This window comes from Streptomyces sp. RKAG337, assembly GCF_023701715.1.
Taxonomy (GTDB): Bacteria; Actinomycetota; Actinomycetes; order Streptomycetales; family Streptomycetaceae; genus Actinacidiphila.
On the sequence record NZ_JAJOZA010000001.1, the window covers coordinates 5,845,056 to 6,762,020 of the forward strand.

Sequence of the window (916,965 nt, forward strand, 5' to 3'; positions counted from 1 at the left end):
CAAGATGCCGCGCGGCCAGACCGTCCTGCAGACCGTGCTCACCGCCGCGTACGGCATGACCGCGCACTGGCGGGAGAGTTACGAGAAGGTCGACGAGGACCGCGCCCGCGCCTTCCTCGACCGGCTGGGCATGTCCGACTACCTGGACCGCAAGTTCGGCACCCTGTCCGAGGGCGAGCGCAAGCGCACCCTGATCGCCCGCGCCATGATGACCGACCCGGAGCTGCTGCTCCTCGACGAGCCCGCGGCCGGCCTGGACCTCGGCGGCCGTGAGGACCTGGTACGCCGCCTCGGCCGGCTCGCCCGCGACCCGATCGCACCCTCCATGATCATGGTGACCCACCATGTCGAGGAGATCGCCCCCGGCTTCACCCACGTCCTCATGATCCGCCAGGGCAAGGTCGTCGCCGCAGGACCGGTCGAGCTGGAACTCACCTCGCGCAACCTCTCCCGCTGCTTCGGCCTCCCGCTGGTCGTCGAGCGCAGGGGCGACCGCTGGACCGCCGCGGGACTGCCGCTCTCTTAGGAATCGGCCGCCCGGCCGGGGGGAGCGGCCCGTAACGCCCCCCGGCGGCACGCCCGTTCGTGCTTCCCCGCGCCCGCCCCCGCGCACGGAAGGCCTGTCACAGATCACCCCCGCCCCCCTACGATGGGGAGGTGGACCCATGGGTGTGGTGGCTGATCGCCGCCGTAGGACTCGGCATACCGCTGGTGATCACGACGATGCCCGAATTCGGGATGTTCGCGGTCGGCGCCGTCGCGGGGGCGATCGTCGCCGCGCTCGGCGGCGGCATCGTCGTCCAGGTCATCGTCTTCGTGATCGTCTCGGTCGCACTGCTCGCGGTCGTCCGTCCGATCGCCTACAAGCACCGGACGCAGCGGCCCGAACTGCGCACCGGGATCGACGCGCTGAGGGGGCGGCAGGCCGTCGTCCTCGAACGGGTCGACGGCGGCGGCGGACGCATCAAGCTCGCCGGAGAGATCTGGTCAGCGCGCGCCCTCGACGAGGAACGGAGCTTCGACCCGGGCGAGAAGGTGGACGTCGTGGAGATCGACGGCGCGACGGCCGTCGTCATGTGACCGAGGACGCCTGCCAAACCGAAACGGCCGCCGCGGTCGTGCTCCGGGAATTCGCCGAACCTGAGCGCACCGCCGCAGTGGTCTGCGAGAATTGATCATGTCGTAGTACGTCCGCAAACGGCGCGGGAGTGGACATGCAGCCGATCATCATCGTCCTGATCATCCTGGTGGTGCTCGTCTTCGTCGCGCTCATCAAGACGGTCCAGGTCATCCCACAGGCGAGTGCCGCCATCGTCGAACGATTCGGCCGCTACACGCGGACGTTGAGCGCGGGCCTGAACATCGTCGTTCCGTTCATCGACACGATCCGCAACCGCATCGACCTCCGCGAGCAGGTCGTGCCGTTCCCACCGCAGCCGGTGATCACCCAGGACAACCTGGTCGTCAACATCGACACGGTCATCTACTACCAGGTCACCGACGCCCGCGCGGCGACGTACGAAGTCGCCAGCTACATCCAGGCGATCGAGCAGCTCACCGTCACCACGCTCCGCAACATCATCGGCGGCATGGACCTGGAACGGACGCTGACCTCCCGCGAGGAGATCAACGCGGCGCTGCGCGGCGTCCTGGACGAGGCCACCGGCAAGTGGGGCATCCGCGTCAACCGCGTCGAGCTCAAGGCGATCGAGCCGCCCACCTCCATCCAGGACTCGATGGAGAAGCAGATGCGCGCGGACCGCGACAAGCGCGCCGCGATCCTCACCGCCGAAGGCATCCGGCAGTCCCAGATCCTCACCGCCGAAGGTGAGAAGCAGTCCTCCATCCTGCGCGCCGAAGGTGACGCCAAGGCCGCCGCGCTGCGCGCCGAGGGTGAGGCCCAGGCCATCCGTACGGTCTTCGAGTCCATCCACGCGGGCGACCCGGACCAGAAGCTGCTGGCCTACCAGTACCTCCAGATGCTCCCGAAGATCGCGCAGGGAGACGCCAACAAGCTCTGGATCATCCCCAGCGAGCTCAACGACGCGCTCAAGGGCCTCGGCGGCATCGTCAACCTCCCCGGCGCCCCGTCCAACGGCGCCGGCGGCGGCAACAACGGCGGCAGCAACGGCAACAGCGGAGGCGGCGACGACTTCCCCGCCCCGCGCCGCGAGACCCCACGCTTCGACAAGGACTGACCCTCGGGCATGATCGGTGTATCCGACACCGGTCATCGAGGGGCACAGCGTGACGTTCTGGGAGGCACTCGCCGTCTTCGCGGCGGGTATCGGCGCCGGCACCATCAACACCATCGTCGGCTCCGGCACCCTCATCACGTTCCCGGTACTGCTCGCCGTCGGCCTCCCGCCGATCACCGCGAACGTCTCCAACGCCCTCGGCCTGGTGCCCGGTTCGCTCAGCGGCGCCATCGGCTACCGCCGTGAACTGCGCGGCCAGCGCCGGCGCGTCATCCGGCTCGGCTCCGCCGCACTGGCCGGCGGCCTGGCCGGCGCGATCCTGCTGCTGACCCTGCCGTCCAGCGCGTTCGACGCGATCGTCCCCGTGCTCATCGGGCTGGCCCTGGTCCTGGTCGTACTGCAGCCCCGCCTCGCTCGCGCCATCAAGGCCCGCCGCGAACGCGAGGGCACCGAGGTCCCCACCGACGGCGGCCCGCTGCTGCTCGCCGGACTCTTCTTCGCCAGCATGTACGGCGGCTACTTCGGGGCCGCCCAGGGCGTCCTCTACCTGTCGCTGATGGGCCTGCTGCTCCATGACGACCTGCAGCGGATCAACGGCGTCAAGAACGTCCTGGGCATGCTCGTCAACGGCATCGCCGCCGTGTTCTTCCTCTTCGTCGCCGACTTCAACTGGGCCGCCGTCGGCCTCATCGCCGCCGGAGCCACCCTCGGCGGCATCTTCGGCGCCCGCATCGGCCGCCGGCTGCCGCCGGCGGCGCTGCGCGGCGTCATCGTCGCCGTCGGCATCGTGGCCATCGTCCAGCTCGTCCTCAGATGACCGGCCGCGTGCGGCGGCGGGCCGGGACGGTGCTCACACCGTCCCGGGCCCGCCGCCGTCCGCGCCCCACCGGGATCAGGCCGGCAGCGCCAGCCACCCCGGCAGCGCGTCGTTGTCCCTGATCCCCAGCGCCAGCAGCAGCGTGTCCGCCGGCGTCGGCTCGAACGGCTGCGTCAGCAGCCGCATCCCGGCCTGCTCAGGAGTCCGGTCCGCCTTGCGGCCGTTGTCCTCGGCGCAGGCCGCGACCGTGTTCAGCCAGGTGTCCCCACCACCGCGCGACCGCGGAACGATGTGGTCCACCGTGCTCGCCCGGCGACCGCAGTAAGCGCACCGGTGCCGGTCACGCACCAGCACCCCCCGCCGCGACCACGAGGCCCGTTGTCGGAAGGGCACCCGGACGTATCGCCGCAGCCTGATCACCAGCGGAACCGGAACCTCGACGGCCGCCGCGCGGATGCGCAGCCCGGGATGCGCCTGCTCGACGACGGCCTTCTCCTGCATGACCAGCACCACGGCACGCCGCAGCGACACCGTCGACAGCGGCTCGAAACTCGCGTTCAGCACCAGAGTCTCACGCATTCCGCCCACCCCAAGGATCCGTCCCCGCCCCATGGCGAAGTGGATCCACTGTGCCTCGCGGACCCCCGGCGGACAACGCAATTTCCGTGCGGGGCAAGGGGATCGGCGGGGTGCGGGAGCGGATCCCGGGCGGGTGGCGGTCGGCGGGACAGCGAAAAACGCCGAACGCCCCGGACGCTTCCCCCCGTGCGAAACGGAAGCGTCCGGAGCGTACGGCAGCCGGCGCGGACACCGGGCGGGAAACACCTGGTTCCGGCGGACGGCCGGCAGCGCGCGGGCGAGAACCACCACGACGCGACGCCCCGCCGCCCCCGCTACCGCGGTACCGGCTGCCCGGTGATGGTGGGCCACCACCAGACACGTACCACTGTGCGATTCAGGGCGCCGGGGCGCAACGCAATTAACGGGCGCCCGCCTGCCGCGGCGGCCCGACTGCCGAGTGGCGGGCCGCCGGCCGTCAGGTACCGGCCGGTGCCTCGTACTCGCCGATCAGCTGAGCGCGGCCCAGCGTGTGGAAGCGGAGATTGAAACCGATCACGGCCGGCGAGGCGTCCGCGTCCGGCCCGAGCTTCTCGGTGTCCACCGCGTACACGGTGAAGACATAGCGGTGCGAACCGTCCCCCGGCGGCGGCGCGGCCCCGCCGAAGTCCCGCGTCCCGTAGTCGTTCCTGACGTGCAGCGCGCCCTCGGGCAGCCCCTTGAAGTCACCGCTGCCCGCACCCGCGGGCAGCTCGGTGACGGACACGGGGATGTCGATGAGCGACCAGTGCCAGAAACCGCTGCCGGTCGGCGCGTCCGGGTCGTAGCACGTCACGGCGAAACTCTTCGTCCCGTCGGGGAAGCCCTCCCACCGCAGCTGCGGTGACGTGTTCCCGGCCGCGTACACCTGCTCGTCCTTCAACACCCCGCCCGGCGCCACGTCATCGCTCACCACCGTGAACGACGGCACCGGCGGATGGAACTCGTGGGGGAGCGGCCGCCGCTTCTGCTCGGTCACCTCGACACCTCCTGATCGCAAGAACAGTCATGGACTGCCGCCGGCCTGCGCCGCGGCAGCCTTCCGCGCTCCGAGCCTAGGCCCTGTCTTCAAACTGGCGCCTGCCCGGCGGCGCCTGGCACGCACGCTCGCTGCGTTGTCGGGCCCGCCCTGCGGGCGGACGCCGCCAGTTTGAAGACAGGGCCCAGATCCCTAGAACCAGTTGCGCTTGCCGCCGACCTCCGCCAGCCACTGATTCAGGTACGCGGCCCAGTCGGTGCCCTGGAAGGACTGCAGCCCGACCGTGAACGACCGGTACGAGTCGCTGCCCTCGCCGAACAGCCCCGGCTTCTTGTCCATCTCCAGGATCACGTCCATCTCGTTGCCGTCCGCGATGAAGGTCAGCTCCACCTGGTTCAGCCCCCGGTACTGGTGCGGGGCCCGGAACTCGATCTCCTGGTAGAACGGCAGCCGCTGCCGGGTCCCCCGGATGTGCCCCTTCTCCAGGTCCGCGGCCTTGAACGCGAAGCCCAACTGCCCGAACGCGTCCAGCAGCGCCTGCTGCGCCGGCAGCGGGTGCACGCTGACCGGGTCGAGGTCACCCGAGTCCACCGCGCGGGCGATCGCCAGCTCGGTCGTCACCCCGATGTTCATCCCCGACAGATGCCGGCCGAGGAACGTCGTGACCGGCGTCTCCCACGGGATCTCCAGCCCGAACGGCACGGTGTGCACGGCCCCCGGCGCCACCTCGAACGCCCCGCCCAGCCGCTGCCGGTGGAACTCGATGTCCTGCTTGTACTCGTTGTCGCCGCTCTCGACCTCGACGCGGGCCTGCAGCCCGACGGAGAGCCCCTCGATCTGCTGCGCGACCGAACCGCCCTGGATGCGCACCTCACCCTGGACGATGCCGCCCGGCACCACGTTCGGGTCCGTCAACACCGTCTCGACGGACGCCCCACCGGCACCCATGCTCGCAAGCAGCTTCTTGAAGCCCACGTTGTACCACTCCTCATACCGGCGGTTGACTGTTTCTTTACGTTATCTACGGTCTCTACGAACGCGGAACCGCCGCGAACGGTTCCAGTACCCTCGTACCGCATGATCGCCGACGCGGAAAGGGCCCCGCTCGCCCGGCCCTTCTTCGACCGCCCGGTCCTCGACATCGCACCGGACCTCCTCGGCCGGATCCTCGTCCGCGACACCCCGGACGGCCCGATCGAGCTGCGCCTCACCGAGGTGGAGGCCTACGCGGGACCCGTCGACCCGGGATCGCACGCCTACCGGGGCCGCACCGAACGCAACGCGGTGATGTTCGGCCCGCCCGGCCACACCTACGTGTACTTCACGTACGGAATGTGGCACTGCCTGAACCTGGTCTGCGGCCCCGAGGGGACGCCGAGCGGGGTCCTGCTGCGGGGCGGCGAGATCACCCGTGGGGAGGACCTCGCCCGCGCGAACCGTCCCACCTCCCGCAAGGACACCGACCTCGCCCAGGGCCCGGCCCGGCTGGCCACCGCGCTCTCCGTCGACCGGTCGCTCAACGGATCCGACGTCTGCGACCCCTATACCGGTCCTGCGGGTGAACCGGCCGGCAGCCCGTTCCGCGTCCTCACCGGTACTCCGCCACCCGCCGGCCTGGTGCGCACCGGGCCCCGTACCGGCGTCGGCGGTGCGGGAGCCGTCCACCCCTGGCGCTTCTGGATCGACGGCGACCCCACCGTCAGTCCCTACCGTGCCCACACCCCGAGACGCCGCCCATAACGACTCGCCATGACCGCGTACTCTCGGACACGCTGTACAGACGCTCTGCGACCGCCATGGTGTGCGGACCGCGGAGCACCGACTCATCGCACTGACCCAAGGAGACAAGAGAACCGTGACGGACATCGTCGACGAGCTGCAGTGGCGCGGGCTGATCGCCGTATCCACTGACGAGGACGCACTGCGCAAGGCGTTCGCGGACGGCCCGGTCACGGTCTATTGCGGCTTCGACCCCACGGCGCCCAGCCTGCACCTCGGCAACCTGGTGCAGATCCTCACCATCCGGCGGCTGCAGCAGGCGGGCAACCGGCCGCTGGGCCTGGTCGGCGGGGCCACCGGCCTGATCGGCGACCCCAAGCCGTCGGCCGAGCGGACGCTCAACGCTCCCGAGGTCGTCGCGGACTGGGTCGAGCGGGTCCGCGGGCAGATCGAGCCCTTCCTCTCCTTCGAGGGGCCGAACGCCGCGACGATGGTGAACAACCTGGACTGGACGTCCGGGATGTCGGCGATCGAGTTCCTGCGCGACGTGGGCAAGCACTTCCGCGTCAACAAGATGATCGCCAAGGAAGCCGTCGCCCGGCGCCTCAACTCCGACCAGGGCATCAGCTACACCGAGTTCAGCTACCAGATCCTCCAGGGGATGGACTTCCTGGAGCTCTACCGGCGCTACGGCTGCACCATGCAGACCGGCGGCAGCGACCAGTGGGGCAACCTCACGGCCGGCATCGACCTGATCCACCGCGTCGAGGGCGCCTCCGTCCACGCGCTCGCCACCCCGCTGATCACCAAGGCGGACGGCACCAAGTTCGGCAAGACCGAGGGCGGCGCGATCTGGCTCGACCCCGAGATGACCACGCCGTACGCCTTCTTCCAGTTCTGGCTGAACGCCGATGACCGTGACATCTCCAAGTTCCTGCGCATCTTCAGCTTCAAGTCCCGCGAGGAGATCGAGGAGCTGGAGCGCCTCACCGAGGAGCGCCCCCAGGCCCGCGCCGCCCAGCGTGCCCTGGCGGAAGAACTGACGACCCTGGTCCACGGGGCCGCCCAGTGCACTGCTGTCACCGATGCGTCCAAGGCGCTTTTCGGCCAGGGGGAGCTGACGGACCTGGACGAGGCCACGCTGGCGGCCGCTCTCTCCGAGCTGCCGTACGCCAAGGTCACGGCTCTGGAGCCGGTCGTCGACCTGCTGACCGCGGTGGAGTTGGTGGCCAGTAAGTCGGCCGCCCGCCGGGCCATCAAGGAGGGTGGCGCCTACCTGAACAACGCCAAGGTGACCAGCGAGGACGCGGTGCCGGCCGAGTCCGACCTGCTGCACGGCCGGTGGCTCGTGCTCCGCCGCGGCAAGAAGAGCCTGGCTGCCGTCGAGGTCGGCTGAAATCGTGCGTTTGAGCGGCGGTCGAGCTTGACTCTGCCGCCGCTCCTCCGTAATGTAGTCCGAGCCGCTTGAAACGGTGCGTCCGGTTCGTCCGGATCCCCGCGGGGGTGGCCACCCACTACTACGACTTCCCGACAGGGTTGCTTTTCGGTGCGCCGAAATTCAGTCCGAATAGCTCGATTATGAGCGTGGCAGGAAATCGGCTAACGTAGTGGTCATCGCCGCAAGGCGAGAAACAAAAACCCGCCTCAGCGGGTGGCAGAAACGGGAAATCGGATCTGCTAAGCTGAGAAACACGAAGGGAAGCCCGGAGGGCGCCGGTAAAACGGCACCGAAGGAAGCGTCCGTTCCTTGAGAACTCAACAGCGTGCCAAAAGTCAACGCCAGACTTAAAACACCCCGGGCGGAATCCATTCGGGTTTCGTTTGGTGGTTCCTTTGAAAAAGTCCTTCTGCCCTCCGGTCCTTCGGGACGGGAACTGGTGGGAGGCAATTACACAGCGAGGACGCTGTGCACCACGGGCCTTATTCCGGCCGGTGGTGCCGCTCTTGCGTGGAGACATTCACGGAGAGTTTGATCCTGGCTCAGGACGAACGCTGGCGGCGTGCTTAACACATGCAAGTCGAACGATGAAGCCTTCGGGTGGATTAGTGGCGAACGGGTGAGTAACACGTGGGCAATCTGCCCTTCACTCTGGGACAAGCCCTGGAAACGGGGTCTAATACCGGATAACACTCTCCTCCTCCTGGGGGTGGGTTAAAAGCTCCGGCGGTGAAGGATGAGCCCGCGGCCTATCAGCTTGTTGGTGGGGTAATGGCCTACCAAGGCGACGACGGGTAGCCGGCCTGAGAGGGCGACCGGCCACACTGGGACTGAGACACGGCCCAGACTCCTACGGGAGGCAGCAGTGGGGAATATTGCACAATGGGCGAAAGCCTGATGCAGCGACGCCGCGTGAGGGATGACGGCCTTCGGGTTGTAAACCTCTTTCAGCAGGGAAGAAGCGCAAGTGACGGTACCTGCAGAAGAAGCACCGGCTAACTACGTGCCAGCAGCCGCGGTAATACGTAGGGTGCGAGCGTTGTCCGGAATTATTGGGCGTAAAGAGCTCGTAGGCGGTCTGTCACGTCGGATGTGAAAGCCCGGGGCTTAACCCCGGGTCTGCATTCGATACGGGCAGACTAGAGTGTGGTAGGGGAGATCGGAATTCCTGGTGTAGCGGTGAAATGCGCAGATATCAGGAGGAACACCGGTGGCGAAGGCGGATCTCTGGGCCATTACTGACGCTGAGGAGCGAAAGCGTGGGGAGCGAACAGGATTAGATACCCTGGTAGTCCACGCCGTAAACGTTGGGAACTAGGTGTTGGCGACATTCCACGTCGTCGGTGCCGCAGCTAACGCATTAAGTTCCCCGCCTGGGGAGTACGGCCGCAAGGCTAAAACTCAAAGGAATTGACGGGGGCCCGCACAAGCAGCGGAGCATGTGGCTTAATTCGACGCAACGCGAAGAACCTTACCAAGGCTTGACATACACCGGAAAGCCGTAGAGATACGGCCCCCCTTGTGGTCGGTGTACAGGTGGTGCATGGCTGTCGTCAGCTCGTGTCGTGAGATGTTGGGTTAAGTCCCGCAACGAGCGCAACCCCTGTTCTGTGTTGCCAGCATGCCCTTCGGGGTGATGGGGACTCACAGGAGACCGCCGGGGTCAACTCGGAGGAAGGTGGGGACGACGTCAAGTCATCATGCCCCTTATGTCTTGGGCTGCACACGTGCTACAATGGTCGGTACAATGAGCTGCGATACCGCAAGGTGGAGCGAATCTCAAAAAGCCGGCCTCAGTTCGGATTGGGGTCTGCAACTCGACCCCATGAAGTCGGAGTTGCTAGTAATCGCAGATCAGCATTGCTGCGGTGAATACGTTCCCGGGCCTTGTACACACCGCCCGTCACGTCACGAAAGTCGGTAACACCCGAAGCCGATGGCCCAACCCGCAAGGGAGGGAGTCGTCGAAGGTGGGACTGGCGATTGGGACGAAGTCGTAACAAGGTAGCCGTACCGGAAGGTGCGGCTGGATCACCTCCTTTCTAAGGAGCATCTAGACCGTCATTGACGGTCCAGGGCCATTACGTCGGCATCTGTTCGGCGGTGGTTGCTCATGGGTGGAACGTTGACTATTCGGCACACTGGGAATCCGGAAGCAAGTACTGCTTCGGCGTGGAAAGCGTCTGGATTGCTGGTGGGTCGGGCACGCTGTTGGGTCCTGAGGGAACGACCTTTGTTTCTTCTACACCCCGGCCCCGTTAACGACGCGGAAGCGTTGGAGACGGGTGACTGGTCGTTGCTTGAGAACTAAACAGTGGACGCGAGCATCTAGTTAGCGCAAGTTTTTAAGGGCGCACGGTGGATGCCTTGGCACCAGGAACCGATGAAGGACGCGAGAGGCCGCGATAGGCCCCGGGGAGCTGTCAACTGAGCTGTGATCCGGGGGTGTCCGAATGGGGAAACCCGGCAGTCGTCATGGGCTGTCACCCATACCTGAACACATAGGGTATGTGGAGGGAACGCGGGGAAGTGAAACATCTCAGTACCCGCAGGAAGAGAAAACAACCGTGATTCCGGGAGTAGTGGCGAGCGAAACCGGATGAGGCCAAACCGTATGCGTGTGATACCCGGCAGGGGTTGCGTATGCGGGGTTGTGGGATCGTACTTCAGCAGTCTGCCGACTGTTGGGCGAGTCAGAAACCGTATGGATAGGCGAAGGACATGCGAAAGGTCCGGCGTAGAGGGTAAGACCCCCGTAGCTGAAATCTGTACGGCTTGCTTGTACGACACCCAAGTAGCACGGGGCCCGAGAAATCCCGTGTGAATCTGGCGGGACCACCCGCTAAGCCTAAATATTCCCTGGTGACCGATAGCGGATAGTACCGTGAGGGAATGGTGAAAAGTACCGCGGGAGCGGAGTGAAATAGTACCTGAAACCGTGTGCCTACAAGCCGTGGGAGCGTCGGATACCAGCTTGCTGGTATCTCGTGACTGCGTGCCTTTTGAAGAATGAGCCTGCGAGTTTGCGGTGTGTGGCGAGGTTAACCCGTGTGGGGTAGCCGTAGCGAAAGCGAGTCCGAATAGGGCGAATGAGTCGCGCGCCCAAGACCCGAAGCGGAGTGATCTAGCCATGGGCAGGTTGAAGCGGAGGTAAGACTTCGTGGAGGACCGAACCCACCAGGGTTGAAAACCTGGGGGATGACCTGTGGTTAGGGGTGAAAGGCCAATCAAACTCCGTGATAGCTGGTTCTCCCCGAAATGCATTTAGGTGCAGCGTCGCGTGTTTCTTGCCGGAGGTAGAGCACTGGATAGGCGATGGGCCCTACCGGGTTACTGACCTTAGCCAAACTCCGAATGCCGGTAAGTGAGAGCGCGGCAGTGAGACTGTGGGGGATAAGCTCCATGGTCGAGAGGGAAACAGCCCAGAGCATCGACTAAGGCCCCTAAGCGTACGCTAAGTGGGAAAGGATGTGGAGTCGCAGAGACAACCAGGAGGTTGGCTTAGAAGCAGCCATCCTTGAAAGAGTGCGTAATAGCTCACTGGTCAAGTGATTCCGCGCCGACAATGTAGCGGGGCTCAAGTGTACCGCCGAAGTCGTGTCATTCCCGTGCGAAGCCCTAACGGGTGCGGGGATGGGTAGGGGAGCGTCGTGTGCCGGGTGAAGCGGCGGCGGAAGCCAGTCGTGGACGGTACACGAGTGAGAATGCAGGCATGAGTAGCGATACACACGTGGGAAACGTGTGCGCCGATTGACTAAGGGTTCCTGGGTCAAGCTGATCTGCCCAGGGTAAGTCGGGACCTAAGGCGAGGCCGACAGGCGTAGTCGATGGACAACCGGTTGATATTCCGGTACCCGCTTTGAAACGCCCAGTATCGAACCCTCTGATGCTAAGGCCGTGAAGCCGTCCTGGAGCCTTCGGGCAAAGGGGAGTGGTGGAGCCGCCGGTCCAAGGTGGTAGTAGGTAAGCGATGGGGTGACGCAGGAAGGTAGTCCAGCCCGGGCGGTGGTAGTCCCGGGGTAAGGGTGTAGGACGTTGCGTAGGCAAATCCGCGCAACACATAGTCTGAGACCTGATGCCGAGCCGATTGTGGTGAAGTGGATGATCCTATGCTGTCGAGAAAAGCCTCTAGCGAGTTTCATGGCGGCCCGTACCCTAATCCGACTCAGGTGGTCAGGTAGAGAATACCGAGGCGTTCGGGTGAACTATGGTTAAGGAACTCGGCAAAATGCCCCCGTAACTTCGGGAGAAGGGGGGCCACAACTGGTGAGGGAACTTGCTTCCTGAGCTGGGGGTGGCCGCAGAGACCAGCGAGAAGCGACTGTTTACTAAAAACACAGGTCCGTGCGAAGCCGTAAGGCGATGTATACGGACTGACGCCTGCCCGGTGCTGGAACGTTAAGGGGACCGGTTAGTCACATTTCGGTGTGGCGAAGCTGAGAACTTAAGCGCCAGTAAACGGCGGTGGTAACTATAACCATCCTAAGGTAGCGAAATTCCTTGTCGGGTAAGTTCCGACCTGCACGAATGGCGTAACGACTTCTCGACTGTCTCAACCATAGGCCCGGTGAAATTGCACTACGAGTAAAGATGCTCGTTTCGCGCAGCAGGACGGAAAGACCCCGGGACCTTTACTATAGCTTGATATTGGTGTTCGGTTCGGCTTGTGTAGGATAGGTGGGAGACTGTGAAGTCATGGCGCCAGCCATGGTGGAGTCGTCGTTGAAATACCACTCTGGTCGTGCTGGATGTCTAACCTCGGTCCGTGATCCGGATCAGGGACAGTGTCTGGTGGGTAGTTTAACTGGGGCGGTTGCCTCCTAAAGAGTAACGGAGGCGCCCAAAGGTTCCCTCAGCCTGGTTGGCAATCAGGTGTTGAGTGTAAGTGCACAAGGGAGCTTGACTGTGAGACTGACGGGTCGAGCAGGGACGAAAGTCGGGACTAGTGATCCGGCGGTGGCTTGTGGAAGCGCCGTCGCTCAACGGATAAAAGGTACCCCGGGGATAACAGGCTGATCTTCCCCAAGAGTCCATATCGACGGGATGGTTTGGCACCTCGATGTCGGCTCGTCGCATCCTGGGGCTGGAGTCGGTCCCAAGGGTTGGGCTGTTCGCCCATTAAAGCGGTACGCGAGCTGGGTTTAGAACGTCGTGAGACAGTTCGGTCCCTATCCGCTGCGCGCGCAGGAATATTGAGAAGGGCTGTCCCTAGTACGAGAGGACCGGGACGGACGAACCTCTGGTGTGCCAGTTGTCCTGCCAAGGGCACGGCTGGTTGGCTACGTTCGGAAAGGATAACCGCTGAAAGCATCTAAGCGGGAAGCCTGCTTCGAGATGAGTATTCCCACCCCCTTTGAGGGGTTAAGGCTCCCAGTAGACGACTGGGTTGATAGGCCAGATGTGGAAGCCCGGTAACGGGTGGAGCTGACTGGTACTAATAGGCCGAGGGCTTGTCTAACTATTTTTGCTTCGCGTCCACTGTTTGGTTCCCGGGTTGCGAACAGTCGCTCCGGTTGAACCAGTACTACTTAAATTGAAAAGTGTGCTTGTTCGCTTGGCACTGTCAATAATCCCGTTCAGCGGGATGGCCCGATAGTGTTTCGGTGGTCATAGCGTTAGGGAAACGCCCGGTTACATTCCGAACCCGGAAGCTAAGCCTTTCAGCGCCGATGGTACTGCAGGGGGGACCCTGTGGGAGAGTAGGACGCCGCCGAACAATCTTTATGGACCCTCGGTCCCGGCCTCTGCGCTGGGACCGAGGGTCTTTTTGTTTTGCCCCACCGGTGCGCGGTCACTCGGCAGGTACGAGAGACTGGCACTACAGCAGCACGAACCAAGGAGTTACGACGATGTCCAACTCGCCCGAGGATCGGTCGGATCGGCCTGAGCGCCGGGAGCCGCGACAGAGCGGTGGCGACCGGGGCGGTTTCCGCACCGGCGGCCCGCGCCGCGATGGTGACCGGGCCGGCGGTTTCCGCCGGGATGACCGTCGTGACGACCGACCCCGTACCGACCGCCCGAGTTCTGACCGTCCGAGCTCTGATCGCCCCCGTTCTGACCGTCCGCGTGAAGACCGCCCGCGTACGGACCGTCCCAGCGGTGACCGCGGTGGCTTCCGTCGTGACGACCGTCCGCAGGGTGACCGTCCGCGCTCCGGCCCGCCCAGTGGTGACCGCGGTGGCTTCCGCCGTGACGACCGCCCCCAGGGCGACCGCCCGCGTTCCGGCCCGCCCAGTGGTGACCGTCGTGACGGCCCGCCGCGTGGCGGCTCGCGTCCCGACGACCGTGGCGGCAGCTTCCGCCGCGACGACCGTCCGCGCTCCGGCCCGCCCAGCGGCGACCGCGGTGGCTTCCGCCGTGACGACCGCCCCCAGGGCGACCGTCCCCGCTTCGGCCCGCCGAGTGGCGACCGTCGTGACGGCCCGCCGCGTGGCGGCTCGCGTCCGGACGACCGTGGCGGCAGCTTCCGCCGTGACGACCGACCGCAGGGTGACCGTCCGCGTTCCGGCCCCCCGAGCGGCGACCGTGGCGGCTTCCGTCGCGATGACCGCCCGCAGGGCGACCGTCCCCGCTTCGGCGCCCCGAGTGGTGACCGTCGTGACGGCCCGCCGCGCGGCGGCTCGCGTCCCGACGATCGTGGCGGCAGCTTCCGTCGCGATGACCGTCGTGACGGCCCCCCGCGTTCCTCCGACCGTCCGCGCTCCGGCCCGCCCAGCGGTGACCGCCGTGACGACCGTGGCGGTGGCTTCCGCCGTGACGACCGACCGCAGGGTGACCGTCCGCGTTCCGGCCCCCCGAGCGGCGACCGTGGCGGCTTCCGCCGTGACGACCGCCCGCAGGGCGACCGCCCGCGCTACGACCGCCCCAGCAGCGACCGTCCCCGTGACGACCGCCGTGACGGCCCGCCGCGCGGCCCCCGTCAGGACGACCGTGGTGGCAGCTTCCGCCGCGACGACCGTCCCCAGGGCGACCGCCCCCGGTACGACCGGCCGAGCAGCGACCGGCCGAGCAGTGACCGTCCCCGCGAGGACCGGCCGCGCTTCGAGCGTCCGCGTGAGGACCGTCCCCGTGAGGACCGCCCGCGCTACGAGCGCTCGGGCAGCGACCGCCCCAGCAGTGACCGTCCGAGCAGCAGCCGTCCCAGCGGCGACCGTCCGCGTGAGGACCGTCGTGACGGGCCGCCGCGCGGTCCGCGTCAGGACGACCGCCGTGACGCACCCCCGCGTGGGCCGCGCCGTGACGACGACCGGGGCCAGAGCCGCCGGCCGGCGGAGGAGAGCCACGGACGCTTCGAGAGCGCCGGGCGTGAGGACCGCCGTGAGGAGCGGGAGCCGGTCAAGCGGCTGCCGATCCCGGACGACGTCACGGGCCAGGAGATCGACCCGAGCGTGCGCCAGGAGCTGATGAGCCTGCCGAAGACGCTCGCCGACGATGTGGCGCGCAACCTGGTCATGGTGGCGCAGCTGCTGGACGAGGACCCGGAGGCGGCCTACGAGTACTCCAGGATCGCCCTGCGGCTCGCGTCGCGCGTCGCCGCCGTGCGGGAAGCCGCCGGCTTCGCCTCGTACGCGACCGCTCGCTACGGCGAGGCTCTCGCGGAGTTCCGCGCCACGCGCCGGATGACGGGTTCCGTGGACCTGTGGCCGGTCATGGCGGACTGCGAGCGCGGCATGGGCCGTCCGGAGCGCGCGCTGGCCATGGCGGGTGCGCCGGAGGTGCAGAAGCTGGACAAGGCCGGTCAGGTCGAGATGCGGCTCGTCGCCGCCGGTGCCCGGCAGGACATGGGCCAGCCCGAGGCCGCGGTGGTGACGCTGCAGGGCCCCGAGCTGGCGGCGAACGCCATGAACCCGTGGACCGCGCGACTGCGGTACGCGTACGCCGACGCGCTGCTCGCCGTGGACCGCAAGGCCGAGGCGCGCGAGTGGTTCGCCAAGGCGGCGGAAGCCGACCAGAGCGGCAGCACGGACGCTTCCGACCGGCTCGCCGAGCTGGACGGTGTGGAGTTCGTGGACGCCCTCGTCGAGGACCACGCGGAGTCGCACGACCCGGCGGAGTCCGCCGCGTCGGCCGACGCGGAGTCCGATGACGACGCGGACGACGACGATGACGATGATGACGACGTCGAGATCGCCGAGGCCGAGGTCGACATCACGGACGAGGCCGACCCGGCGTCGTTCCTGGACTCGCCCTTCAAGGAGCCCGGAACGGGCACCAGCAAGGCCTGAGTGCTCGGACAACTGAGAGGCGGCACCCGCGGACATCGCGAGTGCCGCCTCTTTGCGTTGCGGCTCACCGCACCGCCGCCGGCGGCTCAGCCCAGTTCGAGGCTGCGCATGACCAGCCCGCTGGCCGGCTTCGGCCCGAAGGAGGTGGACTTCCGGGGCATCGTGACGCCCTGGCGGGCCAGCTCGCGGACCACGGCCTCGTCCACGGGGTGCATCAGCACCGCGGTGCCGCCGTGCCGCTCCGCCTGCTCGACGGCCGACTCGGTCGTGTGCAGATAGCTGATGTGCTCCGGGACGTCGGGTACCCGCCAGATGTCGTCGAGGAGCAGGCTGTGCAGGACCGTCGCGTCGAGCTGTCGCCATTCGCGCGGCTGGTCGTGCGGTACGGATCGGTCGATCCGCAGCGGATCCGGCCGGTCGAGCAGCCGGAACCGGCCGTCGCCCGCGAGCAGGAAGGCGTTGCCCTCCGCCGCGGCCGCCGCCAGCGCGTCCAGCGCCACCGGCAGCGGTCCGTCGACGTCCGTCACGCGGAAGGCGTGCCGGGCGGCCTCGACGGCGTCGGCGACCGCAAGCCGCGGGAGCACGCGGTGGATGGCGCGGACCCGCAGCGGGTAGTGGGCGGTGTCGACGAGGAGCACCAGACCGTGGTCCCAGGGGCTCGGCCCGGACTGCTCGGCCTGCAGCCGCAGATAGGTCGCCCAGCGGTGGTGGCCGTCGGCGATGAGCGCCTGGCGGGGCGACAGGTCGGCATCGATCGCGGCGAGGGTCTCCGGGTCGGTGATCGACCACAGCCGGTGGTGGATGCCGTCCTCGGTGGTGGTGGCGAGCAGCGGCTCGGTGTCCGCCGTGCGGTCGACGATCTCCGCGACGGATGCGCCGCCCTGGTAGGCGAGCAGCAGCGGTTCGAGGTTGGCGCCGGTCGCGCGCATCAGGGCGGCACGGTCGGCCACCGGCCCCGGCATGACGTCCTCGTGCGGGAGCACGATCCGCTCCTCGGGCGGCGTGAGCCGCAGGACGCCGATCAGGCCGCGTTGCAGATGGTCGCCGTCACGCTGCTCGTACACGTACAGCCCGGGTTCCGGGTCGGCGGCGAGGACGCCCTCGCGCTGCCACCGGTCGAGGGCCGTGGCGGCCTGCCGGTGGCGGCTGGTGGGATCGGCGTTGTGGGGCAGGATGAGACGGACGACGTTGTGCGGGTCGGCGGTCTCCAGATGACGCTGCCCGTCCGGCCTGACCACGACGTCGTACGGTGGCGACGTGACCGCGGCCAGGCTGCCCACCCTCTCCGGCACGTAGCGGAGCCCGCGGAAGGGGGCGAGGCGCAGGCCGTGGGGGGCGGGTCCTGAAGTGGTCATCAGGGCATGCTACGTGGCCCGCGGCGATGGGGGATGATCAAGGTGATGGACGACATACGAGGAGCGGACACGCGATGACCCACCGGACCAGTCCGAGCGGTTCCGACCGGGCGCTGGACGCCGCGTACGACACGGCCCTGCTCGATCTCGACGGCGTCGTCTACGCGGGCGGTGAGGCCATCGCGCACGCCGTCGAGTCGCTCGCCACCGCACGCGGGCACGGGATGCACCTCGCCTACGTCACCAACAACGCGGCCCGCACACCGGGGACGGTGGCCGCGCATCTGACGGAGCTGGGGGTGCCCGCGGACGCGGACGACGTCATCACCTCGGCGCAGGCGGTCGCCCGGCTGATCGCCGAGCAGGTGCCGGCGGGCTCGCGGGTGCTGGCGATCGGCGGCGAGGGGCTGCAGACGGCGCTGCGCGAGCGCGGTCTCGAGCCGGTGGCGTCGGCGGAGGACGATCCGGCGGCCGTGGTGCAGGGCTACGATCCCGAGCTGCGCTGGTCGCTGCTGGCGGAGGCCTCGTTCGCGGTGGCGCGCGGTGTGCCGTGGTTCGCGTCCAACACCGATCTGACGATTCCGAACCCGCGCGGGATCGCGCCGGGCAACGGCGCGGCCGTGGAGGTCGTCCGGATCGCGACCGGCGGCGAGCCGCAGGTGGCGGGCAAGCCGCAGCCGCCGATGCACCGCGAGACGATCCTGCGGACCGGCGCGGAGCGGCCGCTGGTGGTCGGCGACCGGCTGGACACCGACATCGAGGGTGCGACCGGCGCCGAGGTCGATTCGCTGCTGGTGCTGACGGGCGTGACGACGCCGGCGCAGCTGCTCGCCGCCGTGCCGAAGCACCGGCCGACCTATGTGGCGGCCGATCTGCGCGGGCTGCTGGAACCGCAGCCGGAGGTCTCGGCGGACGGCGGCGGGGCGCGGTGCGGCGGCTGGACCGCTTCGGCGGACGGTGACGCGCTCACGGTGGAGGGCGACGGTGACGCTCTCGACGGGCTGCGGGCCCTGTGCGCGGCGGCCTGGGCGGCGGCGGGCGACGGAGCGTGCGAGCTGGACGCAGGGAAGGCGCTGGCGCGGCTCGGGTTCTGAGTCCGGGCCGTCGGTGGGCGGCGGTCAGCAGTCGGCCGCCGGTGGGCGGCCGGCTGCGGCTAGAGCAGCGAGCGCAGCCGCAGCAGGTCGCGCAGGCCTGCCTCCAGCTTGACCCGGCCGCTGCCCCACGCCTTGGCGAAGCTCAGTTCGCCGCCGACCAGCGCGACGAGATCGTCGCCGGCCATCGTCAGCCGGATCTGCGCCTTCTCGGCGGGCGCGCCGGGCACCGTGGTCACGTCATGGATCCGGCCGTCCGTCAGGCGTCCGACGAACGTCGTGTCGAGGTCCGTGATGTGGCAGCTCAGCGACCGGTCCAGGGACGTGGCGCTGCGAATGTCGCCGTTGGCCCGCGTGAGGTTCTCCGACAGCTGGTCGAGTGCGCTGCGGCACTCCTCGATGGTCGCCATCGGTCGGGCGTCTCCCGTTCGGGTGGTGCGTACAGGCGCCGGGGTCGCCCGCGCCACGATCATGTGATCCGTCCGATCGACGGTACCTCAGGGCACCGTACGCCGTGAGCCGGGCAGTACGGGTAGCGTCAGGTGCGGATACGTCAATGGCGAGGCAATGGCGAGGCGAGGAGTGAGGGCGATGCGGGACGCGCTGCGTACCTGTCTGCAGATCGCGGGCGGCCTGACCGAGGCGACCCGGCGGCGGGCGGTGGGGGCGGCCAGGGAGCTGCTCGACCAGACGGGGATCGATGTCGACGCCGTCCAGCGCAGGATCGGCGACAGCATTCCGCCGGAGGTGCAGACGCTGGCCGACGAGCTGATGGCGGCCGGACGGGCCAACCGCGATCTGCTGATCGGGCTGATCCGCGAGGAGATCGACAAGGCGATGGGCCGGGTCGGACGGGTCGCCGACGAGGTGACGAAGGTCGGTGTGGTCCTGGAGGCGCTGGAGCGCCGCGTCCGGAACCTCGAGGACGAGGAGGAGGACGTGGACGCCGGCTTCGGGGCGGCCCCCGCCGGAACCGCGTCACCGCTCTTCGAGCGCATCACGGTCGACCCGATGGAGCCGGCCGGTCCCGCCGATCCGGTGTACCCCGTCGATCCGGAGGCCCCCGCCGGCCCGGCCTCCGCCGAGCGGCCCGTTGCGCCGGTCCGGTCCGTGACGTCCGCGAAGTCGGCGACGTCGGCGAAGTCCGCCCCGGCAAAGGCCCCGGCAAAGGCCCCGGCAAAGGCCCCGGCAAAGGCCCCGGCGAAGGCGAAGAAGACCTCCCCGGCCGCCCCGCCCGCCAAGAAGGCCGCCCCCGCGAAGAAGGCGGCCGCCGCGAAGAAGTCGGCCCCCGCCGGGAAGGCGCCCGCGGCCAAGGAGACGACCCCGGCCAAGAAGACGACCCCGGCCAAGGAGACGACTCCGGCGACGAAGACCTCCGCGGCGAAGAAGACGACGCCGGCCAAGAAGGCCGCTCCGGCGAAGAAGGCCCCCGCCGCCAAGAAGGCCGCACCCGCCAAGAAGACCGCCGCCCGGAAGAAGACGGCCTCCGATGAGTGAACCGCTGCCCGGGGAGGGGCCGCAGAACGGGATCGCTCCGCTGGGCCTGGCACCGGCGCCCACCGGCCAGGCCGCGGTGGACACGCTGATCGTGCGGCTGAGCGACGCCGACGACCTGCCGACCGCGGACCACATCGAGGTGTACGAGGATGTGCACCGTGGGCTGCGCGACGCGCTCACCGCACTCGACGACAACAGGAGCTGAACCGTACGTGGCACGACGCCGACTCGACGCCGAGCTGGTGCGCCGAAATCTGGCGCGCTCGCGCGAGCACGCCAGCCAGCTGATCGCCGCGGGGCGGGTCACCATCGGCGGCGCCACCGCGACCAAGGCCGCCACGCAGGTGGAGACCAGCGCGGCCGTGGTGGTGGCCAAGGACGACAACGAACCCGACTACGTGTCGCGCGGCGGCCACAAGCTCGCCGGCGCGCTGGCCGCGTTCACCCCGCTCGGCCTGAAGGTCGAGGGGCGGCGCGCGCTGGACGCGGGGGCCTCCACCGGGGGCTTCACCGATGTGCTGCTGCGCAACGGCGCCGCGACCGTCGTCGCCGTGGACGTCGGCTACGGCCAGCTGGCCTGGTCGCTGCAGAGCGACGACCGGGTCGTCATCAAGGACCGCACCAACGTGCGCGAGCTGACGCTGGAGCACATCGACGGCGAGCCCGCGGACATCATCGTCGGCGACCTGTCGTTCATCCCGCTCGGCCTGGTGCTGCCCGCGCTCGTGCGGTGCGCCGCGCCCGGCGCGGATCTCGTGCTGATGGTGAAGCCGCAGTTCGAGGTGGGCAAGGAGCGGCTGGGCACCGGCGGTGTCGTGCGCAGTACGCAGCTGCGCGCGGAGACCGTGCGGACGGTCGCCGGGCAGGGCGCGGCGCTCGGGCTCGGTGTCATGGGCGTCACCGCCAGTCCGCTGCCGGGACCTTCCGGCAATGTGGAGTACTTTCTGTGGCTGCGCGCCGGTGCGCCTGATCTGGACCCGGCGGATGTCGACCGTGCTGTGGCGGAGGGGCCCCGTTGACGACGAACACCGAAACGCAGGACTGTGCCGGGCCGAAGGGCCGCATGATCTTCCTGCTCACGCACACCGGCCGGCCGGCCGCGATCCGCAGCGCGGAACGGGTCGTGCTCGGCCTGCTGCGCTGCGGGATCGGGGTGCGGGTCCTGACGGACGAGGCCGCGGACCTGGCCGCGGAACTGCCGCTGCCCGCCGAGGTGGAGCTGGTGACGGAGGGCGGCCCCGGGGCCGTCGAGGGCTGTGAACTGATCATCGTCCTCGGTGGTGACGGGACGCTGCTGCGCGGCGCGGAGTTCGCGCGCGCCTCCGGCGTGCCGATGCTCGGGGTCAACCTGGGCCGGGTCGGGTTCCTCGCCGAGGCGGAGCGGGACGACCTGGACAAGGTCGTGGACCGGGTGGTCACCAAGCAGTACGAGGTCGAGGAGCGGATGACGCTCGACGTCCTCGTCCGCAACGACGGACATGTGGTGCACACCGACTGGGCGCTCAACGAGGCGTCGGTGGAGAAGCAGGCGCGCGAGCGGATGCTGGAGGTCGTGACCGAGGTCGACGGCCGTCCGGTGTCACGATTCGGCGGTGACGGCGTGGTCTGCGCCACCCCGACCGGCTCGACCGCCTACGCCTTCTCGGCCGGCGGCCCGGTGGTCTGGCCCGAGGTCGAGGCGCTGCTGATGGTGCCGATCAGCGCGCACGCGCTGTTCGCCCGGCCGCTGGTGACCTCGCCGCGTTCGGTGCTCGCCGTCGAGGTGCAGCCCAAGACGCCGCACGGCGTGCTGTGGTGCGACGGCCGGCGCACCGTCGAGCTGCCCGCCGGGGCCCGCGTGGAGGTACGGCGGGGCGCCGTGCCGGTACGCCTCGCCCGGCTGCACCACGCCTCCTTCACGGACCGTCTGGTGGCGAAGTTCGCCCTGCCCGTCGCGGGCTGGCGGGGTGCCCCGCAGTAACCCGCGAGTGCTGGTGGCCGATGCCCGTCGCGCGCCGGGCCGCAAACCTCGTATGGTCGTATCCGTGTTGGAGGAGATGCGGATCCGGTCGCTGGGTGTCATCGAGGATGCCGTGGTGGAGTTTTCACCCGGCTTCACCGCGGTGACCGGCGAGACCGGTGCGGGCAAGACCATGGTCGTCACGAGCCTCGGCCTGCTGTTGGGCGGCCGGGCCGATCCCGCTTTGGTGCGGATCGGTGCGAAGGCGGCGGTGGTCGAGGGGCGGATCACGCTCGGCCGGGACTCGCCGGCCGCCGTCCGCGCCGAGGAGGCGGGGGCGGAACTCGACGACGGCGCGCTGCTGATCAGCCGTACCGTCTCGGCCGAGGGGCGGTCGCGGGCCCATGTCGGCGGGCGCTCCGTGCCGGTCGGGCTGCTCGGCGAGCTCGCCGACGACCTGGTGGCCGTGCACGGCCAGACCGACCAGCAGGGCCTGTTGCGCCCCGCCCGGCAGCGCCAGGCGCTGGACCGGTACGCGGGCGACGCCGTGGCCGTGCCGCTGGCGAAGTACGGGGCGGCGTACCGGCGGCTGCGGGAGGTGGCGGGCGAGCTCGACGAGCTGACCACCCGGGCCCGTGAGCGGTCCCAGGAGGCGGATCTGATCCGGTTCGGGATCGGTGAGGTCGCCGACGCCGAGCCGCTGCCCGGCGAGGACACCGAGCTGGCCGCCGAGGCCGAACGGCTCGGCCACGCCGAGGCGCTGGCCTCCGCCGCGGCCGTCGCGCACGCCGCGCTCGCGGGCAACCCCGAGGACCCGGAGGGCAACGACGCCAACACCCTCGTCTCCGGCGCCCAGCGCGCACTGGAGGCCGTCCGCGCCCATGACCCGGCGCTCGCGGCGCTCGCCGAACGCATCGGTGAGATCGGCATCCTCGTCGGCGACGTCGCCCAGGAACTGGCCGGTTACTCGGACGACCTGGACGCCGATCCGCTGCGGCTCGCCGCGGTGGAGGAACGGCGGGCGGTGCTCTCCCATCTGACCCGCAAGTACGGTTCGGACATCGACGGGGTGCTGGCCTGGGCCGAGCAGAGCGCCGGCCGGCTCGGTGAGCTGGAGGGCGACGACGAGCGGATCGCGGAGCTGACCGGGGAACGGGACGCGCTGCGGGCCGAGCTCGGGGAGCTCGCGCAGGCGCTGAGCGACGCCCGTACGGAGGCGGCGGACCGTTTCGCCGCCGCGGTCACCGCGGAACTGGCCGAGCTGGCGATGCCGCACGCCCGGGTCGGGGTGGCCATCCGGCAGACCGCCGATCCCGAGGGGATCCAGGTCGGCGGGCAGCTCGTCGCCTTCGGCGCGACCGGCGCCGACGAGGTCGAGCTCCAGCTCGCCCCGCACCCGGGCGCCCCGGCCCGGCCGATCGCCAAGGGCGCGTCCGGTGGTGAGCTGTCGCGGGTGATGCTCGCCGTCGAGGTCGTCTTCGCCGGATCCGATCCCGTGCCGACGTATCTCTTCGACGAGGTCGACGCGGGTGTCGGCGGCAAGGCCGCGGTCGAGGTGGGCCGCCGGCTGGCGCGCCTCGCGCGGACCGCGCAGGTCGTCGTGGTCACCCACCTCCCGCAGGTGGCGGCGTTCGCCGACCGGCAGCTGCTGGTGGAGAAGACGAACGACGGTTCGGTGACCCGCAGCGGTGTCACCGTTCTCGAAGGTGAGGACCGGGTGCGGGAGCTCTCCCGTATGCTCGCCGGGCTCGAGGACTCCGAACTCGGCCGGGCCCACGCCGAGGAGTTGCTGGCCGCGGCCCGCGCCACCAGCTGAGCCCGGCCGGGGCCTGGCCGGGGCCACGTCCGGCACGGCGCGTAAGCGCACTCGTTCGAGTGATCCACGGCGCCCGTACCCGGGCCGGGAGGCGGTCGGTGCCCACGGCATGCCGTGGGGGCCTGGCATCCTTGGGGTATGGCGCAACAGCCGTCGTCCGACGCCGAGTCAGGAGCTGTACCCGGGTGAGCAGCACTCCGATCCCCCTGCGAGGACAGCTGCACGCCGTCCTCGTGCTGGGCGGGGCGGGCGGTCCCGCAGGTGCGCACGTCAGCTCGCTCGCGGGCGGCCTCGTCGCCCGCGGAGTGCGGGTCACGGTGTGCGGCCCGGCCGCCGCCGAAAACGATTACGCCTTCACCGGCACGGGTGCCCGGTTCGAGCGCGTGGAGATCGCCCACCGGGCGGCCAGGTCCGACGCGACGGTCGTCGCGGAACTGCGGGTGGCCTGCACGGACGCCGATGTGGTGCACGCGCACGGCCTGCGCGCCGGGCTGCTGTCGTCGCTGGCGCTCAGCGGCCGTTCCACCCCGCTCGTGGTGACGTGGCACAGCGCGGTCCTCGCCGAGGGTGCCAGGGCCCGGCTGCTGCGCTGGCTGGAGCGCCGGGTGGTGCGGGCCGCGGCCGTGGTGCTCGGGGCCTCGTCCGACCTGGTGGACCGGGCCAGGTCGCTGGGCGCCCGGGACGCGCGGCTGGCGCCGGTCGCGGTGCCGGTGCCCGGGGTCGCGGCCCCGGAGCCGCACGGCGACGCCGAGCGGATGCGGCAGAAGACGCGGGCCGAGTTCGGGGCGGTGGACCGGCCCCTGGTGCTGGCCGTCGGCCGGCTGGAGCCGCACAAGGGCTACGACCTGCTGCTGGACGCCTGCCGCATGCTGGCGGACCACGACCCCCGGCCGCTGGTCATCGTGGCGGGAGAGGGCTCCCGGCGGGCCGCGCTGGAGCAGCGGATCGACACCGAGCGGCTGCCCGTCCGGCTGATCGGCCGCCGGGCCGATGTCACGGAACTGCTCGCCGCGGCCGACGTGGTGGTCCTGCCGAGCCGGTGGGAGGCGCGCGCCCTGATCGCCCAGGAGGCCCTGCACGCGGGGGTGCCGCTGGTCGCCACCGCGGTCGGCGGGATCCCCGAACTGGTCGGTGACGCGGCGGAGCTGGTGCCGTACGGCGATCCGGGGGCGCTGGCCCGGACGGTGGCCCGGCTGCTCGACGAACCGGAGCGCCGGATCGCGCTCGCCGCGGCAGGGCGGGCCCAGGCCGCCACCTGGCCGACCGAGGACGACACGGTCGCCCAGGTGCTCAGCATCTACGACGAGTTGGCGCAGCGCTGAACCGCTGAACCCTCCGCAGGGTGGTGGCGGGGCCGTACGGCCCCGCCACCCGTGCGACCTCTGCGGGGTCAGCCGCCGCCGTACGCCCCGCAGGCACTCAGCCGCAGCGCCGTGTCGATGAGCGGCACATGGCTGAACGCCTGCGGGAAGTTGCCGACCTGGCGCTTGAGCCGGGGGTCCCACTCCTCGGCGAGCAGCCCGAGGTCGTTGCGGAGCGCCAGCAGCTTCTCGAACAGCTGGCGGGCCTCGTCCACCCGGCCGATCATCGCCAGGTCGTCGGCCATCCAGAACGAGCAGGCCAGGAAGGCCCCTTCGTCACCCGGCAGCCCGTCGAGGTTGTCGTCGCCGCTGTTGGTCGGGTAGCGCAGGATGAAGCCGTCCTCGGTGCTCAGCTCACGCTGGATCGCCTCGATGGTGCCGATGACGCGCTTGTCGTCCGGCGGCAGGAAGCCCATCTGCGGGATGAGCAGCAGCGAGGCGTCCAGCTCCTGGGAGCCGTAGGACTGGGTGAAGGTGTTGCGCTCCTTGTCGTAACCCTTCTCACAGACGTCCCGGTGGATGTCGTCGCGCAGTTCGCGCCAGCGTTCCAGCGGGCCGTCCGCCTCGCCCGACTCGATGAGCTTGACGGTGCGGTCCACCGCGACCCAGGTCATCACCTTGGAGTGCACGAAGTGGCGGCGGGGGCCGCGCACTTCCCAGATGCCCTCGTCCGGTTCGTTCCAGTGCGATTCGAGATAGCGGATCAGCTTGAGCTGCAGCAGGCTCGCGTAGTCGTTGCGGGCCAGCCCGGTCATATGGGCCAGGTGCAGGGCCTCGGTGACCTCGCCGTAGACGTCCAGCTGCAGCTGGTGGGCGGCGCCGTTGCCGATCCGGACCGGGGTGGAGCCCTCGTAACCGGGCAGCCAGTGCAGCTCGTTCTCACCGAGCTCGCGCTCGCCGGCGATGCCGTACATGATCTGCAGGTTCTCCGGGTCGCCGGCCACCGCGCGCAGCAGCCACTCGCGCCAGGCCCGCGCCTCGTCCCGGTAGCCGGTGCGCAGCAGCGAGGACAGCGTGATCGCCGCGTCCCGCAGCCAGGTGAACCGGTAGTCCCAGTTGCGGACCCCGCCGATGTCCTCGGGCAGCGAGGTCGTCGGAGCGGCGACGATGCCGCCGGTGGGGCCGTACGTGAGGCCCTTGAGGGTGATCAGCGAGCGGACCACGGCGTCCCGGTAGGGGCCGTGGTACGTGCACTGGTCGACCCAGTCCTGCCAGAACTGCTCGGTGGACTCCAGCGAGGCCTCCGGCTCCGGCAGCGACGGCGGCGGGCGGTGCGAGGGCTCCCAGCTGATGGTGAAGGCCACCCGCTCGCCCGGCGAGACGGTGAAGTCCGCGTACGTCGTCAGGTCCTTGCCGTACGTGTCGACCTCGGTGTCCAGCCAGACGGAGTCCGGCCCGGCCACCGCGACCGTGCGGTCGCCGACCTTGTGCACCCACGGCACGATCTGGCCGTAGGAGAAGCGCATCCGCAGGGCGGAGCGCATCGGCACCCGCCCGCTGACGCCCTCCACGATCCGGATCACCTGCGGGGCGCCGTCACGGGGCGGCATGAAGTCGATCACCCGGACCGTGCCGCGCGGGGTGTCCCATTCGGATTCCAGCACGAGGGAGTCGCCCCGGTAACGCCGTCGCGTCGCCGCGGGCGGACCCGTTCCGGGGGCGTGGGCCGGGCCCAGCCTCCAGAATCCGTGCTGCTCGGTTCCGAGCAGGCCGGCGAAGACCGCGGGGGAGTCGAACCGGGGCAGGCACAGCCAGTCGACCGTGCCGTCCCGGCAGACCAGTGCAGCGGTCTGCATATCGCCGATGAGTGCGTAATCCTCGATGCGCCCGGCCACCTGCATCTCCAGTCGAATGACGGCGCCGGCCTCGGAGGGCCGGTCTTGCGGTCTGGGGATTTTCGACGAGCTCGTGTTCCGGGAGCGGGCGGGGTTGATGCCGTGCCGGCCGGCTCGCAGCGATGTGTCCGAGCAGGATACGTCGTCGGGGAGGGAGGTGCGCGCGTGGCGGTTGTCTTCACTGGGCCGGTCGGGTGCACTTGTTCCGCTCATGCCCGAGCATGCCATTAGTCCCCTTGCGAGCTGCTAAAAGCAGGCTAGTGACGTCGCCGCCGGACACAGCCGCCCACGGTCGCTGTTACCCTGGTAGCCCGTGGGCCGGTGGGCTGAACCACTGAACCGCCGCGACGGCACTCCCCCCGATTCCGTGCCGTCCCGACCCTCACCTCGCGACCACGGGAGCCCCCTCTTGGCAATTGCGCCCAAATCCACGACGACCAAGCACCTCTTCGTCACCGGGGGTGTCGCCTCCTCCCTCGGGAAGGGGCTGACGGCCTCCAGCCTCGGTGCGCTGCTGAAGGCGCGCGGCCTCCGGGTCACCATGCAGAAGCTCGACCCGTACCTCAACGTGGACCCGGGCACGATGAACCCGTTCCAGCACGGTGAGGTCTTCGTCACCGACGACGGTTCCGAGACCGACCTGGACATCGGCCACTACGAGCGTTTCCTGGACGTCAACCTCGACGGCTCGGCGAACGTGACCACGGGCCAGATCTACTCCACGGTCATCGCCAAGGAGCGCCGCGGCGAGTACCTCGGCGACACCGTTCAGGTCATCCCGCACATCACCAACGAGATCAAGTCCCGGATCCGCCGGATGGCGACCGACGACGTGGACGTGGTGATCACCGAGGTCGGCGGCACCGTCGGCGACATCGAGTCGCTGCCCTTCCTGGAGTCGGTCCGCCAGGTCCGGCACGAGGTCGGCCGCGACAACGTCTTCGTCGTGCACATCTCGCTGCTGCCGTACATCGGCCCGTCCGGTGAGCTCAAGACCAAGCCGACCCAGCACTCCGTCTCGGCGCTGCGCAGCATCGGCATCCAGCCCGACGCGATCGTGCTGCGCGCCGACCGCCCGGTGCCGGACGCCATCAAGCGCAAGATCTCGCTGATGTGCGACGTCGACGAGGACGCGGTCGTCGCCGCCATCGACGCCCCGTCGATCTACGACATCCCCAAGGTGCTGCACACCGAGGGACTGGACGCGTACGTCGTCCGCAAGCTGGACCTGCCGTTCCGTGATGTGGACTGGACCCAGTGGGACGACCTGCTCAAGCGGGTCCACCAGCCCGCGCACCAGGTCACGGTCGCGCTCGTCGGCAAGTACATCGACCTGCCCGACGCGTATCTGTCGGTGACCGAGGCGCTGCGCGCCGGCGGTTTCGCCAACAACGCCAAGGTCACCATCAAGTGGGTCACCTCGGACGAGTGCAAGACCCCGGCCGGCGCCAAGAAGCACCTCTCCGGCGTCGACGCGGTCTGCGTACCCGGTGGCTTCGGCGACCGCGGTGTCGAGGGCAAGGTCTCGGCGATCACCTACGCCCGCGAGAACAAGATCCCGCTGCTGGGGCTCTGCCTGGGCCTGCAGTGCGTCGTCATCGAGGCGGCCCGCTCGCTGGCCGGCATCCCGGACGCGAACTCCACCGAGTTCGACTCCGCGACCGCCCACCCCGTCATCTCGACGATGGCCGAGCAGCTCGACATCGTCGACGGCAAGGGCGACCTCGGCGGCACGATGCGGCTGGGCCTGTACCCGGCCAAGCTCACCGAGGGCTCCATCGTGCGCGAGGTGTACGGCGGCGAGCCGTACGCCGAGGAGCGCCACCGGCACCGCTACGAGGTCAACAACGCCTACCGGGCGGAGCTGGAGAAGAAGGCCGGACTGGTCTTCTCCGGGACCTCGCCCGACAACAAGCTGGTGGAGTACGTCGAGTACCCGCGCGAGGTGCACCCGTACCTCGTCGCCACTCAGGCGCACCCCGAGCTGAAGTCCCGCCCGACGCGCCCGCACCCGCTCTTCGCGGGTCTGGTCGCGGCGGCGGTCAAGCGCCAGCAGGGCTGATCATCGATTGATCGGTACGGTGCTGGGGACGGATCTTCGTGATCCGTCCCCAGCACCGTTTTGTCTGCCGGCCCGGTGCGCGCACCGGGCCGTTACGTTCTCACCGGTTCACGGAGGGCATCATGCTGCAGGACATCGCCGAGGAGTGGCAGGTCACCGCGACCTCGACGCCGTTCGCCGGGGCGAAGACGAGCGTCCGCACGGACGAGGTCGTCATGCCGGACGGCGGCACCGCCAAGCGCGACTACCAGGTCCACCCGGGCTCGGTGGCCGTGGTCGCCCTCGACGGGGACGGCCGGGTCCTGGTCCTGCGCCAGTACCGGCACCCGGTACGGCAGAAGCTGTGGGAGGTGCCCGCCGGGCTCCTCGACGTGCCCGGCGAGAACCCGCTGCACGCGGCGCAGCGCGAGCTCTACGAAGAGGCGCACGTCAAGGCCGGGGAGTGGCGGGTGCTCACCGATCTCTACACCTCTCCCGGCGGCAGCGACGAAGCCGTCCGGATCTTCCTGGCCCGTGACATCTCCGAGGCGGAGGGCGAGCGGTTCGAGGTCTCCGAGGAGGAGGCCGACATGGAGTACGCCCGGGTGCCGCTGGCCGAGCTGGTGCGCGACGTGCTGGCCGGCCAGGTGCACAACACCTGCCTGGTGGCCGGGGTCCTCGCCCTGCACGCCGCGCTCTCGGGCGACGGGGTGGACGCGCTGCGGCCCGCCGAGGCCCCCTGGCCCGCCCGGCCCTTCACGGCGTAAGCGGTACCGGCGCGCCGCTGATCCGATGGAGTGATCATTGCGCGGATCGGCTGCGCGGGGGCCCCGGGCCGGGCATGTCCCCGTGCACCGGGTCCGGCCGGCCGGGACTCCGCGCGGTGGCCGTTCGTGATCGCTCGGACAGGGCCTAGGCTCGATGGTGTTCCCGCTCGCAGCGGCGGCGGGCTCGTGCGCGCAGGCAGAACGGGAGAGTGCCCGTGGCGGATCAGGTGCTGGACGCCGGTGAATCGGTGGCCGACGCGGACTTCGTGCCGTCACCCGGCCATGGGCCGGAGGCGAAGGACCCGGTCCCGCCCCCACCGCCGGTGCCGGGCTGCGCCCTTCCCGAGGACGTTCCGCACTTCGTCGGGCGCCGCAGGGAACTGGACGGGCTGCGGGCCGACATCGACCGGCCGGGCCTGGCCACACTGGGCGGCAAGGTGGCGGACGGCAGCCGCGTCCTGCTCATCGCGGGACGGCCCGGCTCCGGGCGGACCGCGCTCGCCGTCCATCTCGCCCGGGACGTCGCCGCGCGCTACGCCGACGGGCAGCACTTCGTACGGCTCACCGGCAGCGGCGGCGAGCGCACCCCTCCGGAACAGGCCGCGCGGGCGCTGCTGCGGGACCTCGGCGCCGGGTCGCCGCTGCCGGAGGCGGAGCCCGGTGAGGTGTACGCGGCACTGCGCGCGGCACTGGCGGGCCGCCGCACCGTCCTGGTGCTCGATGACGTCTCGCACGCCGACCAGCTGCTGCCGCTGCTCCCGGAAGGGCCCGGCAGTCTGGTGGTGGCCACGTCCGAGGGGCCGCTGCCGGGTGTCCCGGACGTCCGGCCGTGCACCCTCGGCGGGCTGGACACCGCCGCTTCCGTCGATCTGCTGTCGCAGGCGATCGGCCCGACCCGGGTCACCTGTGATCCGCGGGCGGCCGAGACCCTCGTCCAGGAGTGCGCCGGGCACCCCACCGCGCTGCGACTGGTCGCCGCCTGGCTCGCCGCCCAGCCGCGGCTGTCGGTGACCGACGCCACCAGCCGGCTGCGCGCGGTACCGGACGAGCCGGCGCCGCCGGCGAGGACCGCGGCGAAGACCGGGCCCCAGGCCGGGCGCAGCGCCGTGCCGCCGGCGGAGCCTGAAGGGGCTGCCGCGACCGGCTCCGACGGTGCGCCCGGGACCGGGACCGAGGCGGGCTCCGAGCGGGTGGCCGGGTCCGAGCCGAAGGCGCGCGCGGAGGAGACCCCGAAACCTGCGGCCGGGCCCGCTCCGGCGGCGGCATCCGTCGCCCACGCCACCGCGCCGGAGGCGTCACCGCGCGCCACCGCGCCGCCCCAGCTGGTGCGCGCCTTCCGGCTGGTCTACGACTCGCTGCCGCCCACCGCCGCCCGGATGCTGCGGCTGCTGGCGCTGGCGCCGGCCGGACTGGTGGACTCGCACATCGCCTCGGCGCTGGCCGGCTGCTCGGTGACCGCCGCGCAGAGCACGCTGGACGACCTCGGCGCGCACGGGCTGCTGCACGCGGATCCGGTGGATCCGCCGCTGCCCCCGCAGTACCGGGTGCCCGGCTGCCTCGAACCACTGCTGCGGGCTCTGCTGGAGACCCGGGACCGGACGGGCGAGGTCCAGCTGGCCAGGGCCAGGATGCTGGAGCGGACGGTGCGGCTGCTGCAGTCGTGCCGCATCACGCTGGAGCCCGACGGTTCCCCGGGCCGGGCGTCGCTGGAGGGGCTGCCGCGCTCGATGCGCTTCGGATCGCGGTCCGCCGCCGCCGTATGGCTGCGGGCCCGCCTCCCCGCGCTGCTCGCCGCGGCCCACGCCGCGGTCGCCGACGGGGAACTCGACACCCTGGCCCGGCGGTTGGTCGCCAATCTGGTGCGGGCACTGGGCGTGGATCCGGCGGACCGGGAGACGGCGGGGGAGCGCTATCAGCTGCACGCCCTGGTGCTCGATGTGGCGACCCGCCGCGGGCTGCCCCGCGAGAAGGCGGCGGCGCTGATCAACCTCGCCGACCTCGATGTGGAGGCCGGCAGGACCCGGCAGGCGCTGGACCGCTACCGGCTGGCCCTCGGCGAGGCGCGGACCGGTGACGACGGAGAGGCCGAAGGCCGGGCGATGGAGGCCATCGGCGGCACGTACCTGGAGCTCGACGACCCGCAGCGGGCCGCGGACTGGTACGGCAGGGCGCTCGCGCTGCGGCTGGCCCGCGGGGAGACCGGCCACGCGGCCCGGCTGCACGGCCGGCTCGGCGCACTGCACACCTACGGCGGCCGGTACGGCACCGCGCTGCGCGAGTGGCGGGCCGCCGCGGGCGCCCACCGGCGGCTCGGCGACCTGCCGGCCCAGGCCCGCGCGCTGAGCGAGGCGGCGCGGGTCCAGGAGTACGCGGGACATCCCGAGGACGCTCTGCGGACCTGTCGTGACGCCCTGTACTGGGCCCGGCAGGCCGGCGACGAACGGCTGGAAGGCGCCGTACTGCTGCGGATGGCCGACACCCTCGACCGGCTCGGCGATCCGGGCGGCGCACGTCTGCAGCGCGCGGCCGCGAAGCGCCTGCTCAGCCCGGGTGAAGTCCCCGGCTGAGCGGCCCCGAAAAGCGGTGGCCTGAAGGTGTCAGCGCCCCAGGCCTACGAATCTGTCACCGTTCTCGGCCAAACTAATCACTTTGTAAGGCTAGACAGAGAGTCTTCCTTCACTAGACTGGGCTCCGCCGCGCACATCGCGGTCAGGTCCGACGTGTGACGCTTTCTCGCGCCATGTACGGACAGCTGCAGCCATTCCTGTCTTCCAATGAGTGCAAGGACCGTGATCGACGTGAAGGTCGGCATCCCCCGCGAGGTCAAGAACAACGAGTTCCGCGTGGCCATCACCCCCGCCGGCGTGCATGAGCTCGTGCGCCACGGACATGAGGTCTACGTGGAGCAGGGCGCCGGTCTCGGCTCCTCCATCCCCGACGCCGAGTACACCGGCGCCGGCGCGAACATCCTCAGCACCGCCGACGAGGTGTGGGCCACCGCCGATCTGCTGCTGAAGGTCAAGGAGCCGATCGCCGAGGAGTACCACCGCCTCCGCAAGGACCAGACGCTCTTCACGTACCTGCACCTGGCCGCGTCCCGCGCCTGCACGGACGCGCTGCTCGAGTCCGGCACCACCGCCATCGCGTACGAGACGGTGGAGACCGCGAACCGCGCCCTCCCGCTGCTCGCCCCGATGTCCGAGGTGGCCGGCCGGCTCGCCCCGCAGGTCGGCGCGTACCACCTGATGCGCTCGGTCGGCGGCCGCGGTGTGCTGCCCGGCGGCGTCCCCGGCGTCCAGGCCGGCAAGGCCGTCGTCATCGGCGCCGGTGTCTCCGGCTGGCACGCGACCACCATCGCGCTCGGCATGGGCTTCCACGTGACCCTGCTCGACAAGGACATCAACAAGCTGCGCGAGGCCGACAAGATCTTCGGCACCCGCGTCCAGACCATCACCTCCAACGCCTTCGAGCTGGAGAAGGCCGTCCTCGAGGCCGACCTGGTCATCGGCGCGGTGCTGATCCCGGGCGCGAAGGCGCCGAAGCTCGTCACCAACGAGCTGGTGTCCCGCATGAAGCCGGGATCGGTTCTTGTCGACATCGCGATCGACCAGGGCGGCTGCTTCGAGGACTCGCGTCCGACCACGCACGCCGACCCGACCTTCGAGGTCCACAACTCGGTCTTCTACTGCGTCGCCAACATGCCGGGCGCGGTGCCCAACACCTCGACCTACGCGCTGACCAACGCCACGCTGCCCTACATCGTGGAACTGGCCAACCGCGGCTGGCGCGAGGCGCTGCGCCGCGACGCCGCGCTCGCCCTGGGCCTCAACACCCATGAGGGACAGGTCGTTTACGGTCCGGTCGCCGAGGCGCACGACCTGCACAGCACCGACCTGCACACGCTGCTGGGCTGATCAGCGGGCGTGTGACGGGCGCGCGAAACGTCTACACGTCAACACGGCGACAACGGCCGGGCCTTGGAGACTCAAGGCCCGGCCGAGTGCGTCGAACGTACCAGTTTCACCGTTTCGTACCTCGCTGAAACATCGGCGACGACGCGGTTACGCCCTTGACAGCGGGGTGTTCGGTTACCGACACATCGTGCCGTGTCCGGCGGATTGTGTTGCTGTGAACCACTGACACGCCATAGAGTCGCCAACCGTCGGCATGCTGTCGCGCTGACCTATCGAGAAGTTTCCTGGTCACCAAGGAGGTAAGACGACTTGTGAATGAGTCGACATTTGCTCCCGGGGGTGGTCAACCAGGAATGACCGTTCAGGTCGAGAGCCCCAACAGGCTCGAGACCGTCGGTTCCGTCGCGGTCCGCACCTTCGAGGCACGCCGGGCCGACAAGAACACGGAGACGCACCCCACACACGCCATGGCGCCATACGAGGACGATCTGCAGGACGGTCAGTTCTACGACCCAGACGCGGAGTACGAGCCGGATCCCGAATACGCGGCCACACTCGCCCCGGACGCTGCCCGTCAGCGCCGCGAGCGGGTCGGTCCGACGGGACGCCCGCTTCCGTACTTCCCGATCCCCAATCCGCTCACCGACCACGGCCCGGCGAAAATCGTCGCGATGTGCAACCAGAAGGGCGGGGTCGGCAAGACGACCTCGACCATCAACCTGGGTGCCGCGCTCGCCGAGTACGGCCGCCGGGTACTCCTCGTCGACTTCGATCCGCAGGGCGCGCTCTCGGTCGGACTCGGCGTCAACCCGATGGAACTCGACATCACCGTCTACAACCTGCTGATGGAACGCGGGTTGGCGGCGGACGAGGTGCTGCTGAAGACCGCGGTGCCCGGTATGGACCTGCTGCCGAGCAATATCGACTTGTCGGCGGCCGAGGTCCAACTGGTCAGCGAGGTGGCGCGCGAGTCGACACTGCAGCGCGCCCTCAAGCCGCTGATGGCCGACTACGACTACATCGTCATCGACTGCCAGCCCTCGCTCGGCCTGCTGACCGTCAACGCGCTCACCGCGGCGCACTCGGTGATCGTGCCGCTGGAGTGCGAGTTCTTCGCACTGCGCGGTGTCGCTCTGCTCACCGAGACCATCGAGAAGGTCCGGGAACGGCTCAACCCCGAACTCGAACTCGACGGCATCCTCGCCACGATGTACGACTCCCGCACGGTGCACAGCCGTGAGGTGCTCGCCCGCGTGGTCGAGGCCTTCGACGAGCACGTGTTCCACACGGTCATCGGCCGTACGGTGCGCTTCCCGGAGACCACCGTCGCCGGCGAGCCGATCACGACGTACGCGTCCAACTCCGTTGGTGCCGCCGCCTACCGTCAGCTCGCCAGGGAGGTGCTCGCCCGGTGTCACGCCGAGTGAGTCTCCCGGGTGCGGACGAACTGTTCCGCACCACAGGGGGAATGGGGCTGCAGGCCTCCCAGCCCCGTAAGCACGCCAACGGGGACGCCCAGAAGGCCCCTCAGGCCGACGGGCGGCTGCGGCCGGTACCCGACGCCCCGGCGGACGGGAACGAGCCGCAGACGGGCACAGCGCCCGACGGCGGCGGCCAGGACGGGACCCCGGCCGAGCACAGCGGCCGCGAGGGGATCCCGCAGGGCCGCCGGCCACAGGCCGCGGGCCAGCCGCCCACGGCCCCGGTGCCGGTCCAGCAGACGCGCCGCAAACAGCAGCGGCCGCGCCCCAGCGGCCGTGAACGGCACGACGAGAAGATCACCGTCTATGTCTCCGCCGAGGAGCTGATGGATCTCGAACACGCGCGGCTCGTGCTGCGCGGTGAACACGGCCTGGCGATCGACCGCGGCCGGATCGTCCGCGAGGCGGTCGCCGTGGTGCTGGCGGATCTGGAGTCCCGCGGGGACGCGAGCATCCTGGTGCGCCGGCTGCGGGGCCGCTGATCCACCGGGCGGTGGTCGGCGTGGCCACGGCGACGTCGGACGGGGCGGCTCAGTAGGCTCCCTGCCAGGGGGCCGCCCCCGCCGACCCCGCACGATGGACAGCGATGCCGATCACCGACGACGACGCCCCCCAGCCGCCCCGCCGAGCCCTCGGCCGGGGGCCGGGCCGCCCGGCCGCGGCGACGGCGCCCGTGGTGGAGCCGACGCCGGAACCGGCACCTGTCGCGGAGCCGGCGCCTGTCGCAGAACCGGTACCCGTCGCGGAACCGGCACCTGCTGCCGTACCGGCCCCCGTCGCGTCACCGGAGCCCGTCGAACCGGCGGATCCCGCGGTGCCGCCTGCCCCGGAGCCGCCCGCGGCGCCCGCCGCGGCCCCGGCCGGCGCTGTCCCCGATCAGGCACCCGACGGCCGGTTCACCGTGCGGCTGGTGAACTTCGAGGGGCCGTTCGACCTGCTGCTGCAGCTGATCTCGAAGCACCGGATGGACGTGACCGAGGTCGCGCTGTCCACGGTCACCAACGAGTTCATGGCGCACATCCGTGCCATGGGAGCCGACTGGGACCTCGACCAGGCCACCGAGTTCCTCGTCGTCGCGGCGACCCTGCTCGATCTGAAGGCCGCCCGGCTGCTGCCGACCGCCGAGGTCGAGGACGAGGCGGACCTGGCGCTGCTGGAGGCGCGCGACCTGCTCTTCGCCCGGCTGCTGCAGTACCGCGCGTACAAGCGGATCGCGGCGATCTTCGCCGAGCGGCTGGAGGCGGAGGCGCTGCACCACCCCCGCACGGTCGGTCTCGAACCGCAGCACGCGGACCTGCTGCCGGAGGTCGTCTTCAGCGTCGGCCCCGAGCGGTTCGCGAAGCTGGCCGTCAAGGCGATGCAGCCCAAGCCGGTGCCGCAGATCTACACCGACCACATCCACGCGCCGCTGGTCAGCGTCAGGGAACAGGGCGAGCTGGTGGTGGCCCGGCTGATCGAGCTGGGGGAGACCAGTTTCGCCGACCTCGCGGCGGACGCCCCGGACACCCTCACCGTCGTCGCGCGTTTCCTGGCCCTCCTGGAGCTGTACCGGGAGAAAGTGGTCGCGCTGGACCAGGAGGAGGCGCTCGGCGCGCTGCTCGTGCGCTGGACGGGCGGCGATCAGGAGACCGCGCGGCGGCTCGTCACCGATGAATTCGACCCGGAGGGCAAAGAAAAATGACGGACGACGCAGCGGCGCCCGCCGGGCCGCTCTCCGCCGAGGTGGCCGCCCTCGACCTCCGGCCCGCGCTGGAGGCCGTTCTGATGGTCGTGGACGAGCCGGCCACCGTGGAGCAGCTGGCGACGGTGCTCCAGCGGCCGAAGCGCGCGGTCGCCGCCGCCCTGCGCGCGCTGTCCGAGGACTACACCGCCCAGGGCAGGGGCTTCGACCTGCGGCTGGTCGCCGGCGGCTGGCGGTTCTACACCCGGCCGGCCTTCGCGCCGGCCGTGCAGAAGTTCGTTCTGGACGGCCAGCAGGCCCGTCTCACCCAGGCCGCGCTGGAGACGCTGGCGGTCGTCGCGTACCGCCAGCCGGTCAGCCGATCACGGGTTTCGGCGGTCCGCGGAGTCAACTGTGACGGTGTGATGCGCACCCTCCTGCAGCGCGGTCTGGCGGAGGAGGGTGGGACGGAACCCGAAACAGGTGCGATCCTGTACAGGACGACGAACTACTTTCTGGAGCGGATGGGCCTCAGAGGCCTGGACGAGCTACCCGAGCTCGCCCCCTTCCTGCCGGAGGCGGACGCCGTCGAGGCGGACTCCTTGGAAGGGGTTCCGTCGTTCGACCCGGATGCACCGGACGATGCAGATACGACGACTCACTCGACGACGGAACTTTGATGCGAAGCAGCGACAGGAACAGCGGCGGCAACCGGAACCCCCGGGGCGGCAACCCGCGCGGCGCGGGCGGGGGCTCCGGTAGCGGCGGCTCCCGTGGCGGCAGCAGCGCCGGCAGCGGTGGCGGCTCCCGCGGTGGCAGCGGCGCCGGTGGCGCGGGCTCCCGCGGTGGCAGCGGCGCCGGCGGCCCGGGCTCCCGCGGCGGCGGTTACCCCCGTGGCGGTGGCAGCACGCCCCGCGTCTCGGGCAGCGGCCAGCAGCGTGACGAGGAGCGGCGCGCGCAGAACCCCCGTCCCGAGGAGCGCCGCTACGACGTCGGGAACACCGGCCAGTCGGGCGCGAACCGGCCCGGCGGCGTGCCCCCCGAGAAGCCGCGCTACCGCGCGACCGGCAACCTCGGCCGCAAGCCGATCCCCGCGAAGTCGCGCGAGCTCGAGGCGAAGATCGAGGAGCGCAACCGCTCCCGCTACGAGAACCGCCCGGAGATCAAGACTCCGAAGACCTTCGGCAACGACCAGGAGGGCGAGCGGCTGCAGAAGATCCTCGCCCGTGCCGGGATGGGATCGCGCCGTGCGTGCGAGGACCTCATCCACCAGCACCGCGTCGAGGTCAACGGCAAGATCGTCGTCGAGCAGGGCATGCGCGTCGACCCGGAGAAGGACGAGATCAAGGTGGACGGCCTGACGGTCGCCACCCAGTCGTACCTGTTCTTCGCGCTGAACAAGCCGGCCGGCGTCGTCTCCACCATGGAGGACCCCGACGGCCGCCAGTGCCTGGGCGACTACGTCACCAACCGTGAGACCCGGCTTTTCCACGTGGGCCGGCTGGACACCGAGACGGAGGGCCTGATCCTCCTGACCAACCACGGGGAGCTGGCCCACCGCCTGACCCACCCGCGGTACGGCGTCAAGAAGACCTACCTGGCCGCGATCCAGGGCCCGCTGCCGCGTGACCTGGGCAAGCAGCTCAAGGACGGCATCGAGCTGGAGGACGGTCTGGCGCGCGCCGACCACTTCCGCGTCGTGGAGAACCTCGGCAAGAACTACCTGGTCGAGGTGACCCTGCACGAGGGCCGCAAGCACATCGTGCGACGGATGCTCTCCGAGGCCGGCTTCCCGGTCGACCGGCTGGTGCGCACCAGCTTCGGACCGATCCCGCTCGGCGACCAGAAGTCCGGCTGGCTGCGCCGCCTCACCAACACCGAGGTCGGCATGCTGATGGGTGAGGTCGACCTCTAGGTCGTTCCGCCACGTTCCCCGCACACGCGTTCCGGCCGGCCGGAACGGTCCTCAGGGCCGTTCCGGCCGGCCGTTTCCGTGGGCACCCGACACCGAAACCACTGGCCCGGCGGCCCGCGGTCCGTGGAGGATGGTGACCATGACCATCCACGCCGACCCGCTCAGCGCCGCGGGACTGCCCGATCTGCGCCCGGTCCTCGCCGAGCTGACCGGCCGGGGACTGCCCCTGCTCCTCGCCACCGTCTCCGGCGCGCACCTGTACGGATTCCCCTCCCGTGACTCGGACGTCGATCTGCGCGGGGTCCACCTCCTGCCCCTGGCCGACCTCATCGGCCTGCGGGAGGGCGAGGAGACCCAGACCCGGATGTGGGACCGGGAGGGCCTGGAGCTGGATCTGGTCACGCACGACCTGCTGAAGTTCTGTCGGCTGATGCTGCGCCGCAACGGCTATGTGCTGGAGCAACTGCTCTCCCCGCTGGTCGTGCACACCAGTGACGTGCACGGCGAGCTCGCCGCCCTGGCGCCCGGTGTGATCACCCGCGGGCACGCCCACCACTACCGCGGGTTCGCGGCGACGCAGTGGCGGCTGTACGAGAGGAACGGCGAGCTCAAGCCGCTGCTCTACACCTTCCGCGCGCTGCTCACCGGTATCCATCTGATGCGCGGCGGTGGTGTCGAGGCCCATCTGCCGACACTGCTCGGCCAGGTCACCGCCCCCGCCTACCTCCCCGAACTCATCGAGGCCAAGGCGGTGGCGGAGCACGGGCCGGCGACGGGCATGGGCATCGCCCATGTCGCCCGGGACGTCGAGACGCTGCACGCCGTGCTGGACGAGGCGCAGGCCGTCTCCCGGCTGCCGGAGGAGAGCAGCGCGCAGGACGCCCTGCACGACCTCGTGGTCCGGACGCGGGTGGCGGCATGAGCGGCGGCGGCCGGCGCCCGGCGACCGGCGCGCTGATCGGGCTGGCGATCGGTGACGCGCTCGGGTTCCCGACCGAGTTCAACGATGTGCCCTCGATCCTCAAGAAGATGGGCCCGTGGCGGGAGATGGGCCTGCTCTGGCCGGCGATCGTCACCGACGACACCCAGATGACGCTCGCGCTCGGGCGCGGTCTGCGCACCGCGATGGAGCGCGGGCCGCTGGCACCGCTGCGGCTGGCGCGGCCGGTGCGCGAGGAGTACGTCGAGTGGTGGCGGTCGCCGGAGAACAACCGGGCGCCCGGCAGGACCTGCCTGGTGGCCTGCGAGCGGCTCAGCCATGAGGGACGGGCCTGGCAGGACGCGAGCCAGACCGGCTCCAAGGGATGCGGCGCCAATATGCGGGTGGCGCCGATCGGGCTGGTGCCGGGGCTCGACGAGGAGACCCGCGCGGGCGCCGCGCAGCTCCAGTCGGCGCTGACCCACGGGCACCCCACCGCGCTCGCGGCGAGCGACCTCACCGCGCACGCGGTGCTGCTGCTCGCGCAGGGCACCCGGCCGGACGAACTGGTCGGCCTGCTGCGCGGCTACGCGACCGCCAACCGGTCCGTCTACCACCACCGTTGGCTGGACGACCTGTGGACGTACGCGCAGGACCCGCTGCCGACGAGCTTCATCGAACGCGGCTGGGACGACTGCCTGGCGGCGCTGGACCGGCTGGAGGCGGCGCTGCGCGACCCGGACCCGGAGGCGGACCCCTGTCTGGCCACCGGGGAGGGCTGGATCGCCGAGGAGGCGCTCGCCACCGGGCTGCTGTGCTTCCTGCTCTTCCCCGACGAGCCGGTGACCGCGCTGCGGCGGGCGGCCTGCACCTCGGGGGACTCGGACTCGATCGCCTGCCTCGCCGGCGCCTTCGCCGGCGCCCACCTCGGCGCGGCCGCCTGGCCCGCCGAGTGGGCCGGGCGGATCGAGTACCGCGAGGAGCTACTGGAGTTCGGCGCCCTGTGGGACGGCATCTGAGGCGGGAGCCGGGATCGGGTCCGGGGCGCCGGCCGAGGCGCGGCGCACCCGGATCAGGAAGTCCTCGACGCGGGCCCGGTCGGGTTCTGCCGGCAGCGGGGAACGGCTCGCGGCCGCGTCCGACGCGTCGTGCAGCTCCGCCATCCAGGCCCGCGCCTCGTCCCAGGAGACCTCGCCGCGCTTGACGGCCAGCAGCCGCTCCCGGTGCTCGCCGACGTCGATCCGCAGTTCACCGCTGCGCAGCACGTCACGGCAGCTGATCAGCAGCCGCAGCAGATGCATGGCGTGCTTCCAGCGCGGCACCCCGTGGTTGCGGATGTCGCGCTCGATCTTGTGCAGCTGCTGGGCCGCGTAGCCGCGGAAGGTGGCGTCGACCTGCCGGGACAGGAAGGCGCCGCGCAGCGCGAGCAGCTCGCGGCCGGTGTCGTCCAGCCGCTCCACGAGGGGTGAGTGCAGACACTCGAGGAGATTGGGGTTGGCGCGCAGCGCCAGCTCGCAGAAGCGCTCCACCTCCCACGAGAACTGCTCCTCCGCCGGGCCGTCCACGTGCGTCGGGGGCTTGGCGAAGCCCCAGAAGAGCGGGGTGGGTGCCACGTAGACGCCCCGGCGGTCGGTGTCGCTGCCCTCGGTGGCCAGCCCGAACGCGCGCGAGCCCATGACGCAGGAGTAGACGGTGTGACGGCGTACGAGTTCGTGTCCGGGCATGGGGCGATTATGACCAGGGGGTGAGCCGCAACGGATGGCCCACCGGGTCCCGCTCGACCTCCAGCATCCCGGTGACCGCCGTGCGGTTGATCCGGCCGTACACGTGGGGGAAGAGGGTGCCCTCGGCGACGCCGGGCGGCGGGGCCGGGTCCGCGGCCTCCCAGCGCACCGGGTGGTCCAGCGTCTCCTCGTCGATGAGCAGCACCATCAGCGGCCCGGCCGTCTCCCGGTAGAAGGCGTCGGCGACGGCCAGGGTGACGGCCTCGTCGGGCGAGCAGTGCACGAAGCCGTCCTCGGCGAGGGAGGCGGGCGCGTACGGGCGGTCGGGCTCGTGGAGCCAGGCGTCCAGCGGGACGAGGTGAAGGATCATGTGCATCGTTGTACCGGAAGCCGGTGACGCCCAAGTGGCGGATGTGTCCGCCCTGGGAGAGATTGACCCTGTTCGTCGCCGGGAGAGACGCGGGAAGCGACCCCGGCCGGTCTCTCGGAAGGGCGTGACCATGGCGGGACGCACCCCGTGCCGTGCGCCGGCCGCCCGTCTCGCAGGGCGGTCGCCGCGACCGGGTGCCTGATCACTTGGTTACGCTTGCCGGGTTCGGATGTACGGGCTTGAGGGAGCAGTGACGTGGCGGTACGAGCGGTCCGCGGAGCCGTCCAGCTGGAGCGGGACGAGGCGGAGCACATGCACGGACAGGTGTCCGAGCTGCTCACCGCCCTCCTGGAGCGCAACCGGCTCGCGGTGGACGACCTGATCAGCGTGATCTTCACCGCCACCCCTGACCTGCACAGCGACTTCCCGGCGGTGGCCGCACGCCGGCTCGGCATCGTCGACGTGCCGCTGGTCTGCGCCCAGGAACTGGACATCGAGGGCGCCATGCCGCGCGTGGTCCGCATCCTCGCGCACGTCGAGAGCGAGCTGCCCAGGAGCGAGATCGGGCATGTCTACCTCGGCGCCGCCGCCGCGCTCCGCAAGGACATCGCCCAGTGAGGACCGCCCTGGTCATCGGAACCGGCCTGATGGGCACCTCCGCCGCGCTCGCCCTCGTCTCGCGCGGCGTCGAGGTGTACCTGGAGGACCACGACCCGTCCGTCGCGCGCACCGCCGCCGCCCTCGGCGCGGGCAGCGCGCTGCCCCCCGAGGGCCAGGTCGACCTCGTCGTCGTCGCCGTACCGCCGGCGCACGTGGCGGCCACCCTCGCCGACGCGCAGCGCCGCGGCCTGGCCCGCGGCTACCTCGACGTGGCCAGCGTCAAGGCCGGTCCGCGCCGCGATCTGCAGGCGCTGGGCTGCGACCTGTCCCGCTACATCGGTACGCACCCGATGGCGGGCCGTGAGCGCTCCGGCCCGCTGGCCGGCACCGCCGACCTCTTCGAGGGCCGCCCGTGGGTGCTGACCCCCACCCGGGAGACCGAGACCGAGGTGCTCAACCTCGCCCTGGAACTCGTCGCCCTGTGCCGCGCCGTGCCGGTGGTGATGGACGCCGACGAGCACGACCGGGCCGTCGCGCTCGTCTCGCACACCCCGCAGCTGGTCTCCAGCATGGTCGCGGCCCGGCTGCAGCACGCCGAGGACACCGCGGTGCGGCTGTGCGGGCAGGGCATCCGTGACGTCACCCGTATCGCCGGATCGGAACCCGGCATGTGGATGGACATCCTGGCGGCCAACCCCGGCCCGGTGGCCGATGTGCTCGCCGAGGTCGCCACCGATCTGACCGGCGCCGTCGAGGCGCTGCGCGGGCTGCAGTCCGCCGACGGGGAGAAGCGCCGCACCGGCGCCGCCGGCATCGAGGACATCCTGCTGCGCGGCAACGCCGGCCGGGACCGGGTCCCCGGCAAGCACGGCACGGCCCCCAAGGCCTACGAGGTCGTCGCGGTGCTCATCGGCGACCAGCCGGGCGAGCTGGCGCGGATCTTCGCCGACGCGGGCGCGGCCGGCGTGAACATCGAGGACGTCCGCATCGAGCACTCGACGGGCCAGCAGGCCGGCCGGGTGCAGCTCATGGTGGAGCCGGCGGCGGCGCCGGCCCTGACGACCGCGCTGCGTGACCGGGGCTGGTCCATCCGCTCCTGAGGGCCCCGCGGCGGACCCTGCGACGAGGGTCCCGCGACGGTGCCCGAGGGCGCCGCAGCCGCCCCGGCGGCCCGGTGCGACGGGTTCCGGCGGCCGGGGACAACGGCTGTGGTACGTGTGCTGGTGGCCGGCCGGTAACCTTATGGGATGGCCTCCGGCGTCAGCCGGGCCGTCCTCACCCCGTAACCGTGCCCAAGGAAGGCCCTCGCGCTGTGGAATCTCCGGTGATCGTCGCCATCGACGGCCCCTCGGGCACGGGTAAGTCCAGCACGTCCAAGGCCGTCGCGGCCAAGCTCGGCCTCAGCTACCTCGACACCGGCGCCCAGTACCGGGCGATCACCTGGTGGATGCTGAGCAACGGCGTGGACGTGAGCGACACCGAGGCCGTGGCCAACGCCTCCGCCAAGCCCGTCATCGTCTCCGGCACCGAGCCCGTCGGCCCGACCATCACCGTGGACGGCGAGGACGCCTCGGGGCCGATCCGCACCCAGGAGGTCACCGCCGCGGTCAGCGCCGTCAGCGCGGTGCCCGAGGTGCGCACCCGGCTGGTCGGACTGCAGCGCGCGGCCGCCGCCTCCGCGCCGGACGGCATCGTCGTGGAGGGCCGGGACATCGGCACCACGGTGCTGCCTGACGCCACCCTCAAGATCTTCCTGACCGCTTCCGCCGAGGCCCGCGCGTCCCGGCGCAGCGGTGAGCTCAAGGGCGCGCAGAGCGTGCAGGCCACCCAGGACGCCCTGGTCAAGCGGGACGCGGCCGACTCCGGCCGGAAGACCTCGCCGCTGGCCAAGGCGGACGACGCCATAGAGGTCGACACCACGGACCTCTCCCTCGACCAGGTCATCGAGTGCATCGTCACCCTGATCGAGGAGAAGCGAGCGGCTCGGTGACGTCCCAGACCCTGACGGCGCCCGGCCCGCGCGGAGCGGCGGTCGGCCGCCGCATCGGCATTGGCCTGATGAACGGCCTGTGGCGGCCCCGCGTCCTCGGCGCCTGGCGGGTGCCGGCCCACGGGCCGGTCATTCTGGCGGGCAACCACTCGCACAACGTGGACGGGCCGATGATCATCGGCACCTCGCCGCGGCCCGTGCACTTCCTGGTCAAGAAGGAAGCGTTCGTCGGCCCGCTGGACCCGTTCCTGCGCGGTATCGGGCAGCTCGCCGTCGACCGCTACAGCGCCGACCGGACCGCCATCACGGCCGCGCTCGGCGTGCTGCAGCGCGGCGGAGTGCTCGGGATCTTCCCGGAGGGCACCCGCGGGGTCGGCGACTTCTCTGAACTGCGCTCCGGGCTCGCTTACTTCGCGGTGCGCTCCGGTGCGCCCGTCGTCCCCGTCGCCGTCCTGGGCAGCGCCCGCCAGGGGCGGCTGATATCCGGGCTGCCACCGCTGCGCAGCCGTATCGACATCGTTTTCGGCGACCCGTTCGATGCGGGCGACCCCAGTGGCCGCCGCACCCGTTCGGCGATGGACGCCGCCACGTCGCGCATCCAGGAGCACCTCACCGCGCACCTGGCCCACGCCAAGCAAGCCACCGGCCGCTGAACCACATCAGGTACCGCAGCCACCACTGTTGATCGACGGAGAAGCTTTCATGGACAACCAGAACGAACACGGCGACGTCGGCGCGCTCGGCGACGACGAGTACGCGGAGTTCATGGAACTCGCGGCCGAGGAAGGCTTCGACCTCGAAGAGGTCGCGGGCGACCTGGCGGCGGCGGGCCACGGCCCGCTCCCCGTCCTCGCCGTCGTCGGCCGCCCGAACGTCGGCAAGTCGACGTTGGTCAACCGCATCATCGGCCGCCGTGAGGCGGTCGTCGAGGACAAGCCGGGCGTCACCCGCGACCGGGTCAACTACGAGGCGAACTGGAACGGCCGCCGCTTCACCATCGTCGACACCGGCGGCTGGGAGCAGGACGTCCTCGGCATCGACGCCTCCGTCGCCGCCCAGGCCGAATTCGCGATCCAGGCGGCCGACGCGGTCGTCTTCGTCGTGGACTCCACGGTCGGCGCCACCGACACCGACGAGGCCGTCGTCCGGCTGCTGCGCAAGTCGGGCAAGCCCGTCGTGCTCGCCGCCAACAAGGTGGACGGCCAGTCCGGCGAGGCGGACGCCGCCGCGCTGTGGAACCTGGGCCTGGGCGAGCCGCACGCCGTCTCGTCGCTGCACGGCCGCGGCACCGGCGACCTGCTCGACGCGATCATGGAGGCGCTGCCCGAGGCGCCCGCGATGACCTTCGGCGGGGGTATCGGCGGCCCGCGCCGCATCGCCCTGATCGGCCGCCCGAACGTCGGCAAGTCGAGCCTGCTCAACCGCGTCGCCGGCGAGCACCGCGTGGTCGTCGACAAGGTCGCCGGCACCACCCGCGACCCGGTCGACGAGCTGATCGAGCTCGGCGGCATCACCTGGAAGTTCATCGACACCGCCGGTATCCGCCGCCGCGTGCACCTGCAGGAAGGCGCGGACTACTACGCGTCGCTGCGGACCGCGGCCGCGCTGACCAAGGCGGAGGTCGCGGTGGTCCTGATCGACACGACCGAGTCGATCAGTGTCCAGGACACCCGCATCATCACCATGGCCGTCGAGGCCGGGCGCGCCGTCGTCATCGCCTACAACAAGTGGGACCAGATCGACGAGGAGCGCCGCTATTACCTGGAGCGCGAGATCGAGCAGGATCTCGTCCAGGTCCAGTGGGCGCCGCGGGTGAACGTCTCGGCGCTCACCGGCCGTCACATGGAGAAGCTCGTCCCGGCGATCGAGGCCGCCATCGCGGGCTGGGAGACGCGCATCCCGACCGGCCGCCTCAACGCCTTCCTCGGCGAGCTGGTCGCCGGCCACCCGCACCCGATCCGCGGCGGCAAGCAGCCCCGCATCCTGTTCGGCACGCAGGCCGGCACCCGGCCGCCGCGGTTCGTGCTCTTCGCCTCGGGCTTCCTGGAGGCGGGGTACCGGCGCTTCGTCGAGCGCCGGCTGCGTGAGGAGTTCGGCTTCGTCGGCACGCCGATCCAGGTCTCGGTGCGGGTGCGCGAGAAGCGCGGCCGCAACAAGTAGTCCTGACCGGTGAGGGGCGGGCCCGTGCGGCCCGCCCCTCACCACCGGCCGCGTGACCCCGGCTAGAGCCCGTACATCCGGTTGTCGGTGCGGCCCGGCGGCAGCGCCGCGGCCGGGCGGTTGCCGCGGTGCCGGCCCGGCGCGGCGTCGTACGGCTGCTCGTGCCACGCCGAGAACGCGTTGAACTGCATGGCCTCCTCGCCGGAGCGGTCACCCGGCAGGGCCCGGAACAGCCTGCGGTACTCCGAGTAGAGAGCGTCGTAGATCGGCGTGCCACTGCTGACCCCGGAGGGATCCTGCCCGCTGCGCATCGACGGAATCTGGCTCTGGTAGGGGACTCGGGAGAAGGCGTCAAAGGTGTGCACGAATGTGCCAACGAGCGCTTACCGTCCAAGATGCGGGCAGCGCGGGGTAAATGCGGATCTTCGGTCGCACGAGAAGGGGCGCGTACGGGTTTCCGTACGCGCCCCTTCGTTCAGCGGTGCGCTGTTCGTTCAGCGTGCGCTGCGCCGTTCGGCGGTGTGAGGGCGGTGCCCCGGGCCGGACGGGCCGCTCAGGTGCCGCTCAGGTGCCCGAGAGCGGCATCGTCGCGCCGACCAGCAGGCCGCGGGCGGCCGCGCGCTCCAGCGCGTCACGCATCAGGTCCTCGCGCGGCTGGCGGCCGATCGAGTCGGCCGGGGCGGCGTAGACGTACACCTCGTTGGTGCGGTTCACCGCGCTGCGCCAGCCGTCGCTCACCTGCAGCGGCTGGTGGGCCTGCCACCAGGAGACGGCGGGGCCGCCGGCACTCGGCTGCAGGACCGCGTGCAGCTGGCCCATGGCCAGCAGCACCGACCAGCCGCTCAGGGCGGGCGGCGGTACCGCCAGGTCGAGCTGGGGCATGAAGCCCTGCTCGATCATGAGGGGGAGGAAGTCGTCCCCGTCGGCGGTGGACCCCGGACGGCTGATGGCGCCGGTGGGCTCGACCACCAGGGCCGGGCGGAGCGTTCCCTCCACCAGGACGAGCCCGCAGGTGATGCCCAGCACCGCCTGGCGCGGCGCGGCCGCGGTCCCGGCCTCCCGGGCTCCGTCCACCAGGGCGGAGGCCGTGCCGCCGGCCGCGTCGTCCGCGGTGATGCTGCGCACCGCGCCCTGGAGCTGCTCCTCCGAGACCGGCACCACCTGCGAGGGGATGCAGGTCGCGTGGGCGAAGGCGAGCACCGCGGTCTCGTCGCTGACGAACAGGACGGTGCTGGTGCGCTCCTGGCCGGTGTCGCCGGGGGTGCGGCAGGAGGTGCAGTCGTACGTCCCCGGGGCGTTCTCCCCGGCGAGCAGACGTGTGGCCTCCTCCTCGCCGATCTCGGCGCGTACCTCGGCGCTGACGTCGAGCATGGGCGGCACGGAGGCCTCCTTGACTGTGCGGCTGCGGTTTGCTGCGCAGGGCGTTCCCCCGCGCACAGTGACAACGGACGACCTGTGGTGAGGGTCACGCTCTACGGCACATCCGTTCCCGCCGCCGGGTGCGCAGGGTGACCGGCGACCCGGAGGATCTCACTCCATGTCGAGGTTCCGCCCGGAGGGAAGTTCCTGCAGCGGTGAAGTGGGTCACAGCCGGCGCGGCACCCATCCTGATTTAGGGTGACAAGGACGCGTCAATTGGACGGCGAAAATACGTCCTTACTTCGGGTAACCGCCAAGTGGCCTGCAACGAACCGGATTTGGTTGATTCGGTGCACCTGGGGTGTCTAGGTTCTCGGCTCGTGTGCAAAGAGCACCGCCCGGGTTCGGACGGGCACCGGCGTCCGACGCGCCGGTGCACGTTCTCGAGGCACGTAGGGGGAACCCCGGGTCCGTGGAGAGAGGGAATCCATGGTCTTGGCCAAGTACCGAGTCATCGCTGTGTTCACCGGCATGGCGGCACTGAGCCCGCTGGCCGTCCTGGCCGCGGGAGGACAGGCCGCGGCGGCCGACGGCGGAGTGTGGGACCGCATCGCCAAGTGCGAGAGCGGCGGCGACTGGCACATCAACAACGGCAACGGCTACTACGGCGGACTGCAGTTCGCCGCCGGCACCTGGCGGTCGAACGGCGGCACGCAGTACGCCGCGACCGCCGACAAGGCCTCCCGTGAGCAGCAGATCGCGATCGCGACGAAGGTGCAGCGGTCGAGCGGCTGGGGAGCGTGGCCGGTCTGCGCCCGCCGCGCCGGAGCGTACGGCGACGCGCCGTCCGCCGGCACTCCCAAGGCGACACCCCCGAAGGCGAAGACGGTGAGGCCGAAGGCGCAGCCGCCGCGGGCCGCCGAACACCCGGGCCGCGGCCAGGAGCGCGCCGCGATCGCGGTCACGTCCCGGGCGGCCGGAGCCCCGCTGGCGGTCCGCCCGCCGGCCTGGTGGCCCGCCTGGTGACGACCTCTCCGGCGTGGCATTCGGCCTGACGCCAGGTCAGGGCGGCTGCTCCGACCGGGTGGGACGCCCGGCGCGCCGGGCGCGGCGGGAGCCGGGAGCGGACGGGACGTGCTTAGCGTGACCCGCTATGAACGACCTGTCCTCATTTCATCGCATGAACGCACTGGTCGGGCGCCGGGCCATGGTTCTCGCGGCAACCGCCGCCACCGTCCTGGCCGCCCTGCTCCCGCTCTCGGCCGCACCCGCCCGCGCCGACTCCCCGCCCGCGCACGGGGACACGCCCACCACCACCGGGTCCGCCGCCCACGCGGGCACCCCGGCGGACACCCCGGAGCTTCCCCGCCCCGCGGTGTGGGACGGCCTCGCGATGTGCGAGAGCAGCGGCGACTGGCACATCAACTCCGGCAACGGCTACTACGGCGGCCTGCAGTTCTGGCAGCCGACCTGGGAGGAGTTCGGCGGCCTGAAGTACGCGCCGCGGGCCGACCTGGCCACCCCGGCGCAGCAGATCGCCGTCGCGCAGGAGGTACAGCGCGTCCAGGGCTGGGACGCCTGGCCGGTCTGCTCCAAGGAGCAGCACCTCACGGGCCGCGTCCACATCGTCGTGGCGGGCGACACCCTGCAGTCGATCGCCACGAAGTTCGCGGTGCGCGGCGGCTGGCAGGAGCTCTACCGGGTCAACCAGAAGGCGATCGGCGCCGACCCGGACCAGCTCGGCGTCGGCACGACACTGCTCATTCCGGACACTCCGCGGGCTCGCCTGTGAACACCACCTCCCCGCGCCGCAGTTCATGGACCACGGTGGTCGCCGGGCGCAGCGCGGCGGGCAGCGGCTGCTCCGCCACGACGACGGTGCGCCCACCGCCCGCCGTGAGGCCCGCCAGCGCCCCGTAGGCGAGCGCCGCGCCCCGGGATGACAGTCCGAGGCCCGGCTCGTCCAGCAGGACGAGCCGGGCCCGCGTCAGCAGCGCCCGTGACACCGCCAGCATCCGCTGCTCACCGCGTTCTCGGGCGACCCCCGGTTCGGCCAGGTCCGCGCGAAGGCCGGCCAGGTCCGGCTCACCTCGGCCACGGCCGCCGAGGGCGTACGACACCTATCCGCACCTGTACGGGATCTACGGGAGCGACGCCCCCCGCGAGGGCACCCCCGGCTGGGGCGGCACGCTGTACGCGGGTACCGAGGTCTACCGCTGGTTCAAGGGCAGCAGGCCAGGACCGCCGCGGTCGTCTCCTGCAACCAGTCCGCCTCGGCACGGTACCCGCAGCAGCTCCTCCAGGGGCTGCGGGCCGAGGGATACAAGACGATCAGTGAACAAGTCGACTTCGCCCTGGCACCCGTCACCTTCGCCGCGCTGCCGGATCCGCCGGCCACCCGCCGCACCTGCCTGTCCGTCGCCCGCCCCCGACGAGGTAGGGGACCCCTGTGCGCGGCAGGGACCCCTGGACGAGGCGGACCCCTGACCCCTGGACGCGGCAGGGGACAAAGGCCAGATCTTGCTATCGTCCGTCTGTCGTCCGTCTGTCGTCCGCGGACGGCAACGGGCGGGGAATCCGCCGGGCAACCGGGAGACACGGAAACGCATGCGCATCTCATTCCTGATCCACAACGCGTACGGAATCGGTGGCACCATCCGTACGACGTGCACCCTCGCCGGCGAGCTGGCCGAGCGGCACGATGTGGAGATCGTCTCCGTCTTCCGGCACCTGGACGAACCGCAGTTCGTCTACGACCCCCGCGTCCGGCTGCGGCACCTGGTCGATCTGCGCAAGGACAGCCAGGACTCCGACCTCGACGACCCGCGGCGCGCCACCCCCGCCACGGTCTTCCCGGCGTCCGACCGCCGCCACGACCACTACAGCGCCCTCACCGACGAGCGCATCGCCCGCCATCTGGCGCAGCTCGACGCGGACGTCGTCGTCGGCACCCGCCCCGGGCTCAACGTCCACATCGCGCGGCAGGCCCCGCGCACCATGGTGCGCGTCGCCCAGGAGCACCTCACCCTCGACACCCACTCCACCAAGCTCGTGCTCCTGCTGCGCCGGCTGTACCCACGGCTGGACGCGGTCGTCACCACCACCGCGGCCGACGCCGCCGCCTACCGCCGCCGGATTCCGGGGGTCCGGGTCACCCCGGTGCCGAACAGCGTCCCGGCCTCCGACGTCGACCCTTCGCCGTGCACAGCACCGGTCGTGGTCGCCGCCGGCCGGCTGGCGCCCGCGAAGTGCTACGACGATCTGATCCGGGCCTTCGCCAAGGTCGCCGCCGAACGGCCGGACTGGACCCTGCGGCTGTACGGTGCGGGCGCCGAGCGGAAGAAGCTGGCCGGCCTCGTCACCGAGCTCCACGCGCAGGACGCCGTCCGTCTCATGGGCCCCGCCTCGCCGTTGGAGCCGGAGCTGGCGAAGGCGTCGATCCTCGCCGTCTCCTCCAGCATGGAGTCGTTCGGCATGACGATCGTCGAGGGCATGCGCGCCGGCCTTCCCGTCGTCAGCACCGACTGTCCGCTCGGCCCGCGGGAGATCATCTCCGACGGCGTGGACGGCCTGCTCGTACCGCCGCGCGACATCGACGCGATGGCCGCCGCGCTGCTGCGGCTGATCAACGACGACGAACTGCGCGTCACGATGGGCCGCGCGGCGTCCGTCAAGGGCGAGCAGTACGACCCGGACCGGATCGCCCGGCTGCACGAGGCCCTCTTCCAGCGGCTGCTCGAGGCCCGCGCCCGGCGGGGCGGCCGCGGGCGCGCCGCCGTGCTGTCGGCCGGCGGACAGGTGCTGGGCGCCGCGTACGCCCTCGGTGACGTGGCGCTGGCGGCGGGACGCAAGGCCCGGCGGACGCTGGGGAAGTGACGCCTGGGCAGTGCCGCCAGGTGAGTCAGGCCTGTCAGTGACGCCAGGTCGGTCAGGCCTGGCCGATGACAGGCGTCACTGACGTTTGTCCAGCGACACTTCGTCGGCGGCGTCCAGCGCCGACAGCGCCCCGGCCGGCACTTCCGGGTGGTGCAGATCGAAGGCGGGGGATTCGGAGCGAATCCTCGGCAGCGTCAGGAAATTGTGCCTGGGCGGTGGGCAGGAAGTGGCCCACTCCAGGGAGCGGCCGTATCCCCAGGGATCGTCGACGGTCACCTTCTCGCCGTACTTCGCCGTTTTCCAGACGTTGTAGAGGAACGGCAGCGTCGACATTCCGAGCAGGAACGCGCCGATCGACGAGATCGTGTTGAGCGTGGTGAATCCGTCGGCCGCCAGATAGTCCGCGTAGCGGCGGGGCATTCCCTCGACGCCCAGCCAGTGCTGCACCAGGAACGTGATGTGGAAGCCGAAGAACAGCGTCCAGAAATGGATCTTCCCCAGCCGTTCGTCGAGCATCTTCCCGGTGAACTTCGGCCACCAGAAGTAGAAACCGGCGAACATCGCGAACACCACGGTCCCGAACACCACGTAGTGGAAGTGCGCCACGACGAAGTAGGTGTCGCTGACATGGAAGTCCAGTGGCGGGGAGGCGAGAATGACTCCGGTCAGCCCGCCGAAGAGGAAGCTCACCAGAAAGCCGATCGACCACAGCATCGGCGTCTCGAACGACAGTGAGCCGTTGATCATCGTGCCGACCCAGTTGAAGAACTTCACACCGGTCGGCACCGCGATCAGGAACGACATGAAGGAGAAGAACGGCAACAGAACGGCGCCGGTCACGAACATATGGTGGGCCCACACCACTATCGAAAGACCGGTGATGGCCATGGTCGCACCGACCAGCGTCAGATAACCGAAGATCGGCTTGCGGGAGAACACCGGGAGGATCTCGGAGATGATCCCGAAGAACGGCAGCGCGATGATGTAGACCTCCGGATGACCGAAGAACCAGAACAGGTGCTGCCACAGCAGCGCCCCGCCGTTCTGCGGTGCGAACACCATCGAGCCGAACCGCCGGTCCGACTCCAGCACCAGCAGCGCCGCGGCCAGCACCGGGAACGCCAGCAGGACCAGGATCGACGTGAACAGGACGTTCCAGGTGAAGATCGGCATCCGGAACATCGTCATGCCGGGCGCGCGCATTCCGATGATCGTGGTCAGGAAGTTCACCGCGCCGAGGATCGTGCCGAAACCGGACAGTGCCAGTCCCATGATCCACATATCGGCGCCGATTCCGGGGGAGCGGGTCATGCTGTTCAGCGGCGCGTAAGCGAACCAGCCGAAGCTCGCGGGCCCGTCCGGGACGAGAAAACTGCCCAGGACGATCAGCCCGCCGAAGAGATACAGCCAGTACGAGAACATGTTCAGCCGGGGAAACGCGACATCGGGCGCGCCGATCTGCAACGGCATGATCTCGTTCGCGAAACCGGCGAAGGCCGGGGTCGCGAAGAGCAGCAGCATGATCGTGCCGTGCATCGTGAACAGCTGGTTGAACTGCTCGTTCGACAGGAACTGCAGTCCGGGACGGGCCAGTTCGGCGCGCATCATCAGCGCCATCAGCCCGGCCGCCAGGAAGAACCCGAACGACGTGATCAGATAGAGATGGCCGATCTTCTTGTGATCGGTTGTGGTGAGCCAGTCCACCACCACGCCGCCCGGCCGCGGCACACGCGCCGGTTCGGCCGTGGCCTCTTCCTTCGCAGGTGCCGTCATCGGCTTCCCCTCGCTGTCCGATCGCCGTCAACCACTTCACGACGCGCGTCAGTTGAACGGCCGTGAGCCCATCATGCTCGCCGACCTGACCATCACGCGAGAGTGCGTAAGCCATCTGGCCGAGCCGGTTCACTAGCAGTAACGTGCGCGGCATCAGCTCTCGGCATCATCAAAAGGAGCAGGCTCATGACGGTCTATCAGCCCCCCGGAAACTCTGGCAGCCCCGCCTCCTTCCCCTCCCGCTACGAGAACTGGATCGGCGGAGAATGGACGGCGCCGGTCGCGGGCGGCTATTTCGAGAACCCGACGCCCGTCACCGGCCAGGCGTTCGTGGACATAGCCCGCTCCACCGCCGCGGACGTCGAACTCGCCCTGGACGCGGCGCACTCGGCGGCCCCCGCCTGGGGGCGTACCGCCCCCGCCGAGCGGGCGTCCGTCCTCAACCGGATCGCCGACCGGATGGAGCAGCACCTCACCGAACTGGCCGTCGCCGAGGTGTGGGACAACGGCAAGCCGGTCCGTGAGGCGCTGGCCGCCGACCTGCCGCTGGCCATCGACCACTTCCGGTACTTCGCGGGCGTGCTGCGCGGCCAGGAGGGGTCGATCTCGCAGATCGACGAGGACACCGTCGCCTACCACTTCCAGGAGCCGTTAGGAGTGGTCGCGCAGATCATCCCCTGGAACTTCCCGATCCTGATGGCCGTCTGGAAGCTCGCCCCGGCGCTCGCGGCCGGCAACTGCGTGGTCCTCAAGCCGGCCGAGCAGACCCCGGCCTCGATCATGTACCTGATGGACCTGATCCAGGACCTCATCCCGCCGGGCGTCGTCAACATCGTCAACGGCTTCGGCACCGAAGCCGGCAAGCCGCTCGCCTCCAGCCCCCGCGTCGCGAAGGTCGCCTTCACCGGCGAGACCACCACCGGCCGGCTGATCATGCAGTACGCGAGCCAGAACATCGTCCCGGTCACCCTCGAACTCGGCGGCAAGAGCCCCAACATCTTCTTCGCCGACGTCGCGGCGGCCCCCGACGAGTTCTACGACAAGGCCCTCGAAGGCTTCGCGATGTTCGCCCTCAACCAGGGCGAGGTCTGCACCTGTCCGTCCCGCGCCCTCATCCAGGCGTCGATCTACGACAGCTTCCTCGGCGACGCCCTGGAGCGCACCCGCTCGATCCAGCAGGGCAACCCCCTCGACACCGGCACGATGATCGGCGCCCAGGCCAGCAACGACCAGCTCGAGAAGATCCTGTCCTACATCGACATCGGCACCGCCGAGGGCGCCAAGCTCCTCACCGGCGGCGAGCGCGTCGACCTGGGCGGCGCCCTCTCCGGCGGCTACTACGTGGCCCCGACGATCTTCGAGGGCGACAACAGCATGCGGATCTTCCAGGAGGAGATCTTCGGCCCCGTCGTCTCCGTCGCCCGCTTCGACCAGTTCGACGACGCCGTCTCCATCGCCAACGACTCCCTCTACGGGCTCGGCGCCGGCGTCTGGACCCGCGACATGAACACCGCGTTCCGCGCCGGCCGCGCCATTCAGGCCGGCCGCGTCTGGACCAACTGCTACCACGCCTATCCGGCCCACGCGGCCTTCGGCGGCTACAAGAACTCCGGCATCGGCCGCGAGAACCACAAGATGATGCTCGACCACTACCAGCAGACCAAGAACCTGCTGGTCAGCTACAGCCCGAACGCGCTGGGCTTCTTCTAGCCGCCCACGACCCCCGGGCCGCAGAATGCGGCCCGGGGGTTCGCGGGGGCGCGCGGGGGTCGTAGGTCGGGTTCGAGACAGGGACGGTGAAGCATGGATGTGGCGAACCGGGTCGAGGTGACCGGGATGGCGGCGGAACTGTTGCGGCGGCTGGCCGATGAGCACGGTCCGTTGATGTTCCACCAGTCCGGCGGGTGCTGCGACGGCAGTTCGCCGATGTGCTATCCGGCGGGCGAGTTCCTGACCGGTGACTCGGACGTGCACCTGGGGGACCTGGGCGTGGCGGGCATGGAACCGGTGCCGGTGTGGATGGCCCGGGACCAGTTCGCGTACTGGTCCCATACGCATCTGACGATTGACGTGGTGCCCGGGCGGGGGAGTGGTTTTTCCCTGGAGGCGCCGACGGGAAATCGCTTCCTTATCCGCTCCCGGCTGTTGACCGACGAAGAGTTGAAGGCATTGCGGACATGATGTGCGCGAGCCATGCGCATGCTGTGTCGACGGTGAATTAACCGCTTTCCGAACATTTCCGCGAGAGATCAAACTCCTCAGCGGATTCTGTGACAGAAGCGTGACGATCAATGCTGAGTACTGCCCGTACGCGCCTTCCCGGATGTACGCCGCGTGCTTACGGTGGGGGTATGGCACCGATACCGACACCTGGACCCCGGCCCCCGGAAGACCCCGCGAAGGCCTACACGGGGCTGCCCTCGGACGAGGCGGAACGGCGCGCCAGAGAGCGCGGCTGGACCACGGTCCGGTCGCTCCCGGAGGGGGCGATCGTGACGATGGAGTACGTGGCGGGGCGGCTGAACTTCAGCGTCGCGGACGGCAGAGTGACGCGCTGCTGGCAGGGTTGACGGGCCGGAAACGGAGGGAGGCCGTGGGAACCGCCGGAGCGGTTCCCACGGCCTCGCGTGGTCGTTGGGGTGGTGGGGAGCGGCGCTAGCTGCCTGCGGCGCCGCGCCCGCGCACCTGCTGGTGGGCGAGCGGGATGGGGCGGACGGGCCGTTCCGCGGGCGGCCGGCGGCTGCCCGTGGGGGTGACGGGAGTGCGCTCGTGGCGGGCGGCCGGCGGCCGTCCCGGAGCGTGCGGCATGGCGGCCGCGTGGCCGCCCGTGGCGGCGCCGACGGGCTCCAGCGCGGGCTGGCCGCCCCCCTTGGAGGCCCGCTGCGTCACCAGGCCGGGGCGCTGCCCGAGTGTGCGGGCCGGGGCGGGAGCGAGTCCCGAACCGTGCCGGAGCCGGTGCCAGGCGGCCACCAGGAAGTCCTCGGCCCAGGCCATCGCGGGCTCGAACCAGGGGAGCGCGAGCAGCACCAGCAGGCCGGCGGCCCAGCCGAGCAGCACGTCACTGACCCAGTGGGTGCCGAGGTAGATGGTGGTCATACCGACCCCGAGGGCCAGCAGCGCGGCGATGACCGAAGCCCACCGGCGTACCCGTGGCGTGGTCGCCAGATATGCCAGAACGCCCCAGGTCACGACCGCGTTCGCGGTGTGGCCCGAGGGAAATATATCGCCGCCGGCGAAGAGCTCGGGAGATCCCACGGCGGTGGCGTAGTGCGGGCCCAGCCTTCCGAGCCCGTACTTCACGGCGCCAACGGTGATGTTCAGCAACAGGAGGGAGGCGCCGAGGGCCAGCATCGGGTGCAGGCTCCGCTGCCGCCAGGCCCGCCAGCCCAGCCAGGCCGCGACCATCACGGCCGTCGGGCCGCGCTGTCCCAGGACCACGAAGTAGTCCAGGGCCGCGTGGATCTGGGGCCATTGCTTGTAGGGGCGCCACAGCATGACCTGCCAGTCCAGCGTCACGAGCTTGGAGGAGGTGACGACGCCCACGACGATGGCCACGTAGACCGCAAGCGTCGAGCCGAACAGCCAGAGGCGTGTTCGGCTCATACGCGGTAGGTCGCGTGTGGTCGGGTACTCCGCCGGTCGGTGGAGCTTCTCATCGGTACGCACCGAATCGACGTTACAGCGTGTGACAGCAGTGATCGGCCGAACGAGCGTCTTTGTAATGACGATGTGATGTGGAGTGCGTCTCACCCGTTCCTTTGGCACTCACAGATTGAGTGAAAATTCGGGAACTCTGGATTTTATGTTCGGGTGTCGATACTCACATCACAACCGCCTTTTTATCGGCTATTACCCTCAGGGATGCACTGCGTTTCCCGTCCGAATGGCGGGACGCCGCGGTGATCATGGGGCCCGGGGCGTGCGATAGCGTTTGGGGCCGCCGCGGCGGTACCCGCGTGACCTGGGCCTTCGGGCCCGCCGGGCGCGGCAGGTAACGCAGCGTCAAGATCGAAGCGCACGACGAACCAGAGGAGCACGCCGTGGTCCGCCCCGGGAGGCAGCCGGCACTCGGCGTCGCTGTCGTGTTCACCGCGGCGGCGGTCGTCCAGCAGATCCTGCCGGCCGTCGGCGTCGGCGGCCCGCTGCCGGGCTGGCAGCCCCTTCCGTTCCTGCTCGTGGCCGCTCCCGCGTGGCTGCTGGCCCGCCCCTGGGCGACGGCCGGGCGCAAACCGCCGTACGTACTGTCCTGGCTCGTGGTCCGGCTGCGGCATGTCCCGCCGTGGGCGCTGCCCGCCGCCGTGCTCGCGGCGGCCGCCGTGGTCTGGGCCGCGCTGCAGGACCAGGAGCCGTACCTCGGGCACGAGGAGGCGGTCTACGCGAACAAGGCGCGGTCCTGGCTGGACGGCACGCCGGACGCGGGCTGGGGCACCTACCGGCCGATCGGACTGCCCGTGCTGGGCCGGCTCGCGCTGGGCCTGAGCGACACCGTCGGGGCGGTCAGGACCGTGGCGCTCGTCCTGGCGCTCTTCACCCTCACCGTCACGTACGTCGTCGCCGCCCGCTGGACGACCCCGCGGCGGGCGGCCGTCGCGGCGCTGCTGGTGCTGGGCGGGCTGGGCTTCCTGCGCCGGCTCCCCGAGTTCCTCAACGACATCGGCTCCACCGGCCTGTTGCTGATCGTGGTGTACCTGCTGACGAGGGCGCAGGAGAAACCCTCCTCGCGCGCCCTGCTCTGGGTGCCGCCCGTCGCACTGGCCGCGTTCTACCTGCGCTACGGCGTCGCCGGGAACCTCGTCGCGATCGCGATCGCCGCCGTCGCGGTCTACGGGCCGCGCGCCTGGCTGGCGCAGCGCGGCCGGCTGGCCGTGGCGGCGGCGGTCTTCCTCGCCGGCCTGGTGCCGCACTTCGTCTACGCGACGAAGGTGGCCGGCTGGCCGCTGGGACTGATCTTCTCCGCCACCTCGCACGCGAACCGCGCCTACGTGGGCGACGGATTCGTCTACTACCTCGGGATCTTCCCGTACCGGCTGGCCGGCGACCTCGGCGCGGTGGTGATGGCGGCCGGCCTCTACGCGGCGGGCGCCGCCCTCCGGCGGCGCCGGAGCACCGGGACCGAGGGCCGGACGGCCCGCCGGAAGGTGTTCCTGGGGTCGACGGCCGTCCTCGTCATCGTCCTGCTCGGGATGGCCACCGACGGAGAGCCGCGCTTCATCTACCTGTCGGTGGTGCTGCTCACCGTCCTCGGCGTGCAGGCGATCGGCGACCTGACGGGACGCTGGTCCGCGCACGTCCTGACGGCCGTGGCACTGCTCGCCGCCGTCACCGTCCCGGCGACCGCCATGTCGGTGGCCCGCGGGGCGATGCCCGCACCGAACGCGGAGCGTGACTCGACGGTTCCGGTGGCGGAACAACTCGCCTCGGACGGTCCGTGCCTGCTGGTCACCGGCTACGAACCGGAGATGGGCTGGTACTCGGGCTGCGACGCGATCACCTACGCCCAGGCGGCGGAGACGGACTTCCCGGCGGGCACCAGGGTCAGTTTCGTCCTCTTCCGGCACGGCCGGCTGCAGCCCGGCGCCGCCGTGCTGCGCGACCTCATCGACGGCCACTCCGTCACCACCCGAACCATCCGTACCACCGGGTCGCTGGGCACCGCCACCGTCATCACCCTGCGCTGATCCCGGCCCCGGCCAGGCGCCGCACGGGAACCCGCGCCCCGGACCCCTGCCGCCCCCGGAGCGGGTCATTCCGTCAAGGTGAGGTGGGCCACATGACCAGACCTCCACCTGGCGTACTCTGTCGTCTCACTCGCCTTTACCGCCGGTCCACCGGAATGGTGTGCGACGTCCAGTTCCGAGGTAGTGAGAGCACCCCGCTGGGAGGTACGTAGATGACTGGGACGACAACGGTCGGCTCGGTGAGGCCGGCAGCCGTCCCACCGCATCAGCGTCCGGCCGGACGCTGGACCGTCCTGGTGGTCCTGTGCGTGAGCCTGCTGCTCGTCGCGCTCGACGCGACCGTGCTGCACGTCGCCGTTCCCGCGCTCACCGAAGATCTGCACCCGGGCGCGATACAGCTGCTCTGGATCGTCGACGCCTATCCGCTCGTCGCCGCCTCACTGCTGATCCTCTTCGGCACCCTCGGCGACCGCGTCGGACGGCGAAAAATCCTGCTGATCGGCTACGGGCTCTTCGGCCTCGCCTCGGCCCTCGCCGCGTTCGCCACCGGCGCGCACGTCCTCATCGCGGCCCGGGCGCTGCTCGGGGTCGGCGGCGCCATGATCATGCCGGCGACGCTGTCGATACTCCGCCAGGTCTTCCCCGACCGCCGGGAGCGCGCGGTCGCCATCGGTGTGTGGAGCGCGGTCGCCGCCGTGGGCGCCGCGGTCGGACCGGTACTGGGCGGCTTCCTCGTCGAGCACTTCTGGTGGGGATCGGTCTTCCTCATCAACATTCCGCTGATGGTCGTGATCCTGCCGCTCGCGCGCTGGCTGCTCCCCGAGTCCAGGGGCGAGGGCTGCGGCCCGTGGGACGTCCTCGGCGCCCTCATGGCGGCGTTCGGCGTCCTCGGCGTGGTCCTCGGCGTCAAGCGCCTCGGCGGCGGCGCGAGCCTGCTCGACCCCGGGGCGGTCGGCCCCGTCGTGGTCGGCGCGGTGCTGCTGGTGCTCTTCGTGCGCCGGCAGAAGCGCCGCGAACACCCGCTCATAGACATCGGCATGTTCTCCCGCCCCACCTTCAGCACCTCCGTCGGCTGCATCGTCCTGGCCATGCTCGCGCTCGTCGGCCTGGAACTGATCGCCGTCCAGTACCTGCAACTGGTGCTCGGCCTCAGTCCCTTCTCGACCGGGCTCCGCCTGCTGCCGCTCACCTTCGCCGCGATGGCGGCCGGACTGTGCGGCTCGCGCCTGCTGCACCGCTTCGGGCCACGCGCCATGGTCGGCACCGGGTTCGTACTCACCGCCGTCGCCGTCCTGTCCCTGACCCTGATGGGACAGACCGACCGGCCGATGCTGCTCACCGGCGCCTTCGTGCTGCTCGGATTCGGCCTGGAGACCACGATCTTCGGCGCGTACGAATCCATGCTGAGCGAAGCCCCCGCCGCTCAGGCGGGCGGCGCAGCGGCCATCGGCGAGACCTCCTACCAACTCGGCGCGGGCATGGGCATCGCGCTGCTGGGCAGCGTGATGAACGCCGCGTACGGTCCCGGCGTGGCGCACGTCCCCGGCGTCCCGTCCGCCGACGGCGCCGCCGCGGGGAACTCGCTGGGGGAGGCGTACGACGTCTCCGGCCGGCTCGGCGGCCCGGCGGGAGCCGCGCTGCGGCAGGCCGCCCGGCACTCCTTCGTGACCGGGCTGCACGTCACGCTGGTCGTCAGCGCCGGACTGCTCCTGCTGGGCGCGCTCGCCGCGCTCCGGCTGCCGCGGGTGATGGACTGCGGCGCCCTCCTCCTGAAAGCGGAGGGATTCGGCGCCCACGAGACCCCCGCTCACGAGACCCCCGCCCATGAGGCGCCAGCCCACGAGAGCCCCGCCCACGAGGTGCCCGCCGGAGAACGCCGGCCGTCCCTCGCGAAGTACCCGGACCACCCGGACCACCAGAACCACTCGGGCCACCCGCTGCCCGCCCAGCACCACGCGCCCGAGGCCGAACGCCTGGTGTCCGCGGGCGAACAGCAGGCGGGACTTTACGTGGCGGGAGCACGCACGTAGCGTCGTCCCCGACCTTGTAGATCACCTCGTAGCTCACCCAGGAGACCGTCATGTCCGGGAGCGCGCTGCCGCCGTTCGATCCGTACGATCCGCTCGGGATCGACGATCTGCTCAGTGACGAGGACCGCGCGGTGCGCGAGACCGTCAGGAACTGGGCCGCGGACCGCGTACTGCCGTACGTGGCGGGCTGGTACGAGTCGGGCGAACTGCCCGTCATCCGCGAACTCGCCAGGGAACTCGGCGCCATCGGCGCGCTCGGCATGTCCCTCACCGGCTACGGCTGCGCGGGCGCCAGCAACGTCCAGTACGGCCTGGCCTGCCTGGAACTGGAGGCGGCCGACTCCGGCATCCGCTCGCTCGTCTCCGTACAGGGATCGCTGGCGATGTACGCCATCCACCGCTTCGGCTCCGAGGAGCAGCGCCAGGAGTGGCTGCCGCGAATGGCTTCCGGCGAGGTCATCGGCTGCTTCGGGCTCACCGAGCCCGACGTCGGCTCCGACCCGGCCGGGATGCGCACGTACGCCAAGCGCGACGGTGACGACTGGGTGCTCAACGGTCGCAAGATGTGGATCACCAACGGTTCGGTGGCCGGCGTCGCCGTGGTCTGGGCCCGCACCGACGACGGCATCCGCGGCTTCGTCGTCCCCACCGACGCCCCCGGCTTCTCGGCGCCGGAGATCAAGCACAAGTGGAGCCTGCGCGCCTCGGTCACCAGCGAACTCGTCCTGGACGACGTCCGGCTGCCCGCCGGTGCCGTGCTCCCCGAGGGCGCCGGCCTCAAGGGCCCGCTCAGCTGTCTGAGCCACGCGCGCTACGGCATCGTCTGGGGTGCGATGGGCGCGGCCCGCAGCAGCTTCGCGGCGGCGCTGGAGTACTCGAAGACCCGCGAGCAGTTCGGCCGGCCCATCGGCGGCTTCCAGCTCACCCAGGCCAAACTCGCCGACATGGCGGTGGAACTGCACAAGGGCATCCTGCTCGCCCACCACCTCGGGCAGCGGATGGACGCCGGGCGGCTGCGCCCGGAGCAGGTCAGCTTCGGCAAGCTCAACAACGTGCGCGAGGCGATCGAGATCTGCCGGACCTCGCGCACCATCCTCGGTGCCAACGGCATCTCGCTGGAGTACCCGGTGATGCGGCACGCGACCAACCTGGAGTCCGTGCTCACCTACGAGGGCACCGTGGAGATGCACCAACTGGTCCTGGGCAAGGCACTCACCGGACTCGACGCGTTCCGGTGAGCCGCCCGGCCCGGTCCCGGCAGACCGGCCCCGGCACCGACCGGTCGGTGCCGGGGCCGGCCGCCGCGGTCAGCGTCCTGCCGGAGCCTGCGGAGGCACCCCGCTCCGGCCCGGTGGATGGGCGTCAGGAGTGGTGAACGTGTAGCCGGCCTCGATCAGCGCCGGCAGGTAGCTCTTCAGCGCGGCGACCGTCTGGGAGCGGTCGCCGCCGCTGCCGGGCGCGGGATCGCTGTCGCCGCCCTCGGTGCCGTCGTGGTTCAGCACGATGGCGCCGGTGGCCGCACCGGCGAGGACCCGGTCGGCGATGGTGCCGGAGCCGGGGTTGGCCCAGTCCGTCGGGTCCACCGACCAGGAGATCGGGCGCAGCCCGAGGTCGGCGCAGACGGTCAGGGAGGCGTCCGCGAAGTCGCCGTAGGGGGCCCGGAACAGCACCGGCGCCCGCACACCGGTCTTCGTGACGGCGTCCTGAGTGCGCTGCATCTGGTCGCGGACGTCCGCGGCGGACAGGTCGCTGAGATGCGGGTGGGACCAGGTGTGGTTTCCCAGCGAATGCCCCTCGGCGGCGATGCGGCGCACGACGTCCGGGTACAGCCCGATGTTGTCGCCGCACACGAAGAACGTCGCATGGACGCCGTGGCCGCGCAGGACGTCCAGCACCTGCGGCGTGTACTGCGGACTGGGGCCGTCGTCGAAGGTGAGGGCCATCACCATGGAACCGGCGCTGACCTCGGTCTCAGGCGTGGGCACCTGCCGGGCTCGCGCGGCCGCGGGCGCCGCCGCTGCGGCGCCGAGGCCGAGCAGCGCTGTGGCGCCAACGGCAAGGAAGTGGCGGCGGGGCAGCTCACCGCGGGTCTGTGGCATGGGATCATCTTGAGCGGCCGACGGCCCGGCTCGATGATGGACGCGCCGAGTCCGGGCGGATCGGGGACGGGGCCGAAAAAGACACACGCCAAGGCTCCGACCGCCGGATGCAGCTTCACCGCAGGGCCGCCTGGGGGCCGTCCGAGGGTGACCAAGGACGACTACCAGCGACCGTTGACGACGGCTCCCAGGCTGCTCACAGCGTTGTCCATACCGTACTTCCGTGGTGCTGAGCGTGGTTGATCAGTTCTGGTTGAAGAATCCGTCCGCGCCGCGCTTCGACTCGGCGTTGAGGACCATGTAGTCGGCGGGGGTCAGCAGGAAGACACGGGTGGCGATGCGCTCGATCGAGCCGCGCAGCCCGAAGGTGAGACCCGCCGCGAAGTCGACGACGCGCTTGGCGTCGCTCGACTCCATACCCGTAAGGTTCACGATCACGGGCACGCCCTTGCGGAAGAGCTCGCCGATGCCGCGGGCATCCCGGAAGCCGTCCGGGGTCACGGTGGCGATCTGACGGCCCTGTTCCTCGGCCGTCTCACTCGCCACCTGGACCCTGGGGTCGGTCACCCAGGTGTCGCCGCGCTCGGATCCCTCGCCGTAGTCGGCGTACTCCTCGTCGTAGTAGCTCTCGTCGCCGTTGTCGTCGACGAGGCCCAGCCAGGCACTCGCCCGTCGAACCGAACCCATGGACGCCTCCTCTCACACGCGGTCAAAATCGTCCGCACCCCTATGGTCGTCCATGATGCCGATGATGCGCCAAGCGGATAGCCGCCACCCAGGGGACTTGTGACGGTACTGGTGCACAAGATAGGTGTCGGGGAGTCAGGTAGCCATAGGCATACGGAAGGTGACGAAGTGATGGGAGCGCTCCCCTCTTCCGGGTGACGCGGCACGGCCGGACGGCGGTACGCCGGTCATGAGATCGTTCCATCGGTAGCATGTCGGGCCGATCGTACGATGAAGCCGCTGGGGGAGCGTTGTTCGGAATTATCAGGCCGTGTCGCCACCGGATGTCGGAGGGACTCGCCACTTCCTGGATGGCGCACCTGTGCGGGCTGTGCCTCGCGTTGCGCGACGATCACGGTCAGCTGGCCCGCATCGCCACCAACTACGACGGGCTGATCATCTCGGCGCTGGTCGAGGCCCAGGTCCCGGGCGCGGCGGCGTCGGCGAAGTGGCGGCGGACCGCCGGGCCCTGTCCGTTGCGCGGGATGCGCACCGCGCCGGTGGCGACGGGCGAGGGCGCGCGGCTGGCCGCCGCCGTCTCGCTCGTGCTGGCGTCGGCGAAGATGCGTGACCACATCGACGACCGGGACGGCGCCATGGGGCGGCGGCCGGTCGCGGCGGCGGCGCGGACCGTCGCCCGGCGCTGGGACCGGGCCGGGGCGCGGACCGGCGGCGGGCTCGGATTCGACACGGCGGTGCTGGTGGACGCGGTGGACCGGCAGTCCGGGATCGAGGCGCTGACCAGGACGGGCACCCCGCTGCTGACGGTCACCGAGCCGACCGAGACGGCGACCGCGGCCGCCTTCGGCTACACGGCGGTCCTCGCCGGCCGGCCCGGGAACCGTGCGCCGTTGGAGGAGGCCGGCCGGCTCTTCGGCCGGCTGGCGCATCTGCTGGACGCGGTCGAGGACCAGACGGCTGACGCCGCGTCGGGTGCGTGGAACCCACTGACGGCGACCGGCACCGGCCGCGACGAGGCGCGGCGGCTGTGCGACGACGCGGTGCGAGGGGTGCGGCTGGCACTGAAGGACGCCGAGTTCACCGACGGACAGCTCGTCCACGTCCTGCTCGCCCATGAACTGCGGCGCTCGGTCGACCGCGCCTTCGGCGGCTCCTGCGCGCACAGCCACCCCGACGCGCTCGAAGGGCAGGGCCTGGGCGTGGGCCTGGAGACATTGGACCTGCCCCAGCTGAGCGGAAATCCGTACGGCCCTGGTCAGAGCCCGTACGCGCCCGGCGGGCCGGGCTTCCCGCCCAACGGTTTCCCGCCGCCAGAACCACCGCGCCGGCGGGGGCTGATCGCCGGGTGCGCGCTGTGGAGCGGGCTGTGCTGCACCTGCCAGCTGTGCTGCCGGGACCATTACGAGGATCCGTGGAGCGGCAGGCGCCGCGAGGGATGGTGCTCGAACTGCGACTGCGACTGCTGCGATTCCTGCGATTGCTGTGATGGGTGCGACTGCTGCGATTGCGGTTGTGACTGCGGGTGTTGAACGGGGAATGAAGAGTCCTTCTCGAACTCGCGAGGTGCCTACGAGGGAGGGAGAGAAGGTGACGTGGGTGCGTGAAGGAAGACCGGGCTGACGGGGAGAGCCTGAGGTGGTGCGGCCGCGGCGGGAGTGGGACGGTGCGCGCGGGCGGGCGGAGCCAGGGCCGGCCGAGCAGGCCCTAAAGGGTCAGCGACAACACGAGGACGACCACACTCGACCGAAGTCGATGTGGTCGCGGGTGACCAACTGACAGCTGCGCATGGGGTCAGTGGAGCAGCCGCCGTCCCCATCCGTCAACCACGCTGAGACGCGATGCCCACCAGTTGGACATGCTTGACAGTGGGCGACGCTGTGGGATTAGCCTCGGGCCACGGTCATGACGACCCGGTCGCGTTGAGGGACGCGGCGTGCGTGAAGGCAACTCCCGTGCTCCTTCAGTGTGTCCACGGAGTCTCCGCATGCCCGAAGCCCCTCCAGGCCATCGACCCATCCGCCCCCTGCACCTGGCCTTCGCGATCGACGCCCGGGATCAGCACCGGGAACCGCACCAGGAACGGTACGAGGAACGGTACGAGGCCTCCTCCTACATCGAGCTCGCCCGGCTCGCCGAGCGCGGCGCGCTGGACTTCGTCACGCTCGACGACTCCCCGGCGGCGGCCGACGGAAGTGCCGGCGGGCTCGACGCGCTCGCCGTCCTCGCACAGGTCGCCCCCGCCACCGACCGCATCGGCCTGGTGGCGGCCGTCACCGCCACCCACCCCGGAACCGGAACCGTCACCGCCACCCACCCCGGAGCCGCCACCGCCACCCACCCCGGAACCGTCACCGTCCAGGCGGCGCTCGCCGCCCTCGACCAGGTCAGCCGCGGCCGGGCCGGCTGGACGCCGCTGCTCCCGGACGCCTGGGCGGCGGACCCGGAGGCCCTGCTCCGGGACGGCTGGGCGGACGCCGCCGGCTTCCCTGACGTGGCGTCAGCCGGGCCGGGACCGTTGGAGGGGTGGCCGGTACTCGCCGTCGACGCGACCTCGGAGGCGCCGCGTGAGACGGCCGCACGGCACGCGGACGTGGCGTACGTACGGGTCGGCGGTCCGCACTCGGAGCGGCTGGCGTACGAGGCCCGCACCGACCTGCGCCGCCGGGCGGCGGCCTACGGCCGGGACCCGGACCGGCTCACGGTCCTGGCCTCGCTCGCCGTCGAACTGTTCGATCCGGCCGACGCCGTGCTCCTCGCCGACCTGTTCGGCGACTGGCACCGCGACGGGATCACCGACGGCTTCCACGTACGGCCCGCCGATCCGCGGCGGGATCTGACCCGGCTGGTGAACGCGACCGTGCCCGTGCTCCAGCAGCGCGGGCTGTTCCGCCGCTTCCAGCCGGGGACGACGCTGCGCGAACACCTCGGCCTGGACCGTCCGGTGAGCCGATCGGTGACCGTCCGGTGAGCGGCACCGTGACCGCCCGGGGAGCGGGACGGTGGGTCGTCGAGTGAGTGGAACGGCCGGCCGTCCGGTGAGCGGCGCGGTGGGCCGTCCGGTCGGATGGGCGCCCCGGCGATCCGGACGGGCCAATTCCGGCCACCGCCCCACCCGGCGGCCGGCGGGCAGCCGCCGACCGGAGTACGGGGAGCACGACGCCGCGCGAGCATCTCGGCCTGCGGCAGCCGCTATGGAAGGTTGATGACCATGAGTTCCGAGACTGAGCAGGACTGGAAGAACTGGCGCGAGCGGCGCGCCGAGTCGGTCGCGGCGCCGTACGGGCCCCTGGCCCTGACGGGCACGTACTGGCTCGCCGACGCCGAGGACGGGAAGATCCCCGGGCTGCCGGGGGAGTGGCGGGAGCGGGACGGATCGGTGGTCCACCAGAGCGACGGCGTCTTCGGGCGGCTGGAACCCGAGGGCGAGCCGGTGCTGTTCGGCGAGAAGCGGATCGTGGCGATCGACCGCGAGGGGCTGCTCGCCCTCCGGATCTGGGACCCGGCCTCGGACGCCCGGCGTGATTTCGCGGGCATCGGCGCGTTCGACTACGACGAGCGGTGGGTGGTCCCGGCGGTCTTCCACCCGTACCCCGAGGGCCGTGCCGTGCGGGTGCCGCACGCCGACGGCCGGGAGCGCGGACTCGGCGTCAGTGGCGAACTGGCCTTCACCGTGGACGGCGCTGAGCACTCGCTCGCGGTCGCGGTCGAGGAGGACGGCACGCTCTGGGGCGTCATCGCCGACGCGACCAGCGGAAGGAGCAGCTACCGCTTCCGTTTCCTGCGGACCCCGGCGCCCGCCGCGGACGGCCGCGTGGTGCTGGACTTCAACCGGACGCTGCTCCCGCCGTGCGCCTTCGCCGACGCGTTCGTGTGCCCGTTCCCGCCGCCTGGCAACACGCTGCCCTTCGCGCTGGAGGCAGGCGAGAGCAAGGTGCTCACCAGCTGAGACCCGGTCCGAGATCTGGTCCGAGATCTGGTCCGAGACCTGGTCCGAGACCTGGTCCGAAATCCGGTTCGAAATCCGGTCGGGCCGGCTTCAGGAGCTGGTTCCGGTTCCGGTTCGAGATGCTCCGGCCGAGGCCCGTTCGAGAGACGGCCGCGGCCGGTTGAGATGTCGTCAGCCCGGGTGTGCCTCGGTGGTCCGCACGGGCGCCGGGGCGCCGTCGCGTCCGACCGGCGCGGCCGAAAAGGCGCCCTTGTGTGTTCCGCGCGGGCTCTGAATACTCCCGTCCAGTGCTTGTCAGGGTCACGTCGAGTTCGTTTATCGGTGCGGCGCCGACAGGCCGAGCTGACCTCCACCCCCCACAGGAGGAATAGATGAAAATCACCCGACGCGCCGGCCTGCTCGCTGTGACGTCAGGCCTGGTGGCCGTCACCGCGCTCACGCTGCCCGCCGCCAACGCCGCCCCCACGGCGACGGCATCCCCGGAGGCCGCCGCAGCGGTCGCCACCTCGCTCGGCACCGCGGCCACCGCGGGCAGCTACTACGACACGGCGTCGAAGACCACCGTCGTCAACGTCACCTCGGCCAGGGCCGCCGACGCCGTACGGGCGGCCGGAGCGACACCCAGGACCGTCCGGTTCAGCTCGGCAGTACTCGACAAGGCGGGCGAGGCCGCCAGGTCCGCCGACATCGCGGGCTCGGCGTGGGCCGTCGACCCGCTGACCAACCAGCTTGCTGTGAGCGTCGACAGCCGGGTCACCGCCGCCCAGCTGGCCAAGCTCACCAAGGCCACCGCGAGCTACGGCGACGCCGTGAGCATCAACCGGGTGGCCGGCAAGTTCAGCAAGCTGCTCTCCGGCGGCGACGCCATCTACACCAGCCAGTGGCGCTGCTCGATCGGCTTCAACGTCCGCAGCGGCAACACGTACTACTTCCTCACCGCGGGCCACTGCACCGAGGGCTACCCGGCCTGGACCACGTCCTCCGGCACCTCCATCGGCCCGACCACCGGCAACAGCTTCCCGAACAACGACTACGGGATCGTCCGCTACGACAACGCCTCGGTCGCGCACGCCGGCGCCGTCGGCAGCCAGGACATCGCCAGCGCGGGCAACGCCTACGTCGGTGAACCCGTCAAGCGCCGCGGCTCCACCACCGGAATCCACAGCGGCTCGGTGACCGGGCTCAACGCCACCGTGAACTACGGCGGCGGCGACATCGTCTACGGCATGATCAAGACCAACGTCTGCGCCGAGCCCGGCGACAGCGGCGGTTCGCTCTACAACGGCTCGATCGCGGTCGGCCTCACCTCGGGCGGCAGCGGCAACTGCTCCTCCGGCGGGACCACGTTCTTCCAGCCGGTCACCGAAGCGCTCAGCGCCTACGGAGTCAGCGTCTACTGACGCGGCACCACCGACACCGGCGACGGCCTGCAGCGACAGGACGGAGCCCCCGCCGACCCTGCCGGCGGGGGCTCTGCCACGTCCGCCCGCACCCTATCCATGCGGTCAGTGGCTGTCCGCGACGGCTGGCAGACTGACCGCATGTTGGAGACCTCGGCGCGGCTGCTGCGTCTGCTCTCGCTCCTCCAGTCCCGGCGGGACTGGTCCGGCCCCGACCTCGCGGAGCGCCTGGACGTCACCGCGCGAACGGTGCGCCGCGACGTCGACCGGCTGCGGACCCTCGGCTACCCGGTGCACGCCGCCCCCGGCACGGCCGGCGGCTACCGGCTCGGCGCGGGCGCCGCGCTGCCGCCGCTGCTGCTGGACGACGAGGAGGCGGTCGCCGTCGCGCTGTGCCTGCGCACCGGCGTCGGCGGCACCGTCGCCGGGATCGAGGAGGTCTCCCTCCGGGCGCTGTCCAAGCTGGAGCAGGTGCTCCCGTCGCGGCTGCGGCACCGGGTCCAGGCCATGCAGGCGATCACCGTCCACGCGCCGCCGCCCGGCCGCGCGACCGTCGGCCAGGACGTGCTGACCGTCATCGGCGCGGCCTGCCGTGACCGCGAACGGCTGCGCTTCGACTACAGCGACCACAGCGGCGCCTCCAGCCGCCGCACGGTCGAGCCGTACCGCCTGGTCAACCACGGACGCCGCTGGTACCTGCTCGCCTGGGACACCGGCCGGGAGGACTGGCGGACCTTCCGCGTCGACCGGATCGACCCCAAGCCACCCACCGGGCCGCGCTTCGCACCGCGCGAACCCCCGGAGGACGCGGCGGCGTACGTCGCCAAGGGCGTCACCACCAGGGCCTACCGCTACCAGGCGCGGGTCACCCTGCACATGTCGGCTGAGGCGGTCGCCGACTTCGGCTGGACGGGCTTCGGCACGATCGAGGCGATCGACGACAGGACCTGCGAACTGCGGACGGGCGCCGAGTCCCTCGACGGCCTCACCGTTTTCATCGCCCTGCTCGGCGCCGAGTTCGAGGTGCACGAGCCGCCCGAGCTCGCCGTGCAGCTGAGAGTGGTGGCCGCCCGGCTGCTGCGCGCGGCGGACCGTACGCCGCCGGGCTGAGGGGCCCTGTCGGGCAGGCGGGCACTGCCGGGCGGGCGGGCCCTGTCGGGCTGAGGGGCTCTGGCGGGCGGGCCGTGCGGCGTGGGGTGCGGTGCGGCTGCCCCCGGTGACCCGGGCGCCCCTGCCGTGCGCCGCCCCGCCCGTACGACCGGCGCTCGGCGGGGGTTCCCGCAGTACGCTGGAGGCACTGCACGTGTATACGGCAGGGGGCCGAAATGATCGTGGAGCTGGTGTCCGCCGTCCTTGCGGCCGGGGCCGTTTACGGGGTGGCCGGCGCCCGGGTGGTGCGGCAGTACGAGCGGGGTGTCGTGCTGCGGCTGGGCCGGCTCAGGTCGGAGCCCAAGGGCCCCGGATTCACCATGGTCATTCCAGGGGTGGACCGGCTGCGGAAGGTCAATCTGCAGATCGTGACGATGCCCATCCCCGGGCAGGACGGCATCACCCGCGACAACGTCTCGGTCAAGGTGGACGCGGTCGTGTACTTCAAGGTCATCAACGCCGTCGACGCCGTCATCCAGGTCGAGGACTACCGCTTCGCGGTCTCCCAGGTCGCCCAGACCTCGCTGCGTTCGATCATCGGCAAGAGCGATCTGGACGAGCTGCTGTCGAACCGGGAGAAGCTGAACGAAGGCCTGGAAGTGATGATCGACAGCCCGGCACTGGGCTGGGGTGTGCAGATCGACCGGGTCGAGATCAAGGACGTGTCGCTGCCGGAGGCCATGAAGCGGTCGATGTCCCGGCAGGCCGAGGCGGAGCGCGAACGCCGCGCCCGCATCATCAACGCGGACGCCGAACTGCAGGCGTCGAAGGTGCTCGCCCAGGCCGCCAAGCAGATGGAGGACAACCCCTCCGCCCTACAACTGCGGCTGCTCCAGACGGTGGTGGCCGTCGCGGCCGAGAAGAACTCGACGCTGGTGCTGCCGTTCCCGGTCGAGCTGCTGCGCTTCCTGGAACGCGCCGCGCCGACGGCCCCGGCCCCCGCCGCCGTAGCGCCCGCCGCGGAACCCGCGCCCGCCGCAGCGCCCGCGCCTGCCGCTGAGCGCGAGCCCGCACCGGCAGTGCCGGCGACCGAGCCCGCACCTGCCGTCGTAGCGATCCCCCCGGTTCCGCCGATCCCCCCGCTCGCCGCCGTGCCGCCGGTCGCCGAGCCGGACCCGGTCTCCGCGCCGGTGTCCACGCCGGTCCCGATCGAGAGCAACGGCCAGCCCAAGAACGGGGAGTGACGGCCCCGGCCAACGGCCGAGGGCTGGTGGCTGACCGCTGAGTGCTGACCGCTGAGTGCCGAGCGTTGACTGCCGCCCCGTCCCGCTCATTGCCGTCATGACTCCCAATCATTAGATTGGGAGTCATGACGGCCTGGGGGGTCCTGCGCGACCGCGACGCGGGAAGGTATCTGGCCGGGGTGCTGGTCTCCGGCTTCGGCAGCTCGGCGATGATGCTGGCCGCCGGAATCTGGGTGAAGTCGCTGACCGGCTCCAGCAGCCTCGCCGCGCTGGTCGGCGTCTGCCTGTGGACCCCGACGCTGGCCGGCCCGCTGTTGGGCACCGTGGTCGACCGGGTGCGCCGCCGCCCGCTCCTGGTGCTGGTCAACGCCGCGATGGCCGCCCTGCTGCCGGTGCTGCTCGTGGTCCGTACGGCGGATCTGGTCTGGATCCTCTTCGCCGTGCTCGTTCTGTACGGGACGGCGTCGGTGCTCTGCGACGCGGCCGAGGCCGCCGTCGTCACCGCCACTGTCCCCGGCGAACTGCGCGGCGACTTCAACGGACTGCGGATGACCGCCAGCGAGGCGATGAAGCTCCTCGCCCCGCTCGCCGGCGCCGGCCTGTACGTCCGCTACGGCGGCGGTTCCGTCGCCGTGCTCGACGCCGTCACCTTCGCACTCGCCGCGGCCGTCTTCGCGACGGTCCGGGTGCGGGAGGAACCGCCCGCGCCCGCCACGACGGGCTGGCGCGAACAGACCGCCGAGGGCATCCGGTACCTGCGCCGGCACCCGCTGCTGCGCCGTCTGGTGGCCGTCGGTTCGATCGCCATGCTGCTCTCCGCGCTCGGCAGCTCCGCGATCTACGCGGTGGTCGACGCGGGCCTGCACCGTTCGCCCGCCTTCGTGGGCGTGTTGTACGCGGTGCAGGGTGCGGGCTCGGTCGTCGGGGGAGTGGTCGCGGGGGCATTGCTGCGACGGATGCCGGAACGGGTCTTCGCGGCCACCGGCATGCTGTTGTTCGCCCTCGGGGTCGCCGTACGCGCCACCCCGTGGGTCTCCGCCGCCCTGGTCGGCGGCGCGGCGATCGGAGTCGGGCTGCCGTGGGTGCTGATCGCGGCGCTGACCGCCGTCCAGCGGGAGACGCCCGCCGGACTGATCGGCCGGGTCGCGGCCACCGCGAGCACGCTCGTGTTCGCGCCCCCCGCGGTGGGCGGACTGGTGGGCGCCGGCCTCGTCGCGGTCGTCGACCACCGCCTGCTGCTCGCCGCCGTCGGTGCGGCGGGAGTGCTCGCCGCGGCGTACTGCCTGTTCAAGGTCCCGGCGGCGGAAGCGGACGAGGTGACCTCCGCTTCGGCGCGGGGTGGCCAATTCTTTACCGACGCGTAACTAGCCCCCTTTGCTACTGGCGCGTAAGTTGACGTGAACGTAACAACCTTGTGATCCGGATCACAGCGTGGGTGGAGTGAACAGGACTCCCCTGACCTGCGAGGAGATCACATGAGGCTGCCCTGGAAGCGCATGCTCACCGCGCTGGCTCTGGCGTGTGCGGTGACCGCCGCCCCGACCGCCGCCACCGCCGCAACCGCACATTCGGCCCCGTCCAGCGGATGGAACGACTTCTCGTGCCGCCCGTCCGCCGCGCACCCCCGGCCGGTCGTGCTCGTGCACGGAACGTTCGGCAACGGCACCGACAACTGGCTGGGGTTCGCCCCCTATCTGGTGGCCCGGGGCTACTGCGTCTTCTCCTTCGACTACGGCCAGCTGCCCGGCGTTCCGTTCTTCGACGGGCTCGGCCCGATCGCGGACTCCGCTCAGCAACTGGCGGACTTCACCGACCGGGTGCTGGCGGCCACCGGGGTGCCGAAGGCGGACCTGGTCGGGCACTCCCAGGGCGGCATGATGCCGCGCTACTACCTGAAGTTCCTCGGCGGCGCGTCGAAGGTGAACGCCCTCGTCGGCCTGGCGCCCGACAACCACGGAACCACCCTCGACGGGCTGGCCAACCTGCTCCCGTACTTCCCCGGAGCGGCCGACGCGATCCACTCGATCGTCCCCGGACTCGCCGACCAGGTGGCCGGATCGGCCTTCATGCAGACCCTCAACGCGGGCGGCGACACCGTCCCCGGGGTGCGCTACACCGTCATCGCGACCCGGTACGACGAGGTCGTCACGCCGTATGCGTCGCAGTTCCTGTCCGGGCCGAACGTCCACAATGTGCTGCTGCAGGATCTGTGTGCGGTGGACATCTCCGAGCACGTCACGATCGGTCTGACCGACCGGATCGCCTTCCATGAGGCGGCGAACGCCCTCGACCCGGCGCACGCCACCCGGACCACCTGCCTTTCCGTGCTCAGCTGACCCACGGCGGTGAGATGCGGGAGCCATCGGCGAGCACGGCCTCCAGGCCCACGCTGGTGGTGACCCACATCGTGGCCGGTTCCTCCGTGGGATTGCTGACGCCCAGGGAGGAGCCGGCGGGCGCGACGGCGGCGTCGCCCGGCGCCAGGGTGGACGCCTCGCCGTCGATGCTGATCCGCACCGTGCCGCTCAGGACGAGGAAGACCTCCTCGCGGGTGATGGTGTGGGCGGGCCCGACGGTGCCGCCGGGTATCTCACCGCGCCAGGCACACAGCTCCTTGCTGCCGTGCGCGGGCAGGATGTACGAGACGAAACGGAGGCCGTGCATCTCGTGGACGACGGCTTCGGCTGCGGTGACAACAGGCATGGTGTACCTCCATATAGTCAACTTACTTGAGCAAGTTGCTTGTCAATATAGTCAAGCAGCTTGCGCAGTGTGTCAAGCTGCTCCCGTGAACAACGCTGACGCCATGAGCCTGACCGCGACCCTGCTCGCCGCCGCCGGCGGTCTCACCGCCGTGATCCACGACGGTGTCGTCGCACGCGGTTTCGACGACCTCCGGCCCGCCCACGGCTTCGCCTTCGCCCGGCTGGCGCCGGTCGGCGCGACCGCCGCCGACCTGGCGGAACACCTCGGCGTCAGCCGCCAGGCGGCGAGCCAGATGGTCGAGGAACTCGTCGGCAAGGGCTATGTGGAGCGCCGCCCGCACCCGGACGACGCCCGCGCCCGTCTCGTCGTTCTCACCGACCGCGGCCGGGCCTGCACCCGCGCCGCGGAGGAGGCGGCCGCCGACGCCGTACGCCCCTGGGCCGCCCTCCTCGGCGAGCGCCGGCTGCAGGCCCTGCGGGACGACCTGGCCCGGCTGGCGCCGGGCGGCCCGATCCGCCCCAACTGGTAGCCGACCGCTGCGGGGTGCCCCGGACACAGCAGTGCCGCTGCCCGTGGGGAGGCAGCGGCACCGGATCAGGGGAGAGCGGTCGTCAGGAGCGGTGCCGTCCCGCCGCGGCGGCCCTGCGGCGAACGGTCGCGAGCAGCAACGAGGCCCCGGCCGCGAGCACCGCGGCCCCACCGATCGCGAGCGGCCCCGTACTGCTGGAGCCGCCGGTCTCGGCGAGGTTCGTGCCCTCGGCGGCCGTGGTGGGCGCGGCCGAGCCGTCCGCCTGCGGCGCGTTACCGCCCGTGGCGGGGGTGGTCGCCGCCGTGTGATCGTGGTGGACGGTGGACTTCGAGGCGCCCGCGGCTATCTGTGCCTCGGACGGCGCGGACGCGGCCGGCGCCGGCCCGGCGGTGGCCGGTGTGCTGTGCGTGGCGCTGTGCGACGGAGTGGCCGGCGTCGGTACCGAGCCGCCACTGTCCTTGCCGAAGACCACGTCCGAACAGGTGTAGAAGGCCTCGGGGCTGTCCGAGCGCTGCCAGACGCTGTAGATCAGATGCCGGCCGGTGCGCTGCGGCACCTTGCCCGAGAACACATAACTGCCGTCCTTGAGCGCCGGATCGGTGACCGACGCGAACGGCTTCGCCTCCAGGTCGGACCACTTCAGCGGCTTCGACGGGTCGTAGCCGTCCTTGGTGATGTACAGGTCGAAGGAACCCTTGTGCGGCGCGGTCGCCCGGTACGTGAAGGTGAACGAGCCACTGCTCATCGCCGTGGCGGGCCAGTCCGCCCGCGCCAGGTCGAGCCCCTTGTACTCCGCGTTGCCCGCGCTGCACAGCTTCCCGTCCGGCACCTTCGACCGGCTCCGCCCGCCCGCCTCGCCGTCCCGCACACCGTTCCAGTCGTAGAGCGCCTGCGTCCCGCCCGCCGCGACAGCGGCCTTGCACGCGGCCGACCGCGGATTCTCCGGACCCTCCGCGTAGCACGCGGACACCCGGCTGACCGGGTTCGACATCGAGCCGTGCGCGCTTGCGGGACCGGAGGCCAGCCCGGTCAGCACCAGCGGCCCGAAGCCCACGACAGCGACTGCGGCAGCCTTGCGACGTACGGTCATTCCGGGAGTCTCCTTCGACGGTGGCACGGGCCCAACGACCAGCACGCTAGCCCCGCCGAACCGTCAGAATCCCGCCGCCAACTGCGAAAACCCGATCTTTATGGGCGCGTTAAGGGGGCCCTGAGAGCTGATTAAGAACGCGGCCGGGTGATCGGCCGTGGCAGGGTGGCGGTATGACTGAAGCGAGCCGACGGCCTGCCGCGCTGCAACTGATCGAGGCCGCCGTCGACGCGGGGAGCTGGCGTCGGTGGGATGAGCCCGTCACCGTGCTGCCCGGGGCGGCGGAGTACCGGGTGGATGTGGAGAAGGCGCGGCTGCGGACCGGGCTTGATGAATCCGTCGTCACGGGGGAGGGACGGATCCGGGGGCGGCGGGTGGCGCTGATCGTGGGGGAGTTCGGGTTTCTCGGCGGGTCGATCGGGGTGGCGGCCGGGACCCGGCTGGTGACCGCGGTGGAGCGGGCGACGCGGGAGCGGCTGCCGCTGCTCGCGTCCCCGGCCTCCGGCGGCACGCGGATGCAGGAGGGGACCATCGCGTTCCTGCAGATGGTCAAGGTCGCGGCCGCCATCACCGATCACAAGGCGGCCGGGCTGCCGTATCTCGTGTACCTGCGGCATCCGACCACCGGCGGGGTGCTCGCGTCGTGGGGATCGCTCGGGCATGTCACGGCCGCGGAACCGGGGGCGCTGATCGGGTTTCTCGGTCCGCGGGTCCATGAGGCGCTGTACGGCGAGCCGTTCCCGGCCGGCGTCCAGGTCGCCGAGAACCTGCTGGCCAACGGTCTGGTCGACGCCGTGTTCCCGGCGGGAGAGCTGGCCGAGGTCGCGGCACGGGCGCTGGACGTGCTGTGCGGCGAGCCGGGTGAGGACGTGGACGCTGTTTCCGGTGCCGACCGGCGGGCGGGCACGGGTGTCGAGGTCTCCACCGCCGACTCGATCCGGCGCTCGCGCCGCCCGGACCGGCCCGGACTGCGGGCGCTGCTCGACGGGGCCGGGCGGGAGGTGACCCCGCTGAGCGGGACCGGCGCGGGGGAACGCGACCCCGGACTGCTGCTCGCGCTGGCCAGGTTCGGGCCGACACCGTGCGTCGTGCTCGGCCACGACCGGCGCCCGGACGAGGCCGGGCCCGCCCCGCTGGGCCCGGCCGGGCTGCGGGAGGCGCGGCGCGGTATGCGGATCGCGGCCGAACTCGACCTGCCGCTGCTCACCGTCATCGACACCGCGGGTGCGGCGCTCAGCCGGGAGGCGGAGGAGGGCGGCCTCGCGGGGGAGATCGCCCGCTGCCTCGCCGACCTCGTGACCCTCCGGGCCCCGACGCTCTGTCTGCTGCTCGGCCAGGGCGCCGGCGGTGGCGCCTTGGCCCTGCTGCCCGCCGACCGCGTCATCGCCGCCCGGCACGCCTGGCTCTCGCCGCTCCCGCCGGAAGGCGCGTCGGCGATCCTCTACCGGACGACGGACCGGGCGTTCGAGGTCGCGGAGCGGCAGGGCGTGAGTTCCGCCGATCTGCTCGCCAACCGGATCGTCGACACCATCGTCGAGGAGACCCCCGACGCGGCGGACGACCCCGGCGAGTTCCTCTCCCGCCTCGGTACTCTGCTCGGGGCCGAGCTGGCCGCCCTGCGGGCCCGTGACCGCGGTGAACGGCTGGCCGCCCGGCGGGCCAGATACCGCAACCTCGGGCTGCCGTCGTGAGGATCAGCCGCGAGGCTCACGCCCTAATGAGATAGTCCTTCTCTCTCGTTAGGGGCCGTAGGCTGGGGCCGGATCCGCGGCGGAGAGGGGAGATCCATGGAGCGTCAGCCGGCGTTGGAGCTGGTGAGCACCGTCCGGCACGACGGGGACGGCGGCGTCGCCGACGACCTCACCACCGTCGAGGGGACGACCCGCTGGATCCAGGAGCGGGCCGGCCTGCTCTCCGTGCACACCGCCGCCGGTGGGGAGTTCGCCGCGGACGAGGAGCTCAGAGACCGTATCGTCGCCCTCCGGCAGGCGGTACGGGCACTGTTCGCCCTGGCCGTGAGCCCCGCCCCGCCGAGCCGCGCCGACGCCGACCGCCTTCTGCCCGCCGACCAGGCCCTCGGCCGTCTCAACTCCGCCGCCGCGAGCGAACCGGTCGCCCCGCAGCTGGTCTGGTCCCGGGGTGAGGCTCCGGCCGTCCGGCTGCGGTCCACGGAAGGCGACCCCGGGGTGCGGATCGTCGCCGCTCTGGCCCGTGCCGCCATCGACTTCCTGGCGGGTCCGCAACGGGAACTGCTGCGCGCCTGCACGGCACCGCGCTGCGTGCGCTACTTCGTCAAGGGACACGGCCGGCAGGAATGGTGCGGGCCGGCGTGCGGCAACCGGGCCCGGGTCGCCCGGCACTATCAGCGCACGCGCACCGGGGCCGACGCGGAGCCGGACCGGAGCTGACGACCGACCCGCCCGGACGGACGCTCGCCGGACACGGCGTGGGCCGGGCCCGTTGTGCCAGGATCGCCGCCATGAGCCTGAGGATCACCGTCGCCGCCGACGCGGCCACCGCCCCCTTCGAGCAAGTGCGTGAGCAGATCGCCGATCAGGCGCGCACCGGCCGACTCCCCATCGGCCACAAGCTCCCGACCGTCCGGGGCCTCGCCGAGGAGCTGGGCCTCGCGGCCAACACGGTCGCCAAGGCCTACCGCGCCCTCGAAGCCGACGGTGTCGTCGAGACCCGCGGACGGAACGGCACCTTCGTCGCCGCCGCGGGCGACGCCGCCGAGCGCCAGGCCGCTGCCGCCGCCGCGGAGTTCGCACAGCGCGCCCACCGCCTCGGCCTGGACCGCGCGGCCGCCCTCGCCGCCGTCCAGGAAGCGCTGCGCGCCGCCTACGACGGATAGGTCACGTAGGACGGACAGGTCGCCTCCGACAGCTAGGCGCGCTCCGACAGCTAGGCGCGCTTCGACGGCTAGGCCCGCTTCGACAGCCAGGCCCGCTTCGACGGCTAGGCCCGCTTCGACAGCCAGGCCCGCTTCGACAGCCAGGCCCCCGCCGGTGGGCAGGTCCTCGCTCCGGGGCGCGCGCCGCACCTGCGACGTCCGCGACACCCGGCCGAACCCCCACCCGAACCCGGTACCGATCAGAGGTACAGACCGTCCGACGTCGGGGCCGGAGCCGGGATGGTGGAGCCGGCGCCGCGCCGCAGCGCGTACAGCTCGGCGAGGGTGGCGCCCTCGCGCCCGATGCCCTCGGTGGTGCCGAGCCAGGCGGCGGACTCGTCGCGGGTCAGCGGGCCGACCTCGATCCGCGACAGGCAGCGGCCCGGCCGGACGACGGCGGGGTGCAGCCGCTCCAGGTCCTCGTTGGTGGTGATGCCGACGAGCACGTTGCGGCCCTGGCCGAGCAGGCCGTCGGTCAGGTTGAGCAGCCGGGAGAGCGCCTGGCCGGTCTGGTGCTTGGCCTGACCGCGGATCAGTTCGTCGCAGTCCTCCAGGAGCAGCAGCCGCCAGCGGCCGCCGGCCGTGCCGTCGTCCTCGCCGATGGCGATGTCCATCAGATAGCCGACGTCGTTGAAGAGCCGCTCGGGGTCCAGGACACAGTCCACCTGGCACCAGTCGCGCCAGGAGCGGGCCAGGGTGCGGAGCGCCGAGGTCTTGCCGGTGCCGGGCGGGCCGTGCAGGAGCAGCAGCCGGCCGGTGATGTCGTCCTTGGTGAGCTTCATGAGGCCGTCCATGGCCTCGGCCACCGGGGCCGTGTAGTTGCCGCGGAGCTCTTCCCAGGTGGCGGCGGAGATCTGCCGGGTGGTGCGGTGCGGGCCGCGGCGCGGTGAGACGTACCAGAAGCCCATGTTCACGGTCTCGGGCTGGGGTTCGGGTTCGTCCTCGGCGTCCTCGACGGCCCGCGAGAGCACCTGCTCGGCCAGTTCGTCGGTGACGGCGGCGACCGTGACGTCCGCGCCGCGGTTCCAGCGGGAGATCAGGATCGTCCAGCCGTCGCCCTCGGCGAGCGTGGCGCTGCGGTCCTTGTCGCGGGCCTGGCGCAGCACGGCGGCGTCCGGCGGGATCAGCGTCAGGCCGGACTTGACGTTCTCCAGGGACGCGCCGCGGGAGTACGGCTGTTCACCGGAGGTGAAGCGCCCGAGAAAGAGCGCGTCGACGACGTCGGACGGTGAATCGCTGTCGTCCAGGCGCAGATGGACGGGAACCGCGCGGTGCGGCGGGCGCGGGGCGTGCCGGGCGTGTGCGGGGTCGGGCAGGCTCTGCGGCACAGGCCTCCTCGGGTCATGGGGCTTTGCGGACATGCGGCCCATGATCCGGCACCGGGGCCGAATCCGCCCAGTGCTTTTCCGGGCCGGAAATCCACCCCCGAACCGGGCCGGTGACGCCACCCGGAACGGCACCCGGAACGAGGCTCGGAACGACGCCCGGAACGAGGCTGGGAAGAGGTTTGGAAGAGGTTTGGACGGAGCCTGGTCGGCACGGAGTTGAGGCGTTACGGACGTTTCATATGATTGCAATGCACACGACAAAGATTCATGGTCAGGACACTTCCCCCCGTGGGTTACCGACGGGTACAACAGGTCTCGCAGAGATCCTGCCCAGGGAGGTTCCATGAGACTGTCCCGGTTGGCATCAGCCGTATCCGCGCTGATCCTCACCACTGGCCTCGCGCTCATCGGCGCGGCCCCCGCGCACGCCGCGGCGCCCTCGTACGCAGCCCTCGGAGACTCGTACTCCGCGGGCGTCGGCGCCGGCAGCTACGACAGCTCCAGCGGTGACTGCAAGCGCAGTACCAAGGCCTATCCGGCACTTTGGGCGGCGGCCCACGCCCCGTCCGCGTTCGCCTTCACCGCCTGCTCCGGTGCCCGTACCGGTGACGTCCTCAACAACCAGCTCGGGCCGCTCAACGCGTCCACCGGACTGGTGAGCATCAGCATCGGCGGCAATGACGCGGGCTTCTCCGACGTCATGACCACCTGTGTGCTCAACTCCGAGAGCACCTGTCTGGCCCGGATCGCGCAGGCCCGCACCTACGCGGACAACACCCTCCCCGGTCTCCTCGACAACGTATACAACGCGATCCACACCAAGGCCCCCAACGCCCATGTGGTCGTGGTCGGCTACCCGCACTTCTACAAGATCAACGGAAATTGCTGGGGCGGGCTCAGCGACACCTCCCGCGCCGCGATCAACGGCGCGGCCGACGAACTCGACACCGTGATGGCCAAGCGCGCCGCCAACCACGGCTTCGGCTTCGCCGATGTGCGCGGCACCTTCACCGGGCACGAACTCTGCTCGGGATCGCCCTGGCTGAACAGCCTCACGTTCCCGGTCGACGAGTCCTACCACCCGAAGGCGGCCGGCCAGTCCGGCGGCTACCTGCCCGCGTTCAGCTCCGCCGCCTGAATCGCCGCCTGAATCGCCGCCTGATTCACTGCCTGATTCACCGCCTGGTTCGCTGACCGATCCGTACCGTTCGTTCCGGCCGCCGCCGGCGTCGTGGTCGACGCCGGCGGATCCGGTCGGCAGTCCACCGTGAACGACACCGGGTCCGACCGGAACTCCTTCGGCGCCCCGACCTCCAGCACGATCCGGTCGGCGCTCCGCTTGCCCGCCTCGAACGACAACTCGGTGTGCTCGTACGTCCGCGACGTCGGGCCGCCCGCGGCGAACTCGGCGGTCTTCCACCCGGGGTCGGAGTCGCGGCCGCTGTCCGTCGTCCAGCGGAACACCACCGTCGCCGGAGTACGGTCCACTGTGATCGCCGCCGTGAACTCCGGTGCCCGGCCGGCCGGCGCCGGGCACGGCCCCGTGTAACTGTCCCGCCCGGCGGTCACCTTGATCGTGACCTTGACGACCGGAGCGCCGGACGACGAAGGGGACGCCGTGGTCGTCGTGACCGTCGGACTCGCCGTGGTGGTCGGGGGAGTGGTCGCGGTCGTGGACGTCCCCGTGCCGGTGGACGGGGTGCTGCTGCTCGTACTCGATCCGGTCCCGCCGGTGGACGCCTTGTCGTCCTCCGTCCCCTGGTCCAGCAGGGTCCAGGCCACCGCACCCGCCGCCAGGGCGAGCACCAGCGCCCCCGCCGCCAGCACCGTCGCGACCCGCCGGCGCCGCGTCGGATCCGGTTCGGCGCCGTAGGACGAGGGCCCCGGCCCGTACGGGGATCCGTATCCGGGGACGGTCGGCGGCGTCGGGCCGCCGGTCCCGCCGGTCCCGCCCGACGGCATCGGTCGCGGCATCGGTTGCGGCAGCGGCTTCGTCCGGGGCGAGGGGCCGGCGGCGGCCGGGGCATACCCGGTGGCCGGCGGCCCGGTGCGGCCGGCCGCCACGTCGTCCAGCATCCGCTGGGCCTCGCTCCCGCTGATCCGGTCCGCCGGGCGCTTGCGCAACAGCCCCTCCAGCACCGGACCCAGCGGTCCCGCCCGGCGGGGCTCGGGAAGCGGGTCGTTGACGGCCGCGCTCAGCGTGCTCAGCGCCGAATCGCGGCGGAACGGCGACGACCCCTCCACCGACCGGTAGATCAGCACTCCCAGGGACCACAGGTCCGACTCCGGCCCGGGGGCGTTCCCCATGCCCCGCTCGGGAGCCAGGTACTCCGGCGATCCGATCAGCTCGCCCGTGCGCGTCAGCGCCGAGGTGCCCTCGATCATCGCGATGCCGAAGTCCGTGAGGACGACCCGGCCGTCATTGGCGATCAGGACGTTGCCGGGCTTCACGTCCCGGTGCAGCACTCCCGCGGTGTGCGCCGCGCGCAGGCCGGCCAGGACGTGTGCGCCGATGTCCGCCGCCCGCCGCGGCGTCATCGGGCCGTCCGCGTCGAGGACGTCGGCGAGGGTCAGCCCCCGGACGAGCTCCATGACGATCCACGGCGCGCCGCCGGCCACCGCCACGTCGTACACGGTGATCACGTTCGGGTGGATGATCCGGGCCGCGGCCCGGCCCTCCTGCTCGAGGCGGGCGTACAGCTGCCGCACCTCGCCCTCGTCGAGGCCGGCGGGCGCCCGCACCTCCTTGACCGCGACCTCCCGGCCGAGCAGTTCGTCGCGGGCCCGCCACACGACGCCCATGCCGCCGCGGCCGAGCTCGCCGATCAGCCGGTAGCGGTCCGCGAGCACCCGCTCACCGCCCGTGCCTTCGCTCATGTGCGAACCCCCGCCCGTAACCGGAGTGATTCGGAGGAAATCTACCTCAACGACGCATGGTTGAAGCCGGTCCCGGCGATGTCGACGAGAGCGGCCGGGGGTAGGCTCAGGTTGTCGGGTGGCGGCCAACTGCCTTGCGTGCGGCGGTAATTCGCTGTTCAGTCGTCAACACCCAGGACGGGAAGGTGAATCCGGGGCCTGGGATGCGCAGGTGACGCGTCGGGGCGATAGGGTTACCCTGCCCGGGCCGGGTGCCCTCGTACGGGTGGGGAGTGTCATGGAACAAATAGCTATGCGAAGCAGGCCGAGAGTGCCTGCCATCAACTGCGGAAGCAGCACGACCAGCACACGTCTGGACCGTCATCTCGCGATACTGGGCGGCCCTGCCGTACCGCACCGCGAGAGCGCGGAGGCGACGTTGCTGATGCGGGAGCTGACATCGCGGGATTCGGCGCGCACCAAGGCGAGCCGCAGTGCACGGGTGTCGCTGTTCGCGCCTCTGCGGCGCCTGCGGCGCTCGCTGTTCGGCAGCCGCGGCTGATCCCACCTTCCGGCGGTCACACCGTCCCGGCACAGCGCTGCGGCCAGCGGCGTTGCGGTGTGCTCGCCGTGAACGGCAGGAGCTCTACGCGCGTCCAAGTGCGCCCACGTGCGTTCGGACACCTGTGGCGACCACCCGCGCCGTCCGAACGTGCCACCGTGCGAGCCGACCTGTGCGCCTCGGCCCACGGCCCACGGTTCACGGTTCACAGCAACGCGAACTGACCGTCCGGCCCTTCCTCGTGATGGTCCAGCACCGAGGCGGGGCGCCGTGCTCCCGAGGGAGCGGGCAGCACCCCCGCGAGGCGCAGCGCGTCGGCGGAGATCCCCGCCGCGCGCGCCCGCCGCGACCCCGGTTCCGCCGCCAGCCGCTCCGCCAGCTTCCGCCGCTCCGGCCGGAGGGCCGCCAGCAGCGTGAGCACGGTGACGAGTTCGAGCAGCTCCGTGGTCGTCTCCCGGGTCCAGCGCGCGGGGCGGAGCGCCTCCAGCGTCCCCGGGGCCGCGGCGGCCGTCCGGCGCTCGTACCAGGCCTCCAGCACCCGCACCCCGCCCGCGTGGAACTCCCAGGCGGCGGCCGGCACCGGTGAGACCAGCCCGTCCCCGATCCGCAGCGCCTCCTCCTCCGGGTCGTACGCCAGCTCCCCGGCCCGTGGCACGGCGGGCAGCGGCGCGCGTACGTACGGGCGCCGGCCGCCGGGCAGCCGGGGATGGCCGCCGGGCCGGCCCACGGCGGGATCCGCGCAGCGCTCGCCCCGGGTGTGCAGCCAGATCGAGGTCCGGCCCAGCTCGACGGCCGCGAGCCAGAGTTCCGGGTCGCGGGTGAGCGGCACCACGACACCGTCCCGCTGGTCCCGGGCGGGGAGGCCCGCGACGGTGATCCAGGCGAGGAGGTCCTCGGCGCTCACCGGCAGACCGAGGAGCTCACCGAGCAGCTCGGTCAGGCCGGGCGCGAGGTTGGGGTCCTGCCCGCCGGGCCGCCGGTACAGCGGCCGGATCCGGCCCTGCTTCCCGGCGGGGGACCGGCCGTCGGGCAGCACGGCGCCGAACGACAGTGCGGGGCCGGGGACGTTCGGGAGCCGGGCCTGCTCCACGGCGAAGATCTGCCGCTCGTCGGCGACCCGCCACAGCTCGGGGCGGGCGGCGTCGATGAGCCGGTGGTCGGGGATCAGCCACTGCAGGTCGAAGGCGCCGTGCAGGACCCGGACCGGGTCGGGGCACGGCCCGCTCTCGCGGGCGAGCCGGGTGGTGGCGGCGGACCGCCCCTCCCGTCCCGGGACGGCGAGCTGGGGTGCCGGGGTGTGCAGTCCGCGGGCCCGGCTCGGACGCAGCAGCCGCTCACGTTCCGCGTCGTTCGGCGCCGCCAGCAGCGCGTCCCAGCGGGCCCGCAGCGCCTTCGCGTCGGGCGCCACCGCCCAGGACCGCCCGTACAGCAGCGGCGGCACGGACCACGGCATCAGATCGGCGAGCACGGGAGCGCCATGGCCCGCCCCGGAGTTGGAGCCGGCAGCTCGTGGCGGCGTCACGTCACGGGCCTCCCCAGCGCCTGGATTCGCGGATGCGCTTCCCACCGTCGGCATCGTACTGAGCCGCGGTCGCGGCCGCACCGCCACCCGGGAAGCGCGACCTGTACGGATTGTCACCGAAAGCAAAGCGGCGGGCGCCCGCTGTCAGCGCGCCTCCATCGTCACGGTGAACGAGAACCGGTCCCCCCGGTAGTGGATCCGCACCACGTCCACCGCGCGGCCCGACTCGTCGTACGTCACCCCGGTGTAGTGCAGGATCGGGCTGAGCAGCGGGACCTGGAGCAGCCGGGCGGTCTCCGGATCCGCCAGCCGGGCCTCCACCGTGTCGGTGATCCGGCTGATCCGCACGCCGAGCGCGTCCCGCAGGACCTTCGTCATCGGCCACCGTTCGAGGTCGGCCAGATCGATGCGCTCGGCGAGTTCCGGACGGACGAAGTTCTCCGCCCAGTTGGTCGGCTCGCCGCTCGCCTCGCAGCGCAGCCGCCGGAAGAAGGCCGCCTCCGCCAGGTCGGGGAGGTGCTCGGCGGCCCAGGACGGCACCGGCGCGGTCCCGTGCCCGAGCACCGCGGTGTGCTCACCCGACTGCTGGGCCACGATCGCGTCGACCGAACCCAGCAGCCGGACCGGCGCGCCGCGCAGCGCGGTCGGCTCGATGAAGGTGCCGCGCCGCCGGTGCCGGCTGATCAACCCCTCCGTCTCCAGCTCCTTGAGGGCCTGGCGCATCGTCAGCACGCTCACGCCGTAGTGGCCGGCCAGGTCGTCCTCGGTCGGCAGCCGCAGCGGGGCGTCCGGGCGGCGGCCCAGTATCGAGGCGCGCAGCGACTGCGAGACCTGGTACCACAGCGGCAGTTTGCGGTTGAGGACGATCGAGTCCGGGGCGAAGGCGGTCATGAGGTGGGGAAGTGCCGCTCAAGGCCCTTCCACACCTCGTCGTAACCCTCCTGCCGGTGATCGGCGGCGAGTGCGCCGCTGGTCGGTACGACGGGCCAGCGGGTCTCGAACATGAACGCCAGTCCGTCGTCGACCTTCTGCGGCTTCAGCTCGGCGGCGCTGGCCTTGTCGAAGGTGGCGCGGTCCGGGCCGTGCGCCGACATCATGTTGTGCAGCGAGGCGCCGCCCGGGACGAACCCCTCGGCCTTCGCGTCGTACGCGCCCTCGATCAGCCCCATGAACTCGCTCATGACATTGCGGTGGAAGTACGGCGGGCGGAAGGTGTCCTCGCCGACCAGCCAGCGCGGCGCGAAGACCACGAAGTCGGCGTTGGCCAGCCCGGGGGTGTCGGAGGGGGCGGTCAGCACGGTGAAGATCGACGGGTCCGGGTGGTCGTAGCTCAGCGACCCCAGGACGTTGAAGCGCCGCAGGTCGTAGACGTACGGGACGAGGTTGCCGTGCCAGCCGACGACGTCGAGCGGCGAGTGGTCGTAGGTCGCGGCCCAGAGGTTGCCGCCGAACTTGTTGATCACCTCGACCGGTTCCTCGCGGTCCTCGAAGGCGGCGACCGGTGCCAGGAAGTCCCGCGCGTTGGCCAGCCCGTTCGCACCGATCGGGCCGAGGTCGGGGAGCCGGAACGCCTGCCCGTAGTTCTCGCAGACATAGCCGCGGGCCGTGGGATCCAGCAGCTCCACCCGGAAGCGCATCCCACGCGGGATCAGCGCCACCTCGCCGGGGCCGGCCTGGAGCAGGCCCAGCTCGGTGCGGAGCAGCAGGGTGCCGTGCTCGGGCACGATCAGGAACTCGCCGTCGGAGGACGAGAAGACCCGGTCCGTCATCGACGTGTTGGCCGCGTACCAGTGGATGCCGATGCCCTCGCGGCGCAGCACGTCACCGTTGCCGCCGACGGAGACCAGGCCCTGGACGAAGTCCGTGGGGACGTCCGGCAGCGCGGGCGCGCTCCAGCGCAGCCGGTTGGGGTCCGGCTCGACGTCCAGGAACGGCGCGCTGCGCAGCGCCCCGTTGTCGATCCGGTGGAACGGCGGGTGCACGGCCGAGGGGCGGATCCGGTACAGCCAGCTGCGGCGGTTCTGGTGCCGGGGCTCGGTGAACGCGGTGCCGCTGAGCTGCTCCGCGTACAGCCCGAGCGGGGCGCGCTGCGGAGAGTTCCGGCCGATCGGCAGTGCGCCGGGCACCGCCTCGCTGACGTGCTCGTTCCCGAAACCGGGGGAGTACGTGAGGTCCGTGTCGTGCGTGCTGCCCATCGTGCGCTCCCGGTGCCGTCGTCCCATTCCTATGGTCGACCATAGGAATGGGACGGGCAAGCCGTCAATGACCTTGGACCCCGCCGCCGCTAGGCTGGCCTGAAAAGGAGGGTGTGCCGTGACCGGCCAAGGGCTCCGCCGAACCCCGGTGCAGCAGCGCAGCACCGAACGCCTCAGCCGCATCCTCGACGCCTGCGCCCAGCTGCTGGACGAGGCCGGGTACGAGAGCCTCAGCACCCGCGCGGTCGCCGTCCGCGCCGGCGTCCCCATCGGCTCCGTCTACCGCTTCTTCTCCAACAAGCGCGCGATGGCCGACGCCCTGGCGCAGCGCAATCTCGACCGGTACCTGGACCACGTCACGGCCCGCCTCGCGGAACCGGCGGCGACGCCGCTGTCGCTCGAGGTCGCCGTCGAGGTGGTCGTGGACGAGTACATCGCGATGAAGGGCGCCACCCCCGGCTTCGAGCTCGTCGACTTCGGCATCCCCGGCGAATCCGAGCCCAACCGCCACGTCGCCGACCGGCTGCTGGAACTGCTCGCCGGGCGGCTGGGCCTCGACCCGGCGGACGCGTACGCCCGGCTCACCTTCGTGATCAGCGTGGAGGCCGCCGACGCCCTGCTCCAGCTGGCCTTCCGTACCGATGCGGCGGGGGATCCGGCCGTGATCGCCGAGACGAAACGGATGCTGCGCGCCTATCTCGCGCGGTAGGGCGGGTCCGCTCTCGCGCGGTAGGAGCGGTAGGGGCGGTAGGCCGGGCCCCCGGGGTCGGCTGATTGGGGCCGTCCTGGGGGTTCCCACATGCATACCGGTCGGTATGCTCGCCTGTACGTGCGCTGCCGTCGTCCCAGGAGAGCCCGATGACCCGTACCGCCCTGCGTATCTGCCCGCTGTGCGAGGCCACCTGCGGTCTGACGCTCACCCTCGACGACGACACGGTCACGAGCGCCCGCGGCGACCGCGACGACGTGTTCAGCGCCGGCTTCATCTGCCCCAAGGGCGCGACCTTCGGCGCCCTCGACGCCGACCCCGACCGGCTGAGCCGCCCCCTGGTGCGCCGGGACGGCCGGCTCGTCGAGACCGGCTGGGCGGAGGCGTTCGCCGCCGTCGCCGCGGGACTCGGCGCGGTCACCGCCGCGCATGGACCGGACGCCGTCGGCGTCGTCCTCGGCAACCCCAACGTCCACACCGTCGCGGGCGGCCTCTACCCCGCGCAGATCGTCGGCGCGCTGCGCAGCCGCAACATCTTCTCCGCCAGCACCCTGGACCAGATGCCCAAGCACGTCGCGTGCGGCTATCTCTTCGGCGACCCGAACGCGATCCCGGTCCCCGACCTGGACCGTACCGACCATCTGCTCATCATCGGCGCGAACCCGCTGGTCTCCAACGGCAGTCTGGCCACCGCCGCCGACTTCCCCGGCAAGCTCAAGGCGCTGCGGCGGCGCGGCGGACGGATCACCGTCATCGACCCCAAGCGCACCCGCACCGCTGAGGCCGCCGACCGGCACGTCTCGCTGCGGCCGGGCACCGACGCGGCGCTGCTCTTCGCCGTCGTGCAGGTGCTGTTCGCCGAGGACCTCACCGATCTCGGCGCGCTCGCGGACCACGTGACCGGTGTGGAGGAGGTGCGCGCGCTCGCCGCCGCCTTCACCCCCGAGGCCGTCGAGGGCGTGTGCGAGGTGCCGGCCACCGAGATCCGCGCCCTCGCCTGCGAACTGGCCGCCGCGCCCAGCGCCGCCGTCTACGGGCGGCTCGGCAGCACCGCCGTCGAGTTCGGCACCCTGTGCAGCTGGCTCGTGGACGTGCTCAACGTGCTGACCGGCAACCTCGACCGGCCCGGCGGCGCCATGTTCCCGCTCTCCCCGACCGCCCGGGCACCCCGGCCCGCCGCGCCCGGCAAGGGCTTCACCGTCGGTCGCTGGCACAGCCGGGTCTCCGGCCACCCCGAGGTGAAGAGCGAACTCCCCAGCGCCGCCCTCGCCGAGGAGATCGACACCCCCGGCGAAGGCCGCGTCCGGGCCGTCATCGCCCTCGCCGCCAACCCGGTGCTCTCCGCGCCCGACGGCCACCGCCTCGACCGGGCGCTGGCCGGGCTGGACTTCATGGTCAGCGTCGACCCGTACCTCAACGAGACCTCCCGGCACGCCCATGTCGTCCTGCCGCCGCCCCGGCCGACGCAGAGCGCGCACTACGACTTCGCCTTCTCCACGCTCGCCGTCCGCAACACCGTGCGCTACAGCCGCCCGGCCGTGGAACTGGCGGACGGCCGCCCCGGCGAGCCCGAGATCTACGCCCGGCTCGTCCAGATCCTGTCCGGCGCGGCGCCGGACGCGGACCCGGCCGCCGTGGACGAACAGGCCATCGCCCGGCTGCTCGCCCGTGCCACCGCCGACCCGCTCTCGCCGCTGCACGGCGGCGACCCGGCCGAGCTGGCGGCCCGGCTCGGCGGCAGGACCGGATACGAGCGGCGGCTCGACCTCATGCTCCGCCTCGGCCCGTACGGCCTCACCCTCGACAAGGTCCTCGCCCAGCCGCACGGCATCGACCTCGGCCCGCTCGCCCCCCGCATCCCCGAGGTCCTCCGCACGCCGTCGGGCCGGATCGAACTCGCGCCGGCGCCGATCGCCGCCGACGTGCCGCGGCTGCTGCGCAGCCTGACCGAACGGGCCGCGGGGCCCGTCCTCATCGGCCGCCGCCACCTGCGCTCCAACAACAGCTGGATGCACAACCTGCCCGCGCTCTCCGGCGGCACCAACCTGTGCACCCTGCAGGTCCACCCCGAGGACGCGGCCCGGTTCGGACTCACCGACGGGGCGACCGCCCTGGTCAAGGGCGACGGCGGCGAGATCGAGGCACCGGTCGAGATCACCGACGCCGTACGCCCCGGCGTCGTCAGCCTGCCGCACGGCTGGGGCCACGACCGCGGCGGCACCCGGCTCAGCACCGCCGGACTGCACCCCGGCGTCAACGTCAACCAACTCCTGGACGGCAGCCGCCTCGACCCGCTGTCGGGCACGGCCGTCCTCAACGGCTTCCCGGTGCAGGTCTCGGCGCTGCCGGATCTGCCGGGTCTGCGGGGTTTGCCGGCAAGCGGCTGATCGGGTCCGGCAGGGCGGCGCGCGGGCGTGGGTCCGCGCGTGAGCCAGAGCGCGCGTGAGCCAGAGCACGGAGGGGCCTCTGGCGTGCGAAAACTAACGGCGCTAGTTTGGGTGGGTCAGGCAGACCCGCCCCCTACCGGGAGGACGACGACGTGAAGGCTCACGACGGCATGTACATCGACGGGGCCTGGCGCCCCGCCGCCGGGCACGAGTCGATCGAGGTGGTCAATCCGGCGGACGAGCAGGTCATCGGATCCGTGCCGGCCGGCACCCCGCAGGACGTCGACGCCGCCGTGCGGGCCGCGCGCGCAGCGCTCCCCGCGTGGGCCGCGACCGCCCCCGCCGCCCGCGCCGCCCTCATCGGCGCACTGCGCGAACGGCTGGCCGCCCGCCGCGAGGAGATCGCCGGGACGATCAGCGCCGAACTCGGCGCCCCGCTCGGCTTCGCCGCCGCCGTCCACACCGACCTGCCGATCGCCGTCGCCGGTTCGTACGCGCAACTCGCCGCGTCGTACGCCTTCGAGGAGAAGGTCGGCAACTCCACCGTGCTGCAGGAGCCGGTGGGCGTCGTCGGCGCCATCACGCCCTGGAACTACCCGCTGCACCAGATCGTCGCCAAGGTCGCCCCCGCGCTCGCCGCCGGCTGCACGATCGTCCTCAAGCCCGCCGAGGACACCCCGCTCACCGCGCAGCTCTTCGCCGAGGCCGTCGACGAGGCGGGCATCCCGGCCGGGGTGTTCAACCTCGTCACCGGCCTCGGCCCGGTCGCCGGCCAGGCGCTGGCCGCCCACGACGGCGTGGACCTCGTCTCGTTCACCGGTTCCACCGCCGTCGGCAAGCAGATCGGCGCCACCGCGGGCGGCGCCGTGAAGCGCGTCGCCCTCGAACTCGGCGGCAAGTCCGCCAACGTCATCCTGCCGAGCGCCGACCTCGCCAAGGCGGTCAACGTGGGGCTCGGCAACGTCTTCGCCAACTCCGGCCAGACCTGCAGCGCCTGGACGCGCATGCTCGTCGACGCCGACCGCTACGACGAGGCCGTGCAGATCGCCACGGCCGCCGCCGCCAAGTACGTGCCGGGGGACCGGCTCGGGCCGGTCGTCAACGCCAAGCAGCGCGACCGGGTCCGCGGCTACATCCGGCGCGGCATCGAGGAGGGCGCCAGGGTCGTCGCGGGCGGCCCCGACGCCCCCGAGGGGTTCGGGAACGGCTACTACATCCGGCCGACCGTCTTCGCCGACGTCACCCCGGACATGACCATCGCCCAGGAGGAGATCTTCGGCCCGGTCGTCGCGATCCTGAAGTACCAGGACGAGGACGACGCTCTGCGCATCGCCAACGGCACCGTCTACGGTCTCGCGGGCGCGGTCTGGGCGGCCGAGGAGTCCGAAGCCGTGGCCTTCGCCCGCCGGATGGACACCGGGCAGGTCGACATCAACGGCGGCCGGTTCAACCCGCTGGCGCCGTTCGGCGGGTACAAGCAGTCGGGTGTCGGGCGGGAACTGGGCGCCCATGGGCTGGCGGAGTATCTGCAGACGAAGTCGCTGCAGTTCTGACGTGTCCGCGCGGCGGGCGCGTCCCCCCGTCGGGCCCCGTCCCCGCGTCGGGCCCCGTCCCCGCGTCGGGCTCCCCCGTCCGCGCGACGGGCGCCCGTCCCCGCGTCGGGCCCCGGTCGCTTTCCGGTGATCCGCAGTGATTGAGTACCGTGCTTCCGGCTGCCCGAATGTCGTCAGAGCCGGGTGACATGAGCCGTCCCAGAAGAGAGTCCGAGAGGAACCCCGTGGTCCGCGCCGCCGTCCTTCCCGCCGTCAGCCAGCCCCTGATCGTCACCGAGATCGAGATCCCGGCACCGGGCCCGGGCCAGGTCCGGGTGCGCCTCGCCGCCGCGGGCGTCTGCCACTCCGACCTGTCGCTGTCCAACGGGACGCTGCGCCAGCCCGTCCCGGCCGTCCTCGGGCACGAGGGCGCCGGGACCGTCATCGAGGTCGGTGAGGGGGTCACGGCGGTCGCGCCGGGCGACCGCGTCGTCCTCAACTGGGCGCCTTCCTGCGGCGCCTGCCACTTCTGCGCCCTGGACGAGCCGTGGCTCTGCGCCAACGCCGGCGCGGCCGCCACCGTCCCGTACGCGAAGCTCTCCGCCGACGGGAGCGAGCTGTACCCCGGCCTCGGCACCGCCGTCTTCGCCGAGGAGACGGTCGTCCCCGAGAACGCGATCCTGCCGCTGCCGGACGGGATCCCGCTCACCGACGCCGCCCTGCTCGGCTGCGCGGTCCTCACCGGCTACGGCGCTGTGCACCACGCGGCACGGGTCCGCGCCGGTGAGTCGGTCGCCGTCTTCGGGGTCGGGGGCGTCGGGCTGTCCGTGCTGCAGTCGGCACGTATCGCGGGCGCGGGGGCGGTGATCGCGGTCGATGTCTCGGCCGCGAAGGAGGAGCTGGCGCGGGCGGCGGGCGCCACGGAGTTCGTGCTGGCCTCCACCGACTCCTCCGGCGCCTCTGACACCGCGAAGCGGATCCGCAAGCTGACCGGTGGGTACGGCGCGGACGTCGCCATCGAGTGCGTCGGCCGCGCCGACACCATCCGTACGGCCTGGTCCGCGACCCGCCGGGGTGGGCGGACGACGGTCGTCGGCATCGGCGGTCAGGACCAGCAGGTCACGTTCTCCGCGCTGGAGTTGTTCTACTTCGGCCGCACCCTTTCCGGCTGTGTCTACGGCAACAGCGACCCGGCCAGGGACCTGCCGGTGCTGGCGGAACACATCCGGGCGGGGCGGCTGGACCTGGGCGCGATGGTGACGGAACGCATCGCGCTGGACGGAATCCCGGCGGCGTTCGAGGCTATGACGGCTGGGCGGGGTGGCCGGGCTCTGGTCGTTTTTGACTGATCGTGCGTCGTGGCGGCGGGGGCCGGGCCCTCCGGGGTGGGGGTCCGAAATCGTATATTTACGTGCCTGGCGGCCCACAAATACACGGCAGCATTTCGGACCCCCACCCCTGCGGCCCCGTCCCCCTCGCGTTCCCGACTGCCCTACTCGACGTGGGCCAGCCAGCTGCGGTAGACCGTGGTGAACGGCTCGGCGCCGTCACCTACTTGCCGCATGAGCCACTGCGCCGCTGCGGCGGCCTGCTCGATGACGTCGGCCGGATATCCGTAGCGCACCTGGTGTTCGGCGAACTCGTCCTCGTCCACCAGTAGCGGTGTCGGCTTGCCGCGCTTGCGGATCACGTCCAGGTCGAGGTCGACCATGGTGACCAGGGACGCGGACCGCCACTCGGGTGGGGTGGTGATGTCGCAGTAGATCTCGGTGGAGCGGGGCGCCGCGTTGAAGGCCGCCGTCCACCACCCCTGCCGGGGGAAGAGGAGCACCTGCGCCTCCGGGCAGGGGACCTCAGGGCCGTGGCCCTTGCGCATCACGCTGTCGGCGGGTGCCCCGAGCCAGACGCCGTGCTCGTCCTCGCCCAGCCGGTGCACGGCCATGTTCCAGTGCAGCGACCCGTCGTACTTCCGGTACTCCACCCGCACGTCATCAGACATGCGGGGCATCGTAACCGCCGTCGTCGTACTGGATGGAGAGCCCGTCGACCAGGGCCCGCAGCCCCGTCTCGAACGCTCCCTCGTCGACCTGCTGCTGATGCTCCGCCAGCAGATGCGCGCTGCCCAGGTGCGGGTAGTCGGCGGGGTCGTACGCGCCCGCGTCGTCGACGAAGCCGCGGGCGAAGGAGCCGAGGGCCGAGCCGGCCACGAAGTAGCGCATCAGCGCGCCGATCCGGGTCGCGTGTGCGGGGGGCCAGCCGGCGTCGACCATGCCGCCGAAGACGGCGTCGGCCATGCGCAGCCCGGCCGGCCGGCGGCCGGGGCCCTGGGCGAGGAACGGCACGATGTTGGGGTGCGCGGTCAGTGCCGCGCGGTAGGAGCGGCCCCATTCCAGGAGCGCCGTCCGCCAGTCCGGGCTGCCCTGGAACATCGACAGATCGACCTGGGAGACGACCGTGTCGGCCACCGCGTCCAGGATGTCGTCCTTGACCTTGAAGTGGTTGTAGAGGGACGGCCCGCTGACCCCGAGTACGGCGGCGAGCCGCCGGGTCGAGAGCGCCTGCAGACCTTCCGCGTCCACGAGTGTGAGCGCCGCGGCGACGATGAGTTCGCGGTTCAGGAGGGGCTTGCGAGGGCGGGCCATGCCACGCATAGTAGGGCCTGCGGAGTAGAAACTAGCGGTGCTAATTTATGGGAGGTGCCCCCCGTGGACCTTGCGCTCTCGCAGGAGCAGACCGCCGTCCGGCAGCTCGCCAGGGACTTCACCGAACGCGAGATCACGCCGCATGTGGTGGCGTGGGACCGTGCCGAGAGTGTGGACCGGGGCATCGTCAAGAAGCTCGGCGCGCTCGGGTTCCTCGGGCTCACGATCGACGAGGAGTACGGCGGCTCGGGCGGCGACCATCTCGCGTACTGCCTCGTCACCGAGGAGCTGGGGCGTGGCGATTCCGCCGTGCGCGGCATCGTCTCGGTGTCGCTGGGGCTGGTCGCCAAGTCGATCGCGTACTGGGGGAGCGAGGAGCAGAAGCGCGCGTGGCTGCCGCGGCTCACCTCCGGTGAGGCGGTCGGCTGCTTCGGGCTGACCGAGCCCGGTACCGGTTCGGACGCCGCGAACCTGACGACGCGGGCGGTGCGCGACGGCGACTCGTACGTCATCACCGGCTCGAAGATGTTCATCACCAACGGCACCTGGGCCGATGTCGTGCTGCTCTTCGCGCGCACCGGCGACCCGGTGGCGGCGCTGGGCCACAAGGGCGTCAGCGCCTTCCTGGTGCCGACCGACACCCCGGGGCTGACCCGCACGGAGATCCACGGCAAGCTCGGGCTGCGCGGCCAGGCCACCGCCGAGCTGGTGCTCGACGGTGTCCGCGTACCGGCCTCCGCCATGATCGCGCCCGAGGGCAAGGGGTTCTCGGTGGCGATGTCCGCCCTGGCCAAGGGCCGGATGTCGGTCGCGGCGGGCTGTGTCGGCATCGCCCAGGCGTGCCTGGACGCGGCCGTGGCGTACGCGGGGGAGCGCGAGCAGTTCGGCAAGCCGATCGCCCACCACCAGCTGGTGCAGGAGCTGATATCCGACATCGCGGTGGACGTGGACGCCGCCCGGCTGCTCACCTGGCGGGTCGCCGATCACATCGACCGCGGGCTGCCCTTCGCGACCGAGTCCTCGGTGGCGAAGCTCTACGCGAGCGAGGCCGCGGTGCGCGCCGCCAACAACGCGCTGCAGGTGTTCGGCGGGTACGGGTACATCGACGAGTACCCGGCGGGGAAGCTGCTGCGGGACGCGCGCGTCATGACGTTGTACGAGGGCACCAGCCAGATCCACAAGCTGCTCATCGGGCGCGCCCTGACCGGGGTCTCCGCGTTCTGAGCGCGCAATGGTCCGATTGACCGACCGGCCGGTATCTAAGCGCTTGCTCACCTTGGCTGTAAGGTGTCGGCCATGGATGTGGAGGCAGGAACGACCGACGCGTGGAGCGACGTCACCCCCGATGCGGCCCGTCGGCTGGTGATCGCCGCGGTCGAGGCGTTCGCCGAGCGCGGGTATCACGCGACGACGACCCGGGACATCGCCGGGCGCGCCGGAATGAGCCCCGCGGCGCTCTACATCCACTACAAGACCAAGGAAGAGCTGCTCTACCAGATCAGCCGGGTCGGCCATCTGCGCTCCGTCGGGCTGCTCGAAGAGGCCGCCAATGGTCCCGGCGCGCCGGGCGAGCGGCTCGCCGTCGCCGTGCGGGCCTTCGTCAGCTGGCACGCGGAGCGGCACACCACCGCGCGCGTCGTGCAGTACGAGCTGGGGGCCCTCGCCGAGGACCACTACACCGAGATCGTCGCGCTGCGCCGCAAGTCGGAGCGCGCGGTCCGCTCGATCATCGAGGACGGCGTACGGACCGGCGAGTTCGACGTGCCGGACGTCGCCGGCACGGCGCTCGCCATCCTGTCGCTGTGCATCGACGTCGCCCGCTGGTTCAACCCCGACGGACGCCGTACGCCCGACGACGTCGGCGTGCTCTACGCCGACCTCGTCGGGCGCATGGTCGGCCCGCGACAGCCCGTGCCGTAGCGGCTCACGGGGTGCCGTAACCGTTCACGGCGTGCCGTACCGCTCACGGCGTGCCGTGGCCGATCAAAGGTAGAAGCGGGCCACGGTCTCCGCGACGCACACCGGCTTGTCGCCGCCCTCGCGCTCGATCGTCACCTTGGTGACGAGCTGGACGCCGCCGCCGACCTCGGTGACCTCCGCGATCTGCGCGGTCGCCCGCAGCCGGGAACCGACTGGGACGGGCGCCGGGAAGCGGACCTTGTTGACGCCGTAGTTGACGCCCATCTTCACGCCCTCGACCCGGAAGAGGTCGGGGGTGAGCGACGGGATCAGCGACAGCGTCAGATAGCCGTGCGCGATGGTGGTGCCGAACGGTCCCTGCGCGGCCTTCTCCGGGTCGACGTGGATCCACTGGTGGTCGCCGGTGGCCTCCGCGAACAGATCGATCCGCTTCTGGTCGATCTCCAGCCAGCCGGTCGGACCGAACTGCTCGCCGACCGCCGCCCGGAGATCGTCCAGCGAAGCGAAGATCCTGGCCTGCGACATCTGATGCCTCCTGTGCCCAACTGTCCGACGGGTTACTAAGCGCTTGCTCAGCATGGTTCCGCGCGTCGGCCGTGTCAACGCCCGGACGGCGGGCACAGGAGGGTTCAGCGTTCCCTGACGGGTCCGCTCACCACATCGAGGGCCGCCGGTGCGCCCACGGCCGGGCCGCCTCGAGCTGCGCCGACAGCGCGATGAGGGTGGCCTCGTCCCCGTACCGGCCGCCGAACATCACGCCGATCGGCAGACCGGCCGGCGTCCAGTGCAGCGGCACGCTCACCGCCGGCTGGCCGGTGGCGTTGTAGAGCGGGGTGAACGGCGTGAAGGCCGCCAGGCCGGCGAACTCCGCCTCCGGGTCGGCGTCGTTGCGCAGCCCGCCCACCGGGGCGGGCGGCTGGGCCAGCGTCGGGGTCAGGATGACGTCGTACGAGGACAGCAGCGCGTCCGCGATCAGCTGTCCCAGCGCGCGGAACGCGTACAGCGACGCCGCGAACTCGGATCCCGACACCCGGCCGCCCTGCTCGCGCAGATGCCGGGTGAGCGGCATCAGCAGCTCCTCGTGCTCCGGGGCGACCGGGTAGACGGTCGACATCACGGCCCACGCCTTGCCGAAGGCGTCGCGGATGCCCTCGTCCACCGGCAGTTCCATCTCGTCCACCTGGTGGCCGAGGCCGCGCAGCAGCTCCGCCGCCGCGTCGTACGCCGCCCGGCAGTCCGGATGCAGTTCGACGCCGGGCACCGGCGGGGTCGGCAGCGCCACCACCCGCAGCCGGCCGGGCTCGGCCCCGGCGTACGAGGCGAAGCTCGCGCCCGCCGGCAGCGAGGGCGCGGCGTACGGGACGCCCGGCATCGGGCCGGCCAGGATGTCGAGCAGCGTGGCGGCGTCCGCGACGCTCCGGGCGATCGGCCCCGACGTGCTCAGCCCGCTCACATCGTGCTGCACGGGACCGCCGCTGATCCGCCCCCGGCTCGGCTTGATGCCGAACAGCCCGCAGACCGACGAGGGGATGCGGATCGAGCCGCCGCCGTCACTGCCCTGCGCGATCGGCGCCAGCCCGGCCGCGACCGCCGCGGCGGCGCCCCCGCTGGAACCGCCGGCGGAGAGCTCCAGGTCCCAGGGGGTACGGGCGGGCGGCGCGAGCTGGTTCTCGGTGTAACAGGGCAGCCCGAACTCGGGGGTGTTGGTCTTGCCGAGCAGGATCGTCCCCGCCTCGCGCAGCTTCGTCACCACGTGGTCGTCGATGTCGGGGATGTGGTCCGCGTACGCCCGCGAGCCGAGCGTGCAGCGCACCCCCGCCACGAAGTTGAGGTCCTTCACCGGCACCGGAACCCCGTGCAGCGCCGGCAGTTCCCGCCCCTCGCGACGCGCGGCCACCGCCTCGCTCTCCGCGTCGGCCGCCTGCTTGCGGGCGATCTCGGGGGTGACGGTGATGTACGCACCCACGGTCTCGTTCAGCCGCTCGATGCGGTCGAGATAGTGCTCGGTCAGCTCGACCGGCGAAACGGACCCGCTCCGCACCTGTTCCGCCTGCTCCACCGCGGTCAGATCGTGCAGCTGCGCCATGGCTGTCCCGTCCTCTGCTTGTTCGACGTCACGTCACCGTGCGTCGCGATCCTCGCACTACCGGCCGGTAGCGACCAGACCCCCGGTCAGCCCGGCCACAAGGAACCGGCCGTGCACCGGCCGGAATCAGCACACGCGTACGTGGGTCATGATTCGTGGTGCCCGCACGCGGGCTGAGACCACGGAGGACAGGTGACGGAAGCGGTGCGCCACCCGGCGTTGGAACACGGGGCTCAGCTGTGCGGCCTCGCCGAGAACGAAGCGCTTCCGCAGGATCTGCTGGCCCGCTTCATCGACCGCGCCGACGAGGAACTCCTGGGAGAGCTCGCTCAGCGGACCGACTTCGGGCCCGCCCTCCGGCACGCGCTCGTCGAGCGCGGCGGCAGTTCGGTGCGGGAGACGCTCGTCCGGGCCGGGTCCCTGCCACTGGAGGAGGTCCCCCGGGACGACCCGAAGGTGGCACTCGCCGCCCTTGTCGGCGGCCTCGCACCGCTCTCCTGGGCGGCCGATCTCGCCAGTAGCCCCGACCGGGACATCCGTTGGGAGGTGGCGGAACTGGAGCAGGACCTCGGCGAGACGTTCTCCGTCCTGTCGAACGATCCGGACCACAGCGTCCTCCAGTCACTGGCCGGCAACGCGGCATTGCCCGCCGACCTGATGGAGGAGCTCGCGAGGCATCCGAGCACGGCCGTACGGTCCGCGCTCGCCCGCAACGATCAGGTTCCCGCCCGTATCCTCGCCGGGTTGCTCGCCGACGGCGGCAGCCCGCCGCCCACCATGTGCGGGTCGTGCAGCAGCGTCGGAGACCCGGCCGGGCGCCGCGCCCAGTGCGGTGATCACGCGCCCGGCATCCGTGAAGTCCAGCTCTCCGCTCTGCAGAATCCCGCGACGCCTCCGGACGGCATGGCGGCGTTCGTCTCCTTGCCGGAACCCTGGCAGCGGGCCTGCATCGCCGGACGGGCCGGTATCGCGGACGAGGTGTACGCCGCCCTGGCGGAGGATGCCGACCCGCGGGTCCGGGGGGCCCTCGCCGAGAACCCCGCCGTCCCCCAGCAGTTGCTGCGCCGCCTCGCCGAGGACCCGTCCTCCGAGGTCCGGCGCGAGCTCGGCGCCAATCCGGCCATCACGCTGGACCTGCTCACTTCGCTCGCCGCCCACCAGCGCTTCGGACGGGAGCTCCTGCCGAGGATCGCCGCCGCCTCCGAGGACGAACTGCGGCTGCTGGCCGCGTCCCCCGTCGCTCAGGTGCGCGCGCTGGCCGCCGTCAGGGAGGACCTCCCGGCCGATCTGCTCGCCGCATTCGCGGCGGATCCGGATGCGGGTGTGGCCAAGCGGGTCGCGCCCCATCCCAGCCTCACAGCAGGCCATGTGCGGACCATCGCGGAACGGCACGGGCCGCCGGTCTACAGCGCGGTCGCCGCCAGTCCGCACTGTCCCGCCGACCTGCTGCACCGGATGGCGCTCGACTCGGGCTCGGTCCGCAAGGCGCTGCGCCCCATCGCCCGTCATCCGTCGGCCACTGCCGAGACGCTGCTGATTTGTCTGGAACATCGCGACGGACGCCGCCACGCCGTCCGGCATCCCGCGATGCCGCCGGCGCTCCTGGTGGAACTGCTGGCCGACCCCGACTGGGAGGTGGCTTCGGGAGCGGCGGGGAACAGCGCCCTTCCCACCGCGGCCATGGAGCGGCTGCTCGACGGCTGGCTGCCCGGAGCTCCGGAGGCGGGCTGACCCCGGTCTCCGGTCCTCGTCTGCTCTCGGCGGAACGGCGGGGGGCGGGAGGGATCGGTCGTGAGGATGGCCGGATGAACGGTGACACGGCGGTACGGCGGCTCGATCTCGGCTACTTCGTCCGGCCCGCGGAGGAGGCCGGGGAGGCGTATCCGCGGGTCGAGGCGGTGCTCGGGTATCTGGTGCGCAGGGATGAGGGGCTGCTCCTGTTCGACACCGGGATCGGGGACGCCGGTCCGGAGACGGAGGCGCACTACCGGCCCAGGCGGCGCCCGCTGGAGGAGGCGCTCGCGGCGGCCGGGGTCGCGGTGGGGGACATCGCGCTGGTGGTCAACTGCCATCTGCACTTCGACCACATCGGAGGGAATCCGCTGCTCGCGGGCAGGCCCGTTCTGGTGCAGGCACAGGAGCTGGCGGCCGCCCGGCGCGGCGGGTACACGGCCGAACAGCTCGTGGACTTCCCGGGCGCGGTCTACGAGGAGTTGACGGGGGAGGCCGAGATCTGGCCCGGCGTTCTGGTCGTGCCGACGCCGGGGCACACCGACGGGCACCAGTCGTTGGTCGTGCGGCAGGGCGACGGCACGGTCGTGCTCGCGGGGCAGGCGCGCGATGCCGCGTCGCACTTCGCGGCGGACCAACTGGCCCGGCGCGCCGGGCTCGACGGGGTGGAGCAGCCGCTGCCGCCCTACCCGTCGTGGCTGGACCGGATCTGCGCGTTGGATCCGCGGCGGGTGCTCTTCGCGCACGACGGGTCGGTGTGGGAGCCGGCCGGGGGAAGCGGCGTGGTTGGGTGAAGGGTATGACTGGTATCCCTGCCTTCCGGATCGAGTTCGACGGCCACCCCGCCACCGCCGCGGACCTCGCGCGGTTCGTCATGGTCAGCAGCTATGGCCACTTCACCGCCATGCAGGTCAGAGGGCGCGCGGTGCGCGGTCTCGACTTTCATCTCGAGCGGCTGGAGCGCGCCACCCGGGAGCTGTTCGGCACCGGGCTGGACGGCGGGCGGGTGCTGGACGCGGTCCGGCACGCGCTGGGTGACGACGTCGACGCGTCGGTGCGCGTCAACGTCTTCCGGCCCGACGAGGCCGGTGACGTCTCCCTCATGGTGACGGTCCGGGGCCCAGGGCCCGCGCCGAGCGGTCCGCAGAGCCTGATGTCCGTCGACTACCAGCGGCCCGTGGCCCAGGTGAAGCACGTCGGGGGCTTCGCCCAGGGCTACTTCGGCAACGCCGCGCACGAGGCGGGGTTCGACGAGGCGCTGCTCGTCGGGCCCGGTGGCGTGATCTCCGAGGGGGCGATCACCAACGTCGGCTTCGCGGACGGCGACACGGTCGTCTGGCCCGACGCGCCCGCCCTGCACGGCATCACGATGCGGGTGATCCAGCGGGAGATGGACGCGGCGGGCCTGCCGTGGCGGCACCGGCGGGTCACGGTCGCGGACGTGGAATCGTTCGACGGGGCCTTCGCCTGCAACTCCCGGGGGATCGCTCCGGTCGGCCGGCTGGACGATCTGATCCTGCCGACGGACGTGGATCTGGTGAAGCGGGTGATCGGGCTCTTCGACTCCGCTCCGTGGGACGCACTCTGAGAGGCTGTCAGATCCGTGGCGCGGGCCGTGGCGCGAGTCGTGGTGCGAGCCGTCGTCCGAGCCGTGGTCCGAAACCGCGGTCCCCAACCACGGTCCGCGCGGCCGACGGCCTCTCCTACCTCCCGGTACGGCCGTTGCTTGTCGGTAAACCCGTCGGCGGCCGGAAAAGCCGAACAAAAAGGTGACGCATGTTCACCTTCCGGCCGGAGCGTACCGGCGGTAACCTCCGGCGCATCGGCCTCCGAGAGGAGCAGGAATGCCACAACGCAACGGCAGACTACGCACCGGCAAGGTAGGCGCCCGCAAGGGCAAGGCGGTCACCCGCAAGCTCAGAACGGTGACCGCCGCGGCACTGCTCGCGCTCGGCGTCACCCTCGTCGTACCGCTGCCGCAGGCGGCCCAGGCGGCGGACCCCACCACCGACTACTGCCAGGGCCAGTGCGGCGACATCCTGCCGCCCGGTGAGAACGGCAACGCGACGCTCGCCGACATCCTCGCCCACAAGGTCTTCGGCACCCGGCCGGCGCACGCCGCCGACCAGCTGGGACCGTACGCCAACCTGGCCACGGGCTATCCGTCGCTCACCGATGCCACCATCACCAACTTCTTCAACGACGCCTCGTTCGGCGTCCCGTCCGGCCAGGTCGCGTCCGTGACGACGCCGCGCGCCGACGTCACCATCACCCGCGACAAGAAGACCGGCGTCCCGCACATCAAGGGCACCACCCGCGACGGAACGGAGTACGGCGCGGGGTACGCGGCGGGGCAGGACCGGCTGTGGCTGATGGACCTGTTCCGGCACGTCGGACGCGGTCAGCTGTCGTCCTTCGCCGGCGGCGCGCCCGCCAACCAGCAACTGGAGCAGGAGTTCTGGCGGGCCGCCCCGTACACCGAGGCGGACCTCCAGGCACAGGTCGACCAGATCACGGCGGGCAACGGCGCCCGCGGGCAGCAGGCGCTGGCCGACGCGCAGGCGTACGTCAACGGCATCAACGCCTACATCACCCAGTCCAAGAACGGCCGGTACTTCCCCGGCGAGTACGTGCTGACCGGCCAGATCGACGCGATCACCAACGCCGGCGAAATCCAGCCATTCAAACTCACCGACCTGATCGCGCTCGGCTCGGTCATCGGCGCGCTCTTCGGATCCGGCGGCGGCGGTGAGGTGGAGAGCGCGATCTCGCTGCTCGCCGCGCAGCAGAAGTACGGCGTCACCCAGGGCACCACGGTCTGGGAGACGTTCCGCGAGCGCAACGACCCCGAGGCCATGCTGACGGTGCACGACGGCTCCAGCTTCCCGTACGCGGGCAAGCCGGCGAACCCGCAGGGCGCGGCGATGCCCGAGCCCGGAACGGTGGTCGCGGAGCCGCTGGTCTACGACCGGACGGGCGGCGCGGCGACCGCCGCGAAGACCCCGGTCAAGGCCGGACCGCTCAAGGCCGCGCAGGGCATCTTCGACAACGGAGCGCTGCCGGCGAACCTGTTCTCCACCAAGAAGGGCATGTCCAACGCGCTGGTGGTCAGCGGCTCGCACACCGCCGGCGGCCATCCGCTCGCCGTGTTCGGCCCGCAGACCGGCTACTTCGCACCGCAGCTGCTGATGCTCCAGGAGCTCCAGGGGCCGGGGATCAGCGCACGCGGCGCGTCGTTCGCCGGGCTCGGAATGTACGTGGAACTCGGCCGTGGTCAGGACTACGCCTGGAGCGCCACCTCGGCCGGCCAGGACATCACCGACACCTACGCCGTCGAGCTGTGCCAGGACGCCGTGCACTACGTCTACCACGGTGTCTGCACGGCGATGGAGAAGCTGGAGCGCGTCAACTCCTGGAAGCCCACCGTCGCCGACTCGACCGCCGCCGGCTCCTACCGGATGCAGGTCTACCGCACGGCGTACGGGCCGGTGGAGTACCGCGCGACGGTCGGCGGCAAGGCGGTCGCGTACACGACGCTGCGCAGCTCGTACCGGCACGAGGCCGACTCGATCATCGGCTTCCAGATGCTGAACGATCCCGGCTTCGTCCATGACGCGGCCACGTTCCAGCAGGCCACCCAGCACATCAACTACACCTTCAACTGGTTCTACGCGGACTCGCGGCAGACCGCCTACTACAACAGCGGGACGAATCCGGTGCGCGCCGCCGGAGTGGACCCCTCGTTCCCGGTGAAGGCGGAGGCCGCCTACGAGTGGCAGGGCTGGAACCCGGCATCGAACACCGCCACCTACACCCCGCCCGCGCAGCACCCGCAATCCGTCGACCAGGACTACTACGTCTCGTGGAACAACAAGCAGGCCAAGGACTTCACCTCGGCCGGCTTCGGCAACGGCCCCGTGCACCGCGGGGACCTGCTGAACGACCGGGTGAAGCAGCTCGTCGCCGCGGGCGGGGTGACCCGGTCCGCGCTCACCAAGGCGATGGCCGACGCCGCGCTGACCGACCTGCGCGGTGAGGACGTCCTGCCGGAGCTGCTGCGCGTCCTGCGCAGCGCACCGGTCACCGACCCGCAACTGGTCACCGCCGTCCAGCAGTTGTCCGACTGGGGCACGGCGGGCAGCAAGCGCAAGGAGACCTCGGCGGGCTCCCACGTGTACGCGAACGCGGACGCGGTCCGCACCATGGACGCGTGGTGGCCGCTGCTGATCGACGGCGCGTTCCGGCCCGGGCTCGGCGACGGCCTGTACGCGGCGCTGACCGCGAACCTGTCGATCGACGAGTCACCGTCCGCCGGCCACGGGCCGACCGGAGCGCACGCGGGCAGCGCGTTCCAGTACGGCTGGTGGAGCTACGCGGACAAAGACCTGCGGACGGTCCTCGGCGACCCGGTGCAGGGCTGGACGCCGCAGGCCTTCTGCGGCGGCGGCACCCTCGGCGCCTGCCGTGACGTGCTGCTGGCCACGTTGAAGCAGGCGGTCGCGAAGCCCGCGACCACCGTCTACCCGGCCGACGCCAACTGCTCGGCGGGCGACCAGTGGTGCTCCGACACGATCATCCAGCGGCCGCTGGGCGGGATCACCCAGGACAAGATCAGCTGGCAGAACCGGCCGACGTTCCAGCAGGTCGTGGAGTTCCCCGCGCACCGGTAGGAACCCCTGGTGACGCAGAACGGAGCAGGTGCGCGCCGCGGGACGGAGTCTCAGTGCGAGATCCGTCCCGCGGCGAGCACCACGCGCGCCAGTTCCTCGTGGCAGATGTCGCTGTGCGCGCCCGCTGGCGGGGAGCCGCTGCACACCACGGCCGACACGTCGACGCTCACACACCCGGACACCGGGAACCGGCCGGCGCGGGCGTCCTCGATCGTCGCCCGCCGGGTGCCGTCGACGGCCTGGATGCCGTCGTGGCCCATCGCGCCCCAGCGGTCGCCGAGCCCGAGGAGCGAGGAGTCGTCGCGCGACAGCCGTGACGCGAGCGGGTAGATCACCCCGAGCGCGGTGTCGTGGCTGGAGAAGCAGGACACCACGGGCCCGTCCACCCGGTTCTCGGCATCGCGCAGCGCCCCCGAGTGCGACGCGTCGCCGGGCAGTCGCCGTGCGTACGCGTAGTGCGAGAACGCGCCCTGGAGCAGCGTCACGGACTTGACGTTGTGCGCCCCGGTGGGCAGTCCGAGCAGCGCGAACGACACCAGACGGGCGCCGAAACTGTGCCCCACCAGATGTACCCGTACCGTTCCCGCCGACTGCGACAGCCGGCCCAGCGCCGGGCCGAGGCCGTGCTGGCCGACGGTGCCGGCCCGCCGCTTCATCGCGAAGTACGTGGCCTGCCGCAGCAGTTCGTGGGCGCCGTTCCACAGCTTCTTCCCGAGCCCGCCGAGCAGCCGCTGTTCACCCGGTTCGTCGGGGCCCAGATCGACGCCGGTCTCCTGGAGCGCCGCGGTGAGCTCCGCGCAGAGCCCGACCGGGTCGTCGGCGAGGATCGCCGGGTCGGGCTGCGGTCCGCCGTCACCGGAGTCCGCGGCGAACGCGGCGGTGGGGCTGCCCGCCGGCAGCGCCACGAGGTCGCGGACCAGCCGCGCGAACTCCCCCAACGCGTCGGGGGAGTCGGGACGCTCCCGCAGCAGCTCCGCCAGCCGCCGCACCGTCGCGTCCTGGCCGGGGAACGTACTGGCCAGGGCCCGGCACGTCTCCTCGCTGAGCTCCGTCCGGCCGCCGGGGGAGGTGGCTGGGGCGGTCCCGGGGCTGATCAGCGAGGGCGTGAAGTCCGGGATGGGCTCGTCGCTGAACCGCATGGCGGGCCACAGCACGCCGACATAGCCGAGCCGCACCCGGGTTCCGGTGCCGGTGCTGGTTCCGGTGCCCGTTCCCGCGCCGAGCAGCCCGGGGAAGGGTGCGAAGAACCGGTCGTAGAGCCAGGTCGCCATGGACTGGTCGTTGTTCCAGCCGTGCGAGAACAACACCAGATCGGTGACCCCCTCGGCGGCCACCCCCGCCAGCAGTTGATCACGCTGCCGGGTGTCCACGTCCCCGTCCGCGTCGAAGGTCAGTTCCCAGTAGGGCTGCACGCTCATCGTTGTCACAGCGGTCACCTCGGATCGATCCGCGCCATGTGCGCGCATCATCCCGAACAGGGAGGAGACCGGCCATACCCCGCGCATACGATTTTGCTCTTCCGTCGACCTGACCGACCGCTTAGTATGCGAGAGGAGCCGTAGCCAGTCGAGTCGAAGGAGACACGATCGTGGTCGTGGAAACACTGCGCGATGCCCGAGTGGTCGTCACCGGGGCAGGTGGCGGCATCGGTGCCGCGCTGGCCCGCAGATTCGCCGCCGAAGGCGCGCGGGTCGTGGTCAACGACCTGAACGCCGGAGCCGCGCAGGCCGTCGCCGACGAGATCGGCGGCATCGCCGTACCGGGCGACGCCTCGGGCGTCGTCGGCAAGGCACGCGACGCGCTCGGCGGCACGATCGACGTCTTCTGCGCCAACGCCGGTGTCGGCACCGGCGGCCCCGACGCCACCGACGAGGAGTGGGAGCGCTCCTGGGACGTCAACGTCATGAGCCACGTCCGGGCCGCCCGCGAGCTGCTGCCCGAATGGCTCGAACGCGGCAGCGGCCGCTTCATCGCCACCGTCTCCGCCGCCGGGCTGCTCACCATGGTGGGCGCCGCGCCCTACTCGGTCACCAAGCACGGCGCCTACGCCTACGCCGAGTGGCTGTCGCTCACCTACCGGCACCGCGGCATCCGCGTGCACGCGGTCTGTCCGCAGGGCGTGCGGACCGACATGATGCGCGCGGCCGGCACCGCGGGCGAGCTGGTGCTCGCGCCCACCGCGATCGAGCCGGAGGAGCTCGCCGACGCCGTCATGGCCGGCATCGCCGCCGAGCAGTTCCTGATCCTGCCGCACCCCGAGGTCGCCGGGTACTACGCGGCCCGCGCCGCGGAGCCGGAGCGCTGGATCGACGGGATGAACCGCCTGCAGCAGAAACTGGAGCACCTCACGGGCTCAGAGGGCGGGGACCGCACGTGATCTCGTACGCGGCCAAGCCGTGGCTCCGGCACTTCACCGAGGAGCAGCGCTCACTGCCCGACGCCCCGCCGAGCGTGCTGCACGCCTTCCGCACCTCGGTCGCCCGCGTCCCGGACCGCGCCGCCCTCGCCTACTTCGACGGACGGCTGTCCTACCGCGAGGTCGACGAGCTCTCCGACGGCCTGGCGAACCATCTGACGGCACGCGGTTTCGAACCCGGCGACCGGCTCGCGCTCATGCTGCAGAACGTCCCGCAGTTCGTGATCACGCTGCTCGGCGCGTGGAAGGCGGGCGGCACGGTCGTGCCGGTCAACCCGATGTACAAGACGCATGAGCTCGCCCACATCCTCGCCGACGCCGGGGTCCGGGCGATCGTCTGCTCCGACCGCGCCTGGGACGGCTACGTCCGGCAGACCGTGGCCGGATCGGAGGTCTCGATCGCGCTCGTCACCAGCGAACTGGACCTGCAGACCCGCGACGACCCCCGCGTACTGCCCGGCGACCGGTTCCCCGCCACCGACGCCGAGGACCTGCTCACCGCGGCCCGCGCGGCCGCGGGACCGCCGCCCACCGCGGCCCCCGAGCGCCACGGCACCGCGCTGATCAGCTACACCTCCGGCACCACCGGCGCCCCCAAGGGCGCGATGAACACCCACGGGAACATCTCCTACAACGCCGACCGGCAGCGCAGCATGCTCGCCCTGCCCGACGGCTCGGTGATCTTCGCGATGGCGCCGCTGTTCCACATCACCGGCATGGTCGCCCAGCTCTCCTCGGCCATCGCCAACGGCGCCACCCTGGCGCTCACCAACCGCTTCGAGGCGGGCGTCGTCCTGGAGGCGTTCCAGGAGTACCGCCCCGCCTACACCGTCGGCCCCGCCACCGCCTTCATGGCGCTGATGGCCCGCCCGGAGGCCACCCGGGAGCACTTCGCGTCGTTCCACTACATCTACTCCGGCGGCGCCCCGCTGCCGCCCGCCGTCGTCGAGGGCTTCCGCGAGCGGTTCGGGCCCTACATACGCAACGGCTACGGCCTGACCGAGTGCACCGCGCCCTGCGCGAGCGTCCCGGCCGGCCAGGAGGCACCCGTCGACCCGGAGTCCGGCACCCTGTCCGTCGGCGTCCCGGGCCCCGACACGGTGGTGCGGATCCTCGACGAACTCGGCGCGGACGTACCGTTCGGCACGCACGGCGAGATCGGCGTCCGCGGCCCGATGGTGGTCCCCGGCTACTGGAACCGCCCCGAGGAGTCGGCGGCGGCCCTGCCCGGCGGCGAACTGCGCACCGGCGACATCGGCTTCATGGACGAGGCCGGCTGGCTGTACGTCGTCGACCGCAAGAAGGACATGATCAACGCGTCCGGCTTCAAGGTCTGGCCGCGCGAGGTCGAGGACGTGCTCTACACCCACCCCGCCGTCCGCGAGGCCGCCGTCGTCGGCATCCCCGACGCGTACCGGGGCGAGAGCGTCAAGGCGTACGTCAGCCTGCGGCCGGACAGCCCCGCGGAACCCGCGGACCTCATCGCGTACTGCAAGGAGCGGCTCGCCGCGTACAAGTACCCGCGCGAGGTGGAGATCCTCGAAGAGCTGCCCAAGACCACGAGCGGCAAGATCCTCCGGCGCGAACTGAAGGCCCGCGCCGGATAGGGTCCATACCGGTCGGAATGTCGACCGGCGCATCGGTGCGGAGAAAGGGCAGGCCATGGCACGCAGCACGACCACCAAGGCAACCGCGGTACCTGAGCGGCTGCTCGCCGAGGCCACCCGCCTCTTCGCCGAGCGCGGCTACGACCGCACCTCGGTGCAGGAGATCGTCGAGGCGGCCGGGGTGACGAAGGGCGCGCTCTACCACTACTTCGGCTCCAAGGACGATCTCCTGCATGAGATCTACGCCCGCGTCCTGCGGCTGCAGACCGAGCGTCTCGACTCCATCGCCGCCCAGGCCGCCCCGGTGCCCACCCGGCTGGCCGAGGCCGCCGCCGACGTCGTCGTCACCAGCATCGAGAACCTGGACGACACCAAGATCTTCTTCCGGTCGATGCACCAGCTGAGCCCGGAGAAGCAGAAGGCGGTACGCGCCGAGCGCCGCCGCTACCACGAGAAGTTCCGGGCGCTGATCGAGGAGGGCCAGCGCGAGGGGATCTTCCGCGTCGAACTGCGGCCCGACCTCGTCGTCGACTACTTCTTCGGCTCGGTGCACCACCTCGGCACCTGGTACCGCGCGGACGGCCCGCTGTCCGCCACCACGGTCGCCGAGGACTTCGCAGACATGCTGCTGCACTCGGTGCGGCAGCCCCGATAACTGGAGGTACCCGGTGAAGGCATGGCGCGTGCACGAGAACGGGGAGCCGCGCGAGGCGATGCGCCTCGACGAGGTACCGGACCCGCAGCCCGGCCCAGGTGAGGTGCTGGTGCGGGTACGCGCCGCGAACATCAACTTCCCCGACGCCCTGCTGTGCCGCGGCCAGTACCAGATACGCCCGCCGCTGCCGTTCACCCCGGGCGTCGAACTGTGCGGCGAGATCCTCGCCCTCGGCGAGGGCGTGACGGGCCTCGCCATCGGCGCCCGCGTCATCTCCACGGCATCCCTGCCGCACGGCGCCTTCGCGGAGCTCGCCGTCATCAGCGCCGCGACCGTACTGCCCGCCCCCGACGCCCTCGACGACGCCGAGGCCGCGGCCCTGCACATCGGCTACCAGACCGGCCTGTTCGGACTCCACCGCCGCGCCGCCCTCCAGCCCGGCGAGACCCTCCTGGTGCACGCCGCCGCCGGCGGCGTCGGCAGCGCCGCCATCCAGCTCGGCAAGGCCGCCGGCGCCACCGTCATCGGCGTCACCGGCGGCCCCGACAAGGCGAAGGTCGCCCGCGACCTCGGCGCCGACATCGTCGTCGACCGGTACAGCGAGGACTTCGTGGCCGTCGTCAAGGAAGCCACCAACGGCCGCGGCGCGAACGTCGTCTACGACCCGGTCGGCGGCGACGCCTACACCAAGTCGACGAAGTGCATCGCCTTCGAGGGCCGCATCGTCATCGTCGGCTTCACCAGCGGCACGGTCCCGACCCCCGGCCTCAACCACGCCCTCGTCAAGAACTACTCGATCCTCGGCCTGCACTGGGGCCTCTACAACACCAAGGACCCCCAAGCCGTCCTCCAGGCCCACGAAACCCTCACCCGCCTCGCCACCGAGGGAAGCGTAAAGCCCCACATCAGCGAACGCGTCCCCCTCGCGGGCGCGGCGGAAGCGGTCCAACGAGTAGCCGACGGCAAGACCACCGGCCGAGTGGTCGTCGTGAACGACTGACCCCGCCCCCGGCCGCGCAGCGGTCCCGCCCACCCCGGGCGGGACCTTCTGCGTCCCCGGCTACCGGGCGCCGTGGCCCGCCGCCGTCACTTGCCCCAACGGTAGAACACCTTTCCGTCGCGAGGCTCCGCCCCGAACGCCTCGTAGAACGCGAGTGCCGGCGGGTTGTCCCGGTCCGCCGTCCACTCGACCCGGGTGCAGCCGGCTTCATCGGCAGCTTCACGCAGCTTGGCCATGAACGCACCAGCCACACCACGGCGGCGGCCCGTCTCACGGACGTACAGCTCCTTCAGGTAGAGCGATGCCTCGGCGCCGGCCGCAGGCCACAGGAACGAGTAGCTGGCCAGGCCGACGACGTTGCCGCCCTCGCGCGCGAGCAGAACCGTAGCCAGGGGCTGCGCGCTGAACAGCGCCGCGTGAATCTGGTCGATGTCGCCGGGCACGGGGTCGCCGCCGTAATGCGCCTCGATCTCACCGAGGAGTTCGGAGATCGTCCCGGCGTCCGCCACGGTCGCCCGCTCGATGTTCACCATGTCAGCTGTCCCTCTCGCCGGGGGGCAGCGCCAACACCTCGCGCAGCGCCCGCCCTTCCCGTGCCCCGGGAACAGTAGTTGCCAGTTCTCGGGCGTGGTAGATGATCAGCGCGGAGCGATGGTCGGCGGGCAGGGTCACGATGGTCTCGGTCGCCAGGACGGCGGCCCCCGCGGGATCCCCGTCGGCCGCGAGACACACGGCCTGATCAAGGTGGATGAGCGCGCGGTCCGTGTGGTCTCCGAGCGGGTACAGCTCCAGCGCGCGGGCCTGCTGCTCACCGGCACGAGCCGTCTCCCGCAGGTGCGTCCAGGCGTTGCCGCTGTGGAATCTGAACTGCGACTCGCTGTACCCGAAGGCGCTACCGATCCGGTTGGCAGGATCGAGCCGGCCGAGCGCGGTCTCCGCTGCTGCAAGTGCCGCGTCGGCTTCCTCTCGGCGGCCCAGCAGAGCGTGAGCGCGGGCTTCCAGCGGAGCTGCGAGGGCAGTCCCCACGCACGGCAGACCGCCCGCGAGATGCTGCGCCCGGCAGGCCAGCTCGACGGCGCCCTCTATGTCGCCGCCGTAGTACTGCTGGTATGCCTCTTGCGCGTACATCCATGACAGGACCTCCCGGTCCTCCGCTGCCGCCGCGGCGGCCCGGCCGGTGCGCCACCAATCGCGGCTCGAAGCGTCACCGAGCTTGAGCAGGGTGAGGGCCATCAACCCCGACATGTGCGCCACGGCCAGCGTGAGCCGACGCCGGACGTGAACGGAATGACGGTGCCCGAGGAGCCGTTGCAGGTCGGCGAAATCGCCGAGCAGCTCGGGTAACAGTTCGCCCTCGGGCCGGAACCGGGTCGCCCGCCCGTGCCGCGCGACGGTGTAATCCCACTCGTTGAGGCCCGCGTCGGTCATGGGCCCTGCGGCGAGGGTGTCGGACAATCCGAGCTGTAGGGCCGCAGCTTGGGCGAGGAGGGGCAGGCCCGCGCGGACGGCGGCGAGTGCGATCAACTCGCCGTGCGCTTCGAGGGCCGTGTCGAGGGCGGCGGCGATCGCCCGTGTCGGACGGCGCCGGCCGGTCTCCAGGTCGGCCACGTAGGACTTCCCACAGGTGGCGAGCTGTGCGAGATCCCGTAAGGAGCGGCTGCCGCGCAGCCGACGGAGCGCCTGTCCGAACGTCTCCTCGTTCATCATCACCCCGTGTCCGCAGTGTCCGCAGGGGCGCGGACGGCAGCGGACACCCATCTCCTAGGCCCTGCTGCCCGTGCACGTAACGCTACTCCTACAAGCCGATCACTCATGGTGACAGGGAGAAGTCGTGGGCACGGAACACATCGAGGAGCCGCCGGCGATCGACCCGGAACGGCTGGCGATCAACCAGCTACAGGGGTTGAACTGCGCGCTCTGCAAGGCGCGTCTGTACCGTGCCCGGTCGCTCGGTCCCGTGCCCATGGGCACGGGCGCACATGCCGACTACGTCGAGCTGTACGCGTGCGAGCCGTCCTGCGGGGCGACCGTCGTTGCTGAGCCGCACGACTGGTGTCACTACTGCCACGACCCGATCCTCGCCCCGGCCGCAGTTCCCATCGGGTACCGACCCAGGGCTTCCGGACCCGGCCGGCTCCTCTACGCGGACGCCAAGTGCCGTATCGCGTACCGGGTGATTCCGCTCGACCAACACCCTGACAGCACCGACGGCAGGCCCCGATACCGTGACAGGGAACCCTTCGCGCCGCCCTCCCGCTGACCCCCCGCTGCCGTCGAACCGGGTCGAGCCGGGTGGGCTCGAACGTGAGGGGCCGGGATCGCAGGCGTGGGGGTTCGAAATGCTGCCGTGTATTTGTGGGCCGCCAGGCCCGTAAATATACGATTTCGAACCCTCGCGCCGGAGAGCCCGGCCCCGACCCACGACGGCGCCGCGGGCTTACCCCAACCGCTACACGTACTTCTTCAGTTCACGGCGCGCGAGTGAGCGCTTATGCACCTCGTCCGGCCCGTCCGCCAACCGCAACGTCCGCGCCGCCGCCCACAGTTCCGCCAGCGGGAAGTCCTGACCCACGCCACCCGCCCCGTGCACCTGGATCGCCCGGTCGATGATCGACTGCACCGCGGCCGGCGTGGCGATCTTGATCGACTGGATCTCGGTGTGGGCGCCCCGGTTGCCGGCCGTGTCCATCAGCCAGGCCGTCTTCAGCACCAGCAGCCGCAGCAGTTCGATCTCGACCCGTGCCTCCGCGATCCACTCCTGGACCACGCCCTGCTCGGCGATCGGCTTGCCGAACGCCACCCGGTCCGTCGCCCGCCGGCACATGAGCTCGAGCGCGCGCTCCGCCATGCCGATCAGGCGCATGCAGTGGTGGATGCGCCCAGGACCGAGCCGGGCCTGGGCGATGGCGAAGCCGCCGCCCTCCTCGCCGATCAGGTTCTCGGCCGGCACCCGGACGTCGGTGAAGACCACCTCGGCGTGGCCGCCGTGGTCGCCGTCGTCGTAGCCGAACACCCGCATGCCGCGGCGTACTTCGACGCCGGGGGTGTCACGCGGCACGAGAATCTGGCTCTGCTGGCGGTGGCGTTCCGCCGACGGGTCGCTCTTGCCCATCACGATCATGATCGCGCACTTGGGGTTCATCGCCCCGGAGATGTACCATTTGCGGCCGTTGATGACGTACGAGTCACCGTCGCGCTCGATCCGCGTCTCGATGTTCGTGGCGTCGGACGAGGCGACGTCCGGTTCCGTCATCGCGAACGCGGAGCGGATCTCACCGGCGAGCAGCGGCTCCAGCCACTGCTTGCGCTGCTGCTCGGTGCCGAACTCGCTCAGCACCTCCATGTTCCCGGTGTCGGGCGCGGCGCAGTTCAGTGCGGGCGGCGCCAGGTGCGGGCTGCGGCCGGTGATCTCGGCCAGGGGTGCGTACTGCAGGTTCGTCAGCCCGGCCCCGCGCTCGCCGGGCAGGAAGAGGTTCCACAGCCCCTGCCGCTTGGCCTCCGCCTTCAGGTCCTCCACGACGGGCGGCGCGGACCAGCGGGCGTCGCCCTCGGCCTGCTCGCGCTCGAGGGCGAAGACCGGCTCCGCCGGGTAGACGTGCTCCTCCATGAACGCGGTCAGTCGCGTCCGCAGTTCCTCGGTACGGGCGTCGTAGGCGAAATCCATCAGTCCTCAGTCCTCCTGGGGCTGGAGCCGGAGCTTGAGCAGCCCGCGGTCGATGAACGCGGGGACCAGCGAGCCGATCCGGTCAAAACCGGCGCCGACGGTCTGGCCCAGCGTGTAGCGGTAGTGGATGCCCTCGAGGATCACGGCGAGCTTGAAGTACGCGAAGGCCGTGTACCAGTCGATGGTGGAGGTGTCGCGGCCGGAGCGCTCGGCGTACCGCTCGACCAGTTCGCGGGCGCTGGGGTGGCCCGGCGCGTCGCCGGTGGTGGACACGGGCGCGTCGGGGACGGTCTCCTGCTCGCTGTACATGACGAGCAGGCCGAGGTCGGTGAGCGGATCGCCCAGCGTCGACATCTCCCAGTCCAGGACGGCCCTGACCTGGTCGTCGTCGCCGACGAGCACGTTGTCGAGCCGGTAGTCGCCGTGCACGACGGTGGGCGCCGGCGAGGCGGGCAGCGCCTTGCCGAGCGCGGCGTGCAGTTCCGCGATACCGGGCAGGTCCCGGCTGCCGGACGCCTCCAGCTGCTTGCCCCAGCGGCGCAACTGCCGTTCCAGGAAGCCCTCGGGACGTCCGAAGCCGTCGAGACCGGCTGCCGCCGGGTCCACCGCGTGCAGGTCCACCAGGGTGTCGACGAGGGCCAGCACGACCGCGCGGGTGCGCTCCGGGCCGATCGCGGCGAGCTGCGCGGAGGTGCGGTACGGGGTGCCGTCCACGAAGTCCATGACGTAGAACGGCGCGCCGATCACCTCGGGGTCCTCGCACAGCAGCACCGTGCCGGGCACCGGAACCGGGGTGTCGCTCAGCGCGCTGATCACCCGGTGCTCGCGCGTCATGTCGTGCGCGGTGGCCAGGACGTGCCCGAGCGGCGGCCGCCGCACCACCCACCGCGAGACGCCGTCGGTGACGGCGTACGTCAGGTTGGACCGGCCGCCCTCGATCAGCCGGGCGCGCAGGGTGCCGCGCACCAGTCCCGGCCGCTGCCGGTCCAGGTGCTCGCGCAGCCGACCGAGGTCGAGCCCCGGCGGATTGCCCGCCGCATTGCCCGCCTGGCCGCCCGCCGTATCGGCCTGGCCGGCCGCCGGATCGGCCGGTGGATTGCCCGGTGGATTGCCCGTACCGTCGCCCGGTGGATTGTCCGTACCGCTCATCGTCTGCTCCTCACCACCCGGCACACCTTGGTCCTGGCGTTCCTGCCATCATGCCGACCAGTCGGTATGTCGTCCAGTAGGGATCCGGAATCCGGTGTTGTGGGCCGGTTCCGGCTGGGAGACTGGCGGTCCGTCCATGCCCTTCGAGGAGCCTAGATGTACATCCCCGCCGCCGCCCTGGACTCGCTCCACGGACTCGCCCACGGGGACGCCTTCGGCGACCGCTGGTTCTCGGTGCTCCGGCTCGCCGGTCCAGAGGCGCTGGAGAAACGCGTTCTGCCGCCGCAGGACACCTGGTTGTGGAGCGACGACACCGCGCAGGCGCTCGCGCTCTTCCGGGAGCTGGCGGAGAGCGGCGGTGCGGTCGACCAGGACCGGCTGGCGCGCCGCCTCGCCGACGAGTACGCCGCCGACGACCACCGCGGCTACGGTCCCTCGATGCACGACGTGCTCCGCCGGATCGGTGCGGGGGAGCCGTGGCAGGAAGTGGTGAGCGAGCAGTTCGAGGGCCAGGGCTCCTGGGGGAACGGGGCCGCCATGCGGGTGGCCCCGCTCGGCGCCTGGCACAGCGGCGATCTGGACGCGGTCGCCGAACTGGCCGCCCACCAGGCCGCCGTCTCCCACCACCACCCCGAGGCCGTCGCCGGAGCCGTGGCGGTCGCGGTCGCCGCCGCGCTCGCGGCCCGCGGCCGGGGCGGCCCCGCCCCCGCCCGTGCCGACTTCCTCAGCTCCGTCGCGGACCGGCTCGACGTCTCCGACGTCCGCTCCGGCCTGCGCACCGCCTCCCGGATGTCCGAGTACGCCTCGGTCCGCCATGCCGCCGAGGTGCTCGGCTCGGGGTACCGGGTGTCGGCCCCCGACACGGTCCCGTTCGCGCTGTGGTGCGCGGGCAACCACCCCGACGACCTCCAGGAGTGCCTGTGGGCCACCGTCGCCGGCCGCGGCGACATGGACACCACCTGCGCCATCGCGGGCGGTGTGGTCGCCGCCCGCACCGGGGTCGCGGCCCTGCCGGCGGCCTGGCACGCGGCCAGGGAGGCGCTCCCGGCATGGGTTGACGCGGACTCGGCCCCCGCCTAGCCTCTGGACTTATGGGTGAACGGTATTCACATACGCAGACAGCGGCGGCGGACGCCGGGGCACGGACGGACGCCGGGGCACTGACGGTGACGGAGGTCAGGCTCACCCCGATCCTGATCGCCGACCCGCCGCTGCTCAACACCCAGGGCGTGCACCAGCCCTTCACCCCGCGCCTGATCATCGAGGTGGTCACCGCCGACGGCACGGTCGGCGTCGGTGAGACGTACGGCGACAGCCGGTACCTGGAGCTCGCCGCGCCCCTGGGCAAGGCACTGCCCGGCCGTGCGGTCAGCGATCTGAACGGGCTGTTCACGCTCGCCGAGCAGGTCTGCGGCGACCCCGGCGACGTCTCCGACTCCGTCGACGTGGGCGGGCTGCGCGGGGTGCAGACCGCCGACAAGCTGCGGCTCTCCGTCATCTCCGGGTTCGAGGTCGCCTGCCTCGACGCGCTCGGCAAGATCCTCGGCCTGCCCGTGCACACCCTGCTCGGCGGCAAGGTCCGCGACACCGTCGAGTACAGCGCGTACCTCTTCTACCGCTGGGCGCACCACCCCGGCGCGGACACGCCTCGGGACGACTGGGGCGCCGCGCTCGACCCGGCCGGCGTCGTCGCCCAGGCCCGCCGCTTCGCCGACACGTACGGGTTCGCCTCCTTCAAGCTGAAGGGCGGCGTCTTCCCGCCCGACGAGGAGATCGCCGCCGTCAGGGCGCTGGCCGAGGAGTTCCCCGGCCGGCCGCTGCGGCTGGACCCCAACGGCGCCTGGTCCGTGGAGACGTCGCTGCGGGTCGCCGCCGAACTCGGCGACGTCCTCGAGTACCTGGAGGACCCGGCCAGCACCACCGCCCGCATGGCGGAGGTCGCGGCCGGCACCGAGGTGCCGCTGGCCACCAACATGTGCGTGACGACCTTCCCGGAGATCCGGGAGGCCTTCGCGACGGGCGCCGTCCAGGTCGTCCTGTCCGACCACCACTACTGGGGCGGGCTGCGCAACACCCGTGAACTGGCCGCGATCTGCCGCACCTTCGGCGTCGGCCTGTCCATGCACTCCAACACCCACCTGGGGATCAGCCTCGCCGCCATGACCCACGTGGCCGCGACCGTCCCCAACCTCGACTACGCCTGCGACTCGCACTACCCCTGGCAGACCGACGACGTCATCACGTCCCGGCACGTCTTCACCGACGGCCGGCTCACCGTCTCCGACGCGCCCGGCCTCGGCGTCGAACTCGACCGCGACGCCCTCAGGGTCCTCCACCAGCGGTGGCTGGACGACGACGGCACGATGCGGGACCGCGACGACGCGGCAGCCATGCGCCTGGCCGACCCGGGGTGGCAGACGCCGACGGTGCCGCGCTGGTGACATTGCCGCCGGGCGGCGGCTCGCGGCCCGACAAGCCCCGCTGAGGCCCGTCCGGCCGATCACGCGCGGGCCCCACCCGGAACGGCGGCTCCCGGTGTCGCGGAGGACCGGTCACCGCCGTGAACAGGTGCTGGGGGAGCCTCACGTTCTGCCGCGGCGGGGCCGCCGCCCGGCCGCAGGCCGACAGGACCGGGCGCCATGATCCGCCGGAAGGGCATTACGCGTGGCAGGCCACCGGCACGCCGCCGTTCATCTCCGCCATGTCGGCGAACGCCGCCGCCACGTCCAGCGGGGCGCCCGGCGCGATGCCGTCGAGTTCGGCGTAGACCCGGTGCAGGTTGGCGACCAGCCGCTCGGACTCGCGGAGTTGGGCGAAGGCACCGAGGTCGGCGGCGCGGGCGGTCTGCAGCGGGGTGTGGCCGGCGGCGCGGCCGGTCTCCGCGAGACAGCCGAGGTTGCGCAGGTACCGCTCCATGGTGTCGTAGACGCCGGGGTCGGTGACCGGGCCGTGCCCGGGGACGACGATCTCGGCGTCCAGCGACCGCAGCAGGTCCAGCGCGCGCAGCGACCCGGTCAGCGACCCCATCAGGATGAACGGCGTGCCGCCGTTGAAGACCAGGTCACCGGTGAAGACGATGCGCTGGCGCGGCAGCCACACGATGGTGTCGCCCGGCGTGTGCGCCACCCCCGGGTGGAACAGCCGCACCTCCGAGTCGGCCGTGTGCAGCCGCATCGATTCGGAGTACGTGATAGTGGGCGCGGTGATCTCGATGTCGCCGTAGTCGACGTCGGGCCAGACACCGTGCAGCTGGCGGCCGGCGGCGAGCAGTTCCCGGCGGCACGCGGTGTGCCCGACGACGGCCGAGCCGCCCGCCGCGAACAGGCCGTTGCCGTAGGTGTGGTCGCCGTGGTGGTGGGTGTTGACGACGTACTGCGGGTGCGGCGCGCCCGCCGTGGCGATGGCGTCCCGCAGCAGCCGGGCGCGGCGTTCGGTGGCGGCGGTGTCCACGAGCAGGGTGCTCGCGCCGTCACTGACGAAGCCCGCGTTGCTCAGGCACCAGCCGCCGTCGGGCTGGCAGAACGCATGGACGTCCGGAGCCAGTTCCATGAGATACGGCTCCGTGCCGGTCGTGTCGACAATCGCCGTCGTGCCCATGCGTGCCCTCCCCAGAACTGTCCTCTGAACGCCGTCTCGCCCTACAGAACGAGCGAGAGCAGCAGGACGAAGCCTAGGGCCACCACAGAGATCACTGTCTCCATCGTCGACCAGGACTTGAGGGTCTGCGGGACATCCATCCCGAAGTACTCCTTCACGAGCCAGAACCCGGCGTCGTTGACATGCGAGAAGAACAGCGAGCCCGCTCCGACGGCGAGTACCAGCAGCGCCGCATGAGTTGTCGACATGTCGGCCGCGAGTGGTGCCACCAGGCCGGCCGCGGAGATCGTCGCGACGGTCGCGGAGCCGGTGGCGACCCGGATGAGGACGGCGATCAGCCAGGCGAGCAGCAGCGGTGAGATGTTCCAGCTGTCCGACCAGTTGAGGATCATGTTGCCGACCCCGGCGTCGATCAGCGTCTGCTTGAACCCGCCGCCCGCACCGACGATGAGCAGGATCCCGGCGATCGGGGCGAGCGACTTCTCGACGGTCGACGAGATCCGTTCCTTGGTGAACCCGGCCGCGCGGCCCATGGTGAACATGGCCAGGACGACGGCGGCGAGCAGCGCGATCAGCGGGGTGCCGACCACGTCGAAGATCCGGAAGACCAGGCTCTGCTTGTCGTCGACGATGACGTCCACCAGCGCCTTGGCGAGCATCAGCGCCACCGGCAGCAGCATCGTGCACACCGTCGCGGCGAAGCTGGGGCGGTGCTCCAGCTTGTCCGAGGCGCGGGCCGGGGTGAGGTTCTCCGGCGGGTCGACCTTCACCCAGCGGTCGGCCACCCGGCCGAAGAGCGGCCCCGCGATGGCGAGGGTGGGCAGCGCGACGAGGACGCCGAGCGCCAGGGTGGTGCCGAGGTCGGCGTGGATGGCGTCGATGGCGGCGAGCGGACCGGGGTGCGGCGGCACCAGGCCGTGCATGACGGAGAGCCCGGCCAGCGCCGGTATGCCGACCCGCATCAGCGAGTAGTTGCCGCGCCGGGCGACCAGCAGCACCACCGGGATCAGCAGCACGATGCCGACCTCGAAGAAGAGCGGCAGCCCGATCAGGCCCGCGATCCCCGCCATCGCCCACGGCATCCGGCGCTCGCTGGTGCGGGCCAGGATGGTGTCGACGATCTGGTCGGCGCCGCCCGAGTCCGCCAGCAGCTTGCCGAGGACGGCGCCGAGCGCGATGAGCACGCCGACGCCCGCGACCGTCGAGCCGAGGCCCGTCGTGAAGCTCGTGACGGCCTTCGCCAGCGGTGCGCCCGCCACCGCGCCGAGCACGAGCGAGCCGATGGTGAGGGCGAGGAAGGCGTGCACCTTCCAGCGGGTGATCAGGACGATGATGACGGCGATGCCGACGAGTGCGGCGATGCCGACCTGGGTGTCACCGGCGGAGGTGATGGGCGGCGCGGTCGTCGCGGCCAGCAACTCGACGCTGAGTGCAGACACGTTCGTACTCCAGGGGGACGGCGGCGGATGTGGGGGTCAGCGGGGGAGTGTTGGGGTCAGCGGGGGAGCGCGGCGTACGCGCGCTCGGCGATCTGCTGCGGGCCGCCGTCGATCGTGACGACGGCACCGGCGGTGCCGATTTCGTCCTCGCCCAACGGTTCGAGGGCGTCGAGTTGCGAGCGCAGCAGGCCGGGCGGCATGAAGTGCTGCATGCGGGCCGCGAGCCGCGCGGCGATCACCTCGGGCGGCCCGTCCAGGTGCAGGAAGAACAGCCGGGGGGCGGCGGCGCGGAGCCGGTCGCGGTAGCGGCGGCGCAGGGCGGAACAGCTGACCACACCGCCCAGCCCCTCGCGTTCGGCGACCCAGGCGGCGATGGCGTCCAGCCACGGCTCGCGGTCGGTGTCGTCCAGCGGATGCCCGGCCGACATCTTGGCGATGTTCGCCGGCGGGTGGAAGTCGTCCGCCTCGGCGTAGGGGACCCCCAGCCGTTCGGCGAGCAGGCCGCCGACCGTGGACTTGCCCGATCCGGACACGCCCATGACGACGACGACCGGAGGGATCGGCTGGTGCTGCGGCTGGTGCTGTGGCTGGTGCTGCGCGGGTTCGGCAGTCATGCGCTCGTACCTCCTTGTGCAAGCGGCTGGCACCAATAAACGCCATAGGTACTACTTATTCAAGAGTTCGCTCTGAAAACGTCATACCAAGGTGGTGGCACATAGGCTGTCACCCATGCCTCAGCAGGGAGAGAGCGGCGGCCTGCACGCCCGCGTACTGGCCGAACTCGGGCCCGCCATCGCCTCGGGCGGCTACCCGCCCGGCACGGTGCTGCGCATCGACGAACTCGAAGTGCGGTACGGGGTGTCGCGCACCGTCGTCCGCGAGGCCGTCCGCGTCCTGGAGGCCATGCACCTGGTCGAGACCCGCCGCCGGGTCGGCGTCACGGTGCGGCGCACCGAGGAGTGGAACGTCTTCGACCCGGCGGTCATCCGCTGGCGGCTGGCCGGTGCGGACCGCCCCCGCCAGCTGCGCTCGCTGACGATGCTGCGCACCGCCGTCGAGCCGGTGGCCGCCGGGCTCGCCGCCCAGGCCGCCACGCCGGGCCAGTGCCGGGAACTGACGGTGCTCGCGTCCGACATGGCCGCGGCCGGCCGCGCCGCGGACCTGGGCGAGTACCTGGTGCACGACGTCGCGTTCCACCGCGTCATGCTCCAGGCCTCGGGCAACGAGATGTTCGCCCGGCTCGGCGACGTCGTGGCCGAGGTGCTGACCGGCCGCACCGAACACCATGTGATGTTCACCGCCCCCGACCCCGAGGCGGTCACCCTGCACGTACGGGTCGCCGAGGCGGTCCGGGCGCGGGACGCGGCGGGCGCGGAGAGCCTGATGCGGGAGATCTGCGTGGGCGCGCTGCGCGAACTGGACATCCTGGCGCCGTAGAGCCGGCCGCACGGCCCGTCACATCCTGGCGCCGGAGGGCCGGCCGTACGGCCCTCCGCGGGCCGTGGCCGGAAAACCGGGTGACCCGGTCGGCCGGCGGTGATCCACTGGGGCGTATGCCCGCTCGACCGCCCGCGTCCCCCGCCGCCCCGCCGCAGCCGTTCCGCTGGAACCTCGCCACGTCCGCGGGTGCCGGACCGGACCGGCTCGGCGCGCTCACCGAGGGCGCGCCGCCGATCCGGCTCCGCTATCTGCCGTCGCTCACCGAATGCGCCGCGAAGGTGCTGGCCCGCTCCGACGGCGCCGACCTGTGCTTCGTCGGACGGTCGCTGGACAGCATGTACGACCTGCTGACCGGTGCGTTCGAGGGCTCGTCGTGGGAGGGCCGGCTGCTGCGGCTGCCGGTCTCGTGCACCAGCGACCGGGGCTGGACGCCCGCGATGCGGGCGCGCTTCCGCGAGCATCTCGCCGCGGCGGGGCTCGACCCGTACGCGCTGGCCCGCCGCAAGCGGCCGGTCGCCCTCGTGGACGTCGTGTACCGGGGCAACACCTTCGACACCCTGCACCGCGCGCTCGCCGGCTGGATCGAGGAGAGCCGCGAGCCGTGGCCGGTGATCCGCCGCAAGCTGCGCTACGTGGGCGTCACCCAGCGGGGCAGGACCAGCCCGGGGCACTGGCGCTGGCAGCAGGACGCGTCACGCCCGTGGGTGCGGACGCTGCCCGCCGGCCATGTGGTCAATGTGTCGCTCGACCCCGGGACCTGGTCGTGGTTCGGCGACCACCAGCCCAAGGTGCACAGCTCGTTCCCGGCCGTCCGCTGGTTCGACGAGGACGCCGGGGAGCCCTGGTACCACCCGTCGCTCCCGGCCGCGCTCGCCGAATCGCTGGCGCTGGTCGAGGCGGGCCGCACCCGCGCGGTACGTGACGACCTGGTCCGCGCGCTGGGGCGGGAGCCCGGGTTCGCGCGGCGTGAGGTGCGGGCGCTCGCGGCGGCGCTGCGCCGCCGCTGACGCGGGCGGGTCGCTCTGCCGGCCTCGGCACCGTCAGGCGTTGTTCTCCATCGCCGGGCGGAGCCGTCCCAGCAGGGCGTAGAGCGTCGCGCTCTCGTCCTCGTCCAGGGCGTCGAGCGCGCCGTGCGTCGCCTGCATCTCCTCGCGCACGCGCCGGATGGTGTCGCGGCCCTCGTCGGTCGCCACGACGTTCTTGACCCGCCGGTCGGCGGGGTCCGCCTCGCGGCGGACGAGCGACCGCGCCTCCAGCCGGTCCACGATCCCGGTGACGTTCGACGCGTCGCACACCAGCAGCGCCGCGAGACCGCGCATCGGCAGCGGCCCGTCGAGCTGGGCGAGGACCTTGGCCTGGGTGGAGGTGAGGCCGTGGTGGGCGGCGGCGGCCGCGAAATCCCGCCACTGGGCGGTGCCGATGGCGGCCAGCAGCTCCAGGAGCTCGAGCTTGGTCGGGACGTTCGTGGTGGCGCTCATGGGTGGAGTGTACTCAAAATGCTTGACGACATCAATCATTAACTTGACGTCCTTAACTATTGAGGTCTACCGTCTGTCGAGTTGCTTGACGACATCAAGCATCCAAGTTGTGAAGCATTGGTGTGAAGCAATGAGAAGGACCCGCCAGCCATGAGCCAAGCCACCACCGCACCCGCCGAAGCGGGGCACCGGAACGAGACGGTCATCGTCTTCGCCCTGAGCCTCGCCGCCATGGTCGTGTCGATGATGCAGACCCTGCCCGTCCCGATCCTGGGCCTGATCCGCAACGACCTCGGCACCTCGACCGCCAACGTCAGCTGGGTGACCACCGCGACCCTGCTGTCCGCCGCGGTCTTCACCCCGCTGCTGGGCCGCTTCGGCGACCAGCACGGCAAGAAGCCGACCCTGGTGGCCGTACTGGGCGTCATGGTCGTGGGTTCCGTCATCGCCGCCCTGGCGACCTCCCTGCCGCTGCTCATCCTCGGCCGGGTGCTCCAGGGCGCCGCCACCGCGATCTTCCCGCTGGCGCTGTCGGTCCTGCGCGAAGAGGTCCGCCCGCAGAAGCTGCCCGGTGCGATGGCGCTGGTCAGCGGCACCCTCGCCTTCGGCAGTGGCCTCGCACTGGTCGCCACCGGCCTGCTCACCTCGGGCCCCGACGCCGACTACCGCAACGCGTTCTGGATGGCGACCGGCTTCGCCGTCCTCGCCCTGGTCGCGGTCGTCACCATGGTCCCCGCGACCCGGCACAAGACCGGCGGCCGCACCGACATCCTCGGCGCGCTCACCCTCGGCATCGCCCTCCTGCTGCTCCTGCTGCCCATCTCGCAGGGCCACGAATGGGGCTGGGCCTCCGGCCGCACGCTGGGCAGCTTCGCCGGTGCCGTCGTCATGGGCGCCGTCTGGGTGCTGACCGAGCTCAAGGTCCGCGAGCCGCTGGTCGACATGCGGATGTTCGTCCACCGCCCGGTGCTGATGGCCAACCTCGCCGGGATCCTCGTCGGCTTCGGCATGTTCGCGAACTTCCTGGGCGTCTCCTACCTCGTCCAGATGCCCAAGGCGCTCACCGGCTACGGCTTCGACGCGTCCATCCTCCGGGCCTCCGTCGAGTTCCTGCTCCCCGGCGCGATCGTCTCGTTGCTCGCCTCGCCCATCGGCGGCCGTCTCGTCCGGCACCGCGGCCCGCGGGTCGTGCTCGGCCTGGCCGCCGTGCTCGGCGCAGCCGGCTTCGGCTGGCTGGCCCTCGACCACAGCCACACCGCCTCGGTGATCGGCGCCGGCCTCATCGTCGGTGCGGCCGTCAGTTTCGGCTACGCGGCCATGCCCGCCGTCATCATGGCGAGCGTCCCGCACCACCAGAGCGGCATCGCCAACGGCATCAACTCGATCTCCCGCTCCACCGGCAGCGCGATCGGCAGCGCCGTGGTCACCACGATCCTGGCGTCGAAGACCATCGAGCACCTGCCCGCCGGAGCGCCGCCGCTGCCCGCCGAATCCGGCTTCAGCCTCACCTTCGGTATCGCGGCCGTCTCCTTCGCCCTGGTCGGGCTGGTCAGCTGGCTCGGCTTGCGGACCAACCACGGACCCAGGACCGTCGAGGTGACGGCTTCCGCCGCCGGTACCGTCCCGTCCCCCCTCAAGGCGGCCGAGCAGCCCGACGCGACCGACAAGGCCGGCGTCGTCTGATCCCCGCCCGATCCCCCCACGGCGTACAGGAGCCATCACCATGAAGGCCGTCAGTTACCGCAGCTACGGAGGGCCCGAGGCCCTGGAATACGGCGAGCGCCCCGACCCCAAGGTCGGACCGGACACCGTCCTGGTGAAGGTCAGGGCCGCGGCGGTCAACCCCGTCGACTGGAAGGCGCAGGCCGGCTACCTGGACTCGATGCTCGACGCGGTCTACCCCGTCATTCCCGGCTGGGACGTCTCCGGCGTCGTCGTCAGGACCGGTCCCGACGCCCCTGAGTTCGAGGAGGGCGACGAGGTCATCGGCTATGTGCGCGAGGACTTCCTGTCCCGCGGCACGTTCGCCGAGTACGTCGGCGCCCCGGTCCGCACGCTGGCCCGCAAGCCGTCCAACCTCAGCTTCGAGCAGGCCGCGGGCCTTCCGCTGGCGGGCCTGACCGCCTACCAGACGCTCCTCGGCGAGCTGAACGTCGGCAAGGGCGACACGGTCCTCATCCACGCCGCGGCGGGCGGGGTCGGCTCCATGGCCGTCCAGCTCGCCAAGCACGTCGGCGCCCGGGTGATCGGCACCGCCGGTGAGCACAACCACGAGTACCTGCGCGGGCTGGGCGCGGAACCGGTGACCTACGGGGACGGCCTCGCCGACCGCGTACGGGCGCTGGCCCCGGAGGGCGTGCACGCCGTACTGGACCTGGTCGGCGGCGACGCCCTGACCGTCTCCCCGGGCCTGCTCGCCGACGCCGACAGCGGCCGGCTGGTCTCCATCGCCGACCCGGCGGTGCTGGGCATGGGCGGCCGGTTCCAGTGGGTCCGCCCGGACGCCGCGGACCTCTCGGCGCTCAGCGACCTCGCCGAGGCCGGTGTCATCACCGTGGAGGTCGCCGCCACGTTCCCGCTGGAGCGGACGGCGGACGCACAGCGGCTCAACGCCGAGGGCCACACCCGCGGCAAGATCGTCGTCACCATGTGACCCGTCCGGCCCCGGGCCCGGACGTCACCTTGTGGCCCGTCCGGTCCCCGGCGGCCGGGTTGTCACCACGGCACGGCCGCACCGAGGCCCGGGCGTCACCACAGCACGGCCGCGCCGAAGCCCGGTGGTCACCACAGGACGGCCGCGCCGAAGCCCGGTGGTCACCACAGGACGGCCGCGCCGAGGCCCGGTGGTCACCACAGGACGGCCGCGCCGAAGACGGCCAGCGCCACCGTGCACCCCACCACCGCCGCTGCCGCCCGTGACGTCATCACGGGCGGCCGCGGCGCGTCCATGAGGCGGATCCTGCGCTGGGCGACGAGCAGGAAGGCGAGCCAGACCAGGGCGCCGAGCGCCACTCCCACGATCCCCACGCCCGACAGCCCCCGGTGGACCGCCTGCCGGCCCGCGAGCACCGCGGCGACCGCGCACGACAGGGTCGTCCGCCGCCAGGCCAGCCGGGTCCGCTCCGGCTGCAGACCGGGATCGCGGTCCCGCACTCCCACCGGCGGCTCGGACACGGCCTAACCCGCCCGGCCCAGCAGCACGATCGCCACCATGACCACCGCGATGCCCGCCACGAGCACGGCCAGCAGCGTCGGGAAGCGGGAGAGCGGCAGGTCCTCGTTCCGGCGCATGGCCCGCTCGCACCGCACCCAGTAGTTGACGGCCCGCACCGCGCACATCGCGCCGCCCGCCAGCAGCGCCAGCGCCAGAACGACCCGGACGGTGCGCGGCAGGTCCGGCAGGAACTGGTCCACCGCGAAGCCGCCGCCGATCAGCGCCAGCGCGGTCCTGATCCAGGCCAGGAACGTGCGCTCGTTGGCCAGCGAGAACCGGTAGTCCGGCGTCTCGCCCTCCGCCTGCACGCGGGCCGGCGAGAACCACAGCCCGACCGCCGACACCCCGGCCCGCAGCCTGCCGGGCAGCGCCCGTACGAAGACGATCACCCGGTCACTGTACGTCCGGACCCGGTGCCGGACCCGGACGCCGGGTGTCCGGCCGGTGTCCGGCGGGGGTGCGTGCGGTGGTGTGTGCGGGGGTGTGTGCGGTGGCAGGGGCTTTCACCAGCACGTTCTTCAGCCAGGACGCTACGCCGCAGGAGGCCGCCCACGCCACTCGCGCAGCCTGTGGAACGCGTCGAGGCCGTCCGGGACCCACTCCCATTCGGACAGCCGCCGCTCCAGTTCACCGTCGGTCAGGAAGGTGTGCCAGGCGACCTCCTCGGCCTGCGGGGAGACCGGGAGTTCGCACCGTACCTCGTACACCTGGGACCACCAGGAGTGCCCGTCCCGCTCGTAGAGGAACTTGAACAGCGGTACGGGCCGCGCGAGTCCCGACACCCCCAGCTCCTCCTCGGCCTCCCGCAGCGCCGCCTCGTCGTAGGTCTCGCCCGCTCCGACGACCCCGCCCACGAACATGTCGTACAGCGAGGGGAAGACCAGCTTCACCGCGGTCCGGCGGTGCACGAACGTCCGGCCCTCGCCGTCCTTCACCAGCACGAACGCGCAGCGGTGCCGCAGCCCGCGGGCGTACGCCTCGGCCCGCCGCTCCTGGCCGACGACCTCGTCGTTCTCATCGACGATGTCGAGCAGCTCGTCCGCGGAGCGCGGTCGCGCGGGTGCGCCGGTCTCCGGGTCGAGGCGTTCCACGATCCGGAACCGCTGGGCGACGACCAGCGTCCCGTCGCTGACGGTGAACTCCGGGTCGCCGATCGACTCGCGCATCTCCGGGCCGTGCCAGAACCCCTCATGGTTCGCCCGCCACTCGGCGACGGTGCGATCGCCCTCGCCCTCGTCCACCGCGTGCGCCAGATCGACCTCGGCGAGCGGCAGCACGCGGACCTCCGTGGTCTCCAGCACGGCCACCGGCCGGTCCGCCGAATCGATCAGCGCGGACCGTTCGCCGACGACGGGCAGTGCCTCGCCGCAGTACTCGTAGTCCACGACGAGCCCGGTCGTGGAGGTCTTCTCCCCGGACAGGACCGCGCCGACCAGCCGGTCGCGCAGCGGACCCGGGAAGGCGAGTTCGAACGGCGGGAGATCATCGTAGGAGCCCATGGACCCAGCCTAGATCGTGGCGTCGAAGGCTGGGCCATGGCGTCAAAGGCGTTTCCTAGGACGGCTCCTGGCCCGCGACGGCACCCGCCCCGGCACCCGTTCCGGCGCCCGCCCGGCGGTCGCGCACCACGACGGTGGCCATCGCGACGACGACACCGGCGACCGCGTAGGCCGCCAGCACCCACAGCGGGCCGGAGGTCGCGCTGCCGCCGAAGTACACGGTGTTGCGGACCGCCGTGGTGCCCGCGCCCGGCGGCAGGGACTGCCCGATCGCGCTCCAGAACCGTGGCAGCAGCGACGCCGGATAGACGCCGCCCGCGCTCGGGTTGCCCATCACGACGAAGAGCAGGATCGACAGCCCGATGCCGATGATCCCGCAGAGCGTCTGCAGAGCCGTGGTGACGGCGGCGGCCGCGAAGACCACCAGCGCGCCGATCGCCCACAGTGCCACGAAGTGGCCGGTCAGCGCCGAGAACACCGGATCCACGATGATCGCCCCGCCGAGTCCTGAGACCACCGCGAAGAGCGCGAGAGTGCCGAGCCGGATCGCCGTACGGTGCCGGTTGACCGGCCGGGCGCCGCCCGCCACACCCAGGATCGACGCGGTCAGATAGCCGCCCACCACCCAGCCGATGACCAGGTAGAACGAGCTCAGCCCGCGGCCGTCCTCCTTGTTGGGGGCCTTGATGTCGGTGACCGTCACCTGCCGGTGCTGGGTCTTCTCGACGCTCTGCGCGATCTGCGCGGCGGTCTGCGACACCGAGGGGCCGCCCGCGGAGGCCACCAGCAGTGAATCGGTCTTGCCCGCCGGGTTGATGAGGATCGCGGCGTCCACCGTACGGTTCATGATCTGCCGTCGCGCCTCGGCCTCGTCGGCCACCACGACCGCCTTCACCGGCTCGCCCGGCAGCCCGTTGAGCTGTGCGGCCACCTTGCCCGCCACCTGCGCGGGCGCCACGACGGCGGCCGGGATCCGGTGCGGGGTGGGGGAGTGGAACGCGCCCAGGTACGACACGATGAAGGCCAGCTGGATCAGCAGACCTCCGACGACCAGCAGGAAAGCCCGGAAACTGATCGCGTCCCGCAGCTCGGCCGCGAACCCGCCCGATCCGTCCGGCAGCGCCGGAACACCCCGTGAGGCGCCGGAATCCGGGGTGGTGGAAGGTGTTTCGTCCGGCGGCGGAGGGGTCGTCCCAGCAGAGCTCATGCACGAACGTTAGGCGGCCTACGCTTCCGACGCGAGAGGGGGTGCTCCGTACGGGCCCCTTGCCGGGTGGCCACCGCACGCGAAATGCTGCGCGCGGCCACCACTGCCCAGCACCGACCAGGAGTGACCGTCATGCCGGCACCGTTCGACGTCCTGCGTATCGCCAACTGCTCGGGCTTCTACGGCGACCGGCTGTCCGCCGCCCGCGAGATGGTCGAAGGCGGTCCGATCGACGTATTGACCGGTGACTACCTCGCCGAACTGACGATGCTGATCCTGTGGAAGGCCCGGCAGCGCGACCCCGACGCCGGCTACGCCGTCTCGTTCCTCGCCCAGATGCACGAGGTGCTCGGCAGCTGTCTGGAACGCGGTATCAAGGTCGTCGTCAACGCCGGCGGCCTCAACCCGGCCGGACTCGCCGCCAAACTCGGCGAACTGGCCGCGCTCGGCGGCCTCCACCCCACCATCGCCCACCTGGAGGGCGACGACCTCCTCGACCGTCTCCCCGAGCTGCGCGAGAAGGGCCACGGGTTCGCCAACCTGTCCACCGGCCGGCTGCTCGCCGACTCCGGGATCGAGCCCGTCACCGCCAACGCGTACCTCGGCGGCTGGGGCATCGCCCGCGCGCTGCGCGCCGGCGCCGACGTGGTCATCTGCGGCCGGGTCACCGACGCCGCGCTCGTCACCGGGCCGGCCGCCTGGGCCTTCGACTGGGCGCTCGACGACTGGGACCGGCTCGCCGGGGCGGTCGCCGCGGGCCACATCATCGAATGCGGCGCCCAGGCCACCGGCGGCAACTTCTCCTTCTTCACCGAGATCGAGTACCCCGTGCACCCCGGCTTCCCCATCGCCGAGATGCACCCCGACGGCTCCTGCGTCATCACCAAGCACGAGGGAACCGGCGGCGCGGTCACCGTCGACACCGTCACGGCCCAACTGCTGTACGAGATCGAGCGGCCCGAGTACCTGAACGCCGATGTCGTCGCCCGCTTCGACACCCTGCGACTGGAGCAGGAGGGACCCGACCGGGTCCGGGTCACCGGCACCCGCGGAGAGCCCGCGCCCGACACCCTCAAGGTCTGCCTCAACTACCTCGGCGGCTTCCGCAACAGCGCCACCTTCGTGCTCACCGGCCTCGACATCGAGGCCAAGGCGCGGTTCGCGGAGGCGTCCCTGCTCGACGCGACGGGCGGCGGCGACCGCTTCGACGAGTTCGACCTGCGGATGGAACGGCCGGCGGCCGACACCGCCCGGCTGACCCTGACCGTCAAGGACCCCGACCGCGACAAGGTCGGCCGCGCGCTGTTCACCGCGGTCGCGGGCACGGCGCTGGCGAGCTACCCCGGCTTCTACCTGGAACAGGCGTCCCCCCGGCCCACCGAGTACGGGGTGTACTGGCCCGCGCTGGTCGCCGCCGACGAGGTGCCGGCCCAGGTCGTGCTGGCCGACGGCACCAGGCTGGACGTGCCGAGGCCCCCGACGGTGGCGCGCGTGCGACAGGAGCGGCCGGCCGCCGGCGCCGAGCCACGTCCGGCCATGCCGTCCGGCCCCACCGTCCGGGCACCGCTCGGCCGGCTGGTCGGCGCCCGCTCCGGCGACAAGGGCGGCGACGCCAACATCGGCCTGTGGGCCCGCACCGACGAGGCGTACGCGTGGCTCCACGCCCACCTCGGCGTCGACGAGCTGCGGCTGCTGCTCCCGGAGGCCGCCGAGCTGGAGGTCGTCCGCTACGAACTGCCCAATCTGCGCGCCCTCAACTTCGTCCTGCACGGCCTGCTCGGCGAGGGCGTCGCCGCCTCCACCCGCCCCGACCCGCAGGCCAAGAGCCTGGGCGAGTACCTGCGGGCCCGCCCGGTCGACATCCCCATGGATCTTTTGCCTGGCCTGTAGACATCTTTGCCCGGCGCGGAGATCTCTTTGCCCAAGTGCTGACGGTCGTCTGCGTACCGTGGGAAGCGGCCCACCGCAAGAGGCGGGTGGGCGTTCCGAGGGGGGCATTCCGATGGACCAGTCGATTCTGCACAAGGCGATCTTCCTGCTGCGCGACTGCCACGAGTCCGAGCAGCAGGTGGTCACCCGGCTCAAGGACTACTTCCCCGACCTCGACCTGAGCGCCCGCGAGCGCTACACCAGCGAGGCGATGGACCTGGTCCACGGAGTGCACCCGGGCATCTGAGGCACCGGGCATCCTGGGTGCCGAGGCGTCCGCGGACCGGTGCGCGATGATCGGGGCATGAGCAACCTCGATGTGAAGCCCGCACCGACCGTGTGCGGCGGCCGCGACGACGTCTCGGCCGAGCCCGCCCGCGAGCTCCTCACCGCCCGCACCGTCACCCTCGGCGAGAGCACCCAGGTGCGGCGCCTCCTGCCGAACCTGGGCCGCCGGATGGTCGGCGCCTGGTGCTTCGTCGACCACTACGGCCCCGATGACATCGCGCGCGAGTCCGGGATGCAGGTCCCGCCGCACCCGCACATGGGCCTGCAGACGGTGAGCTGGCTGCACGACGGCGAGGTGCTGCACCGCGACAGCCTCGGCAGCCTGCAGACCGTACGCCCCCGCGAGCTGGGGCTGATGACCTCCGGCCGGGCCATCTCGCACTCCGAGGAATCGCCGCGCGACCACCCCCGGCTCCTGCACGGCGCCCAGCTCTGGGTCGCCCTCCCGGAGGCCCACCGGAACACTGCGCCGGCCTTCGAGCACCACGCCGACCTGCCGGTCGTCACCGGAGGCGGCGGTCTGCACGCCACCGTCATCATGGGCGAACTGGACGGCGCCGTCTCACCCGGCACCACCCACACCCCGCTCGTCGGCGCCGACCTCGCCCTGGCAGCGGGCACCGACACCCGCCTGCCGCTCCACCCCGACTTCGAGTACGCGGCCCTGACGATGTCCGGCGAGGCCGAGGTCGACGGCGTACGCCTCGCCCCCGGCTCGATGCTCTACCTCGGCTGCGGCCGCCGCGACCTCGCGATCCGCGCCGACGTGGACAGCGGCCTGATGCTGCTGGGCGGCGAGCCCTTCGACGAGAAGATCGTCATGTGGTGGAACTTCGTCGGACGGTCCAACGACGACATCGCACAGGCCCGTTCGGACTGGATGAACGGCGCCCGCTTCGGGGATGTGAGGGGCTACGACGGAGCCCCGCTGCCCGCTCCGGAGCTTCCGGCGACGCCGCTCAAGCCACGCGGGCGCGCCCGCTAGACGGCCTTTCGGTCGTCCAGCGGGCGGGCCGGCCGTGCGGCGGTGACTGTCAGGCGGTGGGGCGGGGCACGATGTGGCCCGCCACTTCGCCGAAGCCGATGCGGGTTCCGTTCGGGCCCGGTGCGGTGGCGGTGATGACGACCTCGTCGCCGTCGTCGAGGAACGTGCGCTCGCTGCCGTCCGCCAGTTTCAGCGGCTCCTGGCCGTTCCACGTCAGCTCGATGAGCGCGCCGCGCGTCTCGCGCTCGGGACCGCTGATGGTGCCGGAGGCGAAGAGGTCGCCGGTCCGCAGGGACGCGCCGTTGGCGGTCAGGTGCGCGAGCATCTGCGCGAACGTCCAGTACATGGCGGCGAACGGCGGGCGCGAGACGACATGGCCGTTGAGCCGGACCTCGAAGGCGATGTCGAAGCCGGACGGCTCGGCCGCGGCGTCCCGGTCGTCGAGGTACGGGAGCGGCTCGACGTCGCGCTCCGGCGGGGTGGTGCGGGCCTGCGCGAGGGCGTCCAGCGGGACGATCCACGGCGAGACCGACGTGGCGAAGGACTTGCCGAGGAACGGGCCCAGCGGCACGTACTCCCACGCCTGGAGGTCGCGGGCGGACCAGTCGTTGACCAGGCAGACGCCGAAGACGTGCTCGGCGGCGTCGGCCAGCGCGACCGGGCTGCCCAGCTCGGACGGCGTGCCGACGACGAAGCCCAGCTCCGCCTCGATGTCCAGGCGGCGGGACGGGCCGAAGTCCGGAACCGGGTCGGCCGGGGCCTTGCGCTGCCCGGACGGGCGGGTGATCGGCGTGCCGGAGACGACGATCGTGCCGGAACGGCCGTGGTAGCCGATCGGCAGGTGCTTCCAGTTGGGCGTCAGCGGCTCGGAGCCGGGCCGGAAGATCCGGCCGAGGTTCGTCGCGTGGTGCTCGGACGCGTAGAAGTCGACGTAGTCGGCCACCTCGAACGGCAGGTGGAGGGTGACGTCGGCGCACGGCACCAGGCACGGCTCGACGGCCGCACGGAGGGCCCCGTCCGTCAGCCACCGGGTGATCGCGGCGCGCACCGCGGTCCAGACCGGCCGGCCGGCGGCCAGCAGCGGGTTCAGCGAGGGCGCGTCGAGCGTGGCGAATCCGGGTTCGGCGAGGGCACCGACGCTGCGGGCCGCCGCGCCCGCGTCGAGAACGTGGTCACCGATGGCGACACCGATCCGGCGCTGATCCGGCCGGTCGGCGGTGGTGAAGACGCCGTACGGCAGGTTGTGTACGCCGAACGGAGAGTCGTCCGGGACGGTGAGCGGGCTGCTGGCGCTCAACTGGCCTCCAGGGAGAGAACGAACGTGCCGAGACTATCTCCCGTCTCCAGGGCTCCCGTCTCAAGGGCCGGACGCGGGCCGGACGCGGGTCCGACGGGGGCCATGCACCCGCACCATGGCGACGGTACGTGCCGGTCCGGACACCGACGGTAGATCCAGGGGGCGCCGACGGCCTCGAGTTTGGTGGTGCTACACGTGCGTACGTAGAGTTCCGCCTGACTCGGGTGGACTCGGGGCGGAACAGACAATCCAGAAGGCAGTAACGGCATGACAGCGAGTGAGCAGACGGAAACCCGGCGCGACGATTCGACGGGCATCGACCCGGCGCGCCTGGAGCTCTGCCTGAGCGTGCTCGCGGAGCTCGACGAGCTCGACGTCGACCACCCCGACGCCATCGCCGTACGGCGCGCCACCGCCGGCATCTACCGCACGGTGAAGCAGCGCCGCCGCCAGGAACGCCGCGCCTCGAAGACGGCGAACGACAAGGCCGTCACCGAGGCCACGGCCACCGGCGCGGCCGACCGCATCGACGACGAGACGCTGGGCAACATGCTCACGACATCCGTGACGCAGGAGATCGCCGGCATCCTGGAGCGCCCCCGCTCCTGCTACGTCTGCAAGACCCGTTACGTCGAGGTCGACGCGTTCTACCACCAGCTCTGCCCGCCCTGCGCGAAGGAGAACCGCAGCCGCCGCGACGCGCGCACGGACCTCACCGGACGCCGCGCCCTGCTCACCGGCGGCCGCGCGAAGATCGGCATGTACATCGCGCTGCGCCTGCTGCGCGACGGCGCGCACACCACCATCACCACCCGCTTCCCGAACGACGCGGTCCGCCGCTTCAAGGCGATGCCCGACAGCCCGGAGTGGCTGCACCGGCTGAAGATCGTCGGCATCGACCTGCGCGACCCCGCCCAGGTGATCGCGCTCGCCGACGAGGTCGCCGCCGAGGGCCCGCTCGACATCCTGATCAACAACGCCGCGCAGACCGTCCGCCGCAGCCCCCGCGCCTACGCGGAGCTCGTCGCCGCGGAACTCGCCCCGCTGCCGGCCGGCGAACTGCCCTCGCGCACCGTCCTGGGCCACTTCGGCAGCGGCGCGCAGATCGCGCTGCCCGGCCCGTCGTCGTCCGGCCACGACGCCCTGACGCCCGAGTCGATCACCGCCCTGGCCCTGACCACCGGCTCCGCGACCCCGGCCCGTATCGAGGCCGGCACCGCCATCGACGCCGGCGGCCTCGTACCGGACCTGGACGCCACCAACACCTGGATCCAGCGCGTCGAGGAGGTCGACCCGCTCGAACTCCTCGAAGTCCAGCTCTGCAACGTCACCGCGCCGTTCGTCCTCGTCAGCCGACTGCGCCCGGCGATGGCCGCGGCCACCGCGCGCCGCAAGTACGTCGTCAACGTCTCGGCGATGGAAGGCCAGTTCAGCCGCGGCTACAAGGGCCCGGGCCACCCGCACACCAACATGGCCAAGGCCGCGCTGAACATGCTCACCCGCACCAGCGCCCAGGAGATGCTGGAGACGGACGGCATCCTCATGACCGCCGTCGACACCGGCTGGATCACCGACGAGCGCCCCCACCCCGACAAGATGCGCCTCGCCGAAGAGGGCTTCCACGCCCCCCTCGACCTCGTCGACGGCGCCGCCCGCGTCTACGACCCCATCGTCCGCGGCGAACTCGGCGAAGACCTCTACGGCTGCTTCCTCAAGGACTACGCCCCGGCCGCCTGGTAACCCCGGCTCGCCTGGCCGTTCGCCCGCGCCAGGGTGCGCGCGCCGGTTCGAGCAGATCCATGACGGAGCGGGCCGCCCACCTCCGGAACGGCGTCCGGCCCGCGGTCACGCGCGACGTCGATCTCGACGCCCACCTGCTCGAAGTCGGCCCGGGTCCGGGCGCGGCGACCGACTCACGTTCACCGCCCACCGCCCGCCGCCCGCCGCCCGCCGTCCGGCGGAGGCGTAGCTCCGCTGTTCCGCGGGGCGTTGGGCGGGGACTCGTTGTCGGAGGGTGCGCGTAGGGTGACGCCAAGTGGTCGATGAGGCACATCGGCCACGCCAGGGGAGGCTCGTCGTGCATGCCGAGGAAGTCACGTTCAGCAAGCTGGTGGCCGGGGAGAAGCAGTTCCAGGTGCCTCTCTACCAGCGCACATACAGCTGGACGGACAAGGAGTTGAAGCAGCTGTGGGACGACGTCACGGAGCTGGTCGGCCAGGCCATGGCCGAAGTGAGGACGCCGTCCCACTTCCTCGGCTCCGTCGTCCTCGCACCGGGCCAGATGAGCGCCGGAGGCGTATCGCGCTGGCTGGTCGTGGACGGGCAACAGCGGCTCACGACCCTGATGGTGGCGTTCACCGCGCTGCGCGACCACATTCGCGAAACCGGCGGTCGGGACATCGCCATGCTCGCGGAGAAGATCCACGAGCAGTATCTGGTCAACAAGTTCCTTGACGGCAACGACCACTACCGGCTGTTGCCGACCCAGGCGGACCGCGGCGCCTTCATCGCGTGCGTCGCGGGCAGCCCGCGCGCCGGGGGCGGGGACAACATCGGGCATGCCTACCGGTTCTTCCGGGGCGTGCTCGCGCGGGGTCAGGAGGAGGGCGGAGACACCTGGGCGAGAGTGGTCGTCACCGTCTTGGGCGGGCTGCTCTCCATCGTCGAGATCACCGCGGAGCCCGGGGACAACGTCTACCGGATCTTCAAGTCGATCAACAACACGGGTGTCCAGCTGCAGCAGAGCGACCTGCTGCGGAACCACCTCTTCATGCTGCTGCCCCGCCAGGGTGAGCAGGTGTACCAGGAGCTGTGGCTGCCCATGCAGCAGAGCCTCGGCCCGAAGAACCTGGAACTGCTCTTCTGGCTGGACCTTGTGCTGCGTGGGGTGTCCAAACCGAAGGTCAGTGAGATCTACGAAGCCCAGCAGCAGCGTCTGAAGCCGGTGGAAGGTGATGAGGACGCGCTCAGGGCGGAGATCGCGGACCTCGTCCGGCTGTCGGAGCGCCTGCTGCGCGTCCTGCGTCCGGAGCGGGAGCAGCACCCGGCTCTGCGCGAGGTGTTGTCGCGGCTCGCGGACTGGGGCAACCAGACGTACTACCCGGTGGCGTTGCAGGTGCTCGATCTGGTGGATGCCGGCCGGCTCGACGCGGAGGCCGCCGTCGAATCCCTGACGTACGTGGAGAGCTTTCTCGTCAGGCGTCTCATCTGTCAGATCTCTCCGAGCAGTCTCAACCGGATCTTCGTCGAAGCCCCCAAGGAACTGGAGAAGTCGCATCTGCCGGTACCCGAGGCGATCCGGCACTACCTGTCGGGCCGCCGCCGCTACTGGCCCACGGACGCTGAACTCTCCACCGCCGTAAGGACCAAGCCGTTCTACTGGGCGGGAAAGTCCCACCAGCGCCACTACGTGCTTCGCCGGCTGGAGGAGAGCTACGACTCCGCCGAGCCGGTCGACTTCGCCAAGGCCGCGCTCACCGTCGAACACGTCCTTCCGCAGCATCCGGCCGAGGAGTGGTTCGAGCTGCTCGCGAAGGAGACCGAGGTCGGCCAGACCCCGCAGGACCTGCGTGACCTGCTGGTGCACACCCTCGGCAATCTGACCCTCACCGGTGAGAACTCGAAGCTGTCGAACCACCCCTTCCAGCGCAAGCAACAGATCCTGGACGGCAGCGCCCTGCGCATGAACCGTGAGATCGCCGGCGCATCCGGCTGGGGGAAGGCCGAGATCCTGGTCCGCGCGGACGCGCTCTCCGAGCGGGCCGTCCAACTGTGGCCCGGACCCGAGGACGGTGCTCCCGGCGCCGACGACGAATGGCCCGGCTGGGCCGAACTGCGGGCCGCCCTTCTCGCGATGCCGGCCGGCACGTGGACCACCTACGGGGCGATCGCCGAACTCATCGGCAGCCACCCCGTCGCCGTGGGGACCTTCCTCGCGGCCAAGGGCGTGCACGGCGACTACCGGGTGCTCAATGCCGACGGTCGTGTCTCGGCCGCCTATGAGCCCGCTGACCGCTCACCGCGAGAACTGCTCGAAGCGGAAGGAGTCGGCTTCGACGAGGCGGGCCGCGCCCACCGGTCGTCGCGCCTCGTCGCGGAGGAACTGGCCGAGCTGCTCGGAAAGGAACTCCGAGCGCACGACGACGTCACGACCCCTTCCCCGGCAGCGGACACGACCGACCGGGCCACCCGCTTCGGCGAACTACTCTCCACCAACCAAGCGCCGGCCACGCACGAGAGCCTCCGCAGCGTGCTCCGCTTCTGGCAACAGCAGGATCCCGCTTGCCATCTGGACTACGGAAGGGGCGCCGAGACCAGCTGCTTCCCCCTCCTCGACGTCGGAACCTCACCACGCTCCCGAACGCTGCGGCCGCTCGGCCTCTACCCGGTGACCGGCGTGGCCGAGGTCCCCTTCGGACACCTCAAGGAGCGGGCACCCTTCGACGACGCGGCGCTGCGCCGTGAACTCCTGCTGCGGTTCAACCGGATCGACGGCGTCGATCTGGCCGAGGCGAAGCTGGAGCTCTATCCCACCTTCCCGCTGGATGTCTTCGCCTCTCACCCGGACGAGATCTGTGCCGTCCTCGAGTGGTTCGTTCACACCACTGCCCTGCACGCCGGCGAACGTGATGCGGGATAAGTCGTCCGGACAGCCCTGAGCCGGTGAATCATGTGACGGAACCGGAGCGGGTGGATCACGAGGGGCGCCATGGGTGGGGTCGGGTTGGAGCGGAAGGCGGTGCCTGCCGGCAAGGGAGCCAGGGAGGTGCTTCTGAGGGCTGACGCCCTCATGGCAGCCGCCAGGGGCGTGATCGCCGATCACGATCAGGCCCGCGCCGCGGTCCGGAGCGCCCTGGACCCGTTGAAGGACGAGCTGATCCGTCGTGAGCTGGACGGCATTCCGGTCTCCCGGCTCAAGGACGTGACCGAGGGCCGGCTGCGGCTGACCGCCCTGGAGCAGGCCGGGTACTCCACGGTCCGGCAGGTGTTGGACGCCCGGCAGTACGCGCTCCAGCAGCTTCCCGGCATCGGTGTGCAGAGCGCGGTTCAGGCGATAGCCGCCGCGCGGCAGATCGCGGAGGCGGTCGCGGAGCATGTCACCGTCCGTATCGATCCCGACGCGAGTGCCGATCCTCGTACGACGGGGCTGGTCACGGCACTGAACCAGCTGGTGAACGCCGGGCCGGACATTCCCCGGGCCGTCGCGGCAGCCGGTCGGATCGACGGTGAACTCGCCCCGCTGATGGCCGGCGCCCGGCCGGCCCGGGGGCGGTTGCGCATGCTGTTCGCCGGACGGACGGGCCGCAAGGAGGCACAGGACGCGGTCCAGGCGATCGACGCCCTTCTCGTCGCGTGCACGGACGACGCCACGCCGCTGCTGCTCGCCCAGGCCTCCACGGATCTGCTGCGCCCACCGGTTCCGGCCGACGAGGCGTGGATCGACTTCCAGGTCCGCTCACCCGACTACTACAGCCTGCTCGCCGAGATCGCCGGGCTGGCGCCGGACGCGGACGCGGCCGAGGGGTTCCTGCCGACCGACATCTCCGGCCGGGTGCGGGCCCAGCGGCTGGACGACACCCACCGCCGGGTCTCGCTGCGCGGCTACCAGGACTTCGGGGCCCGATTCGCTCTCACCCAGCGCCGGGTGGTTCTCGGCGACGAGATGGGGCTCGGGAAGACCATCCAGGCCATCGCCGCACTCGCCCATCTCAAGGCGGAGGGGCAGACGCACTTTCTCGTGGTCTGCCCGGCCAGCGTCCTGATCAACTGGACGCGGGAGATCGAATCCCGCAGCACGCTGGACGCGTACCGGGTGCACGGCCCCTACCGCGAAGCCGCTCTGGACGAATGGGTCCGGTGCGGTGATGTCGCCGTCACCACGTTCGACGGCCTGAACACCCTGGTGGTCCCTGAGGAGACCGCGGTCGGCATGCTCGTGGTCGACGAAGCGCACTACGTCAAGAACCCGGCGGCCCGCCGTTCCCGATCCGTCGCCCGCTGGACGGCCCGTGCCGGCCACGTCCTGTTCCTCACCGGCACGCCGATGGAGAACCGGGTCGAGGAGTTCCGCAACCTGGTCCACTACCTCCAGCCCGATCTCGTGCCCCACGTCCGCAACAGCGACGCCGTCGCCGGCTCTGAGGTGTTCCGCCGCGCCGTCGCCCCCGCCTACCTCCGGCGCAATCAGCTGGACGTGCTGACCGAACTCCCCGAGCTCATCCAGGTCGACGAGTGGGAGGAGTTCACCGCCGCCGACCTCACCGCGTACCGCTCGGCCGTGACCGCCGGAAACTTCATGGCCATGCGGCGGGCCGCCTACGCCGACCCCGCGAAGTCCGCGAAGCTCCAGCGCCTGCTGGAACTCGTCAGGGAGGCCAGGGAGAACAACGCGAAGGTCGTCGTCTTCTCCTACTTCCGCGATGTCCTGATCGCCGTGCGGGAAGCCCTCGGCGACACGGCCCTAGGCCCCATCACCGGCAGCGTGGCCGTCACCGCACGCCAGCAACTCGTCGACGACTTCACGGCCACCCCCGGCCACGCCGTGCTGCTCAGCCAGATCCAGGCGGGCGGAGTCGGTCTGAACATGCAGGCCGCGTCCGTCGTCATCCTCTGCGAACCCCAGGTCAAACCCACCATGGAGTCCCAGGCCATCGGCCGGGCCCACCGGATGGGCCAGGTCCGCCGGGTACAGGTCCACCGCCTCCTGACGGCCGACAGCATCGACCAGCGCATGCTCGAGATCCTAGACGGCAAGAAGCGCCTCTTCGACGCCTACGCCCGCCGCAGCGACACCGCGGAGTCCACCCCCGAAGCCGTCGACATCTCCGAACAGTCCCTGGCCCGCCAGATCGTGGCGGAGGAACAACTCCGCCTCGCCACCTCCGCCACGGGGGACGACACCTCGTGAACCGACCCCGGTGGCACGACCCGTCGCTGTCAACGCCCGCCTGAGGGCTGTTCGTCGTACAACTGCCAGGCGGGCACCCGTTCGGCGTCGAGCAGTCCGCGGCGCCGCAGCATCAGCCGTAGATGCCGTGCTTCGTCAGCGTCTTCGTCCGGGCCCCGGTCCAGAAGGACGGCGGTGGTGCCACCGTCCGTCCGGACGATCGCATCAGCGGGGTGGCCGTTGACGGCGACGCCGAGTTGCACCGTTGCCCCTGGGCGACCCGACTGCGCCTTGTACAGGCGCTTGAGCAGCTCGTCCGGTTCAGCGGCGCCCAAGCCGCTGTCCGTGGCGTTGGCAGCGTGCACCAGTGCGGCTCCCACGCCGCCCCGGCGCTGCCACAGCTTGGCGTCGCCGACGACGATGAGGTGCGATCGAGCCCTCGTGATGGCGACGTTCCAGAGGTTCAGTTGCCGGTCGACCCAGCTGATCGCCCCTGGGCTCATGCCGTCTCCCGCTACGAGGGAGAAGACCATGACGTCACGCTCGCCGCCCTGGAACGTGTGCACCGTGCCCGTGCGCACCCGCTCGCCGTACGGGCGCAGCCGCCGCTTCAGGGCCTCCTCCTGAGCCTTGAAAGGTGTGATCACCCCGATCGTGGCCCCGGTGTCGTCGGGGAGCTGCTCCAGCAGATGCCGGACGCTGGCCTCCACCTTGTCGATCTCGTCGTGGTTGACCCAGGAACTGCCGGAGGGCGGGCGTACGGCGCGCCCGCTGACCGGCGCCCAGATGACCGCGCGGCGGCCGAGGGCGGGCCGGGCACGGATGTCGGTGAGCACGGTCAACCGGCCGTCGTAGAAGAGGCGGTTGGAGACGTCGGCGATGTCCGGGTGGCAGCGGAAGTGCTCGTCCAGGAGGAGGCTGCCGCCCGCCGCGCGTTCCGCCGCGTGGAAGGCGGAGTGGCGCCGATGGGCGAGGCGGTGCTTCTCCAGCCAGTCGGAGCGCAGCCCGGCCGCGCGCCGGATCACCGCTTCCCGGTCGGGGTCGATCGTGGTGATGTGGGTGAGCTGCATGGGGTCGCCGATGACCAGCGCCCGGCGGGCCCGGAACAGCAGGGGCAGGACGTGCGGGATCGCGCACTGGCTGGCCTCGTCGACGACGACCAGGTCGAACAGAGCCGGATCCGGCGGGAACCGCCGTGCCGAGAGGCTGGTGACGGCCCAGCCCCGCGCCGCGGGCAGGGCATTTCGTACCGCGGCCCAGTCGCTGCCACCGGCGTCACGGGCGGTCAGGAGCCCGGCGATGCGCTGATGTCCCGCTCGTCCGGCGCCCTGCACGGCGCTGTCGAGCAGTGCCGCGGATGAGGTGCGGACGGCGGACTCCGCCAGATCGAGAGCAGCTGTGAGGCCCGCGTCGTCCATCCCGGTCGCAGCCCGCTCGCGTTCGGTCCGCCAGGTCCTCTCAGCACGGGTGAAGTCGGCGAGCGCGGTGCAGGCGTCCATGGTGGTGCCGTCGAACGCCGCGATGCCGAAACGGCCCAGCAGCCTCCTGCGACGCCATTCGCCGAAAAGGCGCGCGGTGGCCCTCCGCGTCGCCCTCTGCTCCAGGGCTCCCGGGTCCCGCACCGCTGCCAGGAGCCCAAGCAGCGCGGAGACGGGCAGGTGGAGCCTTGCGGCGTGCTGCTCGCGGTCCTCGCCCGCCTCGCGCAACACCCGCTCGGTGTGCGCCGAGCGGGCGAGCTGTTGTCGGACGGCGTCGAGCCGGTCGTTCGCCACGTCGACGTCCATCCCCGCGGTGGTGATGTTCACCGCGGGAGCGGGGGAGACCATCAGCTGACGTAGCGTCGTCGCCTCGGCCTCCGCGTAGTCCGGGTCGCCGCCCGCGGGACCGGTGCGCACGACGCTCCCCGGCGACAGCTGCTCGCAGCGACGCCACACCTCGTCAACGGCCTGGTTGTTGGTGGAGGCCACCAGCACGCTCTGGCCGGCCGCCACAGCGGTGGCGACGAGATTGGCCACCAACTGGCTCTTGCCGGTGCCGGGCGGCCCGGTGGCCACCGTGAGGCGGCGCGTCATGGCCGAACGCAGCACTGCGGACTGGGCTTCGTTGGACGGCAGCGGCGTCACGAGCCGTACGGAACCGGGGTCCCGTACGGAACCGGGGTCCCGTTCGGTGGGAGAGCCGGCCGGTCCCGCGCGTTCTGCGGGGTCGGGGGAGAGTGCGGCGAGCGCCGTCGCCCTGATCTGCGCGCTCTTCCGGGAGATGTTCTCGAAATCCGCGAGAAGCTTCTTGGTGATCTTGCTGTCGCGGGGTACCAGGAAGAGGACCGCGGCATTGCGGGCACCATTGCCCGGGGTACGGATGTCGATCCGGTCGGCGAGCTGGTCCGGCCGGGGCTCCTGGACACAGGGCAGTTCGTACTCCTGGCTCAGCAACTGGCGTACCTCGACCGCCATCCGGTCGTGCTGCCCGGCGTGCCAGGTCTGCTGGTAGGTGTCGACAAGGTCGGCCGCCTGCTCCACCCCCAGCCAGTCGCGGGCCAGCCTGGGGTGCGGCAGCACGGGTCCGTACGGCTTGAGGCGGACCTCGCCGGCCTCCTGGACCGCCTCGACGCGGCGTACCAGGAGCGGAGCGAATTTCGGCGTCCGCCAGGTCCGCCCGTCACGCAGGCCGTTGAGGACCACTGCCGGGTAGCCCGCCCAGAGTTCCGCGTCCTGCTCGGCCGCCGCGTCGACCAGCGCGGCCGCCTCAGGGGGCACGGCGGTGCAGTCGTCGTCGTCCAGATCGCCGGAGAGGAACCGCTCGGTTCCGGTCAGGCAGACGTACGAGGTTCCCTCGTCCCGGACCGGCATGAGCGGGGTCTCCGTCGTGTCCGCCAGGACACACTCCCGGTAGTAGCTCAGGAGGCTGTCCCATGTGGGCCGGGTACCGGCGGTGCGGGTGGGCGCCGCCGGCGTGCCGGGCTCGGCGGGCGGCCGCCGCGTCAGCGGCACCAGCAACGGTGCGCTTCCCAGCGGGCAGGAGGCAAGGATCATGCGGTCGTCGACACCGTGCGCGGACTTGACGGGTATCTGCTGCGAGCCCTTGGCCCGCATCCGCCCGTTCACGTAGTGGAACAGGTCGTCCACCGACACCTCGCCGGTCCCGTCCTTGCCGACCTTGCCGGTACGCAGTGCTTCGACGACTTCTGCCGTGAACACGGAGGGCTCGACGCCGGCGTCGGTCTCGGCACCGCTGAACGAGTCCTCGCCCGCCCGTGACGAGGAGAGCACATACACGCCCCGACTGGTCAGGGGTGCGGCCTCGCCGGATTTGGCGGCGGGAGGAGCGGGTCCGTCGACTGTGCGCAGACCCATGGCGAAGCCACCGCTCCGGCAGCAGTCGATCAGGGCGATCTTCTGCGGGGCCCAGCACCCTTCGAGTTGCTCGTTGACGAACCCGGCGCTCACCCCGGTCGCGGCAACCGCGTCGAAGTCGGTGTCGGAGGCGACGAAGTAGAACTCGCCGCGGGCCTGCACGAGCCGGGTGCCATGCCCCGAGACGTAGAGCAGGGCCAATTCGTCGGACTCGCAGCTTTCGAGGAACTCACTGATCGCGGAGCGCATGTCGTCCGCGGTGAGGTCGGTCTCCGTCTTCACCGACGCGAACGCACCGATGGTGCGGTGCTCCAGAACCTGGCGCAGTTGCCAGGTGTCGGCCCGGGTGGACGGGAGCCGTCCGAAGCGGCTGTCGTGGTAGTTCTCGTTGCCGATCAGCAGCGCCTTGCGGCGGACGAGGCGGGTCACTCCGCCTCGTTCTCCCCGTTGTTCCCTTCGTCCTCGCGGACCGTCCCCAGGAAGTCGCGGATCATCCGCTCCTGCATCTCGTCAGGACGCCCGCTGATCGTGACGGAGTTGCCCCGGTAGGTCAGTTCGACCTTCCGGTTGCGCTCCTTGGCACACCATTCCCTGACCAAGGCGATGAGGACCTGGGACGCGGGTCGGGCGGCAGCGGCGATCGAGCCCCACAACGCCACGTCGCCGGCGACCCCGCCCTTGTGGCCGTCACCGGCGGCCGGCCCGGCCTCCAGGAATCCGACGGCGGCACCGTCGGTCTTCGCGAGCTCGTCATGCAGCGCCCGCGTGAGGCGTTCCTGCCGCAAGGTGTCGCCGCCTGCCAGTACTTCGAGCCGCCAGGCCCGCTCCCCGTCAACCATCCAGAACCCCCCGTTACCGGCCCACCTACAGGTGAGCCACCTCGGCAAATGACAGAGCGTACTGCTGGATCACGGGCTGACGACAGAGAGTATTCGGCCAGGGGCCGAGGCTCGGCCGGATACCCGCAGCCTTGTCGCTGTGCTCCGCATGAAGGCGTCCGGCCGCGCGGACGAAAAAATACGGGCCAGGAAGAATCCTGACCCGCAACATGATCAAAAACGTGGTGTCCGAGGGGGGACTTGAACTCTCCACTCGGACACCAGCTTATTAGCTAGCTGACCTGGGGTTATGTGCGCCATAGGGCGCCAGATCCTCTTGCACGTTGATGGCCGTCACCTGCGGTTTCTTCCCGTTCCTGTCCGCTGTTGGTCATGCGTTGGTCACGTGACCATCCCGGTGTCCCGGCACGCAGAGACCCCGCATCGCAGTCTTAACAGCAGGGCTCGATGACGGCGTGGACTTGCACTGAGCCGCGCGGTGAGCCGGGATCGTGAAATGGCGAGACCCCGCCATCCAGGATGCTGGATAGCGGGGCCTCCCAAACGGTCAGACGATAGTTAGTGAGCTGCCTCGTATGCATCGCGCACGGTCGCGGAGACACGGCCCCGGTCGTTCACGTCATAGCCGTTGTCCTTGGCCCATGCGCGAATGTCAGCGGTGTCGTTGTTGACCGGCCCACTCTTGCGCGGGCCGCTCGCGCCCCTGGTGCGGCCGACCTTGTGACCTGCCTTGATGAACGGGGCGAGGGCGTCAAGGAGCTTGTCATAGCTGTCCGGGCCGAGGTCAATTTCATAGGCAACGCCATCGACCGCGAAAGTGTGCGTACCTGCGTCGGACGACTCTTTGCCGGTCAGGTCGTCGGTGTAAATGGTTACAATTTTCTGGGCCATTGGCGCAGATTAGCAGGCCGTGAATGGGCTGTACGTATGTGACGGATCGTGCGCGCGTGCGCACGTCCGGGCAGCACGACTGAGCCCCTGCCGAAGGCAGGGGCTCAAGGTCGAACGGGTCAGATGGTCGGGAAGTCGCCGCCCTGGACGCCCGCGACGAACGAGGCCCAGGAAGACGCAGAGAAGACCAGAGACGGGCCTTCGGGGTCCTTGGAATCGCGCACGGGAACGACACCGCCTGAGGCAACGAGGTTACCCGCGACCTCGACACAAGCGCCGCCGTTGTCGCTGTATGAGGACTTGAACCAGCGGGGGGATTCGGTCGTCACGGGGTGCCCTTTCGTAACTCTTGGATCATGGCCACGGTGGCCGCCTGAGACAGCGCCTCGGCCTGTAGTTGATGGTAGGCCGTCAGCATCGGTAGTACGAACGCGGTTTCGCGTTCAAGTTGGCCCCGCTGGGTCGACTCGGCGTAGGACATGAGCGAACGGTTCGCCAGAGTCAGTACGTAGATCGGCAGGTTGAACGGGCGGCGTTCCCCCATGCCGAACGGCGCCACCTGGAGAGCTGTGTTCGGCATCTCGGCAAACTCCACCAGTCGCGCGAACTGCGCATCCATGATCGCGCTGCCGCCGATCGGCCGTCGTAGACAGCTTTCATCGAGCACCGCGAAGACCAGCGGGAACGGCGTCCGGGCCAAGGAGGCTTGACGCCTCGCCACAAGCGCAATCCGTTCCTCTCCCTGCTCAGGAGTGATCGCACCGCGCTTTACAGCGCTCTCGGCAAGACAGGCCGCGTACTCCGGTGTCTGGAGCAGACCAGGGATCACGCCTACCTCATAGAGCCTGATCTCTGCCGCCTTCGCCTCGTGCCCCACGTACTCCGGGAACCCCTCCAGTAGTGAGGTGTGCCGTACGGCCTGGCTCTGGCGTTCGAGGCGGTCGCCAGTTCCGAGGATCTGATCAGCCTTTGCTGAGAAGCGTCGAGTTGGAGGGCGCCGACCAGTTTCTACGGCAGAAATGTGCGTCGCCGAGTAGCCCATACGTTCGCTTAGTTCGTCCTGTGTCCACCCGTGCTCGTCCCGCAACGTGCGCAGACGCTCACCGAACGCTGCCATAGGCGAGCTCTCAGGGTCTAACTCCTTGCGGTTCACCAGCGCCCACCCAACTCCCGGTTCGGATTGTGCAAGTTGAAGACTTTGGCACCCTACGCCACGCTGAATCTGCCGGTAGTGGTTCCGCTACAGAGAGGAGCGGGCGTTGCTCCGTGGCGCGCCCCTAGCTCCGCAGCAATGTGGACGGGCCGACCAAGCCGGAAGAGGCGGAAGACGTGCGAGGCGAGGTAGCCCAATGGACGCGGCAGGCAAAGCAGCGCGAGACGAAGTCAAGAGCATCGCGGAGCGCACAGCAGACGAGCTACACGACGCGTTCGCGCGGAACGGGTTCGCCTTCTCGGTCGTGGCGGAGCCGTCCATGTACGGCCGTGCCTACGTGTCCATAGAGCTGCGCGCAGATGAGGCGACTCGGTTGATCGACCGCCTTACGGAGTGGGCGCAGTGAGCCCTAGTGGGCCGGCGGGGGGCGCCAGGCACGTTGAGGTCGACAAGGTCGTGCGAGATACCGAGAGACAGCGCCTGGGGCTTGTGGAAGCCATTGAAGGGCGCGTGATCCACCTGCGTCCACTCCGGCCAGGCGATCCGTGGAAAGCCGACTTGGCCCACGTGCGGCGGCTCACGCCATACGAGGAACAGGGGCACCGCTTCGCCGTCGCCAACATGAGAGGAAGAAGCGCATGACCGGCACCCCGCCACAGTCGAACAGTGAGCCCCCGTTGCCTGGAAGGGTCCAGCCCATTGTGGTCACCCGCGAAGGCATCGTGTGGCTGCCCCCGAACGTCCCTGTGGAAATCTGCCCGCCGTGCCCCCGCTGCGTAATCCTGGCCGAGTGGTGAGGCGCTTAGGCAGGTTCACGGGCTCCCTGTTCCTCGCACTCAACATCAGCGGGCTCGCGGCGGTAATCGCGCTGCTTTGCATGAGCCAGCGCCACATATAAGCCCCCGCTCCCACCGCGCAGAACCCACAAGGTTCAGCGACGTGTTCGCGGTGGGAGCGGGCACCACCCAGGCGGCCGACGGGTCAGGGCCGTACCAAGCCCCCGCCCCGGGCGGCAGGAAGATCCACAACCCTGCCCGGGGTGGGCCACCAGCACAACCCAGCACAACCCAGCGAAGGGAGAACGCTTATGTGGGCAATCCAGCCCGGTCGATGATTTCCCCGGTTCGACTTCCGGGGACACGACAGGAGTAGAACACTGTCGGTAACGCATCCGTCACAGGAAGAGAGTCGGTCTCATGCCCAAAGCGCGCCTGCCGTATGACCCCAACTGGGACGAGGACAGCCGATATATCCCCTGGTTGGACGGACCCAACGACACATGGCACGTCTGCGACCGCATGGGGCCATACACCATGGTCAACAAGCCGGGGACGCCAGAGGGAGTATCGGACCCGCTGGTGTTCGCCGACAAAGAGGCCGCTCAACGCTGGCTCAATGCGAAGTACCGGGAGTGGGGCAACCATCCCCGGCTCAAGAAGATCCCTCTAGGGGGCAACCCGTGATCTGCAACAACTGTTCGGCAACGATGCAGAAGGAAGGCGAGTGGATGCGCTGCTACGGGTGCGGGAACTCCGTACACGTCGGCGATCAGTACATCCCCGGGTCTTCGGGACTGCCGTTCGCTCCTGTCATGACCAGTCGTCACCTGCTTTACTGACGGCCCGACTTCGGCCGTACATGGCCGGGGGTGCCAAACGAACAAAGATGCCCCCGCGATTGCGAGGGGCATCTTTGTTCGTTTGTTAGATCGTGTCAGAGCAGGGCGCGGAAGGGGTTGCTGCTGACCGCTTCCGAAACCTGTACCGGGGCCGACCGCTGAGGCCGCTGAACAGTTGCCACCGGTCGGGGGGTCTCGGGTGTGGTGGGCCGGTAGGTGTCCAGCCTCACGACCGTGGAACGGTTCGCATCGACGGTGGGTGATGTGGACTGTCGCTGAGCCCCTGGCCGGCCGAGCGGTGCGTAATCGGAACTGTCGGTCGCAATGGTGAAGACGGTTGCCGGGCGGCCGACCGCCGACCGTTCCTGGGTGACGACGATTCCGGGCAGTGCCTTGACCTCAGCGGCCGTCGCCCCGACGTAGGGGAGCACCTGGGAAGAGGTCGCCCGACCGCCGTGCAGGGCGATGCGTGCCCGGACCTTGTCCGCCAGGGTGGCGGGCTTGCGGGTCGCCTTGGGTGCCTCGCTCGTGTCCGTGATGTTCACCGCGCACTGGACGCTGTAGCGGACGAGGGAGAACGCGGCCGAGAGGCATGCATGGTCGATGGTGTCGGAGCACTCGGAGGCGGCCAAGCAGGCGGCGACGCGCAACGCTTGTTCTGCGGTGCGTTCGATGAACACGGCCTGTGCTTCGGGCAGTGACTCGGCGGTGATCCGGGAATAGCGGCGGATGATTTGCCACAGTGGCCGGGCGTCGTCAGTAAGGCTGATCACGCGAGGGCGGATAGTGGCCCAGGCGTAAGCGTCGGAGAGGTCTCCGCCATCTACCGGCGGGAGCGTGGCGCGGTCGTCATCCAGCATCGGGACGGCCCGCAGGGTGAACGGCATGATCCTGTTGTAGGACCCCCCGGACGCCTCTTGCGCTCCAATGTACCGCGTCCAGTCGGACGGCGTGATGTGCGTGTGCAGCACCAAGGAAGGGTCATCCACAGCCTGTGGATCATCTTTGGTGGTGTTGCGGAGTGGAGCCCCGTCCCATGCGGCTCTGAGCTTGGCGGTGAACGAGGGGTCACGTTTCACCCGCCGGAGCACCTCCGACCATTCTTCCTCGATCACGAGGGCGCGCACATCGCGCCCCGCTTCGGTTTCCTCGGTCGCTTCCTGCTGCTCCCACAGGTAGTTGACCAGGGAAGCGCCCGACGTGATGCCGGATGTGGTGTGCGTGTCCAGGAAACGGCCTACAGCGGGTCGCATGACGTGCTGAGCCGCCCGCAATGCGGTTCCCTTGCCGCGACCGGTTCCGGCTACCAGTGCCGACCACAGCAGGGCCGGGCGGGCGTTGCCACGGGAGGACACCCGCACGCTTTGGCCGATAGCGGCACTCCACATGCTGAGCGCTGCGACGTACACGCCGACCGGGTCGCACTCGATGTGCGGAGCAACAGCGCGGACAGTGCGGCCGATCGGGCCGTAGAGAACGGGGGCGTTCATGGGGTGTCGATCTCCCAGAAGGTGAGCTGTACGGGGTGTGGTGCGGGGTGGTGGACACCCAGCGTGTCCACCACCTGGGGTACGGCACTCAGGCCGCGACTGCTTTTCCCTCGGTCACGTCACGGTGCGTCAGGTCGTAGGCGTAGCGAACGCTCATCGGGATGCGTCCCTTGTCGGGCACGCGGTAGCCGTTGGCACGTGCCCACACCCGCACCAACCGATTCCGCTCCCGCTCACTGATCACAGCAGGCGCATCCTTCTTCACCGGTTCCGGCAACAGGTCGCCACCGCTGAACTGTCCAGCGCAGACAGCAGCCTTGAACGCGCCCGGCTTGGTGGCGTCGAAGCACGGCAGGTCACGTTCCCGCGCGTCCCGCAACTTGGTCGCGTTACGCTCCGCACCATCCCCGCAGATGATCAACACGGTCGTCTCGTCCGCGCGGCCGACCACTCCATAGCCCAAGTTCCGCACCGCTTCGCGGGCGTCGTCCCACCCGTAACCGGGGATCTCTCCACTGATCATCACGGACCGCACAGGCTCAGCGTCGCCCACAGACTCAGACTCCGTCTCGTCCTCCGCCTCAGGCTCCAACACCGCACCACTCACCGGTGCAGCCTCAGAAGTGGGTTCGTGGGCAGGGCCACCCATGGCGCTGGCCGGTACTCCCATGGCGTCACACAGGTAGCGCGAAAAGATCACGGAATGTTCGAGGCACAGGTCCCACGTGTAGCGGCCGAGATCCAACGTGTCCGTAGCGTCCACCTCGGAACCGTCACGCGCTATATGGGCGTCACAGAAGGTCTGCTCAACGGGCACAAGAACGGTCTTACGCATAGCGGCGCATTCCTTCGTTCGGGATGGGCGGGAAGTCTCAGTAAGTGGCCGGAGCATCGCTCTCACAGCCCCCGCACTCGGCGGGTTGAAACTGACTACATCCTGCCAACTCCGTATCACGGAACGGTAACTAACGTATAACTACTTGATTATGCAAATGCATATACGGGTGGGGGTAACACGCATTAGAAAGGAAAAGGGACCCACCGGGGGTGCCGTATCTCGACCGCGTTTGCCAATCAAATCCCCAAGGGCCAGCGGTTCACATCTGGCGACACGCAAAACATTGCTTAGGCTGGTGCTTGAAATCGTCATTCCAGGGCCGCACTTTCCCGGTCAGTTCCCATCCGGTGTGAACAGCGAACTCCTGGACACATTCCGAGCACTGGGGCTCATCCCAGGGGCACTCATAACCGGCCCGGTGCACTCCGTCATGCGTACCTGCCGCCCCGGCCTTGACCGTTCGTCTGCTCACTCGTCCCCCTCGAAGGCCCAGCCCAGCCGCTTCATCCCGTCAGCGGTCAACCCAAGCGATGTAGCCAACTGCCGATATTCGGTCAGGTGCTCTCGGGTGGCAGTTCCGTCCAGGATCTTGCCGTAATAAGTCAGCATGACTGCCACAGTCGGAACGTAAGACTCATCCCAACGCGCTGCCTGCGGACTGCTCCACCATTGCGACCATTGCTCCTGTTCAGCATCGGACCATTCACGAACAGATGGCAGCTCAGGAACCGGAAGCCCGTGATCATTCGGAAGAACGTCCAGCCCCTTGTATCTGGAATGTGGAGAGTTCGGGTTACGCATTTTGGGCATGGGGTTCTCCGGTTTCATTTACGCGCGGTCGATGGCCGGCGCGGGCAACTGATCGACGGACAGTGAAAAGGAACGGGCCCCCACCGTGGTAGGGGCCCGAACTAATCAACGGACTACGCGGCGGGCCAAGTCACCGCAGCCTTGACAATTCCCTTAGTGGGCTTGCTCTCATCAAAGGTATTGTCCGGCTTCTGGGTGTCCAGTTCGGGGAAGCGGACGATCTTCCCGCCGTACAGGTGCAGCGTGTCGATGTAGTCGGCCCGGTACTTCTCCGACTGTCCCTGTCGAAAGCCACTGAACTGACTGGCGTACGTAGCGAACTCAGAGTGTCCAGCCACGATATCCACCCCAAGAGGCGTGGCGGTGGTGGACAGGATCGTGAAGCCAGCAAGACGGGCGACCACACCGTTTGCGGTCACTCCGCCCTCACCGTAGGCCGCAGCGTTGGCAACGGCCGGATGCTCAATCAGGTACCGCTTCACGCGGGGTGAGACGACCGCGTAACGGCCTCCAGGGATGTCGTGGTCGTCCAGAGCCAACATCATGTCCAGGATGGCGCTGTAGAGCGCCTGAGGAGCTGTCGCGGTGGTGACGGCAATGTTGGGAAGCGCTGTTGCCCCGGCTGCGATCACCCCACCCATGAAGGTATCCGCCGCACGGGCAAGCGCCCGGATCATCTGCTGATTGATAGGGGAGTTCAAAGCGCCCGCACTCTGTAGACGCTCGGCATCTTCCACCAGCACCTGGAGATACTTGGCTTCGGTGATCTCCAACTTCTGATCAACAGTTTCCGGCCGCTGGGCCGTCATCCCGTCCGGAAGTCTGTAGTCACCTACCGAAGGGCGAGACAGCGAGTTGATATGAACCACATCGCCCCGGTCCCGAATAGTCCCCTCATACTTTTTGTTGGCAACAATCGGGGAAGCCCAGACCAAAAGCGGGTCGAACTGCGTGAGAAGTTGGGAGTCCCAAACTTCGGGAACGAAGGAATGCGTAGAAGCATTCTGATAAGGCTTGACTGTCATAGGGAAACTCCTGGGTTATCGGTTGCGGGCGTCAAGGGAGACAGTGGGATGGGAGTCTGTGTAGCCACCTTGGCGGCCCAGGCCGATCCCCTGAGGGTACTGAGGGATCTTCGCGGCCTTGAACGGTTCAAGGAGATTCCCAATGGCCTCGGCCGATGGCTGGCCGTCATCACCGACCAGCTTGGATGCGTCCAGAAAGTCAGTGAAACCGGCGGGCAGCTCCACGCCATCTTTGGCAGCCTGGAATCTCAGCTCGGCATGGGCAAGCTTCCCGGCATACTCATGTGCCACCTGGGCGCGGATAGCTTCTATCGGGTCAGGTACGGCCGGAACTCCCTCGGCCGGCATGACTGCCGGAACGTCTGGAATCTGTTCTGGGTCGCTCATGGCGACACCTCCTAACTAATGACTCGGTTCACACAGCCTGGGTGGGCTCTTCGCGCAGCAGATCCACTACGGCCTGGGCCTTGCTCCGTACCTCGGTGTCTTCCTCACTGATCAGCGACAGGAGCGGGGTGCACAGGTGGCGGGAAACGAGAACGAGCATCCGAAGAGTCGGGCAGGTCTCGCCCGACTCCCAGCGGCGGATGGTCGAAGGGGCGACAAGCATTTCGTCTGCCAGGGCCTCAACAGACAGGCCCAGGGCCGTACGACGGGCAGCGAAGAAGTGACGATCGAACATGAGAACTCCAAAGAGCGCGGATACGCGCGACAGTAGGCAAAGAAAAGGCCCCGGCCTATGAGGGGCCGGGGCCGTAAAAGAGTCCGTGAGGAACACTCTTCTAACTAAGTCCTATGTGTCCTATCGCGCACAAAAGCGCGGTCAGGAGTGAAAGTGAGACTCAGATCACCTGTAGAGCCCCCGACCACGAAGACGGGGGCACTTACTAAAAGTTACTGTCACAACCCAGCCCAGGTTATTAGGGCCATTGCGTTTCCGCAGGTCAAAGGCTTGGGTCCGGTCCTGTGGGGACCGCCTCGGGCCGGTACGGGTCCAACCAATAGCTAGGGCCGGTCCCCTTCACTTCAACCTCTCTGATCACCCTGACCGAGGCTGCGCCCATCGCACCGTGTTCACCACAACGCGCAGGGTCGTTCGGAGCATGTCCACCGCCCCGGAACTCCCACGCCAACAGCACGCAACGGGCGTTCGCCTCCGGGGCAAGCAGAGCCGCCCCCTTGAGCCGGGCTATCTGCTTGCGGATGCCGCTGGACTGAATGCCCAACCGCCGTTCCAGCTCGCCCGGTTCGAACTCGGCATGCCCGTATCTGTCGGCTCTTCCCACCGCGTAAAGCAGCAAGCGCAGTTCTGCGCCCAATTCATGGCATTGAGCGGCCTCGAAGGCCGATGACTGGCTTACACCGAACCATGGCCCCCGTCCCTCCGGGACAACCGGAATCACCGGTACGTACGCCGCATCCCATGGTGCAGTCGTCACACGGCCCCCTGCGCATCCAGCCAACGGTCAAGGTCGGTGGGGCGGCACCGGAGCGCCTGACCCACCTTGCGGAACGGGATCTGCTCCCGCCGCCAGTTCCCGTACACCCACGAGCGGGGCTTACCCAGGTAGGCGGCCACGTCGTCCACAGTCATGAGCCTGTTCAATGCTTCCCCCCAGTGGGCCGGAGGGCGGTTGCCGCCCGTTGCTGTCCGGCCTACTACCAATTTACCCCACACCGAACATGTTGCGCTGGGTTCGGAACAGTGACGGCCGCCACATATCCGAACCTATTGCCACTCGTTCGGGTACTGCTATGGTCGGGCACGTGAACACACCTACAGCGCACACCCCGGGCCAGGACGGCTGGCAGCGCGACGGCAGCGAACTGGTCTGGCAACGCGCCTACGGGCCGTGGCTGGTCACCGCCCGATGCCCTGTCGAAGCTCCCTTCACGGGGCCGTCAGAACTGTCCATCCGCCTCGCCGTCGGAGGGACCGACGAAGAGATCAACCACGGCATGCAGGAAGCCCTAGAGACTGACGGCATCCCGTCATCCCTGCTGCGACAGATCCCGTTTGCGGAGATCAAAGCCGGAGCCCGTGCGGCCCTGACCGAACAGGAGGACGGGGAGGCACCCAATGAGCCCTATCCCGTTCCGGGCCGCTGCCGGACCGAGGAGGACTACGCGCTGCTGGTGGCGGAACTGCTCCGGATGCGCGCTACCGGTACTACCGCTCCCCAAGGCGCGCTGGCCGGCCGACTGGGAATCGGCAAAGCCACCATGTCCGAGCGCATCAAACGATCTAAGGAACTCGGCTTGTGGGACGGGCAACGGCTCACCAACAAGGCGACAGCGCTTCTTACCCAGTGGCACCAGGAACGGGAAGGTAAGTAACCCACGTGGCCAAACGCGGTAACGGACTCGGCGGGACTCCGGTGGAGATCCCCCGCAAGGGCCGCCCCAACACCTGGGGCGTACGAACGCCCCTGCACCTCAACAAGGCGACCGGCAAGCAAGAGCGCTACTGGATCGGACGCGAGTACCCCACCAAAACGGCAGCAGAAAAGGCGCTGCGGAAGTGGATCACGGACCACGAGGCGGGCCAAGTCGCGGCCCGCTCTGACATGAAGCTGAGTGACTGGCTGGACAAGTGGCTGTCCAACCACCGAAAGGAGGGAACAACGATTGCCGGATACGAGACGAAGATCCGTCTGCATATCAAGCCGCACATAGGCGGCGTCAAGCTGTCCGAGGTTACGGACGACATCCTTGACGACTTGTACCGGCTGCTGGAAACCGCCCCGTGTCCGACGAACAAGGGCATGCCCCTGGGGGCCAAGTCGGTGCGGCACGTACACAACATCCTGTCCGGCGCCCTGGGTTCGGCTGTGCCCAAGCTGATACTGACCAACCCGGCCGCCACCGCGCACCCGCCCACCCAGCGGCAGATACGGGCACAGGAAAGCAAATACCCGACCCTGGACGACGACCACACGGCCCGTTTCCTGGGCTCGGTGTGGGAGCCGTGCGGGAACCGGGCCTGCGATGGCGGGCTTACCCACCACTGCCTACGGGACGCCCCGCTGTGGACCGTGTACGCCGCGACCGGCGTGCGCCGCAGTGAGGCACTGGGTATGAAGTGGTCCCTGATCCACTGGGACACCGGAGCCATCGAACTGGGCTGGGTCGTGGTCGAGGAGGGCAACACCTACCGGCTCCGCAAGCTCACCAAGGACGGTGACGACAACGCACTGATCTACGTGGACCAGTCCGTGATGAACGTGCTCAAGCGGCAGAAGGAGCGCCAGGACGCGGAGCGCAAGCGGTTGGGCTCCGCCTGGACTGACCATGACCTCGTGTTCGCCCGTGACGGTTTCAAGCTCTACCGGGGCGAGGCAGGCGGACCGCAGGACCCCGAAAAGGTCTCGGCACGGTGGCGCACCCTGCGCACCCGGCTGCACCTGCCGGAGGACTTTCGGATTCACGACTGGAGGCACAGCAAAGTCACGAACGATCTGGAAGCCGGGGAGAATCCCGTAGAGGTCTCAGCGAACGTGCGGCACCACTCGCCCGGTTACACCATGGCCCGATACGGCCACTCACGTAAGGACGGAGCGCGCCGACTGGCCGCCTCTGGAGCGGGCCGACTCGGCCTGTCGTCGCTGGTCTGACCTGGGGAAATCCCTGGGCTGTTGGTCACGTGGTTGGTCACGCCACAGCCTAGAAATGCAGAAAACCCCTGATCAACAGGGGTCTTAGCTGGTGTCCGAGGGGGGACTTGAACCCCCACGCCCGATAAAGGGCACTAGCACCTCAAGCTAGCGCGTCTGCCATTCCGCCACCCGGACCGGGTGTACCGCAGGCCTCTCGGCCGCGGCGACGAGGTAAACCATAGCAAAGATCCCAGGGGCCCGATCACGGGTGCCGGTGTGAAGGGATCATGACGTGGGGCGGGTGGCTCTTGGGTGCGGGGGGCGGGCGGGGGAGTATGGGGAGCGGAATCCGCCGCGGTCGCCGGATGCGGGCGCGGGAGTGCGTGAGGGACGAGGAGACAGCGTGAGCGAGTCGATTTCGGGCGCGAGGAGCGACAGGAAGATCACCGGTGAGGACGAGGTCGTCGACCTGTGCCGGGATCTGATCCGGATCGACACCAGCAACTACGGGGATCACTCGGGGCCCGGCGAGCGCGCCGCGGCCGAGTACGTCGCCGAGAAGCTGGCCGAGGTCGGTCTCGAACCGCAGATCTTCGAATCGCACAAGGGGCGGGCGTCCACCGTCGCCCGGATCGCGGGGGAGGACCCCTCCCGGCCCGCCCTGCTGATCCACGGGCACACCGACGTGGTGCCGGCCAACGCCGACGACTGGACGCACCACCCGTTCTCCGGCGAGATCGCCGACGGGTGCGTGTGGGGGCGCGGGGCCGTCGACATGAAGGACATGGACGCGATGACGCTGGCGGTGGTGCGCGACCGGCTGCGCAGCGGCCGCAAGCCCCCGCGCGACATCGTGCTGGCGTTCCTGGCGGACGAGGAGGCGGGCGGCGTCTACGGCGCGCGGCATCTCGTCAACAAGCACCCGGACCTCTTCGAAGGGGTGACGGAGGCGATCGGCGAGGTCGGCGGCTTCTCCTTCACCGTCAACGAGAACCTGCGGCTGTACCTGGTGGAGACGGCACAGAAGGGCATGCACTGGATGCGGCTCACCGTCGACGGCACGGCCGGGCACGGCTCCATGACCAACAACGACAACGCGATCACCGAGCTGTGCGAGGCCGTCGGGCGGCTGGGGCGGCACAAGTTCCCGGTGCGGATGACCAAGTCGGTGCGCGGTTTCCTCGACGAGCTGTCGGACGCGCTGGGCACCGAGCTCGACCCGGAGGACATGGACGCGACGCTGGCGAAGCTCGGCGGCATCGCCAAGATGATCGGCACCACGCTGCGCAACACCGCCGCCCCGACGATGCTCGGCGCGGGCTACAAGGTGAACGTGATCCCCGGCCAGGCGACGGCACACGTCGACGGCCGCTTCCTGCCCGGTTACGAGGAGGAGTTCCTCACCGACCTGGACCGGATCCTCGGCCCGCGGGTGAAGCGCGAGTCGGTGCACTCCGACAAGGCGCTGGAGACGGACTTCGACGGTGCGCTGGTGGACGCCATGCAGACCGCGCTGAAGGCCGAGGACCCGATCGCGCGGGCGGTGCCGTACTGCCTGTCCGGCGGAACGGACGCGAAGTCCTTCGACGACCTCGGAATCCGCTGCTTCGGATTCGCGCCGCTGAAGCTTCCGCCCGAGCTGGACTTCGCGGGCATGTTCCACGGTGTGGACGAGCGGGTTCCGGTGGACGGGCTGAAGTTCGGCGTTCGAGTGCTGGACCGTTTCATCGAAAATTGCTGATGATTCGACCATCTGTGTCAGTCGAACTGAGACGGGTGAAAGCTCCCGCAGTTTCGTAGCTCGTTTCCTTCGGGGTCGTTACGACTTGTGCGGTCCGCGGCTGGGACCGCATTTCGAACTAGGAGGAAACCATGATCAAGAAGATCGTCGCTGCTGCTGCTGTCTCTGGTGGTCTCGTGCTCGCCGGTGCGGGCCTGGCCGTTGCCGACGCCGGTGCGCAGGGTGCTGCCATCGGGTCCCCGGGCGTGCTCTCGGGCAACCTGATCCAGATCCCCGTCCACGTTCCGGTCAACGCCTGTGGCAACACGGTCTCCGTGATCGGGCTGCTGAACCCCGCCTTCGGCAACGTCTGCGTCAACCAGTGACGTCATGTTCGACCCGTTGAGGGTCTGAACCGGGCCGGCCCCGGAGTGCTTTTTCCGCGCTCCGGGGCCCCTCGGTCTTTATGGGGGAATCGGACAAGGATTTCACAGCCGTCCGTTCCCTTCCCGGGGCCGCGACCCCGGGGACTCACTGACAGCGAAGGTAGGGAAGGCTATGCGACAGGTCGCGAAAAAGGGCCTGATCACCGTGGTCGCGACGGGCGGCGTTCTCGCTGCCGGCAGCGGCTTCGCGTTTGCGGACTCGGGTGCCGTCGGCACCACGTCCGACTCGCCGGGCGTCGGGTCGGGCAACAACGTGCAGGTGCCGGTGCACGTACCGGTGAACCTGTGCGGGAACACGGCGAACGTCATCGGGCTGCTGAACCCGGCGATGGGCAACAGCTGCGCGAACGTCTCGGGTCACGGCGGACGGGGCGGAGCGGGCGGTTCCGGGGCGGTGGCGCACGGCGGTGCCTCGCACTCGCCCGGCGTTCTCTCCGGCAACTCGGCGCAGGTTCCGGTCGACGTTCCGGTCAACGCGTGCGGCAACAGCATCACCGTGATCGGCGCCCTCAACCCCGCGATGGGCAACGGCTGCGGGAACACGGAGTGGCACGCGCCGCACGGCTCCGACGACTGCCCCGACAACCCCGGCCAGCCTGGACATCCGGGGAACCCGGGCACGCCGGGTCACCCGGGTCACCCCGGAAACCCGGGCACGCCCGGGCACCCGGGCCAGCCGAATCACCCGGGCCAGCCGAACCACCCCGGTCAGCCCGGTCAGCCCGGTCATCCGGGTCAGCCTGGACATCCGGGGCACCCCGGTCACCCCGGCCAGCCTGGTAACCCCGGTACTCCTGGCAACCCCGGTACTCCTGGCAACCCGGGGACTCCGGGCAACCCCGGCCAGCCCGGTAACCCGGGAACGCCCGGCAATCCCGGCACTCCGGGTCAGCCCGGCAACCCCGGTAACCCCGGCAACCCCGGCACCCCGGGTAACCCCGGCACGCCCGGCAACCCCGGCACCCCTGGTAACCCCGGCACCCCTGGCAATCCCGGCACCCCGGGTAACCCCGGCACCGGTCACTCCAACCCGGGCGGGCCCTCGTCGCCCTACGCTCCGGCCGCGCACCACCCGACCGCTCAGCTGGCCGCGACCGGCGGCGGCGCGATCGGGATGGCGCTGCCGACCAGCGCCGCGCTGCTGCTCGGCGGCGGGATGCTCTACCGCCGTAACCGCGCCGCCCGTCGCTGACGGCAGGAGAGCCGCAGGGCGGCCGCGAGGCCTGCCGGGCGGCTCGGCGGGACAGCTCGATGGGACCCCGCGATCGCGGGGTCCCATTTATGCGTTATGGGTGGATGTCAGCTCACCAGGTTGCTCTGACCTGGCGGATGATCCGGCGGCGCAGCCGCACCCGGCGGCTCCCGTCGGGGTAGAGGCGCAGCCGGTCCAACTCCCAGTGGCCGTACTCCGCGTGATCGGTCAGCAGTCGCGTCGCGTCCTTCCGGGACACACCCCGGGGGACGTACATCTCTGTGAATTCGTATTCCGGCATCGCATCTATTGTGCGGGCAACGCCCTGGTGCGGATAGCGTCTGCACCATGTCTGATGACGTGCAGCCCACCGTTGCCGAGGTACGTGCCGCCGCTGAGGCGGTCAAAGCCGCGCTGGACCGCCACCTTGAGGCGATCGAGAACCGGACGGGGGAGGACGACCCCGCCGTCTACACCGCTTTCGACGAGCTCGCTTCGGCCGCCGAGGCCTATGACGAGCTGCTGTACGACGCCTATGACGAGGTCACGCCCTTCGAGGTGCCGTCCGGTGACACGCTGCCCGAGTACGCGGGCTCCGATGAACCTGCCGCGATCAGCGTGCTGATCCGCCGTGACTACAGCATCGTGGAGCCGCAGCGGCTGCTGCTGCAGGCCCGCCGGGTCGCCGACGCCGACTCCGGACCGGACACCGGGGTGAACGCGGCCGTCGGCATTCTCTTCGGCGAGTACGAGCCGGACGAGATCGCCCAGCGGCACAAGGAGTTCGGGCTCGAGGAGGGCGACTCGACCCTGTGGGTCTCCGCCGCGGAGCCCGCCGATCCGGGGGACTGGCTGGCCACCCCGTTCGATCAGGCCGACCCCCAGCTGATCATCTGCCGGTTCGACGTCAGCTCGGTCTTCGACGACGAGCTGAGCGCGCTCGACCCGGACAACTAGGTCCGGACGACTGGGCCGGACGACCAAGGCCCCGGACGACTGGGCCGGACGGCTAGAGCCGGACTCCGCAGGAAAACGATTGCCGGGGCGGACGCGTTTCCGTCCGCCCCGGCCCGGCTCACCCCGCCGCCTGCTCGCGCGCCTGCTCGCGCAGCACCGAACGCAACCGGGTCGTACGGTCCTTCGCCGGGATGCCGGCCACCGCCTGGGCCAGGCCCTGATCGGCGCCCTGCACCACCGAGAGGTGGCGCTCGCCGCGGCCGAAGGCCGTGTAGACCCACGCACGGGTCAGCGCCTGGACCGCGTCGCCCGGCAGCACCACGACCACGGCGGGCCAGCGGAGCCCGGCGGACTGCTGTGCCGTCATCGCCCATCCGTGCCGCAGCGCCGCCACCTGGTCGCGCGGTACGAGGACCCGGGTGCCCGCGCAGTCCAGGTTCAGACCCTCGGGATCGGCCGACAGCACCGTGCCGGGCAGCGTCAGGCCCGGCTCCGGCGCGTACACCACTCGGTCGCCCGGGTCGAAGCCGCCGAACCGGCCCGGGCCGGGATTGAGCCGTTCCTTGAGCGCCGCGTTCAGCACCTGGGTGCCGACGGCGCCACCGTGGCCCGGCGTGATGACCTGGGTCTCCGCGGCGGGCACCCCGATGACGCGCGGCACCGAGTCGGCGACCAGCTGCACCGCGCGGTGCACCGCCTCGCGGGGGTCGCGCACCGGGACGATGACGACCTCCTTGCCAGGGGCCTCCACCGCCGTCAGCTCCCCGATGCCGATCCCCGACACCAGCTCGCCGATCGGCCCCGGGTCCGGGGTCCTGGACGCCACCTGCGGGCAGGTCTTCGCCGCCAGCAGATCCGCGAAGGCCCGGCCGGGCCCGGCCGACCACAGCACCCCGGGGTCACCGCTGAGGACCAGCCGCGCGCCGTCCGGAACGGCCTCGACGAGCGTCGCCGAGAGCTCCACGTCGAGCTGCGGGGCGTCCAGCACGGCCAGCACGTCCAGAGCCAGGCTCCCGTCGGCCTCCCGGCCAGGACCCTCCTGTCCGGACAGCAGCCCGGCGACGGTGACGGCGGTGTCCTCGCCGAGGTGCGCGGCCAGCCGTCGCCGGCCCTCCGCGGTGTACGCGGCGGCATACGCGCGCAGCCCCAGCTCCCGGGCCGCGGCGACCAGCGCGGCCGGCTCCGCACGGGCCGCCTCGCCACCGGTGTGCGTGACGAGACCACTGACGGCGGCGGCACGGACCAGCGCGGCGGCGGACGGCGACGACGTGGCGGCCGCGGCCGACTCCCAGTCGAGATCGTCCCCTTCGAAGGTCTTGAGCAGCCGGTCCAGGCCGTCCGCGAGGCTCTCCTCGGCGAGCGCGTACCGGTCGAGGCCGAGCAGCAGCCGGACCGGCGGCCCCTCGTCCCCCTCCTCCGTCGCGGCGGGCTTCGCCCCGGGGACGTCCTCGGCGTCCTGGAACACCAGCACGCGGCCCTCGGCGATGGCGGCGCTCAGTCCTTCCTCGGCGCCGGAGACCGACTGCTTCTCCAGCGCGGTGCGCAGCACGGACGATTCGAGGGCGGTGTGCCCCTGCTCGGCGGCCCGCTCCAACAGCCACACGACCAGGGCCCGTACGCGGCGCTCGTCGTCGGGCCCGCACTCGCCGCCGAGCAGCGCCCGCGCGAACCCGTCCGCGTGCTCGACCCGCACGCCGGCCAGCGACAGCACCTGCCACGGATCCTCGCGCAGCGCCTGCGCCGCCCGTTCGCCGAGCGCCGCCACCGCGGGTTCGGCCAGCTCCGCGGGCGCCCCGCCCTCGGCCAGCACGGCCCGCACCGCTTCGACGGCGGCCGGGTCGTACACCACCGGCACCCGAGCGAGACGGACCGGTTCGCGTTCCGCCCGCTCCCGGACCGGCCGTTCAGCGGGGACTGCGGCTGGAGCCGGGGCCGCAACGGGTTCGGCCGCTACGGGTTCGGCCGCTACGACCTCCTCGGGCTCGTCCTCCCCGGCGTCGTCGGGGCTCTCCGCCTCCGCCTCCGAAGGCGCGGGCGGTTCAGAGGGATCGGCGGACCCGTCGGGCACCGACTCCGCAGCGTCCTGACCTTCCGCAGCGGCGGCCTCCGGACCATCGGCGACAGCCGCCTCGTCCGCCCCCTCGGAACCCTCGGAACCGTCCGAACCCTCGGAACCCTCGGAACCGTCCGAACCCTGAGCCCCCTCCGCGGCTTCGGCCCCCTCCGTAACCTCGGCAACGTCGGCCCCCGGCACCGGAACGCCCGCCGCGGCTGCCGCCTCGGCGGCCTGGAGCTTCGCCGCCTCCGCGGCCATCGCGTCGCGGCGCTTGCGGCGGGCGGCCGCGGCATCGCCCTTGGGGGCGGGGGCCGCGGGGTTGTCGCCGCGTTCGATGGAGCGCATGGCGGCGGCGAGGTCCGCGAGGTCGACCGCGGGCTTGGCACGGGCGCCGGCCCGCGCGGCCGGGGCGGGGACGGGCGGCGCGGCGGCATCGTCTATGACCCGCTCCTGGGCCCGCTCCGTCTCGGCGAGGCGGGCGGGGGCCGTGGGCGGTTGCCCGTCGGCGCCGGGCGTCGCGACGTCCTGGTCGGTGCGGTCCTCGGTCACGTGGGCCTCCGTGGTGCGGCGTGGTGCGGCGGATCCCCGGCCGGGCTCGCTCAGAGCGTGCTCCAGTCGTGATCCGGGTAGCGGTGCAGCGGCGCCGACACATCGTCCAGCGCCTGGCAGATCTCACCCGGAAGACTAAGGGCCTCCACTGACAATGCCTGCGCCAGCTGCTGCGCGTTGCGCGCGCCGACGATGGGCGCGGTCACTCCCGGCCGGTCCCGGACCCAGGCCAGCGCGACGTCCATCGGCCGGACCGCGAGCCCGTCGGCCGCGGTGGTGACGGCGTCGACGATGAGCCGGGCGGTGTCGTCGAGGTAGGGGTCGACGAAGGCCGCCATCTCCTCCGAACCGCCGCGCGACTCGACGGGAGTGCCGCTGCGGTACTTGCCGGTGAGCACGCCCCGGCCCAGCGGGGAGGACGGCAGCAGCCCGATGCCCAGATCGAGCGCGGCCGGCAGCACCTCGCGCTCGATGCCGCGCTGCAGCAGCGAGTACTCCATCTGCGTGCTCGCCAGCGGGGTGCGGCCGGGCACCGCGCGCTGCCAGGTCGCGGCCTTGGCAAGCTGCCAGCCGCAGTAGTTGGACACCCCGACGTACCGCGCCCGGCCGGAGGTGACGGCGATGTCGAGGGCCTGCAGCGTCTCGTCGAGCGGGGTGACCGGATCGAAGGCGTGCACCTGCCACAGGTCGACGTAGTCGGTGCCGAGCCGCTGCAGGGAGGCGTCGAGGGCCGAGAGCAGATGGCCGCGGGAGCAGTCGAAGCGCCGGTCGGGATCGGGCACGCTGCCCGCCTTGGTGGCGATCACCAGATCCGCGCGGGGGACGAAGTCCTCGATGAGCCGCCCGAGCACGTACTCCGCGCCGCCGTCCGCGTAGACGTCGGCGGTGTCCACCAGCGTGCCGCCCGCCTCCCAGAACGTCTTCAGCTGGTCGGCCGCGTCGCGTTCCCCGGTGTAGCGCCCCCACGTGAGCGTGCCCAGGCCAAGCCGCGACACGCGCAACCCGGTGCGCCCGAGGTGCCTCTGTTCCATGACCGCTGAGATTACTGGTGAAGTGGCTGATTGGGCAGCAGTGACGAACCCGACAGGCGCGCGAAGCACGCCATGGCGCTAAAGTCCGGAGTGACAGAGACGTTACTCATCAGTAAGGGGAGCGGCATGCGGCTCGGAATCAACCTCGGCTACTGGGGCGCCGGGATGGACGCGGACAACCTGGCCGTCGCCCAGGAGGCGGACCGGCTCGGCTACGCGGTCTGCTGGGCCGCGGAGGCGTACGGTTCCGACGCCGCGACCGTGCTCTCCTGGGTGGCCGCGCAGACCGAGCACATCGACATCGGCTCGGCGATCTTCCAGATCCCGGCCCGTACCCCCGCGATGACCGCGATGACCGCCGCCACCCTCGACTCGCTGTCCGGCGGCCGGTTCCGGCTCGGCCTCGGCGTCTCGGGACCGCAGGTCTCCGAGGGCTGGTACGGCACGCGCTTCGACAAGCCGCTGGCCCGCACCCGGGAATACGTCGAGATCGTCCGCAAGGCGATGGCCCGCGAACGGCTCTCCCACGAGGGCGAGCACTGGACGCTGCCGCTGCCCGGCGGCCCCGGCAAGGCGCTCAAGCTCACCGTGCACCCGGTGCGCGAGCACATCCCGCTGTACATCGCCGCGATGGGCCCCAAGAACCTCGAGCAGACCGGCGAGATCGCCGACGGCGCGCTGCTGCTCTTCAGCGCCGCCGAGAACCTCGAGGACACCTCGCTGGCCCCCATCCGCGCGGGCCGCGCCAAGGCCGGCAAGACCCTCGAGGGCTTCGACGTCGTCCCGACCCTGCCGCTCGCGCTGGGCGACGACGTGGACGCGCTCGCCGACATCTTCCGCCCCTACACCGCCCTGTACGTCGGCGGCATGGGCAGCAGGAAGCAGAACTTCTACAACCAGCTCGCGCAGCGCATGGGTTACGAGAAGGAAGCCGCCGAGATCCAGGACAAGTACCTGGCGGGCGACAAGGACGGCGCCGCGGCCGCCATTCCACGCGAGCTGATCGACCGCACCAGCCTGCTCGGCCCGGTCGAGCGGATCGCGGACCGCATGCAGGAGTACGCGGCCGCCGGTGTCACCACCCTGACCGTCACCCCGGCCGGCTGGACGCTCGACGAGCGGGTCGCCGCGCTGCGCGCGGGAGTCGAGGCCATGGAGCGCGCGGGCCTCGCGTAGCCGGAAGAGGACCGGCCCCGGTCCCGCGCGGGACCGGGGCCGGTTGAGGTGCCGACGGGGACCGTCAGGTTCTAGCTGGGCACCAGCCGTCCCAGCAGCCGTCCGAACGCGACGAGCCGGGCTATCTGGCCCGGGCCGCCGTCGTCGAGCGACTTGCTGAAGCGGAACGCCTCAGGACGGAAGCGGGCGGCGGCGACCGGTGAGTCCGGATCGCCCTGCACGGCGCTCAACTCGTGCGGCATCGACGTCGCGAGCACCAGGTACACCCCGCGGTCGACGCGCACCCCCTGCTCGTTCCTGCCGACCAGCGTCCGCATCCCGACATGGCCGATCGAGTTCAGCGGGAGCACCTGCACCGACGAGTCCAGCACGGTCCCGCCGGGTGCGCTGTCGTCGGCCAACTCCTCGCTGTGCCACAGGATCAGCCGCCGGCCGTCGCAGACCGCCGCCTCCTGCCAGACCGAGGTCCCGGCCTCCGTCAGATCCACCACCCGCTCCAGGGTGAAACCGAGGACCTTGCGGCGTCCGAGCACCCCCCTGATCGCGTCCAACGCGACGTCCGCGTGCAGGAAGTAGGCGTCCGACGCGTCCTCGAGGCGCTCGTACGGCGACCAGTCCGACCCCGCCGGACCCGACCGGCGCGTGGTCGGGCGGCTCCTCGTCGCCTTGCTGAACATGTCCACCTGCTTCGCGATTCACGGCCTCGTTGGCCCCTCAGCCCCCGTTGCACCTTACCCAGGAGGTAAGACAGTGCGGGATGAGGAGGCTCGACCGGATCGCTGGGATTCTGCGGCCGTGGTGGGGGCTCGGGGGTCTTCCCCGCCACGGCCGTCAGCAAACACAACGCCTCAGCGGGCCAGGAGTTACGCCCCACGGGCACCCGCCCCGCACCGTCACCGCCACCCACCCCGCACCGTCATCGCCACCCGCCCCGCACCGTCACCGCCACCCACACCGTACGGTCACCGTCACCCGCCCCGCCCGGCCGCGACCACCCGCCCCCACCCCGCTACAGCCACCCGCGCCGTTTGAAGAACCGGTACAGGCCGGCGACGATGCCCGCCATCAGCGTCATGACGGCCGGATAGCCCCACGTCTGGTGGAGCTCCGGCATGTGGTCGAAGTTCATGCCGTAGATGCCGGCGATCATCGTCGGCGCCGCGGCCATCGCCGCCCACGCCGAGATCTTGCGCATGTCGTCGTTCTGCCGCACCCCCACCTGCGTGAGATGCGCGGCGAGGATGTCGGACAGCAGCCGGTCCAGGCTCTCGCCCTGCTCGTTCGCCCTGGTCAGGTGATCGGCGACATCGCGGAAGAACGGCCGGCTGGCCTCCGAGACGAACGGCACCCCGCCGCCCGCGAGCCGGGCCATCGGGTCCATCAGCGGACCGGTGGCACGGCGGAACTCCAGCGCCTGGCGTTTGAAGGTGTAGATCGTGCTCGCGGTGTTCGCCGTGTCGCCGGTGTTCGGGGTGAACACGCTCGACTCCAACTCGTCGAGATCCAGTTGCAGTTCGTAGGCGATCTCCACGTAGTGGTCCACCACTGTGTCGCTGATCACATAGAGCACCGAGGGCGGCCCGTGCTTCAGCAGCTCGGGATCCTTCTCCAGCCGGCGGCGCACCTCGGCCAGCGCGCTGCCCTCGCCGTGCCTGACCGTCACCACGAAGGCGTCGCCGATGAACACCATCAGCTCACCGGAGGTGACCGTCGCCGCCGCGTCGTCGTAGTCCAGCGGTTTGAGGACCACGAACAGCGAATCGTCGTAGACCTCCAGCTTGGGGCGCTGGTGTGCGGTCAGGGCGTCCTCGACGGCCAGCGGGTGCAGGCCGAACTCCGAGGTCACCAGCTCGAACTCGTCCTCCGTCGGCTCGTGCAGCCCGATCCAGAGGAAGGCGTCGCCCGACGCCCGCGCCTGGTCCAGGGCATCGGAGAGGTCGTCGGGCCCCTCGGTACGGTGCCCGTCCTGGTAGATGGCGCAGTCCACGATCACGATGGCTATTCTTCCGCGATCCGGCGAAGTCACACCACCGACGTAGGCTGGCCCGCATGCCCACCGTGATCCTTGTCCGCCACGGGCGGTCCACCGCCAACGCCGACGGAGTGCTGGCCGGCTGGAGCCAGGGCGTCGCCCTGGACGACAGCGGCCGTGCCCAGGCCACCGAGCTCGCCGCCCGGCTGTCGGTGGTGCCGCTGGCCGCCGTCGTCACCAGCCCGCTGCAGCGCTGCCGGGAGACCGTCCAGCCGATGCTGGACACCCGCCCCGAGCTGCCCGTTCACACCGAGGACCGGATCGGCGAATGCCGCTACGGCGACTGGACGGGCCGCAAGCTCGCCGAGCTCGCCGACGAACCGCTGTGGGCCACCGTGCAGCGCCACCCGTCCGCCGCGGTCTTCCCCGGACCGGACGGCGAGTCGCTGCGGGCCATGCAGGCGCGCGCGGTCGACGCGGTACGGGACTGGAACGCCCGGATCGAAGAGAGCCACGGACCCGACGCGGTCTACGCCATCTGCTCGCACGGCGACATCATCAAGGCCATCGCCGCCGACGCCCTGGGCATGCACCTCGACCTCTTCCAGCGGATCGCCGTCGACCCCTGCTCGGTGACCGCGATCCGCTACACCGCCTACCGGCCGTTCCTGCTGCGGCTCGGCGACACCGGAGACCTCACCGGGCTGGCGCCCGCGCCGTCCGCGGCGGCCACCGAGGCGTCGGAAACGGCCGGAAACGCGGCCGCGGACACGACGGGGGACGCGGTGGTCGGTGGTGGCACCGGCACACCGTGATCGGCTTCCGCAGTAGGGTGGTGGACCGGCAGTGTTCCGCCGCCCCGGACCCGTGTCCGGCGGTACGGAACAGCCGGTCAACAGCCATAACTGAGCCCAAACAATTGAGCACAGCCGCAACTGAGCACCGCCACAGCTGAGCAGTCCCACAGTCGAGCAGCCGCACAGTCGAGCAAACGGAGCAGGACGTGCCCCGTCAGGTCTTCTTCTACGAACAGCCGGACCGGTTCGTCGCCGGCACGGTCGGTGAGCCGGGCCAGCGCATCTTCTTCCTGCAGGCGACCGGCGCAGGCCGTACCACCAGCGTCGCCCTGGAGAAGACACAGGTCGCGGCGCTGGCCGAACGGATCGACGAGCTGCTGGACGAGGTCGTTCGGCGGACCGGCGGCAGCACCGTCGTGCCCGCGGTCGCGCCGGGCGAACTGGCCGACACCGCGCCGCTCGACAGTCCCGTCGAGGAGGAGTTCCGGGTCGGCACCATGGCGCTGGCCTGGGACAGCACCCAGGAGCGCATGGTCCTGGAGGCCCAGGCGCTCGTCGAGGTCGAGCCCGACGCCGACGACGCCACCCTCGAAGCGGCCGAGGAGCTGCGCGAGGACGACGAGAACGGCCCGCCGCTGCTGCGGGTCCACCTGACCGGCGCGCAGGCCCGGTCCTTCGCCAAGCGGGCCCTGGACGTGGTCTCGGCGGGCCGTCCGCCGTGCCCGCTGTGCAGCCTGCCCCTGGACCCGGAAGGACACGTATGCCCGCGCCAGAACGGGTACCGGCGGGGGGCCTGACCGGCGACGCCGGCCCGTCCGGCGCCACGGGCGACACCGCCGGCCCGCCCGCCGGCCCCGGCGCTGCCGGGGACGCCATGGAGCTGCTCACCCGCGGTGAGCTGACCGTGCGCGGGCGGCTGCGCGACGCCTCCAACGCCGTCCTGTACTGCGAGGTCGCCCTCGACGGCCGGACCGCCGAGTGCGTGTACAAGCCGGTCGCCGGGGAGCGCCCGCTGTGGGACTTCCCGGACGGCACCCTCGCCGAGCGCGAGGTGGCCGCGTACCTGGTCTCGGAGGCCACCGGCTGGGGCCTCGTACCGCCGACGGTGCTGCGCGACGGCCCGTACGGCGAGGGCATGTGCCAGCTGTGGATCGACGAGGCCGACGAGAAGCCCGGCCAGGAGCCGGAACTGCTGGCCCTGGTCGAGGAGGACGAGCCGGGCGAGGGCTGGAAGGCCGTCGTCCGCGCCGAGGTGGGCGGTGGCCGCACCGCGCTGCTGGTGCACGCCGACGATCCGCGGCTGCGCCGGATCGCCCTGCTGGACGCCGTGATCAACAACGCCGACCGCAAGGGCGGCCATCTGCTGCCCGCACCGGACGGCCGGCTCTACGGCATCGACCACGGCATCGCCTTCCACACCGAGGACAAGCTGCGCACCCTCCTGTGGGGCTGGGCGGACGAACCGCTGCCCGAGGACGCCGTCGAGGTGCTCCGGCGCCTCACGAGCGCCCTGGCGGGCGAGCTGGGCGGCCGGCTCGCCGAGCTGCTCACCGAGGCCGAGGTGGCGGCGGTCGGCACCCGAGTGGCGGATCTGCTGCGCACCGGTCGCTACCCGCGGCCGAGCGGCCAGTGGCCGGCCATTCCCTGGCCACCCGTCTAGCCGCCCGTCGAGGACTCCGCAGCCCCAGGTCTGCCCTGCCGGCACAGCCGTCCGGCCGAGGACTCCGGGCCGCACCTCCCGGACGGCGGCGCGCGGAAAAGTCAAGACGGTGAATCCGGCCCATCCGCACTTCGGCCTGCCTCCGGTTCGTTTCCGGAACCCACGTCCGGTTACGCTCATGTCATGTATGCCTGGCCCGCTTCCGACGTCCCTGCCCTTCCCGGCAGTGGCCGCGACCTCCGCCTCCACGACACCGCGACCGGTGGCCCGGTAACCCTGGACCCCGGTTCGGTCGCCCGCATCTATGTCTGCGGGATCACTCCCTATGACGCCACCCACATGGGGCACGCGGCCACCTACAACGCGTTCGACCTCGTGCAGCGCGTGTGGCTCGATACGAAGCGTCAGGTGCAGTACGTCCAAAACGTCACGGACGTCGACGATCCGCTCCTGGAGCGGGCCATCGCCAACGGAGACGACTGGACCGCGCTCGCCGAGCGTGAGACCGCCCTGTTCCGGGAGGACATGACCGCGCTGCGGATGCTCCCCCCGGCCCACTACATCGGCGCCGTCGAGGCCATACCCGGGATCGTCCCGCTGGTCGAACGGCTGCTGGAGCTCGGCGCCGCCTACGAACTGGGCGGCGACACCTACTTCTCCGTCGACTCCGACCCGCACTTCGGCCAGGTCTCCCGGCTGGACGCGACCGCGATGCGGATCCTGTCCGCGGAACGCGGCGGCGACCCGGACCGTCCCGGCAAGAAGAACCCGCTGGACCCGATGCTCTGGCTGGCCGCCCGTGAGGGCGAGCCGAGCTGGGACGGCGCCTCCCTCGGCCGCGGCCGGCCCGGCTGGCACATCGAGTGTGTGGCCATCGCGCTGGACCACCTCGGCATGGGCTTCGACGTCCAGGGCGGCGGCTCCGACCTCGCCTTCCCGCACCACGAGATGGGCGCCTCGCACGCCCAGGTGCTCACCGGCGAGTTCCCGATGGCCAAGGCGTACGTGCACGCCGGCATGGTCGCCCTCAACGGCGAGAAGATGTCGAAGTCCAAGGGCAACCTGGTCTTCGTCTCCCAGCTGCGCCGTGACGGGGTCGACCCGGCCGCGATCCGGCTCTCGCTGCTCGCCCACCACTACCGCGCCGACTGGGAGTGGACGGACGGCGTGCTCGCCGACGCCGTCGAACGCCTCGCCCGCTGGCGCGCGGCGGTGTCCCGTCCCGACGGACCGCCGGCCGAGGTGCTCGTCGAGGAGATCCGCGAGGCGCTCGCGAACGACCTGGACGCACCGGCCGCGCTCGCCGCGGTCGACCGCTGGGCGGCCTCGCAGGCCCTGTCCGGCGGCACGGACGAGGGAGCACCCGGTGTGGTCTCCCGAGCGGTGGACGCACTCCTGGGCGTCGCGCTGTAACCCGACGACCCTTAGCTCGACCGAACGGCCCCGGCGGATCACCGCCGGGGCCGTTTCGTTGTGCGCGGCGGACCGCGGACCGGGCCCGCCGCGCCGCAAACGAGGGTCCGGGACCCGAACGCCCTCTGGTCATGAGCACGGCATCTGCGCTATACACGCTCGCAGTTGCTCATTTCTTGCTTCTAACTGCGCGCAGGTGCAGCCGGAGAGGTGTTCATGCACAGGGATGCTCAAGAACGTCGCAGAATGTCTGCGATACCACTGATCGTGTTGCTGGGCCTGCTCGTGGCCCTCCTCGTCCCGGTCCCGGGCACGGCCCACGCCGCCGCGCCCGCCGACACCACCGTCGGGAACCTGACCGGATTCTCCGCCGCCGGGCCCGTCTACCATCTGACGGCCGGCCAGGCCGAGGCCCGGGTCACCTTCGTGTCCGGGCAGACGTTCCGGGTGGAGCTCGCGCCCGACGGGAAGTTCAGCGACCCCACCGGCAGCGACATCGTGCTGCCGCAGGGCGCCGCGCCCGTCACCCGGTGGCGGGACGCGGGTGACCGGTACGAGCTGAGTACCTCCCAGGTCACCCTGCGCGCGTACAAGTCACCGCTGCGCTTCGCCCTCTACCGCGCCGACGGCACCAAGGTCTGGGCCGAGTCCAAGGGCCTGACGTGGAACGGCACCAGGACCACCCAGACCCTGGAGCGCGGCGGCACCGAGCAGTTCTACGGCGCCGGAATGCAGAACGGCCGCGGCAACACCTCGCACCGCGGCCAGACCGTCGAGGTCGGCGTGGACGACAACTGGAACGACGGCGGGCACCCCAACTCCGTCCCGTTCTACCTGTCCACGGCCGGCTACGGCGCCTTCCGCAACACCTACGCGCCCGGCACGTACGCCTTCACCGATCCGGTGGCGACGACCGAGCAGGAGAACCGCTTCGACGCGTACTACTTCGCGGGACCGTCGGCCAAGGACGTCATCGGCCAGTACACCCAGCTGACCGGCCGCCCCTTCCTGCCGCCCGTGTACGGGCTCGAAGTCGGTGACTCCGACTGCTATCTGCACAACGCCAACCGGGGCGAGCGGCACACCCTGGACTCCCTCAAGGTCGCCGACGACTACGTCAAGAACGACATGCCGAACGGCTGGATGCTCGTCAACGACGGCTACGGCTGCGGCTACGAGAACCTCCCGCAGACCTCCGCCGGCCTCCAGGACCGCAAGATGAAGACCGGCCTGTGGACCGAGGACGGCATCGCCAAGCTCGCCGACCAGGTCAAGGCCGGCCAGCGGATCGCCAAGCTCGACGTGGCCTGGGTCGGCGACGGCTACAAGTTCGCCCTCGACGGCTGCAAGGACGCCTACCAGGGCATCGAGGACAACAGCGACGCCCGCGGCTTCACCTGGGCCCCCGAGAGCTGGTCGGGCGCGCAGCGCTGCGGCGTGCAGTGGTCGGGCGACCAGTCCGGCAGCTGGGAGTACATCCGCTGGCAGATCCCCACGTACGCGGGCGCCACGATGTCCGGCCTCGCCTACACCTCGGGTGACATCGACGGCATCTTCGGCGGCAGCCCCAAGACCTACACCCGCGACCTGGAGTGGAAGTCCTTCCTGCCGGCCGTGATGACGATGGACGGCTGGGCCGCGAACGACAAGCAGCCCTACCAGTACGGGGAGCCGTACACGTCCATCAACCGCCAGTACCTCAAGCTCAAGGAGTCGCTGCTGCCGTACACGTACTCCTATTCGGCCGAGGCGAACCGCACCGGCGTCGGCCAGGTGCGGCCGCTCGCGCTGGAGTACCCGAACGACCCGAAGGCCGCCTCCGACGCGGCGAAGTACGAGTTCCTGTCCGGGGAGGACTTCCTCGTGGCGCCGGTCTACCAGGACACCGCGGTGCGCGACGGCATCTATCTGCCGAAGGGCACCTGGACCGACTACTGGACCGGGCGCGTCTACCAGGGCCCGACCACGGTCAACGGCTACAGCGCGCCGCTGGGCACCCTGCCGCTGTTCGTCAAGGCCGGTGCCGCCGTGCCGATGTGGCCCGGCATCAGGTCCTACCAGGACCGCACCCCGTCCTCGCCGGTCGCCTGGGACGTCTACCCGCAGGGCACGTCCTCCTTCACGCTGTACGAGGACGACGGCGTGACCCGGCAGAGCCGGGCCGGGAAGTCCGCGCAGCAGAAGGTCACGGTCCGGGCCCCGTCGTCCGGCGCGGGCGATGTGACCGTCGACGTCGGCGCGAGCAACGGAACCTTCCAGGGCAAGCAGACCGCACGCCCATACCAGTTCACCGTGCACACCGGTGACGCGCCGGCCGGTCTGCTGCTGGACGGGGCCGCGCTGCCGAGGTACACCTCCAAGGCCGCCTTCGACGCGGCCTCGCGCGGCTGGTGGTTCGACGCGGCCGACCGGGGCGGCGTGGTGCAGGCCAAGACTCAGTCGCTGAGCACCGCGAAGCCCTTCGCCCTGCGGCTGCTGGGCGCGAGCGCGCTCGGCGGCAAGGCGCCGGGCAGCGCCGCCGTCGTGTCGTCGCCGCCGGCGCAGGAGGTCGGCGCGGGCGTGCCGGCCACCGTGCCGGTGGACGTGACGGCGGGCAGCAGGGACGCCACCGGCGTCCAGCTGACGCTGAAGGCACCGGCCGGCTGGTCGGTGACCGCCCCCGCGCCGGTGGGCCGCATTCCCGCCGGGACGACCCGGCGGGTCCAGGTCACCGTCACCCCGCCGCAGAACGCGGCACCGGGGGAGGCCGTGCTGACCGCCTCCGCCGCCTATCGGACGACCGGGCAGGACCGGGTGACGGCGCAGCCGTTCGCGGTCTCCGCGATGCCACGGCCGCCGGTGGCCGACACCTGGGCGAGCGACATGGTGTGGCTGGGCGAGGGGAACGGCTACGGGCCGCCCGAACGCGACCGCAGCAACGGGGAGTCGGGTGCCGAGGACGGTCATCCGATCACCCTGGCGGGCACGGTCTACCCCAAGGGGATCGGTGCCCACGCCGACTCCGACATCGAGCTCTACACCGGCGGCCGCTGCACCCGCTTCACCGCGGACGCCGGGATCGACGACGAGATCAACGGCTACGGGGAGGTGGCCTTCTCGGTCGAGGCCGACGGCAAGGTGCTCTGGACCTCGCCCAAGGTGACGGGCGCCTCCGCGACGGTGCCGGTGGACGTCCCGCTCGGCGGGGCGCGCCACGTCCATCTGAAGATCACCGACACCAACGGTTCCAAGAGCGGTGACCACGGGGACTGGGCCGCGGCGAAGTTCAGCTGCGCGTAGCGCGGTAGCGCCGTTGGCGCGGTGACCGACGGCCGTCGGCCGGGGCCGGGGGCCGGTCCCTCCGGGAGGGGGGTCCGAAATCGACTATTTACGAGCCTGGCGGCTCACAAATAGCTCGGCAGCATTTCGGACCTCCTTCCCTACAGGCCCGTCCCCCGGCCCCTCAGTCGTCGTCGGAGTTGTCCGCCTCCGGCTCGTCCTTGGTGCCACCCCGTGCGGGATGCTGGGGCCCCTGATGGGGCCCGGAGGAGGTGTCCCTGAGGTAGGGATGGGCCTCGCCGGTGTCGGGGTCGCGGCGCCGCAGATAGCGCTCGAACTCCTTGGCGATGGCCTCGCCCGACGCCTCCGGCAGTTCGACGGTGTCGCGGGCCTCCTCCAACGTCTGCACGTACTCGGCGACTTCGCTGTCCTCGGCCGCGAGCTGGTCCACCCCGACCTGCCAGGCGCGCGCGTCCTCCGGCAGTTCGCCGAGCGGGATCCGCACGTCGAGCAGGTCCTCCAGGCGGTTGAGGAGGGCGAGCGTCGCCTTGGGGTTCGGCGGCTGCGACACGTAGTGCGGGACGGCGGCCCACAGGCTGACCGCCGGGATGCCGGCGTGCGTGCACGCTTCCTGGAGGATGCCGACGATGCCGGTCGGGCCCTCGTAGCGGGACTCCTCCAGGTTCAGGGCGACGGCCAGGTCCGCGTCGGAGGTCACGCCGGTGACGGGCACCGGGCGGGTGTGCGGGGTGTCGCCCAGCAGCGCGCCCAGCACGACGACCATCTCCACGCCGAGTTCATGGGCGAAGCCCAGGATCTCGTTGCAGAACGAGCGCCAGCGCATGCTCGGCTCGATGCCGCGGACCAGCACGAGGTCACGGGGCCGGGGGTTCTGGACGCGGACCACCGACAGCCGCGTGGTCGGCCAGGTGATCTTGCGTACCCCGGCGTCCAGCCAGACGGTCGGCCGGTTGACCTGGAAGTCGTAGTAGTCCTCGGCGTCCAGTGCCGCGAAGACTTCCCCCTTGAATTCCCGGTCCATGTGGCCGACCGCGGTGGAGGCTGCGTCGCCGGCGTCGTTCCAGCCCTCGAACGCGGCCACCATGACCGGGTCGATCAGCTCGGGTACTCCCTCGAGCTCGATCACCCAGCGCCTCCTTCCGGCCGGAGGGGGCGAGGCCGTCCCCTGCCGGCTGCTGTTCGTGTCAGTGCGGGACCAGCCTACGGCTTACGGAGGCCCTCTCCGCAGCCCTCGTACCAGGATGATCCCCACGGTCATCGCACGTACTCGCCCGGTCACCATCCGCTCGTACGGCGCTCAGCGCCCGCCCCATCCGGACCGGTACGCGGCCCAGTCACCGGGGGTCGCGGCGAAGTCCACGTAGAGCGCCATGCCGAAGGCCTCGCGGTCCTTTCCGTGCCTGGCCAGACCCAGTCGCGCGCCGCGCACGGCGGCCGTGACGGTCTCGGCGGAGGGATGGTGCCCGCTGGTGCTGGTGTGGTAGCCGGGCAGCCCCATGATCAGGTCGGTACCGGCCGGGGTGACCTCCAGGGCGAGGGCGGTCTGCTGGGCGAGGTAACCCCCGAACAGGCTTTCCAGTGGCATCGCCGAGTCGTACGCCATCACCGCGACCTGGTCGACGCGGCGGGCGACCTCGGCGAAGTACTTCTGCGACCACCACTTGGGATCGCCGAAGAAGAGCCCGGCGTGGTGCAGCCCCGGCAGCGGGTCGATCTGGTGGGTGGCCACCGACAGCGCGGCGCCGTGCGCCGAGGTCGTGGCGCGCAACCGGTCCAGGATGTCCAGGAAGTCCTTGTCGCCGGAGTAGTTGGGCTCCAGATCGAGGTGGACGCCGTCGAATCCGGCGGCCAGCACCTGCCGGCCGCTGGCCTGGATGCGGGCGCGGGTGGCCTCGTCGGCCAGGTGCAGCCCGTCGTCCCCGTCCTGGTGCGCGATGACGTTGCCGAGCCAGGCCTGCACCCGGACGCCCGGCAGGACCCGGTGGACCTCGCCGATCAGCCAGGCCGAGCCCGGGTAGAGCTTCGGGTCGAGGCTGCCGTCCTGCTCCAGCGGTCCGGTGTGCACATAGAGGTCCCGGATCCCGGTGCCCTGCACCTGGACGCGCAGGGCTTCGAGGTCGGCCGCGTTGTGCCGGCCGTCGACCCAGGCGTGCCCGAGCCAGACCGCGTCATGCCCCCGGGTGCGGCCCGCCGCGCCGGGATCCCCGGCGTATTCGAGCCGCAGCGCGATGGCCACCGCCACCACGGGCACCAGGACCACCACAGCGGTCACCAGCGCCCCACGACGCAGCCATTTCAGGAGTCTCTCGCGAGACATCCGATCTGTCTTCCACAAAGTTGGCTCCACCCCCTGGACTTCGCGAGGTTTTCGGCGCTATACATCGGTTGTTCGAAAAAAGATCCGATGTCTCACGACGGGGGTGTACATGAGTCCGACCATTACCGAGGTCGACGTCTACGACATACGCTTCCCGACCTCGGAGCAGCTCGACGGCTCGGACGCCATGAACCCCGACCCCGACTACTCCGCCGCCTACGTAGTTCTGCGCACCGATGACCCCGACGGCCTGGAGGGTCACGGCTTCTGCTTCACGATCGGCCGCGGCAACGATGTCACCGCCGCCGCGATCCGCTCCCTGCGACCCTACGTATTGGGACGCGGTGTGGACAGCGTTACCGGTGATCTTGGCGGGCTCCACCGGGAACTGACCCATGACTCGCAGCTGCGCTGGCTGGGCCCGGAGAAGGGCGTCATGCACATGGCGGCCGGCGCCGTCATCAACGCGGCCTGGGACCTGGCGGCCAAGCGGGCCGGACAGCCGGTCTGGGAGTTCCTCGCCTCGATGAGCCCGGAACAGATCGTCGACATGGTCGACTTCCGGTATCTGACCGACGCGCTCACTCGCGAGGAGGCGCTGGACATCCTGCGCGCCGCGGAACCCGGCCGGGCCGCGCGGGCCGCGCTGCTGCGCGACCGCGGCTACCCCGCCTACACCACCTCACCGGGGTGGCTCGGCTACTCCGACGAGAAGCTCGCCCGGCTGTCCAAGGAAGCGGTCGCCGACGGCTTCCACCAGATCAAGCTCAAGGTCGGCGCCGATCTCGGCGACGACCTGCGCCGGATGCGCATCGCCCGCGAGGCCGTCGGCCCGGACATCCGGATCGCCGTCGACGCCAACCAGCGCTGGGACGTCTCCGCCGCGCTGGAGTGGATGAAGGCCCTGGCCGTCTACGACCCGTACTGGATCGAGGAGCCCACCAGCCCGGACGACATCCTCGCGCACGCCGCGGTGCGGGCCGGGCAGCCCGTCAAGGTCGCCACCGGTGAACACGCCGCCAACCGCGTCATGTTCAAGCAACTGCTGCAGGCCGGCGCCGTGGACTTCGTCCAGATCGACGCGGCCCGCGTCGCCGGGGTCAACGAGAACATCGCGATCCTGCTGCTCGCCGCCAAGTTCGGGGTGCCGGTCTGCCCGCACGCCGGCGGTGTCGGCCTGTGCGAACTGGTCCAGCACCTGGCGATGTTCGACTACGTCGCCGTCTCCGGGAGCTGGGACGACCGGGTCATCGAATACGTGGACCACCTCCACGAGCACTTCGAGGACCCCGTCGTCATCGACCACGGCCGCTACCGCGCCCCGGCCCGTCCCGGCTTCTCCGCCCGGATGAAACCCCGTTCCATCGCCGACCACCGCTACCCGGAAGGCCCGGTCTGGCAGGCCCGGCAGGAGGGCCGCCCGGTCCCGCAGACCCGGGAGGAAGGATCCGCATGAACAGCAGCCAAGACCGTGAGCTCCAGGGGCTCACCGCCCTCGTGACCGGCGGCGCCTCCGGCATCGGCGCCGCCACCGCCGCCCTGCTCACCGCGCGCGGCGCGCGCGTCGCCGTCCTGGACCGCGACCCAGCGGGAGCGCCGCCCGGCACCCTGGCCGTCACCGCGGACGTCGCCGACGGCCCCGCGGTACGCGCCGCGGTCGCCGAGGCCGTCGGACTCCTCGGCGGCCTGCACATCCTCGTCAACAACGCGGGGATCGGCGCGATCGGCACCGTCGAGGAGAACGACGACGACGAATGGCTCCGCGTCCTGGACATCAACGTCCTCGGCATGGTGCGCACCGCGCGGGCCGCACTGCCGCACCTGCGGGCCGCCGCCGCGGACCGCCCCGGCTGTGTGTCCATCACCAACACCTGCTCCATCGCGGCCACCGCGGGACTCCCGCAGCGTGCCCTGTACAGCGCCAGCAAGGGCGCGGTGCTCTCGCTGACGCTCGCGATGGCCGCCGACCACGTCCGCGAGGGCGTACGCGTCAACTGCGTGAATCCCGGTACCGCCGACACCCCCTGGATCGGCAGACTGCTCGACCATGCCGATGATCCGGCCGCCGAGCGCGCCGCACTGAACGCCCGGCAACCGCTGGGCCGCCTCGTCGCCGCCGACGAGGTCGCCGCGGCCATCGCCTACCTGGCGAGCCCCGCCGCCGCGAGCGTCACCGGGACGGCACTCGCCGTCGACGGTGGCATGCAAGGCCTGAGACTCCGCCCCACCTCCTGAGCATTTCCGAGCCGCTACACACCAAGAAGGGCAGGACTCGACGATGAGACTGCGGCAGCGTTCCCTCACGAGCACCATGGTCACGGCGTGCGCGGCACTCCTCGCGGTCACCGCCGTCGCCGGCTGCAATCGCGGCAGCGACGACAAGGCGGGCACCTCGGGCAAGGTCGGCATCGACCTGCCGCGCGCCGACAGCGATTTCTGGAACTCGTACCAGCAGTACATCGAGAAGGGCGTCAAGGACGGAGTCGTCTCCGCACTGCCGCGCAGCAACTCGCAGAACGACATCACCAAGCTCGTCGCGAACACCCAGACCTTCACCGACCAGGGCGCCAAGGCGGTGGTGATGGCCCCGCAGGACACCGGCGCCATCGCCTCCACCCTGGAACGCCTGGCGGACAAGAAGATCCCCGTCATCAGCGTCGACACCCGCCCCGACAAGGGCGACGTCTACATGGTGGTGCGCGCCGACAACAAGGCGTACGGGCAGAAGGCGTGCGAATACCTCGGCCAGCAGCTCGCCGGCAAGGGCAAGGTCGTCGAGTTCCAGGGCGCGCTCGACTCCATCAACGGGCGGGACCGCTCCGAGGCGTTCGCGTCCTGCATGAAGGAGAAGTTCCCGAACATCAAGGTCATCGAGCTGGCCACCGACTGGAAGGGCGACGTCGCCTCCTCCAAGCTGCAGGCCACCCTCGCCTCCGACCCGGACATCAACGGCATCTACATGCAGGCCGGCGGCGTCTTCCTGCAGCCCACCCTCGCGCTGCTGGAGCAGAAGCACCTGCTCAAGCCGCCCGGCACGGCAGGCCACATCACCATCATCTCCAACGACGGGATCCCCGAGGAGCTGAAGGCGATCCGCGAGGGCAAGATCGACGCGACGGTCTCGCAGCCCGCCGACCTCTACGCCAAGTACGCGCTGTTCTACGCGAAGGCCGCGCTGGACGGCAAGACGTTCCAGCCCGGTCCGACCGACCACGGATCCAACATCATCAAGATCCCGAACGGTCTGGAGGACCAGCTGCCCGCCCCGCTCGTCACCAAGAGCAACGTGGACGACGCCGCGCTGTGGGCCAACCAGCTCGGAAAGAGCTGACCATGTCCCAGGCACCAGCCAAGGAACTCCCCGGCCAGGAGCCGGCGGCCGGGGCACCGCCGCCGGCCGTGCACGCCGAGGGTGTCGTCAAGCGCTTCGGCCCGACCGTCGCGCTCGACCGGGTGCGGCTGACCGTGCAGGCCGGCGAGTCCCACGCGCTCGTCGGCCGCAACGGCGCGGGCAAGTCCACCCTCGTCTCCGTACTGACCGGGCTGCACGCCCCGGACGCGGGCTCCGTCGCCTTCCAGGGCGAGGCGGCGCCCGCGTTCGGGGACACCACCGCCTGGCAGTCGAAGGTCGCCTGCGTCTACCAGAAGTCCATGGTCGTCCCGGATCTGACCGTCGCGGAGAACCTCTTCCTGAATCGGTACGGCCTCGCGGCCGGCCGGTTCGGGGAGGGCCGGATCCGCTGGCCGAAGCTGCGCGAGCGGGCCCGCGAGCTGCTCGCCGAGTACGGCGTCGAGGTCGATCCGGCGGCGCGCGCCAAGGATCTGACCGTCGAGCAGCGGCAGTTCGTAGAAATCGCGAGAGCACTCTCCTTCGGCGCCCGCTTTATCATCCTCGACGAACCGACCGCCCAGCTCGACGCGGCCGGTATCGAGCGGCTCTTCGCCCGGCTGCGCGAACTCCAGCGGCAGGGCGTCGCCTTCCTGTTCATCTCCCACCACCTCCAGGAGGTGTACGACCTGTGCACCACCGTCACCGTCTACCGTGACGCCCGCCATGTGCTCACCGCGCCCGTCGCGGAGCTGGGCAAGGCCGACCTGGTGCAGGCGATGACCGGGGACGCGGCGCAGTCCGCCACCGCCTGGCAGGCGGGCGCCGCGGTGCGGCGGGAGGACGAACCCGTGCTCCGCGCCGAGGGGCTGGCGCTCGACGGCGCCTACCAGGCCATCGACTTCACCGTGCGCCCAGGAGAGGTGCTCGGTCTGGCCGGGGCGACCGCCAGCGGCAACACGGCGCTGGGGGAGACCCTGGTGGGGCTGCGCAAGCCCACCGCGGGACGGACCGTCGTCGGGGGCCGGACCGTACGGCCGGGGAGCGTGCCGCACGCGCTCGGCGCCGGCATCGGCTACGTACCGGAGGACCGGCACCGGCAGGGCCTGGTGCTGGGCCGCAGCGTCGCGGAGAACGCGACGCTCACCGTCACCGACCAGCTCGGCCCGTACGGCACCGTGCTGCCCTCCCGCACCCGGGAGTTCGCGCAGTCGATGATCGACTCGCTGGACATCAAGACCTCAGGACCCGGCCAGTCGGTCTCCGACCTGTCCGGCGGGAACCAGCAGAAGGTCGTCATCGCGCGGGCACTGGCCCGCAAACCGCGGGTGCTGGTGGCGATCAGGCCGACCGCGGGCGTCGACGTCAAGTCCAAGGACTCCCTGCTCGGTGTGGTGCGGGAGGTGGCGGACAGCGGGAACGCCGCGGTCATCGTCTCCGACGAGCTGGACGACCTGCGGGTCTGCGACCGCGTCCTGGCCCTGTTCCACGGGCAGGTGATCGCCGAGTTCGACAGCGGATGGACCGACAGGGACGTGGTCTCCGCGATGGAAGGACTGCCCGTGACCCCGGGCGGCCGTAAGGGAGACGACGAAGATGAGTGACACCACCCAGCTGACCGTGGAGCCGGTCGGCACCGCCAAGACGCGCCGGCCCGGAGGTCTGAGCTTCCAGCTGGCCCGCTACCGGGACCTGTCGCTGATCCCGGTGCTGCTCGTGCTGTGCGTGATCGGCTTCATCGTCTCGCCGGCCTTCCTGACCTCCGACAACCTGATCGGCGTCGCCCAGCAGTCCACCGAACTGAGCCTGCTGGTGCTGGCCGAGGCGCTCATCCTCATCAGCGGCCGGATGGACCTGTCGCTGGAATCCACCATCGGCGTGGCCCCGGTCATCGCCATGTGGCTGGTGCTGCCCTCGTCGGGCCCCGCGACCTTCCACGGTCTGGGCGTACTGCCGTCCTGGACCGCGATCCCGGTCTGCCTGGCGGTCGGCGTGGTGATCGGCGGCATCAACGGCTTCCTCATCCTCAAGCTGCGCGTCAACGGCTTCATCGCGACGCTCGGGATGCTCACCATGCTGCGCGGCCTGCAGATCGGGGTGGCCGAGGGCAAGTCGATCGTCAACGTGCCCGAGTCCTTCGCCTACCTCGGCAAGGCCTCCTGGTTCGGCGCGCCCGCCGCCATCTGGATCTGCCTGGTGCTCTTCGCGATCGGCGGCCTGGCCCTCGGCTATCTGCGGCACGGCCGGGCGCTCTACGCGATCGGCGGGAACACCGAGGCGGCGCGCGCCGCCGGCATCCGCGTGGACCGCATCACCTGGATCGTGCTCGGGCTCGGCGGGCTGCTCGCCGCGTTCGCCGGGATCCTGTACACCGGCCACTACGGCTCGGTCTCGGCCAGCCAGGGCAACGGCTGGATCTTCCAGGTGTTCGCCGCCACCGTCATCGGGGGCGTCAGCCTCAACGGCGGGCGGGGCACGCTCTTCGGGGCGCTGACCGGGGTGCTCACCCTGCAGCTGGTCGTCAACGTGATGACGCTGGGCGGTGTGCCGCCGCTGTGGAACCAGTTCCTCAACGGCGCGATCATCATCGTGGCCCTGATCATCTCGCGGTTCGCGAGCGGCGAGAAGCAGGACTGACCCCCGGACCCACCGACCGGACCGGCCGACGCGAGGACAAGGACCGACACATGCCCGTACCGCCACTGCCCCGCCTGGGCCTCGGCTGCGCGCCGCTGGGCAATCTGTACCGGGCCATGCCGGACGGGACCGCGGCCGCCGTCACGGCGGCCGCCCTCGACCTCGGCTGCGGCTACCTGGACACCGCCCCGCACTACGGCCTCGGCCTGTCGGAGGAACGCCTCGGCCGGGCGCTCGCCGGCCGGCCGCGCTCCTCGTACGTGCTATCCACCAAGGTCGGCCGCCGGCTGCGGCCGCTGGCACCGGGGGAGCGGACCGACGGGCAGGGCTTCGTCGACACCCCCGCCCGCGCCCGTGAGTGGGACTTCACCGCCGACGGGATCCGGGCCACGCTGGAGGGCTCCCTGGAGCGGCTCGGCACCGACCGGGCCGACATCGTCTACCTGCACGATGTCGAGGACCACCTGGCGGAGGTCTACGCGACCGGCTTCCCCGCCCTCGCCGCACTGCGCGACGAGGGCCTGGTGGGAGCCATCGGCTTCGGCATGAACGACAGCGGGGTGCTCGCGCGGCTCGTCGCCGACCTCGACGTCGACGTGGTGCTGTGCGCCGGCCGCTGGACGCTGCTGGAGCGCACCGCCTACGACGACCTGCTGCCGGTGTGCGCCGAGCGCTCCACCGCCGTGGTCGTCGGCGGCGTCTACAACTCCGGGCTGCTCGCCGACCCCCGGCCCGGCGCCCCGTACAACTACGCGGCGGCGCCGCCCGAACTGGTGCGACGGGCCCTGGACATCGCGGCCGTCTGCGCGGAGTTCGGCGTCCCGCTGCGGGCGGCCGCGCTCCGCTTCCCGTTCGGGCACCCGTCGGTGGTCTCCGCGGTCGTCGGCGCGGCGAGCCCGGAGGAGGTCCGGGACAACGCCGCGCTCTTCACGTACGAGATCCCCGGCGGGCTGTGGAGCGCCCTCGTCGAGCGCGGACTGCTCGACGAGGACATCCCGCTGCCCGCGCCCGTCTGACGAGTCCTACAGCGTGGAGCGCAGCCACTGCTCGACGCTGGCGATGTGCACGGTCGCCCAGGAGCGGGCGGCCTCCGCGTCACGGTCGCGCAGCGCGGACAGGATCGCCTGGTGCTCGTGCAGGGTGCGGCTCACCGCGTCCTGCTGGGTGAGCCCGCGCCAGACGCGGGCCCGGGTGGTGGGCCCGGACAGCCCGTCGAGCAGCGAGCAGAGCACCGAGTTCCCCGACGCCTGCACGATGCCGCGGTGGAACTCCAGGTCGGAGGCGACCAGTTCCTCGACGGAGGGCTCGGGGCCGAGTGCGTCCAGCTTGCCCTGGAGCACGTCGAGTTCCGGCCCGGGGATGCGCAGCGCCGCCATCGCGGTCGCGGCCGGCTCCAGGATCCGCCGGACGGCCAGGAACTCCAGCACGGTGTCATCGCGGTGGAAGTCCACCACGAAGCTCATCGCCTCCAGCAGCAGCTGCGGATCCAGGCTCGTCACGTAGGTGCCGTCGCCCTGCCGCACATCCAGGATCCGTATCAGCGACAGCGCCCGCACCGCCTCGCGCAGCGAATTGCGCGACAGCCCCAGCTCGGCCGCGAGCTCGCTCTCCTTCGGCAGCCGGTCGCCGGGCCGCAGCGCCCCTGAGACGATCATTTCCTTGATCTTCTCGATCGCCTCGTCGGTGACCGCCATCGCGACCTCCCCCTGTCCTGGTCCCGCTACCCGCCGCCAGACCTCCGATGTATCCGGCCATTATGCCCCCGGACGGGCCGCTGCGCGGACTCCCTGCCGGTTGATTCGCCAACCTGCGGGCGGGCGCCGGGTCATTGCCTGCGCGTCAGGCCCAGGACGGCCAGCACTCCGGTCAGGAGGGTGCCGAGGGATCCCGCCGTGGTTCCGGCATCCTGGTGCCCCACCACGACGAGGATCACGTAGGACCCGAGCGTGATGGCTATCAGTAACACCACAGCCCACCACGGGACCGGCGTTCCGTCGGTATGTGGCCGCTGCTGGGTCGGACGTGGCTCGCGCGTTGACGACATCCCTGAAGCCTCCGGTTCCGCAGGGGCCGCACAAAGCGCGGCGCTGCCAGTCATCCTTCCCGGCATAGTCATAAATAACTAGTCCTAAATGACTACGAGTTGGGGGCGAGGGGCTGGCAGAGGCTTCTGCTCACTCGCCCGCGTAGCGGGCCGGGGAGGCGCCCACCGTGGCGGTGAAGTCCCGGGTGAGATGGGACTGGTCGCTGTAGCCGAGGTCGGCGGCGAGGGCCGACCAGTCGATGCCCACGCCCTGGTCGGCGCGGGCGGCGGCCTCGTGCAGCCGGGCTCGGCGCAGCACCCACTTGGGGCTGGCGCCGACGTGTTCGGCGAAGAGCCGCTGGAGCCTGCGGACGGAGACCCCGAGGTCGTCCGCGACCTCGTCGACGCGGAACAGGGAGGGGGAGGCGGTGATCCGCTCCACCATGGCGGCGACCTCCGCCGTGACCGGGTCGGGGGCCGTCTCCGGGCCGGGCAGCAGGCTCAGGAGGAGCGATTCGGCGGTGGCGGTCATGGTGGATACGTCGGACGCCCCGAGGATCGTCCGCTCCGCGGTGGTGACGGCCGGCCCGAACAGCTCCGCGGCGGGCACCGACCGGTCGGTGAGGTCCGCGACGGGTGAGCCCAGCAGCGGGCGGAAACCGCCGGGCCGGAACTTGATGCCCAGCACCTGGCCGCGGTCGCGCAGCACCCGGGTGAACACCCCGCGCTGCACCCCGTAGACCGCGGTCTCGGGCTCCTCGAAGACCAGATGCACATTGGGGTGCGAGAGGACCTTCTGCTCGTGCGGCGGCCGGCCGCGCAGATCCCAGCGCACGATCCAGTAGAACTCCACGTACGGAGCGACGGCCTCGGCCGGCTCCTCCCGCAGCAGCTCGAACCGGGTCGCCGCCACGGCGGGACGCAGCACTCCCCGCCCCATCTCCGGGGTCGTCATCCGGCCAGCCTAGGACCTCTGAGCTGTCGCGTTTGTTCAATACGGGCCCCGGCCGCGGATCTACCGTGGGATTCATGAACATTCATCCGCAGCTGGTCCGCGGCGCCGCAGAAGCCGCCCGTATCGCCCGCACCATCACTCCGGAACACCTCAGCGCGCCGACCCCGTGTCCGGAGTTCGACGCCCGCACGCTGATCAACCACTGGGTTCTCTACACCTCCCACGGACTGGAGCACCGCGCCCTGCGCACCACTCTCCCCGAGGAGCTCACCGAGCACGACTTCACCGCGGACCCGGAGTGGGCCGAGGCGTACGCGGCGCAGCTCGACCGCGCGCTCGCCGCCTGGGCCCGGCCCGAGGCGTGGGAGGGCGGTATGGACATGGGCGGGGCCGAGATGCCCGCCGCCGACATCGCCGCGATGCTCCTGCTGGAGCTGGTCCTGCACGGCTGGGACGTCGCGAAGACCGTCGGCCAGGAGTTCCGCGCCGACGACGAGACCGGCGCGGTGGTGCTCGCCGCCGTGGAGCAGCAGGCCGAGATGTTCCGTCAGTACAAGGGCTTCGCCGAACCCGTCGTGCTCACCGGCCCGGCCACCGATCTCGAACGCGCCCTCGCGCTCTCCGGCCGCGACCCGCAGTGGAGCGCATGATCCGCGGGACGGGGCGGCGCAACGCGCGAACGGCCGGGCGAACGGGGGAGTCCCCCGTTCGCCCGGCCGTTCCGCTGCCGCGTACCGCCGGACGGCTCAGGCCCTGCGGGCCAGCATGTCCTCGACCCGGGTCCTGACGGCCTCGGTGTCCAGACCGCGCACCGTCAGCGTGGTGCGGCGGCGCAGCACGTCGTCCGCCGTCTGGGCCCACTCGTGGTCGCGGGCGTACACGACCTGCGCCCAGATCTCCGGGCCGTCCTCGTGGATCCGCTCACCGAGCGTCGGGTCCTCGTTGACGAGCCGGGCGATGTCGAACGACAGCGACCCGTAGTGGCTCGCGAGGTGACGCGCCGTCAGCGGGTCCATCCGCATGCCCGGGTCACGGTCCACCAGCAGCCGGTGGGCGACCGCGTTCGGGTTGGCGAGACCCGGCAGCGGCATCCGCCGGGGCAGCAGCTTCTGCGGCTCCATGTCCTCGCCGAGCGGCCCGCCGGGCAGCTTCGCGAGCTTGTTCATCACCGTGCGGCCGATGTGCCGGTACGTGGTCCACTTGCCGCCCGCCACCGACAGCATCCCGCCGCGGCCCTCGGAGACGACCGTCTCCCGCTTGGCGGACTCGACGCCGCCGGGGCCGCCCGGCAGCACCCGCAGCCCGGCGAAGGCGTACGTGATGAGGTCCCGGTCCAGGTGCTCGTCCTTCACGGAGAACGCGGCCTCGTCCAGGATCTGCTGGATGTCGGCCTCGGTCGCCCGGACGTCCGCCGGGTCGCCGGTGTACTCCTCGTCCGTGGTGCCCAGCAGCAGCTGGTCCTCCCACGGCAGGGCGAAGGTGATGCGGTACTTGTCGATCGGGGTGGCCATGGCGGCCTTCCACGGCACCTTCCGCTTCATCACCACGTGCGCGCCCTTGGACAGCCGGATGCTGGGCGACGAGCCCTTGTCCTCCATCGTCCGCAGGTGGTCCACCCACGGCCCGGTGGCGTTGAGCACCAGCCGGGCACTGACCCCGAACTCGGTCCCGTCCAGCTTGTCGCGCAGCTCCGCGCCGGTGACCTTGCCGTGCGTGAAGCGCAGCCCCGTCACCTCGGCGTGGTTCAGCACCACGGCACCGGACTCCACGGCCGCGCGGACCGTCATGACGGCCATCCGCGAGTCGTTCATCTGGTGGTCGTGGTAGACCGCGACGGCCTTGAGGTTCTCCGTGCGCAGGCCCGGGTTGTCGGCCACGGCCTTCGCCGGGGAGATGACCCGGCCGACGCCGTCACCGAAGGCGGACAGCGCCGAGTAAGCGAAGACACCCGCACCGAGCTTGGCGGCACCGTGCGGGCCGCCCTTGTACACCGGCAGGTAGAACGTGAGCGGGTTGACCAGGTGCGGAGCCACGTCCTTGGCGAGCACCCGCCGCTCGTGGTGGTTCTCGGCGACCAGCTTGACCGAGCCGGTCTGCAGGTAGCGCAGCCCGCCGTGGACGAGCTTGGAGGAAGCCGACGAGGTGGCGCCGGCGAAGTCGCCGGCGTCCACCATCGCGACCCGCAGCCCGGACTGCGCGGCGTGCCAGGCGACCGAGGTGCCGAGGATGCCGCCGCCGATCACCAGTAGGTCGTACGTGGCGTGGCTGAGCAGCTCCCTGGTCTCGGATCGGCTGGGGTCGGTGCCGGCGGTCGGGTGCGTCCCGAGGGTGGGGACGCTCTGCAGGGTGGAAGACATTCTGATCAGTTCTCCTCTTCGATCCAGCCCATGGTCCGCTCGACGGCCTTGAGCCAGTTCTTGTACTCGCGGTCGCGCTTGTCCGCGTCCATCCGGGGGGTCCATTCGGCGGCCCGGCGCCAGTTGGCGCGCAGTGCGTCGGTGTCGGGCCAGAAGCCGACGGCGAGACCGGCCGCGTAGGCGGCGCCCAGGCAGGTGGTCTCGGCGACCATCGGACGGACGACGGGGGCGTCCACGAAGTCCGCGATGGTCTGCATCAGCAGGTTGTTGGAGGTCATACCGCCGTCGACCTTGACCGCGGCCAGTTCGACGCCGGAGTCCTTGCTCATCGCGTCGACGATCTCGCGGGTCTGCCAGGCGGTGGCCTCGAGCACCGCGCGGGCCAGGTGCGCCTTGGTGACGTAACGGGTGAGGCCGGCGATCACACCGCGGGCGTCGTCGCGCCAGTACGGGGCGAACAGACCGGAGAAGGCGGGCACGAAGTACGCGCCGCCGTTGTCCTCGACGGAGCTCGCCAGGGTCTCGATCTCGGCGGCGCTCTTGATGATGCCCATCTGGTCGCGCATCCACTGCACCAGCGAGCCGGTGACGGCGATGGAGCCCTCGAGGGCGTAGACGGCCTTCTGGTCGCCGATGCGGTAACCGACGGTGGTCAGCAGGCCGTTGTAGGAGTTGACGGCCTTCTCGCCGGTGTTCATCAGCAGGAAGGTGCCGGTGCCGTACGTCGACTTGGCCTCGCCCTCGGCGAAACAGGTCTGGCCGAACAGCGCGGCCTGCTGGTCACCGAGCGCGGAGGCGACCGGCACACCGGCCAGCACGCCGACGGCGGCGGTGCCGTAGACCTCGGAGGAGGAGCGGATCTCCGGGAGCATCGACATCGGGACGCCGATGGACTCGCAGATCTTCTCGTCCCACTCCAGGGTGTGCAGGTTCATCAGCATGGTGCGGGAGGCGTTGGTGACGTCCGTGACGTGCACACCGCCGTCCGGGCCACCGGTCAGGTTCCAGATGACCCAGCTGTCCATGGTGCCGAAGAGGATCTCGCCGCGGTCGGCGCGCTCGCGCAGGCCCTCGACGTTGTCCAGCAGCCAGCGGGCCTTCGGGCCGGCGAAGTAGCTCGCCAGCGGCAGGCCGGTCTCGCGGCGGAAGCGGTCCTGGCCGACGTTGCGGCCCAGCTCGCGGCAGAGCGCGTCGGTGCGGGTGTCCTGCCAGACCAGCGCGTTGTGGACCGGCTCGCCGGTGTTCCTGTCCCACAGCAGCGTGGTCTCGCGCTGGTTGGTGATGCCGATGGCCTTGACGTCCTCGGCGGTGATCCCGGCCTTCTCGACGGCACTGGCGACGACTTCCTGGACGTTGGTCCAGATCTCCGCGGCGTCGTGTTCGACCCAGCTGGGCTTCGGGAAGATCTGCTCGTGCTCCTTCTGGTCGACGGAGACGATGCGGCCGTCCCGGTCGAAGACGATGCAGCGGCTGGACGTGGTGCCCTGGTCGATCGCGGCGATGAACGGCCCTGCGGTGTGTGCGTCGGTCACGGTGTGCTCCTCAAGGGGTCTGCGTCGGTCGGACAGGAGGGGTTACGCGAAGGCCAGCCGGTAGAGGCCGCCCGCCAGAACGGCGCCGACGAGCGGGCCGACGACGGGAATCCAGGCGTAGCCCCAGTCGGAGCCGCCCTTGTTGCGCAGCGGCAGAAGGCTGTGCACGATACGCGGGCCGAGGTCGCGGGCCGGGTTGATCGCGTAGCCGGTGGGCCCTCCGAGTGACAGACCGATGCTGACGACCACCAGGGCGGTGATCAGGGCGCCGGTTCCGGACAGTGCGAGGCCCGGCGTCAGGCCCTGGGTGAGAACGGCCAGGACGAGAACGGCGGTGCCGATGATCTCGGTGGCGAGGTTCTGCACCGGGTTACGGACCTCGGGCCCGGTGGAGAAGACGCCGAGGACCGGTCCGGCCGGACCGCTGTCAGGACCGAGCGGCGGTGCCAGCTCGTTGTCGTCCATGTGCGCCTGGAACTGTCCGTAGTAGGCCACCCAGACCAGCGCCGCGCCGATCATCGCGCCGAGCATCTGCCCGGCTATGTAGAGCGGCACGTCGTTCCAGTCGCCGGTCTTGACGGCGATGCCGACGGTGACGGCGGGGTTGAGGTGCGCCCCGGAGAGGCTCGATGAGATGTACACCGCGGTGAGCACCGCGAAGCCCCACCCGAAGGTGATGGCGAGCCATCCCGCGTTGCGGGCCTTGGAACTCTTGAGCGTGACGGCGGCGCAGACGCCACCGCCCAGCAGGATGAGGATGGCGGTACCGATGGTCTCGCCGAAGAAGATATGGCTGTTGGACACCGCGACTCCCTTGTCATACGTCCATTCAGGCGGACCGGGTCCCGTCCGGTGTTCGACAATGTCGACCGCCGAACGGCAGTTTTCTCTGCAATATCTTCCTCGTCAAGAGCTTGGGGCTGAGGACTCCGGATCGTGACCCGAGTCCCTAGAACCGTCCGGCGCCGAGGTCGCGCGACACGGCGCGGGCACAGTCGCGCACCGCGGCCACCAGCCGCGCCTGGATGTCGCCGTCCTCCTGGCAGACCCGTTCCACGGCTCCGGTGATCCCCACCGCGCCGACCGGCATCCGCCGCCGGTCCAGGATCGGCGCGGCGACCGAGGCCACGCCCTCCCACGTCTCCTCCAGGTCGGACGCCCAGCCCCGGGTCCTGGCGAGCTCCAGCACGTCCTCGAAGCCGGCCGTGTCGGTGATGGTGCGCGGGGTGAGGGCGAGCCGCTCGTTCTCGGCCGCCTCGCTGTGCGCGACCGGGTCGTACGCGGCCAGCACCTTGCCCAGCGCCGAGCTGTGCAGCGGCTGCATGGCACCCACCTCCAGCACCTGCCGGCTGTCGTCCGGGCGGAAGACGTGGTGCACGATCAGCACCCCCGACTGGTGGAGAACTCCCAGGTAGACGGCCTCGCCGCTGGACCTGGCCAGATCGTCGGTCCACACCAGGGCGCGGGCCCGCAGCTCGTGCACGTCCAGATAGCTGTTCCCCAGCCGCAGCAGTTCCGCGCCCAGCTGGTACTTGCCCGACGCGGCGTCCTGCTCGACGAAGCCCTCCTGCTGGAGGGTGCGCAGGATGCCGTGCGCGGTCCCCTTGGCGAGGCCCAGGGAGGAGGAGATGTCGGAGAGGCCCAGCCGGCGCTCACCGCCGGCCAGCAACCGTAGGATCGCGGCTGCCCTCGCCAGCGACTGAATCGGTCCGGGCATCCGCCAACCTCCGCAAGCCGTTCGACATTGTCGAACCCCATAGTCTCAGAGAAGATTCTGACACCTTCGTCCACCCCTCGGAACTCTTTCGAGGCCGACGCACCGCGCCCGCTACCCTGGCCAGGCACGTCAAGCCGACAGCCGTCGCACTCCTGGGAGTACATCCATGGCCCCGCAGTCGTCCTCCACCCTCGCCAGCCAAGCCCGAGCCGACGCGCTGCGTCAGGCATTCGCCACCCGGGTGGTGGTGGCCGACGGTGCGATGGGCACCATGCTCCAGGCCCAGGACCCCACCCTCGAGGACTTCCAGGACCTGGAAGGCTGCAACGAGATCCTGAGCGTCACCCGGCCCGACATCGTCCGGTCGGTGCACGAGGAGTACTTCGCGGTGGGTGTCGACTGCGTCGAGACCAACACCTTCGGCACCAACCTCGCCGCGCTCGGTGAGTACGACATCCCCGAGCGGATCTTCGAGCTCGCCGAGGCCGGCGCCCGGCTGGCCCGCGAGGTGGCGGACGGTTTCGCCACGCCGGACCGGCCGCGCTGGGTGCTCGGCTCCGTCGGCCCCGGCACGAAGCTCCCGACCCTCGGCCACGCCCCCTACGCCGCCCTGCGCGACGCGTACGAGGAGAACGTGGCGGGCCTGATCGCCGGCGGCGCGGACGCCATCCTGGTGGAGACCACCCAGGACCTGCTGCAGACCAAGGCCTCGATCGTCGGCGCCCGCCGGGCCCTCAAGGCGGCCGGCTTCAGCCTGCCTATCATCTGCTCCGTGACCGTCGAGACGACGGGCACGATGCTGCTGGGTTCCGAGATCGGTGCGGCGCTGACGGCGCTGGAGCCGCTCGGCATCGACATGATCGGCCTGAACTGCGCCACCGGCCCCGCCGAGATGAGCGAGCACCTCCGCTACCTGGCCCGGCACGCCCGGACCCAGGTCTCCTGCATGCCGAACGCCGGCCTTCCGGTGCTGGGCAAGGACGGCGCGCACTACCCGCTGTCGCCGGAGGAGCTCGCGGACGCCCACGAGACGTTCGTGCGCGAGTACGGGCTGTCCCTGGTCGGCGGCTGCTGCGGCACCACCCCGAGCACCTGCGGCAGGTCGTGGACCGCGTCCGGGGCCTGGACCTGTCCCCGCGCAGCCCGCGCCCCGAGCCGGGCGCCGCGTCGCTCTACCAGACCGTCCCGTTCCGGCAGGACACCTCGTATCTCGCGATCGGCGAGCGGACGAACGCCAACGGGTCGAAGAAGTTCCGCGAGGCCATGCTGGAAGGCCGCTGGGACGACTGCGTGGAGATGGCCCGCGACCAGATCCGCGAGGGCGCGCACCTGCTGGACCTGTGCGTGGACTACGTCGGCCGTGACGGTGCCGCGGACATGGCCGAGGTCGCGGGCCGCTTCGCGACGGCGTCGACGTTGCCGATCGTGCTGGACTCCACCGAAGTACCCGTCCTGCGAGCGGGGTTGGAGAAGCTCGGTGGCCGGGCGGTCATCAACTCCGTCAACTACGAGGACGGCGACGGTCCCGAGTCCCGGTTCGCGCAGATCACGGCGCTGGCGGCCGAGCACGGCGCCGCGCTGATCGCGCTGACGATCGACGAGGAGGGCCAGGCCCGCACCCCCGAGCACAAGGTCGCCATCGCCGAGCGGCTCATCACCGATCTCACGACCAACTGGGGCATCCTCGAATCGGACATCCTCATCGACTGTCTGACCTTCACGATCGCGACCGGTCAGGAGGAGTCCCGCAAGGACGGCCTCGCCACCATCGCGGCGATCAAGGAGCTGAAGCGCCGGCACCCGCTGGTGCAGACGACCCTGGGTCTGTCGAACATCTCCTTCGGCCTCAACCCGGCCGCCCGCGTCGTGCTGAACTCGGTCTTCCTCAACGAGTGCGTGGACGCCGGCCTCGACTCCGCGATCGTGCACGCCAGCAAGATCCTCCCGATCGCGCGGCTCACCGAGGAACAGCGCGATGTGGCTCTGGACCTGATCTACGACCGGCGCAGCGAGGGTTACGACCCGCTGCAGAAGTACCTCGAACTGTTCGAGGGCGTCGACATGAAGTCCGTCAAGGCCGGCCGTGCGGAGGAACTGGCCGCGCTGCCGCTGGACGAGCGGCTGCAGCGCCGCATCATCGACGGTGAGAAGAACGGCCTGGACCGGGACCTGGACGAGGCGCTCACGACCCGCCCCGCGCTGGCGATCGTCAACGACACCCTGCTGGAGGGCATGAAGGTCGTCGGTGAGCTGTTCGGCTCCGGTCAGATGCAGCTGCCGTTCGTGCTCCAGTCGGCCGAGGTCATGAAGACCGCGGTCGCCTACCTCGAACCGCACATGGAGAAGTCCGACGCCGACGGCAAGGGCACCATCGTGCTGGCCACGGTTCGCGGGGACGTCCATGACATCGGCAAGAACCTCGTCGACATCATCCTGTCGAACAACGGCTACAACGTCGTGAACCTGGGGATCAAGCAGCCGGTGGCGGCGATCCTGGACGCGGCCACCGAGCACAAGGCCGACGTGATCGGCATGTCGGGTCTCCTGGTGAAATCCACCGTGATCATGAAGGAGAACCTGCAGGAGCTCAACCAGCGCAAGATGGCCGCCGACTATCCGGTGATTCTGGGCGGCGCCGCCCTGACCCGCGCTTATGTCGAGCAGGACCTGCACGAGATCTACGAGGGCGAGGTCCGCTACGCCCGGGACGCGTTCGAGGGCCTGCGGCTGATGGACGCGCTGATCGCCGTCAAGCGCGGCGTCCCCGGCGCCGTCCTGCCCGAGCTCAAGCAGCGCCGGGTGGCCAAGCGCGCCAGCGTCGTGGAGGAGGAGCCCGAGATCAACCTCGGGCAGATCCGCTCGGACGTGGCCGTGGACAACCCGATCCCGACGCCGCCGTTCTGGGGCAGCCGCGTCATCAAGGGCATTCCGCTCAAGGACTACGCGTCCTGGGTCGACGAGGGCGCGCTCTTCAAGGGCCAGTGGGGCCTCAAGGAGGCCCGCGCGGGCGGCGCGACGTACGAGGAGCTGGTGGAGACCGAGGGCCGCCCCCGGCTCCGCGGCCTGCTGGACCGGCTGCAGACCGACGGCCTGCTGGAAGCGGCCGTGGTCTACGGCTACTACCCGTGCGTCTCCAAGGGCGACGACCTGATCCTCCTCAACGACGACGGCAGCGAGCGCACCCGCTTCACCTTCCCGCGCCAGCGCCGCGGCCGCCGGCTGTGCCTGGCGGACTTCTTCCGCCCGGAGGACTCCGGCGAGACCGACGTCGTGGGTCTGCAGGTCGTGACGGTCGGCAACCGGATCGGGGAGGCGACGGCCGAGCTGTTCGCCGCCAACGCCTACCGCGAGTACATGGAGCTGCACGGACTGTCCGTCCAGCTCGCCGAGGCCATGGCCGAGTACTGGCACGCCCGGGTCCGCAGCGAGCTGGGCTTCGCCGGCGAGGACCCGAACGAGGTCGAGGACATGTTCGCCCTGAAGTACCGGGGCGCGCGGTTCTCGCTCGGCTACGGGGCCTGCCCCGACCTGGAGGACCGGGCGAAGATCGCCGAGCTGCTGCAGCCCGAGCGGATCGGCGTGAAGCTGTCCGAGGAGTTCCAGCTGCACCCGGAGCAGTCCACCGACGCGATCGTCATTCACCACCCCGAGGCGAAGTACTTCAACGCCCGTTAAGCGTTGGTCAGCGACCCGACGTACACTGGACGGTCCGGCACAGGCCGGTCGCCGCACTCCGATCAGGAGTGTGTCGCGACCGGCCTTTGTGCCCCCCTGGCCCAGCTGAGGAGTGGTGCGCATGACCAGTAGCATTCCCGCCGTCGACACCCGTCCGGCCCAAGGCCGCGGGCTGCAGGCCGTGCTTCTCGACATGGACGGCACCCTGGTCGACACCGAGGACATCTGGTGGGCCGCCGAGGTCGAGGTCTTCGCGGCCCTGGGGCACGTCCTGGACGGCGAGCACCGCGCGATCGTGGTCGGCGGCCCGATGGCCCGCAGTTTGGGCCATCTGATGGCCGTCACGGGCACCGAGGTCACGCTGCCCGAGCTGTCCGCCGCGATCAACGCGCGCTTCGTCGAGCTGATCGCCCGGGGCGTGCCGCTGATGCCCGGCGCCCGGCGACTGCTGACGGAGCTGGCGGCGCACCAGGTGCCGACCGCGCTGGTGTCCGCCTCGCACCGGCACATCATCGACTCGGTGCTGCGCACGCTCGGTGCGGAGAACTTCGCGTTCACCCTCGCCGGCGACGAGGTCGCCCGCACCAAGCCGTTCCCCGACCCGTATCTGCTCGCCGCGGCCCGGCTCGGTGCGGAGCCCGCCCGGTGCGTGGTCGTGGAGGACACCCCGACCGGGGTCGCCTCCGCCGAGGCGGCGGGCTGCCGGGTGGTCGCGGTGCCCTCGATCGTCCCGATCGAGTCAGCTCCAGGCCGCACGGTGGTGGCCTCGCTGGAGCAGCTGAGCGTGCCTTTTCTGCGCTCTCTGAATGCGACTGTTCACTGAGCGTATGCCGCTGAATAGCTTGGAAACTCTGGGCGCCCGGCTGCTCATTCCGCGTTACGAATGCGCTGGCTGAATTCCGTCCGGCTCCCATTTTTGGTCACGTGATTTTTGTCACCCCCCAGTTGGTCGACAGGTACGGACGCGCATGATCCGTTTGCGCGAATCGGGGCAACAAACGCGACGTTGTGTCCGGGTTGCGACACAGAGGGGCGGATCGTTCCATCGTCCGCATATCGGTACTTGCAGTGCCGTTATCGGGATGTGATTTTGCCTCAACTTCTCCGTGTTCTGGCGCGGTAGAGCGTTCCCACTAGTGTCCTGACTGGTCAATGCCGAATCGAGTGATCGGCATTTGAGCAAGGGGAATCACTAGATGTCACGTACTAAGCGTGTCGTCGCCGCAGCTGCCGTGGCCTTCCTGGCCGTCGGTGTGACCGCGTGCGGTGGCAACAAGGACAATTCGGCGTCCGGCAGCAAGGGCGCCGTGATCGTCGGGACCATCGACTCCGTGTCGTCACTCGACCCCGCAGGAGCGTACGACTACGGCTCCTGGGAGGTCATCGACAGCGTTTACCAGAAGGTGATGCGCTTCCCGACGGGCGGCACCAAGCCTGAGCCGGACGCCGCCAAGTCGTGTGCTTTCACCGACCCGAAGACCTACACCTGCACCCTGCAGTCCGGTCTTCAGTTCTCCAACGGTGACAAGCTGACCTCGGCCAGCGTCAAGTTCTCGTTCGACCGCATGCTGAAGATCGCGGACCCCAACGGGCCGTCCAGCCTCTTCGGCACGCTGGAGTCGACCGAGGCCAAGGGTGCGGACCAGGTGATCTTCCACCTGAAGAGCGCCGACTCCACCTTCCCGTCGGTGCTCGCCACCGACGCCGGTGCGATCGTCGACGAGAAGACCTTCCCGGCCGACAAGCTCCTCGCGGGCACCAAGGTGATCGGCTCCGGCCCGTACACCCTGGACAAGTACACCGCGAAGCAGCAGGCGTCCTTCAAGGTCAACGCCAAGTACAGCGGCCCGGTCAAGGCGCAGAACAGCCAGTTCGTTCTGCAGTACTTCGCCGAGGCGTCCGCGCTGAAGGCGGCCGTCAAGGACGGAACGGTCAACGCGGCCTTCCGTACCCTGTCGCCCACCGACACGGCCGACCTGAAGAAGACCCAGGGCGTCAAGGTCGTCGAGGGCACGGGCACCGAGAAGCGCTACTTCGTCTTCCACGCGAAGGTGAAGCCGTCGGACCAGAAGGCGGTCCGTCAGGCCGTCGCGCAGATCATCGACCGCGAGGGCATCGCGAAGGACGCCTACAACGGCACCGTCGCCCCGCTCTACTCGATGGTCGGCAACGGCATCGACGGTCACACGGACGCGTTCAAGGACAAGTACGGCGCTCCGGACAAGGCCAAGGCCGCCGCGATCCTGCAGGCCGCCGGCATCACCGCCCCGGTCGCGCTGTCCTACACCTGGACGCCGAGCCACTACGGTGCCGCGGCTGCCGACGAGGCCACCGCGATCAAGCGTCAGCTGGACGCCTCCGGCCTGTTCAACGTCAAGTTGAGCTCGACCGAGTGGCAGCAGTACCAGAAGGACGAGAAGGCGGGCAGCTACGCCTCGTACATGATCGGCTGGTTCCCTGACCTGCCGGACGCCGACAACGACGTGTCGCCGTTCCTCAGCAAGTCGCCGTTCCTGGGCACGGGTTACGACAACCCGGCGATCCAGGCGCTGCTGGTCAAGGAGCAGGGCTCCAACGACCCCAAGGTGCGCAACGAGGCCTTCGCCGAGATCCAGAAGATCGTCGCCGAGGACGCCCCGATCATCCCGGTCTGGCAGGGCAAGCAGACCGCTGTCGTGCGTGACGGTGTGACCGGCGTGGACAAGGCGCTGGACCCGACGATGTTCCGCTTCTACGAACTCTCGACGGGCAAGTGACGGCCGGCCGGCCCGCGGGGGAGTCCCTCCCCCGCGGGCCGGCCGCCACTCCGGCTAAGAAAGACACCCCTCCATGAGTAAGCAGTCCGGGTCGCTGCGCCGCTACATCCTCACCAGGATCGCGCTCGCAATCCCCATGGTTCTCATCCTGCTGGTCCTGGTCTTCGTCCTGATGCGGGTGGCCCCCGGTGACCCCATCTCGGCCTCCCAGGGCGGCAAGCTCAACGCGGCGGAACTCGCGGCGAGACGGCATGCCGCGGGCTTCGACGCCCCGATGTACCAGCAGTTCTGGGACTACCTGAAGTCCGTCGTCACCCTGAACTTCGGCACTACGTTCTCCGACCACCGCCAGGTGCGGGACATCATCATCGAGAACGGCGGCGCCACCCTCACCCTGACCTTCGGCGCTCTGGTCTTCGCGAGCGTCATCGGCATCCCGGTTGGCCTGCTCGCGGGCCGGCTGCGGGACAGCACGATCGACGTGGCGGGCCGGCTCTTCGGCATCCTCAGCTACGCCGTGCCGGTCATCGTCGCAGCGCCCATGCTGATGCTCGCCTTCGGCGCCACGTCCGGCCAGGCCTCACCCCTGGTGCAGCTGAACGTGCCGACGCAGACCCACATCCTCATCGTGGACGCCATGATCGTGGGCGACTGGGACGCGGTCGGCGACATCGCCAACCACCTGATCCTGCCTTCGATCGCGCTGGGTCTGCTGATCGTCGGTGTCTTCATCCGCATGATCCGCATCAACCTCATCCAGTCGCTGCAGGGCGACTACATCGAGGCGGCCCGCGCCCGCGGTGTGAAGGAGACCGCCGTCGTCGGACGGCACGCCTTCCGCAACGCGATGGTCCCGGTGATCACGGTCCTCGGCCTCCAGGTCGCGATGCTGCTCAGCGGTGCGGTGCTCACCGAGCGAATCTTCACCTGGCCCGGTATCGGTCGCCAGCTCATCGACTACATCAACCAGCGCGACTACGTCGCCGTCCAGGGCATCGTCACCGTCTTCGCCCTCGTCGTCGTCGTGATCAGCATGCTGATCGACTTCATCAACGCGCTGATCGACCCGAGGGTGCGGTACTGATGGCCCAGACGACACTCCCCGTTCCGCTCGACCCGGAGATAACCCCCAAGGCCCCGGGCCCCGGAAAGTCCGTCCGCTTCGGCGGTCTGCGGCGCATCGTGATCGCCGTCCGGCAGGCCCACGGCGTGCCCAAGTTCATGCTGTGGACCGGCGCGATCCTCTCGCTGCTCTTCGTGCTGACCGCGATCTTCGCCCCGCTGATCGCCCCGTACGACTTCGACACGTACCAGTCCGGTGGCAAGACCTTCCCGAAGCAGGGCGCGCCGGACGGCGACCACTGGTTCGGCACCACCGTGCAGAGCCTGGACGTGGTCTCCAGGACCGTCTACGGCGCCCGCACCGCGCTGGAGGTGATGGTCCTCGCCGTCGTCTTCTCGCTCATCCTGGGGGTCCTCCTGGGCCTCCTGGCGGGTTACTTCGGCGGCTGGCTGGACCGCATCCTGGTGCTGGTGATGGACGCGCTCTTCGCGTTCCCGTACCTGCTGCTCGCCATCGTGGCCGGCTTCGTCTTCGCCAGCATCACCGGCGGAGGCGTGGTGACCGCCGCCCTGTCGATCACCGTGGTCTACATCCCGCAGTACTTCCGGGTGGTCCGCGCCTCGGCGCTCTCCGCCCGTGAGGCCACCTTCGTGGAGGCGGCCCGCGCGATGGGCGCCAAGCCGTCCGTGGTGATCCGCAAGTACCTGTTCGGCAACGTCATCCAGTCGGTGCCCGTCATCGGCACGATGAACGCCGCCGACGCCATCGGCACGCTGGCCGGCCTGGGCTTCCTGGGCCTCGGCATCCAGCCCACCGACGCCGCCGAGTGGGGCTACGACCTCGACCGCGCGATCAGCGACGTCAACGCCGGCATGTGGTGGACCTGCCTCTACCCGAGCATCGCCATGGTGATCGCCATCCTCGGCTTCACGCTGCTCGGTGAGGGCCTCAACGACGTCCTCAACCCGACCATGCGCCGCCGCCGCATCACCAAGGTGGCACTGCCGGCGCTCAGCCGCCGCCGCGTCGTCACCGCGGAGTCCGCAGCCATCGCGGAGTCCGCAGCAAGCGCCGAGCCCGCAGCAGTCGCGGTGCCCGCAGCAACCGCAGAAGAAGGGGAGGCCGCGAAATGACCGAACCTGTCCTTTCCGTACGCGACCTGCGCGTCTGGTACGGCACCGAACGCGGACCGGTCCGCGCCGTCGACGGCGTCAGCTTCGACGTACGCCCCGGCGAGACGCTCGGCCTGGTCGGCGAGTCCGGCTGTGGCAAGTCCACCCTCGGCCGCGGTGTGCTGGGCCTGGCGCCCACCGTCGCCTCCGTCGACGGTGAAGTGATCCTGAACAGCAAGGGGGGCAAGGGCCGCAATCTGGTCGGCCTGCCCGCCAAGGAGCTGCAGAAGCTCCGCGGCCCGGACCTCGGGCTGATCTTCCAGGAGCCGATGACCCGGCTGAACCCGCTGATGCGGATCTCCCAGCACTTCGAGGAGGCCCTGCACACGCACCACAAGGACCTCTCGAAGAAGGAGCTGCGCGAGCGCGCCATTGAGGCGCTGCGCGGTATGGGCATCCCGGCCAGCCGGTACGAGAGCTACCCCCACGAGTTCTCGGGCGGTATGCGCCAGCGCATCATGATCGCGCTCGCCCTCGTGCTGCGCCCGGCGTTCATCGTCGCGGACGAGCCCACGACGGCGCTCGATGTCCTCGTCGAGGCACAGATCATTAAAATCCTGGCCGATCTGCGCAAGAACTTCGACACATCCCTTGTGCTGATCACCCACAATCTCGGTATCGTCGCCGAAGCGTGTGACCGGGTCGCGGTGATGTACGCGGGCCACATCGTCGAACAGGGCGATGCCCGCGAAGTGTTCGCGAACCCGCAGCACCCGTACACCAAGGAGCTGCTCCGCTCCACGATCTCGCTCTCCACCACCGGACTGCACTTCATCCCGGGTAGCCCCCCGGACCTGGTGCACCCCCCGGAGGGCTGCCGGTTCAGCCCGCGCTGCCCGGTGGCGATGCAGGGATGCGCGAAGGTGGAGCCGCCCGAGGTGGTACTGCCGTCCGGCGTGCACAGCGTCTGCTGGCAGCAGGCGATCGAGGTCGACCCCTCGATGGCCGACGAGTTGGGAACGGGTGGGCGCGAGCCGCTCGCCGCCGTGAAGGAGATCAGCGTTGCTGACGAAGCCTGATACAGAAGCGAGCGGTGTCGTAGCTCTCGACGACCGCGAGACGCTCGTCGAGATGGAGGACCTCGAGGTCCACTTCGGCATGCGGGGCAACGTCTTCGGCCGGCTCGCCGGCAAGGCGGCGGGCGCGGTCAAGGCCGTCGACGGGGTGAACCTGAAGCTGCGCAAGGGCGAGGTGCTCGGCCTGGTCGGCGAGTCCGGCTCGGGCAAGACCACCCTCGGCCGGACCCTGCTGGGCATGAACCGGGCCACCGGCGGCACCATCCGCTACCGGGGCGAGGACATCACCGAGTTCGGCGAGCGCAAGATGCGGCCGCTGCGCCGCAAGCTGCAGATGGTCTTCCAGGACCCGCACGCCTCGCTCAACCCGGCGATGGACATCCGCACCGCCGTCGGCCACCCGCTGCGCATCCACAACCTGGTGAGCAGCGACGCCGAGTACGACGCCAAGGTCACCGACGCCCTGGAGCGGGTCGGCCTGACCCCTCCCGAGCGGTACCTGACGAAGTTCCCCGGCGACCTGTCCGGCGGCCAGAAGCAGCGGGCCGTGCTGGCCCGCGCGATCATCGCCGAGCCGGAGCTCCTCGTCGCCGACGAGCCGATCTCCATGCTCGACATGAGCGTCCGCGCCAAGATCCTGCAGCTGATGCTGGACCTCAAGCGGGACCTGGACCTGACGTACGTCTATGTGACGCACGATCTGGCCAGTGCGAAGTTCTTCTGCGACACCATCGCGATCATGTACCTCGGCCGGATCGTCGAGTACGGGCCCACCGCGGAGGTCTTCGCCGACCCCAAACACCCGTACACCAAGGCGCTGCTGGCGGCGATCCCCGAGCCCGACCCGACGCTCGCCGTCGAGCGCGAGCTGCTGCGCGGTGAGATTCCGGATGCGGCCAAGCCGCCGCTCGGTTGTTCCTTCCACCCCCGCTGCCCGGTCGCGCTGGCCGGCTGCGGCTGGGAGGCCCGCGACCTGCGTGGCCTGCTGGAACGCCGTTGGCTGGAACTGCCGCCGGCCGAGGCGGGCAAGGAAAGGGCGCTCTTCGGCGATCTTGACGCGCTCTCCGAATCCGGGGTCACTTCCGCCGCAGTCACCCCCGGCAGGGGGCACAGCGCGGAAGATGTGCTGGAATACCTCCGCCGACTCCGTGAGGAGGCTTCGGCGGCCGAGCCGCGCGAGCCCTTCTGGCGGGGCGTGATCACCATGCACGCCGAAGGCGGCCGGGCCGTGGTGGAGTTCTCGCCATCACAGGACCCGCGGCTCAACCTGCTGCCGGAAACGGACGTCCAAGTGGCCTGCCACCTGTACCCCGGCTCCGGCGGATAACCGCATCATCACCTACACGGTGGCGGGCGGCGCAGGTGTCGCGTCGCCCGCCCGGGAACGGCTAAGGATCGACTGAGCACGGAAAGACCAAAGGGAGAACGACGAGGATGAACCGTAAGCTACTGGTGCCGGCGATGCTTCTCGGCGTCGTCGCACCCGCCCTCGCCGGTTGCGGCGGATCGGGCAGTGGCGGTGACAAAAGCGGTAGACCCATCGTCGTCGGGACCACGGACAGCATCAAGCTGACCAAGGAGAACCCGTCACCCTTGGATCCGGCGACGTCGTACGACAGCGCCACCTGGAACGTCTTCTACAACACCTTCCAGATGCTGCTGCGCTACCCGCGCAGCGGTACCAACCCGGAGCCCGACGCCGCGGAGAAGTGCCGTTTCACCGACCTGGTGGGGCAGGTGTACGAGTGCACGCTCCGCAAGGGGCTCACTTTCTCCAACGGTCACGCGCTGACGGCCGAGGACGTCAAGTTCTCGGTCGACCGCATGCTGAAGATCAACAGCGACAACGGTCCCGCGTCGCTGATCTCCGGCGTCGCGACCGTGCAGGTGCGCGGCGAGGACACGGTGGTCTTCCGCCTCAAGGCACCGGACTCCACCTTCCCGCTCAAACTGGCCACGCCCGCCGCCGCGATCCTGGACAGCCAGGTCTATCCCGCGGACAAGCCGTACGACGGCTTCAAGATCGTCGGCTCCGGTCCTTACACGCTGGACGACTTCAAGCAGGACGACAAGGCCGTCTTCTCCAAAAACGCGAACTACCAGGGCACGCTGAAGCTGAACAACAGCAAGGTGGAGCTGCGGATGTTCACGTCCGCGGACACGATGGAGGCCGAGCTCAAGAAGGGCACGGTCGACGTCGCCACCCGCACCATGCGGCCCGACCAGATCAACCGGCTGCTCAAGGCCGGCGACGGTGAGGACGTCAAGCTCACCGAAGCGGCCGGCACCGAGGCCCGCTACCTGTTCTTCGACACCACCGACCCTGCGGTGCGGCCCAAGGCCGTCCGCCAGGCCGTCGCCCAGATCCTGGACCGCCAGGCACTGACCCGTGATGTCTTCCAGCGGACCGCCGATCCGCTGTACTCGCCCGTCCCGGTGGGCATCACCGGCCACGCCAACTCGTTCTTCAAGACCTACGGCGACCCGGACGCCGGCAAGGCCAAGGCCCTGCTGCACGCGGCCGGGATCGACCACAAGGTCGCGTTCGACTACTGGTACCGCAAGGACCTCGCCGGCTCCAGCAACAAGGAGGAGGCCGAGGCGATCAAGGCTCAGCTCGACGCGAGCGGCCTGTTCGACGTCACGCTCAAGAGCGAGGAATGGAACGTCTTCCTCACCGAGGTGAAGAAGCACAGGTACGCCGCTTACGCTCTGAGCTGGCTGCCCGACTTCCCGGACCCGGACAACTACATCGCGCCGTTCTTCGACAAGGGCAACTTCCTGAAGCTGCCCTACCAGAGCGATGTCATCCAGCGCCAGGTGATCCCGCAGACCCGCCAGCAGTCCCAGCGCAGCGCCACCATCAGTGATTTCGAGACCGCTCAGAAGATCATCGCCCAGGACGTGCCGATGCTGCCGCTGTGGCAGGGCAAGCAGTACATCGCTGCCCGCAGTGACATCACCGGTGTGGAATGGGCGCTCAACTCCTCCACCACCACCCAGTTCTGGGAGCTCGGGCGGGGCGTGACGAGTTGATCAGCACATACAAGGGAGAACGTCGAGGATGAATCGCAAGCTGCTCGCGCTGCCGATGGTCGTGGGTCTGATGACGCCCGTACTCGCCGCTTGTGGATCCGGCAGTGGCAGCGGGGACGACGGCAAGGCGATCGTCTTCGGCACCACCGACGAGTTCCACATCACGCCGCAGGCGCCGGCCCCGCTCGACCCCGTCACGGGCTACGACATCCAGTCCTGGAACGTCTTCTACAACACGTTCCAGACCCTGCTGCGCTACCCCCGCAGCGGTACCGACCCGGAGCCCGAGGCCGCCAAGGAGTGCCACTTCGCCGACGGGCTCGGCGAGCAGTACCGCTGCACGCTGCGGGACGGCCTGGAGTTCTCCAACGGGCACGCGCTCACGTCCAAGGACGTGAAGTTCTCCATCGACCGCATGCTCGCGATCAAGGACGAGAACGGCCCGTACAGCCTTCTGACCAACGTGGACAAGGTCGAGACGCCGGACGACGCCACGGTCGTCTTCCATCTCAAGGACCCCGACGCCACCTTCCCGTACAAGCTGGCCACGCCCGCCGCGGCCATCGTGGACAGCGAGGTGTACGACCCGAAGAAGCAGCACGCCGGCTTCGACATCGTGGGCTCGGGCCCGTACCAGCTGGACTCCTTCAAGGAGGGCGACTCGGCCGTCTTCACGAAGAACCCGCATTACAAGGGCACGATCAAGCTGAACAACAGCAAGATCGAGCTCAAGTTCTTCAAGAACTCCACGGACATGGAGAAGGCGCTCAAGGCCGGTGACATCGACGTCATGAACCGGACGATGACGCCCGACCAGCTCAACAGCCTCAACATCAGCACCGACAGCAACGTCAAGCTGACCGAGACGGCCGGCACCGAGATCCGCTACCTGGTCTTCAACACGGCCGACCCGGTCGTGAAGCAGAAGGCGGTCCGCGAGGCCTTCGCCCAGATAGTGGACCGGCAGGCCATCACGCGCGACGTCTACAAGCGCACCACCGAGCCGCTCTACTCGATGGTCCCGGCCGGCATCACCGCCCACGCCACCTCGTTCTACAACTCCTACGGCGAGCCGAGCGTGCCGAAGGCCCGCAAGACGCTGAAGGAAGCCAACATCACCACGCCGGTCGAGCTGACGCTCTCGTACACGACCGAGCACTACGGCGAGGCGACCAAGGCGGAGTTCGAGCTGCTCAAGAAGCAGCTGGACGCCAGCGGGCTGTTCAAGATCAAGCTGCAGCCGGTGGCCGACTGGCACACGTACACCGACGCCGGGCGCAAGCACCAGTACCAGGTGTACGGGATGGGCTGGTTCCCCGACTTCCCGGACCCGGACAACTACGTCGCGCCGTTCCTCGGCAAGGACAACTTCCTGGAGCTGGCGTACGCGAACCCGCTGATCCAGGGCCAGCTGATCAACTCCACCCGGCAGAAGACGCAGCGCAGCGCCACCTTCCCGGACTTCACCCAGATGCAGAACATCATCGCCAGCGATGTGCCGATGCTGCCGCTGTGGCAGGGCAAGCAGTACCTCGCCGCCCGCAGTGACATCACGGGCACCGAATGGACCCTCAACGCGTCCTCCACGACCCAGTTCTGGGAGCTGGGACGAGGTGTGACGGGCTGATCAGGACACTGGAACGGGCCCGGACGACACTGTCGTCCGGGCCCGTTCCGCTGCGCCGGGGCGGCCGGGGTTGACCTTGTCCCTGGGGCAGACCACAGCATCGGGGCAGCCGGGCACGCCGCCCGGCAGGAGGAGGCGAGCACGGTGCTGCTGACGATCGGGGAGTTCGGGCACGCGTCCGGCCTGTCGCCGAAGGCGCTGCGGCTGTACGACGAACTCGGACTGCTGCCGCCCGCCCGCGTCGACCCGCTGACCGGCTACCGGTTCTACGATCCGGCGCAGCTGGAACGGGCCGGGCTGGTGGCCTGGCTCCGCCGGCTCGGCATGCCGCTGGCACGGATCCGGGTGGTGTGCGATCTGGCACCCGCCGCGGCGGCCGGGGCCGTCGCCGCGTTCTGGGCACAGGTCGAGTCCGACACCGACGCCCGGCGGGACCTCGCGACCTTCCTCGTCGACCACCTGTCACGGAAGGACACCGTCATGGAACGCACCGGAGCAGCGCTGGCGATCCGCTACGCCGCGCTCACCGACACCGGCCTGATCCGCGAGAGCAACCAGGACGCGGCCTACGCCGACGCCCGGCTGCTCGCCGTCGCCGACGGATTCGGCGCCGGCGGGGCGCCCGCGAGCGCCGCCGCCATCGACGCGCTCAAGCGCCTCGACCTCGCCGACGGCACCCGCACCGGCACCACGAGCCCCGGCCTCCCCGCCGGCGGTCTCCTCAACGCCCTCGAGAACGCCGTACAGGAGGCCAACGAGGCGGTGCGGGGCCTCGCGGGCGCCGACGGCGCGCCGCAGGGGCCGGGAACGACCCTGACGGCCATGCTGTGGACCGGCTCCCAGCTCGCCCTCGTCCACATCGGCGACTCGCGCGCCTATCTGCTGCGCGGCGGCGAGCTCTTCCAGATCACCCACGACCACACCCTCGTCCAGTCGATGGTCGACGACGGCCGCATCAGCCCGGGAGAGGCGGCCTCGCACCCGCAGCGGACGCTGCTGCTGCGGGCTCTCGACGGCGGCGACGCGCCCGCCGCCGATCTGCGTCTGCACGACGCGCTCCCCGGCGACCGCTATCTGCTGTGCTCCGACGGCCTGACCGCCGTGGTGCCCGGCCAGGACATCCACCAGGTGCTCGCCTCGGTCACCGACCCCGAGCGGGCCGTCCGCGAGCTGATCGCGCTGGCCAACGCGGGCGGCGGGCCCGACAACGTCAGCTGCGCCGTCGCGGACGTCGTGGAAGCGGCCGCGGGACCAGGCGCCGGACCGGCCCGTTAGGCGGTACGGGGCCGGGTACCGCGGGGCCGGGACGCCCCGCCGGCGATGAGTTCTGCCCGGCCGGCAGGTCTGTCGTAGGAGAACCCACGACAGGAGGCCGACGTTGAGTGCAGCCGATGAGGTGCGGGAGGGGACCGAACGGCAGCCGGAGCAGGGCCCGGACGCGGTCGTCTGGGCCCTGGCCGGCCCGCTCACCCGCGCCGGCATACCGGAGCTGTGCGGGTGCCTGCGGGACCGGCTGCACGGCGCGGAACCGGGCTGGGTGACCTGTGACGTGGCCGCCCTCACCGACCCGGACGCGGTCACCGTCGAAACCTTGGCCCGGCTGCAGCTCACCGCCCGGCGGCTCGGCAGCCGGATACGGCTGCGGAACGCCGACGGGCGGCTGTGCGGCCTGCTGGCCCTGGCGGGGCTGCGGGACGTGCTGCCCCTGGAGCCGGCGGGGGCAGCCGACAGCAGCGGTCGGGGCCTACGGCTCCAGCCGTGGGGGCAGGCCGAACAGCGGAAACAGGTGCGCCGTGTCGAGGAACGAGTTGATCCCGGTGATCCGGTCCCCTGAGATCTCGATGACCTGCAGCGCCCACGGCTCGTGCCCGCCGTCGGAAGCGGGCCGGTACTGGCCGAACGCCGGTGAGCCGTTCGCCGTGACCGGCAGCAGCCGCGAGCCCGCGCAGCCTATGCCGGTCCCGAGCATCCAGCCGCGGATGTCCGCGGGGCCGCGGAACCACAGCTCGTACGGCGGCATCGACAGGGTCGCGTCCTCCCGCAGCAGCGAGGTGAGCGAATCCAGGTCGTAGCGCTCGAAGGCGTCGACGTAGCGGGCCAGCAGGGCCCGCTGCGTCGCGTCCATCGGCCGGGCCGGGTCGCTGGTGGTGACATCACTGGCGGCGAGCGCCGAACGGGCCCGCTGCAGCGCGCTGTTGACCGACGCCACCGTCGTGTCCAGCAGCTCGGCGACCTCGCTCGCCTTCCACGCCAGCACCTCCCGCAGGATCAGCACCGCGCGCTGCCGGGGCGCCAGGTGCTGCAGCGCGGCGACGAACGCCAGCCGGACCGAATCGCGCTGGGCGGCCACCTCGGCCGGATCGCCGCCCGAGGGCAGCATCCGGCCGTCGGGCATCGGCTCGATCCACGTCGCCTCCGGCAGTGCCGGAGTCAGCGGCGACGAGGACGAGACGGGGGACGCGAGATCCATCGGGCGGGCCCGGCGCTCGCGCGCCTTGAGCATGTCCAGACAGACGTTGGTGGCGATGCGGTACAGCCACGACCGCAGCGACGCCCGGCCCTCGAACCGGTCGAAGCTGCGCCACGCCCGCACCAGGGTCTCCTGGACGGCGTCCTCCGACTCGAACGCCGATCCCAGCATCCGGTAGCAGTAACCCGTCAGCTCCACCCGGTGCCGCTCCAACTGCAGCTCCGAAGCCACGCCGTCCATTGCCGCGAGATCACTCATCGAGGGCCCCTTGTCGACCGTCGGCCGTCAGCTCCAGCCGTCCCGGTCATCCTAGGCGGGGGGTGTGACAGAGCGCCCGGGATCGCTCGGACCACGCCAGGTTCTGTCCTCAACAGGAAGATCCCGGGCCAGCAGGTCCATCATGAGGCCGTCGTGCCATGTTCCGTCGAGGCCGCGCTCGTAGTCGCGCATGATGCCGACCGGCCGGAATCCCACCTTGGTGTAGCAGCGGATGGCGGCGGTGTTGTCGGCCGCCGGATCGATGATCAGCCGGTGGTGCCCGTGTGCGGTGATCAGATGCAGGGTGAGGGTCCGCACGGCGTCGGTGCCCAGTCCGCGGCCGTGCCGGGCGGGGTCGAGGTAGATGTCGATGTTCGCGTGCCGGTAGTCGGGCTCCTCCTCGGCGCCCCACTGGATCGCGCCCACCACGCGGCCCTCGTGCTCGATGACGAAGACCTCGGTGTCCGGCTCGGCGAAGTCCTCGGCGATGGACGCGGCCATGTCGTCGCGGTCACCGTGCCACCGTTCGTAGACCTCCGGGGTCGAGCGGATCGCGGTGAGTGCGGGAATGTCGGCGGCGGTGGCCGGACGCAGCGTGACCGAGGCGCCGTGGAGAGTGGTCTGCATGGCGGGGACGTTACCGACCCGGCGGTGCGATCACGACGCCGCCCGCGGCCGCTCAGCCGGCTCCGGGGCGCACCAGCCCGCTCTCGTACGCGTACACCGCCGCCTGGACGCGGTCGCGCAGGCCCAGCTTGGTCAGCACGTGCCCGACATGGGTCTTCACGGTCGTCTCGCTGACGAACAGCTCCGCCGCGATCTCCGCGTTCGACAGACCCCGGGCGACCAGCTTCAGCACCTCGACCTCGCGCTCGGTGAGGGTGTGCAGCGGCTGCGGCACGGACTCCTCGCCGGACGGGAGCCGCCCCGCGTACTTGTCGAGGAGCCGGCGGGTGATGCTGGGCGCGAGCATGGCCTCGCCCGCCGCGACCACCCGGATCGCCTGCACGAGCTCGGCGGCCGGCGCGTCCTTGAGCAGGAAGCCGCTGGCACCGGCGCGCAGCGCCTCGACCACGTACTCGTCCAGGTCGAAGGTGGTCAGCACCAGGACCTTCGCCGGTCCGTCCCGCCCGGGGCCGGTGATCTGGCGGGTCGCCTCGACCCCGTCCATCCGCGGCATCCGGATGTCCATCAGCACCACGTCGGGCTGCAGCGCCCGCACCTGGTCCAGAGCCTGCTGGCCGTCCCCGGCCTCACCGATCACGGCGAGGTCCGGCTCGGCCTCCAGGATCATGCGGAAGCCGGTACGCAGCAGCGGCTGGTCGTCCACCAGTAGGACGCGAATCGCCACAAGATCTCCCTCGTCGTTGCCGGACCCGCCCCATTCTTGCCTAGATCACGTCGTCACCGGACGGCGCGGGGCCCGGGAGCGGCAGCGGATAGGGCGGGGGAGTGCCCCCGAACTCCGGACAGACCGTCTGGTGGTCGCACCAGCCGCACAGCTTGGTCCGCCGCGGCAGCCACTCGCCGGTCGCCGTGGCCGCACGGATGGCGTCCCACAGCGCCAGCAGCTTGCGCTCCACGCTCAGCAGGTCCGCTTCCGACGGGTCGTACATGATCACGTCGCCGCTGCCCAGGTAGACCAGCTGCAGCCGGCGCGGCACCACTCCGCGCAGCCGCCACAGCACCAGCGCGTAGAACTTCATCTGGAACAGCGCCTCGCCGGCGTACTCGGGGCGGGGCGCCTTGCCCGTCTTGTAGTCGACCACCCGCAGATCGCCGGACGGCGCCACATCCAGCCGGTCGACGTACCCGCGCAGCGTCAGCCCCGAGTCCAGCACGGTCTCCACGTACAGCTCCCGCTCGGCGGGTTCCAGCCGCGTCGGGTCCTCCAGCGTGAACCAGCGGTCGACGAGCTGCTCGGCGCTCTCCAGCCACCGGGTGAGGCCGGGCCCGTCCGCCACCTCGAAGAGCTGGGCCAGCTCGGGCCGGGCGGCCAGCAGCTTCTCCCACTCGCCCGGAACCATCGAACGGGCGCGGTCCGCCGTACGCTCGACAGCGGGGGAGTCGAAGAGCCGTTCGAGCACCGCGTGCACCACGGTGCCCCGGGTGGCCGCCTCGCTCGGCTTCTCCGGCAACTTGTCGATCACCCGCAGCCGGTACAGCAGCGGACACCGCATGAAGTCCGACGCCCGTGACGGGGAGAGTGACGACGGTGGCCGGGGAGGGATGTCTGAGGTGCTGGTGCCCATGGCAGACGACCCTACGGCCTCCCACCGACAGCCGGTGTCGGCCGCGGACCACCGGGCCATACCATCGACGGCAGAGCCCCTCGCATTGCATGATCGATTCGGCCATTGCGAGGGTTCACACATGAACGAGGGGAACCAGTGAGCGAGAGCGGGCAGCCGCCGTCCCAGGGCACGCAGGCCCAACCGGGGAACGGGCCGAAGAAGGGCCCGCGCGAAGCCGGCGGCGGCATCCTCATGGGCCGCATCTTCGGTGTGCCCGTCTACGTCGCTCCCAGCTGGTTCCTGGTCGCGGCCCTCATCACCTGGGTCTTCGGCGGCCAGCTCGACAAGGTGCTGCCCGAACTCGGCAACATCCGCTACCTCGTCTCGCTCTTCTTCGCCGTCGCCTTCTACGCCTCGGTGCTCATCCACGAGCTCGCGCACACCGTCGCCGCACTGCGCTTCGACCTGCCCGTGCGCCGCATCCAGCTGCAGTTCTTCGGCGGTGTCTCGGAGATCGAGAAGGAGTCCGAGACCCCCGGCAGGGAGTTCGTCCTCGCCTTCGTCGGTCCGCTGCTCTCCCTGGTGCTGGCCGGTGTCTTCTACGGCGGCATGAAGGTCGTCGAGCCCGGCACGGTCCCCGGGGTGCTGCTCGCCGGCCTCATGATCAGCAACCTGATCGTCGCGGTGTTCAACCTGCTGCCCGGCCTCCCGCTGGACGGCGGCCGGATGCTCCGGGCCGTCGTCTGGAAGATCACCGGCAAGCCGATGAGCGGCACGGTCGCCGCCGCCTGGACCGGCCGCGCGCTGGCCATCGCCGTCCTCGGCCTGCCGCTGCTCACGTACAACGACACCGCCGACAGCAGCGGATTCGACTCGCTCACCGACGCCCTGCTCGCCGCGATCCTGGCCGCCATCATCTGGACCGGCGCCGGGAACAGCCTGCGCATGGCCCGGCTGCGCGAACGCCTCCCCGACCTCCGGGCCCGCACCCTCACCCGGCGCGCCGTGCCCGTCAGCTCCGACACCCCGCTGTCCGAGGCACTGCGCCGCGCCAACGAGGCCGGCGCCCGCGCCCTGGTCGTCGTGGACGGCCAGGGGGACCCGACCGCGGTCGTCCGCGAGGCCGCGATCGTCGGCATCCCCGAGCACCGCCGCCCCTGGGTCGCGGTCAGCGGCCTGGCCCAGGACCTCAAGCCGGGCATGAGGGTCTCGACGGAACTGGCGGGCGAGGACCTGCTGGACACCCTGCGGGCGACCCCGTCGACGGAGTACCTGGTCGTCGAGCCGACGGGCGAGATCTACGGGGTGCTGTCCACGGCGGACGTGGAGAAGGCCTTCCTGGCCGCCATGGCGCGCCCCCAGGTCTGAGCAGCAACCCCAGAGGTCTGAACCGCCGGCCCCCAAACCCCCGCGGCGAACCGAGCCCCATGAAACAGCAGCTAGGCTGTTCACATGTCCGAACCGACCGGTGCCGCCCGCCGTCGCGGCCCATTCCAAGTCGGGGACCAGGTCCAGCTCACCGACCCCAAGGGACGCCACTACACCTTCACGCTCGAAGCCGGAAAGCAGTTCCACACCCACAAGGGCGCTTTCCAGCACGACGAGTTGATCGGTGCTCCCGAAGGAAGTGTTGTCCGTACCACGGGGAACGTCGCCTACCTGGCGCTGCGTCCCCTGCTCCCTGACTATGTCCTGTCCATGCCACGCGGTGCCGCAGTGGTCTACCCCAAGGACGCGGGGCAGATCCTGGCGATGGCCGACATCTTCCCCGGCGCCCGGGTCGTCGAAGCGGGAGTCGGATCAGGCTCGCTCAGCAGCTTCCTGCTGCGCGCCGTCGGCGACCAGGGCATGCTGCACTCCTACGAGCGCCGCGCCGACTTCGCCGAGATCGCCACCCAGAACGTCCAGCGCTACTTCGGCGGGGAACACCCCGCCTGGCAGCTGACCGTCGGCGACCTCCAGGACAATCTGTCCGACACCGATGTCGACCGCGTCATTCTGGACATGCTCGCCCCCTGGGAATGCCTCGACGCCGTCTCGAAGGCGCTCGTCCCCGGCGGCATCCTGTGCTGCTACGTCGCCACCACCACGCAGATGGCCCGCACCGTCGAGTCCATCCGTGAGCACGGCACCTTCAACGAGCCCGCGGCCTGGGAGACCATGGTCCGCAACTGGCACGTCGAGGGTCTCGCGGTACGTCCCGACCACCGCATGATCGGGCACACCGGCTTCCTGCTCACCGCCCGCCGGCTCGCCGACGGCGTGGAGCCGCCCATGCGCCGCCGCCGGCCCTCCAAGGGTTCGTACGGCGAGGACTACACCGGCCCCGGCAGCGAAAGCGGGGGCAAGCACGCGCCCGCCGACGCGGTAGCGGCCGCTGAGGTGACCGCCGCCGAGACGCCCGCCGTCGAGGCGCCGGCCGCCCCCGAGGCGCCCGCCGAGTAGCACCGGGCCACCGCCCCGCCGAGAGCAAGGAGAGGCGCCGGTGCCGGAACCCCCGCAAGGGTTCCGGCACCGGCGCCTCCCGCATTCCGGCGGTCCCGGCACTCCCGGCCGCACCTGCTGTTCCACCGGAGTGTGACGTGTGGCACCATGCTGGCCACCCCCCTCGAACGAACTCCCCAGGAGCCAGGCGAGTGCAGCCCTCCGCAGGACCGGCCCTTCCGCATACCCGAGCCCGCTCGGTGCACTGGATCTCCACCGCCGCGCTGCTCGGCGCGGTCATCGGCGCCGGGGCCCTCGTCCAGCCCGCCGATGCCTCCTCGCACGCCTCCCAGGCCACCCCACGGCCCGCACCGGACCCGAAGGCGGCCGCGTACCCGCTGGACTGCGCGGGAGCCCCGGTGGACGTCGTCAGCCGCGTCTCGGCGGATCTGGACCAGGACGGCAGGCCCGAGACCGTCGTCGTCGTGCACTGCCCGGCCGAGGCGGGCACCCCGCCCACCGGTGTCTTCGTCCTGACGGCCGGCGCGGCGCCCGGCAGCGCGCCGCGCATCGTGGCCACCCTCGTCGATCCGGCGGAGCAGCGCAGCATCACCGGCTTCGGGCTCCAGGGCCGCACCATCAGGGCGACGGTCCTCGGGTACTCCAGCGACACCACACCGCGCTGCTGCCCGGACCAGAAGCGCGCGTACACCTGGCAGTGGCGGGCCGGACGGTACTACGCCACGCCGGGCGCGCTCGCGAACAGCATCTGAGCCGTCACCGGCCGCCTGCCGTCACCCGCCGCCTGCCGTCACCGGCCGCCCGCCGTCCGTCACCCGGCGTCGGGACCGAACACCTCGACCCGGTCGGTGACGCGGCGGACGTGGATGCAGTCGCCGGGGCACTCCTTGGCCGAATCCACCACATCGGTGAGCATCGTCAGCGGAACCGGGGCCGTGGCGCCCGGCGCCTGCCGCAGCTCGTCGTCGTGGCCCTTGACGTACGCCAGCCCGTCGATGTCGAGCTCGAACACCTCCGGCGCGTACTGCACACAGATCCCGTCGCCGGTGCACAAGTCCTGGTCGATCCAGACTTCCAGCTCTTCCGCGCCGGCCTCGGACACGTCACTCACGGGGTACCTCGCCTGCCGTTCATGGATCGGCCCGTAGACGGACCGCAACAGTCCCTGACGGGTGTTGACCGAACCGACGATACAACCGGCCGCTTTCCGATGTTGATCCGTGGGTATCCCCCTGGCGTGAGGACGTACGCAAGGGTGAAGATCGGACACACCCCGACCGTCTTTGTGATCTAGGGGTTTCAACCCCCACCGGCCCAGGTAGGGTCTGGAAACGTCCAGCTCCCCTTGGAGGAGGTGAGGACCGTGGCGGCCCACGACGACGACATCACCCGTGGCGGCCGACCCGCTCGTGGTTCAGAAGACACCGCGAGCCAGGTCGCCTTTCTTGAGCAGGAAATCGCCGTCCTGCGACGTAAGCTCGCCGACTCTCCGCGTCACACGAGGATTCTCGAAGAGCGGATCGTCGAGCTGCAGACCAACCTGGCAGGCGTGTCCGCTCAGAATGAGCGGTTCGCGAACACTCTCCGCGAGGCCCGCGACCAGATCGTGGCCCTCAAGGAAGAAGTGGACAGGCTCGCACAGCCTCCTGCCGGTTTCGGCGTCTTTCTGCAGGCGAACGAGGACGGAACGGCGGACATCTTCACCGGCGGCCGAAAGCTGCGGGTGAACGTCAGCCCCTCCGTCGAACTTGAAGACCTCCGGCGAGGTCAGGAACTCATGCTCAATGAAGCGCTCAACGTGGTCGAGGCCATGAAGTACGAGCGCGTCGGCGACATCGTCACCCTCAAGGAGATCCTTGAGGACGGCGAACGAGCCCTGGTCGTCGGACACACCGACGAGGAGAGGGTGGTGTGGCTCGCCGAGCCACTCCTGGACGGCGCTCTCCGCGTAGGCGACGCACTTCTGCTGGAGCCCCGCTCCGGCTACGTGTACGAGAGGGTCCCCAAGAGCGAGGTCGAGGACCTCGTACTCGAAGAGGTCCCTGACATCGACTACAAGCAGATCGGCGGCCTCGCCGGTCAGATCGAGCAGATCCGGGACGCGGTCGAACTCCCGTATCTGCACGCGGATCTGTTCAAGGAGTACTCACTGCGCCCGCCCAAGGGCGTGCTGCTCTACGGCCCTCCGGGCTGCGGTAAGACCCTCATCGCCAAGGCAGTCGCCAACTCCCTTGCCAAGAAGGTCGCCGAAGTCACCGGGAAGCCGCAGGGCAAGAGCTACTTCCTGAACATCAAGGGTCCCGAACTGCTCAACAAGTACGTCGGTGAGACCGAGCGTCAGATCCGCCTGGTCTTCCAGCGAGCCAGGGAGAAGGCGAGCGAGGGCACCCCCGTCATCGTCTTCTTCGACGAGATGGAATCCCTCTTCCGCACCCGCGGATCCGGTGTCAGCTCGGACGTGGAGAACACCATCGTCCCCCAGCTGCTCGCCGAGATCGACGGGGTGGAGGGCCTGGAGAACGTCATCGTCATCGGCGCCTCCAACCGTGAGGACATGATCGACCCGGCGATCCTGCGGCCCGGCCGTCTGGACGTCAAGATCAAGATCGAGCGGCCGGACGCCGAGGCGGCCAAGGACATCTTCTCGAAGTACCTCGTTCCGACACTCCCGCTCAACAGCGAGGACCTGTCGGAGCACGGCGGATCGAAGGCCGGCACCGTCGAGGCCATGATCCAGGCCGTCGTCGAGCGGATGTACACCGAAACGGAGGAGAACCGCTTCCTGGAGGTCACCTACGCCAACGGTGACAAGGAGGTCCTGTACTTCAAGGACTTCAACTCCGGAGCGATGATCCAGAACATCGTGGACCGGGCCAAGAAGATGGCGATCAAGGCCTTCCTCGACCACAACCAGCGCGGTCTTCGCGTCGCCCACCTGCTCGCCGCCTGTGTCGACGAGTTCAAGGAGAACGAGGACCTGCCCAACACCACCAACCCCGACGACTGGGCCCGCATCTCCGGCAAGAAGGGCGAGCGGATCGTGTTCATCCGCACGCTCGTCACCGGAAAACAGGGCGCGGACACCGGCCGCTCCATCGACACCGTGGCCAACACCGGGCAGTACCTGTAAAGCAGACCTCCGGCTGCGGGCGCCCCGACCGGGTTCCCGCAGCCGGAGTGTTTGTCCACAGGTAGGCCAGGACCGGAGCAATGAGTGAAATGATCTCCCCACCGCCGCCATCGCGTTCTAGGCTCTTCCGTACCGCGCCATGCAGTGCGGCTCAGGGAACAGCAGTCGCACTCGGGCCATATGCGCAGCGGTACTTGAGCGTCAGCCCCAGCACGGGGCGGCGCCGGGCAAGGAGGGCCGCATGACCGTACGGCGAGTAATGGGTATCGAGACGGAGTACGGCATCTCCGTTCCCGGGCACCCGAACGCCAATGCCATGCTCACCTCGTCCCAGATCGTCAACGCCTACGCGGCGGCGATGCACCGGGCGCGCCGCGCCCGCTGGGACTTCGAGGAAGAGAACCCGCTCCGTGACGCCCGGGGCTTCGACCTCGCCCGTGACACGGCGGACTCGAGCCAGCTCACCGACGAGGACATCGGCCTGGCCAATGTCATCCTCACCAACGGCGCGCGGCTCTACGTCGACCACGCCCACCCGGAGTACTCCTCACCCGAGGTCACCAACCCGCTCGACGCCGTCCTGTGGGACAAGGCGGGCGAGCGCATCATGGCCGAGGCCGCCGAACGGGCCGCGCAGCTCCCCGGCGCCCAGCCGATCCACCTGTACAAGAACAACACCGACAACAAGGGCGCGTCCTACGGCACCCACGAGAACTATCTGATGAAGCGGGAGACCCCCTTCTCGGACATCGTGCGCCATCTGACGCCGTTCTTCGTCTCGCGCCAGGTCGTCACCGGGGCCGGCCGCGTCGGCATCGGCCAGGACGGCCACGACGACGGCTTCCAGCTCAGCCAGCGCGCCGACTACTTCGAGGTCGAGGTCGGCCTGGAGACCACCCTCAAACGCCCCATCATCAACACCCGGGACGAGCCGCACGCGGACGCGGAGAAGTACCGCCGCCTGCACGTCATCATCGGGGACGCCAACCTCTCCGAGATCTCGACCTACCTCAAGCTCGGCACCACCGCCCTGGTGCTGTCGATGATCGAGGACGGCTTCATCAAGGTGGACCTGGCCGTGGACCAGCCGGTGCGCACCCTGCACCAGGTCAGCCACGACTCCACACTGCAACATCTCATCACGCTCCGCAGCGGCCGCACGCTGACCGCCGTACAGCTCCAGATGGAGTACTTCGACCTGTCCCGCAAATACGTCGAGGAGCGTTTCGGCGCCGACGCGGACGACCAGACGAAGGATGTCCTCAGCCGCTGGGAGGACGTCCTGAACCGGCTGGAGAACAACCCGATGAGTCTGTCGGGCGAGCTGGACTGGGTCGCCAAGAAGGAAGTCCTGGAGGGCTACCGGCGCCGTGACGGCCTGGAATGGGACGCCGCGCGCCTGCACCTCGTGGACCTCCAGTACGCCGACGTACGGCCCGACAAGGGCCTCTACAACCGTCTGGTGGCCCGCGGCCGCATGAAGCGACTGCTGGACGAGCCGGCGGTCGTACGGGCCGAGACCAAGCCCCCGAGGACACCCGCGCCTACTTCCGCGGCCGCTGCCTGGAGCAGTACGCCGACGACGTGGCCGCCGCCTCCTGGGACTCGGTCATCTTCGATCTGCCGGGCCGGGACTCCCTGCAGCGGGTTCCGACCCTGGAGCCGCTACGCGGCACCCGCAACCACGTCAAGGAGCTCCTGGACCGCTGTCGTACGGCGGAAGACTTGGTCCGCATCCTTTCCGGCGGCTGAAATGGCCCAGAACCGGGAATCAAGCAAGTGAGCGGAAACAGGGCCGATGTCGGACCCGGCTTGTAGGGTCTGATCAAGTGGGAAACGCAACCGAGCGGGGTGAGCGTCATGGCTACGAAGGACACCGACGGCGGACAGCAGAAGGCGACACGCGCCACCGAGGAAGTCGAAGAGGTAGCGCAGGACGCGCAAGCCTCGGACGAACTCAAGGAGCGCCACGAGAAGCTCTCCGAGGATGTCGACGACATCCTCGACGAAATCGACGATGTCCTCGAGGCCAATGCTGAGGACTTCGTTCGAAGTTTCGTTCAGAAGGGTGGAGAGTAGTCCTAAAATGTCCGAAGTGCACCAAGAAAGGAAATGCTCTCGGTGCAAGAGGATGTTGCCGCGGGATGCCTTCGCCAGTAACACGTCGATGCCCGACGGGCTCCAGGCCTACTGTCGAGAGTGCTCCGCGGAGTACTACCGACAGCGTCAGGAAGCCAAGGGTCTCAGCGTCCGCCAGAAAGTAGCGGTTCCGCCCGGTCACAAGCGGTGCCCGCGGTGCACCGAGATCAAACCGCACGCGCAGTGGTCCAGGAACAGCGGCGCGTTCGACGGTCTGGCCACTTACTGCAAGGCGTGCCGAGCGGTAGAGGGGCGCGCGAGGCACCTCATGCGCCAGTACGGCATCACCGTGGCCGAGCGCGATGAGCTGATCGCCTCTCAGGCGGGCATGTGCCCGATCTGTTTGGCTGCTTCTGCGGAACATGTGGATCACTGCCACGAGACGGGTAGGGTCCGAGGCGTACTGTGCTTCAACTGCAATTCGGCACTCGGCAAGCTGAGAGATGAACCCGATGCACTGCGTCGGGCCGTCGCATATCTGGAAGGAAACGTGTGGAAGCCAACACTCGTGGCACAGGGCGTCTACCGGCTGCCTTCCTGACGCCTGGCTCGTCCTCGTTCATCGACTTCCTCGGCGAGCACTCACCGGACCTGCTGCCGCGCAACCGGAGCCTGCCGCCGCTCCAGGGCGCCATCGAGATCCCGCACGGCACGACCATCGTGGCCGCGACGTTCCCCGGCGGGGTGATCCTCGCCGGGGACCGGCGCGCGACGATGGGCAACATCATCGCGCAGCGGGACATCGAGAAGGTCTTCCCGGCCGACGAGTACTCGGCCGTGGGTATCGCCGGCACCGCCGGACTGGCCGTGGAGATGGTGCGGCTGTTCCAGCTGGAGCTGGAGCACTACGAGAAGATCGAGGGCGCGGTGCTCTCCCTGGAGGGCAAGGCGAACCGGCTCTCCACGATGATCCGCGGGAACCTCGGGATGGCGCTCCAGGGACTGGCCGTCGTTCCGCTGTTCGCCGGATACGACGTGGACCGCGAAAAGGGCCGGATCTTCACCTACGACGTGACGGGCGGACGCTCCGAGGAGCACGGCTTCGCGTCGACGGGTTCGGGTTCGGTCTTCGCCCGCGGTTCGATGAAGAAGCTGTACCGCAAGGATCTGACGGAGGACCAGGCGATCACGCTGGTCGTACAGGCCCTGTACGACGCGGCCGATGACGATTCGGCCACCGGCGGACCGGACCTGGCGCGGCGTATCTATCCCATCGTCACCGTCATCACCGACGAGGGCTTCCGCAGGCTCACCGAGGACGAGTCGTCCGACGTCGTCCGTGCCATCCACGAGCGCCGGCTGGAACAGCCCGACGGCCCGCGTGCCGAGCTGCTCTGACGGTCCGGCAGGACCGGATCGAGAAGAAAACCCTCGTCACTGACAGAAAGGGACGGATAGCCGGTGTCGACGCCGTTCTATGTCTCACCCCAGCAGGCCATGGCCGACCGTGCGGAGTACGCCCGCAAGGGCATCGCGCGCGGCCGCAGCGTCGTCGTGCTGCAGTACACCGACGGCATCGTGTTCGTCGCCGAGAACCCGTCCCGCGCGCTCCACAAGGTCAGCGAGATCTACGACCGGATCGCGTTCGCGGCGGTGGGCAAGTACAACGAGTTCGAGAACCTGCGGATCGGCGGCGTGCGCTACGCCGACCTGCGCGGCTACACCTACGACCGTGAGGACGTCACGGCCCGCGGTCTGGCCAACGTCTACGCCCAGACCCTGGGCACCATCTTCTCCAGCGTCGGCGAGAAGCCGTACGAGGTGGAGCTGATCGTCGCGGAGGTCGGCGCGGCCGCCGAGGACGACCAGATCTACCGGCTGCCGCACGACGGCTCGATCGTCGATGAGCACGGCGCGGTGGCGGTCGGCGGCAACTCGGACTCGATCGGCACCTACCTGGACCAGCGGCACCGCGACGGCATGACGCTCGCGGAGGCGCTGAAACTGGCGGCCGAGTCCCTCGGCCGGGACAGCAACGGCGGGGAACGCACGCTCACCGCCGAACAGTTGGAGGTCGCGGTGCTGGACCGGACGCGGCCGCAGCAGCGCAAGTTCAAGCGGATCCTGGGCCGTCAGCTGGCCCGCCTCCTGGAGGCGGACAGCGCAGCGACCACAAAGACGGACGACCCGTCAGATGAGGAAGAGGAGTAGGGGCCCACGTCCCTGTCGCCTTACCCATGTCACGCCCGCACCTCTGCGAGGGGGACGGGGCTGGAGGGGTGGGGTTTCGAAATGCTGCCGAGCTATTTGTGGGCCGCCAGGCCCGTAAATAGTCGATTTCGAAGCCCCACCCCGGAGGGCCCGGCCCCCGTCACCGAGGCGCGGGCGTGAGTCGTTCCCGTACCTGCGGGAGGCACGCCGCGCCCGCCACCTGAATCAGGTCACCGCGGGAGCCGGCGGCGGCCCCGTCGAGCCCCGGACCACGAGTTCCACCGGCAGATCGCTCCCGTCGGCCGGACGGCCGTCCAGGACGGCCAGCAGTGCCGCCATGCCCCGGCCGCCGATCTCGTCGGCGGGCAGCCGGACCGTGGTGAGTTCCGGTTCGACCGCGGTGGCGAGCGCGAGGTCGTCGAATCCGGTCACCGACACATCGGCCGGCACCCGCAGCCCCAGCCGCCGCGCGGCCTTGCAGGCGCCCGCGGCGAGGATGTCGTCGTCGCAGACCAGGGCGGTGGGCCGGGGGCCGGGCCGGGTGAGGGCGTGTTCCGCGGCGAGCCGCGCGTCCTCGACGCTGTGCGCGGAGCGCACGGTGTACAGCACCACGTCCCCGGCGCCCGCCAGGGTGTCGGCCAGTGTCGCGGCGCGGACGTGGAACGTCCAGGTGTCCACCGCGGAGGCCAGGTGGGTGATCCGGCGGTGCCCGAGGCCGAGCAGACAGCGGGCCACCTGCCGCATCCCGTCGGCGATGTCGAAATTGACCGTGACGGCGGCGCCGGAGCCGGCCGCGCCCGCCGCGCCGGAGCCGGCCGCGCCGCCCGCGCCGCCGGAGCCGCCCGCGCCGCCCGCGCCCGCCGCGCCGGCCGCGCCGGGGTCGCTGTCGAGCATCACGAGCGGAAGGTCGCCGCCGCCGATCGCGTCGAGCGCGTCTGCGGCCATCGAGGACGCGATGACGCCGTCGAGCGAGGCGCGGGCCGAGCCGAAGGGGTCGCGGGCCGGCCCGATGCCGTCGGGGGACGGGTAGAGCACCACGCCGAACTCGTGCTCCGCCGCGACGCGGGCGGCGCCGGTGTAGACCCGGGCGAAGTACTCGTTGGTCAGCGCCGGGACGACCAGCAGGGCCGTCCGGGTGCGGCCGAGCCGGAGGTTGCGGGCGGCCAGGTTCGGCCGGTAGCCCAGTGCCAGCGCCGCCGCGCGGACCGCTTCCGCCGTGCGCTCGGAGACCCGCCCGCGGGACTTTCCGCCCAGGACCAGCGAAACGGTCGCCTGCGAGACACCCGCGGCCCGCGCCACGTCCCGTGAGGTGGGGCGTGCGGTATCGGTCACTCCGGGCATCCTTCCGGTCCCCGCGGATGGACCCGCGGCCTGCCGTCATGGTACGTATGACGCATCAAGTTATACGTAACACCTCGGCCGGCGACCAGCGGCGGCCGGGGGAGACCGGGGGAGAGGGGCCGGCATGGCGGCGGGATACGGGGACCTTCTGAGGACGCGGTACGCCGGCCGGCTGCTCGGCGGCACGCTGATCGGCCGGCTGCCCAACGCGACGGCCGCGCTGTGCATCGTGCTGCTGACCCGCTCCGAAGGGGGCAGCTACTCGCTCGCCGGTTCGCTGGGCGCGCTCTACGGGCTGGGCACGGCCATCGGCCAGCCGCTGCTGGGCCGGATCGTCGACCGGTACGGCCAGCCGCGGGTGATGCTCCCCGCGGCCGTGCTGTCGGCCGCCGGCATGGTGCTGTTCGCCCTGGTCGGACCGGACCCGCTGCCGGTGGCCTGTGTGGCGATGGCGGTGGCCGGGCTGTTCACCCCGCCGCTGGAAGGCGGACTGCGGGCGCTGTGGCCCGGCGTCCTGAAGAGCGAGGACCGGCTGCACGCCGCCTACGCCCTGGACGCCGCCGCCCAGGAACTGCTGTTCACCATCGGCCCGGTCCTCGTCACCGGCCTGGTCGCGGTGGCCTCGGAGACCGCCGCCGTGCTGTGGATCGCGGCGGTCGGCGTCGTGGGCGCGCTGGGCGTCGTGACGGCCCCGCCGTCCCGCGAGTGGCGGGCGGAACCGCGGGCCGCCGACTGGCTCGGACCGCTGCGCGCCCCGGGGCTGCGCGCGCTGATCGGCTGTCTGTTCTTCGTCGGTGTCGCACTCGGCTCGATCGCGGTCGCCGCGGTCGCGTACGGGGACGTGCACGGCGGCGGCATGGTGAACGGCTACCTGCTGTCGGCGCTCGGTCTCGGCGCGCTCATCGGCGGTGTCACGTACGGCGCCAGGACCTGGCCGGGCACGCCGGAGCGTCGGCTGCGGGTGCTCACCATCGGACTGGCGGTCTGTTACGCGCCCTTGGCGCTGGTCCCCGGAGTGGTCGCGATGACGGTCCTGTCGGGGCTCGCCGGAGTGTTCCTGGCGCCGGTTCTGGCCTGCGCGTTCGTGGTGGTGGACCGGCACGCGCCGAGCGGCACGGTGACCGAGGCGTTCTCCTGGCTGGTGACCGCGATCGGCGTCGGCGCCTCACTGGGAACGGCGGCCGCGGGACCTGCCGCGCAGTTCGGCGGGGTCGCCGCCGGATTCGCCGTCGCGGCGGGCGGTGGATTCATCGCACTGGCGGTGCTGGTCGCGACCGCCCGATTCCTCGCGTCCCCAAACCTGAAAACCGAGTTGGAAAAAGATCGAATCGGTGGCGTCGAACCCGGTTTCAGCACCCCGCATCAGGCGTAATGTTCAGTCATGGACCGCCGCATTTTCGGGCTGGAGAACGAGTACGGCGTCACATGCACGTTCAGGGGGCAGCGGCGTCTGTCTCCTGACGAGGTGGCGCGGTACCTCTTCCGCCGTGTCGTGTCATGGGGCCGGAGCAGCAATGTCTTTCTGCGCAACGGCGCCCGCCTCTACCTCGATGTCGGCTCGCACCCGGAGTACGCCACTCCGGAGTGTGACAATCTGACCGAGCTGGTCACCCATGACAAGGCCGGCGAACGCATCCTCGAAGGCCTTCTGGTGGACGCCGAACGGCGTCTGCACGAAGAGGGCATCGCCGGCGATGTCTATCTGTTCAAGAACAACACCGACTCCGCGGGAAACTCCTACGGATGTCACGAGAATTACCTCGTCGCGCGACACGGCGAGTTCTCCCGCCTCGCCGACATCCTCATTCCGTTCCTGGTCACCCGGCAGATGATCTGCGGTGCGGGCAAGGTGCTGCAGACGCCGCGCGGTGCGGTCTTCTGCGTCAGTCAGCGAGCGGAGCACATCTGGGAGGGCGTCAGCTCGGCGACCACCCGTTCCCGTCCCATCATCAACACCCGTGACGAGCCGCACGCGGACGCGGAGCGCTACCGGCGGCTGCACGTCATCGTCGGCGACTCGAACATGTCCGAGACGACCATGCTGCTGAAGGTCGGTGCCACCGACCTCGTGCTGCGCATGATCGAGGCGGGCATCGTGATGCGGGACCTGACCCTGGAGAACCCGATCCGGGCGATCCGCGAGGTCAGCCATGACATCACCGGCCGCCGCAAGGTGCGGCTGGCCACCGGCCGCGAGGCGTCCGCCCTGGAGATCCAGGAGGAGTACTACTCCAAGGCTGTTGACTTCTGCGAACGCCGCGGCATCCGCAACGGCGTGATCGAGCAGGTGCTGGAGCTGTGGGGCCGCGCGCTGGAGTCGATCGGCAGCGGTGACCTGGCGGCCATCGGCACCGAGATCGACTGGGTGATGAAGTACCAGCTGATCGAGCGCTACCGGAACCGGGACAACATCACGATGTCCCACCCGCGCGTCGCCCAACTGGACCTCGCCTATCACGACATCCACCGCCGCCGGGGGCTGTACTACCTGCTGGAGAAGAAGGGCCAGGCCAAGCGGATCTGCAGCGATCTGAAGATCTTCGAGGCGAAATCGGTTCCCCCGCAGACCACTCGGGCCAGGCTGCGCGGCGATTTCATCCGCCGGGCGCAGGAACAGCGGCGTGACTTCACGGTCGACTGGGTGCATCTGAAGCTCAATGACCAGGCGCAGCGAACAGTGCTGTGCAAGGACCCCTTCCGATCGGTCGACGACCGGGTCGAGAAGCTCATCGCCGGAATGTGATCGACGCGAGTCGGAACGCGATCGGACGCGGATCGTCGTCAGGAGCCCCGCACGCTGTGGCGTGCGGGGCTCCTGGCATGCCGGGGTCCTCTGATGCGGGGCAGGCCGTAGAGTGACCGCTACTGACGGACCATCCCAGCTACCCCGAGGACCACTGTGCGACGCCGACTCGCTGCCGCGCTCATCGTGCCGGCTCTGATGCTCACCGCGGCCTGCGGAGGAGGGGACGACTCGGACAAGAAGGCCGACTCGCCGACCCCCACGGCTTCCGCGACGCCTACGCAGCCCGCGGCTCCCAAGCCGGTGTCGTCGGCCGCGCCGATGCCCACCGTCGCCGGTGAGCTGGGCAAGAAGCCGACCATCACCATCCCCAAGGGCGAACCGAGCGGGAAGTTCGTCGTGAACACCCTGACCGCGGGCACCGGCCCGGAGGTCAAGAAGAACGACCAGGTCGTCACCAAGTTCACCGGCAAGGTCTGGAAGAGCGGCAAGGAGATCGGCGGCTCCTACGACAAGGGCGGCGCCGCGCAGGTCATCCCGGCGGGCTCGCCCACGATCATCCCGGCCTTCAGCGAGGCCGTACTGGGTCAGAAGGTCGGCAGCCGCGTCCTGGTCGTCGCCCCGCCGGCCGCCGCGTTCGGCGCCCAGGGCAAGCAGGAACTGGGCATCACGGCCACCGACACCCTCGTCTTCGTGCTCGACGTCGGCCAGATCATGCCGATCCAGGTCACGGGCACGCAGTCCGCCATCCCGTCCGACCTGCCGAAGGTGGACGCGGAGAAGGCGGCGGCGGCGAAGATCACGGTGCCGAAGAACGACCCGCCGAAGACGCTCGTCGACAAGGTGCTGATCGAGGGCACGGGCGACGTGATCAAGAGCGGTCAGACGGTCTACATGCAGTACAGCGGCGCGGCCTGGAAGCCCAACGAGGGCAAGGACACGGCCAAGCTGTTCGACGACAGCTGGAAGACCGGGGCGCCGTTCAGCACCGTCATCGGCCAGGGCCAGGTCATCGAGGGCTGGGACAAGGGCCTCGTCGGCAAGAAGGTCGGCAGCCGGGTGCTGCTCGTCATCCCGCCGGAGCAGGCGTACAAGGCCGAGGCCAAGGGAGCCGACCTTCCGGCCAACTCCACCCTCGTTTTCGTGGTGGACATTCTCGGAGCAGTGTAAGACTGTCCGGGTTGTCCGCAACGTATCAAGGAGTTACCGCAGTGAGCATCGAGAAGCCCGAGATCGATTTCCCCGCTGGTGAGCCGCCGGCCGACCTCGAGATCAAGGAGATCTGGGAGGGCACCGGCGAGGAGGCCAAGGCGGGTCAGAACGTCAGCGTCCACTACGTGGGCGTCTCGTTCAGCACGGGTGAGGAGTTCGACGCCAGCTGGAACCGCGGTTCCGCGTTCACCTTCCCGCTCGGTGGCGGCCGCGTCATCAAGGGCTGGGACCAGGGCGTGCAGGGCATGAAGGTCGGCGGCCGCCGCCAGCTGACCATCCCCGCGCACCTCGCCTACGGCAACCAGAGCCCCACCCCGGCGATCAAGCCGGGCGAGACTCTGATCTTCGTCGTGGACCTGATCTCGGTCTGAGCAGGCGCGTATCCGAGGGCCCACGCCGGCAGGCGTGGGCCCTCGCTTTTGCCGCAGCTCCCCGGAGCGGTACGGTCGTCGATCGAGAGCTGAAGACGAAGGGTGCGCGATGGCGATTGCCAAGGCCGAGCGACTGATGAACCTGGCGCTGTGCCTGATGAACACCCGGCGTCCCGTCAGCAAGCGGGAACTGCGCGAGTCGATCGAGGCCTATCACGAGATAGGTTCCGACGACGCGTTCAACCGGATGTTCGAGCGCGACAAGGACGATCTGCGGGAACTCGGGCTCATCATCGAGACGGTGGAGAGCGTCGACGGCGATGTGGGCTATCTGGCCCGCCGCGACCGCAACCGGCTGCCCGAGATCGCGCTGGACGCCGAGGAGGCCGCCGCGCTGAGCCTGGCCGCCAAGGTGTGGCAGCAGGCCCGGCTGGCCGAGGCCGCCAGTGGCGCGCTGCAGAAACTCCGGGCGGCGGGCGTGCCGTTCGAGGACACCCACAGCGCGCTGGAACCCCGGATCCCCACCCCGGAGCCGGCGTTCGAGCCGCTGATGGTCGCGACGCGCGAGCGCCGGGCCGTCTCCTTCGACTACCGCAAGGCGAACGCGGTGCGCCCCGAGCCGCGGCAGGTCGAGCCGTGGGCCCTGGAGTGCTGGCGCGGCCACTGGTACCTGGCCGGCTGGGACCGCGACCGCGGCGCGGTCCGGGTCTTCCGGCTCTCCCGCATCTCCGGCAAGGTCCGCTCCCGCGGCGGTGCCTTCAGCGCCCCCGTCCCCGACCACGTGGACGTACGCGCCGCCGTCGCCAGCTGGGCCGGCGAGGGCGCCACGGCGACCGCCCGGATCCGGCTGCGCCGCGACTCGGGCTATCCGCTGCGGGCCAAGGCCGTGACGTCCGAGCCGGTGGACGCCGACTGGGACGAACTGGAGATCCCGTACGGGCATGGACTCGACGCCTGGCTGGTGGAGTTCGGCCCCGATGTGGTGGTCCTGGAACCCGCCGAACTGCGGGCCGATGTGGTGGACCGGCTGCGTGCCGTGGCCAAGGACTGACGGGACTTCACGACATGGCGAACGCGATCGACCAGACCCGGCGGATGCTCTCCCTGGTCACCTATCTGCGGGAGCGCCCCGGCGCCCGCGTCACCGACGTGGCGCGCGCCTTCGGCGTCACCGAGGCCGAGCTGATCGGCGACCTGAACGTCCTGCCGCTGTGCGGTACGAGCTTCCGCGGCGGTGACCTGCTCGACATCGACACCGACGGCGAGCGGATCTGGTGGCACAACGTCGACGATGTGGCGCAGCCGCTGCGGCTGGCCGCCGACGAGGCCACGGCGCTGCTCGTGGCGGCGCGGGCGGTGGCGAACCTGCCGGGGCTGCGCGACAGCGACCGGCAGGCGCTGCTGCGGGCCACCGCGAAGCTGGAGACCGCGGCCGGCGAGGTGGCGGCCGCCAGCTCCCAGCTCTCGGTGACCTTCGAGTCCGAGGGCAGCGTCTTCGCCGATGTGGACCGGGCCATCGCCGAACGGCGCCGGCTGTGGATCCGCTACTACTCGCCGGCCCGGGACGCGCTGACCGAGCGGGAGGTGGACCCGATCCGGCTCTTCGCGGTCGGCCACACCTACTTCGAGGGCTGGTGCCGGCTGTCGGAGGACCGCAGGACCTTCCGGCTCGACCGGGTCGCGGAGATCAGGCTGCTCGACGAGCCGTCCGACCCGCCGCGGATCGAACCGCGCGACCTCTCCCTCGGGCTGGTGCAGCCGGCGGGCGACGACCCGGAGGTCGTCATCGAGGTGGGTCCCGGCGGCCGCTGGGTCGCCGAGTACTACCCGTACGACAGCGCCGACGAGCTGCCCGACGGGGGACTGCGGATCAGCCTGCGCACCCCCGACCCGGGCTCGCTGCGCCGGCTCGCGCTGCGGCTGGGCCGGGACGGCCGGATCGTCTCGCCGGCCGACCTCGCGGACCGGGCGCGGGAAGCGGCCGTGCTGGCACTGGCGGCGTACGGAGAATAGGGAGTGACGATGACGGGGGCAGCGACCTCGACGATGACGGCCCCGGCGCCGTCCGCGGTGCTCTTCAAAGCCGCGTGCCCGGACTGCCGCGGCCGTTTCGAGCTGGCGTCGCAGGAGCTGCGGCTGGCGATCGGCCGCACCCACCGGACCACGTTCTACTCCTTCACCTGCCCGGAGTGCGGGCTGGCGGTCCGCAAGCCGGCGGGGGAGCGGATCATCGAGCTGCTCACCGGCGGCGGGGTGCGCACCATGCGCCTGCACATCTGCTGACGCCCCGGCGATCGAGGGGATCCGGGCGCCCGAGGACATCCCGGCGACCGAGGACATCCGGGCGCCGGCCGAGCCGATAGGGTCGGTGCCATGTGGTGGCTCTACCTGTACGTCGGCCTCTCGACCGCCGGCATCCTCGTGCTCGGCGCACTCGCCGTCCGGCTCTTCGCCGAGGTCCAGCGGCTGGCCCGGCAGGTGGCCAGGAGCACCGACGACCTCTCCCGCGCCGCCGACCGGCTGAGCCGGGCCGCGGAGCCGCTCGCGGAGCGCGCGGGGGACATCTCCCGGCAGTGACGCGGACCCGCGCCGACCCCCTGGACCTGGGGTGATCCCCGGTTCGCGGACCGGGACCGCTCCGGCGTTACACAACGGCTCTCGTTCCCGGCCGTCCCGGAGGGTACGCTGCGTAACGTGGCCCCATGAATGAGCGGCAGGGGTCGCACCTGGTGGTTGCCGACGGGTTGCCGGTCGTTTACCACCGCAGGCTACGATCACAGCCAGTACGGCGGTACGGACTCCTGTCCGGGTCGCCGAAGACATGGACCCACGCCGCCTCGGTGAGAAGGTAGACACTTATGCTCGGCAATCTCAAGCCCCTCGAGATCGTCCTCATCCTTCTCGTCATCATCTTGCTGTTCGGCGCCAAGAAGCTTCCCGACATGGCCCGGTCGCTCGGCAAGTCGGCCCGCATCCTCAAGAGCGAGGCCAAGGCGATGAAGAAGGACGACGAGGCTCCGGTGGCCGACACCCACACCGCCGAGTCCGCGCCCGCCGCGCCGAAGACGATCCAGGCCGCGCCCGGCGATGTGACCAGCGCGCGCCCGGTGACGGAGCCGAACCACACCACCCAGGGCTGACCTCAGCCCGTACCGGTTCGCAACAAGCCGCTGACGGCTGCCGCACGAGACGAGGACGTGGGTGCTCAAGTCTGCCCGCAAGCAGGAGAAGGATCCCGAAGGGCGCATGCCGCTCGCGGATCACCTGCGTGAGTTGCGCAACCGGCTGCTGAAGTCGGTACTGGCGATCATCGTCGTCACGATCGTCGCGTCGTTCTTCTACCGCGACATCATCCAGTTCTTCATGCACCCGGTGCTCAAGTCCGTGGGCTGCGTGAACGGCCAGATCAAGGGCGCCGACGGCCGGCCGTGCGCGGAGATGACGGTGAACGGGCTGACCGGCCCGTTCGCGATCGCCATGAAGGTCTCGCTGATGGCGGGCCTGGTGGCGACGACGCCGATCTGGCTCTACCAGCTCTGGGCGTTCCTCGCGCCGGGGCTGCACACCAAGGAGAAGCGCTACGCGATCTCCTTCGTGGCCGCGGGCGTGCCGCTCTTCCTCGGCGGCGGCTACCTCGCCTATGTGATCCTGCCGCAGACCGCGCAGATCATGATCGACCTGACGGTCGACGACGCGCGCAACCTGTTCCCGCTGGACGACTACCTCGACCTTGTCGTGCGCATGATCATCGTCTTCGGCTGCGCCTTCGAACTGCCGCTGCTGCTGGTCCTGCTGAACTTCACCGGAGTGCTCACCGCCAAGCGCATGCTCGGCTGGTGGCGGGTGATGGTCCTCGGCATCACCATCTTCGCCGCGGTGGCCACGCCCACCGGCGACCCGTTCTCGATGTCGCTGCTCGCCGCTCCCATCGTGTTCCTGTACTTCGGGGCCGTGGGGATCGCGTTCTTCAACGACCTCCGCAAGCGCCGCCGCCGTGAGGCCGATCCGGACTTCTCGCTCGACGACGACGAGGCGTCCAGCCTCGACCACATCCCCGAGCAGGTCGGCGCCGCACCGGCCCCGGCCGCGTCGGACCGTCCCACCGACGACTTCGACGACGCGACCTGACCTCGCCCTCGGCGCTCGACCCCGGCGCTCGACCCCCGGGGTCGGCCTCGAAGCGCTCGACCTCGACGCGGGTGATCACGCGCGGTAGGGTCCGCGCGTGACCAGCGACATCACCCTCTTCGTCAACCCCGCCGCGGGACGCGGCCGGGGCGCACACGCCGCGCAGCCGGCCGCCCGTGCGATGCGGGAGGCCGGGTTCACCGTTCGCACCGTCGTCGGCCAGGACGCCGCCGACGCCCTCGTGCGGGCCCGCGAGGCGGTCGCCGCCGGGACCGGTGCGCTGGTGGCCGTCGGCGGCGACGGGATGGTCTCGCTGGCCCTGCAGGCGGTGGCGGGCACCGACACCCCGCTGGGAGTGATCGCGGTGGGCACCGGCAACGACTTCGCCCGCGCCACCGGGCTGCCGGTCCGCGACCCCGCGGCCGCCGGACGCGCGGCTGCCGCCGCGCTCAGCGAAGGGCGCACCCGGGCCGTCGACCTCGGGAAGGTCGGGGACCGCTGGTTCGGGACCGTACTGGCCTCCGGCTTCGACTCACGGGTCAACGACCGCGGCAACCGGATGCGGTGGCCCACCGGGCGCTTCCGCTACGACGTCGCGATGCTCGCCGAACTCGCCGCCCTGCGCCCGATCCCGTACCGGATCCGGTTCGACGACGGCCCGGAACGGGAGATCGAGGCGACCCTGATCGCGGTCGGCAACGGGTCGTCGTACGGCGGCGGCATGCGGATCTGCACCGACGCGGTCCTCGACGACGGGCTGTTCGACATCACCGTCGTCGGGCCGTGCAGCCGCACCACGCTCCTGACGGTCTTCCCCCGGGTGTACCGGGGGACGCATCCCAGCCATCCGAAGGTCACCGTGCACCGGGCGGCGCGGGTGCGGCTCGCGGCGGACGACGTGACGGGATACGCGGACGGCGAGCGGATAGGGCCGCTGCCGATGACCGCCGTGACGGTGCCGGGAGCCCTGCGGCTGCTGGTCTGATGTTCGACCGCGCCGGTCCGCCGCCCGTCCGCTGCCCATCCGCTGCCCATCCGCCGTGGGTCCGCCGTGGTTCCGGGCGTCGATACGAATAAAAGATCACGCGGTGTGTCGGTGGGGGCCGGTACGCTCGGTGGCAAGATGACCGATGAGATGTCCCCCGCCGAGCGCTACGCCGCAGACCGGCGTCGCGCGGCCGATCAGGCCACTGCCCTCGCGCCGTTCCGCGCGCTGTACGACTTCGACCTGGATCCGTTCCAGATCGCGGCATGTCAGGCTCTGGAGGCCGGAAGCGGAGTGCTGGTCGCCGCGCCGACCGGCTCCGGAAAGACCATTGTCGGCGAGTTCGCCGTCCACCTCGCCCTCACCGAGGGCCGCAAGTGCTTCTACACCACGCCGATCAAGGCCCTGTCGAACCAGAAGTTCAGCGACCTCGTCAAGCGGTACGGCGCGGACAAGGTCGGCCTGCTGACCGGTGACAACAGCGTCAACGGCGACGCACCGGTGGTCGTGATGACCACCGAGGTGCTGCGCAACATGCTCTACGCCGGATCCTCGGCGCTCGACGGCCTCGGCTATGTCGTGATGGACGAGGTCCACTACCTCTCCGACCGCTTCCGCGGTGCCGTCTGGGAAGAGGTGATCATTCACCTCCCGCAGTCCGTGACGCTGGTGTCGCTGTCGGCGACCGTCTCCAACGCCGAGGAGTTCGGCGACTGGCTCGACACCGTGCGCGGCAGCACCGAGGTGATCGTCTCGGAGCACCGCCCGGTGCCGCTGTGGCAGCACGTGCTGGCCGGCCGCCGGATGTACGACCTCTTCGAGGAGAAGGAGGGCGCCGCCGAGGCCGCCCGCCGCGAGGTCAACCCGGACCTGGTACGCCTCGCCCGGATGGAGAACCAGCGGACCGTCCACCCCCGTGACCGGCACAAGCGCGGCTACGAGGCGGACCGGGAGCGCGAGCGCCGGTCGAGCGGCAAGGTCTGGACGCCCAGCCGCGCCGATGTGATCGAGCGGCTCGACTCCGAGGGGCTGCTGCCGGCCATCACCTTCATCTTCAGCCGGGCCGGCTGCGAGGCGGCCGTTCAGCAGTGCCTGTACGCCGGGCTGCGGCTGAACAGCGACGAGAACCGGGAGCGGGTCCGGGCCATCGTCCAGGAGCGCACCAAGGCGATCCCGGACGAGGACCTGCACGTCCTGAAGTACTTCGAGTGGCTGGAGGGCCTGGAGCGCGGCGTCGCCGCGCACCACGCCGGCATGCTGCCGACCTTCAAGGAGGTCGTCGAGGAGCTGTTCCTCAAGGGCCTGGTCAAGGCGGTCTTCGCCACCGAGACCCTGGCGCTGGGCATCAACATGCCGGCCCGCTCCGTGGTGCTCGAGAAGCTCGTGAAGTGGAACGGCGAGACGCACGCCGACATCACCCCCGGCGAGTACACCCAGCTGACCGGCCGGGCCGGCCGCCGCGGTATCGACGTCGAGGGCCATGCCGTCGTGCTGTGGCAGCGCGGTTTCGACCCGGGCGCGGTCGCGGGGCTGGCCGGCACCCGGACGTATCCGCTGCGCTCGTCCTTCAAGCCGTCGTACAACATGGCGGTCAACCTGGTCGGCCAGTTCGGGCGGCACCGCTCGCGGGAGCTGCTGGAGACGTCCTTCGCGCAGTTCCAGGCCGACCGGTCGGTCGTCGGGATCTCCAAGCAGGTGCAGCGCAACGAGGAGGGGCTCGGCGGCTACAAGGAGTCGATGACCTGCCACCTCGGAAACTTCGACGACTACATGCGGCTGCGCCGCCAGTTGAAGGAGCGCGAGGCCGAACTGTCGCGGCAGGGCGCCACCCAGCGCCGGGCCGCCGCGTCGGACGCGCTGGAGAAGCTCAAGCCGGGCGACATCATCCATGTCCCGGCGGGCAAGTACGCCGGGCTGGCCCTGGTGCTCGAACCCGGCGTCCCGGCCGGCCGCAGCCCCGGCCACCGGCGGCACGAGGACCATCAGGACGGTCCGCGGCCGCTGGTGCTCACCGCCGAGCGGCAGGTCAAGCGGCTGGCGCAGATCGACTTCCCGGTGCCGGTCGAAGCCGTCGACCGGATGCGGATCCCGAAGTCGTTCAACCCGCGCAGCCCGCAGTCCCGCCGGGACCTGGCCTCCGCGATGCGGACCAAGGCCGGGCACTTCGAGCCGGAGCGGCACCGCAAGTCCCGGGCCGCGGCGGCCGACGACACCGAGATCGCCCGGATGCGCACCGAGATCCGCGCGCACCCCTGCCACGGGTGCGACGAGCGCGAGGACCACGCCCGCTGGGCCGAGCGCTATCACCGGCTGGCACGCGACACCAAGCAGCTGGAGCGGCGCATCGAGGGCCGCACCAACACCATCGCGCGCACCTTCGACCGGATCTGCGGGCTCCTCACCGAGCTCGGCTATCTGCAGGGCGAACAGGTCACCGCCGACGGCAAGCGGCTCGCCCGGCTCTACGGCGAGCTGGACCTGCTGGCCAGCGAGTGCCTGCGCGAGGGCGTCTGGGACGGCCTCGGCCCGGCCGAACTGGCGGCGTGCGTCTCGGCGCTGGTCTTCGAGGCGCGGCAGTCCGACGACGCGCTGGCGCCCAAGCTCCCGACCGGCAACGCCAAGGAGGCGCTCGCCGAGATGGTCAGGATCTGGGGCCGGCTCGACGCACTGGAGGAGGACCACCGCATCCACCAGACCGAGGGCGTCGGCCAGCGCGAGCCGGACCTCGGCTTCGCCTGGCCGGTCTACCGCTGGGCGTCGGGCCACGGCCTGGACGCGGTCCTCGGCGACGCCGAGATGCCGGCCGGTGACTTCGTCCGCTGGTGCAAGCAGGTCATCGACGTGCTCGGCCAGATCTCCGACGCGGCCCCCACCGACAGCCCGGTCCGCAAGAACGCCCGCAAGGCCGTCGAAGCCCTGCGCCGTGGCGTAGTGGCGTACTCCTCGGTGGGCTGAGCCCAGGCCGTACCCGACACCCCGCTCGCCGGATCCACCGGCGGGCGGGGTTTTTGCTGTGTCGTGACAGGTCCGGCGGCGATGCGGGCACGGCGTGAAACTCGCGATGTATCGCGCTTGTCGAACTCGCGTACACGCGATATGCTCGGCCACGGATATCCGGAAGCGAGGTGAGGGTGATGGCGAAGCGGCGAAAGCTGTCCAATCCGTTGGCGCTGGCGGTGATGGCCACGCTGGGGGAGCGGCCGATGCATCCGTACGAGATTGCGCAGGTGCTCCGGCAGCGGGGGAAGGAGCAGAGCATCAAGATCAATTACGGCTCGCTCTACACCGTCGTCCAGAACCTCGAGAAGCACGGTTTCGTCGAGATCGCCGGCACGCAGCGGCAGGGCAACCGGCCCGAGCGGACCCTGTACGGGCTGACCACGTCCGGGCGGGTGGAGATGCACGACTGGCTGGCCGATCTGGTGGCCGTGCCGGTGCGGGAGTATCCGGCCTACGAGGCGGCGCTCTCGCTGATCCTGATGCTGCCGCCGGACGAGGCGGTCGGGCTGCTCGGGGAGCGGGTCGCCAAGCTGGAGATCCAGGTGGCGGCGATCCGCGGGGTGCTCGGCAAGCTGGACGGGGACCTGCCCCGGATGTTCCTCATCGAGACCGAGTACCAGGTCCACATGGTCGAGGCGGAGATCGCCTGGACCCGTGGCTTCCTCGCCGAGCTGGCCGCGGGGACGGTCTCCGGCGTCGCCGAATGGCGGTCCTGGCAGCAGAGCGGCGAGATCCCCGGCGAATGGGCGGAGATCGAGAAGCAGGTCGCGGACTCCGGGATCGGCGAACAGTTCAGGGAGCACATGAAGGAGCTCTGACCCCGGGGGAACCACCCCCGGAAACGACAACTCCGGCGCCCGCTGCGGGAACAGCGGACACCGGAGGCGTAACCCATCGGCCGGACAACCGCGCGAAGCAGGTGCCAGGCGATCCAGGTGCGGCACACCCAGGATAGCCCGGCCCCCCTTCCCGCGATCGGTTCGGCAGACACCGAACACCGATATGCGGAGGCACCTCATGACGACCACCCGCGCGCCCGCTGTGGCGGCGCACAACCTGATCAAGACGTATCCCGGTGATATCAAGGCCCTTGACGGCATGGACATCACCGTCGGAGCGGGCACGGTCTTCGGGCTGCTGGGCCCCAACGGCGCCGGCAAGTCCACCACCGTCAAGGTCCTCACCACGCTCGCCCGTCCGGATTCCGGGACCGCGATCGTCGCGGGTCATGACGCGCTGCGGCATCCGGACCGGGTCCGCCGGGCGATCGGCGTGGTCGCGCAGAAGTCCGGCGCGGACCCGGTCGCCACCGGCCGGGAGAACCTGCTCCTGCAGGGGCGGCTGTACGGGCTCAGGGGCGCCGCGCTGACCCGGCGGGCCGATGAGCTGCTGGACCGTTTCGCTCTCACCGATGCCGCCAAGCGGCTGGTCAAGACGTACTCCGGCGGTATGCAGCGCCGGCTGGACGTGGCCATCGGGCTGGTCCACCGGCCCGAGGTGCTCTTCCTCGACGAGCCCACCACCGGTCTCGACCCCGAGGCGCGCACCGCCATGTGGGAGGAGATCTCCCGGCTGGCCGGTGACGAGGGCCTGACGATCCTGCTGACCACCCACTATCTCGAAGAGGCCGACCGGCTCGCCGAGCGCGTCGCGATCGTCGACCGCGGCCGGGTCGTCGCCGAGGGCACGCCCGACGAGCTGAAGGGCGAACTGCACGGCGACGCCGTCCAGGTCGTGCTGCGGGAGGACACCGGCCCGCTCGACGCGCGGCTGCTGGAGACGGCGCTGTCGGAGTTCGCGGGCGTCCGGGAGGCGGTCGTCGACGGCCGCCATGTGCGGGCCCGCGCCGACGACGGTCCCTCCGCGGTGCCGCATGTGCTCGCCGTCCTCGAACGCGAGGGCGCGGGCGTCGCCTCGGTGACCGTGGCCCGGCCGTCCCTCGACGATGTCTATCTGCGCTACGCCGGCCGCCGCTTCGCGGACGCCGACACCGGTGACGGCGCTCCCGTCCCGGCCACCGCTGGAGGTGCCCGATGAGTACGGCGACCCTGAACCACACCTGGTACATGACGCAGCGTCAACTGACCGCGATCCTGCGGCAGCCGGCCTTCCTGGTGATCACCCTGGTGCAGCCGGTGATCTGGCTGTTCCTCTTCGGCTCGCTGTTCCGCAAGGTCGTCGAGCTGGGCGGCTTCGGCACCACGTCCTACCTGGACTACCTGGTGCCGGGCGTGGTGGTGATGAGCGCCCTGTCCTCCAGCATGTGGGCGGGCATGGGCACCCTTGAGGAGATCGAACGCGGCACGCTGAACCGCTTCCTCGTCACCCCGGTCAGCCGGGCGGCGCTGATGAACGCCAACGTGGTGCAGCAGGGCATCAGCACCGCGCTGCAGTCCGTGGTGATCGTGCTGCTCGGCAAGCTGGGCGGCGCCGACTACCCGGGCGGTTTCACCGGACTGCTGATCCTGGTCGTCGCGTCGATCCTGCTCGGTACGGTGTTCGGCGCGTTCTCCAACGCGCTCGGCATGCTGGTGCGGCAGCGCGAGAGCATCATCGGCATCAACACCTTCCTGCTGCTGCCGCTGACGTTCCTGTCCTCGGCCTTCATGGCCGTGACGCTGATGCCGTCGTGGATGCGGCACATCGCCGACTTCAACCCGGTCAACTGGGCTCTGGTGGCGGGCCGTTCGGCGATGGCCGCCGACCCCGACTGGGGTTCGGTGCTCAGCCGCGGCGGTGCGTTGCTGGCACTGGCGGTGGCCGCGGTGTGGCTGTCCACCCGCACCTTCCGCGCCTACCAGAAGTCGGTCTGAGGACCGTACGGAAACGGCGGCCGGGCCCGGAACATCCGGGCCCGGCCGCCGCATGCGCTCACCCGGCCGCCGTGCGCTCACCCGGCCGCCGTCAGCAAACGCCCGCCGTTGGCGCGCCCGCTGTCAGGAAGTGGCCGGAGCGGTTTCCTGCTCCTGCTCGACCTGCTGGTTCCACTCGCGCTTCGAGGCCTGCCAGCCGTCCTCGTCGGCGCCGCGCCGCCAGTAGCCGGAGATGGAGAGCTGCTCGCGCTCCAGACCGCGGTCGATCCGCAGATGGCGCCGCAGTTCCTTCACGAACGTCGCCTCGCCGTGCACGAAGGCCTGCACGGTGCCCTGCGGGAACTCCAGGGCCTGCACCGCCTCCACGAGCGCGGCGCCGATCGGCCGGTCGCCGCGGTGCAGCCAGACGATGTCCGCCTTCCCCGACGGGATGATCTCCTGCTCCTCCTCGGGGCCCGCCACCTCGATGAACGCCTTGGCGAGCGCTCCCTCCGGCAGCCGCTCCAGGGACGCGGCGATGGCCGGCAGGGCGCTCTCGTCGCCGGCGAGCAGATGCCAGTCGGCGTCCTCGCCGGGCGAGTAGGCGCCGCCGGGGCCGCCGAACAGCACTTCCTCGCCGGGCTGCACCTGGGCGGCCCACGGGCCCGCGATGCCCTCGTCGCCGTGGTGCACGAAGTCGACGGTGAGTTCCACCGCCTCCGGGTCCCAGGCGCGCACGGTGTAGGTGCGGGTACGCGGCCACTGGTCGCGGGGGAAGTCCCGGCGGACCGTTTCCAGGTCCATGGGCTCGGGGTACGCGACCCCGTCCACCGGGAACTGCAGCTTGATGTAGTGATCGGTGTGCTCGCCCGCACCGAAGCCCGCGAGCTGCTCGCCACCGAGCACCACACGGATCATGTGCGGGGTGATGCGTTCGGTGCGCAGTACGCGCGCCCGGTTGAGCTTCGGGGTCCTGCGCGCCGGACGGTCCGCCATGGGCACTTCCCACCCTCTCGTTCACCTGGGTAACTCGGACACAACTTAGGTAAGCCTAACTGATCGGTCCATATCGTGGGCACCTCATATCGGAATGATCACAAGGCCGGTGAACTCCCGCCGCCGGAGCGGCGGTTCCCTTTGATGATCCACATGAGTACCGACACGGCCACCGCCATCGCCGACGGCCCGCGCGGAGTGCCGCTGCTCGGCAACCTCCCGCAGTTCGCCAGGGACCCGCTGGCGTTCTTCACCCGGCTGCGCGAGTACCCCGCGGACCAGGTGCGCTGGACCATGGGCCGCACCCCGGCCCGGTTCCTGTGCCACCCCGAGCTGATCGGCGAGCTGCTGTCGTCGCGTGGGACGGTGTTCGAGCAGCCGGATCTCGGATTCTCCTTCAAATACCTGATGGGGGAGGGCGTGGTGACCGCCCGCGGCGCCGACTGGCGGCGCAAGCGCGCGATCGTCCAGCCCGCCGTGCGGCCCCGCCAGGTGCGGATCCACGCCGGGACGATGAGCGCCGTCGCCCAGCAGCTGGCCGACCGCTGGTCCGGCGGCGAGCACATCGACATCCAGCAGGAGATGGAGGGCGTGACCCAGCGGATCGCGGTCCGCACCATCTTCGGCACGGACGCGGCGGTCGACGAGGAACTCATCGCCCGGTCGATGGGGGTCGCGCAGCGCCAGATGGGCGCGGAGTTCCGCGGCCTGGGAGCGATACTGCCCGACTGGGTTCGCACCCCCGGGCGGATCCGCTTCAAGGCCGCCGTCGACACGCTCGACACCGAGGTGGCCCGGCTGGTCACCGCCCGCCGGACCTCGGGCGAGGACCGTGACGACCTGCTCAGCAGGCTGCTCGCCGCCCGGGACGAGAAGGGGGTCCCCCTCACCGACCGTGAGATCCGCGACGAGAGCGTCACCCTCTACAACGCGGGCCACGAGACCACCGCCACCACCCTGACCTGGGCCTGGTACCTCATCTCCCGCAACGAGGCGGTACGCGGGAAGCTCGTCGCGGAGCTGCGCCGCGAACTGGCCGGCCGCACCCCGGACTTCGACGACTACGGGCGGCTGACGTACACCGAGAGCGTCATCAAGGAGACGCTGCGCATTCGGCCGACGGTCTGGCTGAACTACGCCGTCGCCACGGAGGGCGCGACGCTCGGCGGCGAGCCGGTCGAGCCGGGCACCCAGGTCTGGATCAGCCCCTGGGCGACCCATCTGGACCCGCGCTGGTTCCCGGCCGCCCAGGAGTTCCGCCCCGAGCGCTGGGCACCGGACGCGCCCGATCCGATCACCGACAACTCCTGGTTCCCGTTCGGCGGCGGCACCCGCGCCTGTCTCGGCGCGCGCTTCGCGATGGTCGAGGCGGTCCTGGTCCTCGCCACCCTCGCCCAGCGCTTCCACCTGGACGTGGACCCGGGCGACATCCGGCCGACCGTCGGTCTGACCCTGCAGCCGGACCGGGCCGTCCGCGCCACCGTCCGGCCGCTCTGAGCTCCCCCCGGAGACCCTGGGGAGTGGAAGGGCTACTGCGTCAGCCAGACGTAGGCCGCGAACCGCCCGGTGGTCTGCTCCCGCCGGTACGAGAACAGCTCCTTCGACTCGATGGTGCAGCGCGGGTCGTGCCGGACCTCGCCCACGCCGGCGCGGGTCAACTGCCCGGCGATGGCCGCCCGTACGTCCAGCCCGGCGGTGCCCTGGGCGGTGGTCGCCCATGCCTCGGGGAGGGTGGCGCAGACCTCCTCGCGCATGGCGTCGGGCACCTCGTAGCAGGTGCCGCAGGCGGTCGGCCCGATGAGGGCGACCATCCGGGCCGGGTCGGCGCCCTTGGCGACCATGGCGTCGACGGCGGCGGGTACGACGCCGGCCACCGTTCCCACCCGTCCGGAGTGCGCGGCGCCGATGACCCGGGCCACCGGGTCGGCGAGCAGCACCGAGGCGCAGTCGGCCGCCAGCGCGGCCAGCGCGAGGCCGACCTCGGAGGTCACGACGGCGTCGAGCGGCGGCGCGTCCGGGCCGAAGGGCGCGGTCACATCGGCCACCGTGGCGCTGTGCACCTGGCGCATGTGGACGACACGTGAGGTGTCGAGCCCCAGCTCGAACGCGGTCAGCTGCCGGTTGCGGCGGACGGCGGCCGGGTCGTCGCCGGTGGCCCCGCCGAGGTTCCTGCTGTCGTACGGGGCCCTGCTCACCCCGCCGTGCCGGTCGGTGACGGCGTACCGCACTCGCGGTGCCAGTTCCATGCGCTGTCTCCCTCGGTCGGCCTGTGCCAGCAGCGTACGGCCCCGGCCGGTACCGGCCGGAGCGGCGGCCCGCCCCGGGGGTCCCGCGCCTGCTGCCGGATCCCCGCGCGGTACGGCCGGATCACCGCACGGTACGACCGGCGAGCGCCTCCACCGCGGCGGCGACCGCGTCCGGGCTGGAGATCATCGTCAGATGGCGGGCGCCGGGGATCAGCGTCGGGGCGGGGGCTCCGATGCGTGCGGCGGTCTCGGCCGGCGTCTGCCGGCTGAACACGTCGTCCTGCGCGCCGAACACGGCCGCCTTGGGCACGTCCACCTGGCGCAGCCCCGCCAGCCGGTCGGCGGAGATGCCGGGTACGCCCTCGCCCAGCATGCTCCACAGGGCGCCCTCGGCGCCCGCCACCCGCAGCGGACGCCGCCACTGGTCGAGGCCCGCGCCGTCCAGCCGCGGGCAGCCGGGCCCGCACTGGGCGTCGTACACCTTGCGGATCAGCCGGTCGGAGCCGAGCCCGAGCCGCAGCAGGGTGGTGCGGTACGGATCGATCAGCACGTAACGCAGCGCGGGCGGCGGGCCGGCGCCCGTGTCGAGCGCGTCGCCGTCGAGGAGCATCACCCCGCCGATCCGTCCCGGCGCGCGCAGCGCGGCCTCGGCGACCGTCGCCGCGCCGCTGGAGTGGCCGACCAGGATCGGGCGCTCACCGGGACCGCCCAGCCGCAGGGCGTCGAGGAAGCCCAGCAGCTGCCGGGTGAAGTGGTCGACGGCGTACGGGCCGCTCCGCTCGCTGTACCCCGAGCCGGTCAGGTCCAGGGCGTACACCCGGTGGTTCCGGGCGAGCAGCGGGGCCAGCCGCGACCAGGTGCCGGCCGACTCGAAGGCCCCGTGCACGAGGACGACGGGCGAGCCCGTCCCGCCCCACGCCTCGTAGCGGGTGTGGATGCCGGCCGCCTCGACGTACGTCAGCCCCGGCGGTGGCGCTGCCCGGTGGGAGGTGAACCCGTTGTAGACGAACGACGCGGCGGTCACCGTGACCAGCAGCGCGGCACAGACCAGCGCGGTACGCCGGACCCACCACCGCAGCCGGGAGCGCCGCGGGGCCGGGGCGGGACCGGACGGCGCCTCCACAGGCGCGTCCGACGGCGCATCAGCAGCCGGAGCATCGGCGGCGGGCACCCGTGGGGCGGTGTCCGGCTCGGACTCTTCGTTCGTTCGTGCGTGATCCAAGGCGGCTGTCCCGGTCGTCGATGGCCCGTGGGGGCGGACCGCCCCCACGGACACTCTCGCCCCCGGCCGCCCTCCGCCGCGTCCGGCGCGAGGAGGGGCCGGCGCTACTTCGTCCGCGGCAGCCGGTCCGCGGCGCGTACTCCCGCGGGAGCAGCGCCGCGGCCGTGGACGGCCGCTGGGCCCTACCCGTGCAGCCGGACCGGGATCTCCTGCCAGCCGTAGGCGATGAACGACGGGACCTGCCGCAACTCGTCCGCCTTGACCGCGAGCTGGAGGTCCGGGAAGCGCTCGAAGAGCGCGGGGAGCGCGGTGAGGGCCTCCATCCGGGCCAGCGGGGCGCCGATGCAGCGGTGCACGCCGATGCCGAACGCGAGGTGGTCGTCCGACTTCCGGGCGGCGTCGAACCCGGCGGCCTCCGGCCCGTAGTGCTCCGGGTCCTGGCCCGCGGCGGCGAACGTGGTGACGATGGCGTCGCCCGCCGGGATCGTCACGCCCTCGATGGTGATGTCGGAGACGGCGAACCGCAGCGGGAGCGACGCGATGGACGGCGCGACGCGCAGCACCTCGTCGATGACGCCGTCCCAGCCGATCTCGCCGGCGCGGACCGCCGCGAGCTGCTCGGGGTGCTGCAGCAGCGCCACCACGGCGTTGCCGATGAGGTTGACGGTGGTCTCGAAGCCGGCGCCGATGACGAGGAGCAGGGTGTAGAGCAGCTCCTCGTCGCTGAGCCGGTCGCCCTCCTCGTCACGCACCTTGATGAGCTCGGTGGTCATGTCGTCGCCGGGGTGCTCGCTCTTGTGGCCGATGAGAGCGGGCAGCACGGTGCCGATCTGGTGCTGGACGGACGCGGCGTGCTCCGGGCTGGGGTCGGAGGTGTCCATGATGGCGGCGATCAGCCGGCCGGTGTCCTCGCGCAGCTCGTCCGGGACACCGAACAGCTCGCAGATCAGCCGCATCGGCAGCGGGTGCGCGTAGCCGGCCCGTACGTCGACCGGTTCGCCCGACGCGCCCGACGCGTCGAGCCTGTCGAGGAGCTCGGTGGTGATCTGCTCCACCCGGGCGCGCATCGCCTCGGTGCGCCGGGCGGTGAAGCTGGGGGCGACGAGCTTGCGCAGCCGGGTGTGGTCCGGGCCGTACGTCGAGAGCATGTTGACCACCCCGACCCAGCCCATGATCCAGCCCCAGGCGGGGTGTTCGCCGATCTCCGGGAACAGCGACCAGTGCTTGCGCGGGTCCTTGCTGACCCGTGGGTCCAGGATCAGGGCCTTGAGGGTGTCGTAGCCGGTGGGCGCCCAGGCGGGGATGCCGCCCGGCAGTTCGACGGCCACCACCGGGCCGAGGGCGCGCAGCCGGGCGCTCTCGGCGGGGATGTCGGCGCCGAACGGGTCGATGGCCAAACGGGGGGACACGGTCATGCTCGGTCTCCAGGCTGGTCGGGGATACGCGGGGTGAAGCGGACGGGAAGCGCCTTCAGGGAGCGGTGGAACGGTCCCGGGCGCCAGGTGAGGTCCTCGCGCGGGGTGGTCGCCGTCAGGTCGGGCAGCCACTGGGTGAGCCGCTCGATGGCCTCGGTGGCGATCAGCAGGGCCTGCTGCTTGACGGGGCAGGCGTGCTCGCCCGCCGACCACGACAGGTGCGAGGCGTCGCGGGGGTGGTGGGCCCCGGCGAACTCCTGCTCGGAGAAGAGCGCGAGGGCGCCGTAGGAGACGACGACGGGGACGGCCGCCTGCACCCAGACCCCGTGGAAGCTCAGCGACTCGCGGGCGTAGAGGATGCCGTAGTTCGCCAGCGGGGTCTCGTACCGCAGCACCTCGACGACCGCCTCCATGACCGGGCGCGAACCGCTGGTCAGCGTCGAGTAGTAGGCGGGGTTGCCGAGGATGCGGGACAGCGCGTTGGAGACGAGGTTCGCGCTGGGCTCGTGGCCCGCGCCCAGGGTCAGGAAGACCTGCCAGACGACCTCTTCGGGAGTCAGCTCCAGCGGGTGGTCCAGCAGCCAGCTCGTCAGGTCCTCGCCGCGCTGCGCGCTCTTGGCGCCGACGAGCCCCATGACGTAACTGCCGTACTCGGCCTCGCCCTGCGCGGAATCGGCCCCGCCCTCCATCATCTTGCCGAGCGCGGCTTCGAGCCGGCCGCTCTCGCTGTCCGGCAGGCCGAACAGGTTGTTGAAGATCAGCGACATCAGCGGACGGGCGAAGTCGGCCACGAGGTCGGCACTGCCCGCCGGGCCGAACCGGTTCACCAGGACGTCCACCGCGTGGTGCACCCGCTCACGCAGGTCGTGCGGCTCCACGAGGTCGAAGGCGTCGACCAGGGTGCGGCGGTAGCGGATGTGGGCGTCGCCGTCGGAGAACAGGGTGTTGGGGCGCCAGCGCATCATGCCGAGGATCGGCGAGTCCTCGGCGACCGTGGCCTCCCACGGCCGGGGGTCGTGCGACCAGGTCCCGGGGTCGTGCAGCACCTCGAGGGCGGCGCGCCGGTCGGTGACGACGTACGCGGGGATGCCGGGCGCGAGTTCGGCCCAGCCGATCGGGCCCTGGGCCTTCAGCGTCGCGTAGTAGGCGTGCGGGTCGGCGGCGAAGCCGTCCTCCCACAGGCGCACCGGCGCGGACAGCGAGAAGGTCTCGGCGGGGGCGGGGTAGGGAGAGGGGTTCACCAGGTCTCCGGACGGTCGCGGGCTATCAGGTGCTGGACGAGGGCGAGCAGCGAGTCGATGGAGGAGTTGGCGTCCCGGGCGTCGCAGCTCACCATCGGCGTGCCGGGATCCAGGTCCAGGGAACGGCGGAGCTGGTCCTCGGTGTAGGGCCGCGAGTCGGGGAACGTGTTGAGCGCCACGGCGTACGGCAGCCCCGTCTCCTCCACCAGGCCGAGCACGTCGAAGGAGTCGTCGATCCGGCGGGTGTCGACCAGCACCAGCGCGCCGAGCGCCCCGTAGGCGATGTCGGCCCACAGGGACCGAAAGCGCTCCTGGCCGGGAGTGCCGAACAGGTACAGCACGACGCCGCCCGCCAGACTGATCCGTCCGAAGTCGATGGCGACCGTGGTGGTGGTCTTGTCCCGCACCCCGGCCAGGTCGTCGACCTGGACCGACGCCTCGGACATGTGCTCCTCGGTGTGCAGCGGACGGATCTCCGAAACCGAGTCGATCAGCGTGGTCTTGCCCACCCCGAAGGGGCCCGCCACCAGGATCTTCACCAGGTCGCGGGCGCTGTCCGGCAGGTGCAGGCCACCGGTGCTACTGCTTGAGGGCGCGGAGGCCATCGGCCACTCTCTTCAACAGGTCGGGGTCGTGCAGGGCGGCCAGGGGTACCGGCGGGCGGGCGCTGACCAGCCCCAGGTCGATCAGATCGGCGGCGAGGACGCGTACGGCGGAGACCGGCAGCTCCAGCAGGGCCGCGGTCTCCACCACGGTCAGCGAGCCGCCGTCCAGTGCCTTGAGCAGCGCGTGCCGGGCGGCGGGGAGCCCGTCGGGGACGTGCTCACCGCCGGTCAGCACCGAGAGGCGCTCCAGGCTGTTGCGGGTCGGCCGCGCCACCCCGCCGGTGGACAGATACGCGGGGACCAGGGGGCGGCCGCTCCGGCGGCCCGTCATACCGGAGAGCCGCCATCAGCTCCCCGGGGCGCGGCGGCCATCGCCTTCTCACCGAGCCGTGCCACCTGGGAGTGCACCCGGTGGGCGAGCAGGTCCAGCCGGACCTCCGGGTCGCCGTAGGCGGCCACGACCGAGCCGTGCTGGGTGGGCGCGACCAGGATGTAGCCGTGGTCGGACTCGATGACGATCTGGCGGATCTGCGCGTCGTTCTGGTCCGCGAAGGCCGCGGCGGCCGCCCGGCACGCGCCCTGCACCGTGCTGGTGATCGCGGCGGTGCGCTCCGCGGTAGCCTGCGACAGGGCCGCGGAGAATCCGGAGACCAGCCCGTCCCGGGTGAGCAGCACGGCCGCCCGGACGTGCGGGATCTCCAGAATCGGGTCGAGCACCCACGCCGTGTCACCGGCTTCTCGGCTGGTCATCGCGGGTCGTTCCCTTCGGTTTCGAGTGCGGATCGGGCCGCGGCGGTCCCGGACTGCAGGGCGCCGAGCGCGGCGGCCGCCTCCTCGGGGGTCCGCTCCCGCACCCGCGGCGCGGCCGGCTCGGCCGCTGCCTGGGCGGGCACGGCGTCGGCACGGGCCCGGCGGCGGCGCTGCGGCAGTGCGTCGCCGTCCGGCGCGGGTTCATGGGTGATGGCGGCGGCGTCGCGCGCGGCTACGGGGGCCGCCGGCCGCGCCTTGGTGTGCGCGGCCGGGTGCGGCTGCGGCTGTGTGTGCGGCACGGGCCGCGCCTCCGCCGGCGCCTCCGGGCGGGTGGAGCGCGGGGTGCTGGCCGCGGGCGGCCGTTCGACCGGGTCGATCCGGCTGAGCAGGTGGTTCTTGACGAGCAGCACCGCGCGGACGCCGCCGTAGGGCGACGGCGACGACAGGTCGACGGACAGGTCGAACTTCCTGGTCAGCTGGCCGATCGCCGCCAGCCCCATCCGGGGCGGGTCGCCCAGCTCGGACAGCAGGATCGGGTCGCGTCCCGCCACCATCCGCTGCGCGTAGGCCCGTTCGTCCGTGGCCATGCCGACCCCGGCGTCGTCGATGGTCACCGAGACGCCGTGGTGGGCGCGTTCGAGGTTCACCGTGACCTCGGTGTCCGGGGCGGAGTGCCGCAGCGCGTTGTCGAGGAGTTCGGCGACGATGATCGCGACGGGCTCCACGGCGTGCGAGACGAGCGCCATGCCCGGCTCCAGGTGGTTGTGGATCCGCACCCGGTGGTAGCCGACGAGCCGGGACTGGCCACCGGTCACCGCCTCCACCAGATGGGACTCCTCGCGGGCCAGCCCCACCCAGGCACCGCACACCACGGCGGTGACCTGCGCGCGCCGCAGCGACTGCTCGTTCTCGTGGTCGAGCGCGAACAGCGTCTGCGACAACTCCGGGTCGTCGTAGCGCTGTTGCATGCCCCGCAGGACGTCCTGCAGCCGGTACAGACCGGCCTGGATGTCCCGGGTGGCGCCGCGCATGCCCGCGCGGGCGGCCGCGTCGACCCGTTTGCGCTCCTGCGCCATGGCGGTCAGCAGCCCGTCCAGGACGCCGTCCAGGCCCGCGCCGAGACCGGTGCCGGCGAGCTCCGGGTGCAGCGGGCCCGGCACCTGGATGTGCGGGTGGGCGGCGCGGGTGGCCTCGGCCGGCATGCGCTGGTTCGCCAGATGGACGATCTCGGCGGTGAACGCGTCGGCGGAACGGCCGATTTCCTGCCGCGCGCCGTCCAGATGGGTGCGCAGAGCGGCGATCTCCTCGCCCTGCCGGGCCCGGTGACGGCGCGAGCGCAACAGCCCGCCCCCCAGGACGAACGCCAACACGGTCCCGGCGGCCAGGCCGCCGGCGGCCAGGTCCGGTATTTCGATCATCGAATGGACCTCAGGGAGATCAGGGAGCGGGGGGAACGGGGCGCCATCCGCCCCGAAAGCGGATCCGCACAGTACACACCGCGACCGACTGATCCCGCACTGTTTTGAGGGAAGATCCTTTCGAATTCGGCCATCCGCAGTCGTGTTCTGTCCGAAGTGTCGGACTGCGCCTCGCCGTTGTGTCCCTTCGCGCCGGCCGGCCCTGGGCCTAGTGCGCCTCGTCCAGCGCGTCCAGCAGCCGCATCAGGGAGCTGCCCAGGCCCCAGCGGGCGGCGAGGGCTTCGAGGACCTCGGGGTCGGCCGGCTCGGTGGGGAGCGCCGGGTCGAACGCGGGGAGCGGGACATCGGGGGCGACCGTGACGACCTTGGGGGCGACGTCCAGATAGTCCGAGGCCTCCAGAATGCCCCGGCGCTTGGCGGGAGTGAGTTTGGAGGCCGGGTCCGCGGCGGCGCGCCGGACCCCGGCGAGGTCGCCGTGCTCGTTGATGAGCTGCGCGGCGGTCTTCTCGCCGATGCCCTTCACGCCCGGCAGGCCGTCGCTGGCGTCGCCGCGCAGCGCCGCGAAGTCGGCGTACTGGTCGGCACGGACGCCGTAGCGTTCGAGGATGACGTCCTCGGTGATGAAGTCGCAGTCGCCGACGCCCTTGCGCGGGTAGAGCACGCGCACACCGCGGGCGTCGTCGACCAGTTGGAACAGGTCACGGTCACCGGTGACGATGTCGACCGCCCACAGGGCCTGGCCGGCGAGCGTGCCGATGACGTCGTCCGCCTCGTACCCGGCGACGCCGACACGGGCGATGCCGATGGCGTCGAGGACGGCCTCGATGACGGGGACCTGCGGGGAGAGCGTGTCGGGGATCTCCTCGGTGTCCGGCCCCGACGCACCCTCCGGCGCCTCCTCCGCGACGCGGTGCGCCTTGTAGGAGGGGATGAGGTCGACCCGCCACTGCGGCCGCCAGTCGGCGTCCATGCAGGCGACGATCTCGTCGGGGCCGTGGTCGGTGACCAGGCGGGTGATGAAGTCGAGAAGCCCGCGCACCGCGTTGACGGGCGTGCCGTCGGGTGCCTTCACCGACTCCGGGACGCCGAAGTAGGCGCGGAAGTACAGGCTCGCGGTATCGAGCAGGAGCAGCTTGTTCGGGCGCGCGTCAGTCACGCGGCCAGCATGGCACGCCCGCGCGGGGTGGCTCCGGCGCCGCCGCGCCGGGGCGGCACGTCGCCTCCGTGGCGCTGTCGCGACCGCCCCGGGCGGGATGTGACCTGAGTCTCGCTTCGGTTTGGTTCGCATAAAGGGGGGCAGCGGCCGGTCTTGAAGTGAGCGACCCACAAGCGGGGGCTGTGCGTCGTTCTTCCTGCGAGCCGCGAGGTATATGTGTCAAGGCTGCAAGTTGAGCATCTGTACAAAGTCTTCGGGCGACAGCCCGAAGAAGCGGTCCGCCGGCTCGAAGCCGGGGCGGACCGCGACGAGCTGCGCGAGGACGGTGTCACACCTGCCGTCATCGATGCCTCCTTCGAGGTCAGCGAGGGCGAGGTCTTCGTCGTCATGGGCCTGTCCGGATCGGGCAAGTCCACCCTCCTGCGCACGCTCAACGGACTGCTCCCACCCACTGCCGGACGCGTACGGTTCGACGGCCAGGACCTCACCGCGCTGAACGACACCGAACTGCGCCGCGTGCGCTCGCACAGCATCAGCATGGTCTTCCAGCACTTCGCGCTCTTCCCGCACCGCAGCGTGCTGGAGAACGCGGCCTACGGCCTCGAGGTGCAGGGCGTCGCCCGTGCCGAGCGTGAGCGCCGGGCCGGCGAGGCACTGGAGATGACCGGACTCGGCGGCTGGGAGAAGTCCTGGCCCGACGAGCTGTCCGGCGGTATGCAGCAGCGGGTGGGCCTGGCCCGCGCGCTGGCCACCGAAGCCCCCGTCCTGCTGATGGACGAGGCGTTCAGCGCGCTGGACCCGCTGATCCGCCGCGAGATGCAGCAGCAGCTGGTCGACCTGCAGAAGACCCTGCACAAGACCATCGTCTTCATCACGCACGACCCCCACGAGGCGGTGCGCCTCGGGGACCGGATCGCGGTGATGCGCGACGGCCGGATCGTCCAGAACGGCACCGTCGAGGAACTGCTGCTGCAGCCCGCCGACGCCTACGTCGCCTCCTTCATGGAGGACGTGGACCGCGGCCGGGCGCTGGCAGGCGTGAGCACCGGCTCCTCCGGCACCCCGGGCAGCACCTTCGGAAAGGAGTCGGCCGATGCCTAGACTCCAGCTCGGCGACTGGATCGACAGCGCCGTCACCTATCTCCGTGACCACTTCGCCTGGCTCTTCGACATCATCACCAACGTCGTGTCCGGTATGTACGACGGCCTGGACGCCGTGCTCGGCGCGCCGGCACCCCTGCTGCTCGCCGGGATCTTCGCGGTCGTCGCCCTGTGGCTGCGCGGGCCGACCGCGGCCGTGCTCACCTTCGCCGGCTTCGCGCTCATCGACTCGATCGAGCAGTGGGACCAGGCGATGGCAACCCTGTCGCTGGTGCTGGTCGCCACGGCGATCACCATCGTGCTCGCGATACCGCTCGGCATCTGGGCGGCCCGCAACCGCACCGTCAGCACGGTGCTGCGGCCGGTACTGGACTTCATGCAGACGATGCCCGCCTTCGTCTATCTGATCCCGGGCATCTTCTTCTTCGGCGTCGGCCAGGTGCCCGGCGTCATCTCCTGCATCGTCTTCGCGATCCCGCCGGGCGTCCGGATGACCGAACTGGGCATCCGGCAGGTCGACGGCGAGCTCATCGAGGCCGCCGAGGCGTTCGGCACCACCTCGCGCAACATCCTGCTGCGGGTGCAGCTGCCGCTCGCGCTGCCGACCATCATGGCCGGCATCAACCAGGTCATCATGCTGGGCCTGTCCATGGTCGTGATCGCGGGCATGGTCGGCGGCGGAGGCCTGGGCGCATCGGTCTTCACCGCGATCAGCCAGGTCAACATCGGGCTGGGCTTCGAGGGCGGCATCTCCGTCGTCATCCTGGCCATGTACCTGGACCGGATGACCTCCTCGCTCGGCAGCCGGGTCTCACCGCTCGGCCGCCGCGCCACCGCGGCCCTGACGTCGCTGCGCGGCGCCAGTATCTGGAACTACCGGCCGCAGACCAGCATCGCGGTCGTCGGTGTGGTCGTCCTCGCCCTCGTCGCGGGCGGCATGAACATCTTCGGCGGCTCGGCGGACACGAACACCGCCGTCGCGGGCAAGAACGTCGGCAACGGCCGCGCGGTGAACATCGGCTACATCCCCTGGGACGAGGGCATCGCGTCCAGCTTCCTGTGGAAGGAAGCGCTGGAGGAGCGCGGCTACCGGCCCAAGCTCTCGCAGTACGACGTCGGTCCGCTCTACACCGGGCTGTCCGCCGGGAAGGTGGACTTCCAGACCGACGCCTGGCTGCCGACCACCCACCAGTCGTACTGGGACAAGTACAAGGACAGCCTGGACGACCTGGGCTCCTGGTACGGCCCGACCTCCCTCGAACTCTCCGTCCCCTCCTACGTCAAGGGCGTCGACTCGCTGGCCGACCTCAAGGGGCAGGGCGGCAAGTTCAAGGGCCGGATCATCGGCATCGAGCCGGGCGCCGGCATGATGAAGGCGCTCAACGACAAGGTCCTCAAGCAGTACGGCCTGGAGGGCGAGTACCAGGTCACCACCGGCAGCACCGCGAGCATGCTCGCCCAGCTCGACCGGTCGCTGAAGGCCAAGGAGCCCGTCGTCGTCACCCTGTGGTCGCCGCACTGGGCCTACAGCAAGTACGACCTGAAGAAGCTCAAGGACCCGAAGGGCGCCTGGGGCGCCGGTGACGGACTGCACACCCTGACCCACAAGGGCTTCGCGGCCAAGGAACCGCAGATCGCCCAGTGGCTCAAGGACTTCAAGCTCACCGAGCCGCAGCTCAGCAGCCTGGAGGCGGCCATCCAGGACGCCGGACAGAACCACGAGCAGGACGGCGTGCGCGCCTGGCTCAAGAAGAACCCCGGCCTGATCGACAAGATCGCGCCGGTGAAGAAGCCGGCTGCGGCCGCCAAGGGCTGACCGGCTGCCCGGCCGCGCGACCTGACGGCGCGCGCCGGGCCCGACCACGCGCCGTACGGTAGGCCGGTGACTCATCGTCCTGCCGTACGGCGCGTGGTTTCGCTCGTCCCCTCCCTGACCGAGGCGGTGGCGGCGACCGCCCCCGGGCTGCTGGTCGGCTCGACCGACTGGTGCAGCCACCCGACCGGTCTCGGGGTGACCCGGATCGGCGGGACCAAGAACCCGGACCTCGCCCGGATCGCCGCCCTCGCACCCGACCTCGTGATCGCCAACGAGGAGGAGAACCGCGCACCGGACCTCGACGGGCTGCGGGCCGCCGGGCTGCCGGTCCTGGTCACCGAGATCCGCGACCTCGACCAGGCCTTCGCCGAGCTCCACCGGGTGCTGGTCGACGGCTGCGGTCTGGAACGTCCCGGCTGGCTCGACGAGGCGGAAGCGGCCTGGGGCGCGCTGCCCGTCCCCGCGCGGCGGCTGCGGGCGGTCGTCCCGATCTGGCGGCGGCCCTGGATGGTGCTCGGCCGTGACACCTTCGCGGGCGATCTGCTCGCCCGGCTGGGCGTGGACAACGTGTACGCGGCGCACGCCGACCGCTATCCGCCGATCCCCGTCGAGGAGCTGCGCGCCGCCGGCGCCGATCTGGTGGTGCTGCCCGACGAGCCGTACGCCTTCACCGCCGACGACGGCCCGGAGGCCTTCCCCGGCCTGCCCGCCGCCCTCGTCGGCGGCCGTCACCTCACCTGGTACGGCCCCTCGCTCACGGCCGCGCCCGCCGCGATCAGCGCGGCGCTGCGAGCAGCGACCCGCTGAGCAGCCCGCGCACCGTCCGCGTCCCCGCCACCGCCCAGGCCGCCACGAGGAGGGCGTACAGCCCGGCCGCGAGCCATGTGAAGGCGTCGAGGCCGGTGTGCCGGGCCAGCCCCGCGGCGCCCGTGACACAGGTGCCGACGGGGAAGGTGAAGGCCCACCACGTCATCGCGAACGGCATCCCGCGCCGCGCCGCCCGCACCACCAGCGCCGCGGCCAGCGCCAGCCACAGCAGGGCGAAGCCCATCACCGGCACCCCGTACAGCACGGCGAACGCGCTCATGGCCGCCGCGTACGGTGCCTGGACGACGCCCGGTGCGGTGTCGGCGAGCTGGTTGACGGCCGTCGTGGACTGGCCGAGCGGGCCGAGGACCAGGAAGAGCGTCGGGGTCAGCGCGAGCGGCAGCGGCCCGTGCTGCACGAGCCGGCCCCAGATCAGCGGCAGCATCACCAGGGTGCCCAGCAGGCTCAGCCCGAACATCGCGTAGCAGCCCAGCAGCATCGCCTCCTGCCACTGGCCGGCCGGCAGATGGGGGATCAGCGCCGGGCCGAGCGCGGCCGACACCATCGGCGCGACCACCGGCAGCAGCCAGACGGGAGAGGCGCTGCCCGGCTCGACGCGGTGCCGGGTGATCATCAGATACGGGATCGCCGCCGCGATCAGCAGCCCGCTGACGGTGCCCGCCGTCCAGAGCACGGAATCCGCGGCGATCGCGGCGGTCCGCCCGATCACGGGGGAGCCCAGGCTCAGCGTGCCGGCCCCCACCGCGAGCAGTGCCATCGGCAGACACCCGTAGAACGGGGCGACGGCCGGGTCCAGCAGATGCCGGCGGGCCTGGTCGCCGTGCCGGAGCCAGTGCCCGGCGCGGGCGGTGAGCAGCGCGGCCAGCAGCACGGCGGAGAACGCCCAGACGACGGTGCAGGCGGTGTGCAGACCGGGGACGCGCACCGGCAGCGCGGCGCCCGCGTTGGCGACGATGGCGGTGCCCATCACGGTGGCGTACCAGTTGGGTCCGAGGTGACGCAGGGCGCCGGAGCGGATCTCCAGATCGTGGAGAGCGCGGGCCCGTACAGGGGCGAGGGTGGTTGCCATGGTCTTCACACTCGCCGCCCGGCGGCCCGGCCGGAAGGCGGCGCAGGTCTATGGGGGCATAACCTGGGCTTATGAGTTCAGACAGCGCCACCGGTGACCGCGTCCCCCGGGCGGGCCTGGGCCACCGGGTGCCCGACCTCGGCGCGATGGAGCTGCTGCTCGCCGTCGCCCGGCTCGGCAGCCTCGGCCGGGCCGCCCGTGAGCTGGGCATCAGCCAGCCGGCCGCGAGCAGCCGGGTGCGGGCCGTGGAACGGCAGCTGGGCGTCGCGCTGGTGAACCGCTCGCCCACCGGGTCCACCCTCACCGACGCGGGCGCGCTGGTCACCGAATGGGCGCGCCGGGTCGTGGAGTCGGCGGAGGCGTTCGACGCCGGAGCACGGGCGCTGCGCACCCGCCGTGACTCGCGGCTGCGGGTCGCGGCGAGCATGACCATCGCCGAGTACCTGCTGCCGGGGTGGCTCATCGTGCTGCACGGCCGGCATCCCGACACCGCCGTGTCGCTGTTCGCCGGGAACTCGGCGGACGTCGCGGAACGGGTCATCGGCGGCGGCGCCGACCTCGGATTCGTCGAGGGGACGGATGTGCCGAACGGTCTGGACGCGGCGGTCATCGCGCACGACCGGCTGGTCGTCGTGGTGGCGCCGTCGCACCGCTGGGCGCGACGGCGCAAGCCGCTGTCCGCGGCCGAGCTCTCCGCCACCGCCTTCATCCTGCGCGAGCAGGGCTCGGGCACCCGCCAGGTGCTGGACACCGCCCTCGCAGGACACGGCGGCCTCGCCGTACCGCTGCTCGAACTCGCCTCGACCACCGCGCTCAAGGGCGCCACCCTGAGCGGCGCGGGCCCGGCCGTGCTCAGCGAGCTGGCGGTGGCCGACGAACTGGCCGCCCGCCGGCTCGTCGAGGTCCCGGTGGAGGGCATCGCGCTGGAACGCGTCCTGCGCGCCGTCTGGCCCACCGGCCACCGCCCGACGGGACCGGCCCGCGACCTGCTGTCACTCACCCGCCGGCCGGCGTGACGGGACATACAGCGGGACATACAGCGGGACGAACGGCGGACGGGCGACGGAGGTGCGGCGGACGTGCGGCGGACCTGCGGCGCAGCGCCCGGCCCACCGCCATGCCGGTCATGTGACCTGCCTGTAACCGCCGTACTTACGGGATTCTCATGCTGTGGCCTTAGGGTGACGGCCGTGACCATGACGACCCCGCCCGGCTGGTATCCAGAGCCCGGGCACACAGGCAACGGCCCGGCCCTGGAACGGTGGTGGGACGGCGCCGCGTGGAGCGAGTACACGCGGACCGCCCAGGCCCCGGCCGACCAGGCCGCGGCCCCCGGCATCCCGTCCTACGCCGCCTATCCCGGTGGCAGCGTGCCGGACCGGCCGGCCCGCAGGGGAGGCGTGATCGCGATCGGCGTCATCGCCGTCCTCGTCCTCGTCGGCGGTGTGGTCGGCGGCGTCGTCATGCTGAAGGACAGCGGCGGTGACAAGGGCTCGGACCACGCGGCCCCGTCCACCAGCGCGCCGAGCACCCCGGGCGACGGGCCGAGCGGTTCGGACGGACCGTCGCAGGGCCCCGACCAGACGCCCCAGACCAGTGGTGTCGTCGTGGACGCCCTGGACAAGATCAGCCTGCCGATCCTGCCCGGCTGGCAGGGCAAGGCCGGCGCCGGCGGCGCCGGCCTGACCATCGGCGGCTACCCGTGCGTCTCCGACCCGGCCAAGAACTGCGTCCGCGGCGGAGTGTTCTCCGCGCCGGCCGTGGCGTTCAAGCTCAAGAGCACGACGCCCGAGGCCGCCGCCAAGGAGGACATCCCGGTCAACGCGGAGCAGTCCTACGAGGGCGGGCTCACCTCCCACAAGGAGCTGCTGTCGCAGCCGGTCACCGTCGCCGGGCAGCAGGGGTACCTGGTGCGCTGGCAGGTCGTGACGAAGGTCGGCGACGACGGCTACGTCCAGTCGCTGGTCTTCCCGTCACCGGCCAGTCCGCAGCAGCTCGTCGTGGTCCGCTACGGCTTCGACATCAACGCGAAGGCCCCCGGGCCCGAGGCCATGGACCGGATCACCAAGGGCATCAAGGCCGCCAGTGGTTCCGGCGGCACGGGCGGCACCGGCGTCTGACCGCGCGCCCGCCGGCCGCCGCGAGCGGGGCCGGCGGGGCAGGGACGTTCACAGGAACGTCTTGCCCTCGCCCCGGTAGGTCGGCACCGTCGCGGTGATCCGGTCGCCCTCCACGAGCTGCAGCTCGGCGAAGCGCTCGCACAGCTCCCCGGCCTTGGCGTGCCGGAACCACACCTTGTCGCCGATCAGCAGATCGTCCGCGGGCGATCCGAGCAGCGGCGTCTGCACCTCGCCGGGACCCTCCTGGGGGTCGTAGCGCAGGCCCTGCGGAAGGTACGGCACGGGCAGCCGGTCGGGGCCCGCGGCGCCCGACGCCGGATAGCCGCCGCCCAGCACGGTCACGATGCCCACGCCGGGACGGCGCACCACCGGCTGCGCGAACAGCGCCGCCGGACGCCCCCGGAACGACGTGTAGTTGTCGAACAGCCGCGGCACGAACAGCCCGGAGCCGGCCGCGATCTCGGTGACCGCGTCCTCCGCCGCCGTGTGCTGCACACTGCCGGTCCCGCCACCGTTGACGAACTCCAGCTCGGGGGCGACGGCGCGCACCGCCCGCACCACCTCGGCCCGCCGGACCGCCAGTTCCTTGCGCGCGGCGGCCTGCATCAGCCGGATCACCCGCGAGCGCACCGGCCGGCCCGCCAGCGAGTCGCCGACCCCGGCCACATGGCCCTCGTACGCCATGATCCCGGCCAGCCGGAATCCGGGCCGGCGGGCGATCGCCCGCGCCAGGTCGGCCAGTTGGCCGGGCTCCCGCAGCGGGGACCGCAGCGCGCCGATCCGTACCCGGCCGCCCAGCATCCGCAGCGACGTGTCGAGTTCCAGGCAGACCCTGATCCGCTCCGAGCCGCCGCGGCGGGCCGCGTCGATCAGGTCCAGCTGGTTGATGTCGTCGACCATCACCGTCACGGCGGCGGCCAGTTTGGGATCCCCGGCCAGCTCCGCGAAGCCGTCGCGGTCCGCGGACGGGTACGCCAGCAGCACGTCGTCGAAGCCCGCCCGCGCCAGCCACAGCGACTCGTCCAGGGTGAACGACATGATGCCCGCGAACCCGTCACGGGCCAGCACGCGTTCCAGCAGCGCCCGGCACCGCACCGACTTGGACGCCACCCGGATCGGCTTCCCGCCGGCCCGGCGGGTCAGATCGGCGGCGTTGGCGTCGAACGCCTCCAGGTCGACGATGGCGACCGGGGCGTCGAGATGGGCGGTGGCCCGGTCGTACCGGACGCGGTCGGCTGCGGGATCAGACATGCGCGCAGCTTGCCAGACGGTGACTACCGAACGGTAGGGGTCGGGGGCCACGGGCAGGTCCCGGGCGGTGCGTTGCCGGGCGGGGGGCACTTCCGCGGCACTTCCGGGGCGGAACATCCCGGTACCGCCGGATCTGGCGGGGGCCGCCGCCGCACCCGCCCCGCAGGACCCCCCGCGACCTGCGCCGCCCCCGATCCACGGCACAGCCGGAGCCCGTAGAGTGGCGCCAGACCACGTAGGGACATTGCGAGGGGGCACGGGTGAGCACGGGGGTCGAGAACGGAGCGGGGCAGCCGTCCCCCCCGCAGCCGCCCGCGTTCCCCGCGCTGTACCCGACGACCCCGCCGCGGCCCGTGCACCGCCCGGCGGCCCGCGAGCAGATCGCCGCGCGCCGCCCGCAGGAGCGGCCGGCGGACCGGACGCCCGCACCGCCGACCGTGCCGCCGCCGCCCGCCGCACCACCGGCCGCCGCCTCACCGTTCCTGTCACGGCACCCGGAACCACCGCGCCCCGCCACTCCGCCGCAGCAGGCACGGACGCGGCCGGAAACCGAACCACCCGCCGTACCCGAGCCGTTCGCGGTCCCGGCACCGCCCGCCCGCCGTCCCCGTACGGCCGCCGGCCGGACCGCGTCGGCGCTCTGCCTCGTCCTGGGCCTCGGACTGTTCACCGGCGCCGCCACCGGAGCCCTGATCAACCACGACCCGGCCGCGGTGGGGACGACCCAGGGCGCCTACGCCCGCGCCGGCGACCTGTGGCACAGCGTTCCCGTCGACACCCTGCTGCCGCCCGTCGTGAGCCGGCCGGGCGCGGGACCCGGTGGCGCCGACCGGACCTACACGCGGATCGGTGTCGCCCCGGCCGCCGGCTGCGCGGGCGCCTTCGACCCGCTGCTGGCGAAGGTGCTGGCCCCGGTGGGCTGCGTGCAGGTGCTGCGCGCCACCTACGTCGACGCCACCTCCAGCCGCGTCACCACCGTCGGCCTGCTCGTCACCGGCGGCGACGCGGCCGGCATGAGCGCGCTGAACCACCGCTGGACCAGCGAACACCTCGGCTCCCGGCTGGATCTGATGCCGCATCCGGTCGCGTTCCCCGGCACCGCGGCGGCCTCCTTCGGCGACGCGCAGCGGGCCAGCTGGACGGTGAGCGTCTCTGCCACCCTCCCCGTCGTGGTCTACGCGGTGAGCGGTTTCGCGGACGGCCGTCCGGTTCCCGAACCGCAGCCGGCCGCCGTGGCCACCGCGCCCGGCGCCACCACCGCGCCGGCCCAGGCCGGCCTCGGCACCGACGTCCTCGTCCTTGCCGCCGACCTCGAAGCCCGGCTGCACCAGGCCGTCACGACCGACGCCACGTCCTCCCGGGGGGCATCGTGAGGAGATCGGCCGCCCTCGGGCGTACCGCCGCCGCCCTGCTGGGAGCCCTGCTCGCCGTGCTGCCGGCCGCGTCCGCCCGCGCCGACTCGGTCCGCGACGCGGAATGGACGCTGGACGCCCTGCACGCGCACGACGCCTGGCGCACGAGCCAGGGCGCCGGCGTCACCGTCGCCGTACTGGACACCGGCGTCGACGGCACCCACCCCGACCTGGCGGGACAGGTCCTGCCCGGCAACGACCTCATCGGTTTCGGATCCGGCCCCGGCGACAGCACGTGGGCCAAGCACGGCACCGGCATGGCCGCCATCATCGCGGGCCACGGCCATGGCCCCGGGTACTCGCAGGGCGTCCTCGGCATCGCGCCCCGGGCCAAGATCCTGCCGGTCCGGGTGATCCTGGAGGAGAAGGACCCCCGCCGCGACGAAGCCCGCGCGAGCAGGGGAAAGGCGGTTCCTGACGGGATCCGCTGGGCCGCCGACCACGGAGCCGGCGTCATCAACCTGTCGCTCGGCGACGACAGCGCGACCGCCGTGCCCACCGCGGACTACGACAACGCGATCCAGTACGCCCTCGGCAAGGGCGTGGTAGTCGTCGCGTCGGCGGGCAACGGCGGCGAGCAGGCGGACCGCTCCTCGTACCCGGCCGCCTACCCGGGGGTGATCGCGGTCGCGGCCGTGGACCGGGTCGGCGCGCACGCCTCGTTCTCCACCCGGCGCTGGTACGCCTCCGTCTCGGCGCCCGGTGTCGACGTCATCCTGGCCGACCCCAACCGCAAGTACTACGAAGGGTGGGGGACCAGCCCCGCCTCGGCGTACGTCTCCGGCGCGGTGGCCCTGATCCGCTCCGCCTACCCGAAGCTGAGCCCCGCGCAGATCAAGCAGCTCCTGGAGAGCACCACCCGTGAGCGGCCGGCCGGCGGCCGCAGCGACGCGGTCGGCACCGGTCTGATGGACCCGGCCGCGGCGCTCAAGGCGGCGGCGAAGCTCGAACCCCGGGCCGAGGCGCCGACCCCGGCCCCCTCGGCGCGGCGGTACTTCGGCGCCGGCCCGACGATCACGCTCTCGCCGGCCGCGGACGGCGGCGGTCTCGGCGACGGGGTGGCGGTCACCTGCGCACTGCTGGGCGGGGTCCTGGTCGGCGCGGCGGCGCTGCTCTGGTTCCGCCCCCGCCTCGGCCGGTCACGGCGCCGGGCGACGCACGGAATCCCTACCTGAACACCTGAACACCTGAACGCCGGAACGTCCCTACTCGAACGCGCCCACCGCCGCCTGCGCGACGTCCTCTGCCAGCGCGATCCCCGCGGCCTGAGTGGTGTTTCCGCTGGTCAGGACCGCGACGAGATAGGTGCTCCGATCCGTGGCGACCTGGCCGATGCTGTTGATGTCCCACAGCCCGGTCGTGCTGCGCTGCAGCCAGCCGTTCTTGAGCGCGGTGTCGGACGTTGGCACCGCCGCGGCCGTGACGCCCCAGTCCTGACCGTCGGATATCCGCCCCATCAGCCCCTGCAGATACGTGCGCGAGGTGGCGTCCAGCGGTGAGTCGGCACCGAACACCGCCCGCAGCAGCCGCAGCTGGTCGGCGGCCGTGGTTCTGGTGAGCCCCCACAGATCGCCGTCGCCGCCCTCGGTCCCGGTCAGCCCGAGGCGTTCGTTGGCCGCGGCGAGGCCGTCCGCGCGGCCGACGGAGTGCCAGAGCGCGGTCGCGGCGTCGTTGTCGCTCTGCTCGATCATGACGGTGGCGTTCGCCGTCTCCTGGGCGGTGAGACCGCGCCCGGCGTCCTGCGCCGTCAGCAGCAGCGCCGCCAGGATGTCGACCTTGACGATGCTCGCCGTGTCGTACGTCCCGTCCCCGTACACCGCCTGCGCGCCGGACGCGGTGTCCAGCACGGCGACGGAGAAGTCGGCGTCGGTCGAGTCGGCCACGGTGCCGAGCGCTTCGCTCAGCTCCTGGTCCCGGTCCGCCGCGGATGCCTCGGTCGGCACGCTCTCCCCACCCTCCCCGGCCGGCTGCGCCGCACCGGAGGAGGCGGCCGGACGCACCTCTGCCTCGGCCGGCGGCCGCGCCATCGCGTGGACGCCCGCCAGCACCCCGCCGCCCGCCAGTACGACGGCCGCGATGGTCGCGATGATGACGGTGCGGCCGGTATGACGGGTCCGGTGCCGGTTGTGACGTCGCATTCCCGCAAGCATGGGAATCGAACCTGCGTGCACGCTGAGACACGGATGAACAAGCCGTGAGAAAACGGGCGGTACGAGCCCGTCGACGGCTGCCGGCCGGGGCCGGATACGCTGCCCAGCGTGTCACTCAAGAATATCCCCGACCCTGGCTTCGCCGACGACGACGGTTCGGCCGACGCGGCGCTGGCCACCGCACTCGCCGCCTACGCCGACGACAGCCGGACCGAGCCCGGTGTACTCGCCGCGCTGCCCGGCGCCCGTCTGCTGGTCCCCGTGGTGGCCGTACTGGGCGAGGTGGAGACCGGCCCCGACGGTCTGCGCCGCGAGAAGACCAGCGACATGGCGGTACCCACGATCCAGGCCGCCGACGGCCGGCGGGCGCTGCCCGCCTTCACCTCCGTGGAATCCCTCGCCCGCTGGCGGACCGACGCCCGGCCGGTCGCCGTCCCGCTGCACCAGGCGCTCCAGGCCCTCGCGCACGAGAAGGCCGACACCCTGCTGATCGACATGGCGGGCCCGGCCCCGTACGCCCTCACCGGCCCGGCGCTGCGCGCCGTCGCCCTGGGACGCGAGCACGTGGACCCGCTCGGCGATCCTGCGGTGCTCGGCGCGCTGCGCGCGGCCGTCGCCGCCGAACCGGGGGTACTGCGCGCGTATCTGTCCCCGGCCGGCACCTCGGACGGCACCCTCGGCCTGGTCCTCGCCCCGGACGCGGCGGTGGCCGAGGTGGCCCGGCGGATCGCCACCGCCCTGTCGGCAGACGAGGTGCTGCGGTCCCGGCTGGTCCGCGGACTCGACCTCGCACTGCTGGGGCCGGATGCCGAGGTGTCGGGCGAGCCGCTGTTCACGCGCTGAGCGGACCGGTCCGGCCGACGGCCGGGCGACATCCGGTAGGGCCCCACCGTCTGCCGAAGTGTGCGATGCGGTCCTGGGACCGAGAATGCGAGAGCAGACCGACAGTGCACGCATACGGGCAGTAATCGATGCCAGGAGGCCCCATGGACAAGCGGACAGTGACCTGTGAATTCCTGGGCACGCTGCTGCTGGTCTTCTTCGCCGTCGGATCCGCGGTACTGGCGGGTGAGTACATCGGCACCCTCGGCATCGCGCTCGCCTTCGGCTTCACACTGCTGGCGCTGGCCTACGCGCTCGGCCCGATCTCCGGCTGCCATGTGAACCCGGCCGTCACCCTCGGCATGCTGGTCGCCGGGCGCATCAGCGTCCGGACGGCCGTCGAGTACTGGGTCGCCCAGCTGCTGGGCGGCATCGCGGGCGCCGCGCTGCTCTTCCTGGTGGCCAAGCAGGTGCCGGGACTGAAGACCAGCGGGGCGTTCGGCACCAACGGCTACGGCAGCCGGTCCGCGGTCGGCATCAACATCGGCGGCGCGTTCGTCGTCGAGGTGGTGCTGACGTTCCTGCTGGTGTTCGTGGTGCTCTCCGTCACGCACAAGGTGGCGGTGTTCGGCTTCGACGGCCTGCCGATCGGCCTGGCGCTGGCCGCGATCCACCTGGTCGGCATCCCGCTGACCGGGACCTCGGTGAACCCGGCGCGCAGCCTCGGCCCCGCCCTGTTCGCGGGCGGAGCCGCGCTGTCGCAGCTGTGGCTGTTCCTCGTGGCGCCGCTGATCGGCGGCGCGCTGGCGGCGCTGGTGCACCATGTGACCCACCCGCCGACGGCCGCGCGGCACGGCGGCCTCCGGGTGGACGACCACGCCGACCACGCTGACCACGCCGACCAGGCCGCCCGGGATGCCGGGGACGCCGGGACGGAACGGCCGGAGACGGCCTGACGCGACCCGGGGCGGCGCGCCCGGCGGTCCCGTCGGCCCGGCTTCAGCTCAGCTGTAGACGGGACCGGTGAGCTTCTCGCCGGGTCCGTGGCCGGGCTCGTCCGGTACCAGCGAGGCCTCGCGGAAGGCCAGCTGCAGCGACTTCAGACCGTCCTTGAGCGGGGCGGCGTGGTAGGTGCTGATCTCCGGCGCCCCGGCGGTGACCAGGCCGGCGAGCGCGATGATCAGCTTCCGGGCCTCGTCCAGGTCCTTGTGCTCCGGGCCCTCCTCGGCGAGGCCCAGGTTGACGGCCGCCGCGCTCATCAGGTGGACCGCCACCGTCGTGATGACCTCGACCGCGGGAACGTCCGCGATGTCGCGGGTCATCGCGTCGAAGTCAGGGGTCTCGTTCTCGTCGCTCATGGCCCTCACGATAGGCGACCGCGCGACAGGCCCATGCCGACGGGTACGATCCCGCCGATTACGGGCTTCCGCAGGTCACTGGTATGCTTGCAAATCGACCGGTCGGACACACCTGTGCCCGGCCCACAAGTGGAGGCTCCGATCTCCCACCCGACCGACCGAGAGGTTGGCGGGTCCGGTCTGGCAGCGTTCTTCGGTGGATGGTTCTCCCGGATGCCGAACGCGCTGCCTGTTGCGCCCCGCGGTGTTCCGTGGCGGTGCTCCCGGTTTTGAGGAGCCCTGCCTGTGACCTGTTCGGGGCGTTTTTTACGTTCTGAGTACAGGGGTCGGACGACACAGACGTTACGTGGCTGTCCGCCAGGCGGCCGCGTGGTGCAACCGAGGAGGCCCCATCAGCGCCGAGCCCCGCATCGTCGAGCCTCGCATCAACGACCGCATTCGCGTCCCCGAGGTGCGACTCGTCGGTCCCAGTGGTGAGCAGGTCGGCATCGTGCCGCTTGCCAAGGCCCTGGAGCTTGCGCAGGAATACGACCTCGACCTGGTCGAGGTCGCAGCGACCGCACGTCCGCCCGTGTGCAAGCTCATGGACTACGGGAAGTTCAAGTACGAATCGGCCATGAAGGCCCGTGAGGCGCGCAAGAACCAGGCGCACACGGTCATCAAGGAGATGAAACTCCGGCCGAAGATCGACCCGCACGACTACGACACCAAGAAGGGCCACGTCGTCCGCTTCCTGAAGCAGGGCGACAAGGTCAAGATCACGATCATGTTCCGTGGTCGCGAGCAGTCCCGCCCCGAGCTGGGCTTCCGGCTGCTGCAGCGACTGGCGTCCGACGTGGAGGAGCTCGGCTTCATCGAGTCGAATCCGAAGCAGGACGGCCGAAACATGATCATGGTTCTCGGTCCTCACAAGAAGAAGACCGAAGCGATGGCCGAAGCCCGCGAGGCAGCGGCTGTTCGCAAGGCCGAGCGTCAGGGTTACGGCTCCGACGACGAGTCCGACGAGCACGACGAGTCCATCGACGGCACCGTCGAGAACTCCGAGGGTTCCGAGGAGTCCGCCGAGGCGCCGGTCGTCGAAGCGACCGAGGAATCGGCCGAGAAGCCTGCCGACAAGCCGGTCGAGGACAACTGAGACCGCGTAAGGCCCCGGGGCACCGTTCCGGGATGGAAGACAGTACTGACGCTCTCCGTCCGCACCTGTGGCGGACGGGAGGGCCAGCGACGAGGAGACTACGGCGACATGCCGAAGAACAAGACGCACAGCGGTGCCAGCAAGCGCTTCAAGGTCACCGGCAGCGGCAAGATCATGCGTGAGCGCGCCGGCCGTCGTCACCTGCTCGAGCACAAGCCGTCGAGCAAGACGCGCCGCCTCGCCGGCACGGTCCAGCTCGCCAAGGCCGACACCAAGAAGATCAAGAAGCTTCTCGGTCTGTGACGGCCGCGCCCCATCGTCCGTGAGGACACCGAGGGGCGCGACGTCCAACCGGGATCCCATCGCTTTCGGGCCGCGTGAGTCCCCCCGCGGTCCCCTACAAGGAGTTATCAAGTGGCACGCGTCAAGAGGGCTGTAAACGCCCACAAGAAGCGCAGGGCAATCCTCGAAGCGGCGAAGGGTTACCGCGGTCAGCGTTCGCGCCTGTACCGCAAGGCCAAGGAGCAGGTCACCCATTCCCTGGTCTACAACTTCAACGACCGCAAGAAGCGCAAGGGCGACTTCCGTCGGCTGTGGATCCAGCGCATCAACGCCGCTGCCCGTCAGAACGACATGACGTACAACCGCCTCATCCAGGGTCTGAACGCCGCCAACATCGAGGTGGACCGCAAGATCCTCGCCGAGCTGGCCGTCAACGACCCCAACGCCTTCGCCGCGCTGGTCGAGGTTGCCAAGAAGGCGCTGCCGACGGACGTCAACGCGCCCAAGGCCGCCTGAGAACGACGCGACGGGGTGCTGCCGGGGTCGCCCCGAGTGACCCCCACGGCAGTCCCCGGACCCGCAGGCTGAGCCTGCGGGTCCGTGTGCTGTCCCGGCGCCCAGGGCCTACGTCATCTCCCGGATCCACCCCAGAAGCGAGCACTCCCCATGGCGAGCCCCGAGCCCGAGCTGACCTCCTTGCGATCCCCGCGTGTCACCGCGGCCCACCGCCTGGCCAAGCGCAGCTTCCGCGGCAAGGAGCGACGGTTCATCGCGGAGGGCCCGCAGGCGGTCAGGGAGGCCATCAGCCACCCCGGTGGCGCCGCCGGGCGCACGCTCATCGAGCTGTACGCGACCCCCGAGGCCGCCGAGCGGCACGCCGACATCGTCGCGGCCGCCCGCGCGATCGGGGCCCCGGTGCTCACCGCCGCCGACGAGGTCGTCGCCGAGATCTCCGACACCGTCACCCCGCAGGGCATCGTCGGCATCTGCCGCTTCCTGGACTCCCCATTCGATGACATTCTGCGATCCGCTCCCCAACTCGTCGCGGTCCTCGCGCACGTCCGGGACCCCGGCAACGCCGGAACCGTGCTGCGCTGCGCGGACGCTGCCGGGGCCGACGCGGTGATCCTCACCGACGCCTCCGTCGACCTGTACAACCCCAAGTGCGTGCGCGCCTCGGTCGGCAGTCTCTTCCATCTGCCCGTCGCCGTCGGCGTACCCGTCGAGAAGGCCGTCGCCGGTCTGCGCGCGGCCGGAGTGCGGCTGGTCGCCGCCGACGGAGCCGGCGTACGGGACCTGGACGCCGAACTCGACGAGGGCACCATGGGCGGCCCCACCGGCTGGATCTTCGGCAACGAGGCCTGGGGACTGCCGGAGGAGACCCGCGCACTCGCGGACGAGGTGGTGCGCGTCCCGATCCACGGCAAGGCCGAAAGTCTCAACCTCGCCACGGCCGCCGCCGTGTGCCTCTATGCCTCCGCCCGGGCGCAGCGTGCGCCCGGAGGGTGCCGCTCCGTCACATCCAGCTAGTAGGGTTGCGGCCCGGGGGCCCTGAGAAGGGGGGTGCGGAGATGGACGTCGCGGCTACCGAGAGCACCACGCCTGCCACGCTCGCGAGCTGGGCGGCGGGCATGGGCGAGTACGGACTCACACCGGACGACCTTCCCGACGGACTCGTCGTCGCGGACGAGGACGGCCGGGTCATCTGCTTCAACTCCGCCGCCGCCCGGATCACCGCGCTGCACCCGGCCGACGTGCTGGGCGCGCCCATCGAGCGGGCGCTGCCGCTGGAGGACCTCGAAGGCCGCCGCTGGTGGTCGCTGACCGACCCGTACCAGGGGCTCGCGATCCGGGTGGGCCAGCCGGAACGGAATCTGCTGCTGCCCGGCGGCCGCGAGGTGCTGGTCTCCGCGCGCTATGTGCGCACCCACCCGACCGGCCCGGTCCGCCGGCTCGTCGTCGCCCTGCGCGGCACCGAGGCGCGGCGCCGTACCGAGCGCAGTCACGCCGAGCTGATCGCCACCGTCGCGCACGAGCTGCGCTCGCCCCTCACCTCGGTCAAGGGCTTCACCGCGACGCTGCTGGCCAAGTGGGAGCGGTTCACCGACGACCAGAAGAAACTGATGCTGGAGACCGTCGACCAGGACGCCAACCGCGTCACCCGGCTGATCGCCGAGCTGCTCGACATCTCCCGGATCGACTCCGGCCGCCTGGAGGTGCGCCGCCAGCCGGTCGACATCGCCGCGATGGTCAACCGGCATGTGGACTCGCATGTGGCCGCCGGGCAGTCCAGGGACCGCTTCCGGGTCGAGGTCACCCAGCCGCTGCCCGCCCTGTGGGCCGATCCCGACAAGATCGACCAGATCCTCGGCAACCTGCTGGAAAATGCGGTGCGGCACGGCGAGGGACAGGTCACCATCGAGGTGGCGCCCTCGGTTCTGGGCACCCCGGACAAGGAACGCGCGGAAGGTACGGCACTGACGGTGAGCGACGAGGGCCCCGGCATCCCCGAGGAGTCGATGAGCCGCGTCTTCACCCGCTTCTGGCGGGGGAGCAAGCGCGGCGGCACCGGCCTGGGCCTGTACATCGTCAAGGGCATCGTCGAGGCGCACGGCGGGACGATCGCGGTCGGCCGGGCCCCCGGCGGCGGCGCCCAGTTCCGATTTATTCTGCCCGTCGGGGCGCCGGCGTTCATGGCCTGAGCCATGACCCCGCTCGGTCCGACGGGCGTGACCGGCTCATCAGCGCGGCCCCAGTAGACTCGGACCCTTGGCTTGTGTCCGGTCGGGCAGGCCGCTCACAGCACCCAATTCGGAACGGGAAGAGATGTCGGCACCGAACAAGTCGTACGACCCTGTTGAGGTCGAGGCACTGAAACCCGAAGAGATCGAGCGCATGCGGGACGAGGCGCTCGCCGCCATCGCCGCGGCCGCCGGCCTCGACGAGCTGCGCGAGGTCAAGGTGGCACACACCGGTGACCGGTCGCCGCTCGCGCTCGCGAACCGTGAGATCGGGGCCCTGCCGCCGCACGCGAAGGCGGAGGCCGGCAAGCGCGTCGGCCAGGCCCGCGGCGGGGTGAACAAGGCGCTGGCCGCCCGCCAGGCCGAGCTGGAGGCCGAGCGCGACGCCCGGGTGCTCGTCGAGGAGGCAGTGGACGTCACGCTGCCCTACGACCGGGTCCCGGCCGGTGCCCGGCACCCGCTCACCACGCTCTCGGACCGCATCGAGGACGTCTTCGTGGCCATGGGCTACGAGGTCGCCGAAGGCCCCGAGATCGAGGCCGAGTGGTTCAACTTCGACGCCCTGAACTTCCCGCCGGACCACCCGGCCCGCGAGATGCAGGACACCTTCTTCGTCCAGCCGCTGGCCGGCGGCTCCGCCGCGGACGCCGCGGAGTCGGGCGTCGTGCTGCGCACCCACACCTCCCCGGTACAGATCCGTTCGATGATCGACCGCGAGCCGCCGGTCTACGTCATCTGCCCGGGCCGGGTCTACCGGACCGACGAGCTGGACGCCACGCACACCCCGGTCTTCGCCCAGGTCGAGCTGCTCGCCATCGACGAGGGTCTGACCATGGCCGACCTCAAGGGCACGCTGGACCACATGGTCCGCGCGCTGTTCGGCGGCGACCTCACCACCCGGCTGCGGCCCGCGTACTTCCCGTTCACCGAGCCGTCCGCCGAGATGGACATGCAGTGCTTCGCGTGCCGCGGCGAGTCGGCCGTCGACCCGGACCGCCCCTGCCGGACCTGCTCCTCCGAGGGCTGGATCGAGCTGGGCGGCTGCGGCATGGTCAACCCGCGGGTGCTCACCGCGTGCGGCGTCGACCCCCGGAAGTACAGCGGGTTCGCCTTCGGCTTCGGCATCGAGCGGTTGCTGATGTTCCGTCACAACATCGCGGACATGCGAGACATCATCGAGGGTGACGTGCGTTTCACCCTTCCGTTCGGGATGGAGATCTGATGCGGATCCCGCTTTCTTGGCTGCGGGAGTACGTCGACCTGCCCGCCGGCGAAACCGGCCGTGACGTCCAGGCCAAGCTCATTTCCTCCGGCCTCGAGGTCGAGACCGTCGAGCAGCTCGGCGCTGGCCTCACCGGCCCGCTGGTGGTCGGCAAGGTCCTCACCATCGAGGAGCTGGAGGGCTTCAAGAAGCCGATCCGCTTCTGCACGGTCGACGTCGGCAGCGCCAACGGAACCGGTGAGCCGCAGGAGATCGTCTGCGGCGCCCGGAACTTCGCCGTCGGCGACAAGGTCGTCGTCGTGCTGCCCGGCGCGACGCTGCCCGGCGACTTCAAGATCGCCGCGCGCAAGACGTACGGCAGGACCTCGCACGGCATGATCTGCTCGGCCGCCGAGCTGGGCATGGGCGACGACCACGACGGCATCATCGTGCTCCCGCCGGAGCACGAGGCCGGCACCGACGCGATCGCGCTGCTGGAGCTCGTCGACGAGGTGCTCGACATCGCCGTCACCCCGGACCGGGGCTACTGCCTGTCGATGCGCGGTGTCGCCCGCGAGACCGCCATCGCCTACGGGATCTCGCTGAGCGACCCGGCGCTGCTCGACGTGCCGCCGCCGAACGCGTACGGCTACCCGGTCAAGGTGGGCGACCCGATCGGCTGCGACCGCTTCACCGCGCGCACCGTGGTCGGCCTGGACCCCGAGGCCCGCTCCCCGATCTGGCTGCAGCGCAGGCTGCAGAAGGCCGGCATGCGACCGATCAGCCTGGCCGTGGACGTCACGAATTACGTGATGCTGGAGCTCGGCCAGCCGCTGCACGCCTACGACCGGACCCGGGTCGACGGCCCGATCGGCGTCCGCCGCGCACAGCCCGGCGAGAAGCTCACCACGCTCGACGGCGCGAAGCGCGTGCTGGACGCCGAGGACCTGGTGATCACCGACAACAGCGGTGTGATCGGTCTGGCCGGCGTCATGGGCGGGGCCGACACCGAGATCGCGGACGCCGTCCGCGACGAGACGACGGGCGAGGTGCGCGGCACCACCGACGTCGTCATCGAGGCCGCGCACTTCGAGCCGGTCACCATCGCCCGCACCGCCCGCCGGCACAAGCTGTCCTCCGAGGCGTCCAAGCGCTTCGAGCGCGGCACCGACCCGCAGACCACCTCGGCCGCCGCACAGCGCACCGCTGACCTGCTGGTGCTGCTCGCGGGCGGCACCGCGGAGCCGGGCGTCACGGAGATCATCTCCCCGTCGGCACCGCGCACCATCTCCATCCCGGCCGACCACCCGGACCGCGTCGCGGGCACCGAGTACGGCCGCGAGACCGTGGTGCGCCGGCTGCAGCAGGTCGGCTGCGACGTCTACGGCTCCGACGAGCTCGTCGTCACCGTGCCGAGCTGGCGCCCGGACCTCACCGACCCGAACGACCTCGCGGAAGAGGTCATCCGGCTGGAGGGGTACGAGAACCTGCCGTCGACGCTGCCCAAGCTGCCGTCCGGCCGCGGTCTGACCGGATCGCAGCAGCTGCGCCGCCGGACCGGCCGGGCGCTGGCCGGAGCCGGCTACGTCGAGGTGCAGAACACGCCGTTCCTCGGCGAGGCCGCCTTCGACCAGCTCGGCCTGGAGGCGGACGACCCGCGCCGCCGCACCGTCAAGCTCGTCAACCCGCTCTCCGACGAGGAACCGGCGATGCGCACGACGCTGCTGCCGGGGCTGCTGGCCACGCTGCGCCGCAACATCGGACGGGGCTCGCACGACCTGGCCCTGTTCGAGACCGGTCTGGTCTTCCTGCCCACCGGCGCCGAGCCGGCGCCGCCGCGGCTGCCGGTCGACCGCCGGCCCACCGACGAGGAGATCGCGGCGCTGAACGCCGCGCTGCCCGAGCAGCCGCGCCGGGTCGCCGTCGCGCTGTCCGGCGCGCGCGAGCAGGCCGGCTGGTGGGGCAAGGGCACCGCCGCGAGCTGGGCGGACGCCATCGAGGCAGGCCGCACCGTCGCCCGCGAGGCCGGGGTCGAGCTGATCGTCCGCCAGGACCAGCACGCCCCGTTCCACCCGGGCCGCTGCGCGGCGCTGCTCGCCGTCGTGGACGGCGCGGAGCTCCTGGTCGGCCACGCCGGTGAACTGCACCCGCGGGTCGTCAAGGCGCTGCACCTGCCGGACCAGACCTCCGCGATGGAGCTCGACCTGGACCGCGTGGAGCGGGCGTCCGCCGGCCCGGTCCCGGCGCCCCGGGTGTCCACCTTCCCGGTGGCCACGCAGGACGTCGCCCTGATCACCGACGCGTCCGTGCCGGCCGCCGAGGTGGAGGCCGCCCTGCGCACCGGCGCCGGTGAACTGCTGGAATCGCTGCGGCTGTTCGACATCTACACCGGTGAGCAGGTCGGCGAGGGCAAGAAGTCCCTCGCCTACGCCCTGCGCTTCCGGGCCGCCGACCGCACCCTCACGGCCGAGGAGACGACCGCCGCCCGCGACGCCGCCGTCGCCGCGGCCACCGCGGCCACCGGCGCGGTGCTGCGCGGCGCGTGACAGCGGGCCTCCGGGCCTGACCGAACGCCGATGGGGCGCACCCGGATCTCCGGGTGCGCCCCATTCGTCGGTCCCGACCCGGTCAAGGGCCCGGTCGTACGGCTACCGTTCACGGGATTCGGGCCGGTCCAGGATGCGCAGCCAGCTGCCGTCCGGCTGCCGGCGCGCCACCTGGGCGCGGCCGCCGGTCCCGTCGGCGGACCGCGTCGCGGTCAGCGCCAGATCGCCGTTGACCAGGGTGGGCAGCGACTCCTCCAGCGTGAAGTGCGGTACCTGCCGCAGCAGTTGCTCGATGACGCCGCGGATCGCCTCCCGGCCGACGGTCTCGCTGCCGAGCGGGAATCCCAGCACGGCGTCGGGCTCGTAGAGCGCGGCGACTCCCTCGGCGTCGCCCGCGTTCGCCCGTTCCACGAACAGCCGGGCCAGGTCCTCCGGTTGTGCGGCGGCTTCTCGTGTGGTGGTCATGGTCGCTCCCTCTCTTCGTAGCGGTCGCTGGTCGATGCGTTTCCTCTCTCCCATGGTGCGACGCCATGGCCCAGAAGTCGAAGAGATGGATCGTATGAGCAGCAGAAGTATTGGTTATGGGTAAGCGCTTGTCCTCGTGCGGAGGTTTCTTCGCTCGATCGGGTGATTCTCCAGGGCTGGGCGTTGTGGGAGGTGCACGGATCGACAGAATCGGTCGCGACGCGGGGGTCCGATCCCTGTGGGGGGCGGTTCCGTCGCCGACCGCGCCAACGGCTGCGGGGAGTGTCGTCGAAGTAGCGTCGTCCGCCCGGAGGGCGGGGCCGTCGGGGTCTGGTGCGTGCGATCGCAAGGCGGAGGAGGGAGTCCATGCGGAGCATCGGCGACCGACGACAACGCCGCGAGCGTGCGTGCCAGACCCCGCCGCTGGGGGCACCTCCCAGCGGTAGCTGGGGGAGGGACTTCGACGACATGACCTAGGGGGAGCCGGCGGGATGATCCGTATCAGAGCAGTTCTCGGGGTGCCGTACGGCACCCCGGCCGTGCTGGTGTACGTGCTGCCCGGTGTCTGGATCGCGCTGGTGCTGGTGGTCGCGGCGGTTGCGCCCGACGGGGTGAGTCCGCTGCCGGCGCTGGCCGTGGCACCCGCCATCGCGTGCGTGGGCACCGGTCAGCGGCAGTGTGTGCTGGTCAGCGGTGTCATCGCGCTCGTGGCGCTGGTGGCGGGGCTGGTGGGCCAGGGCGCCCTTGAGGTGCGGGATCGGCTCGGCACCGGGGTGGCGGTGCTCGCCGTGGTGGCGCTGTGCTTCTGGATGGCCGGCCGCCGGGCGGGACTGGCCGCGGAGCTGGAGCGCACCCGGGAGATCGCCGTCGTCGCCCAGCGGGTGCTGCTGCGGCCGCTGCCGTCGCGGGTGAACGGCTATGCGGTGGCGGGCGAGTATCTCTCCGCGAGCCTGGGCGCCCGGGTGGGTGGCGACCTGTACGAGGTGCTGGCCACGCCGTACGGGCTGCGGGCGGTGCTCGGTGACGTCCGGGGCCACGGGCTGGCCGCGATCGACTCGGTCGCCGCGCTGCTCGGCAGCTTCCGGGAGGCCGCGTACGACGAGCCCGAGCTGGCCGGGGTGCTGTCCCGGCTGGACCGTTCGCTCCAGCGCCATCTGCGGCAGCGTTCGTGCGCGGAGCATCCGGCGGTGGCGGACACCGAGTCGCAGAACCCGGTCGCCGAGGAGTTCGTCACCCTGCTGTTGGTGCAGCTGAGCGACGACGGGAAGCTGGAGACGGTCAACTGCGGTCATCCGCAGCCCTTTGTGACCGGGCCCTACGCGACCGGCGAGCGACCGCGGCCGCTGGCGGTGGGGGAACCGCTGCCGCCGCTGGGCCTGTTGGACGACGGGGACCGGGCGGCGCCGGCCCACCACGGCGTGCTGCTGCCCGGCCAGGCCCTGCTGCTCTACACCGACGGGCTGCAGGACGCCCGCAACGCGTCCGGGACGTTCTTCCCGCTTCCCGAAGCGGTGGCGGCCGCGGCCGCCACCGCGCGGATCGGCGGCGCACTGGCCGCCGCACCCTTCGCCCGTGCACTGAGCGCCGCGGCCCTGCGGCACACCGGCGGCCGGCCGGCCGACGACATGGCCCTGCTCGTCCTGCTCCGCGAGGTGGCCCGGGTCCCGCTGCGGAACCGTTCCGCCGCACTGTCGGGAACACCGCGCCGCTGAGCCGCTCCGGGGGCGCGGACTGCGGTGGCGGGCGGTCCCTGTACGTCGTACTTTGCGGATATCTGTCGTATTTCGCAAGGACGCCAGGGACGCAAGGGAACGAGGTGGTCGCAGTGGCCGGTAAGTTCGAGGTCTACCAGGACAAGGCCGACAAGTGGAGGTTCCGCCTCAAGGCGGGCAATGGCGAGATCATCGCGGTGGGCGAGGCGTACGAGTCCAAGTCCGGCGCGATGAACGGAGTGGACTCCGTCAAGCGGAACGCCGGTGACGCCGCCGTGCAGGAAGTCGACGGCACGAAGAAGCAGTAGTCGGGGTCCGGCGCGGCGGGCAGGCACTCGGCACAGGCCCAGACGGGATGGTCGCCGCCCTCACGCGGGCGCAGCGTGCCGACCCGTGTCGTCCCGGCGCCGCTCGCCGCGCAGCGGAAGCATGTACCGGTCACGGTCGGCCTCCCAGAGATCGTCGTGGACCGCACCACCCGTCCTGCCGCGGTGTGCCTGGCAACGCAGGGCGGGCGGTGCGGGGTGGGCCGCCGCCAATGCACGAGGGGGAGTCGGCGACCCGGGGCACAGTCAATCCCGCCGCCAACTCCCGGGGGAGCGTGTGCGAACGGCATATGCGGGTGCTCCGCTCACACCCCGTGTGAACGGGGTGGTACTACGCTGCGCGCAGTGGGCGAAACCAGGGGGACCGGATGGAACCCAACACGCTGTTCGACGCCGTCCTCGACGAGGCGGGTGCCTCCCATGCGGGGCTGGCCGCCCGGATCAACGCACTCGGCCGGGCCCGGGGAATGCCGCTCCGCTACGACCGCACCGCGGTGACCCGCTGGATCAAGGGCCAGCGGCCCCGCGGCGAGGTGCCCGACCTGATCCGCGAGGTGCTCGGCGGCCTGGTGCAACGCCCGCTGACCCTCGGCGACATCGGGATGGACCGGGGAGCGGTGGCCCAGACGGCGGGTACCCCGCTGACCGGTTTCGTGGAACGCGCCACCGCGTTATGGCGCGCCGACGAACAGCAGCGTCCCCATGTGCGCACCGCGCCCGTACTGACCGGGCCCAAGGCGGTCATGCCGCTGTGGGAGTGGGAGAACCCGCCGGAGGACATGGACGTGTCGCGGACCGGGGTGCAGCGGGTGACCGGCGCGGACGTGGCCATGCTGCACGCCGCCCGCGCGCACTACGAGGAGCTGTACCGGGGAGCGGGCGGCGTGGCGACCCGGGACCGCGTCGTCGGCTTCCTCAACTCCCAGGCCGCGCCGCTGCTGCGCGGCCGCTACTCCGATCCGCTCGGCCGGCAGCTGCACCGCGCGGTCGGGGCGCTCGTCGGGATCGCCGGGATCTGCGCCTACGACACGGACGCGCACGGGCTCGCGCAGCGCTACTTCCACCAGTCGCTGCGGCTGGCCAAGGCGTCCGGGGACCGGGGGCTGGGCGCCTGTGTGGTGGGCATGCTCGTCTACCAGTCGCTCCATCTGCGCGACTACCGGCAGGCGGTGGCGTTCGCCGAGGCGGCACTGCGCACGGCGGGCCACAACGTCACCCCCGCGCTGGCCGCGGATCTGTACGCGATGCAGGCCAAGGCGTACGGGCGGCTCGGCGACCGGCCCAGCGCCCACCGCTGCGGCCGGCTCGCGGAGACCGCGGAGCAGCGGATCAGGACCGAGGACGAGCCCGCGGAGACCGCCTATGTCCAACCGGGTCTGGTGGACGTGCAGTTGGCGGAGGCGTTCCTGAGCCTCGGTGAGCTGCGGCCCGCCCTCGAACACGCCGTCCAGGCGGTGAGTTCCCCCTCGCACGCCCGTGGACGGGTGCACCGGCTGGCCGTGCTGACCCATGTGGAGCTGCGCCGGGGCGAGGCCGACCACGCCGCGACGCTGGCGGTCCGGATGGTGGAGCAGGGGCGGGGTATGGAATCGCAGCGTCTGCGCGACCGGTTCGCGGCGGTCCGCGGCCAGCTGGCCGCCTGCGACAGCGTGCTGGCGGTCCAGGCCGCCGGGCTCATCGACGAGCTGCTCCGCGTTCCGTTGTGACGCTCACGCGAGCTGCGATGTTGTCACCATCCGAAAGGAAGGTGGCGGAATCGTGCAATGGAAGAACCTTAGTGAGCGAACCGTGTACAGAAACCGCTGGATGCGCGTCAATCTCGCCGATGTCGAACTCCCCGACGGGCGTCATCTCAACCACTACCTGATCAGGCTGCGGCCGGTCGCGCTGGCCACCGCCGTCAACGAGGCGAACGAGGTGCTGCTGCTGTGGCGGCACCGGTTCATCACCGACAGCTGGGGCTGGGAGCTCGCGGCCGGGGTCGTCGAGGACGGCGAGGACATCGAGACGGCGGCGGCCAGGGAGATGCTGGAGGAGACCGGCTGGCGACCGGGGCGGCTGCAGCACCTGCTGACCGTCGAACCCTCCAACGGCCTGACCGACGCACGCCACTTCGTCTACTGGTCGGAGGAGGCGGAGTACGTCGGTCATCCGGAGGACGACTTCGAGTCGGACCGGCGGGAGTGGGTGCCGCTCAAGACCGTGCCGGACATGGTCGCGCGGGGTGAGGTCCCCGCGTCGAACATGGCCGCCGCGCTGCTGATGCTGCATCATCTGCGCCTGGGGTGATGCTCGCGGCCGAGCAGGCTGTTCAGGACGTGGAGTGCGGCCGCCCGCCGTGCGGGCCTGCGGGACCACACGGCGGGTGCGGCGGCGCCGATCAGCAGCAGGAGGGAGAGGGCGGCGACGGCGACCGCGGGCACCAGCGCACGGCGTCCGCCGACGACGATGGTGAGCGTGCTGAGAGGGAGGCTGAGGATCACGGGGGAGAGTGCTCTATGGGGATGGTCCGGTCTCATGTAAAAATAGTGAAGCACTTGAGAGACGTTTCGTCTACGAATTGGGACGGTGGGCATGGTGGTCGGTGAACGCCACGATCAGCTGTCCCGGTTGGTCCAGGAGGCGCAGACGGCCGGGGACTCGTACCAGGACCTCGCCGACCGGGCCATCGACCCGGTGACCGGCGCCACCGTCTCCAAGCCGTATCTGCACAAGCTCGCCCGCGGCCAGGTGGCCACCGCGCCCGGCCCCGTCCAGCTGCGCGCCATCGCCGCCGCGCTGCGCCGGCCGGCCGCCCTCGTCCAGCGGGCCGCCGCCGAGCAGTTCCTCGGCTGGGTCTCGGACGAGGTACAGGGCTACGACGACGACATGCGCGTCATCGTCACCTACGCGGAGGCCATGCCGCCCGCGGAGCGCCGACGGCTGCGCGCCACGGTCGAGGCGTGGGAGCGGGCGCGGGCAGAGGAGCGTTAGCCGCCGGAAGGCGCGGTACGAGGCGGTCGCGGAGGCCCGCTCGCGGGGCCGGATTCCCTCGCGGTTGTTGGCCGGTACAGCTGTTGTCGGGGTGCGGACCGGGCGGTACGTTGCCCCGTGACGCGCATCCGGTGCCTGGATTCGGCCGGCCGCGCGTGCCATCGATGGGGAACACCGTGATCCGGATCGTCTATCTCCTGGCCCCTCTCCAACCCGATGTCGGCGCGGTCGTCCGCGAACGCCGCGGCCGGGTCGAGGTCTATCTCTCCGACCGGCACCACACCCGTGACGGAGTCGCGGCCCTCAACAGCGCCTCTGAGGAGCTCCTCGCGGCAGGGCACTGGTTCCAGCTCTGGAAGGGCGAGATCGTCTCCATCCGGTCGCCCGAGCACTGACCGGGTGGCCGGAGGCGGGCCGGAGCGGCGCGGTCAGCGCGCCGCCCCGGCCGCCTTCAGGGCGGTCACGGTGGCCGCCGCGAGGCTGTCGAGGTACCCCTTGGGCAGCGGGGAGCGGATCACGGCGAGCCGCCAGTAGAGCGGACCCGCGATCAGGTCCAGGGACAGGTCCGCGTCGGTTCCCGCCGCCAGTTCGCCGCGCTCGACCGCCTTGCGCACGACGGCCGCCGAGATACCGCGCTGGGTGTCGCGCAGCGCCGTCTGCAGTGCCGCGGCGATCTCCGGATTGCGCGCCGCCTCGGCGAGCAGGTCCGGGATGATCTGCGACGCGACCGGATGCCGCAGGGCGCGCGCGGTGACCTCCAGCAGTAACCGGACGTCACCGAGGAGCGAGCCGGTGTCCGGCGCGGGCATGCCCTGGACCGCCACGGCGGACACCGTGTCGAGGACCAGCGGCAGCTTCGAACGCCAGCGCCGGTAGACCGCGGCCTTGCCGACGCCGGCCCGGCGGGCGATCCCCTCGATGGACATCCGGCCGTAGCCGACCGCCGCCAGCTCGTCGAAGACGGCGCTGCGGATGGCGTCCGTCACGTCCTCCCGGAGCACGGCGGCTCCCGCGGGGGCGCGACGAGGGGTTCGGGGCTCCGTTGGCATGCCGCCGAGCCTAGCCTGACGTGGCGACGGAACGGTTGCGTTCCATTCAATGGATGCTCTACCGTCGGACCACACGACGAGACGGATCCGTTCCGTCGTGTCGTGTTCACTCCCCGTTTTCGCCTCGAACGAAAGCGCGTCACATGACCTTGCACACGGACGCCCCCGCGGCGGCGCAGGACCTGGCCAGCCCGGACGGCGGGATGTCGGCCGCTGATCTGGCGGCGAAGTACGGGCTGTCGGTCAGTGGTGCCCGGCCGGCCCTGGCCGAGTACACCCGGCAGTTGTGGGGCCGGCGGCACTTCATCAACGAGTTCGCGAAGGCGCGGACGCAGGCGCAGTACACCGATGCCCGGCTGGGTCAGCTGTGGCAGGTGATGACGCCGTTGCTGAACGCGGCGGTGTACTACCTGATCTTCGGGCTGTTGCTGGGTACCGACCGCGGTGTGGACAACTTCATCGCGTTCCTGGTGACGGGCATCTTCATCTTCACCTTCACCCAGTCGTCGATCATGAGCGGCGTGCGGGCGGTGGCGGGGAACCTGGGGCTGATCCGGGCGCTGCACTTCCCCCGGGCGTCGATGCCGATCGCGTTCACGCTGATGCAGCTGCAGCAGCTGCTGATGTCGATGCTGGTGCTGTTCTCGATCGTGCTGATGACCGGCGAGGTGCCGACCTGGTCGTGGCTGCTGGCGATTCCGGCGCTGTTCATCCAGTCGGTGTTCAACGCCGGTCTGGCACTGATCGTCGCCCGGCTGGGCAGCAAGATGACGGACCTGGCGCAGCTGATGCCGTTCATCCTGCGGACGTGGATGTACACCTCCGGCGTGATGTACAGCATCAGCCATTTCACGAAGACGGCACCGTATTTCGTGAAGATCCTGCTCGATGTGAATCCCATCGCGGTGTACATCGACCTGATGCGCTTCGCACTGATCGACAGCGTGACCGCCGAGGACATGCCGCCGCACGTGTGGGCGGTGGCGGTGGGCTGGGCGGTCGTGGTGGGTGTCGGCGGGTACGTGTATTTCTGGAAGGCTGAGGAGAAGTACGGCCGTGGCTGAGACAGCGGAGATCGAGAAGAGCGCCACTCACACCGACCACCGGGCCGCCGGTATCGCGGCCCCCGCCGCGTCCCGTATCCCGACCGTGATCGTGGACGATGTGCACATCGTCTACCGGGTGCACGGCGCCGGGAACAGCAAGGGCAGTGCGACGGCCGCCCTCGGCCGCCTGGTGTCCCGTAAGTCGTCGCCGAACGTCCGGCTGGTGCACGCGGTGCGCGGGGTGAGTTTCACCGCGTACCGGGGCGAGGCCATCGGACTGATCGGGTCGAACGGTTCGGGCAAGTCGACGATGCTGCGGGCGATCGCGGGTCTGCTGCCGCCGGAGAGCGGCCGGGTCTACACCGACGGCCAGCCTTCGCTGCTGGGGGTCAACGCGGCGCTGATGAACGACCTGTCCGGCGAGCGGAACGTCGTGCTCGGCGGTCTGGCGATGGGGATGTCGCAGGAGGAGATCCGCGAGCGGTACCAGGGAATCGTGGAGTTCTCGGGAATCAACGAGAAGGACGATTTCATCTCGTTGCCGATGCGGACGTATTCCTCGGGCATGGCGGCCCGGCTGCGGTTCTCGATCGCGGCGGCCAAGAACCATGACGTGCTGATGATCGACGAGGCGCTGGCCACCGGCGACCGTTCTTTCCAGCGCCGCTCGGAAGCCCGTATTCGCGAGCTGCGCAAAGAGGCGGGCACCGTCTTCCTGGTCAGCCACAACAACAAGTCGATCCGTGACACCTGTGACCGGGTGCTGTGGCTGGAGAAGGGCGAGCTCCTCATGGACGGCCCGACCGAGGAAGTCGTCAGCGCCTACGAGAACGCCCACGGATAACGGATAACGCCCACGGATGACGCTCACGGATGACGAAGCGGCCCGCCATCGGAATGGCGGGCCGGCTCTTTCGCCCGTTCATCGGTGCGGTCAGTACTGGTAGAAACCGGAGCCGGTCTTACGGCCCAGCCGGCCCGCGTCGACCATGCGCTGGAGCAGCGGGGGAGCGGCGTACAGCGGCTCCTTGAATTCGTGATACATCGAATCCGCGATGGCGGCGATGGTGTCCAGACCGATGAGGTCGGAGAGCTTGAGCGGGCCCATCGGGTGCGCGCAGCCCATTTCCATTCCGTTGTCGATGTCCTCGCGATTGGCGATTCCGGACTCGAACATCCGGATCGCCGACAGGAGATACGGGACCAGCAGCGCGTTCACCACGAATCCGGAGCGGTCCTGGGCGCGGATCGCGTGCTTGCCGAGGATGTCGGTGACGAGGCTCTCGGTGCGCTTGAGGGTGTCGTCGGCGGTGGTGAGGGCCGGGATCAGCTCGACGAGCTTCTGCACCGGGGCCGGGTTGAAGAAGTGGATCCCGAGCACGTACTCGGGACGCGAGGTGGCCACCGCGAGCTTCACCAGGGGGATGGACGAGGTGTTGGAGGCCAGGATCGCGTCCGGCCGGGTCACCACCTGGTCGAGGACCTGGAAGATCTCGGTCTTGACCTGCTCGTTCTCGACCACGGCCTCGATCACGAGGTCACGGTCGGCGAATTCGCCGAGGTCGGTGGTGAAGCTCAGACGGGCGAGTGTCGCGTCCCGCTCCTCCTCGGTGATCTTGCCGCGTTCCGCGGCCTTCCCGAGGGAGTTCGTCAGACGGGTACGGCCGAGCTCCAGGGCCTCGCCGGTGGTCTCCGCGACCCGGACGTCCAGTCCGGCGCGGGCGCAGACCTCCGCGATACCGGAGCCCATCTGCCCGGCCCCCACCACTCCGACGCGCTGGATGTCGCTCACTCGTAAGCCTTTCGCTGTGGTACAGGAATAAGCGGGCGCACCACGCGGTAGCGGGCCCGCCCGCTCCGACGTTACTCCGCCCGTGCGGAGGATTGCTCCAGCCCCCCGGCCGCACCATCATCAGCGGGACAGCACCCGACGATCAGGGGGCACGGATGGGGCACATCACTCGCAGGACCTTCGCCGTGGGCGCCATCGGCACCGTCGGCGCGGTGGCCGCGGCAGCCGCCACCGGGACACCCGCGGCGGCGGCCGCCAGGGTCCGGAACGCGGAACGGGAGCATCCCGCCCGCCAGTTCCGCGGCATGTGGATCGCGACCGTCGCCAACACCGACTGGCCCTCCGCGCCCGGTCTGCCGGCGGCGGAGCAGCGGCGGGAACTGCTCGATGTGCTGGACACCGCCGTCGAGCGCCGGCTCAACGCGGTGATCCTCCAGGTCCGGCCCACCGCGGACGCGCTGTGGGCGTCGCCGTACGAGCCGTGGTCGCAGTACCTCAGCGGGACCCAGGGCCAGGACCCCGGCTGGGACCCGCTCGGCACGGCCGTGCGCGAGGCGCACCGGCGCGGTCTGGAGCTGCACGCCTGGTTCAACCCGTACCGCATCGCCAACAACACCGACCCGAACCTGCTCACACCGACCCACCCGGCCCGGCTGCACCCCGAGTGGGTCGTCCCGTACGGCGGGAAGCTGTACTACAACCCGGGGCTGCCGGAGGTGCGGCGGTTCGTCCAGGACGCGATGCTCGACGCCGTGCGGCGCTATCCGGTCGACGCGGTGCACTGGGACGACTACTTCTATCCGTACCCGGTGGCGGGGCAGGTCTTCGACGACGATGCCGCGTACGCCGCCTTCGGTTCCGGGTTCCCGGACCGGGCCGCCTGGCGGCGCGACAACACCGACCGGCTGGTGCGGGAGACCGCCGTCCGCATCCAGCGGATCCGGCCGCGGACCCGCTTCGGGATCAGCCCCTTCGGGGTGTGGCGCAACCGGGCGACCGACCCGCTCGGCTCGGACACCACGGCGGGCGTCCAGACCTACGACGATCTGCACGCCGACACCCGCGGGTGGGTGAAGAAGGGGTGGATCGACTACATCGTTCCGCAGGTGTACTGGAACATCGGGTTCCCGGCCGCCGACTACGCCCGGCTCGTCCCCTGGTGGGCGGACGTGGTCTCCGGCACGGACGTCGACCTGTACGTGGGCGAGGCGCTGTACAAGGTGGGCGTCGCAGGACAGCCCGCGGCCTGGCAGGATCCCGCCGAGCTCTCCCGCCACCTCACCTTCGACCGCGACTTCCCGCAGGTGCGCGGCAACGTCTTCTTCTCGTCGACCCAGGTGGTGGCCGACCCGCTCGGAGCGATGAGCCGCGTCGTGGCCGACCACTACGGAGGCTGCGCGCACCCTCCGCACTGAGGCAGCGGGACCCGTGGTCCGCCAACCCCGTTCCTGTGCACGGCGGTTGCCACGGGTCCTCCGGCGGATATTCGTTCGATCAAGGGGTGCGCGCCTGTTAGCGTCAGGGTGTGGCGAAACTCAATCAGATCATCGCGGTCGAGAAGGGCGTCAAGTCCAAGTCCCATCAGGAACTGACCGCTTCCCATCACGACCTGCAGAAGCCCGTTCTGCTCTCCGGGCTCTCCCGGACCTACCAGCCGAAGGACGAGGAGGGCGAACAGCTGCCCCCCGAGTCGACCCGGGTCCAGATCAAGGCCGAGGACGTGCTGCGGACGACCACGGTCACCCTCACCCGGCTCTTCGACGTCACCGCCACCAAGGACTGGGCGAACTGCGAGGCCCGCGCCGACGTGACGGTCGACGGCCGCCCGCTGGTGCGGGAAGTGCCGGTGTCGTACCTGCTGTTCCTGGAGAAGCAGCTGGTGGACCTGCACACCTTCATCCGCAAGCTGCCGGTGCTCGACGCCTCGGAGTCGTGGAACCTCGACCCGTCGAGCGACGCGTGGAAGACCGAGCCCGTACGCACCATCCGTACGAAGAAGGTGCCGCGCAACCACGTCAAGGCCGAGGCGACGGAGAAGCACCCCGCCCAGGTCGACGTGTACTACGAGGACGTGCCGGTCGGTTACTGGACGACCGTCAAGTTCTCCGGCGCCCTTCCGGCCCGGCGGGTCAACGAGCTGCTCGAGCGGGTGGAGAAGCTGCAGAACGCGGTCAAGTTCGCCCGCGAGGAGGCCAACAGCGCGGAAGTCACCGACCAGCGGGTCGGCGATGCCGTACTGGGGTACCTTTTCGGACCGTAGGCGACCACACCACAACAGACCCCCTCCGCCTGTGTGCGGAGGGTGCGCGAGGAGCGCAAAGCTCAGCCTGAAGCTTGTCGTGACGACGTGGTTCCAGTGGGGGTTCGAGTCCCTCTCCCGGCACTACCGGCCGGGGTAGCCCAACTGGCAGAGGCAGACCGCGATCAATCTCAGACTCTTGCTCCAGACTCAGCATTCGCCGCCGATCGCCGGATCCCCCGGGTGCGGGCTTGGTCGTCAGGTGCCGGTTCGAATCCGGTCCGCCGCTCTCCTTCCTGCGGCGGTAGTTCAATGGCAGAACAAGACGACGTGAAACTGACCCGCACCCCATCGCGCCGGCGTGTGCATATGGGCGGCATCAACAGGGGCCCGGGAGCTGGACACGCTCTCGGGCCCCGCTCCATGTCCGGGGGTGGTCCTCAACCCCTCAGCCGGTGACGGCCCGTCGAGCGGTACACGGGCTACGGCCGGAACCGCTGGGTACGGTGAACGGGCGCGGGTACGCGTCGGGCAGGACCGTGCGGGGAAACGTGGTTCCGTACTCCGGGAGGCGAAGGTGCTGGACATCCGGCGGGTGACGCGGGCGGCGGACGTGATCGACGCGGAGACCCTCTTCGACGGGCCGGCCCGTCCGGAGTGGGCGGCCCGGTTCCTCGCCGAGCCGGGCCATCATCTGCTGGTGGCCTACCGGGGAGTGGAGCCGGCCGGGTTCGTCACCGGAGTGGAGATGACCCACCCGGACAAGGGGACCGAGATGTTCCTCTACGAGCTCGGGGTGGCCGAGGGGCACCGGCGGCACGGCCTCGGCCGCGCCCTGGTCACCGGCCTGGCCGCGCTCGCCCGCGAGCGCGGCTGCTACGGGATGTGGGTGCTCACCGACCGCGACAACCCCGCCGCCCTGGCCACCTACCGCTCCACCGGGGCGGACACCGACGAGGCCACCGCCCTGCTGTCGTGGACCTTCACCACTGACAGCGTCCCGGAGCCGTAGCGGTCCGCCGCCCGGTCCGCCCCGCTCCGCCGCCCGTCCCGCTGCCCGGTGCCCGCCCGGCGGCGTGGCCCGGACGTCCGGGGGACTCGGCTAGCCTGAGGGCACAATGAACCGTTTGACGACGTCATCGGGTGCGTACGACCTCACCCGCTTCCCCGAGGACCCCCGCGACAGGCTCCGTGCCTGGGACGCCGCCGACGAGTACCTGCTGCGGCACCTGGACGGCATCGCCCCGGACGGCGGCGAGCCGCGGCCCGTCGACCTCTCCGGCACCGTCGTCGTGGTGGGCGACCGGTGGGGCGGGCTGGTCACCGCGCTCGCCGCGCACCGCCCTGTGCAGATCACCGACTCCTTCCTCGCCCAGCAGGCGACCCGGGCGAACCTGGCGCGCAGCGGGGCCGAGCCCGGCGCGGTACGGCTGCTTTCGGCCATGGACCCCGTCCCGGACCGCATCGACGTCCTGCTGGTCCGGGTGCCCAAGAGCCTCGCGCTCCTGGAGGACCAGCTGCACCGGCTCGCACCGCGGCTGCACGCGGGCACCGTCGTCGTCGGCACGGGCATGGTCACCGAGATCCACACCTCGACGCTCACCCTGTTCGAAGAGCTCATCGGCCCGACCAGGACGTCGCTGGCCGCCAAGAAGGCCCGGCTGATCTTCAGCACGCCGGACCCCGCGCTGGTCCGCACCGACAGCCCGTGGCCGCGTACGTACGAACTGCCCGCCGACGTCGGCGCGGCCTCCGGTCTGGCCGTCACCAACCACGCGGGCATCTTCTGCGCCGAACGCCTCGACATCGGCACCCGGTTCTTCCTGCGGAACCTCCCGCAGCGCCACGGCCCCGAGCGCGTCGTCGACCTGGGCTGCGGCAACGGCGTGGTCGGAACGGCCGCGGCGCTGGCCAACCCCGCCGCCGACGTGACGTTCATCGACGAGTCCTTCTCCGCGGTGGCCTCGGCCGAGGCGACTTTCCGGGCCAACACCGGACCGGACGCCAAGGCCGCGTTCCTGGTCGACGACGGCCTCTCGTCCGTCCCCGCCGGCTCGGTGGACCTGGTGCTGAACAACCCGCCGTTCCACAGCCACCAGGCGACGACCGACACCACGGCCTGGAACATGTTCACCGGATCGCGCGAAGCGCTGCGCGCCGGGGGCGAGTTGTGGGTGATCGGCAACCGGCATCTCGGGTACCACGTGAAGCTGCGCAAGCTCTTCGGCGCCTGCGAGGTCGTCGCGAGCGACCCGAAGTTCGTCATCCTGCGAGCGGTGAAACGCTGATCACGGCCTGACGCGGCCGCTCAGCGGGCCGCCGCGTCCCGGAGGGCGTCGATCAGGCCCAGCAGGGCGGGCTGCGCAGGCGAGGTCTCGCGTACCGCGGCGTAGATCGCCCGGACCGGCTCCGGTCCGCGGACCTTGCGCACGACGATGCCGGGATGATGGCGGTTGCCCAGTCCGAGCGTCGGCATCAGACCGACTCCGAGGCCGGCCGCGATGAATCCCTGCGCCGTGGCGTAGTCCTCGCTCTCGACCACGAAGTCCGGGCTGAAGCCGGCCGCGGCGCAGGCGTCGACGACGGTTTCGAGGCAGGGGCCCGCGGGCCATTCGTTGCCGACCCAGGGCTCGTCGGCCAGGTCGGTCAGATCCAGCACCTTCTTCGCCGCGAGCCGGTGCCCCTTGGGCAGTACGGCGCGGTACGGGTCGTCGAGCAGGTGCACGAGGCGGATGCCCGCGCTGGGCCGGTCGCGCGGGTGGACCACGATCGCCAGATCGGCCCGGCCCTGCTGCACCTCGGGAAGAGGATCCTCGGGGTCGATGAGCTTGAGGTCGATCCGTACACCCGGATGTTCGTCGCGCAGCCGCGCCAGCGCGGGCGCGACCAGCGTCGCGCCCGCCGTGGCGAAGTAGCGGACGGACAGCTGCCCGGTGCGGCCGGCCCGGAGGTCGGCCAGCGCCGTCTCCGCCTCGGCGACGTTCCTGCTGATCACGGCCGCGTGCTCGGTGAGCAGCAGTCCGGCCGCCGTCGGCCGGACGCCCCGGCCGAAGCGTTCGAGCAGCGCCGTTCCCGCCTGCTTCTCCAGCGCCGCCACCTGCTGACTGACGGCGGAGGGGGTGTACCCCAGATTCGCCGCCGCCGCGGTCACCGAACCACTGGTGACGACCGCCCGCAGTACCTGCATCCGTCTCACATCGAGCATGTAGGAGAGCTTAATGGTGCATGCAACTCTTTTCTCTTGTCCTGTCGTATCGACTCGGGGCACGGTGATCACCGGAGACGGAAAGCCGAACAGGGAGACAGCACGTGAGCAACGACGGCAGTGGTGGATCCGGCCCGATGGCGCTGGTGCGGATGGCTGTCCTCGCCCTGCTGTGGGGATCGACGTTCCTGTGGATCAAGCTGGCCCTGGACGGCCTGTCGCCCGCTCAAGTGACCTTCACCCGCTGCGCGCTGGGCTCCCTGGTGCTGCTGGTCCTGTGCTTCTCGGCGCGCCGCCGGCTGCCCCGCGACCGCGCGACCTGGGGTCATGTCGTCGTGGCCGCCTTCTTCTGCAACGCCCTGCCGTTCGCGTTGTTCAGCGTCGGGGAGCAGACGGTCGACTCCGGCGTGGCCGGGGTCCTGAACGCCACCACCCCGCTGTGGTCCCTGCTGATCGGCCTCACCCTCGGCACGGAACGCCGGCTCCACCCCGCCCGGCTGGGCGGCCTCCTCCTCGGATTCGCGGGCACCCTGCTGATCTTCGCCCCGTGGGGCCAGGCCGGACTCGTCAGCTGGGGTTCCGCCGCCATCCTCGGGGCGGCGGCGAGCTACGCCGTCGCGTTCGCCTACATGGGACGCCATCTCGTCGGGAAGGGCACCGCCACCATCGCGCTCTCCGCGTCCCAGCTCATCGCGGCGACGGGACTCAGCGCGCTGGCCCTGCCGATCGGCGGCCTGGTGCCCGTACACCCGAGTCCCGCGGCCCTGTCGGCCGTCGTCGTCCTGGGGATCTTCGCCACCGGCATCACCTTCCACCTCACCTACCGGCTCATCGCGGACGAGGGCGCCACCAACGCCGCCACCGTCGGATACCTGCTGCCGGTGGTCTCGGTGGCGCTGGGCGCGATCGTGCTCCACGAGCACGTCGGCCTCAGAACCGTCGCGGGCATGGCCGTGGTCCTCGTCGGCGTCGGCATGACCCGCCGCCCGGCGCGCACGCGCGATGGTGCGGGCGCGGACATCCGGCTGTGCGAAGCGGCCGCTCAGTCCGTCCGTCGGTAGCCGGCCGGGCGGGGCGACCCTCCGGGGGCTTCGCCGTTCACCAGCAGGCGCAGGGCCTTGTCGAGCCGGGCCTGCCTGGTCTCCGGTGTGAGTGCCTGGAGGAGCGGCAGGATCGTCAGATAGCGCCCGGTCCTGTCGAGCGCCTCGAACGCCTTCCCCGCCGCCGGGTTCGCGTCGAGCGCCGCCGCGAGGTCGGGCGGTACGGCCGCCGTCCGCTGCGACGCGTAGGCCGCGGCCCACCGGCCGTCCTCCCGCGCCGCGAGCACCTCGACCAGCCCGGGTTCCCGCATTCGCCCCGCCGCGGTCAGCATCTCGACCTTCTCCACGTTCACCCGCGACCACAGACTCCTCGGCCGGCGCGGCACGTACTTCTGCAGATAGTGCCGCTCGTCGAGGGAGCGCCGCTGCCCGGAGATCCAGCCGTAGCAGAGCCCGATGTCGACCAGCTCGTCCGAGGTGACGCTCGGGATGCCGGAGTTCTTCTTGGCCATCTTGATCCACACGCCCTCATGGCGCCCGAAGTGCCGGGCCAGCCAGCCCTCGAACGCCCCGCCGTCCGCGAAGGCGATGATCTCCACTCCGTCGAGCTCGTCCACACGGCCAGGCTATCGCCGGGCGCTGCGTGGGGCCTGGAGTCCGGATCTTTGCATAAAGCTTCGGTGGAACGTATAGTCATGCCATTGACGAGGAGGGTTCGATGGCTTTGCGGGCAGCGGTGGCAGGGGCGAGTGGTTACGCGGGGGGTGAGATCCTGCGGCTGCTCCTGGGGCACCCGGAGATCGAGATCGGTGCGCTCACCGGCAACTCCAACGCGGGACAGCGACTGGGCGCACTGCAGCCGCATCTGCTGCCGCTGGCCGGACGCGTACTCGAGCCGACGTCGGCCGAGGTGCTGGCCGGGCATGACGTGGTCTTTCTCGCGCTGCCGCACGGACAGTCCGCGGCGGTGGCCGAGCAGCTCGGCGACGGTGTGCTGATCGTCGACTGCGGCGCCGACTTCCGGCTGCGCGATGCCGCGGACTGGGAGAAGTTCTACGGCTCCCCGCACGCCGGGACCTGGCCGTACGGGCTGCCCGAGCTGCCCGGGGCGCGGGTCGCGCTGCGGGGCTCGAAGCGCATCGCGGTGCCCGGCTGCTTCCCGACCAGCGTCTCGCTGGCGCTCTTCCCGGCGTACGCGGCCGGGCTCGCCGAGCCCGAGGCCGTGATCGTCTCCGCTTCCGGCACGTCCGGCGCGGGCAAGGCCCTGAAGCCGCATCTGCTCGGCAGCGAGGTCATGGGATCCGTCACCCCGTACGGCGTCGGGGGCGGGCACCGGCACACCCCCGAGATGATCCAGAACCTGTCGGCCGTGGCCGGGGAGCCGGTCGGCGTCTCGTTCACCCCGACCCTCGTACCGATGCCGCGCGGCATCCTCGCCACCTGCAGTGTGCGGGCGAAGGCGGGGGTCACCGCCGACGCGGTCCGCGCCGTGTACGAGAAGGCCTTCGCGGACGAGCCGTTCGTGTACCTGCTGCCCGAGGGGCAGTGGCCGTCGACCGGGGCCGTACTCGGTTCCAACGCCGTGCAGCTGCAGGTCGCGTACGACGCGGCGGCCGGCCGCATCATCGCCATCAGCGCGCTCGACAATCTGACGAAGGGCACCGCGGGCGGCGCGGTGCAGAGCATGAACGTGGCCCTCGGACTTCCCGAGGACATGGGACTTTCCACGACAGGAGTGGCACCGTGAGCGTCACGGCAGCACAGGGATTCACGGCCGCGGGCATCGCCGCCGGGATCAAGGACAGCGGCAACCCCGACCTGGCCCTCGTGGTCAACAACGGGCCGCGCCTGGCCGCCGCGGGTGTCTTCACCTCCAACCGTGTGAAGGCCGCGCCCGTCGTCTGGTCCGAGCAGGTCGTCAAGGGCGGACTGGTGTCCGCCGTCGTCCTCAACTCCGGTGGCGCGAACGCCTGCACGGGGCCGCTCGGCTTCCAGGACACGCACGCGACCGCCGAGAGGGTCGCGGAGGTCCTCGGCCAGAACGCGGGCGAGATCGCGGTCGCGTCGACCGGTCTGATCGGGCTGCGCCTCCCGATGGACAAGCTGCTGCCGGGGATCGGGAAGGCCGCGGCCGAACTCTCCGCGCACGGCGGCGAGAAGGCCGCCATCGCGATCAAGACCACCGACTCGGTGCACAAGACGGCCGTCGTCGAGAAGGACGGCTGGACCGTCGGCGGGATGGCCAAGGGCGCGGGCATGCTCGCACCGGGACTGGCCACCATGCTGGTCGTGCTCACCACCGACGCCGACCTGGACGCCGGCACCCTCGACACCGCGCTGCGCGCCGCCACCCGCACCACCTTCGACCGGGCCGACTCCGACGGCTGCATGTCGACCAACGACACCGTGCTGCTGCTCGCCTCCGGCGCCTCCGGCACCGTCCCCGCCTACGACGACTTCGCCGCCGCCGTCGAGCGGGTGTGCGCCGACCTGGCCCGTCAGCTGATCGGTGACGCCGAGGGCGCGTCCAAGGACATCAAGGTCGAGGTGATCAACGCCGCGACCGAGGACGACGCCGTCGAGGTGGGCCGCTCCATCGCCCGCAACAACCTCCTCAAGTGCGCCATCCACGGCGAGGACCCCAACTGGGGCCGGGTGCTGTCCGCGATCGGCACGACCGCCGCCGCCTTCGAGCCGGACCGGCTCAACGTGGCCATCAACGGCGTCTGGGTCTGTAAGGACGGCTCGGTCGGCGAGGACCGCGACCTGGTCGACATGCGGTACCGCGAGGTCGTCATCACCGCCGACCTGAACGCGGGCGGTGCCGCCGCCACCATCTGGACCAACGACCTGACGGCGGACTACGTGCACGAGAACAGCGCGTACAGCTCATGACCAACCCCACCGCGCGCAACCACACCGCGCTGCCCAAGGCCCGCATCCTCATCGAGGCACTGCCGTGGCTCACCCGCTTCAACGGCAAGACCGTCGTCATCAAGTTCGGCGGCAACGCCATGGTCGACGAGGAGCTGAAGGCGGCCTTCGCCCAGGACGTCGTCTTCCTGCGGCACGCCGGCCTCAGGCCCGTCGTCGTGCACGGCGGCGGCCCGCAGATCAGCGCGCAGCTCGACCGGCTCGGCATCGCGTCGTCCTTCACCGCGGGACTGCGGGTGACCACCCCCGAGACGATGGACGTCGTCCGGATGGTGCTCGCCGGTCAGGTCCAGCGGCAGCTGGTCGGACTGCTCAACGAGCACGGGCCGTTCGCCGTCGGGATGACCGGCGAGGACGCGCACACCATGACCGCCGTCAAACGGCACGCGGTCGTCGACGGGGAGCAGGTGGACATCGGCTTCGTCGGTGAGATCACCCATGTCGACCCGGGCGCCATCCAGGCGCTGCTGGACGACGGCCGGATCCCCGTCGTCTCGTCCATCGCCCGCGGCGAGGACGGCCATGTCTACAACATCAACGCGGACACCGCCGCCGCCGCGCTCGCCTCGGCGCTGGACGCCGAGGTGCTCGTGGTCCTCACCGACGTCGAGGGGCTGTACGCCGACTGGCCGTCCAGCGAGGACGTGATCAGCCAGCTCACCGCGAGCGAGCTGGAGAAACTGCTGCCCTCGCTGGCCAGCGGCATGGTGCCCAAGATGGAGGGCTGTCTGCACGCGGTGCGCAACGGCGTCGGCAGCGCACGGATCATCGACGGCCGGGTGCCGCACTCGATGCTCCTCGAGGTGTTCACGGACGACGGCATCGGCACGATGATCGTGCCGGACGCGCAGGGGGACGGGTCATGAGCAACGCGGAACTGACGCGGCGGTGGCAGGGCTCGCTGATGGACAACTACGGGACGCCGCGCGTCCCGCTGGTCCGCGGCGAGGGAGCGAAGTTCTGGGACGCCGACGGCAAGGTCTATCTCGACTTCGTCGGCGGTATCGCGGTCAACTCCCTCGGCACCGGCCATCCGGCCGTGGTCCGGGCGGTCTCCGAGCAGATCGGCACGCTCGGCCATGTGTCGAACCTCTTCATCGCCGAGCCCCCGGTGGCCGTCGCGGAACGGCTGCTGGAACTCTTCGGCCGGCCGGGCCGGGTCTTCTTCTCCAACTCCGGCGCGGAGGCGGTGGAAGCCGCCTTCAAGATCGGCCGGCTGACCGGCCGTACGCACATGGTCGCCACCTCCGGCGCCTTCCACGGCCGGACGATGGGCGCCCTCGCGCTCACCGGCCAGCCGAAGAAGCAGGAGGCCTTCCACCCGCTGCCCGGTGAGGTGACCCATGTGCCGTTCGGCGACGCGGACGCACTGCGCGCCGCCGTCACCACCGGCACCGCACTGGTGGTCATCGAGCCCATCCAGGGCGAGAACGGCGTCGTCGTGCCGCCCGCCGGCTATCTGCGGGCGGCCCGGGAGATCACCACCGCCACCGGCACCCTGCTGGTCCTGGACGAGGTGCAGACCGGCATCGGCCGGACCGGCCACTGGTTCGAGCACCAGGCGCACGGCGTCGAGCCCGATGTCGTCACCCTCGCCAAGGGTCTCGGCGGCGGTCTGCCGATCGGGGCGACGATCGCCTTCGGCGCGGCGGCCGACCTGCTGACGCCGGGTCAGCACGGCACCACCTTCGGCGGGAACCCGGTCTCCTGCGCCGCCGCGCTCGCCGTACTGGACACCATCGCGGCCGACGGGATCCTCGACAACGTGAAGCGGCAGGGCGACCGGCTGCGGCACGGGATCGAGGCGCTCGGGCACCCGCTGGTCGATCATGTGCGCGGTGCGGGGCTCCTGCTGGGTATCGTTCTCACGGAGCCGCTCGCACCGCAGGTGCAGCAGGCGGCTCAGGACGCCGGACTCCTGGTGAACGCCGCCGTACCCGACACGGTACGGCTCGCTCCTCCGCTGATCCTCGGTGACGACGAGGTGGAGGTGTTCCTCCAGGCTCTGCCCGCCGTCCTCGACGCGGTACACGGGGACCAACGATCCGGAGAAGGGCGACGATGACCGAGGCGCAGCACGGCCAGGCCGTACCGCAGACCCGCACCGCACGCCACCGGCGGATCGTGGACATCCTCAACCGGCAGCCGGTGCGGTCGCAGAGCCAGCTGGCGAAGATGCTCTCCGACGACGGGCTGAGCGTCACGCAGGCGACGCTCTCGCGGGACCTGGACGAGCTGGGCGCGGTCAAGATCCGCAACTCCGGCGGCGAGCTGATCTACGCGGTGCCGTCCGAGGGCGGCTTCCGCACCCCGCAGGCGCCGCTGGGGGAGTCGGTCAAGGAGGAGCGGATGGCCCGGCTGGCCGGCGAGCTGCTCATCTCGGCGGAGGCGTCCGCCAACCTGGTCGTGCTGCGCACCCCGCCGGGCGCGGCCCAGTTCCTGGCCTCCGCGATCGACCAGGCCGAGGTGCACGACATCCTGGGCACCATCGCGGGTGACGACACCCTCATGCTGATCAGCCGCGACGCGGCGGGCGGCCAGGCGCTGGCCGACCACCTGCTCCGGCTCGCGGCGGGCGACCACCGGCAGAACTGAACGGCGCCGTACGACCTGGCCCGTTTCGCCGAAGCCACCCGGAAGGGCCCCCGTTCGCGGGGGCCCTTCGGCGTTTCCGGGGCGGCGGAACCCGCCGGAAGGTCTTTTGACGAACCATGCAGAGCAATGCATACTTATGCCAGTCAGTGCGGTCGTCACCAGGCGACGATCCACGCGACACCTTCGAGGAGCAGCGGTGAGCAGCAACGGCGATGTCAGGCTCTGGGGCGGCCGGTTCGCGGACGGCCCGGCGGAGGCCCTGGCCAAGCTTTCGGCGTCGGTCCACTTCGACTGGCGGCTGGCTCCCTACGACATCGCCGGCTCCCGCGCCCACGCCCGCGCCCTGCACAAGGCCGGGCTGCTCACCGATGACGAACTGGGGCGGATGCTGGCCGGGCTCGACCAGCTCGCGGCCGATGTCGAGGCGGGCACCATCACCGGCACCATCGCCGACGAGGACGTGCACACCGCGCTGGAGCGCGGCCTGCTGGAGCGGATCGGTCCGGACCTGGGCGGCAAGCTGCGCGCCGGCCGGTCCCGCAACGACCAGATCGCCACCCTTTTCCGGATGTACCTGCGCGACCACGCGCGGATCATCGGCGGCCTGATCGCCGAGCTGCAGGAGGCGCTGGTCGGTCTCGCCGAGACGCACGCGGACGTCGCCATGCCGGGGCGTACGCATCTGCAGCACGCCCAGCCGGTGCTCTTCGCCCACCACGTCCTGGCGCATGTGCAGGCGCTGAGCCGGGACGCCGAGCGGCTGCGGCAGTGGGACGACCGGACGGCCGTCTCCCCGTACGGCTCCGGCGCGCTCGCGGGCTCCTCGCTCGGTCTGGACCCGGTGGCGGTCGCCGCCGAACTCGGCTTCGAGCGCGGCTCGGTGGCCAACTCCATCGACGGCACGGCCTCGCGCGACTTCGTCGCGGAGTTCGCGTTCATCACCGCGATGATCGGGATCGACCTGTCGAGGATCGCCGAGGAGATCATCATCTGGAACACGAAGGAGTTCTCCTTCGTCACCCTCCACGACGCCTTCTCCACCGGCTCGTCGATCATGCCGCAGAAGAAGAACCCGGACATCGCCGAGCTGGCGCGCGGCAAGTCCGGCCGGCTCATCGGCAATCTGACGGGTCTGCTGGCGACGCTGAAGGCCCTGCCGCTCGCGTACAACCGTGATCTGCAGGAGGACAAGGAGCCGGTCTTCGACTCCTGCGACACCCTTGAGGTCCTGCTGCCCGCCTTCACCGGCATGATGGCCACCCTCACGGTCAACACCGCGCGGATGGAGGAACTGGCGCCGGCCGGCTTCTCCCTCGCCACCGACATCGCCGAGTGGCTGGTCAAGCAGGGCGTCCCGTTCCGGGTCGCGCACGAGGTCGCGGGGGAGTGCGTCAAGGTCTGCGAGGCGGACGGCATCGAGCTGGACGGGCTGACGGACGAACAGTTCGCCAAGATCTCACCCCATCTGACGCCCGAGGTCCGCACCGTTCTCAACGTCAAGGGCGCGCTCGCCTCCCGTGACGGGCGGGGCGGCACGGCGCCGGTCCGGGTGGCCGAGCAGCTGGCCGAGGTCAAGCAGGACGTGGCCGTACAGCTGGCCTGGGCGCTGGCCGAACGCTGACACCGGGCGGAGCGCCGGGCCGCGACGGTCCGGCCTCCGCCCGTTCTGCGGACTTAATGTGAGACACGAGTGTCTCATGCGCGCTATATTTGTCTCATGAGTTTCGATCGTGAACAGGTGCTGCGCGACGCCGCGGCCCTGCTGAGCCGCCGGGCGACCGCGTCCATGGACGAGATCGCCAAGGCGGCCGGAATCAGCCGCGCCACCCTCCACCGGCACTTCCCCGGCCGCGACGCCCTCGTCCGGGCCCTCGGCCTGCTCGGGATCGCGCAGATGGACGAGCGGCTGGACGCCGCCCGCATAGAGGAGGGCGACCCGGTCGAAGCGGTCCGCCGGCTGATCGACGAAGCCATGCCCGTCTCCGGCTTCCTGGCCTTCCTCTACGGCGAGAACCAGCTGTACGACCTGCCGGAGGTCAACGAGGGCTGGGCGCGGGTGGACGAGCGGGTCAGCGCGCTGTTCCGGCGCGGCCAGGAGCAGGGGCTGTTCCGGTACGACCTGGCACCGACCTGGCTGGGCGAGGCGCTGTACGCCCTGATCGCGGCCTCGGCCTGGTGCGTCCAGGATGGACGTATGGCACGGAACGATTCCGCCCGTATGGTCTCCGAGCTGATGCTCGGCGGGATGCTGCGGAGCGCGTCATGACCCGTGACGCCCTGCACAAGCCCACCGCCCCCGTGCCCCCGACGCCCCCGCACCCCTCCCGCTGGCTCGCGCTCGGCATCCTGACGCTGGCGCTGCTGCTCGTCGCCGTCGACGCGACGGTGCTCGGGCTGGCGATGCCGTTCCTGACCGAGGACCTGGAGCCGTCCTCGACGCAGGTGCTGTGGATCGGCGACATCTACTCCTTCGTCATCGCCGGGCTGCTGGTCTCGATGGGCAGCCTCGGTGACCGCGTCGGCCGCAAGAAGCTGCTGCTCATCGGTTCCGCCGCGTTCGGTGGGCTGTCGGTGCTGGCCGCGTACGCGCACACCCCCGAGATGCTCATCCTCGCCCGCGCCCTGATGGGCGTGGCCGGCGCCACCCTCATGCCGTCCACCCTCGCGCTGATCCGCAACCTCTTCACCGATCCGCGCGAGCGCAGCTTCGCGATCGGTGTGTGGGGCGCGGCCTCGACGGCCGGCGCTGCCGTGGGGCCGGTCGTCGGCGGCATCCTGCTGGAGCACTTCTGGTGGGGTTCGGTCTTCCTGATCAACCTGCCGGTCATGGCGGTGCTGCTGGTCGTCGGCTACAAACTGCTGCCGGAGTCCAAGAACCCCGACCCGGGCCCCTGGGACCTGGTCAGCGTCGCGCTGTCGCTCGTCGGCATGTTCGGTGTCGTGTACGCCATCAAGGAGATCGCGGCGCACGGGGCGAAGCCCGCCGCCTTCGTCGCGGGCGCGGTGGGTATGGCCTGCCTCTACGCCTTCGTCCGGCGGCAGTACACGCTGCCCGCACCGCTGCTGGACATGCGGCTGTTCCGCAACCGGGGCTTCTCCGCCTCGGTGCTGGCCGATCTGCTCACCGTGCTGGGCCTGTCCGGGCTGATCTTCTTCCTGTCGCAGTTCCTGCAGATGGTGCAGGGGCGCTCGCCGCTGGAGGCGGGTCTCGCCGAACTTCCGGCCATGGTCGGCGCGGTGGGGGCCGGGCTGTGCGCGGGCATGGCCGCCCGCCGGTTCTCCGTGCGGCTGGTCGTCGCGGGCGGGCTGGGCGCCAGCGGTCTGGCGCTGGCCGGACTGTTCGGGCTCACCCCGGACACGGGCTACCCGCTGCTCTTCGCCGTGCTGCTGATCGTCGGTGTGGGCGCGGGCTTCTCGTTCACCGTCACCGCCGACGTGATCCTCTCGAGCGTCCCCGAGGAGGAGGCCGGCGCCTCGGCGGCGGTGTCCGAGACGGCCTACGAACTCGGCGCGGCCCTCGGCATCGCGCTGCTCGGCTCCATCGTCACCGGCGTCTACTCCAACCTGACGCTGCCCGCCGGGCTGTCGGCGGACGGCGCGGCGCAGGCCAAGGACTCCCTGGCGGGCGCCGTCGAGGTGGCGGGCACACTGCCCGGCGAGAGCGCGGAGACGCTGCTCACGGCGGCACAGGCCTCGTTCACCGACGGGCTGCGCATCGCGGCCCTGGTCGGCGCGGTCGTGCTGCTCGGCGCGTCCGTGTGGGCCTGGCGGATGCTGCGCCACACCAAGCTGGAGACGGCCCGCTCCGCCCACCACTGAGGGGCGGGGCGGGGCGCCTCGGCGCCGTGGGTCAGGCGGCCTTGGCCTTGGTGGCGTACATGTCGACGTACTCCTGGCCCGACAGCCGCATGACGTCGCTCATCACCTCGTCGGTGATGGCCCGCAGCACATAGCGGTCGCGGTCCATGCCCTCGTAGCGGGAGAAGTCGAGGGGCGCGCCGAAGCGGATGGTCACCCGGTGGATGCGCGGCAGCTTCTTGCCGGCCGGCTGGACGCGCTCGGTGCCGATCAGCGCGCAGGGCACGACGACCGCGCCGGTCATCAGGGCGAGCCGGGCGACACCCGTACGGCCCCGGTACAGCCGGCCGTCGGGGGAGCGGGTGCCCTCCGGGTGGATGCCGAAGATCTGGCCGTCCTCCAGCACCCGGCGGCCGGTCATCAGCGCCGCCGCGCCGCCGCGGGCGCCGTCCCGGTCCACCGGGATCATGCCGACGGTGGTGAAGAACGCGGCCTTCGCGCGGCCCTTGATGCCGCGGCCGGTCACGTACTCGTCCTTGCCGAGGAAGAAGACCGGGCGCGGGGCCACCAGGGTCATGAACGGTGAGTCCGAGAAGGCCAGGTGGTTGCCCGCCAGGATGACGGGTCCGGTCGCGGGGATGTTCTCTATTCCCTCGACACGCGGGCGGTACAGCACGCGGAGGAGCGGTACGAGCAGCGTATTGATCAGGAAACGGAACAACGGGCCCTCCGGGCAGGGGATCGGTGGATCGCAGACCAGGGGCGCACGCCCACTGGCGCACACCCCCTACAGATGAGGACGATACTTCCGTTCGCCTGGTCAGCGCACGTCGGGTTCACACACTTGCTACGCAGTGTTGACGTACGTTCCGCGCATGTTTCGCCTGTCGTGGCTCGTACGAAAGATGTACGCGCCTACGATGCGCGGGTCGACCGGCAGGTGCCGCACGGGCGTTCGGCCGCAGTCACCGGAGACAGGGGAGAGCTCATGACGCACGACCAGCAGGGATCAGGACCGGCCCGCCGGGCCGTCCTCGGCGCGGCGGCGGCCCTGGGCGCAGGTGGTGCGGTGTTCGCCCTGCCGGGGACGGCGGCCGCTTCGGACACGGCGGCCACGGACACGGCGGCCCGCCATGGCGGACACGGCTCGTCCAAGCTGCCGGTGCCGACCGTCATCGGGCACCGCGGCTCCAGCGGCTACCGCCCCGAGCACACCTTCGGCTCCTACCAGTACGCCCTGGACATCGGCGCGGACGTCATCGAGCAGGACCTCGTGCCCACCAAGGACGGTCACCTGGTCTGCCGGCACGAGCCCGAGATCGGCGGCACCACGGACGTCTCGAAGCACCCCGAGTTCGCGAGCCGCAGGACCACCAAGACCATCGACGGCACCGCCACCACCGGCTGGTTCACCGAGGACTTCACCCTCGCCGAGCTGAAGACGCTGCGCGCCGTGGAGCGGCTGCCGGCCAACCGGCAGCGCAACACCCTCTACGACGGCCGCTGGGAGATCCCCACCTTCGAGGAGGTGCTCCAGTGGGCCGAGGAGCAGGGCCGCAAGCGGGGCCGTCCGGTGTGGCTGCACACCGAGACCAAGCACCCCACGTACTTCCGCAAGCTCGGCCTCGGCCTGGAGGAGCGGCTGGCCAGGCTGCTGCGCCGCTACGGCCGTGACCGCAAGGACTCCCCGCAGTTCCTGGAGTCCTTCGAGTCGAGCAGCCTGCAGCGGCTGGGCGCGCTCGGTATCGCCGCCCCCAAGATCTTCCTGCTCTCCGACCTCACCTCCCGCCCGTACGACTTCGTCGAGGCGGGCGACCCGCGCACCGTCGCCGACCTCGTCACCCCCGCGGGACTGCGGTGGATCGCGCACTTCGCCCGGGGCATCGGGCCGACGCTGCTGCTGATCATTCCCGTCGACGCCACCGGAAAGCTCGGCACCCCGACCACGCTGGTGCGCGACGCGCACGCCGCCGGGCTGATCCTGCACCCGTACACGATGCGCAACGAGAACACCTTCCTGCCCGCCGACTTCCGCCGGGGCACCGACCCGAACGCCTACGGTGACGCCTTCGGCGCGTTCAAGAAGTACTTCGAGCAGGGCATCGACGGGATCTTCTCCGACAACGCCGACACCGCGCTCCTCGCCCGCCAGGACTTCCTGAAGTCCTGATCAGGCCCTTCGGGCGGATGATCCACTCTGACGAGTGAAGACGGCCGCGTCCGGCAACCGCCGGGCGCGGCCGCGTCGTCCCGGCGATCATGACGATGTCGCTGCGCGAGGACGAACTGACCCGGTTGCGCCCCCTGATCGCCGCCGAGGCGGCCGCCGAAGAGGTGCCCGGCGGCATCGAGGCCGCTGACCTCGAACAGGCCGTCTGGCTGAGGATGCTCGAACTGGCCGTACCGCCGGCCGATCCCGCCCGCTGGCTCCGCGCCGCGGTACGGCGCGAGGTGCGCGAGGCCGCCCGCCGGGTCCGCCGTGAGCTGCGGTACACCCCGGGCCGCGACCCGGCGGCCGACCGCGGGCCGTCCGTCGAGGAACAGGTGCTCGGTGCCGAGCAGCGGGCGGCCGTGCACGCCGCCGTCCAGCGGCTGCCGGGACGCTGCCCGCAGGTGGTTGGTGCGCTGATGTCCCGTTCCGACCCCACATACCAGGAAATCTCCCGGGAGTTGGGAATCTCACAGGGCAGTATCGGCCCATTGCGCTCACGCTGTCTCGGCTGCCTGCGCTCGATCCTGAAATCTGGGGTTGCATCCCCGGTAAGACGGGGTAAGGCACGGTAAACAGTCGGCGACAAGGCGTTCCTGGCGCGTTCGAGCGCGGCCGGATGCGGGTATTGCGAGGCATCTACCGCGCCGGGGCGTTTGTGCGATCATCAGCGCCACGGAGACGGCGCACACCCGTACCAACTCCGGTCAGGCACACGTCCCGGGCGCGCATCACACCCTCATCAGCCCGGGCGGACTCGAAGGGGAGGCCTGCGCACATGGGCATGAGCGTGACCATCTCTACGGCGGATCCAAACGACGCCGAGAAGATCCTCAAACTCCAGTACCTCTGCTATCAGAGCGAGGCGGAGCTCTACGGCGACTACACCATAGAACCGCTCACCCAGACCTTCGAGGCGCTGCGCGCCGAGCTGGCTGAGGGGTGCGTCCTGGTCGCCCGGCTCGGCGACGAGGTCGTCGGCTCGGTACGCGGAGTCGTCGACGTCGACGGCACCGCGCGGATCGCCAAGTTGATCGTCCATCCCCGTATGCAGCGGCACGGCCTCGGCGGCCGGCTGCTGCACGCCGTCGAGGAGCGGCTGTCCGCCGAGAGCGAGGCGAAGCGGTACCGGCTGTACACCGGGCACCGCAGCGACCTGAACCTGCGGCTCTACCGCAAGCTGGGGTACGAGCAGGTGGGCGACGCCGAGCCGATCACCCGGCGGCTGAGCCTGGTGACCATGGAGAAGGACGCGCCGCCGCAGACGTTCGCAGCCAGCGCCTGACCGGTTCCCGTCACGGCTGTTGTGGCCGCGCCGACCTGCGCAGCCACAACAGCCCGGCGACGGGCAGCAGCAGCGGCAGGAAGAGATAGCCGATCCCGAAGTCCGACCACACGGTCGCGTCGGGGAACGCGGACGGGTCCACGAGGGTGAAGGTGCCGACCGCGAGCACGCCGGCCAGTTCGGCCGAGCAGCACACCAGCGCCACCCTGCGGGCCGCCTCGCCGCCGCGCCACAGCGCGACGGTGATCACCGCGTAGACGAGCCCGGCGACCGCCGACAGCACGTACGCGAGCGGCGCGTCATGGAACTTCGTGATCATCTGCACCAGCGAGCGCGACACCGCCGCGACGGTGAACACCCCGTAGAGCGAGAGCAGCAGCCGCCCGGGACCCCGGCCGATCCGCCCGGCCCCGTCCTCGTGCGCGGCCGGTGCCCCGGATGCCTCGTGTGCGGGCTCAGACACTGCCGCCGCCTCCCCAGATGTCGAAAAGCCGTACTTCGAGCACGGCGAGGATCACTCCGCCCGCGGCGACGATCGCCGATCCCCAGCGGGTGCGTTCGGTCAGCGACATGAAGGCGGCCGCCGGGATCGTGCAGGCGGCGCCGACCAGGTAGGAGACGAAGATCAACGTTCCCTGGTCCGGCTTCTCGCCGCGCGAGAGCTTCACCAGGGCGATCACCAGCTGAACCAGTGCCAGCACCGTGACCACGGCCATGCCGATGAAGTGCCAGTCCTTGGTCGGCTGGTCGCGGAAGGCGGCGAAGCCGCACCACGCCGCGAGCAGCAGCGCCGCGACCGAGACCGTGATGGTGACTGCGTCGAGCATGCCGCGACTCTATTACGGGTCAAATGGGCCGGGTCCGGCGGGATCCAGGAGCCCCCACGCGCCCGGCGTAGGGTGGCCGGATATGAAGATCACCACGCAGGCTCTGCTGTTCGACAACGACGGGACGCTCGTCTCCTCCATGGACTCGGTGGTCCGCTGCTGGAGCCGGTGGGCGCGGGAGGAGCGGGTGACGGCCGAGGCGTTCGCGGCGGTGCAGCTGCACGGCCGGACCGCGGTGGCCATCATCCGGGACCTGCTGCCCGAGGAGCGGGTCGCGGCGGCGGTGCGCCGGATCGAGGAGCTGGAGCTGGCCGACGCCGACGGCGTGGTGGTCCTGCCCGGCACCCTCGCGCTGCTCGGCTCGCTGCCGGCCGGCCGCTGGGCGGTCGTCACCTCCGCCACCGGCCGGCTGGGCGCCGCCCGGCTCGCCGCCGCCGCGATCGACCCGCCCCTGCTGATCAGCGCCGACGACGTGACGCACGGCAAGCCGGACCCGGAGCCCTTCCTGCTGGCGGCCCGGAAGCTGGGGGTGCGCCCGGAGGACTGCACCGTCTTCGAGGACGCTCCCGCCGGGCTCACCGCGGGCCGCGCCGCCGGGATGCGGACCGTGGCCTTGGCCACAACCCACGCCGCCGCGGAGCTGGACGCCGATGTGGTGGTCACGGATCTGTCCGCGGTATCGGTGCAGGTCACGGACGCGGGCCTGGAGATCACCACTGCTGGATGAGCGGTTGTCCGCATAGTGAACGACCTGCCCGGAATGCGGGACGCGACCGGCAGGTCTGCTTTACTGGATCTCATGACCACGACGAACAGCCGCTGCCGCGCGACCGAGGCGACCACGCCCGGTGTTCGTTGTATGTGTCGAATGTGTGACTAGCCGAGGCCCAAGGCCCGCGTCACAACTTCCAGCAGCCTCTTCTTGCCGCTGATCCCCGCTTGGCCCCTGACGGGCCGATCCGTGCCGCGATCCGAGAAGAATGCCCCCTGTGCGGCGCTATGTCTGCCGCGCACTCGACAGTGACGGATACCCCTGTGATCACCACCACGGACCTGAGAAAGGTCTACCACTCGCGTGACCGCGAGATCACCGCCCTGGACGGCGTCGATCTGCACGTCCGCGAGGGCGAGGTCTACGGCGTCGTCGGACAGAGCGGCGCCGGCAAGTCCACCCTCATCCGCTGCGTCAACCTCCTCGAGCGCCCCACCTCCGGCACCGTCGAGGTCGCCGGGCAGGACCTGACCGCGCTCGGCGGCCGGACCGACCGGGCGGGCGCCGCACTGCGCGCCGCCCGCAGCGGCATCGGCATGGTCTTCCAGCACTTCAACCTGCTCGCCTCGCGCACCGTGCAGGGCAACGTCGAGCTGCCGCTGGAGATCCTCGGCGTCTCCGGCAAGGAGCGCTCCCGCAAGGCCCTCGAACTCCTGGACCTGGTCGGCCTCGCCGACAAGGCCCGCGCCTACCCCGCGCAGCTGTCCGGCGGCCAGAAGCAGCGCGTCGGCATCGCCCGCGCACTGGCCGGCGACCCCAAGGTGCTGCTCTCCGACGAGGCCACCTCGGCGCTCGACCCGGAGACCACCCGCTCCATCCTCCAGCTGCTGCGCGACCTCAACCAGCAGCTGGGGCTGACCGTTCTGCTCATCACGCACGAGATGGACGTCGTCAAGGCGATCTGCGACTCGGCCGCGCTGATGAAGAACGGCCGGGTCGTGGAGTCCGGCACCGTCGCCGAGCTGCTCGCCACCCCCGGCTCCGAGCTCGCGCACGAGCTGTTCCCGGTCGGCGGCGAACCGTCGGGACCCGACCGCACCGTCATCGACCTCACCTTCCACGGCGAGAGCGCGACCGAGCCGGTCATCTCCCAGCTGGCGCGCACCTACAACGTGGACGTGTCGATCCTGGGCGCGGCCATGGAGACCATCGCCGGCCGGCAGATCGGCCGGATGCGCATCGAACTGCCCGGTCCCTTCGAGGACAACGTCGTACCGATCGGCTTCCTGCGCGAGCAGGGCATCCAGGTCGAGGTGGCACGGACCGCCGCCGCCGCACGCGTGAAGGAGACCGTGAAATGACCTGGGCCGAAATACAGCCGCTGCTCACGACGGCCTGTTGGGAAACCCTCTACATGGTGGGCTGGTCCACCGTGATCACGGCCGCGGTCGGCCTGCCGCTGGGCGTGCTCCTGGTTCTCACGAGCCGGGGCGGCCTGCTGCAGAACGTGGTGCTGAACAAGGTCATCGGCGTCGTCGTGAACATCACGCGGTCGCTGCCGTTCATCATCCTGATGGTCGCGCTGATCCCCTTCACCCGCTGGCTCGTCGGCGCGGCGTTCGGGCTCAACGCCGCGGTCGTCATGCTGTCCGTCGGCGCGATCCCGTTCTTCGCGCGGCTGGTGGAGACCTCGATCCGCGAGGTCGACCCCGGGCTCGTCGAAGCGGTCCACGCGATGGGCGGCAACACCCGCACCGTGGTCGTCAAGGCGCTGCTGCCCGAGTCGCTGCCCTCGCTGGTCTCCGGCCTCACCACCACCGTCATCGCCCTCGTCGGCTACTCGGCGATGGCCGGCACGATCTCCGCCGGCGGCCTGGGCAACCTGGCGTGGACCTACGGCTACCAGCGCTTCGAGAACAAGGTCATGGTCGCCACGATCGTGCTGCTGATCGCGCTGGTCACCGCCGTCCAGCTGGCCGGCGACCTGACCGCCCGCGCGCTGGCCCGGCGCGGCGCCCGTACCTCCGGCGCCCCCAAGCTCCGCCTGCTGCGCGCCGCCCGCGTCGCGGAGACCACCGAGACCTCCTGACCCGCCGGGCTTCCCTCCGGCTCGTACCATCCACTGAGAAAGAGGCACTTTTCGTGCGTAACACCACCAAGATCACCACTGCTGTGCTGGCCGCCGGAGCCCTCGCTCTGGGCCTGAGCGCCTGCGCCTCCAACCCGACCCAGAAGGACGGCGAGAACGACGCGCTGGTCGTCGCCGCGAGCCCCGTGCCGCACGCCGACATCCTGAAGTTCGTCAAGGACAACCTGGCGGAGAAGGCCGGACTGAAGCTGGAGGTGAAGGAGTTCGACGACTACGTCATACCGAACACCGCCACCGAGAACGGCGAGGTCGGCGCCAACTTCTTCCAGCACAAGCCGTACCTCGACGACTTCAACGCCAAGAACAAGACGCACATCGTCCCGGTCGTGAACGTCGAGCTCGAACCGCTCGGCCTCTACCCGGGCAAGGCGAAGACGCTCGCCGACATCAAGGCCGGCGACACCATCGCCGTGCCCAGCGACACGACCAACCAGGGCCGCGCGCTGCAGCTGATCGCCTCCAAGGGCCTGATCACGCTCAAGCCCGGTGTCGGCGCCAACGCCAGCCTCCAGGACATCGCCGACAGCAAGGGCCTGAAGTTCAAGGACGCGAAGGCGGAGCTGCTGCCCAGCCAGCTGCCCGACGTGGCCGCCGCCGTCATCAACGGCAATGTGGCGCTCGGCGCCAAGCTCGACCCGGCCAAGGGCACGCTCGCCCTGGAGAAGGCCGAGGGCAACCCCTACGCCAACTTCCTGGCGGTCAAGGACGGCAAGCAGAACGACCCGCGGGTCGTGAAGCTCGTCAAGCTGCTCAACTCCGACGAGGTCAGGAAGTTCATCGAGACCAAGTACCACGGCTCGGTCATCCCGGCGTTCGGCAAGCCCGCCGCCTGACACCCGCGCCCCCGCACCCCGGCCGCCCGACCAGGCGGCCGGGGTGCGCCGCGTCGCGGCCCGTTACCTGCGCCGCACCCAGTACACGTCCGTCATGTACGGCATCTCGATGTCGCCGCCGCGCCGGGTCGGCTCGTGCGCCCCGAGCAGCGACTCCAGATCGGCCCGCACCCGCTCCTGCTCGGCCGCGTCCAGCACCGCGATGTGGCTGGACGACATCATCCGCTCGACGACGTCCTCGACGGTCGTCGAATGCGGGTTGGGCCAGTGCCGCTCGTGCACCCGGCCCCAGCCCGGCCGCCCCTCGAAGGACCTGCGCCACCGGTTGTCCGGATCCCCGATGCCGGACGCCAGCGGCGGGCTCGGCAGATCGCGCGGCGCCAGCCGGAAGAAGATGTCCTGGAAGTCGCGCACCCACGGCAACGACGTGTCGTACGTGTTCCACACCAGGGCGAGCGCACCGCCCGGCCGCAGCAGCCGCTCCACCTCGTCGAGCGCGTCCGTCTCCTGGAACCAGTGCCAGGACTGCGCCGCCACCACCGCGTCCGCGCAGCCGTCCGGCAGCCCCGTCGCCTCCGCCGTGCCCGCCGTCACCACCACACCGGGCAGCAGCGCGGCCAGCCGTTCGCGCATCTCCGGCACCGGCTCCACGGCCAGCACCTCGGCCCCGGTCAGCGCCAGCAGCCGGGTGAACTTGCCCGTGCCCGCCCCGAGATCGACCGCCGTCCGCCCCGCCTGCAGCGGCAGGGCGTCCGCCAGCGCGGCGAGCGCGGCCATGGGGTACGAGGGGCGGGAGCGCTCGTACAAACCCGCGGCCCGCTGGGATCCGACTCCTGCTGCGTGGTGCAACGTCACGCGGCCAGACGCTAGCAGGGTCGGATGGCGGCGGCCGATACCCGCCCCGGCCGTCATACGGCCTACCCTGGAAGGGCGTTCGCGGATCACCCCTCCCGCGAACCGTTCTGCGAGCCCGCTCTGCGAATGTCGCGGCCGATGCTGCATGCTGTGCTCTCCACACATGCCCTGGTTACGGAGCAGCGAATGACCTCCACCTTTCCGGACATCTCCATCAGTACGGAGCGGCTGGTGCTGCGCCCCTACGAGGAAGCCGACATCCCCGCCCTCGCGGAGATGATGAACGATGAGCTGGTCACCGCCTGGACCTCCGTCGCCCAGCCGTACACCGAGGACGACGCCCGCGCCTTCGCCACCCGGATCGCCCCCGCGGAACGCACCGAGGGCCGCGGCATCGTCTTCGCCGTCACCGAGTTCCTCACCCAGCGGCTGGTCGGCACCGTCCATCTGCAGAACACCGACTGGCGCATCCGCAGCAGTGAGATCGGCTACATGACCGCTCCCTGGGCGCGCGGTGAGGGCTACGCCTCCGAGTCGGTGCTCGCTGTCACCCAGTGGCTCTTCGACGACCAGAAGTTCGAGCGCCTCGAACTGCGGATCGCCGCCGACAACACCGCCTCCCAGCAGGTCGCCCAGAAGATCGGCTGCATCAGCGAGGGCGTGCTGCGCAACGCCGGCATAGTGCGCAGCCGGCCGGAGGAGGACCCGGGCGGCCGGTGGGCGGAGATCAGGACCGACCTGATCGTGTGGAGCCTGCTCCCGGAGGACCTGGACGTACCGCACGGCCGGGGCTCGGGGGACGAGGGGTACGTCGCCTTCGCCGACTGGGAGTAACGACCCTGCAGGTGCCGTCGGTGCCGTCGGTGCCGTCGTCCGGTCAAGATCGGGCCCCGGGGTACTGTGCTTCCCCGGGGGAGCGCGCCACGCCCGGACACCGACCGCGACCACGCCCAGGAGACTGACGACATGGCCGACCGGGTCACCGTGATCGGGTGGGACGGCTCGCCGCCGTCCGACGCCGCGCTGTCGGCGCTCGCCGCGGCCACGCTGGTGGCCGGGACCCGCCGTCATCTGGACCTGCCGTACGTACCGGCGGCCGCCGAGCGGATCGTGCTCGGCAGCATCGAACTGGCCGCCCGCCGGATCGCCAAGCACCGGGGCACCGCGGTGGTACTGGCCGACGGCGACCCGGGCTTCTTCGGCGTCGTGCGCGCCCTGCGCGATCCGGAGCACGGCCTGGAGATCGAGGTCGTCCCCGGCGTCTCCTCCGTCGCACGGGCCTTCGCGCTGGCCGGCATGCCGTGGGAGGACGCCCGCGTCGTCGTCGCGCACAGCCGCTCGCTGCGCCGCGCGGTCAACGTGTGCCGCGCCTACCCCAAGGTCGCCGTGCTGACCGCGCCCGGCGCGGGCCCCGCCGAACTCGCCCTGCTGCTCGACGGCGTACACCGCACCTTCGTCATCTGCGAGGCGCTGGGCACCGAACAGGAGCAGGTCAGCGTCCTCACCTCGGACAAGGTCGCCGACCACATCTGGCGCGATCCCAACGTCGTCCTGGTCGTCGGCGGGATCACCTCCGCCGACCCGGCGGTCGCGGGCCGCAGCGGCTGGATCGCCGGCCGCGACCCGGGCTTCCCCGGCGCGGTGCGCGGCTGGGCCCTGCCGTCCTCGGAGTACGGCGGCGACGGCTCGCACCAGCTGCGGGCGCTCCAACTCGCCCGGCTGGGACCCCGCACCGGCGACCTGGTCTGGGACATCGGCTCCGCGGACGGGGCGTTCGCCGTGGAGGCCGCCCGGTTCGGCGCGGCCGTGATCGCGGTGGACCGGGACGAGGACGCCTGCGACTGGATCACCGCTGCCGGCCGGCGCTTCGGCGTCCAGCTCCAGGTCGTGCACGGCACCGCGCCGCAGGCGCTGGAGGACCTCCCCGAGCCGGACGTCATCCGGATCGGCGGGGGAGACGCCGAAGTCGTCACGGCGTGCGCCGCCCGGCGCCCGGAGCGCATCGTCGCGAGCGCGGGCAACCGGGACGAGGCGGAGGCGGTCAGCCGGGCCCTGGAGGAGGGCGGCTACGACGTCGAACGCGCCCTGCTGCAGACCGTCGAACTGGATTCCGGCTGGGCGGAACGCGAACGCCTCGTCACCTTCGCCCTCTGCGGCCACCGCAGGTGACAGCGGGCCCGCCGGCCCGCCCGCACTGTGGACCCTTGGACCGTCCTCCGGCGCACGCGCGGTAGGCTGGCGGATCGTTGTGCCGTCGTCGTGCGTTGACGGATCGACCCGTTGTCGATCTGTTGGTCATCCGTCGCCGCCGGGCAGCACACGCGGTGCCGACGCGCCGCATTCCCCGCCTTCCGGCCGTCATGGCCGGCGGGTGGACAGTGTGCGCGGCGCGGCGTTGGAAGGAGCGATACCGATGGGCGAGGGGCACGCATGACTGACACCGGCCAGGTCCCGGGCGAGGGACTGCCGGAGAACGCAGTCGGGGAAGCGGTTCCGCAGCCGCCCGCCGATCTGCCCGGCAGCGCCGCTCACCAACCGACCGCTCCCAGCTGGGGAACGGACGCGCTGAGCGGCGACGGCGCTCCCGCGTACACCTTCCTCGACCAGTCGGAGCCTTCCGGCCCGGCGGTCGACGACGACGAGGACCTGCTCCTGATGCCCAGTCTGCAGGGCTCCTGGAGCGATCCCCAGCCCGTTCCGCCGCAGCCCGAGGTCGTCGTGCCTCCCCTCAACGGTGAGGGGCACGAGCCCCACGAGTCCGCGGGACGCGACTCCGGATCCCTCGACTACGGGACGGTCCGGCTGCCGCAGCCGGCCGCCCAGCAGCTGCCCGGGGCCGCGGCCCCCGCCGCCGTCCAGGAACCGGACCTCGTGGCCCAGCAGGCCGCCGAGCAGGTTCCGGAGCAGGCCGCCGAGCCGTTCGCCGCCGACCAGCCGGCCACCCAGCCCGCGCCGCCCCGGCGGCCGTTGCACATGGGTCCGCCGATGCCGGACCCGGCGTCCAGCGGTGTCTCCGTCCGCTCGCTGGCCGACCGCGGACCGGCCACGGCCCAGGGCCAGACGCCCGCCCCGCTGCGGGCGACCGGTGGCCCGGCCACCGCGGGACCCGAGTACCTCGACGTCCCGCACAGCGACTCCGCCGCCATCCCCGCGCAGCAGAACGGCGAGGCCCCCGAGCCGGCCGCCGTCGCGCAGCCGGGCTCGCCCGTCCAGGGCAGCGCATGGCCGTCGGCGGCGCCCGCCGCCCCGGTGGCGCAGCAGCAGGACCTCCCGCCCGTGGTCCTCGCGGCGGCGCCCGCGCCCGAACCGGTCCAGCCGCAGCCGCAGGCCGCGGTGGAGCAGCCGGTCCCGGCCCAGCCGTCCGTCCAGGCCGAGCACCCCGCTCCGGTCCAGCCGCAGGCCGCGGCGCCGGTCGTACCGGCCCAGGAAGGGGTGGGAACGCCGCACGCGGGCACGCCCGTCCCGGACGCGGTGCCCGCCCCGGCCGCACCGATCGCCGTCGCGCCGGTGGCGCTGGCCGAACCGGTCGAGCCCGTCGCGCCCGTCGAAGCCGTGGCACCCGTTGCCCCGGTGGCCTCCGTCGTACCGGAGCCGGTGCCCGCCGCCGAGCCGGCGCAGCCGTCCGTGAACGTGCACGTGCCACCGGTCGTGGCCGCGGCGCAGCCGCCGGTGCAGGTCACCGAGGTCCCTGCCGAAACGATCACTCCTCCGGCGGCTCCCGCCCAGCACCCGGCGGACGCGGCACCGCCCGCGGCGGAGCCCTACGTCCTCCCCGACGCGCTGCCCGAGCCCATCCTCGTCCCGGCGGCGGCGGCCCCGGCGCAGTCCGTACCGCAGGACGCTCCGGCGCCGGAGGCTCCCGCCCCGGACCTCGCCGCCGCCGTCCTGGCGCCGGTTCCGGCGGAGCAGCCGCCCGTGCCCGGTGCGCCGGTCGCGGCCGAACTCCCCACTGAGCCGGACGAGTCCGCCGCCCCGGCCGCCGAGGCCCCCGTACCGGTCGTGCGGCAGCCCGCCGCCGACGGGTACGAACCCGCCGTCCGTGACGCGGTCCACCGGGTGATCCGCGAACGCCGGGACATCCGCAACGGCTTCCGCGACGACCCCATCCCGCACGAGGTGCTGCTCCGCGTCCTGGAGGCGGCCCACACCGCCCCCAGCGTCGGCCACTCGCAGCCGTGGGACTTCGTCGTCATCCGCTCCGCCAAGACCCGCGAGCGCATGCACGAGCTGGCCAACGAGCAGCGCGACGCGTACGCCAAGTCGCTGCCGAAGGCCCGCGCCAAGCAGTTCCGCGAGCTGAAGATCGAGGCGATCCTCGACACCCCGGTCAACATCGTCGTCACCGCCGACCCGACCCGTGGCGGCCGGCACACCCTCGGCCGGCACACCCAGCCGCAGATGGCCCCGTACTCCTCCGCCCTCGCGGTCGAGAACCTGTGGCTCGCCGCCCGCGCCGAAGGGCTCGGGGTCGGCTGGGTCAGCTTCTTCGACGAGCGCCAGATGGTCCGTGAGCTGGGGCTGCCCGAGCACCTCGAAGTCGTCGCCTACCTGTGTGTCGGCTACGTCGACGAGTTCCCGGAAGAGCCCGAACTGATGCAGGCCGGCTGGTCCCAGCGCCGCCCGCTGTCCTGGGTGGTCCACGACGAGGAGTACGGCAACCGCGCCCTGCCCGGCGAGGAGCCGCACGACCTGCTGGAGGAGACGCTCCGTGGCATCCGCCCGCTGGACGCCAAGGCGCTCGGCGAGGCCTGGGAGCGGCAGAAGCGGATGACCAAGCCGGCCGGCGCGCTCGGCATGCTGGAGATCATCTCCGCGCAGCTCAGCGGCCTGTCCCGGCAGTGCCCGCCGCCGATCCCGGAACCCGCGGCCGTCGCGATCTTCGCCGGAGACCACGGGGTGCACGCCCAGGGCGTCACGTCCTGGCCGCAGGAGGTGACCGCCCAGATGGTCGCCAACTTCCTCGGCGGCGGCGCGGTCTGCAACGCGTTCGCCAACCAGGTCGGCGCCGAGGTCTGCGTCATCGACGTCGGTGTCGCGTCCGAACTCCCCAGCACCCCCGGGCTGCTGCCCCGCAAGGTCCGGTACGGCACCGCGGACTTCACCGCCGGGCCCGCCATGACCCGCGACGAGGTGCTGCGCGCCATCGAGGTCGGCATCGAGACCGCCCGCGACCTGGTGGCGGCCGGCAACAAGGCGCTGCTCACCGGCGAGATGGGCATCGCCAACACCACCACCTCCGCCGCGCTCATCTCGGTCTACACCGGCCAGGACCCGGCCGAGGTGACCGGTCGCGGCACCGGCATCAACGACGAGATGCACGCCCGCAAGATCGACGTCGTCCGCCGTGCGCTGGACCTGCACCGCCCCGACCCGGCCGACCCGATCGGTGTACTGGAGGCCATCGGCGGGCTGGAGCACGCCGCCATGGTCGGCCTGCTGCTCGGCGCCGCGGCGCTGCGCACACCGGTGATCCTGGACGGCGTCAGCGCCGGCGCCGCCGCGCTGGTCGCCCGCGCCATCGCCCCCGAGGTGCTGGCCGCCTGCATCGCGGGCCACCGCAGCGCCGAGCCGGGCCATGTCGCGGCCCTCACCAAGCTGGGCCTGCGGCCGCTGATCGACCTCGACCTGCGGCTCGGCGAGGGCACCGGCGCGCTGCTGGCGCTGCCGCTGGTGCAGAGCGCTGCGCGCGTCATGCACGAGGTCGCGACGTTCGACTCCGCGGGAGTCACCGAGAAGGGCTGACGTCCACGACGTCGGCAGTGAACGCCGGGCGGGCCGGGTGCGGCCGCCCGGCGTCGCCACGCGCAGATGTGATCTTGCGCGCTGCGGCCCGGGCGCATACGACCGTAGGGTTGGCAGCAGGGGCCCGGCCCCGCACGCACCACAGCCGCTCCGAGGGAGCAGCGGCCGCAACTTCGCCACAAGGAGCCGTACAGCCATGGCCGACGACCGCAACGACGCTCCCGCCTACCCCGTCGGGCTGCGGCTGTCCGGACGGCGGGTGGTCGTGCTCGGCGGCGGTACCGTCGCACAGCGCAGGCTGCCGGCGCTGGTGTCGGCGGGCGCCGACATCGTGCTCGTCTCTCCGTCGGCGACCCCGTCCGTCGAGGCGATGGCCGACGCGGGCGAACTGCGCTGGGAACGCCGTCCGTACCAGGACGGCGACCTCGCGGACGCCTGGTACGCGCTGATCGCCACCACCGACACGACGGCCAACGCCGCGGCATCCGCGGAGGCCGAGGCCCGCCGCGTCTGGTGCGTGCGCAGCGACGACGCCGAGGCCGCCACCGCGTGGACCCCCGCCACCGGGCGCAGCGAAGGGGTGACCGTCGCTGTCCTCACCGGGCGCGACCCGCGCCGCTCCGCGGCCGTCCGCGACGCGGTCGTCGAAGGGCTGCGGGACGGCACGCTGGTCGCCCCCCGGCACCGCGAGCGGACCCCCGGCGTGGCGCTCGTCGGCGGCGGCCCCGGCGACCCGGACCTGATCACGGTGCGCGGCCGGCGGCTGCTCGCCGAGGCCGACGTGGTGATCGCCGACCGGCTCGGCCCCCGCGACCTGCTGGACGAACTCCCGCCGCACGTCGAGGTGATCGACGCCGCGAAGATCCCCTACGGCCGGTTCATGGCCCAGGAGGCGATCAACAACGCGCTCATCGAGCACGCCAGGGCAGGCAAGGCCGTGGTCCGGCTCAAGGGCGGCGACCCGTTCGTCTTCGGGCGCGGAATGGAGGAGGCCGAGGCGCTCGCCGAGGCGGGCATCGCCTGCACCGTCGTGCCCGGCATCTCCAGCTCCATCAGCGTGCCCGGCGCCGCCGGCATCCCGGTCACCCACCGGGGCGTCGCCCATGAGTTCACGGTCGTCAGCGGCCATGTCGCCCCCGAGGACCCGCGCTCCCTCGTCGACTGGCCGGCGCTCGCGAAGCTGCGCGGCACACTCGTGCTGCTCATGGCCGTCGAGCGGATCGGCGCCATCGCCGCCTCACTCGTCCAGCACGGCCGTTCCGCCGACACCCCGGTCGCCGTCATCCAGGAGGGCACCATGGCGGCGCAGCGGCGCGTGGACGGCACCCTGGCGACCGTTGCCCAGGTCGTCGCCGAAGCGGAGATCCGGCCGCCGGCCGTCATCGTCATCGGCGACGTCGTCACCGTCGGCCGCGCCGTCCAGGAGTAGGCAGCGCCCGGCGGGTACCGGCCAGGTAGCCACCCCGGCGTTGGCATGTGCCGCGGGACAGGGCAGTATCAGCCTGTGGCTGAGCTCATCACGATCGACGACCCGGACGACCCCCGCCTTCACGACTACGTGGCCCTGACCGACGTCGAGCTGCGGCGCCGCCGCGAGCCCGCAGAAGGGCTGTTCATCGCGGAGGGCGAGAAGGTGATCCGGCGTGCCCGGCACGCCGGTTACCGCATGCGGTCCATGCTGCTGTCGGCCAAGTGGGTCGACGTCATGCGCGACGTCATCGACGAGGTGCCGGCGCCGGTGTACGCGGTGAGCCCGGAGCTCGCCGAGCAGGTCACCGGCTACCACGTGCACCGCGGCGCGCTCGCCTCCATGGGCCGCAAGCCGCTGCCGGAGGCGGACGACCTGCTGGGGACCGCGCGCCGCATCGTCGTCATGGAATCCGTCAACGACCACACCAACATCGGCGCCATCTTCCGCAGCGCCGCGGCGCTCGGCATGGACGCCGTGCTGCTCTCCCCGGACTGTGCGGACCCGCTCTACCGACGCTCCGTCAAGGTCTCGATGGGCGCGGTCTTCTCAGTGCCTTACGCCCGCCTCGACAGCTGGCCCCGCGACCTGGAGACGGTGCGCGCGGCCGGCTTCAAGCTGCTCGCCCTCACCCCGGCCGACAAGGCCACCGACATCGACGAGGCCGCCCCGCACCGGCTGGAACGGGTCGCCCTGCTCCTCGGCGCGGAGGGCGACGGCCTGTCCACCCAGGCCCTCGTCGCCGCCGACGAATGGGTCCGCATCCCGATGGCCCACGGCGTCGACTCCCTGAACGTCGGCGCCGCGGCGGCCGTCGCCTTCTACGCGGTGGCCTCCGGCCGGCCCACCGACTGAGAAACCGCCCGCAACAGTCAGCAGGGGAGCGCCCGTCCGACCGGAGGGGACGTGGCGGGGTGCCTCCACGACGGCCGTCGGCCACCCCCGTGCCTGAGCACGCCCCATCGGACCGGAGGGGACGGGGCGGGGTGCCCCCGCAGGCGCCGAGAATCCACCACCGTCACGGTGCGGACGGCCCGCGGGTTTCGAGCGCCGAGGAGGCGCCCCGCCGCGTCCCCGACCCACCCCTCGACAGTGCGCCGCCCTCGCCGGGCAGCAGGCGCGATGACACCTCCACCCGCGAGCCGGGGGCGCCCGTCAGCCGGAGGCGCCCGGCCGCCCCACCGACTGACGGCCGGTCACCCGCCTGGGGCTCAGGCCGGGAGATCCACCAACTCGGCGAGAGCCGCCCGGTGGCGGCCCGGGGTGCCCAGGGCGATCTCGTCGGCCTTGGCGCGCTTGAGGTAGAGGTGGGCGGGGTGCTCCCACGTCATGCCGATACCGCCGTGCAGCTGGACGCACTCCTCCGCCGCGTGCACGGCGGTCGTGGCGCAGTGCGCCTGGGCGACGGCCACCGCGACGGCCGCGTCAGGACTGCCGGACGCCAGCGCGTCGGCGGCGTTGCGGGCCGCGGCGCGGGCCGAGACGACCTCCAGCCAGAGGTCCGCCAGCCGGTGCTTGAGGGACTGGAAGGAACCGACGGGGCGGCCGAACTGGTGCCGCTCCTTCAGATAACGCACGGTCTCGTCGAGGCACCACTGGGCGATGCCCAGCTGCTCAGAGGCGAGCAGCCCGGCCCCGGTGAGCAACGCGGCGCGCAGCGCATCGGCGGCCGAGTCGGGACCGACGAGCAGCCGGGCGGCGACCGCGTCCAGGGTGAGGTCGGCGATCGGCCGCGTCAGGTCGAGCGAGACCGGCACGTCGATGGAGACCCCGGCCGCGTCGGCGGTGATCTCGTAGAGGCCCGGCCCGCCGGGGCCGACCGCCGGCACGACGAGCACGTCCGCGGCCGACGCGTCGGCGACGCTGGTGATCCGGCCGCTCAGCGTGCCGTCGGCCGCAACACGAACACTCCCCGGGAACGCGGCGCCGGGCGCCGTGGGCAGCGGTACGGCCAGTGCCGCGGTGGCCTCGCCGGAGGCGAGCCGCTTCAGCAGCGGACCCGCCGCCGCGGGCGCGGCCAGCAGCGCCGAGGTGGCGAGCACCGCGCTGCCGAGGAACGGCACCGGGGCGACCGCGCCGCCGAGTTCCTCCAGCACCACCGCGGCCTCGCGGGCGGACGCCCCCTGGCCGCCGAGCTCCTCCGGTACGAGCAGCCCCGCGATGCCGATCTCCGCGGCCAGCGTGCGCCACAGGTCCAGGTCGTACGGGGTGCCGCTCTCGATCCGGGCCAGCACGGCGGTGGGCGGGCAGCGGTCCGCCAGCAGACCGCGAACGGCGGACCGCAGATCGTCCTCGACGTCGGAGTACAGCAGGTCGGGGGTCGCGGGCTGCGACGACGGCTGGTTCATCGGGGAAGGTCCTTCCAGGCGGCGTCCTTGTCGGTGCGGGGCTCGGACGGCAGGCCGAGCACCCGCTCGGAGACGATGTTGCGCAGGATCTCGGAGGTGCCGCCCTCGATCGAGTTGCCCTTGGCGCGCAGATAGCGGTAGCCCGCGTCCCGTCCGAAGAAGTCGACGGTCTCCGGGCGGGTCATCGTCCAGTCGCCGTAGCGCAGTCCGTCCTCGCCGAGGAGTTCCACCTCCAGGCCGCTGATCTGCTGGTTGAGGCGGGCGAAGGCGAGCTTCAGCCCGGAGCCCTCGGGGCCGGGCGCCCCGGCGGCGAGCTGCTGGCGGACCCGTTCCGCGGTGAGCCGGGAGACCTCGGAGTCCACCCACAGGCGCAGCAGCCGGTCGTGCAGGTCCGGGGTGCGCAGCTCGGGTTGTTCGCGCCAGGTGGCGGCGACCGTGCCGATCATGCCGCCCTCGCGCGGGATGGACGCGCCGCCGATCGCGACCCGCTCGTTCATGAGGGTGGTCTGCGCCACCCGCCAGCCGTCGCCGACCGCCCCGAGGCGGTGCGCGTCCGGGATCCGGACGCCGGTCAGGAAGACCTCGTTGAACTCGGCCTCGCCGGTGATCTGCCGCAGCGGGCGGACCTCGACACCGGGGTCGGTCATGTCGCAGACGAAGTAGGTGATCCCGCGGTGCTTGGGCAGGTCGGGGTCGGTGCGGGCGATGAGGATGGCCCAGCGCGCGTTGTGCGCGTTGGACGTCCAGACCTTCTGGCCCGTCACCACCCAGTCGTCGCCGTCACGTACCGCACGGGTGCCGAGCGAGGCCAGGTCGGAGCCGGCGCCCGGCTCGCTGAAGAGCTGGCACCAGACCTCCTCGCCGGTCCACAGCGGCCGCAGGAAACGGGCCTTCTGCTCGTCGGTGCCGAAGGTGAGGACGGTCGGGGCCGCCATGCCCAGGCCGATGCCGATCCGGCGCGGATCGTTCTCGGGCGCTCCGGCCGCCGCCAGCTCGGCGTCCACGACCCCCTGCAGGGAGCGGCGGGCGCCGAGGCCGCCCAGGCCCTGGGGGTAGTGCACCCAGGCCAGGCCCGCGTCGAACCGGGCCCGCAGGAACGCGAGGCGGTCGGTGGCGGCGGGGTCGTGCGCGGAGAGCAGCGCCCGCACGCGGTGACGCAGGCCCTCCTCGTCGGGGGTGCCCGCCGGTTCGGTCGTCATACGCCACGTCCTTCCCGCTCATCCATCTCATCGTGACTAAGCAAGCGCTTGGTAACGTAGTCGATGTGAGGGTGCCGACGCCAGACCCCGCGGGGGAGCGGTGGACGGTGCTCCGGGCCGGCGGACGGTGCTCCGGGAGAGCGGACGGGTGTTCCGGGAGCGGGGTCAGCGCGGCCAGGCGCCCTGCGCGACCGCGATACAGGCCGCGGCCAGCAGCGTCACGATGACGAAGACGATGAGGCGCTGGCGCAGCAGCCGCCGGTCGGGGCCGCCGGGCCGGCGGCCCGCGGGGGTACGGGGCGCGGGGGTCCGCGGCGCGGGAGTGCGCTGCCCCGGCGGCCGCGGGACCGGCGTACGGCCGGTGTGCCGCGCCGAGGACGCCGTGCCGCCCGCCGTCCGCCGCTCGGTGTGCTGCTGGGCGTACTCCTCGGCCCGCCGCCCGGTGGGCCGCTCCGGGCGCGGGCCCGCCGTCTTCGGCACCGCCTCGCGCCGGGGCGCGCCGAGCCCGCGCGCCTCACGCGCCGCGATCTCGGCCAGCCGCTCGGACAGCTGAACGGTGCTGGGCCGGTCCCCGGGATCCTTCGCGAGACACGCGTAGACCAGCGGCGCGAGCGCGTCCGGCACCCCGCTCAGATCCGGCTCCTCGTGCACGACCCGGTACAGCATCACCTCGGAACTGCCCTGACCGAACGGCGAGTCGGCGGTCGCCGCGTACGCGAGGGTCGCGCCGAACGCGAAGACGTCGGTCGCCGGGGTGACGGCCGCGCCGCGCACCTGCTCGGGGGCGAGGAACCCGGGGGAGCCGACGGCCGTCCCCACATGCGTCAGGGTGCTCGCGCCGGTCGACCACGCGATCCCGAAGTCGATGATCCGCGGGCCCTTCGGCGACAGCAGGATGTTCGACGGCTTCAGATCGCGGTGGACCACCCCCGCCTCGTGCACCGCCACCAGGCCGTCGGCGAGCGCCGCACCGATCGCGGCGACCTCGGACGCCTGCAGCGTCCCCTCCTCGGCGACCTTGTCGTGCAGCGAGGGGCCGGGCACGTACTGGGTGGCGAACCACGGCCGGTCCGCGTCCAGATCGGCCGCCACCAGCCGCGCCGTGCAGCCGCCGCGGATCCTGCGCGCGGCCGAGACCTCACGGGCGAACCGCGAACGGAACTCCTGATCCTCCGCCAGTTCCGGCCGGATCACCTTCAGTGCCACCCGCTGGCCGCGCTTGTCGGCACCCAGGTACACCACACCCATGCCGCCGGCGCCCAGCCGCCGGTGCAGCCTGAACGAGCCGACGACACGCGGATCCTCGCGCCGGAGCCGCATCATCGCCATGTTCTTCCCCGCTGCCTGGCCAGTTGGACGTCCACAGCTTACGGACTGAACTCCCGGTGCGCCGATAGGCCGCGCATGCGCCGGACGGGGGATTGTCAGTGCCGGGTGGGATCCTTAAGAGGTGGGAACGGGCCGCTCCGAAGGGGTGGAACGGCCGGGCCCGCACCATCAACGGTCCGTCTGCCAAGGGGGAATGACGCCGTGAAAGGTGATCGCGTGGAGATAGTCGTGGATGCCGGGGACACCACCCGTACCTATGAGGTGGTGGCCACCCGGGCCGGCCGCCGGGTCGAGACCGCGGTGCGCCGCGGGGTGGTGGAAGTGAGTGAAGTCACCCGCAACGGCACCGTCGTCCGCACCGCCCGATTCATGTCCACCCGGGTGCTCGCCCTGGTGGAGCAGCCCATTCCGAGGGACGACACCGAGGCCTAGACCGGGTCCAGCGCGACCGAACGGCCCGCCGGGCGGTCATCCCCTGGGGGTAGCCCCCTCAGGGATCACCCTGGGACCGGGGGCCCGGTGTCCACCCAGGGGAGTACCCCGGGCGGGTCCGCGTCATCCTCCCGGAGGCCCGGAAAGCGGTACGACGGCATGACGACCAGGCCATGGCGCGCACCTAATCTTGAAATCAAGCGGCGGGCGTAGCACTCGTCCCCCGAGGTCAGACGCCCGCCGCTTGCCTGACCGACAACCAGACGTACCACCAGCGTGAACGACCGACACCTCAGGAGAGGGCCATGGCGAACACAGTGAGTCGTACGGTGCGCCCCTTGCGCGGCAGCAGGATCGCCGCCTTCGGTACCCGCCCGTCCGGCACGCGCCATCCGCTGGTCGCAGCGGCCATGGTGCTGCCACTCGCGGTGCTCCTCGCCCTGCTCTTCGGAGGCTTCGACGCGGTGGCCACACAAGCGTCGTCCGTAGCCGGGCTGATGGGGCGCTGACACAGCGCCCCGTTGCATCGGCCCCATGCCCGGAAGAGCGGTCCGGGCTGGGGAACCGGTACGAAACCCCGTGGGGACGGGGGTGCGACGGACGGCCGTGATGCCCGGGTACCAGCGGTGGTACCCGGGCATCACGCACGTCAGGACCCGCGAGGGTGCTTGACTGAACGTATGGCAGTGGTGGGGGAGGAGCTGACGGCGGAGCTCGCCGCGCTCGCCGCGGGCATCTCCGGCATATCCGAGACCTCGGTGCTCGCCCACCGGCCCGACGGCACGGTGGTCCGCAGCGGCGCGCTCGTCGCCAAGGCGCACGCCGGCGACACCGACCGGGAGGCCCTGGCGGTCCGCCTCGGGGTCGCCTCGCATCCGTTGCTGCGCGGCATCCTGCTCGCCCCGCTGCCCCTGCCCGCGCCCCGTACCGGCTCGCTGCTGCACGACCGCCCCGTCACCGCCTGGCCGCTGGGCGAACCCGTGGACCGCGAGGAGCCCGGCAGCGCGCCCTGGGAGGACGCCGCCGTCCTCCTCGCCCGGCTGCACGCCGTCCCCCCGCACGCGCTGCCGCACCCGCTGCCGCCCATGCGCGGCCCCGCCAAGGCGGCCCGCGCCGTCGCCCGTATGACGGCCGGCGACCGGTCGGCCGCCGCGGACACCGTGCTGCGGGCCTGGGAGCGCCTGCCCGGCTGGGCCCGCGACGAGGCACCGCAGCCGCGTGCGGACACCCTCTGCCACGGTGATCTGCACCTCGGCCAGCTCGTCCGGCATCCCACCCCCGGCGGCCCCTGGCAGCTCATCGACGTCGACGACCTGGGGATCGGCGATCCCGCCTGGGACCTGGCCCGTCCCGCCATGTGGTTCGCGACCGGCCTGCTCGACCCGGACGCCTGGACGCGCTTCCTGGGCGCCTACCAGGACGCGGGCGGCCGGGCGGTGCCCCCCGACGGCGACCCCTGGCCGTATCTGGACGTGCCGGCCCGCGCGTTGACCGTCCAGTCGGCCGCGCTGGCCGTGGTGCGGGCCGCCCGCGAGAACCGCCCGCTCGACGAGGTCGAGCTGGACCTCACCGCTGCCTGCGCCCGGATCACCCACGTATCGTGAACCCAGCTCCGCCGGACGGGCGTTCCGGTGGCGAATCACCGCAATTGAGGAGTTGAGCCGGAGATGCACTGTCCCAAGTGCCAGGGCCCGATGCACACGTTCAATCGCAACGGCGTCCAGATCGAGCAATGCGGCAACTGCCGGGGGATCTTCCTGGACTACGGCGAGCTGGAGGCACTCGCCCGGGTCGAGGGCCAGTGGAACCAGCCGGCCGCGCCGCCGCAGCAGGCCTACCCGGCCCAGCAGGCCTACCCGGCGCCGCAGGCGTACCCCGCGGGTCCCGCCTGGGGCGCCCCGCAGCACGGCGGCCACGGCGGTCACCACGGCGGCCACCACCAGAAGCACCGCAGCTTCGGGCACATGCTCTTCTCGTCCTGATCCCAGGACGGATGCCGGGGACGCCCGGCGAGCGGCGGCGGGAACGACCGAGGGCCGGAGCGATGATCGCTCCGGCCCTCGGTCATGACGTGTGCGCGATACTGGGATTGAACCAGTGACCTCTTCCGTGTCAGGGAAGCGCTCTCCCGCTGAGCTAATCGCGCGGGACCCACTACAACTGCTGCCATGCAAGTGGTGCTGTGCTGCGTGCGCGATACTGGGATTGAACCAGTGACCTCTTCCGTGTCAGGGAAGCGCTCTCCCGCTGAGCTAATCGCGCGGGACCCACTACAACTGCTGCGATACAAGTGGTGCTGTGCTGCGTGCGCGATACTGGGATTGAACCAGTGACCTCTTCCGTGTCAGGGAAGCGCTCTCCCGCTGAGCTAATCGCGCGTGAGGTGGAGACGGGATTTGAACCCGTGTAGACGGCTTTGCAGGCCGTTGCCTCGCCTCTCGGCCACTCCACCAACATCGTCGGGGACGGGAAATCCCCCACGCCGAGCGGACGACGAGATTCGAACTCGCGACCCTCACCTTGGCAAGGTGATGCTCTACCACTGAGCCACGTCCGCAGGTGTCGTAGCTCCGGGGCGCTTCCGCGTCCCGGCGACGTGTTGAACTCTAGCGGATTCCACGGCCAGCTCAAAAACCGGTTTCCGCAGCGTGCCGGGCTGCTGACCAGCGAATGACCAGCGGGGCGCCGCGACGGGCGCCGCTCTAGACTCGGCCACACCCCTTCGGACCGACCCTGGAAGCACTGTGCGAGACCTCGTCCCGATGGCCCGCTTCGGCGGCCGCGTCGCCTCCGACCTGCGAGATGTCACCAGCGACCTCGCCGCGCTCGACTCCTCGGGCTTCTGGGCGGTGTCCGCGGACTTCGAGGGACAGGTGGTGTGCGCGCGCTTCGGGGACGTCCGTTCCGCGCCGCCGGCGTCGCCGGACGGCTGGTGCGGACCGGCCACCGGAGTGTGGACCTCCTCACTGGACCGCGACGCCTACATCGCGGGTGTGCGCCGCATACGCGCGTACATCGCGGCCGGCGACGTCTACCAGGCCAACCTCTGCCGGGTGCTGTCCGCGCCGCTGCCCGACCCCGCCCGGTCCGACATGGACGCGCTCGGCTCGGTGCTCGCCCACGGCAACCCGGCCCCGTACGCGGGCACCATCCGGCTCCCCGCGCACGGTGTGGAGATCGCCACCGCGTCCCCTGAGCTCTATCTGCGCCGCGACCGGTCCCTCGTCGAATCCGGCCCGATAAAGGGCACCGGACGTACGGAGGCGGACCTGCTGCCCAAGGACCACGCCGAGAACGTGATGATCGTGGATCTGGTCCGCAACGACCTGGGGCGGGTCTGCGCGACCGGGTCTGTCACCGTCCCGGAGCTGTGCGCGGTCGAGAAGCACCCCGGCCTGGTCCACCTCGTCTCGAGCGTGCGGGGCGAGCTGCGCCAGGACACCGGCTGGGCCGGGCTGTTCGCCGCCACCTTCCCGCCCGGCTCGGTCACCGGGGCCCCCAAGTCCAGTGCGCTGCGGATCATCGCGGAACTGGAGACGGCGCCGCGCGGCCCCTACTGCGGGGGCGTCGGCTGGGTGGACGCCGACCACGGCACCGGTGAACTGGCCGTGGGGATCAGGACGTTCTGGCTCGACCGCACCGGCCCGGAACCGCTGCTGCGCTTCGGCACGGGAGCCGGCATCACCTGGGGCTCCGACCCGGTGCGGGAGTGGGACGAGACCGAGCTGAAGGCGTCCCGGCTGCTGGCGGTAGCGTCGGGGGAACATCCGGGACACGAAGGGACCACACCGTGAAGATCTGGGTCGATGGCACGCTGCGGGACGCCGCTGACGCCACGGTGTCGGTGCTCGACCACGGGATCACCGTGGGCGACGGGGTCTTCGAGACGCTCAAGGCCGTCGACGGCGCGGCGTTCGCGACCACCCGCCACCTGGACCGGCTGACCCGGTCCGCGCGCGGCCTCGGACTCCCGGACCCGGACCTCGACGAGGTGCGCAGGGGCTGCGAGGCGGTCCTGGCGGCCAACCCCGTGCCGCTCGGCCGGCTCAGGATCACGTACACCGGCGGGCTCTCCCCGCTCGGCTCCGACCGCGGCGACGCGGGACCCACCCTGATCATCGCCCTCGGTGAGGCCGCCGTCCGGCCGGACACCACCGCCGTGGTCACGGTGCCGTGGACCCGCAACGAGCGGGGCGCGCTCAGCGGCCTGAAGACCACCTCCTACGGCGAGAACGTCGTGGCGCTCGCCCGCGCCCACGCCCACGGCGCCTCCGAGGCGATCTTCGGCAACACCGTCGGCCGGCTCTGCGAGGGCACCGGCTCCAACATCTTCGTCGTGCTCGGCGGGCAGCTGCTCACCCCGCCGCTCTCCTCCGGCTGCCTCGCGGGCATCACCCGGGAGCTGGTCGCCGAGTGGAGCGGGGCGCAGGAGGCGGATCTGCCGCTGGAGGCGCTCGGCGAGGCCGAGGAGATCTTCCTGACGTCCACCCTCCGCGACGTCCAGGCGGTACGGCTGGCCGACGGGCGGGAGCTGCCGGGAGCACCGGGTCCGGTCACCGCCAAGGCGATGCGGGTCTTCGCGGAACGGGCCGGAGCCGACCCGAATCCGTGACGTGGCGCTGAGGAGCGGGTAGAACTGGCCCCAGTCCAAACGGGGGAGTGACGCCATGACAACCACCCTGCGACCCGATCAGCCGGAGCGGCACGGAGCGGGCGGCGCGCGTTCGCGCCGCTACACGGTATGCGTCAACAGCAGGCCGGTCGGCGGGATCGAGCTCTCCGCCGGGCCGCGGTTCGGCGTCACGGCCGGCCGGATCACCGGACTGGAGATCTACGAGGCGGACCGGCGGCGCGGCCGCGCCACGGTCGCCGCGCTCGCCGCCGAGGAGGTGCTCCGCGGCTGGGGGTGCGACGAGGTGACGGTCGACATTCCGGCGGACGCCGTCCTCGCGCAGCGGCTCGCCGACACCCTCGGCTACACCGAACGCAACCGTGGCATGGTCAAGCGGCTGTCAGGGCCCGCACCCGAACTGCCCGCGGGCAGCACCGTCCGGCCGCTGACCGAGGCGGAGTACCCCGCCTGGAACGAACACAAGATGATCGCGTACGTGGACGGCATGGTGGCCCGCGGCGTCCCGTTCGCGCAGGCCTCCGCCAGGGCCGAGGCCGATCACGGCGCGGCCCTGCCCGACGGCGTGGGCACCGCCGGCACCCTGCTGCTGACCGTGGTCCACCGGGGCCGGGACGTCGGCACCCTGTGGCTACGGCTGCGGGACGCCGCCGACCCGGGGGTCCCGGCGTGGGTCTTCTCCGTCGAGGTGGCCGAGGAACACCGCGGCCAGGGGCACGGCCGCACCCTGATGCTCGTCGCGGAGCGGGAGTGCCTGGGCGCCGGGGTCGGCACCCTGGGCCTGAACGTCTTCGGCGGCAACACGCCCGCGCTGCGGCTGTACGAGTCCCTGGGGTACGCGACCACGCGCCGCCATCTGTTCAAGCGGCTGCTTTAGGGAGCCACGACCTGGCGGCTGCTCCGGGGGAGAGGACTCCGGGCCGGGCCTATCCGGCGAGCAGCCGGTCCGCGATCTCCTCGATCCGGGCGCGCAGCCCCTCCTGGCTCCTGCCGCCGTCCAGCCGCTGCCCGTCGATCACATACGTCGGCGTGCCCGTGACGCCGATCGCCCGGCCCTCGGCCTCGTCGGCGTCGACGATCAGCAGATGCCGGCCGTCGATCAGCGCGGTGTCCACCTCCTCCGCGTCCAGCCCCAGTTCGCGGGCCACCTCGACGAGCAGCTCCTCGCCGCGCTTGCCGAGCTCCTCGGTCCTGGCCAGCACCGCCTCGGTGTACGGCCAGCCCTGCCCCTGCGCCCAGGCCTCCTCGGCCGCCTGGGCGGCGGCGAGGGCGTGCCGGTGCTTCTCCAGCGGGAAGTGCCGCAGCTGGATGTCCAGCGCGTCGCCGTAGCGGGCGCGCAGCGCGCGTACGTCGTCGAGGGCGGTGCGGCAGTCGGGGCACTGCAGCTCGCACCAGACTTCCAGGACGGCGCGGGCGGTGGCCGGGGGAGTGACGTCGTTCATGCGGCCCAGTCTCGCACCGGGGGAGGAGCCCTCCCCCGAGATCACCCTGAGACGGGTCCCGGGACGTGGCCTCCGGCTTCACGACGGGTGCACGATGGATACAGGAACATCCCGATACAGCCGCAGGAGTACAGGATCAGGAGCACTGGATGCTGACCGCTACCGTATGCGTCGCGCTGTCCGCGGCGGGCCTGGCGATCGCGATGCTGACCGCGTACCGCCGGCGTTATCTCGCGGCCGTCCGCACCGCCGCGTTCGCCCTGCTGCCGGTGGGCCTGTACATGACGGGCCTGGTGACGCTGGGCCGGAAGGTCGGCACGGCCACCGGGAGCTGGGCCGCGGACCTGGTCTTCAAGCCGACGGTGTGGCTGGGCTTCGGCGTCCTCGCGGTGTCCGTGGCGCTCTACACGGTGACGCGTTTCGCCGCCGGCCGTGACGGCGGCGGCCGCCGTGAGCGCAAGGCCGCCGCTGCCGCCGCGGGTGCTCCGGCGGTGGCCCCCGGCGCCTCCCAGCCCGCACTGTCCGCGGGCCGCAAGCCGGCGGCGAAGTCCAAGGCCGCGACCGACGGCGGACTGTCCGATTTCTCCGACATCGAGGAGATCCTCAAGCGCCGCGGCATCTGACCTGCCGAAGGGCCCCGGAACGCAGAACCACCCCTGAGAGTTCGCGTGTTGGGCGCGGCGGCATGGGGTGCTGCGTCATCATCGCGGTGTGCTGCGATCTTCCGGGGGGTCACCCCCGTGCCCACGGCCGACACCTGAGGCCGAGAGGCCGGCCCCCGGAGACATCCCGCGGCCGAGGGCGGGCGCCGACGAGCCCAAGGGGTGTCTGTTCGCGCTCTCCCAGCCGCCGCTGATGCTCTTCCTCTGCGTGATCGCGGGGCTCATCGGGTTCGGGGCGCTCTACGACATCGTCATGCTGTGAGCCGCGCGGCTCAGCGGCTGGCCTCGCGCTGCCGGGCCCGGTACGCGGCGACGTGCAGCCGGTTCCCGCAGGTGCGACTGTCGCAGTAGCGCCGCGAACGGTTGCGCGACAGGTCGACGAAGGCGCGGCGGCAGTCGGGGGCGTCGCAGCGCCGCAGCCGTTCGCACTCACCGGCGACGACCAGGAACGTCAGCGCCATGCCGCCGTCGGCGGCCAGGTGGTCGGAGAGCGACGCGCCCGGGGCGAAGTAGTGCACGTGCCAGTCGTGGCCGTCGTGGTTCGTGAGCCGCGGGGTGGTCCCGGCCTCGGCGACCATCGCGTTGAGCAGCGTGGCGGCGGCCTGGGCACTGGGGGCGCAGAACACCTGCGCGAACCGCTCGCGCACCCGGCGCACGGTGGCGAGGTCGTGCTCACCGAGCCGACCCACCTCGCTCACGTGGTGGTCCTCGACGAACGCGCGCAGTGCGGCGACATCGTGCAGACCCTCCCGGCCCTCGCTCTCCGGGGAGGTGTTGATCAGGTCCACCACACAGTCGAGTGCGTACCTGGTGTCATGGTTGATCAACACGGAATCGCTCCCTGGCCGGTGGGGGTCGGGCGGCTGCGTTCCGGCGACTCTAGCGCGCGAGAGCCACCGCCGTGGGGGTCGTGGTCCACGGCGGTGGCTCTGCGAAGCGCATGTCAGGCTTCGTACGGCGGTCGGGTCCGGGCCATGCCCCCGAGTAGGACGGCACCGGACGGCTGGTGGGCTGGGGTCAGCTCTCCGCGAGGATGTGGGAGAGCTCGGTGTCCAGATCGAAGTGACGGTGCTCGGTGCCCGGGGGCACGGCGGCGTCGGTCCGCTTGAGGAACGACTCCAGTGCCCGCGCCGGGGCTTCGAGCAGCGCCTCCCCCTCTGGGGAGCTGAGGGCGATGCACACGACGCCCTGGCCATGACTGCGGGACGGCCAGACCCGGACGTCTCCGGTGCCGGTAGGCCGGTGCAGGCCCTCGGCGAGCAGATCGCGGGCAAACACCCATTCGACCGTCTCTTCGGCACCAGTGTGGAAGGTGGCGTGCACGGCATAGGGATCGGCCGTGTCGTACCGCAGGCCTGCGGGTACAGGCAGTGAGGATTCGCTCGACACAACGAGGCGCAGGTGCAGCTCGCAGCTGACCGTGGTGTTCATAAGCGCCAGGGCCTTTCGCTCAGTGTGCGCTCGGGGATTCGCACGTCGGCGAAATCGACATGCCACCTGCGGGGACGTTGTAAACCCCTCTGACTGGTTTGTGAGGCTTCTGGTACCTCGTCCGGCCCAGTACTTTTACGGTGTCGAAGGCCATTCCGGTGATCTCCGCCCGTCGGGTAGGTTTGGCGCCATGACTGCGGAGAGTGACGAAATTCAGGAGGACGTGGCCATGGACCGGAAGCTCGGTTCGAAGGCTCCTGAATTCATCAGGAAATCCCGGGGACTGCACCTCAGCTGGCAGGTGGGCGTGTTCATCGTCGGGCTGGCCGTGGTGGCGGCCGGTGTGGTGATGCTGCCGCTGCCCGGCCCCGGCTGGTTGGTGATCTTCGGGGGAATGGCGATCTGGGCCACCGAATTCGTCTGGGCGCAGCTCGTGCTGCGCTGGACGAAGCGCAAGGTGACCGAGGCGGCGCAGCGCGCGCTCGACCCCAGGGTGCGGCGCCGCAACATCATCCTGACGGCGGTCGGACTGGTGATCATCGGCACCCTGCTCGGCTACTACCTCTGGCGGTTCGGATTCGAGATGCCATGGCGGATCGGCTGACCCGCGGATGGTCCTGGGCACCGTCTGAGGTGCGGTAATGTTGTCCCCGCACAGGGGCGATTAGCTCAGTGGGAGAGCACTTCGTTCACACCGAAGGGGTCACTGGTTCGAACCCAGTATCGCCCACCCCGACCGAGGGCCCGGAAGCCGAAAAGCTTCCGGGCCCTCGGCGTTTCCGGACCTCCCGCGCCCCGGAAACGCCGCGCGCCGCGCTCAGTGCATCCGGCCGATGACCTCGCGCACCCGGCGGACGTCACGCAGCCGGCGCTCGTACGTCGTGCCCAGCGCCAGCAGCAGCAGACCCGCCACCGCGATCGGCAGCCAGCGCGGCGCCGCGCCCACGACCTGGACGACGTACGGGGCCAGCTCGTGCAGCGCGAGGACCACCAGGACGCCGCCGCCCAGCAGCAGCGGGGCCCGCAGCCGGTGCCGGGCGCCCAGCAGCGTCACGGCGAGCGCGCCCGCGCCCAGCAGCAGTGGGCGCTGCCAGTGCGGATCGCCCCACGCGGCCACCAGGCTGGGCAGCAGGGTCACCGCCAGCCCCGGACCGTAGGCGGACCAGGACGAGGTCACCGGGTCGCGGCGGCGGCGCAGCCAGCCGATGAGCAGTCCCGCGACGGACAGCGACAGCGTGTACGCCTCCGGCGTCGTGACGCCGGAGGCGGCGAGCCGCACCCAGCTCGCCGCGGCCGTCAGGGCGCCGGCGGCGTAGACGGCCCGCCGGCGGTCCTGGCGCAGGGCGAGAGCGCCGGCCAGCACGCCGGCTGCCGCGAGGACCAGGGCGAGCGCCGGAGCGTCCGTGGCGGCCAGCACGACGGCCAGCGCCGCAGCGGCCCATCCCGCGGGCTCCAGGGCCCGCCGGGGCCACCCGGACCGCGCCGCGGACAGCACAGCGGTGGCGCCGACCGCGAGGACCGGGAAGGCCGCCACCGGTGACGGGTGGCCCGCGGCCGCCGGACCGGCCCACGCCAGCCCGGTCGCGCACACCACCGTGCAGGCGGCGCCCACCGTTCGCCGCACCACGTCACCGCGCACCGCCGCCGCCCCGGCGAACGCCGCCAGGAGCACACCCAGCACGGCGAACGTGGCGGTCCGCCCGGCGAGACTCCAGGCCACCGCGGTCACCGCCGTGGCCGTGCCGGTGACGAGCGCGGTACGCGACAGCAACGGGACGCGTACGGCCACGGCCGCCGCGAGCAGCGCGACCGCGAGCGCGAGCCGCAGGGAGAGCGCCACCGGGTACGTCGTGCCGGCGGCCGCGGGCAGCGCCGCGACGGTCACGGCGCCGCACACCACGGCCGCGGGACCCGGCACCCGCCACGCGGGGCGCCGCAGCGCGGTCGCCGTGAGGACCAGGGCGAGCAGTCCGGCGACCACCACCATGGACGGCGGAGCGACCCGCAGTCCATGGGGCGTCAGGGCGTCGCGGGCGGCGTGCGGGGCGCCCGTCCAGATCGAACCCGCCCAGCTCAGCGGCCCGAAGCAGGTCACCGCCAGCGCGGGCACCGCCCACAGTGCCGCCAGCAGGTGCGCCGCCGAGGCTCCCGTCGCGACCCCGTCGGCCGTGGCGCGGCGGGAGCCGCCGCGCAGGGCGGCGGCCAGTGCCAGCACGGCCACCGCGCAGCCCAGGTACCCCGGAACGACCCAGTCGTCCGCGACCCCCGTCCGCACCACGCCACCGGTTCCGGCGATCGTCACGAGGGCGGCCAGGGCGGCGAGCGGGGCGGCGGCGGGGTGCCGGGTGGCGGGGGCGCTGAAAAGTGGGGGACCGGCGACGGGAGCCGGGTGCGCCGGAGTGCCCGCCGGGAGGCGATGGGCGGCCGTGAGGGCCACCGCGGCACCTGCCAGCAGCAGGCCGCAGGCCTGGACCGCGGCGCCGGCCGACGCGGCGTCCAGCGACAGCCGGAGCGCGGCGGCCAGGCCCAGCAGACCCGTCACCGTGCCGGCCACGGCGCCGGTCGTCCGCAGACCGCGCGGCAGCCGGCGGCCCGGTGCCGTGACGGCGAGGGCGGCGTCCGACGCGGCGGCGAGGAGCACGGCGGCGGCGAAACCGCGCACGGAACCGTGCGCCCAGGCCCACAGCGGCAGCGGCAGTTGGGCGAGGACCAGCGCGACGGGCGCGGGCAGCAGGAGCCGGCCGCGCAGCAGCAGCCCGTAGCCCGCCCAGAGCGCGCTCACGACGGCGAGACACCCCGCCGTGTACACCAGCGCGTGGACCTCGCCGAGATCCGCGCTCACCCGGCGCACGGCGTACGCGTCGAGCAGCAGCAGGACCAGCCCGAGACAGGCGATCACCTCGGCGGTGGCCGACAGCGCCCGGCGCAGCAGGAGCGCGGGAACGGCGAGCGCGGTGAGGGTCAGCGCGCCCAGGACCGCGGACCGGCCGCCGATGCCGAGCTGTCCCCAGTTGACGACGGTGAAGGCGGTCACCGCGACGGCGAGCAGAATGCCGCCGAGGGAGAGCAGCAGATTCTGCGCGCTCGGCGGGGACGTCTCCCGGACCGGACCCGCGACGCGACCCGCGGACGGGCCGGCGAACGGGCCGGCGAACGGACCCGCGGCCGGACCGGGGCGCGGGCCCCAGCCGGGCGGCGGCGGTGGGAAGGCCACCGGGCGCGCCGCGGCGAACAACTGGGCCCGGCGGCCCAGGAGACGGCCGCGTTCCGCGTCGACCGCGGCGAGCGCGGTCCCGATCGCCCGCAGCTCCGCGGCGATCTCCCCATGGAGTGGCAGCGCGCAGCGCGGGCACACCGGGACGGGCATCGCCGGGTGCGGAAACGTTCCGCAGGCGGGGCATTGGGCGGATGGCGGTAGGGGCTCCATGCCGATGGAGTGTGGCGTGGACCACGAGATCCGTCATCCGGGCCGGTACTCAGAACGTGCCTGAGTACCCACACTGGCTTCCATGGACTGGAGCCGTTACCGCTTCCGCACCACCTGGCGCCTCGGCGCCCGCCGCGACGCCGTCTACGCCGTGCTGGAACGCCCCGACGAGTACCCGTTGTGGTGGCGGCAGGTGCGCGAGGTGCGGCGCACCGGCGAGACCACCGGCACCCTCCGGTTCCGTTCCATGCTCCCGTACGACCTGGTCGTCGACGCGCGCGAGTCGCGCCACGACGAGGCCGCCGGGGTGCTGGAGGTGACCATGACCGGGGACCTGGAGGGCTGGGTCCGCTGGACGGTGACGGCCGACGGCGGCGGTACGCGGCTGCTCTTCGAGGAGGACGTGGTCGTCCGCAAGCCCCTGATGCGCCGCCTCGCGGTGCCGTGCCGGCCGTTCTTCCGGGCCAACCACGCGCTGATGATGCGCCAGGGGCGGCAGGGGCTGCGGGACCGGCTCGCGGCCGGCCCGGCCGGGAATGGCGTTTGAACCGACGGGCCCGCGCCCTGTATTGTTCGGGACGTCCCGGGCGATTAGCTCAGCGGGAGAGCACTTCGTTCACACCGAAGGGGTCACTGGTTCGATCCCAGTATCGCCCACAGCAGTGAGACCGGCCGGTCCTGATGGACCGGCCGGTTTCGTGCGTGACGGGCGTCTCGGACGTCCTGGCGCTCAGGCGGCCGGCGGCCGTGCGCGCTGCGCGGGGATCATCGGCGCGGGGCGCAGCGGCCAGGACGGGTCGCAGCGTTCCGGCGTACCGTTCCTGGCGAAGTAGGCCTGCAGACCGCGGGCTTGGCCCGCGTGCCACGCCGTCTGGCGTTCGTGCAGTTCGACGGGGCCGAGCTCGGCGAGCCGCTCCGCGAAGCGCCGCCCTATCGCCCGCGCCAGCTCCAGGGACGCGGCCGCGTCCGCCGCGGCGTCATGCGCGTCCGCCAGCTCGACGCCGTAGTGCGCGCACAGATCGGTGAGGGTGCGCCGGCCCTTGCGGTAGCGGTCCAGCGCCTTGTCCAGCACCCGGGGGTCGAGGACGCACAGCGCCGCCCCGTCCAGCCGTCCGTGCAGCGATCCGCCGCGGTGCCGCTTCAACTCCCGGTCCAGCAGCGTCAGGTCGAACGGCGCGTTCATCACCACCAGTGGCACCGACCGGGCCGCCCGGCCGGCCAGCGCCTGTGCCATCTCCTCGACGACCGGACCCGGCTGCCGGCCGTGCCGCCGCAGGAAGGCGTCGCTGAGTCCGTGTATGGCCCGCGCGCCCTCCGGCACGGGCACGCCCGGGTCGACCAGCCAGCGCAGGACGCGGGGTTCGGCCCCGGGGGCGTCCTGCTCCACGAGGGCCCCGGAGACTATGCGGTCGTGCTCCACGTCCACGCCGGTGGTCTCGGTGTCGAAGGAGGCCAGCGGTCCGTCGTACCAGCGAGGCATGGGGTACTCCCAAGGATGTCGGGGAGGTTGACGGGCGGTCAGTTCTGCCGCCGCTGAGCGGTATGTACCCGTAACTCGTGGTCACTGAACCGCAACTGTTTGCGACCCGCCGCTGGTGGAGAAGACACAGGTGACGGATACGCACTGACAACGCACGGCTCGGAAGGCACGGAAGAGCGATGGCGCTCACGCAGCCCGCCCCGGGCGAGCCGACGGCCGAGCGGGCCGCACCGCTCAGGGGAGGGCTCGCCACCACCAGTTGCATGGAGACCCTGCAGGTGGGGTATTTGCACGCGGTCGCCGCGGCGGCCGGCTGCTCGCTCGCCCAGCCCTTTCCGGACAACGGCATCGACTGGCATCTCAGCCACAGTTCGCGCGCCCACGCCGTCGACGACGAGGTGACGATAAAGGTGCAGCTCAAGTGCACCTACCAGGTCGCCCCGCATCCGGCGGGGCCGACCTTCGGCTTCACGCTGGAGAACGAGCACCTGGTGAAACTGGCCAGGACCCCGGCGTCGGTGCACAAGATCCTGGTGGTGATGCTCGTGCCGCGCACGCAGGACGAGTGGCTGGCGGCCGGACACGACCGGCTGGAACTGCGGCACTGCTGCTACTGGACGAACCTGGCCGGCGTCGCCGTGACGGGCAAGCGCAAGACCACAGTGCGGATACCGACCGCGCGGATCTTCGACGACCGTGCGCTGTGCCAGATCATGGCGCGGGTCGGGGCGGGAGGAAGACCGTGACGATGCACCGGCCCACGAACACCGATGAGCCCGTTCTGCCCGACCCCGAGCGCGTCGACCCCGCGGTGCTGACCGCGCTGCTCGTCCGGCACGGCTGGGAGCGGCGCGGCGGCGCCCCCGGCCGCTACAGCCGCTGGACCCCGCCCGGCAGCGCCGTCCGGCTCCAGGACGCGGGGGCGGACGCCGGCCGGCCGACGGGGAACGGCACCGGCACCAGCCTGCTCGTCCCCGAGGGCCGCCCGCGCCGCGGGCGGACCACGGACCCCGGCTACGCGGACCACACCGACCTGCTCGGTGAGGCCCTCACCGCACTCGCCCGCTCCGCCGCCCCGTCCGCCCGCGAGGTGCTGCTCGCCCTCACCGTCCCCGGCGACGAGATCCGCTGGCGGCGCGAGGTGCCGCGGATCGGCGACGCGGTGCCGTGGACCACGGCCGAGCAGCTGCGGGCCGGCGCCCGGGCGATGCTGCTGGCCGCCGCGCGCGCCGCCCGGCAGACCGCCGGGTACTTCGGCGAGCGGCACGGCCCGCATGCCGCGGGATTCCTGGAGCAGGTCCTGGTCGGGCCGGTGACCGGCGGCCATCTGCTCACCGCGTACGCCCCCGTCCCCGAGGGCCGGCCGGTGACCTCGACCCTGCTGCGCGCGCTGCAGGGGGCCCGGGACGCGGTGGACTTCCAGCGCGCCACCGGCGGGATGGAGGCGTTCGACGCCGCCGTCGACCTCGGCGTCTGCCATGAACTGGCCGAGGCGCTGGTCCGGCTGGTGCGCGGCACCGAGGGCATGGAGGTGGCGCTCGCCTGGTCGCCGGCGGCGGGTCCGCCCGGCGGTTTCGCGAGCCGTCCCGAGCCGGTGGAGTTCTCGCCCGGCGACCTGCCGGCCCTGGAGGCGGCGAGCGCCCGCTATCTGCGCCGCGAACCGTCGGTCCCGGTCCGGGTGACGGGCACCGTCGTCCGGCTGCGCCGGCCCACCCCGTCCGGCGGCGGCTCGGTCCGGCTCCGGGTGCTCGCCGGCGCCGACGTCCGCCAGGTCCGGGTCCGGCTGGACGAGGCGGAGTACCGTATCGCCGCCCACGCCCACCTGGTCGGGCTGCCGATCCGGGTCAGCGGACGGCTGGAGAGCCGCGGCGGCTTCCGCCGGCTCACCGAGGCCGTCGGCGTCACCCCGGTCCAGGTGGACGAGGCCGAGCGGGACCGGCTGCTGAAGTCGCTGCACGGCGGCGTCGACACCTTCGAGGACGCCTGCGGCGGGGACTCCTGACCTGAGAAGCGTCCGCCGGTAGCTCACCGTCCCTCCATCACTTCGCGGCGCACCCGCCGGGCTCGGTACGATTCACCCGTGCGGCATCCGCCGCCGTGCGGTATTGAGTCATGGGAGAGAACCGGTGTCAGACGTCCGTGTGATCATCATTCGCGATTCCGTTGAGCGGGAAGAGCGGGTGGTCACGACCGGGACGACCGCCGGAGAGCTCTTCGACGGCGACCGCAGCATCGTCGCCGCGCGCGTCGCCGGCGCGCTGAAGGACCTGGCGTACCCGGTCGCCGACGGTGACGAGGTCGAAGCCGTCCCACTGGCCAGCGAGGACGGGCTGAACATCCTGCGGCACTCCGCCGCGCATGTCATGGCCCAGGCCGTGCAGGAGCTGTTCCCGTCGGCGAAGCTCGGTATCGGCCCGCCCATCAAGGACGGCTTCTACTACGACTTCGACGTCGAGACCCCCTTCACGCCGGAGGATCTCAAGAGCATCGAGAAGAAGATGCAGGAGATCCAGAAGCGCGGTCAGCGCTTCTCGCGCCGCGTGGTGAGCGACGACGACGCCCGCGAGGAACTGGCGGCCGAGCCGTACAAGCTGGAGCTGATCGGCCTCAAGGGCTCCGCCTCCGCCGACGACGGTGCGAACGTCGAGGTCGGTGCGGGCGAGCTGACCATCTACGACAACATCGACAGCCGGACCGGCGAGCTGTGCTGGAAGGACCTCTGCCGGGGTCCGCACCTGCCCAGCACCCGGCTCATCCCCGCCTTCAAGCTGATGCGCAGCGCCGCCGCGTACTGGCGCGGCAGCGAGAAGAACAAGCAGCTGCAGCGCATCTACGGCACCGCGTGGCCGTCGAAGGACGAGCTGAAGGCGTACCTGGAGTTCCTCGCCGAGGCCGAGAAGCGCGACCACCGCAAGCTCGGCTCCGAGCTGGACCTCTTCTCGATCCCCGAGGAGATCGGCTCGGGCCTGGCGGTCTTCCACCCGCGCGGCGGCGTCATCCGCCGGGTCATGGAGGACTACTCGCGCAAGCGGCACGAGCAGGAGGGGTACGAGTTCGTCTACACCCCGCACGCCACCAAGGGCGCGCTCTTCGAGAAGAGCGGGCACCTGGACTGGTACGCGGACGGCATGTACCCCCCCATGCAGCTCGACGAGGGCACCGACTACTACCTCAAGCCCATGAACTGCCCGATGCACAACCTGATCTTCGACGCCCGGGGCCGGTCCTACCGCGAACTGCCCCTGCGGCTCTTCGAGTTCGGCACCGTGTACCGGTACGAGAAGTCCGGCGTCGTGCACGGCCTGACCCGCGCCCGCGGCTTCACCCAGGACGACGCGCACATCTACTGCACCAAGGAGCAGATGGCGGACGAGCTCGACTCGACCCTCACCTTCGTGCTGAACCTGCTGCGTGACTACGGCCTGGAGGACTTCTACCTGGAGCTCTCGACCAAGGACCCGGAGAAGTTCATCGGGTCGGACGAGAACTGGGACGAGGCCACCGAGACGCTGCGCAAGGCCGCCGAGAAGCAGGGCCTCGAACTGGTCATGGACCCGGGCGGCGCCGCCTTCTACGGCCCGAAGATCTCCGTCCAGGCGCGCGACGCCATCGGCCGGACCTGGCAGATGTCGACCATCCAGGTCGACTTCAACCTGCCGGAGCGCTTCAACCTGGAGTACACCTCCGGCGACGGCTCCAAGCAGCGTCCGGTGATGATCCACCGTGCGCTCTTCGGCTCGATCGAGCGGTTCTTCGCGGTGCTCCTGGAGCACTACGCGGGTGCCTTCCCGGCCTGGCTGGCGCCGGTGCAGGCGACCTGCATCCCGATCGGTGACGCGCACGTCCCGTATCTGCAGGAGTTCGCCGCCAAGGCGAAGGCCCTCGGACTGCGGGTCGACGTGGACGCCTCCTCGGACCGGATGCAGAAGAAGATCCGCAACGCCCAGAAGGCCAAGGTGCCCTTCATGATCATCGCGGGTGACGAGGACATGGAGGCCGGTGCGGTGTCCTTCCGCTACCGCGACGGCACGCAGAAGAACGGCGTGCCGGTCGACGAGGCCGTCGCCGAGATCGCCAAGGCTGTCGAGGACCGCGTCCAGGTCTGACGCACGGCGTACGGCGGGCCCCCGGAGCGCGAGCTCCGGGGGCCTTCGTGCGTGGCGGTGTCCCACCGCGGGGATACCACCGCGGGAACCGCCCCTGCGACACGCGGCGCGGGCCGAAGTCCTATGCTGATCGGCATGACGAGTGAGCCGGAGCAGCAGATCGGAGTGGGTACGCAGGACGCGTTCCAGCGCCTGTGGACCCCGCACCGCATGGCGTACATCCAGGGTGAGAACAAGCCGACCGGCCCGGAGGCCGGCGACGGATGTCCGTTCTGCTCGATCCCGTCCAAATCCGACGAGGACGGCCTGATCGTCGCGCGGGGCGAGCACGTCTACGCGGTGCTCAACCTCTATCCGTACAACGGCGGCCACCTGATGGTGGTCCCGTACCGGCACGTCGCGGACTACACCGAGCTGGACCTCGCGGAGACCGCGGAGCTGGCGGAGCTGACCAAGGGCGCTATGCGGGCACTGCGCACCGCGTCAGGGGCGCACGGCTTCAACATCGGCATGAACCAGGGCGGGGCGGCGGGCGCGGGGATCGCCGCCCATCTGCACCAGCACGTGGTGCCGCGCTGGGGCGGCGACACCAACTTCATGCCGGTCATCGGGCACACCCGGGTGCTGCCGCAACTGCTGGCCGACACCCGCAAGATGCTCGCGGACGTCTGGCCGAAGGACTAGAAGCCGCGGTGGGCCGGGGGCCGGGCCCCCGGCCGCTACGCGTCGTAGGCGTCCGCCTTGCGGGGTTCCGCGCCCTGGACCAGGCCGCTCAGCATCAGCGAGCGGTTGGTGAAGTGCGAGGTGTCGACGCCGTTCTCCTTCATGACGTGGATCGCCGCCGCGTGCACCGCCCGCAGTACCGGGGTCGCGGCGCGCAGCGCGTCGTCGGCCATGAAGCGGTGCTTCCACGGCTTGTCCGCCCAGGTGTGCCGGAGGCCGAACGGTTCGGGCAGTGCGAGCGTGCCGCCGAGGTGGTCCAGCACGCTGGGGAACCGGGTGAGCGGTGCGCGGGCCGCCAGCCGGACCACCTCGCCGGGGTGGATCAGCGGCAGCTGCACCGTGTGGGTCTCCCAGAACTTGACCGGGTGCGAGACGGTCTTGGAGTTGGGCGCCGGCGGCGCGGTGAAGATGGGGTGCACGGGGCCCAGCGCGTGGCCCGTCACCTCGACCCGCAGGGTCTGCGCCAGCACGGTCACCGTGACCATCAGCGTTATCACCAACTGGCCGTCCCACAGGACGAACTGGATGCCCAGGTAGTGCCGGTTGCCCTTGCCGAACTGCTGGTTGTTGCAGATCCGCTGGATCTCGAAGTCCTTGACGGTGAACGCCTCGACCTCGGCGCCGGTGGGCCGGGAGATGGCCTTGGCGTTCTCCCCGGTCGGTGCGACGACCCAGTGCCGTATCGACGCCTTGGGGAAGCCTCCGGTGTGCAGCGGGCCGCGCTCCAGCATCCGCAGTTTGTCGTGGATGGCGCGGATGACGTCCCAGCTGCGGAAGGGGTGGATCTCGGCGAGGCCGTCGCGCGGTACCAGCTCCTCGGCCATCTGCCAGCTGCCCCAGCGGGTGCCCATGCCCAGTATTCCCTTGGGGCCCGCGTAGAAGACCACGTTGCTGTTCTGCTCGGCGGAGAGCTTCGCCAGGCTCTGCCGCAGCGTCTCCGCCCGGGTCTGGTTCGGGTTGCGCGGCACGGCCTCGGGGATCTTGGCGCCGACGCCGCTGCCGGAGACCAGGCCCGCCCAGCGCTCGCGCAGGTCCTTCGCGGTCTGCTCGCAGATGCGCTTGGCCCAGAACCAGCCCAGCACCGGTACGAGCATCATGACGCGCAGGTACTGGCGCCAGAAACCGGTCAGCGGCGGCTTGATGATGAGCAGCGCGGCGAACGCGACGACGACCAGCAGGATCACCGCGCCCAGCGGGCCGGCCTTCGAGTCCTGCGCCTTCGCCAGCGACCTGCGCAGCTGGAACGCGCCGAGCCAGATCAGCACCCCCGGCAGGAACAGCAGCCCGAAGACGGCCATCACGATCGTCAGCCGGTTGTCGCGCTCCTGGCGGATCCGGTTCGCGGCGAGGCAGTGCTCGACGACGGACTGGGGTTCGGCACCGAAGGACTGCACGAGTTCGCCGCGCGCCGCGCCGAGCATCCGCACCTGGACGGAACGGGCGAACGCCTCACCGAGGTTGGGCTCGAAGAGCGAGAGCCGGGGCGGCGTGAACACCGCGTCCTCGTTGGCCTTCCTGAGGTCCTCGACCGGGGAGTCCCGATAGGCCGCGGACGACAGGGCCTGGGTCGCGGCGGTGCCGCCCTCCGTACCGATCAGCGGGACCTGCGCCCCGGGGCTGAAGTCGAACCCCTTGCCGTCTGCCACTACCGCCCCCTCATTCCCCCACACGACCCCGCGGGCACAACGGCTCCACCGGCCCATTCCCCGCGAGCGGGGCCGTCACACTTCTGGAGCAATGCCCACAGTATCGGCGCGGCGGTCCGCGCGGGGGGCACACGGACCGCCGACTGGCCTTCCCGCAGCGTTACTTGGCGGTATCCGCCTGTTCCCTGAGCTTGGCCGCGAGCGGCGGGGGCATCGGCTCGTGGCGGGCGTACGCGCGGCTGAAGCGGCCGGTGCCGTGCGACAGGGACCGCAGGTCGACGGCGTACCGGCCGATCTCGATCTCCGGCACCTCGGCCCGGACCAGCGTGCGCCCGGGCCCGGCCGGTTCGTTGCCCAGGACCCGGCCGCGCCGTCCGGACAGATCGCTCATCACCGATCCGACGTAGTCGTCGGAGACCAGCACCCCGACCTCGACGACCGGTTCCAGCAGGTCGATCCTGGCGCCGGCGGCGGCCTCCCGCATGGCGAGCGCCCCGGCCGTCTGGAACGCGGCGTCGGAGGAGTCCACCGAGTGCGCCTTGCCGTCGGTGAGGGTGATCCTGATGTCCACCACCGGGTGGCCGAGCGCCACGCCCCGGGCGGCCTGCGCGCGGACGCCCTTCTCCACCGACGGGATGAACTGCCGCGGTACCGCCCCGCCGATCACCTTGTCGACGAACTCGATGCCGGAGCCGGCCGGCAGCGGATCGACCTGGATCTCACAGATCGCGAACTGGCCGTGCCCGCCGGACTGTTTGACGTGCCGGCCGCGCGCGGTGGCCTGCTCACCGAACGTCTCGCGCAGCGACACCCGGTGCTGCACGGCGTCCACCTGGACCCCGTAGCGGCTGCGCAGCCGCTCCAGCGCGACATCGACATGCGCCTCGCCCAGGCACCACAGGACCACCTGCCGGGTGTCCGGGTTCTGCTCCAGCCGCATGGTGGGATCCTCGGCGACCAGCCGCGCCAGGCCCTGCGAGAGCTTGTCCTCGTCGGCCTTGCTGTGCGCCTGGATGGCCACCGGGAGCAGCGGGTCGGGCATCACCCACGGCTCCATGAGCAGCGGCCGGTCCTTGGCCGAGAGGGTGTCGCCGGTCTCGGCGCGGGTCAGTTTGGCGACGCAGGCCAGATCGCCCGCGACACAGCTCGCCACCCCGCGCTGCTGTTTCCCGAAGGGCGAGGAGAGCGCACCCACCCGCTCGTCCACGTCATGGTCCGCGTGCCCGCGGTCCGCCATGCCGTGCCCCGAGACATGGACCGTCTCGTCCGGCCGCAGCGTTCCGGAGAAGACCCGCACCAGGCTGATCCGCCCGACGTACGGGTCGGAGGAGGTCTTCACCACCTCGGCGGCGAGCGGCCCGTCAGGGTCGCAGGTCAGCGGCGGGCACGGGCCGCCCTGCAGGGCGCTCACCGGGGGCGCCTCGCGCTCCAGCGGGGTCGGGAAGCCGCCGGTGATCAGCTCCAGCAGCTCCAGGGTGCCCAGCCCCTGCCGGGCGCCGTCGGCCGCCGGGGCGGCGGCCAGCACCGGGTGGAACGTGCCGCGGGCGACCGCCCGTTCCAGGTCCTCGGTGAGCGTCTTGAGGTCCAGCTCCTCGCCGCTGAGGTAGCGGTCCATCAGGGTCTCGTCCTCGCTCTCGGCGATGATCCCCTCGATGAGCCGGTTGCGGGCCTCCTCGATCAGCGGCAGCTCCCCGGACTCCGGGGCCCGCTCGGTCCGCTCGCCCGTGGAGTAGTCGAAGACCCGCTGCGAGAGCAGCCCGATCAGCCCGGTGACCGGGGCGTGCCCGTCCGGGCCCTGCTCGCCGTGCAGCGGAAGGTACAGCGGCAGCACCGCGTCGGGGGAGTCGTCGCCGAGGACCCGGGCGCACAGCGCCGTCATCTCGTCGAAGTCGGACCTGGCCGCCTCCAGATGCGTCACCACCACCGCCCGCGGCATCCCGACCGCCGCGCACTCGTCCCACACCAACCGGGTCGCGCCGCCCACCCCCGCCGCGTCCTGCGCCGCCGAGACGACGAAGAGGGCCGCGTCCGCTGCCCGCAGACCGGCCCTCAACTCCCCGACGAAGTCGGCGTATCCGGGAGTGTCCAGCAGATTTATCTTGATATCGCCCCAGAGGACCGGCACCAGTGACAGCTGCACCGACCGCTGCTGCCGCTGCTCGATCTCGTCGTGATCGGAGATCGATCCGCCGTCCTCCACCCGCCCTGCCCGGTTCACCGCGCCGGTCGCCAGCGCCAGGGCCTCGACGAGTGTGGTCTTGCCCGCTCCGCTGTGGCCGACCAGCACCACATTGCGCACCTTCTCGGGCCGGCCGGCCGCCGGTGCCCTTCCGGCGGCTCCTGGATGTACGTCTCTCCTGTCGGCTGCTCCACCCACGGGTCTCGCCTCCATGTCCGTCACTGCATGGGGGACCGCGCCCTCTGCAGGGGCACAAACGCGCAACGTCACGGGAGACCGCACCGGAGGTGCCCCGGGACGGGGTACAAAGGGAGGGTTTCCGGCGACGCCCGCGGTTATCCGACCTTCCCACGGCGGTCACGGTGCGTCCATACGTCGTACGTCCCCAGGGTACCGACGGGTGCCTCACGCATACGGACGACGAGGGCTGGCTACGATGGGCCGTCCAGTGGCCGACCGGGCCAGCCGACATCCACCGATCCATCCGGGAAGGCCATGCTGAACAAGTACGCGCGTGCATTCTTCACGCGTGTTCTCACGCCGTTCGCCTCGTTCCTGCTGCGCATCGGGGTCACCCCCGACGCGGTGACCCTCATCGGCACCGGGGGAGTGATGGCGGGTGCGCTGGTCTTCTACCCCATGGGCGAGTTCTTCTGGGGCACCGTCGTCATCACCCTGTTCGTCTTCTCGGACCTGGTCGACGGGAACATGGCGCGGCAGTCCGGGGTGTCCAGCCGATGGGGCGCCTTCCTCGACTCCACCCTCGACCGGGTCGCCGACTCGGCGGTCTTCGGCGGGCTCGCGCTCTGGTACGCCGGCGGCGGTGACGACCTCGTGCTCTGCGCGGTGACGATCTTCTGCCTCGCCAGCGGCCAGGTGGTGTCCTACACCAAGGCCCGCGGCGAGGCCATCGGCCTGCCGGTGAACGTCAACGGGCTGGTCGAGCGCGCCGAGCGGCTCGTCATCACCCTCGTCCTGTGCGGTCTCGCCGGGCTGCACAAGTTCGGCGTTCCCTATATCGAGTGGCTTCTGCCGATCGCCCTGTGGGTCGTCGCCGCGGGCAGCCTGGTGACCCTGATCCAGCGGGTCGTCACCGTGCGCCGCGAGGCGGCGGAGGCCGACGCGGCCGACGCGGTCACCGGTGCGAACGGGGGCGGCGCCGCGTGAAGGACCGGTTGACCGACGGCCTGTACGGGCTGGGCTGGGGTGCGGTGAAGAAGCTGCCGGAACCGGTGGCGAACGCCCTCGGCCGGAACATCGCCGACCTGGTCTGGCGGCGGCGCGGCAAGGGAGTGCTCCGGCTGGAGTCCAACCTCGCCCGTGTCGTACCGGACGCGGACGAGGCCCGGCTGCGCGAGCTGTCCCGGGCCGGCATGCGCTCGTACCTGCGGTACTGGATGGAGTCCTTCCGGATGCCCGCCTGGGACCGGGAACGCTTCCGCAGTGTCGACATCCAGAACGCGCACATCCTGCAAGCGGGGCTGGCGGCCGGCCGCGGCGTCATCATCGCCCTGCCGCACATGGGCAACTACGACCTGGCCGGAGCCTGGGTCACCACCAAGATCGGGGTGCCCTTCACCACCGTCGCGGAACGCCTCAAGCCCGAGACCCTGTACGACCGCTTCGTGGCCTACCGCGAGGGACTCGGCATGGAGGTGCTGCCGCACACCGGCGGCTCGGCCTTCGGCACCCTCGCCCGCCGGCTGCGCGCGGGCGGTCTGATCTGCCTGGTCGCCGACCGCGACCTGTCCGTCTCGGGCATCGAGGTGAAGTTCTTCGGCGAGGCCACCCGGATGCCCGCCGGGCCCGCGATGCTGGCGCAGCAGACCGGCGCCCTCCTTCTGCCGGTCACCCTCTGGTACGACGGCTCGCCCATCATGCGCGGCCGGATCCACCCACCCGTCGACGTCCCCGAACTCGGCGACCGGACCGAGAAGGCCGCGGCCATGACGCAGGACCTGGCCGACGCCTTCGCCTCCGGGATCGCCGAACACCCCGAGGACTGGCACATGCTCCAACGGCTGTGGCTCGCCGATCTCGAGGTACGCCCGAACAGTTCCGGAACGGAGAAACCTTGAGGATCGGGATCGTCTGCCCGTACTCCTGGGACGTCCCCGGCGGCGTCCAGTTCCACATCCGCGACCTCGCGGAGCACCTGATCAAGCTCGGCCACGAGGTCTCCGTGCTCGCGCCCGCCGACGACGAGACACCGCTCCCGCCGTACGTGGTCTCCGCGGGCCGCGCCGTCCCCGTGCCGTACAACGGCTCGGTGGCCCGGCTCAACTTCGGCTTCCTGTCGGCCGCCCGGGTGCGCCGCTGGCTGCACGACGGCGGCTTCGACGTCATCCACATCCACGAACCGACCTCGCCGTCCCTCGGCCTGCTGGCCTGCTGGGCGGCCCAGGGGCCGATCGTCGCGACCTTCCACACCTCCAACCCGCGCTCGCGGGCCATGATCGCTGCCTATCCGATCCTGCAGCCCGCGCTGGAGAAGATCCGGGCGCGCATCGCGGTGAGCGAGTACGCCCGGCGAACCTTGGTGGAGCACCTCGGCGGCGACGCGGTGGTCATCCCCAACGGCGTGGACGTCGACTTCTTCGCCACCGCCGAGGCCGAGCCGGAGTGGCAGTCGGAAGGGGCCCGCAGCACCGCCCTGGACGGCGTGCCGAGGCCGGGCGGGACGATCGGGTTCATCGGCCGGATCGACGAGCCGCGCAAGGGCCTGCCCGCCCTGATGCGGGCCCTCCCGAAGATCATCGCGGAACGCCCGGACACCCGGCTGCTGGTCGCCGGAAAGGGTGACGAGAAGGAAGCCGTCGAAGCCCTGCCGGAACACCTGCGCGGCCAGGTCGAGTTCCTCGGCATGGTCAGCGACCGGGACAAGGCCCGGCTGCTGCGCAGCGTCGACCTGTACGTCGCCCCCAACACCGGCGGCGAGAGCTTCGGCATCATCCTCGTCGAGGCGATGTCGGCGGGCGCCCCGGTGCTCGCCAGCGATCTGGACGCCTTCCGCCAGGTCCTGGACGGCGGCGCGGCGGGCGAACTGTTCCCCGTCGAGGACGCCGACGCGCTCGCGGCCGCCGCGGTGCGGCTGCTCGGCGACCCCAAGCGCCTCGCGGAGCTGCGGGAACTGGGCAGCAGGCACGTCCGCCGCTTCGACTGGAGCACGGTCGGCGCCGACATCCTCTCCGTCTACGAGACGGTGACGGAGGGCGCCACCGCCGTCGCCACCGATGAACGCGTGGGCCTGCGCGCCCGCCTGGGGCTCGCCCGGGACTGAAGTACCCGGCGCGACGGTAGCCTTGCCGCCCGTGACCACCTTCATCTGGGTCGCGGTGGCTGTCGTTGCCATCGGCCTGTACCTGAGCTGGACCGCGGGCCGCCTTGACCGGCTGCACGCCCGTATCGACGCCGCCCGTGCCGCCCTGGACGCGCAGCTGCTGCGCCGCGCCTCGGTGGCCCAGGAACTCGCGACGTCCGGGGTGCTGGACCCGGCGGCGTCCATCGTCCTCTACCAGTCCGCGCACGCCGCCCGGCAGTCCGAGGACGAGCACCGCGAGGTGGCCGAGAGCGAGCTGAGCCAGGCGCTGCGCGCGGTCTTCGCCGAACCGGACGCCGTCGAGGCGGTGCTGGCCGCGCCCGGCGGCGAGGAGACCGTCGGCGAACTGACCCAGGCGGTACGCCGGGTGCCGATGGCCCGGCGCTTCCACAACGACGCGGTCCGGGCGGCGCGGGCGGTGCGCAGGCACCGGGTGGTGCGCTGGTTCCGGCTGGCCGGCCACGCGCCCTTCCCGCTGGCCTTCGAGATGGACGACGAGCCACCGATGGCGTTCACAGCGGACGGCGCGGCAGGCCACTGACCCCGGATTGGCCCTTTTCCGGCCAGGTGGACCGGTTCACGATGGGTACAACGCACCATTCGTCATCGAGTGAGGTCATACCGTGTCCACCACCCCCGCCACCGCCCAGAACCCCGAGACCGGCACCGCGCGCGTCAAGCGCGGTATGGCCGAGCAGCTCAAGGGCGGCGTGATCATGGACGTCGTCAACGCCGAGCAGGCGAAGATCGCCGAGGACGCCGGCGCCGTCGCGGTCATGGCCCTGGAGCGGGTGCCCGCCGACATCCGCAAGGACGGCGGCGTGGCCCGTATGTCCGACCCGGACATGATCGACGGCATCATCAACGCGGTGTCCATCCCCGTCATGGCGAAGTCCCGCATCGGCCACTTCGTCGAGGCCCAGGTCCTGCAGGCGCTCGGTGTCGACTACATCGACGAGTCCGAGGTGCTGACCCCGGCCGACGAGGTCAACCACAGCGACAAGTGGGCCTTCACCACCCCCTTCGTCTGCGGCGCCACCAACCTGGGCGAGGCCCTGCGCCGGATTGCCGAGGGCGCGGCCATGATCCGCTCCAAGGGCGAGGCCGGCACCGGCAACGTCGTCGAGGCGGTGCGCCACATGCGCCAGATCCGCACCGACATCCGCCGCCTCGGCACCCTGGACGAGACCGAGCTGTTCGTCGCCGCGAAGAACCTCCAGGCCCCGTACGAGCTGGTCAAGGAGGTCGCGGGCCTCGGCAAGCTGCCCGTCGTGCTCTTCAGCGCCGGCGGTGTGGCCACCCCGGCGGACGCCGCCCTGATGATGCAGCTCGGCGCCGAGGGCGTCTTCGTCGGCTCCGGCATCTTCAAGTCCGGCGACCCGGCGCAGCGCGCCGCCGCCATCGTGAAGGCCACCACCTTCTACGACGACCCGAAGGTCATCGCGGACGTCTCGCGCGGTCTGGGCGAGGCCATGGTCGGCATCAACTGCGACACCCTCCCCGAGTCCGAGCGCTACGCCAACCGCGGCTGGTAACCGGACCGTGAGCGCCATACCCACCATCGGCGTACTGGCCCTGCAGGGCGATGTACGCGAACACCTCGCGGCGCTCACCGCCGCCGGCGCACGGGCCGTGCCCGTGCGCCGGCCGGCCGAGCTCGCCGAGATCGACGGCCTGGTCATCCCCGGCGGCGAGTCCACCACGATGTCCAAACTGGCGGTCATCTTCGGCATGCTGGAGCCGCTGCGCGAGCGGGTCGCGGCCGGCCTGCCGGCCTACGGGTCCTGCGCGGGCATGATCATGCTCGCCGACAAGATCCTGGACGGCCGGGACGACCAGGAGACCATCGGCGGCATCGACATGATCGTGCGCCGCAACGCCTTCGGGCGGCAGAACGAGTCCTTCGAAGCGGCCGTGGAGATCACCGGCATCGGCGGTGGCCCGGTCGAGGGCGTCTTCATCCGCGCCCCCTGGGTGGAATCGACCGGCGAGCGCACCGAGGTGCTGGCCCGGCTCGATGACGGCACCGTCGTCGCCGTGCGCTCCGGAAACCTGCTCGCCACTTCGTTCCACCCCGAGCTGACCGGAGACCACCGGGTTCACGAGCTCTTCGTCGACATGGTGCGCACCGCGGGCTAGCGCGACCCCGGTAGGATCTCTTCTGTTCATTTCTACTGGCGACGTTGTAAGGAGCTGGCGATGTCCGGCCACTCTAAATGGGCTACCACCAAGCACAAGAAGGCCGTGGTTGACGCCAAGCGCGGCAAGCTGTTCGCCAAGATGATCAAGAACATCGAGGTGGCGGCGCGCATGGGTGGCGGTGACGTCTCCGGTAACCCGACCCTTTACGACGCCATCCAGAAGGCGAAGAAGAGCTCGGTCCCGAACAAGAACATCGACAGCGCGGTCAAGCGCGGTGCCGGTCTGGAAGCCGGCGGCGCCGACTACCAGACGATCATGTACGAGGGCTACGGGCCGAACGGCGTCGCGGTGCTCATCGAGTGCCTCACCGACAACCGCAACCGCGCGGCCTCCGACGTCCGTGTCGCGATGACCCGCAACGGCGGCGCCATGGCGGACCCGGGCTCGGTCTCGTACCTGTTCAACCGCAAGGGCGTCGTCATCGTCCCCAAGGGTGAACTGTCCGAGGACGACGTGCTGGGCGCCGTGCTGGACGCCGGGGCCGAAGAGGTCAACGACCTCGGCGAGTCCTTCGAGGTCATCAGCGAGGCCACCGACATGGTCGCGGTCCGTACCGCGCTCCAGGACGCCGGCATCGACTACGACTCGGCCGACGCCAACTTCGTCCCCACCATGCAGGTGGAACTCGACGAGGACGGCGCCCGCAAGATCTTCAAGCTGATCGACGCGCTCGAGGACAGCGACGACGTGCAGAACGTCTTCGCCAACTTCGACGTGAGCGACGAGGTCATGGAGCAGGTCGACGCCTGATTCCGCGATATCAGCACCACGGGCCGGCGGGACACACCCCGCCGGCCCGTCGGCGTTGGCGGCGTTGTCAGTGGGAACGGCTAACCTGCAGGAACAGTTGACCGACAGGGCTTGAGGGGTGACGGGGTGCGGGTACTCGGCGTGGACCCGGGACTGACCCGGCTCGGCATCGGAGTCGTGGAGGGCGTCCCGGGGCGCCCGTTGACGATGCTGGGCGTCGGTGTGGTGCGCACCCCGGCCGACGCGGAGATCGGGCACCGTCTCGTCCTCATCGAGCGCGGCATCGAGGCGTGGTTGGACGAGTACCGGCCGGAAGTCGTCGCCGTGGAGCGGGTGTTCAGCCAGCACAACGTCAGCACGGTCATGGGCACCGCCCAGGCCAGCGCCGTCGCGATGCTCTGCGCCAGCCGGCGCGGACTCCCCGTCCATCTGCACACCCCCAGCGAGGTCAAGGCCGCCGTCACCGGCAGCGGACGGGCGGACAAGGCCCAGGTCGGCGCCATGGTGACGCGGCTGCTCCGGCTGGACGCCCCGCCCAAGCCGGCCGACGCCGCGGACGCGCTGGCGCTGGCCATCTGCCACATCTGGCGCGGTACCGCCACCAACCGTCTCCAACAGGCCATCGCCGCCCACCGGCCGGCACGAATCCAGGAGCCCCGAGCATGATCGCCTTCGTCAGCGGCCCGGTCGCCGCACTCGCCCCGGACGCCGCGGTCATCGAGGTGGGCGGCATCGGCATGTCCGTCCTGTGCACCCCGGGCACCCTCGCCACCCTCAGAACCGGCCAGCCGGCCAGGCTCTCGACGTCGCTGATCGTCCGCGAGGACTCGCTCACCCTGTACGGCTTCGCGGACGACGACGAGCGGCTGGTCTTCGAGCTGCTGCAGACCGTCAGCGGTGTCGGCCCGCGCCTCGCGCAGACGATGCTCGCGGTGCACTCCCCGGACGCCCTGCGGATCGCGGTGGCCACCGGGGACGAGAAGGCGCTCACCGCCGTCCCCGGCGTGGGCAAGAAGGGCGCTCAGCGACTCCTGCTGGAACTGAAGGACCGGCTCGGCGAGCCCGTCGGCCCCGGGGCGAACCGCGGGATCGGCAGCCCCGTCAGCGCCTCCTGGCGCGACCAGCTGCACGCGGCGCTCATCGGCCTCGGCTACGCCACCCGCGAGGCCGACGAAGCGGTCTCCGCGGTCGCGCCGCAGGCCGAGGCGGAGCTGGCCGGGGGCGGGGCGCCCAATGTCTCCGCACTGCTGCGCGCGGCCCTCCAGACCCTGAACCGCACCCGCTGACGGCCTGCCGCCGCACGGACACGATCCCCGCACCGACGACCCGAAAGTCCGACATGAACTGGGACGAGCCCGCACCCCCGACCGCCGGCGAGCTGCCGGACCGGCTGGTCGGCTCCGATGCCGACGGTGAGGACCAGGCCGTCGAGGCCGCGCTGCGGCCGAAGGACCTCGGTGAGTTCGTCGGGCAGGAACGGGTGCGGCAGCAGCTGGACCTGGTGCTGAAGGCCGCCAAGAAGCGCGGCGGCACCGCCGACCACGTCCTGCTCTCCGGAGCGCCCGGCCTCGGCAAGACCACGCTGTCGATGATCATCGCCGCCGAGATGGGCGCCCCGATCCGCATCACCTCGGGCCCGGCCATCCAGCACGCGGGCGACCTCGCCGCGATCCTCTCCTCCCTCCAGGAGGGCGAGGTGCTGTTCCTGGACGAGATCCACCGCATGTCCCGGCCCGCCGAGGAGATGCTCTACATGGCGATGGAGGACTTCCGGGTCGATGTGATCGTCGGCAAGGGCCCCGGCGCCACCGCCATCCCGCTGGAGCTGCCGCCCTTCACCCTGGTCGGCGCCACCACCCGGGCCGGCCTGCTGCCGCCCCCGCTGCGGGACCGCTTCGGCTTCACCGGCCACATGGAGTTCTACGCCCCCGCCGAGCTGGAGCGCGTCATCCACCGCTCGGCCCGGCTGCTGGACGTCGAGATCGAGACGGACGGCGGTGCGGAGATCGCCGGCCGCTCCCGCGGCACGCCCCGTATCGCCAACCGGCTGCTGCGCCGGGTCCGGGACTACGCGCAGGTCAGAGCGGACGGCCGGATCACCCGCGAGATCGCCACACAGGCCCTGGAGGTCTACGAGGTGGACGCCCGCGGCCTCGACCGGCTGGACCGGGCCGTGCTGCGCGCCCTGCTCCAGCTGTTCGGCGGCGGCCCGGTCGGGCTGTCGACGCTGGCGGTCGCCGTCGGTGAGGAGCGCGAGACGGTCGAGGAGGTGGCGGAACCGTTCCTGGTCCGGGAGGGTCTGCTGGCGCGTACTCCCCGTGGCCGGGTGGCTACCCGGGCGGCGTGGACGCACCTCGGGCTGGTCCCGCCCCCGCAGCCCGGGGGCCCCGGCCAGGGTGGCCTGTTCGGACCGTGACGGCATGGAGACTCGCCCCCCAGGAACCCCAGTGCCATGCTGGGCGTTGTTTCACCGGCGAGGACTCGCTTAGACTCCGCCGACGCCCTTCCTCCGGAACGGCATACACCCCCGTAGATCAGGCCAGCCACCGCGGCCGTGCGAAGGAACGTTGTAAATCGTGAGTATCGGCTTGCTCCTCCCGTTCATCATCCTTATCGGTGCCATGTTCCTCATGACCCGGTCTGCCAAGAACAAGCAGCGGCAGGCGGCGACGATGCGGAACCAGATGGAACCGGGCTCCGGTGTCCGCACCATCGGCGGCATGTACGCCGTGGTGAAGGAAGTCAACGAGGACACCGTCCTCCTGGAGCTGGCCGACGGGGTGCACGCGCACTTCGCGAAGAACTCCATCGGCGCCGTCCTGGACCAGTCCGAGTACGACCGGATCGTGCACGGCATCGAGCCGGACGAGCTGGAGGACGGCTCCGAGGACGAGGCCGCGGCCACGGATGAGGACGCCGTGACGGCCGAGGCCGCCGATGACGAGCGCATCGACCTGAGCAAGACGGAGGACGAGCCGAAGAAGGACGGCACCGACCCCAAGTAAGGGCGCGTCGGTCCGGACTCTCACATCACTTCGTGGCCACCCCACGGGCGCGCAGGCCCGGGGGCTGGTTGGACAGGGAGAAACAAGAAGGTGGCAGCACCCAAGAAGGGCCGCAGGTCCTCGGGTAGTCAGGGGTACCCAGGGCGCGCCCTGGCCGTGATCCTGATCGCGCTCGTGGCGTTGACGGGGACGATGTTCCTCTCGCACAACACCAAGCCGCGACTGGGCATCGACCTCGCCGGCGGTGTCAGCATCACGCTGACCGCCAAGAGCGATCAGGCCAACGCGATCAACAAGACCAACATGAACACCGCTGTGAGCATCATCAACCAGCGTGTGAACGGTCTTGGCGTCTCCGAGGCGGAGGTGCAGACCCAGGGCGACAAGAACATCATTGTCAACATCCCCAAGGGCACCGACCCCCAGCAGGCGCAGGACCAGGTCGGCCAGACCGCCCAGCTGTTCTTCCGGCAGGTGCTCGCCGAGCAGGCGAACCCCCCGGCGGTCAAGACGCCGCCGGTGAAGCCCACCCCGTCCGTGACCCCCACGCCGTCGGGCAAGCCCGGCACCAAGCCGACCGGTACGGCCACGCCGAAGGGCACGCCCTCGACGAAGGTCACGCCCTCGTCCAGTGCCACCACTCAGGGCCGCGCGGTCACCGACGGCCTGAAGGCCGACCCGGCCAAGGCGCCGACCCCGACGCCCACCCCGTCCGCCCCCCCGGCCGGCACGCTGGACAGCACGATTCCGGCCGATCTGCAGGCGAAGTTCACCGCGATCGACTGCAACGACCCGAAGCAGCGCTCGGCGGCGAACCAGGGTGTCAAGCCCGCTGACAAGGTCGTCGGCTGCGGTCAGCGCGGTGACGGCAAGGACAAGATCTGGTACAAGTACGCGCTCGGCCCGGCCGTCCTCGACGGCAAGGACGTCTCCAAGGCCAGTGCGAAGTTCGACACCACGTCCGGCAACGGCTGGGTCGTCGACCTCAGCTTCACCGGTGGTGGCGCCAAGAAGTTCACCAAGGTCACCACCCAGCTCGCCGCCCAGCAGCCCCCGCTGAACCAGTTCGCGATCGACCTCGACGGCAACGTCGTCTCCGCGCCCTCGGTTTCGCAGGCCCTGCCCGGCGGCAGCGCGACGATCTTCGGCAGCTTCACGCAGACGTCCGCACAGAACCTGTCGAACGTCCTGTCCTACGGTTCGCTCCCGCTGACCTTCAAGATCCAGGACGTGACCACGGTCTCCGCCGCGCTCGGCGGGGAGCAGCTGCGAGGCGGCCTCATCGCGGGCGCCGTCGGCCTCGCGCTGGTCGTGCTCTACATGCTGGCGTACTACCGGGGCCTCGGCCTCGTCGCGATCGTCAGCCTCCTGGTGTCGGCGGCGCTCACCTACACGCTGATGTCCCTGCTCGGCCCGGCCATCGGCTTCGCGCTGAACCTGCCGGCCGTCTGTGGAGCCATCGTCGCGATCGGTATCACCGCGGACTCGTTCATCGTCTTCTTCGAACGGATCCGTGACGAGTTGCGCGAGGGCCGCTCGCTGCAGCCCGCGGTGGCCCGCGGCTGGCCGCGCGCCCGGCGCACCATCCTGGTGTCGGACTTCGTGTCCTTCCTCGCCGCCGCCGTGCTGTTCGCGGTGACGGTCGGCAAGGTCCAGGGCTTCGCGTTCACCCTGGGTCTGACCACGTTGCTCGACGTCGTGGTGGTGTTCCTCTTCACCAAGCCGCTGATGACGATCCTGGCCCGCAACAAGTTCTTCGCCGAGGGCCACAAGTGGTCCGGCCTCGACCCGAAGGGCCTGGGTGTCCAGGCTCCCATCCGCCGCGTCCGCCGCAGGACGAGCACCGAGACGAAGGAGGCCTGATGTCCAAGCTCGGTAATCTCGGACAGCTCGGACACCGGCTGCACCGTGGCGAGATCGCCTACGACTTCGTCGGCAAGCGCAGGCTCTGGTACGGCGTCTCGATCCTGATCACGATCGTGGCCATCGCCGGTCTGGCGATCAACGGTCTCAAGCTCGGCATCGAGTTCTCCGGCGGTGCGGTCCTGACCACCCCGAAGACGTCGTACTCGGTCACCGATGTGCAGAACAAGATCGCCGGCCACACCGGCGATCATGACGCCACCGTGCAGAAGCTCGGCAACGGCGGCGTCCGGATCCAGGTCAGCGACATCTCCACGGAGGAGTCGAAGAACATCCAGAAGCGGGTCGCCACCGACCTCGGACTGGATTCGAACAAGATCGACGCACAGATCGTCGGCCCCAGCTGGGGTGAGGAGATCTCGAAGAAGGCCTTCACCGGCCTGATCATCTTCATGATCCTGGTGGTGATCTACCTCGCCATCGCCTTCGAGTGGCGGATGGCCATCGCCGCCCTCGTCGCCCTGATCCACGACCTCACGATCACCGTCGGCGTCTACGCCATCGTCGGTTTCGAGGTCACCCCGGGCACCGTGATCGGTCTGCTGACGATCCTCGGTTACTCCCTCTACGACACCGTCGTCGTCTTCGACGGTCTCAAGGAGACGACCCGGAGCATCACCAAGCAGACCCGCTTCACCTACAGCGAGCTGGCCAACCGCAGCCTGAACCAGACCCTGGTGCGTTCCATCAACACCACGGTCGTCGCGCTGCTCCCCGTCGGCGCCCTGCTGTTCATCGGTGGCGGCATCCTCGGGGCCGGTGTCCTCAACGACATCGCGCTCGCGCTGTTCGTCGGCCTCACCGCCGGTGCGTACTCCTCGATCTTCATCGCGACCCCGCTGGTCGCGGACTTCAAGGAGCGCGACCCGGAGATCAAGGCCCTCAAGAAGCGCGTGCTGGCCAAGCGCAAGGCCGACGCGGCCAAGGGCGTGGACCCGGCCGAGGAGGAGCAGCGGGCCCGCGAGGACGCCGTCGCCGCTGACGAGGACGACGAGCCGGAGGACGGCGACCGCGCCGCCGCCGGTGGTGTGGTCGGCCAGCGTCCCCAGGCCGCCGCCCGCAACCGCGGCAAGAACCGTCCTTCCGGGAAGCGGCGGTGACGGCGACCGCGGCCGGCGCCGAAGCGCTGCGCGAGCAGCTGCTCGGCCGGATCCGGGACGTGCCGGACTACCCGCAGCCGGGTGTGATGTTCAAGGACATCACCCCGCTGCTGGCCGACCCCGACGCGTTCAACGCCCTGGTGGACGCCCTGGCCGTGCTCTGCGCGCGCCACGGCGCCACCAAGGTCGCCGGACTGGAGGCGCGCGGGTTCATCCTCGCCGCCCCCGCGGCGGCCCGGGCCCACCTCGGCTTCGTGCCCGTGCGCAAGGCGGGCAAGCTGCCCGGCGCCACGCTGTCGCAGCGCTACGAGCTGGAGTACGGCAGCGCCGAGATAGAGGTGCAGCAGGACGCCCTCGCCCCCGGCGACCGGGTCCTGGTCATCGATGACGTGCTGGCCACCGGCGGCACCGCCGAGGCCTCGCTGGAGCTCATCCGGCGGACCGGCGCGGAGGTGGCCGGCGTCGCGGTCCTGCTGGAGCTCGCCTTCCTCAAGGGCCGCGAACGGCTCTCCACCGCCCTCGCGGGCGCCCCGCTGGACGCACTGATCATCGTCTGACACCCAGGCACAGCGCCCTGCGGCAGCACAGCACCGCCCGGAGGCGGGCGCCCGGAAACCACCGGGCGCCCGCCTCCTGCCACAGATCGATACCATGGGTGCTCCCACCCGCGTGAGGAGTGCTCTTGCCAGACGAGGCCCAGCCGCTCGACGCCGAAGGCGGGGACGAAACCCCCGCCGGGAGCAACGGAGCCGCCCCCGAGCCGCCGACGCCTGCCGTCCGGCCCGTACGGACCCCCGCCAGCGCGACGCCGTCGCGCGCCGCAGGCTCCTCCAACCGCGTCCGCGCCCGCCTCGCCCGGCTCGGTGTGCAGCGGTCCAGCCCGTACAACCCGGTGCTGGAGCCGATGCTGCGGATCGTCCGGGGCAACGACCCGAAGGGCGACACCGCGCAGCTGCGCCAGATCGAGCGCGCCTACCAGGTCGCCGAGCGCTGGCACCGCGGTGTGAAGCGCAAGAGCGGCGACCCGTACATCACCCACCCGCTCGCGGTCACCACGATCCTCGCCGAGCTCGGCATGGACCCGGCCACACTGATGGCGGGACTGCTGCACGACACCGTCGAGGACACCGACTACAGCCTGGACGCGCTGCGCCGGGACTTCGGCGACCAGGTCGCGCTCCTCGTGGACGGCGTCACCAAGCTCGACAAGGTGAAGTTCGGCGAGGCCGCGCAGGCCGAGACCGTACGCAAGATGGTCGTGGCCATGGCCAAGGACCCGCGCGTCCTGGTCATCAAGCTCGCCGACCGCCTGCACAACATGCGCACCATGCGGTATCTCAAGCGGGAGAAGCAGGAGAAGAAGGCCCGCGAGACGCTGGAGATCTACGCCCCGCTGGCGCACCGGCTGGGCATGAACACCATCAAGTGGGAGCTGGAGGACCTCGCCTTCGCGATCCTCTACCCCAAGATGTACGACGAAATCGTGCGGCTGGTCGCCGAGCGCGCCCCCAAGCGCGACGAGTACCTCGCCGTCGTCACCGACCAGGTCCAGCAGGACCTGCGCGCGGCCCGGATCAAGGCGACCGTCACCGGCCGCCCGAAGCACTACTACAGCGTCTACCAGAAGATGATCGTGCGAGGCCGCGACTTCGCCGAGATCTACGACCTGGTGGGGATCCGCGTCCTCGTCGACACCGTCCGCGACAGCTACGCGGCGCTCGGGACCATCCACGCGCGGTGGAACCCGGTGCCCGGGCGGTTCAAGGACTACATCGCGATGCCCAAGTTCAACATGTACCAGTCGCTGCACACGACGGTCATCGGGCCCAGCGGAAAGCCCGTCGAGCTGCAGATCCGCACCTTCGACATGCACCGCCGCGCCGAGTACGGCATCGCCGCGCACTGGAAGTACAAGCAGGACCCCGTCTCCGGCGCCTCCAAGGTGCGCACCGACACCCCGCGCAAGAGCGACGGCGACACCGTCAACGACATGGCCTGGCTGCGGCAACTGCTGGACTGGCAGAAGGAGACCGAGGACCCGAGCGAGTTCCTGGAGTCGCTGCGCTTCGACCTCTCGCAGAACGAGGTCTTCGTCTTCACCCCCAAGGGCGATGTCATAGCGCTGCCGGCCGGCGCCACCCCGGTGGACTTCGCCTACGCGGTGCACACCGACGTCGGGCACCGGACCATAGGGGCCCGGGTCAACGGCCGCCTGGTGCCGCTGGAGTCGACGCTCGACAACGGCGACCTGGTGGAGGTCTTCACCTCCAAGGCCGCGAGCGCCGCCCCGTCGCGCGACTGGCTGGGCTTCGTGAAGTCCCCGCGCGCCCGGAACAAGATCCGCGCCTGGTTCTCCAAGGAGCGCCGCGAGGAGGCCGTCGAGCAGGGCAAGGACGCCATCGCGCGGGCGATGCGCAAGCAGAACCTGCCGATCCAGCGGGTCCTGACCGGCGACTCGCTCGTCACCCTCGCCCACGAGATGCGCTACCCGGACATCTCCGCGCTCTACGCGGCGATCGGCGAGGGGCACATCACGGCTCAGTCCGTCGTCCAGAAGCTGGTCGACGCGCTCGGTGGCGAGGAAGGAGCGACCGAGGAGATCGAGGAGGTCACCACCCCCTCGCGCAACCGCTCCAAGCGGCGGGCCAACGCCGACCCCGGCGTGGTCGTCAAGGGCGTCGACGACGTGTGGGTCAAGCTGTCCCGCTGCTGCACCCCGGTGCCCGGCGACCCGATCATCGGCTTCGTCACCCGGGGCAGCGGCGTCTCGGTGCACCGCACGGACTGCGTCAACATCGAGTCGCTGTCCCAGGAGCCCGAGCGGATCCTGGAGGTCGAGTGGGCGCCCACCCAGTCGTCCGTCTTCCTGGTCGCCATCCAGGTCGAGGCGCTGGACCGGTCACGGCTGCTGTCGGACGTGACGCGGGTGCTGTCCGACCAGCACGTCAACATCCTGTCCGCCGCCGTGCAGACCTCCCGTGACCGGGTCGCGACCTCGCGTTTCACCTTCGAGATGGGCGACCCCAAGCACCTGGGGCACGTCCTGAAGGCCGTACGCGGCGTCGAGGGCGTCTACGACGTGTACCGCGTCACCTCGGGCCGCCAGCGCTAGGGCCTGTCTTCAAACTGCCGCCTGCCCGGCGACGCCTGGCACGCACGCTCTCCCCCAGCTACCGCTGGGAGGTGCCCCCAGTTGTCGGGGTCACCCCGGTACGTCCAGTACCGGGGCGACCCTCCGCCTTGCGATCGCACGCACCAGACGCCGCCGGGCCCGCCCTTCGGGCGGACGCCGTCACTTTGAAGACAGGCCCTGCCCGCACGCGAGCGGCCCCGGTACGGAAGATCCGTACCGGGGCCGCTTCGTCGTGCGGTGCGGGGCTCAGGGCCTGCTCAGCCGCCGAACTCCTCCAGGCCCTTCAGCGCCTGGTCGAGCAGGGCCTGCCGGCCCTCCAGCTCACGGGTGAGCTTGTCGGCCTTCGACGCGTTGCCCGCGGCCCGTGCCGCCTCGGCCTGGGTGCGCAGCTTGTCGACGGCCGCCTGGAGCTGGCCCGTCAGACCCGCGGCGCGGGCCCGCGCCTCCGGGTTCGTCCGGCGCCACTCGTTCTCCTCCGAGTCCTGGATCGCGCGCTCGACCGCGTGCATCCGGGCCTCGATACGGGGCCGGGCGTCGCGCGGCACATGGCCGACGGCCTCCCAGCGCTCGTTGATCCCGCGGAACGCCGCACGGGCCGCCTTGAGGTCCGTCACCGGAAGGATCTTCTCGGCCTCGATGGCGAGCTCCTCCTTGAGCGCGAGGTTCTCCCGCTCCTGGGAGTCGCGCTCGTTGAAGACCTCGGTGCGGGCCTGGAAGAACTGGTCCTGGGCGCCGCGGAAACGGTTCCACAGGTCGTCCTCGGACTCGCGCTGCGCGCGGCCCGCGGCCTTCCACTCCGTCATCAGCTCGCGGTAGCGGGCGGCGGTCGGACCCCAGTCGGTGGAGTTCGACAGCGCCAGCGCCTCCGTGACCAGCTTCTCCTTGGCGCGACGGGCCTCCTCGCGCTGCGAGTCCAGCGACGCGAAGTGCGCCTTGCGCCGCTTGGAGAAGACCGAACGGGCGTGGCTGAACCGGTGCCACAGCTCATCGTCGGCCTTGCGGTCCAGCCGCGGCAGCGCCTTCCAGGTGTCGACCAGGGCGCGCAGCCGCTCGCCCGCGGTCCGCCACTGCTCGCTCTCGGCCAGCCCCTCGGCCTCCGCGACCAGCTCCTCCTTGGCCACCTTGGCCTCGTCGGTCGCCTTCGCCTTCGCGACCTTCCGCTCCTCGCGCCGCGATTCCACCAGCCCGACCAGAGCGTCCAGCCGCGTGGCGAGCGCCGCCAGGTCGCCCACCGCGTGCGCCTCGGTGACCGACGCCCGAAGGTGCTCGATCGCGGTCAGCGCGTCCTTGGGCGCGAGGTCGGTGGTCTTCACCCGCCGCTCAAGGAGGCCGATCTCGACGACAAGCCCCTCGTACTTGCGCTCGAAGTAGGCCAGCGCCTCATCCGGAGACCCCGCCTGCCACGAACCGACCTCCCGCTCCCCGTCGGCCGTACGCACGTACACGGTCCCCGTCTCATCGACGCGGCCCCATGGGTCGCTGCTCACAGCGCCTCCTCCACGTGATGCCCGGCCGGTTTCCGGCTCGCCGGCATCGTTTTTTCACAGTTTCCTCCGGCCGGGCTGCGCCCTGACCGGTCCAACGCCAACATAGGCGACCGGCGCCCCGGCTGTCCGCATCCAGCACACGCGAAATTTACCGCCGGGGCCCGGCTCATCAGGGGTTCACGACTGCTTGACGACCGCCTTGTTGATCACCACGGTCGCGTTCGGGGCGGTGTTCTGCTGAGCGTCGGGGGCCGCCGCGCCCGCCGCCGCGATCTTCTGCAGCACCTTCATGCCATCGGCGCCGATGGTGCCGAAGGGGGTGTAGGACGGCGCCAGCGGGCTGTCCTTGTAGACCAGGAAGAACTGGCTGCCGCCGGTGTGCGGCTTCCCGGTGTTCGCCATCGCGATGGTGCCCGCCGGGTAGGTGACGGTGCCGTTGGCGCCCGCCTTGCCCAGCGCGGTCAGGTTCTCGTCCGGAATCGTGTAGCCGGGGCCGCCCTGGCCGGTGCCGGTCGGGTCGCCGCACTGCAGGACGTAGATGCCCTCGGCGGTGAGCCGGTGGCACTTGGAGTGGTCGAAGAAGCCCTTGTCGGCGAGGAACTTGAAGGAGTTCACCGTGGCCGACGCCTTCGCGGCGTCCAGTGCCACCGCGATGTCACCGCAGGTGGTCTGGAGCGTGAAGGTGTACTTGGCGCTCTTGTCGACCGACATCGCCGGCTCGGTCTTCCACTGCTGCTTCCCCGGGGTACCCGCGCCCGGCTTCGCGCACGGGTCCGGCGCCTTGGAGGGCGTCGTGGCCGACGGGCCGGCGGCCGCGTCCGTCTTCGGCTTGTCCTTGCCGTCCAGGCCGCCCGCCGCGTACGCGGTGGCGCCGGCGGCGACCACGACGGCCACCACGGCGGCGATCACGCTGTTGCGCCGGCGGGCCTTGGACTGCTCCACGGTCCTGCGCTGCTGCTGCCGCTCGAACTTCTCTCGGGCGAGCTGTCGCCGCCGCTGTTCCTTGGTGACCACTTCGCCGTCTCCCGGTCTTCTGCTTCAGTCTTCTCGAAAACGTCATCTCGAACGTGAATCCGCGTGCGGCAGATCTTCGCGCCCCACCCGGCCCGCAGTCCAGTACCCGCGCGGTACGCACCGGCGCACCTGCGGGGACGATACGGGTTCGCCGCGGCCGCTCCCGCGCCGGTAGGCTCGTGAGCTGCCGACACCTCCGCGGACGACAGAAGGACGAACGTGCTCATTGCCGGGTTCCCCGCCGGGGCCTGGGGGACCAATTGTTATGTGGTCGCCCCCGCCGCCGGTGAGGAGTGCGTGATCATCGACCCGGGTCATGAAGCGACCCAGGGCGTCGAGGACACGCTCGCCAAGCATCGCCTCAAGCCCGTCGCCGTCATCCTCACCCATGGCCACATCGACCATGTGGCGTCCGTCGTGCCGGTCTGCGGGGCCCATGACGTCCCGGCCTGGATCCACCCCCGGGACCGCTACATGATGAGCGACCCGGAGAAGGCCCTGGGGCGCTCCATCGGGCAGCAGCTGCTGGGCGAGCTGACGATCGGGGAACCCGACGACGTCCGGGAGCTGACCGACGGCGCCGCCCTCGGGCTGGCCGGCCTGGAGTTCACCGTCTCGCACGCGCCGGGCCATACGAAGGGGTCGGTGACCTTCAGGCTTCCCGAGTCCTCCGACGTGCCGTCGGTGTTCTTCTCGGGCGACCTGCTGTTCGCCGGCTCCGTCGGACGCTCCGACCTGCCCGGTGGCTCCGCGGACGAGCTGATGGAGTCGCTGGCCCGGGTGTGCCTGCCGCTCGACGACTCGACCGTGGTGCTGTCCGGCCACGGCCCCCAGACGACCATCGGCCGCGAGCGCGCCGCCAACCCCTACCTGGGGGAAGCGGCCCGCGGCTTCGGAGCCGGTTCACCGGCTCCGCGACGAGGATTGTGACAAGGCTTCCTGTGAGTACCTTCCAGGCCCCCAAGGGCACGTACGACCTGATCCCGCCGGATTCCGCGACGTTCCTCGCGGTGCGCGAGGCGATCTCCGCACCGCTCAAGCGGGCCGGCTACGGCTATGTCGAGACCCCCGGGTTCGAGACCGTCGAACTCTTCTCCCGCGGCGTCGGTGAATCCACCGACATCGTCAGCAAGGAGATGTACACCCTCACCACCAAGGGCGGCACCACGCTCGCGCTGCGCCCCGAGGGCACCGCCTCCGTGCTGCGCGCCGCCCTGCAGAACAACCTGCACAAGCTCGGCAACCTGCCGGTCAAGCTCTGGTACTCGGGCTCGTACTACCGCTACGAGCGCCCGCAGGCCGGCCGCTACCGGCACTTCTCACAGGTCGGCGCCGAGGCGATCGGCACCGAGGACCCGGTGCTGGACGCCGAACTGATCATCCTGGCCGTCGACGCGTACAGAACACTCGGCCTGCAGAACTTCCGGGTGCTGCTCAACTCGCTGGGTGACAAGGAGTGCCGTCCCGTCTACCGGGCCGCGCTCCAGGAGTTCCTGGGCGGGCTGGACCTCGACGAGGACACCGTGCGCCGGGCGGAGATCAACCCGCTGCGCGTTCTCGACGACAAGCGCGACGCGGTGCAGAAGCAGCTGACCGGCGCCCCGATGCTCCGTGACTACCTCTGCGAGGCGTGCAAGGAGTACCACGAGCAGGTGCGCGAGCTGCTGACGGCCGCGGGCGTCGCGTTCGAGGACGACCCGAAGCTGGTGCGCGGCCTGGACTACTACACCCGCACCACCTTCGAGTTCGTGCACGGCGGACTCGGCTCGCAGTCCGCCGTCGGCGGCGGCGGGCGGTACGACGGCCTGTCCGAGATGATCGGCGGCCCCGCGCTGCCGTCCGTCGGCTGGGCGCTGGGCGTGGACCGTACGGTGCTGGCGCTCAAGGCCGAGGGCGTCGAGCTCGAACTGCCCGCGACGACCGACGTGTTCGCCGTACCGCTCGGCGAGGAGGCGCGCCGCACGCTCTTCGGCACGGTCACCGAGCTGCGCCGGGCGGGTATCGCCACCGACTTCGCGTTCGGCGGCAAGGGCCTGAAGAACGCGATGAAGTCGGCGAACCGCGCCGACGCCCGCTTCGCGATCGTGGCCGGTGAGCGTGATCTGGCCGAGGGCGTGGTGCAGCTCAAGGACATGCGCAGCGGCGAGCAGACGGCGGTCGCTCTGGACGCGCTGGTCGCCACCCTCCAGGAGAAGCTGGCCTGAGCTGCTGGTCCGACCTGCTGGCCCGGCCTGACGACCCTTCCGTGTCCACCGTTCGATGGACCGCCGGACACCTGCGGGCCGGGTCACTGGTGCACAATGAAGGTCGCGCGGGATAACGACGGACCTACGGAACGGCGATATGACGACTTCGGCGCTCGACCAGACGCTCACCGACGGTGACCACGAGATCAAGGGCACCATCGGGACGGGACGTCCCTTCGCGTGGCTGTTGGTGATCTGCGGCGCGCTCGGCACGCTCGCGTCCTTCGTGATCACCTGGGACAAGTTCAAGCTCCTCGAGGACCCGAACTTCGTCCCGGGCTGCAGCCTGAACCCGATCATCTCCTGCGGCAACATCATGAAGAGCGAACAGGCCCACGCGTTCGGCTTCCCGAACCCGATGATCGGCCTGATCGCCTACCCGATCGTGATCTGCATCGGCGTCGGTGTGCTCGCGGGCGCCCGCTACCGGGGCTGGTTCTGGCTCGGCCTGCAGGCCGGCACCCTGTTCGGCGTCGGGTTCGTGACCTGGCTGCAGTACCAGTCGCTCTACAACATCAACTCCCTGTGCCTGTGGTGCTCGCTGGCCTGGGTCGTCACCATCGCGCTCTTCTGGTACACGGCCGTGCACAACATCAAGCACGGCATCATCAAGGTTCCGGCCGGGGTGCGGACCGCGGTCCTGGAGTTCCACTGGGTCGTGCCGGTGCTCTGGTACGGCATCATCGCGATGCTGATCCTGACCCGCTGGTGGTCGTACTGGAAGACGCTCATCTGAGCCCCGGGCCGCTGTAGAGGCCCGCCGCACCCGTGCTCCGGGCGCGGCGGGGCCCACGGCTACTGCGGGGTGACGTACGCCCCGCCGATGCCGCCGTCCACGAGGAACTCGCTCGCCGTCATGAAGCTGGAGTCGTCGCTGGCGAGGAACGCCACCGCGGCGGCGATCTCCGTCGGCTCGGCGAAGCGGCCCACCGGAATGTGCACGATGCGGCGGGCGGCGCGCTCCGGGTCCTTGGCGAACAGCTCCTGGAGCAGCGGGGTGTTGACCGGGCCGGGGCACAGCGCGTTGACCCGGATGCCCTCGCGGGCGAACTGCACGCCCAGCTCGCGGGTCATGGCCAGGACGCCGCCCTTGGACGCCGTGTAGGAGATCTGCGAGGTGGCCGCGCCCATCTTGGCCACGAACGACGCGGTGTTGATGATCGAGCCCTTGCCCTGCCGCTGCATGTACGGCAGCACGGCCTTGCAGCACAGGTAGACGGAGGTCAGGTTGACCTCCTGGACCCGGCGCCAGGCGTCCAGGCCGGTGGTGAGGATCGAGTCGTCGTCGGGCGGCGAGATCCCGGCGTTGTTGAAGGCGATGTCGACCGATCCGTAGGTGTCGTACGCCGTCCTGAACAGCGCCTCGACCTGCTCGGGGTCGGTGACGTCGACCTTGACGAAGATCCCGCCGACCTCCTCGGCCGCGGCCTTGCCCGACCCCTCGTCGATATCGGCGACGACCACGTTGGCGCCCTCGGAGGCGAAGCGGCGTGCGGTGGCCAGGCCGATGCCGCTGCCGGCGCCGGTGATGACCGCGGTACGGCCGACGAGGCGGCGGCAGACTTCGGTGGTGGTTGGCTCTGACATGCGCTGCTACTCCTCAGTGCTGATGAAGACGTTCTTGGTCTCGGTGAAGGCGGCGAGGGCGTCGGGGCCCAGTTCCCGGCCGAGGCCGGATTCGCCGAAGCCGCCGAACGGCGTCGCGTAGCGGACCGAACTGTGGCTGTTGACCGACAGGTTGCCCGCCGCGACGCCGCGCGACATCCGGATGGCCCGGCCGAGGTCGCGGGTCCAGATCGAGCCGGACAGCCCGTAGCGGGTGGCGTTGGCGAGCCGCAGCGCGTCCGCCTCGTCCTCGAAGGGCAGGACGACGGCGACCGGCCCGAAGATCTCCTCGGTGGCGGCGGGGGCGGCGGCGCCGACCGGGGCCAGGACCGTCGGCGGGTACCAGAAGCCGGGTCCTTCGGGGGCGCTGCCGCGGGCGGCCACCGGCAGGTCGTCGGTGACGAGCGAGCGGACCCGCTCCCGCTGGACCGCCGAGATCAGCGGGCCCATCTCGGTGGCGGGGTCCGACGGGTCGCCGACCCGGACGGCCTCGACCGCCGGGACCAGCAGCTCCAGGAACCGCTCGTAGACCTCCCGCTGGACCAGGATCCGGGTGCGGGCGCAGCAGTCCTGGCCCGCGTTGTCCAGGAAGGCCATCGGGGCCGCCGCCGCGGCCTTCTCCAGGTCCGCGTCGGCGAAGACGATGTTCGGGCTCTTGCCGCCGAGTTCGAGGGTGACCCGCTTCACCTGCCGTGCGCACTGCTCCATGATCCGCTTGCCGACGGCGGTGGAGCCGGTGAACACGATCTTCCGCACGTCCGGGTGCTCGACGAGCCGGGTCCCGGTGACCGGGCCCGCCCCGGGCAGTACCTGGAAGAGCCCCTCGGGCAGGCCCGCGGACAGCGCGAGTTCGGCCAGCCGCAGTGCGGTCAGCGGGGTGGTCTCGGCGGGTTTGAGCAGGACGGCGTTGCCCGCCGCGAGCGCCGGGGCGGTGCCCCACGCGGCGATCGGCATCGGGAAGTTCCACGGGGCGATGACGCCGACGACGCCGATCGGCTCGTGGAACGTGAGGTCGATGCCGCCGGCGACCGGGATCTGCCGGCCGCTGAGCCGTTCCACGCCGCCGGCGGCGTAGTCGAGCAGATCGCGGACGTTTCCGGCCTCCCAGCGGGCGTTGCCGAGGGTGTGGCCGGCCTCGCGGACCTCCAGCGCGGCGAGTTCCTCGGCGTGCGCGTCGACCTCGGCGGCGAACCGGCGCAGACCGCGCGCCCGGTCGGCCGGGGCCAGCGCGGCCCAGCCCTGTTGGGCCTTGGCCGCCGCGGCGACGGCGGTGTCCACGCCCTCCGGGGTGGTCGCCGCGACCGTGGCGACGACCTCCTCGGTGGCGGGGTTGAGTACCTGGTGGTGCTCGGTCACGGGGCTGCTTCCTTACATCCGCTCGAAGGAGCGGAACCGCTCCCAGTCCGTGATGGCGGTGTCGAACGCTTCCTGCTCGATCCGCGCCATGTTGCTGTAGTGGTCGACGACGTCCTGGCCGAAGGCCTCCCGCGCGATCGGGCTGGCCGCCCACAGTCCGGCGGCCTCCCGCAGGGTGCCGGGCACCTGCGGGTAGTCGGCGGTGTAGGCGTTGCCCGTGCAGGCCTCCGGCAGTTCGAGCTTGTGCTCGATGCCGTACAGACCCGCCGCGACCATGCCCGCCACGGCCAGGTACGGGTTGACGTCGCCGCCCGGGACGCGGTTCTCCAGGCGCAGCGAGGCGCCGTGCCCGACGACGCGCAGCGCGCAGGTGCGGTTGTCGACGCCCCAGGCGACCGCGGTGGGGGCGAAGGAGCCCGGCCGGAAACGCTTGTACGAGTTGATGTTGGGCGCGTACAACAGGGAGAAGTCGCGCAGGGCGGCGAGCTGCCCGGCCAGGAAGTGCCGCATGAGGGGCGACATTTCGCCGTCCTCGCCCGCCATGACAGGGCGTCCCGCCTCGTCCCGCAAGGAGAGGTGGATATGACAGGAGTTGCCCTCGCGCTCGTTGAACTTCGCCATGAAGGTGAGCGAGGCGCCCTCCTGGGCGGCGATCTCCTTGGCCCCGGTCTTGTAGACGGTGTGCTGGTCGCAGGTGACGAGCGCCTCGTCGTAGCGGAAGACGATCTCGTGCTGGCCGAGATTGCACTCGCCCTTGGCGGACTCCGGGGTCAGGCCCGCCCCGGCCATCTCGTTGCGGATCCGGCGCAGCAGCGGCTCGACGCGGGAGGTGGCGAGCACCGAGTAGTCGGCGTTGTACTGGTTGGCGGGGGTCAGACCGCGGTAGCCGCCGTCCCACGCCTGCTCGTAGGTGTCGCGGAAGACCATGAACTCCAGCTCGGTGCCCGCGTGGGCGGTCCAGCCCTGGTCCGCGAGCCGGCCCAGCTGGTGGCGCAGGATCTGCCGGGGCGCGGCGACCACCGGCTTGCCGTCGTTCCAGGCGAGGTCGGCGATGAGCAGGGCCGTGCCGTCCTGCCAGGGGACGTGGCGCAGGGTGCTGATGTCGGGGTGCATGGCGAAGTCGCCGTAGCCGCGTTCCCAGGAGGACATCGCGTAGCCGTCGACGGTGTTGAGGTCGACGTCCACCGCGAGCAGGTAGTTGCAGCCCTCGGTACCGTGGGCCAGCACCTCGTCGAGGAAGAACGGCGCGGCGAATCGTTTGCCCTGCAGCCGCCCCTGCATATCGGCGAAGCCGAGGATGACGGTGTGGATCTTCCCCGCTTCCACCAGGGCGCGCAGGGCGTCGACGGACAGGGGGGGTGTGCGATCTGCCACGAGGGAGGTCCTCTCGGATCGGACGGAAGCACTAAGGTATGGGTTGGAACCATTGATTGGGAAGGGGCCCGCGCATGAGTGAGCAGCAAATCTCCGCGGATCCGCTCGCCTCGGTGCTGCGGCCGGTCCGCGGCGGCAATGGTTTCGAGGAGGCGCTGGAGCAGGTGCTCCAGGTCGTCCGGCTCGGTCTGGTGCCGGACGGCGAGCGGCTGCCCGCCGAACGCGAACTGGCCGAACGGCTGCGGATCAGCCGCGTCACCCTGCGCGAGGTGCTGAAGGTCCTGCACGAGCAGGGGCTGGTCGAGACCCGCCGCGGCCGGCACGGCGGCACCTTCGTCCGCAACCGGCCGCCATCGCACGGCGCGGGCCGGGCGGACGCGGAGAACGAGCTGCGCCGCAGGGCGGCCGGGCTGGGCGCCGGCGGGCTGGACGACGTGCTGCGCTTCCGCGAGGTCCTGGAGGTCGGGGCGGCCGGGCTGTGCGCCCGCACCGAACTGACCGGGGAACAGGCGGACCTGCTGCGCCGCCGGCTGCGCGAGACGGGCGACGCGCCGACCGCCGACTACCGGCGCGCCGACACCCTGCTGCACCTGGCCATCGCCGAGCTCTGCGGCTCCCCTTCGCTGGTCACGCAGTACGCCGCGGTGCGCGCGCAGGTCAATGAACTCCTGGACTGCATCCCCATCCTGGTGCGCAACCTCGAACACTCGCAGGGCCAGCACACCGCGCTGGTCGAGGCCATTCTCGACGGCGAGGAGGAGGCCGCCGCAGCGGTGATGCGCGAGCACGCCGAGGGCACCGCGGCCCTGCTGCGCGGCTTCCTCGCCTGACCCGGCGGTGGCCGACGAACCGGCCGGCCCGTCCCTGCCGAGGGCTTGCGCATCTCCGCGACAGCCGTAAAGGTATGCGTTCAAACCTTTACCCCTCGTCCCGTACGGGAGTGACGCATGCCCCAGCCCGGCGATTCACCGTCCCCAACAGGCAGCACGGCAGGCAGCACGGCAGGCAGCACGGCGACGGCCACCCCGCCCGCGGCCCCACCCGGCGGCGACGACTACCTGGAGCGCCGCACCCTGCGCCGCGGCACCGCGGGCTGGCTGCTGCTCACCGGACTCGGCGTCGCCTACGTCGTCTCGGGCGACTACTCCGGCTGGAACTTCGGCCTGCGCGAGGGCGGTTTCGGCGGACTGGCCATCGCCACCGCCCTGATGGGCCTGATGTACACCTGCCTGGTGTTCTCGCTCGCCGAGATGTCCTCGGTGCTGCCCACGGCCGGCGGCGGCTACGGCTTCGCCCGCCGCGCCCTCGGCCCCTGGGGCGGCTTCCTCACCGGTACCGCCATCCTGATCGAGTACGTGCTGGCGCCCGCCGCCATCGCCACGTTCATCGGCGCCTACGTCGAGTCCCTCAACCTCTTCGGGCTCACCTCCGGCTGGCCGGTCTTCCTCGCCTGCTTCGTGATCTTCATCGGCGTGCATCTGTGGGGGGTCGGCGAGGCGCTGCGCTTCAGCTTCGTCGTCACCGCCGTCGCCGTCCTCGCGCTGGTGGTCTTCGCCGTCGGCGCCCTCGGCTCCTTCGACGCGAGCCGGCTCAACGACATCAAGGTGACCGACGCGGTCGGCGCCGGATCCTGGCTGCCCTTCGGCCTGATGGGGATCTGGGCCGCGTTCCCCTTCGGGATGTGGTTCTTCCTCGGGGTCGAAGGCGTCCCGCTGGCCGCCGAGGAGACCAAGGACCCGGTGAAGAGCCTGCCCAGGGCCATGGCGCTCTCCATCGGCATCCTGGTGGTGCTCGCCGTCATCACCCTGCTGCCGACGGTGGGTGCGGGTGGTGCCAACGCGCTCAAGGAATCCGGGAACCCCCTGGTCGAGGCGTTGCGGACCGCCAACGGCGGGAAGTCCTCCGCACTGAGCCAGATCGTCAACTACGCGGGTCTCGCCGGTCTGGTCGCCTCGTTCTTCTCGCTCATCTACGCCGGATCGCGGCAGCTGTTCGCCCTGTCCCGGGCCGGCTATCTGCCCCGCTTCCTCTCCCTGACCAGCAAGCGCAAAGCCCCGTACCTGGGACTGGTGGTCCCCGGCACCATCGGCTTCGTCCTGGCGGCGGCCAACGCCGACGACGGGTCCAAGGTCCTGAACATGGCGGTCTTCGGCGCGGCGGTCAGCTACGTCCTCATGGCGCTGTCGCACATCGTGCTGCGGCTGCGCGAGCCCGCCCTGCACCGGCCCTACCGCACCCCCGGCGGCATCGTCACCTCCGCCGTCGCCTTCGTGCTCGCCGTCGCGGCCGTGGTGGCCACCTTCCTGGTGGACATCGACGCGGCCCTCACCGCACTCGCCGTCTACGCCGTGGCCATCGGCTACTTCGCCCTCTACAGCCGCAAGCGGCTGGTCGCCTCCGCCCCCGAGGAGGAGTTCGCCGCACTGGCCGCCGCCGAGGCCGAGCTGGCACGGGACTGACGGACGCCGCGCGACGACCCGCGCGGCTCCGGACGCCCGGCAGCCGTCCGCGCCACAATCGACCCCGTCATCCAGGAGGATCAGTTCATGCCCGAGCAGCCGCTGGTCGGCGTCACGACCTATCTCGACACCGCCAGGTGGGGCGTCTGGGAGACCAGCGCCGTCCTCCTGCCGGAGGTCTACCCCCGCATGGTGCGCGCCGCGGGCGGGATCGCCGCGCTGCTGCCGCCGGACGATCCCGACGTCGCGGCCGCGGCGGTCGCCAGGATGGACGCCGTCATCGTCGCCGGCGGTCCCGACGTCGAGCCCTCGCTCTACGGGGAGCCGCGCCATCCGCGCACCGGGCCGCAGGCGCGCGAGCGCGACCGGTGGGAGCTGGCGGTGCTGCGGGCCGCGATCGACTCCGGCACACCCGTCCTCGCCGTGTGCCGCGGGATGCAGCTGCTGAACGTGCTGTGCGGCGGCACGCTCGTCCAGCACCTCCCCGAGCAGGTCGGCCACGACGGGCACGCCGTCACGCTCGGGGTCTTCGGCGACCACGTCGTGACCCCGGTGCCGGGCACCCTGCTGGCCCGGATCACCCCGGCCCCGGAGAAGGTGCCGACCTACCACCACCAGGCCGTCGGCGCGCTCGGCGCCGGCCTGACGGTGAGCGCGTACGCCGAGGACGGCACCGTGGAGGCGCTCGAGCTGCCCGGGCCCGGCTTCGCGCTGGGTGTGCAGTGGCACCCCGAGATGGGCTCCGACCGGCGGCTGGTGCGGGCCCTGCTGGCCGCGGCAGGAGGCGCTGTCACACCGGTGCCATAGGCTCGGACGAATGGAGCCCGACCTGTTCACCGCAGCCGCAGAGGACCGCCAGGAGAGAGAGCCGGGCAACAGCCCGCTCGCCGTGCGGATGCGTCCGCGCGTCCTGGACGAGGTGGTCGGCCAGCAGCATCTGCTCAAGCAGGGCGCGCCGCTGCGCCGGCTCGTCGGCGAGGGCAGCGGGGGCCCGGCGGGGCCGTCCTCGGTGATCCTCTGGGGCCCGCCCGGCACCGGCAAGACGACGCTCGCGTACGTGGTCAGCAAGGCCACCAACAAGCGCTTCGTCGAGCTCTCGGCGATCACCGCGGGCGTCAAGGAGGTCCGTGCGGTCATCGAGAGCGCCAAGCGGCAGTCCGGCGGCTACGACCGGGAGACGGTGCTCTTCCTGGACGAGATCCACCGCTTCAGCAAGGCCCAGCAGGACTCGCTGCTGCCCGCCGTCGAGAACCGCTGGGTCACCCTGATCGCGGCCACCACCGAGAACCCGTACTTCTCGATCATCTCCCCGCTGCTGTCCCGCTCGCTGCTGCTCACCCTGGAGCCGCTCACCGACGAGGACCTGAGCGGAGTCCTGCACCGGGCGCTGACCCACGAGCGCGGTCTCGGCGGCGCCGTCACCCTGCCCGCCGACTCCGAGGCCCATCTGCTGCGCATCGCGGGCGGGGACGCGCGGCGGGCCCTGACCGCCCTGGAGGCGGGCGCCGGCGCGGCCATCGCCAAGGGCGAGCAGGAGATCACCCTCAGCACGCTGGAGGAGTCCGTCGACCGGGCCGCGGTGAAGTACGACCGGGACGGCGACCAGCACTACGACGTGGCGAGCGCCCTGATCAAGTCGATCCGGGGCTCGGACGTGGACGCCACGCTGCACTATCTGGCGCGCATGATCGAAGCGGGGGAGGACCCCCGGTTCATCGCCCGCCGGCTGATGATCTCGGCGAGTGAGGACGTCGGCATGGCCGACCCCACCGCGCTGCAGACCGCGGTCGCCGCCGCGCAGGCCGTCGCGCTGATCGGCTTCCCCGAGGCGCGCATCATCCTGTCGCAGGCCGCGATCGCCCTCGCCCTCGCGCCGAAGTCCAACGCGGCGTACATGGCGATCGACGCGGCGCTCGCCGATGTGCGCAAGGGCCTGGCGGGGCCGGTGCCGCCGCATCTGCGCGACGGGCACTACAAGGGCGCGGCCAAGCTCGGCCACGCCCAGGGCTACCAGTACCCGCACGACCTGCCCGGCGCCATCGCCGCCCAGCAGTACGCCCCCGACGAGATCCACGGCCGCCGCTACTACGAGCCCACCCGCTACGGAGCGGAGGCCCGGTACGCCGACATCCTCGACCGCGTCCGGGAGCGCCTGTCGGGGGAGTGACCCCGGCGGCAGAGCCCTTGATCAAGCCCCTGATCCCGTGATCAGACCGGCGGTTCCTGGCGGTACTCCGCCATCGCCGGCACCGTCTTGGTGGCCAGGAACTCGGTGATCCGGTAGGCGCAGACCCCCGCGGTGACGAACGGGTCGCCGGAGACGATCTCCTCGATCGCCGCCCGGTCCCGCGCCACCGCGAGGATCACCCCGCCCTCGCGCGGCTCCTTGCGGCCCGAGGCCAGGAAGGCCCCGGCCGCGTACTGCAGGTCCAGCCAGCCGACGTGATCGGCGAGGACGGCGTCGACCTGCTCCACGGGGGCGGTGTACGTGATGTCGAGTACGAACATGAAGGTCAGGCTACGCCCCGTGAAGATCGTCCGCGGAGGCGCGGGCCGCGTCGAAGAGGGTGTGCATCGCGTGGTGCAACTCCTCGTGGCCGCGCACCGGTTCGGGGAAGTCGAAGCGGGCGTCGAAGCTGCCGTCGGCGTCGGAGAAGCGCACCCGCAGTCCGAAGCGGTCCAGCGCCACCGGCACCGCCGTCCGGGTGCCGGCGCACTCGGCGCCCCGTCCGCCGTAGCCGCCGACGAGCCCGCACAGCCACCCGACCTGGTCCTCGTGCGCGGCGGCCAGGTGCTGGAGCAGCTCGGACTCGTGGGCCGCCAGCGGGTCGGCGGTGGCGTCGGCGAACTCGTCGGGCTCCACCTGCTCCGCGCCCCACAGGTCGTCGACGGACGCCTCGCCGACCTCCAGCCGCAGCAGCGCGGTGCCGGGCACGACCGGTTCGTCGCGTACCGGGGTCAGCCAGCCCGCGATCCAGGCCCGCCCGCGGATCCGGTGCGGCACCGAGACGGGTGCCACATCGGTGATCTCCAACACAGCGGTCAGCTCGTCGGCCTCGGCGTGGGTGGCGGCCCGCACGGCCGGGGAATCCGCCGGGAACAGCAGGAACACATCGCCTTCGGGCCCGACGCTGCGCATCTCGGGCACCATCTGACCGGGCTGTACGGGGTCCAGCCCGGGAATGACCAGGACAGCCGACGGGTTACCCTCGACTAGAGTTCGCGCGCGTTCGGCTGCCGATGGCATCCGGAGCGCATCGTCCACGTCGGGGCGCGGCTGACCGTGCGCAGGCATGGGGTTCCCGGGTCGAATCATGCGATCTCCTCAGCTAAGGTAAGCCTTACCTAATTTACATGGAGGATCGTTCCACGTGAACCAGTCGCGTCCCAAGGTCAAGAAGTCGCGTGCGCTCGGCATCGCGCTGACCCCGAAGGCAGTCAAGTACTTCGAGGCCCGCCCCTACCCGCCCGGCGAGCACGGTCGCGGTCGCAAGCAGAACAGCGACTACAAGACCCGTCTGCTCGAGAAGCAGCGTCTGCGTGCCCAGTACGACATCAGCGAAACGCAGATGCGCCGTGCCTACGACCGCGCTCGGAAGGTCGACCTCAAGACAGGCGAAGCGCTGATCATCGAGCTGGAGCGCCGTCTGGACGCGCTCGTCCTGCGGTCCGGTCTGGCCCGCACCATCTACCAGTCCCGGCAGATGGTCGTGCACGGTCACATCGAGGTCAACGGCCGCAAGGTCGACAAGCCCTCCTTCCGCGTGCGCCCCGACGACGTCGTGATGGTCCGCGAGCGCAGCCGCGAGAAGACCCCGTTCCAGGTCGCCCGTGAGGGTGGCTGGGCCGGCGAGGGCGAGACGCCGAAGTATCTGCAGGTCAACCTGCAGGCCCTGGCCTTCCGCCTGGACCGCGACCCGAACCGTCGCGAGATCCCGGTGATCTGCGACGAGCAGCTCGTCGTCGAGTACTACGCCCGCTGATCCAGCGAGCGCCGGGTACTCTCAGCCCGCCGTCTCCCCGCCGCCCACGGCAGGGGAGGCGGCGGGTTCGTGCGTACGGGGGCCGGCCACCCGCGGCACCGGACCGAGTCGCTCCGGCGGCTGCTCCGCCGGCAGCTCGCGCAGCGCCCGCGCCACCGCCGCGTCCAGACCGAACCGCGCGCCCTCCGCCAGCCCCGTCTCGTAGGCGGTGTCGCCCAGGGCGGTCCTGGCCCGCTTCTCGCACAGCTCGTGCGGCGCGTTGAAGAACTGCGAACCGAACAGCCGCAGCCCCACCGAGCGCCAGACCCGGCCGGCCGCGCCCTGCAGCACCGCCGCCTCGTACGGCGCGCCCTCGCCCTCGGTGATCAGCGCCAGCAGCTCGATGGCGAGCACCGCGCCGACCAGGTCGTGGAAGGCGTGGTCGATGACCAGGCACTCCTCCACCAGCTCCCGCGCGGCGGCCGGATCCCCGCCGAGCCAGGCCGCGTACCCCAGCACATAGAGCGCGTACGCGAGGGCCCAGCGCTCGCCGTGGTCGCGGCAGATGTCGCGGACCTCCTCGCTCAGCGCCACCGCCCGCTCCAGATCGCCCCGGAAGGCGACCGCCATCGCCAGCTCGACCTGCGCCATCAGCACATTGCTGTTGAGCTCGCCGATCTCGCGGTAGGCGTCCAGCGCCGCCCCGATCAGCTCCTCGGCCCGGACCATGTCGTCCGACAGCAGCGCCAGGCACCCCAGCCGGTGCACCGCGTACGCCGAGGCCGGCGCGTTGCCCGTCAGCGCGGCCTCGTCGCGGCACTCCTGCAGCACGCCGAGCGCGCACACCGGATCGCCCTGCAGCACGGCCACATACCCGTACACCCACATCGCCTTGGCCCGCGCCTCGGCGTGCGACGTTTCCAGCTCCAGCGCCCTGGCCAGCCAGAGCCGGCCCTCGGACAGCCGCCCGCAGCCCACCCAGTAGAACCAGAGAGTCGCCGCCAGGTACTGGCCCACGTGCGGATCCTCGGCGCCGCTGAGGCTGAACTCCAGCGCCAGCCGCAGATTGGGCAGGTCCGTCTCGACCCGGGCGGCGACCTCGGCCTGCCGGGGGCTGAACCAGTCCAGCTCGCACCAGGTGGCCAGCCCGAGATACCAGTCGCGGTGCCGGCGCTGCATGCGCGCCGTGTCGTCCAGCGCCTCCAGCCAGCCCGCGCCGTACTCGCGGACGGTCTCCAGCATCCGGTAGCCGACACCCTCCTCACAGGCCACGACCGACTGTGCCACCAGCTGGGCGATCGTCTCCATGACGTCCTCGGCGGGCAGATCGGGACTGGAGCACACGTATTCCGCGGCCTCCAGATCGAACTGCCCGGCGAAGACCGAGAGCCGGGCCCACAGCAGCCGCTGGGCGGGCGTGCACAGTTCGTGGCTCCAGCCGATCGCGGTCCGCAGCGTGTGGTGCCGGGTCGGTGCGCTGGGGTCGCCGCCGGTCAGCAGCCGGAAACGGTCGTCGAGGCGCTGCAGCACCTGGCCCACCGAGAGGGCGCGCAGCCGCCCCGCCGCCAGTTCCAGGGCCAGCGGAATGCCGTCCAGCCGCCGGCACAGTTCCACGGCGGCCTCCTGGTTGGCCGCGGTGACCCTGAAGCCCGGCAGCACGGCGGCCGCCCGGTCCGCGAACAGCCGGACGGCGTCACCGTCCGCGGCCGCCGCGGGCAGCGGCGCCAGCGGGACGGTGTGCTCGCCCGTGATGCCCAGCGGCCGGCGCGCGGCGGCCAGCACCCGCAGGCCGGGCGCCCGGCGCAGCAGTTCCGCGACGAGTTCCGCGCACTCCCGCACCACATGCTCGAAGCCGTCCAGCACCAGCAGCAGTTCACGCTCGGCCAGTTCCTCGGCGAGCGCGGTCCGCGGCGGCCGTCCGGTGTGGTCGGCCAGCTTCAACGCCTCGGCCAGGCTGTGTTCCAGCAGCTCCGCGTTGTACAGGGCGGACAGCTCCACGAGCCACACCCCGTCGGGGAACCGGCCGGCCACCCGCCGTGCCGTCCGCGCCGCCAGCCGGGACTTCCCGACGCCGCCGACCCCGGTGATGGTGACCAGCCGCGCCTGCTCCAGCAGACCGTCGAGGGCCGAGAGTTCGGCGGCCCGCCCGACGAAGCTGTTGAGCTCGGCGGGGAGGTTTCCCGCAGTGTCCATGGTCTACGGAGAGTACGGGGTGGTGAGCGGAACGTACAATCACGCCACCTCCGGGAGCCCGGGGCACTACCCTGCGACGCTGCCGCCGCGCCGGGAATGCGGTACGAACGCCGAGGCCGGGCGCGATAGGGTCGGTAGCTGATTGTTGTTGTGAAGTGGTGACGGTGAGGGAGCGCAGCAACGTGTCCGGTGGAGAGGTGGCCGGCCTGATCGTGGCCGTCTTCTGGGCGATCCTGGTGTCGTTCCTGGCGGTGGCGCTCGTCCGGCTGTCCCAGACGCTCAGGAAGACCACCGAACTGGTCGCGAGCGTCACCGAACAGGCCGTTCCGCTGCTCGGCGAGGCGACCTCCGCGCTCCGCTCCGCGCACACCCAGCTCGACCGGGTCGACACGATCACCGCGGACGTCGCCGAGGTGACCGCCAACGCCTCCGCGCTCTCCTCGACGGTGGCCTCCACCTTCGGCGGGCCGCTGGTGAAGGTCGCCGCCTTCGGCTACGGGGTGCGGCGCGCGGTCGGCCTGCAGGCCAAGGGCGCGGGGAAAACCCGCACCGTCGTGGTCGGCAAGGCGCTGCCGGCCGCCCGGCGCGGCAGCCGACGCAACCGTTCGAAGGGCTGACACACCATGTTCCGCCGCCTGTTCTGGTTCTTCACCGGCGCCGCCGCGGGCGTCTGGGCCACTACCAAGGTCAACCGCGCGGTGCGCAGGCTCTCCCCGGACAGCCTCGCCGCGACGGCGGCCGACAAGGCGCTCGAAACCGGCGCCCGCCTGCGGCTCTTCGCCCAGGACGTGCGCGCCGGGATGACCGAGCGCGAGATCGAACTCAAGGACGCGCTGGGCCTGGAAGCCGCCGAAGGGGACCTCCCCGGGCAGCGCCGGGCCGCACTCGACGCACCGCAGCCGCTCCCGCAGCAGTCACACCCCCAGAAGTCCTACAAGCAGTCGCACAAGCAGTCGTACAACCGGAAGGACAATCACTGATGGAGTCGGCAGAAATCCGCCGCCGCTGGCTGCGCTTCTTCGAGGAGCGCGGGCACACGGTCGTGCCCTCGGCGTCCCTCATCGCCGACGACCCGACGCTGCTGCTGGTCCCGGCGGGCATGGTCCCGTTCAAGCCGTACTTCCTCGGCGAGGTCAAGCCGCCCTTCGAGCGCGCCACCAGCGTGCAGAAGTGCGTGCGGACGCCCGACATCGAAGAGGTCGGCAAGACCACCCGGCACGGCACGTTCTTCCAGATGTGCGGCAACTTCTCCTTCGGCGACTACTTCAAGGAAGGCGCCATCAAATACGCCTGGGAGCTGCTCACCAGCTCCGTGGCGGACGGCGGCTTCGGCCTGGAGCCCGAGAAGCTCTGGGTCACCGTGTACCTGGACGACGACGAGGCCGAGCGCATCTGGCGCGAGGTCGTGGGCGTCCCCGCCGAGCGGATCCAGCGCCTGGGCAAGGCCGACAACTACTGGTCCATGGGCGTCCCCGGACCGTGCGGCCCCTGCTCCGAGATCAACTACGACCGGGGCCCGGCGTTCGGCGAGGAGGGCGGCCCGGCCGTCAACGACGAGCGCTACGTGGAGATCTGGAACCTGGTCTTCATGCAGTACGAGCGCGGCCCCGGCCAGGGCAAGGACGACTTCGAGATCCTCGGCGAGCTGCCGTCGAAGAACATCGACACCGGCCTCGGCCTCGAACGCCTCGCGATGATCCTGCAGGGCGTGCAGAACATGTACGAGACCGACACCCTGCGCGTGGTGATGGACACGGCCACCGAACTCACCGGTGTCCGGTACGGCGCCGAGCACGGCACCGACGTCTCGCTGCGCGTCGTCGCCGACCACATGCGCACCTCCGTGATGCTCATCGGCGACGGGGTCACCCCCGGCAACGAGGGCCGCGGCTACGTGCTGCGCCGCATCATGCGCCGCGCCATCCGCAACATGCGGCTGATGGGCGCCACCGGGCCGGTCGTCGGCGAGCTCGTGGACACCGTCATCAAGACGATGGGCGAGCAGTACCCGGAGCTGGTCACCGACCGCAAGCGCATCGAGACCGTCGCCCTCTCCGAGGAGGTCGCCTTCCTCAAGGCGATCAGCGGCGGCACCAACATCCTGGACTCCGCCGTCAGCGAGACCAAGGCCGCCGGTGGCACCGTGCTCTCCGGCGACAAGGCGTTCCTGCTGCACGACACGTGGGGCTTCCCGATCGACCTCACCCTCGAAATGGCCTCCGAGCAGGGCCTGTCGGTGGACGAGGAGGGCTTCCGCCGGCTCATGAAGGAGCAGCGGGACCGCGCCAAGGCCGACGCCCGCGGCAAGAAGCAGGGCCACGCCGACCTGTCCGCCTACCGTGAGGTCGCCGACCGCTCCGGCACCACCGAGTTCACCGGCTACAGCGCCAACCAGAACGAGGCCACCGTCGTCGGGCTGCTCGTCGACGGCGTCCCGTCGCCGGCCGCGCACGAGGGCGACGAGGTCGAGATCGTCCTGGACCGCACCCCGTTCTACGCCGAGGGCGGCGGCCAGCTCGCCGACACCGGCCGGATCAGGATCGACACCGGCGCGATCGTCGAGATCCGCGACGTCCAGCAGCCGGTGGCCGGCGTCAGCGTGCACAAGGGCGTCGTTCAGGTCGGCGAGGTCACCCTCGGCGCCGGCGCGCTCGCCCAGATCGACCTGGTGCGCCGCCGGGCCATCGCCCGCGCCCACAGCGCGACGCACCTGACGCACCAGGCGCTGCGGGACGCCCTCGGCCCCACCGCCGCCCAGGCCGGTTCCGAGAACTCCCCGGGCCGCTTCCGCTTCGACTTCGGCTCGCCCGCCGCCGTACCCGGCACGGTGCTCACCGACGTCGAGCAGAAGATCAACGAGGTGCTCGCCCGGGAGCTCGACGTGACCGCCGAGGTCATGAGCATGGAAGAGGCCAAGAAGCAGGGCGCCATCGCCGAGTTCGGCGAGAAGTACGGCGACCGGGTCCGCGTGGTCACCATCGGCGACTTCTCCAAGGAGCTGTGCGGCGGTACGCACGTCGGCAACACCGCCCAGCTCGGGCTGGTCAAGCTGCTCGGCGAGTCGTCCATCGGCTCCGGGGTGCGCCGGGTCGAGGCGCTGGTCGGGGTGGACGCGTACAAGTTCCTGGCCCGTGAGCACACGGTCGTCGCGCAGCTCACCGAGCTGGTGAAGGGCCGTCCCGAGGAGCTGCCCGACAAGATCTCGGGCATGCTCGCCAAGCTCAAGGACGCGGAGAAGGAGATCGAGCGCTTCCGCGCCGACAAGGTCCTGCAGGCCGCGGCCGGACTGGCGCAGGGCGCCCAGGACATCAAGGGCGTGGCCCTGGTCACCGGCACCGTGCCGGAGGGCACCGGCGCCGACGACCTGCGCAAGCTCGTGCTGGACGTGCGGCAGCGCGTCGGGGGCGGCCGGGCCGCCGTCGTCGCGCTGTTCACCGTGGCCAACGGCCGCCCGCTCACCGTGATCGCCACCAACGAGGCCGCCCGCGAGCGCGGTATCAAGGCCGGCGAACTGGTCAGGTCCGCGGCCAAGACGCTCGGTGGCGGCGGCGGTGGCAAGGACGACGTCGCGCAGGGCGGCGGCCAGAACCCGGCCGCCGTGGACGAGGCCGTCGCCGCGGTCCAGCGCCTGGTCGAAGAGAAGGCCTGACGGTGCGCAGAGGCAGGCGTATCGCCGTCGATGTCGGGGATGCCCGGATCGGGGTCGCCTCGTGCGACCCCGACGGGGTCCTCGCGACACCGGTCGAGACGGTTCCGGGGCGGGACGTCCCGGCGGCGCTGCGCCGCCTCGCGGCGATCGTCGAGGAGTACGAGCCGATCGAGGTCGTGCTGGGACTGCCGCGCTCGCTGAGCGGGAACGAGGGTCCCGCGGCGGTCAAGGTCCGGGCGTTCGCGCAGGATGTGGCAAAGATCATCGCCCCTGTCCCGGTGCGGCTGGTGGACGAGCGGATGACCACGGTCACCGCCACCCAGGGCCTGCGGGCGTCGGGCGTCAAGGCCAAGAAAGGCCGTGCGGTGGTCGATCAGGCCGCCGCGATCGTCATCCTGCAGAGCGCCCTCGAGACCGAACGGGTGTCGGGGAAACCAGCGGGGGAGAGCGTCGAAGTGGGCAGCTGATCGCGGTACGGTAACGTTCCGCGCGACACGGCGGCGCCACCTGGCGCCGCCCGTTTCGCAAGGGGCGGCCAGTTCGGACGATGCGATCGCCCCGCGTCCGACGCGTACCAAGGGGATCGATGACTGACTATGGCCGGGGCTCCGGCTCCGAACCGTGGCATCCCGAGGACCCGCTCTTCGGTGACCAGGGGTACCAGCAGCAGCCGCGCCAGCCGCAGCCGCAGGACGACTGGGACCCCTACGCCACCGGGCAGCAGCCGCAGTACCCGTACAACGGTCAGCAGGCTCCCCAGCAGCAGAACCCGCAACAGCAGCAGCAGTACCCCCAGAACCAGCAGCAGTACCCGCAACAGCAGCAGTACCCCCAGAACCAGCAGCAGCAGTACCCGCAGCAGGAGCAGTACCCGCAGCAGGGGTACCCCCAGCAGCAACAGCAGTACCCGCAGCAGCAGCAACAGCACCCCCAGCAGGGCCAGCACCAGGGCCAGCAGCAGTACAACGACTGGGACACCTCCGGGGGTTCGTCCGCCCCGTACGGTGCCAACCCCGGCGATCCCTACGGCGGCCAGCCGCCGGCCGATCCCTACGGCGCCCAGCAGCCCGACTTCTACGGCCAGGGCGGCTACCCGCCCCCGCAGCAGCCGCAGCACCGGCAGCCGCCGGAGCAGCAGCCCCAGCAGCCGATGCGGTCCGCCCCGGACAACACCGGCGACTGGGAGGCCGAGGCGGAGCCGGAGACGCACGCCTTCTTCGCCGACGACACGGACGACGAAGAGCCGGACGAGGACACCCCGGCCGGCCGCGGCGGACGCAAGCGCGGCGGCAAGGGCGGCAAGAAAGAGGGCAAGAAGCGCCGCAGCGGCTGCGCCTGCCTGGTCGTCCTGCTGGTCCTCGGCGGCGGCGTCGGCGGTGCCGGCTACTTCGGCTACCAGTTCTACGAGAGCCACTTCGGCGCGGCGCCCGACTTCTCGGGCGAGGGCACCGGAGACGTACAGGTCGAGATCCCCAAGGGCTCGACGCTGACGGACATGGGCAACATCCTCAAGACCGCGGGCGTGGTCAAGAGCGTCGACTCCTTCACCGCGGCGGCCGGCAAGAACCCCAAGGGCAAGAGCATCCAGGCCGGCATCTTCATCCTCCACAAGGAGATGTCGGCCGCGGCGGCGGTCACGATGATGACCGACCCGTCCAAGCAGAGCGCCATAATCCTCCCCGAGGGGCTGCGGGCCACCGAGATCTATGCCGCCATCGACAAGCGGCTGAGCGTCAAGGCGGGCACCACGCAGGCCGCCGCCAAGGGCGCCGATCTGGGCCTGCCCGCCTGGGCGCAGGGCAATGTCGAGGGCTTCCTCTTCCCGTTCCGGTACAGCGTCGGCAAGGCCACCAAGCCGCTCGACCTGCTCAAGCAGATGGTCCAGCAGGCCGAGGCCGAGTACAAGAAGGACAACATCGAGGAAGAGGCGGCGAAGGTCCACAAGACGCCGCTGCAGATCATCACCATCGCCAGCCTCATCCAGGCCGAGGCGCAGGAGGACGAGGAGTTCGGCAAGGTCTCGCGGGTCATCTACAACCGCCTCGACAAGGACATGGCGCTGGGCTTCGACTCGACGATCAACTACGCCATGGGCCGCTCCACGCTGAACACGTCCACCAAGGACACCAAGTTCCCGTCGCCGTACAACACCTACCTCCACAAGGGCCTGCCGCCCGGTCCGATCGGCAACCCGGGACACCAGGCGATCGACGCGGCGCTGCACCCGACGGCGGGCAACTGGCTGTACTTCGTCACGGTCAAGAAGGGCGACACGCGCTTCACCGACAGCTACACGGAGCACCAGAAGAACGTCCAGGAGTTCAACAGGAACAAGGGCACCGGCTGATGCGGGAACCACGCCGGGCCGGAGTCCTCGGCTCGCCGATCGCCCACTCGCTCTCACCGGTGCTGCACCGGGCGGCGTACGCCGAGCTCGGTCTCACCGGCTGGCGCTACGACGCCTTCGAGGTGGACGAGGCGGCGCTGCCCGGCTTCCTGGCCGGGCTCCGGGACGGCACGGGGGAGCCCGGCAGCTGGGCCGGGCTGTCGCTGACGATGCCGCTCAAGCGCGCGGTCATCCCGCTGCTGGACGAGGTCAGCGCCACCGCGTCCTCCGTCGAGGCCGTCAACACCGTGGTCTTCACCGCGGACGGCCGGCTGACCGGCGACAACACCGACATCCCCGGGATCGCCGCCGCGCTGCGCGAACACGGAGTGACGAGCGTGGAGTCCGCGGTGGTGCTCGGCGCCGGGGCGACCGCCTCGTCCGCACTGGCCGCACTCGCCCGGATCTGCGCCGGCGAGGTCACCGTGTACGTACGCAGCGCCGCGCGCGCCGCCGAGATGCGCGAGTGGGGCGAACGGCTGGGAGTGCGGGTGCGCACCGAGGACTGGGGCGACGCTGCGAAGGCGTTCGAGGCGCCGCTGGTGATCGCCACCACCCCGGCGGGCGCCACCGACGGCCTCGCCGAGTCCGTGCCGGAGCGGCCGGGCGCGCTCTTCGACGTGCTGTACCACCCGTGGCCGACCGCCCTCGCGGCCGCCTGGACGGCCCGCGGCGGCGAGGTCGTCGGCGGTCTCGACCTCCTGGTGCACCAGGCCGTGCTCCAGGTCGAGCGGATGACCGGCCGGACGCCGGGGCCGCTCGCGGCGATGCGCGCCGCCGGCGAAGCGGCACTGGGCGTCTGACACCGGCGGCGTCCGCCCGTTCCGAGCCCGTCGCGCCGCCACGTCCACAACCTGGACCGGAGGCGGGACGTCCGCCCCGGCCGTGGGAGGATCGGTGGTGGCGGGCCAGGGCCGCGCACCCGGCCGTGCCGTTGAAATTCGGACGTTCGAGGCGCGAGCAAAAGGAGCACCGTTGAGCAGGTTGCGCTGGCTGACCGCGGGGGAGTCGCACGGCCCCGCACTCGTCGCGACGCTGGAGGGACTGCCCTCCGGCGTACCCGTCACCACGGCGATGGTGGCGGACGCGCTGGCGCGCCGGCGGCTGGGTTATGGCCGCGGTGCCCGGATGAAGTTCGAGCAGGACGAGGTCACCTTCCTCGGCGGCGTACGGCACGGCCTGACCATGGGCAGCCCGGTCGCGATCATGGTCGGCAACACCGAGTGGCCCAAGTGGGAACAGGTCATGGCGGCCGACCCCGTCGACCCGGAGATCCTGGCCGGTCTGGGGCGCAACGCGCCGCTGACCCGGCCGCGCCCCGGCCACGCGGACCTCGCCGGCATGCAGAAGTACGCGCTCGACGAGGCCCGGCCGATCCTGGAGCGCGCCAGCGCCCGGGAGACCGCCGCCCGCGTCGCGCTGGGCGCCGTCGCCCGCTCCTACCTCAAGGAGACGACGGGCATCGAGATCGTCAGCCATGTCGTCGAACTGGCCGCGGCCAAGGCCCCGTACGGGGTCGTGCCGGTGCCCGCCGACGAGGCCCGGCTCGACGCCGACCCGGTGCGCTGCCTGGACTCCGACGCGAGCGACGCGATGGTGGCCGAGATCGACCAGGCCCACAAGGACGGCGACACGCTCGGCGGCGTCGTCGAGGTGCTGGCGTACGGCGTTCCCGTCGGACTCGGCAGTCACGTCCACTGGGACCGCCGGCTCGACGCGCGGCTGGCCGCCGCGCTGATGGGCATCCAGGCGATCAAGGGCGTCGAGGTCGGCGACGGCTTCGGCCTGGCCCGGGTGCCGGGTTCGCAGGCGCACGACGAGATCGTGCCGAGCCCCGAGGGCATCCGCCGCTCCACCGGCCGCTCCGGCGGAACCGAGGGCGGCATGAGCACGGGTGAACTGCTGCGGGTCCGGGCGGCGATGAAGCCGATCGCGACGGTGCCGCGCGCCCTGGCCACCGTCGACGTCACCACCGGTGAGGTCGCCGCGGCGCACCACCAGCGCTCGGACGTCTGCGCGGTGCCGGCCGCCGGGATCGTCGCGGAGGCCATGGTCGCGCTGGTGCTCGCCGACGCGGTCGCGGAGAAGTTCGGCGGCGACTCGGTGGGCGAGACCCGGCGCAACGTCCAGGGGTACCTCGAGAACCTGGCGATCCGTTGACCGGGCCGCTGGTCGTCCTCGTCGGCCCGCCCGGTGCGGGCAAGAGCACCGTCGGCAAGCTGCTCGCCGCCCGGCTCGGCACCACCTACCGGGACACCGACGCGGATGTCGCGCGGACCGCCGGCAAGTCGATCCCGGAGATCTTCATCAACGACGGTGAGGACCACTTCCGGCAGCTCGAACTGGCCGCGGTCACCGACGCCCTCGCCGAGCACACCGGCGTACTGGCGCTCGGCGGCGGAGCGATCATGTCGCCGGTCGCCCGCAGCCTGCTGCGCGGCCGTCCGGTGGTCTTCCTGGACGTCGGAGTCAACGACGCCGTCAAGCGGGTCGGCCTGGACGCCCCGCGTCCGCTGCTCGCCGTCGCGCCGCGCCAGCAGTGGCGCGAGCTGATGGAGAAGCGCCGTCCGCTGTACACCGAGGTCGCCCGCGCGGTCGTCGCCACCGACGACCGCACCCCCGAGGACGCTGCGGAAGCGGTCCTCGACGCACTGGAATTGAAGGACGCATGAGCGAGAACCACACCCGTATCGCGATCGCCGGCACCGCGGGTACGGAACCCTACGAGGTGCTGGTCGGACGCCAGCTGCTGGCCGAGCTGCCCGCCCTCATCGGGCCGGCCGCCAAGCGCGTCGCGGTGCTGCACCCGGAGGCGCTCGCCGCCACCGGCGAGGCACTGCGCGCGGACCTCGCCGAGCAGGGCTTCGAGGCCATCGCGATCCAGCTGCCGAACGCCGAGGAGGCCAAGACCGTCGAGGTCGCCGCCTACTGCTGGAAGGCGCTGGGCCAGACCGGCTTCACCCGCACCGATGTGATCGTCGGCGTCGGCGGCGGAGCCACCACCGACGTCGCCGGCTTCGTGGCGGCGACCTGGCTGCGCGGGGTGCGCTGGATCGCCGTCCCCACCACCGTGCTGGCCATGGTGGACGCGGCGGTCGGCGGGAAGACCGGCATCAACACCGCCGAGGGCAAGAACCTGGTCGGGGCGTTCCATCCGCCGGCCGGGGTGCTGTGCGACCTCGCGGCGCTGGACTCGCTGCCGCCCAACGACTACATCAGCGGCCTCGCCGAGATCATCAAGGCCGGCTTCATCGCCGACCCGGTGATCCTGGACCTGATCGAGGCCGACCCGGCCGCGGCCCGTACGCCGCAGGGCGCGCACACCGCCGAGCTGATCGTGCGCTCCATCCAGGTCAAGGCCGACGTGGTCTCCGCCGACCTCAAGGAGAGCGGCCCGCGCGAGATCCTGAACTACGGCCACACCCTCGCGCACGCCATCGAGAAGAACGAGCGCTACAACTGGCGGCACGGCGCCGCGGTCTCCATCGGCATGGTCTTCGCCGCCGAGCTGGGCCGGCTGGCCGGCCGGCTGGACGACGCGACCGCCGACCGGCACCGCACCGTCCTGGAGTCGGTGGGACTGCCGCTGACCTACCGCGGGGACCAGTGGCCGAAGCTGCTGGACGCCATGCGCGTCGACAAGAAGTCCCGCGGTGACCTGCTGCGCTTCATCGTGCTCGACGGGCTGGCCAAGCCCACCGTCCTGGAGGGCCCGGACCCGGCGGTCCTGGTGGCCGCCTACGCGGAGGTCTCCAAGTGACCGGCGCGACCGGCCGCGTGCTGGTGCTGAACGGGCCGAACCTCGGCCGGCTCGGCTCCCGGGAGCCCGACGTGTACGGCGCCACCTCGTACGCCGGGCTCGTCGAGGCCTGCACCACCCTCGGCAAGGAGCTCGGCTTCGACGTCGAGGTCCGGGAGACCAACGACGAGGGCGAGCTGATCCGCTGGCTGCACGAGGCCGCCGACGGACGGATCCCGGTCGTCATCAACCCGGGCGCGTTCACCCACTACTCGTACGGGATCAGGGACGCGGCGGCGCAGCGCACCGCACCGCTCATCGAGGTGCACATCTCGAACCCGTACGCCCGTGAGGAATTCCGCCACACCTCGGTCATCGCGGCCGTCTCCACCGGTACCGTCGCCGGCTTCGGCATCGGCTCCTACCGGCTGGCGCTGCGCGCCCTGGCGGAGGAGATCACCGGCTGACATCGTCGTCCGGGCACCTGTGCCGCTCCCCGGCCGTTCACACAAGTACCTCCGGGGACGGTACGGTTCGGTTCGAACGGCCTGTTCCCGGCCGTCACGGAAGCAGAACCTCCGGCACGAGATGGAGTGGGACGGGATGCAGCACGCTGTGGGGGCACCGCAGCCCGGCCGGCCGGGACCTCAGCCGGCCCCCAGCACCACCGGCCACTTCCCCCTGCCTGCCGCCGGCCCGGTCCAGCTGCCCGCACCTTCCGGCGGCTCGCTGCCGGGCGGCGGCTCCGGGCCCGTGGCCGTCCTGCTGATCGGCGCGGCCGGGGCCGGCAAGACCACCATCGCCCGGCACTGGGCCGACAACCGCGGGGTACCGACCGCCCACATCAGCCTCGACGACGTCCGCGAGTGGGTCCGCTCCGGTTTCGCGGACCCGCAGGCCGGCTGGAACGAGCACTCCGAGGCCCAGTACCGGCTGGCCCGCCGCACCTGCGGCTTCTCGGCCCGGAACTTCCTGGCCAACGGCATATCGTGCATCATCGACGACGCGGTCTTCCCGGACCGGCCGGTCGTCGGCCTCGGCGGCTGGAAGCGGCACGTCGGCCCCGGCCTGCTGCCCGTCGTCCTGCTCCCGGGCCTGGACGTGGTCCTGGCCCGCAACGCCGCGCGCAACGGGAACCGGCGGCTCTCCGACGAGGAGGTCGCCCGGATCCACGGCCGGATGGCCGGCTGGTACGGATCAGGGCTGCCGATCATCGACAATTCGCAGCTCGACGTGGTCGCGGCGGCCGCGGCGCTGGACCGGGTCGTGGCCCGCAGCGTCCAGGGCCCGCCCGTCTGGTAGCCGACGGGAACCGGCCGCCGCGCGGAAGACGGCCCGACCCCGGTCGGACGCGCTCGGGCGGCCCCCCGGACGGCCCGCACGTACGCTCGCGACATGTCCGACGTGCACGCAGCCCGCAGAGAACGCCTGCGCGACCGATGCGCGGCGTCAGGAGCGGCGGCGGCGCTGGTCTCCCGCCCCGCGAACGTCCGCTATCTGACCGGCTGCGCGCCGGCCGGCGCGGTCCTGCTGATCGGCCCCGGCGACCAGGACGCGCTGGTCCGCAGCCGTCCCGCGGTCGGGGACCTGTCCGAGGCGCAGCCGCCGGAGGACGTACGGACGGTGGTCCTGACGAGGTCGGACGGCGATCCGGTGGTGGCGGCCGCCGGACTGGTCCTCGAACGGCGGGGCGACACGCTGGCCGTCGAGGAGCACCACCTCACGGTCAGCCGGCACCGGGCGATCGGCTCGGTCGCGCCGGGACTGCGGCTGACCGACCTCCGCGGGGCCGTGGAACAGCTGCGGGTGGTCAAGGACGAGCAGGAGATCGCCTCGATCCGGATCGCCGCCGAACTCGCCGACCAGGCGCTCGGCGAGCTGCTGGAGTCGATCCTGGTCGGCAGGACCGAGCGGCACCTCGCGCTGGAACTGGAGCGCCGGCTGGTCGACCACGGCGCGGACGGCCCGGCCTTCCCCACCTGCGTGGGCACCGGCCCGCACTCGGGGGCCGCGCGGCACGTCCCCACCGACCGGCGCGTCGAGGAGGGCGACTTCCTCACCGTCCGGCTCGGCGCCTGCTACCGCGGCTACCGCTGCGAGGTCGGCCGCACCTTCGTCGTGGGGACTTCTCCCGCCGACTGGCAGATCGAGCTGTACGAGCTGGTCTTCGCCGCCCAGCGGGCCGGACGGGAGGCCCTCGCACCCGGTGTGGCCTGCCGTGATGTGGACCATGCGGCGCGCTCCGTACTGGCCGCCGCGGGCTACGGGGAGGCCCTCGGAGAGGTGACGGGACACGGCGTGGGACTCGAAATCGACGAGGACCCTCGGCTGTCACCTGCGGCCATGGGTAAACTGGACGCTTGCGTGCCGGTCACCGTCGAACCGGGGGTCCACCTTCCGGGCCGCGGCGGTGTCCGCATCGACGACACACTCGTCGTACGTCCCCCGACGGACGGCGGGCCCGAGCTACTCACCATTACGACCAAGGAGCTGCTCGCCCTGTAAAAGGGCGCGCCCCCTCGGTCTCCGAAGCTGCACTTTCAGGAGATTCCGCAACCGTGGCATCCACGAACGACCTCAAGAACGGCCTCGTGCTCAAGCTCGACGGCGGCCAGCTCTGGACCGTTGTCGAGTTCCAGCACGTCAAGCCCGGCAAGGGCCCCGCCTTCGTCCGCACGAAGCTCAAGCACGTGCTGTCCGGCAAGGTCGTCGACAAGACCTTCAACGCCGGCATCAAGGTCGAGACGGCCAACGTCGACAAGCGCGGTATGCAGTTCTCCTACAAGGACGGCACCGACTTCGTCTTCATGGACACCGACACCTTCGACCAGGTGTACATCACCCCCGAGGTCGTCGGCGACGCCGCCAACTACCTCCTCGAAGGCTTCGAGGCCGTCGTGGCGATGTACGAGGGCGCTCCGCTCTACATCGAGCTCCCGGCCTCCGTCGAGCTGGTCATCGAGTACACCGAGCCGGGTGTCCAGGGCGACCGGTCGACCGGTGGCTCCAAGCCGGCGCGGCTCGAGACCGGCTACGAGATCGGCGTTCCGCTCTTCATCACCACCGGTGAGAAGATCAAGGTCGACACCCGTTCGGGTGACTATCTCGGCCGGGTGAACAGCTAACGTGGCTGCTCGGAACAAGGCCCGCAAGCGTGCCTTCCAGATCCTCTTCGAAGCGGATCAGCGGGGTGTCGACCCGAAGACCGCCATGGCGGACTGGATCCGGCTCGCCCGGACCGACGACCGGCAGCCGCCGGTCACCGAGTACACCATGCAGCTGGTCGAGGGATACGCCGCCAACGCGCCCCGCATCGACGAGCTGCTCGCGACCTACTCGGTGGGCTGGACGCTGGACCGGATGCCGGTCGTCGACCGGAACGTCCTGCGGCTCGGCACCTATGAGCTGATCTGGGAGGACGAGACCCCGGACGCGGTCGTGCTGGACGAGGCGGTCCAGCTCGCCAAGGAGTTCTCCACCGATGAGTCGCCCGCCTTCGTCAACGGGCTGCTGGCCCGTCTGAAGGACCTCAAGCCGACTCTCCGGCGATAGCGTCACCCGCACCGACCAGGCCCGGAGCAGAAGCTGAACAATCTTCTGCTTCGGGCCTGGTGTGTTTCCCGGACGGTGGCCTAGTTTCGCTGGCATGTCCGATCAGGAGACCGATCAACAGATCATCGACCGGCTGACGGCGCTGCGGTCCCAGGACCTCCCGGTGCGCGGCGGCCGCACCATGGCCTATGTCTACGACTCCGGGCTGGACGGTCTCGACGACCTCGCGGAGCGGGCCCAGGCGGCCTTCGCCGGGGTCAACGGCCTGGACATGACGGCCTTTCCCAGCGTGGTGGCCCTGGAGAACGACATCGTCGGCCGGGCCGCGGGGCTGCTCGGCGGGGACGGCGGGACGGCCGGCACCTTCACCAGCGGCGGCACCGAGAGCTGTCTGCTCGCCGTGCTGACCGCCCGGAACCACGCCCGTCGCACCCGGGGCGTCACCGCCCCGGAACTGGTGCTGCCCGCCACCGCCCACGCGGCCTTCCGCAAGGCCGCCGCCCTCTTCGGCCTGACCGTCGTCACGGTCCCGGTGGACCCCGGGACGTTCCGCGCCCGCCCGGAGGCGATGGCGGCCGCCATGACCGACCGGACGGCCCTGGTGGTGGCCTCGGCGCCGTCCTACGCCCACGGGGTGATCGACCCGGTCACCGAGATCGCCGCCGCGGCGGCCGGGCGCGGGGTGCTGTGCCACGTCGACGCCTGCATCGGCGGCTGGTACCTGGCGCACCTGCCCCGGACGCTGCCCCGGCCGCCCGCGTTCGACCTGGCGGTGCCGGGCGTCACGTCGATCGCGGTGGACCTGCACAAGTACGCGTACACCCCCAAGGGCGCCTCGGTGCTGCTCTTCCGGGACGCCGAACTGCGCCGGCACGGCTGGTTCGCGGACGCCTCCTGGCCGGGCTACCCGGTGGTCAACGCCACGCTCCAGGGCACCAAGTCCGCCGGGCCGCTGGCCGCCGCCTGGGCGGTCCTGCGGCGGATCGGCCCCGCGGGCTACGCCGAGCTCTCCGGGCGCGTGCACGAGGCGGTACAGGCCCTCGTCGGGGGCATCGGCCGGATCGACGGGCTGCGGGTGCTGGGCATCCCGCAGGCGTCGCTGGTCGCCGTCGCCTCCGACGATCCGGGGCTCGACCCGTTCGTCGTCGCCGATGAGATGCGGCTGCGCGGCTGGTTCCTGCAGCCGCAGCCCGCCTTCGGCGGCTCCCCGCCCAACCTGCATCTGACCGTCACGGCGGCGGTGGCGTCCCCCGAACGGATCGCCCTGCTGCTGGAGGAGCTCGGCGGCGCCGTACGGCGGGCCCGCGAGCTCGGCCCGGCCGCCGTCGACGAGGGGCTCGCCGGGCTCGCCGCCCAGCTCGATCCCGACACGCTCGGCCCCGGGGAGATCGCCCTGGCCCTCCAGCTCGCCGGCATCTCCGACGACGGCGCGCTCCCGGAGCGGATGGCCCCGGTGCTGGCGGTCCTGCAGGCGCTGCCGCCCCGGCTGACCGAACGGCTGCTGCCGGAAGTCATCGGCCGGCTCTACCGGGCGCGGACTGGGCCGTACGGGTGACGGAGACCCCCGCGGGCCCGTTCCGGGCTCCGGGGCAAACGGAACCGCCCGGGGCGGTGTCCCTGCGGACACCGCCCCGGGCGGTACGTTTCTGCACTTTTGTTTGTCGGCTGTTTGTTCAGCCGTCCTCGTGCTGGACCGCGCGGCGCGCGTCCGCGTCGAGGACGCCCCAGCCGATGAGCTGCTCGGTGAGGACCGACGGCGACTGGTCGTAGATCACGGCCAGCGTGCGCAGGTCGTCCTGGCGGATCGACAGCACCTTGCCGTTGTAGTCCCCGCGCTGGCTCTGGATGGTGGCGGCGTAGCGCTGCAGCGGACCGGCCTTGTCCGGCGGGACCTGGGACAGTCGCTCCAGGTCCAGGACAAGCTTCGGCGGCGGCTCCGCGGCCCCGCCCGGCGTGGTGCCGGGCAGCAGCTCCTGGACCGGAACTCCGTAGAAGTCCGCCAGCTCGGCCAGTCGCTGTACGGTCACGGCGCGGTCGCCACGCTCGTACGAGCCGACGACGACGGCCTTCCAGCGGCCTTGGGACTTCTCCTCGACGCCGTGGAGGGAGAGACCCTGCTGCGTGCGGATGGCGCGGAGCTTGGCTCCGAGCTGTTTGGCGTAATCGCTGGACATAAGGCTCCCCGGACGGAAACTCGGTGACTCACTGTGAGGTTACGCAGCGTAATTTGACTTCGTCAAGCCGAATGGTCCGGACCGGTCTCCCTGTACTGCGCGAGCGTCCGATTCGTACCGGTGTGCCTATCGTGCGGGTGACCGCCCGAGAACGCGACCTGCGCGCCTGGTAACGTGAGGCCGTATCCCTGGCGTCCTTTAAGACCCGTCCCGTGAGGCGGGGAAGGAGAGCCCTTCATGGCTGAAGACCGCAGTACATCCGCACGCCCGGTGCTCGAAGCACCGGACATCGCACGGGTCCTGACCCGCATCGCCCACGAGATCGTCGAACGCGCCAAGGGCGCCGACGACGTGGTGCTCCTCGGCATTCCCACCCGCGGTGTCTTCCTCGCCCGCAGGCTGGCCGACAAACTCGCCGACATCACCGGCCGCAAGGTCCCGGTCGGATCGCTCGACATCACCATGTACCGCGACGACCTGCGGCTGCACCCGGCCCGCGCACTGGCCCGCACCGACATCCCCGGTGACGGCGTCGACGGCCGGCTGGTGATCCTCGTCGACGACGTGCTCTTCTCGGGCCGCACGATCCGCGCCGCCCTCGACGCGCTGAACGACATCGGCCGGCCGCGAGCCGTACAGCTCGCCGTCCTCGTCGACCGCGGCCACCGCGAACTCCCGATCCGGGCCGACTACGTCGGCAAGAACCTCCCCACCTCGCTGCGCGAGACCGTCAAGGTCCACCTCACCGAAGAGGACGGCCGTGACACGGTCCTCCTCGGCGTGCGCGAGGGCTCCCCGGCGGACGAATAGCGCAAGCACGACCCGGACCCCCGCGCGGTCCGGGCCCACGAGCATGCCCTCCGCCGCCCCAGTACCCCCTTCGGAGTGACCCGATGAAGCGCCACCTGATCTCGGCCGCCGACCTGACCCGCGACGACGCCATCCTCGTCCTCGACACCGCCGAGGAAATGGCCCGCGTGGCCGACCGGCCGATCAAGAAGCTGCCGACCCTGCGCGGCCGCACCATCGTCAACCTCTTCTTCGAGGACTCGACCCGCACCCGCATCTCCTTCGAGGCCGCCGCCAAGCGGCTCTCCGCCGATGTCATCAACTTCTCCGCCAAGGGCTCCTCGGTCTCCAAGGGCGAGTCCCTGAAGGACACCGCGCTGACCCTGGAGGCGATGGGCGCCGACGCCGTCGTCATCCGGCACGGCTCCTCCGGCGCCCCGCACCGGCTCGCCACCTCCGGCTGGATCGGCGGCTCGGTCGTCAACGCCGGTGACGGCACCCACGAACACCCCACCCAGGCGCTGCTCGACGCCTTCACCATGCGCCGCCACCTGGCGGGCGCGAAGGACGGCGGCCCGACCTTCCACCGCGGTCCTGGCGACGGAACAGGACGTGATCTGGCCGGCCGCCGGATCACGATCGTCGGCGACATCCTGCACAGCCGGGTCGCCCGCTCCAACGTCCACCTGCTCAACACGCTCGGCGCCCAGGTCACCCTGGTCGCCCCGCCGACCCTGCTGCCGATCGGCGTGGACAGCTGGCCCTGCGACGTCTCCTACGACCTGGACGCGGTGCTCGCCAAGTCCGACGCCGTGATGATGCTGCGGGTGCAGAGCGAACGGATGAACGCCGCGTTCTTCCCCACCGAGCGCGAGTACTCCCGCCGCTACGGCCTCGACGGCGGCCGGATGGCCGCCCTGCCGGAACACGCCATCGTGATGCACCCCGGCCCGATGAACCGCGGCATGGAGATCACCGCCGAGGTCGCCGACTCCGAGCGCTGCACCGTCGTCGAGCAGGTCGCCAACGGCGTCAGCATCCGGATGGCCGTCCTGTACCTGCTGCTCGGCGGGAACGAACCCGCCATCGCCACCGCCGCCCCCGCCGCCCGCACCGAGGAGAACGACCAGTCATGAGCAAGACCCTGATCCGAGGCGCCAAGGTGCTCGGCGGCGACCCGCAGGACGTCCTGATCGACGGTGAGACGATCGCCGCCGTCGGAACCGCGCTGGACGCCGACGGCGCCACCGTCGTCGAGGCGGACGGCATGATCCTGCTGCCGGGCCTCGTCGACCTGCACACCCATCTGCGCGAGCCGGGCCGCGAGGACTCCGAGACGGTCCTGACCGGCACCCGCGCCGCCGCCATCGGCGGCTACACCGCCGTGCACGCGATGGCCAACACCTTCCCCGTCGCGGACACCGCCGGCGTCGTCGAGCAGGTCTGGCGGCTCGGCCGCGAGTCCGGCTACTGCGACGTGCAGCCGGTCGGCGCCGTCACCGTCGGCCTGGCGGGCAAGCAGCTCGCCGAGCTCGGCGCGATGGCCGACTCCGCCGCCGGTGTGCGGGTCTTCTCCGACGACGGCAAGTGCGTCGACGACGCGGTGATCATGCGCCGCGCGCTGGAGTACGTGAAGGCCTTCGACGGAGTCGTCGCCCAGCACGCCCAGGAGCCCCGCCTCACCGAGGGCGCCCAGATGAACGAGGGCATCGTCTCCGGCGAACTGGGCCTGGTCGGCTGGCCGGCCGTCGCCGAGGAGTCGATCATCGCCCGCGACGTGCTGCTCGCCGCGCACGTCGACTCCCGCGTGCACATCTGCCATCTGTCCACGGCCGGCTCCGTCGAGATCGTCCGCTGGGCCAAGTCCAAGGGCTGGAACGTGACCGCCGAGGTCACCCCGCACCACCTGCTGCTCACCGACGAGCTGGTCCGCTCGTACAACCCGGTCTACAAGGTCAACCCGCCGCTGCGCACCGAGGCCGACGTCATGGCGCTGCGCGAGGCGCTGGCCGACGGCACCATCGACTGCGTCGCCACCGACCACGCGCCGCACCCGCACGAGGACAAGGACTGCGAGTGGGCCGCGGCCGCCATGGGCATGGTGGGCCTGGAGACCGCGCTGTCCGTCGTCCAGCAGACGATGGTCGACACCGGCCTGCTCGACTGGGCCGGCGTCGCCGACCGCATGTCGGCGCGGCCCGCCGTCATCGGCCGGCTGGCCGGCCACGGACGGCCGGTCGCCGCGGGCGAGCCCGCGAACCTCACTCTCGTCGATCCGGCTTACCGTGGAGTGGTGAATCCCGCGGGCTTCGCCTCCCGCAGCCGCAACACCCCGTACGAGGGCCGTGAGCTGCCGGGCCGGGTGATCGCCACCTTCCTGCGGGGCAGGGCGACGGTCGTGGACGGGAAGCTCGCGTGACAACTCTGACTCTCCTGCTGGCGGCGGACCAGAAGTCCCAGCAGGTCACCGACTGGTCCGCACGGATCGGCTGGATCGTGGGCCTGGGCCTGTTCGTCGCGCTCGTCTACTGGCTGATGCGCGAGGGCTGGAAGTGGCGCGGCACCCTCCAGGGCGGCCTGCCCGAGCTGCCCACCGTCCCCGAGGACGGCGCCGAACCGCTGCTGACCCTCAGGGGCCGCTACCACGGCAGCACCACCGCGGGTCAGTGGCTGGACCGCATCGTCGCCCACGGCCTCGGGGTGCGCAGCATGGCCGTGCTCACTCTGACGGAGCAGGGCCTGCACGCGGAACGGACCGGCGCGCCGGACTTCTTCGTCCCCACCGCCGCACTGCGCGGCGCCCGGCTCGACAAGGGCATCGCCGGCAAGGTCCTCACCGAGGGCGGCCTGCTGGTGATCACCTGGGAGCACGGCGGCCGGCTCATCGACTCGGGTTTCCGCTCCGAGCACGCGGCCGAGCACGCCGGCTGGGTCGACGCGGTCGGCTCCATGGCATCAGCATCCGGGGCCGCCGCATCCGCGGCGGGCGCCCCCGTACCCGACCAGCACCCCGGCGACAGTGCCGTCGCCGCCCCGCTCCACCAGGAAGGCCCACGATGACGACCTCCACCCAGCGGGCAGACAGGACCCCCGCCGTACTCGTCCTGGAGGACGGCCGGATCTTCCGCGGCCGTGCCTACGGGGCGGTGGGGGAGACCTTCGGCGAGGCCGTCTTCTCCACCGGCATGTCCGGCTACCAGGAGACGCTGACCGACCCGTCGTACCACCGCCAGGTGGTCGTCATGACGGCTCCGCACATCGGCAACACCGGCGTCAACGACGAGGACCCGGAGTCGTCCCGCATCTGGGTCGCCGGCTATGTGGTCCGCGACCCCGCCCGGGTCTCGTCCAACTGGCGCGCCCGCCGCACCCTCGACGAGGAACTCGTCAACCAGGGCGTCGTCGGCATCAGCGGCATCGACACCCGCGCCCTCACCCGCCATCTGCGCGAGCGCGGCGCCATGCGGGTCGGCATCTTCTCCGGTGCCGCCATCGGCACCGACGCCGACCTGCTCGCCAAGGTCCTCCAGGCACCCCAGATGAAGGGCGCCGACCTGTCGGCCGAGGTGGCGACCAAGGAGTCGTACATCGTCCCGGCGATCGGCACCAAGCGCTTCACCGTGGCCGCGATCGACCTCGGCATCAAGGCGATGACGCCGCAGCGGATGGCCGAGCGCGGCATCGAGGTCCATGTGCTGCCCGCCACCGCGACCGTCGAGGACGTGTACGCCGTCGCGCCCGACGGGGTGTTCTTCTCCAACGGCCCCGGCGACCCGGCCACCGCCGACCACCCGGTCGCGGTGATGCGGGGGGTGCTGGAGCGGAAGACCCCGCTCTTCGGCATCTGCTTCGGCAACCAGATCCTGGGCCGCGCGCTCGGGTTCGGCACCTACAAGCTCAAGTACGGCCACCGCGGCATCAACCAGCCGGTCCAGGACCGCACCACCGGCAAGGTCGAGATCACCGCGCACAACCACGGCTTCGCCGTCGACGCGCCGCTCGACACGGTCTCGGACACGCCCTACGGCCGGGCCGAGGTCAGCCACGTCTGCCTGAACGACAACGTGGTCGAGGGACTCCACCTCCTCGACCAGCCGGCGTTCAGCGTCCAGTACCACCCCGAAGCAGCCGCCGGCCCGCACGACGCCGCGTACCTGTTCGACCGTTTCGTCGAGCTCATGCGAGACAACAACCAGCACAGCGCAGATCTGATGGAGGGCCAGCGTGCCTAAGCGCACCGATATCCAGTCCGTCCTGGTCATCGGCTCCGGCCCGATCGTCATCGGCCAGGCAGCGGAGTTCGACTACTCCGGTACCCAGGCCTGCCGGGTGCTGAAGTCCGAGGGCCTGCGGGTCATCCTCGTGAACTCCAACCCGGCCACGATCATGACCGACCCCGAGATCGCCGACGCCACCTACGTCGAGCCGATCACGCCGGAGTACGTCGAGAAGATCATCGCCAAGGAGCGCCCCGACGCGCTCCTGCCGACCCTCGGCGGCCAGACCGCGCTCAACACCGCGATCTCGCTGCACGACAACGGCGTCCTGGACAAGTACAACGTCGAGCTGATCGGCGCCAACGTCGAGGCCATCAACAAGGGCGAGGACCGCCAGCTCTTCAAGGGCGTCGTCGAGGCCGTCAACGCCAAGATCGGCTACGGCGAGTCCGCCCGGTCCGTCATCTGCCACTCGATGGACGACGTCATCTCGGGCGTGCACACCCTCGGCGGCTACCCCGTCGTCGTCCGCCCGTCCTTCACCATGGGCGGCGCCGGCTCCGGCTTCGCCCACGACGAGGAGGAGCTGCGCCGCATCGCCGGCCAGGGCCTCACCCTCTCGCCGACCACCGAGGTGCTCCTGGAGGAGTCCATCCTCGGCTGGAAGGAGTACGAGCTGGAGCTGATGCGCGACCGCAACGACAACGTCGTGGTCGTCTGCTCCATCGAGAACTTCGACCCGATGGGCGTCCACACCGGCGACTCCATCACCGTCGCCCCGGCGCTGACGCTGACCGACCGCGAGTACCAGAACCTGCGGGACGTCGGCATCGCGATCATCCGCGAGGTCGGCGTCGACACCGGCGGCTGCAACATCCAGTTCGCGATCAACCCCGAAGACGGCCGCGTCATCGTCATCGAGATGAACCCGCGGGTCTCGCGCTCCTCGGCGCTCGCCTCCAAGGCCACCGGCTTCCCGATCGCCAAGATCGCCGCCCGGCTCGCCGTCGGCTACACGCTCGACGAGATCCCGAACGACATCACCGAGAAGACCCCGGCGTCCTTCGAGCCGACGCTCGACTACGTCGTCGTCAAGGTGCCGCGCTTCGCCTTCGAGAAGTTCCCGGCGGCCGACGCGACCCTCACCACCACCATGAAGTCGGTCGGCGAGGCCATGGCGATGGGCCGCAACTTCACCGAGGCGCTGCAGAAGGCGCTGCGCTCGCTGGAGAAGAAGGGCAGCCAGTTCACCTTCACCGGCGAGCCCGGCGACAAGGACGCGCTGCTGGCCACGGCGGCCGTGCCGACCGACGGCCGGATCAACACCGTCATGCAGGCGATCCGGGCCGGCGCCACCCCGGAGGAGATCTTCGACGCGACGAAGATCGACCCGTGGTTCACCGACCAGCTCTTCCTGATCAAGGAGGTCGCCGACGACCTGGCGGCCGCCGACCGGCTCGGCCCCGAGCTGCTCGCCGACGCCAAGCGGCACGGCTTCTCCGACGTTCAGATCGGTGAGATCCGGGGTCTGCGCGAGGACGTCGTCCGCGAGGTCCGGCATGCGCTGGGGGTGCGCCCGGTCTACAAGACGGTCGACACCTGCGCCGCCGAGTTCGCCGCCAAGACCCCGTACTTCTACTCGACCTACGACGAGGAGTCCGAGGTCGCCCCGCGCGAGAAGCCCGCCGTGATCATCCTCGGCTCGGGCCCCAACCGCATCGGCCAGGGCATCGAGTTCGACTACTCCTGCGTCCACGCCTCGTTCGCGCTGCACGACGCGGGCTACGAGACCGTGATGGTCAACTGCAACCCCGAGACCGTCTCGACGGACTACGACACCTCCGACCGCCTGTACTTCGAGCCGCTGACGCTCGAGGACGTGCTGGAGATCGTGCACGCCGAGTCGCTGGCCGGCCCGATCGCGGGCGTCATCGTCCAGCTCGGCGGCCAGACCCCGCTCGGCCTGGCGCAGGCCCTCAAGGACAACGGGGTGCCGATCGTCGGCACCTCGCCCGAGGCCATCCACCTCGCCGAGGACCGCGGCGCGTTCGGCCGGGTGCTGGCCGAGGCCGGACTGCCCGCCCCAAGCACGGCACCGCGACCACCTTCGACGAGGCCAAGGCCATCGCCGACGAGATCGGCTACCCGGTCCTGGTCCGCCCGTCGTACGTGCTCGGCGGCCGCGGCATGGAGATCGTCTACGAGGAGGCCCGGCTCTCCTCGTACATCGCCGAGTCCACCGAGATCAGCCCGACCCGCCCGGTCCTGGTCGACCGGTTCCTCGACGACGCCATCGAGATCGACGTCGACGCGCTCTACGACGGCACCGAGCTCTACCTCGGCGGCGTCATGGAGCACATCGAGGAGGCCGGTATCCACTCCGGCGACTCCGCCTGCGCACTGCCCCCGATGACGCTCGGCGGCTACGACATCAAGCGGCTGCGCGCCTCCACCGAGGCCATCGCCAAGGGTGTCGGCGTCCAGGGCCTGATCAACATCCAGTTCGCGCTGGCCGGGGACATCCTCTATGTCCTCGAGGCCAACCCGCGCGCCTCGCGCACCGTCCCCTTCACCTCGAAGGCGACCGCGGTGCCGCTGGCCAAGGCCGCCGCGCGGATCTCGCTCGGCGCGACCGTCGCCGAACTGCGCGCCGAGGGCATGCTCCCGAAGACCGGCGACGGCGGCACCCTGCCGCTGGACGCGCCGATCTCCGTCAAGGAGGCCGTCATGCCGTGGAGCCGCTTCCGCGACATCCACGGCCGCGGCGTCGACACCGTGCTGGGCCCGGAGATGCGCTCCACCGGCGAGGTCATGGGCATCGACTCGGTCTTCGGCACCGCCTACGCCAAGTCCCAGGCCGGCGCGTACGGCGCGCTGCCCACCAAGGGCACCGCGTTCATCTCGGTGGCCAACCGCGACAAGCGCAACCTGGTCTTCCCGGCCCGCGCGCTCGCCGACCACGGCTTCGAACTGCTCGCCACCTCCGGCACCGCCGAAGTGCTGCGCCGCAACGGCATCCACGCCACCATCGTGCGCAAGCAGAGCGAGGGCACCGGCCCCGACGGTGAGCCGACCGTCGTCCAGCTGATCCACGACGGCAAGATCGACCTCATCGTCAACACCCCGTTCGGCACCGGTGGCCGCCTCGACGGCTACGACATCAGGACCGCCGCGGTCTCCCGCGGTGTCCCGTGCCTGACGACGGTGCAGGCGCTGGCCGCCGCCGTGCAGGGCATCGACGCGCTCAACCGCGGCGACATCGGGGTCAGATCACTGCAGGAACACGCGGAACGTCTGAACGCCGCCCGCGAGGGATAGGTCGTGTCGTCGCAGTCCCGTCTGGTCGGCGGGGCCTGGCACGACACTCCCTAGCGCCAGGAGGGGGACACCGACCGGTGTCCCCCTCGCCATGTGACCGCCGCCCCGCAGAATCCCGTAGAAGGCTCCGCATGTACTCCCTCCTCTTCCGACTGCTCTTCCGGCGCATGGACCCCGAGCGGGCACACCACCTGGCGTTCGGCTGGATCCGGTTCGCCGCCCGCGTCCCGGTCCTGCGCACCCTCGTGGCGGCCGTGCTCGCGCCCCGCCACACGGCGCTGCGCACCGAGGCGCTGGGCCTGCGCATGCACGGCCCGTTCGGCCTCGCGGCCGGCTTCGACAAGAACGCCGTCGCGATCGACGGCATGGCGATGCTCGGCTTCGACCACGTCGAGATCGGCACCGTCACCGGGCAGCCGCAGTCCGGCAACCCGAAGAAGCGGCTCTTCCGGCTGGTCCAGGACCGCGCGCTGATCAACCGCATGGGCTTCAACAACGAGGGCTCAGCCGCGGTCGCCGCCCGGCTGGCGGCCCGCACGCCGGCCTTCAGGACGACCGTCGGCGTCAACATCGGCAAGACCAAGGTGGTCCCCGAGGACGAGGCCACCGCGGACTACGTGACCTCCACCGAGCGGCTCGCGGCCCACGCGGACTACCTCGTCGTCAACGTCTCGTCGCCCAACACCCCGGGGCTGCGCAATCTGCAGGCCGTCGACCAGCTGCGCCCGCTGCTGACCGCGGTGCGCGAGGCCGCCGACCGCACGGTCACCACCCGCCGGGTGCCGCTGCTGGTCAAGATCGCCCCGGACCTGGCCGACGACGACATCGACGCCGTCGCCGACCTCGCCGTCGAGCTCGGCCTGGACGGCATCATCGCCACCAACACCACGATCGCCCGCGACGGCCTGGGGCTGACCTCGGACCCGGCGCTGGTCCAGGAGACCGGCGGCCTGTCCGGCGCCCCGCTGCGGACCCGCTCGCTGGAGGTGCTGAGCCGGCTGTACGCCCGGGTCGGCGACCGGATCACCCTGGTCGGGGTCGGCGGCGTCACCACCGCCGACGACGTCTGGGAGCGCATCCTGGCCGGTGCCACCCTGGTCCAGGGGTACAGCGCCTTCATCTACGAGGGCCCGTTCTGGTGCCGCGCCCTCCACCAGGGCCTCGCGGCACGGCTGGCCGCGAGCCCGTACGCCACCCTCGCCGACGCGGTCGGCGCCGAACACCGGAAGGTGAGCTCATGAGCGCGGAGAACCTGGAACCCTTCGGCGCGCGGCTGCGGCACGCGATGGACACCCGCGGTCAGCTCTGCGTCGGCATCGACCCGCACGCGGCGCTGCTGACCTCCTGGGGCCTCAACGACGACGTGGCCGGTCTGGAGCGCTTCACGCGCACCGTGGTCGACGCCCTCGCCGACCGGGTCGCCGTCCTCAAGCCGCAGAGCGCGTTCTTCGAGCGCTTCGGCTCCAGGGGCATCGCCGTGCTGGAGCGGGCCGTCGCCGACGCCCGCGCCGCCGGCGCGCTGGTGCTGATGGACGCCAAGCGCGGTGACATCGGCTCCACCATGGCCGCCTACGCCGCCACGTTCCTCGACAAGGACTCCCCGCTCTTCTCCGACGCGGTCACCGTCAGCCCGTACCTCGGCTTCGGCTCGCTGCGGCCCGCGCTGGACGCGGCGCGGATCTCCGGCGCCGGGGTCTTCGTCCTCGCCCTGACCTCCAATCCGGAGGGCGCCGAGGTCCAGCGGGCCACGGCCGCGAACGGCAGGTCGCTCGCCCAGGTGATGCTCGACCACATCGCGGCCGAGAACGCCGGCGAGTGCCCGCTCGGATCCGTCGGCGCCGTGGTCGGTGCCACCCTCAGCGAGGCCGGCGCGGACCTGGACGTCAACGGGCCGCTGCTGGCCCCCGGCATCGGCGCCCAGGGCGCGACGCCGGCCGGTCTCCCCGGGCTCTTCGGGTCCGCGGTCGGCAACGTCCTCCCGAGCGTGAGCCGCGATGTGCTGCGGCACGGCCCCGACGTGGCCGGACTGCGGGACGCCGCGGCCCGGTTCGCCGACGAGGTCCGGGCCGCCCTGGCGGGCTGAGCGCCACCGGCCCCCCTCGGGACCCCCTGTCGGGAGCCGCGACGGCGTCAACCGATGCCGTTATGTCCTAAAAATCCCAGCGGATCGAGTCTGACCAGGACTTTTCGTCTGTTCTCGCTGACTTGAGCCGCCGTGACCGCTAGTCTCCGACGAGAGCGAGCACGCAAGTGCTTCGTTCGTTGCCCTGCAGGTGGGGGCGACTAGGTTCCACAACCGGTCCGTATCCGACAGTTCGATATCCGAGGTGACGTAGGCGTGGCTCTTCCGCCCCTTACCCCTGAACAGCGCGCTGCCGCGCTCGAGAAGGCCGCCGCGGCCCGCCGGGAGCGCGCCGAGGTCAAGAATCGGCTCAAGCACTCCGGCGCTTCGCTGCATGAGGTCATCAAGACGGGCCGAGAGAACGATGTCATCGGCAAGATGAAGGTCTCGGCCCTTCTTGAGTCCCTGCCCGGTGTGGGCAAGGTCCGTGCCAAGCAGATCATGGAGCGGCTCGGCATCTCCGAAAGCCGCCGGGTGCGGGGTCTCGGCTCCAACCAGATCGCATCTTTGGAGCGTGAGTTCGGCGGCGGCGCCGCCTGACGGTCCCCAGCACCTCCGGGAACCGGGATAATCGCTTCATGGCTGCAACATCCCGGGGGACGTCCCCCGTGCCCCCGGACGTACGTCCGCGGCTGACCGTGCTCTCCGGCCCCTCCGGGGTCGGCAAGAGCACGGTCGTCGCTCATATGCGCAAGGTCCACCCCGAGGTATGGCTCTCGGTGTCGGCCACCACTCGCCGGCCACGGCCGGGCGAGCAGCACGGAGTGCACTACTTCTTCGTGGACGGCGACGAGTTCGACAAGCTCGTCGCCAACGGTGAACTGCTGGAGTGGGCCGAGTTCGCGGGCAACCGCTACGGCACCCCGCGCAAGGCGGTGCTGGACCGCCTCGACGCGGGTGAGCCCGTGCTGCTGGAGATCGATCTGCAGGGCGCCCGGCTGGTCCGCCAGTCGATGCCCGAGGCGCAGCTCGTCTTCCTGGCCCCGCCGAGCTGGGACGAGCTGGTCCGCCGGCTCACCGGGCGGGGCACCGAATCGCCCGAGGTGATCGAGCGGCGGCTGGCCGCGGCCAAGGTCGAACTGGCTGCCGAATCCGAGTTCGACATGACCCTTGTCAATACCTCGGTCGAGGATGTAGCACGCGAGCTGCTAGCCTTGATGCGAGTTGTATGATCCACTTCCATTCTTTTCCACAAAGTAGGGGTAGGTAGAGAATGTCCTCTTCCATCACCACGCCCGAGGGCATCATCAACCCGCCGATCGACGAGCTGCTCGAGGCCACGGACTCGAAGTACAGCCTGGTGATCTACGCGGCCAAGCGCGCGCGCCAGATCAACGCGTACTACTCCCAGCTCGGTGAAGGCCTGCTGGAGTACGTCGGCCCCCTGGTGGACACCCACGTCCACGAGAAGCCGCTGTCGATCGCGCTGCGCGAGATCAACGCGGGACTGCTGACCTCCGAGGCCATCGAGTCGGCCGGCTAGCAGTACCCGAATCCTTGTCACCACGGGCCCGGCAGCACCGCTGCCGGGCCCGTGGTGTGTGATGGACGCAAGAGAATCCACAGCTCGGCGGGAGAGACGATGGGCCAGCCACAGGTCGTCCTGGGGGTGAGCGGCGGGATCGCCGCCTACAAGGCGTGCGAGCTGCTGCGGCGGCTCACCGAGTCCGGGCACGGCGTACGCGTGGTCCCCACCGACTCGGCGCTGCACTTCGTGGGAGAGGCCACCTGGTCGGCGCTGTCCGGCAATCCCGTCTCGACCCGGGTGTGGGACGACGTCCGGGAAGTCCCGCACGTCAGGATCGGCCAGCACGCCGACCTCGTGGTGGTCGCGCCGGCCACCGCCGACCTGCTCGCCAAGGCCGCGCACGGCCTCGCCGACGACCTGCTCACCAACACCCTGCTCACCGCACGATGTCCGGTGGTGTTCGCGCCGGCCATGCACACCGAGATGTGGGAACACCCCGCCACCCAGGAGAACGTCGCCACCCTGCGCCGCCGGGGCGCGATCGTGATCGAGCCCGCCGTCGGCCGGCTGACCGGCGTGGACACCGGCAAGGGCCGGCTGCCCGACCCCGCCGAGATCTTCGAGGTCTGCCGCCGGGTGCTCACCCGCGGCCCGCGGGGGCTCGCGACCGATCTCGCCGGGCGCCATGTGGTGATCAGCGCCGGCGGCACCCGTGAGCCGCTGGACCCGGTGCGCTACCTGGGCAACCGCTCCTCGGGAAAACAGGGCTACGCGCTGGCCCGTACGGCGGTCGCCCGCGGCGCCCGCGTCACCCTGGTGGCCGCCAACACCGACCTCGCCGACCCGGCGGGCGCCGATGTGGTGCGGGTCGGCACGGCCGTGCAGCTGCGCGAGGCGGTGCTGAAGGCGGCGGCGGACGCGGATGTGGTCGTCATGGCGGCGGCCGTGGCGGACTTCCGGCCCGCGCACTACGCCGCGGGCAAGATCAAGAAGAAGGACGACCAGGAGCAGCCGCCACTGGAACTCGTCCGCAACCCCGACGTCCTCGCAGAACTCGCCACACAACGTTCACACCCCGGACAGCTCATCGTGGGCTTCGCCGCCGAAACCGACGATGTACTGGCGAACGGTCGGGCCAAACTGCTCCGCAAGGGCTGTGACCTGCTGGTTGTCAACGAGGTCGGGGACCACAAGGCCTTCGGCTCCGAGCAGAACGAGGCCGTGGTGCTGGGTGCGGACGGCAGCGAGACCCCGGTACCGTACGGTCCGAAGGAAGCCCTCGCCGACCAGGTGTGGGATCTCGCCATCGCCCGGTTGACGTGAAATCGTTCCTCCGGGTGTACCAAAACCGGAATTCTGCGGCATTCCGCCCGTGCCACGGGCGGATCGTCGTACCGGCGCCAGTGGTGTCGCAGGTCACGGCATATCCACGTACCGAGATGCCTTGTCGGTCCGGCCGAAGCGAACGATAAACTAGCCACGGAACGCCGGGCGCAGCCCCGCGCGTCCCACCCATGATCAGCCAGCAGCCGCTGCAACCCCAGGGAGCAATGTGTCCCGCCGCCTGTTTACCTCGGAGTCCGTCACCGAGGGACATCCCGACAAGATCGCTGACCAGATCAGCGACACGATCCTCGACGCCCTCCTCAAGGAGGACCCGACCTCCAGGGTCGCGGTCGAGACGCTGATCACCACCGGCCAGGTGCATGTCGCCGGTGAGGTCACCACCAAGGGATACGCGGACATCGCGACCCTGGTGCGCAACAAGATCCTCGAGATCGGCTACGACTCGTCGAAGAAGGGCTTCGACGGCGCCTCGTGCGGCGTCTCGGTGTCCATCGGCGCACAGTCGCCCGACATCGCCCAGGGTGTGGACACCGCTTACGAGCAGCGTGTCGAGGGTGACGAGGACGAGCTCGACAAGCAGGGCGCCGGCGACCAGGGCCTGATGTTCGGCTACGCCTGCGACGAGACCCCCGAGCTGATGCCGCTGCCGATCCACCTGGCACACCGGCTCGCGCGGCGGCTCTCCGAGGTCCGCAAGAACGGGACCATCCCGTACCTGCGCCCGGACGGCAAGACCCAGGTCACCATCGAGTACGACGGCGACAAGGCCGTCCGCCTCGACACCGTGGTCGTCTCCTCGCAGCACGCCTCGGACATCGACCTCGAGTCGCTGCTCGCGCCGGACATCCGCGAGTTCGTCGTCGAGCACGAGCTCAAGGCGCTGCTGGGTGACGGCATCAAGCTGGAGACCGAGGGCTACCGCCTGCTGGTGAACCCGACCGGCCGCTTCGAGATCGGCGGCCCGATGGGCGACGCCGGCCTCACCGGCCGCAAGATCATCATCGACACCTACGGCGGCATGGCCCGGCACGGCGGCGGTGCCTTCTCGGGCAAGGACCCGTCCAAGGTCGACCGGTCCGCCGCGTACGCCATGCGCTGGGTCGCCAAGAACGTCGTGGCCGCCGGCCTCGCCTCGCGCTGCGAGGTCCAGGTCGCCTACGCGATCGGCAAGGCCGAGCCGGTGGGTCTGTTCGTCGAGACCTTCGGCACCGCGTCGGTGGACGTCGAGAAGATCGAGCAGGCCATCGCGTCGGTCTTCGACCTGCGCCCGGCCGCGATCATCCGCGACCTGGACCTGCTGCGTCCGATCTACTCCCAGACCGCCGCGTACGGCCACTTCGGCCGCGCGCTGCCGGACTTCACCTGGGAGCGCACCGACCGTGTCGAGGCGCTGCGCGCCGCCGCCGGTCTGTAGGACCCGGCAGCAGACACACCCGCACCACGCGTACGGCCCCGGACCTCGCGGTCCGGGGCCGTCGCGCTGTCCGAGACGTCTGGTAGGACTGGGGCTGTGAGCAGCGAGGACGAGCGGACGAACCCACCGGCTGGGGAGCAGCTGGCGCTCATCCGCGAGTCCGTGCGCAAGGCGAAGGAACCCAAGGCCAGGCGCGGCACCTGGCGTGGCGCCGACCTCGCCGAGGGGCTGCCCGTCGCCCGCGTCCTGGTCGACAAAGGGGTGCTGCACCTCGACAAGTACTTCGACTACGCGGTACCCGCCGCGATGGACGCCGACGCGCAGCCCGGGGTCCGGGTCCGGGTCCGGTTCGGGGCCGGGGCGCACAACGTCGTCAGCGGACGCCGTGAGGGCGGCGGGCTGATCGACGGGTTCGTCGTCGCCCGGCTCACCGAGTCCGACTACGCCGGCCCGCTCGCCGCGATCGCCCAGGTGGTGTCCCCGGAGCCGGTGCTCAGCCCGGCCCTGCTGCGGCTCTGCCGCGCGGTCGCCGACCGGTACGCGGGATCGCTCGCCGATGTGATCCAGCTCGCCGTGCCCGCCCGGCACGGCCGGGTGGAGAAGAAGCCGTCCCCGGAACCGCCCGCCACCCCCGCCCCGCCGGAGCCCGGCACCTGGTCGCGCTATCCGACCGGACCCGCCCTGCTGCGGGCGCTGGGCCGCGGCGACTCCCCGCGTGCGGTGTGGACCGCGCTGCCCGGTCCGCACTGGCCCGCCGAGCTGGCCGCGGCCATCGCCGCCACCCTCGCCTCCGGCCGCGGCGCGCTCGCCGTGCTGCCCGACGGCCGGGCCGCCGCCCGGGTCGACGCGGCACTCACCGCACTGCTCGGCGAGGGCCACCACGTCCTGCTCACCGCGGATTCCGGCCCCGAGGCGCGCTACCGGCGCTGGCTGGCGGTGAGCCGGGGCGCCGTCCGGGCCGTCGTCGGCACCCGGGCCGCGATGTTCGCCCCGGTGCAGGACCTCGGCCTGGTCGCGCTGTGGGACGACGGCGACTCCAGCCACGCCGAGCCGCACGCCCCCATGCCGCACGCCCGGGACGTGCTGCTGCTGCGGGCCACGGAGGAGCGGGCCGCCTTCCTGCTCGGCGGCCTCATCCGCACCGTCGAAGGCGCCCAGCTCGTCGAGACCCAGTGGGCGCTGCCGGTGGACGCCTCCCGCGAGGCGGTCCGGGCGGCGGCGCCGCTCGTCCGCACCATCGGCGACGGCGACCAGGCGCGGGACGGGGCGGCCCGCGCCGCCCGGCTGCCGAGCCTCGCCTGGCAGGTGGCCAGGGAGGCACTGCTGCACGGGCCCGTCCTCGTCCAGGTCCCGCGCCGCGGCTATGTGCCGCGGCTGGCCTGTGAACGCTGCCGGGAACCCGCCCGGTGCGGAAAGTGCGCGGGACCGCTGGAGCTGGCGGACGGGAACAGCGCGCCGCAGTGCGGGTGGTGCGGCCGCCCCGAGGCGGCGTGGCACTGCCAGGAGTGCGGCGGGTTCCGGCTGCGCGCCCAGGTGGTCGGCGCCCGGCGTACCGCGGACGAACTCGGCCGGGCGTTCCCGAAGGTCCCGGTCCGTACCTCAGGGCGGGACGGCATCCTCGGAGCCGTCACCGGCACACCGGCGCTGGTGATCTCCACCCCGGGCGCCGAGCCGGTCGCGGAGGGCGGCTACGCGGCCGCGCTGCTGCTGGACGGCTGGGCGTTGCTCAACCGGCCGGACCTGCGCGCGGGGGAGGAGGCGCTGCGCCGCTGGACGGGCGCGGCCGCCCTGGTCAGGCCCGCGACCGAGGGCGGCACGGTGCTGGTGCTGGCCGAGCCCACCCTGCGGCCGGTCCAGGCGCTGGTGCGCTGGGATCCCGCCGGGCACGCGGCCCGCGAACTGGCCGAGCGGGCCGAACTGGGCTTCCCGCCGGTCTCGCGGATGGCCTCCGTGACCGGCGGCCCGGCGGCGGTGGCCGCACTGGTCGAGCTGGCCCGGCTGCCCGAGGGCGCGGCCGTCCTGGGGCCGGTGCCGGTCGCGGGCGACCGGCCGGGCGGACCGCGCAGGACCGGCGACGCCCCGGCGGGGGAGCACTGGGAGCGGATGCTGATCAGGGTCCCGCCGGGCAGCGGGGCGGCGCTGGCCGCCGCCCTCAAGGCCGCCCAGGTGGCCCGTACGGCGCTCAAGCAGACCGATCAGGTCCTGGTGCGCATCGACCCGCTGGACATCGGCTGACGGTCCCCAGGGGCCGGCTCCGGCCGCGCAGCCGGCCGTCCGGCTCTCCAGCCGGTTGGTCCGGGACATGGCGCCGCCCCGGCGTCCGACCTGTCGGCGTGGCGGGCGGCGGGGCGGCTGGTCCTGCGGAAACGCACCGCGGGCGGTGCGGTGATGCGGGTGATGCGGGTGATGCGGTGGTGCGGGTGGTGCCGGGGCTCAGCCGCTGCGCGGACCGGGCAGCGCGCCGGGGAAGGCGTCCTCCCGGGCGTTCACCGGCACATGTCCGGGCGCATGTCCCGGCATCTGCTGCGGCAGCTGCGCGGGCAGTGGCCCGGACCCCTGCGAGGGCAGGTGCCCGGACAGCGGCCCGGACAGCGGTGCGGACATCTGGTCCGGCATCGAGCGAGCCGCCGGCACACCGGCCATCGGGGGAGCGGACGCCGCGGCGTGCACCCCCGTGGTGTCCGGGTGCGAGGACTCGTCCTCCGTGCCGTGGACGGCATGGCGGCGCGCCCCGTACCGCCGGTGCACCGCCTGTTTCGTCACCCCGAGGGCGGAGCCCACCGCGTCCCAGGAGAACCCCAGCGAGCGGTCGAACTCCACCGCCGCCGTGACCAGGGTCTCCACACTGTCGCGGAGCTCCTGGGCGAGCCGCACGGTGGGTGCGGGAGCACGTCCGTAGACGACGAATCCGGCGGCGGGACCGCTGCGCCGCGGTCGGTACACATTGCCCAGCTGGGCGGTCAGGGTCCGTAGCGCGTCCACCTGTCGGCGGACCCTTTCGATGTCCCGCACCAGTAGGTGCAGGCTTGCCCGGGCCTGGGCGTCATGGGTTGCGTGGTCGGGCATCAACAAGCCTCTCCAACCGGCGTTGATAAGGATCGGGCCGTGTCCGTGGTGTGATGGCCCTTTTTCGGTCAATCTCTCTTGACCAACGCTCCAGCGGGCCATCGAGTCACGCATCAGGGGGCGTGCTGATGTTTCCGGGGGGCGCGTAAGACCGCGTACACCCCCGAACGGGTCGGCCCCTAGAATTGGACGGCCCCCAGCCACCGCTGGGAGGTGCCCCCACCGTCACCTCCCCCGAACTCCGTCCGGAGGTGCCCGGGGGTGTCTCCAGATCCGTCCGACCACGGGAGCCCGCCAGCCGTGTCCGTCACGCCCATCCGCCTCTTCGGCGACCCGGTGCTGCGCATGACGGCGCAGCCAGTCACCACCTTCGACAAGGAACTCCGCATTCTCGTCCAGGATCTGACCGAGACCATGCAGGCGGCGCCGGGCGCCGGTCTCGCGGCCCCGCAACTGGGCGTCTCGCTGCGGGTCTTCACCTACTTCGTCGACGGCGAACTGGGGCACCTGGTCAACCCGGACCTCACGCTGAGCGAGGAGGAGCAGGACGGTCCTGAGGGCTGTCTGTCACTCCCCGGTCTGACTTACGACTGCGTCCGCTCCTACGGTGTCGTCGCCAAGGGCCTCAACATGTACGGCGACCCGGTCACCATCGAGGGCACCCAGCTGCTGGCCCGCTGCATCCAGCACGAGACCGACCACCTCGACGGCATCATCTTCATCGACCGGCTCGACGCCGAGCAGCGCAAGGCGGCGATGAAGGCGATCCGGGAGGCGGAGTGGGCGGACCTGGGCGTGCCGCAGGTGAAGGTCTCCCCGCACAGCACCTTCGGCAGCACGCTGTGAGTCCGGCCGCCCGAACGGCCGCCCCCGCCACCCGACCCGCCGCCACCCGACCCGCCGCCGCGCGAACCACCGCCCACGGCCGTCCCCCCTGCCAACGAGAGGCACAGAACCCACGATGAGGCTCGTCTTCGCAGGCACTCCCGAGGTCGCCGTCCCCGCCCTGGAGGCGCTCCTGGCGTCGGACCGGCACGAGGTCGTCGCCGTCATCACCCGTCCCGACGCGACCGCGGGCCGCGGCCGCAAGCTGGTCTCCAGCCCGGTCGCCCAGCGGGCCGGGGAGGCGGGCATCGAGGTGCTCAAGCCCGTGAAGCCGCGGGACGAGGACTTCCTCGCCCGGCTCCGGGAGATCGCCCCGGACGCCTGCCCGGTCGTCGCGTACGGAGCGCTGCTGCCCAAGGCCGCGCTCGAGATCCCGGCGCACGGCTGGGTCAACCTGCACTTCTCGCTGCTTCCCGCCTGGCGCGGCGCGGCTCCCGTGCAGCACGCGGTGATGGCCGGTGACGAGGTCACCGGCGCCTCGACGTTCCTCATCGAGCAGGGGCTGGACTCCGGTCCGGTCTTCGGCGTCGTCACCGAGGACGTCCGGCCCACCGACACCAGCGGTGACCTGCTCACCCGGCTCGCGCACAGCGGCGCCGGGCTGCTCACCGCGACGATGGACGGCATCGAGGACGGCCGGCTGGTGCCCCGGACACAGCCCACCGAGGGCATCACCATCGCCCCCAAGATCACCGTCGAGGACGCGGCGGTGGACTGGAACGCGCCCGCGCTGCGCGTCGACCGGCTGATCCGCGGCTGCACCCCGGCGCCCGGCGCCTGGACGCTGCTCGACGGCGAACGCTTCAAGCTCGGCCCGGTGACTCCGCTGCCCGGCCGCGAGGACCTGGCGGGACTGGCGCCCGGCGAGCTCTCCGTCGCCAAGAACGCGGTGTACGCGGGCACCGGCAGCCACGCCGTGGAACTCGGCGAGGTGCAGCAGCAGGGCAAGAAGCTGATGCGCGCCGCCGACTGGGCGCGCGGCGTCCGGCTCGCCTCCGGTACCCGCCTGGGCGCGTAGCCCGGTTCGACGAGGAGCGGACGTTCGACGAGGAGCGGACGTCCCGACGAGGAGCGCCGTCCCGCCGGACGGCGGCGTCCCGAGGCCGGCCCCGATCGCCCGGGTGGGCGGTCGCCGGGCCGGCGGCCGTACGCTTTGTTCACGCCCTGTTTGCGGGAGGGGGCATCCCGCCGCCCGGGCGCAGCAGTTTTTTCCGACCGAGTCCGGAGCACATTGATCGTGAACGACCAGCCGCGCAGCCGACCGCAGGGCACCTCGCAGGGGAAGTCCCAGGGCAAGCCGAAGGGCAAGCCCTACCGCAGGCCCCAGCGGGATCCGGTCCGGATCCTCGCCTTCGAGGCGCTGCGGGCGGTCGACGAGCGCGACGCGTACGCCAACCTCGTGCTGCCCTCGCTGCTGCGCAACGCCGAGGCGGAAGCGGTCAAGAAGGGCGGCGAGTTCGACCGCCGGGACGCCGCCCTCGCCACCGAGCTGGTCTACGGCACGCTGCGCCGCCAGGGCACCTACGACGCCGTGATCGCCGCCTGTGTTGACCGGCCGCTGCGCGAGGTCGACCCGCCGGTGCTGGACGTGCTCGCGCTCGGCGCGCACCAGCTGCTCGGTACCCGCATCCCGCCGCACGCCGCCGTCTCGGCCACCGTCGAGCTGGCCCGCTGCGTGCTCGGCGACGGCCGGGCCCGGTTCGTCAACGCGGTGCTCCGCAAGATCGCCGCGCAGGACATCGACGCCTGGGTCGCCCAGGTCGCCCCGCCGTACGACGACGACCCCGAGGCGCACCTCGCCGTGGTCCACTCGCATCCGCGCTGGATCGTCTCCGCGCTGTGGGACGCGCTCGGCGGCGGCCGGGCCGGTATCGAGGACCTGCTGGAGGCCGACAACGAGCGGCCCGAGGTGACGCTGGTGGCCCGCCCCGGCCGTTCCACGGCCGAGGAGGTGGCCGCCTCGCTCCCGGAAGAGGTGACCGAGCCCGGCCGCTGGTCCCCGTACGCGGTCCGGCTCGCCGAGGGCGGCGACCCGGGCGCCGTGGACGCCGTCCGTGAGGGCCGGGCCGGGGTGCAGGACGAGGGCAGCCAGCTGGTCGCCGCCGCGGTGGCGGCGGCCCCGCTGGACGGCCGGGACGAGCGCTGGCTGGACGGCTGCGCCGGCCCCGGCGGCAAGGCCGCGCTGCTCGCCGCACTCGCGGCGCAGCGCGGGGCGCTGCTCGTCGCGTCCGAGAAGCAGCCGCACCGGGCCCGGCTGGTGGAGCGCACACTGGCCGGGAACCCCGGCCCGTACCAGGTGATCGTCGCCGACGGCACCCGTCCCGCATGGGCCGAGGGCTCCTTCGACCGGGTGCTCGTCGACGTGCCCTGCACCGGACTGGGCGCGCTCCGCCGCCGCCCGGAGGCGCGCTGGCGCCGCAAGGCCGAGGACGTCGCGGGCTTCGCGACGCTCCAGCGCGGACTGCTCACCGAGGCGCTGCGCGCCGTCCGGGTCGGCGGCGTCGTCGGCTACGCCACCTGCTCGCCGCACCCGGCGGAGACCCGCGCCGTCGTCGACGACGTGCTGCGCGGTCGCGGGGCGGACGAGCCGCTGACCGCCGAGTGGATCGACGCCCGCCCGCTGATGCCCGGTGTCCCCGCCATCGGCGACGGCCCGGACGTCCAGCTCTGGCCGCATCTGCACGGCACCGACGCCATGTACCTGGCCCTGCTGCGCCGCACCTCCTGAGCCCGCGGGACAGGCGTCAGGAGCGCTGCGCCAGGTCGTCCCGCTGCTGGGCGGCGGCCTGCGGCGGGGCTCCGGGGGAGTCCAGCCTGCTGGGCCACCAGACGTGGTGGCCCAGGTCGAGGGTGATCGCGGAGACCAGGATCGACCGGACGACGAACGTGTCGAGCAGGACGCCGAAGGCGACCGCGAACCCGATCTCGGCGAAGCCGACGAGCGGCAGGGTGCCCAGGGCGGCGAACGTACCGGCCAGCACCAGGCCCGCGGAAGTGATCACGCCGCCGGTCGCGGCGAGGCCGGTGAGCGTTCCGGTACGGGTGCCGGAGTGGGCCGTCTCCTCGCGGATCCTGGTCATCAGGAAGATGTTGTAGTCGATGCCCAGCGCCACCAGGAACACGAAGACGAACAGCGGGAACGAGGTGTCCTCGCCCTCGAACCCGAACAGGTGGTGGAAGGCGAACGTGCTCACCCCGAGCGCCGCCGCGAAGGACAGCACCACGGTCGCGATGAGGATCAGCGGGGCGACCAGCGCCCGCAGCAGCAGCCCGAGGATCAGCAGCACGACGGCGAGGATCATCGGGATCAGGAGCAGGTTGTCGTGCGAGGTCGCACGGTTGGCGTCCTGGATCACCGCCGTGCCGCCGCCGACCTCGGCGTCCGCGCCCGGCACCGCGTGCAGCGTGTCACGGGCCCGGTCGACGGTCTGTTTGGCCTGCGTACTGTCGGCCGCCGACGCCAGCGTGGCCTCCAGATAGACCCGGCCGTTCTTCTCCGCGGGGACGCCCGGTGGAGTGATGACGGAGCCGGGCGCGACGCCCTGGACCGAGCCGAGGGCGGTCCGCACCTGGTCAGCGGCCCCGGCGTTCGCGATGACGACGAGCGGCTGTCCGGCGCCGGCCGGGAAGTAGCGGCCCGCGACCTGCTGGCCCACCACGGAGTCGGGGGTGCCGGTGAAGCCCTGGGCGGTCGTCAGGCCGTCCGCCTTCAGCCCGATCAGTCCGAGCGAGAGCACGCCGAGAACCACCGCGGTGGTCACCCAGACCGTCCGCGGCCCCTTGGCGATCCGCCCGCCCACCCGCGCCCACAGCCCGCTGCGGGTCGGCTCCTCGGAGCCCCTGTGCGGCACGGCGGGCCAGAACACCCAGCGGCCGACGATGACGAGCAGCGCGGGGAAGAGGGTGGTCATCGCGAGCAGGGCGATGGCGACACCGATGGCCGCGACCGGTCCGAGACCCGAGGTCGAGTTCATCTCGGCGGCCATCAGGCACAGCATGCTGACCGCGACCGTCGAGGCACTGGCCAGCACCGCGGGCCCGGCCCGGTGCAGGGCGAGGGCCATCGCCTCGTGCCGGTCCTCGTGGCGGCGCAGCTCCTCGCGGTACCGGGCGACGAGCAACAGCGCGTAGTCCGTGCCGGCGCCGAAGACGAGGACGGTGAGGATGCCCGCGCTCTGCGCGTTGACCACCAGACCGGCGTGCTTGGCCAGCAGATAGATCACCGCCTGGGCGGTGAAGAGCGCGCCGACGACGGAGATGATCGGCAGGAAGAGCAGGCTGACGCTGCGGTAGGTGAGCAGCAGGATCACCACGACCACCGCGAGCGCGGCGAACAGCAGGGTGCCGTCGAGCCCCTTGAACGCCTCGGCGGAGTCGGAGGCGTAGCCGCCGGGGCCGGTGATGTGCACTTCAAGACCGGCGGTGTTGGCGTCGGCGGTGGTGCGGATGTCCTTCACCGCGTCGGCCAGACCGTTCCAGCCGCCCGCGTCCACGCTGATCGGGACGACGATCTGGGCCGCGCGCGGATCGCCGCTCTTCTCCAGCACCGGGCCCACGGCGCGGGCGCCGAGGATGCCGTGCTGCGTCATGGCCTTGATGGACGCCGCGTCCTGGGTGATCTTGGCGCGGTCGGTCTCGGTGAGGCCGCCCGGCCGGGCGTAGACGACGACGGCGGGAGCGGTGTCGGGGAGGAAGTCCTTCTGGAGATTGAGGACTTGGGTGGACTCGGCGCTGCCGGGAAGCCAGGTCGAGGAGTCGTTCTTCTGCTCGTCCGTCAGCTTCTGCGCCAGCGGCGAGACCACCACCAGCAGCACCAGCCACAGAACGAGCACGACCCACTTGCTGCGCCGGCCGCACACCAGGTGCGCCCACCGTCCGGTTCCGCCCACGACGAGTCCCCCGCTTTGCGTACGCTCCGTCGGCCCTCCCGAAGTCCTGAGGGGAGAGCGGTTCGTGATCCAGCATGGCACCGGTGTTCGAGATCGTTCCGGCATTTTACGGAACGGGCGCGTTCCTTGTGCGGGCGGTGCTCTGGGACTCTCCGGCATCTGGTTTGCTGGACATATGAGCGTGCAGATCAACCCCAGTATTCTTTCCGCCGATTTCGCCCGGCTCGCCGACGAGGCGAAGGCCGTGGAAGGCGCCGACTGGCTCCATGTCGACGTCATGGACAACCACTTCGTGCCCAACCTGACGCTCGGTGTGCCGATCGTGGAGTCGCTGAGCAGGGCGTCGGACATCCCGCTCGACTGCCATCTGATGATCCAGGACCCGGACCGCTGGGCCCCGGCCTATGTCGAGGCGGGCGCCGGTTCCGTCACCTTCCACGTCGAGGCGGCGGCCGCGCCGGTGCGGCTGGCCCGGGAGATCCGGGCGAAGGGCGCGCGGGCGTCGATGGCACTCAAGCCCGCCACCCCGATCGAGCCGTACGAGGACCTGCTGCCCGAGCTCGACATGCTGCTGATCATGACGGTGGAGCCCGGCTTCGGCGGTCAGGCGTTCCTCGACATCATGCTGCCCAAGATCCGCCGGACCCGCGCCCTCATCGACAAGCACGGCCTGGAGCTGTGGCTGCAGATCGACGGCGGGGTGTCGGAGCGGACCATCGAACGGTGTGCCGAGGCGGGCGCGGACGTCTTCGTCGCGGGTTCGGCGGTCTACGGTGCGGACGACCCGGCGGCGGCGGTGCGGGGGCTGCGTGAGCTGGCCTCGGCGGCCTGTACCCACTGACGGTCCGGCTACGCGTCCGTAACACCGCGCCATCTGCGAGGATGAGCGCGGAGCCGATCAGATGGGCAACTGGGGAGAGCAACGTGACCACAGGCCGCACACAGGTGCGCATGGGCCCCGGCGAGATGGTCCAGGCCGCAGCGATGGCGCGCCGTTTCTACCTCGAGGGCAAGTCCAAGATCCAGATCGCCGAGGAGTTCGGCGTGAGCCGCTTCAAGGTGGCCCGGGTGCTGGAGACCGCCCTCGAACGTGACCTGGTACGGATCGAGATCCGGGTCCCGGCCGAGCTGGACGCCGAGCGCTCCGACGCGCTGCGCGCCCGCTACGGCCTGCGGCACGCGGTCGTCGTCGAGACACCGCCGGAGCAGTCGGACGCGCCCGACCCGGAGAACCTGGGCAAGGTCGCCGCAGACCTGCTGGGCGAACTGGTCACCGAGGGCGATGTGCTCGGCCTGGCCTGGGGCCGCTCCATCATCACGATGGCCAACGCCCTGGACCGGCTGCCGCCGTGCACCGTCGTCCAGCTCACCGGTGTGTACGACGTGGGCACCGCCGAGCGCGGCTCCGTCGAGGCGGTGCGGACCGCCGCCGCGGTCTCCGGCGGCGAGGCGCACCCGCTGTACGCGCCGATGGTGCTGCCGGACCCGGCGACGGCCGCCACGCTGCGCGCGCAGAGCGGAATCGCCGCCGCGATGGGGTACTTCGACAAGGTCACGGTCGCGGTGGTCTCGATCGGCTCCTGGGCGGCCGGCATCTCCACCGTCCATGACGCGCTGACCGACGCCGAGCGCGCGCACTACGCGGGGCTCGGCGTCGCCGCCGAGATGTCCTCGCACCTGTTCGACGCCGCGGGGCGCCGGGTCGGCCGGGACCTGGGCGAACGCTGCATCACCATCGAGGCGGACCGGCTCCGCCGGATCCCCGAGGTGCTGGCCATCGCGGGCGGGCTGCGCAAGGCCGCCGCGATCGACGCGGTGCTGCGCTCCGGGCTGGTCACCAGCCTGGTGACGGACACCGCGGCGGCCGACCACCTGCTGTACTCGACCGGCGCCGCCCCGCGCCCCGCCCTGGACCGCGCGGACCCCGACGGACCGTAGTCCGCCGGGGTCGCACGTGCCCGTGTCCGGCTGGGAATACCTCCCAGGTGTAACTGTGCGGCACCTCCCAGCGGTAGCTGTGCGGCACCTCCCAGCGGTAGCTGTGCGGCACCTCCCAGCGGTAGCTGTGGGGGCACCTCCCAGCGGTAGCTGGGGGACTCAGCGGGTGAACCAGGGGTTCCCGCCGAGCGACCACACCGAGACCTTGGTGACGCCGAGGCCGGTGAGGACCTGCAGTTTGCGGTCCATCGACGTCTGGTCGACGTAGTCGTAGAGCTTCCCGCCCGAGGTCCAGCGGATCTCGCCGGACCCGCTGTCCCGGCGCTGCTCGACGGTGGGCGCGTTGCCCGACCAGCCGGGTTTGCCGCGCATCACGCTGAACGGGATGTTGCCCTCGATGGCCGAGGTGTCGCACGACGCGGGGGCGCTGTAGCCGTACGAGGGCAGCCCGATGACCAGCTTGTCCCGGTCGGGCACCTTGCTCCGCGCGTACTGGACGACCTGCTTCAGCCAGGCGTACGGGGTGATGGGCTTGCACTTTCCGCCGGCGTCGGAGTCGTACTCGTCGTCGTACGCCATGATCGCGAGCTCGTCGACGCCCGTCGCGACCACCGCCGCGTAGTCGTAGTAGGGCGCGTCCTCGGTCATGGCCGGGGCGTCCACCTGCAGACGCTTGCCGGAGGCGTGCAGCGATGTGGCGAGCTGGGTGAGGAAGGTGCGGTAGTTGGCGAAGTCGCCGGTGGACCAGGACCAGTAGTCCTCCATGTCGACATCGATACCGGTCAGTCCGGCGTTGACGGTCATCGCCGTGAGCTGCTGGACTGCCTGGCCGCGCCGGGCCGAACTGCCCACCAGGGCGCGGACGGTGGGGGTGTCCATGCCCGAGACGGTCGGGTACTGGTACGTCGAATGCGCCTTGAGATCGGCGACGTTGGCCGCGCTGTAGGCGTTGCACAGGCCCTGGGCGGTGGTCTCCAGGAGCAGGGTGCCGTTGGGCTGGACCGCCCAGTACTCGGGCTTGAGCGCTCCGCTCTTGAGCCGGTTGTCGGCGTACTCGGCCTGGCCGGAGCACTGCGGCTCACCGGCGGAGCCGGGGTAGAGCCAGCCCTGCAGCTGGACACCGGACGGGACGGCGGGCGCGGCGGCGCGGGCGGCGTGGACCGGGGCGGGTGTGCGGCCCGCGGGAGAACCCATGGCCGATCCCGCGGTGAAGGCCGCGACCGTACAGGCGGCGGCCGCGGCGGCGGCGGTGAGAAGTCGGCGATTGCGCATGGTGCTGGCCTCCGGTGACGGTGGTCGGAATCCTGACCAGTGGGGGGATGGCGCTGGGGTGATGGTGGACCAGGAACCGTCAATTGGTCAATAAGTGGTCAGTTTATTTACGCCAACCTGTCTGCTGACCTAAGCTGACGGCACAAGATTGGCCACTGTGTGCTCACTGCGCGGGAGCGGCGTACCCGATGACTGCCGGACTGAGAAAACGCGATCTGATCCGCGAGCACCTGATCTCGCTGATCGGGGCCCGCGCGGTGGGGCAGGCCATCCCGGCCGAACGGCAGCTGTGCGTCGAACTCGAGACGTCCCGGCCGACGTTGCGCGCCGTGGTGGACGAACTGGTCAAGGACGGCTGGCTGGTGCGCGAGCACGGGCGCGGGGTGTTCGTCGGCACGCCGAAGATCTCCCAGCGGATCGTGACCGCGCCGGCCGCCGATCAGTCCGGCTACCCGGCGGCCCCGGGGGCGTGGACCAGCCGCGTTCTCGACCACTCGGTGATCCCGGCCGGCATGAGCATCGGGAGCCGGCTGCGCGTCGAGGCGGGCACCCCCGTGCTGCGGGTGGCCCGGCAGCGGCTGGTCGACGACGAGCCGATGGCGCTGGAGACCATCCACGTCCTCAGCGAACTGGTGCCCGGCGCCAGCGCGGACGACGTCGAGAGCGGCTCCTTCTACTCCCTGCTGCGCGACCGCTACGGCATCGAGCCCTCCGCGGCCGAGCAGATCCACGAGGCGCTGTCCGCCGACACCGTGCAGGCGTCGCTGCTCGGCATCAGCGCCGGAGCGGCGGTGCTGTCCTCGGAGCGCGTCACCCGCGACCAGCACGGCCGGCTCTTCGAGTACACGCACGCCATCTACCGCGGCGACCGCTACCGGCTGGTCTCCCAGCTGGCCCTCGGCGGTCCGCCGGACGCCGCGAGTCCCCAGGTCACGCCCACCGTCTGACCGCGCGCGCCACCGTGCTCCGGCCGGGGCCGTGTGGCAGCATCGGCCGCATGCTGCTGCGGTCCGCCACGCGCGCGGCCGCCGCCGCGCTCCTGATGTGCCTCGTCGTGCTCCTCACCGGCTGTTCCTCGCCCACCGGGAGCCACACCGGGGCGGGCACCGGGATGCCCACCGGGACGACGGGTACGGGGACCGCGACGCGCTCCCCGACGTCCGCCGGCAGCGGCTACGGCCCCACCGCCACCGTTCCCGGCTGGGCCGCCGGCCGGGCGACGGTCGCGGCCGGCCGGCTGCCCGCCGAGGCGCGGAACACCCTGGCGCTGATCGACCGGGGCGGCCCGTACCCGTACCCGAAGGACGGGGCCGTGTTCAGCAACTTCGAGAAGGAGCTGCCCCGCGAGAAGTCCGGCTACTACCACGAGTACACCGTCACGACCCCGGGCTCACGCGACCGCGGCGCCCGCCGGATCATCACCGGCGAGGGCGGCGAGTTCTACTACACCGACGACCACTACCAGACCTTCAAGGCGGTGCTGCGGTGACGGCCACCGTGCTCGACCTCGCCGGTGTCACCACCCGGCACGAGTTCATGGACCGCTGCGTCCGGTCGCTGTCCCTGCCGGAGTACTTCGGCCGCAATTGGGACGCCCTGGCGGACTGCCTGACCGACCTGTCCTGGTGCCCGGCCGCCACCCGGCGCCGGCTGCGGGTCACGGGCTGGCAGGAGTACGCCGCCGCCTCGCCCCGCGAATGGCGCATCGTCACTCAGATCCTCCGGGACGCCTCCGACTTCTGGCAGCACACCGACACCCCCCTCCACGTGATCGTGGAGGAAGCCACAAACGAGGCCTGAGCCCCCTGGTGGAAGGCACAGAACGGGGGGCGCCGGTTCGCCAGAACTTGGTCGCATCGGCGATGATGGCGTAGGAGCCGCAGCCTGGACGGCGCTGGTTCGGTGCTGACTCCCCACCCGCCCCAGACGTATAACCGCAGGTGAGGCAGCCAGTATGAAATTCCTCAATGATGTGAAGCCCCCTTACGACCTGACGTACGACGATGTCTTCATGGTGCCCAGCCGCTCCGCGGTCGGGTCCCGGCAGGCGGTGGACCTCGCGTCCCCCGACGGCACCGGCACCACCATCCCGCTGGTCGTCGCGAACATGACGGCCATCGCGGGCCGCCGGATGGCCGAGACGGTCGCCCGCCGCGGCGGTCTCGTCGTGATCCCCCAGGACATCCCGATCGATGTGGTCGCGGACGTCGTGGCGTACGTCAAGAGCTGCCACCTGGTGCTCGACACCCCGATCACGCTGGCTCCCCACCAGACCGTCGCCGACGCGCTGTCGCTGCTGCCCAAGCGGGCGCACGGCGCGGGCGTCGTCGTCGAGGACGGCCGTCCGGTCGGCGTCGTCACCGACCACGACCTCACCGGCGTGGACCGCTTCACCCAGCTGTCCGAGGTGATGACGCGCGACCTGCTGCTCGTGGACGCCGGCATCGACCCGCGCGAGGCCTTCAACCGCCTCGACGCCGCCAACCGCAAGCTGGCCCCGGCCGTGGACGCGGACGGCCGGCTGGTCGGCATCCTGACCCGCAAGGCCGCGCTGCGCGCCACCCTGTACACGCCCGCCACCGACGCGAACGGCAGGCTGCGCATCGCCGCCGCCGTCGGCATCAACGGCGATGTCGCGGTCAAGGCCAAGCAGCTGCTCGACGCGGGCGTCGACACGCTCGTCGTCGACACCGCGCACGGCCACCAGGAGTCGATGCTCACCGCGGTCAGGGCCGTACGCGCCCTCGACCCGCAGGTGCCGATCGTGGCGGGCAACATCGTCGCCGCCGAGGGGGTGCGCGACCTCATCGAGGCCGGCGCGGACATCATCAAGGTCGGGGTGGGCCCCGGCGCGATGTGCACCACCCGCATGATGACCGGCGTGGGCCGCCCGCAGTTCTCCGCGGTCCTGGAATGCGCCGCCGAGGCGAAGAAGTACGGCAAGCACGTCTGGGCCGACGGTGGCGTCCGGCACCCGCGCGATGTCGCCATGGCGCTGGCCGCGGGCGCGTCCAACGTGATGGTCGGCTCCTGGTTCGCCGGCACCTACGAGTCCCCGGGCGACCTCCAGCAGAGCGCCGACGGGCGGCTGTACAAGGAGAGCTTCGGCATGGCCTCGGCCCGCGCGGTGCGCAACCGCACGAGCGAGGAGTCCGCGTACGACCGGGCCCGCAAGGCGCTCTTCGAGGAGGGCATCTCCACCTCGCGGATGTTCCTCGACCCGACGCGTCCGGGCGTCGAGGACCTGATCGACTCGATCATCGCGGGGGTGCGCAGCTCGTGCACCTACGCGGGCGCGGGCTCGCTCGCCGAGTTCGAGGACAAGGCCATCGTCGGCATCCAGAGCGCCGCCGGCTACGCCGAAGGCAAGGCCCTGCACGCCAGCTGGAGCTGATGACGCAGCACGCCGAGCGCCGGACCGGCTGGGACTCCAGCCGGTCCGGCGCTCTCGCGTTCACACCCACACAAAGCGGACAACGCAACGACCTGTCGCACCGGGGGCAATGATTCGGCGCACTCCGGCGGTTTCGCGCAACGATCATCCGCAGATGCGCAATAGACCCGCATTACCGCCACTCGTCATACCTCGTAAGGTCATGCCCTGTACGTGGAGCGGTGGCGACCCCAAGCTCGGCGGTTCCCACCGGTAGTGCGCCGGGACGCGCACTCCCGTACGGTGCCGCCGCGACCTCGCCGCCGCCGTCCGAGCCGGCACGACCAAGGAGCCTCCGCAGTGGCACGAACTGGCGCAGCGCCGTCCACCCCCGACCGGACCGGGGCGCATCCCGCCCCCGGCGGCCCCACCCCCGGCGGCGGCTTCGGCGGCAGGCTGATGCGGCGCAAGCCCGTCGACCGGCTCGTCGCCGAGGGCGGCCACGGTGACGGCGGGGAGCTGAAGCGCTCCCTCGGCATGTGGCAGCTGACGATGATCAGCATCGGTGCGACCCTCGGCACCGGCATCTTCGTGGTGCTGGGCGAGGCCGTCCCCAAGGCCGGCCCCGCGGTCGTGATCTCCTTCGTCATCGCCGGGTTCACCGCGCTCTTCTCGGCGCTCTCCTACGCCGAACTGGCGGGCAGCATCCCGGTCTCCGGGTCCTCGTACTCCTACACCTACGCCACGATGGGCGAGTTCATCGCCTGGCTCTGCGGCTGGTGCCTGATCCTGGAGTACGGGGTGTCGGTCGCCGCGGTCGCGGTCGGCTGGGGCCAGTACCTCAACGAACTGCTGGACGGCACGATCGGCGTCACCATCCCCGACGCGCTCGCCAACCCGCCGGGCGCGGGCGGCGTCGTGAACATCCCCGCGCTGCTGGTCGTGCTGCTCTCCATGGCGTTCCTGCTGCGCGGCGCCCGGGAGAGCGCCCGCGTCAACACCGTCATGGTCGTCGTGAAGATCGCCTCGCTGGTGCTGTTCTGCGCGGTCGCCTTCACCGGCATCCGGGCCGGCAACTTCCACCCGCTGATGCCGCTGGGCATGGCGGGTGTCAGCGCCGCCGGCGCCACGCTGTTCTTCTCGTACATCGGCTTCGACGCCGCCTCCACCGCCGGTGAGGAGGCCAAGAACCCCAAGCGCGACATGCCGCGCGCGATCATCCTGTCGCTGCTCATCGTCACGGTGCTGTACTGCCTGGTGGCGCTGGTCGCCGTCGGCGCCATGCCGTGGCAGCAGTTCAGCGACGCCGACGCCGCCCTCGCGCAGATCCTCCGCCAGGTCACCGGCCAGAGCTTCTGGGCGGTGCTGCTCGCCGCGGGAGCCGTCATCGCGATCGCCAGCGTGGTGCTGACGGTGCTCTACGGACAGACCCGCATCCTGTTCTCGATGTCCCGCGACGGCCTGGTGCCCAAGATCTTCTCGAAGGTCGACCCGAAGACCGGCACCCCGCGCGCCAACACCGTGATCGTCTCGCTCTTCTGCGGCATCCTGGCGGCCCTGGTGCCGCTCGGCGAGCTCGCCAACGCCACCAGCATCGGCACGCTCTTCGCCTTCGCCCTGGTCAACGTCGCGGTGATCATTCTGCGCCGCACCCGGCCGGACCTGCCGCGCACCTTCCGCGTCGCGTTCTCCCCGGTCACCCCCGCCATCGGCTTCCTGCTCTGCCTGTGGATGATGACCAGCCTCGGCGCCCAGACCTGGAAGTGGTTCGGAATCTGGATGGCCGGCGGACTCGTGCTGTACTTCACGTACGGCATGCGCCGGTCCCAGCTCGCCCGAGAAGAAGTGTGAACCACCCGCTGTGCGCCTGAATGATCTCGACGAACGCATCGTCCATGCCCTTGCCGAGGACGCCCGCCGCTCCTACGCCGACATCGGCACCCAGGTCGGGCTCTCCGCCCCCGCCGTGAAACGCCGGGTGGACCGGCTGCTGGCCTCCGGCGCCATCACCGGCTTCACCGTACGGGTGGACCCGGCGGCGCTCGGCTGGGAGACCGAGGCGTTCGTCGAGATCTACTGCCGGCGCAACACCGGCCCCGGCGACATCCTGCGCGGTCTCGCCCGCTACTCCGAGGTCGCGACCGTCTCGACCGTCACCGGCGAGGCGGACGCCCTCGTCCAGGTCTTCGCCTCCGACGTGCGGCACTTCGAGCGGGTGCTGGAACGGATCGCCGGGGAGCCGTTCGTCGAGCGGACCAAGTCCGTCCTGGTGCTGTCGCCGCTGCTGCGGCGCTACACCTCGGGCTCGCCGACCTAGGCCGTGTCGTCCCGGGCTGTGGCCTGGAACACCTGCGCAACGGATCGCCGCCGGCCGGCTCCGAGACGCAACGGATCGCTGGTAGGTGCGCAAGATTCAGATCTTGTTGCGCGGGTGGCCGGAAACGTACCGTCTAGGAGACCCCGAACGGACCATCGAGCGACGAAGAGGATCCATGCCGCCGCTGCGCATCGCGCTGTACCAGGGCCCCGGCGGCGTTCCGGATTCCACCGGCGCCGCCCTGGCCGCGCTGGACCGCGCCGCCCGGCGGGCGGCGGCCTCCGGCGCCCGGCTGCTCGCCACCTCCGAGATGTACCTGACCGGGTACGCGCTCGGTGACCGGATACCCGGGCTGGCCGAGCCCGCCGACGGTCCCGGCGCGCTGCGCGTCGCGGAGATCGCCGCCGAGCACGGCATCGCGATCGTGTACGGCTATCCCGAGCGGGCGGGCACCGCGGTCTTCAACGCCGCGCAGCTCATCGGCCCGGACGGCACCGCGCTGGCGAACTACCGCAAGACCCATCTGTTCGGCGGCTTCGAGCGCGAGCACTTCACCCCCGGCGACACCGCCGTGGTCCAGGCGGACCTCGACGGCACCCGGATCGGGCTGCTGATCTGCTACGACGTCGAATTCCCGGAGAACGTCCGGGCCCATGCCCTCGCGGGCACCGACCTGCTCGTCGTCCCCACGGCGCTGATGCGCCCGTACGAGTTCGTCGCACAGACCCTCGTCCCGGCCCGCGCGTACGAAAGCCAGCTGCATCTGGCCTACGCCAACCGCTGCGGCGCCGAGGGCGAGTTCCACTTCACCGGGCTCAGCTGTCTGGCCGGGCCCGACGGCACCGTCCGCGCCCGGGCCGGCACCGGCGAGGAGCTGGTGATCGCCGACGCCGACCCGGAGCTGCTGCGGGCCGCGCGGGACGAGACCCCGTATCTGCCCGACCGGCGGCCCGAGTTGTACGGCACGCTCGTCTGACGTTCGTCTGACCCCTTTTTTCGCGAGGAGACACCCCCCGATGACGTCCGTGCCCACCGCGGTCCATGACGAGCAGCACGTCCAGGCGCAGGCCGAGCCCCCGATCACGATGTTCGGGCCGGACTTCCCCTACGCCTACGACGACTACCTGGCGAGCCCGGCCGGGCTCGGCGCCGTACCGGCGACCGAGCACGGCACCGAGGTCGCGGTCATCGGCGGCGGGCTCTCCGGCATCATCACGGCCTACGAGCTGATGAAGATGGGCCTCAAGCCCGTCGTCTACGAGGCGGACCGGATCGGCGGCCGGCTGCGCACCGTCGGCTTCGAGGGCTGCGACGCCGACCTGACCGCGGAGATGGGCGCGATGCGCTTCCCGCCGTCGTCCACCGCCTTCCAGTACTACGTGGACCTGGTGGGCCTGCAGACCCGGCCGTTCCCCAACCCGCTGTCGCCCGGCACCCCCTCCACCGTCGTCGACCTCAAGGGCGAGTCGCACTACGCCACGTCCGTCGACGACCTGCCCGAGGTCTACCACCAGGTGATGCACGCCTGGAACGCGTGCCTGGAGGACGGCGCGGACTTCTCCGCGATGCAGCGCGCCCTGCGCGAGCGCGACGTCCCCGTCATCCGCGAGATCTGGTCCGCGCTGGTCGAGAAGCTCGACAACCAGACGTTCTACGGGTTCCTCTGCGACTCCCCGGCCTTCAAGTCCTTCCGGCACCGGGAGATATTCGGCCAGGTCGGCTTCGGCACCGGCGGCTGGGACACCGACTTCCCCAACTCCATCCTGGAGATCCTGCGGGTCGTCTACACCGGCGCCGACGACGACCACCACGGAATCGTCGGCGGCAGCCAGCAGCTGCCGCTGCGGCTGTGGGACCGCGAGCCGGACAAGCTCATCCACTGGGAGCGCGGCACGTCGCTGTCGTCGCTGCACGGCGGCACACCACGCCCGGCGGTCACCCGGCTGCACCGCACCGCGGGCAACCGGATCACGGTCACCGACGCGGCGGGCGACATCCGGACGTACCCGGCGGCGGTCTTCACCGCGCAGTCCTGGATGCTGCTGTCCAAGATCGCCTGCGATGACTCGCTCTTCCCGATCGACCACTGGACGGCGATCGAGCGCACCCACTACATGGAGTCGTCCAAGCTCTTCGTGCCGGTCGACCGGCCGTTCTGGCTGGACAAGGACGAGCAGACCGGCCGCGACGTGATGAGCATGACGCTCACCGACCGGATGACCCGCGGCACGTACCTGCTCGACGACGGCCCGGACCGGCCGGCGACCATCTGCCTGTCGTACACCTGGTGCGACGACAGCCTCAAGTGGCTCCCGCTGAGCGCCAACGAGCGCATGGAGGTCATGCTGACCTCGCTCGGTGAGATCTACCCCAAGGTCGACATCCGCTCGCACATCATCGGCAACCCGGTGACCGTGTCGTGGGAGAACGAGCCCTACTTCATGGGCGCCTTCAAGGCGAACCTGCCGGGTCACTACCGCTACCAGCGGCGGCTGTTCACCCACTTCATGCAGGACGCGCTGCCGCGGGACAAGCGCGGCATCTTCCTCGCGGGCGACGACATCTCCTGGACGGCGGGCTGGGCCGAGGGCGCGGTCCAGACGGCGCTCAACGCGGTGTGGGGCGTCATGCACCACTTCGGCGGCGGCACCGACGCGACCAACCCCGGTCCTGGCGACGTGTACGAGGACATCGCGCCGGTCTTCCTCGACGAGGACTGAGCGCCGCCGGGCACCCCGTGCGGCCAGCCGGGTTGACGTCGTAACGGGACCGGGGCTTAAGGAGACGTATAGCGGGACGCCAGCCGCTCGCGGTGCAATCCTCCGAGTAAGCGGCCCGCCCCACGCGGGCCGCCGGATCCCGGAGGTAGCGCATGAGCCGTCGCCTGCCCGTAGTCCTGGCCCTTCCGGCCGCCGCCCTGATCGCCGTCGCCGGCGCCGCAGTTCCGGCGTCCGCGGCACCCGCCGACAAACCCCAGGTCCTGTCCAGCTGGACCCAGACCAGCGCCTCCAGTTACAACGCCTTCATCTCGGCACGCAACAACCAGGGTGCCTGGTCCGCCTACGGCTTCGACTGGTCCACGGACTACTGCTCGTCGTCGCCCGACAACCCGCTGGGCTTCCCGTTCAACCTGGGGTGCGCCCACCACGACTTCGGCTACCGCAACTACAAGGCGGCCGGACAGTTCAGCGCCAACAAGCCCCGGCTGGACAGCATGCTGTACGAGGACCTCAAGCGGGTCTGCGGTTCGCACGGCTACAACGTCGTGACGAAGGCCGCCTGCAACAGCCTCGCCTGGACGTACTACCAGGCCGTCAAGCAGTTCGGCTGACCCCCGGTCCGCCCCGGCCCCGGGTCACCGGCCGGCCAGCGGAGTGAGCAGGAACCGGCCGACGAGCCCCACGCCCGCGTCGAGCCGGTCCACGCATTCCCGGTACATCTCACCGGTGTGCCGCAAGGACCAGAGCAGGCGGGACGCGGCCCAGGCCGCGTCCCGTGCCCGTTCCAGGCTCCAGGAGCCGACCAGATGGGTCAGCGGGTCGGCGACGTCGAGCAGGTCGGGCCCCGGCATGAGGTCCTCGCGGACCCGCTCCTCGATGGCCACCAGCACATCACCGATCCGCTCGAAGTCCCGTTCCATCGCGAGGGGTTCACGGTCCAGGGCCCGGCAGGTGTCGACCAGCGCGAGCGCCAGGTCATGGCCGATGTGCGCGTTGATCCCGGCGAGTGCGAACTGCAGCGGCCGCACCCCGCGGTGCCCGCGCAGCTGCAGCAGCGGACGCCAGCAGGCGGGGGCCCGGCGCCGGGAGGACACCGCGCCGACCGCCGCCAGATAGCGGCCGGCGAAGCGGACGTCCAACTCGGCGGCGGCGTGCGGGTCGTCGAAGACCCCCGCGGACATCAGCCGCCGCATCTCCTCGGTGACGGAGAGATAGACCCGGTTGAACACCGCGACGCCGTCGTGCGGCGGGAGCGCGGCATCCAGCGCGCGCATCCGCGCCACCACTTCGTCCACGTCACCGGGGACCGTCCGCCGCACCGTCGTCATGTGCCCAGCGTCCCAGCCGGCGGGCACCGGGCACGGCCGCGCGCCGGTGCGTCCCTGAAACGGGTGATGCCGGACCGCCGGGTCACAGCGCGCCCGCGTCCCACGCGGTCCACACCGAGGGGTAGCGGGGGCCGAACCCCAGCTCGTCGCGGATGCGGGCGGTCGACACCACGCCCTCCCACGGGTCGTCCAGCGGCCGGCCCGCCATGCCGGCGGGCAGCTCCACCCCGTTGAGCTGGTGCAGCTCGACCGCGGACACCGGGGCGTCGTCGGCGATGTTGTAGACCCGCCCCGCCGCTCCCGGCGCGCGCAGCAGCCGCAGCAGCCCCTGGGCGACATCGGCGTGGTGCACCATCGTCAGCCGCCGGTGCCCGGCCCAGCCGCCCTCCCACCGCAGGGACTGCGCCAGATGCGGGTCACCCTCCCCGTAGACGAAGGCGAGCCGGCCGATCCGCACATCGAGACCGTGCTCGCGGTGCAGCGCCAGCAGACCGCGCTCCGCCTCGGACTTCGAGGCGGGGTAGGCACCCCACATCGGGGAGCCGGGCAGCGGCTCGTCGTCCTCCACCGCCGGACGGCCGCGCCCCGCGCCGTACACCAGGTTCGTGCTGACCTGGACGAAGCGGCCGGCGCCCGCCTCGACGGCGCCCCGGCCCAACTCCAGCGCGGCGTCACGGTTGACCGCCCAGGCCTCCTCGTCCGGCACGCCGCGGAAGGCCGCCGCGATGTTCAGCACCGTGTCCACCCCGGCCAGCGCCTTGCGCACCGCCTCCGGGTCCCGCAGCTTGCCGACCGCGACCTGCGCCCCGAGCGCGGCGGCGGGGGCGCCGCGCTCCTCGTCCCGTACCAGCACCCGGACGGCGTCGCCGGGCGCCGTCCGCGCCAGCAGCCGGGGGACGAACCGCCGTCCGACCTCGCCCGTCGCGCCCGTCACCAGAGTCAGCATGTCCCGCTCCTCGCATCTGCCGTGTCGGCCGTGCCAGCGGATCGTGCCCGCCGTGCCCCAGCGTGCGGCGGAACGCCGTGCGGCGGGAGAGACCCGTCGATCCGGGGATCAGCAGTCCCTGGATACCGTCCGGCCGCGGCCGCATGCTGGAGGGGTGGACAGAACCGAACTCGCCGACTTCCTGCGCCGCAGCCGCGCGCGCCTCAGCCCCGCGGACGTGGGCCTCACCGGGGGCGCCCGCCGCCGCACCCCGGGGCTGCGCCGCGAGGAGGTGGCGCAGCTGGCGGGGATGTCCGCCGACTACTACGCGCGCCTGGAGCAGGCCCGCGGCCCGCGGCCGTCCCGGCAGATGCTGGCCGCGCTGGCCCGCGCGCTGCGGCTGACGGAGGACGAGCGCGACCATCTGTTCCATCTGGCGGGGGAGGAGCCCTCGCCCGCCCACCGGCGGGGCGACCCGGCGTACGACCGCGAGGGCGCCGCCCATGTCAGGCCCGCGCTGCTGCTGATCCTGGACCGTCTGCACGACACCCCGGCGCAGGTGATGAGCGACTTCGGCGACGTACTGGCGCAGAACGCGCTGGCCGCCGCGCTGGTCGGCGATGTGTTCTCCGGCCCGCCGGGGCAGCGCAACATCGTCCGCCGGATGTTCACCGACCCTGCGGCGCGCGAGCTGTTCCCGGCCGAGGACCGGGACGGGCTCGCGCGCGGCCAGGTGGCGAATCTGCGGGCGGTGCTCGCGGCCCGGCCCGAGGACCCCCGGCCGGCCGCCCTGGTGGCGGAACTGCGCGCCTCCAGCGCTGAGTTCGCGCGGCTGTGGGAGGCCCACGAGGTGGCCGTCCGGCGCTCTTCGTCCAAGCGGTTCCAGCATCCCGTGGTGGGGTTGCTGGAGCTGGACTGCGAGCTCCTGCTGAGCACCGAGCACGACCAGCGGCTGATCGTCTACTCGGCGCGGCCGGGCACCGACTCCTACGAGCGGCTGCGGCTGCTGCGCGTGGTCGGGCTGCAGGACCTCACGCCGAGCGGCCTCGGCTGACCGCTACGGCGCTCCAGCTCAGCGGGACCTCACCGCGACCTCACCGCGACGTCAGCGGGACAGCCGCTTGCGGACCTTGCGCTTGACCATTCCGGCGAGGCCGCGCCAGTTGGTGACGATCAGTTCCGCCTGGCTCTCCGGGTCGCGGGAGAGCCAGACCAGCATCGGGCGGAGGCCGGAGACGAACCGCCGGCGGCCGCCCGCGCCCGCCGGGAGTCTCGTTCCGGGGAAGCGGACGGGGAAGTCCTCGGACCGCTCGCCGTAACTCAGCCGGAGCAGTATTTTCCAGGCTCCGGGCCGCCGGACCTCGGTGCCGAGATGCGCCACGTCGAAGACGGTCCTGAAGGTCAGCGCCGACTCGTCGCCGCCCGGATCCGTGGTGGGCACGACGACCTCGTGCCCGTCGCCCACCCGCTGGAGCACGAAGTGGTGTTCCAGTTTCCCGGGGCGGCTGGCGGCCCGCAGCCGGGTGCGCAGGGTGGCCGTGAACCGCCGGTTGTCGGGCAGCCAGGCCATCTCGGTGATGTCCGCCCAATCGGACTGCTCGAACCGGGCGAGGGCGATGAGTTCATCCAGCTGACCGCCGCGCAGCAATTGGCCGCGGGTCTGGTGGAGCGGGGAGAGCGGGGCGAGGACCTCCTCAGGGATGAAGTCCTCGAGGAGTTCGGAAGCCAGCCGCACATAGGCCTTCTGCTGATCCTCCGGCCAACGCGGGAAATTACGGCCGAACTTGCCGAGAATCTCCACCTGGCCCCAGCGCAGGAGCAGGCTGTTGCGCCGGGCGCCCGGTTCGGTCTTCTCGACCACCGTCTCCAGGACCTTGCGGATGCCCGCGTAGAAGACCTCGGGATCGGGCCCCTGCTGGGTGAGATGGGGGAATCCGTCCCGCATCATCAGGTAGTAGCAGTCGTAGTCCGCGACCACCGAGATCGCCCGGGCGGCGAAATAGGCGGGCACGATGAAGATCTGCTCCTCGGCCAGCCGGACACCCTCCGCGAAGCGCAGTCCGTGCTCGGCCACCAGCGAGCGGCGGAACAGCTTGTGCGCGGTCAGGCTCCAGACCGCCTTGGTGCTGTAGATGTCGCCCCGCTCGACGTTCTGCTTGAACGGTCCTGCGGCCGCGGTCCTGCCGACCCCGCGGATACGTCCGAGCACGACATCGGATTCGTCGCGGCGGGCCGCGCCGACCAGACGCTCGAGCGCCTCGGTGCCCAGATAGTCGTCCGGGTCGGCGAAGAAGAGGAACTCTCCGGTGGCGGCGTCGATGGCGCGGTTGCGCGGGCCGCCGGGAGCGCCCGAATTCTCCTGGTGCAGAACCCGGATCTCCGGATGCCGGGCGGCCCAGCTGTCGAGCAGCTCACCACTGCCGTCCGTCGATCCGTCATTGACGGCCACGACCTCGATACGGTCGATTCCGATCGTCTGGTTGACCACGGATTCCAGACATTCATCCAGAAAGTCGACGGCGTTGTAGACCGGAATGATGACGCTTACCCATTTCTCGGGCACGGTCGCGGTCGCCTCCTTGGTAATGGCCGCAGCAAAGAGAGGGGGAGTTCTGATCCGGTCGGCGATGTGGGGCACTCCGGCGCCGAGGAAGGGCAATCTAGCGTAAGCCCGGGGTGGAGGAACCTCCGCCCGGCGGTTGGTGCCCGCCCGGCGGACCTCCGCGGTAATTGATGTCATCCATGGCTTTTCTCCCCCTTCTGTTCTCATCCGTGAATCGTGTGCGGGGCGTTGTCAAGCGAGAAGGGCTGTCCTACGCTCACACGGTCGTCAGCGTGAACACCATTCATGTATGTGATTGGAGTCTTTGATGAGCGGAAGACGTTGGGGCCGGGGAGCGCTGCTCGCCACCGTGGCCGGGCTCGCCGCCCTGCTCGTGCCCATGGCATCGCCGGCGTCCGCGGCGCCCGCGCACGCGCCGGCGTACACCCGGGCCGCGCCGAAGGCACCGCGGACCGTCGTGCTGGACGGTGAGCAACTGCGGTGGACGAAGGCGCGCCTGGCGAAGGGCGACCCCGCGCTGCGGCGGGCCGTCGCCGACCTGCGGACGCAGGCCGACGGCTGGCTGGGGCAGGGGCCCTGGACCGTCACCGACAAGGACCGCACGCCGCCCGGTGGAGACAAGCACGACTACCTCAGCCAGGCCCCGTACTGGTGGGCGAGCCAGCCCAGGACGGCGGACAACCCGATGGGATGCCCGTACGTCCAGAAGGACGGGCAGCGGAATCCCGAAGTTGACGAACTCACCGACCACGACGAGCGCGGTGAGGTGTTCGCGTCCGCCTACACCCTCAGCCTCGCCTGGTACTACACCGGCGACCCGGCCTACTCGCGGCACGCGGCCGAGATCCTGCGCACCTGGTTCACCGATCCGGCCACCCGCATGAACCCGAACCTGGACCACGCGCAGATCATCCCGTGCAAGTACGACGGCCGGGCGATCGGCATCATCGACTTCTCCCAGGGCTTCACCAGCGTCCTCGACGCGACCGCGATCCTCGACACCGGAGCCCCCGGCTGGACCCAGGGCGACAGCGGCGGGATGCGCACCTGGTACGAGGGCTTCCGCGGCTGGCTCGGCGGCGCCTTCGGCAAGGAGGAGGCGGCGGCCGCCAACAACCACGGCACCTTCTTCGACATGCAGCTGGCCGCACTCCAGCTCGCCACCGGTCACGACAACCTGGCCCGGCAGACGGTGCTGAAGGCCGGGGCCGGGCGGATCGACCCGCAGATCGCCGCCGACGGCGGCCAGCCCGGCGAGATCTCCCGCACCCGCAGCTGGCACTACTCCACCTTCAACCTGGTGGCGTTCACCCGGCTCGCGGCGATCGGCCGGCACGTCGGCGTGAACCTGTGGTCCTACCGGGGTCCGGCCGGGCAGCGGCTCTCCGCCGCGGTCGACTACCTGCTGCCCGCCGCGACCGGCAAGGCGCCCTGGCCGCACCCGGAACTGGACTTCCGAGCCTACGCGGCGAGCGACATCGTCCATGCCGCCGCCGACGCCGGGGACCCGAAGGCCCGCGCGGCGGTGCCCTCGCTCCAGGCCCCGCCCGGCGGCGATCTGTGGGCGCTGCGCCCCGCGGCCGAGCAACTGGACTCGATCACCGGCTGAGCCCCCGCTCATCCGCCGGACGGGGCGGCGACGGCCCGTCCGGCGGCCGGGCGCAGCACCCCCGCGCCCACCACGAGTCCCACCGCGAGCAGCGTCACGAGGCCGAACGACGCCGTCAGGGAACTGGCGTTGGCGATGACCCCGATGGCGGCCGGGGCCACCAGCCCCGAGGTGTACGTCACGGTCGCGACACCGGCGATGGCCTGGCTGGGCACCGGGCCGGCGTGCCCGGCCGCGGCGAAGCAGAGCGGCACGACCACCGCGATGCCCACACCGAGCAGCGCGAAGCCGGTGATGGCCAGCGGCTGCGCGTCGGCCGCGACCACCAACAGCCCGCCCACGACGGCGAGCAGACCGCCGGCCCGCACCGTCCGCACCGGGCCGAGCCGCCGTACCACCGCGTCCCCGGCGAGCCGGGTCGCGGCCATGGTGCAGGCGAAGGCCGTGTAACTGGCCGCGGCGACACCGGCCGAGGCGCCGGTGACATCGCGGAGGTAGACCGCGCACCAGTCCATGCTCGCGCCCTCCGCGAAGACCGCGCAGAAGCCGATCGCCCCGATGATCAGGGCGGAGCGCGGCGGCAGGGCGAACCGCGGCGGCGCCTCCGCCTCCAGCTCCGGGTGGATGTCGGGTGCGCCGGCGCAGGCGACGTAGCCGAGCGGTACCAGCACCACGGCCATGACCGCCAGATGCAGCCGGGCGTCGACGCCGCCGTGTGCGGCGGCCACGCCGATCGCCGAGCCGGCCAGGGTGCCGGCGCTCCACATGCCGTGCAGCCCCGACATGATCGACTTTCCCTTGCGCTGTTCGACGTCGACGCCCAGCGCGTTCATCGCCACGTCGGCCATGCCGGACGTGGCGCCGTAGACGAAGAGCAGGCCGCAGAGCCAGACCAGCCCGGGGGCCGCGGCGGGCAGCGCCAGCGCCGCGCACCACAGGGCCAGCAGTCCGCGCAGCGCCGCCCGGGAGCCGAACCGGTGCATGATCCGTCCGGCCAGCGGCATCGCCAGCGACGCGCCGACGGCCGGGAAGACCAGCGCCAGGCCGAGCTGGCCGGCGCTGAGGTCCAGTTGGTCCTTGATCCAGGGAATCCGGGTGGCGAAGTTGCCGGTGACGGAGCCGTGCACGGCGAACACCGTCGCGATGGCTATGTGGGCCCGGCGGAGCCCCGGTTCGGCCTTCCGCGTCACTGCACTTGTCATGGCGCGTAAACTATCAGGTAGCCTGCCTGATAGAAATGGCTTTTCGGATGCCTGTTCCACGGCCCGTGTCTGGAAGGATCCCGGCATGACCGCCACCCGCGCGCACACCGGCCCCGTGCTCCCCGGCCCCACCGCCTCGCCGCGCACGGCCCGTGTCATCAACGACCGGCTGGCGCTGGGGCTGCTGCAGAGCGAGGGGCCGCTGACCGCCGCCCAGTTGAAGAACCTCACCGGGCTGTCCCGGCCCAGCGTCGCGGACCTGGTCGAGCGGCTCCAGGACGCCGGGCTGATCGAGGTCGTGGGCACGTCGGGGGACGACCGCCGCGGTCCCAACGCCCGGCTCTACGCGATCGTCGCCGACCGCGCGTACATCGCCGGAGTGGACATCCGCACCTACAGCATCGGCATCACCGTCGCCGATCTGCTCGGCCGCACCGTCGGCACCGCGGCCATGCCCGTCGGCCCGACCGACGACCCGCGGGAGGTGACACGGCGCGGCACCGCACTGCTGGAACGGACCGCCCGCGAGGCGGGCGCGGCAGCGCTGCACACCGTCGCCTTCGGGGCGCCCGGCCTCGTCGACCCCGCCACCGGCCAGCTCCGCGCCACCGGCGCGCTGCCCGCCTGGCACGGCGACCTGGTCACCGAGGTACGCGGCCGGCTCGGCATCCCGGTCCTGCTGGAGAACGAGTGCAACCTGGCCGCGATCGCGGAACAGCGCGTCGGCGCGGCCCTCGGCCAGCACACCTTCGTCCTGCTGTGGCTCGGCGCGGGAGTCGGGGCGGCCGTCGTCCTCGACGGACAGCTGCGGCGCGGCGCCTCGGGCGGTACCGGCGAGATCGGCTTCCTGCCGGTGCCCGGCACCTCGCGGCTGCCGTCCGTCACCGACTGCGAGGGCGGCTTCCACTCACTGGCCGGCTCCGCCGCGGTCTGCGCGCTCGCGCGCCGGCACGGCTTCCCCGACCCGGGCGACGGCGTCGAGACGGCCGAGGCCGCCGTCCGCTGGGCCCGCGGACCCGGGCCGGGGGAGCGGAACGCAGTGTTCCTGGACGAGCTCGCCGACCGGATCTCGATCGGCACCGCGGCGGTCTGCGCGGTGCTCGACCCCGGCTGCGTGGTGCTGGCCGGAGAGATCGGCCGGGCGGGCGGCGAGGCGCTGGCCGGGAGGGTCGCGGAGCGGCTCCCGCTGATGTCACCGCTGAGCACCGACGTACGGGCCGGCACGGTCACCGGCAGCGCGGTGCTGCGCGGCGCCGTGCTCTCCGCCATGGACGCCGCCCAGGAGGACCTGTTCGTCCCCGCACCCTGACCGCGCCCCCGGCCGCCCCCGTGGAACCCCTCCCGGACCGTATTCCCGCCCCTCTCGTGAGCCAGAGCACAGTCGCCTCTCTACCGGTGCTGTGATCGGACGTGGCAGACTGAGAGATGTATCAGTGACGTTTGCGCACTCCGGGGTCGGTGTAATTCCGAACCGGCGGTTACAGTCCGCGACCCGTCCGCAGCCAGCGGCCGGTTGACCAGGTGAAACTCCTGGACCGACGGTGAAAGTCCGGATGGGAGGCAGTGCGCGGCGGGCTATCACCGGTGCGCCGCTGCTGTCGGCTCGTCCTTCGGGCGAACCGTTTCCCGGCCTCGGCGTCTCCTGGTGCATCGTCCGCTTCCTGTCCTTCGTGACAGCCCCGGAGTCCGTGCCCTATGAGGCAGGAGGACCCGGTGGCCCCAGCAGTTCCGGCCCACATCGCGGCAATGCGCCGAGCCATCGAGCTCGCCGCCCGCGGGCTCGGCTCCACCAGCCCCAACCCCGTCGTCGGCTGCGTCGTCCTGGACGCCGCGGGCCGCACCGTCGGTGAGGGCTGGCACCAGCGGGCCGGCGGCCCGCACGCCGAGGTCCACGCGCTGCGCGCGGCGGGCGAGTCGGCCCGCGGCGGCACCGCGCTGGTCACCCTCGAACCCTGCGACCACACCGGCCGGACCGGCCCCTGCTCCCAGGCCCTCATCGAGGCCGGCATCGCCCGCGTCGTCTACGCGGTCGCCGACCCGAACCCCGACGCCACGGGCGGCGCCGCGACCCTGCGCGCCGCCGGGATCGACGTCGAGGGCGGACTGCTCGCCGCCGAGGCCGCCCGCGGCAACGAGGTGTGGCTGACCACCCTCGCCCGCCGCCGCCCGTTCGTGCTGTGGAAGTACGCGAGCACCCTCGACGGCCGGATCGCCGCCGCCGACGGCACCAGCCGCTGGATCACCTCCGCGGAGTCCCGCGCCGACGTCCACCGGCTGCGCGCCGAGGCGGACGCCGTCGTCGCCGGCTCCGGCACCCTGCGCGCCGACGACCCGCACCTCGCGGTGCGCGGCCGGGACGGCGCCACCCAGCCGCTGCGGGTCGTCGTCGACACCGCCGCCACCGTCAAACCCGGCGCCAGAGTGCTCGACGACGCCGCGCCCACCCTGATCGCGGTCGCCCAGGACACCGGAACCGCGCACCTGGACGGCCTCGCCGAGACCCTCCGGCTGCCCCGCGCGGCCGCCGGCCCCGGACTGGACATCCCCGCCCTGCTCACCGCCCTGTACGAGCGCGGGGTCCGCTCCGTGCTCCTGGAGGGCGGCCCCACCCTGGCCGGCGCCTTCGTGGCCGCGGGCGCCGTCGACAAGGTCGTCGGCTATCTCGCACCCGTCCTGCTCGGCGCCGGACCCGCCGCGCTGGCCGACGCCGGAATCACCACCATCACGCAGGCGTTGCGGCTCGATGTGACCGAGACGGTACGCATCGGTCCCGACCTCCGCATCACCGCTTATCCCCACGCCGAGGAGAACTGAGTGTTCACCGGAATCGTCGAAGAACTGGGCGAGATCACCGCAGTCGAGGAGCTGGCTGATGCCTCCCGCTTCCGGGTGCGCGGCCCTGTCGTCACCGAAGGCGCCAAGCACGGCGACTCGATCGCCGTCAACGGCGTCTGTCTCACCGTCGTGGACTTCGGGGACGGCGAGTTCACCGCCGACGTGATGGCCGAGACCCTCAGCCGCTCCAGCCTCGGCGCGCTCGCCGCCGGCTCCCGCGTCAACCTGGAGCGCCCGATGGCGCTCGGCGGCCGGCTCGGCGGCCACCTCGTCCAGGGCCATGTGGACGGCACCGGCACCATCGTCGAGCGCAAGCCGGCCGAGCACTGGGAGATCGTCAAGGTCTCGCTGCCCGCCGAGCTGACCCGCTACGTCGTCGAGAAGGGCTCGATCACGGTCGACGGCATCAGCCTCACCGTGGTCGACGCGGGCCCCGACTACTTCACCATCAGCCTCATCCCGACCACCCTCGCGCTCACCACGCTCGGCTTCAAGCAGCCCGGCGACCCGGTCAACCTCGAGGTGGACGTACTCGCCAAGTACGTCGAGCGGCTGCTCGGCGCGAACCGGACGGAGGCCACGCCATGAGTGCGCTGGACTGGCTCAACGGCGAGGCGTTCACCGCGTTCGACCAGCACATCCTCTGGTCGGACATGGCGGGGAACCTGCTCGGCCTGGGCGCCCTGGCGCTCGGCTGGCGGCGTTCCCTGCTGACCTGGCCGGTACAGCTGCTCTCCGGCCTCGTGCTGGTCGCCGCGTACGCCTCCGCGCACCTCAGCGGCGGTATCGGCAAGCAGATCGTGGTCGTCACCGTCGCGGTGTGGGGCTGGACGCAGTGGCGGCGCGGCCGGGGCGAGAGCGGCCGGCCGGCCGTCCGGTTCGCCACCTGGACCGAGCGGGCCTGGCTGGTGGCCGGCACCGCCGCCGGCACCGTCGCCCTGGCGCTGCTCTTCACCGCCTACCCGAAGCTGTCCTGGGACCCGTGGCCCGACGCGTACATCTTCGTCGGCACGCTGACCGCCATGGTCGCCCAGGCCCGCGGCTGGGTGGAGTTCTGGTTCGCGTGGCTCGCCGTCGACGTGGTCGGCGTCCCCCTCGCCTTCAACAACGGGCTGGCCTTCTCGGGCCTGGTCTATGTCATCTACTTCGTCCTGGTCGTCCTCGGTCTGCGCGCCTGGTGGCTGCAGACCCGGACGGACAGGGCGCCGAGCGGGACCGTCCCGGATGGAGCCACAGCATGACCGCGCTGCAGAGTTGGTACGCCGACCACGACGGTGATCTCGCGCTCGACCCGGTCGAACGGGCCATCGCCGACATCGCCGCCGGCCGTCCCGTCGTCGTCGTCGACGACGAGGACCGTGAGAACGAGGGCGATCTCATCATCGCCGCCGAGAAGGCCACCCCTGAGCTGGTCGCCTTCATGATGAGCGAGTGCCGCGGGCTGATCTGCGTGCCGATGGAGGTCCCGGAGCTCGACCGGCTGGAACTGCCGCAGATGGTCGAGGCCAACACCGAGTCGATGAAGACCGCGTTCACCGTCTCGGTCGACGCGAGCGCCGCGCACGGCGTGACCACCGGCATCTCCGCCGCCGACCGGGCCACCACCATCCGGATGCTCGCCGACCCCACCTCCGTCGCGGGCGACTTCGTACGCCCCGGCCATGTCTTCCCGCTGCGCGCCCGTGCGGGCGGCGTCCTGGTCCGCAACGGCCACACCGAGGCCGGTGTCGACCTGGCGCGGCTGGCGGGACTGCGGCCGGCCGCGGCCATCGTGGAGATCGCCCGTGAGGACGGCACCATGGCCCGGCTCCCCGAGCTGGTGCCGTTCGCCCGCAAGCACGGCCTGTCGATCATCTCCATAGAGGATCTGATCGCCTACCGCCGGGCGTCCGAGCCCACCGTGCGCCGCGAGGCCGCGACCCGGCTGCCCACCGCCTTCGGCGACTTCCGGGCGTACGGCTACCGCAGCACCACCGACGGCATCGAGCACATCGCGCTCATCGCCGGCGACCTCGACGCGGACGGCGCCCTCGCCGACGGCGACGACGTCGTGGTGCGGGTGCACTCCGAATGCCTCACCGGCGACGTCTTCGGCTCGCAGCGCTGCGACTGCGGACCGCAGCTCCAGGCATCGCTCGAAAGGGTGGCTTCCGAAGGCCGCGGTGTCGTCGTCTATCTGCGGGGCCACGAGGGCCGCGGCATCGGCCTGCTGTCGAAGCTGCGCGCGTACGAGCTCCAGGAGCGCGGCCGCGACACTCTGGACGCCAACCTGGAACTGGGCCTGCCCGCCGACGCCCGCGACTACGGCGCCGCCGCGCAGATGCTCGCCGACCTCGGGGTGCGGTCGGTGCGGCTGCTGACGAACAACCCGGAGAAGGTCGACGCGCTCACCCGCCACGGCCTGAAGGTCCTCGCCCGCGAGCCGATGGCCGTCGTGGCGGGGGAGCACAATCTGCGGTACCTGCGCACCAAGCGGGACCGGATGGGCCACGACCTGCCGTGGCTCGACCCGGTCGTGACCAGCCCCTGCGGCAACCAGTAGCCGTCGGAACACCAGCAGCACGACCCCGTACGACCCGCACCACCCCGTACGACCCGTACGACGAGCACCGGAACTGAGGAGAGACGTGAGCGGTAAGGGCGCCCCCGAGCTGACCGTGAAGAACTGCGGTGACCTGCGCGTGGCAGTGATCGCGGCCCAGTGGCACGTCCAGGTCATGGACGGCCTGGTCGAGGGCGCGCTGCGCGCCCTGGCCGAGCTGGGCATCGACGAGCCGACCGTCCTGCGGGTGCCCGGCAGCTTCGAGCTGCCGGTCGTCGCCAAGGTGCTGGCGGGCCGCGGCTACGACGCGATCGTCGCCCTCGGCGTGATCATCCGCGGTGGCACCCCGCACTTCGAGTACGTCAGCCACGGTGTCACCGCCGGCCTCACCCAGGTCAGCGTGGACACCGGGGTGCCCGTCGGCTTCGGCGTGCTGACCTGCGACACCGAGGAGCAGGCGCTGGACCGGGCCGGCCTCCCCGGGTCGAACGAGGACAAGGGCCACGAAGCGGTCACCGCCGCGGTGGCCACCGCGACCATCCTGCGTTCAGTATCCGAACCCTGGCGCTGAGCGTCCGGCACTTCCGCGTAGGGTGTGAGCCACCATGGCCAAGAAGACATTCGAGGAGCTCTTCACCGAGCTCCAGCACAAGGCCGCCACCGGCGACCCCAGTACCTCCCGCACCGCCGACCTGGTGGGCAGCGGTGTGCATGCGATCGGCAAGAAGGTGGTCGAAGAGGCCGCCGAGGTGTGGATGGCCGCCGAGTACGAGGGCGCCGACCGCACCGCCGAGGAGATCTCCCAGCTGCTCTACCACCTGCAGGTGATGATGGTCGCCCGGGGCATCTCCCTGGACGACGTCTACGCTCATCTCTGAGCCGGCACCAGCACCGCACCGCCGCTCGCGTCCCGAACACCCCGAACCGCAAAGGAAGCTGTCCTCATGCTGCGCATCGCCGTTCCCAACAAGGGTTCACTCTCCGGGCCTGCGTCGGCGATGCTCCATGAGGCCGGCTACCGGCAGCGCAAGGAGTCCAAGGAGCTCGTCCTCGTCGACAGCGACAACGAGGTGGAGTTCTTCTACCTGCGGCCGCGCGACATCGCGATCTACGTCAGCTCCGGCCGGCTCGACATCGGCATCACCGGCCGTGACCTGCTGCTGGACTCGGGCGCGGACGCCGAGGAGATCCTCCAGCTCGGCTTCGCCCGCTCCACGTTCCGCTACGCCGCGGAGCCGGGTACGGCGGAGTCGGTCAAGGACCTCGGGGGCATGACGGTCGCCACCTCCTACGAGGGCGTCGTCGAGAAGCACCTCGCCGACAACGGCATCGCCGCCTCCGTCGTGCACCTGGACGGCGCCGTCGAGACCGCCATCCAGCTGGGCGTCGCCCAGGTCATCGCGGACGTCGTCGAGACCGGTACCTCGCTGCGCAACGCGGGGCTGGCGGTCTTCGGCGAGCCGATCATGGAGTCCGAGGCGGTCGTCATCCGGCGTACCGGCGTGGACGGCGAGGAGCCCAAGGTCGCGCAGTTCCTGCGCCGGCTGCAGGGCGTCCTGGTCGCCCGCCGCTACGTGATGATGGACTACGACATCCGCGTGGAGCAGGTCGAGCGGGCGGTGGCCCTCACCCCGGGCCTGGAGTCGCCGACCGTCTCGCCGCTGCACCACGAGGGCTGGGTCGCCGTCCGCGCCATGGTCCCCAGCCGCGACGCCCAGCGGATCATGGACGAGCTGTACGAGCTCGGCGCCCGGGCGATCCTCACCACCGGCATCCACGCCGCCCGCCTGTGATGTCCGGCAAACCCGGCCCGTCCGCCGCGGCGGTCCCGCCCGAGCTGCCCGTCACCTTCCGTCCGGTCCGCACCCGCGTGGTGCTGCTGACGGTCGGGGCGGGCCTGCTCGTCGTGCTCACCGTCGTCGCCCTGATGATGCCCAGCGGCGGGGCGCAGCCCTGGGGCCCGGGGGACCGGGCCACCATGATCATCACCGGCCTGCTGATCTTCGCCCTGCTGGCGGTGCTCAGCCGGCCCAAGGTGGTCGCCGACGACGACGGGATCACCGTGGTGAACCTGGTCGCCAGCCGCCGGCTGGAATGGGCCGAGGTCGTCAAGGTCAATCTGCGGACCGGCGACCCGTGGGTCTATCTCGACCTCACCGACGGCACCAGCCTGGCCGCGATGGGCATCCAGCCCGGTGGCGGCCGGGACCAGGCGGTCCGCGCCGCCCGCCAGTTGCGGGCGCTGGCCGAAGCGCGCGGCACAGGGCAGCCCGGCACCAGGTAGGGCTGCCGACCGAGCCCCGCTCTTGATTACTCTGGAGTCGGGCAGTGCTTCCGCAGACTGCCCGCGGGGCCCCACCGACCCAAGGAGTGACACCCAAACGACGATGTCCAAATCGTCTGGTAGTACCTGCGCCGCCCCTCCCTCCAGCGGAGTTCCCGTAACTTCCGGAGCGGCGGCATGAGCACCTCGTTGTTGCTGCTGTGTGCGGCATTCGTCCTGATCCTCGCCAACGGCTTCTTCGTCGCCGCCGAATTCGGTCTCGTGACCGTCGACCGGCCGGCCGCGGAACGCGCCGCCGCCGAGGGCGACCGCCGGGCCCGGAGCGTGGTGGCCGCGCTGCGGAAGCTGTCGTTCCAGCTCTCCGGCACCCAGCTCGGCATCACCATCACCTCGCTGGTGGTCGGCATGCTCGCCGAACCGGCGCTGGCCCAGCTGCTCACCGGCCCGCTCACCTCGGCCGGACTGCCCGAGCGCGCCGCCCCCGGGGTCGGCGTCGTCATCGGCATGATGCTCGCCTCGGCCGTCCAGATGGTCGTCGGCGAGCTCGTCCCCAAGAACTGGGCGGTCTCCCGCCCGCTGCAGGTGGCTCGGTTCGTGGCCGGCCCGCAGCGGGTGTTCTCCACCGCCTTCCGGCCGGTCATCGAAGTGCTCAACCGGATCGCCAACCGGCTGGTGCGGATGCTCGGCGTCGAGCCCGCCGACGAGCTGGCCTCGGCCCGCACCCCCAGCGAACTGGTCTCCCTCGCCCGGCACTCGGCGCAGGCCGGCACCCTGGAGCAGGACACCGCCGACCTGTTCGTCCGTACCCTGTCGCTCGGCGACCTGACGGCCGCCAACGTGATGACGCCACGGGTACGGGTCAGCGCGCTGGAGGACACCGCCACCGCCGCGGACGTCCTCAACCTCACCCGGGCCACCGGCCTGTCCCGCTTCCCGGTCTACCGGGAGCGGCTGGACGACATCATCGGGATGGTCCACCTCAAGAACGCCCTCGCCGTCGCCGCCCCGCTGCGCGACCGCACCCCGGTGGGCCGGATCTCGGTCTCGCCGCTGCTGGTCCCGGAGACGCTGGCGGGACGGCAGCTGCTGCAACTGCTGCGCAGCCAGCAGCCGATCGCCGTCGTCGTCGACGAGTACGGCGGCACGGCCGGTGTCGTGACCCTGGAGGACATCATCGAGGAACTCGTCGGCGAGGTGCGCGACGAGCACGACGCCGTGGACCTGCCGGAACTGGCGCAGGCCGCGGCCGAGGACGGCCTGCCGGCCTGGGACGCCGACGGCGGCTGCCGGGTGGACACGCTCGCCCGGATCGGGCTGCAGGCCCCGGAGGGCCCGTACGAGACGGTCGCCGGGCTCGTCGCCGACCTGCTGGCGCGGATCCCCGAACCCGGTGACACCGCGGTGCTGCCCGACTGGGAGCTGCGGGTCCGGGAGGTCTCCCACCACCGGGCGGAACGGGTGCGCATCGTGCGCACCGGCACTGGTGCCGGCACCCAGGACGACCAGGGGGCCGCCCGATGAGCGTCCTCCAGCTGCTCTTCGCCGTCCTGCTGGTGCTCGCCAACGGCTTCTTCGTCGGCGCGGAGTTCGCCCTGGTCTCGGTACGCCGCAGCCAGATCGAACCGCTCGCCGCGGAACACCGGCGGGCCCGTACCGTCCTGCACGGGCTGGAGAACCTGCCGCGCATGATGGCGGCGGCCCAGTTCGGCATCACCGTCTGCTCGCTCACCCTGGGCGCGGTGGCCGAGCCGACCATCTCCCATCTGCTGGAACCGCTCTTCGAGGCCGCGCAGATGCCCGAGGGGCTGGCGCACGCGGTCGGGTATGTCATGGCGCTCGCGGTGGTGGTCTCGCTGCACCTGGTGATCGGCGAGATGGTGCCGAAGAACCTGGCGATGGCCGCCCCGGAGAAGACCGCGCTGTGGCTCAGCCCCGGACTCGTGGCCTTCGCCCGGGTGTTTCGGCCGGTGATCACCGTACTGGGCAGCTGCGCGCGGCTGATCCTGAAGCTGTTCCGGGTCGAGCCCAAGGACGAGGTCGACTCCGTCTTCACCAGCGAGGAGCTGACGGTGCTCGTCGAGGACGCCCGGCGGGCCGGGCTGCTCGACCACGACGAGCAGGAACGCCTGGAGGACGCCCTGGAGCTGGGCACCCGCCCGGTCATCGAGGTGCTGCTGCGCCCCGCCGAGCTGATCACGGTGGATCCGTCGGTGACCCCGCGCCAGGTCGAGGAACTCACGGTGCACACCGGGTACTCACGGTTCCCGGTGGCCGGCCCCGACGGCGCCTATCTCGGCTATCTGCACGTCAAGGACGTCCTGGACGTCGAGGACGGCAGCCACCCGGTGCCGCAGCGGCTCTGGCGCCCGATGGCGACGCTCCGCGCCGACCTGCCGCTGGACGACGCGCTCACCCAGATGCGGCGCGCGGCGTCGCACCTCGCGGCGGTCGCGGACGCCGAGGGCCGCCCGATCGGACTGGTCGCGCTGGAGGACGTCCTGGAGATGCTGGTCGGCGAGGTCCGCGACCCGGCGCACCGCGAGCTGCCGACGATCGCCGGACGGATCTGACGCCTGTCGCCTGCCGCCGTGGCGGACCGGTCTACTCGGCCGGTTCGCCCGGCGGCACCCCCGGGCCGCGTCCCGACAGCACCTCGCCGTAGGCCTGCATGAGGTCGGGGAGCCGCAGCGTCGACAGATCGTCGCGGTTGGGCGAGCCGGGGTAGTCCGACAGCCGCAGATCGCGGTAGGCACAGCTCTTCTCGTACAGGGTGCGCAGCAGCCGGCCGTTGCCCAGTTCGTCTATCCAGCCCTGGTCGACGACATGGGCGCTGATGGCCCGCAGTTCCTCCAGCGCCTCCTCGTCCCAGTGGTCGCCGTTGTCCGCGGCGAGGACCTCGCCGATCCTGGTCAGCTCCAGCGGCCGGTAGCTGGGGAAGTCGACCCGGGTGGTGAAGCGGGAGCTGAGCCCGGGGTTCACCGCCAGCAGCCGGTCCATGCCCTCCGGGTAGCCGGCGAGGATCACCACCAGGCGGTCGCGGTTGTCCTCGGCGCGCTTGAGGAGCACCTGGAGCGCCTCGTCGCCGTAGGCGTCGCCCTTGGAATAGCCGGAGTTGGACAGGGCGTACGCCTCGTCCACGAAGAGCACCCCGCCGAGCGCGGAATCGATCAGCTCGTTGGCCTTGACCGCGGTCTGCCCCAGGAACTCGCCCACCAGGTCGGACCGCTGGGCCTCGACGAGATGATCGCCGCCGAGCAGCCCGAGCGCGTAGAAGACCCGGCCGAGTATCCGGGCCACGGTGGTCTTCCCGGTGCCGGACGGGCCGGAGAAGACGAAGTGACGCTTGGGGGCTGCACGGGCAGCCCCTGGCCGGCCCGCAGCCGGGCCATCCGCAGCTGCGCCGACAGCGCCCGCACCTGCCGCTTCACCGGCTCCAGGCCGACCATGCGGTCCAGTTCGGCGAGCGCCTGGCCGAGCAGCATCGGGTCCGGCGCCGTCATCGACAGCGGCGGCGCCATGGACGCCACCCCGGCCTTCTCCCGTACATCGTCGTCCGGCGGGCCGAGCGTCAGCGCGGGCTCCTCCAGTTCGGTGCCGGGGCCGCGGCCGTCCATCGGCTCACCGGTCAACAGGGCGGAGTCCGGGCCGTCCAGCACATCGGGGGAGGCCTGGCCGAGGCCGGACAGCGAGACGGCCGCCAGACCGGCACCCGCGCCCTCGTCGAGCCCGTCGGACTCGTTGATCGCCGCCAGCCGGGCGGCGGTGTCCATGAACGCCGGGTCCACCCGGTGCACGGCCCGGTACAGCGGCTGCGCCGCGGCGGTGCGGCCGGTGCCCTCGTAGGCGCGGGCCAGCCAGTAGCGCAGCTCCTTGCGCTGCGGCTGCTCGCTGCGGCAGCGCATCAGCGCGGCGGCCAGCAGCGGTTCGGCCTGCCCGCACAGCTCCAGCCGGACGCGGGCCATCCCGCCGAACAGACCCGCCTCGATGCCGAGCACCGGATCGCCCAGCAGCGGCTCGGTGTTGCGGACCAGCTGCTCCCAGTCCTTGACCAGATAGGCCCGGCAGGCGTGCAGGAAGCGGACCTGCCGGTCGGTGTCGACGGGCGGGCACTCGGCCAGCGCCCGGTCCAGCTCGGCGACATGCCGGCCGTCCAGCCAGTGCGAGGCGTGCGCGAGCAGCAGATCGCGGTCCGACTCCAGCACCGGCTGCACCCACCAGCCGAGCCAGTACCAGGAGTTGATCGACCGGCGGTGCGCCCGGCGCTCCTCGCCGAAGCGGTCCCGGTGGCGGTACATCTGGAGCAGCGCCGTCGAGGTGTCCGCGCGCAGCGCGTGCAGGCCAAGCCAGGCGTCCGCCATGCCCGGATCGAGCCGCACGGCGGCCCGGAACTCCTCCTCGGCCTGCGCGTACGCCCCGACGGTGTAGGCGTCCACGGCGCGCAGCCAGGCGAGGCCGGCGGGGGCGCCCGAGCGCTCTGTCCCGAAGTCCATCAGGTCCCCACCAACCGTTCCCCCGCGGCTTGCTGCGTACCCCGTCCCAACCCTGAGGACCGGGAAGGGAGTTGGCGCAGGGGAGTGTTGCCCCCGCCTGCCACCGCACCCCGTTCGCATCGTACCTGCGATGACGGCGGTGCCGTAGAGCGGCGCAGCGGTCCCCTCGGGCCCGCGCCGTTCGACGCACGGACTCCGGGTGGTGACAGTGGGTGAGGGAAAAAGGGCCGACGGGCCCGCTGGACCGGGCCGGGACGCAGCGAAGCCCCCGGTCACGGGGGAACAACCGGGGGCTTCGGATCATGGGAGCGGCCCGCACTGACCGCTTATTGAGAACGTAATTCCTGTACACCCCCCGGTCAAGCCGCTCCGGAGGGCTCCGTCGAGGCCATCGGGAAGTGGCAGCGCACCGGCGGTAATCGGTCACCGTCCGTGAGGGATCATGGTGTTCGGGAGCGCCTCCCGGGCCCCGGAAGCATCGTGTATCCCTCTGGTCTCAGCAGTACCAGATGGTCCGCGAAGGGCTGTGAGGGATCGGACACGAAGTGCGCGTCCTGCGCCCGCATCCAGGAGGACCAGAACGCGCCCATCTCCGGGCCGTCCCGCAGCTGTCCGCGGTCCCTCGCCGTCTCACGGGAGACCTCGAGCCACAGCAGGTGCGACAGCAGCGGTCGGAGGGCGGCCCGTCCGCTCCCGACGCCCTCCAGGAGGACGACGGGTGCCGGGGGTACCTCACGGACGCCGTCGAAGCGCCGCCGCGTCCAGTCGTAGACCCCGTGCCGGGCGGTCCGGCCGGCCGCCAGCGGCTCCAGGACCTGCTCCCGCAACCGCCCGGTCCACGCGAACAGTTCGTCATGGGTGGCCAGATCGTCCAGATGGACGACGGGCGCTCCGCCGAGCGCGCCGGCGAGCCGGGCGGCGTACGTGGTCTTGCCGGAGCCGGCGTGCCCGTCCACGGCGACGATCCGGACCGGGCCGCACGACGGCGGCAGCTCCCGCAGATGCGCGGCGAACTCCGCCAGCGGGTCGCTCGGGGCGGGGGCGGCTTGATCGTTCATCGGGCCCAGCGTAGCGAGCCCCGGGCACGGCGCGGCCGGGGCCGCGACGCGTCCTGCCGGCCGCCCTCCGCCGGACGCCAGGGGCGTCTACCGTGTGACGCGTGACCGACTCCTCAGCTTCCGCCGCCGACTCCGCCGGGCTGTATCCGGCCGAGCGCCTCGAACTCGCCCGCAAGGCCGCCGCCGGCGCGGGTCTGGACGCCCTGCTCATCTCGCCGGGCGCCGATCTGCGCTATCTCACCGGCTATCAGGCGCTGCCGCTGGAGCGGCTCACCTGCCTGGTGGTGCCCACCGAGGGCGACGCGTTCCTCGTCGTCCCCGCCCTGGAGCGGCCGGCCGCGCTGGCCTCGCCCGTCGGCGGCCTCGGCATCGACATCACCGGCTTCGCCGAGACCGACAACGCCTACGAGCTGATTGCCGGCCGGCTGCCGGCCGGCGTCCGCCGGGTCGCCGTCGACAACCACATGTGGGCCGAGAAGCTGCTCGCCTTCACCGCCGCGCTGCCGCGGGCCGAGGCGGTGCTGGCCGGCGAGGTGCTGCAGGAGCTGCGGATGCGCAAGAGCCCGGCCGAGGTGGCGGCGCTGCGGCGGGCCGGGGCCGCGATCGACCGGGTGCACCGCAGGATGGGCGAGTGGCTGCGGCCCGGCCGCACCGAACGCGAGATCGCCCGCGACATCGCGGACGCGATCCTCGCGACGGACCATGTCACCGTCGACTTCGTCATCGTCGCCTCGGGACCCAACGGCGCGAGCCCGCACCACGAGGTCTCCGACCGGGTCGTCAGGACCGGCGATCCCGTCGTGGTCGACATCGGCGGCACCACCGAGGACGGCTACTGCTCCGACTCGACACGCACCTACGCCGTCGGCAAGCCGCACCCCGACTTCCGGGAGCTGTACGACGTGCTGCAGCGCGCCCAGCACGCGCAGGTCGAGGCGGTGCGCCCGGGGATCACCGCCGAGGCACTGGACGCGGTCGGCCGCGACATCATCGCCGGCGCCGGGTACGGCGAGCACTTCATCCACCGCACGGGGCACGGCATCGGCCTGGAGACGCACGAGGAGCCGTACATCGTGGCGGGCAGCGAGCGCCCGCTGGAGCCGGGCATGGCCTTCTCCATCGAACCCGGCATCTACCTCCCCGGCCGGTTCGGCGCCCGTATCGAGGACATCGCGGTCTGCACCGAGAACTCCGGCGAGCGGCTGAACCTGACGGGCCGTGACCTCGTGGTCCTGCCGGGATAGCGCCAGTGGTCTGATCCAATGTTGGTCGGTGGCACGCGCCGGAAACCCTGGCAGAAAGGCCGGAGGAGCCGCGATAGTAAGGCGCATCCGCCGCGTGCCCGCCGACACGGCAGGACCGACTCCGTCGTTCACAGCGAGGGGAACACCGCCATGACCAGACCCGCTCCGCGGCGCACCGTCCTGGCCGCCGCGCTCGCCGCGGTGGCCGCCACCGCGGCCGCTCCCGCGACCCGGGCGGCCGCCGCCCCGCGAGCCGCCGGGAGACCGGGAGACGCGGTGGCCGCGGACCGGGGCGCCCCCGCCCACGGCACCCCGGCCGACAGCGCGCCGGTGGACTACACCGGCTGGACCTCGTACACCGACTGGCGGTGCGGCGAACGCGGCGGCACCCGCCCGGTGCCCGGGGTACGGCCCGGCCTGGTCATCGACCGGCCCAGCGGTTCGCTGGACTACACCGACCCGCACACCGGCACCACCTCCACCTGGGACTCCGCCACCTGGACCTCCCCGGTGCACACCCTGCGGCACCCCGCGAGCGAACTGATCTCCTCGTGGAACGCCCGTACCCCGGCCGGCACCTGGCTGCAGGTCGAGCTGCTCGGCACCTACACCGACGGCACCGCCACCCCCGCCTACGTCATGGGCCGCTGGGCCTCCGGCGACGGTGACATCAAGCGCACCTCGGTCGACGACCAGACCGACGGCAGGAGCAGCATCTGGACCGACACCTTCTCCATCGACGACGCGGCGGCCGGACCGCTGCTCGCCTCGTACCGGCTGCGGGTGACCCTCTACCGCAAGCCCGGCAGCCGGCTCACCCCGACGCTCTGGCGGCTGGGCGCGATGGCCTCCACCATCCCCGACCGCTTCACCGTCCCGGCCTCGGTCCCCGGCGCGGGCGCCGGGATCGAACTCCCGGTGCCGCGCTACTCGCAGAACATCCACAAGGGCCAGTACCCGGAGTACGACAACGGCGGCGAGGCCTGGTGCAGCCCGACCTCGTCGGAGATGGTCATCGAGTACTGGGGCCGCAAGCCCTCGGCGGCCGACCTCGCGTGGGTGAACCCGGCCTTCGCCGATCCGCAGGTCGACCACGCGGCCCGCTTCACGTACGACAACCAGTACCAGGGCTGCGGCAACTGGCCGTTCAACGCCGCCTATGCCGCCACCTACCCTGACCTGCAGGGCGTCATCACCCGTCTGCACTCGCTGAACGACGTCGAACGGCTGATCCGCGCCGGCATCCCGGTGATAACGTCCCAGTCCTTCCTCGCCACCGAGCTGGACGGCGCCGGCTACGGCACCTCCGGCCACCTGATGTGCATCGCCGGCTTCACCGCGGAGGGCGACGTGGTGGCCAACGACCCGGCCAGCGCCGGCGACGACGTGGTGCGCAACGTCTACCGGCGGGCGCAGTTCGAGACGATCTGGCTGCGGACCAAGCGCTACAACGCCTCGGGCAACGTCAGCAGCGGGACCGGCGGCGTCTGCTACCTCTACTGGCCGGCCCACCCGAGCCCCGGACAGCGCCGCGCGCTGGCCGCCGTCGGCATCCGCTGATCACGGACGGGTCTCCTCCGGCAGCGCCGGCGGGGGACCCGTCCCGCCGGGTCCCCTCCGATGCGGCCGGCCGCGGTGACTACCTCTCGTGCTCCGATCCGAACGGCACGGGCCCGTTCCCGGTCACTTCGGCACGTCCCGTCTCCGGAAATACCTTGGTGATGACGCACTCTCCCTGCCGCCCGTTGGGCAGCCGCAGGTCCAGCGTCTTGCCGCGCACCGCCCACGGGCTCGGGCCCGCGCCGGTGTGGAGGCTGCCGTGCCAGGCCGAAAGGCGGCCCTTTTCCTGAATCGCGTACAGATCGGCCTCGACCGCGGTTCCGGTCCCGTCGGCGATCACTGTTGCCCAGCCCCGATAGGTGTTTCCCATGGGGCCAGGATCCGCCGCCGGACCCACAATTGCGACCCGACCTAGACGGGGGGAAGGCCGAAGGCGTCGGCCAGGGCGTCCAGGGAGGCCAGGAGCAGCGTCGACGGGCTGTGGCCCATGCCGCTGAACTGGGACGATACTTCGAGACTGACCGATCCGTGCAGCTGGGACCAGGTGAGCACGGCGCCGGCGAGAGCCGTGCCCCTGCCGGCCGCCGAAGCCGCCGAAGCCGCCGACTCCGGCGGGTCCCAGGGCCCGGTGTGCTCCGCGAACCATCCGGCCACCGCGGGATCCCGCTCGGCCCAGGCCTCCATCTGGCCCACCAGCATCTCCATGGCCGGTTTCGGCCGTCCCTGGACGAAGACCTTCATGAAGGGGCCGAGCGCTGCGCGGGCGCGCAGCAGGGTGTCGGGCGGGGCGGTGTAGCCGGGCACCGGGGTAGCCGCGATCAGCAGGTAGCGGTGCGGGTCGGCGACGGCCCAGGCCCGGAACGACCCGGCCAGCGCATGCAGCCGGGCGCGCGGTGACGTGGCCTCGGAGCCGGCCGCGACGGCCTGCTCGATGGCTGTCGCCAGATCGTCGTAGGCGTCACGGATCAGGGCGCTGAGCAGATCGTCGCGGCTCGCGAAGTAGCGGTAGAGGGCCGGCCCCGACATGCCCAGTTCCTTGGCGATGCGGGTGAGCGCGACCCCGTCGGTACCCCCGTCGGCCAGCTGCCGCAGGGCGATCACCTTGATCTCGTTGCGCGTCTGCTCCCGGAACCGGGCCCGTGGGCCCTCGGCTGCCGCCATCACGAAGTGTTTCCTCTCCTGGGGTTGCGTGACCCATCTTAGCAACTGTTATAGTGTGTAACTAAAGCGATTGACCATAACAACCGGAAGAAGTGAAGGACATCATGGACATCGATCACGCGGCCCCGGCCATCGCCGACCTCACCGTCACCATCGACGCCCCGCTGGAGACGATCTGGCGGCTGCACACCGACATCGGCTCCTGGCCGCGCTGGAACCCCGGCATCACCAGCGCCCGCCTGACCACCGAACTGGAGGTGGGAGGGGTCTTCGAGTGGCAGACCGCCGGCCTCACGATCACCTCCACCATCGGCGAGCTCACCCCGATGGGCCGCATCGCCTGGGGCGGCCCGGCCCACGGCATCATCGGCATCCACGTCTGGACGTTCGAGCCGGGCGCCGGCGGCGTCGTGGTGCGGACCCGGGAGTCCTGGGACGGCGAACCCGTCCGGGCCGATCCCGACGGGATGCGGGCCGGGCTCACGGCCTCGCTCGTCGACTGGCTCGACGCCCTGAAGTCGGCGGCCGAAGGCGGAACGCCCGCCTGAACCCGGCGGTCGAAGCCGGAACGCCCGCCTGAACCCAAGCGGCGTGGCGGGCCGGTGGCCTCCCCCGGGCGGCCCGCCACCGGCCCGGGCCGCTCTGCGATCATGTCCCCGACGGACCCTGGGACCGGACGGGCCAGGACCGTACGGAACGGGCGGAGGGCCCCCGCATGGTGGAGACAGGCGCGGACGACGCACGGGTGACCGCGTTCTGGCGCGGGCTGGGGCTGCCGGGGCTGATCGATGTGCACACGCACTTCATGCCGGAACGCGTACTGGACAAGGTGTGGGCGTACTTCGACGCCGCCGGGCCGCTCGTCGGCCGCCGCTGGCCCATCACCTACCGCCACCAGGAGGACGAACGGCTCGCGGTGCTGCGCGGGTTCGGCGTCCGGGCGTTCACATCGATGGTCTACCCGCACAAGCCGGGAATGGCCGGCTGGCTGAACAGCTGGGCGGCGGACTTCGCCGCCCGGACGCCGGACTGTCTGAGCACCGCCACCTTCTTCCCGGAGGAGGGCGCCGCGGACTATGTGCGCGCGGCCGTCGAGGGCGGCGCCCGGGTCTTCAAGTCGCATGTCCAGGTGGGGGCCTACGACCCCAACGACGCCTGGCTGGAGCCGGTCTGGGGGCTGCTGGCCGAGGCGGGCATCCCGGTGGTGACCCACTGCGGGTCCGGGCCGGTGCCCGGCAAGTTCACCGGCCCCGGCCCGATGGCCCGGGTGCTGGCCCGGCATCCCCGGCTGCGGCTGGTCGTCGCGCACATGGGGATGCCCGACTACACCGCCTTCCTGGACCTGGCGGAACGCCACCCCGGGGTCCTGCTGGACACGACGATGGCGTTCACCGACTTCTCCGAGGAGTCCGCCCCGCTGCCACGAGCGGAGCTCCCGCGGCTCGCGGACCTCGGCGACCGGATCCTGTGGGGGAGCGACTTCCCCAACATCCCGTACTCCTACGCCCATGGCCTGGAGTCGCTCGAACGACTCGGCCTCGGAGACGCCTGGCTGCGCGCCGTGTGCCACGACAACGCGTCGATCGTCTTCGGAATCTGACGGCACGCCAGGTCGCAGGCCTCTAGTGGTTTAGTCCTAGGTCTAGTCCAAAGCCTTGACGAGTTCGCGTCACAGCTGGATTCTGGCTGCGTTTCCCCCCACAGGAGGTACGACGTGAAGCGCCTCAAAGCACTCTGTTCCGGGGTGGCGGCAGCCACCCTCGCGGCGGCCGGCCTCGCCGCAGCCGCCACGCTCGGCACGGGCCAGGCGTCCGGTGCCGAGACGTCGGCGGCCGCCCTGGGCAACAACTGGTACGCGGCGGCGCCGTATCTGATGCCCCGCGACAACAATCCCCCCGACGCCGGGGCGATCATGGACGCCACCGGGCTCAAGGCGTTCCAGCTCGCGTTCATCCTCGCCCCCAACGGCGGCGGCTGCGACCCGACCTGGGACGGCACCGCCGCTGTCTCCTCCGACACCGCGGTCGCCTCGGTGATCAGCGGGATCCGCGCCAAGGGCGGTGACGTCTCCGTCTCCATCGGCGGCTACGGCGGCACCAAGCTCGGCCAGGCCTGCTCCACCTCGGCGGCGACCGCCGCCGCGTACCAGCAGGTCATCACCAAGTACCAGCTGAAGGCGATCGACTTCGACCTCGAGGAACCGGAGTACGAGAACGCCACCGCGATCTCCCACGAGATCGGCGCCGCGAAGATCCTCCAGCAGAACAACCCCGGCCTCTACGTCTCGGTGACCACGGCCGGCACCGCCGACGGCACCGGCTGGTTCGGCAAGCAGATGCTGAACGAGGCCAAGGCCCAGGGCTTCACGCCCAACAATTTCTCGATCATGCCGTTCGACGGCGGCTTCAACGGGGCGGCGGCGCAGACCAGCGCACTCACCAACTTCAACTCGATCCTGCAGACGACGTTCGGCTGGAACGCCGCCACGGCCTACGCCCACGAGGGCTTCTCCGGAATGAACGGCCGCAGCGACACCGGCGAGTACTTCCGCCAGGCGGATTTCCAGACGGTGCTGGACTACGCGACCGGTCACGGAATGGGCCGGTTCACCTTCTGGTCACTCAACCGTGACCGTCAGTGCACCCCGCCGGACAACGGAACCACTTCCGGAGTCTGCAGCAGCGTTGCGCAGACCCCCTGGGAATTCGCCAAGTTCTCGGTGAAGTTCGCCGGCGCGACGCCGCCCACGAACCCTCCGACGACGCCCCCGACCACGCCTCCGACGAACCCGCCCGGCCAGTGCACGGTAGCGGCGTGGAGCAGTACTGCGATATACGTGAACACCAATGAGGTCTCCCACAACGGTCACAAGTGGAAGGCCAAGTGGTGGACTCAGAACGAGGAGCCCGGCACCACCGGCGAATGGGGTGTCTGGGTGGACGAAGGCGCCTGCTGACCTTTCACTGAAGCCCGGTCACGGCATACGCTGCCGGGACAGCTGACATGTGCGGGCCCACCGGCCGTCGGCCGGTGGGCCCGCACATGTGCGCGAATCCGCAGCTGCGCGTTTTGGCAGGTGCATATGCCGGGAGTTCTCGCCGAAAACGGACGGACCATTTCCGGATGATATTCCGCTTCGCCCGGGTGATCGATAGCCTCGGCTCGAGAGCAGGCCGGTATCTTGGTCAGTCCAAGATCATCTGATGAGCTGGAGACCGTGATGGAGCGTCCCGCCTGGGCACCCCAGGGTATTGACCTGTCGGTGCCGAGTGTGTCGCGTATCTACGACTACTACCTCGGTGGCTCGCACAACTTCGAGGTGGACCGCGAGGCCGCCCGCCAGGCCATGGAGATCTTTCCCGGGCTCCCCAAGATCATGCAGGCCAACCGCGCGTTCATGCGCCGGGCGGTCCGCTACGCCGTCGACCAGGGCATCACCCAGTTCCTGGACATCGGCTCCGGCATACCCACCTTCGGCAACGTGCACGAGGTCGCCCAGGCCGCCAGCCCCGGCGCCCGGGTGCTCTACGTCGACAGCGACCCGGTGGCCGTGGCGCACAGCCGGGCGGTGCTCGACGGCAACCCGACGGCCCGGATCGCCGCCGCCGACCTGCGCACCCCCAAGAACATCCTGACCAGCCCCGAGGCCACCGAACTGCTCGACTTCGACCGGCCGGTGGCGCTGCTGCTCGTCGCCGTCCTCCACTTCCTGGCGGACGAGGACGACCCGGCCGCCGCGGTGGCCGAGCTGCGGGACGCGCTCGCCCCCGGCAGCCTGCTGGTACTCACCCACGCCTCGACCGAGGGCGGCCCCATCTCGCCCGAGCAGGGCGGCGGCGTCCAGGGCGTCTACCGCAAGGCCAGCTCCCCGCTGATCATGCGGACGCGCTCCGAGGTGGCCGCGTTCTTCGAGGGCTTCGAGCTCATCGAACCCGGTCTGGTCTCGATGCCCGACTGGCATCCGGACACCCCGGCAGGTCACGAAGAGGACCCCGCGGCCTTCGTCGGCTTCGCCGGCGTGGGGCTCAAGGCGTGACCTCACAGCCGGCAGGGACCGGTGCCTCCGGCCTGCACCTGGCCGGAGGCACCGGGCAGGACGCCACCACCGGGGACACCGGGCTGGACGCACGGGCCGACGGCCTGCGGCGGTTCGCCACCATCTGGAGCCGTGCGATCTACCCGGCGACCGCGACGTCGATGACGCGCGCCGAGTTCGAGGAGTACCTGCTCCCGCTGGCCCGCGGCCTCGACGAGGCGCTGCGGGCCACCCCGTTCGACCCGCGCCCGGCCTTCGAGGTCGGATCCGCGCTGGTCGCCGCGCACTGCACCGACCCCGAGGTGCTGCCCAGCATCCTGCGGGTGGTCGACGCGTACCTGGTGCTCTACTGCCCGCCGGAGGAACTGCCGGCCGACGAGAGCCGGTCCCGCTGCGCCCGGCTGCAGCACGCCATCGCGGCCGGGTTCGCCCGCGCGCTGGTCGAACGCACCCGCTACGAGCAGGAGGCCATCTCCCGGGCGGCGATCGCCGCCCGCGCGGAGGCCGAGACCGCGCTCCAGGCCAGCGAGGCCCGCTTCCGCGCGGTCTTCGAGGGCGCCGCGGTCGGCATCGGGATCGCCGGCCTCGACGGCCGGATCCTGGAGCTCAACGGCGCGCTGACCCAGATGTTCGGCGGCGAGCACCACGTCCGCAACCGGAACGTCAGCGACTTCGTGCACCCGGACGACGGCGCCGACGTCTGGGGGCTGTACGGGGAACTGGTCCGCGGCGAGCGCGACGAGTACCGCATCACCAAGCCGTACTACCGCCCCGACGGCACCGCGCTGTGGACCAACCTGTCCGTGTCGCTGCTCAGGGACTCCTCCGGCGTTCCGCAGTACCAGCTGGCGCTCATGGAGGACATCACCGAGGCCCGGCTGCTGACCGAGCGGCTGCGCCACGAGGCGACCCACGACACCCTCACCGGACTCCCGAACCGGGCGCTGTTCTTCGAACGGCTGGAACAGGCCCTGTCGCCCGGGACCGGCACCGAACGCCTCGGCCTGTGCTACCTCGACCTCGACGGCTTCAAGGCGGTCAACGACAGCCTCGGCCACGCGGTCGGGGACCGGCTGCTGGTCGCGGTCGCCGAGCGGCTGCAGGCCTGTGTGACCGCCCCGGACCAGCTGGTCGCGCGCATCGGCGGCGACGAGTTCGCCGCCCTGATCGTCGATCCCGCCACCCAGGGCGAGGTCACCGACTTGGCCGACCGGATCCTGGCCGCCCTGTCCACCACGGTCCGCCTCGACGGCCGTGAACTGCCGGTCCACGGCAGCATCGGCATCGTCGAGGGCCCCACCGGCACCCGCGGTGCGGCCGACGTGCTGCGCAGCGCCGACATCACGATGTACCGGGCCAAGGCCGCCGGCGGCAACCGCTACGAGGTCGCCGACCCGGACTCCGACGCCCGCGCGATCACCCGGCACGGCCTGACGAACCGGCTGCCGACCGCCCTGGAACGCGGCGAGTTCTTCATCGAGTACCAGCCCCTCATCCGGCTGGCCGACGGCAGCGTCCAGGGCGCGGAGGCCCTGGTCAGATGGTGCCACCCGCTGCACGGCGTGCTCGGGCCCGACCAGTTCATACCGCTGGCGGAGAGCACCGGGCAGATCGTCCCGCTCGGCCGCTGGGTGCTGCAGGAGTCCGCCCGGCAGGCGCGCGAATGGCAGCGCCGGAGCGCCGACGGCCTTCCGGTCCGCGTCAACGTCAACCTGTCCCCGTGCCAGCTCTACCACCCGGGGCTCGTCGACGAGGTCGCCGCCGTGCTGGAGGAGACCGGGCTGGATCCCACCGCCCTGTGCCTGGAAGTCACCGAGAGCGCCCTGATCGGCGCCGACGAGGACGCCCTCAAGCCGCTGCGCCGGCTGGTCGACCTGGGGGTGGACATAGCGCTCGACGACTTCGGCACCGGCTACTCCAACCTGTCGTCGCTGCGCTGGCTGCCGATCAGCAACCTCAAGCTCGACCGGGCCTTCACCCGGGGCATCCGGCAGCACCCGGCCGACCCCGTCGACCTCAAGATCGTCGAGGGGATCGTCTCCCTCGCGCACACGCTCGGCCTCACCGTGACCGTCGAAGGGGTGGAGACCCGCACCCAGGCGGAGCATCTGGGACTGCTCGGCTGCGACACCGCCCAGGGCTGGTACTACGCCCGGCCGGGGCCGCCGGACCATCTCCACACCCTGACGCTGGCCGACGCGATGAGCGCCTGACGGCGGCCGCGAGAACGTCACGGAGGACTCACCGGTCCCGGGCCGTGTCGGCGGCGTGGTGCATGCTGGCTCCTGACCACGCCATGTGCGCGCCCGCTGCCTGCGGCTTCGCCATGTGACCGCCGTAAGTTCCCTGGAGACCGACCCTGAGCAGCACCGTCGCCGAGATCCTGTCCGTCGTCCTGCTGTTGCTGGTCCTCGGGTTCGCGGTGGCCCGCCCGCGCGGCTGGCCTGAGGCGGCCGCGGCGGTGCCGGCCGCGGTGCTGGTGACCGCGACCGGCGCGGTGCCGTGGCAGGACGCCTGGTCACAGACCAGGGAACTGCTGCCGGTCGTCGGCTTCCTCGCCGCCGTGCTGGTGCTCGCGGAACTCTGCGCCGACGCGGGGCTGTTCACCGCGGCCGGGGACGCGATGGCCCGCGCCTGCCGGGGCGAGCCCGGCCGGCTGCTGGCCGGGGTGTTCGCGGTGGCCTCGCTGATCACCGCGGTGCTCAGCCTGGACGCGACGGTGGTGCTGCTGACCCCGGTGGTCATCGTGACCGCCGCCCGCGCCGGCACCCGGTCCCGGCCGCATGTCTACGCGTGCGCCCATCTGGCGAACTCGGCGTCGCTGCTGCTGCCGGTCTCCAACCTGACCAATCTGCTGGCCTTCGCCGCGGCCGGGCTCTCCTTCACCCGCTTCGCGGCGGTGATGGCGCTGCCGTGGCTGGTGGCGATCGGCCTGGAGTACCTGGTCTTCCGCCGCTTCTTCGCCGCCGATCTGGCCGCCCCGGCGCGCGCCGCGGAACCGGTGCCACGGCCCGCGCTCCCGGTGTTCACCCTCGTCGTCGTGGCCCTGACCCTCGCGGGCTTCGCCGTCACGTCGCTGGCCGGGGTGAACCCCGCCTGGGCGGCGCTGGCCGGCGCGCTGGTGCTCGGGGTGCGGGCGCTGCGCCGCGGACGGACGACCGTGCGCGGCCTGGCGAGCGCCGCGAACCCGCTGTTCTGCCTGTTCGTGCTGGCACTGGGCATCGTCGTCAAGGCGGTGGTCGACAACGGCCTGGCCGACGCCGCGGACCGGGTGCTGCCGGACGGCGCGGGACTGCCCCAGCTGCTGGCGGTGGCGGCGTTCGCCGCCGTGCTGGCCAACCTGATCAACAACCTGCCGGCGGTGCTGGCCCTGCTGCCGCTCGTCGCGACGGCCGGCCCCGGCCCCGTGCTCGCCGTCCTGATCGGCGTGAACCTCGGCCCGAACCTCACCTACGCCGGCTCGCTGGCCACTCTGCTGTGGCGCCGGATCCTCAGCGACCACGGCAAGGATCCGGAGCTGGGCGTCTTCACCCGCCTCGGCCTGCTGACGGTCCCTCTGACGCTGGTGGGCGCCACGATGGCCCTGTGGGCCATGCTGCGGCTGACGGGCACCTGACGGGGCCTCACAGCCGTCCGGCGGGACTCCTGGGGCGGCCCCTGGGACGGACGGCCCCTGAGACGGATCCTGGGACGGCTCCTGGGACGCGCCTCAGTCCAGGCCGCCGATGCCGCGCATCCGCCCGGCGGCGTACACACAGCCCGCCGGCGCCAGGTCGGACGGCAGCATGAAGCCGATCGAGTACGAACCCTTGCCGCTGCAGATGGCACCCATGACCAGCGGCGGCACGAAGCCGCCGAGCCCGCCGACGATGCCCGTCACGCTGCCCACCTGCGGCTGCGGCGTGACCGTCATGGCCGCTCCTCGCGTACGTCCGGACCTGCGGTCCGACCATCGTGCGCGGGCCCGGGCGCCCGCCGCCGCCGGGGAGAGGCCGTACGGATGACGGGCGCATACGCCGCCGCGCCCGCCGTCCACCGCGGCACGGCGTACGACCGGGTGCGCCGGCTGCCGGGCCGCCGCCCCTGGAAGACCCCTGATCTGTACCGGTACCGGGCCTCGCCCCGTGACGCGGGGCGCCCGATCGGGCATACTCCATCGCGCCACAGCCGCTGATCAAGCCGCGCCGAGACCCGGCGGGAGACGATCGGCACCTGGGCATCGCAAGACGTACGGCACCGCCACACCCTGGGCGGTCGCCGCCGCGCCTGACAGGGAGGAGCGCGCCGCCATGCCTCACAACGGCCCGCAGCCGGTAGACCGCCACTTGCCCACCGAGGAGGCCCGAGACCTGCTCGCCCTCACCCGCGAGCTGGCCCAGCGGGAGATCCTGCCCCGGGCTGCCGAGGAGGAGGACACCGGGCACTTCCCGCGGGACACGTTCGCCCTCATCGGCGAGGCGGGGCTGCTCGGCCTCCCGTATCCGGAGGAGTACGGCGGCGGGGGACAGCCCTACGAGGTCTACCTGCAGGTCCTGGAGGAGCTGGCGGCCGCCCGGCTCACCGTCGGCCTCGGAGTGAGTGTCCACACCCTCGCCTGCCACGCGGTGGCGCACTTCGGCACCAAGGAGCAGCGTGCCGAGCACCTGCCCGCCATGCTCGGCGGCGCGCTCCTCGGCGCGTACTGCCTCTCCGAGCCCGCAGCGGGCTCCGACGCCGCGTCCCTGAACACCCGCGCGGTCCTCGACGACGGCGACTGGACCATCGACGGCACCAAGGCGTGGATCACCCACGGCGGTGTCGCCGACTTCTACACGGTGCTGGCCCGCAGCGGTGCCGAGGGCCCGCGCGGCATCACCGCGTTCCTGGTCCCCGCGGACTCACCGGGTCTGACCGCCGCGCAGCCCGAGCGGAAGATGGGCATGAAGGGCTCGCCCACCGCGCAGGTCCACTTCGACGGTGTGACCGTCCCGGACAGCCGGCGGGTCGGCGAGGAGGGCCAGGGCTTCTCCATCGCGCTGTCCGCGCTCGACTCGGGCCGGCTCGGCATCGCGGCCTGTGCCGTCGGGGTCGCCCAGGGCGCCCTCGACGAGGCGCTGGCCTACACGCTGGCCCGCAAGCAGTTCGGCCGTCCGCTGGTGGACTTCCAGGGGCTGCGCTTCATGCTCGCCGACATGGCCACCAAGATCGAGGCCGGCCGGGCGCTCTACCTCGCCGCGGCCCGGCTGCGCGACGCCGGCCGGGACTTCTCGCGGCAGGCGGCCATGGCCAAGCTCTTCTGCACGGACGCCGCGATGCAGGTGACCACCGACGCCGTGCAACTCCTGGGCGGCTACGGCTACACGGTGGACTTCCCCGTCGAGCGCTACATGCGCGAGGCCAAGGTGCTGCAGATCGTCGAGGGCACCAACCAGATCCAGCGCATGGTCATCGCCCGGCACCTCGCCGGACCGGAGAGCAAGCCGTAGTCAGGCGAACGAGCCCTGGTCCCCTGGGCGAGCCGTGACGCCGCGCCGGTGCCGCGCCCCCGGGGACGCGGCACCGGCATCGCGGGCGGTCGCCGCCGGGTTCAGGCCGCGCGCTGGCGCGGCACCCGTACCGGACGGGACTCGGGGCCGTACGCGTGCGAGAACGGCTGGGTGCGCCAGTCGAGTCCGGCCGGCAGCGTCAGCAGGGTGGCGAGATCCTCGCCGGTGTACTCCATGCAGTCCACCTGCTGCGCGTCCCGCAACGCGCGCCCGGAACCGGCACAGACGGTGAGGCCGAACGGATTCCACGGCGTGGGGCACAGCGCGTGCTCCGGCAGCACCTCCTCACCCTCGAACAGCGCGATCGGCCGCGCGCAGTCCGGGCAGTGCACCCGCAGGATGTCGTAGACCTCGTCGTCGAACGCCTCCTCGGCGTCCAGCGCGGCGGCTTCGAGCGCCTGGGCGCGTTCGTCGTCCTCCTCGAGTACGGGCTGCGTACGTTCGCTGCGGCTGGGCCGCACATGGGTGCGCATAGTGGGATCCCCCTTGGATGAACGCCCGTTCGACGGGCCCGCCGGGCACGACGGCCACGGCCATAGCGAGCACTTCCCGCCCGGCGCGCCCGATAACCGTGGCGGCCGCCACCATGGGGTGCATCCGGTGTGGCCTTCATCACATCCGGTGCCGTTCGGGGCGTGCGCGCGCCGGGAGAACGCCCTCCCGCCCCGGCGTGCCCCCTGCCCGCTGTGCCGGAGGCCCTCCGGGGCAGTAAGTTGACCGCCGTGGAGGAGCTGGATCAACAGATCGTGGAACTTCTCGTCGCCGATGGGCGGATGAGCTACACCGACCTGGGCAAGGCCACGGGCCTGTCCACCTCGGCGGTGCACCAGCGGGTGCGCCGGCTGGAGCAGCGCGGGGTGATCCGCGGCTACGCCGCGATCGTCGACGCCGAAGCGGTCGGACTCTCCCTGACGGCGTTCATCTCGATCAAGCCGTTCGACCCGAGTGCGCCGGACGACATCGCGGAGCGCCTCGCCGAGGTACCGGAGATCGAGGCCTGCCACAGCGTCGCGGGGGAGGAGAACTACATCCTCAAGGTCCGCGTCGCGACCCCCGGCGAGCTGGAGCACCTGCTCGCCCGGATCCGCACCCTGGCCGGGGTCTCCACCCGCACCACCGTCGTGCTGTCCACTCCGTACGAGGCCAGGCCCCCGCGCATCTGAGCGCTCCGGGCAGGGGAGAGACTGTCCCTCATGAACGAGCGCACCCCTTCCACCACCGTGCTGCTGCGCGGCGGAACCGTCTACAGCCCCGCCGACCCCTTCGCCACGGCCATGGTCGTGGAGGGCGGCACCGTCGCCTGGGTGGGATCCGAGGGCGCCGCCGACTCCTTCGTGGACGGCGTCGACGAAGTGGTCCACCTCGACGGCGCGCTCGTCACCCCCGCGTTCACCGACGCGCACGTCCACACCACCGCGACCGGACTGGCGCTCACCGGCCTCGACCTCACCTCCGCCGGCTCCCTCGCCGACGCGCTCGCCCGCACCGCCGCGTTCTCCCGCGACCGTCCCGGCGACCGGGTGCTGCTCGGCCACGGCTGGGACGAGTCGCGCTGGCCCGAGCGGCGGACCCCGTCCCGCCAGGAGCTGGACGAGGCGGTCGGCGGCCGGCCGCTCTATCTGACCCGGGTCGACGTGCACTCCGCCGTCGTCACCACCGCGCTGCTCGACCTCGTCCCCGGGGTGCGCGACCTGCCGGGCTACCACCCGGAAGGCCCGCTCACCAGCGACGCGCACCACGCCGTACGCCGCGCCGCGCACGCCGCCGTCACCCCCGCCCAGCGGCTCGCGGTGCAGCGCGCCGCACTGCGGCACGCCGCCTCGCTGGGCATCAGCGCGGTGCACGAGTGCGCCGGCCCCGACATCTCCTCCGAGGACGACCTCACCGGCCTGCTGGCGCTCGCCGCGGCGGAATCCGGTCCCCGGGTCTTCGGGTACTGGGCGGAGGCCGTGAAGGACGCCTCGGGGCTCGACCGGATCCGCGACCTGGGCGCCGTCGGCGCGGGCGGCGACCTGTTCGTCGACGGATCCCTCGGCTCCCGTACCGCCTGCCTGCACGCGCCCTACGCCGACGCCCCGCACGGCGGCGTCTCCTTCATCGACACCGACACCATCGCCGCCCACGTCGCCACCTGCACCGAGGCCGGCGTCCAGGCGGGCTTCCACGCCATCGGGGACGCCGCTGTCTCCTCCGTCGTGGCCGGCGTACGGGCCGCCGCCGAACGCGTCGGCGCCGACCGGATCCGGGCGCTGCGGCACCGGGTCGAGCACGCCGAGATGATGACGCCCGACGCGATCACCGGCTTCGCCGAACTGGGGCTGATCGCCTCGGTGCAGCCGGCCTTCGACGCGGCCTGGGGCGGCGAGGAGGGCATGTACGCGGAGCGGCTCGGCGCCGAACGGGCCCGGACGCTCAACTCCTACGCGGCGATGGTGCGGGCCGGCGTGCCGCTCGTCCTCGGATCCGACAGCCCCGTCACCCCGCTCGACCCGTGGGGCGCCGTGCGCGCCGCCGCGTTCCACCGCACCCCCGGGCACCGCATCTCGGCCCGCGCCGCCTTCAACGCCCACACCCGGGGCGGCTGGCGCGCGGTCGGCCGCGACGACACCGGCGTCCTGATGCCGGGCGCGCCCGCCGACTACGTGCTCTGGCGCGGTGGCGAACTGGTGGTGCAGGCCCCGGACGAGCGGGTCGCCAACTGGTCCACCGACCCGCGTTCGGGCACCCCGGGCCTGCCGGACGTGGCGCCGGACCGTGCCCTTCCGGTCGCGCTGCGTACCGTCGTGTCCGGTCGCACGGTCTACGCACGGCCGAACGAGTGACCCATGGCGGCCACATGCGGCCGAACGGTGTGCCCTCGGCCTGTCGCGCCGACTCGCCGGGCCCCGCACTGACCTGCTGATTTGAAGGATCATCGCAGGTCAAGTGGCTGTTGACAGCCAACGGTCGAGGGCGAGTAGGTTCGGCCGAGTCCACCACAGGACGTCGGACCGGGGACCCTCCGCGAATCCGTCGACCGCCGCTGGGCCATGGGGTGTCGCGCCGCACGTGCACGCCGCCACTGGCAGCCAGGTCCAGCGTCAGCGGCACGGAAAGCGGCTCGCTTCACGGCGAGTGCCGCCGGACGGCAGGTGTGACCCGGGAAGGGCCCGGACGCCCAGTAGACAACGGCCTTGGCGCCGACTCGCAGCCAGCGGGTCCCAGGTCGGCCCGAAGGGCGTTCCGGGCCCGTTCCGTAGCGGGCGCTCCCGCACTGCCACGCCCCCTGCCGTGCCCCCGCGCCGTGCCCGCACGCCCGCGTTCCCGCGCCCGAGCCTTTGCACACCCGCGACCCGCACCGGCGCGAACACGTTGTACCGTCACTGCACCAGCTCACCACCTGCAGGAAGGCCGCGACGTGCGCCCGCGACCCGACACCGCCCCGGCCGTGGATCCAGCCGCAGAACCGGCCGCGGATCCAGCCAAGGACGCGGTCGTGGACCCGGCCGCCGATCCGGACGTGGCCCAGCCCGTGCCCGCGCGGCCCGGCCGGCGCCGCCGTGCCGCGCTGGCCGCCCGCCGCGCCGCCCCGCGCAGCGCCGCCGCCGCGCTCTGCGGACTGGCGCTCGCCGCCGCGTTTCCGCCCTACGACGTGTGGCCGCTGTCGATCGCCGCGGTCGCCGGGCTGTCCGCCCTCACCCGGGGCAGGACCGCCCGGCAGGGCGCCTGGCTCGGCTTCGCCTTCGCGCTGCCGTTCTTCCTGTGGCTGCTGCTGTGGCTGCGGGTCGTCGGCTACGACGCGGTCTTCGGGCTGTCCGTGCTGGAGGCGCTCTTCATCGCCGTGCTCGGGGCCGGCCTGGCGATCACCTCCCGGCTGCCGGGCTGGCCGCTGTGGGGCGGCTGCCTGTGGGTGGCCGAGGAACTGGCCCGGGACCGGCTGCCCTTCGGCGGCTTCCCCTGGGGCCGCCTGGCGTTCGCCAACACCGGCTCGCCCTTCACGCCGCTGGCGGCTCTCGGCGGTGCCCCGCTGGTGACCTTCGCCGTCGCGCTGACCGGCACGCTGCTGGCCGCGGCCGTGCTCGCCGCCCTGCGGCTGCGCGGCGCCGGGACCGCGCGCACCGCCCGGACGCTGCTGCCCGTCGCCGGGACAGCCGCGCTCGCGGCCGCCCTGCTCGCCGCCGGCTACGCGGTACCGGTGCCCACGAACGCCACCGACTTCGTCAAGGTGGCCATCGTGCAGGGCAACGTCCAGCAGCCCGGGATGCACTTCCTCGGCCGGCCGATGCAGATCCTGGACAACCATGTCGCGGCCACCCTCAAGCTGGCGAAGGACATCAAGGAGAAGCGCACGCCCAAGCCGGATCTGGTGATCTGGCCGGAGAACTCCTCCGACCTGGACCCGTTCAGCAACCCGCAGGCGTACGACAAGATCACCGGCGCGGTGCGGGCGGTGGGTGTCCCGGTCCTGGTCGGCGCGCTGGTCGACGGCCCGGACGCCCGGCATGTGCAGAACGAGGGCATCGTCTGGGACCCGGTCTCCGGGCCCGGCGCCTCGTACACCAAGCAGCACCCGGTGCCGTTCGGCGAGTACGTGCCGTTCCGCACCGAGCTCACCAAGGTCATCCACCGGCTCGACCAGATCCCGCGGGACTTCTACCCGGGCAGGAACACCGGGGTGCTCAAGATCGGCCCCGCCACGCTCGGCGACGTCATCTGCTTCGAGGTCGCCTACGACGAGATCGTGCACGACACCGTGAAGGCCGGGGCGCGCGCGATCATCGTCCAGACCAACAACGCGACGTACGGCCGCACCGGACAGCCCGAGCAGCAGCTCGCCATGTCGCGGCTGCGGGCCGTCGAACACGGCCGCGCCATCGTCACCGCCGCGACCAGCGGCATCAGCGCGGTGGTGGCCCCCGACGGCACCATTGAGCAGCGCACGAAGGAATTCACCCAGGATGTCCTGAGTGCCCGGATCCCGCTGCGCGACGAGCTCACCGTGGCCGACCGCGTCGGTACGGTTCCCGAGTGGACTCTCGCTATGGTGGGGATTCTGTCCTGCGCTGTCGCCATCGCGCTCGGCAGGCGCGAAGCCACAAAATCGAAGGGGCAGCAGTGAACGAGGGCGGTGGGGTTTCCCATGACGGAGTCCAGGGGAGGGACTTCGGTCCGCTCGGCACGGTTCTGGTCATCATCCCGACCTACAACGAAGCCGAGAACATCAAGCCGATCGTGGCCCGGGTCCGGTCCTCGGTGCCCGGGGCGCACATCCTGGTCGCCGACGACAACAGCCCCGACGGCACCGGCAAGCTCGCCGACGAACTGGCCTCGGGTGACGATCACGTCCACGTGCTGCACCGGCAGGGCAAGGAAGGCCTCGGCGCCGCCTACCTGGCGGGCTTCCGCTGGGGCATCGACCAGGGCTACGGCGTCCTCGTCGAGATGGACGCCGACGGCTCGCACCAGCCCGAGGAGCTGCCCCGGCTGCTGACCGCCCTCAAGGGCGCGGACCTGGTCCTCGGCTCCCGGTGGATCCCCGGCGGCCGGGTCGTCAACTGGCCCAAGTCCCGCGAGTTCCTCTCGCGCGGCGGCAGCACGTATTCGCGGATCCTGCTGGACGTGCCGATCCGTGATGTCACCGGCGGCTACCGGGCCTTCCGCAAGGAGACCCTGACGGGTCTGGGCATGGACGAGGTGGCCTCGGCCGGCTACTGCTTCCAGGTCGACCTGGCCTGGCGCACGGTCAAGGCCGGCTTCCACGTCGTCGAGGTCCCCATCACCTTCGTGGAGCGCGAGCGCGGCGACAGCAAGATGAGCCGCAACATCGTGGTCGAGGCGCTGTGGCGGGTCACCGCCTGGGGTGTGGGCTCCCGGGCGAGCCGGGTCTTCGGCCGCTCGTCCCGCTGACGGTGGTCGGGTCGGGGTGATCCGGCGAGGTGCGATCCGGTCGGCGTGATCGGCGATGTCCGCCGGTGATCGTGGCTTTATCCGGGCCCAGGCACAATTGACCGTATGACTACCAGCACCCCGCCCCCCGTCCGTCCCCGGCGCTCGCGCGTCCGTACCTTCGCGCCGCTCGTGGTGGCGGCCTGGGCGGTCCTGGAGATCTGGCTGCTGACCGTGGTGGCCTCGGCCACCAGCGGGCTCAGCGTCCTGCTGCTGCTCGTGGCCGGGTTCGTGCTCGGCGCGCTCGCGGTGAAGCGGGCCGGGCGCAGTGCCTGGCGCAGCCTGACGGTCTCCATGCAGCCCGGGGCTACGGGTACCCCCGGCGCACCGGGGATCGCTCCGTCAGGGAGCGAGCCGACCGGGGCGGCGCTGGGCATGCTCGGCGGTCTGCTGCTGATGATCCCGGGCTTCGTCTCCGACGCGGCCGGGCTGCTGTGCCTGTTCCCGCCGACCCGCGCGCTGCTGCGCAAGGCGGCGGACCGCGCCCTCGGGCGCCGCAAGAGCTACGACTCCGGCTCGATCGGTGATCTGTTCCAGCAGGCGCGAGTGGCCAACGAGCAGATCCGGATCCACCGTCCCGACGGCAAGGTCATCCCCGGCGAGGTCATCCAGGGCGAGGTCGTGGACCCGGACCGCAAAAACCCCGGGACAGAGCGCTGATCGGCGCTCCGCCACGGGGCAGAAGTGTTGGGCGGGCCCGTGTGTCACCACGGGCCCGATGCCTGTTGGTCAGGCGCTCTTGCGGTTGTCGCGCGGATGCACCGCGATGTTCATCGCTCCGGACCTCAGGACGGCCAGCCTCTCGGCCAGCACCTCCTCGAGCTCCTCGAGCGTGCGCCGCTCCATGAGCATGTCCCAGTGCGTGCGCGCGGGCTTGGTTTCCTTCTTCTCCGGGCCCTCTCCGTCCACCAGAAGTGCGATGGTGCCGCATGCACGGCACTCCCACTCCGACGGAATCTCGGCCTCAACCGAGAACGGCATCTCAAAGCGATGTCCGTTCCGGCATGCGTACTCAACGGTCTGGCGAGGTGCCAGATCGATACCACGGTCGGTCTCGTAGCTAGTGGCCCCGAGTCGCGTACCGCGGAGAGCTCGCTCACTCATGAATCGTGCCTCCCGGGCTTTGTCGCCCACAGGACAGGTGTCGCTGTCGTCGTCATCCGGTCAACGTCCGGTCGGCGGTGAAGATTCCCGTTGAGGGACATGCGCCCGCCCGTCGCCCACCGCCACCCTTTCTCGGAGGGCGCTGCGCGCCGCGCTTTTTCCTACCGTCGTGCCGCCCCTGTTTGTACCCACCATTGACCGTTTTGTCACATCTGTTACCAGATGTCACCCGGCGCTTGGGTATCTTTGGCGCGCAGTAACGGTCAACCTGGCGGGACAACCGCGTACACTACCGGCCCGCGACCCCCAATACCTAAATTGTGTCCGGGACGCGATTTCCCGCGGCCTCCACCGCCGCGCGCACCGGCACCCGGGCCAGCAGCACGAACCCCACCGCGAAGAAGATCACCAGCGAGATGATCGCGTCACGATAGCTGCCGGTCAGCTGGTACGTGAGCCCGAAAAGCAGAGGTCCGAGCCAGCTCGTTCCCCGGTCGCTGACCTCGTACACGGAGAAGTACTCGGCCTCCTTGCCCCGCGGCACCAGGTGGGAAAAGAGCGATCGGGACAGCGCCTGACTGCCGCCGAGGACCATCCCGATGGCCGCAGCGAGCGCGAAGAACCAGACAGGTTCACCCGCGGGAAGGAAATATCCGGCGCCGATGGTGACGGTCCAGGCGGCCAGCGAGGCCAGTACGGTGCGCTGGGCCCCGTAGCGGGCGGCCAGCCGGCCCAGTACCAGCGCGCCGACGACGGCCAGCACCTGAACCAGCAGGATGGCGGTGATCAGCGTGCCCTGTTCCAGGCCCAGCTCCTCCGAGCCGTACACCGACGCCTGCGAGATCACCGTCTGGATGCCGTCGTTGTAGACGAGGTACGCCAGCAGGAAGGCGAGCGTCAGCGGATAGCGGCGCATGTCCCGGGCGGTGGCCGCCAGCTGCCGCCAGCCCTGGCCGAGCGCGCCGGACCCGGCGTCGCCGGCGGACGGGCCGGCGGCGGCGCGTGGCGACGGGCGGTCCCGCAGCCGGCGCAGCGGCACCACCGTGAACACCGCCCACCACAGTCCCGCCGAGGCGAGGCAGATGCGCACCGCCGTCCCCTTGGAGACGCCGAAGGCGTCGTGGCCCAGGAACAGCCCGAGGTTCGCCACCAGCATCAGCGCGCCCCCCGCGTACCCGAAGGCCCAGCCCCTCGACGACACGGCGTCCCGCTCGTGCGGCTCCGCGATCTGCGAGAGGAAGGCGTTGTAGAGCACCACGGACGCCGCGTACGAGACGTTCGCCACGATCAGCAGCGCGCCGCCGAGCAGATAGCGGTCGCCGGACAGGAAGAACATCCCGGCGGTCGCCGCCGCGCCCAGATAGGCGAACGCTCCCATCAGCGGCTTCTTGCGGCCGGTACGGTCCGCGACCGCGCCCGCCAGCGGCATCACCAGCACCGACAGCAGCACCGAGGCGGAGATCGTGTACGCGAAGTACGCGCCCGCCCGCACCGGGATGCCCAGCGGGTGCACATAGCCGTCGGCGTCGGAGGCGGCCTTCGCGACCTCCGTGAGATAGGGGCCGAGGAAGACCGTGATCACACTCGTGGAGAAGACCGAGTTGGCCCAGTCGTAGAAATACCAGCCGTGCTGCTCGCGGCGCCGCTCCAGGGCGCGCTCCGCGACCGCCGTCTCCGTTACCGCCGTGTCCACCAGGTCCCCCGCTCGGACAACACCGTGCGCAGTGCCTCGATGTGATCGGTCATGATGCCATCCACTCCGAGGTCGAGGAGCGCGGTCATCCGCCGGGGGTCGTTGATCGTCCAGACATGGACCTGCAGACCCCGCCGGTGCGCGGCGTCGATGAACCTGCGGTCCGCCACCGGGACGCCCGCGACGCGCTCCGGCACCTGGACGCAGACCGCGCCGCGCCGTACCGCCGCGTCCAGCAGCCGCGCGGGCAGCCGCTCCAGCGGCCGGCCGCCGTACGAGCGCAGCCGCAGGCCCGCGACCCCCCGGGTGCCCAGCGAGGTGGCCAGCCGGGGTCCGGCGAGCGCCCGCAGCCGGGCCACCCGGGCCTCGGAGAACGATCCGGCGCACACCCGGTCCCAGGCGTCCGCCGTGCGGATCGCGTCGAGCAGCGGGCCGGCGGCGGCCTCCGCCTTCACGTCCACGTTCCACCGGGCACCGGGAAAGGCCGCCAGCAGCTCCGCGAACGTGGAGACCGGCTCACGGCCCGCGACCCGGGCCCGGGAGACCTCGCTCCAGGGCAGGTCGGCGATGGCGCCGCGCGCGTCGGTGACCCGGTCCAGGGTCGCGTCGTGGAAGGCGACCAGTACGCCGTCCGACGTCAGATGGACGTCGGTCTCCAGATAGCGGTAGCCGAGGTCGACGGCGCGGCGGAAGGCCGTCAGGGTGTTCTCCAGGCCGTCCGCCGCACCTCCGCGATGGGCGAAGGCGAGGGGTGCCGGATGGTCCAGATACGGGTGGACCGGGGGAGGGGGAGGTGCGCTCACCTACGGCAGTATGGCCGGGTCCGCAGCGGCCCCGGCCACCGGGCGGTCCCCGCCGGCCGCGACGGCCGGCGAGCGTTCCGGCTCCGGCCGCGTGACCGGCTCCGGCTCCGGCGGTGCGATCGGCTGCGGGATCTCGAAGAAGCGCAGGAAGTACTGAGCCAGCGGCCCGATCGCCACCGCGTACAGCACGGTGCCCACCCCGACGCTGCCGCCCAGCAGGAAGCCGACGGCCAGCACCGTCAGCTCGATGCCGGTGCGGACCAGCCGGATCGACCGGCCCGTCCTGCGGTGCAGTCCCGTCATCAGCCCGTCGCGCGGGCCGGGTCCGAAGCGTGCCGTTATGTAGAGGCCGGTCGCCACTCCGTTGAGCACGATCGCCGCCACCAGCAGCGGGATCCGGACGCCGAGCGCGTGGACCTCCGGCAGCAGCCGCAGCGTGCCGTCCATGGCCAGTCCTACGATGAAGACGTTGGACACGGTGCCCAGGCCCGGCCGCTGCCGCAGCGGCCACCACAACAGCAGCACCGCCGCCCCCACCACGATCGACACCATGCCGATGCTCAGCCCGGAATGATCGGATATCCCCTGGTGGAAGACGTCCCACGGGTCCAGACCGAGACCGGCGCCGACCAGGAGGCCGTCGCTGGCGCCGTACAGCACCAGACCGGCGTAGAGATGGACGATGCGGCGACCGGTGTGCACGGTGACCCCCCTGGTGAAGGTGGCAAGATACGTGGCACTCTGTGGCATGGATGTGGGTGACCGCCACAGCCAATCCGCGAAAGGTGGACTGAATTCCATGTCGCAGTGGACTGCATCGGTAGGAGCGGCGCCGCTCGCCCGGCTGCTCGAACCCCGGCCGGCCCCCGGTGCCGGCGGCCGCCGCGTACCCGCGTACCGCGGACTCGCCGACGGCGTACGGCTGCTGGTGCTCGAAGGCCGGGTACCGGTCGCCGCCCGGCTGCCCGCCGAGCGGGAGCTCGCCCTCGCGCTGGGCGTCAGCCGCACCACCGTCGCCGCCGCGTACGAGACGCTGCGCGCCGAGGGGTTCGCCCGCTCCCGGCGGGGCGCCGGCAGCTGGACCGCCATACCGGAGGGCCACGCGCTGCCGAGCCGGATCCTCGACCCGCTCCCGCCGGACTCCGCGGGCACCGTCATCGACCTCGGCTGCGCGGCCCTGCCCGCCCCCGAGCCGTGGCTGACCCGCGCGATGGAGGGCGCCCTGGCCGAACTCCCGGCCTACGCGGCCACCCACGGCGACTTCCCCGCCGGACTCCCCGTGCTGCGCGAGGCCATCGCCGACCGCTACACCGCCCGCGGGGTCCCCACCATGCCCGAGCAGATCATGGTCACCACCGGTGCCATGGGCGCCATCGCCGCGGCGGCCCGGCGGCTCGTCGGGCTCGGTGAACGGGTCGCGGTGGAGTCCCCGAGCTACGCCAACGTGCTGGAGCTGTTCCGCGAGACCGGCGCCCGGCTGGTGCCGGTGGCCATGCGCGACAACCTCGGCGGCTGGGACATCGACGCCTGGCAGCGGGTGCTGCGCGACGCGGCGCCGCGGATGGCCTACGTCATGCCCGACTTCCACAACCCGACCGGCACCCTGGTCGGCGACGAGCAGCGCCGCGCCCTGGTCGAGACGGCCCGCGCCTCGGGGACCGTGGTCGTCGCGGACGAGACGATGGCGGAGCTCGTGCTGGACGCGGACACGACCGTGCCGCGGCCGATGGCCGCGTTCGACCGGGGCGGCACGGTGATCACGGTCGGCTCCGCGAGCAAGGCGATCTGGGCGGGACTGCGGATCGGCTGGGTCCGGGCGGCGCCCGACGTCGTCCGCCGGCTGGTCTCCGCCCGCGCCTATCTGGACCTCGGATCCCCCGTCGTCGACCAGCTCGCCGTGGCCTGGCTGCTGCGCGGCGGCGGCTGGGACCAGGCCGTCGGTACCCGCCGCGCCCGCGCCGCAGGGCACCGTGACGACCTGGTGGCGGCGCTGCGCGAGCAGACCCCGGACTGGGAGTTCACCGTGCCGGCCGGCGGTATGACGATGTGGGTGCGGACCGGCGACGTGTCGGGCTCCCGGCTCGCGGTGGCGGGCGAACGCCTCGGCGTCCGTGTTCCGTCCGGGCCCCGGTTCGGTGTCGACGGGGCCTTCGAGTCCTATGTGCGGCTGCCGTTCACGGTCGGCGGCGCCACCGCCAAGGAGGCCGTCTCCCGGCTGGCCGCCGCCGCCCACATCGTCCGCTCCGGCGGCGGCTCCGACGCCGAGGGCGCCGGCCTCTTCGTGGCCTGACCGCAGGATCCGGGTCCGGGTCCGGCGGGCACCGGACCCGGACCGCTCCGGCGCGGAGCGTCAGCGCTCCAGGTCCGCCGTCCGGCGGATCAGCGGCTGCGGCAGCGGTTCCCGGCCGGGCTCCCGCTCCGGCGCGTGCTGCTCCGGTTCCTGCTCCGGTTCGTGCTCCAGGGCGTCGGCGGGGGCGTCGACCAGGGGCAGCAGGGCCAGGACGGCCTCGCGGTCGGCCTCGCCGGTCTCCTCGTCGTACGGGTCGGGGTGGCCGGGACCTGCAGCCGCAGCACCGGGCCGGTGCCGAGCCGGGCGTAGCCGCGGCCGGCCGGGACCTCGGCCGCCGAGGTGGTGCACTGCGGGGCGCCGAGGACGGCCCGCGCGTGCTCGGGGTCGAGTGCGCCGAGCAGGACGCGGGCGCGGGTGTGGGTGATGACGGCCGGGGTCAGTACCTCGGCGGCGTCGACCTGGTCGGCGACGGCCACCGCGACGTTGGCGGTGCGCCCGTGCCGCAGCGGGACGTCCAGCAGCAGCTGCGGGTCCGGGCGGCCCTCGGCGTGGGCGAGCTGGGTGAGCGCGGTGGGCCGGTCGACGAGGATCCACAGCGGGCGGCGGGTGTCCTCCGGTGCCGGATGCCCGGCCTGGCGGGCCCGGTTGACGGCGATCAGCCGCCGTTCCGTCTCGTGCGCCGCCCATTCGAGGGTGGCGCAGGTCCCGGCCAGACCGCTCTCGACGGCCAGCACCCCCGGACGTCCGACGAGGCAGGCGTACTCACCGCTGCCGCTGCCGTCGATGACCACGACATCGCCGTGGCACAGCGCCTGCAGGGCGATCGACCGCAGCAGGCTGGTCGTGCCGGTGCCCGGCCGGCCCAGTGCCAGCAGATGCGGCTCGGTGGCGCGCGGCCCGGTCCGCCAGACGACGGCCGGGGCGTCGCGGACCTCGTCCCCGTCGGCGACCGGAACCGTGCGCTGGACGGCCTCGGAGTCGGTGAAGCCGAGGACGGTCTCGCCGGGCGCGGTGACGAAGCGCTGGGCGGTGATGCCGGTGGACAGCGGCCCCAGCGCGGTGAGGGTGAGGTGGTTCTCCTCCTCGTTCCAGTCGAAGCGGTACTCGCGGCCGCGCCCCGCCTTGGCGTGCAGCAACTGTTCGACGCGGGACCGCGCCGTGGCCTCGCCGTCGGTGAAGTACGCCGGGTAGCGCAGATGCAGCCGGGCCAGCCGGCCCTCCTCGAAGGTGTACTCGGTGAAGGCGCTGTCCCAGCCGCCGTCGCGCGCGTACAGCGGGGCCGGGTCGTCGGGGTCGGACAGATAGGGCACCAGCGCCTCGTACAGCGCCTGGAGCTTCCCGGACTCGGCCTCGCTGGGTCCGGTCGGCGCCGGGGCGGTGCGGTCGCGGCCCATCCAGCCCGCGCAGGCCAGCAGTGCGCCCAGCGCCAGCAGCGGGCCGTACGGCATCAGCGCGACGACGACGATCGCGGCGGCGCAGAGCAGCAGTGCGGGGCCGCGCCGGTCCTTGGGGGTGCGGGCCCACCAGCTGCGGGCCCAGCCGGCCTGCATGCGCATGCCCCGGGTGATGGTGATCAGCGGATGGAGCACGTCGGTGGCACTGTCGGCGGCGGTCCGCGCGAGTTCGCGGCTGCGCGCGAGCGACGGCCGGCTGTTCACGATGGTCGCGAACGACGGCCTGCTGCTCAGGATGCTGGGGAGGGGGCGCCTGGCCACGGATGCTCCAGTGGGTGGGTTCGCGGGAGGGTGGCGGGTCGTGGGTGACGAGGTGGGGCCCGGAGCGCCGGCATGCGGCCCCGGGCCCTGGGGCTGCCGTCGTAGACGGCCCCGCTAGATCTTGATCCCGCCCAGCAGGCTCGCAAGGCTGGCTCCGCCGGCCTTGATGCTCGGGGCGATGCCGGTGCCCGCGAGGTAGAAGCCGAAGAGGGCGCAGACGAGAAGGTGGGAGACCTTCAGTCCGTCCTTGCGGAAGAACAGGAACGCGATGACGCCGAGCAGAACGACGCCTGAGATAGACAGGATCATTGGGCTTTCTCCTGGGTGATGGGGACGGTCACCATGAGTTCTTCCAGGCTCACAAAAAGTAATGGGTACTGGAAAGTGGTAAACGGGTGATTTGTAGGAAATTTCCCCCGGATGGTCGTTCCGGAAGCCCGCCGGAGCGATCTCGGCGCGATCATTGCCGGGCCCGCCGCGGGTCATGTCCGCCGTCACGCCGATGGCGCAGCCAAGTCGCCCGGACGGCCGAGTGACCCCGCCGATCCAGGGCCAGGGCGTGGCGCCGCGTATGCGACGATGCCGCCCATGCGGCTGACTCCGATCACCTGGCCACGGCTGGCCGGGACCCTCGCCGACCGGGTGGCCGGCCTCACTCCGACGGCCGCCAGGCCGTGGCTGCGGGTGGCCGTCGACGGCGCCCCGGCCGCCGCGCCGGCCGCCCTGGCGGACGCGCTCGCCGGTGAGCTGCCCGCCCGCGGCCACCGCGTCCTGCGGGTGCGCGCCGCGGACTTCTGGCGGCCGGCCTCGCTGCGCTTCGAGTACGGCCGCGAGGACTCCGACGCGTACTACGACCTGTGGCTGGACACCGGAGCGCTGCGCCGCGAGGTCCTCGACCCGCTGGCGCCCGGCGGCAGCGGCCGGGTGCTGCCCTCGCTGTGGGACGCGGCCACCGACCGCGCGACCCGGGCCGGCTACGTCGAACTGCCGCCCGGCGGCGTCCTGCTGCTGGACGGTCAACTCCTGCTCGGCCAGGGGCTCGACCTGGACCTGACGGTCCATCTGCGGCTCTCCCCGGCGGCCCTGGCCCGGCGCACCCCGGACGAAGAGCACTGGACACTCCCCGCCTTCGGGCGGTACGCCGACGAGGTCCGTCCGGCGGAGGCCGCGGACGTCCTGGTGCACGCCGACGACCCCCGGCACCCGGCGTGGGGCGGACATCCCTTGCCGCCGGACCACGCGGACGGCTAGCGTCGCCCACCACCATGACCTTCGCGATCGCGCCGATGAGCGCCGAGCACATACCCGAGGCCGCCGCCCTGTACGACCGCTGGTCCGGACACTCCCGCAAGGGCCGGCCGCCGGGCGCCCCCACCGGTGAGGAACTGCTCGGAAGACTGCTCGCGGAACCGGACACAGAGGCCTACTTCGCCCGGGACAGCGGCGGCAGGCCCGCCGGCTATCTCGCGGCCTCCCCGCTCGACCTCGCCGAGGACACCCCCGCCGCGCTCCGCAGCCACCCGCGCTCCGCGGTGGTCCGGCACGGCGGGCACGCACCCGCGCCGGGGCAGCGCGACAACGCCGCGCTGCTCGCCCTGTACACCGAGGCCGCCGCCCGGCTCGTCGCCCAGCGGCGGCTGGTCCACTACGTCGAACTGCCGGCGTCCGGGACCGCCGCGATGGACTGGTGCCAACTGGGCTTCGGCTTCGAGGAGATGTACGGGCTGATGGCGGTCAAGCCCCGCGGCCGGCAGCCGCGCGGGGTGGACGGGCTGAGCATCCGCCGGGCCGGCCCCGGCGATCTGCCGCAGATCGGCCGGATGGCCGCGGAGTCGGCCCGCTACCAGCGGGAGTCGGCCATGTTCCTGCCGCAGTCCGACGCCGCCCTCGCCGCGATGCGCACCCGCTACACCGACACGCTCTCCGACCCCCGCTGCGCGGCCTGGATCGCCGGCCGCGGCGGTGAGGAGATCGGCATGGTGCTGCTCGCCCCGTCCCCGGCCGGCCCGGTCACCCCGGACGGCTGCGTGGAGCTGGCCGAGGCGTACGTCGAGCCGTCCACGCGGGGCGAGGGCGTCAGCCGGATCCTGCTCGCCACCGCGGCGGCCTGGGCGTACGACCACGAGTACCGGCACATCGGCGCCCGCTGGCACTCCGCTTCGCCGCTGGCGGCGGGTCACTGGCCCGCGGTGGGCTTCCGGGTCGCGGCCTACCGCCTCAGCCGCGTCCTCGACCCCCGGATCCGCCCGGGGCACGCCTCGGGGCAGTTCGCCGGGCAGGTCCAGGGGCGGGATCGGGCACCGCTCGGCACGTGACCGCGCTCACACCCGGCCCGCCGAGTGAGCGGGCTCACGCGTGTGATACGCAGAGCTGCCGCCTTCTCCACGGTGCGTTCCCGACATACGTCTTTTATTACGCCTTCAGTGTGTCGCTTCACTGAAAGTGAAGAAATCGCACACGTACAGAACGGGCGGAACGACTCAGGGTCACCGAAATGCGCGGGCGGCTCCGCACGTGATATGCGGCTCATGCCCGAATGTTGCCCTGTCGTCGGGAGTTCGCCTAGCTTCGCTCTCCTGCGGGTCAAATGCTCGCAGGATCCCACCGGGTGGAACGCCTAGTCCTGCCGCTGCCCGGTGCTTTGAACACCAAACTTCTACGGCAGGAGCGGGGGACCCAGGTAAGTGCCGTTCCCGAAGGTCGGGAACGGCTTGGGGTGAAGTCGCAACAGGCCGCGCCGTCAATGGCGCATGCCGCGACCGGGCAGCTCCAGCCCGAACCCGACAGCTCACCTCGCCGGCGTAGGAGAGGAACTCCCCCATGCCCGCAAAGGGAAAGCACCGTATTGGCCGTATGAGCCGGCTCACCAGGATCTGCGTCGCGGCCGGCACCGGTGGCGCCGCGCTCGCGCTGCCGCTGGCGATGTCGTCGAACGCCTTCGCCGCTGACACGCACGTGACCGCCGCGAACGCCGCCGCCTCCGCCCCGGCGCACGCCGCCCCGGCCGCCAAGGCCGCTCCGGCGAAGACCGCCGACAAGTACAAGGTGGTCGGCGGGGACAGCCTGTCGAAGATCGCCGACGTGCACCACGTCAACGGCGGCTGGCAGAAGCTGTACGCCGACAACAAGCAGACCGTCGGCGGCAACCCGGACCTGATCTTCCCGGGCCAGACCCTGGCCCTGGGCTCCAAGGCCGTGCCGTCGAACTCCGCCCCGTCCGCCGACCCGGCGCCGAAGGCGTCCCCGAAGGCGTCCACGGAGACGAAGACGGAGACGAAGAAGGCCCCGGCGAAGAAGGCCCCGGCCAAGAGCGAGTCGACCGTGAAGTCCTCGTCCTCCGCCGACAAGGCCCCCGCCGCCGCGAGCTCCTCCTCCGGCTACACCCTCCCGGTCTCGGGCGCCAGCATCGGCACCCCGTACCACCAGTCCGGTTCCAGCTGGTCCAGCGGCTACCACACCGGTGTGGACTTCGTCGTGTCGACCGGCACCACGGTGAAGGCGATCGCCGCCGGCACCGTCATCTCCGCGGGCGACGGCGGCGCGTACGGCAACCAGGTCGTCATCCAGCACAGCGACGGCAAGTACTCGCAGTACGCGCACCTGTCCTCGCTGTCCGTCTCGGCCGGCGAGACCGTCACCGAGGGCCAGCAGATCGGCCTGTCCGGCGCGACCGGCAACGTGACCGGCCCGCACCTGCACTTCGAGATCCGTACCGGTCCCGACTACGGCTCGGACATCGACCCGGTCGCGTACCTGAACGAGCACGGCGTGACCGTCTGACCCGTCCCGCGACGCCGCGCGTGAACGCGCGCGCCTCGTGAGACGCGCAGTGCCCGCCTGTCCTGGAACTGACCCGGGACGGGCGGGCACTTCCGCGTTCCGCCCCGGATCGGTACCCGTACCCGAACCGGTGCGCGGTCAGCCGGCGGGGTGGTTGTAGCCGAACACCCGCGCCCCGGTCTCGGACCGCGGTCGGTGGCTGGAGCCCTGTTCGAGCAGGACGTAGGTGCCGGGGCCGTGCCGCAGGTCGCCCTCGATGACCTCGCCCTCGGCCACGAAGTAGCCCTCGCCGACCGTCTCGTGCACATCGACGCCGGGCCACCGGGAGCCGGGTTCGAAGTCCACCACCCAGAAGGTGAACGGGGCCGGGCCGGGCAGTTCGCGCAGCAGGATGCCGGGGCCGATCTCGGTGGTGGGCACATCGTCGACGTGGAGGGCCAGCACACTTCCCGGTGTTCTCCGAGCCTGATCAGGTGCGTTCATCCGGTCAGCATCTCCCGACCTGCCCCGCTCCGGGGGCGATCACTCGAAAAGGGCGGCGAGTTCGCCGCGGGAGGCGATCCCGAGCTTCGGGTACGCCTTGTACAGGTGGTAGCCGACGGTGCGCGGGCTGAGGAACAGCCGGGCCGCGATGTCCCGGTTGGACATGCCCTGCCCGGCGAGCCGGGCGATCTGCAGCTCCTGCGGCGTCAGCCCCGCGAGCACGCCCGGCTCCCGGCTCCGCGGGGCGACCGAGCCGGTCGCCCCGAGTTCGCTGCGCGCCCGGTCCGCCCACGGCCGGGTACCCAGCCGCTCGAACACGTCGAGCGCCGCCTGCAACTGGCCGCGCGCCTCGCTCTTGCGGCGGGCACGGCGCAGCCATTCGCCGTACAGCAGCGCGGTGCGGGCGTGCTCCAGCGGACGGCGGTGCTCGTCATGGAGTTTCAGCGCGGCCGTGAAGTGCGTCTCGGCCTCGGAATCGGCGGCGAGCAGCGCCCGGCAGCGCAGCACCAGCGCGTCGGACCAGGGCTGCCGGGAGCGGGCCGCCCAGCGTTCGAAGCGGGCGAACGGCCCGGCGGCGCGCGGGCCGAGACCCAGCCGGACGGCTGCCTCGACCAGGTCGGGGGTGCTGCGGGTGGCGCAGAAGTGGTGCCGCAGCGGCTCATGGGTGAGCCGCTCCAGCCCGTCCATCGCCGACTGCGCGCGGCCCAGGCCCAGATCGAGCATGCCCTGCGCCCAGTACGACCAGGGCGCGCCGGGCGGCATCGCCGCGCCGGCGACGACGGCGAGCGCGTCGTCGGAGTACTTCCGGCAGCGCTCCTCGTCCCCCTCGACGGCCGCCAGATACGCCAGCACGCTGCTGAACTGGCTGGTCCACTGCTGCTGTCCGGTGTCCCCGGCGATCCGCAGCGCCTCCTCGGCGGTGGCCAGCGCGTCACGGTGCCGGCCCGCGAACACCTCCGCCTCGGCCATGAAGAAGAGCACCGTCGGCAGCCGGCCGATGCCACCCCGGTCGCGGCTCTCGGCGGTGAGCGCGGCGGCCAGTTCATGGGCCTCGTCGTCCTGCCCGACGGCCAGCCCGGCGCCGCACAGCAGTATCAGGTCGCGCGGATCACGGGACCCGGCGGCGCGGGCCGCGGTGACGGCGGCGGTCAGGTCCGGCGGGCCGCCGGCGGCGGGCGGGCCGAGAGCGGCGGTGATGAAGCGGGCCACCGGCGTCACGGGATCCGTGGCCGGCAGTACCAGCGCGTCCAGCCGCGCCACGGTGTCCGCGACGTCCTGTTCACCGAGGTACCAGGCCGTGTGGGCGGCCTGCATGAGCATCCGCGCGGCGCGCTGCGGATCGGCGGTGGCCGCGTGCCGGGCGCCGTCGGTCAGCAGCCGGTGCGCGGTGGGGAAGGAGCCGCTCAGGAAGTCCGCCAGGGCCCGGACATGGAGCAGCCGGGCCGTCAGCGCGGGATCGCCGGTCCGGCGCGCGGCCTGCTCGGCGAAGTCGCGGGCCCGGTCGAGCTCACCGGCCTCGGAGGCCGCCTCGGCCGCCAGGGCGAGCCGCCGGGTCGCGGCCCCGGGGTCGGTACTGAGGCGGGCGGCCCGTTCGAAGGCGAGGGCGGCCGCTCCGTAACCGCTGCGGTCCCTGGCCCGTCCCGCGGTGTCCTCCAGCGCGGTGGCCGCCGTCTCGTCGGGGCCGGTCGCGGCGGACGCCAGATGCCAGGCCCTGCGGTCCGCGTCCTGCGGGGCGTCCAGAATCGCGGCCAGTGCCTGATGCACGGTCAGCCGGTCGGCCAGCGGGGCGCGCTGGTAGACCGCGGCCCGGACCAGTGGATGGCGGAAGCGCAGCCGGTCGTCGTCCAGCCGGATCAGACCGCCCTCCTGGGCGGGCGGCAGATCCGCCGCGCCGGCGCCCAGCGCCCCGGCCGCCCGCAGGATCGCCCGCAGATCGCCGGTGTGCTCGGCCGCCGCGACGAGCAGCAGCAGCTGGGTGGCGGCCGGCAGATGGCTGACCCGGCCGTGGAACGCCATGTGCAGACGGCTGGTGAGCGGCAGCGCGCCCGGCCGGAAACGGCCGTCGGGGCGCTCCGCCTGGAACGCGACCGGAAGTTCCAGCAGCGCCAGCGGATTGCCCTGGGCCTCGGTGAGGACGCGGTGGCGGACGGTGGGGGACAGCTCGGCGCCGTGCAGCGCGAGCAGGGCGCCCGCCGACACCGGCGGCAGCCCGCCCAGCCGCAGTTCGGGAAGGCCGGGGGCGGGGAACGTGCCCTCGCCGTCCCGCGCCGCGAAGACCAGGGCGATCCCCTCGGAGTGGAGCCGCCGGGCGGCGAACATCAGCGCGTCGGCGGACACCCGGTCCAGCCACTGCGCGTCGTCCACGACGCACAGCAGCGGTCCGTCGCCCGAGTGCGCGGAGAGGAGGGACAGCACGGCGAGCCCGACGAACATCGGGTCGGGGGCCGCCGCGACGGTCATCCCGAACGCCGCCTCCAGCGCGAGCCGTTGGGGTTCGGGCAGCGCGCCCAGCGAACCCATCGCGGGGACCAGCAGCAACTGGATCCCGGCGAAGGGCAGTTCGGCCTCGAACTCGACGCCGGAGCCGCGGACGACCGTCATCCCGCCGGCCGCGTCGACCGTGTCGTCGAGCAGCGCCGTCTTCCCGATGCCGGCGTCGCCGCGCAGCACCAGCACCCCGCTGCGGCCCGCCCTGGCACCGGCCAGCAGCTCCCCGACCGCCGCCCGCTCCTCGGTACGCCCGTGCAACATGCCCTGAACGCTATCCAACGGTCCGGCCGCCGCCGATGCCGCGGGACCCCTCCAGGCTCCGCCGGATCGCGGTCTCCACCGGGCAGTAGGCGCCGTTGGACCGTTCCAGCTCGTAGTGGACCGCCGGAAACAGCGGGGGCTGCGCCATGAACCGGGGGCGGCTGCCGTGGTGCGGCTGGGCCGCGTGCACCAGGAAGGGATGACACAGATAGACGTCCCCGGGGCTGCCGGTGGCCAGCGCGACCGGCCGGTGCGCGCTCACCTCGTCGATCCGCGGGGCCATCTCCAGGATCGACGCTCCCTCCTCGCCGAACGGCAGCAGGACCGGCGGGACGTCCAGGTGTGAGCCGACCCGGATCCGGGTCGGAGCGTCCTCGGCGCCGGTCTCGCTGAAGAGGAACAGCATCAGCAGCGCCCGGCCCTCGGAACGGAGGTTGGCGAACGGCCACTTCTCGCCCTCGCGGTAGTAGCTGCCCTCGATGTGCCAGCCGGCGTCGTCGGGCTCCCGCGGGTGCGGGAAGCGGAGCGGGAAGGAGCCCAGCGAGGGCCGCGGCACCCAGCGGCCGGGGCCGACCAGATGATCGAACGCGTCGTGCAGCACCGGGGTGTTGGCGGCCTCCACGAAGGGCGCGTCCGACATGTCGGAGACCCAGTGCACCGGCTCCGTCCACGAGGCCGGGTCGTCCGGATCGGTGCCGGTCTTCGCCCAGAGCAGTTCCGCGCAGGCCCGCGCGGTCTCCTCGGAGAAGGCCCGTTCGATCCTGATGAAGCCGTTGTCGAGGAACTGCTCGATCGTCGTAGGGTCCACCCGACCATCCTCACCGTTACCGGGCGGCGGGAGCCAACGGGTTTCCGGCCGGAGTGATGAGCTCCTGCAGCGCGGGGGCGCAGCGCTCGACGAGGGCCGGCACGGTCATCGCGCGGACCGCCTCGCCGCGCGCGATCCCGTAGACGGCGCCGAGGCCCAGCAGCATGCCGACGGTGAGTTCGGCCCGCAGCTGGGCCTCCGGACCGGTCAGCCGCCGGGCGAGGCCGGCGATGACCTGCTCGCGGAAGTTGGCGCGCAGGATGTCGCCCTGTCCCTCGGCGGAGTGCAGCGGTGCGAAGACGATCCGCAGGATGGGGTCGATGCCGCGTTCGTTCTGGCTGGTGAGCACCTGGGTGACCATGTGCCGGCCGAGCTCGTCCAGCGGGGCGTCCAGCAGTACTTCCGCGTCGGACTCGAAGGAGATGATGCGGGCGAAGAGCTTCTCCTTGTTGCCGAAGTACTTCACGATCAGCGGCGCGCTCACCCCGGCCCGCTCCGCGATGGCCTTGAGGGTGATGTCGCCGTAGGCGCGCCGGCCCAGCATGGTGCGGGCGGCGCGCAGGATCGCGGCCTTGGTGGCGTCGGCGTCACGGCGCCGGCTGTCGGGGGCTGCTGTCGTCATGGGACTCATGCTCCCTCCAGCGCGGGGTCCGCGGCGGCTTCGGAGCGCTGCGCGGGCGGTGTCGGCCTGCCGCGCCGGCCGCCGGGGATCGACACGGCCGCGAGGAAGGCGAGGATCGCGACCCCGCCGGCCATGGTGAAGGCGATCAGATAGCCGTGCAGCGTGGGGATCTGCAGGCCGCCGATCGGCGCCGTGTGGTGGATCAGGATCGCCGCGACCGCGGCGCTGCAGGTGGCCTGGCCGACGGTGCGCATGAGAACGTTGACGCCGTTGGCGGACGCCGTCTGGCCGGCCGGGACGGCGCGCAGGATCAGCGTCGGAAGGGCGGAGTAGGCCAGCGTGGTCCCCGACGCGACGACGGAGGCGCCGACGATGATCGCCCACAGCTGCCGGCTGTCGGCGATGCGCAGCACATAGCCGAGGGTCAGCAGCACGGCTCCGGCGGCGAGGGTGAACTTCGGGCCGCGGGCCGCCGATATCCGGGCCGAGACGGGGGACAGCAGCAGCATGATGATGCCGCTGGGCAGCAGGCACAGCCCGCTCGCCACGATGGACAGCCCCAGCCCGTAGCCGGTCTCCTTGGGCGCCTGCACCAGCTGGGCGGTCACCAGCGAGTTGGCGTAGAAGGCGAAGCCCGCGAGGAGCGCGGCGATGTGCGGCAGCGCGACGCGCGGGCTGGCGGCCAGCCGCAGGTCCACCAGCGGGCTCGTGGCGCGCAGTTGCTGCCACCGCCATCCGGCGAGGATGACGACGGAGACCACGGCAAGACCCAGCACGGCCGGGCTGGTCCAGCCCCACTGGCCGCCCTGGGAGACGGCCAGCAGCAGACAGACGAGTCCGGCCGCGAGTCCGGCGGCGCCGGTGAAGTCGAAGCGGCCGGGGGAGCGGATCGGCGACTCGCGCACGACCCACCAGGCCAGCCCGAGGCCGAGCGCGCCCAGGGCGGTGGTGGCCCAGAACATGACGTGCCAGTCGGCGTACTGCACGATCAGGGCGGCCAGCGGCAGCCCGAAGGCGGCGCCGATGCCGACGGTCGAACTCATCATCGCCACGGCGGAGCCGGTCCGGTGCGGGGGCAGTTCGTCGCGCAGGATGCTGATGGACAGCGGTACGACGGCGGCGGCGGCGCCCTGCAGGGCGCGGGCGGCGATCAGCAGCCGGATGTCGGAGGTCACGGAGCACAGCAGGGAACCGAAGGTCATCAGCCCGAGCGCGATCAGCAGCACGCGGCGCTTGCCGTACATGTCGCCGGCCCGGCCCAGAACGGGGGTGAGGACGGCTCCGGCGAGCAGGGTCGCGGTCACCATCCAGGAGACGCCGGCGGGCGAGGCGCCGGTGAGGCGCGGCAGATCGGGCAGGAGCGGCACCACGACGGTCTGCATGATCGCCATGAGGATTCCGCCGAATGCCAGGACGGGGACCATGAGCCGTTTCCGGAAGTCCACGGGGCGCGCTCCAACGGACGAGAGGGGAGGTGAATAGACGTTCACCAGATTAGGTGAATTATTATTCACTGCCAAACGTCTTCCGGTCGGGTGCGGCCGGAGGGAGCCGGCCGGAGTACCGCCCGGACGGTCGGCTCAGGTGTTCAGGTGCTCAGACGTTCAGGCGCCGGGGACCGTGCGGTGGATCTGCTGGAGGAACGTGGCGTTGTCCGGGGACTGCCGCATCCGGTCGAGCAGTATTTCGAGGGTCTGCTGGGTGTCCCTGGACTGCAGGGCCCGGCGCAGGCCGCGCACGGCCGCCAGCTCGGCGGCGGGCAGCAGCAGCTCCTCGCGCCGGGTGCCGGACGGGGTCACGTCGATGGCCGGGAAGATCCGCTTCTCGGCGAGCGAGCGGTCCAGCCGCAGCTCCATGTTGCCGGTGCCCTTGAGCTCCTCGAAGAAGTAGTCGTCGGCCCGGGAGCCGGTGTCGACGAGGGCGGTCGCCAGGATGGTCAGGGAGCCGCCCTCCTCGGCGCAGCGCGCGGCGCCGAAGAGCCGCTTGGGCGCCTGCACCGCGGCGGAGTCGACACCGCCGCTGAGGGTGCGGCCGTTGCCGGGCGCCGCGTTGTTGTGGGCGCGGCACAGCCGGGTGATCGAGTCGAGGAGTATCACCACGTCCTGGCCGAGCTCGACGAGGCGCTTGGCGCGTTCGACGGCCAGTTCGGCGAGGGCGATGTGCTCCTTGGCCGGGCGGTCGAACGTCGAGGCGAGCACCTCGCCGCGCACCGACCGGCGCATGTCGGTGACCTCCTCGGGGCGTTCGTCCAGGAGGACGACCATGAGGTGGGCATCGGGGTGGTTGACGGCGACGGAGTTGGCCAGGCTCTGCAGGAGCAGGGTCTTGCCGGTCTTGGGCGGGGCCACGATGAGTCCGCGCTGGCCCTTGCCGACCGGTGCGACGAGGTCGACGAGCCGGGTGGTGAGGACGCCGGGCGAGGTCTCCAGCCGCAGCCGCTCGCGCGGGTGGACGGGGGTGAGATCACCGAAGTGCGGGCGGACGCCGGGAGCGCCGGCCTCGCGGCCGTTGATCCGTTCGACGGTGCCGAGGGCACGCGGCCGCTCGGTGGTGCCCTCGACGAGGTCGCCCGTGCGCAGTCCGTACTTGCGGATCTGAGCCGTGGTCACCTGCGGGTCGTCGGGCGCCGGGTGGTAGCCGCGAGTGCGCAGGAAGCCCTGGTTGCCGACGATGTCGAGGACGCCGGTGACCGGCGTCGGGACGGTGGTGCGGGTGGTTCTGGCAGGGGGGTGTTCGAGTGTGGTGGTCATGCTGGGTCCTTTCACGGACATGCCAAAGAAGGGTCCCGGCGGGGGCGGAGTGAGGGTGCGGACGTGTCACGCACCACTGGCTTGCCGACCCGCGAGGGAGAAGGAAGGAGATGTACTGCCGGGCGGCCGGTCCTGAAGGACGGAATTCGCCACGGCGGGGAGTGGAACAAGCACCGGCGCCGAGAAGCGGCGTACTCGAGTGCTGTTCGCACTGTAGCACGCCGCTTCGGGTGGTCGGGGAAATCCGCCGGAAATTCCGTCGGGAACAGCCCTGTGCCGCTCTTTCCGGCCGATCGCGGTCAGCGCGAGCGGAGGTACCGGCGGCGGGCGAAAACGGTACCGGCGGCGGCCGCCACCAGGGCGCCCCCGGCGCCGGACCAGGCCCAGCCGTTCCAGGCCGCGGCGGATTGCGAGGCGGGAGCGGTGGTCATCACCGGCGCCAGCGCGGCGGCCGCCGGCCGGCGTGGCGCCGAGGCGGGCACGGCGCGGGTGACGGTGTTCAGCGTGCCGACCGAGCCGTTCACCCCGGCGGCGTCGAAGCCCCAGTCCAGCAGGGCGCGGGCCTCCTTGTACACGGCCTGCGCGACGCCGGACTGCGGGTTCATCACCGTGGCGATCAGCGTGCGGTCACCGCGCTGGGCGGCGGCGATCAGCGTGTTGCCCGCGTTCGTGGTGTAGCCGTTCTTGACCCCGATGATCCCCGGGTACGTCCCCACACCGTCGGCCCCGGTCAGCAGGCGGTTGGTGTTCTGGATCTGGAACGGCGGCACCTCCCTGCCCCGGGAGTCGGTGCCGCCCGGGAACATCGCGGTGGCGGTGGAGGTGTAGCCGGCGAAGTACGGGGTGGCGAGACCGGCGCGGGCGAAGAGCGTCAGGTCGTAGGCCGACGAGACCTGGCCGGGGGCGTCGTACCCGTCGGGCGAGACCACCTCGGTGTCGTCGGCGCCGAGCATCCGCGCCTTGGCCTGCATCTGGGAGACCGTCAGGGGCACCGAACCGTTCATCCGGGCGAGTACATGGACCGCGTCGTTGCCCGAGCTGAGGAACACCCCGCGCCACAGGTCGGCCACCGTGTACGTCTGGCCCGCCTGCACCCCGACCCGGCTGCTGCCCGCTCCGATGCCGGACAGCTCGTCCTCGGTCACGGTATGCGTGGTCTCCTGCGCGAAGCGCGGCAGGACGGTGACGGCGAAGAGGGTCTTGAGGGTGCTGGCCGGCGGCAGCGCGCGGTGCGCGTCCTTGGCGGCGAGCACCTGGCCGGTGCGCGCGTCGGCCACCAGCCAGGAGAGGGCCGACAGGCCGGCGGGCAGCGCGGGCGAGCCGGACTTCGGCAGGACGTGCACCCCCGGCCGCGCCAGCGTCGCGCCGCCGATGACGGTACGGCCGGGCGCGTGGCCGTCGTCACCGTGGGCGGACGCCGGGGCGGCCGGGCAGCTGACGGTCAGACAGACGGCGGTGAGAGCCGCCGCGCGGGACCAGAGGGACGGGGTGCGGGCAGGACCGGAAACAGTCATGGGTTCACGGTAGGAACGCTTTCGCCCGTTCTGCGCGGTGACCTGCTCCATCCGGTGGAGCGAGCGGCCGGACGGCGGAACCCGTGCGGGTCACGCGCCCTCAGAAACCTGTTCGGACAGCGGATCTGACCGGTCGTCGGAGACCGTCCGGGCGCTGCGCCCCTTGGCCAGTTCGGCGTTGAAATGCGCGCCGACGAGCAGCGCGATGTGGGACACCCACAGCCAGACCAGGAACACGACGGTCCCGGCCAGCGACCCGTACAGCCGGCTGTACGTCCCGAAGACGGAGACGTAGAGGGCGAACCCCACCGAGGAGAGCAGCCACAGCACGACGGCCAGCGCACCACCCGGCGCCATCGCGCGCAGCGGCCGGAACCTGGCGGGCCCCGAGCGGAACAGGATCAGGACCAGCACCGTCGCCAGACACAGCAGCAGGGGCCACTTCAGCACGTTCCAGCTGGTCACCGCCGCCTCGTCCATCCCCAGCACCTGGCCGGCACGACGGGCCAGCTGACCCGTCGCCATCAGGGTGACCGCACTGCAGACCAGCAGGGTGAGCAGCACCAGCGCGGTGATGACGATGCGGGGCGCGGTCCGCCAGGCGGGCCGGTGGTCGGTCACGCCGTACATCGAGTGCAGCGCCCGCCGGAAGACGGCGAGGTAGCTGGAGGCGGACCACATCGCCGCCACCGTGCCGCTGGCCGCCAGGAACCAGGCCGCCGAGTGCTCCTGGGCCATGTCCTTCATGGTGCTCGCGACGAGCTGCCGCGACTCGGCCGGCACCACCGCCGTGACCTGGGCGATCAGATCACTGGTCGAGGAGGTCCCGGCCAGGCCGATCACCGAGACCGTCACCAGGAGGGTGGGGAACAGGGCGAGCATGGCGTAGTACGTGAGAGCCGCGGCCCGCTCGGAGGCGTCCTCGTCCCAGGCGGCGACGGCCGCGCCGCGCAGCGCCCGCAGGACCAGCCGCCGGTGTCCGGTCGGCCGGGCGACCGCCGCGGGCTTGCCGCCGGTGGGCCCCAGGGCCAGTACGGCCTGCTCGTCGATCATTTCCGGCTCCTCGGTGAAACGGTGCGCAGCGGACGCTGCCCGGTGGAACGGTGCCCCTCGAGACGGTGCTCGCTGAACGGTACGGAGTCGGCGGTGTGCCGATCTGCCAGTCGGATACCCGGGAACCGCCGGTCCAGCCGGGCCGGCCGGACCCCCGGATCCGGACACGGTCGCCGGGCATCCGGCGGTTGAAGGGCCGAATGCGGGCAAGACGCAGGGATGACCGATCAGTTGTGGACATCGTGTGAACCTCCGGTGTGCTCGGGAGGCTCAAAAAAAGCTTGGGAAAGGAAGTCCGGATGCTCGCCATCGCCGCGGCCGTCGTCTTCGCGGTCGCCTTCATCATCAACGCGACCAAAACCTCGACGGACATCGTATTCGCACCCGGCAGCCTCCAGCTCGTGGGGCTCGTGCTGGTCGCCCTCCACCTGGCGGGACTCGGCTCCGGATGGTCCGTCCCCAGCCGCCGCCGGCGCCGCCGCTGACCGCGGCCGCCGCGGACGGACGGTCATGGAACACTGAGGTGGCCACCGGCGAGTGGCCCGGCCGGAGCGGGTACAGGACTCCGGACGGGCGCCCGCCGGGCCGGCCCGCCGACTGGAGGACCGGATGAGCGACACCACCCTGGTATGGACCCTGGCGGCACTGGCCGTCGTGATCATGCTGGTCATCGCCGTACGGCTGGCCGTGCGCCTGGTCCGGGTGCGCCGACTGCTGGTGGCCGCCCATGTCCCGTTGACCGGGAAGGCGATGTTCTGGGGAGCCATCGCCTATCTCCTCTGCCCGGTCGATCTGCTGCCCGACCCGATCCTGATCGACGACATCGGCGTGCTGTGGCTGGCCGTGCGGGCCCTGGAGAGCGCGGCCCGCCGGGCCGGCATCGGCCCCGGTGAAGCGGACGGCGACCGTCCGGTGGCTCCCGCCACGCATGGAACACCGTCGCTGGGGCAGAGGGCGAAGAGAACGAGCACGTGACCGGCGAGGCAGAAGGGGCTCACCCCACATGCTGGATGTACTCACCACCGTGACGGAGCCTCTGCGGCGATCGATCCGCTACGCGGGCAGAGACGGCACCATCGCGGCCGCCCGCGACACGGCCGCCGCGTTCCTCGACGGCCTCGCCCCGGACCGCGCCGCCCCGGTGCCCGGCGAACGTGCCGAAGAGATCTTGCTGGTCGTGAGCGAGCTGGTGACCAACGCCGGACGCTACGCCCCGGGGCCGTATGTGATGGAGCTGGGCTACTGCGGCGGCGCCGTCGAGATCACGGTCTGGGACACCAGCTCCCAGCTGCCCCGGCGGTTCGAGCCCGACCCGCTGCGGATCGGCGGTCACGGGATGGAGATCGTCGGCCGGCTGTGCCGGCAGGTCACCGCCGAGCGCGTCCACGGCGGCAAGCGCGTCACCGCCCGCCTGGACGTGGACCGGCCGGCGTGAAGTGACCTGTACGCGCGTCGGCCCGGCCGGCGTGGTGCTGGTTGCCGGCCGGGCCCGTCGGAGCGGGGGTCAGGAGGCGTACACCTCGAACTCGGAGAGCTGGCCCGCGGGCCATCCGGTGTTCGCCGTGAACGTCAGCCGCAGATAGCGGGTGGTGGTTCCGGCGGGCAGCGTGATGCCGGCGCTGTTGCCGCTCGCCGGGTTGAAGGTGTAGCCCGCGGAGCCCTTGAGCGTGCTCCACGAGGAGTTGTCGGCGCTGCCGAGCACGCTCAGGGTCTGCGTGCGGGTGGCCCAGGCCGATGGCGGCGGGAGCTTGAGGACGATCCGGCCGGCCGTGGTGGCCGCGCCCAGGTCGACGGTCAGCGACTGCGGGAAGGCGTTGCTCGCGCTCTCCCAGTAGCTGGTGGAGTTCCCGTCGTTGGCGTTGCGGGCCGCGTAGACGTCATTGCTGCTGGTGGCGCTGATGTTCTTGCCCGCGGCCAGGTTGCTGTCGGCCGGCGGGGTGGTCGGGGGAGTGGTGGGCGGAGTCGTCGGCGGCGTCGTACCGGTGTGGCGGACCTCCAGCTCGGAGAGCTGGGCGGCCGGCCAGCCGGTGTTGGCCGAGACGGTCACCCGGACATAGCGCACATTCGCGGCGGTGAAGCCGGCGGTGACGGTGTTGGCGCCGCCCGGGTCGAAGGCGTACGCCTTCGGCGCGGCCAGCTGGCTGAAGTTCGTTCCGTCGGCGGAGCCGAGGACCGTGATGTTCTGCGAGCGCGACTCCCAGCCCGGCGGCAGCTTGAACGTCACGCTGTCGACGCTCGTGGCCGCGCAGAGGTCGACGGTCAGCGACTGCGGGAACGCGTTGTTGTTGCTTTCCCAGTAGCTGCCGGCGTTGCCGTCGACGGCGTTCGCCGCGCTGTAGCCGCCGTTGGCGCTGGTGGCGGTGACGGGCTTGCCCTGCGCGAGGTTGCCGGTGCCCGGGACGCAGGCCGGCGGGGTGGTCGGGGGAGTGGTGGGCGGTGTCGTGGGCGGGGTGGTCGGCGGGTTCGAGGGGTCCGACGGGATGCCGCCGTTGGTCCAGATCGGGGCGGGCCAGTTGCCGGTGCAGGTGGAACCGGTGTTCCAGCCGGAGTTCCCGCCGCCGTCGACGATCACGAAGCTCGGGCCGACGCAGTTGTGGATCGGGGTGGCGGCCTGGGCGATGTGCTTGGCCGTGACATTGGTGAACTTCATGTTGGCCTGCACCTGGGCCTGGATGGCGTAGGTACCGGCGCCGTCGATATTGATGTTGGTGAAGTTGACGCCGCTGACGCCGCCCTCGATGGTCTGGATCGCCTCGTAGGAGCTGTCCAGGATGTCGGTGTCGGTGATGTTGATGACCGCGCCGCTGATCGCCTCGTTCAGGCCGTCGAACCAGATCGCGCCGACCCCGAAGTTCCAGTTGAAGTCGCTGTTGCCGGTTCTGATCAGGGTGTTGCGGGCCGCGGTGATGGTGCCCGCGACGGCGGTGCCGTTGCCCGAGCTGACCCCGGGGTAGCGATTGGCGATGTGCAGGCCGCCGCCGTTGGAGATGGTGTCCGCCATCACGTTGTCGGAGATCGTGAAGTTCTTGCCGCCGTAGGTGACGATGTTGTTCGCCAGGATCGGCAGGATCACCGTGTTGTGGGTGAAGGAGTCACCGACGTTCGCGACCCGCTCCGGCCAGGACGCCAGCCCGTCGTCACCGAGGTTGCGCAGGAAGGTGTTGGTGACCGTGGAGTTGGTCACCCCGGTGTGGAAGTTCACGCCGTCCGCGGTCTGGTCCAGGATGCGGCTGTTCTTGATGGTGAAGTTGTCCATCGGGCCGTCCATCCAGGCGCCGACCTTGGTGTGCTGGATCCACAGGTTGTCGACCACCGAGTTGGACATCGCGCCGCCGAGGCCGTTGACCTGGTCGTCGTCCGAGCGCTCGCGGATGTCGCCGATGATGGCGAAGTCCTTCAGGGTGACGTTCCGGCTCGGCCCGTTGGCCTCCTGCGGCCGCACCCCGCCGGTGTAGCCGCCACCGGGGACGTACTTGCCGTAGATGCCCGCGGCGCGGTTGCGGTTCACCGGGTCGCGCCCGCCGAGCACGCTGTACCACGGCCCCGCGCCGGCCAGGGTGACGCCGTCGACGACCACATGGTCGTAGAGCGTGAAGTTGCCCTGCGGGATGTAGACGGTCTTCCCCTGCGCCTGGCCGGCGTTGACCGCCGCCTGGAACTTGGCGGTGGAGTCGACGGCGCCGGTCGGGTCCGCGCCGAAGTCGGCGACCACGTCGAGCGCGCCGGCCGGCTTGGCTATCGGGGCCGCGACCTGCTCGAAGTCGGCCAGGTCGATGGTGAAGGTGGGGGAGGCGGCGGTCGAGGCCACCTGCAGCCGGATCTTCGTCCCGGCCGGCAGCGTCGAGCCGAGCAGGGTCCGGGTCTCGTCGTAGAAGTGGTGCGGGTTGGTGTCGCCCGGGTTGTTGTTGAACGGATAGCCGCCGTAGTACCAGCTGTACTTGGAGGTCACCGGCACGCTCTTCAGCGTGGAGCCGTTGACCTTCAGGTCGATGGCCGCGTCGCGCCCGGCACCGTTCGACGTGTCGGGCAGGCTGTAGCGGAACGACATGGCGTTCGCGGGGGCGCTCAGCGTGAACTCGACGTACTGCCCGACCGCGTTCAGCGTGACGGCCTGCCGGCCCTGCGCCTCGGACGGCAGATTGCCGTACAGCCGGTCCGGCCCGATCACCGTGCCGTTGGTGGCGGCGTACTCCGCCTCCTGCTCCTTGAACGGCACGACCGCGCCACGGTTCGGAACATCCAGGGGGACAGCGCGGCGACGCCCGCCGCGTGCGCGGCGGGCGCGGTGGCGAGGCCCACTCCGGTGAGCGCGGCGGCCGCGCTGACGACGAGCGAGACGATCGCGGTGGTACTGCGCCTGAGGCGGGGACTTGGGGGTGCATGCATCACAGAGGCACGTCCTTGCAGGTCGAAGGTGGGGGCGGGAGGCGCGCGTTGCGGCTGCGCTTCGGGCACGTGTCGTGGGGGTTTCGGCCGGGCGTGGGAGAGACTACGAGCACCCCTGCAGCAAGTCCATAAGTCAGCGCAATATTGCGACGATCGATTGCAAGGAAGAGCTAGACTCATGGCACAAAAGGGTGTTGAAGGGCGGCGTGGGAGAGCCACGGGTCGGAAGCACGTGCTGTGACGGCCGCATATGCGGCGGCGGGGGGACCCGTTACCGGGTGACGAAGACCTCGATGCCGTCGAGCAGGCGGCGCAGCCCGAACTCGAAGATCGTGTCGAGGTTGATCTCCAGGTCGTGGCGCCCGGCGAGGGAGGAGTACATGGGGAACCGGCCCGACGTCACGATGGCCTGCATCGCCGCGTCGTTGGCGTCCAGATACTGCTGGCTGGTGATCCCGGTGGCGTGCTCGGCCTCCGCCTCGGCCTCGGCCTCCAGGTTCACCGCCGTACCCCGGGCGTAGTTCACCATCGTGACCGCCACATAGATCATGTCGGCCGGATCGAGGTGGTCCAGTGCGCGCATGGACCACTCGACGACCGCCATCGCGTTGGGCACCAGCGGCGGCCTGGTCGTCGACATCACCTGCGCCAGCCACGGGTGGCGGCGGTGCATCTCCCACTGCAGCCGGGTGCCCTGCTCCAGCCGGTCCCGCCAGCCGGACGGTCCCGGCTCGGGCAGTTCTGCCCGGCCGGCCGCCTCGTCGGCCATCAGCACGACGAGTTCGTCCTTGCCCGGCACATGGCGGTAGAGCGCCATCGCGGCCACGCCGAGCTCGGCGGCGACCCGGCGCATGGACGCTGCCTGCAGTCCCTCCGCGTCGGCGATCGCGATCGCGGCGAGCACGATCCGTTCGCGCGCGACGCGTTCGTCGGCGGACTGCACGCCGCCGCCATCGGCGCCGCGGTGGTGTGCGCCGCGGCGGCCGCCCTCGCGCTGTACGCGCTGCGGGACGTGCCGGCCGCGCCGCTCACCACCGTGGCGGATCCGGAAGCGGGTCAGCCGCGCGGGTACACCGAGGAGAGCACGGACGGCAGCGCGTACCAGTCGGCGGTCACCAGGCTGCCGTGACGGGCGGCGACCTGCGCGGCCTTGGCCCGCGCCTCGGCCTCCGTCGGATGGGTGCCGTCGATGGCGGGCGCCACCTTGTTCACGTCCGTCATCACCACGATGTAGTGCCTGTTGTCGTACCAGGCGGTGTCGATACCGCCGTCCACATAGGCGGCGGCGTCACCGTCGAAGAACACGAACCACGGCCGGAGCGTCGCGTCCGGGTAGCGGGAGGTCCGCGGGTCGGCCGCCGCGGCGCCGTGCACGGCGGGGAACGCGGTCGCCTGGGACAGCGTTCCGGCGGCAGCGAGGTTCCGCAGCCGGGTCGCGTACTCCTTGTCGGTCCACAGGCTGTCGAACGGGTTGCTCTCCTCGACCGTGCCGGGTATCAGGTCGACGAGGAACTTGCCCGCCAGCGCCGCCCGCGTCGGCCAGGCGCCCGCGAGCGCCGCCGCGTCGAGGGTGCCGTGCCCGCCCACCAGGTCCGCCGGGCGGTACAGGGCGTTGCCGAGCTTGCCGCCCACCAGGGCGTCGAACTCGTCGGGGCCCAGGCCGCCCTTGTCGTTGAAGCCGTCCTTCATCTCCACCTTGAGCAGCACCGGGGCGTGTCCGGGGTGCGCGTCGCTCCATGCCTTGATGTCGGCGAAGCAGCCGTCGAGGCCCTGGTTGACCGGCTTGACGCGCAACTGGGAGGCGTTGGCGGCGTTCTCGCAGTTGTTGTCGTTGCCGAAGGGGTTGCTGTGCGAGACACGGAACTTCGCGCCGCCCAGCGCGTTGGTCCAGACGTCCAGTTCCAGCAGCGCGGCACCGGAGTCCAGCGCGTCGGCGAAGTACGGGTACTTGGCCTTGTCGTACGCGTTGTGCACACCCACCCCGGTGCTGCCGGAGTAGGGGAGGGAGTCGGTGCCCGCCGCCTGCGATCCGGTCGGGACGAGAAGGGTCAGTGCCGCCGCCGCGGCGAGTGCCGCCGCTGCCGATGTGCGTCCGAACATGCGCATGAGCCGCCTCCCATAGAGAGCAAGTGGGAAGCAGGTTAGGGGAGTTGTGCTGCCGCAGGGTGATCGCGAGACGACCGGACGTGAACTACTCGGTGCCGGAAGCCAACGAGGACGGCGCTAACCCGTGATGTCCACGATGAAGTTGTCAAAAATGTGCGCACCGGGGCGGCCGCCGGTCTCGGTGAGCGCCGTCCGCAGGGCGATCAACTGCCCGACGGTCAGCTGCAGTGGCGGCTCGTCCGGCTGGTACGTGGTGCCGCGCGGATACGCGTCACCGGGAGCGGTGGTCATCTCGATGTGGCAGCCCAGGATGTGGGTCACCGGCCGGGTGGCGCAGAAGTCGAGCAGCCGGTCGACGGTGGCGGTGAACGCAGCGGTGTCCTGGACGTAGAGCATGCCCGGGTAGAAGGAGTCACCGGTCAGCAGCAGACCGGTGGCCCGGTCGTAGAGCACGACGGCCGCCTCCTGGTGGCCGGGGCCCGGGATCACGTCCAGGATCCGGCCGCCGCCGAGGTCCAGTTCGGCCCTGCCGTCCGGCCAGCCCGCCAGGCCGAAGAAGTCGACGACGTCCGCCAGACCGGTCCCCACCACGGTGGTGTCCGGGCGGCCGGTGAACTGGCCGTCGGCCGCGATGTGGTCACCGTGCCCGTGGGTGTGGGCGACCAGCAGCCCGTAGCCCGGCCGGGGATGGCGTACGAGCCAGTCCTCGATCGCCGCGTCGACCGTGCGGCGCAGCGGGAAGTACCGCTCGTCCGCGGTGGCCCCGGTGTCCAGCAGCAGCGCCCGGTCCGCGCCGAGGAACAGGAACACGAACGGCGCCTCGAAGTGCACCGACATGTTCTGCCGCAGGATCAGCGTGCTCTCGTCGTACGCGTGCACCTGGATCTCCGGCGCGGGGTCGTGCTTCGCCGACGGCCAGCCGGCGTGCCACCGGACGTCGAGGTCTCCCGGCCCGGCCGGCGGCCCGCTGAACTCGTTCATGGGGCGACGCTACAGGGCGCCCGCCGGGGCGCCGATGCCCGCCGCCACGGCCAGCCGGCCGAAGGAGTCGAGCAGTTCCGCGCGGTCGAAGGTACTGGTGGTCAGCATGAGCTCGTCGGCGCCGGTGCGGCCCACGAGCGCGCCCAGCGCCGCGGCCACCTCGTCCCCGGTCCCGTGGATCTGGCCCTCCAGCGCCGCGTCGAAGTACGAGCGCTCCCGCGCCGACATCTCCAGCGACTCCACCTCCGCCGTCGGCAGCAGCGGCGGGAAGGCCCCATGGGTGCGGGAGTACGCGCTCGACCAGGCCTCGGACAGCAGCAGCCGGCGCGCGCCCGCCGGCGACGCGGCGGCCGCGGCGTTCGCCGACACCACGACGTACGGCTCCGCCGACCAGACGGAGGTACGGAAACCGTCCCGGTACCGCTCGATGGCGCGCAGCATCGGGTCCTCGCCACGGACGGCGCCGATCACCAGCGGCAGCCCCAGCGCCGCCGCGTGATCGGCCCCTGAGCCGGTGGCCAGCACGAACGCGGGGGGCCGCAGGCCCTCGGCGGGCCAGGCGTGCACCTCGGGGTGCACCCGCTGCTCACCGGTGAACCAGCCGAGCAGCTCCGTCAGCTGCGCGCCGAAGTCCTCGGCGGCCTCCTTGTCACGGCCCAGCGCCCGCCGGATGCCGTCGGTGAACCCGACCGACCGGCCCAGGCCCATGTCGACGCGGCCGGGGAAGAGCGCCTCCAGGACGCCGAACTGCTCCGCCACCACCAGCGGCCGGTGATTGGGCAGCATCACGCCGCCCGTACCGACCCGGATCCGTGAGGTGGCGGCCGCGACGGCCGCCACCAGCACGGTCGGTGCCGAACCGGCCACTCCGGGCACACTGTGGTGCTCCGAGACCCAGAACCGGTGGTAGCCGAGCGTCTCGGCCTGCCGGGCGAAGCGGACGGTGTCCCGCAGCGCCTGGGAATGGCTCTGTCCCTGGCGGGTGCGCGACCGGTCCAGGATGGACAGCGGGATGTCTCGGAGTGCTGATGTCACCTTCGGTTCAACGCCGTGGATCACTGAGGATTCCCGGCCCGGATCCGCCGTCCGGCCCCCGGTGGCGCGGCGCCGGTGCCGAATGCGGGTTCATACGCGAAAATGGGGCAAACGATCAGGACAGCCGAGCCCCAGGAGGCATTGCCGTGCCGATCGCGACCGTGAACCCGGCGACGGGCGAGACGCTCAGGACGTTCGAGGCCCTCGGGACCGCCGGGGTCGAGGAGAAGCTCGCCCTGGCCGAAGCCGCCTTCCGCCAGTACCGCACCACCTCCTTCGACGAGCGCGCCGAGCTGATGCGCCGCGCGGCCGCGCTGCTGGAGGAGGAGGGCGAGGACATCGCCCGCACCATGACCACCGAGATGGGCAAGACGCTGGTCGCCGCCCGCGCGGAGGCCGCCAAGTGCGCCAAGGCCATGCGCTGGTACGCGGAGCGTGCCGAGGGGCTGCTGGCCGACGAGCACCCGGAGCCGGCCGACGTCAAGGACTCCGGCGGCAGCCGCGCCTTTGTGCGCTACCGCCCGCTGGGCGTGGTGCTGGCCGTCATGCCGTGGAACTTCCCGCTCTGGCAGGTGGTCCGGTTCGCCGCGCCGGCCCTGATGGCGGGCAACACCGGCCTGCTCAAACACGCCTCGAACGTTCCGCAGACCGCGCTGTACCTGGGCGACCTGTTCCACCGTGCGGGATTCCCCGAGGGGTGCTTCCAGACGCTGCTGATCGGATCCGGCGCCGTCGAGGAGATCCTGCGCGACCCGCGGATCGTGGCGGCGACCCTGACCGGCAGCGAGCCGGCCGGCCGCGCGGTGGCCGCGACCGCCGGTGACGTCGTCAAGCACACCGTCCTGGAACTCGGCGGCAGCGACCCGTACGTGGTCATGCCGTCCGCCGACGTCGCGCGGGCCGCGAAGACCGCGGTCACCGCCCGGGTGCAGAACAACGGGCAGTCCTGCATCGCGGCCAAGCGCTTCATCGTGCACGCCGACGTGTACGACGAGTTCGCCGCGCTCTTCACCGAGGCGATGGCCGCCCTGCGGATCGGCGACCCGATGGACGAGTCCACCGACGTCGGGCCGCTCGCCACCGAACAGGGCCGGGCCGATCTGGAGGAACTCGTCACCGACGCCGAGAAGCTCGGCGCGACGGCGCTCTGCGGCGGGCAGCGCCCCGCGTCGCAGGCGGCGGGCTGGTTCTACGAGCCGACGGTGCTCGCGGGCATCACCGAGCGGATGCGCATCCATCACGAGGAGGCGTTCGGCCCGGTGGCCACCCTCTACAAGGCCGCGGATCTCGACGAGGCGGTACGGCTGGCCAACGACACGCCCTTCGGCCTCAGCTCCAACGTCTGGACCCGGGACGAAGCCGAACAGGACCGCTTCGTAAGGGACCTGGAGGCGGGCGGCGTCTTCTTCAACGGCATGACCGCCTCCCACCCGGCCATGCCGTTCGGCGGGGTGAAGCGGTCCGGCTACGGGCGCGAGCTGTCCGGCCACGGCATCCGCGAGTTCTGCAACATCACCACGGTGTGGCACAGCGCGGCCTCCTGACCGCCTGCCGACCGACGGCCGCCGCCGGCCCCGATCCGTCCGTGACCCCCGGTGCCCCTGTGGCGCCGGGGGTCACTGCTGAGCGGGTGCGGACATGACACCTGGGGCGGTGTCGGGACGCGTGAGGGGCGGGTGTATGGTCCGCGTCTCGCACATGCGCGGCTGAACGGGGCTGCCGCCCAGGGATGTTCATGGAGGATTCATGCAGATAAAGCACAATGGCCGGGTTCGTACCGGTGCGATAGCCGCTGTCAGTTTCGCGGCACTTGTCGGAACGGGCGTTCTCGCCACTCCGGCATCGGCGCACACGCCGGTCTGGTCGGTTACCTGCGACAAGGTCACCGTCGACCTCACGCAGTACAACAGCAGGGTCGAGAACACCGTCACGATCACCGTGGACGGCAAGGACCTGCTGGCGACGACCAGCTTCAAGAGCAAGTTCCACAAGACGCTGGAGCTGGCGAAGCACGGTCAGGACGTGTCCGTGCACCTCGTCGTCAAGGCGGGCGACACGACCGCCAAGCACAACTTCGACAAGGACGAGACCAAGACGGTCGCGCCCTGCAAGGGTGACGAGTCCACCCCGCCGACCGTTCCGCCCACCACGCCCCCCACCACGACGCCGACCACGGTGCCGGCCACGCCGACCACCCCGGCGACCACGGTGCCGGCCACGCCGACGTCGAGCGCGCCCGTCGTCAAGCCGAGCCAGTCCACCCCGCCGACCAACCTGGCGGAGACCGGTGGTTCCAGCTCCACGCCGATCATCGGCGGCATCGCCGCTGCCGTCGTGGCCGCCGGTGCGGGCCTGCTCTTCATGAACCGGAAGCGCCGCTCCTCGCACAGCTGATCCACCAGTTCCCACCCGCAGGCGGAATCCCCGTAGCGCGTCGGAGGGCCCGCACTCCTGGACTGCCCAGGGGTGCGGGCCCTTCTCGTGGGCCGCGGTGTCAGCCCTTCGGCCGGCCGGGCGCGCTCGGCGCGAAGTGCAGGTAGGACTTCTCCTGGAAGCGTTCAGCGATGCGCCAGGCGCCGTCGACACGGACGAAAGCATCGATGTACCACATACCGCAGTGCAGCACCCCGCCGTCCGCCGCGCCCTGCTCGCCGGGCAGGACCAGCGGGTTGTGACACATGGTGCGGCCGGTCGCGGTGTCGCCGTCGAGCCGGATCGAGGCGTTGCCCAGGAGGTGCTGGTAGGCGGGGAACCGCCCCATCACGGAGCCGAGGAAGTCCTTGATCTCCGGGAGGGTGCCGCGGGGCCCGCCGGTCGCGGTGTAGTCGATGACGGCGCCCGCCGCGAACACCTCGTCGAGCAGGTCCCATTGCCGGGTGTCGACGGCGTGGCAGTAGTCGACCATCAGGTCCTGTATCTCCAGCCGGTCGGAGATTTCGGTGAGCGTCAGCATGCGGCTCCCGGTACTTCGCGGCCCCCGAGGGGCCGTTGGGCGGTCGGAACCGCCATGGATCGCACGGGCCGATCGAGAAGTCAAGGGAGGCGGCCGTCCGAGACCGCTGCCCGGTGTCTGTGAATACGCGGGGAATCCGGCGGCCGGTTCGAGGCCGGCCGGAGGGGCGACCGTAGGATCGGGCCATGGATCTTCGACTGCCGCGGCGCAAGCGGTTGCTCACCGGCGCGGTGGTGCTCGCCCTGCTCGGTGGCGCCGGAACGTGGGCGGTGGCGTCGTCGGCCGCCTCGCCCGGCACCGCCGTGCACCAGGAGAACGCGATGCTCCCCGGGCAGGGGGAACGGCTCGACACGTCGTTCTTCACCTCCGGCGGGACGCAGCGCCGCCCCGCCGTGATGCTCGGACACGGCTTCGGCGGCAGCAAGGACGACATGCGCGACCAGGCCGAGGACCTGGCGCGCCAGGGCTACGCCGTGCTCACCTGGTCCGCCCGCGGCTTCGGGAAGTCCACGGGCACCATCGGCCTCAACGCGCGGGACGGTGAGGTCGCCGATGTGAGCCGGCTCGTCGACTGGCTCGCCAAGCGGCCCGAGGTGCGGCTCGACGCGGCGGGCGACCCCCGGGTCGGGGTCGCCGGGGCGTCGTACGGCGGGGCGATCTCCCTGCTCGCCGCGGGGTACGACCGGCGGATCGACGCCATCGCCCCGCAGATCACCTACTGGAACCTCGCCGACTCGCTCTTCCCCGGCGGCGTCTACAAGAAGCTCTGGGCAGGGATCTTCTTCTCCAGCGGCGCACGGGCCGGCGATCCGGCGTGCGGACGTTTCGCCCCGGCCGTGTGCGCGATGTACCAGCGGGTCGCCGTCGCCGGGAAGCCCGACGCGGACGCCCGCACCATGCTGGACAAGCTCAGCCCGTCCGCCGTCGCGGACCGCATCAAGGTGCCGACCCTGATCGTGCAGGGCCAGAGCGACTCGCTCTTCCCGCTCGGCCAGGCCGACGCCATGGCGAAGGCGATCACCGCGAACGGCGCGCCCGTCGACGTCGACTGGATCTCCGGCGGCCACGACGGCGGCGACCTGGAGACCGCCCGGGTGGAGGGCCGTATCGCCGCCTGGTTCGACCGCTACCTCAAGGGCGACACCGCTGCCGGCACCGGACCGGCCTTCCGGGTGACCCGCACCGGCGGGGTGAACTCCACGGACGGCCGGGCCGTGTTGCGCGGCGCGACCGCGGACCGCTACCCGGGCCTGGCCGGCACCTCGTCGCGCACGGTCACCCTCGCCGGCGGCGAGCAGACCATCGCCAACCCGGCGGGCGGCAGCCCGCCCGCGATCTCCTCGCTCCCGGGCATCGGCGGCCTCTCCCAGCTGTCCAGCCTCGGCGCCGGCATCTCGCTGGACTTCCCCGGCCAGTCGGCGCACTTCGACTCGGCCCCGCTCGCCTCCGGGATCCGCGTCACCGGCTCGCCCACCGTCACCGTGCGCGTCAGGACCGCGGCGGACGACGCGGTGCTCTTCGCGAAGCTCTACGACGTCGCCGCGGACGGCCGCCCGTCGCTGCCCGCGCAACTCGTCACCCCGGTACGCGTCGCCGGCGCGGCCGACGGCAGGAGCGTGGAGCTGCGGCTGCCCGCCGTCGACCACCAGTTCGCGGCCGGCCACCGGCTGCGGCTCGTCCTGGCCAGTACCGACCTCGCCTACGCCTCACCGGCCCCGGCCGCCACGTACACGGTCTCGCTCAGCGCTCCCGCGCTGACGCTGCCGACCGACCCCGCAGTCGCCACCGCGGCCGCCGGGCTGCCGTGGTGGACCTGGGGCATGCCGCTCGGCGCGGCCGTCGTCGCCGCGCTGCTGCTCCTCACCGGCCGCCGCCGGGTGCGGACCCCGGCCCCCGACCCGGCGCTGTCCGGGGTACCGCTGCAGATCACCGACCTGAGCAAGAAGTACGCCAAGTCCGCCGACCGCTACGCCGTCCGCGATCTCACGTTCCGCGTCGAACGCGGCCAGGTGCTCGGACTCCTCGGCCCCAACGGCGCCGGAAAGACCACCACCCTGCGGATGCTGATGGGGCTGATCCGTCCCGACGGCGGCGAGATCCGGGTCTTCGGCGAGGCCATCAGGCCCGGTGCGCCGGTGCTGTCCCGGGTCGGCTCGTTCGTCGAGGGCGCGGGCTTCCTGCCGCACCTGTCGGGGCGCGCCAACCTCGACCTGTACTGGCAGGCCACCGGCCGGCCCGCGCAGGACGCGCACTTCGAGGAGGCGCTGGAGATCGCCGGCCTCGGCGACGCGCTGCGCCGGGCGGTCCGCACCTACTCGCAGGGCATGCGGCAGCGGCTGGCCATCGCGCAGGCGATGCTGGGCATGCCGGACCTGCTGATCCTGGACGAGCCGACCAACGGCCTCGACCCGCCGCAGATCCGGGAGATGCGCGAGGTCCTCATCCGGTACGCGGCCGAGGGCCGCACCGTGATCGTCTCCAGCCATCTGCTCGCCGAGGTCGAGCAGAGCTGCACCCACCTCGTCGTGATGGACCGCGGGCGGCTGATCACCGCGGGCCCGGTCGGACAGATCACCGGCTCGGCCGACACCCTGCTCGTCGGCGTGGAGGGCGAACTGCCCGAAGGGGTCCTGGAGAAGGTCGCCGAGCTGCCGGGGCTGTCGGGCGCGGTGCGCGGCGACGACGGCCTGCTCATCGCCCTCGACGGGATGACCGTCCCGCAACTCCTCGTCGAACTCGTCCGGCTGGACGTCCCGGTCACCCGGGTCGGACCGCACCGCCGCCTGGAGGACGCCTTCCTCACCCTCATCGGAGGCAACGCATGAGCGCCACCGCCCCGGCACCTTCCCCGGCCTCCGCCCCCGCCACCTCCACGGCCCCCGGCTACCACCCGCGCCGCACCCTGCCGCTGCGGGTGGAGGCCATGCGGCAGTTGCGGCGGCGGCGCACCCTCGTCGTCGGCGCGGTGCTCGCCGCACTGCCCTTCATCCTCATCGCGGCCTTCGCCATCGGCGGCCAGCCCGACGGCAGCGACAGCCGCAACGGGCCCTCCCTCATCGACACCGCGACCGCCTCCGGCGCCAACTTCGCCGCCACCTGCCTGTTCGTCTCGGCGGGCTTCCTGCTGGTGGTCCCGGTGGCGCTGTTCTGCGGCGACACCATCGCCTCGGAGGCCAGCTGGTCCTCGCTGCGCTATCTGCTGGCCGCGCCGGTACCCCGGATGCGGCTGCTCACCAGCAAGTTCCTGGTGGCGCTCGGCTTCAGCGCGGCGGCGATGCTGCTGCTGCCCGTCGTCGCCCTCGCGGCCGGCACCGTCGCCTACGGCTGGGGCGATCTGCAGATTCCCACCGGCGGGTCGCTGCCCTCCGGTACGGCGCTGCCGCGGCTGGGAATCGTCGTCGCGTTCATCTTCGTCAGCCAGCTGGTCACCGCGGCGCTCGCCTTCTGGCTCTCGACGATCACCGACGCCCCGCTCGGCGCCGTCGGTGGAGCCGTCGGGCTCACCATCGTCGGCAACGTCCTGGACGCCGTCACCGCGCTCGGCTCCTGGCGCGATCTGCTCCCCGCCCACTGGCAGTACGCCTGGGCCGACGCCCTCCAGCCGCACCTCGAATGGTCCGGCATGATCCAGGGCGCGGCGGTCTCCGTCTCCTACGCCCTGGTGCTCACCGCGCTCGCCTTCCGCGGATTCCGGACGAAGGACGTCGTGTCCTGAGCGCCCCGGCCTGGCGCGGGGTGGCCGTTCGTCCAGTGCTGGGCGGGAGTTCACCGGGACGTGGGCCCGTGTTGGGCCGGACCGCAGAGCCTTGGGGCGCCCGAAGTACCGGTGTTCTGGGGGAGGTCCGATGATGGAGCGTTTCGTGGGTGTCCGACGGGTCATGCGTCGTCCGGTCGCTGTGGTGATTCCGGTGGCCGCGCTCGCCGCCCTCGGACTGCCCGGCCAGGCCGAGGGCGCGCCCGCCGCGCACCGTCCGGCCGCCCGGGTCACCGGCACCGCCACGCTGCCCGCCATCGCGCTGGGGACCTTCAGCAACCACCTGCTGCCCGGCACGGTCGGGGACGACCGCGGGGTGAAGCTCGGCGGCATCGGCAGCGACATCTTCCCGGCGGGACGTCCCGGCGAGTACTGGACCGTCACCGACCGGGGCCCCAACGGCCAGATCAAGGTCGGCAAGGACAAGCGGCGCACGTTCCCCGTGCCCGGGTTCGACCCGGCGATCGTCAAGGTGAAGGTCGTCGGCGACACCCTCAAGGTGCTGACGTCGATCCCCATCTCCACCTCGCACGGCGCGCCCGTCACCGGGCTGTCCGACCAGGCCTCGCGGGACGAGGCGCCCTTCACCTACGACGCGTCGACCCCGCTGGCGTTCAACCCGAACGGGCTCGACACCGAGGGCATCGTCCGGGCGGCCGACGGCACCTTCTGGCTCGTCGACGAGTACGGCCCCTCGCTGGTCCATGTCTCGGCGAAGGGCCGGGTGCTGACCCGCTACGTGCCCAAGGGGCTCGGGCTGACCGGCGCCGACTACCCGGTCGTCGAGGCGCTTCCGGCGATCCTGCTCCAGCGCAAGATCAACCGTGGCTTCGAGGGGCTCACCCTGCTGCCCGGCGGCGACCTGGTGATGGCCGTGCAGAGCCCGCTGTCCAACCCGGACAAGACCGCGGGTGAGACCTCGCTGACCACCCGCCTGCTGCGCTTCTCGCCGCGCCACCGGGCGGTCACCGCCGAGTACGTCTACCGCTTCGACCCGGTGAACGTCGTCGACCCGAGCGAGACCGACCCCTCCGAGCTGAAGATCTCCTCGGTCGTCGCCGTCGGCCGGGACCGGCTGCTCGTCGAGGAGCGCACCGACAAGGCGGCCCGGCTGCAGCTGGTCACGCTGCGCGGCCGGGACGACGTCCTCGGCCGGTCCTGGGACGACCCCGCGACCGCGCCCTCGCTGGAGCAGCTCGCCGACCCGGCCGCGGCCGGGGTGCCGGTCCTGGCCAAGAAGCTCGTCGTGGACCTGAACACGGTCCCGGGCGTGCCGCTGAAGGTCGAGGGCGTCGCCGTCGTCGACCGCTCCACGCTCGTCCTGATCAACGACAACGACTTCGGCATGACGGACGGCCCGGGAGCGTTCGACGCCGCCGGACGCCTGGTCGACAGCGGTGTGCGGACTACCCTGGTACGTGTACGGCTGGACCGGCCGCTGCCCCGGTGAGCCGTGTGCGGGAACCAGGACGGACCACTGGGCGTTCTTCCTGACAAGCGCGGCATGTGCCGCGGACGGAGGCGGGGAAGATGTCCAATCGTGCGAAGCTCGCCATCGGCGGAGTGGGCATAGGGATCGTCCTGCTGATTCTGGGCGTCCCCTTCTGGCTCGCACTGCTGGTGGTCATCGGTGTACCGGTGGCCGCGTATCTGACGCTCGATCCCTCGCAGCGGCGTCGGCTCAAGAGGATCTCCCGCCGCGAAATAGGCCGCTGACCTGCCCCTCGCCGATAGTAGGGTGATCGTGGAATCATCCACCGGTCGAGGGGGAGACGGCTCATGGGCGGGACGGTCACGGCGGTCAGCCGCGGTGCGGAGCACCACTTCACCAAGCCGAACGAGGAGAGCATCCGGCTGCTCGCCGGTCTCGGTGTGGAGGGCGACGCCCACCTGGGCGTGACGGTCCAGCACCGGTCCCGCGTCGCCCAGGACCCGACGCAGCCCAATCTGCGCCAGGTCCATCTCCTCCACGCCGAGCTCTTCGACGAGCTGCGGACCGCCGGTTATGACATCGCCCCCGGCGACCTGGGCGAGAACGTCACCACCCGGCAGCTGGACCTGCTCGGCCTGCCGGTCGGCGCCCGGCTGCGGCTCGGCGCGGCGGCGGTCGTCGAGATCACCGGACTGCGCAACCCGTGCCTGCAGATCGAGCACTTCCGCACCGGCCTGCTCAAGGAAGTCGTCTTCCGCGACGAGGCGGGCGAGCTGATCCGCCGGGCCGGGATCATGGGCATCGTGCTCTCCGAGGGCGAGGTGCGCCCCGGCGACCCGATCGAGGTCGAACTGCCTGAGGGCCCGCACCGGCCGCTGGAGCGTGTGTGACATGGCGGACGAGGACAGCACGGCAGCGGGTGTCCGCACCGTCGAGGACCTGATCGAGTACACCCGGCGCGGCCGGCGGGTGAAGTACGTCCACTTCTGGGGTCATCAGCCGCAGCGCGACGGCAGCGTCGGCGCCGGCTGCTTCAGCCAGTGGTGGCCGTCGTCCTTCACCGTGAACGGCGTTGCGTACGCCACCGCCGAGCACTGGATGATGGCCGGCAAGGCCCGCCTCTTCGGCGACGCGGAGGCGGAGCGCGCCGCCGTGGCGGCCGTGCACCCCAAGGCCGCCAAGGCCGTGGGGCGTTCGGTACGGGGCTTCGACGACGCGACGTGGCAGCGGGAGCGCTTCGAGCTCGTCGTCGAGGGCAGCGTGGCCAAGTTCGGGCAGCACCCCGAGCTGCGCGACTATCTGCTCGGCACGAACGAGCGCGTGCTCGTCGAGGCCAGCCCGCTCGACCGGATCTGGGGCATCGGACTGGCCGGCGACGACGAACGCGCCCAGGACCCGGCCCGCTGGCGCGGTCTCAACCTGCTCGGCTTCGCGCTCATGGAAGCCCGCGCCCGGCTCGCCGACGAGCAGTAGCCACTGAGCGGACACCTGGGCGGTGCGGCTGCCGGACGGTGCGGCTGCCGGGAGCCGGTGGAAATACCGTTGCGGGCGGTTCCCCCGGGTGCGAGCATCACGGTCATGATGATCCGAAAGGCCGGCCTCGCGACCCTCCGGTGATCGCGATGACCCCACACGCATTCGACCACCTGCCCTTCCCGGCCCGTATGCGGGCCCTCGCCGAATACGCCCGGGCCCTGGACGCCGACGGGTACCGCGATCTGCGGGCCGCGCTCGACGCCGGTGATCCGGACGAACGGCAGACCGCCCTCTTCCTGGCCGTCGCCCGCCGCGACCTCGACACGGTCACCGCGGCACTCGACGACCCGCTGCTGCGGTCCCGGGCGCTGGCGGCCGCGATCAGGCTCCCGATTCCCGAACAGGCCCTGGCAGCCCTCGCACTGAGCGAGATCCGCGCCATCCGCCATGACACCTACCGCGTGCTGCGCCTCTCCCGCCGCCGCGCCCTCGCCGACCGGCTCCTGCCGCAGGTGCACGAACGGTACGGCCGCGCGGAGGCCGCCCGGATGCTCCCCGCCTGCACGCCCGGGACCACCGGTGAGTGGCTGCCCCGGCTGGACGCACCGCCGGGGGTACTCCGTTCACTGGCCCGTACGGCTCCTGGCGCGCTGGCCGCCCAACTGGCCGACGATCACCGGGCATCCACGGATCCGCGGCGGAGCGGCGTCCCGCGATCGAACGACCGCCGGCTGGTCACCACACTCGTCGAACGGGACCCCGACGCCGGGATGCTGCTCCTGGAACGGGCGCCGGAGCTGCTGACCGAACGCGCCCTGTCCGTTCTGCTGCGCAGACCGCGGGCTGTGCTGGAATCGGTGCGCCGCACGGGAACGAAGGAACTACCGCTGGAAGCCCGGCCCTTCCCACGTGCGACCCTGCGCGCGCTGCGCGCCCTCGACCCACCGGAACTGGTCGAACTCGCCGGAATCTGCGCGTCGTCCACCCGCCTCGGGGGACCGTTCGGCACGGTGGTGGCGCCGGACCCGTTGCTGCTCCTGCTCCCGGCCGACGCCCGCCGCCGGCTCGTGGAGGCGCGCATGGCGGAGGGGAAGCGCGGTTACGGTCTTCCGCTCACCGCGGTGGCCGCTCTCGCGCCCGCCGAACGTACCCGCGTCCTGGAGCAGTTCATGTCCAGGGCTGCCCGCGGCCCCCGATGGCGGCGCCGGGCCGCCGCCGTCCTGCCGCCGGCCGCCGCCGAACCCCTGATCCGTGAACTCAGGGACTCGCACCGGGTGCACGAACGGGCCCAGGCCTGGCCTGTGCTGCTCAGCAGCGCACAACTGCACGGCGATCCGGCCGAATTCGCCCGCATCGTGGCCTCCTGCGAACGGGCCTGGCACGACCAGGAGGTGGTCCGCCACGCCGCCCTCACCCAGGCGGCCGCGACTCCGGCCCGGCTCCTCGGTGCCGTGCCGCCGCACTGCCTGCGCGACATGGCGCTGACCACCGTCCAGTCCCGCGACTCCACCGCCCACACCCTCGCCGCGGCCGAACGCTGGCTGCGCCGTACGGTGACCGTCGCCGCCGCCGGGGGCGACGGAGAACGGGCGGCGGCCGTCGCCCTCCTGCTGACCGAGATCGTCGCCGACCCGCGCCGGACGGGCGGAGCCGTCCCGCTGAAACTCGGTGACCACGCGTCGCGGCTGGTCTGGGAGGCGGCGCGCCGGACCGGTCCGCGTCCGCGGCACCTCGTCGCACTGGCCGAACTCCTCGCCGGCAACGGCGACCCGGTGCCGGAACTCGACGCGCTCGTCGGGAGCACCGCCCTGTCGGACGGCGATCCGCAGCTCGCGGCCCGTGCCGCGGACGTCTGGCTGGCCGCGCCCGGCACCCGCGCGGAACGCTGCGGCCGGCTCATCGCGGCCGACCCGGCGTTCGCCTCGGTTCCCCGCGTCCAGCACACGCTGGTGAACCGCCGTACCGACCTGCTCGACGCGGTACTCGACCCCGGCGTGCCGACCCGCACGGCGTGGGTGCCCGCGCTGCCCCGTTCGGTCACCGGCCGCTGGCTGCCGCACCAGCGGGCGCTGCTCGACCGGCGGCTGGTGGCGGTCGCCGCCGACGAGGACGCGACGCTGCGCCGCCGTGCCGACGCCGCCGTGCTGCTGCGCGACGATCTGCTGCTGCGCTGTCTCGTCGACGACGCGCCGCAGCCGGTCGCGGCGGCGGCGCTCACCGCGCTCGGCGGCCTGGGAACGGGTGCGCTCGGCCTGCTCCTCGAACACGCCTCCGGCGCGGGAGTACGGGGCAAGGCCGCCATGGCGGCCGTCCGGCGGCTGCTCGGCACCATGCCCGGCAGCGCGGCCGTCGCACTGCTCGCGCCCGTCGTCAGCGACCGGGCCGCACCCGTCGGCACCCGGAAGGAGGCGGCACGCGCGCTGGCCGAACTGATGGAGCTGCCCGGCGAGTCGGCGTTCAGCGCGCTCCTGGCCGGCTGGGACGCGCCCGGTCAGCACCGTGACGTCCGCGCTGTGCTGGCGCGGCCGCTCGTCGGGCGGATCGACCGGCCACCGGTGGCCGCGCGGCTCGCCGCGCAGTTGCATCAGCCCGCCGTCCGCGAAGCCGTCATCACCGCGGATGCCGACGTGGTATCCGGGGAGGTGCGCGGAGCCTACGCCCGGTTCGTCGCCGGGCTGGTGCCGGTCGCGGAGCCGGAGATCGCGGGGGCCGTCTGCCGCGCGATGTGGCAGCACCGCGCCTGGCCGGCCGAGGAGGTGGCCGGGCCGCTGGCCGCGGCCGTCGCCGATCCAGGACGGCCCTCCGGCCTGCGCGAGAGCGCGGCGGCGGTCCTCACCGGCTTCGCCGGTTCGCCCGCCGGTCTCGCCGCGTCGCGCACCGCCCTCGAGGCGCTCGCGGTCCAGGGCGGTGAGGGGCCGGCTGACGTACGGCGCGCCGCGCTCCGCATCCTGCACCATCTCGTCGAGCGCTACGGGCAGCCGTCGGCCGTGGTGCTGGACGTCCTCACCGACGCCCTGCTGCGCGCGGGACTGCGGCGCACCGCCACCTCCACCGCGCTGGACGCCGCGCTGACGGCGATGCGCGCGGGGGATCCGGCGCCCGGCCGGTGGGACCGCTGGCTCGGCCTGGTCGCGGACCATCCGCACGGACTCGAACTGGGACAGCGGCAGTATCTCGATCACGGGCGCGAGCCGGTGCCCGCTGCCGTGCACGCGACGGTCGTGAGCCTGCGGGGCCGCGGTGCTCCCGCCGCCGGTCTCGTCGCCGTCGAGGTGGTCCGCGCGGCGGGCCGGAGCTCCGGATGGGAGGCCCCCTGGCCGGCCGAACTCGCGGCGCTGTGCGCGGACCCGGACCCGGGCGTCGCCGAATCGGCGCTCCTGGTGGACGTGGAGCGGGGTTCCGCCTGACGGCCTGACGGCTACGGGCCGGTGGTCTCCGCATCGGTGGCGGGCGCGAGATGGCCCGCCGCCGAGCGGTCGGCGGCCGCGGCGCGTACGTAGTCCTCGATGGCGGCGTCGAGACCCACGTCGTGCTGGGCCTGCTCGGACAGGAACCAGCGGTGCTCCAGGAGCTCGTGGAACACCTGGGCGGTGTCCAGGGAGGCGCGCAGCTCCTGGGGGACCGCACGGACCGTCGGCCGGAAGACCTCGCGGACCCAGCGGTGCGCGAGGACCTCGGGCCGCGCGCCCAGCGGGTCGCCCGGCGTGTAGTCGTCCTGCGAGGCCATCCACGTCTCCAGGTCGTTCAGGAGACTGCGCGCCTGGTTCTCCTCGGCGTCCATGCCGGTCAGCCGCAGCAGCTGCCGCTGGTGGTGGCCCGCGTCGACGACCTTGGGGAGGAACGTGACGGCGTCGCCGTCCGGCGACCGCTGGATCTGCATCTCGGCCACGTCGAAGCCGAGCTCGTTCAGCCGGCGGATGCGCCGGTCGATGTAGTGCCGCTTGCCGACCGGATAGACCGACTCCCGGGTCAGCTCGTGCCACAGCTCCTCGTACCGGTCGGCGATCGCCTGGCCGAACAGGACCGGGTCGACCGACGGGTGCAGCGAGCCGCCCGCCTCCAGGTCCATCAGCTCGCCCGAGATGTTCACCCGGGCGACCTCGATGTCGTACTCGCGCTGCCCGCGCGTCAGCTTGGGCTGGATCTGGCCGGTCTCGGCGTCCACCAGATAGGCGGCGTACGCTCCCGCGTCCCGCCGGAAGAGCGTGTTGGAGAGGCTGCAGTCACCCCACGCGAAGCCGGTCAGATGCAGCCGGACCAGCAGTACGGCGAGGGCGTCGAGGAGCCTGCTGACGGTGCCGGGCCGCATCGTCGTCTCGAACATCGACCGGTAGGGCAGCGAACCGTTGAGGTGCCGGGTGATCAGCACCGGCTCCAGCGGCTCCCCGTCCGCGCCGGTGCGGCCGGTCACCACCGCGACCGGGTCGACCGCGGGTATCGCCATCCGGTCGAGATCGCGCAGCAGCCCGTACTCGCGCACGGCGGCCCACTCGCCGACCTCCTTCACCGCGACGACCTCGTCGCCGGCGCGGGCGAACCGCACCACATGGCGCGAGATGCCGCGCGGCAGGGCGACCAGGTAGTCGTCCGGCCATTCCTCCAGCGGGATGCCCCAGGGCAGGTCGAGGAGGGCCGCCGGGTGTTCGGGCGCGGTCGCGGTGATCTGCAGCTCCATGACGCACCAGTGTGCGGCAGCCGCGGCGCGCCCGGACCGGCGGGTCGGGGAAACTCTCGGGGGCCGGGCACCGTTGAGCGATCATGCGGTGGCGCGGGTCGCGGTGGCCGCGGAGGCTGACAAGGAGCGTGTGGGACATGGCGGAACGACTGGTCGTCATCGGCGGGGACGCGACAGGGATGTCGGCCGCCTCACAGGCACGCCGGCGCCGGGGCCCCGACGACCTGGAGATCATCGCCTTCGAGCGCGGTCATCACACGTCCTACTCGGCCTGCGGCATCCCGTACTGGATCGGCGGCGAGGTCGACGGGGCGGACGCGCTGGTCGCGCGGACCGCCGCCGAGCACCGCGAGCGCGGGATCGACCTGCGGCTCGGCACCGAGGCCGTCGGGATCGACCTCGACCGGCGGCGGGTGCGCACCCGGGAGGTGGCGGGCGGCGCCGAGTCCTGGACCGGCTTCGACCAGCTCGTCATCGCCACCGGCGCCGTCCCCACTCGGCCGCGGATTCCCGGCATCGACGCGGACGGGGTGCACGGTGTGCAGACCCTGGACGACGGCGAGGCCGTGCTGCGCACCCTGGAACGCGGCGGCGCACGGCGGGCCGTGGTCGTCGGCGGCGGCTACATCGGCGTCGAGATGGCCGAGGCCATGATCCGCCGCGGCCTGGACGTCACCCTCGTCGACCGCGGTGAACAGCCGATGTCCACGCTCGACCCCGACATGGGCCGGCTCGTGCGCGAGGCGATGGAGGGCATGGGCATCGAGGTGGTCTCCGGCGCGGAGGTGCGCAAGGTGCTCACCGGGGACGACGGACGGGTGCGGGCCGTCGCGACCGAGGACGCCGAGTACCCGGCCGACGTGGTGGTGCTCGGGCTGGGCGTCCAGCCCAACACCGGGCTCGCCCGGGACGCGGGCCTCGCCCTCGGCGAGCACGGCGGGCTGCTCACCGACCTGGCGATGCGGGTGCGCGGCGCGGAGGGCGTCTGGTCCGGCGGCGACTGCGTCGAGGTCCTGAACCTGGTGTCCGGCACCCACCAGCACATCGCGCTCGGCACGCACGCCAACAAGCACGGACGGGTCATCGGCATCAACATCGGCGGCGGGTACGCCACCTTCCCCGGCGTCGTCGGTACCGCCGTCAGCAAGGTCTGCGACGTCGAGATCGCCCGCACCGGTCTGAAGGAGTCGCAGGCGCGCGCCGCGGGGCTGCGCTTCGTCACCGCCGTCATCGAGTCCAGCAGCCGGGCCGGTTACTACCCGGGAGCCGCGACCATGACGGTCAAGATGCTCGCCGAACTCCGCACGGGGCGGCTGCTCGGCCTGCAGATCGTCGGACGGGAGGGCGCGGCCAAGCGCGTCGACATCGGTGCCGTCGCCCTCACCGCCGGCATGACCGTCGACCAGATGACGGCGCTCGACCTCGGCTACGCGCCGCCGTTCTCTCCCGTCTGGGACCCGGTGCTGGTCGCGGCGCGCAAGGCCGCCGACAAGGTGGAGGCCGAACGGCGGGGGCACTGAGGTGGCGGTGTATCGACTTATCGATGCCGATGGGGCGGCTCCGGGCGCTCAGACGGGCCGGGCGGCCAGCCGGTCCAGTGCTTCCAGCAGGGCCGGCAGCGCCGGGCCGCGGCGAACCGGGTGGACCTCGCCCGGTTCGTCGTCGAGGAGCACGAAGGCCATGTCGTCGGTCCGCGCCACCAGGCTCCAGCCGGGACCGTCCGCACGTACCGCTCCATGCGCCGCCCGGACCCGTCCGGGCGGCGGCGGTGAGCTGAGGTACGCCTCCGCGCTCTCCAGCGCCCGGCGCACGCCCGCATGGTGCACGGCCACGGTCCCGGAGGCGTCGTTCCCGGCCGCGTCGTCCGGGGCGTCCGTCTCGTCCGCGGCGTCCTCGCCGGCGGTGGCGTCGCCCGGAGTTGCCTCGTCGGAATCGGCCTCGTCCGTACGGGCTCCGTCCGTGGGAGCGTCGGGATCGGGCGCTCCGTCCTCGGTCGCTGCTTCGTCCCCGGCCGCCGCTTCGTAGACGGCGTCATCGGTGAGCTGTTCGCGCCAGGCCCACCACCGCAGAGCGATCTCGTCCGCGCCCAGCCGTCGTTGCGCCCCGCCCCAGGTCTCCAGGTCGGGCGGTGCCAGCGGCGGCCGGCCGCCCTCCTCCTCCGACGGATCGTGCGGATCGGGTACACCCGGCGCGGCGACCGCGACCGGCAGCGGCCAGCCCGGCAGGGCCGCGGCGACGTAGCGCTCGTCGGGGGAGAGGTCGTACTCCAGCCCGCAGTCCCAGGCCGCCAGCGCGCATGCGACCAGGGCCGTGTCGGTGATCGCGACGGTCCAGCGGGCGCCGCCGCCGTCCTGTCCGAAGAGCAGACCGTAACCGTCCCTGGCGGGCTCCAGACCGAGCACCTCGCAGGCCTGCGGGTAGTCGTCGGCGAGCACGCTCGGGAACTGCGCCGGCGTCAGCATCGCCGCCGTGAGCACGAACAACGCGTCGTCGTCCTGCTGCGTGTAGTCGTCCGTATCGGTCACGGGGCCCCTCCCTCTCTTCGGTCCGCGCACCTTAACCAGCGGGTAACGTCCGCGTCGATAGCGGGGCCCGACCGGAGGAAAAACCGCTCGGAACGCAGGCGCCGCGCCCCTTACCCTGCGGGGTATGGGTGTCCACCGCACGCACTACGTCTGCCTCCCGTGCCGCGCCTCCTACAAGCAGGAGTACGGGCCGGAGCGGGCCCGGCGCTGCCAGCGCTGTGCCGCCGAGCTGATCCACGCGGGATCCGCGTTCGCGGCGCCCCGCCGGAGCGACGCCCCGGCATGGCGGGTGCTCACCGTGCTGCTCACCGCGGGCGTCGGGTTCCACAAGTCCTGCTGCGGCGGTCCCGGCTTCCGCCCGCGGACCCTGCGCGAGGTGCGCGAAAACCTGGCGTACGCGGCCGCCACCGGGGAACCCGTCGCGCGCGCCCTGACCGGCTACCGCCTCTCCATCACCGACCGCCGTCCGGGCAAGCCGGGTTCCCGCCCCCTGAAGCGGAGATAACCCAGGGGAGAGCGCGAACTCGGCGACAGGGAGAGGTGATGGGCATGCCCGGCCTGCTGCACAGGATCGGAGACGTGTTCAGACTGCCGGTGCGAGCACCCGACCCGGCGGGTCCCGGGGACCGGGCCCCGCTGGAGCACAACCTGTTCGACGCGGCCGCGACCTACGTGGTGGCCTGCATCGCCGACGACCAGGACCGGATCGACAAGGCCGCGGGCCGAGTCGCCCCCGACGCCCTGATGTTCGGCGTCAACGAGCTCGCGCAGCGCGCGGTGCTGACGCTGGCCCGGGAACACGGAACCGAGCCGGAGACCATGGCGCGCACCCTGCTCGGCCTGCCCGCGGCGTAGCGCCTGTCCGGCCGAGCTCCAGGGCCGTTCCCGCTACGTCGCGTCCGGATCGTCGCCGAGCTCCTTCACGGCGGGGGAGCGGCGGCCGTTCATCCGCTGGACGGAGGCGGCCGGCACCGGCCCCGCGCGGGTGTACCTGCATGGACTCGGCTCGGCCTCCGGGCGCCGTACTTCGCGCATGTCGCGGCGCATCCGGCGCTCGCCGGCCGGCACTCGCTCTTCGTTGATCTGCCCGGATTCGGGATCAGCGACCGGCCCGCGGACGGCGGTGGATTCGCCGCCGTGGTGGAGCGGGTGGGCCCGATCTGGGGGGCCACGATGCGGCTCGCCGACCCGGTGGCGCTGTACCGCACCGCCACCCGGCCGGCGCGGGGCACCGAACCCACCATGCGGACGATGCTGCTGGCGATGGACATTCCCCGCACCTTCCTGGTGGGGGAGTTGAGCCCGGACGTCGACGGCCGGACGGAACTGGTGGCGGCGGGTGTCGACGTCGAGACGGTGCCGGACGCCGGTCACAACATGATGTCCGACAACCCCGGGGCGTTCGCCGCCGTGATCGCCGGGGCCGGTTCGGCAGCGGTCAGTTCAGCCGCGTTGCCACGGACAGGTACCGGTCCTCGGAGTCGTCGTACACCGTCAGCTCCCAGCCCGCGTCGGTCAGCAGCCGGGGGAGGTTGGGCTTCGCGCGGACGTCGTCCTCGTGCAGCTCATGGCCGCGCCGGGCGGCGAGCGCGGCGCGGCCGATCGGGTGGAAGAGCGCGAGCCGGCCGCCGGGCCGGGTGACGCGGGCGAACTCGCGCAGCCCGGCCGCCGCGTCCGGCAGATGGTGCAGCAGCCCGGCGGCGAAGACCGCGTCCAAACAGGCGTCGCGCAGCGGCAGCCGGGCGCTGTCCGCCTCGATGAGCGAGCCGGCGCGGTGGCGGCCGAGCGCGGTCGCCTCGTGCAGCATCTCCGGGGTCAGATCGGCGCCGACGACGGTGCCCGCCGGGCCGACGGCGGCTCGCAGCGGGGGCAGCGCGCGGCCGGTGCCGCAGCCCACGTCGAGGGCCGACTGGCCGGGCCGCAGGCCCAGTTCCGCGACGGCCGCCGCGTAGGCGGGACTGTCGTCGGGGAAGCGCTTCTCCCAGCCCACGGCCTTGGCGGCGAAGAATTCGCGGACTCGTTCACGTTCGGTCTCCATGCATCATGTTCGCATGATCACGCTGCGTTCCGCCGCTCTGTTCGTCCTTGCCGCGCTGCTGGAGATCGGCGGTGCCTGGCTGATCTGGCAGGGCATCCGCGAGCACCGCGGCTGGGCCTGGATGGGGGCGGGAGTGGTGGCCCTCGGGTGCTACGGGTTCGTCGCGACCCTGCAGCCGGACGCCGAGTTCGGACGGATTCTGGCCGCGTACGGCGGTGTGTTCGTCGCCGGTTCGCTCGTGTGGGGGATGGTGGCGGACGGCTACCGGCCCGACCGGTTCGATGTGGTGGGGCGGTGGTCTGCCTGGTGGGGGTGGGCGTGATCATGTATGCGCCACGCAGTGGCTGAAACGTCCCGCCTGCGCGCATGTTCGAGCGTTGCGCGATCGTTCGGGGCCGGATCAGCGTACGAGACTGTCAATATCCGCCGGGTTCCGAACTGCCCGAAGGACTGCGAACACCACGGGTCTAGCGTCCCGGACCCATGGGACACATGGACCAAGCCGGCTTCGGCTGGCTGACCCCGACGCTGTCGTACGTGATGGCCTGCGTGGGCTCGACGCTCGGCCTGCGCTGCACCGTACGCGCGCTCGGCGCGACCGGCCGCTCCCGGCGCAACTGGCTGCTGACCGCGGCCAGCGCGCTCGGCACCGGCATCTGGACGATGCACTTCGTCGCGATGCTCGGCTTCCGGGTCTCCGGCACCGAGATCCGCTACAACGTGCCGCTGACCGTCCTGAGCCTGCTGATCGCCGTCGCCGTCGTGGGCGTCGGCGTGTTCATCGTCGGCTACGGGCGGGGCCGCATCCGCTCCCTGCTGGCGGGGGGCCTGGCGACCGGACTCGGCGTCGCCGCCATGCACTACGTCGGGATGGCGGCCCTGCGGCTGCACGGCACCATCTCCTACGACCCGGTGCGCGTCATGCTGTCCGTACTCATCGCGCTGGCCGCCGCCACCGCCGCGCTGTACGCGGCGCTGACGGTTCACCGGCCGGTCGTGGTGGCCGGGGCGTCACTGGTGATGGGTGCGGCGGTGAGCAGCATGCACTACACAGGGATGTTCGCCGTGCGGGTGACGGTCCGTCCGTCGTCCGAGGTGCTGCCGGGCGCGAGTGCCACCGCGTTCCTCTTCCCCCTGGTGGTCGGCCTGGGCTCGTACCTCTTCCTGACGTCGGCCTTCGTCGCGCTCTCCCCGAGCGCCCGTGAACGCGCCGCCTCCGCGTCCGCCCAGTCGCTGCACGAGGGTGCGGCGTGAGCGCTCCGCGCGGCCGCCGCGCGCACGCCGGACCGCCCGCCGACGAGCGGATGTCACCGCTGGCACTGGCCGCGGGCGCACCCGGGGCGGCGGGTCCCGGGGGTGCGGACGTTCCGCCGCGGACGGATGCGGATCCGGAGGGGCCCGGCGGGGCGAAGACGCCTGCCGGGTCGAACGCTTCCGCTCAAGCGAACGCTTCCGCTGGAGCGAACGTTTCTGCCGGGACCGGTGGTCCGCGATGGCCGGGCGCACGGCCGCCGGTTCGGTCGCGGTTCGTCCCGGGGCTGGTGCTGCGGCCCAGGACGGTGCGGGCGAAGATCGTCTCCATCCTCATGGTGCCCGTCGTGTCGCTGATGGCCCTGTGGGCCTTCGCCGCCGTCAACGCGGCCCAGGACGTCTCCGGCCGGCTGCGCACCCAGCAGGTCGAGAAGGAGGTCAGCGGCCCCGTCGCCGCCTCCGTCACCGCCCTGCAGGCCGAACGCCGCGCCGCCGCCCTGTACCTGGCCGCCCCGACCGCCGCCCGCGCGGCGCAGCTCGACAGCGCGGCCGCCACCACCGACCGGGCGGCCGGCGCGCTGCGGCAGGGGAGCAGCCACACGATCGCCGACGGCATCGGGCTGCCGTCCGACGTCGCGCCCCGGCTGCGGACGTTCATCGACGGTGTGACCGGGCTGCGCGCGCTGCGGGCGCGGGTCACGGCCCGCACCGCCGGCTGGGACGAGACGTACCGCGGCTACTGCGACGCGATCGAGAACGCCTTCTCCGCCATCGGCGTACTGACCGCCGGCCCCGACCCCGTCCTGACCTCCGGCAGCCGCGTCGCCCTGGAGTTCGGGCGGGCGGGCGAGATGCTGGCCCGTGAGGACGCCCTGATCTCCGTCGCGGAACTCACCGGCACCCTGGACGGCCCGCGCTACCGCGACTTCACCGGCGCCGTGCAGACCCGGCGGCTGTTGCTCGACGCCTCGGCCGGTGACCTGGGGGGCGGCAGCCGCGCGTCCTGGGAGAAGCTGAGCGGCTCCGCACCGTACAGCGCCCTGCTCGGCCTGGAGGACGGGGTGCTGCGCGCCGACCCAGGGCCGCACGCCGCGGCCGCCGCGCCCGCGGGCACCTGGACGGCCGCCTCCGGCCCGGTCATCGGCGGCCTGCGCGCCATCGACGACCCGGCGGGCGGCGCGGCCGCCGCCTCGTCCGGCACCGACCCGATCATCGGGGGGCTGGCCAGCACCTCCGGCGCGGCGGTGCTGCTCGGCCTGCTCGCCGTCATCGTCTCGCTCATCGTCTCCGTGCGGATCGGGCGCGCCCTGGTCACCGAACTCGTCGAACTGCGCAACACCGCACTGGAACTCGCCCGCCGCAAACTGCCGTCCGCCATGCGCCGGCTGCGCGCGGGCGAGGAGATCGACCTGGACGCCGAGGCGCCGCAGGGCACCCATGGCGCGGACGAGATCGGCCAGGTCGGCGAGGCGCTGCGCACCGTCCACCGTGCCGCGCTCACCGCCGCCGTCGAACGCGCCGAGCTGCTCAGCGGCGTCACGGGGGTCTTCGTCAACCTCGCGCGCCGCAGTCAGGTCCTCGTCCACCGCCAACTCGCGCTGCTGGACGGCATGGAGCGGCGCACGGAGGACCCCGGCGAGCTGGAGGACCTGTTCCGGCTCGACCACCTCACCACCCGCATGCGCCGGCACGCGGAAGGACTGATCATCCTGTCCGGCGCCGCCCCTGGCCGGGCCTGGCGCCGGCCGGTGCCCCTGCAGAACGTGGTGCGGGCCGCGGTCGCCGAGGTGGAGGACTACGCCCGCGTCGAGGTGCGGCGGCTGCCGCAGGCCGCCGTCGTGGGCGGCGCGGTCGCCGACCTCACCCACCTGATCGCCGAACTCGTCGAGAACGCCACCCAGTTCTCGCCGCCGCACACCAAGGTGCGGATCAGCGGCGAACAGGTCGGCAACGGCTATGTGCTGGAGGTCGAGGACCGCGGCCTGGGCATGGGCGGCGGGGCGCTCGACGAGGCCAACCGGCGGATCGCCCGCGCCCAGGCGCTGGACCTGTTCGACAGCGACCGGCTCGGGCTGTTCGTGGTCAGCAGGCTCGCCGCCCGGCACGACGTCAGGGTCTCGCTGCGGCCGTCCCCGTACGGCGGGACGACGGCCGTCGTGCTGCTGCCCACCGCGCTCATCGAGCGCTACGTTCCCGACCCGGCCCCCGCCCGCCGCGCCGCCGAGCGCAACCGCGCCCAGCGCGCCCACCGCGAGGACCCGGTCGTGGTCCGGCCGCTTCCGTCGCGGGGCGGAGGGGAGTTGGGGCGTGGTGCGGAGCCGGGGCCGGAGCCTGGGCATGGAGCGGAGTTGCGGAACGGATCGGAGCCGCGGAACGGCAGGGCGTTGGGGAACGGTCGAGCTTCTGGGAACGGCGACGGGTTGGGGAACGGTCGAGCTTCTGGGAACGGCAACGGGCTGGGGAACGGTCGAGCTTCTGGGGACGGCGACGGGTTGGGGTCAGGGAGCGGCAACGAGCGGGAGCGGCAGCACGGCTCACCGGATCCGGTCGTGGTCCGCGGGTCAGCCACCTCGTCCGCGCATCCGCCGCCGGGTGCGTCGGCTTCACCGGCTTCACCGGCTTCACCGGGTTCGCCGGGTCAGGACGGCCCGGCCGGTCCTGCCGCACCGGCCGCCCCCGTGGGCCCGGCGGCGAACGGCACCGCGCGCGGCGACGACGATCTGCCCCGTCGGGTACGGAAGGCGAATCTCGCTCCGCAACTCCTGGAGCGGCCCGCTCCGGAACGCGACGGGCCTGCGCCGGGCAACGGGCCGGACGGTGAGTCGGAGGACGCGGGCGGGCGTACTCCTGAGCAGATCCGCGCCACCATGACCGCGTACCGCAGCGGTTGGGCGCGCGGCGGTGGCCGTCCGGCCGGCCGCCCGGCGTCGAACGAGGGAGACCCGGCATGATCGAGGCGAACCGGTCCGGCCGGCTGGACTGGCTGCTGGACGAGCTGACGGACCGGGCGGCCGGGGTGCGGCACGCCGTGGTCCTTTCCAACGACGGCCTGGCGGTGGGTGCTTCACGGGCGCTGAGCCGTGAGGACGCCGAGCATCTGGCGGCGGTCGCGTCCGGCTTCCACAGTCTCGCCAAGGGCGCCGGCCGGCACTTCGCCGCCGGGGACGTACGGCAGACCATGGTCGAGCTGGACGGCGGGTTCCTCTTCGTGGCCGCCGCGGGCGAGGGGTCGTGCCTCGCGGTCTTCGCGACCGCCGGGGCCGATGTCGGGCTGGTCGCCTATGAGATGGCCCGGCTCGTCAAACAGGTCGGCGAGCACCTGCGGACGCCCGCCCGGCCGGACTCCGACACCACGGCAGGCGGCTGAACGCGGATGGACGGCCGCTGGTACGACGACGAGGCGGGCCCGATGGTCCGCCCCTACGCCCTGACCGGCGGCCGGACCCGGGGAGACGGCGGCAGCGCGCATCTCGATCTGATCGCGCAGGTCGTCGCGGAACCGGGCGCGGAGCCCGGCGCCGCCGGCGACCCGGCCCTGGCCCCGGAACACGGCACGATCCTCGCCCTGTGCCGGACCGATCCGCTGTCGGTCGCGGAGATCGCGGCCGACTCCGACCTGCCCGTGGGCGTCGTACGCGTCCTGCTGGGCGACCTGCTGACGCTGGGGTGGGTCCGGGTGCGCCGGCCGGTGGCGCCCGCCGAACTTCCCGGCGAACACATTCTGCGAGAGGTGATCGATGGACTTCGGGCGCTCTGAACAACCGGGCAGGCGTGACGAGCCCGCGCTGGCGTTGAAGATACTGGTCGCGGGCGGCTTCGGGGTCGGCAAGACCACCCTGGTGGGAGCCGTCAGCGAGATCCGGCCGCTGCGTACCGAGGAATCGCTCAGCGAGGCGGGCCGGGGCGTCGACGACACCGGCGGGGTGGAACGCAAGACCACCACCACGGTCGCCATGGACTTCGGGCGGATCACGATCCGCGCCGGGCTCTCGCTCTATCTCTTCGGCACCCCCGGGCAGGATCGTTTCTGGTTTCTGTGGGACGAGCTCTCCCACGGCGCGCTGGGCGCCGTCGTCCTGGCCGACACCCGCCGGCTGGAGGACTGCTTCCCCGCGGTCGACTTCTTCGAGCACCGCGGCATCCCTTTCGCGGTCGGCGTCAACTGCTTCTCCGGCGCGCGCTCCTACCGGCCGGAGGACGTCTCACGGGCCCTGGACCTGACGGAGGGAACGCCGGTCGTGCTGTGCGACGCGCGGGACCGTGAATCCGGCAAGGACGTGCTCATCGCCCTGGTCGAGCACGCCGAACGGATGCACGCCGAGCGTCAGCTGCGACGGGTCGGCTGACGGGGGCTGCCGGCAAGGGCTGCGAGGAGGCTATGGGGGCTAGGGGGCTATGGAGCTATGGGGCTACAGGGGTGGGCCGGCCACTCCCGGTGGGCCCCGCTGCCCGATACCGATTGCCGCTCGTGACCCGATGGGGACTTGCCGTAGCGCGCTGTTCAGGACAGTCTCGTACCGCAGTCGATACGGGGAGGCCGGGAATGACGGTGGGCAATGGACTCGCTTGGCTGTTGGACGACCTGACGGAGCGGGTACCGCATGTGCAGCACGCGCTCGTACTGTCCAACGACGGCCTGGTGACCGGGGCCAGCGGCAGTCTTGACCGGCCGACGGCCGAGCATCTGGCGGCCGTTTCGTCCGGGTTCCACAGCCTTGCGAAGGGCGCCGGCCGGCAGTTCCGGGTCGGCGGAGTGCGCCAGACGATGGTGGAGTTCGACGAGGGCTACCTCTTCGTGACCGCGGCCGGTGACGGCAGTTGTCTGTCGGTGCTGAGCGGTATGGAGGCCGACGTCGGGCAGGTCGCCTATGAGATGACGCTGCTCGTGCACCGGGTGGGCGAGCACCTCGGGGTCGCGCCCCGGCAGCCGGGGATAACTCCTTCCGGAGGGTGAGCCGGCGGGCCGGCGATGTGGTGCGCCGGTAGCGGTGGAGTTATCCACAGGCCACATGGGTGGGTCATCGGACTGCGCTAGATTCGTCACTGTCAGTAGTCGAGGCGGTGGGGGAAGTCATGGTGGTACGGGAGTCACTCGCGGTCGGAGTCGGAGTCGGGGTCGGGGTCGGGGTCGCAGCCGCGGTCGCGGTCGGCAAGGAATCACCCACGGGTGAGGTGCCGGCGGGCGAAGCGCTCGGGATGAACCGGGCCAGGGAAGAACTGGAACTGGAAACGGGAGAGTTCGAGCTCGCCGTCCAGCTCGGCGAGGTCCGGGCCGTACCGGCCGGGCCGGGCCGCAGGCGCGTCCTGCGCGACGAGGTCGACCGGCTGCGAGCGGCCGAGGGCTTCCCGCAGGCGCTGCGCGACCGGCTGCGCGTGGTCGGCAGCGGCGATGGAGCGGAGCTCATCGGGGTCAGCCGCGACCGCTTCGTCAAGCTGGCGAAGGGCGGCTTCATCCGGCCGGTCCGCTGGTACGTCAACCGCTACCGGGCCGTCGTCTGGATGTATCTGGCCGACGAGATCGGGCAGTACGCCCGGGATCATCCCGAAGCGCTGCACGGCAGGCTGCCGGTAACGCTGCGTGGCGCCCTGGACGACGGCGTGGACCACCGGGCACGTGGCTGGCGGGCCCGCCGGGCCGGGCAGTTGGTGCGGGACGCGGCCGACGCCTGGGAGGAGGCGGCGGTCTGGGCGGCGCTGCTCGGCACCGACGGTGCGGCCGAGGTGGTGCCGGATCTGTACGAACGGGCTTATCTGCGCAGGCTGCGGTCCGGTCTGCCACCGGGCCGGCCCGGTGAGTTCGCCTCCCGTGAACTGATCGACGCGGCGGTCACCGCGGACCACCCGGACGAGATCGCCCTGGCCCGGCTCTCCCTGGCCGAGGCCCTCGACCGCGCCCGACAGGCCCGCCCGGCCCCCCGCCCGGCCACACACCCAGCCGCCGCGGCGGAGCGGAAGCCACGACCGGCGGCCCCTGCGGTGGAACCGGAGCCGGGGTCGGGGCATGAGCCGGAGCCGGAACCCGATCCGGAGCCGGGGCATGAGCCGGGGCCGGGGCATGAGCCGGGGCACGAACCGCAATCACGCCCGCGGCTGCGGGCGGAACATGCGCCGGAGCCGTGCTCCGAGCGCGAGCCGGAGCCGCGCCCGCGCCGGGGCTGGCGGTTGCAGCGGCCCGGGGACAGCGCGGGGACCCGCCGCCGCAAGAAGCTGTTCCGGCGTACCTGAACGGCGGCGCCGGCCGCCGCCGCAGCGTGGGTGCCGGTCAGCCGCCGATCTTGCGGAAGAGCCCTTCCTGCATCACGGAGACCAGCAGCCGGCCCGAGCGGTCGTAGATCTGGCCACGGGCCAGGCCGCGGGCGCCGGTCGCGATCGGGGACTCCTGCTCGTAGAGGAACCACTCGTCGGTGCGGAAGGGGCGGTGGAACCACATCGCGTGGTCGAGGGAGGCCATGTCGAAGCCGCGAGGGCCCCACAGCGGTTCGACCGGTACCCGCACCGCGTCGAGCAGCATCATGTCGCTCGCGTACGTGAGCGCGCAGGTGTGCACCAGCGGATCGTCGCCCAGCGGTCCCACCGCGCGCATCCACACCGCGCTGCGCGGCTCGGCGCCCTCGATCTCCTCGGGCGTCCAGCGCAACCGCTCGACGTAACGGATGTCGAACGGCTGGCGGCGGGCCATCCGCTCCAGAGACTCGGGCAGTACCCCCAGGTGCTCGCGCAGCTCGTCGCCCAGCTTCGGCAGGCTCTCGGGCTCGGGCACATCCGGCATCGGGATCTGGTGCTCGAACCCCGGTTCCGGCTGATGGAAGGAGGCGGTCAGATTGAAGATCGTGCGACCCTGCTGGATCGCCACCACCCGCCGGGTGGTGAACGACCGGCCGTCACGCACCCGTTCGACCTGGTACACGATCGGCACGCCCGGGCGGCCGGGCCGCAGGAAGTACGCGTGCAGCGAGTGCACCGGCCGCTCGCCGTCCGTGGTGCGGCCGGCCGCGACCAGTGCCTGGCCCGCGACCTGCCCGCCGAACACCCGCTGCAGCCGCTCCTCGGGGCTGCGGCCGCGGAAGATGTTCTCCTCGATCCGCTCCAGGTCGAGCAGATCCACCAGCCGCTCGGCGGGGTTGGTCATCGGAACTCCCTCGTGTCGTGCCCGGTCACAGCTCGCCGACGGTCGTCACACGGATGATCGCCCGGCCCTCTTCGTCGGAGGCTGCCAGATCGACCTCGGCGGAGATACCCCAGCCATGATCGCCGTTGGGGTCCGCGAACGTCTGGCGGACCCGCCAGAGCGAGTGCTCCGGCTGCTCCTCGATCTGCAGCAGCTTCGGGCCGCGGGCGTCGGGACCGGTGCCCAGGTCGTCGTACTCGTCCCAGTACGCGTCCATCGCCTCGGCCCACGCGTCGGCGTCCCAGCCCGACTCGGCGTCCAGCTCGGCCAGCACGTTGTACTTCTCCAGCGCCGCCAGCTCCACCCGGCGGAACATGGCGTTGCGCACCAGCACCCGGAAAGCACGGGCGTTGGCGGTGACCGGCTTGACCTGGTCGGCCCGTTCCGCGGCCTGTTCTGCCGTCTCGACCTCGGGGTTGGCGAGCTGCTCCCACTCGTCCAGCAGGCTGGAGTCGACCTGGCGCACCAGTTCGCCGAGCCACGCGGTCAGGTCCTGGAGGTCCTCGGACTTCAGGTCGTCCGGGACGGTGTGTTCCAGCGCCTTGTACGCGCCCGCCAGGTAGCGCAGCACGATCCCCTCGGTGCGGGCCAGTTCGTAGTGCGAGGTGAACTCGGAGAACGTCATGGCGCGCTCGTACATGTCGCGCACGATCGACTTGGGGGACAGCGGGTGGTCACCGACCCAGGGGTGGCTCTGCCGGTAGATGCCGTAGGCGTGGGAGAGCAGTTCCTCCAGCGGCTTGGGGTAGGTGACCTCCTGCAGCCGCTCCATCCGCTCCTCGTACTCGACCCCGTCGGCCTTCATCAGCCCGATCGCCTCACCGCGCGCCTTGTTCTGCTGCGCGGCCAGGATCTGGCGGGGGTCGTCGAGCGTGGACTCGACGACGGAGACCATGTCCAGGGCGTACGACGGCGACTCCTTGTCGAGCAGCTCGAAGGAGGCCAGCGCGAACGTGGACAGCGGCTGGTTCAGCGCGAAGTCCGACTGGAGGTCGACGGTGAGCCGGACGATGCGGCCCTCCGCGTCCGGCTCGGCCAGCCGCTCCACGACGCCGCCCGCCTCGAGGGAACGGTAGATGGCGATGGCCCGCCGGATGTGCCGCAGCTGGTTGCGCCGCGACTCGTGGTTGTCCTCCAGCAGGTGCCGCATCGCCTCGAAGGCGTTGCCCGGCCGGGCGATCACCGACAGCAGCATGGTGTGGGTGACCCGGAAGCGGGAGGTGAGCGGCTCGGGGTCGGAGGCGATCAGCTTCTCGAAGGTCGCGTCGGACCAGTTGACGAAGCCCTCCGGTGCCTTCTTGCGGACCACCTTGCGGAGCTTCTTCGGGTCGTCCCCGGCCTTGGCGACGGCCTTCTTGTTCTCGATGACGTGCTCGGGCGCCTGCGCGACGACGAAGCCCGCGGTGTCGAACCCGGCGCGGCCGGCCCGCCCGGCGATCTGGTGGAACTCCCGGGCCCGCAGGGTGCGGACCCGTGTGCCGTCGTACTTCGTCAGGGCGGTGAACAGCACGGTCCTGATCGGCACGTTGACGCCGACACCGAGGGTGTCCGTACCGCAGATGACCTTCAGCAGGCCCGCCTGCGCGAGCTTCTCCACCAGCCGCCGGTACTTCGGCAGCATGCCGGCGTGGTGCACGCCGATGCCGTGCCGGACGAACCGGGAGAGGTTACGGCCGAAGGTGGTGGTGAAGCGGAAACTGCCGATCAGCTCGGCGATGGCGTCCTTCTCGGCGCGGGTGCACATGTTGATGCTCATCAGCGCCTGCGCCCGCTCGACGGCCGCCGCCTGGGTGAAGTGCACGATGTAGACGGGCGACTGCCGGGTCTCCAGCAGTTCCGTCAGCGTCTCCGTCAGTGGTGTCGTCACGTACTCGTAGGAGAGCGGCACCGGCCGGGTCACGGAGCGCACGACGGTCGTCGGGCGTCCCGTGCGGCGGGTGAGGTCCTCCTCGAAGCGGGACATGTCGCCGAGGGTCGCGGACATCAGCACGAACTGGGCCTGCGGCAGCTCCAGCAGCGGGATCTGCCAGGCCCAGCCGCGGTCCGGCTCCGCGTAGAAGTGGAACTCGTCCATGACGACCTGGCCGACATCGGCGTTCCGGCCGTCGCGCAGCGCTATCGAGGCGAGCACCTCGGCCGTGCAGCAGATGACCGGCGCGTCCGAGTTCACCGAGGCGTCACCGGTCAGCATGCCGACGTTCTCGGTGCCGAAGAGCTTGCAGAGGTCGAAGAACTTCTCCGACACCAGCGCCTTGATCGGAGCGGTGTAGAAGGTGACCTGGTCCTTCGCCAGCGCGGCGAAGTGTGCCCCCGCCGCGACCAGGCTCTTCCCGGAGCCGGTGGGCGTCGACAGGATCACGTTCGCCCCGGAGACGACCTCGATCAGCGCCTCCTCCTGAGCGGGGTAGAGCGTGATGCCCTGGCTCTCCGCCCAGGTCGAGAAGGCTTCGTACAGGGCATCGGGGTCGGCCTCGGGAGGCAGCTGATCAATGAGGGTCACCCCACCATCTTGCCTGGCTTCGGGCCCCGCGGCGGAACCGGCGGTATTACGGAAGATCGCCAACGGTATGGTGTGCCGTCGACTGGGCGTCAACTCCGCCTGCGGGCGGGCCGAAAGGGGCGGGGCACCACACATGATGGGACCGGCACATTCACTTTCCGGAGCGGCGGCATGGCTGGGGGTGGGAGCGGGCGCGGCCGCGCTCGACCACCCCATGCCGTGGCCGACGCTTGTCGTCGGCGCCCTGATCTGCGCCGGCGCCGCTCTCGCTCCGGACCTGGACCACAAGGCGGCGACCATATCGCGCGCCTTCGGGCCCATCTCCAAAGCCTTGTGCGAGATCATCGACAAGCTGTCCTACGCCACCTACAAGGCCACCCGTATGAAGGGCGACCCGCGCCGTACCGGCGGCCACCGCACCCTGACGCACACCTGGCTGTGGGCCGCCCTGATCGGCGGCGGCTGCTCGGCGGCGGCGCTCTTCGGCGGGCGCTGGGCGGTGCTCGGCATCCTCTTCGTCCATATGGTGCTGGCCGTCGAGGGCCTGCTGTGGCGCCAGGCCCGTGCCTCCAGCGATGTGCTGGTCTGGCTCCTCGGGGCGACCGGCGCCTGGGTCCTGGCCGATGTCCTGGACGACCCGGGCAACGGCAAGGACTGGCTCTTCACCGAGCCGGGCCAGCACTATCTGTGGATCGGCATCCCGATCGTGCTGGGCTCGCTCGTGCACTGCATCGGCGACGCCCTGACCGTGTCCGGCTGCCCGATCCTGTGGCCCATCCCGATAGGCCGCAAGCGCTGGTACCCGATGGGGCCGCCGAAGTTCATGCGGTTCCGGGCCGGAAGCTGGGTCGAGATCAAGGTGCTCACACCGGCCTTCTTCGTCCTGGGCGGCGTCGGGGCGCTGGGCGCCCTGGGCATCCTCGGCTGACGCCCCCGGTTCCGTGTCCGCCGCCGGACAGGCGGCGGGCACGGAACCCGGGAACGGGAGGCGCCGCGCTGCTCCTAGGGCGTGTCCGGTCGATCATGGGCGGCCCAGGCGTCGTCTGGTGCGGTGCCTCGCAAGGCGCCGGAGCGCCCGCATACCGGTTGTATTCGGGCGTTTCGGCAACGCCGCGAGGGGCCGTGCCAGGCGGCGAAGGGGCCGTTCGTGATCGGCCGGACAGGCCCTAGCCGTGCCAGGAGCGCCACAGGGCCGCGTACGCCCCGTCCGCCGCGACCAGCTGGTCATGGCTGCCCAGCTCGCTGATCCGGCCCTCCTCGACGACCGCGATGACATCCGCGTCGTGCGCGGTGTGCAGCCGGTGCGCGATCGCGATCACGGTTCGGCCCTCCAGCACCCGTGCCAGCGAACGCTCCAGATGCCGGGCGGCCCGCGGGTCGAGCAGCGAGGTCGCCTCGTCCAGCACCAGGGTGTGCGGATCGGCGAGCACCAGCCGGGCCAGGGCCACCTGCTGGGCCTGGGCCGGGGTGAGGGCGGAGCCACCGGAGCCGACCTCGGTCTCCAGACCGTCGTCCAGCGCCCGTGCCCAGCCGTCGGCGTCCACCGAGACCAGCGCGTCCCACAGCTCGGGATCGTCGGCCCCGGACCGGGCCAGCCGCAGATTGTCCCGCAGCGAGCCGACGAAGACGTGGTGCTCCTGGTTGACCAGCGCCACATGCCGCCGTACCCGCTCGGCCGGCATCCGGGCCAGCTCGGCCCCGCCGAGCGTCACCTCGCCGGTCCGCGGCGCGTAGATCCCGGCGAGCAGCCGCCCGAGGGTGGACTTGCCCGCCCCGGAAGGCCCGACCAGCGCCAGCCGGGTGCCCGGCCGCAGCCGCAGCGACACCCCGTGCAGCACGTCGCTGCCCTCCCGGTAGCCGAAGCGCACCTCGTCGGCGTGCATGTCTCGGCCGTCCGGGACGACCCGCTCGTCCGACTGGTGCTCCTCGACCTCGCGGACCCCGACCAGCCGGGCCAGCGACACCTGGGCGACCTGCAGCTCGTCGTACCAGCGCAGGATCAGGTTGACGGGGTCGACGAGCATCTGGGCGTAGAGCGCCCCGGTGGTCAGTTCGCCGACCGACACCCAGCCGTGCAGCGCGAAGGTCCCGCCGATCATCAGCACCGACGCCAGGATCAGGGTGTGCGTCAGGTTGATCACCGGGAAGAGCACGCTGCGCAGCCACATCGTGTAGCGCTCCCAGCCGACCCAGATCCTGATCCGCTCGTCGGATTCCGTGATCCGGCGGGCACCCAGCCCGTGTGCCTCGATGGTCCGGCCAGCGTCGACCGACTCGGCGAGCGAGGCGGCGACGGCCGCGTACCCGGCGGCCTCGGAGCGGTAGCCGGCGGGCGCGCGCCGGAAGTACCAGCGGCAGCCGACCAGCAGCAGCGGCAGGGCGACCAGCACCGACAGCGCCAGCGGAGGAGAGGTGACGGCGAGCGCGCCGAGCAGCAGCGCGGCCCACACCACGGCGATGGCCAGCTGCGGCACGGCCTCGCGCATGGCGTTCGACAGCCGGTCGATGTCGGTGGTGATCCGGGAGAGCAGATCGCCGGTACCGGCCCGCTCCAGGACACCGGGCGGCAGCCCGACCGACCGGACGAGGAAGTCCTCGCGCAGGTCGGCCAGCATCCGCTCGCCGAGGATCGCGCCGCGCAGCCGCACCAGCCGGACGAATCCGGCCTGGACGGCGAGCGCGGCGAGGAAGAGCCCGACCGTGAGCTCCAGATGCAGCTCCCGGCGCCCGGCCGACAGGTCCTCGACGAGCTGCCCCAGCAGGAACGGCCCGACCATGGAGGCGACCACGGCGACCGTGTTCACGGCGACGAGCAGGATGAAGGCACCACGGTGGCGGCGCGCCAGCTCGGTCACGTAGGTGCGTACGGTGGCCGGCGAACCGACCGGCAGCGTCGTCGTCTGCTGCGGCGCGTCCGGATCGTGCTCCGGCGGCTTCACGCCGATCATGCGGATTCCTCGATCCTGGTGTTCTCCGCGGCCCCGGACGGGACCACGGACGGGCCTTCAGCGCTGACGGCGGCCGTGACGCCGCCGGTCACAACGGCGGCCACACCGGCCGGTTCCTCGGTCTCGCGGGTGACCACGGCGCGGTACTGCTGGTCGGCGCGCAGCAGCTCGTGGTGGGTCCCGGTGGCTGCCACCGAACCGTCGGCGATGAAGACCACCAGGTCGCAGCGGTCGAGCAGCAGCGGGCTCGAGGTGAACACCACTGTGGTGCGGTCCGCCCTGATCTCCTTGAGGCCGCGCGCGATCCGGGCCTCGGTGTGCGAGTCGACAGCCGACGTCGGCTCGTCCAGCACCAGCGCCTCCGGGTCCGCGACCAGCGATCTGGCCAGGGCCAGCCGCTGGCGCTGGCCGCCCGACAGGGAGCGTCCGCGCTCGGTGATCCGGGTCCGCATGGGATCACCGGAGTCGTCCACCGAGGCCTGGGCGAGCGCCTGCAGAACGTCCCCGCACTGGGCGGCCGTCAGGGCGTCGGTGGCGGAAACGTTGCCGGAGGACGGTACGTCGAGCAGCTCGTGCAGGGTGCCGGAGAGCAGCACCGGGTCCTTGTCCTGCACCAGGACGGCGGCGCGCGCCGCCGCCAGCGGCAGCTCGTCCAGCGCCGTGCCGCCCAGCAGGACCGAGGACTGGCCGGCCACCCGGTCCGGGCTGTGCCCGCCGAGCCGGTCGGCGAGCCGCCCGGCCGCGTCCGGGTCCCCGTAGACGACCGCCGTCAGCCGCCCGGCCGGAGCGAGCAGACCGGTCTCCGGGTCGTACAGATCACCGGAAGGAGACACACCGGGCGAAGGCGAAGGAGCTGAAGTAAGTGATGGAGCCGTATCCGGCTCCACGCCCCGCACCAGTGCCAGCACCCGCGCCGCGCGCTTCGCCGACGGCCGGGAGAAGGACCACGCCATCGCGATCTCCTCGAAGTGCCGCAGCGGGAACATCAGGAAGGCGACGGTCCCGTACACGGTCACCAGCTCGCCGACCGAGATCCGGCCGTCCAGCGCGAGGACCGCCCCGTACCAGGCCACCCCCACCAGCAGCAGTCCCGGCAGGACCACCTGGACGGCGCTGATCAGCGCCCACATCCGGGCACTGTGCACGGCGGCCGTACGGACCTCCTGCGAGGCCTTGCGGTACCGGTCGAGGAAGAGCTCCTCGCCGCCGATACCGCGCAGCACCCGAAGACCCGCGACGGTGTCGGAGGCCAGCTCCGTGGCCTTGCCGGCCTTCTCCCGCTGGACGTCGGCGCGCTTGGTCGCGGCCGGCAGCAGCGGCAGCACGGCGAGGGCCAGGACGGGGATGGCGGCGGCCACCATGAGGCCGAGTTCCGGCTGGTAGAAGGCGAGGGCCACCGCGATGCCGATGGTGGCGAGGAAGGCGGAGGTGAAGCGGGCGAACGCCTCCACGAACCAGCCGATCTTCTCGACGTCGCCCGCGCCGACGGTGACGATCTCGCCGGCCGCGACCTGCCGGGTGAGCACCGAGCCCAGTTCGACGGTCTTGCGGCTCAGCAGCTGCTGGACGCGGGCGGCGGCGGTGATCCAGTTGGTCACCGCGGTGCGGTGCAGCATGGTGTCGCCGAGCGCGCTGAGTCCGCCGAGCGCCAGCATCAGCCCACCGGACAGCGCCAGCCGCCGGCCGGAATGGTCGACGACCGCCTGCACGGCCAGGCCGACGGCGGCCGGGAACAGCGCGATGGACGCCATCAGCAGAGTGCCCCACGCGGCGGCCGTGAGCTGCCCGCGCAGCTGGCGTTTCTCCAGCCAGAGCAGGAAACGGAACCCCGATCTGACGTCGGGGACACCGGGGTCCTGGAAGGGGAGTTGGCGAAGCGACATGACGTCCCGAGATGCTCTGGAGTGGGGTGCGAAGACGTGCAAGGTTCGCGTCACCACACGTACCGGGTCAACCGATTTACGGCCGCCGCGCCCGGAATGGGCCGGTATCGAGCCAAGGTCGCCGGCGGGACCGGCGCGCCCTCGAGGCGGTCTGTCGCCCGGCGCGCGACCGGGCCAAGCTGTGCGCTGTACTTCGTGGTCATCGCATGACGAGGAGGCACCACCGCGTGGGAAGACGGATACTCGCGGCGCTCGCCGCGGCAGTGGGGTTCGCGCTTTTCGCGGGCCCGGCCGCCGCGGCCACCACCGCGCCCCCGGCAGAGTTCGGCACCGACTGGCACGACCCCCTGACGGCCGCCCCGCCCATCGCGACCCCCGGTGGCCCGTCCTGCACCACCCAGATCGTGGCGGCGCAGTTCAGGGACTTCACGCCGTACACGAGCACCTACACCCCGCCGCGCGGTTGCGGTGACCGCTGGAGCAAGGTCGTGCTGCGGCTGGACGGCAAGGTCGCCGGGCGGCAGTACGACCGGCTGGGCTATCTGCGGATCGGCGGGGTGGAGGTGCTGGACACCTCGACCCCCGAACCGTCGCCCGAGGGCATCGCCTGGAAGGTCGAGAAGGACGTCACGCGGTACGCGGCCGTGCTGCGCGGCCCGCAGCCGGTCGAGATGCTCATCGGCAACGTCGTCGACGACACGTACACCGGCGTGATCGACGTCAAGGTCTCGCTGACGTTCTACCCGGCCCGCGGAGCGGGCGGCGGGGACCCGGCGGGAGGCGCGCCCGACCAGGTGCTGACTCTGGCCGGTTCGCACAGTGAGGGCACGGCGCTCGTCGGCGACCTCACCACGCCGCGCAACAGCGAGCGCATCGTCGCCGAGGTGTACGCCACCGGATCGGGTGGCGGCTGCGAGGAGTTCTGGTACCTGGCGGTGCCCGCCGACGTGCCGTACTCCTGCCAGGCCGGTGGCCCCTACCGGGAGGTGCAGCTGCGGGTGGACGGTCAGCTGGCGGGCATCGCCGCGCCGTTCCCGACCGTGTGGACCGGCGGCTGGTCGAACCCCTTCCTCTGGTACGTGATCCCGGGCCCGCGCGCCTTCGACGTCAAGCCCGTCGAGTACGACCTGACGCCGTACGCAGGCCTGCTCAACGACGGGAAGGCGCACCGCGTCGAGGTCTCGGTGCTGGGTGTGCCCGCGGGCCAGAGCGGCTGGAGCGTGCCGACGAACGTGCTGGTCTGGCAGGACGGGCACCGCGCTCATGTGCCGGGCGCGCTGACCGCGCACCAGGAGAGCACCCCGGCCACCTCGACGTCCTACGTGCCCGGGGACGAACGCGCCCTGGACGCGACCGGCAGCCACAGCCTGACGGTCTCCGGCTATGTCGACACGTCGCACGGCCGCGTCGCCACCACCGTCCGCCGCGCGCTGTCCGCCACCTCCACCCACCGGTGGAACGCCGACGAGAGCACCGACGCGCTCACCGCCCGGTGGACCGACGACGCGACGGTGACCACGGCCGGCCGCGGCCCGGCCACCAGCACCGCGGTGCGCCGTGCGTACACGATGAACGGCCGTACGTCGGTCGGCGCGGCCGACCGGCTGCGTACGGTGATGCTGCTCGGCGACCGCGCCGACACCGTCGTGACACGCGGGGGCCGGACCGTCGGCCGGTCGCTGCTGGACGACGTCTACCAGGGCGACGCGTCGTTCACCCTCAATGTGCCGCGCGAGCAGCGGCACGCCACCGGCACCTCGTCCGAGCACTACCGGATGCTCGGCTCCGACGGTCCCGGTGCTCCCGAAGGTCCTGGCGGTTGCTACGACCGCCGGATCGCGACCGCGCAGGGCGCGCTGACGGAGGACCGCACGCTGCGCTGAACCGGCGTCCGCGGGCATCTGGAAGAGGTTTCAGCAAGTAGTTGAAAATGTTTCCACCGGTCTCTTGACGTGCTCACAGCCACGGCGGGAAGCTCTCGGCGGAACCCCGTGGGACGCGGGGTTCCGCACCCCCACCCGGCGGCTTGGCGCGGGCTGCCTTCGAGGGCACAGCTGTGTCCGCACTCCGGAGGAGCCGCTCATGCGATCCCGCACATCCCGGGTACCCCGAACACCCCTGCCATCCCCGTCATCTCCGCGATCCCGGACCTCCCGCCGATCCCGGGCCCTGCGCGGCGCGCTCGCCGCACTGCTCGCCGCGACCGGCCTCACCGTCGCCGCCCAGCAGCCGGCGCAGGCGACCCCGCCGGGCGGCAAGGACGTCACCGCCACCCTCTTCGAGTGGCGCTTCGACTCCGTCGCCAAGGCGTGCACCGACACCCTCGGTCCGGCCGGCTACGGCTTCGTGGAGGTCTCCCCGGCCCAGGAGCAGATCCAGGGCGCCCAGTGGTGGACCTCGTACCAGCCGGTCAGCTACAAGATCGCCGGACGGCTCGGTGACAGCACCGCGTTCCAGCACATGGTGGCGACCTGCCACGCCGCGGGCGTCAAGGTCATCGCCGACGCGGTGATCAACCACATGGCGGCCGGCTCCGGCACCGGGACCGGCGGCACGAACTACTCGAAGTACAACTACCCCGGCTACTACCAGGACCAGGACTTCCACTCCTGCCGCAGCAACATCACCGACTACGCCGACCGGAACAACGTCCAGAACTGCGAGCTCGTCGGGCTCGCGGATCTCAACACCGGCAGCGACTACGTCCGTTCCACGATCGCCGGCTATCTCAACAACCTGATCTCGCTGGGCGCCGACGGCTTCCGGATCGACGCGGCCAAGCACATCGCCGCGGGCGACCTCGCCGCCATCAAGTCCAAGCTCAGCAACCCGGGCGTCTACTGGGCGCAGGAGGTCATCTACGGGGCCGGCGAGGCGGTGCAGCCGGGCGAGTACACCGGCACCGGGGACGTGGACGAGTTCCGCGCCGCCACCGACCTCAAGCGGATCTTCACCAGCGAGAAGCTGTCGTCCCTGAGCAACTGGGGTGCCTCCTGGGGCTATCTGCCCAGCGCCAACGCACGGACCTTCACCGACAACTGGGACACCGAGCGCAACGGCTCGACCCTCAACTACAAGGCGGGCGCCACCTACACCCTCGCCAACGTCTACCTGCTGGCCTGGCCCTACGGCTCGCCGAACGTCTACTCCGGCTACGAGTTCTCGGACAACGACGCCGGCCCGCCCAACGGCGGCACCGTCAACGCCTGCTACGCCGACGGGTGGAAGTGCCAGCACGCCTGGCCGCAGATCGCCGGCATGGTCGGCTTCCGCAACGCCGTCTCCGGCACCGCGGTGACCAACTGGTGGTCCAACGGGAACAACGCCATCGCGTTCGGCCGCGGCAGCAAGGGCTTCGTCGCGATCAACCACGAGAGCGGCGCGCTCACCCAGAGCTACACCACGTCACTGCCGGCGGGCAGCTACTGCGACGTCCAGCACTCCGGGACCAGCTACACCGTCGGCTCCGACGGCCGGTTCACGGCCACCATCGGCTCCAACGACGCCGTGGCGCTCTACACGGGGGCGACCTGCGCCGGCGGCGGCACGGGCGGCGGGGGGACCACCGACCCGGCCTCCGGCGCGTCCTTCGCGGTGAACGCCACGACCACGCCCGGCCAGAACATCTACGTCACCGGCAACAACGCCACCCTCGGGAACTGGGACACCGGCAAGGCCCTGCCGCTCTCGTCGGCCGCGTACCCGGTGTGGAAGCTCGACGTCGCGATGGCCGCGGGCACGTCCTTCGAGTACAAGTACCTACGCAAGGACGCCGCCGGGAACGCGACCTGGGAGACCGGCGCCAACCGGACCGCCACGGTGCCCGCGAGCGGAAAGGTGTCACTCGGCGACAACTGGCGCGGGTGATGGTGGGCGGGCGGCCAGGATCAGGGGAGACTGGCACATTCCAGTTTCGTGATCACAGAGGGGATTCCTGAGTTATGAAGGGCTTTCGTACGTTCCTGCTCCGCGGCAACGTCGTCGAACTCGCGGTCGGCATCGTGGTCGGTGCGGCCTTCACCGCGCTGGTCAGCGGCTTCGTGAAGGCGTTCCTGACCCCGATCGTCGGGCTCATGTCGGGAGCTTCCGGCGACTACTCCCGCAAGGCGTTCACCGTCTCGGGAGTGACCTTCCCGTACGGCGCCTTCATCGACGCGACGATCAGCTTCGTGATCGTCGCCTCGGTGATCTACTTCCTGGTCATCCTGCCGATGAACCGGATGCAGGAGCGGTTCTTCCCGAAGGCCGCCGCGGCTCCGATGCGTGAGTGCCCGGAGTGCCTGACCCCGATACCCCAGGCCGCCCGCCGGTGCAGCGCCTGCACCGCGGAGGTCCAGCAGGCGCCCTCCGAGAACGGCGCCGGCCACCGCATGCCCTCCCAGCGCTAGGCCGTGTCTGACAAATCCCGCCTGGCCCGGGACGTCTGGCACGCACGCTCGCTGCGTTGTCGGGCTCATCCACGTACCCCGGTACGAGGACGACCCTCCGCCTTGCGATCGCACGCACCAGACGCCCCGGGCCCCGCCCTCCGGGCGGCCGCCGCCATTTGTCAGACACGGCCTAGCGGTCGCCGGCGGTTCGCGGTTCCTCCCGGCGGAGGGAACGCCGCCGCGTGAGTTCCACCACGACGCCCCCTCGGGCGCGCTTCAGCAGCGCTGCCGAGGGGGCGCCGCCGCGTCCAGGGTGGCGAGCAGTGCGGTCAGCGCCTCGCGCTGGGTGTCGTCCAGCGGGGCGAGGAGGTCCTCGGCGGCGGCCCGGCGGGCCAGCCGCAGGCGGTGCAGCGTGGCGCCGCCGGCCTCGGTCAGCTCGATGCGGATCACCCGGCGGCTGGCGGGGTCGGGAATCCTGCGCACCAGCTCGTGCGCCTCCAGCGCGTCCACCAGCGTCGTCACCGCACGCGGCACGACGTCCAGCCGCCGGGCCAGGTCGGCCATCCGCGGCGGTGCCTCACTGTGCGCGACGGTCCGCAGCAGCCGGGACTGGGCCGGGGTGATGCCGAGCGGCTCCAGGTGCCGGCGCTGGGCCCGGTGGAGCCGCTTGGTCAGTTGGAGCAGCTGGTCGGCGAGCCGGCCGGTGGTCTCGGCGGCGGCCGACTCCGCCGCCGTCTCGACGGCGGGTTCTGGCGCGGTGGTGGTGCGGGGATCCATGGCCCAAGGATATCAGGATGTAAGTCATTGTGAACATAGGTAACAATGACTTACACTCCTAAAGTCGGCCCGGCGGTCCTGTGCGGGCACGGTTCCGACACCGCCGGCCGTACCGGCAGCCGACCTCCAGCAACCTCCCGAGGAGCCCTTTGCACCCCGACAAAACACGGTGGACGCCACCGCCCAAGGACCCCGACACACCCACCGACGTACGCCGCATCGTGCGGCTCTTCCGTCCCTACCGCGGCAAGCTCGCCTTCGTCGGCGTGCTGGTCGCCCTCTCCTCCCTCGTCTCGGTCGCCTCGCCCTTCCTGCTGAAGGCGATCCTGGACACCGCGATCCCGCAGGGCCGCACCGGGCTGCTCAGCCTGCTCGCCCTCGGCATGATCGCCACCGCCGTCGTCACCAGCGTCTTCGGCGTGCTGCAGACCCTGATCTCGACCACCGTCGGCCAGCGCGTCATGCACGATCTGCGCACCTCGGTCTACGAGCAGCTGCAGCGCATGTCGCTCGCCTTCTTCACCAGGACCCGCACCGGCGAGGTGCAGTCCCGTATCGCCAACGACATCGGCGGCATGCAGGCGACCGTGACGTCCACCGCGACCTCGCTGGTCTCCAACCTCACCGCCGTCATCGCCTCCGTGGTCGCGATGCTCGCCCTGGATTGGCGGCTGACGATCGTCTCGCTGCTGCTGCTCCCGGTCTTCGTGTGGATCAGCCGCCGGGTCGGCCGTGAGCGCAAGAAGATCACCACCCAGCGGCAGAAGCAGATGGCCTCCATGTCGGCCATCGTCACCGAGTCGCTGTCCGTCAGCGGCATCCTGCTCGGCCGCACCATGGGCCGCTCCGACTCACTGACCCGCTCCTTCTCCGACGAGTCCGAGCAGCTGGTCGACCTCGAGGTGCGCTCCAACATGGCCGGACGGTGGCGGATGTCCACCATCGGCATCGTCATGGCCGCCATGCCCGCGCTGCTGTACTGGGCCGCCGGCCTGACCATGAGCAACGGCGGGCCCGCCATCTCCATCGGTACCCTCGTCGCCTTCGTCTCGCTCCAGCAGGGCCTGTTCCGCCCGACCGTGAGCCTGCTGTCGACCGGTGTCCAGGTGCAGACCTCGCTGGCGCTCTTCCAGCGCATCTTCGAATACCTCGACCTGCCCGTCGACATCACCGAGCGCGCCGACCCGGTCCGGATGGACCGCGCCCGCGGCGACGTCCGCTTCGAGAACGTCGACTTCTCGTACGACCCCTCCGGCGCCCCCCGCACGCTGCACGGCATCGACCTCGCCGTACCGGCCGGCGGCAGCCTGGCCATCGTCGGTTCGACGGGTTCCGGCAAGAGCACGCTCAGCTATCTGGTGCCCCGGCTCTACGACGTGACGGGCGGCCGGGTGACGATCGACGGTGTCGACGTCCGCGACCTCGCCTTCGACACGCTCGCCGAATCGGTCGGCGTCGTCGCCCAGGAGACCTACCTCTTCCACGCCTCGGTCGCCGAGAACCTGCGCTTCGCCAAGCCCGACGCGACCGACGAGGACATCGTCGCCGCCGCGAAGGCCGCCCAGATCCACGACCACATCGCCGGTCTCCCCGACGGCTACGACACCCTCGTCGGCGAACGCGGCTACCGCTTCTCCGGCGGCGAGAAGCAGCGTCTGGCCATCGCGCGCACGATCCTGCGCGACCCGCCGGTCCTCATCCTGGACGAGGCCACCAGCGCGCTCGACACCCGCACGGAACAGGCCGTCCAGGAAGCCATCGACGCGCTGTCCGCCGGCCGCACCACCATCACCATTGCCCACCGGCTCTCCACCGTCCGTGACGCCGACGAGATCGTGGTCCTCGACGCGGGCCGGATCGCCGAACGCGGCACCCACGACGAGCTGCTGGCACGCGACGGCCGCTACGCGGCACTGGTCCGCCGCGACGAGCGGCTCTCCACCGCGGAATTCGCCAAGACCGCGTGACCGTACGGGGCTTCCGCCGGAACTTACTCACGGGTAAGGTGGCGGCGACCCGCCCGGCGGGGATGTGTCGCCCCTTCACCGGAGGTGCCCGTTGGCCGCCCATGAGCGCTCCGCACGACTCCTCGTCGGGCTTCTCGCCGGCGGGGCCGCGGCCCATTTCCTGATCCCCAAGTTGTTCGACGCGACCATCCCGCGCGCACTGCCGGGCACACCGCGCAGCTGGACCTACGGCAGCGCGGTCGTGGAACTCGCGGTGGCCGGCGCCGTCGCCGTTCCCGCCACCCGCCGGATCGGCGGTCTGCTTGCCGCGGGGCTGCTCACCGCCGTCTTCCCGGCCAATGTGAAGATGGCCTACGACTGGCGCGACCGCCCGGCGCCGCTGAGGAACGCGGCCCTGGCGCGGCTGCCGGTCCAGGTGCCGCTGGTGCTGTGGGCGCTGCGGGTCAGCCGTCAGGCGGCACCGCACCGCCAGGGCTGACCGCGCCGGTCTCCCGGATCAGCCGCTCACCGCGCTGACGCGTCCACCAGGATCACTTCCAGCGTGCGCGGGCCGTGCACGCCCTCCACCCGGTCGAGCTCGATGTCGCTGGTGGCGGAGGGCCCGGAGATCCAGGTCAGCGGGCGGGCGGGATCGAGGCGTTCCATCGCTTCGGGGATCGAGTCGACGATCTGGCCGGGAGCCAGGACCACGCAGATGTGATGGTCCGGCACGAGCGTGATGCGGCGCCGGCCCTGGCCTTCGGAGCCGTCCAGCACGATGGTGCCGGTCTCCGCGACGGCCACGGCGCAGCCGGTCACCACGCTGTCCACCGCGTCGAGCTCACGCGCCGTCAGGGCGAGGGTGTCCGCGACGAGTTCCACTCCGGAGACGGCGGAGAGCCAGCCGTCGGGCAGACCGTCGGGGACGACGGCGGAGCGGGCGCCGCGCTTGGCGAGCAGCGTGGCGATCAGCGCCGGGAGCCCGCCGGCCGGGCACCGGTGGACCAGCGCGCGGTAGTCCGTGAGGTGGACGGCCAGCAGGTCGGCGGTCTGCTCCGGGGTCCGGTCCCCGTGCACCCGCAGATAGTCGCGGTCCAGCGGGACGCTGCCCGGGAGCTCGTCGCGCGGCACATCGGCCAGCGCGCGGCGGATCCGTCCGAGGACCCGCTCCCGGCTGCTCGCACCGCTTGGCCGGCTCTCAGGCTTGGGGTGGCTCATGTGTTCTTTCCTTCTCCCCGGGTGCGCTGCCACCAGTCACGGAACGATTCGGCGGGCACGGCCGGCAGCTCGCGGGTGGCGGACCAGGCCCGCCCCGGGCCCGGCAGCCGCGCCGGGTGCAGCCGCCGCGTGCGGGCGGCCAGCCGCTGGCCGGCGCGGAGCGCGGCCGGATGGTCGAGCGTCCAGCGGGCGGCGCGCATCGCGGCCCGCTCGGCGGCGTGCCCCCTGGCCGGCTTGATGACGGCCCGGGTGCCGCGCAGCGTCACCGCTCCGCCCTCGACCACCCGTTCCCGCAGGTGGACCAGGACTTCGGGGATGTCGATCGCGACCGGGCAGACCTCGTAGCAGGCGCCGCACAGCGTCGACGCGTACGGCAGCGAGGCGTCCAGCGCCGAGGCCGTCCCGCGCAGTTGCGGGGTGAGGATGGCGCCGATCGGTCCGGGGTAGGCCGAGCCGTACGCATGGCCGCCGGCCCGCTCGTAGACCGGGCAGACGTTCAGACAGGCGGAGCAGCGGATGCAGCGCAGCGCCTGGCGGCCGACGGTGTCGGCGAGGGTGTCGGTGCGGCCGTTGTCGAGCAGCACCAGGTGGAACGTCTGCGGTCCGTCGCCCTCGGTGGTGCCGGTCCAGGTCGAGGTGTACGGGTTCATCCGCTCGGCGGTCGAGGAGCGGGGCAGCGTCTGGAGGTAGATCTCCAGGTCTTGCCAGGTGGGGATGGTCTTCTCGATGCCGACGACCGAGATGAGGGTCTCGGGCAGGGTCAGGCACATCCGGCCGTTCCCCTCGGACTCCAGGACGACGAGGGTGCCGGTCTCGGCCACCATGAAGTTCGCGCCGGAGATGGCGACCTTGGCCCGCAGGAACTTCTCCCGCAGGTGCAGCCGGGCCGCGTCGGCGAGGTCGGCGGGCTCGTCGGACAGCCCGGCGGGCGCCGCCCGGCCCCAGTCGCCCATCCGCTCGGTGAAGATGTCGCGGATCTCGGACCGGTTCTTGTGGATCGCGGGGACCAGGATGTGCGACGGGAGATCGTCGCCGAGCTGCACGATCAGTTCGGCGAGGTCCGTCTCGTAGGCGTGGATGCCGGCCTCGGCGAGGGCCTCGTTGAGCCCGATCTCCTGGGTGGCCATCGACTTGACCTTGACGACCTCGGTCTCGCCGGTGGCGCGGACGAGGTCGGTCACGATCCGGTTGGCCTCCGCGGCGTCGGCCGCCCAGTGGACCACGCCGCCCGCGGCCGTGACCGCCGTCTCCAACTGCTCCAGATAGTGGTCGAGATGGCGCAGCGTGCGGTCCTTGACGGCGGCGCCGGCGGCCCGCAGCTGCGGCCAGTCCGCCAGTTCGGCCACCGCCACGGCGCGTTTGGCGCGGATGGTGTGCGTCGCATGCCGCAGATTGCCGCGCAGCTGGGTGTCCTGGGTGGACTGCGCGGCGGCCTCCGGGAAGGCCGGCATCCCCAGATACGTGCCGCTCATCGGACCTCTTCCATCGGGTAGGGGTGCTCCTCCGTCGCGGCGAGGATCTCGGCGATGTGCACCGGCCGGACCGGCGAGCCCTCCCGGGCCAGCGTGCCGCCGATGTGCATCAGACAGGAGTTGTCGACGGTGCAGACCGCGGCCGCCCCGGTCCCGGCGATGTGCCGGGTCTTGTCCGCGCCCATCGCGCCGGACACCGCCGCGTTCTTGACGGCGAAGGTGCCGCCGAAGCCGCAGCACTCCTCCGCGCCCTCCAGCTCGCGCAGCCGCAGACCTCCGACCTTCTCCAGCAGGGCGAGCGGGCGCCGCCCGAGCCCCAGCACCCGCAGCCCGTGGCAGGTGGGGTGGTAGGTGACCGTGTGCGGGAAGTACGCCCCGACGTCGGTCACCTTCAACACGTCCACCAGGAACTCCGTGAGTTCGTACGTCCTGGGCACCACGGACGCGGCCGCTTCCGCGAGGCTGTCGCCGCGCCCCTCGGCGGCGGCCTTCGCCCCGATCCGCGGATAGTTCTCGCGCACCATCGCCACACAGGACCCCGACGGGGTCACGATGTAGTCGTATCCCTCGAAGGCGGCCGCGTACCGGTGTACCAGCGGCTCGGTCTCATGCCGGTAGCCGGTGTTGAACTGGGGCTGTCCGCAGCAGGTCTGCGCCGGCGGAAAGTCGACGTCCACGCCCAGCCGTTCGAGCAGCGCCACGGTGGCCCGCCCGGTGTCCGGGTAGAGCATGTCGTTCACGCAGGTGACGAAGAGGGCTACGCGCATGGGCTCATACTGCCGTAGCGCAGGAGCCGTGGGAAGCAGACATCGGATGTTTTCTGGTGTGCCGTGCTCCGGCGACCTCGTAGCGCCCAGGGGGCAGCCGTAGTGAGGGCGCCGGGGAAGGCGGGGAGCTCCCGCCGCGAGCGCGAGTTGACCATGGGCGGAAGGTTAGCGCTCCCCGCGGCCGGCCGTTCAGCGCGCGAGGGCGGGGGACCGTACGGCGGCGGGCTCCTCCGGTCCGCGGGCGAGGAGTTCGCGGATCTCGCGGACCGCGGTGCGCCCCGCCCGGTTGGCGCCGATGGTGCTGGCGGAGGGCCCGTAGCCGATGAGGTGGATGCGGGGGTCCTTGGCGACGCGGGTGCTGCCGTCCAGCCGGATGCCGCCGCCGGGCTCGCGCAGCCGCAGCGGCGCGAGGTGGTCGAGGGCGGCGCGGAAGCCGGTGGCCCACAGGATGACGTCGGCGGCCAGCTCGCGGCCGTCGTTCCAGGCCACGCCGTGTTCGGTGACGCGGTCGAACGCCGGCAGCGGGTCGAGGATCCCGCGCGCCTGCGCGGCGCGGACCGCCTCGGTCGCCGCCAGGCCGGTGACGCTGACCACGCTCTGCGGCGGCAGCCCGGCCCTGACCCGCTCCTCGACGAGGGCGATCGCGGCGCGTCCCCAGTCCTCGTCGAACGGCTGCTCGCGGAAGAGCGGCGGACGGCGGGTGACCCAGGTGGTCTCGGCGACCTCGGCGAGTTCCATCAGCAGCTGCACGGCGGAGGTCCCGCCGCCGACCACGATCACCCGGCGGCCGGCGAACTCCGCCGCACCCCGGTAGCCGGCGGTGTGCAGCTGACGGCCGAGGAAGGTCTCCTGGCCGGGGTAGTGCGGGATGAACGGGCGGTCCCAGGTGCCGGAGGCGTTGATCAGCGCGCGGGCGGACCACGCGCCGGCGTCCGTCTCGACGAGCAGTCGTCCGCCGCCCCCCTCGCGGACCGCCGACACGTTCACCGGGCGGTGGACGCGCAGGTCGAAGGTGCGCTCGTAACGGTCGAAGTACTCGGAGACCACCTCGGCGGAGGGCCGGGCCGGGTCGGCGCCCTCCAGCGGAAGCCCTGGCAGGTCGTGGACGCCGTGGGCCTTGGCGTAGGTGAGCGAGGGCCAGCGGAACTGCCACGCGCCGCCGGGGCCGGGGGAGTGGTCCAGGACGGCGAAGCCCTCGTCCGGACGGAGTCCGGCGCGGCCGAGGAAGTACGCGCCCGACAGGCCCGCCTGCCCGGCCCCGATGACGGCGACGTCGACCTCGTGCACTCCGCTCAAGTCGTTCACGGTTCTACCAACCCCGGGCGGCACGGAAAGCTTCCCGTGAGGCGTCAGCGGTGAGTGGCGGCAGCGCGCGCCGAGACGGGGGCCGAGGCGGGACCCGGAACAGGGGCCGAGGCGGGACCCGGAACAGGGGTCGAGGCGGGACCCGAAACGGGGGCCGAAGAGTGGGCGGCGGCCTGCTCCGTGGCCGCCGGTGCCGGCATCCGCGGTTCCGACGCCCAGCGCCGCAGCCGGGCCACCCGCTCGGCGGCCTCCTCCAGGCGGTCGGGTGCGAGGTCCCCGTCGGCCACCGCGCGGGCGGCAGCGGTGTGGATCGCCTCGCGCACCCCCGCGCCGCACGCCGGGCCGAGCTGGACCAGGTCGACCCCGGCGATCCAGGCCAGCACGGCCGCGCCCGGCACGCCCCAGCCGTTGACGATCGACGGGGCGTCGAGGGTGTCGCTGACCACCACCCCGCCGTACCCGAGGTCGCCGCGCAGCACGCCCGTCACGGCCTGGGCGCTGAGGGTCGCCGGGAGGCCGTCGCCGCCCGGAACGGGGGTCCGTCCGGCGGTGATCGCCCGGACTCCGGCGGCGGCGCCTTCGGCGAACGGCCGCAGCGGGCCCTCTCCGGTGAAGGGGCCGAGGGCCGCGGCGACCCCGTGCGCCTGCAGATCGGTCACGAAGACGCGGGTCTCGTCGGCGCGCAGCGCCGGCCGGACGCCGAGATGGAAGTTGGCCCCCAGGCCCACCAGTTCGGCGGCCGCCGAACTGCCGCTGCCACCGGTTCCGGAATCGTTTCCGCGAGGGCTCGGGGTCCCGCCCGGGCGGCCGGTGAGGCCGTCGGGGAGCCGCTCGTGCAGCGCGTCCGTGATCCGGCGGGAGGCGTCCGGAGTGTCCGCGTAGGCGACCACTCCCGGCATTCCCCGGTCGAGCCCGAGCCGTATCCAGTCCGGCAGCCGCTCGGTGCGGCAGGCGGGGAGCAGGCAGGCGTCGACCAGTGCGGCGATACGGTGCAAGGTGTTCACGTCGGCTGTCCCCCTTTGGCGCGCGGCGGCAGTGGGAGGGTATCCCGATAGCGGCCAAATGGTCCAGACCAATCGGGAGGCGGCTGCCCGCCCGCCGGGAACGATCTCCCGGCGGACGGGCGGCCGCGAACTCCGCCGCCGCTCAACGCCCCCGGCGAGCAGCAGCGGCGCACCACCCGGCGCGGACGCCGGACGGCCGTTGGTGGCCGGGACTCCGGCCAGCGGGGAGCCGGGGACGGTGTCGAGCAGACCGCGTGCCGCCAGCTCGGGCGTCACGCCCTCGCCGAACCAGTACGCCTCCTCCAGGTGCGGGTAGCCGGAGAGCACGAAGTGCTCGACGCCCAGGGCGTGGTACTCCTCGATCCGGTCCGCGACCTCGGCGTGGTTGCCCACCAGCGCCGTCCCCGCGCCGCCGCGCACCAGCCCCACCCCGGCCCACAGGTTGGGGGAGATCTCCAGCTTGTCGCGGGAGCCGCCGTGCAGGGCCAGCATCCGCTGCTGGCCGACCGACTCGCTCTTGCCGAGTGCCTGCTGGGCGGCGGCGACGGTGTCGTCGTCGAGGTCGTCCAGCAGCCGGTTCGCGGTCGCCCAGGCGTCCTTCGAGGAGTCACGCGAGATGACGTGCAGCCGGATGCCGAACCGGACCGTACGGCCCTCCGCCTCGGCGAGCCCGCGGATCCAGTCGATCTTCTGCTTGACCTGCTCGGGCGGCTCGCCCCAGGTCAGATAGACATCCGCGTTCCGGGCCGCGACCGGTCCCGCGGCCGGCGACGAGCCGCCGAAGAAGACCGGCGGGCGCGGCTCGGGCGGCAGCGCCACCAGGCCGCCCTCCACCTGGTAGTGCTCGCCGTGGAAGTCGAACGGCTTGCCCTCCCACACCCCGCGCACCACCGTCAGGAACTCGTCCGTCCTGGCATAGCGGTTGTCGTGGTCCAGATGGTCGCCGAAGCGCTTCTGCTCGGTGGAGTCACCGCCGGTCACGACGTTGAGCATCAGCCGGCCGCGGGTGATCCGCTGGTACGTGGCCGCCATCTGCGCCGCCAGGACCGGCGAGATGACGCCGGGCCGGAACGCCACCAGGAACTTCAGCCGGTCGGTGTGCTGGGAGAGCGCCACCGTCGTCAGCCAGGCGTCCTCGCACCAGGTGCCGGTCGGCGTCAGAACGGCCTCGAAGCCCAACTGGTCGGCGGCGCGGGCGATCTGCGCCAGGTAGTCGATGTCGGGCGCGCGGACCCCGCTGATCGGAGTGATCTTCGAGCGCTTGACGCCGCCGTCGGTGTAGGCGTGGCGGTCGACCAGGGTCCGGCCGTCGCCGCCCGTGGGCAGGAACCAGTGCAGGTGCACGGACATCAGGAGGAGGCCTTTCCGAAGGAGCGAGCCGGTGTGTCGGACGCCGGCAGACCGGTGTTGAAGCGCTGGTCGACGAATTCCTTGAACGTGAAGTGGTTCGGGATCAGCTTCAGATCGGCGAAGGTGTCGGCGATCTTCTGCTCGGAGGCGATCGCGGCGTCGTCCACGGCCACCGCCACCCGGGTGCCGCTGCTGCGCTTCACCGCGTCCAGCGCGACCTCGTACGGCAGCCCGGTCTCCTTCGACCAGACCTTCGCCCACTCCTCGGGGTGCTTGAACGCCCAGTCCTGGGCCCGGCGCAGCCGGGTGAGGTAGTCGCCGATCGCCTGGGACTTGTTCTTGTCCGCCAGTGCCGCGGGCGCGGCGACCTGGAAGGCGAGTCCGTTGACGACGCCGTCCCCGGTGGTCAGCACCCGGGCGCCCGAGTTGCGCAGGATCTGTGAGGTGTACGGGTCCCAGATGGCCCAGGCGTCCACCCGGCCCCGGCTGAACGCCGCCAGCGCGTCGGCCGGCTGCAGATAGCTGACCTTGACGTCGGTGAGCTTCAGGCCCGCCTTCGCGAGCGAGGCCACCAGCTGGAAGTGGGCGGAACTGCCCTGCGCGACAGCGACCGACTTGCCCCTGAGGTCCGCGACGGACTTCAGATCCGAGTCCTTGGGCACCGCGATGACCTCACCGGCGGACGAACCGTGCGAGGCGCCCACCACCGTGACCTTCGAGTGGGCGCCCGCCGCGAAGACCGGCGGGGTGTTGCCGACCCCGCCGATGTCCACCGCTCTCGCGTTGACCGCTTCGAGCAGGGGTGGCCCGGAGGTGAAGGTCGACCATTTGATTTTGTACGGGACCTTGTCCAGTTCCCCGGAGGCCTTCAGGATCGCCTCGGAACCGCCTTTCTGGTCACCGACGTTGAGCGTGACGCTCCCCAGGCCACCCGAGGTGTTCGACGAGCCCGAGGCGTCATCGGCGGCGGACGACCCGCCGCAGGCGGTCAGCAGAAGGGCGAGCGGGAGCAGCAGGGCGGGGGCGAAGCGTTTCATGGGAGGTCGTTTCTTCCGTTGGGATGGAGAGATCGGGAGATCGGGAAATCGGGAGGCCGAGAGGCCGTCAGGCCGCTTGTGCGGCCGGGTGGTTGTCCACGCCGAGCTGATCGAGCAGACGGGACCGCAGTTCGGCGAACCGGGGGTCGCCCGGATCGCGGGGACGCGGCAGCGCGACGGGGTTGTCGTGGGCGATCACGCCGTTCTCCATCACCAGCGCGCGGTCGGCGAGCAGCAGGGCCTCGTCCACGTCATGGGTGACGAGCAGCACCGCGCACCCGCGCCGCTGCCACAGTTCGGCGACCAGCCGCTGGGCGGTGATCCGGGTCAGCGCGTCCAGTGCGCCGAACGGCTCGTCGAGCAGCAGCAGATCCGGCTCCCGCACCAGGGCGCGGGCCAGCGAGGCGCGCTGGGCCTCGCCGCCGGAGAGTGTCTTGGGCCAGGCACCGGACCGGTGGCCGAGCCCGACCTCCTCCAGCGCCTGCTCGGCGACCGCGCGGTCGGGGTGCCCGGGCAGCCCGAGCAGCACGTTGCGCCACACCCGCTTCCACGGCATCAGGCGCGGCGACTGGAAGGCGACCGCGCGCCGGCGCGGCACCAGCACCGAACCCTCGACCTCGCGGTCGAGACCGGCCAGCACCCGCAGCAGCGTGCTCTTGCCGCAGCCGCTGCGCCCGAGCAGCGCGGTGAACTCGCCCGGCCGGATGTCGAGATCGAGCCGGTCGATCACGGCGCGCCCGTCGAAGGCGCGGGTGAGCCCCTCGACGTGGACCGCGGTTCCGGTCGTCGGACGCTCCGTCCGCCGGTCGGTGGGGCGCTCCGTGGGGCGGGTCACTTGCCGGTGAAGGTCGGTCGCCATTGCAGCAGCAGCCTTTCGAGAGTGCGGACGACGATGTCGGCGGTCAGGCCGAGGAAGGCGTAGACGACGAGACAGACCACGATCACGTCGGTCCGGAAGAACTCGCGGGCCTGGTTCATGACGAAACCGATGCCGTCGTCGGCGTTGATCTGCTCGCTGAACACCAGCGCCAGCCAGGCGGTCGCCAGCGAGTAGCGCAGCCCGGTCATCGCGCCGGGCAGCGCGCCCGGCAGGACGACATGGCGCACCAGGCCCCAGCGGGACAGGCCGAGCGAGGTGCCGGCCTCGATGAGCTGCTCGTCCACGCCTCGGATGCCCGCGTAGACGTTCAGATAGAGGTGGAAGGCGACACCCAGCGAGATCAGCGCGATCTTGGGCGCCTCGCCGATGCCGAGCCAGATGATGAACAGCGGGATCAGACCGACCCAGGGCACGGTCCGCAGCATCTGCACGCTCGCGTCGACCAGGTCCTCGCCGAGCCGGGAGAGCCCGGAGACGAGGGCCAGCGCGGTGCCCGCCAGAACGCCGAACACGAGGCCGAGGGCGACGCGTTGGAGCGAGACCAGCATCGCGGACGGCAGCGTCCCGTCCGCGATCAGCTCCTTCCCGGCCCGTGCGATGGTGCCGGGGGAGGCGAGGATGTCGGGCTGCAGCACCCCGGTGCTGCTCAGCACCTGCCACAGCGCCAGCAGGACCAGGGGTCCCGCGGTGCGGCGCAGCCAGCGGGGTACATGGCGGCGCCGGGAGGCCGCCGAGATGATCGGTTCCAGCTCAAGGACGGCGCCCTGATCTGAAATGACGGATATGTCCGGCGGTGGTTTGCTGATGGTCATGGCGACTCCACGGCGGGGCGGCAGACGGAGACACGCCTCGGCGCGCAGGCTCCCGACGGGTCGGATCCGCACGGATGCGTGCGGGATCAGCCCGGGAGCGCGCTAAAGAGCGAGGCGAGGAGAAGGACGAACGAGTGAGAAGGCGTCAGCAGCCGCGACGACACGCGGCGGAGGCCACCCGCAGCAGGTCGATGTGACCGCGCGTGGTGAGCAGAACAGGACGCAACATGCGGGAGAACCTAGCGAGCCGTCCCGTGCCCGGTCAACGTCGTCTCGCCACCCGGACGGGAATCTCAAACGCGGATCCGGCGATGTTGGGCGACCATGGAGACATGGCCGACGTGTTCACCACCCGCACTCTCGACATCCCGACCGGCTCCGCCGAGACGGTCCACGACCTCACCGCAGCCTGCGCCGAGTTCCTCGACCAGACGGCGCACGGCCGTGACGGGCTGCTCAACGTCTTCGTCCCGCACGCCACCGCGGGCATCGCCGTCATGGAGACCGGAGCCGGCAGCGACGACGACCTGCTGTCCGCCCTCCACGACCTGCTCCCCGCCGACGACCGCTGGCGCCACCGCCACGGCACCCCCGGCCACGGCCGCGACCACGTCCTCCCCGCCCTGGTCCCGCCGCACGCCACCCTGCCGGTGATCGGCGGCCGCCTGGAACTGGGCACCTGGCAGTCCGTCGTCCTGGTCGACACGAACATGGACAACCCCCGGCGCCAGGTGCGGCTGTCCTTCCTTGGGTGAGGCAACGGGGCCGTCGGCGTGAGTTGATATCCCGACCGTTACGAAGAGGTGCATGACCCCAGGCGGTGGGCGGCGCCAACACTTCACGCGCTCGTCTTCGGGATTCGAACCCGAGGCCTACGCATGACGAGACAATGAGCGATCAGATTCCGTGGTGCCGCGTCGTGCCAGCTCGTGAGGTTTCTGCTGGTCAGACTAGGTACAGCAAATTGCTGCACACCGCCTCGTGTTGCACTGTCCAAAGACGCCTGTCCACCGGCGGGGTTGTCCCCAGCTCGCCACCGACACTGGCGCTGGGCTGCCAGCGATGCCGGCGAACGGACGGAGAGGGACGAGCGGGGGGCCTGTAGAACCCTCACAAGCCTTCGGTCACCGCCGCCGGTGCTGCCCTCGCCCCGCACACCGCCCCAGCAGTCACCACCTCGGCCTGACTGGGGGCCTGGAATCGGAAGAGGCTGGGGCAGACGGATGTGTTTTCCGGCTACCCCAGCCTCGTCGGCCGTGCAGTGATCAGGCGGTGTCGGCGTACCAGATCCGGCTCGGCGGACCGAGCAGGTCGTGGTCCCCGAAGCGCTTGGGCATCCCCGACCGCAGCACGGGACGCAGCAGCCGCCAGGTGCGTTCGATGGCTTCGCCGGTGAAGTCGTCGAACTCCGGGGTGACCTGGAGCAGCACCGCGCCGTCGCGCAGGGTCTCGACCCGGTGGAAGTCACCGGCTGCGGTGATCCCGTCGGCTCCGCCGAGCTTCTGGGCGATCTCGCGTGGGATCACCATCAGCCACTCGTATCCGCGCAGCAGCTGCCGCGACTGTGGCAGCGTCATCCCGGGCAGCGGCGGGCCGACCCGCTCCTCGTACTCGGTGCGCCCCAGCCCGAGGCTGTAGCCGATCTGCGCGTAGCTGGGGTCGGTCTCCTGCGAGTAGTCCCGCAGGAATTCCGTCCAACGGGGCTGGGCCGGCCCGAAGCGCTCCTTGGGGGTCTCGGCGCTGAGCCTGACCCAGTCCACGGCGCTCTGGTCGCGCGCAACGCCCATCCGCAGAAACAGTTCTCCGGGCATGCCCTCCTCGTCCAGGCGGTAGACCGCGGTTTCGGCCAGCTGCACGTCCGAGACCAGCCACTTACGCAGCATCGGCAGGTTCTTGTGGGTCAGCACTTTGCTGCGTCGGGTGAGCCGCCCGCTGGCGCGGTTGACGCTGGTCGTGTTGAGGAAGCCCCAGAGCGTCCCGGGCGGACCGCACGGCACCGCCTTCTTCAGCGACTCCTCCACCTGCCCGGTGGAGTCGAGAGTCCCCTGGAAGAACTCGTCCTCCAGACGGTCCGCGCCCTCGGTGAGCCAGCGCCAGGCAAGGTCGGCGAGTGCCTCACTACCGCGGTACTCGGTGTCGATCTCACATCGGATCATGTGCATGCTGGCTCGCCACTCCTTTCGGAAGAGGTATCGGTGGAAAGCAGACGTCATCCTAGGTGACCGGGTTACACAGGATGAGGACGGCTCCGAGGAAGCCCACGACCGCCGCCACCCCGGTGTCCTCCTGCTGCTGGGGGGTCATCTTCGGTACGTTGAAGGTGAGCCCGTCTCCTCCGTTGTCGGCCGGCGCCGCGTGGGGCATCAGCCCCCGGCCGGCGCGCCCTTGAGCGGGCGGGTCTTGGTCCAGTCCGGCCGCCTGCCCCGCTCCTTCAGTTGCATCGGGTTGGGTTGCGGTCCGGGTACGGGGTGCGGGACGGGGTCCGGCTCGCCGCCGCGGGTATCCTCCCGCGACACCGTGTAGGAAATGACGCCGGCGTACTTACTGTCCTTCGCGGTGATGAACTCGGCGGGGTTACCGAAGTTGGGCACGGGACCGAGTTCCACTCCTAGCGGGTAACCGGGCTTCACCGTCCGATGGTCACCCGTGGCGATCAGTCGCGCCTGCAGGCTCTCGACGTAGCGGGCGAGCTGCGCTGGGCCGGCATCCTCGGCGGCTCCGCCGCCATGCTTGACTTCCCAGATCGTGACGTCGTTCTTACCCCACTCGACGATGTCGGCGTAGCCGGTGTTGCCCTTCGCCGAGCCGCCGCGGATGGAGACGTCGTTGTCGAAATCGTTGTAGGGGTGCTTGGCCGCGAGATAGGCGGTGATCATGAGGACGGCTGTGTCATGGCGCGGCTGCCAGACCTTGTACCACTTCTTCTCGTCCTCTACGGGCTCGTCCTCGCCGAGGCCCACAGGCTCGTCGCTTCCCGCGGCCGATCCGGAGGCGGGATTGTTCGCCCGTCGTTGCTCCTGCTCCCAGGCCCGCTGGTCCGGGTCGTAGAGGCCGGACGGGTCGCTGCGGTTGACCGGGTCACTGTGTGAGTAGCCGTAGCTGTTCCACTGCTGCGGGTCATCCGGTACGAGCAGCGGGTCCGCGCTGAGGAATCGTCCGGTGCTCGGTTGGTACTCCCGGGCACCGAGGTTGGTCAGGCTGGTGACGTCGTCCTTGCTGCCGCCGACGAAGCCCTTGTCGCCGGCCCAGACACCCGGTGCGGGCTGGGTGCCCCGCGGGCAGCCGAACGGGTCCATGGAGCGGCGCGTGACGGCGAGGCTGGTGGCGTCGATGGTCAGGGTGCCGCTGTTGTGGTGGTCAGCGAGCTGGATCGTCAGACCGCCGGCGCCGACCCGGACCATGCTGAGACCGCCGGGGACCGGGTAGTACCGGGTGCCGGTGAGGGTCTTGGTCACCGTGTCGTAGGTGACCTGGTCGGTGCCGAGGTTGATGGTGGTCTTGCCCGGGTTGCGCCGGATCAGCTGGTTGCCGTCGGCGTCGTAGACGTAGCTGGTGGCCTGGTTCGGGACGGCCCATTTCTGACCGGCCGGGATCGGCGTCGTGCAGTCGCCCAGTACCAGGTCGGTGCCGTTGGTACTGACGTTGCCGGGCACCGCCAGGCAACGGGTGGCGGCCGGGTTGAGGACGGTGCCGTCCGCGCGGACCGTCCAATTCTGCGAGGTACGCCCGTCACAGGGTTGGAGCTGTACCGGGGAGCCGGCTGCGGTGCCCATCGCGGTGACGCACTTGCTGAACACCTTGAGCAGGCCGCCGTTGGTGGCGAAGCGCTGGCCGCCGCCGGAGGTGCAGGTGTCGATCTGCAGCGGATTGCCGTTGGCCGAGCTGCCGCCCTGCATGTCCAGGCACTTGCCGCCGATGCCGGTGATCGGACCGGCCTGGGCAAGAGCGCCCAGTTTGCCCTCGCTGTTCCAGGTGAGGTCGGCGGTGCCGGTCTTCGAGGTGTAGATGCCGGTGGTGTTGCCGGCCGCGTCATAGGCGTCGTTGCCCGACACCGTGGTGCCGGTTCCGACCTTGGTGCTGGTGCCGGTGAACGCGTGCGGACCGCCGCCACCGCTGTTGACGGTGCCGGCGTTCGGGAAGGTCTGTGTGGTGACGGAGTCCTTGGTGGCGTCGCCGCCGGTGTCATGCTGGACGAACCTGGTCCGGTTGCCCGTCACGTCGTAGCCGTACTCCTCCCAGTACGGGGTGCCGCCGCCGACGGTGGTCTGCGCGGGCGCGGCCGCGCCGTTGGTGGGGCTGGTATTGGTGCACCGGCCCTGGTCCTGGGTCTGATGCTGCAGCGCGTCGGGGACCGTGACGCTGCCGGTGTCGGTCCACGCCGTGGACAGCCGGCCGAGGCTGTCGTAGTCGAAGCACTGCAGATCGCGGCCGGTCGGGGTGTTGTCGGGGATGCTAGTGATGGAAGTGACGCGGCCGGAGTCGTCGTAGGTGTAGCCGGTCTGCTGAACCGCTCCGCTGGTGGAGGTCTGCTTGTCCAGGAACTGGTTGCGCAGCCGTCCGGTGGACTGGTCGTAGTCGTTGGTGACCACCACCTGGCTGGCCCAGGGATTGACGGTGGAACGGATCACCCGGCCGAAGGCGTCGTACTCGGTCTGGGTGTCGTAGGTGGTGGCACCCGCGTACTTGAACAGCTGGCCGTAGTCGTTGTACGAGTACGCCATGTCGTCCATCGGCAGGCCGCCCAAGGCGGGAAGCAACGTGGACTTCAGATTGCCCGTGATCTTGTCGAAGCTGCTGGAAACGGCATAGGTGAAGTTGCCGCTTGCCAGACCGACCTCGCTGCCCGGGATGGTGATGTTCATCCCGGTGGGCCGATAGGCGTCGTCATAGCCCTTGACTGCCGTGGTGTAGGCCTGACCGCTGGACCCTCCGGCGTAGCGCGTGGCGGAAGCCGGCTTGCCCTTGATCACCGTGTCGTAGGACCAGCCGGCGAGCTGGTTGGCCGGTGCGAAGCTGCCTTCGTACACCCCCGTCTTGCGGCCGTTCAGTTCGTAGGTGAAGGCGAGCTTGCGGCCGCGGTTGTCGGTGGTGGTGGCTACTCGGGAGGCCTCGTCGAAGGTCTGGGTGACCGTGCCGGTGTCCGGGTCGGTCGCCGAGATCTGCCGGTCCTGCTGGTCGTAGCTGTAGGACCAGCGGTTGCCGGCGGCGTCGGTGCGCGTGTCGGGCTTGCCGTCTGCGGTGTAGCTGTAGCGGGAGATCACCGCGTCGGCCGGGTTGCCGGTCGCGGTGGGCGTGTTGTACTGCCAGCGCTCGACGGTTTTTTCGCGGGCGTTGGAGAACGAGCTGGTGGGCCAGGTGCCGGCGGGCGGCAACAGGTCGATCCGGTCGACGCCGGCGTAGACAGTGGTGGTGCGGTTCTGCTCGACACCGAGCGACCACGAGGCGACGGCGGTCGCCCGGCCCCGGCCGTCGTACGTGGTGCGGGTCTGTGCCGGGATGGTCGAGTCGGCGGCCTGCACCAAGGTCGTGGTGGGGCCGGAGACGCTGTTGTACCAGGCGGCGTCGGCCGTCTTCACCCTGCCTTGCGAGTCGTACAGGGAATCGGTGACCAATCGGCCGGTGTAGGCCGGGTTGGAGGGCGAGGCCTGGGCCTGCCGGGTGCGGCCGAAGCCGTCCAGGATGTCGATGCGACGGGTGTAGACCGGCATTGCCAGATCCCGCTTGAGCACCGAGGTGGTCACCGAGGACGGCGTTCCGGCCTTGTTCGACAGGTTGTAGGCGTAGGCGAGGTTGGCGTTGGCGTTGGCCGCCGGGGTTCGTCCGGCCAGCCAGACACCGGTGAGCCGGCCGAGGGCGTCATAGACCTGCGTGCTGGTTTTGTTGTTGAGATCCTTGACGGTCAGCGTGTTTCCGCGTCGCGGGTCGATCGTGGTGACGGTGTCCCAGCTGCCCGTGGCGACACCGGGGATCGGCGCCGAGGAGGTCAGCGTGGACGGGAGTTCGCCCGGCGCGGCAGCAGCGTAGCTGGTCCGGGTGGTCGCGCCGTTCGGGTGTTGCGCGTCCTTGACGGTCAGCGCGGTCACGGACTCGGTCCGGCCGTACTTGTCGAAGGTGGTGCTGGTCTTGGTGGTGAAAGTGGCGCTGCCGTCGCTCTCGTAGCGCTCCAGCTCCTGGGTGCCGCTCGGGTTGGCGCTCGCCGCGGCCTGGCCGAAGGGCAGGTTGTCGTAGAGGACCCGACTGCGGGCGGTGGTGTTGCTGGGGCCGGCGGCCGCAGTGCAGGCATTGGGGCCGGAGACGGTCAGGGTCTCGGCCGTGAGGTCGGTGCGCTGCGGGTCGGGCCCGGTGGCGTAGGCAGTGCGTGTGCACAGGTCGGGCAGACCGTCGGCTTGGTCGAGCGAGGTGAGCAGTCGGTTGGCGCGGGACGGGTCGGTGACAGTGGTCTTGGTCGTGGTGCGCCAGGTCTGGTCGGCCTTGAGCCCTTGGCTGGTCACCGTCTGGGTGGTCGCGTTGTAGCGGGCGACCAGGTCGGGCAGTCCGTTGCCGCGCGGGTGAGTGGCGGTGACGACCTCGCCGGAGGCGCCATTGACGGTCCGGGCGGTTACCTTTCCGTCGGCCTGGTCGAAGGTCTCGCTCTGCAGAGCCTGACCAGCCAGCCAGTCGACGTCAACGACGTCCTGGCCGAGCGCATCGGTCAGGTGAACGCTGCGGTTCCCGGCGTCCTTGCGGACGTCACCATCCATGCCCTGTCGGTAGGTGGTTCGGGTCTGCGCCCGGGGGCCGTCGGTGCCGCTGCCCACCGTCGTGGTGACGGTCTTGAAGCCGCGGAAGTCACCCCAGGTGCGGGCCTTGGCCTCGGTCAGCTCGGCGTCATCGCGGTGCCAGCCGGCTGACTCGTAGGTGTACTTGGTGATCTTCTGCGGTGCGTCGGTGGCAGTGTCGTTCTCGGTCAACGAGGCGACCGAGTAGTGGTTGAACCAGTCCAGCACCGGGTCGGCGGTGGTCACCGACCCGGAGGGCAGCCAGCGGACCGGGTAGCAGCCCATGGTGTTGTCGTCCTCGGCGGCCGGCATCACCTTGTTGATCCGGGAGCAGCCCGGCAGGTTGTAGTCGACGTTGAGGACGCCGCCCGTCTCGTTGTGGATCTGCTGGATGCGCGGACGGTTCATCAGCGGCGGCGCGGGCACCAGGTCGGTCCCGTCCACCCGGTTGGGAAGCATCACCGGGGTGAAGGTGACGGGGAGGGTGGAGAGCTCGGGAGTGGCCGTCTTGCCGGTGCGCTCGACCGAGTCCAGCCACAGCGCCTTCTGGCTGGTGTTGTCCTTCGGGTCCGGGAAGGAGTGGGTCAGCTTGTAGGAGTCGACGTCCTTCCATGCATTGTTGATGCGGACCTGAGTGGTTATGGTGCTCAGGCGCTTGGTGGTGAAGAAGCTCGGGCTGGAGTGGGTGCAGGTACCGTCCTGCTTGCACTCCTCGTCGACCGGCACGTCAGGCCAGTTGTTCTTGTTTGCAATGGTGCGCTGGGCGGGGTCGCAGGTCGCGGTGTCCAGGCAGCGCTCGGCGGTGGCGAAGGCTATTCTTTCGGCCGGTTGCAGGGCGCCCTTGGCTGCCAGCTGCTCGTCCAAACGCTGGCCGTACGCGATCGAGGCCGGCAGGTTGGCCCGGGTGTAGGAAGTGCGGGTGCCATTGCCGTTGTTCTGGCCGGCGCCGCGGGAGTACCAGTTGGTCTCCGGGGCCCAGGTGTAGGTGGTCAGGTTGCCCTTCGGGTCCACCACGTAGTCCAGTGAGAGCCGCTGCCACATCTGGCACCAGGAGGCCTTGCCCTGCGCCGAGTCGTAGCAGGGGTCGCCGCTGTTCGGGGAGTACACAGGGAGAGTGGAGACCGAGTTGGCGGCCGGGTCGCTCTTGTCGCCGCCGGGCAGGTGGTTGAGCCCGAAGTAGTAGACGGTCCCCGAGCTGTCGGTGACCTTGGCGTACGCGCCGTCCCGGGCGTCGTTGCTCGCGCCCGAGCCGAATTCGATCTTGGTTCCGTCGTCGTCCTTCGGGTGCCATACGCCGGTGGCCGCGTCGGTGGTGGCGCTGGACGAGCCCGCGTTGCGGTCGCGGACCAGTTGGCCGGAGTGCGAGCCGAGCGAAAGCGTCGCGTTGAAGCCGCCCCAGCACTGGTCGCCGGAGTCGGCGATCCCGCTCTTGTCGCAGGGCTTGAAGTCGCGCTCGATGAAACCGGGATTCAGCTCCCAGCCGTCGCCGGCCCAGGACGCCTGGGCGTTGGTGGCCGAGGTCTTGCCGTCCACCGATGAGGAGTTGTAGGAGAGTCCGACCGTCGGGGCCGCGCCGCCGAGCGAGGGCGGCACCTGGACCGGGTAGCTGTACGTCAGCGCGCCCGATGCACTGCCGGCGGCCCAGGCGGAGGAGGGCGACAGCGTCGACGCGGCGTAAGTGCCACCACCACCGGCCGGGCCGGTCTCCGCGGCCAGCAGCAACGGCGCACCGGTGGGTGCGGCGGCCGGGTGCACACCGGTGCTGAACGAGGACTGGGCGGCGCCAGTACGTGCCGGTGTGGCGGCGGGCAGCGGTAGCTCGGCCACTGTCCGCCCGGTGGCCCTGTCGTAGTGGGCCGTCACGGGCGTGCGGACCTGGCAGGCGGGCGACTCGGGGGTGGTCGCGGCACATGCGGGCAGCGTCACCAGGCGCCCACGGGAGGCGAATTCACCACCGGTAGCGGCATTCAGCGCGGCCACGTCCAGAGCGACCAGCACCGGAGTGGCGGGCGGCTGCTGCGGCCCGACGGAAGTCTTGGCGGCGGGGGTGCTCTGCGGCTGCGCGGTCAGGGTGAAGAGCAGCCCGTTCACCCCTGCTGCATGAGCGGCCCGTTCGTCGCTCTGGACCACGGTCACGGTCTGCGGAACTGCGGGCGCGCCGGGCTTGGGTGCCATCCAGACAGGCAATTTCCCTGCCCTGGATGGCGTTTTCCGCTGCGCTCCGGAAAGTTCGACGGTGGCAGACTCGCGCTGGGTGGGCGCCGGGGCGGGTGTCTTGCCGACCCGCCGAGGCACCGGGTAATGCGGCGCGATCGCGGCCGCCTTGGCGACGTCGGTGACGTTTACCGAGGTGGTGCCGGGCAGCGGCGTATCCGGTGGCTGCCAGATCTTGGAGAAGTCCGGGCCGGCCGCGGCCTGCGCTACGGGAGCGAGCAGGGTGCCCGTGACGGCGAAGGCCACCGGCCCGACGACCCATCTCCATGAGAATCTCGTACGTCTTGGTCTCTCCGGACTTGCCACTGGACCCCCGTTGTCTGTGAAAGATCTGTGATGATCACCAACACAATCGGACGGGAAACTAGCAGGCGGATGACGTGCCGTCAGCAATACCGGCGATCAGCAATCGCATGACATATCTCACAGGGCGCCGGTTAGGTTCTTTTGGCTCTGATATCACGACAACAGAATCAATACCCCTTTGTAGACAGGCAGTCAGGACTGCCAAGGTGCTGCGGATCTCTGCACATCCGCAAAGCGGAGCGCGCCAAACCATGGGGGAACTCGATGTCCACCAGACCCAGACCCGCCCGGCCCGCCGGACGGTCCGCATCGGCCGCCGTCTCATTCGTCCTCGCGGCAGGGCTGCTGACGGCTACTCCGCTCGCGGCCCACGCGGCCGACGGCACGCCGGACCCGGTCAAGCCCGCGGGGCAGCCCGCCCCGCCCGCCCAGGACACCGTGCAGCAGGCCATCACCCAGGCGAAGAGCGCGGGCAAGGACATACCCGTCCCCGAACTCACCGACGAATACACGACCGTGGTCGCGACTGCCGAAGGCAAACTGCGCTCCGAGCAGCATGAGATGGCCCAACGCACCAAGCGCACCGACGGCGCCTGGGCCGTCCTGGACGACACTCTGGTCAAGAACGCGGACGGCACCGTCACCCCGACGGCCTCCAGCGGGGAGTTGGTCATCTCTGGCGGCGGCAACGGCCCGCTGGCCACCATGACCACCAAGGACGGCAAGCAGCTCGCCGTCTCCTCACCTTTCCCCGGCCCTCTTCCCGCCCCGAAACTGACGGGCAACGGGGCCCTGTTCACCGATGTGGCCCCGGACACCGACCTGCAAGTGACCGCCACCAAATGGGGCGGCTATTCCACCGTCATCGTGCTGCGTACTCCCGCAGCCGCAGCCAATCCGGCGGTTCGCAATCTCGTCTTCCCCACCGCCACCAAGGGCCTGGATCTCGCCAAGAACGGCGACGGCGCGCTGACCGCGACGGCCGGTGGCGAGGTGGTGTTCACTGCCCCGACACCACAGATGTGGTCCGCCAAGGAAGCCCGGACCCCGGCCGGCCGGGCCGCCGCGAAATACGCCGTCGAAACCGCGCAGGCCTCGCCTGCGACCCGCAACGCCAAGGCGGCTGATGCCGGCTCGGACGGCTCCGGTGACGCGACCCACGCTCCGCCGGACGCGCCGAGCACCTCGGCCGGCCCCGGCGCACTGGCCAGCGTCGCTACCATCCCGGTGACCGAGGCCAAGGTCCAAGGAAACAGTGACCACGCGCAGGGTTCGATCTCTTTGGCCCCGAGCCTCGACCTGCTCGATGGTGCCAACACCTCGTACCCCGTCTACGTCGACCCGTCGTGGTCGCAGGACGCCCGCGGCAAGCAGCACCACGCCTGGGTGATGCAGGCGCACAACACCACCAACAACTTCGACCGCACCGGCTCCACCGACCGTGATCGGCCCGGATCCGGATTCCAGGGCTGGGAGACCGCAACCGGGATCGAGCGGGCTCTGTTCGAGTTCAACCTCAACGGTTATGCCGGCGCCACCATCAACTACGCCAACCTGCGCATCAGCCAGTACATCTCCTCGGACCACTCCTGCACGACGACCTACCCGGTCAACCTCTACCGGGCAGGCGCGTTCGACACGTCGGTGACTTGGAGTAACCACGAGATCCGGGAGTTGGTCGACAGCAAGTCGGTACCCGGCAACGGCACCTTGTCGGAGTGCTACAGCGACCTGCCGATCGACTTCAACATCACCGGCGCACTGCGCGACGGCATTCGCACCACCAACGTGCCGCTCGCCTTCGCCGTACGCGGGCCGGAGGGCAGCGGCCAGCGGATGGGCTTCAAGCGGTACAACTACGACGCCACGCTCAGCAGCACCTTCGATTTCCCGCCCGGTGTGCCCGGCAACCCGCACACCCTTCCGGCCCCGCACCGGGTCACCACCGCAGACACCGACGCCTGCGCCAGCGTGCCTCTCGCCTCGTACGGCTACATCACCAGCACGAACACCAGTCTCAGGTCAACCGTCAACAGCCCCAACCAGGGCCAGCTGACCGAGTGGATCAACATCTGGGACAACACCACCGGCGGCAACTCCGTGCACACCGGCTGGTCTGGCTTCGTGAGCCGGGGCAGCGAAGCCTCCTACACCCTGCCGATAGGCACCCTCCAGGACGGCCACCACTACGGCTGGCAGGCCTACGGTGACGACGGCCTGCTGCGCGGATCTCCGAGCCCTGTCTGCCACTTCGCGGTCGACGCCACGCCACCGGTGCTCGCCGTCGGCCCGTTCACCGATCCGGCCACTCAGTTCCCGCCGGCCGGCAACGGCCAGACCACCAAGCTCCACCTGGGCGACACCGGTCACATCCCGTTGATCGCCTCCGACCCGAGCCCGGGCACCGGCCTGATCTCATCCGGCCTGGCGTGCGTCCGCTGGAGCTACGACCCGCAGATGTCGGGCGCCGAGCAGAAGTGCACCCCCACCTCGGGCACCCCACTGGTGGTCAACGACATCGCGACCAAGCCGACCCATTGGGGCACCAACACCCTGTACGCCGAGGTCTTCGACGAGGCCGGTAACTCCTCCCAGACCATCTCGTACTCGTTCTACGTCCCGTGGACGGAGGGCCCGGTCGCATTCGGCGACACCACGGGTGATGCCCGGCCCGACATCCTGATCACGGACCAGGCAGGCAACCTGATCACCCACGGCCGCGCCACCGACCCGGGCAACTCCAGCGTGCCGCCCACCGGTACGGCCGCGGCCGCCGCCCAGGCCCCCGGTGCCGACGCCCCAACGAACCCCCGGACCTGGAAGGACTACCGGGTCGCGCACCGTGGCGCCCTCGACCCCACCACCAACCTCGACGACCTGTTCGTCCACAAGGACCCGAGCGGCCCCGGCGCCTCCGACGGTGACGACGCGCTCTACTACTATTCAGACACGCTCTCCGACCCGGGCCGTTTCACCCGCGGCACGATGACCCCTCTCGACCGGCCCGACTGCGATCCCGACCTGGCCACCTCCTGCGCCGGCCACCACGACGGCAACTCCTGGGCGCAGGCTCGCCAGATCACCCCGATCGGCTCGGCAAAGGACACCCGCACACCGAGCCGCACGGTCACCGACGCGACCGGCGTCTTCGCCATCGACTCGGGCAACCTCTGGTACTACCCGGTCAAGACCAACCACACCCTGGCGCCGCCGTCCCTGGTCTCCACCGGTGGCTGGGACGACAAGGACCTGATGGTCCCGGGCAACACACTGGCTGTCGGCGCCACCACCGCCACCGCTCCCGCGCTCTGGGTGCGCAACCGGACCAATGGCGACATCTTCCAGTACGCCCTGACCACGGCCACCCGGCCCGACACCTCCACCGAGGTGACGGGCATCTCTGCCAGCCCCGCCTCCAAAATCGGCTACGGCGTCACCGCGACGTCCTTCCCGACGGTCGGTGCCGACGGCAACCTCACCGACGACGACGTGCCCGACCTCTGGGCCACCGACACCTCCGGAAACCTCCACGTCTGGCCGGCCGCCGTCACCGGCGCCCAGGTCACCGGCTTCACCGGCGACCACTTCCGCGGTAGCAGCCAGGCCCCATTCGTCCAGTGGCCGCTGACCGGCAACGCCAAGGCCAACCCGGCCTCGTACAACGGCACCGCCGCGAATGTCACCTGGGGCGAGGAAACCGTCGACGGCCGCAAGACCAATGTCGCGGTGTTCGACGGCACTGCCCAGTCCACCATCACCAGCAGCAAGGGCGTGGTCGACACCCACAAGAGCTTCACCATCAGTACGTGGGCCTACCTGGCCAAGGACGACGCCGGCATGGTGGTCAGCCAGGAGACCGTGAACGGCAGCTCGTTCATGATCTACGCAGACCACGGTACCTGGAAGTTCGGCATCGCCCGGGGCGACGCCAACAACGACTGGCCGTACGACTACTCCGGTGCGACCGGCCCCGCCGCGGCCTACCAGCTCAACACCTGGACTCAGCTGACCGCCAGCTACAACGCGGACACCGGCCAGATGAACATGTACGTGAACGGCTCCCTGGCCGGAACCGGTCAGCACACCGCCTCGACCAGCCCCACCGCGAGCGGCACTCTTGTCCTCGGCCGCTACCGGAACTACAACACCTTCACCAACTACCTGACCGGCCGGGTCAGCAACCTGGCCATCTACAACACCGCTGTCGCGGCGACCACCAGCAACGGCCCGATCCGCTTCTCGCCCCACTCCGGGCGTTGCATGGACGCACCCAACGCAAGCACTGCCAACGGCGTGCACCCCCAGCTCTACGACTGCAACAGCACCGCCGCCCAGCGCTGGAGCATCAACGCCAACGGAACCCTCACCATCGGCACCCAATGCCTGTCGGCCAGCGCCAACGGCACCGCCTCGGGCACCGGGATCATCCTGTGGAACTGCCTGGGCGAAGGCGGCCAGCAGTGGCGTGCCCGGGCCGACGGCACGATCTACAACCCGCAGTCCAACATGTGCCTGGATGTTCCGTGGGCGAACAGCGATCGCGGCACCACGTTCCAGCTCTATCCCTGCAACTCCACCGCCGCACAGCGCTGGAGCATCCCGACCCTGAACACCCCAATCCTGCCCGTCAACCCGTAGCCTCCTGCACGCAGCGACAGAAAGGGCCTGAGGCGCACCCCGCGCCTCAGGCCCTTTCGCATGCTCAGCGGGCCTGCGGCGTTGTCGGACCCGGCCACTAAGGTGGCGCCGTTCACGATTCTCAGAGGGGGTGGCTCGATGGGTGCCAGCGGATGGGATTACGTCACCGCGTACGACGGGGACGTCGCGGCGGCACTGGACGCCTTGCAGGCCAGGGTGTTCCAGGAGGAGTACGGCGACGGCGACAGCTACGGGAGTCTGGAGGAACTGCGCGAGGACCACGAGTTCATGGGGCAGGAGGGCACGCACACGATCCTTGACATCGACAGAGTCGTCTCCGCGTCCGACTCCCCGCAACGGCCCGAGTACGGCACCTTGCGCCCGTTGGCAACAGACCGCGTCGTCCACCATTTCGGCACGGACCGCCCGACGCCCCAGCAGTACGAGGAGCTGATCGCCGCCGCCAACGACGCGATGAGCCATCAGGAATACGAGCAGAGCCTGCTCGGCGAGTGCAGGATGCGGTGGACCGGCCGTTACGTCGTTCTCCATACTGAAGGTGTGCCTACCCACCTGGGGATCTTCGGCTTCTCCGGCGACTGACAGGTACCTTGCCGATCATGTGGCCACTCCGCCCCCGGTTTGTTGTTCTGGGCCGCGTACCCAGAACAACAAACCGGACGAACTGCGGAACGCCCGGCCTGCCGCAGCAGCCCAAGCCCATGCCACGGAGGACTCGCGGCATCCGTCGGTCACCGCAATCAGGTCCTTCGCGCCGCCGGCCCGCACATCCATCAAGCGTGGCCATCGCTTCTTTCAGACGAATGCGCAGGTCGACGGCGCCAACCCAGAGGTACACCTAGTCGGCGGAGTACAGGTCGGAGTCTCTGACGGCGTGTCTTCAGCCAAGTCATGGCAGCGGGTGAGAGACGGGCCGAGGAGCCGAGGAACTGCTCGAATGCGGGCACGAAGTCGCCGGAGGACAGTTTGTGCGGTAGAGCAGCGGCAGCAACTCGCTGATCTCGGGGGAGGCGGTGACCGTCCGCGGCTTGTGATGGCTGTTGCGCACGACCAGGCGGTGGCCGCGATGTATTTCCCAAGGCGCACCACGTTGAGCTCACGTGCTCGGGTACCTTTGGTAGTTGCCCTATCGGAGTTTCGCGGACACCAATAAGGACAATGTCAACCGGCAAGTTCGATTGTCGTTTCTCGGCTGAGGGCTGAGGTCCGACGACGGTGGCTCTGATGTCCGGCCGCCCCAAAGCGGGCGCCCGTAACCGGTGACCGGGAGGCGGCCGCGATGCGGCGATGCCCGCGGTGGCGTGCAGGACGAAGACGTTGAGCAGCCGGTCCCGGCCGCGTGGGGTCTACTTCACGACGATCGCTACAGCCATGTCTGGGTCCCCGCTGAACTCGCCTGTGGGGTCGCAAGGCAAACGTGGGCCCGAGGTGGTCTATGACCCGGTCGGCCGCGGACTTTGCGATAAGGGCTGGGAAGGGCCGGCCGATCCGGGTTCTGGACCTGACGCCCTGGTGCCGACCGGCTCACCGCCCTTCGGCACCACGCGTGTGAATGCCAGGCGGCGTTAGGGACCTGCAAGAGCTGCCACTGTCCCTCCCAGGTTCTCTCTGCCGGCGCCTCCGCAGGGGCCGGGCCGGGCCAGGACGGAGGTAGCAGCTGTGTCATGAACGGTCAGTTCACGACGGCGACGGGGGCGTCCCAGGCGTTGTGGTCGACGGTGAGGGTGGCGCCGCCGAAGGTTCCCTTCTTGTTCACCGCGTACTGGTGGCCGCGGCGGTGGCCGGTCCACAGGCCGGTGGCGAAGGGGAAGCCGGTGGTGGTGTCGGCGTTGTTGTCGTAGCGGGCGTACCACAGGGCGTCGGGGAGGTCCGCCTTGTGGTTGCCGGCGGCGGTGGCGATCGCGGCGGCGCTGGACCGGCTGAAGCCGTAGAACCCGGCCCGGTAGCCCTTGGCGTGCGCGGCGGGTCCCAGGCCTGCACATAGGTCAGGACGGCCTGGACGCAGGGCGCGTTGGTGATGTCGTACGCCTCCATGTCCAGGTAGATCGCGCTGCCCGAGTGCATCCCGAGCGCGGCGGCTTTCGCGGTGGCGTCCGTGCCGTCCGCGTCGCCCAGTGAGGCGGCGTTGGCGGCGGTGATCCGCTCGGGGTGTTGCTGCTCTGGCAGGGCGGCTGAACCCGCCGCCGTTCCGACTCCCGATGGGTCTGCCCGGGGCGCGCCTCACAGTAGCGGCACGCTGGTCGACCGGTTGGTTTGGCCCGGTAGCTGCTGGACGGCGATGCGCCGGCTTGGCGGGTAACAGGCATCTCCCTGCCGTGGGCGGCGTGTGGGTGACGCGTAGGCTCCGGACTCGATATTCGGGTCACCTGTCCTGAGGTGCCCGCGGCGAGGGAAGAGTGTGTCATGAAGTGGAAGTTTCGGATGCCGCAGCGCTGGGTGCTGGTGAGCTCGGGTGCGGTTGCCGTGGCAGTGGCGGTCACGGCCGTACTGATCGCCTCGCTGTCGGGTGGGGCGGGAGACCGGCAGTTCCCGCCAAGTCGGGCGCGGGAGTACTCCGCCCAGCAGGCATGTCTGCTCACCCCGGCCCAGGGCTTGGCCGATGCGGCGGTGAAGCCGGTGTGGGCCGGTATGCAGAGCGCGTCGGCCACGACCAAGGCGCAAGTGTCCTATCTGGCCGTGGCAGGGGAGCAGACCGCAGCCAACGCGGCTCCATACCTTGCGGCGCTCGCTGCCCGGCACTGCAACGTCGTACTGACGGTGGGCGCCGCGCCCGCCGGTGCGGTGACGGTCGATGCGGCAAGGTTTCCCGCGACCAGGTTCTTGGTGGTAGGAGATCACGCGGTGGGTGCAAACGTCTCCGCGGTGGTGCCGGGGTCAGGCGAGGCTACGCGATCGGCTGTCGAGTCAGCCGTGTTGAGGGCGCTACGCGGATGAATCAGTGCCTGACGGCACGCAGTTGACCATCTAGCGGCAAAGTTCTCGTCAAGCGCCAATCGGGCACAGCGGACAAAAAGTTACGTCCCATATGGGCGGTGTAAAGCTACAGTCAAGATCACCTATGGACCCTGGCTGTACAGCGACAAGTGCGGACAAGATCAGCGAGCTTTCTGTCGATCTTGTCTGGAGTCTGTTGCTGTGCGCGCTCGTCCTTTCCGCCGTCCTGCCCGGCGGAGTGCCCTTTACCGTCGGTGGTGCCGACGCGTGGCGACGCTCGCGCTCACCGCACTGGTGCTCCTGCTCACCACGCAAGATGCGTATGCCCAAGGGGCGACACTTCAAGCTGTCTCGCTGCCGAAACTCTCGACGATCGTCGGATGGTTCCAAGATCCGCACTGGGGCCACCTGCCCCGGCAGGCCGGTGGCACTGCGGAGGGCCTGAGCCACCGGGCCACCGCCGCGGCCACGCACTCCGGCAAGGGCGTCGGTAGCGCCCCGGGCAAGGGCCGGGGAGAACTGGACCCATACCACCCGTACGCGAAGGCCGCGAAGTCCGGCCCAAGCCGGACCGTGGACGGATTCGCGGCGCGCACGAGCCGTCGCAATGCGGCGAAGTCCACCCAGACGGCCACCGTGTTCGACAACGCGGACGGCACCACGACGCGCCGGGTGACGCAGACGCCGGTCAACTACCAGGACGCCTCGGGTGCGTGGCAGCCGATCGACACCCGAGTGCACACCGGCAGCGATGGCCGCTGGCACGAGGCGGCCAACTCCGTCGGTGTCGATCTCGCCGCGACGAGTGCGACGGGACCGCTTGCCTCGTTCGCCGCCGACTCGGGCCACTCCGTGTCGTACACGCTGCAGGGGGTCGCGCCGGTCACCGGAACCGTCGCAGGATCCGTCGTCACCTACGCGAACGCCCTGCCGGGTACGGATGTGGAACTCGCGCCGACGGCCAGCGGTCTGAAGGAGGCGATCGTCCTGCACTCCGCGGCGGCGGCGAACTCCTGGACCTTCCCGCTGACGCTCAAGGGCCTGACGCCGGTGCAGGTCAAGGACGGTTCGATCGACCTGCGGGACGGTGCGGGCAAGACGATCGAGCGGATACCCGCCGCTTACGCGTACGACTCCAAGGTCGACCCGCGCTCGGGCGATCCGGCCACCACGCACGCCGTCACGTACCAGCTGATACAGCAGGGCGCGAGCCCGGCACTGCGGGTCACCTTGAATGCCGGCTGGTTGCACGATGCGGCCCGGCGGTTCCCGGTTACCGTTGACCCGACAGTGGCTGACGGGTGGACTACCACGTATGCCGAGTCGGGTGCCGACGGTGACCACTCCTCGGAGCAGACCATCAAGGTCGGTTCCTACGACTCCGGCCCTCACTCCGCCATCGGTTTCAGCAACCACTGGTACAGCGCCTACGACGCCACCAACGTCACCGTCACCGCCGCGTCAGTGCACTTGTTCGACACTTGGGCGTCCACCTGTACCGCTGAGCGGTTCGACGTCGCGCTGGTCACCAGCGCCTGGACTCCCAGTGGTGTGACGACGTACCCCGGCCCGTCCCACGGTGCGTCGATCGGTAACCTGACGCCGGCGGTGCCTAACGCGTGTGCCAACTCCGCGGCCGACCGCACGGTGGGCGACTGGCTGAATGTGCCGCTGACGGCGTCCGCCATTCAGGGCTGGATGAGTGGCAGCACGCCGGACCGTGGTCTGGCGATTTATGCGGCGACCACCGACACCCTGCACTGGAAGCAGTTCGGCTCCTTCAACGACCAGGACTTCGGGCCGTGGATCGAGATCACCTACACCGGGAATGTTGGCCCGCAGATCTACCAGCAAAGCCCGAACAACAATGCGACCGCGCACACGGTCACCCCTGAACTGACGGCCTTGGCCGGCGGTGCGAACGCGCGGGCCAACACCACCACACAGTATGACTTCCAGGTCTACGACACCACCAACGCCAAGGTCGCCGACTCCGGCCTGGTCGCGGCGGGCGACTGGACGGTGCCGGCGGGCAAGCTCGCCTGGGGCAGGACGTACTACTGGGCCGTACAGGCCTACGACGGCGGCCTGTACTCGCCCGCCCCGGCCTGGTATGCCCTCAATATCCAGGTACCCCAGCCGGTGATCACCTCGGGTCTTTCGCAGAACAGCAGTGAGCACGGTTTCGACGCCACGACCGGCAACTACACGACGTCCGACACCGATGCCAGCATCTCCACCGCAGGCCCCGGCCTGGAAGTGGTGCGCGACTACAACTCCCGCGACCCGCGTTGGACCGGATCCTTCGGTGCCGGTTGGTCCGCCATCGTCGACGCCCGCGTCACAGAGCAGTACACCCCCGCGGGCGTGGTGACCAGTGCGGTGGTCACCTACCCGGACGGCTCCCAGGTCGGCTTCGGAAGGAACGGCGATGGCACCTTCTCGCCGCCTGCCGGCCGCTTCGCGACATTCAAGGCCGTCACGGGTGGCTACACACTGACCGACAAGAACGACACCACCTACACCTTCACCCAGTCGCTGGGCTCCGGTGGCTATGGCATCACCTCCGTCGCCGACGCCAACGCCCGCGCTCTCACGTTCACCTGGGCCGGTGGTCAGATCACCCAGATGGCGTCGGCGCTGTCGGGCCGAGCCCTGCATTTGACGTGGACCACCCCCTCCGGTGCGGCCGCCCCACACGTGGCCGCGGTCGTCACCGACCCGGCCACCGCCACGGACCAGAACACCGCGCAGACCTGGACGTACGGCTACACCGGCGATCAACTGTCCACGGTGTGCGCCCCGAACTCGGCCACCGAGTGCACGCAGTACGGCTACACCTCCGGTTCGCAGTACCAGAACGCCGCCTTGGACCTGGACCCGCACGCGATGTGGCCACTGTCCGAGCCCTCCGGCAGCACGGCCAAGGACGCGATCCTGGCCAACGAAGGCACCACCAACGCCACCTACAGCAACGTCACCCTGGGCCAGCCCGGCCCGGTGACCGGCGGTACCGCGTCGGCCGCAGGGTTCAACGGCACCAGCTCGAACGTCGTGCTGCCGAACAACACCGGCAACAACACCGACACCGGCACGATCTCGCTGTGGTTCAAGACCTCCACGGGCCCCGGCGTTCTCTACTCCTACTCCTCCCAGTCCATCACTGCGGGCAACTCGGCGGGCTACTACACCCCGTCGCTGTACGTGGGCACCGATGGAAAGCTGAACGGCGAGTTCTGGTACAGCGGCGGCATGGCGCCGATCACCACCTCCGCCGCCGTGACCGACGGCAGGTGGCACCACGTCGTCCTCGCCGCCGCAGGCAACTCCCAAACCCTTTACCTGGACAGCGCGAAGGTCGGGTCGGTCTCCGGAACCGTCTCCTACAAGGACGGCGAAGGAATCGGCACGAACCAGCCCTTCAACTACCTCGGTGCCGGATATCTGGGCGGCAAATGGCCCGATGAACCGCACCAGAGCGCCAGCAGAACCGGCTACGCCACCTACTTCAACGGCTCGATCGCCGACGCCGCCTGGTACGACAAGCCCTTGGTCGCTGCCGATGTCAGCACCCTGTACAAATACGGCACCCACGCGGCCAGCCTGCTGACCTCCATCACCCGGCCGTCCGGCAAGGCATTCGTCACGATGGCCTATGATCCGGCCACCACCACCTTGACCCAGGTCACCGACGAGAACGGCGGCGTGTGGAAGCTGGGCACACCGACCGTGTCCGGCTCCAGCCAGACGTACCGCGGCGCCGTCCTCGGCGGCGCACCCGCCGAGTACTTCCGCCTGGGGGAGGTTCCCGGAGCGAGCGCCGCCGTCGATGAGACGCGCGGTGGCAACGGCACCTACAGCGGTGTCACCCTCGGGAACCCTGGACCGTTCAGCGACCAGCAGACCGCCGCATTCAACGGCACCACCTCGCGCATCCAGATACCGGATGCACAGACCGGGAGTACTGCGGCCTCCGCCGAGGTGTGGTTCGCCACCACTCACGGAGGGGGGATCCTGCTCAACCAGCAGTCGGCTCCCATCGGTGGCACCGTCACCTCGACCACTCCGCAACTATGGGTCGGCAGCGACAACAAGCTCTACGGCGGCTTCTACACCACCAGTGGCTCCGTCCAGATGGTGACCACCGGAACGGTCACCGACGGCAAATGGCACCATGCAGTGCTCAGCGCGTCCCCTGCCAGCCAGACCCTCTACCTGGACGGCACCCAGGCCGCCACCAAGACCACCAGCCCGCTGTCGGTGTCGGGCCGTAGCACTGACTACCTCGGCGCCGGGACCACTGGCTCGGGCTGGAGCGGCCTGACCAACGGCACCGTCGCGTACTTCAACGGCTCGCTCGCCGAAGCCGCCGTCTACCGCTCGGCGCTGACAGCCCAGGACGCCGCCGCGCACTTCCAGGCAGCCAAGAACTCCACCGGCCTGCTGCCGGTCGAGACCGTCAAGGTGGTCTCACCGGCTGACGCCACCACGACCTACCAGTACGACGTGGAAAACAACAACCGGCAGCTGTCGGAGACCGACGGGCTGGGTAACAAGACCAGCTTCGGCTACGACACCGGCGGCTTCGAGCACACCGTCATCAACCCCAACGGTGCGATGACCACCACCGGTCACGATGTCCGCGGCAACGTGGTCTCCTCCACCACCTGCCAGAACCAGGCCGCCAACGCCTGCTCCACCCAGTACTACAGCTACTACCCGGACGACACCACCGCGCAGCTCACCACCGCCGACCCGCGCAACGACGTCCTGGTGACCGAACGCGACGGCCGCTCCGCCTCCGCGACAGACAACACCTACCTGACGTCGTTCAGCTACGACACGGCCGGTGACGAGACCGCCACCACCACCGCGCCGGTCGCCGGATTCCCCTCCGGCCGCACCGCCACCACGGTCTTCAGCGACGGCAGCGCCTCCTACCCGGCCGCCGACAGCGGCACGGTGCCCAAGGGCCTGCCGGTGCGGACCGTGTCACCAGGTGGTGCGGTCAACGCCGTGTCCTACCTGCACACCGGTGACATCGCCTCCACCACGGACGCGGCCGGACTGGTCACCTCGTACACCTACGACGGTCTGGGTCAAGTACTGACCAAGAAGGTCGTCTCCGACACCTACCCCGCCGGACTGAAGACGACGTACGTCTACGACAAGGCCGGCCAGGTCGTCGAGGAGGACGACCCACAACTGACCGACCGGGTCACCGGCGCCACGCACGCCGCGAGAACCACCACCGTCTTCGACGGCGACGGCAACGTCACCTCCCAGACCGTCGCGGACGCCAGTGGCGGGGACACCTCCCGCACCCAGAGTCAGACCTACGACGCGTACGACCACCTGGCCTCGCAGTCCGACGCCAACGCGGCCGCGGCCGCGAGCAACGGCAACACGAACACCTTCAGCTACGACCTGTCCGGTAACAAGATCAAGGAAGTGTCGTCGGCGGGTACGACCACCCAGTACACCTATGACGACAACGGACACCTGCTCACTCAGGGCCTGATGTTCACCGGCGACCCTGTGAACCCGTCAGCCCCGACCCTGCTGACGGAGTCCTCCCGTGCCTACGACCCGGCCGGCCGCCTGGCGTCGGTGACCGACTCCATGGGCAACACCACGGCCTACACCTATACCGACAACGGTTTGACCTCCACCGTGACCAAGAAGGACGCGGCCGGCACGAACAGTTTCGTGCTGCAGGCCATGACCTACGACGCGGCCGCGAACCCGCTGTCGCAGACCAGCGACAACGGCGCGACGGTCACCAACTTCACCGTGGACGCCGCCTCCCGGACCACCAGCACGACCGTGGACCCGACCGGCGTCGACCGGGTGACCAGCGTCGCCTACACCCCCGACGACCATGTCGCCACGCAGAACGACCACGACTCCTCCGGCTGGGACCGCACCACCAGCAGCACATACGACGTGATGGGCAACACCCTGTCGCAGACCCTGTACGGCGACGCTTCCGGCCACCCCGCCGGCTGGTGGAAACTGGATCAGAGTGCCGGCAGCACCGTCACCGACGCCTCCGGCACCGGCAACACCGCCGCCGTCCCCAGCTCCGGAGTGACCTGGAACAACAGCGCGGCGACCTTCGCCGGCACCTCGACCGGCACGGGTTCGGTGATCGCCACCAACTCCCCGGTGCTGGACACCTCCGCCTCCTACAGCGTGTCGGCCTGGGTCAACCTCTCTGACGCATCGACCTACCGCACCTTCGTCGCACAAGGAGCGACGACGAACTCGTCGTTCTATCTGCAGTACTCCAAGGCCCTGAACTCCTACACCTTCATCGCCCCCAGTTCGGATTCCGCGTCGCCTGCGGCCTACGCCTCGGCTCACGCGAGCGCCGCCCCGGCCTTGAACACCTGGACACATCTGGTCGGGGTGTTCAACGCGGCCAACGGCGCGATGAGTCTGTACGTCAACGGCGCTCTGGCCGGCACCGGCACCAACACGGTCCCCTGGACGGGCAACGGCCCGATGACCATTGGCGGTGCGAAACTGACCGGCGGCGCCGTCAGCAACGTAACGGCCGGAGCGGTGGGCAACGTGCAGGCCTACCCGCGGGCTCTGACCGCCGCCGACATCACCACCTTGTACGGCAACGGCCGCACCGGCGGAACCGTCGGCTCCTCTTCTCAGCAGACCACCAAATGGACCTACGACAAGCGCGGTCTGCCGACGTCCATGACCGACGCCAACACCAACACCACCAGTTACGCGTATGACGAGGCCGGCAACCTCGCCGTCACCACCGCCCCCACCGTGCAGGTCGAGACCGACGGCGGTGCTCCGGTCAGCACCCACCCGGTCACGGCCAGCGGCTTCAACACCTTCGGTGAGGCCGTCGAGGAAACGGACCCCACCGGCAACACCACCACCACGGTCTACGACGCGAACGGCAACAAGGTCTCGGAGACCCTGCCGCCGTACACGCCGGTGGGCTCCTCCACACCGATCACCGCGACCTCTGCCTGGGCGTACGACAGCGACGGCAACAAGATCTCGTCGACCTCCCCAAGCGGGAGAACAACCAGCTCGCTGTACGACCAGCTCGGCGACGTTGCACAGAGCACCGCCGCCGACGGCACCAGGACACACGCCACCTACGACACCAACGGCGAGAAACTGTCCGTCACCGACGCTACCGGTGCCGTGACCCAAGCCACTTACGACTACCTCGGACGGCCGCTGACCTCCACCACCCTGGAGCGTTTCCCGTCCACCCGCACACTGACATCCACCAAGTCCTACGCGGCCACTGCCGGCAACCCGTACGGTGCGAACCTGTCCTCCACCACCACGCCCGGTGGCGTGACCAGTAGCTACGGCTACAACCGTGCAGGTGATGTCACCTCTGCCACCGACGGGGCCGGCAACACCACCCAGTACACATACGACTTCCAGGGGAACAGGCAGAAGACCATCCTGCCTGACGGCACCTGGACCCAGACCGACTACAACGCCGCCGGCCAGCCCGCGAGCAGCAAGCAGTACGACGTCCTCAACAACCTGCTCAAGCAGACCTCGCAGGTCTACGACGGTGTCGGCAACATCACCAGCGCGACGGACGCCAACGGCAACACCAGCCGCTTCACCTACGACGCGGCGGGAACCGTCACCCAGGAGATCCAGCCGGTCACCCCGACCACCTCGATCACCACCGCCTTCGGTTACGACGCAGCAGGCAACCGCACCCGCTTCACCGACGGCCGTGGTAACTCCTGGCACTACGCCTACACGCCCTGGGGGCAACAGCAGTCGGTCACCGAACCGTCCACCAGTACGTACAGTTCGCCGGCGGACTCCACAACCACCAACGTCTACGACGCCGACGGCCAACTCGTCTCTGCCATGTCACCAGGTGGCGTCTCCACCTCGATGACGTACGACCAGAACGGCGCTCTGACCTCGGCATCCGGCACCGGAGCCGAAGCGGCCACTGCCACTCGGTCCTTCACCTATGACGACAACGGCCAGATCCTGACCGCCGACAGTTCGGAAGCCGGCATCACCGGCCAGAAGGATCACCAGGCGTCCACTCACGAGACGTTCGGGTACGACGACCGCGGCGACCTCCTGTCGGCAACGGGTTCGGCCGGATCCTCCAGCTTCACCTACAACAACGACGCGGCACCGCTGACCCGGGCCGACGCGGCAGGCACGACCTCGTACGGATACGACACAGCCGGGCGAATGAACGCACTGAGCGATGCTGCGACCGGCACGGCGCTTACGTATGGGTACAACAGTGTGAACCAGGTGGCCTCCGTGAAATACGGGGCCACGGGCCAGTCCCGCACCTACACCTACAACTCCGCGCATGACCTGACCGGGGACACCCTGGTCCAGGGCGCCGGAACACTGGCCACGATTTCCTACGGCTACGACAAGAACGGGAACATCACCTCCAAGAACACCACGGGGGTCGCCGGGGCCTCGGCGAACACCTACACCTACGACCAGGCCGACCGTCTTACCGGGTGGAACAACGGCACGGTGAACACGGCGTACTCCTACGACGCCTCGGGCAACCGGACCCAGGTCGGTGCGAACGTCTACACCTACGACGCCCGTGACCAACTGACGTCGGACGGTGTCCACACCTACGCGTACTCGGCGCGCGGCACGATGACCTCGGATACCTCGTCCGCAGGCGGGACCGTCGCCTACAGCACCGATGCGCAGGGCAACCAGATCACCGCCGGTGGTCACTCCTACACGCTCGACGCGACCGGCCGTAACATCACCGACGCCAACAGTGCCGATACCTCCACCCGGACCTTCCAGTACTCGGGCGCCGGCAACACCATCGCCGCCGACGGGAACTACACCTACTCCTACGACCCTTCCGGCGCGCTGATCGGCATCAACGTCAACGGAGCAACCTCCACCAGTACCGGCGTGCTGGCCATGACGGACGGGCACAACGATGTGGTCGGCACCTTCAGCTCCGGAGCCACCACCCTGGCGGGCTCGGCCAGCTACGACCCGACCGGCAACACCACCGCCAAGAACGCCCTGAGCGGGAACCTCGGATTCCAGTCCGGTTGGACCGAGGCCGACACCGGCAAGGTCGGCACCGCCTCCCGCTGGTACAACCCGGCCACCGGCACCTTCATGAACAAGGACAGCGTCTCGCTGAACCCGGTGCCGCACTCGGTCTCCGCCAACCCCTTCGCCTACGTCAACGACAACCCCCTGGCCGGCAGCGACCCGTCCGGCCAGTGCTCCTGGTACGACGCGGCCTGCGAGGCGAGGGCGGCTTACCACGAGGTGAAGAGCGCGGTCACCACCACGTACACGGCCGCCGCCGCCACCTACCACTACGTGGCAGCCAAGGTCGCAACCGTGGTCCAAAAGGCCAAGCGCACCGTCCAAAAGGCCGTCAACAGGCTCCACGACGCCTACCGCTCCACGGTCCGCTACGGCCGGCGCCTCTACGCCTACTCATCGCGGCACGCCCGACGCCTATACCGCAGCGCGGTCAACCACTTGCACTCCGCCTACCACGCTGCCTCGAGCACCGTTCACCGAATCGTCAAAGCAACCAAACGCGGCGCCACCGCTCTCAAAAAGACAGCACGCAAGGCCTACACCGCTGCCGTCAAGGGCGCCAAGACCGCCGCTACCTTTGTGAAGCACCACGCGGCGGCGATTACCTCCTTCGTCGTATCCACCGCGGTCTTCGCCGGCTGTGAAGCTCTGACCGTGGGCGTCGGTTCGATCGGCTGCGCGGCGATCGCAGGCGCGGCCGGCTCTCTGGTCGAACAGGGCTTCAAGTGCGCCGAGGCAGGCGGCGCCGCCTGCAGCGTCGGGGCGTTCGCGGGCTCCGCGGTCACCGGTGCGATCGCCGGAGCACTGGGCGGGGCATTGGGCTCTCTCGGCGGGAAACTGCTGAGCAAGCTGGCGCCCAAGGCGATGAGGGCCGTCGGCGGACTGTTCGGCAAGGGCGCGACCGAGGCTGAGGAAACGGCTGCCTCCGACGCGACCCAAAGCGCCACGAGCAAGGCCGAAACCGACGCCGCAGGCTCACGCTCCGAGACCGGCGGGTGCCCCACCCACAGCTTCACCGGCAACACCCGAGTCCTGATGGCCAACGGCGCCACCCAAGCCATCGACACAGTCAAGGTCGGCGACACCATCGCCAACTCTGTCCCCGGCCAGACCGGCACCCAAGCACACACCGTCACCGCCGTCATCGTCACCACCACCGACCACGACTTCGTCGACGTAGCCATCAAACGCTCCACCGGCTCCGCCACCAAGGCCGTGGCCAAGAGCGCCCTGAAGAAGACCGTCGTCGGCCTCGCCGCCTCCGCAGCCCTCTTCGCCACCTTCGGCGCGACCCACACGGCCGCCGACAGGCACGACCTGTCAGCGACCGCACCCGTGGCCGCCCAGGTGAACACCCAGACCAGCGATCACCTCACGACCACCTTCCACCACCCCTTCTACGACGAGACCCAGGCTTCGTTCACCGACGCCAAGGACCTCCACCCCGGCGACATCCTCCAAACCCCGACCGGCACCGCCGAAGTCACCGACGTCCGCCTCTTCCACGCCAACACCACCACCTACGACCTCACCATCGGCGACCTCCACACCTACTATGTGCTGGCCGGGGCGACTCCGGTCCTGGTTCATAACTGCAATGTGGCCTTGGGATGGCAAAACAAGGGCAAGCTCGACGGATGGGCGAAAATGAACGAGTTCACCACCTACTCCAACGTGTCCCCGAGGGACTATGCCCAGATCGTGGAAAAGGCCGTCGCCGACTCGAACGTGACTCTGCACGTCAACATGACGGGGCTGAACGAGTTGGGAGGCTTCATGGCGGCTGCCCAGCGCGGTCTCATCCACGGAGAGCTTGGACACGCCACGGACTACGAGCTGTCCATGGTCGCCAGGGCTCTCGCAACTGGTCAGCGCGGCTGGAACTCAATCAAGTTTTATTCCCCGACAGGTCACGAAGGATCCATGGTTCGGGATGCCGACGTGCCCATGCCAAATCTCTCACTCCTGCGAGGAGAGATATCTCGGGTAAAGGGCTCGGTCATCGGTTATTGCCACTGCTGAGGAATGGAATATGGGTATCCTTCGGAAGGAATTTTACCCGGACGTGGCTGCTCTGGGTGGCCTCGGAGCGGCCATGCAAGAGGCTGCGAGGCTGCGCGGATGCGACATCGGGCCAGTGTATTCGGTGTCCGACGTCGTGAGGATCGAGACGGCACGGGGTGTCGTGTCGATCGATCTTGCGGCCGAGGAGCGTCTGTTCCTGGCAGGCATCCATATTCCGGGATTCACCTGGGCGATCGGCTCGACGGACGATCTTGGATTGCTCGTGGAGGCGGTCGCCGCGTGGCGGGAAGGTATGGCGATCGACGAGTTCGAGACGAGATTCGAGTTCGTAAGGCTCGATGAATTCACTAGGGCACTTGAAAGCGGAGAGCCAACCTCTCTGCAGTGGTCCGACCTCCTGTCGTCCGACTTCTACAGGGGGCAATGGAACCTTCTGCGCCGCATCCATGCGGATGAGAGGCTCCGGGGTTTCTTTCCCACGGTCACGCACGGTGCCGTCCGCCTCCGGGTGGACCCGTTGGACGGAGCAAGCCGTCAGGTCCTGGTAGAGGAGCTGGATGGGGAGCGTTATGAGGTCATGCGCGTGGGTGCGCCCGAGGCCACCTGGGTCGAGGTGTCTGCCGGTGATCTGATCTCCTATCTGCGAGCCGGCTTGAACGAACGGTGATCTCGACAGACTGATGAAAGTCGAAACCCCGCCAAGTAACCTTGGCGGGGTTTCTGCGCGCTCCTCACGCGTTTGGCCCGCGCCAAGGCGGCCCGAGTTTGCGGAGTTCCTGGGCTGGTACGGTGCAACTGCACCAGAGAAGTGCGGAGGATCAGCACTCGTCCGCACGGTCCGTTCAACCCGGCGGCGGCGATCACTTCCTTCGTCGTGTCCACCGCGGTCTTCGCCGGCTGTGAAGCTCTGACCGTGGGCGTCGGTTCGATCGGCTGCGCGGCGATCGCAGGCGCTGCGGGCTCGCTGGTCGAACAGGGCTTCAAGTGCGCCGAGGCCGGCGGCGCCGCCTGCAGCGTCGGGGCGTTCGCGGGATCCGCGGTCACCGGTGCGATCGCCGGAGCACTGGGCGGGCGCTTGGCTCCGTCGGCGGGAAGCTGAGCAAGGTGGCCCCCAAGGCGATGAGGGCCGTCGGCGGACTCTTCGGGAAGGGTGCGACCGAGGCTGAGGAAACCGCTGCCAGCGACGCGACCGAACAGGCCGCGAGCAAGGCCGAAACCGACGCCGCAGGATCACGTTCCGAGACCGGCGGATGCCCCACCCACAGCTTCACCGGCAACACCCGAGTCCTGATGGCCAACGCCGCCTCCGCAGCCCTCTTCACCACCTTCAGCGCAACCCACACGGCCACCGACAAGCACGACCTGTCAGCGACCGCACCCGTGGCCGCCCAGGTGGGTACCCAGCCGATCGCTCACCTCACGACCACCTTCCACCACCCCTTCTACGACAAAACCCAGGCCGCCTTCACCGACGCCAAGGACCTCCACCCCGGCGACGTCCTCCAAACCCCGACCGGCACCGCTCAAGTCACCGCCGTCCGCCTTCGGCACCGATTCGACTTGATTTCTCAGCTGTAGGAAACAGAAGATTTAATCTTTCTGGATTCTTGGACAACCCGTCGGCAAGAGTGCTGTCAGGCGCGTTTCACTTTTGACGGGTTGTGGCCGCCCTCGTTTAAACGAGGGCGGCTGCGCCGTATCCTGACTTGCGCGCGCATCTTGATGGATCCCTTGGAGGAAATAAGTGACTCGAACTACGCCGGCCAGACCGCTTGACGTTGTTCGCGTATTCCCTGCTATCGCTCCTTTTGGCGGCATGACCACTCGTTTGCATCCTAGACCTGGAGAGCCGAGTTCTCTCGAGAGCTCAGTTGGGGGCCCACTGCTCTGGCCATTGGATGAACCGTGGCTTGTATGCACTGAGCCGCATCGACGTAACAGAGGAGAGGTACCGGATAATATCCGTGCTCGGCGGCGCATCTTGGCGGATTCTTGGGATCGAACTCCGGAGCCTGGTGCACGGCGCGGGCCGACGGGAGATGAACTCCAAGCATTGGAGGTGCTGGAGAAACGGGTCACTATCGGTTCTGAACGTAGGGACAATGAGCCGATTCCGCTTCTTGCCGTGGCGCAGATCTATAAGCGGGATGTTCCGGACATGCCTGTTCCCGATGGCATGGATCTACTACAGATTCTCTGGTGTCCTTTCGATGCGCACGGTGCTGACAACGGCTTGGACGTTCGCTTGAAATGGCGTCGCTCCGAAGACGTGGCCGGTCAACCGTCGCGCCGAGAGGAGCCTGAAGTGGTGGGTTCGGACGGATACTTTCCGCAGTCCTGCGTGCTGCATCCGGAGCGTGTCGCAGAGTTCCCGGATATTGAGGTGCTGCCGGTATCTCTTCAGGAGCGGCTCGAAGCAGTTCCCTACCAGCTCGACTTGTCAATTGCACCGGGTTGGAAGGTTGCTGGATTTCCCTCGTGGCATCTCACTGGTCCAGTCGAACTGAACTGCGATTGTGGGGCGCCAATGGATCTCCTGCTTTCCATGGACAGCAAGGAGTGGGATCGTGGTAATCGGAGCTGGGTCCCAACGGAAGATATAGATCTTATCGGAAGGCATCATGCCTCTAGGTCGACAGAGTTGATTGTCGGGAGGGCGGGGCAGCTGAGGATTTTCGTATGCTCAGTGGATCCTTTGCACCCCCATCGCTTGGACGAGCAATGATCTAAGCTGTCTCGCGCGGCCCGTTCTGTGGTTGCTTTGGAATATGCAGGGAAATAAACGTAATCAACGCCAACATCAAGTATCTTATTTCTCCCGACGAAACCCTGGAAAGAATAGTCCGCAGATTTTCCTCCGACTTTGCTGGCGGCCGTCCTTCGGTTTCGTTGCGCGTCGGCGACCTCCACACGTACTAGGTGGAGGCCGGAGACACGCCGGTCCTCGTCCGCAACTGTGGAACTGGTCTCAATGCGGCAGAAAACCTTGCGGCTGCGGGGCCCTTCGGATTTTCTCCGTGGATTCCTCAGGTGAGGCCTCGGCGCTGCCAGTCCATGAGATCGACTCATTGAGGTTTCCGGATGTTGCTGACAACTTCGAGAATGCGCTGGGTGCCGGAAAGAGTTCGATAGCGAATCGACTAGCTGGGCGGTCTAATATCAGAGCGAACCGTAACGCTACGCAATCGGGCTCGCCGGGTCCCAGTACCCTGGAAACGGCGCCGGAGGCGGCTCGTTGAGTTGGTGGGAATATCCTTCGCGTCGATTACTCAAGGCGACAGCGCTGCAACTGTCAGGTTGTTCAACCTCACTCAGAACACCACGCATGGGCGAACCTCCCTCTGGCCGTTCCTTAGCGATGATGGAGGGGCAACGGCGTTGTGCTTGTCGGAGCCCCGGACCGGGGCCTCCTGGCCGTGCTGGTGAAGAACGGGCGGATCAGCAACGCCGACCTCGCCGCCCAGGTCGGGCCCTCACCCTCGCCGTGCGTGCGACGTGTGAACCGACTCGAGGCAAGCGGAGTCAATTGCGGCTATCGCGCCGACATCGCCCCGCCGCACTCGACCGAGGCCGGCGCGTCCTCGTCGGCGTCCGCCTCCTGCGCCACGCCCGCGCCGACGTCACCGCTTTAGAACGCGCTGTGATCCAGCTACCGCAGGCGGCCTTCACTCACTACATCACTGGCAACTTCGATTACCTGCTCCAGGCCGAGGCCGCCGACCTCACTGCCTATGAGGACGTCCACGCCAACCGGCTCGCCGGTCTGCCCGGCGTCGTCACCGTGACCAGCTACGTCACCATGAAGACCCTCACCTCCTGGGGCACCTGACCCTCAATGTCCGCAGGGCCTCTCTCGCACGTCCGCGCTGGAGGCGCACCTCTGGGCCCCGTCAGGGACGCGCCCTTATGTGGCGGAGTTCTCGACGGCAGGGATCACGTGTGAGGATTGCGTTGGTCAACCGAGTGAGGAGCGACTGCACTGACAGGTTGCCTCAACGGAGTTTCGCGGACACGAACGTGGACAACCCCCGGCGCCAGGTGCGGCTGTCCTTCCTGGGCTGACCAAGATCGATCCGAGCGGCCATGCCGCCGTACTCCGCTCGCGCGAACTAAGAGCGACGTCTATGGCATGGACCTGACGTGATCGACAGCCCTACGACGGATGCAGCAGGGGGATGAGGGGCCCTCTGCCGTGGCTCAAGCACCCTCCACAGGCATCAGTCCGCTCTCCGTCATGACCAGGTACCCCCCGGAGGTCAACTCCTCGATGTCCTCCGTCAGCGCGTCTCTGATGTCGGACCCGAGCCGCGCCCACCCGAAGAAGCGAGCCGTTTCCCGCAGCAGGTCCTCACGGTGCACACCGGGCCCCTCCTCGACCACGTTCCGGAGCACGAACTGCCGCTCCGATGCAGGGACCTCGACGACTTTCCGCTCGCATTGCGGAGTCGGCGTCCGCGCGAACTCCACGTCGCGGCCGGGACGGTCGTAGGCCGTCCCCTGCCGCACAACCTTTCCCTGCCTGACCAGGCGCTGCAGGGCGCGTCCGATGCGGTCTCGTACGACCTGACCCGAGCGGCCGAGGCCCCACGCTTCACGGACACGCTTGAAGATCACTTCCTGCTCGACCGGTCCTTCGACCTCGATGACGAACAGAGCGACTTCCGCCACCACACCGGCAGCATCGGGATCCTGAAGCTCGATTCCCGGCCGGCCCTCCTGTCTGGCCGACCCGTTCCGTACCGCCACCAGCAGTTTCACGTCCACCTCTTGGTACGGGCGGCTCCACGTCACCGGCCCGTCGTCAACCGAGACGAACCGCACCTTTGGGTCCGAGGCACCGGCGGTCTGTCCCGTGGTCGCTGCCTGGGCACTCACGCCCACGATGCCCTTGTCGGTGTCCACCACCGGATCACGGCCACCCTCTCTTGAGGGGATGGGGTCCTGCCGCGCGTGCGGATCCACCTCGCAAGCCGCCTCCACCGCTGCCTGCAGCCGCGCTACCGCGTCCCGTCGGTTGCGGTACCAGTCCGTGCCCCAGATCCGGTGCAGTTTCCAGCCGAGGTCCGTGAGAACCGCCTCACGCAGCCGGTCGCGGTCGCGGGCCGCACGCGAGGAGTGGTACATGGCGCCGTCGCATTCGATGCCGAGGGCGTACGTGCCGGTCGCGGCCGGGTGACGTACGGCCATATCTATGCGGAAGCCGGCGACGCCCACTTGCGGCTGGACCGAGTAACCCCAGCCCCGCAGCACATCCAGAACCTCCTCCTCGAAGGGGCTCTCCGGCGCCGCCTCGGGATCGGCGGCGGCCTCCGTCTGGAGGATCGCCGGGCCGTGCTGCGCGTACTGCAAATAGCGCTTCAGGTGCTGCACGCTCTTGTTGGTGCTGTCGGGCAGTTCGCCTCCGTGGAAGGAGGCGACGACCTCCATGCGGCGTCGAGAGCGGGTCACCGCGACGTTGAGGCGTCGCCAGCCGCCCTCCTTGTTGATGGGCCCGAAGATCGAGAGCAGTTTGCCGTTCTGGTCCCGGCCGTAGCCGATGGAGAGAATGATGACGTCGCGCTCGTCCCCCTGGACGGTTTCGAGGTTCTTGACGAAGAAGCCGTCGAGTCGGCCCTCGGTGAAGAAATGGTCGAGGTCCGGGCGGGCCGCCCTGGCCTTCTGGACGGCTTCCTCGATCGCCTCGGCCTGCGCCTTTGACAAAGCGACCACGCCGAGTGTGAGTCCGGGGCGGGTGTCGAAGTGGTGGATGACGCGCTGCGCCACCTTGGCGGCCTCGCCGGGGTTGTTGCTCTGGCCGCCACGGTCGTAGACCCCGTCCGCTTTGAAGAACTCAACGCCGATGTCCGGTCCATGCTCCAGCGCGCCTGGGAACGTGATCATCCTGGGCTCGTAGAACTCGTGGTTGCTGAAGGCGATCAGGTTCTCGTGACGGCTTCGGTAGTGCCAGCGAAGGGGCAGGCCGGTGAGCACGCCACTGGCCTTGCACATGTCGAGAATGGACTCGAAGGCGGCGTCGTCGTTGCCGTCCCACTCGTCGTCATCATCCCCGGCTCCGCCCGCGTTGAAGAACGAGGTGGGCGGCAGTTGTTTCTGGTCGCCCGCCACGATGAGCGATTTGCCGCGGTAGACGGAGTTCACAGCGTCCTGCGGAAGTACCTGAGAGGCCTCGTCGAAGATCACGACGTCGAACTTGAAGTCCGGCGGCAGGAATTGGCTGACCGTGAGCGGACTCATCATGAAGCAGGGCTTGATCACGCGGACGACGTCGCCGGTCTGGCCCAGCAGGTGTCGCACCGGCATGTGGCGGCGCTGCTTCTCCGCCTCACGGCGGATCACCGCTGCCTGGCCCACGGTTGTGCGGCGGGGGCGGCGGGCGTTGCACGCGGCGATGACGTCTGCGTGGGCCGCCGCCACCAGATCGCGGTCCGCTGACCGGAACCGCTGCACCAGCTCGTCGCGCTCTGCTGCCTGCATGGGCTTCAGGCGGGCGTCGACGGTGAGCTGGTGCTCGACCCAGGCGGTGAGCACTGAGCGTTCCATCGCCGCCGGGAAGTCATCGGCCGATACTTCGCGCTGGGCGAGCTGGCCGGGCAGTCCTTCGAGGTGATAGCCGCGCAGGAGCGTCAGCGCGCCGGCGCATTTTGTCCACGCATCGGGGCCGAACGGGTCGCGGTCCAGGCGGGCCAGGACGGACTCTGCCGCAGGCAGGGACTGGCCGAGTTCACGCCGTAGCTCCTCCGCTCGTACGGGCTCGAAGTGTCCAGCGAGGGCATTGCGTTGGCGGCGCCAGTCCTCGTCACGCGTCGAGACGGAGAGGTTGGGGGGTGTGGTCAGCAGTGTGCGCGCGGCTGCTTCCGACAAGGGCGCGGAGTGGCCGGCGTGTGCGGTTCGGCGCACCTTCTGGGCCCAGTCCACGCCGTCCAGGACCTCGTCGCGGTTGGTTGTGGGGCCTTGGTAGAGCACTCCGAGAAGTTCACGGTAGGCGGAGTCGTTCTCGGCGAACCGTGCCTCGGCTGCTCGCGCGGAGACGACGGCGGTCACCGTCTCCCGGGCACGGGAGAGCGTCAGCCCGGCACTGTCGTTCATGACGCGGGCGACCGAGCGAACGAGGTCGGCCGCATCGTGGAAGGGCTCCACATGCGCACGCAGCCAGTCCGCCGCCTTGTCCAGCGGGTGGGCGACGAGTGCGGAGCCGACCACTGCGAGGTGGGGTTGCCGGGCATACGCGTGCCAGCGGTCCAGTTCGACACGGATCTTCTCCGTCTGCCGGAGGAGTCCGTGTGGTTCGGGCCGGCCGTCGGCCAGTACGTCGGCGAGCTGAGCCCGGCGCGCGGGGTCGGCGATGGTGTCCGGTGCCAGACGTGCGACCAGGTGCGCGGCCTCCAGCGCGCCGCGAACGGCGTCGGTGGCGGGACGGCCGCCCGCGGCGTACCGGCCCAGCAGGTCGCGCTCGAGGTCGCTCGCGTGTGGGCCGGTCTGTCGACGGGTCGCATCGAGGGCGCGGCGTAGGAGATCCCCGGTGGCCTCATAGCCCGTGACACCGTGGGGAGCGGTCTCACTCAGATCTGTCGCTTCGGTGTCCTGCCCTCGGTACCAGGGACCGAGAAGTGCCCGGTCGGTCGTCGCCCGGGCGCCGAAGGCGGCCGATTCCCGCTGAGCCGCGTGGGCAACGGTGATCGCGGTCCGCGCGGAAGCGAGGGTGTGCTCGGAACCCCGGCTGTCGTCGCGGTGGCCCACCGAGGTCACGGTGTCCAGCAGGGCGATTGCTTGGCTGAGTGGAGCGAGATGGGCGCGCAGCCAGCGGGCGACGTCGGCGAGCGGTCTCTTCGTCAGCTCGGCCGCGTAGGGCGAGAGATACGGACGGCCCAGGTGCAGGTGCCACACGGCGAGTCCGTCGCGTAGGGCGGCTCCCTGCTCGAGGAGTTCGCGGTGCGGCTCACCGCCGTCAGCCAGCTGAGCGGCGAGGAGGCCTCTGCGGTAAGGGTCCGCGACCGTGTGCGGTGCGAGACTGTGGACGGATTCGGCGTGTTCGAGTGCCTTCCCCAGGGCGGGGATGTCCGGCAGCTCCGTCCGTCCGTAGCGGCCGAGCAGCTCCGCGTCGGACGCGGTGAGCGTGCGCAGATCTTGGTATGCGGTGCGCCAGGCGAGGGCGAGCGGCAGCTGGTCGTGCACATCGCCGCGCCATGAGCCAGCGTGGGTGAGCTGGGCAACCAGTTTCCGGTCGGCGCGGACGCCGCTGGAGAGCATGCCGCCGATTCCCCGACGGCCTTCCGCGAGACGGCCGATGGCTTCGGGCAGTCCGGGTGCGGATACGACCTCGGGCAGGAACATGTTGCGCGCCGCCGCTTCGGCCGCCGTCAACTGGGCGGCGGCCAAGGTGATGTCAGCGACCGCCGCCCGCGCCAGCGGCCGCACACGCGGGTCGAGCCAGTCTTTGAGGGCACGGTCGGACGCGGTGGCCGACTCGATGAGCGTGGCCACGTCCTCCGCTTCCATCGTCGACTTCGGGGAGCCGTAGCCGAGCCGTGCGGCTGCGGAGTCGGCGTGCCGCCCGGCTGCCTCCAGGGTGTCCGCCAGAGCTTCGAAGCATTCGGCCAGCTCCGCTGCCCGCCTGCGGGAGAGGGCAGCTATGTCGACGCCGACCGGCTCCAACTCGTCGAGAGCCAGGTCGTTGGCCGGTCTCCCAGCATTCAGTTCCGCGCGCAGATCGGCCCAACCCGGACCTGCCTGGGACGCCGCGAGCGACTGTGCCGACCGCACCTGATCCCGGCGGGTGAAGAACGCGCACAGCGCGTCGGCGATGACGCACACCGCGGCCTGTTCCGCCCGTTCAGCGCCTTGGGGAGCCAGCCACTGGTCGGGCGGCCGGTGGGTGGTGCCTGCCAGGCCGATCACGTCACACACGTGGCGGGCCGCCTCGAGGCTTTCCGGCGCGTTGAGCCCTGCCGTGCGGCCGGCGTTGGTGAGGCTCTGGTGGGTGCGCTCCAGCACGTCGGCCGTTGCGTCGAGCTCGTCGGCCAGCTCGCGGGCACGCACCTCGGTGAAACCGATGGTTTCGAGCCCGGGTGGCGAGAGCGCCAGGAGTACCTGCTCGGCCGCGCCCGGCTCGGCCATCAGCCGGGTGGGTACCTCCTGCCAGCGTTCGCCGACCGCCGCGCGGGCGGCGGCGGTTGCGCGTTGGAGTCTGCGCAGCTCCGTCAGGAAGACATCGACCCGGTCCTCCACAGTGTCTGCGAAGCTGCTGGTCGTCAGCCAGGGCTCCGGCACCGGACTGCGGGAGTCGAGGAGTGCCAGGAGCGCGAGCAGGCGGTCGATGCCGGGTTGGTCGGTGATGGGTTCTCCATCGGCCGCGAGGTCCGGGTACCGGTCCACGGCTACGGCGAGTCCATCGCGCGCTGCTTTGGCCTGCTCGAGTACGGGCTTGGGATGCGGTAAGCCCGCCCGCAGGTCCCGCCAGGGGAACGACGGATCTGCGACTGCTTCCCACGCGTCGGAGATGCCCTTCGTCGCCTCTATGATCCGGCGCAGATCCGAACCGCTGAGGTGCTCCGCCCGGAAAGCCGCCGGCTCCTGGGGAGCGGTGTCGTCGCTTGCGGTCAGATACGCGACCGGCGCTTCTGACAGCTGCCCCACCTGACCGATCACGTCGTGCAGAGTCAGCCCAAGTGGCTCACGGACCTCGTTCATCGCCTCGGCGTAGGCGCTGAGCGCCAGCCGCGTCTCGCGAGCCTGCGCCAAGGTCTGCTGTGACAGCTGTGGCGCCCGCGGTTCCTCCGCCAGGGCCCGGCCGAGTTCGTGGGCGACCGCCTTGCGGCTGGTGCTATGGCTGTGCAGGGCGAGCGCGTACGAGTCGAGTCCGACGGATCGCAGGCGGTTGAGCACGACATCGAGTGCCGCTGCCTTCTCACTGACGAACAGCACGCTGCGGCCCGCATGCATCAACCCGGCGATCATGTTGGTGATCGTCTGGCTCTTTCCGGTGCCTGGTGGACCGTCCAGCACGAACGACTGTCCTGCCACTGCGGCGGCGACGGCCTGTCGCTGAGACGCATCGGCGTCCAGCACCAGCGGGCAGTCCTCGGGAGGGCTCAATTCGTCGATCCGGTCGAGATCGATCGCCTCGAAATAGAAATGGTCGTCCGCGAGGCCGGCACCCGCGCCGAGCGCCATCGCCCTGACGAGATCGCTGTCCAGCACCCGGGACTCGTTGTCCAGCAGATCCTGGTACATCGACTCCTTGTGGGAAGCGAAGAGCGCGACCACCACACGGTCGGAGACCTGCCACCCGGTCTTGCCCGCGACTGCACGGGCCGCAGCCGACAGCACTGCACGCAGATCCGTGGGATCCTGCTCGACGACCGACGCCCAGTCGATGTGAAGCTGCTCCAGTTTCACCTTCAGAGCCGGGTTGAGCCGTGGGTCCTCGTCGTCGTTGGCCCTGAGACGGATCCGGCCGTCCTTCGTACGCTCGATGAGGACCGGCAGCAGGATCAGTGGGGCGTCGCTGCTCGTCTCGGCACCGTCCTCGCGCCAGCGGAGCATGCCGACACCGAGGTTGAGAGTCCACAGGCCGTAGTCGTTGAACAGCTGCGTCGACTTGCTGCGCAGACTGTTCAGAGCGCGCAGCAAGGCCGGCGCTGTTGTCTTCTGCGTCACAATGCCGTCGCCGTGCTCGCTTCTCACGGTGGGTACGGCGACGGCGGTGTTCGCTGCCTCATCTGCCTCGGCCTCATCGTCTGGGAGCGGCGCAAAGCCCCAGCCGCGGTCCAGGCCTTCGACGAGCTTCTGTGCGGACGGTAACGAGATCTCCAGAGTCGCCGACTTGGTGTGCCTGAAATTGAGCAGACGGTTGCGTCCGCTCAGATCCACCAGGGAAGTCCGCCATCCGGTGAGGATCGCCCTGAGCCGTTCGCGATCTGCGTTGTCGCCGAAGCCGTCCGGAATAGTCACGCTGGTCCCCGCTGATCGTCGCCTCTGGGCCAACAGAGCGTGGGCGTTCCCGGCAGGCGTTCTGCCGCCAACGTGAAGAGCTGCCAGGGACGTTCGCGTCGTCCCGTTGGCCGCACAAGTCCCGATGATGCCCCCTGAAGGCAGGAGTCTACGGTCAGCGCTCCAGGCCGTGAAGCGGAACAATCACGTGGCTGCCCAGTGGTGTTACGGGGCGTGTCGGTGCCCGCCGTCAGTTACGGCGGGAACAGGAGGTGTTGCGCGGTGCACATCGACATGAACGCGCATCACCACCTGGGCCCCATGGCCTGCATGACTGGACTTGGGGCGGGGACGTATTCAGGCTTCGAGTAGTTGCCGGAGTTCGTTCAGTGGCAGGCGCGCTTCCTGAGCGGTGGCGCTCGCGTCAAAGCGGATGCCCTCGGCCTCCAGGATGCTGGCGGGGGAGCCTGCGTGTGCCGAGTCGGTCCACCGGAAGCCTGCGCTGACGTGCCCCGCTGCGGTGAGGACCCGCCACGCGTTGGGGCATTGGCGACACGTGGCCAGGTGGGTTGCGACCGGGACGGCGTGGCTGCCGATCACGGTCGCCACGTCCCCGTAGGTCGTCCACCGCCCGCGTGGGATGGCTTCCAGCAAGGTGTGCAGACTCGTCCAGTCCTTGCGGGTGCCGCTGAGCTGTTTGGCCAGGACCGCCAGGCTGGTGCCGGCCAAGGCCGCCCATGCATCAGGGTCGACAGTCTCCGGGACGAGGTCGGTGTCGACATCCCACCACGTTGTGCCCTGTATCCCGTCGGCGTCCCAGGTCAACGGCTTGGCGGTGTCATTGCTCCATCTAGCGGTCGCGCGGTTCTACGGCGTTGCGGGCGCGCGAGCGTTCCTCCAGTCCCCGTCCACATGATCGAGGAGGCGCCTCCTGCAGGCGTGGAGCTCGACTGTCTGCCCCCGTCCCCTCAGGAATTCGCGGTGGGCCTGGGCCAGCGTGTCATGGGCGAACCGGGGCACCCCGTCCGTGTCGGCCCAGCGGTCGAACTCGGAGGTGATCACGAGCACCGACTCGCCGAGCACCTGTGGGTGGTCGATCACCCACTCCTGGAGGTGCTGCCGTTCGGCCGGCAACGGTGAAGAGATGATCCACACTGCCCCTCTCGTCCGCCGGCTGCATCGCGCCCGGTGCCCTGAGCCTACGTGTGGGTTGGACTTGGCCCAATCCGCTCGGATCGGCCCTCTGGGCACCTGATCCTCCGCCTCTTCTCGACTGCCCGTTGTCAGTGCCCGATCCTAGGGTGGCCCGCATGGCGACGACCTTTCGATCCGGCTTCACGCTTTGGAAAATGGTCCAGGCGGCCCGGGAGTTCACCCAGGACGCGCGTGTGCGTGAGCGCATCGACGCGGTGCTGCGCATCATGGGTGGCTTCGGCGGGACGTACGGCAGGGGCCGACCGCTCGTGGATGCCTTGGAGGATGTAGCGCAAGAGGCCGTCTTGCACGGGGACTTCGGGCTCGCCCAGCGCTTTCAGCGCTTCGCCGCCTATGCCGGAGGCGAGCTGTTCCTCGAAATTCTGGAGAACTACTACGACGAGGAGGCACGGCAGCGCAGTGAGGAGAGCATGCGGAGAATGGTCGCCATGGGTGCCGACCGGGCGGTCGCCGCCCTGGATGCCCTGTGCCGAGACAACCCCGATGCCACTGCTGCTGACGCTCGTGATCTCTTTCGCGGTGTCGCCCGGTCCGGTGATCACCTGGGCCTCGGGGCTGGAGAGGGCGGAATCCAGTTGTCCGTCAAGGAAGTGAGAAGACTGCAGCAGTTCGGGCACATGGAAATACTTCTGCGAAACCTTCCGGGGCCGGCCTCCGCCGAGGCCGCGCGGATGATGAGCGACGTCCTGGCCGACGCTGACGCAGATCTGTTGGCCCAACTGCTCGAACTGAAGGTCAGGCGAACCGGCCTCGCTGCCCTGCGTGCCGCTGCAGAGGACCCGGACAGCTCCGAGAGTGCTCTCCACGCCTGCCTGAAGAACCAGGAATGGATCTTTGGCGGAGCCTATGTGGCCGAATTGGCACGCCGGCAGTACACCTCGGACACGATCCTCGACATTCCGCTGCTGCGTGGTGACGGTTCCTTGCACGTGGTGGAACTCAAGCGTGCCAATATCAAGGACCTGATCATCCGACGTGACGGCCATTTCATGTTGGGTGCACCGGTTCATCGCGCGGTCTCTCAGGCACAGAACTACCTCCGCGCCATGGACGAGAACCGCCGGTCCATCCTTGAGGATCACGGTGTTGACACCCGCAGGTCCTCGGCGACGGTGGTGATCGGGCACGCGCGGTACGTGAGCGGGAACGTCACCCCCCAGGAGGTCGCGGAAACTCTGCGCACCTACAACTCGCATATGGCGCGCATAGAAGTGATCACGTACGAGACCTTGCTGGATTCGGCGGCCCGGATGCTGGCGCTCTCGTCGGCACAGCAGAACTCTGACTCGACCGAGGAGCCCGCAGCATGAAGGACGCCCCTCCTGCGATCGAGTCGTTCCTGGCCCTCCTGTGCGGTGGTGCCATCACCGACAAGGACTACGTCGGCTATTTCCTGAACGAGCACGGCGAGGAGCTCGTCTTCGCCCAGAGTCGAGGTGAGAAGACCGCCCGGCTCTGGCACAGCGACGCGGATTGGCAGATGTTTCGCGTGGGCGATCACTCGATACGGGTCGGCGAGATCATGGACGGGATGATTACGGCCGACGGCCTGATCATCAATCGCGAGGAAGCGACGTGGTTGTCCTCCTGCCTGGCTGCTTCCCGCCACCTACGCCCAGGGCGTGCCTGACGCCCTCGAAGACGGGGCGAGGCCGGAGGCTCTGGTTCCAGGCTTCACAAGTGCACGGTTGACCTGCGGTGGGGCGCCGACGAAGCCAGCTACCGATGTACACCTTGACTATGGGATCCCATAAGGCGGCCTTATGGGGTCATAGGTCTGACCCGGCTACTAACTTAGGTTTGCCTTAGTTTAGGCTTCCCGGCGAGTCCGTTTGTTACCGCTCGAAGGGAACCTGATCATGCTTCGCCCTGTGCGGGTAGCAATCGTCGGAGCCGGCCCCGCCGGGATCTATGCCGCCGACGCGCTGCTGAAATCCCCGGCGGCCGTCGCGCCCGGTGTGTCCATCGACCTCTTCGAGCGGATGCCGGCCCCGTTCGGGCTGATCCGCTACGGCGTCGCTCCCGACCACCCGCGGATCAAGGGCATCGTCACGGCCCTGCACCAGGTGCTCGACAAGCCGCAGGTCCGCCTCTTCGGGAACGTGGACTACCCGGGTGACATCAGCCTGGACGATCTGCGGACCTTCTACGACGCGGTGATCTTCTCCACCGGGGCGACGGCGGACCGGGCGCTCGACATAGCCGGCAGCGACCTGGACGGTTCGTACGGCGCGGCGGACTTCGTGTCCTGGTACGACGGGCACCCGGACGTGCCGCGGACCTGGCCGCTCACGGCGGAGAAGGTCGCCGTCCTCGGGGTCGGGAACGTCGCGCTCGACGTGGCGCGCATCCTGGCCAAGACCGCGGACGAACTGCTGCCGACCGAGATCCCGCCGAACGTCCACGAGGGACTCAAGGCCAACAAGGCCCTGGAGGTCCATGTCTTCGGCCGCCGTGGCCCGGCGCAGGCGAAGTTCAGCCCGATGGAGCTGCGGGAGCTGGACCACTCCCCGAACATCGAGGTCATCGTCGACCCCGAGGACATCGACTACGACGACGGCTCGATCGCGACCCGGCGCGGCAACAAGCAGGCCGACATGGTCGCGAAGACCCTGGAGAACTGGGCCATCCGCGACGTCGGCGACCGCCCGCACAAGCTGTTCCTGCACTTCTTCGAGTCGCCCGCCGAGATCCTCGGCGAGGACGGCCAGGTCGTCGGGCTGCGCACCGAGCGCACCGCCCTCGACGGCACCGGCAACGTCAAGGGCACCGGCACCTTCAAGGACTGGGACGTCAGCGCGGTCTACCGCGCGGTGGGGTACCTGTCCGACGAGCTGCCCAAGCTGCCCTGGGACGTCGAGTCGGGCACGGTGCCCGACCAGGGCGGCCGGGTGATCGAGGAGACCGGCGAGCACCTGCGGTCGACCTACGTCACCGGCTGGATCCGGCGCGGCCCCGTGGGGCTGATCGGCCACACCAAGGGCGACGCCAACGAGACGGTCGCCAGCCTGCTGGACGACCTCGCGAACGGCCGGCTGCACACGCCCGGCTCGCCCGCCCCGGAGGACGTGGAGGCGTTCCTCGGCGAGCGGAACGTCCGCTTCACCACGTGGGAGGGCTGGCACCGGCTGGACGCCGCGGAGCGGGCGCTGGGCGAGCCGCAGGGCCGCGAGCGCGTGAAGATCGTCGAGCGTGCGGAGATGCTGGACGCGAGCGGCGCGTAGGCCTGCCGGCTTCCGCCGGATCTGCGTCCGGCGGAAGCCGCACGGCTCGGGGTGGCGGGAATCGTCATAACCCTGTCCTTGCCGCCATCCTCCGGGGCGGTGACGATGAACCGGTGACCGGCCACCGCATCGTCTTCGTCGTCGCCCCGGATTTCCAGATCCTCGATCTGACCGGGCCGCACGAGGTGTTCTCGCAGGCCGGACGGCACAGTCCGGGCGGACCCGGGTACCGGATCGACACCGTCGCGGCCGCCCCGGGACCGGTCGCGTCCAGCGGCGGGCTCGCCGTCACCCCGACGCTGACGTTCGACGCGTGCGAGGGGCCGATCGGCACGCTGGTCGCCGTCGGCGGTCCCGGTATGCGGCGGGCGGCCCAGGACGCGGAGTTCGTCGGGTGGTTCACCGCGGCCGCCCGGCGTTCCGACCGGGTCGCCTCCGTCTGCAGCGGTGCCTTCCTGCTCGCCGCGGCCGGGCTGCTGAACGGCCGGCGCGCCGTCACACACTGGAACAGCTGCGCCGAACTGGCCGAGCGGTATCCGGAGGTGACCGTCGACCCCGACCCGATCTTCGTCAGGGACGGCGACGTCTGGACCTCGGCCGGGGTCACCGCGGGCATCGACCTGGCGCTGGCGATGGTCGAGCAGGACCACGGCGCCGACCTCGCCCGGGACATCGCCCGGCAGCTCGTCATGTTCGTGCAACGGCCCGGCGGCCAGGCGCAGTTCAGCACCCAGCTCGCCGCCCAGCGCCCGTCGAGGGCGCCGCTGCGCGACGTGCAGGACTGGATCGCCGACCATCTGGGCGCGGACCTGGCGGTGCCGGTGCTGGCGGCCCGTGCCGGGATGAGCGAGCGCAACTTCACCCGGGCCTTCCGGGCCGGTACCGGCCGGACGCCCGCCGCCTACGTCGAGGCGGCCCGCGTCGAGGCGGCCCGGCGGCTGCTGGAGACCACCGACACGACGGTCGGTGCGGTTGCCCAGCGCTGCGGATTCGGCACCGTGGAGACCATGCACCGCACCTTCCGGCGGACCGTCCGGGTCACCCCGGGCGAGTACCGCCGCCACTTCGGCACCAACTGATCAGGAGTCGCCATGCGCATCGTCATTCCGCTGTTCGACGGGTTCACCGCACTGGACGCCGTGGGCCCGTACGAGGTGCTCAAGATGCTGCCCGGAGCGGAGACGGTGTTCGCCGCCGAGACGGTGGGACCGGTCAGGGACAGCGCCAAGACCCTCGCCCTGACCGCCGACGCGGCGTTCGGCGAGATCACCGCCTGCGACGTACTGGTGGTGCCGGGCGGCCGGGGCGTCCGGGACTTCCTGACCGACCCCGGGCTGCTCGACTGGGTCCGGCGGATGCACGCGACGACCACCTGGACCACCTCGGTCTGCACCGGATCGCTGGCGCTCGCGGCGGCGGGCCTGCTGGACGGTCTCACCGCGGCCTCCCACTGGAGCGCCGCGGAGGATCTGAACGAGCTCGGCGCCGTCTACACCGGGGAGCGGGTGGTGTTCCACGACGAGCAGCGGATCGTGACCTCCGCCGGGGTGTCCTCGGGGATCGACATGGCCCTCGCCCTCGTCGGGCGGATCGCCGGCCGGACCACCGCCGAGGCGATCCAGCTGATGATCGAGTACGACCCGCAGCCGCCCTTCGACGCCGGCTCGCCCGACAAGGCGCCGCAGGCCGCCAAGGACCTCATCGCGGCGGGCCTCAACCGGTAGGTAGGACGCGCGGGGCCGCTGCCCGGCCGCGTGCAGCAGCTCCACGAACTCGCGCATTCGCGGGAAGGCCGCATCCGCGGGAAGACCGCGGTCGCGGTGGCGGCCAGGCGCAGACGGAGCCGGTCCCTGCCGTCCAGCAACTTCTCCAGCGACGCCGACAGGCCGAGCGATCACGGTGCCCGGTCCGCGGCGCTCCGCCCCGGCCCCTCGGCGCTCCGCCCCACCGCCTCGACCAGCGGCAGCACCCGGTGCGGCACGCGCTCGCGCAGCGCCACCTCGGTCCGGGTGCGGACCACGCCCGGGGTGCTGATCAGCCGCTGGACGACGTCCTCCAGATGCGCGTTGTCGCGCGCGACGACGCGGGTCAGCAGATCGCCGCCGCCGGTGACCGAGACCGCCTCGATGATCTCGGGCACCGCGGCCAGCGCCTCACCGACATCGTCGAGGTGCCCCTGGGTCACCTCGATGTGGACGAAGGCCAGCACCGGATGGCCGAGCGCGGCGGGCGACAGCCGCGGGCCGAAGCCGGTGATCACCCCGTCGCGCTCCAGCCGGTCGATCCGGGCCTGGAGCGTGCCGCGGGCCACGCCCAGGACGCGGGCGTACTCCCGCACGCTGGTGCGCGGCTGTTCCAGCATCAGCCGCAGGATGCGGGCGTCCAGCGCGTCGACGGCCATGGGCCACTGGTCTCCTTCTGGTCGATCATCGGGGCTCATCACTGTACCAATGGCTCACCATCAGCTGACTCGTTTGAGCCATTGCCCCTGGTGATGCTTTCCTTGGCATGACGATGGCGTTGCGGTCCTCCGCAGCGCCTTTGCCATGTCCGCAGATCGACTGATGCCGAACAAGCCGAACGAGCCGAACAAGGGGCGGGGACCACCGACGTGAAGAGGATGTTCATCGCTCCGGATCCGGGACTCGCGCGGCTGCGCAGCGCGTCCCGCGCGGTCCTGGGCATCGCGCTGGCGGTCGCCTCCGCCCTGCTGGCCGGGCTGCCGATGCCCGCCGTGGCGGGCGGCGGGCTCGCCGCGCTGTTGGCGCTCTTCGTCGTCGGGGACGCCCGGGTCGGCCAGCAGGCGGTCACCACCGCCCTGATGCCCGTGGTCGGACTCCCGGTCCTCGCGGTCGCCGCGTGCCTCCACACGGTCCCGTACGCCCGTGACGCGGTCTTCCTGGCCGTGGTCTTCGCCGGCGTCTACGCCCGCCGCTGGGGGCCGCGCGGGCACGCGCTCGGCGTGTTCGCGTTCATGATGTTCTTCATCTCCCAGTTCCTGCACGCCGTTCCGTCCGCGCTCCCCGAGCTGTGCGGCGCCGTCGGCCTGGGCCTCGGCTCCGCCGCGCTCGTCCGCTTCGGCGTCTGGTGCTACGAGCGCCGGGCCGCCCCGCCGGCCGTCGTCGCGCTGCCGCAGGCGCGCGGACTGCGCAGGATCACCACCCGCCAGGCGTTCCAGGCCGCCGCCGCTTCCGGCTGCGCCCTGGCGCTCGGTCAAGCGCTCTCCGAGGACCGCTGGTACTGGGCGGTCGGCACCGCGTGGTGGATCTTCGTGAACACCGCCCACCGGGGAGAGACGCTGGTCCGCGGCTTCCGCCGGGTGCTCGGCACCGTGACGGGCATCGCCGCCGGACTCGCGCTGGCCCTGCCGCTGCACGGCGCGGGGGCGCCGACCGCGCTGCTCGTCGGGATCTGCGTCTTCGGGATCTTCTACACCGCGCCCGTGTCGTACAGCTGGATGATGTTCTTCGTGACCGTCATGGCGGGCTCGCTCTACGGGCTGCTGGGCATCCTCCACCCGGGCCTGCTGTGGCTGCGGCTGGAGGAGACCGCCGTCGGGGCGCTCGGCGCGGCACTGGCCGTGGTCGTCGTCCTGCCGATCAGCACGCACGCCGCCACCGACGCCTGGATCCAGCGCGCGCTGCACGGCGTGCGCGACTTCACCACCCAGGCCGCGCACCATCTGGCAGGCGGCCCCGGCGAGGACCTCGCGCAGCGCGCGAAGGAGCTCGACCTCGTGCTCGGCAGGGTCAGGACCACCGTCGCCCCGCTCGTCCACCCGTTCAGCCCGCTGCGGGCCCGCCGGGCGCGGGCGCGGCAGGTGCTCGCGCTGCTCGACGAGTGCGCGGACCGGGTCCACCGCCTCGCCGCCGTGGTGGCCGACCCCGACGCCGGCCACGACGAGCGGCTGCTCGCCGCCTGCCGCCGCGTCGAGGAAGCCGTCCACCGGCTCGTGTCGCCCGGTGCGCCGCACGTCCCGGCAGAGCTCACCGTGGCCGCGGCGGCGGCCGAGCGCCCGCACGCCGAGCGCCCGCACGCCGAGCGCCCGTACAGCGAGCACCCGCACGCGGAACACGCGTTGGCGCACCTGCACGCACTGGAGGGGGCGCTCGCCGAACTGGTCGCACCCCTGCGCGCGACTCCACGCGCCCTTTTGGCCGCCTGAGCTGCGACGTGGACACGCGGACCATGTCTGAGGCATGTGCATCGACCACGAACAGGATGGATCAGCCGCTCCACGGGTAGGACCCTGCGCATCGGAATTCCGCGGGCCGCAGCGGGATGCGGTCCGGGAGCCGAACATCTTGGGGAGTGCGCGGCGTGCTGAACTTTCTGCGACGGACCGACGTGAGGGCGCATCAGGAACGGACGGTGGGGGCGGAGGCGCCGGTCGGGCGCCCGGCGGCCCGCCCGGTGGGACCGGAGCAGCGGGAGGCGCAGGCCGAGGTCTGGCCGCTGGCCAGGGAGTTCCTGCGGCAGCTGCACCGTGAGGAGGCCGACCCCGGCGCCCTCGCAGCGCGTCTGACACGGGTGCGGGCCGAGATCGACGCGACCGGCACCTACCGGCACACCAGACAGGAACTGGTCTTCGGCGCGCGGGTCGCCTGGCGCAACAACAACCGCTGCATAGGGCGGCTGTACTGGAACTCCCTGCACATCCGTGACCGGCGCCGGATCTCCGACGCCGCCGGCATCGCCGAGGAATCGGCGGCACATCTGCGTGCGGCGGCCAACGGCGGACGGATCCGCCCGGTCATCACCGTCTTCGCCCCCGACACACCCGGCGTGCCGGGACCGCGGATCCACAACGAGCAGCTGATCAGGTACGCCGGCTACCGGGACGCGGACGGCGTCGTGACGGGGGATCCGCGCAACGCCGGCATCACCGAGACGGCCGAGCGGCTGGGCTGGCCGCGCGGACCGGGCACCGCGTTCGACGTCCTGCCGCTGATCGTCCAGGGCCGTGGCGAGGAGCCGTGCTGGTTCACCCTTCCGGCCGACGCGCTGTTCGAGGTGCCGATCGTCCACCCGGAGCTGGAGTGGCTCGCCGAGTGGGGACTGCGCTGGCACGCCGTTCCGGCGATCTCCGACATGAGCCTGGAGATCGGCGGGATCCGCTACCCGGCCGCGCCGTTCAACGGCTGGTACATGGGCACCGAGATCGGCGCCCGCAACCTCGCCGACACCGACCGCTACGACCTGCTGCCGCGGTTCGCCCGGCGGCTGGGCCTGGACACCAGCAGCGACCGGACGCTGTGGAAGGACCGCGCCCTGGTCGAACTCAACCGGGCCGTCCTGCACTCGTTCGACCGGGCCGGCGCCACCGTCACCGACCACCACACCGAGTCCCGCCGCTTCCTCACCCACGTCGACCGTGAGGAGCGCAAGGGGCGCAGCGTGCCGGCCGACTGGTCGTGGATCGTGCCGCCGATCTCCGGATCGGCCACCGAGGTGTTCCACCGCTACTACGAAACGGGCGACCGCACCCCGGCCTATGTGCACCGCTCCGCCGTACCCCGCACGGAACCCCGCACCGAGTCCAGCATCGAGCCCCCTACGGGCCAGGGCACGTGTCCCGGATCGGTCCACGTGTAGCCCCGGCCGTGCGGCCGGCCGCGCCGACCACTAATGTCACCGCAGCACACGTTGCAGGAGTGACAGGAGCAAGTGGTGGCCGCGCACGCATACATCGGATCATTCACCTCGGCAGGCGGACGCGGCCTCACCACGGCCACCGTCGACCCCGGGACCGGTGCGCTCACCGTGCTGGGGTCGGCGGCGGAGGTGGCCGACCCGTCCTTCCTGGCACTCTCCGCCGACCGCGAGGTGCTGTACGCGGTGAGCGAGACGTCCGAGGGCGGCGCTGCGGCCTTCTCGCTGGCGGACCCCGCCGCGCCGCGCCAGCTGGGCGGCACGGTGCCCGTACGCGGCAGCGCGCCCACCCACCTGTGCCTGCACGGGGGGCACCTGGTCACCGCCAACTACACGTCGGGCAGCGTCAGCGTGCTGGGCCTCGACGCGGCCGGCGGCGGGCTGGGCGCGGTGCGCAGCGTGCTGGAGCACGAAGGCGACGGCCCGGACAAGAAGCGCCAGAGGGGCCCGCACGCCCATATGGTCCTGCCGGACCCCTCGGGTCGCTGGCTGCTCAGCGTCGACCTCGGCACCGACTCGGTGCGGGTGTGCGAGCTCGACACGGCCACCGGCGAGCTGGAGATCGAGCGGGAGCTCGGGCTGCGCTCCGGGGTCGGACCGCGCCATATGACCTTCCACCCGCGCGGTGACCGGGCGTACGTCATGAACGAGCTGCGGTCCGTCGTCACCGTCTGCCGGTGGGACGCGGCGGCCGGATCGCTGCGGCCGGTGACCGAGGTGTCGGTACTGCCCGAGGGCGCGGCGGACCCGGAGAACCCCAACTACCCGTCGGAACTGGTCGTCTCACCCGACGGCCGGTTCGCCTGGGCGGCCAACCGCGGCCACAACAGCATCGCGGTGCTCTCCCTCGACGAGTCGGGGGACCGGATGGAGCTGCTGGACACCGTGCCCTGCGGTGGGGACTGGCCGCGGCACCTCACCGCCGACCCGTCCGGCCGCCGGCTGTACGCGTCCAACGAGCGGTCCGGCGACGTGACCTGGTTCGACATCGACCAGGAGACCGGCATCCCCAAGCAGGCCGGCTCGGTGGACGTGCCGGCCGCCTCCTGCGTGCTGCTGCGCTGAACCGCGTGCTGGTGCGCTGAACCCGGTAGGGGGACGGCGGACACAGCGGTGCGGGCGGCGCTGAACGCGCCGCCCGCACCGCTGTGGTGGAACGTCAGTGCACCGGGGCGCCCTGCGGGGCGATGCCGAGCGCGGTCGTGTACTGGGCGACCACGAGCTTGCCCACCGCCGGGTAGGGGCCGAGCGCGTCGGCGCCGGAGCAGCCCGCCTCCTCGGCCGCGGAGTGCAGCAGCTGGGCGGCGACCTCGGGACCGATCAGGCACGGTGCGAGGGCGAGGTTGGTGGAGCCGGAGGACCGCAGCTGCTCGGCGGCGCGGGCGATCGACCCGTCCACGTCCAGCGCGGCGGCCAGCACCGGGACCGCGAGCCGGGCCGCGAGCAGCAGACCGGTGACACCGGCCGCCTGTACGGCCTCCTCGCCGCCCACGGTGGCCAGGATGATGCCGTCGGCGGCCGTCGCGACGGTGAACAGCCGGGCGCGGTCGGCGCGGGCCAGCCCGGCCTCGGAGAGCCGCACGTGCAGCGCCTCGGCGAGCAGCGGGTGCGGGCCGAGTACGTCGGTCACCTCGGCGCCGCAGCGGCTGTCGGTCACCGCCTGGCGGATCCGGCGGACCACCGACGCGTCGGGCCCGGCCAGCAGCGGGACCACGACGGCGGCGGGGGAGCCGTCAGGGCGCTCGGAGGCGGCCTGCGTGAGCACGGCCTCCAGCGCCGGGAACTCGGCGTCGTCCCCTTCGAGGTAGCCGATGCGCGGGTCGAGGCCCGACAGTTCGGAACGGGCGATGCTCATGACCTCTTCCGCCAGACTGCGTACGGCGGGGGTCGGGGTGCCGGGAACAGCGAGAACCAGCACCGGCGCGCCCTCGGGCGCGGCCAGGGGCTCCGGTCGGCGGTGGCGTCCCGGCTGGCGGGGACGCGGCATTCGAACGGGGAGGCCGGGTGCGGGGCCAGTGGCAGTGCTCATGGCGTCGCATGCTAATGCCTCGTGGTGCGCGGGTGTTCGGGTGGGTACGTCCTAGGGGGGACCTGTCCCGTTCCGTCCGAATTTCCTTCACGTTCGGTCACATTTGGCTGTGCGGATGCACGTGCATCGGGACGTGCAGCAATGCCGGGTCCTCCGGCAGCGACAGCGTGCCGGAGGCGAGCGCGCCCGCGATGCGCAGCGCGCCGAGCAGCGGGTCTCCGTCGGCGGGCACGAACTCCGCCTCGGGGAACACCTCGGGCGCGAGCTCGCGCAGCGGGCCGAGCAGGGGCTCGCCCATCTTGAACAAACCGCCGGTCAGCGCCGTTCGGCACGAACCGGTGCCGGTGGCCGGACGTACGGCGGCGGCCGTCTCCAGGATGTGCCGTGCGGCCTGCCGCAGGATGTCCGCGGCCACCGGATCGGCGGCCGCGCAGCGGGCCACCGCCGGGGCGAACGAGGCGAGTACGGCGGGACGGTCGGGCCGTGGGTACAGCTGCCCCGGCAGCTCGGCGACCGGCCCGAAGAGCGCTTCGGCGCGCTCCAGGAGCGCGGCGGAGCCGCCCGGCCGCCCGTCGTGGGCGCGCAGGGCGGAATCCAGCCCGGCGCGGCCGATCCAGGCGCCGCCGCCGGCGTCGCCGAGGAGATGGCCCCAGCCGTCGGCGCGGCGCCAGCCGGAGCCGTCGAGCCCGGTGCCGAGGGCGATCATGCCGGTGCCCCCCGCGACCACGACGCCGGGGCGCATGCCGAGGGCGCCCGCGTACGCGGTCACCGCGTCCGCGGCGAGCGCGAGCGCGCGCACGCCGAAGGCCTCGCGCAGCGCCCCGGGCAGCACGGCGCGCAGATCGTCGCCGAGCGTGGCCATGCCCGCGGCGCCGACCGCGGCAGCGGTGAGCTGCTCCGCGCCCGCCGCCCGCATCAGTTCACGCGCGGCGGGGAGCACTTCGTCGAGCAGGCTGTCGGCGTCGATACCCCGCTCGGCGACCACGGCGGGCCGCTTGGAGGAGACCGGCGCGGACCTGGCGGTGCCGTCGGCACGGGCAAGGGACACCCGCACCCCGGAGCCGCCGGAGTCCACACCGAGGACCCAGCCGCCGGAACCGGCCATCGGGTCAGCCGAGCCCGCGGGAGTCCTGCTTGAGCGCGGTGTCCACCGTGAGTGCGGAGGCGACCACCATGCTCAGCAGCGGCTCGGAGAGCTGCCGGTGGATCTGCAGCACGTAGTTGTCCGCCGTGGTGAACATGGTCTTGGCCAGGCCCTCCCACGTCTTGGTGATGCGGGCGACCTCGGTGTCGGTGTGGTCGACGATCGCGAAGTTCCAGGCGCGCCAGTTCTCGGCCTTGATGGCGCCGACCTTCTGGCCGTTGACCTCGAACGAGAAGTTGATCTTGCCGATGGCGTTCTGCTGGACGATCTCGCCGAGCGTCTGGCCGTCCGGGCGCTGCACGATCACCTTGGACTTGATGAACTTCGCCGGGCGGGTGAGCAGCAGCTGCGGCTGCCCGTGGGCATCCCGCACCTCCAGCTTGACCGAGAGGAACTGGTCGACGCTGGAGACGAAGCGCAGCACCTTGCGGGCCGTGCTCTGGCCGACCTGGCTCACCGAACCGAGCGAGCGGCCCTGCTGGTCGAACACGCTGTACTCGTTGTTCAGCTCGATCAGCTTGGCCTTCTGGTTCACCACCAGGATCGGCTCGTTGAACAGCGTGCCGCCACCACCGCCGGCCGGCGCGACGCCGGCCTGGTGCTGCACCTGGCGCTGTACCTTCGACGGGTCGTGGCCGCCGTCGACGTTCAGTTCCCAGGCGTTGTTCGTCTGCTGCTGGGGCACCTGGCCCGGCTGGCCGGTGTTCGTGTGCTCGGTCCACTGGGATCCGTCCCAGTAGCGGAGCAGGTTCGGGGTGCCTTGCGGGTCCGCGTACCAGCCCGCAGGAGTATTCGAATGCGTCGTCACCCGGGCAGCGTACAGTCCGGCTCCGTCACGGCAGGCGCCAGTCCACGGGATCGGCGCCGAGTCCTGTCAGCAGGGCGTTGGCCCGGCTGAACGGCCGGGAGCCGAAGAAGCCGCGGTCCGCGGACATGGGTGACGGGTGGGCCGCTTCGAGCGCGGGCAGTTCGCCGAGCAGCGGACGCAGATTGCGGGCGTCACGCCCCCACAGGACCGACACCAGCGGGGTGCCGCGCGCCACCAGCGCCCGGATGGCCTGCTCGGTGACTTCTTCCCAGCCCTTGCCCCGGTGGGCCGCGGGCTTGCGGGGCGCCGTGGTGAGCGCCCTGTTGAGCAGCAGCACGCCCTGCCGCGTCCACGGCGTCAGGTCCCCGTTGGACGGCCGGGGAACACCGAGGTCGGTGCAGAGCTCCCGGTAGATGTTCTCCAGGCTGCCGGGCAGCGGGCGCACCTCCGGAGCGACGGAGAAGCTCAGCCCCACCGCATGGCCGGGCGTGGGGTACGGGTCCTGACCCACGATCAGCACCCGCACCTCGTCGAACGGCTGCTGGAACGCGCGCAGCACATTCGGCCCGGACGGAAGGTAGGTGCGTCCCTGGGCGATCTCGGCGCGCAGGAAGTCTCCCATCGCGCCGATCTGCCCGGCGACCGGCTCCAGGGCCTTCGCCCAGCCGGCCTCGACGATTTCGTTCAACGGTCGCGCTGTCACGATCCGTCACTCTAGTGGCTCAGCCGATGACGGCCGCACGCACGCACAGCACGTCGGGGAGATGGGAGACGGCCGGCTGCCAGCTGTCGCCCTCGTCCGCGCTCGCGTACACCTCCCCGTTGCGGTTGCCGAAGTACACCCCGGCCGGCTCCGCGTCGTCCAGGCACAGCGCGTCCCGCAGGACGGCGCCGTAGTGCGGCTCCTGCGGCAGCCCCTGGGAGAGCGGGGCCCAGGTCCCGCCGCCGTCCTCGGTCCTGAAGACCCGGCAGCGCAGGTCCGGCGGCAGCCGGTGGGAGTCCGCGGTGATCGGGAAGACATAGGCGACGCCGCCGCGGCGCGGATGGGTGGCGATGGTGAACCCGAAGTCGGCGGGCAGGCCGGCGCCGATCTCCGACCACTTCGCCCCCGCGTCGTCACTGCGGTAGACCCCGCCGTGGTTCTGCAGATACAGCCGGTCCGGGTCCTCGGCGTCCTGCGCGATCTTGTGCACGCACTGGCCGAACTCCGGGAACCGCTCGGGCTGGAAGGTGCACTGCACCCCGGTGTTGGACGGTGTCCAGCTCGCCCCGCCGTCCAGCGAGCGGTAGACCCCGCCGGTGGACACCGCCACGGTCACCACGTCCGCGCTACGGGGGTCGGTCACCACCGTGTGCACGGCCTGGCCGCCGAACCCGGCGTTCCACTCGGCCCGTTGCGGGTGCTCCCACAGGCTGCGGACGAACGCGAAGCTCTCGCCGCCGTCCTCGGAGCGGAACAGCGCGCCCGGCTGGGTGCCCGCGTAGACCACGTCCGGGGCGGCGGGCCCGGCCGGATGCAGCTGCCACACGCGCTCCAGCGAGGTGCCGGTGTCCTCGGGGAACTTCACGGCGGGCCGGGCGGGCTCGTGCCAGTTCGCCCCCAGGTCGTCGGAGCGGAACACCGACGGCCCCCAGTGCGAGCTGTCCGCCCCCACCAGCAGCCGGGGCGTATCGCGGCGCGTGTCGATCCCGATGGAGTACACCGCCTGCATCGGGAAGTGCGGGCCGCCGAAGTCCCACTCCCCGCCGCTGTTCCTGCGGCCGAGGAACAGACCCTTCTGGGTGCCCACCGCGAGCAATACGTCGTTCATGGCACGTCGCCTCCAGGATGGAATGTGTCCGACATCACAGAGTCTCCACCCCGCCACTGACAATGGCCCCCCGTGCGGAGTTCCCGCAGGTCGGTGCCGCGTCCTCCGCCCCCGTTCGGCTGCCTCGGTGAACTACTGGAACGGTCGGGACCCACGGGACCCGGGACCGCGGCGCAGGCCGGGCCAGCCGGACCGGCGGGACCGGCGGGACCGGCCGAAGCGCCGGATCCGGCGCGGGCCGGGTCTCAGATGGCCCATCCGTACTGGTCGGGAACGCGGGAGTCCGTGCCCAGTTCGCGCGCCGCGCGCAGCGCCCAGTGCGGGTCGCGCAGCAGCTCGCGGCCGAGCAGGACGGCGTCGGCCCGGCCGGAGGCGATGATCTCCTCGGCCTGCCGGGCATCGGTGATCATGCCGACCGCCGCCACCGGCAGATCGGTCTCCGTCCTGACCCGCTCGGCGAAGGACACCTGGTAGCCGGGCCCGGTCGGGATCCGGACCTTGGGAACGTTGCCGCCGGTCGAGACGTCGAGCAGGTCGACGCCGTGGGCACGCAGTTCCTTCGCCAGCCGGACGGTCTCGTCCGCGGTCCAGCCCTCGCCCGTGCCGTTCTCCGTCAGCCAGTCGGTCGCGGACACCCGGAAGAACACCGGCAGGTCCGCGGGCCACACCGCGCGCACCGCGTCGACGACCTCCAGCGCGAGGCGGATCCGGTTCTCGAAGCTGCCGCCGTACTCGTCGGTGCGGTGGTTGCTGTGCGGGGAGAGGAACTCGTGGATCAGGTAGCCGTGGGCGCCGTGCACCTCGACGACCTGGAAGCCGGCCGCGAGCGCGCGCCGGGCCGAGTCCGCGAAGCGCTCGGTGATCTCCCGGATCTGTTCGGTGGTCAGCTCCCGCGGTACGGGGTGGCCGTCGGCGAAGGGCGCCGGGCTCGGCGCTGCGGGCTGCCAGCCGTGGTTCTCCGCGCCGACCGGGCCGCCGCCGCGCCAGGGCCGGTCCGTCGACGCCTTGCGTCCGGCGTGGGCGAGCTGGATGCCGGGAACGGTTCCGCGCTCCTTGAGGAAGCGGGTGATCCGGCCGAACGCCTCCTGCTGCCGGTCGTTCCACAGCCCGAGGTCGGCGGGGCTGATGCGGCCCTCCGGGCTGACCGCCGTCGCCTCGGTGAGGATCAGACCGGTGCCGCCGGTCGCCCGTGCGGCGAGGTGTGCGAAGTGCCAGTCGTGCGGTACGCCCTGCTCCGGACCGTCGACCGCCGCGCTGTACTGGCACATCGGTGCCATCCAGACGCGGTTGGGGATCGTCAGGGACCGCAGGGTGTAGGGCTCGAACAGTGCGCTCATGGCGCTCTCCTCGTCATAGGGCTCACCGGATCGCTTCACCGGACGCCTTCTACGATAGCCATCGTAATACGGTGGATGTCAAACTACGAGGAATCTCGTACTATGGATCCATGACACCGCAGACCGCCCCCGCCGCCCGTGCGCTGGAGCACCCGGAGCGCGCGGCCATCCGCCTCGAAGGCGTGCTCCATGCGCTGTCCGACCCCATGCGGCTGCACGTGGTGCGCACCCTGGCCGCCGCCGAGACCGAGCTGGCCTGCTCCGATGTCGAACTGCCGGTCAGCAAGTCCACCACCACGCACCATTTCCGGGTGCTGCGCGAGGCCGGGGTCATCGAGCAGACCTACCGGGGCACGTCGAAGATGAGCGGTCTGCGCCGCGAGGATCTGGACGCACTGTTCCCCGGCCTCCTGGCCACCGTGCTGGTGGCGGCCGACGGGCAGTGCGAACGGATCCACCCGGGAACGACCGCCGCCCGTTGAGGCCGATGCCCGTCGGGGACGCCTCCCGTCGAGGACGCGGCCCGCTGAGGTCGCCGTCCCGTCGGGGGCCGCTCCCGGTTCGGGTCAGGCGGCCAGGCGTGCGGCGGCCAGCAGCCGCGCCCAGTCCTGGATCTTGACGGTGCCCCGGTCGAGCGACCGGCCGAGCGCCATCTCCGCGGCCTCGATGGACAGCCAGCCCGGCCACGCCACCGGATCGCCGCCGGCCGACCGCAGCGCCTCCAGCGGATCGCGGGGGAGCGGCCTGGCCAGCAGCCGCGGTACGTCCTCGAGCAGTGCCGCCACCGTCTGCTTGGCACAGGGCCGGTTGGTGCCGATCACCCCGGTCGGCCCGCGCTTGATCCAGCCGGCGACGTACTCGCCGGGCGAGGGCACCCCGTCCCGCAGCACTCGGCCGCCGTCGTTGGGCACCACCGCGTGCCGCTCGTCGAACGGCAGACCGGGCAGCGGCACGCCCTGGTAGCCCACCGAGCGCAGCACGAGCTGCGCCTCGATCTCCTCCGGCAGCCCCGTCCCGCGCACTCCGCCCAGCCCGTCGGGCACCGTCCGCTCGAAGCGGACGCCCGACACCCGCCCGTCGCCGAGGAGTTCGGCCGGCCGCAGGAAGAACCGCAGATGGATCCGGCGCGGCCGGCCCTCCGGGACCCGCGTGGTCCACTCGCGCAGCACCTCGACGTTGCGACGGGCCACGGCGGGCAGCGCGGAGGGGTCGGCGTACCCGGGATCGAGCGCCAACTCGTCGGCGTGCACGATGACATCGGCGCCCGACAGCCCGCCCAGCTCGCGCAGCTCCTTGGTGGTGAACTTCGCCTGGGAGGGACCGCGCCGCCCCACCATGTGCACATCGGTGACCTGGCTGGCGTCCAGTGCGGTGAGCGCGGACTGCGGGATGTCGGTGTGCCGCAACTCGTCCGCGCCGCGCGCCAGTACCCGGGCCACGTCGACCGCGACGTTGCCGACCCCGATCACCACCGCCGACCGGGCCAGCAGCGCGAACTGCTCCGGCGGTTCGTCCGGGTGGGCGCTGTACCAGGAGACGAAGCGGGTGGCGGAGTAACTGCCGGGCAGATCCTCGCCCGGTACGCCCAGCCGCCGGTCGGCGGCGGCGCCGAAGCAGTAGACCACCGCGTGGTAGAGCTCGCCGAGCCGATCGGGGCCGAGCGCCGGCCCCACCTCGACATTGCCGAGGAAGCGCACCCGCGGATCCTCCAGCACCTGCCGCAGATTGCCCTGCAGGGACTTGATCTTCTCGTGGTCCGGCGCCACTCCGTAGCGCACCAGGCCGTACGGGCACGGCAGCCGGTCGAGGACGTCCACCGCCACGTCCGGCACGGTGGTCTGACGGGTCAGCGCCTCGGCCACGTACACGCCGCTGGGACCTGAACCGACTACTGCGACACGAAGCACGATCTGGCTCCTTCCGCCCGTACGCCCAGCATGCGCCATTCCCGTGCGTTGCGGGAGTGGCGCGCGCGCCTGCGGCTTCAGGGACGGGCCGCCGCCGGCGCTCAGGGCAGCGGCGAGCGCACCGGGGGGCGGGTGTCCGCCGCGGCCGGTCCGTCGTCGGGGGCCGGCGGAACGCCCAGCTGCCAGTCCAGCCCGTACCGCGTGAACAGCTCCGCCCGCAGCCGCGGCAGCGGCATCGGGACGCCGGGCACCAGGAGCGCGACCACCGCGCCCATCAGCAGCGCGCGCATCATCGGGTACTCCGTACCGGGATCCTCCGCGCCCCACCGCACGACCGTGTCCCGCAGCAGCGCGGCGAGCCGCTGCTGCTCGGCGCACTGGATGAAACCCTCGGCCTGCAGGATCGACGCCATATGCGTGCGCATCAATTTCGTGTGCGTCTGGGTCAGGCCCAGAATCGCGTCGATGGCCCGTGCCATCCGCTCCTGGCCGTCCTCGGTGCGCGGCTCCCGTTCCAGCGCCGCCGCCAGCTCCAGATGCATCAGACGGTGCACCGCGGACTGCACCAGCTGGCGTTTTCCCGGAAAGTAGTACGAGACGAGGCCTCGCGCGGTACCCGCCCGGTCGGCGATGTCGGCGAGGGTGGTGGCCTCGTAGCCGTGCTCCTCGATCAGCTCCACCGTCGCCTGGAGGAGCCGTTCCCGGGAACGCCGCCGCATCTCTTCATTGACCGATGCGCTTCGGGGAGACATGCTTTACTCCTGCGTTGACTGGCTCTCAGCCAATATACTCAACGCACCCTCGCGGGCCTACGCGGCCGCGCGGGGAACGGGGGCCTGGATCGGCGCCCGGCGGCGCGGGGGACCGCCGGGCGTCGACCCGGTCACAGCGTGCCGGGGCCGGAGAACCGGTGGCAGGTCAGGGCCGGTGCCGTGGCGGTCGGGGGAAGAAACCGCTGGTCCGGGCGGTGTACTCGGCGAATCCCGGGCGGCGCTCCATATGCCGCTCCAGCATCGGCTTGCCGCTCCCGCGGAGCAGCAGAAAGCTCATGACCAGTGGCGACACCAGGGTGATGACCGCGAGCGGGGTCGAGCAGGCGAGCAGGAACAGCCCCCACCAGACGCAGAAGTCGCCGAAGTAGTTGGGGTGCCGGGTCCAGCTCCACAGCCCGCGGTCCATGATCCTGCCGCGGTGGGACGGATCCCGCTTGAAGCGGGCGAGCTGGAAGTCGCCGACGGACTCGAAGAAGAACCCCACCAGCCACAGCGCCACCCCGGCCGACGCGAACCCGTTCAGCGCACCGGGCATGTACATGGCGAACTGGACGGGGAGCGACACCAGCCACACCAGTGCCGCCTGCAGCAGATAGACCATGCGCAGCGCGTAGAGGTTCCGGCTGCCGGGGGCGCGCGAGAGCATCCGGTCGTAGCGCGGATCCTCGCCGTGGCCCCAGCCGCGCAGGCCGATGTGCACGGACAGCCGCAGTCCCCAGGCCGCCGTCGCGATCAGGACCAGCAGCCGCCGGGCCTCGTCGCCGTGGCCCGCGGACAGTGCGTACGAGACGGCCGCCACCCCGGCGAAGGCCGTTCCCCAGGCCACGTCCACGACCCGGTGCAGGCCCTTGGCCGCGCCGGCGGCGAAGGCCGCGAGGAGCACCGCCAGAGCCGCGCCGGCCGAGGCCGCGAGACAGGTGGCGAAGTCGGCCCACGGAAAATCGTTCACCGGGCGTCCGCCGCTCCGCGCACCAGCAACAGCTGGCGCACATCCAGATAGCCGGACCGGAAGCCGGCCTCGGAGTAGGCGAGGTAGAAGGTCCACATCCGGTGGAAGGTCTCGTCGAACCCCAGCTCCGCCACCTCCGCGGCCCGCTCGGTGAAGCGCTCGCGCCACAGCTCCAGCGTCCGGGCGTAGTGCGCTCCGAACCCGGTGTCCTCCGCGATCCGCAGCCCCGTGTGGCGGGCCAGGACCTGCTCGACGGCGGTGACCGAGGGCAGCAGGCCGCCGGGGAAGATGTACTTCTGGATCCAGGTGAAGGTGCGCCGGGAGGCCAGCAGCCGGTCGTGCGGCATGGTGATGGCCTGCAGGGCGATCCGTCCGCCGGGCGCCAGGAGCCGCTCCAGCGCCCGGAAGTACACCGGCCAGAACTCCTCGCCGACCGCCTCGACCATCTCCACACTGACCACGGCGTCGTACTCGCCGCGGACCTGCCGGTAGTCCCGCAGCAGCACCGTCACCCGGTCCTCGTACCCCGCCTCGCGGATCCGCAGCCGGGCCAGCTCGCGCTGCTCCCGCGACAGGGTCACCGTCACCACCTCCGCGCCGCGTTCCGCGGCCCGCAGTGCCAGCTCGCCCCAGCCGGTGCCGATCTCCAGCAGCCGGGTGCCGGGCCCCACGGCTGCGAGGTCCAGCAGCCGGTCGATCTTCCGGTGCTGGGCCACGGTCAGCGGCTCGGCCCCGGCGGGGGAGTGGACGTCGGCGGGCTCGCCGTCCGGCGGGAACAGCGCCGCCGAATACGTCATCGACTCGTCCAGGAAGAGCGCGAACAGGTCGTTCGACAGGTCGTAGTGGCGGCTGATGTTGCCGCGCGCCCCCACGACCGTGTTGCGCTGGGCCGACGGCTGCCGCAGCGCCCACGCGCCGCGCAGCCGCTGCAGCGGGGCGGGGATGAGTGAGGCGACGTGCGAGGCGAGCACGGTCAGCACCCCCACCAGGTCGTCGGAGTCCCATTCGCCCGCCATGTACGACTCGCCGAAGCCGACGAGTCCCGACGCGGCGATCCGGGCGAAGAAGGCGTCGGGCCGGTGCACCCGCAGCAGCGGGGCGTCCGCGTCCGGCGATCCGGCCGGTGCGCGGCCCGGCAGCGCGAGGCGCAGCGGGAGGCGGGTCACGGCCCGCCGCACCAGGCGCTCGGCGACGGCCGCACGGACCGGCGTGCTGGGCACCCGGACGACGTCGGGCCAGAGTTCCGGGTTCACCTGCATGCCGCGGGCCGCAGGCTGACGGGATTCCGGCGGGTCCGCCACCGACGGGCGGGAGAGGATCGGGCGGGAAACGGGGGCAGTCACTGAACACCCTCCTGGGGTCGGTGCGGGGGACGGGGCCGCACGGGCAGGCCGCGCAGGTACAACAGGACGCCGTGCACCCGGATGAGCACGGACACGGTGGCCGTCGACCACGGGTGCCGCACGGCCGCCCGCAGCAGGCCCGCGGTGGTCGCGGGGCGCCGTTCGCCCCGCAGCGTCGCGGTGAACGGCCGGGTGCCGGCACGTTCCAGATGGACCGTCAGATCCAGCCGCGCGCCGGGCTCCGGCAGCCGCATGCGGTACTCGCCGTCCACCGGGAAGAACGGCGAGACATAGAAGTCCTTCGCGGTACCGGTCCGGCCGGCGGCGTCCGGGCGCAGCAGGTAGCAGTGCCGTTCGCCGTACGTGTTGTGCACCTCGGCGACGACACAGGCCGTCGAACCGTCGGAACGGTGGCACCAGTAGACGGTCAGCGGGTTGAAGACATGGCCGAACACCCGGGCCGCGGTGAGCATCAGCACCCGCCCGCCGGGCGGCTCCACCCCTTCCGCCGCGAGGAAGCGGTCGAGTCCCGCGCGGATGTCCGGTGCCCCGCCGCCGAAGTGGTCACGGGTCTCGAAACGGGCCAGCGGGCGCAGCGGGCGCGGCAGCCGGGGCAGCGCGTCCAGGTCCACCAGCCAGAGATACGTACGGTGCCGGAAGGAGTACCGCAGCGGGGCGGTGCGCACATGCGACACCACGCACTCGTACAGCGCCGCGGTCACCACCGGACCCCCAGCGCTTCGGCCGCCGCGACTCCCGAGCGGCAGCCGTCCTCGTGGAATCCCCAGCCGTGGTAGGCCCCGGCGAACGTGGTGACCGGGCCGTTGAGCTCCGGAAGCCGCCGCTGGGCGGCGACCGAGCGGGTGGTGAAGACCGGGTGCGCGTAGTCCATGCGGTCCAGGACCCGGGCCGGGTCGACCAGCCGCTCGCCGCCGAGGGTCACGACGTACTCCTGCGGGGTGTCCAGCCGCTGCAGCCGCGTCATGTCGTAGCTCACCAGGACCCGGTCGGGGGTGGCGCCGCACGAGGGCAGCAGATAGTTCCAGCAGCCGCGCGCGCCGCTCGCCCGGGGCAGCACGGAGGCGTCGGTGTGCAGCAGCGCGGGATTGCGGGAGTAGGAGAACGCGCCCAGCACCTCGGTCTCCGCGGGCGTCGGGTCGGCGAGCAGCCGCAGCGCCTGATCGGGGTGGACGGCGACGACCACGGCGTCCGCGGTGTGCTCCTCGCCGTCGCCGGTCCACAGCCTTACGCCGCCGGGATGCCGGGTGAGCGCGTGCACCGGGGCCGACGTGTGCACCGTGGTGAGCTGCTTGGCGATCCGCCGGACGTATTCGTGCGAGCCGCCGGTGACGGTCCGCCAGGCCGGCGCGCCGGTCACCGAGAGCATCCCGTGGTTGTCCAGGAAGCGGAACAGATAGCGGGCGGGGTAGCCGGCGGCCTGCTCCGCGCCGCAGGACCACACCGCGGAGACCAGCGGCGTCATGAAGTGCGAGACGAAGTACGGCGGGAAGCGCCGTTCGGCGAGGAACTCGCCGAGGGTCGGCTCCGGGCCGTCCGGCGGCAGCGCCAGCAGTGCGCGGGCCGCCCGGTGGAAGCGCGGCACGTGCGCGAGCAGCCGCAGATAGCGGATGTTCGCCGCGTTGCCGGGGCGCGCGAACAACCCCGCCGCGCCGCGCGCTCCGGCGTACTCCAGACCGCAGCCGTCGCAGCGCACCGACATGCTCATGTCGGTCGGCTGGGTGGCCACGCCCAGTTCGGCGAAGAGCCGCGTCAACAGCGGGTACGTACGCCGGTTGTGCACGATGAAGCCGGTGTCGACGGCGAACGCCCGGCCGCCGTCAGCGGCCACGACTTCGTGGGTGTCGGCGTGGCCGCCGAGCCGGGCGTCCGCCTCGAACAGCAGGACGTCGTACGTCCCGCGCAGGACGTACGCGGCCGTGAGTCCGGCGATCCCGCTCCCGATGATCGCGACCCGACGTCGTTCCGTCATCACAGTCCGCCCTCCTCACGCCCGCATGTCCTGTCGGGTATTCGGAGCGGCGGCCGGTACGGATTGGTGGATCTACAGCAGATCGAGAATCTTTCGCAGACCGTCCGGCCGCTCGGCGGCCGGCAGATGGTCGACGAGGTGCACCGGGCAGCCCAGCGCCGCGGCGCCCGTGTCGGCCCGCCGGTCGTCGCCCACCATCGCGACCTGCGCGGGAGGCAGTCCCAGCGCCTCGCAGGCGATGGTGAACAGCCGGGGGTCCGGCTTCTGGATGCCGTGTTCGTAACTCAGCACATACGCGTCGACGAACGCGTCGAGTCCGTGGGCGCGGAAGACCGGCCGCAGGTCCCAGCCGATGTTGCTCACCACTGCCACGGCGGTACCGCGCTCGCGCAGTTCCTTCAGTACTCCGGCGCTGTCGGGGTAGGGCGTCCAGGCCTCCGGCGTCATATGGCGGTCGTACAGGGCGTCGTAGACGTCCCACGGCAGCTCCGCCTGCCGGGCCATGCCGGTGAACGCGGCCCGGTGCTGTTCCGCGCTGCGGTCCCGCTCCTGCCAGACCTCCCGCAGCGCTTCCGGCACCGCGCCCGGGTGGGCCCCGCCCGGCAACGCTCCGGCCCGCTCCAGCCGCTCCGCGTACCGCGCCGCCTGCCCGGCGGGAACGTCGTGCCCGGCCGCGCCGAGGACCGCGTCCAGCCAGCGCCCGGCCGGTTCGATCCTCATCAGGGTCCCGGAGAAGTCGAACATGCATCCCTTGATCACCATGGCGCCATTCTCCGGAACGCGCCGGGGAGGGAGCCGCCAGGGGCCCGGAAGGAGCGGTTCCGGCGGGCTATCCGAGAGCGCTGAGTCCCGGAACGAAGGCGATCAGCAGGGGAACGGCCGGGACGAGGAGCGCGGTCGCGGTCAGTCCGGCCCGGCGTACCGGGGCCAGCCGCGGCGCCGGGTCCAGCAGCCGGTGCACCCGGCGCGGCAGTTCGGCGAGCGGGGTCGGGCAGGGGCCGAACACCCCGCGGTCCTCGTTGAGCTCGACCAGGGCCAGGGCCGTGGTGAGCCGGCCGAAGCGGCGGGAGGCGGTGTCGTCGGCGGCCAGCTCGATCAGCCGGTGCACCTGGTCGCGGAACCCGGCGAAGACCGGAACCTGGGGGAAGCCGGAGGCCAGCGCGCCCGCGCAGTGCAGCAGCACATCGTGCCGGGCGCGGACGTGGCCCTGTTCATGCGCGAGTACGGCGTCGAGCTGGCGGCCCTTGAGGCGGCGCAGCGCCGCCGTGGTGACGACCAGCTGCGGCTGCGCGCCCGACAGCCACCAGGCGTCGGGCCGGTCACCCTCCAGCACCACCAGCCGGTCGCCGGCCGGCGGCTCCTCGCCGGGCAGCCGGGGGGAGCGGACGAGCAGTTCGGCACGCCGCTGACGGCGCCGGGCCCGCGCCCCGCGCACCTCGCGGGTGAGCATCGCGGCGGTCCACACACCACCGCAGGCCAGCAGGACCGCCAGCGAACCGGCCCAGCGCCCGTAGCCGGGCAGACCGTACGCGTCCACGACACCGTGCGGGGCGAAACCGAACAGGTGCCAGCGCACCGCGGCCGAGGCGGCGGCGGCGCTGAGCGCCATCGCCAGGACGCAGCACAGCAGGACGGCGGCGACGACGCACTGCCAGACCCACAGGGCCAGCACGGGTTCGCGCTCCGGCCAGGCGGCACGGGACAACAGGCGCGGCGTCATCGCCGCCGCCAGTGCGCCGACCACCAGCAGCACGAACGGGACCGTCATGCCGCTCACCCTAGGAGGCCCCGGGAGCCCCGGGTACGGTCCGCCGTCCGAAGTGATGCACGCCTCACCGCCAGGACGCCCCACCGCCATGACGCCTCACCACCATGGCGCCTCACCCGGTGGCCGGCCGGCGCGGGACCCGGCCGGACGTACGAGCCTTCGTCGCTATGGGTGACGTCGGACGGCCGCCGGTCGCGTCGCCCGACGCACCGGAACCGCGCGACTACGGTGCGTCATGCGGGCCGATCATCGGAACGGCGCGCCTGCGATCCCGCCCGCGACTCTGTCTGCGACGACCTCATCGAACTGGAGGCGTGGTGTGCCGTATCGGTGCTCTGCTCGCCGTCCTTGCCCTCTCCCTCGTCACACTCCTCGGGGGTGCGTCCGCCGCTCAGGCCGACGCGGCGCCCGGGGGCCCGTGGCGTTCAGCCTGCCCGCCTCGCTCGACCTGCATGACGGCACCGTCCAGAAGTTCAACGGCACCTACTACGCGTACGGAACCGCGTACGCGTGCGGGTTCCACTGGCAGGAGACGAACACCCCGTGGTGCGGCTTCAAGGTGTCCACCGCGCCGTCGCTCCTGGGACCCTGGTCCACGCCCACCCTGCTGTTCGGCCCGAACGACATCGATCCGTACACCGGAAAGTCCTGGCAGGTGGAGTGCGGCGGCAACGGCGCGGGCTGTTTCAACGCGCGGATGATCCAGCGCAGCGGCTGGGGCAGCGACGACGGGGTGTGGATCCTGTGGTTCAACTCCCCGGCGGACTACGGCCGCGACAAGACCCATGCCTACAACGCGATGGGCTGCAACGGGCCCGCCGGTCCGTGCGGCCCCTCCGCCGGTCCGCCGCACGGCTCCTACACCAAGCCCAGCCTGAAGTACTGCACCGGTAACGGGGACATGGGCTTCATCGACTCCGCCACACCGGGTGCCGCGCCCGCGCTGGTGTGCACGATGCCCGGCGCGCTGTCGCTGTCCATCGAGGAGCTCAACGGCTATGGCGTCGGGGGATCCGGGGTGGGCGGACTGAGCGTCGCCGGGGTGAAGAACATCGAGAGTCCCGGCGGCTGGTACGACCGGTCCAGCGGGCAGTACTTCCTCACCTACTCGGATCCCGGCTGCGGCTACTGCACGGGCACCGGCACCGGCTACGCCACGACCACGAACCTGTACGGGACCTGGGTCGCGCCCCCCAACCTCGGGTTCGGCCAGCCCGCGAACGGCCGCCGGCTCATCTCCGCCAACAGCTGTGGCGGGCAGTCCCGCACGGTGTCGGTCGTCGACGGGCAGGCCTGGCAGGGCATCGACCTGTGGACCGGCGACCGGAACGAAGCCGGCGCGCGGATGATGTTCGTGCCGCTCAACTCCGGCCCGCCTTCGGGCACCCCCGGTGACGGCCAGGTCTGGCGGCCGCCGCTCGCGCTCGCCTGCTGACGCCGTCCGGGGCGGAGCACCCCCGGGTCACAGCGTCAGGAGCATCGCGAACATCCCCAGCGCCATGGAGACCCGGCACGCCGCCAGCTCCGGCGCGATCGGCACCCCGGCCGGTGGACCGCCGGCCGGGGCGACGGCCGCCACCGTCACCAGCCGGGCCCCGGCGGCCAGAACGTATCCGGCGAAGTACACCAGCAGCGCTCCCGTCAGCAGCGGTGCGCCCGCCGGGGCGTGCCCGGCGTGGGTGCCGGCCGGGGCGGCCGTGCCCATCGCGGCCGCCATGTAGACCATCGCGGCGGCGCCCAGGGCGTGGTGCAGATGGTGGCCGGGCCGCCGGGCGAGCAGCAGGGCCCGGACCGCCGCCGCCGCGAAGACCAGCGCGAGCAGCAGCGACCCCCAGGGCCTGGGGTCGAGCACGGACATGGGCACGGCCATCACCGCCATGCCGGCCCCCATCAGGGCCTCGTCCCGGGCGGCGTGCCGCAGCAGGCACGACAGCCCCGTCGCGGCGCTGAGTACGACCAGCAGCCACCCCACCAGCGGTGGTCCGTGCATGACCGGCCTCCCGTTCGCCGCGTTCCCGCCCACCGGCCGCCCCGCGTCCCCGGGCGACGGCGGTCCGCTGGAGAGCTGCCCAGGCACGAGGGCGCACACCCACGCGCACGGACGTACTCGGGGGGCGCGATGAAGGACGTGCGGAGCGAGAGCTCAGGCCCTGGCGCGCTGGGTGACCGCCACACAGACCAGGACGGCGAGCGCCGCGAGCGGGGTGGCGGCGTCCAGGTGCTCGCCGAGCAGGGCCGCCGACCACACCAGCGTCAGCAGCGGCTGCGCCAGCTGGAGCTGGCTGGCGCGGGCGACGCCGATGGCGGCCATGCCCCGGTACCAGACCATGAGGCCGAGGACCTGGGAGACGGCCGCGAGATACGCCAGCCCCAGCAGCGCCCGGCCGCCGAAGTGCACCGGCTCGAAGCTCAGCGCAACGAGCGAACCGGCCAGGGTGAACGGGAGCATCGCGATCAGCGCCCACGAGATGACCCGCAGTCCTGGCATCACCCTGGCCAGCCGGCCGCCCTCGGCGTAGCCCGCCGCACACACCGCCAGCGCGCCGAAGAGATAGGGGTCGCCGGTGGTCGGCGCCCCGCCGCTCTGCGCGAGGGTGAACACCGTGACGGCGCCGGCGCCCGCGACCGCGGCGGCCCAGAAGGTGCGCGACGGCCGGTTCCCCTCCCGGGCGGCGGCCACGATGGCGGTGGCCAGCGGCAGCGCGCCGATGACGACGGCGGCGTGCGAGGTGTCGGTGGTCGTCAGCGCCAGCGTGGTGAGCAACGGGAAGCCGACGACGACCCCGAGGCCGACGACCAGCAGTCCCGGCCAGTGCTCCCGGGCGGGAACGGGCGCCCGTCCGGCGATCAGGCAGACCCCCGCGATGACGGCGGCGAGCACACCGCGCACGGCGACGGTGGTCCACGGCCCGAAGCCGCCGAGCGCCCAGTGGGTCGCGGGGAAGGTGAACGAGAAGACCGCGACGCCGAGCGCGGCGAGGGCGGTGCCGTTCACCGCTATCGGACGCAGTGCAGTAGCGCTATCATGTGCTGTCATGAATGACGGTAGCAGTTCGGATTCCCTGGCGGGTTCGTTGCGGGGAGAGCTCAAGCGCTTCTCTCCCGGGGCGAAACTGCCGTCGAGCCGCTCCCTCGTCGACCGGTTCGGCGTCAGCCCCGTGACGGTGTCCCGGGCGCTGGCCGCGCTCGCCGCCGAGGGGCTGGTGGAGACCCGCCCCGGCTCGGGCACCTACCGGTCACAGACGGTGGCGCACCCCGCCGGCCCCGTCGACACCTCCTGGCAGCAGGTCGCCCTGACCGCCGGGGACCAGCACGGCGAGCCCGCCCCCCGCGTCGTGGACGCCTCCGGGGTGCTCGCCACGCTCGCCGCCCCGCCGCCCGGCGTGATCCCGCTCAACGGCGGCTATCTGCACCCCGATCTCCAGCCGCAGCAGGCCCTCGGCGCCGCACTCGCCCGCGCGGCCCGCCGGCCCGGGGCGTGGGACCGGCCGCCGGTGGAGGGGCTGACGGCGCTGCGCACCTGGTTCGCGCGCGAGGCCGGCGTCGGACCCGCCCAGGTGCTGATCACGGCGGGCGGCCAGGCCGCGCTCACCACCGCGCTGCGCGCGCTCGCCCCACCAGGCTCCGCGCTGCTCGTCGAGTCCCCGACGTACCCCGGAGTGCTCGCGGTGGCCCGCGCGGCCGGACTGCGGCCGGTCCCGGTGCCGACCGACGCCGACGGCGTACGCCCGGACCTGCTCGCCGACGCCTTCGACGCCACGGGTGCCCGGGTGTTCTTCTGCCAGCCGCTCTTCCAGAACCCGACGGGCACCGTCCTCGCCCCGGCGCGGCGGGCGCAGGTCACCGGGATCGCCCGCGCGGCCGGGGCCTTCGTCATCGAGGACGACTTCGCCCGGCGGCTGGGCCACGGCGGCCCGCTGCCCGCGCCCCTGGTCGCCGACGACCCGCACGGCACCGTCGTCCATGTCACGTCACTGACCAAGCCCACCTCGCCCAGCCTGCGGGTCGGCGCGCTCATCGCCCGCGGCCCGGTCGTGGAACGGCTGCGCGCCATCCAGGTCGTCGACAGCTTCTTCGTCCCCCGCCCCCTCCAGGAGGCGACCCTGGAACTCGTCGGCGCACCCGCCTGGCCACGCCATCTGCGGGCCGTCGCGACCGGGCTGCGCGAGCGCCGCGACGCGATGCTGGCCGCGCTGCGGCGCGATCTGCCGGAGCTGCTCCCCGGCCGGGTCCCGGCCGGCGGCTACCAGCTGTGGCTGCGGCTGCCCGACGGCACCGACGAGACGGAGCTGTGCACGGCGGCCCTGCGCGCCTCGGTCGCGGTCGCGGCCGGGCGCGCCTACTTCGCCGCCGAGGCCCCGGCGCCGTACCTCCGTGTCAGCTTCGCCGACACCAGCGGCACCGAGGAGATCGACGAGGGCATCCGGCGGCTCGCGGCCGCCTTCACGGAGGTCAGGGCCGGTATCTGATCGGGTGGTCGGCCGGCACCTCCACCACGACGATCTCCAGCCCGTCGGGATCCGCGATCCACATCTCGACCAGCCCCCAGGGCTCCTTCACCGGCGGCCGCAGAACGGTCACCCCGCGACCGGCCAGTTCGGCGTGCGCCGCCGCGACGTCCGGGACCTGCAGCCAGATGCGCAGCGCCGCACTCATCGGCGCCCCGGAGCGCCCGGAGACCTCCAGATAGCCGCCGCCGAGGAAGAACACCGTGCCGCGCTCGGGACCGCTGCCGAACTCCCGGTAGATCGCCAGCCCCAGCTCGTCACGGTAGAAGGCGCGGGATCGCTCCAGGTCGGTCGGCTGCAACAGGATCCGGCTGCTCACCACATTCACCATGCGGTGAAGCTACCCGGCCCCGGCGCCCCGGATGTGCTGCCGGGTAGCCTCGCCCCCATGGACATCAGCGAGCGCACCGCGCAGCCGACCTTCCGTACGGCCACGCCGGCCGATGTTCCCGCCGTCGTCACTCTCGTCGAGTCGGCGTACCGGGGGGACTCGAGCCGGGTCGGGTGGACGACCGAGGCGGACATCCTGGAGGGACAGCGGACGGACCCCGAGGGTGTCGTCGAGGTGATCGAGAAGGCGGACAGCCGGCTCGTCCTGGTGGAGCGCGCGGGCGAGCTGATCGCGTGCTGTCACATCGAACGCCGCGGGGACAACGCGTACTTCGGGATGTTCGCGGTCCGGCCCACGGCGCAGGCCGGCGGCCTCGGGAAGACCGTCCTCGCCGAGGCCGAGCGCTACGCCGCGACCGAGTGGGACGCGGCGCAGATGCACATGACGGTGATCACGGCGCGCGCCGACCTGATCGCCTGGTACGAGCGCCGCGGCTACACCCGCACCGGCGAGACGCACCCCTTCCCTTACGGGGACGAGCGCTTCGGTGTGCCGCAGCGTGCCGACCTGGAGTTCGAGCTGCTGGTGAAGGACCTCAAGGGCGCGGCCACCGGCTGACCGCTCACAGCCGCCCGGCCTCCGCGAAGCGCCGCAGGAAGCGCTGCGTGCGCTCCTGCTCCGGCGCCCCGAACACCTGCTCCGGCGTGCCGCGCTCCAGCACCACCCCGGCGTCGAGGAAGCAGACCTGGTCGGCGACCTCACGGGCGAAGCCCATCTCGTGCGTGGCGATCACCATCGTCATGCCCTGGTCCTTGAGATCACGGACGACGCCCAGCACCTCACCGACCAGCTCCGGGTCGAGCGCCGCGGTGATCTCGTCGAGGAGCAGCAGCCGCGGCTTCCCCGCCAGCGCCCGGACGATCGCGACGCGCTGCTGCTGGCCGCCGCTCAGCCGGTCCGGGTACTCGCCGGCCTTGTCACCGAGGCCGAGCCGGGCGAGCAGTTCACGGGCCCGCTCGGCCGCCTCGGCACGCGCGACCTTGTGCACCCGGCGCGGCGCGAGGGTGATGTTGTCGAGCACGGTCATGTGCGGGAACAGGTTGTACGCCTGGAAGACGACCCCGATCCGGCGGCGCACCGTGTCCGGGTCGACGCGCGGGTCGGTGATGTCCTCGCCGTCCAGGAAGATCGCCCCGTCGTCGATGTCCTCCAGCAGGTTGGCGCAGCGCAGCAGCGTCGACTTGCCGGAGCCGGAGGCGCCGATCAGCGCGGTGACGGTGTGCGGGGGCACGCTGAGATCGATGTCGCGGAGCACCACCGTGGAGCCGAACGTCTTGCGCACGGACTCCAGCCGCAGCACCGGTGCCGCGCTCATGCCGTCACTCATACGGTTCCTCCCTGCGACTGGCGGCGGTTCATCCGGGCGGTGATCCAGTCGGTGAAGCGCGTCATCGGAATGGTGAGCGCGACGAAGATCAGGCCGGCGACGACGTACGAGGTGTAGTTGAAGGTCTTGCCCGCGTAGATCTGCGCCGCGTACACCGCGTCGACCGCGCCGGCGATCGACACCAGACCGGTGTCCTTCTGCAGTGAGACCAGGTCGTTCAGCAGCGGGGGCACCACCCGCCGGACAGCCTGCGGCAGTACCACGTGGCGCATGGTCTGCGCGCTGCTCAGCCCCAGCGAGCGGGCGGCGGCGCGCTGGCTGGGATGGACGGTGTCGATGCCGGCCCGGAAGACCTCGGCGACGTACGCCGAGTAGGTGAGCACCAGTGCCGTCCCGCCCAGCACCACCGGGTCGGTGGTGACGCCCTGCAGCCGCAGCGCGGGGACGCCGAAGACCACGCCGAGCAGGCAGATGATCAGCGGCAGACCGCGGAAGAAGTCGACATAGGCGGTGGCGAGCGCCCGCAGCGGGAAGAACACCGGTCCGCGCAGGGTGCGGGTGATGGCGAGCAGCAGCCCGAGGACCAGGACGACCGCTCCGCACACCACCATCAGCTGGAGGTTGAGCCAGAGCCCGTCGAGGATCTTCGGCAGCGACGCGCGTGCGTCGTGCGCGTTGAAGAAGGTCTCCTTGGTGCGCTGCCAGCCGGGGGAGCTGACGACGAGCCCGATGAGCAGCCCGGCGGTGGCGAGGGAGCTGACGGCGCCGATCGTCACCGCGCGCCGGGTACGGGCGCGCCGGAAGCGCTCCCGTTCGATCCGCCGCTCGGACGGCCGGTAGGTGTCCGGCCGGACGTCCTCGATGGTCACTTCAGCACCGGCGCGTCGACGGCGTCGGCGAGCCAGCGCTTCTCCAACCCGGCCAGCGTGCCGTCCTTGCGCAGCGCGTCGACGGCCTTGCTGACGCACGCCGTGAGCTTGCTGCCCTTGTCCAGGACGAGGCCGAACTGCTCCTGCCGGGCGCCGCCGGTCTCGAACTGCCCGACGACCTTGGCCTCCGGCACCTCGGCGCCGGTGATGTAGAACGCGGTGGGCAGGTCGACGACGATGCCGTCCACCTGACCGTTCTTCAGCGCGCTCTTGGCGAGGTCGTTCTTCTGGTAGACGGCGGGTGCCTGGGTCGGCTTGATGACGTCGTTGAGCACGTCCAGGCTGGTGGTGCCGACCTGGGCGCCGAGCTTGGCGCCCCTCAGGTCGGCGATCGTCTTCGCGTTCGCGATCTTCGAGGTCTTGAGCGTGATGACGGCCTGGCGCACGTCGTAGTAGCCGGACGAGAAGTCGACGGCCTTCTTGCGGTCGTCGCTGATCGAGACCTGGTTGATGTCGAAGTCGAACGCCTTCGCGCCGGGCGCGAAGGCGTTGTTGAAGGCCACGGTCTGCCAGACCACATCGGCCTGGGCGTAGCCGAGCTGCTTGGCGACGGCGTAGGTGACGGCCGACTCGAAGCCCTTGCCGTTGGCGGGCTTGTCATCGGTGAACCAGGGGTCGTACGCGGGCGTGTCCGTGCCCACCGTCAGCTTGCCCGCGGTGCGGGTGGACAGACCGGTGGGGGCACAGCTCGCGGCGGACGTTCCCGAGGGCGTGGCGGTGCCGCCCGCGGAGTCGTCCTCCTGGGGCGCGCAGCCGGCGGCGGCGAGGGTGAGCAGGGCGGCCGCGGCGATGGCGGCGAGGCGCGGGGACAGCAGGTTCGCGGAACGCATGGCCGGACATTGACATCGGCCGGGCGAATCTGTCCAGGCCGCGGGAGCGTACGTCCGAATGCCGGACGTTTGTGTCCGGAGTGTTGCCCCGCGCCTCGCCAGGAGCCGTACCGGTCAGGCCCGTCCGGCGATCCGACGCATCGCCCGCCCGTCGATGGACGGCAGGTCGGTCACGATGCCGTCCAGCCCGAGCGCGTGCGCCAGGTCCAGTTCCTGCGGAGTGTTGACCGTCCACGCGATCACCGCGAGCCCCGCGTCCCGGCACCGCCGGACCACGTCGAGGCTGAGCTGCGGCAGTTCCAGGCTGACCATCCGGGCGCCCACCGCCCGTGCGCGCGACACCAGGTCCCGGCCGAGTTCGCTGGCGACCAGCACGCGGTGCGACTCCGGCAGCAGTTCGTGGATCTCGCGCAGCGCCTCGTCGTGGAAGGACAGCACGCTCACCCGGCCCACCTCGTCGCGCTCACGCAGCACCTTCGCGAGCACCCGGGCGGCGGCCACGTCCTTGATCTCGGCCTGGATCGGCCCGGAGACCGCGTCCAGCACCTCTTCGAGGACGGGCACCCGTTCGCCCTGTCCCGCGTCCAGCTCCCGCAGCTCGTCGAGGGTGAGGTCGCCGATCCGGCCGGTGCCGTCCGTGGTGCGGTCCACCTCCGCGTCATGCATGACGACGAGCGCGCCGTCCTTGCTCAGGTGCAGATCGAGCTCGATCTGGTCCAGCCCCTCGCGCTCGGCGCGGGCGAAGGAACGCAGGGTGTTCTCGGGCTCCACGCCCATGACACCCCGGTGACCGACGGTGAGGAAGTTCATGGCCGACATCCTAGGGACGGGCGGTGACGGCGGGCGGAACGTGGTGTGACGGCGCGGAGTGCGCGGAACGGACACCCGCCGTGCCGAGGACGAATCCGGTGATCAGTGCGGCGACGAGGACAGCGCGGGTGCTCATGCCCCTCTCCTACCGCCGCCGGACCCCGGCCGGCCGGTTCCGTCACTCGTGTGAGGGCGTGCCGCCCCGCCGGGCTGCCACCGGGCCCGCGGGGATCCGGCGCGGGGATCGCGCGCGCCGGAAAGCTGGGCGAGACTGGAACGAAGTCGCTTTGCGGTGATAGGAGAGCAATGTCACGAAGGTCACCCGTCCCGTCATGACGCAGCTAACAGAAGTCATCGCGAGAATGGCGCATGACAGGAAAATAACCGGTCTTGTGGGGGGTCGCACAGGATAATCTGTTCCGACCCCCCTTGAACGGAGGAAGCTCGTATAGATACGCTTCCTTGGCGGATCAAGCGCGTTTCTTCTGTGAAGGAGGGGTCATGAGTGAAAATCTTTCGGCTGTAGTGGCTGACGGGGCCGGGATATCCGGCGAGGGCATCGCCTCGCATCCGGCGTGGGCCGTACTGAAGCAAGCCGTGGAAGCCATCAGGCCCTGGCAGCAGAAGGACGGCTCGATCGACTTCTCCGCCGAGGTCGTACCGTCGCTGGCCGATGTGGAGCAGACGCTGGAGCGCGTCATCGACGCGATCGAGCAGCTCTCCCCGCTGGTGCCGCACGACGCGGCGTACCACCAGGCGCTCGTCGTCGACCTGCGCCGCTGGGCCGACGGCGGCTTCGGCGTCCCGGACTTCCTGGACTCGCTGCTGGCCTTCCAGCCCGCCGCCGACCGGCGCGACGGCCTGCAGCACCTGGTCGTCTTCCCGATGTACACGCAGAACGGCAACCCGGACCGCAACCTGGAAGCCGTCGCCCTGCGCGTCGTGTGGCCCGACTGGCTCGCCGAGCTGGAGCGCACCCGCTACGACAACCCGCTCTTCGTGCCGATCACGTTCCAGGACTTCACGCCCGGCTACGACACCAACTCCGCGGTGCTCTTCCCGGAGACCGTGGCCGTCCGCCAGGCGCCCGAGCGCTGGACCTGGGGCGGCATCTTCTGCGACCGCGAGGCCGCCCGCTTCCGGGCCGTGACCGCCGCCGCCGTGGACACCCTCGGCCTGGAACTGCCCGGTGAGGCCGTCCGGCTCATCGAGGACCAGGAGCTCTCCCAGCAGACGTTCGTGCTGTGGGACATGATCCACGACCGCACCCACAGCCACGGCGACCTGCCGTTCGACCCCTTCATGATCAAGCAGCGGGCACCGTTCTGGATGTACGGCCTCGAAGAGCTGCGCTGTGACCTCACGACCTTCAAGGAGGCCGTGAAGCTGCAGGCCGAGGGCCACCCGATGGGCCTGGGCGTGCAGTACGCGATCCTCTTCGACCGCCTCTTCCGCTTCCCGGTCACCGGCGAGCGGGTCCGCAACTACGACGGCCTGGGCGGCCAGCTGCTCTTCTCCTACCTGCACAAGCACGACGCCGTACGCTGGACGGACAACACCCTGCACATCGACTGGGAGCTGGCTCCCCAGGTCACCAACCAGCTCTGCGCCGACATCGAGAAGCTGTACCGCGACGGCATCGACCGCCCCAAGCTCGTGCACTGGTTCGCCGCGTACGACCTGGTCGCGACGTACCTCTCGCCCCACCCCGGATCGGTGTGGGCCAAGGGCCCGGACGCCCTCGACCTCTCGCTGCCGCCGCGCAAGCTCGTGGACGAGGTGCTCGTCGACGAGTTCCCGCTGAGCATGTTCTATGAGGCACTCGCGAAGAAGCTGCGCGATGTGATCGCCTCGACCAAGGGGATCACAGCGAGCGGCGTCGTACGGACGGCGGCGTGAGCGACGCGGCCGAGGAGGCGAAGATGACGAACGGGACCGAAAGCCAGGGACCGCTCCAGGGAGCGGTCATCGCGGTGGCGGGGGCCGGCGGACCGGCCGGCCGCGCGATGCTCCAGCGGCTCGCCAGGGCGGGCGCTCATGTCGTCGCCGCCGACGCGAATCCCGAACGGCTCGCGCAAGCCGTCGACCAGGCCCGTTTCGACGCCGGCGGTGCGGACATCACCGGCGAGATCGTGGACCTGCTCGACCCCGACGCGACCCGTGAGTGGGCTGAGCGGATCGAGAAGGACCACGGTCCGGTCGACGGTCTGGTCCATCTGGTCGGCGGCTGGCGCGGCTCCGCGTCGTTCACCGAGACCGACCTCTCCGACTGGGACTTCCTGCACAAGCTGCTGATCCGCACCGTCCAGCACACCTCGCTGGCGTTCCACGACCCGCTGCTGCGCAGCACCCGGGGCCGCTATGTGCTGATCAGCGCCGCCGGTGCCAGCAGCCCGACGGCCGGCAACGCCGCCTACGCGGCGTCGAAGGCCGCCGCCGAGGCCTGGACCCTCGCCATGGGGGACTCGTTCCGCAAGCTGGCGGGCACCGACCCGCTCACCGCGGCGGCCAGCGTCGTCGTCATCAAGGCGCTGGTGCACGATGAGATGCGGGCGCAGCGCCCGAACGCCAAATTCGCCGGCTTCACCGATGTGACGGACCTCGCCGAGGCCGTCACGGACATCTGGAACCGGCCCGCCGAGGAAGTGAACGGAACCCGACTGTGGCTGACGCCCCAACCGTGAGCGAGCAGCTCGCCACCGACGCCGTCCGGCGCCACGACCCCGAGGTCCGCGGCTTCGCCAGCGACAACTACGCCGGCGTGCACCCCGAGGTGCTCACCGCCCTGGCCCTCGCCAACGGCGGCCACCAGGTCGCCTACGGCGAGGACGACTACACCGCCCATCTGCAGGACATCTTCCGCGGTCACTTCGGCCCGCGCGCGGAGGTCTTCCCGGTTTTCAACGGCACCGGCGCCAACGTCACGGCGCTGCAGTCCGTCACCGAGCGCTGGGGCGCGGTCATCTGCGCGGAGTCCGCGCACATCAACGTGGACGAGTGCGGCGCTCCGGAGCGGGTCGGCGGCCTCAAGCTGCTGACCGTTCCGACGCCGGACGGCAAGCTCACCCCCGAGCTGATCGACCTCCAGGCGTTCGGCTTCGAGGACGAGCACCGGGCGCAGCCGCAGGTCGTCTCGATCACCCAGACCACCGAACTGGGCACCTGCTACACCCCCGACGAGATCCGGGCGATCTGCGACCACGCCCACCAGCACGGCATGGCCGTCCACCTGGACGGGGCGCGGATCTCCAACGCCGCCGCCACCCTCGGTGTGCCGCTCGCGGCGTTCACCACCGACGCCGGGGTCGACATCCTCTCCTTCGGCGGTACCAAGAACGGCCTGCTGATGGGGGAGTGCATCGTCGTGCTCGCCCCCGAGCGGGTGCGCGCCATGAAGCATCTGCGCAAGCTGTCGATGCAACTCGCCTCCAAGATGCGCTTCGTGTCGGTGCAGTTCGAGGCGCTGCTCGCCGGCGACCTCTGGCTGCGGGGCGCGCGGCACGCCAACGCGATGGCGCAGCGGCTGGAAGCGGCCGTCCGGGGGGTCGACGGTGTGACGATCGTCCGCCCGGTGCAGTCCAACGCCGTCTTCGCGCTCCTGCCGCGCGAGGTCAGCGAGCGGCTGCAGAAGCGCTACCGCTTCTATTTCTGGAACGAGAACACCGGTGAGGTCCGCTGGATGTGCTCCTTCGACACCACGGAGGACGACGTCGACTCGTTCGCGGCGGCCATCGCCGCGGAGCTGGCAGGACACTAGACCGGCCACCGCCGTCCCACGGCCCGGCCACGGCCCGGAACAAGCCAACTTCCGCTGCTGTCCCAACCGTTGACTTCATCGCCGACCGGCGGGTATGACACGTACACATGCGCATCGGCGCACGCCCATCACCAGGAGTGGGGGGCCTGCCATGTACGACGATCAGCCCGCCTTCGGCGCCAGTCGGCGATCGGTGGCCGGGACCACCGTGGTCGAGCTGTGGGGTGAACTGGACGTCCTCGCCGCGGCGGGGCTGTCCCCTTTCCTCGACGCCCTCGCCCGGGTGGCCGACTCGGACTTCGTCATCGATCTGCGGCCCGTGACGTTCATCGACTGCAGCGGTCTGTCGCTGCTCTGCCGGTTCCGGATGCGTGCCCTCGAGAACGGGGGCCGCATCCGGATCGTCAGCGCCGATCCGTCCTTCGCGAGGCTGCTCCGGCTCACCCGGCTGGGGCGGGTCTTCGAGATCCATGCCGATCTGGCGTCCGCGCTGGCCCGGCACGCGGACGACGCCGGGCCGGGCGCCACGAACGGTGCGATCGCCTAGCCCGCATCCTGAATAGGTATGCGCTGATCCGTATTTCGATTGATCGAGAGTGCGATCCTGCCTAGGGTTCCGGACATGGAACTCCTCCAGGACGTACCCGGTCCTGCGGCCTATCTCGCCGCCGACGACGTCATCGACCATGAGCATCCGCTGGTGCGCGAGACCGCGGAACGGCTGCGCGCCGGTGCCACCGGGCCCGACGACTACGCCCGGGCGGCCTTCGAGTTCGTCCGCGACACCGTTCCGCACTCCGGCGACGCCGGCGACCCCCGGGTGACCTGGCGCGCCTCGGACGTCCTGCGGCTGCGCACCGGCATCTGCCACGCCAAGTCGCACGCCCTCACCGCGCTGCTGCGGGCCGAGGGCATCCCCACCGGGCTCTGCTACCAGCGCCTCACCGACGAAGCCGGTGGCAATCCGCTGGTGCACGGCCTCGTCGCCGTCCTGCTGCCCGGGCGGACGCGCTGGGCGCGGCAGGACCCGCGGGGCAACAAGCCGGGTGTGGACGCGCGGTTCTCGGTGGAGCGGGAGCGGCTCGCCTGGCGGGTCCGTCCCGAGTTCGGCGAGGCCGACTACCCGGTGGTGTACGCCGCCCCGCCGCCGGCCGTGCTGGAATCTCTGCAGCGCGCCACCGACCGGCCGCACCTGTGGCAGCTGCTGCCCACCGCGCTGTGAACGCCGTCCCCGTCAAGGAACCAAGGTCTGCGATGCCCCCGACGAACACCGCTCAGCCCCTGAACATCACCGTGGCCCCCGAGGTGCACGACCTCGTACCCGGCTTCGTCCCGCTCGTCGTCGAGGCCCGCGGCCTCACCAACGGGCCGAGCGACGAGCGGAGCTCCGCGCTGCTCGACGACGCCGTGCGCCGGCTCACCGCACGGCTGGCCGGCCGCGCCCCGCACGAGGACCCGCACCTCGCGGCCTGGCGGGACGCGTACAGCGCCTTCGGCGCCAAGCCGTCCCGCACCCGCAACTCCGCCGAGGCGCTGGCCAGGCGCGCGCTCGCCGACGGCGGGCTGCCGAGGATCAACCTCCTCGTCGACCTCTACAACGCCGTCAGCGTGGCCCATCTGGTGCCGGTCGGCGGCGAGGACACCGACCACATCCTCGGCGGGATGCGGCTGGTGCGGGCCGGCGGCGACGAGAAGTTCGAGACCGCGGCCGGTGGCGAGCCGGTCGTCGAGCACCCCGAGCCCGGCGAGGTCGTCTGGCAGGACGACACCGGGGTCACCTGCCGCCGCTGGAACTGGCGTCAGGGCGTCCGCACCCGGCTGACGGAGGACTCCGTCAACGCCGTCTTCCTGCTCGAACGCCTCGCACCGATGCCGCTCGACGAGCTGCACACCGCCGCGGGCGAGCTCGCCGAAGGGCTGCGCCTGCTGAGCCCCGCGGCCGAGGTGACGGTCCGCGAGGCGGACTGAACCCGGCCGGGAGCCGCGGCGCGGTGGGTCAGCGCCTGGCCGCCCGCTCGTCGCGGTCCGCACGGTCCAGCTCGGCGGCCTCTTCGGGGGTGGGCGCGGTGCCGCCGAGGTGGCTGGGCAGCCACCACCGGTCGTCGGGGCCGCTCGGCTTGCCCGGGTAGGCGCGCTGCGCGTCCTCCAGCAGCTCCTGGACGCGCATCCGCAGCCGCCGGGTGAGCGCGCCCGGCTTCTCGCCGTCGTTCGCCCGCATCGGCTCGCCGACCCGCATGGTGATGGGGAACCTGTTGCGGCCGAGATGGCGCGGGTGCCCCTTGGTCCACAGCCGCTGGGTGCCCCACAGGGCCATCGGGAGCAGCGGTACGCCGGCTTCCTCGGCGAGCCGCGCCGCGCCGGACTTGAACGACTTCAGGGTGAACGACTGCGAGATGGTCGCCTCGGGGAAGACCCCGATGATCTCGCCGGCCCGCAGCGCGTCCAGCGCGTGCGCGTACGCGTGCATGCCTTCCGAGCGGTCCACCGGAATGTGCTTCATCGCCCGCATCAGCGGACCCGACACCTTGTGCCGGAAGACCGAGTCCTTCGCCATGAAACGGACCAGCCGCTTGTTCGGCAGCGCCGTCAGACCGGCGAAGACGAAGTCCAGGTAGCCGATGTGGTTGGAGACCAGCAGGGCTCCGCCCTTGCGCGGTACGTTCTCCGTGCCGCCGATGTCGAAGCGCAGCCCCTGCACACGGAACATGGTGCGGGCAACGCCGATGACCGGGGGATAGACGAGTTCAGCCATGTCCGGGTACCTGCTCTCTCCGGGGGCGGCTCTCCCGGCGGAAGTTACGCGCCCGTAGGTTCCGGTCGCTGATGGATCGTGCACCGACAACGTGCCCCGTGTCACCTTGCGTGCCCACGATCCCGCGAGATTCTCGTCACGTCACCTCGTCGCACGCCGGAACAAGAGGTACATCTCGCACCCCAAGCAGTACCCGAAGGCGGCGTTGAGAAACGCCGCGGCCAGCGCGCAGCCGGTCGCCGCCATACCCAGCCACTGCGGTCCCGCGAAATAGCCGGCCAGCCCGATGACCGCGAAGACGAGTCCCACCGCCTGCGCGAAGCGCGGCGGCGCGGGGTCCTCGGTCTCCTGCGTCGGCCCGAGCCGGGGCCGCACGACGGTGGCGAACAGCCAGCCGTAGGGGGAGCGCCGCACGCCCGCCACGGCGCCGGTCGCGAAGACCACCGCCTGCACGGCCAGCAGCCAGCCACTCCCGGTGACCAGCACGGCGGCCAGCACGACCGTGGTGAGGACGGCGCCGAAGCGGGGCCCCCGGACATCGAGGCCGGAGGCGGGGGCGGCGTTCGCGGCATTCATCGCGTTCATGGAGCCGATGATCCCGGACCGGGGCGCACCCGGCCCCACGGGAATCATTGCGGTCCCGTGAACGCTGCACCGCTGCGGGAGGAAAAAGATGACGGGATTGGTGGTGTGCCTCGCTGTCCTCGCGGCGGCGAGCGCGTTCGGCCTGGTGCACCAGCGCCGGAACGGGAGGATTCGGGTGCGGACGAAGGACGGCCAGGAGCGGCTGACGGCTGCCGAGATCGGCGGGCCGCTCGGCGCGCGAGCCACGCTGGTGCAGTTCTCCAGCTCCTTCTGCGCCCCGTGCCGGGCCACCCGGCGGACGCTCGACGAGATCGCCACCATGGTCGAAGGGGTGACGCACGTCGAGATCGACGCGGAGGCCCACCTGGAACTCGTCCGCAGGCTGGCGATCCTCAAGACCCCGACCGTCCTAGTGCTCGATGCGAGCGGCGCGGTGGTACGCAGGGCGGCCGGCCAGCCCCGCAAGGTGGATGTGATCGCGGCGCTCGGCGCCGCGGTGTGACGGCCGGCCCGCGGATTGCGCAGCCGGTCCGGCGATCCGGGCCGGCGATCCAGGCCGGTGATCTTGTGATGGGGATCCCAAATCCGGGGCGGCTCTTGACGGGGCCCGTCTGCCATCGTCACTCTGACGTTATGTCGCGAGACCCCCTTCTTCACACGCGCGCGGATGTCGATCTCGGTCGCCATTCGAGTGCGCGCTGTCCGAGTTGTTGAGCGCCCCAGACGACCATTCGCCTCCGGCCCGACCGCTCCAGAAGGACAACTCCATGACTGCCCTGACCGACCTCGGCACACATCCCGGCACCGCCGCCGGCTTCGACCCGGCCGTCTTCCGCTCGGTGTTCCGCCGCCACGCGGCCGGTGTCGCCGTGATCACCGCGGCAGGCGACCGGCCGGTGGGTTTCACGGCCACCTCGCTCACCTCCGTATCGGCGGAACCCCCGCTGCTCTCGTTCGGCATCAGTACCGGTTCCTCCAGCTGGCCCACGCTGTCCGAGGTCCCGTACGTCGGCGTCCATGTGCTCGGCGACCACCAGGAAGCGCTGGCCGCGACCTTCGCGCGCAGCGGCGCCGACCGGTTCGGCCCGGCCACCGACTGGCGCGAGGGGCCGCACGGCGTGCCGGTGCTCGGCGAGGTCTCCGCCTGGCTGGTCTGCCGTGTGCTGGCCCGCATCCCCGCGGGTGACCACCGGATCGTGGTGGCGCAGGCCGTCGCGGGCGACCCGACGGGCCCCGGCAGCCCGCTGCTCTACCACCAGGGCGGCTTCAACGGGCTGCGCCACTGACCCGTTCCGGGCCGTGGCGTCGGCAACGTCACAGTTCATCACCCTTGCTTACGGGTGAGGAGCTGGGTGTACTGGCGAGTAACCTTCTGTTGGAACGCTGGTGCGTGCCGGTGGGGGGCCGCCCCGCTAAGGCGCCTATGCTGCCTGCAAGGGCAGTTGACGAGACTAAGCAGTAGGAGAGCAGGCGTGAGCTTGAGGATCGTTGTCTGTGTGAAGTACGTGCCCGACGCCACGGGCGACCGTCACTTCGCCGAGGACCTGACCACTGACCGCGACGCTGTTGACGGTCTGCTGTCCGAGCTCGACGAGTACGCGGTCGAGCAGGCGCTGCAGATCGCCGACGCCGCCGACGATGCCGAGATCACGGTACTGACCGTCGGTCCCGAGGACGCCAAGGACGCGCTGCGCAAGGCGCTGTCGATGGGCGCCCACAAGGCCATCCACGTCGAGGACGACGCACTGCACGGCACCGACGTGTTCGGTACCTCGCTGGTGCTCGCCAAGGCCGTGGAGCACGCCGGGTTCGACCTGGTCGTGTGCGGCATGGCCTCCACCGACGGCACCATGGGCGTGCTGCCGGCGATCCTCGCGGAGCGCCTCGGCGTCCCGCAGGTGACCCAGCTGTCCGAGGTGTCCGTCGCCGACGGCAAGGTGACCGGCCGCCGTGACGGCGACGCGGCGAGCGAGCAGCTCGAGGCGTCCCTCCCCGCCCTGATCTCCGTGACCGACCAGTCGGGCGAGGCCCGCTACCCGTCGTTCAAGGGCATCATGGCCGCCAAGAAGAAGCCGGTGGAGTCCCTGGACCTGTCCGACCTGGACATCGACGAGGCCACGGTCGGCCTCGCCGGCTCCTGGTCCACGGTGGACGAGGCCACGCAGCGCCCGGCGCGCACCGCCGGCACGATCGTCAAGGACGAGGGCGAGGGCGGCAAGCAGCTTGCCGCCTTCCTTGCGGAGCAGAAGTTCATCTAGAGCAGCCTCGCGAGGCTGACGTTCATCTGAGCCGCGACCCATCCGCCCCCGCCCCTACAGATTTCGCAGGAGACCGTACCCATGGGTGAAGTCCTCGTCCTCGTCGACCACGTGGACGGTGCCGTCCGCAAGCCGACTCTCGAACTGCTGACCCTGGCCCGCCGGATCGGCGAGCCCGTCGCCGTCTTCCTCGGCGCCGGCGTCGACACCGCCGCCCCCGTGCTCGCCGAGTACGGTGCGGTCAAGGTGCTGGCCGCCGACGCGGCCGAGTTCGCCGACTACCTCGTCGTACCGAAGGTGGACGCGCTGCAGGCCGCCGCCAAGGCTGTGGAGCCGGTGGCCGTCCTGGTGCCGTCCTCCGCGGAGGGCAAGGAGATCGCGGCCCGCCTCGCGCTGCGCCTCGGCTCCGGCATCATCACCGACGCCACCGACGTCGAGCCGGGCGACGGTGGCCCGGTCGCCACGCAGGCGGTGTTCGCCGCGTCGTTCACCACCAAGTCGCGGATCACCACCGGCGTGCCGGTCATCACCGTCAAGCCGAACTCCGCCGCCCCGGAGGCCGCCCCGGCCGCCGGCGCGGTCGAGCAGCTCGCCGTCTCCTTCGGCGAGCTGGCCACGGGCACCAAGGTCCTCACGCGCACCCCGCGTGAGTCCACCGGCCGCCCGGAGCTGACCGAGGCCGCGATCGTGGTCTCGGGTGGACGCGGCGTCAACGGCGCCGAGAACTTCCACATCATCGAGGCGCTCGCCGACTCGCTCGGTGCGGCCGTCGGCGCGTCCCGCGCCGCGGTGGACGCCGGCTGGTACCCGCACACCAACCAGGTGGGCCAGACCGGCAAGTCGGTCTCGCCGCAGCTCTACGTCGCCAACGGCATCTCCGGCGCCATCCAGCACCGGGCCGGCATGCAGACCTCGAAGACGATCGTGGCGGTCAACAAGGACGCCGAGGCGCCGATCTTCGACCTGGTCGACTACGGCGTGGTCGGCGACCTCTTCCAGGTCGTCCCGCAGCTGACCGAGGAGATCACCGCCCGTAAGGGCTGATCCCGCGGAACTCCTCCGACGGCCCCCGCACGCCTGGCGCGTGCGGGGGCCGTCGTGCGTTCCGCCCGGTCCGCAGGGCCGGGAAAGAACAGGAAATCGCGTTTTACGCCGACATCGGGCCGGCCCGGGTGTTGACCCGGTCCCGCGGCGCGGATAGCTTCCCTTCAACGGTTTGTTGAAGTTCGGGAGGCTGGCGCATGACGCAGGGTGAGACGGTCGGCACGACGTTGGCGGACGCGGTACGAGAGGGCATCGGTGCCTCGCTCGCCGCGACCGACGCGGAGCTGGCCCGCCGCTACCCCGGGGACCCGGGCACCCGGCAGCCGGTGCACACCGTCTACGTCCCCGCCGACGCCTTCACCGCCGACACCGTCCGCAGCTGGGGCCGGCAGGCGCTCGCCGCACTCGATGAGCACGCCCCGGACGCGGAGGCCCTCGCGCGGGTGCTGGGCCTGACCGACGAGCTCGCCGGGCCGGTGCACGACCGGGTGCGCGCCAAGCTGGAGCGCGAGCCCGTCGAGGATCTGCGGATCGACTTCGAGGACGGCTACGGACAGCGCCCGGACGCCGAGGAGGACGCCGCGGCCGTGGCCGCCGCCCGGATCGTTTCGGCCGCCGTCGCGGACCGGAGCGCGCCCCCGTACATCGGCATCCGGATGAAGTGCATGGAGGCGGCCGTCCGCGACCGCGGGATCCGCACCCTGGACATCTTCCTCAGCACCCTGATGCGGTCCGGCGGCCTTCCGGACGGACTGGTGCTGACGCTGCCGAAGGTGACGTTCCCGCAGCAGGTCACCGCGATGGTCCGGCTCTGCGAGGAGTTCGAGAAGGCGCACGGCCTGACGCCCGGCCGCATCGGCTTCGAGATCCAGATCGAGACGACCCAGTCGATCCTGGGCCCCGACGGCACCGCCACCGTGCCGCGCCTCATCGACGCCGCCGAGGGCCGCGCCACCGGACTGCACTACGGCACCTTCGACTACAGCGCCTCCTGCGGGGTCAGTGCCGCCTACCAGTCGATGGACCACCCGGTCGCCGACTACGCCAAGGCCGTGATGCAGGTCGCCGCGGCGGGCACCGGCGTCCGGCTCTCCGACGGCTCCACGAACGTGCTGCCGGTCGGCCCGACCGCCCAGGTGCACGACGCCTGGCGGCTGCACCACGGCCTCGTCCGCCGCTCGCTCGCCCGCGCCTACTACCAGGGCTGGGACATGCACCCCGGCCACCTGCCCACCCGCTACGCCGCCGTCTACGCCTTCTACCGCGAGGGCCTCGACACCGCCGCGGCCCGGCTCGCGGCGTACGTGGCCAAGGCCGGCGGCGATGTGATGGACGAGCCCGCCACCGCCAAGGCGCTCAGCGGCTACCTGCTGCGCGGCCTGGACTGCGGCGCCGTCGACCTCGAAGAGGTCACCGCCCGCACGGCGCTCGGCCGCGCGGAACTGGACGCCCTGGCCGGCCGCTGAGCCCTGGGAGGGCGTCCCTCCGACCGTGCCCGGCCGGCGCGCCCTGACGGCGCCCGGCCGGGCACCACCGTCTCCGGCCGGGCACCGTGGCCGTCGGCTACGGCGCCGGCGGGATCTCGCCCGAGCCGCGCACGATCAGCCGGGTGGGCAGCTCGATCCGGCGCGGCTTGTCCGATCCGCCGTCCAGCCGGCGGAAGAGCAGCTTCGCGGCCGCCCGTCCCAGCCCGACGGCGTCCTGCGCGATCACGGTGACCGCGGGCCGCAGCAGGTCGGCGAGCTCGAAGTCGTCGAACCCCACCAGGGCGACCGGACGCAGCTCGCCGACGAGCACCCGCACCGCGGTGACGGTGACCCGGTTGTTGCCGGCGAACAGCGCCGTGACCGGTTCCGGGCCCGCCAGCATCGCCGTCAGCGCGGCGCGTACCCGCTCGGGCGCGGTGCGGCCCATCGAGATCCACTCCTCGCTCACCGGCAGCCCCGCGGCGGCCATCGCCTCGCGGTAGCCGCGCAGCCGCTCGTTCGCGGTGTGGATCCGGAGCTCGTCGCCGATGAAGCCGATCCTGCGGTGGCCGTGCGCGATCAGATGGGCGACGCCCTCACGGGTGCCGCCCGCGCTGTCGGAGAGGACGACATCGGCGTCGATGCCGCCGGCCGGCCGGTCCACGAAGACGGTCGAGACCCCGGCGTCGATCTCCGGCTCCAGATAGCGGTGGTCGTCGCTGGCGGGCACCACGACCAGGCCGTCCACCCGGCGGGCGCAGAACGCGAGGACCAGTTCCTGCTCGCGTTCGGCGTTCTCCGCGCTGGAACCGGTGAACAGCAGGGTCGAGTGCGCGCGGGCGACCTCTTCGACGGCCCGGCTCAGCGGCGAGTAGAAGGGGTCGGCGAGGTCCTCCAGCACCAGACCTATGCTGGCCGTCCGTCCGGTGCGGAGCAGCCGTGCGCTGTCGTTGCGCCGGAAACCGAGGGCGTCGATCGCCTCCCGGACCCGCTGGATGGTGTCCGGGGTGACCCCCGGTTCCTCGTTGACCACCCGGGAGACCGTCTTGAGCCCGACTCCGGCCCGCGCCGCGACGTCCTTCATGGTGGGGCGGGGGGCATGCCCCGGGGTATGGGTCACTGTCGCGATATTCCTTGCCGCAATGAATGGACAACGTTGTCAGCGAAAGGAAACACTACTCCTAACCCCGCGTCACGTGCGGGTATCCGGCCAATGAGAGGGAGAACGGAACCCGATGCACTCCGACCGCGCCGCAGGCTCGCTGATCGCCGCACTGGACATCGGCGGAACGAAGATCGCCGGCGCTCTGGTCGACGCGAGCGGCCGGCTGCTCGTGCGCGCGCTGCGGCCGACCCCCGCCAAGCAGGACGGGGAGACGGTGATGCGCGCCGTCGGGGAGGTTCTCGGCGAGCTGCGCCTGGACGGCGGATGGCGGCGGGTGGTGGCCGTCGGCATCGGCAGCGCGGGCCCGGTGGACGCCTCGCGGGGCACCGTCAGCCCGGTCAACGTTCCCGGCTGGCGTGACTTCCCGCTGGTCGAGCGGGTGGCGCGGGCGGCCGACGCCCTTCCGGTCGTCCTGACGGGCGACGGCGTCGCGATGACGGCGGCCGAGCACTGGCTGGGCGCCGCCCGCGGGTACGACAACGCGCTCTGCATGGTCGTCTCCACCGGCGTCGGGGGCGGGCTGGTGCTCGGCGGTGCCCTGCTGCCGGGCCCCACGGGGAACGCGGGCCACATCGGCCACATCAGCGTCGACCTCGACGGCGACTCCTGCCCGTGCGGGTCGCGCGGCTGTGTGGAGCGGCTGGCCAGCGGACCGAACATCGTCCGCCGGGCCCTGGAGAACGGCTGGGTGCCGGCCGGCGGCGCCGAGCCGACGGCCGCCGCCGTGGCGCAGTCCGCGCGCGCCGGCGACCCGGTCGCGCTGGCCTCCTTCGACCGGGCCGCGCAGGCGCTCGCCGCCGGCATCGCCGCCACCGCGACGCTGGTCGAGGTGCGGGTCGTGGTGATCGGCGGCGGGGTCGCCGGCGCCGGGGACGTGCTCTTCGGCCCGCTGCGCGCGCACCTGGCGCGCTACGCGACGCTGTCGTTCGCCGCCGGGATCGAGGTGGTTCCGGCCCTGCTGGGCACCGACGCGGGTCTGGTCGGCGCCGCGGCGGCGGCCGCCCAGGCGCTCGGACTGGCCGAGTTCTCACCGGAGTTCGCCCTCGAAGGCTGACCAGCGCTCCGATGACCGGCGGTGCGCGGAGCCCGCGACGCGAGGACATATCGCGCTGGGCTCCGCGCCGCCAGGAGTGACGCAGCGTCATACCGCTGGAAATGGCGGTCGGGCCGTCATCGCCGTCCAGGTGGCCTTCCAGACCGGCTTCTGCGTATTCGTTCTCGCCAATTTCCTGCGCACCCCGCCGATGGAGATCATCGAGGCGGCGATCGTCGACGGCGCGGGCGTGTGGACCCGGTACCGGCGCATCACGCTGCCGCTGTGCCGGCCGGCGGTCGCCGAGCTCGCCACGCTGCAGTTCACCTGGATGTACAACGACTTCCTGTGCGCGCCGGTCTTCATGTCCTCCGGCGACAAGTTGCCGATCACGGTGATGCCGATCACGGTGATGCTGAGAAGGGATGACGCGGGCAGGGGCCCCGCTGTCAGCGGGTGGTCCGGCGCAGCGCCGGGACGAAAACCGCGGCCACGGCCGCGTGCACCAGGCACAGGGAGACCTTGGTCGCCGTCGTGGCCTCCTCGGCGAAGACCGGCAGCAGCGACAGCAGCAGCACCGCCGTGGCGAGCGCGGTCCACGCGGTGCGGGCGTGCCGGGTGAAGCGCTCCAGCAGGGCCAGGCCGCCCCAGCCGAGGAGCGCGAACAGCAGGCTGAAGACGGCCACCACCGGCAGGTTGATGACCGTTCTCCCCATGGAGTCGGCGAGCGCGAAGTCCGCCCCCGTGGCGCGGCACACGGCCCAGACCGCGCAGGTGGCGACGACGGCACCGGCCGCGGCGGCGGCCCGGACGCGCCGCCGCCGGCCCGCTGCGGCGGCGGACAGCTGCCGTGCCGCGGCGGGGCGGTCCACGGACGGGGACGCGGAGTGGGTCGTGGTCATGATGCTGCTCCTGGGGTGAGGGGGGACGGTGTCCGGGGCGGGTGCTCCGGCGCCGCGCGCCGGCCGGACCGTGCTTCTACTCATGCGTCGAACGGGGCCGCCCCGGATCGACACGGCGGGAGAACTTCTTCCGGCCGTGCGCGGAGAGGCGCCTCGGAAGGCTGCCGGTAGGACGTCGGCGGGCCTTCGGCAGGCCTTTGGGACAGCGCCGGCGGGGGCCGGTACGAGCCGATGGCCGGTACTGCGCGTTTGCCGATAGCGATGATCCGGGCAATTCGTAGGGGGCTACGGAGAAGGGGGCACCGTGATCGTCTGGGTGAACGGGGCGGTCGGCGCGGGGAAGACCAGCGCCGCACGCGAACTGCTGGACCTACTGCCGGGCAGCACTCTCTACGATCCGGAGGTCGTCGGTACGGGACTCGGCCAACTGTTGTCCGAGAAGCGGCTCCAGGAGGTGACCGACCTCCAGGACCTGCAGATCTGGCGGCGGCTGGTGGTCGACACCGCCGCCGCACTGCTTCAGGAGGTCGGGGGAGTGCTGGTCGTCCCGGCGACACTGCTGCGGCAGGAGTACCGGGACGAGCTGTTCGGCGGTCTGGCCTCGCGCGGAATCGTGGTGCGGCATGTGCTGCTCGACCCAGGGGAAACGATCCTGCGGGAGCGTCTCGCCCGTCGGGAGGAGGCGGAGGAGGAGCTGCGGCCGAACCCCGGCGAACGGCTGGAAGGCGGGCCGGCCGGCGGGCTGCCGCTCCCGCTCGGCGCCGGCGCGCCGGCGCGCCGCTGGTCCGGGAACCACCTTCCGGAGTACCTGGACGCACTGTCCTGGCTCAGCACCGACGCGTACGTCATCAGGACGGCGAAGCTGACGCCCCGGCAGACCGCGGAGCGAATAGCCGAGGCGCTGCGCCAGGGCGTGGGGCGCTGCGACATCGTGCAGACCCCGGAACCCACGGCGGAGACCGTCGCCTCCGGGGTGCTGCTCTTCGACGAGCGGGACCGGGTGCTGCTCGTCGATCCGACCTACAAACCGGGCTGGGAGTTCCCGGGCGGAGTCGTCGAGCGGGGCGAGGCACCGGCGCAGGCGGGACTGCGTGAGGTCTCCGAGGAACTGGGCATCGAACTCGCCGTGGTGCCGAGGCTGCTGGTCGTCGACTGGGAGCCGCCGGCGCCACCGGGCTTCGGCGGGATGCGGCTGCTCTTCGACGGCGGCCGCATACCCGCCGCCGACGCCGAGCGGCTGCTGCTCCCCGGGGCCGAACTGCGCGGCTGGCGGTTCGTCACCGAGGACGAGGCCGCCGGGCTGCTGCCGCCGGTACGGCTGGACCGGCTGCACTGGGCGCTGCGGGCCCGCGAGCGCGGTGTCCCGCTGAACCTGGAAGCCGGCCGGCCCGTCGAGTGAACCGTCTGACGGGGTCCCGCCGCTCAGCGGCGGGACCCCGTCAGCTCATACGGATTTGGACGCGGCGTACTGGCCCAGGAACAGCGCTTCGGCCAGCGACAGCCGTTCCAGCTCCTGCGGGGAGACGCTCTCGTTCACCGCGTGGATCTGGGCGTCCGGCTCGCTCAGGCCGATCAGCAGGATCTCCGCCTCGGGGTACAGCGTGGCCAGGGTGTTGCACAGCGGGATCGACCCGCCCTGACCGGCGATCTCCAGCTCCTGGCCGTACGCGGTGCGCATGGCGTCGGCCATCGCGGTGTACGCCGGGCTGGTGGTGTCGGCACGGAACGGCTGGCCGCTGCCGCGCTGGGTGACCTCGACCCGGGCTCCCCACGGGGCGGCCGCCCGCAGATGCGCGATGAGCGCGTCGGCGGCCTCCTGCGCGTCCATGCCCGGCGGCACCCGGAGGCTGACCACCGCTCCCGCGCTCGCCTGGACGGAGGGGGTCGCGCCCACCACCGGCGGGCAGTCGATGCCCAGCACGGTCACGGACGGCCGGGCCCAGACCCGGTCCGAGACCGTGCCGGTGCCGACGAGGCCGACCCCGTCGAGCACCTTGGCGTCCTTGCGGAAGTCGTCCTCCGGGTACTGCAGTCCTTCCCACCGGCCGTCCGCGGCCAGCCCGTCGACGGTGGTGGCGCCGTTCTCGTCGCGCAGGGTGCCGAGCATGCGGATGAGCGCGGCGAGCGCGTCCGGGGCCGCACCGCCGAACTGGCCCGAGTGCAGATTGCCGCCGAGGGTCTCGACCTTCACCTCGACCATGGCCATACCGCGCAGCGTCGCGGTGACCGTCGGCAGCCCGACCCGGAAGTTGCCGGTGTCGCCGATCACGATCGCGTCGGCCGTCAGCAGCTCGGGGTGCGCCTCGACATAGCGCTCCAGGCCGCCGGTGCCCTGCTCCTCCGAACCCTCGACGATCACCTTGATGTTCACCGGGGACCCGCCGTGCTCGCGCAGGGCGCGCAGCGCCGTGAGGTGCATCAGGATGCCGCCCTTGCAGTCCGCCGCGCCGCGCCCGTACCAGCGGCCGTCCCGTTCGGTCAGCTCGAACGGCGGGGAGATCCAGGCGGCTTCGTCCAGCGGCGGCTGCACGTCGTAGTGCGCGTACAGCAGCACGGTCGGCGCGCCCTGCGGTCCGGGAAGGAAGCCGTAGACGGACTGGGTGCCGTCCGGGGTGTCCAGCAGTGCCACGTCCTGGAAGCCGTCGGCCCGCAGCGCGTCGGCGACCCAGCCGGCGGCCTTCTCGCAGCCGCTCCTCGGGAACTGGCGTTCGTCGGCGACCGAAGCGAACGACACGAGCTCGGCGAGTTCCGCGCGGGCGCGCGGCATGAGGGAGGCGACGGTTTCGGAGAGCGGGACGGCCTGCATGGGCGCTCCTTGCGGGTGTGATGGTGTGTTCGTGCGCACAAGTGGACGTTGCCGATGGTGCCACAGCGGTCGGAGCGGGGTTCTCGCCATAGGATGCGGCTGAGCAGGGGCGACGAGAGTCGGCGGGTCGAGCGGGAGCGGAATCACACGTGAGCAGCGAGCAAGCGGCGCAGGGCAGCGGTTCGGCGGACGACGGGACGGACGACACGGTCTGGGATGTCGTGGTGGTCGGTGCCGGCCCCGGTGGTGCCTCGGCCGCCCATGCGGCGGCCGCCGCCGGCCGCAGAGTGCTGCTGCTGGAGAAATCCGAACTCCCGCGCTACAAGACCTGCGGCGGCGGCATCATCGGCCCCTCCCGCGACTCGCTGCCGCCCGGCTTCGAGCTTCCGCTGCGGGACCGCGTGCACGCGGTCACCTTCAGCCTCAACGGCAAGCTGTCCCGCACCAAGCGCTCGCGGCACATGCTGTTCGGCCTGATCAACCGCCCCGAGTTCGACGAGGCCCTGGTCCGGACGGCGCAGGAGGCCGGGGCCGTGCTGCGGACCGGGGTGACCGTCTCCCGCGTGGAGCAGCACGGCCCGGCCGTGCCCGACCGGCGGACGGTCGCCGTCGTGCTCAGCGGCGGGGCGACCGTGCTGGCCCGTGCGGTGGTCGGCGCCGACGGCAGCGCCAGCCGGATAGGAGCTCACGTCGGGGTCAAGCTGGACCAGGTCGACCTCGGCCTGGAGGCCGAGATCCCGGTGCCGGCGGCGGTGGCCGAGGACTGGGCCGGCCGGGTGCTCATCGACTGGGGCCCGCTGCCCGGCAGTTACGGCTGGGTGTTCCCCAAGGGCGACTCCCTCACCGTCGGAGTGATCTCCGCGCGGGGCGACGGCAGCGCGACCAAGCGCTATCTCGAGGACTTCATCGCCCGCCTCGGGCTGGCCGGTTTCGAACCGAGCATCTCCTCCGGGCATCTCACCCGCTGCCGTTCCGACGACTCCCCGCTCTCCCGCGGCCGGGTCCTGGTGTGCGGTGACGCGGCGGGGCTGCTGGAGCCGTGGACCCGCGAGGGCATCTCGTTCGCCCTGCGCTCCGGACGGCTGGCGGGGGAGTGGGCGGTCCGGATCTCCGAGGCGCACGACGCGGTCGACGCCCGCCGGCAGGCGCTGAACTACGCCTTCGCCGTTAAGGCCGGGCTCGGTGTGGAGATGGGGGTGGGGCGGCGGATGCTGGCCCTGTTCGAGAAGCGCCCCGGTCTGCTGCACGCCGTTCTCACCACCTTCCCGCCGGCCTGGAACGCCTTCGCGGGGATCACCCGCGGTAAGGGCACCCTCGCGGACCTGGTCCGTAACCATCCGCTCGCCCGCCGCGCGCTGTGGGCGCTGGACCGTTCGTAACGGCGGGCCATGGAACGGCACTTGAGGGGAAGGCGACTTCCCAGGAGGTGCCGTCGACATGGTGTTGCGCGACAATGCGGGCCGGATGCCGTGGTGGGCCAGGCTGACCGCCACGGTGGTGGTCCTGGCCGGGCTTTTCTTTCTCTTCGCCAAGGCAGACCTGCTTCCCGGAATCCCCAATCCGTTCGGCGAGAAGACCAAGGACCGCAGCGGTCCCGTGGTCCTGAAGTCGATCCAGGACATGAGCCGTTTCCAGGGCGCGAGCGGGAACTTCCAGGTCGTCGTCGATCTGCAGAAGGACGCGACCTTCCTTCCCGACTCGGTGAAGGGCAAGCGGACGCTGTATGTCGGCGCGGGCAGCGTCGACTCCTATGTGGACCTGGGCAAGGTCGGCAAGGACGCGGTCACCGTCTCCGCCGACCGCACCGCCGCGACCATCCGGCTGCCCCACGCGGAGCTGGAGCGCACCGCCCTCGACCCGAAGAACTCCTATGTGGTCTCCCAGCAGCGGGGCTTCTTCGACCGGCTCGGCGACTTCCTGGGCAACAACCCCGGGAACGAGAAGCAGCTGAACGAACTGGCCGCGCAGAAGATCCAGGACGCGGCCAAGGCGACCGAGCTGGGCAAACGCGCGGAGGCCAACACCCAGTCGATGCTGCAGCGGCTGCTCACCTCGCTCGGGTTCACCAAGGTCGAGGTGACCTTCGCCCCGTAGCCACGTACCCCGTAGCCACGTACCCACCCCCGGAGGCCGTCCGCCGCCGGGTCGCCGTCAGCCCGAGGTGGTGACCCGGAAGACGGGGTGCTTGTGCGCTATCGCGCGCAGCTCCTCGTCGGTCGAATCGGGTCCGACGCCGCCGAAGAACACCCCGACCTCGGCCTTCCAGCGCTTGAGGTAGGCGCGCAGCAGCACGGGCTTGTCGTCATCGGCGATCTCGGTAGCGGTGAACTCCTCGGTCTTCCGGCCGAGGATCAGCTGCCCGCCGCCGGCGGCCCGCATGTTGTGCGTCCACTGGACGTGGCCGCGCGGGGCCACCAGGTAGCGCTCCTCGCCGACCGTCAGCAGGTTGACGGGGGTGCGCCGCCATTCGCCGCTCTTACGGCCCTTCACGGCCAGCACCCGCGATCCCCAGATGCTCAGCCCGCGCCGGGTCAGCCACGCGACCAGGGGGTTGAGGACGTTGACGGTGAACCAGCCGGGCTTCTTGACGTGCTCGCGGTCGGCCATGATCGGTGCTCCTGGGGGAAATGGAGAGCGGTGCTCTCGCTTGACTCCAGCCTGGCACCGCCGTCCGGAAAAAACAAGAGCGGTGCTCTCATTGTTGGCCGATGCTCCGGAAGATGGCAGACTGGACGACATGAGTGTGATCCGTGGAGCCAGGGAACGGGCCCGAATCGAAGTAACCGCCGCCATAAAGGAAGAAGCGAGACGGCAGCTGGCCGCCGAGGGCGCGTCCCGCCTCTCCCTGCGTGCGGTGGCGCGCGAGCTGGGCATGGTCTCCTCGGCCCTCTACCGCTACTTCCCGAGCCGGGACGAGCTGCTCACCGCGCTCATCATCGACGCGTACGACGCCATGGGGGCGGAGGCCGAGGCCGCCCTCGCCCGCACGGCCGGCGACGCCCCGCACGCGCGCTGGGTCGCGGTCTGCCGCTCGGTGCGCGACTGGGCCCTGGTGCGCCCGCACGAGTACGCCCTCATCTACGGCTCGCCGGTGCCCGGCTACATCGCCCCGATGGACACCGTGGGCCCCGCCTCCCGCGTTCCGCTCACGCTGGTCGCCGTGGTGCGGCAGGCGCACGCGGCCGGCACCCTCGGCCCGCCCCCCGGATCGCCGCTGGCCGCGCCGGTCAGGGCGGACGCCGCCCGGCTGGCGGCGGAGCTGGGCCCCGAGCTCCCCATCCCGGTCGTCGCCGCGCTGGTCAGCAGCTGGGCCCAGCTCTTCGGACTGCTGAGCTTCGAGCTCTTCGGCCAGTTCAACCGCGTGCTGGAGGCCCGCGGCGCGTTCTTCGACCAGGCCGTGGGCGCGCTGGCCGGCCAGGTCGGGCTGTCCCCCGCCGGTGTACTCCCGGCGGAGTAGAGACGATGACCACCGACAGCGGACGACGGCCACCGGGCCGCCGGTCTAGCGTTGCGGCATGACAGACCAGGAGTCGCCCCGGGCATCCCGGTTCCGTGGCATCGCCACCCGCTACCCCTGGATGTCCTCGATCGCCGTGGCGGTCGCGCAGCTCGTCGGCTCCAACGGAGCGGCGCGGAACCAGACGGGCCGCGTGCACCTGGACGCGCTCGCCTACGTACTGCTGCTGGCAGGACCGGCGATGCTGCCGCTGCGCCACCGCCTGCCGGTGTTCGTCGCCGCCGGCACCGCCGCCGTCGCCGGCGCGTATCTCGCGCTCGGCTACCCGTACGGGCCGGTCTTCCTCAGCGTGGTCGTGGCCTTCTTCGCCGCCATCGGAGCGGGCCGCCGCCGCGCCGTGCTGATCATCGCCGGTGTGGTCTACGCCGGGGAACTGCTGGTCGGCCAGTGGCTGTACCGCTGGCTGCCACCGGAGGGCGACGGACCCTCGTCCTGGATGGCCGCGTCCGGCATCGCCGCCTGGCTGCTGGCCGTCCTGGCCGGCGCCGAGCTGTTCCGGTCCCGCCGGGAGCGGATCGCGCGCGAGCGGCGGGAGCGCGAGGAGGCGGAGAACCGGCGCGCCGACGAGGAGCGGCTGCGGATCGCCCGGGAGCTGCACGACGTCCTCGCGCACAGCATCTCGGTGATCAACGTGCAGGCAGGCGTCGCCCTCGCGCTCATGGACGACCACCCCGAGCAGGCCCGTACGGCGCTGACCACCATCAAAGCCGCCAGCAAGGAGGCGCTCGGCGAGGTCCGGCAGGTGCTCAGCACCCTGCGGGCACCGGGTGACGCGCCGCGGTCGCCCGCCCCCGGCCTGGACCGGCTGCCCGAACTCGCAGAACAGGCCGCAGGCGCCGGCCTGAAGGTGGACATCACCACCGCCGGAGCCCGCTTCCCGCTGCCGCCCGGCGCGGACCTCGCCGCCTTCCGCATCATCCAGGAGGCGCTGACCAACATCGTCCGGCACTCCGGCTCGCGCACCGCGCGCGTCCGCCTCGGATACGGGCCGGAGGGCGTCGAACTGAGCGTGGACGACGACGGACCCTCGTCGCAGCGGCCCGAGGGCGACGGGAGCGGCGGCGGCAACGGCCTGCTCGGCATGCGGGAACGGGCCGCGGCGCTGGGCGGCACGGTCGAGGCCGGACCGCGCCCCGGTGGCGGCTTCCGCGTGCTGGCGCGGCTGCCGTCCGGTGCGGCCGGTACCGTGGCGGGCGCCACCGAGGAAGAGGGCCGATGATCCGCGTACTGCTTGCCGACGACCAGGTCCTGGTGAGGGCCGGCTTCCGGGCGCTGCTCGACGCCCAGAGCGATATCGAGGTGGTCGGCGAGGCCGACGACGGGGAGGCGGCGCTGCGGCTGGTGCGCGAACTCACCCCGGACGCCGTCCTGATGGACATCCGGATGCCGCGGATGGACGGTCTGGCGGCCACCCGGCACATCACCGAGGATCCGGCGCTGGCCGGCGTCAAGGTGGTCATCCTGACCACGTTCGAGCTGGACGAGTACGTCTTCGAGGCGATCCGCGCCGGGGCCTCCGGCTTCCTGGTCAAGGACACCGAGCCTGCGGAACTGCTGCGGGCGGTCCGGGCGGTGGTCGAGGGCGACGCGCTCCTCTCGCCGGGCGTGACGCGCCGGCTGATCGCGGAGTTCGCGGCCCGGTCGAAGGAGCCGACGACCGTCGCGGGCCTGGAACACCTCACCGACCGCGAACGCGAGGTGATGGCGCTGGTGGGCATCGGCCTGTCGAACGAGGAGATCGCCCGCAGACTCGTCGTCAGCCCGCTCACCGCCAAGACCCATGTCAGCCGCGCCATGATCAAGCTCGCTGCCCGCGACCGGGCCCAACTCGTCGTCCTGGCCTATGAGTCCGGGCTGGTACGCCCGGGCTGGCTCGGCTGACCGAAGGGGACCGGCACCCGGCCGGGGTTCGCAACCAGCCGGCTCAGCGGGGTTCTCCGCGGCCCGGTACGTCCCGCGCCGCGCTCGTGCGGTTCTCGTGGCGCTGCAGGACGCCGGCCACCGTGCCGCAGAAGGTCACCACCGCCACGGCGACGGCCGCGGTCACCCAGCTGTGCCGGGCGTCCCCGTGCACCCGCCCGGCGAGCACCGGGCTCACCACCAGGGCGAAGGCGATCGCGGCGAAGACCGTTCCGGCCGCCGCCGCGTACATCATCTCGACGGTGGTCGCGTCCCGTTCGGCCTGTGTCCGAGTCCTGCGCATAGGAACACCCTTCCCCTGGGACCGGCGGCACAATCCGCCGGTCCGGCAAACGCTCCCGCGCCCACGGGAGACGTCCGGCCCCGCGCCCTCCCTGGTGGCGCGGGACCGGACACTGGTCGGATCCCGGGTGGTACGGCGGACCGGTCGGTCAGTCGCGCACCGCCACCGGCTGCGCGTCGGTCTCCGCCGCGAGCACACCGGAGGACGCGACGGACGCGACGGAAGGGTCCGATGCGATGGAGGAGGCCGACGGGACGGACGTCGCGACGACGATCTCGTGGGCCGGACGGCGCTTGCGCAGCCCGGTGACGGTGATCAGCAGCCCCGCCACCCCGATGAGGGTGACGACCACGAGCCCCGGCCGGTAGGTGTCCAGGACCGCCTGCGGCGTACTGGGGGAGCCGGTGCCGCTCGACGTGACCACCGCGGTCACGATGGCCAGGAAGATCGCCCCGCCCACCTGGAAGGAGCTGTTGAGCAGACCGGAGACCATGCCCTGCTCATGGTCGCGGACCCCGTTGGTGGCCTGGATGTTGAGTGACGAGTAGGCGAGGGTGAAGGCGGTGCCGAGCAGCAGCATCGACGGCAGGATGTCGAGGGCGTAGTCCGGTGACAGGTCGACCCGCAGGAAGAGCACATAGCCGAGGACGAGCGAGGCGAAGCCCGCCGTGATCACCCGCGGGGTGCCGAACCGGTCGACCACCGGCCCCATCCGGGGCGAGGCGATGGCCACCAGCGCGCCGGCCGGCAGGAACGCGAGCGCGGTGTGCAGCGCCGACCAGCCGAGCAGGGACTGCATGTACTGGGTGACGAGGAACTGGAAGCCGATGTACGACCCCATGAAGGTGGCGCCGCCCAGGTTGGCGCGTATCTGGTTGGGGGAGCGCAGGATCCCGAGCCGGATCAGCGGGTGCGCGGAGCGCCGTTCGATCGCGACGAAGCCGGCCAGCAGTACGGCGACGACGGCGAACGACACCAGGGTGCGGGCCGAGCCCCAGCCGGTCTGTCCTGCTTCGACGACGGTGTAGACGAGGAGCAGCATCGCGGCGGTGCCGGTCAGCGCGCCGGGCAGGTCGTAGCCGCGTCCCGCACCGCTCTCGCGGGGGCTCTTGGGGATGAGCTTGAGGCCGATGACGAGGGCGATCAGGGCGACCGGCGCGGGCAGCAGCATCGTCCAGCGCCAGCCCACCTCGGTGAGCAGCCCGGAGAGCACCAGGCCCATCGAGAAGCCGGTCGCGCCGCAGGAGGCGTAGATGGTGAGCGCCCGGTTGCGGATCGGGCCCTCGGCGAACGAGGTGGTGATGATCGACAGTCCGGCGGGCGCGGTGAACGCGGCGCTCAGACCCTTGATGAACCGGGTGGCGATGAGCAGCTCACCGGAGTCGACGACGCCGGCCAGCAGCGAGGCGCCGGCGAAGACGCCGAGCGCGATCAGGAAGACCCGGCGGCGTCCGAGCAGGTCGGCGGCGCGGCCGCCGAGCAGCAGCAGGCCGCCGTAGCCGAGGATGTAGCCGCTGACGATCCACTGGAGCGAGGCGGTGGTGAGGTCGAGGTCGTGGGCGATCGAGGGGAGGGCGACGCCCACCATCGATACATCGAGCGCGTCGAGGAACAGCGCCGCGCAGAGCACCAGCAGGGTGCCCCACTGGCGGGCGTTCCAACTCGCTTCGGTAGCGCGGACGGTGGAGGACGGAGAGGTCATGCGGAGCAGACTACATGCGCATGCATCCAATGCAAGTGCATTTAATGCTTGCGCATCTAGCGTCGTTTTTCTGCTACCGTCTAGAGATGACCGGTGACAAAGGTGAGCGAGCGCTCGTGGAGCAATGGCGGGCGATCCTCGCCGTCCACGCGCGTACGGCGTGCGAACTCGACCGTGAGCTGCATCAGCACGGTCTGGGGGCCAGCGATTTCGAGGTCCTCGACGTCCTCGCCGGCGGGGATCCGGCGGACGGCGGCTGCACCTTCCGCGTCCAGGAACTGGCCGACCGGGTCCATCTGAGCCAGAGCGCGCTGTCCCGGCTGGTGGCCCGGCTGGAGAAGGACGGCCTGGTCAACCGCGGGATCTGCGACGAGGACCGGCGCGGCGTACGGGTCGGGATCACCGACCTGGGGCGCACCCGGTACGACGTGGCCCGGCCCGGCCAGCGTGCCGTCCTGGAGCGCATGCTCGGCACCGCGTGACCGTCTCCTTCGAGTAGTGCGTGACCGTGCCCTCCGCGTGTCGGCCGGTTCCGGGCCGCCGGGGTCGGTAGCTCTTGGCGGTATGTCCGTCTCCATCGCGCTGTTCACCAGCGACCTCCGGCTGCACGACAACCCCTCGCTCCGCGGCGCGTTGGGCTCGGCCGACCAGGTCGTCCCGCTCTTCGTCGTGGACCACGCGATCCGCGACACCGGTTTTCCCACCCCCAACCGCGCCGCTTTCCTGGCCGGCTGCCTCGCCGACCTCGACGCCCGGCTGCGCCGCACCGGAGCCCGGTTGGCCCTGCGCACCGGCGACGTCACCGAACAGGTCCGCGCGGTGGCCGCGGAGGCCGGCGCGGCGCAGGTGCACATCGCGGCCGGCGTCAGCGGCTACGCCCAGCGCCGCGAGGAGCGGCTGCGCCAGGCCCTGGAACTCGACGGCCGCCTCCTGGTGGTGCACGAGGCGGTGGTGACCGCCGTCGCCCCGGGCGCCGTGACGCCGCAGGGCAAGGACCACTACGCCGTCTTCACCCCGTACTTCAGACGCTGGGCGGAGCAGGGCGTCCGGGAACCGCTGCCCGCGCCGCGGCGGATTCCCGGCGCGCGGGTCCGGTACGGGTCGCTGCCGTCGCCCTCGTCGCTGGCCGGCGGTACACCGTCGCCCACGCTGCCCGAGGGCGGCGAGACGGCGGCCCGCCGGCGGCTCGGCCGCTGGCTGGACGGCCCGCTGGAGGAGTACGCCGACGGGCACGACGACCTGCCGGGCGACCTCACCTCGCGGCTCTCGCCCTATCTGCACTTCGGCTGCCTGTCGGCCGCCGAACTGGTGCACCGGGCGACGGCCCTCGGCGGCGCGGGCGCGGACGCCTTCGTACGGCAGCTGGCCTGGCGGGACTTCCACCACCAGGTGCTGGCCGCCCGCCCCGCCGCCGCGCACCGCGACTACCGGACCCGGGGCGACCACTGGCGCGCCGACGCGGACGAGATCGACGCCTGGCGCGCGGGCCGCACCGGCTATCCGATCGTCGACGCCGCGATGCGCCAGCTCCAGCAGGAGGGCTGGATGCACAACCGGGCACGGCTGCTGGCCGCGAGCTTCCTCACCAAGACGCTCTACGCCGACTGGCGGACCGGCGCCCGGCACTTCCAGGAGCTGCTGGTCGACGCGGATGTGGCGAACAACCAGCTCAACTGGCAGTGGGCGGCGGGCACCGGCACCGACACCCGCCCCAACCGCGTGCTGAACCCGCTCACCCAGGCCAAGCGCTTCGACCCGGACGGCAGCTACGTACGCCGCTACGTTCCGGAGCTGGCGGGCATCCCCGGCGGGGCGGTCCACCGGCCCTGGCGGCTGCCCGCGGCCGAACGCGCCGCCCTGGAGTACCCGGAACCGATCGTCGACCTGGACGTCGCCGCCGCCCGCTTCCGCCGGGCCCGGGGTCTCGACGACTGAACCACCGGGCCCGCGCACCGAAGCGCCTCATGTGATGGGGGAGACCCGCCGCCACAGCTCCACCAGCTCCGCGTCCCCGGAAACGTCGAGCCCGTCGTACGGTCCGCGGTTCCACAGGGCGAGGTAGAGGTCGGCGGCGGATCCGCTCACCGTGCAGTCGGCCGCGCCCGGCGCCCCGCGCTCCACCCGCGGGGCCTCCTGGGAGAGCCGGACCAGCCAGTCACCCGTGCCGGCGGGCGCGTCCACCGCCCGGACGCGCAGGGTGCGCGGCGGTTCGCTGCGGACCCGGCTGCGGGGACGGGTGTGGAATCCGGCCAGCAGCTCGTCCACGCCGTCGGTGGCGAAGGCCGTGGTCACGGGGGAAGGGCCGACACCGAGCGCGGCCTCGGCGTCCACCCGGTGGACGGCCGTCTCGTGCGCCTGGCGCCGCGCCCAGAACTCCAGCGACGAGGGGGCGGTGAAGAAGTGCCAGCACCGCAGATCCGCCGGGGCGGCGGTGAGCGCGGCCACGAGGTCGGCGTGCGCCTCGCGGTACCAGTCGAGCAGCGCGCCGTCGTCCGGCACCTTGCCCTCGATCGGCGCGGGTTCCTCCCGGCCTTCGACGATGAATCCGGTCGCCCAGCGATGGACGATTCCGGTGTGCTGTACGAGGTCGCGCACCCGCCAGTCGGGGCAGGGCGGCACCGGTGCGTCCAGGCCGGCCTGCTCGGCCGCATCGGCGAGCAGCGTTCCGTTCCGGCGCAGGATCTCGATGAACTCAACCGTCTCCATGGCGGGATTGTGGCATCCCGTCACGGCGCGTGGCACGCCCTTACGGCACCGGCCTGGCAGGTCCGGGCGGCACCGCGCCGACCCGCGCCGGGGACCGTACGCCCGGCACCGGGACCGGACCCGGGCCGGGCCGTCAGGGGCTCGTACGGGTGCCCAGGTTCCGTACGGCGTAGGCGATGGCGGACGCGGTCGCGGCCAGCAGCGCCACCGTGGTCAGCGCGGTCGGCAGTCCGAAGGCGTCGGCCAGGAAGCCGATGGAGGGCGGGCCGAGGAGCATCCCGCCGTAGCCGAGGGTGGAGGCCGCCGCGACGCCGCTGGGTCCGGCGAGTTCGCCCGCGCGGGCGATGGCGACCGGGAACAGATTGGCCAGGCCGAGACCGGTCACGGCGAAGCCGGTGAGGGCGAGCCAGACGGACGGTGCGAGCGCGCCGAGCAGCATGCCCGCGGCGGCGGTCAGCCCGCCGAGCACCAGCGCCCGGGTCTGGCCGAGGCGTTCCAGCAGTGCCGTCCCGGACAGTCGCCCGAGCGCCATCGCGCTCGCGACGGCCGCGTAGCCGGCCGCGGCGATGCCCTGGCCGCCGCCGAGGTCCTCCTGGATGTGCAGCGGCCCCCACTCCGCGAGCGCTCCCTCGCCATAGGCGGTGCACAGCGCGATCAGGCCGAAGACGGCCACCAGCAGGCCGGTCCGCTGCACGGTCGGCGCGGCGCCGGCCGTCCCCTCGGCGGCCGGTCCCGCGGATCCGCCGCGGCCCGGCCGGTCGTCCGCCGGCGGGGTGATCCGCTCCGTCAGGAGCGTCCGGCCGGCGACGGCGGCGACCAGCAGACCGACCGGGGTGAGCAGCAGCAGATGGGTGGTGGGCGACAGATGCGGGGCCAGCAGTCCGCCGAGGGCGGCGCCGAGCAGCCCGCCGAGGCTGTACGCGGCATGGAATCCGGACATCACCGGACGGCGCAGCGCCGCCACCAGGTCGACGGCGGCGCTGTTGATGGCGACGTTCATCCCGCCGTAGGCCGCGCCGAACGCCAGCAGCACGAGGCCGAGGGCGAGCGCCGAATGGGTGAGCGGTGGCAGCGCGATGCTCAGGGACATCAGCACGCCGGTCACGACCGTGATCCGGCGGCTGCCGAAGCGGCGGCAGAGCCCGCCGGTCAGCACCATCGTGGCCACGGCGCCCGCCGAGACGCCGAGCAGGGCCAGGCCCAGCTCGCTGGCGGAGGCGCCCACTTGCGCTTTGATGGCCGGAATACGGACCACCCAGCCCGCGAAGATGAAGCCGTCGAGGGCGAAGAACGTGGTGAGGGCGACGCGCAGCCGGGTGAGAGAGGGGTCGGTCGGGGGGCGGCGGGAGGCTGTAAGGGCCATCCCTATTTTGTTTAGCGTCGGCACAAAGTCAGAATAGGGGGGTGACCCAGATTCGGACAAGGCTCGAGCGGGGCCGGAGCGCACTCGGCCCGGCGCTCGCACTCGTGCACACCGGCCGCGCGCCGACCCGCGCCCTGCTCACCTCGGAACTCGGCGTGACCCGCGCCACGGCGGGCGCGGTCGCCGCGGAACTGGAGGCACTGGGCTTCATCCGGGTGGACACCCGGCCGGGCGGCGCCTCCGGAGCGCAGGGCAGGCCCTCGCACGGACTGGACCTCGACCCCGCGGGACCGGTGGTCCTCGCCGCCCAGGTGCACTCCGACGGCTTCCGCGCGGCGCTGGTCGGGCTCGGCGGGCGGATCGTCGCCACCGCTCCCGGCTGTATGACGGTGCCCGCCGATCCGGCGCACGTCCTGGGCGCGGTCGTCGAAGCCGGCGCGGAGCTGCTGCGGGCCTCCGGGCGTACCTGCCTGGGCGCGGGGCTGGCCGTACCGTCCGCCGTCGCGGAGCCCGAGGGCACCGCCCTGAACCCGCTGCACGTCGCCTGGCCCGCCGGTTCCCCGGTGCGCCAGGTCTTCGCCGAGCAGCTCGCCCGGGCCGGCATCACCGGGCCCGGCGGTGCCCCGCTGGCCTCCTTCCTCGGCAACGACGTCAACGTCGCCGCCCTCGCCGAGCACCGGCACGGCGCCGGGCGCGGGGCCGGCCAGCTGCTGGTCGTCGCCACCGGCCACCGCGGTGTCGGCGGAGCACTCGTGCTCGGCGGGCGGCTGCACACCGGGAGTTCGGGTCTCGCCCTCGAGGTCGGCCATCTGACCGTCAATCCGGCGGGCCGGCCCTGCCACTGCGGCAGCCGCGGCTGCCTCGACGTCGAGGTCGACCCGCTCGCCTTCCTCGAAGCGGCCGGACGCCCGCCGGGACCGGCGGTCTCCCTCCTCGAGCAGGCCCGCGACCTGCTCCGGGACGAGTACGACGACCCCGCCGTCCGCGCCGCCGCGCACACCCTCATCGACCGGCTCGGCCTCGGGCTCGCCGGCCTCGTCAACGTCCTCAACCCCGACCGCATCCTCCTCGGCGGGCTGCACCGCCACCTCCTGGACGCCGACCCGGAGCGGCTGCGCGCGGTCGTCGCCGACCGCAGCCTGTGGGGGCGCAGCGGCAGCGTGCCGCTGCTCGCCTGCGCCCTGGACCACAACAGCCTGGTGGGCGCCGCGGAGCTGGCCTGGCAGCCGGTGCTCGACGACCCCCTGACGGCGCTCGGCGGTTGAGCCGCGGCGGACCCTCGAGGCGGGCCCGGCACCGGGCCCGCCGCCGATGAGCGACAACCCGCGAAACGGTGACCCGGCGCTGAACAGTGTGGGGCGGGCGAGGGAATTCCCGACACCGCCCCACCGTCCGGGCGGGCCCCGCGACCGCCTCGCCAGGCCGCCCCGCGGACGCCCGCGGCACCGCACCGACCCGCCGAAATCCCCCTGTGAGCAGGGAGTATCCCCTGCTGCAGGATGCCGTCGAGGAGCGCTTCCTGGGGTCGCGGGGGTGCCGGACGAGCGGAACCCTGCCGTCAGGTCGCGCGTATATGGTGCGCCTCAATCGACGGCGCGGCTGTCAGCGGGGCGCGGTCGTCAGCGGCGCGCCCCGCGCGGTGCCGGCGGTGTCGGCGGCGGAAGAAGTGGAGCCCTACGGTGGCCGGTTGGCTGCGGAAGCGGGTGTCGGCGTGGGCCGCCGCCCGTACGGTCTGGACGCTGGCCTTCGCCACGTTCGTGACGCTCATGACCGCGTGGTCGCTGGCCACACCCATCACCGCGCCGCCGGACGAGGCCGCCCACATGGTCAAGGCCGCCGCCGTCGTGCGCGGCGAGTTCGGCGGCGAGCAGCGGGTCATCGAGGCGCACCACGTCGGGGTCGACGTCGAGGTCGGGTTCACGGCGGTACGCGTGCCCGCCGGATACCGCGACCTGGACGTCACCGACGGCGTCTACCGGTGTTTCCGCAACGACGACAAGCTCTCCGTCGCCTGCCGCGGCACCGTCGCCCCCTCCGGCGACACCGCGACGGTCATCACCAGCGCCGGCACCTACGGCCCCGGCTACTACCTGCTGGTCGGCTGGCCGAGCCTGCTGCTCACCGGCGAGGCGGGCCTGTACGCGATGCGGCTGCTGAGCGCGCTGCTGTGCGCCGCGCTGCTGGCGAGCGCCGTCGTGACGGTCCTGGAGGGCGCGGCCAAGGGGTACAGCGGACGCGTCGCGCTGATCGGCGTGCTGACCGCCGCCACTCCGACGGCCGTCTACCTGGGTGGCGTCGTCAACCCCAACGGACCGGAGGTCACGGCGGCCGTACTGGCCTGGGCCGTGGTCGTCCGGCTGGTGACCGACGAGGACGGCCTGCCGCAGCTGCGCCGACGGCTGGTGCGGCTCGGCGCCGCCTGCGTCCTGCTCGCGTCCATGCGGGCGCTCGGCCCGCTGTGGATCGCGCTGGTGCTGGCCGGCGGCCTGATCCTGGCGCGCCCGGGACGGCTGCGGCAGCTGGCGCGGCTGCGCCCGGTGTGGGTGTGCCTGGGGGTGGCGGCCGCCGCGGGGCTGGCCGCCGTCGCCTGGACGATGACGGCCGACACGCTCGCGCTGCCCACCCAGACCCTGGAGCAGTACACACCGCTGACCTCCGCCCTCAAGGCGGTCTTCGACCTGCTCCCGAACTACCTGCACCAAATGGTGGCGATCTTCGGCTCGTTGAACGTCGCGGCTCCCGAACTCACCTACGTGCTGTGGTGGGTGATGGCCGGCTGCCTTGTGATGCTCGCCCTGGCGACGGGACGGGCGCGCGAGATCCTCGTCCTGGCCGCGCTGATGGCGGGCACCGCCTTCGGTCCGCTGGTGCTGATGGCCCCCCAGGCAGCCCACCTGGGACTCATCTGGCAGGGCCGCTATCTGCTGGCCGTCGCCGTGGGGGTCCCGGTGCTGGCGGCGGTGGTCGCCGGCCGGCGCTGGAGCGACCTCCCCGAACGGCTGCGGACCCGGCTGCCCCTGCTGCTGATCGGCTGCTGGGCGCTGGCCCAGGGCGGCGCGTTCGTCTGGGCCGCGCTGCGCTACGCGTTCGGCCGGGCGCACCAGTTCTCCGGCGGCTCCCTGCAGTGGCAGCCGCCGGTCGTGGGCTGGTCCGCCGCGCTCGTCCTGCTGGCGCTGTCCGGCTTCCTGCTGGTGCTGCTGGCGATCAGGGCGGGGCGGCCGATGGCCGGGAACCCGGCCGGGACCGCGCTGCGCGCGTCCACCGAGCCGCCGTTGGAGAGCCAGGCCGTCAGGGAGCAGGAGCCCAGCCGCGGCTGACCCGGACGGCCCCGGGATCCGCGAGTTCAGGACGGGAGTCCGGAACGGGAGTTCAGAAGAGCGGCTCCGGAACGTCCTCCGGCCGGGGTACGGGAGCGGTGGGGGCCGCCGACCGTGGTCCGGGGGCGGGCGTGGTGACCGGCCAGCCGGAGACCAGACGGGAGTCGAGCAGCAGCCCGCCGTCCGGCGTGTCGAGATACAGATCGCTCCCGGCCGCCGCCCGCACGGTGCCGGTGACCGACGTCCCCGGCGCCAGCGCCGTGATCCGGGCCGCCGGCCGCGGCGGCTCCGGCTCCAGCCCGAACAGCGCCGCATGGTCGACCAGGGCGTACGGCAGCCGGTCCAGGGTGTCCGGCAGTCCGGTCACCGACCCGTACAGGGCGCGGAGTTCGGCGGCCCGTTCGGCGGCGGGCGGCAGCGCCCACCGAGCCGCCCGTTTGGCGCCGGCCGTCACGCGGTCGGGAATGCCCAGCGCGGCGCCGAGCGAGGCCTCCGTACGCCGGGCGGCCATCAGCGGACCGCGTCCGAGGAAGCTGAAACAGACCGCCGCCTGCTCCACCAGCCGGACCGCGCCGCGCTCGGCCGCGGTGATGCCGACCTTGGTCAGACCGGGGCCGAACCAGGCCAGGTACACCGAGTACGGCCGGGGGTCGTCGGCCATGGTGTCGGCGGCGACGGACGAGAGCCGGTCCAGCGCGGCGCAGTCGTCGCACAGGTCCCGGCGGGCCGTCGGGCCCAGCTCCGCGGCGCGCGGGCACACGAGGTGCCGGCCGGCCCGCCGTACCCCCGTACAGCGCCGCACCGCGTCCCGGCCCACGGCCAGGGCGAGCGGGCCGCCGACGGGGACCGGGCTGCTCCGCTCGCCGTACCGGGGGTGCGACCACTGCCAGCACGGCTCCCAGGAGCCCGGGCCGCCCTTCCACCGCAGTCCGGTGCATCGCCACGTCTCCATCACTCCGATGGTAGGCGGCGCGTGGTGGTCCCCGTCCTCGCGGAGTACTCTCCGGTCCCATGGTGACCGACGAGCTCGCCCGCAGCCCCTACATCAGCCTGACCACGTACCGCCGCAGCGGCGACGCGGTGTCCACCCCGGTGTGGTCGGTCCGGGACGGCGGCGAGCTGCTCGTCTGGACCAAGAACGACACCGGCAAGGTCAAGCGGATCCGCAACAGCGGCCGGGTGACCGTCGCCCCGTGCGACGCCCGGGGCAGGATCGCCGCCGGAGCGCCGACCGCCGAGGGCACCGCGCGGCTGCTGGACGCGTCGCAGCTCGACCGGGTCCGCAAGGCCATGGCGGGCAAGTACGGCCTGCGCTTCCGGGTCCTCGACGTGGGCGGCGCGCTGCTCCGGCGCGGCAAACGACCGCAGGTCGGGATCGCCGTCACCTTCTGACCGGCCGCCGGACGTAGCCGCGGCCGGCGTTCGTACTCCCCACGTGGTACGCGGAGTGCCGCTGGCCGTACGACGACCCGGCGGCCGTTCCGGACCAGGCTCGGTGGTGTCGGGATGCATCGCATCCCACCATCACCGAGGAGACGATTCCGATGAACGTCATGGCATGGAACGACGGCGGGCCCGGCCCCTGGATCCTGTTCTTCCCGCTCGTCTGGGCGCTCGTCGTGGTCGGCATCGTCCTGGTGCTGCGCCGCACCGTGTGGCGCGGCCGGGGCTGCGGCCGCGGCCCGTGGCAGGGTCGGGCCGTGAACGGCGAGCACGCTCCGGTGGCGCTGCTCGGCCGCCGCTACGCCGCGGGCGAGATCGACGAGGACGAGTACCGCAGCCGGCTCGCCGTACTGAACGAGCAGCACGGACCGTACGAACAGCACGGCCCGCGCGGGAAGTCCGACCGGTCCGGCACCGAGGACGGTTCCCGATGACCACCCTCACCCCTGTCGGCACCTCCGCCGCCCGCGTCGTGGACGCTTTCAAGGTCTACGGCGCGGGGGACGCCGAGGTCCGGGCGCTGGACGGCGTCACCGTCGGGTTCCCGGCGGCGCGCTTCACCGCGATCATGGGCCCGTCCGGCTCCGGAAAGTCCACCCTGATGCACTGCGCCGCCGGTCTGGACACCCTCAGTTCCGGCTCCGCGTTCATCGGCAGCACGGACCTGGGCACGCTCGGGGACCGGGATCTGACGCTGCTCCGCCGCGAGCGGATCGGCTTCGTCTTCCAGTCGTTCAACCTGGTGGGGACACTGACCGTCGCCGAGAACATCACGCTGCCCCTCGATCTGGCGGGCGCCCGGCCCGACAGCGGCTGGGTGGACGCGCTCATCGACGTCGTCGGTCTCGGCGACCGGCTGCTGCACCGCCCGAGTGAGCTGTCCGGCGGCCAGCAGCAGCGGGTGGCCGTGGCCCGCGCGCTGGCCGGCCGCCCGGACGTGGTCTTCGCCGACGAGCCGACCGGCAACCTCGACTCGCGCTCCGGCGCCGAGGTGCTGAAACTGCTGGGGCGCGCGGTCCACGAGATGGGCCGCACCGTCGTCATGGTCACCCACGACCCGGTCGCCGCCGCCCACGCCGACGAGGTCGTCTTCCTCGCCGACGGACGGCTGGTGGACCGGATGACGGACCCCACCGCCGAGAAGGTGCTCGACCGGATGAAGGCCTTCGACGGCCTCACCGGTGCGGGCGCGGGCAGGGGGGCGGGGTCATGAGCGGCGCCCGCGCCGCACTGCGGATCAGCCTCGCCTCGCTGCGCGCCCACAAGCGGCGCTTCGCCGGCACCTTCCTGGCGGTCTTCCTCGGTGTGTCGTTCCTGGCCGGCACGATGGTCATGGGCGACACCCTCAAGGCCAGCTTCGACACCCTGTTCACCGACGCCAACCGGGGTACGGACGCGGTCGTTCGCAGCTCCGACGTCATCACCGTGCCCGGCGGCGGCCAGGGCACCCGCGAGCCCGTCGACACCGCGCTCGTCCAGCGGATTGAGGCGGTGCCGGGAGTGGCCGCGGCCGCCCCGAACATCACGGGCGCCGGCCAGCTCGTCGGCTCCGACGGCAAGGCCGTCGGCGGGAAGGGCCCGCCCACCCTCGCCGGCAACTGGATCGAGGACCCGCAACTCAACCCGTACACCCTCACCGAGGGCCGGGCCCCGAAGGCGCCCGGCGAGGCCGTGATCAACCGGGGAGCCGCCCAGTCCGGCAAGCTGCGGATCGGTGACACGACGGTGCTGCGCACGCCCGACCCGGTCAAGGTGACGATCGTCGGCGTGGCCGCCTTCGGCGGCGAGGACGGCATGGGGCAGACCACGTTCACCGGCCTCACCCGGGCCGACGCGGAGCGCTACCTCACCCCGAAGCCGGGCCTGGCGTCGACCATCCAGGTGCGCGCGGGACCGGGCGTCGGCCAGCGGGAGCTCGCCGACCGGCTCGCGCGCGTGCTGCCGGCGAACGTCGAGGCGATCACCGGGCAGCAGGCCACGGACGAGAGCCTCACCATGATCTCCGGCACGTTCCTGAAGATCTTCACCTCGCTGCTGCTGGTCTTCGCGGGCATCGCCCTGCTGGTGGCGACCTTCAGCATCCACAACACCTTCGCGATCGTGGTGGCCCAGCGGACCCGGGAGAACGCCCTGTTGCGGGCGCTGGGCGCGTCCCGCCGCCAGGTGCTCGGCTCGACGCTCGTCGAGTCCGCGGTCGTCGCGGTCGTCGCCTCGGTCGCCGGGCTGCTCGGCGGCATCGGCGTCGCGGCCGGACTCCAGGCGCTGTTCCCGGTGGTCGGCTTCCCGTTCCCCGACGGCGACCTGGTGATCGGCGTGACCGCCCTGGTCCTGCCGTTCCTCATCGGGCTGGTGGTGTGCACCGGATCGGCGCTGCTGCCCGCCGTACGGGCCGGGCGCACCGCGCCGCTGGCCGCGCTGCGGGAGACCGCCGTGGACACCTCGGGCGCCTCGCGGAAGCGGGCCGTGCTGGGCACGCTCGCCGCGGTGACGGGCATCGCCCTGACCGTGGCGGGCGCGGCGGGCACGCCCAGCGTCTGGCTCACCGGCGGCGGCTCGGTGCTCACCCTGGCCGCGTTCGTGATCCTCGGACCGGTCGCGTCCTCGTACGCGGTACGGCTGCTGGGCGCCCCGCTGGCCCGGCTGCGCGGGGTGACCGGCGGACTGGCCCGGCGCAACGCGCTGCGCAGCCCGAAGCGCACGGCCGCCACCGCGACCGCGCTGATGATCGGGGTGGCGGTCGTCTCCCTGTTCACGGTCTTCGGCGCCTCGCTCAAGGCCACCATGGACCAGACGGTCTCGCGGTCGTTCGCGGGTGATGTCGCGATCAGCGCCCCGGTGTTCGGGGCGGGCGGCAGCGGACTCAGCCCGAAGCTGGCCCCCGCCGTCGGCGCGCTGCCGCAGGTGCGGACCGCGGTCGGGCTCGGCCGGGGCGTCGCGAAGGTCGACGGCGGCGGACGCACCCTGACCGTCACGGACCCGGCGGCGCTCGCCACCGTCCTCGACCTCGGCACGGTCGACGGTTCGCTCAGCGGCCTCGGTGCCGACGGCATCGCGGTCGCCAGGGACGAGGCGGACCGGCACGGCTGGAGGACCGGCAGCACGGCCTCGCTGGTCTTCACCGACGGGAAGCGGCTGCCGTTCACCGTGGCGGCGGTCTACGAACGGGCGGATCTGGCGGGCGACTACGTCATCACCCGCGAGGCCTGGGCCCCGCACCGGGTGCAGGACTCCGACACCCTCGTCGCGGTCGCCTTCAAGGACGGGGTGTCCACGGACGACGGCAAGGGAGCGGTCGAGAAGGTGGCGGCGGCGTACGGCAGTCCCACGGTGCAGACCCGCGCCGAGTACGCCAAGTCCTCGGCGTCGGCCATCGACATGATGCTGACGCTGGTCTACGCACTGCTGGCGCTCGCGGTGCTCATCGCGCTGCTGGGCATCGCCAACACCCTCACCCTGGCGGTGCACGAGCGGACCAGGGAACTGGGGCTGCTGCGCGCGGTCGGCCAGACCCGGTCGCAGCTGCGGGCGATGGTGCGCTGGGAGTCGGTGCTGGTCGCCGCGTTCGGCACCGTCGGCGGTCTCGGCCTCGGCGCGTTCCTCGGCTGGGCGCTGGTGAAGGCCACCGACAGCTCGGGGACCAGCGCCTTCGCGGTGCCGCCGGCGCAGCTCACGGTGGTGCTGCTGGTCGGCTTGGTCGCGGGGGTCCTCGCGGGATGGCGTCCGGCACGCCGGGCGGCCCGGCTGGACGTCCTGCGGGCCATCGCCACGGAATGAGCCGCGAGGGCGTCCGGGGGAGAGGGTGTCCGGGGAGAAGGGATCCGACGAGCGACAGGCCGGCACCGAACGGGCCCGGACCGGGCATGCTCCCGGACCGGGCACGGCCCCGGCCGCCGCGTCCCGCACGGGGGGACACGGCGGCCGGGGCCGTCGGGGAGGTCAGGCCGCGGCTGCGACGGCGGGGACCCGCCGGGCCGCCGGGCGCCTGCGCGGCGCCGGTGCCGGAGCCTCGACGTGCAGGCTGAACCAGACCACCTTGCCGCCGTCCGGTACCGGATCGGCTCCCCAACTGTCGCTGAGCGCCGCCACCATGGCGAGCCCGCGGCCGCCGGTGGCGAGCGGCTCGGGGGAGCTGACCTGGGGCAGCTGGGGATCACTGTCCACGACGGATACGGTCAGCCGGCCCGAGACGAGGGTCAGTTGGACCGAACAGTGCTTGTCGGACCCGGCGTGCCGGTAGACGTTCGCCAGCAGTTCGGTGATACCCAGCAGGGCGGTGTCGAGCAGCGGGTCGAGATGCCAGTAACGCAGCTGTGCTGCAACGATTCGGCGTATCTGCTGGATGCGGGACGGCAGTGCTTCGAGTTCCAGCGTGCACTGTCGGTCGGCTTGCATGATCACGGCTGCGACTCCCTCCGCGGCGAGGGCCGGCCGCCGTGTGGAAGCCGTGTCCTGAACCGCTCGGAATGAGAACACCTGAGCGAAAATGCGTAGAGTGACTGCTGCAGTACTCCGTGATGTGACTTCAGGGTCACCCCCCGTGGCGGGATCCGCAACCCGCATGGTGCCGCGCGCCTCCCGCAAGGCCCTCCGACCCGTCGTCCGTCGGCCAGAACTCCGGCTCGGACGGCCCGGGCGGAGGTCGGTCCGGTCGCCCGGAGAAAGGCACGACAGGGGGCGTTCGAGCGGGTCCAGCGGCGAAGGGCGACCGGTCGCCCGGTGCGCGACAGGGGGTGGATCAGGTCGTTATGATCCGAAATGGCCCGGCGTGCCGCCGGGGACCGGCACGAGCGGAGGCTGGCGCGGTGGGCACGATCGAGCAGGCGGACGACAGCGGCTGTACGCGCACGGTGGACGTGGACCGGACGGACCACGGGTACCGGGAGTGGCTCAAGGAGGCGGTCCGCAAGGTCCAGGCGGACTCCAACCGTTCGGCCGACACCCATCTGCTGCGCTTCCCGCTGCCCCTGGAATGGGGCATCGACCTGTATCTGAAGGACGAGTCGACGCATCCGACGGGTTCCCTCAAGCACCGGCTGGCCCGTTCGCTCTTCCTGTACGGGCTCTGCAATGGCTGGATCCGGCCGGGCAAACCGGTGATCGAGGCGTCCAGCGGTTCGACGGCGGTCTCCGAGGCGTACTTCGCGAGGCTCATCGGGGTCCCGTTCATCGCGGTGATCCCGCGCACGACGAGCCAGGAGAAGCAGCGGCTGATCGAATTCCACGGCGGGCAGTGCCACTTGGTGGACGATCCGCACACCGTGTACGCCGTGGCCGCCCGGCTCGCCGCCGACTCGGGCGGCCACTACATGGACCAGTTCACCTACGCCGAGCGGGCCACCGACTGGCGCGGCAACAACAACATCGCCGAGTCGGTGTTCGAGCAGCTGAAGCTGGAGCGGTATCCCGAGCCGGCCTGGATCGTCGCCACCGCGGGGACCGGCGGCACCTCCGCCACCATCGCCCGCTACGTCCACTACACCCAGCGCGACACCCGGATCTGTGTCCCCGACCCGGAGAACTCCTGCTTCTTCGACGGCTGGGTCACCGGCGACCAGGGCGTGACCAGCGACGCCTCCTCCCGTATCGAGGGGATCGGACGGCCGCGCATGGAGCCGAGCTTCGTGCCGGGTGCCATCGACCGGATGATGAAGGTGCCGGACGCGGCGTCGGTCGCGGCGGTGCGGGCGCTGGACGGCGCGATCGGCCGCAAGGCCGGCGGCTCGACGGGGACCGGACTGTGGAGCGCCTTCAAGATCATCGCGGAGATGGTCGGGGCCGGGGAGACCGGCAGCGTCGTCACCCTGATCTGCGACCCCGGCGACCGCTACCTCGACAAGTACTACTCCGACGCCTGGGTCGCCGAGCAGCACCTGGACATCGCCCCGTACACGTCCGCCATCGAGCACTTCCTCGCCACCGGCGCCTGGCCGAGCTGAGCCCCCGGCCCTCCGGACGGTCCCTCCCAGCGATCCCTCCGAGCGGGCGGGTCAGCCGACCATCGCGTCGTCCGGGGAGCCGGCGGCGATCGCCGCGAGAGTGCCGAGCGCCGTGCAGAGCGTGCCGGGCGGCGGCGAGGCGAGTGCGACCCGGACCGCGTTCGGCGCGCTGTGCGGACCCACGGCGAACGCCGCGGCCGGCGTGACCGCGATACCGCGCCGGGCCGCCGCGGCCACGAACGTCTCGGCGCGCCAGGGCTCGGGCAGGTCCCACCAGACGAAGTAGCAGGACGGTGCGGTGCGTACCGAAAAGCCCGCGAGCAGCCGGCCCGCGATCTCCTGGCGCAGCGTCACGTCCTCGCGCTTGGCGCGCCCGACGGACGCCACCGTGCCGTCCGTCATCCAGCCGGTCGCCGCGTCGAGCGCGAAGCCGGCCGAGGTCCAGGCGCCGGCGCGCAGCGCGGTCGCGATCCGGTCGGTGAGGTGCGGGGGCGTTACGGCGAAACCGACGGTGAGGCCCGGTGCGAGCCGTTTGGACAGGCTGTCGACGACCACGGTGTGCTCCGGGGCCCAGGCGGCCAGCGGGGGCGGGCCGTCGGACAGGAAGGCCCAGACGGTGTCCTCCACCGCGTGCACGCCGGTGCGCCGCAGCACGTCGGCGAGTTCGGCGCGGCGGCGCTCCGGCATCGTCGTCGCCAGCGGATTGTGCAGCGTCGGCTGGAGGTAGACGGCGGCCAGCGGGGCGCTGCGATGAGCGGCCAGCAGGGCGTCGGGCAGCAGTCCTTCCTCGTCCTGGGCGAGCGGGACGAGGGTGACGCCGAGCCGGGCGGCGATGGCCTTCACCACCGGATAGGTGAACGCTTCCACTCCGAGCCGGCCGCCGGTGGGCACCAGTGCGGAGACGGCGGCGGCGATGGCCTGCCGGCCGTTGCCGGCGAAGAGCACCCGCGCCGGATCCGGTGCCCAGCCGGCCCCGGTGAGCAGCGCGGCGGCCGCCTCGCGCGCCGGGGGAGTGCCGGCCGGGCCCACCGGCCGCAGGGCGTCCGCCAGGACGTCGGTCCGCAGCAGCCGGCCGAGCCCCTCGCCCAGCAGGGCTGTCTGCCCCGCCACCACCGGGTAGTTCAGCTCCAGGTCGACCGGCGCGGCGGCCGGTTCGGCCAGCGCGGGCCCCGGCGTCCGGGGGGCGGCCCGGACGAACGTGCCGCGCCCGACCTCGCCGACCACCAGACCGCGCCGGGCCAGTTCGCGGTAGACCCGGTTCGCCGTCGAGTTCGCGATGCCGTGCCGGCGGGCGAACGCGCGCTGCGTGGCGAGCCGGTCGCCCGGCCGCAGCCGGCCCGCACCGATGTCCGCCGCGACCGCGTCGGCGACCGCCCGGTAGTCCTCCATCATGTACTCCGTCCCGTCCTCATATTGCACCGAGAACAAGATAAGCATTGCACTCTCTCCGGGCCAGTCCTAGCATCGGGCGGGGGACCGGCCACCAGGGCGGTACGGGGACCGGCCGCGACGGACAACGCGGCCGGACCAAAGCGAAAGTACAGGTGGAGAGCGTGATGACGGCGGCAACGGCACAGGTCAACGGCATCACCGTCGGCTACGAGGACGCGGGTGCGGGCGACCCGCTGGTCCTGGTCCACGGCCATCCCTTCGACCGCTCGATGTGGGCGCCGCAGGTCGGTGCATTCGCCGGGGAACGGCGGGTCATCGCCCCCGACCTGCGCGGCTACGGCGCCACCACCGTCGTCCCCGGCACGACCCCGCTGGAGACCTTCGCCCGCGACATCGCGGCCCTGCTCGACCACCTCGGCCTGGACCGGGTCGTCATCGGCGGTCTGTCGATGGGCGGCCAGATCGTCATGGAGTTCTGCCGGCTCTTCCCCGACCGGGTCCGCGGCCTGCTGCTCGCCGACACCTTCCCGACGGCCGAGACCGAGGACGGCAAGCGGGTACGGCGTGCCATGGCGGAACGGCTGGTGAGCGAGGGGCTGAAGGGGTACACCGACGAGGTGCTGTCGAAGATGGTCGCGCCCTACAACATCGAGGCGCTGCCCGCCGTCGCCGACCAGGTGCGCGGCATGATGTACGGCGCTCCGCCCGAGGGGGCGGCGGCGGCCCTGCGGGGGCGCGCCGAACGACCCGACTACGGGGACCTGCTGGGCCGGATCGCCGTGCCCGCCCTGATCGTGGTCGGCCGGGACGACGAGTACACCCCGGTCGCCGACGCGGAGGCCATGCACCGGCGGATCACCGGATCCGAGCTGGTGATCATCGAAGGCGCCGCCCATCTGCCGAACCTCGAACGCCCGGACGAATTCAACGCGGCGCTGGGCCGCTTCCTGGCCCGAGTTATGACGAAAGCCTGACGTCGGGGCGCCGCCCCTGGCCAGCGGCCCTCCCACGTGCTCGAATCGACCTATGGAAGAACCCCGCGTGGACGATGCCCCCGACGACCCGGGGGACGGGAACGAACGGCGCGGTGCGCCGGTCGGGCGGCGCGTCGTGCTGGGAATGCTGGGGCTGGGCGCCGCGGGGGTCGCGCTGGGCAGCCATGTGCAGGACCGTCTCGACGCGGTGCTCGCCGAGGTGAGCGCCAAGGACCCCACCGGGGTGACGGGACTGCTGCCCGGCGGCGGGGGATTCCGCTACTACTCGGTCACCTCGTCGGTGCCCAAGCGCAACGCCGAGAACTACCGGCTCACCGTCGGCGGGCTCGTCGACCGCCCCATGACCTACCGGCTCGCCGACCTGCAGGCCATGCCGCAGCAGCGGCTGGTGCACGACGTGCAGTGCGTGACCGGCTGGCGGGTGCCGAAGACCGCCTTCTCCGGTGTGCGGCTCTCCGCGCTGCTGGCCGCCTCGGGGGTGCGGCCGGAGGCGACCGCCATCCGGTTCGACTGCTTCGACGGCGCCTACACCGAGAGCCTCACGCTGCAGCAGGCCCGCCGCGGCGATGTCATGGTGGCGCTGACGATGCAGGACAAGCCGGTCACCCACGCCCACGGCGGCCCGGTCCGGCTCTACGCGGCGCCCATGTACTTCTACAAGTCCGCGAAATGGCTCTCGGGGATCACCCTCACCAAGAGCGTCGAACCCGGTTACTGGGAGAAGCTCGGCTACGACGTCGACGCCTGGGTCGGAAAGTCGAACGGACGGTCCGATGACCCCACTTCCTGACGGCCTGACCGCCCCGACCGCGCCGCGGCAGCCGGCCCGGCGGCTGCGCCGCTTCAGCCGCGCCGAACGCTGGGTGCACCGCGGCACCGCCTGGCTGATGGGCATCTGCGTCTTCACCGCCGCCTGCCTCTATCTGCCCCCGCTCTCCGAACTCGTCGGCAGACGGCGGCTGGTGGTGACCGTGCACGAGTGGTCCGGGCTGCTGCTCCCGGCGCCGCTGCTCGCGGGGATCTTCTTCCGCGCGCTGCGGGCCGATCTGAGCCGGCTCAACCGCTTCGGCCGGCACGACTGGCACTGGCTGCGCACCGTACTGCGCAAGCGCAGCAAGGACGGAGTGCCCGCGGGCAAGTTCAACGCGGGCCAGAAGCTCTACTCGGCCTTCATCGCGGGCGCGGTGCTGGTGATGATCGGCACCGGGCTGCTGATGTGGTTCACCCACCTCGCCCCGGTGCTCTGGCGGACCGGCGCCACCTTCGTCCACGACTGGCTGGCCCTGCTGCTCGCCGCCGGCATCACCGGACACGTCTGGATGGCCAGTAAGGATCCCGAGGCGCGGCTGGGCATGCGGACCGGGAGTGTGGCCTCCTGGTGGGCGCGGCGCGAACACTCACTGTGGAAGCCGGACGACAAGGACTGACGGGGCTGACCGGGCCGGTGGGGCGGACGGCCCGGCCCGCCGTGGGCAGACCGTGCGGAGGGGCGGCCTCCGTTCCTATCCGTCGCGGGCCGGTCACCTGGAGTCCGCCGGTGGGACACCCTCCTTTCCGGGTGCGCGCCTAGCGTCGCGATATGACGACCTCTCAGGCGCCGCCGGTCCAGCGGGTGTCCGCGACCGAGGTGCCGCGGGCCGCGCCGGCCGGCGGACCGGCCGCGCCGCCCACCCCGCCGCCGCGGGCCCGGCGCTCCCCGGCGCGGCGTCCGCGGCTGCCGCTCACCGGTCCCGTACGGCTCGTCGTGTCGGCCGTGATCGCCGTGGCCGCGCTCACCGCGCTCTGCGCGGCCGCCGCACTCGGCGCGGTCGACGTCCGGGGCGACGCCTCCGACCTGCGCACGGCCGTCACCCAGCGGGCGGCCGTCGCCGCCGAACTGCGGTTCGCGCTCGCCGACCTCGACGCCCAGCGGGCCAACTCCCTGGTGCCGGGCCACTCGGCGCTCCAGCCGGACGTGGAGGTCGGCAACCGGCTGCTCGCACTGATCACCGCGCAACAGCGCCGCACCGAGGTCAGCGGACTGCTGCGACAGCTCGGCGCCGACCCCGCCCAGGGCGACCGGGTCCGCTCCCTGCTCGACGCGCTCGGCCGCTACGACGACGCCAGCGCCCGCTCGTCCTACGTGGACGAGACCCAGCCCGACCGCCCGGCGGGAACGCCGCCGCCCGCCGCCGTCTCCCTGTCCTCCGAGGCCGCGGACGTGCTGCGCAACGAGTTGCTGCCGGTCGCGGCGGAGCTGTCGGAGACCTACGCCGAGCAGGCCGCGCACCTGGAGTCGGAGACGCGGGACAGCGCGAACCGGTCGGCGGGGCTCGTCGGGGTGCTCGGTGTCCTCACCCTCGGCTTCCTCCTGTGGTGGCAGCGGTACCTCGCCCGCCGCTACCGGCGGGTCCTCAACCCGGCACTGGTCGCCGCCACCGTCGCCGCGCTGGTCGTCACCGTGGCCGGCGCGCTCTCCTTCACCTCGGCGGCGTCCGAGGTCGGCGCCGCGGGCCGGGAGGGACTGCGACCCTGGTCCCGGCTGGCCGAGGCCCGCGCGGTGGCCGCCGACGCCGCCGCCACCCAGAGCCGCTGGCTGGTCCACGACGCCGACTCCGCCGGTTACCAGCGCGAGCGCTTCGACACGCTCACCCGCCGGCTCGACGTTCTCCTCGCCCCCGAGTCGTACGCCACGACCGCGGAGCGCCCCGCCTACCAGGACGTCCTCACCCGCTACGGCCACTTCCGCGCCGACGACCGGAAGCTGCGCGACCTGCGCGCCGCGGGACGGCTCGACGAGGCGGTCACCGTGCTCACCGAAGTCGGCCGCGGCCAGGTCGCCTTCGACTTCTGGGACTTCGCCACCGCGCTGGACGCGCTCGCGGACCAGCAGCGGTCCGACTTCGACCTGCACGCCGGCCACGCCCGCTCGGCCCTCGCCGGCTGGCCGGCGGTCCCCGCGGGCGCGCTGGCCGCCGCGGCGGTCCTGGTCCTGCTGGGCGTCCGCCCCCGGCTCGCCGAGTACCGCTGACGAACGGAAGTCAGCTACCGGGCGGCGCCGTGCTCGCGCGGGCCATGAGGCGCGGCAGGTCGTCCTGGATCTCGCGGGCGGGGTTCCCGTCGAGGAGACTGAGCAACTGCTCGGCGGCATGGCGGCCGAAGCTGCTGGTGTCGCGGACGAGCGCGGTCAGCGCGGGGTGCGCGCTGCGGCAGAGCACGGAGTCGTCCCAGGCCACGAGGGACAGATCGCCGGGGACCGCGAGGCCGAGCTCGTTGGCGACGGCGAGACCGGCCATGGCCAGGACGTCGTTGTCGTAGACGATCGCGGTCGGCGGCCGGGGCTGGGCGAGGGCCCGGCGGGTGGCCTCGGCGCCCTCGGTGTCCGAGTAGTCGGTGCTGATGGAGTGGACGTCGGGCAGCCCGCGTCGGGTGGCCTCGGCGCGCAGCGACCGGACCCGGCGCTGGGTGTGCGCGAGGTGCGGCAGGCCGGCGATGTGCAGGATCCTGCGGTGCCCCAGCCCGTACAGATGGTCGACGATCGAGGCCATGGCGCCCGCGTCGTCCGCCCACACGGTGGAGATGCCGGAGTGCGCGGGGGTGCCCGGGGCGAGCGCGCCGATCACGACGGCGGGCAGGCCGAGTTCGTCGAGCAGCGCCGGCCGGGGGTCGTCGAGCCGGGGGTCGACGACGAGCAGCCCGTCGACCCGGCGTTCGGCCCACCAGCGGCGGTAGATCGCGCACTCCTCGCCGAGATCCTCGACGACCTGGAAGAGCAGCCCGAGGTGACGTCGCGCCAGCACCTCCTGGATGCCCGAGACGAGTTGCAGGAAGAACGACTCGACGCCGAGCGTGTGCGCCGGCCGGGCCAGCACCAGGCCGACGGTGGCGGCGCCCTCGCCGGACAGCGCGCGGGCGGCGGTGCTGGGGCGCCAGCCCAGCTGTTCCGCGACCCGGCGGACCCGGTCGCGGGTGGCGGGGGAGACGCCGGGCCGGTCGTTGAGCGCGAAGGACACGGCGCTCTCCGAGACACCCGCGCGCTGCGCGATGTCCTTCATCGTCGGTCGGCGGGCCGGAGTGCGGCGCACGGGATCCATGGCTGGATTATGTCCTACTCCCGGGGCCGGGGTGCGACCGGCTACTAATGCGCTTGAGCTGAGATGTACTAAAGCGCATTAGTTTTGCGGAGAGAACTGCTCCCACCTGCACATATGTGAGATGGCGCGAATTCATCTCCGGTTAACCGTTGACGTTGCTCACGACGCGGGTGCAGCCTTACGTCGCCCCCCTCCTGGCCCGAGCGAAGGAGCTTGTCAGCCATGTCCGTATCCAGTGGAAGAACCCGTGGAGAGCGCGGCCCCCGCCGCGGCGCCACCCGTAGAACAGCCGTTGTCGTCGTCCCCCTGCTGCTGTCCGCGCTGACGCTGACCGCCTGCGGCTCCGGCGGCGACGACGCCGGCAGCAGTGCCGACGGCAAGATCGAGGGCGACATCAGCTTCCAGACCTGGAACCTGCGGGCGAACTACAAGGACTACTTCGAGGGCCTGGCCAAGGACTTCGAGAAGCAGAACCCCGGCGTCCAGGTGAAGTGGCTCGACCAGCCCGCCGAGAACTACGCGGACAAGCTCAGCGCGGACGCGGCCGGCGGCACCCTCCCCGACGTCGTCAACGTCTCGCCCGACCTGTCGTACCCGCTGGCCAAGGCCGGCGTGATCATGAGCCTGGACAAGGAGCCCGCCGCCGCCAAGTTCAAGGGCGACTACACGCCCGAGGCGTGGAAGGGCAATGAACTGCCGGGCCTGGAGGGCTCGTACGCCTTCCCCTGGTACCTCAACACCGGCCCGCTCTTCTACAACAAGACGCTGTTCCAGCAGGCCGGCCTCGACCCGGCCAAGCCGCCGAAGACCTACGACGAGCTCTTCGCGGACGCCAACACCATCGCGGTGAAGTCCGGCGGGAAGACCGCCACCCTCGCGGGCACCCCGTCCATCGAGGACTTCGGCCGCTACGGCGTCCCGCTGATGAACGCCGACGCGACCAAGTTCACGTACAACGACGCCAAGGGCGCCGAGCTGCTCACCAAGTACCTGGAGCTGTTCAAGAACGGCGGCCTGGACTCCCAGGCGCTGACCAGCGGCCCCGACGCCGTCGGCCAGAAGTTCCTGCAGCAGAAGGTCGCGATGAACCCGGGCAGCGCGCACGACCTGGGCACCTTCAAGCAGAACGCGCCCGACCTGTACAAGAACCTCGGCATCACCGACGCGCCCAACAACACCGGGCACCCCAACATGTACGTGATGGGCATGGCGGTGAACAGCAAGAGCAAGCACAAGGCCGCGGCCATCGCCTTCGCGCACTTCATCACCGACAAGCAGAACCAGGAGTCGTTCGCGCACAAGGTCGCGATCTTCCCGAGTACCGCCGGCTCGCTGGACCAGCCGTACTGGACCCAGGACGACGGCACCGACGAGGGCCGGGTCCGGGTGGCCTCCGCGCGGCTGCTCAAGGGCGCGGTGAACTACACGCCGGTCGTGATGACCGACGAGATGAAGACCATCCTCAAGAACGAGGTGGCGAAGGCGCTGCAGGGCAAGAAGTCGCCGCAGCAGGCTCTGGACGACGCGGTCAGCCAGAGCGACAAGCTGCTCAAGCAGAGCTGAGCGGGCGGACCCGACATGAGTGCACGGACCCACCGGGCCGCCAGCCCCTGGCTGTTCCTGCTGCCCGGCCTGGTGATCATCGCCGCGTTCAGCCTCTACCCGTTCATCAGCACCGTCGGCACGGCCTTCACCGACGCCCGCACCCTGACCCCCGGCCACTGGGTGGGGCTGCGGAACTTCCAGGACATGCTGGACGACGAGCAGTTCTGGACCGGGCTGCGCAACAGCACGCTGTACGTGCTGCTCGTGGTGCCGTGCACCGTGCTGCTGCCGCTCCTGCTGGCCCTGCTCGTCCAGAAGCAGGTCCCCGGCATCGCGTTCTTCCGCTCCTCCTTCTACACCCCGGTCGTCGCGTCGGTCGTCGTGGTCGCGCTCATCTGGGTGTGGATGCTGGACGACCGCGGGCTGGTCAACGGGATCCTCGGGTACTTCGGGACCGGCCCGGTGGAGTTCCTCAGCAACCAGTGGCTGCTGCTGTTCAGCGCGATGGCGCTGACGGTGTGGAAAGGCCTCGGCTACTACATGATCATTTACTTGGCGGCGCTGGCCAACGTGCCGAAGGAACTGCACGAGGCGGCCGCCGTGGACGGTGCCGGAGCGTTCCGCCGCTTCGTCAGCATCACCGTCCCGGCGGTCCGCTCCACCATGGTGCTGGTCGGCGCGCTGTCGTCGGTGGCGGCCTTCAAGGTCTTCACCGAGGTCTATCTGATGGCCGGCCCGACCGGCGGCCCGGCCGGCGAGGACACCACCATCGTCATGCTCGTCCAGCGCGTCGGCACCGGACTGTCGGGACGCACCGGCTACGCCTCCGCGCTCTCCGTGGTGATCTTCGCGGTCACCCTGGTCCTGATGCTGCTGGTGCTGCGCGCCGACCGCAAGGACGGTGAGTGACATGGGCGGCCGTATGCCCCGCTGGCAGCTCGTGCTCCGCTACGTCCTGCTGCTCGCCGTCCTGGTCGTCACCATCGGCCCGTTCCTGTGGCAGCTGAGCACCTCGCTCAAGGGCCCGACCGAGGACATGTACAGCTACCCGCCGAAGCTGCTCCCCGAGCATCCGACGCTGGACAACTACTCCGGCGTCGCGGACATCATCCCCGTCTGGGAGTACGCCCTGAACTCGCTCAAGGTCGCGGCGGCCAGCGTCGTCACCAACTGCGTGGGTTCCGCCCTGGCCGGCTACGCGCTCGCCCGGCTGCGCTTCCGCGGCCGCAAGCTCGCGACCACCGCCTTCGTCATGGCACTGCTGGTGCCGTTCGAGTCCATCTTCATCGCGCAGTTCACCACCATGCGCGATCTGCAGCTGAACAACACCCTCATCGCCGTCGTGCTGCCGGGCTGCATCGGTGCGATGAACGTGCTGCTGATGCGGAACGCGTTCAGCCACCTCCCGTACGAGATCGAGGAGGCCGCCGTCATCGACGGCGCCAACGTCTGGCAGCGCTTCGTACGGATCGCGCTGCCCTCGGTCAAGGGCACGCTGGCGGTCGTGGCGATCTTCTCGTTCATGGGCGCCTGGGACGACTTCCTCTGGCCGCTCATCGTGCTGTCCGACCCGGACAAGTACACGCTGACCGTCGGGCTGAACTTCCTGCACGGCACGTTCGCCAACAACCCCAGGCTCGTCGCGGCCGGGACCATCATCGCTGTAGCCCCGCTCATCGTCATGTTCGCCTGCCTGCAGCGGTACTTCTTCCGCGGCGTGGGCGAAGGCGCCGTCAAGGGCTGAGCCCCCGCTCCCCTTCTCCCCGCACTGAGGACACCGCACCGGATGAACGCAATGCGCTTCGGCGTCAACTACACGCCCACGCACGGCTGGTTCCACCACTGGCTCGACTTCGACCTCGACGAAGTCCGCGCCGACCTGGACTCCATCGCCGCTCTCGGCCTCGACCACATCCGGGTCTTCCCGCTCTGGCCGGTCTTCCAGCCGAACCGCACCCTGATCAGGCCGCGCGCCGTCGAGCAGCTCGTCCAGCTGGTGGACGCGGCGGCCGAGCGCGGCCTCGACACCGCGGTGGACGGGCTGCAGGGCCATCTGTCCAGCTTCGACTTCATCCCCTCCTGGACCACCACCTGGCACCGCCGCAACCTCTTCACCGACCCCGACGTCATCGACGGCGAGGCCGACTACCTGCGCACCCTCGCGGCGGCGCTCGCCGGCCGGCCCGGCTTCCTGGGCATGACCATCGGCAACGAGATCAACCAGTTCTCCTCAGGACCGCACCCCGACCCCGACCGGATCACCCCGGCCCAGGCCGAGTCCTGGCTGCGGCGGGTGCTGGCCGCGTGCGAGGAGGGCGCGCCCGGCAAGTTCCATCTGCACGCGTCCTACGACGCGGCCTGGTACCAGGACGACCACCCCTTCACTCCCGGCCACTCCGCCCTGCTGGGCGCGGCGACGGCCGTCCACTCCTGGGTGTTCAACGGCACCGCGCAGCGGCACGGCCGTACCGGCACCGCCACCGAGCAGCACGCCGCCTACCTGATCGAGCTGTCGAAGGCCTGGGCCACCGACCCGCACCGGCCGGTGTGGCTCCAGGAGGTGGGCGCGCCCGCCCCGCACATCCCGGCCGGGCACGCCGCCGAGTTCACCGAGGCCACCATCGCCGCGGCGCTGGACTGCCCGGACGTGTGGGGCATCACCTGGTGGTGCTCCCACGACGTGGACCGCGCGCTGGCGGACTTCCCCGAGCTGGAGTACAGCCTGGGGCTGCTCACCACCGACCGCACGGTCAAGCCGGCGGGCGCGGCCGTCGCCCGCGCCGTCGAACAGTGGCGCGGTCGCGAGCACCGCCCGGCGCCGCGCACCACCGCGCTGGTGGTGGACGCGGGCGACCGGGTGAGCGCGCCCGCCCGCTCCGTGTGCGCACCCGGCGGGGCCTTCTTCGAGGCGTGGATGCGACTGGCCGCCACCGGCGCCCGGCCCACCGCCGTACTCGCCGAACTCGCGGACGACGCCGGTCATCTGGCGGCCCGCGGCATCACCGAGGTCCTCACCGTCGATCAGGTCGACCACCCCTAGGGAGCGCACCGATGACCGAGCACCGCAGCTCTGCCGACCCCGCCACCGCCCTCCCCGCCGCGGACCGGCCCCGGCCCTCCCGCCGCAGGATCCTGATCGCCGGGGCCGGCACCGCGGGCCTCCTCCTGGCGCCCGGCCTGCCGGCCGCGGCCGCGGCGGCCGGACCCGCCCGGAACCTGCAGCCCCACGCCTCGTACTGGTTTCCCGACAGCCTGCCCTCCGGGACACCCGGCGACGGCATCCAGTGGCGCAGCCTCAAGGCGTGGACGCCGGAGACCGACCCGGACCTGGCGTTCAACACGGCGAGCGTCCCGCTCGCGGCGCGCTTCACGCCCCCGCCCGCCAACACCACCGCGCGCGCCGGCCAGGCCCGGATCTCCGGCCTGGCCGCGTTCGACCACACCGCGGGCAACCCCTCCCAGGGCTCCGCCACCGCCGACTACTACGCGCTGACGCACTGGGCGTACCTGGACGAGCTGGTGTTCTGGGGCGGCTCCTCCGGCGAGGGCCTGATCCTCGCCCCCAACGCGCCCGTGGTGGACGCCGCGCATCGCAACGGGGTGCCCGTGCTCGGCACCGTCTTCCTGCCACCGGTCGCCTACGGCGGCGATCTGCGGTGGACCCGCGACCTCGTGCAGCGCGGCGCCGACGGGCGGTTCCCGATCGCCGACCAGCTGATCCGGGTCGCGCGGGTGTACGGGTTCGACGGCTGGTTCCTCAACGCCGAGACCGGCGGCGGGGACGCGGCCCTCGCCACCGACATGCGGGACTTCGTCCAGTACCTGCGCGCCCACGGCCGCGGCCTGCGCGTCACCTGGTACGACGCGATGACCGACACCGGAGCCGTCGACTGGCAGAACGAACTCAACCCGCGCAACCAGGAGTTCTTCACCGCCGCCGACACCCTGTTCGTCAACTTCGACTGGAGCAGGTCCGGCCTCGCCGCCTCCGGCACCCTCGCCGGGGAACTGGACCGCAGCCGCTACGCGGTGTGGGCCGGCATCGATGTCGAGTCCCGCGGCTGGGACACCCCGGTCGACTGGGACGCGATCGTGCCCGCCGACGCGCGGCACGTCACCTCGTACGGCTTCTACCGCCCCGAGTGGACCTGGACGAGCCTGCCGGCCGACCGGCGCGCGCCCGGCGACTTCCACGCCCGCGACGACCGGTTCTGGACCGGCCCCTCGCTGGATCCCTCGGCGCCGCACAGCGGCACGGGAGGCTGGCGGGCGCCCGCCACATCCGTCGCCGACCGCTCCACGCTCACCGCACTGCCGTTCGCGACCACCTTCAACACCGGGCACGGCCTGCGCTGGTACGAGCACGGCACCGCGTCCTCCGACACCGCCTGGAACCACCTCGGCCTGCAGGACCGGCTGCCCGGCCGCCGCTGGGTGGTGCACGGCGCCGGCACCCGGCCGGGCGTGTCGTTCGACTTCGCCGACGCCTGGCGCGGCGGCAGCAGCCTGCTGGTGGACGGAGTGCTCGACGACCCGGCGACGCTGGAGCTGTACGCCGCCCGACTGCCGCTGACCGGCGGCGCCGTGGTGGAACTGACCCACCGCACCGACCCGGGCTCCGGCCCGGTCCGGGTCGACGTGGCCGTCGCCCTCGACGGTCCCGGCACGCCCGGCACGCCGCCGCGCTTCCGGTACGTCCCCGCCGGTTCCCTCCCCGCGGGCGGCCGCGGCTGGACCACGGCGACCGTACGGCTGGGACCGCCGCACGGAAACGTCCTGCACGTCCTCGGAGTCCGGCTCACCGGATCCGGCGGCACGGCGGTCCGCTGGCGGCTCGGCGGGCTCGCGGTGCGCGATGCCGCCCCGAATCCCCCCGCCCGGCCCGGTCTGCCGGCCGTCACCTCCTCCGCCACCGCCGCGGACGGTGCCTCGGCCGCCCTGCGCATCGGCTGGCGCCGCTCGGCCGGCCCGGTCCGGCACTACGAGGTGCACCAGGTGCTGCCCGGGGGCGGCCGGCGCTTCCTCGGCGGGACGCCCGGCACCGCCTACTACCTGCCCGCCCTGCGGCGTACCGCCGGTGAGGCCGTCACCCGGCTCGAAGTCCGCGCCGTCGGTGAGCTGTTCACCTCCTCCGCCCCGTCGTCCGCCGCGTTCACCTGGATCTAAGGAAACCCACCCTCATGCACAGCAACCGAACCGTCACCGAGGACCGGCTCAAGCGGGTCCTCGACGAACGCATCCGCCCCGCCGTCCATCCGCAGTCGGTGCCGCTGGACATCGGGATCTGGAACGCCCCCGGCGAGCCCGTCCCGGTGGCCGAGGGCCTGGCGGCGCCCCGTACACCCATCGAGACCGGTGCGCCCTGGGGCCCGCCGTGGGGCACCAGCTGGATCACCGTGACCGGCGTCGTACCGGACGAATGGGCCGGCCGGACCGTCGAGGCGCTGCTGGACCTCGGCTTCGACGAGAACATGCCCGGCTTCCAGTGCGAGGGCCTGGTCTACCGGGCGGACGGCTCGCCGGTGAAGGGACTCAACCCGCGCAACCAGTGGATCCGGATCGGCGCGCCCGTCGCCGGCGGCGAGCGGGTGGAACTGCACATCGAGGCCTCGTCCAACCCGGTACTGCTCGACTACCACCCCTTCCTGCCCACCGACCTCGGCGACAAGGAGACCGCCGGCAGCGAGCCGCAGTACAAGCTCGCCCGGATGGATCTGGCGGTCTTCGACGAGACGGTGTGGGAGCTGGTCCAGGACCTGGAGGTGCTCGGCGGCCTGATGGCGGAGCTGTCCACCGAATCACCCCGCCGCTGGGAGATCCTGCGCGCGGTGGAACGGTCGCTGGACGCCGTGGACCTGCAGGACGTCGGCGGCTCGGCGGCCGCGGCCCGCGAGCAGCTCACGGAGGTGCTGGCCGCACCCGCGCACCGCTCCGCGCACCGCATCAGCGCGGTGGGCCACGCCCACATCGACTCGGCCTGGCTGTGGCCGCTGCGCGAGACCGTCCGCAAGGTCGCGCGCACCACCTCCAACATGACGGCCCTGCTGGAGGAGAACCCGGAGTTCGTCTACGCCATGTCGCAGGCGCAGCAGTACGCCTGGATCAAGGAGCACCGGCCCGAGGTCTACGCACGGGTCAAGAAGGCCGTCGCGGAGGGCCGGTTCGTGCCGGTCGGCGGGATGTGGGTGGAGTCCGACACCAACATGCCGGGATCCGAGGCGCTGGCCCGGCAGTTCGTGCACGGCAAGCGGTTCTTCCTGGAGGAGTTCGGCATCGACACCGAAGAGGTGTGGCTGCCGGACACGTTCGGCTACTCGGCCGCGCTCCCGCAGATCGTCAAGCAGGCCGGCGCCAAGTGGTTCCTGACCCAGAAGATCTCCTGGAGCGAGACCAACAAGTTCCCGCACCACACCTTCTGGTGGGAGGGCCTGGACGGCACCCGGGTCTTCACCCACTTCCCCCCGATCGACACCTACAACGCCCAGCTGTCGGGCAAGGAGGTCGCCCACGCCGTCCGCAACTTCCAGGAGAAGGGCTCCGCGACCCGGTCGCTCGCCCCGACCGGCTGGGGCGACGGCGGAGGCGGCACCACCCGCGAGATGCTCGCGCACGGCAAGCGGCTGGCCGACCTGGAAGGCTCGGCGAAGGTCGTCTTCGAGAAGCCGTCCGCCTTCTTCGAGAAGGCCCACGCGGAATACCCGGACGCCCCGGTCTGGGTGGGGGAGCTGTACCTGGAACTGCACCGGGCCACGCTCACCAGCCAGGCCCGCACCAAGCAGGGCAACCGCCGCAGCGAACACCTGCTGCGCGAGGCCGAACTGTGGGCCGCCACCGCGGCCGTACGCGCCGGCTTCCCCTACCCGTACGAAGACCTCGACCGGATCTGGAAGACGGTCCTGCTGCTGCAGTTCCACGACATCCTCCCCGGCTCGTCCATCGCCTGGGTGCACCGCGAGGCGGAGGCGAAGTACGCGGCCGTCGGCGCCGAACTGGACCGGATCATCGCCGACGCGCAGGTTGCCCTCGCGGGCAGCCCGGCCGACGGAACCTCCGTGCTGTTCAACGCGGCGCCGCACGCCCGCTCCGGCGTCGCCGCGGGCGGCGCCGTCGTCGCGGCACCGTATCGCGGCGCGGCGGTCACCGCCGTACCTCGTGAGGGCGGCGGATTCGTCCTGGCCAACGGGCTGCTGAGGGTGGCGGTCGACGCGCGCGGGCTCGTCGTCTCGGTCTACGACATCGAAGCCGGCCGCGAGACGATCGCCCCGGGCGCCGCCGCCAACCTCCTGCAACTGCACCCCGACTTCCCCAACCGCTGGGACGCCTGGGACGTCGAAACGTTCTACCGCAACACGGTCACCGACCTCACCGACGTCGACACCCTGGAACTGGACGCCGTCGGCGGCGGCGTGGCGGCGGTCCGGGTGACCCGGAACTTCGGTTCCTCCCGGGTGGAGCAGGTACTCACGCTGACCGCGGGGGAACGGCGCCTCGACATCGCCACCGAGGTGGACTGGCACGAGACCGAGAAGTTCCTCAAGGCCGCCTTCCCGCTCGACCTGCACGCCGACCGCACGGCGGCCGAGACCCAGTTCGGCCACCTCTACCGGGCCACGCACACCAACACCAGTTGGGACGCCGCGAAGTTCGAGGCGTGCGCCCACCGGTTCGTGCATCTCGAGGAGCCGGGCTGGGGTGTCGCCGTCGTCAACGACTCGACGTACGGCTACGACGTGACCCGCACCGTACGGCCCGACGCCGAAACCTCACTCACCGGCGGTACCGAGGCCGCACTCAGCAGCGGGACGACCACCACGGTCCGGCTCTCGCTGCTGCGCGCACCGCGGTTCCCCGACCCGCACACCGACCAGGGCACCCACCGGTTCCGCTACGCGCTGGTCCCCGGCGCCGCCATCGGTGACGCGGTGCGCGAGGGATACCGGATCAACCTGCCCGAGCGCCGGGTGCCGGGCAGCGCGGCGGTGGTGCCGCTGGTGTCGGTGGACCATGACGCGGTGGTCGTGACGGCCGTGAAGCTGGCGGACGACGGGAGCGGTGATGTCGTGGTGCGGCTGTACGAGTCCGGCGGCGGGCGGGTGAGGGCTCGGCTCACGACCGGGTTCGAGCTGGCGTCGGCGACGGTGTGCGACTTGCTGGAACGTCCGACGGGTGGGGTCGTGGGTGGTGGTTCGGGTGTCGAGCTGTCGTTGCGGCCGTTCGAGATCCGTACGCTGCGGCTGGCTCGGGGCGACGTCTGACCGTTGGTGGTGCGGTCGGGGGCCGGGTCCTCCGGTGGGGGGTTCGAAATCGACTATTTACGGGCCTGGCGGCCCACAAATAGCTCGGCAGCATTTCGAACCCCCCACCTGCGGCCCCGGCCCCCTCACGTCACAGCCTGGTGGGGCGTTCTGCCGGTTACTTCCTCAGCAGGAGGATGACGCCCGCTACGGCCACGCCCAGCACCACGGCCGATGCCCCGTATGCCAGTCGGTGGGAGCGGAGGATGGGGAGGTAGCGGTCGGCGGCCAGGCGGCCGGGGCCGGTCAGGGCGAGGGCGGCGGCAGATGCGGTCAGCAGCAGTTCGTACTCGACGCCCTCGGGCGCGAAGAAGCCGCCGCCCCACTTCACGGCCAGCGCGTTGACCATGGTGCCGACCACCGCGGCGCCTGCCAGCGGGGTGAGCAGGCCGACGGCCAGGCCGAGTCCGCCGAAGGTCTCGCTGAGGCCCGCCACGACGGCCATCGCCTTGCCGGACGGGTAGCCGCTCATGGTGAAGAACTGGCCGGTCCCGTCGAGGCCGCCCCCGCCGAACCAGCCGAACAGCTTCTGGGCGCCGTGCGCGGCCATGGTGAGGCCGACCGCGAGCCGGAGCAGGAGCAGCCCGGCGTCATAGGCGTGCGGGGAGGCCGCCGCGGTCGCCGGGGCGGGCGTACGGAGGTCCGGCGGGGAGAGCTGGGCGGTGGGGGAGGGCATAGGGCGGTTCTCCTGGGGTGGGGGACGTAGCGTGGTTCAAATTCGAACCACTGGCCCGACCGTATCGGCTAATTCGAATTTGAACAACAGCGCTACGATGGCCCCATGGACAACACAAGGTGGCTCGACGAGCAGGAGATGGCGGCCTGGACGGGCTTCCTGGCGGCGAGCAGCCTGCTGGGCCGCCGGGTGGAACAGCAACTGAAGGACGACGCCGACCTCTCGCATCCGCAGTACGAGATCCTCACCCGGCTCTCCGCGGCCCCCTGCGGCGAACTGCGCATGACCGAGCTCGCCGACGCCCTGCTCACCTCCAAGAGCGGGCTGACCTACCAGGTCACCCAGCTGGAGAAGAGCGGCATGGTCCGCCGGCGGTCCTTTCCCGGCGATGTGCGCGGCGTCGTCGCCTGCCTCACGGACGAGGGCTGGGCCAAGGTCCGCGAGACCGCCCCAGGGCACGTCGCCCTGGTCCGCGAGCTGCTGATCGACGTCCTCACCCGCGAGCAGCTCACCGCCATCGCGGAGGGGTTGGGCGAGGTCAGCCGCCGGTTGCGCGCATCCAACGTGCGATGAGTCAAGGGGGCGGGCTGCGACGTGAGGGGGCCGGGGCCGCAGGTGGGGGGTTCGAAATGCTGCCGAGCTATTTGTGGGCCGCCAGGCCCGTAAATAGTCGATTTCGAACCCCCCACCGGAGGACCCGGCCCCCGACTACCCCACCCCCGCAAGCCGCCGGTCCAGCGCCAGCACCGCGTCGCGGAACGCCCGCCCCAGCCCCGGCCTCAGCACCCGCATCAACATACGCAGCGGCGCCGGGCCGTCCATCGCGAAGGTCCACTGCACCAGGCTGCCGGGGCCGACCGGCTCCACCCGCCACTCCTCCAACAGGGCCCGCAGCCCTGGCGCGTTGCACGTGTCCGCCCGGTAGACGTAGCGCTTCGGCGCCTCGTCGACCAGTACCGTCTCCTCGAAGCGGACGCCCCCGGCCAGGCCGACGTCGCGGCCCACCTCCGTGCGGCGCGCGGATTTCACCGCGGCGAACCACTCCGGGGTGCTCTCGGTGTCCACGGCGAGGGCGCGGTACACCGCCTCGGGCGGCGCGATGATGCCGAGCGTGAAGACCAGACGGACGGGCGCGGTGTCGAGGAAGTCCAGTTCGACGCGGCGCAGGGGGCGCGGGGAGCGCGATCGGCGGGCCATGGGCGCACCTTACGTGACGAGCCGTCAGCTGTCTGCGGCGGTGTCCGTCTCACCCGCGACGACCAGGTCCGACAGGTACTCGGCGATCTCCGCGCGCAGCACCTCGGGGATGCCGGCGTCCGTGACGAGGGTGTCGACGTCCTCGAGTGAGGCGAAGGAACTGAGGCCCACCGTCCCCCACTTGGTGTGGTCGGCGATCACCACGACCCGGCGTGCCGAGCGCACGAACTGCCGGTTGGTCTCGGCCTCCGCCAGGTTCGGCGTGGAGAGGCCGGCCTCGACCGAGATGCCGTGCACACCCAGGAACAGCATGTCGAAGTGGAGCGAGCCGATCGCCCGGTCCGCGACCGGGCCCACCAGGGAGTCCGACGGGGTCCGTACTCCGCCGGTGAGCACCACCGTCGCGGCGCCGTCCCGGCTCTGTGCTCCCGGCCGGCGCTGTGCGGTGTGGAAGACGTCGGCGACCCGCACCGAGTTGGTCACCACGGTCAGGTCGGGTACGTCCAGCAGGCGGTGGGCCAGGGAGTACGTCGTCGTGCCGCCCGACAGGGCGATCGCGCTGCCCGGCGTCACCAGCTTGGCGGCGGCCCGCGCGATGGCCTCCTTCGCGCCGAGCTCCAGGCCCGACTTCGCCTCGAAGCCCGGCTCGTGGCTGCTCGCTTCGACGACCGGTACCGCGCCGCCGTGCACCTTCTCCACGACGCCCTGCCGGGCCAGCGCGTCGAGATCGCGGCGGACCGTCATGTCCGAGACGTTGAGCTTGCGGGTGAGTTCGTTGACCCGTACCCCGCCGCGCCGCCTGACCTCGTCGAGGATCAGGGCACGCCGCTGCTCGGCGAGGAGATTCTGGTTGTCGCTCACCCGTGGCCCTGTCTCTCGTCTCATGCGTCCCGTCGACCGCCATCGAACCACGGTCATCCTTCCATGCGGGAGCCATCAGGGCGTGCGGGGGGTGATCGGGACTCCGCGGCGCGTCCTTGTCACGATTTCGGGTCACATTCCGTACGGAGGGCTGCGTCCGCCCGCCGGGGCGCCGATCCTGGGACGGTACGACAGGACGGGGGACACGTGAACCGGCATCCCGCACCCGGTACCGCGGACGCGTGGGAACCGGCACTCGAACTGCTCGTCCACGGCGTCGGCGGCGCCACACCCCAGGGGATGCTCGGCGATCCGCGCACCGTGCGGGTGGCGGGCGACGACACGGCCGGGCTGTACCGGCGGACCGTGGACGCCGACGCCGAACTCCACCCCGGCGCCGACCGGGACGCGCCGGTGCCCGAGGCCTACACCTGGTGCAATCTGACCTCGGGCAACGGCAGCCGGGCCATGTGGCTGCTCCTGATGCCGTTCATGGTCGCCAACCTCGCCCACTGGATGCGCCCGCCGACCGCCAGGGGCGGCCTGAACCGGGCCTATGACGTGCTGGTGCGGCTCATCGCGCTCACCTTGACGCTGCTGCTGGTCGCCGCCGTCTGCGAGGTCTCCATGGACCTGGTCGGCTGGCAGTGCGCGGGCAGCCCTTCTTGTGTCCGCGGCACGTACTGGCTCGGCTTCGCCGCCGCGCACCGCGGCGGCTGGTGGTCCGAGCCCGGTCGCCGGCTGGCGCTCGCGGCCCTGGTGCCCGGCGCGCTCACCGCGCTGTTGTGGTGGCTCTCGCACCGGACCTGGTACGCGTACGAGTCCCAGCGGCCGGCCACCGACAACCGTCCCGGCGCGGGCGGCCCCGCGTTGGCGCTGCCCGGCTTCTGGTACGGCCGCCGGCTGGTCGCGCGGCTGCGCTCCGCGCACACCGCCGCGGGCGCCCTCACCGTCGCGACGGCGCTGCTGGTGCCGGCGCTCCGCCGCGATCACGGCGTGCTCGGCGCCACCGGCTGGGCCCTCAGTGGGCTGATCGCCCTCCTCGCCGCCACGGTGGTCACCGAGACCTGTCGTGCGGGGCGCAGCGAGACGGAACCGGACGACGCCACGGACCACCGCACCGCCCGGTTGCTGTTGTGGGGCGGCCCGGCCGTTCTGGCCGCCGTCGCCGTCCACGCGTGCTGGCACCGTCCCGGCTGGGCCTCCGCGGGCCGGCTGCCCGCGGAGGCCACCTTCACCGCCCTCACGCTCGTCCAGGGCGCCCTGATCGCCGCGCTGGCCGTGACGGCCGCCCTGATGCACCACGAGGCCGGCGACCCGCCGCCCAGGATCCCGTCGCAGTCCCCGGAGCCCGCCGTGGAGGCGTCGCACTTCGGCGGCCACGCCGGGCAGGCGGTGCTGCACGGCCTCGGCGGGCCCGCGGTGGCGCTGCTCGCGTGCGCCCTGGGCGGTGTGCTGACCGGCGGGGTGTCCCAGCGGATAGCGGACTGGCTGGACCGGGGCGCGACACCGGGTCAGGACGGCGGTCCGCTGTGGGGACCGCCGGCGCTGCTGACGTGGCAGGCGTCGATCATCCCGGTTCTGCTGGTCGCGCTGGTGGGTGTGGTGGCCGGCGCGGCATGGCGGCTGTGGCGGGAGCGGCTGGCCGTCGGCGAGGAGATGGCCGCGCTCTATCCGGGGGAGGCCCGGCAGCCCGCCAGGACCCGGCAGATCGCCGGGGCGATCGCCCGCGCCGGGCTGACCGACTCCGCCGCGTCGCTGGTCGCGCTGGTCTGCGGGATCTCGTTCCTGCTCGGCGCGGGCGCCGTCGTCGGGGCGTGGACCGGCGGGGCCGGTCCCGGAGAGGCGGCGGAGGGCACTCCAGGACCGCTCCCGGACGTGGCGCGGGCCGCCCAGTCGCTGGGCTCATGGCTGGTCGGCGCGGGCGTCGTGGCCCTGCTGGCGCTCGGCCGCCGCGCCTACCGGGACGCCTCGGCGCGCCGCACGATCGGCATCCTCTGGGATGTGGGCACGTTCTGGCCGCGCGCCGCCCACCCGTTCGCGCCGCCCTGCTACGCCGAACGGGCCGTGCCCGACCTGACCTGGCGGATGGCCACCTGGACCGCCCGCACCGGCGGCCGGATCATCCTGTCCGGCCACTCGCAGGGCAGCGTCCTCGCGGCGGCGGCCGTCTGGCAGCTGGACCCGGCGACCCGGCGCCGGGTCGCCCTGCTCACCTACGGCTGCCCGCTGGAGCGGCTCTACGGCCGGTGGTTCCCCGCGTACTTCGGCCCGCCGCAGCTGTGCGCGCTGCACCGGGAGCTGAGTGCGTGGCGCAACCTGTGGCGGCGTACGGACCCGATCGGCGGCCCGGTGCGGGTCGGGGAGGGCACGGTGGTGGACCGCGGCCCGCTCAAGGACCCGGTCGCGTACGGCCGTACGCCGCGGCATCCGCTGCCGGAACCGGTGCTGGGCCACTCCGGCTTCCCGTGCGATCCGGTCTTCGCCGCCGAACGGGCCGCGCTGCTGCGCCGGTTACCCGCCGCGGAAACACCCGGGCCGCCCGGCCTGCCCGTTCAGGGCAGTTCCGGCAGGTCCTCCGGGTAGAGCAGCTGCAGCTCGTCATGGCTCGGCTCGGTGACGTGCGCGAGGCGTCCCGCATGCCGTTCGACCATCGCCTCGAACGTCTGCCGTGCCGTACGGCCGTTGCCGAAACCCGGCCCCCGGGGCAGGGCGTTGAAGTACTTGAGGATCGCGTCGCCCGCGTCGTCGCCGAGCTGGTACTCGTGCTCGATCGCCTGCGCCTCGACGATCCGCAGCAGCTCGTCGGCGGTGTAGTCGCCGAAGGTGATGGTGCGGGAGAACCGGGACGCCACACCGGGGTTGGAGGCGAGGAAGCGCTCCATCTCGGCGGTGTACCCGGCGACGATGACCACCACCGCGTCGCGGTGGTCCTCCATGAGCTTCACCAGGGTGTCGATCGCCTCACGGCCGAAGTCCCGCCCGGAGTCCTCCGGCGACAGCGCGTACGCCTCGTCGATGAACAGCACACCGCCGCGCGCCCGGTCGAACGCCTCCTGGGTGCGGATGGCGGTCGAGCCGATGTGCTCGCCGACCAGGTCCACCCGGGCCACCTCGACCAGATGCCCGCGCTGCAGCACACCCAGCGCGGCCAGGATCTCGCCGTACAGCCGCGCCACCGTGGTCTTGCCGGTACCGGGGGAGCCGGTGAAGACCAGATGCCTGCGCAGCGACGGCGCCTTGAGGCCGGCCTCCTGGCGGCGGCGGCCGACGGCGATCAGATCGATGAGGGTGCGCACCTCGCGCTTGACGCTGTCCAGGCCGACCAGCGCGTCGAGTTCGCCGAGCACATCGTCCGAGGCCCGGATCACGGGCTCCGGTGCCGCCGGCTCGGCGGAGCCCTGCTGGGGCACCCCGCCCAGCAGCCCGAACGACTGGACGGCGGCCACCGCGGTCACCGGCTGTCCGGCGTCCGGGGTCTGCTCGGCCGCCCGGTCGCTGGTGCAGTCCTCGGTGACCGGGCCCGGTTCGGCGAACTCGTAGCCGCCGCGCTCGCAGCGCTCGGTGCGGCAGCGGGTCAGGGTGCTGCGGCAGCCGTCGATGACATGGAAGCCGTAGCCGCGGCTGCCGGTGACCCGGCAGCCGGTGAAGGTGCCGCGGCCCTCGGCCGACACGTAGAACCCGGCCTCCGCGGGGTTGGTGACGGTGCAGCGGTCCAGCACCGGGTCGGCGCCCTTGGTGACGATGACACCGGTCGCCGTGTCGTCGATGGTGACCTGCGCGAGCGTGCCGCCGCTGCCGTGGTCGCGGAACCAGGCGCCGGTGGCGGCCTCGCGGATCCGGCAGTCGTCGAGCTGGACGGTCGCGCCGTCGCTGACCGACACCGCCGTGTTGCGCACCTGGGAGAAGTCGCTGTCCACGACATCGGCCCGGGAGCCCCGGTCGAGGACGAACAGGGCGTCGGGCACGTCGTGCACCCGGCAGGAGTCCAGCACGGCCGCGGCCCCGTCGCTCACCCAGACCGCCGGGTAGTCGCCCGTACTGTCGTGGATCTCGCACCGGTTGGCGTCCACCCGGGTACCCGGGTCCCACACCGAGAGGCCGTTGCGGCCGAAGCGGCGGACGGTGGAACGGGTGAGGGTGAGGACCGAACGGGCCCGCAGGTCGATCGCGTTCTCGGGGATGTCGTGGATGTCGCAGTCGGACAGGGTGAGCACCGCGTCGGTGTCGAGGGTGATCCCGTCCCCCGTGGTGCGGTGCACCTGGCAGTCCGTGAAGTGCCCGGTGGCGCGCGAGGCGACCTGCACACCGGTGCCCTTGATCTCGTAGATCTCGCAGCCGACGGCCTCGGCGGAGGTGCCCTCGCCGGTGACGGACAGGCCCGCGCCGTTGGTGTGGTGGATGCGGCAGCGCTCCAGCCGGGGCGAGGCGCCGCCGCGCACCGAGACTCCGGTCTGACCCGCGCAGACCACCTCGCAGTCCTCGAACAGCCCGCCGGCCGACTCCAGGACGCTGATCCCCAGGCCCGCCGGATTGTCCACGGTGCACTGCCGGACGGTGGGACGCGCGCTGTCGCGCACCTCTATCCCGACCGCCGACCTGGTCGCGACCCGCAGCCCGGTCAGCTCCGGGGCGCAGCCCTCGATGAGCAGCGCGGCCGCCGAGGTGTCCTGCCCCTCGACGGTCAGGTCCTGGACGAGCGCCGCCGCGCGCAACGTCAGCGCCACGCCGCCGGCGGGGGCGATCCGCACCGAGCCCAGGCCCTCCGCGGCGCGCAGGGTGACGGCCCGGGTGACGACGAGGTTCTCCCGGTAGGTGCCCGGCGCGATCGACAGCACGTCGCCGTCACCGGCCGCTTCCAGGGCGGCGGCCAGGGTCTCGTACTCTCCCGAACGGCGGCGCCACCGCGAGCTGCTCGTGCTGGTCACCTGCACCACGCCATGTGCCATCGGGCTGCCCTGCCCCCACCTCTTGCGTATAGCCGACCGGGGGATCCACCGTAGCGTGAGTGGGACGCCCTCCATGACGAGTCGCGGTCAGCCGCCGGCGCCCGCCCGTCCCCAATCCTGGCCCGCGCGGGTCCATTCGCGCTCCCATTCGAGCAGCCGGCGGCGCATGAGCCGCCACAGCAGCAACTGCCGTATGCCCAGCAGCAACGCACCCGCCAGGGCCGCCCCGCCGAGCCCGGCCAGCGCCGCGTGGGCCCTGGCGGTGGCGCGGTCCAGCGGCGGATCGACCGGCCGCCCGCCGCGATCGGTCCAGATGCGCAGCCGGCCGTCCACCTGCTCCTGGTTCTCGACGCGGACGGTGCCGCTGCGCGCCGAGCCGTCCGGCGCCGTCCAGGTCAGTACGGCGGGCCGCCGGGTCCGGCGCGCCTGGCCGGCCTCGGTGTCGGTCCCCGCCGCCGACCGGGGCGCGGCGGTCACCAGGGCGGCGGGCACCAGCGCGCGCTCCGCCAGCTGGTGGCGCACGGTGCGCTGCAGGGCGCGGTTGGCGGCCTGCCCGGTGAACCAGCCGGCCGCGGGCACGGCACAGAGCACGAGGACCACCGTGACCAGGCCGATCCACGCCTCGGCGAGATCCGACGCGCGGCGCAGCGGATTGCGCCGCCACCGCCACCAACGCACCTTGGAGCCCATGGAGCAGCACCCCCTTCGACCGTTCGAATACCTCAAACGGCGCGGCGACCGCGCGGGGTGAGCGGAGTCGTCCGCGCGGTGGTCGCAGGAGCGATGCCTCGACGCGTCACTCCAGGATGGTCAACGGGTCGCCGACCCGCAGGGTTCCGGGGTGTTCGGGGATCAGATTCTGGCCGAAGATCGTCGCGCCGTCGATCCGGTGGTGTTTCGCCAGACTGCGCATCGGTTCGCGACCGCGTTCCGCCGTGTCCTGGTTCGTGGTCGGTACGACGCAGCGCGCGCAGCGCTTGGCGACCCGGAAGGTGACCTCGCCGATCCTGATCCGCCGCCAGCCGTCCTCGGCCCACCCCTCGGTGCCGTCCACGACCACGTTGGGCCGGAACCGGTTCATCGGCAGCGGTCCCTCGGCCGCGTTGGCGCCCTGCGCGATATGGGTGTTGAGGGTGTCGAGCGAGGCGGTGGTGGTGAGGAGCAGCGGGAAGCCGTCGGCGAACGACACCGTGTCGCCGGGGTGCGAGTACTCCGGGTCGACGGGGCGGCAGACCGCCGGGTCGGCCATGTACACCAGGCGCGCCCGCACGCCGAGATAGTCGCTGAACCAGGTGGCGGCCTCGTCACCCGCCGCGACGGCATCGACCTTGTCGTGGAAGATCAGCACCGGTTCCGGCGTGCCCTGTTCCGGCCGGGCCACCCGCAGGGCCTCCTGGCCGGGCGCGGTGAACCGCAGCGAGCCGCCCCCCGACGGCTGCGCGGTCACCAGTGCCGTACTCGTCTGCTGCCGCTGCGTGATGACGCGCCCGTCAGCATCCACCAGCATCCACCTGCGGTCTCCGGCGAGCCCCCACGGCTCCACGTCCGCCGCTTCGCGGGCCAGGCCGCGAAGCGATTTGACCGGGTAGATGTACAGGGCGCTGAGCAGGGCGTGCGTCGACATACCGGCATCCTGCCAGGACCGGCCGTGAGCCGCCCAGCCGAATCCCGCACTCCGCTCAGCCCTGGTAGTAGCCCTGGTTCCCCTGGCCGAGCGGACGCCGCTGCTGATACGGGTCCTCGACATAGCCGTTCGGCACCTGGCGGGGCTGCACCGGGCGCTGCGGCGCCTGGCGCGCGGAGTCGTAGCCCAGACCCTGCGCGGGGGCCTGCGGCTGCGGCTGCTGCACCGGATAGCTGCCGGTGGAGCCGGGGTTGTAGCCGTTCGCCCCGGTGAAGCCGTTCGCACCGTTGAAGCCGTTGTACGAGCCGCTCGCGCGTCCCCCGCCGGCCTGCTGCGGGATGTACGGCGCGGGAGTGTGCTGCACCGGCGCGGGCTGCGGATGGTAGCCGTTCGACGGGTAGCCGTTGTACCCGCCCTGGGCGGCCGGGTACTGGGCGTACTGCGACGACGAACCGGACGGCAGCGCGGGGAGGGCGGCCGGCAGTGCCGGGAGGTTCCTGCCGGTCTCGTACGACGGGTACGAGTACTCCGACGGAACTCTGATCGGGGCGATCTGGGGGGTGCCACGCTCAGCGACGAGGCTGTCGTAGATCGGCGTGTCCGGGAAGGACGGCGCTGCGTAGTAGCCGCCACCATAGGTGCCGCGGGGGGAGCTCATGGCACTTAAGTTAAGCCCACGATGTGCCGGTTGGGGAGACCGATTAGTAGGTTGTTTTGTGTGCTGTGAGTGACGGTCGATCCCCAATACGAGCGAATCAACGAAAATCGGTCATCATTGAGCGTTGAGATCGCGTAAAAGCCGTGCCCGCGGGGCGTTACCGGCGGTCGCTCCCGACCGCGCGGCGGCAGCGTATGTCCGACGGCCTTGGGTCCGGGCTACGGTGGACGGCACCGTGCAAAAGGGGAGAGCATGACGATGCGCAAGGGCACGAACGTGCCGGTGTCCGTGCCGACGGTCCGCGTGGAGCTGGGATGGCGTACCGGTCCCGGTGTCCCGGACGTGGACGCCTCCGCCCTGCTGCTGGTGGGCGGCAAGGTCAGATCCGACGCCGACTTCGTCTTCTACAACCAGCCCGCGCACGCGTCCGGTGCCGTACGGCACGAGGGCAAGCGCACCGCGGGTGACGCGGTGACGGACACCCTTTCCGTCGATCTCAGCGGTGTGGAACCGGCCATCGAGACCATCGTGCTCGTCGCCTCCAGTGACGGCGGGACCTTCGGGCGGGTCCCCGGTCTGCACATCCGCCTCAGCGACCCGTCGAACGGCGCGGAACTGGCCCGCTTCGACAGCACCGACGCGTCCGTGGAGACGGCGTTCGTGCTCGGCGAGCTCTACCGCCGGCAGGGCGCCTGGAAGTTCCGCGCGGTGGGCCAGGGCTACGACAGCGGACTCGGCGGGCTCGCCACGGACTTCGGGATCTCGGTCGACGAGCCCGCACCGGTGACCGCTCCCGCTCCGGTGGCGCCGGCGCCGCAGCCCTACCAGGCCCCGCCGCAGCCGCACCCCGCGTACCAGCCGCCGCCGCAGCAGCAGCAGTACCAGGCACCGCCGCCCCCGCCGCAGCAGTACCAGGCACCGCCCCCGCCGGTGCAGCCGCCGCCCGCTCCGCCGGCCGCGCCGCAACCCGTGCGGCTCACGAAGGTGACGCTGACGAAGGAGGCGCCGTCGGTCTCCCTCACCAAGCAGGGCGGCGTCTCCGGCGCGATGCGGGTGAACCTGAGCTGGCAGATGCACAAACAGTTCAAGGGCTGGGGGCGCAAGAGCGGAAAGCCGTCGGCCTTCCACTCGGACCTCGACCTCGACCTGTGCGCGCTGTTCGAACTCGCCGACGGCAGCAAGGGCGTGATCCAGGCGCTCGGCAACGCGTTCGGATCGCTGCACCAGCCCCCGTACCTGCACCTGGACGGTGACGACAGGACCGGCGGCTCCGAGTCCGGTGAGAACCTCACCATCAACCTGGACCACAAGCAGGCGTTCCGCAGGATCCTCATCTTCGTGACGATCTACGAAGGCGCGCGCAGCTTCGCCGGACTGCACGCGACCGTCACCCTCCAGCCGCTGAACGGCGCCCCGATCGACTTCTCGCTCGACGAGTGCACCGTGCCGTCGAACGTCTGCGCCCTCGCGCTCATCACCAACCAGGGCGGTGACCTGGTGGTGCAGCGCGAGGCGCGCTACCTGGTGCCGCAGCGCGGGGTGAGCCCGCAGCGCACGGTCGACTACGCCTACGGATGGGGCATGAACTGGACGCCCGGCCGTAAGTGACCCGGAGCGCGCGGAACCGGCCCTGACGGGGTCGCCGCTGTGCCACAGTGGCGCCCCGGAGCGGTGGATTCCGGGAGGTTTCCGCCGCGCTCCGTGAGCAGTCACAAGGGGTGAGGCCGTGCGGGTCGCCATGCTGTCAGGACCGGACGGGCCGCGGCGGCCGGCCGCCTGGCACCGGGCCGCGGCCACGGTCGCCGATGTCGTCGAGCTGGTCACCGTCGGCGCGTTGAGCACCCCGCCGCTGCCAGGACTGCCGTTCGCCGGGCGCGATGAGCGGTGCCCGCACCGGTACGAGATCGAGGCCGCGCAGGGGAGCCGGAGCCGTCCGGCCGACGGCGCCGCCGGGCAGCGGGCCACCGCGGGCCGCATGGAGGCCGTCCTCCGGATCGAGACCGCGGAGTGCGGCGCGATCGACGTCCTGCACGGCCATGCCCCGGGCGCCGCCGGTCAGCTGCCGTGGCTGTCCAGGACCACCGGCATCCCGTACGTCCTGTCCGAGCACGACCGCCGCTGGCTCGGCCACCCGACGCGGCCGCTCCCCGGACTGCTCGACCGGCGGCGCGCGGCCCGGCTGTACCGGGAGGCGGCCGCCGTCCTGCCCGTCAGTGACGTACTGCTCGCCCGGCTCGGTGAACTCGGGCTCCCCGGCCGCCATCTCCTGGTGCCGCACCCCGTGGACACCGGGGCGCTGCCGGACGTTCCCGCCCGGGCGCGGATCCGCCAGGACCCGGTGCGCATCGTGGCCGCCGGCCCGCTCGTCGGGAACGAGGGCTGGGACGTACTGGTCGACGCCTTCGCCGAAGCGCTCGGCAAGGATGCGCGGTTACGGCTGCGGATCATCGGTGACGGACCCGGGCTCGGCGCCGTCCGGGACCACCTCCGGCGCGCCGGGACCGACGGCGCAGCCGTCCTCACCGGTGACCTCGGCCGGAAGGAGACCCTGCACGCCCTCGCGCACGCCGACCTCTTCGTGGACCCGCGGCACGTCAGCGGCTTCGGCACGACGGCACTCGACGCGCTGTGCTGCGGCACCCCGGTCGTCGGCGGCCGCACCGGGGCGCTGCCCGAACTCGTCGGCGGCGACGGCGGCATCCTCGTACCGGCCGCCGATCCTCGGGCCCTGGCCCTCGCACTGGTCGAGGCCGCCGCGGAACTGTCGCGGCGGCAGCCCGCGGCGCTCGCGGACCGGACCCGGCGGCACTTCGGACCGGACGCCGTCGGCGCGCGGCTGGCCGCCGTCTACACCGAGGCGTCGGGACGCGCGTAGGTCCTGCCCTTCCACGCCGCGCCCCGGCCGCGGTAGTGCTGCACCGCGGAATCGACGGTCATCAGCAGATACAGCGCCGCGGTGAAGGGGAGCAGCGGCGCCAGCCACAGCGGCTGCCGGTAGTAACGCAGCATCGGCAGATAGGTCGCCGCCATCACCGCCCACGCGGCCGCGCCCAGGGCGCACAGCGGCCAGGCCCCCGCCGCCGCACCGCCCAGCGCCGCCAGCGGCGGCACCAGATAGACGAGGACGAGCCCGGCGACGGTCGCCGCCAGGACCGCCGGATTGTGCCGCAGCTGCGCGTAGGCGCTGCGCGAGACCATCCGCCACAGCTCGCCCAGGTCCGGGTACGGGCGCACGCTGTCCACCCGGTCCGCGAGCCCGAGCCAGATCCGGCCGCCGCCGCCCTTCACCGCGCGGGCCAGCGCGACGTCGTCGATCACCGCGTGCCGGATCGACTCCGGCACCCGGGCCGCCTCGACGGCCGAGCGGCGGATCAGCACACAGCCGCCGGCCGCGGCGGCCGTCCTGCCGCCGGGACGGTTGATCCAGCGGAACGGGTACAGCTGGGCGAAGAAGTAGACGAACGCCGGGACGATCAGCCGTTCCCAGACCGTCTCCACGCGCAGCCGGGCCATCAGCGACACCATGTCGAGGTCCGCCGCCCGAGCCGCCGCCACCAGCGCGCGCAGCGAATCCGGCTCGTGCGCGATGTCCGCGTCCGTGAGCAGCAGATACTCCGCGCCGGTGCGCTCGGTGGCCAGCGCGATGCCGTGCCGTACGCCCCACAGCTTCCCGGTCCAGCCCGCCGGGAGCTCACCGGGCGAGGCCACCGTCAGCGGCAGCCCGCCGTGCAGCGCGCCGAGCGAACGGGCGGTGTCACCGGTCCCGTCCGTGCTTCCGTCGTCGATCAGGAAGACCTCGGCCCGGCCCGGATAGTCCTGCGCCAGCAGCGAGGGCAGGCTCAGCGGCAGCACGGCCGCCTCGTCACGGGCGGGCACGACGACGGCCACCGTCGGCCACGCTCCGGCCCCGCCGCCGGGGTCGGCCGCCGGCCCCGGCAGCCGGACATCCGTCCGCCAGAAGAACCCCTGCGCCAGCAGCAGCCACACCCACGCCAGCAGCGACACCCCAGCGACCCACGTCAGCACCGTCACCTGCCGCAGTCTGCCGCAACCGCGCCACGGCGGGTCCGGACGCGCCCGGACCCCCCACTCCCTGAGGGCCGCGGGCGGTCGTCGCATAAGGTGACCGGGTGAAGATCGCGCTGCTGGACTCCGGAATCGGCCTCCTGGCGGCGGCCGCCGCGCTGCACCGGCTGCGGCCGGACGCCGACCTCGTACTGTCCTCGGATCCCGACGGGATGCCGTGGGGACCGCGCACCGCCGAGGACGTCACGGAACACGCGCTGGCCTGCGCGCGGGCGGCCGCGGAAACCCGCCCCGACGCGCTGATCGTCGCGTGCAACACCGCCTCCGTGCACGCGCTGGCCGCGCTGCGGGCGGAGCTGGAGCCGGCCGTGCCGGTGATCGGGACGGTGCCCGCGATCAAGCCCGCCGCCGCGGGTGGCGGGGCGGTGGCCATCTGGGCCACACCCGCGACGACCGGCAGCGCCTACCAGCGCCGGCTGATCGAGGAGTTCGGCAACGGGGCGGCGGTGACGGAAGTGCCGTGCCCCGGGCTGGCGGACGCCGTCCAGCACGCCGACGACGCGGCGATCGACGCGGCCATCGCCGTCGCGGCGGCCCGTACGCCGCACGATGTGCGCGCCGTGGTCGTGGGCTGTACGCACTACGAGCTGGTGACGGAGCGGATCCGCGCCGCGGTCCAGCGGGCCGGCGGTCCCGCCGTCACCCTGCTCGGGTCGGCGGAGGCGGTCGCCGCCCAGGCCCTGCGCAGGCTCGGCGCGCTTCCCGACCCGGCGGCGGAGCCGTCCGGCAGTCTGACGGTGATCCTCAGCGGCCGCCGGTCCGAGCTTCCCGCGTCCGCGCTGGCCTACCCGGAAGGCGCGGCGCTCGGCGCGGGCCGCATCCGGCTCAGCCCGTCGGCCTGAACCCCTCCCGTCCGGGTCCGTCCGGCCGGGTTCATCCGCCCGCGTCATGAGGCTGCCGACTCGCCGGTAGCTGAGTAGGCTGCGCAGCATGACGGAAGCTCCTCAGGGAGACGCGCCCGCGCCCCAGATCTGGCCCCAGGTCTGGACAGGACGCGCCCACAACCGTATGCAGTGGCTGCCCGCGGCCGCCGGCGCCGCCTGTATGGCGCTCGGGATCGAGCTGGCCGTGGAGGGCCCGTACACCTCCGGTCTGGCGCCGCTGGTCATGTCGGTGGTGGGCTGTGTGGCCGTCGGGCTGCTGGTCCTCTTCGGCACGGTCGCGTTCACCCATGTGCGGGTGACGGTGGACCGCGAAGGCCTCTACGTGCGCTGCGGCCACATCGGCGTACCGCGCCGCCGCATCCCCCTGGACCAGGTCAGCTCCGCCGACCTCGCCCCCTCGTCAGCCCCCGCACCTGGGGCGGCTGGGGCTACCGCTGGCGGCCCGAAATGGGCACCGCGGTCGTCGTACGCCGCGGGCCCGGGGTGGTGCTGGTGCTGGGCAGCGGGCATGTCTTCACCGTGACGGTGGACGACGCCGAGGGTGCCGTGGCAGCGATCCGGCAGTGGGTGGGTCTGGGCCCGCGCAACGGCCTGCCGCCGGCTTCCTGACACGGGTCGGGGGCCGGGCCCTCCGGGGGAGGGGTCCGAAATCGGATATTTACGATCCCCCAACCTTCGGCCGGGGGTGCCCCCAGCGGCTCACAAATACACGGCAGCATTTCGGACCCCTCCCCCTCCGACCCCGTCCCCCTCACGTTCGTCCCTGATCTGGCCGGCCCCGGCTAGTCCGGCAGCGGACGCGCCGCCGCCAGGCCCGCCAGGATGCCGGCCGCGGCGGTCACCACGGCGTAGCTGAGCACGTGGTCGACGGTGGCGAGCATGGCGAGCCCCGTCAGGGCCGCTCCGGCGGTCAGGACGACCGGGGTGGAGCGCGGGGAGCGCCACAGCGTGCACAGGACCCAGGCGAACGCCGCTCCGAGAAGGGCGAGGCCGGGGAGGCCCTGCTCCGCGGCCACCTGGAAGACGGCGGACTGGGGAGTGGGCGGTCCTTCGGTGGCTGTCAGGGCGCCGGCGCTCTCCACCCGGAAGCGGTCGGGGCCGACGCCGCGCACCGGATGGTCCTCGGCCATTCCCACCGCGTCGCGCCACAGCTCGACCCGGGGCGCGGTCAGCTGTCCGGCGAGGGAGGCGGACAGGCCGGACGGCAGGGTGTCGGTGGCCACCGCGTACGTGCCGCCGACCGCGATCGCGGTCGCCAGCGCGAACCCCACCAGGGCCAGCAGCCGCCGCCGCATGTGCGAGGCGGCCAGTGAGCACAGCAGCACGCCGACGGACGCGGCGAATCCGGCCGTGGAGCCGAGGGCCAGTGCCAGCGCCCCGGCGCCGGCTCCGAGTGCGCGCAGCACCAGTCGCAGTGGCGGGGACGGCGCGCTCCAGGCGGCGCAGCAGGCGGCGCCGGTGGCCAGGACCAGCAGCGCGGCGTCGGCGTTCGGGTAGCCCAGCGGCGGCGTATCGGCGGCGCCGGAGAGCCGGCCGGGCATCACCAGGGTCGCGACGACGATCGCGAGCGCCATGCCGGCCGGGGCCGCGACGGGCAGCAGGGCGCCCGCGATCCGGCCCGTCGCGTATCCGGCGGTGACCGCGAGCAGCGCCAGCAGCAGGCCTTCGGGGCGGGCCGGCCGGCCCGCCGCGGCGATCAGCGACCAGGTGGCGCAGCCGACGAGCACGGCGACGCCGAGCGCGTCGGTCCTGCTGCCCTGAACGCGTTCCTCCGGGCTGTCCCGGCCGTCCGCACGCATCGCTCCTGACGCCCCGCCGGTCGCCGTTCTCATCCCCCGGTACCCCCTGACGCCACCTGGACGCGACGGGGTGCCGTCGCCGTCCGGTCCCCGCGTAGGCGCTGTCCCGGTCACCGTAACGGCTCAGGTGGTGAGTTGTGGATATGTAGTGCAGGAACGATCCACCACTTGGTGGCCCTGGTGCTGGTGTGACGATCAGGGGCTCTCGTTAGGCTCGGAGGATGCCGATTCCCGAGTTCATCCGCGCCATCCGTGCCAAGGCGGGCAACACGCTGCTGTTCATGCCCGGCGTCGTCATGGTGGTCTTCGACGACCACGGCAGAGTGCTGCTGAACCGCCGCTCGGACACCGGGCACTGGGCGCTGATCGCCGGCATCCCCGAGCCGGGGGAGCAGCCGGCCGCGGCCGCGGTGCGGGAGATCCAGGAGGAGACCGCGGTGGTCGCCGTCGTCGAGCGGATCCTCGGCGTCTTCACCAACCAGGTGATCGAGTACCCCAACGGGCACCTCGCGCAGTACATGGACGTGGTGCTGCTGTGCCGGGCCGTCGGCGGCACGGCGAAGGTCAACGACGACGAGTCGCTCGACGTCGGCTGGTTCGCCCCCGACACGCTGCCGGAACTCGCGCCGCTGCACCGGGAGCGCATCGCGCTCGCCCTCAAGGACGAACCGGCGGCCTGGTTCGTCCCGGCCCCGGACCCCGGGCTCCCCGGCCGCTGAGCACCCATGGCGCGGGGCCACACCCGGGGGCGCCGAAGTGTGGGTGCGGCCGACATCGGTCAGCGGGCGATCGCTGCCTAGCCTGCCCAGCATGACGCTGATCTCGCCTTCCGCCGCGGACCTCGGCGGCCGCACCGCACTCGTCACCGGGGCCGCCGGGGGCATCGGCCGGGCCTGCGCCCTGCGGCTGGCCGCCGCCGGGGCCAAGGTGCGGGCCGTCGACCGGGACGCGGAAGGGCTCGCCGCGCTGCACGAGGAGGCCGCGGGCCGGCCCGGCTCCGTGGAGACCCTGCTGCTGGACCTGACCGACCTCGACGCCGCCGAGCAGGCCGCCGCCGGCACCGACATCCTGGTCAACAACGCCGGGCTGCAACTCGTCCGCCCCATCGAGGACTTCCCGCCCGACGTCTTCTCCACCGTCCTGCGCGTCATGCTGGAAGCGCCGTTCCGGCTGATCCGCGGGGCGCTGCCGCACATGTACGGGCAGGGCTGGGGCCGCATCGTCAACATCTCCTCCGTGCACGGGCTGCGGGCCTCCCCGTACAAGTCCGCGTACGTCTCCGCCAAGCACGGTCTCGAAGGGCTGTCCAAGACCGCCGCCCTGGAAGGCGCGCCGCACGGAGTCACGTCCAACTGCCTGTGCCCCGGCTATGTCCGCACCCCCCTGGTGGAGCGGCAGATCGCCGACCAGGCCGCCGCGCACGGCATCGCGCCCGAGCGCGTCGTGACCGAGATCCTGCTGGCGGACTCGGCCGTCAAACGGCTGGTGGAGCCGGCGGAGGTCGCGGAACTGGCCGCCTACCTCTGCACGGAACAGGCCTCCTTCATCACCGGCGCCTCCCTCACGATGGACGGCGGATGGACCGCCCACTGAACACCGCTGGCGCCGGAGCCGGGCGGGCCGGTATGCCTGGGCCCATGAATGGCGATCACCCGGCAGTCGACGAACCGTCCGAGGCCCCCTACCTGCGGCTCCTCGCGCGGGGCGCGCCGGCCGAGGAGTACGAGCGCCCGGTGCTGCGCGCCCGCGCCGACGGCGCGCCCGTCACCCGGCTCGCGGAGCTCGAACGCGCCAAGCGGCTGGCGCTGCGGGTCCGGGACGAGCTGGAGGGGCGGCGCCGCCGCGAGGCGGAGCTGTCGGCGCTCTTCGCGACCGCGGGCGACCTGGCGGGGCTGCGCGATCTGGACGCGGTACTGCAGGCCATCGTGCAGCGGGCCCGCTCGCTGCTGGGCACGGACGTCGCCTACCTCACCCTCAACGACCCCCGGGCCGGGGACACCTACATGCGGGTCACCGAAGGGTCGGTGTCCGCCCGCTTCCAGAGCCTGCGGCTCGCGATGGGCGCCGGGCTCGGCGGGCTCGTCGCCCAGACCGCCATGCCGTACGTCACCGAGAGCTACTTCGACGACGAGCGGTTCCGGCACACCCACACCATCGACTCCGGGGTCCGTGACGAGGGCCTGGTCGCCATCCTCGGCGTGCCGCTCGCCCTGGGCAGCGGGGTCATCGGCGTGCTCTTCGCCGCGGACCGGCGGATCAGGGTCTTCGAACGCGAACAGATCGCCCTGCTCGCGTCGCTCGCCTCCCTCGCGGCCGTCGCCATCGACACCGCCAACCTGCTGGAGGAGACCCGCTCCGCGCTCGACGGCCTCGGCGCCGCCAACGACACCATCCGCACGCACAGCGCCGTCCTGGAACGGGCCTCCGAGGTCCACGACCGGCTCACCGAGCTGGTGCTGCGCGGCGGCGGGGTCGACGACGTGGCCGCCGCCGTCGCCGAAGTGCTCTCCGGAACGGTCCAGGTCACCGGCACCGGTACCGGCGGTGAGCCGGTGCCCGCCGCGCTCGGGGCCGCCGTCGCCCGCTCCCGGGCCGACGGCCACGCGGTGCGCGAGGGTGACACCTGGACCGCCGCCGTCACCGCGGGCGGCGAACTCCTCGGCGCCCTCGTGCTGCGCGGCCACCCCGGACTCGACCCCGTCGACCAGCGCACCCTGGAACGCGCCGCCATGGTCACCGCACTGCTGCTGCTCGCCCGGCGCACCGCGGGTGAGGCCGAGCAGCGCTTCCGGGGCGAGCTGCTCGACGACCTGCTGGACGCGCCGCACCGCGATCCCCGGCTGCTGCGCGAACGGGCCGGCCGGCTCCGTGCCGACCTCGACGTACCGCATGTCGTGCTCGCCGCCCGGCCCGCCGACGGAGCCACCGCCGACCGCCAGCGGCTGTGGTCCGCCGCCTCGCACGTCGCCGCCACCCGGCACGGCCTGGCCGCCGCCCGGGACGGCGGCACCGTACTGCTGCTGCCCCTGGAGGACGGCGTCGACGCGTCGACGACCGCCCGCCGGCTGGCGGCCCAACTGGGCGCGGCCGTCCACGCCGAGGTCACCGTCGGCGCGTCCACCCGCGTCCCCGCCCCGGCCGCCGACCCCGAGGCGGTCGCCGCCGGGTACGCCGAGGCGCAGCGCTGCGTCGACGCGCTGCGGGTGCTCGGCCGCGGCGGAGAGGGCGCCGCGGCCGATGACTTCGGCTTCCTGGGCCTGCTGCTGGCCGACTCCCGCGATGTCGAGGGCTTCGTCCGGCGGACCATCGGCGCGGTCACCGACTACGACAGCCGGCGCGGCACCGACCTCGTCCGTACCCTCGATGCGTACTTCGCGAGCGGGATGAGCCCGGCCCGCACCAAGGACGCGCTGCACGTCCACGTCAACACCGTCGCCCAGCGCCTGGAGCGCGTCGCCCAGCTGCTCGGCCCCGACTGGCAGCACCCGGAACGCGCCCTCGAACTCCAACTGGCCCTGCGCCTGCACCGGCTGGGCGGCGCGGGCTGAACCGCTGCCGGTCCGCGACCACCCTCCTGGTCGCGGACCGGCCGGTCCATCGTTCCCGCGGTCAGCGCGGCGCGGTCGCGGCGGTGGCCGCGGACACCGGCTCCGCGGCCCGTTCCCGCTCCGGTTCCACCGCGCTGAGGTCCCGGCCGCGGGTCTCCTTGGCGAGCGCCACGGCGACCAGGGTGACGACGGCGGCGAGGACCACGTACAGGGAGATCGGGGTGGACGTCCCGTAGTCCTTCAGCAGCGCGGTCGCGATGAGCGGTGCAGGGGCGCCGGCCGCGACCGACGCGAACTGGGCGCCGATCGAGGCTCCCGAGTACCGCATGCGGGTCGAGAACATCTCCGAGAAGAAGGCCGCCTGAGGCGCGTACATCGCGCCGTGGAAGATCAGCCCGACGGTGATCGCGAGCACCAGCGAACCGAAGCTCTCGCGGTCGATGAGCCGGAAGAACGGGAACGCCCACAGCCCCACCCCGGCCGCGCCCAGCAGGTACACGGGCTTGCGGCCGATCCGGTCCGACAGCGCGCCCCAGGCCGGGATCACCGCGAAGTGCACGGCGGAGCCGATGAGTACGGCGTTGAGCGCGGTCTGTTTGCCGAGCCCCGCGTGGGTGGTCGCGTAGACCAGGACGAACGCGGTGATGACGTAGTAGCTGATGTTCTCCGCCATCCGGGCGCCCATCGCGACCAGCACATCGCGCCAGTGGTCCCGGAACACGGACACCAGCGGCATGCGTTCGACGGGATCCCCGGACGTCCGCGCCGCGGCCTTGGCCAGCGCCGCTTTGAAGACCGGCGACTCGTCGACCGACAGCCGCACCCACAGACCCACCATCACCAGCAGGCCGGAGAGCAGGAACGGTATCCGCCAGCCCCAGGCGAGGAACGCCGAGTCCGACATCAGCGCGGTCAGCGCGGAGAGCACCCCCGTCGCCAGCAACTGCCCGGCGGGCGCCCCGGTCTGCGGCCACGACGCCCAGAACCCGCGGCGCTTCGCGTCCCCGTGCTCCGACACCAGCAGCACGGCCCCGCCCCACTCACCCCCGAGCGCGAAACCCTGCACCAGCCGCAGCACGGTCAGCAGCACCGGCGCGGCGCTGCCGACCGTGGCGTGGGTCGGCAGCAACCCGATGCAGAACGTCGCGCCGCCCATCATCAACAGGCTGATGACCAGCAGCTTCTTACGCCCGAGCCGGTCACCGAAGTGCCCGAACACCAGCGCACCGACCGGCCGGGCGGCGAACCCGATCGCGTACGTCAGGAACGACAGCAACGTACCGACCAGCGGATCCGAGCCCGGGAAGAACAGCTTGTTGAACACCAGGGCGGCGGCGGAGCCGTAGAGGAAGAAGTCGTACCACTCGATGGTGGTGCCGATCAGGCTCGCGGCGACGATGCGCCGGAGCGAGCCGGGGGTGGGTGGCGCGGGGGCCTGGGCAGTCATGGTTTCCACTTCCGGGCGGGGACGGATTATCCGGGTGCTGCCACACCGTAGGAACAGCTGGTCCGTTGACCCATGTGGTGGGACACCACAGTCCCGCCGCCCCCTGTGCGCGCCGGCCCCATGCCGCGTCGAGTGCGAGAGGCTGGGTCCATGACGGATATCTCTGAACTGGTCGCGCTGCTCGGTCTGGAACCCCATGTCGAGGGCGGGTGGTACCGGGAGACCTGGAAGGCCCCTGGTGAGGCGGTGCCCGCCGGGTATCCGGGACCGCGGGCGTTCGCGACCGGCATCTACTTCCTGCTGCACCCGGGCGAGGTCTCGAAGTGGCACCGGGTGCGCTCCGACGAGCTGTGGCTGTGGCACCGCGGCGGCCCGCTGCGGATGCGGCTGGGCGGCGACGGCGAGCGGCCGGACGAGGCCGGGGCCGTCGAGGCGGTGCTCGGGAGCGGGGTCGAGAACGGGGAGCGGCCGCAGTTCCTCGTGCCCGGCGGGTACTGGCAGTCCGCCGAGCCCGCGGGCGACCAGCCGGTCCTGGTGACGTGTGTCGTCGCCCCCGGGTTCGACTTCGCGGACTTCACGATGGAGTGACCGCGGTGCGGTGCGCGCTCCGGGTCGGGCCGCCCGCCCCGGAGCGCTCCCGGGCGGTTCAGGCGGGCGCGCCCAGTGATTCGACGGCGTTGGCCAGGGGGGTCAGCTCGGGGTTCTTCGCGGCCTCGTCGAGGGCCTCGCGCAGGGCGGCGTCGTTCGTCGGGCGGGCCTCGGCGAGCAGTTTCAGACCGGCTTCGCTGACGTTGGTGTAGATGCCGCGGCGGTCGGTCGGGCACAGATAGCGGGAGAGCAGTCCGCGGTCCTCCAGCCGGGAGACCAGCCGGGTGGTCGCGCTCTGGCTGAGGACGACGGAGTCGGCGACCTGGTGCATCCGCAGGTGGCCGCCTTCGCCGTCGTGCTGGCGGCTGAGGACGTCGAGCAGGGAGTACTCGCGGACGCTCAGGTCGTGCCCCGCCTGCAGCGCCCGCTCGATGTGCGCCTCGATCCGGCCGTGCAGCAGCGACAGGGCCCACCAGCCCTGGGCGAGACCGGTGAGTGCGGGGTCGGTGGCGGTCATGGTGGGTCCCTTCTGCGGCGAGGTGCGGGCGTGAGCGCGCATACAGCACAGGATAGAGCACTTCCGCGATAGCCCGCGTTTGCAATGAAACGCGTCTGCAATTATTGTGAGGTCTCGTAAGGCGCACCCGCAACGTTATTGGGAAGTGAACCCCATGCCTCTCGCACTCCTGGCCCTCGCTATCGGAGCCTTCGGGATCGGCACCACCGAGTTCGTGATCATGGGGCTGCTGCCCGAGGTCGCCGCCGACTACGGCGTCTCGATCCCGACCGCCGGATTCCTGGTCACCGGGTACGCGCTCGGTGTGGTGCTCGGCGCCCCGCTGATGACCGTCCTCGGCACCCGGATCTCCCGCAAGCGCATGCTGATGCTGCTGATGGGCCTGTTCATCGCGGGCAACGTGATCTCCGCGGTCGCCCCGGTCTTCGGTGTGATGCTCGCCGGCCGGATCGTCGCGTCCCTCGCGCACGGCGCGTTCTTCGGCATCGGCGCGGTGGTCGCGGCCGGCCTGGTCGCCCCGGCGAAGAAGGCCGGAGCCATCGCGATGATGTTCACTGGCTTGACCGTCGCCAACGTCGTCGGCGTGCCGCTCGGCACCCTCGTGGGCCAGCACTTCGGCTGGCGCACCACCTTCTTCGTCGTCGCAGGCCTCGGCGTCCTGGGCCTGCTCGGCATCGCCAAGCTGCTGCCCGAACAGCCCCGGCCCGAAGGCGTACGGCTGCGCCACGAGGTTGCCGCCTTCCGCAACGTCCAGGTGCTGCTCGCGATGGCGATGACCGTGCTCGGCTTCGGCGGGGTCTTCGCCGCCATCACCTACATCACGCCGATGATGACCGACGTCGCCGGCTTCGCGGACACCTCCGTCACCTGGCTGCTGGTCCTGTTCGGCCTCGGCATGGTCGGCGGCAACCTGATCGGCGGCCGGTACGCCGACCGCCGCCTGATGCCCATGCTGTACGTGACGCTGGGCTCCCTCGCCGTCGTCCTGACGCTGTTCACCTTCACCGCCCACAACAAGATCGCGGCCGCCGTCACCATCCTGCTGATCGGCGCCCTGGGCTTCGCGACCGTCCCACCGCTGCAGAAGCGCGTCCTGGACCAGGCGGCCGGCGCCCCGACCCTCGCCTCCGCCGTGAACATCGGCGCCTTCAACCTCGGCAACGCCCTCGCGGCCTGGCTCGGCGGCATCGTCATCGCCTCGGGGCTCGGCTACACCGCGCCCAACTGGGTCGGCGGCGCGCTCGCCGCCGCGGCGCTGGTGCTCGCGATCGTGTCGGGCTCCCTGGAGCGCCGGACCACCGCCCGCGGCCGGCTCGCCGCCGGTGGCGAGCCCGCCGCTTCCACCCCGTCCGTGGAGCAGGAGCCGGTGTCCGTCCCGGCCCACCTCTGAACCGTCCGGTTTCCCACGGCCGGAATCCACCGCACCACCCCACTGAGGAGAGACACCCCCATGAGCACCGTCACCCCCACCGCCGTCTTCCCGCTGACCGTCCAGGACGCCGAGGCCCTCGTCGAAGCCGCCCGCGCTGCCGCGGAGACCGCCGGAGTACCGGTCAGCGTCAGCGTTCTCGACGCCGGCGGGCACCTGCTGGCCTTCCGGCGCGACGACCGCGCGGTGCTGATCTCCGGCGAGACCAGCACCCGCAAGGCGTTCACCGCCCTGCAGCTGAACGCCCCGACCGCGGACCTGGTCGAGGCCGTCCAGCCCGGCGCCCCGTTCCACACCCTGCCGACCGCCCTCGACCGGCCGCTGCTGTTCATCGCGGGCGGCGTGCCCGTCCACCGCGGCGGGCGCCTGATCGGTGCGATCGGCCTCGGCGGCGGCGCCCCCGAGCAGGACCACGGCATCGCCGTCACGGCGCTGCGCGCCCTCGGCGACGTGGCCTGACGTCTACGGACGGACAGCACGGTGGGCCGACCCGGATCCGGGTCGGCCCACCGTGCTGTCCGCCGACCGGAGGCCGGCGGGTCGTCAGATCAGCACTCGCGCAGGCCAGGAGCGGGGTCCACCGGCGTCTTGACGCTCACGGCCGGCACGTTGCCCCACTGGCCGTTGTCGAGCTGCGTCCAGTACCAGATGTCGTTGCCGCCCGCGTGCCGGTCGCCGTGGCCCCAGCACTGGAACCAGCTGAACGTCGAGTTCAGCTGTCCCCTGACCGCGGAGTTGTACGAACGGTCTGCGTACCCCTTCGCTCCGGCCGCGTTCCCGCAGTGCAGGCGGCCGTCCGCCCAGATGCTGCAGTCGGCGGCGGCCCGGGCGTGCGGGGCGGGTGCCGCGGGCGCGGCCGAGGCGGGGACGGCGGCCGTCAGCCCCGCGGTGAGGGCGGTGGCGGCCAGCGCGAGGACGAACCTGCTGCGTGCGGACATGACTCCTCCAGATGATGGGTGTGGTGGTGCATGGGGTGAGGTGGGACGTGTGTTGGGTCCGGGGCCTCGTTACGCCCTTGCGGCGTTACGCGCTCAGGGCGCTACGCCCTCACGGACAGGTGGGTACGCCGTCGAGCCAGGCGGGACCCTTGATGTAGATGTTGGTGATCCACGCGCGGTAGTCCGGCAGATAGGACCAGGCGTCGTTGGTGAAGCCCTCGGCGGTGACGGACTGCGCGTGCTTCTGGCAGCTGATCTTCACCGAGGTCGGGTCGGCGAACTTGTACACCCGCGCGCTCGTGGTCGACGCGTCGGCGTGCGTCCAGACGTCGGTGCCCCAGGTGCTGAAGCCACCGCCCGGCGCCGCGGCGCCGTCGATCCGGACCGCCCCGGCGTAGTCGCCGCCCACCCGGGCGTCGCTGACCATGACGTGAGTGCCCGACTGCCGGGCCTCGACCATCTTCCCCGCGCCGAGGTAGACGGCGATGTGGTGGATCGCGCCGCCGTTGCCGTAGGCCAGCAGGTCCCCGGGGCGCAGCGGGGCGGTGCCCTGGGCGGCACTGAAACGCGCCGACGCGTGCGTGGTGTTGAACTGGCTCCGGGAGGTGCCGTTGAGGATGTCCTGCCCGGTGGCCTGGGCGTAGGCGAACCGCACCAGCCCCGAGCAGTCGAAGCCACGCCGCTCGGGGTCGTGGTTGCTGGCGGGGTCGCTGGGGTCCACCTGCCCGTAGGTGGCACCGGGCTGCGCACCGTGGCCGCCGCCCCACGAGTACCAGACGCCGATCTGCCCGCAGGCCGCCCGTACCGCCTTCTCCGCCACCGCCGAGGCGCCCGGCGCGAGTACGTCGCAGGTGCCGGCCGCCGCTGCGGCCCGCACCGGGGCCGAGGTGGCCGCTTGGGCGGTCGAGACGGCCGGCCAGCCGCTGAGCGCCAGTACGCACAGGGCGGTGGCCGCCCTGGTGATCGTCTGCATCCTCTGCCGGGTGATCCTGTGCCGGGTGATCCTGTGTCGGGTGTGTCGCATTCCTGGTCCCCGTTCGTCCCGCCGAAAGTCCGGTCGCTGCGGTTCGGTTGCTGCCCTCCGAGCCTGTGCGGCGGGCCGGTCGCTGTCGAGGACCCGCCCGTCTCCTGATCCGACGGGAAACGGGAAACACCTGGGGAAACAGCCCTGATCAGCGCTGATCGGCTCCGGACGGCGCTGTCATGACGGGCAGACGGGTCGGTACGGCACGCCGGGGAGCAACTGCGCCCAGCGCGTCCGGTCCGCCCCTCCTGCCAGCCGGCAGATCTCGGCGCCGCGCTGCCGCACATCGACGTTCCAGAGCCGCACGGTGCCGTCGTTGCTGCTGCTCGCCAGCATCGGCTGCCGGGGGTCGAAGGCGACCCCCCAGACGGCGCCGCTGTGTCCGGTGAGGGTGGCGGTGAGCCGCCGTGCGCCGGTGTCCCACAGCCGTACGGTGCCGTCGCTGCCACTGCCGGCCAGCGTCCGGCCGTCCGGGCTGAAGGCCACCGCGCGCACCGCGCCGCTGTGGCCGGACAGTTCGGCGGTGCGGTCGGCGGCGCCGTGCCCGCTGGGGTCCCAGAGCCGTACGGTCCCGTCGTTGCCTCCGCTGGCCAGGGTCCGGCCGTCCGGGCTGAAGGCCACGCCCCGCACCGAACCGCTGTGCCCTCGGAGCACGGCGCCGGCCCGGCGGCCGGCCACGTCCCACAGCCGCACCGTCAGATCGTCGCTGCCACTGGCCAGCGTCCGCCCGTCCGGGCTGAACGCGACGGTGTTCACGAAGTCCTGATGCCCGGTGAGGTCCGTGATGAGCCGGCGCCGCGCCACGTCCCATAGTTTGACGGTGCGGTCCGCGCTGGCCGAGGCGAGGAGTCGTCCGTCGGGGGAGAAGGCGACGGCGAAGACGGATCCGTCGTGGCCGGTGAGGTCGGCGAGGAGCCGGCGGTGGGCGACGTCCCACAGTTTGACCGTGCGGTCCGCGCCGGCGGAGGCGAGGAGTCGTCCGTCGGGGGAGAAGGCGACGGCGAAGACGGATCCGTCGTGGCCGGTGAGGCCGGCGAGCAGCCGGCGGTGGGCGACGTCCCAGAGCTTGACGGTGCGGTCCGCGCCGGCGGAGGCCAGCAGCCGGCCGTCCGGGGAGAACGCGGACTGCCAGAGCTCGGCGAACGGACGCGTGGTGAGCGCGGACCTGCCCAGGTCCCACAGCACGACGGACTGGTCGAAACCCGCCGTGGCCAGCAGGTTTCCCGGCCCGACGGCGATGGACAGCACGTAGTCGGTGTGTCCGGCGAGGGTGGCCGTCACCCGGTGGGTCGCCGTGTCCCAGAGCTTGGCGGTGCCGTCGCCGCTCGTGCTGATGACCGCGCTGCCGTCCCGGCTGAACGCCACCGCGTTGATGTCGTCGTTGTGGCCGGTGAGGGTGGCGAGCGGCCGCTGCCCGGCCACGTCCCAGAGTCTGACGGTCCGGTCGGCGCTGCCGGAGGCGAGGGTTCTGCCGTCCGGCGCGAAGGCGACGGAGAGGACTTCGTCGCTGTGTCCGGTGAGGGTCGTCAGCGGTTGCCGGCCCGCGACGTCCCAGAGCCGGATGGTGCGGTCGGCGCTGCCGGAGGCGAGGGTTCTGCCGTCCGGCGCGAAGGCGACGGAGAGCACCTGGTCGGTGTGGCCGGTCAGCGTCGTCAGCAGGCGCCGGTCCGCCACGTCCCAGAGCCGGACGGTGCCGTCCGACCCGCCGGAGGCGAGGGTCGCGCCGTCCGGCGCGAAGGCGACCGCCCGGACGCCGCCGCTGTGACCGGTCAGCGTCCCGGCCGCCCGGTGGTCCGCGACGCCCCACAGCCGTACGGTGCCGTCCGAGCTCGCCGAGGCCAGCAGCCGGCCGTCCGGGCTGAACGCGACGGAGCGCACCGGAGCGCCGTGCCCGGTGAGGGCCGCCACCGTCCGGTGGTCCGCGACGCCCCACAGCCGTACGGTGCCGTCCGAGCTCGCCGAGGCCAGGAGCCGGCCGTCCGGGCTGAACGCGACCGCGTTGACCGGTCCCGTGTGGCCCCGGAGCCGGCCGGCGAAGTACTGGGACTGCGTGCTGAGCAGGGCGCCACGCGCCTCGGTGGTCGGCGCGGTGCGGTACGCGGCGGCGGCCAGCAGTATCGACGCCTCCGGCTGCCCGGTCGCCAGCGCGCCGGACCGCACCGCCATCTCCTGCGACTGCGCGACCCGGCGCTCGTCGAAGGCGCGCGACCGCTGCTGGAACGCCAGGCTGCCGGCGAGGACCGCGACGACCAGCAGCGCCGCGAGGGTGACCAGCAGCCGCCGCTGGATCGTGGCCTGCCGCCGCGCGGCGGTCCGGCGGCCCCGCTCCTCCGCCAGACTCGCGTCCAGGAACTCCGCCTCGTGCGGGCCGAGTTCCGCGCGGCCGTCGGTCTGCTCCGCCCAGTCCCGCGCGACGGCCAGCCGGTTGCCGCGGTGCAGCAGCCCGGGGTCGCGCAGCTCCCGCACCCACTCGCCCGCGGCCTGGGCGAGCTGCTGATGGATCAGCAACCCCGCCCGGTCGTTGTCGATCCAGCCGCGCAGCCGGGGCCAGGCGCGCAGCAGCGCCTCATGGGTGATCTCCACGGCGTCCCGGTCGACGGTCAGCAACCGGGCCCGGACGAAGGCGTCGAGCGTCGCCTCGGCGGCCCGCCGGTCCGGCAACTGCTCCAGCAGCGGATCGCGGTCCGCCCTGCGCCGGGACTCCACGTCGCCGTCGCCGACGTGCACCAGCCGGACCAGGATGCGCCGGGCGAGGTCCTGTTCGGCCGGCCGCAACCGGCCGAAGACCTCTTCGGCCGACCGGGCGATCGCCCCGTGGATGCCGCCCGTCGTCTCGTACCCCGTCACGGTCAGCGTCCGGCCGCTGCGCTGCTGCCAGGTGACGAGCAGCGCGTGGGAGAGCAGCGGGAGCGCGCCGGCCGCCGTCCCGCGCGAGGCGCCGCGCACCTCCAGATCGCGCAGCAGCAGTTCGACCAGGCCCGGCTCCAGCGCGAGACCGGCCCGTTCGGCGGGGCGGACGACGGCCTCCCGGAGCTCGGCCGCCGTCATCGGGCCCAGCGCGAACAGCCCGTGGGTGAAGACCGCCGCCAGCTCCTCGTGTTCGAGGCAGCGCCCGCAGAAGTCCGCCCGCATCCCCAGCACCACCACGGCGGGCGGCTCCCCGCCGCCGGTCGCGGCGCGGGAGACGGAGCAGAGCACGGCGACGAAGGCGTGCCGCTCCGCCTCGTCCGCGCAGAGCGTGAACGTCTCCTCGAACTGGTCGACCAGCAGCACCAGCCGCGCGGCGCCGAGGACGGGACGCAGGATCTCCGTCAGCCGGCCGGGCTGCTCGTAGAGCTCCTCCGGGGTCACGTCGAGGCCGCTCCCCAGGGCCTCCGTGACACAACGCAGCAGCTCCTTCAGCGGGTTCGGGGTGGGGGTGCACACCACCACCGGCCAGCCCCGTGAGCCCGCGACGGGCAACGCCCCGCGCTCCAGCGCCGGTACCAGCCCGGCCCGCAGCAGCGAGGACTTCCCCGCGCCGGAGGGGGCGATCACCGCCAGCGGCCCGCCGCCGATCCGGCCGGCGAGCTGTTCGAGCAGCTGGGCGGTGGCCCGGTCCCGGCCGAAGAACCACCGCGCGTCCTGCGGGCGGAAGGCCGCGAGCCCCGGGTAGGGGCACACCGCGTTCCGCGGATCGTCCGGCTCCGGGGTCCTGGCCGGCGGCACCTCGGGCACCAGCCGCGCCAGCGCGCCCCCGGCCAGCAGCTCTTCGTCGCACCGGCGGGCCAGATCGGGGGTGGGGGGCTTGCCACCGTTCTCGATCTTGCTGAGATACCCCTTGCTGTAGTGGATCCGCTGCGCGAGCGCGGTCAGCGACAGCCCGCGCTCACCCCGCAGCCGGCGCAGCTCCGCCCCGAACCCGGCCGCCCCGAACCCGGCGGCCGCTGAAGGCGGACCGGTCTCCTCCGTCCCGCTCGCCGACGTGTCGTCCGGTCCACCCATGCGTACTCCCGCGGAGATCCAGATCACCACGCTACAGGTGGGATCGTGATACTTGGTCACCAATTGGCATGACTGCGGGGAACGGTGGCGGTCAGCTCGGGCGTGGTGCCGGCCCCGGGGGCGCCGGGGCCGGTCCCGCCGTCACCTGGTGCTGATCTGCACCTTCCTGATGTCCACCGGAAGCGTCGGGTAGCCGTCGCCGGGGCCGTTCTGGTCGTCCTCGCCGGCCGCGGCGATCTTCTGCAGGACGTCGAGACCCGCGGTGACCTTGCCGAACGGGGTGTAGGCGGGGGAGAGCTTGGTGTCCTTCCAGACGAAGAAGAACTGGCTGCCGTTGGTGTTCGGGCCGGCGTTGGCCATCGCCAGCGTCCCGGCCGGGTAGGTGGCGCCCGTCAGGTTCTCGTCGGGGAAGGAGTACCCGGGGCCGCCGCTCCCGGTGCCGGTCGGGTCACCGCACTGCAGCACGTACAGCCGCTGGGTGGTGAGGCGGTGACAGTGCGAGCGGTTGAAGTAGTCGCGCTCGGCCAGGAACCGGAACGAGTACGTGGTGCACGGCGCCTTGTCCGTCAGCATCTTGACGGTGATGGAGCCCTGACCGGTCTTCAGCGTCGCGCTGTACGGTCTCGCGGCCTTCCGCGCGTCGAAGACCGGTATCCCCTTGAAGTTGTCGGCGGGGACGGCCGCGGTGTACGCGCAGGGGGCGGGCGCCGGTGGCGGATCGTCGGCGGCCGCGGCCGTCGTCAGGCTGAGCGGGAGAACGGCGGCGGCGGTGAGCAAAGCCCATTGCTTGCGCTTCATACGAGGACCCTCCGGATCGAACCTGACACGGCCGCACCATGCCTGCCCGATCTGGTGGGGGCTAAGCGCCGCATGGGCCCGGTGGGACGTGATGGCCTAAACCGGTGCGTCCCCGCGCGGGTTCCGCCCCCCCCGGAACCGGTGCGCCCGCCGCCCGACGGACCCGCCGGGCGGCGGCCGGTCACACCTTGCGGTACGTGTACGCCTCCTCGGCCGCGGCGACGACCGCCGCCAGGTCCGCCCCGGCGGACGCGGTGACCACCGCGGCGACCGCGCCCTCGACGAAGGGCGCGTCGACGAGCCGGGTGCCCGGGGGAAGTTCGTCCTCCTCGGCCAGCATCGCCTTGACGGTGAGCACGGCGCTGCCCAGGTCGACCAGGACGGCCACCCCCGCGCCCTGGTCCACGGAGTGCGCCGCCGCCGCGATCAGATCCGAGCTGGTGCCCAGCTCACCGTCGGGAGTGCCGCCCGCCGGGGCGACGGGCGCGACCGCGCCGCCGCCGGCCAGCCCCGTCGCGAGCAGGCCGACCGCTTCGGCGACCGCCGCGCTGTGCGACACCAGGACGATGCCGACCAGGCCGTCGCTCATGCCACCGCCTCCGCCGCGGTGTCCGCGAGCGCGGCGACCAGCAGCGCCGCCGAGGTCGCGCCGGGGTCCTGGTGCCCGATGCTGCGCGGGCCGAGATAGCTCGCGCGCCCCTTGCGGGCCTGCAGCGGCACGGTCGCCGCCGCGCCCTCGTCCGCGGCGATCCGGGCGGCGGCGAGGCCGTCCGCGAGCCCGGCGCCCGAGTCGAGCGCGAAGGACAGCGCCTCCACCGCCGGGACGAGCGCGTCGAGCATCGTCTTGTCGCCCGGTACGGCCCCGCCGAGCTTCCCGACCGCCTCGACCCCGGTCCGCAGGGCGTCGCGGAACTCCTCGGGGGTGGCCGGGGTGCCGTCGCCCAGCGCCTTGCCCGCTCTGCGCAGCAGCGTGCCGTACAGCGGGCCCGCCGCGCCGCCCACGGTGCTGATGAGCTGCGCGCCCACGAGGGTGAGCACCCCGCCCGGGGTCTGCGGCGGCTCCAGCTCCACCGCCGCGTGCGCCGCGGTGAAACCGCGCCGCATGTTGCTGCCGTGGTCGGCGTCGCCGATGGGGGAGTCGAGTTCGGTCAGCCGGTCCGCCTCGCGGTCGACGACCGCGGCCGCCGTCGCCAGCCAGCGGCGCAGGAAGTCGGCGTCGACCACCGGGCCGGGAGCCGTGGATGCGTTCATACGGTCCTCTCTACGGGGCGTGTCCATGGAGTCGGGTGCGACAGGGCCGGCGGCACGGCCGCGATCAGCAGCACCCGCGCAAGGGCTGGTTCGCGGCCGTGGCCTAGCAGCCCCAGCGCAGGCCCGGCGTGGAGACCGGGGCGTCCCACAGCCGCAGCAGCTCCTCGTCCACCTGGCACAGGGTCACCGAGCAGCCGGCCATGTCGAGGGACGTCACATAGTTGCCGACCAGGGTGCGGGCGACCGGTACCTTGCGTTCGGCCAGCGCGCGGTGCACCTCGGCGTTGAAGCCGTACAGCTCCAGCAGCGGGGTGCCGCCCATCCCGTTGACGAGGGCGATCACCGGCGCGTCGGGCCGCAGGTCCTCGACCACCGCGTCGACGACGACATCGGCGATCTCGCCCGACGTCATCATCCCGCGCCGCTCGCGGCCGGGCTCGCCGTGGATGCCGACGCCCAGCTCCAGCTCGCCGGCGGGCAGGTCGAAGGTGGGGCTGCCCTTGGCGGGGGTCGTGCAGGCGCTGAGGGCCACGCCGAAGCTGCGCGAGGACTCGTTGACCCGCCGGGCGAGCGCCTCGACCCGCTCCAGCGGTGCGCCCTCCTCGGCCGCGGCGCCGGCGAGCTTCTCGACGAAGAGCGTCGCGCCGGTACCGCGCCGGCCGGCCGTGTACAGGCTGTCGAGGACGGCGACATCGTCATTGACCAGGACCTTGGCGATCTGTACGCCCTCGTCCTCGGCGAGCTCGGCCGCCATGTCGAAGTTCAGCACGTCGCCCGTGTAGTTCTTGACGATGAACAGCACGCCCGCGCCGCTGTCCACCGCGGCCGCCGCGCGGACCATCTGGTCCGGCACGGGCGAGGTGAACACCTCGCCGGGGCAGGCGGCGTCGAGCATGCCCCGTCCGACGAACCCGCCGTGCAGCGGTTCGTGCCCGGAGCCGCCTCCCGAGACCAGGCCGACCTTGCCCGCGACGGGCGCGTTCCGGCGCACGATCAGCCGGTGCTCGACGTCGACGATCAGTTCCGGGTGGGCGGCCGCCATGCCGCGCAGGGCGTCGGCGACCACACTTTCGGCCACGTTGATGAGCATTTTCATGAGGTGCGGCCCTCCGCTTCAACAGCTGTCGTTGCGTCCACTGTGCACGCTGGCAGCCTACGTACCGGGCCTGGCGAAGGCACCCCGGCAGCGGGCCCGGCGCGGCGCCCGCCCCACATGATCTAGGACGGCGAGGGCTCCGCCCGCAGCCGCAGCGACCGCGCGACGATGCTGTCCGACGTCACGAGGGCCTGCTCCGCCTCCACGTGCGTGAGGAAGACACCGGGCGGGATGACGGGCGGCATCGGCAGCCTGTCGGGGGTGAAGGTCACGCAGAACACGCCCTCGACGCAGCCGCTGAGCCGGGTGAGGTACAGCAGGACGTTGCCGCTGAGATCGAGCCGGTCCGCGCTCAGGGCGAGCCGGCCGGGGCCCTCGTGGGTGGACAGCCGGTAGTCGGTGAGGGACGCCGACGCCATGCTGACGACCATGACCTTCAGCGGGCCTCCGGCGGTGGGCACGGTGGTCACCGAGGAGAGCGCGAAGCCGTTCGGGGTGAAGCGGCTCGTCGTCACCGTCGGCGGCCGGGACCCGGCCCGCGGCGCGCCCGACGCGCTGTCGGCGGCACGTACCGGGGTGGCGCCGCCGCCGAGGACCACCAGCACGACGGCCGGCAGCGCTCACGGTTCCTCCCAGGGTGCAGCGGATCCCACCGGCGGCGGATGCCCGGCCGGTGCGGCGGTGCGGGTGATCAGGAGGTGCGGGGAAGTGCCGCGACAGGACCCGGCGGAGGGCGGTGACACCCGGCGGCCTTCTGGCATACTGCGGAAATCCTGTGGCAGTTGGAGAGTAGGCCCGATTTTGAATAATAGTCAACAGCGTGGAACGGACGTTCCACGAGGACCGCGCGGCACCGACCGGTCCCTGGCGCGGCGAGCCGAACTCATAGCCACCGGCCGCAAGTTGTTCGCCAACACCTCGTACGACGCCCTCTCCATGGACGACATCGCACGGCACGCGGGCGTCGCCAAGGGGCTGATCTACTACTACTTCAAGAACAAGCGCGGCTACTACCTCGCCATCGTGCGGGAGTCGGTCGAGGAGCTCGTGGTGCGTGCCTCCAGCACCGCCGACCTGCCGCGCGCCGAACGCGTGCACCGCACCGTCGACGGCTATCTGCGCTACGCCCAGCACAACCAGGCCGCCTACCGCACGATCGTGAGCGGCGGTGTCGGCTTCGACGCCGAGGTGCACGCGGTCCGCGACGCGGTGCGCGAGGAACTGCTCGCGGCGATCGCCGAAGGCGCGTACGGGCACCGGGAGCTCCCGGTGGTCGCGCGCACCGCGCTGGTCGGATGGCTGTCGTGCGTGGAGGGCGTGACCCTGGACTGGCTCGGCCATCAGGGGCTGGAGCGGGACGTGGTGCGGTCGCTGCTGGTGCGCATGCTGCGGGACACCCTGCTGGCGATCCAGGACTTCGACCCGTCCTGCCCCGCGCCGGTCACCGAGTGACGGCGTGGTTCACCGCGCGGCGTTAACCCTTCCGAATTACTGGAACGCGTTCTAGTCTGTCCGCCGTCGCCGCAGGGACCGGGGACCCGGAGACCTTAGGAGGGGCCGTGCACCTGGACTACACACCCGAGCAGCAGCAACTGCGCGTGGAGCTGCGTTCGTACTTCGCCGGACTGGTGCCGGACAACGTTTACGCCCGCTACGCCGATCCCGCGGCGCAGAAGAAGTTCTACCGGGACACCGTCCGCCGGCTCGGCGCCGACGGCTGGCTGGGCATCGGCTGGCCCGCGGAGTTCGGCGGCCGGGGGCTGTCGCCGATGGAGCAGTTCATCTTCTTCGACGAGGCGGCACAGGCGGGAGTGCCGCTGCCGCTGATGGCGCTGAACACCGTCGGCCCGACGATCATGCAGTTCGGCACCGAGGAGCAGAAGGCGTACTTCCTGCCGAAGATCCTCTCCGGTGAACTGGACTTCGCGATCGGCTACTCCGAGCCCGACGCGGGCACCGACCTCGCCGCGCTCAAGACCCGCGCGGTGCGCGAGGGCGACGAGGAGACCGGCACCTACACCGTCAACGGCCAGAAGATCTGGACCACCAACGGCGACACCGCCGACTGGGTCTGGCTCGCCGTGCGCACCGACCCGGACGCCCCGCCGCACAAGGGCATCACGATGCTGCTGGTGCCCACCTCCGACCCCGGCTACTCCTGCACGATCATCAACACCCTCGCCTCGCACGACACCACCGCCAGCTACTACGAGAACATCCGGGTCCCGGCGAGCCGCCGGGTCGGCGCCGAGAACAAGGGCTGGCGGCTGATCACCAACCAGCTCAACCACGAACGCGTCACCCTCGCCGCCCACGGCACCATGGCGATCCGCGCCCTGCACGACGTGCAGCGCTGGGCCGCCGACACCAAGCTCGCCGACGGCAGCCGGGTCATCGACCTGGGCTGGGTGCGGCGCCGGCTCGCGCTGACGCACACCCGGCTCGACGCGATGAAGCTCCTGAACTGGCAGATGGTGGACGCCCTCCAGCAGGGGACGCTCACTCCGCAGGACGCCTCCGCGGTCAAGGTCTACGGTTCCGAGGCCCGCCGTGACGCCTACGCCTGGCTGATGGAGATCGCCGCCGCGGCCGGCCCGATGAAGGAGGGCTCCGCGGGCGCCGTCCTCCACGGTGAGCTGGAGCGCGGCTACCGCAGCGCGGTCATCTTCACCTTCGGCGGCGGCAACAACGAGATCCAGCGGGAGATCATCTCGTGGATCGGCCTGGGTATGCCGCGCGTCCGCCGTTAGCGTGGGGGTGGGGGTACACCGGCGGTGAGGGAGGCGGCGATGCGCGACGCGGACCCCGGGCTCTTCGGGCCCGGGTCGGTCACCTGGCAGCTGCACGGCGACCCGATCATGTGGGTCGCCGGGGTGCGCGCCCTGTATCTGCAGGCCCTGCACCCCCGCGCCGTGCGGGGCGTCATGGAGAACTCCGACTTCCGGAAGGACGCCTGGGGGCGGCTGCTGCGGACCGCCGACTTCGTCGGCACGATCACCTACGGCACCTCCCTCCAGGCCGAGCGGGCCGGGGCCAGGGTGCGCGGCATACACCGCCGGCTCGGCGCGACCGATCCGCGCACCGGTGAGCGGTACGGCGTGGACGACCCGGACCTGCTGCTGTGGGTGCACTGCGCCGAGATCGACTCGTATCTGGCGGCCGCCCGACGGTCCGGGCTGCCGCTCACCGGCGGCCAGGCCGACGCCTACGTCGACGAGCAGCGCACCGCCGCGCGGCTGGTCGGCCTGGATCCCGGCACGGTCCCCGACAGCACCCTGGCGCTCGCCGACTACTTCGAGAGGGTCCGGCCGGAGCTGGCCGCCACCGCGGACTCGGACGCGGTGTACGAGTTCCTGCACGCACCGCCGGTGCCCTGGCCCCTGGTGCCGGCCAGGGCCCTGCTGTGGGCCCGGGTCGCGGACCTGGCCTACGCGGCGCTGCCGCCCTTCGCTCAGCAGCTGTACGGCCGGCCCGCACCGTCCGCGGCGGCCGCCGGGCTGCGGTTGCGGCTGGCCGGCCGGGCGCTGCGCACCATCCCCTCCCAGTTGCGTTGGCAGCTGCCGCCGGGACATATCCTCAAGGCGGTGGGGCGGCTGGGGCCCGGAAGCCATCCGTCCGTGTACAAGCTGCGCGAAGGGGCTCGTTCCCTGCCGTAATGCGGCGTGCCGCCCGGCGGTGCCTGCGGCCATACTGGACGCCGGGGGACGTACGCGGAACGACGGGGGCGGCGGCGGATGATGGCGGCTGTACACGATGGCAGTGGCACGCTCATTCAGAGCCGGTACCGGCTGAACGAGCTGATCGGCCGGGGCGGGATGGGCGAGGTCTGGCTGGCACTGGACGAGTCGCTCGGGCGGCGGGTCGCGGTCAAGTGCCTCAAGCCGCTGAGCCCGGCGGCGGACGCCGGGTTCACCCGGATCCTGCAGGAGCGGTTCCGGCGCGAGGCCCGGGTGGCGGCCTCGCTGCAGCACCGCGGGGTGACCGTGGTGCACGACTTCGGCGAGCACGAAGGCGTGCTGTTCCTGGTGATGGAGCTGCTCGACGGACGCAATCTGCTCCAGGTGCTGGACGACGCCCGGCGCCAGCCGCTGCCGGTCCCGGACCTCATGGACATCGCGGAACAGGTCGCGTCGGCGCTGGCGTACACCCACGCGCAGGGCATCGTGCACCGGGATCTGAAACCGGCCAACATCATCCGGCTGAGCGACGGCGCCGTGAAGATCTGCGACTTCGGCATCGCCCGGCTCGGCCACGACATCGGCTTCACCTCCCGCCTCACCGGCACCGGCATCGCCATGGGGACCCCGCATTACATGTCGCCGGAACAGATCGGCGCGTCCGAGGTCGACCAGCGCAGCGACCTGTACTCGTTCGGCTGTGTGCTGTACGAGCTCGCCACCGGGGCGCCGCCGTTCGACATGGACGACGCCTGGGCCGTGCTGGTCGCGCACCGCGACACCGTGCCCGAGCCGCTGTGCGCCGGCCGGCCCGACCTGCCGCAGGAGCTGGAGCGGCTCATCCTGGACCTGCTCGCCAAGGCCCCGGACGACCGGCCGCAGAACGCGGCGGACGTCGGCGGCCGGCTGAAGGCGATGCGCGGGGCGGCGGAGCGCCCGGTCGTCCCGGCGGCCCCGCTGCCGTCCTGGGCGCGCGACCTGGCCTCCGACTCCGGCGCCCGTGCCACCCGGGCCTTCCACGCCGCCGCGCCGCCGCGCCACGAACTCACCGGCGCCTGGTCCACCCGCACCGCCTCGGGCGCCGTCGCGCCCGCGCCCGAGCAGCTCGCGACGCTGGCCGCCCGGCACACCGAGGGAATCGACCTGGAGCGGCTGGGCCGCTGGCAGGAGGCGTACGACCTGCACACGGCCGTCGCCGCGGAACGCGACCGGGCGCTGGGCACCGAGCACCCGGACACCCTGACCAGCCGCCACGAGGCGGCGTCCTGCCTGGCCCGGCTGGGCAGGACCGAGGACGCGATGCGGCTGTACGACTACGTCGCCGGGGTACGGCAGCGGGTCCTCGGCGCCGACCACCCCGACACTCTCGCCGCCCGGCACGAGGCGGCGTACGCGCTCGGCCGGCTCGGCCTGCACCTGGAGGCCCACCAGGGCTACTCCGCGGTGCTCGCCGCCCGCGAGCGCACCCTGGGCGCCGAGCACCCCGACACCCTGCGCTGCCGGCACAACCTGGCCTTCAACCTGGGCCGGCTGGGACGGCTCGACGAGGCGCACGCGATGGCCGTCGAACTCGCCGCGGTCCGGGCCGGGGTGCTGGGCCCCGACCACCCCGAGACGCTGGTCACCCGCTACGAGGTGGGCTACGTGCTGGGGCAGCTCGGCCACTGGGCCGAGGCGCTGGAGGTGTACGGGGAGGTGGCCGCCGCCCATGAGCGCACCCAGGGGGCCGGCCACCAGGACACCCTGGCCGCCCGCTACGAGATGGGGATATGCCTCGGCCGGCTGGGGCGCAGCGCCGAGGCGCTGGAGCTCTACCGCGACCTGGTCGCGGCCCGCACCCGCACGGCGGGCCCGTCCGACGCCGAGACGCTGCGCGCCCGGCACGCCCTGGGGGTCAACCTCGGCCGGCTCGGCCGCTGGGACCAGGCGCTGGCCGAGGCGGGGACCGTCGCGGAGATCCGTGAACAGGCACTGGGCGCGGACCACCCCGACACCCTGGTCAGCAAGCGCGAGGTCGCGGTGGGGCTCGGCTGGCTGGGCCGGTGGGAGACCGCGCTGGACGTGTACCGCGAGGTCGCCGACGCCCGGACGCGGGTGCTCGGCCCGGCCCACCCCGACACCCTCACCAGCCGCAACGACGAGGCGCACTGCCTGGAGCAGCTCGGCCGCTCGGCGGAGGCGCTCGCGCTCTACCGCAAGGTCGCGGCGCAGCAGGGCGGTCCGCAGCGGCTGTGAGTGCCCGGGAGCGGCCGTGGGTTGGCGGGAGCGGCCCCGGAAGCGGCCCCGGGCGTGGCCGTGAACGACCGGGAGCGGCGCTGACTTTCCCAAATATCTGACGTTGCGTCAGATAATCTCTTCCGTCTCCACGCCCGCTGCGGCATCCTGCCCACCATGGAGACGGAGCTGAGCAAACGGCTGGGTATCGAGCACGCCATCTTCGGCTTCACGCCGTTCCCCGCGGTGGCCGCGGCCATCAGCCGCGCCGGGGGAATGGGCGTGCTCGGTGCGGTGCGCTATTCGGACGCGGACGAACTCGCCCGCAGCCTGGACTGGATGGAGGAGAACACCGGCGGGCGGCCCTACGGCCTCGACGTCGTGATGCCCGCCAAGAAGGTCGAGGCTCCCGGAGGGCGATCACTGACCGAGGCCGACATCGAGGCCATGATCCCCGAAGGGCACCGCGAGTACGTCCGCCAGGTGCTCGCCAAGCACGGGGTGCCGGAGCTGGGACCGGACGACGTGTCGGGCTGGCGGATCACCGGCTGGATGGAACAGGTCGCCCGCAACCAGCTCGACGTCGCCTTCGACTACCCGATCAAACTCCTCGCCAACGCGCTGGGCTCGCCACCCGCCGACGTCATCGCCCGCGCCCACGAGCACGACATCCTCGTCGCCGCCCTAGCCGGCAGCGCCCGGCACGCCGGGCACCACAAGGACGCCGGCATCGACATCGTCGTCGCCCAGGGCTACGAGGCAGGCGGCCACACCGGCGAGATCGCCAGCATGGTGCTGGTCCCCGAGGTCGTCAGCGCCGTCGAGGGCATCCCCGTGCTGGCCGCGGGCGGCATCGGCACCGGTGAACAGGTCGCCGCCGGACTGGCCCTGGGCGCCCAGGGCGTCTGGCTCGGCTCGGTGTGGCTCACCACCACCGAGGCGGAACTCCCCTCGCAGGTGCTCATCGACAAACTGCTCGCGGCGGGCTCCGGCGACACCGTCCGGTCCCGGGCCCTGACCGGCAAGCCGGCCCGCCAGCTGCGCACCGAATGGACCGACGCCTGGGAGGACCCGGCCGGGCCCGGCACCCTGCCGATGCCGCTGCAGGGCCTGCTGGTCGCCGACGCGGTCTCCCGGATCCAGAAGTACGAGACCGAACCGCTGCTCGGGACCCCGGTGGGCCAGATCGTCGGCCAGATGAACTCCGAACGCAGCGTCCAGGCGGTCTTCGACGATCTCACCCGCGGTTTCGAACGGGCCGTCGACCGCATCAACCGCATCGCCGGCCGAGCCTGAGGAGGCACCATGACGTCCACCGCACCCAACGGCTTCTGGGCACAGGCCGCCCAGGACCCCGACCGGCTGGTGCTGGTCGCCCCGGACGGCGACGAATGGAACGCCGGCCGGCTCAGCGCCGCCTGCAACCAGCTCGTCCACGGACTGCGCGAGGCCGGGCTCGAACCCGGTGACGCCTTCGCGGTCGTGCTGCCCAACAGCGTCGAGTTCTTCACCGCCTATCTGGCCGCGTTCCAGGCCGGCTTCTACGTGGTGCCGGTCAACCACCACTTCGTGGCACCCGAGATCGCCTGGATCCTGTCCGACTCCGGCGCCAAGGTCCTCATCGCCCACGAGCGGTTCGCGGCCGACGCGCTGGCCGCCGCCGACGAGGCGGAGTTCCCGGTGGACCGGCGGTTCTCGGTCGGCGAGGTGCCGGGCTTCCGGCCGTACGCCGAACTGACCGGCGGACAGCCGGTCGGCGCGCCCGCGGACCGCACCAGCGGCTGGGTCATGAACTACACCTCGGGCACCACCGGACGCCCCCGCGGCATCCGCCGCCCGCTGTCCGGCAAGCTCCCCGAGGAGACCTACCTCGGCGGGTTCCTCGGGATCTTCGGCATCAAGCCGTTCGACGACAACGTCCATCTCGTCTGCTCGCCGCTCTACCACACCGCGGTGCTCCAGTTCGCGGGCGCGGCACTGCACATCGGGCACCCCGTCGTCCTGATGGACAAGTGGTCGCCCGAGGAGATGCTCCGCGTCATCGACCGCTACCGCTGCACCCACACGCACATGGTGCCCACCCAGTTCCACCGCCTGCTGGCCCTCCCGGAGCCGGTCAAGGAGCGCTACGACGTCTCCTCCATGCGGCACGCCATCCACGGCGCCGCGCCCTGCCCCGAGCACGTCAAGCGCGCCATGCTCGACTGGTGGGGGCCCTGCGTCGAGGAGTATTACGCCGCCAGCGAGGGCGGCGGCACCTTCGCCCCCGCCGCCGACTGGCTCAAGCGGCCCGGCACCGTCGGCAAGGCGTGGCCGATCAGCGAGATCGCCATCTACGACGACGACGGCAACCCGCTGCCGGCGGGCGAGGTCGGCACCGTCTACATCAACATGAAGACGGGCGGCTTCAGTTACCACAAGGACGAGGGCAAGACGAGGAAGAACCGCATCGGCGACTTCTTCACCGTCGGCGACCTCGGCTATCTCGACGAGGACGGCTATCTGTATCTGCGCGACCGCAAGATCGACATGATCATCTCCGGTGGCGTCAACATCTACCCCGCCGAGATCGAGGCCGCGCTGCTCACCCACCCCGCCGTCGCCGACGCCGCGGCCTTCGGGATCCCGCACGAGAGCTGGGGCGAGGAGGTCAAGGCCGTCATCGAACCCGCCGCAGGCCACAAGGCGGGGCCGGAACTGGCCGACCACATCCTGGCCCACTGCGAGAAGCGGCTCGCCGGCTACAAGCGGCCCAGGACCGTCGACTTCATCACCGAGATGCCCCGCGACCCCAACGGCAAGCTCTACAAGCGGCGGCTGCGCGACCCGTACTGGGAGGGCCGCGACCGCGCGCTGTGACCACGACCGCCGGTCGGCAGGCACCCGCTCGTCCTGACCGCCGGGCGGCAGGCCCCGCTCGCCCTGACCGGCGGGCGGGGCCGCGTCAGATCTCCGGCGGCGGGCCCCAGCGGCCCGGGTCCGGGCGGCCGAACGGCAGGCCGGCGCTCTCGCAGGCCCGGCGCAACTGGTCGGTGTCCGGCAGGTCGAAGCTCTCCTTGCGGATGACCTGGCCGGTCGGCGACCAGACGAAGAGCGCCTCCTGGCCCTCCTCGTGGGTGTCGACGCCGATGCCGCCGATCGCGGTCCGGGGGTGCTCCCACCGGGTACGGCCCGAACCGCCGCGCGAGGCGAGGCGGATGCCGTCCGGGCCGAGGGCCAGCCCCGGGCGGCGCAGGTCGTAGAGTCCGCCGACCAGCGCGCCGGCGGCCGCGGCCGCCGGCAGGCCCCACAGGAGCCAGCTCATGTCACCGCTGAGATAGCGCGTCTTGAAGCCGGCCACGCCCACCACGACGACCATGAGCACGGCGCCCGCGATGTAGTACCACTTGCGGGTGGCCCAGGGCATGTCCAGCACGACGGGCTCCGCGGACGCCCCGGCGGGCAGTGCCGGCCGGTCCTGGACGACGCCCGCCGCCAGACTCGCGTAGGCCGCCGTCTGATAGGCGTCGTGCTCCGGGTCGGTGAGCGGATAGCCGAACGCCCGCGCCCGGTCCCGCAGTTCGGTGCGGGAGATGCGGAGCGCGCTGAGCGGCGCGTTCAGCTGCTCGGTCCCGTCCTTGCCGCGCAGCCGCAGCCAGGGGTGACCGTGACGGGTGTTGATCTCCATCGCGCCGATGTCCGCGCGCTGGACCCGGATCTCCGTGCTGCCGCCCTCCCAGCGCAGATACTCCGAGCTGACGGCCAGCACGGCGTCCGGGGCGAGCTGATGGGGGAGGAAGCCCGGCCGCAGATCGTAGGCGCGGCTGCGCGGCCCGTCCTCGATCACCCGGTAGCCGCGCGACCGCAGCACCGCGAACAGTTCCTCCGCCGGGATCCGGCCGGTGTGCGCGGTGCCCAGCAGCGCCAGGTCATGGCCGTAGATCTGCAGCAGCGCCGCAGGCTCGGCCCCGCCGCCTCCCGCGCCGGGGGCGGACAGCGGCTGCGCGACCAGCCCGGCGATGCGCTCGGCGGCCAGGTCGGTGCTGCCGAAGACCGGGTCGAAGGCGGTGATCCGCTCCGGGGTGACGGTCCAGTGCGCGGGCCGGTTCCCGGCCAGCCGGACGAGGTGTCCCGCGGCCAGCACCACGACCGCGACACCGAGGGCGTTGATCAGCGCGACGCGTCCGGGGACCGCCGTCGGGCCGTCGACGACCGCCGCGACCAGCAGCGCGGTCGCACCGCAGGCCAGCGCCGCCAGCCGGCGTCCGTACTGCCGGCCGCGCAGCCCCGGTTCGGCCCTCGACAGCTCGACCGCGCCCTCCTGGGCCGCCGGCAGCGGTCCCTCCGCCGCGGCGGACAGCAGCGCCGCCTCGCGGCGGGCGAAGACCGTCTCCCAGTGCACCGCCGCGCCCGAGGCCGCGCCCTGCCGGTCCACGATCCGGACCGGGGCACCGAGCCGCCGGGCCGTCAGATGGAACGGGAACATCGCCAGCGCCATGTCCTCCACGCCCATCGAGCAGAGCCTGCCGACCTTCGTCGCCCCGTACTCGGCCGGCGCCAGGACCTCGAGGTCCGGCACCAGCAGCGTCAGCGGCCGCTCGCGGGAGAACGGATGGGTCACCCGCACCCGGCCGCCCCGCAGTTGCTGCAGCCCGCTCGCGCTCAGCCGCCAGAACGTCAGCGGCCGCAGCCGCCGCCATCCGGCGGCGGCACCCCAGGCGAGCGCCGCCACGGCGAACGGCACCACCAGCCGCAGCAGCCGGTCGTCCGCCAGTACACCGGCGATGACGCCCGCGAGCACGGCCGTCGACAGCGGCATCCACCAGGGCGCCGGGTCCGACCGCAGCCGGTTGCTCTCCAGGACGGCGCCGGCCCCGGGCCCGGTGACCGGCCCGGCGGACCGGGGCGACGACGCGTGCGACGGCTGCATAAGTGGCCTTCTCCCGAGACAACGGTGGTCCGAATATCCTTTCAGACGCCCGGAAAGGCGAGCCCCAGGCCGGTGGGCGCCCCGGGATCAGCCGGTCCGCGCGGCGATGGCGCGGGCGCACACCAGCGACTCGGTGCGGGTGGTGTCCACCTCGAGGTCGTACTCCACCCCTTCGTGCACGAGCAGGGCCTGGGAGCGTGCCATGCCCGCGACCCGGTCACCGCGGGCGGCCTCCCGCTCCGCGGCGACCCCGGCCTCGCACCGCACCCCGACCCACAGCACATCGAGACCCGCCAGTGCCGTGCGCCATCTGGCCTGCGAACCGGCGCCGCCGAGGAACACCTCGTCGACGACGATCCGGGCGCCGGCGCGCGCCATGGCCGCGATGCCCTCGGCCCAGGCCACGTCGAGCAGCCGGAACGCGGCCCCGGTGGTCACGTCGCCGTCCGGGCCGAAGGAGATACCGGAGTCCGAGGCCCGCATCGCGGCGGGCAGCGCGTCGACGAGGGTGTCGACGCCGAAGCTCAGCCATGGTTCCGGAAGGACGGTTTGCAGACAGCGGGCGATTCCGCTCTTCCCCGCGCTGGATCCGCCGTTGAGAATGATCACCTGGGTGGGCATTCCGCCACCGTAGGCGTCGGGAGAGGAAGCGGCCAGTGGATACTGCGAGCGCCCGGGACGGTGGGACCATCCGCCTGATGACCTGGAATCTGTGGTGGCGGTTCGGGCCCTGGGAAGCGCGCAGGGACGCGATCGCGCACGTGCTGCGGGAGGAACGGCCCGATGTCCTGGGGCTGCAGGAGGTGTGGGGGAGCACGAGCGAGAACTTCGCCGGGTGGCTCGCCAAGGAACTCGGCATGGAATGGGCCTGGTCCCGCTCACCGGTCCAGGACCGCTGGCACCGGCGCAACGGCGGTGACACCTCGGTCGACGTGGGAGTCGCGGTCCTCAGCCGGTACCCGATCCTGGAGACGGCGGAGCGCCGGCTGCCGGCGGGCGGCTTCCCCGACGACGGCAAGACCGTCCTGCACGCCCTGATCGACGCCCCCGGGGGCCCGCTGCCGTTCTTCACCACCCATCTCAACTCCGGCCCGGCGGAGTCCGCCGTGCGCTGCGCGCAGGTGCGGGAGCTGGCGGCGTTCGTGGACGAGCGGACGGGGTGGGGGACGGAGCGGGCGGGCGGGAGCTTCCCGCCCGTCGTGTCCGGCGACTTCAACGCGGAGCCCGACTTCGACGAGATGCGGCTGATCGGCGGCTACCGGACGGCGCCCGCCGTACCCGGGCTGGTGCTGCTGGACGCCTGGCGCTTCGCCGACCCCTCGCAGCCGCACGGCACCTGGGACATCGCCCACCGGGATTCGGTCAACTTCGGTGACCGCCCGAGCTGTATCGACTACCTCCTCGTCGGACTCCCGGGCCCCGGTGGCCGCGGCCGGATCCGCAGCGCCCGCCGCGCGGGCGACGCGCCCGTCGACGGGGTGTGGCCCTCCGATCACGCCGCCGTCGTCGCGGAGCTCGCGACCGGGCCCGTCCTAGCCGTCGATCCACTCGGCTGACAGCGCCCGCGCCGGATTGGCCACGAAGAGCGCCTCGGCCGCCCGCACGCCCAGTTCCCGCTCGATCCGCGGCCGCAGGGTGTGCAGCAGATACGGCATACCGGGCCCGCCGCCGGTCGCGGCGCGTGCCCCGGCCGTCGTGGTGTCACCGCCGAGCAGCAGCTGTCCGGTGTGGCCGGCCTCCGCGAGGGCGAGCAGACAGTCCAGCAGCCGCCAGTCGGTGGCGTGGTTGGCCCGTGAGGGGCCGTCGAAGGCGAGGAAGGCCCCGGACGCGGCGAGTTCGCGGTGCGCGCGGAGGTCGGGCGAGCGGTTGAGGTGGCCGAGGATCACGCTCGACGGCGGCACCTCCAGCTTCCCGCAGAGCAGTTCGAGGACGTCGGGCGCCGCCGTGCCCAGCTCATGGTGGACACCGATCGGGGCACCGGTCGCGTGATGGGCCTGCGCCGCCGCCGTCATGACGTACCGGGCGTGTGCGTCGAGGGCGTGGAAGCCGCCCGCGACCTTGATCATGCCCGCGCGGGCGGTGCCGGGCGGGGCGTCGGGGTCGTCGCCCGGCCGCAGCCCCCGTGTCAGCTCCGACACGAAGAACTCGGCCGCCCGGCCCCGCAGCCGGTCCAGCGCCTTCGGCGCGTAGTGCGCGGCCTGGTGCAGCCCGGTCGCGGCCACCACGTGCACCGACGAGGCCCGGGAGACCGCCGGGAGGTCGGCGGCGCGCCGCCCCAGACCGAACGGCGTCCACTGCGCCACGCTCCGGCCGCCCAGTTCGTGGAACGTCCGCAGCTCGGCCTCCGCGGCGCCGGGGGAGTCCAGCTCCTGTCCGGCGAGGGCCGGAACGCGGAAGAAGAGATGGTCGTGCGCGTCGGTGACGCCCAACTGGCCGGGCGGGATGTCGCCGAGGACCGTACGGACCGTCCTCATGCGGCCGCGTCCTTCCCGCTCTCGTCCTTCGCGCTCTCCTCCGTCGCGAGCGCGTCCTTCCCGAGGGCGGCCGTCACGACGCGCAGCCCCGCCAGCGCCTTCGGCACGCCGATGTAGGGGGCGAGATGGACCATCACCTCGACGATCTCGCGCGGCTCGATCCCGATGCGCAGGCTGTTGCGCACATGGTCGTCCAGCTGCGGCTCCACACCGCCCAGCGCCGCCAGTGCGGCGAGGTTGGCGATCTGCCGGTCGCGCAGCGTCAGCCCCTCGCGCTGGTAGGTGCCGCCGAACAGGGCCGTCACGATCCAGTCCGGGAAGCCGGGGGCGACCGCGTCGAGCCGGGAGAGGGTGGCCTCGATCGTCTCCGGGCCCGCCAGTTCGCCGAGCAGCCGGTACCCCGCCTCGCGGTCGATGTTCGCCTGCTTCACCACTGTTGTCCCGTCTCGATGGTGTCCAGTTCGGGCGCCGACACGTGCAGCACCTCGTAGCGGTCCCCGGCCGCGGCGGGAGCGGTGTGCTCCCAGAGGGTGAAGTGCAGCAGCTCCCAGTGCCGGGGGTCGACGGCAAGCGCGGCCGAGTGCACGCCGGGCGTGGCGGCGTACTCGCGGACGGCGCCGGCGGCGCGGTCGATGACGGTGGCCGGATCCTCGCCGGGCGGGATCGGCACGGCGCGGCGGGTGGCCGTACGGGGGCCCCGGCCCGCCGCGGGCCCGTGCTCGAAGGCCAGCCCCGTCCAGTGCTCGACCTCGGGGCGCCCGAAGTCATCGATGATTCCCCGGAATCCCGGCCCCCAGAGGAAGCTGTTCATTCCCCGCGGGGTGTTCCACAGATAGAACGGCGCGTACTGGTTGACGGGTGAGCCGCCCTCGACCTCCGGCTGGGAGGTGCCCCCGTACCTCGCTCGCGGATGAGGTACGCCTTGAGTCCGAGACCGGGGAAGTCGTCGAGCAGATGGCCCCTGGACTCGACCCGACGGCGGATGATCTTCATGTCGTAGTCGGCGGGCAGCGTGATCCGGTACTGCATGGCGTGCATCGGGCTGAACTCCCTACGGCTCGGCGGCGGTCATCGCTCGGCGGTGGTCGAACGGGCGGCGAGCAGTGCGACCGCGCCGCGCACCGCCTGGTGGAACGGCTCCTGCGAGCCCTCGGCTCGGGCGAGCACATAGCCGCCCTGGACGACGGCGGTGATCATGGCGGCGGTGTCCCGCGGATCGAGCGCGGCGTCGAACTCGCCCGCCGCCAGGCCCTCGGCGATGATCTCCGCGAGCCGTCCGCGCAGCCAGCTGAAGGTCTCCTGCACCGGGCGGCGCAGCTCCGGGCTGTCGATCACGTCCGGATCCATCGCCATCCGGCCGACCCGGCAGCCGCGCAGCGCGTCGCGCTCGCGCAGCAGATAGGCCGAGACCCGCTCGAGAGCGGTGCCGCTGGACAGCTGGGCGTCGGCCTGCGCCATGAGCTGTTCCGCGCTGCGCCGCATCGCGGTCAGCGCGAGCTCGGGCTTGCCGGAGAAGTGGTGGTACATGCTGCCCTGCCCGGCGCCCGCGTGCTGCTGGATCGCTTTGGGGCTGGTGCCGGTGTAGCCGCGTTCCCAGAGGAGTTCCTGGGTGCTCTCGATCAGCCGTTCCGCGGTGTCCATGATCCGAGTGTACATACTAGTAGGTACAGAAGCCACCGGCAGAGGCGGACGCCGGCCGGGCGGGCCCTAGTCGCGCCGGAAGCCGTAGGCCCGCTCCACGCGGGCCACTTCGACGCTGTACGAGGCGTACCACCGCTCCCGGCCCAGCCGTTGCACCTCCAGGTGCTCCGGATCGGCCTTCCAGGAGGCTATGGACTCCGCGTCCGAGTAGTAGACGACCAGCAGATCGCGCCCGTCGGGTCCGCTCTCCGACTCGCGGCCCAGATATCCGGGCCACTTCGCGGAGAGCGGTCCCATGCGGCGGTTCGCGTCCGCGTACCCCTCCGGGTCCTCGCCGCTCGGCAGCGTCGTGATGATGACGGCGTAGTAGGGCGGCTCGGGACGCTGGAACGAGGTGGAATCGGTGGACATGCGCGCACTCCGGTGATCGACGGGGGATCCTGACCGCCGAGCGTAAGTGCCGCCACTGACAACGGGTGGGAACCTCCTCCGGACTACCGCCTCCGGACTACCGCCCGGCCTCCGCCGCGCCGGTGGCCACCGAACGGGCCCAGCGGTAGTCGGCCTTGCCGCTCGGGGAGCGCTGGATGCGGTCCATGAGGACGAGGCTGCGCGGGATCTTGTAGCCGGCCAGCCGGGTGCGGCAGTGCGCCTGGATGTCGTCGAGGGTCAGCGGGTCCGCGCCGTCGCGCGGCTGGACGACGGCGGCGACGTGGTTGCCCCACTTCTCGTCCGGCACCCCGGCGACCAGCGCGTCGTAGACGTCGGGGTGCGCCTTGAGGGCCTCCTCGACCTCCTCCGGATAGACCTTCTCGCCGCCGGTGTTGATGCACTGCGAACCGCGCCCGAGAACGGTGACGACGCCGTCGTCGTCGACCGTCGCCATGTCCCCGAGCAGCACCCACCGCTCGCCGTCCCGCTGGAAGAACGTCTCCGCCGTCTTCTTCGGGTCGTTGTAGTAGCCGAGCGGAACGTGCCCGCGCAGGGCGATGCGTCCCGGTTCGCCGACCGCGACCGGCTCCAGCGTGGCCAGGTCGACCACCGCGATATGGGAGTTGACCCGCAGCCGGAAACCGTTGGCAGGCCCGGAGTCGTCGGTGGCCGTTCCGTTGAAGCCGGACTCCGACGAGCCGAAGTTGTTCAGGATCATGACGGTCGGGACCAGCGCCTGGAACTGGGCGCGGACCGTCTCGGACATGATCGCGCCCGAGCTGGAGATGGTGAACAGCGAGGAGCAGTCGGTGCCCGCCAGCGGTCCGGCCAGCGCGTCCGCCAGCGGCCGGAGCATGGCGTCGCCGACCAGCGAGACGCTGCTGACCTTCTCCTTCTCGATGGTGCGCAGCACCTCGTCCGGCACGTACTTGCGGTGGATGACGACCTTCTGGCCGAAGTTGAAGCCGATGAACGCGGTGAGTGTGGAGGTGCCGTGCATCAGCGGCGGGGTCGGGAAGAAGACCAGCCCCTCGCCGCCCGCGGCGACCCGCTCCGCCAGTTCCTCGGGGCGCTTGACCGGCTCGCCGGTGGGCGCGCCGCCTCCCATGCCGGAGAAGAAGAGGTCCTCCTGGCGCCACATCACGCCCTTGGGCATACCGGTGGTGCCGCCGGTGTAGATGATGAACTGGTCGTCCGCCGAGCGCGGCGGGAAGCCGCGGTCCGGTGATCCGGCCGCCTCGGCGTCGGCGAAGGCGACCGGGACGATGGCCGGTTCCCGCTCGTCCCCGGCCGGAACGCCCACCCTGACCAGATGCCGCAGTTTCTCGGTGTGCGGCAGCGCGGCGGCCACCCGCCCGGTGAACTCGGCGTCGAAGACCAGCGCCGTCAGATCCGCGTCCCGGTAGAGGTAGACCAGCTCCTCCTCCACGTACCGGTAGTTGACGTTCACCGGCACGGCGCGGGCCTTGACGCAGGCCAGCGCCGTCTGCAGGTACTCGATGCCGTTGTAGAGATGCAGTCCGACGTGGTCGCCGGGAAGGATCCCGCTGCCGATCAGGTGGTGCGCGATCCGGTTCGCGGCCGCGTCGAGCTGGGCGTACGTCAGCCGCCGCTCGGCGCCCGTGCCGGGGTGGTCGATGTAGACGAGCGCCTCCCGGTCCGGGACCACGTCCACGACCGACTCGAAGAGGTCGGCAAGGTTGTACTCCACGGCTCCTCCAGCCTCGATGCTGCGAAGGTCTCGGCGGTCATTAGAACCCTCCTGGAGCGAGGTGGGAAGGGTTCCCGGGCGGGAAATCTGACTGGTAGTCAGAAAACTATTGAACTCGACCTGCGCCTACTGCAACCTGTTCTAGGTCCGCGACGGAAGATTGCGACCTTGGAGGCCGGCCATGGGCGGCACGGAACATCTCACGGTGGAGCGCGTCGGCGCGACGCTCGTACTGACCCTGAACCGGCCCGAGGCGAAGAACGCCCTCTCGCTGCCGATGCTCGTCGGTCTGTACGACGGCTGGCTGGCGGCCGACGCCGACGACTCGATCCGCTCCATCGTCCTCACCGGGGCCGGCGGCACCTTCTGCGCCGGCATGGACCTCAAGGCGCTGGCCTCCGACGACGGCGCGATGGCCGGACAGGAGTACCGCGACCGGATGAAGGAGGACCCCGATCTGCACTGGAAGGCGATGCTCCGGCACCACCGGCCGCGCAAACCGGTGATCGCCGCCGTGGAGGGGTACTGCGTGGCCGGCGGCACCGAGATCCTGCAGGGCACCGACATCCGCGTCGCCGGGGAGAGCGCCACCCTCGGGCTCTTCGAGGTCCGGCGCGCGCTCTTCCCGATCGGCGGATCCACCGTGCGGCTGCCCCGCCAGATCCCCCGCACCCACGCCCTGGAGATGCTGCTCACCGGCCGCCCCTACTCCGCGGCGGAGGCGAAGGACATCGGCCTGATCGGCCATGTCGTGCCCGACGGCACGGCGCTGGAGCGGGCCCTGGAGATCGCGGACCAGATCAACGCCAACGGGCCGCTGGCCGTCGAGGCGGTCAAGGCGTCCGTGTACGACACCGCGGAGATGACCGAGACGGAGGGACTCCGGCACGAACTGGAGCGGGGCTGGCCGATCTTCGGCACCGCCGACGCGAAGGAAGGTCCCCGGGCCTTCGCCGAGAAGCGCCCCGCGGTCTTCAAGCGCGCCTGACCCGAGGGACCCAAGGAGAGAAGCCCCCATGACCGAAGTCCTCAGCGCACCACTGGTCGTCGAGTTCCCGTTCACCCGCTCGCTCGGCCCCGTCCAGAGCGCGTTCCTCACCGGCCTGCGCGAGCGCACCGTGCTGGGTGTGCGCACCGGCGACGACCGGGTGCTCGTACCGCCCGTCGAATACGACCCCGTCACCTCGGCGGAGCTGCGGGAACTCGTGGAGGTCGGCGCCACCGGCACCGTCACCACCTGGGCCTGGAACCCCGACCCCGGGCGCAACCAGCCGCTCTCCACGCCCTTCGCCTGGGTCCTGGTCCGGCTCGACGGCGCCGACACCGCGATGCTGCACGCACTGGACGCGGCCGGCCCCGACGCCGTCAGCACCGGAATGCGGGTACGGATCCGCTGGGCCGCCGAGCGGGTCGGCGCGATCACCGACATCGCCTGCTTCGAACCGGACGACGGGACCGGGCAGCGGGACCGTACGGCCACCGCGCACACCGGCGAGTTCGCCGACCCGGTGACCGGCATCGTCGCCCCCGCCCGCCTCGACTACGTCTACAGCCCCGGCCGGGCCCAGACCCGCTACCTCGCCGCGCTCGCCGACCGCAAGATGATCGGCGAACGCTGCCCGTCCTGCCGCAAGGTCTACATCCCGCCCCGGGGCGCCTGCCCCACCTGCGGCGTCGCCACCGAGGAACAGGTGGAGGTGGGGCCCGGCGGCACCATCACCACCTTCTGCATCGTCAACATCAAGGCCCGCGGCCTCGACATCGAAGTGCCGTACGTCTACGCGCACATCGCCCTGGACGGCGCGGACCTCGCCCTGCACGGGCGCATCGGCGGCCTCCCCTACGACCAGGTGCGGATGGGGATGCGCGTCGAACCCGTGTGGAGCGAGGACGGCGGCTTCCCCGACCACTACCGGCCGACCGGTGAGCCCGACGCCGACTACGACACGTACAAGGAGATGGTCTAGATGCGGGACGTCGCGATCGTGGCGTTCGCCCAGAGCAAGCACGCCCGCAGCACGGCCGAGGTCTCCGAGGTCGAACTGCTCATGCCCGTGCTGCACGAGGCGCTCGACCAGGTCGAGCTGAAGGCCAGCGACATCGGCTTCACCTGCTCCGGGTCGTCGGACTACCTCGCCGGCCGGGCCTTCTCCTTCACGATGGCCCTGGACGGGGTCGGCGCCTGGCCGCCGATCTCCGAATCGCATGTCGAGATGGACGGCGCCTGGGCGCTCTACGAGGCCTGGGTGAAGATCCTCACCGGTGAGGCCGACACCGCGCTGGTGTACTCCTACGGCAAGTCCTCGCCCGGCGACGTCCGCGAGGTCCTGACCCGCCAGCTCGACCCGTACTACGTCGCGCCGCTGTGGCCCGACCCGGTCGCGCTCGCCGCGCTCCAGGCGCGGGCCCTCATCGACGCGGGGCACACCAGCGAACCCGAACTCGCCGGGGTCGCCGCCCGCAGCCGCGCCGCCGCGCGGGACAACCCGTACGCGCAGCTCACGTCCGTCCGCGACGGCGGGGAGTACGTCGTCCAGCCGCTGCGCCGCCAGGACTGCCCGCCGGTCGGCGACGGCGCCGCCGCGATCGTGCTGGCCGCCGGGGACACCGCCCGCCGGCTCTGTGCCAGGCCCGCGTGGATCCGCGGCCTGGACCACCGGATCGAGGCGCACAGCCTCGGGGTCCGCGACCTCACCGACTCGCCGTCCACCCGGCTCGCGGCCGAACGGGCCGGGCTCTTCGACGCGCCGGTCGACACCGCGGAACTGCACGCGCCGTTCACCTCCCAGGAGGTCGTCCTGCGCAGGGCGCTGCGGCTGGGCGACGAGGTGGCCGTCAACCCGTCCGGCGGTCCGCTCGCCGCCAACCCCATGATGGCCGCCGGCCTGATCCGGCTGGGCGAGGCGGCCGCCCGCATCCACCGCGGTGACTCCGACCGCGCCGTGGCCCACGCGACCTCCGGTCCCTGCCTGCAGCAGAACCTGGTCGCCGTCCTGGAAGGGGATGTGAAATGAGCAAGGCACCCGTGGCCGTCGTCGGCATCGGCCAGACCAAGCACGTCGCGGCCCGGCACGACGTGTCGATCGCGGGGCTGCTGCGCGAGGCGGCCCTGCGGGCGCTCGCCGACGCCGAACTCACCTTCGCGGACATCGACGCGGTCGTCATCGGCAAGGCCCCGGACTTCTTCGAGGGCGTGATGATGCCGGAGCTGTACCTGGCGGACGCCCTCGGAGCGGTCGGCAAACCGATGCTGCGGGTGCACACCGCGGGCTCGGTCGGCGGCTCGACCGCGCTGGTCGCCTCGAACCTGGTCGCGGCCCGCGTCCACCGCACCGTACTGACCGTCGCGTTCGAGAAGCAGTCCGAGTCCAACGCCATGTGGGGGCTCTCGCTGCCGATCCCGTTCCAGCAGCCGCTGCTCGCCGGCGCCGGCGGCTTCTTCGCCCCGCACGTACGCGCCTACATGCGCCGCACCGGGGCGCCCGACCACATCGGCTCCCTCGTCGCGTTCAAGGACCGCCGCAACGCCCTGAAGAACCCCTACGCCCACCTGCACGAGAAGGACATCACGCTGGAGAAGGTGCGGGCCGCCCCCATGCTGTGGGACCCGATCCGCTACTCCGAGACCTGCCCGTCCTCCGACGGCGCGGTCGCGATGGTGCTCACCGACACCGAGGGCGCGGCCCGTACACCGCGCCCGCCCGCCTGGCTGCACGGCGGCGCCATGCGCAGCGAGCCGACGATGTTCGCGGGCAAGGACTACGTCAGCCCGCAGGCCGGCAAGGACTGCGCCGCCGACGTGTACCGGCAGGCCGGGATCACCGATCCGCGCCGGGAGATCGACGCGGTCGAGATGTACGTGCCGTTCTCCTGGTACGAGCCGATGTGGCTGGAGAACCTCGGGTTCGCCGCCGAGGGGGAGGGCTGGAAGCTCACCGAGGCGGGCGTCACCGAACTCGACGGCGATCTGCCCGTCAACCCGTCGGGCGGGGTGCTGTCCACCAACCCGATCGGCGCGTCCGGCATGATCCGGTTCGCCGAGGCGGCACTGCAGGTACGCGGCCAGGCCGGTGAGCACCAGGTGGAAGGGGCCCGCCGGGCGCTGGGCCACGCGTACGGCGGCGGCGCGCAGTTCTTCTCGATGTGGCTCGTCGGCGCCGACCGGCCCACCACCTGATCGGGCGGTGTATCCGGGCAGCTTGTCCCATTGCCTGTCGGGCGATGGGCCCGGTGGCTAGGCTGGGTCGCGGATGACGACGTGGGAGGAGAGCGGACGTGGCCGAGAGCACCATCGGACAGCCGTTGACCAACGGTAAGAAGCCGCAGCTGGATCTTGCGAGCGCGGACTGGCAGTCCAGCAGTCAGGGCACGGGCGACGTCCAGATCGCCTTTATCGAGGGCTACATCGCGATGCGGGACGGGCGGAGCCCGGACGGGCCGTCGCTGATCTTCACACCCGCCGAATGGCGCGCCTTCGTACTCGGCGCGCGTGACGGCGAGTTCGACCTCACCTGAGGCGTCCGTCCCGGACGACGCCCGCCACCGGCCGCCGGGCCTCGTCACCGAGGCCCGGCGGCCGCCCGTTCGGCACCGACACCGGCACCGCTACGGCTACGGCTACGGCCACGGCCCGAGTTCGGGCAGCGGTGCCGATCCGCTGTCCAGCGGGCCCTGCGGTTCGCGGCCGGCCAGCCAGGCGGTGAGGTCGGTGAGCCGGCCGCGCACGGTGACCGGTTCGCCGTCCCCGAGGACGGGTGCCTCCGGGCCGTCCGACGCCGCGAGCGTCAGCCGCACACCGTCCGGTACGCGCGGCGCGAGGAAGTCCAGGACGTGCGCGCAGAACGGCCGTGACCACTGTGCGGGCCGGTACCCGATCGCGGCGTCCGCCGTGTGGATCTCCAACTCCCGCCACCAGGCGAGCGCGGCGGCCGACAGCGTGGCGTCGCGATAGCGCACCGGCCGCTCCAGGTCCCGCGGGCCGACGGCCGTCCACGCCCGCTCCGCCTCGTCGAGGGCCGCGGTGACGGCCGCCCGCAGTTCGGCGGCCGAGCGGCCGTGTCCGGCCTCGATCGCGGCGTCACGGGCCGGCCGCCCACCGTCGTAGGGATCGATCAGCTCGTCCTTGAGGGCGTAACGCGCCTGCCGGGCCAGGGCGAACCCGACCCCCTCGACATGGCTGAGCAGATGCCCGCGGGCCCAGCCGGGCAGTGCGCTCGGGGCGCGGACCTCGGCGTCGGTCAGCCCGGCGAGCAGCGCCCGCAGCCGCGACTGACTCTCCAGGACCGCCGGTACGGGGTCGGGACGGTTCACGGCCACAGCAGCTCCTTGTGCCGGCCGCCGTCGGAACGGCGGTGGTTCAACCGGGGGTGATCGCGGTTCTGGTCGCCCTGCCGTCGCCCTGCCGGAACTCCACTCCCGGAACTCCACTTCCCGGAACTTCACCTGCCGGGCGCAACAGCTAATGCATCACCGTGAATATAACATTAGGCCGCCGCTCCAGGGTGGCCGGTTCGGGCGGCCCCGGTGGCGCGTATCAGGACGTCCGGCGGCTTTGCCCGTGCTTGGGGCGCCCGACATCTTGTGTGCGGCAATTCGCCATGGGAGTCTCCGCGCGTATTGGCGCGCCCGTCGCGTTCTCCCCGTTCAATTCGGCGCGACCCCCCCACCTGTGTCCCCTGACCGAGGAGTCGCTTTGACGCCCTTGTCCCGCCGTGGATTCCTGGGAGCCGCCGCCGGCTCCGGCGCCGCCGCCGCGTTCGGCACGCTGCCCGCCTCCATCCAGCAGGCCATGGCCGCCACCTCGGCGGCCGGCACGCTCGACGATGTCGAGCATGTGGTGATCTTCATGCAGGAGAACCGTTCGTTCGATCACTACTTCGGCACCCTCAAGGGCGTCCGCGGCTACGGCGACCGGTCGCGGCTGCGCTTCCCCAACGGCCAGGACGTGCTGCGCCAGACCGCGAACGGACCCTCCGGCGGCAGCCTCGTACTGCCCTGGCACCTGAACACCGCGACGACGGACGCGCAGCGGGTGCGGGACCTCGACCACGGCTGGTCGGGCACCCACGGCGCCTGGAACAGCGGCAAGTACAACAACTGGGTGCCGGCCAAGAGCGCCTGGTCGATGGGGTATTATCAACGCGCCGACATCCCGTTCCAGTTCGCGCTGGCCGAGTCGTTCACCCTCTGCGACCAGTACTTCTGTTCCGTGCAGGGGCCGACCAACCCCAACCGGCTGTACCAGTGGACCGCCACCGTCGACCCGGCGGGCAAGAACGGCGGGCCGGTCACGGACAACTCCGAGAAGGGGTACTCCTGGACCACCTACGCCGAGCGCCTGCAGTCGGCGGGCATCTCCTGGCGGGTCTACCAGCAGCAGGACAACTACGACGACAACCCGCTCGCCTGGTTCAAGAACTTCAAGAGCGCCGCCACCACGTCACCGCTCTACGTCAACGGGATGCAGCGGCGTTCCGCCGACGCGTTCAACCAGGACGTGAAGAACGGCACGCTGCCCGCCGTCAGCTGGGTCGTGGCCCCCGCCAACCAGAGCGAGCACCCGGACTACCCGCCGGCGTACGGCGCGAACTACACCTCCAAGTACGTCCTGGAGTCGCTCGCGGCGAACCCGGCCGTCTGGGCCAAGACCGTGGTCTTCCTCAACTTCGACGAGAACGACGGCTTCTTCGACCATGTGGCGCCGCCCGTCGCGCCCGCCGGAACCGCGGACGAGTTCATCGGCGGGGTGCCGATCGGGCTCGGCCCGCGCGTGCCGATGATCGTGATCTCGCCCTGGAGCCGCGGCGGCTACGTCAACTCCGAGGTCGCCGACCACACCTCGCCGCTGCGGTTCCTGGAGAACTGGACCGGGGTGAAGGAGACCAACATCTCCGCCTGGCGCCGCACCGTCTGTGGCGACCTGATGACCGCCTTCGACTTCACCACGAAGAACACCACGTTCCCTTCGCTCCCCGACACCGCCGCGCTGGTCGCCGCCTGCGACGCCCAGAACTCGCTGCCGGACGCCGCCCCGCCGTCCTCGCAGGTGGCGCCGGTCCAGGAGTCGGGCAGCCGGCCGGCCCGGCGGATCGGCTACGGCTTCGACACCACGTCGTGGACCGAGACGAGCACCGGCCGCATCTGGATCAAGGTGGTCAACACCGGGACGCTGGGCGCCGGCTTCGCGATGTACACCGTCAACTACCGCACCTACGACAACTGGCGCTACACCGTTCCCGTCGGCGGCAGCGTGCAGGACTACTTCAGTGCCCAGACGTACGGCGGCGGCCTGTACGACATCGACGCGCACGGCCCCGACGGCTATCTGCGCGGCTTCAAGGGCGATGTGCGGACCTGGTCGAACGCGGCCAAGGGCCACCCCGAGGCGGCCGTGGCCATCGCGCGTGCGACGCCGCGGAACCTGGCGCTGACGCTGACCAACGCCGGTGGCGCGGCGGTCGTCTTCACCGTGGGCGGCAACGCCGCGGGGGACGGTTCCGGCGGCAGCACGGTGACCGTCGCGGCGGGCGGCACCCAGCAGGTCGCGCTCACGTCGGCGGCCGACGGCGGCTACGACTACACCGTCACCGCGAACACCGGTGACGGCTTCGAGCGCCGCTTCGCGGGCCGCACCTACCCCGCCTAGGAAGTCGGCGTCCGCCCGCATCCGGGCCCCGCGAGGGACCGGATCAGGGCGGGACCGGGGCCGCACTCCCGTGCGGCCCCGGTCGTTCCGCCGCGCCGTTCACGGTCCCGGCTCAGCCGAGGCCGCCGGGGCGGGTGCCGTCAGTGCCGAAGAGATCCGACCACGGCCGCTGTCTGCCGCCGCTCACCGCGGCGACCCCCGAAGCGCGGTACCGGGCGGTCTCCAGGGACCAGTCGAGATTGCCGCGCATCACATGGCGCATGGCGCGCACATAGTCCTCCACCTGCGCCCGCAGCGCGGGCGCGGCGTCGTACTCGTCGAGCACCGCGGGAAGCCGCGCGGCGAGCATCTGGAACCGCTGCACACGCGCGTTGGCGGCCCGCGCGATGAGTTCCACGGCCCCGTCCAGCGTGTGGTCGCTGGTGTCGAGCAGCAGGATCACGCTGTTGTTGACGTCCCCGGCGGCCAACTCCTTGTCCACCGACATGATGTCGTTCACGAAGATCACCACATCACCGGTGATCTCCCGCATCTCGGCGAGCGGGCCCGAGTGCAGCATGTCCGGCAGGGTGTAGCCGCCGCACCGCTCGGCGAAGTCCAGGCACGGCTGGACGCCGATGGAGTCCCGCCGGCCCCGCAGGAACGTCTCGAGGGTCATGGGGGGCCGCCGCGTCCGGTTCAGGGCCTCCCAGTGGTAGGCCCGCAGATAGTCCCGCCAGTGGTCGCGGAAGCGGTGCTGCCACACGGTCGGCGTGCCGGCCGCCGAGCGGAGCCAGATGTCGCGGAATCCGTCCGCGAGCGGGTTGCCCGGCGGGTTGGCGGTGCCACGGACGGGGGAAGGTGGTTCGTAGAGGATCGACACCAACGTGTCGACCTCGCGCTCCACGTCGTCCGGCCGGCGCCCCAAAGGGCCGTCGAACTGGTCGTCGAAGATGAAGAACCAGGCGTTGAAGTCGGCGGCGAGGTCGAGATCGGATCCGGTCGCACGGGGGTAGAAGAACGCCATCAGACGCTCCAGCCGCAGCGCGTCGTATTCCTCGACATCGCGGTCGAAACGGAGTATCGCCAGGTCGCGCAGCCACTGAAGGGTGTGCCGGCGGGCTCGGTCGGTGTGCGGGCTCGACCGCCCGGGGAAGGGAATGCTCAGCAGGGTGGTGCGTTCCGCGAGGATGTCGCGCTGGATGGGGCCGCTGGGGGCTGTGGTGTCCGACAAGGTGCCCACCTCGGGTTGCGTCGCGGTGGTCCGGAGCCGCCCGGACCATGGGGAAAGTGAACTGGCGTTTGCCATCTACCCGTTCGTCCGACCTGGATATCACCAGGGAGCACTACAGAGCGTCCCGGCGGGCGTACGCTCGGCGCTACCTGCCGAACAGGCAACGAGAACGGGAACGGACATGCCAGACGCGGTGGAACAATTGGGACGAGTGAATCGCTTGGTTCTCGAACGTGAGTCCGAACTCGTCGCGCTCGACGGCGCTTTGAACGATCTCTGCGGGAATCGGCCCGGCACGAAGCACGGCGGGCTGCTCGCTTTCGCGGGTCCTGCCGGGCTCGGCAAGACCGCGCTGCTCGCCGAGGTCCGCAGGCGAGCGGCGGCGCGTGGCTGCACCGTGCTGTCCGCACGCGGTGGCGAGCAGGAGCAGGGCATGGCCTTCCATGTCGTCCGCCAGCTCGTCCAGCCGGTGCTCGCGGCGGCCTCCGAGGAGGAGCACCGCCGGATATTGGGCAGCTGGTACGACATCGTCGCCCCGGCGGTCGGGCTGGTGGCCTCGGTCGGCGACGGCGCCCCCGATCCCACCGGTGTGCGTGACGGCCTGGACTGGGTGGTGACGCGCTTCGCCGTCCAGCAGGCGCCCGTCGTGCTGATCCTGGACGACGCGCACTGGGCCGACGCGGAGTCGCTGGCGTGGCTGACCGCCTTCGCCCCGCGGGCCGAGGAACTGCCGATGCTGGTGATCGTCGCGTACCGGCCGGACGAACTGCCCGCCGACGCGATGGCGTTCCGCAAACTCGCCGGCCGGCACGGCTCCCGCCCCTTCGACCTGGTGGCGCTCACCCCGGGCGCCGTCCGGCGCATAGTGCGCGACGCCGTGGGGGAGAGCGCCGAAGAGGCGTTCTGCCGTGAGGCGTGGGCGGTCACCGGCGGCAACCCGTTCGAGGTCACCGAGCTCACCGCGAAGATCTGCGACCGCGAACTCAAGGGCCAGCGCGAGGACATCCCGGAACTGCGCGAACTGGCGTCCGCCGTCAAGGGCAGCGGCCTCATCGAGCGGATCGAGAAGCTGGGCCCGTCCGCGGTCCGCTTCGCCTGGGCGGCGGCCGTCCTCGGCACGTCGATCGCACCGCCGCTGGCCGCGGGTGTCGCCGCGCTCGGCCGCGAGGAGGCGGCCGACGCCTTCGAACGGCTGCGGGCCGCGCGCATCCTGACGGTCGGCAGCACCGACAGCTCCACCCTGGAGTTCGTCCACCCGCTGATCGCCACCGCCGTCTACCGGGCGATCCCCAGCGCGCTGCGCGTCGGGATGCACGGCGAGGCGGCCTCGGCCGTGACGGAAGCGGGACTGGGCGCCGCCACCGCCGCCCGGCACCTGCTGGAACTGCACCCCGAGGGCGACGAGTGGGTGGTGCAGCAACTGCGCGGCGCCGCCCGCGAGTACCTGCGGGCCGGAGCGCCCGAGGCGGCCCAGCGCTGCCTCGCCCGCGCCCTGCGCGAACCACCGCCCTACGGCGAGCGCGCGGCCGTGCTCTTCGAACTCGGCTGCTCGTCGCTCCTCAACGAGCCCGCGAACACGGTCAACCACCTGCGGGCCGCCCTGGAGGAGCCGGAACTCGAACCGGAGCTTCGCGAGGCCATCACCTACCGGCTCGCCCAGGCGCTGGGACACACCGGCCGGATGGCCGAGGCCGCCAGAACCGTCGAGGCCGAGGCCAGCCGGGCCAACAACACCCGCACCCGGCTGCGCATGCAGGCCGAGCAGTTCATGTGGAACGCCTTCCGGGCCGACGAACAGGACTCGCCCGCCCGCTCCCGGCGGCTGAGCCGGCTGGCGGACCATCTCACCGGCCGCGGCCCGGCCGAGCGCTACATCCTGGGGCTGCGTGCCTGGGACGCGATGGTGCGCGGCGAACCGGCCGCCGTCGCGGTCCGCTACGCCGAGGAGGCCCTCGGCGACGGCCTCAGCTGGACCGACGAGAACTGGGGCTTCGAGGTTCCGGTCCTGGTCGCCCTCACCTTCATGTACTGCGACCAGCCGGGCCGCGCGGAGGACCTGTTCACCAAGGGCATCGCGGAGCTGGAACGCAAGGGCTGGCGCGGCGCGCACCTGTCGTTCGGGTTCACGCTCCTCGGGTACATCCGCTACCGTCGCGGGCGGCTCGCCGAGGCGGAGGACCTGGTGCACGCCGGGCTGGGCATCGCCGACCGGGTCGGGCCGGGAGTGCCCGCGCAGTGGTTCGCGATCGGCATCCTCATCGAGATCCTGCTCGCCCGCGGCCGTACCCACGAGGCGCAGGAGCTCGCCGACACGTACAACTACGGCGAGGTGATCCCGAACGCGGTGGTCTACCCCGACTCCCAGACGGTCTTCAGCGAACTGCTGCTGGCCCAGGGCATGCGGGGCGACGCCGAACGCCACCTCACGGCGGTCGGCCAGCGGCTGGAGGCGCGCGGCATGCGCAATCCCGCCTGGTGCCCGTGGCAGCTGCACCTCGCCCAGGCGGTGGCCCTCGTCGAGCCCGAACGGGCCGCGGACACCATCCGGGAGGCCGTGCAGCGGGCCCGCCAGTTCGGTACCGCGTCGGCGATCGGCATGGCGCTGCACGCGTCCGCCGAAGTGACCGGCGGTTCCGACGGACTGCGGCTGCTCGCCGAGGCCGTCAGCCATCTCGAATGCTCACCCTCGGCGTTCGAACTGGCCCGCGCCCAGGTCGCGTACGGGGCCGCGCTGCGCCGGGCCGGACTGCCGCAGGACGCCGCCGACCGGTTGCACGCCGGTCTGGAAGGCGCGCTGCACTGCAACTCGGACGCGCTCGCCGGCCGGGCCCGTGACGAGCTCGCGGCGGCGGGCATGCGCCCGCTGCAGCTGCGCAGTACCGGGACCGACACGCTCACCGGGCCGGAGCGGACCGTGGCCGAACAGATCGCGGGCGGCCGGTCCCCCAGTGAGGTCGCGGAGGAACTGGGCACCGCGGAACGCGAGGTGACGCGCATGCTGTCCGCCGTCTACCGCAAGGTCGGCACCGATCACGCCGGGCTGCCCAAGGCCCTCGAACAGACATCGGACAACGGGTTCCAGCACTCTGCGCTGGGGCGATGAACCAGGGCCTCGGAAGGTAGGGCCGCGGCAGGTCCGGGACAGGGTCCCGGACCGCGCCGCGGGCGTACGCTGAGGTGGCATCGGACGCGCGTGCGCCGAGCGCATCGGGCGCCCGGCGTACGCGGTGGTACCAGGGGGTGCACGATGCCGGAGCACAGGGCCCGTTCAGGGCGCCCGTTGCTCGAACGAGAGCCCGAACTCGCCGCTGTGGACGAGGCGTTGCGCCAGCTCACCGGCTTGCGGGCGGACGGCGCCGAGAGCCGCGACCGGCCGCGCGGCGGCCTGCTGGCCTTCTCCGGCACCGCCGGGCTCGGCAAGACCACGCTCCTGGCCGAGGCCCGCCGGCGCGCGGCCGACCAGGGCTGCACCGTACTGTCCGCCCGCGGCGGCGACCAGGAGCAGCGGGTGGCCTTCCATGTGGTCCGGCAGCTCCTGCAGCCGCAGCTCGCCGGATCCGGCGAGAGCGAACTGCGCTCCTCGCTCGGCAGCTGGTACGGGATCGTCGGCCCGGCGCTGGGCCTGTGCGCCGCGGGGGACGGCGCGGCACCCGACCCGCAGGGCCTGCGCGACGGCCTGGACTGGGTGGTCACCCATCTCGCCCAGCGGCGTGCCCCGGTGGTCCTCGTCCTGGACGACGCCCACTGGGCCGATCCCGAATCCCTGACCTGGCTCGCCGCGTTCGCGCCGCGCGCCGCGGAACTGTCCATGCTGATCGTCGTCGCCTACCGGCCCGAGGAACTGCCGGACCACGCCGGGTCGTTCCGCGGGCTGCCCGGCAGCAGCGGCCACCGGCCCCTGGACCTGGAACCGCTCACCGCGGCCGCGATAGGCGACCTGGTGCGCGCGACGGTCGGTGAGCACGCGGACGACGCGTTCTGCCGCGAGTGCTGGTCCGTCACCGCGGGCAACCCCTTCGAGGCCGTCGAGCTGACCGCCAGGGTCCGCGACCGGGACCTGCGCCCCGACCGGACCAGCGCGCACCTGCTGCGCGAACTGGCGGCCCTGGTGAAGGGCAGCGGACTGACCACCCGGCTGGAACGGCTGGGCGTGCCCGCCGTCCGGCTGGCCTGGGCCGCCGCGGTGCTGGGCACCGAGATCTCCCCGGCGCTCGCCGCGGACATCGCCGGCCTCGGCGCGGCGGAGGCGGCCGAGGCCGCGGACGGGCTGCGCGACGCCCGGGTGCTGACCGGCGGCACGACCCTCGAATTCGTCCACCCGCTGATCGCCACCGCCGTCTACCGGGCGATCCCCGACGCGGCGCGGGTCGCGCTGCACGGCCGGGCGGCCTGGTCGGTGGTCGACGCCGGCCTCGGAGCGTCGGCCGCCGCCCGCCATCTGCTGGAGACCCACCCCGAGGGCGACTCCTGGGTCGTCGGCCAACTGCGGGACGCCGCCCGCGAGACACTGCGCGCGGGCGCCCCGGAAGCTGCCCGCAGCTACCTCGGCCGGGCCCTGCGCGAACCCCCGTCTCCCGGTGAGCGGGCCGCCGTCCTGTACGAACTGGGCTGCGCCTCCCTGCTGCTCGAACCCGCCACGACCGTCAACCACCTGCGGGCCGCGCTGGAGGAGCCGGCGGGCGACCCCGCCCTGCGCGAGGGGATCCTCTTCCACCTCTCCCAGGCACTCGCCCACAGCGACCGGCTCGACGAAGCCGCCGACACCGTCGGTGAGGCGGCCCGGACCGCCACCGATCCCCGGGTCCGGCTGCGGATGCAGGCCGAGCAGTTCATGTGGGACGCGTTCCGCGCGGACGAGCCCGGCTCGCCCGCCCGCTCCCGCCGGCTGGCCCGGCTCGCCGACCGGCTGACCGGCCGCGACCTCACCGAGCGGTACATCATCGGGCTGCGCGCCTGGGACGCCGTCCTGCGCGGCGAGCCGTCCGGCACCGCCCTGCGCCACGCCGGCCGGGCCCTGGACGGCGGGCTGCACTGGGCCGAGGCGGACTGGGGCTTCGAGGTCCCGGTGCTGGTCGCCCTGGTGCACCTGTACGCGGACCGGCCCGGCCGGGCCGAGGAGCTCTTCGCCGACGGGATCGCCGAGTTCGAGCGCCAGGGCTGGCGCGGCGCCCATCTGTCGTTCGGCTATCTGCTGCTCGGCTACATCCGCTTCCGGCGCGGCCGGCTCGCCGAGGCCGAGGACTTCGCCCGTGCCGGACTGCGGCTCGCGGAGCGCGTCGGCCGGGGCACACCCGTCCAGTGGTACTCCGTCGCGGTCCTCATCGAGGTGCTGCTCGCCCGCGGCCGGGTGGCCGAGGCGACGGAACTGGCGGCGGACCACGACTTCCACGCCCCGTTCCCCGCCGCCGTCACCTTCCCCGACGCCCAGGCCGTCCACGGCGAGCTGCTGCTCGCCCGCGGCATGGCGAAGGAGGCCGCCGTGGAACTGGCCGCCGTGGGCCGCCGGCTGAACCAGCGCGGTATGCGCAACCCCGCCTGGTGCCCCTGGCAGCCGCACCTGGCGCTCGCCGAGGCGTCCGCCGCCCCGGACCGGGCCCGCGCCACCGCCATGGAGGCCGTCGCCCGCGCCCGGCAGTTCGGAGCCGCTTCGATGATCGGGCACACTTTGCGGATCGCCGCCGAGGTGTCCGGGGGAGCGGAGCGGATGAAGCTCCTGGAGGAGTCCGTCGACTGGCTGGAACGCTCCCCGGCCGGCCACCAGCTGGCCTGCTCGCTGGTCGCCCACGGGACGGCGCTGCGCCGGGCGGGCCGCCCGGCGGAGGCCGCCGAGCAGCTCTACCGGGGCCTGGAGGGCGCCCTGCAGTGCGGCGCCGACGAACTGGCCTCACGGGCTCGCGGGGAACTCACGTCGGCGGGCCTGCGGCCCCTGCGGCTGCCCGCCACCGGGACCGCCACCCTCACCGAGCAGGAACATGCGGCGGCCGCCCGCGCGGCCACCGGCGCCACACCGGCGGCGATCGCGGCGGAGCTGTCCACCGACGAGGTCACCGTCGGCCGGCTGCTCTCCGCCGTCTACCGCAAGCTCGGCACCGACCCCGGCGGGCTGCCGGGGACGTACCGGGCGGACCCGCCCGGCGGCCCGTCCGGGGCAGTCACGGGGGAGGAATGAGGGCGGGCCGCGGAGAGGTCCGGCGGCCACGGCCCCCGGCGCCGCGCAAGGGGCCGCGGGCCACGTACGATGGCCGTATGTCGTTCCTCCGCCGCCGCACCGCAGCCACGCCCACCGGGCCGGACTTCGATGTCCTGGCCATGGACCCGGGGGACTGGCCGGGCATTCTCGGCGCCGGGCTGCTGCCCGGTCCCGACGGCAGCTGCCAGGGCATCTTCCTGCGCTACGACCTCTTCGGCGGCCGCGGTCCGGCCATGCTGATCGGCAACCTCCCCGAGGGCTCCCCGGCGCGTGAGCTGGAGGACGGCCAGGTGCCCTTCGAGGTGGCCCAGCTGATGGTGGCGCTCGGCAACGAGGAGCCGGTGGAAGTGGTCAGCACCGAGGACACCCCCGCGATGCACGGCGACGGTCTGCTCATCGTCCGGCGGATAAAGGTCTCGGAAGCACGGATCGCCTGCGCCCAGTTCGACCGCAGCGACGGCGTCCAGGTCACCATCGCCACCTGGGACCGCCCCATCACCGACGACCTGTACCAGCTGCTGAAGCCGCTGCCCGCGGAGATGTTCCAGCAGGGCTGACGGGACGCACACCGCACGCGAAGGGGCGCCGCCGGGATCCGGCGGCGCCCCTGTCACGTCCCACGGCCGAACGGCCGACCGTGGGAGAACGGCTCAGCGCGGGGCGCCCACCTGGGACGGCAGGACGGTGACGTCCTCGGCCCTGACGTACTCCACCCGGTGGCCGAACTGGATCTCGTAGTAGACCTGCTTACCGCGCACGACCTGGTGCGAAGCGGTGTCGAACGTCGTCGAGTAGTAGTACTCGCCCTGGACCCGGTTGCCGATCGCGTACTCCTGGCCCGCCAGGAGCTTGTAGGGCATCGGCACGATCGCCTGCACGGGAACACCCGCCGGGTACGCCGCCGCCTCGGGATAGGCGCGCCCGTAGACCGGGATGTCGGCCAGGCCCGCCTTCGGGGTGGCGGTGAAGCCCCAGGCGTTGACGGCGGTCGGCTGCGACCGGGGGTTGTGGAACCAGGCCTTCTGGCCGAGGTACCACACCGCAGTCCAGTCGCCCTGGCGCTCGGCGACCGCGTACTGCTGGCCGGTGGAGGCACGCGCCCCGACGTCGTTGACGCCCGTCGTGGAGTCACCCGTCGGGTGCAGGCCGATGTCCTTCACCAGCGGCGCGTCCTCGCTCGGCGCCGTGTGCAGCCGCACCGCCTCGGAGCCGCGGGCCGGGCAGGTGTCGCCCGCCGTGACACAGCCGGTGTACAGCGGCCGGTTCTTGTCGTAGTCCGGGCGGATGGTGACCAGGCCGCCGGCCGGGCCCGCCGTGGCGTGCAGCGGAGCGCCCATCAGCTGGAAGTAGTGCGCCCAGTCCCAGTACGGCCCGGGGTCGGTGTGCATCCCGCCGATGTACGCACCGGTCGGTCCCGGCACGTTGTCGTGGCCGAGGATGTGCTGGCGGTTCAGCGGGATGCCGTACTTCTTCGCCAGGTACGCGACCAGCCGCGCGGACGTCCGGTACATCGACTCCGTGTACCAGGTGCCCGGGTCGATGAGGAAGCCCTCGTGCTCGATGCCGATCGACTTGGCGTTGGTGTACCAGTTGCCCGCGTGCCAGCCGACGTCCTTGGTCTTCAGATGCTGGTCGATGTGGCCGTCCGCCGAGCGGACCGTGTAGTGCCAGGCCAGGTACGTCGGGTCCTGCACCAGCTTCAGCGCGGTGTCCCAGCTGCCCTCGGTGTCATGGATGACGATGGTGTCGATCTTCTGACCGGCGGGCCGGTCGGCGAGGTCGTGGTTGCCGTAGTCGCCGGGAGTCGTCTCCTGGTAGGGCGCGGGCAGCCATTCGCAGCCCACCCCGCGCGGGCACTCCGTCCCGCTGTCGTTGGCGTGCTTCAGGCCCAGCGCCGCCGCCTGCGCGGTGGCCGGGGCGATCCCCGGAGCCGCGGCCAGGGTGACGTTCTGCCCGGCGTCGGTCGTACGGGACTCGCCCTGCCGCAGCACGTCGTAGACATCGTCCGCGAAGGCACCGGCGGTCGCCGAGTCGTCGGCGCCCGAGAAGCGCGCGACGGCGCCGTACCAGTCCGCGGGGTCGGAGCTCAGCGGCTGCCCCAGGGACTTCTGGGCGGCGGCGATCAGGGCCGCGCCGCCCGCGACATTGGCCGCCGGGTCCTTGCGCAGGTCCTGGGCCGGCAGCCCGGTCAGCCCCGCGGCCCGCTCCAGCGTGGTGAGGGTGGCGGGCAGCTTCGACAGATCGGCGTCGGGAACGGCCTGCCCGCTGCCGGTCAGCGGCCGGGAGTCGTCACCGCGCGAGTCGTCACCGCCGTCGCCCTTCTGGGGGAAGTCGGTGAGCGCCGTACGGGCGTCCGTGAGGTGCATCGGGCCGTAGCCCGCGGTCACGCTGGGCAGCCCCTGATGGGTGTCCCAGCGCGATTCCATGTACGACACGCCGAGCAGGACGCTCGCCGGTACCTGATAGCGCTGGGCCGCGTCGCTGAACGCCTGCTGCAGCGACGAGGTGGCGGGCTGGGCGGCGTTCGCGGATGTGGCCGTGGAGAGCACGGGCAGCAGTGCCGCGGCAGCGGCCGCCGCGGTCACCGTACGCAGTGTGCTCCGTCGGTGTCTCGCTGATCGGGCGGCGGACTCTCGCAATGCGGCCTCCTTGAAGCGGTACTGGGGCGAACAGCTCCACAGAGGTATCGGCTCCCGGACGATCCGTCAACAGGCCCCAAACGGGCACTGTTTGCGCACGTCAAACGCCCGTGCCGGGAGTTTCCCCGGCACGGGCGCGCTGGCCTGCCCCGCGTCAGTGGTCTGAACCGGTGACGCGGGTGTCGGCGGGTGGTGAAAACCCCCGTGATCCGGGGGCGGGGACGGGTCCGCGCGGAGCTCAGCGCGTGCCGACGGCGGCACGCACCGCCCGTCGGGCCAGACCACAGTCGTCGTGCAGCCGGCGCAGCAGCAGCCGCTGCTCCTCGCCCGCTCCGGGCACACTCTGCGCGGGCGGGGCGGCGCTGCGCATGGTGCGCTGCACGGCGGTCTCGTAGGTACGGATCTCGCGGGTGAGGACGAGCATCAGGTTGACCAGGAAGGCGTCCCGGGAAGCGGGACCCTGGTTCTGGGCGAGCTGGCTGATCTGGCGGCGCGCCACCGGGTCGTTGCCGAGCGCCGACCACAGCACAGCGAGGTCGTACCCCGGCAGGTACCAGCCGGCGTGCTCCCAGTCGACCAGCACCGGGCCGGCCGGGGACAGCAGCACGTTGGAGAGCAGGGCGTCGCCGTGACAGAACTGCCCCTGCACATGGGCCAGTCCGTGCAACAGCTTCTGCAGGTCACCCATGTCCCGGTCGGTGAGCAGCCCCAGCTCGTGGTAGCGCGAGATACGTGCTGGGTAGTCGATCGGCGCGTCGAACACACCGGCCGGCGGCCGCCACAGGTTGATCCGGCCGAAGGCGCCGATGGCCGCACGGACATCGGACCGGGGCGGGGTCTCGGTCGGATGGCGCTGTACCGACACGACCCGTCCGGGCATGCGCTCCAGGACCAGCACACAGCTCTCGGGATCCGCGGCGATCAGCCGTGGGACCCGGGCCGGCGGCCGGTGGCGGACGAACGCCCGGTAAGCCGCTATCTCGTGCTGGAACCGCTCGACCCACGCTGGGGACTGGTCCAGCAGACACTTGGCGACCGCGGGACTGCGTCCCGACGTACCGACGAGCAGTGCGGTGCGCCCGCTGCGGCGCAGCATCTGAACAGGGTTGAACTCGGGGCATATCCGCTGAACCGCGGCGATGGCCGTCCGCAGCTGAGCGCCCTGGGGGCCGGTCAAGTCGAGTCTCCCGCTGAGCGGATGGGAGGTGCCCGTCGGGAGGCCCCGCCGAGCGGCGGTGAGCGGCGGACGGGTGCGCAAGGAGGAGTCCGTACCAGCGGGGTGCGACAACCGGGGCGGAGCGGACACGGAGGACGATGCTGAATACATGAGGGGGAAACAGATCCCTTCGTGTGCCTGCGAGCTCATGACGGTGATGCGGTGCTGCGTTTGACGGTGCTGCGGTGCTGCGTCGGTGCGGTGCTGCCTCCGGCGGTGTCCGCGTCGCGGTGCCGCGACGTGGTGGCCGGTCGGTGGCGTCGGTGGCGCGGCCGGCGCGTGGACGGTCCGGAACCGGTGTCGGCGTCCGGACCCGCACCCTGGGGAATGCGGGTTCGGGCCGGTGGCCCGGTTCGTCCACGCGCCGCACGCCCCTCCCGGGCCGGTCGTCCGCTGCACAAGAGAGCAGCTCAAGGCGGCTCACGGGTGACTCGAACGACCTTCCGGGAGCCGGCTAGTGCCGGGCCGGGGTGGCGCGTTCCTACATCACACCCTGGCGCGGGTGGCAGACCATCTGGCGCACCCTGGCGAAGCGTGGCGAATACTCGCGGGGCCTTTGTCAGCGGATTAGTGTCAACCGTGCCGAGGAACCTGGGGGCTTGACGTGAGCAAAGAAGCCAACACCCGACTTGCGGACCTGTTCGGCCTTACCGGCTGGTCCAAGGGCGAACTCGCACGGTTGGTCAACCGGCAGGCGGCGGCCATGGGCCACCCGCAGCTGGCGACCGACACCTCGCGGGTGCGCCGCTGGATCGAGACCGGTGAGTCGCCGCGCGAACCCGTTCCGAAGGTGCTGGCAGCTCTGTTCACCGAGCGGCTCGGCCGTGTCGTGACCATCGAGGATCTCGGGTTCGACCGGCACCGGCACGCGGGGAAGAAGCAGACCGGAGACGGTCTGCCGTGGCCACCGGAACGAACAGCCGCGGTCCTCACCGAATTCACGGGAATGGACCTCATGCTCAACCGACGCGGTCTGGTGGGCGCGGGCGCCGCGCTCACCGCTGGCTCAGCACTGAGCAGCGCAATGTACGACTGGTTGCACACCGACCCGGCCCTGGTGGCCGATGCACCGGTCATCGACAATCCACTCCACGCCGGAGCCGCTTCGTACGACCGGTACGAGGCGGCTCCGGTGGGTTCCCAGGAGATCGAGGCTCTCGAGCGCTCGGTCGAGGTGTTCCGTGCCTGGGACGCGGCCCGCGGCGGCGGGCTGCAACGCAAGGCTGTGGTCGGCCAGCTCAACGAGGTGGGCGGCATGCTCGCCTACCACCACCAGGACCATCTGCAGCGCAGGTTGTGGGGTGTGGCCGCCAATCTGGCCGTGCTCGCCGGGTGGATGTCCCATGACGTGGGCCTGGAGCCCACGGCGCAGAAGTACTTCGTGATCGCCGCGCACGCGGCGCGGGAGGGAGGGGACCGGCCGCGGGCCGGCGAGGCACTGTCCCGCGCGGCCCGGCAGATGGTCCACATCGGCCGGCCGGACGACGCGCTCGATCTGATGAAGCTGGCGAAGTCGGGATCGGGCGAGCAGGCGCTGCCCCGCACCCGCGCCATGCTGCACACCATCGAGGCATGGGCCCAGGCGTCCATGGGGCGCGGCCAGGCGATGCGGCGGACGCTGGGGGAGGCCGAGGACCTGTTCGTCTCGGACAAGGGCGATGTGCCGCCGCCGAGTTGGATGCAGATGTTCGACGAGGCGGATCTGCACGGGATGCAGGCGCTGGCGTACCGCACGCTGGCCGAGCACGACCCGTCGGCCGCGGCCCAGGCGCAGATGCACGCCAAGCACGCACTGGAACTGCGGGTGGAGGGCCGGGACCGGTCGAAGATCTTCGACTACATCTCGCTCGCCTCGGCGTGCTTCATCGCCAACGACCCGGAGCAGGCCGACCGTTACGCCAGGATGGCACTGCTGACGATCGGCAGTACGTCCTCGCACCGGACATGGGACCGGCTGCGGGAGATGTACCGGCTCACCGGGCGGTACGCGGACTACACGACGATCCAGGATCTGCGGTCGGAGATCGAGGCCGCGATGCCGCCGCTTCCGAAGAACAGGAGCACCCGGCAGGTCTGACCGGGTGGGTTCGGTGACCGGGTGAAGTCAACCAGGTCAACGGTGATCCGGTCTAACCGATTCTCGCGACGAGCACGCAGGCGTCGTCCTCGCGCTCGGGGGCACCGAACTCCTCGACGACCAGCCGTACGCAGTCCTGTGCGGTGCGGGCCCGGGTGAACAGCGGCGCCATCGCGAGCAGCCGCCGTGCGCCGTCCGTCGGCTCCGTCGCGGCCGGGAACGAGGTCCGGCGGGGCACGAGTCCATCGGTGTGCAGTACCAGCAGGTCGCCCGGGTTGAGGGGCTCGGCGGCCTGGGTGTACCGCGCGTCGGAGGTGGCTCCGAGGAGCACGCCCTCGGGCGGATCCAGCGCGCGTCCCGTCCCGTCCCGGAAGAGCAGCGGGGCGGGATGGCCGGCCTGGGCCCAGGACAGGGTGCGGTCGGCGGGGTCGTAGCGGCAGCACAGCGCGCTGCCGAGGGTGGGCTGGGCCGAGGTGTCCAGCAGGTGGTTCAGCCTGCCCAGCAGCGGTCCGGGCTCCAGCCCGGCCATCGCCATGCCGCGCAGCGCGCCGAGCATCATCGCCATGCCGGAGGTGGCGCTCACCCCGTGTCCGGTGAGATCGCCGACGGTCAGCAGCGTCGCACCGTCGGGAAGCTGCAGTGCGTCGTACCAGTCACCGCCGATCAGGGCGCTGGTACCGGAAGGGAGGTAGTGGGCGGCCAGGTCCATGGTGGTGGGCCCGCCGCCCTGCGGGAACCGCAGGGAGCCGCGCCACGGCGGGAGCACGGCTTCCTGCAGCTCAACCGCCAGCCGGTGCTCGGACCGCGCGAGCTGCCGCTGGCGCTGGAGAGAGTCACGGGTCTCTCTCAGCGTCAGCTGGCTGCGGCGCAGCTCACTGACGTCCCGCAGTACGGCCCACATCGAAGCGGTGCCGCCGTCAGCGTCGAGCACCGGCTCGCCCACCATGTGCAGCGTCCGGGTGGAACCGTCGGAGCGGACGATGCGGAACTCACCGTCGATGGGCCTGCCGTCGACCAGACAGCCGGTCACCATCGAGGTGAGGGCCTGCTGGTCCTCCTCGAAGAGCCAGGAGGGGAGCTCGTCCAGCGTCAGCGGACCGTCGTCCGGGTCGCGGCCGAAGATCCGGTACAGCTCGTCGGACCATTCGGCCTCGTCCGTCAGCAGGTCCCACTCGGCGCTGCCGGCCCGGCCGGGAGCGTGATCCGGCACACGGTCCGGGAGGGCCGGGGACGGGAGGTGGGCAGCGGCGAAGTCGCTGGGGACGAAGGGGGTCGCGGTACCGCCGTCGTCCGCTAAACCCTCGCGGAGCTGCCCCAGGTGCTCGCCCAGGTCGTCGAGCTGGTGCACCGCGAGATCGCACAGCGCGCGCTCCCAGCGGACCTGGGGGTCCGCACCGTCCGGGGCGGCGGTGTCGCGGCGTACCGCGTCGACCTCGCTGCGCAGCCGGCGGGCCTGGGAGATCAGCGCGTCCACCGCATCGGGGTCGGTCGACGGTGCGGCGGAGTGATCCGCGTGCAGATGGGACGGCATGACGCTCTCCGAAGGTGACTCCGATACCGGATACCGGTGCTGAGCGGCCAAGGCGGACGGAAGGGCCGGTAACGACTGTGGCACACGGCGTGATGGCCCGTAAGGGTTTCGGCAATACCCGATCCGGTGGTGCTTATGGCATATGCCATATGCCTTCCGGGGCCTCTGGCGGCCCGGAGCGACACGGGCGGGGAAACCTCGGTAGGCTGCGGCCCGCCCCGGCCCCACACATTCCCACCCCTCCGCCAGGCTTGAAACGCCCGGTGGCCGGTAAGGATGCCGGGCACCCGCAGCGGAAATCCCGTTGCCTTGGAACTCCCCGCACCGGATGCTGACCTCATGTTCGACCCAGACATAGCGCCCAGTGGAACCCTTCTCGGCCTCCTCCAGCGAGGACGCGGAGACGGGACCCTGCATGCCCTGGCGGCGCAGCGGGCAGATGCCCTCGCCGCTCTGGAGCAGTGCGTCCTGCGTGACCCCCGCCTCGACTGGCGGGTGGAATCGCGCTCCCTCTATTACGCGCGGCTGTACTCCGAACTGGAAGCCGGGCTCGACGGGATCGAACAGCACCTCTTCCATCCGGACGACCTCCTGGACCCCGACGAGCACCGCTGCGGTCTCGCGCTGTCCGTCCTCGGCCACCTCGCCGGCTACGGGCGCGGTGACGCCCTGCGCCTGCTGCGGCGCTACGCGGCCACCGGCGGCACCTGGGAGTGGGCCCTGGACGAGCTGGCCGTCCGTGACGACGAACAGGGACTGCGCGGCCTCGGGCCCGCCCTGCTCGCCCGTTTCCCGGAGACCGCCGAGGGCGATACCGAGCTGGCCGCGGCCGTGCGCGAGGCGTACGAGCCCCGGCCGTGGCAGTTGTGGGCCGAGGACTCCCGGCACCCCGCGACCGCCGCCCGGGTCCGCAAGGCACTCGAAGAGGTGTCGTTCGACCGCTGGCAGCGCCAGCTGCGCCCGACGGGACCGACCCCCGGCTGGAGCGTGCGCGCCGTACTCGAATGGGCCGACGAGGGCCTCACCCAGTACCCGGCCGCCCACCGCGATCAACCCGCGGCCCGCTGCCTGGCCGCCGTCGCCGGACCCGAGGACCGCCCCGAGCTCGTCGCCGCCGCCCAGGACGGCCCCGCCGCCGCCCGCGCCGCCGCGCTGCGCCACCTCGCGGACCGGCAGGACCCGCAGGCCCTGGACCTCATCGAGGCCGCCGCCGCCAGTCCCGTGGACCTCGTCGTCAGAGCCGCCCTCGAATCGTTCGAGCGGATGCGCAACGACGACGCCATGGCCCGGGCCCGCTCCTGGTCCGAGCGCGAGGACGCGCTCGGCATCTCCGCCGCCCGCATCCTCGCCTGCCGCGGCGGCGACGAGGACACCGGCCGGGTGCTGGCCGGCCTGCGCAGACTCGTCCAGAGCGACGGCGCCGACGCCGAGGGCCTCGCCGTCCTCATCGAAGGCGCCGGCCGGCTCGCCATCGGCCGCTCGGCACCCGTGCTGCGCCACGTCTACCGCGAGACCTCCTCGTCCCAGCTGCGCGGCTGCGCCGCCCAGGCGCTGGCCGCCACCGATCCCGGCTTCGCCGCCGGCTTCGCGGTGGAGTGCCTGTGGGACTGCGAGGAGACGACGCGCGAACTCGCCGCCCACCAGGCCGCCACCGGAGACGTACGGGTACTGGCCCAGCTGCGCCGGATGGCCGCAGATCCGGCCGAGGAGGCCGAGGTGCAGACCGCGGTGCGGGGCCGCCTCAGCTCGGGCGAGCCGGCCCGCTAGAGCGCTTCTCCGACGGCCCCCCGCCTCTCGGCGGGGGGCCGTCGGCGGTTCACGGGACCGGATCGGGCGGCTCGGCCGCCCGAAGGGTCATCACGCGTTCCACGGCGGTATAGATCGACGTGGCCCTGTCAACGCTCGGCATGGCGACAACGTGGGTATGCGAGTTGCGATCGTCACCGAGTCCTTCCCACCCGACCTCAACGGAGTGGCGCACTGCGCGCTCCGTACCGCAGAGCACCTCGCCAGGCGCGGGCACGAGCCGCTGGTCATCGCACCGGCCGGGCCGAACGACGTACCGCCCGGCGACGACCCCTGCCCCGTCATCCGCGTCCCCTCCCTGCCGCTGCCCCGCTACCCCCAGGTACGGGTGGCCCTTCCGGGCCGCCGGACGGCCGCGGCCATCGCCGCGCACCGCGCCGACATCGTCCACCTCGCCAGCCCCTTCGTCCTCGGAGTACGGGGCATGGCGGCCGCCGAGCGGCTGCGGGTCCCGGCGGTCGCCGTCTACCAGACCGACCTGGCCGGCTACGCCCGCTCCTACCTCCCCGTCGGCGAGGCCGCCGCCTGGCGGCGCATCCGCGCCGTGCACGCGGCCGCCGCCCGCACCCTCGCCCCGTCCACCGCCTCGGTGCGGGAACTGGAACGGCAGGGCGTCCCCCGGGTGCACCTGTGGCCGCGCGGCGTCGACCCGGTGCGCTTCCGGCCCGGACTGCGCGATCCCGCGCTGCGCCGCACCCTCGCGCCGCGCAGCGAGCTGATCGTCGGCTACGTGGGCCGGCTCGCCCCGGAGAAGCAGGTCGGCCTGCTCGCCGGGGTCTGCGGGCTGCCCGGCGTCCGGGTGGTGGTCGTCGGCGACGGCCCCAGCGCCCCCGGGCTGCGCGCGGCGCTGCCGGGCGCGGTCTTCCTCGGCTCCAGGACCGGCGACGAGCTGGCCAGGATCTTCGCCTCGTTCGACGTCTTCGCGCACACCGGCCCCTTCGAGACGTTCTGCCAGACCGTCCAGGAGGCGATGGCCAGCGGGGTGCCGGTGATCGCCCCCGCCGCCGGCGGCCCGCTCGACCTCGTCGCGCACGGACGCACCGGCCTGCTGGTGCCGCCCGGAGACGCCGACGCGCTCTGCGACGCGGTGCAGCTCCTGCAGCGCGCACCGGCGCTGCGCGCGCGGTACGGGGCGGCCGGCCGCGCCGATGTCGCCACGCGCACCTGGGAGGCGGTCGGCGACCAGCTGCTGGACCACTACGCGCAGGTGCTCAGCGCCCGTACGGCGGTCGCGGCATGAGCCGGCCGCTGCGGATCGTCCGCCTCGCGAACTTCATCACCCCCGTCTCCGGAGGGCTGCGCACCGCTCTCCAGCACCTGGGCGAGGGCTATCTCGCGGCCGGCCACGAGCCGGTCCTCATCATGCCGGGAGCCGCGTCCCCGGAACGCCCGGCGATCCGCGCGGAATCCACCACCCAGGGGAAGGTCATCACCCTTCCCGGCACTCCGATACCCGGCACCGGCGGCTACCACGTCCTCGCCCGCAGGCAACCGGTCGAGGCGCTGCTCGACGCGCTCGCCCCGGACCGGCTGGAGGTCTCGGACCGTACGACGCTGCGCTGGACGGGGGAGTGGGCCCGCAGGAACCGGGTCCCGTCCGTCATGGTCTCCCACGAGAGCGCCGACGCCGTACTCCGTACCTGGGGGATGCCGCCGGGCGCCGCCCGGGTCGCGGCCGACCGGCTCAACCGCCGTACCGCACACGCCTACTCACGGGTCGTGTGCACGACCGGGTGGGCCGCCGCCGAGTTCGAACGCCTCGGGGCGCGCAACGTCGTACGGGCCCCGCTCGGCGTGGACCTCGACCGTTTCCGCCCGGCGCTCCGCGACGGCGCGCTCCGGGCGCGGTACGCGGGCGGCGCCGCGGTGCTGCTCGTGATGTGCTCGCGGCTGTCGGCCGAGAAGCGGCCGGGCCGCGCCCTGGAGGCCCTCGCGGAACTCCGGCGGCGCGGGGTCGACGCGGCGCTCGTCGTGGCCGGGGAGGGCCCGCTGCGCGGCCGCCTGGAGGCGCGGGCCCGCGCCACGGGGCTCCCGGTCACCTTCCTCGGCCATGTGGCCGACCGCGACCGGCTGGCCGCCCTCCAGGCCTGCGCCGACATCGTCCTCGCCCCCGGCCCCGCCGAGACCTTCGGACTGGCCGCCCTGGAGGCGCTCGCCTGCGGCACCCCCGTCGTCGCCAGCGCCCTGTCCGCACTTCCCGCCCTCATCGGCCCGGCCGGCGCCGGCGCCACCGACGGCCGCGCCTTCGCCGACGTCGTCCAACGCCTGCTGGCCCGGCCCGAGTCCGCCCGCCGCGCCGCCGCCCGCCACCAGGCCGAGCGGTACGGCTGGCCCGCTGCCGTCTCCGCGTTCCTCGCCGCCCACGAGGCCGCGCCCCTGATCACGACCTCTCCCTTCGGCGCTCTGCCCGCCCGCACACCGGGAGCCACGCCATGACCCGCCGCCGCCCGCTGTTCACCCGGGGCGCGGGGGAGACCCCGTGAGCGCCCCCGTACTGGCCCCCAACCCCCGGCCGGGCGGCCGGCACGACCACCCGCGGGCCGGACGCCCGGCGGACGGGCACCCGCCGGAGATCCGCTTCGCCGCGCTGGGCGACTCGCTGACCGAGGGACTCGGCGACCCGGGCCCCGACGGGCGGTGGCGCGGCTGGGCGGCGCTGCTCGCGCCGGGGCTGGGGGCCGGGCCCCGCGACGTGGAACTGCTCAACTGCGCCCACAGCGGCGCGCTCACCTCCGACGTGGCGGGGCGGCAGCTCGACGACGCGCTGCGTTTCCGGCCGCATCTGGCGTCCGTCCTGATCGGGGCCAACGACACCCTGCGCGGCTCGTTCGACATCACCGTCGTCGCCCGGCGCCTCGATGTCGTCATGGGCGCGCTGCGGGCCGACGGCTCCGGCGTTCTGACGGCCTGTCTCCCCGACCCGGGCCGCGCCATCGGGCTGCCCTGGCCGCTGGCCCGTCCGCTCGCCCGCCGGATGCGGGCGGTCAACCACGTGGTGCACGTCCTGTCGCAACGGCACGGCGCACTCCATCTGCACGCGGCGGACCGGCCGTGGACGGCGGACCGTGCCGCGTGGAGCGCGGACCGCCTGCACCCCAGCGAACTCGGGCACCGGCTGCTGGCCGGCGAGTTCCACGCCCTGCTCACCGTGCACGGCCTCGCCGCCGGCGAGCCCCCGCACCCCGACCCCGCCGGTCCCGGCCCCTCGCGGGCGGCGGGCGCCTGGTGGATGGCGACCCGCGGCACCCAGTGGATCGCGGACCGCTGTACGGATCTGCTCCCCGGACTCCTCCGGCTCGCCGCCGCGGAATGCCGCCACCGGGCGGCCGGCACCACCCACATCCTGGACACCCGGGTCCACGACCTGACCACCCGGGCCCTCGCCCCGCTCGACCAGGGCCGGTCCGGCATGCCCTAGCCGCGTCCGAACCCGCGCCCGCGCACCGGGAGGAACCGTACGGGCGTGCCGGGGACGGCCTGCGCCGCCGCGGCGAGCCGCGGCTCCGGCACGACGCCGATGACGGGATAGCCGCCGGTGGTGGGGTGGTCGGCCAGGAAGACGACGGGGCGGCCGTCGGGCGGCACCTGGACGGCGCCGAGCACCATCCCCTCGCTGGGCAGCTCGCCGTCGAACGCCCGCCGCAGCGCCGGGCCTTCGGTGCGCAGCCCGATGCGGTTGGAGGCGGCGGAGACGGTGTACGCGCCGGCCGCCAGCAGCCGTGGCGCGTCCTCGGCGAACCAGTCGTCGCGCGGCCCGAGCACGAGGGGCAGGACGAGTTCGGCCGGCGGGGCGGGCCACGGGATCGTGTCGGCGTCACGGGACCGGCCGCCGGGCGCGCCCAGCGGGAGCGTGTCGTGCTGCGACAGCGGCGGCGGGCCGAGCCCCGAGAGCAGGTCGGCGGAGCGGCTGCCGAGCACCGGCTCGACGTCGACGCCGCCCGCGAGCGCCAGATAGCAGCGCAGCCCGTCCTCGGCGGCGCCGAGTTCCAGGACGGCGCCGGCCGGCACCAGGACCGCGGCGCCCCAGGGGGCGGGGCGGCCGTCGATCCGGACCGCGCAGGGCGCGCCGGTGACGGCCGCGACGACGGGGCGCTCCGTCCGCACCGCGCAGCCGTTGACGGTGGTCTCCAGGGTCGCGGCCCCGTCCGGGTTGCCGACCAGCCGGTTGGCCCGGCAGTGCGCGGGCGGGTCGAGCGCCCCGGAACGCGGCACACCGAGGTGGGCGTGGCCCGGCCGCCCGAGGTCCTGCACCGTCGTCAGCGCACCGGCCCGCACCACCAGCACCGACCCCCGCGTCATGCCGCGCCCCTCGTGCTCCGTCATGACGCGTCCTGGGTGAAATGCACCTGAGTGCCGGGGGCCAGCAGTGCCGCCGGCTCGCGCCGCGGGTCCCACAGGACGGCGTCGGTGGTGCCGATCAGCTGCCAGCCGCCGGGGGAGGAGCGCGGGTAGACGCCCGCGTACGGCCCGGCCAGCGCCAGCGAACCGGCGGGAACCGAAGTGCGGGGGTGGCCCGGCGCGGTAGGTGCCGGTGCTCGGGGAGCCCGGTCAAGTACCCGAAACCGGGAGCGAAGCCGCAGAACGCCACCCGGAAGACGAGGCCGCCGATGATCTCCGGGACCTCCTCGGGCCGCACCCCCCACAACCCGGCGACCTCCGCCAGATCGGGCCCGTCGTACCGCACCCGGATCTCCGTCTCCGCCCCGCCTCCGCCGTCAGCGGCGGGACGGTCCACCTGGCCAGTTCCACGGCGAGCGCGCGCGGGTCGTCCAGGCCGTCGAGCAGGACCGTGCGGGCCGCGGGCACGATCTCGCGCACCTTCGGCAGCGTCCCGGCCGCCCGCCGCAGCAGCAGCTCGGCGTGGAACGCCCCGACCTCGCCGTCCGCGTCCAGCTCCACCAGCAGCGCCCGTTCCCCCACCGGGAGCGTCCTCATGCGAAGGGCCGCAACGAGACGCCCGCGTCCTGGAGTTCGCGCCGCACCCGCCGCGCGAGGTCCGCCGCGCCGGGCGTGTCGCCGTGCAGGCACAGCGACCGCGCGCCGGCGGCGATCCGCCGGCCGCCGGCCGCGACGACCTGTCCGTCGCGGGCGACCGCCAGGGCCTGCCCGACGACGGCGTCGGCGTCCTGGAGCACCGCGCCCGCCTCGCCGCGCGGCACGAGGGTGCCCCGCTCGGTGTAGGCCCGGTCGGCGAACGCCTCGGCCACCGCCGTCAGACCGGCCTTCTCCGCCGCGGCCAGCAGCTCGGAGCCGGGCAGCCCCAGCACCGGCAGCCCGCCGTCCGGCCCGCCGGCCAGCAGGACGCCCGCCACCACGGCCGCCGCCTGCGCCGCGTCGCCGACCGTCCGGTTGTAGAGCGCGCCGTGCGGCTTGACGTACGAGACCCGTGAGCCCGCCGCCCGCGCGAACACGTCCAGGGCGCCGATCTGGTAGGCGACTTCGGCGGCCAGCTCGTCCGGCGGCACGTCCATGGCGCGCCGCCCGAAGCCGGCCAGGTCCCGGTAGGAGACCTGCGCGCCGATCCGTACGCCGCGCTCGGCGGCGAGCGCGCAGACCCGCCGCATCGTGACCGGATCGCCCGCGTGGAAGCCGCACGCGACGTTGGCGCTGGTGACGACGGAGAGCAGCGCGTCGTCGTCGGTGAGGGTCCACCGGCCGAAGCCCTCGCCGAGATCCGCGTTGAGATCGATGACCATGTCCGCCATGGTGCTGCATCGGGAACGGCTCTGCTACGGGTGACTTGTGGCCGGGCGGGTGATCCGTGCCGTTTCGTTCGATGTCGGTGGCACCGCCTAATGTGTGCGTCGTGACCGTAACCACCCCGTACCCGACGACGGGCGCGCCCCGCCCCGCCCCGGGCCCGGCCGCCGACGAGGGCCTGGCCCGCCGCCTCAAGGCGCTCGCGTGCACCGCGCCGCTGCACGACCTGGACGTGCGCAAGGCGAACCTGGCCGGCGAGTACTCGGTGTACGCGATGGCGGAGGTGGCGCTGTCCGCCATCGACATGGTCACGCTCAACATGGACTTCGACACCGGCGCGGACCCGGAGCAGATAGTGACCAGGCTGCTGCCCCGGGTCGCCGCCCAGTCACCCCGCCGGCCCGTCGAGGAGCACGAGCGGGTGGCCCGCTGGGTCCTGGAGAACCTGATCAACGTCGGCAGCGTGGACCGCGGCTTCCGCGCGGTCTACGGCACCTTCGGCCCGGACGGCGCGTACGTCCGCCGCGACTACGACTTCAAGCTGATCGAGGAGGTGCCGGGCCCCGGCGGCGGTGTGTACCTGCGCACCACCGACGAGGCGGTCAACGTCCTGGTCGGCGCGCTCGACACGGACGTCACCAGCGCCCAGATCGCCGCCGAGGTCAAGCTGGAGGTGCTGATCAGCCGGGGACGGCTGGCGGACGCCCAGCTCGCCGCCGAGCAGGCCCGCTACCGCACCGTGCAGTACGCGGAGACGCTGCGCCGCGCCCTGGAGGCGACCCGGCGCAACGTCCGGGCGGTGGACTGGCTGCGTGCCGTCCCGGACATGATCGCCGAGGCGCTCGACCACGTCGCCGACCGGTACCGGCACGAGAACGCGATCCTCACCAACATCCGCAAGGCGCGGGACGAGGCGGAGGACCCGGAGCACAAGCGGCGGGCCGCCGAGCTCGTCGACATCGTCAAGGACTGCATCCGCCGCCACACCCAGCTGCAGTCCCGGCTGCTGGAGGCCGGGCCGCTGTTCCGCGCGGAGCAGGACCGGCAGGCGTTCGCCTCGGCGCCCGCCCGGGCCGGGCTCGATCTGTACGGGCAGCTGGTCGCGCCCGTCCTGCCGCTCCCCGTCGAGCAGGCGTCCCGGGTCACCGACGCCTTCTTCGCCCGGGGCGCGGGCCTGCGCACCCCGCCCGCGGTGCGGATCTGCGACCTGGTGGACGTGCTGCTCACCCCGCCCACCGAACGCGAGCACCTGGGCGCGGCGATGCCGGAACCGGACCTGGTGGCCACCCCCGCCGACAGCCGCTTCACCGAGGAGCAGCTGGAGAGCGCGCTGGAACTGCTGGACCTGCCGGACGACGCGCCGCGCCGGCTGTCCGGGCTGCTCGCCGACGCCCGCCGCCGTGACCCCGAACTGCCCTACCTCGTCGCCCTGCTGGCCGTGCACGCCGCCAGCCCGCCGGTCGGCACCGCCTACCGGCAGGGCGAGCCGCGGCTGCTGTTCTCCGTCGACGACGGCGAGGAGCTGACGGATCCGGAGTTCGGCGGCGCCGACCTGATCGTGGGCACCGCCCGGCTCGACACGGCCGGCATGGCCGCGGCCCGTTCGGAGATCGCATGACAGCCACCGCACCCACCAGCACCCCCGAGCAGCCATCCGCCGTCCGCCCCGAGGAGATCCACCCGTGACCGAGTACCGCGACGCCGAGACCGCGCCGCCGGCCGCGTACGGCGATGCCGCGCCGGCCGCGCGATCCGGCGCCCCGTCACCCGTCACCGCGGCCGACGCGGCGGACGCCGCCCGGCTGGTCTCCTACGGGCTGCAGCCCAAGCTGCTGCCCGCCCGTGACGCGGAGTACGCGGAACTGATCCGCAGACACCGTGAGGAGCCGGCCTTCGCCCGCCTCGCGGACGCCGTCGCCGCCGGGCTCGGCCTGATCGTCCTGGAGGTGTCGCCGCGCGCCGGGATGGCCGTGGCCGCCGCCGAGGACTCGGTGTTCGCGGTCCGGATGGGCGAGTACTCGCGGCGGGCCGCCTCCGACGCCGCCGACCGCTTCCTGCACGGCCTGGCGCACCTGGCCACCGCCACCATGGCGTTCCCCCGCCCCGAGGACCTCGCGGACGACGGCTACATCGGCCGGATCACCGTCAACGGCATCGACGGGTTCGTCCGCCAGGCCTGCCGCCGGCTGGAGGAGCGTGCCGAGGAGCAGGGCGAGAACACCGACCCGGCCAGCGACGCGCCCGGTCTGGAGGCGGCCTGGCGGGTCTGGACGCGCCGCAGCGCCACCGGCGCGACCAAGGACGCCCGGCGGCTGGCCGGTTCCACCACCGGCATCGTCGGCAAGGCGGTCGCCTTCCTCGTCGACTCCGGCTTCCTGCAGCGCACCGGGGACGACGCGGGCGGCACGTTCCGCACCACGGCCCGGTACCAGCTGCAGGTCCGGGACATGGCGGGCAGCGCGGCCATGGCGGAACTCCTGGAGCTGGGCGTCGTCCCGGTGAGCGACGGTTCCGCGACCCTGCTGCCGCCCGACGACACCGGGGAGCTGGACCTCGTCGCCGAGGCCGGCCTGCCGTTCCACGAGAGCGACAGCCACCGGAACGACGGTCACCGGAGCCTCGGCCGCGAGAGCCGGCACAGCCAAGAAGACCAGCACAGCCACTCCTGAGCCGCACCCACCCGCGCGCCCACCCGCGCAGATAACGAGAGTCCGCCGCCATGTACGAGCTGTCCCGGCTCCGCCTGTACTCCATCGGCCCCGCCGGTGCGCGGTACGCAGACACCGTCCTGGACCTGCGGGGTGTCGGCGCGCCCGTACCGCAGCCCGCGCCCGCCCAGGCCGAGTTCTTCCAGGACGAGCCGACCGGCCCGCTGCGCCGCCCCGCCCCCGCGGGCGTCCTGTTCCTGGAGAACGGCGGCGGCAAGTCCGTCCTGCTCAAGCTGATCTTCTCGGTGATGCTGCCCGGCCACCGCAACACCCTCGGCGGGGCCAGCTCGGGCGTGCTCCGCAAGTTCCTGCTGGCCGACGACTGCGGGCACGTGGCGCTGGAGTGGCAGCACACCGTCACCGGCGAGCTGGTGGTCGTGGGCAAGGTCAGCGAGTGGCGCGGCCGCCAGGTCTCCTCCGACCCGCGCAAGTTCGCCGAGGCCTGGTACTCGTTCCGCCCCGGCCCCGGGCTCAGCCTGGACTCGCTCCCGGTCGCCGAGTCCACCGCCGTCCGGCCGCCCGCCGAGGGCGCCTCGGGCGCGACGGGCCGCCGCCGCACCATGAAGGGCTTCCGCGACGCCCTCACCGAGGCCGGCAAGTTCTACCCGCACCTGGACGTGGTGTGGGAGGAGATCCACGACCGGTGGAACGAACACCTCGGTGAGATCGGCCTGGACCCGGAGCTCTTCCGCTACCAGCGGGAGATGAACGCCGACGAGGGCGAGGCGGCCGGGCTCTTCGCCGTCCGGCACGACTCCGACTTCGCCGACCTGCTGCTGCGCGCCGTCACCGACACCCGGGACACCGACGGACTCGCGGACCTCGTCCACAGCTTCGCCGGCAAGCTCGGCCGCCGCGCCGAACTCACCGCGGAACGCGACTTCACCGCCGGCTCGCTGGAGCTGCTGGAGCGGATCGTCGAGCACGCCAGCGCCCGTGAACTGGCGCGCGGCATCCACACCCAGTCCGAGCGCCGCACCCGCGCCCTGGCGCGCCGGCTGTCCGCGCGTGCCCGGGAGGAGCGCGGCCGCGGCGCGGAGCTCGCGCAGAACACCGACCGGGCCGCCCAGGCCGTCACCGACGCCGACCGGGCCCGCGGCCGCGGCGCCCTGGTGGCCGCCGAACTCGCCTACCGGCACGCCTCGCTGGCCCTCGCCGCGTCCGACAAGGGAGCGGCGGGACTGCGCCGCGAACTCAACGAGGCGCGCACGCTGCACTCCGCCTGGCAGGCGGCCGAGACGGTGCTGCGGCACCGCGCCGCCGGTGACCGGCTGGCCCGGGTCAGCGCGGCCATCCAGGAGGCCGAACGCGACGCGGCTCCCGCGCTGGCCGCCCGCACGCTGGCCGCCGGCGACCTGGTGCGCGCGCTGCACGCGGCGGCGGACGGCGCCGACCAGCAGGCGGACCGGGAGGAGGAGCGCTCCGCCGCCCTCCAGGAGCAGTCCATGGCCGCCCACCGGGACGCCACCGCCGCGGCCACCGAGGCCCAGCGGTCCCGCAGCGAGGCCGGCCACCTCGGGCAGCGGCTCGCCGAGGTCGCGCAGGAGACGGTCGAGGCCGTCAGCGCCGGCTGGCTCGACGACTCCGCCCCTGACGCCGATCCGGCCCGCGCCGCCCTGGAGGCCTCCGACGCCGAGCGCGTCGCCGCCGCCGGCGCCGAGACCGCCCGGGAGACGTCTCGTCAGGCCGCGGAGCACGCCCGTGAGGCCGCCGCGGCCGAGTCCAGGGTGGAACTGGCCGCCGCCCGCGCCGCGGACGCCCTGGCGGCCGCCGAGGCCGCCCACTCCGCCGACTTCCGTGTCGCCGAGGCCCTCGCGGCGGAACCGCGGCTGTCCGAACTCCTCAGCCTGCCGGGCCCGCCCGCGGCCGAGTCCGTCACCCGGGACGCCATCCCCGGCCCCCGTGGCTCGGCGGCCCCCGCCGGCGACCGGCACCGCACCGACGCCGCGCCCGCCGCACCGCACCGGCCCGACGCCGGCCCGCTGGGCGCCATGGAGCTGGACGCGTTCGCCGAACCGCTGCGCGAGCTGCTGGACGGCACCGTCGCGGCCGCCGAGCGGCAGCTGTTCGACCTGCGCACGACGGCCGCCGACGACGCGCGGATCCTGGCGGCGCTCGGTGACGGCGGTCTGCTGCCGCCCGGCCCTGACGTGCTGGCCACCGTGGAGTACCTGGGCGAGCACGGCATCCCCGCGCTGCCCGGCTGGCGCTACCTCGCGCAGGCCGTGGACCCCGCGGACCACACCGCCGTGCTGTCGGCGCGCCCGGAGCTGGTGGACGGGGTCGTCGTCACCGACCCGGAGACGTACCGCCGGGCCCGCGAGGTCCTCGCGCAGGCGGCCCTGCTGCCGCGCTCGACCGTGGCGGTGGGCACCGCCGCCGCCCTGCTCGCACCGACTCCCTCGGGCGGCGCCGCGTCCGATGTGTTCCTGGTACCGCCGAACCCGGCGATGCACGACGAACTGGCGGCCGACGGCGAACGCCAGGAGCTGCGGACCCGGGCGAGCGCCCGGGAGGCCGAGATCCGCGCGCTGGCCGCCCGGCTCGGCCATGACCGGACGCTGGCCGCGCGGCTCGCGTCCTGGCGGTCCGGCTGCCCGCAGGGTCGGCTCGGCCAACTCGCGGCGGCCGTGGAAGCGGCCGTGGAGGCCGTGGCGGCGGCCCGCGCGGAACTGACCGAGGTGCGCGCCCGGCGCGCCGAGGCGGACGAGGTGTCGGCCGAGGCGGCCAGGGAGCGCGACGCGCGCCAGGACGCGGCGCAGCAGGCCCGGCGCCGCGCGGACCTGCTGGCCGGGCTGGCCCACCGGCTGCGCGAACGGGCCAACTGGCAGCGCCGTACCCGGGAACTGACCGAGGACGCGTCCGAGGCCGAGGCCCGCGCCGAGACCTGTCTCGCGCTGGCCCAGGCGGCCGACGAGGACCGCAGGGCCGCCCAGCGCGGCGCGGACGACGCCCGCCGCACCGCCCGGGTGCTGCGCGCCGAGCGGTCCGAGATCGCGGGCGCGCCCGACGAGCCCGCGCGGGACGCGGCGCCGCCCTCCGGCGAATCGCTCCCCGCGCTGCGCGAGGCCTACCGTGCGGCCTCGCAGCTGTACGAGCAGGTCGGCGTCGGCGCGGACCTGCGCGCCGAACAGGCCCGCGCGGAGAGCACCGAGAGCTCGGCTCTCACCGAACTGGACCGGCTGACCAACAAGGTCCGCAGCCGCGCCGCCCAGCTCCTGGAAGGTTCCGACGGCGCCGACGGCCCGTCCCGGCAGGCCGCCGCGGCCCGCGCAGAGCAGCTCGTCCAGACCATCGAGGCCCGTGCCTCGGCGGCCAGCGAGCAGCTGGGCCGGCTGCGCGGCGAATCCGAGCGGCTCGCCCCCGCCACCGGGGAGTCGCACACCGAGCTGCCCGCCGAACTGCTGCCGCGCGACGCCGGGCACGCCCAGGAGCTGCTGCGCGGCGCCAACGGCGAGCTCGCCGCGCGCACCGAGGCGCTGGACGAGGCCCGGGGCGCGCACGCGGACCTGGTGCGCTCGCACCGGGCCGCGGAGGACGCGGCCGGCGGCTTCGACGAACTGGCCGCGCTGCTGCGCGATCTGCTCAGGGACGGCCCGGCGACCCACGAGGAGGCCGAACCGGAGCCGGAGCCCTACGCGGGCACCCTGGAGGAGGCCCGTACGGTCTCCGCCGAGGTCCGCCGGAGCCTGCGCGGCTGCGCCACCGACCTCTCGGCGGCCGAATCGCAGCTGCGCGAGGCGTCCGACATCCTCGTCCGCCATGCCAACGCCGCCCGGTTCGAGCAGGTCAGGACCCCGGCCCGGCAGCAGATCCGCGAACTTCCGGCGGCCGGGCTGCCCGAGCACGCGGCGGCCTGGGCGGTGGCGTTCGCGCCGCGGCTGCGGGTGCTGACCGACGAGATGGAGCAGTTGGAGCGCAACCGCGACAGCATCGTGGACCGGCTGCGCGGCCTCGTCGAGTCCTCGCTCGCCACCCTGCGCTCCGCCCAGCGGCTCTCCCGCCTCCCCGAGGGGCTGGGCGACTGGTCCGGGCAGGAGTTCCTGCGGATCCGCTTCGAGGACCCGGACCACGCGGCGCTCACCGAGCGCCTCGGCGAGGTCATCGACGAGGCGACGAGCTCCGCCGTCCGCAAGAACTCCGACCTGCGCAGGGACGGGATGTCCCTGCTGCTGCGCGGGGTCGCGGCGGCGCTCCAGCCGAAGGGGATCTCCGTGGAGATCCTCAAGCCGGACGCCGTACTGCGCGCGGAGCGCGTCCCGGTGGGTCAGATGGGCGATGTGTTCTCCGGCGGCCAGCTGCTCACCGCGGCCATCGCGCTGTACTGCACGATGGCGGCGCTGCGCAGCAACGACCGGGGCCGCGACCGGCACCGGCACGCCGGCACGCTCTTCCTGGACAACCCCATCGGCCGGGCCAACGCGACGTATCTGCTGGAGCTGCAGCGGGCGGTCGCCGACGCCCTGGGCGTCCAGCTGATCTACACCACCGGCCTGTTCGACACCACGGCGCTCGCCGAGTTCCCGCTGGTCGTCCGGCTGCGCAACGACGCGGACCTGCGCGCCGGGCTGAAGTACATCACCGTCGAGGAGCATCTGCGGCCGGGCCTGCCCGTCCAGGACACCGGCAGTGAGACGGTGCACGGGGAGATCACGGCCACCCGGATGTTCCGCCGCCCGCCGGAACTGCCGCGACCGCAACCGCAGTCGCGGGAGGCCTCGTCGCAGGAGGCGCAGCCGCAGCCCCGGTAGCCGTACCCGGGCCGGGACGGGAGCGGGGGACCGGTGGTCGGGTCCAGGGTCCGGATCCGGCCTCGGGGCCCTTCACGGCCGGTTCAGCGGCCGCCGCACGGCCCGTTCAGGCCCGCGACAGCGACCGGGGTATGTGCCCGCGCGGCTTCGGCTTCGCCGCGGTCCGTTCCCTGCGCCGTGCCCTGCGGCGCTCCCGGCGCAGCGCCCGCGCGGCGCTGCTCGGGCTGGAGACCACGCCGTTGCGCTGGTTCCACACCTGCCGGGTCACCCACACGTCCAGCACCGCCCAGGTGGCCACGATCGTGCTGACCACGGTGAAGATCATGGCCGGTGCGGAGAACCAGGACCCGCCGAAGGTCAGCAGTGTGGTGATCACTGCTTCTATGAGGGTCACGGACGCGATCATCACGGCACGGACGGCAGCGGCCCGGACAGGATCAGCCATCCGCGGGGTACCGACGGGATCTTCGACCCACAGGGAGAGGGGTTCTGTGTCCATGGAAGGTGACTGCCCGCAAATCGCCCTCGACATTCCGCAGTACCTTTCCAGCCACTCGCCGCAACGGTGCATCGCGCCCGAACCGGGGTGTCCCGCACCACCTTGCCATCCGGGTTGCCCGGATTAAACCCGAAAACGAGCCATCGTCGAATCTGGCCGACGTACTCCAGCCACCGGACTGGCTTTCGAGTTACCTGTGAGGCAGTAGTAGGCTCGCGCAGATTCCATGCGATCGAACACCCCCCGAACGGGGCTGACGTTGGGGAGGCCATGCGCTTTCGCGGTACGACGATCCGCCGGAAGATCGTGGCGCTGCTGCTGATTCCGCTGGTGTCGCTCACAGCCATCTGGGCATTCGCCGCCACGCTCACCGGCCGCGAGGTCTGGGGTCTGCTGGACATCGAGCACATCGTCAACGACGTCGGCTACCCGACCGAGGACGCGGTCCAGGCCCTGCAGCAGGAGCGGCGCGCCGCCATCCTGTATCTGGCCGACCCCCGCCGGTCGGACTTCAAGGCCGGGCTGGCCAAGCAGGAACAGGCCACCGACAAGATGCTCGCCCGGTTGCGCTCCAACGCGTTCGACTCGGGCGTCAGGGATGACCTCAGCGGCGACGCCAAGCTCCGACTGGACGCCGTGACGCAGGGGTTCGAGGACCTGCCCGCGCTGCGCGCCAAGGTCGACGGCCAGACCATCACCCGTAACGACGCCTTCGGCGCCTACAACACGATGGTCGACCCCTGCTACGACTTCCTCGACTCGCTCAACCCGCTGAACAACGTGGAGATCGACAAGCAGGGCCGCGCCCTCATCGCGGTCACCCGGGCCCGCGACGCGATCAGCCGCGAGGACGCGCTGCTGGCCGCGACCATCAGCGCCGGCCGGATGAGCCCGGAGGAGCTGCGCTCCTTCACCTTCGCCGTCGCCGAGCAGCGGGCCTACTACGACGACAACCTCAAGCTCCTTCCCGAGGACGAGCGGACGCTCTACGACGAGTACTGGCGGGGCGCCAACGGCAAGGCGCTGCGCACCGCGGAGGACTCCGTGATCGCCGCGGGCGCCGCCGCCGCGCCGCGGGCCGCCGACCGGGCCTCCTGGCTCGGCACCGCGACCACCGCGCTGGGCGACCTCGACCGGATCGGTGTCCAGGCGGGCGACCTGCACAAGAAGCGCGCCGAGCCCTACGCCCTCAAGCTGCTGATCATGGCGGCCGTCGCGGGCGGCCTCGGCCTGATCGCCGTCTTCGCCTCGCTCTTCGTCTCGGTACGCATCGGCCGCAGCCTGATCCGCGACCTGTCCGGGCTGCGCAAGGAGGCCCAGGAGGTCTCCGGCACCCGGCTGCCGCGCGTCATGCGGCGGCTCGCCGCCGGCGAGAAGGTCGACGTCGAGACCGAGGTGCCGCGGCTGGAGTACACCGACGACGAGGTCGGGCAGGTGGGCAAGGCCCTCAACACCCTGCAGCGCGCCGCCGTCGAGGCGGCCGTCCGCCAGTCCGACATGCGGCGCGGCGTCTCCGACGTCTTCGTCAACCTCGCCCGCCGCAGCCAGGTCCTGCTGCACCGCCAGCTCACCCTGCTGGACGCCATGGAGCGGCGCACCGAGGACACCGAGGAACTCGCCGACCTCTTCCGGCTCGACCACATGACCACCCGTATGCGGCGGCACGCCGAAGGCCTGGTGATCCTCTCCGGCGCCGCGCCCTCCCGGCAGTGGCGCAAGCCCATCCAGCTCATGGACGTGGTGCGCGCGGCGGTCGCCGAGGTCGAGGACTACGAGCGCATCGAGGTCCGCAGGCTGCCCAGGCTGGCGGTGGCCGGCTCGGCCGTCGCCGACGTGACGCACCTGGTCGCCGAACTCATCGAGAACGCCGCCGTGTTCTCCCCGCCGCACACCGCGGTCCGGGTGCACGGCGAGCACGTCGCCAACGGCTTCGTCCTGGAGATCGACGACCGCGGCCTCGGCCTCACCCCGGACGCGCTGCTGGAAGCGAACCTGCGGCTCGCCGAGACCCCCGAGTTCGAACTGTCCGACACCGACCGCCTCGGCCTCTTCGTCGTCAGCCGGCTCGCGCAGCGGCACGGCGTACGTGTCTCCCTGCGCCTGTCGCCGTACGGGGGCACCACAGCGGTCGTCCTCATCCCGGCCACGCTGCTCACCGATGCCGGTGAGGACACCGGAGCGACCCGCCTCGGCGGGATCCTCGGGGCGGAGGAGATCGACATGGATTCGACCGGAACCGAACTCTCCTTCCGGCAGTGGGGACTCGAGACCGCCGGGAGCGAGAACGGCAGGGAGCACGCCCAGGTGCCGGACACGGCCCCGGACCCCGCCGGCCCCGGTTCCGGCGGCGCCGACGGCGAACCGCTGCCGTTGCCGCGCCGCCGCCGTACCGCCCCGGTCCTGGTCTCGGACCGCGGCCGGCCGGTCGCGCCGCCGACCGTCCCCGCGGCCCGCTCCGCGGAGCCGTCCGGCCCGTCGGGACCGACGGCGGCCCTGCTGCCGAAGCGCGTCCGGCAGGCCAACCTCGCCCCGCAGCTACGCGTCGAATCCGCGTCGCAGGACACCGGGACCGCGGCGCGGCCCGGCGCCGGGGCACCGCGCGAACGCACCGCCGACGAGGTGCGGGACCGGATGGCCGCGCTGCAGCGCGGCTGGCAGCGCGGGCGCGAACACGACATCGCAGAAGACAGCGTCGGCCCGCACGGCCCGGGCGACGAACACACAGCACCGAGAACGACTCCTGAGGGGAACGGTCGATGACCGCACCATCGAGCCCGACACGCGAGCTGAGCTGGCTCCTTGACGACCTGGTCACCCGCGTGGCCAGCATCCGCAAGGCCCTGGTGCTCTCCGGCGACGGCCTGGCGATCGGCGCTTCGGACGGACTGACCCGCGAGGACTCGGAACACCTCGCCGCCGTCGCCTCCGGCTTCCACAGCCTGGCCAAGGGCGTCGGCCGGCACTTCGACGCGGGCGGGGTCCGGCAGACCATGGTGGAACTGGACGAAGCCTTCCTGTTCGTGACCGCGGCCGGCGACGGCAGCTGTCTCGCCGTCCTGACCGACGCCGACTCCGACGTCGGGCAGGTGGCGTACGAGATGGCGCTGCTGGTCAAGCGGGTCGGCGCCCACCTGGGCACCGCGCCCCGCACCGACAGCGGCGCGGCCCTCAGCGGCTGACGGCATGACCTGAGGACGGGGTACGGGGTGACATGACTTCAGAAAAGGACCGATGGTACGACGACGCCGCCGGCCCGGTGGTGCGTCCGTACGCGATGACACGCGGCCGCACCAGCCATGCCGCCGAAGGCCGGCTCGACCTCATCGCCCTGGTGATGACCGAGCCGGAGGGCGAGGACGGCGCGGCCGAGGGCGACCACACCCTGTCGCCCGAGCACCTCGACATCGTCGACCGCTGTCAGCTGATGGCGACCTCGGTCGCCGAGCTGGCGGCCGACCTCGATCTGCCGGTGGGCGTGGTGCGCGTGCTCGTCGGCGACCTGCTGGACGCGGAACTCGTCCACGTCAGCATGCCTGTTCCGCCGGCTGAACTGGTGGACGAGAGCATTCTTCGAGAGGTGATCAATGGGCTTCGGGCGCTCTGACCGACGCCGCAGGTCCGCCCCCGATCCGGTAGCGCTCAAGCTGCTGGTCGCGGGCGGTTTCGGGGTCGGCAAAACGACGTTGGTGGGTGCGGTCAGCGAGATCAGGCCGCTGCGCACCGAGGAACCGCTCAGCGAGGCCGGCCGGCCGGTCGACGACATCCACGGTGTCGAGGCCAAGAGCACGACCACCGTCGCCATGGACTTCGGGCGGATCACGCTCCGCGAGGACCTGGTGCTCTACCTGTTCGGCACGCCGGGACAGGACCGCTTCTGGTTCCTGTGGGACGAGCTGGCGCAGGGCGCGCTGGGCGCGGTCGTGCTGGCCGACACCCGCCGCCTGGAGGACTGCTTCGCCGCCGTCGACTACTTCGAACGGCGCGGCATCCCCTTCACGGTGGCCGTGAACGTCTTCGACGGCGCCACCCAGCACGCGACGGAGACGGTCCGCGACGCGCTGGACCTCGACCCGCACGTACCGGTCGTGATGTGCGACGCGCGGGACCGGGCCTCCGCCAAGGAGGTGCTGATCACCGTGGTCGAGCATGCCGCGAAGGTGGCGGCGGACCGCCGGGAGCCCGCCGCCACCTGATGCCTGAGGTCTAGGGCCGGTCGTCCTGGCCGTCCTCGTCCTGCCAGCCGAAGCTGCGCTCGACGGCCTTCTTCCACCGCCGGTACTCGCGCTCCCGGGTCGGCTCGTCCATGCCCGGGGTCCACTCCGTGTCGCGCTTCCAGTGCGCCTTGAGCGTGTCCAGGTCCGGCCAGACCCCGGTGGCGAGGCCGGCCGCGTAGGCGGCGCCCAGACACGTCGTCTCGGCGACCACCGGCCGGATCACCGGCACCCCCAGGACGTCCGCCTGGTGCTGCATCAGCAGGTTGTTGACGGTCATGCCGCCGTCCACCCGCAGTGAGGTGATCCGCACCCCGGAGTCCTGGTACATCGCGTCGACGACCTCGCGGGTCTGCCAGCTGGTCGCCTCCAGCACCGCCCGCGCCAGGTGCGCCTTGGTGACGTAACGGGTCAGACCGGTGATCACCCCGCGCGCGTCGGAGCGCCAGTACGGGGCGAACAGGCCGGAGAAGGCGGGCACGATGTACGCGCCGCCGTTGTCCGCGACGCTCGCGGCCAGCGGTTCGATCTCGTCGGCGGAGCGGATGATGCCGAGCTGGTCGCGGAACCACTGGACCAGCGCGCCGGTGATCGCGATCGAGCCCTCCAGGCAGTACACCGGCGGCTCCCCGCCGAGCTGGTAGCCCACGGTGGTGATCAGGCCGTTCTTGGAGGGCACCGGCCGGGTGCCGGTGTTGAGGAGCAGGAAACTGCCGGTGCCGTAGGTGTTCTTGGCCTCGCCGGGTTCGTAGCAGGTCTGCCCGAACACGGCCGACTGCTGGTCGCCGAGCGCGGCGGCCACCGGCACCCCGGCCAGCTGCCCGACGGCGGTCCCGTAGACCTCGGAGGAGGACCGTATCTCCGGCAGGATCGCCTCGGGGATGTTCATCGCGCTGAGGATCGACGGCTCCCACTGCAGCGTTTCCAGGTTCATCAGCAGGGTGCGCGAGGCGTTGGTGACGTCGGTGACGTGGACGCCGCCGTTGACACCGCCGGTCAGATTCCAGATCAGCCAGGAGTCGATGGTGCCGAAGGCGATCTCGCCGTTCTCGGCGCGCCGCCGCAGGCCCGGCACGCTGTCCAGCAGCCAGGCCGCCTTCGGCCCGGAGAAGTAGCTGGCCAGCGGCAGGCCGGTCAGCTCGCGGAAGCGGTCCTGGCCGTGCTGGCCGCCGAGTTCGTCGCAGAGCGCGGCGGTGCGGGTGTCCTGCCAGACGATCGCGTTGTGCACGGGCCGGCCGGTGGCCCGGTCCCACAGCACGGTGGTCTCCCGCTGGTTGGTGATGCCCAGCGCGCTGAGCTGGTCCGCGCGCAGCCCGGCCTTGGCGAGCGCGCCCGCCACCACCGCCTGCACCTTGGACCAGATCTCGGTGGCGTCGTGCTCCACCCAGCCGGGCCGGGGAAAGATCTGACGGTGCTCGCGCTGGTCGACGGCGACGATGGAGCCGTCGGTGTCGAAGACGATGCAGCGGCTGGAGGTCGTGCCCTGGTCGATGGCGGCTACGTACGTGACGGACTCGTCGCTCATGACGGCTTCCCTTAGAACGCGGCGTTGTAGAGGGCTCCCGAGAGCGCGCCGCCGATCAGCGGACCGGCGACCGGCACCCAGGCGTAACCCCAGTCGGACGTGCCCTTGTTGGGGATGGGCAGCAGTGCGTGGACGATGCGCGGGCCCAGGTCGCGGGCCGGGTTGATGGCGTATCCGGTGGGTCCGCCGAGCGACAGCCCGATCCCGACGACCAGCAGGGCGACGATCAGCGTGGTGGTGCCGGATTCGCCCAGGCCCTTGTTGCCGGGGATGGCGAGCACCGGCAGCACGAGTCCCATGGTGGCGATCACCTCGGTGACGAGGTTCTGCCAGGGGACGCGGATCTCGGGGACGGTCGAGAAGATCCCCAGGGTGCCCAGCGGTTCCTCGTCCTGGCCGGTGTTGGCGGCGAACTGGCCGTAGTAGGCCAGCCAGGCCAGGGCCGCGCCGGCCATCGCGCCGATCAGCTGTCCGGCGAGGTAGTACGGGGTCTGGTCCCACTGGCCGGTGTCGATGGCGATGCCGAGGGTGACGGCCGGGTTGAGATGGCCGCCGGACAGCGGCCCGGCGGTGTACGCCCCGGCGAGGACCCCGAAGCCCCAGCCGAAGGCGATGACGATCCAGCCGGAGGCTCTCGCCTTGGAGTGCTTGAGGGTGACCGCCGCGCAGACCCCGGCGCCGAACAGGATGAGGATCGCGGTACCGATGATCTCGCCCAGGAAGACGTCTCCGCTGGAATGCATGGCGGGCTCCTTCGTGCGGGCTGCACTGACCGGGCTTGTGCCATCCGAAGAGCGCGCGCGACATCACCAGCGGTGGAAAGTGACCTCCCGCGGGCCTGCGCACCACCGGAAGTGTTCACCTGGTGTGATGGAGCGTCAAGGCCGCGAGCGGTTCACCGCACGGCCACCACCGAGGAGCCGTGGCCGAACAATCCCTGGTTGGCGGTGATCCCGACCCGGGCGCCCGGCACCTGCCGGTCCCCGGCCAGGCCGCGCAACTGCCAGGTCAGCTCGCAGACCTGGGCGATGGCCTGAGCCGGCACCGCCTCGCCGAACGAGGCCAGTCCGCCACTGGTGTTGACCGGGATCCGGCCGCCGAGCGCGGTCGCCCCGTCCCGCAGCAGCTTGGCGCCCTCGCCGGGCGCGCACAGCGCCAGGTCCTCGTACCACTGGAGTTCCAGGGCGGTGGACAGGTCGTAGACCTCGGCCAGGTCCAGTTCCGACGGGCCGATCCCCGCCTCCTCGTACGCGGCCGCCGCGATGGACGCCCGCAGCCCCAGGGCGGGCGGCTCCACGGCGGCCGCCGAGTCGGTGGCGAAGTCCGGCAGGTCCAGCACGGTCTTGGGATAGGACGGGGTGACGGTGGAGACCGCGCGGATCCGCACCGGATCCGTGGTGTGCCGCCGGGCGAACTCCATGCTGGAGAGCACGACCGCGGCGGCCCCGTCCGAGGTCGCGCAGATGTCGAGCAGCCGCAGTGGATCCGCGACGACCGCGGAGGCGGCCACCTCGCCGGCCGAGACGGCCTTGCGGTAGCGGGCGTTGGGGTTGGCGGCGCCCGCTGCCGAGTTCTTCACCTTGACCTGCGCGAAGTCCTCCAGGGTGTCGCCGTGCAGGGCCATGCGGCGGCGCGCGTAGAGGCCGAAGTACGTGGGGTTGGTGGCCCCCAGCACACGGAAGCGCAGCCAGTCCGGGTCGTCGGGGCGGTTGCCGCCGGCGGGGGCGAAGAAGCCCTTGGGCGCGGCGTCCGCGCCGATCACCAGGGCGACGTCCGCCATCCCGGCCAGGATCTGGGCGCGCGCGGCGTTGACGGCCTGCGCGCCCGACGCGCAGGCGGCGTACACGCTGGTGACGCGGGCGCCCTGCCAGCCCAGCGCCTGGGCGAAGGTGGCACCGGCGACATAGCCGGGGTAGCCGCCGCGCACGGTGTCCGCGCCGACCACGAGCTGGATGTCGGTCCAGGCCAGCCCGGCGTCGGCGAGGGCCGCGCGGGCGGCGGCGACGCCGTACTCGGTGAAGGACCGGCCCCACTTGCCCCACGGGTGCATGCCCGCGCCGAGCACTGCCACGTCGTCCGTCATCGGTTGCCTCCCAGGGGCTGCCAGTGCCAGGTGGTCCAGGTCGTCTCGGCGTCCTCGTTGAGCACGCCGGGGACGAGTTCGACCTCCATGCCGACGGCGAGGTCCGCCAGGGCGGTGCCCGGGGCGGCCTGGCCGAGCACCACCATGCGCTCCGCGGCGAGTTCGACGGCGACCAGGACGTACGGCTCCCACTCGCGGGCGGGGTCGGAGACGTAGGGCGCGGGCGGCCGGTAGCGCCCGTCGGTGTACGACCAGACGCGGCCGCGTCTGGACAGCGGGGTCTCCTCCAGCGTGGTGCCGGAGCAGGCCGGGTTGCGGCAGAAGGTGTCCTCCCGGGGGAAGAACACCGAGCCGCAGTCCTGGCAGCGGGTGCCGATCAGCCGGAAGCCGTTGCCGTCGCCGGTGTCCTCGGCGGCCGGTCCGTCGTCCGTGTGCGGTCCGGCCTCCGTGAACCAGCCGGCCACCACAGGTTTGCGCGCTCGCGCCACGTGCCGCCTCCCCTTTGAATCTGACGGTTCGTCAGAAGTCTGCCATGGCAGGGCGGGAGAGGGAATGGCGGGACCGGGGCCGGGGCGCTGGGCCCGGTCCCGGAAGGTGTGGGCAGCCGGGTCAGTCCTGCGGCTGCTCCGCGAGCCACTTCGCGGCGATGTCGCCCAGTTCCGCGTCCCGGCCGGCCAGCATCGTCGCGATCATCTTCGCGTCGCCGCGCAGCGACCAGGCGGGGTGGCCGAACGAGGCCGGGTTGTTCCTCTCGATCAGGAAGTGCGCCGGCCACGCCGTCCCGTAGCCGATCAGCGGCAGCGCCGCGAGATACCGCCGGCGCCCCCGGGCCAGTCCGTACGCGCTGATCGCCAGCCCGGTCAGCGTCCCGGTCAGATGCACCCAGCGAGTGGCGGACCGGGAGTGCATCGCCACGTAGTAGGGCCAGAAATCCTCGAACGTTGCGAAGGTCCGCTGTGTCATGCCCGCACGCTAACCCCGCGCCCCGCCCGGCCGACAGGCCCCGAATCCCCTGGACGTCGTCAGAGGGCGGTGCTAAGTTCTTCTCGAACAGAGAATTACTCAAGGTGAGAAGAACTAGACGAAGGGCAGCCATGGCACCGCAGCAGGAGGAGGACCGCTTCCTCGCCGCCTACGACCCGCGCGCCTTCGACCCGATCGCCGTCACCGTCGACGTGGTCGCCCTGACGCTGCGCGAAGGCGCCCTCCATGTGCTGCTGGTCCGGCGGGGCGGGCCGCCGTTCGAGGGCGCCTGGGCGCTGCCCGGCGGCTTCGTCCGGGCCGGACGCGAATCGCTCGGCGAGGCCGCGGCCAGGGAACTCGCCGAGGAGACCGGCCTCGACGCCGCCGACGGACTCGGCCGGGTGCACCTCGAACAGCTCGGTTCGTACGGCCGCCCCGAGCGCGACCCGCGGATGCACGTGGTCTCCGTCGCGCACCTCGCCTTCGCTCCCGATCTCCCGGACGCGAAGGCCGGCAGCGACGCCGCGGCGGCCGCGTGGATCTCCGTCGCGGAACTTGAACCCGGATGGCAACCGGACGCCGCGGACCCGCGTCCCAACGAACAGGGCCGGTGGTCCGGGGCCCACGGGGGTGGTCCCGGCCGCCGGCCCGTAGCCCCCGAGCTGGCCTTCGACCACGCCGGAATCCTCGCCGACGGCCTCGACCGCGCGCGCTCGAAGATCGAGTACACGCCGCTGGCCACCGCCTTCCTCGGCGAGGAATTCACCATCTCCGAACTGCGCGCCGTCTACGAAGCCGTCTGGGGCGCGACCCTGCACGCGGGCAACTTCCACCGCAAGGTGCTCTCGGTCCCCGGCTTCGTCGAGTCCACCGGAGGCACCGCCACCCACGGCAGCGTCCGCGGCGGCCCCCGCGCCCGGCTCTACCGCGCGGGCGACGCCCGCCTCCTGCACCCCGCCCTGCTGCGCCCGGACCGCGAGGAGACCGTGCGATGACCGTCACCAGCGGCGCCGTCCACAGCTTCGACCAGGCACTGGACGCCCTGCGCCACGGCTTCCCCGAGGACCGGGCGGCCGCCACCCGGCTGCACCGCCGGCTCGCCCGGCTGCTGCACCCGGACACCGCGCCGCCCGGCCGCCGGCCGGAGGCCTCTGCCGCCTTCCTGGCCCTGACCGGCCAGTGGCGGGAGTACCTCGACGCCGGGGACCCCGCACCCCTCACCGTCACCACCCGCCGGCACACGTACCTGCTCGGCGACCCGCAGGCCACCGGCGACCTCGCCGTACTGCGCCGCGCCTCGTACCGGCGGGCCGACGGGACGCGGCACGACGCGCTGCTGAAGATCCCGCTGCAGCCGTACGACAACGATCTGATCGAGCACGAGGCCGCCGTGCTGACCCGCCTCGACACCGAGGCGGAACCGCGCCACCGCGCCTACGCCCCGCGGCTGATCGAGACGTTCCGGCACCGCGACACCGGCGGCACCGAGCGCCGGGTCAACGCGCTCGAACCGCTGGACGGCTTCCACAGCCTCGCCGAGGTCGCCGCCGCGTACCCCGGAGGCCTCGACCCGCTGGACGCCGTCTGGATGTGGCGCAGGCTGCTGGTCGCCCTCGGCTGGGCGCACCGGGCCCGGCTGGTGCACTGCGCGGTCTTCCCCGAACACGTCCTCATCCACCCCGGGCTGCACGGGCTGGTGCTCGTCGACTGGTGCTACGCGACCGCGACCGGCACCACGGCGCCGGTCCTCATCGAGCGGCACCGCGACCGCTACCCGCCCGAGATCCCCGGCCGCAGGCCGGTCACCGAAGCCACCGACCTCCACCTCGCGGCGCGCTGCATGGAACACCTGATGGGGGAGCGCACCCCGAAGCCGCTCGCCGCCTTCATCCGCGGCTGCACGCTCCCGGGGGAGGCGGGCCGGCCGCACGACGCGTGGCGGCTGCTCGCCGAGCTGGACGAGCTCCTGGACCGGCTCTACGGGCCGCGCACCTTCCGCCCGTTCACGATGCCGGCCGCATAGCGACAAACCGACAACCACACCCGAGCCAGCACACCCGAACACATCAACGCACATCAACAAGGGGGAACACCATGGGCAGCGGAAGCTGGTCGACCAACGTCTACGACGCCGCCGCACGCTACCGCGCCGCATCCGGCGCCGGTGCCTTCGCGTACAGCGACCACGTCACCTCGTCCGCCCCGCGCGGCTCCTGGACGGCGCACCCGTCCCTCGACCCGAAGGACCTCACCGTCCGCGAGAGCCGCGACTCGGCGGAGCACCCCGCCTCGGTCGCCATCTCGGTGCTCTTCGACGTGACCGGCTCGATGCGGTCCGTCCCGCAGACGCTGCAGACCAAACTGCCCGAGCTGTTCGGGCTGCTGCTCCGCAAGGGCTACGTCGAGCACCCGCAGATCCTCTTCGGCGCGGTCGGCGACGCCACCTGCGACCGGGTGCCGCTGCAGCTCGGCCAGTTCGAGTCCGACAACCGGATGGACGACGACCTCGGCAACATCCTGCTGGAGGGCGGCGGTGGCGGGCAGATGACCGAATCGTACGAGCTCGCCATGTACGCGATGGCCCGGCACACCTCCATCGACTGCCACGAGAAGCGCGGCCGGCGCGGCTACCTGTTCCTCATCGGCGACGAGATGCCGTACGGCAAGGTCAAGGCCCGCGAGGTCCGCGACGTCATCGGCGACGACCTGCGGGAGGACATCCCGATCACCGCGATCATCGCCGAGCTGCGCCGGAAGTTCGACGTGTACTACATCCTCCCGGCCGGGTCCTCGTACGTCGGCAACACCGAAGTCCTCGGTCTGTGGCGCAAGCTGCTGGGCCAGAACGTCATCGAACTCGACGACCTGGACGCGGTCTGCGAGACGATCGCGCTCACCATCGGCCTCGGCGAGGAGGCCATCGACCTCGCGGAGGGGCTCGCCGACCTCGACGACGTCGGCTCGGACGCGGGCGCCTCGGTCGGCAAGGCCCTCGCCGCGATCGGCCGCGACCGCGCCACCGGCCCGGCCGCCGGCGCCCCCCTGATCGACGGCGTGACCACCACCGGAGCCGCGGGTACAACGCGTCTGTGAGCTGAACAGGGACGCGCCGGAGGGGGCACGGCGGGGTGTCCCCGCAGGGCGGCGAACGAACGCGACCCGCACCTTCGAGCGGACACGCGCGTTCGCCGCCCGAGGAGATACCCCGGCGGGCCCCCGACCTTCGCACCCGGGCTGCGCCGGACGACCACTGCGCCGTTGACCGAACGACCCCCGGAGGGAAAATGCACACCATCGTCGTCGACCTCGGCTACGGGGACGCGGGCAAGGGCGCCGTCGTGGACCGGCTCTGCTCGGCGGAGCCGGTCCGGGCGGTGGTCCGCTTCAACGGCGGCGCCCAGGCCGCGCACAACGTCGTCACCCCGGACGGACGCCACCACACCTTCGCCCAGTTCGGCTCCGGCACCCTGCACGGGACACCCACGTACCTGTCCCGCTTCATGCTCGTCGACCCGCTCGCCCTGGCCGCCGAGGCGGACCACCTCACCGCGCTCGGCGTCCGGGACCCGCTGGCGCTGCTCACCGTCGACCGGGACGCCGCGCTCACCACGCCGTACCACGCGGCCGCCAACCGGCTGCGCGAGCAGGCCCGTGGCGGGGAGCGGCACGGCTCGTGCGGGATGGGCATCGGCGAGACCGCGGCCTACGCGCTCGCCCACCCCGAGGACGCGCCCCGGGTGGGCGACTGCGTCTCCCGTCCCCGCCTGCTGCGCAAACTCGCCCTGCTGCGGGACCGGTTGTCCGACGAGCTGGGGCGGCTGCCGGCGCCGCCCGTCGAGCACTGCGCGGACGCCTTCGCGGCCTTCGCCCGTGCGGTCACCCTCGCCGGCGACGGGCATCTCGCGCGGCTGCTGGCCGACGGGCCGGTCGTCTTCGAGGGGGCGCAGGGCGTCCTCCTCGACGAGTGGCACGGCTTCCACCCGTACACGACATGGTCGACCACCACCTTCGCCAACGCCGAGACGCTGCTGGCCGAGGCGGGCGGCGCGGGCACCGCGCTGCGGCTCGGCGTCGTGCGCACCTACACCACCCGGCACGGTCCCGGTCCGCTCGTCACCGAGGACCCGGAACTGGCCAGGGAACTGCCGGAACCGCACAATGGTCACGGCCGCTGGCAGGGCGCTTTCCGCACCGGGCACTTCGACGCGGTGGCGCACGCCTACGCCGTCGAGGTCTGCGGGGGAGTGGACGCGCTGGCCGTCACCCACCTCGACGCCCCTGCCCGCTGTCCCGGACTGCGGATCGCCCGCGCCTACGGCATGGACGGCCGGCTCGTCGAACACCTGCCGGCCGGCGCCCCCGGCGATCTCGGGAGGCAGGCCGCGTTGACGGCCCGTCTGGAGACGGCCCGGCCGGCCGTCTGGGACACCCCCGGCGCCGACCCGGACGCCTGGTCGGCCGCCGTCGGCGGGGCGCTGTCCGCACCCGTCGCGCTGGAGTCCTACGGGCCGACGTACGCGGACGTCAGGGACCGCCGGGAGACCGGGAAGTCGAAGTACGTGTCGGGGAACCGCTCCGGTGTGTACGTGTAGTGCCACCACTCCTCGGCGAGATTGACGAACCCCAGTCCTTCGAGGGTGCCCTTGAGCAGCAGGCGGTTCTCCCGCTGCACACCCTGGATCCGCGGGTCGAGGGTGTGCGAGAGCGTGTCGAAGTAGTCGAACGGGGTCCCCATGTCGACGCTCCCGCCGGAGAGCCGCACGATGGTCACATCCATGGTGCTGCCCCGGCTGTGCCCGGACTTGGCCGCGATGTAACCGTCCTCGAACAGCCGCGACTTGTCGACATGCGGATAGAACTCGCTCTTCATCCGCTGGTCGTCGAGGTCCTTGGCCCACGCCACGAAGTGGTCGACGGCGCGCTGCGGCCGGTAGCAGTCGTACACCTTGAGCGAGTACCCGCGGCGCAAGAGCTTCGACTGAGCCGCGTGCAGCGCCTCGGCGGCCGGCCGGGTCAGCAGGCAGATCGGCTGCCGGTAGCCGTCGATGGGCACCCCGACGAAGTTGTGCGGGGTGGCGTAGCGCATCTCCTGGAGGATCGTCGGGTCGACGTCCCGCAGCGCCACGAACGCCTTGGGGGCCTTCGGCCCGCCGCCCCCGGTCCCGTCACCTGAACGCGCCTGCGCCGGAGCGGCGGCGGTGCCCGCGGTGACGGCGATCAGCGTGGCGACGGACACGGCGAGGGTGCGGAGCACGGTGGTGAGTCGTGGCATGGGTCCTCCAGCGGTCGGACGGATGTGTGGGACGGATGTCAGGCGTGGTCGATGACGCGGAACAGTGTCGCGGATCGGTGACGCGGGCGGGTGTCACCGGAGTTGATGCTCCTGGGACGGGTGATCGGATACAGTCCCGGCGTGCCCGATCGTGAGAAGGACTCCCACTGCTCCTCCTGCGGAACGGCGTTCGGCCCCGCCGCCGGATGGCCGCGGACCTGCGCCGCCTGCGGCGCCACCGCCTACCGCAACCCGCTGCCGGTCGCGATCGCGCTGCTCCCGGTCCGCGACGACACGGGCACCGGACTCGCCGTCATCCGCCGCACCATCGAGCCCGGCCGCGGCCTGCTCGCCCTCCCCGGCGGCTTCATCGACCACGGTGAGACCTGGGAGCAGGCCGTGGTGCGGGAGCTCGTCGAGGAGACCGGCATCGTGGCCGCGGCCGACCCCGTTCTCGCCGACACCCTCACCGACGCGGAGGGCGGGTTCCTGCTCGTCTTCGGGCTGTTGCCGCTCCGGGACGCGGCCGACCTGCCGGCCTCGGTTGCCACCGACGAGACCGAGGGCTGGGAAGTGCTGTACGAGCCGGCCGAGTTGGCGTTCCCGCTGCACACCCTGACGGTCCGCCGCTGGTTCGACGGCGGGTACGGCGAACACGGCGGACACGGTGGCGACGGCGACAGAACAGCCCGGCGCGGAGCCCGCTGAGACCGTCGCCCCGTCGCCCCGTCGCCCCGTCGCCCCGTCGCCCCGTCAACCGGTCAACCGGTCACTCCGGCAGTCCGCGCACCCGCACCCGGTGGCCCACCTCGTCCTCCCCGTCGCGCTCCACCACCACCTGACCGTCGGCCAGCCGGGTCGTGAAGCGCTCCACCAGCGGTGCGGCCCAGCCGTCGCCCTCGTCGGTGAAGACGATCCCGCCGCCGGTGCGCCCCGCCACCGGGGCCCACACCTCCAGCTCCACGGCGCCGTCGTCGCCCGTCACCGGCAGGACCGCGCCGGCCCGCGCCAGCACCGGGATCCGGCCGAGCGGCGCGTCCAGCAGGATCTGGCCCGGCCCCTCGTACGCGGTGCCGGTCGCGGTGTCGTACCAGCGGCCCCGCGGCAGCCGGATCGCGCGGGTGACCGAGCCGCGCTCCAGGACCGGGGCCACCAACAGGGCGTCGCCCAGCAGGAAGGCGTCCCCGCAGCCACGCAGCTTGCGGTCCTCCGGATCGTTCCACCACAGCGGACGGACATACGGTGCGCCGGTACGCCGCGCCACGTGGGCGAGCGTGTCGAAGTACGGCAGCAGCCGCCGCCGTTCCCGCAGCGCGGCCGCCGCGTGCTCCTCGACCCGCGGCCCGAACTCCCACGGTTCCCGCCGCCCCGCCGTGATCGCCGAATGGGTGCGGAAGAACGGCAGGTAGGCACCGAGCTGGAACCAGCGCAGATACAGCTCGGGGGACGGTGATCCGGTGAACCCGCCCACGTCGGGCCCGGAGTACGGCACCCCGCACAGCCCCAGCCCGATCACCAGCGAGAGCGAGGCCCGCAGCCCGGACCAGCCGGTGGTCACATCGCCCGACCACGTCCCTCCGTACCGCTGCATGCCCGCCCAGCCGGAGCGCGAGAGCAGGAACGGCCGGGTGTCGGGCTCCAGTTCCCGCAGCGCCTCGTAGCCGGCCCGGGCCATCGTCAGCGCGTAGACGTTGTGGGCCTCGCGGTGGTCGCCGCCGCGCCCCTCCAGGGCGTGCCGGGCGGACCGCGGCAGGGTCGGCTCGCCGAACGCGGCGAACGACACCGGCTCGTTCATGTCGTGCCACACCCCGGCGAAGCCCTGCGCCAGCCGCTCCGCGTACAGCGTTCCCCACCACTTGCGGGCCCGCGCGTCGGTGAAGTCGGGGAAGACCGCTTCGCCCGGCCACACCACGCCGCGCACCTCCTGGCCCCGGGCGTCCCGTACGAACGCCCCGGCGGCCGTTCCGCTGTCGTACACCGGGTTGCCCGGCTCCGCCTTCACCGCCGGGTCGACGATCGACACCGTCCGCACCCCGTCGCGCCGCAGCTCCGCGGCGAGCCCGGGGAGATCGGGGAACCGCTCCCGGTCCACGGTGAAGACCCGGTGCCCGTCGTAGTGGTCGATGTCCAGGTGCAGCGCCGACAGCGGCAGCCCGCGCTCGCGGAAGCCCGCCGCGACCCTGCGGACCTCCTGCTCGTCGCCGAAGCCCCAGCGCGAGTGCTGGTAGCCCAGCGCCCAGCGCGGCGGCAGCGCGGGCCGGCCGGTCAGCGCCGTCCAGCCCGCCAGGATCCGGGCCGGCGAGCCGGTCAGCACCCAGTAGCGCAGCGGCCCGCCGTCGACCCGCAGCTCGCGGCCGCCCGGCCGGTCGTGCCCGGAGCCGGCGCCCTCCTCCCCGTCGCGCAGCGTCACGTGGCCGTCCCACGTGTTGTCGTGGAAGACCAGATGACAGCTGGCGTCCGCGACCACCATCTGCACCGGCATGGTGATGTACAGCGGGTCGTCGCCGGGGCCGAAGGAACCGCCCGGGTCGGTGTTCCACAGCCGGTACGAGCCCTCCCGCAACCGCGGTCCCGACGACCGGCCGCCCAGGCCGAACACGCACGCGTCCGCGGCGGTCTCGGAACGCTGCACCCAGCGGGTGCGGTCACCCGGCTCCCGGCCCGCCGGATCCCACCAGCGGGGCGGCAGATCGCGGCGCAGCAGGACGCCGCCCGGGGTACGGAACTCCACCGCACCGTGGCGCGAGACCAGCACCGTCACCCGCTCCGACACGACCCGCCAGCCGTCCCCGTTGCGGTCGCTCTCCAGCTCCACCCGGGTGTCCACCGCGGGGCACTCCCCGGCCAGTGCGTACGACGGCTCCGGCTCCGCCCCGTCCCAGCCGCAGAACACCGCGCCGCCCACCGCGACCCGCACCCGCAGCGACGAACGGGTGAACCGCACCACCCCGCCGCCCGGCAGCGGCTCCACCCCCTGCGCGGGACCCGGCACCCGGGCCCGTTCCGTTCCCCGCCGCGGCAGGTCCCGCCCGTCGGTGCGCTGCCTGCGCCACGCGGACCGCAGGGTCCGCAGGCCGTTCGCGGACCCGACCATCCGTACCGACCGCACCAGGTCCCGAGAATCCATGGCGCCCACCCTTCCACTGCTCCCGGCCGCCGTACCGCGCGTTCAGCCAGCGTTCACCTGTAGGTGAACCACATCGCGGCATTCCCCGTTGTGGGGGTCCCGCCCTGGCGCCGCAGACGATCACATGGCATCGTCCTGCCCAGCCCTGCCGTAGGACATTCCGCCCGCGCAGGGTCCAGCCGCACACAGAGCGACGTGTCGCCGTACCCGTCTCGTCGTACCGTCCGGGAGCCGCCCCATGAGCACCACGACCGAGCCCGCCCACGCCCCGGAGCCCTTGTGGACCCCCGGCCCCGAGCGGGTCGCCGGCGCGCGGATCACCCACTTCCAGGTCTGGGCCGCCGAGCACCACGGCGCCCCGGCCGGCGATCCCGCGGACCCGCTCGCGAGCTACCGGGCGCTGCACGCCTGGTCGGTACGGGAGCCGGCGGTCTTCTGGGGGGCCGTCGCGGAGTGGTTCCAGGTGCGGTTCTCCACCCCCTACGAGGCCGTGCTCGCCGACGCGTCCATGCCGGGCGCCCAGTGGTTCACCGGCTCCACCCTCAACTACGCCGAGCACGCGCTGCGTCCGGCCCTCGACCCGGAGCGCGCCGGCACGCCCGCGCTGGTCCATCTGGACGAACGGCCGGAAATCGCCGAGACCAGCTGGGCCGAGCTGAGCCGGCAGGTCGCCTCCGTCGCGGGCCGGCTGCGCGCCCTCGGCGTCGCCCCCGGCGACCGCGTCAGCGGCTATCTGCCCAACATCCCGCAGGCCGTCGTCGCCCTGCTCGCCACCGCCGCCGTGGGCGGCGTGTGGACCTCCTGCGCCCCGGACTTCGGCGCCCGCAGCGTCCTGGACCGCTTCCAGCAGGTCGAACCAGTCGTTCTGTTCGCCGTCGACGGCTACCGCTACGGCGGCAAGGAGCACGACCGGACGGACAGCGTCGCCGAACTGCGGGCCGAACTGCCCTCGCTGCGCGCCGTCATCCACATGCCGCTGCTCGGCACCCCGGCGCCGGACGGCGCACTGGAGTGGGACACCGTCGTCTCGGACGACACCGCTCCCACGTACGAGCAGGTGCCCTTCGACCATCCGCTGTGGGTGCTGTACTCCTCGGGCACCACCGGCCTGCCCAAGGCCATCGTCCAGTCCCAGGGCGGCATCCTGCTGGAGCACCTCAAGCAGACCGGCCTGCACATGGACCTCGGTCCCGGCGACCGCTTCTTCTGGTACACCTCCACCGGCTGGATGATGTGGAACTTCCTGGTGTCGGGCCTGCTGGCCGGCGCCACCGTCGTGCTCTACGACGGCAGCCCCGGCTACCCCGACACCGGCGCGCAGTGGCGGATCGCCGAGCGGACCGGTGCCACCGTCTTCGGCACCTCCGCCGCCTACGTCATGGCCTGCCGCAAGGCCGGGGTCCGGCCGGGACACGACTTCGACCTCTCGGCGGTCAAGTGCGTCGCCTCGACCGGCTCACCGCTGCCGCCCGACGGATTCCGCTGGATCCACGAGGAGGTCAAGGAGGACGTCTGGATCGCGTCCGTCAGCGGCGGCACCGATGTGTGCAGCTGCTTCGCGGGCGGCGTTCCCACCCTCCCCGTCCACATCGGGGAACTGCAGGCCGCGGGTCTCGGCACCGATCTGCAGGCGTGGGACGTGTCCGGCCGGCCGGTCATCGACGAGGTCGGCGAGCTGGTCGTCACCAACCCCATGCCGTCGATGCCGGTGCGGTTCTGGAACGACCCCGGGGACGCCCGCTACCGCGAGAGCTACTTCGAGATGTTCCCCGGCGTGTGGCGGCACGGCGACTGGATCACCATCACCTCGCGCGGCACCGTGATCATCCACGGCCGTTCCGACTCCACCCTCAACCGGCAGGGCGTCCGGATGGGCTCCGCCGACATCTACGAGGCGGTCGAACGCCTCCCGGAGATCCGCGAGTCGCTCGTCATCGGCGTCGAGCTGCCGGACGGCGGCTACTGGATGCCGCTCTTCGTCCACCTCACGCAGGGCGCCGCGCTCGACGACGCGCTGCGCGGCCGCATCAAGGACGTGATCCGCGCCGAGCTCTCCCCGCGCCATGTCCCGGACGAGGTCATCGCCGTCCCCGCGGTGCCCCACACCCTCACCGGCAAGCGCCTGGAGGTCCCCGTCAAGCGCCTGATGCAGGGCGCGGCGCTGGACAGGACGGTCAACCCCGGCTCCGTCGACGACATCGAGGTGCTGCGCTTCTACGAGCGGCTGGCACAGGACCGCCGGGCCTAAGGCCTGACGGCGAGTGCCGTGCTGACGCGGCCGACCGCGTCAGCACGGCGCCGCCCTCACCCGGTGTACTGGGCGAAGATCTTCGAGAACTCGTAGGGCGACTGCGGGACGTTGGTGCACAGGTACAACGCCCCGTTGCAGGCGTTGCGGTCGCGGGTCTCCTCCCAGAAGCCGAGCATCCCCAGGTGCTTGCCCTGGGCGAACGACACGAGCTGCCGGGAGTCGGCCTGGTCGAAGAGGTGCCCGTCGTCGTTCTGGCCGAGCATCGGGGTGACGCCGGTCATCGCCCACAGCTGGGCGTCGGTCCTGTCGGGGTACAGGGTCTTGAGCTGCGCCTGGGTGCTCTGCGCCGCCTGGACGGCCGCATCACCGTAGTCCGTGGCGCGGTAGTAGTCCATGGCCATGACGTTGACGGCGTCGAGGGTGACGCCCGCGTCCCGCGCCGACTTCACGATGGTGATCCCGTCCGCGGTCAGACCCTCGGGCAGCACCGGCAGGGTGAGCGAGATCCGCAGCCCGGGGTGCGCCTGCTGGAGCCGGGCCAGCGCCTGCGAGCGGCGGTTGATGGAGGCGGGGTCGGCGGTCGCCGCCCCTTCGATGTCGAAGTCGGCGTAGGTCAGGCCGTACGCGTTGACGACGGCGTCGTACTCGGCGTACAGCGAGTCGACGGTGGAGCAGGCCTGGGCGAGTTCCGATCCGGAGGCGCCGCCGAAGGAGATCTTCACATCGCCGCCGCCCGCCCGGATGGCGTCGACCTGGTCCTTGGCCCAGCCGGCGCGCGGGTCATAGGCGTTGAACCACATGGCCTTGCAGCTGGAGGCGGTGATGAAGGCCATGGTGAAGCTCTTCAGCCCGCTCGCCGTGGCCATGGCGGGCATGCTGGGCGTCGGCCAGGCGCCCATGTCGACATACGGGGCGGTGTGCACGGTGCCGGGGCCCGGGCCGGGGCCGCCGCCGGTGGTCGTGGTGCCGCTGACGGCCGCGCTGTAGGCGGAGGTGTTGCCCGCGGCGTCCTTGGCCCGGACCCGGAAGCTGTAGCCGGTGGTGGGCTGCAGTCCGGTGGCGGTGTACGAGGTACCGGTCACGGCCACGGGTGCGGCGCCGTCCCGGGAGACCTCGTAGCCGGCGACCGAACCGGAGTTGTCGGTGGAGGCCGTCCACCGCACGGTGAGCGAGGAGCCGGTGGCCGAGCCGACGGTGACGCCGCCGGGCACCGAGGGGGCGGTGGTGTCGGGCGGACCCGCCTCGCAGGAGCCGCCGTTCAGCAGGCAGCCGGCCGGGGTGCCCGGTCCGGCGGCGACCCAGCCGAAGACCGCCGACGCGCCGGGGGCCAGGGTGCCGTTGTAGTCCCGGTTGGTGAACGTGTAGTGCGAGGCGTTCTTGGTGAGCAGCGCGTCCCAGTAGCTGCCGACACTGCTGCCCGACGGCAGGTCGAACTCGACCTTCCAGCCGGTCAGGGTGGAGGTGCCGCCGTTGGTGATCCGGTACTGGGCCTGGTAGCCCGAGCCCCAGTCGGAGGTCTTGCCGAACACCGCCGAGGCACCGCCCGCCGCGGCGGCGGGCGGCGTGAGGAAGAGGACGAGTGTCCCGAACAGTGCCAGGACGAGCGTGAGGGATCTTCGCATACTGGACTCCCATAGGTCTGTACCAATGCCGCCCAGTACGTGAATACTTGACCACCAGGTGCGCGTCAAGGTTCACGACCGGAGTCACTGATGACCCGTCAACCTCCGTAGGTGCTTTCCGACTCACCCAGCACCGCCGCGAAGTCACCCGCCAGCCGGGCCGCGTCCGCCACCGGCAGGGCCGCCGTGGTGATCCGCACCCCGGGCGCCGACGCGGTACGGAACCGGGCGCCGCCCGCGACCCACCACCCGTGCGACCGCAGCCCGTTGACCACCGCCGACTCGTCCCTGACCGGCACCCAGACGTTCAGCCCGCTGCGCCCGTGCGCGATGATCCCGCGCCGCCCCAGTTCGCCGATCAGCGCCTCCCGGCGGGCGGTGTACGCGGCCTCGGCCCGCGCCACCAGCGCCGCCGTCGCCGGATCCGTCAGCAGCCGCAGCACCGTCTCCTGCAGCACATGGCTCACCCAGCCCGAGGTGAGCAGCAGCAGCCCGTCGTGCCGGGCCAGCGACGTCTCGTCGCAGGCGAGCGCGGCCCACCGCAGGTCGCTGCCGAGATGCTTGGACACGGTGCGGACCTGCGCCCAGCGGGGGAGACCGCCGGTGGTGAGGGAGTGCAGTGGAACCCCGGAGGTGTCCGCCGTGTAGTCGTCCTCGATGACCAGGACCTCGGGGGCGGCGGTCAGCACCGCCAGCAGCTCCGCCCGGCGCCGCTCGGAGAAGCACGCGCCCAGTGGGCTCTGCGAGCGCGGCATGCACACCACCGCCCTGGCCCCCGCGCGCAGCGCGGCCCGCAGCGCCTCCGGCCGCATCCCCTCCTCGTCCACCGCCACCGGAACGATGCGCAGCCCCAGCGCCGGGGCGAGGTCCAGCAGCCGGTGGAAGCCCGGGTCCTCCATCGCCACGGCGTCGCCCGGCCGCAGTTCGGCCGAGAGCAGCCGGCCGACGCAGTCCAGCGCGCCATGGGCGAACGTCACGTGTCCGGCCGGTACGCCGTCGCGCTCGAACCAGCGGCGGGCCACCGCCTCCAGTTCCGGCATCCGGGGCGAGGTCCGGTGCGACCCGGGCCCCGGCGTCACCCGCGACGGCGGCACCAGATCGGGCAGGAACGCCGGATCGGGGTGGCCGCCGGCCAGGCTCCGTACGCCTTCCGGGGTCTTCGGCGGGCGGCGCGAGCCACTGGTCCCGACGGCGGGGGCCTCGGCGACCACCGTCCCGCCGCGCCCCCGGGTCAGCACGATGCCGCGCTGCCGCAACTCCTTGTAGGCCGTGGCCACGGTGCCAGGACTGACCCCGAGATCCTCGGCGAGCCTGCGCACCGGCGGCATGGCGCTGCCGGGCGGCAGCGAACCGTCCGCCACCGCCCGCTCGACGGACGCGGCAATGCCCTTGGCGGTCGTACCACTGATCGCATATTGTGTTGCCACATTCGCAAGTATGTATTGATACAAAGACGGCGTCAAGGGGGAACGGGTGCGGAAGCGACCGGGGACGGGGACAGGGATGGCGGCGCGGATTCCGGGAGGGCCCGACGGCCGCCGGATGCTCTGGATCAACTTCGTGGACAAGACCGGGTCCGGTCTCTGGCTGAGCGTCACGGCGCTGTACTTCCTGGTCGTCGCGGACCTCAGCGCGAGCCGGATCGGTCTGCTGCTGGGACTCGCCGGCGCCGTCGGCATCGCCGGGTCACCCGTCGCCGGCCGGCTCGCCGACCGCTTCCCCCTCACCCGGCTGCTGCTCGCCGTCCAACTCCTGCGCGCCGCCTCCGGCCTGCTGATGCTCGCCGCCCACGGCTTCTGGCAACTGCTGCCCCTGGTGGCGCTCGGCAGCTTCGGCGAACGCTCCGCCTCCGTACTCACCAAGCTCTACGCCGCCCGCGTCGCCGGCCCCGACCGGTCCCGCTACCAGGCGGTCCAGCGCACCGTCGTCAACGTCGGCTACACCCTCGGCGGCCTCGGCGCCTCGGTCGGCCTCGCCTTCGGCAGCGCCACCGTCTACCGCGGCCTCCTGCTCGCCGACGGACTGTCCTTCTGCGTCGTCGCCGTACTCGTCGCCCGCTGCGCCGAACCCCCGTCCGCCACCCGGACGGTGGCCTCGTCCGCCACGAAGCGCCCGCCCGCGGCCGCCGTCCCCCCGGGATCGCCCACCGGCCCGTGGCGCGACCGCGGTTACCTCGGCTACGCCGCCACCGACGCCCTGCTCTTCCTCGACGGCTCGGTACTGCGCGTCGGCATGCCGCTGTGGATCATCAGCGCCACCACCGCCCCGCACGGGCTCGCCGCCCTGCTCTTCGTCATCAACACCGTCGTCGTGGTGCTCTTCCAGGTCCGGCTCTCCCGCCACGGCCGTACCCCGCGCCTCGCCGCCAGGACCCTGCGCCATGTCGCCGCCTGCTACTTCCTCGGCGGAGCCGCCGTGGCCGCCTCCGTCGTCGACGACCGCTGGGCGGCCACCACCGCGATGCTCGTCGCCGCGGTCGCCTTCACCTTCGTGGAGATGTACCAGGCCACCGTCTCGTGGGAACTGTCCGTGGCCCTCGCCCCGGACGACGCGCAGGGCGCGTACGTCGGGGTGCACGGACTGGCCCAGTCCGCCGAACGCGCCGCGGGACCGCTGATCATGACGACCGCGGTCATCGCGGCGGGGCCGCTCGGCTGGCTCGGCCTCGGCACGGCCCTCGCCGGAACCGCCTTCCTGCAGAAGCGCATGGTGCTGCGGCGCCTCGACTCCACACGGCCGGTGACCAACCCGTCCGGATTGTCAGTGTCTTCGATTACGTTGAGTGACAACTGATCGTCGCGCCGAGGGGGAACCATGGCACACACCGGGAACGGGAAGAAGAACAGGAACACCGGCCGGACGAGCGGCCGTTCACGGGACCGCTCGGGCGGCCGCCCGCCGGAGCGCTCAAGGGACCGTGCACAGGACCGCTCACGAGGTGTCGTTCCGCGTCGGGTGAGCCAGCGGCGCGCCCTGCGCCGTGAAGCACCCGTCATCGTCGCGCTGCTCGCCGGCGAACGGGACTTCGCCGCGATGCGCCGCTACCGCGGCTTCCCCTGCGAGGACCATCCCCAGTACCTGCGGCAGATGGACGGCCTGCTGCGCGCGCTGCTCTCCCAGGGGCTGTTCGTCACCGTCACCCTCTTCGATCCCGGGGAGTACGCGGAGTACTGCGCCGACACCGGCCAGGACCCGGACACCCCCGCCACCCGCGCCCGCTACACCGCCGACATCACCGCTGGCGGCCCCGGCGTCCCGTACCGCGGGCAGCCGGTGCCTCAACTCCTCGCCCAGCTGGGCCACGAGGCCGACCGGCAGGTGGCCTGGGACCGCGCCACCGAGGTCCTCACCGCCGCGGAAGGCCGCACCGACGGGGGCCGTGAACGCGCGAGCACCGCCTTCGAACGAGCCTCCCGGGCACTGACAGGACTCATCGAAACCGCCGGCACCGGCATCCATTACGTGGTCTGCAGCGTGCCGCTCGACGGCACCCCGCTGCTCGCCGTCCTCACCACGGAGCGCGCCGAGTCCGGCCGGATCCACTTCGCGGAGGCCGACGCCCTGGTGTTCTGCACGGTCCTCGCCGCGGCCGCCGTCAGCGACACCCCCGGCGGCATCGTCGTCCGGTCCACCGGCGCCGACGGACGGGACGAGGTACGCGGCTGGTCCCTGCGCGACGGCTGGCCGCAACCGCTCACCGAGGCGGAAGTCTTCAACGCCTACTGCACCGACGCCGAAACCGGCGAACCGGTACCCCCGGAACCCGGCGTCACGTACCGGCCCGGCCTGCCGCTGCGACAGGCGCCACGCGACTGACGCGTGCCCCGACGAGCGAGGGGCGCTCCGCCGGAAACCGGCGGAACGCCCCTCGGACCTGCATCGGCCACACACGCCGGCGATCACTCGCCGGACAGCACCGCCTGCGCCGCGCGGCGCGCCTCGTCAGCGGTGTCGGTCGCCCGGGCGGCGGCCGCCGCCCGCTCGCACTGCGCCAGCGTGTACTTCGCGAGCGTGGCGCGCACATAAGGAATGGACGCCGCACCCATGGACAGGCTCGTCACACCCAGACCCGTGAGCACACAGGCCAGCAGCGGGTCGGCCGCCGCCTCGCCACAGACACCACAGCTCTTGCCCTCGGCCTTGGCCGCGTCGGCCGACGCCGCCACCAGGTCGAGCAGCGCGGGCTGCCAGGGGTCCTGCAGCCGGGAGACCGCGCCGACCTGCCGGTCGGCCGCGAAGGTGTACTGCGCCAGGTCGTTGGTGCCCAGCGACAGGAACTCGACCTCCTGGAGGATGGACCGCGCCCGCAGCGCCGCCGAGGGAATCTCGACCATCGCACCGAACTTCGCCCGCAGACCGGCCTCGCGGCACGCATCGGCGAACGCCTTGGCGTCGATACGGTCGGCCACCATCGGCGCCATGACCTCGAGATACACCGGCAGGCCCTCAACGGCCTTGGCCAGCGCCCGCAGCTGCGTCTGCAGCACGTCGGGGTGCTCCAGCAGCGACCGCAGACCCCGCACACCCAGCGCCGGGTTCGGCTCGTCGGCGGGGGTGAGGAAGTCCAGCGGCTTGTCGGCGCCCGCGTCGAGCACGCGCACGACCACCCGGCCCTCGGGGAAGGCTTCGAGGACCTTGCGGTACGCCTCGATCTGCTTCTCCTCCGACGGCGCCTTCGCGGAGTCGTCGAGGAAGAGGAACTCGGTGCGGAACAGGCCCACACCCTCGGCGCCCGCCTCCAGCGCCGCGGGGACATCGCCGGGACCGCCCACGTTGGCGAGCAGCGGCACCTTGTGACCGTCGGAGGTGGCGCCGGGACCGGAGGTCGCCGACAGCGAGGCCTTGCGAGCGGCGGCGGCCTCTTCCAGCTCCGCGCGCTTCTCGGCGCTCGGGTTGACGAAGAGCTCGCCGGTGCTGCCGTCCACCGCGATGACGGTGCCTTCGGCGATCTCACCCGCGCCGGGCATCGCCACCACGGCCGGCACACCCAGGGCACGCGCCAGGATCGCGCTGTGACTGGTCGGGCCACCCTCCTCAGTGACGAAGCCGAGGACCAGGGTCGGGTCGAGCAGCGCGGTGTCCGCGGGTGCCAGGTCCCGGGCGATCAGTACATACGGCTCGTCGCTGTCCGGCACACCCGGCATCGGAACACCGAGCAGCCGGGCCACGATGCGGTTGCGGACATCGTCCAGGTCGGCCACCCGGCCGGCCAGGTACTCGCCCGCGTTGGCCAGCAGCGCACGGTAGGAGGCGAAAGCGTCGTAGACGGCGCGCTCGGCGGAACTGCCCACCGCGATCCGGCGCTCCACGTCGGCCATCAGCTCGGGGTCCTGGGCCATCATGGCCTGGGCCTCCAGCACGTGCTGGGCCTCACCGCCGGCCAGGTTCCCACGCGCGATCAGGTCGGCTGCCACGGCCTCGACGGCCTGCCGGGCACGGCCCTGCTCACGCGGAGCCTCCTCCGCCGGGATCTGCTTGGCCGGGGGCTCCAGAACAGCGGTACCCATGTGCCGTACCTCGCCGATCGCCACACCGTGGCTGACACCGACGCCTCGCAGCGTTGTCTCCATCTCACCTGTCTCCGGTCACTGCGACGATCGATGCCGTCGCTCAGATTCTTCCGACGTCCTCGTTGACGCCCCCTGGGGATACAGCGGTAATGCGGGGGAACTACTGCCAGACGAAGAGCGGGGCGCCGGCCTTGACGTCGCCCTCGGCGGCCACATCGCTGAGCGCTTCGGCGGTCGCCTCAAGGGCCACGACGGGGCACACCGGCGACTTGCCCGCGGCCTCGACCGCGGCCGGGTTCCAGCGGATGACCTCTTGTCCCCGCTGTACGGTGTCGCCCTTCGCGACGAGCAGCTCGAATCCGTCCCCATTGAGCTGAACGGTGTCGATGCCCAGGTGCGTCAGTACGCCGTGACCCTCGTCGTCCACGACGACGAACGCGTGCGGGTGCAGGGAGACGATGATGCCGTCGACGGGGGAGACCGCGGCCGAAGGCTCGCGCACGGGGTCAATGGCGGTGCCGGGGCCCACCATCGCACCGGAGAACACCGGGTCGGGCACAGCCGCGAGCCCGATGGCACGTCCGGCCAGGGGGGACGAAACGATCGTCATGGGGAAGCCTCCTAGATGCGGAGCTCAAAGACGCCGTCACTACCTGTCACCGGACGGCGATGCCGCTTGAGCAGCCTAAGTCATGTGAAGTAAGGATTCCGCCCGAGCGGATCCGACCATCGGGTGATCGATCCCGACCACTCAGTGTGGCATCTTCACCGGACCCGATCCGAGGGCCGAAGGACCCGCGTAGCCGATTTGCACGGGGCGAGGGCGTCCAGTACCTTGGCACAACCGCCTCGACGAGTGCCGAGGAAACGTGTGTTTCCAGGGCAGACTCGAATTGGCTGGGAAATCCGACAGAAACCTTCTGGTAAAGTCGGGTGCAGCGGGAAAGCCGAAAGGCAGAAACGCTAAAGCAAGACAGCAACACGGCAATACAATGCAGGATCTGCAGTACCCCCACTGACTGGGAATCGGACGCGAAAGCGTCTGATAGAGTCGGAAACACGAAGGGAAGCCCGGAGGGCGCCGGTGAAACGGCACCAAAGGAAGCGACCGTTCCTTGAGAACTCAACAGCGTGCCAAAAGTCAACGCCAGACTTAAAACACCCCGGGCGGAACCCATTCGGGTTTCGTTTGGTGGTTCCTTTGAAAAAGTCCTTCTACCCTCCGGTCCTTCGGGACGGGAACTGGTGGGAGGCAATTACACAGCGAGGACGCTGTGCACCACGGGCCTTATTCCGGCCGGTGGTGCCGCTCTTGCGTGGAGACATTCACGGAGAGTTTGATCCTGGCTCAGGACGAACGCTGGCGGCGTGCTTAACACATGCAAGTCGAACGATGAAGCCCTTCGGGGTGGATTAGTGGCGAACGGGTGAGTAACACGTGGGCAATCTGCCCTTCACTCTGGGACAAGCCCTGGAAACGGGGTCTAATACCGGATAACACTCTCCTCCTCCTGGGGGTGGGTTAAAAGCTCCGGCGGTGAAGGATGAGCCCGCGGCCTATCAGCTTGTTGGTGGGGTAATGGCCTACCAAGGCGACGACGGGTAGCCGGCCTGAGAGGGCGACCGGCCACACTGGGACTGAGACACGGCCCAGACTCCTACGGGAGGCAGCAGTGGGGAATATTGCACAATGGGCGAAAGCCTGATGCAGCGACGCCGCGTGAGGGATGACGGCCTTCGGGTTGTAAACCTCTTTCAGCAGGGAAGAAGCGCAAGTGACGGTACCTGCAGAAGAAGCACCGGCTAACTACGTGCCAGCAGCCGCGGTAATACGTAGGGTGCGAGCGTTGTCCGGAATTATTGGGCGTAAAGAGCTCGTAGGCGGTCTGTCACGTCGGATGTGAAAGCCCGGGGCTTAACCCCGGGTCTGCATTCGATACGGGCAGACTAGAGTGTGGTAGGGGAGATCGGAATTCCTGGTGTAGCGGTGAAATGCGCAGATATCAGGAGGAACACCGGTGGCGAAGGCGGATCTCTGGGCCATTACTGACGCTGAGGAGCGAAAGCGTGGGGAGCGAACAGGATTAGATACCCTGGTAGTCCACGCCGTAAACGTTGGGAACTAGGTGTTGGCGACATTCCACGTCGTCGGTGCCGCAGCTAACGCATTAAGTTCCCCGCCTGGGGAGTACGGCCGCAAGGCTAAAACTCAAAGGAATTGACGGGGGCCCGCACAAGCAGCGGAGCATGTGGCTTAATTCGACGCAACGCGAAGAACCTTACCAAGGCTTGACATACACCGGAAAGCCGTAGAGATACGGCCCCCCTTGTGGTCGGTGTACAGGTGGTGCATGGCTGTCGTCAGCTCGTGTCGTGAGATGTTGGGTTAAGTCCCGCAACGAGCGCAACCCCTGTTCTGTGTTGCCAGCATGCCCTTCGGGGTGATGGGGACTCACAGGAGACCGCCGGGGTCAACTCGGAGGAAGGTGGGGACGACGTCAAGTCATCATGCCCCTTATGTCTTGGGCTGCACACGTGCTACAATGGTCGGTACAATGAGCTGCGATACCGCAAGGTGGAGCGAATCTCAAAAAGCCGGCCTCAGTTCGGATTGGGGTCTGCAACTCGACCCCATGAAGTCGGAGTTGCTAGTAATCGCAGATCAGCATTGCTGCGGTGAATACGTTCCCGGGCCTTGTACACACCGCCCGTCACGTCACGAAAGTCGGTAACACCCGAAGCCGATGGCCCAACCCGCAAGGGAGGGAGTCGTCGAAGGTGGGACTGGCGATTGGGACGAAGTCGTAACAAGGTAGCCGTACCGGAAGGTGCGGCTGGATCACCTCCTTTCTAAGGAGCATTCTGGCTGCGAAAGTAGTCCAGGGCCATTACGCCGGCATCTGTTCGGCGGTGGTTGCTCATGGGTGGAACGTTGACTATTCGGCACGGTCTGGTTGCTCAGGTAAGTACTGCTTCGGCGTGGAAAACATGAGTGATGGGACTGTACCGGGCACGCTGTTGGGTCCTGAGGGAACGAAAGTTCCTTCTCGACGCCGGCCTCACAACACTTCGCCTTTGGGTGGAGCTGCGTGGGGGAGGGTTCGTTGCTTGAGAACTACATAGTGGACGCGAGCATCTGTAAGGCAAGTTTTTAAGGGCGCACGGTGGATGCCTTGGCACCAGGAACCGATGAAGGACGCGAGAGGCCGCGATAGGCCCCGGGGAGCTGTCAACTGAGCTGTGATCCGGGGGTGTCCGAATGGGGAAACCCGGCAGTCGTCATGGGCTGTCACCCATACCTGAACACATAGGGTATGTGGAGGGAACGCGGGGAAGTGAAACATCTCAGTACCCGCAGGAAGAGAAAACAACCGTGATTCCGGGAGTAGTGGCGAGCGAAACCGGATGAGGCCAAACCGTATGCGTGTGATACCCGGCAGGGGTTGCGTATGCGGGGTTGTGGGATCGTACTTCAGCAGTCTGCCGACTGTTGGGCGAGTCAGAAACCGTATGGATAGGCGAAGGACATGCGAAAGGTCCGGCGTAGAGGGTAAGACCCCCGTAGCTGAAATCTGTACGGCTTGCTTGTACGACACCCAAGTAGCACGGGGCCCGAGAAATCCCGTGTGAATCTGGCGGGACCACCCGCTAAGCCTAAATATTCCCTGGTGACCGATAGCGGATAGTACCGTGAGGGAATGGTGAAAAGTACCGCGGGAGCGGAGTGAAATAGTACCTGAAACCGTGTGCCTACAAGCCGTGGGAGCGTCGGATACCAGCTTGCTGGTATCTCGTGACTGCGTGCCTTTTGAAGAATGAGCCTGCGAGTTTGCGGTGTGTGGCGAGGTTAACCCGTGTGGGGTAGCCGTAGCGAAAGCGAGTCCGAATAGGGCGAATGAGTCGCGCGCCCAAGACCCGAAGCGGAGTGATCTAGCCATGGGCAGGTTGAAGCGGAGGTAAGACTTCGTGGAGGACCGAACCCACCAGGGTTGAAAACCTGGGGGATGACCTGTGGTTAGGGGTGAAAGGCCAATCAAACTCCGTGATAGCTGGTTCTCCCCGAAATGCATTTAGGTGCAGCGTCGCGTGTTTCTTGCCGGAGGTAGAGCACTGGATAGGCGATGGGCCCTACCGGGTTACTGACCTTAGCCAAACTCCGAATGCCGGTAAGTGAGAGCGCGGCAGTGAGACTGTGGGGGATAAGCTCCATGGTCGAGAGGGAAACAGCCCAGAGCATCGACTAAGGCCCCTAAGCGTACGCTAAGTGGGAAAGGATGTGGAGTCGCAGAGACAACCAGGAGGTTGGCTTAGAAGCAGCCATCCTTGAAAGAGTGCGTAATAGCTCACTGGTCAAGTGATTCCGCGCCGACAATGTAGCGGGGCTCAAGCGTACCGCCGAAGTCGTGTCATTCCCGTGTGAAGCCCTAACGGGTGCGGGGATGGGTAGGGGAGCGTCGTGTGCCGGGTGAAGCGGCGGCGGAAGCCAGTCGTGGACGGTACACGAGTGAGAATGCAGGCATGAGTAGCGATACACACGTGGGAAACGTGTGCGCCGATTGACTAAGGGTTCCTGGGTCAAGCTGATCTGCCCAGGGTAAGTCGGGACCTAAGGCGAGGCCGACAGGCGTAGTCGATGGACAACCGGTTGATATTCCGGTACCCGCTTTGAAACGCCCAGTATCGAACCCTCTGATGCTAAGGCCGTGAAGCCGTCCTGGAGCCTTCGGGCAAAGGGGAGTGGTGGAGCCGCCGGTCCAAGGTGGTAGTAGGTAAGCGATGGGGTGACGCAGGAAGGTAGTCCAGCCCGGGCGGTGGTAGTCCCGGGGTAAGGGTGTAGGACGTGTGATAGGCAAATCCGTCACACATTAAGTCTGAGACCTGATGCCGAGCCGATTGTGGTGAAGTGGATGATCCTATGCTGTCGAGAAAAGCCTCTAGCGAGTTTCATGGCGGCCCGTACCCTAAACCGACTCAGGTGGTCAGGTAGAGAATACCGAGGCGTTCGGGTGAACTATGGTTAAGGAACTCGGCAAAATGCCCCCGTAACTTCGGGAGAAGGGGGGCCACAACTGGTGAGGGAACTTGCTTCCTGAGCTGGGGGTGGCCGCAGAGACCAGCGAGAAGCGACTGTTTACTAAAAACACAGGTCCGTGCGAAGCCGTAAGGCGATGTATACGGACTGACGCCTGCCCGGTGCTGGAACGTTAAGGGGACCGGTTAGTCACATTTCGGTGTGGCGAAGCTGAGAACTTAAGCGCCAGTAAACGGCGGTGGTAACTATAACCATCCTAAGGTAGCGAAATTCCTTGTCGGGTAAGTTCCGACCTGCACGAATGGCGTAACGACTTCTCGACTGTCTCAACCATAGGCCCGGTGAAATTGCACTACGAGTAAAGATGCTCGTTTCGCGCAGCAGGACGGAAAGACCCCGGGACCTTTACTATAGCTTGATATTGGTGTTCGGTTCGGCTTGTGTAGGATAGGTGGGAGACTGTGAAGTCATGGCGCCAGCCATGGTGGAGTCGTCGTTGAAATACCACTCTGGTCGTGCTGGATGTCTAACCTCGGTCCGTGATCCGGATCAGGGACAGTGTCTGGTGGGTAGTTTAACTGGGGCGGTTGCCTCCTAAAGAGTAACGGAGGCGCCCAAAGGTTCCCTCAGCCTGGTTGGCAATCAGGTGTTGAGTGTAAGTGCACAAGGGAGCTTGACTGTGAGACTGACGGGTCGAGCAGGGACGAAAGTCGGGACTAGTGATCCGGCGGTGGCTTGTGGAAGCGCCGTCGCTCAACGGATAAAAGGTACCCCGGGGATAACAGGCTGATCTTCCCCAAGAGTCCATATCGACGGGATGGTTTGGCACCTCGATGTCGGCTCGTCGCATCCTGGGGCTGGAGTCGGTCCCAAGGGTTGGGCTGTTCGCCCATTAAAGCGGTACGCGAGCTGGGTTTAGAACGTCGTGAGACAGTTCGGTCCCTATCCGCTGCGCGCGCAGGAATATTGAGAAGGGCTGTCCCTAGTACGAGAGGACCGGGACGGACGAACCTCTGGTGTGCCAGTTGTCCTGCCAAGGGCACGGCTGGTTGGCTACGTTCGGAAAGGATAACCGCTGAAAGCATCTAAGCGGGAAGCCTGCTTCGAGATGAGTATTCCCACCCCCTTTGAGGGGTTAAGGCTCCCAGTAGACGACTGGGTTGATAGGCCAGATGTGGAAGCCCGGTAACGGGTGTAGCTGACTGGTACTAATAGGCCGAGGGCTTGTCTAACTATTTTTGCTTCGCGTCCACTGTGTAGTTCTGAAGTAACGAACCGTGCCAGTATCCGGTTGGTTAACTTCATAGTGTTTCGGTGGTCATAGCGTTAGGGAAACGCCCGGTTACATTCCGAACCCGGAAGCTAAGCCTTTCAGCGCCGATGGTACTGCAGGGGGGACCCTGTGGGAGAGTAGGACGCCGCCGAACAACTATTACGAGGCCTGGCCTCGGATCTTCGATCCGAGGCCAGGCCTTTTTGTCGTCTGGGGTAGGGTCGGGTGGAATCATCGGCACGTACATACAGGAGGGGCCCCCGGTGGAGGTCCAGGAGACACGGGTGCAAACGGATCGGATCTTCACGATCCCCAACATCCTGAGTATGGCTCGCCTGGTGGGCGTTCCGGTGTTCCTGTGGCTGATCCTGTGGCCCGAGTTCGGTGGGCCGAAGGCCGACGGCTGGGCGCTGCTGGTACTCGCGCTCAGCGGTATCAGTGACTATCTGGACGGCAAGCTCGCGCGGCGGTGGAACCAGGTCAGCAATCTCGGCCGGCTCCTCGACCCGGCCGCGGACCGGCTGTTCGTACTGTCCACCCTGATCGGGCTCACCTGGAGAGACATCCTCCCCTTGTGGCTGCCGTTGCTCCTGCTGGCCAGGGAGGTGATGATGGGGGTAATGCTCCTGATCCTCCGGCGGCACGGATACGGACCGCCGCAGGTGAACTTCGTGGGCAAGGCAGCCACCTTCAACCTGATGTACGCCTTCCCGCTGTTGTTGCTGAGTGATGGCAGCGGATGGCTCGCCACGCTGGCCGCAACGTGCGGATGGGCGTTCGCCGGATGGGGTACAACTCTGTACTGGTGGGCAGGGATCCTCTATGTAGTGCAGGTCCGCAGACTTGTGCGGATGGACGCCACGGCTGATTGAGCCGCAAGGAGGACTTTTCCGACATGAAGGCCGTCGTGATGGCCGGCGGTGAAGGCACGCGCCTTCGCCCAATGACCTCGAGTATGCCCAAGCCCCTGCTGCCGGTTGCGAACCGGCCGATCATGCAGCACGTGCTGACGCTGCTCAAGCGGCACGGTCTCACCGAGACCGTGGTGACCGTGCAGTTCCTCGCATCCCTCGTCAAGAATTACTTCGGGGACGGCGAAGAACTTGGCATGGAGCTCACGTACGCGAATGAGGAAAAGCCACTCGGGACAGCCGGGAGTGTGAAGAACGCCGAAGAGGCGCTCAAGGACGACTCCTTCCTTGTGATTTCTGGCGATGCGCTCACGGACTTCGACCTCACCGAGCTCATCGAATTCCACAAGGAAAAGGGCGCACTTGTCACCGTATGCCTGACGCGGGTGCCGAACCCGCTGGAGTTCGGCATCACGATCGTGGACGAAGAGGGCAAGGTCGAGCGCTTCCTGGAGAAGCCGACCTGGGGCCAGGTCTTCTCCGACACCGTCAATACGGGCATCTACGTCATGGAGCCCGAAGTCTTCGACTACGTGGCAGCCGACACGTCCGTCGACTGGTCGAGCGATGTCTTCCCGCAGCTGATGAAGGAAGGCAAGCCGGTCTACGGCTTCATCGCCGAGGGCTACTGGGAAGACGTCGGCACGCACGAGAGCTACATCAAGGCGCAGGCGGACGTCCTCGAGGGCAAGGTCGATGTCGATCTCGACGGATTCGAGATCTCGCCGGGCGTCTGGGTGGCCGAGGGTGCCGAGGTCAGCCCCGACGCGGTACTGCGCGGACCCCTGTACATCGGGGACTACGCGAAGGTCGAGGCCGGCGCGGAGATCCGCGAGCACACGGTCATCGGCTCGAATGTCGTCGTCAAGTCCGGTGCGTTCCTGCACAAGGCCGTGATTCACGACAACGTCTACGTCGGTCAGGGAACGAACCTGCGCGGCTGTGTGGTCGGTAAGAACACCGACATCATGCGGGCGGCGCGGATCGACGACGGTGCGGTGATCGGCGATGAATGCCTCATCGGCGAGGAGTCGATCATCGCGGGCAACGTCCGCGTCTATCCGTTCAAGACCATCGAGGCCGGCGCGTTCGTCAACACCTCGGTCATCTGGGAATCGCGGGGCCAGGCGCATCTGTTCGGTGCGCGCGGTGTCTCGGGAATCCTGAACGTGGAGATCACCCCGGAACTGGTCGTACGGCTGGCCGGTGCCTACGCCACTACGCTCAAGAAGGGGTCCACGGTCACCACGGCCCGCGACCACTCCCGTGGTGCGCGAGCGCTGAAGCGCGCGGTGATCTCGGCCCTGCAGACCAGCGCCATCGACGTCCGGGACCTGGAGAACGTCCCGCTGCCGGTGGCCAGGCAGCAGACGGCGCGCGGCAGCGCCGGCGGCATCATGATCCGCACGACCCCCGGCACCCCGGACTCCGTCGACATCATGTTCTTCGACGAGCGCGGCGCGGACCTGTCGGCGGGCGGCCAGCGCAAGCTGGACCGGGTCTTCGCCCGCCAGGAGTACCGCCGTGCCTTCCCCGGTGAGATCGGTGACCTGCGCTTCCCGTCGAGCGTCTTCGACTCCTACACCGGTTCGCTGCTGCGGGCCGTCGACACCTCGGGTGTCGCGGAGTCGGGGATGAAGGTCGTCGTGGACGCGGCGAACGGCAGCGCGGGACTGGTGCTGCCGAGCCTGCTCGGACGGCTGGGCGTCGACGCGTTCACCATCAACCCCGGGCTGAACGAGGCCCGGCCGACGGAGACCGCGGACGAGCGCCGGTCCGGGCTGGTGCGGCTGGGCGAGATCGTCGCCTCGGCCCGCGCGGCCTTCGGCGTCCGGTTCGACCCGGTCGGTGAGCGGCTGTCGCTGGTGGACGAGCGCGGCAGGATCGTCGAGGACGACCGGGCGCTGCTGGTGATGCTGGACCTGGTCGCGGCCGAGCGGCGCAGCGGACGGGTGGGACTGCCGGTCACCACGACCCGTATCGCCGAGCAGGTGGCGGCGTACCACGGCACACAGGTGGCGTGGACGACGACCTCGCCCGACGACCTCACGCGGGTCGGCCGGGCGGAGAGCACCATCTTCGGCGGCGACGGCCGGGGCGGCTTCATCATCCCCGAGTTCAGCAGCGTCTTCGACGGGTCGGCGGCGTTCGTGCGGCTGATCGGCCTGGTGGCCCGTACCCAGCTCACGCTCAGCCAGATCGACGCCCGGATCCCGCGCGCCCATGTGCTGCGGCGCGATGTGGCGACTCCGTGGGCGGTCAAGGGGCTCGTGATGCGGAGCGTGGTCGAGGCCGCGGGCGACCGGTCGGTGGACACCACCGACGGTGTCCGGGTCGTGGAGTCCGACGGCCGCTGGGTGATGGTCCTGCCCGACCCCGCGGAAGCGGTCACGCATCTGTGGGCGGAAGGTCCGGACGACGCGTCCGCCCAGGAGCTGCTCGACGAGTGGTCGGCGATCGTGGAGGGCGCGGGTCACTGATTCCGGGCCCGAACGGCGCGCCGTAAGGGGGCCGTTCGAGTGGAGCGGCCCCGACGTGCAACGATGTGCGGCATGCCGCAGCAGCACCAGGATGGGAGCAGCCCCAGCCCGAAGGCCCCGCCACGGCGCCCCGACGCCTCGATGTCGCTGCTGACCAACGTGATGGATCACAGCCTCGACGACGGCTACGCGGAGGCGGCGGAGCGTCGTGGCGTGGTGGGCAGCTCACGGCTGCCCACCACGCTGCGGGCCAAGCTGGGGCTCGCCGTGGGGCTGGTGCTGGCCGCCCTCGTCGTCACCCTCGGGGCCGCGCAGGCGAACGTCGCGGCGCCCACGGTGGCGCTGGAGCGCCAGAAGCTCATCGAGCGCATCCAGTCCGGCACGAGCTCCGCGGACGGTCTGCAGAAGAACGTGGACCAGCTGCGTGACGAGGTCGACGCGAAGCAGCGCGCCGCCCTGGGCGACCAGGGCGGCGGCAGCACCGCCCTGGTGGCGCTGGAGGCGGGCGCCACGCCCGTCAAGGGTCCCGGGGTGAAGCTCGTCGTCGACGACGCCAAGGAGGCGTCGACGGGGAACGGCGGCGGGCCGCGGGAGAGCAACGGATTCTCCGACACCGGGCGGGTGCGCGACCGCGACATGCAGCGGATCGTCAACGGGCTGTGGGCGTCGGGGGCCGAGGCGATCTCCGTCAACGGCCAGCGTCTGACGGCGCTGTCGGCGATTCGCGCCGCCGGTGACGCCATACTGGTCGACAACAAGCCGCTGGCGCCTCCGTACACGGTGCTGGCGATCGGGGACGGTCAGCGGCTCAGCACGGCCTTCCAGGAGAGCGCGGACGGGCAGTATCTGCACGTACTGCAGCAGAGCTACGGGATTCGCGCGAGCATCTCCGCGGAGGACGAGGTGCGGTTGCCGGCCGCCCCCAGTCTGATCGTGCGCTACGCCAAGCCGGTGCCCGGCAACACCAAGGCGGACGCCGCCAGAACAGGGAAGGGTACGAAGTGATCGCCGTACTGGGCCTCGTCGTGGGAGTCGTGGTCGGACTCGTGGTCCGCCCCGTCGTGCCGACAGTGGTCGAGCCCTATCTCCCGATCGCCGTGGTCGCCGCGCTCGACGCCGTCTTCGGCGGTCTGCGGGCGATGCTCGACGGGATCTTCGACGACAAGGTGTTCGTCGTCTCCTTCCTCTCCAACGTGGTGGTGGCCGCGCTGATCGTGTTCCTCGGGGACAAGCTCGGTGTCGGCGCGCAGCTGTCCACGGGTGTGGTCGTGGTCCTGGGTATCCGGATCTTCTCCAACGCGGCCGCCATCCGCCGCCACGTCTTCCGGGCGTGACCGCCGTATGAGCGACGAAGAACTCCCCGAGCGCCCCGTGACGCCCGAGAGCGGCGGCGTTCCCGAGAGTGCCGGGGCGCCGGAGCGCGCCGATACCCCGGGGCACTCCGGTGCCCCCGAGCCGGACGACGCGCCCGCGCGGCCCGGCAAGAGCCTGCCGCCCGAGGTGCCCGCCGCCCCGGCGCCGGGCCCCGGGCCCGCGAAGCAGCCGGCCTCGGGTGAGACCGGGCGGCAGCGGCTGCTGGCGGGGCTGTGGCCGCCGCGGCTGTCCCGGGCGCAGCTCATCGTCGCGCTGCTGCTGTTCGTGCTGGGTCTCGGACTGGCCATCCAGGTGCGCTCCACCAGTGACAGCGGGGCCCTGCGGGGCGCCCGTCAGGAGGACCTGGTGCGCATCCTGACCGAGCTCGACAACCGGACGCAGCGGCTCCAGGACGAGAAGCGCCGGCTGGAGACCCAACGCTCCGAGCTGGAGACCAGCTCCAACCAGGCCGAGGAGGCCCGTAAGCAGACCGAGCAGAAGGCGCAGCAGCTCGGTGTGCTCGCCGGTACGGTCGCCGCGCAGGGCCCGGGCATCAATCTGACGATCGCGGACCCCAAGGGCGGCCTGGAGGCCGACAAGCTGCTGGACACCCTCCAGGAGCTGCGGGCGGCGGGTGCCGAGGCGATCCAGATCAACGACGTGCGGGTCGTGGCCGACACATACTTCACTCAGGGTGCCGACGGGATCGAGATCGACGGGCACAAGGTCGTCCAGCCCTACCGGTTCAAGGTCATCGGAAATCCGCAGGACCTGGAGCCGGCGCTCAATATTCCCGGCGGAGTGGTGCAGACTTTGAAGAAGGAGCAGGCCACGGCGGATGTCGTCCGTTCTGAGAAGATCGTCGTGGATGCCTTGCGGCCATCGAAGCAGCCTGACTACGCTCGGTCGTCATCACAGTGACGCGGGGGGTCGGAACTTCGTCGGGGTGGTCCGTGTTGGAAACTGTGTGTAGCGAGGGTTCGTCCTGCCCCACGGGCGGGTCTGTTTCGGTCAAGGGGAATCGCCCGTGAAGTTGTTTGGGAAGTTGTTCGGCAAGAGCGCGCGGCAGGCCAAGCAGGCCGGTGATCCCGCTACCGCGCGTCATCGTGCCCCGCGCCACGGGCAGGAGGACGGCCCGGGCGAGGAGCGGCCGCTGTTCCGCAACGAGCCCGCCGGGGCGTACGGCGACATTTCGGGCGGACAAGGTGTGGCGTCTGTTGACCCTGCCACCTCCGGCCGCATAGGTTTCGGGGAACCATCAACCTCAAGTACGGGTGGAGGGTTTCCCTCCGGTCCGTACGCTTCGAACGTCCCCGCGGGCGATCCGCGGCAGGAGGCTCAGTCCATGACGGCCTTGCCGGTATGCACCAGGTGTGGGCACACCAACGCGGAGGCGAGCCGCTTCTGCTCCAACTGTGGTGCGCCGCTGCGTGCCGGGGTTCCGTCCGAACGGCCGTCGGAGACCACGTCCACGATCTCGATCTCGGGGCTGGAGGCCTACGAGGCCGAGGCGACCGGTCAGACCGTGACGCCGTCGCTGTCCCCGGAGGCCCAGGCCGCCGTGGACGCGCTGCCGATCGGTTCCGCCCTGCTGGTGGTGCGCCGCGGCCCGAACTCGGGCAGCCGCTTCCTCCTGGACGGCGAACTGACCACGGCCGGCCGTCACCCGCAGAGCGACATCTTCCTGGACGACGTCACCGTCTCGCGCCGCCACGTGGAGTTCCGCCGGGCGGCCGACGGCGGCTTCACGGTCTCGGACGTGGGCAGCCTCAACGGCACGTATGTCAACCGGGAGCGGATCGACTCCGTGTCCCTGGCCAATGGCGACGAGGTCCAGATCGGCAAGTACCGACTGGTCTTCTACGCCAGCCAGCGCGGCATCTGAATCCCCCGGACTCCGTCCGGGGGGACCCCCGCAGACTTCGTCCGGGGGACCTCTTCAGGGAAGGTCCATGCTAAGAACACCGTCAGGCGGTGCCGGAAACGGCACCGCCACCGCGGACGGCCGGCTGCTCAGCATCGGGGCCGTGCTGACCCACCTGCAGGACGAGTTCCCCGAGGTCACCATCTCCAAGATCCGTTTCCTGGAGGCGGAGGGCCTGGTGGAGCCCCAGCGCACTCCTTCGGGCTATCGGAAGTTCGCGATGCGCGATGTGGAGCGGCTGGGCCATGTGCTGCGGATGCAGCGGGACCACTATCTGCCGCTGCGCGTGATCCGGGAGCATCTGGACGCGCTCGACCGGGGCGAGCAGATTCCGCTGCCGGGGCCGGGCGAGGCACGGGAGCTCCCGGACGGCACGTCCGGCGCCGAAGGGTCCGGCGAGCTGCGGATCGGGCGGGAGGCCCTGCTGGCCGCCACCGGCGCGGAGCAGGCCGACCTGGACCAGTGGGAGTCCTACGGCCTGGTGGAAGCCGGTCGTGACGGCGGTTACGACGCCGAAGCGGTGAACATCGGGAAGCTGATCGTCGACATGGGCCGCTTCGGGCTCGAACCGCGCCATCTGCGCGCGGTGAAGGCCGCGGCCGACCGGGAGGTCGGCCTGGTGGAGCAGGTGGTCGCCCCGCTGCGGCGGCACCGCAACCCGCAGACCCGGACGCACGCCGAGACCACCGCCCGGGAACTGGCCGCACTGTCGGTCCGGCTGCACGCCGCCATGGTCCAGTCCGCCCTTCGCCTGCGGCTCTTCTGAGAAGCTGTGCGATACCTGTCAAGTCCGCCGTGCGGGATGCTCGACTACCCAAACCGGCCGGGCACGTCCTAGGGTTACTGTGTGAACGAGCTCGACGTCGTGGGTGTCCGGGTCGAAATGCCCTCCAATCAACCGATCGTGCTCCTGCGCGAAGTGGGAGGCGACCGGTATCTACCCATCTGGATCGGGCCTGGGGAAGCCACGGCCATCGCTTTCGCGCAGCAGGGCATGACGCCTGCTCGCCCGCTGACCCATGATTTGTTCAAGGATGTGCTCGAAGCGGTCGGACAGACGCTCACCGAAGTGCGGATCACCGATCTGCGCGAAGGTGTCTTCTACGCCGAGCTGGTCTTCGCCAGCGGCGTCGAGGTCAGTGCCCGCCCGTCCGACGCCATAGCGCTGGCCCTGCGCACCGGAACACCGATCTACGGCAGCGACGGAGTGCTGGACGACGCGGGGATCGCCATCCCGGACGAGCAGGAGGACGAGGTCGAGAAGTTCCGCGAATTCCTGGACCAGATCTCGCCGGAGGACTTCGGCACGAGCAACCAGTAGCGGGGCTTTTTGGCCCATCCGGCTAGCCGTTCCCCGTTCGGGGGCACGCGAAACCACTCTTGGGGTTGATATCACTCGGCGTGCCGAGTGTGGCGATCGTTGACGCACCCCGAGTGACTGCCTACCGTCGAGATGGAAAGTCCCGTTGGCACGTGCACGTGCCGGCCGGGACGCGAAGGGACGGAGGGCGGCGTGAGAAGCACCGGCGACGGTATGGCCACGGGCGGCCCGTATCCCACCCGCGGGGCCTTGGCCCGGCAGCCCGCACCGGCCGGCGGTGCGGTGGCCGGCGCGGCGGAGCCCGAGACCGAGACGGTGGGGTACCGGGGGCCGACGGCGTGCGCGGCGACCGGCATCACCTACCGCCAGCTGGACTACTGGGCGCGTACCGGCCTGGTCGAGCCGAGCGTCCGGGCAGCCTACGGAACAGGCGCACAGCGCCTCTACGGCTTCCGGGACGTGGTCGTCCTCAAGATCGTCAAGCGACTGCTGGACACCGGGGTCTCCCTCCAGAACATCCGCACCGCCGTACGCCACCTGCGCACCACCGCACCCGCCGAGCTCACCCGGATGACCCTGATGAGCGACGGCGCCACCGTCTACGAGTGCACCTCGCCCGATGAGGTCGTCGACCTGCTCCAGGGCGGCCAGGGCGTCTTCGGGATCGCCGTGGGAGTGGTGTGGCGCGACGTCGAGAGCTCCCTGGCGCAGCTGCACGGCGAGCGGGTGGACACCGGCGAGACGCTGGCCGGCCACAACCCCTCCGACGAGCTGGCACGACGCCGCAACCGCGTGGGGTGAACCGTTCGCCGTACGTCCGTACGGTGAATGTCAGTGCCGTGCGGGAGCATCGGTGATGTGAGAACCGCTCCGACGATCCTGCACCTGGACATGGACGCGTTCTACGCCGCGGTGGAACAGGCCTCCAAGCCGAGCCTGCGGGGCAAGCCGGTCGTGGTCGGCGGTCTCGGACCGCGCGGCGTCGTCGCGACCGCGTCCTACGAGGCACGTGTCCACGGCGTCCATTCGGCGATGGCCATGGCGCACGCACGGCGGCTGGCCCCCAACGCCGCCTACCTCATTCCCCGCTTCGACCTGTACCGGCGGGTCAGCGAGACCGTGATGGGGATCCTCGGAGAGCTGTCACCCCTGGTGGAGCCGCTCAGCCTGGACGAGGCCTTCGTGGACCTGGAGGCGGGCGGGACGACCGAGGCCCCCCGGCAGGTGGCGGAACGGGTGCGGGCGCGGATCAGGGCCGCCACGGGGCTGACGGCCTCGGTGGGGCTCGCGGGCTCCAAGCTGCTCGCCAAGATCGCCTCCGAGCAGGGCAAGCCGAACGGCCTGGTGGTGGTCGAGCCCGGCACCGAGCGGGCGCTGCTGGACCCGATGCCGGTCCGGGTCCTGCCGGGCGTCGGGCCCGCCACCGGGGAGCATCTGCGCCGCGCCGGGATCGGCACGGTCGGCGAGGTGGCGCTGGCCGGGGAGTCCGAGCTGGTGCAGCTGCTGGGCAAGGCGCACGGCGCCTCGCTCTACGCCATGGCCCTGGGCCTGGACAGCCGGCCCGTGGTCGCGGACCGCGACGCGAAGTCCGTCTCGGTGGAGGACACCTTCGACGTGGACCTCACCGACCGGGTCCGGGTGCGCTCGGAGCTCGACCGGCTTGCGGACCGCTGTGTGCGGCGGCTGCGGGAGGCCGGGCGGTCGGGCCGGACGGTGGTGATCAAGGTGCGGAGCTATGACTTCAGCACCCTGACCCGCTCCGAGACCCTGCGGGCGCCGACGGACGACCCCGGAGTGGTGCGGGAGACCGCGCGGCGGCTGCTGGAGGCCGTCGACACGGCCAACGGCGTCCGGCTGCTGGGCGTGGGTGTCACCGGGCTCGCCGACTTCACGCAGGAGGACCTGTTCGCCCAGGCGGCCGAGCTGGAGGCCGAGCTCGCCGCGGAGGCCGCCGCGGTGCGGGCGGCGGAGCTGGCGGAGCGGGAGGCGGCGGACCCGGAGGGCCGGCCGGCGCCGGCGGCGGGGCCCGCGCGGGCCGTGCGGTGGATGCCGGGGCAGGACGTGCGGCACACGGAATTCGGCGCCGGATGGGTGCAGGGCAGCGGCGTGGGACGGGTGACCGTGCGCTTCGAGGAGCCGACGGACTGCGTACCGGGCCGGGTGCGGACGTTCGCGGTGGAAGATCCGGAACTGGAAGCGGCCGAACCGCTGCCGCTGGTGCCCTGACCTGGGCACCTTGGGCACCCGATCACATCCGGTCGATCAGTCCTCGCCGGCCAGCCGGCCGAAGTCGTGATCGCCGGCGCCGGGGGCCTCCGTCCCCGTGGACGGGACATCCATGCCGTAGTGGTGGTAGAGCTGGATCTCCTGCTCGGGGGAGAGATGGCGGCCGACGCCGAAGTCGGGGGCGTCCTTGATGAGGGCCTTGGGGAAGGGGACGCGCAGCTGCCCGTCCACCACCTCGCTCGGCTCCAGCGGTACGAACGCGTCACGGCTGAACAGCCCGGTGCGGACCGCGGCCCACTCCGGCTGACCGGTCGCGTCATCGAGATACACCTCGTCGACCGTGCCGATCTTCGCCCCGTCGCTGTCCAGGGCCCGGCGGCCGATCAGGCTGCGGGGGTCGATATCGGTCTGCACGGTCCCTCCAACAGATCGGTGCTGCTCTGCTAGACCAACCAAAGGCCACATTGGGGACGGTGTCGACTCGAGGGATCCACGAGGAAACCGCCCCCATCCCCGCTGGTAGGCTGAATGGCGGCTGCAGACCCCATGCGGGAGAGTCCTCCGAGATCGTGTCGGGGGCGCCGAAGGAGCAAATCCTCCCCGGAATCTCTCAGGCAACCGGTACCGCATGGATGAGGTCACTCTGGAAAGCAGGGCGGGCACCGGGCATGAGTCATGCGCGGGACCCGGCCTCACCGACGGTGAAAGTCGTGCTTTAGGCAGCACGGTGAAGCTCTCAGGTTGTGATGACAGAGGGGGAGGCCGTTCGGGTGCCCGCGCCGCGGCACCCCTCGCAGGTCGTGTCAGACCAGGAGGCCTCCGTAGATGACTGCCCACCGCATCCCACTCTCCGAGCTCGAGAGCGGCATCCCGTTCGAACAGCGCCACATCGGCCCCGACGGCGGTGCCCAGGCCAAGATGCTGGCTCACGTCGGTTACGGCTCCTTGGACGAGCTCACGGCCGCCGCCGTGCCCGACACCATCAAGAGCGTCGAGGCGCTGCGGCTGCCCGCGGGACGCACCGAGGCCGCGGTACTGGCCGAGCTGCGTGACCTCGCGGACCGCAACCAGGTGCTGGCGCCGATGATCGGCCTGGGCTACTACGGGACGTTCACCCCGCCCGTCATCCTGCGCAATGTGATGGAGAACCCCGCCTGGTACACGGCGTACACGCCGTACCAGCCGGAGATCTCGCAGGGCCGGCTCGAGGCGCTGCTGAACTTCCAGACGGTCGTCGCCGATCTCACCGGGCTGCCGACCTCCGGGGCCTCGCTCCTGGACGAGGGCACCGCCGCCGCCGAGGCCATGTCGCTGGCCCGCCGGGTCGGCAAGGTGAAGCAGGGCGTGTTCCTGGTCGACGCGGACTGCTTCCCGCAGACCATCGCGGTGATCGAGACCCGCGCCGAGCCGACCGGCGTCGAGGTCGTGGTCGCCGACCTGACCGACGGCATTCCGGACGAGGTCGCCGAGCGCGGCGTCTTCGGTGTGCTCCTGCAGTACCCCGGCGCCTCCGGCGCGGTACGCGACCTCAAGCCGGTCATCGAGCGGGCGCACGAGCTGGGCGCGATCGTCACGGTCTCCGCCGACCTGCTCGCCCTGACGCTGCTCACCTCGCCCGGTGAGCTCGGCGCGGACATCGCGGTGGGCACCACCCAGCGCTTCGGCGTCCCGATGGCCTTCGGCGGCCCGCACGCCGGCTACATGGCCGTGCGCGAGAAGTTCGCCCGCAGCCTGCCCGGCCGCCTCGTCGGCGTCTCCGTCGATGCGGACGGCAACAAGGCGTACCGGCTGGCCCTGCAGACCCGTGAGCAGCACATCCGCCGCGAGAAGGCCACCAGCAACATCTGCACCGCCCAGGTGCTGCTCGCCGTCATGGCGGGCATGTACGCGGTCTACCACGGCCCGGACGGGCTGGCCCAGATCGCCCGGCGCACCCACCGCTACGCCGCCATCCTGGCCGAGGGCCTGCGGGCCGGCGGCGTCGAGGTCGTGCACGGCGGGTACTTCGACACCGTGACCGTCCGGGTGCCCGGCCGCGCCGCCGAGGTCGCCGCCGCGGCCCGCGCCGCGGGCGTCAACCTGTGGGAGCGGGACGCGGACCTGCTCGGCGTCTCCTGCGACGAGACCACCGGCCGTGAGCAGCTGGCCGCGGTGTGGGGTGCCTTCGGGGTGACCGGTGACATCGAGGCGCTCGACGCCGCCGTCCCGGACGCGCTGCCCGCAGGCCTGCTGCGCGACGACACGTACCTGGCGCACCCGGTCTTCCACCAGCACCGTTCCGAGACCGCGATGCTGCGCTACCTGCGCCGGCTCTCGGACCGTGACTACGCGCTCGACCGTGGCATGATCCCGCTGGGCTCGTGCACGATGAAGCTCAACGCCACCACCGAGATGGAACCGGTCACCTGGCCCGAGTTCGCCGGGCTGCACCCCTTCGCGCCGGCGGAGCAGGCCGAGGGCTACCTCACGCTGATCCACCAGCTGGAGGACCAGCTCGCCGAGGTCACCGGCTACGACAAGGTCAGCATCCAGCCCAACGCCGGATCGCAGGGTGAGCTGGCCGGGCTGCTCGCGGTGCGCGCCTACCACCGCGCCAACGGCGACACGCAGCGCACGGTGTGTCTGATCCCGTCCTCCGCGCACGGCACCAACGCGGCGAGCGCCGTGATGGCCGGCATGAAGGTCGTCGTGGTCAAGACCCTCGACGACGGCGACGTGGACATCGACGACCTGCACGCCAAGATCGAGCTGCACCGCGCCGAGCTGGCCGTCCTGATGGTCACCTACCCGTCCACACACGGCGTGTTCGAGGAGAACATCACCGACATCTGCGCGACGGTGCACGAGGCCGGCGGTCAGGTGTACGTGGACGGTGCCAACCTCAACGCGCTGGTCGGTCTCGCCAAGCCCGGCAAGTTCGGCGCGGACGTCTCGCACCTGAACCTGCACAAGACCTTCTGCATCCCGCACGGCGGCGGCGGTCCCGGCGTCGGGCCGGTCGCGGTCCGCGCGCACCTGGCCCCGTACCTGCCCAACCACCCGCTGCAGCCGACCGCCGGACCCGCCACGGGCATCGGCCCGGTCTCGGCGGCGCCGTGGGGCTCGGCCGGCATCCTGCCGATCTCCTGGGCGTACGTACGCCTGATGGGCGGCGAGGGGCTGCGGCGCGCCACCCAGGTCGCGGTGCTCGGTGCGAACTACGTGGCCAAGCGGCTGGAGCCGCACTACCCGGTGCTCTACACGGGCCCGAACGGTCTGGTCGCGCACGAGTGCATCATCGATCTGCGGCCGCTGACCAAGGAGACGGGCGTCTCGGTGGACGACATCGCCAAGCGCCTGATCGACTACGGCTTCCACGCGCCGACGATGTCGTTCCCGGTGGCCGGCACGCTGATGATCGAGCCGACGGAGAGCGAGGACCTGGCGGAGCTGGACCGGTTCTGCGAGGCGATGATCGCCATTCGCCGGGAGGTCGACAAGGTCGGCTCCGGTGAGTGGCCGGTGGAGGACAACCCGCTGCGCAACGCCCCGCACACCGCGGCGTCGCTGGGCGGGGAGTGGAACCGGCCGTACTCCCGCGACGAGGCGGTGTTCCCGGCCGACGTGTCGGCCGCGGACAAGTACTGGCCGCCGGTCCGGCGCATCGACGGCGCCTTCGGTGACCGGAACCTGGTGTGCTCGTGCCCGCCGCTCGACGAGTACGACGCGTAGTACCCGCGTCGGGGTCGTCTCCCCCAACCGCCGGTCGGGGGTGCTCCCAACGTCCGCCGATACTGTCCGGCCCCCGCTGCTGTCCGCGGGGTCCGGCGGTTCAGGCGGCCGTGGCGATCTGTTCGGTACCCAGCGGCCGGTGCGGGGCGATGATCTGCCCGTCGGGCAGCAGCTCGCCGGTGTCCTCGAAGAGCAGGACGCCGTTGCACAGCAGACTCCAGCCCTGCTCCGGGTGGTGGGCCACGATGAGGGCGGCCTCCCGGTCGGAGCACTCGGCGGTGGGGCACTGCGGCTGGTGCTGGCACATGGAAGGTGTCTTTCGCTGCTGTAGAGGAGTCGTGCGGTCGGATTGGCCTGATACCTGGTTCATAACCGCCCCCGTTCGTTCGGTCGGTCCCAGTGTTGCCCCACGGAGCGGAATCCGCAGGGATTTCGCGCGAGCTGTTCCTGCTAGGTGAGGACGCGTCACCCGACCGGGCGGTTGCCCTCACAGCGCGTGCCTTTCCGGGTGGTGCAGATGACCGATCCGGGCTACGCCGTCACGGTACGCACATGACAACGCCCCCGTGACCCAAGGGTCACGGGGGCGTCCGCCCGCCGTCCGGCAGCGCGTCAGACAGCAGACCCCAGAAGAGGTGCGGGTGCCAGTCGCAGTGTGAGGACCGGCACCAGATCGGACAGCCGGTGCAGCCGGTGGGCGGCGATCCCCGGCGGCGCCGGTGCGAGCGGCACCAGCAGATCGGCCGGCGCGGGCTGGGCGGAGCCGGCTTCGGCCGAGATGTCGCTGTGCAGCCAGAGCGCCAGCATGTACAGCCCGGGCACGGACAGCAGATGCGGCTGGTAGGCGGTCGAGAGGGCTTCCGCCTGCCGCAGGGCGCGTTCGGTGGAGGCCAGGTACGGGCCCTCCGAGAAGTGCGAGAACGCCCATCCGTCCGGGGTGCGGACGGTCTCGCCCGCCGCCGCGACACGGTCGCCCGCGCGGATGTGGAAGCGCCATCCGGTGAGCCGGGCGTGCGGCAGTCCGTGGCCCGAGGCGGCCGGCTCGAAGACATGCACCGGCAGCGGGTGCTCGGGGATGAGCGGGCCCTCGGCCGAGCGCAGCGCCGGCGTACGCGCCTCCAGAACGGCGGTGGGCGAACTCAGGGCGGCGAGGACACTCCGAAGGGCGGGTGCGGGTACAGCGGGGACATGCAGCGGCATGGTGGGTTGCCTCTCAGTCGGAGACACGGTGGTGCTGGGCGGGTGCGGACGGCACTGTCAGCGGTGCGACGAGATGAGGGGGTTCCTGCGCAGGCTACGTCCGACGGATCGCGGAGTCTCTGCCTTGTGCGCGAAGTTTATACGACCTGTGTTCACGCAGTGTTTCGGCTAGCTGTCGCGGGCATTGCAGGCAAGAAGGTAATAGGCCTACCTCGCCAGATATTTCCTCCGCATTTGCGCCGGAGTACGCTCCCGCGAACTGCACATTCCCTGCCGCTGCGGACGGCCGGATCTCGTCGGTGATTGTCATGAGGGGTACCCCTCATGACAAGGTTAGCGCGACCATGCCGGGGGAATGTGCCGGAGTGACATTCCGGCAGCTTAGCTTCTGCTCGGCGCCGCCGGACCGTTATCGATCTTATGGGCTGGGCATCATCGTCACACGGCCCACTCGAGGAGGGACGCTCCGATGGGGGAGAAGGTCGTAGCCGCCGGGTTCGACCTGTCCGACCGGCAGCGGTACCGGATGAAGCTTCGCCAGTGTCTCATGGGACTGGAGCGACTGCTGGACGAGAAGAGGTTCGACCGGCCCAGGAATCTCATGGGACTTGAGCTGGAGTTGAATCTCGCTGATTCGGCGGGTCTGCCGCTGATGATGAATGAAGAGGTGCTGGAGCGGATCGCCAGCACTGATTTCCAGACGGAACTGGCGCAGTTCAATATTGAAGTGAACATCGCCCCTCATCATCTTTCCGGGCGAGTGCTCGACCGGCTCGCGGAAGAGCTGCGCATCGGGCTGGGATACGCGGACCGCAAGGCCCGCGAAGTCGGCGCGCACATCGTCATGGTGGGTATTCTGCCGACCTTGAGCGCACAGGATCTGGTGGGTGCGAACCTGTCCAGGGCGGACCGGTACACGCTGCTCAACGACCGGATACTGGCCGCCCGCGGCGAGGACATCACCCTGGACATCGCGGGGGTGGAGCATCTGCTCTACACCTCGGGATCCATCGCGCCGGAAGCGGCCTGCACCTCCATGCAGATGCATCTGCAGGTGACGCCCGCCCGATTCGCCGCGGTCTGGAACGCGGCGCAGGTGCTGAGCGGACCGCAGGTCGCGGTGGGCGCCAACTCGCCGTTCCTGTTCGGCAGGGAGCTGTGGCGGGAGACCAGGCCGCCGCTGTTCCAGCAGGCCACCGACACCCGCCCGCAGGAACTGCGGGCGCAGGGCGTACGCCCGCTCACCTGGTTCGGGGAGCGCTGGATCGACTCGGCGTACGACCTGTTCGAGGAGAACCTGCGCTACTTCCCGCCGCTGCTGCCGATCTGCGATGACGAGGACCCGCTGGCGACCCTCGACGCGGGGACCGTGCCGCGGCTCAAGGAACTCACCCTGCAGAACGGCACCGTCTACCGCTGGAACCGCCCGGTGTACGCCGTGGTGGACGGCGTCCCGCATCTGCGGGTGGAGAACCGGGTGCTGCCCGCGGGACCCACCGTCGCCGATGTCATCGCCAACACGGCCTTCTACTACGGGCTGGTGCGGGCGCTGGCCGAGGCGCCCCGCCAGGTCTGGCACCGGCTGCCGTTCGGCGCCGCGGCGGCGAACTTCGACGCCGCCTGCCGGCACGGCATCGGCGCCGTCATGCACTGGCCGCGGCCGGGGCGCGGCGGCGGGCTCGTGGAGCTGCCCGCCACGGAGCTGGTGCTGGAGGAGCTGCTGCCGCTGGCGTCGGCCGGGCTCGACGCCTGGGGCATCGAGCCCGCCGACCGCGACCACTACCTGGGCATCATCGAGGCCCGCTGCCGGCTGCGCACCAACGGCGCCGAATGGCAGTCGGCGGTGTTCCACCGGGCGCTGGAGCGCGGCCTCGACCGGCGGGCCGCGCTGGTGTCGATGACGCTGCGCTACTGCGAGCTGATGCACTCCGGCGAGCCGGTGCACACCTGGCCGGTGAGCTGACCGGGCTCCCGGCCGGCCCACCGGCCCCGGAGGATGTCGCCGGCTCCCTGCGGCGGCCCCCGGCGGGCGTCGACAGCCGGCGGTGTCCTCCGGGGGGGCGTCAGCCGGTGGCGGCCGCCGCGCTGGCCGCGGCCGCCACGACGGCCTTGAACAGGACCGCCTGGATCTGCGCGGGATCCGTCACCCGGTACGCCCCACCGCCGGTGGCCCTGGCCATCCGGTCGCACGCGGCCTTGTCGGCGTCGGGGCCGACCGCGATGACGATGAGCGGAACGGGGTGGGCGGGGTCGCCCAGCGCCTTCAGTTTGGCGGTGAGGGCGTCGAGGGAGATGCTCCCCGGGTCCTCGTTCGCGCCGTCGGTGAGGACGACGACCGTGTTGAACTTGCCCGCGGCGAACGACTTCCTGGCGTCCTGGTACACCGCCAGTGTCGTGTCGTAGAGGCCGGTCGCGCCGCCTTCGACGGGCTGCAGGGCGCCGAACGCGCCGGTCAGCCGGTCCCGCTGGGTGGTGCCCTGGGCGGTGCGTACGCCCAGCCGGGCCGTCTCGACGATCTTCTGGTAGTCGCGGGAGCCGTCGAGCCGGGTGGAGAACCGCCACAGGCCCACCTCGTCCTCGGGCGTGAACTGCGTCAGCGCCTGCAGCAGCGACGCCTTGGTGACGTCCAGCCGGGTCTTGCCCTCGGTGCCGGGCACCGGTGCGGCCATCGACCCGGAGACGTCGACGACCGTGGTGATCCGGGCGCTCTGCACGGTGATCTGCCACATGACGCGCAGCTGCTGCAGCGCCTGTCCCGTCGGTGCGGGTACCGGCTCGGCGCCGACCGGCTGCGGCTCCTGGCCGCCGGCGGCGACCACCAGCGCCGGTTCGGGGGCACCGGTCGCCGGCCGGAAACCACGGGCGGACAGCAGCCGCACGCTCTCGTCGCTGCCGAGCAGTGACATGAAGCGCGACACGGCCCGGGACTGGTCGGTGGAGAGCGTGTCGTCGTCCAGCGCCGCGTACGGGTAGTCCAGATCGACGGTGCCGTCCTTGGGATAGAACAGCTTCAGGCCGGGCCGGCCGTCGCCCGCGGTGTTGCGGACGAACGCCGCCTGTTCCGAGATCACCAGCGCCTGGTTGCGCTGCGGGTTCTGCAGTTCGGCCGTGCTGCCGTCGTTGGGCAGGGTGGCCACGATCTGCGCGTCGCCCGGGGCGGTGTACTGCGCCAGCATCTTCGCCGCGGCGGCCGACTCGGTGTCCACGTCACCGCCCCTGCGGCCGATCGACGACGTGATCATCGTGAACCCCAGCAGACCGGTCGCGCTGCGCGCGGGATCCGCGGTGCCGAGGCGGAAGTTGCTCTTCTCCCCGGCGGCCGTGGTCAAATCGGCCCAGGTGTACGCCTTGGCGGGCCAGCCCAGGCCCTTGGCCTGCGCCTGCAGCGTACCGACGACGACGGGGGAGCGGGCGATGCTGGTCATCGAGGACAACGGGGTGCCGCGGCCGCCGATGGTCACCTGGTCGAGCCAGACGCTGGAGTCCGGGATCCAGACCTGGAAGCCGGGGTGCGTCGGGGCCTTGCCGAGGGCGTCCGCCACCTCGGCCGAGGCACGCGATGTCACGGTGACGTCGAGGCAGCGCCCGTCGGTCTTCACACCGGTGGCCCTGGCCTGTTGGGCGATGGTGGTGAGGGCGGGCGCGATGTCGGGCGATGCGGCGACGGCGATCTTGACCACGCCCTCCGCGCAGTGCCCGCTCAGCGGCAGCAGGCCGCCGCGCAGCACGACGAAGGTACCGGCCCCCAGCGCCAGGACGAAGCTGGTGGTGACCGCTATGGTGCGGCGGCGTACCCGTGGGCGCGGCGCTCCGCCGGCCTCCCGGGGCTCAACTGGAATGCGGTGACGTCCCATGGCTGTTGCGTCTCTCCTGAGGGGTGCTCCGGCCTGTCGCGCGCGATCTTCGTATCTTTTTTCGAGACCCTAGCCAAGCGGGAACGGTACCGAGGCGGGATGACGTAAATGGAGGCTCGGGTGCACACAGAGTCATACGGGGCGGAGGCCGGGCTCGCGCGGCGGACCCTGCGGAGCGAGACCCTGCTCGTACTGGCCCTGTCGCTCGGCGCCAGCGGTGTCGGCGCGCTCATCAGTTTCGTCGGGTCGCTGACCAAGCCCGGTTCGCTCAAGGACCAGGCGGCCACCCTGGTGGGCTCCCAGGCGCCGGGCCGGCCCTGGCTCGACCTCGCCTGGCAGCTGTTCGGGATCGCCACCGCCCTGGTCCCGGTCGCCCTGGTCGCGCACCTGCTGGCCCGTGAACGGGTCGGGATAGGTTCGATCGGCTTCGACCTGAAGGAACCCCGCCGCGACCTGGGGCGCGGCACGCTGGTCGCGGCCGCGATCGGCGGCACCGGGCTGCTGTTCTACCTCGGCGTCCGCGCGGCCGGGTTCAACCTCACGGTGGTGCCGGAGTCGCTGCCGGACGTGTGGTGGAAGATCCCGGTCCTGATCGCCTCCGCCGTGCAGAACGCGGTGCTGGAGGAAGTCATCGTCGTCGGTTATCTGCTGCGCAGGCTCGGGCAGTTGGGCTGGACGCCGGCCGCCGCCCTGGCGGCGAGCGCGGTGCTGCGCGGCTCCTACCACCTGTACCAGGGCGTCGGCGGCATGATCGGGAACATGGTCATGGGAGTGGTGTTCGTGCTGCTCTACCGCAGGTGGGGACGGGTCGGCCCGCTCGTCGCCGCGCACGCCCTGATCGACACGGTGGCCTTCGTCGGCTACGCGCTGCTGGCGGGCAAGGTCGGCTGGCTGCCGACGGGTTGAGCGGGCACCCGCCGTGGCACAGCCGTCCCCGGCGCGGCCCGGACGGCTACGGCGCCGCGTGCAGTTCGCCGTCGATGACGGTCACGGCCGAGCCGGTGAGCAGTACCCGGTCGCCGCGCAGTTCGGTGCGGACGAAACCGGTGCGGGCGGAGACCTGCAGGCCGGTCAGTTCGGTACGGCCGAGCCGGGCGGACCAGAACGGCGCCAGGGCGGTGTGGGCGCTGCCGGTGACCGGGTCCTCGTCGATGCCGACGGCGGGGAAGAATCCGCGCGAGACGAAGTCGTAGCCGCGGGAGGGGTCTTCCGCCGCGGCGGTGGCGATGACTCCGCGCGGGCCGAGCGCCGCCAGCGCGGCGAAGTCCGGGGTGAGGGCGCGCACGGCCGCCTCGTCCGCCAGCTCGACCAGCAGGTCGCCGACGTCCGGGCCGGTGTCGTACCCGGCCAGCGGCTCCGCGCCGAGCGCGAGCGCCACGGCGGGCGGCGGTGTGACCGCGGTGAGCGGTGCGGTGGGGAAGTCCATGGTGAGCGCACCGCCGTCGGCGGGCCGGACGCTCAGGACTCCGCTGCGGGTGGCGAAGCGCACCAGTGAGGTGGCGGCGCCCGTGGAGAACAGCACATGAGCGGTGGCGAGCGTGGCGTGCCCGCACATGGCGACCTCGGCCGCGGGGGTGAACCAGCGCAGCGCCCAGTCGGCTTCCGGGGCGTCCGCGGTGCCTTCGAGGCGGTGTGCGAAGGCCGTCTCGGAGAGGTTGACCTCGGAGGCGACCCGCTGCATCCAGCCGTCGTCGGGGAACGCGGTGGCGTCCAGCAGCAGGACCCCGGCCGGATTGCCGGCGAAGGGCCGGTCGGTGAAGGCGTCGACGATTCGAATCCGCATGGGACGACCGTAGACAGCGGTGAAACCGCAGGCCAGAGCCAATCGAGGGGAGGTGGCCCGGAAGAGGGTTGCCGAACGAACGCTTCCGATATATCGTTGAAGCATCGCGACCGATCAACGATGGAAGGAGCGTAACCATGCGTTCCCAAGGACATGAACACGAACACCGCGGACCCGGCCACCATGGCCGGGGAGAACGAGGAGAGCAGCGCCGTGCGGCCTTCGGACCGTTCGGACCGCCCTTCGGGGGTGGCCCCTTCGGCGGCCCCGGCGGGCGCGGTCGGGGCGGGCCCCGGGGCCGGGCGAGGCGCGGCGATGTACGCGCGTCGATCCTGGCGCTGCTCAAGGACCGGCCGATGCACGGCTACGAAATGATTCAGGAGATCGCCGAACGCAGTGGCGGCGCGTGGAAGCCGAGCCCCGGCTCGGTGTACCCGACGCTGCAGCTGCTGGAGGACGAGGGCCTGATCACCAGCGCGAGCGAGGGCGGCAAGAAGCTGTTCACGCTCACCGACGCCGGCCGGACCGAATCCGAAGCGGGGGCCGAGGCCCCGTGGGAAGAGGCCGGCCGGGGCGTCGACTGGGATGCCATGAACGAGATCCGGAAGGCCGGCGGCGGACTCGTCGAGGCCTTCAAGCAGGTCTGGTCGACCGGTACACCCGCCCAGCGCGAGAAGGCGCTGGTCGTGGTCAACGAAGCCCGTAAGAAGCTCTACCTCATCCTCGCGGAAGAGGACTGAGGCCGGAGTCCGACCTACGAGCCGGCCCGGGGCACTATGTCCCGGGTCGGCTCGACGCGCGTATGACGAGCCGGGTCGGGACGATCCAGGGTTCGGCCGGCTCTGCCGGATCGGCGTCCAGCAGTCCACGCAGCGCCTTGACGGCCGCCGAGCCCAGCGCGCGCTGGTCCTGGGCGACGGTCGTCAGGGCCGGGCGGACCAGCGACGCCGCGTCGATGTCGTCGAAGCCGACGATCGCGAGATCGCCGGGTACCGAGAGCCCCGCGTCCGCGGCCGCGTGCAGCGCGCCGATCGCCATCTGGTCGCCGGCCGCGAAGACCGCGGTGGGCGGCTGCTCCGTGGCGAGCAGGGTGCGCACCGCGTCCTGGCCGCTGTTGAGGAAGAAGTCCCCCGTGACCACGTACTCCGGGGGCACGTCCAGCCCGAGCCGGGCGCACGCCCGGCGGAATCCGGCCAGCCGTTCGGCGGCCGGCGGCAGGTACAGCGGGCCGGTGACGGTGGCTATCCGGCGGTGCCCCTGGGCGTACAGGTGCTCCACGGCGGCCGCCGCGCCGGCCGCGTTGTCGGAGGTGACCCGGACGGTGCGGGGGCCGCTGAGCGCGACGTCGATCCCGGAACACGGGACGTCGGAGGCGGCGAGGGCCCGCAGGGCGCGGTTGTCGGCGGGGGTGCCCAGCACGACGACGCCTTCGAGGTTGTGCCGCCGCACCGCCTGCAGATAGGTGGTGTCGGCGTCGTCGGGACCCGACGTGGTGAGCAGCATCAGGTGGTAGTCGGCCTCGGAGAGCGCGTTGCGCACCGCGCTCAACAGGCCCTGCAGGAACGGATGCTGAAAACCGAGGGTCTCGTAGCCGGTGTCCCAGACCAGGCCGATGGTGTCGGACCGGCGCCGCACCAGCGTGCGGGCGGGTTCGTTCGGGGCGTACCCGAGTTCGCTGGCCAGTCGCCGGATACGGTCGCGGGTCGCCTCGCTCACCTCGGCCCGGTCGTTGAGCGCGCGGGAGACCGTAGCGGTCGAAACACCGCTGCGGAGAGCCAGTTCGCGGATGTTCACGGCGATTGCACCTGTTCCTGGAGTGGCGAGGGTGTGTGCTGCACACAGTCTTGACGATGTGTCATGGCGAAGACAGACTTCCGGCGCACCGGAAACGTTTACGTAACGCGGCTCCGCCACTGGGGCCCGACAGAAACGGGATGCTGCGATGCCACGCGCGATGCCAATGAAGTCCCCCAGGACCCGCTTCAGAGCACTTGTCACCCTGGCCACCGCCGCGGCCTGTGTCGCCGCGGTCGGCGCGGTACCGGCCACCGCCGGGAGTTCGGCCCGGTACACCGACGCCAGGGCGCCGATCGATCTGCGCGTCAAGGACCTCCTGAAGCGGATGACGCTGGAGGAGAAGATCGGGCAGATGGACCAGATCGCGGTCGCCCGGGTCCAGGGCGACTGCGAGTGGAGCGGCGGCGCCCTCAACGAGACCTGCATGAAGTCGGTGCTGGGCGACTACGCGGCCGGCTCGATACTCTCCGGCGGCGGCATGGGGCCCGCCGTGAACACGCCCGCCGAGTGGGCGAAGATGGTCAACACCGTACAGAAGTACGCCGTCGACAACTCGCGGCTGCACATCCCGGTGCTCTACGGGGTGGACGCGGTGCACGGCCACAACAACGTGCTCGGCGCCACCGTCTTCCCGCACCAGATCGGCCTGGGCGCCACCTGGGACCCGGCCACCGTCCAGGCGGCGGGGGCCTCCACGGCGCGCTCGGTCGCGGCGACCGGCATCGACTGGAACTTCGCGCCCGTCGCGGACCTCGCCCGCGACCAGCGCTGGGGCCGCTACTACGAGACGTTCGGCGAGGACCCGCTGCTGGCCGGGACGCTGGCCGCCGCGAGCGTCACCGGCATCGACACGGCGAACGGCGCCAAGCACGTCGTCGCCACCGTGAAGCACTTCGGCGGCTATTCCGAGCCGGCCAACGGTCACGACCGGGTGCCCGCCGACGTCTCCATGCGCTATCTGCAGGACACCCTGCTGCCCTCGTACAAGCAGGCCGTGCAGGCCGGTGCGAAGACCGTGATGGTCAACTCCGGTGCCATCAACGGCGTCCCCGCGACCTCCTCGAAGTACCTGCTCACCAAGGTGCTGCGCGACCAGTGGGGCTTCAAGGGCGTCACGGTCAGCGACTGGGAGGACGTCCGGGCGCTGCAGACGAAGTACAAGCTCGCCGCCGACTACCCCGAGGCGATCGCCCTCGCGGTCAACGCGGGCCTGGACATGGCCATGGAGCCGTACTTCGCCAAGGAGTGGAGCACCGGCCTGAAGACCGCGGTGGACCGCGGTCTGGTGTCGGTCAAGCGCATCGACGAGTCGGCCGGCCGGATCCTGCGGATGAAGTTCGAACTCGGCCTGTTCGAGCACCCCTACGTGGACGCGGCCAAGGCCGACGCCGCGGTGCTGGGGGCGGACAAGGACCTGGCGCGCAAGGCGGCCGCCGAGTCGCAGGTGCTGCTGCGCAACGACGGCGGGGTGCTGCCGATCTCCCCGGCGGCCAAGAAGATCGTCGTCGCGGGTTCCTACGCCGATGACATCAACGACCAGGCGGGCGGCTGGACCATCGGCTGGCAGGGTGTCCCCGAAGGGGTGACGCTGCCGGGCACGACCGTGCTGGCGGGGATCAAGGAGGCGGCGCCCGCGGGCACCGAGGTGGTGCGGGCCACGACCGCCGCCGACGCGGTGGCGCAGGCGGCGGACGCCGATCTGACCGTCGTGGTCGTCGGCGAGAAGGCCGCGGCGGAAGGCGCCGCGGACAGCCCGCGGCCCGAACTGTCGGCGGACCAGCAGGCGTTGGTCAAGGCGCTGAAGGCGGCGGGCAAGCCGGTCGTCACCGTCGTCATCGCGGGCCGGCCGCTCGCGCTCGGCGACGCGGACGGCACCCAGGGACTGCTGATGTCCTGGCTGCCGGGCAGTGAGGGCGGCCACGGGATCGCCGACGTGCTGTTCGGCGCGGTCAACCCCAGCGGCCGACTGCCGGTCTCCTGGCCGAAGCACATCGGCAACGAGCCGCTGTACTACCAGCAGCTGCCGGGCACCAACGGCGGGCCGGAGTCCTCGTACGACGCGGCCTACCCGTTCGGCGCCGGTCTCTCCTACACCACCTACGCCTTCGGTGCGATCACGGCCGACAAGGCGGTGGTACGGGCCGGCGACCCGGTCGGGGTCAAGGTGACCGTCTCCAACACCGGTGCCAAGGCGGGCGATCTGGTGGTGCCGGTGTACGTGTCACGGCCGACCAGTGACGTCCTGACGCCGGCGACCCGGCTGGTCGCCTTCACCAAGGTGCACCTGGCCGCGGGGGAGACCCGTACGGTGCGGCTGCAGGTGTCGGCGGGGACCCTCGCGGTGACGCCGGGCGACCTGGACGGCGCGGGCGCGCAGAAGGTCGAGCGCGGCGCGTACACCTTCTCGGCGGGCGACAAGAGCGCGGCGGTGACGGTGCGCTGAGCCGGCGGGTGCGGGGCGGCGGTCGGTCCCTGCCGCCGCCCCGCACCCGTCCGTCCGCACCGGAGTCCGTGCGCACCGGAACCGTCCGCACTGGAACCGTCCGTCCGCACCGGAACCGTCCGCACCGCACCCGTCCGTGCGCCCGGCCCTTTCGTCTTCGTCGCTACTCGACGAGGCCGGCCAGCTTGCGCAGCGATTCGTTGAGGGCGGCGGTCGCCGAGTCCTTGAGCTTGCCCGCCATCATGGCGACCGCGGCGCCGGCGAAGCTGCTGTCGATCCGCAGCTCGGTGGCGTCGCCGTCGGGGGTCAGGGTGTAGCGCATGCTGAGGTTGACGCCCATCGGGCCCTTGCCCGCGATGCCCAGCACCCGCTCGGCCTCGAGGGCCTCCACGGTCCAGGTGACCTCGGCCGGGAAGCCCATCATCTTCATGTTCTCCTGATAGGTGGCACCGGCCGCCAGCGGCGCCGGACCCCCCTTCGGGAAACTGGTGTGGGTGGCGCTCCACTGGCCGTACGACGCGAAGTCGGTCAGCTGCCTCCAGACCTTCTCGGCCGGGGCCGCGATGCGCGCCTGTGCGGAGACTTCGGCCATGCGATCACTCCTTGTGCGAAGGCGCTGCGGCTCGCGCGCAGCGACGGTGTCGCGGAACGTAGTCGCAGCTGCCCGAACATTCAATACTGATGAAGCGTCAGAACTGATGAGCCGTCAGAGATTCTCGGCGGGCCAGCCGTACGCTGCGGGTCGGCAGCGGCCCACGGCTCAGTAACCGGTCCACATGACCCCGGTTCAGGCCGTGCCCTGGATTGATGCGCAGCAGCACCCGGTCGGGGCGGAAACGCGCCTGCCGGGCGAGCCGGCGCGGGATGACGTCGTCGATCCAGGCGAACGGACGGCCGCCGGCGTGGCGCAGGATCGGCGCCCACTTCCGGCCGGTGAACAGGTCCGCGCGCGGCAGCCGCGGATCGCCGGGACGCGGGCGGTAGCGGCCGAACTCCACCACCGGCAGCACCGGCAGGCCCAGCCGCGGGGCTATCTGCCGGTTGGCCTCGTGCTCCCAGGTGCTGGCCCAGGTGAGCTCGTAGACCGCGGACAACTCGCGCAGCCACGCGCCGTGTGCGGCGGAGAGCAGCACGGTGTGGTCCAGGATGTCGTACGCGGTGAATTCCGCCGAGGGCAGTACCGGATTGAGGACGCCGTCGATGTCGAGGAAAAGCAGCGGTTTGGCCATCGCTCTCCTTCCCCAGGGCGGGGCAGGCGGTTATTCGTGCCTGTGAGGGACGAAGATCGGGGCCATGGCGGTTGCGCGCTCAACAGGAGGACATATGGACGAGGAACTGCCGGCCCGGCTGCGCGCCGTTCCGGTGCTGGCCGGACCCCTGCCGCGGTTCGATCCGGACGGCGCTGACCCCTCTCCCGGGCGCCAGTTCGCCCGCTGGCTGGACGACGCGCTGGACGAGGGTGTGCCGGAGCCCCATGTCATGACGCTCAGCACCGCGGACCGCGACGGGCGGCCCTCGGCGCGGGTCCTCATGCTGCGCGGCCTCGGCGCCGACGCGTGCACGTTCGTGTTCGCGTCCGACGCGAGCAGCCACAAGGGCCACGACCTGTCGGCGAACCCGCACGCGGCGCTGAGCTGGTACTGGCCGCCCCAGGGGCGCCAGATCCGGGCGGCCGGCCCCGTCGAGGCGCTGGACGCCGGGATCGCGCGCGGCGACTTCCTGGGCCGTCGCGAGGCCTCCCGGATCGCCGGGTTCACCGGACGGATGAGCGCCCCGCTGGCCGGGCCCGATGCCTACGACGAGGAGCGGCGGCGGGCCGCGGACCTGGTCGCGGCCGACCCGCGGGCCGTTCCGGCGGGCCACACCGTCTACCGGCTGCGGGCCGACGAGATGGAGTTCTTCCAGGGGGACCCGGACGGCTTCCATGTGCGGCTGCACTACGCCCGGCAGGGCGACGACTGGAAGCGGGGACTGCTGTGGCCGTGAGCGTCAGGTGGTGAGCATCAGGTGGTGAGCGGTCCGGCCGTGAGCGTTCGGTCGTGAGCGTCCGGTCGTAAGTGGTCGGTCATGAGTGGTCCGGTCGTGAGTCATCCTCGGGGATGAGGCCGGCCGGACGACCCCGCCTTCGGGGGGATGCGGACATGGCCCCTGACGGGGATGTTCCGGCCAGCCCGCCCTGATGGGGTGGGGTATGTGCACAGCGAAGCCCGGCCCCTGGACCTGACCCACCCCGACGAGGACACGCGGTTGAGCGTGGAGCTGCGCACGGTGGCGGCCAGTGCCCGGCGGCGGGCCGGGCGGGATGGGGACCGGCAGATCGACACCGCCCATCTGCTGCACTCCCTGCTGGAGACCGACCCCCGGGCCCGTGACGCCTGCGACGCGGGCGGCGGGCAGGTGGTGCGCGTGCTCGGGTACCTGGCTCAGCGCAGCATCGGCTATGGCCTGGAGTGGCAGGGCTCGGTCGAGGACTCCGGTGCGCTGCCGGTGGTCACCGCGCAGAGCACCCCGGGCTGGAGCCCGGCGGCCGCCGCCGCGATGCGCACCGCCGTGCGCTCGGCCCAGCACGGAGGCCGCGGCCAGGCCGACGGGATCGATCTGCTCAACGCGCTGGCCGCCGACCCGCACAGCCGCGCCGTCGAGGTGCTGCGGACCGCCGGTCTGGACGTCAGCCGCTACCTGGACGAAGGACCTGTCGCGAGCTGACATCATGGCCCGATGCATGCGTCTCAGGGGAGGAACGCGGGGCTGGGGCTCGCCTTGGCGTCGGCGTTCGCGTTCGGTGGTTCAGGAGTAGCGGCGAAACCGCTCATCGAGGCGGGACTCGACCCGCTGGATGTGGTGTGGCTCCGCGTGGCGGGAGCGGCGCTCATCATGCTGCCGGTCGCGCTGCGCCACCGCGCCCTGCTGCGGCAGCGCCCCGGACTGCTGGTGGGCTTCGGCCTGCTCGCCATCGCGGGTGTGCAGACGTTCTACTTCGCGGCGATATCCCGGATCCCGGTGGGCGTCGCCATCCTCGTCGAGTTCCTCGGCCCGGCCCTGCTGCTGGGCTGGGTGCGCTTCGTGCAGCGCCGGCCGGTGAGCCGGGCGGCGGCGATCGGGGTGGTGCTGGCGGTCGGCGGCATGGCCTCGGTGGTCGAGGTGTGGTCGGGGCTGGCCTTCGACGCCTTCGGTCTGCTGCTCGCCTTCGGCGCGGCCTGCTGCCAGGTCAGCTACTTCGTCCTGGCCGACCACGGCACGGAGGGCGAGGACGCCCCCGACCCGATCGCCGTCATCGCCTTCGGGCTGCTGATCGGCGCCGCGGTGATGACCGTCGTGGCGCGGCCGTGGGGGATGAACTGGGAAGTGCTGGGCCATCAGGCCGCGCTCGGCGACAAGCAGGTGCCCGCGGTGCTGCTCGTCGGGTGGATCGTCCTGGTGGCGACGGTCGTCGCGTATCTGACCGGGGTGCTGGCCGTGCGCAAGCTGACCCCGCAGGTGGCCGGAGTGGTCGCCTGCCTGGAGGCGGTGGTGGGGACCGTGTTCGCCTGGATCCTGCTCGGCGAACACCTGGGCGTACCGCAGATCATCGGCGGAACGCTGGTGCTGGCGGGCGCCTTCGTGGCCCAGACCACCACCCGCAGTGGGGGTAACAAGCCGGTGGTCGAACCGCTGCCGCAGCCCGATCTGGTCTGAGGACGGCGCCGCCCGGCGGGCCCCGGATCTCGCGCCCCTGATCATGCGCCCCGGATCACGTTTCTCGGATCCCGCGCCCCCGGATCTCGTGTTTCGGACCTCGCGCCCCCGATCTCGCGCCTTGGAACCGTCTTGTAGGGGTGCGTCCCCGCCTCGTAAGGTGACGATCATGCACCTCACCGTTCTGCCGCCGCCCGCCTCCTAGGCGGGCCGCCACCCCACGGACGACCCGGCTCGGGCACGTACCCGAGCAGGTCGCGGCTGCCCGCACACGGGACCACGCGACCATCTCAAGTCCTCCGCGGGAGAACACTCGTGCCGTCGATCCATGGCCACACCCTTGCCCCGTCCGTCGGACGCGGCCTGCTCTACATCACCTTCGCCGCCACCGCCTGGGGCACCGCGGGCGCCGCCGCCGCGCTGCTCATGGGGAGCAGCGGCCTCGGCCCCATCGCCCTGACCTTCTGGCGCACCGCCGGCGGCTTCGCGCTGCTGCTGCTCGTCCGGCTGGTCCGCCGCCGTCGCGGCACCGTCCGGACGCCGGCCAGGAAGGAACCCCGGCGGCGCGCGGTGCTGCGCATCCTGGCCACCGGTCTCGGCCTGACGGTCTTCCAGACCGCCTATTTCGGCGCCGTCCAGTCGACGGGACTGGCCGTCGCGACCGTCGTCACCCTGGGCGCGGGCCCGGTCATCATCGCGGTCGTCGCCCGTCTCACCATGGGCGAACGGCTCGGCCGCGGCGGCGCCGTGGCGGTCTCCGGCGCTCTGGCGGGGCTCGCGGTGCTCGTCCTGGGCAACGGCGGCGGGTCCGTGGCCCCGGCCGGGGTCGGGCTCGCGCTGCTGTCCGCGTCCGGCTACGCCTGCATCACCCTGCTGACCCGCTGGATGGGCCGCGGCGGCGACGGCGGCGACCGTTCATGACCTCGCTGTGGGCGTTCGCGGTGTGCGCCGTGACCCTGCTCCCGCTCGCCCTGATGGAAGGGCTGTCGCCGCGCGGCGCGGACCTGGGCCACACCCTGTGGCTGCTGGTCTATCTGGCCTCCGTGCCGACCGCACTCGCCTACGGGCTGTACTTCGCGGGCGCCGCGGTGGTCCGGGCGGCGACGGTCTCCGTCATCGCACTGATCGAACCGGTCTCCGCGGCCGTCATCGCCGTCGTCGTCCTCGGCGAACGGCTGACCGGCGCGACCGTACTGGGCACCGTCGTCCTGCTCGGCGCCGTGACGGCGCTGGGCCTGGAGGAGGCCCGGCTGGCCTCGGCCGGCCGCCGCGCGGCGGCCGGGGCGAGCTGAACCGCCGAAGGCGGTCCTAGGCCCGGTCCGGGTCGGAGGCCGCCAGCCGGCGCAGTTGGTGGGCGCGGGCCGCCTCGTCGTGCGGGGCGGCCCGCGCCGCGAGGCGCTCCGCGTCCCGCTGCTGCATCCGCCGGGGCTTGTTGCCGCCGTACTTGAACTTCGCGCGGACCTCGGTCACCTCCAGCCGGATGCCGCGGATCCCGGGCAGCAGCCGGCCGAACGGGTCCTGCCCGGGGGCGACGGGCGCGTAGTCGCCGGCCGGCTGGAAGTGCGCGAGCTGACGGTGCAGCACGGCGGCCTTCTGCGCCTCGTCGTCGATGACATGCGCCGTGCAGAGCAACTGGACGGCGGCGTAGAAGCTGGTCGGGGTGCCGTGCTCGGCGGGCACGCCCTCGGGGGCGTGCCAGGGGCCGGGGATGAACGTGTAGTCGTCCACGACGCTGAGCGTCACCCGTGGGTTCGCCTCGAGGGCGTGCCACAGCGGGTTGGGGCGGGCGAGGTGGGTGAACGCCTCATTGCTGTCCGGGTCGTAGGCGAAGTGCAGCGGCTGGACGAACGGGGGTTCGCCGGGCAGGCCGTTGACGGCCAGCTGCCCGAAGTCGTGGGCGGCGAGCCAGGTCTGCCACTCGGTGTCGTCCTGTGGTGCGTCCCAGGGGTGGATGAGCATGTCGGGTCCTTCAGAGTCGGGCTCGGGCTCGGGCTAAGGCTCAGGCTCAGGCTCGGGATCGGGATCGGGCTCGGATTCAGGCGAGGTAGGCGGGCAGGGCGATGGCCGGGTCGAGGTCGTCGGCCGGAACGGGGCACCGTAGGTCTTGGTGACGGGCACGATCCCGGTCCAGTACGGCAGTCCGGTGTCCTCCGGCTCGTCGTTCGGGCCGCCGGTGCGGACCTTCGCCGACACCTCCAGGAGGTCGAGCCGGATGACCGTGGTCGCGGCCAGCTCCTTGGCGTTGGCCCGGCGCGAGTCGTCCGCGCGGCCGGCCACCACCTGGTCGACGAGGGCGTCCAGCGCTTCGGCGCGCTCCTCCGGGTCGGTGACCTGGTGGGCGGTCCCGTGCACCACCACCGAGCGGTAGTTCATCGAGTGGTGGAACGCGGAGCGGGCCAGCACGAGGGCGTCGAGGTGGGTGACGGTCAGGCAGACGGCCAGCCCCGGGTCCTTCGCGCCGCGCAGCGGCCGCGACCCGGTCGAGCCGTGGACGTAGAGCCGCTCGCCGATCCGGCCGTAGAGGGTGGGCAGCACGACGGGCGCGCCGTCGCGGATGAACCCGAGGTGGCAGAGGTAGCCCTCGTCGAGGATCGCGTGGACGGTGTCACGGTCGTAGGCGGCGCGCTCCCGTATCCGGGTGGGGACGGTGCGTTCCGTCGCCTCGTAGGAAGGGGCGGTGACGGTGGGGCCGGACATGGTGGGGGCGGCGGCAGTGTCGGCCATGGCGCTATCCTTTGAACTAGTGCATAATGAACTTTGTGCTAGGAGAGTATCGAATCACCGGCCGGGGCGCATCGGGTATCGCCGCCGACATCGAGCGCGCGGTGGGCGAGGGCGCGCTCAAGCCCGGCGCGGCGCTGCCGCCGCTGCGTGAACTGGCCCAGGAACTGGACGTGAACCCGAACACGGTGGCCGCCGCCTACCGGCTGCTGCGCGACCGCGGGGTGATCGAGACGGCCGGCCGGCGCGGCAGCCGGGTGCGCTCCCGGCCCGCCACCACCTCACGCGACCAGATCCGGATCGAGGTGCCGCCGGGGACGCGGGACATCTCCAACGGCAATCCGGACGTCTCGCTGCTGCCGCCGCTCGGCGCGGCGTTCGCGGCGGCGGTGGCCCGTAACGCCGAGAACCCGGCGCTCTACGGCGGACCGGCCGTCGACGCCGGGCTGAGCGCTCTCGCCCGCGCGGCCTTCGACCGGGACGGTGTGCCCGACGGCCCCATCGGACTCACCTCGGGCTCGCTCGACGCCATCGAACGCGTGCTGGCGGCCCATCTGCGCCCGGGTGACGCCGTGGCGGTCGAGGACCCGGGCTGGGGGAGCGTGCTGGACCTGGCGCCCGCCCTCGGGCTGCGCGCGGTGCCGGTCGGGGTCGACGACGACGGGCCGGTCGTCGCGGACGTGGCACGGGCGCTGCAGGCCGGCGTGCGCGCTCTCGTCGTCACCGACCGCGGCCAGAACCCGACCGGCGCGGCGATCTCGGCGGACCGCGCCCGGGAGCTGCGCGAGGTGCTCGCGCGCCATCCGGAGGTGCTGGTGGTCGACGACGACCATGTGCACGGACTGGTCGACCTGCCGCTGCACTGTCTGTCCGGCGTCACCACGCACTGGGTGCTGGTGCGCTCCACGGCCAAGGCGTACGGCCCGGATCTGCGCCTGGCCGTCTTCACCGGCGACCCGGTCACCGTCGACCGCGTCCAGGGGCGCTACCGGCTGGGCGCCGGCTGGGTCAGCCATCTGCTGCAGTGCGCCGTGGTGCACCTGTGGGAGTCAGGCGCGGTCGACCCGCCGGTGGTGGCGCGGTCGTACGGCCGGCGGCGCGACGCCCTGGTCCTCGCCCTCGCCGAACGCGGCATCGCGGCCCACGGACGCAGCGGCATGAACGTCTGGGTGCCGGTCTCCGACGAGACCGGCGCGGTGGCCGGCCTGCTGCAGGCCGGCTGGGCCACCGCCCCCGGCGCCCGCTTCCGCCTCGCGTCCGCGCCCGGCGTGCGGCTCACGGTCTCCGCCCTCGGCGACGCCGACATCGTGCCGCTCGCGGACGCGGTCGCCCGGGTGGTCCGGGCGTCGGGCGCGGGCCGCTACGGCTGAGTCGTAGCGGCGGCCGGTCGGGAACGGCGGGGGCGCAGCTGGGTGAGGGCGGCGCCGGCCAGGACGACGGCCGCGCCGACCGGCTCGTTCCAGCCCAGCCGCTCGTGGAGCAGCAGTACGCCCGCGGCGGTCGCGACGACCGGGATGAGATAGGTGACCATCGCGCCGATCGTCGGACCCTTCTCGGCGACCAGCCCGTACTGGAGCAGGAACGCGATCCCGGTGCCGAGGGCGCCGAGTGCCACGACCGAGAGCACCGAAAGGATCGGGAACGAGGTCGGCACGGAGGTGAAGAACGGTGTGACCAGGGCGAGCTGGACGGTGCCGAGCAGCAGCTGACTGCTGGAGAGCGCCAGGTTGGAGTGGCCGGACCCCGCCAGGGTGCGGCGCACGTACGCCCAGCCGACCGCGTAACTGGCCGCGGCGATCAGGGCCATGGCGGTGCCCGCCGGGTCCTGGCCGGAGAAGCCCTGCCAGGCGCCGAGCACGGTCAGCACACCGACGAAGCCGAGGCCGACCCCCGCGAACCGCTGCCGCGTCGGCTTGTCCTCGGAGAGTGCGACGACCGAGACCACCATGCTCCACAGCGGGGTGGTGGCGTTGCAGATCCCCGCGAGCGTGGAGGGGATGGTCAGCTCGGAGTAGGCGAACAGCGAGAACGGCAGCGCGTTGAGCAGCAGTGCGGCGACCGTCAGATGCAGCCAGGTCCGCTTCCCGCGCGGCAGCCGGTCGCGCTTGACGAGCAGGGCGGCGACCAGCACGACCGTGCCGAAGACCATCCGGCCCAGCGTCACCTGCAGGGGTGCGAACGCCTCCGTGCCGACCTTGATGAACAGAAAGCTGAAGCCCCAGATGAGGCCCAGAACGGCGAACCGGATCCGCCAGTCCACCGCGCGGCGGACGCCCGGGGCCGCCTCCGGTATCGGAGCGGGCGCGGCGGTGGCGGAGGCGGGCCGAAGGCCGGCGGGGACGCTCATGCTCCTAAGATGACGGATTCGACTCCGTAGAACAAGCGAGTTTACGTACGATGGAACGCGTAGAATCACTTACATGTTGAACCTGGAGCGCCTCCGGATCCTGCATGCGATCGCCACCTACGGCTCGGTCAGCGCCGCCGCCGACGTCCTGCATGTGACGACCTCGGCCGTCTCCCAGCAGATGGGCAAGCTGGAGCGCGAGACCGGTCAGCAGATGCTGGCCAAGAACGGCCGCGGGGTCCGCCTCACCGACGCCGGCCGGCTGCTCTCCGGCCATGCGGAACGCATCCTCTCGCTGGTCGAGCTGGCGCACTCCGATCTGGAGGCGCACCGGGGAGCGGCCGTCGGCGAGGTCGTCCTGGGGGCGTTCCCGACCGCCGCCCGCGGGCTGCTGCCGACGGCCCTGGCGGCCCTGCGCCGGGACCACCCCCAACTGCGGCCCCGGATGCAGGAGATGGAGCCGGCCGGTTCGGTGGCCCGGGTGGTGCGCGGCGACATGGACCTCGCCGTCGTCCTGGACTGGTACAACAGACCGCTGTCCCTGCCGCCCGGCCTCGCCAAGGCGCCGCTGCTGGACGACATCGCCGATGTCGCGATGCCGTCCGACCACCCGCTCGCCGGCCGGGCGCAGATCGAGCTGGAGGACTTCGCGGACGACGACTGGGTCTCCTGGCCGGACGGCGAGTTCTGCCACGACTGGCTCATGTTCACCCTGCGCGGCAAGGGGATCGAGCCGCGCCTGTCGCACTCCGCCGAGGAACACCACACCCAGCTCGCCCTGGTCGCGGCCGGACTCGGCGTCGCGGTCGCCCCCCGGCTCGGCCGCGGCCCGGTCCCCGACGGCGTGAGCGTCGTCCCCGTCCGCCACACCATGCACCGCCACGTCTACGCCGTCTGGCGCGAGGACGCCGACCGCAGACCGGCGATCCGTGCCGCGGTCGAGGCCCTGCAGTCATCAGCGGGCGCCGCGCTCGCCGCGTCCGCGGTCTGACGCGCGACGTTCACACCACCGGCGGTGACCCGGGCTTGCGGGCCCGGACGGCCAGGACGGTCGGGGTCGGTGTGCCGCCCTCCGTGAACCGTTCGGGCACCAGGCCCGCCGCGAGGAAGGCGTGCATCAGGTCGGGCAGCGGGTAGTGCGTGGCGCCGACCTTGTCGCGCACCCCGGCACTCGTCCAGGACGCCTTGGTCCAGTGGCCGTCGCGGTAGCCGGGACGGATCACCACCGCGTCGGGGTCCGCGCGGTCGGCGAATCCGCCGCAGAAGCAGGGGTGGACGCCGACGTGCACCAGCACCCCGCCGGGACGCAGCACCCGGGCCGCCTCGCGCAGCACGGCCGGGTATCGGGGCATGTCGGTGTGGACCATCATCGAGATGACGGCCGGCACCGAACCGGCCGCTATCGGCAGCCGCTCGGCGTCGGCCCGTGCGATGGGGAGCCGGCCGCGCGCGTGCCGCAACATGCCGGCGGAGAGGTCCACGCCGACAGGGGTCCAGCCGAGCCCGCGCACCCGTTCGGCGTGGGTCCCGGTGCCGCAGCCGATCTCCAGACAGGTGCCGCTTCCCCCGCCCAGCAGTTCGCGGGTGGCGCGGTGGATGCCCAGCGGATCGCCGTCCGCGACCGGTTCGCCGGTTCCGGTCCCCGCCTGGCGCCCGCCGAGGAACTCCTCCTCGTACCAGTCGGCTATCTCGTCGTATGCCGCAGCCGGGGCCATGGGGAACCTCCGCGTGTCACGTACCTCCGGGACATCGGCCGGTGCTCCGGCCGCTGTTGGGCCCGCACCTTCCCCGGAGGACCCACGGGTACCGCTCGTTCGCCAGGGGCTTAGCCGTGCCCGGCGTGCTCGGCCGGCTGTGCGCGCCGGTGGGGCGCGGCATGGATGACCCCGGCCAGGCCGGTGTGCGGGTGCACGTCTGCCGGACGGCCGGAACCGTGCGGGGAAGCACCGGGGTCAATCGTTGAGCGCACAACCAAGTGTGCGCACTGAGACGTCAGGTGCGCACGTGAATCGCCGTACTGGGCCGTGCCGGACACGACCGCGCCGGCCTCGCCGTCCGGATTGCCCCGCGTTGCTACGGTGTGGCGAGCTGGACGAGCCCCTCGGTGGCGATGCGTTCGAAGAGCTTGGGGTCGGCGGCGAAGTCGGAGTCCGGGATCGGCCAGTGGATGACGATCTCGTCGATGCCCAGCTCCGCGTGGCGGCCCGCGAAGTCGGTGAAGGCGTCGAAGGAGTCCAGCGGGCGGTCCGGGGTGAAGCCGGTGAGCATGGTCTTGTGCAGTTCGGCGGGGTCCCGGCCGATCTCGTCGCAGGCCGCGCCGAGCTTGGCGATCTGGCCGCGGACGGCCTCCAGCGACTGCTCGGGTGTGCCCGTCTCGAAGAGCTTCGGGTCGCCGGTGGTGACCCAGGCCTGCCCATGGCGCGCGGCGAGCTTCAGCCCGCGCGGCCCGGTGGCGGCCACCGCGAAGGGGATCCGGGGCCGCTGCACACAACCGGGGATGTTGCGGACCTCGTGCGCGGAGTAGAACTCGCCCTCGTACGACACCACGTCGTCGGTGAGCAGCCGGTCGAGCAGCGGGACGAACTCCCCGAAGCGGTCCGCCCGCTCGCGCGGCGTCCACGCCTCCTGGCCCAGCGCGGTCGCGTCGAACCCGGAGCCGCCCGCGCCGATGCCCAGCGTGATCCGCCCTCCGCTGACGTCGTCGAGCGTGATCAGGTCCTTCGCCAGCGTCACGGGGTGCCGGAAGTTGGGCGACGTGACGAGCGTGCCGAGCCGCAGTCGCTCGGTGGCCGTCGCGGCCGCGGTGAGGGTGGGCACCGCGCCGAACCACGGGCCGTCCCGGAAGGTCCGCCAGGACAGGTGGTCGTAGGTGTAGGCGGTGTCGAAGCCGAGATCCTCGGCCCGCCGCCACACCTCCCGGCCCTCGGTCCAGCGGTACACGGGAAGGATCACAGTGCTCAGTCGCATACCCCGACCTTACGACGCCGCAGGCCGGGGCCGCACAGCCGCATTCCGCCGTGGGCGATTCCGCTGTGAGCATGGAACGGTTACCGCCGGGGCGGTCCGGGGGCAGGGTGACCGGCATGAGGATTCTGCTGCTGGGTGGGACGGAGTTCGTCGGGCGCGCGGTCGCCGACGAGGCGCTGGAACGGGGCTGGGAGGTGACGGCGTTCCACCGCGGTCGCCATGCGGCGCCGCCGGGGGTCGCCACGCTGCTGGGCGACCGGACCGCGGCGGGCGGGCTGGCGGCGCTGGAGCGGGGCGAGTGGGACATCGTCGTCGACACCTGGTCCGGTGCGCCGTCGGCGGTGCGCGACGCGGGCCGGCTGCTCGCCGGCCGGGCCACGACCTACGCGTATGTGTCCAGCCGGTCGGTGTACGGGTTCCCGCCGCCCGCCGGCCTCACCGAGGACGGCCCGCTCGTCGACGCGTCCCCCGACGACGACGGTGAAGTGGAGTACGCCCAGGCCAAGCGGGGCGGGGAACTGGCGGCGGTGGCGGCCTTCGGGGAGCGGGCGCTGCTGCTCAGGGCCGGGCTGATCCTCGGGCCGGGGGAGAACATCGGACGGCTGCCGTGGTGGCTGGGACGGATCGCCCGCGGAGGCGGCGTGCTGGCGCCCGGCCCGCGGGACCTGGGGCTGCAGTACATCGACGCGCGGGACCTCGCGGCCTGGACGCTGGATGCCGCCGTGAAGGAGCTCGGCGGCCCGTACAACCTGGTGAGCCCGCCGGGGCACACCACGATGGGCGAGCTCCTGGAGACCTGCGTCCGGGTCACCGGCTCGGACGCCGAACTGCGCTGGACCGACCCGGAGACGATCCTCGCGGCCGGCATCGAGCCGTGGACGGAGCTCCCGGTCTGGCTGCCACCGGGCGAGGTACACGACGCGATGCACGGCGCGGACGTCTCGAAGGCGCTCGCCGCGGGACTGCGCTGCCGCCCCGTCGCGGAGACGGTGGCCGACACCTGGACGTGGCTCCAGACGCTGGGTGGCACCGCACCGCAGCGGCCGGACCGCCCCACGCTCGGACTGGATCCGGAGAAGGAGGCGAAGGCATTGCGCGGGGAAAACCAGAACCCGGGCGGGGCGTAGTCAACTTCCGCACCCGACTCGGCCGCTCGCGTGCGACGGCTCCCGTACCTTCCTCCTACGGCGTGGGAACGTACGAAAGGAACCGCGAGGATGTCCGGATCGCGAATTACCTTCCTCCAGGGGCAGGCCGACCAGCCGAACGCGTTGGAGCGGGTGGTCGCGCATGTGCGCGGGCAGTTCGAGGGGGCGGGCCTCGAGCGGCTGCGCGCTGCCGAGCGCCCGCTCTTCGCGGGGATCGGCGCCTCGTACGCGGCGCTGGGTGTGGCGGTCGACCTGCTGCGTGCCCGGGGAGTGGTCACCCAGCGGGTGCTCTCCAGCGAGATCGAGCGGGGCACCGCCGGGTTCGACGTCGATGTACTGATCGGGGTGTCGCAGGGCGGCCGCAGTTCGGAGACCCTCGCGGCCTTCAAGGAGGCCAACGAGGTACCGCGCGTCGCCCTGCTGAACGTCACGCCGTCCCCGCTGGGCGAGCTCGCGGAGATGACGGTCGACCTCGGCAACGAGCCCGACTCGTACGCCTCGACGATCGGATTCACCGGAGCGGTCGTCGCCCTGGACCTGATCGCCGGGGCGATGACGGGCCGGATCGGCGCGGACGATCCCTGGCAGGGCATCGCGGCGCTGGCGGCGGCCGTCCGTCATGACGCGGCGGAGGTGATCGACCCGCTGCGGGCCCGCGCCGCGCGCCGGGTGGCCGCCGACGTCGTCGCGTCGGGTGCTTCACGGGCCGCCGCGGAGGAGGGGGCGCTGCTGCTGCGTGAGGTCGTCCGGATGCCGGCCACCGCCTCCGTCACCAGGAACTATCTGCACGGCGAGATGGAGTCCGCGGGCCGGACCCTGCACATCGTCTTCGGCGACGGCCGCGAGGTCGCCCTGGCCCGCTCCCTCTCGGACGCCGGGCACCTCACGCTGCTCGTCACCACCCGGCCGGTCGGCGGCGGCGCCGACCTCGGCGTGGTGCGGCTGCCCGGCGTGCCGCCGAGTGTCCGTGTGGTGCTGGAGACCGTCGTCATGCAGGAGCTGGTGGCGGCGCTCAGCGATGAACGGAACATCTCCATCGAGTCGTTCGTCTTCGCGAACGACGACACGAAGCAGGGTGGCGTGGACCCGGCGGACTTCGCGATCGCCCCGCCCGCTCCGACGGCGCTCGACTGAACGTCGCGGACCCCGGACCGCCGACCGCCGATCAGAGGTCCGGGCCGAGTTCCCGCTGCCGGCGCGTGAGGAAGTCGTGCTCCGGTTGGTTCCCGGCGAGCGCGATCGCCGTCCCGTACGCCGACCGCGCCTCGGCGGTGCGGCCCAGCCGCCGGAGCAGGTCGGCCCGGATGGCGTGGAGCACGTGGTAACCGTCGAGGCCGAGCTCGTCGACGAGGGCGAGCGCGGCCTCCGGCCCGTCGACCTCGGCCACCGCGACCGCGCGGTTGAGGGCCACGACGGGGGTCGGGGTGAGCGTCAGCAACTGGTCGTAGAGCTGCAGGATCTGCCGCCAGTCCGTGGCGGCCGTGCTCGGGGCGTCGCTGTGGACGGCGTTGATGGCCGCCTGGACCTGGTAGGGGCCGGGCCGGCCGCGCCGCAGGCACTGCCGGACGATGGTCTGTCCCTCGGCGACGAGGGCGCCGTCCCACCGGTCCCGGTCCTGCTCGGCCAGCGGGACCAGCCCGCCGTCCGGGGCGGAGCGGGCCCGGCGACGGGACTCGGTGAGCAGCATGAGCGCGAGCAGCCCCATGACCTCGGGTTCGTCCGGCATGAGTTCGGCCAGCAGCCGTCCGAGGCGCAGGGCCTCCGCGCAGAGGTCCTCACGGACCAGCCGGTCGCCCGAACTCGCCGTGTAGCCCTCGTTGAAGATGAGGTAGACGACGGCCAGTACGGCCCGGAGCCGGCCCGGGAGGTCCGCCTCGTACGGGACCCGGTAGGGGATCCGGGCGTCCCGGATCTTGCCCTTGGCCCGCACCAGCCGCTGGGCCATCGTCGGTTCAGGAACCAGGAACGCGTGGGCGATCTCGGTGGTGCTGAGGCCTCCCAGGAGCCGGAGCGTCAGCGCGACCTGCGCTGCGGTGGCGAGCGAGGGGTGGCAGCACGTGAAGATCAGGCGGAGCCGGTCGTCGCGCACGGGGCCCTCCTCGGGCGGTTCGTCGCGGGCGTGCATCAGAGCGGCCTGGGCATGCCGGTCCTGGCGGGACGCCTCCCGGCGGAGCCGGTCGATCGCCCGGTTGCGTGCGGTGGTGATGATCCAGCCGGCCGGGCTCGGCGGCAGCCCGGCGGACGGCCACCGTTCCAGCGCTGTGGTGAACGCGTCCTGGACCGCCTCTTCGGCGATGTCGATGTCGCCGAAGACACGGACCAGGACGGCCACCGAGCGGCCGTACTCCGCACGGAAGACCTGTTCGATCTCCGCGGCGGGGACGGCCGGCAGATCAGCCATCAGCCGGTGGCCTCCCAGTAGAAGGGGCGCACCTCGATCGGGAGGGTGGTCGCCCGGGCGCTCTTACGGCCCCATTCCAGCGCGGCGTCCAGATCGGGCGCCTCGATGATGGACAGGCCGCCGAGATACTCCTTGCCCTCGAGGTACGGGCCGTCGGTGGTGAGCACGTCGCCGTCCTGGAGACGGACCACGGTCGCGGTGCTCGGGGCGTGCAGACCGCCGGCGAAGACCCACGCTCCGGCGGCCTTGAGCTCCTCGTGCAGAGCCTCCACGTTGCGCATGATCTCCTGCAGGACCTCGGGGGCGGGCGGCTCCCCTTCGGGCTGCATCACGCTGAGCAGGTACTGCGGCATGGTGTCCTCCTAGGTCGTTCCGCCGGCCTCGTGCCGGCTTCTCACTCCCTATACGAACGGCCCGGGCCCGGATCGACACCGCGGCGGGAAACATCCGCGGATTTCTGTGCCTACTGGTGCTGGGGGATGTTCGACAGCCGGTCCAGCCATTCGGTCAGCAGGACCGTCTCGGCGACGCTGAGCGTCTGGTCGGGCGACCGGCGCAGCAGCGCGTTCAACCGGCTCGCGGTCGACTGCAGCCGCGCGTCGTCCCGGTCGCCGGCGGAGCCGTCCTGCGCGGCTCGGGTGCCGAACACGTCCGGGGTGAAGACGGAGGCGTGCACGGCGTCACGGACGCGATGCGATGTGCTCGGGTCGGTGAAGGTCGAGGGCCGGGCGACGAGCATCAGGGCCACACCGACGTTGGCCGACATCACCATCTGGGCGGCCAGCTCGGGGGCGAGCCGCAGTTTGCCCAGTGCCGCCGCCCGCTCCAGGTCCCGGGTGAGGATCTGATGGGACTCCAGCGCCGCGGCCGGGGTGGTGCGCATCGCGGGGGAGTTCATCAACCGGTACAGGTTCGGGTTCTGCAGGGCGAACTCCACGTGGCTGTCCCAGCCGTTGCGCAGATCCTCGATGGGGTCGGCACCGGCGCGGTGCTGCCGCTTCGTCGCCAGGTACTTGTCGAAGCCGTGGTCGACGACGGCCGACAGCAGGCCTTCCTTGTCCCCGAAGTACCGGTAGAGCGCCGGGGCGCCCACCTGCGCGGCCTCGCACACCGCCCGTGTGGACACGTCCCCGTCCGGAGACTCCGCGACCAGGTCGGCCGCCACTTCCAGGATGCGCGCTCGGGTACTCACACGGGGAACGCTATCAAGCACGGCGTAGCGGTGCTACGTACGGTGGCGGGCTTTCCACGCCGCGGCCGGCCGGTCGTCATCCGGTGATCCGCATCAGGGAGATCCGGTCGCCCGCCACCGTGAACGCGAAGTCGGAGGGGCCGTTGAAGCCGTTCCCGCCCACCGTGGCGCTGACGGTCACGGTGTCGCCCGACCGGCGCACCGCTGTGACGTCCAGGCTGACGTCCACCCCGGTGAACTCCTTGTCGCTCCACCCCCGGATGGCCTCACGTCCGGCGAAGACACGGCCCCAGTCGTCGACGGCGCCGTCCGCGGTGAAGCTGTCGAGGAAGTCGTCGGTGACGCCGGAGTTGGCGGCGTCCACCGCGCGCTGGACGGCGGGGTGAAGTTCGGTCGTGGCCATCGTGTTCTCCTGTCCGGTACGGGCCGGTCGGGGTGGGGCGGGGACGGTCTCATGGTCTCCGCGCTCGCGCCGGGGTGCTACTCGGCGGCGTGCGGGTGGGTGTGCGGGTGAAGGAGGTCCCCGAGGCCGATCCGGGCGAGGAATTCGGCGCGGATGCGGTCGGCGACCTCGCTGACCTCCTCGGCGCCGTCGCCCGCGGGATCTATGTGGACACGGAACGGCCGCGTGCCGTGCGGCGCGTTGACGACGTCGACGATGGCGTCCGCGACCTGGGAGACGTCGGCACCGGCCGGGGCCAGGTCGGCGAGGCGCCGGGAGACCTGGTCCATGAGGCCGGCGTAGTGCTCCTCGTAGGTGTCGACGATGTCCTGCTGGGCCGGGTGCCCGCCCGTGGCGAAGTGGTTGGTGCCCGAGGTGAAGGAGCCGGGGACGACGATGGAGGTCTCGATGTCGAAGCGGGCCAGTTCGGCGGCGTAGCTGACGGCGAGCGAGTCCATGGCGGCCTTGGCGGCGAAGTACGGGGCGAGGTACGGCGGGGTACCGCCGCGGGTGCTGGTGGAGCCGATCCACACGACGAGGCCGTGCCGCCGCGCCCGCAGATGGGGGAGGGCGGCGCGGTTGACCCGCTGGGTGCCGAGCACGTTGGTGTCGTAGACGGCGGTGAGCTCTTCGGGAGTGAACGCCTCGGTGGGGCCGGTGACCATGTGGCCGGCGTTGTGGATGACGACGTCCAGGGTGCCCGCCTCGGCCAGGATGGTGGCGACGGCGGCGTCGGCGGACTCCTGGGAGAGGACGTCGAGTTCGACGGTGCGCAGGTCCACCTGGTGCTCGGCGGCGTACTGCCGGGCCTCGGCGACCCGGTCGGCGTTGCGGCCGGTGGTGTTGCGCATGGCGGCGTAGACGGTGTGGCCCGAGCGGGCCAGCGCCCGTGCGGCCAGGGCTCCGAAACCGGAACCGGCTCCTGTGATGACGATGGTGCTGCCCATGGCGGAAACTCCTCGGTCGGTCGGTCGGTCGGTCGGTCGTCGGTCGGTGGGTCGAGCGCGAAAGCGCGAGGGAAAGAACGCGAGGGAAGGAAGGGAAAGGCGGAAGGGACGGCCGGGGCGCCGGTCAGACGATGCCGCCGTTGGCCCGGACGACCTGGCCGTTCACCCAGCGGGCCGGGCCGGCGAGGAAGGAGACGACCTCGGCGATGTCCTGCGGGGTGCCGAGGCGCCCCAGCGGTGCCTGGGCGGCCATCTTCGCGACGGTCTCCTCGTCCTTGCCGTCCAGGAACAGGGCGGTGGCGGTCGGTCCCGGGGCCACGGCGTTGACGGTGATGTCCCGGCCGCGCAGCTCCCGGGCCAGGATCAGCGTCATCGCCTCGACGGCGCCCTTGGTGGCGGCGTATGCGGTGTAGCCGGGGATGGCCAGTCCCACCACGGAGCTGGAGAAGTTGATGATCGCCCCGCCGCCGCGCAGCCGTCGGGCGGCCTGCTGATCGACGACGAAGGTGCCGCGGATGTTCGTGCGGTGCATACGGTCCATGGCGTCCAGATCCGTGTCGACCAGCGGTGCCAGCGTCATGACGCCCGCCGCGTGCACGACGACGTCGATTCCGCCGAACGTCCTCTCGGCGATGTCGAAGAGGGCCGAGACCGAGACCTCGTCGGCGACGTCGGCACGGAAGGCGACCGCCCGCCCGCCGGCGGCGGTGATGGCCGACACCGTCGCGTCGGCCTCGGTCTGGTTGCCGGCGTAGTTGACGACGACGGCGAATCCGTCGGCGGCCAGTCGCTCGGCGCTCTCCCGGCCGATGCCGCGGGAGCCGCCGGTGACGATCGCGACCCGGCTCGAGGACTTGGAGGTGGTGGTCTGCGCGCTCATGACGGTGCTCCCTGGTCCGGCTGGGGTGGCGTCCTTCGCAACCCGACAACAGCAACGCTAACACCATGGGCGTATCGACGCTACCCCCAGATGTAGCGCTGATACGCCGTGTCCCGCGGACCTGGCTCGCGGACCTGTCCCGCGGACCCGGACCGCGGACCTGTCCCGCGGACCCGGACCGCGGACCCGGCCTGCGGACCTGTCCCGCGGACCCGGCTCCGGACCCGGCCTGTGGACCCGGCTTCCGGACCCGGCCTGTGGACCTGTCCCGCGGACCCGGCCTCCGGATCCGGTCCCCGGCAGCCGTCGGAACAGCGATCCACCGCCCACCTGCTGTGATTGCCGACGGCGGCCGGGTAGGCATCCCCGTATGCCCGAAGACGAAAGCACCCGCCGCTGTCTGGTCACCGGAGCCACCGGATACATCGGCGGCCGGCTCGTGCCCGAGCTGCTCGATGCCGGATACGCCGTCCGCTGCCTCGCCCGCACGCCGGAGAAGCTCCGTGACCACCCCTGGGCCGATCGGGTCGAGACGGTGCGGGGCGATGTGACCGACGCGGACTCGCTGCGCTCCGCGTTCGAGGGCGTGCACACCGCGTACTACCTGGTGCACGCGCTGGGCACCGGCCGTGGCTTCGAGGAGACCGACCGCCGTGCCGCCCGGCTCTTCGCCGAGCAGGCCCGCGCCGCCGGAGTGCGGCGCATCGTCTATCTGGGCGGGCTGACGCCGACCGGGGTCCCGGAGCCGGAGCTCTCCGCGCATCTGCGGTCCCGCGCCGAGGTCGGGCACATTCTGCTCAGCTCGGGAGTGCCCACCGCCGTCCTGCGGGCCGCGGTGATCATCGGCTCCGGCTCGGCCTCCTTCGAGATGCTGCGCTATCTCACCGAACGGCTGCCGCTGATGGTCACCCCGAGCTGGGTCAGGACCCGCATCCAGCCGATCGCCGTCCGCGACGTACTGCACTGCCTCGTCGGCGCCGCCACCCTGCCGCCCGACGTCAGCCGGTCCTTCGACATCGGCGGCCCGGACGTCCTCACCTATCGCGGCATGATGCAGCGGTACGCGGCCGTCGCCGGCCTGCCGCGGCGGTTGATCCTGCCCGTACCGGTCCTGACGCCGGGCCTGTCCAGTCACTGGATCGGCATCGTCACCCCGGTGCCGCGCTCCATCGCCCGCCCGCTCACCGAGTCACTGCGGCACGAAGTGATCTGTTCGGAGAACGACCTGGCGCGGTACGTACCCGACCCACCCACCGGGCGGATCGGGTTCGACGACTCGGTGCGGCTGGCGCTCAAACGGCTGCGGGACGCCGACGTCCCGACCCGCTGGTCGTCCGCCGCGGTGCCCGGGGCCCCCAGCGACCCACTGCCCACGGATCCCGACTGGGCCGGCGGCAGTCTGTACACCGACCGGCGCGAACGCACGGTGGACGCCCCGCCGGACGCGCTGTGGCGGGTGATCGAGGGCATCGGTGGTGAGAACGGCTGGTACTCGTTCCCGCTCGCCTGGGCCGTACGGGGGTGGCTGGACCGGCTGGCCGGCGGCGTCGGGCTGCGCCGGGGCCGCCGCGACACCGCGCGGCTGCGGGTCGGGGACTCACTGGACTTCTGGCGGGTCGAGGCGATCGAACCGGGCCGTCTGCTGCGGCTGCGCGCCGAGATGCGGCTGCCCGGCCTGGCCTGGCTGGAACTGTCGGTGGACCGCGACGACGCGGGCGCCACCCTCCTCCGCCAGCGTGCGCTGTTCCATCCGCACGGTCTGGCCGGCCAGCTCTACTGGTGGAGCGTGGCGCCGTTCCACGCCGTGGTCTTCGGCGGCATGGCCCGCAACATCTCCGAGGCGGCGGCGCGGGGGAGCAAGTGACGCCCGCCCCGCCCCGCGGCTCTACTGCGGAATCTTGCTGAAGTCCCAGGAGGCCATCCGTTCCGGGGTGAGCCGGAGCCAGGCGTGGCGGCCGTCGTGCGGCATGGTGTCGAGCCCGAAGTTCTTGGCCGAGAACAGCCGCTCGGGGGCGTCCAGCTCGGGGACGGGCTCGCCGGTTCGGGGCGCCTCACCGATGAATTCGACGGTCCCGGAGAGCTCAATGCCGCGCAGCTCCCCGTACTCCACTCCGTCGTCGATCACGACCGAGACGCGGGGATCGCGCAGCAGGTCGGTCCAGCGCTGGCTGCGGACGATGGAGTAGAGCCACAGCGATGCGCCGTCCCAGGTGAACCACAGGGCGCCGACGTGCGGACGGCCGTCCTTGGAGACGGTCGCCACGCGGCAGGTGCGCTGCTCCGCGAGGAAGGCGTCGACCTCGTGCGGGGTCATCATGATTCTGCGGCCCCGCCGCTGAATGACGGCCATGAGTCGAGCACCTCCATTTATCTGACTGTGTGTCAGAAATAATGGAGGACGGCGGCGCGGCCGTCCAGTGGTGATGGCCGGCGGGTCCGCTCTCGCGCGCCGCGGCCCTTCCTGGCTGACGGTTCGTCAGCTACGGTCGCTCCGTCGTCATCCGTTGCGGGCCCCTTGCGGTCCGTCGCGGTCCGTTGCGGCCGTTGAGGTCCGTCGTACGAGGGGGCAGTCATGGCGCCGAGCGACCGGCTGGCGGAACTGCTGGACCCGGCGGTCACCGCCGTACTGACCGTGGAGTGCCAGCGCGGCGTCGTCGGGCCGGACAGCGCGCTGCCGGAACTCGCCGCCGAGGCGCGGGACTCCGGGGCACTGGGCAATGTGGCACGGCTGGTCGGCGGCGCCCACGAGGTGGGCGCCGCCGTCCTGCACGCCATCGCCGAACGCCGCCCGGACGGGCTCGGCGCCAACCACAACGCGCGGCTCTTCCGTGCCGCCGGGCGGCTGCCCGTGCAGCAGCTGACCGGCACGCCGGCCGTGCGGCTCGCCGAGGGGATACCGCTCGCCGACGGCGACCTGGTCGTACGCCGGCTGCACGGGCTGTCACCGATCGCCGGGACCGATGTGGACGCGCTGCTGCGCAACCTGGGCTGCCGCACCCTGATCGTCACCGGGGTCTCCGCGAACATCGCGATCCCCAATGCCGTCTTCGACGCCGTCAACCTGGGGTACCAGGTGGTGGTTCCCGCCGACGCCATCGCGGGGGTGCCCCGCGAGTACACCGAGGCCGTCGTCCGGCACACCCTCGCGCTCGTCTCCACGGTCAGTACGACCGACGACATCCTGGCCTGCTGGAAGCGGCAGGGGCAGCACGCCGGAAAGCCGTAGCCGCCAACGCCCCGGCGGCGCTGCCACAGCCCGCTCGCGCCCGTCAGCCCAGCTGCAACGAGCCGCCCGCGACGGTGACCTTGGCGGCGGCCAGCGGCTTGGTCGCCGGACCGGCGGCGACACTGCCGTCCGCGATCTTGAACTTGCTTCCGTGGCAGGGGCAGTTGATGGTGCCGTCCGCCACGTCGCTGACCGCACAGCCCTGGTGCGTGCAGACCGCGGAGAACGCCTTGAAGTCACCGGCGGTCGGCTGGGTGACGACGACCTTCTGGTCCGCGAAGATCTTTCCGCCGCCGACCGGGATGTCCGTGGTCTTGGCCAGTGCGTCGGCGCCGCCCCCGCCCGGAGCGGTGGCGGCCGGTGCCGAGGAGTCCGCCGGGGCCGAAGGCTGGGCCGGGGTGGTGGCCGGGGTGTCACTGGCCTTCGTATCCGATCCGCCGCACGCGGTCAGAGCGGCGATGAGACCCACGCCGCCCGCCGCGGCGACCATCGTGCGGCGGGTCGGAGCCGCGGGAATACCGGAGGTGTCGGTCATGTGGCACGTCCTGTCGGTAGAGGAGCCGGGTGGCGCGGGAGCGGTCGCCCGGTGGGCGTGATGCCGTGCCCGCCCGGTCATACGCAGAGATCCTCCGGCGCGTTCAAAGCTTCCCGAAGAATTCCGGCTGATGGCCCAGCGCATTCGTGATCACCGGACGTCGCCACCGTCCCCCACGGTCGCCGTGGTCCGGCGCCGCGCAAGTAGCCTGGGGCGATGCTCACAGAGGTAACAGGGATCCGTTACGTGACGCCCTTGCGCGAGGGCGGCTCGGTGCCGGGGGTGGTCGAGGCCGACGACCTCGGTACGTACGTCGTGAAGTTCACCGGCGCCGCGCAGGGCCGCAAGGCGCTGGTCGCCGAGATCGTGGCGGGCGAGCTGGCCCGCCGGCTGGGACTGCGCGTCCCCGAGCTCGTCCGGTTCCAGTTCGACCCGGTGATCGGGCTCGGCGAGCCCGACGCGGAGATCCAGGATCTGCTCAAGTCCAGCGGCGGCCTCAACCTGGGGATGGACTTCCTGCCGGGCTCGCTCGGGTTCGACCCGCTGGTCTTCGAGATCGAGCCGGCCGAGGCCGGCCGCATCGTCTGGTTCGACGCCCTGATCGGCAATGTGGACCGGTCCTGGCGCAACCCCAATCTGCTGATCTGGCACAAGGACCTCTGGCTCATCGACCACGGCGCCTCACTGATCTGGCACCACAACTGGAAGACGGCCGAACAGGCGTCGGCGAAGCCCTTCGACGCTGCCGACCACGCGCTGTCCCGGTTCTCGCCCGACCCGGCCGCCGCCGCGGCCGAGCTGGCGCCCAAGGTCACCGAGGAGCTGCTGCGCGAGGTCACCGCTCTGGTGCCCGACGAGTGGCTGGACGGGGAGCCCGGTTTCGACGGTCCCGACGAGGTGCGCAGGGCGTACGAGCGGGTGCTGCTCGCCCGCGCGGGCTCCGTGCACGAGCGGATCGTCCTCGTGGCGGGACAGAAGCCGAAGCAGGACGCGCCGGACTGGCTGCGCACCTGGGTGGACGGGAAGGCCGCGAAGTGACCGGGTACCGGGGCAGTGGCCGGGATGTGTTCGAGTACGCGCTGGTGCGCGTCGTACCGCGGATCGAGCGCGGCGAGATGATCAACGCGGGGGTGCTGGTCTACTGCCGCGCGCAGTCGTTCGTCGGCGCGCGGATCCACCTGGACGAGGCGCGGCTGCGCTGTCTCGACGAGAAGGTGGACGTCGAGGGGGTGCGCGCCGCGCTGCGCGGGTACGAGGGTGTGTGCGAGGGCGGGGAACGGGCCGGACAGGCGGCCGGCGACGACCCGGGACGGCGTTTCCGCTGGCTCACGGCGCCGCGCAGCACGGTGGTGCAGCCCGGTCCGATCCACACCGGGCTGACCGCGGACCCGGAGGCCGAGGTGGACCGGCTGCTCGGTCTCCTGGTGCGCTGAAACACACTCGCGAGGGGTTCCGTTGACAGCGGGTCACAGGGCTCCTACGGTTTCGACAACTAACCTACTAAGCGGTTGCTCATGTGCGGAGTCCGTGCGGGATTCCGCCCGGCGCCGTATCTGAGGGCAAGGAGACTGCATGTCCACGACCGAGCAGCGCGTCGCGATCGTGACCGGGGCCGCGCGCGGCATCGGCGCCGCCACCGCCAAGCGGCTGGCGGCCGAGGGCCGCGCCGTCGCCGTACTCGACCTCGACGAGGGTGCCTGCAAGGAGACCGTCGAGCAGATCACGGCGGACGGCGGCAGGGCGCTCGCGGTCGGCTGCGACGTATCGGACGAGGCGCAGGTCGAGGCGGCGGTGGCCCGGGTCGCGGAGGAGCTGGGCGCGCCGACCATCCTCGTGAACAACGCGGGTGTGCTCCGCGACAACCTGCTGTTCAAGATGAGCGCGACCGACTGGGACACCGTCATGAACGTGCACCTCCGGGGTGCCTTCCTGATGTCCCGCGCGGTGCAGAAGCACATGGTGGCGGCGAAGTTCGGCCGGATCGTCAACCTGTCGTCGAGCTCCGCGCTCGGCAACCGCGGCCAGGTCAACTACTCGGCCGCGAAGGCGGGTCTGCAGGGCTTCACCAAGACGCTGGCCTTCGAGCTCGGCAAGTTCGGCGTCACCGCCAACGCCGTGGCGCCCGGCTTCATCGTCACCGACATGACCGCCGCCACGGCCGCCCGGATCGGCATGGGCTTCGAGGAGTTCCAGGCCGCCGCCGCGACCCAGATCCCCGTCCAGCGGGTCGGCAACCCGGACGACATCGCCAACGCGATCGCCTTCTTCACCGGTGAGCAGGCCGGCTTCGTCTCCGGCCAGGTCCTGTACGTGGCCGGCGGCCCGCTCAACTGACGCGCATCGGAGATCTGAGCACCATGACACGTGAGATTCCCACCGACAGCGGCAAGGTCGCCCTCGTCACCGGCGCCAGCCGCGGTATCGGCTACGGCATCGCCGAGGCCCTGGTGGCCCGTGGCGACCGCGTCTGCATCACCGGCCGGAACGAGGACGCGCTCAAGGAGGCCGTCGAGAAGCTCGGCGCCGACCGGGTGATCGGGGTGGCCGGCAAGGCGCACGACGAGGCCCACCAGGCCGTCGCCGTCGAACGCACCATGGAGGCGTTCGGGCGCGTCGACTTCCTGGCGAACAACGCCGGCACCAACCCGGTCTTCGGCCCGATCGCCGAACTCGACCTGAACGTCGCGCGCAAGGTCTTCGAGACCAATGTGATCTCGGCGCTCGGCTTCGCGCAGCAGACCTGGAAGGCCTGGCAGAAGGAGAACGGCGGGGCGATCGTCAACATCGCCTCGGTCGCCGGTCTCGCCCCGTCGCCCTTCATCGGCGCCTACGGCATCAGCAAGGCCGCCATGGTCAACCTGACGATCCAGCTCGCCGCCGAGATGGCGCCGGGCGTGCGGGTGAACGCCATCGCCCCGGCGGTGGTCAAGACGAAGTTCGCCGCGGCGCTGTACGAGGGCCGCGAGGAGGAGGCCGCCGCGGGTTATCCGCTCAAGCGGCTGGGCGTCCCGGAGGACATCGGCGGCGCAGCCGCCTTCCTGCTCTCCGACCAGGCCGGGTGGATCACCGGCCAGACCCTCGTCGTCGACGGCGGGTTGTTCCTGCACGCGGGCGTCGCCTGAGTGGGTCCGGCGAGCCGGGTCCGGGCTTCGGTCCGGGCCCGGCTCAGCTGTTTCCGCGCGTGCCGCCGGGCGTCGCGTACGCACCCGCGGAGCGCGTTGTCAGTGGCTCCCGGTACGTTCTGAGTTCCAGCAACGGATCGTGTACCGGAGGTTCCTGACGTGCCCAGCATGCTGCCCGAATCCTGGCAGGACGTCCTCGGCGAGGAGTTGGAGAAGCCGTACTTCCAGCAGCTCACCGAGTTCGTGGAGACCGAGCGGGCCACGCACAAGATCTTCCCGCCCCGGGACGAGGTCTTCGCGGCCCTGGAGGCCACTCCTTTCGACCGGGTGAAGGTGCTGATCCTCGGCCAGGACCCGTACCACGGCGAGGGACAGGGGCACGGGCTGTGCTTCTCGGTGCGGCCGGGCGTGAAGACCCCGCCGTCGCTGCGCAACATCTTCAAGGAGATGAAGGAGGAGCTCGGCCACCCGGTGCCGGACAACGGCTACTTGATGCCGTGGGCCGAGCAGGGCGTCCTGCTGCTCAACGCGGTGCTGACGGTGCGGGAGGGCGAGGCGAACTCGCACAAGAGCAAGGGCTGGGAGAAGGTCACCGACGCGGTGATCAAGGCCGTCTCCGACCGGTCGGACCCGGCGGTGTTCGTGCTGTGGGGGAACTACGCCAAGAAGAAGCTCCCGCTGATCGACACGGAGCGGCACACGGTGATCCAGGGCGCGCACCCCTCACCGCTGTCCGCGAAGCTCTTCTTCGGCAGCCGCCCCTTCACGCAGATCGACGACGCGGTCAAGGCCCAGGGCCACGACCCGATCGACTGGCGGGTGCCCGACCTCGGTGTCCGCGCCTGACCGGGTTTTCCGGACCCTGCGGCTAGCGTCAGCAGGATCAGCGGGAACGGGACGCCCGCGGGGCGCAGGAGGCGGCAGTGACGGATCAGGAACAGGGTTGGGGTGTCGGCCAGGACGCGGTCATGACGCGGATCGGCCAGGTCATGATGCTGCTGCACGGCGGCGACCGTGAAGAGGCCAGGACCCGGTTCGGTCGACTGTGGGAGGAGATCGGCGAGGACGGCGATCCCCTCCACCGCTGCACGCTCGCGCACTTCATGGCCGACACCCAGGACGATCCCGAGGACGAACTGGAGTGGGACCTCAGAGCCCTGCGGGCGGCCGACGGTCTCTCCGACGAACGCACCGGCCGGCACCACGAGTCGCTCGCCGTGCGGGGCTTCTATCCGTCACTGCACCTGAACCTCGCCGCCGACTACCTGAAGGTCGGCGAGCGGGAGCTGGCGCGCAACCACCTCGTCCGGGCGAGGAGCGCCTCGGGGGCGCTCGGTGACGACGACTACGGCGACGGCCTGCGGGCCGCGATCGGACGGATGGAGCTGAGGCTGGACGGCTCCGGTCACCGGCCGTAGGACTCGTGGCAGATCCGCGCCGCGGCGCTGTCCTCGGCCCAGCCGCCGTACGTCTCGCCCAGCGCGCAGACCCCCGCCCCGCCGGGCAGTGACGCCGCCGGGCGGGGGTGCGGAGCCGCCTTGGCGGCGGGCACCGGATCACGTTCCGCGGGCGCCACCGGAGTCCGTGCCCGGTGATGGCGCCGCACGGGCTGCGGGGGCGCGGGAGCCGCGGCGGAGGCCGGGGGACCGGGGTCCGGTTCTTGCACCGGTACGGTCGCGAGCGACTGCTGGTCCGGCTGCCGGACGACCGTCCGGTCCTGGGGGAGCGGGAGGACGGGCAACACCGGCGCCGACGAGGGGCCGGGGGCGGGCTGCGAGGGCACCGTCGTACACCCGGTGACGGCCGAGGCCGCCGCAATGAGCACTACTGCTGCTAAATGACGCATTCGGACAACTCTGCCGGTCGGCGGCACCGTTGGGTATTCCCCGCAGGAGTGACGCGGAGTGACACCGCCGGAGGACGGCTCCGGCAGGCCCCGTATGCTGCCAGAACACATCGGACCTGTCGCCACGGCGACGCGGGCGGCGACGCGCGCGGCAGCGGCGGCGGGCGCGGTCGAGCGGTAGCGGCAGAACGGGAGAGGCACATGGGATCCGGCAACGCCCCCCTGAAAATCGGGGTGATCGGCCTCGGTGACATCGCCCAGAAGGCGTATCTGCCGGTGCTCGCCGCCCAGCCGGGGATCGAAGTGCACCTGCACACCCGTACCCCCGCCACCCTGGACCGGGTCGGTGACGCCCTCCGGCTGCCGCACCGGCACACCAGCCTGGACGCGCTGATCGGGCAGGGGCTCGACGCCGCCTTCGTGCACGCGCCCACCGACCGGCACGTCGAGATCACCGAGGCGCTGATCGAAGCCGGTGTCCCGGCCTATGTCGACAAGCCGTTCGCGCCCGACCTCGACGGGGCGCGGCACCTGGTGAACCTCGCCGAGCAGCGCCGGGTCAGCCTGATGGCCGGCTTCAACCGCCGCTACGCGCCGGGCTACACCCAGTGCGCGGACCACCCGCGCGATCTGATCCTGATGCAGAAGAACCGGGTCGGGCTCGCCGAGGAGCCCCGCTCCGTGGTGTTCGACGACTTCATCCATGTCGTCGACACCCTGCGCTATCTCGCGCCCGGGCCCATCGAGCACACCGACGTCCGCGCCAAGATCCGCGACGGCCTGCTGCACCACGTCGTCCTGCAGCTGTCCGGCGACGGGTTCACCGCCATCGGCACGATGAACCGGATGAGCGGCTCCACCGAGGAGATCCTCGAGGTGAGCGGCGACGACACCAAGCGCCAGGTCGTCAATCTCGCCGACGTCATCGACCACAAGGGCCAGCCCACCCTGCGCCGCCGCGGCGACTGGGTTCCGGTCGCCCGCCAGCGCGGCATCGAGCAGATCATCCTGGTCTTCCTGGACGCGGTGCGCAGCGGCAAGCTGCTCGACGCCCAGGACGCGCTGCGCACCCATGAACTGTGCGAGCGGATCGTCACCGCGATTCGCGAGCAGTCCGCCTGACCCGCAGCGAGACCTCGTACCCCGCGGCCAGCACGACGATCAGCAGCGCGAGGTGCGGCACCCAGTCGCCGAACCGGACGTACGGGCTGCGGCCCTCCGACAGCGGCACCTGGTACACCGCCGCCGTGCTGGCGCTGGTGCCCAGCCATGAGCCCACCTGCCGCCCCTGGCCGTCGTAGACCGCGCTCACCCCGGTCAGGGTGGCGTGCACCATCGGACGCCAGGTCTCCGCGGCCCGCAGCGCGGCGAGCGAGGCGTGCTGGGGCGGTGCCCAACTGCCCTGGAACGACGAGGTGGACGACTGCGCCACCAGCAGCTGCGCCCCGTCGTCGACCAGCTTCCGGCTCATGTCGGGAAAGGCCGACTCGAAGCACACCAGCGGCCCGAAGCGCAGGTTCCCGGCGGTCATGACCACCTGGCGGTCGCCGCGCCTGCGGTCCTCGCCGGCCGCCTTACCGACCGATGTGGCCCAGCCCAGTACCGAGCGGAACGGGATGTACTCGCCGAACGGCACCAGACGCATCTTGTCGTAGCTCGGGCCGGTGATGCCGTCCGCCCCCACCAGCACCGACGTCTTCGAGATACCGCGCCCGTCGGCCCGCTGGGCGTCCACGTTCACCAGGACGTCCGCGTCGACCTCCCGGGCGAGCGCGGCGAGCCGGTCGGCGAGGTCCGGCCGGGACGACAGGTCGAAGCCGACGCTGCTCTCGCCCCACACCACCAGGTCCACCCGCTGCCCGGCGAGCGTGCGGGTCAGCTGTTCCTCGCGGTCGAACCGGGCCTCAGCCCCCTCGATCACACCCGGCTGCACCACCGCGATCCGTACCGTCCCGGTCCGGTCGGGCACCGGCGCGCCCAGCCACACGGCGGTCGTGCCGACCGCCACCGCGGCCAGCGCGGCGCCGGCCGGGGCGCGGACGGAGGGCGCCGCGATCAGCGCCGCCACCGCCGTGTTCACCGTCACGACCAGCGCGCTGATCAGCCAGACCCCGCCGACCGACGCCAGCCGCAGCGCGGGGGCGACCTGCCACTGACTGGCCCCCAACAGCCCCCACGGACCGCCCAGGTACTGCCAGGAGCGCGCCAGCTCGACCATCAGCCATCCGCACGGCGCAAGCACCATGGCGGCGGCCACCCGCCGCGGGCCGGGCCGCCCGCCCAGCGTCCGCCGCAGCAGCCACCCCCACGGCGCCCACAGGGTCCCCAGCAGCAGGGCCAGCACGACGATGAAGACGTTGAGGCTCGGGAACAGCCAGTGGTGCACGGCCAGCATGAAGCCGGCCCCGCCCAGCCAGCCGTCGAGTGCGGCGCGGCGGCCCGTCGGCGCGGAGCGCGTGAGCAGGATCCACGGCACCAGCGCCACGTAGGCCAGCCACCAGAGCGACAGCGCGGGGAAGGCGAGCGCCGGCAACGCGCCCGCCGCGGCCGCGGCGAGGCCGCGCGTCCAGGGCGAGGTGAGGCGGGATACCTGCCGGTCGGCTGTCACCGTCATACCCGCTCCCTAGTGAGTGCTTCGCCTCAGTGTCGGGGGTGCGGACGCCTCGTGCACAGAGGACGACATCGAGGTGACCCGGCGTGTCCCGGAGCACTCCGGCCCGCAGGGTGCGGCTGCCCGGTGCGGCTCAGGGCATGCGGTTCCAGGACACGAGGACCGGACGGCCGTGCTCGGTGCCGATCCGGCTGACGGTCCCGGTGGCCAGCTGGAACAGGGCGCCGTCCGCCGCCGGGAGTCCCAGCCGGCGGGCGGTCAGCACCCGCAGGAAGTGGGCGTGGGCCACCAGGACGATGTCCCCGGCGTCCCCGAGATCGCGGAACGCGGCGTCCACCCGGGCGAGCACCCGGTCGGCGCGCGCGCCGACCTCCGCCGGCAGCTCGCCGGGGTGCCCGGGGACACCGGGGGGCACGCCGTCGGTCCACAGGTCCCAGTCCGGCCGCGTCCGGTGGATCTCGTTCGTGGTGATGCCCTCGTAGCTGCCGTAGTCCCACTCGTGCATATCGGGATCGACGGTGGTGCTGGCGAGGCCCGCGAGCTCGGCGGTGTGCACCGCGCGTCCGAACGGGCTGGTCAGGACGAGCGCGATGCGGAACTCCGCCAGCAGGGGTGCCAGACCGCGCGCCTGCTCCTCGCCCCGGGCGGTGAGCGGCAGGTCGGTGTAGCTGGTGTGCTGCCCCGACGCGCTCCACTCGGTCTCGCCGTGCCGGACCAGGATCAGTTCACCCATGGCGGGTCCCTCTTCTCTTTCGTGCTCAACCCCCGCGACGCTACGCCCAGCGGCCGCGCAAGATCGCGCACCCCCCTCCGCCGCCGTGTCAGCTTCCGGCGGGGGCGAGCTCGACCGCCGGTTCCGCGGCGTCGGCGCCCGCCGGCTGCCCGTACCAGGCGACGGCCACCGCGCCCGTCACGGCCAGGACGAAGCCGGCGATCGCCACCCAGCCGAAGCCGTCGCGGGAGGTGTCGCCGAGCCAGAGCACCCCGAGGATGCCCGGGACCACGGTCTCGCCGACCACCAGCGCGGCCGTGGCGCCGTTGATCGAACCGATCTGCAGGGCCACCGTGTGCAGGTACATGCCGCCGATGCCGGCGACCAGGATCGCGTACAGGGCGGGGTCCGCCAGCAGCGTCGGGAGGTCGAACGGGTCCACGCCGTCCAGCACCCGCACGCCGACGCCCAGGGCGCCGAAGCCCAGCCCGGACAGCAGACCGGCCAGGATCGCGCCGCGGGCGCCGAGCCGGCGTACCAGCAGGCTGCCGGCCCCGATGATCGTCACGGCGGTGGCGAGCAGCCACCAGTGGGTGGCGCGTGCGGTGTGACCGCTGCCCTCGGGACCCGCCGCCGTGGCCAGCAGCACCAGGGCGGAGCAGACGACACCGATGGAGATCCACTCGGGCCGGCTCAGCCGGATGCCGAGCATCCTGATGCTCAGCACCGCGGTGATCACCAGGTTGGCGCTGATCACCGTCTGGGAGAGGAACAGCGGCAGCAGCCGGGCGGCCAGTGCCCCGAGCCCGAAGCCGATGAAGTCCAGCACCGTGCCGAGCATGAACTCCCAGGTCACGGCGGCCTTGGCGGTGGAGGACAGGCTCGGGCCGCCGTGCTCGGTGGTGCCGGTGGTCGAGGCGGCGGCCGCCTCGAGGCGGGCCGACCTGCGTGATCCCACGGCCTGTAGGACCGACCCCGTGCCGTAGCAGGCCGATGCCGCGACGGCTGTCAGAAGGCCGATGTACACCAAGAGCTCCGTTCCCGTACCACTGTGTCCTGCCGCGGAGATCGTCTCCTCCGGTCTACTGGACGCGCTGCCGGGGACGAAAGTTCCGTAAACCGGGCGCCGGGTGTCCGGATGCCGCGCCGACACTCCGGCTCCGCGATCTTCTTCGGCCACTGGACCGGTCACATCGTATGGTCATCGGAATTGGCTGGCAGCGGCCGGGCACGTGCGTCATGGATCATGTACGGGGGAACGGATGTCGCTGGGTCGCCGGTTGATGCTCACGGCCGTGGCGGGCGGATTTCTGGCGGGGTGCACCTCGGCGCCCGACCCGGCCGAACGGTCGCCGGAACCGTCGTCCCCGCCCGGGCCCGGCATCGTCCCCGCACCGTCCGCTCTGCGACCGTCCCCCGCACCGCCGTCGCCCAAGCCGGCTCCCCGGGTCACCCGGGCCGCGACCGTCGCCCGCTACGGCCGGATGACCCCCACCGGCTGGGGCTTCACCGCTCCCGGGGTGGTCACCGAGCTGCCGTCCGCCGCGGGACGGGCGATAGCGCTGACCTTCGACGCGTGCGGCGGGCCGGGCGGTGGCGGCTACGACCGGGAGCTGATCGACCTGCTGCGGACCCGCAAGGTGCCCGCGACGCTCTTCCTCAACGCGCGCTGGATCGACGCCAACCGCGCGCACTTCGAGCAGCTCGCGAGCGATCCGCTGTTCGAGATCGCCAACCACGGGACGCGCCACCGGCCGCTGTCGGTATCGGGCCGCTCCGCGTACGGCATCGCCGGGACGCGCGACGCGGGGGAGGTCTTCGACGAGGTCGCGGGGAACCAGGACAAGCTCACCGCGCTGCTCGGACATCCGCCGCGGTTCTTCCGCTCCGGCACCGCGTACTGCGACGACATCGCGGCGCGCATCGTCGCCGAACTGGGGGAGCGGTTCGCCGGATTCAGCGTCAACGCCGACGCGGGGGCCACGTTCACCCCCTCCCAGGTGCGTAGCGCCGCGCTCACGGCGACCGCCGGATCGATCGTCATCGGCCATATGAACCACCCCGCCGGCGGTACGGCCGAGGGCATGGCCCGGGCCCTGCCCGGGCTGCTCGCGGCCGGCCACCGGTTCGTCCGGCTCTCCGACGCCGTGCACTGAGCGTCGCGGGCGGCGCCACCCGGTAAGCTCCGTCCCTGAGTACTTGAACTTTCAAGGCAGATTGCTTGAAGTTTCAACTGAGTCGGCGTACCGTCGAACCAGGCCCGCCGACCACGGGGCCGACCGATGTCCGACCAGGAGCGCCACCATGCCTGTACGCCGCCTCAACCACGCAGTGCTCTACATCCGCGATGTCGCGCGCGCCGTCGAGTTCTACACCGATGTCTTCGGCTTCAAGGTCGATGTGGAGATCCCCGGGCGGGCCGCCTTCCTCAGCGCCCAGGACACTCTCAACGACCACGACCTCGGCCTCTTCGCGATCGGTGCGGACGCCCCCGGCCCCGAGCAGGGCCGGGTCGGCCTCTACCACCTGGCCTGGGAGGTCGGCACGCTCGGCGAACTCGCCGACACCGCCGCCAAGCTGACGGAGCGCGATTCGCTGGTCGGCGCGACCAACCACGGAGTGTCGAAGTCCCTGTACGCCAAGGACCCCGACGGCAACGAGTTCGAGATCATGTGGCGGGTGCCGCGCGAGGACTGGCCGGCCGGGGACGAGCCGAAGCTGCGGGCGCTGGACCTCCAGGAGTCGCTCGACCGCTGGGGTCCGGACCTGAAGACCGGTGCCGCCGCCGGCTCGGCCACCTGACCCGTCCCGCTCTGCGACTCCTGGCGTACCGCCGACCCCCCTTTCGACCGCGAAAAGCGGTGGTTTCAGGTCGACAGCGGTGGGCCGGGAACCCTCGGGGTCCGACGTTCTCCCAGTTCACGGACGTGCCCCTGTCCGCGCCACGCGCGGGTGTCCGCATGCTGGACGGTTCGGCGGGGGTGCCCTGGGCGGCCACTGAGCTGCCCGTATCGAACAATGAGCCATCGTCCGATCACACACCGCGACCGGAAGTGATCGTTCGAAGTGCAGCCACGAAACACCTCCGTAATACTCCTGTCCGTTATCCGCAACCAACGGAGAAGGAGTGTTCGGAATGCGATACACCCTAGGTGCGATCGGAGTGGGGGCCGCCCTGGCTCTCAGCTGCGTGGCGGGCACCAGTGGGACCGCCCGAGCCGAATCCGCCCAGCCGCACAGTCTGTACGCGCCCTCGTCGATGGTGCTGACCATCGGCAAGGGCGAGGACGCCGCGACCGCCGCTGTCCAGCGGGCCGTGCTGCTGCGCTGTCGCCCCACCGCCGGAGGCGACCACCCGGACGCACAGGCCGCCTGCACCGAACTGACCCTGGCGGGCGGGAACTTCGAGGCGCTGTTAGCCTCCGACCCCAACCGGATCTGCCCCAAGATCTGGGATCCGGTGGTGGTCACCGCGGACGGAGTGTGGCAGGGGCAACGCGTCTCGTACTCCCACACGTACGCGAACACCTGCATCAAGGCAGGGGGTACCGGGGCGGTTTTCGGCTTCTGAAGCCGGAGGTGAACGACTGCACCGAGGCGGGTCGGGGCTGTTGTGATACCGGCCACTCGGGTCAAACCCGGCAGGCCGTGTTCACCTTGCACCGGTAACGTGCCCTTCGGCCCCCTTGCCGCGGCGCGGATGCCGCGGAGCCCGAGCGCAGCGCGGCCCCGGCGGAAGACCCGGATACGGCGCTCACCCGGCGGGCCGGGACGGTCCGTCCCCGGAGCGCGCCCGCGGCACCCGGCAAGCAGTCCACGTACCTCGGAGGGTAAGACATGCGTCCGTTCCTGGCCGGCACTGATCGGATCGACGCGCGCTGTGCGCCGCCGTCCTTCACCCCGGCCGGGAACGGGAGCGCTGTATGACGCTGGCAGAGGCACCCGAGCTGACGCTCGACACACTGATCGACCCCGCGGAGCTCCTGGCACCGCCCCGCGCGGTCTTCTCCGGGAACGGTCCCGCGCCCGAGCGGACCCTGCTCGACATCCTCGCCGAGACCACCCGAAGACACCCGAACGGCGCAGCCGTCGACGACGGTTCCACGGCGCTGAGCTACCGCGCCCTGGCGGCCGAGACCGAGGCGCTGCGGCTGCGGCTCGCGGCGGCGGGCATCGGCGCCGGCGACCGGGTCGGCATCCGGGTGCCGTCCGGCACCAACGACCTGTACATCTCGATCCTCGCGGTGCTGGCGGCAGGCGCCGCCTATGTGCCGGTGGACGCCGAAGACCCCGAAGAACGCGCCGAGTTGGTCTTCTCCGAAGCGGGAGTGAGCGCCGTCATCGGCGCGCACCGCGAGATCCGGCCCTGCGGTACCCCGCACGGCGCCGTGGGCCGGCGGCCCGGACCCGACGACGACGCCTGGATCATCTTCACCTCGGGATCGACCGGCAAGCCCAAGGGCGTTGCCGTCTCCCACCGCAGCGCCGCGGCGTTCGTGGACGCCGAGGCCGGGCTCTTCCTCACCGAGGAGCCCATCGGCCCCGGGGACCGGGTGCTGGCCGGGCTGTCGGTCGCCTTCGACGCCTCCTGCGAGGAGATGTGGCTGGCCTGGCGGTACGGCGCCTGCCTCGTCGCCGCCCCCCGGTCACTGGTCCGCACCGGGCTCGACCTGGGCCCATGGCTGGTCGAACAGCGCATCACCGTCGTGTCGACGGTGCCCACCCTGGCGGCGCTGTGGCCGTCGGAAGCACTCGACGACGTCCGGCTGCTGATCTTCGGCGGCGAGGCGTGCCCGCCCGAACTCGCCGAGCGGATGGCCGTCGAGGGCCGCGAGGTGTGGAACACCTACGGTCCCACCGAGGCCACCGTCGTCGCCTGCGCCGCTCAGCTCACCGGCGAGGGCCCGGTCAGGATCGGGCTGCCGCTCGACGGCTGGGACCTGGCGGTCGTGGACGCGCGGGGCGAGCTCGTGCCCATGGGCGAGGTCGGCGAACTCGTCATCGGCGGGGTCGGGCTGGCCCGTTACCTCGACGCGGACAAGGACGCCGAGAAGTACGCGCCGCTGCCCTCACTGGGCTGGGAGCGCGCCTACCGCAGCGGTGACCTGGTCCGTGCGGACGCCGAAGGGCTGTTGTTCGTCGGCAGGGCGGACGAGCAGATCAAACTGGGCGGCCGCCGGATCGAACTCGGCGAGGTCGACGCGGCGCTGCAGGCGCTGCCGAACGTCGCGGGTGCCGCGGCCGCCGTCCGCACCACCCGGGGCGGCAACCAGATCCTCGTCGGCTATGTGGTGAGCGCGGCGCAGGACACGGCCGCCGACACCCCGGCCGGCGACGAGCCCCCCGACGGCGAAGCGCGGGCCGACCAGGCCCAGGCGGCTGAAGCCCAAGCGGCTGAAGCCCAGACCGACGAAGCCCGGACCGACGAAGCCCGGACCGACGAGGCCGAAGTGGGCGTCGTCAGCAGTGTGTTCGACCCCGTCGACGCGCTGCGCCGGCTGCGCGAGGCGCTGCCCGCCTCGCTCGTGCCGCTCATCGCGGTGGTCGACACGCTGCCCACCCGGACCTCCGGCAAGGTCGACCGGGCCGCGCTGCCCTGGCCGCTGCCCTCCGTGGACACCTCCGGGCAGGAGAGCCCGCTGGAAGGCACCGAGGGGTGGCTCGCGGAACAGTGGGCCGAGATCCTCGGCACCTCCGTCGGCACCGCCGACGCCGAGTTCTTCGCGATCGGCGGCAGCAGCCTCGGCGCCGCCCGCCTGGTCGCCCTCATCCGTGCGCGCTTCCCCAACGTCTCCGTCAGCGACATCTACCAGAACCCGTCGCTGGGCGCGCTGGCCCGCGTCCTGGAGGCGTCGGACGCCCGCGAGAGCGCCGTGCGGACCGTACGGCCCACCCCGCGGCGCGCCGGCGCCGTACAACTGGCGCTGATGCTCCCCCTGCTGACGATCTCGGGGCTGCGCTGGGCCGTGGGCGTCGCCGCCCTGAACAACGTGCTCGCCCGGTACGGGGACTTCCCGTGGGCGCCCGCCGTGTCCTGGTGGTGGGTGGCGCTGGGCTGGCTGCTGTGCGTCAGCTCGGCCGGCCGGGTCGCCGTCGCGGCCGGCGGCGCGCGGCTGCTGCTGCGCGGGGTCCGGCCCGGCACCTATCCGCGCGGCGGCAGCGTCCACCTGCGGCTGTGGACCGCGGAACGCCTCGCCGAGCGCGTCGGCGCCAACCGGCTGACCGGCACCTGGATCACCCACTACGCCCGGGCGCTCGGCGCGCGGATCGGTGCGGACGCCGATCTGCACTCGCTGCCGCCCGTCACCGGGATGCTGCGGCTCGGCAAGGGCTGCGCCGTCGAACCCGAGGTGGACCTGTCCGGCCACTGGCTCGACGGCGACCTGCTGCACATCGGCAAGATCCGGATCGGCGCGGCGGCCACGGTCGGCGCGCGCAGCACCCTGTTCCCCGGCGCCCGCGTCGGCAAGCGCGCCGAGATCGCGCCGGGCTCCGGAGTGACCGGGGCGGTACCGGCCGGCCAGCGCTGGTCGGGCGTTCCCGCGGCCCGCTCCGGCAAGGCCGCCCACCGCTGGCCCGGCAGCCGCCCGCCGCGCACCCGTGGGTGGTCCCTGGTCTACGGCCTCACCTCCACCGCGCTGGGCCTGCTGCCCGCGCTCGCGGCGCTGCCAGGACTGCTGACGCTGCTGCTCTTCGTCCGCGGCGAGTCCGCGCCCGGCGACGTGCTCGCCGCCGCGCTGATCGCCGTACCGCTCGCCACGGTCGTCTCGCTGGCCACCTACGCGCTGCTCGTCCTGGTCCTGGTCAGGGCGCTGGGCACCGGACTGCGCGAGGGATATCACGCCGTGCACAGCGCCGTCGCCTGGCGGGCCTGGGCCACCGAGCGGCTGATGAACACCGCCCGCGTCGTGCTCTTCCCGCTGTACGCGAGCCTCTTCACGCCGGTGTGGCTGCGCGCCCTGGGCATGAAGGTCGGGCGGCGCGTCGAGGCGTCGACCGTCCTGGCGCTGCCCGCGATGACCACGGTCGGCGACGGCGCGTTCCTCGCCGACGACACGATGGTCGCCACCTACGAGCTGGGCGGCGGGTGGATGCGCATCGCCGCCGCCCGGGTCGGCAAGCGGGCGTTCCTGGGCAACTCCGGGATGACCGCGCCCGGCCGCTCGGTACCGAAGAACGGCCTGGTCGGTGTCCTGTCCTCGACGCCGAAGGGCGCCAAGGCGGGCAGCTCCTGGCTGGGCATGCCGCCGATGAAGCTGCCCCGGGCCGCCGAGGCCGGCGACCAGAGCCGTACCTACGACCCGCCACGCGCCCTGATGGTGGCGCGCGCCGCCGTCGAGGTGTGCCGGGTCGTCCCGGTCATGTGCACCGTCGCCCTCGCGGTCCTGTTCGTGGGCGCGTTCGAGGCCCTGGTGAGCACGGCGGGACTCGTCGTCGCCGCCCTGTGCGGCGGTCTGCTGATGGCGGCCGCGGGTCTGCTGGCGTGCGTGGTCGCCGCCGCGGCCAAGTGGCTGCTGGTCGGCAGGTTCCGGACGGTCGAGCATCCGCTGTGGAGCTCGTTCGTGTGGCGCAACGAGCTCGCGGACACCTTCGTCGAGGTGCTCGCCGTGCCGTGGCTGGTGGGATCGGTCCCCGGCACCCCGCTGATGAACCTGTGGCTGCGCACGCTCGGCGCGCGGATCGGACGCGGCGCCTGGTGCGAGACGTACTGGCTGCCGGAGGCCGACCTCGTGCGGGTCGGCGCCGGGGCCACCGTCAACCGGGGCTGCGTGGTGCAGACCCATCTGTTCCACGACCGGATCATGCGCATGGACACGGTCACGCTGGGGGATGGTTCAACCCTGGGTCCGCATGGCATCGTGCTCCCCGGCGCGACCGTCGGGCCGCGCACCACCATCGGTCCCGCGTCGCTCGTCATGCGCGGCGAATCGGTGCCCGAGGGCACCCGCTGGCTCGGCAACCCGATCGCCGCCTGGCACACCGACCGGCACGCAGAGGGGACCCGCAGTTAGTGAACAAGGCACCGGGGGGCGGCCGTGCGGCCGCCCCGGCCAGGCCCGGGGCGGCCGTCTCCACCGATTCGTACCTGCCCGAGCACGGCAACGGCGGCTACCGCACGGTGCGCTACGACCTGGAGCTGGACTTCCGGCCGAGCGCCGACCGGTTGTCCGGCCGGGCCCGGATCTCCGCGGTCACCGAGCACGCGCTCTCCGAGTTCAGCCTCGACCTCGGAGCGTTCCGGATCGACCGGGTCCTGGTGGACGGCAAGCGGCCCGCCCGCTACACCCACCGCGCCGGGAAGCTGCGGGTGCGCCCCGCCCGTGAACTGCCCGCGGGCACGCCCTTCACCGTCGAGGTGCGTTACGTCGGCACCCCGCGGCCGATCCGCAGCCGCTACTGGGGCGACCTGGGCTGGGAGCCGCTGGAGTACGGCGCGCTGGTGGCCGCCCAGCCGATCGGCGCGCCCTCCTGGTTCCCCTGCAACGACCACCCGTCGGACAAGGCCGTCTACCGCATCACGGTGACGGCGCCGACGGTGTGCACGGTGCTCGCCAACGGCACCCTGGAGTCGTGCACCATCGGCGGTTCCACCACGACCTGGGTCTACGAGCAGCGGGCGCCGATGGCCAGCTATCTCGCCAGCGTCCAGATCGGCCCCTACGAGCTGGTGGAGCACCTCGGCGGCCCGATCGCGCAGCCCGCGGCCGTCCCGGTCGCCCTGCTCGCCCCGTTCGCCCACGACTTCGGCCGCCAGCCGGAGATGATGGAGCTGTTCCAGGACCTCTTCGGGCCGTACCCCTTCGACGACTACGCGGTGGTCGTGGTCGACGAGGAGCTGGAGGTGCCGGTCGAGGCGCAGGCCCTGTCGGTCTTCGGCGCCAACCACGTCGACGGCCGGCGCGGCTTCGAGCGCCTGGTGGCCCATGAGCTGGCCCACCAGTGGTTCGGCAACAGCCTCACCCTCGCCGACTGGCGTCACATCTGGCTGAACGAGGGCTTCGCCTGCTACGCCGAATGGCTGTGGTCGGAGGCCGCGGGCGGCGCCCCCGCCACCGTGCTGGCCACCCGCGCGCACACCCGGCTCGCCGGACTGCCGCAGGATCTGCGGCTCGCCGACCCGGGCGTACGGCGGATGTTCGACGACCGGCTCTACAAGCGCGGTGCGCTCACGCTGCACGCACTGCGGACGACCATGGGCGACACCGCGTTCTTCGCGCTGCTGCGCACCTGGACGTCGCAGCACCGCCACCGCACCGTCACCACCGAGCAGTTCACCGCGCTCGCGCAGGAGTACACCCCGCGCCCGCTGGACGCCCTGTTCACCGCGTGGCTGCGCGAGCCCCGGCTCCCGGCACTGCCGCGGGCCGGCGACTGAGCGCACTCGGCACCACGACACCCGGCACCCCGCTCCACGACGGTGTGCCGGCCTGCCGACACACCCGGAACAGCCCTGGATGCCGGGATATGTCATACAAGCTGTATAGGCTCGGCGTCGCAATATGGGCTAAATCGGTCAATTCCTATCATCATCTGGGCTTTGCAGGCCGAGAAGTGAAGGTCCGTCACCGGTTCGCCCTCTCACAGCTGCGGTGATCAGCGACTAGGAGACGCCCGTGCCAGGCACTCCCCACTTCTCCCTACGGCGCGGCGCCACCCGCCGCGGAACCCGTCCCCGGACCCGTCGCGGACGTCCGCGGCACCTCGCCGTCCTGCTCGTGGCGGCCCTGTCGGCCAGCCTGACGCCCGCGGTGGCGGGATCGGCGGCGCAGGCCGCGCCGGGCTCCGACCCCGTCCCCTGCGGCATCACGACAGCGGCGCTGAACCGGCCCGCCACCGCCTCGTCGACCGAGCGGTCCGACACCCCGGCAGCGGCGGCGTTCGACGGCAACGCGGGCACCCGCTGGTCCAGCGCCGCCGCCGATCCGCAGTGGCTGCAGGTCGACCTCGGCTCCAGCCGACCGGTCTGCGGAGTCCAGCTGGCCTGGGAGAACGCGTACGCGAGGGCGTACCGGATCCAGGTCTCCGACGACGGCACCGACTGGACCACCGTCTACTCCACCACCGCGGGCCAGGGCGGCATCGAGACGGTGGCGCTGAACGGCACCGGCCGCTACGTACGGCTGACCGGCATCCAGCGCGCCACCTCCTGGGGCTATTCGCTCTGGGAGTTCAGCGTCCTCACCCCCGGCGGCACCAGCAGCCCGGCGACCGGCGGCGACGGCAGCTGCCCCTGGTCGGGGTCCAGCGCACCCGTGGCCGAGCGCGTCACGCGGCTCATGGCGCAGATGACACAGGCCCAGAAGATCCAGATGGTGCACGGCACCGGCAACACCACGCCGTACGTCGGGAACCTCGCCGCGATCCCGTCCCTGTGCATCCCCTCGATGGGCTTCCACGACGGCCCCGGCGGGGTGGGCGACGCTTTCTCCGGGGTGACCCAGCTGCCCGCGCCCGTGTCGGCCGCGGCCGGCTGGGACACCGCGCTGCAGCACCAGTACGGCGCCGTCGCCGGGAACGAGTTCGCGGGCAAGGGCGCCGATGTGGCGCTCGGCCCGACCCTCAACATCGTGCGTGACCCGCGCTGGGGCCGGGCCTTCGAGAGCTACAGCGAGGACCCCTACCTGTCCGGCGAGATGGCCGTCGCCAACATCCAGGGCATCCAGAGCCAGGGCGTCATGGCGCAGGCCAAGCATGTGGCGGTCTACAACCAGGAGACCAACCGCAACGGGCCGAAGGACAACGCGGTCATCGACACCCGCACCTTGCAGGAGATCTATCTGCCCGGGTTCCAGACCGCCGTCAGCAAGGGCGCGGCGGCGTCGGTGATGTGCGGCTACGGCACCGTCAACGGCGCCTACGACTGCCAGCACCCGTATCTGCTGAACACCGCCCTCTACCAGCAGGCGGACTTCGGCGGATTCGTCACCAGCGACTGGCGCGCGACGCACTCCACCGTGGAGTCCGCGAACAGCGGGATGACGATGGAGATGCCCGGCGGGTACTACTACTCCAACTACCTCGCCCAGGCGGTCGCCGACGGCCAGGTGAGCCAGGCCACGCTGGACACCATGGTGAGCCGGGTGCTCACCCAGATGTTCGCCTTCGGCCTCTTCGACCGGAAGCACACCGGGTCGACCACGGCTCTGGTCACCACCCCCGCCCACCAGGCGACCGCCCGTCAGGTCGCGGAACAGGGCAGCGTCCTGCTGAAGAACACCGGCGTGCTGCCGCTGTCGACGGCGTCCACGCACTCGATCGCGCTGCTCGGCCCCGACGCCGGCGCGGGGGTGCGCAGCGTGGGCGGCGGCAGTGCCGCCGTCAGCAGTGCCTTCGTCGCCAGTTCCGGCACCGTCTCGCCGCTGGCCGGGCTCCAGAACCGGGTCGCGGGCACCGGCACCACCGTCCAGTACAACGACGGTACGGACATCGCGGCCGCGGTCGCCCTGGCCCGTGCCTCCGATGTGGCGGTCGTCTGCGTCGGGTACGGGGAGAAGGAGGGCGCCGACCTGACGGGCATCGATCTGCCCGCGGAGCAGAACGAGCTGGTGGCGCAGGTCGCGGCCGCCAACCCGAGGACCGTGGTGGTCCTCAACACCGGCTCCGCGGTCACCATGCCGTGGCTGGGCCGGGTGCAGGGCGTGCTGGAGGAGTGGTACGCCGGGCAGGAGGTCGGGAACTCCGTCGCCCGGCTGCTGTTCGGCGACACCAACCCGTCGGGGAAGCTGCCCGTCACCTTCCCGGCGAGCCTGGCCGACGTGCCCGCGCACACCGCGGCCCAGTGGCCGGGCACCGACGGCAAGGTGCAGTACTCGGAGGGGCTGAAGGTCGGCTACCGGTGGTACGACGCCGGCGACGTCACCCCGCTCTTCCCGTTCGGGTTCGGGCTGTCGTACACGACGTTCGCCTTCTCCGGACTCCAGGTCGGCACACCGGACGCGAGCGGCAACGCCACGGTCTCCGCGACCGTCACCAACACCGGCGGCCGCGCCGGCGCGGAGATCGCCCAGCTCTACGTCGGTGCTCCCGCCGCGACGGGTGAACCGGTCCGGCAGCTCAAGGGGTTCCAGCGGGTCGAGCTGCAGCCGGGGGCGAGCCGGCGGGTGCAGTTCACCGTCACCGCGCACGACCTGGCGCACTGGTCGGACACCACGGCCGGCTGGACGACCACCCCGGGCGACTACCGGATCCTGGTCGGCGACTCGTCCCGCAACCTGCCGCTGACCGGGACCCTGACGGTCGGCACACCGCTCTCGGCCAGGACGGTGACCAGCACCGTCACCGGCACGGGCAGCGTCACGGTGACCAACCCGCACGGTATGAGCAGCCGGGCCGGGACCCCGGTGCGGCTGGCCATCGCGGCCCGCGGCACCGGATCCGCCGGATCCGGCCCGGTGTTCACCGCGACCGGGCTGCCCGAGGGCCTGTCGATCAGCCCGGCCGGGGTGATCTCCGGTACCGCGACGGCCCCGGGCACCAGCACCGTCGCCGTCACCGCGACCGGCGCCACCGGGGCGACCGACACGGCCGGCTTCGTGTGGACCGTCAGCCGGCCCTGACCTCGCCGGCGTGGCCGGTCCGCGCCGTGCCGTCGTGAGCGGGCGACGGCACGGCGCGGCCGACCACGTTGACGGCGGTCCACGCGGCGCCGACCGCCGCGTACTGGCTGCTGGCCGCCCCGTACAGGTCGCGCGCCGCGGCGAGGGTCGCGGTCCGCGCCGCGTGGTAGTTGGTGGTGGACGTCATGTACACGGTCAGCGCCCGGTACCAGATCGCCGCCGCGGTGTTCTGCCCGATCCCGGTCAGCACCGAGCCGTTGACGGTCGGGCTGTTGTAGGAGATCCCGTTGATGACCCGGGGGCCGCTGCCCTCGGCGAGCAGGAAGAAGAAGTGGTTGCCGATCCCCGACGCCACGTGCGGGTCGAGGTTCGGGACCGACGTCGACCAGTAGTCGGGTGAGACCCCGTCCCGGGACGGCCGGTCCATGTAGCGCAGCGGGGTGCCGTTCCCGTTGAGGTCGGCCTTCTCGCCGATGAGGTAGTCCGGCACGTCGGCGGGGATGTTCGCGGAGAACTCCACCATGGTGGCGAAGATGTCGGAGGTGCTCTCGTTGAGCGCGCCCGCCTCGCCGCTGTAGGTGAGCCCGGCGGTGGCGGAGGTGATGCCGTGGGTGATCTCGTGCGCGCCGATGTCGATGGTGGTCAGCGGATGGGCGTTGTCCGAGCCGTCGCCGTAGTTGATGCAGCCGCAGGCATCGCTCCAGAAGACGTTGGCGTAGTGGTTGCCGTAGTGGACGACGCTGCGGACACCCTTGCCGTCGTTCCTGACCCCGAGCCGGTTGAACGAGTACTTGAAGTAGTCCCACACGGAGACGGCGGCGAACTGGGCGTCGACGCCCGCGGACTGGAGATTGGTCGGCAGGCCGTTGCCCCAGATGTTGTCCGCGTCGGTGAGGATGGTGTTGGTACGGCCGTCGACGGTGACGGTGTTGCCACGTGTCGGGTCCTGGAGCAGATAGGCCGAGGTCGTCTTCGTGGTGGTCAGCGGGACCTGGCCGTCGTGCACCCCGTAGCCCGTACCGAGGGCGGGGGAGTCGGCGGCGGCCGTTCCGGTGCCCGCGCCCATGACCGACGCCAGCAGCGCCGCGGCCGCGAGAGCGGCCCCGGCGGTGAGTCTCCGTCGCATCTGACTGCCTTCCTGTCGCCGGCGCGGGCGCGGTGGCGCCTCGCTCTTGGGGCGCCGGGTGGGCGCCGGGACGAAGCATGACGGTACGGACACGATCCTTGGCAGGGGCCCGTCAAGAATTGGCGCGCCTTCGCCGGTCAGGAGGCCGGATACGTTCGGCCGGCGGCCGGTATCCGACCCCAGGCGCCCTGGACGCGGCCGGTGCTCCCCTCTACGGTTGCGTCCGTGGACCGGATGAGCGCCTTGGATGCGGGCTTCTACTTCATCGAGGACGAGAACGTGCCGATGCACGTGGGATCGGTCCTGGTGTTCGAGGGGCCGGTGCCGTCGTACGGCGATGTCATCAGACTTCTGGTGTCCAAGCTCCCCGACGTGCCCCGGTACCGGCAGCGGGTCAAGAGCCTGCCGCTGCATCTGGGCCGTCCCGTCTGGGTCGACGACGAGCACTTCCAGATCCTCTACCACGTACGCCACACCGCGGTGCCCGCACCGGGCGGCGACGACCAGCTGCGCAACCTCGCCGGACGGCTCTTCGCCCAGCGCCTGGACCTCACGAAGCCGCTGTGGGAGATGTGGCTCGTGGAAGGGCTGGAGGGCGGCCGCTGGGCGCTCATCTCCAAGGTGCACCACTGCATGATCGACGGCATAGCCGGTACCGACATGATGCAGCTGGTGCTGGACTGGCGTAAGGACAGCGAACTGTCCGAACCCCGGCCCTGGACACCGGAGCCGAACCCGTCCACGTTCGACCTCGTCGCCGACGGCGTGCGCGACGCGGTGCTGACCCCGCTGGGACATCTGGCCGCCGTGCCCGCCCTCGCCCGGCGGCTGCGCAGCGGCTCCGAACTGCTCGGCATCGGCCGCGCCCTGGCCGGCAGTCTGCCGGACACCGCCCGCCGGCTCACCACCCGCGCGGCCGGCTCCCTCAACGGCTCCCTCGGCCCGCACCGCCGCTGGGTGTGGGCGAAGGCGGACCTGACGGAGACCAAGGAGATCCGCAAGGTCACCGGCGGAACGGTCAACGACGTCATCCTCGCCGCGATCACCCGCGGCTTCCGTGATCTGCTGGAGAGCCGCGGTGAGCTGTCCGAGGGCATGGTGGTCCGCACGATGGTGCCGGTCTCCGTACGCTCGCGGGACCAGCGCAACAAGCTGGACAACCGGGTGAGCGCCGTCCTGCTGAACCTGCCGGTGAGCGAGCCGGATCCGCAGGCGCGGCTCGCCGCGGTGCGCGAGCAGATGGACGACCTCAAGGGCAGCCGCCAGGCGGCGGGCGCCGACGCGATCACCGGTATGGCGAACTTCGCGGCGCCCACCCTGCTCGCACTGGGCTCGCGCACCGCCATGCGGTTCCCGCAGCAGTTCCTGCAGACCGTCACCACCAACGTGCCGGGCCCGCGGGTGCCGCTGTACATGCTGGGCCGGCGGCTGGCCGAGATCTACCCGTACGTGCCGATCGCCAGCACCATGCGGATCAGCGTCGGGATCTTCTCCTACCTCGGCCAGATCACCTTCGGCATCAACGCCGACTTCGACGGCGTACCCGACATCCAGGTGCTCGCGGACGGGGTCCGCGCGGGCTTCGACGAACTGCTCGCGCTGACCTGACACGCGCTCCGTCGCGGCCCCGGTGATCGATTGGCGGGGCCGTGCGGGCAGGCTTAGCCTCGAAGGAGTGACCGAATTCGTTCACTTCTGACCTGAGGCGCACGCATTCCCGCAGGCACTCTCATGACGGACTCTCAGACAGCATCCCCGGAGTCTGCCGCATCCCCGGAGCGGGGCCGCGGCAGCGGTATCGCACTCCTCGTCATCTGTTCGTGCCAGCTGATGGTGGTCCTCGACATCACCATCGTGAACATCGCCCTGCCGCACATCCAGACCTCGCTCGGTTTCTCGACCGAGAACCTGTCCTGGGTCATCAACGCCTACACGCTGACCTTCGGCGGACTGCTGCTGCTCGGCGGGCGGCTGGGCGACATCCTCGGCCGTCGCCGGGTCTTCATCTTCGGTGTGCTGCTCTTCGTGCTCGCCTCGCTGCTCGGCGGACTCTCCCAGGAATCCTGGCAGTTGCTCGCGGCCCGCTCGCTGCAGGGCGTCGGCGGCGCCATCGCCTCTCCCACCGCCCTCGCGCTCATCACCACGACCTTCCGCGAAGGGCCCGAGCGGAACAGGGCGTTCGGTGTGTTCGCCGCCGTCTCGGCGGGCGGCAGCGCGATCGGGCTGCTCGCGGGCGGACTGCTCGTGGAATGGCTCGACTGGCGCTGGGTCTTCTTCGTGAACGTGCCCATCGGGCTGCTGATCGTGCTCGCCACCCCCCGCTTCATCCGGGAGTCCGAGCGCCACGCCGGCCACTTCGACATCGTCGGCGCGCTCACGTCCACGCTGGGCATGGTGCTGCTCGTCTACGGATTCATCCGGGCCTCCAAGGACGGCTGGAGCGACAGCGTCACCATCGCGGCCTTCGCGGCGGCCGTGGTGTTCCTGTACCTGTTCATCAGCATCGAGCGCCGGTCGAGGCAGCCCATCACCCCACTGTGGATGTTCCGCGACCGCAATCGCGCCGGTGTCTACGGAATGATGCTGAGTCTGTCCGCCGCGATTTTCGGGATGTTCTTCTTCCTGACCCTCTTCGTGCAGAACATCCTGGGATTCAGTCCGCTGCGGGCCGGCCTCGCCTTCCTGCCGGTGAGCGCGATCATCGCGGTGGCTGCGGGGTTCACCTCGCAACTGCTGCCCAAGTGGGGACCCAAGCCCTTCATGGTGGTGGGGGCGGTGCTGGCCGCGGTGGGACTCGGCTGGCTGACGATGACCGATGTCGACAGCACATATCTGGGCAGCATCCTCGGCCCCATTCTGGTCTTCGGCACCGGCATGGGACTGCAGTTCGTGTCACTGACGCTGATGGCGGTATCGGGCGTCGAGGCGAGAGAGACGGGCGCGGCCTCCGGGATCCTCAACGCCACCCAGCAGGTGGGCGGGTCGCTCGGGCTGTCCGTCCTGGTCACCGTCTTCGGCACGGCCAGTCGCAACGAGGCCACCGACCAGGTCCCCCGGTTCCTGGCGCAGGCGACCCCGGCCCAGCAGCTGGAGTTCCGCAGGACCGGGCAGCTCCCGTCGCCCTGGGGCGACCAGGTGCTGACCTCGGGCATCTCCACGGCATTCGTCGCCGCGGCGGTCTTCGCCGTCGTCGGTGCGCTGATCGCCCTGCTGGTCATTCAGGTACGCCCCTCCGACCTGGAGCGTCTCCAGGGTGGCGGCGCTGTCCCGCTCGTGCCCGCAGAGGCGGGCGAGACGGCTTCCGAGGCGTCGCCGCGAGCGTCGGACACGCGCGATGTTCCCCCTCCGCCCGGCTGAGCGCCGGGCCCGTGCACTCCGACCACTCGCTTACCGGGGTCAACCGGGGTACACATAGGCCATGGCCCGGTTGACGGTCCGATCCTCGGGCGCCCAGCCGGCCGGCCGACGCAGGTGGATCAGGGGGATACGCAGCGTCGCCGGCCAGGTCTTCGCGCTGCAGGTGGTCGTGGTGCTCCTGTTGGTGCTCGCGGCGGTGCTGGCGCTCGTCCTGGAGTCGGAGCACGACAGTACGCAGGAGGCCCGCAACCGTTCGGTCGCGGTCGCCCAGACCTTCGCGAACTCCCCGGGAATCGTGGCGGCACTGCGGTCCCCGAACCCGACCGCGATCCTCCAGCCGAGGGCCGAGGCCGCCCGGATCAGCTCCGGGGTGGACTTCATCGTCGTGCTGAACACCGACGGCATCCGCTACACGCACCCCAAGCCGGACCGCATCGGCAAGAAGTTCGTCGGCAACTTCGAGCCGGCCCTGCAGGGCCAGGTGATCACCGAGCGGATCATCGGCACCATCGGGCCACTCGTCCAGGCCGTGGTCCCCGTCCGGGACACCGACGGCACGGTGGTCGGCCTGGTCTCCGCCGGGATCACGATCACCAAGGTCAGCGGGGTCGTCAACGGCCAGCTGCCGCTCATCCTCGGCGCCGCGGCCGTCGCGCTCGCCCTGGCCACGGTCGGGGCGGCACTCACCAGCAAACGGCTGCTGCGGCAGACCCACGGTCTGGGGCCGAGCGAGATGACCCGGATGTACGAGCACCACGACGCGGTGCTGCACGCGGTCCGGGAGGGCGTGGTCATCGTCGGCGGGGACGGCAGACTGCTGCTCGCCAACGACGAGGCGCGCCGGCTCCTCGGACTGCCGCCGGACGCCGAGGGGCGGTCCGTGGCGGGCCTCGGGCTCAGCAGCCGGGCGGTGCAGCTGCTGGCCTCGGAACAGGCGGTGAGCGACGAGGTCCTGCCGGCCGGCGACCGGTTGCTCGTGGTGAACGTCCGGCCCACGGACCGTAACGGCGGGCCCCCCGGCAGGGTCGCGACCCTGCGTGACTCCACGGAGCTGCAGGCGCTGTCGGACAAGGCCGAGGCGGGCCGCAGACGCCTGAGACTGCTCTACGAGGCCAGTGTGGCCATCGGCACCACCCTGGACGTCGTGCAGACCGCGCAGGAACTCGCCCGGGTGGCCGTCCCGCGGTTCGCCGACTTCGTCTCCGTCGACCTCGCGGTGCCCGTGCTGCGCGGTGAGGAGCCCTCGGGGACCTCCGGCACCCAGATGCAGCGGGTGGCCGTCAGCGCCATCAGGGACGATGCCCCGCTCTATCCGGTGGGCGAGCCGATCACCATCATCCCCTCCACTCCGCAGGCCTGGAGCCTCGACACCGGCCAGGGCGTCTTCGACCCCGACCTCGCGTCGTCCACCGACTGGAAGGTGCAGGATCCCGAGCGCGCCGACGCGATGCTCGAGTACGGCGTCCACTCGGTCGTCAGGGTCCCGCTGCTGGCCCGGGGCGTGCTGCTGGGCATCGCCAAGTTCTGGCGCTCCGAGCGGCCGGAGCGCTTCGACGAGGACGACCTCTCCTTCGCCGAGGAACTGGTCACCCGTGCGGCGGTGTGCATCGACAACGCCCGGCGCTACACGCGCGAGCACGCCATGGCCGTCACCCTGCAGCACAGCCTGCTGCCGCACGGCCTGCCCGAGCAGAACGCCGTCGAGGCCGCCTACCGCTATCTGCCCGCGCAGGCCGGCGTCGGCGGGGACTGGTTCGACGTCATTCCCCTGCCGGGAGCCCGGGTCGCGCTGGTGGTGGGCGATGTCGTCGGCCACGGCCTGCACGCCGCGGCCACCATGGGGCGGCTGCGTACCGCGGTCCACAACTTCTCCACGCTGGATCTGCCGCCGGACGAAGTGCTGGGGCACCTCGACGAGCTGGTCGGCCGGATCGACCAGGACCAGACGGCCGCGGGCTCCGGCGACGACGTCACGGGAGCGACCTGCCTGTACGCGATCTACGACCCGGTCACACGGCTGTGCACCATGGCCAGGGCGGGCCATCCGCCGCCCGCGCTGGTCCACCCGGACGGGACGGTGGAATTCCCCGAGCTGCCCGCCGGCCCGCCCCTCGGCGTCGGCGGTCTGCCGTTCGCGACGGTGGAGCTGCGGCTGCCCGAGGGCAGCCGACTGGTGCTCTACACCGACGGGCTCGTCGAGGACCGTGAGCGGGACATCGACGACGGCCTCGAACGGCTGCGCAGTGCTCTCAAGAACGCCGACCGGACCCCGGAGGAGACCTGCGAGGCGGTTCTCGAGGCCCTGCTCCCCGCCCACCCGACGGATGACATCGCCCTGCTCGTCGCCCGCACCAACGTCCTGCCGGCCGACCGGATGGCGGAGTGGGACGTACCCTCCGACCCCGCGGCCGTGTCCGAGGTCCGTGCCGAGGTCAGCCGGAAGCTGGCGAGCTGGGGACTGGACGAGACGGCCTTCGTGACCGAGCTGATCCTCAGCGAGCTCGTCACCAACGCCATCCGCTACGGCGCGGAGCCGATCAAGGTCCGGCTGCTGCTCGACCGCACGCTGATCTGCGAGGTGTCCGACACCAGCGACACCTCACCGCACCTGCGCTACGCCGCCACGATGGACGAAGGCGGCCGGGGACTCTTCCTCGTCGCCCAGTTCGCCGAGCGCTGGGGCACCCGCTACACCGCCGAGGGCAAGGTCATCTGGAGCGAACAGCCGCTCCAGGCCTAGCCCGTGGTGAGCCCTATGTCGTCCAGCCAGTCCAGCATCCGCGCGGCGACGACGTCCGGTATCTCCAGCTGCGGCACATGGCCGACACCGGGGAACGTCTCGAAGCGCCAGCCGGGATTGCGCGCGGCCGCCGCGCGGGCCGACCGCACCGGCACCAGCCGGTCCCGCTCCCCGCTCATGAGGAGGACCGGCATCCGCAGCGACCGCATCGCGGACCAGTACGCGTTCCGCCGCGCGTTCACCAGCACCAGTGAGCGCGCGGCGGCCAGGAAGGCCGCGTCGAGCCCCGGCACCGCCGCACGCCGCTCCGCCAGCTCGACCGAGGCGCTGACCAGCTCCTCGGGAACCGCCGACGGGTCGGCGCACACGAGCGCGAGCAGCCGCCGTACCTGCTGCCGGGCCGTGCTCCCGGTCCGCGACCGCGCGAGCAGCCGTTCGCCCACGCCCGGCACGGCGTAGAGCAGGAACGCCGACAGGATCAGCGGATCGGGCCGGGCCCCGAACGGCAGCGGCAGGGCGGGGTCCACCAGGACGAGTCCGGTGGCCGTCCCCGGACGGGCCGCCGCCTGCAGGATCGAGATCATCCCGCCCATCGAGTTGCCCACCAGCAGCGCCGGCTCCCCGATGACCTCCCGCAGGAAGCGGTCGAGCAGCGCGACGTTGTCGCGCACCGCCGTGCCCCGGCCCGCCGGCTCCGTCAGCCCGAATCCGGCCAGATCCACGGCCGTCACCCGCAGCCGGGGCGTCAGCAGCGGCGCGAGCAGGCACCAGTTGAGGTGCGACCCGCCGAGCCCGTGCACCAGGACGACCCGCGGCGCCTCCGGCGGCCCCCCGAAGTCGACCCAGTGGACGCGCCCGCCGAGGTCCGCGAAGCGGCTGGTTCCGCCCCAGTGGGCCACCGTCGTCATGGCAGCCAGTATTCGCCGCGGTGCTACCCGGCGGTAGGGGGCGGCGGCGGGCGGCGTCGTCGAGGCGGGTTCCGGGCCGCTCGACGCGCTCTCGAGCGGGCGTCGTCGATGCCCCCTCCACACTTACCAGGAGGTAACCCCTGATTTGTTCTGCGGTACTTGTGGACGTCAAGGGCCCGGTGTGAACATCGACCGCTACGGATCCGGCGGGGCCGCCGTGAACGCCGGGCCCGCCGCGCCCGTAGAACAGCGCACAGTGTTTCCGTCCGGCAGCCGCTCCTGAATGGACTCGACATGAAGCCTTCCTTCCGTGCCCAGCTGATAGAGCGGAACCCGGGCGAGCCCGAGTTCCACCAGGCGACACAGGAGGTGCTGGAGACCCTCGCGCCGCTGCTCGCGGCGCGTCCCGAGTTCGCCGAGGCGAAACTGGTCGAGCGGATCTGTGAACCGGAGCGCCAGCTGATGTTCCGGGTCCCGTGGCAGGACGACTCGGGCGAGATCCACGTCAACCGGGGTTTCCGGGTGGAGTTCAACAGCGCGCTGGGTCCTTTCAAGGGCGGTCTGCGGTTCCATCCCTCGGTGAACCTGGGCATCGTGAAGTTCCTCGGCTTCGAGCAGATCTTCAAGAACGCCCTCACCGGGCTGAACATCGGTGGCGGAAAGGGCGGCAGCGACTTCGACCCGCACGGCCGGTCGGACTCCGAAGTGATGCGCTTCTGTCAGTCGTTCATGACCGAACTCCACCGCCACCTGGGCGAGCACACGGACGTCCCGGCGGGCGACATCGGCGTCGGCGGCCGGGAGATCGGCTATCTCTTCGGCCAGTACAAGCGCATCACCAACCGCTGGGAGGCGGGCGTCCTGACCGGCAAGGGCCTGGAGTGGGGCGGCTCCCAGGCGCGTACACAGGCCACCGGCTACGGCAACGTCCTGTTCACCGCCGAGATGCTGAAGAAGCGCGGCGAGGACTTCGACGGCCAGCAGGTCACGGTCTCCGGATCGGGCAATGTCGCGATCTACACCATCGAGAAGGCCCAGTCCCTCGGCGCCAACGTCCTGACCTGCTCCGACTCCGGCGGCTATGTCGTCGACGAGAAGGGCATCGACCTCGAACTGCTGCAGCGGATCAAGGAGGTCGAGCGCGGCCGGGTCAGCGACTACGCGGAGCGGCGCGGCGCCTCGGCCCGGTATGTGGCCGGCGGCCGGGTGTGGGACGTGCCCGCCGACGTCGCCCTGCCGTCGGCGACCCAGAACGAGCTCGACGCGGACGCCGCCGCCGTTCTCGTCCGCAACGGTGTGAAGGCCGTCTCGGAGGGCGCCAACATGCCCACCACCCCGGACGCGGTCAAGCTGCTGCAGGCCGCCGGAGTCGCCTTCGGGCCCGGCAAGGCGGCCAACGCGGGCGGCGTCGCCACCAGCGCGCTGGAGATGCGGCAGAACTCCAGCCGTGAGTCATGGTCCTTCGAGCGCACGGCGGAGGAGCTCGCGACCATCATGCGCGGCATCCACGACACCTGCTACGACACCGCCGAGCGCTTCGGTGCCCCGGGCGACTACGTCACCGGCGCCAACATCGCCGGTTTCGAGCGCGTGGCCTCCGCGATGCTCTCCCAGGGCGTCGTCTGACCGGTCTCCCACTGGGCGGTGCCCAACGGGGGGTGGGTGGGAGGCGAGGTCCTCGCGCTAATCGCACAGATGTACGAATGCGTATAGGCTGGTCCCATGGCCGTACATCTGCAGAACTCGCTCTTCGACCAGGAGGACGCGATCGCACCGCGCCCGCTCGACGGGCTGCGCCGTACCGACATCGGGCTCGGCGCCTGGATCGACGTGCTGCCGCAGTGGCTCGTCGGGGCGGACGCGCTCTTCGAGGCGCTGGCGCGGGACGTCGAGTGGCGCGCCGAGCAGCGGGTCATGTACGAGCGGACGGTGGAGGTGCCGCGGCTGCTGTCGTTCTTCGGCGACCGCGACGCCCTGCCGCACCCGGCGCTCGACGCGGCCCGCTCGGCGCTGAGCCGGCACTACGCCACCGAGCTCGGCGAGCCGTTCACCACGGCCGGGCTCTGCTTCTACCGCGACGGACGCGATGGTGTCGCCTGGCACGGCGACACCATCGGCCGCGGCGGCACCGAGGACACCATGGTCGCGATCGTCTCCCTGGGGGCGCCGCGGAACCTGGTGCTGCGGCCGCGCTCCGGCGGCCCGGCCGCCGTGCGCATGCCGCTCGGACACGGCGACCTCATCGTCATGGGCGGCAGCTGCCAGCGCTCCTGGGAACACGCGATCCCCAAGACGGCACGGCCGGTCGGACCACGGATCAGTGTGCAGTTCCGGCCGCGCGGGGTGCGCTGAACCGGTAGCGGGCGGGATCGAAGTGAGGTCTGGGCGGGGCCGGTCCGGCGCCGGACCGCTTCGCCCCGGGAGACGGAACGGGAAAGCGGGTACGCATGGGCCACGCGCAGCCTTCACCGCCCCAGCCCTGGAGTTCCCCGCCCATGCTGCTTCACGAACTGGCCGTCACCTCCCAGGCCGTCGGCGCCGAGCCGGCCCGCAACGCGAAGATCGCCCTGCTGGCCGGATACCTCAGGAGCCTGGGGCCCGACGAGCTGCCCGCCGCCGTGGCCCTGCTGTCCGGTGAGTCCCGGCGGATGCGGATCGGGGTCGGCCCCGCCGGCCTGCGCGATCTGCCGCCGCCCGCCGGCGAACCGGAGCTCGGCGTGCGGGAGACCCAGGACGTACTGGCCGCGCTCGCCGCCGTGCACGGATCCGGCTCCCAGGGTGAACGGCGCCGGCTGCTCGAGGAACTGTTCGCCAGGGCCACCGCGCAGGAGCAGACGTTCCTGAGCGCGGTGCTGGTGGGCGAGCTGCGGCAGGGCGCACTGGACGCGGTGGTGGCGGACGCCGTCGCCAAGGCGGCCGGTGTGCCGGCGGCGGACGTCCGCCGGGCGCTGATGTTCCGCGGCTCCGCCCGCGCCGTCGCGGCGGCCGCGATGTCGGGCGGGAAGGAGGCGCTGCGCGCCTTCGGGCTGGAGGTCGGGCGCCCGGTACGGCCGATGCTCGCCGCCGCGGCTCCGGACGTCGCCGCCGCCCTGGAGCGGGTGAGCCCCGCCGCGCTGGAGTGGAAACTCGACGGGATCCGGGTCCAGGTGCACCGGAACGGGGACGACGTCTCCGTGTTCACCCGGAGCCTGGACGACATCACCTCCCGCGTACCGGAAGTGGTGGAAGCCGCACGCTCACTGCCCCTACGGACGGCCGTGCTCGACGGCGAGGCCATCACCCTCGGCCCGGACGGCCGGCCCCGCCCGTTCCAGGTGACCGCCGCCCGCACCGCCTCCCGGCAGGACCCGGAACAGCTGCGGGCGGAGGTGCCGCTGAGCGTCTTCTTCTTCGACCTGCTGCACCGCGACGGCGCCGACCTGCTCGATCTGCCCGCGGAACGCCGCTGGGCGGAGCTCGACGACGTGGTGCCGGCGGAACTGCGCGTGCCGCGCACCGTCACCGCGGACGCCGACGCCGCCGCGCGCTTCTTCCGCGAGGCGCTGGACCGCGGCCACGAAGGCGTGGTGGCCAAGGACCCGGCCGCACCGTACGCGGCGGGCCGCCGCGGCGCCGGCTGGATCAAGGTCAAGCCGCGGCACACCCTGGACCTCGTGGTGACGGCCGCCGAATGGGGTCACGGCAGACGCCAGGGATGGCTGAGCAACCTGCATCTCGCGGCACGCGGCGAGGAATCCGATCCCGCCCCCTGGGTGATGCTCGGCAAGACCTTCAAGGGGCTCACCGACGAACTGCTGACCTGGCAGACCACCGAACTGCTGGAGCGGGAGGAGACCCGCGACCGGTACGTCGTGCACGTCCGGCCGGAACTGGTCGTCGAGGTCGCCTTCGACGGCCTGCAGCGCAGCCCCCGCTACCCGGCGGGCCTCGCCCTGCGCTTCGCGCGCGTGCTGCGCTACCGCGACGACAAGACCGCGGCAGAGGCGGACACGGTGTCCACCGTGCGGGCGCTGGCCGCCGAGGAAGGACTGTGAGCCGTCACGTGCGGTGAGCCGTCCCGCCTCGTCCGGGTGCGGTGACCACCGCACCCGGACGAGACACGCCTACCAGCCCACCGCGACCAGCAGGTACTGCGGGTTCGCGTGGGAGACGAACGAGGACTGGCCGGCGTAGTCGTCGTACGGGAAGCCGTACGCCAGCTTGCTGATGCCGTGGTCGTGCCAGAACTTCGCGTAGTAGTTCGCCGGGCCCGCCTGGTAGTACAGGCTGGGATCCGACCACTGCGACTGCGGCAGCGTGGCGACATGCCGGTTGAGCGCCGAGCACATCCCCGGGCTCTCGGACAGGGTCCCCGCGCAGCCGAAGACGTCGGACGTGGGAGCGTTGACACCGACCGAGTTCGCGTAGGCGGTGTAGTAGTTCGCGTTCACCCCGCCGGCCCGGAACGTCGGGTCGCTGCCCGGCGCGATGATCCGGTACGGGGCCTGGGACTGCGCCAGCACCTTGAACTGCGCCGGCACCTCGTTGATGAACTTCTGGAAGGTGGCCGACCGGTCCTCGGCGAAGGTGGCCTGGTCCTCACCGACGGACACGTCGTACCCGTCGCGGGTGTGCAGCCGCATCGCGAGCTTCAGACCGAACGCGTCGACCCGTGTGGTGTTGCCGTTGAAGACGTTCGCGCCGACGGTGAACTCGATGAAGTCGAAGTACTGGCCGTTCGGCGTGCCGACGTAGAAGTACATCCGCCCGGCGGAGTTGACGGGCATGTCGAGGTACGGCTGGTCGGCGATCGAGTGGACCTGCCCGTTGTAGCTCCAGTAGACCTGGCTGTCCGGGTACTTGCCGTTCGTCCGGTTGAGGATCTTCAGCATGACGACGTTCTGCGCGGGCGGAATGGTGCTGGTGTCGCCCCAGAACGAACCGGGGTCCGTCGGGGGAGTGGTGGGCGGGGTGCCCGGGGAGCCGGAGTGCACCTGGAACTCCCACAGCGAGTAGCCGTAGGCGGTGGCCCGGGCGGTGCCGTTCATCCGGACGTAGCGGCCGGTGCCGTTGACGTCGAGGGTCTGGGTGCCGCCGGTTCCGGTGGTGGTGGAGTAGACGGTGGTCCAGTTGCCGGTTCCGGTGTCGGAGACCTGGATCTGGAAGCCGCTGGCGTACGCCGCCTCCCACTGCAGGACGACCTGGCAGATCTGCTGCGACGCGCCGAGGTCGACCTGGACCCACTGCGGGTCGCTGAACGCGCTGGACCAGCGGGTGCCGGTGTTGCCGTCGAACGCGGCGCTCGCCGCACTCGCGGCGTTCTCCGTGGACGACGCGGTCGCCGGACGGTTCAGCGCGGCGTTGGCGGAGCCGCAGCCGCCGGGGGTGAGGACGCCGTAGACCTGGAACTCCCACAGGGAGTAGCCGTAGGCGGTGGCCCGGGCGGTGCCGTTCATCCGGACGTAGCGGCCGGTGCCGTTGACGTCGAGGGTCTGGGTGCCGCCGGTTCCGGTGGTGGTGGAGTAGACGGTGGTCCAGTTGCCGGTTCCGGTGTCGGAGACCTGGATCTGGAAGCCGCTGGCGTACGCCGCCTCCCAGGTCAGCCCGATCCGGCTGACCGAGGCGGTGGCCCCGAGGTCGACCTGGATCCACTGCGGGTCGCCGAACGCGCTGGACCAGCGGGTGCCGGTGTTGCCGTCGACGGCCGCGCCGGCGGGGGTTGCGGCGTTCTCGGCGGAGGACGCCGTCGCCGGCTTCCCCTGCGAGAGCAGCGCGCCCGCCGCGTGGGCCGGCGGCTGCGTCACGACGAAGAGCAGGCCCGCCAGTAACGCGGTCAGCAGGGCGATGAGCAGAAACGGTCGGCGCTTGTCGCGGCTCAACCGATGGCGCACCAGCAAGGAACGATCGCCTGACATGGCATCTCCTGAACGGGTGGGGGTCCGTGATGGAGCCGGAAACGCCGAGAGAGCGCTCTCCCGGTGAGGTGATGTTTACAACCGCGTTTCCTCGGCGTCAAGAAGTAGCCCCATAATCGCCCCAACCCACCTGCTGACAACGAGGGTTGAACACGCGCCGAGCGCGGGGACCCGTCCTGTCGGATCCCCGCGCTCGGCGGTTCTTCTGCACATCGGGCCGGCCTAGGTGTGCGGCCGCCGGCCCTTCTCCTGCTTCGGGAACGTCTGGTCCGCGCCGGGGAGAACCGGCTTGGGGAGGGTGGCCACTTCCTTCTTGGCCTCCTCCAGCTGCTTCGCCGTGTCGTGCGGCAGCCGCGGTGGCCGCGGGGTCGCGTGGGAGAAACGGAACGCCGAGGTCAGGTCGCCGAAGGTGCGCCGCCGCCACTGCGTGACGTTCGGTGCCTCGACGCCGGTGAAGCGCTCCAGGAACTGCAGCGCCGAGGTGTGGTCGAAGGCCTCGCTCGCCACCCAGCCGCCCACGGTCCAGGGCGACACGATGATCGCCGGGACCCGGAAGCCACCGCCGATCGGCAGCCCCTGGACGAACTCGTCGACCGTGCCCGCCTTCGGGGTGGGCGGGGGCACATGGTCGAACAGGCCGTCGTTCTCGTCGTAGTTGAGGATGAACGCGGTCTTCGCCCAGACCTTCGGGTTGGACGCGATGGCCTCGATCTTCTGCGCCACGAAGTCGGCGCCGGCCGCCGGCAGGTAGTCCGGGTGCTCGGACTGGAAGCTCGTCGGCATGATCCAGGAGACCGTCGGCAGCCGGTCGTTGCGCGCGTCGTCCTCGAAGGTGCCCTCGGGCTGCGGGCGCATGCCGCGCTCGTAGAGGTCCTCGCCCGGCTTGGAGTCCCGGAACGTCTGGAACTGCTCCAGCATGTTGCAGCCGTAGTCGTCGTCCTGCTGGTACACCTTCCAGCTGATGCCGGCGGCCTGCAGGCGCTCCGCGTAGGTCGGCCACCGGTACGGCGTGGGCGCCTTGTTGGTGAGCACCGGGCCGCCCTGCGTGCCGCCGGGGTCGATGGTGCCGGTCATCCAGTACAGGCGGTTCGGCCAGGTCGGGCCGAAGACGGAGCAGAAGTAGTTGTCGCAGATGGTGAAGGTCTCCGCGAGGGCGAACTGGAAGGGGATGTCCTTCCGCGTGTAGTAGCCCATCACGTACGGGCCGTTCACACCGTCGGCCTTGCGGTGCGCGGGCAGCCACTGGTCCATCCTGCCGCCGTTCCAGGCCGCGTGCTGCACGGCCCAGGCGTGGCTGGTGGACGGGATGGCCTGGGCGCTGGACTTGTGGGTGTCCAGATGGAACGGCAGCAGATAGCCGTCCGGATTGACCGTGTCGGGCTGATAGAAGACCGAACGCCCGTTGTCCAGCTTCAGCGCGTGCGGATCGTTGAAGCCGCGGACGCCGGAGAGGGTGCCGAAGTAGTGATCGAAGGAGCGGTCTCCTGCATCAGCATGACGACATGCTCGATGTCGTTCAGCGAACCGTGCCGCGGCGGTCCCGCCGCGACGGCCTTCTGCACGCTGGGCGGCAGCAGGGAGAGCGCCGCTGCGCCTCCCATCGCCCCCGCCGCCGATCCGAGGAGTCTGCGTCGCGTCAACTCGGCCATGAACATCCCTTCCCGACCTGTCGGTGCGAGCCCTGGTCGTGGACCCATCAACACCCTTGCGGGGAGCGGGACGGAGGCGAAGGGGGCAATCGGTGAACACGTGACCAACGAGCAGCGAGCACCGGGCCACGGCACGGCCGGCCGCCGCGGGAATGCGGATCTCCTCCGACCGTCACGAGTTCATGAGACACCTGACGGAGCGTCACGGCGGCGGGACACGCGGAATACGCCCATGGCCGGGCCGGCGGGGGATGATGACCGGGTGGAGATCCGTATCGAGGCCTCAGACCTGCCCGGCCGTGCTTTCGCCCTCGGTCCGGACTTTCCCGCCGCCGACAACGTGCACATCGGCGTGCAGCGCAGGGACCGGCCGGGCGAGTGGACGGGCCTCCACCCGGGTGACGCCGCGTCGGCGAGCTGGACCCTGGAGGCCGTCGCCGTTCCGGCCGCCACCGGTACGGAACTCGAAGGCCCTTACCTCCAGAACCGGCTGGGCGGGCAGTTCGTCTTCCTGTCCTGGGTCACGGTGGACGCGGCGGGTGTGACCGACATGCTGCGCCGGGCGAAGCTGATGTTCGCCGACATCCCGCGGGAGACGTTCGACGAGGCGGTGCGCGGCGGCCGGCTGACCGCCCGGCTGCGGCTGACAACCGCCGGGGGCCGGCCGCTGTGCGGACGGGTGCGGCCACCCCTGGTGACCTGGTCGGCGGAGACCGCGGAGACAATGCGGCCGGAGTGAGTCGTCGGACCCGCACCCTTGCCGAGCAGAACGGCGAAAAGCCCGCCGGCGCGGAATCCGCGCGGCGGGCTGTCGCCCGGATCAGACGGTGGCGAGGGAGATCTCGGTCGACTTGATGAGCGCGACCACGGAGGTGCCGGTGGTCAGACCGAGGTCGGTGACGGCGTCCTTGGTGATGGCCGCGGTCAGTTCGCCGCCCGGGACGGTGACCTTGACGCTGGCCATGGCGCCGCCGGTGGCGACCTCGGAGACGGTGCCGGCGAGCTGGTTGCGGATGCTCAGGCCTTCGACCGGGCCGGTGGCCAGCGAGACCTCCGTCGACTTCACCAGGGTGCGGACGGCCGTGCCCTCGGCGATCCCCAGCTCCTTGACGGCTTCCAGCGTGATGGCCGCGGTGATGTTCTGGCCGCCGTCCAGACGGACCTTGACGGTCGCCATGACCTCACCGGCGGTGACGTCGGTGACGGTGCCGGGAATCTGGTTGCGGATGCTCAGACTCATGAAGGTGCGCCTCGCAAAGTGAGTGGAATGCCGGGCTTGGCCCGTCGTGTCCCTTCACTGTAGCCACACTCCGCGCACCCGTTCCGGCACGCATCGCAAACGCCATGCCAGTGGTGGTAACGGCCTGGCACATCCGCCGCGACGGCCCGATTCCGCCGGTCCGCCACGCCGCGGCCCGGCGACTGTTCAGCCTTCCAGCGCCTTCCGGCCGACCAGGCCGACCGCCCGCCCGTCGAGCAGGACGACGGCGGCGTCGTGGCGGCGGGCGGGAGTGTCGAGGCAGGCGAGCGCAGTGGAGAGCGGCTGGCCGAGACCGACGAGGGGCAGCGCCGGGGCGAGGTGGTCGCGCAGCGGCTCCTCCGGACCCGCCCCCGAGTCGAGTACGGCCTGCAGCCCGGCCGCTTCCGCGGAGCCGATGATCTCGCCGGCGCTGATGCCGAACGGCCGGTCGGCACGGGCGAGCACGATGGGTGCGACGTCGGCCCGCGCGGCGCGCAGCACGGCCAGCGCCTCGCCCAGCGAGTCGGTGGAGGCAACGGTGACCGGGCTCCCGCCGCGGCCCGGGGGGTCGCCCAGGACCGTGCGCACCGTCGGTTCGGTGTCGTCGCCGTGCCGCGGCTCCTCCAGGAAGCCGCGCTGCCGCAGCCAGTCGTCGCTGAGCGCCGAGGACAGATAGGAGCGGCCCGAGTCGGGCAGCAGGACGACGACCAGGTCGTCGGGGCCCAGCCGCCGTGCCACCCGCAGCGCCGCGGCCACCGCCGTCCCCGAGGACGGTCCCACCAGCAGCCCTTCCTCGCGGGCCATCCGCCGCGCCGTCAGCAACGACTCACGGTCCGGCACCCGTTCGAACGTGTCGACCACGCTCCGGTGGTACGACTCGGGCCACACGTCCTCCGAGGTCTCCGGATGGACGAAGTGGCCGATGCTCTCCACGAAGTAGGCGCTGCCGTCGCCGCCGCCGTACACCGACGCCTCCGGATCCGCGCCAACGACGGTGACCCCTCCGCCGGAGGCCTTCTTCAGGAAGGCGCCGGTGCCGCTGATGGTGCCGCCGGTGCCGACGCCCGCCACGAAGTGCGTGACCCGCCCGCCGGTCTGCTCCCAGATCTCCGGCCCGGTGGTCACCACATGGGCGTCCGGGTTGGCCGGGTTGTCGTACTGGTTCGCCAGCCAGGCGCCGGGGATCTCCTCCGCGAGCCGGCGCACCACATGGAAGAGGTGGTCCGGGTGGTCCTTGGAGAGCGCGGTCGGGGCGAGCACGACCTCGGCGCCGTAAGCGCGCAGGATGTCGCTCTTCTCCTGGGCGGCCCGCTCGGACACCCCGATCACGACCCGGTAGCCGCGCTGCCGTCCGACGATGGCCAGCCCGATGCCGGTGTTGCCCGACGTCGCCTCGACGATCGTGCCGCCCGGCCGGAGCTCACCCGTACGCTCGGCCTCCCGCACCATCGACAGCGCGGCGCGGTCCTTGACGCTGCCGCCGATGCTGAGGAACTCCGCCTTCGCGTAGACCGGAGTCACGATGCCCTCGCCCAGCCGCGCCAGCCGGAACAGCGGCGTCCCGCCGATCGCGTCCGTGACCGATTCGTAGACGGTCATCTCTGGAACCTCGTCCCTCTTCCGGTGGTTTCGACACGACGGAACCACCGGGTGTGAAGGACCAGCGGCAACACCGCGGGGCCGGTGTCCGGTTCATGGACCCGCAGGGGGACGATACCGTGACCGCCCCCGGCCCTGCCCCGGGTGTGTGCCGCGAGGGCGGTCAGCCCCGGCGGGAGGATTCCAGGTGGGCGAAGACGACGACGTTGTCCTTGTAGTCCTTCTTCGAGTGGTCGTACGCGCCGCCGCAGGTGATGATCCGCAGCTGGGCGTTGGGGGTGTCGGCGTAGACGCGCTGGTCGGGGAAGTTGTTCTTGGAGAAGGTCTCGACGGAGTCGACCTTGAACGTCGCGATGACGCCGTCGGCGCGGGTGATCTCGGCGGTGCTGCCCGGCTTGACCATGCTGAGCAGGAAGAACACCGCGGGGCCGGTCTTGGTGTCGACATGGCCGGCGACGATGGAGTTGCCGCGTTCGCCGGGTGTGGGGCCTTCCGCGTACCAGCCCGCGAGGTTGTTGTTGTCCGACGGCGGGGGATCCAGCTTGCCCGACGTGCCGATGTGCAGCGGGGTGAAGGGGGCGCTCACGCCGATGGCGGGAATCGTCAGCAGGGTGGGGCGCGAGGCGGGCAGTCCGGGGGCGGCGCTGACGGGCGGCGGGGCCGCCGCGTGCGCCGTGGCCTGCGCCACGGCGGCGGCCGGGGGCGGCGCGGCCTCGGAGGCGTCGACGGAGTTGTAGATGAGGAACGCGCCGAGCAGGGCCGCGCCGGTGGCCCAGCCCAGGACTCGCGACGAGACGTCGCCGCCCGGTGCGTTCTCCGCCGCGCGGGCGCTGTGCTGTGTGGGCTGCTGGGCCATTCGGTGATGCCTTTCGTCAGCTCTGTTCTGCGGTTCGTGGTTCTGCTGCCCGCGTGCGGGGCACCGGGCCGGGCCCGGAACCGGCGCTGCCACCGTCATCGTGGGACGACGGTGGCAACGACGGAACAGCGTGGTGCGGAACGTGCGTCGGATCAGGCCGCGAGGCCGGCGCCGGCGGAGGCGTTGCGGCGGCGCAGGACGAAGGCGCCGGCGCCGAGGCCACCGAGCAGCAGAACGGAACCGGCGGCCAGGCCACCGCCCGACAGGGCCATGCCGCCACCGCCGGTGTGCATGCCACCGTGCGGCTTCTTGGCCTCCTCGCCCTTCCACCCTTCCTCGGACTTGGCGCCCTTCTTGGCCTCCTGGCCCTTCCAGCCGTCCTCGGACTTGGTGCCCTGCTCGGACTTGGTGCCCTCCTCGGAGGGGGACCAGCTGTCGCTGGAGCTGGAGGAGCCGCTCGGGTCGTATGCGTTGTGGGCACCCGTGGCGGCGTGGGCGGAGGGAGCGGCGATGGCGAGGACAGCGGAGAGGGTTGCTCCGGCCAGCAGGGTGCGAGCAGTGCGCATGGGAAGGTTCCTTCCGCCGCGACGTGCGCTGGCTGACAGGGCATCAGCCATAGGAAGCGCAGTAGCGACGTCATCACCGTCAGTCATATGCCGAGGTTGTGCCACCGGAGAGAGCACAACGGGTGACGGAGTGCTCTCTTCGGGTGGTGCCGGCCGTGGGGGAGCGGTGCCCGACCGGGCTGACGGTGTCTCACCCCGACGGGGCATCAGCACCCCGGACCGCACCCCGGAACGCGGGCCGGAACGCGCGGAAGTGCGGCGCCACAGGGCGTGACACGGCGGAGCGGGCCGCGCGGCGTCCGCGCGGCCCGCTCCGGTGGCAGCCGTCATCCGTTGCCGGGAACGCCGCCCAGTACCTTCTCCAGCACGTCCTGCAGCGTCCGCTCCGCGTTCGCGTCCGCGGTCCGCGACCGCCACGCGATGAACCCGTCGGGGCGGACCAGGACCGCTCCGTCGTTCTCCGCCCCGTGCAACTGCGCCCAGTCGGCGCCCTCTTCGGGAACGAGGTCGTGGTTCTCGTCCGGACCCACCTGGTAGCAGGCCAGCGGGATGCCGGTGCGCCCGGCGATGCTCAGGCCGGCCTGGTGCCAGGCGCCGCCGCCGGGACCGCTGAGCAGTACCGGGGTCCGCTCGTACAGGTCGAGGGTGGAGAGCCGGCGGCCCTCCTGGCTCAGCCACATGTGCGGGGCCCGGCCGCCCGGCTGGGCCAGCGGACGGAACTCCTCAGGGACGGCCGGCTGGTCCTGCGGGGCGCCCACCACCGCGCCGTCGAGGTAGCGGTAGCCCAGCACCACCGCGAGCATCCCGGGCTTCCGGCCGGCGCCGGGGCTGACGTCGTAACCCGGGTGGCGGTGTTCGGCGGAACGGGTCGAGGCCCGCGCGCCGGTGGCCAGCGCCACCGGCCGCCGCTCGGCGTCGTACGTCTCCAGCAGCCCGGGGCCCGCCCAGCCGCGCAGCACCGCGGCGAGCTTCCAGGCGAGGTTGTGCGCGTCCTGGATGCCGGTGTTGGAGCCGAACGCCCCGGTCGGGGACATCTCGTGCGCCGAGTCGCCGGCCAGGAAGATCCGGCCGGTGCCGTAGCGCTCGGCCACCCGCTCGGCGGCATGCCACGGCGCCTTTCCGGTGACCTCCACCTCGAGGTCGGGCACGCCGACCGCGGTGCGGATCAGCGCCTCGCACCGCTGGTCGGTGAAGTCCTCCAGCGTCTCGCCGTCGTCCGGGCGCCAGGGGGCGTGGAACACCCAGTTCTCGTCGTTGTCGACGGGCAGCAGCGCACCGGGGCTCTCGGGGTTCGTCAGGTAGCAGACGATGAAGCGCCGGTCGCCGACCGCGTCGGCCAGCCGCTTGGCCTTGAACGTGATGCTCACGTTGTGGAACAGGTCGCCGGCCCCGGTCATCCCGATGCCGAGCCGCTCGCGCACCGGGCTGCGCGGCCCGTCCGCGGCGACGAGGTAGTCCGCCCGGATCGTCCGGTCCTCACCCGTCTCACGGGATCGGACCACCGCCGTCACTCCTTCGGCGTCCTGCTCGGCCGAGATCAGCTCGGTGCCGAAGCGGATGTCGCCGCCCAGGTCGCGGGCGCTGCGCAGCAGCACCGGCTCCAGGTCGTTCTGGCTGCACAGGCACCAGCCCGACGGGCTGAACTTGGCCAGCGCCCCGCCGGGGTCGATCTGCTTGAACAGCCACTCCTGCTCCGAGCCGGTCAGTGTGTCGGCCTGCAGGATGCCGTGGTTCTCCGCCAGCACGGAGGCGGCCTCGCGGATCAGCGGTTCCACCCCCGCCGCCCGGAACAGTTCCATCGTGCGGACGTTGTTGCCCCGGCCGCGGGGATGGTGGGAGGTCTGCGCGTGCCGTTCCACGAGGACGTGCTCGATGCCGAGCCGGCCCAGGAACAGCGAGGCGGACAGCCCCACCAGGGAGCCACCAACGATCAGGACGGGCACGCGATCGTCGATCTTCGACGTCATGAGGTCTCCAGAGAGGTTGTGCGGAGCCGGTCCGCCACGGGTTGGTGACGGCCGTTCGGCTGCGTTCCTCCTTTCCCTGTCGGGAGCCTGTTGACCGGGAAGTCACTCGCCCGCCTCACGTACCGTGCGCGATTCATGCCGTTATGTGAGCATCGGCCGTAGCCGAGCACGCCTGGTGCATATGCAGAGGGCAAGGCCTGCGGCAGTCGGCAGGGGTGTCGGAGTTTTCCCGACCCGTCATCGAAGCCGCATTCCGTGGCGGGCGGTACGCCCGTCCCCCGACAGAGAGGAACGATCACGGTGACGACTCTGGACGACCGGCGCATAGCGGATCCCACCCTGGAGACCACGCGACTGCGCGTCGTACTCCTGCTGGATGTCCTCGACGGCCGACAGGAACGCTTCCTGGAGGCGTACGAGGAGATCAGGCACCAGGTGGCCGGAGTACCGGGCCACGTCAGCGACCAGCTCTGCCAGTCGCTCGGAAATTCGTCCCAATGGCTCATCACCAGCGAATGGGAGGGCAGCGAGCCCTTCCTGGCCTGGGTGGAGAGCGCGGCCCACCGCAAGATGGTCGAACCGCTGCACGGCTGCGTCCGGGACACCACGTCCCTGCGCTTCGTGATCGCCCGGGAGACCCCCGACCCGCTGGACGCCCCCGCCCGCCCGGAGCGGCGTGCGGCCCGGCCCGGCCCCGCCAAGGGGAAGACCGCCGCCTCGCGCGCCGCCGGCACCGACCCGCTGCCGGCACCGCCGTTGTGCTCGGGCGGCGTCGTCCGCCACGCGATCACCTTCACCGTGAAGCCCGGCAGCGAGCCGGCCGTGGCCAAGATCCTGGCCGGCTACCGCTCGCCGCAGGCACGCGTCGACGACACCACGCAGCTGCGCCGCACCTCGCTCTTCATGCACGGCAACCGCGTCGTGCGGGCCGTCGAGGTGACGGGCGACCTGGGCAACGCGCTGCGGCACGTCGCCGCCCAGCCCGAGGTCAGGGCCGTCGAGGAAGCGATCAACCCGTATCTGGAGGAGGCCCGGGACCTCACCGACGGGTCGTCCGCCCGTGCCTTCTTCGCCCGCGCGGCGCTCCCCGCCGTCGAGCACGTCACCGGCGCGGAAGCCGCTCCGGACGACGGTGTCACCCGCCGGGCGTACTTCTACCCGGTCAAGCCCGGCCGTGGCGAGGAGGCGGCCCGCCTGCTCGCCGAGCTGGACGCGGCCGCTGCCGCGGACCCCGGGCAGCGGCTCGTGGGCAGCACGGTCTTCCACCGCGACGACGTCCTCGTCCGCGTCGTCGACCTGGCGGAGCAGCAGCGGCGCTCGCCGGCCGGCGAGCTCGCGGACGTCGTGCCCGAGGAGCTGAACCGGCTGCTCGACCTCGGCAAGCACCACGACCCGTCCGCCGCCGGTGAACTCTCGTACGGAGTCCCGGCGATGGACCTCATCACCGACCGCCGGGCGCAGGCCGCCTGAAACCCCCAGCACGTCCGGCTCCGCAACCGGACGGCACCGACCAAGGAGCGGCCATGACACCTCAGCAGGCACGTATCGTCCACCTCGACGACACCAGCCCCAACACCCGGCGTGGCGGCGACATCCGCGCCGTCCTCACCCCGACGTCCGTGGGCGCCACGAGCGGCTTCATGGGGCTGGCGATCATCCAGCCCGGTGAGCAGATCGCGGAGCACTACCACCCGTACTCCGAGGAGTTCGTCTACGTCGTCTCGGGCTCGCTCGAAGTGGACCTGGACGGCGTCAGCCACTCGCTGCGCCCCGACCAGGGGCTGCTGGTTCCGCTCGACGTCCGGCACCGGTTCCGCAACGTGGGCACCGAAGAGGCGCGGATGGTCTTCCACCTGGGGCCGCTCGCGCCCCGGCCGGAAATGGGCCATGTGGACACCGAGGAGACCGAGCACGTCCAGGCCGGAACGATGGCTCCCCCGACCCCGCGGGGGCGAGGACGTGACCCGGCGGGTGGCGGTCACCGGACTGGGCGTGGTCGCCCCCGGCGGTGTGGGGGTGCCTGCCTTCTGGGACCTGCTCACCGCCGGGCGCACCGCGACCCGGGGCATCACGCTGTTCGACCCCGAGGGCTTCCGCTCCAGGATCGCCGCGGAGGTCGACTTCGATGCCGCCGCCTGCGGTCTCGGCCCGGACCTCGAGAAGCGCGCCGACCGGTACGTCCAGTTCGCGCTGGTCGCCGCCCGCGAAGCGGTCCGGGACTCGGGGCTCGACATGGAGGCCCAGGACCCCTGGCGGGTCGGGGCCTCCCTCGGATCGGCCGTCGGCGGTACCACCCGCCTCGAACACGACTACGTGAAGGTCAGCGACTCGGGCGGTCGCTGGGACGTACGGCCCGACGGTGCGGGACCGCATCTGCACCGGGCCTTCTCGCCGAGCGCGCTCGCCTCGGAAGTGGCCGAGGACCTCGGCGCGAAGGGCCCGGTCCAGACGGTCTCGACGGGCTGCACGTCAGGGCTGGACGCGGTGGGCCATGCCTTCCACGCCATCCAGGACGGCAAGGCCGACGTGATCGTCGCCGGGGCCGCGGACTCACCGATCTCCCCGATCACGGTGGCCTGCTTCGACGCGATCAAGGCGACCTCCACCCGCAACGACGACCCCGCCCACGCCTCCCGTCCCTTCGACGCGGAACGCGACGGATTCGTGCTGGGCGAGGGCGCGGCCGTACTGCTCCTGGAGGAATGGGAGCACGCGCGGAAGCGCGGCGCCCGGATCTACTGCGAGCTGCGGGGCTTCGCCACGTTCGGCAACGCCTACCACATGACCGGTCTCACCACCGAGGGCCTGGAGATGTCCCACGCCATCGACCAGGCGCTGGACCAGGCCCGTATCGACCGGACCGAGATCGACTACGTCAACGCGCACGGCTCGGGCACCGTGCAGAACGACCGGCACGAGACGGCGGCCGTGAAGCGCTCCCTGGGCGCGCACGCGCACACCGTACCGATGAGCTCGATCAAGTCGATGGTCGGGCACTCGCTCGGCGCGATCGGGGCGATCGAACTCGCCGCCTGCGCCCTGGCGCTGACCCACGGGGTGGTGCCGCCGACCGCGAACTACGACACCCCCGACCCCGACTGCGATCTCGACTACGTGCCGCGGACCGCGCGCACCGCACCGCTGCGGTCCGTGCTGTCGGTCGGCAGCGGCTTCGGCGGCTTCCAGTCCGCCGTGGTGCTCGGGCACGCGGAGAGGAGCCCGTCATGAAAAGAACGTCACCGGATCGGAGCACCGCCGGCCGGCAGACCGTGGTGACCGGCCTCGGCGTCATCGCGCCGAACGGCGTCGGGACCGACGCCTTCTGGAAGGCCGTCCAGCAGGGCGTGTCCGTGCTCGGCCCGGTCACCCGCGAGGGCTGCACCGAGCTGCCGCTGCGGGTCGCCGGAGAGGTCGCCGGGTTCGACCCGGCCCTCCTGGTCGAAGGCCGCTATCTGGTCCAGACCGACCGCTTCACGCACTTCGCGATGGCAGCGGCCGATCTCGCCCTCAGCGACGCCCAGCTGGAGCACGACCCGCGGTCGCCGTTCGCCATCGGCGTGGTGACCGCGGCCGGCTCCGGCGGCGGTGAGTTCGGCCAGGGCGAACTGCAGCAGCTGTGGGGCCAGGGCCCGAACTTCGTCGGGCCGTACCAGTCCATCGCCTGGTTCTACGCCGCGAGCACCGGCCAGATCTCCATCCGGGGCGGCTTCCAGGGACCCTGCGGAGTGCTCGCCAACGACGAGGCCGGCGGCCTCGACGCGTTCGGGCACGCCTGCCGCACGATCCGGCGGGGTACCGACGCCGTCGTCGTCGGCGCCACCGAGGCGCCGCTGGCCCCCTACTCGGTCGTCTGCCAGCTCGGCTACCCCGAGCTCAGTCTCGCCGGGGACCCGCACCGGGCCTATCTGCCGTTCACCGACGACGCCTGCGGATTCTCGCCCGCGGAAGGCGGCGCGATGTTCGTGGTCGAGGAGGAGGCCGCGGCGCGCCGCCGCGGCGCCCCGGTCCGGGCCGTGGTCGCGGGACACGCCGCCACGTTCACCGGCACCGCGGGCTGGGAGCACTCCCGGCCGGGGCTGGCGCGGGCGATCCAGGGCGCACTGGACGAGGCGGGCTGCTCCGCCGAGGACATCGACGTGGTCTTCGCCGATGCCCTCGGGGTGACCGCGGCCGACCAGGCCGAGGCGCTGGCCATCGCCGACGCCCTCGGCCCGCACGCCGCGAACGTCCCCGTCACCGCCCCGAAGACCGGCTTCGGCCGGGCCTACTCGGCGGCCTCGGCACTGGACGTCGCCACCGCGGTACTCGCCCTGGAGCACGGCGTGGTGCCCCCCACCCCCAACATCACCGAGGTCCGCCACGACCTCGACCTCGTCACCGGCGAGGCCCGCGCCGCCGACCTGCGCACGGCCCTCGTCCTGAGCCGGGGCCTGATGGGCTGCAACTCGGCCCTGGTGCTGCGCCGCGTTCCCGACGACCGGCGCTGACGGGAACGGCGCGTACCGGCCGCCGTTCCCGTGTCCCCGACCGCTGTTCCCCGGAGCTTTTCCCCCGAGCCAAGGAGAAACCAGTGATGAACGGACCTGTCACGTTCGATGAGCTCGCGTCCCTGATGAGGGGCCGCGCCGGCCTGTCCGTCGACCCGGGCGAGATGGAGAACCGGCCCGAGGCGACCTTCGAGGAGTTCAACCTCGACTCCCTCGGTTTGCTCGGCATCGTCTCCGAGCTGGAGAACCGCTACGGCCGGCAGATCGGCGACGAAGCCGACTCGTGCAAGACCCCGCACTCCTTCCTGCAGAGCGTCAACGCCCAACTCACCCTCGGAGCCTGACATGACCGGACACACCGACAACGAGATCGTCATCAACGCGCCCCTGGACCTCACCTGGGAACTCACCAACGACCTCGAACGCTGGCCGCAGCTGTTCAGCGAGTACGCGTCCGTCGACGTGCTCGAGCGCCAGGGCGACACCGTCACCTTCCGGCTGACGATGCACCCCGACGAGAACGGCACGGTCTGGAGCTGGGTCTCGGAGCGGGAAGCCGACCCGAAGACGTTCACCGTGCGGGCCCGCCGGGTGGAGACCGGTCCCTTCGAGCACATGAACATCCGCTGGGAGTACCGGGAGGTGCCGGACGGCACGTCCATGCGCTGGCTGCAGGACTTCGCGATGAAGCCCACCGCGCCGGTCGACGACGCGGGCATGACCGACCACATCAACCGCAACTCGCTGATCCAGATGGAACGCATCCGCGAGCAGGTCGAGCAGCACGCCCGGGTCGTCTGACCGACCCCGCTCCGACCCGAAGGGACCACCCCGATGCACCGTTCGCTCATCGTCGCCCGTATGAGGACCGACGCCGCCCCCGACATCGCCGAGGCCTTCGCCTCCTCCGACCGCGGGGAGCTGCCGCGCCTCATCGGTGTGACCGGGCGCAGCCTGTTCCAGTTCGGCGACCTGTACCTGCACCTGATCGAGGCGGACCGGCCGCCCGGCCCCGAAGTGGCCCGGTTCAAGGGCCATCCGGAGTTCCGGGACGTCAGCGACCGCCTCGCCGCGCACGTCCAGGCGTACGACCCGGCCACCTGGCGCGAGCCGAAGGACGCGATGGCCCGCGAGTTCTACCGCTGGGAGCGCAGCGACGCCGATTAGGGCGGAGTGGCCTGGGGCCGGATTCCGGCCCCGGGCCCGTTGCGTCGCCCGGACGTTCGAGCCCTGCACGGCAGGCCGGAAGGACACCACCTCCATGGTCGAGGTCGAGATTCCCCACAACGCCGAGCCCCCGGCGTGGGTGCGGTGCGACAGCTGCGTCACGCTGATCTACGCCAAACGCTTCACCCGGGCACTCAAGGTGTGCCCCGACTGCGGTTCCCACACCCGGCTCACCGCACGGCAACGGCTGGAGCACCTGCTCGACGCCGGTACCGCGGTACCGCTGGACCCGGTCGAGTGCGTACCGGACCCGCTGGGCTTCTCCGACACCCGCCCGTACGTCGACCGGCTGGTGGACGCGCGGGCGGCGACCGGACAGCGGACGGCGGTGCTCTGCGCACGCGGCACCATCGAGGGCCGGCCGGTGGTGGTCGCCGCCATGGACTTCGGCTTTCTCGGCGGCAGCCTCGGCTGCGGCGAGGGCGCGCTGATCACGGCCGCGGCGCACACCAGTCTGCGGATGCGCGTCCCCCTGCTGCTCGTCACCGCCTCCGGCGGCGCGCGGATGCAGGAGGGCGTGCTGTCGTTGATGCAGATGGCGAAGACCACCAATGCCCTGGCCGAGCTGGACGAGGCCGGGATCCTGGTCGTCTCGCTCATCACCGACCCGACCTACGGCGGCGTTGCCGCCTCGTTCGCGACCCTCGCCGACGTGATCATCGCCGAGCCCGGGGCGCGGCTGGGCTTCGCCGGGCCGCGGGTGATCGAACACACCACCGGCGAGACGCTCCCGGAGGGCTTCCAGACTGCGGAGTTCCTGCTGAGCCACGGGCTGGTCGACGACGTCGTGCCGCGGGCCGCACTGCGGGCGACGCTCGGCCAGCTCCTCGCGCTGCAACCGGCAGCGGACCCGGAACCTGCCGCGGACCCGGAACCGGACGCGCCGGTGAGCGCCGCTCCCGCCGCCACAGCCACCGGCAGCGGAGCCATCCTGCGCCGGCCGGAGGAACTGACCGGCGGCGACTCATGGGCGACGGTGCAACTCGCCCGTCACCCGGACCGCCCCACGACGCTGGACTACGCCGCCCATCTGCTGGACGGCTTCCACGAGCTGCACGGCGACCGCATCGCGGAGGACTGCGCGGCGGTGGTCGGCGGCCCGGGGCTGCTGAACGGCCGGCCCGTCATGCTGATCGGCCATCAGAAAGGCGGCACCGGACTCGTGGAGCGCAAGCGCCGCAAGTTCGGGATGCCGAACCCGGGCGGGTACCGCAAGGCGGCCCGGCTGATGCGGATGGCCGCGAAGCTCGGACTGCCCGTCATCACGCTGATCGACACCCCCGGCGCCAACCCGGGCCCCGACGCGGAACGCACCGGCCAGGCCGGTGCCATCGCGGCGAACCTGCGGCTGATGGCCCGGCTGCCGGTGCCGATCGTGGCCGTCGTCACCGGCGAGGGCGGCAGCGGCGGCGCGCTGGCGCTGGCCGTCGCGGACCGGGTGCTCATCAGCGCCAACGGCATCTACTCGGTGATCAGCCCGGAGGGCTGCTCCGCCATCCTCTGGAAGGACGCCGCGGCGGCGCCGACCGCCGCCGAGGCCCTGCGCGTCGACGCTCGGCAGCTGCTCGAACTCGGCATCGTCGACGGCGTCGTGCCGGAACCGCCCGGCGGCGCGCACACCGACCACCCGCGGTCCGCCACCCTGCTGGGCGCGGCGCTGACCGCGGCGCTGAACGAACTGGACCCCTGGGAGCCGGAGCGCCTGCTGCGCGACCGCAGCAGCCGATTCCACCGCTTCGGCACCGCACACAACCTGAGCGTGGAAAGAGGTGCGCTGTGAAGCCGGACCACGAGCAGCGGAACAGCAGCGAATCGAACCCCCCGGCCGACGACCACGTACCGGGCGCACCGCCTGTACCGCCCGCACCGGACTCCGCCCTGCCGGCCGGAGCGGTGCTCGACGCGGTGTGCCGCAGTGTCGTGCGGCTGAGCGCGACCACCGCCCATCCGCCGTCCCGCATCCGGATGCAGGACGGCCAGATCACCGTCGAGGTCGAGTGGCCGGACCCGGCGGCCCTGAGCCGTCCGGCGCCGGCCGCCGGCGCTCAGGTCGCCGCCCCGGAATCCGGCGCCGCGCCCGCCGGGGACGGCGAGGCGCTGGACTACGTCCGGGCGCCCATGGTCGGCACGTTCTACCACGCGAGCTCTCCGGACGCGCCGCCGTACGTGGGCGTCGGCGATGTGGTCACACCGGGTCAGCCGGTCGGCGTCCTGGAGGCGATGAAGCTGATGAGCACCATCACGGCGGAGGTCGGCGGCCGGGTGACCGAGGTGCTCGCGCCGAACGGGCAGCCGGTGGAGTTCGATCAGCAACTCATCGCCCTGGAACCGGTAGGTGCGGAAGCCGAAGCGGGTGCGGACATGGGCGCGGGCCGTGCGCCGGCGGCCGTCGCCGGGCCGTCGAGGTGAAGCCCGTGTTCTCCACCGTCCTGATCGCCAACCGCGGGGAGATCGCCCTGCGGGTGGCCCGCACCTGCCGCGAAATGGGCATCCGTACGGTCGCGGTGTACTCCACCGCGGACCGCGACTCCGCGGTCGTGCGGTTCGCGGACGAGGCCGTGCACATCGGCGCGCCGCCCGCCAAGGGCAGCTACCTCAGCGTTCCCGCCGTCATCGAGGCGGCGCTGCAGACCGGTGCGCAGGCCATCCACCCCGGGTACGGCTTCCTCTCCGAGGACCCCGACTTCGCCGAGATCTGCGAAGCGCACGACATCGTCTTCATCGGGCCGCCCCCGCAGGTCATGCAGCAGCTCGGCGACAAGGCGGCGGCCCGCTCCCTGATGGCGCAGGCCGGACTGCCGGTGCTGCCCGGCAGCATGGACGCGCTGACCTCGCCTGCCGAGGCCAAGGAGCTCGCCCGGCAGGTCGGTTACCCGGTGATCCTCAAGGCCGTCGCGGGCGGTGGCGGCCGCGGGATGGCCGTGGTGCGCTCCGCCGACGACCTCCGCCTCGCCTACAACGAGACCCGCGCCCACGCCCGGGCGGTCTTCGGCGACGACCGGATCTATCTCGAACGGTTCGTCGACGACGCCCGACACATCGAGGTCCAGGTGCTGTGCGACCGGCACGGCAACGCCGTCCACCTGGGCGAGCGCGACTGCTCGGTGCAGCGCCGGCACCAGAAGCTCATCGAGGAGGCGCCGGCCACCGGGCTGCCGCGGGAGCTGCGCGAGGCGATGCTGGCGGCCGCCGTCCACGGGGCCACGGCGGTGGGTTTCGTCGGGGCCGGCACGTTCGAGTTCGTCGTGACGCCGGACGACCGGTTCTATCTGATGGAGATCAACTGCCGTCTCCAGGTGGAGCACCCGGTCACCGAACTGGTCACCGGGATCGACATCGTCCGCGAACAGATATCGGTGGCCGCAGGACTGCCGCTGTCGTTCCGGCAGAGCGACATCACCCTGCGCGGCGTGGCCGTCGAGTGCCGCGTCAACGCCGAGAACCCCGACAACGCGTTCTCGCCCACCCCCGGGCTGCTCTCCGAGTTCGTGCCGCCCGGCGGCCCGTTCGTACGGGTCGACACGCACGCCTACCCGGGCTGGCTGGTCGGGCCCGACTACGACTCGCTGCTGGCGAAGGCGGCCGTGTGGGCGCCGGACCGCGAGCAGGCCCTGGCCAGAATGGACCGCGCGCTCAGCGAGTTCCGGGTGAGTGGACCCGGTGTGCACACCACGCTCGGCTTCCTGCGCAGGACGCTGGCCCACCCGCTGTTCCAGGCGGCGCTGCACACCACCGGGCTGGTCGGCGCGATGACCGCCGAGGCGGCCGACCGGGACGGCGACGCGAGCAAGGAGTCCGCCCCGGTCGGCTGACCGGACCGCACCGCACGACGCACTGTGCGCCACGTTCCCTGAGGAGCGTGGCGCACAGTGCGTCGTGACGGTGACGACCCCTTAGACGGGGACGACGGCCTCGAACGCGTGCAGGTAGGGGTTGACCGGGCGGATCTCGCCGACCGAAAGCCCGGCCTCCTCCATCAGGGCGGCCATGCTGACCTTGGAGTGCTTCGCGCCCCCGACGTTGAGGAGCAGCAGCAGGTCCATGGCGGTGGTGAACCGCATCGACGGGCTGTCGTCGACCAGGTTCTCGACGACCAGCACCCGGGCGCCGGGGCGCGCGGCCCTGACGATGTTGGCCAGGGTGGCGCGGGTGCTGGCGTCGTCCCACTCCAGGATGTTCTTGATGATGTACAGGTCCGCCTGGACGGGGATCTCGTTGCGGCAGTCGCCCGGGACGAGCCGGACCCGCCCGGCCAGCGGCCCGCCGTCCCGCAGTCGCGGGTCCGCGTTCGCGATCACCTTGGGGAGGTCGAGCAGGGTCCCGCTCAGCTCCGGGTTCTTCTCCAGCAGACAGGCGAGCGCCAGCCCCTGGCCGCCGCCGATGTCCGCGACGCTCGACACCCCGGTGAGGTCGACGAACTCGGCGAGGTCCTCGGCGGACTGCCGGCTGGACGACGACATCGCCCGGTCGAACACCACGGCCGACTCGCTCGCGTCGGTGTGCAGGTAGTCGAAGAAGTTCTTGCCGTACAGCTCGGGGAAGACGTCCTTGCCGGACCGGACCGCGTCGTCGAGCAGCGGCCATGCGTCCCAGGTCCACGGCTCCGTGCACCACAGCGAGATGTACCGGAGGCTGTCGGGGGAGTCCTCGCGCAGCAGCCGCGACATCTCGGTGTGCGTGAAGCGGCCGTCCTCCGTCTCCGCGAACAGCCCGTAGCACGACAGCGCGCGGAGCAGCCGGCGCAGCGGCTTGGGCTCCGCGTTGACCTCCTGGGCCAGTTCCTCGACGGTCGTGGGGGTGTCGCCCAGGGCGTCCGCGACCCTCAGCCGGGCCGCGGCGCGGACGGCCGCGGCGCAGGCGGCGCCGAACACGAGTTCCCGCAGGCGCATGCCGGCGTGCGGGGTGATGGCGGACGCGGGTGCCGTCGGGGCGGGTGCGGTGGAAGGTGTGGTCGTCATGGGGCTGCCTCTCCTGGGGATCGGAAGGGTGTCGGACGCGGCGCGGCGGACCACTCGGTCAGCAGCGGCCCGCCGGTGCTGAGACCAGACAGTGGTTTCCGTTGAAGGTGTTGCCGAGGCCGGTGTCCCGGTCGGACAGATCGGCCGGACCGTTGCGGAGCGCCGTGTTGTCCTTGACGGTGTTCCCGGAGTTGGGACCGCCCGTGAAGCTCGGGAACAGCACGACGCCGCCGGACAGCGGCGAGGTCCCGACGTTGTCGGTGATCCTGTTCAGCTCCACGGTCGTGTTCTCCACGCCGGTCAGGACGATTCCGGAGCCCTGGATGACCGGCAGCCGGCTGTTCGCCGGGCAGAACTTGTTGTTCGCCACCACCTTGTTGAGACGGACGCTGAGGGCTCCGGCCCTCGGCGTCCCCTCGTCCCCCACGACGAACACACCGCCGCAGTTCCCGGTCATCGTGTTGTTCTCGACCGTCAGATTGCGGACCCGCCGTGCGACGACGCCGATCCGGTTCCCGGAGACGTCGTTGCCGCTGATCATCGCGCTCTCGGTGTCCAGGGCGCCGCCTTCTCCGCTGGTCAGGTTCGCCATGAAGATGCCGGCCTGCCCGTTGTTCCGTGCCCGGTTCATGGACAGCCGGGCGCGGGTCGACTTCTCCACGCTGATGCCGTACTGGCCGTTGTCCTGGGCGAGCACGAAACGCACGCTCAGCCGGTCGGTGTCGGACGCGTTGATCGCGTGCTTCGTGAACCCGGAGACCGCCAGCGACTCGATGCTCACACCCGCGACCGGCTGGTCCGCCGTTCCGGTGACGCAGATCCCGTAACCCCCCGCGGCGCAGGCGTTGCCACCCGGTACGGCCGGAGGAGTGATCACCGTCCGGTCGCCGGACCCGCGGATCGTGAGATGCGGGACCGTGACCCGAACGCTCTGCTGGTAGGTGCCCGGCAGCACCAGGACCGTGTCCCCGGGTTTCGCCCGGTCCACCGCTTCTTGGATCGACTGACCCTTGCTGACGAGAAGTACGCTCTCCGCCTGAACGGGCGGCGCCGCCGCCAGCCCTACGGCGGCGACGCCGACAGCAGTGCCCACCAGTTGATGAAACCGTCGCGCAGCCATGACCGGAACCCGCTCTCCAGGATGGTCCTCCCGTAACAGCGCCGGGCTCGGCGACGGATCCGAGGGACGTTCGACGGCGGGCCGCAGTCCTCGCCCGTGAAGAGCGTGCGCCCGCCGGTTCGAAGCTATGGGTGATCATCGGGCCCCGCCACTCATAGTCGACCGCCCGGGACGGGCGCCCTCAGCCGAGCGGGTCCAGGGCGTCGAGTGCGGCCAGGATGTCGGCGGGTTCGGCGCGCACGGTGTAGTCGGACCTGACGAAGGCCCAGCGGATGACGCCGGAGCGGTCGATGACGTAGGTGGCGGGCAGCGGCAGGGTGCGGGCATGGCCGCCGTTGACCCGCTGGAGCTCGAAACCGAACCGGTCGTACACCTCGCCCAGTTCGTCGGAGAGGTCGAACGCGATGCCGAACCGCTGGGCGACGTCGGAGCCGAGGTCGCTGAGAACGGTGAAGGTGAGTTGCTCCTTCCCGGTGAGGGAAAGGGTCTCGTCCGGGATCTGCGGCGAGACGGCCACCAGGCGGGCGCCGCGGGCGGTGATGGCGTCCTGGTGCAGTTGCAGGGAGCGCAGGGCGAGGTTGCAGTACGGGCACCACGCGCCGCGGTAGAAGGTGAGGACCACGGGTCCTTCGGCGAGCAGGGCGTCCAGCGCGATCTGCTCGCCGTCGGCTGCCGGAAGGGTGAACCGCGGAGCCCGCGCACCCGGGCCCAGGGCGCGCTCGGCCAGGCCGGACGCGGCGAGCTCGGATCCGCCCCGGTCCATGATCTCGAGCAGCTCGGGGTGAAGTTTCCGGGGTCCGTTCTCGTACAGGTCACGCAGGTCGCGCAGCTCGTCCTGAAGGCTCACGATCGCCGTCCTCTCTCTGTGCGGGGGAGTCGGAACATATCTTGGAACAACCGTTCCAGGATGATGGCGGGTCGGTTCGCGCGTCAAGAGCTATCTTGGAATCACCATTCCAAGTACTCGGGAGCGGCGAGCGATGCCCGACATCAAGCACTTCGATCCGGACGCGGCACTGGAGCGCGTCGAGCGGCTGTTCTGGCAGCACGGCTCGGACAAGGCGTCGATCCAGGCCGTCGCCACCGCGACGGGCCTCAGCCGGTCCAGTCTGTACACCACCTTCGGCGACAAGCGGGAGCTCTATCTCGCCGCCCTGCGCCGCTATCTGCTCCATCGCGCGCAGCCGGCGTTCCGGGAACTGGGGGAGGACGGGCGGGGCCTGCCCGCCGTGCGGGACTTCTTCGCCGGCCTGATCGAGGCGCGCTGCTCCGGCGAGTACGCGGGCTGGGGCTGCATGGTCGTCAACGCCCACATCGGCCCCGAGGGCGGCGATCCCGCGGTCCGCGCCCTGCTGGACGAACACCACCGGCTGCTGCGGGACGCGCTGCGCACGGAAGTTGAGATCGCCGGCCGTCAGGGGCAGCTCGCCCCGGGGGTTTCCCCGGACGCCGCCGCCGAGACGCTGGCGCTGCTCGCCTACGGCGTGAACCTGCGGTCGCGCGGCGGAGCCGACGCGGAGACGCTGCTCGGCACCGTCCAGGCGGCCCTCGCACTGCTCGGCCGGCGGGAGCACGGGCGCTGAAGCGGTCGACGGAAGCACAGGCAGTAGGGCGGGTGGTCGAGTAATAACAAGCCCTGTGGCTTGTTTTGCCGCCCCGAGGAAAACCCCAAACCTCCGGCAGGGGAGGGGGGAAGCTCCCTTCGTCACCGGTATATGTCCTGGTCGTTAAGTGGATCTTGTTCAACTTCTTGACGCGGACACGTCGTGCGCTAAGAATCCAACACGATCCTGTTGGTTGAGAGCGCTCTCACATCGTTGGTTCGAAGGCATCCCCGGGGATGATCGCTTGCCTTCGGCTGTGAGGTGTAAGCGCGACCTGCCCGGACCAGTACTTCCCTTTCGCTTCGTGAACAGAAGAAGGGATACCAGTTTCCGATGCGCAGAACCCCACTTCCGCGCCGTGATCGGCCCCGACGGCGCTGGAGCAGCGGCGCCACCGCACTCGTCTCCGCCGTCGTCCTGGTACTCGCGGGACTGTTCGGTCTCACCGCCGTCGCGGGGAGCGCGGCGGCCGGCCCGTCCGACTACACCCAGAGCGTCACCGCCACCGGTTCCGGTCAGGCGCGGATCACCTTCACCCCCACGACGCCCGCCCTGTACGTCGCAGCACTCCTTCTCGATCCCTTCAGCTGACCTCGCCGCCCCGGAATCCATCCGCACCTCTCGTACCCCGCGTACGTCTCGCAGCTCTGCAGAAAGGCCATGACCGCCCATGAGAAGAAACGTCCCGCCCGAATCCGCGTCGAGTGCCGCGCGCCGTATGCGGCGTGTTCCGCTCACTGTCTTCAGTGCTCTGCTCCTGCTGGTCGCCGACGCGCTGGGCCTGTCCGTGTCGGGCGGGTCGGCCGCCGCGGCGCCTGCTCCTCCGGCCGGCTGGACCACGGTCTTCAGTGACGACTTCAGCGGCGCGTCGGGCAGCGGTCTCAACAGGGCCAACTGGCTCTACGACATCGGTACCAACTACAACTATCCGGGTGCGGCGGCGAACTGGGGGACCGGTGAACTGGAGACGGCGACCGATTCGACGGCCAACGTCTACCAGGACGGTGCGGGACACCTGGTGATCAAGCCGATCAAGGACGCCGGCGGGCACTGGACCTCCGGCCGGATCGAGACCCAGCGCACCGACTTCGCCGCCCCGGCCGGCGGTCAGCTGCAGATCAGCGCTTCCATCCAGCAGCCCAACCCGGCGCACGGACTGGGTTACTGGCCGGCGTTCTGGGCGATGGGCGCCGCGGCCCGCCCGGTGGGTGCGACCAACTGGCCGAACATCGGCGAGCTGGACATCATGGAGGACGTCAACGCGCTGAGTCAGCACTCGACCACCTTCCACTGCGGTGTCTGGGCCGGTGAGTGCCATGACCCGGACGGCATCAGCAGCGGTCTGCAGGCGTGCGGCGGCTGCCAGACCGGGTTCCACACGTACTCGGTGATCGTGGACCGTACCAACGCCGCCGCCGAGCAGCTGCGGTTCTACCTCGACGGCAATCTGACGTATCAGGTCAATCAGAACCAGGTGTCGACCGGTACGTGGCAGGCGGCCGTCGACCACGGGTTCTTCGCCATCTTCGATGTGGCGATCGGCGGTTCGTACCCGAACAAGGTCTGTGGCTGTACCTCGCCCTCGGCGGACATCACGTCGGGCGCCGGTATGAGTATCGACTGGTTCGGTGTCTACCAGACCAACGGCGGGGGCACCACGACCGGGGGCACCACCAACGGTGGGACGACGACCGGCGGGACGACCACCGGGGGAACCACCACCGGCGGGACGACGACCGGCGGCACCACCACCGGTGGGACCACGGGCGGCGGCACCTCGTCACCCGACTACTCGGCGAGTGCGACCCGGATCAATGCCACTCAGGCGCGGATCTCCTTCACGCCGACCACGGCCGCGCAGTACGTGGACGTGCACTATCTGGTCAACGGGGCGGGTCAGCAGAACTTCCGGATGGCCAACAACGCGGGTACCTGGACGCAGACCGTCAGTCAGCTTTCCGCGGGCGCGGTCATCAGCTACTGGTTCACCTACGAGAAGAACGGTCCGCAGTACGACACTCCGCACTTCAGCTACACACAGAGCTGAGGAGCTGAGGAGCCGAGTACTGCAGCCGAGCACGGCCGCCGGCCGGTGGGAAGGGCGATTCTCGCGATCGCCGTTCCCGCCGGTCCGCTGCGTTCCGGGCATGGTTGCGCCGAGGCCGCGGGCCGGTCACATGCGGGTACGGAACGGTACCAGTGATTCCGGGTACGGCTCCGATGTTTATCCAATGGTGATGATCCCTCAACAGGAGTGCCACATCCGGCACTAGCGTCCGGTGGCACCCCGGGAAGGCGGTGCCCACCGCATGTCGGTGCGGATCCTCCGCGTCGGCACCCTCCTCCCGGCAGAGCGCAAGGAGGCATTGTGCGGACATTCGTCCGGCGACCCGCCCTCGGCGCGTCCGTCGGTTTCCGGTACACCACGGGAACCGTCCTCGTCATCGGTGCCCTCGCGGTGACGCTCGTGGCGCTGCTGATCCCCATGCAGAAGTTCGGCGGTCAGAATTCCGCGGCGGCCGCTCCTCCGTTCACGGACGACGGCCTCGGGATCGTGAACACGCAGTACGGGCCGCTGACCCCGCTGGACCGGGATTTCGTCCGTAGGGTCCGGCTCGCCGGGCTGTGGGAGGGGCCCGCGGGCCATCAGGCGCAGCAGCGCGGTACGCAGGAATCGGTCAGGACCGCGGGGCTGCATCTCATCGACGGGCACGCCGAGTTGGATGCGCGCGTGCTCCAGGTGGGCCAGGCGCTCCACATCGATCTGCCCAACCAGCCGAACTCGGACCAGCAGGGCTGGCTCGCCCAGATGGATGCCGCCACCGGGGCCCAGTACGACCGGATCTGGGTCAATCTTCTGCGCCGCGCGCACGGGAAGGTGTTCGCGCTCGTGGCGCAGGTTCGGGGGCAGACCCGTAACTCCATGGTCCGCTCCCTGGCCAGCAGGGCCAACACCGTGGTCCTCGACCACATCTCGGTTCTCGAGGAAACCGGGCTCGTCGATTTCGGCGCGCTCGCCGACGGGGCCTCCTCGCCCTCCGGGAAGCCAGCGGTCACCGTCACGGCTTCCGCTTCGACTCCGCTACAACGAAGTGAAGTGAAGTGATCTCATGAGCAAAAAGGACCATAAACGCTCCCGCCTGCCGAACAAGACCGTCGCGGTGATGACCGCGCTGGTGTTGGGCGCGGGCGGGGTCGCGTTCGTCGCCGCCAACGCGTCCGCCGGCAACTCGCGGCAGGATTCGGCGAAGACCGAGCAGGCGGGGGCGGCCACGATCGCCTGTCCCGATGTGGGGGACAAGCTGCGTGACGTTCCCGACGAGGCCAAGCCGGAGGTCGACAAGAATCTGGCGCAGCTCGACGCTCAGGTCGCGGACTCGTACAAGCAGCTCTCCGCCGGGCAGTGGAACAAGGACACGTCGCTCAGTGAGCTGCAGCAGAAGCGCAGCGGCACGATCGCGAAGATCGACGACGCGATCTCCCAGGTGGCCCAGCCGCCTTCGGGTCTGGACGAGTTGAGTGCGTGTGAGATGAAGGCCACCGATGTGAAGCCCGGTGACACCGGGGGCGGCGGTCAGGATGACGCCGTCGCCGTCGAGGGCCAGCAGGACGGGCAGAATCAGGCCGTTCAGAACCAGGCGGTGCAGGACCAGAGCAAGAAGCAGGGCAAGGGCCCGTCGAAGGCCGACTTCGTCGACATCACCAAGGTCCGGCCGAACGTGTGGAAGCCCCGTGCCCGTGCCGGCGGGTCGACCGGTTCCTTCACCTCGAAGTGCGGGGTCAACGCGGACAAGCACCTCAACCCGGACAATGTCATCGTCGCTCCGGGTGTGAGCAACGGCGCCCACCACATGCACGACTACGTGGGCAACAAGACCACGGACGCGTTCTCCACCAACAACTCCCTCGCGGCGGCGGGCACGACCTGCAGCAACGGGGACCAGTCGGCCTACTACTGGCCCGTGCTGCGGGTGCAGAACGCCGGGCAGGGCCCGGACGTCAACGCCCCGGGCGGCGGCCAGGACGCCAACGTCGGCACGATCCTGCAGCCGAAGACCGCCACGATCCGCTTCGACGGCAGCGCCGTCAGCCGGGTGACCGCGATGCCGCGTTTCCTGCGGATCATCACGGGCGATGCCAAGGCCTTCACGAACGGCACGGCCAACGCGAACGCTTCGTGGAGCTGCACCGGGTTCGAGAACCGCCAGCTGAAGGACAAGTACCCGATCTGCCCGCAGGGCAGTGACGTGGTGCGTACGTTCACCTTCCAGAGCTGCTGGGACGGCAAGAACATCGACAGTGCCAACCACCGGACCCATGTCGCCTTCGCGGACCGTAACGGTGCGTGCGGCAAGGGGTTCAAAGCGATTCCGCAGCTGGTGGAGCGGATCACCTACAGCGTCCCGCAGGGCGCCCGGATCGCCGTGGACAGTTTCCCCGAGCAGCTGCACAAGCCGGTGACGGACCACGGTGACTTCGTCGACGCGATGTCGGACCGGCTGATGCGGCAGGCGGTGAACTGCGTGAACAGCGGCCGCAGGTGCTGATGGTGTGGGGAGGGACCGTGTCCGGGCCGGCCCGGAGCGGTTTCCTCCGCTAGAACCCTCGGGGCAGGGCGCTCCCCATGCCCCCGCCCGGCCCCGAGACGGGCGATGGCCCCGGAGCCGACTCCGGGGCCACCGCCATGTCGTGCCACAATCCTGCCGACCGACCTGTGCGACGGCTGTGGAACGACTACGGTTCGGCGCACGTCCCACGGAACACGACTACGGAGCCGGGGCCGCATCCGGAAAGAACTCCGTAGTCGCTCGATTGTGCGAGGTGGCAGTGCTGGGCTCTCGCGAAGCCGCGAACGACCGGGAACGCACGGTGGCGCAGGACACCGTGCCCTCCGACGAGGAGCTCACCCGGCAGCTCAAGGACGGCTACGGCTCAGGCACCGCCAACCCGGCCGCGGGTGACATCCTCTACCGCAGGCACCGTGAGGCCGCGCTCGCGTACGCGCACCGGTGCTGCCGTGACTCGCACGACGCCGAGGACCTGGTGTCGGAGGCGTTCATCCGCACGTTCCAGGCGGTGCGTTCCGGGGCCGGTCCGCAGGGGGCCTGGCGGCCGTATCTGCTGACGGTCGTGCGTCATACGGCCATCGAGTGGGGTGCGGGTGACCGCAAGGCGCTGCTGACGGCGGACTTCGAGTCGTGGTGGCAGCAGTCGGCGGCCGGTACCGATCCGCAGCAGCATCTGCTGGCCAGCGAGGACCGCCAGTTGCTCGTGCGCAGTTTCAACACGCTGCCCGAGCGCTGGCAGGCCGTTCTGTGGCACACGCTCGTGGAGAACGATTCCCTGCCGGAGGTCGCCGCGCTGCTGGGCATCACTCCGAGTGGTGTCACGTCGTTGGCGTTCCGGGCCCGTGAGGGGCTGCGCGAGGCCTATCTGCACGCGCATGTCGACAGTGTGGGCGACGAACGGTGCCGTCACTTCAGTGCCATGATCGGTGCGGCGATACGGCGCAGCGGCGCTGTCCGCAGCCGTGACCTGGCGCGGCATCTGGCGGACTGCGATTCCTGTTCGCGGGCCTACACCGAGCTGCTCGACCTCAACGCGACGATGCGCACGGCGGTCCCCGCCGGGTTGTGACGCGCCTCCGGCGGATCACGGATGGCTCCGTGATCCGCCGGGGCGGGCCGGCCGGCCCGGGTGGGTCAGAGGCCGTTGACGCGTGCTTCCCGTGCGACGACCAGCGGACGGAAGCCCACCGCGACGGTTCGCGCCCTTCGGGTGACCCGGGAGCTGCGCCGTCCTATCTCCGCCATCAGCCGGCGGCTGCGCAGGGCCATCTCGAGTTCGAAGCGGGTGCGGGGGTCACGCAGTCCCTGTCCGAACAGCTTCTCCAGCTGGCGCATGCGGTAGCGCACCGTTTGGGGGTGCACACTCAGGGCTTTCGCCGCCTCCGGTGCGCCGCCGCCTTCGAGCCAGGCCAGCAGGGTCACTTCCAGCCGTTCGCTCTGGCGTGGTGTCAGTCCTGCGAGCGGCCGCAGCCAGCGGGCCGCCAAGGCCTTGGCCAGGGGTTCGTCCTGGAGGAGCAGCAGGGTGGAGAGGTGGTCGTCGACGAAGACGGGCCGGGCGTCGGGTCCTCCGGGGGTGGGGGTCAGGGTCAGCAGGCGTCGTGCCCAGCGCAGTGACGATGCGGCGTCACGTACCGGGACGGAGTGTCCGACGGCGGTGGAGCGGCCGCGCAGGGCGGCCTCCAGTGCGCCGCGGGTGTCCGGGTCGGGGCTGGGTATCAGCAGGCACGGTCCGTCGCCGCCCATGCCGACCAGGCAGTCGTCCAGGGTCGCCGCCAGTTGGTGGGCCTCGCCGGGGGAGCTGACGGCGACGGCCCGGACGGTGTCGGGCAGTGGCCAGCCGGCTCTGCGGGCCAGTTCCGGGAGGACTGCGTCCGGTACCTCGGTGGCACCGGTCAGTGCGTTGAACAGCTCCTGGCGTGACCGGTCGAGGGGTGCCGCGGTGGTGGGCAGCTCCTGGGGGATGTCTTCGTCCTTCGGTGGCTTCCGGTAGCCGAGAGCCGTCAGCAGGGCTTCTTCGAGCCCCTGCCTGACCGATTCGCGGCCCATGTCCTGGAGAAGGTCGGCGAAGCCGGGAATTTCATGCCGAAGCGCCTCGACCATCTCATCTGCCAGTGACGGGAGTTCCTTGCGCAGAACGCGAGTCCATTCGCCACGGGGGAGGGACCAGATGCGGTTAAGAAGTTCGCACATCTCTACCTCGTTCATGCCGGGGTAAGACCTGCCTGGGGGAGGACAGGTCTTGCGGAGGTTGCCTCCATCGCCGTCGTCCTTGTCCGGCGGAGGAGTTGAGGGTCCTCCTGCGCCCTCCTAGAGGTTGCTTCCCGCCGATGGTCCCGGAGTTTTACCGGGTCTTTACCACCAGGGTGCGGCCGGGCCGGTTTAGACCCGGCCCGGCCGGAACCGGAAGCACTTGGTTGAGCATCTTCCGCAGTTGCACACCGTGACGACGACGGGGAAGCAGGAACTTGTCACGATGCGATAAATCTTGTGGAGATGCTGGGAAGTTGAGCGATGCTGCTGCACCCCGGTCACTGCTCGTCGGCTGTGGAGGCGATCCCTCCGAGAATCCGCACCGGAGCCGGTCCGACCGCCGTCGTGTAGCGGCGAGTTCCGGCTCCTCCTGTCCCCCGTGCGGGCCTGTGCTGCCCCGGGTCCCACCAGCTGCCGCCAGGCAGCGCCGATATCAACCCCCTGGGCTCCGGGTGCGACTTGCAGTGCTCGGTACCCCCGCTCGGGAGGCTTTCCCTATGCCCTTGTCCCCCACGCAGTTCCCCCGCCCGAACGGCTCGCGCCAGTCGGGGCGGTCACACCGAAGGAGAATGAGCGCCGGAGCGGCCGCCGGCGGACGGCGAGCCGTCCGCCGGCCTCCTTTGCTGTCCGGCGCCGGCAGCCGGCGTCCGGTCACCGTCGTCACGCTCGCTCTGGTGATCCTCATCGCGTTGGCCGTCGCGGGCAACGTGGGCGCGTTCAGCAGGCCGCTGGACTTCCTGGACTTCGGAGCGGGAGTCCTCTCGCTGGTGTCGCTCACCGCCACCGTGCTGTGGGGCCTGGCCGCCACCGACCGGCTGCTGCTGCACTCCAGTCACCGGCTGCTCGCCCAGGGGGTGCACCGGGGTCTGGCGAGCAGCGGTCTCGGCTTCCTCGCCCTGCACATCTGGGTGAAGGTGCAGCGGCAGGAGACCAGCGCGGGTGCCGCGGCCGTGCCCTTCACGGACGGCCGCCAACCGCTGCTGATCGGGCTCGGCACCCTCGCCGGGTATCTGTTCCTGACCGTGGCGGTGACCGGCGCGGTACGCAGCGCGTTCGCCTCCGGCACCCGCTCGCGCTGGTGGCGGGCCCTGCACATGGGCGCCTATCCGGCCTGGGGCGCGTCGCTGCTGCACGGCCTGAAGGCCGGCCGGCCCGCCAACACCTGGGTGACGGTGTCCTACGTCCTGTGCCTGCTCGGCATCGTCCTGGTCCTCACCGTGCGACTCAGAACCCGGCAGAATCGCACCGCCGTCGGACCGCAGGCCGCACCGACCGCCGGCTACCGGGTCGTCCCACCGCGTGAGCCGGACCGCCCGCCGCGGGCCGCTCTCTACGTGCCGCGCCAGGACACGGGCACCATGGACCGCTCCGGCGGGCGGGTCGACAGCACCGCTGGATGGCGGCCGTGAACGGCCCCCGTCCGGCGATCGGTTGTGTCGGACCGCCGCGGGTGCTCGCCGGACTGGACGAGGTGCCGCGGCTGGACCGTGTCACGCATCTGGCCGTGCACGGCTCGCTGCCGCGGCTGCGGCCGGAGGAACTGCTGGCGCTCGCCGAGGACATCGACCTGCGCGGCCGCGGGGGAGCGGGCTTCCCGTTCGCCCGGAAACTGAAGTCGGTGACCCGGGCGGCCGAGAGCCGGGACGGCCGCACGGCCGTCGTCGTCAACGGCAGCGAGGGCGAGCCCAGCTGTCTCAAGGACACGGCGCTGCTGCTGCACTCCCCGCACCTGGTGCTCGACGGAGCGCTGCTGGCCGCCGCGGCACTGAACGCCGAGGAGGTCGTCGTCGGGGTGACCAGGACCGACGTCGAGCAGTCCGTTCAGGACGCCATCTACGAACGCGGCCCGGTCGGCCTCAAGCTCCGGGTGACCCTGCTGCCCGAGCGTTTCGTCACGGGGGAGAGTTCCGCTCACGTCAGCGGGCTGAGCAACGGTCCCGCGCTGCCCTCCGGGCGTTCCATCCGGACGAGCGACCGGGGCCTGGGCGGTCTGCCCACCCTGCTGTCCAACACCGAGACCTACGCCCAGCTCGCCCTCGCGGCACGGGTCGGCGCACTGGGCTACCGCTCCGTGGGCCTGCCGACGGAGCCGGGCACGCTGCTGCTGACCGTCGCCGGGGCCACGGTGATGGAGACACCGACCGGTGTCCCGCTGTCGTACATCCTGGAACTGTGCGGGCTCGGCCCCGGCCAGGGTGTGCTGATCGGCGGCTATCACGGCAAATGGCTTGACCCGTACTCCGCGAAGGCGGCGGAGATCTCCCGGGAGTCGCTGGTCTCGTACGGCGCGGTGCTCGGAGCGGGAGCGGTGCTGCCGCTGCCCGAGGACACCTGCCCCGTGGGCGAGGTCGTACGGGTGGCTCGCTGGATGGCCGGCGAGTCCGCGGGCCAGTGCGGGCCCTGCGTACTGGGGTTGCCGGCGCTCGCCGACGCCCTCGAACAGGCCGCCCACGGCGGCGGCATGGCGGCGCTCGACGCCGTGCGGACCCGGCTGCGCTCGGTCCTGGGCCGCGGCGCCTGCAGCCACCCCGACGGGACCTCACGTTTCGTGGAGTCTGCGCTCACGATGTTCCCGGACGACTTCGACGACCACGCGCTCGGCAGCGGCTGCGGCCGGCCGGTGCTCGGCACCCTCCCGCTGCCCGCCGATGAGACCGCCGTGGCGCCGGCCGCCGAACAGACCACGGAGCGGCTGCTCGTGGACTGGACGCGGTGCCAGGGGCACGGCCTCTGCATGGACGTCCTCCCCGAGATCATCCAGCTCGGCGCCGACGGCTATCCGGAGAAGGCGTCCATGGACCTGCCCGGACGGCTGCGCCCGAAGGCCCTGCGTGCGATACGCCGCTGCCCCGCCCTCGCGCTGCGCATCCAGGACTGAGCGCGCGGGGCGGCTCGACCGCCCGTGCCGCGACGGCAATCACCGTCCTCACGTGTGCAAATGCCGTGCTCCCACGCAACGTTCAATCGCTCGGTTCTTGCCCTGATGTGACAAGTTTTGAATCGGCTGAACGCCCACCGGGGTTCCCCCCGTATCCATGAGCAACGGCGAGCGAAGCCGCCGGACCGAATGCGAAGGAGCAGTCATGGTAAACAGGCGTCGAGCGGCATTCGCTGGAGCGGCCACCGTGGTCTTTCTGCTGACGGCAGGATGCGGCAGTAGTGAAAAGACCGGCAACAACGCCCAGGGAGCCAATGTCCAGCCCGCTGGAGACAGCAAGGACATAGGGACCGGATACGGCTCGGACTACGGTGCGACCAGTACGGGCGGATACGGCACGGACGCCCAGGCGGGCGCGAAGAAGGGCGAGCCGGCCAAGGAACTGGCGGTGCGCAGCGACGGGAAGCTGGGTCCGATCGTCACCGACAGCAAGGGGTTCACCCTCTACCGGTTCGACAAGGACACCGCCCAGCCGCCCAAGTCCAACTGTGACGGCGCCTGCGCCATCACCTGGCCCGCCGTACCGGCCGACGACGCCACCGCCTCCGCGGGCATCAAGCCCGAGCTGCTGGGCGAGGTCATCAGGACCGACGGCAGCCGCCAGCTGACCCTCGCGGGCTGGCCGGTGTACCGCTACGCCATGGACACCCAGGCCGGTGACACCAAGGGCCACGGGGTCGGCGGAACGTGGAACGCACTGGCGCCCGACGGCAAGAAGGCCGGACAGCAGGCCGCCGCAGCTCCCGCCCCCAGCCCCAGCCAGACGCAGAGCCAGGTCAGTGACGTCCCGCTGTCGGTCACCGACAACGACGAGCTGGGCAAGATCATCGTGGACGGGAAGATGCGGACGCTCTACCGCTTCAACAAGGACAGCGCCTGGCCGATGAAGTTCGCCTGCCTCGACGCCTGCCTGAACACCTGGAAGCCCGCCAAGCCCGTCGACAAGACCAAGGTGCGCGGAGTGGCGACCAAGCTGGTCGGCACCGTCACCCGGCCGGACGGAACGAAGCAGCTCGCCATCGACTGCTGGCCCGTCTACTGGTTCACCGGGGACGAGAAGCCCGGTGACATCAACGGCCAGGGCAAGATGGGTCTGTGGTTCGCGGTCACCCAGGGTGGCAAGAAGGCCGGCGCGGGTTCCTGACACCCGCCCCCCGGCGCCCATCCGCACGGGGAGGACCGGGCCCGGTCACCGGGCCCCGGCCTCCCCGTGCGGGCACCCGCCCCGCGCGGGGAGAAGAAGCAGAGTCCCGGAACGACGGAATTCCGGAATTCCGACCGAATCAATGGGGTTGATGTGCCGAATATGCGACGGGGACGTGTTGTCGCGGCGCTGTGTGTGGTCCTGCTGAGCGGCTGCGCCGGAAATGCGCACACGAAAAGCACGGCGGCAGCAGTTCCCACCACCGCACCGGTGGTCGCCGGCCCCGCCTCGATACAGCAGATCGCCGCTGTTCTCGGCTGCAAGGCCGACATCAGTGTGGTCGCGACGGAACTGCGACAGGGTTCGTGCCGTACCGACCAGGGTGAGTTCCGCATGCTCACCTTCGCCGCGGAAACCGGCCAGCGCGACTGGCTGACCGAGGCTCAGGCGTACGGCGGCATCTACCTCGTCGGGACCCGCTGGGTCGTCACGGCCCAGTCCCAGGAGGCCCTGAAGGGCCTGCGCGCGACACTCGGCGGAACGATCCAGGCGGCATCGGGGCACACGGGCCACGGCGGCTGAGCTCAGCGCTTCCTGTCCCAGCGCTGCTGGCCGCGGCCGAAACTGCTGCCAAAGCGCCGACCGGACACATGGACACCACCCGTGGTGAGCGGGTGTGCTGGAGAGCGGCTTCCCGCGGGTCTCCCAGCCGCCCGCCCGTTCGTCCGCTCCTTCTGGAGGGCATGTGTCGCTCCATCCCCAAGTGGAGACCCTGCGCGCGCGTCTCGCCGCCGCCGGGACCCGGCCCCTGTACACACTGGATCTCGCCGAGGCGCGTGCGGCGGACCTGGCCGCCGCCCGGTCCGCCGGCGGGGTTCCGGAGCCCGTCGGGAGCGTCCTCGACGCCGAGATCCCGGGGCCCGGCGGGCTGTTGCCCGTCCGGGTGTACCGGCCGGAGTCCGACGGCCGCCCGCTCCCCGTGCTCTGCTACTTCTTCGGCGGCGGCTGGACCCTCGGCACGCTCGACACCTGCGACGCGATCTGCCGCAGGCTCGCCAACGCGGCGGGCTGCGTCGTGGTGTCGGTGGGCTACCGGCTCGCCCCGGAGCACAGGTTCCCCGCCGCGCTGTACGACTGCCGGGCCGCCGTCGAATGGATCGCCGGGCACGCCGACGTGCACGGCGGCGACGGCTCGCGGCTCGCACTGGGCGGTGACAGCGCGGGCGCCAACCTCGCCGCCGCCCTGACACTGCACCTGCGCGACCACGGAGGCCCGCAGATCGCCGCCCAGTTGCTGGTGTACCCCAACACCGACCATCGCGCCGACACCGCGTCGCGGCGCGAGAACCAGGACCCGGTGTTCTTCAACCACCGTTCGGTGGACTGGTACTGGCGGCACTACCTGGCCGACCCGGCGCACGGCGCCGACCCGTACGCGTCACCGCTGCGTGCCGGGGACCTCGGCGGGCTGCCGCCAGCGCTGGTGATCACTGCGGAGTACGACCCGCTGCGGGACGAGGGCGAGCAGTACGCCGAGTGCCTCGCCGCCGCCGGGGTGCCGGTGACGCTGAGCCGGTACGACGGCATGATCCACGGATTCTTCGCGATGCCGGGGGAGTTGGACGCCGCCGCCACCGCCCAGGACGAGGCGGCCGCGTTCCTGGCCGAGCGGCTCGGTGAGGTGCGCGTATGACCTCGCCGACCCCCGCAGGAGACGCCGTGCTGCGGATCGAGGACCTGCACGGTTCGCTCCGCGACCCGGTGCTCGACGCCATGAACTTCCTCAACGAGGTGGTCTCCCGCTACCCCGAAGCCATCTCGTTCGCGCCGGGCCGCCCCTACGACCCGCTGCTCGACCCCGCCGTCATCACCGACTGCCTCACCGCTTGGACCGACCATCTGCGACGGGACCGGGGACTCGGCGAGCCGCAGATCAGCACCCTGCTCATGCAGTACGGCCCCACCGCCGGCATCATCCGCGAGCCGATCGCGCGCTCGCTCGCCGAGGACGAGGGCATCGACGTCCCGCCCGAGGCGATCGTGGTGACCGTCGGCGCCCAGGAAGGCATGCTGCTGGTGCTGCGGGCCCTGTGTGCCGGGCCCGACGACGTCCTCCTCGCGCCCTCGCCCTGCTACGTCGGCATCAGCGGCGCGGCCCGGCTGCTCGACATCCCGCTCTTCCCGGTCCCGGAGGGCGAGCACGGGATCGACGCCGCCGACGTCGCGGCCGCCGCCCGCCGGGCCCGCGCGCAGGGGCTGCGGCCGCGCGCCCTGTATCTCGTGCCGGACTTCGCCAACCCGTCCGGCGTCTGCATGACCGTGCCGGCCCGCCGGGAACTCCTGGCGGCGGCGGGGGAGGAGGGGCTGCTGATCCTGGAGGACAACCCGTACGGGATGTTCCGGGCCGACGCGGAGAGCACCCGGCCCACCCTCAAGGCGCTGGACACCGACCGCCGGGTGATCTACCTCGGTTCGCTGGCCAAGACCGGGTTCCCGGGGGCCAGGATCGGCTATGTCGTCGCCGACCAGCGCGTCGAGGGGCCCGGCGGGAGCACACTGCTCGCCGACCAGCTCGCGAAGGTCAAGAGCATGACGACCGTCAACACCCCGGCGCTCAGCCAGGCCGTGATCGGCGGGCTCCTGGTGCGGCACGGGTTCCGGATGCGGACCGCGTCGCTGGCCGCGGCCGCCTTCTACCGGGAGAACATGGCCCGGCTGCTCGACGCGCTCGACCGGTACTTCCCCGAACCGGAGCGCACCGCACGGGGCATCGACTGGAACCGGCCCGAGGGTGGCTTCTTCGTGGTGCTGTCCGTGCCCTTCGACGCGGACGAGCGGGCCCTTGAGCGGTCCGCCGGGCGGCACCAGGTCCTGTGGACGCCCATGAGCCCGTTCTACATCGGCGGTGGCGGCGTGCGCAGGCTGCGGCTGTCGTGCAGCGCGGTGCCGCCCGAACTCGTGGACGAGGGCGTCCGGCGATTCGCTGAATTCGTCGCGGAGTCGGAATCCCCGGCTGTTCACCACGCGGTGGCGACCAGCATTTCCGCCGTCGGCTGACGGAAATTCTGCCGGTACTGCGCCGGCAACCGCAGCTGTAACGCATGGACTGCCGGAACCGCTTGAGCGAAGCTTGAAGCGTCCTGAGGCGACCGCATCAGGTGGCTGTCCAGTCAGGTGAATGGGAAGTCCGCGTGGACGTTGACGAGCTGTTTCTCGCCGGTCCGGCCGATGAGCCGGTACTCCGGCTCGGAGAATCCATCGAACGTGGCCGGCTGCGGAAGCTGGTGTCGGAACGGCAGCAGCAATTGCGGGACGCCGGGCTGCACACCGGGGGTTCCGTCGCCGTTCATCTGCCTCCTTCGCTCGAATTCATCGCCCATGTGCTGGCGGTCTGGAAATCCGGTGCGCAGGCCATTCTGGTGGACCACCGCTTCACCGCATTCGAAGTGAATTCCTGTGTCGAGCGGCTGGCTCCGCAGTTCATCGTGGAGCCGGCCGAACCGGCCACCGGCATGATGCGCGGCTTCCGGGACACCGGAAGCGTGATCAGGCCGCTGGCCGGCGGCCGGGCGCCCGGGACCGGGCACGCCCTCATCCAGTTCAGCTCGGGCTCCACCGGCCCCTCCAAGGTCATCGGCCGCACGGCCGCGGACCTGGTGGCCGAGGTCGAGCGCTACACCCGGATCGACGGCTTCCCGGGCGCCGGCCACCAGGTGGTGATGCTCGCGTCGATGACCAACGTGCTCGGCCTGGTCGGTGGCCTCCTCAACAGCCTGCACACCGGTGCCGAGATGGTCATACCCCGGCACACCGGCAAGGACGGCATCCTGCGCACCCTCGTCGAGGCGACCGCACCCACCGTGCTCATCGGGGTGCCCTCCCAGGTCGACCTGCTGGCCCGGGTGGCCGACCCGCCCGCGCTGCCGCTGTTCCGACGGGTCATCACCGGCGGTGAGCTGGTCCGCGACGCGCTGTGGAACTCCTTCGCGCAGCGGTACGGGGTACGCATCGGCACGATGTACGGGATGACCGAGGCCGGAGTGATGGCCGTCGACGTACTCGGTGAGCACCGGCCGGCCCTGCTGCCCGCACCCGGCCATGAACTCCGGGTGGAGAACGGCGAACTGATGCTGCGGCAGCCGGCGTCGCCCTATCTCGGCGACCCCGACCCGAGCCGGTGGTCGGACGGCTGGCTGCACACCCGGGACGCCGGGACGGTCGACGCCTCCACGGGACGGGTGACCGTCCTCGGCAGACTCGACTCCCAGGTGTCGGTCGGCGGGCTCAAGGTCGATCTGAACGAGGTCGAACAGACACTGGCCGGTGCGCCGGGCGTGACCGAGGCGGTGGTCGTCCACGACGGTGCGATCCAGGCGTTCGTGGCACTGGACGGCGGAGGCACCGGTGCGCCCGAGATCGAGGCCTATCTGAGACAGCGGCTCGCGGGCTACAAACGGCCCCGCGCCGTCTACGTCCTGCCGGCGCTCCCGCGGACCAGCAGTGGCAAGCCGATCCGCAACGCCGAGACGCTCAACGCCTCCCGGCCCGGCGCGGCGGCCCCGTCATGAGCCGCCCGCAAGGGGCCAAGGCCGGCATCCCGCGTGGCCCGATCCGTAGAGCCGCAGCGGCAGTCCGGCGGGGGACCCCTGCGCCGCCACCGCCACGACCAGGCCGTACGGCGCCGGCGGCAGCGCCAGTGAGAGGTCAGGACCGTCCGGCAGCGGCGACAGCTCGTCCGCGTCGACCAGTAGCTCCGGCGGCACCCGGCGCCGCAGTCCGCCGCCCCGCAGTCCCACGCCGAGTGCCTTGCCCAGCGCCTCCTTCGCCGTCCACAGACGAAGGAAGTCCGGGGTGCGGCCGGCCGCGGGGCGGTCCGCCAGCCACTGTGCCTCGGCACGGTCGAAGTAGCGCCCGGCCAGCCGCAGGGCGGGCAGCGTGCGCAGCAACTCCACATCCACACCCACTCGTCCGGACCGGGTGAGGGCCACGGCGACCACGTCGTCGCAGTGGCTGATGCTCACCTGAAGTTCCGCCCCGTCCGCCCGGGTGAGATACGGGCGGCCCAGTCCGTCGCGCTCGATGCGCGCCGCAGCCGGCGCCCCGAGCAGCTCGTCCGCGACCCGCGACAGCAGTCGCCGGGCGGCGTTCCGCCGGTCCCCGCAGGCCGGGGCCAGCACCACAGTGACCGCGTTCGGATCCATCGCCGGGCGCGCAGACATGAGAGGCAGTACACCAGTGAAGGACGACATTAGCCAGTTCCTCATCTCGGCCCTGATCAAGATGAAGTACGACCCGGAGACGGTCAGCGGGTCGAGCTCGCTGGGACCCGCCGGCATCGACCTCGACTCCCTGGGCGTGGCCGACCTCGTGATGCAGCTGGAGGACCGCTTCGGGGTGCAGATCGACGAGGACGAGTCCGAGCGCTTCGCGATGATGACGATCGATCAGATCGCGGCGGAGTCGGCGAGCCGCCTCCAGGCCGCCTGACGCCTGTCCGGCCGATCACGAACGGCCCGCCGGCGCTCCCCGGAGAGCCCCCGTCACCCTGTCCAGCCCCTCCTGTTCGACCCTCACAGGGAGAAAGCCACATGACCGTCCGACAATTGCGAGCCCAACTCGCGGCCGACCAGGAGCTGGGCGTCGGCAACGTGCTCAGCACCCTGGTCGCCCGCGCCGGGGAGTCCGCCGAGTCGGCGCTGACGTTCGACTCCGAGGTCGACGGGCACCCGGCCTGGCAGCGGCTGACGCTGCCCGACCTGGAGCGTGCCGTCACCGCCCGCGCGGCGTGGCTGCACACGTGGGGGGTGCAGCCACGCGACGCGGTCGCGGTGTTCGTCTCCACCGCGGCCGACCATGTGCTCGCCTATCTCGCGCTGACCCGGATCGGGGCCATCCCGGCGCTGCTCAACGCGAACATGGACGGGACCACGGCCCGCGCCTACATCGGGAAGGTGGCGCCCCGCGCGCTGCTCACCGACGCCGCGCACCGCGCACGGCTCGGCGACGGGGAGTTCCCCGGCCTGCTGCTCGGTGACATCGCCGAGACCGGCACCGGCGACCCGGCCCTGGCACCCGGCCAGTACCGCTTCCACCCCACCGACGCCGCCGTCGTCACCCACTCCTCCGGGACCACCGGGCTGCCCAAGCCCGTGATCGCCACCCACGCCAGTCTGTTCGCCGCCTCCCGGCACCGGCTCTCGCTGCCCAAACCGCGCACCATCGACCGGATGCTCAGCGCCCTGCCGGCCAACCACGCGGCGATGGTGATCGCGGTGACGCTGGCGCTGTGCAGCGGCACCGAGCTGATGCTCGTGTCGGGGCAGGACGGCCTGAAGGTCCTGGAGGCGGTGGACCGGTGGAAGCCGTCGTGCGTCTTCGGTTTCGCGGCCACCTGGCCGCAGCTGGTCAACCGGGACCTGAGCGCGTACGACCTGGGCAGCGTGCAGATGTGGTGGAACACCGGGGACGCCGCGCACGAGGCGCACATCAGGAAGCTGGTCGCGGTCGGCCACCGGCTGGTCGCCCAGCGCGGCGGCGGGATCGCCCGCAAGGAGGGCGCCACCTTCATGGACGGCCTGGGCTCCAGCGAGATGGGCCACTCGATGTTCTTCATCACGCACACCGCCGAGACCGACCGCTACAACCGGTGCATCGGCAAGCCGCACGCGTTCGCCGAGGTGGCCGTCCTCGACGAGCTGGGCGAGCCGCTGCCGCCCGGCCGGATCGGTGAACTGGGCGTGAACGCGCCCACCGTGTCCCCCGGGTACTGGAACGACTCGGCCACCACCTACCGCACCCGCAGGGCCGGCTACTTCCTCACCGGGGACCTCGTCTACCGGGACGAGGCCGGCTACTACTACCACGTCGACCGGGTCGTGGACACGGTCGCGCTGTCCGGCGGGCGCTATCTGCACACCGCGCAGTCGGAGGAACAGATCCTGGCCCGCTGCCCGGAGGTGTCCGACTGCACCGTCATCGCGGTGCCGGGCCCGGACGGTGCGGTGACCACCGAGGTGCTGGTGAGCATCCTCCCCGGCGCGAAGGCGCCGGCGGACCTCGACGAGCGGGTGCGCGGCGCCCTCGACGAGCATGTCGCGGCCACCGTACGGAGCGTCGTGGTGGTCGACGACGAGGACATCCCGCACGGGCCGACCGGCAAGGTCCGCAAGGTCATTCTGCGCGAGCGCTACAGCCAGGCGAAGGCAATGCCCGTGATCGAGCAGGGAGTTGAGACGGTATGAGCGTACGATCGGAAACGGGTGTGGTCGTCACCGGTATCGGTGTGGTCAGTTCGCTGGGGCGGGACCTCGTGGACACCTTCGACGCCCTGTGCGAGGGGCGCTCGCAGCTCTCCCGGCCCACCCCGGAACTGGGTGAGCAGTCCCTGGTCGAGGTGGTCTCCCAGGCACCCGACATCGACCCGGCCGAGGTGCTGAAGCCGCCGATCGACCCGGGCGTCGACCGCTTCC

General features: G+C 71.6%; 784 protein-coding genes, 8 tRNA genes, 6 rRNA genes, 22 pseudogenes and 3 riboswitches (2 of these 823 running past the window's edge). Of the genes and pseudogenes, 516 read left to right on the plus strand and 304 right to left on the minus strand.

Annotation, left to right across the window (positions count from 1 at the left end):
- The 4 genes from LNW73_RS25910 to LNW73_RS25925 form a co-directional block, all read left to right on the plus strand.
- A protein-coding gene (locus LNW73_RS25910) for an ABC transporter ATP-binding protein (RefSeq protein WP_164298432.1) crosses the window boundary here: on the plus strand, positions 1-526 show its 3' portion. 284 nt of this gene lie to the left of the window's left edge; the window shows 526 of its 810 coding nt (coding positions 285-810); its start codon lies off the left edge, out of view; the stop codon is at positions 524-526.
- 131 nt (positions 527-657) lie between these two features.
- Complete coding sequence (locus LNW73_RS25915; RefSeq protein WP_138354958.1) at positions 658-1,080, plus strand: NfeD family protein; 423 nt, start codon at positions 658-660, stop codon at positions 1,078-1,080.
- Between the two features lie 134 nt (positions 1,081-1,214).
- Positions 1,215-2,198, plus strand: coding sequence for an SPFH domain-containing protein (locus LNW73_RS25920; RefSeq protein WP_250975230.1), 984 nt, complete (start codon positions 1,215-1,217; stop codon positions 2,196-2,198).
- Positions 2,199-2,247: 49 nt separating this feature from the next.
- A complete protein-coding gene (locus LNW73_RS25925) occupies positions 2,248-3,015 on the plus strand; it encodes a sulfite exporter TauE/SafE family protein (RefSeq protein ID WP_250991553.1) in 768 nt (255 codons plus the stop codon).
- Positions 3,016-3,090: 75 nt separating this feature from the next.
- Here LNW73_RS25925 and LNW73_RS25930 read toward each other — a convergent pair whose 3' ends face one another.
- The 3 genes from LNW73_RS25930 to LNW73_RS25940 all read right to left on the minus strand — a co-directional run bounded on the left by LNW73_RS25930 (position 3,091) and on the right by LNW73_RS25940 (position 5,566).
- On the minus strand, positions 3,091-3,594 hold the full coding sequence (locus LNW73_RS25930; protein ID WP_250975228.1) for an HNH endonuclease: 504 nt from the start codon (positions 3,592-3,594) through the stop codon (positions 3,091-3,093).
- A 457-nt stretch (positions 3,595-4,051) separates the two neighbouring features.
- A complete protein-coding gene (locus LNW73_RS25935; RefSeq protein WP_250991554.1) occupies positions 4,052-4,591 on the minus strand; it encodes a YbhB/YbcL family Raf kinase inhibitor-like protein in 540 nt (179 codons plus the stop codon).
- A 192-nt stretch (positions 4,592-4,783) separates the two neighbouring features.
- Positions 4,784-5,566: a sporulation protein gene (locus LNW73_RS25940; RefSeq protein ID WP_250975226.1), complete on the minus strand. Its 783-nt coding sequence runs from the start codon at positions 5,564-5,566 to the stop codon at positions 4,784-4,786.
- A gap of 102 nt (positions 5,567-5,668) precedes the next feature.
- Between LNW73_RS25940 and LNW73_RS25945 the strand changes: the two genes are divergently transcribed.
- The 6 genes from LNW73_RS25945 (at position 5,669) to LNW73_RS25975 (ending at position 15,973) form a co-directional block, all read left to right on the plus strand.
- Complete coding sequence (locus tag LNW73_RS25945; RefSeq protein WP_250975225.1) at positions 5,669-6,331, plus strand: DNA-3-methyladenine glycosylase; 663 nt, start codon at positions 5,669-5,671, stop codon at positions 6,329-6,331.
- A gap of 115 nt (positions 6,332-6,446) precedes the next feature.
- Entirely contained in the window at positions 6,447-7,706 is a 1,260-nt protein-coding gene (gene tyrS / locus LNW73_RS25950; protein ID WP_250991555.1) for a tyrosine--tRNA ligase, read from the plus strand.
- Between the two features lie 561 nt (positions 7,707-8,267).
- A 16S ribosomal RNA gene (locus LNW73_RS25955) occupies positions 8,268-9,790 on the plus strand.
- Between the two features lie 293 nt (positions 9,791-10,083).
- Positions 10,084-13,206 (plus strand): 23S ribosomal RNA (locus tag LNW73_RS25960).
- Positions 13,207-13,347: 141 nt separating this feature from the next.
- A 5S ribosomal RNA gene (gene rrf, locus LNW73_RS25965) occupies positions 13,348-13,464 on the plus strand.
- Together the 16S, 23S and 5S rRNA genes form the textbook arrangement of a ribosomal RNA operon.
- A gap of 1,672 nt (positions 13,465-15,136) precedes the next feature.
- Positions 15,137-15,973, plus strand: a complete 837-nt coding sequence (locus tag LNW73_RS25975) for a hypothetical protein (RefSeq protein ID WP_250993040.1) — start codon at positions 15,137-15,139, stop codon at positions 15,971-15,973.
- An 86-nt stretch (positions 15,974-16,059) separates the two neighbouring features.
- Here the strand turns inward: LNW73_RS25975 and LNW73_RS25980 are convergent, their stop codons facing one another.
- Positions 16,060-17,328 (minus strand): DUF1015 domain-containing protein, encoded by a 1,269-nt coding sequence (locus LNW73_RS25980; RefSeq protein WP_250975223.1) that lies wholly within the window; start codon positions 17,326-17,328, stop codon positions 16,060-16,062.
- Positions 17,329-17,402: 74 nt separating this feature from the next.
- Between LNW73_RS25980 and LNW73_RS25985 the strand changes: the two genes are divergently transcribed.
- Positions 17,403-18,422, plus strand: a complete 1,020-nt coding sequence (locus LNW73_RS25985) for an HAD-IIA family hydrolase (protein ID WP_250991556.1) — start codon at positions 17,403-17,405, stop codon at positions 18,420-18,422.
- 59 nt (positions 18,423-18,481) lie between these two features.
- Here LNW73_RS25985 and LNW73_RS25990 read toward each other — a convergent pair whose 3' ends face one another.
- Positions 18,482-18,829 (minus strand): SCP2 sterol-binding domain-containing protein, encoded by a 348-nt coding sequence (locus LNW73_RS25990; RefSeq protein WP_250975221.1) that lies wholly within the window; start codon positions 18,827-18,829, stop codon positions 18,482-18,484.
- 181 nt (positions 18,830-19,010) lie between these two features.
- Here LNW73_RS25990 and LNW73_RS25995 point away from each other — a divergent pair, with 181 nt between their 5' ends.
- The 6 genes from LNW73_RS25995 to LNW73_RS26020 all read left to right on the plus strand — a co-directional run bounded on the left by LNW73_RS25995 (position 19,011) and on the right by LNW73_RS26020 (position 24,993).
- The gene (locus LNW73_RS25995; protein ID WP_250991557.1) at positions 19,011-19,916 is read left to right on the plus strand and encodes a histone; all 906 of its coding nucleotides are present in this window, start codon (positions 19,011-19,013) and stop codon (positions 19,914-19,916) included.
- Entirely contained in the window at positions 19,909-20,121 is a 213-nt protein-coding gene (locus LNW73_RS26000; RefSeq protein WP_250975219.1) for a hypothetical protein, read from the plus strand. The genes LNW73_RS25995 and LNW73_RS26000 overlap by 8 nt, the downstream gene beginning before the upstream one ends.
- Positions 20,122-20,128: 7 nt before the next feature.
- Positions 20,129-20,935, plus strand: a complete 807-nt coding sequence (locus tag LNW73_RS26005; RefSeq protein WP_250991558.1) for a TlyA family RNA methyltransferase — start codon at positions 20,129-20,131, stop codon at positions 20,933-20,935.
- Between the two features lie 44 nt (positions 20,936-20,979).
- Positions 20,980-21,876: an NAD kinase gene (locus tag LNW73_RS26010; protein WP_138353383.1), complete on the plus strand. Its 897-nt coding sequence runs from the start codon at positions 20,980-20,982 to the stop codon at positions 21,874-21,876.
- Between the two features lie 52 nt (positions 21,877-21,928).
- Positions 21,929-23,671 carry a DNA repair protein RecN gene (gene recN / locus LNW73_RS26015; RefSeq protein ID WP_250975218.1) on the plus strand — a complete coding sequence of 581 codons (1,743 nt, stop codon included), beginning with the start codon at positions 21,929-21,931 and terminating at the stop codon, positions 23,669-23,671.
- Positions 23,672-23,856: 185 nt separating this feature from the next.
- Entirely contained in the window at positions 23,857-24,993 is a 1,137-nt protein-coding gene (locus tag LNW73_RS26020; protein ID WP_250975217.1) for a glycosyltransferase family 4 protein, read from the plus strand.
- A 68-nt stretch (positions 24,994-25,061) separates the two neighbouring features.
- Here the strand turns inward: LNW73_RS26020 and LNW73_RS26025 are convergent, their stop codons facing one another.
- Positions 25,062-26,867 carry a glycoside hydrolase family 15 protein gene (locus tag LNW73_RS26025; RefSeq protein ID WP_250975216.1) on the minus strand — a complete coding sequence of 602 codons (1,806 nt, stop codon included), beginning with the start codon at positions 26,865-26,867 and terminating at the stop codon, positions 25,062-25,064.
- A 409-nt stretch (positions 26,868-27,276) separates the two neighbouring features.
- Here LNW73_RS26025 and LNW73_RS26030 point away from each other — a divergent pair, with 409 nt between their 5' ends.
- The 11 genes from LNW73_RS26030 to LNW73_RS26080 all read left to right on the plus strand — a co-directional run bounded on the left by LNW73_RS26030 (position 27,277) and on the right by LNW73_RS26080 (position 40,583).
- On the plus strand, positions 27,277-28,929 hold the full coding sequence (locus tag LNW73_RS26030) for a CTP synthase (RefSeq protein WP_250975215.1): 1,653 nt from the start codon (positions 27,277-27,279) through the stop codon (positions 28,927-28,929).
- A 122-nt stretch (positions 28,930-29,051) separates the two neighbouring features.
- Positions 29,052-29,675, plus strand: a complete 624-nt coding sequence (locus tag LNW73_RS26035) for an NUDIX domain-containing protein (RefSeq protein ID WP_285369501.1) — start codon at positions 29,052-29,054, stop codon at positions 29,673-29,675.
- A gap of 215 nt (positions 29,676-29,890) precedes the next feature.
- On the plus strand, positions 29,891-32,242 hold the full coding sequence (locus LNW73_RS26040; protein ID WP_250991559.1) for an NB-ARC domain-containing protein: 2,352 nt from the start codon (positions 29,891-29,893) through the stop codon (positions 32,240-32,242).
- 231 nt (positions 32,243-32,473) lie between these two features.
- Positions 32,474-33,589 carry an alanine dehydrogenase gene (ald, locus tag LNW73_RS26045; RefSeq protein WP_250980098.1) on the plus strand — a complete coding sequence of 372 codons (1,116 nt, stop codon included), beginning with the start codon at positions 32,474-32,476 and terminating at the stop codon, positions 33,587-33,589.
- A 353-nt stretch (positions 33,590-33,942) separates the two neighbouring features.
- Entirely contained in the window at positions 33,943-35,016 is a 1,074-nt protein-coding gene (locus LNW73_RS26050) for a ParA family protein (RefSeq protein ID WP_138353360.1), read from the plus strand.
- 41 nt (positions 35,017-35,057) lie between these two features.
- Positions 35,058-35,552, plus strand: a complete 495-nt coding sequence (locus LNW73_RS26055; protein WP_203675205.1) for a hypothetical protein — start codon at positions 35,058-35,060, stop codon at positions 35,550-35,552.
- Between the two features lie 104 nt (positions 35,553-35,656).
- Entirely contained in the window at positions 35,657-36,751 is a 1,095-nt protein-coding gene (locus LNW73_RS26060; RefSeq protein ID WP_250991560.1) for a segregation and condensation protein A, read from the plus strand.
- Positions 36,748-37,410, plus strand: coding sequence for an SMC-Scp complex subunit ScpB (gene scpB / locus LNW73_RS26065; protein ID WP_250991561.1), 663 nt, complete (start codon positions 36,748-36,750; stop codon positions 37,408-37,410). The genes LNW73_RS26060 and scpB overlap by 4 nt, the downstream gene beginning before the upstream one ends.
- The gene (locus LNW73_RS26070; protein WP_250975211.1) at positions 37,410-38,645 is read left to right on the plus strand and encodes a pseudouridine synthase; all 1,236 of its coding nucleotides are present in this window, start codon (positions 37,410-37,412) and stop codon (positions 38,643-38,645) included. The genes scpB and LNW73_RS26070 overlap by 1 nt, the downstream gene beginning before the upstream one ends.
- Positions 38,646-38,784: 139 nt before the next feature.
- Positions 38,785-39,567, plus strand: a complete 783-nt coding sequence (locus LNW73_RS26075) for a nucleotidyltransferase domain-containing protein (protein ID WP_250975210.1) — start codon at positions 38,785-38,787, stop codon at positions 39,565-39,567.
- Complete coding sequence (locus LNW73_RS26080) at positions 39,564-40,583, plus strand: ADP-ribosylglycohydrolase family protein (RefSeq protein ID WP_250991562.1); 1,020 nt, start codon at positions 39,564-39,566, stop codon at positions 40,581-40,583. Before LNW73_RS26075 ends, LNW73_RS26080 begins: the two co-directional genes overlap by 4 nt.
- Here the strand turns inward: LNW73_RS26080 and LNW73_RS26085 are convergent.
- Together LNW73_RS26085 and LNW73_RS26090 are read right to left on the minus strand one after the other, a co-directional pair.
- Positions 40,548-41,288: a nucleotidyltransferase domain-containing protein gene (locus LNW73_RS26085; RefSeq protein WP_250975208.1), complete on the minus strand. Its 741-nt coding sequence runs from the start codon at positions 41,286-41,288 to the stop codon at positions 40,548-40,550. The genes LNW73_RS26080 and LNW73_RS26085 overlap by 36 nt on opposite strands.
- Positions 41,289-41,295: 7 nt before the next feature.
- On the minus strand, positions 41,296-41,658 hold the full coding sequence (locus LNW73_RS26090; RefSeq protein WP_250991563.1) for a DUF952 domain-containing protein: 363 nt from the start codon (positions 41,656-41,658) through the stop codon (positions 41,296-41,298).
- Positions 41,659-41,913: 255 nt separating this feature from the next.
- Here LNW73_RS26090 and aroH point away from each other — a divergent pair, with 255 nt between their 5' ends.
- The 5 genes from aroH (at position 41,914) to der (ending at position 46,408) form a co-directional block, all read left to right on the plus strand.
- Entirely contained in the window at positions 41,914-42,276 is a 363-nt protein-coding gene (gene aroH / locus LNW73_RS26095; RefSeq protein WP_138353351.1) for a chorismate mutase, read from the plus strand.
- Positions 42,273-43,358 carry a prephenate dehydrogenase gene (locus tag LNW73_RS26100; RefSeq protein ID WP_250991564.1) on the plus strand — a complete coding sequence of 362 codons (1,086 nt, stop codon included), beginning with the start codon at positions 42,273-42,275 and terminating at the stop codon, positions 43,356-43,358. Before aroH ends, LNW73_RS26100 begins: the two co-directional genes overlap by 4 nt.
- Positions 43,359-43,570: 212 nt before the next feature.
- The gene (gene cmk / locus LNW73_RS26105; protein WP_308401918.1) at positions 43,571-44,248 is read left to right on the plus strand and encodes a (d)CMP kinase; all 678 of its coding nucleotides are present in this window, start codon (positions 43,571-43,573) and stop codon (positions 44,246-44,248) included.
- Positions 44,206-44,901 carry a lysophospholipid acyltransferase family protein gene (locus LNW73_RS26110; RefSeq protein WP_374117207.1) on the plus strand — a complete coding sequence of 232 codons (696 nt, stop codon included), beginning with the start codon at positions 44,206-44,208 and terminating at the stop codon, positions 44,899-44,901. Before cmk ends, LNW73_RS26110 begins: the two co-directional genes overlap by 43 nt.
- Positions 44,902-44,950: 49 nt before the next feature.
- Positions 44,951-46,408 carry a ribosome biogenesis GTPase Der gene (der, locus tag LNW73_RS26115; protein WP_250975204.1) on the plus strand — a complete coding sequence of 486 codons (1,458 nt, stop codon included), beginning with the start codon at positions 44,951-44,953 and terminating at the stop codon, positions 46,406-46,408.
- Positions 46,409-46,470: 62 nt separating this feature from the next.
- Here der and LNW73_RS26120 read toward each other — a convergent pair whose 3' ends face one another.
- Complete coding sequence (locus tag LNW73_RS26120) at positions 46,471-46,719, minus strand: hypothetical protein (protein ID WP_250975203.1); 249 nt, start codon at positions 46,717-46,719, stop codon at positions 46,471-46,473.
- A 253-nt stretch (positions 46,720-46,972) separates the two neighbouring features.
- A complete protein-coding gene (locus tag LNW73_RS26125) occupies positions 46,973-47,788 on the minus strand; it encodes a hypothetical protein (RefSeq protein WP_250975202.1) in 816 nt (271 codons plus the stop codon).
- Positions 47,789-48,256: 468 nt separating this feature from the next.
- Here LNW73_RS26125 and LNW73_RS26130 point away from each other — a divergent pair, with 468 nt between their 5' ends.
- Positions 48,257-48,793 (plus strand): transglycosylase family protein, encoded by a 537-nt coding sequence (locus tag LNW73_RS26130; protein WP_250991565.1) that lies wholly within the window; start codon positions 48,257-48,259, stop codon positions 48,791-48,793.
- A 154-nt stretch (positions 48,794-48,947) separates the two neighbouring features.
- Positions 48,948-49,559, plus strand: coding sequence for a LysM peptidoglycan-binding domain-containing protein (locus LNW73_RS26135; RefSeq protein ID WP_250991566.1), 612 nt, complete (start codon positions 48,948-48,950; stop codon positions 49,557-49,559).
- Here the strand turns inward: LNW73_RS26135 and LNW73_RS26140 are convergent.
- On the minus strand, positions 49,528-49,887 hold the full coding sequence (locus LNW73_RS26140) for a hypothetical protein (protein ID WP_374118188.1): 360 nt from the start codon (positions 49,885-49,887) through the stop codon (positions 49,528-49,530). The genes LNW73_RS26135 and LNW73_RS26140 overlap by 32 nt on opposite strands.
- A 487-nt stretch (positions 49,888-50,374) precedes the next feature.
- On the opposite strand from LNW73_RS26140, the gene LNW73_RS26150 reads away from it, so the two are divergent.
- Positions 50,375-51,643, plus strand: coding sequence for a glycosyltransferase (locus LNW73_RS26150; protein ID WP_250991567.1), 1,269 nt, complete (start codon positions 50,375-50,377; stop codon positions 51,641-51,643).
- A gap of 75 nt (positions 51,644-51,718) precedes the next feature.
- Here LNW73_RS26150 and ctaD read toward each other — a convergent pair whose 3' ends face one another.
- Entirely contained in the window at positions 51,719-53,416 is a 1,698-nt protein-coding gene (ctaD, locus tag LNW73_RS26155; RefSeq protein WP_250991568.1) for an aa3-type cytochrome oxidase subunit I, read from the minus strand.
- Between the two features lie 186 nt (positions 53,417-53,602).
- Between ctaD and adh the strand changes: the two genes are divergently transcribed.
- The 3 genes from adh (at position 53,603) to LNW73_RS26170 (ending at position 55,986) form a co-directional block, all read left to right on the plus strand.
- The gene (gene adh / locus LNW73_RS26160; RefSeq protein ID WP_250991569.1) at positions 53,603-55,126 is read left to right on the plus strand and encodes an aldehyde dehydrogenase; all 1,524 of its coding nucleotides are present in this window, start codon (positions 53,603-53,605) and stop codon (positions 55,124-55,126) included.
- Positions 55,127-55,219: 93 nt separating this feature from the next.
- The gene (locus LNW73_RS26165; RefSeq protein WP_138353337.1) at positions 55,220-55,597 is read left to right on the plus strand and encodes a DUF779 domain-containing protein; all 378 of its coding nucleotides are present in this window, start codon (positions 55,220-55,222) and stop codon (positions 55,595-55,597) included.
- 170 nt (positions 55,598-55,767) lie between these two features.
- Complete coding sequence (locus tag LNW73_RS26170) at positions 55,768-55,986, plus strand: I78 family peptidase inhibitor (RefSeq protein WP_250991570.1); 219 nt, start codon at positions 55,768-55,770, stop codon at positions 55,984-55,986.
- An 85-nt stretch (positions 55,987-56,071) separates the two neighbouring features.
- On the opposite strand, the gene LNW73_RS26175 is transcribed toward LNW73_RS26170, so the two are convergent.
- A complete protein-coding gene (locus LNW73_RS26175) occupies positions 56,072-57,082 on the minus strand; it encodes a phosphatase PAP2 family protein (protein ID WP_374118189.1) in 1,011 nt (336 codons plus the stop codon).
- 374 nt (positions 57,083-57,456) lie between these two features.
- Here LNW73_RS26175 and LNW73_RS26180 point away from each other — a divergent pair, with 374 nt between their 5' ends.
- The 3 genes from LNW73_RS26180 (at position 57,457) to LNW73_RS26190 (ending at position 62,362) form a co-directional block, all read left to right on the plus strand.
- Positions 57,457-59,094, plus strand: coding sequence for a glycosyltransferase family 39 protein (locus tag LNW73_RS26180; protein WP_250991572.1), 1,638 nt, complete (start codon positions 57,457-57,459; stop codon positions 59,092-59,094).
- A 212-nt stretch (positions 59,095-59,306) separates the two neighbouring features.
- On the plus strand, positions 59,307-61,124 hold the full coding sequence (locus LNW73_RS26185) for an MFS transporter (RefSeq protein WP_250991573.1): 1,818 nt from the start codon (positions 59,307-59,309) through the stop codon (positions 61,122-61,124).
- Positions 61,125-61,174: 50 nt separating this feature from the next.
- Positions 61,175-62,362 (plus strand): acyl-CoA dehydrogenase family protein, encoded by a 1,188-nt coding sequence (locus tag LNW73_RS26190; RefSeq protein ID WP_250975192.1) that lies wholly within the window; start codon positions 61,175-61,177, stop codon positions 62,360-62,362.
- A gap of 69 nt (positions 62,363-62,431) precedes the next feature.
- Here LNW73_RS26190 and LNW73_RS26195 read toward each other — a convergent pair whose 3' ends face one another.
- Both LNW73_RS26195 and LNW73_RS26200 read right to left on the minus strand, forming a co-directional pair.
- A complete protein-coding gene (locus LNW73_RS26195; RefSeq protein ID WP_250991574.1) occupies positions 62,432-63,223 on the minus strand; it encodes a polysaccharide deacetylase family protein in 792 nt (263 codons plus the stop codon).
- Between the two features lie 243 nt (positions 63,224-63,466).
- Entirely contained in the window at positions 63,467-63,910 is a 444-nt protein-coding gene (locus tag LNW73_RS26200; protein WP_138353331.1) for a cell division protein SepF, read from the minus strand.
- A gap of 290 nt (positions 63,911-64,200) precedes the next feature.
- On the opposite strand from LNW73_RS26200, the gene LNW73_RS26205 reads away from it, so the two are divergent.
- The 8 genes from LNW73_RS26205 to LNW73_RS26240 all read left to right on the plus strand — a co-directional run bounded on the left by LNW73_RS26205 (position 64,201) and on the right by LNW73_RS26240 (position 73,925).
- Entirely contained in the window at positions 64,201-65,439 is a 1,239-nt protein-coding gene (locus tag LNW73_RS26205) for a DUF5685 family protein (RefSeq protein ID WP_250991575.1), read from the plus strand.
- Between the two features lie 455 nt (positions 65,440-65,894).
- On the plus strand, positions 65,895-66,878 hold the full coding sequence (locus tag LNW73_RS26210) for an FMNH2-dependent monooxygenase (protein ID WP_250991576.1): 984 nt from the start codon (positions 65,895-65,897) through the stop codon (positions 66,876-66,878).
- A gap of 240 nt (positions 66,879-67,118) precedes the next feature.
- Positions 67,119-67,856 (plus strand): DUF1684 domain-containing protein, encoded by a 738-nt coding sequence (locus LNW73_RS26215; RefSeq protein WP_250975188.1) that lies wholly within the window; start codon positions 67,119-67,121, stop codon positions 67,854-67,856.
- A 371-nt stretch (positions 67,857-68,227) separates the two neighbouring features.
- Positions 68,228-69,256, plus strand: a complete 1,029-nt coding sequence (locus LNW73_RS26220; RefSeq protein WP_250991577.1) for a S1 family peptidase — start codon at positions 68,228-68,230, stop codon at positions 69,254-69,256.
- Between the two features lie 141 nt (positions 69,257-69,397).
- Positions 69,398-70,366, plus strand: a complete 969-nt coding sequence (locus LNW73_RS26225; RefSeq protein ID WP_250991578.1) for a helix-turn-helix transcriptional regulator — start codon at positions 69,398-69,400, stop codon at positions 70,364-70,366.
- Positions 70,367-70,581: 215 nt separating this feature from the next.
- Entirely contained in the window at positions 70,582-71,589 is a 1,008-nt protein-coding gene (locus LNW73_RS26230) for a slipin family protein (RefSeq protein WP_250975185.1), read from the plus strand.
- A 125-nt stretch (positions 71,590-71,714) separates the two neighbouring features.
- Complete coding sequence (locus LNW73_RS26235; protein WP_250991579.1) at positions 71,715-72,953, plus strand: MFS transporter; 1,239 nt, start codon at positions 71,715-71,717, stop codon at positions 72,951-72,953.
- 111 nt (positions 72,954-73,064) lie between these two features.
- On the plus strand, positions 73,065-73,925 hold the full coding sequence (locus LNW73_RS26240; protein ID WP_250991580.1) for an esterase/lipase family protein: 861 nt from the start codon (positions 73,065-73,067) through the stop codon (positions 73,923-73,925).
- Here LNW73_RS26240 and LNW73_RS26245 read toward each other — a convergent pair.
- On the minus strand, positions 73,918-74,292 hold the full coding sequence (locus LNW73_RS26245) for a cupin domain-containing protein (protein ID WP_250991581.1): 375 nt from the start codon (positions 74,290-74,292) through the stop codon (positions 73,918-73,920). The two genes, LNW73_RS26240 and LNW73_RS26245, sit on opposite strands and share 8 nt — an antisense overlap.
- Positions 74,293-74,377: 85 nt before the next feature.
- Between LNW73_RS26245 and LNW73_RS26250 the strand changes: the two genes are divergently transcribed.
- A complete protein-coding gene (locus LNW73_RS26250; protein WP_250991582.1) occupies positions 74,378-74,824 on the plus strand; it encodes a MarR family winged helix-turn-helix transcriptional regulator in 447 nt (148 codons plus the stop codon).
- An 82-nt stretch (positions 74,825-74,906) separates the two neighbouring features.
- Here LNW73_RS26250 and LNW73_RS26255 read toward each other — a convergent pair whose 3' ends face one another.
- Positions 74,907-75,914 (minus strand): lytic polysaccharide monooxygenase auxiliary activity family 9 protein, encoded by a 1,008-nt coding sequence (locus LNW73_RS26255; protein WP_250991583.1) that lies wholly within the window; start codon positions 75,912-75,914, stop codon positions 74,907-74,909.
- 173 nt (positions 75,915-76,087) lie between these two features.
- Between LNW73_RS26255 and LNW73_RS26260 the strand changes: the two genes are divergently transcribed.
- The 3 genes from LNW73_RS26260 to LNW73_RS26270 all read left to right on the plus strand — a co-directional run bounded on the left by LNW73_RS26260 (position 76,088) and on the right by LNW73_RS26270 (position 78,768).
- Positions 76,088-77,605 carry an acetyl-CoA carboxylase carboxyltransferase subunit alpha/beta gene (locus LNW73_RS26260; protein ID WP_250991584.1) on the plus strand — a complete coding sequence of 506 codons (1,518 nt, stop codon included), beginning with the start codon at positions 76,088-76,090 and terminating at the stop codon, positions 77,603-77,605.
- 96 nt (positions 77,606-77,701) lie between these two features.
- Positions 77,702-78,322 (plus strand): CGNR zinc finger domain-containing protein, encoded by a 621-nt coding sequence (locus LNW73_RS26265; protein ID WP_250991585.1) that lies wholly within the window; start codon positions 77,702-77,704, stop codon positions 78,320-78,322.
- Between the two features lie 71 nt (positions 78,323-78,393).
- Complete coding sequence (locus LNW73_RS26270) at positions 78,394-78,768, plus strand: GntR family transcriptional regulator (RefSeq protein ID WP_250991586.1); 375 nt, start codon at positions 78,394-78,396, stop codon at positions 78,766-78,768.
- Between the two features lie 239 nt (positions 78,769-79,007).
- Here the strand turns inward: LNW73_RS26270 and LNW73_RS26275 are convergent, their stop codons facing one another.
- Positions 79,008-80,168 (minus strand): DUF5925 domain-containing protein, encoded by a 1,161-nt coding sequence (locus LNW73_RS26275; RefSeq protein ID WP_285369492.1) that lies wholly within the window; start codon positions 80,166-80,168, stop codon positions 79,008-79,010.
- Positions 80,169-80,478: 310 nt separating this feature from the next.
- On the opposite strand from LNW73_RS26275, the gene LNW73_RS26280 reads away from it, so the two are divergent.
- On the plus strand, positions 80,479-81,273 hold the full coding sequence (locus LNW73_RS26280) for an SGNH/GDSL hydrolase family protein (RefSeq protein ID WP_250975175.1): 795 nt from the start codon (positions 80,479-80,481) through the stop codon (positions 81,271-81,273).
- Here LNW73_RS26280 and LNW73_RS26285 read toward each other — a convergent pair.
- Entirely contained in the window at positions 81,243-83,012 is a 1,770-nt protein-coding gene (locus tag LNW73_RS26285) for a serine/threonine-protein kinase (RefSeq protein ID WP_250991587.1), read from the minus strand. The two genes, LNW73_RS26280 and LNW73_RS26285, sit on opposite strands and share 31 nt — an antisense overlap.
- 277 nt (positions 83,013-83,289) lie before the next feature.
- Here LNW73_RS26285 and LNW73_RS26290 point away from each other — a divergent pair, with 277 nt between their 5' ends.
- Entirely contained in the window at positions 83,290-83,553 is a 264-nt protein-coding gene (locus LNW73_RS26290) for a hypothetical protein (protein ID WP_138353313.1), read from the plus strand.
- A gap of 205 nt (positions 83,554-83,758) precedes the next feature.
- Here the strand turns inward: LNW73_RS26290 and LNW73_RS26295 are convergent, their stop codons facing one another.
- From LNW73_RS26295 to hmgA, 3 genes are all read right to left on the minus strand, one after another.
- Positions 83,759-85,129 carry a type ISP restriction/modification enzyme gene (locus LNW73_RS26295; protein WP_374118190.1) on the minus strand — a complete coding sequence of 457 codons (1,371 nt, stop codon included), beginning with the start codon at positions 85,127-85,129 and terminating at the stop codon, positions 83,759-83,761.
- A 90-nt stretch (positions 85,130-85,219) separates the two neighbouring features.
- A complete protein-coding gene (locus LNW73_RS26300) occupies positions 85,220-85,966 on the minus strand; it encodes a GntR family transcriptional regulator (protein ID WP_250991588.1) in 747 nt (248 codons plus the stop codon).
- Positions 85,963-87,270, minus strand: a complete 1,308-nt coding sequence (gene hmgA, locus LNW73_RS26305) for a homogentisate 1,2-dioxygenase (protein ID WP_250991589.1) — start codon at positions 87,268-87,270, stop codon at positions 85,963-85,965. The genes LNW73_RS26300 and hmgA overlap by 4 nt, the downstream gene beginning before the upstream one ends.
- Positions 87,271-87,388: 118 nt before the next feature.
- Between hmgA and LNW73_RS26310 the strand changes: the two genes are divergently transcribed.
- The 4 genes from LNW73_RS26310 to LNW73_RS26325 all read left to right on the plus strand — a co-directional run bounded on the left by LNW73_RS26310 (position 87,389) and on the right by LNW73_RS26325 (position 93,247).
- Entirely contained in the window at positions 87,389-87,979 is a 591-nt protein-coding gene (locus tag LNW73_RS26310; RefSeq protein ID WP_250991590.1) for a TetR family transcriptional regulator, read from the plus strand.
- A 149-nt stretch (positions 87,980-88,128) separates the two neighbouring features.
- Complete coding sequence (locus LNW73_RS26315; RefSeq protein ID WP_250991591.1) at positions 88,129-90,366, plus strand: molybdopterin-dependent oxidoreductase; 2,238 nt, start codon at positions 88,129-88,131, stop codon at positions 90,364-90,366.
- 152 nt (positions 90,367-90,518) lie between these two features.
- On the plus strand, positions 90,519-91,919 hold the full coding sequence (locus LNW73_RS26320; RefSeq protein ID WP_250991592.1) for an aldehyde dehydrogenase family protein: 1,401 nt from the start codon (positions 90,519-90,521) through the stop codon (positions 91,917-91,919).
- A 224-nt stretch (positions 91,920-92,143) separates the two neighbouring features.
- Positions 92,144-93,247: a Zn-dependent alcohol dehydrogenase gene (locus tag LNW73_RS26325; RefSeq protein WP_250991593.1), complete on the plus strand. Its 1,104-nt coding sequence runs from the start codon at positions 92,144-92,146 to the stop codon at positions 93,245-93,247.
- Positions 93,248-93,390: 143 nt separating this feature from the next.
- On the opposite strand, the gene LNW73_RS26330 is transcribed toward LNW73_RS26325, so the two are convergent.
- Both LNW73_RS26330 and LNW73_RS26335 read right to left on the minus strand, forming a co-directional pair.
- Complete coding sequence (locus LNW73_RS26330; RefSeq protein ID WP_250991594.1) at positions 93,391-93,897, minus strand: DUF402 domain-containing protein; 507 nt, start codon at positions 93,895-93,897, stop codon at positions 93,391-93,393.
- Positions 93,890-94,540 carry a TetR/AcrR family transcriptional regulator gene (locus LNW73_RS26335; protein ID WP_250991595.1) on the minus strand — a complete coding sequence of 217 codons (651 nt, stop codon included), beginning with the start codon at positions 94,538-94,540 and terminating at the stop codon, positions 93,890-93,892. Before LNW73_RS26335 ends, LNW73_RS26330 begins: the two co-directional genes overlap by 8 nt.
- A gap of 63 nt (positions 94,541-94,603) precedes the next feature.
- On the opposite strand from LNW73_RS26335, the gene LNW73_RS26340 reads away from it, so the two are divergent.
- Both LNW73_RS26340 and LNW73_RS26345 read left to right on the plus strand, forming a co-directional pair.
- A complete protein-coding gene (locus tag LNW73_RS26340; protein WP_250991596.1) occupies positions 94,604-95,764 on the plus strand; it encodes an acyl-CoA dehydrogenase family protein in 1,161 nt (386 codons plus the stop codon).
- A 72-nt stretch (positions 95,765-95,836) separates the two neighbouring features.
- A complete protein-coding gene (locus LNW73_RS26345; RefSeq protein ID WP_250975165.1) occupies positions 95,837-96,460 on the plus strand; it encodes a TetR/AcrR family transcriptional regulator in 624 nt (207 codons plus the stop codon).
- 63 nt (positions 96,461-96,523) lie between these two features.
- Here LNW73_RS26345 and LNW73_RS26350 read toward each other — a convergent pair whose 3' ends face one another.
- Complete coding sequence (locus LNW73_RS26350) at positions 96,524-96,985, minus strand: MaoC family dehydratase (protein ID WP_250991597.1); 462 nt, start codon at positions 96,983-96,985, stop codon at positions 96,524-96,526.
- Positions 96,986-97,112: 127 nt separating this feature from the next.
- Positions 97,113-98,546 (minus strand): amidase, encoded by a 1,434-nt coding sequence (locus LNW73_RS26355; protein WP_250991598.1) that lies wholly within the window; start codon positions 98,544-98,546, stop codon positions 97,113-97,115.
- A 192-nt stretch (positions 98,547-98,738) separates the two neighbouring features.
- Between LNW73_RS26355 and LNW73_RS26360 the strand changes: the two genes are divergently transcribed.
- The 4 genes from LNW73_RS26360 to LNW73_RS26375 all read left to right on the plus strand — a co-directional run bounded on the left by LNW73_RS26360 (position 98,739) and on the right by LNW73_RS26375 (position 104,947).
- Complete coding sequence (locus LNW73_RS26360) at positions 98,739-100,277, plus strand: hypothetical protein (RefSeq protein WP_250991599.1); 1,539 nt, start codon at positions 98,739-98,741, stop codon at positions 100,275-100,277.
- A 74-nt stretch (positions 100,278-100,351) separates the two neighbouring features.
- Positions 100,352-101,071 (plus strand): MBL fold metallo-hydrolase, encoded by a 720-nt coding sequence (locus LNW73_RS26365; RefSeq protein ID WP_250991600.1) that lies wholly within the window; start codon positions 100,352-100,354, stop codon positions 101,069-101,071.
- 5 nt (positions 101,072-101,076) lie between these two features.
- Complete coding sequence (locus LNW73_RS26370) at positions 101,077-101,865, plus strand: aminotransferase class IV (RefSeq protein ID WP_250991601.1); 789 nt, start codon at positions 101,077-101,079, stop codon at positions 101,863-101,865.
- A gap of 256 nt (positions 101,866-102,121) precedes the next feature.
- Positions 102,122-104,947, plus strand: coding sequence for a penicillin acylase family protein (locus tag LNW73_RS26375; RefSeq protein WP_250991602.1), 2,826 nt, complete (start codon positions 102,122-102,124; stop codon positions 104,945-104,947).
- 50 nt (positions 104,948-104,997) lie between these two features.
- Here the strand turns inward: LNW73_RS26375 and LNW73_RS26380 are convergent, their stop codons facing one another.
- Positions 104,998-106,365, minus strand: a complete 1,368-nt coding sequence (locus LNW73_RS26380; protein ID WP_250993042.1) for a serine-threonine protein kinase — start codon at positions 106,363-106,365, stop codon at positions 104,998-105,000.
- A gap of 176 nt (positions 106,366-106,541) precedes the next feature.
- Here LNW73_RS26380 and LNW73_RS26385 point away from each other — a divergent pair, with 176 nt between their 5' ends.
- Genes LNW73_RS26385 through LNW73_RS26400 form a run of 4 tightly spaced genes read left to right on the plus strand, consistent with a single transcriptional unit; the run spans position 106,542 to position 110,625 of the window.
- Positions 106,542-107,324 carry an SDR family oxidoreductase gene (locus LNW73_RS26385; protein ID WP_250980094.1) on the plus strand — a complete coding sequence of 261 codons (783 nt, stop codon included), beginning with the start codon at positions 106,542-106,544 and terminating at the stop codon, positions 107,322-107,324.
- Complete coding sequence (locus tag LNW73_RS26390) at positions 107,321-108,970, plus strand: class I adenylate-forming enzyme family protein (RefSeq protein ID WP_250991603.1); 1,650 nt, start codon at positions 107,321-107,323, stop codon at positions 108,968-108,970. The genes LNW73_RS26385 and LNW73_RS26390 overlap by 4 nt, the downstream gene beginning before the upstream one ends.
- A gap of 55 nt (positions 108,971-109,025) precedes the next feature.
- Positions 109,026-109,625: a TetR/AcrR family transcriptional regulator gene (locus LNW73_RS26395; RefSeq protein WP_138353295.1), complete on the plus strand. Its 600-nt coding sequence runs from the start codon at positions 109,026-109,028 to the stop codon at positions 109,623-109,625.
- 13 nt (positions 109,626-109,638) lie between these two features.
- Positions 109,639-110,625, plus strand: a complete 987-nt coding sequence (locus LNW73_RS26400) for an NADPH:quinone oxidoreductase family protein (protein WP_250991604.1) — start codon at positions 109,639-109,641, stop codon at positions 110,623-110,625.
- 86 nt (positions 110,626-110,711) lie between these two features.
- Here the strand turns inward: LNW73_RS26400 and LNW73_RS26405 are convergent, their stop codons facing one another.
- Positions 110,712-111,158, minus strand: a complete 447-nt coding sequence (locus tag LNW73_RS26405; protein WP_250991605.1) for a GNAT family N-acetyltransferase — start codon at positions 111,156-111,158, stop codon at positions 110,712-110,714.
- Position 111,159: 1 nt separating this feature from the next.
- Positions 111,160-112,329, minus strand: coding sequence for a helix-turn-helix domain-containing protein (locus LNW73_RS26410; RefSeq protein ID WP_250991606.1), 1,170 nt, complete (start codon positions 112,327-112,329; stop codon positions 111,160-111,162).
- A 127-nt stretch (positions 112,330-112,456) separates the two neighbouring features.
- Between LNW73_RS26410 and LNW73_RS26415 the strand changes: the two genes are divergently transcribed.
- On the plus strand, positions 112,457-112,885 hold the full coding sequence (locus LNW73_RS26415) for a hypothetical protein (RefSeq protein ID WP_250991607.1): 429 nt from the start codon (positions 112,457-112,459) through the stop codon (positions 112,883-112,885).
- 189 nt (positions 112,886-113,074) lie between these two features.
- Here the strand turns inward: LNW73_RS26415 and LNW73_RS26420 are convergent, their stop codons facing one another.
- Together LNW73_RS26420 and LNW73_RS26425 are read right to left on the minus strand one after the other, a co-directional pair.
- On the minus strand, positions 113,075-114,289 hold the full coding sequence (locus LNW73_RS26420; RefSeq protein WP_250991608.1) for an acyl-CoA dehydrogenase family protein: 1,215 nt from the start codon (positions 114,287-114,289) through the stop codon (positions 113,075-113,077).
- Between the two features lie 6 nt (positions 114,290-114,295).
- Entirely contained in the window at positions 114,296-115,438 is a 1,143-nt protein-coding gene (locus LNW73_RS26425; RefSeq protein ID WP_250991609.1) for a phosphotransferase family protein, read from the minus strand.
- 156 nt (positions 115,439-115,594) lie between these two features.
- Here LNW73_RS26425 and LNW73_RS26430 point away from each other — a divergent pair, with 156 nt between their 5' ends.
- Both LNW73_RS26430 and LNW73_RS26435 read left to right on the plus strand, forming a co-directional pair.
- Positions 115,595-116,518, plus strand: a complete 924-nt coding sequence (locus LNW73_RS26430; protein WP_250991610.1) for an ADP-ribosylglycohydrolase family protein — start codon at positions 115,595-115,597, stop codon at positions 116,516-116,518.
- Between the two features lie 80 nt (positions 116,519-116,598).
- Positions 116,599-117,879 (plus strand): glucarate dehydratase family protein, encoded by a 1,281-nt coding sequence (locus LNW73_RS26435; protein WP_250993043.1) that lies wholly within the window; start codon positions 116,599-116,601, stop codon positions 117,877-117,879.
- Positions 117,880-118,096: 217 nt separating this feature from the next.
- Here LNW73_RS26435 and LNW73_RS26440 read toward each other — a convergent pair whose 3' ends face one another.
- Genes LNW73_RS26440 through LNW73_RS26450 form a run of 3 tightly spaced genes read right to left on the minus strand, consistent with a single transcriptional unit; the run spans position 118,097 to position 121,088 of the window.
- Positions 118,097-119,035, minus strand: coding sequence for an MBL fold metallo-hydrolase (locus LNW73_RS26440; protein WP_250975151.1), 939 nt, complete (start codon positions 119,033-119,035; stop codon positions 118,097-118,099).
- A gap of 41 nt (positions 119,036-119,076) precedes the next feature.
- The gene (locus tag LNW73_RS26445; protein ID WP_250975150.1) at positions 119,077-120,474 is read right to left on the minus strand and encodes a GntP family permease; all 1,398 of its coding nucleotides are present in this window, start codon (positions 120,472-120,474) and stop codon (positions 119,077-119,079) included.
- A gap of 56 nt (positions 120,475-120,530) precedes the next feature.
- Complete coding sequence (locus LNW73_RS26450) at positions 120,531-121,088, minus strand: gluconokinase (RefSeq protein WP_250975149.1); 558 nt, start codon at positions 121,086-121,088, stop codon at positions 120,531-120,533.
- Positions 121,089-121,203: 115 nt separating this feature from the next.
- Between LNW73_RS26450 and LNW73_RS26455 the strand changes: the two genes are divergently transcribed.
- Positions 121,204-121,911 (plus strand): FadR/GntR family transcriptional regulator, encoded by a 708-nt coding sequence (locus LNW73_RS26455; protein ID WP_250975148.1) that lies wholly within the window; start codon positions 121,204-121,206, stop codon positions 121,909-121,911.
- A 116-nt stretch (positions 121,912-122,027) separates the two neighbouring features.
- Positions 122,028-122,921: a hypothetical protein gene (locus LNW73_RS26460; protein ID WP_250975147.1), complete on the plus strand. Its 894-nt coding sequence runs from the start codon at positions 122,028-122,030 to the stop codon at positions 122,919-122,921.
- A gap of 33 nt (positions 122,922-122,954) precedes the next feature.
- On the opposite strand, the gene LNW73_RS26465 is transcribed toward LNW73_RS26460, so the two are convergent.
- Positions 122,955-123,392: a MarR family winged helix-turn-helix transcriptional regulator gene (locus LNW73_RS26465; protein ID WP_250975146.1), complete on the minus strand. Its 438-nt coding sequence runs from the start codon at positions 123,390-123,392 to the stop codon at positions 122,955-122,957.
- Positions 123,393-123,542: 150 nt separating this feature from the next.
- Here LNW73_RS26465 and LNW73_RS26470 point away from each other — a divergent pair, with 150 nt between their 5' ends.
- Positions 123,543-125,075, plus strand: a complete 1,533-nt coding sequence (locus tag LNW73_RS26470) for an MFS transporter (RefSeq protein WP_250991611.1) — start codon at positions 123,543-123,545, stop codon at positions 125,073-125,075.
- 40 nt (positions 125,076-125,115) lie between these two features.
- Complete coding sequence (locus tag LNW73_RS26475; protein WP_250991612.1) at positions 125,116-126,045, plus strand: NADP-dependent oxidoreductase; 930 nt, start codon at positions 125,116-125,118, stop codon at positions 126,043-126,045.
- A 194-nt stretch (positions 126,046-126,239) separates the two neighbouring features.
- Here the strand turns inward: LNW73_RS26475 and LNW73_RS26480 are convergent, their stop codons facing one another.
- The 5 genes and pseudogenes from LNW73_RS26480 to LNW73_RS26500 form a co-directional block, all read right to left on the minus strand.
- Positions 126,240-126,566, minus strand: a complete 327-nt coding sequence (locus tag LNW73_RS26480) for a DUF202 domain-containing protein (protein WP_250975143.1) — start codon at positions 126,564-126,566, stop codon at positions 126,240-126,242.
- A 3-nt stretch (positions 126,567-126,569) separates the two neighbouring features.
- A complete protein-coding gene (locus LNW73_RS26485; RefSeq protein ID WP_250975142.1) occupies positions 126,570-126,995 on the minus strand; it encodes a YidH family protein in 426 nt (141 codons plus the stop codon).
- Positions 126,996-127,136: 141 nt separating this feature from the next.
- Positions 127,137-127,697, minus strand: coding sequence for an NUDIX hydrolase (locus LNW73_RS26490; RefSeq protein ID WP_250993044.1), 561 nt, complete (start codon positions 127,695-127,697; stop codon positions 127,137-127,139).
- Positions 127,698-127,706: 9 nt separating this feature from the next.
- A pseudogene (locus LNW73_RS26495) lies at positions 127,707-128,105 on the minus strand (ASCH domain-containing protein); the annotation flags it as partial.
- Positions 128,106-128,160: 55 nt separating this feature from the next.
- Entirely contained in the window at positions 128,161-129,312 is a 1,152-nt protein-coding gene (locus tag LNW73_RS26500) for a DUF3533 domain-containing protein (protein ID WP_250991613.1), read from the minus strand.
- Between the two features lie 132 nt (positions 129,313-129,444).
- Between LNW73_RS26500 and LNW73_RS26505 the strand changes: the two genes are divergently transcribed.
- The 3 genes from LNW73_RS26505 to LNW73_RS26515 all read left to right on the plus strand — a co-directional run bounded on the left by LNW73_RS26505 (position 129,445) and on the right by LNW73_RS26515 (position 132,514).
- Complete coding sequence (locus LNW73_RS26505; RefSeq protein WP_250991614.1) at positions 129,445-131,202, plus strand: acyclic terpene utilization AtuA family protein; 1,758 nt, start codon at positions 129,445-129,447, stop codon at positions 131,200-131,202.
- 112 nt (positions 131,203-131,314) lie between these two features.
- The gene (locus LNW73_RS26510; protein WP_187144815.1) at positions 131,315-131,488 is read left to right on the plus strand and encodes a hypothetical protein; all 174 of its coding nucleotides are present in this window, start codon (positions 131,315-131,317) and stop codon (positions 131,486-131,488) included.
- Positions 131,489-131,545: 57 nt separating this feature from the next.
- The gene (locus tag LNW73_RS26515) at positions 131,546-132,514 is read left to right on the plus strand and encodes a pirin family protein (RefSeq protein ID WP_250991615.1); all 969 of its coding nucleotides are present in this window, start codon (positions 131,546-131,548) and stop codon (positions 132,512-132,514) included.
- A gap of 49 nt (positions 132,515-132,563) precedes the next feature.
- Here the strand turns inward: LNW73_RS26515 and fahA are convergent, their stop codons facing one another.
- Positions 132,564-133,811 carry a fumarylacetoacetase gene (gene fahA / locus LNW73_RS26520; protein WP_250991616.1) on the minus strand — a complete coding sequence of 416 codons (1,248 nt, stop codon included), beginning with the start codon at positions 133,809-133,811 and terminating at the stop codon, positions 132,564-132,566.
- Positions 133,812-134,078: 267 nt separating this feature from the next.
- Between fahA and LNW73_RS26525 the strand changes: the two genes are divergently transcribed.
- From LNW73_RS26525 to LNW73_RS26535, 3 genes are all read left to right on the plus strand, one after another.
- Positions 134,079-135,551: an SDR family NAD(P)-dependent oxidoreductase gene (locus LNW73_RS26525; protein WP_250991617.1), complete on the plus strand. Its 1,473-nt coding sequence runs from the start codon at positions 134,079-134,081 to the stop codon at positions 135,549-135,551.
- A gap of 337 nt (positions 135,552-135,888) precedes the next feature.
- Positions 135,889-138,450 carry a GmrSD restriction endonuclease domain-containing protein gene (locus LNW73_RS26530; RefSeq protein WP_250991618.1) on the plus strand — a complete coding sequence of 854 codons (2,562 nt, stop codon included), beginning with the start codon at positions 135,889-135,891 and terminating at the stop codon, positions 138,448-138,450.
- Positions 138,451-138,519: 69 nt separating this feature from the next.
- Positions 138,520-140,718: a DEAD/DEAH box helicase gene (locus tag LNW73_RS26535; protein ID WP_250991619.1), complete on the plus strand. Its 2,199-nt coding sequence runs from the start codon at positions 138,520-138,522 to the stop codon at positions 140,716-140,718.
- Positions 140,719-140,747: 29 nt separating this feature from the next.
- Here the strand turns inward: LNW73_RS26535 and LNW73_RS36075 are convergent, their stop codons facing one another.
- The 5 genes from LNW73_RS36075 to LNW73_RS26570 form a co-directional block, all read right to left on the minus strand.
- Entirely contained in the window at positions 140,748-144,479 is a 3,732-nt protein-coding gene (locus LNW73_RS36075) for a caspase, EACC1-associated type (RefSeq protein ID WP_308407732.1), read from the minus strand.
- Positions 144,476-144,889, minus strand: coding sequence for a hypothetical protein (locus LNW73_RS26555; protein ID WP_250991620.1), 414 nt, complete (start codon positions 144,887-144,889; stop codon positions 144,476-144,478). Before LNW73_RS26555 ends, LNW73_RS36075 begins: the two co-directional genes overlap by 4 nt.
- Positions 144,890-145,447: 558 nt before the next feature.
- Positions 145,448-145,780, minus strand: coding sequence for a histone-like nucleoid-structuring protein Lsr2 (locus LNW73_RS26560; RefSeq protein WP_250991621.1), 333 nt, complete (start codon positions 145,778-145,780; stop codon positions 145,448-145,450).
- Positions 145,781-145,899: 119 nt separating this feature from the next.
- Entirely contained in the window at positions 145,900-146,109 is a 210-nt protein-coding gene (locus tag LNW73_RS26565; protein WP_250991622.1) for a DUF397 domain-containing protein, read from the minus strand.
- Positions 146,106-146,936 (minus strand): helix-turn-helix domain-containing protein, encoded by an 831-nt coding sequence (locus LNW73_RS26570; protein ID WP_250993046.1) that lies wholly within the window; start codon positions 146,934-146,936, stop codon positions 146,106-146,108. The genes LNW73_RS26565 and LNW73_RS26570 overlap by 4 nt, the downstream gene beginning before the upstream one ends.
- A gap of 1,193 nt (positions 146,937-148,129) precedes the next feature.
- Here LNW73_RS26570 and LNW73_RS26575 point away from each other — a divergent pair.
- Positions 148,130-148,396, plus strand: a complete 267-nt coding sequence (locus LNW73_RS26575; protein ID WP_250991623.1) for a hypothetical protein — start codon at positions 148,130-148,132, stop codon at positions 148,394-148,396.
- A gap of 250 nt (positions 148,397-148,646) precedes the next feature.
- Here the strand turns inward: LNW73_RS26575 and LNW73_RS26580 are convergent, their stop codons facing one another.
- The 7 genes from LNW73_RS26580 to LNW73_RS26610 all read right to left on the minus strand — a co-directional run bounded on the left by LNW73_RS26580 (position 148,647) and on the right by LNW73_RS26610 (position 154,308).
- The gene (locus LNW73_RS26580; protein WP_250991624.1) at positions 148,647-150,041 is read right to left on the minus strand and encodes a DUF3987 domain-containing protein; all 1,395 of its coding nucleotides are present in this window, start codon (positions 150,039-150,041) and stop codon (positions 148,647-148,649) included.
- 88 nt (positions 150,042-150,129) lie between these two features.
- The gene (locus LNW73_RS26585) at positions 150,130-150,876 is read right to left on the minus strand and encodes an Lsr2 family DNA-binding protein (RefSeq protein ID WP_250991625.1); all 747 of its coding nucleotides are present in this window, start codon (positions 150,874-150,876) and stop codon (positions 150,130-150,132) included.
- 471 nt (positions 150,877-151,347) lie between these two features.
- A complete protein-coding gene (locus LNW73_RS26590) occupies positions 151,348-151,689 on the minus strand; it encodes a phage terminase small subunit (RefSeq protein ID WP_250991626.1) in 342 nt (113 codons plus the stop codon).
- Positions 151,690-151,802: 113 nt separating this feature from the next.
- Positions 151,803-152,714, minus strand: a complete 912-nt coding sequence (locus tag LNW73_RS26595; protein ID WP_250991627.1) for a phage major capsid protein — start codon at positions 152,712-152,714, stop codon at positions 151,803-151,805.
- 15 nt (positions 152,715-152,729) lie between these two features.
- Complete coding sequence (locus LNW73_RS26600; RefSeq protein WP_250991628.1) at positions 152,730-153,101, minus strand: hypothetical protein; 372 nt, start codon at positions 153,099-153,101, stop codon at positions 152,730-152,732.
- Positions 153,102-153,129: 28 nt separating this feature from the next.
- Positions 153,130-153,396, minus strand: coding sequence for a helix-turn-helix domain-containing protein (locus LNW73_RS26605; RefSeq protein WP_250991629.1), 267 nt, complete (start codon positions 153,394-153,396; stop codon positions 153,130-153,132).
- 753 nt (positions 153,397-154,149) lie between these two features.
- Complete coding sequence (locus tag LNW73_RS26610; RefSeq protein WP_250991630.1) at positions 154,150-154,308, minus strand: helix-turn-helix domain-containing protein; 159 nt, start codon at positions 154,306-154,308, stop codon at positions 154,150-154,152.
- Positions 154,309-154,481: 173 nt separating this feature from the next.
- On the opposite strand from LNW73_RS26610, the gene LNW73_RS26615 reads away from it, so the two are divergent.
- Complete coding sequence (locus LNW73_RS26615; RefSeq protein WP_250991631.1) at positions 154,482-155,051, plus strand: hypothetical protein; 570 nt, start codon at positions 154,482-154,484, stop codon at positions 155,049-155,051.
- Positions 155,052-155,092: 41 nt separating this feature from the next.
- Positions 155,093-156,328, plus strand: coding sequence for a tyrosine-type recombinase/integrase (locus LNW73_RS26620; RefSeq protein ID WP_250991632.1), 1,236 nt, complete (start codon positions 155,093-155,095; stop codon positions 156,326-156,328).
- Between the two features lie 89 nt (positions 156,329-156,417).
- Here LNW73_RS26620 and LNW73_RS26625 read toward each other — a convergent pair.
- Positions 156,418-156,505: transfer RNA gene (locus LNW73_RS26625), tRNA-Leu, on the minus strand.
- A gap of 208 nt (positions 156,506-156,713) precedes the next feature.
- On the opposite strand from LNW73_RS26625, the gene LNW73_RS26630 reads away from it, so the two are divergent.
- The 3 genes from LNW73_RS26630 (at position 156,714) to LNW73_RS26640 (ending at position 159,668) form a co-directional block, all read left to right on the plus strand.
- Positions 156,714-158,051, plus strand: coding sequence for a M20/M25/M40 family metallo-hydrolase (locus LNW73_RS26630; RefSeq protein WP_374117202.1), 1,338 nt, complete (start codon positions 156,714-156,716; stop codon positions 158,049-158,051).
- Positions 158,052-158,182: 131 nt separating this feature from the next.
- Entirely contained in the window at positions 158,183-158,416 is a 234-nt protein-coding gene (locus LNW73_RS26635; protein WP_250991633.1) for a chaplin, read from the plus strand.
- Between the two features lie 172 nt (positions 158,417-158,588).
- Positions 158,589-159,668 (plus strand): chaplin family protein, encoded by a 1,080-nt coding sequence (locus LNW73_RS26640; protein ID WP_250991634.1) that lies wholly within the window; start codon positions 158,589-158,591, stop codon positions 159,666-159,668.
- A gap of 112 nt (positions 159,669-159,780) precedes the next feature.
- Here the strand turns inward: LNW73_RS26640 and LNW73_RS26645 are convergent, their stop codons facing one another.
- Positions 159,781-159,969 (minus strand): DUF5703 family protein, encoded by a 189-nt coding sequence (locus LNW73_RS26645; protein ID WP_138353264.1) that lies wholly within the window; start codon positions 159,967-159,969, stop codon positions 159,781-159,783.
- A gap of 47 nt (positions 159,970-160,016) precedes the next feature.
- Between LNW73_RS26645 and LNW73_RS26650 the strand changes: the two genes are divergently transcribed.
- Positions 160,017-160,625 carry a hypothetical protein gene (locus LNW73_RS26650; protein WP_250991635.1) on the plus strand — a complete coding sequence of 203 codons (609 nt, stop codon included), beginning with the start codon at positions 160,017-160,019 and terminating at the stop codon, positions 160,623-160,625.
- Positions 160,626-160,743: 118 nt separating this feature from the next.
- On the opposite strand, the gene LNW73_RS26655 is transcribed toward LNW73_RS26650, so the two are convergent.
- Positions 160,744-162,939: a helix-hairpin-helix domain-containing protein gene (locus LNW73_RS26655; RefSeq protein ID WP_374118282.1), complete on the minus strand. Its 2,196-nt coding sequence runs from the start codon at positions 162,937-162,939 to the stop codon at positions 160,744-160,746.
- A 341-nt stretch (positions 162,940-163,280) separates the two neighbouring features.
- Complete coding sequence (locus LNW73_RS26660; RefSeq protein WP_250975132.1) at positions 163,281-164,261, minus strand: aldo/keto reductase; 981 nt, start codon at positions 164,259-164,261, stop codon at positions 163,281-163,283.
- Positions 164,262-164,387: 126 nt separating this feature from the next.
- Here LNW73_RS26660 and LNW73_RS26665 point away from each other — a divergent pair, with 126 nt between their 5' ends.
- A complete protein-coding gene (locus LNW73_RS26665; RefSeq protein ID WP_250991636.1) occupies positions 164,388-165,437 on the plus strand; it encodes an LLM class F420-dependent oxidoreductase in 1,050 nt (349 codons plus the stop codon).
- A gap of 71 nt (positions 165,438-165,508) precedes the next feature.
- Here LNW73_RS26665 and LNW73_RS26670 read toward each other — a convergent pair whose 3' ends face one another.
- Together LNW73_RS26670 and corA are read right to left on the minus strand one after the other, a co-directional pair.
- Entirely contained in the window at positions 165,509-166,114 is a 606-nt protein-coding gene (locus LNW73_RS26670; RefSeq protein ID WP_138354776.1) for a hypothetical protein, read from the minus strand.
- 332 nt (positions 166,115-166,446) lie between these two features.
- Positions 166,447-167,439 (minus strand): magnesium/cobalt transporter CorA, encoded by a 993-nt coding sequence (corA, locus tag LNW73_RS26675; protein ID WP_250993048.1) that lies wholly within the window; start codon positions 167,437-167,439, stop codon positions 166,447-166,449.
- A 47-nt stretch (positions 167,440-167,486) separates the two neighbouring features.
- Here corA and LNW73_RS26680 point away from each other — a divergent pair, with 47 nt between their 5' ends.
- From LNW73_RS26680 to LNW73_RS26700, 5 genes are all read left to right on the plus strand, one after another.
- Entirely contained in the window at positions 167,487-168,224 is a 738-nt protein-coding gene (locus LNW73_RS26680; RefSeq protein ID WP_250991637.1) for a histidine phosphatase family protein, read from the plus strand.
- 188 nt (positions 168,225-168,412) lie between these two features.
- A complete protein-coding gene (locus tag LNW73_RS26685) occupies positions 168,413-169,003 on the plus strand; it encodes a DUF3090 domain-containing protein (protein WP_138354778.1) in 591 nt (196 codons plus the stop codon).
- The gene (locus LNW73_RS26690; protein ID WP_374118191.1) at positions 168,967-169,866 is read left to right on the plus strand and encodes an SCO1664 family protein; all 900 of its coding nucleotides are present in this window, start codon (positions 168,967-168,969) and stop codon (positions 169,864-169,866) included. Before LNW73_RS26685 ends, LNW73_RS26690 begins: the two co-directional genes overlap by 37 nt.
- Positions 169,867-170,049: 183 nt before the next feature.
- Positions 170,050-171,279 carry a cysteine--1-D-myo-inosityl 2-amino-2-deoxy-alpha-D-glucopyranoside ligase gene (gene mshC / locus LNW73_RS26695; RefSeq protein ID WP_250975128.1) on the plus strand — a complete coding sequence of 410 codons (1,230 nt, stop codon included), beginning with the start codon at positions 170,050-170,052 and terminating at the stop codon, positions 171,277-171,279.
- Between the two features lie 246 nt (positions 171,280-171,525).
- Positions 171,526-174,558, plus strand: a complete 3,033-nt coding sequence (locus LNW73_RS26700) for an NPCBM/NEW2 domain-containing protein (protein WP_250991638.1) — start codon at positions 171,526-171,528, stop codon at positions 174,556-174,558.
- Positions 174,559-174,721: 163 nt separating this feature from the next.
- On the opposite strand, the gene LNW73_RS26705 is transcribed toward LNW73_RS26700, so the two are convergent.
- Both LNW73_RS26705 and LNW73_RS26710 read right to left on the minus strand, forming a co-directional pair.
- Positions 174,722-175,684, minus strand: coding sequence for a PAC2 family protein (locus LNW73_RS26705; RefSeq protein WP_250975126.1), 963 nt, complete (start codon positions 175,682-175,684; stop codon positions 174,722-174,724).
- 171 nt (positions 175,685-175,855) lie between these two features.
- The gene (locus LNW73_RS26710; protein WP_250991639.1) at positions 175,856-176,875 is read right to left on the minus strand and encodes a hypothetical protein; all 1,020 of its coding nucleotides are present in this window, start codon (positions 176,873-176,875) and stop codon (positions 175,856-175,858) included.
- 109 nt (positions 176,876-176,984) lie between these two features.
- On the opposite strand from LNW73_RS26710, the gene LNW73_RS26715 reads away from it, so the two are divergent.
- From LNW73_RS26715 to LNW73_RS26740, 6 genes are read left to right on the plus strand one after another with little or no spacing between them, the layout of a single operon-like run.
- Entirely contained in the window at positions 176,985-178,331 is a 1,347-nt protein-coding gene (locus tag LNW73_RS26715) for an L-fuconate dehydratase (RefSeq protein WP_250991640.1), read from the plus strand.
- On the plus strand, positions 178,328-179,110 hold the full coding sequence (locus tag LNW73_RS26720; RefSeq protein ID WP_250991641.1) for an SDR family NAD(P)-dependent oxidoreductase: 783 nt from the start codon (positions 178,328-178,330) through the stop codon (positions 179,108-179,110). The genes LNW73_RS26715 and LNW73_RS26720 overlap by 4 nt, the downstream gene beginning before the upstream one ends.
- A gap of 43 nt (positions 179,111-179,153) precedes the next feature.
- Entirely contained in the window at positions 179,154-180,206 is a 1,053-nt protein-coding gene (locus LNW73_RS26725) for a sugar ABC transporter substrate-binding protein (protein ID WP_138354786.1), read from the plus strand.
- A 2-nt stretch (positions 180,207-180,208) separates the two neighbouring features.
- Positions 180,209-181,807, plus strand: a complete 1,599-nt coding sequence (locus LNW73_RS26730) for a sugar ABC transporter ATP-binding protein (protein WP_250991642.1) — start codon at positions 180,209-180,211, stop codon at positions 181,805-181,807.
- Positions 181,800-182,840 carry an ABC transporter permease gene (locus LNW73_RS26735; RefSeq protein WP_250991643.1) on the plus strand — a complete coding sequence of 347 codons (1,041 nt, stop codon included), beginning with the start codon at positions 181,800-181,802 and terminating at the stop codon, positions 182,838-182,840. Before LNW73_RS26730 ends, LNW73_RS26735 begins: the two co-directional genes overlap by 8 nt.
- 50 nt (positions 182,841-182,890) lie before the next feature.
- Positions 182,891-183,856, plus strand: a complete 966-nt coding sequence (locus LNW73_RS26740; RefSeq protein ID WP_250975119.1) for an aldo/keto reductase — start codon at positions 182,891-182,893, stop codon at positions 183,854-183,856.
- A gap of 6 nt (positions 183,857-183,862) precedes the next feature.
- Here LNW73_RS26740 and LNW73_RS26745 read toward each other — a convergent pair whose 3' ends face one another.
- The 3 genes from LNW73_RS26745 to LNW73_RS26755 all read right to left on the minus strand — a co-directional run bounded on the left by LNW73_RS26745 (position 183,863) and on the right by LNW73_RS26755 (position 185,818).
- Positions 183,863-184,534: a FadR/GntR family transcriptional regulator gene (locus LNW73_RS26745; RefSeq protein ID WP_138354790.1), complete on the minus strand. Its 672-nt coding sequence runs from the start codon at positions 184,532-184,534 to the stop codon at positions 183,863-183,865.
- A gap of 131 nt (positions 184,535-184,665) precedes the next feature.
- A complete protein-coding gene (locus tag LNW73_RS26750) occupies positions 184,666-184,806 on the minus strand; it encodes a hypothetical protein (RefSeq protein ID WP_250991644.1) in 141 nt (46 codons plus the stop codon).
- A gap of 208 nt (positions 184,807-185,014) precedes the next feature.
- Complete coding sequence (locus LNW73_RS26755; protein ID WP_250975118.1) at positions 185,015-185,818, minus strand: DUF6597 domain-containing transcriptional factor; 804 nt, start codon at positions 185,816-185,818, stop codon at positions 185,015-185,017.
- A gap of 74 nt (positions 185,819-185,892) precedes the next feature.
- Between LNW73_RS26755 and LNW73_RS26760 the strand changes: the two genes are divergently transcribed.
- A complete protein-coding gene (locus LNW73_RS26760) occupies positions 185,893-186,468 on the plus strand; it encodes a TIGR03086 family metal-binding protein (protein ID WP_250975117.1) in 576 nt (191 codons plus the stop codon).
- Positions 186,469-186,564: 96 nt separating this feature from the next.
- Here the strand turns inward: LNW73_RS26760 and LNW73_RS26765 are convergent, their stop codons facing one another.
- The 4 genes from LNW73_RS26765 to LNW73_RS26780 form a co-directional block, all read right to left on the minus strand.
- Positions 186,565-188,175: a glycerol-3-phosphate dehydrogenase/oxidase gene (locus LNW73_RS26765; protein ID WP_250991645.1), complete on the minus strand. Its 1,611-nt coding sequence runs from the start codon at positions 188,173-188,175 to the stop codon at positions 186,565-186,567.
- A gap of 5 nt (positions 188,176-188,180) precedes the next feature.
- Positions 188,181-189,707: a glycerol kinase GlpK gene (gene glpK / locus LNW73_RS26770; RefSeq protein WP_250991646.1), complete on the minus strand. Its 1,527-nt coding sequence runs from the start codon at positions 189,705-189,707 to the stop codon at positions 188,181-188,183.
- 42 nt (positions 189,708-189,749) lie between these two features.
- Positions 189,750-190,511 carry an MIP/aquaporin family protein gene (locus LNW73_RS26775; protein ID WP_250991647.1) on the minus strand — a complete coding sequence of 254 codons (762 nt, stop codon included), beginning with the start codon at positions 190,509-190,511 and terminating at the stop codon, positions 189,750-189,752.
- Between the two features lie 145 nt (positions 190,512-190,656).
- A complete protein-coding gene (locus LNW73_RS26780; protein ID WP_138354795.1) occupies positions 190,657-191,424 on the minus strand; it encodes an IclR family transcriptional regulator in 768 nt (255 codons plus the stop codon).
- Between the two features lie 166 nt (positions 191,425-191,590).
- Between LNW73_RS26780 and metH the strand changes: the two are divergent.
- From metH to LNW73_RS26835, 11 genes and pseudogenes are all read left to right on the plus strand, one after another.
- Positions 191,591-195,099, plus strand: a pseudogene (gene metH / locus LNW73_RS26785) (methionine synthase).
- A gap of 121 nt (positions 195,100-195,220) precedes the next feature.
- On the plus strand, positions 195,221-195,922 hold the full coding sequence (locus LNW73_RS26790) for an HAD family hydrolase (RefSeq protein ID WP_250991648.1): 702 nt from the start codon (positions 195,221-195,223) through the stop codon (positions 195,920-195,922).
- Between the two features lie 373 nt (positions 195,923-196,295).
- Entirely contained in the window at positions 196,296-197,855 is a 1,560-nt protein-coding gene (locus LNW73_RS26795) for an ABC transporter substrate-binding protein (RefSeq protein WP_250991649.1), read from the plus strand.
- Between the two features lie 73 nt (positions 197,856-197,928).
- Positions 197,929-198,939, plus strand: a complete 1,011-nt coding sequence (locus LNW73_RS26800) for an ABC transporter permease (protein ID WP_250991650.1) — start codon at positions 197,929-197,931, stop codon at positions 198,937-198,939.
- Positions 198,939-200,051 (plus strand): ABC transporter permease, encoded by a 1,113-nt coding sequence (locus LNW73_RS26805; protein WP_250991651.1) that lies wholly within the window; start codon positions 198,939-198,941, stop codon positions 200,049-200,051. The genes LNW73_RS26800 and LNW73_RS26805 overlap by 1 nt, the downstream gene beginning before the upstream one ends.
- On the plus strand, positions 200,048-201,109 hold the full coding sequence (locus LNW73_RS26810; RefSeq protein WP_250975109.1) for an ABC transporter ATP-binding protein: 1,062 nt from the start codon (positions 200,048-200,050) through the stop codon (positions 201,107-201,109). The genes LNW73_RS26805 and LNW73_RS26810 overlap by 4 nt, the downstream gene beginning before the upstream one ends.
- On the plus strand, positions 201,093-202,433 hold the full coding sequence (locus LNW73_RS26815; RefSeq protein WP_250991652.1) for an oligopeptide/dipeptide ABC transporter ATP-binding protein: 1,341 nt from the start codon (positions 201,093-201,095) through the stop codon (positions 202,431-202,433). The genes LNW73_RS26810 and LNW73_RS26815 overlap by 17 nt, the downstream gene beginning before the upstream one ends.
- 107 nt (positions 202,434-202,540) lie before the next feature.
- The gene (locus LNW73_RS26820) at positions 202,541-204,142 is read left to right on the plus strand and encodes an ABC transporter substrate-binding protein (protein WP_250991653.1); all 1,602 of its coding nucleotides are present in this window, start codon (positions 202,541-202,543) and stop codon (positions 204,140-204,142) included.
- Positions 204,143-204,170: 28 nt separating this feature from the next.
- Positions 204,171-205,769, plus strand: a complete 1,599-nt coding sequence (locus tag LNW73_RS26825; protein WP_250991654.1) for an ABC transporter substrate-binding protein — start codon at positions 204,171-204,173, stop codon at positions 205,767-205,769.
- A gap of 144 nt (positions 205,770-205,913) precedes the next feature.
- A complete protein-coding gene (locus tag LNW73_RS26830) occupies positions 205,914-207,044 on the plus strand; it encodes a MerR family transcriptional regulator (RefSeq protein ID WP_250991655.1) in 1,131 nt (376 codons plus the stop codon).
- Between the two features lie 103 nt (positions 207,045-207,147).
- Positions 207,148-207,603 carry an STAS domain-containing protein gene (locus LNW73_RS26835; protein ID WP_250991656.1) on the plus strand — a complete coding sequence of 152 codons (456 nt, stop codon included), beginning with the start codon at positions 207,148-207,150 and terminating at the stop codon, positions 207,601-207,603.
- On the opposite strand, the gene LNW73_RS26840 is transcribed toward LNW73_RS26835, so the two are convergent.
- From LNW73_RS26840 to LNW73_RS26855, 4 genes are read right to left on the minus strand one after another with little or no spacing between them, the layout of a single operon-like run.
- Entirely contained in the window at positions 207,514-208,497 is a 984-nt protein-coding gene (locus tag LNW73_RS26840) for a sigma-70 family RNA polymerase sigma factor (protein WP_250991657.1), read from the minus strand. The two genes, LNW73_RS26835 and LNW73_RS26840, sit on opposite strands and share 90 nt — an antisense overlap.
- A 51-nt stretch (positions 208,498-208,548) precedes the next feature.
- Positions 208,549-209,124, minus strand: coding sequence for a GNAT family N-acetyltransferase (locus LNW73_RS26845; protein WP_250991658.1), 576 nt, complete (start codon positions 209,122-209,124; stop codon positions 208,549-208,551).
- A 52-nt stretch (positions 209,125-209,176) separates the two neighbouring features.
- Positions 209,177-209,848: a response regulator gene (locus LNW73_RS26850; protein ID WP_138354806.1), complete on the minus strand. Its 672-nt coding sequence runs from the start codon at positions 209,846-209,848 to the stop codon at positions 209,177-209,179.
- A 40-nt stretch (positions 209,849-209,888) separates the two neighbouring features.
- Positions 209,889-210,749, minus strand: a complete 861-nt coding sequence (locus LNW73_RS26855) for a RecB family exonuclease (RefSeq protein ID WP_250975101.1) — start codon at positions 210,747-210,749, stop codon at positions 209,889-209,891.
- 138 nt (positions 210,750-210,887) lie between these two features.
- On the opposite strand from LNW73_RS26855, the gene LNW73_RS26860 reads away from it, so the two are divergent.
- From LNW73_RS26860 to LNW73_RS26870, 3 genes are all read left to right on the plus strand, one after another.
- Entirely contained in the window at positions 210,888-212,099 is a 1,212-nt protein-coding gene (locus LNW73_RS26860) for a site-2 protease family protein (protein WP_250975100.1), read from the plus strand.
- Between the two features lie 84 nt (positions 212,100-212,183).
- The gene (locus LNW73_RS26865; protein ID WP_250991659.1) at positions 212,184-213,176 is read left to right on the plus strand and encodes a tRNA (adenine-N1)-methyltransferase; all 993 of its coding nucleotides are present in this window, start codon (positions 212,184-212,186) and stop codon (positions 213,174-213,176) included.
- Positions 213,177-213,367: 191 nt separating this feature from the next.
- Positions 213,368-213,928, plus strand: a complete 561-nt coding sequence (locus LNW73_RS26870) for a hypothetical protein (protein ID WP_250975098.1) — start codon at positions 213,368-213,370, stop codon at positions 213,926-213,928.
- 59 nt (positions 213,929-213,987) lie between these two features.
- Here the strand turns inward: LNW73_RS26870 and LNW73_RS26875 are convergent, their stop codons facing one another.
- Entirely contained in the window at positions 213,988-214,287 is a 300-nt protein-coding gene (locus LNW73_RS26875; RefSeq protein ID WP_138354809.1) for a ferredoxin, read from the minus strand.
- A 252-nt stretch (positions 214,288-214,539) separates the two neighbouring features.
- Between LNW73_RS26875 and arc the strand changes: the two genes are divergently transcribed.
- From arc to prcA, 6 genes and pseudogenes are all read left to right on the plus strand, one after another.
- Positions 214,540-216,306 carry a proteasome ATPase gene (gene arc, locus LNW73_RS26880; protein WP_250991660.1) on the plus strand — a complete coding sequence of 589 codons (1,767 nt, stop codon included), beginning with the start codon at positions 214,540-214,542 and terminating at the stop codon, positions 216,304-216,306.
- Between the two features lie 241 nt (positions 216,307-216,547).
- Positions 216,548-218,058 (plus strand): annotated as a pseudogene (gene dop / locus LNW73_RS26885) (depupylase/deamidase Dop).
- A gap of 108 nt (positions 218,059-218,166) precedes the next feature.
- The gene (locus LNW73_RS26890; protein ID WP_250991661.1) at positions 218,167-218,385 is read left to right on the plus strand and encodes a ubiquitin-like protein Pup; all 219 of its coding nucleotides are present in this window, start codon (positions 218,167-218,169) and stop codon (positions 218,383-218,385) included.
- Between the two features lie 328 nt (positions 218,386-218,713).
- Positions 218,714-218,986, plus strand: coding sequence for an endonuclease VII domain-containing protein (locus tag LNW73_RS36485; RefSeq protein ID WP_308407734.1), 273 nt, complete (start codon positions 218,714-218,716; stop codon positions 218,984-218,986).
- Positions 218,938-219,783 carry a proteasome subunit beta gene (prcB, locus tag LNW73_RS26900; RefSeq protein WP_250991663.1) on the plus strand — a complete coding sequence of 282 codons (846 nt, stop codon included), beginning with the start codon at positions 218,938-218,940 and terminating at the stop codon, positions 219,781-219,783. Before LNW73_RS36485 ends, prcB begins: the two co-directional genes overlap by 49 nt.
- Before the next feature lie 63 nt (positions 219,784-219,846).
- Positions 219,847-220,596, plus strand: coding sequence for a proteasome subunit alpha (gene prcA, locus LNW73_RS26905; RefSeq protein ID WP_250991664.1), 750 nt, complete (start codon positions 219,847-219,849; stop codon positions 220,594-220,596).
- 225 nt (positions 220,597-220,821) lie between these two features.
- Here the strand turns inward: prcA and LNW73_RS26910 are convergent, their stop codons facing one another.
- Positions 220,822-221,937 (minus strand): LacI family DNA-binding transcriptional regulator, encoded by a 1,116-nt coding sequence (locus LNW73_RS26910; protein WP_374118193.1) that lies wholly within the window; start codon positions 221,935-221,937, stop codon positions 220,822-220,824.
- A 124-nt stretch (positions 221,938-222,061) separates the two neighbouring features.
- On the opposite strand from LNW73_RS26910, the gene LNW73_RS26915 reads away from it, so the two are divergent.
- The 15 genes from LNW73_RS26915 (at position 222,062) to LNW73_RS26985 (ending at position 237,189) form a co-directional block, all read left to right on the plus strand.
- Entirely contained in the window at positions 222,062-223,309 is a 1,248-nt protein-coding gene (locus LNW73_RS26915) for an MFS transporter (RefSeq protein WP_250991666.1), read from the plus strand.
- A 9-nt stretch (positions 223,310-223,318) separates the two neighbouring features.
- Positions 223,319-224,680 carry a Pup--protein ligase gene (pafA, locus tag LNW73_RS26920; protein ID WP_138354818.1) on the plus strand — a complete coding sequence of 454 codons (1,362 nt, stop codon included), beginning with the start codon at positions 223,319-223,321 and terminating at the stop codon, positions 224,678-224,680.
- A gap of 156 nt (positions 224,681-224,836) precedes the next feature.
- Positions 224,837-225,850 (plus strand): FKBP-type peptidyl-prolyl cis-trans isomerase, encoded by a 1,014-nt coding sequence (locus LNW73_RS26925; protein ID WP_250991667.1) that lies wholly within the window; start codon positions 224,837-224,839, stop codon positions 225,848-225,850.
- Positions 225,851-225,891: 41 nt separating this feature from the next.
- A complete protein-coding gene (locus tag LNW73_RS26930) occupies positions 225,892-226,263 on the plus strand; it encodes an FKBP-type peptidyl-prolyl cis-trans isomerase (protein WP_250975090.1) in 372 nt (123 codons plus the stop codon).
- A gap of 109 nt (positions 226,264-226,372) precedes the next feature.
- Positions 226,373-227,314: a helix-turn-helix transcriptional regulator gene (locus LNW73_RS26935; RefSeq protein ID WP_250991668.1), complete on the plus strand. Its 942-nt coding sequence runs from the start codon at positions 226,373-226,375 to the stop codon at positions 227,312-227,314.
- Positions 227,315-227,328: 14 nt separating this feature from the next.
- Positions 227,329-228,276, plus strand: a complete 948-nt coding sequence (locus LNW73_RS26940) for a helix-turn-helix transcriptional regulator (protein ID WP_250975088.1) — start codon at positions 227,329-227,331, stop codon at positions 228,274-228,276.
- 9 nt (positions 228,277-228,285) lie between these two features.
- Positions 228,286-228,546, plus strand: coding sequence for a hypothetical protein (locus tag LNW73_RS26945; protein WP_164293719.1), 261 nt, complete (start codon positions 228,286-228,288; stop codon positions 228,544-228,546).
- A 90-nt stretch (positions 228,547-228,636) separates the two neighbouring features.
- A complete protein-coding gene (locus LNW73_RS26950) occupies positions 228,637-228,840 on the plus strand; it encodes a hypothetical protein (protein WP_138354824.1) in 204 nt (67 codons plus the stop codon).
- A gap of 281 nt (positions 228,841-229,121) precedes the next feature.
- Entirely contained in the window at positions 229,122-229,403 is a 282-nt protein-coding gene (tatA, locus tag LNW73_RS26955) for a Sec-independent protein translocase subunit TatA (protein ID WP_250975087.1), read from the plus strand.
- Between the two features lie 61 nt (positions 229,404-229,464).
- Positions 229,465-230,391 (plus strand): twin-arginine translocase subunit TatC, encoded by a 927-nt coding sequence (gene tatC / locus LNW73_RS26960; RefSeq protein ID WP_250975086.1) that lies wholly within the window; start codon positions 229,465-229,467, stop codon positions 230,389-230,391.
- A gap of 97 nt (positions 230,392-230,488) precedes the next feature.
- Positions 230,489-231,376 carry a diacylglycerol kinase gene (locus LNW73_RS26965; protein ID WP_250991669.1) on the plus strand — a complete coding sequence of 296 codons (888 nt, stop codon included), beginning with the start codon at positions 230,489-230,491 and terminating at the stop codon, positions 231,374-231,376.
- Between the two features lie 138 nt (positions 231,377-231,514).
- Positions 231,515-234,331, plus strand: coding sequence for a DEAD/DEAH box helicase (locus LNW73_RS26970; protein ID WP_250991670.1), 2,817 nt, complete (start codon positions 231,515-231,517; stop codon positions 234,329-234,331).
- A 179-nt stretch (positions 234,332-234,510) separates the two neighbouring features.
- Positions 234,511-235,194, plus strand: coding sequence for a PadR family transcriptional regulator (locus LNW73_RS26975; RefSeq protein WP_250991671.1), 684 nt, complete (start codon positions 234,511-234,513; stop codon positions 235,192-235,194).
- 199 nt (positions 235,195-235,393) lie between these two features.
- Positions 235,394-236,413 carry an ATP-binding cassette domain-containing protein gene (locus LNW73_RS26980; RefSeq protein WP_250991672.1) on the plus strand — a complete coding sequence of 340 codons (1,020 nt, stop codon included), beginning with the start codon at positions 235,394-235,396 and terminating at the stop codon, positions 236,411-236,413.
- Complete coding sequence (locus tag LNW73_RS26985) at positions 236,410-237,189, plus strand: ABC transporter permease (protein ID WP_250975081.1); 780 nt, start codon at positions 236,410-236,412, stop codon at positions 237,187-237,189. Before LNW73_RS26980 ends, LNW73_RS26985 begins: the two co-directional genes overlap by 4 nt.
- Positions 237,190-237,312: 123 nt before the next feature.
- Here LNW73_RS26985 and LNW73_RS26990 read toward each other — a convergent pair whose 3' ends face one another.
- Positions 237,313-238,164 carry a siderophore-interacting protein gene (locus tag LNW73_RS26990; RefSeq protein ID WP_250991673.1) on the minus strand — a complete coding sequence of 284 codons (852 nt, stop codon included), beginning with the start codon at positions 238,162-238,164 and terminating at the stop codon, positions 237,313-237,315.
- Between the two features lie 153 nt (positions 238,165-238,317).
- On the opposite strand from LNW73_RS26990, the gene LNW73_RS26995 reads away from it, so the two are divergent.
- On the plus strand, positions 238,318-239,661 hold the full coding sequence (locus LNW73_RS26995) for a cytochrome P450 (RefSeq protein WP_250991674.1): 1,344 nt from the start codon (positions 238,318-238,320) through the stop codon (positions 239,659-239,661).
- Positions 239,662-239,693: 32 nt separating this feature from the next.
- Here LNW73_RS26995 and pgeF read toward each other — a convergent pair whose 3' ends face one another.
- The 9 genes from pgeF to LNW73_RS27040 all read right to left on the minus strand — a co-directional run bounded on the left by pgeF (position 239,694) and on the right by LNW73_RS27040 (position 248,217).
- Positions 239,694-240,410: a peptidoglycan editing factor PgeF gene (gene pgeF / locus LNW73_RS27000; protein ID WP_250991675.1), complete on the minus strand. Its 717-nt coding sequence runs from the start codon at positions 240,408-240,410 to the stop codon at positions 239,694-239,696.
- 121 nt (positions 240,411-240,531) lie between these two features.
- On the minus strand, positions 240,532-241,533 hold the full coding sequence (locus LNW73_RS27005; RefSeq protein ID WP_250991676.1) for an alpha/beta fold hydrolase: 1,002 nt from the start codon (positions 241,531-241,533) through the stop codon (positions 240,532-240,534).
- Positions 241,534-241,814: 281 nt separating this feature from the next.
- Positions 241,815-243,047: a cytochrome P450 family protein gene (locus LNW73_RS27010; RefSeq protein WP_250991677.1), complete on the minus strand. Its 1,233-nt coding sequence runs from the start codon at positions 243,045-243,047 to the stop codon at positions 241,815-241,817.
- The gene (locus LNW73_RS27015; protein ID WP_250975075.1) at positions 243,044-244,288 is read right to left on the minus strand and encodes a cytochrome P450; all 1,245 of its coding nucleotides are present in this window, start codon (positions 244,286-244,288) and stop codon (positions 243,044-243,046) included. Before LNW73_RS27015 ends, LNW73_RS27010 begins: the two co-directional genes overlap by 4 nt.
- Entirely contained in the window at positions 244,285-244,893 is a 609-nt protein-coding gene (locus tag LNW73_RS27020; RefSeq protein WP_250991678.1) for a GTP-binding protein, read from the minus strand. The genes LNW73_RS27015 and LNW73_RS27020 overlap by 4 nt, the downstream gene beginning before the upstream one ends.
- Positions 244,868-245,224 carry a DUF742 domain-containing protein gene (locus LNW73_RS27025; protein ID WP_250975074.1) on the minus strand — a complete coding sequence of 119 codons (357 nt, stop codon included), beginning with the start codon at positions 245,222-245,224 and terminating at the stop codon, positions 244,868-244,870. Before LNW73_RS27025 ends, LNW73_RS27020 begins: the two co-directional genes overlap by 26 nt.
- Positions 245,221-245,643 (minus strand): roadblock/LC7 domain-containing protein, encoded by a 423-nt coding sequence (locus LNW73_RS27030; protein ID WP_250991679.1) that lies wholly within the window; start codon positions 245,641-245,643, stop codon positions 245,221-245,223. Before LNW73_RS27030 ends, LNW73_RS27025 begins: the two co-directional genes overlap by 4 nt.
- Complete coding sequence (locus tag LNW73_RS27035; RefSeq protein WP_250991680.1) at positions 245,640-247,061, minus strand: ATP-binding protein; 1,422 nt, start codon at positions 247,059-247,061, stop codon at positions 245,640-245,642. The genes LNW73_RS27030 and LNW73_RS27035 overlap by 4 nt, the downstream gene beginning before the upstream one ends.
- 208 nt (positions 247,062-247,269) lie before the next feature.
- A complete protein-coding gene (locus LNW73_RS27040) occupies positions 247,270-248,217 on the minus strand; it encodes a 5'-3' exonuclease (RefSeq protein WP_250991681.1) in 948 nt (315 codons plus the stop codon).
- Positions 248,218-248,433: 216 nt separating this feature from the next.
- Here LNW73_RS27040 and LNW73_RS27045 point away from each other — a divergent pair.
- The 3 genes and pseudogenes from LNW73_RS27045 to LNW73_RS27055 all read left to right on the plus strand — a co-directional run.
- Positions 248,434-249,249, plus strand: a pseudogene (locus LNW73_RS27045) (quaternary amine ABC transporter ATP-binding protein); the annotation flags it as partial.
- Between the two features lie 61 nt (positions 249,250-249,310).
- The gene (locus LNW73_RS27050; protein ID WP_250991682.1) at positions 249,311-251,134 is read left to right on the plus strand and encodes an ABC transporter permease/substrate binding protein; all 1,824 of its coding nucleotides are present in this window, start codon (positions 249,311-249,313) and stop codon (positions 251,132-251,134) included.
- Positions 251,135-251,200: 66 nt separating this feature from the next.
- Positions 251,201-251,941, plus strand: a complete 741-nt coding sequence (locus tag LNW73_RS27055) for a helical backbone metal receptor (RefSeq protein ID WP_250991683.1) — start codon at positions 251,201-251,203, stop codon at positions 251,939-251,941.
- Here LNW73_RS27055 and LNW73_RS27060 read toward each other — a convergent pair.
- The gene (locus LNW73_RS27060) at positions 251,910-253,031 is read right to left on the minus strand and encodes a TDT family transporter (protein ID WP_285391664.1); all 1,122 of its coding nucleotides are present in this window, start codon (positions 253,029-253,031) and stop codon (positions 251,910-251,912) included. The two genes, LNW73_RS27055 and LNW73_RS27060, sit on opposite strands and share 32 nt — an antisense overlap.
- A 71-nt stretch (positions 253,032-253,102) precedes the next feature.
- Here LNW73_RS27060 and LNW73_RS27065 point away from each other — a divergent pair, with 71 nt between their 5' ends.
- Positions 253,103-254,047, plus strand: a complete 945-nt coding sequence (locus LNW73_RS27065; protein ID WP_250991684.1) for a LysR family transcriptional regulator — start codon at positions 253,103-253,105, stop codon at positions 254,045-254,047.
- Between the two features lie 180 nt (positions 254,048-254,227).
- Positions 254,228-255,151, plus strand: coding sequence for a DUF2510 domain-containing protein (locus LNW73_RS27070; RefSeq protein WP_250993051.1), 924 nt, complete (start codon positions 254,228-254,230; stop codon positions 255,149-255,151).
- A 48-nt stretch (positions 255,152-255,199) separates the two neighbouring features.
- On the opposite strand, the gene LNW73_RS27075 is transcribed toward LNW73_RS27070, so the two are convergent.
- Positions 255,200-256,402 (minus strand): amino acid deaminase/aldolase, encoded by a 1,203-nt coding sequence (locus LNW73_RS27075; protein ID WP_250991685.1) that lies wholly within the window; start codon positions 256,400-256,402, stop codon positions 255,200-255,202.
- A gap of 260 nt (positions 256,403-256,662) precedes the next feature.
- On the opposite strand from LNW73_RS27075, the gene LNW73_RS27080 reads away from it, so the two are divergent.
- The gene (locus LNW73_RS27080; RefSeq protein ID WP_250991686.1) at positions 256,663-257,775 is read left to right on the plus strand and encodes a hypothetical protein; all 1,113 of its coding nucleotides are present in this window, start codon (positions 256,663-256,665) and stop codon (positions 257,773-257,775) included.
- Positions 257,769-258,989 (plus strand): type VII secretion-associated serine protease mycosin, encoded by a 1,221-nt coding sequence (mycP, locus tag LNW73_RS27085; RefSeq protein ID WP_250980085.1) that lies wholly within the window; start codon positions 257,769-257,771, stop codon positions 258,987-258,989. Before LNW73_RS27080 ends, mycP begins: the two co-directional genes overlap by 7 nt.
- A 30-nt stretch (positions 258,990-259,019) precedes the next feature.
- Here mycP and LNW73_RS27090 read toward each other — a convergent pair whose 3' ends face one another.
- The gene (locus tag LNW73_RS27090) at positions 259,020-259,952 is read right to left on the minus strand and encodes a serine hydrolase (RefSeq protein WP_250991687.1); all 933 of its coding nucleotides are present in this window, start codon (positions 259,950-259,952) and stop codon (positions 259,020-259,022) included.
- Between the two features lie 120 nt (positions 259,953-260,072).
- Here LNW73_RS27090 and LNW73_RS27095 point away from each other — a divergent pair, with 120 nt between their 5' ends.
- The gene (locus LNW73_RS27095) at positions 260,073-260,807 is read left to right on the plus strand and encodes an SseB family protein (RefSeq protein WP_250991688.1); all 735 of its coding nucleotides are present in this window, start codon (positions 260,073-260,075) and stop codon (positions 260,805-260,807) included.
- Positions 260,808-260,950: 143 nt separating this feature from the next.
- The gene (locus LNW73_RS27100) at positions 260,951-261,742 is read left to right on the plus strand and encodes an MIP family channel protein (RefSeq protein WP_250991689.1); all 792 of its coding nucleotides are present in this window, start codon (positions 260,951-260,953) and stop codon (positions 261,740-261,742) included.
- A gap of 48 nt (positions 261,743-261,790) precedes the next feature.
- Here the strand turns inward: LNW73_RS27100 and LNW73_RS27105 are convergent, their stop codons facing one another.
- Positions 261,791-262,144, minus strand: a complete 354-nt coding sequence (locus LNW73_RS27105) for a DUF1844 domain-containing protein (RefSeq protein ID WP_250991690.1) — start codon at positions 262,142-262,144, stop codon at positions 261,791-261,793.
- A 346-nt stretch (positions 262,145-262,490) separates the two neighbouring features.
- On the opposite strand from LNW73_RS27105, the gene infC reads away from it, so the two are divergent.
- From infC to pheT, 7 genes are all read left to right on the plus strand, one after another.
- Positions 262,491-263,279: a translation initiation factor IF-3 gene (infC, locus tag LNW73_RS27110; RefSeq protein WP_374118195.1), complete on the plus strand. Its 789-nt coding sequence runs from the start codon at positions 262,491-262,493 to the stop codon at positions 263,277-263,279.
- Positions 263,280-263,387: 108 nt separating this feature from the next.
- A complete protein-coding gene (gene rpmI, locus LNW73_RS27115) occupies positions 263,388-263,582 on the plus strand; it encodes a 50S ribosomal protein L35 (protein ID WP_138354851.1) in 195 nt (64 codons plus the stop codon).
- 111 nt (positions 263,583-263,693) lie between these two features.
- Positions 263,694-264,077 carry a 50S ribosomal protein L20 gene (rplT, locus tag LNW73_RS27120; RefSeq protein ID WP_138354852.1) on the plus strand — a complete coding sequence of 128 codons (384 nt, stop codon included), beginning with the start codon at positions 263,694-263,696 and terminating at the stop codon, positions 264,075-264,077.
- Between the two features lie 150 nt (positions 264,078-264,227).
- Positions 264,228-265,091, plus strand: coding sequence for a TrmH family RNA methyltransferase (locus tag LNW73_RS27125; RefSeq protein ID WP_250991691.1), 864 nt, complete (start codon positions 264,228-264,230; stop codon positions 265,089-265,091).
- Positions 265,092-265,192: 101 nt separating this feature from the next.
- Positions 265,193-266,263 carry a sensor histidine kinase gene (locus LNW73_RS27130; protein WP_250993053.1) on the plus strand — a complete coding sequence of 357 codons (1,071 nt, stop codon included), beginning with the start codon at positions 265,193-265,195 and terminating at the stop codon, positions 266,261-266,263.
- A gap of 124 nt (positions 266,264-266,387) precedes the next feature.
- Positions 266,388-267,524, plus strand: a complete 1,137-nt coding sequence (gene pheS / locus LNW73_RS27135; RefSeq protein WP_250991692.1) for a phenylalanine--tRNA ligase subunit alpha — start codon at positions 266,388-266,390, stop codon at positions 267,522-267,524.
- On the plus strand, positions 267,524-270,049 hold the full coding sequence (pheT, locus tag LNW73_RS27140) for a phenylalanine--tRNA ligase subunit beta (RefSeq protein ID WP_250991693.1): 2,526 nt from the start codon (positions 267,524-267,526) through the stop codon (positions 270,047-270,049). The genes pheS and pheT overlap by 1 nt, the downstream gene beginning before the upstream one ends.
- A gap of 102 nt (positions 270,050-270,151) precedes the next feature.
- Here the strand turns inward: pheT and LNW73_RS27145 are convergent, their stop codons facing one another.
- Positions 270,152-270,514 (minus strand): YybH family protein, encoded by a 363-nt coding sequence (locus tag LNW73_RS27145; protein ID WP_250991694.1) that lies wholly within the window; start codon positions 270,512-270,514, stop codon positions 270,152-270,154.
- Positions 270,515-271,005: 491 nt separating this feature from the next.
- Here LNW73_RS27145 and LNW73_RS27150 point away from each other — a divergent pair, with 491 nt between their 5' ends.
- The 4 genes from LNW73_RS27150 to LNW73_RS27165 all read left to right on the plus strand — a co-directional run bounded on the left by LNW73_RS27150 (position 271,006) and on the right by LNW73_RS27165 (position 274,841).
- Positions 271,006-272,226: a PP2C family protein-serine/threonine phosphatase gene (locus LNW73_RS27150; protein ID WP_250991695.1), complete on the plus strand. Its 1,221-nt coding sequence runs from the start codon at positions 271,006-271,008 to the stop codon at positions 272,224-272,226.
- A gap of 113 nt (positions 272,227-272,339) precedes the next feature.
- The gene (locus tag LNW73_RS27155) at positions 272,340-272,534 is read left to right on the plus strand and encodes a YegP family protein (RefSeq protein WP_250991696.1); all 195 of its coding nucleotides are present in this window, start codon (positions 272,340-272,342) and stop codon (positions 272,532-272,534) included.
- Positions 272,535-272,920: 386 nt separating this feature from the next.
- A complete protein-coding gene (locus LNW73_RS27160; protein WP_250975055.1) occupies positions 272,921-274,258 on the plus strand; it encodes a transcriptional regulator in 1,338 nt (445 codons plus the stop codon).
- 100 nt (positions 274,259-274,358) lie between these two features.
- Complete coding sequence (locus LNW73_RS27165) at positions 274,359-274,841, plus strand: NUDIX hydrolase (RefSeq protein ID WP_203674525.1); 483 nt, start codon at positions 274,359-274,361, stop codon at positions 274,839-274,841.
- On the opposite strand, the gene LNW73_RS27170 is transcribed toward LNW73_RS27165, so the two are convergent.
- A complete protein-coding gene (locus LNW73_RS27170) occupies positions 274,823-275,035 on the minus strand; it encodes a hypothetical protein (protein ID WP_138354860.1) in 213 nt (70 codons plus the stop codon). The two genes, LNW73_RS27165 and LNW73_RS27170, sit on opposite strands and share 19 nt — an antisense overlap.
- A 91-nt stretch (positions 275,036-275,126) precedes the next feature.
- Here LNW73_RS27170 and LNW73_RS27175 point away from each other — a divergent pair, with 91 nt between their 5' ends.
- Both LNW73_RS27175 and LNW73_RS27180 read left to right on the plus strand, forming a co-directional pair.
- Positions 275,127-275,525, plus strand: coding sequence for a hypothetical protein (locus LNW73_RS27175; protein WP_250975054.1), 399 nt, complete (start codon positions 275,127-275,129; stop codon positions 275,523-275,525).
- Between the two features lie 164 nt (positions 275,526-275,689).
- Complete coding sequence (locus LNW73_RS27180) at positions 275,690-275,920, plus strand: hypothetical protein (RefSeq protein ID WP_250975053.1); 231 nt, start codon at positions 275,690-275,692, stop codon at positions 275,918-275,920.
- Between the two features lie 33 nt (positions 275,921-275,953).
- Here LNW73_RS27180 and LNW73_RS27185 read toward each other — a convergent pair whose 3' ends face one another.
- A complete protein-coding gene (locus LNW73_RS27185) occupies positions 275,954-276,574 on the minus strand; it encodes a TetR/AcrR family transcriptional regulator (protein WP_138354863.1) in 621 nt (206 codons plus the stop codon).
- A gap of 143 nt (positions 276,575-276,717) precedes the next feature.
- Between LNW73_RS27185 and LNW73_RS27190 the strand changes: the two genes are divergently transcribed.
- Positions 276,718-277,638, plus strand: a complete 921-nt coding sequence (locus LNW73_RS27190; protein WP_250991697.1) for an ABC transporter permease — start codon at positions 276,718-276,720, stop codon at positions 277,636-277,638.
- Positions 277,639-277,690: 52 nt separating this feature from the next.
- Positions 277,691-278,464 carry an ABC transporter ATP-binding protein gene (locus LNW73_RS27195; protein WP_250993054.1) on the plus strand — a complete coding sequence of 258 codons (774 nt, stop codon included), beginning with the start codon at positions 277,691-277,693 and terminating at the stop codon, positions 278,462-278,464.
- A gap of 90 nt (positions 278,465-278,554) precedes the next feature.
- Here the strand turns inward: LNW73_RS27195 and LNW73_RS27200 are convergent, their stop codons facing one another.
- Entirely contained in the window at positions 278,555-279,412 is an 858-nt protein-coding gene (locus LNW73_RS27200; protein WP_250991698.1) for a 3-hydroxybutyryl-CoA dehydrogenase, read from the minus strand.
- A 155-nt stretch (positions 279,413-279,567) separates the two neighbouring features.
- Here LNW73_RS27200 and LNW73_RS27205 point away from each other — a divergent pair, with 155 nt between their 5' ends.
- From LNW73_RS27205 to LNW73_RS27220, 4 genes are all read left to right on the plus strand, one after another.
- The gene (locus LNW73_RS27205; protein WP_250991699.1) at positions 279,568-280,827 is read left to right on the plus strand and encodes a glycoside hydrolase family 10 protein; all 1,260 of its coding nucleotides are present in this window, start codon (positions 279,568-279,570) and stop codon (positions 280,825-280,827) included.
- A gap of 110 nt (positions 280,828-280,937) precedes the next feature.
- Positions 280,938-281,672 (plus strand): DUF7873 family protein, encoded by a 735-nt coding sequence (locus tag LNW73_RS27210; protein WP_250991700.1) that lies wholly within the window; start codon positions 280,938-280,940, stop codon positions 281,670-281,672.
- 559 nt (positions 281,673-282,231) lie between these two features.
- The gene (locus tag LNW73_RS27215) at positions 282,232-282,663 is read left to right on the plus strand and encodes a GNAT family N-acetyltransferase (protein ID WP_250993055.1); all 432 of its coding nucleotides are present in this window, start codon (positions 282,232-282,234) and stop codon (positions 282,661-282,663) included.
- Positions 282,664-282,769: 106 nt separating this feature from the next.
- Complete coding sequence (locus tag LNW73_RS27220) at positions 282,770-283,939, plus strand: methyltransferase (RefSeq protein WP_250991701.1); 1,170 nt, start codon at positions 282,770-282,772, stop codon at positions 283,937-283,939.
- A gap of 20 nt (positions 283,940-283,959) precedes the next feature.
- On the opposite strand, the gene LNW73_RS27225 is transcribed toward LNW73_RS27220, so the two are convergent.
- On the minus strand, positions 283,960-284,856 hold the full coding sequence (locus LNW73_RS27225) for a LysR family transcriptional regulator (protein WP_250991702.1): 897 nt from the start codon (positions 284,854-284,856) through the stop codon (positions 283,960-283,962).
- Positions 284,857-285,008: 152 nt separating this feature from the next.
- On the opposite strand from LNW73_RS27225, the gene LNW73_RS27230 reads away from it, so the two are divergent.
- Complete coding sequence (locus tag LNW73_RS27230; protein WP_250993056.1) at positions 285,009-285,917, plus strand: DMT family transporter; 909 nt, start codon at positions 285,009-285,011, stop codon at positions 285,915-285,917.
- Here the strand turns inward: LNW73_RS27230 and LNW73_RS27235 are convergent.
- Positions 285,899-286,513: a YdeI/OmpD-associated family protein gene (locus LNW73_RS27235; protein ID WP_250991703.1), complete on the minus strand. Its 615-nt coding sequence runs from the start codon at positions 286,511-286,513 to the stop codon at positions 285,899-285,901. The two genes, LNW73_RS27230 and LNW73_RS27235, sit on opposite strands and share 19 nt — an antisense overlap.
- 101 nt (positions 286,514-286,614) lie before the next feature.
- Between LNW73_RS27235 and argC the strand changes: the two genes are divergently transcribed.
- From argC to LNW73_RS27275, 8 genes are all read left to right on the plus strand, one after another.
- The gene (argC, locus tag LNW73_RS27240; RefSeq protein WP_250991704.1) at positions 286,615-287,643 is read left to right on the plus strand and encodes an N-acetyl-gamma-glutamyl-phosphate reductase; all 1,029 of its coding nucleotides are present in this window, start codon (positions 286,615-286,617) and stop codon (positions 287,641-287,643) included.
- Positions 287,640-288,791, plus strand: coding sequence for a bifunctional glutamate N-acetyltransferase/amino-acid acetyltransferase ArgJ (gene argJ, locus LNW73_RS27245; RefSeq protein WP_250991705.1), 1,152 nt, complete (start codon positions 287,640-287,642; stop codon positions 288,789-288,791). The genes argC and argJ overlap by 4 nt, the downstream gene beginning before the upstream one ends.
- Positions 288,788-289,696 (plus strand): acetylglutamate kinase, encoded by a 909-nt coding sequence (gene argB, locus LNW73_RS27250; RefSeq protein WP_250991706.1) that lies wholly within the window; start codon positions 288,788-288,790, stop codon positions 289,694-289,696. The genes argJ and argB overlap by 4 nt, the downstream gene beginning before the upstream one ends.
- The gene (locus tag LNW73_RS27255; protein WP_250991707.1) at positions 289,693-290,895 is read left to right on the plus strand and encodes an acetylornithine transaminase; all 1,203 of its coding nucleotides are present in this window, start codon (positions 289,693-289,695) and stop codon (positions 290,893-290,895) included. The genes argB and LNW73_RS27255 overlap by 4 nt, the downstream gene beginning before the upstream one ends.
- Entirely contained in the window at positions 290,892-291,425 is a 534-nt protein-coding gene (locus tag LNW73_RS27260; protein ID WP_138352687.1) for an arginine repressor, read from the plus strand. Before LNW73_RS27255 ends, LNW73_RS27260 begins: the two co-directional genes overlap by 4 nt.
- 196 nt (positions 291,426-291,621) lie before the next feature.
- Positions 291,622-293,046 (plus strand): argininosuccinate lyase, encoded by a 1,425-nt coding sequence (gene argH, locus LNW73_RS27265; RefSeq protein ID WP_250991708.1) that lies wholly within the window; start codon positions 291,622-291,624, stop codon positions 293,044-293,046.
- A gap of 96 nt (positions 293,047-293,142) precedes the next feature.
- Positions 293,143-293,691, plus strand: coding sequence for a TetR/AcrR family transcriptional regulator (locus LNW73_RS27270; protein WP_250975041.1), 549 nt, complete (start codon positions 293,143-293,145; stop codon positions 293,689-293,691).
- Positions 293,688-295,244 carry an MFS transporter gene (locus LNW73_RS27275; RefSeq protein WP_250975040.1) on the plus strand — a complete coding sequence of 519 codons (1,557 nt, stop codon included), beginning with the start codon at positions 293,688-293,690 and terminating at the stop codon, positions 295,242-295,244. The genes LNW73_RS27270 and LNW73_RS27275 overlap by 4 nt, the downstream gene beginning before the upstream one ends.
- A 31-nt stretch (positions 295,245-295,275) precedes the next feature.
- Here the strand turns inward: LNW73_RS27275 and LNW73_RS27280 are convergent, their stop codons facing one another.
- Entirely contained in the window at positions 295,276-295,944 is a 669-nt protein-coding gene (locus LNW73_RS27280) for a lysophospholipid acyltransferase family protein (RefSeq protein WP_250975039.1), read from the minus strand.
- Between the two features lie 267 nt (positions 295,945-296,211).
- Here LNW73_RS27280 and LNW73_RS27285 point away from each other — a divergent pair, with 267 nt between their 5' ends.
- The 3 genes from LNW73_RS27285 (at position 296,212) to LNW73_RS27295 (ending at position 298,717) form a co-directional block, all read left to right on the plus strand.
- The gene (locus LNW73_RS27285; protein WP_250991709.1) at positions 296,212-297,393 is read left to right on the plus strand and encodes a glycerophosphodiester phosphodiesterase; all 1,182 of its coding nucleotides are present in this window, start codon (positions 296,212-296,214) and stop codon (positions 297,391-297,393) included.
- A gap of 89 nt (positions 297,394-297,482) precedes the next feature.
- On the plus strand, positions 297,483-298,007 hold the full coding sequence (locus tag LNW73_RS27290; protein WP_250975037.1) for a sigma-70 family RNA polymerase sigma factor: 525 nt from the start codon (positions 297,483-297,485) through the stop codon (positions 298,005-298,007).
- Between the two features lie 203 nt (positions 298,008-298,210).
- The gene (locus LNW73_RS27295) at positions 298,211-298,717 is read left to right on the plus strand and encodes a GNAT family N-acetyltransferase (RefSeq protein ID WP_250975036.1); all 507 of its coding nucleotides are present in this window, start codon (positions 298,211-298,213) and stop codon (positions 298,715-298,717) included.
- 10 nt (positions 298,718-298,727) lie between these two features.
- Here LNW73_RS27295 and LNW73_RS27300 read toward each other — a convergent pair whose 3' ends face one another.
- Entirely contained in the window at positions 298,728-299,180 is a 453-nt protein-coding gene (locus LNW73_RS27300) for a hypothetical protein (RefSeq protein ID WP_374118196.1), read from the minus strand.
- On the minus strand, positions 299,173-299,544 hold the full coding sequence (locus LNW73_RS27305) for a hypothetical protein (RefSeq protein WP_250975035.1): 372 nt from the start codon (positions 299,542-299,544) through the stop codon (positions 299,173-299,175). The genes LNW73_RS27300 and LNW73_RS27305 overlap by 8 nt, the downstream gene beginning before the upstream one ends.
- Before the next feature lie 82 nt (positions 299,545-299,626).
- On the opposite strand from LNW73_RS27305, the gene LNW73_RS27310 reads away from it, so the two are divergent.
- The 4 genes from LNW73_RS27310 (at position 299,627) to LNW73_RS27325 (ending at position 303,238) form a co-directional block, all read left to right on the plus strand.
- Positions 299,627-300,271 carry an HAD-IA family hydrolase gene (locus tag LNW73_RS27310; RefSeq protein ID WP_250991710.1) on the plus strand — a complete coding sequence of 215 codons (645 nt, stop codon included), beginning with the start codon at positions 299,627-299,629 and terminating at the stop codon, positions 300,269-300,271.
- Between the two features lie 272 nt (positions 300,272-300,543).
- Complete coding sequence (locus tag LNW73_RS27315) at positions 300,544-301,617, plus strand: methionine ABC transporter ATP-binding protein (RefSeq protein ID WP_285391675.1); 1,074 nt, start codon at positions 300,544-300,546, stop codon at positions 301,615-301,617.
- Positions 301,614-302,345 carry a methionine ABC transporter permease gene (locus tag LNW73_RS27320; protein WP_250991712.1) on the plus strand — a complete coding sequence of 244 codons (732 nt, stop codon included), beginning with the start codon at positions 301,614-301,616 and terminating at the stop codon, positions 302,343-302,345. Before LNW73_RS27315 ends, LNW73_RS27320 begins: the two co-directional genes overlap by 4 nt.
- Positions 302,346-302,398: 53 nt before the next feature.
- Complete coding sequence (locus LNW73_RS27325; protein ID WP_250975031.1) at positions 302,399-303,238, plus strand: MetQ/NlpA family ABC transporter substrate-binding protein; 840 nt, start codon at positions 302,399-302,401, stop codon at positions 303,236-303,238.
- Between the two features lie 63 nt (positions 303,239-303,301).
- Here LNW73_RS27325 and LNW73_RS27330 read toward each other — a convergent pair whose 3' ends face one another.
- Positions 303,302-304,093, minus strand: a complete 792-nt coding sequence (locus tag LNW73_RS27330) for a class I SAM-dependent methyltransferase (protein ID WP_250991713.1) — start codon at positions 304,091-304,093, stop codon at positions 303,302-303,304.
- A 186-nt stretch (positions 304,094-304,279) separates the two neighbouring features.
- Here LNW73_RS27330 and LNW73_RS27335 point away from each other — a divergent pair, with 186 nt between their 5' ends.
- The 5 genes from LNW73_RS27335 to LNW73_RS27355 all read left to right on the plus strand — a co-directional run bounded on the left by LNW73_RS27335 (position 304,280) and on the right by LNW73_RS27355 (position 312,158).
- Positions 304,280-304,927 carry a GNAT family N-acetyltransferase gene (locus LNW73_RS27335; RefSeq protein ID WP_250975030.1) on the plus strand — a complete coding sequence of 216 codons (648 nt, stop codon included), beginning with the start codon at positions 304,280-304,282 and terminating at the stop codon, positions 304,925-304,927.
- Between the two features lie 132 nt (positions 304,928-305,059).
- Entirely contained in the window at positions 305,060-306,262 is a 1,203-nt protein-coding gene (cbiE, locus tag LNW73_RS27340; RefSeq protein WP_250991714.1) for a precorrin-6y C5,15-methyltransferase (decarboxylating) subunit CbiE, read from the plus strand.
- Positions 306,263-306,523: 261 nt separating this feature from the next.
- Positions 306,524-309,835 (plus strand): nicotinate-nucleotide--dimethylbenzimidazole phosphoribosyltransferase, encoded by a 3,312-nt coding sequence (gene cobT / locus LNW73_RS27345; RefSeq protein ID WP_250991715.1) that lies wholly within the window; start codon positions 306,524-306,526, stop codon positions 309,833-309,835.
- Between the two features lie 196 nt (positions 309,836-310,031).
- Positions 310,032-311,264 carry a uroporphyrinogen-III C-methyltransferase gene (gene cobA, locus LNW73_RS27350; RefSeq protein WP_250991716.1) on the plus strand — a complete coding sequence of 411 codons (1,233 nt, stop codon included), beginning with the start codon at positions 310,032-310,034 and terminating at the stop codon, positions 311,262-311,264.
- A gap of 75 nt (positions 311,265-311,339) precedes the next feature.
- A complete protein-coding gene (locus tag LNW73_RS27355) occupies positions 311,340-312,158 on the plus strand; it encodes a TrmH family RNA methyltransferase (protein ID WP_250991717.1) in 819 nt (272 codons plus the stop codon).
- A 356-nt stretch (positions 312,159-312,514) separates the two neighbouring features.
- On the opposite strand, the gene LNW73_RS27360 is transcribed toward LNW73_RS27355, so the two are convergent.
- From LNW73_RS27360 to LNW73_RS27370, 3 genes are all read right to left on the minus strand, one after another.
- Positions 312,515-313,651, minus strand: coding sequence for an acyl-CoA dehydrogenase family protein (locus LNW73_RS27360; RefSeq protein ID WP_250991718.1), 1,137 nt, complete (start codon positions 313,649-313,651; stop codon positions 312,515-312,517).
- Entirely contained in the window at positions 313,648-314,850 is a 1,203-nt protein-coding gene (locus tag LNW73_RS27365; RefSeq protein WP_250991719.1) for an acyl-CoA dehydrogenase family protein, read from the minus strand. The genes LNW73_RS27360 and LNW73_RS27365 overlap by 4 nt, the downstream gene beginning before the upstream one ends.
- Positions 314,851-315,015: 165 nt before the next feature.
- On the minus strand, positions 315,016-316,179 hold the full coding sequence (locus LNW73_RS27370) for a serine/threonine-protein kinase (protein ID WP_138352666.1): 1,164 nt from the start codon (positions 316,177-316,179) through the stop codon (positions 315,016-315,018).
- Positions 316,180-316,380: 201 nt separating this feature from the next.
- Here LNW73_RS27370 and LNW73_RS27375 point away from each other — a divergent pair, with 201 nt between their 5' ends.
- The 4 genes from LNW73_RS27375 to LNW73_RS27390 all read left to right on the plus strand — a co-directional run bounded on the left by LNW73_RS27375 (position 316,381) and on the right by LNW73_RS27390 (position 318,593).
- Complete coding sequence (locus tag LNW73_RS27375; RefSeq protein WP_138352665.1) at positions 316,381-316,611, plus strand: hypothetical protein; 231 nt, start codon at positions 316,381-316,383, stop codon at positions 316,609-316,611.
- A 305-nt stretch (positions 316,612-316,916) separates the two neighbouring features.
- Entirely contained in the window at positions 316,917-317,120 is a 204-nt protein-coding gene (locus tag LNW73_RS27380; protein ID WP_250991720.1) for a hypothetical protein, read from the plus strand.
- Between the two features lie 171 nt (positions 317,121-317,291).
- Positions 317,292-318,215, plus strand: a complete 924-nt coding sequence (locus LNW73_RS27385; protein WP_250991721.1) for a phosphotransferase family protein — start codon at positions 317,292-317,294, stop codon at positions 318,213-318,215.
- Between the two features lie 63 nt (positions 318,216-318,278).
- Positions 318,279-318,593 (plus strand): TFIIB-type zinc ribbon-containing protein, encoded by a 315-nt coding sequence (locus LNW73_RS27390; RefSeq protein ID WP_250975021.1) that lies wholly within the window; start codon positions 318,279-318,281, stop codon positions 318,591-318,593.
- A 92-nt stretch (positions 318,594-318,685) separates the two neighbouring features.
- Here LNW73_RS27390 and LNW73_RS27395 read toward each other — a convergent pair.
- The 5 genes from LNW73_RS27395 to LNW73_RS27415 form a co-directional block, all read right to left on the minus strand.
- Positions 318,686-318,757 (minus strand) — tRNA-Val (locus LNW73_RS27395).
- Positions 318,758-318,801: 44 nt separating this feature from the next.
- Positions 318,802-318,873, minus strand: a tRNA-Val gene (locus LNW73_RS27400).
- Positions 318,874-318,917: 44 nt separating this feature from the next.
- Positions 318,918-318,989 (minus strand) — tRNA-Val (locus LNW73_RS27405).
- Positions 318,990-318,992: 3 nt separating this feature from the next.
- Positions 318,993-319,063: transfer RNA gene (locus LNW73_RS27410), tRNA-Cys, on the minus strand.
- 33 nt (positions 319,064-319,096) lie between these two features.
- Positions 319,097-319,168: transfer RNA gene (locus LNW73_RS27415), tRNA-Gly, on the minus strand.
- Positions 319,169-319,355: 187 nt separating this feature from the next.
- On the opposite strand from LNW73_RS27415, the gene LNW73_RS27420 reads away from it, so the two are divergent.
- The 3 genes from LNW73_RS27420 to LNW73_RS27430 are packed head-to-tail and all read left to right on the plus strand — an operon-like array spanning position 319,356 to position 322,118.
- A complete protein-coding gene (locus LNW73_RS27420) occupies positions 319,356-320,405 on the plus strand; it encodes a chorismate-binding protein (protein ID WP_250991722.1) in 1,050 nt (349 codons plus the stop codon).
- On the plus strand, positions 320,402-321,223 hold the full coding sequence (locus tag LNW73_RS27425; protein ID WP_250991723.1) for an aminotransferase class IV: 822 nt from the start codon (positions 320,402-320,404) through the stop codon (positions 321,221-321,223). Before LNW73_RS27420 ends, LNW73_RS27425 begins: the two co-directional genes overlap by 4 nt.
- Before the next feature lie 55 nt (positions 321,224-321,278).
- Positions 321,279-322,118: a GNAT family N-acetyltransferase gene (locus tag LNW73_RS27430; RefSeq protein ID WP_250991724.1), complete on the plus strand. Its 840-nt coding sequence runs from the start codon at positions 321,279-321,281 to the stop codon at positions 322,116-322,118.
- Between the two features lie 49 nt (positions 322,119-322,167).
- Here LNW73_RS27430 and LNW73_RS27435 read toward each other — a convergent pair whose 3' ends face one another.
- Positions 322,168-322,683: a DsbA family protein gene (locus LNW73_RS27435; protein WP_250991725.1), complete on the minus strand. Its 516-nt coding sequence runs from the start codon at positions 322,681-322,683 to the stop codon at positions 322,168-322,170.
- A 149-nt stretch (positions 322,684-322,832) separates the two neighbouring features.
- Here LNW73_RS27435 and LNW73_RS27440 point away from each other — a divergent pair, with 149 nt between their 5' ends.
- Together LNW73_RS27440 and LNW73_RS27445 are read left to right on the plus strand one after the other, a co-directional pair.
- Positions 322,833-323,306, plus strand: a complete 474-nt coding sequence (locus LNW73_RS27440) for a hypothetical protein (protein WP_250991726.1) — start codon at positions 322,833-322,835, stop codon at positions 323,304-323,306.
- An 88-nt stretch (positions 323,307-323,394) separates the two neighbouring features.
- Positions 323,395-323,607 carry a hypothetical protein gene (locus tag LNW73_RS27445; protein ID WP_138352657.1) on the plus strand — a complete coding sequence of 71 codons (213 nt, stop codon included), beginning with the start codon at positions 323,395-323,397 and terminating at the stop codon, positions 323,605-323,607.
- 10 nt (positions 323,608-323,617) lie between these two features.
- Here LNW73_RS27445 and LNW73_RS27450 read toward each other — a convergent pair whose 3' ends face one another.
- Both LNW73_RS27450 and LNW73_RS27455 read right to left on the minus strand, forming a co-directional pair.
- Positions 323,618-324,175 (minus strand): CGNR zinc finger domain-containing protein, encoded by a 558-nt coding sequence (locus LNW73_RS27450; RefSeq protein WP_250975016.1) that lies wholly within the window; start codon positions 324,173-324,175, stop codon positions 323,618-323,620.
- Positions 324,176-324,362: 187 nt separating this feature from the next.
- Positions 324,363-324,776: an SsgA family sporulation/cell division regulator gene (locus LNW73_RS27455; RefSeq protein ID WP_003959770.1), complete on the minus strand. Its 414-nt coding sequence runs from the start codon at positions 324,774-324,776 to the stop codon at positions 324,363-324,365.
- Positions 324,777-324,966: 190 nt separating this feature from the next.
- Between LNW73_RS27455 and LNW73_RS27460 the strand changes: the two genes are divergently transcribed.
- Positions 324,967-325,380: a TIGR02611 family protein gene (locus LNW73_RS27460; protein ID WP_250991727.1), complete on the plus strand. Its 414-nt coding sequence runs from the start codon at positions 324,967-324,969 to the stop codon at positions 325,378-325,380.
- A gap of 54 nt (positions 325,381-325,434) precedes the next feature.
- Positions 325,435-325,506: transfer RNA gene (locus tag LNW73_RS27465), tRNA-Val, on the plus strand.
- An 87-nt stretch (positions 325,507-325,593) separates the two neighbouring features.
- Here the strand turns inward: LNW73_RS27465 and LNW73_RS27470 are convergent.
- Positions 325,594-328,143 carry an SCO7613 C-terminal domain-containing membrane protein gene (locus tag LNW73_RS27470; protein ID WP_250991728.1) on the minus strand — a complete coding sequence of 850 codons (2,550 nt, stop codon included), beginning with the start codon at positions 328,141-328,143 and terminating at the stop codon, positions 325,594-325,596.
- 142 nt (positions 328,144-328,285) lie between these two features.
- On the opposite strand from LNW73_RS27470, the gene LNW73_RS27475 reads away from it, so the two are divergent.
- Entirely contained in the window at positions 328,286-328,750 is a 465-nt protein-coding gene (locus LNW73_RS27475) for an SRPBCC family protein (protein WP_250991729.1), read from the plus strand.
- A 38-nt stretch (positions 328,751-328,788) separates the two neighbouring features.
- Positions 328,789-328,860 (plus strand) — tRNA-Val (locus LNW73_RS27480).
- Positions 328,861-328,933: 73 nt separating this feature from the next.
- Here LNW73_RS27480 and LNW73_RS27485 read toward each other — a convergent pair.
- Positions 328,934-329,683 (minus strand): exonuclease domain-containing protein, encoded by a 750-nt coding sequence (locus LNW73_RS27485; protein ID WP_250975012.1) that lies wholly within the window; start codon positions 329,681-329,683, stop codon positions 328,934-328,936.
- A 179-nt stretch (positions 329,684-329,862) separates the two neighbouring features.
- Here LNW73_RS27485 and LNW73_RS27490 point away from each other — a divergent pair, with 179 nt between their 5' ends.
- The 4 genes from LNW73_RS27490 to LNW73_RS27505 all read left to right on the plus strand — a co-directional run bounded on the left by LNW73_RS27490 (position 329,863) and on the right by LNW73_RS27505 (position 334,473).
- Complete coding sequence (locus LNW73_RS27490; RefSeq protein ID WP_250975011.1) at positions 329,863-330,429, plus strand: DUF4365 domain-containing protein; 567 nt, start codon at positions 329,863-329,865, stop codon at positions 330,427-330,429.
- Positions 330,430-330,431: 2 nt separating this feature from the next.
- The gene (locus tag LNW73_RS27495) at positions 330,432-331,685 is read left to right on the plus strand and encodes a hypothetical protein (RefSeq protein ID WP_250993058.1); all 1,254 of its coding nucleotides are present in this window, start codon (positions 330,432-330,434) and stop codon (positions 331,683-331,685) included.
- A gap of 124 nt (positions 331,686-331,809) precedes the next feature.
- Complete coding sequence (gene thrS / locus LNW73_RS27500; RefSeq protein WP_250991730.1) at positions 331,810-333,789, plus strand: threonine--tRNA ligase; 1,980 nt, start codon at positions 331,810-331,812, stop codon at positions 333,787-333,789.
- Between the two features lie 123 nt (positions 333,790-333,912).
- On the plus strand, positions 333,913-334,473 hold the full coding sequence (locus tag LNW73_RS27505) for an HIT family protein (protein WP_250975009.1): 561 nt from the start codon (positions 333,913-333,915) through the stop codon (positions 334,471-334,473).
- Positions 334,474-334,508: 35 nt separating this feature from the next.
- On the opposite strand, the gene LNW73_RS27510 is transcribed toward LNW73_RS27505, so the two are convergent.
- A complete protein-coding gene (locus tag LNW73_RS27510; RefSeq protein ID WP_250975008.1) occupies positions 334,509-336,158 on the minus strand; it encodes a hypothetical protein in 1,650 nt (549 codons plus the stop codon).
- 160 nt (positions 336,159-336,318) lie between these two features.
- Entirely contained in the window at positions 336,319-338,550 is a 2,232-nt protein-coding gene (locus tag LNW73_RS27515; protein ID WP_250991731.1) for an elongation factor G-like protein EF-G2, read from the minus strand.
- 282 nt (positions 338,551-338,832) lie between these two features.
- Here LNW73_RS27515 and pgsA point away from each other — a divergent pair, with 282 nt between their 5' ends.
- From pgsA to LNW73_RS27590, 15 genes are all read left to right on the plus strand, one after another.
- A complete protein-coding gene (pgsA, locus tag LNW73_RS27520) occupies positions 338,833-339,504 on the plus strand; it encodes a phosphatidylinositol phosphate synthase (protein ID WP_250991732.1) in 672 nt (223 codons plus the stop codon).
- Positions 339,501-340,415, plus strand: coding sequence for a phosphatidylinositol mannoside acyltransferase (locus LNW73_RS27525; RefSeq protein WP_250975006.1), 915 nt, complete (start codon positions 339,501-339,503; stop codon positions 340,413-340,415). Before pgsA ends, LNW73_RS27525 begins: the two co-directional genes overlap by 4 nt.
- Positions 340,412-341,617: a glycosyltransferase family 4 protein gene (locus LNW73_RS27530; RefSeq protein WP_250991733.1), complete on the plus strand. Its 1,206-nt coding sequence runs from the start codon at positions 340,412-340,414 to the stop codon at positions 341,615-341,617. Before LNW73_RS27525 ends, LNW73_RS27530 begins: the two co-directional genes overlap by 4 nt.
- A gap of 22 nt (positions 341,618-341,639) precedes the next feature.
- The gene (locus tag LNW73_RS27535; RefSeq protein WP_250975004.1) at positions 341,640-342,197 is read left to right on the plus strand and encodes a hypothetical protein; all 558 of its coding nucleotides are present in this window, start codon (positions 341,640-341,642) and stop codon (positions 342,195-342,197) included.
- Positions 342,198-342,279: 82 nt separating this feature from the next.
- Positions 342,280-343,191: a pyridoxal 5'-phosphate synthase lyase subunit PdxS gene (gene pdxS, locus LNW73_RS27540; protein WP_138352642.1), complete on the plus strand. Its 912-nt coding sequence runs from the start codon at positions 342,280-342,282 to the stop codon at positions 343,189-343,191.
- Positions 343,192-343,198: 7 nt separating this feature from the next.
- Positions 343,199-343,795 carry a pyridoxal 5'-phosphate synthase glutaminase subunit PdxT gene (gene pdxT, locus LNW73_RS27545; protein ID WP_308401916.1) on the plus strand — a complete coding sequence of 199 codons (597 nt, stop codon included), beginning with the start codon at positions 343,199-343,201 and terminating at the stop codon, positions 343,793-343,795.
- 60 nt (positions 343,796-343,855) lie between these two features.
- Positions 343,856-344,608, plus strand: coding sequence for a YebC/PmpR family DNA-binding transcriptional regulator (locus LNW73_RS27550; RefSeq protein ID WP_138352640.1), 753 nt, complete (start codon positions 343,856-343,858; stop codon positions 344,606-344,608).
- 126 nt (positions 344,609-344,734) lie between these two features.
- Complete coding sequence (ruvC, locus tag LNW73_RS27555; RefSeq protein ID WP_250975002.1) at positions 344,735-345,274, plus strand: crossover junction endodeoxyribonuclease RuvC; 540 nt, start codon at positions 344,735-344,737, stop codon at positions 345,272-345,274.
- Positions 345,271-345,894 carry a Holliday junction branch migration protein RuvA gene (gene ruvA, locus LNW73_RS27560; protein WP_138352638.1) on the plus strand — a complete coding sequence of 208 codons (624 nt, stop codon included), beginning with the start codon at positions 345,271-345,273 and terminating at the stop codon, positions 345,892-345,894. Before ruvC ends, ruvA begins: the two co-directional genes overlap by 4 nt.
- A 53-nt stretch (positions 345,895-345,947) precedes the next feature.
- Positions 345,948-347,024, plus strand: coding sequence for a Holliday junction branch migration DNA helicase RuvB (gene ruvB / locus LNW73_RS27565; protein WP_250975001.1), 1,077 nt, complete (start codon positions 345,948-345,950; stop codon positions 347,022-347,024).
- A 160-nt stretch (positions 347,025-347,184) separates the two neighbouring features.
- Positions 347,185-347,613: a preprotein translocase subunit YajC gene (gene yajC / locus LNW73_RS27570; RefSeq protein WP_250991734.1), complete on the plus strand. Its 429-nt coding sequence runs from the start codon at positions 347,185-347,187 to the stop codon at positions 347,611-347,613.
- A gap of 90 nt (positions 347,614-347,703) precedes the next feature.
- Positions 347,704-349,476, plus strand: coding sequence for a protein translocase subunit SecD (secD, locus tag LNW73_RS27575; protein ID WP_250991735.1), 1,773 nt, complete (start codon positions 347,704-347,706; stop codon positions 349,474-349,476).
- Positions 349,476-350,636 (plus strand): protein translocase subunit SecF, encoded by a 1,161-nt coding sequence (gene secF, locus LNW73_RS27580; RefSeq protein ID WP_250974999.1) that lies wholly within the window; start codon positions 349,476-349,478, stop codon positions 350,634-350,636. The genes secD and secF overlap by 1 nt, the downstream gene beginning before the upstream one ends.
- Positions 350,633-351,193 carry an adenine phosphoribosyltransferase gene (locus tag LNW73_RS27585; RefSeq protein ID WP_250991736.1) on the plus strand — a complete coding sequence of 187 codons (561 nt, stop codon included), beginning with the start codon at positions 350,633-350,635 and terminating at the stop codon, positions 351,191-351,193. The genes secF and LNW73_RS27585 overlap by 4 nt, the downstream gene beginning before the upstream one ends.
- Positions 351,194-351,318: 125 nt before the next feature.
- Positions 351,319-353,748: a RelA/SpoT family protein gene (locus LNW73_RS27590; RefSeq protein WP_138352632.1), complete on the plus strand. Its 2,430-nt coding sequence runs from the start codon at positions 351,319-351,321 to the stop codon at positions 353,746-353,748.
- A gap of 278 nt (positions 353,749-354,026) precedes the next feature.
- Here LNW73_RS27590 and LNW73_RS27595 read toward each other — a convergent pair whose 3' ends face one another.
- Together LNW73_RS27595 and LNW73_RS27600 are read right to left on the minus strand one after the other, a co-directional pair.
- Positions 354,027-355,256, minus strand: a complete 1,230-nt coding sequence (locus LNW73_RS27595; RefSeq protein ID WP_250974997.1) for a DUF349 domain-containing protein — start codon at positions 355,254-355,256, stop codon at positions 354,027-354,029.
- Positions 355,257-355,433: 177 nt separating this feature from the next.
- Positions 355,434-356,270: a peptidylprolyl isomerase gene (locus LNW73_RS27600; protein WP_250991737.1), complete on the minus strand. Its 837-nt coding sequence runs from the start codon at positions 356,268-356,270 to the stop codon at positions 355,434-355,436.
- Positions 356,271-356,489: 219 nt separating this feature from the next.
- On the opposite strand from LNW73_RS27600, the gene LNW73_RS27605 reads away from it, so the two are divergent.
- The 3 genes from LNW73_RS27605 (at position 356,490) to LNW73_RS27615 (ending at position 359,252) form a co-directional block, all read left to right on the plus strand.
- Positions 356,490-357,200: an MBL fold metallo-hydrolase gene (locus LNW73_RS27605; RefSeq protein ID WP_250974995.1), complete on the plus strand. Its 711-nt coding sequence runs from the start codon at positions 356,490-356,492 to the stop codon at positions 357,198-357,200.
- An 11-nt stretch (positions 357,201-357,211) separates the two neighbouring features.
- Positions 357,212-358,474, plus strand: coding sequence for a histidine--tRNA ligase (gene hisS / locus LNW73_RS27610; RefSeq protein ID WP_250991738.1), 1,263 nt, complete (start codon positions 357,212-357,214; stop codon positions 358,472-358,474).
- A gap of 139 nt (positions 358,475-358,613) precedes the next feature.
- Positions 358,614-359,252 carry a vitamin K epoxide reductase family protein gene (locus LNW73_RS27615; RefSeq protein WP_250974993.1) on the plus strand — a complete coding sequence of 213 codons (639 nt, stop codon included), beginning with the start codon at positions 358,614-358,616 and terminating at the stop codon, positions 359,250-359,252.
- Between the two features lie 59 nt (positions 359,253-359,311).
- Here the strand turns inward: LNW73_RS27615 and LNW73_RS27620 are convergent, their stop codons facing one another.
- From LNW73_RS27620 to LNW73_RS27630, 3 genes are read right to left on the minus strand one after another with little or no spacing between them, the layout of a single operon-like run.
- Positions 359,312-360,103, minus strand: a complete 792-nt coding sequence (locus LNW73_RS27620; RefSeq protein ID WP_250974992.1) for a 3-oxoacyl-ACP reductase — start codon at positions 360,101-360,103, stop codon at positions 359,312-359,314.
- Between the two features lie 6 nt (positions 360,104-360,109).
- The gene (locus LNW73_RS27625; protein WP_250991739.1) at positions 360,110-361,477 is read right to left on the minus strand and encodes an aldehyde dehydrogenase family protein; all 1,368 of its coding nucleotides are present in this window, start codon (positions 361,475-361,477) and stop codon (positions 360,110-360,112) included.
- A gap of 12 nt (positions 361,478-361,489) precedes the next feature.
- The gene (locus LNW73_RS27630) at positions 361,490-362,851 is read right to left on the minus strand and encodes a glutamine synthetase family protein (protein WP_250974990.1); all 1,362 of its coding nucleotides are present in this window, start codon (positions 362,849-362,851) and stop codon (positions 361,490-361,492) included.
- 74 nt (positions 362,852-362,925) lie between these two features.
- Here LNW73_RS27630 and LNW73_RS27635 point away from each other — a divergent pair, with 74 nt between their 5' ends.
- The 4 genes from LNW73_RS27635 to LNW73_RS27650 all read left to right on the plus strand — a co-directional run bounded on the left by LNW73_RS27635 (position 362,926) and on the right by LNW73_RS27650 (position 367,477).
- Positions 362,926-363,681, plus strand: coding sequence for a FadR/GntR family transcriptional regulator (locus LNW73_RS27635; protein ID WP_250991740.1), 756 nt, complete (start codon positions 362,926-362,928; stop codon positions 363,679-363,681).
- Positions 363,682-363,798: 117 nt separating this feature from the next.
- The gene (eat, locus tag LNW73_RS27640; RefSeq protein WP_250991741.1) at positions 363,799-365,310 is read left to right on the plus strand and encodes an ethanolamine permease; all 1,512 of its coding nucleotides are present in this window, start codon (positions 363,799-363,801) and stop codon (positions 365,308-365,310) included.
- A gap of 87 nt (positions 365,311-365,397) precedes the next feature.
- Positions 365,398-366,117, plus strand: a complete 720-nt coding sequence (locus LNW73_RS27645; protein ID WP_250991742.1) for a gamma-glutamyl-gamma-aminobutyrate hydrolase family protein — start codon at positions 365,398-365,400, stop codon at positions 366,115-366,117.
- 10 nt (positions 366,118-366,127) lie between these two features.
- Positions 366,128-367,477, plus strand: a complete 1,350-nt coding sequence (locus tag LNW73_RS27650; protein ID WP_250974986.1) for a replication-associated recombination protein A — start codon at positions 366,128-366,130, stop codon at positions 367,475-367,477.
- A 41-nt stretch (positions 367,478-367,518) separates the two neighbouring features.
- On the opposite strand, the gene LNW73_RS27655 is transcribed toward LNW73_RS27650, so the two are convergent.
- Positions 367,519-367,818: a YciI family protein gene (locus LNW73_RS27655; protein ID WP_250991743.1), complete on the minus strand. Its 300-nt coding sequence runs from the start codon at positions 367,816-367,818 to the stop codon at positions 367,519-367,521.
- Positions 367,819-367,828: 10 nt separating this feature from the next.
- Positions 367,829-368,557, minus strand: coding sequence for a DUF2470 domain-containing protein (locus LNW73_RS27660; protein ID WP_250980076.1), 729 nt, complete (start codon positions 368,555-368,557; stop codon positions 367,829-367,831).
- 124 nt (positions 368,558-368,681) lie between these two features.
- On the opposite strand from LNW73_RS27660, the gene rpsD reads away from it, so the two are divergent.
- Entirely contained in the window at positions 368,682-369,293 is a 612-nt protein-coding gene (gene rpsD / locus LNW73_RS27665; RefSeq protein WP_250974985.1) for a 30S ribosomal protein S4, read from the plus strand.
- Between the two features lie 21 nt (positions 369,294-369,314).
- Here the strand turns inward: rpsD and LNW73_RS27670 are convergent, their stop codons facing one another.
- Entirely contained in the window at positions 369,315-371,465 is a 2,151-nt protein-coding gene (locus LNW73_RS27670; protein ID WP_250991744.1) for an ATP-binding protein, read from the minus strand.
- Between the two features lie 182 nt (positions 371,466-371,647).
- Between LNW73_RS27670 and LNW73_RS27675 the strand changes: the two genes are divergently transcribed.
- The 15 genes from LNW73_RS27675 (at position 371,648) to LNW73_RS27745 (ending at position 386,346) form a co-directional block, all read left to right on the plus strand.
- A complete protein-coding gene (locus LNW73_RS27675; protein ID WP_250974983.1) occupies positions 371,648-372,082 on the plus strand; it encodes a DUF948 domain-containing protein in 435 nt (144 codons plus the stop codon).
- A 6-nt stretch (positions 372,083-372,088) separates the two neighbouring features.
- The gene (locus LNW73_RS27680) at positions 372,089-372,445 is read left to right on the plus strand and encodes a DUF6167 family protein (RefSeq protein ID WP_250974982.1); all 357 of its coding nucleotides are present in this window, start codon (positions 372,089-372,091) and stop codon (positions 372,443-372,445) included.
- A complete protein-coding gene (alaS, locus tag LNW73_RS27685) occupies positions 372,445-375,114 on the plus strand; it encodes an alanine--tRNA ligase (protein ID WP_250991745.1) in 2,670 nt (889 codons plus the stop codon). Before LNW73_RS27680 ends, alaS begins: the two co-directional genes overlap by 1 nt.
- A gap of 2 nt (positions 375,115-375,116) precedes the next feature.
- On the plus strand, positions 375,117-375,581 hold the full coding sequence (ruvX, locus tag LNW73_RS27690; RefSeq protein WP_250974980.1) for a Holliday junction resolvase RuvX: 465 nt from the start codon (positions 375,117-375,119) through the stop codon (positions 375,579-375,581).
- A gap of 119 nt (positions 375,582-375,700) precedes the next feature.
- The gene (gene mltG / locus LNW73_RS27695; protein ID WP_250991746.1) at positions 375,701-377,461 is read left to right on the plus strand and encodes an endolytic transglycosylase MltG; all 1,761 of its coding nucleotides are present in this window, start codon (positions 375,701-375,703) and stop codon (positions 377,459-377,461) included.
- Positions 377,461-378,303, plus strand: coding sequence for a shikimate dehydrogenase (locus LNW73_RS27700; RefSeq protein WP_250991747.1), 843 nt, complete (start codon positions 377,461-377,463; stop codon positions 378,301-378,303). The genes mltG and LNW73_RS27700 overlap by 1 nt, the downstream gene beginning before the upstream one ends.
- Positions 378,304-378,475: 172 nt before the next feature.
- The gene (aroC, locus tag LNW73_RS27705) at positions 378,476-379,660 is read left to right on the plus strand and encodes a chorismate synthase (RefSeq protein ID WP_138352610.1); all 1,185 of its coding nucleotides are present in this window, start codon (positions 378,476-378,478) and stop codon (positions 379,658-379,660) included.
- Positions 379,657-380,172 carry a shikimate kinase gene (locus LNW73_RS27710; protein WP_250991748.1) on the plus strand — a complete coding sequence of 172 codons (516 nt, stop codon included), beginning with the start codon at positions 379,657-379,659 and terminating at the stop codon, positions 380,170-380,172. The genes aroC and LNW73_RS27710 overlap by 4 nt, the downstream gene beginning before the upstream one ends.
- The gene (aroB, locus tag LNW73_RS27715) at positions 380,169-381,260 is read left to right on the plus strand and encodes a 3-dehydroquinate synthase (protein ID WP_250974976.1); all 1,092 of its coding nucleotides are present in this window, start codon (positions 380,169-380,171) and stop codon (positions 381,258-381,260) included. Before LNW73_RS27710 ends, aroB begins: the two co-directional genes overlap by 4 nt.
- Positions 381,257-381,706 carry a type II 3-dehydroquinate dehydratase gene (gene aroQ / locus LNW73_RS27720; RefSeq protein ID WP_250991749.1) on the plus strand — a complete coding sequence of 150 codons (450 nt, stop codon included), beginning with the start codon at positions 381,257-381,259 and terminating at the stop codon, positions 381,704-381,706. The genes aroB and aroQ overlap by 4 nt, the downstream gene beginning before the upstream one ends.
- Positions 381,707-381,842: 136 nt before the next feature.
- Positions 381,843-382,541, plus strand: coding sequence for an AAA family ATPase (locus LNW73_RS27725; protein ID WP_250974975.1), 699 nt, complete (start codon positions 381,843-381,845; stop codon positions 382,539-382,541).
- A 93-nt stretch (positions 382,542-382,634) separates the two neighbouring features.
- The gene (locus LNW73_RS27730; RefSeq protein ID WP_250974974.1) at positions 382,635-383,744 is read left to right on the plus strand and encodes an aminopeptidase P family protein; all 1,110 of its coding nucleotides are present in this window, start codon (positions 382,635-382,637) and stop codon (positions 383,742-383,744) included.
- A 53-nt stretch (positions 383,745-383,797) separates the two neighbouring features.
- The gene (gene efp / locus LNW73_RS27735) at positions 383,798-384,364 is read left to right on the plus strand and encodes an elongation factor P (RefSeq protein ID WP_138352605.1); all 567 of its coding nucleotides are present in this window, start codon (positions 383,798-383,800) and stop codon (positions 384,362-384,364) included.
- 1 nt (position 384,365) lies between these two features.
- The gene (gene nusB, locus LNW73_RS27740) at positions 384,366-384,791 is read left to right on the plus strand and encodes a transcription antitermination factor NusB (protein ID WP_138352604.1); all 426 of its coding nucleotides are present in this window, start codon (positions 384,366-384,368) and stop codon (positions 384,789-384,791) included.
- 94 nt (positions 384,792-384,885) lie between these two features.
- The gene (locus LNW73_RS27745) at positions 384,886-386,346 is read left to right on the plus strand and encodes a pyridoxal phosphate-dependent decarboxylase family protein (RefSeq protein ID WP_250991750.1); all 1,461 of its coding nucleotides are present in this window, start codon (positions 384,886-384,888) and stop codon (positions 386,344-386,346) included.
- Between the two features lie 118 nt (positions 386,347-386,464).
- On the opposite strand, the gene bldD is transcribed toward LNW73_RS27745, so the two are convergent.
- Positions 386,465-386,965, minus strand: a complete 501-nt coding sequence (bldD, locus tag LNW73_RS27750; RefSeq protein WP_138352602.1) for a transcriptional regulator BldD — start codon at positions 386,963-386,965, stop codon at positions 386,465-386,467.
- A 237-nt stretch (positions 386,966-387,202) separates the two neighbouring features.
- On the opposite strand from bldD, the gene pyrR reads away from it, so the two are divergent.
- The 14 genes and pseudogenes from pyrR (at position 387,203) to LNW73_RS27820 (ending at position 403,875) form a co-directional block, all read left to right on the plus strand.
- A complete protein-coding gene (pyrR, locus tag LNW73_RS27755) occupies positions 387,203-387,775 on the plus strand; it encodes a bifunctional pyr operon transcriptional regulator/uracil phosphoribosyltransferase PyrR (RefSeq protein ID WP_250974972.1) in 573 nt (190 codons plus the stop codon).
- Between the two features lie 83 nt (positions 387,776-387,858).
- Positions 387,859-388,890, plus strand: a complete 1,032-nt coding sequence (locus LNW73_RS27760; RefSeq protein ID WP_250991751.1) for an aspartate carbamoyltransferase catalytic subunit — start codon at positions 387,859-387,861, stop codon at positions 388,888-388,890.
- Positions 388,887-390,173, plus strand: coding sequence for a dihydroorotase (locus tag LNW73_RS27765; RefSeq protein WP_250974970.1), 1,287 nt, complete (start codon positions 388,887-388,889; stop codon positions 390,171-390,173). The genes LNW73_RS27760 and LNW73_RS27765 overlap by 4 nt, the downstream gene beginning before the upstream one ends.
- Positions 390,170-390,814: a PH-like domain-containing protein gene (locus LNW73_RS27770; protein ID WP_250974969.1), complete on the plus strand. Its 645-nt coding sequence runs from the start codon at positions 390,170-390,172 to the stop codon at positions 390,812-390,814. The genes LNW73_RS27765 and LNW73_RS27770 overlap by 4 nt, the downstream gene beginning before the upstream one ends.
- On the plus strand, positions 390,811-391,986 hold the full coding sequence (gene carA, locus LNW73_RS27775; RefSeq protein ID WP_250991752.1) for a glutamine-hydrolyzing carbamoyl-phosphate synthase small subunit: 1,176 nt from the start codon (positions 390,811-390,813) through the stop codon (positions 391,984-391,986). The genes LNW73_RS27770 and carA overlap by 4 nt, the downstream gene beginning before the upstream one ends.
- Positions 391,979-395,289, plus strand: a pseudogene (gene carB, locus LNW73_RS27780) (carbamoyl-phosphate synthase large subunit). The gene carA and the pseudogene carB overlap by 8 nt, the downstream one beginning before the upstream one ends.
- Positions 395,290-395,420: 131 nt before the next feature.
- Complete coding sequence (locus LNW73_RS27785; RefSeq protein WP_250974966.1) at positions 395,421-396,530, plus strand: quinone-dependent dihydroorotate dehydrogenase; 1,110 nt, start codon at positions 395,421-395,423, stop codon at positions 396,528-396,530.
- Complete coding sequence (pyrF, locus tag LNW73_RS27790; protein ID WP_250991753.1) at positions 396,527-397,372, plus strand: orotidine-5'-phosphate decarboxylase; 846 nt, start codon at positions 396,527-396,529, stop codon at positions 397,370-397,372. Before LNW73_RS27785 ends, pyrF begins: the two co-directional genes overlap by 4 nt.
- A 255-nt stretch (positions 397,373-397,627) precedes the next feature.
- Positions 397,628-397,951 carry an integration host factor gene (locus tag LNW73_RS27795; RefSeq protein ID WP_250974964.1) on the plus strand — a complete coding sequence of 108 codons (324 nt, stop codon included), beginning with the start codon at positions 397,628-397,630 and terminating at the stop codon, positions 397,949-397,951.
- 38 nt (positions 397,952-397,989) lie between these two features.
- On the plus strand, positions 397,990-398,583 hold the full coding sequence (gene gmk / locus LNW73_RS27800) for a guanylate kinase (protein WP_250974963.1): 594 nt from the start codon (positions 397,990-397,992) through the stop codon (positions 398,581-398,583).
- A gap of 41 nt (positions 398,584-398,624) precedes the next feature.
- Positions 398,625-398,894, plus strand: a complete 270-nt coding sequence (gene rpoZ / locus LNW73_RS27805) for a DNA-directed RNA polymerase subunit omega (protein ID WP_138352592.1) — start codon at positions 398,625-398,627, stop codon at positions 398,892-398,894.
- Positions 398,895-398,993: 99 nt separating this feature from the next.
- Positions 398,994-400,202, plus strand: a complete 1,209-nt coding sequence (coaBC, locus tag LNW73_RS27810) for a bifunctional phosphopantothenoylcysteine decarboxylase/phosphopantothenate--cysteine ligase CoaBC (RefSeq protein WP_250974962.1) — start codon at positions 398,994-398,996, stop codon at positions 400,200-400,202.
- Positions 400,203-400,431: 229 nt separating this feature from the next.
- On the plus strand, positions 400,432-401,640 hold the full coding sequence (gene metK / locus LNW73_RS27815) for a methionine adenosyltransferase (RefSeq protein ID WP_138352590.1): 1,209 nt from the start codon (positions 400,432-400,434) through the stop codon (positions 401,638-401,640).
- A gap of 96 nt (positions 401,641-401,736) precedes the next feature.
- Positions 401,737-403,875 carry a primosomal protein N' gene (locus LNW73_RS27820; protein WP_250991754.1) on the plus strand — a complete coding sequence of 713 codons (2,139 nt, stop codon included), beginning with the start codon at positions 401,737-401,739 and terminating at the stop codon, positions 403,873-403,875.
- Positions 403,876-404,073: 198 nt separating this feature from the next.
- Here LNW73_RS27820 and LNW73_RS27825 read toward each other — a convergent pair whose 3' ends face one another.
- On the minus strand, positions 404,074-404,706 hold the full coding sequence (locus tag LNW73_RS27825) for a hypothetical protein (protein ID WP_250991755.1): 633 nt from the start codon (positions 404,704-404,706) through the stop codon (positions 404,074-404,076).
- A gap of 300 nt (positions 404,707-405,006) precedes the next feature.
- Between LNW73_RS27825 and def the strand changes: the two genes are divergently transcribed.
- The 3 genes from def to LNW73_RS27840 all read left to right on the plus strand — a co-directional run bounded on the left by def (position 405,007) and on the right by LNW73_RS27840 (position 408,319).
- On the plus strand, positions 405,007-405,552 hold the full coding sequence (def, locus tag LNW73_RS27830; protein ID WP_250991756.1) for a peptide deformylase: 546 nt from the start codon (positions 405,007-405,009) through the stop codon (positions 405,550-405,552).
- Positions 405,553-405,667: 115 nt separating this feature from the next.
- Positions 405,668-406,609 (plus strand): methionyl-tRNA formyltransferase, encoded by a 942-nt coding sequence (gene fmt, locus LNW73_RS27835; protein WP_250991757.1) that lies wholly within the window; start codon positions 405,668-405,670, stop codon positions 406,607-406,609.
- A 219-nt stretch (positions 406,610-406,828) separates the two neighbouring features.
- Entirely contained in the window at positions 406,829-408,319 is a 1,491-nt protein-coding gene (locus LNW73_RS27840; protein ID WP_374117191.1) for an RsmB/NOP family class I SAM-dependent RNA methyltransferase, read from the plus strand.
- A 16-nt stretch (positions 408,320-408,335) separates the two neighbouring features.
- Here LNW73_RS27840 and LNW73_RS27845 read toward each other — a convergent pair whose 3' ends face one another.
- Positions 408,336-410,480: an MMPL family transporter gene (locus LNW73_RS27845; RefSeq protein WP_250991758.1), complete on the minus strand. Its 2,145-nt coding sequence runs from the start codon at positions 410,478-410,480 to the stop codon at positions 408,336-408,338.
- A 175-nt stretch (positions 410,481-410,655) separates the two neighbouring features.
- Between LNW73_RS27845 and rpe the strand changes: the two genes are divergently transcribed.
- Together rpe and LNW73_RS27855 are read left to right on the plus strand one after the other, a co-directional pair.
- Positions 410,656-411,321, plus strand: coding sequence for a ribulose-phosphate 3-epimerase (rpe, locus tag LNW73_RS27850; RefSeq protein WP_250974956.1), 666 nt, complete (start codon positions 410,656-410,658; stop codon positions 411,319-411,321).
- A 110-nt stretch (positions 411,322-411,431) separates the two neighbouring features.
- The gene (locus LNW73_RS27855; protein WP_250980073.1) at positions 411,432-412,418 is read left to right on the plus strand and encodes a sugar-binding transcriptional regulator; all 987 of its coding nucleotides are present in this window, start codon (positions 411,432-411,434) and stop codon (positions 412,416-412,418) included.
- A 159-nt stretch (positions 412,419-412,577) separates the two neighbouring features.
- On the opposite strand, the gene LNW73_RS27860 is transcribed toward LNW73_RS27855, so the two are convergent.
- Positions 412,578-413,690, minus strand: a complete 1,113-nt coding sequence (locus tag LNW73_RS27860; RefSeq protein ID WP_250991759.1) for a glycosyl hydrolase family 18 protein — start codon at positions 413,688-413,690, stop codon at positions 412,578-412,580.
- A 188-nt stretch (positions 413,691-413,878) separates the two neighbouring features.
- Here LNW73_RS27860 and LNW73_RS27865 point away from each other — a divergent pair, with 188 nt between their 5' ends.
- The 9 genes from LNW73_RS27865 to LNW73_RS27905 all read left to right on the plus strand — a co-directional run bounded on the left by LNW73_RS27865 (position 413,879) and on the right by LNW73_RS27905 (position 422,711).
- Positions 413,879-414,637, plus strand: a complete 759-nt coding sequence (locus LNW73_RS27865; RefSeq protein ID WP_250991760.1) for a GntR family transcriptional regulator — start codon at positions 413,879-413,881, stop codon at positions 414,635-414,637.
- Between the two features lie 50 nt (positions 414,638-414,687).
- Positions 414,688-415,179, plus strand: coding sequence for a ribonuclease domain-containing protein (locus tag LNW73_RS27870; RefSeq protein WP_250991761.1), 492 nt, complete (start codon positions 414,688-414,690; stop codon positions 415,177-415,179).
- Positions 415,176-415,490, plus strand: coding sequence for a barstar family protein (locus LNW73_RS27875; protein ID WP_250974952.1), 315 nt, complete (start codon positions 415,176-415,178; stop codon positions 415,488-415,490). The genes LNW73_RS27870 and LNW73_RS27875 overlap by 4 nt, the downstream gene beginning before the upstream one ends.
- Before the next feature lie 154 nt (positions 415,491-415,644).
- Positions 415,645-417,084 carry a GuaB1 family IMP dehydrogenase-related protein gene (locus LNW73_RS27880; RefSeq protein ID WP_250991762.1) on the plus strand — a complete coding sequence of 480 codons (1,440 nt, stop codon included), beginning with the start codon at positions 415,645-415,647 and terminating at the stop codon, positions 417,082-417,084.
- A 339-nt stretch (positions 417,085-417,423) separates the two neighbouring features.
- A complete protein-coding gene (locus LNW73_RS27885) occupies positions 417,424-418,914 on the plus strand; it encodes an amino acid permease (RefSeq protein ID WP_250991763.1) in 1,491 nt (496 codons plus the stop codon).
- A 10-nt stretch (positions 418,915-418,924) separates the two neighbouring features.
- On the plus strand, positions 418,925-419,380 hold the full coding sequence (locus LNW73_RS27890; protein ID WP_250974949.1) for an Lrp/AsnC family transcriptional regulator: 456 nt from the start codon (positions 418,925-418,927) through the stop codon (positions 419,378-419,380).
- A 175-nt stretch (positions 419,381-419,555) separates the two neighbouring features.
- Complete coding sequence (locus LNW73_RS27895) at positions 419,556-420,356, plus strand: carbon-nitrogen hydrolase family protein (RefSeq protein ID WP_250991764.1); 801 nt, start codon at positions 419,556-419,558, stop codon at positions 420,354-420,356.
- 40 nt (positions 420,357-420,396) lie between these two features.
- Positions 420,397-422,100, plus strand: a complete 1,704-nt coding sequence (locus LNW73_RS27900) for a flavin monoamine oxidase family protein (RefSeq protein ID WP_250991765.1) — start codon at positions 420,397-420,399, stop codon at positions 422,098-422,100.
- 152 nt (positions 422,101-422,252) lie between these two features.
- Entirely contained in the window at positions 422,253-422,711 is a 459-nt protein-coding gene (locus LNW73_RS27905; protein ID WP_138353013.1) for a phospholipase, read from the plus strand.
- Positions 422,712-422,735: 24 nt separating this feature from the next.
- Here LNW73_RS27905 and LNW73_RS27910 read toward each other — a convergent pair whose 3' ends face one another.
- Both LNW73_RS27910 and LNW73_RS27915 read right to left on the minus strand, forming a co-directional pair.
- On the minus strand, positions 422,736-423,428 hold the full coding sequence (locus tag LNW73_RS27910; protein WP_250974946.1) for a DUF5995 family protein: 693 nt from the start codon (positions 423,426-423,428) through the stop codon (positions 422,736-422,738).
- Between the two features lie 82 nt (positions 423,429-423,510).
- Entirely contained in the window at positions 423,511-424,374 is an 864-nt protein-coding gene (locus tag LNW73_RS27915) for an NAD-dependent epimerase/dehydratase family protein (protein ID WP_250991766.1), read from the minus strand.
- 154 nt (positions 424,375-424,528) lie between these two features.
- Between LNW73_RS27915 and LNW73_RS27920 the strand changes: the two genes are divergently transcribed.
- On the plus strand, positions 424,529-425,407 hold the full coding sequence (locus tag LNW73_RS27920) for a helix-turn-helix transcriptional regulator (protein WP_250991767.1): 879 nt from the start codon (positions 424,529-424,531) through the stop codon (positions 425,405-425,407).
- A gap of 51 nt (positions 425,408-425,458) precedes the next feature.
- On the opposite strand, the gene LNW73_RS27925 is transcribed toward LNW73_RS27920, so the two are convergent.
- On the minus strand, positions 425,459-426,916 hold the full coding sequence (locus tag LNW73_RS27925) for a glycosyltransferase family 2 protein (RefSeq protein WP_250974943.1): 1,458 nt from the start codon (positions 426,914-426,916) through the stop codon (positions 425,459-425,461).
- Positions 426,917-427,223: 307 nt separating this feature from the next.
- Here LNW73_RS27925 and LNW73_RS27930 point away from each other — a divergent pair, with 307 nt between their 5' ends.
- The gene (locus LNW73_RS27930) at positions 427,224-428,525 is read left to right on the plus strand and encodes an alginate lyase family protein (RefSeq protein ID WP_250991768.1); all 1,302 of its coding nucleotides are present in this window, start codon (positions 427,224-427,226) and stop codon (positions 428,523-428,525) included.
- A gap of 8 nt (positions 428,526-428,533) precedes the next feature.
- Here the strand turns inward: LNW73_RS27930 and LNW73_RS27935 are convergent, their stop codons facing one another.
- The gene (locus LNW73_RS27935) at positions 428,534-429,727 is read right to left on the minus strand and encodes an MFS transporter (protein ID WP_250991769.1); all 1,194 of its coding nucleotides are present in this window, start codon (positions 429,725-429,727) and stop codon (positions 428,534-428,536) included.
- An 85-nt stretch (positions 429,728-429,812) separates the two neighbouring features.
- On the opposite strand from LNW73_RS27935, the gene LNW73_RS27940 reads away from it, so the two are divergent.
- From LNW73_RS27940 to LNW73_RS27990, 11 genes are all read left to right on the plus strand, one after another.
- On the plus strand, positions 429,813-431,036 hold the full coding sequence (locus LNW73_RS27940; protein WP_250991770.1) for an ROK family transcriptional regulator: 1,224 nt from the start codon (positions 429,813-429,815) through the stop codon (positions 431,034-431,036).
- 131 nt (positions 431,037-431,167) lie between these two features.
- Positions 431,168-431,298, plus strand: a riboswitch (FMN riboswitch).
- A 124-nt stretch (positions 431,299-431,422) separates the two neighbouring features.
- Positions 431,423-432,541, plus strand: coding sequence for a bifunctional diaminohydroxyphosphoribosylaminopyrimidine deaminase/5-amino-6-(5-phosphoribosylamino)uracil reductase RibD (ribD, locus tag LNW73_RS27945; RefSeq protein WP_250991771.1), 1,119 nt, complete (start codon positions 431,423-431,425; stop codon positions 432,539-432,541).
- Positions 432,542-433,150, plus strand: coding sequence for a riboflavin synthase (locus LNW73_RS27950; RefSeq protein WP_250991772.1), 609 nt, complete (start codon positions 432,542-432,544; stop codon positions 433,148-433,150).
- Positions 433,147-433,803 carry a nicotinamide mononucleotide transporter family protein gene (locus tag LNW73_RS27955; RefSeq protein ID WP_250991773.1) on the plus strand — a complete coding sequence of 219 codons (657 nt, stop codon included), beginning with the start codon at positions 433,147-433,149 and terminating at the stop codon, positions 433,801-433,803. Before LNW73_RS27950 ends, LNW73_RS27955 begins: the two co-directional genes overlap by 4 nt.
- Positions 433,800-435,104, plus strand: a complete 1,305-nt coding sequence (locus LNW73_RS27960) for a bifunctional 3,4-dihydroxy-2-butanone-4-phosphate synthase/GTP cyclohydrolase II (protein ID WP_250974936.1) — start codon at positions 433,800-433,802, stop codon at positions 435,102-435,104. Before LNW73_RS27955 ends, LNW73_RS27960 begins: the two co-directional genes overlap by 4 nt.
- An 85-nt stretch (positions 435,105-435,189) precedes the next feature.
- Positions 435,190-435,675, plus strand: a complete 486-nt coding sequence (ribH, locus tag LNW73_RS27965) for a 6,7-dimethyl-8-ribityllumazine synthase (RefSeq protein WP_138353025.1) — start codon at positions 435,190-435,192, stop codon at positions 435,673-435,675.
- Between the two features lie 34 nt (positions 435,676-435,709).
- Positions 435,710-435,982, plus strand: a complete 273-nt coding sequence (locus LNW73_RS27970; protein ID WP_250991774.1) for a phosphoribosyl-ATP diphosphatase — start codon at positions 435,710-435,712, stop codon at positions 435,980-435,982.
- 66 nt (positions 435,983-436,048) lie between these two features.
- Positions 436,049-436,897: an ATP phosphoribosyltransferase gene (gene hisG / locus LNW73_RS27975; protein WP_250991775.1), complete on the plus strand. Its 849-nt coding sequence runs from the start codon at positions 436,049-436,051 to the stop codon at positions 436,895-436,897.
- Positions 436,897-437,388 carry a PH domain-containing protein gene (locus LNW73_RS27980; protein WP_250974934.1) on the plus strand — a complete coding sequence of 164 codons (492 nt, stop codon included), beginning with the start codon at positions 436,897-436,899 and terminating at the stop codon, positions 437,386-437,388. The genes hisG and LNW73_RS27980 overlap by 1 nt, the downstream gene beginning before the upstream one ends.
- 177 nt (positions 437,389-437,565) lie before the next feature.
- Complete coding sequence (locus tag LNW73_RS27985) at positions 437,566-438,909, plus strand: hemolysin family protein (protein WP_250974933.1); 1,344 nt, start codon at positions 437,566-437,568, stop codon at positions 438,907-438,909.
- Positions 438,906-439,958, plus strand: a complete 1,053-nt coding sequence (locus LNW73_RS27990) for a hemolysin family protein (RefSeq protein WP_250991776.1) — start codon at positions 438,906-438,908, stop codon at positions 439,956-439,958. Before LNW73_RS27985 ends, LNW73_RS27990 begins: the two co-directional genes overlap by 4 nt.
- 31 nt (positions 439,959-439,989) lie before the next feature.
- Here the strand turns inward: LNW73_RS27990 and LNW73_RS27995 are convergent.
- Both LNW73_RS27995 and LNW73_RS28000 read right to left on the minus strand, forming a co-directional pair.
- Positions 439,990-441,878, minus strand: a pseudogene (locus tag LNW73_RS27995) (AAA family ATPase).
- Between the two features lie 440 nt (positions 441,879-442,318).
- Positions 442,319-442,936 carry a uridine kinase family protein gene (locus LNW73_RS28000; protein ID WP_250991777.1) on the minus strand — a complete coding sequence of 206 codons (618 nt, stop codon included), beginning with the start codon at positions 442,934-442,936 and terminating at the stop codon, positions 442,319-442,321.
- Positions 442,937-443,037: 101 nt separating this feature from the next.
- Here LNW73_RS28000 and LNW73_RS28005 point away from each other — a divergent pair, with 101 nt between their 5' ends.
- Complete coding sequence (locus LNW73_RS28005; RefSeq protein WP_250991778.1) at positions 443,038-444,180, plus strand: M24 family metallopeptidase; 1,143 nt, start codon at positions 443,038-443,040, stop codon at positions 444,178-444,180.
- A gap of 150 nt (positions 444,181-444,330) precedes the next feature.
- A complete protein-coding gene (locus LNW73_RS28010) occupies positions 444,331-445,740 on the plus strand; it encodes a peptidase C39 family protein (protein ID WP_250974929.1) in 1,410 nt (469 codons plus the stop codon).
- A 79-nt stretch (positions 445,741-445,819) separates the two neighbouring features.
- On the opposite strand, the gene LNW73_RS28015 is transcribed toward LNW73_RS28010, so the two are convergent.
- Positions 445,820-446,110, minus strand: coding sequence for a hypothetical protein (locus LNW73_RS28015; protein ID WP_250974928.1), 291 nt, complete (start codon positions 446,108-446,110; stop codon positions 445,820-445,822).
- Positions 446,111-446,151: 41 nt separating this feature from the next.
- Positions 446,152-446,904 (minus strand): TetR/AcrR family transcriptional regulator, encoded by a 753-nt coding sequence (locus tag LNW73_RS28020; protein ID WP_374118203.1) that lies wholly within the window; start codon positions 446,902-446,904, stop codon positions 446,152-446,154.
- Between the two features lie 101 nt (positions 446,905-447,005).
- On the opposite strand from LNW73_RS28020, the gene LNW73_RS28025 reads away from it, so the two are divergent.
- The 6 genes from LNW73_RS28025 to LNW73_RS28050 all read left to right on the plus strand — a co-directional run bounded on the left by LNW73_RS28025 (position 447,006) and on the right by LNW73_RS28050 (position 454,553).
- The gene (locus LNW73_RS28025) at positions 447,006-447,449 is read left to right on the plus strand and encodes an SRPBCC family protein (protein WP_250991780.1); all 444 of its coding nucleotides are present in this window, start codon (positions 447,006-447,008) and stop codon (positions 447,447-447,449) included.
- 167 nt (positions 447,450-447,616) lie between these two features.
- Entirely contained in the window at positions 447,617-448,501 is an 885-nt protein-coding gene (locus tag LNW73_RS28030) for an amidohydrolase family protein (RefSeq protein ID WP_250974925.1), read from the plus strand.
- A 114-nt stretch (positions 448,502-448,615) separates the two neighbouring features.
- Entirely contained in the window at positions 448,616-449,857 is a 1,242-nt protein-coding gene (locus LNW73_RS28035; protein WP_250991781.1) for a carbohydrate-binding protein, read from the plus strand.
- A 264-nt stretch (positions 449,858-450,121) separates the two neighbouring features.
- Positions 450,122-450,937: an SAM-dependent methyltransferase gene (locus LNW73_RS28040; protein ID WP_250974923.1), complete on the plus strand. Its 816-nt coding sequence runs from the start codon at positions 450,122-450,124 to the stop codon at positions 450,935-450,937.
- Between the two features lie 83 nt (positions 450,938-451,020).
- Positions 451,021-453,150 carry a putative bifunctional diguanylate cyclase/phosphodiesterase gene (locus LNW73_RS28045; RefSeq protein WP_250980072.1) on the plus strand — a complete coding sequence of 710 codons (2,130 nt, stop codon included), beginning with the start codon at positions 451,021-451,023 and terminating at the stop codon, positions 453,148-453,150.
- A gap of 146 nt (positions 453,151-453,296) precedes the next feature.
- On the plus strand, positions 453,297-454,553 hold the full coding sequence (locus tag LNW73_RS28050) for an SLC13 family permease (protein ID WP_250993059.1): 1,257 nt from the start codon (positions 453,297-453,299) through the stop codon (positions 454,551-454,553).
- Between the two features lie 93 nt (positions 454,554-454,646).
- Here LNW73_RS28050 and LNW73_RS28055 read toward each other — a convergent pair.
- Positions 454,647-454,847, minus strand: a pseudogene (locus LNW73_RS28055) (MFS transporter); the annotation flags it as partial.
- 90 nt (positions 454,848-454,937) lie between these two features.
- Here LNW73_RS28055 and LNW73_RS28060 point away from each other — a divergent pair.
- Both LNW73_RS28060 and LNW73_RS28065 read left to right on the plus strand, forming a co-directional pair.
- Positions 454,938-455,111 carry a hypothetical protein gene (locus LNW73_RS28060; protein ID WP_250991782.1) on the plus strand — a complete coding sequence of 58 codons (174 nt, stop codon included), beginning with the start codon at positions 454,938-454,940 and terminating at the stop codon, positions 455,109-455,111.
- A gap of 115 nt (positions 455,112-455,226) precedes the next feature.
- Positions 455,227-456,402 carry an acyl-CoA dehydrogenase family protein gene (locus LNW73_RS28065; protein WP_250991783.1) on the plus strand — a complete coding sequence of 392 codons (1,176 nt, stop codon included), beginning with the start codon at positions 455,227-455,229 and terminating at the stop codon, positions 456,400-456,402.
- Between the two features lie 101 nt (positions 456,403-456,503).
- Here the strand turns inward: LNW73_RS28065 and LNW73_RS28070 are convergent, their stop codons facing one another.
- Complete coding sequence (locus LNW73_RS28070) at positions 456,504-456,935, minus strand: hypothetical protein (protein WP_250974921.1); 432 nt, start codon at positions 456,933-456,935, stop codon at positions 456,504-456,506.
- Between the two features lie 249 nt (positions 456,936-457,184).
- Between LNW73_RS28070 and LNW73_RS28075 the strand changes: the two genes are divergently transcribed.
- From LNW73_RS28075 to fxsA, 5 genes are all read left to right on the plus strand, one after another.
- Positions 457,185-457,625 (plus strand): Lrp/AsnC family transcriptional regulator, encoded by a 441-nt coding sequence (locus LNW73_RS28075; RefSeq protein ID WP_138353046.1) that lies wholly within the window; start codon positions 457,185-457,187, stop codon positions 457,623-457,625.
- A gap of 30 nt (positions 457,626-457,655) precedes the next feature.
- Positions 457,656-459,284, plus strand: coding sequence for an amidohydrolase (locus LNW73_RS28080; protein WP_250991784.1), 1,629 nt, complete (start codon positions 457,656-457,658; stop codon positions 459,282-459,284).
- A gap of 575 nt (positions 459,285-459,859) precedes the next feature.
- Entirely contained in the window at positions 459,860-461,560 is a 1,701-nt protein-coding gene (gene lnt, locus LNW73_RS28085) for an apolipoprotein N-acyltransferase (RefSeq protein WP_374118204.1), read from the plus strand.
- Entirely contained in the window at positions 461,557-462,348 is a 792-nt protein-coding gene (locus LNW73_RS28090) for a polyprenol monophosphomannose synthase (RefSeq protein ID WP_250974919.1), read from the plus strand. The genes lnt (LNW73_RS28085) and LNW73_RS28090 overlap by 4 nt, the downstream gene beginning before the upstream one ends.
- Before the next feature lie 105 nt (positions 462,349-462,453).
- Positions 462,454-463,047 carry an FxsA family membrane protein gene (gene fxsA, locus LNW73_RS28095; protein ID WP_250991785.1) on the plus strand — a complete coding sequence of 198 codons (594 nt, stop codon included), beginning with the start codon at positions 462,454-462,456 and terminating at the stop codon, positions 463,045-463,047.
- A gap of 69 nt (positions 463,048-463,116) precedes the next feature.
- Here fxsA and LNW73_RS28100 read toward each other — a convergent pair whose 3' ends face one another.
- From LNW73_RS28100 to yczE, 4 genes are all read right to left on the minus strand, one after another.
- The gene (locus tag LNW73_RS28100; protein WP_138353051.1) at positions 463,117-463,491 is read right to left on the minus strand and encodes an RNA polymerase-binding protein RbpA; all 375 of its coding nucleotides are present in this window, start codon (positions 463,489-463,491) and stop codon (positions 463,117-463,119) included.
- Positions 463,492-463,804: 313 nt separating this feature from the next.
- Positions 463,805-465,184 (minus strand): MFS transporter, encoded by a 1,380-nt coding sequence (locus tag LNW73_RS28105; RefSeq protein WP_250974917.1) that lies wholly within the window; start codon positions 465,182-465,184, stop codon positions 463,805-463,807.
- The gene (locus LNW73_RS28110) at positions 465,169-465,987 is read right to left on the minus strand and encodes a glycerophosphodiester phosphodiesterase (RefSeq protein WP_250991786.1); all 819 of its coding nucleotides are present in this window, start codon (positions 465,985-465,987) and stop codon (positions 465,169-465,171) included. The genes LNW73_RS28105 and LNW73_RS28110 overlap by 16 nt, the downstream gene beginning before the upstream one ends.
- Positions 465,988-466,737: a membrane protein YczE gene (gene yczE, locus LNW73_RS28115; RefSeq protein WP_250991787.1), complete on the minus strand. Its 750-nt coding sequence runs from the start codon at positions 466,735-466,737 to the stop codon at positions 465,988-465,990. It lies immediately after the preceding gene.
- Positions 466,738-466,786: 49 nt separating this feature from the next.
- Between yczE and yczR the strand changes: the two genes are divergently transcribed.
- Positions 466,787-468,277 (plus strand): MocR-like transcription factor YczR, encoded by a 1,491-nt coding sequence (gene yczR / locus LNW73_RS28120; protein ID WP_250991788.1) that lies wholly within the window; start codon positions 466,787-466,789, stop codon positions 468,275-468,277.
- Positions 468,278-468,337: 60 nt separating this feature from the next.
- Here the strand turns inward: yczR and LNW73_RS28125 are convergent.
- Together LNW73_RS28125 and LNW73_RS28130 are read right to left on the minus strand one after the other, a co-directional pair.
- Positions 468,338-469,992, minus strand: a pseudogene (locus LNW73_RS28125) (hypothetical protein).
- 114 nt (positions 469,993-470,106) lie between these two features.
- Complete coding sequence (locus LNW73_RS28130) at positions 470,107-470,301, minus strand: hypothetical protein (RefSeq protein ID WP_250974913.1); 195 nt, start codon at positions 470,299-470,301, stop codon at positions 470,107-470,109.
- Positions 470,302-470,580: 279 nt separating this feature from the next.
- Here LNW73_RS28130 and LNW73_RS28135 point away from each other — a divergent pair, with 279 nt between their 5' ends.
- From LNW73_RS28135 to LNW73_RS28145, 3 genes are all read left to right on the plus strand, one after another.
- Complete coding sequence (locus LNW73_RS28135) at positions 470,581-471,243, plus strand: uridine kinase (protein ID WP_250991789.1); 663 nt, start codon at positions 470,581-470,583, stop codon at positions 471,241-471,243.
- A gap of 14 nt (positions 471,244-471,257) precedes the next feature.
- The gene (locus tag LNW73_RS28140; RefSeq protein WP_250991790.1) at positions 471,258-472,307 is read left to right on the plus strand and encodes a GNAT family N-acetyltransferase; all 1,050 of its coding nucleotides are present in this window, start codon (positions 471,258-471,260) and stop codon (positions 472,305-472,307) included.
- Between the two features lie 321 nt (positions 472,308-472,628).
- Positions 472,629-472,807: riboswitch (cyclic di-AMP (ydaO/yuaA leader) on the plus strand.
- A gap of 5 nt (positions 472,808-472,812) precedes the next feature.
- Complete coding sequence (locus tag LNW73_RS28145; RefSeq protein WP_250991791.1) at positions 472,813-473,772, plus strand: M23 family metallopeptidase; 960 nt, start codon at positions 472,813-472,815, stop codon at positions 473,770-473,772.
- Positions 473,773-473,910: 138 nt separating this feature from the next.
- On the opposite strand, the gene LNW73_RS28150 is transcribed toward LNW73_RS28145, so the two are convergent.
- The 8 genes from LNW73_RS28150 to LNW73_RS28185 form a co-directional block, all read right to left on the minus strand.
- Positions 473,911-474,255: a cupin domain-containing protein gene (locus LNW73_RS28150; protein WP_250991792.1), complete on the minus strand. Its 345-nt coding sequence runs from the start codon at positions 474,253-474,255 to the stop codon at positions 473,911-473,913.
- Positions 474,256-474,294: 39 nt separating this feature from the next.
- Positions 474,295-477,006, minus strand: a complete 2,712-nt coding sequence (locus LNW73_RS28155; RefSeq protein ID WP_250991793.1) for a helix-turn-helix transcriptional regulator — start codon at positions 477,004-477,006, stop codon at positions 474,295-474,297.
- A gap of 10 nt (positions 477,007-477,016) precedes the next feature.
- The gene (locus LNW73_RS28160) at positions 477,017-477,814 is read right to left on the minus strand and encodes a phytanoyl-CoA dioxygenase family protein (protein ID WP_250991794.1); all 798 of its coding nucleotides are present in this window, start codon (positions 477,812-477,814) and stop codon (positions 477,017-477,019) included.
- A gap of 16 nt (positions 477,815-477,830) precedes the next feature.
- Positions 477,831-478,445: a TetR/AcrR family transcriptional regulator gene (locus LNW73_RS28165; RefSeq protein WP_374118207.1), complete on the minus strand. Its 615-nt coding sequence runs from the start codon at positions 478,443-478,445 to the stop codon at positions 477,831-477,833.
- The gene (locus LNW73_RS28170) at positions 478,442-479,860 is read right to left on the minus strand and encodes an MFS transporter (protein WP_250993061.1); all 1,419 of its coding nucleotides are present in this window, start codon (positions 479,858-479,860) and stop codon (positions 478,442-478,444) included. The genes LNW73_RS28165 and LNW73_RS28170 overlap by 4 nt, the downstream gene beginning before the upstream one ends.
- 180 nt (positions 479,861-480,040) lie before the next feature.
- Positions 480,041-481,186, minus strand: coding sequence for a transcription termination factor Rho (rho, locus tag LNW73_RS28175; RefSeq protein ID WP_250991796.1), 1,146 nt, complete (start codon positions 481,184-481,186; stop codon positions 480,041-480,043).
- Positions 481,187-481,485: 299 nt separating this feature from the next.
- Positions 481,486-482,700: a D-alanyl-D-alanine carboxypeptidase family protein gene (locus LNW73_RS28180; protein ID WP_250991797.1), complete on the minus strand. Its 1,215-nt coding sequence runs from the start codon at positions 482,698-482,700 to the stop codon at positions 481,486-481,488.
- Between the two features lie 90 nt (positions 482,701-482,790).
- Complete coding sequence (locus tag LNW73_RS28185) at positions 482,791-483,753, minus strand: YihY/virulence factor BrkB family protein (RefSeq protein ID WP_250991798.1); 963 nt, start codon at positions 483,751-483,753, stop codon at positions 482,791-482,793.
- Between the two features lie 299 nt (positions 483,754-484,052).
- Here LNW73_RS28185 and LNW73_RS28190 point away from each other — a divergent pair, with 299 nt between their 5' ends.
- The 3 genes from LNW73_RS28190 to LNW73_RS28200 all read left to right on the plus strand — a co-directional run bounded on the left by LNW73_RS28190 (position 484,053) and on the right by LNW73_RS28200 (position 485,188).
- Positions 484,053-484,238, plus strand: coding sequence for a hypothetical protein (locus tag LNW73_RS28190; protein ID WP_250991799.1), 186 nt, complete (start codon positions 484,053-484,055; stop codon positions 484,236-484,238).
- 124 nt (positions 484,239-484,362) lie between these two features.
- Positions 484,363-484,728 (plus strand): DUF1232 domain-containing protein, encoded by a 366-nt coding sequence (locus LNW73_RS28195; RefSeq protein ID WP_250991800.1) that lies wholly within the window; start codon positions 484,363-484,365, stop codon positions 484,726-484,728.
- A gap of 28 nt (positions 484,729-484,756) precedes the next feature.
- A complete protein-coding gene (locus LNW73_RS28200; protein WP_250991801.1) occupies positions 484,757-485,188 on the plus strand; it encodes an ATP-binding protein in 432 nt (143 codons plus the stop codon).
- Between the two features lie 69 nt (positions 485,189-485,257).
- Here LNW73_RS28200 and LNW73_RS28205 read toward each other — a convergent pair whose 3' ends face one another.
- From LNW73_RS28205 to LNW73_RS28225, 5 genes are all read right to left on the minus strand, one after another.
- Positions 485,258-487,969, minus strand: a complete 2,712-nt coding sequence (locus LNW73_RS28205) for a galactose-binding domain-containing protein (RefSeq protein WP_250991802.1) — start codon at positions 487,967-487,969, stop codon at positions 485,258-485,260.
- Positions 487,970-488,410: 441 nt separating this feature from the next.
- Complete coding sequence (locus tag LNW73_RS28210) at positions 488,411-489,082, minus strand: TetR/AcrR family transcriptional regulator (protein ID WP_250991803.1); 672 nt, start codon at positions 489,080-489,082, stop codon at positions 488,411-488,413.
- A gap of 113 nt (positions 489,083-489,195) precedes the next feature.
- Positions 489,196-490,245: a phosphatidylinositol-specific phospholipase C domain-containing protein gene (locus LNW73_RS28215; protein WP_250991804.1), complete on the minus strand. Its 1,050-nt coding sequence runs from the start codon at positions 490,243-490,245 to the stop codon at positions 489,196-489,198.
- Between the two features lie 117 nt (positions 490,246-490,362).
- Positions 490,363-491,226, minus strand: coding sequence for an MBL fold metallo-hydrolase (locus LNW73_RS28220; RefSeq protein ID WP_250991805.1), 864 nt, complete (start codon positions 491,224-491,226; stop codon positions 490,363-490,365).
- A 9-nt stretch (positions 491,227-491,235) separates the two neighbouring features.
- Positions 491,236-492,261 (minus strand): LLM class flavin-dependent oxidoreductase, encoded by a 1,026-nt coding sequence (locus tag LNW73_RS28225; RefSeq protein ID WP_250991806.1) that lies wholly within the window; start codon positions 492,259-492,261, stop codon positions 491,236-491,238.
- 146 nt (positions 492,262-492,407) lie between these two features.
- On the opposite strand from LNW73_RS28225, the gene LNW73_RS28230 reads away from it, so the two are divergent.
- Together LNW73_RS28230 and LNW73_RS28235 are read left to right on the plus strand one after the other, a co-directional pair.
- A complete protein-coding gene (locus LNW73_RS28230; RefSeq protein WP_250991807.1) occupies positions 492,408-493,805 on the plus strand; it encodes an NADP-dependent succinic semialdehyde dehydrogenase in 1,398 nt (465 codons plus the stop codon).
- A 202-nt stretch (positions 493,806-494,007) separates the two neighbouring features.
- Complete coding sequence (locus LNW73_RS28235) at positions 494,008-494,655, plus strand: LAETG motif-containing sortase-dependent surface protein (protein WP_250991808.1); 648 nt, start codon at positions 494,008-494,010, stop codon at positions 494,653-494,655.
- Between the two features lie 100 nt (positions 494,656-494,755).
- Here the strand turns inward: LNW73_RS28235 and LNW73_RS28240 are convergent, their stop codons facing one another.
- The gene (locus tag LNW73_RS28240) at positions 494,756-495,214 is read right to left on the minus strand and encodes a nuclear transport factor 2 family protein (RefSeq protein ID WP_250991809.1); all 459 of its coding nucleotides are present in this window, start codon (positions 495,212-495,214) and stop codon (positions 494,756-494,758) included.
- Positions 495,215-495,399: 185 nt separating this feature from the next.
- Here LNW73_RS28240 and LNW73_RS28245 point away from each other — a divergent pair, with 185 nt between their 5' ends.
- The 7 genes from LNW73_RS28245 (at position 495,400) to LNW73_RS28275 (ending at position 505,283) form a co-directional block, all read left to right on the plus strand.
- Entirely contained in the window at positions 495,400-498,039 is a 2,640-nt protein-coding gene (locus LNW73_RS28245; RefSeq protein WP_250991810.1) for an alpha/beta fold hydrolase, read from the plus strand.
- Positions 498,036-498,929 carry an ABC transporter permease gene (locus LNW73_RS28250; RefSeq protein ID WP_250991811.1) on the plus strand — a complete coding sequence of 298 codons (894 nt, stop codon included), beginning with the start codon at positions 498,036-498,038 and terminating at the stop codon, positions 498,927-498,929. Before LNW73_RS28245 ends, LNW73_RS28250 begins: the two co-directional genes overlap by 4 nt.
- A 133-nt stretch (positions 498,930-499,062) precedes the next feature.
- Complete coding sequence (locus LNW73_RS28255) at positions 499,063-500,418, plus strand: esterase-like activity of phytase family protein (protein ID WP_374118284.1); 1,356 nt, start codon at positions 499,063-499,065, stop codon at positions 500,416-500,418.
- A gap of 80 nt (positions 500,419-500,498) precedes the next feature.
- Positions 500,499-500,684 (plus strand): hypothetical protein, encoded by a 186-nt coding sequence (locus LNW73_RS28260; RefSeq protein WP_138353079.1) that lies wholly within the window; start codon positions 500,499-500,501, stop codon positions 500,682-500,684.
- 63 nt (positions 500,685-500,747) lie between these two features.
- A complete protein-coding gene (locus tag LNW73_RS28265; protein ID WP_250991813.1) occupies positions 500,748-501,290 on the plus strand; it encodes an MOSC domain-containing protein in 543 nt (180 codons plus the stop codon).
- 1 nt (position 501,291) lies between these two features.
- The gene (locus LNW73_RS28270; protein WP_250991814.1) at positions 501,292-501,873 is read left to right on the plus strand and encodes an NADAR family protein; all 582 of its coding nucleotides are present in this window, start codon (positions 501,292-501,294) and stop codon (positions 501,871-501,873) included.
- Between the two features lie 149 nt (positions 501,874-502,022).
- Positions 502,023-505,283, plus strand: coding sequence for a hypothetical protein (locus tag LNW73_RS28275; protein WP_250991815.1), 3,261 nt, complete (start codon positions 502,023-502,025; stop codon positions 505,281-505,283).
- Positions 505,284-505,294: 11 nt separating this feature from the next.
- On the opposite strand, the gene LNW73_RS28280 is transcribed toward LNW73_RS28275, so the two are convergent.
- The gene (locus LNW73_RS28280) at positions 505,295-506,551 is read right to left on the minus strand and encodes a DUF4032 domain-containing protein (protein WP_250991816.1); all 1,257 of its coding nucleotides are present in this window, start codon (positions 506,549-506,551) and stop codon (positions 505,295-505,297) included.
- 137 nt (positions 506,552-506,688) lie between these two features.
- On the opposite strand from LNW73_RS28280, the gene LNW73_RS28285 reads away from it, so the two are divergent.
- Positions 506,689-508,071 carry an FAD-dependent oxidoreductase gene (locus LNW73_RS28285; RefSeq protein ID WP_250991817.1) on the plus strand — a complete coding sequence of 461 codons (1,383 nt, stop codon included), beginning with the start codon at positions 506,689-506,691 and terminating at the stop codon, positions 508,069-508,071.
- A 48-nt stretch (positions 508,072-508,119) separates the two neighbouring features.
- Here the strand turns inward: LNW73_RS28285 and LNW73_RS28290 are convergent, their stop codons facing one another.
- The gene (locus LNW73_RS28290) at positions 508,120-509,076 is read right to left on the minus strand and encodes a hypothetical protein (RefSeq protein WP_374118208.1); all 957 of its coding nucleotides are present in this window, start codon (positions 509,074-509,076) and stop codon (positions 508,120-508,122) included.
- Positions 509,077-509,200: 124 nt separating this feature from the next.
- Here LNW73_RS28290 and LNW73_RS28295 point away from each other — a divergent pair, with 124 nt between their 5' ends.
- The 3 genes and pseudogenes from LNW73_RS28295 to LNW73_RS28305 form a co-directional block, all read left to right on the plus strand.
- Entirely contained in the window at positions 509,201-509,581 is a 381-nt protein-coding gene (locus LNW73_RS28295; RefSeq protein ID WP_250991818.1) for a deoxyxylulose-5-phosphate synthase, read from the plus strand.
- Between the two features lie 74 nt (positions 509,582-509,655).
- Complete coding sequence (locus tag LNW73_RS28300; RefSeq protein ID WP_250991819.1) at positions 509,656-509,931, plus strand: hypothetical protein; 276 nt, start codon at positions 509,656-509,658, stop codon at positions 509,929-509,931.
- A gap of 91 nt (positions 509,932-510,022) precedes the next feature.
- Positions 510,023-510,504 (plus strand): annotated as a pseudogene (locus LNW73_RS28305) (alpha/beta fold hydrolase); the annotation flags it as partial.
- Between the two features lie 10 nt (positions 510,505-510,514).
- On the opposite strand, the gene LNW73_RS28310 reads toward LNW73_RS28305, so the two are convergent.
- Complete coding sequence (locus LNW73_RS28310; protein ID WP_250991820.1) at positions 510,515-511,114, minus strand: class I SAM-dependent methyltransferase; 600 nt, start codon at positions 511,112-511,114, stop codon at positions 510,515-510,517.
- Positions 511,115-511,127: 13 nt separating this feature from the next.
- Between LNW73_RS28310 and LNW73_RS28315 the strand changes: the two are divergent.
- From LNW73_RS28315 to LNW73_RS28350, 8 genes and pseudogenes are all read left to right on the plus strand, one after another.
- A pseudogene (locus LNW73_RS28315) lies at positions 511,128-511,462 on the plus strand (YnfA family protein).
- A gap of 135 nt (positions 511,463-511,597) precedes the next feature.
- A complete protein-coding gene (locus LNW73_RS28320) occupies positions 511,598-512,368 on the plus strand; it encodes an MHYT domain-containing protein (RefSeq protein WP_250991821.1) in 771 nt (256 codons plus the stop codon).
- Between the two features lie 50 nt (positions 512,369-512,418).
- Positions 512,419-515,316: a sensor histidine kinase gene (locus LNW73_RS28325; protein WP_374118285.1), complete on the plus strand. Its 2,898-nt coding sequence runs from the start codon at positions 512,419-512,421 to the stop codon at positions 515,314-515,316.
- The gene (locus LNW73_RS28330) at positions 515,313-515,732 is read left to right on the plus strand and encodes a roadblock/LC7 domain-containing protein (RefSeq protein ID WP_138353090.1); all 420 of its coding nucleotides are present in this window, start codon (positions 515,313-515,315) and stop codon (positions 515,730-515,732) included. Before LNW73_RS28325 ends, LNW73_RS28330 begins: the two co-directional genes overlap by 4 nt.
- Before the next feature lie 6 nt (positions 515,733-515,738).
- Positions 515,739-516,122, plus strand: coding sequence for a DUF742 domain-containing protein (locus LNW73_RS28335; protein ID WP_250974877.1), 384 nt, complete (start codon positions 515,739-515,741; stop codon positions 516,120-516,122).
- Complete coding sequence (locus tag LNW73_RS28340) at positions 516,103-516,711, plus strand: GTP-binding protein (RefSeq protein WP_138353092.1); 609 nt, start codon at positions 516,103-516,105, stop codon at positions 516,709-516,711. Before LNW73_RS28335 ends, LNW73_RS28340 begins: the two co-directional genes overlap by 20 nt.
- Before the next feature lie 197 nt (positions 516,712-516,908).
- Positions 516,909-517,319: a roadblock/LC7 domain-containing protein gene (locus tag LNW73_RS28345; RefSeq protein ID WP_250974875.1), complete on the plus strand. Its 411-nt coding sequence runs from the start codon at positions 516,909-516,911 to the stop codon at positions 517,317-517,319.
- A gap of 119 nt (positions 517,320-517,438) precedes the next feature.
- Positions 517,439-518,590 (plus strand): DUF6397 family protein, encoded by a 1,152-nt coding sequence (locus tag LNW73_RS28350; RefSeq protein ID WP_250991822.1) that lies wholly within the window; start codon positions 517,439-517,441, stop codon positions 518,588-518,590.
- Positions 518,591-518,627: 37 nt separating this feature from the next.
- Here LNW73_RS28350 and LNW73_RS28355 read toward each other — a convergent pair whose 3' ends face one another.
- A complete protein-coding gene (locus LNW73_RS28355; RefSeq protein ID WP_138353095.1) occupies positions 518,628-519,494 on the minus strand; it encodes an acyl-CoA thioesterase in 867 nt (288 codons plus the stop codon).
- A gap of 25 nt (positions 519,495-519,519) precedes the next feature.
- Positions 519,520-522,033, minus strand: a complete 2,514-nt coding sequence (locus LNW73_RS28360) for a DEAD/DEAH box helicase (RefSeq protein ID WP_250991823.1) — start codon at positions 522,031-522,033, stop codon at positions 519,520-519,522.
- A gap of 133 nt (positions 522,034-522,166) precedes the next feature.
- On the opposite strand from LNW73_RS28360, the gene LNW73_RS28365 reads away from it, so the two are divergent.
- On the plus strand, positions 522,167-522,961 hold the full coding sequence (locus LNW73_RS28365) for a metal-dependent hydrolase (RefSeq protein ID WP_250991824.1): 795 nt from the start codon (positions 522,167-522,169) through the stop codon (positions 522,959-522,961).
- Between the two features lie 238 nt (positions 522,962-523,199).
- Here LNW73_RS28365 and LNW73_RS28370 read toward each other — a convergent pair whose 3' ends face one another.
- The gene (locus LNW73_RS28370; protein ID WP_250991825.1) at positions 523,200-524,981 is read right to left on the minus strand and encodes an ABC transporter ATP-binding protein; all 1,782 of its coding nucleotides are present in this window, start codon (positions 524,979-524,981) and stop codon (positions 523,200-523,202) included.
- Complete coding sequence (locus LNW73_RS28375) at positions 524,978-526,864, minus strand: ABC transporter transmembrane domain-containing protein (RefSeq protein ID WP_250991826.1); 1,887 nt, start codon at positions 526,862-526,864, stop codon at positions 524,978-524,980. The genes LNW73_RS28370 and LNW73_RS28375 overlap by 4 nt, the downstream gene beginning before the upstream one ends.
- Positions 526,865-527,070: 206 nt before the next feature.
- Between LNW73_RS28375 and LNW73_RS28380 the strand changes: the two genes are divergently transcribed.
- The 3 genes from LNW73_RS28380 (at position 527,071) to mscL (ending at position 531,252) form a co-directional block, all read left to right on the plus strand.
- A complete protein-coding gene (locus tag LNW73_RS28380; protein WP_374118209.1) occupies positions 527,071-528,747 on the plus strand; it encodes a peptide-N4-asparagine amidase in 1,677 nt (558 codons plus the stop codon).
- A gap of 199 nt (positions 528,748-528,946) precedes the next feature.
- On the plus strand, positions 528,947-530,731 hold the full coding sequence (locus tag LNW73_RS28385) for a carbohydrate-binding module family 20 domain-containing protein (protein ID WP_250991827.1): 1,785 nt from the start codon (positions 528,947-528,949) through the stop codon (positions 530,729-530,731).
- A gap of 74 nt (positions 530,732-530,805) precedes the next feature.
- On the plus strand, positions 530,806-531,252 hold the full coding sequence (gene mscL, locus LNW73_RS28390) for a large conductance mechanosensitive channel protein MscL (protein ID WP_250991828.1): 447 nt from the start codon (positions 530,806-530,808) through the stop codon (positions 531,250-531,252).
- A 258-nt stretch (positions 531,253-531,510) separates the two neighbouring features.
- Here the strand turns inward: mscL and LNW73_RS28395 are convergent, their stop codons facing one another.
- The gene (locus LNW73_RS28395) at positions 531,511-532,011 is read right to left on the minus strand and encodes a MarR family winged helix-turn-helix transcriptional regulator (RefSeq protein ID WP_250974868.1); all 501 of its coding nucleotides are present in this window, start codon (positions 532,009-532,011) and stop codon (positions 531,511-531,513) included.
- Between the two features lie 149 nt (positions 532,012-532,160).
- On the opposite strand from LNW73_RS28395, the gene LNW73_RS28400 reads away from it, so the two are divergent.
- A complete protein-coding gene (locus tag LNW73_RS28400) occupies positions 532,161-533,978 on the plus strand; it encodes an ABC transporter ATP-binding protein (RefSeq protein ID WP_250974867.1) in 1,818 nt (605 codons plus the stop codon).
- Positions 533,979-534,069: 91 nt separating this feature from the next.
- Positions 534,070-534,456 carry a DoxX family protein gene (locus tag LNW73_RS28405; protein ID WP_250991829.1) on the plus strand — a complete coding sequence of 129 codons (387 nt, stop codon included), beginning with the start codon at positions 534,070-534,072 and terminating at the stop codon, positions 534,454-534,456.
- Between the two features lie 26 nt (positions 534,457-534,482).
- On the opposite strand, the gene LNW73_RS28410 is transcribed toward LNW73_RS28405, so the two are convergent.
- The 10 genes and pseudogenes from LNW73_RS28410 to LNW73_RS36725 form a co-directional block, all read right to left on the minus strand.
- On the minus strand, positions 534,483-535,175 hold the full coding sequence (locus LNW73_RS28410) for a LutC/YkgG family protein (protein WP_250991830.1): 693 nt from the start codon (positions 535,173-535,175) through the stop codon (positions 534,483-534,485).
- Entirely contained in the window at positions 535,172-536,647 is a 1,476-nt protein-coding gene (locus tag LNW73_RS28415; protein ID WP_250991831.1) for a lactate utilization protein B, read from the minus strand. Before LNW73_RS28415 ends, LNW73_RS28410 begins: the two co-directional genes overlap by 4 nt.
- On the minus strand, positions 536,644-537,414 hold the full coding sequence (locus tag LNW73_RS28420; RefSeq protein ID WP_250991832.1) for a (Fe-S)-binding protein: 771 nt from the start codon (positions 537,412-537,414) through the stop codon (positions 536,644-536,646). The genes LNW73_RS28415 and LNW73_RS28420 overlap by 4 nt, the downstream gene beginning before the upstream one ends.
- A gap of 189 nt (positions 537,415-537,603) precedes the next feature.
- Positions 537,604-538,719: an NAD(P)-binding domain-containing protein gene (locus LNW73_RS28425; RefSeq protein ID WP_374118210.1), complete on the minus strand. Its 1,116-nt coding sequence runs from the start codon at positions 538,717-538,719 to the stop codon at positions 537,604-537,606.
- Between the two features lie 44 nt (positions 538,720-538,763).
- Positions 538,764-539,618, minus strand: coding sequence for a glycoside hydrolase family 3 N-terminal domain-containing protein (locus LNW73_RS28430; RefSeq protein WP_250993066.1), 855 nt, complete (start codon positions 539,616-539,618; stop codon positions 538,764-538,766).
- Positions 539,619-539,870: 252 nt separating this feature from the next.
- Positions 539,871-541,073, minus strand: a pseudogene (locus LNW73_RS28435) (LLM class flavin-dependent oxidoreductase); the annotation flags it as partial.
- Positions 541,073-542,110, minus strand: a complete 1,038-nt coding sequence (locus LNW73_RS28440; RefSeq protein WP_250991833.1) for an ABC transporter substrate-binding protein — start codon at positions 542,108-542,110, stop codon at positions 541,073-541,075. The pseudogene LNW73_RS28435 and the gene LNW73_RS28440, both read right to left, overlap by 1 nt.
- 67 nt (positions 542,111-542,177) lie before the next feature.
- Positions 542,178-542,969, minus strand: coding sequence for an ABC transporter ATP-binding protein (locus tag LNW73_RS28445; RefSeq protein WP_250991834.1), 792 nt, complete (start codon positions 542,967-542,969; stop codon positions 542,178-542,180).
- Positions 542,942-543,802, minus strand: coding sequence for an ABC transporter permease (locus LNW73_RS28450; RefSeq protein WP_250974858.1), 861 nt, complete (start codon positions 543,800-543,802; stop codon positions 542,942-542,944). Before LNW73_RS28450 ends, LNW73_RS28445 begins: the two co-directional genes overlap by 28 nt.
- Positions 543,803-543,947: 145 nt before the next feature.
- The gene (locus LNW73_RS36725; RefSeq protein ID WP_361793467.1) at positions 543,948-544,031 is read right to left on the minus strand and encodes a putative leader peptide; all 84 of its coding nucleotides are present in this window, start codon (positions 544,029-544,031) and stop codon (positions 543,948-543,950) included.
- A gap of 103 nt (positions 544,032-544,134) precedes the next feature.
- Between LNW73_RS36725 and LNW73_RS28455 the strand changes: the two genes are divergently transcribed.
- Positions 544,135-544,557, plus strand: a complete 423-nt coding sequence (locus LNW73_RS28455) for a secondary thiamine-phosphate synthase enzyme YjbQ (protein ID WP_250991835.1) — start codon at positions 544,135-544,137, stop codon at positions 544,555-544,557.
- A 510-nt stretch (positions 544,558-545,067) separates the two neighbouring features.
- On the opposite strand, the gene LNW73_RS28460 is transcribed toward LNW73_RS28455, so the two are convergent.
- Together LNW73_RS28460 and LNW73_RS28465 are read right to left on the minus strand one after the other, a co-directional pair.
- Positions 545,068-545,964: a hypothetical protein gene (locus LNW73_RS28460; RefSeq protein WP_250991836.1), complete on the minus strand. Its 897-nt coding sequence runs from the start codon at positions 545,962-545,964 to the stop codon at positions 545,068-545,070.
- A 201-nt stretch (positions 545,965-546,165) separates the two neighbouring features.
- Entirely contained in the window at positions 546,166-552,735 is a 6,570-nt protein-coding gene (locus tag LNW73_RS28465) for a ricin-type beta-trefoil lectin domain protein (RefSeq protein ID WP_250991837.1), read from the minus strand.
- Positions 552,736-553,344: 609 nt separating this feature from the next.
- Here LNW73_RS28465 and LNW73_RS28470 point away from each other — a divergent pair.
- Together LNW73_RS28470 and LNW73_RS28475 are read left to right on the plus strand one after the other, a co-directional pair.
- The gene (locus LNW73_RS28470; RefSeq protein ID WP_250991838.1) at positions 553,345-557,718 is read left to right on the plus strand and encodes a ricin-type beta-trefoil lectin domain protein; all 4,374 of its coding nucleotides are present in this window, start codon (positions 553,345-553,347) and stop codon (positions 557,716-557,718) included.
- Between the two features lie 138 nt (positions 557,719-557,856).
- Positions 557,857-558,321, plus strand: a complete 465-nt coding sequence (locus LNW73_RS28475; RefSeq protein WP_250991839.1) for a hypothetical protein — start codon at positions 557,857-557,859, stop codon at positions 558,319-558,321.
- A 114-nt stretch (positions 558,322-558,435) separates the two neighbouring features.
- Here the strand turns inward: LNW73_RS28475 and LNW73_RS36835 are convergent.
- The 3 genes and pseudogenes from LNW73_RS36835 to LNW73_RS28485 all read right to left on the minus strand — a co-directional run.
- Positions 558,436-558,802 (minus strand): annotated as a pseudogene (locus LNW73_RS36835) (IS256 family transposase); the annotation flags it as partial.
- Between the two features lie 609 nt (positions 558,803-559,411).
- On the minus strand, positions 559,412-559,744 hold the full coding sequence (locus tag LNW73_RS28480; protein ID WP_250993067.1) for a glycoside hydrolase domain-containing protein: 333 nt from the start codon (positions 559,742-559,744) through the stop codon (positions 559,412-559,414).
- A 20-nt stretch (positions 559,745-559,764) separates the two neighbouring features.
- Positions 559,765-559,905, minus strand: a pseudogene (locus tag LNW73_RS28485) (glycoside hydrolase domain-containing protein); the annotation flags it as partial.
- 237 nt (positions 559,906-560,142) lie between these two features.
- On the opposite strand from LNW73_RS28485, the gene LNW73_RS28490 reads away from it, so the two are divergent.
- The 8 genes from LNW73_RS28490 to LNW73_RS28525 all read left to right on the plus strand — a co-directional run bounded on the left by LNW73_RS28490 (position 560,143) and on the right by LNW73_RS28525 (position 575,611).
- Positions 560,143-560,673, plus strand: coding sequence for a BMP family ABC transporter substrate-binding protein (locus LNW73_RS28490; RefSeq protein ID WP_250991840.1), 531 nt, complete (start codon positions 560,143-560,145; stop codon positions 560,671-560,673).
- Positions 560,674-560,940: 267 nt separating this feature from the next.
- Positions 560,941-571,779: a LamG-like jellyroll fold domain-containing protein gene (locus LNW73_RS28495; RefSeq protein WP_250991841.1), complete on the plus strand. Its 10,839-nt coding sequence runs from the start codon at positions 560,941-560,943 to the stop codon at positions 571,777-571,779.
- A gap of 10 nt (positions 571,780-571,789) precedes the next feature.
- The gene (locus tag LNW73_RS28500; protein WP_250991842.1) at positions 571,790-572,449 is read left to right on the plus strand and encodes a hypothetical protein; all 660 of its coding nucleotides are present in this window, start codon (positions 571,790-571,792) and stop codon (positions 572,447-572,449) included.
- Positions 572,450-572,656: 207 nt separating this feature from the next.
- Positions 572,657-572,881: a hypothetical protein gene (locus tag LNW73_RS28505; protein ID WP_250991843.1), complete on the plus strand. Its 225-nt coding sequence runs from the start codon at positions 572,657-572,659 to the stop codon at positions 572,879-572,881.
- Between the two features lie 20 nt (positions 572,882-572,901).
- Entirely contained in the window at positions 572,902-573,360 is a 459-nt protein-coding gene (locus tag LNW73_RS28510) for a hypothetical protein (RefSeq protein WP_250991844.1), read from the plus strand.
- 475 nt (positions 573,361-573,835) lie between these two features.
- Entirely contained in the window at positions 573,836-574,507 is a 672-nt protein-coding gene (locus LNW73_RS28515) for a hypothetical protein (RefSeq protein ID WP_308407740.1), read from the plus strand.
- 697 nt (positions 574,508-575,204) lie between these two features.
- Positions 575,205-575,414: an Lrp/AsnC family transcriptional regulator gene (locus tag LNW73_RS28520; RefSeq protein ID WP_250993068.1), complete on the plus strand. Its 210-nt coding sequence runs from the start codon at positions 575,205-575,207 to the stop codon at positions 575,412-575,414.
- An 8-nt stretch (positions 575,415-575,422) separates the two neighbouring features.
- Positions 575,423-575,611, plus strand: coding sequence for an Lrp/AsnC ligand binding domain-containing protein (locus LNW73_RS28525; RefSeq protein WP_250991846.1), 189 nt, complete (start codon positions 575,423-575,425; stop codon positions 575,609-575,611).
- Between the two features lie 368 nt (positions 575,612-575,979).
- On the opposite strand, the gene LNW73_RS28530 is transcribed toward LNW73_RS28525, so the two are convergent.
- Together LNW73_RS28530 and LNW73_RS28535 are read right to left on the minus strand one after the other, a co-directional pair.
- A complete protein-coding gene (locus LNW73_RS28530; RefSeq protein WP_250991847.1) occupies positions 575,980-582,732 on the minus strand; it encodes a DUF3320 domain-containing protein in 6,753 nt (2,250 codons plus the stop codon).
- 336 nt (positions 582,733-583,068) lie between these two features.
- The gene (locus tag LNW73_RS28535; protein WP_250991848.1) at positions 583,069-583,536 is read right to left on the minus strand and encodes an MGMT family protein; all 468 of its coding nucleotides are present in this window, start codon (positions 583,534-583,536) and stop codon (positions 583,069-583,071) included.
- Between the two features lie 485 nt (positions 583,537-584,021).
- On the opposite strand from LNW73_RS28535, the gene LNW73_RS28540 reads away from it, so the two are divergent.
- From LNW73_RS28540 to LNW73_RS28560, 5 genes are all read left to right on the plus strand, one after another.
- Complete coding sequence (locus tag LNW73_RS28540) at positions 584,022-585,236, plus strand: Shedu anti-phage system protein SduA domain-containing protein (protein ID WP_250991849.1); 1,215 nt, start codon at positions 584,022-584,024, stop codon at positions 585,234-585,236.
- Entirely contained in the window at positions 585,233-585,556 is a 324-nt protein-coding gene (locus tag LNW73_RS28545; RefSeq protein WP_250974846.1) for a hypothetical protein, read from the plus strand. The genes LNW73_RS28540 and LNW73_RS28545 overlap by 4 nt, the downstream gene beginning before the upstream one ends.
- Positions 585,557-585,785: 229 nt before the next feature.
- Positions 585,786-587,150 (plus strand): FAD-dependent oxidoreductase, encoded by a 1,365-nt coding sequence (locus LNW73_RS28550; RefSeq protein WP_250991850.1) that lies wholly within the window; start codon positions 585,786-585,788, stop codon positions 587,148-587,150.
- Between the two features lie 113 nt (positions 587,151-587,263).
- Positions 587,264-588,229, plus strand: a complete 966-nt coding sequence (locus LNW73_RS28555) for a GlxA family transcriptional regulator (protein ID WP_250991851.1) — start codon at positions 587,264-587,266, stop codon at positions 588,227-588,229.
- A gap of 12 nt (positions 588,230-588,241) precedes the next feature.
- Entirely contained in the window at positions 588,242-588,874 is a 633-nt protein-coding gene (locus LNW73_RS28560) for a DJ-1/PfpI family protein (RefSeq protein WP_250991852.1), read from the plus strand.
- 170 nt (positions 588,875-589,044) lie between these two features.
- Here LNW73_RS28560 and LNW73_RS28565 read toward each other — a convergent pair whose 3' ends face one another.
- Complete coding sequence (locus tag LNW73_RS28565; RefSeq protein WP_250991853.1) at positions 589,045-589,551, minus strand: Lrp/AsnC family transcriptional regulator; 507 nt, start codon at positions 589,549-589,551, stop codon at positions 589,045-589,047.
- A 219-nt stretch (positions 589,552-589,770) separates the two neighbouring features.
- Here LNW73_RS28565 and LNW73_RS28570 point away from each other — a divergent pair, with 219 nt between their 5' ends.
- The 3 genes from LNW73_RS28570 (at position 589,771) to LNW73_RS28580 (ending at position 593,867) form a co-directional block, all read left to right on the plus strand.
- A complete protein-coding gene (locus tag LNW73_RS28570) occupies positions 589,771-591,315 on the plus strand; it encodes an FUSC family protein (protein ID WP_250993069.1) in 1,545 nt (514 codons plus the stop codon).
- Positions 591,316-591,521: 206 nt separating this feature from the next.
- Positions 591,522-592,745 (plus strand): nitric oxide synthase oxygenase, encoded by a 1,224-nt coding sequence (locus tag LNW73_RS28575; protein ID WP_374118211.1) that lies wholly within the window; start codon positions 591,522-591,524, stop codon positions 592,743-592,745.
- A 75-nt stretch (positions 592,746-592,820) separates the two neighbouring features.
- On the plus strand, positions 592,821-593,867 hold the full coding sequence (locus LNW73_RS28580; RefSeq protein WP_250991854.1) for a lactonase family protein: 1,047 nt from the start codon (positions 592,821-592,823) through the stop codon (positions 593,865-593,867).
- A gap of 94 nt (positions 593,868-593,961) precedes the next feature.
- On the opposite strand, the gene LNW73_RS28585 is transcribed toward LNW73_RS28580, so the two are convergent.
- From LNW73_RS28585 to LNW73_RS28610, 6 genes are all read right to left on the minus strand, one after another.
- A complete protein-coding gene (locus LNW73_RS28585) occupies positions 593,962-594,831 on the minus strand; it encodes a sirohydrochlorin chelatase (RefSeq protein ID WP_138353901.1) in 870 nt (289 codons plus the stop codon).
- Positions 594,832-594,928: 97 nt separating this feature from the next.
- A complete protein-coding gene (locus LNW73_RS28590) occupies positions 594,929-595,936 on the minus strand; it encodes an N-acetylglucosamine kinase (RefSeq protein ID WP_250991855.1) in 1,008 nt (335 codons plus the stop codon).
- 4 nt (positions 595,937-595,940) lie between these two features.
- Positions 595,941-596,783 carry a phospholipid scramblase-related protein gene (locus LNW73_RS28595; RefSeq protein ID WP_250991856.1) on the minus strand — a complete coding sequence of 281 codons (843 nt, stop codon included), beginning with the start codon at positions 596,781-596,783 and terminating at the stop codon, positions 595,941-595,943.
- 25 nt (positions 596,784-596,808) lie between these two features.
- Positions 596,809-597,486 (minus strand): uracil-DNA glycosylase, encoded by a 678-nt coding sequence (locus LNW73_RS28600; RefSeq protein ID WP_250991857.1) that lies wholly within the window; start codon positions 597,484-597,486, stop codon positions 596,809-596,811.
- A gap of 19 nt (positions 597,487-597,505) precedes the next feature.
- Entirely contained in the window at positions 597,506-598,594 is a 1,089-nt protein-coding gene (locus LNW73_RS28605) for a WD40/YVTN/BNR-like repeat-containing protein (RefSeq protein ID WP_250991858.1), read from the minus strand.
- A 245-nt stretch (positions 598,595-598,839) separates the two neighbouring features.
- Positions 598,840-599,931, minus strand: coding sequence for an NADH:flavin oxidoreductase/NADH oxidase (locus tag LNW73_RS28610; RefSeq protein WP_250991859.1), 1,092 nt, complete (start codon positions 599,929-599,931; stop codon positions 598,840-598,842).
- 110 nt (positions 599,932-600,041) lie between these two features.
- Between LNW73_RS28610 and LNW73_RS28615 the strand changes: the two genes are divergently transcribed.
- Positions 600,042-600,413 carry an ArsR/SmtB family transcription factor gene (locus LNW73_RS28615; RefSeq protein ID WP_250991860.1) on the plus strand — a complete coding sequence of 124 codons (372 nt, stop codon included), beginning with the start codon at positions 600,042-600,044 and terminating at the stop codon, positions 600,411-600,413.
- 84 nt (positions 600,414-600,497) lie between these two features.
- Here LNW73_RS28615 and LNW73_RS28620 read toward each other — a convergent pair whose 3' ends face one another.
- From LNW73_RS28620 to LNW73_RS28655, 8 genes are all read right to left on the minus strand, one after another.
- The gene (locus LNW73_RS28620) at positions 600,498-601,838 is read right to left on the minus strand and encodes an FAD-dependent oxidoreductase (RefSeq protein ID WP_250991861.1); all 1,341 of its coding nucleotides are present in this window, start codon (positions 601,836-601,838) and stop codon (positions 600,498-600,500) included.
- Positions 601,839-601,939: 101 nt separating this feature from the next.
- Positions 601,940-602,590 (minus strand): TetR/AcrR family transcriptional regulator, encoded by a 651-nt coding sequence (locus tag LNW73_RS28625; protein WP_250991862.1) that lies wholly within the window; start codon positions 602,588-602,590, stop codon positions 601,940-601,942.
- Positions 602,591-602,756: 166 nt separating this feature from the next.
- Positions 602,757-603,560, minus strand: coding sequence for a DUF1295 domain-containing protein (locus tag LNW73_RS28630; protein ID WP_250991863.1), 804 nt, complete (start codon positions 603,558-603,560; stop codon positions 602,757-602,759).
- Positions 603,557-604,819, minus strand: coding sequence for a class I SAM-dependent methyltransferase (locus tag LNW73_RS28635; protein ID WP_250993071.1), 1,263 nt, complete (start codon positions 604,817-604,819; stop codon positions 603,557-603,559). The genes LNW73_RS28630 and LNW73_RS28635 overlap by 4 nt, the downstream gene beginning before the upstream one ends.
- An 80-nt stretch (positions 604,820-604,899) precedes the next feature.
- Entirely contained in the window at positions 604,900-605,625 is a 726-nt protein-coding gene (locus LNW73_RS28640; protein WP_250991864.1) for a DUF1365 domain-containing protein, read from the minus strand.
- Positions 605,622-606,896, minus strand: coding sequence for an NAD(P)/FAD-dependent oxidoreductase (locus LNW73_RS28645; protein WP_250991865.1), 1,275 nt, complete (start codon positions 606,894-606,896; stop codon positions 605,622-605,624). Before LNW73_RS28645 ends, LNW73_RS28640 begins: the two co-directional genes overlap by 4 nt.
- A gap of 69 nt (positions 606,897-606,965) precedes the next feature.
- Positions 606,966-607,655: an HAD family hydrolase gene (locus tag LNW73_RS28650; protein ID WP_250991866.1), complete on the minus strand. Its 690-nt coding sequence runs from the start codon at positions 607,653-607,655 to the stop codon at positions 606,966-606,968.
- A 67-nt stretch (positions 607,656-607,722) separates the two neighbouring features.
- On the minus strand, positions 607,723-608,661 hold the full coding sequence (locus LNW73_RS28655) for a M56 family metallopeptidase (protein WP_250974829.1): 939 nt from the start codon (positions 608,659-608,661) through the stop codon (positions 607,723-607,725).
- A gap of 418 nt (positions 608,662-609,079) precedes the next feature.
- On the opposite strand from LNW73_RS28655, the gene LNW73_RS28660 reads away from it, so the two are divergent.
- A complete protein-coding gene (locus LNW73_RS28660; protein WP_250991867.1) occupies positions 609,080-610,096 on the plus strand; it encodes a hypothetical protein in 1,017 nt (338 codons plus the stop codon).
- A gap of 27 nt (positions 610,097-610,123) precedes the next feature.
- On the opposite strand, the gene LNW73_RS28665 is transcribed toward LNW73_RS28660, so the two are convergent.
- Together LNW73_RS28665 and LNW73_RS28670 are read right to left on the minus strand one after the other, a co-directional pair.
- Entirely contained in the window at positions 610,124-610,651 is a 528-nt protein-coding gene (locus tag LNW73_RS28665) for a DUF5134 domain-containing protein (RefSeq protein ID WP_250991868.1), read from the minus strand.
- A 153-nt stretch (positions 610,652-610,804) separates the two neighbouring features.
- Positions 610,805-611,698, minus strand: a complete 894-nt coding sequence (locus LNW73_RS28670; protein ID WP_250991869.1) for a DMT family transporter — start codon at positions 611,696-611,698, stop codon at positions 610,805-610,807.
- On the opposite strand from LNW73_RS28670, the gene LNW73_RS28675 reads away from it, so the two are divergent.
- Positions 611,697-613,130: an aminotransferase-like domain-containing protein gene (locus tag LNW73_RS28675; protein WP_250991870.1), complete on the plus strand. Its 1,434-nt coding sequence runs from the start codon at positions 611,697-611,699 to the stop codon at positions 613,128-613,130. The two genes, LNW73_RS28670 and LNW73_RS28675, sit on opposite strands and share 2 nt — an antisense overlap.
- Here LNW73_RS28675 and LNW73_RS28680 read toward each other — a convergent pair.
- Positions 613,114-613,500, minus strand: coding sequence for a VOC family protein (locus LNW73_RS28680; RefSeq protein WP_250991871.1), 387 nt, complete (start codon positions 613,498-613,500; stop codon positions 613,114-613,116). The two genes, LNW73_RS28675 and LNW73_RS28680, sit on opposite strands and share 17 nt — an antisense overlap.
- Before the next feature lie 57 nt (positions 613,501-613,557).
- Between LNW73_RS28680 and LNW73_RS28685 the strand changes: the two genes are divergently transcribed.
- Positions 613,558-614,118 carry a GNAT family N-acetyltransferase gene (locus LNW73_RS28685; RefSeq protein WP_250991872.1) on the plus strand — a complete coding sequence of 187 codons (561 nt, stop codon included), beginning with the start codon at positions 613,558-613,560 and terminating at the stop codon, positions 614,116-614,118.
- Positions 614,119-614,122: 4 nt separating this feature from the next.
- Here the strand turns inward: LNW73_RS28685 and LNW73_RS28690 are convergent, their stop codons facing one another.
- From LNW73_RS28690 to LNW73_RS36080, 5 genes are all read right to left on the minus strand, one after another.
- A complete protein-coding gene (locus LNW73_RS28690) occupies positions 614,123-614,887 on the minus strand; it encodes an amino acid ABC transporter ATP-binding protein (RefSeq protein WP_285391735.1) in 765 nt (254 codons plus the stop codon).
- Positions 614,884-615,756 carry an amino acid ABC transporter permease gene (locus tag LNW73_RS28695; protein WP_250991873.1) on the minus strand — a complete coding sequence of 291 codons (873 nt, stop codon included), beginning with the start codon at positions 615,754-615,756 and terminating at the stop codon, positions 614,884-614,886. The genes LNW73_RS28690 and LNW73_RS28695 overlap by 4 nt, the downstream gene beginning before the upstream one ends.
- A complete protein-coding gene (locus LNW73_RS28700; RefSeq protein ID WP_250991874.1) occupies positions 615,753-616,646 on the minus strand; it encodes an ABC transporter substrate-binding protein in 894 nt (297 codons plus the stop codon). Before LNW73_RS28700 ends, LNW73_RS28695 begins: the two co-directional genes overlap by 4 nt.
- A 114-nt stretch (positions 616,647-616,760) precedes the next feature.
- The gene (locus LNW73_RS28705; protein ID WP_250974820.1) at positions 616,761-617,456 is read right to left on the minus strand and encodes a glycerophosphodiester phosphodiesterase; all 696 of its coding nucleotides are present in this window, start codon (positions 617,454-617,456) and stop codon (positions 616,761-616,763) included.
- 10 nt (positions 617,457-617,466) lie between these two features.
- Positions 617,467-617,592: a hypothetical protein gene (locus LNW73_RS36080; RefSeq protein ID WP_285369434.1), complete on the minus strand. Its 126-nt coding sequence runs from the start codon at positions 617,590-617,592 to the stop codon at positions 617,467-617,469.
- A 365-nt stretch (positions 617,593-617,957) separates the two neighbouring features.
- Between LNW73_RS36080 and LNW73_RS28710 the strand changes: the two genes are divergently transcribed.
- The 6 genes from LNW73_RS28710 to LNW73_RS28735 all read left to right on the plus strand — a co-directional run bounded on the left by LNW73_RS28710 (position 617,958) and on the right by LNW73_RS28735 (position 623,181).
- Entirely contained in the window at positions 617,958-619,355 is a 1,398-nt protein-coding gene (locus tag LNW73_RS28710; RefSeq protein WP_250991875.1) for a DUF6421 family protein, read from the plus strand.
- A gap of 23 nt (positions 619,356-619,378) precedes the next feature.
- Positions 619,379-620,140 (plus strand): SDR family NAD(P)-dependent oxidoreductase, encoded by a 762-nt coding sequence (locus LNW73_RS28715; protein ID WP_250980058.1) that lies wholly within the window; start codon positions 619,379-619,381, stop codon positions 620,138-620,140.
- Positions 620,119-621,213: a threonine aldolase family protein gene (locus LNW73_RS28720; RefSeq protein ID WP_250991876.1), complete on the plus strand. Its 1,095-nt coding sequence runs from the start codon at positions 620,119-620,121 to the stop codon at positions 621,211-621,213. The genes LNW73_RS28715 and LNW73_RS28720 overlap by 22 nt, the downstream gene beginning before the upstream one ends.
- 151 nt (positions 621,214-621,364) lie before the next feature.
- On the plus strand, positions 621,365-621,760 hold the full coding sequence (locus LNW73_RS28725) for an STAS domain-containing protein (protein ID WP_250974817.1): 396 nt from the start codon (positions 621,365-621,367) through the stop codon (positions 621,758-621,760).
- Between the two features lie 75 nt (positions 621,761-621,835).
- Entirely contained in the window at positions 621,836-622,435 is a 600-nt protein-coding gene (locus LNW73_RS28730) for a transglutaminase-like domain-containing protein (RefSeq protein ID WP_250991877.1), read from the plus strand.
- Between the two features lie 32 nt (positions 622,436-622,467).
- A complete protein-coding gene (locus LNW73_RS28735; protein WP_250991878.1) occupies positions 622,468-623,181 on the plus strand; it encodes a B3/B4 domain-containing protein in 714 nt (237 codons plus the stop codon).
- 28 nt (positions 623,182-623,209) lie between these two features.
- Here the strand turns inward: LNW73_RS28735 and LNW73_RS28740 are convergent, their stop codons facing one another.
- Together LNW73_RS28740 and LNW73_RS28745 are read right to left on the minus strand one after the other, a co-directional pair.
- Positions 623,210-623,965, minus strand: coding sequence for a lysophospholipid acyltransferase family protein (locus LNW73_RS28740; protein WP_250974814.1), 756 nt, complete (start codon positions 623,963-623,965; stop codon positions 623,210-623,212).
- Between the two features lie 141 nt (positions 623,966-624,106).
- Positions 624,107-624,550, minus strand: a complete 444-nt coding sequence (locus tag LNW73_RS28745) for a DUF4395 domain-containing protein (protein ID WP_250991879.1) — start codon at positions 624,548-624,550, stop codon at positions 624,107-624,109.
- An 88-nt stretch (positions 624,551-624,638) separates the two neighbouring features.
- On the opposite strand from LNW73_RS28745, the gene LNW73_RS28750 reads away from it, so the two are divergent.
- The 5 genes from LNW73_RS28750 (at position 624,639) to LNW73_RS28770 (ending at position 629,318) form a co-directional block, all read left to right on the plus strand.
- Complete coding sequence (locus LNW73_RS28750) at positions 624,639-625,052, plus strand: thioredoxin family protein (RefSeq protein WP_138353871.1); 414 nt, start codon at positions 624,639-624,641, stop codon at positions 625,050-625,052.
- Between the two features lie 265 nt (positions 625,053-625,317).
- On the plus strand, positions 625,318-625,836 hold the full coding sequence (locus tag LNW73_RS28755) for a flavin reductase family protein (protein ID WP_250991880.1): 519 nt from the start codon (positions 625,318-625,320) through the stop codon (positions 625,834-625,836).
- 186 nt (positions 625,837-626,022) lie between these two features.
- Complete coding sequence (locus tag LNW73_RS28760; protein ID WP_250974811.1) at positions 626,023-626,808, plus strand: electron transfer flavoprotein subunit beta/FixA family protein; 786 nt, start codon at positions 626,023-626,025, stop codon at positions 626,806-626,808.
- Positions 626,809-626,889: 81 nt separating this feature from the next.
- Positions 626,890-627,852: an electron transfer flavoprotein subunit alpha/FixB family protein gene (locus LNW73_RS28765; RefSeq protein WP_250991881.1), complete on the plus strand. Its 963-nt coding sequence runs from the start codon at positions 626,890-626,892 to the stop codon at positions 627,850-627,852.
- Between the two features lie 197 nt (positions 627,853-628,049).
- On the plus strand, positions 628,050-629,318 hold the full coding sequence (locus tag LNW73_RS28770) for a DUF6986 family protein (RefSeq protein WP_250991882.1): 1,269 nt from the start codon (positions 628,050-628,052) through the stop codon (positions 629,316-629,318).
- A gap of 97 nt (positions 629,319-629,415) precedes the next feature.
- On the opposite strand, the gene LNW73_RS28775 is transcribed toward LNW73_RS28770, so the two are convergent.
- Complete coding sequence (locus tag LNW73_RS28775) at positions 629,416-630,402, minus strand: LacI family DNA-binding transcriptional regulator (protein WP_250980057.1); 987 nt, start codon at positions 630,400-630,402, stop codon at positions 629,416-629,418.
- A 151-nt stretch (positions 630,403-630,553) separates the two neighbouring features.
- Here LNW73_RS28775 and LNW73_RS28780 point away from each other — a divergent pair, with 151 nt between their 5' ends.
- On the plus strand, positions 630,554-631,537 hold the full coding sequence (locus LNW73_RS28780) for an ROK family protein (protein WP_250974808.1): 984 nt from the start codon (positions 630,554-630,556) through the stop codon (positions 631,535-631,537).
- A gap of 112 nt (positions 631,538-631,649) precedes the next feature.
- A pseudogene (locus tag LNW73_RS28785) lies at positions 631,650-631,910 on the plus strand (ABC transporter permease subunit); the annotation flags it as partial.
- A gap of 55 nt (positions 631,911-631,965) precedes the next feature.
- Here the strand turns inward: LNW73_RS28785 and LNW73_RS28790 are convergent.
- The gene (locus LNW73_RS28790) at positions 631,966-632,418 is read right to left on the minus strand and encodes a DUF6069 family protein (protein WP_250991883.1); all 453 of its coding nucleotides are present in this window, start codon (positions 632,416-632,418) and stop codon (positions 631,966-631,968) included.
- Positions 632,419-632,722: 304 nt separating this feature from the next.
- On the opposite strand from LNW73_RS28790, the gene LNW73_RS28795 reads away from it, so the two are divergent.
- Positions 632,723-633,817, plus strand: coding sequence for an NUDIX hydrolase (locus LNW73_RS28795; protein WP_250991884.1), 1,095 nt, complete (start codon positions 632,723-632,725; stop codon positions 633,815-633,817).
- 45 nt (positions 633,818-633,862) lie between these two features.
- On the opposite strand, the gene LNW73_RS28800 is transcribed toward LNW73_RS28795, so the two are convergent.
- Positions 633,863-635,224, minus strand: coding sequence for a dipeptidase (locus LNW73_RS28800; protein ID WP_250991885.1), 1,362 nt, complete (start codon positions 635,222-635,224; stop codon positions 633,863-633,865).
- Positions 635,225-635,373: 149 nt separating this feature from the next.
- Here LNW73_RS28800 and LNW73_RS28805 point away from each other — a divergent pair, with 149 nt between their 5' ends.
- On the plus strand, positions 635,374-636,603 hold the full coding sequence (locus tag LNW73_RS28805; RefSeq protein WP_250991886.1) for a geranylgeranyl reductase family protein: 1,230 nt from the start codon (positions 635,374-635,376) through the stop codon (positions 636,601-636,603).
- Positions 636,604-636,661: 58 nt separating this feature from the next.
- Positions 636,662-637,318, plus strand: a complete 657-nt coding sequence (locus LNW73_RS28810) for a DUF4230 domain-containing protein (protein ID WP_374118212.1) — start codon at positions 636,662-636,664, stop codon at positions 637,316-637,318.
- 57 nt (positions 637,319-637,375) lie between these two features.
- On the opposite strand, the gene LNW73_RS28815 is transcribed toward LNW73_RS28810, so the two are convergent.
- On the minus strand, positions 637,376-637,831 hold the full coding sequence (locus LNW73_RS28815; protein WP_250974802.1) for a nitroreductase family deazaflavin-dependent oxidoreductase: 456 nt from the start codon (positions 637,829-637,831) through the stop codon (positions 637,376-637,378).
- Positions 637,832-637,961: 130 nt separating this feature from the next.
- Between LNW73_RS28815 and LNW73_RS28820 the strand changes: the two genes are divergently transcribed.
- From LNW73_RS28820 to LNW73_RS28830, 3 genes are read left to right on the plus strand one after another with little or no spacing between them, the layout of a single operon-like run.
- Positions 637,962-638,681: a TetR/AcrR family transcriptional regulator gene (locus tag LNW73_RS28820; RefSeq protein ID WP_250991887.1), complete on the plus strand. Its 720-nt coding sequence runs from the start codon at positions 637,962-637,964 to the stop codon at positions 638,679-638,681.
- Positions 638,682-638,739: 58 nt separating this feature from the next.
- On the plus strand, positions 638,740-639,960 hold the full coding sequence (locus LNW73_RS28825) for a sensor histidine kinase (RefSeq protein ID WP_250991888.1): 1,221 nt from the start codon (positions 638,740-638,742) through the stop codon (positions 639,958-639,960).
- The gene (locus LNW73_RS28830; RefSeq protein ID WP_250974799.1) at positions 639,957-640,622 is read left to right on the plus strand and encodes a response regulator transcription factor; all 666 of its coding nucleotides are present in this window, start codon (positions 639,957-639,959) and stop codon (positions 640,620-640,622) included. The genes LNW73_RS28825 and LNW73_RS28830 overlap by 4 nt, the downstream gene beginning before the upstream one ends.
- Positions 640,623-640,665: 43 nt before the next feature.
- Here LNW73_RS28830 and LNW73_RS28835 read toward each other — a convergent pair whose 3' ends face one another.
- Both LNW73_RS28835 and LNW73_RS28840 read right to left on the minus strand, forming a co-directional pair.
- Positions 640,666-640,944: a DUF6332 family protein gene (locus LNW73_RS28835; protein WP_250974798.1), complete on the minus strand. Its 279-nt coding sequence runs from the start codon at positions 640,942-640,944 to the stop codon at positions 640,666-640,668.
- A 148-nt stretch (positions 640,945-641,092) separates the two neighbouring features.
- Positions 641,093-642,646, minus strand: coding sequence for an MFS transporter (locus LNW73_RS28840; RefSeq protein WP_250991889.1), 1,554 nt, complete (start codon positions 642,644-642,646; stop codon positions 641,093-641,095).
- Positions 642,647-642,732: 86 nt separating this feature from the next.
- On the opposite strand from LNW73_RS28840, the gene LNW73_RS28845 reads away from it, so the two are divergent.
- Positions 642,733-643,128, plus strand: a complete 396-nt coding sequence (locus LNW73_RS28845; protein WP_250991890.1) for a MarR family winged helix-turn-helix transcriptional regulator — start codon at positions 642,733-642,735, stop codon at positions 643,126-643,128.
- An 82-nt stretch (positions 643,129-643,210) separates the two neighbouring features.
- On the plus strand, positions 643,211-644,581 hold the full coding sequence (locus tag LNW73_RS28850) for a cryptochrome/photolyase family protein (protein WP_250991891.1): 1,371 nt from the start codon (positions 643,211-643,213) through the stop codon (positions 644,579-644,581).
- A 27-nt stretch (positions 644,582-644,608) separates the two neighbouring features.
- Here LNW73_RS28850 and LNW73_RS28855 read toward each other — a convergent pair whose 3' ends face one another.
- Together LNW73_RS28855 and LNW73_RS28860 are read right to left on the minus strand one after the other, a co-directional pair.
- Positions 644,609-645,352, minus strand: a complete 744-nt coding sequence (locus LNW73_RS28855; RefSeq protein WP_250991892.1) for a maleylpyruvate isomerase family mycothiol-dependent enzyme — start codon at positions 645,350-645,352, stop codon at positions 644,609-644,611.
- 133 nt (positions 645,353-645,485) lie between these two features.
- On the minus strand, positions 645,486-646,739 hold the full coding sequence (locus tag LNW73_RS28860; protein WP_374118213.1) for an MFS transporter: 1,254 nt from the start codon (positions 646,737-646,739) through the stop codon (positions 645,486-645,488).
- Between the two features lie 17 nt (positions 646,740-646,756).
- On the opposite strand from LNW73_RS28860, the gene LNW73_RS28865 reads away from it, so the two are divergent.
- Both LNW73_RS28865 and LNW73_RS28870 read left to right on the plus strand, forming a co-directional pair.
- Complete coding sequence (locus tag LNW73_RS28865) at positions 646,757-647,980, plus strand: ROK family protein (RefSeq protein WP_250974792.1); 1,224 nt, start codon at positions 646,757-646,759, stop codon at positions 647,978-647,980.
- A gap of 414 nt (positions 647,981-648,394) precedes the next feature.
- On the plus strand, positions 648,395-650,032 hold the full coding sequence (locus tag LNW73_RS28870; RefSeq protein ID WP_250991894.1) for a DUF2142 domain-containing protein: 1,638 nt from the start codon (positions 648,395-648,397) through the stop codon (positions 650,030-650,032).
- A gap of 52 nt (positions 650,033-650,084) precedes the next feature.
- Here the strand turns inward: LNW73_RS28870 and LNW73_RS28875 are convergent, their stop codons facing one another.
- Positions 650,085-650,984, minus strand: a complete 900-nt coding sequence (locus LNW73_RS28875) for a DUF2797 domain-containing protein (RefSeq protein ID WP_250991895.1) — start codon at positions 650,982-650,984, stop codon at positions 650,085-650,087.
- Between the two features lie 59 nt (positions 650,985-651,043).
- Between LNW73_RS28875 and LNW73_RS28880 the strand changes: the two genes are divergently transcribed.
- The 4 genes from LNW73_RS28880 to LNW73_RS28895 all read left to right on the plus strand — a co-directional run bounded on the left by LNW73_RS28880 (position 651,044) and on the right by LNW73_RS28895 (position 655,249).
- Positions 651,044-651,424, plus strand: coding sequence for a PPOX class F420-dependent oxidoreductase (locus LNW73_RS28880; protein ID WP_250991896.1), 381 nt, complete (start codon positions 651,044-651,046; stop codon positions 651,422-651,424).
- 152 nt (positions 651,425-651,576) lie between these two features.
- Positions 651,577-651,909: an SHOCT domain-containing protein gene (locus tag LNW73_RS28885; RefSeq protein WP_250974788.1), complete on the plus strand. Its 333-nt coding sequence runs from the start codon at positions 651,577-651,579 to the stop codon at positions 651,907-651,909.
- Positions 651,906-652,688, plus strand: coding sequence for an ABC transporter ATP-binding protein (locus tag LNW73_RS28890; RefSeq protein WP_250991897.1), 783 nt, complete (start codon positions 651,906-651,908; stop codon positions 652,686-652,688). The genes LNW73_RS28885 and LNW73_RS28890 overlap by 4 nt, the downstream gene beginning before the upstream one ends.
- A complete protein-coding gene (locus LNW73_RS28895; RefSeq protein ID WP_250991898.1) occupies positions 652,685-655,249 on the plus strand; it encodes an ABC transporter permease in 2,565 nt (854 codons plus the stop codon). The genes LNW73_RS28890 and LNW73_RS28895 overlap by 4 nt, the downstream gene beginning before the upstream one ends.
- 162 nt (positions 655,250-655,411) lie before the next feature.
- Here the strand turns inward: LNW73_RS28895 and LNW73_RS28900 are convergent, their stop codons facing one another.
- Complete coding sequence (locus tag LNW73_RS28900; protein ID WP_285391747.1) at positions 655,412-655,867, minus strand: ATP-binding protein; 456 nt, start codon at positions 655,865-655,867, stop codon at positions 655,412-655,414.
- A gap of 410 nt (positions 655,868-656,277) precedes the next feature.
- On the opposite strand from LNW73_RS28900, the gene LNW73_RS28905 reads away from it, so the two are divergent.
- Positions 656,278-657,411, plus strand: coding sequence for a PLP-dependent cysteine synthase family protein (locus LNW73_RS28905; protein WP_308407742.1), 1,134 nt, complete (start codon positions 656,278-656,280; stop codon positions 657,409-657,411).
- A 51-nt stretch (positions 657,412-657,462) separates the two neighbouring features.
- Here the strand turns inward: LNW73_RS28905 and LNW73_RS28910 are convergent, their stop codons facing one another.
- On the minus strand, positions 657,463-658,800 hold the full coding sequence (locus LNW73_RS28910; protein ID WP_250993075.1) for an aminotransferase-like domain-containing protein: 1,338 nt from the start codon (positions 658,798-658,800) through the stop codon (positions 657,463-657,465).
- A 167-nt stretch (positions 658,801-658,967) separates the two neighbouring features.
- On the opposite strand from LNW73_RS28910, the gene LNW73_RS28915 reads away from it, so the two are divergent.
- The 4 genes from LNW73_RS28915 to LNW73_RS28930 all read left to right on the plus strand — a co-directional run bounded on the left by LNW73_RS28915 (position 658,968) and on the right by LNW73_RS28930 (position 662,808).
- Positions 658,968-659,777, plus strand: coding sequence for an alpha/beta fold hydrolase (locus LNW73_RS28915; protein WP_250991900.1), 810 nt, complete (start codon positions 658,968-658,970; stop codon positions 659,775-659,777).
- Positions 659,778-659,829: 52 nt separating this feature from the next.
- The gene (locus LNW73_RS28920) at positions 659,830-660,588 is read left to right on the plus strand and encodes a molybdopterin-dependent oxidoreductase (RefSeq protein WP_250991901.1); all 759 of its coding nucleotides are present in this window, start codon (positions 659,830-659,832) and stop codon (positions 660,586-660,588) included.
- Positions 660,572-661,225 carry a cytochrome b/b6 domain-containing protein gene (locus tag LNW73_RS28925; protein WP_250974783.1) on the plus strand — a complete coding sequence of 218 codons (654 nt, stop codon included), beginning with the start codon at positions 660,572-660,574 and terminating at the stop codon, positions 661,223-661,225. Before LNW73_RS28920 ends, LNW73_RS28925 begins: the two co-directional genes overlap by 17 nt.
- A gap of 152 nt (positions 661,226-661,377) precedes the next feature.
- A complete protein-coding gene (locus LNW73_RS28930) occupies positions 661,378-662,808 on the plus strand; it encodes a hypothetical protein (protein WP_250991902.1) in 1,431 nt (476 codons plus the stop codon).
- A gap of 10 nt (positions 662,809-662,818) precedes the next feature.
- Here LNW73_RS28930 and LNW73_RS28935 read toward each other — a convergent pair whose 3' ends face one another.
- Positions 662,819-663,871 carry a LacI family DNA-binding transcriptional regulator gene (locus LNW73_RS28935; RefSeq protein WP_250991903.1) on the minus strand — a complete coding sequence of 351 codons (1,053 nt, stop codon included), beginning with the start codon at positions 663,869-663,871 and terminating at the stop codon, positions 662,819-662,821.
- Between the two features lie 222 nt (positions 663,872-664,093).
- Between LNW73_RS28935 and LNW73_RS28940 the strand changes: the two genes are divergently transcribed.
- Genes LNW73_RS28940 through LNW73_RS28965 form a run of 6 tightly spaced genes read left to right on the plus strand, consistent with a single transcriptional unit; the run spans position 664,094 to position 673,671 of the window.
- On the plus strand, positions 664,094-665,434 hold the full coding sequence (locus tag LNW73_RS28940; protein WP_250991904.1) for an ABC transporter substrate-binding protein: 1,341 nt from the start codon (positions 664,094-664,096) through the stop codon (positions 665,432-665,434).
- A gap of 15 nt (positions 665,435-665,449) precedes the next feature.
- Positions 665,450-666,325, plus strand: coding sequence for a carbohydrate ABC transporter permease (locus tag LNW73_RS28945; protein WP_250974779.1), 876 nt, complete (start codon positions 665,450-665,452; stop codon positions 666,323-666,325).
- A 1-nt stretch (position 666,326) separates the two neighbouring features.
- On the plus strand, positions 666,327-667,160 hold the full coding sequence (locus tag LNW73_RS28950; RefSeq protein WP_250974778.1) for a carbohydrate ABC transporter permease: 834 nt from the start codon (positions 666,327-666,329) through the stop codon (positions 667,158-667,160).
- 42 nt (positions 667,161-667,202) lie between these two features.
- Positions 667,203-668,456 (plus strand): glycoside hydrolase 5 family protein, encoded by a 1,254-nt coding sequence (locus tag LNW73_RS28955; RefSeq protein ID WP_250991905.1) that lies wholly within the window; start codon positions 667,203-667,205, stop codon positions 668,454-668,456.
- An 11-nt stretch (positions 668,457-668,467) separates the two neighbouring features.
- Positions 668,468-670,582 carry an endo-beta-N-acetylglucosaminidase gene (locus LNW73_RS28960; RefSeq protein WP_250991906.1) on the plus strand — a complete coding sequence of 705 codons (2,115 nt, stop codon included), beginning with the start codon at positions 668,468-668,470 and terminating at the stop codon, positions 670,580-670,582.
- Positions 670,583-670,596: 14 nt separating this feature from the next.
- Entirely contained in the window at positions 670,597-673,671 is a 3,075-nt protein-coding gene (locus LNW73_RS28965; protein WP_250991907.1) for an alpha-mannosidase, read from the plus strand.
- A 157-nt stretch (positions 673,672-673,828) separates the two neighbouring features.
- Here the strand turns inward: LNW73_RS28965 and LNW73_RS28970 are convergent, their stop codons facing one another.
- A complete protein-coding gene (locus tag LNW73_RS28970; RefSeq protein ID WP_250991908.1) occupies positions 673,829-674,386 on the minus strand; it encodes a DoxX family protein in 558 nt (185 codons plus the stop codon).
- 105 nt (positions 674,387-674,491) lie between these two features.
- Here LNW73_RS28970 and LNW73_RS28975 point away from each other — a divergent pair, with 105 nt between their 5' ends.
- Entirely contained in the window at positions 674,492-674,959 is a 468-nt protein-coding gene (locus tag LNW73_RS28975; RefSeq protein WP_250974774.1) for a MarR family winged helix-turn-helix transcriptional regulator, read from the plus strand.
- A gap of 135 nt (positions 674,960-675,094) precedes the next feature.
- On the opposite strand, the gene LNW73_RS28980 is transcribed toward LNW73_RS28975, so the two are convergent.
- Together LNW73_RS28980 and LNW73_RS28985 are read right to left on the minus strand one after the other, a co-directional pair.
- A complete protein-coding gene (locus LNW73_RS28980) occupies positions 675,095-675,583 on the minus strand; it encodes an SRPBCC family protein (RefSeq protein WP_250991909.1) in 489 nt (162 codons plus the stop codon).
- Positions 675,584-675,607: 24 nt separating this feature from the next.
- Entirely contained in the window at positions 675,608-676,444 is an 837-nt protein-coding gene (locus LNW73_RS28985; protein WP_250991910.1) for a DeoR/GlpR family DNA-binding transcription regulator, read from the minus strand.
- A 63-nt stretch (positions 676,445-676,507) separates the two neighbouring features.
- On the opposite strand from LNW73_RS28985, the gene LNW73_RS28990 reads away from it, so the two are divergent.
- Complete coding sequence (locus LNW73_RS28990) at positions 676,508-679,030, plus strand: hypothetical protein (protein WP_374118214.1); 2,523 nt, start codon at positions 676,508-676,510, stop codon at positions 679,028-679,030.
- On the opposite strand, the gene LNW73_RS28995 is transcribed toward LNW73_RS28990, so the two are convergent.
- From LNW73_RS28995 to LNW73_RS29010, 4 genes are all read right to left on the minus strand, one after another.
- Positions 679,000-681,393 carry a right-handed parallel beta-helix repeat-containing protein gene (locus tag LNW73_RS28995; RefSeq protein WP_250991912.1) on the minus strand — a complete coding sequence of 798 codons (2,394 nt, stop codon included), beginning with the start codon at positions 681,391-681,393 and terminating at the stop codon, positions 679,000-679,002. The genes LNW73_RS28990 and LNW73_RS28995 overlap by 31 nt on opposite strands.
- Positions 681,394-681,480: 87 nt before the next feature.
- A complete protein-coding gene (locus LNW73_RS29000; RefSeq protein ID WP_250991913.1) occupies positions 681,481-682,083 on the minus strand; it encodes an Rv1733c family protein in 603 nt (200 codons plus the stop codon).
- Positions 682,084-682,189: 106 nt separating this feature from the next.
- The gene (locus LNW73_RS29005; protein ID WP_250991914.1) at positions 682,190-683,017 is read right to left on the minus strand and encodes an MOSC domain-containing protein; all 828 of its coding nucleotides are present in this window, start codon (positions 683,015-683,017) and stop codon (positions 682,190-682,192) included.
- Between the two features lie 55 nt (positions 683,018-683,072).
- Entirely contained in the window at positions 683,073-683,675 is a 603-nt protein-coding gene (locus LNW73_RS29010) for a DUF6643 family protein (RefSeq protein WP_250991915.1), read from the minus strand.
- Between the two features lie 258 nt (positions 683,676-683,933).
- On the opposite strand from LNW73_RS29010, the gene LNW73_RS29015 reads away from it, so the two are divergent.
- Positions 683,934-685,283 carry a TerD family protein gene (locus LNW73_RS29015; RefSeq protein WP_374118286.1) on the plus strand — a complete coding sequence of 450 codons (1,350 nt, stop codon included), beginning with the start codon at positions 683,934-683,936 and terminating at the stop codon, positions 685,281-685,283.
- A 118-nt stretch (positions 685,284-685,401) separates the two neighbouring features.
- The gene (locus tag LNW73_RS29020; RefSeq protein WP_250991917.1) at positions 685,402-686,550 is read left to right on the plus strand and encodes a glycosyltransferase; all 1,149 of its coding nucleotides are present in this window, start codon (positions 685,402-685,404) and stop codon (positions 686,548-686,550) included.
- Here LNW73_RS29020 and LNW73_RS29025 read toward each other — a convergent pair.
- Positions 686,523-687,707: a glycosyltransferase gene (locus LNW73_RS29025; protein WP_250991918.1), complete on the minus strand. Its 1,185-nt coding sequence runs from the start codon at positions 687,705-687,707 to the stop codon at positions 686,523-686,525. The genes LNW73_RS29020 and LNW73_RS29025 overlap by 28 nt on opposite strands.
- A gap of 98 nt (positions 687,708-687,805) precedes the next feature.
- On the opposite strand from LNW73_RS29025, the gene LNW73_RS29030 reads away from it, so the two are divergent.
- Both LNW73_RS29030 and LNW73_RS29035 read left to right on the plus strand, forming a co-directional pair.
- Positions 687,806-688,603: a glutamate racemase gene (locus LNW73_RS29030; protein ID WP_250991919.1), complete on the plus strand. Its 798-nt coding sequence runs from the start codon at positions 687,806-687,808 to the stop codon at positions 688,601-688,603.
- Positions 688,604-688,691: 88 nt separating this feature from the next.
- A pseudogene (locus LNW73_RS29035) lies at positions 688,692-689,254 on the plus strand (hypothetical protein).
- 173 nt (positions 689,255-689,427) lie between these two features.
- Here the strand turns inward: LNW73_RS29035 and LNW73_RS29040 are convergent.
- On the minus strand, positions 689,428-690,444 hold the full coding sequence (locus LNW73_RS29040) for an O-antigen ligase family protein (RefSeq protein ID WP_250991920.1): 1,017 nt from the start codon (positions 690,442-690,444) through the stop codon (positions 689,428-689,430).
- Positions 690,445-690,665: 221 nt separating this feature from the next.
- Between LNW73_RS29040 and LNW73_RS29045 the strand changes: the two genes are divergently transcribed.
- From LNW73_RS29045 to LNW73_RS29055, 3 genes are all read left to right on the plus strand, one after another.
- Positions 690,666-691,163 carry an NUDIX hydrolase gene (locus LNW73_RS29045; RefSeq protein ID WP_250974762.1) on the plus strand — a complete coding sequence of 166 codons (498 nt, stop codon included), beginning with the start codon at positions 690,666-690,668 and terminating at the stop codon, positions 691,161-691,163.
- Positions 691,164-691,254: 91 nt separating this feature from the next.
- A complete protein-coding gene (locus tag LNW73_RS29050; RefSeq protein WP_250991921.1) occupies positions 691,255-692,037 on the plus strand; it encodes a 3-hydroxybutyrate dehydrogenase in 783 nt (260 codons plus the stop codon).
- 44 nt (positions 692,038-692,081) lie between these two features.
- Positions 692,082-693,992 (plus strand): helix-turn-helix domain-containing protein, encoded by a 1,911-nt coding sequence (locus tag LNW73_RS29055; protein WP_250991922.1) that lies wholly within the window; start codon positions 692,082-692,084, stop codon positions 693,990-693,992.
- Between the two features lie 61 nt (positions 693,993-694,053).
- Here LNW73_RS29055 and LNW73_RS29060 read toward each other — a convergent pair whose 3' ends face one another.
- Positions 694,054-695,439 (minus strand): MFS transporter, encoded by a 1,386-nt coding sequence (locus tag LNW73_RS29060; RefSeq protein WP_250991923.1) that lies wholly within the window; start codon positions 695,437-695,439, stop codon positions 694,054-694,056.
- Positions 695,440-695,589: 150 nt separating this feature from the next.
- On the opposite strand from LNW73_RS29060, the gene LNW73_RS29065 reads away from it, so the two are divergent.
- The gene (locus LNW73_RS29065; RefSeq protein WP_250991924.1) at positions 695,590-696,027 is read left to right on the plus strand and encodes a cupin domain-containing protein; all 438 of its coding nucleotides are present in this window, start codon (positions 695,590-695,592) and stop codon (positions 696,025-696,027) included.
- 58 nt (positions 696,028-696,085) lie between these two features.
- Here LNW73_RS29065 and LNW73_RS29070 read toward each other — a convergent pair whose 3' ends face one another.
- Positions 696,086-696,544 carry a MarR family winged helix-turn-helix transcriptional regulator gene (locus LNW73_RS29070; RefSeq protein ID WP_138354026.1) on the minus strand — a complete coding sequence of 153 codons (459 nt, stop codon included), beginning with the start codon at positions 696,542-696,544 and terminating at the stop codon, positions 696,086-696,088.
- A gap of 154 nt (positions 696,545-696,698) precedes the next feature.
- On the opposite strand from LNW73_RS29070, the gene LNW73_RS29075 reads away from it, so the two are divergent.
- Entirely contained in the window at positions 696,699-697,934 is a 1,236-nt protein-coding gene (locus LNW73_RS29075; RefSeq protein WP_250991925.1) for an MFS transporter, read from the plus strand.
- Between the two features lie 60 nt (positions 697,935-697,994).
- Complete coding sequence (locus LNW73_RS29080; protein WP_250991926.1) at positions 697,995-698,432, plus strand: GlcG/HbpS family heme-binding protein; 438 nt, start codon at positions 697,995-697,997, stop codon at positions 698,430-698,432.
- A gap of 89 nt (positions 698,433-698,521) precedes the next feature.
- Here the strand turns inward: LNW73_RS29080 and LNW73_RS29085 are convergent, their stop codons facing one another.
- The 8 genes from LNW73_RS29085 to LNW73_RS29120 form a co-directional block, all read right to left on the minus strand.
- Positions 698,522-698,911, minus strand: coding sequence for a hypothetical protein (locus LNW73_RS29085; RefSeq protein ID WP_250991927.1), 390 nt, complete (start codon positions 698,909-698,911; stop codon positions 698,522-698,524).
- A 109-nt stretch (positions 698,912-699,020) separates the two neighbouring features.
- Positions 699,021-699,884, minus strand: coding sequence for a C40 family peptidase (locus tag LNW73_RS29090; RefSeq protein WP_250991928.1), 864 nt, complete (start codon positions 699,882-699,884; stop codon positions 699,021-699,023).
- A gap of 228 nt (positions 699,885-700,112) precedes the next feature.
- On the minus strand, positions 700,113-703,919 hold the full coding sequence (locus LNW73_RS29095) for an nSTAND1 domain-containing NTPase (protein ID WP_250991929.1): 3,807 nt from the start codon (positions 703,917-703,919) through the stop codon (positions 700,113-700,115).
- 141 nt (positions 703,920-704,060) lie between these two features.
- Complete coding sequence (locus LNW73_RS29100; RefSeq protein ID WP_250974752.1) at positions 704,061-704,717, minus strand: peptidylprolyl isomerase; 657 nt, start codon at positions 704,715-704,717, stop codon at positions 704,061-704,063.
- 181 nt (positions 704,718-704,898) lie between these two features.
- Positions 704,899-705,306, minus strand: a complete 408-nt coding sequence (locus LNW73_RS29105; protein ID WP_250991930.1) for a PTS-dependent dihydroxyacetone kinase phosphotransferase subunit DhaM — start codon at positions 705,304-705,306, stop codon at positions 704,899-704,901.
- Positions 705,303-705,968: a dihydroxyacetone kinase subunit DhaL gene (gene dhaL, locus LNW73_RS29110; RefSeq protein ID WP_250974750.1), complete on the minus strand. Its 666-nt coding sequence runs from the start codon at positions 705,966-705,968 to the stop codon at positions 705,303-705,305. Before dhaL ends, LNW73_RS29105 begins: the two co-directional genes overlap by 4 nt.
- 103 nt (positions 705,969-706,071) lie before the next feature.
- On the minus strand, positions 706,072-707,064 hold the full coding sequence (gene dhaK, locus LNW73_RS29115; protein ID WP_250974749.1) for a dihydroxyacetone kinase subunit DhaK: 993 nt from the start codon (positions 707,062-707,064) through the stop codon (positions 706,072-706,074).
- A 122-nt stretch (positions 707,065-707,186) separates the two neighbouring features.
- Complete coding sequence (locus LNW73_RS29120; protein ID WP_250991931.1) at positions 707,187-707,669, minus strand: hypothetical protein; 483 nt, start codon at positions 707,667-707,669, stop codon at positions 707,187-707,189.
- Positions 707,670-707,865: 196 nt separating this feature from the next.
- Here LNW73_RS29120 and LNW73_RS29125 point away from each other — a divergent pair, with 196 nt between their 5' ends.
- The 6 genes from LNW73_RS29125 (at position 707,866) to LNW73_RS29150 (ending at position 715,814) form a co-directional block, all read left to right on the plus strand.
- Positions 707,866-708,516 (plus strand): TetR/AcrR family transcriptional regulator, encoded by a 651-nt coding sequence (locus tag LNW73_RS29125; protein ID WP_250991932.1) that lies wholly within the window; start codon positions 707,866-707,868, stop codon positions 708,514-708,516.
- A gap of 107 nt (positions 708,517-708,623) precedes the next feature.
- Positions 708,624-709,814: an acyl-CoA dehydrogenase family protein gene (locus LNW73_RS29130; protein WP_250991933.1), complete on the plus strand. Its 1,191-nt coding sequence runs from the start codon at positions 708,624-708,626 to the stop codon at positions 709,812-709,814.
- Positions 709,815-709,853: 39 nt separating this feature from the next.
- Entirely contained in the window at positions 709,854-710,720 is an 867-nt protein-coding gene (locus LNW73_RS29135) for an oxygenase MpaB family protein (protein ID WP_250991934.1), read from the plus strand.
- A gap of 78 nt (positions 710,721-710,798) precedes the next feature.
- Positions 710,799-712,976, plus strand: a complete 2,178-nt coding sequence (locus LNW73_RS29140; RefSeq protein ID WP_250991935.1) for a serine/threonine-protein kinase — start codon at positions 710,799-710,801, stop codon at positions 712,974-712,976.
- Positions 712,977-713,132: 156 nt separating this feature from the next.
- Entirely contained in the window at positions 713,133-714,251 is a 1,119-nt protein-coding gene (locus LNW73_RS29145) for an NAD(P)H-dependent flavin oxidoreductase (RefSeq protein WP_250991936.1), read from the plus strand.
- A 9-nt stretch (positions 714,252-714,260) separates the two neighbouring features.
- On the plus strand, positions 714,261-715,814 hold the full coding sequence (locus LNW73_RS29150; RefSeq protein WP_250991937.1) for an acyl-CoA synthetase: 1,554 nt from the start codon (positions 714,261-714,263) through the stop codon (positions 715,812-715,814).
- Positions 715,815-715,899: 85 nt separating this feature from the next.
- Here LNW73_RS29150 and LNW73_RS29155 read toward each other — a convergent pair whose 3' ends face one another.
- Positions 715,900-717,864, minus strand: a complete 1,965-nt coding sequence (locus LNW73_RS29155; protein WP_250991938.1) for a hypothetical protein — start codon at positions 717,862-717,864, stop codon at positions 715,900-715,902.
- 87 nt (positions 717,865-717,951) lie between these two features.
- The gene (cpt, locus tag LNW73_RS29160; RefSeq protein WP_250991939.1) at positions 717,952-718,485 is read right to left on the minus strand and encodes a chloramphenicol phosphotransferase CPT; all 534 of its coding nucleotides are present in this window, start codon (positions 718,483-718,485) and stop codon (positions 717,952-717,954) included.
- Between the two features lie 77 nt (positions 718,486-718,562).
- Here cpt and LNW73_RS29165 point away from each other — a divergent pair, with 77 nt between their 5' ends.
- A complete protein-coding gene (locus tag LNW73_RS29165) occupies positions 718,563-719,420 on the plus strand; it encodes an endonuclease/exonuclease/phosphatase family protein (protein ID WP_250991940.1) in 858 nt (285 codons plus the stop codon).
- On the opposite strand, the gene LNW73_RS29170 is transcribed toward LNW73_RS29165, so the two are convergent.
- The 6 genes and pseudogenes from LNW73_RS29170 to LNW73_RS29195 all read right to left on the minus strand — a co-directional run bounded on the left by LNW73_RS29170 (position 719,397) and on the right by LNW73_RS29195 (position 724,122).
- Complete coding sequence (locus LNW73_RS29170; RefSeq protein WP_250991941.1) at positions 719,397-720,338, minus strand: phosphotriesterase family protein; 942 nt, start codon at positions 720,336-720,338, stop codon at positions 719,397-719,399. The genes LNW73_RS29165 and LNW73_RS29170 overlap by 24 nt on opposite strands.
- The gene (locus LNW73_RS29175) at positions 720,335-720,769 is read right to left on the minus strand and encodes a carboxymuconolactone decarboxylase family protein (protein WP_250991942.1); all 435 of its coding nucleotides are present in this window, start codon (positions 720,767-720,769) and stop codon (positions 720,335-720,337) included. The genes LNW73_RS29170 and LNW73_RS29175 overlap by 4 nt, the downstream gene beginning before the upstream one ends.
- A pseudogene (locus LNW73_RS29180) lies at positions 720,766-721,376 on the minus strand (DUF4865 family protein). Before LNW73_RS29180 ends, LNW73_RS29175 begins: the two are co-directional and overlap by 4 nt.
- Before the next feature lie 30 nt (positions 721,377-721,406).
- Positions 721,407-721,979: a TetR/AcrR family transcriptional regulator gene (locus tag LNW73_RS29185; protein ID WP_250991943.1), complete on the minus strand. Its 573-nt coding sequence runs from the start codon at positions 721,977-721,979 to the stop codon at positions 721,407-721,409.
- Positions 721,980-722,045: 66 nt separating this feature from the next.
- Positions 722,046-722,390 carry an antibiotic biosynthesis monooxygenase family protein gene (locus LNW73_RS29190; RefSeq protein WP_250991944.1) on the minus strand — a complete coding sequence of 115 codons (345 nt, stop codon included), beginning with the start codon at positions 722,388-722,390 and terminating at the stop codon, positions 722,046-722,048.
- Between the two features lie 97 nt (positions 722,391-722,487).
- Entirely contained in the window at positions 722,488-724,122 is a 1,635-nt protein-coding gene (locus LNW73_RS29195) for an acyl-CoA synthetase (protein ID WP_250991945.1), read from the minus strand.
- Between the two features lie 181 nt (positions 724,123-724,303).
- Here LNW73_RS29195 and LNW73_RS29200 point away from each other — a divergent pair, with 181 nt between their 5' ends.
- The 5 genes from LNW73_RS29200 to LNW73_RS29220 all read left to right on the plus strand — a co-directional run bounded on the left by LNW73_RS29200 (position 724,304) and on the right by LNW73_RS29220 (position 728,637).
- Positions 724,304-725,110, plus strand: coding sequence for a crotonase/enoyl-CoA hydratase family protein (locus tag LNW73_RS29200; RefSeq protein ID WP_250991946.1), 807 nt, complete (start codon positions 724,304-724,306; stop codon positions 725,108-725,110).
- A gap of 28 nt (positions 725,111-725,138) precedes the next feature.
- Entirely contained in the window at positions 725,139-726,089 is a 951-nt protein-coding gene (locus LNW73_RS29205) for a Zn-ribbon domain-containing OB-fold protein (protein WP_250991947.1), read from the plus strand.
- The gene (locus LNW73_RS29210) at positions 726,090-727,136 is read left to right on the plus strand and encodes a thiolase domain-containing protein (protein ID WP_250991948.1); all 1,047 of its coding nucleotides are present in this window, start codon (positions 726,090-726,092) and stop codon (positions 727,134-727,136) included. It begins immediately after the preceding gene.
- Positions 727,133-728,299: a thiolase domain-containing protein gene (locus tag LNW73_RS29215; protein ID WP_138353945.1), complete on the plus strand. Its 1,167-nt coding sequence runs from the start codon at positions 727,133-727,135 to the stop codon at positions 728,297-728,299. Before LNW73_RS29210 ends, LNW73_RS29215 begins: the two co-directional genes overlap by 4 nt.
- Positions 728,300-728,397: 98 nt before the next feature.
- Positions 728,398-728,637 (plus strand): DUF397 domain-containing protein, encoded by a 240-nt coding sequence (locus LNW73_RS29220; protein WP_138353944.1) that lies wholly within the window; start codon positions 728,398-728,400, stop codon positions 728,635-728,637.
- Between the two features lie 102 nt (positions 728,638-728,739).
- Here LNW73_RS29220 and LNW73_RS29225 read toward each other — a convergent pair whose 3' ends face one another.
- Positions 728,740-729,438, minus strand: a complete 699-nt coding sequence (locus tag LNW73_RS29225; RefSeq protein ID WP_250991949.1) for a maleylpyruvate isomerase family mycothiol-dependent enzyme — start codon at positions 729,436-729,438, stop codon at positions 728,740-728,742.
- Between the two features lie 376 nt (positions 729,439-729,814).
- Between LNW73_RS29225 and LNW73_RS29230 the strand changes: the two genes are divergently transcribed.
- Positions 729,815-731,767, plus strand: a complete 1,953-nt coding sequence (locus LNW73_RS29230; protein WP_250991950.1) for a phosphocholine-specific phospholipase C — start codon at positions 729,815-729,817, stop codon at positions 731,765-731,767.
- Between the two features lie 112 nt (positions 731,768-731,879).
- Here the strand turns inward: LNW73_RS29230 and LNW73_RS29235 are convergent, their stop codons facing one another.
- Positions 731,880-732,980, minus strand: a complete 1,101-nt coding sequence (locus LNW73_RS29235; protein ID WP_250991951.1) for an isoafricanol synthase — start codon at positions 732,978-732,980, stop codon at positions 731,880-731,882.
- Positions 732,981-733,161: 181 nt separating this feature from the next.
- On the opposite strand from LNW73_RS29235, the gene LNW73_RS29240 reads away from it, so the two are divergent.
- From LNW73_RS29240 to LNW73_RS29250, 3 genes are all read left to right on the plus strand, one after another.
- Positions 733,162-736,083: an ATP-binding protein gene (locus tag LNW73_RS29240; RefSeq protein WP_250991952.1), complete on the plus strand. Its 2,922-nt coding sequence runs from the start codon at positions 733,162-733,164 to the stop codon at positions 736,081-736,083.
- Positions 736,084-736,227: 144 nt separating this feature from the next.
- Positions 736,228-739,149: an ATP-binding protein gene (locus LNW73_RS29245; protein ID WP_250991953.1), complete on the plus strand. Its 2,922-nt coding sequence runs from the start codon at positions 736,228-736,230 to the stop codon at positions 739,147-739,149.
- A gap of 77 nt (positions 739,150-739,226) precedes the next feature.
- Entirely contained in the window at positions 739,227-739,727 is a 501-nt protein-coding gene (locus tag LNW73_RS29250; protein ID WP_138353938.1) for a hypothetical protein, read from the plus strand.
- Between the two features lie 93 nt (positions 739,728-739,820).
- Here the strand turns inward: LNW73_RS29250 and LNW73_RS29255 are convergent, their stop codons facing one another.
- Positions 739,821-741,755 carry an N-acetylmuramoyl-L-alanine amidase gene (locus tag LNW73_RS29255; protein WP_250991954.1) on the minus strand — a complete coding sequence of 645 codons (1,935 nt, stop codon included), beginning with the start codon at positions 741,753-741,755 and terminating at the stop codon, positions 739,821-739,823.
- 292 nt (positions 741,756-742,047) lie between these two features.
- Complete coding sequence (locus LNW73_RS29260) at positions 742,048-743,136, minus strand: aminoglycoside phosphotransferase family protein (protein WP_250991955.1); 1,089 nt, start codon at positions 743,134-743,136, stop codon at positions 742,048-742,050.
- 493 nt (positions 743,137-743,629) lie between these two features.
- Here LNW73_RS29260 and LNW73_RS29265 point away from each other — a divergent pair, with 493 nt between their 5' ends.
- Positions 743,630-745,102, plus strand: coding sequence for a DNA-binding protein NsdB (locus LNW73_RS29265; RefSeq protein ID WP_250991956.1), 1,473 nt, complete (start codon positions 743,630-743,632; stop codon positions 745,100-745,102).
- A gap of 52 nt (positions 745,103-745,154) precedes the next feature.
- On the opposite strand, the gene LNW73_RS29270 is transcribed toward LNW73_RS29265, so the two are convergent.
- Positions 745,155-746,633: a PP2C family protein-serine/threonine phosphatase gene (locus LNW73_RS29270; protein ID WP_250991957.1), complete on the minus strand. Its 1,479-nt coding sequence runs from the start codon at positions 746,631-746,633 to the stop codon at positions 745,155-745,157.
- Between the two features lie 339 nt (positions 746,634-746,972).
- Between LNW73_RS29270 and LNW73_RS29275 the strand changes: the two genes are divergently transcribed.
- The 4 genes from LNW73_RS29275 to LNW73_RS29290 all read left to right on the plus strand — a co-directional run bounded on the left by LNW73_RS29275 (position 746,973) and on the right by LNW73_RS29290 (position 751,857).
- Positions 746,973-748,400 carry a HEAT repeat domain-containing protein gene (locus LNW73_RS29275; RefSeq protein WP_250991958.1) on the plus strand — a complete coding sequence of 476 codons (1,428 nt, stop codon included), beginning with the start codon at positions 746,973-746,975 and terminating at the stop codon, positions 748,398-748,400.
- 157 nt (positions 748,401-748,557) lie between these two features.
- Entirely contained in the window at positions 748,558-749,679 is a 1,122-nt protein-coding gene (locus LNW73_RS29280) for a glycosyltransferase family 4 protein (protein ID WP_250991959.1), read from the plus strand.
- Positions 749,676-750,875 (plus strand): glycosyltransferase, encoded by a 1,200-nt coding sequence (locus LNW73_RS29285; RefSeq protein WP_250991960.1) that lies wholly within the window; start codon positions 749,676-749,678, stop codon positions 750,873-750,875. Before LNW73_RS29280 ends, LNW73_RS29285 begins: the two co-directional genes overlap by 4 nt.
- A 43-nt stretch (positions 750,876-750,918) precedes the next feature.
- Complete coding sequence (locus tag LNW73_RS29290) at positions 750,919-751,857, plus strand: SGNH/GDSL hydrolase family protein (protein WP_374118217.1); 939 nt, start codon at positions 750,919-750,921, stop codon at positions 751,855-751,857.
- Here the strand turns inward: LNW73_RS29290 and LNW73_RS29295 are convergent.
- The 4 genes and pseudogenes from LNW73_RS29295 to LNW73_RS29305 all read right to left on the minus strand — a co-directional run bounded on the left by LNW73_RS29295 (position 751,854) and on the right by LNW73_RS29305 (position 754,144).
- Positions 751,854-752,738: a biotin-dependent carboxyltransferase family protein gene (locus LNW73_RS29295; protein ID WP_250993077.1), complete on the minus strand. Its 885-nt coding sequence runs from the start codon at positions 752,736-752,738 to the stop codon at positions 751,854-751,856. The two genes, LNW73_RS29290 and LNW73_RS29295, sit on opposite strands and share 4 nt — an antisense overlap.
- Positions 752,739-752,758: 20 nt before the next feature.
- Positions 752,759-753,102 (minus strand): annotated as a pseudogene (locus LNW73_RS36730) (5-oxoprolinase subunit B family protein).
- Positions 752,988-753,374, minus strand: coding sequence for a hypothetical protein (locus tag LNW73_RS36735; protein WP_374118297.1), 387 nt, complete (start codon positions 753,372-753,374; stop codon positions 752,988-752,990). Before LNW73_RS36735 ends, LNW73_RS36730 begins: the two are co-directional and overlap by 115 nt.
- Positions 753,371-754,144, minus strand: coding sequence for a LamB/YcsF family protein (locus LNW73_RS29305; protein ID WP_250991961.1), 774 nt, complete (start codon positions 754,142-754,144; stop codon positions 753,371-753,373). Before LNW73_RS29305 ends, LNW73_RS36735 begins: the two co-directional genes overlap by 4 nt.
- 71 nt (positions 754,145-754,215) lie before the next feature.
- On the opposite strand from LNW73_RS29305, the gene LNW73_RS29310 reads away from it, so the two are divergent.
- The 3 genes and pseudogenes from LNW73_RS29310 to LNW73_RS29320 all read left to right on the plus strand — a co-directional run bounded on the left by LNW73_RS29310 (position 754,216) and on the right by LNW73_RS29320 (position 761,598).
- Positions 754,216-755,757, plus strand: coding sequence for a hypothetical protein (locus LNW73_RS29310; protein ID WP_285369421.1), 1,542 nt, complete (start codon positions 754,216-754,218; stop codon positions 755,755-755,757).
- 64 nt (positions 755,758-755,821) lie between these two features.
- Positions 755,822-756,721 (plus strand): annotated as a pseudogene (locus tag LNW73_RS29315) (hypothetical protein); the annotation flags it as partial.
- Between the two features lie 137 nt (positions 756,722-756,858).
- Positions 756,859-761,598, plus strand: coding sequence for a hypothetical protein (locus tag LNW73_RS29320; RefSeq protein ID WP_250991962.1), 4,740 nt, complete (start codon positions 756,859-756,861; stop codon positions 761,596-761,598).
- A gap of 106 nt (positions 761,599-761,704) precedes the next feature.
- Here the strand turns inward: LNW73_RS29320 and LNW73_RS29325 are convergent, their stop codons facing one another.
- Positions 761,705-761,992 (minus strand): hypothetical protein, encoded by a 288-nt coding sequence (locus LNW73_RS29325; RefSeq protein ID WP_374118218.1) that lies wholly within the window; start codon positions 761,990-761,992, stop codon positions 761,705-761,707.
- A gap of 375 nt (positions 761,993-762,367) precedes the next feature.
- On the opposite strand from LNW73_RS29325, the gene LNW73_RS29330 reads away from it, so the two are divergent.
- The 4 genes from LNW73_RS29330 to LNW73_RS29345 are packed head-to-tail and all read left to right on the plus strand — an operon-like array spanning position 762,368 to position 766,290.
- The gene (locus LNW73_RS29330) at positions 762,368-764,857 is read left to right on the plus strand and encodes a sensor histidine kinase (RefSeq protein ID WP_250991963.1); all 2,490 of its coding nucleotides are present in this window, start codon (positions 762,368-762,370) and stop codon (positions 764,855-764,857) included.
- Positions 764,854-765,276 (plus strand): roadblock/LC7 domain-containing protein, encoded by a 423-nt coding sequence (locus LNW73_RS29335; RefSeq protein WP_250974712.1) that lies wholly within the window; start codon positions 764,854-764,856, stop codon positions 765,274-765,276. The genes LNW73_RS29330 and LNW73_RS29335 overlap by 4 nt, the downstream gene beginning before the upstream one ends.
- A 32-nt stretch (positions 765,277-765,308) precedes the next feature.
- Complete coding sequence (locus tag LNW73_RS29340; RefSeq protein WP_250991964.1) at positions 765,309-765,701, plus strand: DUF742 domain-containing protein; 393 nt, start codon at positions 765,309-765,311, stop codon at positions 765,699-765,701.
- Positions 765,682-766,290, plus strand: a complete 609-nt coding sequence (locus tag LNW73_RS29345; RefSeq protein WP_138357787.1) for a GTP-binding protein — start codon at positions 765,682-765,684, stop codon at positions 766,288-766,290. The genes LNW73_RS29340 and LNW73_RS29345 overlap by 20 nt, the downstream gene beginning before the upstream one ends.
- Positions 766,291-766,300: 10 nt before the next feature.
- Here LNW73_RS29345 and glpK (LNW73_RS29350) read toward each other — a convergent pair whose 3' ends face one another.
- The 5 genes from glpK (LNW73_RS29350) to LNW73_RS29370 all read right to left on the minus strand — a co-directional run bounded on the left by glpK (LNW73_RS29350) (position 766,301) and on the right by LNW73_RS29370 (position 770,879).
- A complete protein-coding gene (gene glpK / locus LNW73_RS29350; protein WP_250974710.1) occupies positions 766,301-767,833 on the minus strand; it encodes a glycerol kinase GlpK in 1,533 nt (510 codons plus the stop codon).
- Between the two features lie 11 nt (positions 767,834-767,844).
- Positions 767,845-768,576 carry an MIP/aquaporin family protein gene (locus LNW73_RS29355; protein WP_250991965.1) on the minus strand — a complete coding sequence of 244 codons (732 nt, stop codon included), beginning with the start codon at positions 768,574-768,576 and terminating at the stop codon, positions 767,845-767,847.
- Between the two features lie 152 nt (positions 768,577-768,728).
- Positions 768,729-769,916 carry a lipid-transfer protein gene (locus tag LNW73_RS29360; protein WP_250974708.1) on the minus strand — a complete coding sequence of 396 codons (1,188 nt, stop codon included), beginning with the start codon at positions 769,914-769,916 and terminating at the stop codon, positions 768,729-768,731.
- A complete protein-coding gene (locus LNW73_RS29365; protein ID WP_374118219.1) occupies positions 769,913-770,404 on the minus strand; it encodes a Zn-ribbon domain-containing OB-fold protein in 492 nt (163 codons plus the stop codon). The genes LNW73_RS29360 and LNW73_RS29365 overlap by 4 nt, the downstream gene beginning before the upstream one ends.
- Before the next feature lie 121 nt (positions 770,405-770,525).
- The gene (locus tag LNW73_RS29370) at positions 770,526-770,879 is read right to left on the minus strand and encodes an Mpo1-like protein (RefSeq protein ID WP_250991966.1); all 354 of its coding nucleotides are present in this window, start codon (positions 770,877-770,879) and stop codon (positions 770,526-770,528) included.
- Between the two features lie 131 nt (positions 770,880-771,010).
- Between LNW73_RS29370 and LNW73_RS29375 the strand changes: the two genes are divergently transcribed.
- The 4 genes from LNW73_RS29375 (at position 771,011) to LNW73_RS29390 (ending at position 775,471) form a co-directional block, all read left to right on the plus strand.
- Complete coding sequence (locus LNW73_RS29375) at positions 771,011-771,874, plus strand: NUDIX hydrolase (protein WP_250974705.1); 864 nt, start codon at positions 771,011-771,013, stop codon at positions 771,872-771,874.
- Positions 771,871-772,902, plus strand: coding sequence for a molecular chaperone DnaJ (locus LNW73_RS29380; protein WP_250991967.1), 1,032 nt, complete (start codon positions 771,871-771,873; stop codon positions 772,900-772,902). Before LNW73_RS29375 ends, LNW73_RS29380 begins: the two co-directional genes overlap by 4 nt.
- Before the next feature lie 71 nt (positions 772,903-772,973).
- The gene (locus LNW73_RS29385) at positions 772,974-773,972 is read left to right on the plus strand and encodes a hypothetical protein (RefSeq protein WP_250991968.1); all 999 of its coding nucleotides are present in this window, start codon (positions 772,974-772,976) and stop codon (positions 773,970-773,972) included.
- A gap of 191 nt (positions 773,973-774,163) precedes the next feature.
- Positions 774,164-775,471 (plus strand): adenylosuccinate synthetase, encoded by a 1,308-nt coding sequence (locus tag LNW73_RS29390; protein WP_250991969.1) that lies wholly within the window; start codon positions 774,164-774,166, stop codon positions 775,469-775,471.
- Here the strand turns inward: LNW73_RS29390 and LNW73_RS29395 are convergent.
- Entirely contained in the window at positions 775,381-776,151 is a 771-nt protein-coding gene (locus LNW73_RS29395) for a M15 family metallopeptidase (RefSeq protein ID WP_250991970.1), read from the minus strand. The two genes, LNW73_RS29390 and LNW73_RS29395, sit on opposite strands and share 91 nt — an antisense overlap.
- Positions 776,152-776,256: 105 nt before the next feature.
- Between LNW73_RS29395 and LNW73_RS29400 the strand changes: the two genes are divergently transcribed.
- The gene (locus LNW73_RS29400) at positions 776,257-776,859 is read left to right on the plus strand and encodes an NUDIX domain-containing protein (RefSeq protein WP_250993079.1); all 603 of its coding nucleotides are present in this window, start codon (positions 776,257-776,259) and stop codon (positions 776,857-776,859) included.
- A gap of 61 nt (positions 776,860-776,920) precedes the next feature.
- Here the strand turns inward: LNW73_RS29400 and LNW73_RS29405 are convergent, their stop codons facing one another.
- Complete coding sequence (locus LNW73_RS29405; protein WP_250991971.1) at positions 776,921-779,278, minus strand: glycoside hydrolase family 31 protein; 2,358 nt, start codon at positions 779,276-779,278, stop codon at positions 776,921-776,923.
- A gap of 238 nt (positions 779,279-779,516) precedes the next feature.
- On the opposite strand from LNW73_RS29405, the gene LNW73_RS29410 reads away from it, so the two are divergent.
- Entirely contained in the window at positions 779,517-781,526 is a 2,010-nt protein-coding gene (locus LNW73_RS29410; RefSeq protein WP_250991972.1) for an acetoacetate--CoA ligase, read from the plus strand.
- Between the two features lie 56 nt (positions 781,527-781,582).
- Here the strand turns inward: LNW73_RS29410 and LNW73_RS29415 are convergent, their stop codons facing one another.
- The gene (locus LNW73_RS29415) at positions 781,583-783,151 is read right to left on the minus strand and encodes a cellulose binding domain-containing protein (RefSeq protein ID WP_250991973.1); all 1,569 of its coding nucleotides are present in this window, start codon (positions 783,149-783,151) and stop codon (positions 781,583-781,585) included.
- Between the two features lie 98 nt (positions 783,152-783,249).
- Complete coding sequence (locus LNW73_RS29420; RefSeq protein ID WP_250991974.1) at positions 783,250-784,578, minus strand: aminotransferase class I/II-fold pyridoxal phosphate-dependent enzyme; 1,329 nt, start codon at positions 784,576-784,578, stop codon at positions 783,250-783,252.
- A gap of 115 nt (positions 784,579-784,693) precedes the next feature.
- Between LNW73_RS29420 and LNW73_RS29425 the strand changes: the two genes are divergently transcribed.
- Positions 784,694-785,944, plus strand: coding sequence for an MFS transporter (locus LNW73_RS29425; protein WP_250991975.1), 1,251 nt, complete (start codon positions 784,694-784,696; stop codon positions 785,942-785,944).
- Positions 785,945-786,106: 162 nt separating this feature from the next.
- On the plus strand, positions 786,107-786,967 hold the full coding sequence (locus tag LNW73_RS29430; RefSeq protein WP_250991976.1) for a hypothetical protein: 861 nt from the start codon (positions 786,107-786,109) through the stop codon (positions 786,965-786,967).
- An 83-nt stretch (positions 786,968-787,050) separates the two neighbouring features.
- On the opposite strand, the gene ptsP is transcribed toward LNW73_RS29430, so the two are convergent.
- Complete coding sequence (gene ptsP, locus LNW73_RS29435) at positions 787,051-788,721, minus strand: phosphoenolpyruvate--protein phosphotransferase (protein WP_164298974.1); 1,671 nt, start codon at positions 788,719-788,721, stop codon at positions 787,051-787,053.
- A gap of 100 nt (positions 788,722-788,821) precedes the next feature.
- Positions 788,822-789,271 (minus strand): PTS sugar transporter subunit IIA, encoded by a 450-nt coding sequence (locus LNW73_RS29440; RefSeq protein WP_250991977.1) that lies wholly within the window; start codon positions 789,269-789,271, stop codon positions 788,822-788,824.
- A 715-nt stretch (positions 789,272-789,986) separates the two neighbouring features.
- On the opposite strand from LNW73_RS29440, the gene LNW73_RS29445 reads away from it, so the two are divergent.
- From LNW73_RS29445 to LNW73_RS29505, 13 genes are all read left to right on the plus strand, one after another.
- Positions 789,987-791,511, plus strand: a 16S ribosomal RNA gene (locus LNW73_RS29445).
- A 291-nt stretch (positions 791,512-791,802) separates the two neighbouring features.
- Positions 791,803-794,925: ribosomal RNA gene (locus LNW73_RS29450) — 23S ribosomal RNA — on the plus strand.
- Positions 794,926-795,003: 78 nt separating this feature from the next.
- Positions 795,004-795,120 (plus strand): 5S ribosomal RNA (gene rrf, locus LNW73_RS29455).
- Positions 795,121-795,229: 109 nt separating this feature from the next.
- Positions 795,230-795,838, plus strand: coding sequence for a CDP-alcohol phosphatidyltransferase family protein (locus tag LNW73_RS29460; RefSeq protein WP_250974693.1), 609 nt, complete (start codon positions 795,230-795,232; stop codon positions 795,836-795,838).
- 23 nt (positions 795,839-795,861) lie between these two features.
- Positions 795,862-798,357, plus strand: a complete 2,496-nt coding sequence (locus LNW73_RS29465) for a sugar phosphate nucleotidyltransferase (RefSeq protein WP_250974692.1) — start codon at positions 795,862-795,864, stop codon at positions 798,355-798,357.
- 63 nt (positions 798,358-798,420) lie between these two features.
- Positions 798,421-799,362, plus strand: coding sequence for a DUF881 domain-containing protein (locus LNW73_RS29470; protein WP_250974691.1), 942 nt, complete (start codon positions 798,421-798,423; stop codon positions 799,360-799,362).
- Positions 799,359-799,691, plus strand: coding sequence for a small basic family protein (locus tag LNW73_RS29475; protein WP_030364457.1), 333 nt, complete (start codon positions 799,359-799,361; stop codon positions 799,689-799,691). The genes LNW73_RS29470 and LNW73_RS29475 overlap by 4 nt, the downstream gene beginning before the upstream one ends.
- 7 nt (positions 799,692-799,698) lie before the next feature.
- Positions 799,699-800,631 carry a DUF881 domain-containing protein gene (locus LNW73_RS29480; protein WP_250991978.1) on the plus strand — a complete coding sequence of 311 codons (933 nt, stop codon included), beginning with the start codon at positions 799,699-799,701 and terminating at the stop codon, positions 800,629-800,631.
- A 64-nt stretch (positions 800,632-800,695) separates the two neighbouring features.
- A complete protein-coding gene (locus tag LNW73_RS29485) occupies positions 800,696-801,595 on the plus strand; it encodes an FHA domain-containing protein (RefSeq protein WP_250993080.1) in 900 nt (299 codons plus the stop codon).
- 67 nt (positions 801,596-801,662) lie between these two features.
- On the plus strand, positions 801,663-802,400 hold the full coding sequence (gene ftsR, locus LNW73_RS29490) for a transcriptional regulator FtsR (protein ID WP_250991979.1): 738 nt from the start codon (positions 801,663-801,665) through the stop codon (positions 802,398-802,400).
- 81 nt (positions 802,401-802,481) lie between these two features.
- Entirely contained in the window at positions 802,482-802,955 is a 474-nt protein-coding gene (locus tag LNW73_RS29495) for a bifunctional nuclease family protein (RefSeq protein ID WP_031518684.1), read from the plus strand.
- Between the two features lie 192 nt (positions 802,956-803,147).
- On the plus strand, positions 803,148-803,756 hold the full coding sequence (locus tag LNW73_RS29500) for a MerR family transcriptional regulator (RefSeq protein ID WP_250991980.1): 609 nt from the start codon (positions 803,148-803,150) through the stop codon (positions 803,754-803,756).
- Between the two features lie 57 nt (positions 803,757-803,813).
- Positions 803,814-805,181 carry a DNA polymerase IV gene (locus LNW73_RS29505; protein WP_250991981.1) on the plus strand — a complete coding sequence of 456 codons (1,368 nt, stop codon included), beginning with the start codon at positions 803,814-803,816 and terminating at the stop codon, positions 805,179-805,181.
- Between the two features lie 36 nt (positions 805,182-805,217).
- Here LNW73_RS29505 and LNW73_RS29510 read toward each other — a convergent pair whose 3' ends face one another.
- The gene (locus LNW73_RS29510; protein ID WP_250991982.1) at positions 805,218-805,595 is read right to left on the minus strand and encodes a PRC-barrel domain-containing protein; all 378 of its coding nucleotides are present in this window, start codon (positions 805,593-805,595) and stop codon (positions 805,218-805,220) included.
- A gap of 125 nt (positions 805,596-805,720) precedes the next feature.
- A riboswitch (glycine riboswitch) is annotated at positions 805,721-805,818 on the plus strand.
- 188 nt (positions 805,819-806,006) lie between these two features.
- Between LNW73_RS29510 and gcvP the strand changes: the two genes are divergently transcribed.
- The gene (gene gcvP, locus LNW73_RS29515) at positions 806,007-808,892 is read left to right on the plus strand and encodes an aminomethyl-transferring glycine dehydrogenase (RefSeq protein ID WP_250991983.1); all 2,886 of its coding nucleotides are present in this window, start codon (positions 806,007-806,009) and stop codon (positions 808,890-808,892) included.
- A 100-nt stretch (positions 808,893-808,992) separates the two neighbouring features.
- Here the strand turns inward: gcvP and LNW73_RS29520 are convergent, their stop codons facing one another.
- Both LNW73_RS29520 and LNW73_RS29525 read right to left on the minus strand, forming a co-directional pair.
- Complete coding sequence (locus LNW73_RS29520; RefSeq protein WP_250974685.1) at positions 808,993-809,199, minus strand: DUF5999 family protein; 207 nt, start codon at positions 809,197-809,199, stop codon at positions 808,993-808,995.
- 305 nt (positions 809,200-809,504) lie between these two features.
- The gene (locus LNW73_RS29525; RefSeq protein ID WP_250974684.1) at positions 809,505-810,092 is read right to left on the minus strand and encodes a hypothetical protein; all 588 of its coding nucleotides are present in this window, start codon (positions 810,090-810,092) and stop codon (positions 809,505-809,507) included.
- A gap of 469 nt (positions 810,093-810,561) precedes the next feature.
- Here LNW73_RS29525 and LNW73_RS29530 point away from each other — a divergent pair, with 469 nt between their 5' ends.
- Positions 810,562-812,055: a glutamate--cysteine ligase gene (locus tag LNW73_RS29530; protein WP_250991984.1), complete on the plus strand. Its 1,494-nt coding sequence runs from the start codon at positions 810,562-810,564 to the stop codon at positions 812,053-812,055.
- A 100-nt stretch (positions 812,056-812,155) separates the two neighbouring features.
- On the opposite strand, the gene LNW73_RS29535 is transcribed toward LNW73_RS29530, so the two are convergent.
- Positions 812,156-813,946 (minus strand): substrate-binding and VWA domain-containing protein, encoded by a 1,791-nt coding sequence (locus LNW73_RS29535; protein WP_250991985.1) that lies wholly within the window; start codon positions 813,944-813,946, stop codon positions 812,156-812,158.
- A gap of 108 nt (positions 813,947-814,054) precedes the next feature.
- On the opposite strand from LNW73_RS29535, the gene LNW73_RS29540 reads away from it, so the two are divergent.
- A complete protein-coding gene (locus tag LNW73_RS29540; protein ID WP_250991986.1) occupies positions 814,055-814,852 on the plus strand; it encodes a CPBP family intramembrane glutamic endopeptidase in 798 nt (265 codons plus the stop codon).
- Between the two features lie 46 nt (positions 814,853-814,898).
- On the opposite strand, the gene LNW73_RS29545 is transcribed toward LNW73_RS29540, so the two are convergent.
- Positions 814,899-815,729 (minus strand): PhzF family phenazine biosynthesis protein, encoded by an 831-nt coding sequence (locus LNW73_RS29545; protein WP_250991987.1) that lies wholly within the window; start codon positions 815,727-815,729, stop codon positions 814,899-814,901.
- A gap of 137 nt (positions 815,730-815,866) precedes the next feature.
- Here LNW73_RS29545 and LNW73_RS29550 point away from each other — a divergent pair, with 137 nt between their 5' ends.
- Entirely contained in the window at positions 815,867-816,469 is a 603-nt protein-coding gene (locus LNW73_RS29550; RefSeq protein ID WP_250991988.1) for a PadR family transcriptional regulator, read from the plus strand.
- 34 nt (positions 816,470-816,503) lie between these two features.
- Here LNW73_RS29550 and LNW73_RS29555 read toward each other — a convergent pair whose 3' ends face one another.
- Entirely contained in the window at positions 816,504-817,523 is a 1,020-nt protein-coding gene (locus LNW73_RS29555; RefSeq protein ID WP_250991989.1) for a LacI family DNA-binding transcriptional regulator, read from the minus strand.
- Positions 817,524-817,683: 160 nt separating this feature from the next.
- Here LNW73_RS29555 and LNW73_RS29560 point away from each other — a divergent pair, with 160 nt between their 5' ends.
- A complete protein-coding gene (locus LNW73_RS29560) occupies positions 817,684-819,969 on the plus strand; it encodes a glycoside hydrolase family 3 N-terminal domain-containing protein (RefSeq protein WP_250991990.1) in 2,286 nt (761 codons plus the stop codon).
- Between the two features lie 163 nt (positions 819,970-820,132).
- Here the strand turns inward: LNW73_RS29560 and LNW73_RS29565 are convergent, their stop codons facing one another.
- Together LNW73_RS29565 and LNW73_RS29570 are read right to left on the minus strand one after the other, a co-directional pair.
- Positions 820,133-820,561 carry a type II toxin-antitoxin system Rv0910 family toxin gene (locus tag LNW73_RS29565; protein WP_138357380.1) on the minus strand — a complete coding sequence of 143 codons (429 nt, stop codon included), beginning with the start codon at positions 820,559-820,561 and terminating at the stop codon, positions 820,133-820,135.
- A 97-nt stretch (positions 820,562-820,658) separates the two neighbouring features.
- Positions 820,659-821,198 carry an HAD domain-containing protein gene (locus LNW73_RS29570; protein WP_250991991.1) on the minus strand — a complete coding sequence of 180 codons (540 nt, stop codon included), beginning with the start codon at positions 821,196-821,198 and terminating at the stop codon, positions 820,659-820,661.
- A 94-nt stretch (positions 821,199-821,292) separates the two neighbouring features.
- On the opposite strand from LNW73_RS29570, the gene LNW73_RS29575 reads away from it, so the two are divergent.
- From LNW73_RS29575 to LNW73_RS29590, 4 genes and pseudogenes are all read left to right on the plus strand, one after another.
- Entirely contained in the window at positions 821,293-821,955 is a 663-nt protein-coding gene (locus LNW73_RS29575) for a pyridoxine/pyridoxamine 5'-phosphate oxidase (protein ID WP_250991992.1), read from the plus strand.
- Between the two features lie 207 nt (positions 821,956-822,162).
- On the plus strand, positions 822,163-822,675 hold the full coding sequence (locus LNW73_RS29580) for a Clp protease N-terminal domain-containing protein (protein ID WP_374118222.1): 513 nt from the start codon (positions 822,163-822,165) through the stop codon (positions 822,673-822,675).
- Between the two features lie 12 nt (positions 822,676-822,687).
- Complete coding sequence (locus LNW73_RS29585; RefSeq protein ID WP_250991993.1) at positions 822,688-823,644, plus strand: EamA family transporter; 957 nt, start codon at positions 822,688-822,690, stop codon at positions 823,642-823,644.
- Positions 823,645-823,959: 315 nt separating this feature from the next.
- A pseudogene (locus LNW73_RS29590) lies at positions 823,960-824,936 on the plus strand (DMT family transporter).
- A 16-nt stretch (positions 824,937-824,952) separates the two neighbouring features.
- On the opposite strand, the gene LNW73_RS29595 reads toward LNW73_RS29590, so the two are convergent.
- Both LNW73_RS29595 and LNW73_RS29600 read right to left on the minus strand, forming a co-directional pair.
- Positions 824,953-825,603: an FMN-binding negative transcriptional regulator gene (locus tag LNW73_RS29595; protein ID WP_250991994.1), complete on the minus strand. Its 651-nt coding sequence runs from the start codon at positions 825,601-825,603 to the stop codon at positions 824,953-824,955.
- A 76-nt stretch (positions 825,604-825,679) separates the two neighbouring features.
- Positions 825,680-826,341: pseudogene (locus tag LNW73_RS29600) on the minus strand (pyridoxamine 5'-phosphate oxidase family protein).
- Positions 826,342-826,403: 62 nt separating this feature from the next.
- On the opposite strand from LNW73_RS29600, the gene LNW73_RS29605 reads away from it, so the two are divergent.
- A complete protein-coding gene (locus tag LNW73_RS29605) occupies positions 826,404-827,735 on the plus strand; it encodes an aminotransferase class I/II-fold pyridoxal phosphate-dependent enzyme (RefSeq protein WP_250991995.1) in 1,332 nt (443 codons plus the stop codon).
- On the opposite strand, the gene LNW73_RS29610 is transcribed toward LNW73_RS29605, so the two are convergent.
- A complete protein-coding gene (locus tag LNW73_RS29610) occupies positions 827,726-828,712 on the minus strand; it encodes a DMT family transporter (RefSeq protein WP_250991996.1) in 987 nt (328 codons plus the stop codon). The genes LNW73_RS29605 and LNW73_RS29610 overlap by 10 nt on opposite strands.
- Positions 828,713-828,785: 73 nt before the next feature.
- Here LNW73_RS29610 and LNW73_RS29615 point away from each other — a divergent pair, with 73 nt between their 5' ends.
- Entirely contained in the window at positions 828,786-829,703 is a 918-nt protein-coding gene (locus LNW73_RS29615) for a LysR family transcriptional regulator (protein WP_250991997.1), read from the plus strand.
- A gap of 10 nt (positions 829,704-829,713) precedes the next feature.
- Here LNW73_RS29615 and LNW73_RS29620 read toward each other — a convergent pair whose 3' ends face one another.
- Together LNW73_RS29620 and LNW73_RS29625 are read right to left on the minus strand one after the other, a co-directional pair.
- The gene (locus LNW73_RS29620; RefSeq protein WP_250991998.1) at positions 829,714-830,427 is read right to left on the minus strand and encodes a class I SAM-dependent methyltransferase; all 714 of its coding nucleotides are present in this window, start codon (positions 830,425-830,427) and stop codon (positions 829,714-829,716) included.
- Positions 830,428-830,785: 358 nt separating this feature from the next.
- Positions 830,786-831,679: an LLM class flavin-dependent oxidoreductase gene (locus LNW73_RS29625; RefSeq protein ID WP_250991999.1), complete on the minus strand. Its 894-nt coding sequence runs from the start codon at positions 831,677-831,679 to the stop codon at positions 830,786-830,788.
- A 116-nt stretch (positions 831,680-831,795) separates the two neighbouring features.
- On the opposite strand from LNW73_RS29625, the gene LNW73_RS29630 reads away from it, so the two are divergent.
- Together LNW73_RS29630 and LNW73_RS29635 are read left to right on the plus strand one after the other, a co-directional pair.
- Positions 831,796-832,806, plus strand: coding sequence for an NAD-dependent epimerase/dehydratase family protein (locus LNW73_RS29630; RefSeq protein ID WP_250992000.1), 1,011 nt, complete (start codon positions 831,796-831,798; stop codon positions 832,804-832,806).
- 90 nt (positions 832,807-832,896) lie between these two features.
- Positions 832,897-833,961, plus strand: coding sequence for an SIS domain-containing protein (locus LNW73_RS29635; protein WP_250992001.1), 1,065 nt, complete (start codon positions 832,897-832,899; stop codon positions 833,959-833,961).
- Positions 833,962-833,992: 31 nt separating this feature from the next.
- On the opposite strand, the gene LNW73_RS29640 is transcribed toward LNW73_RS29635, so the two are convergent.
- The 6 genes from LNW73_RS29640 to LNW73_RS29665 form a co-directional block, all read right to left on the minus strand.
- A complete protein-coding gene (locus LNW73_RS29640) occupies positions 833,993-835,228 on the minus strand; it encodes an RNA polymerase sigma factor (RefSeq protein WP_250992002.1) in 1,236 nt (411 codons plus the stop codon).
- Positions 835,228-835,581 (minus strand): YciI family protein, encoded by a 354-nt coding sequence (locus LNW73_RS29645; RefSeq protein ID WP_250974651.1) that lies wholly within the window; start codon positions 835,579-835,581, stop codon positions 835,228-835,230. Before LNW73_RS29645 ends, LNW73_RS29640 begins: the two co-directional genes overlap by 1 nt.
- A 110-nt stretch (positions 835,582-835,691) precedes the next feature.
- On the minus strand, positions 835,692-836,420 hold the full coding sequence (locus tag LNW73_RS29650; RefSeq protein ID WP_250992003.1) for a TetR/AcrR family transcriptional regulator: 729 nt from the start codon (positions 836,418-836,420) through the stop codon (positions 835,692-835,694).
- A 76-nt stretch (positions 836,421-836,496) separates the two neighbouring features.
- Positions 836,497-836,823 (minus strand): nuclear transport factor 2 family protein, encoded by a 327-nt coding sequence (locus LNW73_RS29655; RefSeq protein WP_250992004.1) that lies wholly within the window; start codon positions 836,821-836,823, stop codon positions 836,497-836,499.
- 77 nt (positions 836,824-836,900) lie between these two features.
- Positions 836,901-837,809: an SDR family oxidoreductase gene (locus LNW73_RS29660; RefSeq protein ID WP_250992005.1), complete on the minus strand. Its 909-nt coding sequence runs from the start codon at positions 837,807-837,809 to the stop codon at positions 836,901-836,903.
- A 124-nt stretch (positions 837,810-837,933) separates the two neighbouring features.
- Positions 837,934-838,689: an SDR family oxidoreductase gene (locus LNW73_RS29665; protein ID WP_250992006.1), complete on the minus strand. Its 756-nt coding sequence runs from the start codon at positions 838,687-838,689 to the stop codon at positions 837,934-837,936.
- A gap of 370 nt (positions 838,690-839,059) precedes the next feature.
- Here LNW73_RS29665 and LNW73_RS29670 point away from each other — a divergent pair, with 370 nt between their 5' ends.
- On the plus strand, positions 839,060-840,553 hold the full coding sequence (locus tag LNW73_RS29670; RefSeq protein ID WP_250992007.1) for an SDR family oxidoreductase: 1,494 nt from the start codon (positions 839,060-839,062) through the stop codon (positions 840,551-840,553).
- Positions 840,554-840,574: 21 nt separating this feature from the next.
- Here the strand turns inward: LNW73_RS29670 and LNW73_RS29675 are convergent, their stop codons facing one another.
- The gene (locus LNW73_RS29675; protein ID WP_250974645.1) at positions 840,575-841,039 is read right to left on the minus strand and encodes a pyridoxamine 5'-phosphate oxidase family protein; all 465 of its coding nucleotides are present in this window, start codon (positions 841,037-841,039) and stop codon (positions 840,575-840,577) included.
- A 222-nt stretch (positions 841,040-841,261) separates the two neighbouring features.
- Here LNW73_RS29675 and LNW73_RS29680 point away from each other — a divergent pair, with 222 nt between their 5' ends.
- Positions 841,262-841,915 carry an isochorismatase family cysteine hydrolase gene (locus LNW73_RS29680; RefSeq protein WP_250992008.1) on the plus strand — a complete coding sequence of 218 codons (654 nt, stop codon included), beginning with the start codon at positions 841,262-841,264 and terminating at the stop codon, positions 841,913-841,915.
- A 43-nt stretch (positions 841,916-841,958) separates the two neighbouring features.
- Here LNW73_RS29680 and LNW73_RS29685 read toward each other — a convergent pair whose 3' ends face one another.
- Complete coding sequence (locus LNW73_RS29685; protein WP_250992009.1) at positions 841,959-842,450, minus strand: Rieske (2Fe-2S) protein; 492 nt, start codon at positions 842,448-842,450, stop codon at positions 841,959-841,961.
- 216 nt (positions 842,451-842,666) lie between these two features.
- On the opposite strand from LNW73_RS29685, the gene LNW73_RS29690 reads away from it, so the two are divergent.
- The 6 genes from LNW73_RS29690 (at position 842,667) to LNW73_RS29715 (ending at position 846,990) form a co-directional block, all read left to right on the plus strand.
- On the plus strand, positions 842,667-843,488 hold the full coding sequence (locus tag LNW73_RS29690; protein WP_164299522.1) for a HipA family kinase: 822 nt from the start codon (positions 842,667-842,669) through the stop codon (positions 843,486-843,488).
- Positions 843,485-843,883, plus strand: a complete 399-nt coding sequence (locus LNW73_RS29695) for a DUF3037 domain-containing protein (protein WP_250974642.1) — start codon at positions 843,485-843,487, stop codon at positions 843,881-843,883. Before LNW73_RS29690 ends, LNW73_RS29695 begins: the two co-directional genes overlap by 4 nt.
- 139 nt (positions 843,884-844,022) lie before the next feature.
- Entirely contained in the window at positions 844,023-844,784 is a 762-nt protein-coding gene (fabG, locus tag LNW73_RS29700) for a 3-oxoacyl-ACP reductase FabG (protein ID WP_164299520.1), read from the plus strand.
- A 23-nt stretch (positions 844,785-844,807) separates the two neighbouring features.
- Positions 844,808-845,572, plus strand: coding sequence for an SDR family oxidoreductase (locus tag LNW73_RS29705; protein ID WP_250992010.1), 765 nt, complete (start codon positions 844,808-844,810; stop codon positions 845,570-845,572).
- A 168-nt stretch (positions 845,573-845,740) separates the two neighbouring features.
- Positions 845,741-846,418, plus strand: a complete 678-nt coding sequence (gene ung, locus LNW73_RS29710) for a uracil-DNA glycosylase (RefSeq protein ID WP_250980047.1) — start codon at positions 845,741-845,743, stop codon at positions 846,416-846,418.
- Between the two features lie 122 nt (positions 846,419-846,540).
- A complete protein-coding gene (locus LNW73_RS29715) occupies positions 846,541-846,990 on the plus strand; it encodes a hypothetical protein (RefSeq protein ID WP_250980046.1) in 450 nt (149 codons plus the stop codon).
- Here LNW73_RS29715 and LNW73_RS29720 read toward each other — a convergent pair.
- Positions 846,978-847,355, minus strand: a complete 378-nt coding sequence (locus tag LNW73_RS29720) for a hypothetical protein (RefSeq protein ID WP_250974640.1) — start codon at positions 847,353-847,355, stop codon at positions 846,978-846,980. The genes LNW73_RS29715 and LNW73_RS29720 overlap by 13 nt on opposite strands.
- Before the next feature lie 285 nt (positions 847,356-847,640).
- Here LNW73_RS29720 and LNW73_RS29725 point away from each other — a divergent pair, with 285 nt between their 5' ends.
- On the plus strand, positions 847,641-848,540 hold the full coding sequence (locus LNW73_RS29725; RefSeq protein WP_250993082.1) for a Gfo/Idh/MocA family protein: 900 nt from the start codon (positions 847,641-847,643) through the stop codon (positions 848,538-848,540).
- Here the strand turns inward: LNW73_RS29725 and lnt (LNW73_RS29730) are convergent.
- The 3 genes from lnt (LNW73_RS29730) to LNW73_RS29740 all read right to left on the minus strand — a co-directional run bounded on the left by lnt (LNW73_RS29730) (position 848,512) and on the right by LNW73_RS29740 (position 851,768).
- Positions 848,512-850,032 carry an apolipoprotein N-acyltransferase gene (gene lnt, locus LNW73_RS29730; RefSeq protein ID WP_250992011.1) on the minus strand — a complete coding sequence of 507 codons (1,521 nt, stop codon included), beginning with the start codon at positions 850,030-850,032 and terminating at the stop codon, positions 848,512-848,514. The genes LNW73_RS29725 and lnt (LNW73_RS29730) overlap by 29 nt on opposite strands.
- A gap of 130 nt (positions 850,033-850,162) precedes the next feature.
- Positions 850,163-850,762 carry a histidine phosphatase family protein gene (locus LNW73_RS29735; protein ID WP_250992012.1) on the minus strand — a complete coding sequence of 200 codons (600 nt, stop codon included), beginning with the start codon at positions 850,760-850,762 and terminating at the stop codon, positions 850,163-850,165.
- A gap of 88 nt (positions 850,763-850,850) precedes the next feature.
- Positions 850,851-851,768 (minus strand): hypothetical protein, encoded by a 918-nt coding sequence (locus LNW73_RS29740; RefSeq protein WP_250992013.1) that lies wholly within the window; start codon positions 851,766-851,768, stop codon positions 850,851-850,853.
- A 268-nt stretch (positions 851,769-852,036) separates the two neighbouring features.
- Here LNW73_RS29740 and LNW73_RS29745 point away from each other — a divergent pair, with 268 nt between their 5' ends.
- From LNW73_RS29745 to LNW73_RS29770, 6 genes are all read left to right on the plus strand, one after another.
- Positions 852,037-852,897 (plus strand): polysaccharide deacetylase family protein, encoded by an 861-nt coding sequence (locus LNW73_RS29745; protein ID WP_250992014.1) that lies wholly within the window; start codon positions 852,037-852,039, stop codon positions 852,895-852,897.
- 148 nt (positions 852,898-853,045) lie between these two features.
- Positions 853,046-853,543 carry a VOC family protein gene (locus LNW73_RS29750; protein ID WP_250974635.1) on the plus strand — a complete coding sequence of 166 codons (498 nt, stop codon included), beginning with the start codon at positions 853,046-853,048 and terminating at the stop codon, positions 853,541-853,543.
- A 334-nt stretch (positions 853,544-853,877) separates the two neighbouring features.
- Complete coding sequence (locus LNW73_RS29755) at positions 853,878-854,312, plus strand: subtilase-type protease inhibitor (protein WP_250992015.1); 435 nt, start codon at positions 853,878-853,880, stop codon at positions 854,310-854,312.
- A gap of 352 nt (positions 854,313-854,664) precedes the next feature.
- Entirely contained in the window at positions 854,665-858,753 is a 4,089-nt protein-coding gene (locus LNW73_RS29760) for a Pls/PosA family non-ribosomal peptide synthetase (protein WP_250992016.1), read from the plus strand.
- Positions 858,753-860,117, plus strand: a complete 1,365-nt coding sequence (locus tag LNW73_RS29765) for a M1 family metallopeptidase (protein ID WP_250992017.1) — start codon at positions 858,753-858,755, stop codon at positions 860,115-860,117. The genes LNW73_RS29760 and LNW73_RS29765 overlap by 1 nt, the downstream gene beginning before the upstream one ends.
- Before the next feature lie 238 nt (positions 860,118-860,355).
- Positions 860,356-863,298 (plus strand): glycoside hydrolase family 3 C-terminal domain-containing protein, encoded by a 2,943-nt coding sequence (locus LNW73_RS29770; RefSeq protein ID WP_250992018.1) that lies wholly within the window; start codon positions 860,356-860,358, stop codon positions 863,296-863,298.
- On the opposite strand, the gene LNW73_RS29775 is transcribed toward LNW73_RS29770, so the two are convergent.
- Positions 863,285-864,424, minus strand: a complete 1,140-nt coding sequence (locus tag LNW73_RS29775) for a M4 family metallopeptidase (protein WP_250992019.1) — start codon at positions 864,422-864,424, stop codon at positions 863,285-863,287. The two genes, LNW73_RS29770 and LNW73_RS29775, sit on opposite strands and share 14 nt — an antisense overlap.
- 234 nt (positions 864,425-864,658) lie before the next feature.
- Here LNW73_RS29775 and LNW73_RS29780 point away from each other — a divergent pair, with 234 nt between their 5' ends.
- The 3 genes from LNW73_RS29780 (at position 864,659) to LNW73_RS29790 (ending at position 870,521) form a co-directional block, all read left to right on the plus strand.
- Positions 864,659-866,032, plus strand: a complete 1,374-nt coding sequence (locus LNW73_RS29780; protein ID WP_250992020.1) for a WS/DGAT/MGAT family O-acyltransferase — start codon at positions 864,659-864,661, stop codon at positions 866,030-866,032.
- A gap of 123 nt (positions 866,033-866,155) precedes the next feature.
- Entirely contained in the window at positions 866,156-867,781 is a 1,626-nt protein-coding gene (locus tag LNW73_RS29785) for an MFS transporter (RefSeq protein WP_250974629.1), read from the plus strand.
- Between the two features lie 61 nt (positions 867,782-867,842).
- Positions 867,843-870,521 (plus strand): SpoIIE family protein phosphatase, encoded by a 2,679-nt coding sequence (locus tag LNW73_RS29790; RefSeq protein ID WP_250992021.1) that lies wholly within the window; start codon positions 867,843-867,845, stop codon positions 870,519-870,521.
- Here LNW73_RS29790 and LNW73_RS29795 read toward each other — a convergent pair.
- Positions 870,518-871,429 carry an alpha/beta fold hydrolase gene (locus tag LNW73_RS29795; RefSeq protein WP_250992022.1) on the minus strand — a complete coding sequence of 304 codons (912 nt, stop codon included), beginning with the start codon at positions 871,427-871,429 and terminating at the stop codon, positions 870,518-870,520. The two genes, LNW73_RS29790 and LNW73_RS29795, sit on opposite strands and share 4 nt — an antisense overlap.
- Positions 871,430-871,723: 294 nt before the next feature.
- Here LNW73_RS29795 and gdhA point away from each other — a divergent pair, with 294 nt between their 5' ends.
- From gdhA to LNW73_RS29810, 3 genes are all read left to right on the plus strand, one after another.
- Positions 871,724-873,055 (plus strand): NADP-specific glutamate dehydrogenase, encoded by a 1,332-nt coding sequence (gdhA, locus tag LNW73_RS29800; protein ID WP_250992023.1) that lies wholly within the window; start codon positions 871,724-871,726, stop codon positions 873,053-873,055.
- Positions 873,056-873,151: 96 nt separating this feature from the next.
- Positions 873,152-873,781: an alpha-ketoglutarate-dependent dioxygenase AlkB gene (locus LNW73_RS29805; RefSeq protein WP_250992024.1), complete on the plus strand. Its 630-nt coding sequence runs from the start codon at positions 873,152-873,154 to the stop codon at positions 873,779-873,781.
- Between the two features lie 143 nt (positions 873,782-873,924).
- The gene (locus tag LNW73_RS29810; protein WP_250992025.1) at positions 873,925-875,463 is read left to right on the plus strand and encodes an ATP-dependent DNA ligase; all 1,539 of its coding nucleotides are present in this window, start codon (positions 873,925-873,927) and stop codon (positions 875,461-875,463) included.
- A 69-nt stretch (positions 875,464-875,532) separates the two neighbouring features.
- Here the strand turns inward: LNW73_RS29810 and LNW73_RS29815 are convergent, their stop codons facing one another.
- Together LNW73_RS29815 and LNW73_RS29820 are read right to left on the minus strand one after the other, a co-directional pair.
- Complete coding sequence (locus tag LNW73_RS29815; RefSeq protein ID WP_250992026.1) at positions 875,533-877,323, minus strand: galactose-binding domain-containing protein; 1,791 nt, start codon at positions 877,321-877,323, stop codon at positions 875,533-875,535.
- A gap of 222 nt (positions 877,324-877,545) precedes the next feature.
- Positions 877,546-878,972, minus strand: a pseudogene (locus LNW73_RS29820) (alkaline phosphatase family protein).
- Between the two features lie 262 nt (positions 878,973-879,234).
- Here LNW73_RS29820 and LNW73_RS29825 point away from each other — a divergent pair.
- Positions 879,235-879,711, plus strand: coding sequence for a DUF5990 family protein (locus LNW73_RS29825; protein WP_250992027.1), 477 nt, complete (start codon positions 879,235-879,237; stop codon positions 879,709-879,711).
- 81 nt (positions 879,712-879,792) lie between these two features.
- On the opposite strand, the gene LNW73_RS29830 is transcribed toward LNW73_RS29825, so the two are convergent.
- The 5 genes from LNW73_RS29830 to LNW73_RS29850 all read right to left on the minus strand — a co-directional run bounded on the left by LNW73_RS29830 (position 879,793) and on the right by LNW73_RS29850 (position 885,200).
- Entirely contained in the window at positions 879,793-880,212 is a 420-nt protein-coding gene (locus tag LNW73_RS29830) for a TOBE domain-containing protein (RefSeq protein ID WP_250992028.1), read from the minus strand.
- Between the two features lie 186 nt (positions 880,213-880,398).
- On the minus strand, positions 880,399-881,811 hold the full coding sequence (locus tag LNW73_RS29835) for a pyridoxal-phosphate dependent enzyme (protein ID WP_250992029.1): 1,413 nt from the start codon (positions 881,809-881,811) through the stop codon (positions 880,399-880,401).
- Between the two features lie 163 nt (positions 881,812-881,974).
- Entirely contained in the window at positions 881,975-882,667 is a 693-nt protein-coding gene (locus LNW73_RS29840) for a class F sortase (protein WP_250992030.1), read from the minus strand.
- Between the two features lie 152 nt (positions 882,668-882,819).
- A complete protein-coding gene (locus LNW73_RS29845) occupies positions 882,820-883,233 on the minus strand; it encodes a hypothetical protein (protein ID WP_250974617.1) in 414 nt (137 codons plus the stop codon).
- 326 nt (positions 883,234-883,559) lie between these two features.
- Complete coding sequence (locus LNW73_RS29850; protein WP_250992031.1) at positions 883,560-885,200, minus strand: FAD-dependent oxidoreductase; 1,641 nt, start codon at positions 885,198-885,200, stop codon at positions 883,560-883,562.
- 300 nt (positions 885,201-885,500) lie between these two features.
- On the opposite strand from LNW73_RS29850, the gene LNW73_RS29855 reads away from it, so the two are divergent.
- The 10 genes and pseudogenes from LNW73_RS29855 (at position 885,501) to LNW73_RS29895 (ending at position 894,726) form a co-directional block, all read left to right on the plus strand.
- On the plus strand, positions 885,501-886,670 hold the full coding sequence (locus LNW73_RS29855; RefSeq protein ID WP_250992032.1) for a SchA/CurD-like domain-containing protein: 1,170 nt from the start codon (positions 885,501-885,503) through the stop codon (positions 886,668-886,670).
- A 170-nt stretch (positions 886,671-886,840) separates the two neighbouring features.
- Positions 886,841-887,038 (plus strand): annotated as a pseudogene (locus LNW73_RS36740) (cupin domain-containing protein); the annotation flags it as partial.
- A gap of 121 nt (positions 887,039-887,159) precedes the next feature.
- Entirely contained in the window at positions 887,160-888,428 is a 1,269-nt protein-coding gene (locus LNW73_RS29860) for a beta-ketoacyl-[acyl-carrier-protein] synthase family protein (protein WP_250992033.1), read from the plus strand.
- A complete protein-coding gene (locus LNW73_RS29865) occupies positions 888,425-889,687 on the plus strand; it encodes a beta-ketoacyl synthase N-terminal-like domain-containing protein (protein WP_250992034.1) in 1,263 nt (420 codons plus the stop codon). Before LNW73_RS29860 ends, LNW73_RS29865 begins: the two co-directional genes overlap by 4 nt.
- An 86-nt stretch (positions 889,688-889,773) precedes the next feature.
- Entirely contained in the window at positions 889,774-890,031 is a 258-nt protein-coding gene (locus tag LNW73_RS29870; protein ID WP_250974611.1) for an acyl carrier protein, read from the plus strand.
- Position 890,032: 1 nt separating this feature from the next.
- Positions 890,033-890,488, plus strand: coding sequence for an SRPBCC family protein (locus tag LNW73_RS29875; protein ID WP_250974610.1), 456 nt, complete (start codon positions 890,033-890,035; stop codon positions 890,486-890,488).
- A 33-nt stretch (positions 890,489-890,521) separates the two neighbouring features.
- A complete protein-coding gene (locus tag LNW73_RS29880) occupies positions 890,522-890,854 on the plus strand; it encodes a TcmI family type II polyketide cyclase (RefSeq protein WP_250974609.1) in 333 nt (110 codons plus the stop codon).
- A 94-nt stretch (positions 890,855-890,948) separates the two neighbouring features.
- Positions 890,949-892,694 (plus strand): acetyl-CoA carboxylase carboxyl transferase subunit alpha, encoded by a 1,746-nt coding sequence (accA, locus tag LNW73_RS29885; protein ID WP_250992035.1) that lies wholly within the window; start codon positions 890,949-890,951, stop codon positions 892,692-892,694.
- Entirely contained in the window at positions 892,691-893,323 is a 633-nt protein-coding gene (locus LNW73_RS36490; protein ID WP_250992036.1) for an acetyl-CoA carboxylase biotin carboxyl carrier protein, read from the plus strand. The genes accA and LNW73_RS36490 overlap by 4 nt, the downstream gene beginning before the upstream one ends.
- Before the next feature lie 5 nt (positions 893,324-893,328).
- Positions 893,329-894,726: an acetyl-CoA carboxylase biotin carboxylase subunit gene (locus LNW73_RS29895; protein ID WP_250992037.1), complete on the plus strand. Its 1,398-nt coding sequence runs from the start codon at positions 893,329-893,331 to the stop codon at positions 894,724-894,726.
- Between the two features lie 81 nt (positions 894,727-894,807).
- On the opposite strand, the gene LNW73_RS29900 is transcribed toward LNW73_RS29895, so the two are convergent.
- The 3 genes from LNW73_RS29900 to LNW73_RS29910 all read right to left on the minus strand — a co-directional run bounded on the left by LNW73_RS29900 (position 894,808) and on the right by LNW73_RS29910 (position 897,839).
- Complete coding sequence (locus LNW73_RS29900) at positions 894,808-895,872, minus strand: methyltransferase (protein WP_374118223.1); 1,065 nt, start codon at positions 895,870-895,872, stop codon at positions 894,808-894,810.
- A 58-nt stretch (positions 895,873-895,930) separates the two neighbouring features.
- Positions 895,931-896,992, minus strand: a complete 1,062-nt coding sequence (locus LNW73_RS29905) for a right-handed parallel beta-helix repeat-containing protein (protein ID WP_250992038.1) — start codon at positions 896,990-896,992, stop codon at positions 895,931-895,933.
- 181 nt (positions 896,993-897,173) lie between these two features.
- Positions 897,174-897,839 (minus strand): peroxiredoxin-like family protein, encoded by a 666-nt coding sequence (locus LNW73_RS29910; RefSeq protein ID WP_250992039.1) that lies wholly within the window; start codon positions 897,837-897,839, stop codon positions 897,174-897,176.
- A gap of 133 nt (positions 897,840-897,972) precedes the next feature.
- Here LNW73_RS29910 and LNW73_RS29915 point away from each other — a divergent pair, with 133 nt between their 5' ends.
- From LNW73_RS29915 to LNW73_RS29940, 6 genes are all read left to right on the plus strand, one after another.
- Complete coding sequence (locus LNW73_RS29915; RefSeq protein ID WP_250992040.1) at positions 897,973-898,575, plus strand: TetR/AcrR family transcriptional regulator; 603 nt, start codon at positions 897,973-897,975, stop codon at positions 898,573-898,575.
- 354 nt (positions 898,576-898,929) lie between these two features.
- On the plus strand, positions 898,930-899,187 hold the full coding sequence (locus LNW73_RS29920) for a hypothetical protein (protein ID WP_250992041.1): 258 nt from the start codon (positions 898,930-898,932) through the stop codon (positions 899,185-899,187).
- Between the two features lie 79 nt (positions 899,188-899,266).
- A complete protein-coding gene (locus tag LNW73_RS29925) occupies positions 899,267-900,643 on the plus strand; it encodes a glycoside hydrolase family 16 protein (RefSeq protein WP_250992042.1) in 1,377 nt (458 codons plus the stop codon).
- Positions 900,644-900,964: 321 nt separating this feature from the next.
- The gene (locus LNW73_RS29930) at positions 900,965-901,702 is read left to right on the plus strand and encodes a DUF4142 domain-containing protein (RefSeq protein WP_250992043.1); all 738 of its coding nucleotides are present in this window, start codon (positions 900,965-900,967) and stop codon (positions 901,700-901,702) included.
- A gap of 4 nt (positions 901,703-901,706) precedes the next feature.
- Positions 901,707-903,143, plus strand: a complete 1,437-nt coding sequence (locus LNW73_RS29935; RefSeq protein ID WP_250992044.1) for a DUF1996 domain-containing protein — start codon at positions 901,707-901,709, stop codon at positions 903,141-903,143.
- Positions 903,144-903,423: 280 nt separating this feature from the next.
- On the plus strand, positions 903,424-904,233 hold the full coding sequence (locus tag LNW73_RS29940) for an RNA polymerase sigma factor (protein ID WP_250992045.1): 810 nt from the start codon (positions 903,424-903,426) through the stop codon (positions 904,231-904,233).
- A 65-nt stretch (positions 904,234-904,298) separates the two neighbouring features.
- Here LNW73_RS29940 and LNW73_RS29945 read toward each other — a convergent pair whose 3' ends face one another.
- Positions 904,299-905,369 carry a PucR family transcriptional regulator gene (locus LNW73_RS29945; RefSeq protein ID WP_250974597.1) on the minus strand — a complete coding sequence of 357 codons (1,071 nt, stop codon included), beginning with the start codon at positions 905,367-905,369 and terminating at the stop codon, positions 904,299-904,301.
- A gap of 614 nt (positions 905,370-905,983) precedes the next feature.
- Between LNW73_RS29945 and LNW73_RS29950 the strand changes: the two genes are divergently transcribed.
- The 7 genes from LNW73_RS29950 to LNW73_RS29980 all read left to right on the plus strand — a co-directional run bounded on the left by LNW73_RS29950 (position 905,984) and on the right by LNW73_RS29980 (position 914,064).
- Complete coding sequence (locus LNW73_RS29950; protein ID WP_250974596.1) at positions 905,984-906,823, plus strand: hypothetical protein; 840 nt, start codon at positions 905,984-905,986, stop codon at positions 906,821-906,823.
- Positions 906,811-908,292 (plus strand): NADH-ubiquinone oxidoreductase-F iron-sulfur binding region domain-containing protein, encoded by a 1,482-nt coding sequence (locus tag LNW73_RS29955; protein ID WP_250992046.1) that lies wholly within the window; start codon positions 906,811-906,813, stop codon positions 908,290-908,292. The genes LNW73_RS29950 and LNW73_RS29955 overlap by 13 nt, the downstream gene beginning before the upstream one ends.
- A gap of 205 nt (positions 908,293-908,497) precedes the next feature.
- Positions 908,498-909,496: an SCO0930 family lipoprotein gene (locus tag LNW73_RS29960; protein WP_285391799.1), complete on the plus strand. Its 999-nt coding sequence runs from the start codon at positions 908,498-908,500 to the stop codon at positions 909,494-909,496.
- A 162-nt stretch (positions 909,497-909,658) separates the two neighbouring features.
- Complete coding sequence (locus LNW73_RS29965; protein WP_250992048.1) at positions 909,659-910,078, plus strand: hypothetical protein; 420 nt, start codon at positions 909,659-909,661, stop codon at positions 910,076-910,078.
- A gap of 163 nt (positions 910,079-910,241) precedes the next feature.
- On the plus strand, positions 910,242-911,189 hold the full coding sequence (locus tag LNW73_RS29970) for an alpha/beta hydrolase (protein ID WP_250992049.1): 948 nt from the start codon (positions 910,242-910,244) through the stop codon (positions 911,187-911,189).
- Positions 911,186-912,553 (plus strand): aminotransferase-like domain-containing protein, encoded by a 1,368-nt coding sequence (locus LNW73_RS29975; RefSeq protein ID WP_250992050.1) that lies wholly within the window; start codon positions 911,186-911,188, stop codon positions 912,551-912,553. The genes LNW73_RS29970 and LNW73_RS29975 overlap by 4 nt, the downstream gene beginning before the upstream one ends.
- A gap of 134 nt (positions 912,554-912,687) precedes the next feature.
- Positions 912,688-914,064: a class I adenylate-forming enzyme family protein gene (locus tag LNW73_RS29980; RefSeq protein ID WP_250992051.1), complete on the plus strand. Its 1,377-nt coding sequence runs from the start codon at positions 912,688-912,690 to the stop codon at positions 914,062-914,064.
- On the opposite strand, the gene LNW73_RS29985 is transcribed toward LNW73_RS29980, so the two are convergent.
- Positions 914,059-914,715 (minus strand): 4'-phosphopantetheinyl transferase family protein, encoded by a 657-nt coding sequence (locus tag LNW73_RS29985; RefSeq protein ID WP_250992052.1) that lies wholly within the window; start codon positions 914,713-914,715, stop codon positions 914,059-914,061. The two genes, LNW73_RS29980 and LNW73_RS29985, sit on opposite strands and share 6 nt — an antisense overlap.
- Before the next feature lie 16 nt (positions 914,716-914,731).
- Here LNW73_RS29985 and LNW73_RS29990 point away from each other — a divergent pair, with 16 nt between their 5' ends.
- From LNW73_RS29990 to LNW73_RS30000, 3 genes are all read left to right on the plus strand, one after another.
- Positions 914,732-914,983 carry an acyl carrier protein gene (locus LNW73_RS29990; protein ID WP_250974588.1) on the plus strand — a complete coding sequence of 84 codons (252 nt, stop codon included), beginning with the start codon at positions 914,732-914,734 and terminating at the stop codon, positions 914,981-914,983.
- 101 nt (positions 914,984-915,084) lie between these two features.
- Complete coding sequence (locus tag LNW73_RS29995; RefSeq protein WP_250992053.1) at positions 915,085-916,737, plus strand: class I adenylate-forming enzyme family protein; 1,653 nt, start codon at positions 915,085-915,087, stop codon at positions 916,735-916,737.
- Positions 916,734-916,965, plus strand: partial view of a beta-ketoacyl-[acyl-carrier-protein] synthase family protein gene (locus LNW73_RS30000; RefSeq protein ID WP_250992054.1) — the start only. The gene runs 1,058 nt beyond the window's last position; 232 of the gene's 1,290 nt are visible here — the first part of the coding sequence; it begins with the start codon at positions 916,734-916,736; its stop codon lies beyond the right edge, outside the window. Before LNW73_RS29995 ends, LNW73_RS30000 begins: the two co-directional genes overlap by 4 nt.

Excerpts from the sequence above, each read along its gene's own strand:
- LNW73_RS28140 (WP_250991790.1), top strand. The coding sequence starts at position 471,258 with ATGACCTTCGCGATCGCGCCGATGAGCGCCGAGCACATACCCGAGGCC.
- LNW73_RS28685 (WP_250991872.1), top strand. The coding sequence starts at position 613,558 with ATGGACATCAGCGAGCGCACCGCGCAGCCGACCTTCCGTACGGCCACG.
- LNW73_RS25990 (WP_250975221.1), bottom strand. The coding sequence starts at position 18,829 with ATGGCGACCATCGAGGAGTGCCGCAGCGCACTCGACCAGCTGTCGGAG.
- carA (WP_250991752.1), top strand. The coding sequence starts at position 390,811 with ATGACGACCTCCACCCAGCGGGCAGACAGGACCCCCGCCGTACTCGTC.
- LNW73_RS26365 (WP_250991600.1), top strand. The coding sequence starts at position 100,352 with ATGAACGGTGACACGGCGGTACGGCGGCTCGATCTCGGCTACTTCGTC.
- LNW73_RS28065 (WP_250991783.1), top strand. The coding sequence starts at position 455,227 with ATGCCTCACAACGGCCCGCAGCCGGTAGACCGCCACTTGCCCACCGAG.
- LNW73_RS29375 (WP_250974705.1), top strand. The coding sequence starts at position 771,011 with ATGGCACCGCAGCAGGAGGAGGACCGCTTCCTCGCCGCCTACGACCCG.
- LNW73_RS29145 (WP_250991936.1), top strand. The coding sequence starts at position 713,133 with ATGGAGACGGAGCTGAGCAAACGGCTGGGTATCGAGCACGCCATCTTC.
- LNW73_RS28890 (WP_250991897.1), top strand. The coding sequence starts at position 651,906 with ATGACCACCCTCACCCCTGTCGGCACCTCCGCCGCCCGCGTCGTGGAC.
- alaS (WP_250991745.1), top strand. The coding sequence starts at position 372,445 with ATGGAGTCGGCAGAAATCCGCCGCCGCTGGCTGCGCTTCTTCGAGGAG.
- LNW73_RS27255 (WP_250991707.1), top strand. The coding sequence starts at position 289,693 with ATGAGCAACGCGGAACTGACGCGGCGGTGGCAGGGCTCGCTGATGGAC.
- LNW73_RS29850 (WP_250992031.1), bottom strand. The coding sequence starts at position 885,200 with ATGACGTCGAAGATCGACGATCGCGTGCCCGTCCTGATCGTTGGTGGC.
- LNW73_RS29950 (WP_250974596.1), top strand. The coding sequence starts at position 905,984 with ATGAGCGCCGGAGCGGCCGCCGGCGGACGGCGAGCCGTCCGCCGGCCT.
- LNW73_RS27935 (WP_250991769.1), bottom strand. The coding sequence starts at position 429,727 with ATGACAAGTGCAGTGACGCGGAAGGCCGAACCGGGGCTCCGCCGGGCC.
- LNW73_RS26800 (WP_250991650.1), top strand. The coding sequence starts at position 197,929 with ATGAGTAAGCAGTCCGGGTCGCTGCGCCGCTACATCCTCACCAGGATC.
- LNW73_RS29840 (WP_250992030.1), bottom strand. The coding sequence starts at position 882,667 with ATGGCCCAGCAGCCCACACAGCACAGCGCCCGCGCGGCGGAGAACGCA.
- LNW73_RS29415 (WP_250991973.1), bottom strand. The coding sequence starts at position 783,151 with ATGCGAAGATCCCTCACGCTCGTCCTGGCACTGTTCGGGACACTCGTC.
- LNW73_RS26355 (WP_250991598.1), bottom strand. The coding sequence starts at position 98,546 with ATGGCGCAGCTGCACGATCTGACCGCGGTGGAGCAGGCGGAACAGGTG.
- LNW73_RS29340 (WP_250991964.1), top strand. The coding sequence starts at position 765,309 with ATGACTTCAGAAAAGGACCGATGGTACGACGACGCCGCCGGCCCGGTG.
- argB (WP_250991706.1), top strand. The coding sequence starts at position 288,788 with ATGACCAACCCCACCGCGCGCAACCACACCGCGCTGCCCAAGGCCCGC.
- LNW73_RS29870 (WP_250974611.1), top strand. The coding sequence starts at position 889,774 with ATGAACGGACCTGTCACGTTCGATGAGCTCGCGTCCCTGATGAGGGGC.
- LNW73_RS28980 (WP_250991909.1), bottom strand. The coding sequence starts at position 675,583 with ATGGCCCGCCGATCGCGCTCCCCGCGCCCCCTGCGCCGCGTCGAACTG.
- LNW73_RS26840 (WP_250991657.1), bottom strand. The coding sequence starts at position 208,497 with ATGAGTGATCTCGCGGCAATGGACGGCGTGGCTTCGGAGCTGCAGTTG.
- LNW73_RS26335 (WP_250991595.1), bottom strand. The coding sequence starts at position 94,540 with ATGGCCCGCCCTCGCAAGCCCCTCCTGAACCGCGAACTCATCGTCGCC.
- LNW73_RS28060 (WP_250991782.1), top strand. The coding sequence starts at position 454,938 with ATGACGGGCGCATACGCCGCCGCGCCCGCCGTCCACCGCGGCACGGCG.
- LNW73_RS28745 (WP_250991879.1), bottom strand. The coding sequence starts at position 624,550 with ATGAACGCGATGAATGCCGCGAACGCCGCCCCCGCCTCCGGCCTCGAT.
- LNW73_RS28680 (WP_250991871.1), bottom strand. The coding sequence starts at position 613,500 with ATGGTGAATGTGGTGAGCAGCCGGATCCTGTTGCAGCCGACCGACCTG.
- LNW73_RS29055 (WP_250991922.1), top strand. The coding sequence starts at position 692,082 with ATGAATGGCGATCACCCGGCAGTCGACGAACCGTCCGAGGCCCCCTAC.
- LNW73_RS26505 (WP_250991614.1), top strand. The coding sequence starts at position 129,445 with ATGCCGGCACCGTTCGACGTCCTGCGTATCGCCAACTGCTCGGGCTTC.
- LNW73_RS26395 (WP_138353295.1), top strand. The coding sequence starts at position 109,026 with ATGGCACGCAGCACGACCACCAAGGCAACCGCGGTACCTGAGCGGCTG.
- LNW73_RS29185 (WP_250991943.1), bottom strand. The coding sequence starts at position 721,979 with ATGGACACCGCGGAACGGCTGATCGAGAGCACCCAGGAACTCCTCTGG.
- LNW73_RS28260 (WP_138353079.1), top strand. The coding sequence starts at position 500,499 with ATGTCCAATCGTGCGAAGCTCGCCATCGGCGGAGTGGGCATAGGGATC.
- LNW73_RS28310 (WP_250991820.1), bottom strand. The coding sequence starts at position 511,114 with ATGGAGACCGAACGTGAACGAGTCCGCGAATTCTTCGCCGCCAAGGCC.
- LNW73_RS26215 (WP_250975188.1), top strand. The coding sequence starts at position 67,119 with ATGAGTTCCGAGACTGAGCAGGACTGGAAGAACTGGCGCGAGCGGCGC.
- LNW73_RS26000 (WP_250975219.1), top strand. The coding sequence starts at position 19,909 with ATGAGTGAACCGCTGCCCGGGGAGGGGCCGCAGAACGGGATCGCTCCG.
- LNW73_RS28445 (WP_250991834.1), bottom strand. The coding sequence starts at position 542,969 with ATGGCGACCGACCTTCACCGGCAAGTGACCCGCCCCACGGAGCGCCCC.
- LNW73_RS29480 (WP_250991978.1), top strand. The coding sequence starts at position 799,699 with ATGAGCGACGAAGAACTCCCCGAGCGCCCCGTGACGCCCGAGAGCGGC.
- LNW73_RS29815 (WP_250992026.1), bottom strand. The coding sequence starts at position 877,323 with ATGTCAGGCGATCGTTCCTTGCTGGTGCGCCATCGGTTGAGCCGCGAC.
- LNW73_RS28875 (WP_250991895.1), bottom strand. The coding sequence starts at position 650,984 with ATGGAGACGTGGCGATGCACCGGACTGCGGTGGAAGGGCGGCCCGGGC.
- LNW73_RS26825 (WP_250991654.1), top strand. The coding sequence starts at position 204,171 with ATGAATCGCAAGCTGCTCGCGCTGCCGATGGTCGTGGGTCTGATGACG.
- LNW73_RS28170 (WP_250993061.1), bottom strand. The coding sequence starts at position 479,860 with ATGGTCCCCGTCCTGGCATTCGGCGGAATCCTCATGGCGATCATGCAG.
- LNW73_RS27485 (WP_250975012.1), bottom strand. The coding sequence starts at position 329,683 with ATGCCTCGCTGGTACGACGGACCGCTGGCCTCCTTCGACACCGAGACC.
- LNW73_RS28995 (WP_250991912.1), bottom strand. The coding sequence starts at position 681,393 with ATGGCACATGGCGTGGTGCAGGTGACCAGCACGAGCAGCTCGCGGTGG.
- LNW73_RS28250 (WP_250991811.1), top strand. The coding sequence starts at position 498,036 with ATGAGCGCCACCGCCCCGGCACCTTCCCCGGCCTCCGCCCCCGCCACC.
- LNW73_RS27335 (WP_250975030.1), top strand. The coding sequence starts at position 304,280 with ATGACCTCCACCTTTCCGGACATCTCCATCAGTACGGAGCGGCTGGTG.
- LNW73_RS26235 (WP_250991579.1), top strand. The coding sequence starts at position 71,715 with ATGACGGCCTGGGGGGTCCTGCGCGACCGCGACGCGGGAAGGTATCTG.
- LNW73_RS27990 (WP_250991776.1), top strand. The coding sequence starts at position 438,906 with ATGAGCGTCCTCCAGCTGCTCTTCGCCGTCCTGCTGGTGCTCGCCAAC.
- LNW73_RS36080 (WP_285369434.1), bottom strand. The coding sequence starts at position 617,592 with ATGAGCACCCGCGCTGTCCTCGTCGCCGCACTGATCACCGGATTCGTC.
- LNW73_RS26190 (WP_250975192.1), top strand. The coding sequence starts at position 61,175 with ATGTCCGGGAGCGCGCTGCCGCCGTTCGATCCGTACGATCCGCTCGGG.
- LNW73_RS28735 (WP_250991878.1), top strand. The coding sequence starts at position 622,468 with ATGCCCCCGACGAACACCGCTCAGCCCCTGAACATCACCGTGGCCCCC.
- secF (WP_250974999.1), top strand. The coding sequence starts at position 349,476 with ATGTCCAAGCTCGGTAATCTCGGACAGCTCGGACACCGGCTGCACCGT.
- LNW73_RS29560 (WP_250991990.1), top strand. The coding sequence starts at position 817,684 with ATGCCAATGAAGTCCCCCAGGACCCGCTTCAGAGCACTTGTCACCCTG.
- argC (WP_250991704.1), top strand. The coding sequence starts at position 286,615 with ATGGCTTTGCGGGCAGCGGTGGCAGGGGCGAGTGGTTACGCGGGGGGT.
- LNW73_RS26170 (WP_250991570.1), top strand. The coding sequence starts at position 55,768 with ATGGCACCGATACCGACACCTGGACCCCGGCCCCCGGAAGACCCCGCG.
- LNW73_RS29395 (WP_250991970.1), bottom strand. The coding sequence starts at position 776,151 with ATGCCACGACTCACCACCGTGCTCCGCACCCTCGCCGTGTCCGTCGCC.
- LNW73_RS26755 (WP_250975118.1), bottom strand. The coding sequence starts at position 185,818 with ATGACGACCCCGGAGATGGGGCGGGGAGTGCTGCGTCCCGCCGTGGCG.
- LNW73_RS28245 (WP_250991810.1), top strand. The coding sequence starts at position 495,400 with ATGGATCTTCGACTGCCGCGGCGCAAGCGGTTGCTCACCGGCGCGGTG.
- dhaK (WP_250974749.1), bottom strand. The coding sequence starts at position 707,064 with ATGAAAATGCTCATCAACGTGGCCGAAAGTGTGGTCGCCGACGCCCTG.
- LNW73_RS26690 (WP_374118191.1), top strand. The coding sequence starts at position 168,967 with ATGCCCGCGCCAGAACGGGTACCGGCGGGGGGCCTGACCGGCGACGCC.
- LNW73_RS28975 (WP_250974774.1), top strand. The coding sequence starts at position 674,492 with ATGGACAACACAAGGTGGCTCGACGAGCAGGAGATGGCGGCCTGGACG.
- LNW73_RS27455 (WP_003959770.1), bottom strand. The coding sequence starts at position 324,776 with ATGAACACCACGGTCAGCTGCGAGCTGCACCTGCGCCTCGTTGTGTCG.
- LNW73_RS29320 (WP_250991962.1), top strand. The coding sequence starts at position 756,859 with ATGTACGAGCTGTCCCGGCTCCGCCTGTACTCCATCGGCCCCGCCGGT.
- LNW73_RS29245 (WP_250991953.1), top strand. The coding sequence starts at position 736,228 with ATGCCGGAGCACAGGGCCCGTTCAGGGCGCCCGTTGCTCGAACGAGAG.
- LNW73_RS27305 (WP_250975035.1), bottom strand. The coding sequence starts at position 299,544 with ATGCTCGACGCAGTCACCATCACGGTCTCGGTCGCGGCGCTGCTGCTC.
- LNW73_RS29880 (WP_250974609.1), top strand. The coding sequence starts at position 890,522 with ATGCACCGTTCGCTCATCGTCGCCCGTATGAGGACCGACGCCGCCCCC.
- LNW73_RS26430 (WP_250991610.1), top strand. The coding sequence starts at position 115,595 with ATGTACATCCCCGCCGCCGCCCTGGACTCGCTCCACGGACTCGCCCAC.
- LNW73_RS28730 (WP_250991877.1), top strand. The coding sequence starts at position 621,836 with ATGGAACTCCTCCAGGACGTACCCGGTCCTGCGGCCTATCTCGCCGCC.
- pyrF (WP_250991753.1), top strand. The coding sequence starts at position 396,527 with ATGAGCGCGGAGAACCTGGAACCCTTCGGCGCGCGGCTGCGGCACGCG.
- LNW73_RS26535 (WP_250991619.1), top strand. The coding sequence starts at position 138,520 with ATGGGTGGGGTCGGGTTGGAGCGGAAGGCGGTGCCTGCCGGCAAGGGA.
- LNW73_RS29675 (WP_250974645.1), bottom strand. The coding sequence starts at position 841,039 with ATGGCCGTCATTCAGCGGCGGGGCCGCAGAATCATGATGACCCCGCAC.
- LNW73_RS29775 (WP_250992019.1), bottom strand. The coding sequence starts at position 864,424 with ATGCGACGGAGACTCACCGCCGGGGCCGCTCTCGCGGCCGCGGCGCTG.
- LNW73_RS26460 (WP_250975147.1), top strand. The coding sequence starts at position 122,028 with ATGCCCGCTCGACCGCCCGCGTCCCCCGCCGCCCCGCCGCAGCCGTTC.
- LNW73_RS28565 (WP_250991853.1), bottom strand. The coding sequence starts at position 589,551 with ATGGCCGTCGACGCGCTGGACGCCCGCATCCTGCGGCTGATGCTGGAA.
- LNW73_RS29065 (WP_250991924.1), top strand. The coding sequence starts at position 695,590 with ATGACGGATATCTCTGAACTGGTCGCGCTGCTCGGTCTGGAACCCCAT.
- LNW73_RS29655 (WP_250992004.1), bottom strand. The coding sequence starts at position 836,823 with ATGGCCACGACCGAACTTCACCCCGCCGTCCAGCGCGCGGTGGACGCC.
- LNW73_RS28450 (WP_250974858.1), bottom strand. The coding sequence starts at position 543,802 with ATGACCATCAGCAAACCACCGCCGGACATATCCGTCATTTCAGATCAG.
- LNW73_RS28190 (WP_250991799.1), top strand. The coding sequence starts at position 484,053 with ATGCTCGCCATCGCCGCGGCCGTCGTCTTCGCGGTCGCCTTCATCATC.
- LNW73_RS29875 (WP_250974610.1), top strand. The coding sequence starts at position 890,033 with ATGACCGGACACACCGACAACGAGATCGTCATCAACGCGCCCCTGGAC.
- LNW73_RS27190 (WP_250991697.1), top strand. The coding sequence starts at position 276,718 with ATGACCTTGCACACGGACGCCCCCGCGGCGGCGCAGGACCTGGCCAGC.
- LNW73_RS36485 (WP_308407734.1), top strand. The coding sequence starts at position 218,714 with ATGCGCCAGTACGGCATCACCGTGGCCGAGCGCGATGAGCTGATCGCC.
- LNW73_RS26820 (WP_250991653.1), top strand. The coding sequence starts at position 202,541 with ATGAACCGTAAGCTACTGGTGCCGGCGATGCTTCTCGGCGTCGTCGCA.
- LNW73_RS29390 (WP_250991969.1), top strand. The coding sequence starts at position 774,164 with ATGCACACCATCGTCGTCGACCTCGGCTACGGGGACGCGGGCAAGGGC.
- LNW73_RS29425 (WP_250991975.1), top strand. The coding sequence starts at position 784,694 with ATGCTCTGGATCAACTTCGTGGACAAGACCGGGTCCGGTCTCTGGCTG.
- LNW73_RS29780 (WP_250992020.1), top strand. The coding sequence starts at position 864,659 with ATGAGCGCCTTGGATGCGGGCTTCTACTTCATCGAGGACGAGAACGTG.
- LNW73_RS28610 (WP_250991859.1), bottom strand. The coding sequence starts at position 599,931 with ATGAGCGCACTGTTCGAGCCCTACACCCTGCGGTCCCTGACGATCCCC.
- ruvB (WP_250975001.1), top strand. The coding sequence starts at position 345,948 with ATGAACTGGGACGAGCCCGCACCCCCGACCGCCGGCGAGCTGCCGGAC.
- aroB (WP_250974976.1), top strand. The coding sequence starts at position 380,169 with ATGAGCGAGAACCACACCCGTATCGCGATCGCCGGCACCGCGGGTACG.
- LNW73_RS28585 (WP_138353901.1), bottom strand. The coding sequence starts at position 594,831 with ATGAGCACTGCCACTGGCCCCGCACCCGGCCTCCCCGTTCGAATGCCG.
- LNW73_RS26185 (WP_250991573.1), top strand. The coding sequence starts at position 59,307 with ATGACTGGGACGACAACGGTCGGCTCGGTGAGGCCGGCAGCCGTCCCA.
- LNW73_RS28605 (WP_250991858.1), bottom strand. The coding sequence starts at position 598,594 with ATGAACGACGTATTGCTCGCGGTGGGCACCCAGAAGGGTCTGTTCCTC.
- LNW73_RS27895 (WP_250991764.1), top strand. The coding sequence starts at position 419,556 with ATGCCGCCGCTGCGCATCGCGCTGTACCAGGGCCCCGGCGGCGTTCCG.
- cobA (WP_250991716.1), top strand. The coding sequence starts at position 310,032 with ATGGCCGACGACCGCAACGACGCTCCCGCCTACCCCGTCGGGCTGCGG.
- LNW73_RS29645 (WP_250974651.1), bottom strand. The coding sequence starts at position 835,581 with ATGCCGCAGTACCTGCTCAGCGTGATGCAGCCCGAAGGGGAGCCGCCC.
- LNW73_RS28440 (WP_250991833.1), bottom strand. The coding sequence starts at position 542,110 with ATGAAACGCTTCGCCCCCGCCCTGCTGCTCCCGCTCGCCCTTCTGCTG.
- LNW73_RS28940 (WP_250991904.1), top strand. The coding sequence starts at position 664,094 with ATGTCCGTATCCAGTGGAAGAACCCGTGGAGAGCGCGGCCCCCGCCGC.
- LNW73_RS25945 (WP_250975225.1), top strand. The coding sequence starts at position 5,669 with ATGATCGCCGACGCGGAAAGGGCCCCGCTCGCCCGGCCCTTCTTCGAC.
- LNW73_RS29785 (WP_250974629.1), top strand. The coding sequence starts at position 866,156 with ATGACGGACTCTCAGACAGCATCCCCGGAGTCTGCCGCATCCCCGGAG.
- LNW73_RS29010 (WP_250991915.1), bottom strand. The coding sequence starts at position 683,675 with ATGAGCTCCCCCCGCGGCACCTATGGTGGCGGCTACTACGCAGCGCCG.
- LNW73_RS26635 (WP_250991633.1), top strand. The coding sequence starts at position 158,183 with ATGATCAAGAAGATCGTCGCTGCTGCTGCTGTCTCTGGTGGTCTCGTG.
- LNW73_RS28345 (WP_250974875.1), top strand. The coding sequence starts at position 516,909 with ATGACGGTGGGCAATGGACTCGCTTGGCTGTTGGACGACCTGACGGAG.
- LNW73_RS27160 (WP_250975055.1), top strand. The coding sequence starts at position 272,921 with ATGGAACCCAACACGCTGTTCGACGCCGTCCTCGACGAGGCGGGTGCC.
- LNW73_RS28700 (WP_250991874.1), bottom strand. The coding sequence starts at position 616,646 with ATGCGTTCCGCGAACCTGCTGTCCCCGCGCCTCGCCGCCATCGCCGCG.
- LNW73_RS28030 (WP_250974925.1), top strand. The coding sequence starts at position 447,617 with ATGGTGGAGACAGGCGCGGACGACGCACGGGTGACCGCGTTCTGGCGC.
- LNW73_RS29400 (WP_250993079.1), top strand. The coding sequence starts at position 776,257 with ATGCTCCTGGGACGGGTGATCGGATACAGTCCCGGCGTGCCCGATCGT.
- LNW73_RS26730 (WP_250991642.1), top strand. The coding sequence starts at position 180,209 with ATGTCCCAGGCACCAGCCAAGGAACTCCCCGGCCAGGAGCCGGCGGCC.
- LNW73_RS26990 (WP_250991673.1), bottom strand. The coding sequence starts at position 238,164 with ATGGCGGACCGTCCGGCGCGCAGGACCCCGAAGCTCAACCGGGCGCGC.
- LNW73_RS29715 (WP_250980046.1), top strand. The coding sequence starts at position 846,541 with ATGACGCGGATCGGCCAGGTCATGATGCTGCTGCACGGCGGCGACCGT.
- LNW73_RS28775 (WP_250980057.1), bottom strand. The coding sequence starts at position 630,402 with ATGAAGGACGTCGCGGCGCGGGCCGGAGTCGGGCTCAAGACGGTCTCC.
- LNW73_RS29735 (WP_250992012.1), bottom strand. The coding sequence starts at position 850,762 with ATGGGTGAACTGATCCTGGTCCGGCACGGCGAGACCGAGTGGAGCGCG.
- LNW73_RS27130 (WP_250993053.1), top strand. The coding sequence starts at position 265,193 with ATGGGCGAGTACGGACTCACACCGGACGACCTTCCCGACGGACTCGTC.
- LNW73_RS28220 (WP_250991805.1), bottom strand. The coding sequence starts at position 491,226 with ATGAACGAGTTCAGCGGGCCGCCGGCCGGGCCGGGAGACCTCGACGTC.
- LNW73_RS29285 (WP_250991960.1), top strand. The coding sequence starts at position 749,676 with ATGAGCCGGCCGCTGCGGATCGTCCGCCTCGCGAACTTCATCACCCCC.
- LNW73_RS27020 (WP_250991678.1), bottom strand. The coding sequence starts at position 244,893 with ATGGCCTCCGCGCCCTCAAGCAGTAGCACCGGTGGCCTGCACCTGCCG.
- LNW73_RS29900 (WP_374118223.1), bottom strand. The coding sequence starts at position 895,872 with ATGACGACCACACCTTCCACCGCACCCGCCCCGACGGCACCCGCGTCC.
- LNW73_RS26525 (WP_250991617.1), top strand. The coding sequence starts at position 134,079 with ATGACAGCGAGTGAGCAGACGGAAACCCGGCGCGACGATTCGACGGGC.
- LNW73_RS28340 (WP_138353092.1), top strand. The coding sequence starts at position 516,103 with ATGGACTTCGGGCGCTCTGAACAACCGGGCAGGCGTGACGAGCCCGCG.
- LNW73_RS29845 (WP_250974617.1), bottom strand. The coding sequence starts at position 883,233 with ATGCGCACTGCTCGCACCCTGCTGGCCGGAGCAACCCTCTCCGCTGTC.
- gmk (WP_250974963.1), top strand. The coding sequence starts at position 397,990 with ATGGCTGCAACATCCCGGGGGACGTCCCCCGTGCCCCCGGACGTACGT.
- LNW73_RS27440 (WP_250991726.1), top strand. The coding sequence starts at position 322,833 with ATGCTGACCGCTACCGTATGCGTCGCGCTGTCCGCGGCGGGCCTGGCG.
- LNW73_RS26655 (WP_374118282.1), bottom strand. The coding sequence starts at position 162,939 with ATGGCCGCGGAGGCGGCGAAGCTCCAGGCCGCCGAGGCGGCAGCCGCG.
- LNW73_RS29170 (WP_250991941.1), bottom strand. The coding sequence starts at position 720,338 with ATGAGGACGGTCCGTACGGTCCTCGGCGACATCCCGCCCGGCCAGTTG.
- LNW73_RS28395 (WP_250974868.1), bottom strand. The coding sequence starts at position 532,011 with ATGGATCCCCGCACCACCACCGCGCCAGAACCCGCCGTCGAGACGGCG.
- pyrR (WP_250974972.1), top strand. The coding sequence starts at position 387,203 with ATGGCTGAAGACCGCAGTACATCCGCACGCCCGGTGCTCGAAGCACCG.
- LNW73_RS26070 (WP_250975211.1), top strand. The coding sequence starts at position 37,410 with ATGCGAAGCAGCGACAGGAACAGCGGCGGCAACCGGAACCCCCGGGGC.
- gdhA (WP_250992023.1), top strand. The coding sequence starts at position 871,724 with ATGAAGCCTTCCTTCCGTGCCCAGCTGATAGAGCGGAACCCGGGCGAG.
- LNW73_RS26265 (WP_250991585.1), top strand. The coding sequence starts at position 77,702 with ATGGAGCGTCAGCCGGCGTTGGAGCTGGTGAGCACCGTCCGGCACGAC.
- fxsA (WP_250991785.1), top strand. The coding sequence starts at position 462,454 with ATGACTACCAGCACCCCGCCCCCCGTCCGTCCCCGGCGCTCGCGCGTC.
- LNW73_RS28725 (WP_250974817.1), top strand. The coding sequence starts at position 621,365 with ATGTACGACGATCAGCCCGCCTTCGGCGCCAGTCGGCGATCGGTGGCC.
- LNW73_RS28350 (WP_250991822.1), top strand. The coding sequence starts at position 517,439 with ATGGTGGTACGGGAGTCACTCGCGGTCGGAGTCGGAGTCGGGGTCGGG.
- LNW73_RS27760 (WP_250991751.1), top strand. The coding sequence starts at position 387,859 with ATGAAGCGCCACCTGATCTCGGCCGCCGACCTGACCCGCGACGACGCC.
- LNW73_RS28385 (WP_250991827.1), top strand. The coding sequence starts at position 528,947 with ATGCGATCCCGCACATCCCGGGTACCCCGAACACCCCTGCCATCCCCG.
- LNW73_RS27765 (WP_250974970.1), top strand. The coding sequence starts at position 388,887 with ATGAGCAAGACCCTGATCCGAGGCGCCAAGGTGCTCGGCGGCGACCCG.
- LNW73_RS27295 (WP_250975036.1), top strand. The coding sequence starts at position 298,211 with ATGGGCATGAGCGTGACCATCTCTACGGCGGATCCAAACGACGCCGAG.
- LNW73_RS28670 (WP_250991869.1), bottom strand. The coding sequence starts at position 611,698 with ATGACAGCACATGATAGCGCTACTGCACTGCGTCCGATAGCGGTGAAC.
- LNW73_RS29915 (WP_250992040.1), top strand. The coding sequence starts at position 897,973 with ATGCCCGACATCAAGCACTTCGATCCGGACGCGGCACTGGAGCGCGTC.
- LNW73_RS28010 (WP_250974929.1), top strand. The coding sequence starts at position 444,331 with ATGACCAGACCCGCTCCGCGGCGCACCGTCCTGGCCGCCGCGCTCGCC.
- LNW73_RS26810 (WP_250975109.1), top strand. The coding sequence starts at position 200,048 with ATGACCGAACCTGTCCTTTCCGTACGCGACCTGCGCGTCTGGTACGGC.
- LNW73_RS29685 (WP_250992009.1), bottom strand. The coding sequence starts at position 842,450 with ATGACCGACACCTCCGGTATTCCCGCGGCTCCGACCCGCCGCACGATG.
- LNW73_RS29925 (WP_250992042.1), top strand. The coding sequence starts at position 899,267 with ATGAGAAGAAACGTCCCGCCCGAATCCGCGTCGAGTGCCGCGCGCCGT.
- LNW73_RS28705 (WP_250974820.1), bottom strand. The coding sequence starts at position 617,456 with ATGAACTTCCTCACCGTCGGTCACCGGGGTGTCATGGGCGTGGAGCCC.
- pgsA (WP_250991732.1), top strand. The coding sequence starts at position 338,833 with ATGCTGAACAAGTACGCGCGTGCATTCTTCACGCGTGTTCTCACGCCG.
- LNW73_RS28710 (WP_250991875.1), top strand. The coding sequence starts at position 617,958 with ATGAGTGAAAATCTTTCGGCTGTAGTGGCTGACGGGGCCGGGATATCC.
- adh (WP_250991569.1), top strand. The coding sequence starts at position 53,603 with ATGACGGTCTATCAGCCCCCCGGAAACTCTGGCAGCCCCGCCTCCTTC.
- LNW73_RS26970 (WP_250991670.1), top strand. The coding sequence starts at position 231,515 with ATGACCGATGAGATGTCCCCCGCCGAGCGCTACGCCGCAGACCGGCGT.
- LNW73_RS26720 (WP_250991641.1), top strand. The coding sequence starts at position 178,328 with ATGAACAGCAGCCAAGACCGTGAGCTCCAGGGGCTCACCGCCCTCGTG.
- LNW73_RS29280 (WP_250991959.1), top strand. The coding sequence starts at position 748,558 with ATGCGAGTTGCGATCGTCACCGAGTCCTTCCCACCCGACCTCAACGGA.
- LNW73_RS26475 (WP_250991612.1), top strand. The coding sequence starts at position 125,116 with ATGAAGGCCGTCAGTTACCGCAGCTACGGAGGGCCCGAGGCCCTGGAA.
- LNW73_RS28885 (WP_250974788.1), top strand. The coding sequence starts at position 651,577 with ATGAACGTCATGGCATGGAACGACGGCGGGCCCGGCCCCTGGATCCTG.
- LNW73_RS29920 (WP_250992041.1), top strand. The coding sequence starts at position 898,930 with ATGCGCAGAACCCCACTTCCGCGCCGTGATCGGCCCCGACGGCGCTGG.
- LNW73_RS26500 (WP_250991613.1), bottom strand. The coding sequence starts at position 129,312 with ATGAGCTCTGCTGGGACGACCCCTCCGCCGCCGGACGAAACACCTTCC.
- LNW73_RS29085 (WP_250991927.1), bottom strand. The coding sequence starts at position 698,911 with ATGTCCGCACGCAGCAGGTTCGTCCTCGCGCTGGCCGCCACCGCCCTC.
- LNW73_RS29620 (WP_250991998.1), bottom strand. The coding sequence starts at position 830,427 with ATGGCCCCGGCTGCGGCATACGACGAGATAGCCGACTGGTACGAGGAG.
- LNW73_RS26260 (WP_250991584.1), top strand. The coding sequence starts at position 76,088 with ATGACTGAAGCGAGCCGACGGCCTGCCGCGCTGCAACTGATCGAGGCC.
- LNW73_RS26220 (WP_250991577.1), top strand. The coding sequence starts at position 68,228 with ATGAAAATCACCCGACGCGCCGGCCTGCTCGCTGTGACGTCAGGCCTG.
- LNW73_RS29000 (WP_250991913.1), bottom strand. The coding sequence starts at position 682,083 with ATGGGCTCCAAGGTGCGTTGGTGGCGGTGGCGGCGCAATCCGCTGCGC.
- LNW73_RS27225 (WP_250991702.1), bottom strand. The coding sequence starts at position 284,856 with ATGCTCGATGTGAGACGGATGCAGGTACTGCGGGCGGTCGTCACCAGT.
- LNW73_RS27915 (WP_250991766.1), bottom strand. The coding sequence starts at position 424,374 with ATGCTGACTCTGGTGACGGGCGCGACGGGCGAGGTCGGACGGCGGTTC.
- LNW73_RS28370 (WP_250991825.1), bottom strand. The coding sequence starts at position 524,981 with ATGATCGGCGTGAAGCCGCCGGAGCACGATCCGGACGCGCCGCAGCAG.
- LNW73_RS27385 (WP_250991721.1), top strand. The coding sequence starts at position 317,292 with ATGGCAGTGGTGGGGGAGGAGCTGACGGCGGAGCTCGCCGCGCTCGCC.
- LNW73_RS28040 (WP_250974923.1), top strand. The coding sequence starts at position 450,122 with ATGGAGCGTCCCGCCTGGGCACCCCAGGGTATTGACCTGTCGGTGCCG.
- cbiE (WP_250991714.1), top strand. The coding sequence starts at position 305,060 with ATGGCCGACCGGGTCACCGTGATCGGGTGGGACGGCTCGCCGCCGTCC.
- LNW73_RS28635 (WP_250993071.1), bottom strand. The coding sequence starts at position 604,819 with ATGCAGGTGAACCCGGAACTCTGGCCCGACGTCGTCCGGGTGCCCAGC.
- LNW73_RS26670 (WP_138354776.1), bottom strand. The coding sequence starts at position 166,114 with ATGTTCAGCAAGGCGACGAGGAGCCGCCCGACCACGCGCCGGTCGGGT.
- LNW73_RS29190 (WP_250991944.1), bottom strand. The coding sequence starts at position 722,390 with ATGTCCACCGATTCCACCTCGTTCCAGCGTCCCGAGCCGCCCTACTAC.
- LNW73_RS26980 (WP_250991672.1), top strand. The coding sequence starts at position 235,394 with ATGACGACCACCCGCGCGCCCGCTGTGGCGGCGCACAACCTGATCAAG.
- LNW73_RS28655 (WP_250974829.1), bottom strand. The coding sequence starts at position 608,661 with ATGACGGTCCCGTTCGTGCTGCTGGTGGTCGGCGCACTGGCGGCGGCG.
- LNW73_RS28455 (WP_250991835.1), top strand. The coding sequence starts at position 544,135 with ATGGCCGACGTGTTCACCACCCGCACTCTCGACATCCCGACCGGCTCC.
- LNW73_RS28280 (WP_250991816.1), bottom strand. The coding sequence starts at position 506,551 with ATGGAGCTGCAGATCACCGCGACCGCGCCCGAACACCCGGCGGCCCTC.
- LNW73_RS26280 (WP_250975175.1), top strand. The coding sequence starts at position 80,479 with ATGAGACTGTCCCGGTTGGCATCAGCCGTATCCGCGCTGATCCTCACC.
- LNW73_RS26410 (WP_250991606.1), bottom strand. The coding sequence starts at position 112,329 with ATGAACGAGGAGACGTTCGGACAGGCGCTCCGTCGGCTGCGCGGCAGC.
- LNW73_RS26405 (WP_250991605.1), bottom strand. The coding sequence starts at position 111,158 with ATGGTGAACATCGAGCGGGCGACCGTGGCGGACGCCGGGACGATCTCC.
- LNW73_RS29575 (WP_250991992.1), top strand. The coding sequence starts at position 821,293 with ATGGACGAGGAACTGCCGGCCCGGCTGCGCGCCGTTCCGGTGCTGGCC.
- LNW73_RS26090 (WP_250991563.1), bottom strand. The coding sequence starts at position 41,658 with ATGATCCTTCACCTCGTCCCGCTGGACGCCTGGCTCCACGAGCCCGAC.
- LNW73_RS27180 (WP_250975053.1), top strand. The coding sequence starts at position 275,690 with ATGGGGAACACCGTGATCCGGATCGTCTATCTCCTGGCCCCTCTCCAA.
- LNW73_RS28430 (WP_250993066.1), bottom strand. The coding sequence starts at position 539,618 with ATGCCGGGAGTGGTCGCCTACGCGGACACTCCGGACGCCTCCCGCCGG.
- LNW73_RS27470 (WP_250991728.1), bottom strand. The coding sequence starts at position 328,143 with ATGCCCGTCCCGGTGTGCCCGCGCTGCGCGCTGCCACTCCATGGGGAG.
- LNW73_RS29260 (WP_250991955.1), bottom strand. The coding sequence starts at position 743,136 with ATGTATTCAGCATCGTCCTCCGTGTCCGCTCCGCCCCGGTTGTCGCAC.
- LNW73_RS27910 (WP_250974946.1), bottom strand. The coding sequence starts at position 423,428 with ATGACGACGGTGCGGCGGACGGTCCCCGGTGACGTGGACGAAGTGGTG.
- LNW73_RS29755 (WP_250992015.1), top strand. The coding sequence starts at position 853,878 with ATGCGATACACCCTAGGTGCGATCGGAGTGGGGGCCGCCCTGGCTCTC.
- LNW73_RS27285 (WP_250991709.1), top strand. The coding sequence starts at position 296,212 with ATGACGCACGACCAGCAGGGATCAGGACCGGCCCGCCGGGCCGTCCTC.
- LNW73_RS28765 (WP_250991881.1), top strand. The coding sequence starts at position 626,890 with ATGGGTGAAGTCCTCGTCCTCGTCGACCACGTGGACGGTGCCGTCCGC.
- LNW73_RS29760 (WP_250992016.1), top strand. The coding sequence starts at position 854,665 with ATGACGCTGGCAGAGGCACCCGAGCTGACGCTCGACACACTGATCGAC.
- LNW73_RS28740 (WP_250974814.1), bottom strand. The coding sequence starts at position 623,965 with ATGGCTGAACTCGTCTATCCCCCGGTCATCGGCGTTGCCCGCACCATG.
- LNW73_RS26370 (WP_250991601.1), top strand. The coding sequence starts at position 101,077 with ATGACTGGTATCCCTGCCTTCCGGATCGAGTTCGACGGCCACCCCGCC.
- LNW73_RS26585 (WP_250991625.1), bottom strand. The coding sequence starts at position 150,876 with ATGCGTAAGACCGTTCTTGTGCCCGTTGAGCAGACCTTCTGTGACGCC.
- LNW73_RS28465 (WP_250991837.1), bottom strand. The coding sequence starts at position 552,735 with ATGGCACCCAAGCCCGGCGCGCCCGCAGTTCCGCAGACCGTGACCGTG.
- mltG (WP_250991746.1), top strand. The coding sequence starts at position 375,701 with ATGACTGACTATGGCCGGGGCTCCGGCTCCGAACCGTGGCATCCCGAG.
- LNW73_RS29070 (WP_138354026.1), bottom strand. The coding sequence starts at position 696,544 with ATGACCGCCACCGACCCCGCACTCACCGGTCTCGCCCAGGGCTGGTGG.
- LNW73_RS26060 (WP_250991560.1), top strand. The coding sequence starts at position 35,657 with ATGCCGATCACCGACGACGACGCCCCCCAGCCGCCCCGCCGAGCCCTC.
- LNW73_RS26935 (WP_250991668.1), top strand. The coding sequence starts at position 226,373 with ATGGCGATTGCCAAGGCCGAGCGACTGATGAACCTGGCGCTGTGCCTG.
- LNW73_RS28545 (WP_250974846.1), top strand. The coding sequence starts at position 585,233 with ATGAAGGACGCCCCTCCTGCGATCGAGTCGTTCCTGGCCCTCCTGTGC.
- dhaL (WP_250974750.1), bottom strand. The coding sequence starts at position 705,968 with ATGAACGCATCCACGGCTCCCGGCCCGGTGGTCGACGCCGACTTCCTG.
- LNW73_RS25980 (WP_250975223.1), bottom strand. The coding sequence starts at position 17,328 with ATGACCACTTCAGGACCCGCCCCCCACGGCCTGCGCCTCGCCCCCTTC.
- LNW73_RS26590 (WP_250991626.1), bottom strand. The coding sequence starts at position 151,689 with ATGCCCAAAATGCGTAACCCGAACTCTCCACATTCCAGATACAAGGGG.
- LNW73_RS26510 (WP_187144815.1), top strand. The coding sequence starts at position 131,315 with ATGGACCAGTCGATTCTGCACAAGGCGATCTTCCTGCTGCGCGACTGC.
- LNW73_RS29865 (WP_250992034.1), top strand. The coding sequence starts at position 888,425 with ATGAAAAGAACGTCACCGGATCGGAGCACCGCCGGCCGGCAGACCGTG.
- LNW73_RS28410 (WP_250991830.1), bottom strand. The coding sequence starts at position 535,175 with ATGAGCCACCCCAAGCCTGAGAGCCGGCCAAGCGGTGCGAGCAGCCGG.
- fmt (WP_250991757.1), top strand. The coding sequence starts at position 405,668 with ATGAGGCTCGTCTTCGCAGGCACTCCCGAGGTCGCCGTCCCCGCCCTG.
- eat (WP_250991741.1), top strand. The coding sequence starts at position 363,799 with ATGCCCCAGCCCGGCGATTCACCGTCCCCAACAGGCAGCACGGCAGGC.
- LNW73_RS29545 (WP_250991987.1), bottom strand. The coding sequence starts at position 815,729 with ATGCGGATTCGAATCGTCGACGCCTTCACCGACCGGCCCTTCGCCGGC.
- LNW73_RS28935 (WP_250991903.1), bottom strand. The coding sequence starts at position 663,871 with ATGGATCCCGTGCGCCGCACTCCGGCCCGCCGACCGACGATGAAGGAC.
- LNW73_RS29335 (WP_250974712.1), top strand. The coding sequence starts at position 764,854 with ATGACCGCACCATCGAGCCCGACACGCGAGCTGAGCTGGCTCCTTGAC.
- LNW73_RS29050 (WP_250991921.1), top strand. The coding sequence starts at position 691,255 with ATGACGCTGATCTCGCCTTCCGCCGCGGACCTCGGCGGCCGCACCGCA.
- LNW73_RS26580 (WP_250991624.1), bottom strand. The coding sequence starts at position 150,041 with ATGAACGCCCCCGTTCTCTACGGCCCGATCGGCCGCACTGTCCGCGCT.
- LNW73_RS28185 (WP_250991798.1), bottom strand. The coding sequence starts at position 483,753 with ATGATCGACGAGCAGGCCGTACTGGCCCTGGGGCCCACCGGCGGCAAG.
- LNW73_RS29790 (WP_250992021.1), top strand. The coding sequence starts at position 867,843 with ATGGCCCGGTTGACGGTCCGATCCTCGGGCGCCCAGCCGGCCGGCCGA.
- LNW73_RS26255 (WP_250991583.1), bottom strand. The coding sequence starts at position 75,914 with ATGACCGTACGTCGCAAGGCTGCCGCAGTCGCTGTCGTGGGCTTCGGG.
- LNW73_RS25920 (WP_250975230.1), top strand. The coding sequence starts at position 1,215 with ATGCAGCCGATCATCATCGTCCTGATCATCCTGGTGGTGCTCGTCTTC.
- LNW73_RS26660 (WP_250975132.1), bottom strand. The coding sequence starts at position 164,261 with ATGGAACAGAGGCACCTCGGGCGCACCGGGTTGCGCGTGTCGCGGCTT.
- LNW73_RS26050 (WP_138353360.1), top strand. The coding sequence starts at position 33,943 with ATGACCGTTCAGGTCGAGAGCCCCAACAGGCTCGAGACCGTCGGTTCC.
- LNW73_RS29295 (WP_250993077.1), bottom strand. The coding sequence starts at position 752,738 with ATGACGCGGGGGTCGGTGCTGGTGGTGCGGGCCGGTGCGCTGACGACG.
- LNW73_RS26600 (WP_250991628.1), bottom strand. The coding sequence starts at position 153,101 with ATGAGCGACCCAGAACAGATTCCAGACGTTCCGGCAGTCATGCCGGCC.
- LNW73_RS28895 (WP_250991898.1), top strand. The coding sequence starts at position 652,685 with ATGAGCGGCGCCCGCGCCGCACTGCGGATCAGCCTCGCCTCGCTGCGC.
- LNW73_RS27655 (WP_250991743.1), bottom strand. The coding sequence starts at position 367,818 with ATGTTCGTACTCGACATCACGTACACCGCCCCCGTGGAGCAGGTCGAC.
- LNW73_RS29005 (WP_250991914.1), bottom strand. The coding sequence starts at position 683,017 with ATGTCGACGCACGCCCTGCTCAGCGCCCTGTACATCTACCCGGTCAAA.
- LNW73_RS27725 (WP_250974975.1), top strand. The coding sequence starts at position 381,843 with ATGCAGCACGCTGTGGGGGCACCGCAGCCCGGCCGGCCGGGACCTCAG.
- LNW73_RS27125 (WP_250991691.1), top strand. The coding sequence starts at position 264,228 with ATGGCGAGCCCCGAGCCCGAGCTGACCTCCTTGCGATCCCCGCGTGTC.
- LNW73_RS26760 (WP_250975117.1), top strand. The coding sequence starts at position 185,893 with ATGAACATTCATCCGCAGCTGGTCCGCGGCGCCGCAGAAGCCGCCCGT.
- LNW73_RS28510 (WP_250991844.1), top strand. The coding sequence starts at position 572,902 with ATGAGGGCCGTCGGCGGACTCTTCGGGAAGGGTGCGACCGAGGCTGAG.
- LNW73_RS27550 (WP_138352640.1), top strand. The coding sequence starts at position 343,856 with ATGTCCGGCCACTCTAAATGGGCTACCACCAAGCACAAGAAGGCCGTG.
- LNW73_RS29660 (WP_250992005.1), bottom strand. The coding sequence starts at position 837,809 with ATGGGCAGCACCATCGTCATCACAGGAGCCGGTTCCGGTTTCGGAGCC.
- LNW73_RS29345 (WP_138357787.1), top strand. The coding sequence starts at position 765,682 with ATGGGCTTCGGGCGCTCTGACCGACGCCGCAGGTCCGCCCCCGATCCG.
- LNW73_RS28945 (WP_250974779.1), top strand. The coding sequence starts at position 665,450 with ATGAGTGCACGGACCCACCGGGCCGCCAGCCCCTGGCTGTTCCTGCTG.
- LNW73_RS27870 (WP_250991761.1), top strand. The coding sequence starts at position 414,688 with ATGCTGCTGCGGTCCGCCACGCGCGCGGCCGCCGCCGCGCTCCTGATG.
- LNW73_RS27940 (WP_250991770.1), top strand. The coding sequence starts at position 429,813 with ATGACCGCCACCCGCGCGCACACCGGCCCCGTGCTCCCCGGCCCCACC.
- LNW73_RS26790 (WP_250991648.1), top strand. The coding sequence starts at position 195,221 with ATGACCAGTAGCATTCCCGCCGTCGACACCCGTCCGGCCCAAGGCCGC.
- LNW73_RS28570 (WP_250993069.1), top strand. The coding sequence starts at position 589,771 with ATGTTCATCGCTCCGGATCCGGGACTCGCGCGGCTGCGCAGCGCGTCC.
- LNW73_RS27270 (WP_250975041.1), top strand. The coding sequence starts at position 293,143 with ATGAGTTTCGATCGTGAACAGGTGCTGCGCGACGCCGCGGCCCTGCTG.
- LNW73_RS26300 (WP_250991588.1), bottom strand. The coding sequence starts at position 85,966 with ATGACCGCCTTCGCCCCGGACTCGATCGTCCTCAACCGCAAACTGCCG.
- LNW73_RS29525 (WP_250974684.1), bottom strand. The coding sequence starts at position 810,092 with ATGCCGCTGCATGTCCCCGCTGTACCCGCACCCGCCCTTCGGAGTGTC.
- LNW73_RS28500 (WP_250991842.1), top strand. The coding sequence starts at position 571,790 with ATGGGTATCCTTCGGAAGGAATTTTACCCGGACGTGGCTGCTCTGGGT.
- LNW73_RS28460 (WP_250991836.1), bottom strand. The coding sequence starts at position 545,964 with ATGCACATGATCCGATGTGAGATCGACACCGAGTACCGCGGTAGTGAG.
- LNW73_RS27105 (WP_250991690.1), bottom strand. The coding sequence starts at position 262,144 with ATGAGCGACGAGAACGAGACCCCTGACTTCGACGCGATGACCCGCGAC.
- LNW73_RS26975 (WP_250991671.1), top strand. The coding sequence starts at position 234,511 with ATGGCGAAGCGGCGAAAGCTGTCCAATCCGTTGGCGCTGGCGGTGATG.
- LNW73_RS29995 (WP_250992053.1), top strand. The coding sequence starts at position 915,085 with ATGACCGTCCGACAATTGCGAGCCCAACTCGCGGCCGACCAGGAGCTG.
- fabG (WP_164299520.1), top strand. The coding sequence starts at position 844,023 with ATGTCCACGACCGAGCAGCGCGTCGCGATCGTGACCGGGGCCGCGCGC.
- LNW73_RS27930 (WP_250991768.1), top strand. The coding sequence starts at position 427,224 with ATGAGCGGAAGACGTTGGGGCCGGGGAGCGCTGCTCGCCACCGTGGCC.
- LNW73_RS26470 (WP_250991611.1), top strand. The coding sequence starts at position 123,543 with ATGAGCCAAGCCACCACCGCACCCGCCGAAGCGGGGCACCGGAACGAG.
- LNW73_RS28415 (WP_250991831.1), bottom strand. The coding sequence starts at position 536,647 with ATGAGCGGCACGTATCTGGGGATGCCGGCCTTCCCGGAGGCCGCCGCG.
- LNW73_RS26515 (WP_250991615.1), top strand. The coding sequence starts at position 131,546 with ATGAGCAACCTCGATGTGAAGCCCGCACCGACCGTGTGCGGCGGCCGC.
- LNW73_RS28780 (WP_250974808.1), top strand. The coding sequence starts at position 630,554 with ATGCACTCCGACCGCGCCGCAGGCTCGCTGATCGCCGCACTGGACATC.
- LNW73_RS26130 (WP_250991565.1), top strand. The coding sequence starts at position 48,257 with ATGGTCTTGGCCAAGTACCGAGTCATCGCTGTGTTCACCGGCATGGCG.
- LNW73_RS27230 (WP_250993056.1), top strand. The coding sequence starts at position 285,009 with ATGGCTGTCCTCGCCCTGCTGTGGGGATCGACGTTCCTGTGGATCAAG.
- LNW73_RS28950 (WP_250974778.1), top strand. The coding sequence starts at position 666,327 with ATGGGCGGCCGTATGCCCCGCTGGCAGCTCGTGCTCCGCTACGTCCTG.
- LNW73_RS29090 (WP_250991928.1), bottom strand. The coding sequence starts at position 699,884 with ATGCAGACGATCACCAGGGCGGCCACCGCCCTGTGCGTACTGGCGCTC.
- LNW73_RS26455 (WP_250975148.1), top strand. The coding sequence starts at position 121,204 with ATGCCTCAGCAGGGAGAGAGCGGCGGCCTGCACGCCCGCGTACTGGCC.
- LNW73_RS29100 (WP_250974752.1), bottom strand. The coding sequence starts at position 704,717 with ATGAAGCGCAAGCAATGGGCTTTGCTCACCGCCGCCGCCGTTCTCCCG.
- LNW73_RS26555 (WP_250991620.1), bottom strand. The coding sequence starts at position 144,889 with ATGGTTGACGGGGAGCGGGCCTGGCGGCTCGAAGTACTGGCAGGCGGC.
- LNW73_RS27960 (WP_250974936.1), top strand. The coding sequence starts at position 433,800 with ATGACCGCGCTGCAGAGTTGGTACGCCGACCACGACGGTGATCTCGCG.
- mscL (WP_250991828.1), top strand. The coding sequence starts at position 530,806 with ATGAAGGGCTTTCGTACGTTCCTGCTCCGCGGCAACGTCGTCGAACTC.
- LNW73_RS29080 (WP_250991926.1), top strand. The coding sequence starts at position 697,995 with ATGAGCACCGTCACCCCCACCGCCGTCTTCCCGCTGACCGTCCAGGAC.
- LNW73_RS29305 (WP_250991961.1), bottom strand. The coding sequence starts at position 754,144 with ATGGCGGACATGGTCATCGATCTCAACGCGGATCTCGGCGAGGGCTTC.
- LNW73_RS26270 (WP_250991586.1), top strand. The coding sequence starts at position 78,394 with ATGAGCCTGAGGATCACCGTCGCCGCCGACGCGGCCACCGCCCCCTTC.
- LNW73_RS28560 (WP_250991852.1), top strand. The coding sequence starts at position 588,242 with ATGCGCATCGTCATTCCGCTGTTCGACGGGTTCACCGCACTGGACGCC.
- pheS (WP_250991692.1), top strand. The coding sequence starts at position 266,388 with ATGTCGGCACCGAACAAGTCGTACGACCCTGTTGAGGTCGAGGCACTG.
- rho (WP_250991796.1), bottom strand. The coding sequence starts at position 481,186 with ATGACCACCACACTCGAACACCCCCCTGCCAGAACCACCCGCACCACC.
- LNW73_RS27010 (WP_250991677.1), bottom strand. The coding sequence starts at position 243,047 with ATGACCGTGTCCCCCCGTTTGGCCATCGACCCGTTCGGCGCCGACATC.
- LNW73_RS36735 (WP_374118297.1), bottom strand. The coding sequence starts at position 753,374 with ATGAGGACGCTCCCGGTGGGGGAACGGGCGCTGCTGGTGGAGCTGGAC.
- LNW73_RS27660 (WP_250980076.1), bottom strand. The coding sequence starts at position 368,557 with ATGCCATCGGCAGCCGAACGCGCGCGAACTCTAGTCGAGGGTAACCCG.
- LNW73_RS29155 (WP_250991938.1), bottom strand. The coding sequence starts at position 717,864 with ATGCAGCCGTCGCACGCGTCGTCGCCCCGGTCCGCCGGGCCGGTCACC.
- LNW73_RS28335 (WP_250974877.1), top strand. The coding sequence starts at position 515,739 with ATGGACGGCCGCTGGTACGACGACGAGGCGGGCCCGATGGTCCGCCCC.
- LNW73_RS29465 (WP_250974692.1), top strand. The coding sequence starts at position 795,862 with ATGAAGGCCGTCGTGATGGCCGGCGGTGAAGGCACGCGCCTTCGCCCA.
- LNW73_RS29965 (WP_250992048.1), top strand. The coding sequence starts at position 909,659 with ATGCGACGGGGACGTGTTGTCGCGGCGCTGTGTGTGGTCCTGCTGAGC.
- yczR (WP_250991788.1), top strand. The coding sequence starts at position 466,787 with ATGTCGCAGTGGACTGCATCGGTAGGAGCGGCGCCGCTCGCCCGGCTG.
- LNW73_RS27730 (WP_250974974.1), top strand. The coding sequence starts at position 382,635 with ATGTCCGACGTGCACGCAGCCCGCAGAGAACGCCTGCGCGACCGATGC.
- LNW73_RS29040 (WP_250991920.1), bottom strand. The coding sequence starts at position 690,444 with ATGCGTGCGGACGGCCGGGACAGCCCGGAGGAACGCGTTCAGGGCAGC.
- LNW73_RS26710 (WP_250991639.1), bottom strand. The coding sequence starts at position 176,875 with ATGTCTCGCGAGAGACTCCTGAAATGGCTGCGTCGTGGGGCGCTGGTG.
- LNW73_RS28475 (WP_250991839.1), top strand. The coding sequence starts at position 557,857 with ATGGGTGCCAGCGGATGGGATTACGTCACCGCGTACGACGGGGACGTC.
- LNW73_RS29585 (WP_250991993.1), top strand. The coding sequence starts at position 822,688 with ATGCATGCGTCTCAGGGGAGGAACGCGGGGCTGGGGCTCGCCTTGGCG.
- LNW73_RS28930 (WP_250991902.1), top strand. The coding sequence starts at position 661,378 with ATGACGACCTCTCAGGCGCCGCCGGTCCAGCGGGTGTCCGCGACCGAG.
- LNW73_RS29105 (WP_250991930.1), bottom strand. The coding sequence starts at position 705,306 with ATGAGCGACGGCCTGGTCGGCATCGTCCTGGTGTCGCACAGCGCGGCG.
- LNW73_RS29985 (WP_250992052.1), bottom strand. The coding sequence starts at position 914,715 with ATGTCTGCGCGCCCGGCGATGGATCCGAACGCGGTCACTGTGGTGCTG.
- ung (WP_250980047.1), top strand. The coding sequence starts at position 845,741 with ATGCTGCCCGAATCCTGGCAGGACGTCCTCGGCGAGGAGTTGGAGAAG.
- LNW73_RS27360 (WP_250991718.1), bottom strand. The coding sequence starts at position 313,651 with ATGAACCAGCCGTCGTCGCAGCCCGCGACCCCCGACCTGCTGTACTCC.
- LNW73_RS26120 (WP_250975203.1), bottom strand. The coding sequence starts at position 46,719 with ATGCGCAGCGGGCAGGATCCCTCCGGGGTCAGCAGTGGCACGCCGATC.
- LNW73_RS28840 (WP_250991889.1), bottom strand. The coding sequence starts at position 642,646 with ATGACCTCTCCGTCCTCCACCGTCCGCGCTACCGAAGCGAGTTGGAAC.
- LNW73_RS28375 (WP_250991826.1), bottom strand. The coding sequence starts at position 526,864 with ATGTCGCTTCGCCAACTCCCCTTCCAGGACCCCGGTGTCCCCGACGTC.
- LNW73_RS28800 (WP_250991885.1), bottom strand. The coding sequence starts at position 635,224 with ATGCAGGCCGTCCCGCTCTCCGAAACCGTCGCCTCCCTCATGCCGCGC.
- LNW73_RS29440 (WP_250991977.1), bottom strand. The coding sequence starts at position 789,271 with ATGACGATCGTTTCGTCCCCCCTGGCCGGACGTGCCATCGGGCTCGCG.
- LNW73_RS27650 (WP_250974986.1), top strand. The coding sequence starts at position 366,128 with ATGGAGCCCGACCTGTTCACCGCAGCCGCAGAGGACCGCCAGGAGAGA.
- LNW73_RS27035 (WP_250991680.1), bottom strand. The coding sequence starts at position 247,061 with ATGATCGAAATACCGGACCTGGCCGCCGGCGGCCTGGCCGCCGGGACC.
- LNW73_RS28270 (WP_250991814.1), top strand. The coding sequence starts at position 501,292 with ATGGCGGACGAGGACAGCACGGCAGCGGGTGTCCGCACCGTCGAGGAC.
- LNW73_RS27380 (WP_250991720.1), top strand. The coding sequence starts at position 316,917 with ATGGCGAACACAGTGAGTCGTACGGTGCGCCCCTTGCGCGGCAGCAGG.
- LNW73_RS27860 (WP_250991759.1), bottom strand. The coding sequence starts at position 413,690 with ATGCGCAATCGCCGACTTCTCACCGCCGCCGCCGCGGCCGCCGCCTGT.
- LNW73_RS27100 (WP_250991689.1), top strand. The coding sequence starts at position 260,951 with ATGGACAAGCGGACAGTGACCTGTGAATTCCTGGGCACGCTGCTGCTG.
- LNW73_RS28235 (WP_250991808.1), top strand. The coding sequence starts at position 494,008 with ATGCAGATAAAGCACAATGGCCGGGTTCGTACCGGTGCGATAGCCGCT.
- LNW73_RS28625 (WP_250991862.1), bottom strand. The coding sequence starts at position 602,590 with ATGTCTCCCCGAAGCGCATCGGTCAATGAAGAGATGCGGCGGCGTTCC.
- LNW73_RS26285 (WP_250991587.1), bottom strand. The coding sequence starts at position 83,012 with ATGAGCGAAGGCACGGGCGGTGAGCGGGTGCTCGCGGACCGCTACCGG.
- cobT (WP_250991715.1), top strand. The coding sequence starts at position 306,524 with ATGACTGACACCGGCCAGGTCCCGGGCGAGGGACTGCCGGAGAACGCA.
- LNW73_RS27475 (WP_250991729.1), top strand. The coding sequence starts at position 328,286 with ATGGACTGGAGCCGTTACCGCTTCCGCACCACCTGGCGCCTCGGCGCC.
- LNW73_RS28285 (WP_250991817.1), top strand. The coding sequence starts at position 506,689 with ATGGCGGAACGACTGGTCGTCATCGGCGGGGACGCGACAGGGATGTCG.
- LNW73_RS28925 (WP_250974783.1), top strand. The coding sequence starts at position 660,572 with ATGACCCCACTTCCTGACGGCCTGACCGCCCCGACCGCGCCGCGGCAG.
- LNW73_RS27615 (WP_250974993.1), top strand. The coding sequence starts at position 358,614 with ATGACGACTTCGGCGCTCGACCAGACGCTCACCGACGGTGACCACGAG.
- LNW73_RS28135 (WP_250991789.1), top strand. The coding sequence starts at position 470,581 with ATGCGGCTGACTCCGATCACCTGGCCACGGCTGGCCGGGACCCTCGCC.
- LNW73_RS27290 (WP_250975037.1), top strand. The coding sequence starts at position 297,483 with ATGACGATGTCGCTGCGCGAGGACGAACTGACCCGGTTGCGCCCCCTG.
- LNW73_RS29945 (WP_250974597.1), bottom strand. The coding sequence starts at position 905,369 with ATGAACGAGGTAGAGATGTGCGAACTTCTTAACCGCATCTGGTCCCTC.
- ruvA (WP_138352638.1), top strand. The coding sequence starts at position 345,271 with ATGATCGCCTTCGTCAGCGGCCCGGTCGCCGCACTCGCCCCGGACGCC.
- LNW73_RS28675 (WP_250991870.1), top strand. The coding sequence starts at position 611,697 with ATGAATGACGGTAGCAGTTCGGATTCCCTGGCGGGTTCGTTGCGGGGA.
- LNW73_RS26440 (WP_250975151.1), bottom strand. The coding sequence starts at position 119,035 with ATGGGCACGACGGCGATTGTCGACACGACCGGCACGGAGCCGTATCTC.
- bldD (WP_138352602.1), bottom strand. The coding sequence starts at position 386,965 with ATGTCCAGCGATTACGCCAAACAGCTCGGAGCCAAGCTCCGCGCCATC.
- ribD (WP_250991771.1), top strand. The coding sequence starts at position 431,423 with ATGAGGCAGGAGGACCCGGTGGCCCCAGCAGTTCCGGCCCACATCGCG.
- LNW73_RS29355 (WP_250991965.1), bottom strand. The coding sequence starts at position 768,576 with ATGCATTCCAGCGGAGACGTCTTCCTGGGCGAGATCATCGGTACCGCG.
- LNW73_RS28255 (WP_374118284.1), top strand. The coding sequence starts at position 499,063 with ATGGAGCGTTTCGTGGGTGTCCGACGGGTCATGCGTCGTCCGGTCGCT.
- LNW73_RS27490 (WP_250975011.1), top strand. The coding sequence starts at position 329,863 with ATGGCGCTCACGCAGCCCGCCCCGGGCGAGCCGACGGCCGAGCGGGCC.
- LNW73_RS27175 (WP_250975054.1), top strand. The coding sequence starts at position 275,127 with ATGGTGGTCGGTGAACGCCACGATCAGCTGTCCCGGTTGGTCCAGGAG.
- LNW73_RS27220 (WP_250991701.1), top strand. The coding sequence starts at position 282,770 with ATGAACCGTTTGACGACGTCATCGGGTGCGTACGACCTCACCCGCTTC.
- LNW73_RS28835 (WP_250974798.1), bottom strand. The coding sequence starts at position 640,944 with ATGCGCAGGACTCGGACACAGGCCGAACGGGACGCGACCACCGTCGAG.
- LNW73_RS28130 (WP_250974913.1), bottom strand. The coding sequence starts at position 470,301 with ATGATCCTGTCTATCTCAGGCGTCGTTCTGCTCGGCGTCATCGCGTTC.
- LNW73_RS29215 (WP_138353945.1), top strand. The coding sequence starts at position 727,133 with ATGAGCAAGGCACCCGTGGCCGTCGTCGGCATCGGCCAGACCAAGCAC.
- LNW73_RS28265 (WP_250991813.1), top strand. The coding sequence starts at position 500,748 with ATGGGCGGGACGGTCACGGCGGTCAGCCGCGGTGCGGAGCACCACTTC.
- LNW73_RS27505 (WP_250975009.1), top strand. The coding sequence starts at position 333,913 with ATGCTGATCGGCATGACGAGTGAGCCGGAGCAGCAGATCGGAGTGGGT.
- LNW73_RS29330 (WP_250991963.1), top strand. The coding sequence starts at position 762,368 with ATGCGCTTTCGCGGTACGACGATCCGCCGGAAGATCGTGGCGCTGCTG.
- LNW73_RS26345 (WP_250975165.1), top strand. The coding sequence starts at position 95,837 with ATGGATGTGGAGGCAGGAACGACCGACGCGTGGAGCGACGTCACCCCC.
- LNW73_RS29680 (WP_250992008.1), top strand. The coding sequence starts at position 841,262 with ATGGCGCCGAGCGACCGGCTGGCGGAACTGCTGGACCCGGCGGTCACC.
- LNW73_RS28715 (WP_250980058.1), top strand. The coding sequence starts at position 619,379 with ATGACGAACGGGACCGAAAGCCAGGGACCGCTCCAGGGAGCGGTCATC.
- LNW73_RS28215 (WP_250991804.1), bottom strand. The coding sequence starts at position 490,245 with ATGCGCATGTTCGGACGCACATCGGCAGCGGCGGCACTCGCCGCGGCG.
- LNW73_RS27030 (WP_250991679.1), bottom strand. The coding sequence starts at position 245,643 with ATGACCAGCCGAGAAGCCGGTGACACGGCGTGGGTGCTCGACCCGATT.
- hmgA (WP_250991589.1), bottom strand. The coding sequence starts at position 87,270 with ATGGGCAGCACGCACGACACGGACCTCACGTACTCCCCCGGTTTCGGG.
- LNW73_RS28855 (WP_250991892.1), bottom strand. The coding sequence starts at position 645,352 with ATGGAGACGGTTGAGTTCATCGAGATCCTGCGCCGGAACGGAACGCTG.
- LNW73_RS27825 (WP_250991755.1), bottom strand. The coding sequence starts at position 404,706 with ATGCCCGACCACGCAACCCATGACGCCCAGGCCCGGGCAAGCCTGCAC.
- LNW73_RS27075 (WP_250991685.1), bottom strand. The coding sequence starts at position 256,402 with ATGTCTGATCCCGCAGCCGACCGCGTCCGGTACGACCGGGCCACCGCC.
- der (WP_250975204.1), top strand. The coding sequence starts at position 44,951 with ATGGACAACCAGAACGAACACGGCGACGTCGGCGCGCTCGGCGACGAC.
- LNW73_RS26985 (WP_250975081.1), top strand. The coding sequence starts at position 236,410 with ATGAGTACGGCGACCCTGAACCACACCTGGTACATGACGCAGCGTCAA.
- LNW73_RS27310 (WP_250991710.1), top strand. The coding sequence starts at position 299,627 with ATGAAGATCACCACGCAGGCTCTGCTGTTCGACAACGACGGGACGCTC.
- glpK (WP_250974710.1), bottom strand. The coding sequence starts at position 767,833 with ATGAGCGACGAGTCCGTCACGTACGTAGCCGCCATCGACCAGGGCACG.
- LNW73_RS28380 (WP_374118209.1), top strand. The coding sequence starts at position 527,071 with ATGACGAGGAGGCACCACCGCGTGGGAAGACGGATACTCGCGGCGCTC.
- LNW73_RS26350 (WP_250991597.1), bottom strand. The coding sequence starts at position 96,985 with ATGTCGCAGGCCAGGATCTTCGCTTCGCTGGACGATCTCCGGGCGGCG.
- LNW73_RS26080 (WP_250991562.1), top strand. The coding sequence starts at position 39,564 with ATGAGCGGCGGCGGCCGGCGCCCGGCGACCGGCGCGCTGATCGGGCTG.
- LNW73_RS26315 (WP_250991591.1), top strand. The coding sequence starts at position 88,129 with ATGACCCGTACCGCCCTGCGTATCTGCCCGCTGTGCGAGGCCACCTGC.
- LNW73_RS29165 (WP_250991940.1), top strand. The coding sequence starts at position 718,563 with ATGACCTGGAATCTGTGGTGGCGGTTCGGGCCCTGGGAAGCGCGCAGG.
- LNW73_RS27205 (WP_250991699.1), top strand. The coding sequence starts at position 279,568 with ATGGGGCACATCACTCGCAGGACCTTCGCCGTGGGCGCCATCGGCACC.
- LNW73_RS26665 (WP_250991636.1), top strand. The coding sequence starts at position 164,388 with ATGCGGCTCGGAATCAACCTCGGCTACTGGGGCGCCGGGATGGACGCG.
- LNW73_RS28615 (WP_250991860.1), top strand. The coding sequence starts at position 600,042 with ATGACACCGCAGACCGCCCCCGCCGCCCGTGCGCTGGAGCACCCGGAG.
- LNW73_RS28665 (WP_250991868.1), bottom strand. The coding sequence starts at position 610,651 with ATGCACGGACCACCGCTGGTGGGGTGGCTGCTGGTCGTACTCAGCGCC.
- LNW73_RS28540 (WP_250991849.1), top strand. The coding sequence starts at position 584,022 with ATGGCGACGACCTTTCGATCCGGCTTCACGCTTTGGAAAATGGTCCAG.
- LNW73_RS28845 (WP_250991890.1), top strand. The coding sequence starts at position 642,733 with ATGACCGGTGACAAAGGTGAGCGAGCGCTCGTGGAGCAATGGCGGGCG.
- LNW73_RS29705 (WP_250992010.1), top strand. The coding sequence starts at position 844,808 with ATGACACGTGAGATTCCCACCGACAGCGGCAAGGTCGCCCTCGTCACC.
- LNW73_RS27435 (WP_250991725.1), bottom strand. The coding sequence starts at position 322,683 with ATGAACGACGTCACTCCCCCGGCCACCGCCCGCGCCGTCCTGGAAGTC.
- LNW73_RS26940 (WP_250975088.1), top strand. The coding sequence starts at position 227,329 with ATGGCGAACGCGATCGACCAGACCCGGCGGATGCTCTCCCTGGTCACC.
- LNW73_RS29045 (WP_250974762.1), top strand. The coding sequence starts at position 690,666 with ATGCCGATTCCCGAGTTCATCCGCGCCATCCGTGCCAAGGCGGGCAAC.
- cpt (WP_250991939.1), bottom strand. The coding sequence starts at position 718,485 with ATGCCCACCCAGGTGATCATTCTCAACGGCGGATCCAGCGCGGGGAAG.
- LNW73_RS26855 (WP_250975101.1), bottom strand. The coding sequence starts at position 210,749 with ATGGGCACCAGCACCTCAGACATCCCTCCCCGGCCACCGTCGTCACTC.
- LNW73_RS27680 (WP_250974982.1), top strand. The coding sequence starts at position 372,089 with ATGTTCCGCCGCCTGTTCTGGTTCTTCACCGGCGCCGCCGCGGGCGTC.
- LNW73_RS29610 (WP_250991996.1), bottom strand. The coding sequence starts at position 828,712 with ATGAGCGTCCCCGCCGGCCTTCGGCCCGCCTCCGCCACCGCCGCGCCC.
- LNW73_RS26195 (WP_250991574.1), bottom strand. The coding sequence starts at position 63,223 with ATGCCACAGACCCGCGGTGAGCTGCCCCGCCGCCACTTCCTTGCCGTT.
- LNW73_RS27495 (WP_250993058.1), top strand. The coding sequence starts at position 330,432 with ATGCACCGGCCCACGAACACCGATGAGCCCGTTCTGCCCGACCCCGAG.
- LNW73_RS28915 (WP_250991900.1), top strand. The coding sequence starts at position 658,968 with ATGACGGCGGCAACGGCACAGGTCAACGGCATCACCGTCGGCTACGAG.
- LNW73_RS26240 (WP_250991580.1), top strand. The coding sequence starts at position 73,065 with ATGAGGCTGCCCTGGAAGCGCATGCTCACCGCGCTGGCTCTGGCGTGT.
- LNW73_RS26165 (WP_138353337.1), top strand. The coding sequence starts at position 55,220 with ATGGATGTGGCGAACCGGGTCGAGGTGACCGGGATGGCGGCGGAACTG.
- LNW73_RS26700 (WP_250991638.1), top strand. The coding sequence starts at position 171,526 with ATGTCTGCGATACCACTGATCGTGTTGCTGGGCCTGCTCGTGGCCCTC.
- LNW73_RS28165 (WP_374118207.1), bottom strand. The coding sequence starts at position 478,445 with ATGAGTCCCATGACGACAGCAGCCCCCGACAGCCGGCGCCGTGACGCC.
- LNW73_RS26210 (WP_250991576.1), top strand. The coding sequence starts at position 65,895 with ATGCCCGAAGCCCCTCCAGGCCATCGACCCATCCGCCCCCTGCACCTG.
- LNW73_RS29385 (WP_250991968.1), top strand. The coding sequence starts at position 772,974 with ATGGGCAGCGGAAGCTGGTCGACCAACGTCTACGACGCCGCCGCACGC.
- LNW73_RS28770 (WP_250991882.1), top strand. The coding sequence starts at position 628,050 with ATGACGCAGGGTGAGACGGTCGGCACGACGTTGGCGGACGCGGTACGA.
- LNW73_RS29370 (WP_250991966.1), bottom strand. The coding sequence starts at position 770,879 with ATGACACAGCGGACCTTCGCAACGTTCGAGGATTTCTGGCCCTACTAC.
- LNW73_RS27900 (WP_250991765.1), top strand. The coding sequence starts at position 420,397 with ATGACGTCCGTGCCCACCGCGGTCCATGACGAGCAGCACGTCCAGGCG.
- LNW73_RS26275 (WP_285369492.1), bottom strand. The coding sequence starts at position 80,168 with ATGTCCGCAAAGCCCCATGACCCGAGGAGGCCTGTGCCGCAGAGCCTG.
- LNW73_RS29690 (WP_164299522.1), top strand. The coding sequence starts at position 842,667 with ATGCTCACAGAGGTAACAGGGATCCGTTACGTGACGCCCTTGCGCGAG.
- LNW73_RS26610 (WP_250991630.1), bottom strand. The coding sequence starts at position 154,308 with ATGACTGTGGACGACGTGGCCGCCTACCTGGGTAAGCCCCGCTCGTGG.
- LNW73_RS26425 (WP_250991609.1), bottom strand. The coding sequence starts at position 115,438 with ATGAGCGGTACGGACAATCCACCGGGCGACGGTACGGGCAATCCACCG.
- LNW73_RS28820 (WP_250991887.1), top strand. The coding sequence starts at position 637,962 with ATGAGTGTGATCCGTGGAGCCAGGGAACGGGCCCGAATCGAAGTAACC.
- LNW73_RS27150 (WP_250991695.1), top strand. The coding sequence starts at position 271,006 with ATGATCCGTATCAGAGCAGTTCTCGGGGTGCCGTACGGCACCCCGGCC.
- LNW73_RS27365 (WP_250991719.1), bottom strand. The coding sequence starts at position 314,850 with ATGACGACCGAACCGGCGGGCACCCCCGACGAGGAGGGCCTGCGTCAC.
- LNW73_RS26575 (WP_250991623.1), top strand. The coding sequence starts at position 148,130 with ATGCCCAAAGCGCGCCTGCCGTATGACCCCAACTGGGACGAGGACAGC.
- LNW73_RS26225 (WP_250991578.1), top strand. The coding sequence starts at position 69,398 with ATGTTGGAGACCTCGGCGCGGCTGCTGCGTCTGCTCTCGCTCCTCCAG.
- LNW73_RS28355 (WP_138353095.1), bottom strand. The coding sequence starts at position 519,494 with ATGACCAACCCCGCCGAGCGGCTGGTGGATCTGCTCGACCTGGAGCGG.
- LNW73_RS26780 (WP_138354795.1), bottom strand. The coding sequence starts at position 191,424 with ATGCCCGGACCGATTCAGTCGCTGGCGAGGGCAGCCGCGATCCTACGG.
- LNW73_RS26560 (WP_250991621.1), bottom strand. The coding sequence starts at position 145,780 with ATGGCCCAGAAAATTGTAACCATTTACACCGACGACCTGACCGGCAAA.
- rpe (WP_250974956.1), top strand. The coding sequence starts at position 410,656 with ATGAGCGTGCAGATCAACCCCAGTATTCTTTCCGCCGATTTCGCCCGG.
- LNW73_RS27865 (WP_250991760.1), top strand. The coding sequence starts at position 413,879 with ATGACTGCCGGACTGAGAAAACGCGATCTGATCCGCGAGCACCTGATC.
- LNW73_RS27635 (WP_250991740.1), top strand. The coding sequence starts at position 362,926 with ATGAGTGAGCAGCAAATCTCCGCGGATCCGCTCGCCTCGGTGCTGCGG.
- LNW73_RS29805 (WP_250992024.1), top strand. The coding sequence starts at position 873,152 with ATGGCCGTACATCTGCAGAACTCGCTCTTCGACCAGGAGGACGCGATC.
- LNW73_RS28080 (WP_250991784.1), top strand. The coding sequence starts at position 457,656 with ATGAACGAGCGCACCCCTTCCACCACCGTGCTGCTGCGCGGCGGAACC.
- LNW73_RS26725 (WP_138354786.1), top strand. The coding sequence starts at position 179,154 with ATGAGACTGCGGCAGCGTTCCCTCACGAGCACCATGGTCACGGCGTGC.
- LNW73_RS29570 (WP_250991991.1), bottom strand. The coding sequence starts at position 821,198 with ATGGCCAAACCGCTGCTTTTCCTCGACATCGACGGCGTCCTCAATCCG.
- LNW73_RS27060 (WP_285391664.1), bottom strand. The coding sequence starts at position 253,031 with ATGGCAACCACCCTCGCCCCTGTACGGGCCCGCGCTCTCCACGATCTG.
- LNW73_RS29360 (WP_250974708.1), bottom strand. The coding sequence starts at position 769,916 with ATGACGGACGACGTGGCAGTGCTCGGCGCGGGCATGCACCCGTGGGGC.
- LNW73_RS27955 (WP_250991773.1), top strand. The coding sequence starts at position 433,147 with ATGAGTGCGCTGGACTGGCTCAACGGCGAGGCGTTCACCGCGTTCGAC.
- LNW73_RS26740 (WP_250975119.1), top strand. The coding sequence starts at position 182,891 with ATGCCCGTACCGCCACTGCCCCGCCTGGGCCTCGGCTGCGCGCCGCTG.
- LNW73_RS28550 (WP_250991850.1), top strand. The coding sequence starts at position 585,786 with ATGCTTCGCCCTGTGCGGGTAGCAATCGTCGGAGCCGGCCCCGCCGGG.
- LNW73_RS28200 (WP_250991801.1), top strand. The coding sequence starts at position 484,757 with ATGCTGGATGTACTCACCACCGTGACGGAGCCTCTGCGGCGATCGATC.
- LNW73_RS27185 (WP_138354863.1), bottom strand. The coding sequence starts at position 276,574 with ATGCCAACGGAGCCCCGAACCCCTCGTCGCGCCCCCGCGGGAGCCGCC.
- LNW73_RS26645 (WP_138353264.1), bottom strand. The coding sequence starts at position 159,969 with ATGCCGGAATACGAATTCACAGAGATGTACGTCCCCCGGGGTGTGTCC.
- LNW73_RS28000 (WP_250991777.1), bottom strand. The coding sequence starts at position 442,936 with ATGAACGATCAAGCCGCCCCCGCCCCGAGCGACCCGCTGGCGGAGTTC.
- LNW73_RS29955 (WP_250992046.1), top strand. The coding sequence starts at position 906,811 with ATGGCGGCCGTGAACGGCCCCCGTCCGGCGATCGGTTGTGTCGGACCG.
- LNW73_RS28960 (WP_250991906.1), top strand. The coding sequence starts at position 668,468 with ATGACCGAGCACCGCAGCTCTGCCGACCCCGCCACCGCCCTCCCCGCC.
- LNW73_RS26075 (WP_250975210.1), top strand. The coding sequence starts at position 38,785 with ATGACCATCCACGCCGACCCGCTCAGCGCCGCGGGACTGCCCGATCTG.
- LNW73_RS27275 (WP_250975040.1), top strand. The coding sequence starts at position 293,688 with ATGACCCGTGACGCCCTGCACAAGCCCACCGCCCCCGTGCCCCCGACG.
- LNW73_RS26085 (WP_250975208.1), bottom strand. The coding sequence starts at position 41,288 with ATGCCCGGACACGAACTCGTACGCCGTCACACCGTCTACTCCTGCGTC.
- lnt (WP_250992011.1), bottom strand. The coding sequence starts at position 850,032 with ATGACGGTGACAGCCGACCGGCAGGTATCCCGCCTCACCTCGCCCTGG.
- LNW73_RS28650 (WP_250991866.1), bottom strand. The coding sequence starts at position 607,655 with ATGGTGATCAAGGGATGCATGTTCGACTTCTCCGGGACCCTGATGAGG.
- LNW73_RS26765 (WP_250991645.1), bottom strand. The coding sequence starts at position 188,175 with ATGTCTTCCACCCTGCAGAGCGTCCCCACCCTCGGGACGCACCCGACC.
- LNW73_RS29540 (WP_250991986.1), top strand. The coding sequence starts at position 814,055 with ATGGAGGCTCGGGTGCACACAGAGTCATACGGGGCGGAGGCCGGGCTC.
- LNW73_RS26450 (WP_250975149.1), bottom strand. The coding sequence starts at position 121,088 with ATGACTGCCGAACCCGCGCAGCACCAGCCACAGCACCAGCCGCAGCAC.
- LNW73_RS28755 (WP_250991880.1), top strand. The coding sequence starts at position 625,318 with ATGACTGCCCTGACCGACCTCGGCACACATCCCGGCACCGCCGCCGGC.
- LNW73_RS26330 (WP_250991594.1), bottom strand. The coding sequence starts at position 93,897 with ATGTCTGATGACGTGCGGGTGGAGTACCGGAAGTACGACGGGTCGCTG.
- LNW73_RS29210 (WP_250991948.1), top strand. The coding sequence starts at position 726,090 with ATGCGGGACGTCGCGATCGTGGCGTTCGCCCAGAGCAAGCACGCCCGC.
- LNW73_RS29150 (WP_250991937.1), top strand. The coding sequence starts at position 714,261 with ATGACGTCCACCGCACCCAACGGCTTCTGGGCACAGGCCGCCCAGGAC.
- LNW73_RS29665 (WP_250992006.1), bottom strand. The coding sequence starts at position 838,689 with ATGAGCGCGCAGACCACCACCTCCAAGTCCTCGAGCCGGGTCGCGATC.
- LNW73_RS27165 (WP_203674525.1), top strand. The coding sequence starts at position 274,359 with ATGCGCGTCAATCTCGCCGATGTCGAACTCCCCGACGGGCGTCATCTC.
- coaBC (WP_250974962.1), top strand. The coding sequence starts at position 398,994 with ATGGGCCAGCCACAGGTCGTCCTGGGGGTGAGCGGCGGGATCGCCGCC.
- LNW73_RS27260 (WP_138352687.1), top strand. The coding sequence starts at position 290,892 with ATGACCGAGGCGCAGCACGGCCAGGCCGTACCGCAGACCCGCACCGCA.
- LNW73_RS29635 (WP_250992001.1), top strand. The coding sequence starts at position 832,897 with ATGTCCGGATCGCGAATTACCTTCCTCCAGGGGCAGGCCGACCAGCCG.
- LNW73_RS28240 (WP_250991809.1), bottom strand. The coding sequence starts at position 495,214 with ATGCTGACGCTCACCGAAATCTCCGACCGGCTGGAGATACAGGACCTG.
- LNW73_RS26845 (WP_250991658.1), bottom strand. The coding sequence starts at position 209,124 with ATGCAGACCACTCTCCACGGCGCCTCGGTCACGCTGCGTCCGGCCACC.
- LNW73_RS29405 (WP_250991971.1), bottom strand. The coding sequence starts at position 779,278 with ATGGATTCTCGGGACCTGGTGCGGTCGGTACGGATGGTCGGGTCCGCG.
- LNW73_RS27905 (WP_138353013.1), top strand. The coding sequence starts at position 422,253 with ATGAGCCGTCGCCTGCCCGTAGTCCTGGCCCTTCCGGCCGCCGCCCTG.
- LNW73_RS27320 (WP_250991712.1), top strand. The coding sequence starts at position 301,614 with ATGACCTGGGCCGAAATACAGCCGCTGCTCACGACGGCCTGTTGGGAA.
- LNW73_RS29550 (WP_250991988.1), top strand. The coding sequence starts at position 815,867 with ATGCGTTCCCAAGGACATGAACACGAACACCGCGGACCCGGCCACCAT.
- LNW73_RS29240 (WP_250991952.1), top strand. The coding sequence starts at position 733,162 with ATGCCAGACGCGGTGGAACAATTGGGACGAGTGAATCGCTTGGTTCTC.
- accA (WP_250992035.1), top strand. The coding sequence starts at position 890,949 with ATGGTCGAGGTCGAGATTCCCCACAACGCCGAGCCCCCGGCGTGGGTG.
- LNW73_RS26795 (WP_250991649.1), top strand. The coding sequence starts at position 196,296 with ATGTCACGTACTAAGCGTGTCGTCGCCGCAGCTGCCGTGGCCTTCCTG.
- LNW73_RS28150 (WP_250991792.1), bottom strand. The coding sequence starts at position 474,255 with ATGAACGCACCTGATCAGGCTCGGAGAACACCGGGAAGTGTGCTGGCC.
- LNW73_RS29625 (WP_250991999.1), bottom strand. The coding sequence starts at position 831,679 with ATGCGACTGAGCACTGTGATCCTTCCCGTGTACCGCTGGACCGAGGGC.
- LNW73_RS26465 (WP_250975146.1), bottom strand. The coding sequence starts at position 123,392 with ATGAGCGCCACCACGAACGTCCCGACCAAGCTCGAGCTCCTGGAGCTG.
- LNW73_RS27745 (WP_250991750.1), top strand. The coding sequence starts at position 384,886 with ATGTCCGATCAGGAGACCGATCAACAGATCATCGACCGGCTGACGGCG.
- LNW73_RS27070 (WP_250993051.1), top strand. The coding sequence starts at position 254,228 with ATGACGACCCCGCCCGGCTGGTATCCAGAGCCCGGGCACACAGGCAAC.
- LNW73_RS26915 (WP_250991666.1), top strand. The coding sequence starts at position 222,062 with ATGGCGGCGGGATACGGGGACCTTCTGAGGACGCGGTACGCCGGCCGG.
- LNW73_RS27700 (WP_250991747.1), top strand. The coding sequence starts at position 377,461 with ATGCGGGAACCACGCCGGGCCGGAGTCCTCGGCTCGCCGATCGCCCAC.
- LNW73_RS27670 (WP_250991744.1), bottom strand. The coding sequence starts at position 371,465 with ATGGACACTGCGGGAAACCTCCCCGCCGAGCTCAACAGCTTCGTCGGG.
- LNW73_RS26640 (WP_250991634.1), top strand. The coding sequence starts at position 158,589 with ATGCGACAGGTCGCGAAAAAGGGCCTGATCACCGTGGTCGCGACGGGC.
- LNW73_RS28900 (WP_285391747.1), bottom strand. The coding sequence starts at position 655,867 with ATGCAAGCCGACCGACAGTGCACGCTGGAACTCGAAGCACTGCCGTCC.
- LNW73_RS26290 (WP_138353313.1), top strand. The coding sequence starts at position 83,290 with ATGGAACAAATAGCTATGCGAAGCAGGCCGAGAGTGCCTGCCATCAAC.
- LNW73_RS28025 (WP_250991780.1), top strand. The coding sequence starts at position 447,006 with ATGGACATCGATCACGCGGCCCCGGCCATCGCCGACCTCACCGTCACC.
- LNW73_RS29905 (WP_250992038.1), bottom strand. The coding sequence starts at position 896,992 with ATGGCTGCGCGACGGTTTCATCAACTGGTGGGCACTGCTGTCGGCGTC.
- LNW73_RS29060 (WP_250991923.1), bottom strand. The coding sequence starts at position 695,439 with ATGACTGCCCAGGCCCCCGCGCCACCCACCCCCGGCTCGCTCCGGCGC.
- LNW73_RS28325 (WP_374118285.1), top strand. The coding sequence starts at position 512,419 with ATGTCACCGCTGGCACTGGCCGCGGGCGCACCCGGGGCGGCGGGTCCC.
- LNW73_RS27620 (WP_250974992.1), bottom strand. The coding sequence starts at position 360,103 with ATGTCAGAGCCAACCACCACCGAAGTCTGCCGCCGCCTCGTCGGCCGT.
- LNW73_RS29640 (WP_250992002.1), bottom strand. The coding sequence starts at position 835,228 with ATGGCTGATCTGCCGGCCGTCCCCGCCGCGGAGATCGAACAGGTCTTC.
- LNW73_RS29615 (WP_250991997.1), top strand. The coding sequence starts at position 828,786 with ATGTTGAACCTGGAGCGCCTCCGGATCCTGCATGCGATCGCCACCTAC.
- LNW73_RS28690 (WP_285391735.1), bottom strand. The coding sequence starts at position 614,887 with ATGAGTGACGGCATGAGCGCGGCACCGGTGCTGCGGCTGGAGTCCGTG.
- LNW73_RS26200 (WP_138353331.1), bottom strand. The coding sequence starts at position 63,910 with ATGGGTTCGGTTCGACGGGCGAGTGCCTGGCTGGGCCTCGTCGACGAC.
- LNW73_RS29670 (WP_250992007.1), top strand. The coding sequence starts at position 839,060 with ATGCCCGAAGACGAAAGCACCCGCCGCTGTCTGGTCACCGGAGCCACC.
- LNW73_RS26010 (WP_138353383.1), top strand. The coding sequence starts at position 20,980 with ATGATCTTCCTGCTCACGCACACCGGCCGGCCGGCCGCGATCCGCAGC.
- LNW73_RS27090 (WP_250991687.1), bottom strand. The coding sequence starts at position 259,952 with ATGCGACGTCACAACCGGCACCGGACCCGTCATACCGGCCGCACCGTC.
- LNW73_RS29520 (WP_250974685.1), bottom strand. The coding sequence starts at position 809,199 with ATGTGCCAGCACCAGCCGCAGTGCCCCACCGCCGAGTGCTCCGACCGG.
- LNW73_RS27980 (WP_250974934.1), top strand. The coding sequence starts at position 436,897 with ATGTCCGGCAAACCCGGCCCGTCCGCCGCGGCGGTCCCGCCCGAGCTG.
- LNW73_RS29810 (WP_250992025.1), top strand. The coding sequence starts at position 873,925 with ATGCTGCTTCACGAACTGGCCGTCACCTCCCAGGCCGTCGGCGCCGAG.
- scpB (WP_250991561.1), top strand. The coding sequence starts at position 36,748 with ATGACGGACGACGCAGCGGCGCCCGCCGGGCCGCTCTCCGCCGAGGTG.
- LNW73_RS28490 (WP_250991840.1), top strand. The coding sequence starts at position 560,143 with ATGAAGTGGAAGTTTCGGATGCCGCAGCGCTGGGTGCTGGTGAGCTCG.
- LNW73_RS28330 (WP_138353090.1), top strand. The coding sequence starts at position 515,313 with ATGATCGAGGCGAACCGGTCCGGCCGGCTGGACTGGCTGCTGGACGAG.
- LNW73_RS26950 (WP_138354824.1), top strand. The coding sequence starts at position 228,637 with ATGTGGTGGCTCTACCTGTACGTCGGCCTCTCGACCGCCGGCATCCTC.
- LNW73_RS26945 (WP_164293719.1), top strand. The coding sequence starts at position 228,286 with ATGACGGGGGCAGCGACCTCGACGATGACGGCCCCGGCGCCGTCCGCG.
- LNW73_RS26595 (WP_250991627.1), bottom strand. The coding sequence starts at position 152,714 with ATGACAGTCAAGCCTTATCAGAATGCTTCTACGCATTCCTTCGTTCCC.
- LNW73_RS26375 (WP_250991602.1), top strand. The coding sequence starts at position 102,122 with ATGCCACAACGCAACGGCAGACTACGCACCGGCAAGGTAGGCGCCCGC.
- LNW73_RS29470 (WP_250974691.1), top strand. The coding sequence starts at position 798,421 with ATGTGCGGCATGCCGCAGCAGCACCAGGATGGGAGCAGCCCCAGCCCG.
- LNW73_RS29535 (WP_250991985.1), bottom strand. The coding sequence starts at position 813,946 with ATGGGACGTCACCGCATTCCAGTTGAGCCCCGGGAGGCCGGCGGAGCG.
- LNW73_RS29975 (WP_250992050.1), top strand. The coding sequence starts at position 911,186 with ATGACCTCGCCGACCCCCGCAGGAGACGCCGTGCTGCGGATCGAGGAC.
- LNW73_RS26055 (WP_203675205.1), top strand. The coding sequence starts at position 35,058 with ATGGGGCTGCAGGCCTCCCAGCCCCGTAAGCACGCCAACGGGGACGCC.
- LNW73_RS29200 (WP_250991946.1), top strand. The coding sequence starts at position 724,304 with ATGGGCGGCACGGAACATCTCACGGTGGAGCGCGTCGGCGCGACGCTC.
- LNW73_RS28015 (WP_250974928.1), bottom strand. The coding sequence starts at position 446,110 with ATGGGAAACACCTATCGGGGCTGGGCAACAGTGATCGCCGACGGGACC.
- LNW73_RS26230 (WP_250975185.1), top strand. The coding sequence starts at position 70,582 with ATGATCGTGGAGCTGGTGTCCGCCGTCCTTGCGGCCGGGGCCGTTTAC.
- LNW73_RS27390 (WP_250975021.1), top strand. The coding sequence starts at position 318,279 with ATGCACTGTCCCAAGTGCCAGGGCCCGATGCACACGTTCAATCGCAAC.
- recN (WP_250975218.1), top strand. The coding sequence starts at position 21,929 with ATGGTCGTATCCGTGTTGGAGGAGATGCGGATCCGGTCGCTGGGTGTC.
- LNW73_RS28990 (WP_374118214.1), top strand. The coding sequence starts at position 676,508 with ATGCGGGAGCCATCAGGGCGTGCGGGGGGTGATCGGGACTCCGCGGCG.
- LNW73_RS27985 (WP_250974933.1), top strand. The coding sequence starts at position 437,566 with ATGAGCACCTCGTTGTTGCTGCTGTGTGCGGCATTCGTCCTGATCCTC.
- LNW73_RS26735 (WP_250991643.1), top strand. The coding sequence starts at position 181,800 with ATGAGTGACACCACCCAGCTGACCGTGGAGCCGGTCGGCACCGCCAAG.
- LNW73_RS29935 (WP_250992044.1), top strand. The coding sequence starts at position 901,707 with ATGAGCAAAAAGGACCATAAACGCTCCCGCCTGCCGAACAAGACCGTC.
- LNW73_RS27880 (WP_250991762.1), top strand. The coding sequence starts at position 415,645 with ATGAAATTCCTCAATGATGTGAAGCCCCCTTACGACCTGACGTACGAC.
- LNW73_RS28590 (WP_250991855.1), bottom strand. The coding sequence starts at position 595,936 with ATGGCCGGTTCCGGCGGCTGGGTCCTCGGTGTGGACTCCGGCGGCTCC.
- LNW73_RS26605 (WP_250991629.1), bottom strand. The coding sequence starts at position 153,396 with ATGTTCGATCGTCACTTCTTCGCTGCCCGTCGTACGGCCCTGGGCCTG.
- LNW73_RS28320 (WP_250991821.1), top strand. The coding sequence starts at position 511,598 with ATGGGACACATGGACCAAGCCGGCTTCGGCTGGCTGACCCCGACGCTG.
- LNW73_RS27645 (WP_250991742.1), top strand. The coding sequence starts at position 365,398 with ATGCCCGAGCAGCCGCTGGTCGGCGTCACGACCTATCTCGACACCGCC.
- LNW73_RS29795 (WP_250992022.1), bottom strand. The coding sequence starts at position 871,429 with ATGACGACGGTGGCCCACTGGGGCGGAACCAGCCGCTTCGCGGACCTC.
- LNW73_RS26420 (WP_250991608.1), bottom strand. The coding sequence starts at position 114,289 with ATGGATTTCGCCTACGACGCCCGTACCGAGGAACTGCGGACGCGACTG.
- LNW73_RS27460 (WP_250991727.1), top strand. The coding sequence starts at position 324,967 with ATGACTGCGGAGAGTGACGAAATTCAGGAGGACGTGGCCATGGACCGG.
- hisG (WP_250991775.1), top strand. The coding sequence starts at position 436,049 with ATGCTGCGCATCGCCGTTCCCAACAAGGGTTCACTCTCCGGGCCTGCG.
- LNW73_RS29135 (WP_250991934.1), top strand. The coding sequence starts at position 709,854 with ATGCGCGACGCGGACCCCGGGCTCTTCGGGCCCGGGTCGGTCACCTGG.
- LNW73_RS26380 (WP_250993042.1), bottom strand. The coding sequence starts at position 106,365 with ATGAGCGTGCAGCCCTACTGGGAACTGACCTTCGACGCGGACGGGGAC.
- LNW73_RS36725 (WP_361793467.1), bottom strand. The coding sequence starts at position 544,031 with ATGTTGCGTCCTGTTCTGCTCACCACGCGCGGTCACATCGACCTGCTG.
- LNW73_RS29015 (WP_374118286.1), top strand. The coding sequence starts at position 683,934 with ATGCGCAAGGGCACGAACGTGCCGGTGTCCGTGCCGACGGTCCGCGTG.
- LNW73_RS27050 (WP_250991682.1), top strand. The coding sequence starts at position 249,311 with ATGCCTAGACTCCAGCTCGGCGACTGGATCGACAGCGCCGTCACCTAT.
- LNW73_RS26135 (WP_250991566.1), top strand. The coding sequence starts at position 48,948 with ATGAACGCACTGGTCGGGCGCCGGGCCATGGTTCTCGCGGCAACCGCC.
- LNW73_RS26910 (WP_374118193.1), bottom strand. The coding sequence starts at position 221,937 with ATGCCCGGAGTGACCGATACCGCACGCCCCACCTCACGGGACGTGGCG.
- LNW73_RS28070 (WP_250974921.1), bottom strand. The coding sequence starts at position 456,935 with ATGCGCACCCATGTGCGGCCCAGCCGCAGCGAACGTACGCAGCCCGTA.
- LNW73_RS25985 (WP_250991556.1), top strand. The coding sequence starts at position 17,403 with ATGACCCACCGGACCAGTCCGAGCGGTTCCGACCGGGCGCTGGACGCC.
- LNW73_RS29630 (WP_250992000.1), top strand. The coding sequence starts at position 831,796 with ATGAGGATTCTGCTGCTGGGTGGGACGGAGTTCGTCGGGCGCGCGGTC.
- LNW73_RS28155 (WP_250991793.1), bottom strand. The coding sequence starts at position 477,006 with ATGTTGCACGGGCGTACCGAGGAGCGGGCGGCGGTCGGGGAGCTGCTG.
- rpmI (WP_138354851.1), top strand. The coding sequence starts at position 263,388 with ATGCCGAAGAACAAGACGCACAGCGGTGCCAGCAAGCGCTTCAAGGTC.
- LNW73_RS26150 (WP_250991567.1), top strand. The coding sequence starts at position 50,375 with ATGCGCATCTCATTCCTGATCCACAACGCGTACGGAATCGGTGGCACC.
- LNW73_RS29270 (WP_250991957.1), bottom strand. The coding sequence starts at position 746,633 with ATGCCGTCCCATCTGCACGCGGATCACTCCGCCGCACCGTCGACCGAC.
- LNW73_RS28850 (WP_250991891.1), top strand. The coding sequence starts at position 643,211 with ATGTCCGTCTCCATCGCGCTGTTCACCAGCGACCTCCGGCTGCACGAC.
- LNW73_RS29830 (WP_250992028.1), bottom strand. The coding sequence starts at position 880,212 with ATGAGTCTGAGCATCCGCAACCAGATTCCCGGCACCGTCACCGACGTC.
- LNW73_RS27515 (WP_250991731.1), bottom strand. The coding sequence starts at position 338,550 with ATGGAGGCGAGACCCGTGGGTGGAGCAGCCGACAGGAGAGACGTACAT.
- LNW73_RS28830 (WP_250974799.1), top strand. The coding sequence starts at position 639,957 with ATGATCCGCGTACTGCTTGCCGACGACCAGGTCCTGGTGAGGGCCGGC.
- LNW73_RS29275 (WP_250991958.1), top strand. The coding sequence starts at position 746,973 with ATGTTCGACCCAGACATAGCGCCCAGTGGAACCCTTCTCGGCCTCCTC.
- LNW73_RS29250 (WP_138353938.1), top strand. The coding sequence starts at position 739,227 with ATGTCGTTCCTCCGCCGCCGCACCGCAGCCACGCCCACCGGGCCGGAC.
- LNW73_RS27430 (WP_250991724.1), top strand. The coding sequence starts at position 321,279 with ATGACAACCACCCTGCGACCCGATCAGCCGGAGCGGCACGGAGCGGGC.
- LNW73_RS29530 (WP_250991984.1), top strand. The coding sequence starts at position 810,562 with ATGGGGGAGAAGGTCGTAGCCGCCGGGTTCGACCTGTCCGACCGGCAG.
- LNW73_RS29380 (WP_250991967.1), top strand. The coding sequence starts at position 771,871 with ATGACCGTCACCAGCGGCGCCGTCCACAGCTTCGACCAGGCACTGGAC.
- ctaD (WP_250991568.1), bottom strand. The coding sequence starts at position 53,416 with ATGACGGCACCTGCGAAGGAAGAGGCCACGGCCGAACCGGCGCGTGTG.
- LNW73_RS28970 (WP_250991908.1), bottom strand. The coding sequence starts at position 674,386 with ATGCCCTCCCCCACCGCCCAGCTCTCCCCGCCGGACCTCCGTACGCCC.
- LNW73_RS29750 (WP_250974635.1), top strand. The coding sequence starts at position 853,046 with ATGCCTGTACGCCGCCTCAACCACGCAGTGCTCTACATCCGCGATGTC.
- LNW73_RS26650 (WP_250991635.1), top strand. The coding sequence starts at position 160,017 with ATGTCTGATGACGTGCAGCCCACCGTTGCCGAGGTACGTGCCGCCGCT.
- rpoZ (WP_138352592.1), top strand. The coding sequence starts at position 398,625 with ATGTCCTCTTCCATCACCACGCCCGAGGGCATCATCAACCCGCCGATC.
- LNW73_RS26745 (WP_138354790.1), bottom strand. The coding sequence starts at position 184,534 with ATGGCGGTCACCGACGAGGCGATCGAGAAGATCAAGGAAATGATCGTC.
- LNW73_RS28790 (WP_250991883.1), bottom strand. The coding sequence starts at position 632,418 with ATGACCACGACCCACTCCGCGTCCCCGTCCGTGGACCGCCCCGCCGCG.
- ptsP (WP_164298974.1), bottom strand. The coding sequence starts at position 788,721 with ATGGAGACAACGCTGCGAGGCGTCGGTGTCAGCCACGGTGTGGCGATC.
- LNW73_RS28825 (WP_250991888.1), top strand. The coding sequence starts at position 638,740 with ATGACAGACCAGGAGTCGCCCCGGGCATCCCGGTTCCGTGGCATCGCC.
- LNW73_RS27025 (WP_250975074.1), bottom strand. The coding sequence starts at position 245,224 with ATGACGGGCCGCCGGAGCGGCCGCCCCCTGGTCCCCGCGTATCTGTCC.
- LNW73_RS28965 (WP_250991907.1), top strand. The coding sequence starts at position 670,597 with ATGCACAGCAACCGAACCGTCACCGAGGACCGGCTCAAGCGGGTCCTC.
- LNW73_RS26995 (WP_250991674.1), top strand. The coding sequence starts at position 238,318 with ATGAGTACCGACACGGCCACCGCCATCGCCGACGGCCCGCGCGGAGTG.
- LNW73_RS28955 (WP_250991905.1), top strand. The coding sequence starts at position 667,203 with ATGAACGCAATGCGCTTCGGCGTCAACTACACGCCCACGCACGGCTGG.
- LNW73_RS26295 (WP_374118190.1), bottom strand. The coding sequence starts at position 85,129 with ATGCCGACGGTGGGAAGCGCATCCGCGAATCCAGGCGCTGGGGAGGCC.
- LNW73_RS28470 (WP_250991838.1), top strand. The coding sequence starts at position 553,345 with ATGTCCACCAGACCCAGACCCGCCCGGCCCGCCGGACGGTCCGCATCG.
- LNW73_RS28365 (WP_250991824.1), top strand. The coding sequence starts at position 522,167 with ATGATGGGACCGGCACATTCACTTTCCGGAGCGGCGGCATGGCTGGGG.
- LNW73_RS27855 (WP_250980073.1), top strand. The coding sequence starts at position 411,432 with ATGGGCCCCGGCGAGATGGTCCAGGCCGCAGCGATGGCGCGCCGTTTC.
- LNW73_RS27065 (WP_250991684.1), top strand. The coding sequence starts at position 253,103 with ATGAGTTCAGACAGCGCCACCGGTGACCGCGTCCCCCGGGCGGGCCTG.
- LNW73_RS28275 (WP_250991815.1), top strand. The coding sequence starts at position 502,023 with ATGACCCCACACGCATTCGACCACCTGCCCTTCCCGGCCCGTATGCGG.
- LNW73_RS29960 (WP_285391799.1), top strand. The coding sequence starts at position 908,498 with ATGGTAAACAGGCGTCGAGCGGCATTCGCTGGAGCGGCCACCGTGGTC.
- LNW73_RS28880 (WP_250991896.1), top strand. The coding sequence starts at position 651,044 with ATGGTGACCGACGAGCTCGCCCGCAGCCCCTACATCAGCCTGACCACG.
- LNW73_RS29140 (WP_250991935.1), top strand. The coding sequence starts at position 710,799 with ATGATGGCGGCTGTACACGATGGCAGTGGCACGCTCATTCAGAGCCGG.
- LNW73_RS28815 (WP_250974802.1), bottom strand. The coding sequence starts at position 637,831 with ATGGCCGACCGCGAGCACGTCAAGAAGCCCGGCTGGTTCACCGTCAAC.
- LNW73_RS25995 (WP_250991557.1), top strand. The coding sequence starts at position 19,011 with ATGCGGGACGCGCTGCGTACCTGTCTGCAGATCGCGGGCGGCCTGACC.
- LNW73_RS28295 (WP_250991818.1), top strand. The coding sequence starts at position 509,201 with ATGGGTGTCCACCGCACGCACTACGTCTGCCTCCCGTGCCGCGCCTCC.
- yczE (WP_250991787.1), bottom strand. The coding sequence starts at position 466,737 with ATGCCACAGAGTGCCACGTATCTTGCCACCTTCACCAGGGGGGTCACC.
- LNW73_RS27145 (WP_250991694.1), bottom strand. The coding sequence starts at position 270,514 with ATGACCACCACACGAGAAGCCGCCGCACAACCGGAGGACCTGGCCCGG.
- gcvP (WP_250991983.1), top strand. The coding sequence starts at position 806,007 with ATGACTGCCCACCGCATCCCACTCTCCGAGCTCGAGAGCGGCATCCCG.
- LNW73_RS29595 (WP_250991994.1), bottom strand. The coding sequence starts at position 825,603 with ATGCTCATCCACCCCTGGGACGCACCACAGGACGACACCGAGTGGCAG.
- LNW73_RS27315 (WP_285391675.1), top strand. The coding sequence starts at position 300,544 with ATGTCTGCCGCGCACTCGACAGTGACGGATACCCCTGTGATCACCACC.
- LNW73_RS26865 (WP_250991659.1), top strand. The coding sequence starts at position 212,184 with ATGTCCGAACCGACCGGTGCCGCCCGCCGTCGCGGCCCATTCCAAGTC.
- mshC (WP_250975128.1), top strand. The coding sequence starts at position 170,050 with ATGTATGCCTGGCCCGCTTCCGACGTCCCTGCCCTTCCCGGCAGTGGC.
- LNW73_RS28750 (WP_138353871.1), top strand. The coding sequence starts at position 624,639 with ATGACGGGATTGGTGGTGTGCCTCGCTGTCCTCGCGGCGGCGAGCGCG.
- LNW73_RS25930 (WP_250975228.1), bottom strand. The coding sequence starts at position 3,594 with ATGCGTGAGACTCTGGTGCTGAACGCGAGTTTCGAGCCGCTGTCGACG.
- LNW73_RS29095 (WP_250991929.1), bottom strand. The coding sequence starts at position 703,919 with ATGGGTGGACCGGACGACACGTCGGCGAGCGGGACGGAGGAGACCGGT.
- LNW73_RS29075 (WP_250991925.1), top strand. The coding sequence starts at position 696,699 with ATGCCTCTCGCACTCCTGGCCCTCGCTATCGGAGCCTTCGGGATCGGC.
- LNW73_RS28100 (WP_138353051.1), bottom strand. The coding sequence starts at position 463,491 with ATGAGTGAGCGAGCTCTCCGCGGTACGCGACTCGGGGCCACTAGCTAC.
- LNW73_RS26245 (WP_250991581.1), bottom strand. The coding sequence starts at position 74,292 with ATGCCTGTTGTCACCGCAGCCGAAGCCGTCGTCCACGAGATGCACGGC.
- LNW73_RS28920 (WP_250991901.1), top strand. The coding sequence starts at position 659,830 with ATGGAAGAACCCCGCGTGGACGATGCCCCCGACGACCCGGGGGACGGG.
- LNW73_RS26890 (WP_250991661.1), top strand. The coding sequence starts at position 218,167 with ATGGCTACGAAGGACACCGACGGCGGACAGCAGAAGGCGACACGCGCC.
- LNW73_RS26715 (WP_250991640.1), top strand. The coding sequence starts at position 176,985 with ATGAGTCCGACCATTACCGAGGTCGACGTCTACGACATACGCTTCCCG.
- LNW73_RS28180 (WP_250991797.1), bottom strand. The coding sequence starts at position 482,700 with ATGACTGTTTCCGGTCCTGCCCGCACCCCGTCCCTCTGGTCCCGCGCG.
- pheT (WP_250991693.1), top strand. The coding sequence starts at position 267,524 with ATGCGGATCCCGCTTTCTTGGCTGCGGGAGTACGTCGACCTGCCCGCC.
- LNW73_RS28145 (WP_250991791.1), top strand. The coding sequence starts at position 472,813 with ATGCCCGCAAAGGGAAAGCACCGTATTGGCCGTATGAGCCGGCTCACC.
- LNW73_RS26805 (WP_250991651.1), top strand. The coding sequence starts at position 198,939 with ATGGCCCAGACGACACTCCCCGTTCCGCTCGACCCGGAGATAACCCCC.
- LNW73_RS28810 (WP_374118212.1), top strand. The coding sequence starts at position 636,662 with ATGGTGTTGCGCGACAATGCGGGCCGGATGCCGTGGTGGGCCAGGCTG.
- LNW73_RS29205 (WP_250991947.1), top strand. The coding sequence starts at position 725,139 with ATGACCGAAGTCCTCAGCGCACCACTGGTCGTCGAGTTCCCGTTCACC.
- LNW73_RS26035 (WP_285369501.1), top strand. The coding sequence starts at position 29,052 with ATGCTGCAGGACATCGCCGAGGAGTGGCAGGTCACCGCGACCTCGACG.
- LNW73_RS27785 (WP_250974966.1), top strand. The coding sequence starts at position 395,421 with ATGTACTCCCTCCTCTTCCGACTGCTCTTCCGGCGCATGGACCCCGAG.
- LNW73_RS28195 (WP_250991800.1), top strand. The coding sequence starts at position 484,363 with ATGAGCGACACCACCCTGGTATGGACCCTGGCGGCACTGGCCGTCGTG.
- LNW73_RS27970 (WP_250991774.1), top strand. The coding sequence starts at position 435,710 with ATGGCCAAGAAGACATTCGAGGAGCTCTTCACCGAGCTCCAGCACAAG.
- LNW73_RS26680 (WP_250991637.1), top strand. The coding sequence starts at position 167,487 with ATGCCCACCGTGATCCTTGTCCGCCACGGGCGGTCCACCGCCAACGCC.
- LNW73_RS28910 (WP_250993075.1), bottom strand. The coding sequence starts at position 658,800 with ATGGAGGACTACCGGGCGGTCGCCGACGCGGTCGCGGCGGACATCGGT.
- LNW73_RS28420 (WP_250991832.1), bottom strand. The coding sequence starts at position 537,414 with ATGCGCGTAGCCCTCTTCGTCACCTGCGTGAACGACATGCTCTACCCG.
- ftsR (WP_250991979.1), top strand. The coding sequence starts at position 801,663 with ATGCTAAGAACACCGTCAGGCGGTGCCGGAAACGGCACCGCCACCGCG.
- LNW73_RS27370 (WP_138352666.1), bottom strand. The coding sequence starts at position 316,179 with ATGGCGATGATGCGGCTCCGGCGCGAGGATCCGCGTGTCGTCGGCTCG.
- pafA (WP_138354818.1), top strand. The coding sequence starts at position 223,319 with ATGGACCGCCGCATTTTCGGGCTGGAGAACGAGTACGGCGTCACATGC.
- LNW73_RS29310 (WP_285369421.1), top strand. The coding sequence starts at position 754,216 with ATGTCGGTGGCACCGCCTAATGTGTGCGTCGTGACCGTAACCACCCCG.
- tatA (WP_250975087.1), top strand. The coding sequence starts at position 229,122 with ATGCTCGGCAATCTCAAGCCCCTCGAGATCGTCCTCATCCTTCTCGTC.
- LNW73_RS29565 (WP_138357380.1), bottom strand. The coding sequence starts at position 820,561 with ATGGCCGAAGTCTCCGCACAGGCGCGCATCGCGGCCCCGGCCGAGAAG.
- pgeF (WP_250991675.1), bottom strand. The coding sequence starts at position 240,410 with ATGGAACTGGCACCGCGAGTGCGGTACGCCGTCACCGACCGGCACGGC.
- LNW73_RS29835 (WP_250992029.1), bottom strand. The coding sequence starts at position 881,811 with ATGACCGTCTACGAATCGGTCACGGACGCGATCGGCGGGACGCCGCTG.
- LNW73_RS29410 (WP_250991972.1), top strand. The coding sequence starts at position 779,517 with ATGAGCACCACGACCGAGCCCGCCCACGCCCCGGAGCCCTTGTGGACC.